833 protein-coding genes, 5 tRNA genes, 2 other RNA genes, 12 pseudogenes and 1 other annotated feature (1 of these 853 cut by a window edge) are annotated in these 922,746 nt (G+C 53.2%); of the genes and pseudogenes, 434 read left to right on the top strand and 418 right to left on the bottom strand.

The window, feature by feature from the left end:
* The first annotated feature begins 143 nt into the window (after positions 1 to 143).
* From rpsA to V2154_RS06595, 10 genes are all read left to right on the top strand, one after another.
* Positions 144 to 1,817 carry a 30S ribosomal protein S1 gene (gene rpsA, locus V2154_RS06550; RefSeq protein ID WP_100935605.1) on the top strand — a complete coding sequence of 558 codons (1,674 nt, stop codon included), beginning with the start codon at positions 144 to 146 and terminating at the stop codon, positions 1,815 to 1,817.
* Positions 1,818 to 1,880: 63 nt separating this feature from the next.
* The gene (ihfB, locus tag V2154_RS06555) at positions 1,881 to 2,165 is read left to right on the top strand and encodes an integration host factor subunit beta (RefSeq protein WP_034789191.1); all 285 of its coding nucleotides are present in this window, start codon (positions 1,881 to 1,883) and stop codon (positions 2,163 to 2,165) included.
* Between the two features lie 245 nt (positions 2,166 to 2,410).
* Positions 2,411 to 4,672, top strand: coding sequence for a ComEC family protein (locus V2154_RS06560; protein WP_353501550.1), 2,262 nt, complete (start codon positions 2,411 to 2,413; stop codon positions 4,670 to 4,672).
* A gap of 38 nt (positions 4,673 to 4,710) precedes the next feature.
* On the top strand, positions 4,711 to 6,459 hold the full coding sequence (msbA, locus tag V2154_RS06565) for a lipid A ABC transporter ATP-binding protein/permease MsbA (RefSeq protein WP_353503933.1): 1,749 nt from the start codon (positions 4,711 to 4,713) through the stop codon (positions 6,457 to 6,459).
* Positions 6,456 to 7,439: a tetraacyldisaccharide 4'-kinase gene (gene lpxK, locus V2154_RS06570; RefSeq protein WP_353501551.1), complete on the top strand. Its 984-nt coding sequence runs from the start codon at positions 6,456 to 6,458 to the stop codon at positions 7,437 to 7,439. The genes msbA and lpxK overlap by 4 nt, the downstream gene beginning before the upstream one ends.
* Before the next feature lie 503 nt (positions 7,440 to 7,942).
* On the top strand, positions 7,943 to 8,155 hold the full coding sequence (locus V2154_RS06575; RefSeq protein WP_353501552.1) for a cold-shock protein: 213 nt from the start codon (positions 7,943 to 7,945) through the stop codon (positions 8,153 to 8,155).
* A 94-nt stretch (positions 8,156 to 8,249) separates the two neighbouring features.
* Positions 8,250 to 9,479, top strand: a complete 1,230-nt coding sequence (locus V2154_RS06580) for a winged helix-turn-helix domain-containing protein (protein WP_353503934.1) — start codon at positions 8,250 to 8,252, stop codon at positions 9,477 to 9,479.
* Between the two features lie 357 nt (positions 9,480 to 9,836).
* Entirely contained in the window at positions 9,837 to 10,019 is a 183-nt protein-coding gene (locus tag V2154_RS06585; RefSeq protein ID WP_034789208.1) for a Trm112 family protein, read from the top strand.
* Positions 10,016 to 10,765, top strand: a complete 750-nt coding sequence (kdsB, locus tag V2154_RS06590; protein ID WP_353501553.1) for a 3-deoxy-manno-octulosonate cytidylyltransferase — start codon at positions 10,016 to 10,018, stop codon at positions 10,763 to 10,765. The genes V2154_RS06585 and kdsB overlap by 4 nt, the downstream gene beginning before the upstream one ends.
* Positions 10,766 to 10,924: 159 nt before the next feature.
* Entirely contained in the window at positions 10,925 to 11,818 is an 894-nt protein-coding gene (locus V2154_RS06595; RefSeq protein WP_353501554.1) for a YcbJ family phosphotransferase, read from the top strand.
* Between the two features lie 2 nt (positions 11,819 to 11,820).
* Here the strand turns inward: V2154_RS06595 and elyC are convergent, their stop codons facing one another.
* Complete coding sequence (elyC, locus tag V2154_RS06600) at positions 11,821 to 12,591, bottom strand: envelope biogenesis factor ElyC (protein ID WP_353501555.1); 771 nt, start codon at positions 12,589 to 12,591, stop codon at positions 11,821 to 11,823.
* A 173-nt stretch (positions 12,592 to 12,764) separates the two neighbouring features.
* On the opposite strand from elyC, the gene cmoM reads away from it, so the two are divergent.
* The 4 genes from cmoM to mukB are packed head-to-tail and all read left to right on the top strand — an operon-like array spanning position 12,765 to position 20,023.
* On the top strand, positions 12,765 to 13,550 hold the full coding sequence (gene cmoM / locus V2154_RS06605; protein ID WP_353501556.1) for a tRNA uridine 5-oxyacetic acid(34) methyltransferase CmoM: 786 nt from the start codon (positions 12,765 to 12,767) through the stop codon (positions 13,548 to 13,550).
* Positions 13,547 to 14,869 carry a chromosome partition protein MukF gene (gene mukF / locus V2154_RS06610; protein WP_034789221.1) on the top strand — a complete coding sequence of 441 codons (1,323 nt, stop codon included), beginning with the start codon at positions 13,547 to 13,549 and terminating at the stop codon, positions 14,867 to 14,869. The genes cmoM and mukF overlap by 4 nt, the downstream gene beginning before the upstream one ends.
* Entirely contained in the window at positions 14,850 to 15,578 is a 729-nt protein-coding gene (gene mukE / locus V2154_RS06615; protein WP_034789231.1) for a chromosome partition protein MukE, read from the top strand. Before mukF ends, mukE begins: the two co-directional genes overlap by 20 nt.
* A complete protein-coding gene (gene mukB / locus V2154_RS06620; RefSeq protein WP_353501557.1) occupies positions 15,575 to 20,023 on the top strand; it encodes a chromosome partition protein MukB in 4,449 nt (1,482 codons plus the stop codon). The genes mukE and mukB overlap by 4 nt, the downstream gene beginning before the upstream one ends.
* 90 nt (positions 20,024 to 20,113) lie before the next feature.
* Here mukB and V2154_RS06625 read toward each other — a convergent pair whose 3' ends face one another.
* Entirely contained in the window at positions 20,114 to 21,124 is a 1,011-nt protein-coding gene (locus V2154_RS06625; RefSeq protein WP_353501558.1) for a glycosyltransferase family 9 protein, read from the bottom strand.
* A gap of 413 nt (positions 21,125 to 21,537) precedes the next feature.
* Between V2154_RS06625 and ldtD the strand changes: the two genes are divergently transcribed.
* The 3 genes from ldtD (at position 21,538) to V2154_RS06640 (ending at position 24,847) form a co-directional block, all read left to right on the top strand.
* Positions 21,538 to 23,388: a L,D-transpeptidase gene (gene ldtD, locus V2154_RS06630; protein ID WP_353501559.1), complete on the top strand. Its 1,851-nt coding sequence runs from the start codon at positions 21,538 to 21,540 to the stop codon at positions 23,386 to 23,388.
* Between the two features lie 178 nt (positions 23,389 to 23,566).
* Entirely contained in the window at positions 23,567 to 24,115 is a 549-nt protein-coding gene (gene mepK, locus V2154_RS06635) for a peptidoglycan L,D-endopeptidase MepK (protein ID WP_353501560.1), read from the top strand.
* Positions 24,116 to 24,199: 84 nt separating this feature from the next.
* Complete coding sequence (locus tag V2154_RS06640; protein WP_353501561.1) at positions 24,200 to 24,847, top strand: MBL fold metallo-hydrolase; 648 nt, start codon at positions 24,200 to 24,202, stop codon at positions 24,845 to 24,847.
* Positions 24,848 to 24,938: 91 nt separating this feature from the next.
* On the opposite strand, the gene V2154_RS06645 is transcribed toward V2154_RS06640, so the two are convergent.
* The 5 genes from V2154_RS06645 to V2154_RS06665 all read right to left on the bottom strand — a co-directional run bounded on the left by V2154_RS06645 (position 24,939) and on the right by V2154_RS06665 (position 32,439).
* Positions 24,939 to 26,129 carry an amino acid aminotransferase gene (locus V2154_RS06645; RefSeq protein WP_353501562.1) on the bottom strand — a complete coding sequence of 397 codons (1,191 nt, stop codon included), beginning with the start codon at positions 26,127 to 26,129 and terminating at the stop codon, positions 24,939 to 24,941.
* A gap of 234 nt (positions 26,130 to 26,363) precedes the next feature.
* Positions 26,364 to 27,509: a porin OmpC gene (gene ompC, locus V2154_RS06650; RefSeq protein WP_353501563.1), complete on the bottom strand. Its 1,146-nt coding sequence runs from the start codon at positions 27,507 to 27,509 to the stop codon at positions 26,364 to 26,366.
* Between the two features lie 302 nt (positions 27,510 to 27,811).
* Positions 27,812 to 29,212: an asparagine--tRNA ligase gene (asnS, locus tag V2154_RS06655; RefSeq protein ID WP_185688136.1), complete on the bottom strand. Its 1,401-nt coding sequence runs from the start codon at positions 29,210 to 29,212 to the stop codon at positions 27,812 to 27,814.
* Positions 29,213 to 29,502: 290 nt separating this feature from the next.
* Positions 29,503 to 30,708, bottom strand: coding sequence for a nicotinate phosphoribosyltransferase (pncB, locus tag V2154_RS06660; protein WP_353501564.1), 1,206 nt, complete (start codon positions 30,706 to 30,708; stop codon positions 29,503 to 29,505).
* A 318-nt stretch (positions 30,709 to 31,026) separates the two neighbouring features.
* Positions 31,027 to 32,439: an MFS transporter gene (locus V2154_RS06665; protein WP_353501565.1), complete on the bottom strand. Its 1,413-nt coding sequence runs from the start codon at positions 32,437 to 32,439 to the stop codon at positions 31,027 to 31,029.
* Between the two features lie 346 nt (positions 32,440 to 32,785).
* Between V2154_RS06665 and pepN the strand changes: the two genes are divergently transcribed.
* Positions 32,786 to 35,401: an aminopeptidase N gene (gene pepN, locus V2154_RS06670; protein WP_353501566.1), complete on the top strand. Its 2,616-nt coding sequence runs from the start codon at positions 32,786 to 32,788 to the stop codon at positions 35,399 to 35,401.
* Positions 35,402 to 35,496: 95 nt separating this feature from the next.
* Here the strand turns inward: pepN and ssuB are convergent, their stop codons facing one another.
* The 5 genes from ssuB to ssuE form a co-directional block, all read right to left on the bottom strand.
* Positions 35,497 to 36,270 (bottom strand): aliphatic sulfonates ABC transporter ATP-binding protein, encoded by a 774-nt coding sequence (gene ssuB / locus V2154_RS06675; RefSeq protein WP_353501567.1) that lies wholly within the window; start codon positions 36,268 to 36,270, stop codon positions 35,497 to 35,499.
* Positions 36,267 to 37,064 (bottom strand): aliphatic sulfonate ABC transporter permease SsuC, encoded by a 798-nt coding sequence (gene ssuC, locus V2154_RS06680; RefSeq protein ID WP_353501568.1) that lies wholly within the window; start codon positions 37,062 to 37,064, stop codon positions 36,267 to 36,269. The genes ssuB and ssuC overlap by 4 nt, the downstream gene beginning before the upstream one ends.
* A gap of 11 nt (positions 37,065 to 37,075) precedes the next feature.
* On the bottom strand, positions 37,076 to 38,230 hold the full coding sequence (gene ssuD / locus V2154_RS06685) for an FMNH2-dependent alkanesulfonate monooxygenase (protein ID WP_353501569.1): 1,155 nt from the start codon (positions 38,228 to 38,230) through the stop codon (positions 37,076 to 37,078).
* A gap of 62 nt (positions 38,231 to 38,292) precedes the next feature.
* Positions 38,293 to 39,267 carry a sulfonate ABC transporter substrate-binding protein gene (locus V2154_RS06690; protein WP_437341993.1) on the bottom strand — a complete coding sequence of 325 codons (975 nt, stop codon included), beginning with the start codon at positions 39,265 to 39,267 and terminating at the stop codon, positions 38,293 to 38,295.
* 22 nt (positions 39,268 to 39,289) lie between these two features.
* Positions 39,290 to 39,871 carry an NADPH-dependent FMN reductase gene (gene ssuE / locus V2154_RS06695; RefSeq protein WP_353501570.1) on the bottom strand — a complete coding sequence of 194 codons (582 nt, stop codon included), beginning with the start codon at positions 39,869 to 39,871 and terminating at the stop codon, positions 39,290 to 39,292.
* Positions 39,872 to 40,151: 280 nt separating this feature from the next.
* On the opposite strand from ssuE, the gene pyrD reads away from it, so the two are divergent.
* Together pyrD and V2154_RS06705 are read left to right on the top strand one after the other, a co-directional pair.
* Complete coding sequence (pyrD, locus tag V2154_RS06700) at positions 40,152 to 41,162, top strand: quinone-dependent dihydroorotate dehydrogenase (RefSeq protein ID WP_034789270.1); 1,011 nt, start codon at positions 40,152 to 40,154, stop codon at positions 41,160 to 41,162.
* Positions 41,163 to 41,362: 200 nt separating this feature from the next.
* Complete coding sequence (locus V2154_RS06705; protein WP_353501571.1) at positions 41,363 to 41,911, top strand: cell division protein ZapC; 549 nt, start codon at positions 41,363 to 41,365, stop codon at positions 41,909 to 41,911.
* Between the two features lie 36 nt (positions 41,912 to 41,947).
* Here V2154_RS06705 and V2154_RS06710 read toward each other — a convergent pair whose 3' ends face one another.
* On the bottom strand, positions 41,948 to 43,051 hold the full coding sequence (locus V2154_RS06710) for a YcbX family protein (protein ID WP_353501572.1): 1,104 nt from the start codon (positions 43,049 to 43,051) through the stop codon (positions 41,948 to 41,950).
* 115 nt (positions 43,052 to 43,166) lie between these two features.
* Here V2154_RS06710 and rlmKL point away from each other — a divergent pair, with 115 nt between their 5' ends.
* The 6 genes from rlmKL (at position 43,167) to rmf (ending at position 51,201) form a co-directional block, all read left to right on the top strand.
* Entirely contained in the window at positions 43,167 to 45,287 is a 2,121-nt protein-coding gene (gene rlmKL, locus V2154_RS06715) for a bifunctional 23S rRNA (guanine(2069)-N(7))-methyltransferase RlmK/23S rRNA (guanine(2445)-N(2))-methyltransferase RlmL (protein WP_353501573.1), read from the top strand.
* Between the two features lie 5 nt (positions 45,288 to 45,292).
* On the top strand, positions 45,293 to 47,197 hold the full coding sequence (locus tag V2154_RS06720) for an ABC transporter ATP-binding protein (RefSeq protein WP_353501574.1): 1,905 nt from the start codon (positions 45,293 to 45,295) through the stop codon (positions 47,195 to 47,197).
* An 80-nt stretch (positions 47,198 to 47,277) separates the two neighbouring features.
* Positions 47,278 to 48,543 carry a membrane integrity-associated transporter subunit PqiA gene (gene pqiA, locus V2154_RS06725; protein WP_353501575.1) on the top strand — a complete coding sequence of 422 codons (1,266 nt, stop codon included), beginning with the start codon at positions 47,278 to 47,280 and terminating at the stop codon, positions 48,541 to 48,543.
* On the top strand, positions 48,530 to 50,185 hold the full coding sequence (pqiB, locus tag V2154_RS06730) for an intermembrane transport protein PqiB (protein ID WP_396132027.1): 1,656 nt from the start codon (positions 48,530 to 48,532) through the stop codon (positions 50,183 to 50,185). The genes pqiA and pqiB overlap by 14 nt, the downstream gene beginning before the upstream one ends.
* Complete coding sequence (pqiC, locus tag V2154_RS06735; protein WP_353501576.1) at positions 50,185 to 50,757, top strand: membrane integrity-associated transporter subunit PqiC; 573 nt, start codon at positions 50,185 to 50,187, stop codon at positions 50,755 to 50,757. Before pqiB ends, pqiC begins: the two co-directional genes overlap by 1 nt.
* Before the next feature lie 276 nt (positions 50,758 to 51,033).
* Positions 51,034 to 51,201: a ribosome modulation factor gene (gene rmf, locus V2154_RS06740; RefSeq protein ID WP_072009867.1), complete on the top strand. Its 168-nt coding sequence runs from the start codon at positions 51,034 to 51,036 to the stop codon at positions 51,199 to 51,201.
* A gap of 155 nt (positions 51,202 to 51,356) precedes the next feature.
* Here the strand turns inward: rmf and fabA are convergent, their stop codons facing one another.
* On the bottom strand, positions 51,357 to 51,875 hold the full coding sequence (gene fabA, locus V2154_RS06745) for a bifunctional 3-hydroxydecanoyl-ACP dehydratase/trans-2-decenoyl-ACP isomerase (protein WP_353501577.1): 519 nt from the start codon (positions 51,873 to 51,875) through the stop codon (positions 51,357 to 51,359).
* 68 nt (positions 51,876 to 51,943) lie between these two features.
* Positions 51,944 to 53,710 carry an AAA family ATPase gene (locus V2154_RS06750; RefSeq protein WP_353501578.1) on the bottom strand — a complete coding sequence of 589 codons (1,767 nt, stop codon included), beginning with the start codon at positions 53,708 to 53,710 and terminating at the stop codon, positions 51,944 to 51,946.
* A gap of 210 nt (positions 53,711 to 53,920) precedes the next feature.
* Between V2154_RS06750 and matP the strand changes: the two genes are divergently transcribed.
* Positions 53,921 to 54,376 carry a macrodomain Ter protein MatP gene (gene matP, locus V2154_RS06755; RefSeq protein WP_353501579.1) on the top strand — a complete coding sequence of 152 codons (456 nt, stop codon included), beginning with the start codon at positions 53,921 to 53,923 and terminating at the stop codon, positions 54,374 to 54,376.
* A gap of 162 nt (positions 54,377 to 54,538) precedes the next feature.
* Here the strand turns inward: matP and ompA are convergent, their stop codons facing one another.
* Together ompA and sulA are read right to left on the bottom strand one after the other, a co-directional pair.
* Positions 54,539 to 55,618 carry a porin OmpA gene (ompA, locus tag V2154_RS06760; RefSeq protein ID WP_353501580.1) on the bottom strand — a complete coding sequence of 360 codons (1,080 nt, stop codon included), beginning with the start codon at positions 55,616 to 55,618 and terminating at the stop codon, positions 54,539 to 54,541.
* Between the two features lie 360 nt (positions 55,619 to 55,978).
* Complete coding sequence (sulA, locus tag V2154_RS06765; protein WP_353501581.1) at positions 55,979 to 56,491, bottom strand: SOS-induced cell division inhibitor SulA; 513 nt, start codon at positions 56,489 to 56,491, stop codon at positions 55,979 to 55,981.
* A gap of 218 nt (positions 56,492 to 56,709) precedes the next feature.
* Here sulA and V2154_RS06770 point away from each other — a divergent pair, with 218 nt between their 5' ends.
* The gene (locus tag V2154_RS06770; protein WP_353501582.1) at positions 56,710 to 57,336 is read left to right on the top strand and encodes a TfoX/Sxy family DNA transformation protein; all 627 of its coding nucleotides are present in this window, start codon (positions 56,710 to 56,712) and stop codon (positions 57,334 to 57,336) included.
* A 48-nt stretch (positions 57,337 to 57,384) separates the two neighbouring features.
* Here V2154_RS06770 and yccS read toward each other — a convergent pair whose 3' ends face one another.
* Both yccS and V2154_RS06780 read right to left on the bottom strand, forming a co-directional pair.
* Positions 57,385 to 59,526 (bottom strand): YccS family putative transporter, encoded by a 2,142-nt coding sequence (yccS, locus tag V2154_RS06775; protein ID WP_353501583.1) that lies wholly within the window; start codon positions 59,524 to 59,526, stop codon positions 57,385 to 57,387.
* Between the two features lie 88 nt (positions 59,527 to 59,614).
* A complete protein-coding gene (locus V2154_RS06780; protein ID WP_353501584.1) occupies positions 59,615 to 60,076 on the bottom strand; it encodes a YccF domain-containing protein in 462 nt (153 codons plus the stop codon).
* A gap of 191 nt (positions 60,077 to 60,267) precedes the next feature.
* Between V2154_RS06780 and helD the strand changes: the two genes are divergently transcribed.
* On the top strand, positions 60,268 to 62,322 hold the full coding sequence (gene helD / locus V2154_RS06785) for a DNA helicase IV (RefSeq protein ID WP_353501585.1): 2,055 nt from the start codon (positions 60,268 to 60,270) through the stop codon (positions 62,320 to 62,322).
* A gap of 49 nt (positions 62,323 to 62,371) precedes the next feature.
* Here helD and V2154_RS06790 read toward each other — a convergent pair whose 3' ends face one another.
* The gene (locus V2154_RS06790) at positions 62,372 to 62,833 is read right to left on the bottom strand and encodes a methylglyoxal synthase (RefSeq protein ID WP_353501586.1); all 462 of its coding nucleotides are present in this window, start codon (positions 62,831 to 62,833) and stop codon (positions 62,372 to 62,374) included.
* A gap of 132 nt (positions 62,834 to 62,965) precedes the next feature.
* Complete coding sequence (locus V2154_RS06795; protein WP_353501587.1) at positions 62,966 to 63,625, bottom strand: DUF2057 family protein; 660 nt, start codon at positions 63,623 to 63,625, stop codon at positions 62,966 to 62,968.
* Positions 63,626 to 63,828: 203 nt separating this feature from the next.
* Here V2154_RS06795 and V2154_RS06800 point away from each other — a divergent pair, with 203 nt between their 5' ends.
* Positions 63,829 to 64,242 (top strand): CoA-binding protein, encoded by a 414-nt coding sequence (locus V2154_RS06800; RefSeq protein WP_353501588.1) that lies wholly within the window; start codon positions 63,829 to 63,831, stop codon positions 64,240 to 64,242.
* Positions 64,243 to 64,323: 81 nt separating this feature from the next.
* On the opposite strand, the gene hspQ is transcribed toward V2154_RS06800, so the two are convergent.
* Both hspQ and rlmI read right to left on the bottom strand, forming a co-directional pair.
* Complete coding sequence (gene hspQ, locus V2154_RS06805; protein ID WP_353501589.1) at positions 64,324 to 64,641, bottom strand: heat shock protein HspQ; 318 nt, start codon at positions 64,639 to 64,641, stop codon at positions 64,324 to 64,326.
* 123 nt (positions 64,642 to 64,764) lie between these two features.
* Positions 64,765 to 65,958 carry a 23S rRNA (cytosine(1962)-C(5))-methyltransferase RlmI gene (gene rlmI / locus V2154_RS06810; protein WP_353501590.1) on the bottom strand — a complete coding sequence of 398 codons (1,194 nt, stop codon included), beginning with the start codon at positions 65,956 to 65,958 and terminating at the stop codon, positions 64,765 to 64,767.
* 97 nt (positions 65,959 to 66,055) lie between these two features.
* Here rlmI and yccX point away from each other — a divergent pair, with 97 nt between their 5' ends.
* Complete coding sequence (gene yccX, locus V2154_RS06815) at positions 66,056 to 66,334, top strand: acylphosphatase (protein ID WP_353501591.1); 279 nt, start codon at positions 66,056 to 66,058, stop codon at positions 66,332 to 66,334.
* Positions 66,335 to 66,354: 20 nt separating this feature from the next.
* Here the strand turns inward: yccX and tusE are convergent, their stop codons facing one another.
* Entirely contained in the window at positions 66,355 to 66,684 is a 330-nt protein-coding gene (gene tusE, locus V2154_RS06820) for a sulfurtransferase TusE (protein WP_353501592.1), read from the bottom strand.
* Between the two features lie 106 nt (positions 66,685 to 66,790).
* On the bottom strand, positions 66,791 to 67,453 hold the full coding sequence (gene yccA / locus V2154_RS06825) for an FtsH protease modulator YccA (RefSeq protein ID WP_034789313.1): 663 nt from the start codon (positions 67,451 to 67,453) through the stop codon (positions 66,791 to 66,793).
* Between the two features lie 270 nt (positions 67,454 to 67,723).
* Between yccA and V2154_RS06830 the strand changes: the two genes are divergently transcribed.
* From V2154_RS06830 to V2154_RS06860, 7 genes are all read left to right on the top strand, one after another.
* Positions 67,724 to 67,811, top strand: a tRNA-Ser gene (locus V2154_RS06830).
* 240 nt (positions 67,812 to 68,051) lie between these two features.
* Positions 68,052 to 68,139 (top strand) — tRNA-Ser (locus tag V2154_RS06835).
* Positions 68,140 to 68,421: 282 nt separating this feature from the next.
* Entirely contained in the window at positions 68,422 to 69,510 is a 1,089-nt protein-coding gene (locus V2154_RS06840) for an ABC transporter substrate-binding protein (protein WP_353501593.1), read from the top strand.
* Positions 69,511 to 69,743: 233 nt separating this feature from the next.
* Positions 69,744 to 71,513 (top strand): ABC transporter permease, encoded by a 1,770-nt coding sequence (locus V2154_RS06845; protein ID WP_034789316.1) that lies wholly within the window; start codon positions 69,744 to 69,746, stop codon positions 71,511 to 71,513.
* Positions 71,506 to 72,576 (top strand): ABC transporter ATP-binding protein, encoded by a 1,071-nt coding sequence (locus V2154_RS06850; protein ID WP_353501594.1) that lies wholly within the window; start codon positions 71,506 to 71,508, stop codon positions 72,574 to 72,576. The genes V2154_RS06845 and V2154_RS06850 overlap by 8 nt, the downstream gene beginning before the upstream one ends.
* Positions 72,577 to 72,673: 97 nt before the next feature.
* On the top strand, positions 72,674 to 74,323 hold the full coding sequence (locus tag V2154_RS06855; RefSeq protein ID WP_353501595.1) for a methyl-accepting chemotaxis protein: 1,650 nt from the start codon (positions 72,674 to 72,676) through the stop codon (positions 74,321 to 74,323).
* Between the two features lie 56 nt (positions 74,324 to 74,379).
* Complete coding sequence (locus tag V2154_RS06860; protein ID WP_084674052.1) at positions 74,380 to 74,880, top strand: GNAT family N-acetyltransferase; 501 nt, start codon at positions 74,380 to 74,382, stop codon at positions 74,878 to 74,880.
* Between the two features lie 12 nt (positions 74,881 to 74,892).
* Here V2154_RS06860 and V2154_RS06865 read toward each other — a convergent pair whose 3' ends face one another.
* Complete coding sequence (locus tag V2154_RS06865; protein ID WP_353501596.1) at positions 74,893 to 75,495, bottom strand: cupin; 603 nt, start codon at positions 75,493 to 75,495, stop codon at positions 74,893 to 74,895.
* 246 nt (positions 75,496 to 75,741) lie between these two features.
* Between V2154_RS06865 and osmE the strand changes: the two genes are divergently transcribed.
* Positions 75,742 to 76,074 carry an osmotically-inducible lipoprotein OsmE gene (osmE, locus tag V2154_RS06870; protein WP_034789322.1) on the top strand — a complete coding sequence of 111 codons (333 nt, stop codon included), beginning with the start codon at positions 75,742 to 75,744 and terminating at the stop codon, positions 76,072 to 76,074.
* 118 nt (positions 76,075 to 76,192) lie between these two features.
* Here the strand turns inward: osmE and V2154_RS06875 are convergent, their stop codons facing one another.
* A complete protein-coding gene (locus V2154_RS06875; RefSeq protein WP_353501597.1) occupies positions 76,193 to 77,920 on the bottom strand; it encodes a potassium/proton antiporter in 1,728 nt (575 codons plus the stop codon).
* A gap of 214 nt (positions 77,921 to 78,134) precedes the next feature.
* On the opposite strand from V2154_RS06875, the gene V2154_RS06880 reads away from it, so the two are divergent.
* Positions 78,135 to 78,335, top strand: a complete 201-nt coding sequence (locus tag V2154_RS06880) for a hypothetical protein (RefSeq protein ID WP_034789351.1) — start codon at positions 78,135 to 78,137, stop codon at positions 78,333 to 78,335.
* Between the two features lie 82 nt (positions 78,336 to 78,417).
* Here V2154_RS06880 and V2154_RS06885 read toward each other — a convergent pair whose 3' ends face one another.
* On the bottom strand, positions 78,418 to 79,002 hold the full coding sequence (locus V2154_RS06885; protein ID WP_353501598.1) for a nuclear transport factor 2 family protein: 585 nt from the start codon (positions 79,000 to 79,002) through the stop codon (positions 78,418 to 78,420).
* Between the two features lie 136 nt (positions 79,003 to 79,138).
* On the opposite strand from V2154_RS06885, the gene V2154_RS06890 reads away from it, so the two are divergent.
* Together V2154_RS06890 and V2154_RS06895 are read left to right on the top strand one after the other, a co-directional pair.
* Positions 79,139 to 80,005, top strand: a complete 867-nt coding sequence (locus tag V2154_RS06890) for a LysR substrate-binding domain-containing protein (RefSeq protein WP_353501599.1) — start codon at positions 79,139 to 79,141, stop codon at positions 80,003 to 80,005.
* Between the two features lie 98 nt (positions 80,006 to 80,103).
* Complete coding sequence (locus V2154_RS06895; RefSeq protein WP_353501600.1) at positions 80,104 to 80,697, top strand: GNAT family N-acetyltransferase; 594 nt, start codon at positions 80,104 to 80,106, stop codon at positions 80,695 to 80,697.
* 752 nt (positions 80,698 to 81,449) lie between these two features.
* On the opposite strand, the gene V2154_RS06900 is transcribed toward V2154_RS06895, so the two are convergent.
* The 4 genes from V2154_RS06900 to V2154_RS06915 are packed head-to-tail and all read right to left on the bottom strand — an operon-like array spanning position 81,450 to position 85,738.
* Positions 81,450 to 82,427 (bottom strand): ROK family protein, encoded by a 978-nt coding sequence (locus tag V2154_RS06900; protein ID WP_353501601.1) that lies wholly within the window; start codon positions 82,425 to 82,427, stop codon positions 81,450 to 81,452.
* Positions 82,424 to 83,290 carry an ABC transporter permease gene (locus V2154_RS06905; protein ID WP_353501602.1) on the bottom strand — a complete coding sequence of 289 codons (867 nt, stop codon included), beginning with the start codon at positions 83,288 to 83,290 and terminating at the stop codon, positions 82,424 to 82,426. Before V2154_RS06905 ends, V2154_RS06900 begins: the two co-directional genes overlap by 4 nt.
* A complete protein-coding gene (locus V2154_RS06910) occupies positions 83,290 to 84,210 on the bottom strand; it encodes an ABC transporter permease (RefSeq protein WP_034789358.1) in 921 nt (306 codons plus the stop codon). Before V2154_RS06910 ends, V2154_RS06905 begins: the two co-directional genes overlap by 1 nt.
* A 1-nt stretch (position 84,211) precedes the next feature.
* Positions 84,212 to 85,738 (bottom strand): ABC transporter substrate-binding protein, encoded by a 1,527-nt coding sequence (locus V2154_RS06915; RefSeq protein WP_353501603.1) that lies wholly within the window; start codon positions 85,736 to 85,738, stop codon positions 84,212 to 84,214.
* A gap of 334 nt (positions 85,739 to 86,072) precedes the next feature.
* Between V2154_RS06915 and V2154_RS06920 the strand changes: the two genes are divergently transcribed.
* From V2154_RS06920 to hemB, 4 genes are all read left to right on the top strand, one after another.
* A complete protein-coding gene (locus V2154_RS06920; RefSeq protein ID WP_353501604.1) occupies positions 86,073 to 87,245 on the top strand; it encodes an ROK family protein in 1,173 nt (390 codons plus the stop codon).
* A gap of 40 nt (positions 87,246 to 87,285) precedes the next feature.
* Positions 87,286 to 88,719 carry a M81 family metallopeptidase gene (locus tag V2154_RS06925; protein ID WP_353501605.1) on the top strand — a complete coding sequence of 478 codons (1,434 nt, stop codon included), beginning with the start codon at positions 87,286 to 87,288 and terminating at the stop codon, positions 88,717 to 88,719.
* 39 nt (positions 88,720 to 88,758) lie between these two features.
* Positions 88,759 to 90,597 carry an ABC transporter ATP-binding protein gene (locus tag V2154_RS06930; protein ID WP_353501606.1) on the top strand — a complete coding sequence of 613 codons (1,839 nt, stop codon included), beginning with the start codon at positions 88,759 to 88,761 and terminating at the stop codon, positions 90,595 to 90,597.
* 234 nt (positions 90,598 to 90,831) lie between these two features.
* Complete coding sequence (gene hemB, locus V2154_RS06935) at positions 90,832 to 91,806, top strand: porphobilinogen synthase (RefSeq protein ID WP_034789371.1); 975 nt, start codon at positions 90,832 to 90,834, stop codon at positions 91,804 to 91,806.
* Positions 91,807 to 91,886: 80 nt separating this feature from the next.
* On the opposite strand, the gene V2154_RS06940 is transcribed toward hemB, so the two are convergent.
* The 3 genes from V2154_RS06940 to V2154_RS06950 all read right to left on the bottom strand — a co-directional run bounded on the left by V2154_RS06940 (position 91,887) and on the right by V2154_RS06950 (position 96,025).
* Positions 91,887 to 92,906, bottom strand: a complete 1,020-nt coding sequence (locus tag V2154_RS06940) for a glycoside hydrolase family 18 protein (RefSeq protein ID WP_353501607.1) — start codon at positions 92,904 to 92,906, stop codon at positions 91,887 to 91,889.
* Positions 92,907 to 92,951: 45 nt separating this feature from the next.
* On the bottom strand, positions 92,952 to 93,617 hold the full coding sequence (locus V2154_RS06945; protein ID WP_353501608.1) for an acyl-homoserine-lactone synthase: 666 nt from the start codon (positions 93,615 to 93,617) through the stop codon (positions 92,952 to 92,954).
* A gap of 104 nt (positions 93,618 to 93,721) precedes the next feature.
* The gene (locus tag V2154_RS06950) at positions 93,722 to 96,025 is read right to left on the bottom strand and encodes a glycosyl hydrolase family 18 protein (protein ID WP_353501609.1); all 2,304 of its coding nucleotides are present in this window, start codon (positions 96,023 to 96,025) and stop codon (positions 93,722 to 93,724) included.
* Positions 96,026 to 96,313: 288 nt separating this feature from the next.
* Between V2154_RS06950 and V2154_RS06955 the strand changes: the two genes are divergently transcribed.
* A complete protein-coding gene (locus V2154_RS06955; protein ID WP_353501610.1) occupies positions 96,314 to 97,030 on the top strand; it encodes a helix-turn-helix transcriptional regulator in 717 nt (238 codons plus the stop codon).
* A gap of 59 nt (positions 97,031 to 97,089) precedes the next feature.
* On the opposite strand, the gene V2154_RS06960 is transcribed toward V2154_RS06955, so the two are convergent.
* The 3 genes from V2154_RS06960 to dalD all read right to left on the bottom strand — a co-directional run bounded on the left by V2154_RS06960 (position 97,090) and on the right by dalD (position 101,340).
* A complete protein-coding gene (locus tag V2154_RS06960; protein ID WP_353501611.1) occupies positions 97,090 to 98,385 on the bottom strand; it encodes an MFS transporter in 1,296 nt (431 codons plus the stop codon).
* A gap of 77 nt (positions 98,386 to 98,462) precedes the next feature.
* Positions 98,463 to 99,932: a xylulokinase gene (gene xylB / locus V2154_RS06965; RefSeq protein ID WP_353501612.1), complete on the bottom strand. Its 1,470-nt coding sequence runs from the start codon at positions 99,930 to 99,932 to the stop codon at positions 98,463 to 98,465.
* Between the two features lie 10 nt (positions 99,933 to 99,942).
* Positions 99,943 to 101,340 (bottom strand): D-arabinitol 4-dehydrogenase, encoded by a 1,398-nt coding sequence (gene dalD, locus V2154_RS06970; RefSeq protein WP_353501613.1) that lies wholly within the window; start codon positions 101,338 to 101,340, stop codon positions 99,943 to 99,945.
* Positions 101,341 to 101,547: 207 nt separating this feature from the next.
* On the opposite strand from dalD, the gene V2154_RS06975 reads away from it, so the two are divergent.
* Positions 101,548 to 102,492 (top strand): sugar-binding transcriptional regulator, encoded by a 945-nt coding sequence (locus tag V2154_RS06975; protein ID WP_353501614.1) that lies wholly within the window; start codon positions 101,548 to 101,550, stop codon positions 102,490 to 102,492.
* Between the two features lie 2 nt (positions 102,493 to 102,494).
* Here V2154_RS06975 and V2154_RS06980 read toward each other — a convergent pair whose 3' ends face one another.
* Positions 102,495 to 102,710, bottom strand: a complete 216-nt coding sequence (locus V2154_RS06980) for a YgdI/YgdR family lipoprotein (RefSeq protein ID WP_353501615.1) — start codon at positions 102,708 to 102,710, stop codon at positions 102,495 to 102,497.
* A gap of 410 nt (positions 102,711 to 103,120) precedes the next feature.
* On the opposite strand from V2154_RS06980, the gene opgB reads away from it, so the two are divergent.
* From opgB to zinT, 5 genes are all read left to right on the top strand, one after another.
* Complete coding sequence (gene opgB, locus V2154_RS06985; RefSeq protein WP_353501616.1) at positions 103,121 to 105,421, top strand: phosphatidylglycerol--membrane-oligosaccharide glycerophosphotransferase; 2,301 nt, start codon at positions 103,121 to 103,123, stop codon at positions 105,419 to 105,421.
* A gap of 165 nt (positions 105,422 to 105,586) precedes the next feature.
* On the top strand, positions 105,587 to 106,567 hold the full coding sequence (locus tag V2154_RS06990) for a chemotaxis protein (RefSeq protein ID WP_353501617.1): 981 nt from the start codon (positions 105,587 to 105,589) through the stop codon (positions 106,565 to 106,567).
* Between the two features lie 781 nt (positions 106,568 to 107,348).
* Complete coding sequence (locus V2154_RS06995; protein ID WP_353501618.1) at positions 107,349 to 108,164, top strand: LysR family transcriptional regulator; 816 nt, start codon at positions 107,349 to 107,351, stop codon at positions 108,162 to 108,164.
* 160 nt (positions 108,165 to 108,324) lie between these two features.
* Complete coding sequence (locus V2154_RS07000; RefSeq protein ID WP_353501619.1) at positions 108,325 to 108,666, top strand: phage holin family protein; 342 nt, start codon at positions 108,325 to 108,327, stop codon at positions 108,664 to 108,666.
* A gap of 125 nt (positions 108,667 to 108,791) precedes the next feature.
* Positions 108,792 to 109,427, top strand: a complete 636-nt coding sequence (gene zinT, locus V2154_RS07005) for a metal-binding protein ZinT (RefSeq protein WP_353501620.1) — start codon at positions 108,792 to 108,794, stop codon at positions 109,425 to 109,427.
* Positions 109,428 to 109,517: 90 nt separating this feature from the next.
* On the opposite strand, the gene V2154_RS07010 is transcribed toward zinT, so the two are convergent.
* The 6 genes from V2154_RS07010 to V2154_RS07035 form a co-directional block, all read right to left on the bottom strand.
* Positions 109,518 to 109,593 (bottom strand) — tRNA-Asn (locus V2154_RS07010).
* A 132-nt stretch (positions 109,594 to 109,725) separates the two neighbouring features.
* Positions 109,726 to 110,499: a FadR/GntR family transcriptional regulator gene (locus V2154_RS07015; RefSeq protein ID WP_353501621.1), complete on the bottom strand. Its 774-nt coding sequence runs from the start codon at positions 110,497 to 110,499 to the stop codon at positions 109,726 to 109,728.
* A gap of 16 nt (positions 110,500 to 110,515) precedes the next feature.
* The gene (locus tag V2154_RS07020; RefSeq protein ID WP_353501622.1) at positions 110,516 to 111,301 is read right to left on the bottom strand and encodes an ATP-binding cassette domain-containing protein; all 786 of its coding nucleotides are present in this window, start codon (positions 111,299 to 111,301) and stop codon (positions 110,516 to 110,518) included.
* On the bottom strand, positions 111,298 to 113,094 hold the full coding sequence (locus tag V2154_RS07025) for a dipeptide/oligopeptide/nickel ABC transporter permease/ATP-binding protein (protein ID WP_353501623.1): 1,797 nt from the start codon (positions 113,092 to 113,094) through the stop codon (positions 111,298 to 111,300). The genes V2154_RS07020 and V2154_RS07025 overlap by 4 nt, the downstream gene beginning before the upstream one ends.
* Positions 113,091 to 114,038 carry an ABC transporter permease gene (locus tag V2154_RS07030; protein ID WP_353501624.1) on the bottom strand — a complete coding sequence of 316 codons (948 nt, stop codon included), beginning with the start codon at positions 114,036 to 114,038 and terminating at the stop codon, positions 113,091 to 113,093. Before V2154_RS07030 ends, V2154_RS07025 begins: the two co-directional genes overlap by 4 nt.
* 15 nt (positions 114,039 to 114,053) lie before the next feature.
* A complete protein-coding gene (locus tag V2154_RS07035; protein ID WP_353501625.1) occupies positions 114,054 to 115,628 on the bottom strand; it encodes an ABC transporter substrate-binding protein in 1,575 nt (524 codons plus the stop codon).
* Positions 115,629 to 115,789: 161 nt separating this feature from the next.
* On the opposite strand from V2154_RS07035, the gene V2154_RS07040 reads away from it, so the two are divergent.
* Both V2154_RS07040 and V2154_RS07045 read left to right on the top strand, forming a co-directional pair.
* The gene (locus V2154_RS07040) at positions 115,790 to 116,440 is read left to right on the top strand and encodes a DUF1028 domain-containing protein (protein ID WP_353501626.1); all 651 of its coding nucleotides are present in this window, start codon (positions 115,790 to 115,792) and stop codon (positions 116,438 to 116,440) included.
* Between the two features lie 221 nt (positions 116,441 to 116,661).
* Positions 116,662 to 117,114, top strand: a pseudogene (locus V2154_RS07045) (LysR family transcriptional regulator); the annotation flags it as partial.
* 246 nt (positions 117,115 to 117,360) lie between these two features.
* Here the strand turns inward: V2154_RS07045 and lsrK are convergent.
* Both lsrK and lsrR read right to left on the bottom strand, forming a co-directional pair.
* Positions 117,361 to 118,950, bottom strand: a complete 1,590-nt coding sequence (lsrK, locus tag V2154_RS07050; protein WP_353501627.1) for an autoinducer-2 kinase — start codon at positions 118,948 to 118,950, stop codon at positions 117,361 to 117,363.
* Between the two features lie 67 nt (positions 118,951 to 119,017).
* Positions 119,018 to 119,992 (bottom strand): transcriptional regulator LsrR, encoded by a 975-nt coding sequence (gene lsrR, locus V2154_RS07055; protein WP_353501628.1) that lies wholly within the window; start codon positions 119,990 to 119,992, stop codon positions 119,018 to 119,020.
* Between the two features lie 233 nt (positions 119,993 to 120,225).
* Between lsrR and lsrA the strand changes: the two genes are divergently transcribed.
* The 7 genes from lsrA to V2154_RS07090 all read left to right on the top strand — a co-directional run bounded on the left by lsrA (position 120,226) and on the right by V2154_RS07090 (position 127,258).
* Complete coding sequence (lsrA, locus tag V2154_RS07060; RefSeq protein ID WP_353501629.1) at positions 120,226 to 121,776, top strand: autoinducer 2 ABC transporter ATP-binding protein LsrA; 1,551 nt, start codon at positions 120,226 to 120,228, stop codon at positions 121,774 to 121,776.
* Positions 121,770 to 122,834: an autoinducer 2 ABC transporter permease LsrC gene (gene lsrC, locus V2154_RS07065; protein ID WP_353501630.1), complete on the top strand. Its 1,065-nt coding sequence runs from the start codon at positions 121,770 to 121,772 to the stop codon at positions 122,832 to 122,834. The genes lsrA and lsrC overlap by 7 nt, the downstream gene beginning before the upstream one ends.
* Positions 122,834 to 123,856, top strand: coding sequence for an autoinducer 2 ABC transporter permease LsrD (gene lsrD / locus V2154_RS07070; RefSeq protein WP_437341994.1), 1,023 nt, complete (start codon positions 122,834 to 122,836; stop codon positions 123,854 to 123,856). Before lsrC ends, lsrD begins: the two co-directional genes overlap by 1 nt.
* Positions 123,857 to 123,869: 13 nt before the next feature.
* Positions 123,870 to 124,886, top strand: a complete 1,017-nt coding sequence (gene lsrB / locus V2154_RS07075) for an autoinducer 2 ABC transporter substrate-binding protein LsrB (protein ID WP_353503937.1) — start codon at positions 123,870 to 123,872, stop codon at positions 124,884 to 124,886.
* Between the two features lie 29 nt (positions 124,887 to 124,915).
* Positions 124,916 to 125,791: a 3-hydroxy-5-phosphonooxypentane-2,4-dione thiolase gene (lsrF, locus tag V2154_RS07080; RefSeq protein ID WP_353501632.1), complete on the top strand. Its 876-nt coding sequence runs from the start codon at positions 124,916 to 124,918 to the stop codon at positions 125,789 to 125,791.
* A gap of 14 nt (positions 125,792 to 125,805) precedes the next feature.
* Positions 125,806 to 126,096 (top strand): (4S)-4-hydroxy-5-phosphonooxypentane-2,3-dione isomerase, encoded by a 291-nt coding sequence (gene lsrG, locus V2154_RS07085; RefSeq protein WP_353501633.1) that lies wholly within the window; start codon positions 125,806 to 125,808, stop codon positions 126,094 to 126,096.
* Between the two features lie 925 nt (positions 126,097 to 127,021).
* Positions 127,022 to 127,258 carry a hypothetical protein gene (locus V2154_RS07090; RefSeq protein ID WP_353501634.1) on the top strand — a complete coding sequence of 79 codons (237 nt, stop codon included), beginning with the start codon at positions 127,022 to 127,024 and terminating at the stop codon, positions 127,256 to 127,258.
* A 54-nt stretch (positions 127,259 to 127,312) separates the two neighbouring features.
* On the opposite strand, the gene V2154_RS07095 is transcribed toward V2154_RS07090, so the two are convergent.
* Entirely contained in the window at positions 127,313 to 128,449 is a 1,137-nt protein-coding gene (locus V2154_RS07095; RefSeq protein WP_353501635.1) for an ABC transporter substrate-binding protein, read from the bottom strand.
* Between the two features lie 114 nt (positions 128,450 to 128,563).
* Positions 128,564 to 129,475 (bottom strand): LysR substrate-binding domain-containing protein, encoded by a 912-nt coding sequence (locus V2154_RS07100; protein WP_353501636.1) that lies wholly within the window; start codon positions 129,473 to 129,475, stop codon positions 128,564 to 128,566.
* 141 nt (positions 129,476 to 129,616) lie between these two features.
* Here V2154_RS07100 and V2154_RS07105 point away from each other — a divergent pair, with 141 nt between their 5' ends.
* Positions 129,617 to 130,399 carry a hypothetical protein gene (locus V2154_RS07105; RefSeq protein WP_353501637.1) on the top strand — a complete coding sequence of 261 codons (783 nt, stop codon included), beginning with the start codon at positions 129,617 to 129,619 and terminating at the stop codon, positions 130,397 to 130,399.
* 7 nt (positions 130,400 to 130,406) lie between these two features.
* Here V2154_RS07105 and V2154_RS07110 read toward each other — a convergent pair whose 3' ends face one another.
* The 5 genes from V2154_RS07110 to V2154_RS07130 form a co-directional block, all read right to left on the bottom strand.
* Positions 130,407 to 131,252 (bottom strand): amino acid ABC transporter ATP-binding protein, encoded by an 846-nt coding sequence (locus V2154_RS07110; protein WP_353501638.1) that lies wholly within the window; start codon positions 131,250 to 131,252, stop codon positions 130,407 to 130,409.
* A gap of 19 nt (positions 131,253 to 131,271) precedes the next feature.
* Entirely contained in the window at positions 131,272 to 132,180 is a 909-nt protein-coding gene (locus V2154_RS07115) for an amino acid ABC transporter permease (protein WP_353501639.1), read from the bottom strand.
* Positions 132,173 to 132,700: a GNAT family N-acetyltransferase gene (locus tag V2154_RS07120; RefSeq protein WP_353501640.1), complete on the bottom strand. Its 528-nt coding sequence runs from the start codon at positions 132,698 to 132,700 to the stop codon at positions 132,173 to 132,175. The genes V2154_RS07115 and V2154_RS07120 overlap by 8 nt, the downstream gene beginning before the upstream one ends.
* Before the next feature lie 25 nt (positions 132,701 to 132,725).
* The gene (locus V2154_RS07125) at positions 132,726 to 133,646 is read right to left on the bottom strand and encodes an ABC transporter substrate-binding protein (protein WP_034789409.1); all 921 of its coding nucleotides are present in this window, start codon (positions 133,644 to 133,646) and stop codon (positions 132,726 to 132,728) included.
* Between the two features lie 266 nt (positions 133,647 to 133,912).
* Positions 133,913 to 135,097, bottom strand: a complete 1,185-nt coding sequence (locus V2154_RS07130; protein WP_353501641.1) for an amidohydrolase — start codon at positions 135,095 to 135,097, stop codon at positions 133,913 to 133,915.
* Positions 135,098 to 135,362: 265 nt separating this feature from the next.
* Between V2154_RS07130 and V2154_RS07135 the strand changes: the two genes are divergently transcribed.
* From V2154_RS07135 to V2154_RS07160, 6 genes are all read left to right on the top strand, one after another.
* Positions 135,363 to 136,772, top strand: a complete 1,410-nt coding sequence (locus V2154_RS07135) for an LLM class flavin-dependent oxidoreductase (RefSeq protein WP_353501642.1) — start codon at positions 135,363 to 135,365, stop codon at positions 136,770 to 136,772.
* 9 nt (positions 136,773 to 136,781) lie between these two features.
* Entirely contained in the window at positions 136,782 to 137,612 is an 831-nt protein-coding gene (locus V2154_RS07140) for an ABC transporter substrate-binding protein (protein WP_353501643.1), read from the top strand.
* 26 nt (positions 137,613 to 137,638) lie between these two features.
* Positions 137,639 to 138,502 (top strand): amino acid ABC transporter ATP-binding protein, encoded by an 864-nt coding sequence (locus tag V2154_RS07145; RefSeq protein WP_353501644.1) that lies wholly within the window; start codon positions 137,639 to 137,641, stop codon positions 138,500 to 138,502.
* On the top strand, positions 138,486 to 139,271 hold the full coding sequence (locus V2154_RS07150; RefSeq protein ID WP_353501645.1) for an amino acid ABC transporter permease: 786 nt from the start codon (positions 138,486 to 138,488) through the stop codon (positions 139,269 to 139,271). Before V2154_RS07145 ends, V2154_RS07150 begins: the two co-directional genes overlap by 17 nt.
* Positions 139,261 to 139,950 carry an amino acid ABC transporter permease gene (locus V2154_RS07155; protein ID WP_353501646.1) on the top strand — a complete coding sequence of 230 codons (690 nt, stop codon included), beginning with the start codon at positions 139,261 to 139,263 and terminating at the stop codon, positions 139,948 to 139,950. Before V2154_RS07150 ends, V2154_RS07155 begins: the two co-directional genes overlap by 11 nt.
* A gap of 191 nt (positions 139,951 to 140,141) precedes the next feature.
* Positions 140,142 to 141,554 carry an EmmdR/YeeO family multidrug/toxin efflux MATE transporter gene (locus tag V2154_RS07160; protein WP_353501647.1) on the top strand — a complete coding sequence of 471 codons (1,413 nt, stop codon included), beginning with the start codon at positions 140,142 to 140,144 and terminating at the stop codon, positions 141,552 to 141,554.
* A 57-nt stretch (positions 141,555 to 141,611) separates the two neighbouring features.
* Here V2154_RS07160 and V2154_RS07165 read toward each other — a convergent pair whose 3' ends face one another.
* The gene (locus V2154_RS07165; protein WP_353501648.1) at positions 141,612 to 143,144 is read right to left on the bottom strand and encodes a purine-cytosine permease family protein; all 1,533 of its coding nucleotides are present in this window, start codon (positions 143,142 to 143,144) and stop codon (positions 141,612 to 141,614) included.
* Between the two features lie 22 nt (positions 143,145 to 143,166).
* Positions 143,167 to 143,877: a purine-nucleoside phosphorylase gene (gene deoD, locus V2154_RS07170; protein ID WP_353501649.1), complete on the bottom strand. Its 711-nt coding sequence runs from the start codon at positions 143,875 to 143,877 to the stop codon at positions 143,167 to 143,169.
* A gap of 317 nt (positions 143,878 to 144,194) precedes the next feature.
* Between deoD and V2154_RS07175 the strand changes: the two genes are divergently transcribed.
* The gene (locus V2154_RS07175; protein WP_353501650.1) at positions 144,195 to 144,863 is read left to right on the top strand and encodes a Crp/Fnr family transcriptional regulator; all 669 of its coding nucleotides are present in this window, start codon (positions 144,195 to 144,197) and stop codon (positions 144,861 to 144,863) included.
* Between the two features lie 67 nt (positions 144,864 to 144,930).
* On the opposite strand, the gene V2154_RS07180 is transcribed toward V2154_RS07175, so the two are convergent.
* A tRNA-Asn gene (locus V2154_RS07180) sits at positions 144,931 to 145,006 on the bottom strand.
* A 250-nt stretch (positions 145,007 to 145,256) separates the two neighbouring features.
* Between V2154_RS07180 and V2154_RS07185 the strand changes: the two genes are divergently transcribed.
* From V2154_RS07185 to V2154_RS07235, 11 genes are all read left to right on the top strand, one after another.
* On the top strand, positions 145,257 to 146,279 hold the full coding sequence (locus V2154_RS07185; protein ID WP_278880845.1) for an LLM class flavin-dependent oxidoreductase: 1,023 nt from the start codon (positions 145,257 to 145,259) through the stop codon (positions 146,277 to 146,279).
* A 482-nt stretch (positions 146,280 to 146,761) separates the two neighbouring features.
* Entirely contained in the window at positions 146,762 to 147,814 is a 1,053-nt protein-coding gene (locus V2154_RS07190) for a ComEC/Rec2 family competence protein (RefSeq protein ID WP_132343591.1), read from the top strand.
* 1 nt (position 147,815) lies between these two features.
* On the top strand, positions 147,816 to 149,099 hold the full coding sequence (locus tag V2154_RS07195; protein WP_353501651.1) for an ABC-three component system protein: 1,284 nt from the start codon (positions 147,816 to 147,818) through the stop codon (positions 149,097 to 149,099).
* Positions 149,083 to 149,634: an ABC-three component system middle component 1 gene (locus tag V2154_RS07200; protein ID WP_353501652.1), complete on the top strand. Its 552-nt coding sequence runs from the start codon at positions 149,083 to 149,085 to the stop codon at positions 149,632 to 149,634. The genes V2154_RS07195 and V2154_RS07200 overlap by 17 nt, the downstream gene beginning before the upstream one ends.
* Complete coding sequence (locus V2154_RS07205; RefSeq protein ID WP_353501653.1) at positions 149,615 to 152,752, top strand: sbcc family protein; 3,138 nt, start codon at positions 149,615 to 149,617, stop codon at positions 152,750 to 152,752. The genes V2154_RS07200 and V2154_RS07205 overlap by 20 nt, the downstream gene beginning before the upstream one ends.
* Positions 152,753 to 153,140: 388 nt before the next feature.
* Positions 153,141 to 154,958: an AAA family ATPase gene (locus tag V2154_RS07210; protein ID WP_353501654.1), complete on the top strand. Its 1,818-nt coding sequence runs from the start codon at positions 153,141 to 153,143 to the stop codon at positions 154,956 to 154,958.
* Positions 154,955 to 156,040 carry an HNH endonuclease family protein gene (locus V2154_RS07215; protein WP_353501655.1) on the top strand — a complete coding sequence of 362 codons (1,086 nt, stop codon included), beginning with the start codon at positions 154,955 to 154,957 and terminating at the stop codon, positions 156,038 to 156,040. Before V2154_RS07210 ends, V2154_RS07215 begins: the two co-directional genes overlap by 4 nt.
* A gap of 566 nt (positions 156,041 to 156,606) precedes the next feature.
* Positions 156,607 to 156,978, top strand: coding sequence for a hypothetical protein (locus tag V2154_RS07220; protein WP_353501656.1), 372 nt, complete (start codon positions 156,607 to 156,609; stop codon positions 156,976 to 156,978).
* 14 nt (positions 156,979 to 156,992) lie between these two features.
* Positions 156,993 to 157,544, top strand: coding sequence for a hypothetical protein (locus V2154_RS07225; RefSeq protein WP_353501657.1), 552 nt, complete (start codon positions 156,993 to 156,995; stop codon positions 157,542 to 157,544).
* 610 nt (positions 157,545 to 158,154) lie between these two features.
* The gene (locus tag V2154_RS07230) at positions 158,155 to 158,934 is read left to right on the top strand and encodes a Hachiman antiphage defense system protein HamA (RefSeq protein ID WP_353501658.1); all 780 of its coding nucleotides are present in this window, start codon (positions 158,155 to 158,157) and stop codon (positions 158,932 to 158,934) included.
* Complete coding sequence (locus V2154_RS07235) at positions 158,918 to 162,442, top strand: DEAD/DEAH box helicase (protein WP_353501659.1); 3,525 nt, start codon at positions 158,918 to 158,920, stop codon at positions 162,440 to 162,442. The genes V2154_RS07230 and V2154_RS07235 overlap by 17 nt, the downstream gene beginning before the upstream one ends.
* A gap of 60 nt (positions 162,443 to 162,502) precedes the next feature.
* On the opposite strand, the gene mobC is transcribed toward V2154_RS07235, so the two are convergent.
* The 22 genes from mobC to V2154_RS07345 form a co-directional block, all read right to left on the bottom strand.
* Positions 162,503 to 163,249 carry a MobC family replication-relaxation protein gene (gene mobC, locus V2154_RS07240; RefSeq protein WP_203033950.1) on the bottom strand — a complete coding sequence of 249 codons (747 nt, stop codon included), beginning with the start codon at positions 163,247 to 163,249 and terminating at the stop codon, positions 162,503 to 162,505.
* 9 nt (positions 163,250 to 163,258) lie between these two features.
* The gene (locus tag V2154_RS07245) at positions 163,259 to 165,118 is read right to left on the bottom strand and encodes a type IV secretory system conjugative DNA transfer family protein (protein ID WP_353503938.1); all 1,860 of its coding nucleotides are present in this window, start codon (positions 165,116 to 165,118) and stop codon (positions 163,259 to 163,261) included.
* Between the two features lie 748 nt (positions 165,119 to 165,866).
* Entirely contained in the window at positions 165,867 to 166,172 is a 306-nt protein-coding gene (locus V2154_RS07250) for a hypothetical protein (RefSeq protein WP_353501660.1), read from the bottom strand.
* Positions 166,173 to 166,190: 18 nt separating this feature from the next.
* A complete protein-coding gene (locus V2154_RS07255) occupies positions 166,191 to 166,493 on the bottom strand; it encodes a TrbM/KikA/MpfK family conjugal transfer protein (protein ID WP_353501661.1) in 303 nt (100 codons plus the stop codon).
* Between the two features lie 49 nt (positions 166,494 to 166,542).
* Complete coding sequence (gene virB11 / locus V2154_RS07260; RefSeq protein ID WP_353501662.1) at positions 166,543 to 167,571, bottom strand: P-type DNA transfer ATPase VirB11; 1,029 nt, start codon at positions 167,569 to 167,571, stop codon at positions 166,543 to 166,545.
* Positions 167,561 to 168,865 carry a VirB10/TraB/TrbI family type IV secretion system protein gene (gene virB10 / locus V2154_RS07265; RefSeq protein ID WP_353501663.1) on the bottom strand — a complete coding sequence of 435 codons (1,305 nt, stop codon included), beginning with the start codon at positions 168,863 to 168,865 and terminating at the stop codon, positions 167,561 to 167,563. The genes virB11 and virB10 overlap by 11 nt, the downstream gene beginning before the upstream one ends.
* Positions 168,862 to 169,749, bottom strand: a complete 888-nt coding sequence (gene virB9 / locus V2154_RS07270; protein WP_353503939.1) for a P-type conjugative transfer protein VirB9 — start codon at positions 169,747 to 169,749, stop codon at positions 168,862 to 168,864. Before virB9 ends, virB10 begins: the two co-directional genes overlap by 4 nt.
* The gene (locus V2154_RS07275) at positions 169,749 to 170,432 is read right to left on the bottom strand and encodes a VirB8 family type IV secretion system protein (RefSeq protein ID WP_353501664.1); all 684 of its coding nucleotides are present in this window, start codon (positions 170,430 to 170,432) and stop codon (positions 169,749 to 169,751) included. The genes virB9 and V2154_RS07275 overlap by 1 nt, the downstream gene beginning before the upstream one ends.
* Positions 170,425 to 170,565: a hypothetical protein gene (locus V2154_RS07280; protein WP_170215684.1), complete on the bottom strand. Its 141-nt coding sequence runs from the start codon at positions 170,563 to 170,565 to the stop codon at positions 170,425 to 170,427. Before V2154_RS07280 ends, V2154_RS07275 begins: the two co-directional genes overlap by 8 nt.
* 89 nt (positions 170,566 to 170,654) lie before the next feature.
* Positions 170,655 to 171,686, bottom strand: a complete 1,032-nt coding sequence (locus V2154_RS07285) for a TrbL/VirB6 family protein (RefSeq protein ID WP_353501665.1) — start codon at positions 171,684 to 171,686, stop codon at positions 170,655 to 170,657.
* 73 nt (positions 171,687 to 171,759) lie between these two features.
* On the bottom strand, positions 171,760 to 172,035 hold the full coding sequence (locus tag V2154_RS07290; RefSeq protein ID WP_353501666.1) for an EexN family lipoprotein: 276 nt from the start codon (positions 172,033 to 172,035) through the stop codon (positions 171,760 to 171,762).
* 1 nt (position 172,036) lies between these two features.
* On the bottom strand, positions 172,037 to 172,765 hold the full coding sequence (locus V2154_RS07295) for a TrbJ/VirB5 family protein (protein WP_353501667.1): 729 nt from the start codon (positions 172,763 to 172,765) through the stop codon (positions 172,037 to 172,039).
* 23 nt (positions 172,766 to 172,788) lie between these two features.
* Complete coding sequence (locus V2154_RS07300) at positions 172,789 to 175,536, bottom strand: VirB4 family type IV secretion/conjugal transfer ATPase (protein WP_353501668.1); 2,748 nt, start codon at positions 175,534 to 175,536, stop codon at positions 172,789 to 172,791.
* Between the two features lie 11 nt (positions 175,537 to 175,547).
* A complete protein-coding gene (locus V2154_RS07305; protein WP_047611357.1) occupies positions 175,548 to 175,826 on the bottom strand; it encodes a TrbC/VirB2 family protein in 279 nt (92 codons plus the stop codon).
* Positions 175,826 to 176,473, bottom strand: coding sequence for a lytic transglycosylase domain-containing protein (locus V2154_RS07310; RefSeq protein ID WP_353501669.1), 648 nt, complete (start codon positions 176,471 to 176,473; stop codon positions 175,826 to 175,828). Before V2154_RS07310 ends, V2154_RS07305 begins: the two co-directional genes overlap by 1 nt.
* 68 nt (positions 176,474 to 176,541) lie before the next feature.
* Complete coding sequence (locus V2154_RS07315) at positions 176,542 to 176,763, bottom strand: hypothetical protein (protein ID WP_353501670.1); 222 nt, start codon at positions 176,761 to 176,763, stop codon at positions 176,542 to 176,544.
* 396 nt (positions 176,764 to 177,159) lie between these two features.
* Positions 177,160 to 177,369 (bottom strand): TraR/DksA family transcriptional regulator, encoded by a 210-nt coding sequence (locus tag V2154_RS07320; RefSeq protein WP_353501671.1) that lies wholly within the window; start codon positions 177,367 to 177,369, stop codon positions 177,160 to 177,162.
* A complete protein-coding gene (locus V2154_RS07325) occupies positions 177,359 to 177,946 on the bottom strand; it encodes a DUF2857 domain-containing protein (protein WP_353501672.1) in 588 nt (195 codons plus the stop codon). The genes V2154_RS07320 and V2154_RS07325 overlap by 11 nt, the downstream gene beginning before the upstream one ends.
* A 13-nt stretch (positions 177,947 to 177,959) precedes the next feature.
* Entirely contained in the window at positions 177,960 to 178,154 is a 195-nt protein-coding gene (locus tag V2154_RS07330; RefSeq protein WP_047611253.1) for an AlpA family transcriptional regulator, read from the bottom strand.
* Between the two features lie 138 nt (positions 178,155 to 178,292).
* Positions 178,293 to 179,219, bottom strand: coding sequence for a hypothetical protein (locus tag V2154_RS07335; protein ID WP_353501673.1), 927 nt, complete (start codon positions 179,217 to 179,219; stop codon positions 178,293 to 178,295).
* A 218-nt stretch (positions 179,220 to 179,437) separates the two neighbouring features.
* Positions 179,438 to 180,631 carry an MFS transporter gene (locus V2154_RS07340; RefSeq protein ID WP_353501674.1) on the bottom strand — a complete coding sequence of 398 codons (1,194 nt, stop codon included), beginning with the start codon at positions 180,629 to 180,631 and terminating at the stop codon, positions 179,438 to 179,440.
* A gap of 3 nt (positions 180,632 to 180,634) precedes the next feature.
* Positions 180,635 to 181,339, bottom strand: coding sequence for a type 1 glutamine amidotransferase domain-containing protein (locus tag V2154_RS07345; protein ID WP_048284456.1), 705 nt, complete (start codon positions 181,337 to 181,339; stop codon positions 180,635 to 180,637).
* 142 nt (positions 181,340 to 181,481) lie between these two features.
* Here V2154_RS07345 and V2154_RS07350 point away from each other — a divergent pair, with 142 nt between their 5' ends.
* Together V2154_RS07350 and V2154_RS07355 are read left to right on the top strand one after the other, a co-directional pair.
* Positions 181,482 to 182,399, top strand: coding sequence for a LysR family transcriptional regulator (locus V2154_RS07350; protein ID WP_353503940.1), 918 nt, complete (start codon positions 181,482 to 181,484; stop codon positions 182,397 to 182,399).
* A gap of 426 nt (positions 182,400 to 182,825) precedes the next feature.
* A complete protein-coding gene (locus tag V2154_RS07355) occupies positions 182,826 to 183,728 on the top strand; it encodes a LysR family transcriptional regulator (protein WP_120150986.1) in 903 nt (300 codons plus the stop codon).
* Positions 183,729 to 183,766: 38 nt separating this feature from the next.
* On the opposite strand, the gene V2154_RS07360 is transcribed toward V2154_RS07355, so the two are convergent.
* Genes V2154_RS07360 through V2154_RS07375 form a run of 4 tightly spaced genes read right to left on the bottom strand, consistent with a single transcriptional unit; the run spans position 183,767 to position 186,743 of the window.
* Positions 183,767 to 184,648: a polysaccharide deacetylase family protein gene (locus tag V2154_RS07360; RefSeq protein ID WP_128877750.1), complete on the bottom strand. Its 882-nt coding sequence runs from the start codon at positions 184,646 to 184,648 to the stop codon at positions 183,767 to 183,769.
* Between the two features lie 42 nt (positions 184,649 to 184,690).
* Positions 184,691 to 185,422, bottom strand: a complete 732-nt coding sequence (locus V2154_RS07365; protein ID WP_353501675.1) for an HAD family hydrolase — start codon at positions 185,420 to 185,422, stop codon at positions 184,691 to 184,693.
* A 4-nt stretch (positions 185,423 to 185,426) separates the two neighbouring features.
* Positions 185,427 to 186,002 (bottom strand): DJ-1/PfpI family protein, encoded by a 576-nt coding sequence (locus V2154_RS07370; RefSeq protein ID WP_353501676.1) that lies wholly within the window; start codon positions 186,000 to 186,002, stop codon positions 185,427 to 185,429.
* A 21-nt stretch (positions 186,003 to 186,023) separates the two neighbouring features.
* Positions 186,024 to 186,743 carry a cupin domain-containing protein gene (locus V2154_RS07375; RefSeq protein WP_353501677.1) on the bottom strand — a complete coding sequence of 240 codons (720 nt, stop codon included), beginning with the start codon at positions 186,741 to 186,743 and terminating at the stop codon, positions 186,024 to 186,026.
* A 1,289-nt stretch (positions 186,744 to 188,032) separates the two neighbouring features.
* Here V2154_RS07375 and V2154_RS07380 point away from each other — a divergent pair.
* A complete protein-coding gene (locus tag V2154_RS07380; protein ID WP_353501678.1) occupies positions 188,033 to 188,638 on the top strand; it encodes a sigma-70 family RNA polymerase sigma factor in 606 nt (201 codons plus the stop codon).
* Between the two features lie 11 nt (positions 188,639 to 188,649).
* Here the strand turns inward: V2154_RS07380 and V2154_RS07385 are convergent.
* A protein-coding gene (locus tag V2154_RS07385) for an IS3 family transposase (protein WP_155407417.1) occupies positions 188,650 to 189,800 on the bottom strand; the annotation gives its coding sequence in 2 pieces (ribosomal slippage) (positions 188,650 to 189,566 and positions 189,566 to 189,800; 1,152 coding nt in all).
* 242 nt (positions 189,801 to 190,042) lie between these two features.
* Here V2154_RS07385 and V2154_RS07390 point away from each other — a divergent pair.
* The 5 genes from V2154_RS07390 (at position 190,043) to V2154_RS07410 (ending at position 196,462) form a co-directional block, all read left to right on the top strand.
* A complete protein-coding gene (locus tag V2154_RS07390; RefSeq protein WP_353501679.1) occupies positions 190,043 to 190,621 on the top strand; it encodes a hypothetical protein in 579 nt (192 codons plus the stop codon).
* Positions 190,622 to 190,625: 4 nt separating this feature from the next.
* Positions 190,626 to 194,018 carry a UvrD-helicase domain-containing protein gene (locus V2154_RS07395; RefSeq protein WP_353501680.1) on the top strand — a complete coding sequence of 1,131 codons (3,393 nt, stop codon included), beginning with the start codon at positions 190,626 to 190,628 and terminating at the stop codon, positions 194,016 to 194,018.
* A gap of 83 nt (positions 194,019 to 194,101) precedes the next feature.
* Positions 194,102 to 194,857: a multiubiquitin domain-containing protein gene (locus tag V2154_RS07400; protein WP_353501681.1), complete on the top strand. Its 756-nt coding sequence runs from the start codon at positions 194,102 to 194,104 to the stop codon at positions 194,855 to 194,857.
* Complete coding sequence (locus V2154_RS07405) at positions 194,832 to 196,007, top strand: ThiF family adenylyltransferase (protein WP_309363849.1); 1,176 nt, start codon at positions 194,832 to 194,834, stop codon at positions 196,005 to 196,007. Before V2154_RS07400 ends, V2154_RS07405 begins: the two co-directional genes overlap by 26 nt.
* Entirely contained in the window at positions 196,004 to 196,462 is a 459-nt protein-coding gene (locus tag V2154_RS07410; protein WP_496350363.1) for a ubiquitination-like system serine protease family protein, read from the top strand. Before V2154_RS07405 ends, V2154_RS07410 begins: the two co-directional genes overlap by 4 nt.
* A gap of 403 nt (positions 196,463 to 196,865) precedes the next feature.
* Here V2154_RS07410 and V2154_RS07415 read toward each other — a convergent pair whose 3' ends face one another.
* The 6 genes from V2154_RS07415 to V2154_RS07440 all read right to left on the bottom strand — a co-directional run bounded on the left by V2154_RS07415 (position 196,866) and on the right by V2154_RS07440 (position 204,400).
* Positions 196,866 to 199,067, bottom strand: coding sequence for a family 16 glycosylhydrolase (locus tag V2154_RS07415; RefSeq protein WP_353501682.1), 2,202 nt, complete (start codon positions 199,065 to 199,067; stop codon positions 196,866 to 196,868).
* Between the two features lie 15 nt (positions 199,068 to 199,082).
* A complete protein-coding gene (locus V2154_RS07420) occupies positions 199,083 to 199,892 on the bottom strand; it encodes a glycosyltransferase family 32 protein (protein WP_353501683.1) in 810 nt (269 codons plus the stop codon).
* Between the two features lie 419 nt (positions 199,893 to 200,311).
* Complete coding sequence (locus tag V2154_RS07425; protein WP_309363855.1) at positions 200,312 to 201,577, bottom strand: tyrosine-type recombinase/integrase; 1,266 nt, start codon at positions 201,575 to 201,577, stop codon at positions 200,312 to 200,314.
* A 161-nt stretch (positions 201,578 to 201,738) separates the two neighbouring features.
* Positions 201,739 to 201,814: transfer RNA gene (locus V2154_RS07430), tRNA-Asn, on the bottom strand.
* A gap of 144 nt (positions 201,815 to 201,958) precedes the next feature.
* Positions 201,959 to 202,735, bottom strand: coding sequence for a DgsA anti-repressor MtfA (gene mtfA, locus V2154_RS07435; protein ID WP_034789519.1), 777 nt, complete (start codon positions 202,733 to 202,735; stop codon positions 201,959 to 201,961).
* A gap of 102 nt (positions 202,736 to 202,837) precedes the next feature.
* Positions 202,838 to 204,400 carry an EAL domain-containing protein gene (locus V2154_RS07440; protein WP_353501684.1) on the bottom strand — a complete coding sequence of 521 codons (1,563 nt, stop codon included), beginning with the start codon at positions 204,398 to 204,400 and terminating at the stop codon, positions 202,838 to 202,840.
* Between the two features lie 237 nt (positions 204,401 to 204,637).
* Between V2154_RS07440 and V2154_RS07445 the strand changes: the two genes are divergently transcribed.
* Positions 204,638 to 205,648 carry an alpha/beta fold hydrolase gene (locus V2154_RS07445; protein WP_437341995.1) on the top strand — a complete coding sequence of 337 codons (1,011 nt, stop codon included), beginning with the start codon at positions 204,638 to 204,640 and terminating at the stop codon, positions 205,646 to 205,648.
* Between the two features lie 62 nt (positions 205,649 to 205,710).
* Here the strand turns inward: V2154_RS07445 and V2154_RS07450 are convergent, their stop codons facing one another.
* On the bottom strand, positions 205,711 to 207,342 hold the full coding sequence (locus V2154_RS07450; protein ID WP_353501685.1) for a phosphoethanolamine transferase: 1,632 nt from the start codon (positions 207,340 to 207,342) through the stop codon (positions 205,711 to 205,713).
* Positions 207,343 to 207,685: 343 nt separating this feature from the next.
* Between V2154_RS07450 and lpxA the strand changes: the two genes are divergently transcribed.
* Positions 207,686 to 208,474: an acyl-ACP--UDP-N-acetylglucosamine O-acyltransferase gene (gene lpxA, locus V2154_RS07455; protein WP_185688035.1), complete on the top strand. Its 789-nt coding sequence runs from the start codon at positions 207,686 to 207,688 to the stop codon at positions 208,472 to 208,474.
* A gap of 22 nt (positions 208,475 to 208,496) precedes the next feature.
* On the opposite strand, the gene V2154_RS07460 is transcribed toward lpxA, so the two are convergent.
* From V2154_RS07460 to V2154_RS07475, 4 genes are all read right to left on the bottom strand, one after another.
* Positions 208,497 to 209,501, bottom strand: coding sequence for a DUF2891 domain-containing protein (locus tag V2154_RS07460; protein ID WP_353503943.1), 1,005 nt, complete (start codon positions 209,499 to 209,501; stop codon positions 208,497 to 208,499).
* 30 nt (positions 209,502 to 209,531) lie between these two features.
* Positions 209,532 to 210,482, bottom strand: coding sequence for a DUF979 domain-containing protein (locus V2154_RS07465; RefSeq protein WP_185688033.1), 951 nt, complete (start codon positions 210,480 to 210,482; stop codon positions 209,532 to 209,534).
* Entirely contained in the window at positions 210,479 to 211,168 is a 690-nt protein-coding gene (locus V2154_RS07470) for a DUF969 domain-containing protein (protein ID WP_185688032.1), read from the bottom strand. The genes V2154_RS07465 and V2154_RS07470 overlap by 4 nt, the downstream gene beginning before the upstream one ends.
* A 362-nt stretch (positions 211,169 to 211,530) precedes the next feature.
* Positions 211,531 to 212,190, bottom strand: a complete 660-nt coding sequence (locus tag V2154_RS07475) for an epoxyqueuosine reductase QueH (RefSeq protein ID WP_353501686.1) — start codon at positions 212,188 to 212,190, stop codon at positions 211,531 to 211,533.
* Positions 212,191 to 212,401: 211 nt separating this feature from the next.
* On the opposite strand from V2154_RS07475, the gene V2154_RS07480 reads away from it, so the two are divergent.
* The 7 genes from V2154_RS07480 to dsrB all read left to right on the top strand — a co-directional run bounded on the left by V2154_RS07480 (position 212,402) and on the right by dsrB (position 217,218).
* Positions 212,402 to 213,412: an AI-2E family transporter gene (locus V2154_RS07480; RefSeq protein ID WP_353501687.1), complete on the top strand. Its 1,011-nt coding sequence runs from the start codon at positions 212,402 to 212,404 to the stop codon at positions 213,410 to 213,412.
* Positions 213,413 to 213,646: 234 nt separating this feature from the next.
* On the top strand, positions 213,647 to 214,705 hold the full coding sequence (locus V2154_RS07485) for an NAD(P)-dependent alcohol dehydrogenase (protein ID WP_353501688.1): 1,059 nt from the start codon (positions 213,647 to 213,649) through the stop codon (positions 214,703 to 214,705).
* 97 nt (positions 214,706 to 214,802) lie between these two features.
* A complete protein-coding gene (locus V2154_RS07490; protein WP_353501689.1) occupies positions 214,803 to 214,931 on the top strand; it encodes a hypothetical protein in 129 nt (42 codons plus the stop codon).
* The gene (locus V2154_RS07495) at positions 214,907 to 215,251 is read left to right on the top strand and encodes a hypothetical protein (protein ID WP_034789488.1); all 345 of its coding nucleotides are present in this window, start codon (positions 214,907 to 214,909) and stop codon (positions 215,249 to 215,251) included. The genes V2154_RS07490 and V2154_RS07495 overlap by 25 nt, the downstream gene beginning before the upstream one ends.
* Positions 215,252 to 215,432: 181 nt before the next feature.
* Positions 215,433 to 216,347 carry an ion transporter gene (locus V2154_RS07500; protein ID WP_353501690.1) on the top strand — a complete coding sequence of 305 codons (915 nt, stop codon included), beginning with the start codon at positions 215,433 to 215,435 and terminating at the stop codon, positions 216,345 to 216,347.
* 259 nt (positions 216,348 to 216,606) lie between these two features.
* Positions 216,607 to 216,816, top strand: a complete 210-nt coding sequence (gene cspE / locus V2154_RS07505; RefSeq protein ID WP_034789491.1) for a transcription antiterminator/RNA stability regulator CspE — start codon at positions 216,607 to 216,609, stop codon at positions 216,814 to 216,816.
* Between the two features lie 201 nt (positions 216,817 to 217,017).
* Positions 217,018 to 217,218 (top strand): protein DsrB, encoded by a 201-nt coding sequence (dsrB, locus tag V2154_RS07510; protein WP_353501691.1) that lies wholly within the window; start codon positions 217,018 to 217,020, stop codon positions 217,216 to 217,218.
* 88 nt (positions 217,219 to 217,306) lie between these two features.
* Here dsrB and V2154_RS07515 read toward each other — a convergent pair whose 3' ends face one another.
* From V2154_RS07515 to V2154_RS07530, 4 genes are all read right to left on the bottom strand, one after another.
* Entirely contained in the window at positions 217,307 to 219,016 is a 1,710-nt protein-coding gene (locus V2154_RS07515) for a methyl-accepting chemotaxis protein (protein WP_353501692.1), read from the bottom strand.
* 267 nt (positions 219,017 to 219,283) lie between these two features.
* A complete protein-coding gene (locus tag V2154_RS07520) occupies positions 219,284 to 220,474 on the bottom strand; it encodes a glycoside hydrolase family 88 protein (RefSeq protein WP_353501693.1) in 1,191 nt (396 codons plus the stop codon).
* 29 nt (positions 220,475 to 220,503) lie between these two features.
* Positions 220,504 to 221,796 carry an oligosaccharide MFS transporter gene (locus V2154_RS07525; protein ID WP_353501694.1) on the bottom strand — a complete coding sequence of 431 codons (1,293 nt, stop codon included), beginning with the start codon at positions 221,794 to 221,796 and terminating at the stop codon, positions 220,504 to 220,506.
* Between the two features lie 23 nt (positions 221,797 to 221,819).
* Entirely contained in the window at positions 221,820 to 223,655 is a 1,836-nt protein-coding gene (locus tag V2154_RS07530) for a DUF2264 domain-containing protein (protein WP_353501695.1), read from the bottom strand.
* Between the two features lie 270 nt (positions 223,656 to 223,925).
* Here V2154_RS07530 and V2154_RS07535 point away from each other — a divergent pair, with 270 nt between their 5' ends.
* Positions 223,926 to 224,777 (top strand): AraC family transcriptional regulator, encoded by an 852-nt coding sequence (locus tag V2154_RS07535; protein WP_353501696.1) that lies wholly within the window; start codon positions 223,926 to 223,928, stop codon positions 224,775 to 224,777.
* A 368-nt stretch (positions 224,778 to 225,145) separates the two neighbouring features.
* On the top strand, positions 225,146 to 226,801 hold the full coding sequence (locus V2154_RS07540) for a glucan biosynthesis protein D (protein ID WP_353501697.1): 1,656 nt from the start codon (positions 225,146 to 225,148) through the stop codon (positions 226,799 to 226,801).
* A gap of 143 nt (positions 226,802 to 226,944) precedes the next feature.
* On the opposite strand, the gene V2154_RS07545 is transcribed toward V2154_RS07540, so the two are convergent.
* Positions 226,945 to 227,127, bottom strand: coding sequence for a hypothetical protein (locus V2154_RS07545; protein ID WP_034789500.1), 183 nt, complete (start codon positions 227,125 to 227,127; stop codon positions 226,945 to 226,947).
* A 382-nt stretch (positions 227,128 to 227,509) separates the two neighbouring features.
* Between V2154_RS07545 and V2154_RS07550 the strand changes: the two genes are divergently transcribed.
* Positions 227,510 to 228,607, top strand: a complete 1,098-nt coding sequence (locus tag V2154_RS07550; RefSeq protein ID WP_353501698.1) for a glycerol dehydrogenase — start codon at positions 227,510 to 227,512, stop codon at positions 228,605 to 228,607.
* Positions 228,608 to 228,639: 32 nt separating this feature from the next.
* On the opposite strand, the gene V2154_RS07555 is transcribed toward V2154_RS07550, so the two are convergent.
* The gene (locus V2154_RS07555; protein WP_353501699.1) at positions 228,640 to 229,926 is read right to left on the bottom strand and encodes a DUF445 domain-containing protein; all 1,287 of its coding nucleotides are present in this window, start codon (positions 229,924 to 229,926) and stop codon (positions 228,640 to 228,642) included.
* Between the two features lie 164 nt (positions 229,927 to 230,090).
* On the opposite strand from V2154_RS07555, the gene V2154_RS07560 reads away from it, so the two are divergent.
* The 3 genes from V2154_RS07560 to V2154_RS07570 all read left to right on the top strand — a co-directional run bounded on the left by V2154_RS07560 (position 230,091) and on the right by V2154_RS07570 (position 235,195).
* Positions 230,091 to 231,770, top strand: coding sequence for a multidrug ABC transporter permease/ATP-binding protein (locus V2154_RS07560; protein ID WP_353501700.1), 1,680 nt, complete (start codon positions 230,091 to 230,093; stop codon positions 231,768 to 231,770).
* The gene (locus V2154_RS07565) at positions 231,757 to 232,575 is read left to right on the top strand and encodes a hypothetical protein (RefSeq protein ID WP_353501701.1); all 819 of its coding nucleotides are present in this window, start codon (positions 231,757 to 231,759) and stop codon (positions 232,573 to 232,575) included. Before V2154_RS07560 ends, V2154_RS07565 begins: the two co-directional genes overlap by 14 nt.
* Before the next feature lie 181 nt (positions 232,576 to 232,756).
* The gene (locus V2154_RS07570; RefSeq protein WP_353501702.1) at positions 232,757 to 235,195 is read left to right on the top strand and encodes a DUF3772 domain-containing protein; all 2,439 of its coding nucleotides are present in this window, start codon (positions 232,757 to 232,759) and stop codon (positions 235,193 to 235,195) included.
* A gap of 250 nt (positions 235,196 to 235,445) precedes the next feature.
* Here V2154_RS07570 and V2154_RS07575 read toward each other — a convergent pair.
* The 5 genes from V2154_RS07575 to V2154_RS07595 all read right to left on the bottom strand — a co-directional run bounded on the left by V2154_RS07575 (position 235,446) and on the right by V2154_RS07595 (position 241,399).
* Positions 235,446 to 235,533: non-coding RNA, RtT sRNA (locus V2154_RS07575), on the bottom strand.
* Positions 235,534 to 236,023: 490 nt separating this feature from the next.
* On the bottom strand, positions 236,024 to 237,031 hold the full coding sequence (locus V2154_RS07580; RefSeq protein WP_353501703.1) for a magnesium and cobalt transport protein CorA: 1,008 nt from the start codon (positions 237,029 to 237,031) through the stop codon (positions 236,024 to 236,026).
* Positions 237,028 to 238,599, bottom strand: a complete 1,572-nt coding sequence (locus tag V2154_RS07585) for an efflux transporter outer membrane subunit (RefSeq protein WP_353501704.1) — start codon at positions 238,597 to 238,599, stop codon at positions 237,028 to 237,030. Before V2154_RS07585 ends, V2154_RS07580 begins: the two co-directional genes overlap by 4 nt.
* A gap of 5 nt (positions 238,600 to 238,604) precedes the next feature.
* Positions 238,605 to 240,173, bottom strand: coding sequence for a DHA2 family efflux MFS transporter permease subunit (locus V2154_RS07590; protein ID WP_353501705.1), 1,569 nt, complete (start codon positions 240,171 to 240,173; stop codon positions 238,605 to 238,607).
* On the bottom strand, positions 240,170 to 241,399 hold the full coding sequence (locus tag V2154_RS07595; RefSeq protein WP_353501706.1) for an HlyD family secretion protein: 1,230 nt from the start codon (positions 241,397 to 241,399) through the stop codon (positions 240,170 to 240,172). The genes V2154_RS07590 and V2154_RS07595 overlap by 4 nt, the downstream gene beginning before the upstream one ends.
* 280 nt (positions 241,400 to 241,679) lie before the next feature.
* Between V2154_RS07595 and V2154_RS07600 the strand changes: the two genes are divergently transcribed.
* The gene (locus tag V2154_RS07600) at positions 241,680 to 242,600 is read left to right on the top strand and encodes a cation diffusion facilitator family transporter (protein WP_353501707.1); all 921 of its coding nucleotides are present in this window, start codon (positions 241,680 to 241,682) and stop codon (positions 242,598 to 242,600) included.
* A 57-nt stretch (positions 242,601 to 242,657) separates the two neighbouring features.
* Here the strand turns inward: V2154_RS07600 and V2154_RS07605 are convergent, their stop codons facing one another.
* The 8 genes from V2154_RS07605 to V2154_RS07640 all read right to left on the bottom strand — a co-directional run bounded on the left by V2154_RS07605 (position 242,658) and on the right by V2154_RS07640 (position 252,367).
* Positions 242,658 to 242,825 (bottom strand): DUF2474 domain-containing protein, encoded by a 168-nt coding sequence (locus V2154_RS07605; protein WP_236942643.1) that lies wholly within the window; start codon positions 242,823 to 242,825, stop codon positions 242,658 to 242,660.
* Between the two features lie 8 nt (positions 242,826 to 242,833).
* On the bottom strand, positions 242,834 to 243,841 hold the full coding sequence (gene cydB, locus V2154_RS07610) for a cytochrome d ubiquinol oxidase subunit II (RefSeq protein ID WP_353501708.1): 1,008 nt from the start codon (positions 243,839 to 243,841) through the stop codon (positions 242,834 to 242,836).
* Complete coding sequence (locus V2154_RS07615; protein WP_353501709.1) at positions 243,831 to 245,267, bottom strand: cytochrome ubiquinol oxidase subunit I; 1,437 nt, start codon at positions 245,265 to 245,267, stop codon at positions 243,831 to 243,833. Before V2154_RS07615 ends, cydB begins: the two co-directional genes overlap by 11 nt.
* Positions 245,268 to 245,560: 293 nt before the next feature.
* Positions 245,561 to 245,881: a helix-turn-helix domain-containing protein gene (locus V2154_RS07620; RefSeq protein WP_353501710.1), complete on the bottom strand. Its 321-nt coding sequence runs from the start codon at positions 245,879 to 245,881 to the stop codon at positions 245,561 to 245,563.
* Between the two features lie 415 nt (positions 245,882 to 246,296).
* Entirely contained in the window at positions 246,297 to 247,241 is a 945-nt protein-coding gene (locus V2154_RS07625; RefSeq protein ID WP_353501711.1) for a LysR substrate-binding domain-containing protein, read from the bottom strand.
* Positions 247,242 to 248,027: 786 nt separating this feature from the next.
* Positions 248,028 to 249,446, bottom strand: coding sequence for an alkaline phosphatase (phoA, locus tag V2154_RS07630; RefSeq protein WP_353501712.1), 1,419 nt, complete (start codon positions 249,444 to 249,446; stop codon positions 248,028 to 248,030).
* Positions 249,447 to 249,615: 169 nt separating this feature from the next.
* On the bottom strand, positions 249,616 to 250,536 hold the full coding sequence (locus V2154_RS07635) for a L,D-transpeptidase family protein (protein WP_353501713.1): 921 nt from the start codon (positions 250,534 to 250,536) through the stop codon (positions 249,616 to 249,618).
* Between the two features lie 268 nt (positions 250,537 to 250,804).
* On the bottom strand, positions 250,805 to 252,367 hold the full coding sequence (locus V2154_RS07640) for a DHA2 family efflux MFS transporter permease subunit (RefSeq protein WP_353501714.1): 1,563 nt from the start codon (positions 252,365 to 252,367) through the stop codon (positions 250,805 to 250,807).
* An 80-nt stretch (positions 252,368 to 252,447) separates the two neighbouring features.
* On the opposite strand from V2154_RS07640, the gene V2154_RS07645 reads away from it, so the two are divergent.
* Both V2154_RS07645 and V2154_RS07650 read left to right on the top strand, forming a co-directional pair.
* Entirely contained in the window at positions 252,448 to 253,563 is a 1,116-nt protein-coding gene (locus V2154_RS07645; protein WP_353501715.1) for an HlyD family secretion protein, read from the top strand.
* A 62-nt stretch (positions 253,564 to 253,625) separates the two neighbouring features.
* The gene (locus tag V2154_RS07650; RefSeq protein ID WP_353501716.1) at positions 253,626 to 254,216 is read left to right on the top strand and encodes a TetR/AcrR family transcriptional regulator; all 591 of its coding nucleotides are present in this window, start codon (positions 253,626 to 253,628) and stop codon (positions 254,214 to 254,216) included.
* Positions 254,217 to 254,316: 100 nt separating this feature from the next.
* On the opposite strand, the gene V2154_RS07655 is transcribed toward V2154_RS07650, so the two are convergent.
* Positions 254,317 to 256,434, bottom strand: coding sequence for a TonB-dependent siderophore receptor (locus tag V2154_RS07655; RefSeq protein ID WP_353501717.1), 2,118 nt, complete (start codon positions 256,432 to 256,434; stop codon positions 254,317 to 254,319).
* A 374-nt stretch (positions 256,435 to 256,808) separates the two neighbouring features.
* On the opposite strand from V2154_RS07655, the gene V2154_RS07660 reads away from it, so the two are divergent.
* The 3 genes from V2154_RS07660 (at position 256,809) to V2154_RS07670 (ending at position 258,410) form a co-directional block, all read left to right on the top strand.
* On the top strand, positions 256,809 to 257,465 hold the full coding sequence (locus tag V2154_RS07660) for an O-methyltransferase (protein ID WP_353501718.1): 657 nt from the start codon (positions 256,809 to 256,811) through the stop codon (positions 257,463 to 257,465).
* Between the two features lie 109 nt (positions 257,466 to 257,574).
* Positions 257,575 to 257,862, top strand: a complete 288-nt coding sequence (locus tag V2154_RS07665) for a Bor family protein (protein WP_034789579.1) — start codon at positions 257,575 to 257,577, stop codon at positions 257,860 to 257,862.
* Between the two features lie 260 nt (positions 257,863 to 258,122).
* On the top strand, positions 258,123 to 258,410 hold the full coding sequence (locus tag V2154_RS07670) for a Bor family protein (RefSeq protein WP_185688001.1): 288 nt from the start codon (positions 258,123 to 258,125) through the stop codon (positions 258,408 to 258,410).
* Positions 258,411 to 258,474: 64 nt separating this feature from the next.
* On the opposite strand, the gene V2154_RS07675 is transcribed toward V2154_RS07670, so the two are convergent.
* On the bottom strand, positions 258,475 to 258,996 hold the full coding sequence (locus tag V2154_RS07675; RefSeq protein WP_353501719.1) for a chromate transporter: 522 nt from the start codon (positions 258,994 to 258,996) through the stop codon (positions 258,475 to 258,477).
* The gene (locus tag V2154_RS07680) at positions 258,993 to 259,571 is read right to left on the bottom strand and encodes a chromate transporter (protein ID WP_353501720.1); all 579 of its coding nucleotides are present in this window, start codon (positions 259,569 to 259,571) and stop codon (positions 258,993 to 258,995) included. The genes V2154_RS07675 and V2154_RS07680 overlap by 4 nt, the downstream gene beginning before the upstream one ends.
* Before the next feature lie 112 nt (positions 259,572 to 259,683).
* Between V2154_RS07680 and V2154_RS07685 the strand changes: the two genes are divergently transcribed.
* Positions 259,684 to 260,601 carry a LysR family transcriptional regulator gene (locus V2154_RS07685; protein ID WP_353501721.1) on the top strand — a complete coding sequence of 306 codons (918 nt, stop codon included), beginning with the start codon at positions 259,684 to 259,686 and terminating at the stop codon, positions 260,599 to 260,601.
* Here V2154_RS07685 and V2154_RS07690 read toward each other — a convergent pair.
* Positions 260,598 to 260,951, bottom strand: a complete 354-nt coding sequence (locus V2154_RS07690; protein WP_034789596.1) for an ArsR/SmtB family transcription factor — start codon at positions 260,949 to 260,951, stop codon at positions 260,598 to 260,600. The two genes, V2154_RS07685 and V2154_RS07690, sit on opposite strands and share 4 nt — an antisense overlap.
* Positions 260,952 to 261,172: 221 nt before the next feature.
* Between V2154_RS07690 and fusA the strand changes: the two genes are divergently transcribed.
* From fusA to V2154_RS07705, 3 genes are all read left to right on the top strand, one after another.
* A complete protein-coding gene (gene fusA / locus V2154_RS07695) occupies positions 261,173 to 263,275 on the top strand; it encodes an elongation factor G (RefSeq protein WP_353501722.1) in 2,103 nt (700 codons plus the stop codon).
* A 97-nt stretch (positions 263,276 to 263,372) separates the two neighbouring features.
* The gene (locus V2154_RS07700; RefSeq protein ID WP_353501723.1) at positions 263,373 to 263,681 is read left to right on the top strand and encodes a type II toxin-antitoxin system CcdA family antitoxin; all 309 of its coding nucleotides are present in this window, start codon (positions 263,373 to 263,375) and stop codon (positions 263,679 to 263,681) included.
* On the top strand, positions 263,681 to 263,992 hold the full coding sequence (locus tag V2154_RS07705) for a CcdB family protein (RefSeq protein WP_353501724.1): 312 nt from the start codon (positions 263,681 to 263,683) through the stop codon (positions 263,990 to 263,992). The genes V2154_RS07700 and V2154_RS07705 overlap by 1 nt, the downstream gene beginning before the upstream one ends.
* A 60-nt stretch (positions 263,993 to 264,052) precedes the next feature.
* Here V2154_RS07705 and V2154_RS07710 read toward each other — a convergent pair whose 3' ends face one another.
* From V2154_RS07710 to ampC, 3 genes are all read right to left on the bottom strand, one after another.
* A complete protein-coding gene (locus V2154_RS07710; RefSeq protein WP_353501725.1) occupies positions 264,053 to 265,060 on the bottom strand; it encodes an alpha/beta hydrolase in 1,008 nt (335 codons plus the stop codon).
* 567 nt (positions 265,061 to 265,627) lie between these two features.
* The gene (locus V2154_RS07715) at positions 265,628 to 266,593 is read right to left on the bottom strand and encodes an N-acetylglucosamine-6-phosphate deacetylase (RefSeq protein ID WP_353501726.1); all 966 of its coding nucleotides are present in this window, start codon (positions 266,591 to 266,593) and stop codon (positions 265,628 to 265,630) included.
* 168 nt (positions 266,594 to 266,761) lie between these two features.
* A complete protein-coding gene (gene ampC / locus V2154_RS07720) occupies positions 266,762 to 267,901 on the bottom strand; it encodes a class C beta-lactamase (RefSeq protein WP_353501727.1) in 1,140 nt (379 codons plus the stop codon).
* 138 nt (positions 267,902 to 268,039) lie between these two features.
* Here ampC and V2154_RS07725 point away from each other — a divergent pair, with 138 nt between their 5' ends.
* The 7 genes from V2154_RS07725 to V2154_RS07755 all read left to right on the top strand — a co-directional run bounded on the left by V2154_RS07725 (position 268,040) and on the right by V2154_RS07755 (position 275,838).
* Positions 268,040 to 268,909: a LysR family transcriptional regulator gene (locus V2154_RS07725; protein WP_353503944.1), complete on the top strand. Its 870-nt coding sequence runs from the start codon at positions 268,040 to 268,042 to the stop codon at positions 268,907 to 268,909.
* Positions 268,910 to 268,995: 86 nt separating this feature from the next.
* Entirely contained in the window at positions 268,996 to 269,673 is a 678-nt protein-coding gene (locus V2154_RS07730; RefSeq protein WP_353501728.1) for a Rossmann-fold NAD(P)-binding domain-containing protein, read from the top strand.
* Positions 269,674 to 270,142: 469 nt separating this feature from the next.
* Positions 270,143 to 270,388 (top strand): hypothetical protein, encoded by a 246-nt coding sequence (locus V2154_RS07735; RefSeq protein WP_353501729.1) that lies wholly within the window; start codon positions 270,143 to 270,145, stop codon positions 270,386 to 270,388.
* A 330-nt stretch (positions 270,389 to 270,718) separates the two neighbouring features.
* The gene (gene mgtA, locus V2154_RS07740; RefSeq protein ID WP_353501730.1) at positions 270,719 to 273,424 is read left to right on the top strand and encodes a magnesium-translocating P-type ATPase; all 2,706 of its coding nucleotides are present in this window, start codon (positions 270,719 to 270,721) and stop codon (positions 273,422 to 273,424) included.
* 98 nt (positions 273,425 to 273,522) lie between these two features.
* Positions 273,523 to 273,777, top strand: coding sequence for a hypothetical protein (locus tag V2154_RS07745; RefSeq protein WP_185687983.1), 255 nt, complete (start codon positions 273,523 to 273,525; stop codon positions 273,775 to 273,777).
* Positions 273,778 to 273,794: 17 nt separating this feature from the next.
* Positions 273,795 to 275,447 carry a Na/Pi cotransporter family protein gene (locus tag V2154_RS07750; protein ID WP_353503945.1) on the top strand — a complete coding sequence of 551 codons (1,653 nt, stop codon included), beginning with the start codon at positions 273,795 to 273,797 and terminating at the stop codon, positions 275,445 to 275,447.
* Between the two features lie 43 nt (positions 275,448 to 275,490).
* Positions 275,491 to 275,838, top strand: a complete 348-nt coding sequence (locus V2154_RS07755) for a DUF2493 domain-containing protein (RefSeq protein WP_353501731.1) — start codon at positions 275,491 to 275,493, stop codon at positions 275,836 to 275,838.
* Here V2154_RS07755 and arsC read toward each other — a convergent pair.
* From arsC to V2154_RS07770, 3 genes are all read right to left on the bottom strand, one after another.
* Positions 275,813 to 276,244: an arsenate reductase (glutaredoxin) gene (gene arsC / locus V2154_RS07760; RefSeq protein WP_353501732.1), complete on the bottom strand. Its 432-nt coding sequence runs from the start codon at positions 276,242 to 276,244 to the stop codon at positions 275,813 to 275,815. The two genes, V2154_RS07755 and arsC, sit on opposite strands and share 26 nt — an antisense overlap.
* 11 nt (positions 276,245 to 276,255) lie before the next feature.
* The gene (locus V2154_RS07765; RefSeq protein ID WP_353501733.1) at positions 276,256 to 277,539 is read right to left on the bottom strand and encodes an arsenic transporter; all 1,284 of its coding nucleotides are present in this window, start codon (positions 277,537 to 277,539) and stop codon (positions 276,256 to 276,258) included.
* An 84-nt stretch (positions 277,540 to 277,623) separates the two neighbouring features.
* Positions 277,624 to 277,962, bottom strand: coding sequence for a metalloregulator ArsR/SmtB family transcription factor (locus V2154_RS07770; RefSeq protein ID WP_353501734.1), 339 nt, complete (start codon positions 277,960 to 277,962; stop codon positions 277,624 to 277,626).
* Positions 277,963 to 278,152: 190 nt separating this feature from the next.
* On the opposite strand from V2154_RS07770, the gene V2154_RS07775 reads away from it, so the two are divergent.
* Complete coding sequence (locus V2154_RS07775) at positions 278,153 to 278,605, top strand: MEKHLA domain-containing protein (RefSeq protein WP_353501735.1); 453 nt, start codon at positions 278,153 to 278,155, stop codon at positions 278,603 to 278,605.
* A gap of 148 nt (positions 278,606 to 278,753) precedes the next feature.
* On the opposite strand, the gene V2154_RS07780 is transcribed toward V2154_RS07775, so the two are convergent.
* The 6 genes from V2154_RS07780 to V2154_RS07805 form a co-directional block, all read right to left on the bottom strand.
* Positions 278,754 to 278,999, bottom strand: coding sequence for a hypothetical protein (locus V2154_RS07780; protein WP_353501736.1), 246 nt, complete (start codon positions 278,997 to 278,999; stop codon positions 278,754 to 278,756).
* Positions 279,000 to 279,213: 214 nt separating this feature from the next.
* On the bottom strand, positions 279,214 to 279,921 hold the full coding sequence (locus tag V2154_RS07785) for a DUF1120 domain-containing protein (protein WP_353501737.1): 708 nt from the start codon (positions 279,919 to 279,921) through the stop codon (positions 279,214 to 279,216).
* Positions 279,922 to 279,993: 72 nt separating this feature from the next.
* Positions 279,994 to 280,650 carry a DUF1120 domain-containing protein gene (locus V2154_RS07790; RefSeq protein WP_353501738.1) on the bottom strand — a complete coding sequence of 219 codons (657 nt, stop codon included), beginning with the start codon at positions 280,648 to 280,650 and terminating at the stop codon, positions 279,994 to 279,996.
* Positions 280,651 to 280,968: 318 nt separating this feature from the next.
* Entirely contained in the window at positions 280,969 to 281,652 is a 684-nt protein-coding gene (locus V2154_RS07795) for a DUF1120 domain-containing protein (protein ID WP_353501739.1), read from the bottom strand.
* A 73-nt stretch (positions 281,653 to 281,725) separates the two neighbouring features.
* Positions 281,726 to 282,382 (bottom strand): DUF1120 domain-containing protein, encoded by a 657-nt coding sequence (locus tag V2154_RS07800; protein WP_353501738.1) that lies wholly within the window; start codon positions 282,380 to 282,382, stop codon positions 281,726 to 281,728.
* 163 nt (positions 282,383 to 282,545) lie between these two features.
* Positions 282,546 to 283,223 carry a DUF1120 domain-containing protein gene (locus V2154_RS07805; protein ID WP_353501740.1) on the bottom strand — a complete coding sequence of 226 codons (678 nt, stop codon included), beginning with the start codon at positions 283,221 to 283,223 and terminating at the stop codon, positions 282,546 to 282,548.
* A gap of 849 nt (positions 283,224 to 284,072) precedes the next feature.
* Between V2154_RS07805 and fhuE the strand changes: the two genes are divergently transcribed.
* Both fhuE and V2154_RS07815 read left to right on the top strand, forming a co-directional pair.
* Positions 284,073 to 286,139 (top strand): ferric-rhodotorulic acid/ferric-coprogen receptor FhuE, encoded by a 2,067-nt coding sequence (fhuE, locus tag V2154_RS07810; RefSeq protein ID WP_437342026.1) that lies wholly within the window; start codon positions 284,073 to 284,075, stop codon positions 286,137 to 286,139.
* Positions 286,140 to 286,456: 317 nt separating this feature from the next.
* Positions 286,457 to 286,795: pseudogene (locus V2154_RS07815) on the top strand (cupin domain-containing protein); the annotation flags it as partial.
* Between the two features lie 55 nt (positions 286,796 to 286,850).
* Here V2154_RS07815 and V2154_RS07820 read toward each other — a convergent pair.
* Positions 286,851 to 287,824 (bottom strand): annotated as a pseudogene (locus tag V2154_RS07820) (IS5-like element IS903B family transposase).
* A 33-nt stretch (positions 287,825 to 287,857) separates the two neighbouring features.
* On the opposite strand from V2154_RS07820, the pseudogene V2154_RS07825 reads away from it, so the two are divergent.
* A pseudogene (locus V2154_RS07825) lies at positions 287,858 to 288,697 on the top strand (cupin domain-containing protein); the annotation flags it as partial.
* A gap of 57 nt (positions 288,698 to 288,754) precedes the next feature.
* On the opposite strand, the gene V2154_RS07830 reads toward V2154_RS07825, so the two are convergent.
* Positions 288,755 to 289,675: a LysR family transcriptional regulator gene (locus V2154_RS07830; protein WP_353501741.1), complete on the bottom strand. Its 921-nt coding sequence runs from the start codon at positions 289,673 to 289,675 to the stop codon at positions 288,755 to 288,757.
* Positions 289,676 to 289,799: 124 nt separating this feature from the next.
* Between V2154_RS07830 and V2154_RS07835 the strand changes: the two genes are divergently transcribed.
* Complete coding sequence (locus V2154_RS07835; RefSeq protein ID WP_353501742.1) at positions 289,800 to 290,729, top strand: alpha/beta hydrolase; 930 nt, start codon at positions 289,800 to 289,802, stop codon at positions 290,727 to 290,729.
* Positions 290,730 to 290,765: 36 nt separating this feature from the next.
* Here V2154_RS07835 and V2154_RS07840 read toward each other — a convergent pair whose 3' ends face one another.
* A complete protein-coding gene (locus V2154_RS07840; RefSeq protein WP_353503947.1) occupies positions 290,766 to 291,470 on the bottom strand; it encodes a DUF2461 domain-containing protein in 705 nt (234 codons plus the stop codon).
* A gap of 221 nt (positions 291,471 to 291,691) precedes the next feature.
* On the opposite strand from V2154_RS07840, the gene V2154_RS07845 reads away from it, so the two are divergent.
* Positions 291,692 to 292,609: a DMT family transporter gene (locus V2154_RS07845; protein WP_353501743.1), complete on the top strand. Its 918-nt coding sequence runs from the start codon at positions 291,692 to 291,694 to the stop codon at positions 292,607 to 292,609.
* Between the two features lie 58 nt (positions 292,610 to 292,667).
* On the opposite strand, the gene V2154_RS07850 is transcribed toward V2154_RS07845, so the two are convergent.
* Entirely contained in the window at positions 292,668 to 293,051 is a 384-nt protein-coding gene (locus tag V2154_RS07850) for a tautomerase family protein (protein WP_353501744.1), read from the bottom strand.
* A gap of 175 nt (positions 293,052 to 293,226) precedes the next feature.
* On the opposite strand from V2154_RS07850, the gene V2154_RS07855 reads away from it, so the two are divergent.
* Complete coding sequence (locus V2154_RS07855; protein WP_185687976.1) at positions 293,227 to 293,808, top strand: TetR/AcrR family transcriptional regulator; 582 nt, start codon at positions 293,227 to 293,229, stop codon at positions 293,806 to 293,808.
* 68 nt (positions 293,809 to 293,876) lie between these two features.
* Here V2154_RS07855 and V2154_RS07860 read toward each other — a convergent pair.
* Positions 293,877 to 293,957 (bottom strand): annotated as a pseudogene (locus V2154_RS07860) (ash family protein); the annotation flags it as partial.
* 308 nt (positions 293,958 to 294,265) lie between these two features.
* On the opposite strand from V2154_RS07860, the gene V2154_RS07865 reads away from it, so the two are divergent.
* Positions 294,266 to 295,165 (top strand): DHH family phosphoesterase, encoded by a 900-nt coding sequence (locus V2154_RS07865; protein WP_353501745.1) that lies wholly within the window; start codon positions 294,266 to 294,268, stop codon positions 295,163 to 295,165.
* Here V2154_RS07865 and V2154_RS07870 read toward each other — a convergent pair.
* A complete protein-coding gene (locus tag V2154_RS07870; protein ID WP_353501746.1) occupies positions 295,162 to 296,028 on the bottom strand; it encodes an aldo/keto reductase family oxidoreductase in 867 nt (288 codons plus the stop codon). The genes V2154_RS07865 and V2154_RS07870 overlap by 4 nt on opposite strands.
* 75 nt (positions 296,029 to 296,103) lie before the next feature.
* On the opposite strand from V2154_RS07870, the gene V2154_RS07875 reads away from it, so the two are divergent.
* Complete coding sequence (locus tag V2154_RS07875; protein WP_353501747.1) at positions 296,104 to 296,739, top strand: TetR/AcrR family transcriptional regulator; 636 nt, start codon at positions 296,104 to 296,106, stop codon at positions 296,737 to 296,739.
* Here V2154_RS07875 and V2154_RS07880 read toward each other — a convergent pair.
* Entirely contained in the window at positions 296,731 to 297,675 is a 945-nt protein-coding gene (locus tag V2154_RS07880) for a LysR family transcriptional regulator (protein ID WP_353501748.1), read from the bottom strand. The genes V2154_RS07875 and V2154_RS07880 overlap by 9 nt on opposite strands.
* Positions 297,676 to 297,803: 128 nt before the next feature.
* Between V2154_RS07880 and V2154_RS07885 the strand changes: the two genes are divergently transcribed.
* The 3 genes from V2154_RS07885 (at position 297,804) to V2154_RS07895 (ending at position 300,443) form a co-directional block, all read left to right on the top strand.
* A complete protein-coding gene (locus V2154_RS07885; RefSeq protein ID WP_353501749.1) occupies positions 297,804 to 298,550 on the top strand; it encodes an SDR family oxidoreductase in 747 nt (248 codons plus the stop codon).
* A 153-nt stretch (positions 298,551 to 298,703) separates the two neighbouring features.
* Positions 298,704 to 299,699, top strand: coding sequence for an aldo/keto reductase (locus tag V2154_RS07890; protein ID WP_353501750.1), 996 nt, complete (start codon positions 298,704 to 298,706; stop codon positions 299,697 to 299,699).
* Between the two features lie 183 nt (positions 299,700 to 299,882).
* Positions 299,883 to 300,443: a hypothetical protein gene (locus V2154_RS07895; RefSeq protein WP_353501751.1), complete on the top strand. Its 561-nt coding sequence runs from the start codon at positions 299,883 to 299,885 to the stop codon at positions 300,441 to 300,443.
* A gap of 380 nt (positions 300,444 to 300,823) precedes the next feature.
* Here the strand turns inward: V2154_RS07895 and V2154_RS07900 are convergent, their stop codons facing one another.
* Entirely contained in the window at positions 300,824 to 301,639 is an 816-nt protein-coding gene (locus tag V2154_RS07900; protein ID WP_353501752.1) for a hypothetical protein, read from the bottom strand.
* A gap of 238 nt (positions 301,640 to 301,877) precedes the next feature.
* Positions 301,878 to 302,756, bottom strand: a complete 879-nt coding sequence (locus tag V2154_RS07905) for a restriction endonuclease (RefSeq protein WP_353501753.1) — start codon at positions 302,754 to 302,756, stop codon at positions 301,878 to 301,880.
* Between the two features lie 253 nt (positions 302,757 to 303,009).
* Between V2154_RS07905 and V2154_RS07910 the strand changes: the two are divergent.
* Positions 303,010 to 303,611, top strand: a pseudogene (locus V2154_RS07910) (tyrosine-type recombinase/integrase).
* Positions 303,612 to 303,834: 223 nt separating this feature from the next.
* Positions 303,835 to 304,532, top strand: a protein-coding gene (locus tag V2154_RS07915) for an IS1-like element IS1A family transposase (protein ID WP_103215986.1) whose coding sequence is annotated in 2 segments (ribosomal slippage) — positions 303,835 to 304,084 and positions 304,084 to 304,532 — 699 coding nt in all. Because the reading frame shifts where the segments join, the coding sequence is not laid out codon by codon here.
* Here the strand turns inward: V2154_RS07915 and V2154_RS07920 are convergent.
* Entirely contained in the window at positions 304,467 to 305,342 is an 876-nt protein-coding gene (locus V2154_RS07920; RefSeq protein ID WP_353501754.1) for an NADP-dependent oxidoreductase, read from the bottom strand. The two genes, V2154_RS07915 and V2154_RS07920, sit on opposite strands and share 66 nt — an antisense overlap.
* A 97-nt stretch (positions 305,343 to 305,439) precedes the next feature.
* Here V2154_RS07920 and V2154_RS07925 point away from each other — a divergent pair, with 97 nt between their 5' ends.
* Positions 305,440 to 306,327: a LysR family transcriptional regulator gene (locus V2154_RS07925; protein WP_353501755.1), complete on the top strand. Its 888-nt coding sequence runs from the start codon at positions 305,440 to 305,442 to the stop codon at positions 306,325 to 306,327.
* A gap of 38 nt (positions 306,328 to 306,365) precedes the next feature.
* Here the strand turns inward: V2154_RS07925 and umuC are convergent, their stop codons facing one another.
* The 3 genes from umuC to V2154_RS07940 all read right to left on the bottom strand — a co-directional run bounded on the left by umuC (position 306,366) and on the right by V2154_RS07940 (position 309,416).
* Entirely contained in the window at positions 306,366 to 307,628 is a 1,263-nt protein-coding gene (umuC, locus tag V2154_RS07930; RefSeq protein WP_353501756.1) for a translesion error-prone DNA polymerase V subunit UmuC, read from the bottom strand.
* Positions 307,628 to 308,050, bottom strand: a complete 423-nt coding sequence (gene umuD / locus V2154_RS07935) for a translesion error-prone DNA polymerase V autoproteolytic subunit (RefSeq protein ID WP_353501757.1) — start codon at positions 308,048 to 308,050, stop codon at positions 307,628 to 307,630. Before umuD ends, umuC begins: the two co-directional genes overlap by 1 nt.
* A 364-nt stretch (positions 308,051 to 308,414) precedes the next feature.
* Positions 308,415 to 309,416, bottom strand: a complete 1,002-nt coding sequence (locus V2154_RS07940) for an AraC family transcriptional regulator (protein WP_353501758.1) — start codon at positions 309,414 to 309,416, stop codon at positions 308,415 to 308,417.
* Positions 309,417 to 309,476: 60 nt separating this feature from the next.
* On the opposite strand from V2154_RS07940, the gene V2154_RS07945 reads away from it, so the two are divergent.
* A complete protein-coding gene (locus V2154_RS07945) occupies positions 309,477 to 310,664 on the top strand; it encodes an MFS transporter (protein ID WP_353501759.1) in 1,188 nt (395 codons plus the stop codon).
* 67 nt (positions 310,665 to 310,731) lie between these two features.
* Here V2154_RS07945 and V2154_RS07950 read toward each other — a convergent pair whose 3' ends face one another.
* The 6 genes from V2154_RS07950 to V2154_RS07975 form a co-directional block, all read right to left on the bottom strand.
* The gene (locus tag V2154_RS07950; RefSeq protein WP_353501760.1) at positions 310,732 to 310,914 is read right to left on the bottom strand and encodes a hypothetical protein; all 183 of its coding nucleotides are present in this window, start codon (positions 310,912 to 310,914) and stop codon (positions 310,732 to 310,734) included.
* A gap of 79 nt (positions 310,915 to 310,993) precedes the next feature.
* The gene (gene katG / locus V2154_RS07955) at positions 310,994 to 313,171 is read right to left on the bottom strand and encodes a catalase/peroxidase HPI (protein ID WP_437341996.1); all 2,178 of its coding nucleotides are present in this window, start codon (positions 313,169 to 313,171) and stop codon (positions 310,994 to 310,996) included.
* A 496-nt stretch (positions 313,172 to 313,667) separates the two neighbouring features.
* On the bottom strand, positions 313,668 to 314,318 hold the full coding sequence (locus tag V2154_RS07960; RefSeq protein WP_353501762.1) for a DUF1120 domain-containing protein: 651 nt from the start codon (positions 314,316 to 314,318) through the stop codon (positions 313,668 to 313,670).
* Between the two features lie 138 nt (positions 314,319 to 314,456).
* Positions 314,457 to 315,080, bottom strand: coding sequence for a DUF1120 domain-containing protein (locus V2154_RS07965; protein ID WP_353501763.1), 624 nt, complete (start codon positions 315,078 to 315,080; stop codon positions 314,457 to 314,459).
* 38 nt (positions 315,081 to 315,118) lie between these two features.
* Positions 315,119 to 317,782 (bottom strand): fimbrial biogenesis usher protein, encoded by a 2,664-nt coding sequence (locus V2154_RS07970; RefSeq protein ID WP_353501764.1) that lies wholly within the window; start codon positions 317,780 to 317,782, stop codon positions 315,119 to 315,121.
* 45 nt (positions 317,783 to 317,827) lie between these two features.
* Positions 317,828 to 318,532: a fimbria/pilus chaperone family protein gene (locus V2154_RS07975; RefSeq protein WP_353501765.1), complete on the bottom strand. Its 705-nt coding sequence runs from the start codon at positions 318,530 to 318,532 to the stop codon at positions 317,828 to 317,830.
* A 667-nt stretch (positions 318,533 to 319,199) separates the two neighbouring features.
* Between V2154_RS07975 and V2154_RS07980 the strand changes: the two genes are divergently transcribed.
* Both V2154_RS07980 and V2154_RS07985 read left to right on the top strand, forming a co-directional pair.
* Positions 319,200 to 320,162 carry a LysR family transcriptional regulator gene (locus V2154_RS07980; RefSeq protein ID WP_353501766.1) on the top strand — a complete coding sequence of 321 codons (963 nt, stop codon included), beginning with the start codon at positions 319,200 to 319,202 and terminating at the stop codon, positions 320,160 to 320,162.
* 57 nt (positions 320,163 to 320,219) lie between these two features.
* Positions 320,220 to 320,489, top strand: coding sequence for a hypothetical protein (locus V2154_RS07985; RefSeq protein ID WP_353501767.1), 270 nt, complete (start codon positions 320,220 to 320,222; stop codon positions 320,487 to 320,489).
* Positions 320,490 to 320,591: 102 nt separating this feature from the next.
* On the opposite strand, the gene rluF is transcribed toward V2154_RS07985, so the two are convergent.
* Positions 320,592 to 321,461, bottom strand: coding sequence for a 23S rRNA pseudouridine(2604) synthase RluF (gene rluF / locus V2154_RS07990; protein ID WP_353501768.1), 870 nt, complete (start codon positions 321,459 to 321,461; stop codon positions 320,592 to 320,594).
* A 243-nt stretch (positions 321,462 to 321,704) separates the two neighbouring features.
* Between rluF and V2154_RS07995 the strand changes: the two genes are divergently transcribed.
* The 3 genes from V2154_RS07995 to V2154_RS08005 are packed head-to-tail and all read left to right on the top strand — an operon-like array spanning position 321,705 to position 323,006.
* Positions 321,705 to 322,283, top strand: coding sequence for an NADPH-dependent FMN reductase (locus V2154_RS07995; protein WP_353501769.1), 579 nt, complete (start codon positions 321,705 to 321,707; stop codon positions 322,281 to 322,283).
* 3 nt (positions 322,284 to 322,286) lie between these two features.
* Positions 322,287 to 322,442 carry a XapX domain-containing protein gene (locus V2154_RS08000; protein ID WP_154147579.1) on the top strand — a complete coding sequence of 52 codons (156 nt, stop codon included), beginning with the start codon at positions 322,287 to 322,289 and terminating at the stop codon, positions 322,440 to 322,442.
* A gap of 3 nt (positions 322,443 to 322,445) precedes the next feature.
* Positions 322,446 to 323,006, top strand: coding sequence for an NADPH-dependent FMN reductase (locus tag V2154_RS08005; RefSeq protein WP_353501770.1), 561 nt, complete (start codon positions 322,446 to 322,448; stop codon positions 323,004 to 323,006).
* Between the two features lie 2 nt (positions 323,007 to 323,008).
* Here the strand turns inward: V2154_RS08005 and V2154_RS08010 are convergent, their stop codons facing one another.
* From V2154_RS08010 to budA, 5 genes are all read right to left on the bottom strand, one after another.
* Positions 323,009 to 323,800, bottom strand: a complete 792-nt coding sequence (locus V2154_RS08010) for an AraC family transcriptional regulator (RefSeq protein ID WP_353501771.1) — start codon at positions 323,798 to 323,800, stop codon at positions 323,009 to 323,011.
* A 139-nt stretch (positions 323,801 to 323,939) separates the two neighbouring features.
* Positions 323,940 to 324,407, bottom strand: a complete 468-nt coding sequence (locus tag V2154_RS08015) for a hypothetical protein (RefSeq protein ID WP_353501772.1) — start codon at positions 324,405 to 324,407, stop codon at positions 323,940 to 323,942.
* A 189-nt stretch (positions 324,408 to 324,596) separates the two neighbouring features.
* Positions 324,597 to 324,995, bottom strand: coding sequence for a RidA family protein (locus V2154_RS08020; RefSeq protein ID WP_353501773.1), 399 nt, complete (start codon positions 324,993 to 324,995; stop codon positions 324,597 to 324,599).
* A 195-nt stretch (positions 324,996 to 325,190) separates the two neighbouring features.
* Entirely contained in the window at positions 325,191 to 326,867 is a 1,677-nt protein-coding gene (gene alsS, locus V2154_RS08025) for an acetolactate synthase AlsS (RefSeq protein ID WP_353501774.1), read from the bottom strand.
* A gap of 30 nt (positions 326,868 to 326,897) precedes the next feature.
* A complete protein-coding gene (gene budA / locus V2154_RS08030; RefSeq protein WP_353501775.1) occupies positions 326,898 to 327,701 on the bottom strand; it encodes an acetolactate decarboxylase in 804 nt (267 codons plus the stop codon).
* 104 nt (positions 327,702 to 327,805) lie between these two features.
* Between budA and V2154_RS08035 the strand changes: the two are divergent.
* Positions 327,806 to 328,686, top strand: a pseudogene (locus tag V2154_RS08035) (LysR family transcriptional regulator).
* 4 nt (positions 328,687 to 328,690) lie between these two features.
* Here V2154_RS08035 and V2154_RS08040 read toward each other — a convergent pair.
* On the bottom strand, positions 328,691 to 329,587 hold the full coding sequence (locus V2154_RS08040) for an oxidoreductase (protein ID WP_353501776.1): 897 nt from the start codon (positions 329,585 to 329,587) through the stop codon (positions 328,691 to 328,693).
* 211 nt (positions 329,588 to 329,798) lie between these two features.
* Here V2154_RS08040 and V2154_RS08045 point away from each other — a divergent pair, with 211 nt between their 5' ends.
* Positions 329,799 to 330,485, top strand: a complete 687-nt coding sequence (locus V2154_RS08045; protein ID WP_353501777.1) for an isochorismatase family protein — start codon at positions 329,799 to 329,801, stop codon at positions 330,483 to 330,485.
* Between the two features lie 81 nt (positions 330,486 to 330,566).
* Here V2154_RS08045 and V2154_RS08050 read toward each other — a convergent pair whose 3' ends face one another.
* The 6 genes from V2154_RS08050 to V2154_RS08075 all read right to left on the bottom strand — a co-directional run bounded on the left by V2154_RS08050 (position 330,567) and on the right by V2154_RS08075 (position 333,677).
* Positions 330,567 to 331,529, bottom strand: a complete 963-nt coding sequence (locus V2154_RS08050; RefSeq protein ID WP_353501778.1) for a GlxA family transcriptional regulator — start codon at positions 331,527 to 331,529, stop codon at positions 330,567 to 330,569.
* A gap of 140 nt (positions 331,530 to 331,669) precedes the next feature.
* Complete coding sequence (locus tag V2154_RS08055) at positions 331,670 to 332,284, bottom strand: ATP-dependent Clp protease proteolytic subunit (RefSeq protein WP_353501779.1); 615 nt, start codon at positions 332,282 to 332,284, stop codon at positions 331,670 to 331,672.
* Positions 332,285 to 332,308: 24 nt separating this feature from the next.
* On the bottom strand, positions 332,309 to 332,638 hold the full coding sequence (locus V2154_RS08060) for an SRPBCC family protein (protein WP_353501780.1): 330 nt from the start codon (positions 332,636 to 332,638) through the stop codon (positions 332,309 to 332,311).
* Positions 332,638 to 332,949 (bottom strand): ArsR/SmtB family transcription factor, encoded by a 312-nt coding sequence (locus tag V2154_RS08065; RefSeq protein ID WP_353501781.1) that lies wholly within the window; start codon positions 332,947 to 332,949, stop codon positions 332,638 to 332,640. Before V2154_RS08065 ends, V2154_RS08060 begins: the two co-directional genes overlap by 1 nt.
* A gap of 38 nt (positions 332,950 to 332,987) precedes the next feature.
* Positions 332,988 to 333,371, bottom strand: coding sequence for a tautomerase family protein (locus V2154_RS08070; RefSeq protein WP_353501782.1), 384 nt, complete (start codon positions 333,369 to 333,371; stop codon positions 332,988 to 332,990).
* Between the two features lie 3 nt (positions 333,372 to 333,374).
* A complete protein-coding gene (locus V2154_RS08075; protein ID WP_353501783.1) occupies positions 333,375 to 333,677 on the bottom strand; it encodes a carboxymuconolactone decarboxylase family protein in 303 nt (100 codons plus the stop codon).
* A gap of 101 nt (positions 333,678 to 333,778) precedes the next feature.
* Between V2154_RS08075 and V2154_RS08080 the strand changes: the two genes are divergently transcribed.
* Positions 333,779 to 334,660 carry a LysR substrate-binding domain-containing protein gene (locus V2154_RS08080; RefSeq protein ID WP_353501784.1) on the top strand — a complete coding sequence of 294 codons (882 nt, stop codon included), beginning with the start codon at positions 333,779 to 333,781 and terminating at the stop codon, positions 334,658 to 334,660.
* Between the two features lies 1 nt (position 334,661).
* On the opposite strand, the gene V2154_RS08085 is transcribed toward V2154_RS08080, so the two are convergent.
* Positions 334,662 to 335,333, bottom strand: coding sequence for a DUF1345 domain-containing protein (locus tag V2154_RS08085; RefSeq protein ID WP_353501785.1), 672 nt, complete (start codon positions 335,331 to 335,333; stop codon positions 334,662 to 334,664).
* Positions 335,334 to 335,670: 337 nt separating this feature from the next.
* Between V2154_RS08085 and V2154_RS08090 the strand changes: the two genes are divergently transcribed.
* Genes V2154_RS08090 through V2154_RS08100 form a run of 3 tightly spaced genes read left to right on the top strand, consistent with a single transcriptional unit; the run spans position 335,671 to position 339,749 of the window.
* The gene (locus tag V2154_RS08090; RefSeq protein WP_353501786.1) at positions 335,671 to 336,465 is read left to right on the top strand and encodes an IclR family transcriptional regulator; all 795 of its coding nucleotides are present in this window, start codon (positions 335,671 to 335,673) and stop codon (positions 336,463 to 336,465) included.
* Entirely contained in the window at positions 336,458 to 337,870 is a 1,413-nt protein-coding gene (locus V2154_RS08095) for a YfcC family protein (RefSeq protein ID WP_353501787.1), read from the top strand. Before V2154_RS08090 ends, V2154_RS08095 begins: the two co-directional genes overlap by 8 nt.
* A gap of 19 nt (positions 337,871 to 337,889) precedes the next feature.
* Positions 337,890 to 339,749, top strand: coding sequence for a CocE/NonD family hydrolase (locus tag V2154_RS08100; RefSeq protein ID WP_353501788.1), 1,860 nt, complete (start codon positions 337,890 to 337,892; stop codon positions 339,747 to 339,749).
* Positions 339,750 to 339,806: 57 nt separating this feature from the next.
* Here V2154_RS08100 and V2154_RS08105 read toward each other — a convergent pair whose 3' ends face one another.
* A complete protein-coding gene (locus V2154_RS08105; protein WP_353501789.1) occupies positions 339,807 to 340,955 on the bottom strand; it encodes a NupC/NupG family nucleoside CNT transporter in 1,149 nt (382 codons plus the stop codon).
* A gap of 315 nt (positions 340,956 to 341,270) precedes the next feature.
* On the opposite strand from V2154_RS08105, the gene V2154_RS08110 reads away from it, so the two are divergent.
* Entirely contained in the window at positions 341,271 to 341,579 is a 309-nt protein-coding gene (locus V2154_RS08110; RefSeq protein WP_353501790.1) for a putative quinol monooxygenase, read from the top strand.
* Positions 341,576 to 342,577 (top strand): Gfo/Idh/MocA family protein, encoded by a 1,002-nt coding sequence (locus V2154_RS08115; RefSeq protein ID WP_353501791.1) that lies wholly within the window; start codon positions 341,576 to 341,578, stop codon positions 342,575 to 342,577. The genes V2154_RS08110 and V2154_RS08115 overlap by 4 nt, the downstream gene beginning before the upstream one ends.
* Positions 342,578 to 342,634: 57 nt before the next feature.
* On the opposite strand, the gene V2154_RS08120 is transcribed toward V2154_RS08115, so the two are convergent.
* The gene (locus tag V2154_RS08120; protein ID WP_353501792.1) at positions 342,635 to 343,630 is read right to left on the bottom strand and encodes a helix-turn-helix domain-containing protein; all 996 of its coding nucleotides are present in this window, start codon (positions 343,628 to 343,630) and stop codon (positions 342,635 to 342,637) included.
* A gap of 125 nt (positions 343,631 to 343,755) precedes the next feature.
* On the opposite strand from V2154_RS08120, the gene V2154_RS08125 reads away from it, so the two are divergent.
* From V2154_RS08125 to V2154_RS08155, 7 genes are all read left to right on the top strand, one after another.
* The gene (locus tag V2154_RS08125; protein ID WP_353501793.1) at positions 343,756 to 345,258 is read left to right on the top strand and encodes an MFS transporter; all 1,503 of its coding nucleotides are present in this window, start codon (positions 343,756 to 343,758) and stop codon (positions 345,256 to 345,258) included.
* A gap of 267 nt (positions 345,259 to 345,525) precedes the next feature.
* On the top strand, positions 345,526 to 347,427 hold the full coding sequence (gene bglF / locus V2154_RS08130; RefSeq protein WP_353501794.1) for a PTS beta-glucoside transporter subunit IIABC: 1,902 nt from the start codon (positions 345,526 to 345,528) through the stop codon (positions 347,425 to 347,427).
* Between the two features lie 15 nt (positions 347,428 to 347,442).
* Complete coding sequence (locus V2154_RS08135; RefSeq protein ID WP_353501795.1) at positions 347,443 to 348,840, top strand: glycoside hydrolase family 1 protein; 1,398 nt, start codon at positions 347,443 to 347,445, stop codon at positions 348,838 to 348,840.
* A 152-nt stretch (positions 348,841 to 348,992) separates the two neighbouring features.
* Positions 348,993 to 349,844 carry a transcriptional antiterminator BglG gene (gene bglG / locus V2154_RS08140; protein ID WP_353501796.1) on the top strand — a complete coding sequence of 284 codons (852 nt, stop codon included), beginning with the start codon at positions 348,993 to 348,995 and terminating at the stop codon, positions 349,842 to 349,844.
* Positions 349,845 to 350,237: 393 nt separating this feature from the next.
* The gene (gene ansP, locus V2154_RS08145) at positions 350,238 to 351,719 is read left to right on the top strand and encodes an L-asparagine permease (RefSeq protein ID WP_185687915.1); all 1,482 of its coding nucleotides are present in this window, start codon (positions 350,238 to 350,240) and stop codon (positions 351,717 to 351,719) included.
* A gap of 164 nt (positions 351,720 to 351,883) precedes the next feature.
* Positions 351,884 to 352,081 carry a hypothetical protein gene (locus tag V2154_RS08150; protein ID WP_353501797.1) on the top strand — a complete coding sequence of 66 codons (198 nt, stop codon included), beginning with the start codon at positions 351,884 to 351,886 and terminating at the stop codon, positions 352,079 to 352,081.
* Complete coding sequence (locus tag V2154_RS08155) at positions 352,081 to 352,896, top strand: hypothetical protein (protein WP_353501798.1); 816 nt, start codon at positions 352,081 to 352,083, stop codon at positions 352,894 to 352,896. Before V2154_RS08150 ends, V2154_RS08155 begins: the two co-directional genes overlap by 1 nt.
* A 31-nt stretch (positions 352,897 to 352,927) precedes the next feature.
* Here V2154_RS08155 and V2154_RS08160 read toward each other — a convergent pair whose 3' ends face one another.
* The 3 genes from V2154_RS08160 to V2154_RS08170 all read right to left on the bottom strand — a co-directional run bounded on the left by V2154_RS08160 (position 352,928) and on the right by V2154_RS08170 (position 355,519).
* Positions 352,928 to 353,617 (bottom strand): fumarylacetoacetate hydrolase family protein, encoded by a 690-nt coding sequence (locus V2154_RS08160; protein ID WP_353501799.1) that lies wholly within the window; start codon positions 353,615 to 353,617, stop codon positions 352,928 to 352,930.
* A 110-nt stretch (positions 353,618 to 353,727) separates the two neighbouring features.
* Complete coding sequence (locus tag V2154_RS08165) at positions 353,728 to 354,633, bottom strand: helix-turn-helix transcriptional regulator (RefSeq protein ID WP_353501800.1); 906 nt, start codon at positions 354,631 to 354,633, stop codon at positions 353,728 to 353,730.
* Positions 354,634 to 354,727: 94 nt separating this feature from the next.
* Complete coding sequence (locus tag V2154_RS08170; protein WP_353501801.1) at positions 354,728 to 355,519, bottom strand: SDR family NAD(P)-dependent oxidoreductase; 792 nt, start codon at positions 355,517 to 355,519, stop codon at positions 354,728 to 354,730.
* A 165-nt stretch (positions 355,520 to 355,684) separates the two neighbouring features.
* Here V2154_RS08170 and V2154_RS08175 point away from each other — a divergent pair, with 165 nt between their 5' ends.
* Entirely contained in the window at positions 355,685 to 356,134 is a 450-nt protein-coding gene (locus V2154_RS08175) for a winged helix-turn-helix transcriptional regulator (RefSeq protein WP_185687911.1), read from the top strand.
* A gap of 6 nt (positions 356,135 to 356,140) precedes the next feature.
* On the opposite strand, the gene V2154_RS08180 is transcribed toward V2154_RS08175, so the two are convergent.
* From V2154_RS08180 to V2154_RS08200, 5 genes are read right to left on the bottom strand one after another with little or no spacing between them, the layout of a single operon-like run.
* Positions 356,141 to 358,168, bottom strand: a complete 2,028-nt coding sequence (locus tag V2154_RS08180; protein WP_353501802.1) for a CocE/NonD family hydrolase — start codon at positions 358,166 to 358,168, stop codon at positions 356,141 to 356,143.
* Positions 358,165 to 359,817 carry an ABC transporter ATP-binding protein gene (locus V2154_RS08185; protein ID WP_353501803.1) on the bottom strand — a complete coding sequence of 551 codons (1,653 nt, stop codon included), beginning with the start codon at positions 359,815 to 359,817 and terminating at the stop codon, positions 358,165 to 358,167. Before V2154_RS08185 ends, V2154_RS08180 begins: the two co-directional genes overlap by 4 nt.
* Positions 359,814 to 360,656, bottom strand: a complete 843-nt coding sequence (locus V2154_RS08190; RefSeq protein ID WP_353501804.1) for an ABC transporter permease — start codon at positions 360,654 to 360,656, stop codon at positions 359,814 to 359,816. Before V2154_RS08190 ends, V2154_RS08185 begins: the two co-directional genes overlap by 4 nt.
* 12 nt (positions 360,657 to 360,668) lie before the next feature.
* Positions 360,669 to 361,616, bottom strand: a complete 948-nt coding sequence (locus tag V2154_RS08195) for an ABC transporter permease (protein ID WP_353503949.1) — start codon at positions 361,614 to 361,616, stop codon at positions 360,669 to 360,671.
* The gene (locus V2154_RS08200) at positions 361,616 to 363,199 is read right to left on the bottom strand and encodes an ABC transporter substrate-binding protein (RefSeq protein WP_353501805.1); all 1,584 of its coding nucleotides are present in this window, start codon (positions 363,197 to 363,199) and stop codon (positions 361,616 to 361,618) included. Before V2154_RS08200 ends, V2154_RS08195 begins: the two co-directional genes overlap by 1 nt.
* Before the next feature lie 328 nt (positions 363,200 to 363,527).
* On the opposite strand from V2154_RS08200, the gene V2154_RS08205 reads away from it, so the two are divergent.
* The gene (locus V2154_RS08205; protein WP_353501806.1) at positions 363,528 to 363,803 is read left to right on the top strand and encodes a CBU_0592 family membrane protein; all 276 of its coding nucleotides are present in this window, start codon (positions 363,528 to 363,530) and stop codon (positions 363,801 to 363,803) included.
* Between the two features lie 674 nt (positions 363,804 to 364,477).
* Here V2154_RS08205 and V2154_RS08210 read toward each other — a convergent pair.
* Both V2154_RS08210 and V2154_RS08215 read right to left on the bottom strand, forming a co-directional pair.
* Positions 364,478 to 365,371, bottom strand: a complete 894-nt coding sequence (locus V2154_RS08210; RefSeq protein ID WP_353501807.1) for a LysR substrate-binding domain-containing protein — start codon at positions 365,369 to 365,371, stop codon at positions 364,478 to 364,480.
* 30 nt (positions 365,372 to 365,401) lie between these two features.
* Positions 365,402 to 366,820, bottom strand: coding sequence for an aminotransferase-like domain-containing protein (locus tag V2154_RS08215; protein WP_353501808.1), 1,419 nt, complete (start codon positions 366,818 to 366,820; stop codon positions 365,402 to 365,404).
* Between the two features lie 166 nt (positions 366,821 to 366,986).
* Here V2154_RS08215 and V2154_RS08220 point away from each other — a divergent pair, with 166 nt between their 5' ends.
* Positions 366,987 to 367,259, top strand: coding sequence for a DUF1127 domain-containing protein (locus V2154_RS08220; protein WP_353501809.1), 273 nt, complete (start codon positions 366,987 to 366,989; stop codon positions 367,257 to 367,259).
* A gap of 148 nt (positions 367,260 to 367,407) precedes the next feature.
* Here V2154_RS08220 and metG read toward each other — a convergent pair whose 3' ends face one another.
* A complete protein-coding gene (gene metG, locus V2154_RS08225; RefSeq protein WP_353501810.1) occupies positions 367,408 to 369,441 on the bottom strand; it encodes a methionine--tRNA ligase in 2,034 nt (677 codons plus the stop codon).
* 185 nt (positions 369,442 to 369,626) lie between these two features.
* Here metG and apbC point away from each other — a divergent pair, with 185 nt between their 5' ends.
* The 4 genes from apbC (at position 369,627) to asmA (ending at position 374,038) form a co-directional block, all read left to right on the top strand.
* Positions 369,627 to 370,724 carry an iron-sulfur cluster carrier protein ApbC gene (gene apbC, locus V2154_RS08230; protein ID WP_353501811.1) on the top strand — a complete coding sequence of 366 codons (1,098 nt, stop codon included), beginning with the start codon at positions 369,627 to 369,629 and terminating at the stop codon, positions 370,722 to 370,724.
* A gap of 146 nt (positions 370,725 to 370,870) precedes the next feature.
* On the top strand, positions 370,871 to 371,512 hold the full coding sequence (udk, locus tag V2154_RS08235; RefSeq protein WP_353501812.1) for a uridine kinase: 642 nt from the start codon (positions 370,871 to 370,873) through the stop codon (positions 371,510 to 371,512).
* A 54-nt stretch (positions 371,513 to 371,566) separates the two neighbouring features.
* Entirely contained in the window at positions 371,567 to 372,148 is a 582-nt protein-coding gene (gene dcd / locus V2154_RS08240; RefSeq protein ID WP_034789874.1) for a dCTP deaminase, read from the top strand.
* Positions 372,149 to 372,196: 48 nt separating this feature from the next.
* A complete protein-coding gene (gene asmA, locus V2154_RS08245) occupies positions 372,197 to 374,038 on the top strand; it encodes an outer membrane assembly protein AsmA (protein WP_353501813.1) in 1,842 nt (613 codons plus the stop codon).
* Between the two features lie 76 nt (positions 374,039 to 374,114).
* On the opposite strand, the gene V2154_RS08250 is transcribed toward asmA, so the two are convergent.
* A complete protein-coding gene (locus V2154_RS08250) occupies positions 374,115 to 375,704 on the bottom strand; it encodes a TerC family protein (protein WP_353501814.1) in 1,590 nt (529 codons plus the stop codon).
* A 449-nt stretch (positions 375,705 to 376,153) separates the two neighbouring features.
* On the opposite strand from V2154_RS08250, the gene galU reads away from it, so the two are divergent.
* The 15 genes from galU (at position 376,154) to wzzB (ending at position 395,326) form a co-directional block, all read left to right on the top strand.
* Complete coding sequence (galU, locus tag V2154_RS08255) at positions 376,154 to 377,041, top strand: UTP--glucose-1-phosphate uridylyltransferase GalU (protein WP_353501815.1); 888 nt, start codon at positions 376,154 to 376,156, stop codon at positions 377,039 to 377,041.
* A gap of 531 nt (positions 377,042 to 377,572) precedes the next feature.
* A complete protein-coding gene (locus V2154_RS08260) occupies positions 377,573 to 378,520 on the top strand; it encodes an NAD-dependent epimerase/dehydratase family protein (RefSeq protein WP_353501816.1) in 948 nt (315 codons plus the stop codon).
* Entirely contained in the window at positions 378,520 to 379,554 is a 1,035-nt protein-coding gene (locus V2154_RS08265; RefSeq protein ID WP_353501817.1) for an MraY family glycosyltransferase, read from the top strand. Before V2154_RS08260 ends, V2154_RS08265 begins: the two co-directional genes overlap by 1 nt.
* A complete protein-coding gene (locus V2154_RS08270) occupies positions 379,554 to 380,138 on the top strand; it encodes an acetyltransferase (protein WP_353501818.1) in 585 nt (194 codons plus the stop codon). Before V2154_RS08265 ends, V2154_RS08270 begins: the two co-directional genes overlap by 1 nt.
* A gap of 29 nt (positions 380,139 to 380,167) precedes the next feature.
* Positions 380,168 to 382,054, top strand: coding sequence for a polysaccharide biosynthesis protein (locus tag V2154_RS08275; RefSeq protein ID WP_353501819.1), 1,887 nt, complete (start codon positions 380,168 to 380,170; stop codon positions 382,052 to 382,054).
* Between the two features lie 85 nt (positions 382,055 to 382,139).
* Positions 382,140 to 383,213: a dTDP-glucose 4,6-dehydratase gene (gene rfbB, locus V2154_RS08280; RefSeq protein WP_353501820.1), complete on the top strand. Its 1,074-nt coding sequence runs from the start codon at positions 382,140 to 382,142 to the stop codon at positions 383,211 to 383,213.
* Positions 383,214 to 383,217: 4 nt separating this feature from the next.
* Positions 383,218 to 384,093: a glucose-1-phosphate thymidylyltransferase RfbA gene (gene rfbA / locus V2154_RS08285; protein ID WP_353501821.1), complete on the top strand. Its 876-nt coding sequence runs from the start codon at positions 383,218 to 383,220 to the stop codon at positions 384,091 to 384,093.
* A gap of 440 nt (positions 384,094 to 384,533) precedes the next feature.
* A complete protein-coding gene (locus V2154_RS08290) occupies positions 384,534 to 385,691 on the top strand; it encodes a glycosyltransferase family 4 protein (protein ID WP_353501822.1) in 1,158 nt (385 codons plus the stop codon).
* 19 nt (positions 385,692 to 385,710) lie between these two features.
* A complete protein-coding gene (locus tag V2154_RS08295; protein WP_353501823.1) occupies positions 385,711 to 386,733 on the top strand; it encodes a glycosyltransferase in 1,023 nt (340 codons plus the stop codon).
* Positions 386,712 to 388,151 (top strand): mannose-1-phosphate guanyltransferase, encoded by a 1,440-nt coding sequence (gene cpsB, locus V2154_RS08300; protein ID WP_353501824.1) that lies wholly within the window; start codon positions 386,712 to 386,714, stop codon positions 388,149 to 388,151. Before V2154_RS08295 ends, cpsB begins: the two co-directional genes overlap by 22 nt.
* Positions 388,152 to 388,219: 68 nt before the next feature.
* Entirely contained in the window at positions 388,220 to 389,590 is a 1,371-nt protein-coding gene (cpsG, locus tag V2154_RS08305) for a phosphomannomutase CpsG (RefSeq protein WP_353501825.1), read from the top strand.
* A 157-nt stretch (positions 389,591 to 389,747) separates the two neighbouring features.
* Positions 389,748 to 391,079, top strand: coding sequence for an oligosaccharide repeat unit polymerase (locus V2154_RS08310; protein WP_353501826.1), 1,332 nt, complete (start codon positions 389,748 to 389,750; stop codon positions 391,077 to 391,079).
* Between the two features lie 48 nt (positions 391,080 to 391,127).
* A complete protein-coding gene (locus V2154_RS08315) occupies positions 391,128 to 392,348 on the top strand; it encodes an oligosaccharide flippase family protein (RefSeq protein ID WP_353501827.1) in 1,221 nt (406 codons plus the stop codon).
* Between the two features lie 343 nt (positions 392,349 to 392,691).
* Positions 392,692 to 394,101 carry an NADP-dependent phosphogluconate dehydrogenase gene (gnd, locus tag V2154_RS08320; protein WP_353501828.1) on the top strand — a complete coding sequence of 470 codons (1,410 nt, stop codon included), beginning with the start codon at positions 392,692 to 392,694 and terminating at the stop codon, positions 394,099 to 394,101.
* Between the two features lie 241 nt (positions 394,102 to 394,342).
* A complete protein-coding gene (gene wzzB / locus V2154_RS08325; RefSeq protein WP_353501829.1) occupies positions 394,343 to 395,326 on the top strand; it encodes an LPS O-antigen chain length determinant protein WzzB in 984 nt (327 codons plus the stop codon).
* 69 nt (positions 395,327 to 395,395) lie between these two features.
* On the opposite strand, the gene hisIE is transcribed toward wzzB, so the two are convergent.
* The 9 genes from hisIE to hisL form a co-directional block, all read right to left on the bottom strand.
* Complete coding sequence (hisIE, locus tag V2154_RS08330) at positions 395,396 to 396,022, bottom strand: bifunctional phosphoribosyl-AMP cyclohydrolase/phosphoribosyl-ATP diphosphatase HisIE (protein ID WP_437342027.1); 627 nt, start codon at positions 396,020 to 396,022, stop codon at positions 395,396 to 395,398.
* A gap of 11 nt (positions 396,023 to 396,033) precedes the next feature.
* Positions 396,034 to 396,807: an imidazole glycerol phosphate synthase subunit HisF gene (hisF, locus tag V2154_RS08335; protein ID WP_353501831.1), complete on the bottom strand. Its 774-nt coding sequence runs from the start codon at positions 396,805 to 396,807 to the stop codon at positions 396,034 to 396,036.
* Positions 396,789 to 397,526 carry a 1-(5-phosphoribosyl)-5-[(5-phosphoribosylamino)methylideneamino]imidazole-4-carboxamide isomerase gene (gene hisA, locus V2154_RS08340; protein ID WP_353501832.1) on the bottom strand — a complete coding sequence of 246 codons (738 nt, stop codon included), beginning with the start codon at positions 397,524 to 397,526 and terminating at the stop codon, positions 396,789 to 396,791. The genes hisF and hisA overlap by 19 nt, the downstream gene beginning before the upstream one ends.
* A gap of 5 nt (positions 397,527 to 397,531) precedes the next feature.
* Entirely contained in the window at positions 397,532 to 398,122 is a 591-nt protein-coding gene (hisH, locus tag V2154_RS08345) for an imidazole glycerol phosphate synthase subunit HisH (RefSeq protein ID WP_353501833.1), read from the bottom strand.
* Positions 398,122 to 399,204, bottom strand: coding sequence for a bifunctional histidinol-phosphatase/imidazoleglycerol-phosphate dehydratase HisB (gene hisB / locus V2154_RS08350; RefSeq protein WP_353501834.1), 1,083 nt, complete (start codon positions 399,202 to 399,204; stop codon positions 398,122 to 398,124). The genes hisH and hisB overlap by 1 nt, the downstream gene beginning before the upstream one ends.
* Complete coding sequence (gene hisC, locus V2154_RS08355; RefSeq protein WP_353501835.1) at positions 399,201 to 400,337, bottom strand: histidinol-phosphate transaminase; 1,137 nt, start codon at positions 400,335 to 400,337, stop codon at positions 399,201 to 399,203. The genes hisB and hisC overlap by 4 nt, the downstream gene beginning before the upstream one ends.
* Positions 400,334 to 401,650 (bottom strand): histidinol dehydrogenase, encoded by a 1,317-nt coding sequence (hisD, locus tag V2154_RS08360; protein ID WP_353501836.1) that lies wholly within the window; start codon positions 401,648 to 401,650, stop codon positions 400,334 to 400,336. The genes hisC and hisD overlap by 4 nt, the downstream gene beginning before the upstream one ends.
* A gap of 4 nt (positions 401,651 to 401,654) precedes the next feature.
* A complete protein-coding gene (gene hisG, locus V2154_RS08365; RefSeq protein ID WP_353501837.1) occupies positions 401,655 to 402,554 on the bottom strand; it encodes an ATP phosphoribosyltransferase in 900 nt (299 codons plus the stop codon).
* Positions 402,555 to 402,736: 182 nt separating this feature from the next.
* Positions 402,737 to 402,859: a sequence feature (His leader region), on the bottom strand.
* On the bottom strand, positions 402,835 to 402,882 hold the full coding sequence (gene hisL, locus V2154_RS08370; protein WP_128124630.1) for a his operon leader peptide: 48 nt from the start codon (positions 402,880 to 402,882) through the stop codon (positions 402,835 to 402,837). It overlaps the preceding feature by 25 nt.
* A gap of 350 nt (positions 402,883 to 403,232) precedes the next feature.
* On the opposite strand from hisL, the gene V2154_RS08375 reads away from it, so the two are divergent.
* The 30 genes from V2154_RS08375 to V2154_RS08520 all read left to right on the top strand — a co-directional run bounded on the left by V2154_RS08375 (position 403,233) and on the right by V2154_RS08520 (position 436,762).
* Positions 403,233 to 404,063, top strand: a complete 831-nt coding sequence (locus V2154_RS08375) for an SDR family oxidoreductase (protein WP_353501838.1) — start codon at positions 403,233 to 403,235, stop codon at positions 404,061 to 404,063.
* Between the two features lie 1,313 nt (positions 404,064 to 405,376).
* Positions 405,377 to 405,721 carry a flagellar transcriptional regulator FlhD gene (flhD, locus tag V2154_RS08380; RefSeq protein ID WP_353501839.1) on the top strand — a complete coding sequence of 115 codons (345 nt, stop codon included), beginning with the start codon at positions 405,377 to 405,379 and terminating at the stop codon, positions 405,719 to 405,721.
* 2 nt (positions 405,722 to 405,723) lie between these two features.
* Positions 405,724 to 406,353, top strand: a complete 630-nt coding sequence (gene flhC, locus V2154_RS08385; protein WP_353501840.1) for a flagellar transcriptional regulator FlhC — start codon at positions 405,724 to 405,726, stop codon at positions 406,351 to 406,353.
* A 196-nt stretch (positions 406,354 to 406,549) separates the two neighbouring features.
* Positions 406,550 to 407,437: a flagellar motor stator protein MotA gene (gene motA, locus V2154_RS08390; RefSeq protein WP_353501841.1), complete on the top strand. Its 888-nt coding sequence runs from the start codon at positions 406,550 to 406,552 to the stop codon at positions 407,435 to 407,437.
* Entirely contained in the window at positions 407,434 to 408,609 is a 1,176-nt protein-coding gene (gene motB / locus V2154_RS08395; RefSeq protein ID WP_353501842.1) for a flagellar motor protein MotB, read from the top strand. The genes motA and motB overlap by 4 nt, the downstream gene beginning before the upstream one ends.
* 10 nt (positions 408,610 to 408,619) lie before the next feature.
* On the top strand, positions 408,620 to 410,647 hold the full coding sequence (gene cheA, locus V2154_RS08400; protein ID WP_353503950.1) for a chemotaxis protein CheA: 2,028 nt from the start codon (positions 408,620 to 408,622) through the stop codon (positions 410,645 to 410,647).
* 77 nt (positions 410,648 to 410,724) lie between these two features.
* The gene (cheW, locus tag V2154_RS08405) at positions 410,725 to 411,222 is read left to right on the top strand and encodes a chemotaxis protein CheW (RefSeq protein WP_034789926.1); all 498 of its coding nucleotides are present in this window, start codon (positions 410,725 to 410,727) and stop codon (positions 411,220 to 411,222) included.
* A gap of 347 nt (positions 411,223 to 411,569) precedes the next feature.
* Positions 411,570 to 413,258: a methyl-accepting chemotaxis protein gene (locus tag V2154_RS08410; protein ID WP_353503951.1), complete on the top strand. Its 1,689-nt coding sequence runs from the start codon at positions 411,570 to 411,572 to the stop codon at positions 413,256 to 413,258.
* Between the two features lie 135 nt (positions 413,259 to 413,393).
* The gene (cheR, locus tag V2154_RS08415) at positions 413,394 to 414,266 is read left to right on the top strand and encodes a protein-glutamate O-methyltransferase CheR (RefSeq protein WP_437341997.1); all 873 of its coding nucleotides are present in this window, start codon (positions 413,394 to 413,396) and stop codon (positions 414,264 to 414,266) included.
* On the top strand, positions 414,266 to 415,315 hold the full coding sequence (locus V2154_RS08420) for a protein-glutamate methylesterase/protein-glutamine glutaminase (RefSeq protein WP_034789950.1): 1,050 nt from the start codon (positions 414,266 to 414,268) through the stop codon (positions 415,313 to 415,315). Before cheR ends, V2154_RS08420 begins: the two co-directional genes overlap by 1 nt.
* Positions 415,316 to 415,366: 51 nt before the next feature.
* Positions 415,367 to 415,756 (top strand): chemotaxis response regulator CheY, encoded by a 390-nt coding sequence (cheY, locus tag V2154_RS08425; RefSeq protein WP_100938303.1) that lies wholly within the window; start codon positions 415,367 to 415,369, stop codon positions 415,754 to 415,756.
* 38 nt (positions 415,757 to 415,794) lie between these two features.
* Positions 415,795 to 416,424, top strand: a complete 630-nt coding sequence (cheZ, locus tag V2154_RS08430; RefSeq protein ID WP_353501843.1) for a protein phosphatase CheZ — start codon at positions 415,795 to 415,797, stop codon at positions 416,422 to 416,424.
* 516 nt (positions 416,425 to 416,940) lie between these two features.
* The gene (locus V2154_RS08435) at positions 416,941 to 417,138 is read left to right on the top strand and encodes a DUF4762 family protein (RefSeq protein ID WP_353501844.1); all 198 of its coding nucleotides are present in this window, start codon (positions 416,941 to 416,943) and stop codon (positions 417,136 to 417,138) included.
* Positions 417,139 to 417,237: 99 nt separating this feature from the next.
* Positions 417,238 to 417,912 (top strand): DsbA family protein, encoded by a 675-nt coding sequence (locus V2154_RS08440; RefSeq protein WP_353501845.1) that lies wholly within the window; start codon positions 417,238 to 417,240, stop codon positions 417,910 to 417,912.
* Positions 417,912 to 418,859 carry a lysophospholipid acyltransferase family protein gene (locus tag V2154_RS08445; protein WP_353501846.1) on the top strand — a complete coding sequence of 316 codons (948 nt, stop codon included), beginning with the start codon at positions 417,912 to 417,914 and terminating at the stop codon, positions 418,857 to 418,859. The genes V2154_RS08440 and V2154_RS08445 overlap by 1 nt, the downstream gene beginning before the upstream one ends.
* Before the next feature lie 55 nt (positions 418,860 to 418,914).
* Positions 418,915 to 421,038 carry a peptidase domain-containing ABC transporter gene (locus V2154_RS08450; protein ID WP_353501847.1) on the top strand — a complete coding sequence of 708 codons (2,124 nt, stop codon included), beginning with the start codon at positions 418,915 to 418,917 and terminating at the stop codon, positions 421,036 to 421,038.
* Positions 421,035 to 422,216 (top strand): efflux RND transporter periplasmic adaptor subunit, encoded by a 1,182-nt coding sequence (locus V2154_RS08455; protein ID WP_437341998.1) that lies wholly within the window; start codon positions 421,035 to 421,037, stop codon positions 422,214 to 422,216. Before V2154_RS08450 ends, V2154_RS08455 begins: the two co-directional genes overlap by 4 nt.
* Entirely contained in the window at positions 422,209 to 424,161 is a 1,953-nt protein-coding gene (locus V2154_RS08460; protein ID WP_353501848.1) for a MacB family efflux pump subunit, read from the top strand. Before V2154_RS08455 ends, V2154_RS08460 begins: the two co-directional genes overlap by 8 nt.
* The gene (locus V2154_RS08465; protein ID WP_353501849.1) at positions 424,158 to 425,528 is read left to right on the top strand and encodes an efflux transporter outer membrane subunit; all 1,371 of its coding nucleotides are present in this window, start codon (positions 424,158 to 424,160) and stop codon (positions 425,526 to 425,528) included. Before V2154_RS08460 ends, V2154_RS08465 begins: the two co-directional genes overlap by 4 nt.
* A 31-nt stretch (positions 425,529 to 425,559) precedes the next feature.
* The gene (locus V2154_RS08470; protein WP_353501850.1) at positions 425,560 to 426,831 is read left to right on the top strand and encodes a beta-ketoacyl-[acyl-carrier-protein] synthase family protein; all 1,272 of its coding nucleotides are present in this window, start codon (positions 425,560 to 425,562) and stop codon (positions 426,829 to 426,831) included.
* Entirely contained in the window at positions 426,831 to 427,646 is an 816-nt protein-coding gene (locus V2154_RS08475) for a MaoC/PaaZ C-terminal domain-containing protein (protein ID WP_353501851.1), read from the top strand. The genes V2154_RS08470 and V2154_RS08475 overlap by 1 nt, the downstream gene beginning before the upstream one ends.
* Positions 427,647 to 427,679: 33 nt before the next feature.
* Positions 427,680 to 427,928, top strand: a complete 249-nt coding sequence (locus V2154_RS08480) for an acyl carrier protein (protein ID WP_353501852.1) — start codon at positions 427,680 to 427,682, stop codon at positions 427,926 to 427,928.
* Between the two features lie 3 nt (positions 427,929 to 427,931).
* A complete protein-coding gene (locus V2154_RS08485) occupies positions 427,932 to 428,666 on the top strand; it encodes an SDR family oxidoreductase (protein ID WP_353501853.1) in 735 nt (244 codons plus the stop codon).
* Positions 428,667 to 429,363: 697 nt separating this feature from the next.
* A complete protein-coding gene (locus V2154_RS08490; protein ID WP_353501854.1) occupies positions 429,364 to 430,029 on the top strand; it encodes a fimbrial protein in 666 nt (221 codons plus the stop codon).
* Positions 430,030 to 430,131: 102 nt separating this feature from the next.
* On the top strand, positions 430,132 to 430,818 hold the full coding sequence (locus tag V2154_RS08495; protein ID WP_353501855.1) for a fimbrial biogenesis chaperone: 687 nt from the start codon (positions 430,132 to 430,134) through the stop codon (positions 430,816 to 430,818).
* A 103-nt stretch (positions 430,819 to 430,921) separates the two neighbouring features.
* Positions 430,922 to 433,477, top strand: a complete 2,556-nt coding sequence (locus V2154_RS08500; RefSeq protein ID WP_353501856.1) for a fimbria/pilus outer membrane usher protein — start codon at positions 430,922 to 430,924, stop codon at positions 433,475 to 433,477.
* Positions 433,474 to 434,577 (top strand): fimbrial protein, encoded by a 1,104-nt coding sequence (locus V2154_RS08505; protein WP_353501857.1) that lies wholly within the window; start codon positions 433,474 to 433,476, stop codon positions 434,575 to 434,577. The genes V2154_RS08500 and V2154_RS08505 overlap by 4 nt, the downstream gene beginning before the upstream one ends.
* Positions 434,578 to 434,647: 70 nt before the next feature.
* On the top strand, positions 434,648 to 435,181 hold the full coding sequence (locus V2154_RS08510; RefSeq protein WP_353501858.1) for a fimbrial protein: 534 nt from the start codon (positions 434,648 to 434,650) through the stop codon (positions 435,179 to 435,181).
* Between the two features lie 150 nt (positions 435,182 to 435,331).
* Complete coding sequence (locus V2154_RS08515; RefSeq protein ID WP_353501859.1) at positions 435,332 to 436,051, top strand: LuxR C-terminal-related transcriptional regulator; 720 nt, start codon at positions 435,332 to 435,334, stop codon at positions 436,049 to 436,051.
* Between the two features lie 66 nt (positions 436,052 to 436,117).
* Positions 436,118 to 436,762 (top strand): response regulator transcription factor, encoded by a 645-nt coding sequence (locus V2154_RS08520; RefSeq protein ID WP_353503954.1) that lies wholly within the window; start codon positions 436,118 to 436,120, stop codon positions 436,760 to 436,762.
* A gap of 97 nt (positions 436,763 to 436,859) precedes the next feature.
* Here the strand turns inward: V2154_RS08520 and V2154_RS08525 are convergent, their stop codons facing one another.
* On the bottom strand, positions 436,860 to 437,405 hold the full coding sequence (locus tag V2154_RS08525; RefSeq protein ID WP_353501860.1) for a tyrosine-type DNA invertase: 546 nt from the start codon (positions 437,403 to 437,405) through the stop codon (positions 436,860 to 436,862).
* Between the two features lie 335 nt (positions 437,406 to 437,740).
* Here V2154_RS08525 and flhB point away from each other — a divergent pair, with 335 nt between their 5' ends.
* Genes flhB through V2154_RS08540 form a run of 3 tightly spaced genes read left to right on the top strand, consistent with a single transcriptional unit; the run spans position 437,741 to position 441,385 of the window.
* The gene (gene flhB, locus V2154_RS08530) at positions 437,741 to 438,892 is read left to right on the top strand and encodes a flagellar biosynthesis protein FlhB (protein WP_353501861.1); all 1,152 of its coding nucleotides are present in this window, start codon (positions 437,741 to 437,743) and stop codon (positions 438,890 to 438,892) included.
* The gene (gene flhA / locus V2154_RS08535) at positions 438,885 to 440,963 is read left to right on the top strand and encodes a flagellar biosynthesis protein FlhA (RefSeq protein WP_353501862.1); all 2,079 of its coding nucleotides are present in this window, start codon (positions 438,885 to 438,887) and stop codon (positions 440,961 to 440,963) included. Before flhB ends, flhA begins: the two co-directional genes overlap by 8 nt.
* Complete coding sequence (locus tag V2154_RS08540) at positions 440,963 to 441,385, top strand: flagellar protein FlhE (RefSeq protein WP_353501863.1); 423 nt, start codon at positions 440,963 to 440,965, stop codon at positions 441,383 to 441,385. Before flhA ends, V2154_RS08540 begins: the two co-directional genes overlap by 1 nt.
* 140 nt (positions 441,386 to 441,525) lie before the next feature.
* Here V2154_RS08540 and V2154_RS08545 read toward each other — a convergent pair whose 3' ends face one another.
* The 3 genes from V2154_RS08545 to flgA all read right to left on the bottom strand — a co-directional run bounded on the left by V2154_RS08545 (position 441,526) and on the right by flgA (position 443,104).
* Entirely contained in the window at positions 441,526 to 441,963 is a 438-nt protein-coding gene (locus V2154_RS08545; RefSeq protein ID WP_353501864.1) for a flagella synthesis protein FlgN, read from the bottom strand.
* Positions 441,964 to 441,998: 35 nt separating this feature from the next.
* Positions 441,999 to 442,298 (bottom strand): flagellar biosynthesis anti-sigma factor FlgM, encoded by a 300-nt coding sequence (gene flgM, locus V2154_RS08550; RefSeq protein ID WP_353501865.1) that lies wholly within the window; start codon positions 442,296 to 442,298, stop codon positions 441,999 to 442,001.
* Between the two features lie 107 nt (positions 442,299 to 442,405).
* A complete protein-coding gene (flgA, locus tag V2154_RS08555) occupies positions 442,406 to 443,104 on the bottom strand; it encodes a flagellar basal body P-ring formation chaperone FlgA (RefSeq protein WP_353501866.1) in 699 nt (232 codons plus the stop codon).
* A 181-nt stretch (positions 443,105 to 443,285) separates the two neighbouring features.
* Between flgA and flgB the strand changes: the two genes are divergently transcribed.
* From flgB to flgL, 11 genes are all read left to right on the top strand, one after another.
* Entirely contained in the window at positions 443,286 to 443,696 is a 411-nt protein-coding gene (flgB, locus tag V2154_RS08560) for a flagellar basal body rod protein FlgB (protein ID WP_034789994.1), read from the top strand.
* A gap of 5 nt (positions 443,697 to 443,701) precedes the next feature.
* Positions 443,702 to 444,106, top strand: coding sequence for a flagellar basal body rod protein FlgC (gene flgC, locus V2154_RS08565; RefSeq protein WP_353501867.1), 405 nt, complete (start codon positions 443,702 to 443,704; stop codon positions 444,104 to 444,106).
* Between the two features lie 11 nt (positions 444,107 to 444,117).
* Complete coding sequence (flgD, locus tag V2154_RS08570) at positions 444,118 to 444,798, top strand: flagellar hook assembly protein FlgD (protein WP_353501868.1); 681 nt, start codon at positions 444,118 to 444,120, stop codon at positions 444,796 to 444,798.
* A 136-nt stretch (positions 444,799 to 444,934) separates the two neighbouring features.
* Positions 444,935 to 446,191, top strand: coding sequence for a flagellar hook protein FlgE (flgE, locus tag V2154_RS08575; RefSeq protein ID WP_353501869.1), 1,257 nt, complete (start codon positions 444,935 to 444,937; stop codon positions 446,189 to 446,191).
* Positions 446,192 to 446,225: 34 nt separating this feature from the next.
* Positions 446,226 to 446,981 (top strand): flagellar basal body rod protein FlgF, encoded by a 756-nt coding sequence (locus tag V2154_RS08580; RefSeq protein WP_353501870.1) that lies wholly within the window; start codon positions 446,226 to 446,228, stop codon positions 446,979 to 446,981.
* A gap of 21 nt (positions 446,982 to 447,002) precedes the next feature.
* A complete protein-coding gene (flgG, locus tag V2154_RS08585; RefSeq protein ID WP_353501871.1) occupies positions 447,003 to 447,785 on the top strand; it encodes a flagellar basal-body rod protein FlgG in 783 nt (260 codons plus the stop codon).
* 112 nt (positions 447,786 to 447,897) lie between these two features.
* Positions 447,898 to 448,620 carry a flagellar basal body L-ring protein FlgH gene (locus V2154_RS08590; protein ID WP_084674068.1) on the top strand — a complete coding sequence of 241 codons (723 nt, stop codon included), beginning with the start codon at positions 447,898 to 447,900 and terminating at the stop codon, positions 448,618 to 448,620.
* Between the two features lie 10 nt (positions 448,621 to 448,630).
* Positions 448,631 to 449,740 (top strand): flagellar basal body P-ring protein FlgI, encoded by a 1,110-nt coding sequence (locus tag V2154_RS08595; protein ID WP_353501872.1) that lies wholly within the window; start codon positions 448,631 to 448,633, stop codon positions 449,738 to 449,740.
* Positions 449,740 to 450,690, top strand: a complete 951-nt coding sequence (gene flgJ, locus V2154_RS08600; protein WP_353501873.1) for a flagellar assembly peptidoglycan hydrolase FlgJ — start codon at positions 449,740 to 449,742, stop codon at positions 450,688 to 450,690. The genes V2154_RS08595 and flgJ overlap by 1 nt, the downstream gene beginning before the upstream one ends.
* A gap of 143 nt (positions 450,691 to 450,833) precedes the next feature.
* Positions 450,834 to 452,486, top strand: a complete 1,653-nt coding sequence (gene flgK, locus V2154_RS08605; protein WP_353501874.1) for a flagellar hook-associated protein FlgK — start codon at positions 450,834 to 450,836, stop codon at positions 452,484 to 452,486.
* Between the two features lie 34 nt (positions 452,487 to 452,520).
* Complete coding sequence (gene flgL / locus V2154_RS08610) at positions 452,521 to 453,483, top strand: flagellar hook-associated protein FlgL (RefSeq protein WP_353501875.1); 963 nt, start codon at positions 452,521 to 452,523, stop codon at positions 453,481 to 453,483.
* A 582-nt stretch (positions 453,484 to 454,065) separates the two neighbouring features.
* Here flgL and V2154_RS08615 read toward each other — a convergent pair.
* The 4 genes from V2154_RS08615 to xylA form a co-directional block, all read right to left on the bottom strand.
* Positions 454,066 to 454,758 carry a CidB/LrgB family autolysis modulator gene (locus V2154_RS08615; protein ID WP_396130877.1) on the bottom strand — a complete coding sequence of 231 codons (693 nt, stop codon included), beginning with the start codon at positions 454,756 to 454,758 and terminating at the stop codon, positions 454,066 to 454,068.
* Positions 454,755 to 455,153 (bottom strand): CidA/LrgA family protein, encoded by a 399-nt coding sequence (locus tag V2154_RS08620; RefSeq protein ID WP_353501876.1) that lies wholly within the window; start codon positions 455,151 to 455,153, stop codon positions 454,755 to 454,757. The genes V2154_RS08615 and V2154_RS08620 overlap by 4 nt, the downstream gene beginning before the upstream one ends.
* Positions 455,154 to 455,354: 201 nt before the next feature.
* The gene (gene xylB / locus V2154_RS08625; protein WP_353503956.1) at positions 455,355 to 456,809 is read right to left on the bottom strand and encodes a xylulokinase; all 1,455 of its coding nucleotides are present in this window, start codon (positions 456,807 to 456,809) and stop codon (positions 455,355 to 455,357) included.
* A 90-nt stretch (positions 456,810 to 456,899) separates the two neighbouring features.
* A complete protein-coding gene (gene xylA, locus V2154_RS08630; protein ID WP_353501877.1) occupies positions 456,900 to 458,219 on the bottom strand; it encodes a xylose isomerase in 1,320 nt (439 codons plus the stop codon).
* Positions 458,220 to 458,627: 408 nt separating this feature from the next.
* On the opposite strand from xylA, the gene xylF reads away from it, so the two are divergent.
* The 4 genes from xylF (at position 458,628) to xylR (ending at position 463,802) form a co-directional block, all read left to right on the top strand.
* Positions 458,628 to 459,623 carry a D-xylose ABC transporter substrate-binding protein gene (xylF, locus tag V2154_RS08635; RefSeq protein WP_353501878.1) on the top strand — a complete coding sequence of 332 codons (996 nt, stop codon included), beginning with the start codon at positions 458,628 to 458,630 and terminating at the stop codon, positions 459,621 to 459,623.
* Positions 459,624 to 459,712: 89 nt separating this feature from the next.
* Positions 459,713 to 461,254 carry a xylose ABC transporter ATP-binding protein gene (locus V2154_RS08640; RefSeq protein WP_353501879.1) on the top strand — a complete coding sequence of 514 codons (1,542 nt, stop codon included), beginning with the start codon at positions 459,713 to 459,715 and terminating at the stop codon, positions 461,252 to 461,254.
* The gene (locus V2154_RS08645; protein WP_353501880.1) at positions 461,247 to 462,434 is read left to right on the top strand and encodes a sugar ABC transporter permease; all 1,188 of its coding nucleotides are present in this window, start codon (positions 461,247 to 461,249) and stop codon (positions 462,432 to 462,434) included. Before V2154_RS08640 ends, V2154_RS08645 begins: the two co-directional genes overlap by 8 nt.
* A 189-nt stretch (positions 462,435 to 462,623) precedes the next feature.
* Positions 462,624 to 463,802 carry a D-xylose utilization transcriptional activator XylR gene (xylR, locus tag V2154_RS08650; protein ID WP_353501881.1) on the top strand — a complete coding sequence of 393 codons (1,179 nt, stop codon included), beginning with the start codon at positions 462,624 to 462,626 and terminating at the stop codon, positions 463,800 to 463,802.
* Between the two features lie 64 nt (positions 463,803 to 463,866).
* On the opposite strand, the gene V2154_RS08655 is transcribed toward xylR, so the two are convergent.
* The 3 genes from V2154_RS08655 to V2154_RS08665 form a co-directional block, all read right to left on the bottom strand.
* Positions 463,867 to 465,291 (bottom strand): CBM96 family carbohydrate-binding protein, encoded by a 1,425-nt coding sequence (locus V2154_RS08655; RefSeq protein WP_353501882.1) that lies wholly within the window; start codon positions 465,289 to 465,291, stop codon positions 463,867 to 463,869.
* Between the two features lie 224 nt (positions 465,292 to 465,515).
* Complete coding sequence (gene yicI / locus V2154_RS08660; protein WP_353501883.1) at positions 465,516 to 467,840, bottom strand: alpha-xylosidase; 2,325 nt, start codon at positions 467,838 to 467,840, stop codon at positions 465,516 to 465,518.
* Between the two features lie 56 nt (positions 467,841 to 467,896).
* Positions 467,897 to 469,285 (bottom strand): glycoside-pentoside-hexuronide family transporter, encoded by a 1,389-nt coding sequence (locus tag V2154_RS08665; protein WP_353501884.1) that lies wholly within the window; start codon positions 469,283 to 469,285, stop codon positions 467,897 to 467,899.
* 225 nt (positions 469,286 to 469,510) lie between these two features.
* On the opposite strand from V2154_RS08665, the gene V2154_RS08670 reads away from it, so the two are divergent.
* Positions 469,511 to 470,659, top strand: coding sequence for a PQQ-dependent sugar dehydrogenase (locus tag V2154_RS08670; protein WP_353501885.1), 1,149 nt, complete (start codon positions 469,511 to 469,513; stop codon positions 470,657 to 470,659).
* Between the two features lie 38 nt (positions 470,660 to 470,697).
* Here V2154_RS08670 and V2154_RS08675 read toward each other — a convergent pair whose 3' ends face one another.
* Together V2154_RS08675 and V2154_RS08680 are read right to left on the bottom strand one after the other, a co-directional pair.
* Positions 470,698 to 471,318, bottom strand: a complete 621-nt coding sequence (locus tag V2154_RS08675) for a glutathione S-transferase family protein (RefSeq protein WP_353501886.1) — start codon at positions 471,316 to 471,318, stop codon at positions 470,698 to 470,700.
* A 35-nt stretch (positions 471,319 to 471,353) separates the two neighbouring features.
* Positions 471,354 to 471,692, bottom strand: coding sequence for a GlpM family protein (locus tag V2154_RS08680; RefSeq protein ID WP_353501887.1), 339 nt, complete (start codon positions 471,690 to 471,692; stop codon positions 471,354 to 471,356).
* Positions 471,693 to 472,020: 328 nt separating this feature from the next.
* Here V2154_RS08680 and V2154_RS08685 point away from each other — a divergent pair, with 328 nt between their 5' ends.
* Positions 472,021 to 473,232, top strand: coding sequence for a serine hydrolase (locus V2154_RS08685; protein ID WP_353501888.1), 1,212 nt, complete (start codon positions 472,021 to 472,023; stop codon positions 473,230 to 473,232).
* Positions 473,233 to 473,318: 86 nt separating this feature from the next.
* Here the strand turns inward: V2154_RS08685 and ybjG are convergent, their stop codons facing one another.
* Complete coding sequence (gene ybjG / locus V2154_RS08690; RefSeq protein WP_353501889.1) at positions 473,319 to 473,924, bottom strand: undecaprenyl-diphosphate phosphatase; 606 nt, start codon at positions 473,922 to 473,924, stop codon at positions 473,319 to 473,321.
* Positions 473,925 to 474,265: 341 nt separating this feature from the next.
* Entirely contained in the window at positions 474,266 to 475,000 is a 735-nt protein-coding gene (locus V2154_RS08695; protein ID WP_353501890.1) for a class I SAM-dependent methyltransferase, read from the bottom strand.
* A 79-nt stretch (positions 475,001 to 475,079) separates the two neighbouring features.
* Here V2154_RS08695 and V2154_RS08700 point away from each other — a divergent pair, with 79 nt between their 5' ends.
* From V2154_RS08700 to V2154_RS08720, 5 genes are all read left to right on the top strand, one after another.
* Positions 475,080 to 475,592, top strand: coding sequence for a GNAT family N-acetyltransferase (locus tag V2154_RS08700; RefSeq protein WP_353501891.1), 513 nt, complete (start codon positions 475,080 to 475,082; stop codon positions 475,590 to 475,592).
* A 13-nt stretch (positions 475,593 to 475,605) separates the two neighbouring features.
* Complete coding sequence (locus V2154_RS08705; RefSeq protein ID WP_353501892.1) at positions 475,606 to 475,893, top strand: hypothetical protein; 288 nt, start codon at positions 475,606 to 475,608, stop codon at positions 475,891 to 475,893.
* A 19-nt stretch (positions 475,894 to 475,912) separates the two neighbouring features.
* Positions 475,913 to 476,524, top strand: a complete 612-nt coding sequence (locus tag V2154_RS08710; protein WP_353501893.1) for a class I SAM-dependent DNA methyltransferase — start codon at positions 475,913 to 475,915, stop codon at positions 476,522 to 476,524.
* 259 nt (positions 476,525 to 476,783) lie between these two features.
* Complete coding sequence (locus V2154_RS08715; RefSeq protein WP_353501894.1) at positions 476,784 to 476,960, top strand: hypothetical protein; 177 nt, start codon at positions 476,784 to 476,786, stop codon at positions 476,958 to 476,960.
* Between the two features lie 107 nt (positions 476,961 to 477,067).
* Positions 477,068 to 477,298 carry a DUF6434 domain-containing protein gene (locus V2154_RS08720; RefSeq protein ID WP_353501895.1) on the top strand — a complete coding sequence of 77 codons (231 nt, stop codon included), beginning with the start codon at positions 477,068 to 477,070 and terminating at the stop codon, positions 477,296 to 477,298.
* Positions 477,299 to 477,466: 168 nt separating this feature from the next.
* Here V2154_RS08720 and V2154_RS08725 read toward each other — a convergent pair whose 3' ends face one another.
* Entirely contained in the window at positions 477,467 to 479,149 is a 1,683-nt protein-coding gene (locus V2154_RS08725) for an aspartate:alanine antiporter (protein ID WP_353501896.1), read from the bottom strand.
* Between the two features lie 306 nt (positions 479,150 to 479,455).
* Here V2154_RS08725 and ybjM point away from each other — a divergent pair, with 306 nt between their 5' ends.
* Entirely contained in the window at positions 479,456 to 479,824 is a 369-nt protein-coding gene (gene ybjM, locus V2154_RS08730) for an inner membrane protein YbjM (protein ID WP_353501897.1), read from the top strand.
* Positions 479,825 to 479,900: 76 nt separating this feature from the next.
* Here the strand turns inward: ybjM and V2154_RS08735 are convergent, their stop codons facing one another.
* Positions 479,901 to 480,167, bottom strand: a complete 267-nt coding sequence (locus V2154_RS08735; RefSeq protein ID WP_034790052.1) for a GrxA family glutaredoxin — start codon at positions 480,165 to 480,167, stop codon at positions 479,901 to 479,903.
* A gap of 318 nt (positions 480,168 to 480,485) precedes the next feature.
* Here V2154_RS08735 and nfsA point away from each other — a divergent pair, with 318 nt between their 5' ends.
* The 9 genes from nfsA to rlmC all read left to right on the top strand — a co-directional run bounded on the left by nfsA (position 480,486) and on the right by rlmC (position 489,150).
* The gene (gene nfsA / locus V2154_RS08740) at positions 480,486 to 481,208 is read left to right on the top strand and encodes an oxygen-insensitive NADPH nitroreductase (protein WP_353501898.1); all 723 of its coding nucleotides are present in this window, start codon (positions 480,486 to 480,488) and stop codon (positions 481,206 to 481,208) included.
* A gap of 27 nt (positions 481,209 to 481,235) precedes the next feature.
* On the top strand, positions 481,236 to 482,138 hold the full coding sequence (gene rimK / locus V2154_RS08745) for a 30S ribosomal protein S6--L-glutamate ligase (RefSeq protein WP_353501899.1): 903 nt from the start codon (positions 481,236 to 481,238) through the stop codon (positions 482,136 to 482,138).
* Between the two features lie 146 nt (positions 482,139 to 482,284).
* Positions 482,285 to 482,767 (top strand): YbjN domain-containing protein, encoded by a 483-nt coding sequence (locus V2154_RS08750; protein ID WP_353501900.1) that lies wholly within the window; start codon positions 482,285 to 482,287, stop codon positions 482,765 to 482,767.
* Positions 482,768 to 483,208: 441 nt separating this feature from the next.
* The gene (gene potF / locus V2154_RS08755; protein ID WP_353501901.1) at positions 483,209 to 484,318 is read left to right on the top strand and encodes a spermidine/putrescine ABC transporter substrate-binding protein PotF; all 1,110 of its coding nucleotides are present in this window, start codon (positions 483,209 to 483,211) and stop codon (positions 484,316 to 484,318) included.
* A 156-nt stretch (positions 484,319 to 484,474) separates the two neighbouring features.
* A complete protein-coding gene (potG, locus tag V2154_RS08760; protein WP_353501902.1) occupies positions 484,475 to 485,608 on the top strand; it encodes a putrescine ABC transporter ATP-binding subunit PotG in 1,134 nt (377 codons plus the stop codon).
* 14 nt (positions 485,609 to 485,622) lie between these two features.
* A complete protein-coding gene (gene potH / locus V2154_RS08765) occupies positions 485,623 to 486,579 on the top strand; it encodes a putrescine ABC transporter permease PotH (protein ID WP_353501903.1) in 957 nt (318 codons plus the stop codon).
* Positions 486,576 to 487,421, top strand: a complete 846-nt coding sequence (gene potI / locus V2154_RS08770) for a putrescine ABC transporter permease PotI (RefSeq protein WP_034790066.1) — start codon at positions 486,576 to 486,578, stop codon at positions 487,419 to 487,421. The genes potH and potI overlap by 4 nt, the downstream gene beginning before the upstream one ends.
* 89 nt (positions 487,422 to 487,510) lie before the next feature.
* A complete protein-coding gene (locus tag V2154_RS08775) occupies positions 487,511 to 487,972 on the top strand; it encodes a YbjO family protein (RefSeq protein WP_353501904.1) in 462 nt (153 codons plus the stop codon).
* A 50-nt stretch (positions 487,973 to 488,022) separates the two neighbouring features.
* Complete coding sequence (rlmC, locus tag V2154_RS08780; RefSeq protein WP_353501905.1) at positions 488,023 to 489,150, top strand: 23S rRNA (uracil(747)-C(5))-methyltransferase RlmC; 1,128 nt, start codon at positions 488,023 to 488,025, stop codon at positions 489,148 to 489,150.
* On the opposite strand, the gene fliR is transcribed toward rlmC, so the two are convergent.
* The 13 genes from fliR to fliF form a co-directional block, all read right to left on the bottom strand.
* Positions 489,147 to 489,932: a flagellar biosynthetic protein FliR gene (gene fliR, locus V2154_RS08785; RefSeq protein WP_353501906.1), complete on the bottom strand. Its 786-nt coding sequence runs from the start codon at positions 489,930 to 489,932 to the stop codon at positions 489,147 to 489,149. The genes rlmC and fliR overlap by 4 nt on opposite strands.
* A 2-nt stretch (positions 489,933 to 489,934) precedes the next feature.
* On the bottom strand, positions 489,935 to 490,204 hold the full coding sequence (gene fliQ / locus V2154_RS08790; RefSeq protein WP_353501907.1) for a flagellar biosynthesis protein FliQ: 270 nt from the start codon (positions 490,202 to 490,204) through the stop codon (positions 489,935 to 489,937).
* A 171-nt stretch (positions 490,205 to 490,375) separates the two neighbouring features.
* On the bottom strand, positions 490,376 to 491,122 hold the full coding sequence (fliP, locus tag V2154_RS08795) for a flagellar type III secretion system pore protein FliP (protein WP_034790072.1): 747 nt from the start codon (positions 491,120 to 491,122) through the stop codon (positions 490,376 to 490,378).
* On the bottom strand, positions 491,119 to 491,568 hold the full coding sequence (fliO, locus tag V2154_RS08800) for a flagellar biosynthetic protein FliO (protein ID WP_353501908.1): 450 nt from the start codon (positions 491,566 to 491,568) through the stop codon (positions 491,119 to 491,121). The genes fliP and fliO overlap by 4 nt, the downstream gene beginning before the upstream one ends.
* Positions 491,569 to 491,580: 12 nt before the next feature.
* Positions 491,581 to 492,000 carry a flagellar motor switch protein FliN gene (fliN, locus tag V2154_RS08805; RefSeq protein WP_353501909.1) on the bottom strand — a complete coding sequence of 140 codons (420 nt, stop codon included), beginning with the start codon at positions 491,998 to 492,000 and terminating at the stop codon, positions 491,581 to 491,583.
* Positions 491,993 to 493,009: a flagellar motor switch protein FliM gene (gene fliM / locus V2154_RS08810; RefSeq protein ID WP_353501910.1), complete on the bottom strand. Its 1,017-nt coding sequence runs from the start codon at positions 493,007 to 493,009 to the stop codon at positions 491,993 to 491,995. The genes fliN and fliM overlap by 8 nt, the downstream gene beginning before the upstream one ends.
* Positions 493,010 to 493,016: 7 nt before the next feature.
* A complete protein-coding gene (gene fliL, locus V2154_RS08815; RefSeq protein WP_353501911.1) occupies positions 493,017 to 493,511 on the bottom strand; it encodes a flagellar basal body-associated protein FliL in 495 nt (164 codons plus the stop codon).
* Between the two features lie 149 nt (positions 493,512 to 493,660).
* A complete protein-coding gene (locus V2154_RS08820) occupies positions 493,661 to 495,019 on the bottom strand; it encodes a flagellar hook-length control protein FliK (protein ID WP_353501912.1) in 1,359 nt (452 codons plus the stop codon).
* Entirely contained in the window at positions 495,016 to 495,462 is a 447-nt protein-coding gene (fliJ, locus tag V2154_RS08825) for a flagellar export protein FliJ (RefSeq protein WP_353501913.1), read from the bottom strand. The genes V2154_RS08820 and fliJ overlap by 4 nt, the downstream gene beginning before the upstream one ends.
* 18 nt (positions 495,463 to 495,480) lie before the next feature.
* Positions 495,481 to 496,845, bottom strand: coding sequence for a flagellar protein export ATPase FliI (fliI, locus tag V2154_RS08830; RefSeq protein ID WP_353501914.1), 1,365 nt, complete (start codon positions 496,843 to 496,845; stop codon positions 495,481 to 495,483).
* Positions 496,845 to 497,645, bottom strand: a complete 801-nt coding sequence (gene fliH / locus V2154_RS08835; protein WP_353501915.1) for a flagellar assembly protein FliH — start codon at positions 497,643 to 497,645, stop codon at positions 496,845 to 496,847. The genes fliI and fliH overlap by 1 nt, the downstream gene beginning before the upstream one ends.
* On the bottom strand, positions 497,638 to 498,630 hold the full coding sequence (fliG, locus tag V2154_RS08840) for a flagellar motor switch protein FliG (RefSeq protein ID WP_034790081.1): 993 nt from the start codon (positions 498,628 to 498,630) through the stop codon (positions 497,638 to 497,640). Before fliG ends, fliH begins: the two co-directional genes overlap by 8 nt.
* Positions 498,627 to 500,351, bottom strand: coding sequence for a flagellar basal-body MS-ring/collar protein FliF (gene fliF, locus V2154_RS08845; RefSeq protein WP_353501916.1), 1,725 nt, complete (start codon positions 500,349 to 500,351; stop codon positions 498,627 to 498,629). Before fliF ends, fliG begins: the two co-directional genes overlap by 4 nt.
* Positions 500,352 to 500,667: 316 nt before the next feature.
* Between fliF and fliE the strand changes: the two genes are divergently transcribed.
* Entirely contained in the window at positions 500,668 to 500,982 is a 315-nt protein-coding gene (gene fliE / locus V2154_RS08850) for a flagellar hook-basal body complex protein FliE (RefSeq protein WP_353503957.1), read from the top strand.
* Between the two features lie 67 nt (positions 500,983 to 501,049).
* Here fliE and V2154_RS08855 read toward each other — a convergent pair whose 3' ends face one another.
* The gene (locus V2154_RS08855) at positions 501,050 to 501,250 is read right to left on the bottom strand and encodes a DUF7736 domain-containing protein (RefSeq protein WP_353501917.1); all 201 of its coding nucleotides are present in this window, start codon (positions 501,248 to 501,250) and stop codon (positions 501,050 to 501,052) included.
* A gap of 318 nt (positions 501,251 to 501,568) precedes the next feature.
* Here V2154_RS08855 and V2154_RS08860 point away from each other — a divergent pair, with 318 nt between their 5' ends.
* Positions 501,569 to 501,841: a hypothetical protein gene (locus tag V2154_RS08860; RefSeq protein ID WP_353501918.1), complete on the top strand. Its 273-nt coding sequence runs from the start codon at positions 501,569 to 501,571 to the stop codon at positions 501,839 to 501,841.
* Between the two features lie 111 nt (positions 501,842 to 501,952).
* Here the strand turns inward: V2154_RS08860 and V2154_RS08865 are convergent, their stop codons facing one another.
* The gene (locus V2154_RS08865; protein ID WP_034790093.1) at positions 501,953 to 502,237 is read right to left on the bottom strand and encodes a hypothetical protein; all 285 of its coding nucleotides are present in this window, start codon (positions 502,235 to 502,237) and stop codon (positions 501,953 to 501,955) included.
* A 252-nt stretch (positions 502,238 to 502,489) separates the two neighbouring features.
* Positions 502,490 to 503,011: a DUF1003 domain-containing protein gene (locus V2154_RS08870; protein ID WP_353501919.1), complete on the bottom strand. Its 522-nt coding sequence runs from the start codon at positions 503,009 to 503,011 to the stop codon at positions 502,490 to 502,492.
* A 213-nt stretch (positions 503,012 to 503,224) separates the two neighbouring features.
* Between V2154_RS08870 and V2154_RS08875 the strand changes: the two genes are divergently transcribed.
* Positions 503,225 to 503,383: a YqaE/Pmp3 family membrane protein gene (locus tag V2154_RS08875; protein ID WP_034790096.1), complete on the top strand. Its 159-nt coding sequence runs from the start codon at positions 503,225 to 503,227 to the stop codon at positions 503,381 to 503,383.
* A gap of 252 nt (positions 503,384 to 503,635) precedes the next feature.
* Entirely contained in the window at positions 503,636 to 504,859 is a 1,224-nt protein-coding gene (locus V2154_RS08880) for an MFS transporter (RefSeq protein ID WP_353501920.1), read from the top strand.
* A 51-nt stretch (positions 504,860 to 504,910) separates the two neighbouring features.
* Here the strand turns inward: V2154_RS08880 and V2154_RS08885 are convergent, their stop codons facing one another.
* Positions 504,911 to 505,309, bottom strand: a complete 399-nt coding sequence (locus V2154_RS08885) for a nuclear transport factor 2 family protein (protein WP_353501921.1) — start codon at positions 505,307 to 505,309, stop codon at positions 504,911 to 504,913.
* 99 nt (positions 505,310 to 505,408) lie between these two features.
* Between V2154_RS08885 and V2154_RS08890 the strand changes: the two genes are divergently transcribed.
* Positions 505,409 to 506,155 (top strand): helix-turn-helix transcriptional regulator, encoded by a 747-nt coding sequence (locus V2154_RS08890; protein ID WP_353501922.1) that lies wholly within the window; start codon positions 505,409 to 505,411, stop codon positions 506,153 to 506,155.
* Positions 506,156 to 506,167: 12 nt separating this feature from the next.
* On the opposite strand, the gene V2154_RS08895 is transcribed toward V2154_RS08890, so the two are convergent.
* The 5 genes from V2154_RS08895 to fliD all read right to left on the bottom strand — a co-directional run bounded on the left by V2154_RS08895 (position 506,168) and on the right by fliD (position 509,765).
* The gene (locus V2154_RS08895) at positions 506,168 to 506,344 is read right to left on the bottom strand and encodes a GhoT/OrtT family toxin (protein WP_034790125.1); all 177 of its coding nucleotides are present in this window, start codon (positions 506,342 to 506,344) and stop codon (positions 506,168 to 506,170) included.
* A 167-nt stretch (positions 506,345 to 506,511) separates the two neighbouring features.
* A complete protein-coding gene (locus V2154_RS08900) occupies positions 506,512 to 507,333 on the bottom strand; it encodes a helix-turn-helix transcriptional regulator (RefSeq protein ID WP_353501923.1) in 822 nt (273 codons plus the stop codon).
* A 214-nt stretch (positions 507,334 to 507,547) separates the two neighbouring features.
* Positions 507,548 to 507,907: a flagella biosynthesis regulatory protein FliT gene (gene fliT, locus V2154_RS08905; protein WP_353501924.1), complete on the bottom strand. Its 360-nt coding sequence runs from the start codon at positions 507,905 to 507,907 to the stop codon at positions 507,548 to 507,550.
* Positions 507,882 to 508,319, bottom strand: coding sequence for a flagellar export chaperone FliS (gene fliS, locus V2154_RS08910; protein WP_034790131.1), 438 nt, complete (start codon positions 508,317 to 508,319; stop codon positions 507,882 to 507,884). Before fliS ends, fliT begins: the two co-directional genes overlap by 26 nt.
* 9 nt (positions 508,320 to 508,328) lie before the next feature.
* The gene (fliD, locus tag V2154_RS08915; RefSeq protein WP_353501925.1) at positions 508,329 to 509,765 is read right to left on the bottom strand and encodes a flagellar filament capping protein FliD; all 1,437 of its coding nucleotides are present in this window, start codon (positions 509,763 to 509,765) and stop codon (positions 508,329 to 508,331) included.
* A 292-nt stretch (positions 509,766 to 510,057) separates the two neighbouring features.
* Between fliD and V2154_RS08920 the strand changes: the two genes are divergently transcribed.
* The 8 genes from V2154_RS08920 to tcyN all read left to right on the top strand — a co-directional run bounded on the left by V2154_RS08920 (position 510,058) and on the right by tcyN (position 517,744).
* Positions 510,058 to 511,185 (top strand): FliC/FljB family flagellin, encoded by a 1,128-nt coding sequence (locus V2154_RS08920; protein ID WP_353501926.1) that lies wholly within the window; start codon positions 510,058 to 510,060, stop codon positions 511,183 to 511,185.
* 111 nt (positions 511,186 to 511,296) lie between these two features.
* The gene (gene fliB, locus V2154_RS08925) at positions 511,297 to 512,502 is read left to right on the top strand and encodes a flagellin lysine-N-methylase (protein WP_353501927.1); all 1,206 of its coding nucleotides are present in this window, start codon (positions 511,297 to 511,299) and stop codon (positions 512,500 to 512,502) included.
* A gap of 224 nt (positions 512,503 to 512,726) precedes the next feature.
* Positions 512,727 to 513,449, top strand: a complete 723-nt coding sequence (locus V2154_RS08930) for an RNA polymerase sigma factor FliA (protein ID WP_034790139.1) — start codon at positions 512,727 to 512,729, stop codon at positions 513,447 to 513,449.
* 55 nt (positions 513,450 to 513,504) lie between these two features.
* The gene (fliZ, locus tag V2154_RS08935) at positions 513,505 to 514,011 is read left to right on the top strand and encodes a flagella biosynthesis regulatory protein FliZ (RefSeq protein ID WP_034790141.1); all 507 of its coding nucleotides are present in this window, start codon (positions 513,505 to 513,507) and stop codon (positions 514,009 to 514,011) included.
* A 215-nt stretch (positions 514,012 to 514,226) separates the two neighbouring features.
* On the top strand, positions 514,227 to 515,219 hold the full coding sequence (locus V2154_RS08940; RefSeq protein WP_485900944.1) for a D-cysteine desulfhydrase: 993 nt from the start codon (positions 514,227 to 514,229) through the stop codon (positions 515,217 to 515,219).
* Positions 515,220 to 515,416: 197 nt separating this feature from the next.
* On the top strand, positions 515,417 to 516,220 hold the full coding sequence (tcyJ, locus tag V2154_RS08945; protein WP_353501929.1) for a cystine ABC transporter substrate-binding protein: 804 nt from the start codon (positions 515,417 to 515,419) through the stop codon (positions 516,218 to 516,220).
* Between the two features lie 106 nt (positions 516,221 to 516,326).
* The gene (tcyL, locus tag V2154_RS08950) at positions 516,327 to 516,995 is read left to right on the top strand and encodes a cystine ABC transporter permease (RefSeq protein ID WP_353501930.1); all 669 of its coding nucleotides are present in this window, start codon (positions 516,327 to 516,329) and stop codon (positions 516,993 to 516,995) included.
* Positions 516,992 to 517,744, top strand: a complete 753-nt coding sequence (tcyN, locus tag V2154_RS08955; protein ID WP_100938354.1) for an L-cystine ABC transporter ATP-binding protein TcyN — start codon at positions 516,992 to 516,994, stop codon at positions 517,742 to 517,744. Before tcyL ends, tcyN begins: the two co-directional genes overlap by 4 nt.
* A gap of 140 nt (positions 517,745 to 517,884) precedes the next feature.
* On the opposite strand, the gene putA is transcribed toward tcyN, so the two are convergent.
* Entirely contained in the window at positions 517,885 to 521,856 is a 3,972-nt protein-coding gene (gene putA, locus V2154_RS08960) for a trifunctional transcriptional regulator/proline dehydrogenase/L-glutamate gamma-semialdehyde dehydrogenase (RefSeq protein ID WP_353501931.1), read from the bottom strand.
* A gap of 418 nt (positions 521,857 to 522,274) precedes the next feature.
* On the opposite strand from putA, the gene putP reads away from it, so the two are divergent.
* The 8 genes and pseudogenes from putP to phoH all read left to right on the top strand — a co-directional run bounded on the left by putP (position 522,275) and on the right by phoH (position 531,901).
* Positions 522,275 to 523,759 carry a sodium/proline symporter PutP gene (putP, locus tag V2154_RS08965; RefSeq protein ID WP_353501932.1) on the top strand — a complete coding sequence of 495 codons (1,485 nt, stop codon included), beginning with the start codon at positions 522,275 to 522,277 and terminating at the stop codon, positions 523,757 to 523,759.
* A 316-nt stretch (positions 523,760 to 524,075) separates the two neighbouring features.
* Entirely contained in the window at positions 524,076 to 524,924 is an 849-nt protein-coding gene (efeU, locus tag V2154_RS08970; RefSeq protein WP_353501933.1) for an iron uptake transporter permease EfeU, read from the top strand.
* 83 nt (positions 524,925 to 525,007) lie between these two features.
* The gene (gene efeO, locus V2154_RS08975; RefSeq protein WP_353501934.1) at positions 525,008 to 526,147 is read left to right on the top strand and encodes an iron uptake system protein EfeO; all 1,140 of its coding nucleotides are present in this window, start codon (positions 525,008 to 525,010) and stop codon (positions 526,145 to 526,147) included.
* Positions 526,148 to 526,365: 218 nt separating this feature from the next.
* Positions 526,366 to 527,685: pseudogene (gene efeB / locus V2154_RS08980) on the top strand (iron uptake transporter deferrochelatase/peroxidase subunit).
* A 221-nt stretch (positions 527,686 to 527,906) separates the two neighbouring features.
* Positions 527,907 to 528,143, top strand: a pseudogene (locus tag V2154_RS24940) (AMIN domain-containing protein); the annotation flags it as partial.
* 21 nt (positions 528,144 to 528,164) lie between these two features.
* The gene (locus tag V2154_RS08985) at positions 528,165 to 529,007 is read left to right on the top strand and encodes an N-acetylmuramoyl-L-alanine amidase (protein ID WP_496350369.1); all 843 of its coding nucleotides are present in this window, start codon (positions 528,165 to 528,167) and stop codon (positions 529,005 to 529,007) included.
* Between the two features lie 94 nt (positions 529,008 to 529,101).
* A complete protein-coding gene (locus V2154_RS08990; protein WP_353501936.1) occupies positions 529,102 to 530,370 on the top strand; it encodes a chloride channel protein in 1,269 nt (422 codons plus the stop codon).
* 742 nt (positions 530,371 to 531,112) lie between these two features.
* Positions 531,113 to 531,901, top strand: a complete 789-nt coding sequence (phoH, locus tag V2154_RS08995) for a phosphate starvation-inducible protein PhoH (RefSeq protein WP_034790157.1) — start codon at positions 531,113 to 531,115, stop codon at positions 531,899 to 531,901.
* Between the two features lie 79 nt (positions 531,902 to 531,980).
* Here the strand turns inward: phoH and chaA are convergent, their stop codons facing one another.
* Positions 531,981 to 533,081, bottom strand: coding sequence for a sodium-potassium/proton antiporter ChaA (chaA, locus tag V2154_RS09000; RefSeq protein WP_353501937.1), 1,101 nt, complete (start codon positions 533,079 to 533,081; stop codon positions 531,981 to 531,983).
* A gap of 596 nt (positions 533,082 to 533,677) precedes the next feature.
* On the opposite strand from chaA, the gene chaB reads away from it, so the two are divergent.
* The 8 genes from chaB to V2154_RS09040 all read left to right on the top strand — a co-directional run bounded on the left by chaB (position 533,678) and on the right by V2154_RS09040 (position 542,617).
* Positions 533,678 to 533,911: a putative cation transport regulator ChaB gene (chaB, locus tag V2154_RS09005; RefSeq protein WP_100938360.1), complete on the top strand. Its 234-nt coding sequence runs from the start codon at positions 533,678 to 533,680 to the stop codon at positions 533,909 to 533,911.
* Positions 533,912 to 534,235: 324 nt separating this feature from the next.
* Positions 534,236 to 534,925: a gamma-glutamylcyclotransferase gene (locus V2154_RS09010; protein ID WP_353501938.1), complete on the top strand. Its 690-nt coding sequence runs from the start codon at positions 534,236 to 534,238 to the stop codon at positions 534,923 to 534,925.
* 164 nt (positions 534,926 to 535,089) lie between these two features.
* The gene (locus V2154_RS09015) at positions 535,090 to 537,312 is read left to right on the top strand and encodes a TonB-dependent receptor (protein ID WP_353501939.1); all 2,223 of its coding nucleotides are present in this window, start codon (positions 535,090 to 535,092) and stop codon (positions 537,310 to 537,312) included.
* A 223-nt stretch (positions 537,313 to 537,535) separates the two neighbouring features.
* On the top strand, positions 537,536 to 539,104 hold the full coding sequence (locus V2154_RS09020) for an ABC transporter substrate-binding protein (RefSeq protein ID WP_353501940.1): 1,569 nt from the start codon (positions 537,536 to 537,538) through the stop codon (positions 539,102 to 539,104).
* Positions 539,104 to 540,156, top strand: coding sequence for an ABC transporter permease (locus tag V2154_RS09025; protein ID WP_353501941.1), 1,053 nt, complete (start codon positions 539,104 to 539,106; stop codon positions 540,154 to 540,156). Before V2154_RS09020 ends, V2154_RS09025 begins: the two co-directional genes overlap by 1 nt.
* Positions 540,157 to 540,169: 13 nt before the next feature.
* Positions 540,170 to 541,039 carry an ABC transporter permease gene (locus tag V2154_RS09030; protein WP_353501942.1) on the top strand — a complete coding sequence of 290 codons (870 nt, stop codon included), beginning with the start codon at positions 540,170 to 540,172 and terminating at the stop codon, positions 541,037 to 541,039.
* Entirely contained in the window at positions 541,029 to 541,943 is a 915-nt protein-coding gene (locus tag V2154_RS09035; protein WP_051899443.1) for an ABC transporter ATP-binding protein, read from the top strand. Before V2154_RS09030 ends, V2154_RS09035 begins: the two co-directional genes overlap by 11 nt.
* Entirely contained in the window at positions 541,940 to 542,617 is a 678-nt protein-coding gene (locus tag V2154_RS09040) for an ABC transporter ATP-binding protein (RefSeq protein WP_353501943.1), read from the top strand. The genes V2154_RS09035 and V2154_RS09040 overlap by 4 nt, the downstream gene beginning before the upstream one ends.
* 53 nt (positions 542,618 to 542,670) lie before the next feature.
* Here V2154_RS09040 and V2154_RS09045 read toward each other — a convergent pair whose 3' ends face one another.
* Positions 542,671 to 544,632, bottom strand: coding sequence for a glycoside hydrolase family 3 protein (locus tag V2154_RS09045; protein ID WP_353503958.1), 1,962 nt, complete (start codon positions 544,630 to 544,632; stop codon positions 542,671 to 542,673).
* A gap of 256 nt (positions 544,633 to 544,888) precedes the next feature.
* Between V2154_RS09045 and V2154_RS09050 the strand changes: the two are divergent.
* Positions 544,889 to 546,463, top strand: a pseudogene (locus V2154_RS09050) (ABC transporter substrate-binding protein).
* A 74-nt stretch (positions 546,464 to 546,537) separates the two neighbouring features.
* Here the strand turns inward: V2154_RS09050 and V2154_RS09055 are convergent.
* Positions 546,538 to 548,265, bottom strand: coding sequence for an alpha-amylase family glycosyl hydrolase (locus V2154_RS09055; protein WP_353501944.1), 1,728 nt, complete (start codon positions 548,263 to 548,265; stop codon positions 546,538 to 546,540).
* A gap of 218 nt (positions 548,266 to 548,483) precedes the next feature.
* On the opposite strand from V2154_RS09055, the gene V2154_RS09060 reads away from it, so the two are divergent.
* Positions 548,484 to 549,152 (top strand): DUF998 domain-containing protein, encoded by a 669-nt coding sequence (locus V2154_RS09060; protein ID WP_353501945.1) that lies wholly within the window; start codon positions 548,484 to 548,486, stop codon positions 549,150 to 549,152.
* Between the two features lie 18 nt (positions 549,153 to 549,170).
* Here V2154_RS09060 and V2154_RS09065 read toward each other — a convergent pair whose 3' ends face one another.
* From V2154_RS09065 to V2154_RS09085, 5 genes are all read right to left on the bottom strand, one after another.
* Positions 549,171 to 549,737: a YbhB/YbcL family Raf kinase inhibitor-like protein gene (locus V2154_RS09065; protein WP_353501946.1), complete on the bottom strand. Its 567-nt coding sequence runs from the start codon at positions 549,735 to 549,737 to the stop codon at positions 549,171 to 549,173.
* Positions 549,738 to 550,622: 885 nt separating this feature from the next.
* The gene (locus V2154_RS09070; protein WP_353501947.1) at positions 550,623 to 551,858 is read right to left on the bottom strand and encodes a c-type cytochrome; all 1,236 of its coding nucleotides are present in this window, start codon (positions 551,856 to 551,858) and stop codon (positions 550,623 to 550,625) included.
* Positions 551,855 to 553,618 carry a GMC family oxidoreductase gene (locus tag V2154_RS09075; RefSeq protein WP_353503959.1) on the bottom strand — a complete coding sequence of 588 codons (1,764 nt, stop codon included), beginning with the start codon at positions 553,616 to 553,618 and terminating at the stop codon, positions 551,855 to 551,857. Before V2154_RS09075 ends, V2154_RS09070 begins: the two co-directional genes overlap by 4 nt.
* A gap of 17 nt (positions 553,619 to 553,635) precedes the next feature.
* Complete coding sequence (locus V2154_RS09080) at positions 553,636 to 554,385, bottom strand: gluconate 2-dehydrogenase subunit 3 family protein (RefSeq protein ID WP_353501948.1); 750 nt, start codon at positions 554,383 to 554,385, stop codon at positions 553,636 to 553,638.
* A 333-nt stretch (positions 554,386 to 554,718) separates the two neighbouring features.
* On the bottom strand, positions 554,719 to 555,990 hold the full coding sequence (locus tag V2154_RS09085) for an acyltransferase family protein (protein WP_353501949.1): 1,272 nt from the start codon (positions 555,988 to 555,990) through the stop codon (positions 554,719 to 554,721).
* 245 nt (positions 555,991 to 556,235) lie between these two features.
* On the opposite strand from V2154_RS09085, the gene V2154_RS09090 reads away from it, so the two are divergent.
* Both V2154_RS09090 and V2154_RS09095 read left to right on the top strand, forming a co-directional pair.
* Positions 556,236 to 557,738 carry a YchO/YchP family invasin gene (locus V2154_RS09090; protein ID WP_353501950.1) on the top strand — a complete coding sequence of 501 codons (1,503 nt, stop codon included), beginning with the start codon at positions 556,236 to 556,238 and terminating at the stop codon, positions 557,736 to 557,738.
* Between the two features lie 64 nt (positions 557,739 to 557,802).
* Complete coding sequence (locus tag V2154_RS09095; protein ID WP_353501951.1) at positions 557,803 to 558,759, top strand: glycoside hydrolase family 6 protein; 957 nt, start codon at positions 557,803 to 557,805, stop codon at positions 558,757 to 558,759.
* Positions 558,760 to 558,872: 113 nt separating this feature from the next.
* On the opposite strand, the gene narL is transcribed toward V2154_RS09095, so the two are convergent.
* The gene (narL, locus tag V2154_RS09100) at positions 558,873 to 559,523 is read right to left on the bottom strand and encodes a two-component system response regulator NarL (protein WP_034790203.1); all 651 of its coding nucleotides are present in this window, start codon (positions 559,521 to 559,523) and stop codon (positions 558,873 to 558,875) included.
* On the bottom strand, positions 559,520 to 561,310 hold the full coding sequence (gene narX / locus V2154_RS09105; protein WP_353501952.1) for a nitrate/nitrite two-component system sensor histidine kinase NarX: 1,791 nt from the start codon (positions 561,308 to 561,310) through the stop codon (positions 559,520 to 559,522). The genes narL and narX overlap by 4 nt, the downstream gene beginning before the upstream one ends.
* 337 nt (positions 561,311 to 561,647) lie before the next feature.
* Between narX and V2154_RS09110 the strand changes: the two genes are divergently transcribed.
* Positions 561,648 to 563,063, top strand: coding sequence for a NarK family nitrate/nitrite MFS transporter (locus tag V2154_RS09110; protein ID WP_353501953.1), 1,416 nt, complete (start codon positions 561,648 to 561,650; stop codon positions 563,061 to 563,063).
* Between the two features lie 631 nt (positions 563,064 to 563,694).
* Here V2154_RS09110 and V2154_RS09115 read toward each other — a convergent pair.
* From V2154_RS09115 to V2154_RS09140, 6 genes are all read right to left on the bottom strand, one after another.
* Entirely contained in the window at positions 563,695 to 565,011 is a 1,317-nt protein-coding gene (locus V2154_RS09115) for a M20 family metallopeptidase (protein WP_353501954.1), read from the bottom strand.
* A gap of 3 nt (positions 565,012 to 565,014) precedes the next feature.
* Positions 565,015 to 565,980 carry an ABC transporter permease gene (locus tag V2154_RS09120; RefSeq protein ID WP_353501955.1) on the bottom strand — a complete coding sequence of 322 codons (966 nt, stop codon included), beginning with the start codon at positions 565,978 to 565,980 and terminating at the stop codon, positions 565,015 to 565,017.
* A complete protein-coding gene (locus V2154_RS09125) occupies positions 565,977 to 566,978 on the bottom strand; it encodes an ABC transporter permease (RefSeq protein ID WP_353501956.1) in 1,002 nt (333 codons plus the stop codon). The genes V2154_RS09120 and V2154_RS09125 overlap by 4 nt, the downstream gene beginning before the upstream one ends.
* Positions 566,979 to 567,022: 44 nt before the next feature.
* A complete protein-coding gene (locus V2154_RS09130; RefSeq protein ID WP_353501957.1) occupies positions 567,023 to 568,009 on the bottom strand; it encodes an autoinducer 2 ABC transporter substrate-binding protein in 987 nt (328 codons plus the stop codon).
* 107 nt (positions 568,010 to 568,116) lie between these two features.
* A complete protein-coding gene (locus tag V2154_RS09135; protein WP_353501958.1) occupies positions 568,117 to 568,890 on the bottom strand; it encodes an ATP-binding cassette domain-containing protein in 774 nt (257 codons plus the stop codon).
* Positions 568,891 to 568,918: 28 nt separating this feature from the next.
* Positions 568,919 to 569,692, bottom strand: coding sequence for a glutamine amidotransferase (locus V2154_RS09140; RefSeq protein ID WP_353503960.1), 774 nt, complete (start codon positions 569,690 to 569,692; stop codon positions 568,919 to 568,921).
* 269 nt (positions 569,693 to 569,961) lie between these two features.
* Here V2154_RS09140 and V2154_RS09145 point away from each other — a divergent pair, with 269 nt between their 5' ends.
* A complete protein-coding gene (locus V2154_RS09145) occupies positions 569,962 to 571,659 on the top strand; it encodes a chloride channel protein (protein ID WP_353501959.1) in 1,698 nt (565 codons plus the stop codon).
* Here V2154_RS09145 and V2154_RS09150 read toward each other — a convergent pair.
* A complete protein-coding gene (locus tag V2154_RS09150; protein ID WP_353501960.1) occupies positions 571,656 to 572,675 on the bottom strand; it encodes a transporter in 1,020 nt (339 codons plus the stop codon). The genes V2154_RS09145 and V2154_RS09150 overlap by 4 nt on opposite strands.
* 377 nt (positions 572,676 to 573,052) lie before the next feature.
* On the opposite strand from V2154_RS09150, the gene V2154_RS09155 reads away from it, so the two are divergent.
* The 5 genes from V2154_RS09155 to V2154_RS09175 all read left to right on the top strand — a co-directional run bounded on the left by V2154_RS09155 (position 573,053) and on the right by V2154_RS09175 (position 580,072).
* A complete protein-coding gene (locus V2154_RS09155) occupies positions 573,053 to 576,817 on the top strand; it encodes a nitrate reductase subunit alpha (protein WP_353501961.1) in 3,765 nt (1,254 codons plus the stop codon).
* Positions 576,814 to 578,352: a nitrate reductase subunit beta gene (gene narH, locus V2154_RS09160; RefSeq protein ID WP_353501962.1), complete on the top strand. Its 1,539-nt coding sequence runs from the start codon at positions 576,814 to 576,816 to the stop codon at positions 578,350 to 578,352. The genes V2154_RS09155 and narH overlap by 4 nt, the downstream gene beginning before the upstream one ends.
* Positions 578,349 to 579,071, top strand: a complete 723-nt coding sequence (narJ, locus tag V2154_RS09165) for a nitrate reductase molybdenum cofactor assembly chaperone (protein ID WP_353501963.1) — start codon at positions 578,349 to 578,351, stop codon at positions 579,069 to 579,071. The genes narH and narJ overlap by 4 nt, the downstream gene beginning before the upstream one ends.
* The gene (gene narI, locus V2154_RS09170; RefSeq protein WP_185690020.1) at positions 579,068 to 579,745 is read left to right on the top strand and encodes a respiratory nitrate reductase subunit gamma; all 678 of its coding nucleotides are present in this window, start codon (positions 579,068 to 579,070) and stop codon (positions 579,743 to 579,745) included. Before narJ ends, narI begins: the two co-directional genes overlap by 4 nt.
* Before the next feature lie 87 nt (positions 579,746 to 579,832).
* The gene (locus V2154_RS09175) at positions 579,833 to 580,072 is read left to right on the top strand and encodes a hypothetical protein (protein WP_278880545.1); all 240 of its coding nucleotides are present in this window, start codon (positions 579,833 to 579,835) and stop codon (positions 580,070 to 580,072) included.
* A gap of 189 nt (positions 580,073 to 580,261) precedes the next feature.
* On the opposite strand, the gene V2154_RS09180 is transcribed toward V2154_RS09175, so the two are convergent.
* Positions 580,262 to 580,390, bottom strand: a non-coding RNA gene (locus V2154_RS09180) — RtT sRNA.
* Between the two features lie 88 nt (positions 580,391 to 580,478).
* A complete protein-coding gene (locus V2154_RS09185) occupies positions 580,479 to 580,781 on the bottom strand; it encodes a hypothetical protein (protein ID WP_353501964.1) in 303 nt (100 codons plus the stop codon).
* A gap of 82 nt (positions 580,782 to 580,863) precedes the next feature.
* Here V2154_RS09185 and V2154_RS09190 point away from each other — a divergent pair, with 82 nt between their 5' ends.
* The 4 genes from V2154_RS09190 (at position 580,864) to V2154_RS09205 (ending at position 586,659) form a co-directional block, all read left to right on the top strand.
* A complete protein-coding gene (locus tag V2154_RS09190) occupies positions 580,864 to 582,576 on the top strand; it encodes an ABC transporter ATP-binding protein (protein ID WP_353501965.1) in 1,713 nt (570 codons plus the stop codon).
* A gap of 725 nt (positions 582,577 to 583,301) precedes the next feature.
* The gene (locus V2154_RS09195) at positions 583,302 to 584,405 is read left to right on the top strand and encodes a porin (RefSeq protein ID WP_272901263.1); all 1,104 of its coding nucleotides are present in this window, start codon (positions 583,302 to 583,304) and stop codon (positions 584,403 to 584,405) included.
* A gap of 255 nt (positions 584,406 to 584,660) precedes the next feature.
* Complete coding sequence (gene dgcN / locus V2154_RS09200; RefSeq protein WP_353501966.1) at positions 584,661 to 585,671, top strand: N-acetyltransferase DgcN; 1,011 nt, start codon at positions 584,661 to 584,663, stop codon at positions 585,669 to 585,671.
* A gap of 88 nt (positions 585,672 to 585,759) precedes the next feature.
* Positions 585,760 to 586,659 (top strand): LysR family transcriptional regulator, encoded by a 900-nt coding sequence (locus tag V2154_RS09205; protein ID WP_185690022.1) that lies wholly within the window; start codon positions 585,760 to 585,762, stop codon positions 586,657 to 586,659.
* 18 nt (positions 586,660 to 586,677) lie between these two features.
* On the opposite strand, the gene V2154_RS09210 is transcribed toward V2154_RS09205, so the two are convergent.
* The 5 genes from V2154_RS09210 to V2154_RS09230 all read right to left on the bottom strand — a co-directional run bounded on the left by V2154_RS09210 (position 586,678) and on the right by V2154_RS09230 (position 592,272).
* On the bottom strand, positions 586,678 to 587,820 hold the full coding sequence (locus V2154_RS09210; protein ID WP_353501967.1) for a M20 family metallopeptidase: 1,143 nt from the start codon (positions 587,818 to 587,820) through the stop codon (positions 586,678 to 586,680).
* 34 nt (positions 587,821 to 587,854) lie between these two features.
* The gene (locus tag V2154_RS09215; protein ID WP_353501968.1) at positions 587,855 to 588,952 is read right to left on the bottom strand and encodes a phosphotriesterase family protein; all 1,098 of its coding nucleotides are present in this window, start codon (positions 588,950 to 588,952) and stop codon (positions 587,855 to 587,857) included.
* 4 nt (positions 588,953 to 588,956) lie between these two features.
* Positions 588,957 to 589,955, bottom strand: a complete 999-nt coding sequence (locus V2154_RS09220; RefSeq protein ID WP_353503961.1) for an ABC transporter permease — start codon at positions 589,953 to 589,955, stop codon at positions 588,957 to 588,959.
* Positions 589,956 to 589,995: 40 nt separating this feature from the next.
* Positions 589,996 to 590,751, bottom strand: coding sequence for an ATP-binding cassette domain-containing protein (locus tag V2154_RS09225; protein WP_353501969.1), 756 nt, complete (start codon positions 590,749 to 590,751; stop codon positions 589,996 to 589,998).
* Between the two features lie 501 nt (positions 590,752 to 591,252).
* On the bottom strand, positions 591,253 to 592,272 hold the full coding sequence (locus V2154_RS09230) for a LacI family DNA-binding transcriptional regulator (RefSeq protein WP_353501970.1): 1,020 nt from the start codon (positions 592,270 to 592,272) through the stop codon (positions 591,253 to 591,255).
* A 420-nt stretch (positions 592,273 to 592,692) separates the two neighbouring features.
* Between V2154_RS09230 and V2154_RS09235 the strand changes: the two genes are divergently transcribed.
* Positions 592,693 to 593,589 (top strand): ABC transporter substrate-binding protein, encoded by an 897-nt coding sequence (locus tag V2154_RS09235; protein WP_353503962.1) that lies wholly within the window; start codon positions 592,693 to 592,695, stop codon positions 593,587 to 593,589.
* Positions 593,590 to 593,682: 93 nt separating this feature from the next.
* Here V2154_RS09235 and V2154_RS09240 read toward each other — a convergent pair whose 3' ends face one another.
* Positions 593,683 to 594,597 (bottom strand): ribokinase, encoded by a 915-nt coding sequence (locus V2154_RS09240; protein ID WP_353501971.1) that lies wholly within the window; start codon positions 594,595 to 594,597, stop codon positions 593,683 to 593,685.
* A 27-nt stretch (positions 594,598 to 594,624) separates the two neighbouring features.
* Between V2154_RS09240 and V2154_RS09245 the strand changes: the two genes are divergently transcribed.
* Together V2154_RS09245 and V2154_RS09250 are read left to right on the top strand one after the other, a co-directional pair.
* Complete coding sequence (locus tag V2154_RS09245) at positions 594,625 to 595,467, top strand: BtpA/SgcQ family protein (protein ID WP_353501972.1); 843 nt, start codon at positions 594,625 to 594,627, stop codon at positions 595,465 to 595,467.
* 1 nt (position 595,468) lies between these two features.
* Positions 595,469 to 596,134 (top strand): TenA family protein, encoded by a 666-nt coding sequence (locus tag V2154_RS09250; protein WP_353501973.1) that lies wholly within the window; start codon positions 595,469 to 595,471, stop codon positions 596,132 to 596,134.
* Between the two features lie 65 nt (positions 596,135 to 596,199).
* On the opposite strand, the gene V2154_RS09255 is transcribed toward V2154_RS09250, so the two are convergent.
* On the bottom strand, positions 596,200 to 597,768 hold the full coding sequence (locus V2154_RS09255) for a serine hydrolase domain-containing protein (RefSeq protein ID WP_353501974.1): 1,569 nt from the start codon (positions 597,766 to 597,768) through the stop codon (positions 596,200 to 596,202).
* A 308-nt stretch (positions 597,769 to 598,076) separates the two neighbouring features.
* On the opposite strand from V2154_RS09255, the gene V2154_RS09260 reads away from it, so the two are divergent.
* Complete coding sequence (locus tag V2154_RS09260) at positions 598,077 to 599,189, top strand: dipeptidase (protein WP_353501975.1); 1,113 nt, start codon at positions 598,077 to 598,079, stop codon at positions 599,187 to 599,189.
* A 64-nt stretch (positions 599,190 to 599,253) separates the two neighbouring features.
* On the opposite strand, the gene uxuA is transcribed toward V2154_RS09260, so the two are convergent.
* A complete protein-coding gene (gene uxuA / locus V2154_RS09265; RefSeq protein ID WP_353501976.1) occupies positions 599,254 to 600,438 on the bottom strand; it encodes a mannonate dehydratase in 1,185 nt (394 codons plus the stop codon).
* Positions 600,439 to 600,716: 278 nt separating this feature from the next.
* Between uxuA and V2154_RS09270 the strand changes: the two genes are divergently transcribed.
* Positions 600,717 to 601,403, top strand: a complete 687-nt coding sequence (locus V2154_RS09270; RefSeq protein WP_353501977.1) for a FadR/GntR family transcriptional regulator — start codon at positions 600,717 to 600,719, stop codon at positions 601,401 to 601,403.
* Between the two features lie 670 nt (positions 601,404 to 602,073).
* Here the strand turns inward: V2154_RS09270 and hutG are convergent.
* The 3 genes from hutG to hutC form a co-directional block, all read right to left on the bottom strand.
* Positions 602,074 to 602,901: an N-formylglutamate deformylase gene (gene hutG / locus V2154_RS09275; protein ID WP_353501978.1), complete on the bottom strand. Its 828-nt coding sequence runs from the start codon at positions 602,899 to 602,901 to the stop codon at positions 602,074 to 602,076.
* Complete coding sequence (hutI, locus tag V2154_RS09280) at positions 602,898 to 604,148, bottom strand: imidazolonepropionase (RefSeq protein WP_353501979.1); 1,251 nt, start codon at positions 604,146 to 604,148, stop codon at positions 602,898 to 602,900. The genes hutG and hutI overlap by 4 nt, the downstream gene beginning before the upstream one ends.
* A 209-nt stretch (positions 604,149 to 604,357) precedes the next feature.
* Positions 604,358 to 605,143, bottom strand: coding sequence for a histidine utilization transcriptional repressor HutC (hutC, locus tag V2154_RS09285; protein ID WP_034790273.1), 786 nt, complete (start codon positions 605,141 to 605,143; stop codon positions 604,358 to 604,360).
* Between the two features lie 252 nt (positions 605,144 to 605,395).
* On the opposite strand from hutC, the gene V2154_RS09290 reads away from it, so the two are divergent.
* The 4 genes from V2154_RS09290 (at position 605,396) to hutU (ending at position 610,701) form a co-directional block, all read left to right on the top strand.
* A complete protein-coding gene (locus V2154_RS09290) occupies positions 605,396 to 606,769 on the top strand; it encodes a formimidoylglutamate deiminase (protein ID WP_353501980.1) in 1,374 nt (457 codons plus the stop codon).
* Entirely contained in the window at positions 606,766 to 607,338 is a 573-nt protein-coding gene (locus tag V2154_RS09295) for a HutD/Ves family protein (protein ID WP_353501981.1), read from the top strand. The genes V2154_RS09290 and V2154_RS09295 overlap by 4 nt, the downstream gene beginning before the upstream one ends.
* 82 nt (positions 607,339 to 607,420) lie before the next feature.
* On the top strand, positions 607,421 to 609,001 hold the full coding sequence (gene hutH / locus V2154_RS09300) for a histidine ammonia-lyase (RefSeq protein WP_353501982.1): 1,581 nt from the start codon (positions 607,421 to 607,423) through the stop codon (positions 608,999 to 609,001).
* A gap of 17 nt (positions 609,002 to 609,018) precedes the next feature.
* Positions 609,019 to 610,701, top strand: coding sequence for a urocanate hydratase (gene hutU / locus V2154_RS09305; RefSeq protein ID WP_353501983.1), 1,683 nt, complete (start codon positions 609,019 to 609,021; stop codon positions 610,699 to 610,701).
* A gap of 58 nt (positions 610,702 to 610,759) precedes the next feature.
* Here the strand turns inward: hutU and V2154_RS09310 are convergent, their stop codons facing one another.
* The 7 genes from V2154_RS09310 to V2154_RS09340 all read right to left on the bottom strand — a co-directional run bounded on the left by V2154_RS09310 (position 610,760) and on the right by V2154_RS09340 (position 619,571).
* Positions 610,760 to 611,608 (bottom strand): DUF817 domain-containing protein, encoded by an 849-nt coding sequence (locus V2154_RS09310; RefSeq protein ID WP_353501984.1) that lies wholly within the window; start codon positions 611,606 to 611,608, stop codon positions 610,760 to 610,762.
* A 44-nt stretch (positions 611,609 to 611,652) separates the two neighbouring features.
* Positions 611,653 to 612,420: an iron efflux ABC transporter permease subunit FetB gene (gene fetB / locus V2154_RS09315; RefSeq protein WP_353501985.1), complete on the bottom strand. Its 768-nt coding sequence runs from the start codon at positions 612,418 to 612,420 to the stop codon at positions 611,653 to 611,655.
* Entirely contained in the window at positions 612,407 to 613,078 is a 672-nt protein-coding gene (gene fetA, locus V2154_RS09320) for an iron efflux ABC transporter ATP-binding subunit FetA (protein ID WP_353501986.1), read from the bottom strand. The genes fetB and fetA overlap by 14 nt, the downstream gene beginning before the upstream one ends.
* 119 nt (positions 613,079 to 613,197) lie before the next feature.
* Positions 613,198 to 614,406: an FAD-dependent oxidoreductase gene (locus V2154_RS09325; protein ID WP_353501987.1), complete on the bottom strand. Its 1,209-nt coding sequence runs from the start codon at positions 614,404 to 614,406 to the stop codon at positions 613,198 to 613,200.
* Positions 614,407 to 614,447: 41 nt separating this feature from the next.
* A complete protein-coding gene (locus V2154_RS09330; RefSeq protein ID WP_353501988.1) occupies positions 614,448 to 614,678 on the bottom strand; it encodes a hypothetical protein in 231 nt (76 codons plus the stop codon).
* Between the two features lie 507 nt (positions 614,679 to 615,185).
* On the bottom strand, positions 615,186 to 617,129 hold the full coding sequence (locus V2154_RS09335) for an exoribonuclease II (protein ID WP_353501989.1): 1,944 nt from the start codon (positions 617,127 to 617,129) through the stop codon (positions 615,186 to 615,188).
* Positions 617,130 to 617,264: 135 nt separating this feature from the next.
* On the bottom strand, positions 617,265 to 619,571 hold the full coding sequence (locus tag V2154_RS09340) for an FdhF/YdeP family oxidoreductase (RefSeq protein ID WP_353501990.1): 2,307 nt from the start codon (positions 619,569 to 619,571) through the stop codon (positions 617,265 to 617,267).
* Between the two features lie 399 nt (positions 619,572 to 619,970).
* Between V2154_RS09340 and dacD the strand changes: the two genes are divergently transcribed.
* Positions 619,971 to 621,140, top strand: coding sequence for a serine-type D-Ala-D-Ala carboxypeptidase DacD (gene dacD / locus V2154_RS09345; protein WP_353501991.1), 1,170 nt, complete (start codon positions 619,971 to 619,973; stop codon positions 621,138 to 621,140).
* Positions 621,141 to 621,222: 82 nt separating this feature from the next.
* Here the strand turns inward: dacD and V2154_RS09350 are convergent, their stop codons facing one another.
* Positions 621,223 to 621,789 (bottom strand): dihydrofolate reductase family protein, encoded by a 567-nt coding sequence (locus V2154_RS09350; RefSeq protein WP_353501992.1) that lies wholly within the window; start codon positions 621,787 to 621,789, stop codon positions 621,223 to 621,225.
* A 180-nt stretch (positions 621,790 to 621,969) separates the two neighbouring features.
* Between V2154_RS09350 and V2154_RS09355 the strand changes: the two genes are divergently transcribed.
* Both V2154_RS09355 and V2154_RS09360 read left to right on the top strand, forming a co-directional pair.
* Positions 621,970 to 622,884, top strand: a complete 915-nt coding sequence (locus tag V2154_RS09355; RefSeq protein ID WP_353501993.1) for a LysR family transcriptional regulator — start codon at positions 621,970 to 621,972, stop codon at positions 622,882 to 622,884.
* A 130-nt stretch (positions 622,885 to 623,014) separates the two neighbouring features.
* A complete protein-coding gene (locus V2154_RS09360) occupies positions 623,015 to 623,515 on the top strand; it encodes a YjjA family protein (RefSeq protein WP_353501994.1) in 501 nt (166 codons plus the stop codon).
* Between the two features lie 677 nt (positions 623,516 to 624,192).
* Here V2154_RS09360 and nth read toward each other — a convergent pair.
* The 9 genes from nth to dcuC all read right to left on the bottom strand — a co-directional run bounded on the left by nth (position 624,193) and on the right by dcuC (position 632,740).
* Positions 624,193 to 624,825: an endonuclease III gene (gene nth / locus V2154_RS09365; protein ID WP_353501995.1), complete on the bottom strand. Its 633-nt coding sequence runs from the start codon at positions 624,823 to 624,825 to the stop codon at positions 624,193 to 624,195.
* Entirely contained in the window at positions 624,822 to 625,529 is a 708-nt protein-coding gene (locus V2154_RS09370; RefSeq protein ID WP_353501996.1) for an electron transport complex subunit E, read from the bottom strand. Before V2154_RS09370 ends, nth begins: the two co-directional genes overlap by 4 nt.
* The gene (gene rsxG, locus V2154_RS09375; protein ID WP_353503963.1) at positions 625,522 to 626,154 is read right to left on the bottom strand and encodes an electron transport complex subunit RsxG; all 633 of its coding nucleotides are present in this window, start codon (positions 626,152 to 626,154) and stop codon (positions 625,522 to 625,524) included. The genes V2154_RS09370 and rsxG overlap by 8 nt, the downstream gene beginning before the upstream one ends.
* Positions 626,155 to 626,176: 22 nt before the next feature.
* Entirely contained in the window at positions 626,177 to 627,229 is a 1,053-nt protein-coding gene (gene rsxD, locus V2154_RS09380) for an electron transport complex subunit RsxD (RefSeq protein WP_353501997.1), read from the bottom strand.
* Complete coding sequence (gene rsxC / locus V2154_RS09385; RefSeq protein WP_353501998.1) at positions 627,230 to 629,386, bottom strand: electron transport complex subunit RsxC; 2,157 nt, start codon at positions 629,384 to 629,386, stop codon at positions 627,230 to 627,232.
* A gap of 10 nt (positions 629,387 to 629,396) precedes the next feature.
* The gene (gene rsxB, locus V2154_RS09390; RefSeq protein ID WP_353501999.1) at positions 629,397 to 629,963 is read right to left on the bottom strand and encodes an electron transport complex subunit RsxB; all 567 of its coding nucleotides are present in this window, start codon (positions 629,961 to 629,963) and stop codon (positions 629,397 to 629,399) included.
* The gene (rsxA, locus tag V2154_RS09395; RefSeq protein ID WP_034790318.1) at positions 629,963 to 630,544 is read right to left on the bottom strand and encodes an electron transport complex subunit RsxA; all 582 of its coding nucleotides are present in this window, start codon (positions 630,542 to 630,544) and stop codon (positions 629,963 to 629,965) included. The genes rsxB and rsxA overlap by 1 nt, the downstream gene beginning before the upstream one ends.
* Before the next feature lie 128 nt (positions 630,545 to 630,672).
* The gene (locus V2154_RS09400) at positions 630,673 to 631,128 is read right to left on the bottom strand and encodes a DUF2569 domain-containing protein (protein WP_353502000.1); all 456 of its coding nucleotides are present in this window, start codon (positions 631,126 to 631,128) and stop codon (positions 630,673 to 630,675) included.
* Positions 631,129 to 631,375: 247 nt separating this feature from the next.
* Positions 631,376 to 632,740, bottom strand: coding sequence for an anaerobic C4-dicarboxylate transporter DcuC (dcuC, locus tag V2154_RS09405; RefSeq protein ID WP_353502001.1), 1,365 nt, complete (start codon positions 632,738 to 632,740; stop codon positions 631,376 to 631,378).
* 162 nt (positions 632,741 to 632,902) lie between these two features.
* Between dcuC and V2154_RS09410 the strand changes: the two genes are divergently transcribed.
* Both V2154_RS09410 and V2154_RS09415 read left to right on the top strand, forming a co-directional pair.
* Positions 632,903 to 633,949, top strand: a complete 1,047-nt coding sequence (locus V2154_RS09410; protein WP_353502002.1) for an oxidoreductase — start codon at positions 632,903 to 632,905, stop codon at positions 633,947 to 633,949.
* Between the two features lie 58 nt (positions 633,950 to 634,007).
* Positions 634,008 to 635,024: a bile acid:sodium symporter family protein gene (locus V2154_RS09415; RefSeq protein WP_353502003.1), complete on the top strand. Its 1,017-nt coding sequence runs from the start codon at positions 634,008 to 634,010 to the stop codon at positions 635,022 to 635,024.
* Between the two features lie 53 nt (positions 635,025 to 635,077).
* Here the strand turns inward: V2154_RS09415 and add are convergent, their stop codons facing one another.
* The 3 genes from add to malX all read right to left on the bottom strand — a co-directional run bounded on the left by add (position 635,078) and on the right by malX (position 639,090).
* On the bottom strand, positions 635,078 to 636,076 hold the full coding sequence (gene add / locus V2154_RS09420) for an adenosine deaminase (protein ID WP_353502004.1): 999 nt from the start codon (positions 636,074 to 636,076) through the stop codon (positions 635,078 to 635,080).
* A 139-nt stretch (positions 636,077 to 636,215) separates the two neighbouring features.
* Positions 636,216 to 637,403 carry a MalY/PatB family protein gene (locus tag V2154_RS09425; RefSeq protein ID WP_353502005.1) on the bottom strand — a complete coding sequence of 396 codons (1,188 nt, stop codon included), beginning with the start codon at positions 637,401 to 637,403 and terminating at the stop codon, positions 636,216 to 636,218.
* 73 nt (positions 637,404 to 637,476) lie between these two features.
* Positions 637,477 to 639,090 (bottom strand): maltose/glucose-specific PTS transporter subunit IIBC, encoded by a 1,614-nt coding sequence (gene malX, locus V2154_RS09430; RefSeq protein ID WP_353502006.1) that lies wholly within the window; start codon positions 639,088 to 639,090, stop codon positions 637,477 to 637,479.
* A gap of 224 nt (positions 639,091 to 639,314) precedes the next feature.
* Between malX and malI the strand changes: the two genes are divergently transcribed.
* Entirely contained in the window at positions 639,315 to 640,346 is a 1,032-nt protein-coding gene (malI, locus tag V2154_RS09435) for a Mal regulon transcriptional regulator MalI (RefSeq protein WP_353502007.1), read from the top strand.
* Between the two features lie 399 nt (positions 640,347 to 640,745).
* Here the strand turns inward: malI and V2154_RS09440 are convergent, their stop codons facing one another.
* Together V2154_RS09440 and manA are read right to left on the bottom strand one after the other, a co-directional pair.
* Complete coding sequence (locus V2154_RS09440) at positions 640,746 to 642,299, bottom strand: YdgA family protein (RefSeq protein WP_353502008.1); 1,554 nt, start codon at positions 642,297 to 642,299, stop codon at positions 640,746 to 640,748.
* Positions 642,300 to 642,459: 160 nt separating this feature from the next.
* Positions 642,460 to 643,635, bottom strand: coding sequence for a mannose-6-phosphate isomerase (manA, locus tag V2154_RS09445; protein ID WP_353502009.1), 1,176 nt, complete (start codon positions 643,633 to 643,635; stop codon positions 642,460 to 642,462).
* A 268-nt stretch (positions 643,636 to 643,903) separates the two neighbouring features.
* Between manA and fumC the strand changes: the two genes are divergently transcribed.
* Entirely contained in the window at positions 643,904 to 645,298 is a 1,395-nt protein-coding gene (fumC, locus tag V2154_RS09450) for a class II fumarate hydratase (protein ID WP_353502010.1), read from the top strand.
* A 473-nt stretch (positions 645,299 to 645,771) separates the two neighbouring features.
* Here fumC and tus read toward each other — a convergent pair whose 3' ends face one another.
* Together tus and V2154_RS09460 are read right to left on the bottom strand one after the other, a co-directional pair.
* Positions 645,772 to 646,725: a DNA replication terminus site-binding protein gene (gene tus, locus V2154_RS09455; RefSeq protein ID WP_353502011.1), complete on the bottom strand. Its 954-nt coding sequence runs from the start codon at positions 646,723 to 646,725 to the stop codon at positions 645,772 to 645,774.
* Between the two features lie 139 nt (positions 646,726 to 646,864).
* Positions 646,865 to 648,100, bottom strand: coding sequence for an MFS transporter (locus tag V2154_RS09460; protein ID WP_353503964.1), 1,236 nt, complete (start codon positions 648,098 to 648,100; stop codon positions 646,865 to 646,867).
* A gap of 192 nt (positions 648,101 to 648,292) precedes the next feature.
* Between V2154_RS09460 and V2154_RS09465 the strand changes: the two genes are divergently transcribed.
* The 4 genes from V2154_RS09465 (at position 648,293) to V2154_RS09480 (ending at position 653,119) form a co-directional block, all read left to right on the top strand.
* Positions 648,293 to 649,198 carry a LysR family transcriptional regulator gene (locus tag V2154_RS09465; RefSeq protein ID WP_353502012.1) on the top strand — a complete coding sequence of 302 codons (906 nt, stop codon included), beginning with the start codon at positions 648,293 to 648,295 and terminating at the stop codon, positions 649,196 to 649,198.
* Positions 649,199 to 649,351: 153 nt separating this feature from the next.
* On the top strand, positions 649,352 to 650,572 hold the full coding sequence (gene mlc / locus V2154_RS09470) for a sugar metabolism global transcriptional regulator Mlc (RefSeq protein ID WP_353502013.1): 1,221 nt from the start codon (positions 649,352 to 649,354) through the stop codon (positions 650,570 to 650,572).
* A 206-nt stretch (positions 650,573 to 650,778) separates the two neighbouring features.
* Positions 650,779 to 651,465, top strand: coding sequence for a dethiobiotin synthase (gene bioD, locus V2154_RS09475; protein ID WP_353502014.1), 687 nt, complete (start codon positions 650,779 to 650,781; stop codon positions 651,463 to 651,465).
* Between the two features lie 163 nt (positions 651,466 to 651,628).
* A complete protein-coding gene (locus V2154_RS09480) occupies positions 651,629 to 653,119 on the top strand; it encodes an MDR family MFS transporter (RefSeq protein ID WP_353502015.1) in 1,491 nt (496 codons plus the stop codon).
* Here V2154_RS09480 and V2154_RS09485 read toward each other — a convergent pair whose 3' ends face one another.
* From V2154_RS09485 to V2154_RS09495, 3 genes are all read right to left on the bottom strand, one after another.
* A complete protein-coding gene (locus tag V2154_RS09485) occupies positions 653,120 to 654,061 on the bottom strand; it encodes an ABC transporter substrate-binding protein (protein ID WP_353503965.1) in 942 nt (313 codons plus the stop codon). It lies immediately after the preceding gene.
* An 11-nt stretch (positions 654,062 to 654,072) separates the two neighbouring features.
* Positions 654,073 to 655,170, bottom strand: coding sequence for an LLM class flavin-dependent oxidoreductase (locus V2154_RS09490; RefSeq protein WP_353502016.1), 1,098 nt, complete (start codon positions 655,168 to 655,170; stop codon positions 654,073 to 654,075).
* A 140-nt stretch (positions 655,171 to 655,310) separates the two neighbouring features.
* Positions 655,311 to 656,231, bottom strand: coding sequence for a LysR family transcriptional regulator (locus tag V2154_RS09495; protein WP_353502017.1), 921 nt, complete (start codon positions 656,229 to 656,231; stop codon positions 655,311 to 655,313).
* 192 nt (positions 656,232 to 656,423) lie between these two features.
* Here V2154_RS09495 and V2154_RS09500 point away from each other — a divergent pair, with 192 nt between their 5' ends.
* Positions 656,424 to 657,047, top strand: coding sequence for a cysteine dioxygenase family protein (locus V2154_RS09500; RefSeq protein WP_353502018.1), 624 nt, complete (start codon positions 656,424 to 656,426; stop codon positions 657,045 to 657,047).
* Positions 657,040 to 658,659: a rhodanese homology domain-containing protein gene (locus V2154_RS09505; protein ID WP_353502019.1), complete on the top strand. Its 1,620-nt coding sequence runs from the start codon at positions 657,040 to 657,042 to the stop codon at positions 658,657 to 658,659. The genes V2154_RS09500 and V2154_RS09505 overlap by 8 nt, the downstream gene beginning before the upstream one ends.
* Before the next feature lie 49 nt (positions 658,660 to 658,708).
* Here V2154_RS09505 and V2154_RS09510 read toward each other — a convergent pair whose 3' ends face one another.
* Positions 658,709 to 658,975: a YjbD family protein gene (locus V2154_RS09510; RefSeq protein ID WP_034790355.1), complete on the bottom strand. Its 267-nt coding sequence runs from the start codon at positions 658,973 to 658,975 to the stop codon at positions 658,709 to 658,711.
* Positions 658,976 to 659,123: 148 nt separating this feature from the next.
* On the opposite strand from V2154_RS09510, the gene V2154_RS09515 reads away from it, so the two are divergent.
* The 4 genes from V2154_RS09515 (at position 659,124) to V2154_RS09530 (ending at position 663,570) form a co-directional block, all read left to right on the top strand.
* Positions 659,124 to 659,675: a GNAT family N-acetyltransferase gene (locus tag V2154_RS09515; protein WP_437341999.1), complete on the top strand. Its 552-nt coding sequence runs from the start codon at positions 659,124 to 659,126 to the stop codon at positions 659,673 to 659,675.
* A 303-nt stretch (positions 659,676 to 659,978) separates the two neighbouring features.
* On the top strand, positions 659,979 to 661,826 hold the full coding sequence (locus V2154_RS09520) for a putative phage tail protein (RefSeq protein WP_353502020.1): 1,848 nt from the start codon (positions 659,979 to 659,981) through the stop codon (positions 661,824 to 661,826).
* A gap of 275 nt (positions 661,827 to 662,101) precedes the next feature.
* Positions 662,102 to 663,217: an ABC transporter substrate-binding protein gene (locus V2154_RS09525; protein WP_353502021.1), complete on the top strand. Its 1,116-nt coding sequence runs from the start codon at positions 662,102 to 662,104 to the stop codon at positions 663,215 to 663,217.
* A 23-nt stretch (positions 663,218 to 663,240) separates the two neighbouring features.
* Positions 663,241 to 663,570, top strand: a complete 330-nt coding sequence (locus tag V2154_RS09530) for a hypothetical protein (RefSeq protein ID WP_353502022.1) — start codon at positions 663,241 to 663,243, stop codon at positions 663,568 to 663,570.
* Between the two features lie 3 nt (positions 663,571 to 663,573).
* On the opposite strand, the gene V2154_RS09535 is transcribed toward V2154_RS09530, so the two are convergent.
* Both V2154_RS09535 and V2154_RS09540 read right to left on the bottom strand, forming a co-directional pair.
* Positions 663,574 to 665,646 (bottom strand): TonB-dependent siderophore receptor, encoded by a 2,073-nt coding sequence (locus V2154_RS09535; protein ID WP_353503967.1) that lies wholly within the window; start codon positions 665,644 to 665,646, stop codon positions 663,574 to 663,576.
* Positions 665,647 to 666,568: 922 nt separating this feature from the next.
* Positions 666,569 to 666,952 carry a YebF family protein gene (locus V2154_RS09540; RefSeq protein WP_353502023.1) on the bottom strand — a complete coding sequence of 128 codons (384 nt, stop codon included), beginning with the start codon at positions 666,950 to 666,952 and terminating at the stop codon, positions 666,569 to 666,571.
* Between the two features lie 293 nt (positions 666,953 to 667,245).
* On the opposite strand from V2154_RS09540, the gene V2154_RS09545 reads away from it, so the two are divergent.
* The 5 genes from V2154_RS09545 to V2154_RS09565 all read left to right on the top strand — a co-directional run bounded on the left by V2154_RS09545 (position 667,246) and on the right by V2154_RS09565 (position 671,978).
* Complete coding sequence (locus V2154_RS09545) at positions 667,246 to 668,124, top strand: NAD(P)-dependent oxidoreductase (protein ID WP_353503968.1); 879 nt, start codon at positions 667,246 to 667,248, stop codon at positions 668,122 to 668,124.
* A 294-nt stretch (positions 668,125 to 668,418) separates the two neighbouring features.
* On the top strand, positions 668,419 to 669,432 hold the full coding sequence (locus tag V2154_RS09550; protein WP_353502024.1) for an isopenicillin N synthase family dioxygenase: 1,014 nt from the start codon (positions 668,419 to 668,421) through the stop codon (positions 669,430 to 669,432).
* A 61-nt stretch (positions 669,433 to 669,493) separates the two neighbouring features.
* Complete coding sequence (locus V2154_RS09555) at positions 669,494 to 670,324, top strand: MetQ/NlpA family ABC transporter substrate-binding protein (protein WP_353502025.1); 831 nt, start codon at positions 669,494 to 669,496, stop codon at positions 670,322 to 670,324.
* A complete protein-coding gene (locus V2154_RS09560) occupies positions 670,321 to 671,310 on the top strand; it encodes a methionine ABC transporter ATP-binding protein (RefSeq protein ID WP_353502026.1) in 990 nt (329 codons plus the stop codon). The genes V2154_RS09555 and V2154_RS09560 overlap by 4 nt, the downstream gene beginning before the upstream one ends.
* Complete coding sequence (locus tag V2154_RS09565; RefSeq protein WP_236942770.1) at positions 671,301 to 671,978, top strand: methionine ABC transporter permease; 678 nt, start codon at positions 671,301 to 671,303, stop codon at positions 671,976 to 671,978. The genes V2154_RS09560 and V2154_RS09565 overlap by 10 nt, the downstream gene beginning before the upstream one ends.
* Here the strand turns inward: V2154_RS09565 and V2154_RS09570 are convergent.
* The 3 genes from V2154_RS09570 to V2154_RS09580 form a co-directional block, all read right to left on the bottom strand.
* On the bottom strand, positions 671,975 to 673,015 hold the full coding sequence (locus V2154_RS09570) for an HlyD family secretion protein (protein ID WP_353503969.1): 1,041 nt from the start codon (positions 673,013 to 673,015) through the stop codon (positions 671,975 to 671,977). The two genes, V2154_RS09565 and V2154_RS09570, sit on opposite strands and share 4 nt — an antisense overlap.
* Positions 672,903 to 674,657, bottom strand: a complete 1,755-nt coding sequence (locus V2154_RS09575; RefSeq protein ID WP_353502027.1) for an MFS transporter — start codon at positions 674,655 to 674,657, stop codon at positions 672,903 to 672,905. The genes V2154_RS09570 and V2154_RS09575 overlap by 113 nt, the downstream gene beginning before the upstream one ends.
* 202 nt (positions 674,658 to 674,859) lie before the next feature.
* On the bottom strand, positions 674,860 to 675,315 hold the full coding sequence (locus tag V2154_RS09580) for a MarR family winged helix-turn-helix transcriptional regulator (protein ID WP_353502028.1): 456 nt from the start codon (positions 675,313 to 675,315) through the stop codon (positions 674,860 to 674,862).
* A 151-nt stretch (positions 675,316 to 675,466) separates the two neighbouring features.
* Here V2154_RS09580 and V2154_RS09585 point away from each other — a divergent pair, with 151 nt between their 5' ends.
* The gene (locus V2154_RS09585) at positions 675,467 to 676,123 is read left to right on the top strand and encodes an SDR family oxidoreductase (RefSeq protein ID WP_353502029.1); all 657 of its coding nucleotides are present in this window, start codon (positions 675,467 to 675,469) and stop codon (positions 676,121 to 676,123) included.
* 152 nt (positions 676,124 to 676,275) lie between these two features.
* Here V2154_RS09585 and V2154_RS09590 read toward each other — a convergent pair whose 3' ends face one another.
* Positions 676,276 to 676,464, bottom strand: coding sequence for a hypothetical protein (locus V2154_RS09590; RefSeq protein WP_353502030.1), 189 nt, complete (start codon positions 676,462 to 676,464; stop codon positions 676,276 to 676,278).
* Between the two features lie 239 nt (positions 676,465 to 676,703).
* Positions 676,704 to 677,324, bottom strand: coding sequence for a hypothetical protein (locus V2154_RS09595; protein WP_353502031.1), 621 nt, complete (start codon positions 677,322 to 677,324; stop codon positions 676,704 to 676,706).
* A 216-nt stretch (positions 677,325 to 677,540) separates the two neighbouring features.
* On the opposite strand from V2154_RS09595, the gene V2154_RS09600 reads away from it, so the two are divergent.
* Positions 677,541 to 678,236, top strand: a complete 696-nt coding sequence (locus V2154_RS09600) for a GntR family transcriptional regulator (protein WP_353502032.1) — start codon at positions 677,541 to 677,543, stop codon at positions 678,234 to 678,236.
* Positions 678,237 to 678,329: 93 nt separating this feature from the next.
* Here V2154_RS09600 and V2154_RS09605 read toward each other — a convergent pair whose 3' ends face one another.
* A complete protein-coding gene (locus tag V2154_RS09605; RefSeq protein WP_353502033.1) occupies positions 678,330 to 679,223 on the bottom strand; it encodes a LysR substrate-binding domain-containing protein in 894 nt (297 codons plus the stop codon).
* A gap of 159 nt (positions 679,224 to 679,382) precedes the next feature.
* Between V2154_RS09605 and V2154_RS09610 the strand changes: the two genes are divergently transcribed.
* Entirely contained in the window at positions 679,383 to 680,228 is an 846-nt protein-coding gene (locus V2154_RS09610; RefSeq protein WP_353502034.1) for an SDR family NAD(P)-dependent oxidoreductase, read from the top strand.
* Position 680,229: 1 nt separating this feature from the next.
* On the top strand, positions 680,230 to 681,135 hold the full coding sequence (locus tag V2154_RS09615) for an SMP-30/gluconolactonase/LRE family protein (RefSeq protein ID WP_353502035.1): 906 nt from the start codon (positions 680,230 to 680,232) through the stop codon (positions 681,133 to 681,135).
* 56 nt (positions 681,136 to 681,191) lie between these two features.
* Here V2154_RS09615 and V2154_RS09620 read toward each other — a convergent pair whose 3' ends face one another.
* The 5 genes from V2154_RS09620 to V2154_RS09640 form a co-directional block, all read right to left on the bottom strand.
* Positions 681,192 to 682,280 carry an ABC transporter ATP-binding protein gene (locus tag V2154_RS09620; RefSeq protein WP_353502036.1) on the bottom strand — a complete coding sequence of 363 codons (1,089 nt, stop codon included), beginning with the start codon at positions 682,278 to 682,280 and terminating at the stop codon, positions 681,192 to 681,194.
* Positions 682,281 to 682,283: 3 nt separating this feature from the next.
* Positions 682,284 to 683,249 carry a carbohydrate kinase family protein gene (locus V2154_RS09625; protein WP_437342029.1) on the bottom strand — a complete coding sequence of 322 codons (966 nt, stop codon included), beginning with the start codon at positions 683,247 to 683,249 and terminating at the stop codon, positions 682,284 to 682,286.
* Between the two features lie 29 nt (positions 683,250 to 683,278).
* The gene (locus V2154_RS09630; protein WP_353502038.1) at positions 683,279 to 684,118 is read right to left on the bottom strand and encodes a carbohydrate ABC transporter permease; all 840 of its coding nucleotides are present in this window, start codon (positions 684,116 to 684,118) and stop codon (positions 683,279 to 683,281) included.
* A complete protein-coding gene (locus tag V2154_RS09635; protein WP_353502039.1) occupies positions 684,115 to 685,017 on the bottom strand; it encodes a carbohydrate ABC transporter permease in 903 nt (300 codons plus the stop codon). Before V2154_RS09635 ends, V2154_RS09630 begins: the two co-directional genes overlap by 4 nt.
* 74 nt (positions 685,018 to 685,091) lie before the next feature.
* The gene (locus V2154_RS09640) at positions 685,092 to 686,336 is read right to left on the bottom strand and encodes an extracellular solute-binding protein (RefSeq protein WP_353502040.1); all 1,245 of its coding nucleotides are present in this window, start codon (positions 686,334 to 686,336) and stop codon (positions 685,092 to 685,094) included.
* A 352-nt stretch (positions 686,337 to 686,688) separates the two neighbouring features.
* Between V2154_RS09640 and V2154_RS09645 the strand changes: the two genes are divergently transcribed.
* Entirely contained in the window at positions 686,689 to 687,861 is a 1,173-nt protein-coding gene (locus V2154_RS09645) for an ROK family transcriptional regulator (RefSeq protein WP_353502041.1), read from the top strand.
* A 426-nt stretch (positions 687,862 to 688,287) separates the two neighbouring features.
* On the opposite strand, the gene V2154_RS09650 is transcribed toward V2154_RS09645, so the two are convergent.
* From V2154_RS09650 to bcsE, 9 genes and pseudogenes are all read right to left on the bottom strand, one after another.
* Positions 688,288 to 688,593 carry a helix-turn-helix domain-containing protein gene (locus V2154_RS09650; protein ID WP_353502042.1) on the bottom strand — a complete coding sequence of 102 codons (306 nt, stop codon included), beginning with the start codon at positions 688,591 to 688,593 and terminating at the stop codon, positions 688,288 to 688,290.
* Position 688,594: 1 nt separating this feature from the next.
* Positions 688,595 to 688,750 (bottom strand): annotated as a pseudogene (locus V2154_RS09655) (type II toxin-antitoxin system RelE/ParE family toxin); the annotation flags it as partial.
* Between the two features lie 12 nt (positions 688,751 to 688,762).
* Positions 688,763 to 688,918, bottom strand: a complete 156-nt coding sequence (locus V2154_RS09660; protein WP_353502043.1) for a hypothetical protein — start codon at positions 688,916 to 688,918, stop codon at positions 688,763 to 688,765.
* A 230-nt stretch (positions 688,919 to 689,148) separates the two neighbouring features.
* Positions 689,149 to 690,804, bottom strand: coding sequence for an ABC transporter permease (locus V2154_RS09665; protein WP_353502044.1), 1,656 nt, complete (start codon positions 690,802 to 690,804; stop codon positions 689,149 to 689,151).
* Positions 690,805 to 690,876: 72 nt separating this feature from the next.
* A complete protein-coding gene (locus V2154_RS09670) occupies positions 690,877 to 691,851 on the bottom strand; it encodes an ABC transporter substrate-binding protein (protein ID WP_353503970.1) in 975 nt (324 codons plus the stop codon).
* 20 nt (positions 691,852 to 691,871) lie between these two features.
* Positions 691,872 to 692,621 (bottom strand): ABC transporter ATP-binding protein, encoded by a 750-nt coding sequence (locus V2154_RS09675; RefSeq protein ID WP_353502045.1) that lies wholly within the window; start codon positions 692,619 to 692,621, stop codon positions 691,872 to 691,874.
* 795 nt (positions 692,622 to 693,416) lie between these two features.
* Positions 693,417 to 695,075 (bottom strand): cellulose biosynthesis protein BcsG, encoded by a 1,659-nt coding sequence (bcsG, locus tag V2154_RS09680; RefSeq protein ID WP_353502046.1) that lies wholly within the window; start codon positions 695,073 to 695,075, stop codon positions 693,417 to 693,419.
* The gene (bcsF, locus tag V2154_RS09685; RefSeq protein WP_353502047.1) at positions 695,072 to 695,296 is read right to left on the bottom strand and encodes a cellulose biosynthesis protein BcsF; all 225 of its coding nucleotides are present in this window, start codon (positions 695,294 to 695,296) and stop codon (positions 695,072 to 695,074) included. Before bcsF ends, bcsG begins: the two co-directional genes overlap by 4 nt.
* Positions 695,297 to 695,298: 2 nt before the next feature.
* Complete coding sequence (gene bcsE, locus V2154_RS09690) at positions 695,299 to 696,903, bottom strand: cellulose biosynthesis protein BcsE (protein WP_353502048.1); 1,605 nt, start codon at positions 696,901 to 696,903, stop codon at positions 695,299 to 695,301.
* A 260-nt stretch (positions 696,904 to 697,163) separates the two neighbouring features.
* On the opposite strand from bcsE, the gene bcsR reads away from it, so the two are divergent.
* From bcsR to V2154_RS09715, 5 genes and pseudogenes are all read left to right on the top strand, one after another.
* Entirely contained in the window at positions 697,164 to 697,382 is a 219-nt protein-coding gene (gene bcsR, locus V2154_RS09695; RefSeq protein ID WP_353502049.1) for a cellulose biosynthesis protein BcsR, read from the top strand.
* A 4-nt stretch (positions 697,383 to 697,386) separates the two neighbouring features.
* Positions 697,387 to 698,103, top strand: a complete 717-nt coding sequence (bcsQ, locus tag V2154_RS09700) for a cellulose biosynthesis protein BcsQ (RefSeq protein ID WP_353502050.1) — start codon at positions 697,387 to 697,389, stop codon at positions 698,101 to 698,103.
* Positions 698,103 to 700,718, top strand: coding sequence for a UDP-forming cellulose synthase catalytic subunit (gene bcsA / locus V2154_RS09705; protein ID WP_353502051.1), 2,616 nt, complete (start codon positions 698,103 to 698,105; stop codon positions 700,716 to 700,718). Before bcsQ ends, bcsA begins: the two co-directional genes overlap by 1 nt.
* On the top strand, positions 700,715 to 703,021 hold the full coding sequence (gene bcsB / locus V2154_RS09710) for a cellulose biosynthesis cyclic di-GMP-binding regulatory protein BcsB (protein ID WP_353502052.1): 2,307 nt from the start codon (positions 700,715 to 700,717) through the stop codon (positions 703,019 to 703,021). Before bcsA ends, bcsB begins: the two co-directional genes overlap by 4 nt.
* Positions 702,969 to 706,345, top strand: a pseudogene (locus V2154_RS09715) (cellulose synthase subunit BcsC-related outer membrane protein). Before bcsB ends, V2154_RS09715 begins: the two are co-directional and overlap by 53 nt.
* A gap of 39 nt (positions 706,346 to 706,384) precedes the next feature.
* Here the strand turns inward: V2154_RS09715 and V2154_RS09720 are convergent.
* Positions 706,385 to 707,359, bottom strand: coding sequence for a GlxA family transcriptional regulator (locus tag V2154_RS09720; protein WP_353502053.1), 975 nt, complete (start codon positions 707,357 to 707,359; stop codon positions 706,385 to 706,387).
* A gap of 143 nt (positions 707,360 to 707,502) precedes the next feature.
* Between V2154_RS09720 and V2154_RS09725 the strand changes: the two genes are divergently transcribed.
* Entirely contained in the window at positions 707,503 to 708,144 is a 642-nt protein-coding gene (locus tag V2154_RS09725; protein ID WP_353502054.1) for an HD domain-containing protein, read from the top strand.
* A gap of 47 nt (positions 708,145 to 708,191) precedes the next feature.
* Here the strand turns inward: V2154_RS09725 and V2154_RS09730 are convergent, their stop codons facing one another.
* Positions 708,192 to 709,196 carry a nitrilase family protein gene (locus V2154_RS09730; RefSeq protein WP_353502055.1) on the bottom strand — a complete coding sequence of 335 codons (1,005 nt, stop codon included), beginning with the start codon at positions 709,194 to 709,196 and terminating at the stop codon, positions 708,192 to 708,194.
* 108 nt (positions 709,197 to 709,304) lie between these two features.
* Between V2154_RS09730 and V2154_RS09735 the strand changes: the two genes are divergently transcribed.
* Positions 709,305 to 710,177: a LysR family transcriptional regulator gene (locus V2154_RS09735; RefSeq protein WP_353502056.1), complete on the top strand. Its 873-nt coding sequence runs from the start codon at positions 709,305 to 709,307 to the stop codon at positions 710,175 to 710,177.
* Between the two features lie 3 nt (positions 710,178 to 710,180).
* On the opposite strand, the gene yqfB is transcribed toward V2154_RS09735, so the two are convergent.
* The gene (yqfB, locus tag V2154_RS09740) at positions 710,181 to 710,489 is read right to left on the bottom strand and encodes a N(4)-acetylcytidine aminohydrolase (protein WP_353502057.1); all 309 of its coding nucleotides are present in this window, start codon (positions 710,487 to 710,489) and stop codon (positions 710,181 to 710,183) included.
* 141 nt (positions 710,490 to 710,630) lie between these two features.
* On the bottom strand, positions 710,631 to 711,467 hold the full coding sequence (locus tag V2154_RS09745; protein WP_353502058.1) for an oxidoreductase: 837 nt from the start codon (positions 711,465 to 711,467) through the stop codon (positions 710,631 to 710,633).
* Between the two features lie 181 nt (positions 711,468 to 711,648).
* Here V2154_RS09745 and V2154_RS09750 point away from each other — a divergent pair, with 181 nt between their 5' ends.
* The 3 genes from V2154_RS09750 (at position 711,649) to V2154_RS09760 (ending at position 716,959) form a co-directional block, all read left to right on the top strand.
* The gene (locus V2154_RS09750) at positions 711,649 to 712,602 is read left to right on the top strand and encodes an AraC family transcriptional regulator (protein WP_353502059.1); all 954 of its coding nucleotides are present in this window, start codon (positions 711,649 to 711,651) and stop codon (positions 712,600 to 712,602) included.
* A 16-nt stretch (positions 712,603 to 712,618) separates the two neighbouring features.
* Positions 712,619 to 712,999 carry a nuclear transport factor 2 family protein gene (locus V2154_RS09755; RefSeq protein WP_353502060.1) on the top strand — a complete coding sequence of 127 codons (381 nt, stop codon included), beginning with the start codon at positions 712,619 to 712,621 and terminating at the stop codon, positions 712,997 to 712,999.
* Between the two features lie 600 nt (positions 713,000 to 713,599).
* Positions 713,600 to 716,959 carry an autotransporter domain-containing protein gene (locus tag V2154_RS09760; protein WP_353502061.1) on the top strand — a complete coding sequence of 1,120 codons (3,360 nt, stop codon included), beginning with the start codon at positions 713,600 to 713,602 and terminating at the stop codon, positions 716,957 to 716,959.
* 455 nt (positions 716,960 to 717,414) lie between these two features.
* Here V2154_RS09760 and V2154_RS09765 read toward each other — a convergent pair whose 3' ends face one another.
* A complete protein-coding gene (locus tag V2154_RS09765) occupies positions 717,415 to 717,942 on the bottom strand; it encodes a hypothetical protein (protein WP_353502062.1) in 528 nt (175 codons plus the stop codon).
* A gap of 285 nt (positions 717,943 to 718,227) precedes the next feature.
* On the opposite strand from V2154_RS09765, the gene V2154_RS09770 reads away from it, so the two are divergent.
* The gene (locus V2154_RS09770) at positions 718,228 to 719,025 is read left to right on the top strand and encodes an SDR family NAD(P)-dependent oxidoreductase (RefSeq protein ID WP_353502063.1); all 798 of its coding nucleotides are present in this window, start codon (positions 718,228 to 718,230) and stop codon (positions 719,023 to 719,025) included.
* Between the two features lie 19 nt (positions 719,026 to 719,044).
* On the opposite strand, the gene V2154_RS09775 is transcribed toward V2154_RS09770, so the two are convergent.
* Together V2154_RS09775 and V2154_RS09780 are read right to left on the bottom strand one after the other, a co-directional pair.
* Positions 719,045 to 720,031, bottom strand: coding sequence for a GlxA family transcriptional regulator (locus tag V2154_RS09775; protein WP_353502064.1), 987 nt, complete (start codon positions 720,029 to 720,031; stop codon positions 719,045 to 719,047).
* 71 nt (positions 720,032 to 720,102) lie between these two features.
* Positions 720,103 to 720,447, bottom strand: coding sequence for an antibiotic biosynthesis monooxygenase family protein (locus V2154_RS09780; protein WP_353502065.1), 345 nt, complete (start codon positions 720,445 to 720,447; stop codon positions 720,103 to 720,105).
* A gap of 76 nt (positions 720,448 to 720,523) precedes the next feature.
* On the opposite strand from V2154_RS09780, the gene V2154_RS09785 reads away from it, so the two are divergent.
* From V2154_RS09785 to ydfG, 3 genes are all read left to right on the top strand, one after another.
* Positions 720,524 to 721,210, top strand: coding sequence for an ArsR/SmtB family transcription factor (locus V2154_RS09785; RefSeq protein WP_353502066.1), 687 nt, complete (start codon positions 720,524 to 720,526; stop codon positions 721,208 to 721,210).
* Positions 721,211 to 721,338: 128 nt separating this feature from the next.
* A complete protein-coding gene (locus V2154_RS09790; protein ID WP_353502067.1) occupies positions 721,339 to 722,775 on the top strand; it encodes an MFS transporter in 1,437 nt (478 codons plus the stop codon).
* A gap of 93 nt (positions 722,776 to 722,868) precedes the next feature.
* Positions 722,869 to 723,618 carry a bifunctional NADP-dependent 3-hydroxy acid dehydrogenase/3-hydroxypropionate dehydrogenase YdfG gene (gene ydfG, locus V2154_RS09795; RefSeq protein ID WP_353502068.1) on the top strand — a complete coding sequence of 250 codons (750 nt, stop codon included), beginning with the start codon at positions 722,869 to 722,871 and terminating at the stop codon, positions 723,616 to 723,618.
* Positions 723,619 to 723,686: 68 nt separating this feature from the next.
* Here the strand turns inward: ydfG and V2154_RS09800 are convergent, their stop codons facing one another.
* Positions 723,687 to 724,013, bottom strand: a complete 327-nt coding sequence (locus V2154_RS09800) for a YnfA family protein (protein ID WP_353502069.1) — start codon at positions 724,011 to 724,013, stop codon at positions 723,687 to 723,689.
* A 129-nt stretch (positions 724,014 to 724,142) separates the two neighbouring features.
* On the opposite strand from V2154_RS09800, the gene V2154_RS09805 reads away from it, so the two are divergent.
* The gene (locus V2154_RS09805; protein WP_353502070.1) at positions 724,143 to 724,514 is read left to right on the top strand and encodes a DUF1283 family protein; all 372 of its coding nucleotides are present in this window, start codon (positions 724,143 to 724,145) and stop codon (positions 724,512 to 724,514) included.
* Between the two features lie 105 nt (positions 724,515 to 724,619).
* A complete protein-coding gene (locus V2154_RS09810; protein ID WP_034790501.1) occupies positions 724,620 to 724,910 on the top strand; it encodes a DUF1161 domain-containing protein in 291 nt (96 codons plus the stop codon).
* 708 nt (positions 724,911 to 725,618) lie between these two features.
* On the opposite strand, the gene cbl is transcribed toward V2154_RS09810, so the two are convergent.
* Positions 725,619 to 726,578 (bottom strand): HTH-type transcriptional regulator Cbl, encoded by a 960-nt coding sequence (gene cbl / locus V2154_RS09815; protein ID WP_353502071.1) that lies wholly within the window; start codon positions 726,576 to 726,578, stop codon positions 725,619 to 725,621.
* Between the two features lie 172 nt (positions 726,579 to 726,750).
* Positions 726,751 to 727,695: a 2-hydroxyacid dehydrogenase gene (locus tag V2154_RS09820; protein ID WP_353502072.1), complete on the bottom strand. Its 945-nt coding sequence runs from the start codon at positions 727,693 to 727,695 to the stop codon at positions 726,751 to 726,753.
* 247 nt (positions 727,696 to 727,942) lie between these two features.
* On the opposite strand from V2154_RS09820, the gene glgX reads away from it, so the two are divergent.
* A complete protein-coding gene (glgX, locus tag V2154_RS09825; RefSeq protein ID WP_353502073.1) occupies positions 727,943 to 730,231 on the top strand; it encodes a glycogen debranching protein GlgX in 2,289 nt (762 codons plus the stop codon).
* A gap of 59 nt (positions 730,232 to 730,290) precedes the next feature.
* Here glgX and V2154_RS09830 read toward each other — a convergent pair whose 3' ends face one another.
* Positions 730,291 to 730,908, bottom strand: coding sequence for an FMN-dependent NADH-azoreductase (locus V2154_RS09830; RefSeq protein WP_353502074.1), 618 nt, complete (start codon positions 730,906 to 730,908; stop codon positions 730,291 to 730,293).
* A 106-nt stretch (positions 730,909 to 731,014) separates the two neighbouring features.
* Between V2154_RS09830 and V2154_RS09835 the strand changes: the two genes are divergently transcribed.
* Positions 731,015 to 731,914: a LysR substrate-binding domain-containing protein gene (locus V2154_RS09835; protein ID WP_353502075.1), complete on the top strand. Its 900-nt coding sequence runs from the start codon at positions 731,015 to 731,017 to the stop codon at positions 731,912 to 731,914.
* Positions 731,915 to 731,938: 24 nt separating this feature from the next.
* Here the strand turns inward: V2154_RS09835 and apbE are convergent, their stop codons facing one another.
* Together apbE and smrA are read right to left on the bottom strand one after the other, a co-directional pair.
* On the bottom strand, positions 731,939 to 733,003 hold the full coding sequence (gene apbE, locus V2154_RS09840) for an FAD:protein FMN transferase ApbE (protein ID WP_353502076.1): 1,065 nt from the start codon (positions 733,001 to 733,003) through the stop codon (positions 731,939 to 731,941).
* An 86-nt stretch (positions 733,004 to 733,089) separates the two neighbouring features.
* Positions 733,090 to 733,659 carry a DNA endonuclease SmrA gene (gene smrA, locus V2154_RS09845; RefSeq protein ID WP_353502077.1) on the bottom strand — a complete coding sequence of 190 codons (570 nt, stop codon included), beginning with the start codon at positions 733,657 to 733,659 and terminating at the stop codon, positions 733,090 to 733,092.
* 228 nt (positions 733,660 to 733,887) lie between these two features.
* On the opposite strand from smrA, the gene V2154_RS09850 reads away from it, so the two are divergent.
* Both V2154_RS09850 and V2154_RS09855 read left to right on the top strand, forming a co-directional pair.
* Complete coding sequence (locus tag V2154_RS09850) at positions 733,888 to 734,685, top strand: mannosyl-3-phosphoglycerate phosphatase-related protein (RefSeq protein WP_353502078.1); 798 nt, start codon at positions 733,888 to 733,890, stop codon at positions 734,683 to 734,685.
* 33 nt (positions 734,686 to 734,718) lie between these two features.
* On the top strand, positions 734,719 to 735,939 hold the full coding sequence (locus tag V2154_RS09855; RefSeq protein ID WP_353502079.1) for a glycosyltransferase family protein: 1,221 nt from the start codon (positions 734,719 to 734,721) through the stop codon (positions 735,937 to 735,939).
* Between the two features lie 70 nt (positions 735,940 to 736,009).
* On the opposite strand, the gene V2154_RS09860 is transcribed toward V2154_RS09855, so the two are convergent.
* Positions 736,010 to 737,038, bottom strand: coding sequence for a TerC/Alx family metal homeostasis membrane protein (locus V2154_RS09860; protein WP_353502080.1), 1,029 nt, complete (start codon positions 737,036 to 737,038; stop codon positions 736,010 to 736,012).
* A 163-nt stretch (positions 737,039 to 737,201) separates the two neighbouring features.
* Here V2154_RS09860 and ogt point away from each other — a divergent pair, with 163 nt between their 5' ends.
* The 3 genes from ogt to uspE all read left to right on the top strand — a co-directional run bounded on the left by ogt (position 737,202) and on the right by uspE (position 739,870).
* The gene (gene ogt, locus V2154_RS09865; protein WP_353503971.1) at positions 737,202 to 737,786 is read left to right on the top strand and encodes a methylated-DNA--[protein]-cysteine S-methyltransferase; all 585 of its coding nucleotides are present in this window, start codon (positions 737,202 to 737,204) and stop codon (positions 737,784 to 737,786) included.
* Between the two features lie 199 nt (positions 737,787 to 737,985).
* Positions 737,986 to 738,741: a fumarate/nitrate reduction transcriptional regulator Fnr gene (gene fnr / locus V2154_RS09870; RefSeq protein WP_353502081.1), complete on the top strand. Its 756-nt coding sequence runs from the start codon at positions 737,986 to 737,988 to the stop codon at positions 738,739 to 738,741.
* 169 nt (positions 738,742 to 738,910) lie between these two features.
* Positions 738,911 to 739,870, top strand: a complete 960-nt coding sequence (uspE, locus tag V2154_RS09875) for a universal stress protein UspE (RefSeq protein WP_353502082.1) — start codon at positions 738,911 to 738,913, stop codon at positions 739,868 to 739,870.
* An 82-nt stretch (positions 739,871 to 739,952) separates the two neighbouring features.
* Here uspE and pntB read toward each other — a convergent pair whose 3' ends face one another.
* Positions 739,953 to 741,344, bottom strand: a complete 1,392-nt coding sequence (pntB, locus tag V2154_RS09880) for a Re/Si-specific NAD(P)(+) transhydrogenase subunit beta (RefSeq protein WP_353502083.1) — start codon at positions 741,342 to 741,344, stop codon at positions 739,953 to 739,955.
* Between the two features lie 10 nt (positions 741,345 to 741,354).
* Positions 741,355 to 742,884, bottom strand: coding sequence for a Re/Si-specific NAD(P)(+) transhydrogenase subunit alpha (gene pntA / locus V2154_RS09885; protein ID WP_353502084.1), 1,530 nt, complete (start codon positions 742,882 to 742,884; stop codon positions 741,355 to 741,357).
* A 535-nt stretch (positions 742,885 to 743,419) separates the two neighbouring features.
* Between pntA and ydgH the strand changes: the two genes are divergently transcribed.
* Complete coding sequence (gene ydgH, locus V2154_RS09890; protein WP_353502085.1) at positions 743,420 to 744,385, top strand: DUF1471 family protein YdgH; 966 nt, start codon at positions 743,420 to 743,422, stop codon at positions 744,383 to 744,385.
* A gap of 107 nt (positions 744,386 to 744,492) precedes the next feature.
* Here ydgH and V2154_RS09895 read toward each other — a convergent pair whose 3' ends face one another.
* Positions 744,493 to 744,912 carry a hypothetical protein gene (locus V2154_RS09895; protein WP_353502086.1) on the bottom strand — a complete coding sequence of 140 codons (420 nt, stop codon included), beginning with the start codon at positions 744,910 to 744,912 and terminating at the stop codon, positions 744,493 to 744,495.
* A 326-nt stretch (positions 744,913 to 745,238) separates the two neighbouring features.
* Here V2154_RS09895 and rstA point away from each other — a divergent pair, with 326 nt between their 5' ends.
* From rstA to V2154_RS09920, 6 genes are all read left to right on the top strand, one after another.
* Positions 745,239 to 745,973, top strand: coding sequence for a two-component system response regulator RstA (gene rstA, locus V2154_RS09900; protein WP_353502087.1), 735 nt, complete (start codon positions 745,239 to 745,241; stop codon positions 745,971 to 745,973).
* Positions 745,970 to 747,277: a two-component system sensor histidine kinase RstB gene (gene rstB / locus V2154_RS09905; protein ID WP_353502088.1), complete on the top strand. Its 1,308-nt coding sequence runs from the start codon at positions 745,970 to 745,972 to the stop codon at positions 747,275 to 747,277. The genes rstA and rstB overlap by 4 nt, the downstream gene beginning before the upstream one ends.
* Before the next feature lie 24 nt (positions 747,278 to 747,301).
* On the top strand, positions 747,302 to 748,783 hold the full coding sequence (locus tag V2154_RS09910; protein WP_353502089.1) for a carboxypeptidase M32: 1,482 nt from the start codon (positions 747,302 to 747,304) through the stop codon (positions 748,781 to 748,783).
* Between the two features lie 490 nt (positions 748,784 to 749,273).
* Positions 749,274 to 749,759 (top strand): acid resistance repetitive basic protein Asr, encoded by a 486-nt coding sequence (asr, locus tag V2154_RS09915; RefSeq protein ID WP_353502090.1) that lies wholly within the window; start codon positions 749,274 to 749,276, stop codon positions 749,757 to 749,759.
* A 109-nt stretch (positions 749,760 to 749,868) separates the two neighbouring features.
* Positions 749,869 to 749,949: a small membrane protein YdgU gene (gene ydgU / locus V2154_RS24945; RefSeq protein WP_456867294.1), complete on the top strand. Its 81-nt coding sequence runs from the start codon at positions 749,869 to 749,871 to the stop codon at positions 749,947 to 749,949.
* A 110-nt stretch (positions 749,950 to 750,059) separates the two neighbouring features.
* On the top strand, positions 750,060 to 750,929 hold the full coding sequence (locus V2154_RS09920) for a trypsin-like serine peptidase (RefSeq protein ID WP_353502091.1): 870 nt from the start codon (positions 750,060 to 750,062) through the stop codon (positions 750,927 to 750,929).
* A 73-nt stretch (positions 750,930 to 751,002) separates the two neighbouring features.
* On the opposite strand, the gene V2154_RS09925 is transcribed toward V2154_RS09920, so the two are convergent.
* Together V2154_RS09925 and hrpA are read right to left on the bottom strand one after the other, a co-directional pair.
* Positions 751,003 to 751,335: a gamma-glutamylcyclotransferase family protein gene (locus V2154_RS09925; RefSeq protein WP_353502092.1), complete on the bottom strand. Its 333-nt coding sequence runs from the start codon at positions 751,333 to 751,335 to the stop codon at positions 751,003 to 751,005.
* A gap of 13 nt (positions 751,336 to 751,348) precedes the next feature.
* Positions 751,349 to 755,245, bottom strand: a complete 3,897-nt coding sequence (hrpA, locus tag V2154_RS09930; RefSeq protein ID WP_353502093.1) for an ATP-dependent RNA helicase HrpA — start codon at positions 755,243 to 755,245, stop codon at positions 751,349 to 751,351.
* 296 nt (positions 755,246 to 755,541) lie between these two features.
* Here hrpA and V2154_RS09935 point away from each other — a divergent pair, with 296 nt between their 5' ends.
* Entirely contained in the window at positions 755,542 to 756,159 is a 618-nt protein-coding gene (locus tag V2154_RS09935) for an FMN-dependent NADH-azoreductase (protein WP_353502094.1), read from the top strand.
* Positions 756,160 to 756,286: 127 nt separating this feature from the next.
* Here V2154_RS09935 and V2154_RS09940 read toward each other — a convergent pair whose 3' ends face one another.
* Genes V2154_RS09940 through V2154_RS09950 form a run of 3 tightly spaced genes read right to left on the bottom strand, consistent with a single transcriptional unit; the run spans position 756,287 to position 759,591 of the window.
* On the bottom strand, positions 756,287 to 756,628 hold the full coding sequence (locus V2154_RS09940) for a YdbL family probable chaperone protein (protein WP_353503972.1): 342 nt from the start codon (positions 756,626 to 756,628) through the stop codon (positions 756,287 to 756,289).
* Positions 756,629 to 756,685: 57 nt separating this feature from the next.
* A complete protein-coding gene (locus V2154_RS09945; RefSeq protein ID WP_396130667.1) occupies positions 756,686 to 756,895 on the bottom strand; it encodes a YnbE family lipoprotein in 210 nt (69 codons plus the stop codon).
* Positions 756,892 to 759,591, bottom strand: coding sequence for a YdbH family protein (locus tag V2154_RS09950; RefSeq protein ID WP_353502095.1), 2,700 nt, complete (start codon positions 759,589 to 759,591; stop codon positions 756,892 to 756,894). The genes V2154_RS09945 and V2154_RS09950 overlap by 4 nt, the downstream gene beginning before the upstream one ends.
* Before the next feature lie 73 nt (positions 759,592 to 759,664).
* Here V2154_RS09950 and V2154_RS09955 point away from each other — a divergent pair, with 73 nt between their 5' ends.
* Entirely contained in the window at positions 759,665 to 760,651 is a 987-nt protein-coding gene (locus V2154_RS09955; RefSeq protein WP_353502096.1) for a 2-hydroxyacid dehydrogenase, read from the top strand.
* Between the two features lie 706 nt (positions 760,652 to 761,357).
* On the opposite strand, the gene V2154_RS09960 is transcribed toward V2154_RS09955, so the two are convergent.
* The gene (locus tag V2154_RS09960; protein WP_185690033.1) at positions 761,358 to 761,642 is read right to left on the bottom strand and encodes a putative hemolysin; all 285 of its coding nucleotides are present in this window, start codon (positions 761,640 to 761,642) and stop codon (positions 761,358 to 761,360) included.
* A gap of 236 nt (positions 761,643 to 761,878) precedes the next feature.
* On the opposite strand from V2154_RS09960, the gene V2154_RS09965 reads away from it, so the two are divergent.
* On the top strand, positions 761,879 to 762,538 hold the full coding sequence (locus tag V2154_RS09965) for an MgtC/SapB family protein (RefSeq protein ID WP_353502097.1): 660 nt from the start codon (positions 761,879 to 761,881) through the stop codon (positions 762,536 to 762,538).
* Between the two features lie 235 nt (positions 762,539 to 762,773).
* Complete coding sequence (gene nifJ / locus V2154_RS09970) at positions 762,774 to 766,307, top strand: pyruvate:ferredoxin (flavodoxin) oxidoreductase (protein WP_353502098.1); 3,534 nt, start codon at positions 762,774 to 762,776, stop codon at positions 766,305 to 766,307.
* A 411-nt stretch (positions 766,308 to 766,718) separates the two neighbouring features.
* On the opposite strand, the gene V2154_RS09975 is transcribed toward nifJ, so the two are convergent.
* The 4 genes from V2154_RS09975 to V2154_RS09990 all read right to left on the bottom strand — a co-directional run bounded on the left by V2154_RS09975 (position 766,719) and on the right by V2154_RS09990 (position 771,801).
* A complete protein-coding gene (locus V2154_RS09975) occupies positions 766,719 to 767,426 on the bottom strand; it encodes a FadR/GntR family transcriptional regulator (protein WP_185690009.1) in 708 nt (235 codons plus the stop codon).
* Positions 767,427 to 767,520: 94 nt separating this feature from the next.
* On the bottom strand, positions 767,521 to 768,297 hold the full coding sequence (locus V2154_RS09980; RefSeq protein ID WP_353502099.1) for an SDR family NAD(P)-dependent oxidoreductase: 777 nt from the start codon (positions 768,295 to 768,297) through the stop codon (positions 767,521 to 767,523).
* A 45-nt stretch (positions 768,298 to 768,342) separates the two neighbouring features.
* Positions 768,343 to 770,457: a heparinase II/III domain-containing protein gene (locus V2154_RS09985; protein WP_353502100.1), complete on the bottom strand. Its 2,115-nt coding sequence runs from the start codon at positions 770,455 to 770,457 to the stop codon at positions 768,343 to 768,345.
* A gap of 3 nt (positions 770,458 to 770,460) precedes the next feature.
* Positions 770,461 to 771,801 (bottom strand): alginate lyase family protein, encoded by a 1,341-nt coding sequence (locus V2154_RS09990; protein ID WP_353502101.1) that lies wholly within the window; start codon positions 771,799 to 771,801, stop codon positions 770,461 to 770,463.
* Positions 771,802 to 772,084: 283 nt separating this feature from the next.
* Between V2154_RS09990 and V2154_RS09995 the strand changes: the two genes are divergently transcribed.
* On the top strand, positions 772,085 to 773,869 hold the full coding sequence (locus V2154_RS09995; protein WP_353502102.1) for a sodium:solute symporter family transporter: 1,785 nt from the start codon (positions 772,085 to 772,087) through the stop codon (positions 773,867 to 773,869).
* A 217-nt stretch (positions 773,870 to 774,086) separates the two neighbouring features.
* A complete protein-coding gene (locus V2154_RS10000) occupies positions 774,087 to 774,317 on the top strand; it encodes a hypothetical protein (protein ID WP_353502103.1) in 231 nt (76 codons plus the stop codon).
* A 60-nt stretch (positions 774,318 to 774,377) separates the two neighbouring features.
* Here the strand turns inward: V2154_RS10000 and V2154_RS10005 are convergent, their stop codons facing one another.
* Positions 774,378 to 775,202, bottom strand: coding sequence for a CPBP family intramembrane glutamic endopeptidase (locus V2154_RS10005; RefSeq protein ID WP_353502104.1), 825 nt, complete (start codon positions 775,200 to 775,202; stop codon positions 774,378 to 774,380).
* Between the two features lie 605 nt (positions 775,203 to 775,807).
* Between V2154_RS10005 and V2154_RS10010 the strand changes: the two genes are divergently transcribed.
* Entirely contained in the window at positions 775,808 to 778,315 is a 2,508-nt protein-coding gene (locus tag V2154_RS10010; RefSeq protein ID WP_353502105.1) for a heavy metal translocating P-type ATPase, read from the top strand.
* A 347-nt stretch (positions 778,316 to 778,662) separates the two neighbouring features.
* Positions 778,663 to 779,604 (top strand): tRNA 2-thiocytidine(32) synthetase TtcA, encoded by a 942-nt coding sequence (ttcA, locus tag V2154_RS10015; RefSeq protein ID WP_353502106.1) that lies wholly within the window; start codon positions 778,663 to 778,665, stop codon positions 779,602 to 779,604.
* 67 nt (positions 779,605 to 779,671) lie between these two features.
* On the opposite strand, the gene V2154_RS10020 is transcribed toward ttcA, so the two are convergent.
* The 3 genes from V2154_RS10020 to V2154_RS10030 form a co-directional block, all read right to left on the bottom strand.
* Positions 779,672 to 780,355: a hypothetical protein gene (locus V2154_RS10020; RefSeq protein WP_353502107.1), complete on the bottom strand. Its 684-nt coding sequence runs from the start codon at positions 780,353 to 780,355 to the stop codon at positions 779,672 to 779,674.
* Positions 780,356 to 780,649: 294 nt separating this feature from the next.
* The gene (gene zntB, locus V2154_RS10025) at positions 780,650 to 781,633 is read right to left on the bottom strand and encodes a zinc transporter ZntB (RefSeq protein WP_353502108.1); all 984 of its coding nucleotides are present in this window, start codon (positions 781,631 to 781,633) and stop codon (positions 780,650 to 780,652) included.
* Between the two features lie 44 nt (positions 781,634 to 781,677).
* On the bottom strand, positions 781,678 to 782,613 hold the full coding sequence (locus V2154_RS10030) for a LysR family transcriptional regulator (protein WP_353502109.1): 936 nt from the start codon (positions 782,611 to 782,613) through the stop codon (positions 781,678 to 781,680).
* A gap of 101 nt (positions 782,614 to 782,714) precedes the next feature.
* On the opposite strand from V2154_RS10030, the gene V2154_RS10035 reads away from it, so the two are divergent.
* The 6 genes from V2154_RS10035 (at position 782,715) to V2154_RS10060 (ending at position 788,869) form a co-directional block, all read left to right on the top strand.
* The gene (locus V2154_RS10035; RefSeq protein ID WP_353502110.1) at positions 782,715 to 783,932 is read left to right on the top strand and encodes an MFS transporter; all 1,218 of its coding nucleotides are present in this window, start codon (positions 782,715 to 782,717) and stop codon (positions 783,930 to 783,932) included.
* Between the two features lie 207 nt (positions 783,933 to 784,139).
* A complete protein-coding gene (locus tag V2154_RS10040) occupies positions 784,140 to 785,219 on the top strand; it encodes an ABC transporter ATP-binding protein (RefSeq protein WP_353502111.1) in 1,080 nt (359 codons plus the stop codon).
* Complete coding sequence (locus tag V2154_RS10045; RefSeq protein WP_353502112.1) at positions 785,212 to 785,841, top strand: ABC transporter permease; 630 nt, start codon at positions 785,212 to 785,214, stop codon at positions 785,839 to 785,841. The genes V2154_RS10040 and V2154_RS10045 overlap by 8 nt, the downstream gene beginning before the upstream one ends.
* Positions 785,841 to 786,509, top strand: a complete 669-nt coding sequence (locus V2154_RS10050) for an ABC transporter permease (RefSeq protein WP_353502113.1) — start codon at positions 785,841 to 785,843, stop codon at positions 786,507 to 786,509. Before V2154_RS10045 ends, V2154_RS10050 begins: the two co-directional genes overlap by 1 nt.
* A 75-nt stretch (positions 786,510 to 786,584) precedes the next feature.
* On the top strand, positions 786,585 to 787,484 hold the full coding sequence (locus V2154_RS10055) for an ABC transporter substrate-binding protein (protein WP_353503973.1): 900 nt from the start codon (positions 786,585 to 786,587) through the stop codon (positions 787,482 to 787,484).
* A 50-nt stretch (positions 787,485 to 787,534) separates the two neighbouring features.
* On the top strand, positions 787,535 to 788,869 hold the full coding sequence (locus V2154_RS10060) for an LLM class flavin-dependent oxidoreductase (protein WP_353502114.1): 1,335 nt from the start codon (positions 787,535 to 787,537) through the stop codon (positions 788,867 to 788,869).
* Between the two features lie 59 nt (positions 788,870 to 788,928).
* Here the strand turns inward: V2154_RS10060 and V2154_RS10065 are convergent, their stop codons facing one another.
* Entirely contained in the window at positions 788,929 to 789,921 is a 993-nt protein-coding gene (locus V2154_RS10065) for a fatty acid desaturase (RefSeq protein ID WP_353502115.1), read from the bottom strand.
* A 175-nt stretch (positions 789,922 to 790,096) separates the two neighbouring features.
* Positions 790,097 to 790,480, bottom strand: coding sequence for a hypothetical protein (locus V2154_RS10070; RefSeq protein ID WP_353502116.1), 384 nt, complete (start codon positions 790,478 to 790,480; stop codon positions 790,097 to 790,099).
* Positions 790,481 to 791,464: 984 nt separating this feature from the next.
* On the opposite strand from V2154_RS10070, the gene V2154_RS10075 reads away from it, so the two are divergent.
* The gene (locus tag V2154_RS10075) at positions 791,465 to 792,589 is read left to right on the top strand and encodes an acyltransferase family protein (protein WP_353502117.1); all 1,125 of its coding nucleotides are present in this window, start codon (positions 791,465 to 791,467) and stop codon (positions 792,587 to 792,589) included.
* 568 nt (positions 792,590 to 793,157) lie between these two features.
* Here the strand turns inward: V2154_RS10075 and V2154_RS10085 are convergent.
* The gene (locus V2154_RS10085; protein WP_353502118.1) at positions 793,158 to 794,792 is read right to left on the bottom strand and encodes a peptide ABC transporter substrate-binding protein; all 1,635 of its coding nucleotides are present in this window, start codon (positions 794,790 to 794,792) and stop codon (positions 793,158 to 793,160) included.
* Positions 794,793 to 795,023: 231 nt separating this feature from the next.
* On the opposite strand from V2154_RS10085, the gene mpaA reads away from it, so the two are divergent.
* On the top strand, positions 795,024 to 795,740 hold the full coding sequence (mpaA, locus tag V2154_RS10090) for a murein tripeptide amidase MpaA (protein ID WP_353502119.1): 717 nt from the start codon (positions 795,024 to 795,026) through the stop codon (positions 795,738 to 795,740).
* 5 nt (positions 795,741 to 795,745) lie between these two features.
* Here the strand turns inward: mpaA and ycjG are convergent, their stop codons facing one another.
* The gene (ycjG, locus tag V2154_RS10095; RefSeq protein ID WP_353502120.1) at positions 795,746 to 796,726 is read right to left on the bottom strand and encodes an L-Ala-D/L-Glu epimerase; all 981 of its coding nucleotides are present in this window, start codon (positions 796,724 to 796,726) and stop codon (positions 795,746 to 795,748) included.
* 277 nt (positions 796,727 to 797,003) lie between these two features.
* On the opposite strand from ycjG, the gene tpx reads away from it, so the two are divergent.
* Complete coding sequence (tpx, locus tag V2154_RS10100) at positions 797,004 to 797,507, top strand: thiol peroxidase (RefSeq protein ID WP_353502121.1); 504 nt, start codon at positions 797,004 to 797,006, stop codon at positions 797,505 to 797,507.
* Between the two features lie 82 nt (positions 797,508 to 797,589).
* Here the strand turns inward: tpx and tyrR are convergent, their stop codons facing one another.
* The gene (gene tyrR / locus V2154_RS10105; RefSeq protein WP_353502122.1) at positions 797,590 to 799,158 is read right to left on the bottom strand and encodes a transcriptional regulator TyrR; all 1,569 of its coding nucleotides are present in this window, start codon (positions 799,156 to 799,158) and stop codon (positions 797,590 to 797,592) included.
* Between the two features lie 256 nt (positions 799,159 to 799,414).
* On the opposite strand from tyrR, the gene xthA reads away from it, so the two are divergent.
* Positions 799,415 to 800,224, top strand: coding sequence for an exodeoxyribonuclease III (gene xthA, locus V2154_RS10110; RefSeq protein WP_353502123.1), 810 nt, complete (start codon positions 799,415 to 799,417; stop codon positions 800,222 to 800,224).
* Positions 800,221 to 800,628, top strand: coding sequence for a pyrimidine (deoxy)nucleoside triphosphate diphosphatase (locus tag V2154_RS10115; RefSeq protein ID WP_353502124.1), 408 nt, complete (start codon positions 800,221 to 800,223; stop codon positions 800,626 to 800,628). The genes xthA and V2154_RS10115 overlap by 4 nt, the downstream gene beginning before the upstream one ends.
* A 92-nt stretch (positions 800,629 to 800,720) precedes the next feature.
* Here V2154_RS10115 and V2154_RS10120 read toward each other — a convergent pair whose 3' ends face one another.
* The 3 genes from V2154_RS10120 to V2154_RS10130 all read right to left on the bottom strand — a co-directional run bounded on the left by V2154_RS10120 (position 800,721) and on the right by V2154_RS10130 (position 803,796).
* Positions 800,721 to 801,026, bottom strand: a complete 306-nt coding sequence (locus tag V2154_RS10120) for a DUF1496 domain-containing protein (protein WP_353502125.1) — start codon at positions 801,024 to 801,026, stop codon at positions 800,721 to 800,723.
* Entirely contained in the window at positions 801,016 to 802,983 is a 1,968-nt protein-coding gene (locus tag V2154_RS10125; protein ID WP_353502126.1) for a DNA topoisomerase III, read from the bottom strand. The genes V2154_RS10120 and V2154_RS10125 overlap by 11 nt, the downstream gene beginning before the upstream one ends.
* 261 nt (positions 802,984 to 803,244) lie before the next feature.
* Positions 803,245 to 803,796, bottom strand: a complete 552-nt coding sequence (locus V2154_RS10130) for an NAD(P)H nitroreductase (protein ID WP_353502127.1) — start codon at positions 803,794 to 803,796, stop codon at positions 803,245 to 803,247.
* Between the two features lie 201 nt (positions 803,797 to 803,997).
* Here V2154_RS10130 and sppA point away from each other — a divergent pair, with 201 nt between their 5' ends.
* The 3 genes from sppA to pncA all read left to right on the top strand — a co-directional run bounded on the left by sppA (position 803,998) and on the right by pncA (position 807,664).
* On the top strand, positions 803,998 to 805,854 hold the full coding sequence (gene sppA, locus V2154_RS10135) for a signal peptide peptidase SppA (protein ID WP_353502128.1): 1,857 nt from the start codon (positions 803,998 to 804,000) through the stop codon (positions 805,852 to 805,854).
* Positions 805,855 to 806,014: 160 nt separating this feature from the next.
* The gene (ansA, locus tag V2154_RS10140) at positions 806,015 to 807,025 is read left to right on the top strand and encodes an asparaginase (protein WP_353502129.1); all 1,011 of its coding nucleotides are present in this window, start codon (positions 806,015 to 806,017) and stop codon (positions 807,023 to 807,025) included.
* A gap of 12 nt (positions 807,026 to 807,037) precedes the next feature.
* Positions 807,038 to 807,664, top strand: coding sequence for a bifunctional nicotinamidase/pyrazinamidase (gene pncA, locus V2154_RS10145; protein WP_353502130.1), 627 nt, complete (start codon positions 807,038 to 807,040; stop codon positions 807,662 to 807,664).
* 70 nt (positions 807,665 to 807,734) lie between these two features.
* On the opposite strand, the gene V2154_RS10150 is transcribed toward pncA, so the two are convergent.
* Together V2154_RS10150 and msrB are read right to left on the bottom strand one after the other, a co-directional pair.
* On the bottom strand, positions 807,735 to 808,007 hold the full coding sequence (locus V2154_RS10150; RefSeq protein WP_353502131.1) for a YeaC family protein: 273 nt from the start codon (positions 808,005 to 808,007) through the stop codon (positions 807,735 to 807,737).
* Positions 808,008 to 808,115: 108 nt separating this feature from the next.
* Positions 808,116 to 808,529: a peptide-methionine (R)-S-oxide reductase MsrB gene (msrB, locus tag V2154_RS10155; RefSeq protein ID WP_353502132.1), complete on the bottom strand. Its 414-nt coding sequence runs from the start codon at positions 808,527 to 808,529 to the stop codon at positions 808,116 to 808,118.
* Between the two features lie 348 nt (positions 808,530 to 808,877).
* On the opposite strand from msrB, the gene gapA reads away from it, so the two are divergent.
* Positions 808,878 to 809,873 carry a glyceraldehyde-3-phosphate dehydrogenase gene (gene gapA / locus V2154_RS10160; protein WP_154147643.1) on the top strand — a complete coding sequence of 332 codons (996 nt, stop codon included), beginning with the start codon at positions 808,878 to 808,880 and terminating at the stop codon, positions 809,871 to 809,873.
* A gap of 76 nt (positions 809,874 to 809,949) precedes the next feature.
* A complete protein-coding gene (locus tag V2154_RS10165) occupies positions 809,950 to 810,816 on the top strand; it encodes a D-hexose-6-phosphate mutarotase (protein ID WP_353502133.1) in 867 nt (288 codons plus the stop codon).
* A gap of 93 nt (positions 810,817 to 810,909) precedes the next feature.
* On the opposite strand, the gene V2154_RS10170 is transcribed toward V2154_RS10165, so the two are convergent.
* Entirely contained in the window at positions 810,910 to 811,659 is a 750-nt protein-coding gene (locus V2154_RS10170; protein ID WP_353502134.1) for a MipA/OmpV family protein, read from the bottom strand.
* A gap of 533 nt (positions 811,660 to 812,192) precedes the next feature.
* Here V2154_RS10170 and yeaG point away from each other — a divergent pair.
* The gene (yeaG, locus tag V2154_RS10175) at positions 812,193 to 814,127 is read left to right on the top strand and encodes a protein kinase YeaG (protein WP_353502135.1); all 1,935 of its coding nucleotides are present in this window, start codon (positions 812,193 to 812,195) and stop codon (positions 814,125 to 814,127) included.
* 34 nt (positions 814,128 to 814,161) lie between these two features.
* A complete protein-coding gene (locus tag V2154_RS10180; RefSeq protein ID WP_353502136.1) occupies positions 814,162 to 815,436 on the top strand; it encodes a YeaH/YhbH family protein in 1,275 nt (424 codons plus the stop codon).
* A 93-nt stretch (positions 815,437 to 815,529) separates the two neighbouring features.
* Here V2154_RS10180 and lpxO read toward each other — a convergent pair whose 3' ends face one another.
* A complete protein-coding gene (lpxO, locus tag V2154_RS10185; protein WP_353502137.1) occupies positions 815,530 to 816,435 on the bottom strand; it encodes a lipid A hydroxylase LpxO in 906 nt (301 codons plus the stop codon).
* A gap of 321 nt (positions 816,436 to 816,756) precedes the next feature.
* Positions 816,757 to 817,521, bottom strand: a complete 765-nt coding sequence (locus V2154_RS10190) for a DUF481 domain-containing protein (RefSeq protein WP_353502138.1) — start codon at positions 817,519 to 817,521, stop codon at positions 816,757 to 816,759.
* A gap of 505 nt (positions 817,522 to 818,026) precedes the next feature.
* Between V2154_RS10190 and nadE the strand changes: the two genes are divergently transcribed.
* Positions 818,027 to 818,857, top strand: a complete 831-nt coding sequence (gene nadE, locus V2154_RS10195; RefSeq protein ID WP_353502139.1) for an NAD(+) synthase — start codon at positions 818,027 to 818,029, stop codon at positions 818,855 to 818,857.
* A 152-nt stretch (positions 818,858 to 819,009) separates the two neighbouring features.
* Positions 819,010 to 820,200: a multidrug effflux MFS transporter gene (locus V2154_RS10200; RefSeq protein ID WP_353502140.1), complete on the top strand. Its 1,191-nt coding sequence runs from the start codon at positions 819,010 to 819,012 to the stop codon at positions 820,198 to 820,200.
* Between the two features lie 22 nt (positions 820,201 to 820,222).
* Here the strand turns inward: V2154_RS10200 and dadX are convergent, their stop codons facing one another.
* Both dadX and V2154_RS10210 read right to left on the bottom strand, forming a co-directional pair.
* Entirely contained in the window at positions 820,223 to 821,296 is a 1,074-nt protein-coding gene (gene dadX / locus V2154_RS10205; RefSeq protein WP_353502141.1) for a catabolic alanine racemase DadX, read from the bottom strand.
* A 74-nt stretch (positions 821,297 to 821,370) separates the two neighbouring features.
* A complete protein-coding gene (locus tag V2154_RS10210; RefSeq protein ID WP_353502142.1) occupies positions 821,371 to 822,672 on the bottom strand; it encodes a D-amino acid dehydrogenase in 1,302 nt (433 codons plus the stop codon).
* A 546-nt stretch (positions 822,673 to 823,218) separates the two neighbouring features.
* On the opposite strand from V2154_RS10210, the gene V2154_RS10215 reads away from it, so the two are divergent.
* Positions 823,219 to 824,754, top strand: a complete 1,536-nt coding sequence (locus tag V2154_RS10215; RefSeq protein WP_353502143.1) for a SpoVR family protein — start codon at positions 823,219 to 823,221, stop codon at positions 824,752 to 824,754.
* A 94-nt stretch (positions 824,755 to 824,848) separates the two neighbouring features.
* Here the strand turns inward: V2154_RS10215 and fadR are convergent, their stop codons facing one another.
* Positions 824,849 to 825,568 (bottom strand): fatty acid metabolism transcriptional regulator FadR, encoded by a 720-nt coding sequence (gene fadR / locus V2154_RS10220; protein ID WP_353502144.1) that lies wholly within the window; start codon positions 825,566 to 825,568, stop codon positions 824,849 to 824,851.
* Positions 825,569 to 825,810: 242 nt separating this feature from the next.
* On the opposite strand from fadR, the gene nhaB reads away from it, so the two are divergent.
* Together nhaB and dsbB are read left to right on the top strand one after the other, a co-directional pair.
* Positions 825,811 to 827,382, top strand: coding sequence for a sodium/proton antiporter NhaB (nhaB, locus tag V2154_RS10225; RefSeq protein ID WP_353502145.1), 1,572 nt, complete (start codon positions 825,811 to 825,813; stop codon positions 827,380 to 827,382).
* Between the two features lie 194 nt (positions 827,383 to 827,576).
* A complete protein-coding gene (dsbB, locus tag V2154_RS10230; protein WP_034790680.1) occupies positions 827,577 to 828,107 on the top strand; it encodes a disulfide bond formation protein DsbB in 531 nt (176 codons plus the stop codon).
* A gap of 72 nt (positions 828,108 to 828,179) precedes the next feature.
* Here dsbB and V2154_RS10235 read toward each other — a convergent pair whose 3' ends face one another.
* The 5 genes from V2154_RS10235 to V2154_RS10255 all read right to left on the bottom strand — a co-directional run bounded on the left by V2154_RS10235 (position 828,180) and on the right by V2154_RS10255 (position 831,917).
* Positions 828,180 to 828,617, bottom strand: a complete 438-nt coding sequence (locus tag V2154_RS10235; protein WP_353502146.1) for a hypothetical protein — start codon at positions 828,615 to 828,617, stop codon at positions 828,180 to 828,182.
* Between the two features lie 502 nt (positions 828,618 to 829,119).
* Positions 829,120 to 829,569 carry a cysteine cluster protein YcgN gene (gene ycgN, locus V2154_RS10240; protein WP_353502147.1) on the bottom strand — a complete coding sequence of 150 codons (450 nt, stop codon included), beginning with the start codon at positions 829,567 to 829,569 and terminating at the stop codon, positions 829,120 to 829,122.
* Between the two features lie 122 nt (positions 829,570 to 829,691).
* Positions 829,692 to 830,348 (bottom strand): fumarylacetoacetate hydrolase family protein, encoded by a 657-nt coding sequence (locus V2154_RS10245; RefSeq protein ID WP_353502148.1) that lies wholly within the window; start codon positions 830,346 to 830,348, stop codon positions 829,692 to 829,694.
* Positions 830,349 to 830,370: 22 nt separating this feature from the next.
* Positions 830,371 to 831,525: a lytic murein transglycosylase gene (locus tag V2154_RS10250; RefSeq protein ID WP_353502149.1), complete on the bottom strand. Its 1,155-nt coding sequence runs from the start codon at positions 831,523 to 831,525 to the stop codon at positions 830,371 to 830,373.
* Between the two features lie 119 nt (positions 831,526 to 831,644).
* Entirely contained in the window at positions 831,645 to 831,917 is a 273-nt protein-coding gene (locus V2154_RS10255) for a YcgL domain-containing protein (protein ID WP_353502150.1), read from the bottom strand.
* A 136-nt stretch (positions 831,918 to 832,053) separates the two neighbouring features.
* Between V2154_RS10255 and minC the strand changes: the two genes are divergently transcribed.
* From minC to minE, 3 genes are read left to right on the top strand one after another with little or no spacing between them, the layout of a single operon-like run.
* Positions 832,054 to 832,743 (top strand): septum site-determining protein MinC, encoded by a 690-nt coding sequence (gene minC, locus V2154_RS10260; protein WP_034790690.1) that lies wholly within the window; start codon positions 832,054 to 832,056, stop codon positions 832,741 to 832,743.
* Between the two features lie 24 nt (positions 832,744 to 832,767).
* Positions 832,768 to 833,580, top strand: coding sequence for a septum site-determining protein MinD (minD, locus tag V2154_RS10265; protein ID WP_353502151.1), 813 nt, complete (start codon positions 832,768 to 832,770; stop codon positions 833,578 to 833,580).
* Positions 833,581 to 833,583: 3 nt separating this feature from the next.
* Entirely contained in the window at positions 833,584 to 833,853 is a 270-nt protein-coding gene (minE, locus tag V2154_RS10270; protein WP_353502152.1) for a cell division topological specificity factor MinE, read from the top strand.
* 337 nt (positions 833,854 to 834,190) lie between these two features.
* Here the strand turns inward: minE and rnd are convergent, their stop codons facing one another.
* The 5 genes from rnd to yoaA form a co-directional block, all read right to left on the bottom strand.
* Entirely contained in the window at positions 834,191 to 835,312 is a 1,122-nt protein-coding gene (gene rnd, locus V2154_RS10275; protein WP_353502153.1) for a ribonuclease D, read from the bottom strand.
* A 128-nt stretch (positions 835,313 to 835,440) separates the two neighbouring features.
* Positions 835,441 to 837,138 (bottom strand): long-chain-fatty-acid--CoA ligase FadD, encoded by a 1,698-nt coding sequence (fadD, locus tag V2154_RS10280; protein WP_353502154.1) that lies wholly within the window; start codon positions 837,136 to 837,138, stop codon positions 835,441 to 835,443.
* A gap of 206 nt (positions 837,139 to 837,344) precedes the next feature.
* Positions 837,345 to 837,989: a Slp family lipoprotein gene (locus V2154_RS10285; protein WP_353502155.1), complete on the bottom strand. Its 645-nt coding sequence runs from the start codon at positions 837,987 to 837,989 to the stop codon at positions 837,345 to 837,347.
* 63 nt (positions 837,990 to 838,052) lie between these two features.
* Complete coding sequence (tsaB, locus tag V2154_RS10290; protein ID WP_353502156.1) at positions 838,053 to 838,754, bottom strand: tRNA (adenosine(37)-N6)-threonylcarbamoyltransferase complex dimerization subunit type 1 TsaB; 702 nt, start codon at positions 838,752 to 838,754, stop codon at positions 838,053 to 838,055.
* A 69-nt stretch (positions 838,755 to 838,823) separates the two neighbouring features.
* On the bottom strand, positions 838,824 to 840,737 hold the full coding sequence (gene yoaA / locus V2154_RS10295) for a DNA repair helicase YoaA (RefSeq protein ID WP_353502157.1): 1,914 nt from the start codon (positions 840,735 to 840,737) through the stop codon (positions 838,824 to 838,826).
* 143 nt (positions 840,738 to 840,880) lie between these two features.
* Between yoaA and V2154_RS10300 the strand changes: the two genes are divergently transcribed.
* Complete coding sequence (locus tag V2154_RS10300; RefSeq protein WP_353502158.1) at positions 840,881 to 841,225, top strand: RidA family protein; 345 nt, start codon at positions 840,881 to 840,883, stop codon at positions 841,223 to 841,225.
* A 77-nt stretch (positions 841,226 to 841,302) separates the two neighbouring features.
* Here the strand turns inward: V2154_RS10300 and V2154_RS10305 are convergent, their stop codons facing one another.
* The 3 genes from V2154_RS10305 to zwf form a co-directional block, all read right to left on the bottom strand.
* Positions 841,303 to 841,944: a bifunctional 4-hydroxy-2-oxoglutarate aldolase/2-dehydro-3-deoxy-phosphogluconate aldolase gene (locus tag V2154_RS10305; RefSeq protein ID WP_353502159.1), complete on the bottom strand. Its 642-nt coding sequence runs from the start codon at positions 841,942 to 841,944 to the stop codon at positions 841,303 to 841,305.
* Positions 841,945 to 842,130: 186 nt separating this feature from the next.
* Entirely contained in the window at positions 842,131 to 842,826 is a 696-nt protein-coding gene (pgl, locus tag V2154_RS10310; protein WP_353502160.1) for a 6-phosphogluconolactonase, read from the bottom strand.
* 10 nt (positions 842,827 to 842,836) lie between these two features.
* Positions 842,837 to 844,312: a glucose-6-phosphate dehydrogenase gene (zwf, locus tag V2154_RS10315; protein ID WP_034790717.1), complete on the bottom strand. Its 1,476-nt coding sequence runs from the start codon at positions 844,310 to 844,312 to the stop codon at positions 842,837 to 842,839.
* 408 nt (positions 844,313 to 844,720) lie between these two features.
* Between zwf and V2154_RS10320 the strand changes: the two genes are divergently transcribed.
* The 6 genes from V2154_RS10320 to V2154_RS10345 all read left to right on the top strand — a co-directional run bounded on the left by V2154_RS10320 (position 844,721) and on the right by V2154_RS10345 (position 854,568).
* Positions 844,721 to 845,590: a MurR/RpiR family transcriptional regulator gene (locus V2154_RS10320; protein ID WP_353502161.1), complete on the top strand. Its 870-nt coding sequence runs from the start codon at positions 844,721 to 844,723 to the stop codon at positions 845,588 to 845,590.
* A gap of 256 nt (positions 845,591 to 845,846) precedes the next feature.
* Positions 845,847 to 847,289: a pyruvate kinase gene (gene pyk / locus V2154_RS10325; protein WP_353502162.1), complete on the top strand. Its 1,443-nt coding sequence runs from the start codon at positions 845,847 to 845,849 to the stop codon at positions 847,287 to 847,289.
* A 705-nt stretch (positions 847,290 to 847,994) separates the two neighbouring features.
* Positions 847,995 to 849,509 carry a pyridoxal phosphate-dependent decarboxylase family protein gene (locus V2154_RS10330; protein ID WP_437342030.1) on the top strand — a complete coding sequence of 505 codons (1,515 nt, stop codon included), beginning with the start codon at positions 847,995 to 847,997 and terminating at the stop codon, positions 849,507 to 849,509.
* A 16-nt stretch (positions 849,510 to 849,525) separates the two neighbouring features.
* Complete coding sequence (locus V2154_RS10335) at positions 849,526 to 850,830, top strand: lysine N(6)-hydroxylase/L-ornithine N(5)-oxygenase family protein (RefSeq protein WP_437342031.1); 1,305 nt, start codon at positions 849,526 to 849,528, stop codon at positions 850,828 to 850,830.
* A 23-nt stretch (positions 850,831 to 850,853) separates the two neighbouring features.
* Entirely contained in the window at positions 850,854 to 853,235 is a 2,382-nt protein-coding gene (locus V2154_RS10340; protein WP_353502165.1) for a GNAT family N-acetyltransferase, read from the top strand.
* Positions 853,236 to 853,344: 109 nt separating this feature from the next.
* Entirely contained in the window at positions 853,345 to 854,568 is a 1,224-nt protein-coding gene (locus V2154_RS10345) for an MFS transporter (RefSeq protein ID WP_353502166.1), read from the top strand.
* Positions 854,569 to 854,642: 74 nt separating this feature from the next.
* On the opposite strand, the gene lpxM is transcribed toward V2154_RS10345, so the two are convergent.
* The 3 genes from lpxM to znuA form a co-directional block, all read right to left on the bottom strand.
* Positions 854,643 to 855,614 carry a lauroyl-Kdo(2)-lipid IV(A) myristoyltransferase gene (gene lpxM, locus V2154_RS10350; RefSeq protein ID WP_353502167.1) on the bottom strand — a complete coding sequence of 324 codons (972 nt, stop codon included), beginning with the start codon at positions 855,612 to 855,614 and terminating at the stop codon, positions 854,643 to 854,645.
* A gap of 180 nt (positions 855,615 to 855,794) precedes the next feature.
* Entirely contained in the window at positions 855,795 to 857,111 is a 1,317-nt protein-coding gene (gene mepM, locus V2154_RS10355) for a murein DD-endopeptidase MepM (RefSeq protein ID WP_353502168.1), read from the bottom strand.
* A gap of 21 nt (positions 857,112 to 857,132) precedes the next feature.
* On the bottom strand, positions 857,133 to 858,065 hold the full coding sequence (gene znuA / locus V2154_RS10360) for a zinc ABC transporter substrate-binding protein ZnuA (protein WP_353502169.1): 933 nt from the start codon (positions 858,063 to 858,065) through the stop codon (positions 857,133 to 857,135).
* Positions 858,066 to 858,160: 95 nt separating this feature from the next.
* Here znuA and znuC point away from each other — a divergent pair, with 95 nt between their 5' ends.
* Positions 858,161 to 858,919 carry a zinc ABC transporter ATP-binding protein ZnuC gene (gene znuC / locus V2154_RS10365; protein ID WP_353502170.1) on the top strand — a complete coding sequence of 253 codons (759 nt, stop codon included), beginning with the start codon at positions 858,161 to 858,163 and terminating at the stop codon, positions 858,917 to 858,919.
* Complete coding sequence (znuB, locus tag V2154_RS10370; protein ID WP_154147777.1) at positions 858,916 to 859,701, top strand: zinc ABC transporter permease subunit ZnuB; 786 nt, start codon at positions 858,916 to 858,918, stop codon at positions 859,699 to 859,701. Before znuC ends, znuB begins: the two co-directional genes overlap by 4 nt.
* Before the next feature lie 66 nt (positions 859,702 to 859,767).
* On the opposite strand, the gene ruvB is transcribed toward znuB, so the two are convergent.
* The 6 genes from ruvB to aspS all read right to left on the bottom strand — a co-directional run bounded on the left by ruvB (position 859,768) and on the right by aspS (position 865,136).
* Positions 859,768 to 860,772: a Holliday junction branch migration DNA helicase RuvB gene (ruvB, locus tag V2154_RS10375; RefSeq protein WP_034790733.1), complete on the bottom strand. Its 1,005-nt coding sequence runs from the start codon at positions 860,770 to 860,772 to the stop codon at positions 859,768 to 859,770.
* 8 nt (positions 860,773 to 860,780) lie between these two features.
* The gene (ruvA, locus tag V2154_RS10380; protein WP_353502171.1) at positions 860,781 to 861,395 is read right to left on the bottom strand and encodes a Holliday junction branch migration protein RuvA; all 615 of its coding nucleotides are present in this window, start codon (positions 861,393 to 861,395) and stop codon (positions 860,781 to 860,783) included.
* Positions 861,396 to 861,491: 96 nt separating this feature from the next.
* Positions 861,492 to 862,013 (bottom strand): crossover junction endodeoxyribonuclease RuvC, encoded by a 522-nt coding sequence (gene ruvC, locus V2154_RS10385; RefSeq protein WP_154147776.1) that lies wholly within the window; start codon positions 862,011 to 862,013, stop codon positions 861,492 to 861,494.
* A 107-nt stretch (positions 862,014 to 862,120) separates the two neighbouring features.
* Positions 862,121 to 862,864 (bottom strand): YebC/PmpR family DNA-binding transcriptional regulator, encoded by a 744-nt coding sequence (locus V2154_RS10390; RefSeq protein WP_353502172.1) that lies wholly within the window; start codon positions 862,862 to 862,864, stop codon positions 862,121 to 862,123.
* Between the two features lie 17 nt (positions 862,865 to 862,881).
* Positions 862,882 to 863,328 carry a dihydroneopterin triphosphate diphosphatase gene (gene nudB, locus V2154_RS10395; protein ID WP_353502173.1) on the bottom strand — a complete coding sequence of 149 codons (447 nt, stop codon included), beginning with the start codon at positions 863,326 to 863,328 and terminating at the stop codon, positions 862,882 to 862,884.
* Positions 863,328 to 865,136, bottom strand: coding sequence for an aspartate--tRNA ligase (gene aspS / locus V2154_RS10400; RefSeq protein ID WP_353502174.1), 1,809 nt, complete (start codon positions 865,134 to 865,136; stop codon positions 863,328 to 863,330). The genes nudB and aspS overlap by 1 nt, the downstream gene beginning before the upstream one ends.
* Positions 865,137 to 865,485: 349 nt before the next feature.
* Here aspS and V2154_RS10405 point away from each other — a divergent pair, with 349 nt between their 5' ends.
* The 5 genes from V2154_RS10405 to cmoB all read left to right on the top strand — a co-directional run bounded on the left by V2154_RS10405 (position 865,486) and on the right by cmoB (position 869,399).
* Positions 865,486 to 866,061 (top strand): hydrolase, encoded by a 576-nt coding sequence (locus V2154_RS10405; protein WP_353502175.1) that lies wholly within the window; start codon positions 865,486 to 865,488, stop codon positions 866,059 to 866,061.
* Between the two features lie 69 nt (positions 866,062 to 866,130).
* Positions 866,131 to 866,949, top strand: a complete 819-nt coding sequence (locus tag V2154_RS10410) for a DUF72 domain-containing protein (protein ID WP_353502176.1) — start codon at positions 866,131 to 866,133, stop codon at positions 866,947 to 866,949.
* 169 nt (positions 866,950 to 867,118) lie between these two features.
* Positions 867,119 to 867,517, top strand: a complete 399-nt coding sequence (locus V2154_RS10415) for an MAPEG family protein (RefSeq protein ID WP_185689958.1) — start codon at positions 867,119 to 867,121, stop codon at positions 867,515 to 867,517.
* A 170-nt stretch (positions 867,518 to 867,687) separates the two neighbouring features.
* A complete protein-coding gene (cmoA, locus tag V2154_RS10420) occupies positions 867,688 to 868,431 on the top strand; it encodes a carboxy-S-adenosyl-L-methionine synthase CmoA (RefSeq protein WP_353502177.1) in 744 nt (247 codons plus the stop codon).
* Entirely contained in the window at positions 868,428 to 869,399 is a 972-nt protein-coding gene (cmoB, locus tag V2154_RS10425; protein ID WP_353502178.1) for a tRNA 5-methoxyuridine(34)/uridine 5-oxyacetic acid(34) synthase CmoB, read from the top strand. Before cmoA ends, cmoB begins: the two co-directional genes overlap by 4 nt.
* Before the next feature lie 96 nt (positions 869,400 to 869,495).
* On the opposite strand, the gene V2154_RS10430 is transcribed toward cmoB, so the two are convergent.
* Positions 869,496 to 869,660: a hypothetical protein gene (locus tag V2154_RS10430; protein ID WP_353502179.1), complete on the bottom strand. Its 165-nt coding sequence runs from the start codon at positions 869,658 to 869,660 to the stop codon at positions 869,496 to 869,498.
* A gap of 416 nt (positions 869,661 to 870,076) precedes the next feature.
* Here V2154_RS10430 and V2154_RS10435 point away from each other — a divergent pair, with 416 nt between their 5' ends.
* From V2154_RS10435 to V2154_RS10460, 6 genes are all read left to right on the top strand, one after another.
* Positions 870,077 to 871,165, top strand: a complete 1,089-nt coding sequence (locus tag V2154_RS10435) for a site-specific integrase (RefSeq protein WP_353502180.1) — start codon at positions 870,077 to 870,079, stop codon at positions 871,163 to 871,165.
* 59 nt (positions 871,166 to 871,224) lie between these two features.
* Positions 871,225 to 871,494 carry a hypothetical protein gene (locus V2154_RS10440; RefSeq protein ID WP_353502181.1) on the top strand — a complete coding sequence of 90 codons (270 nt, stop codon included), beginning with the start codon at positions 871,225 to 871,227 and terminating at the stop codon, positions 871,492 to 871,494.
* A 298-nt stretch (positions 871,495 to 871,792) separates the two neighbouring features.
* A complete protein-coding gene (locus V2154_RS10445; RefSeq protein ID WP_353502182.1) occupies positions 871,793 to 872,401 on the top strand; it encodes a hypothetical protein in 609 nt (202 codons plus the stop codon).
* A gap of 193 nt (positions 872,402 to 872,594) precedes the next feature.
* Positions 872,595 to 873,002 carry a hypothetical protein gene (locus V2154_RS10450; protein WP_353502183.1) on the top strand — a complete coding sequence of 136 codons (408 nt, stop codon included), beginning with the start codon at positions 872,595 to 872,597 and terminating at the stop codon, positions 873,000 to 873,002.
* Entirely contained in the window at positions 872,992 to 873,411 is a 420-nt protein-coding gene (locus V2154_RS10455) for a helix-turn-helix domain-containing protein (RefSeq protein WP_353502184.1), read from the top strand. The genes V2154_RS10450 and V2154_RS10455 overlap by 11 nt, the downstream gene beginning before the upstream one ends.
* Positions 873,398 to 873,799, top strand: a complete 402-nt coding sequence (locus V2154_RS10460) for a hypothetical protein (RefSeq protein WP_353502185.1) — start codon at positions 873,398 to 873,400, stop codon at positions 873,797 to 873,799. Before V2154_RS10455 ends, V2154_RS10460 begins: the two co-directional genes overlap by 14 nt.
* 153 nt (positions 873,800 to 873,952) lie before the next feature.
* On the opposite strand, the gene V2154_RS10465 is transcribed toward V2154_RS10460, so the two are convergent.
* The 26 genes from V2154_RS10465 to V2154_RS10590 all read right to left on the bottom strand — a co-directional run bounded on the left by V2154_RS10465 (position 873,953) and on the right by V2154_RS10590 (position 895,622).
* Positions 873,953 to 874,345, bottom strand: a complete 393-nt coding sequence (locus V2154_RS10465) for a HumD family translesion DNA polymerase (RefSeq protein WP_353502186.1) — start codon at positions 874,343 to 874,345, stop codon at positions 873,953 to 873,955.
* Between the two features lie 113 nt (positions 874,346 to 874,458).
* The gene (locus V2154_RS10470) at positions 874,459 to 875,628 is read right to left on the bottom strand and encodes a tail fiber domain-containing protein (protein ID WP_353502187.1); all 1,170 of its coding nucleotides are present in this window, start codon (positions 875,626 to 875,628) and stop codon (positions 874,459 to 874,461) included.
* 17 nt (positions 875,629 to 875,645) lie between these two features.
* Complete coding sequence (locus V2154_RS10475; protein WP_353502188.1) at positions 875,646 to 876,656, bottom strand: DUF6453 family protein; 1,011 nt, start codon at positions 876,654 to 876,656, stop codon at positions 875,646 to 875,648.
* Positions 876,656 to 879,328 (bottom strand): phage tail tip fiber protein, encoded by a 2,673-nt coding sequence (locus tag V2154_RS10480; protein WP_353502189.1) that lies wholly within the window; start codon positions 879,326 to 879,328, stop codon positions 876,656 to 876,658. The genes V2154_RS10475 and V2154_RS10480 overlap by 1 nt, the downstream gene beginning before the upstream one ends.
* Positions 879,328 to 879,726 (bottom strand): DUF6950 family protein, encoded by a 399-nt coding sequence (locus V2154_RS10485; protein WP_353502190.1) that lies wholly within the window; start codon positions 879,724 to 879,726, stop codon positions 879,328 to 879,330. Before V2154_RS10485 ends, V2154_RS10480 begins: the two co-directional genes overlap by 1 nt.
* Positions 879,727 to 879,734: 8 nt before the next feature.
* Positions 879,735 to 880,319 (bottom strand): hypothetical protein, encoded by a 585-nt coding sequence (locus tag V2154_RS10490; protein ID WP_353502191.1) that lies wholly within the window; start codon positions 880,317 to 880,319, stop codon positions 879,735 to 879,737.
* Positions 880,319 to 880,912, bottom strand: a complete 594-nt coding sequence (locus V2154_RS10495; RefSeq protein ID WP_353502192.1) for a hypothetical protein — start codon at positions 880,910 to 880,912, stop codon at positions 880,319 to 880,321. Before V2154_RS10495 ends, V2154_RS10490 begins: the two co-directional genes overlap by 1 nt.
* Positions 880,913 to 880,924: 12 nt before the next feature.
* Positions 880,925 to 884,248, bottom strand: coding sequence for a phage tail tape measure protein (locus tag V2154_RS10500; protein WP_353502193.1), 3,324 nt, complete (start codon positions 884,246 to 884,248; stop codon positions 880,925 to 880,927).
* Between the two features lie 54 nt (positions 884,249 to 884,302).
* On the bottom strand, positions 884,303 to 884,710 hold the full coding sequence (locus tag V2154_RS10505; RefSeq protein ID WP_353502194.1) for a hypothetical protein: 408 nt from the start codon (positions 884,708 to 884,710) through the stop codon (positions 884,303 to 884,305).
* Positions 884,711 to 884,778: 68 nt separating this feature from the next.
* Complete coding sequence (locus V2154_RS10510; protein ID WP_437342000.1) at positions 884,779 to 885,024, bottom strand: phage tail assembly protein T; 246 nt, start codon at positions 885,022 to 885,024, stop codon at positions 884,779 to 884,781.
* 41 nt (positions 885,025 to 885,065) lie between these two features.
* The gene (locus tag V2154_RS10515; protein ID WP_353502195.1) at positions 885,066 to 885,464 is read right to left on the bottom strand and encodes a phage tail assembly chaperone; all 399 of its coding nucleotides are present in this window, start codon (positions 885,462 to 885,464) and stop codon (positions 885,066 to 885,068) included.
* Between the two features lie 58 nt (positions 885,465 to 885,522).
* On the bottom strand, positions 885,523 to 885,993 hold the full coding sequence (locus tag V2154_RS10520) for a phage tail tube protein (RefSeq protein WP_353502196.1): 471 nt from the start codon (positions 885,991 to 885,993) through the stop codon (positions 885,523 to 885,525).
* 56 nt (positions 885,994 to 886,049) lie between these two features.
* On the bottom strand, positions 886,050 to 886,397 hold the full coding sequence (gp17, locus tag V2154_RS10525) for a tail completion protein gp17 (protein ID WP_353502197.1): 348 nt from the start codon (positions 886,395 to 886,397) through the stop codon (positions 886,050 to 886,052).
* Positions 886,394 to 886,840 carry an HK97-gp10 family putative phage morphogenesis protein gene (locus V2154_RS10530; protein WP_353502198.1) on the bottom strand — a complete coding sequence of 149 codons (447 nt, stop codon included), beginning with the start codon at positions 886,838 to 886,840 and terminating at the stop codon, positions 886,394 to 886,396. The genes gp17 and V2154_RS10530 overlap by 4 nt, the downstream gene beginning before the upstream one ends.
* The gene (locus V2154_RS10535; RefSeq protein WP_353502199.1) at positions 886,837 to 887,178 is read right to left on the bottom strand and encodes a phage head closure protein; all 342 of its coding nucleotides are present in this window, start codon (positions 887,176 to 887,178) and stop codon (positions 886,837 to 886,839) included. The genes V2154_RS10530 and V2154_RS10535 overlap by 4 nt, the downstream gene beginning before the upstream one ends.
* Complete coding sequence (locus V2154_RS10540; protein ID WP_353502200.1) at positions 887,178 to 887,504, bottom strand: head-tail connector protein; 327 nt, start codon at positions 887,502 to 887,504, stop codon at positions 887,178 to 887,180. Before V2154_RS10540 ends, V2154_RS10535 begins: the two co-directional genes overlap by 1 nt.
* A gap of 38 nt (positions 887,505 to 887,542) precedes the next feature.
* On the bottom strand, positions 887,543 to 888,700 hold the full coding sequence (locus V2154_RS10545) for a phage major capsid protein (RefSeq protein ID WP_353502201.1): 1,158 nt from the start codon (positions 888,698 to 888,700) through the stop codon (positions 887,543 to 887,545).
* Positions 888,700 to 889,380: an HK97 family phage prohead protease gene (locus V2154_RS10550; protein WP_353503975.1), complete on the bottom strand. Its 681-nt coding sequence runs from the start codon at positions 889,378 to 889,380 to the stop codon at positions 888,700 to 888,702. The genes V2154_RS10545 and V2154_RS10550 overlap by 1 nt, the downstream gene beginning before the upstream one ends.
* A 17-nt stretch (positions 889,381 to 889,397) precedes the next feature.
* The gene (locus tag V2154_RS10555; RefSeq protein ID WP_353502202.1) at positions 889,398 to 890,675 is read right to left on the bottom strand and encodes a phage portal protein; all 1,278 of its coding nucleotides are present in this window, start codon (positions 890,673 to 890,675) and stop codon (positions 889,398 to 889,400) included.
* Complete coding sequence (locus tag V2154_RS10560) at positions 890,675 to 892,189, bottom strand: terminase large subunit (RefSeq protein ID WP_353502203.1); 1,515 nt, start codon at positions 892,187 to 892,189, stop codon at positions 890,675 to 890,677. Before V2154_RS10560 ends, V2154_RS10555 begins: the two co-directional genes overlap by 1 nt.
* 6 nt (positions 892,190 to 892,195) lie before the next feature.
* A complete protein-coding gene (locus tag V2154_RS10565) occupies positions 892,196 to 892,681 on the bottom strand; it encodes a terminase (protein WP_353502204.1) in 486 nt (161 codons plus the stop codon).
* 141 nt (positions 892,682 to 892,822) lie between these two features.
* The gene (locus V2154_RS10570) at positions 892,823 to 893,023 is read right to left on the bottom strand and encodes a hypothetical protein (RefSeq protein ID WP_353502205.1); all 201 of its coding nucleotides are present in this window, start codon (positions 893,021 to 893,023) and stop codon (positions 892,823 to 892,825) included.
* Positions 893,023 to 893,361 (bottom strand): HNH endonuclease signature motif containing protein, encoded by a 339-nt coding sequence (locus V2154_RS10575; RefSeq protein ID WP_353502206.1) that lies wholly within the window; start codon positions 893,359 to 893,361, stop codon positions 893,023 to 893,025. Before V2154_RS10575 ends, V2154_RS10570 begins: the two co-directional genes overlap by 1 nt.
* Before the next feature lie 11 nt (positions 893,362 to 893,372).
* Positions 893,373 to 893,570 (bottom strand): hypothetical protein, encoded by a 198-nt coding sequence (locus V2154_RS10580; protein WP_353502207.1) that lies wholly within the window; start codon positions 893,568 to 893,570, stop codon positions 893,373 to 893,375.
* A gap of 10 nt (positions 893,571 to 893,580) precedes the next feature.
* Complete coding sequence (locus V2154_RS10585; protein ID WP_353502208.1) at positions 893,581 to 894,183, bottom strand: hypothetical protein; 603 nt, start codon at positions 894,181 to 894,183, stop codon at positions 893,581 to 893,583.
* A complete protein-coding gene (locus V2154_RS10590; RefSeq protein WP_353503976.1) occupies positions 894,165 to 895,622 on the bottom strand; it encodes a glycosyltransferase in 1,458 nt (485 codons plus the stop codon). The genes V2154_RS10585 and V2154_RS10590 overlap by 19 nt, the downstream gene beginning before the upstream one ends.
* A gap of 208 nt (positions 895,623 to 895,830) precedes the next feature.
* Here V2154_RS10590 and V2154_RS10595 point away from each other — a divergent pair, with 208 nt between their 5' ends.
* Positions 895,831 to 896,367, top strand: a complete 537-nt coding sequence (locus V2154_RS10595; protein WP_353502209.1) for a YkgJ family cysteine cluster protein — start codon at positions 895,831 to 895,833, stop codon at positions 896,365 to 896,367.
* 35 nt (positions 896,368 to 896,402) lie between these two features.
* On the opposite strand, the gene V2154_RS10600 is transcribed toward V2154_RS10595, so the two are convergent.
* From V2154_RS10600 to V2154_RS10615, 4 genes are read right to left on the bottom strand one after another with little or no spacing between them, the layout of a single operon-like run.
* Entirely contained in the window at positions 896,403 to 896,579 is a 177-nt protein-coding gene (locus V2154_RS10600) for a hypothetical protein (protein ID WP_353502210.1), read from the bottom strand.
* A 12-nt stretch (positions 896,580 to 896,591) separates the two neighbouring features.
* The gene (locus V2154_RS10605; RefSeq protein WP_353502211.1) at positions 896,592 to 897,098 is read right to left on the bottom strand and encodes a lysis system i-spanin subunit Rz; all 507 of its coding nucleotides are present in this window, start codon (positions 897,096 to 897,098) and stop codon (positions 896,592 to 896,594) included.
* Positions 897,091 to 897,621 (bottom strand): lysozyme, encoded by a 531-nt coding sequence (locus tag V2154_RS10610; RefSeq protein ID WP_353502212.1) that lies wholly within the window; start codon positions 897,619 to 897,621, stop codon positions 897,091 to 897,093. The genes V2154_RS10605 and V2154_RS10610 overlap by 8 nt, the downstream gene beginning before the upstream one ends.
* A 1-nt stretch (position 897,622) precedes the next feature.
* Positions 897,623 to 897,928 carry a hypothetical protein gene (locus V2154_RS10615; protein WP_353502213.1) on the bottom strand — a complete coding sequence of 102 codons (306 nt, stop codon included), beginning with the start codon at positions 897,926 to 897,928 and terminating at the stop codon, positions 897,623 to 897,625.
* Between the two features lie 440 nt (positions 897,929 to 898,368).
* Between V2154_RS10615 and V2154_RS10620 the strand changes: the two genes are divergently transcribed.
* Positions 898,369 to 899,334 carry a hypothetical protein gene (locus V2154_RS10620; RefSeq protein WP_353502214.1) on the top strand — a complete coding sequence of 322 codons (966 nt, stop codon included), beginning with the start codon at positions 898,369 to 898,371 and terminating at the stop codon, positions 899,332 to 899,334.
* Between the two features lie 356 nt (positions 899,335 to 899,690).
* Here V2154_RS10620 and V2154_RS10625 read toward each other — a convergent pair whose 3' ends face one another.
* The 5 genes from V2154_RS10625 to V2154_RS10645 all read right to left on the bottom strand — a co-directional run bounded on the left by V2154_RS10625 (position 899,691) and on the right by V2154_RS10645 (position 903,936).
* Positions 899,691 to 900,473 (bottom strand): antitermination protein Q, encoded by a 783-nt coding sequence (locus tag V2154_RS10625; RefSeq protein WP_353502215.1) that lies wholly within the window; start codon positions 900,471 to 900,473, stop codon positions 899,691 to 899,693.
* Positions 900,473 to 901,447, bottom strand: coding sequence for a DUF7146 domain-containing protein (locus V2154_RS10630; RefSeq protein WP_353502216.1), 975 nt, complete (start codon positions 901,445 to 901,447; stop codon positions 900,473 to 900,475). Before V2154_RS10630 ends, V2154_RS10625 begins: the two co-directional genes overlap by 1 nt.
* Positions 901,444 to 903,084, bottom strand: coding sequence for a DEAD/DEAH box helicase family protein (locus V2154_RS10635; RefSeq protein WP_353502217.1), 1,641 nt, complete (start codon positions 903,082 to 903,084; stop codon positions 901,444 to 901,446). The genes V2154_RS10630 and V2154_RS10635 overlap by 4 nt, the downstream gene beginning before the upstream one ends.
* A gap of 368 nt (positions 903,085 to 903,452) precedes the next feature.
* Positions 903,453 to 903,734, bottom strand: a complete 282-nt coding sequence (locus V2154_RS10640; RefSeq protein WP_353502218.1) for a hypothetical protein — start codon at positions 903,732 to 903,734, stop codon at positions 903,453 to 903,455.
* Positions 903,724 to 903,936, bottom strand: coding sequence for a Cro/CI family transcriptional regulator (locus V2154_RS10645; protein WP_353502219.1), 213 nt, complete (start codon positions 903,934 to 903,936; stop codon positions 903,724 to 903,726). The genes V2154_RS10640 and V2154_RS10645 overlap by 11 nt, the downstream gene beginning before the upstream one ends.
* Before the next feature lie 97 nt (positions 903,937 to 904,033).
* Between V2154_RS10645 and V2154_RS10650 the strand changes: the two genes are divergently transcribed.
* From V2154_RS10650 to V2154_RS10740, 19 genes are all read left to right on the top strand, one after another.
* Positions 904,034 to 904,735, top strand: coding sequence for a LexA family protein (locus V2154_RS10650; protein ID WP_353502220.1), 702 nt, complete (start codon positions 904,034 to 904,036; stop codon positions 904,733 to 904,735).
* Between the two features lie 176 nt (positions 904,736 to 904,911).
* A complete protein-coding gene (locus tag V2154_RS10655) occupies positions 904,912 to 905,208 on the top strand; it encodes a hypothetical protein (RefSeq protein ID WP_353502221.1) in 297 nt (98 codons plus the stop codon).
* A gap of 35 nt (positions 905,209 to 905,243) precedes the next feature.
* Positions 905,244 to 905,528: a hypothetical protein gene (locus tag V2154_RS10660; RefSeq protein ID WP_353502222.1), complete on the top strand. Its 285-nt coding sequence runs from the start codon at positions 905,244 to 905,246 to the stop codon at positions 905,526 to 905,528.
* Position 905,529: 1 nt separating this feature from the next.
* On the top strand, positions 905,530 to 905,742 hold the full coding sequence (locus tag V2154_RS10665) for an ogr/Delta-like zinc finger family protein (protein WP_353502223.1): 213 nt from the start codon (positions 905,530 to 905,532) through the stop codon (positions 905,740 to 905,742).
* On the top strand, positions 905,739 to 906,029 hold the full coding sequence (locus tag V2154_RS10670) for a host cell division inhibitor Icd-like protein (protein ID WP_353502224.1): 291 nt from the start codon (positions 905,739 to 905,741) through the stop codon (positions 906,027 to 906,029). The genes V2154_RS10665 and V2154_RS10670 overlap by 4 nt, the downstream gene beginning before the upstream one ends.
* Positions 906,022 to 906,213, top strand: a complete 192-nt coding sequence (locus tag V2154_RS10675) for a hypothetical protein (protein ID WP_353502225.1) — start codon at positions 906,022 to 906,024, stop codon at positions 906,211 to 906,213. The genes V2154_RS10670 and V2154_RS10675 overlap by 8 nt, the downstream gene beginning before the upstream one ends.
* Positions 906,200 to 906,379, top strand: coding sequence for a hypothetical protein (locus tag V2154_RS10680; protein WP_353502226.1), 180 nt, complete (start codon positions 906,200 to 906,202; stop codon positions 906,377 to 906,379). Before V2154_RS10675 ends, V2154_RS10680 begins: the two co-directional genes overlap by 14 nt.
* A complete protein-coding gene (locus V2154_RS10685; protein ID WP_353502227.1) occupies positions 906,379 to 906,540 on the top strand; it encodes a hypothetical protein in 162 nt (53 codons plus the stop codon). Before V2154_RS10680 ends, V2154_RS10685 begins: the two co-directional genes overlap by 1 nt.
* On the top strand, positions 906,537 to 906,746 hold the full coding sequence (locus tag V2154_RS10690) for a hypothetical protein (RefSeq protein ID WP_353502228.1): 210 nt from the start codon (positions 906,537 to 906,539) through the stop codon (positions 906,744 to 906,746). The genes V2154_RS10685 and V2154_RS10690 overlap by 4 nt, the downstream gene beginning before the upstream one ends.
* Positions 906,746 to 906,964: a hypothetical protein gene (locus tag V2154_RS10695; protein WP_353502229.1), complete on the top strand. Its 219-nt coding sequence runs from the start codon at positions 906,746 to 906,748 to the stop codon at positions 906,962 to 906,964. The genes V2154_RS10690 and V2154_RS10695 overlap by 1 nt, the downstream gene beginning before the upstream one ends.
* A gap of 94 nt (positions 906,965 to 907,058) precedes the next feature.
* Positions 907,059 to 907,430 (top strand): hypothetical protein, encoded by a 372-nt coding sequence (locus tag V2154_RS10700; protein ID WP_353502230.1) that lies wholly within the window; start codon positions 907,059 to 907,061, stop codon positions 907,428 to 907,430.
* Positions 907,430 to 907,624: a hypothetical protein gene (locus V2154_RS10705; protein WP_353502231.1), complete on the top strand. Its 195-nt coding sequence runs from the start codon at positions 907,430 to 907,432 to the stop codon at positions 907,622 to 907,624. The genes V2154_RS10700 and V2154_RS10705 overlap by 1 nt, the downstream gene beginning before the upstream one ends.
* A 2-nt stretch (positions 907,625 to 907,626) precedes the next feature.
* Positions 907,627 to 907,848: a ParE family toxin-like protein gene (locus V2154_RS10710; protein WP_353502232.1), complete on the top strand. Its 222-nt coding sequence runs from the start codon at positions 907,627 to 907,629 to the stop codon at positions 907,846 to 907,848.
* Positions 907,848 to 908,348, top strand: a complete 501-nt coding sequence (locus V2154_RS10715; RefSeq protein ID WP_353502233.1) for a hypothetical protein — start codon at positions 907,848 to 907,850, stop codon at positions 908,346 to 908,348. The genes V2154_RS10710 and V2154_RS10715 overlap by 1 nt, the downstream gene beginning before the upstream one ends.
* Positions 908,349 to 908,357: 9 nt before the next feature.
* Entirely contained in the window at positions 908,358 to 909,218 is an 861-nt protein-coding gene (locus tag V2154_RS10720; protein WP_353502234.1) for an ORF6N domain-containing protein, read from the top strand.
* Between the two features lie 217 nt (positions 909,219 to 909,435).
* The gene (locus V2154_RS10725) at positions 909,436 to 909,840 is read left to right on the top strand and encodes a hypothetical protein (RefSeq protein ID WP_353502235.1); all 405 of its coding nucleotides are present in this window, start codon (positions 909,436 to 909,438) and stop codon (positions 909,838 to 909,840) included.
* Positions 909,834 to 910,157, top strand: a complete 324-nt coding sequence (locus tag V2154_RS10730; protein WP_353502236.1) for a hypothetical protein — start codon at positions 909,834 to 909,836, stop codon at positions 910,155 to 910,157. Before V2154_RS10725 ends, V2154_RS10730 begins: the two co-directional genes overlap by 7 nt.
* Entirely contained in the window at positions 910,154 to 910,417 is a 264-nt protein-coding gene (locus V2154_RS10735; protein ID WP_353502237.1) for a hypothetical protein, read from the top strand. The genes V2154_RS10730 and V2154_RS10735 overlap by 4 nt, the downstream gene beginning before the upstream one ends.
* Before the next feature lie 10 nt (positions 910,418 to 910,427).
* Positions 910,428 to 910,688 (top strand): pyocin activator PrtN family protein, encoded by a 261-nt coding sequence (locus V2154_RS10740; protein WP_353502238.1) that lies wholly within the window; start codon positions 910,428 to 910,430, stop codon positions 910,686 to 910,688.
* Between the two features lie 250 nt (positions 910,689 to 910,938).
* On the opposite strand, the gene cutC is transcribed toward V2154_RS10740, so the two are convergent.
* Positions 910,939 to 911,697, bottom strand: coding sequence for a copper homeostasis protein CutC (gene cutC, locus V2154_RS10745; RefSeq protein WP_353502239.1), 759 nt, complete (start codon positions 911,695 to 911,697; stop codon positions 910,939 to 910,941).
* A 112-nt stretch (positions 911,698 to 911,809) separates the two neighbouring features.
* Between cutC and V2154_RS10750 the strand changes: the two genes are divergently transcribed.
* Positions 911,810 to 912,958, top strand: a complete 1,149-nt coding sequence (locus V2154_RS10750; RefSeq protein WP_353502240.1) for a MalY/PatB family protein — start codon at positions 911,810 to 911,812, stop codon at positions 912,956 to 912,958.
* 3 nt (positions 912,959 to 912,961) lie between these two features.
* Here the strand turns inward: V2154_RS10750 and V2154_RS10755 are convergent, their stop codons facing one another.
* Positions 912,962 to 913,516 carry a VOC family protein gene (locus tag V2154_RS10755; protein ID WP_353503977.1) on the bottom strand — a complete coding sequence of 185 codons (555 nt, stop codon included), beginning with the start codon at positions 913,514 to 913,516 and terminating at the stop codon, positions 912,962 to 912,964.
* 260 nt (positions 913,517 to 913,776) lie between these two features.
* On the opposite strand from V2154_RS10755, the gene argS reads away from it, so the two are divergent.
* Entirely contained in the window at positions 913,777 to 915,507 is a 1,731-nt protein-coding gene (gene argS / locus V2154_RS10760; RefSeq protein WP_353502241.1) for an arginine--tRNA ligase, read from the top strand.
* A gap of 83 nt (positions 915,508 to 915,590) precedes the next feature.
* Here argS and murJ read toward each other — a convergent pair whose 3' ends face one another.
* From murJ to rimJ, 4 genes are all read right to left on the bottom strand, one after another.
* Positions 915,591 to 917,126 carry a murein biosynthesis integral membrane protein MurJ gene (gene murJ, locus V2154_RS10765; RefSeq protein ID WP_353502242.1) on the bottom strand — a complete coding sequence of 512 codons (1,536 nt, stop codon included), beginning with the start codon at positions 917,124 to 917,126 and terminating at the stop codon, positions 915,591 to 915,593.
* Between the two features lie 153 nt (positions 917,127 to 917,279).
* Positions 917,280 to 918,209, bottom strand: coding sequence for a Gfo/Idh/MocA family protein (locus V2154_RS10770; protein WP_353502243.1), 930 nt, complete (start codon positions 918,207 to 918,209; stop codon positions 917,280 to 917,282).
* A 9-nt stretch (positions 918,210 to 918,218) separates the two neighbouring features.
* Positions 918,219 to 918,875 carry a DUF480 domain-containing protein gene (locus tag V2154_RS10775; RefSeq protein ID WP_353502244.1) on the bottom strand — a complete coding sequence of 219 codons (657 nt, stop codon included), beginning with the start codon at positions 918,873 to 918,875 and terminating at the stop codon, positions 918,219 to 918,221.
* A gap of 9 nt (positions 918,876 to 918,884) precedes the next feature.
* Positions 918,885 to 919,469 carry a ribosomal protein S5-alanine N-acetyltransferase gene (gene rimJ, locus V2154_RS10780; protein WP_034790769.1) on the bottom strand — a complete coding sequence of 195 codons (585 nt, stop codon included), beginning with the start codon at positions 919,467 to 919,469 and terminating at the stop codon, positions 918,885 to 918,887.
* A gap of 235 nt (positions 919,470 to 919,704) precedes the next feature.
* Here rimJ and mdtH point away from each other — a divergent pair, with 235 nt between their 5' ends.
* From mdtH to V2154_RS10795, 3 genes are all read left to right on the top strand, one after another.
* Positions 919,705 to 920,910 carry a multidrug efflux MFS transporter MdtH gene (gene mdtH, locus V2154_RS10785; RefSeq protein WP_353502245.1) on the top strand — a complete coding sequence of 402 codons (1,206 nt, stop codon included), beginning with the start codon at positions 919,705 to 919,707 and terminating at the stop codon, positions 920,908 to 920,910.
* A gap of 139 nt (positions 920,911 to 921,049) precedes the next feature.
* Positions 921,050 to 921,697, top strand: coding sequence for a glutaredoxin 2 (gene grxB, locus V2154_RS10790; protein ID WP_353502246.1), 648 nt, complete (start codon positions 921,050 to 921,052; stop codon positions 921,695 to 921,697).
* 186 nt (positions 921,698 to 921,883) lie between these two features.
* Entirely contained in the window at positions 921,884 to 922,447 is a 564-nt protein-coding gene (locus V2154_RS10795) for a lipoprotein (RefSeq protein WP_353502247.1), read from the top strand.
* 94 nt (positions 922,448 to 922,541) lie between these two features.
* Here V2154_RS10795 and V2154_RS10800 read toward each other — a convergent pair whose 3' ends face one another.
* Positions 922,542 to 922,746, bottom strand: the 3' portion of a protein-coding gene (locus V2154_RS10800; RefSeq protein WP_353502248.1) for a TorD/DmsD family molecular chaperone. Its footprint extends 380 nt past the window's final position; 205 of the gene's 585 nt are visible here — the last part of the coding sequence; its start codon lies beyond the right edge, outside the window; its stop codon occupies positions 922,542 to 922,544.

Genomic DNA, 922,746 nt, shown 5'->3' on the forward strand with positions numbered 1-922,746 from the left:
GGTGCTGAATAAAGGTTCAGCGCCAGTTTTAGCTATAGTTTTTTTTAACCTCGCCGCAAGGATCTGTAGCGGGGCATTTGAAACAACCCCATCCAGCAGGATGCCAGATGGACGTTAAACTTAAGAACCTAAAGATTATCAACATGACTGAATCTTTTGCTCAACTCTTTGAAGAATCCTTAAAAACAATCGAAACCCGTCCGGGTTCCATCGTTCGTGGCGTTGTTGTGTCTATCGACAAAGACGTAGTACTGGTTGACGCCGGTCTGAAATCTGAGTCCGCTATTCCAGCAGAGCAGTTCAAAAACGCACAGGGCGAACTGGAAATCCAGGTTGGCGACGAAGTTGATGTTGCGCTGGACGCTGTTGAAGACGGCTTCGGTGAAACTCTGCTGTCCCGTGAAAAAGCTAAACGTCATGAAGCATGGCTGATGCTGGAAAAAGCTTACGAAGAAGCTGCAACTGTTACCGGTGTTATCAACGGTAAAGTTAAGGGCGGTTTCACTGTTGAGCTGAACGGTATTCGTGCGTTCCTGCCAGGTTCACTGGTAGACGTTCGTCCGGTACGCGACACGCTGCATCTCGAAGGCAAAGATCTTGAGTTCAAAGTCATCAAACTGGACCAGAAACGCAACAACGTTGTTGTTTCTCGCCGTGCAGTAATTGAGTCTGAGAACAGCGCAGAGCGCGATCAACTGCTGGAAAACCTGCAGGAAGGCATGGAAGTTAAAGGTATCGTTAAGAACCTCACTGACTACGGTGCATTCGTTGATCTGGGCGGCGTTGATGGCCTGTTGCACATCACTGATATGGCTTGGAAACGTGTTAAACACCCAAGCGAAATCGTCAACGTTGGCGACGAAATCACTGTTAAAGTTCTGAAATTTGACCGTGAGCGTACTCGTGTATCCCTTGGCCTGAAACAGCTGGGCGAAGATCCATGGGTTGCTATCGCTAAACGTTACCCAGAAGGTACTAAACTGACTGGTCGCGTTACTAACCTGACTGATTACGGCTGCTTCGTAGAAATCGAAGAAGGCGTTGAAGGTCTGGTTCACGTTTCTGAAATGGACTGGACTAACAAAAACATTCACCCATCTAAAGTTGTTAACGTGGGCGATGTAGTTGAAGTTATGGTTCTGGATATCGACGAAGAACGCCGTCGTATCTCCCTGGGTCTGAAGCAATGTAAAGCTAACCCATGGCAGCAATTCGCAGAAACTCACAACAAAAACGACCGTGTTGAAGGTAAAATCAAGTCAATCACTGACTTCGGTATCTTCATTGGTCTGGACGGCGGCATCGACGGCCTTGTTCACCTGTCTGACATCTCCTGGAACGTTGCAGGCGAAGAAGCAGTACGTGAATACAAAAAAGGCGACGAAATCGCAGCTGTTGTTCTGCAAGTTGACGCAGAGCGCGAGCGTATCTCCCTGGGCGTGAAGCAACTGGCTGAAGATCCATTCAATAACTACCTGTCTGTTAACAAGAAAGGTACTATTGTTACTGGTAAAGTCACAGCAGTTGACGCCAAAGGTGCTACAGTTGAATTGGCAGGCGGCGTAGAAGGTTACCTGCGTGCTTCTGAAGCTTCTCGCGACCGTATTGAAGACGCAACTCTGGTTCTGAGCGTTGGTGATGAAGTTGAAGCTAAATTCACCGGTGTTGATCGTAAGAACCGCGTAGTAAGCCTGTCCGTCCGTGCTAAGGATGAGTCAGACGAGAAAGAAGCAATCGCCGTGGTTAACAACAAACCAGACGAAAGCAACTTCTCTAATGCTATGGCTGAAGCGTTCAAAGCGGCAAAAGGCGAGTAATGACGGGGGGCGGTATTTATATCGCCCCGAAACGGTAGTTTAGCTGCAAAGCTTGGAGGTAATATGACCAAGTCTGAACTTATTGAAAGACTTGCTGGCCAGCACTCTCATGTCCCGGCGAAAGCCATTGAGGATGCAGTGAAAGAGATGCTTGAACATATGGCTGCAACTTTAGCTGATGGCGAACGCATTGAGATCCGTGGGTTTGGCAGTTTTTCTCTTCACTACCGTGCTCCGCGTGTTGGTCGTAACCCAAAAACTGGCGACAAAGTGGAGTTGGACGGTAAGTACGTTCCGCATTTCAAGCCGGGCAAAGAGTTGCGCGATCGCGCGAATATTTATGGTTAAGACTTCGGTCTGACATAAATTATGCCTATAGCGAACCAAAAACGGTGTCTTTTTAAGACACCGTTTTTTTTATTTTTGCTCATCTCGCTCCACAATTGCGTGACGTCTCGCATCCTTCCTCTCTGCCTCTTGTTCTCCCCATCCCGCAAAACCATACTTCCGCCAACCTATTTTGCTGGAAAAAACAGCAACGAGTTTTTATCTCTCGCCAAATAATGCAGTAAGGACGCCACATCAAAATCTCAATGGATGAGATAGCGCTGGCTGCGATCGCCGGAATGCTGCCACTGATTTTTCTTCCCCAACTGCCGGGCTTCTATGCCTGTCTTTTCATGGCCCTTGGCGTGATAGGCGGTGGGAGGATTAACCGTAGATTGTCGCTACTTGTCGCCATTATTTTGCTGAGCCTGCTGTGGGGGACGCACAATGGACACTATTTACTTAAGCAAACCGAGAGCCTGAGTCTGGGCAAGAAAGAGGTGATTGCCGAGCTAAAAACGATAAATTTGCATCAATCAGGTAGTCAGTTAGTCATCTTTAAAATCGAAAGAGTCGACGGTGAGTTACTCTTTCCTCCGATTTATTTTCGCAGTCGTTGGGAGGGGGAGGGTAACTTCTGCGCTGGCCAAAAGTGGCAGCTAAGCGTCAATTTACGCCCAGTCCACGCCCTGCTAAATGAGGGTGGGTTCGATAGCCAGCGCTGGGCATTAGCCAACCGCTGGCCTTTAACTGGCAGGATCAGCAGCAGAACGCTCATCAGCCCCGAATGCAGTCTGCGCCAGCGTCTAATTTCCCACGTGCAACAGGTTATCACTCCCTTGGGGAACAGCGCGGTGCTAATGGCTTTAGCCTTTGGCGAGAAGGGGCTGATAAAAGCCGAAGACAAAATGCTGATGCAGCGAACAGGCATTGCTCATCTGATTGCTATCTCAGGGCTGCACATCGGCATAGCGGCCTGGTTTGGCTATGTGTTGGCGCGAGCGCTGCAATTCTTATTACCGATTAAATATATCGATTATCGCTTCCCACTCATCGCCAGCGAGTTATTCCTGCTGACCTACACCTGGTTGGCAGGAGGTAACGCCCCCGCCGTGAGGGCCGCCGTGGCGCTTTCACTATGGCTGCTATTGCGATTCATGCGAGTTAAATGCCATCCGTGGCAAATATGGCTGTGGTGCGTCGCGCTAATAGTGATTAGCGACCCGATGAGTATTCTTTCGGATAGCTTCTGGCTCTCCTGTTTCGCGGTGGCGGCCCTGATCTTCTGGTTTCAGTGGGCGCCTTTACCGCAGCGAGTAGGGCACTCATGGCGCTGGGCTGCGGTGCGCTGGGCCCATTTGCAGCTGGGAATGACGATTTTGCTGCTACCTCTCCAAGTCGGCCTGTTCCACGGCGTCAATCTCTCTTCTTTCGCCGCGAATATGTGGGCCGTGCCTATCGTTTCGCTATTTACCGTGCCCTTGGTACTGCTAGGCGTAATTTGCTCAGGTGCACTGCCAGCCCTTGTTACAGAGAAAATGTGGCTAATGGCAGACCAGAGCTTGTCGCTGGTATTTTGGGGCGTGCAGAGATTCTCAGGTGGCTGGTTCTATTTAAGTGAGCCAGCCGTCGCACTCACTTTGGCAGGGTGGGGGAGTGTGATTGTCTGGCGCCTGGGGTGGCTTAGGATTTTCCCCGCCACCGTAATAGGCCTGGCCTCGGTGCTAATGGTCTGGTTCTACAGGACGGATGGAGAGAATTGGCGTGTGGACATGGTGGATGTCGGCCATGGCCTTGCCATGTTGATCAGCAAAAACGGCAAGGGGGTGTTATATGATACTGGGAACCGCTGGGAGACGGGTTCGGCGGCCGAGATGAATATTCTACCCTTGATCAGATGGCGCAATATTCAGCTTGAACAGATCATTATTAGCCATGCTCACGCCGACCATCGCGGTGGTTTAGACGCCATAATGCGGGCATTTCCTTCGGCGACTCTAAGGGAAAGCGTGATAGGTTCACCACTGCCTTGCCATGCTGGTATTACTTGGGAGTGGCAAGGGCTGTCCTTTGCTGCGCTTTGGCCGGAAAGGGCGGGAATCATGTCCGGCAATGATGACAGCTGCGTCGTGAGGGTCAGTGACGGGAATTTCAGTGTTTTACTGACCGGAGATATTGAATCAGGCGCTGAACGCAAAATTGTTTCAAGATATCGCGGGGCCTTAGGCTCGACGGTGTTGCAGGTTCCTCATCATGGCAGCAATACGTCATCAACACCGCCGTTTTTGCGCGCTGTCGCACCGGAACTGGCGATTTCTTCCTCATCTCGCTTCAATAAGTGGCATCTCCCCGCGCAAAAAGTGATGGCAAGGTATCGAAATGCCAGACTAGCCTGGCGTGATACCTCACGCTCAGGCCAGTTATCTGTTCATTTTTATGACAAATATTGGCGCGTGGAAGGATTCAGAGAGCAAATATTTCCTCGTTGGTATCATCGTCGGTTTGGCGTATCAGGTGATAATGAGTAGAATGGGCCGCTGTTTCTTTCGCTGCTGGTTAATAATGCATTATGAATGATAAAGATCTCTCCACCTGGCAGACATTCCGCCGCCTTTGGCCGATGATTACCCCTTTCAAAGCAGGGCTTATCGCGGCGGCTGTTGCGCTGGTGGCGAACGCCGCCAGTGACACTTTCATGCTGTCTCTGTTGAAACCTCTGCTGGATGATGGTTTTGGCAAAGCCGATCGCTCTATCTTGCTTTGGATGCCGCTGGCGGTAATCGCATTAATGATTGTGCGAGGGATCAGTGGCTATGTTTCTAGCTACTGCATTTCATGGGTATCGGGCAAAGTGGTGATGCAAATGCGTCGCCGTCTGTTTGGCCACATGATGGGCATGCCGGTCGCCTTCTTCGACCAACAATCGACGGGCACATTGCTGTCACGTATTACTTATGATTCCGAGCAGGTTGCCTCTTCTTCTTCAAGCGCGCTGGTAACAGTGGTACGTGAAGGGGCATCGATTATTGGCCTGTTCATCATGATGTTCTACTACAGCTGGCAGCTTTCGATCATTTTGGTGGTGATTGCGCCGGTTGTCTCGATTGTTATCCGTCTGGTTTCAAAGCGTTTTCGCGATATCAGCAAAAACATGCAGAACACCATGGGTCATGTTACAACCAGCGCCGAGCAGATGCTCAAAGGTCATAAAGAAGTGCTGATCTTTGGCGGGCAGAAAGTGGAAACTGAGCGTTTCGATTCTGTCAGCAACCGCATGCGTCAGCAGGGTATGCGTTTGGTGTCGGCATCATCGATTTCTGACCCGATTATTCAGCTTATCGCCTCTCTGGCGCTGGCATTTGTTCTTTATGCAGCCAGCTTCCCGTCTGTGATGGAAACACTGAGCGCCGGTACTATCACTGTCGTGTTCTCTTCCATGATCGCTTTAATGCGCCCGTTGAAATCACTGACCAACGTTAATGCCCAATTCCAGCGCGGTATGGCAGCTTGCCAGACGCTGTTCTCTATCCTCGATATGGAGCAGGAAAAGGATGAAGGTAAACGCGTCGTTGAGCGCGCCAAAGGCGATATTGAATTCAAAAACGTCACCTTTACCTATCCTGGGCGCGATGCGCCAGCGCTGCGCGATGTGGCTTTCACCATCCCTGCGGGCCGTACTGTTGCTCTGGTAGGGCGTTCTGGCTCGGGTAAATCGACCATTGCCAGCCTGATGACGCGTTTCTATGACATTCAGGAAGGCCAAATCCTGATGGATGGCCATGATTTGCGTGAATACACGCTGTCATCGCTGCGTAATCAGGTGGCTTTGGTATCGCAAAATGTCCACCTCTTTAACGATACCATTGCTAATAACATTGCCTATGCGCGCACCGACGTCTTCAGCCGCGAAGAGATTGAGAAAGCCGCCAAAATGGCCTATGCCATGGACTTCATTAATAAAATGGATAACGGTCTCGATACGGTAATTGGCGAGAACGGCGTGCTGCTGTCTGGCGGCCAGCGCCAGCGTATTGCTATTGCCCGTGCTCTGCTGCGTGACTCGCCGGTGCTGATCCTCGATGAAGCAACCTCGGCGCTGGATACGGAGTCAGAGCGTGCGATTCAAGCCGCGCTTGACGAGCTGCAAAAGAACCGTACTTCGCTGGTGATTGCGCACCGTCTCTCAACTATTGAAAAAGCCGATGAAATTCTGGTAATTGAAGATGGCCGAGTGGTTGAACGCGGTTCCCACGCCGAGCTGCTTGAGATGCGCGGCGCTTATGCCCAGTTGCACCGGATGCAGTTTGGCCAATGATAGAGCGAATCTGGTCAGGTAAGTCGCCACTTTATCTACTATTACTGCCTCTTTCATGGCTGTACGGGTTGATAACCTGCGGGTTACGGCTCTGCTATAGAAAGGGGTGGAAAAAGAGTTGGCGCTCGCCTGTCCCGATTATCGTGGTCGGTAATCTCACTGCCGGTGGCAATGGGAAAACGCCGGTGGTGATTTGGTTGATTGAACTGTTACAGCGTCAGGGTTTACACGCAGGCGTAGTTTCTCGCGGCTACGGCGGTAAGTCAGAGACTTATCCGTTGGTGCTTGATGCAAATACCCAAACGGCCGAAGCGGGCGATGAGCCTGTGCTGATTTATCAGCGCACCGGCGCCCCGGTGGCGGTATCCCCAGTTCGATCCGATGCGGTAAAAGCGCTGCTCAAGAATCATCAGCTCGACGTGATTGTCACCGACGACGGCCTGCAGCATTACGCTTTGCAGCGTGATTTAGAAATTGTGGTGGTTGATGGCATACGTCGTTTCGGCAACGGCTGGTGGTTACCCGCCGGGCCAATGCGCGAAAGAGCATCGCGCCTGCGTTCTGTTGACGCCGTTATCACCAATGGCGGACAGAGCGAGCCGGGCGAAATCGCCATGCACTTGCAGCCGGGAATGGCCGTCAACTTGCTAACGGGTGAACAGCGCGATGCCACCTCTTTGCCACAGGTTGTTGCCATGGCGGGTATTGGGCACCCTCCGCGCTTCTTCGCCACGCTGAAAAACCTTCAAGTAACCACCCAAGCCGAGTTCGCCTTTGCCGATCATCAAGATTACCAATCCGAGCAACTGAGTGCTCTGCTCGGTGCTGAACAAACTCTATTGATGACGGAAAAAGACGCTGTCAAATGCAGAAGTTTTGCCCAGCCAAATTGGTGGTATTTGCCAGTTAATGCCCACGTTTCCGAGGCTGATACAGCCCGCCTGTTGGCAAAAATCGACCAAGTTATTGCGAAAAAATAGCCTATTGCTTCTCAGGGCAGGCCTTGTTTACATTTCTTCAAATTAAAAAAATAATAAAATTCCCAGCTAATGAGCTGATTTATATGGAATATAATTCAATGTTGGCGTTTTAAATATTTATTTAATTTATAGGTGTTGCTATTACATTTGAGTTGTGAGTAAATGCAGTCCGGCCTGTGATGCAGAGCTATTTATGTCCGAGTTTACAATCTAGCAGTTCCTCCCAAGACGTTATCTTTGATAAAACGATTCCTCTTCAAGTCGAACCTTCTAAGTACCTCCCCATAAGTAATCAATCTACTCGATTGGCCCTAAACGTTTTATGGCAGAAAATCTTAATCAAAGAATTAAGATGCTGAACCCTAAGGCGAAAAAAACTAATAAATTATTTCACAATCGCTCATTAGAGGTTTTTATAAAAAAATAACTTTAGAGTGGGCAAGCGCATCCGAACAATAATAAAAAGCGTGTTCATGGATGCCCAAAATAAAGGATCTACAATTATGATGTTAAAAATGGGTTTAGTTAAATGGTACATCCAAGCTAAAGGCTATGGTTTTATTTGCCCTCTCGACGGTACGTCTGAAATTTATGTTCAGCGCGCCTCTATTGCTAATACAGGCAATAAATCTTTGAATGCTGGGCAGCGCGTAGAGTTCACCACCTACCGCAGCGTGGCTCACGGTCCGTCAGCAGCCGATGTGATCGCGTTCTAAGTTTGACCTGTCCCCCAGACCTTGGCGCGTAAATTTACGCTCAGGTCAAAATGTGTTATCGGTATCTGTAATGCTTTCATCAACGGATACCGATATGTCTCACCCGGTTATATCTCTCTCTGCCGCCCGCACTTTGCACCTCGCTGCTCAACAACTTCAACACCCACTCAAGCGCAAGCCCCAACGGGACGATCTCCTCACAGCCATTACTCAGATGGGTTTGCTGCAAATTGATACCATTAGCGTGGTCGCCCGCAGCCCATATTTAGTGCTTTTTAGCCGCCTCGGGCACTATCCGCAGGAGTGGCTGGAAGACGCACTGGCGTCGGGTAAACTGTTTGAGTATTGGGCTCACGAAGCCTGTTTTATCCCCATCGAAGATTACGCTTTGCTACGCCACCGCATGCTTCAGCCTGAGAAAATGGGCTGGAAATACTCAACCGAGTGGGTCGAAAAGCATCAGGAAGACATTGACGGCATCCTCAGCCATATTGCGGAAAATGGCCCGGTGCGTTCGGCGGATTTCGCCGGAGAGAAGCGTTCAGCTACCGGCTGGTGGGACTGGAAGCCGCACAAGCGGCATCTGGAGACGCTGTTTACCTCAGGCAAGCTGATGGTGGTGGAGCGTCGCAGTTTTCATCGCGTTTACGACCTCGCAGAGCGCGTGATGCCCGGCTGGAATGATGCCACCCAGGCTCTGTCACAGCAGGATGCCGAAGAGATCATGCTGCGCCGGTCGGCGCAAAGTCTGGGCTTATTCAAACCTGAGTGGCTGGCAGATTATTATCGCCTGAAACGCATTAAAGCGCAGGAGGTGATATCCCGCTGGTTAGAAAGTGGTGAGGTCAGGCCGGTCAATGTAAAAGGGCTGGATGGCCTGTTCTATGTGCATCAGAGTCAGTTTTCCCTGCTGGAACAAGCCATTAACGGCAAAATTAGCTCGACGGTTACCGCGCTGCTTTCGCCATTCGACCCCGTGGTATGGGATAGAAAACGGGCGCTGGCGCTATTTAATTTTGATTACCGACTGGAATGTTACACGCCGGAGCCGAAGCGGCAATATGGCTATTTCACGTTGCCTATTTTGCATCGCGGAGAGCTGATCGGGCGCGTGGACGCCAAGATGCATCGCAAAGAGAAAACCTTTGAAGTGAAAACCTTGCACCTTGAGAGTGGTACTAAACTGAGCCCAAGACGCATCAAAGATATCACTGATGCCGTCAGTCGTTTTGCCTTATGGCACGAGGCTGATCGGGTGCTGATAGGGAAGGTACCAGAAGCGTTGCGGCTGCACTGGGAAGCGGGCTGGTCATTGCTCAAATAAACAATCGGCTGCCATTGGCAGCCGTTTTTCGCTGGGTGAGAATGTCAAAACAGCCTTAGTTGCTGTAGTTGGCAAACATCGCGATGATTTTGTGGATCAGTTTCATTTCAGTGCTCGTCAGTAGAAATTTAATGTGACTTTTGTCACAAAAAAATACTACGCCGACCTCCGGCTTTTATCAATCTCTGTTTCGGCCTCTTGGCGATTTATCCCACTAGGCAGCCTATATTGCCGATGTCAGATTAACCTTGGCGGAAGGGTTATGGTATTCTTTGCCACCGTAGAGGTTTGTCAAAACACGCATTATTGCAGCTGCTTGGCCTTCAAGCGTGCAATTCACATGCCCCGGGAGAATGTATGGATCATCGTTTACTCGAAATTGTTGCTTGCCCTGTCTGTACCGGTAAGCTTTATTTCAATAAAGAGTCGCAAGAATTAATTTGTAAAGTGGACGGACTGGCTTATCCGGTGCGCGACGGCATTCCGGTGTTGTTAGAAACTGAAGCCCGTGCGCTTTCTGCTGACGAGACGCATCCATGAGTTTTATTGCCATCATTCCTGCCCGCTTTGCTTCCAGCCGCCTGCCGGGGAAACCTCTGGCGGATATCGGCGGCAAGCCAATGGTCGTTCATGTGATGGAACGCGCGAAAGAGTCCGGTGCCGATCGCGTTATCGTCGCCACCGACCATCCTGACGTTTTTGCTGCAGTAGAAGCGGCTGGCGGCGAAGTTTGCATGACCCGCGCTGACCACCAGTCAGGCACTGAGCGTCTGGCCGAAGTCATCGAACTGTACGGCTTTTCCGACGAGGACATTATCGTCAATGTGCAGGGCGACGAGCCTCTGGTGCCGCCGGTGATTATCAAGCAGGTCGCTGATAATCTGGCCTCCTGTGAAGCCGGCATGGCGACTTTAGCGGTGCCTATTGAAACGGCAGAAGAGGCGTTCAACCCTAACGCGGTAAAAGTGGTGATGGACGTCAACGGCTACGCGCTCTATTTCTCGCGGGCAACCATTCCGTGGGAGCGCGAGCGTTTTGCTAAATCCAGAGAGACTGTCGGTGATACGTTCCTGCGCCACATTGGCATTTATGCCTATCGCGCCGGTTTCATTCGCCGCTATGTCAACTGGGCGCCAAGCCCGCTTGAGAATATCGAGCTTCTGGAGCAGCTGCGCGTGCTGTGGTACGGCGAAAAAATCCACGTGGCCGTAGCGAAAGAAGTGCCGTCGGTGGGTGTCGATACGCCAGAAGATTTGCAGCGCGTGCGCGAGTTTCTGGCCCACTAATTAGCCTTTCCCCGCTTTGCGCCTTGCAACGCTATACTGATACGGAATGTCATTGGGCATTCCGTTTTTTATTCTGCGACTTTCATTGATCTGCCACCGAGAAATCGTCGGGCAATGCTTTCATCATAAACCTCATCACTTCTTCACTGTGTAACCGTCATGGAACAGCTGAAAGCCGAATTAAGTATTGTGCTGGGCGAACGCCTGTCTCGCCTTGAATGCGTTAGCGAGCAACCTTATGCCCATCTCTATGCGATTTATGATGAGCAGGGGCACGCCGTGCCGCTAATGGCCAAAAGTTACGTCTGTTCGGGCATTGCCAGCCAGGAGGCGTATAAATTGTCGATGCTGGCGCGCGAGGGCGTGGTGCGCGTGCCGACGGTATTTGGTTTAGTTACCACCAGCCAATCGCCTTTTAAGGAGGTCTTACTGATCGAGCGCCTTCGAGGCGTTTCTGCCGAAGCTCCGACCCGCACGCCGCAGCGCGGCGAGATGCTGATAGAGCAGATTATCGAAGGGCTGCTGGCGTGGCACCGCATTGACAGCCATGGACACGTGGGCACGGTGGATAGCACGCAGGACAATAAGTGGTCGCTGTGGTATCAGCAGCGCGTTGAGGCACTTTGGGCTTCCATCAGCCATTTGCAGTCAGCGCAGCTGACGCAGGAAGATCGCACTTTGCTGTTCCGTTCTCGCGCCAGCCTGCCCAGCCTGTTTACTGACTTTAATGATAATTCCGTACTGCTTCACGGCAACCTCTCACTGCGCAGTCTGTTAAAAGACCCGCGCAGCGACCAGCTCTTAGCCATGATCAACCCCGGCACGCTGCTGTGGGGGCCAAGGGAGTTTGAGCTGTTCCGCCTGTGGGAGAAAGGGATGAGCGAGCAGCTGCTATTTCGCTATTTACAGCGTGCGCCGGTCTCAGAAAGCTTCCTCGCCCGGCGCGGTTTATATCTTCTGTGGGAATCTGTCTCCCACTTGCTACACACCGGCAAGCTGGACCGCCCGGCGTTTGAACACGCTAAACAGCAGCTGCTTCCATGGCTTAACTGAGGTCAGTCGCCACTGCTGCCAATTCGTTGCCAGATTCGCCCCAGAGTTTCATACCAAATTCGTTCGCTGTGTCCTAAGAACAGCGAGCTTGGCAATATTTTTTCCCAAGGATTGAGCGGCGAGTCGATGGCCAGCTGATTGGCCGGAGCAGGAGTAGGGTGCAGACCCTGCTGCTCGAAGAAAATCATGGCGCGCGGCAGGTGATTGGCAGAGGTCACCAGCGCCATAGGCTGATCTCCAATATGTATTTTCACCTGCTCGGCCTCTTCGTGAGTATCACGCGGGGTGTCGAGCATGATGATATCGCTCTGCGGCACGCCGAGGCTGATGGCCACTTTCGCCGCCACTTCTGCTGTACTCACCGGGTTGCCAATGGCTTTTCCGCCGGTGAAAATCATCTTCGACCCCGGATTCTCCCGATAAACCCGAATGCCTTCTGCTACTCGTGGCAGGCTGTTATTGATCAAATTGGAACTGGGTGCCCAGTCTGGGTTATAAGTGTACCCGCCGCCTAACACCACCACATATTTTAACGGCTGCGCGCTATTGGCGCGGTAAGTGGGATAGGTTGATTCTAGCGGCCGCAGCAAAGCATCAGCCACAGGTTGCAGGCTTAAAAGGGCCAGAGCGAGCCAACTCAGTAAAAAGCAGACTTTTCCTGCTTTCTGCCAGCGAGTAAACCACAGTAAAACCAGCGCTACCGCCATGATCATTAATAAAAAGGGTAGCGGGAGCAGCAGCCCCCCAATGGCTTTTTTGAGAATAAATGGCATCGAAAATAGGTCCTTTTGAGCGAAAAAACGACATCCAGGCACGAATCCACATTGGGATGATTTATTCTACGTCAGCCTGTGCCAAAATAGCAGGCTCGGCCGTCCCGCAATGCTCAGTATTTCGGTTATGATTTCATTCAACAAAATGCGCTATCAGGAACAGGTATCATTTCATGCAGGATCGTAATTTCGACGATATCGCCGAAAAGTTCTCACGCAATATTTACGGTACGACCAAAGGTCGTATTCGTCAGGCCGTGCTGGGACAAGATCTTCGCGAACTGATCGCTACGCTCCCCCAGAGGCCGCTGCGCATTCTGGATGCCGGGGGCGGCGAAGGGCAGATGGCGTGCGAACTCGCCGCTTTGGGACATCAGGTCTTGTTGTGCGATCTCTCTGGTGAGATGATCCGCCGCGCCAAAGCGGCCGCCGAGGAAAAAGGTGTGAGCGACAACATGCAATTTGTACAATGTCCTGCTCAGAACGTCGCTCAGCATTTGGAACAGCCTGTTGATCTGATATTGTTTCACGCGGTGATTGAATGGCTCGCGGAACCTCAACAGGCGCTGCAGGCATTAACCGATTGTTTGGCGCCGGGTGGTGCCTTGTCGCTAATGTTTTACAATATCCATGGTCTGGTGATGCGTCACATGATCTTGGGTAACTTCGGTCACGTCGAAGCAGGCGTGCCAAAAATTAAAAAAAGCTCGCTGTTGCCGGATCATCCTCTGGAACCTCAACAAGTTTATGCCTGGCTTGATGCGTTGGGGATGGTGATCACGGGCAAAACCGGTGTTCGCGTTTTCCATGATTACTTGCGTAACCGGCAACAACATAAACAGGATTTCGACGAGCTTCTGGCGCTGGAACAGCGTTATTGCCGACAGGAACCTTTTGTTAGTTTGGGACGTTACATCCACGTGATGGCGCACAAACCCAATCTGAAGGACGAATCATGAGTGAATTTTCCCAGACTGTACCCGAACTGGTCGCCTGGGCGCGCAAAAATGACTTCTCCATTTCTCTGCCTACCGAACGTCTGGCCTTTCTGCTGGCAATCGCCACGCTGAACGGTGAGCGTCTGGACGGTGAAATGAGTGAGGGTGAGCTGGTCGATGCTTTTCGCCACGTAAGCAAAGGCTTCGAGCAAACCCATGAAACGGTCACCGTGCGCGCCAACAACGCCATTAATGACATGGTGCGTCAGCGTTTACTCAATCGTTTTGTCAGTGAACTGGCTGACGGCAATGCCATTTATCGTTTAACGCCGCTGGGCATTGGCATCACCGACTACTATATTCGTCAACGTGAATTCTCGACGCTGCGCCTCTCCATGCAGCTGTCCATCGTGGCCCAAGAGCTTAAGCGCGCCGCGGATGCCGCCGAAGAGGGCGGTGATGAGTTTCATTGGCATCGCAACGTTTTCGCGCCATTGAAATACTCCGTGGCGGAGATTTTTGACAGTATCGACATGACGCAGCGCATCATGGACGAGCAGCAGCAGGGCGTGAAAGACGATATCGCCGCGCTGTTAAACAAAGATTGGCGCGCGGCCATTTCCAGCTGTGAAATGCTGCTGTCCGAAACCTCAGGTACGCTGCGTGAATTACAGGATACGCTAGAGGCCGCGGGCGACCTGCTGCAAGCGCACTTACTGCGGATTCAGGACTCGACCATGGGCGAAAGCGAACTGAGCTTCGTCGATAAGTTAGTCTTTGATTTGCAAAGCAAGCTTGACCGCATTACCAGCTGGGGCCAGCAAGCGATTGACCTGTGGATCGGTTATGACCGTCATGTTCACAAATTTATTCGTACCGCGATCGATATGGATAAAAACCGCGTCTTTGCTCAGCGTCTTCGCCAGTCCGTCCAAAATTACTTCGACAATCCGTGGACGTTAACCTTTGCGAATGCAGAGCGTTTACTGGACATGCGTGATGAAGAGCTGGCGCTGCGCAGTGAAGAGGTGACCGGTGAACTTCCGCCGGACCTGGAATATGAAGAATTTAGTGAAATACGTGAGCAGCTTGCCGCAATGATTGAGCAAGCGCTGCAAGTGTATCAACAACAGAAGACGCCGCTTAATCTGGGCACCGTGATGCGCGATTACCTTGAACAGTACCCGCGCGCGCGGCATTTTGACGTAGCGCGAATTGTGGTCGACCAGGCTGTACGCCTTGGTGTGGCTGAAGCAGATTTTTCAGGGTTGCCAGCCGAATGGCAGGCAATCAATGATTTCGGAGCCAAGGTGCAGGCCCATGTCATCGACAAATATTGAACACATAATGCCAGCTAAACTGGCGCAAGCGTTGGCAAATTCCGTATTTCCTGCTCTGGACAGTCAGCTGCGTTCTGGCCGTCACATTGGCATTGACGAATTGGATAACCACGCTTTCCTGATGGACTATCAGGAAGAACTCGAGCTGTTTTATAGCCGCTACAGCGTTGAATTGATCCGAGCGCCGGAAGGTTTCTTCTACCTGCGCCCACGCTCAACCACGCTCATCCCGCGTTCGGTGCTGTCCGAGCTGGACATGATGGTAGGAAAAATTCTCTGCTATCTGTACCTCAGCCCGGAGCGTCTGGCGCATGAAGGCATTTTCACCCAGCAGGAACTTTATGATGAACTGCTCAGCCTTGCCGATGAAAGCAAGCTGCTGAAATACGTCAATCAGCGTTCTACCGGCTCTGACCTTGACCGCCAGAAGCTGCAAGAGAAAGTCAGAACTTCGCTGAACCGCCTGCGCCGCTTGGGCATGGTGTGGTTTATGGGTGCCGACAGCAGTAAATTCCGCATTACCGAAGCCGTGTTCCGCTTCGGGGCAGATGTACGCAGTGGCGATGACGCCCGCGAAGCGCAGTTGCGAATGATCCGCGACGGTGAAGCAATGCCAATTGAAAGCGCGTTATCGCTGAATGACGAAAACGAAGACAGCGAATCGCCAACCGAACAAGGGCATGACAGCGCAGAGGACGAACAGGAATGATTGAACGCGGTAAATTTCGCTCACTAACGCTGGTTAACTGGAACGGCTTCTTTGCGCGTACTTTTGACCTTGATGCTTTGGTTACCACGCTATCGGGCGGCAACGGGGCGGGGAAATCGACCACCATGGCGGCCTTCGTTACGGCGCTGATCCCTGACTTAACCTTGCTGCACTTCCGTAACACCACCGAAGCGGGTGCGACCTCCGGCTCTCGTGACAAAGGTCTGCACGGCAAGCTGCGCGCCGGTGTCTGCTATTCCACCCTCGACGTGGTGAACTCGCGCCATCAGCGGGTTATTGTCGGCGTACGTTTGCAGCAGGTTGCCGGCCGTGACCGTAAAGTGGATATCAAACCTTTCACCATTCAAGGTCTGCCCACTGCGATCCAGCCAACGGAAATCTTGACCCAAACCGTGGGCGATCGTCAGGCGCGCGTGCTGTCGCTGCAAGAGCTGAAAGACAGCGTCGAAGCGATGGAAGGGGTGCAGTTCAAGCAGTTCAACTCGATCACTGACTATCACTCGCTGATGTTCGATCTGGGCGTGATCCCGCGCCGTCTGCGCACCGCGTCCGATCGCAGCAAGTTCTATCGCCTGATTGAAGCCTCGCTGTACGGCGGGATTTCCAGCGCCATCACCCGCTCTCTGCGCGACTACCTGTTGCCAGAAAACAGCGGCGTGCGCAAAGCCTTCCAAGACATGGAAGCGGCCCTGCGCGAGAACCGCATGACGCTGGAAGCTATTCGCGTCACCCAGTCTGACCGCGATTTGTTCAAACACCTGATCTCCGAAGCCACCTCTTACGTTGCCGCCGACTATATGCGCCATGCCAACGAGCGTCGCATCCATCTCGACGGTGCCTTGGTGCTGCGCAACGACTTGCTGACCAGCCGCAAACAGCTCTCCAGCGAGCAGTATCGCCATGTTGAAATGGCCCGCGAGTTGGCCGAGCAGAGCGGCTCGCAAAGTGATTTAGAAACTGACTATCAGGCGGCCAGTGACCACCTGAGTCTGGTGCAGACGGCGATGCGTCAGCAGGAAAAAATCGAGCGCTATGAGAGCGACCTCGAAGAGCTGACTTATCGTCTCGAAGAACAAAATGAAGTGGTGGCCGAAGCCAGCGAGCTGCACGCCGAGCACGAAGCCCGCGCCGAAGCCGCTGAGATTGAAGTGGATGAGCTGAAGAGCCAGCTGGCGGATTACCAGCAAGCGCTCGACGTGCAGCAAACCCGCGCCATTCAGTACCAGCAGGCGCTGCACGCCCTTGAGCGCGCGCGCGAGCTGTGCCAAATCCCTGACCTGTCGAGCCAGAACAGCGAAGAGTGGCTGGAAACCTTCCAAAGCAAAGAGCAGGAAGCCACAGATATCCTGCTGATGCTCGAGCAGAAGATGAGCGTGGCCGACGCGGCGCACAGCCAGTTCGAAAACGCCTATCAGCTGGTGGTGAAAATCGCCGGTGAAGTGAGCCGCAGCGAAGCCTGGCAAACCGCGCGTGAACTGTTGCGCGACTGGTCTTCTCAACAGCACCAGGCCGAGCGCGTAGAGCCACTGCGCATGCGCCTGTCTGAGCTGGAAGGCCGCCTGCGCGAGCAGCAAGACGCCGAGCGCCAATTGCAGGAGTTCTGCAAACGTTCGGGTCAGGATGTTCATCCTGAAGATTTAGACGAGCTTCAGCGCGAGCTGGAAGTACAGATTGAAGAGCTGTCTGGCGTGGTTTCCCAAGCCGGCGAGCGCCGCATGGAGATGCGCCAAGAGCTTGAGCGCGTTCAGGCCCGTATTCGTGAGCTGACCGCCCGTGCACCGGTGTGGTTGGCGGCGCAAGAGGCGCTGAGCCAGCTGAGCGAGCAGAGCAAAGAGCCGCTGGAAAGTAGCCAGCAGGTTACTGAGTACATGCAGCAGATGCTGGAAAGCGAGCGCGAAACCACGGTTGAGCGCGACGAAGTGGCTTCGCGCAAAAAACGCATTGAAGGGCAAATAACGCGCCTTAGCCAGCCAAGCGGTGCGGAAGATTCGCGCATGATTGCCCTGGCTGAGCGTTTTGGCGGCGTGTTGCTTTCTGAGATTTATGACGACGTTACCATTGATGATGCGCCTTACTTCTCCGCGCTTTACGGGCCTTCCCGCCATGCCATCGTGGTGCCAGATCTCTCTCTGATCCGCGACCAGCTTGACGGCTTGGACGATTGCCCAGAAGACCTTTATCTGATTGAAGGGGACCCGCAGTCCTTCGATGACAGCGTGTTCGCCGTCGAAGAGATGCAGGGCGCGGTGCTGGTCAAAACCGGCGACCGCCAGTGGCGTTATTCCCACTTCCCGCAGGTGCCTCTGTTCGGCCGCGCGGCGCGTGAGAATCGCCTCGAGACTTTACATAAAGAGCGCGAAACCCTGTCTGAGCGTTATGCGACTCTGTCGTTTGACGTGCAGAAGATTCAGCGTGTGCATCAGGCCTTCAGTCGCTTCATCGGCAGTCACTTGGCGGTGGCGTTTGATGCCGACCCGGAAGCCGAGATCCGCACTCTCAGCGGGCGTCGCGGTGAGCTGGAGCGCGCCCTGAACTCTCATGAAGGGGCCAACCAGCAGCAGCGCCAGCAGTATGAACAGGCAAAAGAATCCGTTGCCATGCTCAACAAGCTGCTACCGCGCGTTGGCCTGCTGTGTGATGAAACCCTGATCGACCGGGTTGAAGAGATCCGTGAAGAGCTGGAAGAAGCGCAGGATTCTGCCCGCTTTATTCAGCAACACGGCGCGTCTCTCACCAAGCTGGAGCCGCTGGTTTCTGTGCTGCAAAGTGACCCTGAGCAGCACGACCAGTTAAAAGAGGATTACGCGCAGGCCCAGCACGCGCAGCGATTGGCTAAGCAGCAGGCCTTCTCGCTGACCGAAGTGGTTCAGCGTCGTGCGCACTTCGGCTATACCGATTCAGCGGGCATGCTGACTGAAAACTCTGATTTGAATGACAAGCTGCGTCAGCGCCTTGAACATGCCGAGGCTGAGCGTACCCGTGCCCGTGAGCAGATGCGTCAACATCAGGCACAGTACGCCCAGTACAACCAAGTGTTGGCGTCGCTGAAAAGCTCATTCGATGCTAAGCGCGATATGCTCAAAGAGCTGGGGCAAGAGCTGCAGGATATCGGCGTGCAGGCTGACGCTAACGCCGAAGCCCGCGCCAAGACCCGTCGTGACGAGCTGCATGCCGCGCTGAGCACCAACCGCGCTCGCTGTAACCAGCTGGAAAAACAGATCACCTTCTGCGAAGCCGAAATGGATAACTTGCAGAAGAAACTGCGCAAGCTTGAGCGTGATTATCACCAGAGCCGCGAGCACGTGGTCACCGCGAAGGCGGGTTGGTGTGCGGTGATGCGTTTGGTGAAAGACAATGGCGTCGAGCGTCGTCTGCACCGCCGAGAGCTCGCCTATATGGACGGCGACGAGCTGCGTTCCATGTCGGATAAATCACTGGGCGCGCTGCGCCTGGCGGTGGCTGACAACGAGCATTTGCGCGACGTTCTGCGTCTTTCCGAAGATCCAAAACGCCCTGAGCGCAAAATTCAGTTCTACATCGCGGTTTATCAGCATCTGCGCGAGCGCATTCGTCAGGATATTATTCGCACCGACGACCCGGTTGAAGCTATCGAACAGATGGAAATCGAGCTGGGGCGTCTGACGGAAGAGCTAACCGCGCGTGAGCAGCAGCTGGCGATCAGCTCGAAGAGCGTGGCGAACATTATTCGCAAAACCATTCAGCGTGAGCAGAACCGTATTCGCATGCTCAACCAAGGGCTGCAGGCCGTGGCCTTCGGTCAGGTTAAGAGTGTGCGTCTTAATGTTAACGTTCGTGAAGCGCATGCCGGGCTGCTGGACGTGCTCTCCGAGCAGCAAGATCAGCATCAGGACCTGTTTAGCAGCAACCGCCTGACCTTCTCTGAAGCACTGGCGAAGCTCTATCAGCGCCTGAATCCGCAGATCGACATGGGCCAGCGTACGCCACAAACCATCGGCGAGGAGTTACTGGATTATCGTAACTATCTCGAAATGGAAGTGGAGGTTAACCGTGGTTCTGACGGCTGGTTGCGTGCGGAGAGCGGGGCGCTGTCCACCGGTGAGGCTATCGGTACCGGTATGTCGATTCTGGTGATGGTGGTGCAGAGCTGGGAAGAAGAGTCGAGCCGCATGCGCGGTAAAGACATTTCGCCTTGCCGCCTGCTGTTCCTCGATGAAGCGGCGCGTCTAGATGCGAAATCTATCGCCACCTTGTTTGAACTCTGCGACCGTCTTGAGATGCAGCTGATTATCGCCGCACCTGAAAACATCAGTCCAGAGAAGGGCACAACCTATAAGCTGGTGCGTAAAGTGTTCAACAACCATGAACACGTGCACGTGGTGGGTCTACGCGGCTTCGCCGCCGAGCTACCAGCCACTGTAGATGCTGAAGTGGAAAACGGCTGATAACTGCTGGATTCTGCGCATAAAAAAAAGCCCCGTTTATGGGGCTTTTTTACGTTTAGGCGATAGCCTAATTTAATGACCCATGGATTATCAGGCCATAGACAACACTTTTTCACGCAATTGAGTGAATTGGCTAAACACATTGTCCACATCAACCAGCCCGACATCTTCTGACGGAGCCTTGATGATGGCGCAAGGGACTTGCCATGGAGCCCAGTATTTGGTGTCACTATTACCGTACAACGCAACAACGGGTTTATGTACGCCCGCGGCAATGTGCAGTGCGCCACCATCACTGGTAATAATTTGATCGCAAAGTGACATTGCTGCCATCAGCTCGCGGATGTTGGTGGTCGGCAACGCTACTAAAGGAATATCGGCGCAGGCCTCAATCACCTGTTTGGCTTTGTTGTCATCACCAGGGTGTTCAGGATTATCTTCTGCGCCAGGAGACCAGAAAAGCACCAATTTACAATCTTCACGTGCCGCCAAACGATGGGCCAATTCAATGAATTTCTCTGCCTGCCATCGCTGTTTAGGTTTTCGAGAGCTAATTTGTAAACCGTAAATAGGTTTATCTCTGATAATTTTGAATTTTTCAGCACACTGATTAACTTCATTCTCAGAGACGTATAATTCGAGAGGCCCTGGAACTTCATTAATACCCAGAGGTGTTAATAATGTATTGAGTAATTCAACAATATGTAAGCCTTCTGTATGCGGCAGGCAATCGGTAACCACTTTCTTAGGGGTATTTCCTATAGCGATTATTCTTTTAGCGCCGGAAAGCTTTGCCCATTTGAGAGAGTGTTTGTCAGTGCTAGCAATCAAGACAACATCGTAGCGCGATGAGCGCACGGCGAAAATGGTTTTAATTCTTTGAAAGTAAACGCTTAGTAGGCTTTGCCCGGCTTTTCTATGGTGAGACTTACAATATAGATGAACGTTACTGATGTGAGGGTTGCCTACCAATACATCCTTATTGTAAGTATTTACCAGTAAATCGAGAGTATTTGCCTTGTGTTTAGTAAGGTTCGCAATGAGAGGTGTCGTTAGAATCAGGTCACCAATATTATCGCGTCTAATGAGTAAAATTTTCATATAAATAATTTAGTTAAAATATCAGTGGCTATCCTAGTTTTTGGCCTTTAAATAATCAAGCTTAATTATGAACGTTTTATTGAGCCAAGATAACTAATATTTACTTTGAGTTTATGGGGTTAAGAAAGTTCACACTTGCAATTTTATGGGGAGCCATCGCAAGGGAAAGTTGCCGTTTTCGGTAAGTTGTGGATTTTTCACCCATAAAGACATCTTTTGTAGCAGTTAGCTTAAAGATTATCCTTGGGCGGCACTTTATTTCATCCTCGTGCTAGCTTAGAGTCTTCACTGCACGCGAGGTGCTATTGTGTTGAGATCTCGCGCAAAAAAAGAATTATGTTTATATACTTAAACCATGGGTTTTTTGCTTGAATTTATCGGGTTTGATTTGGGCATATTAAGGGAGGCAAGGGATGATGTTTACGAGTCAAGGGTCTCTCAGATTTCTGGCAGCCAGCTGTCTAATCGCATTGGGATTAGCGCCGCTACAGGCTGCATTCGCGGCAGTGCCGACACTTTCGGTGCGTTCGGCGACGCTTTCTAGCGTCCAAAGCCTTAGCCAACTGCAGGCTGAGTTGCCAAAAGGGGTTAAACCGCTTTATCTATCCTCTCTTTCATCTCTTTACGCCGCTAATCATATGCAGCCAATGTGGGAAGACAGGGACACCGTCCATCAATTCCAGCAGCAATTAGCAGAGCTGGCCCTCTCGGGCATTCAACCGCAGTTCACTCAGTGGGTAAAGTGGCTAACTGACCCGCAGGTTACCGGAATGGCGCGAGATATTGTGCTGTCTGATGCGATGCTGGGGTATTTGCAATTTGTGAGCGGCGTCGAGGCGAACGGTGATAATTGGCTGTATAGCGCCACGCCTTACAAAATGACCACGCCGCCGCTGACGGTGATCAATCAATGGCAGTTGGCGCTGCGCAAGGGCACCACGGCAGGTTATATGGCGACCTTAACGCCACAGCATCCACTGTATACCAAAATGCACGCCGCGCTGAGAACCATGCTGGCAGATAACCACCCATGGCCACAGGTCACTAACGCCGCCAGTTTACGGCCAGGGCAAATCAGTGATGATATCCCGGCATTGCGCGAGATCCTCAGTCGCACCGGCATGATGACCGCCAGCCCGGCTGAGGCCAAATCGCCAAAGCCTACGGATGAAACCATCGCCAAAGATGGTCCGGGTGCCGCGGCGAATGATGACCTGTCGGTTGATGAAACTGCCGATAAATCAGTTCAGCAATCCCCGGTAGTCAGTCCGGCAGCAACCTCGGTGACGGATGTATTGCCATCGGTGACGCCAGCGGGGCAGTCCGCAGCGCCGACGCCGGTTGCCGTAGCCGATAACCAGTACTCACCAGAACTGGTCGAGGCGGTAAAACGCTTCCAGAAATGGCAGGGGCTTGAGGCCGATGGCATTATCGGTACCCGAACTCGCGAATGGCTGAACGCCTCGCCACGCCTGCGTGCGACGCTGCTGGCGCTGAATATCCAGCGGCTGCGTATTTTGCCGGGTAATGTGAATACCGGCATTATGGTGAATATTCCTAACTATCAGCTGACTTATTACCTCAACGGCAGCGAGGTTTTGTCTTCACGGGTGATTGTTGGCCGACCAAGTCGTAAAACGCCGTTAATGAGCAGTGCATTGAACAATGTGGTGGTTAACCCGCCGTGGAACGTGCCGACAACGCTGGTGCGGGAAGATATAGTGCCTAAGGCGATGCGCGATAGCGGCTATTTCCAGAAACATGGCTATACCGTGCTGTCTGGCTGGAATAATGATGCGGAAGTGATCGACCCGACGATGATTGACTGGAGCGTCGTGTCGCCGAATCATTTCCCGTATCGAATTCGTCAGGCACCCGGGGCGACCAACTCGCTGGGACGTTACAAATTTAATATGCCGAGCTCGGATGCCATCTATTTGCATGACACGCCTAACCACGGGTTATTCCAGAAGGATATTCGTGCTCTGAGTTCAGGTTGTGTCCGTGTGAATAAAGCGTCTGAGCTGGCGAATATGCTCTTGCAGGATGCTGGTTGGAATGACACGCGTATCTCGTCCACGCTGCAGGGCGGGAATACGACCTTTGTGCCTATTCGTCACCGTATACCAGTAAAACTGTTTTACTTGACGGCATGGGTTGCAGAGGACGGTAAGCCGCAATTCCGCACAGATATTTACAATTATGATTCCCCAGTGAGATCTGGCGCGCAAATTTTGCCACAGGCAGAAATTTTGTTGCAATAAATGCAGTAAAACTAAAATGATAGCGGTCAGAGTAATTGGCCTGATAGCGGGAATAGTGGCCACACTATTCCCGCTATGCTTTATACAGTGAGTTGACTCACTGAAATAAGGCGGTTAAGGTTCGGAAGGGCTCAATTTTGCGCCTACTTTGACTCTCTTATCGGGTAATAAACTGTTCATGGACCAAATCGACAAACATCGCCGTAAATGGCTGGCACTTGGCGGTGCCGCTGTGGGCATAGCACTTCTTCCTGGACGCGCTTTTGCCACTCTTTCCACTCCTCGTCCGCGTATTTTAGTGGTTAACAACATAAATACCGGTGAGACCCTCAAAACCGAGTTTTTTGATGGAAAGCGTTACAACAAGGATGAGTTGGCAAGATTGAACCACTTGTTCAGAGATTACCGTGCCGAGCAAGTTAAGAGTATTGACCCCGCCTTATTTGACCATCTCTATCGCTTACAAGTGATGTTGGGCACCAATAAACCGGTCCAGCTCATTTCTGGTTATCGCACCTTAGCCACTAATAACAGCATGCGTAAACCCGGCAGCGGCGTGGCGAAACATAGCTATCACACGCTGGGGCAGGCAATGGACTTCCATATTGCCGGCATAGACTTGAGTAATATTCGCAAAGCCGCGTTAAAAATGAAGATGGGTGGTGTAGGATATTATCCACGTAGCAACTTTGTGCATATCGATACGGGTCCGGCGAGAACCTGGTGATATGTGTAATATGCGGCTTATTGGTTCATGACTTCTTATTTCTTATGAATGAAAAGATGAACAAATAAGCCGCCGTGGAGCCTTATGAAATACCATCTCATTCCTGTCACGGCGTTCAGCCAAAACTGTTCGGTTATTTGGTGTACTGAAACCAATCAGGCAGCCATTGTCGACCCCGGTGGGGAAGCCGAAAAAATCATTGCGGAAGTTTCATCTCTTGGCGTCGATGTTAAGCAAATCTTGCTGACTCATGGTCACCTTGACCATGTGGGGGCCGCGGCGGAACTGGCGCAGCACTATTCGGTACCCATCGTTGGACCACAGAAAGAAGACCTATTCCTGCTGGAATCTCTGCCAACCCAAAGCAGAATGTTTGGGTTAGCCGATTGCGCGCCTCTGGAAACCGATCAATGGTTGGAAGAAGGCGATAAGGTCGCCGTTGGCGAAGAACAACTCTCCGTTTTACACTGTCCGGGCCATACGCCGGGGCATATCGTTTTCATCAATGAGAAAAGCCGTTTAGCCGTGTCTGGCGATGTGATTTTCCGTGGTGGCGTGGGGCGCAGTGACTTCCCGCGTGGCGATCATCAGGCATTGATTCACTCAATTAAAACCAAATTGCTGCCACTGGGTGATGATATAAAATTCATTCCGGGGCACGGCCCAATGTCAGATTTAGGTTTCGAGCGCAAAACGAATCCGTTTTTACAGGATGAATTACCGGTCTGGTAAAGGTGGGTTGAAACCACTCAGGCAGTGATAAGAGTCATAAAAAAAGCCCGCCAGTTGCCTGACGGGCTTTTTAGTTTGCCGAATTCAGTGATTATAAAACGGCAACAATGGCTTCACACAGAGGGGACATATTGTCCAGTGTGATACCTGCGACGTTGATACGGCCAGAGTTCACCGCATATACGCCAAACTCTTCGCGCAGGCGCAGAACCTGATCTTTGGTCAGGCCGCTGAAGGAGAACATACCGTTCTGATTAATAATGAAGCTAAAGTCCTGCTGCGCGCCTTTTTCCTGCAAGGTGGTCACGAACAGCTGACGCATACGGTGAATGCGCTGACGCATATCACTCAGCTCTTGTTCCCAGATAGCACGCAGCGCTTCATTACCAAGAATGGTCGCTACCACTGCCGCACCGTGTGATGGTGGGTTGGAGTAGTTGGCACGGATCACGGACTTAACCTGACTGAAAGAGCGATCTGCTGTTTCTGCATCGGCGGCGACGAGAGTACAGGCACCTACGCGCTCGTTATACAGGCCGAAGTTTTTAGAGTAGGAGCTGGCAACCAGCAGTTCCGCATGTTTAGCCGCGAAAATGCGCAGGCCCTGAGCATCTTCTTCCAGACCCTTGGCGAAACCTTGGTAAGCGAAGTCAAACAGCGGCAGCCAGCCGTTAGCCACGGACAGGTCTGCGAGCTGAGTCCACTGGGCCTCTGTTGGGTCGATACCGGTAGGGTTATGGCAGCAGCCGTGGAACAGTACCACGTCGCCCGCTTTAGCTTCGCTCAGGCTTTTCAGCATGCCGTCAAAATCAAGCGCATGGTTTGCTGCGTCATAATAATTGTATTCCACCACTTCCAGACCAGAAGCATTGAACACGCCTTTATGGTTTGGCCAGCTTGGATTACTGACCCAAACGCGTTTAGCCGCAGTCTGCGTGGCGATAAACTCAGCGGCAATGCGCAGGCCGCCGGTACCGCCCGGCGTTTGAGCCGTGCGCGCGCGTTTAGCCGCGATGATCGCGCTGTCTTTACCAAACAGTAATTCTTGGGTGCAGCGTGCGAAGTCTGGCAGGCCGTCGATGCTCAGATAGGTTTTGGTGGTTTCATTTTCCAGCAGGAATTGTTCGGCTTTCTTTACGCTGGTGAGAACCGGAGTTTTACCCGTTTCATCTTTATAAACACCAATCCCCAGATTAATTTTATCTTGGCGATCGTCAGCACGGAAAAGATCGGTAAGACCCAGAATAGGATCGGCAGGAGCAGCAATGATTTTTTCAAACATGTGAAAGACTTCCATGACCTGATATTTAGCAGAAAGAGGGCTCAGGTTACCGCCTCAAAATCAGTTTGCCAACCGTTTGCGGTAAAAAGAAAGCAGAGTTGTGAGGCGGCTGTCGAGATTAATAATTTTGATGATGGAAAAGGCAGGAGATAAGCTGAAAAGCAAAAGGCAGAGCCGAAGCTCTGCCTTTACATTCGCTGGTGAAGCACCCGAAAGTGCTTCGATTAAGCGAGATTAGAACTGGTATTGCAAGCCAACGCCAACAACGTTGTCGGTAGAGATACCGGCAGTTTTGGTGTAGTCGTTGTCGTCCAGCAGGTTGATTTTGTAGTCAACGTAGGTAGACATGTTTTTGTTGAAGTAGTAGTAGGTACCCACTTCAATGTATTTAACCAGGTCAGCATCGCCGCCGCCGAAACCAGTACCCAGAGCGTTCAGGTCCTTACCTTTAGATTGCAGGTAAGCGATGGATGGGCGCAGGCCGAAGTCGAATTGGTACTGTGCAACCACTTCGAAGTTCTGAGTTTTGTTTGCGATGTTGTTGAAGTCACCGCCGTATGGCGTGGTGTTTGTAGATTCGCCGTAGAATGCAGCCAGGTATACGTTGTTAGCATCGTATTTAGTACCCAACGCGTACGCAGAAGCTTTATCACCGTTACCATCACGTTTTTGAGTGTCAGTACGGTTAGAAGAGAAGTAAGCGCCAGTTACGCTAACACCGGAGTTACCGATAGCATAAGCGGTAGATGCGCCCCAGCCGTCGCCGTTCTGGTTTTTAGCAGTGCCTTTATCAACAACGGTGTTGCCGAATGCATCAGTGCTTTCTGCATTACGGTCGTTCTGGTTTTTACCTTGGTACTGAACTGCGAAGCTCAGGCCGTCAACCAGACCGAAGAAGTTGTTGTTACGGTAAGTAGCCAGACCATTAGCACGACCAATCATGAAGTTGTCGTTGTTCTGGTACATGGTGTCATCACCGAACACTGGCAATTGGTCAGTGTAAGACATTACGTCGTAGATCACGCCGTAGTTACGACCGTAATCGAATGAACCCCAGTCGCCGAATTTCAGACCCGCGAAGCCCAGACGAGTTTTGTTGCCTTCGTCGCCAGCGCTTTCAGCGTGGTTAGCTTGAACGTTGTATTCCCACTGGCCGTAACCGGTCAGTTGGTCAGTAATTTGAGTTTCGCCTTTGAAGCCGAAACGAACGTAAGTCTGGTCACCATCATCACCGTTGTTCTTAGAGAACTGGTGACGCGCGTCAACTTTACCGTACAGGTCCAGTTTGTTGCCGTCTTTGTTATAAACTTCAGCTGCGTTTGCTGCACCAGCAGCTAACAAAGCTGGGATCACCACTGCAAGAATATTGCGCTTCATCATTTATTATTACCCTCATTGGTTTTATTTGGACACCTGCCACTGCCGTAAATAATTCTTTAGGGAACTATTCTTGAGAGTTTGGTGTCTCCTGTGTCTGAACGCAGTGTTCCATCCGAAGGGGGGTTAATCCACATCGAAAATGCTACCAAACCCCCAAATATGTTTCAGCAGGAAAAAATGTATTACAAAATGTAATTTTTACGGAACTTTGTGACAGGGATCTATCTTTAAAAATGACTAAGGCCAGCGAAGCTGGCCTTATTTGTGTAACTAAAATGTTAATTGGAAAATATTTTAGTTAATTAGAAGGTTGCATTACGTGGTGTGCGTGGGAACGGGATCACATCACGAACGTTTTGCACGCCAGTGACATAAGCCACCAGACGTTCGAAGCCTAAGCCGAAACCTGAGTGTGGCACGGTGCCGTAGCGACGAAGGTCGCGATACCACCAATAATCTTCTTTATTCAGGCCCATCTCTTCCAAACGAGCATCCAGCATATCTAAACGTTCTTCACGCTGAGAACCGCCGATAATTTCGCCGATGCCTGGTGCTAGCACATCCATAGCTGCAACTGTTTTTCCGTCTTCATTCATTCGCATATAGAATGCTTTGATATCTTTCGGATAGTTTTTAACCACTACAGGCGCTTTGAAGTGTTGCTCTGCAAGATAGCGCTCATGCTCAGAAGAGAGATCGACGCCCCAAGAAACCGGATTTTCGAATTTCTGACCACAATTGATAAGAATTTCTACAGCATCGGTGTAGTCCACTTGGGCGAAATCTGATGTTACAAAACGCTGCAGGCGAGAAACAGCATCTTTGTCTACGCGTTCAGCAAAAAACGCCATATCGTCCGCTCTTTCGTCCAGAACGGCCTGGAAAACATATTTAAGCATGCTTTCAGCCAGTGCGGCGATGTCATCCAGAGTCGCAAAGGCTACTTCTGGCTCCACCATCCAGAACTCGGCGAGGTGACGGCTGGTATTGGAGTTTTCTGCACGGAAGGTCGGGCCGAAGGTGTAAACCTTGGACAGGGCGCTGGCGTAGGTTTCGCCGTTCAACTGGCCAGAAACCGTAAGGAACGCTTCTTTACCAAAGAAGTCTTCGCTGAAATCTACTTCGCCTTTATCAGTGCGCGGCAGGTTTTGGAAGTCCAGCGTGGACACGCGGAACATCTCGCCAGCACCTTCGGTATCGGACGCGGTGATCAGCGGAGTCGACACCCAGAAATAACCATTTTCGTGATAGAAACGGTGAATCGCTTGGGACAGGGTATTACGCACGCGAGCCACGGCGCCAATCAGGTTGGTGCGCGGGCGCAGGTGAGCCACTTCACGCAGATATTCAATGCTGTGGCGTTTAGCCGCCATCGGGTAAGTGTCCGGGTCATCGACCCAGCCAACCACTTTAATGGCCGTTGCTTGCAGCTCAAAACTCTGGCCTTCGCCAGGAGAGGCAACAACGGTACCGGTTACTTCGACTGAACAACCGGTGGTCAGGCGCAGAACCTCATCCTGATAATTTGGAAGAGAATTATTCACAACGGCCTGTAACGGATTAAAGCAGGAACCGTCATAAACGGCGACGAAGGAGATGCCAGCTTTAGAATCTCTCCGGGTACGTACCCAACCGCGTACGGTGACTTCACTGTCAACCGCAGCACGGCCTTGCAGTACGTCGACTACAGGCACAACGCTCATAGGTTTCTCTCTTTCTTATAAATTCAGATGGTGATTCAGAAATAATGGACACCCTTTAAAAAGGGATTTTGCTATGTTACTTAGCCTTTCTCAGGACACAAGCAGAAATCACCTTCGCCAGACAACATTTGTCCGCCAAACCGGTGGCGGGATCAGTTGCATCAAGCTGATGAGTGGCAAGTAAGCAAAAGCAAATAATAGCTATATAAAGGAAGAAAAAGTCTAAAGGGGGCGGAAGGGCAGAACTGGGGGAGGAAATTACGCCGCCGGTGTGGCCGACGGCGTTTTGATCAGGAAGCTTTTTTCACCAGCGGCAAATCAAAAGCTTTGCGTAAGGCTTTAACGAAGGCTTTGTCCTGACAGATGGTTTTGCCCGGGCTATCTGAAAGCTTAGCCACCGGCTTACCGTTGCACTGCACCAGCTTGATGACTATGTTCAGCGGCTTCACCTCAGGAATATTACAGGTGAGGCGCGTACCGATACCAAACACCAAATTCACCCGAGTGTGGAAGTGGCGGTAGAGGTCCAACGCTTTATCCAAGTCGAGATTGTCTGAGAACACCAGCGTCTTGGTCATCGGGTCGATACCCAGCTTTTGATAATGGGCGATAGCTTTCTCACCCCATTCAACCGGGTCCCCTGAATCATGGCGCAAACCTTCATAGGCATTGGCGAACTTCGGACCGAAATCGCGCAAGAAGGCGTCCATAGTGATGCAGTCGGTTAAGGCGATACCCAGCTGATTTGGATACTCATCCAGCCAGGCCTGCAACGCGGCGCGTTGGCTATTAGCCAGCACCGGACTAATTTGCTGATGCGCCTGGAACCACTCGTGGGCTTGGGTGCCGACCGGAGATAATTTCAGCTGGTGCGCCAAATCATAGTTGCTGGTGCCGACTAAGTACGGGAATTCCTCTTTCAGCGTGCTGACAATGGCGCGCTGCACTTCGCCGGTAAAACGACGGCGGGTGCCGAAGTCCATTAGGCGGAAGCGAGAAATATCGACGTCGGCGGCTTCTTCTTTGAAGCGTGCCAGATTCTTACGTAGCTGGTCGATGGCCATTTGGGCTGTGACCTGCGGCGAACGCTGGCGATGTACCACTTCGCTTATCACGGCGAGCAGCGGCACTTCCCACATGATCACTTCGCGCCATGGACCGGCGATGCGCACGTGCAAATGCCCGTCGCGGTCTGAAACCGTGACATGCTCTGGGTTATAGCGGAAAGTTTTCAGCCAGTTAAGGTAATCGTTGCTGAAGAACGGCAGGCCGGACAGATAAGTAAATTCCTCATCGGTCAGGGCCAGTTGGCTCATCATCTCGATTTGTTGACGGATTTCGCTGGCGTATTCGCCCAGCAGCTCATCACCACGGCAGCGGAACTCTGCGACCACGCTAATATTGTGGTAGCGATGGTAGACCGCTTGCTGCATATGAAGCTTGTAGGCATCGGTATCTAGCAGCGAAGTCAAAATCGGGGAGGCGTATGGAGTCATAGCGCGTTTACAGCATCCTCGTCAGAAAGGGTCGTCGGCAATCACCGTTACATTACATAGGTAGGCAGTTTGCCTGTACACAACCATTCCAGATAAAAAAGCGTTCTGGATAAAACAGCAAAGTCTGTGAAGTATACCGTAATATCCTGCGAAAGAACCCACATCACATCATAATTGTCCGCGATGGGTCGAGGATTAAATGTGCGCTTCCGCCCACAAAGGCTCTTTCTGTTAACTATTTTGCAAGGCGAAATGCCAGGTCTGATCACATTTAAATAACAAAAATGCCGGGCAGCGGGCGTCACCCGGCGTGTTTGGCTAAATGTTTTCCAAATTAATGCCGCGAGTTTTCGGCCCGAACAGGCCAATCACGAGCATGACAATTAACATGCTGATCACGATAAACGCGATCACCCCGCCGGTTCCTGCGTATTGCAAAATCAAACCGATCATAATGCTGCTGAAGGCGGTAGAAAGCCGACTAAAGGAGTAGCAGAAGCCCACCGCGCGGGCGCGAATGTGGGTCGGAAACACCTCGGTCTGATAAGCGTGATAGCTGTAGGTTAGCCACGCATTGGAATAGGTGATGAGGAAGCCGCAAATAATTAGCATCAGGGCATTACTCTGGAAAGCGAATAGCGTGCCGAAAATCACCGTCATTAATGAAGAGAGAACAATCTGCCATTTGTTTTCAATTTTATCGGCGTAGCGGCTGCAAATCAGCGAACCCAGCGGATAGGCCAGAGTAATAAAGAAGGCGTACAGCAGGCTATGGGTCAGCGTCGTGCCCTGGCCGGAGAGCAGGGCGGGCAGCCAGTTACCAAAGCCAAAGAAGCCGATGGCCTGAAAGAAGTTCATCACCATCAGCATAAGCGTGCGCGAACGATACTCAGGTGCCCAAATCTCTTTAAAGGTGCTTTTTCGTGGCGGTTCTGCGCGCGCCGCCGTCGGCACATAGGCCGGGCTGTGGCTGACGCCGCAACGCTTTTCCATCTCCGTGACGACTTTATGAGCCTCTTCGTGCCGCCCCTGCTGCGCCAGCCAGCGGGCCGACTCCGGCAGATTCTTCCTCACCAGCCAGATAACAATCGAGCACACCGCTCCCGCAATCACCACGAAACGCCAGCCGCTGAGGCCAAAGAAGGTCTGCGGCACCAGCCACCATGACATTAATGCCACCGCCGGAACCGAGAGGAACTGAATGAAGAAGGCGAAGGCGAAGGCCCGGCTGCGCAGGCGCGTCGGCACCCATTCGCTCAGATAGGTATCAATGGTTACTAGCTCCAGACCCAGCCCAATGCCCACTAAGAAGCGGCAAAGAATTACTCCTTCGGCGCTGTGTTGAAAAGCCATTAATAAGGAGAAAAAGCCGTACCAGACCAGCGCGAACATAAAGGTCATGCGGCGGCCAAAACGGTCGGCGTTGGGCGCCAGCAGGCTGGCGCCGACAAACAGTCCTAAAAAGGTGCTGGAGGCAAACGCCGCCTGATCGGCAATGCCGAAAATCCCGGCCGCGCCGACGTGGAAGATATTCTCAGCCACCAGGCCCGAGCTGATATAGCCCGTCTGGAACAGGTCATACAGTTCGAAAAAACCGCCAAGCGAGAGCAAAACGATAAAGCGCCATAGTCCGGCCGTAGGTGGGAGTGCATCGATGCGAGCCGACAGCGTAGGGTTATGATTATTTTTAGAGTAAGTCGAATCCACTCCGGGCGCAGCTATACCGCTCATTTTTTATTAACCTCTTGGATACATGGTATTAACAACCATGCTAATGATTAGCGTGCGGTTTTAAATTTTGAATTCATGGGTTAAACACGATAATTAAGCATAAAAGACTGGCTTGTTAATTAATCAACCCGCCATCGGAGGCCGGAGAGGGCAGAGCCAGATTGCCCGTGCTGAACAAAACGTGTCCTAACAGACTCACAAGCCTGTAACAATCTGGGAATTTCAGGTGCCTGTGGTAAAGTTTAGGAAAGCTTTTCAAGCTATAGGATCGCCGTTAAGGGATGCTCTGGCGTCTAACCCAACAACAAACGTCGTCAAGATTGACGAAAACGTTAAAAGGTTTTTTATGACTCAACTGCCACAAGCCAAATATCGCCACGACTACCGTGCGCCGGATTACACCATCACCGACATCGATCTCAACTTTGAACTTGATGCAGAAACCACGGTAGTGACCGCGGTCAGCCAGATTAAACGCCAGGGTGCGGAAGGCGCTTCGCTGGTGCTGGATGGTGAAGGACTGACGCTGATTAGCCTGAAAGTGAATGGTCAGGATTGGCCAAGCTACCAGTTGACTGAAAACACGCTGACGATCGACCGTCTGCCGGATGCCTTTGAACTGAGCATCGTCAACGAAATTCACCCGTCCAAAAACACCGCGCTGCAAGGGCTTTACCTGTCTGGCGTGGCGCTCTGTACTCAGTGTGAAGCAGAAGGCTTCCGCAACATCACCTATTATCTGGACCGCCCGGACGTTCTGGCGCGCTTCACCACCCGCATCGTGGCTGACAAAGCGCGCTATCCGTACCTGTTGTCCAACGGCAACCGTATTGATCAGGGCGAGCTGGAAGGCGGCAAACACTGGATTAAATGGGAAGACCCGTTCCCAAAACCTTGCTACCTGTTTGCGCTGGTGGCGGGGGATTTCGACGTGCTGCGCGACACCTTTAAGACCCGTTCAGGCCGCGACGTGGCGCTGGAGCTGTTCGTTGACCGTGGCAATCTGGACCGCGCCGACTGGGCTATGGAGTCTCTGAAGCAGTCCATGAAGTGGGATGAAACCCGTTTCAACCTCGAATATGACCTCGACATCTTCATGATCGTTGCCGTTGATTTCTTCAACATGGGCGCGATGGAGAACAAAGGTCTGAACGTCTTCAACTCCAAATACGTGCTGGCGAAAGCAGAAACCGCCACCGACAAAGACTACTTGGGCATTGAAGCGGTGATCGGCCACGAATACTTCCACAACTGGACCGGGAACCGCGTGACCTGCCGCGATTGGTTCCAACTGAGCCTGAAAGAGGGCCTGACCGTCTTCCGTGACCAAGAGTTCAGCTCTGATCTGGGTTCACGCTCTGTTAACCGTATCGACAACGTGCGCGTGATGCGCGCCGCGCAGTTTGCAGAAGACGCCAGCCCAATGGCGCACCCAATTCGCCCGGAAAAAGTCATCGAAATGAACAACTTCTATACGCTGACCGTGTATGAGAAGGGTTCAGAAGTCATCCGTATGCTGCACACCTTGCTGGGCGAAGAGAAGTTCCAGGCCGGTATTCAGCTCTATTTCGAACGCCATGACGGCAGCGCGGCCACCTGCGACGACTTCGTACAGGCGATGGAAGATGCGTCCAACGTTGACCTCTCCCTGTTCCGCCGCTGGTACAGCCAGTCGGGCACGCCGGTGCTGACCGTGCGCGACGACTATGACGTGGAAAAACAGCAGTACACCTTGACCGTCAGCCAGAGAACCCCAGCGACGCCGGACCAGTCTGAGAAGCTGCCTTTGCACATTCCTTTGGATATCGAACTCTATGATCCACAAGGCAATGTGATTGCGCTGAAACAGAACGGCGGCGTGGTCAGCAATGTGCTGAACGTGACCGAAGCTGAGCAGACTTTCATCTTTGAAGATGTGGAATACCAGCCGGTGCCGTCGCTGCTGCGCGAGTTCTCCGCGCCGGTGAAACTGGATTACAAATATGGCGATCACCAGCTGACCTTCCTGATGAAACACGCGCGTAACGACTTCTCGCGTTGGGATTCAGCCCAGAGCCTGCTGGCGATTTACATCAAACTGAACGTGGCGCGCCATCAGCAGAAACAGCCGTTGTCTCTGCCGCTGCACGTAGCCGACGCTTTCCGCGCGGTGCTGTTGGATGAGAATATCGATCCGGGCCTGGCGGCGCAGATCCTGACGCTGCCGTCGGAAAACGAAATCGCGGAACTGTTCGACGTTATCGATCCAGAAGCCATCAGCGCGGTTCACGAAGCCATTACTCGCTGCCTGGCGACGGAAATGAGCGACGAATTCCTCGCCGTTTACCATGCCAATAGCCTGCCGGCTTACCGCGTGACCCATGCCGATATCAGCAAACGCGCACTGCGCAACATTTGCCTGCACTATCTGGCCTTTGGCGACGTGGCTCAGGCTGACAAGATTGTGAAAGCCCAGTACGAACAAGCTGACAACATGACTGACTCACTGGCGGCGCTGTCTGCGGCGGTTTCTGCCCAGCTGCCTTGCCGCGAAGCCTTGCTGGCGGCGTACGACGAGCGCTGGCATCAGGATGGTCTGGTAATGGACAAATGGTTCATTCAGCAGGCCACCAGCCCGGCGGCGGAGGTCTTGCAGAAAGTGCGTTCGCTGCTGACTCACCGCTCCTTCACCATGAGCAACCCGAACCGCGTTCGCTCGCTGGTGGGTGCCTTTGCTTCAGCTAACCCTTCTGCGTTCCACGCGGTCGATGGCAGTGGATATCAGTTCCTGGTGGAGATGCTAACCGACCTGAACAGCCGTAACCCGCAGGTTGCTGCGCGCATGGTTGAGCCGCTGATCCGCCTGAAACGCTACGACAGCCAACGTCAGGCGCTGATGCGTAGCGCGCTGGAGCAGTTGAAAGGGCTGGAAAACCTCTCCGGCGACCTGTTCGAGAAGGTATCAAAAGCGCTGGATGCTTAAATGCTGCATCAGGTGAATTAAGTATCAATAGGCATAAAAAAGGGCGATGGAAACATCGCCCTTTCTCTTTGCTGAAGTGAAGTAAAGTGAGAAACTTAAACCTGAGCGCGACGCGCCTCGCTCGCTGGCGCAGAAGGCGTTAATACTCTCTCCAGCACTTCGGCTTCCAGCTCTGCCAGCCGTACCGAGCCTTTGCGGCGCGGGCGCGGCAGGTCTACTTGCAAATCTAAGCCTATCTCGCCTTGCTCAATCAAAATCACTCTATCGGCGACGGTCACCGCCTCGCTGACGTCATGGGTTACCAGCAAAACGGTGAAGTCGTGCTGTTGCCACAGGCGTTCGATCAGTCCCTGCATCTCAATACGCGTCAGGGCGTCGAGTGCGCCTAAAGGCTCATCGAGCAGCAGTAGGCGAGGACGGTGGATCAGCGCCCGGGCCAAGGCCACGCGCTGCTTTTGCCCGCCAGACAGTGCCGAAGGCCAGTCGTTAGCGCGATCGGCTAAACCGACCTCTTCCAGCGCAGCCTGAGCCGCTTCTCGCCATGCGCCTTTCAGCCCCAGACCGACATTATCGATAACCTTCTTCCACGGCAGCAGGCGATCATCTTGGAACATCAGTCGAGTGTCATCGCGCACGTGGCTTAGGGGCGCACTGCCGCTGAGTAGCTCGCCCTGAGTGGTTTTCTCCAGACCGGCCAGCAGGCGCAGCAGGGTGCTTTTACCACAGCCGCTGCGGCCGACCACGGCGACAAACTGCCCGGGCGCAATGCGCAGGTTAATGTCTTTGAGCACCGTGCGGTTGCCATACTTTTTGCTGATGCCGGACAAGGTCACCGGCGTGCCCTGAGGAATACGAGTGGTGTTGCTCATACGGCATCTCCTTGTTTTTTCTGATAAGCGGGGTGCCAGCGCAGCCAAACGCTCTCAAGCGAACGGGCCAGAATATCCGCCAGCTTGCCGAGAATGGCGTAGAGCACGATAGCCACCACCACCACGTCAGTTTGCAGGAATTCGCGGGCGTTCATCGCCAGATAACCAATCCCCGAATTGGCAGAAATGGTTTCGGCGACAATTAGCGTCAGCCACATAAAGCCCAGCGCAAAGCGCACGCCGACCATGATTGACGGCAGCGCGCCCGGCAGGACTACCTGCATAAACAGCGGCAAACCGGACAGGCCGTAGCTGCGCGCCATCTCCAGCAAACCGCGATCGATATTGCGGATGCCGTGGTAGGTGTTGAGGTAAATAGGGAACAGGGTGCCGAGCGCCACCAGGAAAATCTTGGCGGTTTCGTCGATGCCGAACCATAAGATCACCAGTGGGATCAGCGCCAGATGCGGAATGTTACGCAGCATCTGCAAGGAGCTGTCGAGCAGGCGTTCACCCCAGCGCGACAGGCCGGTGATAAAGCCCAGCAGCAGCCCCAGACTGCCACCAATCACAAAGCCAATCAGGGCGCGATAAGTACTGATTTTCAGGTTTTGCCACAGGTCGCCGCTTTTGGCTAATGTCCAGAATGCTTCGATAACCGCGCTCGGGGCAGGCAAAATGCGGTCTGACAGCCATCCGGCTTCAACCGCCAGTTGCCACCCGCCAATCAGCGCTACCGGAACAATCCACGGCAAAATCCGGTCCAGCCAGCGATGTGAGGTTTTGCTATGCATGCTGATGTTCCTTACTGCTCGGCCGAAGCGTGTTTTGGCGCGAAGTCATGGGCCACCAGTTCGCCGCGGGCCTCAATGGCGCGTTTTACCGTGCTGTCCTGATCCTGTTTCGCCAGATCCAGATGCGGGAACAGCAACTCGCTGACGCGATAGGCTTCTTCGAGATGCGGGTAGCCGGAGAAGATAAAGGTGTCGATGCCTAAATCGGCGTACTCCTGCATGCGGGCGGCGACGGTTGGGCCATCGCCCACCAGCGCCGTGCCCGCGCCGGAGCGTACCAGCCCCACGCCGGCCCACAGATTCGGGCTGATTTCCAGTTTGTTGCGGTCACCGCCGTGCAGCGCCGCCATGCGATGCTGGCCCACGGAGTCAGTGCGCGCGAAGGCGGCCTGCGCTTTCTTGATGGTTTCATCGTCAAGATTGGCAATCAGGCGATCCGCCGCCTGCCACGCCTCTTCGGTGGTTTCGCGCACGATGACGTGCAGGCGAATGCCGAAGCGAATGGTACGCCCTTGAGCGGCGGCCTTGGCGCGTACTTGCTCGATTTTCTCTTTCACTAAGTGCGGGGGTTCGCCCCAGGTGAGGTACAGCTCAACCTGCTCGGCGGCCAGGTCTTGCGCTTCATCCGAAGAGCCACCGAAATAGAGCGGCGGGCGCGGGAACTGCACCGGCGGCTGCATCAGGCTGGCCCCTTTAACGTGAATGTGCTTGCCTTGGTAATCGACGGTTTCACCTTCCAGCACGCGTCGCCAGATGCGAGTGAACTCGGCCGCTGATTCATAACGCTCTTTATGGCTGAGGTGTAAACCTTCGGCTGCCAACTCGGCCGGGTCGCCACCGGTAACCAGATTAAACAGCGCGCGGCCGCCGGACAGCCTGTCGAGCGTCGCCGCCTGACGCGCCGCAAGGGTCGGGGAGATAATCCCCGGGCGCAGCGCCACCAGAAACTTTAGCTTTTGCGTCACGGTGATAAGCGAGGCGGCTACCAGCCAGGAGTCTTCACACGAACGGCCGGTTGGCAGCAACACGCCGCCGAAGCCCAGACGGTCAGCCGCCTGCGCCACTTGTTGCAGATAGCCGTGGTCAACGGTGCGGGCATCTTTGTCGGTGCCCAAATAACGACCGTCTCCGTGGGTCGGTAAAAACCAGAAAACGTTCAGACTCATGTGATTTACTCCTCTCTGATCGCCGCCCTTGCTTGGGAGGGCGGCTGTTTTATTCTGCTAATTTAGTGAGTGGCGGCGTCGCGCCAGATTCGGTCTTTGATCTCGACGTGCTTAGGTAAAATCTTGTTTTGATAGAACAGGTCAGACGTGGCCTGCTGGGCTTTCTCGGTACGCGCATCCACCGGGGTGATGGGGGAATCAGGTAAGTGATCCAGATAGCTGGCAATCACGTTTTCCGGTAATCCCATGGCCTTGGAAAGCAGCTGAATGCTCTGCGCCCTGTCGGTTTTCACCAGCGCGTTGGCCTGCGTTAACACGGCTAACACTTGATGAATAAACTGCGGGTTAGCCTCGGTATATTGCTTCGGTGCCAGATAGAAGGAGCCGGTTTGGTTGAGCGTACTGCCGTCGATCAGCACGCGAACGTTGCCTTGCAGCTTGGCCGCGGAGTAGTACGGATCCCAAATCGCCCAGGCATCGACGTCGTGTTGCTGGAAGGCGGCGCGGGCATCGGCCGGCGTGAGATACACCGGTTTGATGTCAGTGAACTTCAGCCCCGCCTGTTGCAGCGCGCGCAGCAGCAGATTGTGCGAGCTGGAACCTTTTTGGAAGGCGACTTTGCGTCCTTTCAGCTCGGCAACGCTTTTAATCGGGCTGTTGCTGTCGACCAGAATCACCTCAGCCTGCGGTTTTGGCGGCTCTTGCCCGACATACAGCAAATCGGCCCCGGCGGCTTGAGCAAACAGCGGCGGCAGGTCGCCGGTTCCACCCAAATCAATGCTGCCGACGTTCAGTGCTTCCAGGATTTGCGGACCTGCGGGGAATTCAATCCAGCTGATTTTGGTATGCGGAAAACGCTTCTCTAATAACTGATGCGATTTCGCCAGCACCAGGCCAACAGAGCCTTTTTGGTAAGCAATGCGGAAGGTCGCCGGATCTTTCTCTGGCGAGTTGGCGGCCTGCGCGCCGAAGGCCATGGCGGCCATTAGCCCGGCAATCAGCGGCAGGCGTCGCAATAAAGAATAGGGGGATGGCATCAGCAAACTCCTGTTAGTACAGTCAGACGCCAATACTCGCCGCAGAGGTCTGAGTGGCAGAGTGCGGGATTGGGCGGCGGCGACTGAGCGCCAGATAGAAGTTTTCCAGCGACTCTTCGAGGCGCTCATTCAGCGCGGGTTGCAGCGTAGCCGGGAAGGTCTGGTAGTCAGTGATCAGGCTGTCGTCGGCGAACACGCCTTGCAGCACTTCCTGCGCTTTTAGCGAAGCCAAAACCGGTTTCAGGGCGTAATCCACCGCCAGCATGTGGCCGATCGAGCCTGCCGTGGCCAGAGGCAGCACCACTTTATGGTCCAGCGCGCGCTCCGGCAGCAGGTCCAGCAGGGTTTTCAAGGCTCCGGAGAAAGAGGCTTTATAGACCGGCGTGGCGACAATCAGGCCATCCGCGTCGGCGAGTTGTGCGATGAGCTTTTTCAACTGCGGGCTGCCGAAGTTGGCGAACAGCAGATCGTCTGCATTGAAGTCCTGCAAACTGTAGGAAATCACTTCAACGCCGCGAGAGGCCAACCAGCGGTGGCTCAGGGCCAGTAACGCCGATGAACGTGAAGGTTGTCTCGGGCTGCCTGCAAGGGATATAACGCGCATCACTACTCCTTATAACCAAAAATTATAGATTCATCATTTTCTTTAACTTAGTGGTTTAAAGCTAACAGGCGCGGGCGGGGGACTGGAAATCTAAATTTTGACTATATATAGCCAAAAACCGGTTTAAGAGATGCTGCAAAGGTGACGTGAAGGTAACGAAGAGGTAAATAAAAGGGTATCGATTGCGCGGATAGGGAATTTTAGTAGTGAATCGTTTCCCTTTGCTCGGATGTTAGTCGATAATACCGCCCCGTCTAGCCACGGGACCCCAGGAGTCTGCATGTATTACCCACTTGTCAGGAAAGCACTGTTTAAGCTCGACCCAGAGCACGCGCATGAATTAACTTTCCGCCAACTGAGCCGCCTTTCAGGTTCACCTTTTGAATTCCTTATTCGCCAATCTGTGCCAACCAAACCGGTTAGCTGCATGGGGCTTTCATTTAAAAACCCGTTAGGCCTTGCCGCCGGGCTGGATAAAAACGGCGAATGCATTGATGCCTTCGGCGCGATGGGCTTTGGTTTTGTCGAAGTGGGGACGGTGACGCCACGTGCGCAGGCAGGTAATGACAAGCCGCGCTTATTCCGCGTCGTTGAAGCCGAGGGGCTTATCAACCGCATGGGCTTTAATAATCTGGGCGTGGATAATCTGGTCAATAATGTAAAGCGTTCACACTTTGGTGGAATTCTCGGCATCAATATTGGCAAGAATAAAGACACGCCGGTGGAAAATGGTAAAGACGATTATCTGACCTGTATGGAGAAGGTGTATCCATATGCGGGCTATATCGCGGTCAATATTTCCTCGCCAAATACCCCCGGATTGCGTTCACTTCAGTATGGCGAAGCGTTGGATGATTTACTGGCAGCGATTAAAAATAAGCAGCTGGAACTTCAGCAGCGCCATCAAAAATATGTTCCCGTGGCGGTTAAGATCGCGCCGGATCTTTCAGAAGAAGAATTGATCCAAATAGCCGACAGTTTGGTTCGCCATAATATGGATGGGGTGATCGCCACAAATACCACCCTCGACCGTAAATTGATCCAGGGGCTTAATTATTGCGAGCAGGCGGGTGGATTAAGTGGCCGCCCGGTGCAGTTCCGCAGCACCGAAATCATCCGTATGCTGTCCAATGAACTTAAAGGACAGATGCCTATTATTGGCGTGGGTGGAATAGACTCCTTAACCTCAGCGCGTGAAAAAATGGCGGCGGGTGCTTCATTAATACAAATATATTCCGGGTTTATCTATCACGGACCACGTTTGATTAAAGATATTGTTACCCATATCTAATATTTTTTCATATCTCAGGCAGCCGGGGGTTTATTTATTAACCCGGCTCGTCTATATTTTGTCCACTGGCCTGAATTAAGGTCAGCGATAGCTCAAGATTTGTCTGATTTAACCTCTCTACTAAAAAGCCTAATCTGCTTAACTGTCTTTCTTAATAGCGAGTGATCGGATTGTGGGTTCGGAGCAAACAGGATAACGAAATGAAAATCAAACCAGATGATAATTGGCGTTGGTATTTTGATGCTGAGCATGACCGGCTCATGTTGGATTTAGCTAATGGCATGATTTTCCGTTCGCGCTTTCCGGCAAAAATGTTAACGCCAGATGCATTTGGTGACGCCTCATTTTGTGTCGATGATGCCGCCTTATATTTCGATTATGAAGAGCACTGCAAGGCGATTAAATTAGCCAATGAGCAGCGCGCTGAATTAGTGTTAAACGCACTAGTAGCCTTCCGCTTCCTCAAACCTTTAATGCCGAAAAGCTGGCACTTCACCCAACAGTCCCGTCCTTTCCAGCCCGATAACGGCCAGATAGCGCAAGTGCAGGTGATGGAGAGCGGCGAGCAGGCAACGCTGCTGGTGGTGGAGTCTGGAGATAACGCCAGCCTGTGCCTGTTGGCGCAAGAGCGTTTGACCTTGGCAGGGCGCGGCATGGTGCTCGGCGACGCGATTAAGATTATGCATGACCGCCTGATGCCCGCGCCGGTGCGCGCTGATAATCGCCAGCTTTACGATCAGGCGGTGTGATTTCCGCCTGATTGTTTGTTCGATTGATTGTCTTAATTAGCCCAAAACGATATTCGAACTCGGTATACAGCTACAGGCTAACACCGTCCCATCTTTACCAATTGCGCTGGCTTTCAACGGGGAAACGTCGCCCGACTCTAGCGTCATTCTGCAAGCGCCACAAATCCCCGCACGGCATGAATAGGGAATACGCAACCCCTGCATCTCTAATTGCTCGAGCAAAATCTGCTGGTTGTTGCCAGTAAACGTCGTGCCCTGATAATTAATTTCCAACGTTTTACTTTCATTCTTAGGCGCAGCCACGCTTTCAATCACTTCACCCGCAGAATAGGGGCGCGGCGGCTTAGTCGCCAGCACCTGAATGCTGTCGCCCACGCGGATCATGCCGGTGTTACGGGCGATCATGTTTTGGCCGAAGTCGACGTCGCCGTTCTCTGCCGTGCGATAGCCCTGCAAGGTCTTCAGCGGCTCGCCGCGCGGATGCTTACGCCCGCGCTCGGTGCTCACTGTGGTTAAAACGCAGCGACTGCATGGCTTCACCAAGTCAAAGATCACTTCGCCTATGCGAATAGTCTGCCAGGTGTCTTCGGCATAGGCCTCAGCGCCGCTGACCACTAAGTTGGGGCGGAACTGCTCTAGCTTGACGCCGCTCGGACAGCGATTTTGCAGATCGCGCATCGAGGCTTCATTCATTAATAGATAAGGGAAGCCGTCGGCGAAGGAGAGGGGGACTTCGGCGTGTTTTTTCACCCGGCGGGTCAGTTCTTCGCCCACCCAGCGCAGCTGCACGTCGCGTTTTAAATAGCCGCTCAGCCACTGATTGACAGCTTCGGGGGCAATAACGGCGGTGAAATGGTTGCCCCACACCTCGGTGGGGTGGCCCTGGCCGCTGAAATCACGAAAACGTACGCAGAGGGTATCGCCATCCGGGCTGGTGATCATCAGACCGTCGGGTAATAAAGAAGGGGTGAACTGAACCAGCTGAGGATATTGTCGGGCAGTAATAAAAGTGCCTTGTGGGTCAGTCAACATGAAAAGCCGGTCAAATGCCAGACCACTGGCCGTCACCTGCGCGTGCGACAGCTGTAACCAACGCATTGATTTAACAGGGTGTATAAAAAGGCGTGAAAGGGTAGCCACGGGATCGTGCCTCCTTTGATTTCGGTTATATTTTTTATGATGACCAGAGACTTTATGACAAGCTGGCTGGATTAGCTATAATGCGCAACTATTTTCTTTTTGGTGATATGTCGATATGAACTCTTTGTTTGCCAGCACGGCGCGTGGACTGGAAGAACTTTTAAAAAGCGAACTGGAAACGCTGGGTGCGCAAGCCTGCAAAGTTGTGCAGGGAGGGGTGCATTTTGAAGGTGACGATCGCCTGCTGTACCAAAGTTTGCTTTGGAGCCGTCTGGCTTCGCGTATTCTTTTGCCTCTGAATGAATTTAAAGTCCACAGTGACTTAGACCTTTATCTAGGTGTGATGGCAATCGACTGGCCGGAAATTTTCGGCGTCGATAAAACCTTCGCAGTGCATTTTAGCGGGCTGAACGATGAGATCCGTAACAGCCAATACGGCGCGTTGAAAGTGAAAGACGCCATCGTTGACAGCTTCACCCGCAAAATTGACCAGCGTCCGAACGTGGCGAAGCAGCAGCCAGACATCCGCGTTAACGTATTTTTGCAGCGCGACACTGCCAGCGTTGCTCTGGATTTGAGCGGCGAAGGCTTGCACCAGCGCGGCTACCGCGATCTGGCGGGACAGGCTCCGCTGAAAGAGAGCCTGGCGGCGGCCATTGTGATGCGTTCTGGCTGGCAAGCCGGCACGCCGATGATCGATCCAATGTGTGGTTCAGGCACTTTGCTGATTGAAGCGGCGATGATCGCCGCCGATCGCGCGCCGGGCCTGCATCGCCAACACTGGGGCTTTACCGCCTGGAACAAGTTTGATGCCGAGCTGTGGCGTGAACTGATCGCCGAGGCGCAGGTGCGTACGCGCCGCGCGGTGCAGGAAACCACTTCTCGCTTCTTCGGCTCTGATATTGACCGTCGTGTGATTGAAATGGCCCGTGCCAACGCCCGTCGCGCCGGGGTTTCTGAGCTGATTAGCTTTGATGCCAAAGAAGTGGGCAAGTTGACTAACCCACTGCCAGAAGGCCCGGTCGGCACGGTTATCAGCAACCCGCCGTACGGCGAGCGTCTGGAAAGCGAACCCGCGCTGATTGCCTTGCATAACCTGCTGGGCCGCATCATGAAGACGCAGTTTGGTGGCTGGCAGTTGTCGCTATTCAGCGCCTCGCCGGAGCTTCTGAGCTGCCTGCAACTGCGCGCCGATCGCCAATTTAAGGCGAAAAACGGCCCATTGGAATGCGTGCAGAAAAACTACCAATTGGCTGAGAACCCGGCCGGGGCTGCTGGCGCGCAAATTGCGGAAGACTTTGCCAACCGCCTGCGCAAAAACGTGAAAAAGCTGGAGAAGTGGGCCAAGCAGCAGGGCATCGAATGCTATCGTCTGTATGACGCCGACCTGCCAGATTACAACGTGGCGGTTGACCGCTACGGCAGCAAAATCGTGGTGCAGGAGTATGCGCCGCCGAAAACCGTGGATGCGCAAAAGGCCCGCCAGCGTCTGTTCGACGTGATTAACGCCACGCTCTCGGTGCTGGATATCTCCTCCAGCCAGCTGATCCTGAAGACGCGTGAGCGCCAGAAGGGCAAAAATCAGTATGAGAAACTGGCCCAAAAAGGCGAATTCCTGCTGGTGGAAGAGTATAACGCCAAGCTGTGGGTGAACCTGACCGACTATCTGGACACCGGCCTGTTCCTTGATCACCGCATTGCGCGTAAAATGCTGGGTGAAATGAGCAATGGTAAAGACTTCCTCAACCTGTTTGCTTATACCGGCACGGCGAGCGTGCACGCGGGTCTGGGCGGCGCGCGCAGCACCACCACGGTAGATATGTCGCGTACTTATCTCGAATGGGCAGAGAAGAACCTGCGGGCTAACGGCTTAACCGGGCGCCAGCATCGCCTGATTCAGGCTGACTGCCTCTCTTATTTGGGCATGTGTGATGAGCAGTTCGACGTGATCTTCATTGATCCGCCGACTTTCTCAAACTCCAAACGCATGGCCGACAGTTTCGACGTTCAGCGCGATCATCTGGCATTAATGAAAGATTTGAAGCGTATTTTACGTCGCAACGGTACCATCATGTTCTCCAACAACAAGCGCGGTTTCCAGATGGATCTCGACGGGCTGAGCAAACTCGGTCTGAGCGCAAAAGAGATCACCAGCCAAACCCTGTCGCAGGATTTCGCCCGTAATCGTCAAATTCATAACTGCTGGCTGCTGTCCCACGCCGGCGAGGAAAAATAAAGTTTATGTCGTTAATTAGTATGTCAGGTGCCTGGCTGTCATTCAGTGACTCGCCGCTGTTGGATAACACCGAATTACACATCGAGCCAAACGAGCGCGTGTGTCTGGTAGGCCGTAACGGTGCCGGTAAATCGACGCTGATGAAAATCATCAACCGCGAAGTGCCGCTGGACGATGGCCGCATTGTTTACGAGCAAGATTTGATCGTGGCGCGTCTGCAACAGGACCCGCCGCGTAACGTGGAAGGTACGGTTTTCGACTTCGTATCAGAAGGCGTTTCCGAGCAGGCTGAACACCTGAAAGCCTACCACGCGATTTCTCATCTGGTGGAGTCCGACCCGAGCGAGAAAAACATGAACAAACTGTCCCAGGTGATGGAAATTCTTGACCATCAGGGCCTGTGGCAGCTCGATAGCCGTATCAACGAAGTGCTGTTGCAACTGGGTTTAGACGCCGACACCGAGCTGAAATCGCTCTCCGGCGGCTGGCTGCGTAAAGCCGCTCTGGGCCGCGCGCTGGTGAGTTCTCCGCAGGTTTTACTGCTGGACGAACCGACCAACCACTTGGACATTGAAAGTATTAGCTGGCTGGAAGATTTCCTGAAGGAGTTCCAGGGCAGCATTATCTTCATCTCCCACGACCGTTCATTTATCCGCAATATGGCTACCCGTATTGTCGATTTGGACCGTGGCAAGCTGGTTTCTTACCCCGGCAATTACGAAGCTTATCTGCTGGCGAAAGAAGAAGCGCTGCGCGTGGAAGAGCTGCAAAACGCCGAGTTCGACAAAAAACTGGCGCAGGAAGAAGTGTGGATCCGCCAAGGTATCAAGGCGCGCCGCACCCGTAACGAAGGCCGCGTTCGCGCACTGAAAGCCTTGCGTCGCGAGCGCTCCGAGCGCCGCGAAGTGATGGGCACGGCGAAAATGCAGGTGGAAGAGGCGACTCGCTCCGGCAAAATCGTCTTCGAAATGGAAGATGTCAGCTACGCCATCTCCGGCAAACAGCTGGTCAGCCATTTCTCCGCGCAGGTGCAGCGTGGCGACAAAATCGCGCTGGTTGGCCCGAACGGCTGTGGTAAAACCACCTTGCTGAAACTGATGTTGAGCCAGCTGCAGGCCGACAGCGGCCGCGTTCACTGCGGCACCAAGCTGGAAGTGGCTTACTTCGACCAGCACCGCGCCGAGTTAGATCCAGAGCGCACCGTGATGGACAACCTTGCTGAAGGTAAGCAAGAGGTAATGGTCAATGGCCGTTCTCGTCACGTGTTGGGTTATTTGCAGGACTTCCTGTTCCACCCGAAACGCGCGATGACGCCAGTCAAAGCCCTGTCCGGTGGTGAGCGTAACCGCCTACTGTTGGCGAAACTGTTCCTGCGTCCAAGCAACCTGTTAATTCTCGATGAACCGACCAACGACCTGGATGTGGAAACCCTCGAGCTACTGGAAGAGATGATCGACAACTATCAGGGCACCGTGATGCTAGTAAGCCACGACCGTGAATTTGTTGATAACTCAGCCACTGAATGCTGGATTTATGAAGGCGACGGCGTGATCAACAGCTATGTTGGCGGCTACCATGACGCACAGCATCAGCGCCGCAACCAGAAGCCTATTCGTCAGGTTGCAGCCACTGAAACGAAAGCTGCACCGCAGCCGAAGACAGAACCTGCTAAACGCACGGCGAATAAGCTCAGCTATAATCAGCAGCGCGAGCTAGAACTTTTGCCGCAACAAATCAGCGACTTTGAAGTTCGCATTGCTGGTTTACAAGAGCAGATGAGTGATGCCAACTTCTTCACTCGTCCGCATGACGAAACGCAGCAGGTGCTGAACGCACTGGCTGCGGCAGAACAGGAATTAGAGCAGGCTTTTGAACGTTGGGAAGCGCTGGAAGCGCAGAAAAACGGCTAAGTTTGCCCTCAGCTGTGCAGACGAGCAGGGAGCGCGTCGTCTGCACAGTTTTTGCCCTTAGCGCACTTGAGGAGTTAACTGTGTGTTCTCATGTCCATGACCCGCACATTTTGTGTCCACAATGCGACTTGTTGGTGGAGATCCCGGTTATCGCCATCGGGCAAAAGGCGAAGTGTCCGCGTTGCCACACCACGCTGACCTCCCGCTGGAAAGAACCTCGTAAACGTCCTATCGGCTTCGCCATCAGCGCGCTGTTTATGCTGCTGCTCGCCAACCTGTTCCCCTTTGTTAATATGAATGTCGCCGGACTGAGCAGCGAAGTCACGCTGGTGCAGATCCCACGGGTATTAGTGTCTGATAACTATGCCAGTATGGCGTCGCTGTTCATGATAGTCGTCCAGCTGCTGCCGGCGATTTGCATGCTGTCCATCATTATTCTCTGCCTGAACACGCGGCTCTCCACCCAGTGGAAAGTCAGCATTGCGCGCACACTTTTCCGCCTTAAAACCTGGTGTATGGTGGAGATCTTCCTTGCCGGGGTGCTCGTCAGTTTCGTTAAGCTGATGGCCTATGGCGACGTCGGCGTTGGCACCAGCTTCCTGCCTTATGTGCTTTTCTGTCTTCTGCAACTGCGCGCTTTCCAATGCACCGACCGTTATTGGCTGTGGCAGCAGGTCGAACCCGCGCCGCGCCTGACACAGCCGTTGAAAATTGGCGAAAGTGGTCTGAGTCAGGGGCTGCGTTCTTGCCACTGCTGCATGGCGATTTTGCCCGTCGATCAGTCGGTGTGTAGCCGCTGTGAAACTAAGGGCCACGCGCGGCGCAAAAACAGCCTACAGTGGACCATGGCGCTACTGGTCACCTCGCTGCTGCTCTATATTCCGGCCAATTTATTGCCAATCATGATAACTCAGGCCCTCGGCACCAAAATCACTTCGACCATTATGGCCGGCGTGGTGCTGCTGTGGAGTGAAGGCTCTTATCCGGTGGCGATGGTGATTTTCATCGCCAGTATTATGGTGCCGTCGCTGAAAATGCTGGCGATCGGCTGGTTGTGCTGGGATGCCAACAGTAATAAGCAAATCGACAGGGAAAGGTTGCACGTGATTTATGAAGTGGTGGAGTTTGTTGGGCGCTGGTCAATGATTGACGTTTTCGTCATAGCCGTGCTTTCTGCACTGGTCAGAATGGGGCAGCTAATGAGTATTTATCCGGACATCGGCGCACTGCTATTTGCTGGGGTCGTTATTCTTACTATGTTCGCCGCGATGACTTTCGACCCAAGATTGATTTGGGATCGGGCCGGAGTTCAGTCTTTGAAGGAGCAACAAGATGGCGGAAAATAATATCAATGAGAATCACAACGGCACCGCGAAGGTTGAGAAGATCAAACGCTGGTCGCCGGTGTGGATCATTCCGATCGTTACGGCATTAATTGGGGCTTGGATCCTGTTTTACCACTACAGCCATCAGGGGCCGGAAGTGACGCTGATCACCAGCTCCGCTGAAGGCATTGAAGGGGGTAAAACGACCATTAAAAGCCGCAATGTCGATGTCGGCAAAGTCGAAAGCGTCACCCTGAGTGAAAACCTGCAACAGGTTATCATCAAGGCGCGCCTGAACTCCGGCATGGAGAAGATGCTGCGCGACGACTCCATCTTCTGGGTGGTGAAACCTCAGGTGGGCCGTGAGGGTATCTCGGGGCTGGGTACTTTGCTCTCTGGGGCTTACATCCAGCTCCAGCCGGGCAATAAAGGGGAGGAGAAGGCGCAATATGCCCTGAATGACTCGCCGCCTCTGGCCTCGCCGGACGCCCAAGGCATCCGCGTTATTCTGGAAAGCGAGCGCTCCGGCCAGCTCAGTCCGGGCGATCCGGTGCTGTTCCGCGGCTTCCAAGTGGGTACTGTGGAAACCAGCCACTTCGACCCGAAAGCCCGCAATATCAAATATCAGCTATTTATCCGTGCGCCTTATGATGGGCTGGTGACGGATAACGTGCGCTTCTGGAAAGACAGCGGCGTTAACTTCGACATGTCGGCACAGGGTATGCGCGTTGAGATGGGTTCACTCACCACCCTGTTCAGCGGCGGCGTGAGCTTTGACGTGCCGAACGGCTGGGAGCAAGGCTCGGCGGCCAAAAATGGCGATAACTATCAGCTCTTTGACGACCAGCGCAGTATTCAAGAGTCGCTGTATACCAAGCATATCGATTACGTGATGTTCTTCTCCGATTCTATTCGCGGCCTGCAACCGGGGGCGCCAGTTGAGTTCCGTGGCATTCGTCTGGGGACCGTGGCACAGGTGCCTTATCCAATGAACGTGCTGAAACAGCAGATGGATAATGATTACCGTATTCCGGTGCTGATTCGCATTGAGCCAGACCGTTTTGCTCAGCTGATTGGTAATGATTTCAACATCACTGACCATATCCGCGACGGCATTGCTCGGGGTCTGCGTGGCTCGATGAAGTCTGCTAACTTGCTGACTGGCTCGATGTATGTCGATCTCGACTTCTATCCCAATGAGAAGCCGTGGAAAGGGCCATACCAGATTGACGGGCAGAAACTGTTGCCGACCGTCAGCGCCGGTTTCGCGCAAATTCAGCAGAAGCTGATGACCACGCTCGACAAGATCAACAACTTGCCGATCGAACCTATGCTGCGCGAGGCGACCACCACGCTGGCGGAAAGCCAGAAGACGATGAAAGCCACGCAGAAAACCCTCGATTCGCTTAATGCCATTGTGGGCAGCAAAGAGATGAAAAATCTGCCACAGGATATGCAGCAGACGCTCATCCAGCTTAATCGCAGCCTGAAGGGCTTCCAGCCTGGTTCTCCGGCTTACAGCAATCTGGTGGGAGATATGCAGAGTCTGGATAAAACCCTGCGTGAATTGCAGCCGGTGCTGAAGACCTTAAATGGTAAGAGTAATGCACTGATTTTCGCCGCCCCTGGGCAAGATGATCCTCAGCCGAAGAAGGCCAAATAATGATGAAATGGATACCTGTCGTCTTAGCATTGTTGCTGACTGCCTGTAGCAGTAGCGATCAGAAAACTTATTACCAACTGCCTATTCTGGGCAGCACGCCGGTAGCCACCAGCAGCGGCAGTATGATCCCACAAGGGCAGCCACGGCAATTATGGGTGGAGCATGTCAGCGTGGCGGATTATCTGGCGGGCAACGGTCTGGTATTCCAGACCAATGACGTGCAGTACGTTCTGACGCAAAATAACCTGTGGGCCAGCCCGCTCGACCAGCAGCTTCAACAGTCGCTGGTGACTTATCTCGGGCGTGATCTGCCGGGCCGCGTGGTGTCCGCGCAGCCTGCTAACAACGCCGAGCAGGATGTGTTGAACGTCAATGTGACCGGCTTCCACGGCCGCTATGACGGCTCTGCGCTGATTAGCGGCAGCTGGGTGTTAATCCGCGATGGGCAGACCATTCAGCGCAGCTTCAACCTGACCCTTAAGCAAAATGAAGATGGTTACGACGCGCTGGTGCGAACGCTGGCCGCAGGTTGGCAGCAAGAAGCAAGCCAGATTGCTAGCCAGCTAAGATGAACATTTTTTAAGCTTAATTTAATTTAAGATAAAGACGCAAAATCCCGAATTCTGAGTTTTCAGACTTCGGGATTTTTTATTGGCGATCAGCCAGATGGGGATTTTCCGGCGCGATTAGCTTGCGCGCAATCCGATAAGATAGCGCATGAATATGACAGTTGTGTGCAATTTGTGCATTGACCTGACCAAAAATTGCGGCTATTTGTTAAGTGTGGGCGCGCAAGCGGGCCACTGTTTTCTTTCCACCTGAACCTGAATAAATGAGGGAAACAAGGCATGAAGAGACAAAAACGCGATCGCCTGGAACGGGCACAATCACGTGGATACCAAGCAGGTATTGTCGGACGCTCAAAAGAGGTTTGTCCGCATCAAGCAGTTGATGCCCGCGCACATTGGCTCGGGGGTTGGCGACAAGCCATGGAGGACAGGGCAGTAACCGCTTAAGCGGCACCCTGTCAGAAAAAGGAACAACCTCCGCCGCGGGCGGAGGTTTTTGTTTCGATTTCCCTCAGATGCAAAAAAGCGAATATGCAGAACATATTCGCTTTTTTTAGCTTTCAACCTGTGGGATAGAGCTTGGCGGGCAAGCTCTGACAGATTTAGAAGGCGCTGGCGTCTTTGAACAGACCCACTTTCAGGTCACTCGCGGTATAGATCACTTCGCCATCTACCAGCACTTCGCCGTCTGCTACGCCCATGATCAGTTTACGGTTGATCACGCGTTTGAAGTTCAGGCGGTAGGTTACCACTTTCGCAGTCGGTAAAACCTGACCGGTGAATTTCACTTCGCCAACACCCAGTGCGCGGCCTTTGCCTTCGCCACCGAGCCAGCCAAGATAGAAACCAACCAGCTGCCACATGGCGTCAAGACCAAGACAACCGGGCATTACCGGGTCGCCGATGAAGTGACAACCGAAGAACCACAAATCAGGATTGATATCTAATTCTGCTTCAACGTAACCCTTGCCATGGCTGCCGCCATCTTCTTGCATCTTCACGATGCGGTCCATCATCAGCATGTTGCCTGATGGCAATGGTGGGCCACCGGCACCGAAGAGTTCACTACGGCCAGAGGCTTCTAGATCTTCTTTAGTATAGGAATCGCGTTTATCTACCATGTTCTATGTAAGCCTTATTTTATTGAAGGACGGAGTTTAGCTAACAGGTGTAAGCCGAACAACTCCGATCAGCTGTGGCTGAACCAACTCAACCAGCGAAGTGGCCAGGGGTAACTGCGGCGTTCCTGAGGTAATGCCTGCGCGATACGTTCCTGAATCAAGCCCAGTAAACTTGGGCGAGCTTCTTCAGCTTGCTCTTCGTGAGAGTAAATTAATCCGGTCAGGATAGGCAGTGCTTCACCTGCGTTATCGACTGCCCATAAATGGAATTGGCCTTCACGCACGGCGTCAATCACCTGCGGGTGTAAACACAGGTTACGCACGTTGCTGGTGGGGATAATCACTCCTTGATTGCCCGTGAGACCGCGGCGCTGGCAAACTTCAAAGAATCCTTCGATCTTCTCATTCACGCCACCAATTGGCTGCACGTTGCCGAACTGGTCGACAGAGCCGGTAACCGCGATTTGCTGGTTAATCGGCTGCATCGATAAGGCGCTGACTAACGCACAAAGCTCGGCCAGAGACGCGCTGTCTCCATCGACTTCGCCATAGGACTGTTCGAAAACAATTGAGGCGGAGAAAGGCAGAGGCTGATCCAGTTCCAGTTCGGAAATCAGGAACGCCTGCATAATCATCATGCCCTTAGCATGCAGATTACCACCCAACTCGGCTTTACGCTCAACGTCGGTGAATTCACCGTCGCCCGTGTGTACGACACAGCTAATGCGCGAAGGTTCACCAAAGGCGCGCGGATGTCCCGGATATTCCAGCACGGACAGGCCGTTAATCTGGCCAATCACTTCGCCTTCGGTTTCAATACGAATTTGACCCAGTTCAATCTCATCCTGCATGCGTTCCTGCAAGTAGCTTTCACGCCATGCGCGCCCGTTAATTGCGGCTTCGAACGAGGTCAGGGTCAGTAACTCATCCTGATTATACAGTGCCGCCTCGGTGAGTTGCGCGCTGAGCCACGCAGGGCAAAGCGTCAGGCTACCTTGGTCGGTGCTATAGCGAATCGCCAGACGCAGCATCGCAGGCCAAGCGTCGGCAGCCAGACGTGGAATGTCCAGCTCGTCCGCCAGCGTGTTGACATAGCCACACCAGGTCGCCATATCGTCGGCATCGGTTAACGGCAGGTCAGATTCGAACTCGCCATACACCGCAGACTCAAGCAGCTCCGGCTCCATTTCATTGAATTCGCCCAATGAAATGCGATCCCCAACCAGCACCAAGCGAATGTCGATGGGCATTGAAGGAATAGCGACGGGCAGCGGGCGGCTCTCATCAGGTGAGATCCAGTGATAAACACCCTGAGTGATCATCTGCTTCAGGCGGAGCCACATCAGTGGCTGAGCCAGCAGGGCGCGGATGGATAGCACCAGCACGCCGCCGTTAACTTGATGAATTAGGCCCGGCTCAAGCTGAATCTGGTCTTTATAGATGCGCACACAGCCGAAAAGCTGCTCTGGCTCAATCCACTCTTGGTAGTGGCTGGCGAGTTTGGCGGCAAAATTATCTTCAACCGTGCTGGCATCCGCCACCGAGATTTTTCCACCTTCAATAAGATAGCGACAGCCAAATACAGGCCGTTCTTCAGGGAGGATCTGGGTGATGGCGTCATTAATGCGAGAGAGATATTCACGGCTCTCCAGTGCTTTGATGGTCATAAAGCGGGGGCGGGAGAGCGGGTGACAGAACAGCGTTAAACCATTTTCCAGTCGTGGCTGAATAGCAGCGAAATCCACTGGGGCCAACTCAGCAGCCGTTGCGAAAATAGCCTCATAGGGCGTGGTATCGGGCAGTAAGAGCTGCCAATCAAGTCGGTTATTGGTCAATGTGTTAGCTGTGTTCTGTAAAATGGGAAAGGGCGATTATACAAGAATAAACAGTGATGAACACAGGGAGTGTCGTGGTTAAGACGCAGGTCACGGCAGCTAAGGTTTGTTCGTGTAAAAATTGAACAGTTTTGCATGTGCTTTTTGCAGTGAAAATTCGAATAAAGCTGTTATGCTTATCAAAGTTACGGGGTCACAGAAGAGCTCACAATGAAATATCAGCAACTGGAAAATCTTGAGAGCGGTTGGAAGTGGAAGTATCTGGTAAAAAAACACCGTGAAGGTGAACGAATTACCCGCCATTTAGAAAATAGCGCCGCCGAAGATGCTGTTGATGAACTTCTCAAATTAGAAAACGAGCCGGTCAAAGTTCTGGATTGGATCGCTAATAATATGAATCCTGCTTTGGAAAATCGCCTAAAGCAAACTATCCGTGCCCGCAGAAAAAGACATTTTAATTCTGAGCATCAGCACACCCGCAAGAAATCCATCGATCTGGAGTTTCTGGTCTGGCAACGTCTTGCTGGCTTGGCGCAGCGTCGTGGTTCAACCCTTTCGGATACCATCATCCAACTGTTAGAAGACGCGGAACGCAAAGAGAAGTATGCGAGCCAGATGTCATCGCTCAAAGAAGATTTGCAGCAGATCCTGGGTAATAAAGAGTAGGGGGGAAGGCTTTATGAGTAGGCCTGGGCAGTCATCATCTCAGTAATTCTATAACCTCGCCATTCTACAAAGCTCGTTATTCTAAAAATCTACATCCATAAAAAAACCCCGCCTAGGCGGGGTTTTTAGTATCTGTCGTTAAACAGTAGAAAGCGGTATGACTTAAGCCTGTGGCTGAGTCACAACGTCTTTGATACCCTTAACTTCGATCTCTACGCGACGATCTGGAGCCAAGCAAGCGATCTGTGCTTTAGTAGCACGGCCAGCTTTGTAGCCACAGGTGTTGCCAGTGATTGAGTTAGTTTCACCCATACCACGTGCAGAGATTTTGTCTTTAGGAATGCCTTTAGATACCAGGTAGTCAACCACGGTTTGAGCGCGTTGCTCAGACAGTTTCTGGTTAGACTGCTCAGAACCTACTGCATCAGTGTAGCCCAGAACAACTACTGAACCGTCTTTCGGATCCAGTGAGCTCAGTTGGGTGTACAGCTGATCCAGAGCCTGCTGGCCTTCTGGTTTCAGGCTAGATTTACCGAAGGTGAACAGAACGTCAGACTTCAGGGTAAATTTCTTGGTTTCTACAACTGGAGCTGGAGCTGGTGCTGGAGCTGGTGCCGGAGCAGCTGCTTCATCTTGACCGAAACGGTAAGAAACACCCACAGACAGCATAGCGTTGTCAGGACGTGCGCCAACGGTAGCAGCATCACCGATGTTGTTAACCCATTGGTAATCCAGACGAGTAGCCCAGTTTTTGGTTACAGCGTATTCGAAACCAACGGCTGCCAGTGGAGAAACACCGGTGTCGTGATCGCTTACGCGAGCGCCAGTATCGCCAAAGTTACCTTTGGAGTCTGCACGCCAAACCATACCACCCAGACGAGTGTAGATGTCCAGATCGTCAGTCAGTGGGTAGCTCAGTTTAGCAGCAAGTTGAACGCCCTGTGCTTTGAAAGCACCGTTGTTCGTGTCGCCTTTGTAAGGCATGCGGCCAAGCCAGTCATATCCCATTTCAAAGCCCAGGTATTGGTTTGCTTGGTAACCCAAGAACGCACCTGCACCCAGTTGGCTTTCGTGGGTAGGGCCGTTGCCGATACCGTTGTAAGCGTTAGCGAAACCAGTGTCATGGTACTGGGACCAGCCCAGCTTACCACCGGTGTACCAGGTGTTATCTTTAGGGGCGGCTTGCGCTACGGTAGCGAAACCTGCCAGTGCCACTGCTAATGCGATAGCTGTCTTTTTCATTTTTGCGCCTCGTTATCATCCAAATAGGCAATTGAGCTTTAAGCTTTTAAGCCCTTGGTTATAAAATCCTTACGCCAAAGTTATTGCTTCCGTTAAGAACTTTGCCACTTTACGTTGGCATTATAGAGCAACCTTGGCGTTGTAAAGTCTACAACGTGGCGAGAAACTTACAAGCTTGATGTGTTAACAGCGTGGAAAAAAAAGGAAAAATGTACACATTTCTTAACATCAAAGGCCATTTGTTGACGAAACTTTGGAGTTAGTTGCACCGTGAAGGCGCAAATTTACCGATAAAAACCCACTTTTCAGCACAAATCACTAAAAAAGGGGGTTATTTCATCAGAACATTCCTAATTTGAACTAATGGTACACAGAGGACTGAATTTTTACTGTTGATTGCTGTCCATGAGCTGAGATTTGAGCATTTGTCGGTCTCATGATGAATCCGTAAGACCCTCCCTGAAGTGCTGCCAAGCGCAATCTTTCACGTTCTGCATCGTTTAAATCAGGTAGCCACCCCAAAACAACGCTGTAGTTCCCTGTCAAAAGTGCTTTTTCCATCGCATCTACCGGCGACATGGAATTCATTTGGCTCACCTGAACGATTTTGCTCACCGGCAATCCAGACTGAGACAACCAATTACGGCTCAGTTTCTGTTGCGGGGTTAACCACAGCAACCAACGTGACTGCAAACCTAAATGTTGCAGCAGAGGTAATAATAGTTCCGACAATGCCGGCTGGCTTTCACAGTATACGAACTCTGTGAGCAGGCCACTATTTCTCGATATCGGTGTCGATTGTTTGACGTGCGGTGGAGTTACAGAAACCGCTTGATGCCGTAAATGATGATTTGTCAGAGCTTGAGTTCGCATGATGTATCCTGCCAGTGAGTAACTGTATGGATGTACAGTACTCGTTGGCTGGACAAAGATCAACCCAATTTTTTCCAAGAAATCTCGCAAAAATGGAAGGCAACGGAATGTAATCGCATTTTATGTTTGGTGCTGTGAGGGACTTTGCGTATTTTGCAAATAGCTTTACGAGTAACAACAAAGGGTACGTCTGGATTTATTCATGAAAGGATATCGCAATGATTAATCGTACAAAAATAAGAGTTTCTGAATCTCAAAAGTTATTTACCTGCCTGGGAAATATCCGTTCTCGCTCACAGTTTGGAGGCTATAGCCTGTCGGCTAACGGCGTAATGTTTGCCTTAGTTTCTGACGGGGATCTCTATCTGCGAGCAACGCCAGAAAATGAAATACATTTTCGCCGTATGGGGATGGAATCGCTGATTTATCGCAAACGGGGTATCGCGATAACCCTTCGCTATTTCAAAGTTGATCAGCAGCTTTGGCAAGACACTGCCCAGTTGATCACCCTTGCAAAGTGCTCTTTGCAAGGCATGTTAGACGATATGAAAACTAAAAAAGAGGGTGAGGCCAGACTGAAGGACCTGCCGAATATTTCGCTCAATCTGGAGCGTCTACTGTGGCAAGTCGGTATCTCTACCTCTTCACAACTGCGTGCGCAGGGTGCTTGTGTTACTTATCTGAAATTGAAATCAGTAAAGAAAAATCTGGGACTAAATGTATTGATTGCACTTGAAGCAGCGATACAGGGGTTCCATGAGGCTGCTTTACCTATGGCTTCCCGCGAAGTGTTAATGCAGTGGTTTAAATCTCATCAGCCGATGATCGATAAGACCGCTCGTTAAAAATAGCGCCAGCAAAGTGAGCGACTTTGCTGGCTTATCATTTCAACCCTAGAGGCTTTGGGCAGGTACGATTTTGCTATTTAAATTGGTGAATTCCGGCATATGGGCCAGCAACAGGCCAATCTGTTGTAAGACCAGCTGTTCTTTGCTGTCGGATTCTGTGGTTCTTTGTTCAATACGGGCCATCAGTTGCTCAATGGCACGATGAACTTTCTCGGCATCTGCAGGTTCATGATGCAGCGCGTCATCAATGCAGCAGGCCGCGTCGTCGAGCAGTTTCAGGGTTTCTGCATCATGCAGCTTTTCCCGGTGTGCCCCCAGCGCCGAGATGTAACTCAGCATCGTGTGGTTTAAACACAGTAGGCGGAAAGCGGCTTCAAGGGTTTGCTGATCGTTATTCTTCTCCGACGTCATATTGGAAACGACAGAGGCCAGTTCCGCGTCACAGTTATGTGCGTCGCGACGAGCCAGCCGATAATCAAGACTATTATCTTTGCCCTGATGGTATTGAACCAGAATGGCATCCAGATAGCGGCAGTTGGCAGTAAACGTCTTATCCACCACTACAGGCAATTGCCTGAATCGCCAATCTGGCCAGATAAAACTCACTGCCGCCCAGGCGATAGCACATCCAATTAGCGTATCGATGACGCGCGGAATGGCAATTTCGAAGCCTTCACCCAACAGGTTAAAGCACAGCAAAACCAGCAGCGTAATGAACATCGTGGCATGGGCATACTGCACATTGCGGAAGGCAAAGAACAGCAAGCCGCTGATAACAATGAGCACCATCTGGCCTTCAATAGAGGGCACGAAATAGAGAATTGGGATGCCTATGGCGATACCGGCCAGCGTGCCGATAATCCTCAATGCCAGACGACGACGGGTCGCGCTGTAGTTGGGCTGGCAGACAAAAAGGCTGGTCAGCAAAATCCAATATCCGTGATCTAAGCCGCTGATTTGGATAAAGGCATAGCCCATCGCTAAGACAATCGACATGCGAATGGCATGGCGGAAGAGGGCTGATTTCGGCGTGAGGTGGCGAGATATTCGCAGCCAAATGTCATCGATTCCCGTCAGCTTGTCTTCGGCAAAGGTCTTGGTATTTTCCTGATTCTCCGGCAGCGCCTGCTCGGATTCGATGCTAGCAAGTTGTGCGTCGATAGCCCGTAAGTTGATTAACAGGTGGCGCAGCGCTTGCAGCATTTCGCGGTGCTGGGTCTGGGTATCGAGCCTTTTTAGGGCTTCATCCAGGCGCAAGAAAGCCCGCTCAAACTGAATGTTATGCTGGTATTTCTGGTGATAAAGAATGCACTGCGAAAGTTGGGCACAGGCTCGCGCCTGCATGCTCATTAAACGTTGGAAGCGGAATAGAATATCGCTGTGGTGGAACTGCTCGCTGAGCTTTTTGTATTGCACATGGGAAGAGCTGGCGCGCTCGTGAATATCCTGCACAACAAAGTAGTAATGCAACGTTCGGCGCGTCCCTTTCTGCCCGCGATCGCCTTTCAGCCGGGTCTGGAGAGTGGTTTTAGTTTGGTTCAGGGTGGCTACTAACTGGCTATTAGCCATCGCCAGCGCCACCAACTCATTTTTATTGTCGCCTTCCTGATCTGGGTCGAACAACGTCGCTTTGGCTTCAAGATAGTGCGCTAACTGAGAATAGCAGCGGGAAATCAAGTCCTGCAGAGGGCGTATCGGGTAGAGAATGTGCCCTGCCAGCGTGAGCAGGTTGTACCACACTGCGCCGCATATCAGCAGCACTGGTTGCTGGTACCAGATGTGATACATGTTGGTGCCGAGCATGGTGTAGATGGCAATAAGCAGTGCGCCGAAGGCGATAGTGGCGTATCTCTGACCGAGCGCGCCGAGCAGGATAAACCCGCAGGTGGAGATCATCAGCCCCAAGGCAAACAGCCATGGATAAGGAAAAAGCAGTTCAATAGAGGCTGATGCGATAAAGAAACAGACTAAGGTGATCAGCAGGTTACGCAGCCGCCCCGAGAGGCGGTCATCTAAGTCAGCCAGCGCCGCTGCCACCACGCCCAAAGTCAGTGGGATAGTCAGCGTGGGCAGCCCGACCCACCAAGGCACGGCGGCCGCCCCGGTGAGCGCAATAAAAATGCGGATATTGTAAAGGACGTTGCTGTTATAGGCATAACGTCTTAAACCCGGGGCGAAAGAGAACAAGGGAACTCCACTTAGCAAAAGGCTAATTAAAAGGCTGAAAACCTCAGCAATGATATAAAAGGTCTATAAATTAATGACTAACTTTATATTAACGAATGCGGCCATTGGACAAGTTGCGAGCCGCTTTGGCTTCCCGTACCTGTTTTGCCATTTCTACTGATACCACGCGCCGGCCGACCGGCCAAAGCGCTATCACGGCAATTTTAAAATTGGCTATACCCACTGGAATACCAATAATAGTCAGGCATTGCACGATACCGGCCGTGATGTGGGACAAGCACAGCCACCAGCCGAAAAAGATAAACCAGAAGATGTTTAGCAGCGTGCCGGTGCCGGTTAAGATGGCATTGCTTTTCTCTGGATACAGATCGTTAACGTGCACGGCTTCATTGCCGAACGGAATCAACGACAGGCGGGTGATTTCCCAGCAAGAACGGGTCAGTGGCAGGGTAAAAATCAGCACGATGCTGATCAATGTGGCAAACAGCCAGGCCAGCGTGGTAAAAAAGCCACCCAGCACAAAGTTCAAAATGTTCAAAATTGCGCGCATGTTATCACTCAGTCATGTCAGAAAAGAGGGTAACGCCAGTGCGTTAACGGAAATCCTACGCTTTTTATTCTACCCTGATGTTGGGGGTAGAGCGCCAGTGCTTATCGCAGGTAAACTGAAGCAAATAATTCCTTAATTAATAACCAGCTACCCGTTAGCGGCTCCTAATACTAAGAAAATGGCGTGATGATATGGAACTGAAATCGACTTCATTTGGAAAACATCTGGCGCAGCACCCCTATAATCGGGTGCGGCTACTCAACGCAGGCGTCGAAGTCAGTGGCGATAAGCATCATTATCTCATCCCTTTCAACCAGTTAATTTCTATTCGCTGTAAACGTGGCATCGTCTGGGGCGAGCTGGAGTTTGAGCTACCGGAAGAAAAGGTCGTGCGCCTGCACGGCACGGAATGGCAGGAGACGCAGCAATTTTATCACCATCTTCTTAAAGTCTGGCGCAGCTGGAGTGAGGAGATGAGTGAGGTCAGCGCTGGCGTCTTGCATCAGCAGGCGGAAAAGATTGCGCGCATTGAACAGCAGGATAAATGGTTCAAAAGCAGCGAGTTGGCCGCCGTGCAAAAAAGTATCGCCGAATCCTTTACCGCCGTGCCGGTGCCGGTTGAGCGTTTGCACGAGTTCAACAATTGTCGCGAAGACTACGAGCTGTGTCTGAGATGGCTGCGTCAGGGCAAAGAGAGCGTGGTGTCCCGCAATCAGGCATGGTCTGAAAGAACTATCGAGCAGCATCGCGATTTCTTCGACAACATCGAAACCACTCCCCTTAATGACAGCCAGTGCCGCGCCGTGGTCAACGGCGAAGACGCCGTTTTAGTGCTTGCAGGGGCAGGGAGTGGCAAAACGTCGGTGCTGGTGGCCCGCGCGGGCTGGCTATTGTACCGTCAGGAAGCGATTGCAGAACAGATCCTGCTACTGGCGTTTGGTCGTCAGGCCGCCGACGAGATGAATGAAAGAATTAAAGAACGCCTGCACACCAGTGACATTAAAGCTAAAACCTTCCACGCCCTGGCGCTGCACATTATTCAGGAAGGGAGCAAGAAAACGCCAAAAATCAGCAAGCTGGAAACTGATAGCAAAGCCCGTCGCAGCCTGTTGATCAAAACCTGGCAGCAGCAGTGTGCCGAGAAGAAAGTTCAGGCCAGCGGCTGGCGCGCATGGATGACCGAGGAGCTAGAGTGGGAGATTCCTGAAGGAGATTACTGGAAGAACAAGGCGCTGGCGGAGCGTCTAGGCAGCCGCCTCGAGCGCTGGCTGGGGTTGATGCGCATGCACGGCGGCAGTCAGGCTGAAATGGTTGAGCAGGCGTCCGACGAGGTGCGCGATCTGTTCCAGAAGCGGATTCGCCTGATGGCACCACTGCTCAAAGCCTGGAAGTCAGCGCTGAAAGAAGAGGACGCCGTGGACTTCTCCGGGCTGATTCATCAGGCGGTCAATATTCTGGAGAAGGGGCGTTTTGTCAGCCCGTGGAAACACATCTTAGTTGATGAATTCCAAGATATTTCCCCGCAGCGGGCGCGCCTACTGGCCGCATTGCGCGAGCAAAATAGCTACACCAGCCTGTTTGCCGTTGGCGATGATTGGCAGGCTATCTATCGTTTCAGCGGTGCCGAGCTTTCCCTCACTACCGCCTTTAAAGGCCATTTTGGCGAAGGGGCGCAGTGCGCGCTGGATACCACCTATCGCTTTAACGATCGCATTGGTGAAATCGCCAATAAGTTTGTTCTGCAAAATCCGTATCAGTTGAAGAAGCCGTTGAATAGCCTGACGAAAGGCAGCAAGAAAAGCGTCACGATTTTGCCCAATGAACAGCTGGATGCCCTGCTGGATAAGCTGAGCGGCTTCGCCAAAGCCGATGAAAAAATCCTCATTCTGGCGCGTTATCACCATCTGAGGCCGGAGGTTTTGCAGAAAGCGTCGACGCGCTGGCCTAAGCTCAATATCGAATTTATGACTATTCACGCCAGCAAAGGGCAGCAGGCGGAGTATGTGATTATTGTCGGTTTGCACGAGGGCAATGACGGTTTTCCGGCCCCGGCGCGCGAATCTTTGTTGGAAGAGGTGTTACTGCCCGAACCAGAGGATTTTGCCGATGCCGAAGAGCGCCGCTTGCTGTATGTGGCGATCACCCGCGCTAAGCATCAGGTGTGGCTAATGCAGGATAAATCGCAGCCTTCAGTGTTTGTTGCCCAGCTTGAAGATTTGGGCGTGCCGGCGCAGAGAAAGCCGTAATCTTGATCCGTAATACAGCAAAACGCCCCCGCGAATGGGGGCGTTTTGTTTAGGCTTTCAGACGGGAAAGCAGGTAATTTTGGTAGTCGGGAATAGAAATCTCGACTTCCTCTTTAAACAGCGGTGAGGCGATAAGGAAATCGGCGGTAGCAAGATTAGTGGCAACCGGAATGTTCCACACGGTGGCGAGGCGCAGCAGGGCTTTAACGTCGGGGTCGTGCGGCACGGCATTCAGCGGGTCCCAGAGAAAAATCAGCAGATCAATCTTCCCTTCGGCGATCATCGCGCCCACCTGTTGATCCCCACCCATCGGGCCGCTGAGCATGCTTTTCACGTCAATTCCGGTATTGCGCTGCACCAGATTCCCGGTGGTGCCGGTGGCATACAGGGTGTGCTGCGACAGCTCCGCGACGTTCTTATCAACCCATCTCATCAACATGTTTTTACAGTGATCGTGGGCAACCAGCGCGATATGCTTTTTTTTACCAATGGTGCGGGTGGTGAATTCCATAAATATTCCCTTCGACGCCAAATAGAGTTGCGTCCAGAGTACTGAAACTCATATTTTCTGCATAGCTCTGATGCAACAATTCAGCCGAACGTTGAGGTTTTTCGTGACATCAGGCTGATAATGGAGGGTTTTTCAGGATGAAGGGAAGCTGAACCAAGAGAAAAAACGGCCGACGTGCGGGGAGGCGACCAGCTTCGGCCAGCTCGTTTTACCCGGGCTGCTGTGCTTTTGGCTGGAAACGTTGAGCATCGACAGTGATGTGGTATTGAACAGTGAGCTGTCCCGCTGTTGTACGGCAGTGGCGAAGGCCGGCACGGACGCTCGCAGACCAGATAAGTTATAGCGCAGCATCACCTTTTCTAAATCAGTCGCATTGCCATAAACCACCTGACGAAGCACGTCGCGGCGGCTCGGAATGTCTCGACCGTCTTGATCAACAAGGCGATAATTGAGCTTTCTGCTAAAGAATGCGGCATCCATTTCGTTATTCAGCGTTGGCAAAATGAAGGAAGCCGAACGAATTCCTTTGGCGCTAAAGCTGACTATCATGGCGGGGGAGTGGTACATCAGGGCATTCATGGTGGCCGGGTGCAGGTTTTTGCTGACCTGGAATAAAATCTGATGCTGTCCTGCATCGACTTCAAGGCTTTCTGCCCCTTTGAGAATAGCGCCGGATATACGTTTTCCATCCAGCACTAGCAGGTCGATGTCCGATGAAAGTTTCAGACTGGTCGCGCAAACGGGTGCCAGCAGGCAAACCGACATTAAAGCGGCCATTAATCTGACTTTCATACTTCACTCCTTACCTTTCACTGACAGCCTCTATTATTGAGCAATGCGGCGAATGTGTCAAAACTTTACAGGATGTATTTATTGTTACATTTATACCCATTTTCTTGGCAATCAGTGCTTTCAGCCGCAGTTTTAAGCTAAAAACTGCCGAAGTTTTGACACTGAGTTAAACTGGTAATACGTCGCTTAATGAGGGAAATGGCATGCAAGATAATGACATCGTCACCATCTTAAAAGAGGTGAAAACTATTGCGCTGGTGGGGGCGAGTGACAAGCTGAACAGGCCGAGCAACGGCGTCATGGCTTATTTATTGTCTCAGGGATATGAGGTAACCCCTGTCAGCCCGAAACTGGCTGGAAGCACGCTGCACGGACAGAAGGTCTACGCCACGCTGGCGGATATTCCCCATGAGATTGATATGGTTGACGTTTTTCGCAATACCGAGGCGGCTTACGGCGTCGCGCAAGAGGCCATCGATATTGGTGCGAAAGTGCTATGGCTACAGTTGGGGGTGATTAGCGAACAAGCGGCGGTGCTGGCTAAACAGGCTGGTCTGAAAGTGGTCATGGATAAATGCCCGAAAATTGAAATTCTGCGCTTAGGTCTGGAGAAGTAGGTCTGGCCATAAATCTGCTGCATGTAGACATAAAAAAACCGACCCGAAGGAGTCGGTTTTTTATTGCCGCAGGCAGCAGGTTTAGTGACGCAGGCGCGGTAAGGTTAACTGGCTGCGAATAGACTCGGCCAAATCATCTAAAGAGCTTTGTTCCGGGTGGGAACGCGCCGCTTCGTGATCGATTTGGATCTCTGCCAGATAAGTATGTACCGGCTCGCCCTTATCGTCTTCCATCACCACGTGATACCAAGGCGCGGTGCGCATAGAGTCATCGGTCTCGAGTTCTTCAACCTTTGGCTTCTCTAGCGAATACTCTGCGTCCACGTCAATCACTACGCCGAGATAACCTAACATTCTGTGGCGTACTTGCTGGCCAATACCGAATTTGCTGGCGATCATAGTCATCTCCTGAAAAATTACCTTAACGTCTATATGGAGGTTAGCGGCACTATTTCAAGTTTTGACCCTGTTTCTCGACGTTAATTCAGGTTCTGTGCTGAGATAAGGCACAGAACGATAAATTTACGACATCACTACGCAGGCGAAGCCTTTCAGATACAGACCTTCCGGGTAAGAACCGATAACCGGATGGTCAGCAGCCTGACGGAACTGCTCCACGAACTGGATCTCGCGATTGGCGTCCAGCGCCGCATCGGCCAGAATTTTCTGGAACAGATCGGTCGGCAGCAGGCCGGAACAGGAGAAACTTAACAAAATGCCGCCCGGACGCAGTAACTGCAACGCCAGCATGTTGATATCTTTGTAGCCACGGCAGGCGCTGGCCAGCTGGCTCTTGTTTTCAACAAATTTTGGCGGGTCCATGACGATCATGTCGAACTGCACGCCTTCGGCGCGGTACTTGCGCAGCAGTTGGAACACGTCTTCGCGCACGAACTCGGCTTTCGACAGATCCAGATTATTCAGCTCAACGTTTTGACGAGCGATGTCCAGCGCGTCTTGTGAGGTATCAACGTTAGTCACTTTCTCACAGCCGCCCATCAGCGCCGACACGGCAAAAGCGCCGGTGTAAGAGAAGCAGTTTAGGACTTTGCGGCCTTCGGCATATTTACGCGCAGCTAAGCGGCTATCGCGCTGGTCGAGATAGAAACCGGTTTTGTGACCCTGTTTGATGTCCACCAGCAGGCTCATGCCGTGCTCTTGGATCGGCAGCAGTGCAGGTGGCTCGGCACCAATCACGTGGCCCTGAGTCAGCTCTAAACCCTCTTTCTTACGCACGGCGACGTCGGAGCGATCCCAGATGGCGCATTCCGGGTAACATTTTTGCAGCGCGGCCAGCAGGGGCGCGCGCTGATATTCAGCACCGGCAGAAAGCAGCTGCAGCACGAGGAAATTCTGGAAACGGTCGATGGTGATACCCGGCAAACCGTCGGACTCACCGGCAATCAGGCGATAGCCATCAAGCCCGTCACGCTTGGCAATCCAGTTACGCCAGCTCTGCGCTTGCTGCAAGCGACGCACGAAAAATTCGATATCGATATCTTCGTCCTGGCGGAAGGTCCAGACGCGTGCGCGGATTTGCGACGACGGAGAATATGCACCGCGAGCCAGCCATTTCCCGTGACTGTCTACAATATCAATAGTATCGCCAGAGTTTGCTTTACCTTCGACACGGGTTACCGCACCGGAAAATACCCACGGGTGGCGGCGTAAGAGAGATTTTTCGCGGCCTTTGGCCAAGAATAAACGAGCAGTCATAGAATTAGGTTCTGTCAGTTCGGGGCAAAAAAGAGCGTCATTGTCCGAGCAAGCAGCCAAAATTGCAACGAACCATACCGCTAACGGAGAGAATATTATGGCAAAAGTCAGTATAGCCGCCTATGTCTACGGCCGGGTGCAGGGCGTAGGATTTCGTTTCGCCACGCAACAGCAGGCCAACGGCTTGGGCCTGACGGGCTATGCGAGAAACTTGGATGATGGCAGCGTAGAAGTCATTGTTTGCGGCGAGCAGGAGCAGGTGGATCAACTGCTGGCGTGGCTTAAACAGGGTGGCCCGAAACACGCCAAGGTAGATAAAGTGTTGAGCGAGCCCGCGGCACCGGGGGATTATGGCGAATTTAAAATCCGCCATTAGCTTTCGCTATCACCTAAAAGCTACAGGCATTTGACCGGTTTTGGCAGGCCAGCAATTTTGGTGGCTTGCTTCGCCGGGCCTTTAGGGAACAGTCGGAACAGGTAGCGGCTGTTGCCTTTCTCTTCGCCATATTTTTGCGCCATGGCTTTGACCAGCATGCGAATGGCGGGGGAGGTATTGAATTCGAGATAGAATTCCCGCACAAAGCGCACCACTTCCCAGTGAGCCTCGGTCAGCACGATCTCTTCTTCTTCGGCCAACATAGGGGCCAGATCTTCGTGCCAATCAGCACTGTTTTTTAGGTAGCCCTGAGCATCGGTTTCAATCTCGCGGCCTGCAAACTCCAACATAACACCTCAATTCTCAATAAAACGCTGCGCGCAGTTTAGCAAAAAGGTCGGAGCCACAAAATAAAAAGCCCCGCTTTCGCGAGGCTTGGCTTGCTGAAAGGCCGAATTAGTTGCTGCGGGACAAACCTAAGATACTCAGCAGGCTGACAAATACGTTATACAGAGAAACGTACAGGCTCACCGTGGCACGAATATAGTTGGTTTCGCCGCCGTGAATAATGTTGCTGGTTTCCCACAGGATTGCGCCAGCGGAGAACAGGATGAACAGGCAGCTAATCGCCAGTGACAGGGCAGGGATCTGCAGGAACAGGTTAGCGATAACCGCCACCAGCAGCACCACGAAGCCCGCCATCATCATGCCTGACAGGAAGGACATGTCCTTACGGGTGGTCAGCACGTAGGCTGAACAGCAGAAGAACACCAGCGCCGTGCCACCAAGGGCCAGCATAATGATGTCACCCGCGCCAACCGAAAGAAGTGAGCTAAGCAGTGGGCCGAGGGTGTAACCCATAAAGCCGGTCAGGGCGAAGGCCGCCAGAATACCCACAGGGCGGTCAGCCGTGCGGTAAGTCAGGAACATCAACCCGTAGAAACCCACCAGCGTCAGCAGCATACCCGGTGAAGGTAAACGCAGCAGGGTGCTAGCGGTAGCAGTAATAGCCGAAACGCCGAGCGTCAGCGCCAGCAGGAAATAGGTATTACGTAGAACTCTGTGGGTGCTTAACAGCGCGCCGGCACGAGAGGAGGAAGAGGCAACAATACGTTCCATTTAAAATCTCACTTATCGACAAAAGTTGGAGTCGGTGAAAATACAATCAGCCTTGAATAGTAGATAGTTACCTGCCGTGATTAAAGGCGTTTTACCCTTCTTTACCCATGAGTTACCGCAACTCGCCGTAGAAATGACGCTTCCCTGTTTTAAAACTGGCCGTAATGTCGATTTAATCATCATTTGAAACGCCAGTGCCTGTTTTTCAGGCAAACGAACATAATCAGGCTTTACAACCTAATGGCCTATGTTTATAGTTCGCTTCGTTGCGGAGGGGTGGCCGAGCGGCTGAAGGCACCGGTCTTGAAAACCGGCGATGGGAAACCATTCAAGAGTTCGAATCTCTTCTCCTCCGCCATATACAACACAAGAAAGCTGCTAAGAAATTAGCGGCTTTTTTTGTCTCTGCGTTTTGGCATTTCCTGTCTCGACTTTCCCATGTTTCTTCCTTTGTTCGATTTCTCAGCAATTAATGAATTTTGCAAGAATGCTTATTAAATCAACAAAATAGAACGAAAATAATGTTTGCATCTTCTTCTGCTTCTTGTATACTACGCCCCGTCTGATGAGCACTGCTCTTGAGACAGATTGTTGTTGCGGAGGGGTGGCCGAGCGGCTGAAGGCACCGGTCTTGAAAACCGGCGATGGGAAACCATTCAAGAGTTCGAATCTCTTCTCCTCCGCCATTAACAACAACGCAAATGAGCTGCTAAGTGATTAGCGGCTTTTTTTGTGCCTAAAATTCACCGAAATCTCTCTTTTCCCTCTTTTTGCATTTTTCCTGAGCTGTTAACCCCCGGTTTTTAACTCTTTCCTGAGGTTTTTTCGTGGTGTTAATGGTGTTAATTGCCTAAAAAATGCCCCGTCTCACAATTCGCGAACATAACCCGTTAACCTGATTGCGCAGGAAGTGGCACTGCCTATATGTTGATTTTTAGTTTCCCAAATGTAACTAGAGGTTAACAATAATGTCTAAGAAATTACGTATCTCTCTGATTGCTACTGCCGTTTTGATGTCTTCCTCTGCAATCTCTGCATTACCTCAAGGGTACCCGGCTGACTACCAGAAGCTGGTCGACGGCGCCAAGAAAGAGGGCAAAGTCGTTATTTATTCCACCACCGACGTTAAGGCCGCAGGGCCGCTGATCCAAGGCTTTGAAGCGACTTATCCGGGTGTGAAAGTCGAATACAACGACATGAACAGCACCGAGCTGTACAACCGTTTTATCAGTGAGCAGGCGGCGGGCGGCAACAGCGGCGACGTGGTGTGGAGCTCCTCCATGGACACCGCGCTGAAGCTGGCGACCGACTACGCGCAGGAATATACCTCGCCGGAACATGGGCAACTGCCTAAGTGGGCAGTGTGGAAAGAGAAGGCTTACGGCACCACCTATGAGCCAGTGGTGTTTATCTACAACAAACGCCTGATCCCAGCCGGTGACGTGCCGGACTCTCACGCCGCGTTGGCGAAGCTGATTGCCAGCCAGACTGACAAATTCAAGAAGAAAGTCACCACCTATGACATTGAGAAATCAGGTCTGGGCTTCATGCTTTCAGTTGAAGATTTCAAAGCTGATCCTAACTACTTCAAAACGCTGGCTGACGTCGCCAAGGGCGGCTTAGCCGTGCAGTCCTCCACCGGGACCATGATGGAAAGGGTGTCCTCTGGCGAAAACCTGATTGGCTTTAACATCTTAGGCTCCTACGCCGAGGCCCGCGCCAAAACTGACCCGTCGCTCGGGATCTCCTATCCGAAGGATTACACGCTGGTCCTTTCCCGCGTCTCCTTCATCAGCAAAGAAGCCAAAAACAGCAACGCGGCGCGCCTGTGGCTGGACTACGTGCTGTCTGAAAAAGGCCAGAGCATCCTGGCGAATCAGGGCGACATTCCTTCCATCCGTAACGACATCGAAGGCAACAACGATATCGACGGTATGACCAAAATGCTGGGTAATGCCCTCAAACCTATCCCGGTTGATGAAACGCTGCTGGAGTACTTACAGCAGAAAAAACGCCTTGATTACATCAAGCAATGGCGCGAGGCCGCGGCCAAATAAAATACTCGTCATCCTTCGAGCCACAGGGGCGACTCACCCGAATCACTGACTTGAGTAAGCTCATCGGGGGTCATTTGTTTGCCGCCTTCCTATGACTCAAATGATTTAGGGTATTGATTGATTTAAATCGGTAAAACGGGATGCGCGTCGGTGAAAAAGGGCGCGTATCCCCTCGATTTGCTCTGACCGTCTTCATTTGCATGGCTCAGAGCGCATAACCGAAGGGACGTGACATGATTGCATTACGCAGAAAGTGGCAGAGCCTGCCGCGCAGCGTAGTGGTGTTGATAACCGCGCTGGTTATCTACATTCCACTGTCGTTTATCGTTATACAAAGTTTTCTCTCGGCGCCTTTCTTTTCGCCTTCGAAGGAGTTCAGCCTTGAATCCTTTGAATTTATCTTCACCGATCCTGATTTCTATAAGGCGCTGAAAAGCGGCTTTATTCTGGCCTTTGGGCTGATTGTCATTTCTATTCCTCTGGGCGGCATTCTGGCGTTCCTGATGGTGCGCACCGATTTACCGGGAAGACGCCTGATCGAGCCGCTGATCCTGGTGCCGATTTTCGTGTCGCCAATGGTATTGGGCTTTGGTTACGTGGTGGCGGCGGGGCCAGTGGGATTCTTCTCCCTGTGGGCTGAATCGCTGTTCGGTTTCGTGCCGTGGAACATCTATGCCATGTCGAGCATCGTGGTGATCGCGGGCCTGACTCACGTGCCGCACGCCTACCTTTATATCTCCTCAGCGCTGCGCAGCGTTGGGTCAGATGTAGAAGAGGCCGCGCGCACGGCGGGGGCCACGCCGCTACAGGTCATGACCGCCGTCAGCCTGCCGATGGTGCGCCCGTCGATTCTTTATGCCAGCGTGCTGCTGTTTTTCCTCGGGCTGGAAGTGTTCGGCCTGATGCTGGTGTTGGGCGACCCGGAAGGCAACATGGTGCTGGCCACCTACCTTTATAAGCTGACCAATAAGCTCGGCACGCCGTCTTACCACCTGATGGCTGCCGTCGCCGTGGTGCTGATTTGTATCACCGTGCCGCTGGTGATGCTGCAACGCCGCCTGATGCGCACCGCCAACCGTTTTGTCACCGTCAAAGGTAAGGCCTCGCAGGCTCGCGCACTCCCATTGGGCAAGTGGCGCTGGGTGGCTGGCGCGGTGGTGGCCTTCTGGCTGACCGTCACCATCGGCGTGCCGCTGGTGGGCGTGGTGCTGCGCGCCTTTATCTCCAACTGGGGCGTCGGCGTGTCGCTGTGGGACGAACTTTCGCTCAATACTTTCCGCACCATTTGGGAACAGCCAAACCTGCTGCGGGCGATTGTGAACTCAATGGCAATTGGCGTCTTTGGCGGGGCGCTGGCGGTGGTCTGCTACCTGTTTATCGGCATCGCCATGCATCGCAAGCCGGACGGCGTGACGCGCTTCCTCGACTATAGCGTATTGGTGCCGCGCGCGGTGCCGGGCCTGCTGGCCGGTCTGGCCTTCCTGTGGGTGTTCCTGTTCCTGCCGATGTGGCTCGACAACGCGCTGAAATCGGGCTGGCTCTCTGGCCTGCCGGTGTCTGAGTGGCTGCGTGAGAATCTGGTGGTGTGGCTGCGTTCGCTGCGCAGCACCATCTTCAGCGTCTGGCTGGCCTATACCGTGGTGTGGATGGCTTACGGCCTGCGGCTTATCTCTTCGACCCTGCTTCAAGTCGGGCCGGAGCTGGAAGAGGCGGCACGCAGCACGGGCGCCACCCGTGGACAAATCACCCGCCACGTCACCATCCCGCTGTCGCGTTATGGCCTGATTGGCTCCTGGTTGTTGATGTTCCTGATTTTCGAGCGCGAATATTCCACCGGCGTCTATCTGTTGTCGCCGGGCACGGAGACTATCGGCTCAATGCTGGTTTCCCTGTGGGCGGCGGGGGCGATTGATATCGTGGCCGCGCTCTCCTTTATTAACATCCTGCTGGTGGTGTTAGGTCTGGGTATTGCCTTACGTTTTGGAGTCAAATTACATGATTGAGTTAAGCGTCGATAATCTGCATTTAACCTATGGCGACAACCCGGTGCTGAAAGGCGTATCCATGGATTTAAAACGTGGAGAAGTGGTGTCACTCCTTGGACCATCCGGCAGTGGCAAAACCACGCTGCTGCGCGCCGTGGCGGGGCTGGAGAAGCCGACGCAGGGCCGCATTGTGATCGGGAAAAACACCGTTTACGACGGCAGCCCGCGCAGCGAAATCCCGGCCGAAGAGCGCAATTTGGGGCTGGTGTTCCAGTCCTACGCCCTGTGGCCGCACAAAACCGTGTTCGAAAACGTGGCTTACCCGCTGAAACTGCGCAAAGTGGCCTCGGGCGAAATGAACCAGCGGGTGCAATCGGTGCTGGATCAGCTCGGGCTGGGGCATCTCGGCAAGCGCCACCCGCACCAGCTGTCTGGTGGTCAGCAGCAGCGCGTGGCCATTGGCCGTGCCCTGGTTTATAACCCGCCGGTTATTTTGCTGGATGAGCCACTCTCCAACCTTGATGCCAAACTGCGCGAGGAAGCACGCGTCTTCCTGCGCGAACTGATCATTAAGCTAGGCCTGTCGGCGCTGATGGTCACCCACGACCAGAACGAGGCGATGGCGATTTCCGACCGCATTTTGCTGCTCAACAATGGCAAAATTGAACAGCAGGGCACGCCGCAGGAGATGTACGGCTCGCCGAAAACCCTGTTCACCGCCGAGTTTATGGGTAGCAACAACCGCCTGCACGGCAAAATCACTGAACTGAGCAACGGCAGGGCGCGCATTGAAGGTAAGGATTGGGCGCTGTGGGGACTAGCGGGCGAGGGCGTGCAGGTCGGGCAGCAAGCCACGGCGGTGATCCGCGTCGAGCAGGTGAAACTGGGCGATAGCGCCGAGGGCAACCAAATCGAGCTGCCGCTTCTAACCAGCATGTATCTTGGCGATCGCTGGGAATACCTGTTCCGCACGGTCGCCGAAGATTTTGTGGTTCGCGCTTATGGCAGTGAAGTGCGCGGTCAGGAGATGTTCCGCCTGTCGCTACCCGCTGAACACCTGTGGATCTTCCCGAAAATCTGATGTGATGACTGACTTTCAGGGGCTGCGGCCCCTGAAATATTTCTGTCATTTCCCACGAGTAAAATTCTGCCTACCCTAAAAATTATGCAGAATAATCATGAAATTAACTTCCCCTTTCTTTAAAGCTCATGGCCTTTTCAGCACAGTATTCCGCACAGCTTTCACATCTCGCCCAAGAGGTATTCTTTTTGGGGTAATTTGCGTTATCACGCTATTTTCCGCCTTGCAGCTCTTCTCGACCCTTATCCTCACCAACATCCTGCAAGATGCCCGCCAAAACGTCATTGCCACCGAAAGCCTGCGCCAGCAGCAGGCGGTGATGGACAAGGCGCGCATGGAGCTGCTGATCGCCAGCGATAAGCTCAACCGCGCGGGGATTTATTTCATGCAGGACAAAGAGACGGGTTCAGACGGCAGTTGGCACAGTCTGATGGAGGAGTCGCAGGCCGCGCTGGCCGCGTCTGACAAGGCTTTCAAGCGGTTTGCCACCATCACCGGCGGCTTGCAGGGCGACGCGCAAAAGGCGGCTTCTGAACTTCAGGCCAGCTACCAGATGTTCTACGACGGGCTGCGCGAGCAGTCTGACGGCCTGCAAAAAACTAATACCATTGATTCCTTCTTTAATGTGCCTATTCAGGCGTTTCAGGATGATTTCAGCGACAAATATTATCGCTACCTGAGTGTCAATGAGCAGACGGCAGTCTCGCTCAGCGACCATCTGCTGGCGGCGCTGTCACAGGCGAAATCTCTGTTCCTCGGCGCATTGGTGCTGCTGGCGGTGATTGCCTTTATGGTCTGGCGCGGCATTACTCGCTGGGTTATCAGACCTTTACAGCAGCTGATCGCCCACATTCGCGTGCTGGCGGCCGGGGATTTATCCGAGCAGATTGGCGGCAAAACCCTGCGTGTCACCGAGGTTTACCAGCTCAATCAAAGCCTGAGCGAGATGCAAGCCGGGCTGCGCAGATTGATTAGCGAAGTGCGCGACGCCTCGTCGCATATCATGGTGAACATTAATGAAATCGCCTTAGGTAATGAGGAGTTGTCAGCCCAGGCCCTGAAGCAGCGCGATGAGCTGGCCGCCGCCAACCAGCACATTAGCTCCCTGACCGAGCGCGTGAAAGACAACGCGCAGCACGCCCATCAGGCCAGCCAACGCGCCGAGCAGGCCCAGCAGGTGGCAACCAGCGGCGGCGACGTGATGCACAAAGTGGACACGGCGATGAAAGAGATTGTCAGCCAGTCCGCCGAGATGAGTAACATTGTGGCGATGATAGACAGCGTGGCGTTCCAGACCAATATTTTGGCGCTCAATGCCGCCATTGAAGCCGCTCACGCCGGGCAGCACGGTCGCGGTTTTGCCGTGGTGGCGAAAGAGATTGGGCTGTTGGCGCAAAAAAGCAGCCATTCGACGCGCGGCATTCATCAACTCATCGAAGATTCAATGGCGCAAATCGGTCGCGGCTCAACCTCGGTGACGCACTTGGGTAAGAGCTTAAATGAGATCATCACCCTTTTTAGCGGGCTTAATACGCTGGTGGGCGAAATTTCTGACGCCACCCAACACCAGCGCGAAAGCATTCACGAAGTCTCCGAACGTATTGTCACTTTGACCCAGGTTACGCAGCAAAACAGCCAGTTGGCGCAGCAGGCGGCCAGTTCGTCGCAGGAGTTATTGGCGCAATCGCAACGTTTGGAGAGGGCGGTGTCTAGATTTGGTTTGGGCGAAATTCAGGCTGCGGCTTGACAGTCAACGGGGGAATCGACAAATTAGTTGCCCTGATTGCTTAAAACGGTTTTCCCATGACTGAGACTTCATCTCCATCCAACGCCTGTGCTGTGAAGATTGCCAACCTTGCGGATGTTCCCCAGTACCTCGAGGTGATCACAGAATACCTGCATGGCGAATGGTCTGCTTTTCCGCACTGGGCCCAGAAAGAGTATATTCGTCAGCGACTTACCCAGAGACTTGCCAGCAAAGGCCGCCAGTTCGTGCTGGTCGCTTTTGATGAGAATAACGAGGTTGTCGGCACTGCCGGCGTGATGCGCTATGAGCTGGACGACGTGGCCGAGCGCAAATATTGGCTGGGCGAAGTCTTTACCCGCCACCACCTGCGCGGCCGTGGTATTGGCTCCGCCTTGATCAATGCCAGCATCGAGCGCGCGCGCGCGGCGGGTGTTGATACCCTTTGGCTTTATACGCCGGACCAAAAGGGACTTTATTCCCGTCTTGGCTGGCAGGAAGTGGAAACACGCGAAGTGGACAACGAGCAGGTCACGGTTATGCAGCGCCCGCTGCGCTAATCCTGCCTGACCTTATTTCGCCGCGTGCCAGTAATGCATACTTCCTTCTGAATGGCCGGTGACCGGATCGCTTTCCGGCATCGGCACTTGGTTAATCGCCTTGATTCGCTCCGCCATCTTCTTCGGCTCATCGTGGCACAGGTCGGCGGTGACGTTCGGCGGATAGGCGCCCACCAGCATAAAATTGTCATCCGCTGAAATCTGTTTGTGGCCGACGCCGGCCGGAATAAGCAGCACATCGCCAACATTAACCTCAATGATCTTGCCTTTCTCTCCCCCCAGTTGCAGCTTGGCCGCGCCTGCGTACACGCCGACCACTTCATGGGTATTAGAGTGAAAGTGGGTGAAAGGGTAGACCGGGTAGCGCCACTGCGGCGGCCAGCCGTTAGCGCGGAACAGATGTTCAAGGTATTCGGCGTTGTCAGCCACTTCTGGCGGGATAACGTGATGATAAATCAGCACCGGCAGCTTGCTGTTGGGCACGCCACCGTCCGGTTTGCCGGTATGTAGGATCTCCACGGCGACCTCCCGAGGTTGGGCTTTAAGGGTTAAAGGTAAGGGCAGCAGGGCGGCAACGCTGAGTAAAGTACAAAATCGACGTCTGTCCAAAGCCATTAGCACTGCTCCTTGTTACAAAAGAGAAACCAATAACCCTAAGTTCAAGGGTTTACTTCCTTCATTTATAGAACAAAGTGGCTGCTTTCACATCAGCTGAACGGCAATGTCGGCTATTCTTTAACCGCTCTTATCAGAAAAAGCCTAATTAGCCGACTTATTCACATATAAAAGTCATATTAACTGGCGAAATTGACCGTTTCTTCTAGTCTTAACTAAACATAAGCACTTCAGGAGAAAGAAGTCATGAATAAGAAGATGTTAATTATTGTTGCTACAGCGGTATCAGTCCTTGCTGGGTGTCAGACTTACGATCGCGCAGCGAGCTATGTCAAAGAGCCTGTGGTCAGCGACGTTAAAGTCGGTATGACCAAAGCGCAGGTTCGTGCTCTGGCGGGTCCACCTTCAACTGAAGCGACGCTGGTCCATGCTAAAGGGACTTGTCAGACCTACGCCGTTGCGCCACGTGATGGTAAAGCTCAGACTTACTTCGTCAGCTTTAACGACACAGGCCACGTAATGAATAAAGGCTACCAGTCTTGTTCTGATTACGACAAAGACCCACAAGCCGGCCAATAACGGTTGATTTAGCGGCTAGTTTGCTGGCCGCTAAAGAAGAAAACGCCTGTCAGGTTTAACCTCACAGGCGTTTTTTTTATGATTTTTTTGGCGGGAAGTTTAGCAGGAAGCCTGTTACTTAGGCTTTTTCGGTCACAATTCTTACCCCGACTTTGCTCACGTCTTTGCCATCCATCTCGGCAATGGTCCAGGTTAAGCCGTCCCATTCAATATGGTCACCAATAACCGGCTCGCCGCCCAACAGCTGAATAACGAAGTTGCCCAGTGACAGGGATTTATCCACCGAGTCATCCAAATTCAGGCCATAAAGCTGTGAAATGGCGTCCAGCGGGGCATCGGCTTGCAGGATAAAGTCACCGAAGAATCTGTCATCCAGCACCACCGCGTTGCTGTCGCTAAACAGCTTGCCCAGCTCTGGCAGGTCTTTTTCCTGCCCAATCACGCAGAGAATATCCCCCTCTTTCAGCCGCGTGCTGCCCGTGGGGTGCAGCATCTCAGTGCCGCGAAACAGGGCGGCAATGCGCGTTTCAGCGGGCATTTTCAGGTCACGTAGCGCCGCGCCCACGCACCATTTCTCAGAACCCAGCTGGTAAATAAACTGTTCCCAATTGCTGTACACGTCGATATCCAGCCCCACGCGGGAAATTGGTGTCGGCATCGGCGGCACGATCACCTTAGCTTTCTTGGCGGCAAAGCCCAGCGAGGTGCCTTGCAGCAGCAGGGAAACCAGCACCACGAAGAAGGCCACGTTGAAGTACAGGTTGGCCTGCGGGATGCCCGCCATCATGGGGAATACCGCCAGAATCACCGGCACCGCGCCGCGCAACCCGACCCACGAAATAAAGAAACGCTCGCGCAGGGTAAAGTTTTTGAACGGGAACAGCCCGACGAATACCGAAAGCGGGCGGGCAACCAGAATCATCCACAGAGACAAGGCCAGCGCGCCGGCGGCAATCGGCAGCAGATCGCTTGGCGTCAGCAGCAAGCCGAGCACCAGGAACATGCCGATTTGGCTCAGCCACGCCAGCCCGTCGAAAGTCTGCATAATGCCGTGGCGGTTGCGGATCGGCATATTGCCCAGCACCAGACCACAGAGATACACTGCCAAAATTCCGCTGCCGTCCATCGCTACCGTCAGGGCATAGACCATCAACCCGCCGCTGAAGGCCAGCAGGGGGTATAAGCCGGTGGCCAGAGAGATTTTGTTGATCAGCTTATGCAGCAGCCAGCCGCCGCCCAGCCCGAAGAAAATGCCCAAACCAAATTGCTGAATCACGTCGAGAACGAACATCCAGCTCAGTCCGTGCTGGCCTTTGGCAATCATGTCGATCAGGGTGATGGTCAGGAATACCGCCATCGGGTCGTTACTGCCTGACTCAATCTCCAGCGTGGCGCTGACACGTTCGTTTAAGCCTTTGCCGCCAATCAGTGAGAACACCGCCGCGGCGTCGGTGGAGCCGATGATCGCGCCAATTAACAGGCCTTGAATCATATCGACTTTAAACAGCCAGGCCGCCGCCATGCCGGTTAATCCGGCGGTAATGAGGACACCGACGGTGGCTAGCGACAGGGCGGGCCAGAGGGCCACGCGAAAGGAGGAGGCCCGGGTGCGCATGCCGCCGTCGAGCAGGATCACCGCCAGCGCCAAGTTACTGACTAAATAGGCCGCCGGATAGTTGTCAAAGGCGATGCCGCCAATGCCGTCAACCCCCGCCAACATACCGATGGCGAGAAAAATGACCAAAATGGGAATTCCGAGGCGGGAAGAGAGCGAACTGAGCAGAATGCTTGCTGCTACCAACAGGGCGCCGACGAAAAAAAGTGTGTTGATAGTGCTTGCGTCCAAAATGCCTTCTCCTGCTAATGCGCCGATAAAACCTGATTAAGCCAGTATGCCATTGACTCACGTATTAATTTATCAGGAAAAAGTTATCGTCGCTGAAGGAATATTCAGATATTTATTATTCGAACTCTGGCGGAATAAAACTATGCTTAATACTGAGCTCATGGAACCTGATATGAGCATCCGGCTTCAGTTTGATCACCAGAAAGAGGAACTTATGAGCGAATTTACTGGCATCCATCGCGAAGTCCTGAAAGACGGCACTATTAAGCACGTACTGGTGCGCGATAAATCTGGCCATGAACAGGCCAAAGCGGCGAAAGACTATATCTCTGAGGGCATTCAGCCCGATTTAGACGACCTGCCGGAAGTCTCGGCGGGCAGCGAGTACCCGAAAACGGGCAAAGGTAACGGCTAACTTTCTTCTCTTGCTTAACGCAGCCCGCGCCGCTGCTGGCCGCGCGGGCCTGCCATCTCTGTTTCAGAACAACTTTACCTCGCTACTCTTTCGCCTCAGCCAGCCACTGTTTGCCTTTGGCTTTCATCTCTTGTTCCTGCTGGCTAAATTTGGTGGCGAACACCCGTTTCACTGGGAAACCACTCTTCTCCAGCAGATAGGCTAGCGCCGCGTATTCGCGCGGATATTTCTCCACCGTGGCCTGATCGATATCCACCACGCCGACTGGGAAGGTGAAGTTACCCATATCGTAAATCGACTGGCGCTTAACAATGCGCCACACACCGTCGCGCTTCTCAACTAAGTCATAGAAACGGTTATGACCGTTACAGCCCAGCCCCAGCGAGGCATTTTCGCCAATAATAATGGCATTGGTTTCGACAATCGCCCGATCGCCATTAAAGGTGATCACCGGCGAGCCAATCACATGCTTGGTGCTGAAGCCAGAATTGCCCATTTTCTGTGACCCTTTGACGAATTCGCTGAACAGCCCTTCAAACCATGTGACTTCAATAATGCCGTCGTCATGGAACAATTCGAGCAGTTGATCCCACTCAGCTAAATCGCGATGTATCCAGCCGGTCATTAGGTCGGCAATGTCTTGGCGGTCTTGCAGTGTATTGCTCATGGTGCTGCTCCTGATGATTCGTTGCTTAGTCATTTTCTGCTGACAGCATCGGCGTCTAGAGCCATCAAAACAAATAGTTTAAATTGAGCTATTAATCATTTTAGTTGATGAGTGCTAAAACATGGATTTGCGGCAAATGCGTTACTTTCTTACGGTCGTTGAAGAGGCTCATTTTGGCCGTGCCGCCCAGCGTCTCAACATTGTGCAGCCTGCGCTGAGTATGCAGATTAAAGCCTTGGAAGAGGAGGTGGGCGGGGTGCTGTTCCTGCGCACCACGCGCAAGGTGGAGCTGACCGAGGCCGGGAAACTATTCCGCGCCGAGGCTGAACTGGCCGTTGCTCAGGCCGAGCGGGCAAAAAGCGTGGTGCAGCGCGCCCTGCGTGGGGAAACCGGCAAGGTAAGGATTGGCTTTGCGGGCAACGCGGTATTCACCGGCAAGCTGCTGGCGGATATGCGCGCCTTCACCGCCGCCTATCCGCAGGTGGAGATTGAGCTGCAAGAGCTGGCCCCGCAGTGGCAAAGCGAGGCGATTCTGGCGGGCAAAATTGATGTCGGCTACTGCCCGGCAATGGGCATTGAGTTTGACAGCCAACTGAGTACCGAGATGATTGGCGACTGGCCAATGGTCATCGCGCTGGCAAAGGATCATCCGTTGGCGTGCCTCGAACTGCTCACCCGACAGATGATTGCCAAAGAGCCGCTGATTGTCTATTCCACCGGCAAAGCTAATGACGGACAGTTGGCGCAGTTGGAGCGAGCCTTGGGGAGTCCGCCGTGCATCGCCCATCAGGTTTCAAGCACGCTGAGCGTCTTGATGCTGGCGGCCGCCGGACAGGGGATTGCGCTGGTGCCCTCGACGTTCGAACAGGTGCCGCTGCCGGGTCTTTTATACAAGCCGCTGGATAACTTCAGCCTGCGCGCCAATATGATTTTGCTGCATCGCACGCAAGAAACCACGGGTTCGGTCAAAGCCTGGCTGGCGCTTACCGGTGAGAATAAGTGAGTTAAATCAGCCTTGTAAGTATAAAGAAATTCCGTATAACGGTTATGTTACTGCGAATTACTGAGTCCATTAACGGCCACTTGGCTACAAGGAGAGTTATGCAAGAGTTTATCGTCCCTGTTATCACTCCCACGATTGAAATCACCACGCCGCGCCTGATCATGCGCCAATGGCGCGAAGAGGATCTGGAGCCTTTCGCCGAACTTAATGCCGATCCACGCGTGATGGAGTTTTTCCCTTCGGTTATGACCCGCGAAGAGAGTGACAACTTGGCCGAACGCTGTAGCGCCTTGATAACCGAACGCGGCTGGGGCATCTGGGCGCTGGAGACGCGCGACGAACACAGGTTTATCGGTTTCCTCGGCCTGCACACGCCGGGCTATCAGCTGCCTTTCAACCCCTGCGTCGAAGCCGGTTGGCGTCTGAGCGCCGAGTCATGGGGCAAAGGGCTCGCCAGTGAAGCCGCGCAGGCCGCCCTAAAGGTAGGTTTCAACCAGCTCGACCTGCATGAAATCGTCGCCTTCACCGCGCTGATAAACCTGCGTTCTCAGGCAGTAATGAAGCGCATGGGGATGACCTGTGACCCTGCGGAGAATTTCAATCACCCGGTAATAGCCGAGGGGGACAGACTTCAAGAGCACTGTCTTTATCGCCTGCGGCGGGATGATTGGGCGGCTGCCCAAAGCCGCTGAGATTTTTGCGTTGGCATGCAGACTGGCCCCTAAGGTCAAAACCGTGGGCTCGCCGCCCATACGGACCTGAAGGTCAAAACCTTGCGTTGCCACGCAAACTGGCCCAAAGGGTTTTAAACGAAACCCTTTGGAATCCTGCGTTTTTTTGCTGCTGGAAGATCGAGGCTGCGCAGGGTCGGAATGGACATGTTTCAGTCGCTTTGGTGACAGCCGCGAAGAGCCGCCGCTTAGGCGGTTCCCTCGCTGCGGGATTACAACCCGCGTAAAAAGCCACGCGGTTTTCCACCTCTTGCTCGGCGTCACTTCTGAACGCGACCTACTGGCTTATCAACCGAACCTTTTCAGTAGGGTTTGTTTAAGCTTTGGGTTTGCTCCTCCCCCTGGTAAGGGGGAGGTTGGGAGGGTGTATTGCAGCAAACTCAGCGGCTTGTGTGAGAAATACCCCACCCCAACCCTCTCCTAAATAGGGGAGGGAGCAGCACTCCACTGAAACGGCACGGTCGAGATGCCTCAAAACCGCAGTCAAAAATGGCGCTGAGCGAACGGTTCGAGACCTATGGCTCGAAGCCTGAAGCGAAGGCACCGCCTAAGCGGCGACATTCTTTATTGATAAGGAGGGCGGTGGAGAACGAAAGTACCTGAAACACGTCCGCCCAACGAGCGGAGCGCGCAGTAAAGAGCCGGGGATTCTCAAGGGGCGCGGCGATAGGCGCCCCTTGAGGCCGGTGTGGCGGCAGCGCACGCTGTTGACCTTAAAGCGTCTGGCGTTCGCTCAAACGCCCCAACACGCTTGCCCCAATCATCCCACCATTGCCGCCAGCGCCAGCAAACTTGCCAGTGACGACCAGAGGTTCCGGGTAGCGATGCAGCACGCCGTGGCGGACGGCCAGATCTAGCGCGGTGATCAGGGGGATGGCGTTGGCTAAGCCGCCGCCGACCACGATTTTAGAGGGGCCAAGGATGTTGACCAGCAGCGCCAGAGGTTCGGCGACCAGTTGCAGCCAGGCTTGGATGGTTAAATCTGAGTCCGGCTGGCCGTTTTGCCAGCCGTCGACGATTTGCTGGCTGGTGCGATCTTGCTGATTAAGATGCTGATGCAGGCGCTCCAAACCGCGCGCGCCGCCGAGTATATCCAGACAGCCGTGCTGGCCGCAGGCGCAGGGCAAGCGCGGGATATGGTAGGTCTTGCCATTGATCGGCAGCTCGGTGCGGGTGATTGCGCCGTGGCCCCATTCGCCGGTGACGCCGCCGTGACCGCGCACCAGTTGGCCGTTGATCACCAGACCACCGCCAACGCCGGTGCCGAGAATAATTCCCGCCACAATCGGCTGATTCTGCGCGTTTCCGGCGTAGGCTTCCGCCAGTGCAAAACAGTCGGCGTCATTGGCGGCGCTCACCGGGCGCTGCAAGGCGAGGCTGAGATCGGCCGCCAGCGAGCGGCCGGTAAATGCCGGAATATTGGTTGCCAGTAGCTCACCGGTTTGTGGCGACACTAGCCCCGCCGTGGAGATAGCCAGCGGCGTGTCGGCAGGGTAGTCCGGCGCGTACTGGGTGATCAAACCTTGTACGGCGGCAACGAAAGCATCCCACGAGGCGGTCGGGGTCGGCACCTTGCCAAACTCCTCCACTTCGCCTGAACGCGCGGAAATACCAAACTTAATAAATGAACCGCCGATATCGGCACAAAAAACCGCCGCGTCAGCTGACGCAGCGGAGAAAGGTTTGCTCATGAGCGGGTATCCAGTAAATCGCGTAATCCATCGCCCAGGACGTTAAATCCGAGCACCGTCAGCATGATAGCCAGACCGGGGAACAGCGAAAGGTAAATATTTATGCCGAGGAAGTTTCGGCCATCGCTCATCATAGTACCCCATTCCGGCATGGGTGGCTGCACGCCTAGGCCAAGAAACGAGAGGCTAGCTGCGGCCAAAATCACCGTACCGGCAGTCAGGGTTGATTGGACAATAATCGGCCCGACGGCGTTGCGCAGAATGTAGTGCACGATAATCCGGTAGTGTGACAAGCCGAGTGCCTGCGCTGCCTCGACGTATTCCATCTGCTTTAGGCCGAGAGTCAGGTTGCGGCTGAGGCGGGCATAAACCGGAATGGCGAACAGCGAGATGGCAATCAGCAAGTTGACCAATCCGCCGCCCAGAATGCTGACCACCAAAATCGCCAACACGATGCCGGGGAAGGCAAACAGCATGTCCATAAACCACATGATGACCATATCGACATAGCGCCCGACCATCCCGGCGATCACCCCCAGCGGGATGCCGATAAGCATCGCCAAACCGACGCTCAGCACCACTTCGATAATGGAAATCCGCGCGCCGTAAATTACCCGAGCGAAAATATCACGACCATAGTCGTCGGTGCCAAACAGGTGGTCCGCCGAAGGGGCGAGGAGGGTATCAATCAAGTCCTGCGCGTAGGGATCGTGACGGGTGAGCCACGGCGCGAAAATACCGACTAAAACAATCGCGCCGACAATCAGACAGCCAAAGGTCACCGCCGGATGACGCCATAACCAGCGGAAGAACCGCAGCGTGCGCGGCTTGCGACGGGGTAGTTGCGTGATAATGGCAGACATTAATCGAACCTTATTTTTGGATTCAAGAAGGCAATCAACAGCTCGCCGAGCAGATTCATCACCACCACGCCGCACACTGCGACCAGCGCCACGCCCTGAATAACCGGGTAATCGCGATAGCGCACCGAGTCCACCAACAGACGCCCGATGCCCGGCCAGTTAAACACCGACTCGGTGACCACCGCGCCGCCAATCAGGCTGCCGAAGTTGAGGGCGACAATGGTGACAATCGGGATCAGCGCGTTGCGAAACGCGTGGCTGCAATAGATGGTGACGGCGGACAGCCCTTTGGCGCGCGCGGTGCGGATGTAGTCCTCCGACAGCACGTCGAGCATGCTCGAGCGGGTCATGCGCGCCATCACCGCCATAGGTAACACCGCCAGCGTCACCGACGGCAGGATGTAACTCTTCCACGAGGTCGCGCCGAGCAGCGGCAGCCAGCCGAGCGACACCGAGAAGTAGTTCATCGCCATCAGCCCGAGCCAGAAGTTAGCAATAGAAGCCCCGGCAATCGCCAGCAGCATCACGCCGTAGTCCGGCCAGCGATTGCGATACACCGCGCCAATCATCCCGGCGGGGACGCCAATCACCACCGCCAAAAAGTAGGCCAGCACGGCGAGTGCTAGCGTATAGGGCAGGCGCTCGCCGATCTCCTGCGTCACGGGCTGCTGCGACTGCAGGGACAGCCCGAGATTCCCGTGCAAAACGTCGGTGGCAAAATGCACGTACTGGGTGACGATCGGCTGATCCAACCCAAGGCGCACGCGCATATTGTCCACCGCTTCCTGCGTTGCTTCCGGCCCGGCCATCAGGCGCGCCGGGTCGCCCGGCAGCGCGCGGATAGACCCAAAAATCAGCATCGACACGCCGATCAGAATGACCGGGAAGGCGATGAGTTTTTTTGCCAGATAAGCTTTCATATCAACCCTTATGTGCGTCTTTTACAACAATCTGACCGCCCGGAACCATGGTGACGCCGGACACGCCGGTGCCTGTCGCAAACAGGTCATTCTGGTAGTACAGCAGCACTTGCGGCGCCTGCTGGTTGATCTCTTTCTGCGCCTCGACGTAGATGGCGTTGCGGGCGTTTTCATCCTGCGTTGACGCCGCCTTGTCTAGCATTTCATCCAGTTTAGGGTCGTTGAAGAAGCCGAGGTTGGCACCGCCCGGCGCAAAGCTTTTGCTGTAGTAGAGTGGGCGAAGTTGCAGATCCGCGCCGTTAACGCCGGAAGACCAGGACGCCAGCACCGCGCCGGTGTTATCGGCCTTTTTGCCTGCCTGATCGGCAAAGGCGGCTTTGGCCCACACGCCGCTTTCCATCTGGCGGACGTCCAGCTTGACGCCAATTTTCGCCCACATGCTTTGCAGCACTTGGCCGATACGCGCGTCCTGCCCCTGTACGGCAATCGACATAGTAAAGCCGTTCGGCAGCCCAGCCTCTTTCAGCAGCGCCTTGGCTTTCTCCAGATTTAGCGGGTACGGATTGAGGGTTTTGTCATAGCCCGCCGTCACAGGCGCGAGAGGCGAGTTAGCCGGAATGGCGAAGCCGGACATGATGGCGCGCACCAGACCCGCGCGGTCGGTGGCGAAGTTCAGCGCCTGACGCACGCGCACGTCATCTAACGGCTTAAGGTCGGTGTTGAGCGCCACCCAGAATACGGCGGAGCCAGGGCTTTCATGCAACTGGAATTTAGGATTGTTTTTCAGCACGTTGGCGAACTGCGGCGGCACTGGGTTAATCACGTCAGCTTCGCCCGCCTGCAGGGCCATGTTCATTACCGACGGCTCGGCGCTCCAGGTCCACTTCAGGTCGTCCGGCCCGCTGGTCTTATTCCCCCAGTAGCCCGGATATTTCTCTTCCAGCACGAATTCACCGGTTTTGTACTGCACCATTTTGTACGGCCCAGTCCCCACGGCTTTGCTATCCAACGTGCCGGCTTTGTCGGCGGTTGGGCTGACCATCAAGGACGCGCCGGTCGTCAGTAAATTGAGGAAGGCGGGATAAGGCTTCTTCAGGGTGAACAGCACCGTCGAGTCATCCACCTTGGTGACGCTTTCGAGGAAGGTGCGCAGGCGCCCGCTGGCCGCCAGACCGCGCTTGGCGTCGAGGTGGCGGGCGAAGTTGGCCACCACGGCATCGGCATTAAACGGCGTACCGTCGTGGAAAGTCACCCCGCTGCGCAGCTTAAAGGTCCACTTCAGGCCGCTCTCATCGCTGCTCCACGAGGTGGCGAGCGCCGCCTCTGGCTTCAGCTCGGGCGACATGCGCAGCAGACCTTCATACATCGGGTCCAGCACCGTACCAGTAAAGGTCGCCGTCTGGTTGCCGGGGTCCATGCTGCGCGGCGCTTCGTTCTGCATGATGGTCAGGGTGGCCGCGTAGAGCGGGGAGGAAAGTGCGGCAAGCAGCGCCGTACTTAGTAGAGTTAATCGCATTTTGCTGTTCATCGTATTTCCTCTGCCCAAAATACCCGTCATCTTTCGAACCGCAGAGGCGTTGGCTGCTCTCTCTCCCGAATCACTTAACTGTGTAAGTGATTCGGAATTCGTTCGTTCGCCGCCTTTCTGCACGCCGAAATCTTTCGGGTATTACGTGTAATTGATTAAAAGGTGATTCGAAAACATCAAAAACAGTGTGAACGTTTTTTTGCGTAATTAGTTCATATGAAAAACTTATGTTGAGATGTTTGGTTCAAAATGTGAACTAATTGGCATTGATATATCCATTTTTAATGTTTAATGTCAACGCAGCTGATTGAAATTTGAGAGCCCGGAAACAAATATGCTAACCACCTTACAACAACAGATATTAGGGGCTATCACCGCAACGGATGGCCTGAGCCGCACTGACCTCGTTCAGCTCTCCGGCATGAGCAAGGCTGCGGTCAGCGGGGTGGTGCGCGAGATGATTGACGCCGGACTGCTGCTCGAATCGCAAACCGTGCCGGGCGCGGGGCAGGGTCGCCCCTCGGTGCGTTTAACCGTCCACCCGGACGGCGCCTATTTCGCGGGCGTGTCGTTATTACAAGATCCGGCGCATATGGTGCTGATTAACCTGCATGGCGAGATCCTGTCGCGGGTGACATTCCCCCTCGACAATCAGCCGCAGCGGCTAGCGGATAACATCGCCACCGCGCTGCCGGAGCTGCTGGCGGCCCACGCCGACGCCGCCGACAAGCTGCTCGGGCTGGGGGTGACGCTGTCGGGCTTCATCGATGAACATCAATCCACCTGCGTGCAATCCACGCTGCTGAGCTGGCGCGACGTGCCGCTGGCCGACCTGATCCGCCAAAGCATTCACCAGCACTGCCCGACGATTAATCAGGGCGGCGGCATTGCCGTCGCCATTGAAAACGACGCCAAGGCGCTGGCGGTGAGTGAGAAACGCTTCGGTCACGCCCGCGAACTGAGCAACTTCACCCTGGTCAGCCACGGCGCGGGTATCGGTAATGCCCACTTTATCTCCGGCCAGCTGCACCGCGGTTTTCACGGCGGCGCGGGGGAGATTGCCCACTGCACCATTGAGCTGGACGGCCTGCCGTGCCGCTGCGGCAAGCGCGGTTGTCTCGACACGCTGGCCTCTCTCAACGCCATTATGGAGCGCGCTAAGGCTGAGGCTCTGGATGTCGAATCCTTGGCGGAATTGGAAAAGCTGGCGGCGCGCGGCAGTAACGCGGCAATTGGCATTTTGCATCGGGCGGGCACCGCGCTGGGCCTGGCGATTTCGCATCTGATTCAAATTAATGACCCGGACATGATCCTGATCGCCCATCAGGAACAGAGCTTCTCCGGACTGTTTGGCACCGTGGTACAGCAGTCGATAGATGCCAACGTGCTGCCGGGCGTGGCCGGGCTAACGCCGGTCAAAACCTTCGCGCTTAATGACGATACCTGGGCGCGCGCTGCGGCGAGCATCCCGGCGCACCGTTTTTTGGTCGGCCTGAAATCTTGCTGAAACGTTCACTTTCACACTCTGAATTCTGAGGTTAAACACCATGCGTATAGCAGTCGGCGGTATCCATATCGAATGCAGCACTTACAACCCGGTGCTCAACGAAGAGAAAGACTTCCGCATTACCCGCGACGGGGCGCTGCTCGCCGCGCCTTACTTCAAGTTCTTGCAGGATTACCCGGCCACCTTCTTGCCAACCATTCACGCCCGCGCTATTGCCGGTGGCCCGGTGTCTCGCGCAACCTATGAAAAATTCAAAGCCGAGTTTTTGAGTGGTTTGGAGGCGCAAAAGCCTTTTGACGGCCTCTACCTGCCGATGCACGGGGCGATGTATGTCGAAGGAATGGAAGATGCCGAAGGGGACTGGATCGCCGCGGCCCGCGAGGCGGTGGGCGACGACTGCCCGATCAGCGTTAGCTACGACCTGCACGGCAATGTGTCGCAGAAAATCATTGATGCGATTGATATGTTCTCCACCTATCGCACCGCGCCGCATATTGATACGGAAGAAACCATGCGCCGTTCGGTCGCCATGCTGATTAAAACCCTGCAAACCGGCGTCAAGCCGACCCTGCTGTGGGCACCCGTGCCCGTGGTGTTGCCGGGGGAACGCACCAGCACCGAAGATGAGCCGGCGAAAAGCCTGTATGCCCGCTTGCCGGAAATAGATCAGATTGACGGCATCTGGGACAGCTCGCTGATGGTCGGCTATGTTTGGGCCGACGAGCCGCGCGCCACGGCGGCGGTGATCATGACCGGCACTGACCAAGCCGTGCTGGAACGCGAAGCCAAAAAGCTGGCGCAGGCTTACTGGGACGCACGCGAAGAGTTCGTTTTCGGCTGTGAAACTGACACGGTGAAAGCCTGCGTGACCAAGGCGATTGCCAGCCCGACGCGCCCGGTGGTGCTTGCCGACTCCGGCGATAACCCGACCGGCGGCGGCGTGGGCGACCGTGCCGACGTGCTGGCCGAGCTGATTGCCCAATATGCCGAGGGCGTGATTGTCGCCGGTATTGCCGATTTACCGGCTACCGAAGCAGCGTTCAACGCGGGCGTGGGTTCGCGCCTCAGCCTGACGCTCGGCGCGTCGCTGGACCACTCCAGCCCACAGGTGAAAGGGGAGTTCGAGGTGGTTCTGCTGCTCGACGCACTGGCCCCGGCGGACCGTCAGGCGGTACTGCGCACTGGCGGCATTGATATCGTAGTGTCGGCGCGCCGTCGCCCGTATCACAACATTAGCGACTTCACCGCGCTGGAGCTGGCCCCCCACAGCGCCAACATCGTGGTGGTGAAATCGGGCTATCTGTCGCCGGAACTGGCGCCGATCGCCAGCCCGAACCTGATGGCGCTGTCCAACGGCGTGGTCGATCAGTTTGTCGAGCGCCTGCCGCGCCTGCGCAAAGTGCGCGACACCTTCCCGTTTGACAAAGACTTTAGCTATACGCCAGAAACATTGCTGTCAGCCCGCAGCCGTTAATCGTTGGCTTAACCTGTTTGCCCTTGCCGGAGAAAGAACATGAACGCCACTACCCCGCAACAAGCCGCCGCGCCACGCCTGCCGGTGCTGGAAGTCAAAAATCTCACCACCTCGTTTCGTGGCGAAGATGACTGGCTGCCGGTGGTGCGTGACCTGTCGTTTGAGGTCTATCCGGGGGAGACGCTGGCGATTGTGGGCGAATCCGGCTCGGGCAAAAGCGTCACTTCGCTCTCGGTGATGCGCCTGCTGAAAGCCCAGTCGAGCAAGATTGAAGGGATAGTTAACCTCAATCAGCGCAGCCTGCTGGGGCTGTCGGACAAGGCGATGCGCGACATTCGCGGCAACGAAATGGCGATGATTTTTCAGGAGCCGATGACCTCGCTCAATCCGACGTTTAGCATCGGCAGGCAGATTGCGGAAAGCCTGAAACGCCATCGCGGGATGTCGTCGAAACAGGCGCGGGCCGAGACGCTGCGCCTGCTGGAGAAGGTGCGTATTCCTAATGCGCAGGCGCGGTTTGATGAGTATCCACACCAGTTTTCCGGCGGTATGCGCCAACGGGTCATGATTGCCATGGCGCTGGCGTTAAAACCCAAACTGCTGATTGCCGATGAGCCCACTACCGCGCTGGATGTCACCATCCAAGGGCAGATCCTCGACCTGATTAAAACCTTGCAGGAAGAGGAGGGGATGGCGGTGCTGTTCATCACCCATGATATGGGCGTAGTGGCGGAAATCGCTGACCGCACGCTGGTAATGTATCGCGGCGAGTGCGTAGAAAGTGGCGAAACCGCCGAGATGTTCCATCGTCCGCAGCATCCTTATACCCGCGCCCTGCTGGCGGCGGTGCCGAAGCTTGGCTCAATGCAGGGGCGGCCTTGGCCGCTGCGTTTCCCGCAAATCGATCTGCAAACGGGCGCCTCGACCCAGCCGCTAGAAGTCGCCAATACGCCAGACAGCGGGCAGAAGCCGGTCTTGTCGGTGAAGAATCTCAGCGCGCGATTCCCGGTCTACGGTGGTTTGTTGAGCCGACAGGTGGGGGCGGTTCACGCGGTGGAAAACATCAGTTTTGATCTGTTGCAGGGGGAAACCCTGTCGCTAGTGGGCGAGTCGGGCTGTGGGAAATCTACCACCGGCCGCGCCGTCACTCGCCTGATGACCCCGCACAGCGGCGAGATCGACTTCGACGGTTTCGATGTGATGAACATTGATAAGCGCCAGATCCTGCAAATGCGCCAGCGCATTCAGATGATTTTTCAGGACCCGTTCGCCAGCCTCAACCCGCGCATGCGTATCGGCGACGCCCTCATCGAGCCGATGCTGCAACATAAGCTGCATAACCGCGCCGACGCCAAAGAGAAGGCCGCCGCGCTGCTGCACAAAGTGGGGCTGTCGCCGGACATGATGCGCCGCTTCCCGCATGAGTTTTCCGGCGGCCAGCGCCAGCGTATTTGCATCGCTCGCGCGCTGACCCTCGACCCGAAAGTGATTGTCGCCGACGAATCTGTCTCGGCGCTGGACGTGTCGGTCAAGGCGCAGGTGGTGAATTTACTGCTCGATTTGCAGGAGAGCATGAACCTTTCATATCTGTTTATTTCCCACGACATGGCGGTGGTGGAGCGGGTCAGCCATCGGGTGGCGGTGATGTATCTGGGGGAAATTGTGGAAATCGGCCCGCGCGCCGCCATCTTCGACAATCCTCAGCACGCCTATACCCGCAAGCTGATGGCTTCCGTCCCGGTGCCAGACCCGGCGCGACGCGGCCTGAAGCGCCATATGCAGGTGGAAGAGTTGAAAAGCCCGGTGCGCGACAACGGCTATGTGCCACCGATTCGCCAATATAATGAAGTGTCGAAAGGCCATTTCGTGCAGGTTTAACGCTATTTTACTGGCTATGTTGAACGCGGCGGGTGAGCTACCGCCGCGTTCAGACTGTCTCTGGCAATGCGCCGATCGCCGCCGCAAGGTTTTCTTAACATCCCCTCACGTAAAGTTAATCCTTTCCTTAAAAGTTGTTATAAAATAGCGCTCTCGCTTTCGACGAGTTCCCTCGTCAGACTTGGTATGCGAACTACATTCAAAACGCAACAGGTTAATTTCTTAGGAGTTTTCATGTCTAACCAGTTCCCAAACTCACGCCTTCGCCGCCTGAGACAGTCCGATTCCATGCGCGCTCTTTTTCAGGAAACCGAATTTAGCGTGAATGACTTGGTACTGCCGATTTTCGTAGAGGAAGAGACATCTGAATACGTGCCGATCGAAGCCATGCCTGGTGTGATGCGTATCCCTGAATCCCGCCTGGCGTTTGAAATTGAACGCTATGCCCGCGCCGGTATTCGCTCGGTGATGACCTTTGGTATCTCCAAACATATGGATGCCACCGGCAGCGATACCTGGAATGAAAACGGTCTGGTGGCGCGCATGGCGCGTATTTGTAAAGACACCGTGCCGGAAATGATCGTGATGTCCGACACCTGTTTCTGTGAATACACCTCCCACGGCCACTGCGGCGTGCTGCATGACCACGGCGTCGACAACGACGCCACGCTGAAAAACCTCGGCAAGCAGGCCGTGGTGGCCGCCGCCGCCGGGGCTGATTTCATCGCGCCTTCTGCGGCTCAGGACGGCCAAGTACAAGCCATCCGCAGCGCACTGGACGAAGCGGGTTTTATCGACACCTCCATCATGGCGTACTCCACTAAGTTTGCTTCTTCTCTTTATGGGCCATTCCGCGAGGCGGGCGGCAGCGTTTTGAAAGGCAACCGCAAGCAGTACCAGATGAACCCAATGAACCGCCGCGAAGCCGTGCGCGAATCGCTGATGGATGAGCAAGAGGGCGCTGATGCGCTGATGGTGAAACCTGCCGGTGCTTACCTCGACGTGATCCGCGATATCCGCGAAGCATCGCGCTTACCTTTGGCGGCGTATCAGGTCAGTGGTGAATACGCGATGATCAAATTCGCTGCGCAGGCCGGTGCCATTGACGAGCGCGCCGTGGTGCGTGAAAGCTTAGGTGCCATTAAACGCGCCGGTGCCGATATCATCCTGACCTACTTCGCGATGGATATTGCTGAAAACGGTCTCTAATCGCTTGAGTCGTTAGCAAGAAAAGCCGGGCTTTGATGCCCGGCTTTTTTATCCGTTAAACACAGCGAATATCAGTCAGGTCATTCGCAACGGCGGTTTTTTGTTGCCGGGTGCAATTGATAATAAGCGCGACCATAGGGCTTACTATTATTAGTCGGCGGTGTAGCCACCTTCAGCCCGGAAACAAACAGTTGCGAATATTCACCTGAAACCCTCTGTTCCGGGTTACTGCTGGTTTCGAGATCGACATAGGTATAGCTCGATGGGTTATCTCGGTTAAATGACCAGATACCAATAAAGCTCAGTGGAGTGAGTTTGGCAAAGCGAGTTAGCGTATTGACATCGTCGAGCTTGAACATACTGGCATCATCGTTAAGTCCAATCATCGGCGTGATTGCTACCTTGCTTAATCGTTCTTTTTCAGTGAGATCGGGATAAAGCGGGGCAATCTGCGCACTGATGCTCAGGGCCGCGTCGACCGCTGCCTTACCCATGTCAGTTTGGGTCGAAGGGTCATTATCGGGATCGCCATAGTCCATTGCCATACCGTTTACGCTGAATTCAAAACCGGCATCTTTCGCCAGTTTGAGAATCGCGACGCCACTTGGATTCAAACCCGTAGGCATGGTTGGGAGGGTGAAACTGATTGCCACGTCGGGTTTGCGGCTGGCGACATTCTTCAGTGCAGCACAGATCTTCACGGCATCGAACAGGCCATTTTCCAAATCAAAGTCCAGCCCTTTGGCTTCGTAGAGTTCAATGGTGGTGATATAGATCTCTTCGAGTTCAGTAATGGAGAAATGGGTTGAGATATCAGAGTTAGAAGCCCCGCCAAATGAAATGATAACCGACAGCCCCGCGCTGTTTAGCTCTTGCGCCAGAGGGAGCGCCCAGTCTAAAGGCATGGCAGAACTGGCTGCCCAGCATGGCGTATTGGTTTCGGGATTTAGTGTGATAAAACCAAAAATCAATCCATCAATTTTCCATCTTAGCGCCCGCTCGTAATAGATTGGATTTGGGCGGCCCTGCGGATAATTTTGCCAGTCGCTCCATTGTGCATTAATCGTGACATCAATATAGGGGGTATATGAATTAGGCATAATAAATTCCTCGCATATGGTATTAGGTCTATTTTAAAAATGGGATCACAGAGTTTTATTAAATAGTGCATTATAAGTTTTAGTATTAATATTCATAAAAATAACCGTGGTATCGGTTTTGCCAATACGAATAACTTCGCCAACCCGATTAATGGAAATACCCTGAATCAAGAGCATTCTTTCAATGGCGGTGGTGGTGACAAAGACATAACGCGAAATATCATTGTGCTGAGCGTACATCACCAAATTGCGTAATAAGCGAATAACGGATTGCGAAAAGCCGTAACTTTTTGAGTCGGCATTTTTTTCAAATGAGAAGCGGGAAAGCTCGCAGACGCTGTCAGAGCTGGGCATTGGCTGCTCGCTTTGCCAAAGGTAGGGGAAGATTTCACTGAGCATATAGGGGCTGGTGGTCGGCAATAGCCTGACGCAGCCTTTAACATTATTATTAATGTCAGTGGTAACAATATATTGGGTTTGGTCATTGTCGAACTGATCGATTTCTAAATCATCAATGCTCGATACATCCCATTTGAGTCGTTGTTTAAATACGCGATGGCGTAAACCAAACATCGATAATAAGAGTTCTTGATTTTCCATTCCCCCAGAAATACAGCCATACAAAGAAGGGGGTGGAATATCTTTATTAAGGGTCTGGTGGCTGAGAGGAATAATCGTTCTCGCCAGCGGAATAATATCTGCTGTGCTCATGGTTAATTCTCATCATTTAAAGAGGAGTGCCTGCCGTAGCGGGGACTCATTTTTACCAGGAAAAACTGGGGAACAGAATGTTCCCCAGATGGAGTGTGACTTACTTACTTGTTATTACCCGGATTGCGGCCGCGTGGTGCGCAGGCTCTGCGAGACGGGCTGTTTGGCTGGCCGTCAGTTGGGTTAGCACCCAACTTGAGCCATGGTTCACCACCAGCCGAGTCTTCAGTGCCAGGCTCAGTGCCCTGCGTCCACCATTTCGCCACATAGTTGCTGCCTTTCCAGCTCACATGGTCGCCTTGGTTATACACAGCATTAGCATCCCATTGTGGGTAAGCGGAAGCGGGTTTCACAGTGACATCGTAAGATGCCGTGCTGGTCAGCCCACCCACGTCAGTGACGGTCAGTTTGAAGGTCAACTTCTCGTCAGCCAGCACCGATGGTGCGATATAATTCAGCGTGCTGCCGGTTACTGAAGTCGCCTTGACGTTAGCCGGTAGCGTCCAGAAGTAGCTTAATGGCTGGCCTTCTGGGTCAGACGATTTAGTCCCGCTCAGAGTACCTGAAGCGCCACTGTTAACGGTCTGGTTGCCAGAGACAGAAGCCACTGGTGGCTGGTTTGCTCCACCAACAACGGTGAAGGTATAGCTGCTTGTACCGGTTTTGCTGCCGTCGGACACGGTCAGTGAAACGGTGTAGCTGCTTTGGAAGCCCGTTTGCGGAACTTTTGCATAAATGATCGGGTCTGTCAGCCTACCCCTGAATTCCAGACCGGCTGGCACGCTCCACTGATAAGTGATGGGATCACCCTCTGGGTCGAAGGAATGAGTTCCATCAAAGGTCAACTCGGTCGCTGGTAAGACCGGGCTTTTCGGCCCTTCGATTTGCGCGACAGGGGCGCGGTCAACCGGATCTGGCGAGGTGTTGATGCCTTTGAAGTAGAACGGCGACATATCAATTTTTTGCGTGATAATCGGCGAGCCCAGACCTTCGCGAGCTGCGTTGACCAGCAAACCGTTGTCCTGATCGGCAGTCCAGGTAAACACGCCGCCCAGCCCTCTATTGCGTGCATAAGCCGCTTTAGCTTTGACTGAACGTGGTGTATCCAAGGACAGGAACAGCTTAGACGTTGAGCTATACAGGTAATCCGCATCAGCCACTTCATCGGTATAGAGGTCAAAGCCGTTTTTACCTTTTTGCGCTTCTAAATCGAGGTAGTTGTTGATGATGTCATACCATTCGGTACTGCCAGACTCGAAAGTCCCCGTGGTGGTAGCCGCGCCCGGCTCATAGGTGCCGACCAGTGGAGAAAGTTGCGAGATAGAGGCATTGCGGGCGTTACGGGTGTAACCGGCATAGCCGATATTGATATTGCTTTGCTGAACACCCAGACCAATCAGGAAGTCCACGGCTGCGTCGGTGCCATAGGTGGTGGCTTCGGTTTTGTGCAGGTTAGTGTGGTGGTTCAACGCCGGAGCCCAAGGGGTGCCGAAGAAGTCATAAGTCATCAGGTTGATGCCGTTAAGACCTGCATCCAATAAGCCCGGAATGTCCGATTTTGCCAGAATGGCCGGATCCGCGGATGACGCGATACTGATCTTGGTATTCGGCAGACCCGCATTATTGAAGGCGTTGCGTAACTCTCTGATCAAATGCACGTAGTAGACGCTATCGTCTTCAGCATATGGGTTGTTGTTACCCGGCGCACCTGGGTATTCCCAGTCGATATCCACTTCAGAGAACATTGGGAAACGTTTAAAGATATCCACAATGCTGGATGTGAAGCGTACACGCTGGATTGGATCGCGAGCCATGTTGTAGAAACCATTACTCATGGTCCAGCCACCGACGCTGAAGGAGAGCACCAGATCATGGCCTTCGGCTTTGGCGCGTTTTTGCAGATCACGTAGACCACCGAGCACACCCTGAACTTTCTCCTGCTGGAAATCGGCAGGCATGGTGACATCTAGGTAGCTTGGAAAGCCGTTGTTAACGAAAGTCTGGGTATCGCCCCACACGTCAAGGAAAGTGACAGAGCCGTCCTGGTCATGCAGACCGAAGGCCGCGGCGCCATTAGCGATCGCGGTGGATTTCTCGCCCAGGTCGCCGAGAATACCAACGAAACCGATGATCAGTTTGTCGAAAGCCGTCGGTGCGACCAATGCAAGGTCAACGCCACGGCCCCGGTCAGCGGGTTGCTGGCTGCCTTGCAGACGGCCGTCATACTGCGACCAGTCTGTGTAGTAACCAAATACCTTAGGACGACCGGCGTTGTTGTACTTGTTGTACACCGGCTTAGCTACGCGGGCAGAGGTATAGCTGTATTTCTCTGTAGAAGTAGCGGGATCAAAACCATCGATGCGGTAGGATTCTTCTGTAGCAGCATCAGGTTTAATGATATTTGACATAAGTATTCCTTACATTTCGCTAAGAGATTAAGTTTCTATACCGAATAAAAATTCGGCTATAGAACCCGTTGAGATATTCCAGACTTCGAGAATGAGTTTGGACTCAATTAATATTTATGCAAATTAGCGATATTTTACTTAATCTTTATTGCTCATGGACTTATAGATAATAAAGAAAAAAAGTGATCAAACCTGACAGTTATTGCAGGTTCCTGAATGTGGAATAATTGACAGTTCCCTTAAGCTTTCTATAATCACAGCACGGCTCACCTTATGCGTGGTTAGAATATGATCAAAAGTGAGGATGTATATACTAAGTTTACCGATCTCAATTACCTGGTCGATGACCAAATAAAAATCAAACTTGATAGGTGGATTTACTCAATAAAATTCGATAGTTATGCCTATGTTATCGTGCCCACTACCGGCTTCGATGACCTCTTTATACTGGAGGGTTTTAATGCGGAATGGAGGCGGCAATATATAGAGTATGGCTTTAACAAAATCGACCCAATTATTAATAAAGCACAGCACTACCAGTCACCTAATATTTGGACAAGCATCGACTTATCTTTAGATGACCAATTTTTGAATTGCGCAAGAATACACGGCATTCGTTATGGCTATTCAATATCATTACCCTTGAACGAGAAATATATTGGCGTGCTAAGCGTGGTCCGAAAAGATGATTATTTTATTTCCAATAAGGACTCGATAAGTATTATTGGCATGATGTCTATTTATCTACAGGAGTTTAATAATTGTGCAGCAAAACACTTTAATAAGTCTAATGAAGAGCGGATTGTTTTACCTTCGTTAACCAGCCGAGAGCAGGAGTGCCTGCACTGGCTGGCCGAAGGGAAGACCAGTTGGGAAATCAGCCGAATCCTCTCCATCTCGGAAAGAACGGCGGTTTTCCACATTAATAACTGCATGTTGAAATTGGGGGCGAAGAACCGGGTGCAGGCGATCATGAAGGCGGTGAGGGCAAATGTGTTGAAGTGAAAGGATGAAAAAAGCGACATCAACAGATGCCGCTGCGCGACGAGCTCGGCGTTTTGCGCCTAACGGGTTGGTCGCTGTAGTAGGTTCGGGTCCAGCACCACGCGGCTCGCCGCTTTGGACGGATGCCCCGGCTGTTCCACTCTGACCATCAGGGTTAACACCGCAGCAATCAGGTAGAGTGCGGTATACACCCACACCACGCCGACAATATCAAAGAACGGCAGAATGATTGAAGCAATGGCGGGCGCCACAAAGTTACTTAGCCCGGCAGACAGGTTATAAATCGAAATGGCCGCGCCTTTATGGTTAGGCTCCAGCACCGGGAAAACGGCGGTCATGGGCACAAAGGCGGCGACGGTAATGCCTAACATCACGGCAGGGACTAGCGCGACCCAGAAATTATGCCCGGCATAGACCGGCAGATAGTAGAAGGCCAGGCTGGAGATTGCACAGCCAATACAGCCAAACCATCGCACCTGACGCAGCCAGCCAATTTTCTCGCCTAAAATTCCCCACATTACGTTCGTAAAAATCGTCACGAAGAAGAACACCGCCCAGATCTGTAGCCACTCCGACATGCTAAACCCAAGGCGGCCGACGAACAGCATCGGCATGATCACCGCGAAGCCAAACAGCGAAATGGTATTAATGATGCGAATCAGGCAGGAGAGGAAAATATTGCGATTGGTGAACAGAATGGTCACCGCGCGGCTGAGTTCGCCGAGTTTCTCTTTCGGGCTGAGATGGGCTTTACTGCTGGGTTTACCGACTTTTCGCAGCAGCGTCATCGCCATAATTCCGCCCACCGTCACCCAGGCAATAGCGAACCACAGCGTGCCGGTTTCGCCCATAAACGGAATGGTAAAGCTCGGCAGATAGCTCCCTACGCAGCCAATGCCGATGGAGTACATGGCCCAGAACCAGCCCATGGCGGAAGAAAGATTCTGCTTGGGCACGGTTTGCACCACCAACATGACGAACGAGTAGATAAACAGCGGGTAAGCCAGCCCGCGAATGCCGTAGAACAGCAGCATCAGCGGGTAATTCTTCATACCCAGCCCGAACAGCATAAACAGCGTGTGCATCACTATCCACAGGATGAAACCGATGCGCATGGCTTTCTGCGGCGTGATGATCTCCGCCACCACGCCGGAACTCCAGGCCGCCAATGCCGCCGCCAGTCCGTAAACCGTGAACACCACGGCGGATTGCGAGGCGCTGAAGCCCATGTCGATGATGTGTTTAGACAGAAAAGCCATTTCGAAGCCGTCACCGCTCATGAAAATGGCGATAGCGATGTAGCCCCAGAGCAGGTTCTTTGGTAAACCGAACCAGTGGGTTGCGTGTTTTTGCATGTCGAACTCCTGTGCTGCGTCGCCGCAGCGGCTGGTGAGTAGGGGCAGAGATGGGGCGCTTAGGCGCCCTCGGGGTGTTATTTTTGGGCGGTTCTCAGCGCGACCTGTTGCTGGTAAAGCTGCCGGTAGGTCTGCAATCGCTCGCGCAGCATGTCGCGGTTTTCGGCCTGCGGCTGGAAGCGGCGGGCGATCTCCGGCTTGCGGCACGCCTCGGCGACATCTCCTCCGGCAGCCAGCCAGCCCAGACGCGCCGCGCCCAGCGCGCCTCCGGCTTCCCCGCCGGAATGGGTGACAATCGGCAGGTCCAGCGCGTCACTGACCAACTGCGCCCAGCGATCGCTGCGCGCACCGCCGCCGACCAGCGAGCATTGTTGCAACTGAGTTCCTGCCTGTTGCATCACCGCCAGCCCGTCGGCCATGCCGAAAGCTACCCCTTCGAGCACCGAATATCCCAGCGTGGCGCGATCCGTGCTGTGGGTCATGCCGTGGAAAACGCCGGTGGCCTGTGGGTCGTTGTGCGGCGTTCTTTCGCCGGACAAGTAGGGCAGAAACAGCGGAGCCTGACGCTGCTGGGCCGGGCTAAGCTGGGTAATTTCCGCCAATAAGGTGGTTTCATTGCTGCCAATCAGCGTGCAGTACCAGCGCAGCGCGCTGGCGGCGGTCAGCATCACGCTCATCTGGTGCCAGCTGTTGGGCAAGGCGTGACAGAAGGCGTGCAGGGCCGATTGCGGGTTGGGCCGGAAACGGTCATTTACCGCAAACAGCACGCCAGAGGTGCCGAGAGAAATAAAGGCGTCACCCGGCGTGACGGCGCCAATACCCACCGCGCTGGCGGCATTATCGCCACCGCCGCCGGCAATGATCACGTCATCGCGCAGGCCCCAGGCGCGGGCAATATCGTTTTTCAGCGTGGCGCTGATTTCGCTGCCTTCCACCAGTCGCGGCATCTGATCGCGGCTCAAACCACAGGCCGCCAGCAGGGAGTCTGACCAGTCGCGCCTGGCGACATCCAGCCACAGGGTGCCAGCGGCGTCTGACATCTCCGACACCTTCTCGCCGCTCATCATCCAGCGCAGATAGTCTTTCGGCAGCAGCACGGAGGCGGTTTGCTCGAAAATCTGCGGCTCGTGGCGGGCGACCCACAGCAGCTTCGGCGCGGTAAAGCCGGGCATGGCCAGATTCCCCGCCACCTTAAGCAGTTCGGGGGCCGCCTGAGTCAGCTGCTCGCACTGCGCCGCGCTGCGGGTGTCATTCCACAAAATGGCCGGGCGCAAAACCCGCCCGTCGCGGCTGAGCAGCACCGCGCCGTGCATCTGGCCCGACAGGCCGATGGCGCGGATCTCCGCCCACTGCTGTGGCACTTTTTGCCGCAGACGACCCACCGCGCGCTGGGTTGCCTGCCACCAATCGTCGGGGTTTTGCTCCGCCCAGTGCGGCTGCGGGCGGCTGATTTCCAGCGGCTCACCGGCGCTGGCCAGCAGGTGGCCGTCGGCATCAATCACCACGGCTTTGATTTCTGACGTGCCTAAATCCAGTCCGAGATACATCGCTTTCCCCCTAGGCGCGCTTGGCGTCGGTCAGCCACTGGTTAACCCGCGATACCGACTGGCGCAGCAGATCCGCGAATTCAGTTTTACCGGCGAGGCTGCCAAACAGCTTGTCGTCGGCGGCAAAGCGGGCCAGCGGATCGGCGCTGTCGAACAGGGCGTGAACCGCCGCTGCGTCCAGAATGCCGTCCTGATACTCATAGGGCAGGCGACCTAAATGCCATTGCTGCATATAGACAAAGAACAGGGCGGGAAGCGCGGCGGTGGCGCGCGGCGTCTGCCCGCGCTGATAGCACTCTTGCAGCGTTGGGGCGATAAAGCCGGGGATTTTCGAGAAGCCGTCGGCGGCCACGCGCTGATTGGTGTCCTGAATATACGGGTTACTAAAGCGCTCCAGCACCACGTCGCGGTAGGCTTCAAGGTCAAGCGGGCTTGGCGTCAGGGAAGGGATCACATCTTCGGTCACATAGTCATAAGCCATCTGGCTAATAGCCTCGGTGCGGGTGCTTTCGTCAATAAAGCTTTGCCCCAACAGGGTCCCGGCCCAGGCAATACAGCTGTGGCTGGCATTAAGAATGCGAATTTTAGCTTCTTCATAAGGCAGAACTGACTCGACCATTTCGACGCCAACCTGCTCAAGCGGCGGGCGTCCGGCAATGAAATCATCCTCAACCACCCACTGGATAAAGGCTTCACCCATTACCGGCGCGCGGTCTTTGATGCCGGTGGCCTGCTCGACGCGAACGGCCACTTCGGGCGACGGGCGCGGGGTGATGCGATCCACCATGGTGTTCGGGCTGCGGGTATTTTTCGTCACCCAGTCGAGGGTGCTCTGCTGCTGGCGCAGGGTTAAAAACTGCAACAAACCACTGTGGAATCGGTCGCCGTTGTGGCGCAGGTTGTCGCAGTTCAGCAAGGTCACTGGGCCGCCGTCATTGGCGATGCGTCGCGCCAGAATGTGGCTGATGGCGCCGTAAATGGTGCGGCAGCCGCCGTTGAGATCGGCCTGCACGTCGGCATTGCTTTGGTCCAGATTGAACTGGTTATCGAGGTAATAACCAGCCTCGGTCACAGTAAAGGAGATCACTTTGGTGTGCGAATCGGCCCCCTGAGCAATCAGCGCTGCTAGCTCGTTATCCCACGGGATGATTTTTTGAATCGAGGTGATGGTTTCGTATTCTCGCTCACCCTGCGGGGTCACGGTTTCCAGCACATATTGGCCGTTTTGGGCTTGCAGAGCCTCGAGCAGAGGCACGCCGTCTTGGCGAATATTGCCCAGCGCGATTGACCACTCTCTATGGCCTTCTACCAGCAAACGGTGCAGATACCATGCCTGATGCGCACGGTGGAATGAGCCGCTGCCGATATGCAGCCAGACGGAGGGGGTTGGGGTCAGTGAGGTGTTCATAGGATCTCCACTCGGGTTAGTCTTCGGATTTTTGGGCTTAAGCTCTTTTATTGGGCTTTTGCTCGAATAAAAGTAGCTTAATAGAACATTTGCCCTGCAAGTGGGCTTAAGCTCACACTTTCCGATCTTGGGAGAATTTTGCTGTCACGGCGGGGTGTAAATGGCGATAACATGGTGGAAGTGAAATTAGCGAGTCGGGAAGTACGCATGAATAAGAGTGACAAGAAGCTGGATCTGGCTGCGCGGGCGGCGTGGATGTACTACGTGGCGGGGCAGACGCAGAATGAAATTGCCGACGCGCTGGGCGTTTCTCGCCAGGTGGCCCAGCGTCTGGTAGCCAGCGCGCTGGATAACGGGCTGGTCAGCGTACATATTTCCCACTCAGTGGGGCGCTGCATGGAGTTAGCCGCACAGCTGAAAAAACGTTTTGGTCTGGGGGTTTGCCAAGTGGTGCCGGGGCAGGGAATGAGCGATGCAGGCATCAGCCACGCCATTGCCGTCGCTGGCGCGGAGGTGATGATGCAGTATATCAAACAGGAACAGCCGATGATTATCGGCGTCGGCTCGGGGCGCAGCCTGAAGGCCGCCATCGACGAACTGGCCGATGTAGAACGCCCGCAGCACAGCAGCGTGTCGCTGATTGGCGCCATTGCCTCGGACGGTTCCTGTACCCGCTACGACGTGCCGTTGCTGATGGCGCAGAAAACACAGGGGCGCTATTTTATTCTGCCCGCGCCGCTGTTTGCCGATGGCGAAGATGACCGCGCCGTCTGGTGCAATCACCGGATTTATCGCACCGTGAGCGAAAAAGCCAGTCAGGCCGATGTGACCTTTATTGGCATCGGGACTATCGAGCCGGGCTGTCCGTTGCACAAAGATGGCTTTATTAGCGAGCAGGACGTCGAGCGTTTAATGGCGAAAAATGCCGTGGCGGAAGTGCTGGGCCACTTTATGGGGCCGGAGGGGGAGCGCGTTGAGAGTGAACTGAATGCCCGTTTAACCAGCGTCGGCCCCACGCCCCATGATGATAAACCGGTCATTGCCCTTGCTGGCGGAAGTGCCAAGCATCTTGCCATTCGCGCCGCGCTAAATGGCAAGTGGATCAACGGCTTGGTCACGGATGAGGCCTGTGCCGAGTGGCTGATGTACTAAACTTATTTCTTGCTGATATCGGCGATATCGTTGGTGTTCATCAAATGGTAATCGCCGTTTAAATCGATGTAGCTGGTCATGCCGCTGTCGCGGTCTTTGTCCGGCTCGCCGTGACTGAGAATAGAATCCCCGGCTTTGGTGCTTATTACGTAATCACTGGTGCAGCCAGAAAGCGCCATCGCCAGCAAACCGACTGCTAAAAAAGCACGTTTTTTCATCAATTACGTTGTCCTGTTCAAATATCGTGATGACTTCGCGACTTAAAATACCCGATAGCGTACTCAGGCGCACCCTCTTGCAGCGTTTAACCCCCAATTCACACCAAAATAATCACCCATGAGAATTAGCTGAAAAGCGCGCCATTGCTGGTGATACGCACGATTTGATTTGTCTAGGGTGAATGTTTCAGTAAGATTAAACGAAGGTTAACTTTTTGTTGAAAACGGGCGATACAGATCACGTTTTGGGCAAATATTCTCGCTTTCTCCCCTTAACTTGACCTCAGGCAGCAAACAGGCGTTGACCCTGTTGATTTTATTACGCTATATAGCGCATCCCCCGTATTTTTCGGCCCTGCGCTTGGCAGGCAAAACATCTTTTTATTACCTCTAAGTTTCAGGGCGCAGCAATGGTCACAGATTTCATTTCATTCTTTTTATTTGTCTCGTCCATTTTCTTATATGTGCGACGCGCATCCGCGGGCCGTATTTGGTTCTCTTTGCTGCTGTTTTTCCTGACGCTTTACGTGGTTCTTAATTTGGTGCTGATTGGCAGTAACTATTTTACCGGCGACGGCATTACCGACGCGGTGCTTTATACCGTGACCAGCAGCCTAAAAGGGGCAGGGCTGAGCAAATATATTCTGCCATTCGCCGGGCTGGTGGTGGCGCTGGTGGTCATTGTTTCACTGCTGGTCTGGTGTCTGAAAAAGCGCCGCGCCAGTAACAGTAGTTGGGTATATAGCGTGTTTGCCGTGGTGCTGGCGGTGTTCTCCGTGGGATCTACTCAGGCATTCCAGAACATTTCCCGTCTGGTGAAAACCCAAATGAATGGCGATACCGCCGACTTTGACACCTATTACAAAGTGCCGCAGAAGGTGATTAAGGGTAAGAAGCCGAATCTGGTCTATATCTTTGGCGAGAGCCTGGAGCGCACCTATTTTGATGAGCAGACCTTCCCCGGCCTGACCACTGAGCTTGCTAAACATAAAGATGCCAGCATCGATTTTACCGGCACGCGGCAGGTGCCAGGCACCGGATACACCATCGCGGGGATGGTTGCGTCGCTGTGCGGCATCCCGCTGTTTGCGCCTTTTGATGGCAACGCCTCAAGCGCGCTGTCGACCTTCTATCCGGAAAATGTCTGTCTGGGCGACGTGCTGAAAGGCGCGGGTTATCAGAACTATTTTTATCAGGGCGCGGAGCTGGCTTTTGCCGGAAAGGGCACTTTCTTGAAGTCGCACGGCTTCGATAACTTGTATGGTTACAACGAGTTGCGCAGCACGGTCAAAGACCCGGCCTATAAGAATGACTGGGGCTGGTACGACGACACCTTATTGGATGAAGCCTACAAGAAATTCGTCGAACTGAGCAAGGCGGGCCAGCCTTTCTCCCTGTTCGCGCTCACCGTGGATACCCACCACCCCGACGGTTTTATCTCGCGCGGCTGTACCAAAAAAGAGTATCTGGTGAACAATAAGGATAACCGTTCGCTCAGCGCGGTGGCCTGTAGCCAGCAGCTGGTGGCGGCGTTTATCGATAAAATTAAAGCCTCCGGTTACTACGACAACACTATTATCGTGGTGAGTTCAGACCATTTGGCGATGAACAACACGGCGTACAGTATGCTCACCAAGAAAAATCGCAAAGACCTGTTCTTTGTGATGGATGGTCGTAACCCGCAGGCTGAGCTGAACAATGTGAAACGCAGCACCATTGATAATGGCGCGACGGTGCTGGATCTGATGGGTGGCGATAACTTTATTGGACTGGGGCGCAGCGGCCTGTCGAGCACTTCGCTGGCTACGCAGTTTATGAATATCGACGAGAAGATTGAAGGCTGGAAGCCTGCGGTCATCAAACAGTGGGGCTTCCCGAATCGCATCAGTAAATACAGCATAGATAATAAAGCCAACACCTTTACCTTCTCCGGTATGACCATTAAAGCGCCGTTTATCCTCAAAGTCGGGGTCAATAAAGTGGAGCCGATGTTTGACGTCTATCTCTCCACGCCGCTGAAAAAGCAGCTGGCTTCGTTAACCATGGGCGATAACTTCGTCTGGGTAGATAAGTGTTATGAGATGGGGCGCGTGTGGGCACCGGAGCTATCACTGAATACCGGACTTTGCGTCGCTTCGGGCAATCTGGCGTCAAAACCGCAGATCGTGCAGGCCAGCGGCGCGGTCTATAAAGGCAAGGTGGATTTTGAGCAGACCTCGGGCAGCCAGCAGGTGTATCAGAGCACGGTAGACCAGCTCAATATTGATGACGACGCCACCAAATATCAGTCTCAGGCTATCGTCTTTATGCTCCCCGGCCTGCCACAGCAGGTGCGAGCCATCAGTGGCATTTCCAATGTCGAAGAGTGGGGGCGCTGGTCAGATGCTAATTTGGCTCCGGCGGTGAAAATCGATTATGTTGATCCTCTCCCGGCCAGCTTCAATCTGGTACTGCGCGCCCGAGCCTATGGCAACAACATCGGCAAGCCAATCTCGGTAAAAGTGGGGGACGAAGAACAGTTTGTGACCTTTAACGCGCAGGACGACACCGTGACCCTGCCTTTCACCAATCCGGGCAATGCGCAGAGCATCGTCATTACGCCGCCATCGCCTACTGAGCCAACCGAAGGCACCAGCAGCGGTTTTGAGCCGAAAAAGTTGGGCATAGGCTTAGTCTCGCTGACGGTGGAAGATCGAGATACTCAGTCCTAATTTGCCGCAGTAAAATATCCGCGCCACGTCACAAAAAGCCCGCATTAGCGGGCTTTTCTTATGTTCGAGCCTAAGTATTTTATGCCGATGGTCGATAACCCAATTAAGCCAGCGACCCTTGCGTCGCTAATAGCGCCTCGCTCAGCATTCTCTCTTGGGGAAGACATGGATAATTTTCAGAAAGAAATCGACGAGAGAACCAATCTCACCTCATCAAACCGTTTTGAATTGTTGCTGTTCCGCTTGGGGAATTCTCATGACGACGGGCAGTCTGAACTCTATGGCATTAACGTGTTCAAATTACGGGAAATTGTGGTCATGCCGCCGTTGACCAAGGCGGCGGGGATGGCCTCACCCATGATGGGTATGGCGAATATTCGCGGGGAAATTATTCCGGTGATTGATCTTCCGGCGGTGGTGGGCTGTGAGCCAAAAACCGGGCTGAATATCCTGCTAGTGACTGAATATGCCCGCAGTACGCAAGCTTTTGCGGTGGAGTCGGTGGATGACATTGTGCGCCTCGACTGGAGCCAGGTGCTGGCGGCAGAAGCTGGTGTGAAGAGCCGCAACATCACCAGCATTGCGCGTCTGGATAACGATAAATCCAGTAACCGCCTGGCGTTGGTATTAGATGTCGAGCAAATCCTTTACGACATTATTCCCCCCGACCGTAATACCAAAATTGATGCTAAAAAAACCAAAGCGTTTGCGTTAGAGCCGGGTGCGGTAGCCATTGTCGCTGAAGACTCTAAAGTCGCACGCTCGATGCTTCAGCACGGTCTCGACAGCATGAAAGTGCCCAGCGTGATGCACGTAACCGGGCTTGAAGCATGGAATAACATCAAAAAGATCGCCGAACAGGCCAAGGCTGAAGGACGGCCAATTTCCGACAAAATCGCCTTTGTGCTTACCGATCTGGAGATGCCCGAAATGGATGGCTTCACGCTGACCTTAAATATCAAGCGTGATGAATTCCTGAAAAATATCCCGGTCATCATTCACTCCTCGCTTTCCGGTAGCGCCAATGAAGATCACGTGCGCAAAGTGGGTGCCGACGGTTACGTTGCGAAATTTGAAATAAATGAATTGGAAGCCGCCATTCATAAGGCTCTGGATGGCAAAAAAACGGGGGCACTGAGTAAGTAAATTCCCTCCCTGGCCAGTGCTAACTCCTAGTCTGTTAACGCTGGCCGATCAGATGACTTATCAAAAGTTAATTCCCTTTCTTATTGGTTTAAAAATCAGCTTATTCAACTCCGAACTTGCCACTTATTATTTCAATAACACTCTTCTTAACAACAAAAAATCACCTTGGCACTTAGAATAAATAAATATTATCTAGCAATATTTTATATTGCTACCTGTCATATTTACATTGCGCAGGATCTATATAAATCAGGATGTTCATTATTTGGTTTGCCTTGTCTAAAAAATGGTTTGATATATATGTTGATTTTTATTTAGTACGTTATTTTAATCCATGTACAACAATCTAGACAGTTATTCTTGAAACTTTACACTGTAAAATATATCGCTAACTCCACATTGGGCATATATTGCTCTTGTTAAATCGTTATTATTGTATCTAATTATGAGCGCCTAAGCATGGCGAAGGCTTTGTCACACCTTTACTTTTTCAGGTAGATAGCGATATAGACCTGCGTATTAGTACAACATTTACTCTACGGCAATAAGAATGTTAGAGAATGTTTAAATACCTATTGTAAGTAATTAATGAGCAATTAGAGCATGTATGTTTATTCTTTTAAAATCATCACGATTATCACGCGAAGGCATGATAACTATTTTTTGGTCAGAGATGACTAAACTTTGCACCTTGAAAAAAACAAACTTAGCTACATTTAATTAACTACGAAATGGGACATAAACTATGGGGTTATTCACATCTATCAAAATGAAGTATTTCATGACTATCATTGAGGAAGGTAGTGTCGCAAAGGCCTGCGAAAAGCTTCATTTGACACGAACGCCGGTGAGTAAAGTCATCGCAGACATTGAAAGCTCAATCAACATGCAGCTTTTCACCAGAAACAGCACCGGACTTCAACCTAACAGCCATGGAATCAAGCTGTATGAAGAACTGCTGCCTATTTACCATCAACTGATTGATGTTGAGCGCTCATATATTAATAATAAGCAGAGAGAAATTGTAAAAATCTTAATAGATGACAGCGTACCTCCACTGGTCTCGAGTTTTGTCGCCAACTACCTTTCATTTAACTCCCATAGCGTTGATATTAAATATAAAGATATCTTTTCCGATGAGGGCTACGATTTCTCCTTAGGTCGCTATGACTTAATCCTGACGGCAAAAAAATTCCCAGAGGCTTATCCCATTTTTGACTCGACTACCTTTAGTATTAGCGCCACGATACCAGAGCGTTTAGCCCGCGACGTTTTAAAGAGTGGACCAGTGAATCTCTATTGCATCGGGGCTAATGGACAGGCTATTTACAACGATGAGCATTTCAGTTGGCTTTCTCAAGAGAATTGCATAGAGAGTGCAGAAACTGATGTAAGTAACATGTTGCTGAAAATGTCCCGTGGACAAGGTATCGCTATCATGCCTGAGGCGATGGCCAAGGTGTACTATATTCCGCGAGCGGAAGTTGTGCGGCTTGTTAATGGGAGTCTTCCTATTTACCATTATTCCAGTTTGAAAAGTAACAGGATTAGAGAGGTGAGCAACACCATAAATAATCTCACTGAGACAAATTCTTAGTATGTTATAAGGATATTTTACTTCGCATACTATGAATATCTCTTTTAAATAACGTATCCCATACATAGACGCGGTAAAAATGACAGGTTTAATATCTTCACCTTTTGTGAAATATTTTATCTCTTTATTCGTATGGCGGCGTGCCAAAGGAAAAATAACTATGGAAGCAATCCACGGCATCTATACTATTTTCCATTTTCTCTGGATCCATCCTTTGGCTTTTTTCTCCGGGCTATCAACATTTGCTATATCTTGTTGGTCCGGAGGAATTGAAGGTCTATCACCAGGGAGAATCTTTGTTAATTCCATCATCTGCGTATTATGCACATTGGCCTTTTTGGCTGCCTTCAATCAGGAAGGGCATCATCAAGTTTTTTTACCCCTGATAGGGATTGTGGTGGGTTTTGTTGGGGCAGAGAGAATGCGGAATGCGGTTCTCAATACTTGGCTGCTGCACCGACGACGTTATTGGCCCCGTGATAGAAAAAACCGGGATGAGTAATCGTTATACCCATCTAGGGAAACCCGCCGTGGGGTTTACTGAGTCGTGCGCTTGAAGCTCGTTGAAAAAATTCAGGATATGTTATAACGTAACAACAATTTGATAAGGACTATCAGGAGAACGTTATGACAAAAAGCATACCTTTTACTTTATTCACTCTGGGGATTTTACTGTCCAGTTCACAGGCCTTGGCACATGGCGCACCCATGTCGGAAAAAGATCGCAAAGCTAGCGAGGGTGTATTTGAGAACGCGGATGTTAAAGATCGTGCCCTCACCGATTGGGATGGCGTATGGCAGTCGATTAACCCATATCTCTTGAACGGCGACCTTGACCCGGTTTTGCAGAAAAAGGCCAAAGAGAATAAAAGTAAAAGCGTGGAGGAGTATCGCGAGTATTACAAGAAGGGCTATGCCACTGATATCGATATGATTGGCATTGAAAAAAACGTCATTGAATTTCACCAGAATAGCCAGGTGAGATCATGTTACTACCATTATGACGGTTTCAAAATCCTCACCTATTCGTCCGGCAAGAAAGGGGTGCGTTACTTGTTCGAATGCCGCGACAAGCAATCCACCGCGCCAAAATATGTGCAGTTTAGCGACCATATTATTGGGCCGAAAAAATCTTCTCACTACCATTTATATATGGGCAATGACTCTCAAGAAGCCTTGCTGAAGGAGATGGACCACTGGCCAACTTACTATGAATACTCTTTAAGCAAAGAGCAGCTCGTCCACGAGATGCTTGAGCATTAATCGATTGGCTGTGGAGAATCTCCACAGCCAATAAGCTATCGCACAAAGCAAAACGCCCGCTTAAGTTTCCTTAAGCGGGCGTCTCTAATATGGCTCCTCTGACTGGACTTGAACCAGTGACATACGGATTAACAGTCCGCCGTTCTACCGACTGAACTACAGAGGAATCGTTGGAACGGGGCGAATAATAGCGATTGCCCGCAGGCATGTCAAAGGGACATCTGCATATTTATGTCCGTTTGCTCGCTGTTTAGCCAAGTAGCTGAGAATTGAGCCGAAAAGCGGCGTTTGCGGCGCATTATTGCGGCCCATCTCGCAAAAACCTCTCTTCGAGCGTCGCCTCAAGACCGAGCATCGCGTCTTCGGCATGCTGCATATGTTCGGTCATGACCTGAGTGACTACGTCGGCATCTTTGCGGCGCATGGCTTCAATCAGGCGATATTGATAGTTAATACCGACGCTGCGATCCACCGGTTCTGGCCGCAGGTAGATGTCTTTACAGACCGCCAAATCTTTGAGCAACCGTTGCAGGAAGTGGCAGATAAAGGCCAGTAGCACGTTGTCAGAATAGCTGGCGACCACGCCGTGGAAGTCCAGTTCGGCCATTCGCTGCTCCCAGCGTTCTGCTTCATCTGCCGGTTCGTGGTCATAAACCGTAATCAGCTGGTGCAGTTGCTCGAAGCCCTTGGCATCAATATTGTCGATGGCACTGACCGCTACCAGAGGCTCTAACGCCTTGCGCAGCGCATAGATATTGCCGATGGAAAGCTGGCGGGTAAAAAGATAATTGGAGAGCAAACTCATGGCGCGGGTTTCGGTCATGGATTCAATAAATGCGCCGCCGCCGGGGCCGGTTTTAGTGCGGATCAGACCCTGCACTTCCAGCGATTTCAAGGCTTCGCGCACGGTGCCTTTCCCTGCTGCGTAGCGGGTTATTAGGTCTTTCTCCTGTGGCAGTCGGTCTCCCGGCAGAAGATTATCGCTAATAATGCTCTCTTTTATGGCATCGACAATTTCATCGGTGCGTTTGCGGCGCGTCGGTTCGCTCTGAGTTGGCCTGTCTGTACTCATAAAATCCTTCATCCCTTCAAACCCGTGGCGCGCTGGCGAGTAGCCGCTGCGTATAATCATGCTGGGGTGCGTTGAACAGCCTATCGCTTGGCGCACATTCTACCAAATCTCCGTGATACAGCACGGCCACCCGATCGGCAAGCGACTCCACCACTGCCAAATCATGGCTAATAAACAGATAGGAAAGCCCAAACTCGCGCTTTAACTGGTCTAACAGTAACAACACCTGCGCCTGCACCGATACGTCGAGCGCGCTGACCGGCTCGTCGAGCACTAAGATACGCGCTTCGGCTGCCAGTGCGCGAGCAATCGCCAGCCGCTGCGCCTGCCCGCCGGAAAACTCATGGGGATACCCGGACAGCGCGTCGGCGGGCATCTGCACGGCATCCATCAGTTCCAGCATCCGCGAACGACGGCGCGCGGCGGGGTAGTTGCACAAATATCGCAGAGGCACGTCCAGCGTATCGGCGATGGTTTTGCGCGGATTGAGTGAAGCCACCGGGTCCTGAAACACATACTGAATCATTTGGCCGAAGGCTTTGTCGCCGCGCTTGGCGTGTGCCGACATCTCTTCACCCATTAGCTTGATGCTGCCGGACGTCGGGCGTTCAAGGCCCACCAACATTCGTGCCAAAGTACTTTTGCCTGAGCCGCTCTCGCCAACAATCGCCAGCGTTTCCCCTGCGTCTAGGTGCAGGGAGACCCCCTTGAGCGCCTCTACTTGATGTTTGTGGCCGGAAAACCAGCCGGACGCGCTGCCGAAGGTTTTCACCAGCCCGGTGGTTTCAATCACCTTGTTCATGGAGCCTCCTTCAGTGAAGCGTCTTGGCGATAAAGCTCGCCGACTTGTTTAAGGAAAGCACGTCCCTGACCGAGCTTTGGCACGCTGGCAATAAGGCGCCGGGTGTAGTCATGTTGAGGTTGGCGAAGCACGGACCCTGTTTCGCCAGTTTCAACGATTTCACCGTGGCGCATAACCGCCACGCGGTCGCAAATCTGCGCAATAACGCCAAAATCATGAGTGATAAACAGTAGGGTCAGCCCGCGTTCGTGACGCAGCTTTTGCAGTAATTCAAGAATGCGGGCTTGCACCGTGACATCCAGCGCAGTGGTGGGTTCGTCAGCGATAATGACCTCGGGGTCATTGGCCAGCGCCATGGCAATCCCCACTCGCTGGCGCTGGCCGCCTGAAAGCTGATGCGGGAAGGCGTCAAAGCGAGATGCTGCTTGATCAATGCCGACGCTTGCCAGCAGAGCCAGTGCCCGCTGTTTGGCGGCTGAAGCTGCTAGCGGCTGATGGGCCTGAATAGCTTCAATGATCTGAGCGCCGATAGTGAACTGCGGGTGCAAGGTGGTCAGCGGATCCTGAAATATATAAGCTACTCGCGCGCCACGCCGCTGCTGCAACTGGCTTTGAGGAAGAGATAACATCTCTTCGCCACTCACGTAAATCGCGCCGCCGGTTATCTCGCCGGGCGGGGAGGACACCAGCCCCATGATGGACAGCGCGGTGACGCTTTTCCCCGAGCCACTTTCGCCTATCAGCCCTAAACACTCACCCTGCGCAACGTAGAAACTAATGCCTTTCACTGCCGCCGAAACATGGGCGCCGGAGCGGAAATTCACCTGCAAATCGACCACTTCCAGCAGGGCTTTATCACTGTGCCGCGCCGCCGGTACCTGAGGGCGTTTTACGCAAGTCACTGCCTGAGCGCGCTGCAGCACGCCGGACTTGAGGCGCGGATCTAGCAGGTCACGCACGCCATCGCCGAGCAGATTAAAGCTCATCACCAGCAGGAAAATCATTAAGCCAGGCACCACCGAGACGTGCGGCGCGCTGAACATCTGTGCGCGGCCCTGTCCAAGCATTGAGCCTAAATCGGCATTGGGGGGTTGCGTCCCGAGGCCGAGGAACGACAGTCCGGCAGTTTCCAAAATCATCCAGCCGACGGTAGTCGACATGGTTACCACTACCACCGGCATGACGTTTGGCAGCACTTCAGTCAGCAAGATTTGCAGGTGATTTTTACCCGACAGTCGCGCCGCCTGAATAAAGTCGCGCTGGCGCAGGCCGACGGTTAAGCCACGAATATTACGGGCAAAGAAGGGAATGTTGACCACCGCGATAGCGTAAAGCGCATTCAGCAGGCCGGGGCCGAGCACCGCGACAATCACCAACGCCAGCAATATGTAGGGAAAGGCCATCAGCATGTCTATCAGCCGCATCAGCAAGCTGTCGGTTTTTCCCCCGGCATAACCGGCGATCAGCCCAATCAGCGTGCCAAAAAATGCTGCCAAAAGCGTGGCGCAAATGCCCACAGCCAACGACACGCGCGTGCCCCACAGCAGGCGTGAAAGCACGTCACGGCCCAAGGGGTCAGTGCCGAGCCAGTGTCCTTGTGAGAAGGGCGGCAGTAGGCGATTGAGTAAGTCGGTCGCGTCAGGATCTGGCAGAGGCAACAGCGGAGCCGCTAGCGCTGCCGCAACAGCCAGCACTAACAGGATTAGGCCCAGCGTGGCCAGTCTGTTGGCCAGCAACAGTGCCCAGAGTGATTGGCGATGGCGCGGCGCGGTGGTCGTTGTCGTCGAGTTCATGATTTTAACCTCGGGTCGAGAAGCGCCTGAAGAATGTCAGCACAGAGATTGATCAGCACGTAGGCCGCTGCTGCAATGAGCACGCCGCCCTGAACCAGAAGCAAATCGCGAGTCGCCACGGCTTTCACCATCATCGCCCCCAGCCCCGGCCACTGAAAAACGGTCTCGATATACACTGCGCCACCTAGCACAAAGCCTGCCTGAATGCCGATCACCGGAATAACCGACACCAGCGCCATACGAAACGCGTGCTTATAGATCACTTTTCGCTCGGAAAGACCTTTGGCACGGGCGGTTCGAATGAAGTCTTGTCGCAGCACTTCCAGCATGGCGGTGCGCGTCAGGCGGGCAATCACGCCGGTAGCGACAATCGCCAGCGTAATGGCGGGCAGGGTAAGGTGATGCAGCAAGTCCAGCGCACCACCACCACCCCAAATGGCGTACATGCCTGAAGCAGGAAACCACTGGAGCTGCACGGCAAACAGCATGATCATCAGCAGGCCAATCCAGAAAGAGGGCATTGAAATGCCCAGCAGCACTAGCAGGGTTATCAGGCGATCCCCCCAGCCGAACTGACGCACTGCGGAGAAAATCCCTGCCAGCAAGCCCAGAACTGTGCTTATCAGTAACGCGCAACCGCCCAGCAGCAGCGTGGCACCAAATCGCTCCAGCACTTCATCAATCACCGGCCTATTAAGCACGTAAGAGCGCCCAAAGTCGCCGTGCAAGATATTCCCGGCCCAGATGAAATACTGCTGATAGAGCGGCTTATTCAGCCCCAACTCCTGATTAATGCGCGCGACGTTTTCTGGCGTCGCCCACGCGCCCAGCAGCGCCTGCGCCGGGTTGCCGGGGATCATCGCCATAATCAGAAAGACAATCAGCGACAGCCCGATAAACACCGGAATGGTCGCCAGCAGCCTTTTCAGTACGTAACCCATCATCGTGGTTCTCCCCGTTTACTGTTTGGTTACCCGATTGAGCAACAGATTGAAATTCGGTTGCAGCGCAAAGTGCTGAATGCGCGTTGACGTCACGGCGTTTTGTTTCCAGTTAGCGACGAAAATCCACGGCGCGTCGTCATGAACCTTCTGCTGTACCTGACGATAGAGTGCACCGCGTGTGGCGGTGTCCGTGGTCAGCCGCGCCTTTTGCAGCAGCGCGTCAACCTGCGGGTTACTGTAATACCCGGAGTTAAATCCTCCCGCTTTCGGCCACGCGTCGGTGCGCAGCGTGAGGAATGGCAGAGTGTCCGGGTCATTGGTCATCCACGCCATTTCCGCCATATGGGTTTGGTTATTCAGCCCGGCGTTGACCTTCGACAGATAGGTATTCCACTCATAGGTTTGAATCGCTACATTCAGGCCGACGGCTTTCAGATCGGCCTGAATAGCGGTCGCCATCGGGATAGGGTCGAGCATGCCGGAGCCACCCTCTGTCACGTAGAAGGTCAGCGTCGCCCCTTCGGCTCCTGCGGCTTTGAGCAACTCACGCGCTTTGGCCGGGTCATAAGGGTAGGGTGAAACCTCTTTGTTAGCCGCCCAGCCAAAAGCACGGGGGATTGGACCATCAGCCACCTCGGCGGAACCTTGCAAAATATTGTCTGCCAGAGACTGTTTGTTCACCGCGTAATTCACCGCCTGCCGCACGCGTACATCATTGAAGGGTGGCACCTGCGTATTGAGCATCACGTACCAGACGTGCGGGCCGGTGGTCTGATACATACGGAAGCGATCGTGCTTTTTCTCAAACAGCTTTACCGTGTCTGGCGGCACTTCCACCATGGCATCGATGCCGCCAGACAGCATCTCGGCCACCCGTGTATTACCGTCGGTTATCGGCCTGAATACGACGTTCTGTACCGCAGGTTTGCCGTCCCAATAATGCTCATTGGCATTGACCACCACCCGCTGATTGGCCTGCCACTCAGCAAAGCGAAATGCGCCAGTGCCCACCGGGTGGCGGCCAAACTCCTTGCCATATTTCTTCACGGCGGTTGGCGAGACAATCAGGCCGGTCGGCGTCGCCAGATTAGAGAGGAAAGGGGCGAAAGGCTCTTTTAGGGTGAACACCAGCGTATTGGCGTCCGGCGTCTCAATGCTTTTTATCGATGAAAAGAAGAAGGAAAGCGGAAAGGGCCCGGTGTTATGCCACGGATTTTTGTCATCCAGCATACGGTCAAAGGTGAATTTTGCCGCTTCGGCGTTGAACGGCGTGCCATCCTGAAACGTCACGTTTTCCCGCAGATGAAAGCGATAGGTCAGACCGTCCGGGCTGATTTCCCAACCTGTGGCGAGGGCTGGCTCGATATCCAGCTTGCCTTCGCCATTGCGTACCAGTCCGTCGTAGATATTGACCAAAATACGTGAATCGTTTGCCGCGGTGGCGATTTGCGGGTCGAGGGATTGCGGCTCGGCAACTTGGCCGATCAACAAGGCATCGGCTGGCGTTTTCGCCATGGTGGGAGCGCACCACGATAGCGCGCCGAAGCAGAGACAGAGCGGGAGAAACCTTCTTCGCAGAGTGTGCAGCATACCGACCTCGTGGCGAGTTGTGTGTCGTGTGACTCCTTTCAAAAGAGTCTGTTTATTATTTGTGCTTATTTTATTTATGCGTATAAATAGAATTAAATGCAATAATTTATACTCATAAATTTAACGAGGCTGTCATAACACGACAAAAACAGGGGGCGGTTTTGACCTTTTCAATCGTAGCGCGGGATGAACAAACGGGAGCACTGGGCGTTGCCAGCGCTACGGCGGGCCCGGCGGTGGGCGCGCTGGTGACCCACGGGCGCTCGCAAGTTGGCGCTATTGCTACCCAAGCCATGACCAATCCACTGTACGGTGAGCGCGGACTGGCATTGCTCCGACAAGGCGCAGACGCCGCCTTGACCTTAAAAAACTTGCTGGCCGAAGACTTCAACCGGCAGATGCGTCAGGTGCTGATTATTGATAATCAGGGCAAGATGGCGCATTGGAGCGGCGGAGAGTGCGGCCCGTGGGCCGGCAGTTTGGCGGGGGATTCGTGCGTGGTCGGCGGTAACTTGCTCACCGGCGCCAGCACGCTGTCCGACATGCTGGAAAGTTATGACCAAAACGGCGATTTACCCTTTGCTGATCGCCTTCTCAGCGCCATGTTCGCCGGTGCGCAGGCCGGTGGCGACAAGCGCGGGCTGAAGTCAGCGGCGCTAAAAATTTGGCACGACCGCGAATATCCCAGCGTTGACCTGCGTGTTGATTGGTCTGATCTCCCCCTTGCCGAATTGGCCGAAATCCTCCAGCAAACCCGCGAGCCTTCCTACGCCGACTTCTTCGCCTCTCTGCCTAAAGGCCATGTAGGCTAACGCGTCATAAGATTGCATTATGTTGGTGCAATAGGGTGTGAATGGTGCGCGTGTGGGGAGTAATTACTTATGCGATGATGGGGAAATTAAATATTAATTACAATGAGTTATATATATTTTTGTAATGATTGAGTTTTTGGCCCAGTTATTGCTCTCTTGATGTAGCTACTATGTTTGGCACCCCCTCAGGGGAACCTTTTCTGGCAACGTGGAGAACAGTGATGAACCTCAGACGCTTAAAGTACTTCGTGAAAATCGTCGATATCGGCAGCCTGACTCAGGCGGCAGAGGTTTTGCATATCGCCCAACCTGCGTTGAGCCAGCAACTGGCGACGCTGGAAGGGGAGTTGCATCAGCAATTATTAATTCGCACTAAGCGTGGTGTAACCCCAACCGAGGCCGGAAATATTCTTTACATGCACGCCCAGACGATTTTACGTCAGTGCGAGCAGGCGCATAGCGCCGTGAACTGTGCCGGTCAGGCACTCAGCGGGCAAGTGTCCGTCGGTTTGGCCCTCGGCAGCGCGGCACCCAACATGGCCGCCCAGTTGTTACAGGCCGTTCGCGAGCAGCACCCGCGCATTCTGTTGTATATCAACGAAAACTTTAACTCGACCCTCACCGAACTTGTCACCGAAGGTCGCATGGACATGGCAGTGATCGCCGAATCCCGCCCAGCCAAAGCCTTCTCCGTCGTCAGCGGCGCATCAGCCCGCCAGTCGCACCAGCTAAAAGTTTCCACCACCCAACCTTTGTCACCTCCGGCGCAGGCGGTTTATAAGATATTGCAAGAGCTGATGGCAGGGGAGAGCAGCCGTGTGGCAGAGCCTTTACTGGCCGTTGGGTAAGAGTCCGGTTTTGCGGTTTAAGGTCAAGATTGTGGGCGTCGACCCACACCGACCAACTGGCCTACCATCCCCTCACAACCCGGGTGCTTTCCACATCGACGTGGTCAACTGCCTATCTACTAGGCCCAACTGGTCGGCGTAAACGGCCTGCCAGTTGCTCTTCTGCAATAAATAAATCTCATGATTTACCGCGTCGGGCTGATACTCCCTTTCCCAACGCACCAGCGATTCCCCGGTTTCCGCGAGGGTGGAGTAGACGCCCGCCGCGACGCCGGCGGCAATGGCGCAGCCCAGGGCGGTGGCTTCCTTCACGACCGGCACTTTTACCGGAATGCCGGTGACATCGCTGAGGATCTGGCACCACAACTTGCCCTTCGAGCCGCCACCGGCGAACACTAATGATTTAGCGCGAACGCCGGAAAACTCGGCAATCAGGTCCAGATTGCAGGCGGAGACGATGGCGGCATTCTCTTCCAGCGCGCGGAATAGCGTTTGCTTATTGCAGCGTTCGGGGTCAATCGACAAGTTGATGAAAGAGGGGGCGGCGTGATACCAGGTTTTAAAATGCATCGCGTCGGAGAAAATCGGTGTCACGCCCCATGAGCCGACCGGCACGCGGGCAGCCATGTCTTCTAATAATGAATAAGTGTCGACTCCCAAACGCTGGGAGAGCAGCTTCTCTTCGGAGCAAAATGCGTCGCGGAACCAGCGCATCGTCAGGCCGGTGAAGAAGCTGATTGACTCGGCTTGCGCCATGCCGGGGATCACGTGCGGGTTGATGCGAATGTTCATTTCCGGGTCGGTGACGGGTTTTGGCAGATTAACCACTTGCTGCCAGAAGGTGCCGCCCAGCACCGCCGTCTGCCCGGCGCGCACCACGCCCAGCCCCAGCGTGCCGAGTTGCACATCGCCGCCGCCCATGCCCACCGGCGTACCGGCCTGCAGGCCGCTGGCTTCTGCCGCCTTGGCGGTGACTGAGCCAAGTCGGGTGCCGGTTTCCGCAACGGGAGAAAGCATATCGGCACGCAGCCCGGCCATGTCGAGCAATTCAGGGCGCCAGTTGCGCGTGGCAAGGTCTAACATGCCCGTTGTGCCCGCGTTGGACGGGTCAACCGCCAGCTCGCCGCTCAGCATATAGGCCAGCCAGTCGCTGATCATGGTCACGGTGGCCGCCTGACGGTAAATGTCCGGGCGATGGTGAGCCAGCCATAGCAGGCGCGGCATGGCGCTTAGCGCCAGCGTCTGGCCGGAGCACTCATAGACTTCACGCTCGAATTCATCATCATGGATCTCTTTAAGCTCGGAGACTTCGCGGCTGGCGCGGGCGTCAACGTTGGCGCAGGCCCAAATTGGCTCACCGGCTTTATTATAGAGAACGATACCTTCGCGCATTGAGCAGGCGGCGACGGCGCGAATGCTCGAGGCGGGGATCTGTGCCTCATGCAGCGCCTGACGGATGCACTGGCAGGCCAACTGCCAGTTTTTACTCAGGTCGAACTCCATTGAGCCGGGTACGTCCGGCACCGCGAGGTGGATCCACTCGGCCTGTCCCGCGGCTATCTGCTCACCTTCGAGATTGAAAATAACCGCGCGAATGCTGCCCGTACCGGCATCCAGTGCCATCAAATAAGCATCGTGTTTTGTCGCAGATGATGTGCTCATAGTCGCTCTCTCATAACGGTTTTTGTCCATACCCGTTACCGCCGCCGCGCAGAGCACACCCTGCGCGTTAGTCGAGCAGCGCCAGCATCGCCTGCGCCGTACTCTCTTCGGTAACCAGTGCGTTAATTCGTTTGCCTTTTAGCGCCGCGACAATCGCCTCGGCTTTTTCTACCCCGCCAGCAACGCCCAGCACGGTGGGGATATTGGCTAACTCATCCGGCGAAACGGCAATCAGCTCGTCGTGAATCGCCATGTTCTCCGCCAGCTCGCCGTTGCGCTGCATGAAGTAGCCGAGAATGTCGCCGACCGCCCCCTTGCGGCCAAAAATCAGCTGTTCCCCTTCGCTGATATAGCCCGAGCGCAGAATAGTGGCGTCGTGCTTCTGGTTCAGCGAGCCGATGCCGACGATGGCGATGTCCGCCGCGCAGGCCGCCAGCATTACGTCATGCACGTTACGCTCCTGGCGGAAAATCGCCGCCACGCTGGCCGACGAGGCCCGCAACGGCGCGGGAATAATGCTTACGCCGCAGGCCGCGTCGAGCTGGCCGATGCCGGTCATATAAGGGCCGACGCCGCCGGACAGCGTCACCATGCGAATCTGCTGCGAACTAATAAAGCCACTCAGGTGCTGCAAAGTGCTCATCGCGGTTTCGCCAAACCCCACTGCCAGCAGCTGATCGGGCTTAAGTAGCGTCATCAACATGTGCGCGGCACCCACGCCTAGACGGCTGCTCAACACCCCTTCAGATAGCTGCGGCAACACGCGGACGTGCTGCAGATCAAAGCGATTTAGCAAGGTGTTTTCCAGCGCCAGACAACCCTCAAAGCGCGAGTTAATCTGCACGCGAATAACGCCCGACTGACGGCCTTTCTCCAGCAAACGCGAGACTTTCAGGCGCGTCAGCCCCAGCCGGTCACCGATCTCATTTTGGGTCAGGCCGTCGTGGTAATAGAACCACGCGGTACGTGCCAACAGCTCTTCTTCGCCCATGCCGTATTCCATTGGGATAGTCAGGTCGGACTGCGTTGCTTTGTCATTCATAGTGAACACTTATCAAAATGTAGATCAATTGTTCGTTAACAAAATGTTGTTAACTGTGATGTGTATGGCAAATCGTGAATGATTGCTGTTCGAATCATAACGCAGAGTATATGGATTGAACAAACTGTGATCGCGGCTGAAGTTTTATCCGTCACCTGAGACTAGGCTTTTGAACAATATTAAATGACAAATACATTTGTTCATTGAATGTGTTTTCACTCAGAGGCCCTTTCATGCAGACAGACTCCCTCGACGCGTTATTACAGGTTTCCGGTGTCAGCAAAGGTTTTTCCGGCGTGGCGGTACTGAAAAATATCGACTTCACCCTGCACGGCGGTGAGATCCACGCGCTGCTGGGAGGCAACGGCGCGGGGAAGTCCACTTTGATGAAAATCATCGCCGGGGTCGAGGTGGCAGACAGCGGCACGCTGTGGCTGAACGGCAAAATACAAACCGGCATGACGCCCGCCAAGGCCCACCAGGCGGGGATCTATCTGGTGCCGCAGGAGCCGATGCTGTTCCCGAGTCTGACGGTAAAAGAGAACATTTTATTTCGTCTGCCCGCCCATCAGGCTCGCGGCGATAAGCTGAAACAGCGCCTTGACCAGCTGGGCTGCACCTTGCCTCTTGGCGCACTGGCCGGAACGCTGGAAGTGGCCGACCAGCAGCTGGTGGAGATCCTGCGCGGGCTGATGCGCGACGCGCGGCTGCTGATCCTCGATGAACCCACCGCCTCGCTGACGCCTGCTGAATCCGCCCGGCTCTTTACTCAGGTGAAAAAGCTCACGGCGCAGGGCGTCGGGGTGGTGTTTATCTCCCACAAGCTGCCGGAAATTCGCCAAATTGCCGACCGCGTGAGCGTGATGCGCGACGGCAAAATTGCGCTCAGCGGCGCCCTGAGCGAACTCGACAACGAGCAGCTGATTCAGGCTATCACCCCGCAGGCCGCACAAACCGCGCTGCCCGCCGAACAGAAGCTGTGGCTGGATCTCCCCGGTTCGCGCCGCAACGCTGCGGCAGGCCAGCCGGTGCTAAAGGTGGAAAACCTCACTGGCGAAGGCTTCATTGATATCTCTTTAACGGTGAATGCCGGAGAAATTGTCGGGCTGGCGGGCGTGGTCGGGGCCGGACGCACCGAGCTGGCTGAAACGCTGTATGGCCTGCGCGCGGCGCGGGGCGGGCAGGTGCGGCTGGCGGGGCGCGACATCACTTCGCTCAATACTCTGGCCCGGCTGGAACAGGGGCTGGTATACCTGCCCGAAGACCGTCAGGCCTCCGGCTTATACCTTGACGCGCCGCTGTCATGGAACACCACCTCGCTGACCTTTAACCGCACCGGCTGGTGGCTCAACCCCAAACGCGAGGCCGCCGTGCTCGAACGCTACCACCGCGCGCTGGGCATTAAATATTCCCACGGCGAGCAGCACGCCCGCACGCTCTCCGGCGGCAACCAGCAAAAGCTGCTGATCGCCAAATGCCTGGAAGCCGCCCCGGCGCTGCTGATTGTCGATGAGCCAACCCGTGGCGTGGACGTTTCCGCCCGCGCTGACATCTACCAACTGCTGCAAAGCGTGGTGAAACAGAATGTGGCCGTGCTGCTGATCTCTTCCGATTTAGACGAGATAGAAGGGCTGGCGGACCGGGTTTTTGTCATGCATCAGGGGGAGATGAGCGGCGAGCTGCGCGGCGGCGACATTAACGTCAACGGCATCATGCATATCGCCTTCGGCAATGCTCACCAACCCGCACCCGCCAAGGCTTTAGATGGAGAAGCGTCATGCTGAAACTGATTCAGAATAACCGTGAGCTCACCGCGCTATTGGCGATTGTCGCGCTGTTCGGCCTGCTGGGCGCGATGGACAGCCAGTCGTTTAGCTTTCAGACGCTGGGGATGATTTTCGGCAGCGCGCAGATCCTCATGCTGCTGGCGATGGGCGCCACGCTGGTGATGCTGACCCGCAATATTGACGTGTCGGTCGGCTCGATAACCGGCCTGTGCGCGGTGACGCTGGGCATCTTGCTTAACAGCGGCGTCGCCTTGCCGCTGGCCTGTCTGGCGACGCTGGCGGTGGGGATTGCGGCGGGCTTGTTCAACGGCGTCCTGGTGGCGTGGCTGCGCATTCCGGCGATTGTCGCCACCCTCGGCACGCTGGGTTTGTATCGCGGATTAATGTTGCTGCTGACCGGCGGTAAGTGGATTGAGGGGCTACCCGCTGACCTGAAATCGCTCTCTGCGCCTCTGGTGCTGGGCGTTTCACCTCTCGGCCTGCTGGTCATAGTGCTGCTGTTAGCCATGTTCTGGATGTTGTCGCGCACGGCGTTTGGCCGCAGCTTCTACGCCGTTGGGGACAATCTACAGGGCGCGCGCCAGCTCGGCGTGCCGGTGAATCGCATGCGCATTCTGGCTTTCGGCATTAATGGCGCGATGGCGGCGCTGGCCGGGATTGTCTTCGCTTCGCAAATTGGTTTTGTGCCGAATCAAACCGGCAGCGGGCTGGAAATGAAAGCCATCGCTGCCTGCGTGCTGGGGGGGATTAGCCTGCTTGGCGGCACTGGCAGCATCGTTGGTGCGGTGCTGGGAGCCTACTTCCTGACGCAAATCGACAGCGTGCTGGTGCTATTGCGCCTGCCCGCGTGGTGGAACGACTTTATCGCGGGCGTGGTGCTGCTGGCGGTGCTGGTGTTTGACGGGCGTTTGCGTCAGGCCCTCGACAAAAACCTGCGCCGCCAGAAGTACGCTCGCTTCCAACCCAAAGTGACGGTAGTCGAAAGAGCCAAAACCAAACCGTCGGAGCCGCGCACATCCCGACGCATGAACGCCAATAAAAGCGGGGTGCTGTGATGAACAACCTGAAGCGTTACGGCTGGGAAGGGGCGCTGCTGGCCCTGCTGGTGATGGAGATCTTACTGTTTGGCTTTGCTAACCCGCGCATGCTGGACATTAACACGCTGCTGTTTAGCACCAGCGACTTCATCACCATTGGCATCGTCGCGCTGCCGCTGACCATGGTGATTGTCAGCGGCGGCATTGATATCTCTTTCGGCTCGACCATCGGCCTTTGCGCCATCGCGCTCGGCGTGCTGTGTCAGGCGGGCGTGCCTTTGCCACTGGCGATTGGCCTGACGCTGGCTCTCGGCGCGGCCTGCGGCCTGCTCAACGCCGCGCTCATCCTTTATACCGGGGTCAATCCGCTGGTGATCACCCTTGGCACCTTATACCTGTTTGGCGGCAGCGCGCTGCTGCTTTCCGGGCTGGCGGGGGCTACCGGTTTCGAAGGCATCGGCGACTTCCCGGCGGCTTTTACCGATTTCGCTAACCAAGTGGTGCTGGGCTTGCCGATGCCGCTGCTGATTTTCCTTCTGGCAACGCTGTTCTTCTGGGCATTGATGCACCGCACCCGCACCGGCCGCAATGTGTTTCTGATTGGGCAAAACGCCCGCGTGGCGCGCTACGGAGCACTGCCGGTCAGCCGCACGCTGTTTGCGCTGTATGGCATGACCGGGCTGGCCTCGGCGGTTGCAGCGATAGTCATGACCTCCTACTTCGGCTCTGCGCGCTCGGACCTCGGCGTCTCCTTGCTCATGCCTGCCATCACCGCAGTGGTGCTGGGCGGGGCGAATATTTACGGCGGTTCCGGCTCGGTGTTAGGCACCGCGCTGGCGACCTTGCTGATTGGTTATTTGCAACAAGGGCTGCAAATGGTCGGTATCTCCAGCCAAGTTTCCAGCGCACTCTCCGGCGCGCTGCTGATTCTGGTGGTGATTGGCCGTTCAGCCAGCCTCAACCGTGGCCTCCTTCGCAGTGTTTTCCAGCGCTATTACCGCCGCTGGTCTGCGCCTTCTGCTTCTCTGACCTCGAAATAATGTGGAGTGAATGATGAAAACAACCGCGTGGAAAAACCTGTTCGCCGTCAGCGCATTAGCTGTGGTTTGTGCCAGCGCACAGGCCGCAGATCGCATTGCCTTTATCCCGAAACTGGTGGGTGTCGGCTATTTCACCAGTGGCGGCAGTGGTGCAACGGCGGCGGGCAAGGAGCTAGGCGTCGACGTGACCTACGACGGCCCGACGGAGCCGAGCGTGTCGGGGCAGGTGCAGATGATCAATAACTTCGTCAATCAGGGCTATGGCGCCATCGTGGTGGCGGCGGTATCCCCCGATGGACTCTGCCCGGCCTTAAAACGCGCCATGCAGCGCGGGGTGAAAGTCTTGACATGGGACTCGGACACCAAGCCCGAGTGCCGCTCGATTTACATCAACCAAGGCACGCCGCAGCAGTTAGGTTCCATGTTAGTGGACATGACCGCCAGCCAAGTGACCAAGGAAAAAGCCAAGGTGGCGTTCTTCTACTCCAGCCCGACGGTGACCGACCAGAACCAGTGGGTGAAAGAGGCGAAAGCCAAAATCGCCAAAGAGCATCCGGGCTGGGAAATTGTCACCACGCAATATGGCTATAACGACGCCACCAAGTCGCTACAAACCGCCGAGGGCATCATGAAATCGTGGAATGACCTCGACGCCATCATCGCCCCGGATGCCAATGCCTTGCCAGCGGCGGCGCAGGCGGCGGAAAACCTCGGGCGCAAGAATGTCGCCATCGTCGGCTTCAGCACGCCAAACGTCATGCGCCCGTACGTCGAGCGCGGCACGGTGAAACAGTTCGGCCTGTGGGACGTGGTGGCGCAGGGCAAAATCTCGGTGTATGTCGCCGAACAGCTGCTGAAGAAGGGCGAGCTGAACGTCGGCGACAAGCTGGATGTGCCGAAAATCGGGCAGGTAGAAGTCTCGCCGAACAGCGTGCAGGGCTACCAATATGAAGCCAAGGGCAACGGCATTGTTCTGCTGCCGGAGCGCGTGGTGTTCACCAAAGACAACATCGGTAAATACGATTTCTAACATTAACGTCACTGTAAGGAGAACTTGAGATGGCTGATTTAGACGACATCAAAGACGGCAAGGATTTTGGTATTGGTACGCCGCAAAGCAACCGCGCTTTCTTCCTTAAAGGAAGCGGGGCGCTGGACTGGGGGATGCAGTCGCGGCTGGCGCGCATTTTCAATCCGGCCTCCGGGAGAACCGTCATGCTGGCGTTCGACCACGGCTATTTTCAGGGGCCGACCACCGGCCTTGAGCGTATCGATCTCAACATCGCGCCGCTGTTCGAACACACGGACGTTTTGATGTGTACACGCGGCATTTTGCGCAGCGTGGTGCCCGCCGCCGTCAATAAACCCGTGGTGCTGCGCGCGTCTGGTGGTAATTCGATTCTCACCGAGCTGTCGAACGAAACCGTGGCCGTAGCCATTGAAGACGCGCTGCGCCTGAACGTTTCCGCCATGGCCGCGCAGGTTTATATCGGCAGCGAGCACGAGCATCAGTCGATCAAAAACATTATTCAGCTAGTGGATCAGGGCACCCGCTACGGCATGCCAACCATGGCGGTGACCGGGGTGGGCAAAGATATGGTGCGCGATCAGCGTTACTTCTCATTGGCCACCCGCATCGCCGCCGAGATGGGGGCCCACATCATCAAAACTTACTATGTGGACAGCGGCTTCGAGCGCGTCGCCGCAGGCTGCCCGGTGCCGATTGTTATCGCCGGTGGTAAGAAACTGCCCGAGCGCGAAGCCTTAGAGATGTGCTTCCAGGCTATCGATCAGGGGGCATCTGGCGTGGATATGGGGCGCAACATCTTCCAGTCCGAATCGCCGATTGCCATGCTGAAAGCCGTGCAAGCCGTGGTGCATCACAACGCAAGCGTCGACCACGCCTACGCGCTGTTTCTCGATCAAAAAGGCTGAGCCAAGGAGGAGTTATGGAAGTCACACTGGTAGAAATTAATGTCAAAGCCGACAAAGTCAATGAGTTCTTGAAAGTGTTTCACGACAACCACTTAGGCGCGATTAAAGAGCCGGGAAACCTGCGTTTTGACGTGCTGCAAGATGAGCAAGAACCCACGCGATTTTTCATCTATGAAGCCTACGTCGATAATGACGCCGTCGCCGCGCATAAGAAAACACCGCACTACCTTAAGTGCGTCGAGGCACTGGAGGGGCTAATGACCGGACCGAGGAAGAAGACCAGTTTTAGAGGGATTTATCCGTAACTTTGGGGTGGCAACCCAAACCTGCTTTACCTTCAAAGGCAAAATTGTGTGCTGCCAAGCAGACAACGCATTTTTACCGTGCCGTTTCGTTGGAGTGCAATTTTGCTCCTCCCCCTGATAAGGGGGAGGCTGGGAGGGGGTATTGCAGAAAAAATCAGCGGCTTATGTGAGAAATACCCCACCCCAACCCTCCCCTAAATAGGGGAGGGAGCAAGTCAAAACCCATAATAAAACCCACTGACACGGCACGGTCTAGATGCCAGTAGGTCGCGTTCAGAAGTGACGCCGAGCAAGAGGTGGAAAACCGCGTGTCTTTTTACGCGGGTTGGAATCCCGCCGCGAGGGAACCGCCTAAGCGGCGGCACTTCGCGACGAGCGCGGTGGCTGCTGAAACATGTCCATTCCAATCCTGCGCAGCCTCGATCTTCCAGCAGAAAAAACGCAGGGTTCCAAGGGAGGCGCGTTTACGCCTCCCTTGGTCGGTGTGGGCCGACGCCCACGACCTTGAATTTGAATTTAAAGATTTAAAGATTTAAAGCGAGTCAGGGGCCGCCGCCCCCCCAAAACTGGAATGCACCTCGTAATTTCTTTTGTCGCTGATGTAACCCGACAATAACCTTCCAAGACACCTCGCAGAGATGATTTTTCCCTCTGATAAGCCAATAAAAAAGGAATAGGCTGTCCTTGCTGCGGTGAAAACCGTAGTCGGGCGTAGGAACCTGAGGCAGTCCCCAATAGCAATTGTAGTGACGTCTTCGCTGCGTATTACATTGATTTTAAAAAATGTAACTATGGTGGCTCAGACGGGGCAGCCTTCGGGCTGACCGGAAATTGGGACCGGTATTCCTACCTCCGTCTGAGCTGTCTCCCTATGCCGTAGGGGCTAAGGAGTCGGCCATAATTACTCTTCAGGAAGGTATATAAAATGGACAATGTTGCTACTTTAGTTAATTCATTTGATGGGCTTTACGATGCGACGCCTCTGACGGCGGTTGAACTGTGTGAACAATGTCGGGCACTGGTTTTTGCGATGACCGAATTAGCCAATCCTATTGCGAAAGAGCTGTTGAACTCGATTCTATGGGAACGTATCGATCAGCTTTATCAGACACTGACGGCTCTGGATGTTGACCCGCAGGCTAGATTTTCGGTGCTGATGTAATCGGCGAGGAGCTAAGGGAAGGCAGGGCGCGTGGCGGCGCCCTGCGAAGAGGGATTACTGCGGTGTAGCCCAAAACACGCCGCTGTAATCCAGCGAGGTGAACTTCTCGTGGGCCATCTTTAAATCGGCCAGTGGGTCGATATCTTTGAACAAGTCCGGGTGCAGGAACTTGGCAATCTCTTCGACGGCAATCACGTTGAAAGGCAGGTCATAGAACTGGTGGTACATCGCCAAAACCTGCTTGTCTTTAATGGATTTCAGTACGCTGATGCCATTGCGGTTCATCAAGGCGCTCAGGCTTTTCTGCACGGCCGCTTCATTGGTGCTGTAGCCGAAAGGCACGGCGCCAGAAGGTTTGTTGCCGCGGCTCCAGTCAGCGCCGGTCATCAGGTAGTAATCCGGGTTGCTGCTGATCAACTGCTCAACGTTGATATCGCCACCCATTGCCGGGAACAGTTTGCTGCCAATGTTCTGACCACCGGCCTCGTCAATAAACTGACCAAAGCTGCCTTTACCAAAGGTGGAGCAGCACTGTTCGCTGTGCAAACCTGCATGGCGCTCAATGAAGACGCTCGGGCGCTGGTCTGGCTTGAGCGTGGCTACCCGCTGGCGAATTAAATTCAGGCGCTGTTGGTAAAAATCAACAAAGGTTTGAGCGTTTTTATCTTCGTCAAACACCTTACCTAACATCTGCATGCTGGCGACAGTATTAGTCAGTGGCTGCTGACGGAAGTCGATAAACAGCACCGGAATGTTGAGTTTTTGCAGCAGGGCGAGGGTGCCGCTGTCGGTCATTTTGCTCAGCAGGCCGGTGTCGAAAATCACCAAATCGGGCTTCAGAGTTACCGCTTTTTCGACACTGAAATCAGCCACGTATGGGTTGTCGAAAATAGGAATGTCTTTCATTTTCGGGAATTTTTTCAGGTACGCCTGATTCATATCTGCGGCTTTGGTTTGCAGCGAGTTGTCCATTGAAACGATATTCTTCAAGGGATCTTCCGGGTGCAGAATATTTAAGGCAATCAGGGCGCGCGAGTCAGCCAGCATGACGCGCTGCGGCGTATGGTCGAAGGTCACTTGGCGACCGGCGATATCAGTAACGGTGAAAGGTGCGGCCTGCACCATAAATGAAATCAGCAGCGAGCTGGCCACCGTCAACAGGCGTGCGGGGCGAAGTAAACCAGTGAACATGACAATCCCTAGAGCGAAAATGAAAGATGATAATGATAATCATCTCTTTTGGACTTGGGAACGGCTCGCACACAATTTGACATCAATCTTGTGGCTCAGGGCGTGTGTCTCACCTTATGGCTGGGCGATCAGCGGCATTCTGCTCTGCAGCCAATGTTTTAATTCCACAATGTCGGCACGATCGGCTTTATCGGCTGAAGTGACAAAATAGTAATTTGCGCCCGGCAGGCACTGCTCAAATGGCACTTGCAAAATGCCTTTTTCGATAAAGTCTTTAGCCAGCAGGCTGCTGACGATGGCCACGCCCTGTCCGGCAATCGCCGCCTGAATGGCATGGGTTTCATCGGTAAAGCGCAGGCCGGCATCAATATTTAATCCGGCAGGACCAAACTGCTGGCGCCAGTTCTCCCAGTCGGGCGAAGGCTGCGGGATCATGCGGTTTTCGACATGAAACAGCGTGGCAGTGAGTAAATCTTCCAGCCGCTTTAATCCCAGCGTAGGGCTGGCAACCAGCACAAAACGGTCATGGGATAGCAGGGTGGAATCGAGCTGTACGCTGGCGTGCTGGCTGTAACGAATAGCAACGTCCACGGTATTCTTGGTTAAATCCACCAGTTCAATGCTGGTATGAAGCCGCAGGTCGAGCGTCGGCGCATGTGTTTTCAAATCAGCCAGGCGTGGTACCAGCCAGTGTGTCAAAAAGTTCGAGGTGGTACTGAGGGTTAAGGCCGCGGGCTGGCGCGCGTGGTGAATTTCATTCACCGCGTCTTGCAGGGTGGCGAATGCCTGACGCGTCGCCTGACGCAGGATCTGGCCGACGGCGGTGAGTTTCACCTCGCGGGCGCTGCGCTCAAACACCTGAGCTGACAGCGATTCTTCCAAAACGCGGATTTGGTGGCTAATGGCGGTGGCGGTCACGCCAATCTCTTCGGCGGCCCGTTTAAAGCTGCCGTGAGTCGCCACGGCGTCAAAGGCTTTGAGTGAACCCAGTGGCGGCAGGCGCGGTTTTCTTACGTTTGCACTCATGATGAGTTATTTTCATCCATGGCTGAAAATGATGACTTTGATTGACCCAAAATAAGCGGAGTAAGCTTGTTTTGCAATATCGGTATAGATGAAGTGAATTCATGCTTGTGCCGATGACCCTCAATCAAAGGAAGCACTCTCATGACGATTTGTATCGAACAACGCCAACTGCGGGTTGGCAATAGAGCTGAGTTATTCGCTTTGCTGTTTTCGCTTCAGGCGCTGGTCTCGGGCCTGCTATTTGCTCAAGTTGGCTGGGCGGAACTGTTTACCGCCAATTTATTGCTCGGCGCGATAGTGGTTTTCGCGGCGGTTGGGCGTTCGGCGGCGGGCCATGCGTTATCTACGCTGCTTGCCAGTCTGACAGCCGTTAGCCTGCTGGTGGCGCTGTTTAGCTGGTCTGAACGCGGTATGGCGGACGCCAATACGCATCTGATCAACGGCATCGCTACCATTTTATTGGGGCTATTTGTCTTGAATGAGAAGTATGGCGCGCGGCCTTGGCTGCCAAAAGCTTTGCGCCGCCAGCCCGGTTTCTCATGGGGGCTGGGGGCTGAGGTATTTTCAACGGCGGGGATTACGACTGGGCTTTTTCTGACCGTCTTGGTGAGCCAAGCCTTCTTCATCCACCACGCCACGCTGGAAACCGGTTTATTTCCACTGGTACTGACCCTCTTTATGCTGGCGCTGCGGATATGGGTTTTAAAGCAAGGGGCCAACGCCGCGATCTCTCAGCAGGTCTATCTGCCCTACGTCCTGCCGCTACGTGCGATGGGAGCAGCAGTCGGGGTCGGGCTGGCGGTATTTTTACTGCAGGGTTATCCGAATGAGGAAGGTTTTGCCGGTGCATCAGCCCTGCTATTGCTGTTAGCGCTGGGAAGCACTACGACAATGCTGGTCGCGGCGGATGCACCGGCAGAATGAGGCCGGTTCACAGCACTTTTTCTAGGAAGCTGCGGGTGCGGCCGTGGCGCGGGTTGTCCAGAACCTGCGACGCAGAGCCGCTCTCCACCACTTTGCCATCAACCATAAAGACCACCTGGTCCGCCACCTGACGGGCGAAACCGATTTCATGGGTGACGACGACCAGCGTGACGCCAGAACGCGCCAGCTTTTTAATGACGTCGAGCACTTCGCCGACCAACTCCGGGTCCAGTGCCGAGGTCGGCTCATCAAACAGCATCACTTTAGGGTTGAGAGCCAGCGCGCGGGCAATGGCAATGCGTTGCTGCTGCCCGCCGGAAAGATGGCGCGGATAAGCCTGAGCTTTTTCGCGCAGCCCGACAGTGTCCAGCAGCTCATAAGCACGGGCAATGGCCTGTTTGCGGTTCATCAGCCGGTGAACGATAGGGGCTTCAATGATGTTATCCAGCACCGACAGGTGCGGAAAAAGGTTAAAGTTCTGGAAGACGTAGCCGACGTTAACCCGTTGCTTGAGGATGGCCCGCTCTTTCAACTCATACAGCTTATCGCCTTTGCGCTGATAGCCAACATAGTCGCCATCAATCTGAATGGTGCCCTCATTGACGCGCTCCAGATGATTAATGGTGCGCAGCAGGGTGGATTTCCCTGAGCCGGATGGCCCGAGGATCACCGTCACGGTGCCGGGTTCGATGCTTAGGCTTACGTCATCCAGCGCCTTGTGTGCGCCAAAATGTTTGCTCAGGTGGCTGATTTCAATTCTGCCCGGCGCCTGATGCTGCGGCTGGCGCAGCAATACCGGCTCGGCGGCTTTGGCCGTTGGGCGTGAAACGAACAGGTCAAAAGCTTCAGACATACATTTACTCCTTCGCGGCTTAGCCGCGCGCCCACAGGCGGAAACGTTGGATTGGCGTCGGTCGTAGCTCGCGCACGGCTCCGCGTGAGAAATAGCGTTCAACATAATATTGCAGTACCGACAGCACCGACGTGATAACCAGATACCAGACCGTCGCTACCATCAGCAGGGGAATTACCTGCTGGGTGCGGTTGTAGATCACCTGCACGGTGTAAAACAGCTCGGGCATCGACAGCACGTAAACAATCGAGGTGCCCTTGGCGAGGCTGATCACCTCATTAAAACCGGTAGGAATAATCGCCCGCAGCGCCTGTGGCAAAATGATGCGGAAGGTGCGGCGATAGCCCGGCAAACCCAGTGCCGCAGCTGCTTCGTGCTGACCGTGCTCGACACCCAAAATGCCACCGCGAATAATCTCGGCGGTGTAGGCCGACTGCACCAGCGAAAGTCCCAGCACGGCGACGGAGAACTGATCCAGCAGATCGACAGTCGGGTGGCTGAAGAACTCAATCGAGGTAAAGGGAATGCCGACCGACAGGCTGTCGTACAGATAGGAAAAGTTATAGAGAATGATCAGCACCAGCAACATAGGCAGTGAACGGAACAGCCAGATATAGCCCCACGCCAGCCCATTCAGTAAGTAGGATTTGGACAGTCTGGCCAGCGCCAGCGCGGTGCCGAAGATAATGCCAAACAGCGTGCCCAGCAGGGTGAGCAGCAGGGTTTTGGCTAAGCCTTGCAGGATAGCCGGTTCAAAGAACCATTGGCGAAATACGCCCCATTCCCAGCGCGGGTTGGTGGCAATCGACTGGACGATCACCAGCAGAATAAAGACGGAGAATATAGCGCCAATCAGGCGCAGCGGGTAGCGGGCAGGGACCACTTTCAAAGGCGGCTGGTCGGTCTGTCGCAGCGAGGTGTCACTCATAGGCTTTCTCCGCAACAGGGGCAGCAGCCACGGCGACGGGCAATGCTTTGGTAAAGGGTAAGCGACCGTCATAAGGCGGCAGGGAGTAAACCACCGGGTCCACGCGAGTATCAAACTGCGGCTGATAACCGTTTGCCAGATATAACCCCACGGCCTCCGGCTGGCGGAAACCGGTAGTGAGGAACAGCTTGCTGTAGCCTTGCTCCAGCGCGCGTTGTTCCAACTCAACCAGCACCTTTTTCGCCAATCCCTGGCGGCGCAAGGTTTTGTCGGTCCATATTCGTTTTAGCTCGGCGGTCTGCAGGTCGTAGCGTTTAAACGCCCCCATCGCAATGGGAGCACCGTTACGCAACAGCACCACAAACACCCCGTCCGGCGGGGCATAGTAGCTCAGCGGCTCTTCTTCCTGATGGCCAAAATAGTCGCCGTAACGCGCGCGATATTCGCCAAATAAGCCTTCAATGACGGGCGCAATCAGCGGGTCGTCCGGCAGGGTTTGAATAAAAATGTCCTGACTCATGGTCTGCTCCTGCTGAAGAGAAAAATTAATCACCAAGGCCCGGTGGGTTGATTTCGGAGTGGTCGATCTTCTCGACGCTCTCGCCCCAGCGGTCTAACACTTTCAGGTAACTGCCACTGGCGATGGCGCTGTTAATCGAGGCTTGCACGGCATCAACCAGCCCGTTGCCCTTTTTCAGCGTCACCGCGATATTGGCGGTTTTCGGCCAGCCACCCGGCACGGTGCCGACTAACTGAGTTTTGCCCGTTAACAGGGATTTATACGCCCCGGTGACGTTCGGGCCGAAGGTGGCATCGGCGCGGCCTGACTGGATAGCCAGCGTAGAGGCCGCGTCATCAGTGACATAAATAGGCTGTAGCGGGGCGAGGCCCTTGGCGCGGTTTTCCTTATCCCACTCCAGTAAGACGGCTTCCTGATTGGTGCCGGAGCCGACGATGATTTTCTTACCCGCAATATCCGGCGCTGAAGTAATGGATTTAATTTTGCTGCCGGTCTTCACGTAGAAGCCCAGCGTATCTTGGCGATAGGTGGCGAAATCGAATTTAGTTTTGCGATCTTTGGTCACCGTAATGTTGTAGATAGCGGCATCGTATTTGCCGGACGTCACGCCGAGCGGCCAGTCTTCCCACGAGGCGGGCACCACTTTCAGCTTCAGGCCAAGGCCATCGGCAACCAGACGCGCAATGTCGGCCTCGCTGCCAATCACGGTTTTATTGTCACGAGCATAGAGGCCAAAAGGTGGGGCACTGCCGAGCACGGCCAGCGCGACGGTCAGGGTGCCCGGTTCGACAAACTTAAAGTTAGCCGGGATTTTGGCGATGGCTTCAGGGCTTTTTGGCGTATTGATTGGGGTTTCATTGGCGACTAAGTCGATACCCGGTGCTGCATAAGCCACGGAGGAAAAAAGAACCAAAGCGGCCACGGCGGTTAATTTCGTGCTAATCATCTTTATTACCCTCATACCCTTCATATTTCGCGATGTAGAAGCATTGGCTGCCCTCTGCAACACGAACTATCTAGGTTAATTATTTTTTATTGGCCCCTTGCAGGTGTCGAATTCACTATTCCTGAGCGGCTGAGGGATGTAAAACAACAAAATTAAATAACTAAACTGATAAAGCAGAAATAAAAACCAGAGATGAAAAGCAGCACAAAAGCCCGCTGACCGACGTTCAATCGGGCGGGCTGATAATATTTTTAGCAGTGAAAAGGTTATTTGTCTGTCAGCTCGGCCAAGGCTTTTTCCGCTAATTGCTGGAAATAGACCGCCGCCGGATATATGGCTTTTTCATTCGGATTAAATTTAGGGTGATGCAAGCCAAACTCACTGGCCGAGCCAATGCTGACAAAGGCGCCGGGCACGTGATGCAGGTAGTGCGCGAAGTCTTCGCCGCCCATTTGCGCCTCGGACAGCTCAACGTTATAGCCTGCTTCCCGCGCCGCTTGGCTGGCAAACTCGGCCCAGCGCGGCGTATTGACCACCGCCGGTGGCCCTGGGAACCAGTGCAGTTCGGCCTTCGCGCCCAGCGCCTGCGCCACGCCTTCAATCACCTGACGGATTTTGCCGGGGATCTGCTCGCGGATCTCGGCGTTATGGGTGCGCACCGTGCCTTCGAGGTCAACATCCTGCGGCAGCACGTTCCAGGTATTGCCGCCCTCAATGCGGGTCACGCTGACCACCACCGACTCTTTGGTGCTGAAGTGGCGACTGACCAAGGTTTGCAGCGCGGTAACGATGTGGCTGGCGGTGACGATGCTATCGACACCTTCTTCGGGATGCGCGGCGTGTGCGCCTTTGCCCGTCACCGTGATTTGGAATCGGTCGACGTTTGCGTAGAACGCGCCGCCCTTGGTGGAGAAGGTGCCGACCGGCAGCTGTGGCGCATTGTGCAGGCCGAAAATGGCGTCCACATTGTCCAGCGCGCCGGCTTCAATCAGCTGGAGCGCGCCGTTGAAACGCTCCTCGGCTGGCTGGAAGAACAGCCGCACGCGGCCCGGCAGTTGCTCTTCCCGCGCTTTGAGCAGGTAAGCCGCGCCCAGAATCACCGAGGTGTGGAAGTCGTGGCCGCAGGCATGCATTACGCCAGCCTGCTGCGAGCTAAAAGGCACGCCGGAAATTTCATTAATCGGCAGGGCGTCGATGTCCCCGCGCAGCGCCACCAAAGGGCCGTCCTGCGGGCCAATCTCGGCCACCACCCCGGTTTTCAAACCGAGATTAAGGATGCGGATCCCCGCAGCGTTCAACCACTGGGTAATTCGCTTGGTAGTGGCATATTCGTGGTTCGACAGTTCCGGGTTTTGATGCAATTCACGGCGCCAGTCGATCAACTGTTGTTCAAGCTTTAAAGGAGTGAGTGATGCTGCGTCGAGGGTGTCATCGGCAGTATGAAGACTCATATCATTTTAACCTTATGGTATTGGCCGGCGAATAATGGCGGCGGGGAAATTAATGTCCTGATTAATCCTGACCGCATATTGGCAAATTACTAAATATCGACTGGTTATCTGTTATGCCTTTCGGTTCTCTTTAGGTTTTTATTCCATTAGCTAATTATCGAAATAAGAAGAACGGTTTTTATATTTAGGCCGCGATGCTTTCTGTGGAATTCTTTTGCTATCGCATTTTCATATTGCATCGCAGACCTTAGTTGGGAGCCTAATTATGAGCCAGTCCATTCCTTCTCAATCAGCCGCTAATGCCAAGGTGGCTAACAAGAAAAGCATTAAATTAGGCCTGATGTTGCACGGCGCGGGCGGCCATATGAATTCTTGGCGACATGAAAAAGTCCCTGCCGATGCCAGCGTCAATTTTCCCTATTTCCGTGAGTTGGCGCTGAAAGCCGAAGCCGCTAATTTCGATTTCCTGTTTGTCGCCGACGGTTTGCACATCAATGAGAAATCACTGCCGCACTTCCTCAATCGTTTTGAGCCGGTGGCGCTGCTGTCGGCGCTGGCATCCGTGACTCACAGCATCGGGCTGGCGGGCACCATTTCCACCTCTTACAGCGATCCCTTCACCGTGGCGCGCCAGTTAGCCAGCATCGATAACATCAGCAATGGCCGTGCGGGCTGGAACGTGGTGACCTCGCCACTGGCGGGTTCTGCCAAGAACTTTGGTAAAGACCACCCTGAGCACTCACTGCGTTATCAAATCGCCGAAGAGTACATCAACGTGGTGCAAGGGCTGTGGGACTCGTGGGATGACGATGCCTTTATCCGCGATCGTGAAAGCGGGGTGTTTTTCGACGCCGCCAAGCTGCACAAGCTGAATCACCAAGGGCAGTTCTTCTCGGTGGAAGGGCCGCTCAACATCAAGCGTTCGCCACAGGGCCAGCCGGTGATTTTCCAAGCCGGCGCCTCGGAAGCCGGTATCGCGCTGGCGGGAAAATCGGCCGACGCGGTCTTCACCAACGCCCGCACCCTGCAAGAAGCGCAGGAGTATTCCGCCAAGTTGCAGGCGCAGGTGGCCAAGCACGGCCGCCATCCGGTGGGCATTTTCCCCGGCATCAGCCCGATTGTCGGCGCGACCGAAGCCGAAGCCGAGGCCAAATATCAATATCTGCTCTCCCTGATCTCAGTGGACGACGCGCTAGCCTATCTGGGGCGCTTCTTCGACCACCACGACTTCTCCCAATACCCGCTGGATGAGCCTTTCCCGGACGTCGGCGACTTGGGGCAGAACACGTTCCGTTCCACCACCGACCAGATTAAACGTTTAGCCAAAGAGAAAAACCTGACGCTGCGCGACGTGGCGTTCCAGACCACGCTGCCGAAAGGCGAGTTCTTCGGCACGCCGGAGCAGGTGGCTGACACCTTTATTCGCTGGGTGGAAGAGGGCGGCGCTGACGGTTTTATTATCGGCGGCCCGGTTTTGACCGAGGCGCTGGACGACATCGTCCGTCTGGTTCTGCCCGTGCTGGCCGATCGCGGCTACTGGCATCCATCAACGGAGAGCAAAACTCTGCGTGAGCGACTGGGCCTGCCGTTCAAGGCCAGCCGCTACGCGCAAGTATCAGCAAAACAGCAAAAAAATGAGCAGCCGCAGGTTGCCGCAACATTGACCCATCATTAAGGAATAACTATGGCTCGTTTGGTTTCTGGTAAGGCGTCACTCGCAGCATGGATTTTACTTTCAATCAGCGGCGTGGTGAGTTTTGCCGCCCACGCCGATCAACTGTCGGACATTAAAAAGGCCGGGGTGATTAAGGTCGCCACCTTCGACTCCAACCCGCCGTTTGGCTCAGTAGATGCCAAAACCCATGACATTGTCGGCTATGACGTGGATTTCGCCAAAGCGCTGGCCAAGTCACTGGGCGTGAAGCTGCAACTGGTGGCGACTAACCCGGCAAACCGCATTCCGCTGCTGCAATCGGGCAAGGCTGACATCATCGTGGCTGACATTACTATCACGCCGGAACGCGCCAAGGTGGTGGATTTCTCCATCCCTTATTTCGTCACCGGGCAGCAGTTCCTGGTGCCAGTTGGCTCACCGGACAAGCTGGATGAGTACGCCACTGCGCGCATTGGCGCGGTGAAAGGCACCACCGGCGAGCAGGAGTTGCATAACCGATTCCCGAAATCTCGCGTGCTCTCATATGACGATATTCCGCTGGCGCTGTCTGCTCTGCGCAATGGCAACGTTCAGGCTATTACGCAGGACAGCACCATTCTGGCCGGGCTGCTCGACGGCGCGCCGGACAAGGCGAAATACAAAGTGTTGCCGGATTTACTCAGTAAAGAGGAGATTGGCGTGGGCGTGAAAAAGGGTGAAACCAGCCTGCTGAAAGCCGTCAATGATGAACTGCTGAGTCTGGAGAAGTCCGGCGAAGCGACCACCATTTATAACAATTGGTTCGGCCCGCAGACCAAATCGCCGCAGCCGCGCTTATTTACGATTCAGGCCAAGAGCTAAGCAAAATAATTAGACAGGCGGGGTTTATGCAACAACCATCCTCAGCAACCGCAGACTCGTCTGCGGTTTTTTCGTCTCCGGCGGGCGGCAAGAAAGCCGTCGCGGTGCAGTTCAAACAGGTGAGTAAATCTTTCGGCGCGCATCAGGTTATCCAGCAGGTGGACTTGAGCGTGGCGGTGGGAGAAGTGGTGGCGGTCTGCGGGCCGTCCGGCTCGGGCAAGTCGACGCTGATCCGCCTGATCAACCATCTGGAAACCCTCAGCAGCGGCGAGATTTTCATTCATCAGCGCCCCACGGCGGGCCTCAGCGGCAAAGCGCTGCGCCAGCTTCGCACCCATATTGGCTTTGTTTTTCAGCAATTCAATCTCTACGCCCATCTTGATGCCTTGGATAATGTCAGTCTGGCGCTGACCAAGGTCCACGGCTGGAAGCAGGAGGCAGCGCGGCACAAGGCGCGCGAGCTATTGGCGCGGGTCGGGCTGGCTGACCGGGCGCATCATTTCCCCTCTCAGCTGTCCGGCGGCCAGCAGCAGCGGGTGGCTATCGCCCGCGCGCTGGTCACCGATCCCAATATTATTCTGTTTGATGAACCCACTTCGGCGCTGGACCCGGAGATGATTGGCGAAGTGCTGCTGGTGATGCAGGAGCTGGCGCACAGCGGCATCACCATGATTGTGGTGACTCACGAGATGAGCTTCGCCCGCGAAATTGCCGACCGGGTGGTGTTTATGGACGGCGGGCAAATCCTCGAGCAGGCCGATCCGGAGAGCTTCTTCACCCAGCCCCAGCACCCGCGCGCCCGGCGTTTTCTGCAAAAGGTGCTGTTCCCGCTGCGCTCGGCGCAAGAACAGTTAGCCAAAGAGGGGAAGGTTGATGAACTGGCACCTTGACTGGGCGGGCGTGCTGACCGGCCAGCCGCTGCAATGGATTATTTCCGGCTTTCTTACCACCTTATATGTGACGCTGGCCGCCAGCCTGTTGGCTACGTTGCTCACGCTGCTGCTATTGGTGCTGCGCCTCGCGCCGGGCCGCGTGGGCAGAGGCGTGGCGGCGGTGTATGTGTCGATATTTCGCAATACGCCGCTGCTGGTGCAACTGCTGTTTTGGTACTTTGCCGCCTATGGTGCGCTGCCGCAGGGGTGGCGTTTTTACATTGGCGACGAGCACCCATGGGCCACTTTACCGGTCAATATCGCGTGGCTGACGCCGGAGTTTCTCTGCGCCACCTGGGGGCTGGCGCTGTTTAGCGCGGCCTTTATTGTGGAAGAGGTGCAGGCCGGGCTGAACTCGGTGCCCGCCGGACAAAGGGAGGCCGCGATATCGCAAGGGTTCAGCCGCTGGGCGTTGCTGCGTTACGTGCTGTTGCCGCAGGCGCTGACCAACGCGTGGCAGCCGATCACCGGCCAATATCTCAATCTAATGAAACTCTCGTCGCTGGCCACAGGTATTGGCTTCTCGGAGCTGACTTACCAGATAAGCCGCATCGAGAGTTACAACGCCCATGCGCTGGAAGGCTTCGCCATCGGCACCGCGCTCTATTTACTGCTCGGCTTAGTGATGGGCTGGCTGTTTATCACGTTAGGGCCAAAACGGCCGGGGCTGCGCCAGTCGCCATCCGCCGCCGTGGCTAATGCCGAAGGAGCACCGCGTGGAGTTTGATTATTCGGTTCTGCACGACAACTTTACCTACCTTATGTGGGGGCGGGTGGCGGACGGCGAGCCGGGTGGCGTACTGCTGACCTTAATCATGGCTATCTCGGCGGGTGCCATCGCGCTGGTGCTGGGCGTGGGAATGGCGGCGCTGGCCTGGCGGTTTGGCGGCTGGACGCGGCGCGTGCTGTTCGTCTGGGCCGAGTTTATTCGCGGCATTCCACTGATCTTTGTGATTTTCTGGCTCTACTTTCTACTGCCGGTGGTGTTTGGCAGTTCAATGCCGGGCGCGCTGACCGTGATACTGGCGCTGGCGTGGTTCACCTCGGCGGCGGTGATGCACTCTACGCTGGCCGGAATTGAGTCACTGCCCGCAGGCCAGAGCGAGGCGGGCACGGCTTCGGGTTTCAGCCAGTGGCAGGTTTTACGCATTCTGCTGCTGCCGCAGGCGTGGCCCAACCTGCTGCCGTCCTATCTCGGCTTGCTCATTGCGCTGCTAAAAGACACGTCGCTGGCGTTTATCGTTAACGTGCCGGAACTCACCACCGTCGCCGGGCAGGTGAATAATCGGGTGCAAATCTACCCGGCGGAGATCTTCCTGTTCATCGGCCTGATTTACTACCTGCTGTGCGCCACGCTGGCGGCGGTGGCGGGGAGATGGCTGGGGCAGCGTCATTCTCAACGCTAACCTCTGGGATTTGTATCAGAATGTTCATCGCGCCGAAGTGTGATGTCAGTGCCGATGTGGTCTTGCCGCGAGGCGGGTTTTTTATTGCGCATTAAATGTCCAAATATCAATGATAAAAGCCTTTGCAAAACGCAGGGGCTTTTACCATTCTTAAAGTAGGCATCTGACCTCACCTCATAGCTGGAACTATCTTGCAAAACATCAGAGTTACCGTGCAGCACGCGCTGGAGCGCACCAAGTGGTATCACAAACGGCGTTCCTATCGTGTGTTGTTCTGGCGTGAAATTACTCCCCTCGCGGTACCGATATTTTTCGAAAATATGTGCGTGCTGCTCATGGGGGTGCTCAGCACCTTTCTGGTCAGCTGGTTGGGCAAGGAAGCGATGGCCGGCGTGGGGTTGGCGGACAGTTTCAATCTGGTGGTGATCGCCTTTTTTGCCGCGATAGACCTCGGTACCACCGTAGTGGTAGCCTTTAGCCTCGGCAAGCTGGATCGCAAACGCGCGCGCAACGCGGCGCGGCAGTCTTTAGTGCTGATGACCCTGTTTGCTTTGCTGCTGGCCGTCGGCATCGAGTTCGCCGGTGAGCATATTATTGACTGGATAGCGGGCAGTGCCGAGCCGCAGGTTAAGGCCCTCGCCCTGAATTATCTCACTATTACTGCGTGGAGTTATCCGGCTGCGGCCATCGCGCTGATCGGCTGTGGGGCCTTGCGCGGTGCCGGTAATACCAAGATCCCGATGCTTATCAACGGCGGGATGAACATCCTCAACATTATTATCAGTAGCGTCCTGATTTATGGCTGCTTCGGCTGGGGCGGTTTGGGCTTTTCCGGTGCCGGATTGGGCCTGACGATCGCCCGCTATATCGGCGCAGCGGTGGTGATTTACGTGCTGATGATCGGCTTCAATCCGGCACTGCGCATTCCCCTTAAAAGCTATTTCAAACGCCTCAATACCGGCATTTTGATGGAAGTGCTGAGCATCGGCGTGCCCGCCAGTATTGAATCCGTGCTGTTTAACGGCGGTAAATTGCTGACGCAGGTGTTCGTCGCCGGGATGGGGACTGACGTGATTGCCGGTAACTTTATTGCCGCGTCGATCGCCTCGCTGATTAACCTGCCGGGCAACGCCTTGGGTTCGACTTCTACCATTGTGGTCGGCACCCGTTTAGGGCGCGGGCAGATGGGGCAGGCAGAGCATCAACTGAAACATATTTTCTGGCTCTCAACCATTGGCCTGTGCGCGCTTTCGCTATTGTCAATGCCCTTGGCTGGCCTGCTGGCGTCCTTCTATACCAAGGAAGATGATGTTATCCACGTGGTGAAAATGCTGGTGTGGCTGAACGCCGCCTTTATGCCATTCTGGGCCGCCTCCTGGGTATTACCCGCCGGGCTGAAAGGGGCTCGCGACGCGCGTTTCACTATGTGGGTATCGCTCCTCAGCATGTGGGGTGGTCGCATCGTCGCTGGTTATACCCTCGGCGTGGTGCTCGGTTTCGGCGTCATCGGTATCTGGCTCGGCATGTGCCTCGACTGGATCATTCGCGGCAGCTTCTTCTACTGGCGACTGGCGAGTGGTAAATGGTTGTGGAAGTATCGCTAGGGGTTTTCTTTGCTAAAAAGGCCGCTTCTCAGCGGCCTTTATTTTATCTACTGGAAATTACACAGTTTTTTGTGGCTTCAGCGGCTGAGCCTTGGCAGCAGAAGTCGGCTGTGAAGTGATACCCGGCAGGGCGATTTTCAGGCCGAAGGTCAACAGGGCGTAGATCCCGCCGCCCACCAGCATCGACACAATAACGCCGATATTCGCGGTGGCGAACACGCTGTGGCGCGTTTCGTCCGTCAGCAGGAAGCCGACGATGTGCGCGATGTACGGGTCGCCCGAGGTGATGGTGCCAAGGCCGACAATAGTGGCGGTAAACAGCGCAACCAGCGCGGTCCAACGGCCATTTCTGCCGCCGAATCCGGCTTTGTTGGCCATAGTAATATCCCAACCCAAACGTTTTTGGCGCAGGAAGTCGATCAGTTCAATCGCACCCGCCGAGCCCATCACCACCGAGATTGACGCCAAGAATGATTGGAAGGTGGAGAGGAAAGAGTCGGAGATAAACATCAGATAGAACGCGCCGAAACCAATGATAATGGCGTTCAGCATGGTGGTGGTGGCACGGCTAGCAGGAATGCCCAGCGCCAACAGCGCCAGCCCTGAGCTGTAAACGCCGGTGATCGCCGCCGCCAGCAGGGAGATGATGATAACGATGGAGAATGGCACGTAGAACCAGAACGGCAGCAGGTTAGTCAGCGAGGCAATCGGCGCTTGCGCGGCGGCGGCACTGAGGTCCGGATTGCTGTCGGCCAAGAACGCGCCGAGGATCAGTAAAATGCTCACCGGCAGAGAGATGCCCGCGGTGGTCCAGAAAATCACTTTTGAGGCCGGGGTTTTCTTCGGCAAGTAGCGCGCAAAGTCGCCGCCGTAGTTAAGGAAGCCCAGCCCGACCATGGTCATCGCCATCACCACGCCGCCGATGTAAGTCAGCAGGTCGCCGTGCGCCGCGCCGTGGCCCAGCTTGTCCCAGTGAATGTGTGGCAGCATCAGGAAGATAAAGATGATGCTCATAAAGCCGGTCAGCCAGGCGATGTATTTTTCGACTTTCATAATCAGCTGGTGGCCGTAAACCGCAATCGACATGGTTAATGCCAGACTCAGAATAAACCAGCCGAGGATGCACATCAGCGTCGGCTTGCCATCCGCCAGCGCAAAGGCCGTCGGCCAGAGTTTGGCAAATAGCGCCGCGCCGGTGGAAGAGGCCAGAGTGATCAGGGTAATTTTCCAACCCATATTGGAGATGTAGGCAAACAGGGTTGGGAATTTATTGCCGTGATAACCAAAGCAGAAACGGGTTTGGGTCAGCGTCGGCAGGCCAGTTCTTGGGCCGCCCACCGCCAAAATACCTACCAGAATGCAGGAGAGCAGATACCCTATAATCCCGGCGGTGATGGACTGCCACAGGCTCAGTCCCAGCGAGTAAACATACACCCCGTAGGCGATACCGAGGATGGAGACGTTCCACGAAAACCAAATGGGGAACAGTCCGGAAGGGCTGCCGTACCTTTCGGATTCAGGTACGGCGTTAACCCCGTTGGATTCGACTTTGAGGCCGCTTGGTGCAGGTGAGTGTGTAGAGTTCGTCATCGGATAAGCCTTATAAATAAGATCAATCGCTGAATATTGCTGTCTCTAAAGCCAGCTCAAACATGTTGTTTAATGTTTTTTGTAATTGTTCTGCGCTTGGCTCTTCGCCGGTGACGCTATTGACGCAGGCGGTCAACAGGCTCAGGGCTTTGGCGCGGTACTGCGCGGCGATGGTGTAAAGCGCCGAGGTTTCCATTTCTACTGCCAAAATATTCATTTTTTTGAGGGCTGGGAGCATACCTTCGGGTTTGTCATACAGCAGGTCGTTGGTAAAGGTGTTGCCGAACTGGGCGGGCAGTTGGCGATGCTGCGACACCGTCCAGCAGCGGCGCAGCAGGTCAAAATCGGGCACGGCGGCGAAGTCGTAACCGCCAAAACGGTCGCGGTTGGCGGAAGAAGAGGTGCCCGCGCCGGTAGCGACAATCACGTTGCTCATGTCCACCGTGCTATCCACCGCGCCGCAGGTGCCGATGCGAATCAGCTTCTTCACGCCAAATTCGTTAATCAGCTCATGGGCATAGATTGATACGGACGGGATCCCCATGCCGTGGGCCATCAGCGAGAGAGGTTTGCCGCGATAGTAGCCAGTAAAGCCAAACATATTGCGGGTATCGCAAACGCGTTTGGCGTCAGTCAAATAGGTCTCGGCGATGTACTGGGCGCGCAGCGGGTCCCCCGGCATGATTACGGTTTCGGCAAAATCGCCCGGGTTGGCATTAATATGTGGCGTCATCTGATGGCCTCCTGACTGGGATGTAGGCCATCATGGTAGAAAGCCCTTCGCGCGTAGAAAAAGGCAAATGTCCGACCCTGGCCGACGGCGATCACAAAATTGATTTTTACTGGTCTGCGCGACTATGGCGGCGAGGCAAAGTGGTGTAGGAGAAAGGAGACTCAGGGCGAGGATCGTGCAAGGGGCATTGACAATGATCAGGGCCGATCGTTAGTCTCAGCAGCCCCTCGACTTCGCGAGCGGCGCGATGGGTAATCCTCAGGGTTGGCGTTACTCACTTAACTATTATTTCGGGCCGGTCGGAGAGCGACGACATCATGACAATCATTCAGCAATACGCTCAGCGCGGATACAAAATCCTGCGCGACGCGGTACACGCCGCGTCACTCAAAGACAAAGTGATTGGCCCCGATGAGTTCATTTTGCGTCAGGGGGAAGAGATTCAGGCGTTGTACTGGATAACCCTCGGCGAATACACCATGCATTACAATGCCGAAAACGGTAAGACCTTCAGCCTCGGCCAGCGCTTCGTTAGCGACACTATTATTGGAGAAATCGAATACCTCACCCAGACGCCCAGCCAGTTTTCCGTCGTGGCTCACGAGGCCATGGCGGTGAAAGTCATTCCGCTGGCGATGATGGACAGCATCCTCACCAGCCACGTGGAGGTCGGCGTTTGGCTTAGCCAGCTGCTATCCCTCAGCTACCAACGCGGTATGGCAAAAACCATGGAACGCTTCTTACAGCCACTGGTGTTTAACATCGTCGCCGACCTTTACGAGCGTCATCAGCAGCAAAAACCGCTGGTGGATTTCTCCCAGGTTTACCGCGAAGCCGAACGCTTCGGCTGCTCCGAGCGCACCTATCGGCGGGTGATCAATCAGCTGATGGAAGAGAACTACATCCAAAAAAACGCGAATGAGTATGTTATCTGCGACATAGACAAGTTCCGCCAGATATTGACCCATTCAGTCAGGGTGGGATAAGTAGCTCTAACGATTTGAATCGGAAAGCAAAAAGCCCGCTTAGTTTCCTAAGCGGGCTTTTCTAATTTGGCTCCTCTGACTGGACTCGAACCAGTGACATACGGATTAACAGTCCGCCGTTCTACCGACTGAACTACAGAGGAATCGCGTGAATGGGGCGAATAATATCGAGTGACATTGTTGATAGCAAAGATTTTTTTGCTTCCACAATCTGATGGGAGACAATTTGTGCAGACGGCTCAAGAACGAGCGACTTTTCATCAATATTCATCAAATAAACTGAACCCTTAGGTTAAATAAATGAAATTTATTCTCATCCTGAGAGGCGTAGAGTAAGGGTATCGCTGTGCCATATCCTCTTGGGATAGGCCGGAATCTGAGGATACTTTTACTATGAAAAAGATTGGCTTTTTATCGTTCGGCCACTGGACGCCATCGCCACAGTCGGCGACCCGTTCGGCGTCTGACGTGCTGCTTCAATCCATCGATCTCGCCGTGGCGGCTGAAGAACTGGGCGCAGATGGCGCTTATTTCCGCGTTCACCACTTTGCTCGCCAACTGAGTTCGCCATTCCCGCTTTTGGCGGCTATCGGCGCAAAAACCAGTAAGATTGAGATTGGTACTGGCGTGATCGACATGCGCTATGAGAATCCGCTGTACATGGCTGAAAGCGCCAGCGCCGCAGACCTGATCTCCGGCGGGCGTTTGCAACTCGGTATCAGCCGCGGATCGCCGGAGCAGGTGATTGACGGCTGGCGTCACTTTGGTTTCCAGCCAGCCGAGGGTGAAACCGACACCGATATGGCGCGTCGCCACACTGAAGAGTTTTTAGAAGTGATACGCGGGAAGGGGTTTGCCGAGCCGCATCCGCAGCCGATGTTCCCTAATCCTCCGGGCTTACTGCGCCCAGAGCCTTATTCGGCTGGCCTGCGTGAGCGCATCTGGTGGGGGGCGGCGACCAACGCGACCTCTATTTGGGCCGCCAAGTTGGGAATGCATCTGCAAAGCTCGACGCTGAAATTTGATGAAACCGGCGAGCCGTTCCACATTCAGCAGGCGAAGCAGATTCGCGCTTACCGCGCTGCGTGGGCCGAAGCGGGGCATCAGCATGCGCCACGAGTCTCTGTCAGCCGCAGTATTTTTGCGCTGATGAATGACCGTGACCGCGCCTACTTTGGCTCCAGCAGCAATGACGGCGATAAAATCGGTTATCTCGATGAGCAAACCCGCGCCATTTTCGGCCGTAGCTATGCCGCAGATCCAGAAACGCTGGTGAAACAGTTAAAACAGGACGAAGCCATCGCCGAAGCCGACACTATTTTGCTGACGGTACCCAACCAACTGGGTGTGGATTACAACGTGCACGTGATCGAGTCGATCCTTAAGCATGTCGCTCCAGCGATGGGCTGGCGTTAGGAATAGGGCATACGATTAGAGACACAAAAACCAAAAAGCCCGCTTAAGTTTCCTTAAGCGGGCTTTTCTAAATTTGGCTCCTCTGACTGGGATCGCCTTTGCCAGTAACTGGCTAATAATTAAGCTAACCTTGAATTCTTACTCTGTCAAGACCACCATAATGACCACCAACTGCTGAAGGTTGCACAAAACTGTTTTAAAAGTCCTTTTATAAGTGAAAACGCCGTTGATACAACCTTGCAAGCAAGGGAAGGGTGATTATCTGATATGACCCTACCCGGAAATCCTGCTCCAATCAGAAACAGAATTCCGGCATGATAAACACTCTCCTGAAGGGAGGTGGTGCCGATGAAAAAGTCACATTTAAAAATCAATTGGTTGGAAATTTTTAGGGTTTTTATATTGATGGCATTAAGATGGTCTGGTCTGGTCTGGTCTGGTCTGGTCTGGTCTGGTCTGGTTCCAGTTCATAAGGAATAACTATGGGAATTAGTGTACGAAGTTTACAAGCAAATCATGGTGATTGTTTCTTAGTAAGTTATAGAAGTTCAGATAGTGTTTACAACTTGCTAATTGATGGTGGCAATAGCGCCACTTTTATGTTTGGGGCTCAAGGGCGCTATAGCGGTGAGCTTCGATGTGTACTTGATGATCTGAAAAAAGATGATCAGAAAATTGACTTGGTGATCTTAACCCACATAGATGATGATCATATCGGTGGTCTACTTAGGGCTTTTGAAACACCAGGTTACCTATGCCAGATGGCTTCTTCTATCTGGTTCAACTCGTCAAAGTTTATCACCAAATATTTTAAGGTTGATGAAATTTCAGACAATGATGTCTGTCTTCAAAGTAGCTCACCTCAGACAAGTGTTAGGCAAGGGAAGAAACTGGAAAGCTTACTTAAAGAAATCAACTGTGAACGGCAACCCATAGTTATTGCGGGACAGAAGTTTACAAGGGGTCCGTTCACTTTCACGATCTTATCCCCTGAAGAAGATAATCTGCGTAACCTCCTTCATAAGTGGCCAGATGAGCCAGATCCGGTTGTGACATCAGGTGCTTCGAGGGATTATGGAATGAGATTTGAGGATATTTTGCTTAATGACCAATTCCATAGTGATCAATCTGTTTACAACGGCAGTTCAATTGCATTCATCCTTGAAGCTGATGGTAAGGCTATGCTCTTTTTGGGAGATTCACATGATGAAAATATCGTCCGAAGTTTACGATCTCTTGGTTTTAATGAAGGTAACAAGCTCATACTCGATCTCGTAAAGATTTCTCACCATGGTAGCCAGCATAATACTAGTCCTGAATTTTTGTCGCTCATAGATGCGCATCACTTCATTATATCCACTAATGGGAGCAAGCACGGACTTCCTGATAAGAGAACTATTGCACGGATTTTGTCTTCTGGAGAAGGCAAAATTGGGTTCAATTATCCGCACATTATCCAGGAGATGCTTCACGAAAATGAGGTACCCTTGTACTCTTCTCGCCTTGTAGCATTAAATGGAGAAATTAGGCTATAAAATGACCGCTTCAAATTTGATGACTTCTAACGCAGTGATCGTGAACGAGGGCAGTGGTGTTCTTGTTAATGCGATGACTCAAGATTATTCATACGTACTCACAGCAAAACATGTGTTAGCGAAATCAGATAGTGAAAATATCGTTACTAATCAATACGGTAATAGTCTTAGAGTGTATGGTGTATTGGTAGGTCAGGAAGAGCATTGTGACTGTGCTGTAATCAAAATTGAATATGTGCCAGCTGTTGCTCAGCAGTCCTTTCCTGCAATAGCATTGCCCAATTTGGCTTCGCTAAAGTTTGTTGGTTTTCCGGGAACCGAGAGACAAAGCTCTACCCCGTTGAAAATCTATGATGGTCATGTGACAGATGTTAGGGGCGAGCTGATTAGCTTCACAATAGAGGGCAGCCCTGCTAAAACGGCAATTGATGGGATGTCTGGCGGTGGAATGTATTACATATTCAATGAATATCCCTTCCTTGTAGGCGTAGAATTTGGGATGGACAGTATTCGTCAAGATCTACAATATGGACGTATACAGTGCCAAAGTTTAATTAGTTTTGAGAAAATAATTAATTTAAATAGTGCTGCTCCTATGGTACCTGTTTATTTGGAGTGTTTTTCACGTTTAAAAGAATATATTTTTTATTTTAACGTTGTTGACCAGAATAGAGTTCTGAATCTGAAGAATGCATTAAATACGTTTGCAGATGAACTTATAGACCAAGGCATGCCACCCCCATTTGAATTAATGTCAAAATACAAAGCTGATCTGTTGGTTGGGCCATATCAAGTCGACGACGTTAAAAATAAAGATTTATGGGTTGCATATTTTGAGTTTCTGATCATCTGTGCAATTCTTGATAATGTAAGTATTGCCAATGGTTCTTATATTGAAAGTTTAGAGCGGCGTAGGAGATTTCTTTATACTCCGGATGGAAGTAATTGGGTTGGTAAACTAGATGTGATCTTGAAAGTTGCTCGGAAGTTATTAGATAAAAATGGCATTGTAATTGTGACGTCTCCAGAAAATGGAGCTGAATTATTACCGGATGATTTTGAAGTCGATAGAGTCATAAGGAATATTGCGCGCATAGCTAATTCTGGTCCACTTTCTCCAATCGATCAAGTTGAACAAGAAATGTATAAAAGTTTTGTACTAACGCATCTTGAAGGGCTGAGAAAAAAATGTGTTATAAATAAAGAGAGAGTATATGCAGAAGTTGAAGCTGGCTTAGACCAACTTCAGACTTTTAAGGAAAGCTTTAATGAATTTATTAAATAAAGAATTTGATTTAGAATTTCTGAAATCTAGATTTCATGATGCTGATTTTGAGTTTTTTGTTTCTGATGACGACATATCTTATATTTCATGCGTAGCATGTTATTGCGCGAGTGCTAATTATTTGATCGATAATTGGAAAGCGATTCAGAACTATTTATCTGCTTATTACCAGCCGAAAGGGGAACTAGCTCTTTGGAATATATATTTAGTGTTCTTTTGTTCCGAAAAATTACCGATTTGGGAAAAGTATCTTATAGATAATGATAAGTATGCTGTTAGAAAATTAATTATTGATGGGTTAAATACTCTGCCGGGTATTTCCGATACTGTGATTTTTCTAAATAACCATCTGCTAGGCGCAGACCTGGAATTAACTGAAATAGAGGATAAGAAAGAGATAAAGTTATCATTAATTGAATATATTAGTGGAACTCCTTTAGATTCAAAGGTTGAGTCGAGAGATGAGCGTATGAGCAGAATTGATAAGATTATTAATCTAATGAGTTCAAATAAAAATGAAAATAAAAAAAGTTGAGATAGAAGGTTTTCGAGCCTACAGATTCAAGGACGATGGTACTTTCGATTTTACAAATAAAGATGATATTCCATCCAATTTCGTAGCCATCTATGCACCTAATGGATTTGGGAAAAGTTCATTTTATGATGCGGTTGAATGGGCTATTACTCATAATTTAGATAGATTTGCAGGTGAATATAATAAAAAAAATTACGAGCAAGCTGCTAGGAGTACAAAAGAGGATGGTGTTGCTCAGAAAATACTGCGTAATAAAGATGTACCAGACAATATCCCTACCCGCGTAACTGTGTTCACTACTTTACCAGTCCCATTCGAACAAAGCTTAGGTACAGTTCGTTCTGATTCTAGAGATATAAGAATCGGTGAGAATAAAAATAAAATCAATGCCTATTTTAGAAAAGTGGTTCTTAGCCAAGATGAAATAGATCGTTTTTTAAAAGAAGCAAAACCGCAAGATCGTTATAAGATGTTTATGGAGAGTTTCGGAGGTGATTGGGAAAAGGCGCGACAAGAGCTAACTATACTGTTGAATGACAATAAGGCGATTTTATTAAATCTTGAAAAAAACAAAAATGAACTTCAGGAACAATTGAGTCAGCCTGTTGATGCGTCAACATTTATACAATTTAATAAAATAGCATCTGAACTTGTGGTAGAAGGTGAAAACTTACCGTTAGTAGATGAAACTACTATAGTTAATACTCAGCATGAGCTGTTGGAAAAAATAATAACAAGAAGCCACGAAATAAAATTTTCCTTAAGCAAAAAAGAACTATTGCGAAATTCCATTTCTGAATATATTTTAAAACTTCCTGATATTAGTTTGCGTACAAACCAAATTATAGAAAAAAAGAAAAGGTTAACTCAAATTAATAAAGGATTAGTAGGTGCTAATCGTTATAAAAAATTGCAATCTACTCTGTCAAAACTTATTAACGAACAGAAAGAGATAAGTCAGAATTTACAGTTTATAGAAGAATTAGATGGTTTGTTTCAGGACTTCTTAAGCTTGAAATCTAATTTGGAATCAACTAAAAAGAAACATGAAGAACTTTCATGTAATTATGAAAACGAAAAAACTCTCCTTGATAATTTATTCCAAATAAGGAATAAAAATGATGCTGATTTATCTACAATAGATAGCCGATGCTTGTCTATACGCTCTACGTTAGAAAACTCCGCGCTTACTTATTCTAATATATCTAATTTACAAAATAAACTTTCGAATATAGCTTCTATATATACTGAATTAGAGCATAAACTTAATCAATATAGGTCAAAGTACGAAAAAAACAAATCTGAGTTAAATAAGATATCAGATTTAACTATAACGGCCAAATCATTGATTTCATCAGACTTAAGTCTAATTGACTTGTCGTCGGATTTATTAAAAGAAGTAAACAATTTATCGCAAGAATTAAATATATGTGTCCTACACGATCAATCAATTCGTAACACACAAGAATCTCTTTCTGCGCAAATGGGGGTTCACGAACGTCTAATCGCATCAGGACTTGAGTACTTAAGTTTATGGCCGACTAATATATGTCCTTTATGTCACAAGCCGCATGAGTCAGAGTCCTCTCTTACAGAGCAAGTAACAAATACTGATGTAATATCCATGCTTAGTAAAGAGAATGCAGCTAAGCTCGAAGTATCCTCAAAACGTCAGTCAGAGTTAAATGATAAGATAGAATCTATCGTACAGAAAGCCCTTGAAGTTAAAATGTGTAAACTTGAAGAGCTAAGTATAAAGATCAATAAACAAGGGAATGAGATACATCGAGAAGAACAACACCAAACAGCACTTTTAGCTGAAAAACAGTCTATCCGAAATCAGTTAAACGAGCTGCAGAACACAGTAGGTAGACTAAATAAAGATGAATTAGTATCTCGCTTAGAAGCTGAACTTAAAGAATTGGAAGTCAGGAAGAATGAATTAATAAAAAGCAACCTAGCCTTGGCTAAAAATATTAACTCTAAAAGAACTTTGATTACAGAGTTAAGTGGGGCCATCAATTTGCTAAATACTAAAATTCATGAAATGACGTCATCATCTAATTATTTAAAGACAAAATCGTATTCTGAAGAAAATAGTTTGTCATCTGAATTTTTGAAAGAGCATTATAATGACAAGCGACAATTTTACGTTAAGAATATAAATGAGTTTGATTTTGAGATTGATAAGATTACCGGTCAGTTAAAGGATCTACAGCAAGCTATGATTGCCGATGAAATGTGGCTAGATATTGAAGAAATAGTTTCTGAAAAAGTGGCCGTCGAGGATAGCATTTCTAAATTAGAAGCGGTTATACAATCTTATTCGTCATCATTAAAACAGCATATTGACTTACCAAAATATGAATCTTTAGCTGAATTGAAAGATTCCTTGAACAGCTCGCTTGATTTAGAAACAAGACTCTATAATGGTCTAGAGGAACGAAATAGAAAGTTTGATTTATTATCAGAGCTTCTGAAAACAGCAGAGTCGTTTGTAAATAGTATTAAGTTACAGAATGATATTAATGAAACTTTAAGTCTGATAGAAAAAAGAAAGGAAGTTGATTTAGCTCTTACTCAGGAACGAAACTTAGTAATAGAGGAACTTAGGAACTTGATAAAATCTTTCTTTTATGAGGAGCTCATTAATTCAATTTATAAAAGGATAGACCCACACCCTTCACTTAAGAAAGTAGTGTTTCGTCCAGACTTTGACTCTTCAGATAAACCTGGTCTTAATATTGTTGTCAGTGATGAAAAAGGTGATATGGTCTCTCCAATATTATTCTTTAGTGCGGCACAATTGAATATTCTAAGTCTTAGTGTATTTTTGGCAAGTGCTCTGCATGCAAAAGATGATAATGGAAACGTAATTGATGTGATTATGATTGATGATCCAATTCAATCAATGGATTCTATTAATATTCTATCCACTATTGATCTTCTTAGAAGTATTACTGTTAGGTTTAATAAGCAAATAATAATATCTACACATGATGAAAATTTCTTTGGATTACTTCAGCGTAAAATACCCTCAGAAATATTAGGTGCTAAATTCCTTAAGCTAGAGAAATTTGGAGTTGTAGTGCCTGTTGATGATTTAAACAATACTTGATGTATTTAGTATAATATTCGTCAAATAAGAACTGGATCAATAATTATCCAGTTCTTATCTACAAGAAGGACCTCTATAATTATAGTAATAAATCAAGAGTAAAGTGATCTGCTACCCGTTGATTAATACATCGCGATGTTAGTAACTTCTTACCCTTAAGGTCTGCGACGAGGCAATAATTAATCTGACTGCCAGATTTTTATTCTGGGGCATCGACTATTTAACGCTGTCAATTCTACTGCGGTAATCAAGCATGTAGATGCTGCGTTAGCTTGGTGCTAGACTACAGCAACCAAAGTGACTGATCTGTTAGCATTTTCTTCTCGTCTACTCGAAATTATTTCGATATAATAGATATCAAACAAATCAAAGAGTAAAGTGTTTTTCTATGGAACTAATCTATTCATATATTCATTCATGTTGGGGCGAGAGTTTTGAATTAGGTCTAAATTTTACGCGTAAGTTTTCTGTTAATTATTCTTTGAATACGAGAAAAATAAATATAGAACGGACGCAGGAAATAGAGTTAAGCAACTTTTTTGGCAGCAATATTTCGGATGTTACTGCAATTGTCGGCCGCAATGGAGTCGGAAAATCAACCCTCCTTAATATACTTGGTTTACAGCGCTTGGATCACAATGATCTTTACAGGAATGAGGAGGCCGTATGGTTTTGCCTGTATCATATAAAAGATGATGATTTTGCTATCGAAGGAGTATCACCAAAAAACTTCTTTTCAGACGGAATACATCAAGTTAACGAGGGATACTTTGCCTATAGTTTTAAATTATCCGATGACATAATTATTTATAATAATAATTTACAAGAATATTCTGTAGATTTTCATAACTCCGTTTCGGTGTTGTACAATCCGAATGTTAATGTTAGAAATAGATTTGATCGAGAGTATGGTAACTACGGTTTTAAGCGCGCTTACATTAATCATAAAAATAGCTATGTTTATCTATTTCTATGTGATGATAAAAATGTTTTTGAGCTTAATAAAAATAATATCAATTTCTTGCTTAAAGTGCCGGCAAATTTTAAAAATACTGATACCAATTCAGGGGTAAGACTAAGTGTTTTTAATGAAAGAAATTTCTATACCGCAGATTTCATTCCTGTCCCAGGTCGAAAAAAAACACCTAGACTTGAAAATGCTAAACAGAATTATATTTTACACTTGATTGAAAGTGTCATTAATGATTATTTTTTGAACACAATCAAACCAACTAATCTTGGTGTTGTAGATGAGCCAGTTGATCAGCAATTGGTTGATAAGTTTTTATATAAGCTGAATAAGAAATATACTGGTGATATGTTGGATTATACATCGATTAAAAATTATCTTATTGATGTCATGCAGCGCTTTAAAAAAATTGCACAAGAAGCAATTGGGATCGACGAGATAATCGAATGGGGTGATGTAGTCAATTATTTGGAGGCATTACCAACTGAATGGTTTTCCAGAAGCGGGCGTTATTATATGGTATCCATACCATGTACAAAATTGGAATTTAAGCCAGAGATAGTTGATTTAATGGACGAGTTTGATAAACCTGCTTTTGTTACGTCGGTACGCCTTGAACAACCGACTATGAGTTCAGGCCAGCAGGCATTGGTGTCTAAGATTGCGAGTATCCATGCGGAAATAAAATTTCAGATTTCCAATATGGGTGTAAAAAACATTATCCTTTTACTTGATGAGTATGAGGAACATCTTCACCCAGAATGGAGTAGGCTATTCTTTTCTTACTTGGTTAATTTGCTTGAGGAATTCAAAGATTCTGCCACAACGCAAATTATATTGGCTACGCACTCCCCTTATATTATAAGTGACTTGCCGAAAGAAAATGTTATCAAACTAACGTATGACGGTGAATCCAGAACGGTTGATGAGTGTCACTTTGCTTTCGGCAGCAATATATACGATATAATATGTGATAGTTTTTTTCTAAATAATACAATGGGAGAGTTCGCACGCTTAAAAATAGATAAGATGATTAAGCAGCTAATGTCTGATGAGTCGCTGTCTGATATAATGCATGAGCAATATCAATGTTTAATTGATATGATTGATGACAGTTATTTGCGATCACATTTACAAAATATGCTCGATACAAAAATCCCATTCGCAGCATTACGTTCTCAAATTACAACTCTGGAATATAGACTTGCAGAGTTAAATATGAGGTTAAGTAAATGATAGAACTCAATATTGAGGAGGTTTTCACATCAAGATTTGTGAATGAATATACCAAGAAGATGCTCAGAAAACTTTCACCTTTTAGCCTGGAATTCGCTGGGGATGATATTGAAATCAGCTATGACGATATACAATTCATTCTCTTCAATCCATTTGATGTCAGCCAATGCAAAAATGAGTTTATTACTCATTATTATCACTTAACGCAATTTTTGTTACATAGTCAGCAGTATTTTGATTTTTTAAAGGGTAGATGGAAACAAGAGAGTATAAAGGACATGAAACTCTCAAAGAAATTATCTCTTGAAAGAGAAAGGATTATTAATGATGTAGGGAATTTGCTATTAAATAGGTGTGTGCCTTTTAATTTGGCTGAAGTTATTCGTACTAATAAAAATTATTACGAATTTTATAAAAAAGTTGACCTTTTTTTCTCTAAAATAAATGATAAATTAAAGGGTTATATAAATTATAATTTTATTGATGGTGATATTCGTAGTTTTATTATAAAGAATATAAATATAAAAGTGTGCCCGTACTGTAACAGGCAATATGTTGGTTATTATAGTTTTGGAAAAAAACAAAAAAATATAGCCTCGCTGGATCACTTTTACCCACAATCGAAATTTCCCCTTTATTCAGTTTCGTTGATAAATTTAGTTCCTTCCTGTGCATATTGCAATGGGATGATTAAAAAATCTAGATTGTACCCGATGAAGCGGATCTACACTGACAATGTTGAAGATAAAATATATTTTAGATTGAAATATAAAAGCATAGAAGGATTGTTGGGCTATTTTGATGATTTCGAAATATTGACTTCAGAACATGAACATGATCTATTAAAAAATCATTTTTTCAGGCATCAAGAAATATATTCTACGCATTCGCTGGATATCTGCCTGTGGCTCAGAAAGAAAAATTTACACAATGAAGGTTATCGAAGACATCTGAGTAGTATACTAAAGAAAAACATTACAGAGGATGAGCTTAAAATGCTGTTATTCGAGACGACGGGAAGCGCATCTGATGTAAAAAATAAACCTCTCGGAAAACTAAAAAAAGATATTTTAAAACTTTGACTATGGGATGTGTGAAACAAGGAATCAGTAAAATGCAGCAGATTCTTTACTCGTGATGGATAAGCATGGCGACCATCGCGGCTGTAAAGCCTCTTGCTATAAGTAGCAATTAGGTGTGAATCGCCACAACTTTGGTAGCCGCCTTACAGGGGACAATTGTCAACTTATAGTGAACCTCCCCCCGAATATGTTCGGGTCTTAATCAGGAATAACCGGCTTCGTTCTGGCTGAATATTATGGCGATTGGCAGTTTTATGGCAAATTCGGAGGGGTCCATCCAACTGAGTGCAAAGTCGGAGAGGGCTCAGGTAAAGTATATGGGCTAGGACTCAATTTTGCACAGGACATCCTACAGAGGCATGACCCAATTCTCGTTCAGGCACTCTTGCCTTAATCTGTTGCTGCGTCCAGTTTACCAATAAGTTATTCTACATTTCAAACTGCGTAGGCATTTGGAGAAGCAAGGTTTGCCACCAATATTTGGTGGTTTTCATTGGGTAACGCGGAAATTCACAGGGATGTAGTATGGTTTACCGAAGACTAATAGCAGCAGAAAAGGAGCGAGCATGGCGACGATAACGGTTTCTCCGGTTCATTTTGAGGACTACAGTGGTATTCAGTTCGAGCGCCTTGTTTTTGCATACCACCTGCGCGCGGGTTGGCATGATCTAATTTGGCACGGTCAATCAGGAGGTGATCAAGGGCGAGATATATCGGGTATTGAACCATTTGATGACCAGCCAGCACGTAAGACCATCATCCAATGCGCGAACCGAGACACGTTGACACTGGCAAAAGCCAAGAGCGACATGAGTAAGTCGATTAAAGCAACTGGCAGTGTCCCAGACGTCTTTAAATTGTCTCACGTGGTGCTGTCTCGGATGCTGACAGAACGCGCATCGAGCAAGCAGCAGCTTCCCTGGGCGTCAGCCATGTAACGATATGGTCTGGCGTGGAGTTCGAAGAAAACTTGCGGCTTCGTGCTGAATATCTGCTGCACCGTTTCGTCCAGGGCGTCGAGTTTCCTGATGTTGAATCTGATATTCAAAAATTCACGGATGATTTTCCAGACCTTTCCGACGCAGATGTTCTGCAACTGATGGCTGCCGTATTTGATCGACCAGCATTTCGCACACCGTTTCAGCAAGAAAGTTCTCTCCCTGCTTTTCAGAAGGCAATCGAAGATACCATTGGCGCACTAAATACAGGTTTGTGGCGAACGCGTGATGGCGTTGAAATTCGGCGCATTCCTTCGATCCACCATATCAAAAATCAACGTATCCATACAGTGATGGGAAAAGTGGTTCGTCAGGTCGACCAACTGCGGCGCATCTTCGTAACTCGGCTTAAGGAAGGGGAAATAAGACATTGTGGATGTGGTCAGCCCGATTGTCCCACGTATATGCTTACGCAACTTGTGTCTGACGAACTAGACGACGCGAGACGGAGAATCCTCACGACGTTTCAATCTGTGTACACTTCCTTCGATGTGAGCCTTAGTTAGACAATAAAAAATGGGACCTAAAGCGTACTCACTGTTCCTGGATGCCCAATTTAATTTCTTAAGTATACGAATGAGATGATGGCACTGATCCCCGATCAAATTCACTACTTCAACAAATGTGCACCAGGCGAAGCTGTGTCACATGCTCTGTCCGAGCTACTATTCAATGATCATGATTTGCTCGGTATGGATTCTAACGAACGGTCCATTACCTTTCGCTTTGCGATGTACCTCCAGCTATGTTTCCCCTGTTGGACTGTAGATTGCGAATACAATCGGGATGGCATAGAACCTAAGCGGCTCAGACATTTGGAGCTTTATCCAACAGTGAAAACGTTGGCTTTGCGTGCTGGGATGGGCTTAACCTGTAACGCTGTAGGGGTATGAGTGAGGCGGAGCGGAGTCGGAACGAGCACCGAACAGTCATACATCTACAGCGGAATAGTGCATTCTATGCTTTGGTTATGGTGTCTGGCATTAGAACTTCTTTTAAATCTGAGAGTTGAAGCTCTGAAGTTATGTTGATCGGACGGTTGACAATAAGATATTCTGGTGTTTCTCCCTCCTTGGTTCCGTACTTCCAAAAAGAAGACCATATAGAGGAATTAGTATGGCAAATTTCGAGGACTGGTGTGATTCGACAGAGCGTAATATCAGCGACCATTATTTGCAGTCAATAACGGCCAGGGATGCCGAGTTTATGTTCGGCGTTCAGGTTACGGCCGCGCTAATACCTGAACACTATGCGTCACCAAGAAATATCGCTAACGCATTTGAAGCTCTAGGTAAACCGGGGCTGGCGGCATACATTGCTGGAAAATTGCCTGAAACGAAACAGATTCGTTCCGGTGATTTGGGTGAGATATTTGCAACTGAATGGATAAATGCACGTAGCAATGGCTATAAAACGCCTATAAAAAGATTGCGCTGGAAAGATCATCGCAATATGTCGATGCGTGGTGAGGACGTCATTGGTATCTACATAGATCAGTCTTCTCAACAACTTTTTTTCCTTAAAACCGAAGCGAAAAGTCGCGCTAAAATGACGGGAGAGGTGGTTTCTGAAGCCCGCGATAACTTGAATAAAGAGCAAGGGCTGCCATCTTCACATGCCCTAATGTTCATAGCAGATCGCCTGAATGAACAGGGTGAGGAGCTTTTGGCTAAAGCGATCTTAAATGCAACGCTTCGGCAAGGAATTGTTCCTGGATGCGTCCGGCATCTTATCTTTCTGTTATCGGGCAACTCTTCAGAAACTATGCTGACCACTTCAATTGAAAAGTATACAGATCAAAATAATCAGTGGGGTGTTTGTCTAAGAATTGCTCGCCATGGTGAGTTTATTGCCGCAACTTTTGAAAAGGTGATTAGCGATGCCAGCAACAGCTGATGAAATTATCGAAGCTATTAAGGAAGCTTCAGCTGTAGGTTTTCGCGGGCGCCTGATTGCACGCGGGCAAGCCCGGTCGGTGATCTGGCGAGACGGTGACTTGCCGCCGGATGCACCGGAGTTTAGCGCACTGCTCAGTCAGGACCTTCAAGGCTATGCTTATGCTCTAATCGATCTCGGCCTTCGTCTTCGAGAACTTAATGGAGACGACGCCTATGTGCGAATTGCTTTTGAACAGGCCGGAACCGCACTCGAGTCGGCTATTGCTAAAGGAAAACGCGACAGCCGGGATACGGATTTTCACTTCGTAATGGCTGCTGCAAGCTATCACCTTGCGCATCTTTCAGCACGAGCCTATTCGTTACTCGCAATGGTTGGTCAGGATGATAATTTTTCACCAATAGAAAGGGCTCTTACACAACTGATCCGGCGTGATTTGCGTACTCTGCGCGATAATGCGTTGGGCTTTCGGCTCAGAGGTGATGGTAGTGATGTGAAAATTACTGAAATCCTCCAGGCTCGCCTAAACTTGCCGCAAGACGAGAACGGTGTCAGTGAGTCAGAGGAGGACATCCTTTTTGATGGGCTTGATTTGGCACTGACTGACGCCTATATGTCGGCCATTTCTCTCTACCTTCTCGCCGTAGAAAGGGGAGAATCACGTTTGCTTTCCAAGGCTATTGAAAAATTAAGAATTAGTCTAAGTATATGTGCTCAGTTTAATATGCTACCCCAGTGGTGGCTAAACTTTATTACCATTCATCTGTTATCTGACCTTTGGTCAGATACATTCCATGAAAGATTGCCACTGGTTCCAGTTGGTGGTGACGCTGCTGAATGGCCCGCGCTTCGGGAACTGTTTATTGCACTGCTTCAAAGACGACCTCGAGCCGAAATTGATCTCTGGCCATCACAGAGAGAGGCCGCCGGACGCTCTGTTAATGACAATGACGATTTGGTTGTTTCGTTGCCAACCAGCGCTGGAAAAACTCGTATTGCTGAATTGTGTATTCTTCGCTGTCTGGCGGGAGGCAAGCGTGTTGTTTTCATCACCCCGCTTCGTGCGCTTTCTGCACAAACAGAAGCCACTCTCTCCAGAACATTTGGGCCGCTTGGGAAAACAATATCAATGCTGTATGGCAGCATTGGCGTAAGTGGTATGGATGAGGATGCAATTCGCCAGCGTGACATCGTCGTCGCCACGCCTGAAAAACTTGACTTTGCTCTCCGGAATGACCCGTCAATTATTAATGATGTAGGACTTTTTATTTTTGATGAGGGGCACATGATTGGGGCCGATGAACGAGAGGTTCGCTATGAAGTTCAAATTCAACGGCTGTTGCGCAGACAGGATGCCGATACGCGCAGAATTGTCTGCCTCTCGGCAATTCTACCTGATGGTGAGCAACTCGATGATTTTGCCGGTTGGCTCCGTCGTGACAAGCCCGGAGGACCAATCAAAAATAATTGGCGACCGACCCGCTTGCAGTTTGGCGAGGTCATATGGTCCGCTCCAGCAGGTCGGCTTAATCTCAGTGTCGGTTATGAGGCGGCTTGGGTATCGCGTTTTATCGTCAGCAGACAACCGCCAAAGGTTAAATTACCTAATAAAAAGCAGCGAACAAAAATGTTTCCCTCTGATAACAAGGAGCTCTGCTTAGCGACAGCCTGGCGTCTAATTGAAGATGGACAGACCGTACTTATCTACTGCCCACTTCGCCGGAGCGTCGAACCGTTTGCCGAGACAATTGTCGATTTGCATCAGCGCGGACTACTGCCATCTTTATTTGATGCTGCCCCGGACATTCTGGATACGGCTATCTCGCTGGGAGAAGAATGGTTGGGGGCACACAGCCCGATACTTGCCTGCCTACGGTTGGGCGTGGCTCTTCATCATGGCGCATTGCCTACGGCTTACCGCAAAGAAATCGAACGTTTGCTGCGAGATGGGGTACTTAAAGTGACGATCTCATCACCGACGCTAGCACAAGGTCTTAATCTTTCGGCAACGGCTATCGTCATGCATTCTCTTCATCGGAATCGCGAGCTTATCAAAGTGTCCGAGTTCAGAAACGTCATAGGCAGAGCAGGGCGCGCATATGTAGATGTTGAAGGGCTGGTGATTTATCCAATATTCGATAAAGTAAATAAACGCCAGACTAACTGGCATACCCTCACATCTGACACGGGGGCCCGTGAGATGGAGAGCGGACTAATACAGCTTGTCTGTGTGTTATTGATTCGCATGCATACACGGCTTGGTGGGGATTTAAAAGCACTCACTGAATATGTGACCAACAACGCCGTAGCGTGGGAATTTCCAGAAATTATGACCGAATCTCCGCAAGAAAGAGATATTGCGCAGGCCATCTGGGAAAAACAACTTTCAACGCTTGATACTGCTATTCTGAGCCTTCTTGGTGAGAATGATATCCCGGATGACCAGATTGAAACTGCTCTTGATGACATTCTTCAGTCTTCACTTTGGCAACGCAGTTTGCAGCGTTATAGGGATGAGAATGAACGGATTTTGCTGAAATCGGGACTCCTGTCCCGCAGCCGCTACATCTGGCAGCGCTCAACGGCAGCAGGGCGCCGGGGGTATTTCCTGTCGGGGGTAGGACTTACAACCGGGCTACGACTTGATGCTATTGCCGCTAAGGCCAACCAACTATTGATTGATGCGAATGCGGCTATAATGGGCGGTGATGCCGAAGAGGCAATTGCTGCTATCACTGCGCTCGCTGAAGAGGTCTTTACCTTCTATCCGTTTATACCCGATCCATTGCCTGGCGACTGGAGAGGTATTTTACGTTCCTGGCTATTGGGTGAACCCATGACTAACGTCGCGAATACGCAGGCGTCTGAAACGCTTCAATTCGTCGAGAATGGGCTGGTGTATCGACTTCCGTGGGCAATGGAGGCTATTAGGGTACGTGCAACAGCTAATGGAGACCTCATAGGTGATACAGATACCACGCTAGACGATTATGAGTTAGGTTTTGCGGTTGCTGCCGTTGAAACAGGTACCTTGAGCCGTTCGTCTTCACTGCTTATTCAGGCGGGTTTTAGCTCCAGGCTTGCAGCCATAAAAGTGGTTACAGACACTACTGCAGATTTTCAATCCGGCCAGGAGCTTAGAAGGTGGCTGAACTCTGAAGAAGTGATAAGCCACACGGATAATCATGACTGGCCTACACCTGAAACCAGAGTGATGTGGCTGGAATTCTTGGGTAGTCTCAGCCCCAAAGGCAGCCAGGTTTGGAGTCGTCATCGTTATAACGGAATGGTGGACTGGAGAGCTACTCCGGCAGTGATCGGCACACCATTGCAGCTTTACACTGTTGATGGTATTCATCACGTACTGGCTGATGATGGCACTCCTCTAGGAAGTATAAATGGCAGAATTAACACAAACAGAAGAGGTCTTCTTAGAGTTGAGGTGGATGATGAGAATGGTCGTGCCATGTTCGACTATTTAGGACCGGACGACTTTATTTCTACCTGATTTCTGGTTAGAGCGACTTGTGATTGGTGCATGCATCTGGCGTAATCGGTGAGACCGTAGCTATATATTGTTATCCAAATTGAGCCGTTGCAACTCGTCGAGCGTGTAGACGCGGAAGACATTCCGGTGGCGGGTTTCCAGCGGGATGTGCTGATGGTTAACGATAACGTGTCTGATGCTGTCAAACAGCCGTTCAAGGCCGCGCTTTTTCTGCGGGTCCGGCACGATATAAAAAACGTAAATCCAGTCTTTCCGGGTCCGGGCCAGTAAATGGCTTGCGATGATTGACTGGTAGCGAGCTCTGGTTTTCAGACGGCGCTCGGTCTCAATGGCGATCACGGTTCCGCAGGGGAGAGTGATCAGCCCGTCTGGCCGATGTTTTACCTGATACTGGCTGAGAAAGGTGGCCCGGTCGCCGTTAATCCATCCCGAAGCGCCTTTCTTCTCCAGAATAAGCCTGGCGGCCTGATTATCAAGATGGTGCTCAAGCGTCCAGCCGGTGATTTTTGATGGTTCAAACCGCGCAGGAAAGATTTTATCATCCAAGGTTAACACCACCGCCAGCCCGTCGCTGGTGATCCCCCACAATGAAATCTTCATTGTTCGTGATTCAAGCACATGCTTCTGGATTAACCCCATTCGCTCCGTTTTTGCCAGTAGCGAATAAAGCGACTTATGATCCCGGAAACCAAATAACAGCATCAGCGTTTTAAAATCACTGTAGGTTTCTTCTTTCAGGAAGTTCAGCAGTTGTTTTATTTTTTCGTTGTTACGCGTCTGGCGCTCGTTAAATGACGAAATCAGCATAAGCGCTCCTTAAAAATCAAGCGGGGACAGGTGTTCTTCATCATCAGGTTTCGGCTTTACCGGTTTTACTTCGCTTTCGTCGAAGAAAAGAACCGGGTGTGTTGTCATCACATCCGACATGGCGGGTTTATCATCCTCGCCAAAATCCAGCATGATCTTCACGGGGGCTACCGCTGCGGCAATATCAGGGGAAACCGAAAAGATTTTTAGCTGACTCTTTCTGACCTTTATCGGCGAGATCAGTGAAGCAGAAGGTAGCGTTTTTGTCGTAAAGATAAAGCTGACAAAATCGGGCAGGTTCAGGATCATATTGCTGTCAATAAAGAAACGTTCGGCCTGGCGGATTGTGCGCTCACTGTCGATGGTCTCCGTTAGCATATTATCCGTTTTAGCCTTACGGAGTTCATCATCCACCAGAATCGTGCCTGACATTCTCGCCACCCATTCCGCTGTATCCGGGTCCATAACCCGGTATACCAGCTTGAATTTTGCATTTTCAACAACCGCACCGACAACGGCGTCACCTTTCAAATCTGCCGGGCAGTCTTTTAAATCGGTGATGGACTGGTGGTCCATAATAATATGCACGCCTTTATCCCGTGCCGCACCTAAACCTTCCAGCGCTGGTCTGGATAAATGGTATTTCAGCTCGGAAAGATAAACAGCAATGGGGCGCGGTACATCTGTTACACGGTCGCGCCTTTCTGCTAATTGGTACAGGCGAACCAGCAGCATCCGCTGTGCGGTAATAATTTTGCTGTTTCGCATGGAGCCGATAACATAACAGCAGCCGCCGTCATCAAATATGTGCTTAAGCGAAAAGCCTTCTGGTGAGTTAATGGCATTGAGTATTGCCAGCTCTTCAATCTTGCCAAAAAATGCTTTGATTTTTTCGGCAATACCCTGAACGTAATCACCGTTATAAACATCACGGAGAGTTGCCGATGGATTATCACTGACAAATTGCGCGGCCATCCGCGCGGCTTTTCGGTCATCAATACGATAAAAGTCTGATTCCTGTCCTTTTTCCGCCAGACTGAAACCTGCAACAAACAGTTCTTCCAGTTCATCTGGCGTAATATCTTCAATCAGGTTTAACTGGTATTGCTGTTTTCGCAGGTCAATTAAGGCAAAGGGCTTCCCTGCATCCTCGCAGGCTTTTCGGTAAAGGTGCGGTGCCCATTCATCATCCTTGGGGTCCATCACAAATACGCCTTCCCCGGCCAGAATACTTTGATAAAGTAATATCCCGGTGGCAACCCCTTTACCGGCACCAGTGGTGCCGATAATATCAGCGTGTTGTTTTTGCCAGTCTTTTAACGGCAGATACATCGGCTGAATATCGCGGTTCATGCCGATAAATAACCCTCTTTTCAGGTCGATATAATCCAGTGGGTCATAATGCAGAGTTTCCGGCAGCAGGGATTTTACCGTGCGGATATCGGTGCGCAATTCCCGTTCAAGGGTAGTCTTTTTAACAAGGTGTTTCTTTATCCTGTCCAGCTCCGGTGTTAATAAACGGCGAAGCATAATATGAAAAATAACCCCGGTCACAGTAAAAGCAATCCGTACTGACCAGGCCAGGACCGTATTATCACTGGTGAGTCTGGTCTTATACAGCCACTGGAAGGATCCGATAACTATCGGGGCCAGTGTGCCGAAGAGAAAACACAGCAGGGAAAAAGCGATAATCAACCTTTTCCATAACGGGGCTTTCTGCCGTTCATCGCTTTTCATCGACGCGAAAAACGGCATCGTCAGCCCCGCTAATAACGCCAGCACCAGTTGTTGCTGTTGCACAAAAGCGAGCAGCGTCAGCATCCCGTTCACTATCGGTGACAGTGAAGCGGCAAGCTTATTTAAAATCACGATGCCTCCTTCGTCAGCGATTCGCCCCATGACATCGCCCCATCAATTCGCCCCACGGTGTCGGGCGAAAAGGCGGGGCGAGCGCATGGGGTAAAGAAGGTGGCCGCTGTGCGGCCATGTGCCGGAAAGCATGCTTCCCGGTACGAAACGGCGTGCGCCAGTACATGCGGGCTGGACGCCCTTATTGCCTGTCGCATGGGGGTAATGTCGTGGCTGGACGCCGCGCCAGAACCCCTAGGGTCAAAGGCGGCACACCGTCGCCCGCTACGCGCGACCACCCCCTTTAAGACGGTCGCTTTCGCCTTTTTCTTCCCTTTGCTCGTTCCTCGCAGCGGGAATAAAAGGGAAGCTGACCTTTAAAGAGGGTGGTCGCGCCACGCTACCGGCTTTTGGCCGGAGACTTAGCCGCGACGGTGTGCGGGGCGATGCCCCCAAATAAACCGCTGTCGTGGGCGACAGCTTTTCGCTCGCTGGGGCGGCGAAATTTATTCGGCTCCCCCCGGCCGGAAAAATCCGCGTGGGCGCGGCTGTTTGCCGGTGAGGCGCGGCGCCTGAACTATTTTCGCTCCTTAACCCGCGAAAATAATTCTGTCCGCTGCCTCATTTTTACGGCCTGCATTTCTTCGCTCCCTAATCCGCGAAAAATGTGCTGGGCCGTAAAAACCTGAAAACCGCCACGCCTTAAGCCGGACTCGGCTAAAATATTCCGGCGCTATAAGGGGACCTGTGAATAAAACTAAGGCAGGGATTAATAGTGGCTCTCGCGGATTTCCCTGATGATGTCGGAATAACACTGACGACTTTCTTTAATGCTGGTTTCATCCAGCGTAAACCCTCGCCGGTTGGCTTCCTCTGTCAGCGTTATTCTGTCGGTGGCATTCAGCGTTTGCATCAACTGCAATAACCGGCAGACAACCCGGTAGTGATAAATTTCATAATAAAGGCCGCATCCGCGCATCGCCTCATTTTCAATGTGCTCAATAACACAGGCTGCGCGCATGGAATCCCCACGCTGATGTGTCCAGGGATGCTGAATAAAAACCGGGTTGGTCATAAAGATAACCTCCGCTAATTAACTACGACCGCGGCCAAATTTACTGATTATCTGGCTGATAATTGCCGGGTCTGCCGAATCGCACTCAAGTAAAAATGATTTTCTGGCATCGGCCGTATGGTCCGGCAGAAAACCGTGCCTGTTCTTTTTGATGATATTAAAGAATACACGTTCAGCCGAATGGCATTCATTGCCGCCGCCGTTCCCGGTGGCTTTACCGTACATGCATAACACCACTTCACAGGCGTCAGCAGCGATGACGGAAGTTGAATATGACGCCATAGCGCTGAGTAATAATGCGGAGGGTATAACTTTTTTCATTTCGGTCACCTTCATATTTAAACGAGGGTTTTGTATTTCGATATGTTATTTATTGGAGTCCTTTACTGAATACATACCTCATTTCATTGAGATGAAGCGGTTTAAAATAAACATCACTCATCCGGCGTATGTCACCGTGAATATCAATGCTGACTATCACATCAATGCTCTTAAGCACCTTGCGTAACAGCACGTCGAAAGGCATGTTCCGGCAGTCGGGGTTTTCATAGCAGCGGTCAATTAATCCTTCAATACATTCTTCCGGGCTGCCCGCATGCAGGGAGGTTATCAATCCTTCATGCCCTGAACCGACGATTTTCAGTGCATCCCAGGCTTCTTGTCCGCGAATTTCAGCCAGTAATATCCGGTCAGGGTTCATACGATAATTGGCGCGTATCAGCCTGCCGGGCGTGACAATGGCATTATCCCCGGCATCCGCCGGATAAAAGAGATGGACATAATTGGTGTGGTGATAGAACCGGATTTCGGGATTATCCTCGATGGTGGTCAGCCTGAGGTGCCGGGGAATATAGTGCAGCAGCGTTTTCATGTAAGTTGTTTTACCGGAGCCGGTTTCACCGACGATAAAAATCGTCTTGCCGTATTCCACCGCTTTTTCCATAAAGCGGGGAATATCCTCACTCTGATAGTAGCGGGTCAGTTCAACATCTTTGCCTTCCGTTCGCTCCTTACCGCTTACCCGGTTATAAAATCCCGCATCAATCCATGACTGATGCGTTTTCTGCCCGAATGAGGGTTTGCGCAGCGTAATAGACACGGTATTACGCTCACAGGCCGGGGGAATAATGGCCTGAATGCGTTCGCCTGATTCAAGCGTGGCGGAAAGGATCGGCGAGGTGTCGTCGATATTATCGTCCTGCCAGGACGCCAGCGCTCTGGCAAAGGCGTAACACTGGCGCAGCGTAATCGGGGCTTCATGTCTTCGCCATTTCCCCCGGATTTTGGTATGCAGTTCACCCGGCCGGTTAACGGCAATTTCCGTCAGGCCGTCCTGCGCAATAAAATCACCAAACAGCTGGTTTTTCATAAAATCCAGCGACAGGTTTTCAGCGTTCATACCACCTCTTTTTCAGTCGTAGCTGCCAGACGGATGAGAAATCAATGTCGGTGCCGGTCATGATACCGATGACATCACCCTGATTCAGGTAGAGGGTGGGCGGGATATTGATGCTGTTATCCAGCGTCGTTTTCGCCATTTCCGCCGTGGCGGCGCGGGTGTTTTCGGTGTAGTCGGTATTGCGGTCTTTCCCCGGGGCAGCATCCGACGCCGCCGCTGCCACGTCCTGCACCGTACTGAGCATCAGGGCATTGCCGAAGCGTTCCCAGAAGTGGTTGTCGATCCAGCCGGCGATCCCCGCCTCGCCGAGCGGTCCGCTGGCCTGCGTATCAGTTAGCGGGATTTGCAGGCTGCCGGGCTCAGGCGTGCGCAGCTCTGTCCACAGCACAAACATCCGGCTGCGTCCGTGTTGCAGCGCCCCGGTGCGGTAGATGCCACGGGCGACCGTTCCCGCCGGGATCAGCGTCACATGGTTGCTGGCGCTGTAAACATCTTCACTGATCAGGCAGGAAATATGCCCCCCGACATCGGACACGAAGCGCCACATCATCGAACACGGGATATAGCGGTCCACCGGGATATAGAGATCAGGATCGAGTCCCAGTCGTCTGACGCCGGTGACACGGGCGACGCCCGGATTGTCGTTGTTACCCGTTTCCGGCGCGGCAGTATCCGGGCAGCGCAGGCTGCCATCCTTTCCCCTGGTCAGTACTGATGGACAGGATATGTACGTCGTGGATGATGACCGACTGTCGGACGTTTCTGCGTTGCTGCGCGTTTCACCCGGGGACGTGCGTGCAGTATCGCCCTGCATTGTTTGGGCGTTGTTCACCCCGTCAGCCAGCGCGGCTGCCTTGTTCAGGGCGGGTGGGGCCGGTGGCTGCGTTGGTGCGGAGGAGACGGTCTGGCTGACAGGGTCTGTTCCGTCCTGTGTGTGCGGCCCGAACAGGCCAAACGGGTTACTGTCCATGCCCAGATTTTGACGCTCATGCAGCGTCTTCCCGGCGGAAGGCTGCGGCGCGGTGTCGGCTTCTTTCTCATTACCCCCTTTCAATGCACTGAAAAGACGATCGCCGCCGGATGCCAGGGCGATCACCAGAGTCAGACTCAGCAGGCTGACGATCAGCGTGCGGCGACCGGATACCTTACGAAAACGGGTCACTTCCGGCTGGCCGGGGGATGTTCTCTGCTCCGGTTCCTGATACGCCATTGCCGCACGGGCGCGTTCGCGGGCTTCCGCTTCCCGTTCTGCGGTGGTTTTTTCCGGTTCGTCCGGGACAGGTTTATCGGTCATTTCGCCTCCAGCGTAACGGACGGTGAAACAGTGTCGCTACGGGTTATCGGGATGCGCCCGAATCCGTCGTTTTCGATCCCCACCACCGAGGTGCCGTAACGCAACACCAGTTGTGGCGCTGCCGGCACCACCATCACGGTGTAATTACCCTGCTTAACCGTCCGGGGCGTGAGCGCCTGCTCCCGTCCGTTAACCACCCGGAAAACGGAAGGCAGGGTTCTGATGGGGGAAAAACCGATATAGGCAAAACGACCATCATCCCAGGCAAAATCCGGTGCGATGGAGGCCGAACCGGCGGCGACCCGTTTGGTGTAGCGCCAGTTGCGCGGCGTGCTGGCCTGTCCGAATGCCGCTGCTATTTGCTGCTGCTCCTGTCTTTCACGTTGCTGCGTCTGACGTGCGGCGCTGGCGGCGGCGGATTGCTGGCGAACCTCGACCGGATAGTGGTAACGGATAACGAACGCCTGCGCGGGGGAATCGTGGTCCAGCACGTTCAGCTCCAGGCTGTAATCACGCTTTGAGGTCACCACGAAGAGGTTGGTCTTCCAGTCCTTTGCCGTGGGCAGGAACACCTGGCTGACGTTGTTGCCGCTGGCGTCCGTCACCGGCTGGGTGATGGGGTTCGGGCTGACGCCTACCCGGTTATCACTCTTCGTTACCGTCCAGCCTTTAGGAAAGCCCGCTTGCGCATCAATCACAGCTTCATCGTCGTCAAACAGCAGCGTGGTGACGTAGCCCGGGCGGGTATTGACGACCGTGGCGTTCTGGCTGTTATACGATACGTTCTGCATCCGGCTGTCATAGGCGCTGCCGCGCGGGGTGGCGGCGCTCCATGTCGCGCATGACGCCAGTAAGCCCGTCAGGAGCAGGATGTTTTTCAGCATCATTCGCTCCTCAGTTCTTTATCGCGCTGGTAGCTGGTGACGATAAAGCCCAGCGGGTTCACTTCACGCTGACTGTCCGTCAGTTGCTGATGCGGGACATATCGGTAAGTGAGGCGGATATTCCAGAAATCCGTTTTAACTGAATTATCAGAAATACGGCGGAGGGTGCGTTTAATACGCAGTGTTGCCAGGTTATCCGGCCCGGTGGCAGGCGCATGCACATTAGAAATAATGTCGATATAGACGACATATTCGGCTTTATTAAAAATAACGTCCGGAGCCTGGTCGCCGTTAAACCCGTCCAGATAATCCCGGTTCACGCTGTCGCTGTTAAATAACTGTACGTCGTCGTAATCACGCTGGAGGGCGAAATAATTATACCCTTCGCGGAGTCTGACATAGTGTGCCGCCAGTGAATGGGCCAGCGCTTTTTCAGACGCAATATCCCGCTCTTTAATGCGGGTCATATACTCATAACGACCTGTTTGTTTATCCACCGCCCACAATTCAATGTCAGTGGTTTTCAGCGGCAGCAGAATAAGAATGGCCGTAATTGCCAGTGCAGCCAGAATCAGCCCGGCAGCGGCCACCCGCCAGGCAGTTTTGCGGGAACGCTCTTCCTTTTCCAGCAGGATGGATTCAAAAGAGCGCGAGACATTGATGATGCGCTGAATATCAGACATGGTGAGTCAGCTCCTGGATCATGGCGGGGGAATTCACCGGCTGGGGATCGCCGGACACCGGCGGGAGGTTGCCCTGATGCTGCGCGCAGCCCGTAAGCGCGCACAGCACCAGAAGCAAGATGCTGAATTTCATGGAAGCCTCTTATCGGATAAATGCAGGAAAGCCGCACCGCTGGCAGAGGCCACGGCGTGACGGAGAAAAGAAATTAGCGGTCGGGAGGATTAACGGTGACGCTGCTGATTCTGGCGTTTCATGCTTTCGATGGCGGTGGCACGTTTCTGCCAGGCGTTCACGGCTTTGCCCGCCCCTGCGGCAATGAACCTGCCGGTTGTCGCGGCTGCTGCCATGCCACCTTTGGCGGTCAGTCGGCCCCCGGCCTTTATGCCGGGTCTGGCGACGTCGGCAGATTTGCTCGCCAGCCCGCTCAGTCCGCTCATGGCTGCACCCTGTAACACGGCCTGCACGGCGGCACCGCTCAGCGCAGTGGCTATTTTCGCTGAAAAATACACCACGACGCCTGCGGCAACCCCGGCCAGCAAACATTGTGCCGCCAGGGTCACCATATTGCTTTCAGCAGACGTTGCTGTGGCGGCATCCAGTATTTTATTCAGGTAGTTGATGGCGATCCGGACAGACAGAGCAGAGAACATGATCGTTAAGATTGCGGTAAATAGTGTTTTCAGCCAGTTATCAAACATGGGTTTAAGAAAACCGTACAGCAGGCAGAAAATAAAGAGTGGGGCGGTGGTGGTCATTAACAGAATGGTGATTTCGGCGAGCAGGTTGACAAAGGTTGCAGCCAGTAACAGAACGATTGCACCGCCCCAGACCAGCACCTCGGCAAAGCCGCCATTCATTTTAACGTACGTGGAGGTATCGAGATTAAACAGCGTTTGCCCCAGCGCTTGTGCCTTTTCCCACACCGTATCGAGCAGCGCCCAGACATTATCATCGCCGCTGATGCCGTCCTTAAGCCCTTCAATGGCCACAATGATGGCATCCAGCCAGCCCTCGCGGTTTAAAACAAAGGTGGTGATCAGCAACATGCGGCCCACATCCCAGACAACATCCTCAACCGGTGTCTGGAGTTTGCCGCCCAGCGTCTGATACCCGCGATACGTAACAAACAGGGTGAAGGAACTGACGATAATCACACTGATAAGGGTGCCGTAGGTAGAAGACTGACCTTCTAACACGGCATTGAGTCCATCCATGATGTTTTTGTCCATACCAACAAAAATACCACCGGACATGGTGCCTCTCATTAGTCAGGAACAGACAGGGGATAAAAACAGGGAATAACCCCTGTTTTTGTTGGTGGGAATGTTACTGAGTGACGGATTTTCTTTTTTGGGCTTCCTGCTGAAACAGCGTCTCGAATTTTTCCCTGATGCCGGGTTTGCCGGTCTGGGCAAACATGAGTGCTGCCCGGTGTGCAAACTCGCAGTTGTCGCTTGCCTCACCATCCGTGAGGCATTGCGTATAGACCTTATAGGTTTCATCGGGATGTTCTTTATACCAGGCTTCTGATTTCGTCTCTTTACAGCCTGATAAGACGAAAATGCCTGACATGACGCATAAGGTTAATACGGGTTTTAACATGTTAACCTCCCAATAGAGAGTTCAGATCGGCAACGGGCGCAGTTAATTGCTGTTGCTCAAAAGCTTTCTGTTTTTGCTGTTCCAGCAGCGTTGCTCGCTGTTCAGTCTGTTTGACTGACATTTCCCACTGGCTGGTCAGCGCATTCAATTGTACGCTTTTGGCTGCGATGGCGTTAGCCAGGTCCTGTGACTCTTTCGAATCCTGCGCATTAGCAATACGGTCTGATAAATCTGATATATCGCCGAGCGTGCCCGTGATCTTGTTTTCAACCTCGGACGTATTTTCTATCGCTACGGCCTGATTCAGGATCATCTGTTTGCAGCTGTCCAGATAGCGTTGTGAAGCGCTGGACGGGTTACAGGTATCGAACGTTTTATATTTGTTATACAAGCTATTAAGTTCAGACGAATATGACCCGCTTTGGTTGCTCAGCAGGTCATCCAGTGAAATACCATTTTGACGAAGATTATCGATATCGGTTTTCAGACTTTTGGCCTCGCGGAGAAATGCCTGAACGTCACGTACGCCCGTTGCCGTGGCTAATTGCTGCTTATAGGCATCCAGTTCACTTCTGTAATGGGTGACGGTTTCCTGCCACTGCTGGAGTTTCTGGATCCACTGATTCATGGATTCGGTATTCTGTACGGCGTCAAATACCGGTATTCCGGCGCTCATCGCCTGGGTGGAAATCAACAACGATAATGCCAGTATGGTATCTTTGAATCGCATTTTAATTACCTCCGACATGAATATTACAGGGCTTGTTCAAGGAAGGCGGCTTTCCAGTCATCAGGCTGCATTCCTTCCTGATACAGGGTGTCGAACAGTTTCAGGTTGTCTTCGCTGCCGCTCAGCATTTTGGTGAGTTTCCCGAGGCCCGATAAATCCATTTTCGCCATCGCCACAAAAGGTCGGGTTTCACCCGCGCGTAACGGCGTTTTCAGGACCACCATAGAGCGCTCTCCCGGATCGAGGTTTCTGACGATGTCGTACACGCTTTCCGGCACTTTCATCTTTTCCACGTAATCCGCCCGGCTGGCCTTCGGGTTGGCGAGAAATATCTGCGTGCTGCACTGCTCGATAATCGCCGGGGCAATCGGGTGCTTGACGATTTCGTCAGGCGACTGCGTGGCGGGGATGAAGATGCCGTTCAGCTTGCGGATCACTTTCAGCATATTGAGCGAGAAGCGGGAAAATTCGACATCGGCCAGCCATTTCCAGAACTCGTCCATGAACATCACCAGCCGGCGACCGTCCAGCAGGCTGGTGACGCGGTACAGCAGATAAAACGTGACGGGGCCGCGAATATCGTCATCATCGAGAAATTCCGTACCGTCGATACCCACGTTATCAATGTTGCTGATGTTGAAGGTGTCCTCCTCATTGTCGAATACCCAGCCGAACTCGCCGCCCTGCGCCCACTGTTTAAGGCGGATACGCAGCCCGTTGATGCGGGCGTCGGGGGTTGGCGGCTCCGGCAGGACTTCCAGCAGTCGGGTGATACCGAACTTGCGGTATTCCGAGGGGTAGTCGAGCATAATGGTATCCACGGCGGCACTGATCCGCTCCTCATCGCGCGGATCGAGCGGCTTGCCGTTGCGGCCGCACAGCATGCGCACCAGTTGTTTGATAAAGCTGATATTCCGCCGGGTTGGGGCCAGCGAAAACGGGTTAAACCCGGTGGGAGTGCCGGTGCGGATACGGAAGTAGCGTCCGCCCATCTGGCGTATTGCCATCTCCGCCGCCCGGTCCTTGTCGAAATACACCGTGGTGAACCGCTGGATTGTGGCTGAGGCGGAGAACGTCGCCGGATTGCGGTACTTCTGCATCAGTTGCTGCATGACGGTCATCAGCATCGTTTTCCCGGAGCCGGTTTTACCTATAATCGCTGTATTACCCGGCGTTTTTTCGTTGAAGTCATCCCGCCCGCTCTGGCTGTCGTGCAGGTTCAGGTAATACCCGCCGCCGCCAGGGGATTTGAGTATCCCGATGGCGTCACCCCAGGGATTGCCGCTCCGCTTGTGGGAATGAAAGTTGTGCAGGCTCGCCAGATCGGCAAAGTTCTGGCTGCTGACGGCCACCAGACGGGGGCGCAACGTATACACCCCCGGCAGTTGCGCCAGGTACGCGGCGGGCAGCGACAGCGTGGACAGCGTCGTCATGATGCCGAGGTCGGCGAAAGGCTGCGCCAGCGCGTTGGTGTCCTTCACCACCTGCTCGGCGCTGTCTGAGGATACCAGCAGGGAGAAGTGGTATTTCCCGCAGGACACATGCCCGGACTGGAGCAGGTCACGCAGGACAATCAGCTCTTCGCGCTGTGAAATGGCGTCGTCGTCCGCCGAATTCAGGCGCTTTTCCGCCAGGCGAATATGCTTCTGCGCCTCATCGCGGGCCATGCAGGTGAAGGACTGCGTCAGCACGTACTCGCTTTCGGCATACAGCAGCGCGTCCAGCAGGCCGGTCGCGGTTTCAGGCGAATAATCTTTGATTTCCAGACTGCGGAAAAAACGGGAGCCGCCGACGGTCTGGCACTCGGCGGTGTCGGTGGTAAAAAAGACATCCGGCGTGCTTAATGTTTCATAAAACGGCGCACGCGTGACCGCCACCTTTTGCCACTTGCCGGTGAGCAGGCGGTGATAAAAGGACAGCTGGGCGGAATACACCCGCCCGTTGCCTTCATACATCCCCAGTGGCGTCGCCGTATAGCGAGACAGCGCCGAAGCCAGCGCATCCCGGTGTTCCAGCATTACTTTCAGGGCATCATCCAGCACCGCTTTGCGTTTACCGGACGGCTGTCCCTTCATGGCCTTTTTCTCCAGCGGAGAGAAGGGCGCATAGCAGACGGTGAAAAACAGCCGGTGCCGCCAGAACGATTTTTCGCTGATCGGCTGGTAATACAGCCGGGTCACTTCATCAGAAAAGGGAATACCTGAATTTGCATCAAAGGCAGCGTGGTATTTTTCCCGGATACGGTGAAGATAGAAAGTGACCGGCAGGCCTTCATATGCACGAATCACGTTATTGAGATGCGTCGCCATTAACGTCAGGTGATGTTCGTCCTCGCATTCAAAAACGGTGCCCTCCAGCTCCCAGCTGGCAACCAAATCACCCTGGCGGTTTCTTATTACCTGGGGATGGATATGGGAGGAGTAGGGAATATGTTTATCCAGCGTAACGCGCTCGTTTAACTTCATCTTTTCAATAAACTCCGAAACGTCGACAGCGTCATAGCGGTTTGCCAGCAGGGCATTAGCACCAAAATGTTTATTGGTGCCAAACCGGCCACGGGTTTTAAAGGCCAGCCAGAGCAGCCCGAAATAGTGAATATCGGTTCTGGCCTTTGCCTTCATCTCCAGCCAGGCGGGAATAAGCAGTAATATCAGGTAATAGCTGACATAGACCGCCAGCAGGACGATGGCCCCGCTGACCATCACGAACGGCACGAGGGGAATACCGGCTATGGCGGCAGGTCGCGTCAGCGCTTTGTTCAGCGTAGCCATCGTTGCCTCCCTTATGACGCCCAGTAGGCACCGAAACCTGACGCACCGACGATGAGGATGGCGCCAATGATGACGTTGCGCATGTCATGCAGGCTCTTGCCGTCAAACAAGACTTTGTATCCCACCCACATGGTGGCCAGCGTGATTGTGACGGCGGCCAGTCCGAGCAGGCCGGTAGAGGTGTTGCTCAGCGTCTCATTGGCTTTATTAAACCCGCTGTCTGCTGCCAGCACCGGGCTTGCCATTAACAGGCAAGTGAGGACGGGCCAGTCAGTCTGTTTTCGTTTCATCATTCTTCCTCCTGGGGGCCGGGAATGGGTAACGCGCCGCGTATCACGGCATTGGGGTAGCGCAGGGATGCCAGTACTGGCGTGGCGTTATCGGTAAGCTCGCCACGCATGACGGCGGTGGGGTAATGGATTTCCGGCATGAGCTTTTCGGCGGGAGGTCGCTGCCGGTCTTCCCGCGTTGACGGTACGGCGTAGCCGATGCGCTGGATGTAGCTGGTCTGGTTAAATGTGGATTCCGGCTGTTGGCCGGTCGTGAAATTTCCCGAGTAGTAGCAACTGAGCGCACGCTTCAGGGAACCGCCGCGGTGGTAGCAGTCGGTGAGGATCTGCTCAAACACGGACAGGTTGGTACAGGGGTCAAGAAGGTCACGGGCGGTCACGCCGTAATGACGGAAATTGGTGCTGGTGATTTGCATCAGCCCGACCGAATAACGTCGGCCCTGTGCCGCCAGCCGTCCGGTGAGACTGACGGCCTCATCCTTGCTTGTGGGGAAATGTGAAGTCACGCCTTTGCCACCGGGCAGAATTTCAGCGATGGCATACGGATTCAAACCGGATTCGACCCGTGCCACATCGAGTGCCGTAGACGGGTGAACGCTGGCGGCGCACTGCATCGACAGCGTAAGAAAGGCTGTGGTGGATAGCATGGTGGCCTCTTAACAGTCAGCCCGGCGGGTGTATACCAAGCCCCTGCCGGAGGAAGGTCAAAAGCGGATTAAGCAGAGGCGGTATCCTGCGAAATGCCGCTATCTTCTCTGGGTTCAAGCAGCACCAGCTTGCCGGAGACAGCAATACCGGGTGTCAGCATGATATTCAGGCCAGACTTACCGTTATGAGCAAACGCCACGCCAACCCTGGTCCAATACGTGTTTATTTCGCCCTGTGCATCGGGTTGACTTTCCTGGGTGACAAATACTTGATAAATGGGTTTTCGCATGAGGCCTCCTCTACTAAAAACAACGATGAGTTAAATAAATGTCACATCCCAATTCTGCATTCCGGTTTTAACGGGTCAGCGAGAACATTCAGCGGCACCCTGAATTGTGGTTTCATGACAGCCCGAACCTTATTTTTAAAGAGCAACGCCTGATTCAGGCGAATTAACGTCAATACGGGTAACTATTATGTAATGACGCTTTCAGGATCAGATATCCGGGGCGGTATATAAACGATAAATTCAAAGTTAAAATGAGAGAGATAAATTAGCGGTAGAAGGGGATAAGCTTTGGGGTAAATAAAAGGAAGTGAAATATCTAATAAAGACGACTGTGGATTTATAGTTAATGATAGAGACATGCAGGGGAAATATTCCTGCATGTCTCTGTGACCATTATTAACGTCTTCGGCGTTCAAGTTTTTCCTGACATTCCGTGCAGGTGGTTATGCCCGGAAGTGCCTGCCGTCGCTTTTCAGGAATGAGCTTACCGCATACACGACAATGGAATAATGATGGCGTAGACCCTGGCTTAAAACGGCTCTGTTCAATCATCTCTTCCAGTCGTTGCTCATTAAATTCCTGATCGCGGTCGATCTCATCCGGCATGGGCGGCCCTCCGGTCTGACGCCTCCCGTTCGCAAAGTGCGATACGCTTCCAGACGATGGTCAGTGACAACCCTTCGACTTTCGGCAGCAGGGTTTGCGTTACCTGCATCATGGCGGCCAGTGCATCGGTCGATTCCAGGTTGGCCACCCGGCATTGTTGCCATTGCCGCCAGATGGCCGCATCCGTATCTTCGTCCGGCTCTGGCGTCCGGCCATAAGGCACACGGATGCCCAGCAACCGGCGGCGAAGGCAAACTTCGTTGGAGGTGAGGCCAAAATACTTGTTGAGTAGCGCAATTGACCCGCCGAGCCGGATGGCGTGGTTGATACGTTGCTGCTGCAGAACCTCCTCACGTGATTTCGCCAGAAGCAGGTGTAATGCGTCGTGATGAACCGTCACAGCCAAAAACTGCGCAGACTCCCGACTGATGATAAACAGCTCGTCTAGTGATAATTGGTTGAGGGCATTCATTTCGTCGAAAGTGAATCCTAGCGATTCACAGTGACGAATATTGCCATCCTTCAATGCATGCAGGGCATCGGTTAAAACGGCGTAGTTCAGTGACGGGATAATCATGGTGTTTCTCCCTTCAGCTTATTGAGCGGCGGACTAATTTAATATTGATCCATTCGTCAATTTCCGATTCGAGCCAGGCGACACTGGCCGGGCCAATCTTGATTGAGCGGGGGAAGGTGCCGTCTTTCATATACAGATAGATTTGAGAGCGCTTCAGGCCAGTTTTTTCTTCAACCTGTTTCAGACGTAATAACTGATGAGATGTCACGGTATTCTCCTGTGGCAGATATAGCGCTAGCCGGGAGATAACACGACAACACAAAATAGTGGTGTGGAGAAAGGTGATGAACCCGTATTACGGAAAATCCAATCCTTAATACGGGTTTTCATAGCGAAGGGCATCATCTTACTTTTGTGTTGGTAGGGAAGGGGGCGAGCCGCGCTCAAGCGCAGTCTTGAGCGTGTCGCCACTGAATCGATCGGTAATGCCTTCCTCAGATGCCCATTGTTCAAAAATGGACAATAGTTTATACGGTTGCATGATTAACGGACTGATAGTTTCATTATTTTTGCAGGCAAGCCAGAAGAGGCGTGATAGAGGGGTGGATATACGAGTTGGAGACGGTTGAAGTATTTCTTTTTCGATCGGTTTGTTGATCAGTTTCTCAAGTTCACTTTTTCTGAGGACAAAGCAGGCATCACTCGGTAATTCATGCATAGGAAAATAATATTTATGCGAATCTTTCTTTGTAGCGTTTAGTATTATATCTTCGTAATCATCTGATGAAATATCTTTAGGTAGCCTTTTTACGTGTCGTTCGATTCTTTCATGCCATGTCATCTTTTCGAAAAGTTGAAACGTTTCCCCAAATAAACAAACGGTAATGCCATAATTATCCGACTTTGCTCCTGTTACAGGTGATGGTATCTTTAATGAATGTGCAAGTAAACGCTGTATAAGGACATATTCATATCCGAGCAATGTTGTGTCAATGACTCTTTGTACAGGGTGGATATATCTTCCTTCAGTACTGAAAGTTAAATTGTTTTCGCTGACAAAGGAAATTTCGGCAAGCATGAATGATTTCATCGGTGACGAACTTTTTAATGGTCTTAGCTTTAATTTATGATTTCGTGATTTAATTTTCCTCAATATTATTGGGGATTGAAAATATATTGAAAACCGAATTTTCCCTTGCAGAGCAAATCGATAAAAATCACTTTTTCTTATTTTACACCCATTCAATCCATTGAGAAGTCTTACCGCCTCCCTGATAGTTATCCAGTCTGGAATTCCATCTCTAATGTTTAGGTAAGTTGGATTGTCTGACATAATACATCTCCTTTCACACAATGATATTGCTGATGAATTTCGCTGTGTTTTTGAAAGATGTTTAAAATTCTGATTGATATGAAATAGATCAGAATGATATAGGATTATTTTATAAAATAAAAAAACCTATGTTTGGTTGGGACATTTTTCAAAGAGGTAAAATAAAATGGCTCAGTGATTTGGTGTTCACTGAGCCATTTTAAATACTATGTGTACTATCATGAGTAATCGGAGGTGGTGCGTCTTTTATTCGAATTTATTTGTAATAACATCCACAAAATACCAACGATTACCACTCCGCCTCCAACCCAAGTAGGGCTTGTAAGACCAGTAACATCCAGTGCTACACCCCCCAATAGCGACCCTAATGCAATTCCTCCGTTAAAACCGGCAATATTCAGTCCTGCTGCCACAGCTGGAGCTTCAGGTGCATGTATGTGAGCTAGCCCTATCACTCTTGCTTGCATTGAGGGGACCGCTGCGTATGTCAATGCTCCAAGCAAACCAATAAACAGTGCCATTAACATTAAGGATGAGACAGAGAACCACATAGCAAAGAGGACGATCGCCAGACCAATAAGAATTGTCATCACGGCATGGTCTGCACCTTGCTTGTCAGTCAGGCGACCACCCCAGACATTCCCGATAGCGGCCATCACGCCGTAGACCAACATAAGCAAACTACTCGTACGCTCGTCTACATGCGTTACCTGAAGTAGAATTGGGGAAATATATGTATACAGGGCAAAAGATCCTGCATAGGCCAAAACTGTAATTCCTGCTCCCGCAAGCAGTAGTGGGTTGAACATGGCTTTTAAACCGTCCATGGCATTTGCTTGCAAGGAGGGATCATTTTGATCCGTGGGCATCAGCATTGCCAATCCAATAAAACCGATCGCTCCACTTGCCGTTACTGCCATGAATATAGACTGCCAACTCAACAGACTACCGATGTAGGTACCAAGTGGTACGCCTAATGCCAACGCAATTGTAAGACCGCCAAAAACGACCGAAACAGCGGCGCCAGCACGATGTCGCCCAGCCAGTTGGGTTGCCACACTTGAAGCAACAGCAAGAAACACTCCGTGCCCTAAACCGGAAGCAAATCGTGCAATCAACATCGGCGTTAGGGACTCAGACGCACCGACGATACCATTGCCAACTGTAAACAGGCCCATAGCAACAAGTAATAATCTTTTACGAGGCCATCGTGTTGCCAACGCAGTTAATCCCGGAGCACCAATTACGGCACCGAGGGCGTAGGCTGTCACCGCTGTACCTACATGACTGACACTGACGTTTAGATCAGCTGATATCCTGGAAACTAAGCCGATCGTGACAAATTCAGTGAATCCCAAAGCAAAAGCGCAGAGTGCAAAGACATATATAACAAAAGGCATGCGTTCTTTCATAACTCAGGCTCTTCTATTTTCAATAGAAGCCAACAAAGGCAGCATTGCCTCAGCGACTCCTTTTGCGGAAGCGGGATTCTGTCCGGTCACTAATCTCTCGCTGACAATCACCTGTGGCTGAAAATTTGCGGCTGCAAGATGCTCAGCACCTCTTTGCTTCAGCGTGTCTTCAAGTAAGAATGGAACAATGTCGTACAACCCTACAGCACGTTCTTCATCGTTGGTAAAAGCTGACACCTTTTTGCCCGCAACCAGATATTCATTATCGGAAAGCCGAATATTCACCAATCCGGCGGGGCCATGACAAACCGCAGCGACAACGCCACCCTTTTCATAAATTCGTGATGAAACACCCGCCAACTCTATATTGTCAGGGAGATCCCACATCGTCGCATGCCCTCCTGCATAGAAGACGGCGTCATAGACGTCAGGATCAATCTGGGAGGGTTTTAATGTGGTTTTAGTTGCCTCGCGTAAGGAATCATTATTCCAAAAGGAGGCGTTAACCGGATCGCTGAGGTCTAAACCGTCAACATGTGTCTTGCCCCCCTTGGGACTCACGAAATCAATTTCATAACCTTCTTTTGTGAGTACATCGTAGGGGTGAGACACCTCAGAAAGATAGAAACCACTGGGTGCGGCATCTTTACTCTCGGCTTGACCTTTACGGTCATGGCTGGTCAATACAAACAGGATACGTTTAGGCATTTTAACTTCCTCTATATGGGGGGACTTAAAGCAAAATTCTTCTGACTACATGCGACATAACAGACTTGTCATATTGAGTCTTATTGTGGAACAATCTATTTATCCTTTAAATAGACCTAAACGGACAAACACTTACCCCAAAATGAACAAAATAAACTTGAGAAATGACGACCTTGAAGTGTTTTTACACGTCGTCGACAGAAACAATTTCTCTGCCGCAGCACGAGACCTACAGATACTCCCCAAGATGGTGAGCAAGCAGATAGCCAGGCTGGAAACTGCACTTGGCACTACACTTTTTGAAAGAAACACCCGTAATCTACGTATTACAGACGAGGGCAGAGCTATAGCTGAGAGGGCTCGCGTAGCGTTGGCCGTTCTGGATGAGATGAAGGAACTTTCCCGAGGGGAAAGTGAGGAGTTAAGCGGAAATATTCGTTTGACTGCGCCCGCACCGTTTGGCCGAAAATATGTTGCTCCTGCTATCGCTGCATTCTGCCAAGTACATCCGAGGGTGGGCTTTGATTTAAGGTTATCTGACCAAATCCAGGATCTTTACAGTGGTGATTTCGATCTGGCTATTCGTATGGGGGATCTGGCTGATTCTCGCCTTCTGGCCAGAAAAATAGCAAATAATAGACGTATTCTCATCGCATCGTCCGAATATCTGAATAATCATCCACCCATTGAGCGACCAGAAGATCTTTTAAATCACAACTGCTTAGTATTCGCTTACCCGGGTTTTTTACACAATTCATGGACGTTACGTAAAGCCGGTCATGAAAGAAGCATCAGTGTTACTGGCAACCTTATCAGTGACAACGGAGACGTATTGCATGCCTGGAGTTTGGCGGGGCTTGGCATATCTCTTCGAGAAACTTGGGATATTCATGATGAATTGAGAGCTGGGAAACTTTGCCGAGTTCTGCCTGATTGGGAAGCAAACACATCTCAGATCAGTGTTGTCCGGGCGCGGCGAGAACCAATACCCCGTAGGCTAAGTGTATTTATTGATTTCATCACTGAAAAATGGAAACGTGCACCATGGGATGATGATTAATGTTCCGAGAGGTAGTCCGAACCGGTCTAAAAGAAGCTAACCGCTTCGCTGACCAACGGAATTTGTGATAACTCGATTTGAGTTGAGGTTGTCAACGTTAATAGATAAAAATACATTGATTGTTTAGCCAATTTAAAGGGTTAGCGGCTATCACTCCCCAGAGTATGTAATAGAAGACAACACGCCAATCCGAATCTCATGGCATGCCTGAAACCTTAATGCCAACCAGGTGTAACGCACGTAAAATATAGTTATATCAATGGGTTATCTTGATATATTCTATCATTACCCTATAAAATCCTTTAATTGTTAAAATAAGTTAATATGTATAGAAGCATTAACGGAACATGTTTATAACATTATACTGTGCAGGCTTTCGATTTTATGTCGTAATCGGAGAGCTTCAGGCTCTTAAGGATGCGCAGTATGAGCTATCTGGTTCAGTTACGAAGTTTTGTTGAAGTATACAAAGCTGGTTCGATTTCAAAAGCGGCAATGCGGTTGGGCATAAGCCAGCCTGCAATGTCTGCCCACATTCATTCACTTGAGGCTTTTACCGGGTGTGTTCTCTTTACTCGTCGTTCACATGGTGTGGTGGCTACAGTGGATGGGGAGGAATTGGCGAGATTGGTGGCTTCAGATTTAGAAACGATTGAACTGAAGTTGTCGATGCTTAGATCACGTACAAGGAAGTCCTCGGGGACAGTATCTTTCATCGGGCCAGCAGAATTAATGTGGTCAAAATTACCGTACTTGGTGAAAATATTATTCAATGAAGGTATTAAATTTAAAGTTTTGACAGGAAATAGGAAGCGCATATACAGCTGTCTTCTGGACGGAAGTTGTCAACTAGGTTTCACAACTTCTATGCCGGATAAACAAAAATTTGGATATGCTGAAATTGGAATGGAAAAGTTAATAGTTGTGGTAGCGTCACTCATAGCAGACAACTTCAAAGAAAACGAGGACGTGATTGATACGCTGTTGAAGCTTCCTCTAATAGCTTACGATGAACAGTTACCCTTGATAAGGGAAGTTTTCCAGGATTCTTCGCGATTTTTTGCACTGCTTCGTCCGTCTATTACTGTACCGGATTTGCGGATTTTAGAAAGAATGATCCGAGAAAATATTGGTTGGACTGTGATGCCTGAGTATTTATGCGCCCAAAGCATAGCAGGAGGTCAGATCGTTGAAGTGAATGTCCATGAGAGACTCCCTATAAATTCAATCTATTTGGTATGGATTGATAGCTCATTACGTAACCCACTCGTTTCAGGAATCAGAGACAGAATTCTCGAACTATCAAAAAATAGCGGATTTATGGTTTGAAATACATAAAACAGGCAGCCTTATCGGCTGCCGTGTCATTATTTTGTCCGTGGAGATCGCTTGGCAAAGTCATCTGCAATGTCATTCAATTTTAGGAATTTCACCCCTGGGTGACCGAGCATATGTGTTAAGAGGCGTTCGAGCATCATTAATACGTGCGGGCGACCAGATACGTCCGGGTGAATCGTAAAAGTAAAGATCGCATATTCATGCTCACGGTAGACCCAATCGAATTGATCCCTCCACAACTGTTCGATGTCCCTGGGATTCATGAAACCTTGGCTGTTGGGTTTTGTTTTCATGAACATGAAAGGAGGAATATCGTCGATTGTCCAACTGGCGGGTAATTCAATAAGGTCCGTCTCTTCTCCGCGTACCAGCGGTTTCATCCATTCGGTCGGTGTCTTGGAATAATCTATCTTGGTCCAGGAATCACCTTTCCTGACATAATAAGGCTGATGATCATGATGCATTAGTGAATGGTCATATTTGATGCCATTTTCTAATAGAAGATCTGTGGTTACAGGAGAAAATTCCCACCATGGAGCGACATACCCAGTAGGTCTCTCCCCTGTTAATTTTGTGACCATGTCAATGCCTTTTAGAAGGACTTCTCTTTCTTGGTCAGGCGACATAGATATTGGGTTTTCATGACTGTAATTATGAACCCCTACCTCATGTCCAGCATTGACAACTGCTTCCATTTGCCGAGGAAAGGTTTCAATGGAATGACCAGGCATAAACCAGGTGGTGGGGATATTAAACTGGTCAAATAGATTCAGAAGACGTGGAGTTCCTACTTCGCCAGCGAACATACCGCGAGATATATCGCTTGGAGAATCTTCTCCCCCATAAGAAGATAGCCAGCCTGCAACGGCATCTACACCCACTCCAAAACCACATAGTATTTCTTTCGCCATGAGTTATTACTCCTCATACAGAAATATTGAAATAATATCGCGTTAAGAGGGTTTCTTGACTAATTTCAAGAGAGCCTCGGTATCTAATTCATTAATTCCTTTTTGAAGGGCCATTAATTTATGATCAGGGATGTTGTATCCCCAATTAGCCCAAAATGATTGAATGCCATGATCTAATGCATCAATAACATTTTGGATATTGTCATCAATAAATAGAATCTCCTCATTTTTATCGAAGGCTATTGATTTTAGCAAGGTAAGAGTCTTGTTTTTGTCGGCCATCCTCCCATATATTTTATTCGAGGATAAGTTTAAACCATATTTACTTAGAATGAATGATATAGACTCTTCATCCTTTCCTGATACAATATAGATATCATTAGATGTTTCAAATAAATTTGAAACATCTAATAGCGGACGGTGTAGTTCAGCCCAAAAACCAGGGTAGATACTTCTTGCCAGCTTCCTATACTGGATGAACTTATCCCTGAATATTTTCTTATCTTCAGTTGGAATTGATTCATATATAGCAGTGAATCTGTCATTATCTATAGCTTCATTACCAAATTCAGTGAATGAGGCAATAAAGTGACCGTCATGGCGTACAAAATTCCTTAATTTCCTGAACCGTTTAGCCATCAGGCGTGGGATGTTTTGAAGTACATCTTGGTTAAAATCACTGAGAGGTCTGTCATGTAATACATTCCATGTAATTAGCATGCATTCGTCTACTCCATCAACCACGACCCCGTCGAAATCCATTGCTATTAACATCGAATTATACCACCAGCGGTTCTTTAAGAGTTTCGCCGCGCTTCCATCTATCTATTGCATCGAATGTCTGACGCATAAATTCTCCACATTCGGCATAATAGGAGCAAGTAATGATATTCCCGTCGACAACTACATCTGCTTCAATTACATTGGCGCCGGAATTAACCATATCGTCTTTCAGACCAACATAAGCGCAGGCGAGTTTGTCTCTTAGAATACCGGCAGAAATCATAATCCAGGGACCATGGCAGAGCCCAGCTACAACTTTCCCCTGTGTTACCATCTGCTTTAGAAAATCTTTAACTCTCTGATCTTGGCGAACTCTATCAGGCGCTTCATGACCGCCAGTGAGAATAACAGCATCAAAATCAGTGGCGTTGAGTTGATCGAAATTAATATTGTCTTTGGATCTTTTATCCATAGGAACAGTGATGCCATATTTTCCTGTCACTGCACTTCCATCCTTTGTTGCAATAGATATATCGTATCCTTCCTCTTTAGAACGATAGTAAGTATAAACTACATCGTGATCCTGAAAACCTGGACCAGTGATTATCACTACTCGTGTCGGATTAGACATGTTATTTTCCTTCTTATTGCGTTACGGGACATTAATTAAAAATACATTCTGACCACAGTACATTTCTGAGATGGCATCTTTAGCTCGTAGTATATGAATCTTTCCCATTAGATGGCTCTTTACATCTAATGAAATAAAAATAAAATCATACTCGTCATTCAACATTTTTCTATCAAGATTTTTGACGGAAAAGTATGCTAATTTGTGTAGATCATGTTCTCTGATCAATGTGCCTGCAGCTATCTGTTGCAAAGGAGGTAAAAGATCATGTTCCTGTGATTTCTTTTCATATCCCATATTTTTTCGGCCATAATTATCTTTAAGTCTGAGTAAGTCGAATTTGTTTCTTGGATTTTCAACTTCAATTAATTCGATACCTGATTTCCCCGAAATAGTCTGATGGAATACACCTTTTGCAATATATATGCTGTCGCCAGATTTTAACGCCTGATGTGTACCATCAAGAAATCTGGTCTCGCCATCACCATGTAGGCATATAAGGACGGTGTCTTTCAGTATATGACAATGCATTGAAGTGGATTGATTCTTTGATATATGAAGGCGCCATACATCAAAAATAGAATCACAATAAACTCTATACTCATATCCCCATGGTTTTTCTATGAATCCATTGAGATGTAAGTCTTTCTCAAATGACTCACCATTATTTGAAGTTGAAAGTAGGATTTTGTTTATTTCAAGCAAGTCATATACATTTGGAGTCCGGTTGTGGATTTCCATATGGTCGCTCCCCCGCTAATTGAATTGCTGAATGTTGATTTCACTTCGGTCAATCGTTCTGTGATTTCAGTCTATAACGGTTATTTAGTACGAGAGAAATAACTTTTATGATGATTACCTATATTGTTTCTTTTGATCAGTCCTTCATACTCAATAATTACTGAAAACTATGCTCCTATACTTGGGTACTGTTAAAGATGCTTAGTAAGATGCCGAACTCGGACGTCAACACGATACAGCCCATGATATATGTATCCGATTTTTACCAGAGGCCGCTTTATGTGAACCGGTAGGGACAGGTCAGTAAACCAGCCTATCTCCATCAGTAGCATGCATGCCAAACCTGGGGAAATTGTGGGGATCGATACCAGCGCAGTGGTGATTGTCCTATGCGCAAAAGCTGAAGATGTCGCCAAAGTCTTTCATGAGATCGAGAAAACGAAATCGCGGATAAGTGCATTGGACAATGAAGGTACCAGAGCGAATACGGAAAACCTGACGCTCCTTTTATGCCAGCTCAATGCAAGGTGCTTAAAGGATTTTCCTGGGGTGTGGGTAGTATGTTCTGGTCAATAGCTTAAGTATGCCATCACGTTGATGCCGGGCGTCAGCCAGAGAAACATCGGAATAAGCGCTTAAGGCTCCGGAGCATGAAAAGCAAGAAGCCCGTTTACTACACGTGCTTCTGAAATTTGGCCTCACTGATCGGGATCATCTTTGACAGTAACTGGCTAATAAGTAAGCTAAAACTGAGTTTCCTTTCTGTTAAGACCACGAATTGTTGCGGGTAACATAAATCTGGGTTGAGCAATCCCTGGCATGTGTTGATCGTTTCTATCGTGTTCCTTGAAAAGGAAGCGTAGCTAGAGCGAACATTGAAGAGTCTGTTCTAAGATAAAATGTGTCCATAGAGGTTTGACTGTCTGCTCCGTGCCAAAAGCAGACATTGATAACATTGAGATATGTTAATGTATGGGGAGTAAGTCAACGCTGTAAACCTGTCACCAAATTAATGATGCACAAAGGCTCATTGGATCGGGTACATTCAGCAGAACCAACACCATGTAGCTGATGCGATTCGTTAATTCAACACTCTCAATAGCTGAGGAGTGAAATCGAGCTAAATCAAGAGATTATGTTGTCTTTTAGATTATCAAACAAGAACAGACTGCTAGATGTGAAATGATAATAACGCCGAAAAATTAACCATTGTGCTTCTTTAATCTTGCGACCCCTTACTAGCGCAGAAAGCACTTATTCGACACACAAGCATTATGATGGAGGTTGCATTGATCATTCCTCTTCAAAAACAAACCGAGGGTGGAAAGCTGTACACACGCATTCCTGAGATTGAAGCCAGGTTGACAGAATTAGTCACCCTCACGGATGAAAATCTGATTCAGTTGTGTAAGCAGAGCAATACACATCCGCAATATGTGCCCAGTGAATGTCTTCTTTACTTCGTCCGGCGCAGCGCATTGACTAACCAAACTCTTTTTGATCCCCTCTTCAGGATCCTCTCAGAACGCATTTTCAGGAAGCTTCCTCGAGCCGCTAATCCTGGTGGAAGTTCTGTATCAATGCTGAACAGCGACATTCAGGAGAGCGTTTTTGACCGTTTTGTTGAAATGCTCATGCTCGATAAAGCGGGTTATGATGCACGACTGGACATGTTTGAAATCCGTTTTGACAAAGCCGTTTTAAGTCTAAAAAACGATGCCCTGCAGAAGTCTTATCGGTCTGAGAAAAGAAATACTGAGCTGGAGTACGATGATTCAGAGGACATTACTTCAGAGGTTGAAACTGCTTCTGAAGGTTTTAATCCTTTTGAACAAACAGATTTCAATCATTTTCATTACCGTCGTGAGCTTGATGCGGCGATTGAGACTGAATAGACCCTAGTTTCCTAGACTGTTCCGTGCCTCATGAACCAGGCACTTTCATAAACTGCAGGGGCTTGATCCTCACAGGCACTGTGGCGGCGTTTAGCATTATAAAACATCTCGACATAATCGAAGATATCCGCCTTCGCTTCTTCCCTATTTTTATAGATCCGTTTCTTTATGCGTTCCCGTTTTAGCAACTGGAAAAAGCTTTCTGCCACTGCGTTGTCATGGCAATTACCCCGACGACTCATGCTGCTTTTTAAATTGTGAGCTGTCATAAAATGCTGACATCTTTCGCTCGTATATTGAGAGCCCTGATCTGAATGGATTAATACTTCTGCCGTTGGTTTACGTCGCCATACCGCCATCAATAATGCATCCATTACTAACTCAGCGGTCATTCGTCCGCCCATGCTCCAGCCGATAACCCTGCGTGAGAAGAGATCAAGAACAACAGCCAGATACAGCCAACCCTCATGCGTCCTTATATAAGTCATGTCACTCACCCAATGCGTATTTGGGGTTGGGACAACGAACTGGCGTTCAAGGTAATTTGGACTGGCAAAAGAAGGCTTTCCGCCACCGTAATAGCGTCGTTTTCGGTATCCAGTCTGAGATGCTAGTTCAGCGAGCCTCATCAGGCGCGCGATCCTGTTACGTCCGACGCATTCACCCAGATCTTTCATATCGAGCCAGATTTTTCGATAGCCGTAAACCGTACCGCTTTCAAGCCACAGTTGTTTAATCAAGCCTGTTTGCCGTTCATCTTGCCGGGTACGCAAAGATTTAGGCCGCTTTAGCCACTGGTAATAACCGCTGTGATGGAGGCCAAGAACCAGGCATAACCTGCGTACAGCATAAAAGGACGACATTTTTTTAATGAAGGCGTACTTCAGCCTGACGTTCTTGCAAAGTACGCGGCGGCCTTTTTTAAGATATCCCGCTCTTCAGTTACTCGCTTAAGTTCTTGCCTGAGGCGCTTTACTTCATGCTGAAGTGCATCGTCCTGCTTACGCTGCGGCTCGGGCTTCTGGTAGCGCTTAACCCAGGCGTAAAGACTATTAGTGGATACACCAAGTCGAGAGGAGACCTCAGATACAGGGTACCCCTGCTCAGTGATCTGTTTTACGGCTTCAATTTTGAATTCTTCAGTGAACGTTTTGACTGACATAAACACTCCTTCATTAGGCCTCCATTATGAGGCAAAAAAGTGTCTACGAAACCCGGGTCTATTCAGACTTTACCCGATCTACAGAAGCGAATCATTGAGATGATCCGATTAGATTTTCCAATAGACTCCATCGACCCTCAAGAGATGACAATTTCTAAGGCTCTTAACAAGTCTGAAAAAACCATCCATAATCAGAAAAACAGGGCGTTTGCACGTCTGAAAAAATTGCTTGAAGGGGGCATATGATGACCGGACTTTCACCTCAGGCATCCCTGGAAGAGGTGCTGGAGTCATTTTCCATAGAGCATGATGTGGGAAAAGCGACTCTGCAAAAGTACCTCACAGCCTTCCCAGAATTTGCCAATGACCTCATAGATTTATCTCGAGAGATAGCTAGATCATCAATTGAGCATGATGCACCACTCTCTGAGTCCCAGCGCCGCTTAATCAATTCGGCTGTCACTCGCATCCAGACGTCACCGGGGAAAACAACAGGTGACCCCTTCGCCAATATTCCGGCTAAGGAAATGCGTCATCTCGCTAAATCGCTTAATCTCCCCCGGCAGGTTGTTATGGCATTTAAAGAACGAAACGTAATTGCCGAGTCTGTTCCCCGGAAGGTTATGATCAGCTTTGCTGAAAAACTTCAGACAAGCGTTCAGCACCTGTTTACATCCCTCAAACAGCCACACATGGAGGTTGCAGGGAGCTATAAGTCCAACACTAAACCGGGTGATGCAGAAAAGATTACTTTTGAACAACTGCTGCGGGATGCTGACTGGCCTGAGCACGATATCAGTCACTTAATGGAAGAGGATTGATAACGTGCAAGCCGTGGAACTGGCTCGCAAGGCCGCTGCTGCTCTACATGACCAAGCCGTTGCTTCAGGACATAATCCATGGGCACCCTATGAGTTTGCTGTTGCAGAAGCAAAACGGCGAGGCCTTGATGTGGAGAGAACCAGTAAAGGATCTCCTAATCTGAGGGGCGCACGGGCTCGCTTTATTCCAGAGGAGATGTTTATCCTCCACGAAAAATGTGCAACTCTTTTTGAACAGGCATTCCTCGTCGCTCATGAAATTGGTCATGCTGAACTTGGAGATGATGTCGAAGAGGATGAGAAGAGTTATACGATAGATCCCACCAGGACATCGGAATCCTCGCCTTTGGGAGTTGAACGAGTCGTTGATTACAGCCGCAGACAGCGAAGAGAGGTCCAGATGGATCTATTTGCGCGCGAGTTTTTGCTGCCGAGGCATTTTGTCAGCACGCTTTATCTGGAAGGCCAAAGTGCTTCAAGTATTGCCGAAAGGCTTGGCGCGCCGTTTGACGTCGTTGCCCTGCAACTTTTTGATGCACTACTGTTGCCCCCGACATTGCCTGAAAATCAAAAGCCAGCAATTGAATTTCCCCTAAACGATGAACAGGCAGAAGCCGCTGCTCATCGTGGCGCTGCCTTTCTGCTTGAAGCCGGACCCGGCACAGGAAAAACACAGACATTGGTAGGCCGTGTTAAAGGACTGCTTAATGAAGGGGTTGATCCCCGTAAAATTCTCCTGCTGACTTTTTCAAATAAAGCCGCTGGAGAAATGGCTGAAAGGATTGCGCGAGTTGATAGCGCTGCTGCGGCTGCGATGTGGATCGGTACCTTCCACTCATTCGGCCTCGATTTGGTTCGCCGGTTTCACGATAAGCTGAATCTGCCGCAAGCTCCCCGAATGCTGGACCGTACAGAAGCAGTAGAACTGCTGGAGCATGAGTTCCCTAAATTAGGCTTGGTTCATTACCTCAATCTTTATGATCCAAGCCGAATTATCGCTGACTTTCTCACCGGCATATCACGCGCTAAAGATGAGGTAGTCGATGCAAGCACTTACCTTGGACTGGCGCAGGCCATGCGCGATAGCGCTGTTGAGACTGATGCCATCCTTGAAGCAGAGAAAGCGATTGAAGTCGCCAGGGTGTACGCAGCTTATGAAAGCCTCAAGCAACAGTCTGAATGTATAGACTTTGGGGACCTGGTTTCACTACCTGTAAAGCTGCTTGAAGAAAATGAAGCTATTCGCTCTCATATTCAGTCTACCTATGAACATGTTTTGGTGGACGAATACCAGGACGTCAACCACAGCAGCGTGCGACTGCTGAAAGCCATATGTGGTGAGGGTGAGAACCTGTGGGCAGTTGGGGATGCTAAGCAGTCAATCTATCGTTTCAGAGGTGCCTCTTCATTTAACATGACGCGCTTTGGAAATGAAGATTTTCCAGGCGGGATGCGATATCGGTTAAAAACGAACTATCGGTCGGTACCTGAAATAGTTTCAGCATTTTCGAGATTTGCGGTGGGCATGGCTGTGGGGGATGCTGAAAGCGGGCTACACCCGAACCGGGAGAGTAATGCCTGCAAACCCGAGCTTCGCTTTGTGGGACAAGGCGTCCAGCAGTCACCTGCTCTTGCAGACGCGATACAGGAAATGCTGGATGCCGGATATCCATATCGTGATCAGGCCGTTCTCTGCACAGGCAATGAAAAACTCTCAGAAATCGGGCAACAGCTCGAGCGCTTAGGCATCCCTGTTCTATTCCTAGGCAGTGTTTTCGAGCGTCCCGAGATTAAGGATTGCCTGTCGCTGCTTTCCCTTTTGGTGGATCGCCGCGCAATGGGCCTGGTGCGAATGGCTTGCCTGCCAGAATTTACAATGTCGCTGGAAGATGTCGGCAATATACTTGCCTGCCTGCGTGAACAAGATGACAGAGGGGACTGGAGAGAAAAAACAGATCAGTTCCAAATCTCTGAGAATGGCCATGCGGTCATAAAGCGACTGATTAAAGCACTGGATGGTTATAACGGAGCGACTTCACCCTGGACTGTGCTGGCAACTGTGCTTTTAGACAGGACACGCATAGTCGCCCGCATGGCAATGTCTCCAGCTAGCAGTAACCGCTCCCAATGTATTGCAACCTGGCAGTTACTTAATTTCTTGCGAGTCCAGCCCTCAACTGGCGAAGGATTATTTATCACCCGCACATTAGATCGCATCCGTCGTTTAGTCCGACTCGGGGACGATCGTGACCTCCGGCAACTCCCGGTAGCAGCACAAAGCATTGACGCTGTTCGCCTCATGACCATTCATGGTGCGAAAGGGCTGGAATTTCCTGTAGTTCATATACCAGGCATGAATGCAGATACCTTACCTGGTTTTACACAAAAGCAACCCTGCCCGCCACCCGATGGAATGATCGCCGGTAGAAAGTTTAATAACAAAGAGCAGCTCAGTCAGGAGCACAAGGCGGAGAGAGAATGCTTATTCTACGTTGCATTGTCGAGAGCGAAGGAACAGCTATTTCTCTATGCTGCACTGCGAAACGCTGCAGGTAGTGCACGAAGGAAATCCGAGTATCTGGACCGTATTGAGCCTGATCTGGTTCAAATGAACACAGAACCCCATCATCCGGTCATTGAGCCCCCCGAATCGTTACCAATAGACTGGGCTGTGGATGGAGACCTCAAGCTCAGTGGCGATCAGGTATCACTCTATGAGTCATGTCCGCGACGATTCTTCTATACTCACGTCCTTCAGATTGGGGGAAGGCGGACGCCCACTCCATTCTCAAAAATGCACGATGCTGTCCGAAATGTGTTCAGAGATATGATCGAGGCGGAGTCGACAATATCAACAAATATGGAAGGCAGCGTTGAGCAGGCCCTCGAAGCTGAAGGTCTGGCTGAGCACGGATATGCCCCTGAGTTTAAATCTCTGGCAATAGACATGGTGAGCTATTTCAGTTCAATTCGCGAAGGCCATTCACCTGAAACACCCAGTGTACTCACGATTAAGCTTGGGAATATTCCTGTCACCGTACAACCTGACGATGTGCTGATTCACTCAGATGGCCGACGTACGTTTCGCCGGGTCAGAACCGGACATAAAAGAGATAAAGAAGAATCGGACCTTAGCGCTGCCGCTTTTGTACTCGCAGCAAGGAGAGCCTTTCCTGACGCGATAGTTGAGTTAGTTCATGTTTCTGATAAGACTGTAACGCCGGTTGAACTGACCACTAAGGTGCTGCATAACCGGCAGGAAAAGCTTCTTGATGCCCTGAACTCTATAGGTCGGGGGGTATTTCCCGCCGAATCATCATCCCGTGTTTGTCCCTCCTGCCCGGCATTTTTCGTCTGCGGATTGACACCGCCAGGCGTGCTTCAAAAAAAATTCTAAAATAATTTACCGCTTTGGTAGCGCTGCATCGATTGAGTATTAGAGCCAGACACCGTCTGGCCAAACTCAAGGACATGCACAAGATGAACAGCCAAAATATTAACAATATCGACGATGTCGGAGAAGCGATTCGCGAAGGCCGCGAACTGCGTCCGGCAAATGCCTACCGCATCCTGTTTGCGCAGGAAAACCTGGATTTTCACGCAATTGAGATCAATGACCCAGTTCCACTGGGGCGTCAGATTCTGATTGCCGCAGGCCTGCGTGTAAATGATGGTTACAGCCTCTTCGCTATTCTTCAGACGGGCGACTTTGAAGATCTGCGACTTGATGAACTTTTCGATTTACGCGGTCGTGGCGCTGAACGGTTCGTGGCCTTCCAGACCGATCGTGATTTCAAACTTACCGTAAACCACAGCCAGGTATCGTGGGGAAAACCTGCAATTTCGGGAGCAGCACTTTATGAGCTGGCAAAACCAGCCGATGGCGATGCTGTATTTATGGTTGTCCGTGGCGGTGATGATCGCCAGATTGAACCGAATGAGGCGGTGGATCTTACGACGCCGGGCATTGAACACTTTGTAACGGCGCCAAAGCGTAAACCAAAGATTGATATCGTCGTTAACGGGCGTGAAGTTCAGGTCAGCGATAGTCATCAAACTTTCGAGCAATTTGTGGCTATCGCATATCCAGGCGAAGCCCCAACTGCAGAGATCGTTTATTCAATCACATATCGTGGAGCGGACTCAAAACCACACAGTGGTGAGTTAGCTGCGGGTGCCTATATCAACGTGAAAAACGGGAGCGTGATCAATGTCGGCCGCACTATTCAATCTTAATAGCGATCTGAAGCGCTTGCGCGAAGAAGGTTATCACGTACAAATTGTGGGTGGCTTTCTGGTCATGCGTGACGTTCCGTACGTTAACGCGCAACGGGAAGTTAAAACCGGCACGCTCATATCGAGTCTTTGCCTGTCTGGAGACGCTACTCAAAAACCGGAACCACACACTATTCACTTTGATGGAGAATTTCCATGCACTTCCCAGGGGGGGCGCATCCAGGCTATTTTTCATCAGAGTGAAGCGGTAAATCTTGGGCATGGACTGTCTGCTCAGCACTTATTCTCCAGTAAGCCTGGGCCTGAAGGTTACAGTGACTACCATCAGAAGATGTCCACCTATGCGACGATCATCTCTGGCCACGCCGCAACCCTCAAACCTGGCGTTAGCCCACGTGTTTTTAAAACCCCTGATGAGGAGGAAGGGGGCGTCTTTAACTATCTTGAAACTGCATCTGATCGGGTCGGGATCGGGGCATTAACTGCACGGCTTGAAGGTCAGCATATTGCCATCATCGGTGTCGGTGGTACAGGTTCCTATATACTGGACCAGATAGCTAAAACACCAGTCAGTGAGATACGTCTCATCGATGGTGATGATTTTCTTCAGCACAACGCTTTTCGCGCCCCCGGCGCCCCGTCGATTAACACTCTCAGGGAAGTGCCGAAGAAAGTGGATTACCTGGCGGGAATTTACGGTCAGATGCACCGTCGTATCGTGACGTATGCAGTACAGATAAGCCAGGATAGTCTTACTCTCTTGGACGGAATTACCTTTGCCTTCCTTTGTATGGACGCAGGAGAGCCAAAACGCTTAGCGATGCAGAAGCTGGAAGACATGGGCGTGTCATTCATAGACGTGGGAATGGGGCTCGAGCTGGTGGACGGATCGCTGGGTGGCATCCTGAGGGTGACGACCAGTACTCCAGAGAAACGAGATCACATTCGCACACGTGTGTCTTTTAAGGAGAGTGGCGCAGAAAACGTTTACGCTTCAAATATTCAAGTCGCCGAGTTAAACATGTTGAATGCGGCACTTGCCGTCATCAAATGGAAGAAACTACTCGGATTTTATCGTGATCTTGAAAATGAACGTAACTGTTCATATACGACTGACGGGAATATGTTACTGAATGGTGACTTACTATGATACGCCATAACCAACTGACCCCGTGTTTCGTTAAAGGGATTCCGCGAGAAATTGAACCAAGTATCCTGTATGTTTCCATGGAGTATGGCACAGTGATTCACAATTGCTGTTGTGGTTGCGGGCATGAGGTTGTAACGCCTCTGACCCCAACTGACTGGAAGCTGACTTTCGATGGCGAGACCGTGTCGCTGTGGCCATCAGTGGGAAACTGGAATTTACCCTGTCGATCTCACTATGTAATCCAGTGTAACCGCGTACTGAAAGCACCTCCTTGGGATAAAGCCAGAATCGATGCAGAGATGCGTCGAGATAAAGCGGCTAAGAAGCGTTATTACGCGCAGACTAATGCGATGGTAGCATCTGAAGAGCTGAAACAGGAGCCAACTGAGGAGCCGTCTGGGATGAGAACCGAGCCATTATCTCTTTGGAATAAGATAAGGAAGTGGCTGAGTTAGGGCAATGGCTTTAACAGTGCTCAAAACTATCAGACCTGAAAAGCATGACTCTGGACAGGTTACATTCAACTTGTTCTACAGGCGAGTTCATCGGTCTGGCTATGGACCGGTATGCTGGAATGTCATAAAAGCATACCGGTACAAACCACAGATAATGTTTTTAACGTGATCTGCTCTCCACTGCTTAATACCCCAAGATATGAGTTATCCAGTCATTAGATTTGGGAACAAAGGCAGCTACGGCCATAATGACAAGCAATTTTAGCGCATTTAACAATGGCAGCTTAGTGCCAACAGCGGACATTATTGCCAACCAAATCATCTAGAATAATAGCTCCTAAGGCACTGATAGTCTCTACATCTCTACCAGCAGCTTACTAAGATTTACTTTTCACTCAAATGACTAACCAGCTACCACTGACTGTTCGTCTAATTTTGGATTATTAATATCCATTGTTGCATCAATACATATTTTCCTAACATAAGTGATACCTGGTAAAGAGCGTGTGTGAAGACGCCCTGCCAATTCTTTTGAACGAGTTGGCCACATGTTAGCATGAAGGGTCATGGGCAAATTAGGTATAGGCGTAGGCCCCCAAATTCCCCTCCGATAAACCATAACTCCATCCACAAACCATTTAATCTCATCAGGCCCCCATTCAATCATGTAATCATGAAACTCTTCTGAAGCATCAAACCCTAAAGGAATAAAAGTTGGTGTGCCACGATACCCATAATCAAATTTTGCTCCTTCATCACCAGGATTATAAAAAACATTGACCAGCATATGGTCAGGCCTATTCCCAACAAACTCAATATCGATTTCTTGACGAGGTGAATCTCTATGTAAAAAGAAGCCAGTTACTATCCCTGGGATTTTTGCCGCCCGTAAGGACACCTCGAATCTACCATATAGAAATCTCATCCTACTTGAAATCGCTGCGGCACTAAACTCTCTAACTCCTAACTGTTCCGCTTTGACAACAAGATCTAATCCACTAATATCATTTTGAATCACATTTTGAGGTCGAAACAGCCCAAGATTCCCAGGAAAAGTATCATCGCGAACCTCCCAATATTCATTATTAATATTTTGCAGTGAATCAATGATGGAGAAGTTAACAAGGTCTTTTTTAATTCGCTTCGGATCGGGTTTTATAAAAAAACCATTCCCTGACAAATTTTTTCTTTCTAATATCCAAGGGGAATTGTCATGTGTCATGCTAATTTCTGAATTATTAAATTTTTCTTTGACGTTATCTTCTATAATCTGCCTGGAAACAATATCATCTATTTCTGGGTACATTGAGATGGGCGGAGGGCATTGAAGGTATTCACATATAACCTTCCATTTGTTTTTTTCACCTAAATGCAGTATCACACAGTCAGTATCACTAAGATCTTTAATTATATTGGAGGTCAACTCATCGATTTTCTTTGAATCACTAATGGTAACTATAAATTTTGCTTGTGGATATTCTTTTTTTAATAAAACGATATTCCTACTGAGGCACCCGACATTTACATAAGCGTTGAATTTACCCCCCCCTGAATTATCCAATAGTTTTTTTAAGTCTTCATCGGGAAGTCGATCAATATCACTGCAACACTTATAACCAAGCATGGATAGTGCCATACCCAAAGAAGAAATGCCTGAACCGTTTGCGCCAAATGAAAAAACAGGCCAATGTACTGGAAGCTCATTAAAGTTTGAAGCTTTTTCATTGTCAATAATGCCAACCTTCACTAGGGTAGGTAATATTGAATAGGAATTGGATGAGTTAAAATCCAATCTCTGCGCAATGATCGATTTATGCACTGCTCTCACATCGAGTTTTTCATATTGATGATTTATCCATAAGTCAATTGGTCCATAGGTTGGTAGGAGCGAGAGAATTTTATTTGCTCCTTTTTTAGATAATACATATCCTGAAAAATACCATAATCCTCGTTCTGGTTTAAATATATGTTCAGAAATTATTTTCTTTTTCGCACCATTCATAACCTCTTTAAACGACAAATATAAGATATCAAATTTAGGTGAAGATCTATCAGCCTGAATCATTTCAAACCAAGCGGCATCTAAGATTTTGGCGAAATCTCTTTCGAAATACACGTCATCTTCAAGAACTAAAGCATACTCATCAGAGCCTTCTGCAATTAGTCTGATAACATTTATGTGCGATAATGCTACAGCAATTTCTGCCTTACTCATTTTTATTGGTACATCGAGATCAAATTTATCAGGTAAAATTCTTGGCTGAGGATCAACATATAATTGGTCTGCTAAAGTATAATAAGGGATAACTTCTTCCTCATTGAGGGCACCTGACATTTCCCTAGCATTTATAGCGGAGAATCTGGTTAATTGCCCAGTTAATTTTTTATTGGATTTATCTCGTACTTTATCCAACTCTTTATTTAAATCTAGCCATCTGACTGTTTCACGATCTAAGTTTATAGCGTAAATCCTACTAATACCCTCCCCGCTTTGATCTAAAGTGTTAAATGTTGATGATTTTTGTGCTGGGAAAAATAACCGAGAGCGCAAATAAAAAGAGTAAAGAAAACGGTTGATGCCTTTTAGATGTTTATTAATATTCATAAATAAAAGTTCCTTTTAATTCATCATGCGCCAATTTCTATAATCAGATCTATATTCTAATTCCCACTTGGTTTCTGCAATGCTTTCCCAGTTTGATATAATCGTGATTTTGGATGATAAATCTATTTCTTTACGACATGAAAATATAGATTTAGATAAATTACCTGGGCCAGTTATTGACTGAATGTCTGTAGGGGGGAGGCTTGAATTATTAAGTAAGCATGTTGATTGCTCCAGTGCTTTATCAACTATAATATGATGAGGTGGAGCAATTAACGGATTGTTATTGAAATAAAAAATCCAAGATTCTTCATAAGTGTTTCCTTCAGTGAATATCACCGGGGGAATCATAGAGTCAGTGGTTATATCGTAGCATAGAGGTTGTATTTTTAATTTATCATCCCTAAAAAAAACATCTATATCACTACCTAGATAAACATCATCAGTATCAACATACCCCCCCCCCTTTACCGAGATGTAACATAATCGGAAATAATCTGATTGCATAGCAGGATGAGTGCATTTGGCAAAAGCTTCGCTGTGTGCTTTGTCTAAATTATGCTCAATGAATTTTTTAGCACTTACACAGTCATATAAATAATATTCATACCCAAAAGACTCTAGAACATTCCATGATTTCATGCAATGTATGACATCATTAGGGATATTATTGGGTGAGTCCCAAAATTGAATGATTTTTTTTGGTATAGTGCATGAAGAAATGGGGTGTGGGTAAATCTCGTCAACAGGCTGTTGAATGAGTTTTCTGATAAACTCCGAACGCTGTTGATAGTTCTCTTCTTTAGCTTCATCTGATTCCATCATAGGTTCCTTCAAAAACTAATGTTTAAAAAAGATAAAATATAAGGACGAAAACAAGTAATTAACTATAGTATTCTAAACCAGCTTGGATTTTTATCAATGTGGATTTTTACTTTCATGAGACATATTTTTATAATGTATTTTGCCAAAGCTCGTAGGCCAGCCAGAACTCAATTTGATAAGAAAACCAGTCTTGGATGGCGCAAAGATCATAGTCCGCTCCTCGCTCATAACTGACCTAATCCGTTTCCGTAGATAGTTCTAAATGATAAGTGGAACTCACACTTTCGATTCACGCAGGTCAATTCGGTTGAAGATGCTCATAAACGGTTTAACAATTTCTTCGAGTTGAAGCCAGAAAAATGCCGTACCAGTACAGACTGATACGGCTATCTCTGTGGTTTATTTTGTCAGAAGGGTTATCACATTGTGTAACTGATTTCCTTCCCACAAATATAAGGTGGGGCATACGCTTTCCGGCACATATCCAGATAATCCGACCACCACTGCATCATCGCTTTACGGGCATCGAGATATTCTGCTTTATGGATGTATGCCGCTCGAACGCTATTACGTTCCTGATGGCTCATTTGACGCTCAACGGCATCCTGTGACCATAGACCTGATTCCATAAGGGCACTACAGGCCATTGCCCGAAACCCATGGCCGCAGATTTCATCTTTTGTGTCATAGCCCATCAGGCGTAGCGCCTTGTTGACCGTGTTTTCACACATCGGTTTATAAGGATTGTGATCGCCGGGAAATACCAGCACCTGATGACCGGATATTTCCCGTATCTGTTTCAGAATAGCAATAGACTGACAGGAGAGTGGAACGATATGTGGAGTACGCATTTTTGCACCACGCCCAGAGTAGCGGACACCTGGGATGGACTCGCGAGTGGCAGGAATGGTCCAGATTCTATTTTTGAAATCGATCTCAGACCAACGGGCGAAACGCAGTTCGCTGGAACGGATGAATAGGTGCAGGGTGAGTAATACGGCCAGGCGGGTTAACTCTCGTCCTTGCTTGTAGTCCTCAATGCGAGCCAACAGTTCCGGCAGTCGCTCCAGCGGAAGGGCAGGGTAGTGGCGTTTAACGGGAGGGGCGATGATACCGTCCAGATTTGCTGCCGGATTGTGTTCTATCAACTCCTGATGTACGGCATGACGCATGATGTTGCACATATGCTGCCGGGTACGTGCTGCGACTTCCAGCAAACCTTTTGTCTCGATGCCCTTCAGCAGGTCAATAAAGTGACGAGGTTTCAGTTCAGTTACCGGCAGGTGTCCAATCACAGGAAATATATGATTGTTCATGCTGGCAAGCAGACGGGTTGCGTGGTTCTCTGACCATGTACGGTTGCTTTTATGCCACTCCAGTGCCACATACTTGAAAGTTTTTTCTGGCGAGGAAGTGGCTCTTTCAGTAGAGCGCTGTTGTGCTGGATTGATATTATGCGCCAGCAATTTACGGATACCATCACGCTGTTGACGAGCATCAGCCAAAGATACGTCGGGATAGGCACCCAAGCCGAGACGGGATTCTTTTCCATTGATACGATATTTGAGATACCAGAGACGTGAACCGCCTGGATTGACTAAAAGGTATAGGCCGTGAGAATCGGAAACTTTAAAGGGTTTTGGGGATGGTTTTAAGTTGCGGATTTTTGAGTCGTTAAGAGACATTTGGGGGTCACTCCGTCATCGAACGAACTTGACCCCAAATCTGACCACCAAATTCTCCCGATGCGGAGGGAAAACTGAAAATGCATCGGGAAGACTTTTCACGCTAACTCATTGAATTCGAATCATATAGGGATTCGCAAAGTGGCATGAAAATAAGAATTTGGCTCCTCTGACTGGACTCGAACCAGTGACATACGGATTAACAGTCCGCCGTTCTACCGACTGAACTACAGAGGAATCGTGTGAACGGGGCGCATGATATCTAGAGCCCCGCGAGGTGTCAACGGCAAAATGGCGCTATTTGACTGACTGTTCAGCAACTGAGCAAAAAGGCCCGAAAAGTGCAAAAAAGGTGCGGCGAGGTCACAGTTTTTAGGTTGATTAAGCGTCGCACGGCTGGTTGCGCAGCAGCCTTGCCAGCGGGTCTTGTTTGTAAAAACGGCTAAAATGGCCGTAAACCAGCGGGAAGCGGCTCGAAAGCAGTTCTGGCGCACTGAAGAAGTACTCGGAAAGCACCGCGAAGCACTCTGCCGGGTCACTGGCGGCATAAGCGTCCATGCTGGCGGCCTCTTCACCCACCATATCGATCTCATCCTGCAAATTTTCCATCGCGGCGTGCAGGTCATGTTCCCAGGCCACCACGTCGCGCAGCGGAATAGGGGGAATGCCGCTGACTTCGCCGCCGTTGCGCAGGTCGAGCTTATGCGCGGCTTCGTGGATGATTAGGTTAAAGCCCGAGGTGTCGAAAGAGTCCTCGATATCCTGCCAGTTCAGCACAATCGGCCCCTGATCCCAGCTCTGGCCGGAGTGCACCTGCGAACCCGCGTGAACCAGACCATTGTCATCCTGCCACGGGGTGTCCACCACAAAAGGCTCTGGGTAGAGCAAAATCTCGTGGAAGCCGTCGAGCCACTCCGCGCCAAGCTCCATCACCGGCAGGGCGAACAGCAGGGCGATGCGCGCCTGCATCTGCTCGTTCAGCTCGATGCCTTGCAGCGGCACCAGCCGTTTTTGGCTCAACAGTTGACCGGCGACTTTCACCAGACGCTGGCGCTCTGGCTCGTCTAGCGAGGCAAACAGCGGAATATCCAGCGCGTCTTGCCACTGTTGCCACTTGTCGGTCTGAAGCTCATTCGATTTCCACGGCCACTTGATCATCGTCTTGCTCGCAAAGTGAACATTTAAATTCATACCCAATTTCAGTCTGTCCACCGAGTATTCAATCAGTTACGGCGGCAAATGTCTGTGACTAAAACCACGTTACGCCTTGCCAAGAGTTATCGGCGCGGGAGAATCGGACTGCAACCACTGCTTGGAGAACTCTTCTGGTGTCACGGGTTTACCGAAGAAGTAGCCTTGGAAGAACTCCAAATGATACGGCGTTAAGTAATCGACCTGCTCCTGCGTCTCAATGCCTTCCGCCACTATCACCATATCTAGCCTTTTGGCTAAATCAATCACGTTATCGACGATATGCCCGGAAAGCGCGTCAGTGCCGATACGGCCGATGAAACTCTGGTCAATCTTCAAAAAGTCGATATGGAATTTTTGTAAGTAGGTCAGGCTGGAGTGGCCGGTGCCGAAATCGTCAAGTGCGATAGACACGCCGAGGCGACGCAGGGCTTTGAACAGGCTGTCGGTGATGTCGCTCGGCTCAATCAGCTCGCGCTCGGTCAGCTCCAGCACCAGATTGATTTTTTTGCCTTTAAAGGCGTCGAGGAAGGTTTTGCAATCTTCAATCAGGCTCAAATCTTTGAAATGGCTGGCACAGATATTAAAGCCGAAATGGAAACCGTCCGGCAGGGTCGACAGCCGAGGGGCGAAATACTCGTGAGTCTGGGTCATCAGTTGGCGCGTCATCTCGACAATCATCCCGCTCTCTTCCGCCAGCGGAATAAACTGGTAAGGCGGCACCAGCCCGGCCTGCGGATGCTGCCAGCGCATCAACACTTCACAACCCGTCAACTGATAATGGGTGCCATCCACCACCGGCTGGAAGTAGGGCACAAACTCGCGGTTGGCGACGCTGGCTTTTAAAATCGCCAGAGGCGTGCCGACGCGTCCCAGCAGCATATAGGTCATCAACCCCATGAATACGCCGAGCAGCGGGAACAGCAGCAGGCTGAATGGCGAGTAGTCGAGCACGTAGCGCCAATGGTTGACGTGTTGAACTAACAGGGCGATTTGATAGGGATAGCGGGTGGAATCCAGACGCAGGCGCGTGCCTTTGAGGTTGTCTGCTCCTAAATGCACTTTGCCCTGATGGTCCATCCACTGGTCGCCAATGCGAATGATCAGTGACGAGTGGGTGCTGAGCAGGTCGAGGATGTTATGCATGTAATAGCCATCCACGCCAATCAGTACGCTGTTATCGCCGTGCTGCTGGCGGTAGGCGATCAGCGGATGCTGCGGCGTCACGGCGTTGCCGGTCATCAGGTACAGCTTGCCGCCGACATACTGCCGGTCATTGATCGCGCCCTCTTGCGGGCCAAACAGCGCGGTGCAGTAGATGGTGTCACCGGTCGCCAGATTCACCGTGCGTACGTTGGGGACAATGGCAATTTGCCGCCGCATCTCCAGCACCACGTCGCGACTACAGGATTGCCCGAGGTAGGGCTGCAAGGCGGTGGCGGCCTGGTCGGCATTATCAAACATCTTATCAATCTGCTTCACCGCCTGCTCTAAACGCTGCTGGCCGTCATGTTGCAGCCCTTGCATGGTTTGCCAGGAAACGGAGGCCACGCCAAGCCCGACGATCAGCAGGAAAACCAAGGCTGACGCGGTGATGCGGATATAAGGTCGAATGATTTTGGCTCTTAGCAAAATGAAGAGTCCCGAGGTCATAATTGAGAGGCGAAGTAATAGGCTAAATATAACCTATTACTGTTAAAACTGTTTTTAAAAACAGGCGAATATGATGTTTCTGAGCGTATCATCTGGCTTAGATCAATACTCTTATACACGGGGGTTTACATTCTTAGGATTTCTTTGATGGCTTATACTTTGTAGGATTTGTTTTTTAGGCGGTCAGTTGGCCGCGATGATTTTAAGGATTGAGCGATGCCCTCCCCACTGAAATTTCTGCTTCCCGCCGCCTTGTGTTCCCTGCTGTTAAGCCCCCTGGCGATGGCCGATACTCCCTCTTATGGCCCGCAGCTTGAGGGGTTTACTTATCCTTATCCGCAAAAGCACTTCTCCTTTAACTCTCAGGGCGAAACTCTGCAAATGGGGTATATGGATGTCGCGCCGGTCGGCCATAAAAATGGTCAGACGGTGGTGCTGATGCATGGCAAGAATTTCTGCGGCGCGACCTGGGGCGACACCATCAAGGCGCTGGCGGGCAAGGGCTACAGGGTGATTGCGCCAGACCAGATTGGTTTTTGTAGCTCGACCAAGCCGGGCGACTACCAGTACAGCTTCCAGCAGCTGGCGACCAATACCCATGAGTTGCTGAAAAGTCTGAATATTAAGAAAGCGGTGATTGTCGGGCACTCTACCGGCGGCATGCTGGCGACGCGCTACAGCCTGATGTTCCCCAATGAAGTCTCAAAGCTGGTGATGGTCAACCCTATCGGGCTGGAGGATTGGAAAGCCAAGGGCGTGCCTTATCGCACGGTAGATCAGTGGTATGACCGCGAGCTGAAACTCTCGGCTGATAGTATTCGTCAGTACGAATTGAAGACTTACTACGTCAATAAATGGAAGCCGGAGTACGATCGCTGGGTAGACATGCTGGCGGGACTGAATAACGGGCCGGGGCATAAGCTGGTGGCGTGGAACTCGGCGCTGATTTACGACATGATTTTCACCCAGCCGGTGGTCTACGAGTTTAAAGACCTTAAGGTGCCGACCACGCTGATGATTGGGACTTCTGACACCACGGCGATTGGCAGCGACATCGCGCCGCCGGCGGTGAAAGCCAAGCTCGGCCATTACAATGTGCTGGGCAAGCAGACCGCCAAGCTCATTCCCCACGCCAAGCTGATCGAATTTAAAGGGCTGGGCCACGCGCCGCAGATGGAAGAGCCGGAGAAATTTAACGCCGCGCTGCTGAAAACCCTCGCGCAATAACAGCATCCGCGCGGCGAACATGAGGGGCACGCCGCGCGGATTCACTCTCTTAACTCGCTGCCTTAATTGGCCGTTTTACATTCGCGTAGAATATCCAACTGCGGGTCCAGCTCGTGGGTCTGCACGTTCATGGCATCCAGAACGGTGTGGAATAAATTATCCTGCGACACCTCGGCATTTTTGCCTTCCCCGTGTAAACACGACAGGTTGACGCCATTGGCACTGGCGTAGCCTGGCGACAGCCAAAACAGCATCGGCACGTGAGTCTGTTCCGCCGGCGCCACGCTGTAAGGCGTGCCGTGCAAATACAGGCCATTTTCCCCCAGCGACTCACCGTGATCCGACAGGTAAATCACCGCCACGTTATAGCTGTCCTGATACTGTTTGGCTTTCTCAATCACCTGAGATACCACGTAATCGGTGTAGCGCAGCGTGTTGTCATAGGTGTTGATCAGCTGCTCGCGCGAGCAGTTTTCAATATCGCTGCGCGGGCAGTCCGGTTTGAAAACGGCAAACTCCGGCGGATAGCGTTTGAAGTAGGTCGGCCCGTGGCTGCCAATCAGGTGCAGGCCAATCAGCCGGTTTTTACCGTCGCGTTTGATGTCGGCGTCGAGATTATCTAGAAGCGCCATGTCATAGCAGGTGTTGCCGTCGCACTGTTTGTTGTCTTTGGCGGTGCTGATGATGACGTTTGGCACTCTGTCGCACACGCCCTTACAGCCTTCGTCATTATCTTTCCACGACACGGATACCCCGGCGCGTTGCAGAATATCCAGCAATCCCTCGCTATTGCGCGCTTTATTGTTGTTGAAGTCGACGCGCTTCATATTGGAGAACATGCAAGGCACCGAAACTGCCGTGGCGGTGCCGCAGGAGCGGGTGTGGTTGAAGTAAACCACGTCCGGTATTTTCTGGGTGAAGGCGTTGGTGGGCTGGCTATAGCCGCCGGAAGATTGATTCTGCTCGCGCGCCGTCTCGCCAATAACCAAAAACATCAGGGTTGGTTTTTGCGCCGGTGACTGCACCAGCTTGGCATCTTCGCCAATTTTCTCGAACGGCCCGTCGTGGGTGAAGTAGCGATGGTTGTAATACTGGAAGGCGCTGTAGAGATAGTTGGTCGGCACAATTTCCAGATTTAGCGTGCGATTGCTGCGGCCCACCGAGGCGTAGTCTTTGTAATACACCCCGGCCACGGCGGCGACCACCAGCAGTGAGAGCAGCATGGAGAGCAGGCGCACGCCAAGGCGGCGCAGTGCCGATTTCGGGTAGCTGACCTGAGTGAAGAACAGCAGCACGGCAGGCAGCAGGCCGGTGAACAGCACCCACAGCACCACGGAGAGGTTGAGGTAAGAAGAGGCTTCGCTCTGCTGGGTCTCAACAACGTTTTCAATCATTCCACGGTCAAACACCACCTGATATTTAAGCATGGCATAGCTGACCAGGGCGCTTATCGGCAGAATGATAATGAAGAAGGGTTTAAGTAACGGCCGAAAGCTGAACGGTGTGAAGACGAAATTCAGCGCGACAAACAGCACCAGCGGAATGGTGAGAGCAAAGCCCAGATTGTAGGCCGGCAGCGCGTTAAGGATCCGATAGAAGTGCAATAAAATGGGGAAGTTAACGACAAAGGTAAAGTAAAGACTCAACAGTAAAGTCAGCCAAAGGTAGCTGACTTTCGGAATAAAATTACGCAAGAAATGCTCCAACGAAAAGGGTCAATACCGGGGAAATTCTGAAGCTGAATGTCTCAACCTGACGCCACTTTAGCGATGCAAGCTTAAGAAAGCCTTAACCTGCGTTTGCAGACAGTTTATGGGCCTAAAGTTCATAAAATAAATAAAATATATAACCGTCTTTTGGCGGCGCAACGCCGTATGCTGGGTAACTCGCACGGCCTGGAAATTTCAGGCGTGGTGCTCTCTCCGTGCTTTCTGAATGCCTTCTGTTTTTTCAGCGCGACCTCGAATTTTGTCCGTTTTCTTCTTATAGAAAGCTTGTCTCAGAGACTGATTTAATCGGGTTCTGGAGGGTTTAGCGTTGATCTCAAATTCTGCCACGGTGGCAACTCAGGCAATTATTTCTCCCGGCGCGATTATCGGCGCGGGGGTGCAGATTGGCCCATTCTGCCTAATTGGCGAGCACGTCGAGATAGGTGAGGGGACGGTGATTGCCTCCCACTCGGTGATCAACGGCCACACGCGTATTGGCCGCAATAACAACATTGGTCGCTTCTGCTCGATTGGCGAAGTGAATCAGGACTTAAAATATCGCGGCGAGCCAACTCGAGTTGAGATTGGCGACAATAACCAGATTGGCCGCAACGCTACCATCCATCGCGGCACCCAGCAGGGCGCGCAGACGACTATTATCGGTCATCGAAATCGGCTGTTGTCCAATGTTCACGTTGGCCACGACTGCCTGATTGGCAGCAGCACCGAGATCGGCAATAACACTGCTCTGGCGGGGCACGTGGTGTTGCGGGACTTTGCGCAGGTCGGCTCAATGTGCGCGATTCACCAGTTTTGCATCATCGGCTTCTCGGCGCTGATTGCGGAGCAATCCTGCGTGGTTCAGGACATTCCGCCGTTCGTCCGTGCCAGCGGCAACCGCGCCGTGCCGCAGGGGTTTAACCTGTTGGCAGAAGCTTACCTCTCTATCGATAAGCAGCAGCAGGCCGTGATGCGCCGAGTGTATGAGCAAATCTATCATTGCGGAATGGCGATTGAAGCCTTGAAAGTAGAGGTGCAGCGCCTGAGTAAAGCACACCCCGCGCTGCGCTGTTTTGAGGATTTCTTTGCTTTATCCACTCGCGGCATCATTCGCTGATGCCGCGAGTGGCGGGGGATTATCAGGCTTCCAGCGCCAGCAGGGCGAAGGTTGCCAGCCAGTGTTGGCCCATATAATCCGTGTCGAGGTGGTCCAGCGCGCTGTCTAAATGCTGCTGGGCGCTGTCACGCAGCGGGGCGACGCGCGGGTCGTCTGTCGGCAGGGCCGCCGCCAGCGAACGCTGACACCATGCGCGGCTGAGATTCAACCCATCCAAATGACCAATCTTGCCGTCAGTTCGGTCCGTGACCGTGGCGGGCACAAACAGCGTTTGCGGCTGGCGCCGGGCCAGATCCGGCAAGAAGTTACTAAACCACTGGGAAAACTCGGCCTGCGGCAACACGCGGCGCATCAATTCGGCTTCCATCAAAGACGGGGATAAAAACTCATCGCCGCCCGGTTCCCACGCCTGACAATTCACATCATGCAGATGCCAGCGTTTGGCAGCCTCTTCGATTTGCGCGGTTAAGGCGTCATTCGCCACGCTGCGCGAATACTCTAAAGCCAGCGACAGGGCAAACGCGGTGTTGAAGTGGCTCCCTACCCGCAGCGGATAGGTGGCTTTCGGCAGAAATTCACAAAATGCCTGCTCGAAGAACTGGCTCATCGGCGCCAGCGTTTTCGCCCAACCGGCGGCCTGCGGCAGCTTCATGGCGTTTAACTGTTGCACCAGTCGCAGGAACCACGCCCAGCCGTAAGGCCGCTCGAACCCTTTATGCTGCGGCTGCTGTAAATAGGCCATCTCCCCGGCAACGTTTTCCGCCGTGAAGTGCTGCTCAACAATGGCAATAATCTGCTCGGCCTGCGGCAGTTGCGGGTATTTGTCGATTAAGCGCAGCAGCAGCCAGTAGCCGTGAACGCAGGAGTGCCAGTCATAACTGCCGTAAAAAATCGGGTGCAGCGCGCGCGGCGTTAGGGCGTCTTCTGGCCCGCTCATGGCATGCATCAGCTTATTGGGAAACTCGCGGTTCAGGTGATCCAGCGCCATCAGGGCAAAGCGGGACGCCATTTCTGGCGTCAGTTGCATCGTCATTTTCAATCTCTCCCGAGTTGGCGGTTAGAAGCGGAACACGAATAAATACATCAGCGCGGTGTTCACCAGCAGTAACAGGGCGCCGGTCAGCCATTGCGCCTTGATGACACCGTTTTTATCCTGAAGCTCGAGCAGCGCGGCGGGCACGATGTTGAAGTTGGCGGCCATTGGCGTCATTAGCGTGCCGCAGAAGCCGGACAGCATACCGATAGCGCCCATAATCGCCGGATTTCCGCCCAGCTGGTTGACGATCAGCGGCAGGCCGATACCCGCGGTCATCACCGGGAAAGCGGCAAAACCGTTACCCATGATCATGGTAAACAGCGCCATGCCGAAAGTGTAAGCCACGATAATCGCCAGCGGCGAACCCAGTGGAATGATGCTTTTCACCAAGTCGGCCACCACGCCACCGACGCCTGCCAGAGCAAAGAGCGCGCCCAGCGCGGCGAGCATCTGCGGCAAAATTGCCGCCCAGCCCACGGTATCCATGGTCTGCCCGCCTGCCTTGATGGCCTTCAGCGGCGAGTCGCGCAGCATCACCAGCGCCACGATAAAGGCAACCAGCGTGCCTAGCACCAGTGAGATCAGCGTGACGTTTTTGGCTTCCACCAGACCGGTATTTTTTAGGGTCAGGGTACCGACCAAGGTCACGATAGGGATCAGCAGGGCCGGAATAAACAGCTTGTTGCCAAAGCGCTTGGCGCCGGCTTCACGTCTGGCGGTGGCTTCCGGCTGGTCGTTATCCGACTTGCCTTTGCCCAGTTTGCCGGTCCCGGCAATCACCGCCAACAGGATAGCCATACAGCCCGTCACGAAGTGCGGCAGCTCGCCGCCAAGCAGGAAGGTCACGCCATACACTCCCCAGAACAGGGCGTTAACCAGACGGCGGTTGTTGGTTTTGTCATACAGATTGAAAATGGCGTAGGCGCAGAACATCAGGCCCGCGAGGATATAAACCGATTCTAAGCTGATCATTTGGCAATGCCTCCATGCTGAGCATCAAAACGCTTGGCCAGCGAGCGATCCAGCAGCCACAGGCGAATAAAGTGAATAATAAGCGCGGCAATGGCGGTGGGGATGGCCCAAACGGAGAGGTGTAGTGGCTCGACGGAGATCCCGTTTTGCTCCAGGAAGCCTTTGATCAGCAAGATAGATTGCACGGCGATAAAAATATCTTCACCGAAGAACACCGCGATGTTATCGACGGCGGCGGCATTAGCGCGAATTTTCTGGCGAACGTCATTAGGCAAATCGCCATACTTAGTGACCGCCGCGGCTTCCGCCATTGGGGCAATCAGCGGGCGCACCATCTGCGCATGGCCGCCCAGCGAGTTCAGCCCCAGCGCGGCGGTGACTTGGCGCAGGAAGAAGTAGAGCATCAGCACGCGCCCGGTAGTGGCGGCGTGGATCTTAGAGATCAGGTCGCGCGCGCGCTCTTTCAGGCCGCTGCGCTCGAGGATGGCAATAACCGGCAGCGTCAGCCAAATCAGTCCCATATAGCGGTTCTCGGTAAAGGCTTTACCGAAGGCGCTGATGATATCCACCGTGTGCATGCCGCCCGCCGCGCCGGTAGCGATACCGGCAATGGTGACGACTAAAAGTGGATTAAACCGCAGCGCAAAGCCCAGCACCACGATCGGGATGCCTATTAATACCCACATATTTCTTACCCCTGTTGTCTGTAATCTGTGAATGAACTCAACGTCCTGTCTTTATATTTTTTAAGCTGCGCGTTGCTCGCTAATAACCACAAAATAACCTTGAGTTATAAAGTAGACGAGTGAGGAATAACGCTCAGCTTTGTTCGGAAAGTACCAAGCAGTTCGGTGCAGCGCAAGACTGTGAATTGATAAGTGGCAGGACAAGAGGGAGGAAAATAAGCGAGTCTAAGATAAAGCTCAGGCTAATTAACTGGGTGTTTTATTTAGCGTGGAATATTGTGCGGGGCGATAAGTTTAGATTAGTGAATTAACCCCGCGAGACAGGTTGCGGGGTTAATGAACAATAAGGCGATGGTTAAAGCTTATTCGTCGTCTTCGTCGCCGTAATATTTTACGCCGAGCTTAATCAGGTCGCGGCCTTGAGCTTTGCGGTGCAAATTGCTGTCGCGCAGGGAATAAACGCAGCCGCAATACTCTTGCTGGTAGAAGCGTTCGCGCTTGCTGATTTCAATCATGCGCGCCGAACCGCCTTTCTTGCGCCAGTTATAGTCCCAATAGACCATGCCCGGATAAGGCGCCGCCGCACGGTCGCCGCAGCCGTTAATCTGTTTCATGTCTTTCCAGCGGGAAATACCCAGCGAGCTGGAAATGGCGCTGAAACCGTGTTCATAAGCGTACAGCGCGGTGCGCTCGAAACGCATATCAAAACACATAGTGCAGCGAATGCCGCGTTCAGGCTCGTTTTCCATGCCGCGCGCGCGTTCAAACCAATTATCGGTGTCGTAGTCGGCATCAATAAATGGAATGCCGTGCTGTTCGGCAAAGCGCATATTCTCTTCTTTGCGCAGGGTATATTCTTTTTGCGGGTGAATATTCGGGTTGTAGAAGAAAATGGTGTATTCAATGCCCGAGGCTTGAATCGCTTCCATGACCTCGCCGGAGCAGGGTGCGCAACAGGAGTGAAGCAGTAATTTATCATGCCCGTTAGGCAGGGACAGTTTTTCTCGGATCAGTTCGGACATCTTCTTCGCCTGTTACTAAGATTTTCTTTATCAAAATAGAATCATCATGATGGTTGATGCCTATGATAAAAGACAGTGCGCCACTGTCAAAAATTTCTTATTGATCTCCTGAATGACAACTTGGGCAATAATCAACAATGTTATGCTAACGACCGGGATGTTGGCCGAGCACGGCGCAATGCCCAGCAATTGAATGTTAAGGACGCAGACAATGCAGTTAATGAAATCGCACCATATCCGCTGGCTGAGTTTATTTATCGTGATGGGGGGGCTACTGTTGGTGCTGCCTCTGCACCTGTTGGCATGCTTTATCGCCGGATTCGTGGTGTTCGAGCTGGTTAATGGATTAACACCGCATTTCCAAAAAATCATCAGTGGCGATCGCGCCCGCTGGCTGGTGGTGGCGCTCATCAGCACCGTAGTAGTGAGCGTGCTGATTCTGGCGATTGCCGGGATTATCGACTTCCTGATGGATGATATTAAGAACCCGGTGGCCTTCAACGCCATGGTTTCTCGCTTGCTGAGTGACGCACAGGGGCGCATTTCGCCAGTCATGTTGCACTATCTGCCCGCCAATATTGAAGAGCTACAGCGCCAGTTCCTGCAATGGGTGCGCGAACACGTCGCCATGATTCAAACCGTGGGCAAAAACGCGGCCCACGCCTTTGTCACCATGCTGATTGGTATGATTCTGGGCGCGATTATCTCTTTGCAGCGCCCAGACAAAGAGAGTCAGGATGCCCCGCTGAAAAACGAACTGTTGCAGCGCGTGCGCCTGCTGGCTCAGGCATTTCGTAATGTAGTTTTTGCCCAGTTCCAAATCTCACTGATTAACACCGTGCTCTCCGGTGTGTTTCTGTTCGGCATTCTGCCGCTGTTTGGTATTCACCTGCCGTTGGCCAAAACGCTGGTGGCTTTTACCTTCATCTGCGGGCTGCTGCCGGTGATTGGCAATCTGATCTCCAATACGGTGATCTTCATTGTCGGCCTCTCCCTGTCACTGTGGGTGGGCGTCGGGGTGCTGGCGTACCTGATTGTCATTCATAAGGTGGAGTACTTCCTCAATGCGCGCATTGTCGGCACGCGCATTAATGCCAAGTCGTGGGAAGTGCTGCTGGCGATGCTTATCTTCGAATCAGCCTTCGGATTGCCGGGCGTGGTGGCCGCGCCGATTTACTACGCCTATCTGAAGAGCGAATTGAAACAAGCTGAGCTGATTTAACCTTTACCCTAGGTTCCCTTCTTGAAGTAAAACTCGTCATATTTCCCCCGGAGGTGCGGTGTTAATGCCGCACCTCTTGGGATACCGCGTCAAAAATCCTGAGAAAAACAGATTCGGGCAAGTAATCGCGAGGATCGTTATACGAAATCCTACTTCCCAAGGGGCATACTTAATATCGTTAGCGCAGGTTGCGCTGGCATTTTTGTCTAACGATAACCCCTCAGGAGAGAACTCATGACACTTAACGTCCGAGGTTTTGCTGCTACGTCAGCCACTGCGCCATTGGCACCCCACAATTTTGAACGTCGCTCACCGCGTGATACTGACGTAGTTATCGACATTATGTATTGCGGCGTATGTCACTCAGATATCCACCAGGCACGTAATGAATGGCACCAGAGCATCTATCCGCTGGTTCCGGGACACGAAATCATTGGCCGCATTACTCAGGTAGGCGCCAAAGTTAAGGGCTTCAGCGTCGGTGATACTGTCGGCGTGGGCTGTATGGTCGATTCTTGTCAGCACTGTGATTCCTGCGCCGAGAGCCTGGAACAGTACTGTGAAGAAGGCGCAACCATGACCTACAACAGCTACGATCGTCATGACAACATGATGACCTACGGCGGTTATTCAGAGCAGATCGTCGTCTCTGAAAAGTTTGTGCTGCGCGTGTCTGAAAAGCTGGATATTAAGTCTGCAGCGCCACTGCTGTGTGCCGGTATCACCACCTATTCCCCGCTGCGTCACTGGAAAGTCGGCAAAGGCCATAAAGTGGCGGTTGTCGGTCTGGGCGGTTTGGGCCACATGGGGCTGAAATTTGCTAAAGCGCTGGGCGCCGACGTCACGCTGTTCACCCGTTCCGCCGGTAAAGAGCAGGAAGCTTACCGTCTGGGTGCTGACCACGTGGTGATTTCTACGGATGAAAAGCAGATGGACGCGGTGAAAAACCACTTCGACTTCATCCTTGATACCGTGCCAAACCAGCATGATCTCAACCCGTACCTGAACACGCTGAAACGCGACGGTACCCATATTCTGGTCGGCCTGATCGAGCCAATCGAGCCTGCAATCCACAGCGGCAAGCTGGTGGGCGGGCGTAAAACCGTTGCGGGTTCACTGATTGGCGGTATCGCTGAAACTCAGGAAATGTTGGATTTCTGCGCCGAGCACAACATTGGTTGTGACGTCGAGATGATCGATATGCAGGACATTAACGGTGCCTATGAGCGTATGCTGAAAAGCGACGTGAAATACCGTTTCGTGGTGGATATGGCGTCTCTTAAAAACGCCTAATCTTCGGCGATTTGCCTGATAGTCGTCTAACTCATGCGCCTGCAAACTTCGATTTGTGGGCGTTTTTTTATGGTCATTCTGAGCAAAAAGGGGCGGGATGAAATCATTGCGTGCTGAAATTTCACCTTTCACCACTTCGCTGACTTCTCGCTTTGTGACGGCGGTGGTATTCTTCGGCTTTCGCCGAGCGAAGGAAAATCAGTGGCAAAGAATTTTGATGAATTAATCAGAGATATTGATCTGATGATTGAACACGTGGACGGTCTGAAAAACCTTCCACCGCGCGCAAAAATTGTAGATGCAGTGCCCGCTGATAAGCCTGCCTACGACTCTTTTTGTGAAATCTATGCGTTAAAAGCGGTGATGCGGGCCTTTATTTCCTCGGTCGATACCATCGTAAAAGTTCAGATTGCTAAAAAAGTCGAACAGGATATTGGCCATCTGGAAAATACCGTGCGTTCCATTGGCGGCGGCAATGCTGACCCCGAGGATTTGGCACAAATTACCGCCTACGTGCGCCATGCCGTGTCGGAATTAATGGACTAATCAGTTTATGGTCTGAATACAGAACATGGCCTGAAAATAAAAACGTCGTTTATCTATTGGGATAATCGGCGTTTTTTTATATCTGAATTTGGCTAAATAAGCCGGGAAGGGCGCGAGAATAGGTTTTCTAGCCAGAAAATAGCTATTCTTGAGCCATTATCTTCTCAGGATGAGCATTGTTATGGCACATCGGTTTCGTTCTATCGCGTTGCTGCGCAGGCGCTGCTACCAGCTGCTGTTTGATAACTATACGCGCAGCGGGCGGCGCATGGAGGCGTTCTGGGTTCTGACCGCCATCCTCAGCGTCATTGCGCTGTTCTTTGAATCCAGCGCGCACACTCTTTTCCCCCATACGCCCAACATCATGCAGTTCTTCGGTCTGATCGAGCTGGGCTTTACCGCGATTTTTACCGTGGAATATGTGTTGCGCATTTTTGCCACTCCGAGCAAAGAGCGCTACCCGCTGAGCTTCTTCGGGCTGGTGGATCTGTTGACCATTCTGCCGCTCTATATTCTCTGGCTATTCCCGTCGCTGGTGAGTACCGGCGATATGGTGGTGCTGATTCGCCTGCTGCGAATATTGCGCGTGCTGAGGGTGCTCAAGCTGCTGCGCTATATGAATGAGGCGGGTGTGCTGTGGCGCAGTTTGATGCGCGCGCGACATAAGCTGACCCTATTCTTCGGCTTCGTGGCGATCATTCTCTGCCTGTTCGGCGGGTTAATGTTTGCTATAGAAGGAGGGCGCGACGGCTTCACCTCGCTGGGGACCTCGGTCTACTGGGCGGTGGTGACCCTGACCACGGTAGGGTATGGCGATATTACGCCGCACACGCCGCTCGGACGGGTACTGGCTTCCGTTTTGATTTTGCTGGGCTATTCGATAATCGCGGTACCTACGGGGATCTTGACGGCCTATATGTCGCAAGAACTGCAAAAAGGGCGTGAGCAGCGTTCTTGCCGCCACTGTCATCACATCGGCCATGAATTAGATGCACGTTTTTGCGACCATTGTGGCACCCGATTGCCGGCGCTTAGATCTCAACTTATTGATAAAAAACCAAATAATCGTACGCTTAACGAGCGCATTGATGATTAATGCGCCATTTTCGTTACTTTAGGCAGGTTATTAGATAAAAAGAGTTGCTATTAGGAGGCAGTCATGAGTAAATACGTTCCGGCCTGTGGTACAGACCTATTTATGCACGACATCCTGAGTAAAGTGGTTCAAATTTAAAGCGTTATCCTCGATAACCCTGATCTGACGAATTTCCTTCTTAGTGCCTCCATAAGTAACGACTGAAATCCGGCTATAACATGCCCATGGTGGCTAAATTTATTTTTTAAAGGTAATTCCTATGTCTATGATGAAAGGTCAGGTTAAGTGGTTTAACGAGTCTAAAGGCTTTGGCTTCATCACTCCTGCTGATGGCAGCAAAGACGTGTTCGTACACTTCTCTGCAATCCAGGATCAAGGTTTCAAGACCCTGGCTGAAGGCCAGAATGTACAGTTCTCTATCGAGAACGGTGCTAAAGGTCCGTCTGCGGCTAACGTTACCGCTATCTAATCTCGCTTTTGCGCTGTTTACAGCACATTAACGAAGATTACAAAAACCCGCATATGCGGGTTTTTTTACGTCTGGATTTTGCCAAAGCCTTTATCTAATGCACGGTATTTCTCGCTAAACGCGTTGCCAAAGTCTAAGCCGCATGCCTTTTAAGGCGCACTGTACTACAATCAACAACATGGATAATAACGGGGTAACTCGATGAAAGTTAACGATCTGGTGACAGTTAAGACCGACGGCGGCCCGCGCCGTGAAGGCAAGGTTCTGGAAATTGAAGAGTTTTACGAAGGCGTGATGTATCTGGTTTCTCTGGAAGATTACCCGGCCGGGATCTGGTTCTTTAACGAAGTCGACAGCAAAGACGGCACCTTCGTCGAGCCTCGCGTGGCCAGCAGAGACTAACCGCTTTGGCTTTTCGCTAAAACTAAAAAACACCGGAGCAGGAGACTGCATCCGGTGTTTTTGTTTATGGGGCTAACAGCACTGGAGGTTAGAAGGTTTCCCAGTTCTGGTTATCGGTCGCCAGTTTGTTCTCTTTCAGTGGCTCAACTAATGCCAACGTCGGGCGGCGGGGCGCAGTGGTGATTACTTTGCTATCAAGGCGGAACACCGCGACGGCCTGCGTCAGGCGCTCTGCCTGCTCCTCCAGCGATGCCGCCGCCGCAGAGGCTTGCTGCACCAGTGAAGCATTCTGCTGGGTGACGCCGTCCATCTCCGATACCGCCTGACTTACCTGACTGATGCCCCGGCTCTGTTCATCTGACGCCGAGGCGATTTCGTCCATAATGTCGGTCACATGGCTGACGGCAGTGACGATTTCATACATGGTGTCGCCCGCGTCGCCGACCAGCAGGCTGCCTTCGCCCACGTGATCTACCGACTCTTCAATCAGCTGTTCAATCTCTTTAGCGGCCTGCGCGCTGCGCTGCGCCAGATTTCTCACTTCACTTGCCACCACCGCAAAGCCGCGACCCTGCTCACCGGCGCGGGCTGCCTCAACGGCGGCGTTCAGCGCCAGAATGTTGGTTTGGAAGGCAATGCTATTAATAACGTTGGTGATTTCGGCAATTTTGGTCGAACTGCGCGAGATGTTTTCCATAGTGCTCACCACGCTGGCGACGATATCTCCGCCTTTCTGCGCTTTCTCGGAGGCGTCGGCGGCCAGTTTGCTGGCATGATGGGCATTTTCCGAATTGAGTTTTACCGTGGCGGTGAGCTGTTCCATGCTGGCGGCGGTCTGCTCCAAGGCTGCGGCCTGCTGCTCGGTGCGCGAGGAGAGGTCAGTGTTGCCGCTGGCAATCTCGGTGGAGCCTTGGTAAATCGAGGTCGCACCTTCGCGCACGGTCAGCACGGTACTGGCGAGTGAACTCTGCATATGGTCAACGTTAGTGCTCAGCACGCCAATCTCATTGCGACCCGCGATGTCGGAAGGCTGGGTGAGATCTCCCTGCGCGATGTGCTGAATGCGCTTCACCAGACGGTTAATCGGGGTGATGATCACTTTGCGCATAATGAAATAGGTGATAACCGTCAGCAGCAGCGCCAGAGCAAAGGCGCCTGCCATCAGGGCGTAGCCCAGTTTGGCATCGGCGTGGGCACGCTGGTTAATCTGATTGGCGGTATCGGTGCGATAAGTAATGGCTGCCAGCAGCGGCGCGTTGTTGGCCTGATCCAGCCCGCGCAGGGTTTCGGCTTCCTGCGAAATGACTTCTTCAAAATGGGACTGGCGGGCAGACTCCAGCATCGGCGCCATGCCTTGCTTGAGATAATTGTCATATGACTTTTTCAGCGGCTCGTCGAGAGCATGGTCAGTCTCGGTTTGATGCGGACGGTCGATGTACTGCTTGAAGGCATCTTGCGACTGCTTAATGCGCTTTTGCGCCTCAGTAATGTTCTTCTCAAAGGTATCCTGATCGCTGACGCGCGCGGCGGCGGCGGCCTGAATCAACAGCAAACGCGCGGTGCGCAGATGGTTTGAACTGTTGGAAAGGGCCAGGCGAATCTGCAGCTCCTGCGTGGCGCTTTCCAACGCATCGTTACTCTGCTTGAGGAAGAAACTCGACGTACCGATGGAGAGGGCAAACAGAATGAGGATCCCGGCGAGAATGGTGCTGATCAAGGTGATCAGGCGAATATTGCTGATAAAAGAGGTGGCTGGCTTCTCGGTTGCACCGGGAATGGCCGTGGTAAAGGTGTCCATATTATTCCGCTCTGTTAGTCCTGCATGTGCGACAACTCTGGGCGCATAGGGTACAGGCCACGCACGCGAGGTTTTCTTTGCACACTTCAACAATCAGGGGTTGCCAGCGGGCTAACCCTGCCGTGACGAAAAACGCCATCTATAGTCATCGGCATTTGGCGGAGGAGGTTGAATTTATAAGTGAGATCCGGCTCGCATTTTTGTAATAAGAGCGGGGGACTGCCAGAAGTCAGGCGGCCGCAGCCGCCTTGAGGTATTGCGCAGAGTTTACCAGTAGGGTTTCCAGCACTGCGTCAGGCGTACCAGCGCCTCAACATAGAAGTAGTCGCCCCAGCTAGAGCACTGATCCACCCCTTTGCCGCTCGCCATGTGGTAGACGGAATGCTTGAGCAAGCCGTCGCAATCTTCGTCATCGGCCGCCAGATAATTGGCGGTCAGCGACGCCATAATGCGCAGCGCCATCTCCTCATAGTAGGCGCGTGTTTCATCCGTGGCGGGCAGGGCTTGAGTCAAATCCAGCAGGCCGCACACGGCGATGGCGGCGGCCGAGCTGTCGCGCGGCTGGTCGGTGCCGAGCAGGGCCAGATCCCAGTGGCAGACGTCATCTTCCGGCAGGCGATTGAGGAAGTAGTGAGCCAGTCGCCGCGATAACTCCACCATCTCCTTGTCGCCGGTATAGCGGTAACTGAGCAGGAAGCCGTAAATCCCCCAAGCCTGCCCGCGCGACCAGCATGAATCGTCGGCATAGCCTTGGTGAGTATTGCCAAAGCGCGGCTCGCCGGTCACCGTATCCATATAGTAGGTGTGGAAGGTCGAGGCGTCAGGCCTGACAATATAGTTGGCGGCCTGCTGAGCATGGCGGCGCGCGGCCTCGGCGTAGCGCGGTTCCCCGGTTTGCTCAGTGGCCCAATAGAGCAGCGGCAGGTTCATATTGCAGTCAATGATCATCCGGCCAGCCTGTTCCGGGTCACTCAAATTGCCCCACGCCTGAATAATCCCCGACTGCGGGTTAAAGCGTTCCATGAGGGCATCCGCCGCCAGCAGGGCAAAGCCTCGCGCCTCGCGATTGCCGGTGAGTCGCCACGCGCTGACGCAGGAGAGGGTATAGAGGAAGCCCAAGTCGTGAGTGGCGGTGTCGATGCGATTAGCAATTCTGTTGCCGAAGGAGAGGATGTGCTGCTCCGCCGCCAGCCGGTATTTGTCCTCGCCGGTCATCTCCCACGCCAGCCACAGCTGCCCGCTCCAGAAGCTGGTGGTCCACTCGACATTTTCGGTTAACGCAAAGTAGTTGTTTTCACAGGTTTCAGCCGGGAATTTCCCCTCGAATTTGACCCTGTTGCGGTCGATTTTCTTTAGCACCCGCTGGCGGGCTTCGGCCAACTGCTGGCGAAGAGCAATTTTGTCCAATTGGTTTAGCTCAACCGGCAGCAGCTTCTCTTTGGTTATGGTCACGGTCATTATTTCTCCCTTAGCAATCGAGTCGCAAATTAGTGTTTTACGGGGGTTAAAGGCGCGGCGGCGTTAACCTCTGGGGGCGTCGGGGCCTGAACCACGCCATGGCGGCGGCTGTGGCAGGCTGACAGGGTAAAGGCGGAAATCAGGGTGAAGCACAGCGCGATGCCACCCATGATCAGGTAGGTATGGGCAAAGCCGATGCGGTCATAAAAGTAGCCAGCGGGCGGGGCGACCACAATGGAGCCGACATAAATCATCGCCTGATAGCCCAGCAGGTACATGGTGGCATTGACGCGTTTATGGAAATGCTCGGCGATATATTTGAAAACCGACACCAGAATCAGGGCAATTTCCAGACCATAGAAGGGTTTGATGATCGAGATAATCAGCGGGTCATTGGTCAACCCAGAGGCAATCAGCCGCACGCCGACCACCACCCCAACCAGCAACAAGCCCTTTTTAGCACCGAAATAGTTCACCAAGAAAGGGATCACCATCATCATCAGGAACTCGGTGCCAGACTGCACGGTGCTGAGGTAGCCGTACATGGCGTTGCCTTGCTCTTTGGTCGGGAAGAAGGTGACGAAATAGCGCGAAAACTGCTGTTCGGCGACAAACATCACCCAGGCAACACCGGCGACGTACAGGGAAAACATCCAGAATTTGCGATTCTTCAGCAGCAGAATGACATCGCTAAAAACAATTTTGTCTTGCGAAATCACATTGTTATTGCGCATTTCGGCTTCGCCAATTTTTAGCGACAGCAGCACGCCGAGCATCAGCAGCGAACTCAGGCTACTCAGACTGAAGTTCCACGCCGGAGAGAGGTTAAACAGCAGGCCGGAAAACGACGCCGCCACCGCCCAGCCGAGCGAGCCCCACATGCGAATCTGGCCGAACTCCATGCTGTATAGGCGGCTAAAGCGATCGGCATAGGATTCCGACGCCGCGACGCCCGCGTACCAGCCCAGGCTTAAATAGAGCGCGCCGATAATAATGCCGATCATTAAATGGGTTTCCAGCAGGGGCTGGTAAACATAAATAAAGAAGGGGGCCATCATGGCGGAGACGATCACCACGAAATAAAGCAGGCTTTTACTCATGCCTATTTTATCCATGATATAGCCATAGACCGGTTTCATGACCACGGCGAAAACGCCGTTAATCGCAAATACCGCGCCGATATCCATACTGTCTAATCCGGCCTTTTGTCCCAGCCATAACGCATATAAGCCGAAGCTGGAAGACCAAGTGAAGAAATAGAGGAAGATGAAACTGCTCATTTTATAATAAGCAGACTTACTGGCTGTTTTTATTGTTTTCATACTGACTCCTGACAACCGAATAATTAAAGGATGACGGTCCAGTGACGGCCCTGATAGTGGATCTCTATCTCGCTTTCACCGCGAATAACGCGGGGTAAGATTTTTGGCATAGCTGATACATCGGCAGAGGCGAACACGGCGGACATCAGCCAGTGCGAGCCGGGGGAAAGGGAGGTTTTGAGCAGCGGAATAGCCGCGGTTTCGGCGAACATAATGCTGCTATTGGGCGGCGTTACCACGCTCGCCGCCTCGCGCGGGGTAGCCTCGCCGACGTCGGCGATGTGGCTGTAGCCGTTGCAGGCGACTATCCGGCTCGAGGAGCTATTTTCATCTAGTTGCACCTGCGTCTGGCGGTCATGGATCACCGCGAAGCCGCCTTCGACGGCGTCGAGTGCGCGGGCGCTGGTCAGATGGTGCAAACGCAGATGGCCCTCGCCGCAGGGGAACAGCCAGCTTTTCACTTCCACATCGTGCCAGGGTTTCCAGCGCGAATAAATCACCTCTGGGCGCGTCACTGTCTCTTCGCAGCCACGGCGTCCACGGTAGTAGCCATCGCCTTCTGACAGCACCAGCATGGAGTCGCAGGCCGCGTGGTTGAGGCCAAACCGGCCGCGGTCGAGGGTGAAACCAAACTGGCTGGAGTAGGCAAACTTGGTGTATTTCGCCTCGGTATTGACGAAGTTATTCAGCTCCAGCTGGCCTGATGTCAGCATTACCACGTGCCGTTGCGCCGCGTCGCGCAGCAGGATCTGGCTGGCGTGAGGAATGCAGTGCGGGCTGTTGAGGCGGGGCAAGGGCAGCTCTTGCGCCTGCCAGAAAGCATGGTTCTCGGGCAATGCCAGCACCAGAAACAGCTTGCAGGCCCAGTAAGGGGAGCCGGGCGCGTTGTAATCCTCGGCCATCACCAGATTCGGCGTGTGATAGCCAATGCTCAGCACGCCGTCGCGGTCAAAAATCGGCTGTTTCAGCCAGCTGCGCAGGTGGCGCAGGACAATGCCTTTAATGACGCCGGGGGAGTACACCTCCAACCCGCTAAACGCGGCGGCGCTCCAGAAGGCGGCTTCGGCGAAGCGATAGGTCATGCTGCGGCCAAAGGGCACGGCGGCCCCTTCGGCGGAAAACAGGCTGATGAAATCCCCGGCGAACTGCTGCGCGCGCTGGCGCAATTGGGCACAACGTTGGACATCGACATCCGCCATATAGTTGGCGTACAGCAGGCCGTAGTAGTGAAATGCCATCGACACATAGTAGTCGCGCGGGCGACCCGGCCCGTCGGAATACCAGCCGTCGCCGAGGTAATAGGCCTCCATCAGCGCGAAACGGGCCTCGACCGCCTCGCGGTCCCACGGCAAACCGGCCTGCTTGCAGCCCATCTGCACCATGATGGGGAAGTAATTCCAGTTGTTATTAGGGATGGTGGCGTCTTTGCCTTGGTTAAGCCAGTCAATCAGGTTGTGCTGCTCGGCGTCACTGAAATAGGCCAGCAGCCTTTTATCTAGCAGCGCCAGGCCGACGCCAAAAGCCGCCATTTCCACACAGCGCTGGTCAAAGTCGTGAATATCGCCCCAATATTCGGCGTGCTCGGGGTTGGTGCCGTTGCGGATCGCCGTGAGGTAAAACGACAGGTTTTCACACTCGTCGCCATTGGCGAGCAGGGGAAAGATGCCCCACAGCATGCGCGACAGAGCTTCCATCTTCGCTATCTTTTTACCGTAATGGGTGGTGGAGTGGCCGAGGTCAATGCCGCTTTTGCCTTCTTCGGTATAGGGCGCGACGGCAGACAGCATATCGCCCAGCAGATCTTTCACCTGTTGGCGAGTGCGTAGCGGGTAATCACTCTTGATTTTCACCTGATTCATTCGATATTCCTTCCCCCGAAAGGGCTGAGAAAATAATGGCATTAAGTATGTGAAACATTATTTCAATTCTATTTTTACGCTGTTTCATCAACTGCAACGAGTGTGTAACTTGCCATTGGAATATAGAGAATCTGTTTTGCCCGATTGTTATACGGGTCACATAACAGTGCATTTTTTTAAATTGCTATTGCCGATTGGAGCAGAAAAGAGCCTAAATTATAAAAAGTGATTTAAAAGTTTTAATTTCTTGTCATCGGGTGGGGGAGCTTTATGGCGGTGACCGACTTTCTCGAACGCATTGCATTAAACGATCGGCAGATCTCGTTTAATCGCATGAGCAGGGGCAGCGCCAATTATTTTCATTGGCACCAATGTTTAGAGATGCTGTTTATCAGTCAGGGGTACGGGATAGTGATTGTTGATAATCAACAGTACACGCTGCGCCCCGGCCGCCTGTTTGTCTTTCCGCCCTTTAAGTTGCACAAGGTGTTTGTCGAGCAGAGTGAGAAAAACCACTATGTCCGCACCACGGTGCATCTTGATCACCTGCTGCTGGACGGCTTTTTGCACTGTTTCCCCCAGCGCCGGGCGCACTTCTCACACCTGTGGGGCGCGGAGAGCGATGCGCATATCTTTGATTTAGCAGATAACGCTCAACATATCGAAACCATTCTCGAAAGCTTCCAGCGGCTACAGCTGGCCGCCACGCCGCAGTGGGAGGATATCGCCATGATGATATTGCAGCTGATGGAGTTCATGCCCGAGCAGCAGGTGAAGCGCAAAACCGTCAGCCGCACCACGGCCTCCAAAGTGATGCAGTGGATAGAAGAGAATTACGTGATGAAGTTTTCGCTGGCCGAGTTATCGACGGCGATTGGACTGTCGCAAAGCTATATTTCGCGAGTTTTTAGCCAAGAAACGGGCGGCTCGGTGGTGGACTATTTGGCGACGCGGCGCATCAAACGCGCCTGTGAGCTGCTGCGCTCCACCGATATGCGGATAGAAGAGGTGGCGAGTCAGTGCGGGTTTGCCGATACGCCCTATTTTATTACCTGTTTTCGTAAGTTGATTGGCCGCACCCCGCTGCAATATCGCAAAGCGGCGTTTCGGCTTGAGCTTTAAACAATAATTCATTAATTCATAACGTTTTGTTAACTTGGGTGGTCACGGAATCCTCTTAAAAAACGGTTTTTTGCTGCTTTTATGAGCGCTCTTAATCGGCCGTTTCTTTAGCGATATCAAAATGGTTAAATTATCGCTCATCCCCCGTATGCCGGAGCTTTGGCATGCCGTAAGCCCGCGTTCTGTGCAAGCTATTTTTAGCTGAAAGCATTCAATTTTGTGGTACTCGCCATGGGAATTTTACGTTAGCCTTAGGGTCGTATTTTTACATCCCGCAGATGCCCTTGTGTGCCACTTTCGGCAACATGCCTTTCGGCGCTACGGCGTTGCGGATAACTTGACTTGCCCGGCACAGGAAACCCTCTGGCATGGAACGAAGAGCATTTATTAAAGCGTCAATGGCGTTTGCCGCCTACTGCGGGGTGCCAGCAATGGCATCAGTGTTCACGCGATCTGCTGAGGCAGCGCAGGGGAATGTTGCAGACGGTGGTGCAACGTCTTTTGACTTCTCCGTGTTGCAAAAGATGGCCAGCTCCCTGGCGTCGAAGCCCTACGGTGGCGCGCCGCAGCCTCTGCCTAAAACGCTGGCAGAGCTAACACCGCAGGCGTACAACGCCATTGAATATGATCACGCCCACTCCCTGTGGCATGACCTGCCAAACCGCCAGCTGGACGTCGAGCTGTTCCACGTCGGCATGGGCTTTAAGCGCCGCGTGCAGATGTATTCCGTTGATGCCGACAAAAAACAGGCGCGTGAGATCCACTTCCGCCCTGAATTGTTCCAGTATCACAATGCCGGGGTCGACACCAAGCAGCTGGAGGGCATTACCAACCTCGGGTTCGCCGGTTTCAAAGTCAACAAAGCCCCTGAACTGACCCGCCGTGACGTGGTTTCTTTCCTGGGTGCGAGCTATTTCCGCGCCGTGGATGACACTTATCAGTATGGCTTATCTGCCCGTGGCGTGGCCGTCGACACCTTCGTCGGCCAGCCGGAAGAGTTCCCGGACTTCACCGCGTTCTGGTTTGAAACGCCAAAATCTGGCGACACCACCTTCACAGTTTACGCCCTGTTGGATGGCCCAAGCGTCACCGGCGCTTACCGTTTCATCATTCACTGCGAGCCAACGCGCGTAGTGATGGAAATCGAAAAGCACCTCAATGCGCGTCAGGACATCAAGCAGCTCGGCATCTCGCCAATGACCAGCATGTACAGCTGCGGTACCAGCGAGCGCGGACGCTGCGACACCATTCACCCGCAAATTCATGACTCGGATCGCCTGGCCATGTGGCGCGGCAACGGCGAATGGGTTTGCCGCCCGCTGAATAACCCGCAAAAGTTGCAGTTCAACGCCTTTGCCGATGAAAACCCGAAAGGCTTTGGCCTGTTACAGCTCGACCACGACTTCAACAATTATCAGGACGTGATTGGCTGGTACAACAAGCGCCCGAGCCTGTGGGTGGAGCCGGTCGGCAACTGGGGGAAAGGGGCGATTAACCTGCTGGAGATCCCAACCACCGGCGAGACGCTGGATAACATCGTCTGCTTCTGGCAGCCGGAGAAGCCGGTCAAGGCTGGGGATAATTTCACTTTCAGCTACAAGCTTTACTGGAGCAGCGAGCCGCCGGAGCGTAGCCCGTTATCCAACGTGCTGGCCACCCGCACCGGCATGGGCGGTTTCCCTGAGGGTTGGGCGCCGGGCGAACATTATCCTAACGTCTGGGCGCGCCGCTTCGCGGTCGATTTCATCGGCGGCGAACTGAAATCCTACGCCGATAAAGGCATCGAGCCGGTGATTAATGTTTCTGCCGGTAAGATTAAAAACATTGAAATCCTGTACGTGCAGCCGTTCGATGGTTATCGCATCCTGTTCGACTGGTACCCGGACAGCGATTCTGTCGCGCCGGTCGAGCTGCGCATGTTCCTGCGCTCGGGTAACACCGCGCTGTCAGAAACCTGGCTGTACCAGTATTTCCCACCGGCCCCGGATAAGCGTAAGTACATTGATGACCGCCAGATGAGCTAATCTGCTGGCGATGCAGAAATGAGAAAGCCCCGTCTCTTGCGAGCGGGGCTTCTTTTTACTTCTATTTTTTACTTCTATATTCGCAGGTGAATCAGAAGCTTATCTTGCTGGTTACCCGACACAGGAGACCCACGCAATGATTCTTAGAACGCTTTCACCAGAACTTCTCTTTGAGAAGGCTCTTGGCCGGTTCTCAGCAGGCTGTCGAAGGATTTCTCCATCTTTTTAACTTGCTGCAAAAATTCTTGTGGCGAGAAATCGTGTGATTTGCCGCTCATGTAGGCGAGTGCCAATTCTTTAGCCTGGTAGCGCTGGAAGTTATACATGTTATCCCCCAATTCCTGCATGTCTGGCGCAATGTCTCGATTGGCGCGCCAGCAAATTCGGAATTTATTAAATTTAAAATGAAAAGTTAAACAGGATGGCTAACAGCGAGCTGACCTTGTGCAACTGCTTACATCGTGCTGCCAATGCGATGCATTCTACGGCATTCATTGATAAGTGAAAGCCGCTTTAATTGATGGATTCGATAGTTGAAACTTTATAAAAAGAGTTGAAGCTGCCTCATTTCCCGTGTGCAAAAAAGACTCCGTTTTCTGCCTGAAATTCTTAGCTTCCCATGCGATCATTATTAGATTTAATAATGTGACTTTGGCGCAGAACAGACTAGGCTCAGGGTAGGTTTTTCAATGGAAAGAGGTTTTTATCATGAGTAAATTTATCTTCTCTTCACCTCGAAAATACGTACAAGGCAGTGGCGTACTGGACGAACTCGGCGGCTATCTCCCGGCGCTGGGCGGAAAATCCTTCCTGATAGCTGATGATCTGGTTTGGGGACTGATAGGCGAGCGCGTTAAAAGCTCGTTGAAGCAGGCCGAAGTCGAATTTCACTTCGAAAAATTTAATGGCGAAGCTTCGGCGAATGAAATCAGCCGGCTGACCGCCATTGCCCGTAAAGCGGGCACTCAGGTGGTGGTCGGGCTGGGCGGCGGTAAAACGCTGGACACGGTCAAAGCCATTGCCGATGAGTTAAAGCAAAACGTGGTGATTGTGCCGACGGTGGCTTCTACCGATGCGCCGTGTAGCGCACTGTCGGTGATCTACACCGATGAAGGCGTGTTCGACACCTACCGTTTCTACAATAAGAACCCTGACCTGGTGCTGGTGGATACCCAAGTTTGCGCCCAGGCCCCGGTACGCCTGTTTGCGTCGGGCATTGCCGACGGCCTGGCGACCTTCGTCGAGGCGCAGGCCGTGCTGCGCTCCCACTCGCACTCAATGGTCGGCGGCGACCCGACGATTGCCGGTATGGCGATTGCAGAAGCCTGTGAGAAGACGCTGCTGACCTACGGCTACAGCGCTTATACGGCCGTCGAGCAGAAGCTGGTCACTCCGGCAGTAGAAGCCGTGGTGGAGGCCAACACCTTGCTGTCCGGGCTTGGTTTTGAAAACGCAGGGCTGGCGGGGGCTCACGCCATTCACAACGGCTTTACCGCGGTTTCTGGCGACATTCACCACCTGACCCACGGTGAGAAAGTGGCCTACGGTACCCTGACCCAGATGGTGCTGGAGCAGCGCCCGGATGAAGAGATTGCCCGCTATATTCGCTTCTATCGCTCCATCAACATGCCGACCACGCTCAAAGAGATGCATCTTGAGAAAGAGTCTTACGAGAATCTGGTGAAAGTCGGCAAGCTGGCAGGAGGCGAGGGCGATACCCTCGGCAACCTGAATCGTAATCTGTCGGCGGAAGATGTGGCAAACGCCATTCTGGCAGTGGACGCCTTCAGCAAAACCGTGAAATAAATCGGCTCACTCCCCCTGTTCAGGGGGAGTTTTTACAACCTCGCCAGCACCCACGGCATCACCAGCGGCAACTGCGACAGCAGGTAAAGTATCAGCCCGATAAAGGCGCCAACCAGCGTGCCGTTGATGCGAATAAACTGTAAATCCTTGCCGATATTCAGCTCAATCTGCCGCGACATATCTCGCGCATCCCAGCTTTTCACCGTGTCACTGATATGACGAGTAAGAAACTCTGCGAAGTCAGGCGCCATGCGCGCCGCCACGGTTTCCATCTGCAGATTCAGCGAGCCGCGCAGCTTTTCATCCTGCTCCAAAGCCTGCCCCAACCACTGTCCCGACTCAGTAATTTTCAGCCGCACCCGCGAGTTCGGGCTGTCTAAATCCTCTCTGAGCCAGCCGCGCATGTCGCTCCACAGCTGCATGACGTAATCATTCAGTTTTTCGTCATTCTTCAAATACTGCTTAATCTCTTCAGCTTTTTGCGCGGCGGCGGGGTCGGTTTGCAGCGTCCAGATGAATTTCTGCACTGAACGGTCAAAGCCTTTGCGGAACGCGTGGCTCTGGTCATTGCCCATATCATCCAGTACCGAGTTGACGGCGTTCGACACCATATCCGCGCCGTTGCGCCCCAGCCAGCCGGTAGGCAGCAGCTTGGCGGTCAGCGGGTGTTCGCGCTTCATCCAGTTGACGATTTGGGTGGAGATAAAGCTGCGGGTGCTCTCCTTGGCGAGCAGGGCTTCCAGCTGATCCATCGCCTGATCCAGCAAGGCCTGATGCCGCCCGTCTTTGGTCAGGCTCTCTAAAATCGTCGCCACCGACTGCGATAGGTCGATTTTGTCGATCACCCGAAACAGCGCGCGTTTTATCAATTGGGCTATACGCTGGTCGTCGGTGAACTCGAGAAAACCGCGCATCATTTTCACTAGATAATGGGCGAAACGCGGGGCGTTTTCCGGGGCATTTAGCCAGTCAGAAATCATCCGCGCCGGGTCATGCTTGCGGATCAGCTCGACAATTGAGTCCGGTGTCAAAAACTTCTCTTGCACGAAAATTGCCAGATTGTCGGCGATTTTGTCTTTATTCTTGGGAATGATCGCCGTGTGTCCGGCAATAAAAGGCACCGGCACGCGGCGAAACAGCGCCACCACGGCAAACCAGTCGGCCAGCGCGCCGACCATCGCCGCCTCGGAAATGGCCTTCAGCCCCAAGATCCAAAAATTAGGCGGCAAAAAGAGGGTGACAACAAACAGGGCGGCGGCCGTCAGCAGCAACCCCAGCGCATTACGTTTACTTCGGCGAAGTTCATGTTCTTTATCCATTACAGAAGTTTAGGAACTGCACGCAGGGCTGTCAGCTTTTTTCTTTTTCTTCGAGGCTTGCTGGAATAATGAGAATTAATCTTGATATCGATTCACCGCTGATTAAACTGCCCAGCTATTCATATCTTTGCTGTATTTGTCGACTTTCTGGGAATCGAGATTTTATGGAGTTGTTACGCGTAGTGTTTAAGCAGTATCGCTGGCCTTTTTTGGCAGTGATGGCCCTGAGCCTGGCCAGTGCGGCGCTAGGGATTGGCCTGATTGCCTTTATCAATCTTAAACTGATTGAAACCACCGAAGCCTCTCTTGCCGTGCTGCCGGAATTCCTCGGTTTCTTACTGTTATTGATGGCGGTGACGCTCGGCTCCCAGCTGGCACTCACCACCCTCGGTCACCACTTTATCTATCGCCTGCGCGGGCAATTTATTAAGCGCATTCTGGATACCGACATCGAGCGCATTGAGCAGATTGGTAACGCCCAGCTGTTAGCCAGCCTGAGTAGCGATATTCGCGCCATTACGCTGGCCTTTGTACGCCTGCCGGAGCTGGTACAGGGCATTATTCTGACTCTCGGCTGCGCCGCCTATCTGGCGTTTCTGTCGCCGAAAATGCTGCTGATTACCGTGGCGTGGCTGGTGGTGACCATTCTGGTTGGTTTCTCACTGGTGTCGCGGGTTTACCGCCATTTGAATCACGTGCGCGAAGCGGAAGATCGCCTGCAAAAAGATTACCAGATGGTGATCGACGGCCGTAAAGAGTTGGCGCTGAATCGCGAACGCGCCCGCAAGCTGTATGACGAGGAGTATGTGCAGGACGCAACCAGCTACCGCCACCACATTGTTCGCGCCGACACTTTCCACCTCAGCGCGGTCAACTGGTCGAACATTATGATGCTGGGCGCGATTGGGCTGGTGTTCTTTATGGCCAATACGCTGGGCTGGTCTGACACCAACGTGGCGGCGACATACTCGCTGACACTGCTGTTCCTGCGCACTCCGCTGCTACAGGCGGTTGGTGCGCTGCCGACCTTACTCAGCGCACAGGTGGCCTTCCGCAAGCTCAACGGCCTGCGCTTAACGCCTTACCAGCCTGAGTTTGCCGCCACGCCAAAAACCCAGAGCTGGCAGACGCTGGAGCTGCGTGACCTGACCTTCAACTATGGCGAGAAAGAGCAGGAGGCCGGGTTTGGCGTGGGTCCACTGAACCTGACCATTAAGCGCGGAGAGCTGGTGTTCCTGATTGGCGGCAACGGCAGCGGGAAATCGACCATGGCAATGCTGCTGACCGGGCTGTATCAGCCGCGCTCGGGGCAAATCCTGCTTGACGGTGTGCCAGTCAGTGAGCCGGAGCAATACCGCCAGCTGTTTTCCGCCGTATTTACCGATTTCCACCTGTTTGGTCGCCTGATGGCCGCTGAGGGCCAGACACCCGCTCCCGAGCTGGTGGAAGTGTGGTTGCAGCGCCTGAATATGAAAGAGAAGCTACAATTTGACGGCGACAGAGTCACAAATTTGCAGCTGTCTCAGGGACAGCGCAAACGCGTTGCGCTGCTGCTGGCGGCCTGTGAGGGGCGCGACTTCTTGCTGCTCGACGAATGGGCGGCGGACCAAGACCCGCAGTTCCGCCGGACTTTCTATCGTGAGCTGCTGCCGTTCCTGCGCGACATGGGTAAAACCGTCCTGGCTATTAGCCATGACGACCACTATTTTGAGCATGCCGATCGCCTGTTAGAAATGCGCGCGGGCAAATTGAGCGAATTACATGGCGAAGCCAGAGCAGACGCCAGCCGCGACGCCGTAGCGCAAATAGACCAAAAGAAGGAAATCGTTGATGAACTGGAATGAGGTGATGGTGTGGGGAGTGAGCGGGGTAGTGATTGCCGCGATCCTCGCCATGCTGCACAAGAAAGGCAAGCTGGCTAAAACTCCCGCGGTGATCCTGTTTTTGGTGCTGGTGGTTGGCGGCAACGCCCTCTACGCGGGGCTGATTAAACCGCGCATGCAGGCTTCCAGCCAGACGGCGGAGATTGACCATGCGCTGGCCGAACTGCCTATTTTCAAGACCATCAATGAACAAGAGCCAGAGCTGTACCAGCAGATCCGCAGTAACATTCTGCGCCTGAGGGAAGAGGGGAAAACCCAGCAAGAGGCGATTGATACCGTCAAGCCTATGGTGTCGGCCTTAATTTCTCAGCGTATGAACACCGCCCCCGATGCCAACGTGCTGGCGGCGATGCGTGTCAGTCTGCAAGAGATGCAGGAGCTACAGGCGCGCCATGACGGCACCTGCTTTAAGTTCTTGTATCCACACATCAGCGGCGGGGTGAACACGGCGCAGGTGCTGTCGCCAGAGTTGTTCAAAAAAGACCTCGACACCATGAACGACCTGCTGCAAGCCAGCGGCCGCGGGCAGAAAACCCAGCCTACCACCCTCAGTGCCGAGAAAGCTCAGGCGCTGATGGTGCCAGTAAGGGAGAAGTTGCATCAGGATTACGGCGACCAGTTGCAGATGTTTAATGATTTAGGCGCGGCGACCGTCGACCGTGCCAAGGTGTGTGACATTTCCATCAGCCTGTACTCCAATATTTTGGCCCTGCCGCAGGCTGACGCTATCGGCCTGCTGCGCCTGATGCTGGGCAAGCAGGGGTGATCTGAACGCTCTCTGCCTCTGGCGTAGCAAACCGCTGGAGGCAGCTCTTTTTGCCATTCTGGGTGATTTTTCTTCCTTCCCGTTGCGATCCAGAAAAAACCTGATATTTTCCGCACCAATAATCGCTATTATCATCATTCTGAAAAATAATAATTCCCCCGAGTGTCGGATAGATTCCTTTATGCATAAATTCTTTAAAGCGCCCGTGGTGTGGGCACTCTTAGCCACACTGTTTATGGCGCCAATGGCGACATGGGCTGCCACTAACAATGACTCGGCCCAGACCAACGCCCCTGCGGGCGATGCCAACGCGACTCCTGAGCCGGTAAAAATCAACGTACCCGCCACGCTGACCGCGCTACAAAAACGCCTTGATACCACTAAACAACAAGTTTCGTCGGCGAAAACTGAAAAGAAGCTCAACGGCTTAAACGACGATACGCTGAAGATTCTGGATGACACCGACAAGCTGATTGCGGCACTGGGGCCTATGCGTGCTCAGGTGCAGGCCCAGCTTGACGTCCTCGGCCCGGCTCCTGCGGCGGGGGCATTGCCTGAAACGGCCGAAGTGGTGCGCCAGCGCAATAAGCTTAATACCAGCAAAACTCAGCTCGATGCGCAAAATGAACAAGCCACGGCGATTCGCACCGGCGCGCAGAACCTCTCTACCCAAATTGGCGGGCTGCGACGCGACACCCTAAAAACCCAGATTGCCCTTAACTCAGGCAGTATTCTGGGCAAGAATTTCTGGATGGCGCTGTTTGAGCCGCAGGATAACGACCGCGCGCGTTTCGCTGATTTCGGTTCACAAATTAGCAGCGCCTGGGATCAGGCATGGCAGCCTGAATTCCGCGTGGGGTCGGCGCTTTACCTGCTGCTGGCATTAGCCGTTGGCCTGTTGGGGCGGCGTCTGCTGGACAAACCGTTGAACTGGATCCTCCAGCGCTGGCTGCCCGGCGGTCGTCTGCGCCGCAGCCTGCTGGCGACCATTGCGACGCTGGTGATTGTATTCACCCAATGGCTGAGCGTGAGTTTTTTCTGCCAGTTCTTCGTGCGCCTGCCGGATACCTCAGAAGCGCTGCTTGAGTTCGCTAACTCACTGATTGGCCTGACGGTCTTCTCTGCGCTGGTGGCCGGTTTAGGTTCGGCGCTGCTGTCGAACAAGCATCCTTCGTGGCGTCTGCCGGGGCTGGCGGATCCTATCGCCAAAACCTTGGCCTCCTTCCCGTTGATGCTGAGTGCCTTCATCCTGATTTTTGGCGTGGTGGAAGAGCTGAATAATCTGGTGGGGGCCAGCGTCTCTGCCACGCTATTCGGCAATGGCCTTTCTGCATTACTGGTTGCGGTAAGCTGTCTGATTGCGCCGATGCGCGTAAACCGCGTGCGCCGCCGCCTGCTGGCACGCGGGGAGCAGCCCGAAGCCCGTTCGACGCTGGCCGGTTTGATTCACTTGGCTATCAGCATTACCGCCATTGCCATCACCGTGGCGCTGCTGATTGGTTATATCCCGCTGGCCCGCTTCCTGACCTATGAACTGGTGTGGGTGGGCTTGGTTCTGACCTGCCTGTACTTGATGATTCATCTGGTGGTGGATTTCAGCGAGAGCTTCTTCTCACCCACCACCACCAGCGGCAAGTTGCTTAAAAGCAGCTTGAGCCTCAATGAGCGCCATCTGTCGCTGGCCGCCACGCTGTTCGCCGCCGTCGGTAAGACCCTGCTGATTCTGTTCGCGGCCGTGGCGCTGCTCAATGGCACCTTCGGGACTACCACGCCGATTGAGCTGCTCAGCAAAGTGGTGGATATCTGGGGTGGAAAAGGGCTGGAAGGGATGAATATCATTCCAGCTCACGCCGTTAACGCCTTCCTGTGTCTGGCGATTGGTCTGTATGTTCTGCGTTCGGCCAAACGCTGGCTGGATAACGACTTCCTGCCAAAAACTGCCATGGATCGCGGCATGCGCGCCTCGCTGGTGACGCTGTTCACCAACGTCGGTTATGTGCTGATCATCCTGCTGACGCTTTCCACGCTGGGTATCGAGTGGAACCGTCTGGCATGGATTGTCAGCGCGCTGTCGGTAGGTATCGGTTTTGGCTTGCAGGAGATCGTGAAGAACTTTATTTCCGGTTTGATTTTGCTGACCGAGCGTCCGGTGAAAGTAGGGGACTTGGTGACCATCAGCGGCGTTGAGGGGGATATTCGTCGCATCAACGTGCGCGCGACTGAGATCCAACTGAGCGACCGTTCGACGGTGATTGTACCGAACTCACAGTTCATCTCGCAAAACGTACGTAACGCCACCATGGGCAATGCGCAGGGTGTAGCAACTATCGCACTGACCTTCCCGCTGGACATCGACCCAGAGCAGGTGCGTTCGCTGCTGTTAGAGTGCTATGAGTTGCACGAGTCGATTCTCGAGACGCCTGCGCCTTCTGTCAGTTTCAAAGAGTTAGGCCCAAATGGCATTGTGCTGAGCGTCACCGGCTATGTCGCCAGCCCGCGCATGGTCAGCGGAACTAAGAGCGATTTGCTGTATGAGATCCTCAAGGCACTGCGCAATGCGGATATTAGTCTGAGTCAGACGCAGACCATGGTGTTGGAGCAACCGGTCGAAAAACGGTGATGTTTTTGCCTCGGCGGCAGGCCTGGACCTTGGGCCTGCCGCCCAAACCGGCTAACTTCAAATTCAAATTCAAATTCAAAACCGTGGGCGTCGGCCCACACCGACCAAGGGAGGCGTAAACGCGCCTCCCTTGGAACCCTGCGTTTTTTATTGCTGTGAGATCGAGGCTTCGCAGGGTTGGAATGGACGTGTTCCAGCGGCCACGGTGTTCGCCGCGAAGTGCCGCCGCTTAGGCGGTTCCCTCAGTTCGGGATTACTCGGCCTCTGGCCTCGCCCTTCGGGTCGTTGCTTTGCAACGCTGTCTCGCTTCGCTCGGCTCGAGCCTTGGGTCTCGAACCACTCCCTCGGCGTCACTTCTGAACGCGGCCTACTGGCATTTACACCGAACCGTTCCATTGGGTTTTGGGTTTGTTTTACTCCTCCCCCTGGTAAGGGGGAGGCTGGGAGGGGGTATTGCAGAAAACTCAGTGGCTTATGTGAGAAATACCCCACCCCAACCCTCCCCTAAATAGGGGAGGGAGCAGGTCAAAAACCATGAAACGGCACGGTTTAGATGCCTCAAAACCGCAGTCAAAAATGGCGCTGAGCGAATGGTTCGAGACCAAAGGCTCGAAGCCTGAAGCGAAGGCACCGCCTAAGCGGCGACATTTTGCGGTGAGGAACAGGTGTACCTGAAACACGTCCGCCCAACGAGCGAAGCGCGCAGTAAAGAGCCGGGGATTCTCAAGGGGTGCGGCGATAGGCGCCCCTTGAGGCCGGTGTGGCGGCAGCGCACGGTTTGGACCTTAAGGCCAGTTTGGGTGGCAACCCAATGTTTTAAAGCTGCCCTTAAAGCCAGCCCGCTTTCTTCAACCGCCAGTAAAGCAACCCACATCCCACCACGGTTATTCCCAGCGTCAGCGGATACCCCCACCAGTCTTCCAGTTCGGGCATGTTTTTGAAGTTCATGCCGTACAGGCTAAAGACCACGGTGGGAATGGCGAGGATCGCACCCCAGCCAGCGAGGCGTTGGACCACTTCGTTTTGATGCACGGACACCAGTGCGAGGTTGACGTGCATGGCGTTGGCCAGCATCTCGCGCATGTCGTCGGTGACGGTGATCACCTGATGGGCGTGGTCCTGCACGTCACGGATATAGGCGCGCAGGCCCTTAGGGATCAGATCTTCGAAATGGTGGCTGAGCTGATTACAAATATCTTCGGCAGGGACGGCGGCGTTGCGCAGCGAGAGCAGCTCGCGGCGCAGTTTATACACGTCCTGCACTGCGTTCTGGTCAAAGTCCGACTTAAACATCTTCTGCTCAATGTGGTCGAACTGCTTGGTGTACTCGCTGACAATCGCCAAATAGTTATCCACCACCATGTCGAGCACGCAGTACAGCGCGTAGCCTGGGCCTTTGGCCAGCATGTCCGGGCACTCTTCGGCGTGGGCGCGGATCTGCTTATAGCTCGACGACGCGCCGTGGCGCACGGTGATCAAAAAGTTTTTGCCCAGAAACAGGTGCGTTTCGCCATATTCAATCTTGCCATCGACCAACTGGGCGGTGTGAATGACGATAAACAGCGACTCGCCGTACTGCTCGATTTTCGGGCGCTGATGGGCGGTGAGGGCATCTTCAATGGCCAAATCGTGCAGGCCGAACTCCTCCTGAATGGTGCGCATCAGGCTGTCTTCGGGCTGCCACAAGCCCAGCCAGACGAAGGTGTCCGGCTCTTTCAGCACCTCGCTGATATCTTCGGTGGTCACATCTTGCAGCCGCTTACCTTCACGATAAGCCACGCTGTTAACGACGGAATCACAACTCGGCTTCTTCTCTTCTTTGGTGATGGCATTCATTTCGCTGCTTCCTCAGACGTGGTCTGGACGCGTACATCGGTGGTTTCGGCCGGGCCGAAAACGGTGTAGGTCGGGAGTTTCACATTCTGATACGGCTCCCAGCCGCCGCCAAGGGCTTTATATAAAGAGACTAAGTCGGTACTGGTCTGCACGCGCGCGGCGGCAGACTGCTGCTTAGCCTGCGCCAGTTGGCGTTGGGCGTCGAGCACGTTGATGAAGGAGGATAGCCCTTTGCTGTAGCTGTCGGTCGCCAGTTCGAATGAGGTTTGCAGCGCCTCGGTGGTTTGATCCAGCCCGGTGACCCGGTCCTGATCGGTGCGATAGTTGACCAGCGCGTTGTCGACATCTTGCAGCGCGGTGAGCACCGTCTGGCGATAGTTCAGCGCGGCGTTAGCCTGCTGCGCACGCGACAAGTGCACACTGGAAACCAGACGGCCGCCCTGGAAAATAGGCAGGGTGACGGACGGGCCGAAGGAGTAGAAGTTGCTACTCCAGTTGTCCAGATAGCTGGCGTCGCTGTTACGCATGCCGAACTGGCCGGTCAGGGAGATGCTTGGGAACATCTGGGCGACGGACACGCCGATGTTGGCCGTCGCGGCGTGCAGGTCGGCCTCGGCTTTACGCACGTCCGGGCGGCGACGCGCCAGCTGTGACGGCACGCCCACCGGCACGGCGGCGGGCAGGGCGGGCATAGGTTTCACATTGGTCAGCTCGCCGTCGAGGGTGCCCGGCGCCTGTCCAAGCAGCACAGCCAGCCCGTTCATCGCCTGACGCTCCTGTGCCTGATATTGCGGCAGCTGGGCGCGCAGCGAGCCAAGTTGGGCGCGGGCGTTTTCCACATCCAGCTGTGGCGCAAGGCCGTTCTTCTGCTGGCTCTGGGTCAGTTCTAAGGTTTGCTGGGCGACGTCTATCTGGGTTTGAATCGCCGCCGTGATGCTCTGCGCGCCGCGCAGCTGTAGGTAGGCGCGAGCCACTTCGGCTTGCAGAGAGACTAATGCGTCATTGCGCTGCTCGATAGAAGACTGTTTCTGCGCATTGGCGGCTTCCACCTGCCGACGGGTGCCGCCGAACAAGTCCAGCTCCCAACTGGCATCAAAGCTGCCTTGGTATAGGTTCACTGGGCCGGTAGCGGCGTCGATGGCGCTGGACGCCTCAGGGCTGAGATTCTGCGCCTGATCGGCAAGTCCAGAAGACTCGAGCTCACCCTTCAACCCAAGCTGCTGGCGAGTAAATTTGGTGTTGGCCTGCACCGACGGCATCCACGCGCCGCGCGCCTGCGTCACCTGCTCGCGGGCGCCGGCGATGCGCAGCACCGCCTGCTGGAGGGAAATATTCCCGGCAATGGCGCGGTCAATCAGGCTATCAAGCTGCGGATCTTTGAAGGCTTTCCACCACACCGGATTTGGCTCCGAAGGCAAGGCGATAGAGGCTCCCTCTTTGGCCTGCGGGCGGCTCATGTCGTTGTAAGCCGCAGGGGTTTTAGGCTTAGGCTGCTGGTAGTCCGGCCCGACAGAACAGCCAGTCAGAGCCAAAGCCAGCGCGGAAAGCGTAAATGTCAGAGTTTTCATTTTTATCAGTGTGCTCCGGCATTGCCTTCGCTCTTAACTGGCGAAAGCAGAAAACAGAAGGGGATCAAAATAGCGGCAACAATGGCGCAATAGCTGAACACGTCGATGTAAGCCAGAATGCGCGACTGGGAAATCATCTCCTGATACATGCGCGCGCTGGCGAGCTGCATCGGGTCGCCAACCACGTGAGCGAAGTCGCGAATGGCGGCGGCACTGCGGCTCACGGCCTGATTGAACTGCTCATTCAGCGGCGTCATGTTATGCACCATATGGGCGCTGTGCGCCTGAGTTCGCTCGGTCACGCCCGCGGTCGCCAGTGAAATACCAATCGACCCTGCCACGTTACGGAACATGGTGAACAGCGCCGAGGCGTCGGCGTTCAGGCGCTGCGGTATGGTCACAAAGGCGATGGTGGTCAGCGGCACAAACAGGAAACCGAGGCCGAGAGACTGGGCGCTGCGGTACATCACCAGCGTTTCGAAATCGACGTTTGGCGTCAGGCTGCCGGAATAGAGGAAGGAAGCTCCCAGCAGGAAGAAGCCAAAGGCGATGATGTAGCGCGTCTGCACAATCGGCATCAGCTTCAGTACCAGCGGGATCGACAGTACAATCAGAATCGCCCCCGGCGACATCACCAGCCCGGATAAGGTCGCGGTATAGCCCAACTGCTGCTGGGCCAGCTGAGGAATCACCACCGAGCTGCCATAAAGAATCATCGCCATCCCGGCCATCAGCAGGCTGGAGACGGCAAAGTTGCGATCTTTCAGGCAGCGCAGGTTAACCACCGGCTTCTTGGCGTAGAGCAGCCAGTAGATTGCGCCGACAATGCCAATTGCCGCCAGAACCGCAAAGGTGACGATAAAGGCCGAGTTGAACCAGTTGTCGTCCTCGCCTCGGTCCATCATTACCTGCAAACAGCCCAGCCCAAGGGCAATCAGCCCGATACCGATATAGTCGATACTCAACTTGCCTTTGGCTTTGCGCTCCCACGGCGGGTCTTCCAACAGCTGGTAAATAGCCAGCAGGGCGATGATCCCCACCGGAATGTTGATGAAGAAAATCCAGCGCCAGCTGACGTTATCGGTGATATAGCCACCTAGCGTTGGGCCGACTACCGGGGCCACGATAATGGCGATGGATGACAGGCCAAAAGCTTTGCCGCGATCTTTCGGCGCGAAGTAGTCGAGCAGCACGGATTGCTGAATCGGCTGGAGGCCGCCGCCAAAGAAGCCCTGCAAAATGCGGAACAGGATCATCTGCCACAGCTCGGTGGCGATGCCGCACAGGAAGGAGCAGACGGTGAACATCGCGATACAGATCAGGAAATAGTTTTTGCGCCCCAACACCCGGCTAAGGAACGCCGAGATTGGCAGCACGATGCCGTTCGCCACCAGATACGAGGTGAGCACCCAGGTGGACTCGTCGTAACTGGAGGAGAGGGAGCCGGCGACGTGGGGCAGTGCCACGTTGACAATCGTGGTGTCCAGAATTTCCATGAACACCGCGATGGTCACGACGGCGGCAACCGCCCACGGGTTACTGGAGGGTCTCCAGCCGCTGCGATCGTCACTCATTCCACAGTTACCGTTGGGTCAACTGACAGGCCAAGTGGCAATGGCTGTTTTGGATCTAAACCACTGTCGATGACGATTTTCACCGGCACGCGCTGGACAATTTTCACATAGTTGCCGGTGGCGTTTTCCGCCGGGAAGGCCGAGAAGCGCGAGCCGGTGCCTTGCTGCACGCTGTCTACGTGGCCGTGCAGTTCGATATCCGGATAGGCATCAATCTTGATAACCACTTTGTTGCCGGGGCGCATGCGCTCAAGCTGGGACTCTTTGAAGTTGGCGGCGATCCAGATATTTGGAGAAACAATCGAGAACAGCGAAGAACCGGCCTGAACCAGAGTGCCTAACTGCACATTACGCATGGTGACGTAACCGTCATAAGGCGCGCGCACGTCGGCGTAGGAGAGGTTGAGGTTGGCGGTTTCCAGCTGGGCTTTCGCCTGTTCGACCTGCTGTTGACGGGCTTCGACGTTGGTTTCGGCCTGACGTATTTGCAACTCAACCTGCGCCGCGACTTGCACCTGCGCCTTGGCATTTTCTAAATCAGCCTTAGCGGAGCGCAATTGCGCACTGGCGGTATCAATGTTCTGTTGCGAGGTGGCTCTTGGGTCGACGCCGCGCTGACGACGGAAGTCGGCGGTGGCATTGAGCAAGTTGGCTTCGGCGCGGGCCTGCTGCGCCTGAGCCTGCGCCAGCTGGGCCGGATACTGCACTTTGGACAAGTCATATTGCACCTGAGCCTGATGCAGTTGCGAGACGGCAACGCCCAACTGGGCCTGTGCCTGATCGCGCTGCGCCGTGGCGTCTCGTGGGTCAATCTGCACTAACAGCTGGCCTTTTTTCACCAACTGGTTGTCTTTGACCGCCAGATTGGTCACGTAACCGGAGATTTTTGGGGCGATTGTGACAGCGTCACCTTCGGTAAAAGCGTCATCGGTGTTGATTTGGTCCTTGGTCATGAACCACCACACCAGCGCCACAATCACCATGATGATCACCACCAGGCCGAGAATAATTAGCGGCTTTTTGCCCGGGCCTTTGCGCTTTTCGCCTTCTTCATCTTCGCCCTTATCTTCTTCATCTGACGACTTTTTATCCTGCTTTTTACCCTCGTCGGAAGAGGGTGAGCGGTAACCTTCGCCTGATTTAACTTGGCTGGAGTCGAGTTCGTTGGAGGTGTCTGGAGACGATGATTCGTCAGGACGGTTGGCGTCATTTTTATTCGTTGTCATAATACTCATCTGGTTATCGGCGCTAGGCCGAACGTTAAATGAAACAATTCTCGTTTTACCCTAGATTGTATTGATGTAAAAGCAAGTAAATAACCGTCAACTTACCTATGTTAGAGCACGAAGATCCACACTATAGGTATGCTCCGAAAAAGCGCGTGAAGATGTATAATGCGTGGCTTGGCTTTAATTTTATCTGTGCGTATTTTCACTTTATGGAATCGCCGTATCAGGAACAGCGCGTGACTAATTCTTCCTATTTAATGAACTTGCGGGGCGCTCAATGAGCCGTCCAATCCCTTACCGTGGCCTAACGCGCGTGGCCTCGCTGATCTCCGTGTGCGTCGCACTGGTGCTGGTGTTTATCAAAGTGTGGGCGTGGGCCGCCACCGGCTCGATTGCCCTGTTAACCTCGGCGGCGGATGGCTTAGTTGACGTGTTGGCCTCGCTGGTGACGCTGATTGGCGTGCGCTACGCCGGGCGACCGGCGGACAAAGGCCATCGCTACGGCCATGGCAAAGCCGAGGCGGTTGCCGCCTTCGTGCAGGCTCTGCTGCTCGGCGCGGCGGGTCTGGTGCTCGGCGGTGAGTCTATCGGCCGCATCATTAATCCACTGCCGCTGGCACAGCTGGGGCTGGGTATTTGGGTGATTATCGGCAGCTGCTGCGCGGCCGTCGGGCTGGTATTGATGCAAACCTACGTGGTGAAGCGTACTGGCTCCACCGCCATCGCCGCCGACCGCGCGCACTACGTCACCGACGTGGCGGTTAACCTCGCGGTGCTGATTGCCTTAGTGCTCGAAAGGCACCTTGGCTGGACGCGTTCTGACTCCATCGGCGCGCTGCTTATCTCTTTCTATATGATTTGGAATGCGCGCGGCATGGCCGGGGACGCGCTGAAACAGCTGCTGGACCGCGAGTTAGATATTGAAGACCGCAAGCGCGTGAAGGCCGCGGTGCTCAGCGTGGCGGGCGTGCGCGGGGTGCATGATATTCGCACCCGTAACGGCGGCGACCGGGTTTTCGTCGAGTTTCATGTGGAAGTGGATGGGTCGCTGTCCGTGGACGTCGGCCATGATATTGGCGACGCCGCGGAAATCGCCGTCAGCAAGTTGTTCACCGCCGCCGACGTCACCGCCCACCTCGAGCCCGAGGGCATTGATGACGATCGTCTGGACAACCTGTTGAATAATATTACTAAGTGATTTGAAGTCCGGCGGGGTTAGCTCCTTCTCCTCTGAGAGGAGAAGGAGCAAATGCGACTAATGACTCCTCATCCCCGCCGCTGTCATCAGCAACCTAAACACCGACGCCACGGCAAACAGGGCTAACACGCTGCCTAGCCAGATAATTGCCAGCCAGCCTACGCGCTTCCACCAAGGCTGACGGATAACCTTCTCATCATCCATTTCTCTGATCAGTTTCTTCATATTTCACCTCAATGATAACCCTGATCCGGGGTGACTTTGCCGCGGAACACGTAGTAGCTCCAGAAGGTGTAAACCAAAATTATCGGGATGATCACCAGCGCGCCAACCAGCATAAAGCCAAGGCTTTGCGGCGGGGCGGCGGCCTGCCAGAAGGTGATGGAGGGCGGTATGATGTTCGGCCAAATACTGATGCCTAAGCCACTGTAGCCAAGGAAAATCAGCGCCAACGTCAGCAAGAAAGGCGCATGGTGCGACTTACGGTTTACCGCGCGCAGCATCCAGATGGAGACCAGCACCACTAGCACCGGCACTGGCAAGAACCAGAGGATATTCGGCATGGTGAACCATCGGTCGGCAATCGCGCTGTGGGCGAGGGGCGTCCAAAGACTAATAATGGCGGTCACCAGCAGGAACACTAATAGCAGAGGTTTTGCGCGGCGCTGCATGTTTTCCTGCAACGGGCCTTCGGTTTTCATAATCAGCCAGGTACAGCCGAGCAGGGCGTAAGCCACCACGAGACCCACACCGCAGAACAGCGTAAAGGGGGAAAGCCAGTCCAGCGGGCCGCCCGCGTAGGCGCGATTCACCACCGGAATGCCGTTAATCACCGCCCCGAGCACTACGCCCTGACTGAAGGTGGCGAACAGCGAACCCCAGATAAAGGCTTTGTCCCAGATATGGCGCTTCTCCGCCGTGGCTTTGAAACGAAACTCAAAGGCCACGCCGCGAAAAATCAGGCCAAACAGCATCAAGGTTAGCGGAATAGCCAGTGCGTCCAAGATCACGGCGTAGGCCAGCGGGAAGGCACCAAACAGCGCCGCGCCGCCAAGCACCAGCCAGGTCTCATTGCCGTCCCACACCGGCGCGACGGTGTTCATCATTACGTCGCGTTCATGCTCCGCCTTAACCAGCGGGAAGAGGATGCCGATACCGAGATCAAATCCGTCCATGACCACGTACATCATCACGCCAAAGACGATGATTAAAAACCAGATTAGCGGAAGATCAATACCCATGGTGGTTACCCTTATTCTGGTCGTCGTTAGATTCCTGTGCAGCAGACAGCGGCCTTGCCGGAGTGCGATGCTGGCCTGGCCCGCCGTGGGTGGTTTCAGCACCTTCATGAGCCACAGGACCTTTGCGGATCAGGCGCATCATGTAGGCGTAGCCCACCCCAAACACCGAGCAATAAATCAGAATAAACAGCAGCAGGCTGATGCTCATCTGCATTGCGCCGTGGCCGGATACCGCATCTTTGGTGCGCAGCAGGCCATACACCACCCAAGGCTGGCGGCCAATTTCCGTCGTGAACCAACCGGCAAGCAGCGCCAACAGGCCGGAAGGCCCCATCCACAAAGCAAAGCGCAGGAAGGCGCGCGAGCTATACAAGGTGCCGCGCTTGCGCAGCCACAGGCTCCAGACGCCCGCCAAAATCATCAGCAGGCCTAGCCCAACCATGATGCGGAAGGAGAAGAAGATGATGCTGGAATTTGGCCGGTCCTCTTTGGCGAAGGATTTGAGCGCCGGGATCTGCTTATCCAGACTGTGGGTCAGAATCAGACTGCCGAGCCACGGGATCTCAATGGCGTAGCGCGTCTCTTCGCGGTTCATGTCGGGATAGCCAATCAGCACCAGCGGCGACGGCTTGCTGTCTTTATTCTCCCAATGGCCTTCAATCGCGGCAATTTTCGCGGGCTGATACTTGAGGGTGTTCAGGCCGTGGGCATCGCCGAGGAAAGCTTGAATCGGTGCCACGATCAGGGCCATCCACATCGCCATCGACAACATGGTGCGCATCGCCGGGGTATCGCGCCCGCGCAGCAGGTGCCAGGCCGCAGAGGCGCCGACAAAGAAGGCGGAGGAGAGGAAGGCGGCGGTGGTCATGTGCAGCAGCCGGTACGGGAAGGAGGGGTTGAAAATGACTTTCAGCCAATCCACCGGTACCACCTGATTGTTGACGATTTCAAAGCCCTGCGGCGTCTGCATCCAACTGTTGGATGCCAGGATCCAGAAGGTGGACATCAGGGTGCCGAGCGCCACCATGCAGGTCGCAAAGAAGTGCAGGCCGGGGCCAACGCGGTTCCAGCCGAACAGCATCACGCCGAGGAAGCCAGCCTCGAGGAAAAAGGCGGTGAGCACTTCGTAGGTCAATAACGGGCCGGTGATGCTGCCCGCGAAGGAGGAGAAGAAGCTCCAGTTGGTGCCAAATTGGTACGCCATGACCAGCCCGGACACCACGCCCATGCCAAAATTCACGGCGAAAATTTTCGACCAGAAGTGATACAGGTCGCGATATTCCTCTTTCTTAGTTTTGAGCCACAGCCCTTCGAGCACGGCCAAGAAGCTGGCCAGACCGATGGTGATAGCGGGGAAAATGATATGAAACGATACGGTGAAAGCAAACTGGATACGGGCCAGTTCTAGCGCGTCTAGACCAAGCATAACAACCTCTTTTTTGCGTGGTAACCCTTTCAGCTTAGGCGTCATAAGCCATTTTGGCGCAACAACATTTGCAAATGAGGTTTCAGTGAAAGGGGCGGTACAACAGTAAAGCTTAGCGAGGAGGGGATTTAACCACAGGGCGGGTGAGATATAACAGTAACAGAAAAGTGAAATAGAGCTATAACAGTTCAGATTTACGCGTTGGCGTGAAAATCAAAACTCACTGCGTGAAAAAGCGATGACGTCAAGTTAGAAGCCGAAGCTCCTGCCTTCATCGCTTGGGTTAGCTCAGGTTATTTGGCTTTTTTCCGATTTTTGACAATCAGCGTGCCATCGGGGTGGAAATAGCGCGTTGGCCAAATTTCAGCTGGCGTCATACCCAGCGCATTGGCGATCAGCATCTCTCCCCGAGGCCAGCGGCGGCAAAGCGCGTTTGACAGGGTTGAAGAGCAGAGGCCGGATTGGCGGGATAGGGCAGCCAGAGTAGTCCCTCGTTTGTGCAGCTCGGCAATGATATCTGCCGGATGCCAATTCTGAAAACGATGGGAACCCGCTGTTACCTGAGATGTATTGCGAGGTGGAGCGATATCTTGAGTTTTTTTATTGGTCGTCATTTCGCATGATCCGTTGCAAAGTGATGATTACTAACACCCTAAGAGGTGCAAATCCCTTGGGTGATAGCCCAGACGGAGTTTGCACTACCGGCCACAACGGATCACCGGCCAGCCCGAAGGCTGCCCCGCCTGAGCCACCATAGAGACATTATTTATTACGTGAACGAGTAATAAGCAATAGGTGTGCAAAGGCTGACGTATAAATATTATATATACGTCAACGTTGTGATATTCAGGGTGCAAATCCCGGCTGCGGATTTTGCCGCAGCGCAAGAACTATACTCTAATCACTTAGTTGATACCAAGTGAGAAAGGGGCGTTTCATTTAGTTATCTAAGTAAAAATTCAAAACTCAATAGAATAGTCGTCTAAAAGAGGGGGAGGTCTGCCAAACGAGATTCTTCATACTTCAAGGCTACGCGCTAAAATGATGATTGATTTTTTCCACGATGATACCTAAAGCTTTATTTTGCAATGAGGTTTTATTGTGCACCATATAGATACTGATGGGCGATAAAGGAAATTCAGTGCTCAAGCTTTTTATATTAAACGCATGTTCGACTTTTATGAAAAGCCAGGTTGGCACAATAGCAATGGTGTCCGAGTTTTCAACGACGGATAGAATTGAAAAGAGTGAACTGCTGCGGAAAGAAAAGACTCTTTCGCCAATATTTTCATTGATACTTTGCTGAGCAAGTTTGATCGCCGGGCCGTCCGATTCAAAAATAGAAAATTGCTCTAATGCCGCCTGCTCTTTGTTGATTGAATGACGTAATCTTGGATGTTCTTTGCGGCAAATAAATGTTAGTTGTTCATTTAAAATAGGGTAGGTGACAGAAGAAGAACTGTAATGAGGGTCGCAGTCAAAGACTAAGTCTGCTTTACGATATTGCAATGCTTCGCTTGAGAGCATGACCGAACTGCCATTATCGGCATGAACCACTTTGGTATTGGGCATGATTTCTTTGACCAATTCCATCAATACGGGAAGTACGCGCATTGAGATATAAGGCGGGCAGCTAACAATTAATCTATTTCGCGCCGTGGAGTTCATATAAACCGAGACATTTCTGGTTAATGTCTCAAAACTTTCCTGTGTGGCCGAAAACAGATTCACCGCCGTGACGGTTGCTGAAAGGTTACTCCCTTCACGGACAAAGAGGGGGTCTGAAAAGTAACCGCGCAACTTATTTAATGACTGGCTGACAGCAGAAGGGCTGATATTCAACAATACTGAGGCTTTAGTGACGCTTTTCTGCGAGTAGATCGCGTGAAAAGTGGTAAGAAGGTTGTAGTCAAAGCTTTTATCCCTCTTTAAGTCATCTTTCTTAAAATCATCTTTTTGTATGTCAGGGTTCACAATTACCTCCCCGTAAATGTAAATAAACTTTGTTATATATAAATGCTACAAATGATTTAAGTTACAATCAGTTGGTGCATGAATGATTTTTGTATTGCGCCAAAAATACTAAGAAAATAAAGCTCAATAAGATAGAGGGCAACACTTTAATTTTTAATTGTTACTTTGTTAATAGTTTCAAATTCCTTTTGAAATAGTGGGATGGTTTTACTGTTAATATGCTAATTAATAAAAATAGTATCTAGAAAAAATGAAACTGCATAGATAAAATATATTATAGATTTAGTGAATGCTAGTATCATGACGGCATGGTTTTTAGTATGACTTCAATATTACTTTGCTTTTAGGTAGTGATGAATTTTAGCAGAAAAGGTAAGAATATTCTCGCATTGAAGAGTTGCACGATGCATTAATTATTTTAATAAATAAATTAACTTCGTCAGGAAGCGAATGTTAACGACTAAGGGACTATGATGAAAATGACTTCTTAATTTAAAATGAGGGTATTGGCAGCGGAGACGAAAGGGGCTGGAGGGGATCTTAAAAACGTCAATTGGGATTGTTATGCAGAGAAATGCAGGCAGATGACCGGAACGTAAAGTATCCCGTTAACGGCTGCTTATATGCAGATTGGGGACAAAATCACCCCGGGGGATGCTAACGCTGTCGCTAATTTCACCATTACTTACGAGTGATTCAGGTTGAAAAAAAAGGCCGGAAAGTCTGCACTTTCCGGCCTTTTGCTTATTGATTAAATGACTGATTTACATCTTGCGGCATGATGACTTATTTAATCGCCATGGCCTCTTTCATGGTGAAGAACAGGTCAGTTTGATCCGTCAGTCCCACCACGTTGGCCGCAAACGGGCCGTAGGCCGCGACGCGCAGCTGAGTGCCGGTATGGCCTTGCGAATCCTCTTCCGAGTTGCCGTAGCTGATGGTCATTGGCGCACCGTCTTTGGTGGTCAGGGTCTGCGTCAGCCCCGGCGCTTTGGCATCTTTCTCCACAATCTGGCTGGAGTGCGCGTGGTCGGCGGTCACAATAACCAGCGTATTGCCGTCTTTACGAGCAAATTCCAGCGCTTTCTGCACGGCTTCGTCCAAATCAACGGTTTCGCCAAACTGGCCGCACGGGTTTGCCGCGTGGTCTTGTTTATCGATGGACGCCCCTTCAACTTGCAGGAAGAAGCCTTTCTCCTGCGTTTTCAGCAGATCGATGGCTTTCTCGGTCATTGCGGCAAGCGTTGGAATGTCGCTGGTGCGCTGTGGATTGGCTTCGCAGGTGACGGCCGGCTTGTCGATATTGCCGTGATAGCTGGCTTTCGGACCATTCCAGCGCACGGGCATATTGCCCGGCGAGAACAGGCCTAGCAGCGGTTTTTGCTGGTCGGCGAGGGTGATTTTTGTCAGTTCATCGGCGTTTTCCACCCACTGATAGCCCTGTGCGGTCGCCTGATCCTTCAGGGATTTCCCCGCGAAATCACCGCTTTTGGCTAACTGATTGAATGATTTCGCGCCGCCGCCCAGGGTCACGTCAGCCCGTGCTTTGATCAACTGCTCGGTGATTGAACCTTTGCCGCCGTTTTCCAGCGCATTGGTCGGGCATTTCTCACTGGTTTCTTCCGGGCCGTAGCACTTACGGGAGGTCACGTGAGAGATCTGCGCGGCAGGCGTCGCATCTTGCAATTCGGCTGTGGAGACGTTGCCGGTGGCTTTACCCGCGGCTTTCGCCAGTTCCAGAATGGTGACGTGGTCTTTGCCGTTGACATCCACACCCAGCGCGCCGTTATAGGTTTTCACGCCGCTAGACCATGCCGTGGCAGAGGCCGCCGAGTCAGTCACGTAGTCCGGCTTATGGCTTTTCTTATCCAAAGAGTAGTGAGTGTATTGGCCCGTTAACGGCAGGGCATCGATGCCCTTAAAGTAGCCGCCCGCGCCTTCGGCATAGTTACGCGCCGAGGTGATTTCTGAATCGCCCATACCATCGCCAATCAGCAGGATGACGTTTTTTACCGTCTTATTGGTCAATGACGCTTTCAGGGCTTCGGTCTGATCGCCGGTCAAACGGCGCGCGCCGCCTTGTTCGGTGATGTCGCCTTTGGCGGCGCGGGAGGTTAGGGCGTCATCGGCAATCGCGCTGCTGGCAGAAGTCAGAAGCAGGGCGGTAACCACAGAACGAGCAACAAAAGAGAGAGGCAGGTGCATAACAAAACTCCGTGTAATGAAGACCAGAAAACAAGAGATACATTTTGTCGTACTTTGTTACACGGGAGCATAAATCAGCGGCGTGACGCTTTTATGACATGAAGGATTTTTAGCGAGGAAAATAAAAAAGCCCCTCATGGAGGGGCTTCAAGTCAGTCTGCAATCAGACTTAGTTAACCTGAGTTGGCATACCGGAACGCAGCTCGATAGCGCGTTGTACGATGTTCTGGTTAACGCTTGGGTCCATGGCAACGGCGCCCACTTTGCCAGTCAGAGAAACAGGCAGTGGCTCTTGCGAGTCAAACTCTTCCTGGTTAGCAGACAGCGGGTTGTGGATCTCAATGTAACGCTTACCGTTTGGTTCAACAGTGGCTTTCAACGGCTCATTGATGAACTGAACGCGAGTGTCCTGCGGCACATTGTCGAACAGCCATTTGATGTCAGCATCGCGCAGACGAACACAGCCGTGGCTCACGCGCAGGCCGATACCAAAGTTGGCATTAGTCCCGTGAATCGCATACAGGCGGCCAACGTACAGCGCGTACAGACCCATTGGGTTGTCCGGACCTGCTGGGAATACGGCTGGCAGATATTCGCCGCGAGACGCGTACTCTTCGTGCATTTTCGCCGTTGGTGTCCAGGTTGGACCGGCTTTCTTACGCTGGATGGTGGTTGTCCAGTTCAGTGGGGTATCTTTGCCTAATTCACCGATACCGATTGGCAATACCACCACGGTGTTGCTGCCCTTCGGATAGTAGTAAAGACGCATTTCAGCACTGTTTACTACGATACCTTCATGCGGGGTATCTGGCAGGATCAGCTGCTGAGGAATAGTCAACACGGTGCCCGGCGTAGGCAGGAACGGGTCCACGCCCGGGTTGGCTTCGAGCATGTTGCTCAGGCCCATTTGATACTGTGCGGCAAAACTCTCAAGAGGTAATTTGCTGTTTTCTGGAACGGTAACGGTGATGTTTTCCCCGACTAACCGCCCGCCATTGGCAGGAAGAGGGTACACCACGGCCGAAGCTGACTGGCTGTACGCAGCAACTGCCAAAACCATAGTAAGGATAGCGCGAATGCTCATTTTCATATTTGTCGTTGGTTCTTAATGCCACACAGGCAGTTGTTGTCGAAGTGTTCCCCCGGTGTTAACAGAAACTACCGGATGACTATTGTAGGTACACACTTGACCTGAACGAGAATCTTTATGTGTAACCAATCACATTTCTGGGCCGCCAATTATAAGGATTTATTTCAAACAGGCCAAAGCTTTTACAGGATGTCGGAAAAGTTCCCTAAACAATCGCATTTTTTGGAAGTAGGATCACAGACGTTTTACATTTCATGACACTAAACCGTTATTTCCGACAAAACGGCACCATCAATAAAGCCGCCAAAAACATCCACGCCATCAGCATAAAGACATCATTGAAAGCCAGCGTGAAGGCTTCATTGGCGACCTTGATGCCAAACAGGTTTTTCGCCATCAGCAAGGCATGAGCCGAATCCGGCGTCAGTTGCCCAATGCGCGTCGCCAGGCCGCCGATCACCGTCTGCGCCTCTTGCCCGTAACGGCCTAATACGTCGCCAAAGTGCGCGGTGTGTTCGCGAGTCCAGTCCTGCAACCAGGTGTTCACCGTGGCGATACCAATAGCGCCGCCAAGATTGCGCATCAGATTGAATAAGCCCGACGCGTAGCGCAGCTCCGGTCCCTGAAAGGCGGTGAGCGCCATATTCACACTTGGCACAATGCACAGCATGATAAACAGTCCGCGAATGATTTGCGGCCATAAGAACTGGTCTGCACCCCATTGTGGCGTGACTTGGGTAGTCAGCCACATACTGGTGGAGAACCCCAACAGCCCGGCGGTGATCAGAATACGGCGATCCACTTTGCCAATCAGTCTGGCGGCCAAAATGGTGCTGAAGAACTGCCCAATCCCCACCACAAACACGGTGGTACCAATCTGTAAGCTGTTGAAATCACGAATGCGTCCAAGAAAAACTGGCGTCAGGTAGGTCGAGGCGTATAACCCAAAACCAATCACCAGATTAAATACGCAGGCAAAGGTAAAGGTCGGGTCGCGGAAGGGCGTCAGGCGCACAATCGGGTTTTTCGAATAGAAAGAACGCTCCAAAAACAGCACAAACGCCACCAGTGAAAACCAGGCTGAGATCTGAATGTCCGGGTCGCTAAACCAGTTCTGGCGCGGCCCCTCTTCCAGCACGTACTCCAGACAGCCCAGCGCAATTGCCATTGAGAACAGATGCACCCAGTCGATGCGTTTGAGCATCGGGAAATCGGCTTGGTCGACATGAATGAACATCACCGCGCCAATGGCCACCAGCACCCCCGGCACAATATTGATGAAGAATATCCAGCGCCAGTCGAGCCATTCGGTGACTACGCCGCCGACGGTCGGGCCGAGAGTCGGGGCCAGCACGCTGACCATGCCCAAAATCGCCGGGATCAGCGCCTGCTGCTTGCCTTTGAACAGCGCAAAGCCGGTAGAGAACACCGTCGGCACCATCGCCCCCCCGGTAAAGCCTTGCAGCGCGCGGAAGAAGATCATCGACTCGATATTCCACGCCAGCCCGCAGCCAATGCTGCTGAGGGTAAACAGCGCCGCCGAGGCGCTAAAGAGCCAGCGAGTGGAGAGCGCCTGAGTCAAAAAGGCCGAGAAGGGGATCATTACCAGTTCGGCAATCAGGTAAGAGGTCTGCACCCAGCTGATTTCATCCGGGCCGGCGGAGAGTCCGGCCTGCACGTCATTGAGCGAGGCGGCGACGATCTGAATGTCGATCAGAGCCAAAAACATGCCGAAAGCCATGACGCTGAAGATTAAAAATTTGCGCGCAGTGGGCAGGTCGCTGGGGGCGATCGCCGGGGCGGCAGAAGAGGGAGCGGTCGCTTCTGACATATCAAACACCTTTTTGAACTTGTTTATATGATGCGCATCATATTAATATGATCACCATCATGCAATGAGTGAGAAGAAAAATGAGTGAAGCAACAGTTAACGGGGCGTCGGACATTCAGGGGAAAGAGAAATCGCGCCGTTCGCCGCGCATTTGGGTGGTGAGCGGTATTGCGCTGGCGGTGGCATTGGGCGGTGCTGCGTGGCTACTGGCCGCGCCGTCGTCAGAATCAACCGACGACGCTTACGTCAGTGCTGACGCCACCACCGTCGCGCCGAGGGTCAAAGGCTTTATCTCCAACGTGCTGGTGAAACATAACCAGTGGGTGAAGGCGGGGCAGCCGCTGGTGGTGATCGACAGTGAAGAGTTCAACGCGCGCGTCGCGGCGGCGGAGGGTGACGTGGCCGATGCCAGGGCGCAGGTTGAGGCCCAACAGGCCGCGCTGGTCAGCCAGCAGGCGCAGGAGCAGCTGGCGCAAACGCAAATTCAGGCCGCGCGCACCGCCATCCGTTCTTCCCTCGCCGAGCAGCAACACGCTCAAGACGAGCAGCGGCGTTATCAGTCGCTGGTCAACAGCGGCGCGACTTCACGCAATGACGCCGAACGCTTCAAAACCACCGCCGTGACCGCCGAGCAGAATGCCGCCCATGCCAGCGCGATGCTGGACGTGGCGCAGAATCAGGCGCAGGTGACTCATGCCCAGCGTGCTGAGATCCAGGCATCGCTGGCACTGGCGCAGGCCGCGTTGCAGAAGGCGCAGGCGGCATTAGATTTAGCCCAGCAGGATCAGCGCCATACCACCATCACGGCGGCGATTGACGGCGTGGTCGGCAACCGACAGGTGCAAATTGGTGACTACGTGACGCCGGGACAGCGCCTGATGACGCTGGTGCCGCTCAATGATCTGTACGTGGTGGCGAACTTTAAAGAGACGCAAACCGCGCATATTCAGCCGGGGCAGAAAGTATCCGTTAGCGTCGATGCGCTGCCCGATGTGAAATTACACGGCGTGGTGGACAGTCTGGCGCCGGGGTCGGGTTCCACCTTCGCGCTGTTGCCATTTGAGCCGGGCACGGGGAACTTCACCAAAATCGTTCAGCGCGTGCCGGTGCGCATTCATCTCGATAGTGATCAGCAGGGGCTGGCTGCGCTGCGACCGGGCTTGTCCGTTGATGCCAAGGTTAGCCTGCATGAGTGAATGTCACGGCGCGCTGCGGTAGACTAGCGGGGCGAGAGGTCTCACCAATCAGGGAGTTAATCATGCGTTACGAAAGTGAACATAAGGCGAAAATTCGCGAGCAGATCCTCAAAGAGGCGGCTAAGGCAATTCGCATTAATGGTCCGGAAAAGGTCAGCGTAGCCGGAGTAATGAGCCAGGCTGGGTTAACCCATGGCGGATTTTATGCTCACTTCGCTTCGAAAGAGGCTCTGATTGAGGCCGCCATCGGCCAAATGTTTGACCAAAGCATGGCGCGCTGGGATAGAGACAACCAAGATCTGGCCCCGCGCGAACAGTTGGCGGGATATATCGACTTCTACTTATCGCCGTGGCATCGGGACAACCCGTCGCAGGGCTGCCCGGTGGCGGTACTGCTGACCGAAGCCCCGCGCATGACGCCGCCGTGCCGCACCGCCTTCTCCCAAGGTATCGGCAGGCTGCGTGGCATGGTAGTCGGTCAGTTGCGAGATATTGGCGTGGAGGAGCCTGAAGCGGCGGCAGTGGCGCTGAGCGCCGAGCTGATGGGCACGCTGTCATTGGCGCGCTGTGAGCCGGACATTGCCAAGTCGGATGCCCTCTTAGCCGCTGCCAAAAAACGCATCATGGCCCGGCTGTCGCTTATTAATCACTGATCCGGCCTGATTCGTAGTAATAAAAAAGCCCTGAATATTCAGGGCTTTGTTTTTTGTACTCAAGGGCAACGTGTGAAGGTTTTCCCTTTTAAGTCAGCAATTAGAAGTCGTAACCCACGGTAGCGACCACGGTGCGCTCCTGACCCCAATAGCAGTAGCTGGTGCCGTAACAGGCCGCGACATATTTCTTGTCGAACAGGTTGTTAGCATTCAACTGCACGTACGCGCCTTTCAGCTGCGGGTTGAACTGCGCCAGGTTCATACGAACGGAAGCATCAACCAGCGTGGCAGACGGCATGTGCACGGTGTTTTCGTTATCCGCCCACTGAGTGCCGATGTAACGCACGCCCGCGCCCAGATCAACACCGACCGGCGTATTGTACTGGCCCCAGATAGAAGCCATCTGTTTTGGCGTCACGTAAGGGGTGTTGCCGTCGTTAGTGGTTGAATCGTCAAAGCGCACTTTGTTGTAGGTGTAACCTGCCATCACGTTAAAGCGATCGGTAACTTGCTTCTTCGCTTCCAGCTCAAGGCCCTGTGAACGGATTTTACCCGCTGGCTCATAGTAGCTGCCGACCACCACGCGGTTGCCCACGTCGTCCTGCGTCAGATCATAAATCGCCGCGGTATACATGTCGGAAGTGCCGACCGGCTGGTACTTGATACCGGCTTCGTATTGCTCACTCTGCATCGGTTTCAGCAGGGTGTTGTTTGGACCCGGCAGAGCAGAAGGGGTCATCGCCTGACTGTAGCTGACGTATGGAGAGATGCCATTTTCAAACGCGTAAAGCAGGGAAGCGCGGCTGTTGAAGTGGCTGTCAGTACGCTCAGTGGTCACGTCGGTCAGGCCGATGGTGTCCACGGCGGCCGTTTTAGTTTTCAGACGGTCATAGCGGCCGGACAGGGTCAGGTGCCACTGGTTCCACGCCATATCATCCTGAATGTAAGTGCCATTCTGCTCATAACGGTTTTTGCCGGTTTTATCACTGTAGAACGCCAGATTTGGACCACCGGTGTAGCCGGTGTACGGGTTCAATTGGCTGGCCGTTGCGCCCAGAGATTTCAGGTCATTCATAAAGTAGGAGTAGTCGAAACCAACTACCACTTTATGTTCCAGCTCGCCGGTCGCGAAGTCCGCTTCCAACTGGTTATCCACGGCCACGCTGTCCAGGGAGGAGGTTTCGCCACTGTAATAGCGATTCATCAAGGTGCGATCGGCATTCCAGCCAGCCTGATAAACCTGATCCAACTCGGTGTTGGAGTGGGTGTAGCTGGTGTTTTGGCGGAAAGACCATACGTCGTTAAACGCGTGGCGGAATTCGTAGCTGTAAATCTGCTCCCAGCGTTTGAACTGGTTCAGCGAAGATTCGCCGTCGAAGAAGCCACGGCTCAGGCGATCGCCGTACAGGCTGCCGTCGGCTGGCACGGCGGCGTGATAGCCACCGGACGGATCTTTTTGCAGATAAGCGCGCAGTAACAGGGAGGTGTTTTCATCCGGTTGCCACATCAGCTGTGGAGAGATCGCATAACGCTCTTCACGCTGGTGGTCGTACTGAGTATCGCTGCTGCGGGTCATGCCGGTCAGGCGGAAAGCCCACTGATCATTAATGGCGTTGGTGTAATCGAACGCGCCGCCCTTGGTGTTTTGCGTGCCGCCTGACAGGCGGAAGTGGCCTTCTTCAGTGAATTGCGGGCGCTTGGAGGTTTCCATCACGATGCCGCCCGGAATGCTCTGACCGTAGAGAGCAGAAGATGGCCCTTTCAGCACGTCGATGCGCTCGAGGAACCAAGGGTCAACCTGAATGGAGTTGTAGCTGCCGCCGTCGCTCAGAATACGCAGGCCGTCGAGGAAGGTGTTGTTGACGTCACCGCCGTGGAAACCGCGCAGAGAAATGGTGTCGTAACGCGTTGCGCCACCGGCGAAGTTGGTGAACACGCCCGGCGTATAGTTCAGCGCGGCGTTAACGGTGGTGGCGTTCTGGTCGTCCATCTGCTGACGAGTCACTACTGACACAGCCTGACCGGTGGTGATGATCGGCTGATCGGTTTTGGTTGCTGTACGACTGGTTTTCGCGTTGTAACCCTGAGTCGGGGTATCGGCAGTTTGTGGCGGAGCTGCGGTCACGACAACGGTGTCTTCAGCGAACGAGGCAGCAGGTAGCGTCAGCGCCACGGCGCACAATAGCACCGAGCGTTTTAGAGGGAAGGCCAACAACATATTCAAAGTCCCTATAGATATCGAGATGAAATATCGAGTTATAAAAAGTGTGTGTAAAAAAAGCCCATGACGGTGTCATCTGAGCTTAAAAGCCGGGCATTCGCGGGGAGTTATTCCCACAACAAAAACACCCGCTCAAAGTGGGTGTTTATTCATAACTTACGTGAATGCTAAACTTAATGATAATTGTTATCATTATTGTTTTTAAATTTCAAGGGAACTTTTAATAAAAATTTAAAATGAGGTTATTTTTTATCCTCATATTTATCATGGAATTGGCCGCATTTTGTTCGGTTACGGCTTAAGTCAATATTGCTTGTTAATAAAATGTTAAGTAAATTTTTGGCAATGATTCAACATGTGCGGAGAAGCTAATGAGTGAAAAATGGCAGCAAGTTGATAGCTATATCGTGGATAAATTGGTGGACAGTGACGATACGCTGAACGCGATTTTGCAAAATAATGCGCGAGCCGGGCTGCCCGCACACGACGTGGCACCTAATCAGGGGAAACTTCTGGCGCTGTTTGCCCAAATGGTCGGAGCAAAACGCATTCTGGAGATCGGCACATTGGGCGCATATAGCACGGTGTGGCTGGCCCGCGCTTTGCCGGAGGGCGGGGAGGTGGTGACGCTGGAGGCCGACCAACACCATGCACAGGTGGCGCGGCAAAATATAGAACTGGCGGGTTTGCAATCGCGCATCAAACTGCACCAAGGCCCGGCGCTGGACACTTTACCGAGGCTAATTGATTCAGGCCCGTTCGATATGATTTTCATCGACGCCGACAAACCGAATAATCCTCATTACCTGCAATGGGCGCTCAAGCTCTCACGGCCCGGTACATTGATCATCGGTGACAACGTGGTGCGCGACGGCGAAGTGGTTAATCCCGCCAGCGACGACGATCGCGTGCAGGGCGTTAGAAGCTTCTTCGACCTGATTGCCGAAGAGCCGCGCTTGAGTGCCACCGCGCTGCAAACCGTCGGCAGTAAAGGCTGGGATGGCTTCTTGCTGGCCCGTGTTTTGTAATAAATTAAGTAATTACTCACCTATCCCTAAACCTTTGCCCTAAATTTCCGATAAGAATTCAGTTCTTGGTCGTTCTATTTTAATTTTTAGGGTTAATAAGGGATTTTTGATGAAAAAAGTATTACTTACCGCTGCTTTTGCCGTGCTGCTGTCCGGTTGTGCACAACAGACATTCAACCTGGGTCAGGGCGTGGCCACGAAGCCGAAAGAAGTGACCACGCATCACTTCTTCGTTAGCGGTATTGGTCAGCATAAAATGGTTGATGCGGCGAAAGTCTGCGGCGGCGCAGATAAAGTTTCTCGCGTAGAAGTTCAGGAAACTTTCCCTAACGTTCTGCTGAGCATCGTGACCTTTGGTATCTACACCCCACGTGAAGCGCGCGTTTATTGCGCATAATAGGAAATTTTTCCTAGCTAAACGGGCGCCTGGTGCGCCCGTTTTCACATCTGAACTCAGGCGGAAAAAGGCTTAGAAGCAGTAAGTTTAAAAGCTACATAACTCATTCACGATCCCTACAGGCAAAAGCCGGAACTTCACATTTTCACCAGAGTCTTATTGGCAAGTTTCACATGGATGAAACTGAAGGTCAGTTAAGGGCTGGGAAGGGCAATTTTGCCCTCCTGCAACAATGTTGGAATTTTTAAGGGATTAATGAAATGAAAAAAGTTTTACTTACCGCGTTTTTTGCCGTGCTGCTAACCGGTTGTGCTCAGCAGACGTTTAATATGGATCAGGGCATCTCTTCTGAGCCTAAAAAAGAGGTCACGCACCACTTCTTCCTGAACGGTATCGGCCAGACTAAGACCATTGATGCGGCGAAAGTCTGCGGCGGTGCGGATAAAGTCGTGCGTGTTGAAGTTCAGGAAACCTTCCCTGATGTGGTCTTGCGCGTGCTGACGTTTGGCATTTACGCGCCGCGTGATGCTCGCGTCTTCTGCTCTTAATGAGTCGACGTTAGAAATAAAAACGGGCGCTCATCGGCGCCCGTTTCTTGTTTTAAACTGTGGCTTAACCTAGCGCCAGTCCCAGCACCGCGCCCACCGCCAGCACCCACAGCGGATGAAAACGCTTGCTCACCGCCAGCAGCGTGCAGATAGCAATTACCGCCGCCATGCTCAGATTCGGCGCCGTGGCCTTGGCTATCAACAAGCCGCTGGAGACTACCAAGCCGACAGTCACCGGCACCAGTCCGCGCTGAACGATTTTCCGCCATGGCCGGTCTTTGTAGCGCTTCCAGCCTCCCATTACGATAAGCGTAATGATGGAAGAGGGCCCGAACTTCGCCAGAGACGACACCAGCAGCCCCGCCCAGCCAGCCACCTGCCAGCCAACCAGCGGCACTATCATCATATTCGGGCCGGGGGCCGCCTGCGCCAAGGCGAACAGGGCGCTGAACTCCTGAGCACTCATCCAATGATGCACTTGCACCACTTCGCGCTGCATCTCCGGCAGAATGGTATTACCGCCGCCGAAAGCCAAAACGGAAAGCTGGGTAAAGAGTAAAGCGAGAGAAATCAGCACCGCGCTCATGCTTTGCTCCTTGCACAAATGAAAATACTAATGGGTGCCAGTACCAGCATTACCGGGAGCATCGGCATTCGCAATCCGGCTATCGCAATAACGCCAATCGCCACCAGCGCTAGCTGTAACCATTTGCCCCACAGCGGCGCCAGCATCTTGATGCCGGTGGAGAGCAACAGGCCACCCGCCGCGGCCGCCAGCCCGGCAAACAGATGCTCGATCACCACGTCGTTTTGATAACGGGCATACACCAATCCGAGCAGCACCACGCACATGGTTGGCGCCAGAATCAGCCCCATCAGGGCCGACAGCGCGCCACGCAGCCCACGAAACTCCATCCCCAGCGCCACGGATAAATTAATAATATTGCCGCCTGGCAGAAATTGGCACAGCCCTAACAATTCGGTGAATTGCTCAGCGCTCAGCCAACGGCGCTTCTCGACCAGCATGTGTCTCGCCATTGGCAGCACGCCGCCAAATCCGGTCAGCCCGAGAATGAAAAAGCCCATAAACAGTTGTCGACAGTCGGGTGAGTGCAGGTCGCTTTCATGGTGAGAACGAGTCTCTATAGAGTGTTGAGTCATAATGGCAATTCCCTGAACAGCGTGCTTTACGCTCTGGTTTTTTTGCCATAATGCGCGGCGGCGTGCCATGATGTCTAATGCATTTAATGACCACAAAGGATACCTAAAAGGTATGTCAAAATTGGATCTGCGAAAACTCCGCGCGTTTGTTACCGTGGTTGAAGAAGGCAGTATTTCCCGCGCAGCCGAGCGTCTTTTTATTCAGCAGCCGCCGTTAAGTCGCTTATTGCAGGGGCTGGAGCAGGATTTTGGCGTTCCACTGCTGGTTCGCCAGCCGCGCGGCGTGGTGGCGACCGATGCCGGAAGCGTGCTGCTGCAAGAGGCGCGGGCGCTGCTTTCACGCGCCGACCAGCTGGAAGCGGCGATGCAGCGCGCGGCGCAGGGCAAGCAGGGAAGTATTACCGTCGGCTTTACCAGCTCTTCCGCGCTGCACTCTTTTGTGCCGGAAGTGCTGCGCCGCTATCGGGAAATTTACCCTACGGTGAGCACCCAGTTGGAGGAGGCGGGAAGCACCGAGCTATTGCAGGGCGTGCTGGCGCAGCGCATTGACCTCGCGTTCGTCAGGATGCCGGTTCACGGTATGCCCGAGTTGAAGGTGGAGCGCGTGTTGCAGGAGCCGATGCTGGTGGCGCTCCCGGCGGGGCATCGGCTGGCAACGCTGCCGCGCGACGAGCCGATTTCACTCAAGCTCTTGGCGAACGAGCCTTTTGTACTTTACCGACGCCCGGCGGGACAGGGGCTGTATGACGCCATTTTAGCCGCCTGTTTCCGTGCCGGGTTTAGCCCGCAAATAGTGCAGGAGGCACCGCGTCTGACCTCATGCCTGAGCCTGGTGGGCGCTGGGCTTGGCGTGTCTATCGTGCCGGAGTCAATCACCCGGCTGGGTGGTGAGGGGATGGTGTTTCTGCCGCTGGTGCCGCAGGCGCAGCTCAGCGCGCCACTCTATTTGGCTCGCCGCGAAGACAGCGGCTCATCGGCAATCATCAATACTTTCTGTGAGTTGCTGCGCACTCAGCTGGTGGATAGTTAAAGATGTTCTTCGGAGATATGGCGCACCGTGGCTTCCAGCGTGCTGGAGTCGGATTCAATGGCGCTCAGCAGGGAGTCGAGTAAACCGGGGAAGCGGGCGTCGAGATCTTCGCGACGCAAAGATAACAAGTTGGCGCGGCCGTCCGGGCGCTGCCAGATAACGCCGCTGTCGCGCAGCACGCGCCAGTGGTGGGTTAGGGTCGATTTCGACAAGCCCTGCAACAGGGTTCCGCAAGGGTGTTCGCCGCCTTTGGCTAGCGTGCGTACAACGGCTAAACGCAGCGGATTGCCCAGTGCTGTCAGTACATTCTCTAAGCGAATCTGCTCGCGCTCGGGGTGGTTCGCTATCATTGGAATGATCCTCTTTCTTTCACGCCGATATGCGTGGGACGCGCAATATAGCTCATACAGCTACACTCTTTAAAGCACACATCACAACGATTTCACTAATAGAATAAATTTATTGTACGAATATACTCGTACAGTTGTATTATGCCTCTCGTTAAATGAAATGACGCAAAACTGCACTAGGCAGTGCGTCAACTTTGCCATCCATCACGTAAGGACGTTATATGGCTCGCCAAACCCCCATTGAGCGCTACCGCAATATTGGTATCTCAGCACACATCGACGCCGGTAAAACCACCACCACCGAGCGCATCCTGTTTTACACCGGCATGAATCATAAGCTGGGTGAAGTGCATGATGGCGGTGCGACGACGGACTGGATGGCGCAAGAACAAGAACGCGGGATCACCATCACTTCTGCGGCAGTGACCTGTTTCTGGCAGGGGATGGATCACTCGTTTGAATCGCACCGCATTAATATCATCGACACCCCAGGGCACGTCGATTTCACCATTGAAGTTGAGCGCTCAATGCGCGTGCTCGACGGCGCGGTGATGGTCTATGACTCGGTCGGCGGCGTGCAGCCACAGTCGGAAACCGTATGGCGTCAGGCCAACAAATATAAAGTGCCGCGCCTGGCGTTCGTGAACAAAATGGACCGCCCTGGCGCTAACTTCTTCCGCGTTCGCCAGATGATGGTTGACCGGCTGAAGGCCAATCCGGTGCCGATTGTCATCCCGATTGGCAGCGAAGAGAACTTCGTCGGCGTGGTCGATTTACGCAAAATGCGCGCCATCCTGTGGGATGACGAAACGCAGGGCATGACCTTCCGCTATGAGCCGATCCCCGCCGAGTTGCAGGCTTTGGCCGAAGAGTGGCGTGAAAAAATGGTTTCTGCGGCGGCCGAGGCCAATGATGCGTTGATGGATAAGTACCTTGAAGAAGGGGACCTGTCCGAAGACGAAATCACCCAAGGTCTGCGTATTCGCACTATTGCCGGTGAAATTCAGCCAATGCTGTGCGGCAGCGCCTTTAAGAACAAAGGCGTGCAGCGCATGCTCGACGCAGTGATCGAACTGATGCCTTCTCCGCTGGACATCCCGCCGGTCGCGGGTACCGACGAGAAGGATCAGGAAGTGTTCCGCCATTCTGACGACAACGAAAAGTTCTCGGCGCTGGCGTTCAAACTGATGACCGACCCCTATGTGGGGCAATTGACCTTCGTACGCGTCTATTCCGGCGTGCTGAAGAAAGGCGATAGCGTCTACAACCCGGTGCGCGGCAAGAAAGAGCGAATCGGCCGTATTGTGCAGATGCATGCTAACGATCGTATTGAGATTGATGAGATCCGCGCGGGTGATATTGCGGCCTGCGTCGGCCTGAAAGATGTGACCACCGGGGAAACCCTGTGCGACCCATCTGACATTATCACTCTGGTGCGCATGGAGTTCCCTGAGCCGGTGATTTCACAGGCCATCGAGCCGAAAACCAAGGCCGATCAGGAGAAAATGGGCATTGCGCTGTCAAGGTTGGCGTCGGAGGACCCGTCGTTCCGTATTCGCACTGACGAAGAGTCCGGGCAGACGATCATTTCCGGCATGGGCGAGTTACATCTGGAGATCATCGTTGACCGTATGAAACGCGAGTTTGGCGTCGAAGCCAATATCGGTAAGCCGCAGGTGACTTATCGTGAAACCGTGCGTAAAACGGTGACTGACGTTGACGGCAAATTTGTGCGCCAGTCCGGCGGTAAAGGCCAGTACGGCCACGTGGTATTCACCCTCGAGCCGCAGGAAGCGGGCAAAGGTTTTGCCTTTGTTGATGCCACCAAAGGTGGGGTGGTGCCGCGTGAATTTATTCCGGCGGTGGAAAAAGGCGTAGTAGAAGCGCTGAACAACGGCATTTTGGCGGGATACCCGGTGGTTGATGTCAAAGTGACCCTGACCTTCGGTTCCTCCCACGAGGTGGATTCTTCGGAAATGGCCTTCAAGATGGCGGCTATCTTTGGTTTCAAAGAGGCGGCGCGTCAGGCCAGCCCGGTGATCCTCGAACCGATGATGCGCGTTGAAGTGGAAACGCCGGAAGACTACGCCGGTAGCGTGATGGGCGATTTGTCTTCTCGTCGCGGTACGGTGCAGGGTATGGAAGAGATTGCGGGCGGCGGCGGTAAAATTATTAAAGCCGAAGTGCCGCTCTCCGAGATGTTTGGTTACTCGACTACGCTGCGATCTATGTCGCAAGGCCGTGCAACTTACACCATGGAGTTCAACCATTACGCCGAGGCACCGCGCAACGTCGCAGAAAGTATCATCGCCGCGCGTGGCTAATCAGTAGGAATGGAGTAAAACGAAACGGCCTGAAAGGGCCGTTTTTTATTGGGCGCAGGAAATAGGACTCAGAACACCGCGAAATAAGGAGGTTAAGATGTATTGGCATGAGCGCCTGAAGTGTGTAAGTATTGTGCGCATTGTTGATGTGTACAAGGAGTGTGTAATGCCAGTTAATTCGTCCACGGCGAAGCGAAGAACCAACGTCACGTTAAACGCTGAGCTGCTGGAGCAAGCCAAAGCGTTGGGCATTAATTTATCCGCGACTTTTGATAAAGCGTTGAAAGAAGCCGTCAGGGAACAGCAGAGGAAACAGTTCATGGAAGACAATCAGCAAGCCATCGATTCATGCAATGCCTTCACCGAAGAGGCCGGGTTATTTTCACAAGGAAGGGGCGTGTTGTAATGGCGCAATTCGATATTTATGAAAACCTTGGCGCGGGAAAGAGCAAGTATCCCTTCTTTATGGATATCCAAAATCCGCTATTTGAACGGCTCAACGAGCGCGTGGTTATCCCTTTAACCTCAATTAACAACCTCAAGGCTATCAAGCAATTACATCCTTCCATCGAGGTTTCGGGCCAGTATTACCTCATCATGACCAATCTACTGACCAGTATTCGCTTGCAGGAGTTACGGCATCAGCCGGTGATGAATGCGAGCAGTGCGAGAGATGAGGTGGTGGCTGCCATGGATCTACTGGTGTTGGGAATTTAGCTGCCATAGCGCGAAGGGATTTCCCTCCCCGAGTCAGGGGAGGGGAAGATGCGGCACAGCTTATTTCAAGCTTTCACTCAGGAAGGTCGTCGCCTCGCTGATGGCCGCGCGGGTTGCTGGCGTTTGTGACAGCGCGTTAAGCAGCACGAAGTCGTGGATGGTTCCGGCGTAGCGGGTTGCGGTGACGCGTACTCCGGCCTGAGTCAGTTTGCGGGCGTAGGCTTCGCCTTCATCACGCAGCACGTCATTTTCGTCAGTGATCACCATTGCCTGCGGTAGGCCTTTCAGCTGTTCAATCGTGGCATTCAGCGGCGAATGGTAGATATCTTCGCGTTTGGCGACATTAGGTTCGTATTGATCCCAGAACCACTTCATGCCATCGCGGGTTAACCACGGCCCTTGGGCGAATTCGTGGTAAGAGCCGTTATCGAAATTGGCTGAGGTCACCGGGTAGAACAGCAGCTGGGACTTAATCGCCGGCGTTTTGCGCTCTTTTGCCAGCAGCGTGACCACGGCCGCCATATTGCCACCGACGCTATCCCCGGCCACGGCCAGCCGCGAGGCATCGACGTTGAACTCATCGGCGTGGTCGGCAATATATTTCGTCACTGCGTAATCTTCTTCAATCGCGACCGGATAGTGGTTTTCCGGCGAGCGGCTGTAATCCACGAACACTAGCGTGGCTTTGCTGCCTACTGCCAATTCGCGAACCAGACGGTCATGGGTATTTTGGTCGCCCATTACCCAACCTGCGCCGTGGAAATAGACAATCACCGGCAGTTTCTGGCTAAAGCCCTGTGGGCGAATAACACGGATATTGGTTTTTCCTTTCGGGCCAATGGGTAGCACTTTGTCTTCGATGTCTATATTCAGCAGATGGTCGGGCTTGGCCTGCGCGCCTTCAAGCACTTTGCGGGCATTGGCCGGTGTCATTTTATAAATCGGGGTAGAACCGGCCAGGGAGTCGAGAAAAGCCTGAGTGGTTGGTTCAAGGACCGGCGCGGCGAAGGCGCTGGCAGATAACATGGATAACGCTAAGGTGCTGGCGGCAGTGATTTTACGTTTCATTATTTTTCTCTCTGATGTTGTGAACGCTATGTTGTGGTGATGGGAAGTTTTATATCTCGCAATTAAATAGTGCACAAGTTAATTGTTCTTGCTTAAGTAGCGCGATAGTTAAATTTTTATTGAAACCTGTGGTTTAACTCTTAAAAATCAATGGGATAACACTTTGTGCTTTTTTTGTAGCAACAATAGCTTTCAGCTGTGGGAGAAAAGTTAGGTGAGTGTGGTGATAAGGCGAGCTATTTAACTGAAAATTAATAAAAATTCGGGGTAATGCATACAGAAGGTAATGTCCTGTAAAGAGCAAAACCAACTTAGTGGAAGACGTGCTAAGCTCCTGCAACATTTTGAAATATCACGCTCAGGATAGACAGGGAATGGACGTGTTTTTGGCTTATATTATTGAAAACCCTTCGCGGGTTTTGGTGTCCATAGCGTCAATTGGCATGGTAATTTTCGCCGCGCTATTACGCGGTGCCCATGCCGTGTTTGCCAGCTTATTGGCGATATTCGGCTCATTTTTGGCGATGTTGTTATAGCGGGTCCGGCAAGGGGCGTGCGGGAAACAGCCTATCGCACTTCCACCAATCTCCCTTCAATGACCACCTGCTGGACCTTCAGCTGTTTGTCCAATATCACGTAGTCAGCCCAGGCTCCCGGCTCGATTCTCCCGCGGTCGTGTAAACCCAGGAAATCTGCCGGGTAGCCAGACAGGCGAGTAGAAGCCTCTTCCAGCGGTAACCCTAAACTCACCAGATTACGCAGAGCCTGATCCATGGTCAGCGTACTGGCCGCCAGAGTGCCATCTTTCAGCCGTGCTGCACTGGCGCTGGCGGTTTTATGAATGCAGTGCGAACCCAACTTATACACACCTTCTGGCATTCCTACGGCGGAGCAGGAATCCGTGACGCCGTACAGTTTGGGAATATTACGCCGCGCCGCCAAAATTGCCCCTGAATGTACATGCTCCAGATCCGGGATAATTTCCGCAAACTCGCTGTGTGCCAGCGCCGCCGCCAGTGCGCCGGGCGATCGATGATCCAGCCCGCTCATGGCATTATATAAATGCGCGAAACCGCTGGCACCGGCCCGGATGGCGGCACTACTTTGGTGATAACTGGCAAGCGTATGGCCTTGCTGAACGCGAATGCCGTGCGCCACCAGTATCGGGATCATTGCCATATTCTCAGGGATTTCAGCAGCGAGGGTGATAACCCGGACCTTGGTGATTGACAGCAAACGCTCGATTTCCAACAGGCTTGCAGGCCTTGCTTCATCCGGTTGTGCGCCTAACTTGCCTGAATTGATAAACGGCCCTTCAAGATGAACACCCAGCACGCGAGCGGCGTTTTGCGGTCTGGGTGAACTTACATAATGCTCAATATCTTTTAATGCGGATTCCAGCGCCAGTGAGGTAGCGGTCATGGTGGTTGCAAGAAGACTGGTGGTGCCGAAGCGGGCATGGGTTTTAGCCACAACGTCCAGCGCATCACCACCTTGCATGATGTCTTTGCCGCCGCCGCCGTGAATGTGCATTCAGAAGATGCTGATAAAGATAAAAAAAGAGGCCAATGCATATTCAAGGTCTGCTGATGCTATTCTTTTTTGCAAGCAAACGGCGGGGAAGCGCCACCCTTAATCGGCAAGGGGCCAACTAAAGAATATCTTATGAGCGCGGCACTTACCGCGCTCTCTCAGTCCAGCTTATTTTTCCAGTGTTTGAATGATGTTGTAAGTCGCGTTGACCCGGTCATCATTCGGGAACCATTTGTTTGCCAGCATCACGACGGCAATTTTGCGCGACGGGATAAACACCGCATAGGTGGAGAACCCGCCGGTGGAGCCGGTTTTGTTATACCAGTTCTCAGGCGTGCCCGGTTTTGGCGGCGTGATGGCGGTGGCTGGCATACCCTCCATAATCATCCCCGCTGCATTGCCGGTCACCAGTTGCTTGAGTTCTGGCGGGTAGGCGTAGCTTTCCCACATCATATCTTGGGTGAATTCGCTCGCTTTGAAATAGCCGGTATGGGTATCGTTAATGGCTTTCTGCCATGAGTCGTCGATTTTCTTCACTTGCATATTGGCATCAAGGAAGCGAATTAAATCCAGCGAGTTGGATTTCAAGCCATAAGACTCGGCATCCAGCGGGCCGGGATTCACCCGAACCGGCTTATCAGCCTTGTTATAACCTTGCGCATAGTCGTGCATCTGATCTTCTGGCACGTTGACATAAGTACGGGTCATGCCCACGGCTGGGAGCAGTTGCTTCTCCATCGCGTCGCTGAATTTCATATTCAGGCTTTGCGCGGTGATCATCCCTAGCATGCCGATACCCAAGTTGGAATAAACCCGATAAGTGCCAATCGCATGCTTTGGCTGCCAGTTTTTGTAGTAAGTCATCAACTGGGTGTTATTGGTCACGTCGTCCGGTACGAATAGCGGCAGACCGGAGGTGTGGGTTGCCAGATTCAGCAGACTGACATGGTCGAAGGCAGAACCTTTCAGCGACGGCAGGTATTTACTTGCCGGATCGTTGAAGTCTATTTTGCCCTGATTATTGGCATAGGCCGCCAGCGTCGCGGTAAAGGTTTTGCTCAGCGAGCCAATTTCAAACAGCGTGGTGTTAGTAATTGGGGCCTTGGTCTGTTTCGAGGCCACGCCGTAGTTGTAGAATGTGTGCTTGCCGTTTTCAGAGACGGCGATGGTCATGCCCGGCACATGGTATTTCTGCATCAAGGGCTGGATTATTTTATCGATCTCGGCTTTGTCGGTGGCCGCGCTGACGGATGCACTTAATAGCGTCAGTGGGAACAGAGCCAGAACTAACATCTGGTTTTTTTTCATGGTGAATTCTCAGGTATTGAAAAAATAAATGGATTTAGATGAATCGTTTGACGTCGCGAATAAGTTTTATCCATTCGCCATCTTCTCACAAGCGACAAGAATTTCAGGGAGCCTAAAGGAAAACTTATGCCACACGCCATGCGCAATCGACTACCATTAAACGCCTTACGAGCCTTCGAGTCTTCTGCCCGTCATTTAAGTTTCACCCGCGCCGGGTTGGAACTGTGCGTGACACAGGCCGCCATCAGCCAGCAGGTCAGAAGTCTCGAGGAGCAGCTGGGTATCGTGCTGTTCCGCCGTCTGCCACGGGGATTAGATTTGACTGAGGAAGGTCAGGCGCTGTTTCCCGTTCTCAGTGACGCCTTTGAGCGCATCAGCGCGGTGCTGCATCAGTTTGAGGACGGCCATTTTCACGAGGTGCTCACCGTGGCGGTGGTCGGTACCTTTGCCGTGGGCTGGCTAATGCCCCGGCTGGCCTCATTCCGCGAAGCTCATCCGTTTATCGATCTGCGCATTCTGACTAACAATAACGTCGTGAATCTGGCCTCTGACGGCATGGATTTAGCCATCCGTTTCGGCAATGGCCAGTGGCCGATGACGCAAAACCTTAAGTTGCTGGACGCGCCTCTGACCGTGCTCTGTACCCCTGAGATTGCCCGCCAATTGCAGACGCCAGAGGACCTGAAACGCCATCCGCTGATGCGCACTTATCGCAAGGATGAGTGGGATCAGTGGCTCAGCGCCGCGCAAATCACGCCGTGGCGCATTGGCGGCCCGGTGTTTGACTCCTCGCGGCTAATGGTGGAAAGCGCCATTCACTGCGGCGGCGCGGTGCTGGTCCCAGCCAACATGTTTAGCCGCGAAGTGCAGAGCGGCCAGCTGGTGCAGCCATTCCCGATAGAAGTAGATCTTGGCAGTTATTGGCTGACCCAGCTTAAATCGCGCGCCAAAACCCCGGCGATTAAAAGCTTTGAGAACTGGCTGATACAGCAGGTGGCGGCGGGCTAAGCCACGATTAGCCACTCACAACGCACCTGAGATCTCAGTATGCTGGGCCATCATCGCCATATCGGCGACATTAAGGACATCGCGTAATGAAAATTATCATCTTTGGAGCTTCAGGCATGGTCGGGCAGGGCGTATTGCGCGAATGCCTGCTGGCGGCGGATGTCGAGCAAGTCACCACCGTCGGGCGCAGCCGCTTAAAAGAAACAAACCCCAAGCTGCGCCAGGTGGTGCTGCCAGACCTGCTGCAACCTGAAACGCTGGATGAAAGCGAATGGCAAGGCTTTGATGCCTGCTTCTTCTGCCTCGGGATCTCCGCCTCGGGCCTGAGCGAAGTGCAGTATCGCCGCCAAACTTATGACCTGACGCTGGGTATCGCCAAAAAGCTGGCGCAGCACTCGCCAAATCTGACCTTTACTTATGTCTCGGGCACTGGGACCGACAGCAGCGAGAAGGGCCGTGTAATGTGGGCACGGGTGAAAGGCAAAACCGAGAATGACCTGCAAAAGCTGCCGTTCGCTAGCGTCTATTTATTCCGCCCTGGGGTGATTGTGCCGCTGCACGGTATTGAGTCGAAAACCTCCAGTTATCGGGCGTTTTATCGCTGGACCAAGCCCGTCTTGGCGCTGTTCCGCCAGTTATTCCCCAATCGCTTAGTGACCACGGAGAGCCTCGGGAACGCCATGCTGAACGCGGCGCGGGGAGCTAAAGGCCGCTATGTGATTGAAGCCAAACAGATTAACGCGCTAGCCAAGGCTCCGCGCTGATAGTCTGTTTTCTCTGCCTAACACTCGCGCGGGAACATAAGCGCGCGGGTAAACGCCGGATCGATAGGAAGGGGATGACGCTCGCGACGAGGGAAATAGCCTTGGCTAATAATCTTCTGAGTGAAATGTAATGTAATAACCTTTCTATTTGAGTTTAATGTTTTCCAGCAATGAGGTCGCGAATATCACCAGAATATAAACAAACCTATTTATTATTACTTTGCGGGTTGACAATATTATGGCTCATGGGTAGATTGCACGGGCCGGAAGTTGAGGCCTTTCCTAACTTAACATAAGAGAATAATGGACACTGTATCTAGTCACTTGCCGAATGACGCTTTCTTAGCGGTTCGGAATAATAAACATGAAATTGATTGTGATCATTTCATCGTTCGGGTGTGCCTCGCCAGAGCTTAGTCTCTTGTGTCTTAGCACCTCAACCTGAAGTATCACGGTCCCGAGGTGTGTTATGAACTTCAAAATGACCCTTTTCCCTGATGTCAAAGCACTGACATCCACTTTGCGCGTTCGCCCGTCCCGCGATCGGACTTTGGCTGCGCGTAAAAAACATTCCAATTCGATTTTTTCAACTAAAATCAATGAATTGAATCAGCGTGTTACTAACTGGCGTGTCAGTCCTGTCACCGGCCAGCTGGAGCAACGCTGCACCTTTTCTGATACCGAAGACCCACAAAGTCGGACCTTCTCTGCCTGATATCACCCCTGGCGGTGTTGCGGCGTCGTGGCGTTAATCCCTGAGTGGATTAAGGCTAAACGCGTCACGCAATCTGTCACCGAGGTGCCATCAGTTATTATTTGCGTATTTTTTGATTGCCTGAATTTATTTAAATATTCAGGACGGCGAAGCTATGCGTAAATAAATAAAACCAAAATGTTTTACTCCGTTCATTAATTGAATGGCGGGAACGCTTGCGCAAAATTAATTAAAAACCGATCGCATAAACGATACGGACTATTTCCGGCTGCCTGCAACTCTGCTTATGCCGTGAAGAGTTCCCTATTGTCTGGCGACAGGAGCACTACCATGACTGTAGAACACAAAACCCGGGATAAAAAAAATCCGAAGGCCAACGCGCTGTCAATGCGTGCCGCCCAGGAAGCCAAAAATGGCGTGGCGACCACGCTGATTAACATGGGAGCCACCAAAGAAGGGCTGCTGCACGCCAACGCGGCGTCGCGACTGGAAAAAGATGGCTATAACGAAGTGGCGCACGATAAGCCGCCTCACGCGCTAGTGCAGTTGATCAAGGCGTTTAACAACCCGTTTATTTACATCCTGTTAGCCCTTGCCAGCATCAGCTTCTTTACCGACTACTGGCTGCCAACCCACAGCGGCGATGAGGGGGATTTGACTACCGTTATCATCATCGGCGCGATGGTTAGCCTTAGCGGATTACTGCGTTTTTGGCAGGAGCATCGCTCGGCAAAATCCGCCGAAGCGTTGAAAGCGATGGTCAGAACCACCGCCACCGTGTTGCGCCGCGACAGCGTGAGCAAGCCTGGCAAGCTGTGTGAAATCCCAATGCGCGAGCTGGTGGTCGGAGACATCGTGCAGCTCTATGCCGGGGACATGATCCCAGCCGACGTGCGGCTAATTGAGTCTCGCGACCTGTTTATCAGCCAGGCGGTGTTAACCGGCGAAGCCTTGCCGGTTGAGAAATACGACACGCTGGGCGACGTGGCGCAGAAGTCAGCCAGCGAAGTGGCAATGGACAATGACAACCTGCTGGATATGCCGAACATCTGCTTTATGGGCACCAACGTGGTCAGCGGCACGGCGCAGGCGGTGGTGGTAGCGACCGGGCCGCGAACCTACTTTGGTTCACTGGCGAAAGCCATCGTCGGCACCCGCGTGCAAACCGCCTTTGACCGTGGCGTGAACAGCGTGAGCTGGCTGCTGATCCGCTTCATGCTGGTGATGGTGCCAGTGGTGTTCATGATTAACGGCGTGATGAAGGGAGAGTGGTGGGACGCGCTGCTGTTCGCGCTGGCGGTGGCGGTCGGCCTGACGCCAGAAATGCTGCCGATGATTGTCAGTGCCAACCTCGCCAAAGGCGCGGTGGCGATGGCGAAACGCAAAGTGGTGGTTAAGCGTCTGAATTCCATTCAGAACTTAGGCGCAATGGACGTGCTTTGCACCGACAAAACCGGCACGCTGACTCAGGATAAAATCATTCTCGAGCACCACATTGATACCGCCGGGCAGAAGAATGAGTCAGTGCTGTCACTGGCGTGGCTGAACAGCCATCACCAGAGCGGCATTAAGAACCTGATGGATCAGGCGGTGATCTACTTCTCCGAAAACGAGGCGAACTTCGTCAAACCGGAGGGGTATAGCAAGGTTGACGAGATGCCGTTCGACTTTATCCGCCGCCGCCTGTCGATCGTGGTGAAGGATAAACAGGCTAATCACCTGCTGGTGTGCAAAGGCGCGGTGGAAGAGATGTTGAGCATTTCGACCCACATGCATGAAAACGGCAAAGTCGTGGAGCTGGATCAGACGCGTCGCGATGAGCTGCTGGCGATGGCCAACGACTACAACAAAGACGGTTTCCGCGTGCTGGTGGTAGCCACTCGCGACATTAAAAAGGGTGATACCAAGCCTCAGTACAGCACGGCAGATGAGCACGACCTGATTATTCGCGGGTTCCTGACCTTCCTGGATCCGCCGAAAGAGACCGCAGGCCCGGCCATTGCCGCACTGCAAAATATCGGCGTGGCGGTGAAAGTGCTAACCGGGGATAACGCAATTGTCACTACGCGCATCTGCCGTCAGGTGGGGCTGGAGCCGGGCGAACCGGTGCTCGGTCCGCAGTTGGAGCATCTGGATGACGCCACGCTGCAAATTTTAGTGGAAGAGCGCACGGTGTTCGCCAAACTGACGCCGCTGCAAAAATCACGGGTACTCAAAGCCTTGCAAGTTAACGGCCACACCGTCGGCTTCCTCGGCGATGGGATTAACGATGCCCCGGCGTTGCGCGACGCCGACGTGGGGATTTCCGTCGACAGCGGCACGGATATCGCCAAAGAGTCTGCCGATATCATCCTGTTGGAAAAGAGCCTGATGGTGCTGGAGGAGGGGGTACTCAAGGGGCGCGAGACCTTCGGCAACATCATGAAGTACCTGAACATGACCGCCAGCTCCAACTTCGGCAACGTGTTTTCGGTGCTGGTGGCCAGTGCGTTTATTCCGTTCCTGCCGATGATGGCGATTCAGTTGCTGCTGCAAAACCTTATGTACGATATTTCACAACTTGCTCTGCCTTGGGACAAAATTGATAAGGAGTTCCTGAAAAAACCCCGTAAGTGGGACGCGAAAAACATTGGCCGCTTTATGGTGTGGATTGGTCCAACCTCGTCGATTTTCGACATGACCACCTTCGCGCTGATGTGGTTTGTGTTTAGCGCCAATAGTGAACATATGCAGACGCTGTTCCAGTCCGGCTGGTTTGTCGAAGGGCTGCTGTCACAGACCCTGGTGGTGCATATGCTGCGTACCCAGAAGATCCCGTTCATTCAGAGCACGGCGGCGCTGCCGGTACTGTTAATGACCGGCATGGTGATGGCGATTGGTATCTATGTGCCGTTCTCGCCGTTGGGGCCATTGGTCGGGCTGCAGGCACTGCCGTGGCAGTACTTCCCATGGTTGGCAGGCACCTTACTGGCCTACTGCTGCGTGGCGCAGGGCATGAAAACCATTTATATCCGTCGCTTCAAACAGTGGCATTAAGATTGAACAGAAATAATCTTTATTGATGTGACCTCAAACGGGTGCCGTCTAATCGCGGCACTCGTTTGAATAAAGGAAAAGAGTTATAGGAAGTCACCATGAAACACGCTTATTTAATTAGACCTAAGCGTGGCGTTATTTTGCTGATTAAAAATAAGATCATCATTTTGGTGGTGTTATTTTTAATGAAAATAACCCGCATCCTGCGCGTTAATTCTCTGAAGTGGTACAGCAAGGAGAAAATAAGTTATACCCAAACTAAAACTGTTTTAGATTTCGCCAGCGCTATTAATCGAATTTCGATCAGGTTACTGCGTTTTACCAAAGCACCATCCCTGAATAAGGGGGAATAATTATGTTCGGAACTACTCTGTCTGGAACCACCCTGTTAATTAACCTGGCTGGCGCCATTGCCCTACTGTTGTGGGGCAGCCATATGATTTCCACCGCGCTACAGCGCGGATTCGGCACCCAACTGCGTCACTGGATGGGCCGCCATTTGAGCAACCGCTGGATGGCGCTGCTGTCCGGCATCGGCATCACCGGCATTCTGCAAAGCAGCACCGCCGTGAGCCTGATGGCAACCTCCTTTACCGCCGCCGGGACGCTCAGCCTTTCCCCCGCGCTGGCGGTGATGCTTGGTGCCAATATTGGCTCCACGCTGGTGGTGCAATTGATGAGCTTTAACACCGCGATTGCTATCCCGCTGCTGATGCTGGGGGGCTTTGTGGTGTTCAAAATGCGCGACCACTCCAGCTTTGAAAGTGCGGGCTGCGCCATGATCGGGCTGGGTTTGATGCTGCTGGCGCTCAGCCTGTTGGGCAGCACGCTTGAGCATATTGAGTCGACTCCGGTGTTTCACGCCGTGATGCAAGGGCTACAGGGCGACACCCTGATTGCCCTGATGGTCGCCATCATTTTGACTCTGATTTGCCACTCCAGCGTGGCGGTGATTTTGCTGATTGCCTCGCTAGCCACTACCGGAGTGATGAATCAAGAAACCGCGCTGGTGCTGGTGTTGGGTGCCAATATCGGCGGCGCCTTGCCACCGGTGTTGAGCGCCGGAACGCCGGTAGCTCGCCGCCTGCCGATTGGCAATCTGCTGGTTCGGGTATTGGGCAGTCTGGTGGCATTACTGCTGTTGCCGCTGCTGGCCGACGGCGCGAGAAGTCTGGCGCTCACCACGCCGCAGCTGGTGGTGTGGTTCCACACGGCATTTAGCGTGGTGCTGGCGCTGGTGTTTATCGGGCTGATTTCCCCACTGGCGCAGGTACTGGAGGCGCTGTTCCCGGAAGAAGAGCGCGTTGGCGACCCCGGTCTGCCGATGTATCTCGACGAAGCCGGGCTGGACGTCGCCTACCTCGGGCTGTCTAACTCGGTGCGGGAATCACTGCGGGTGGCGGACATGCTGACCATTATGCTCGACCGGCTGTTCGTGCTGTTCCAGCATCTTGAGCAGGGCGTCGCCGACGAAATTCGTCAAGTCGATCAGTCGCTTGATCTGCTCAGCGCGGCGGTTCGCGCCTATCTGGCGGATCTCGGGCAGGACGGTTTGAGTGACTCGGATGCCGACCGCGCGCAGGAGATCTTGATGTTTGTGATCAACTTCGAGCACGCTGGCGACATTCTTTCCAGCAATCTGACCCAGCTGGCGACCCGCCGTTCGCGCCGTGGCGAGCAGTTCAGTGAGTTCGAGCTGAACAACATTCGGCTGCTGCACTGGGAAGTGCTCACCAGTTTGCGTCTGGCGGTGACGGCATTCTTGGGGGAAGACCTCTCGGCGGCGCACCAGCTGGTGGCGCGCAAAGAGTCGATTCGCCAGTTGGAGGCATCGGCCAGCCGTGAGCATTTTAAAAAATTGCGGGAGGATAAAAATGCCTGGGCGGAATCTGGAGATATATTCCAGCGCGTATTACGTGATTATCGTCGCGTGCATCATCATATCGCCGCAATTGCTTATCCCGTTATTGAACGTTTAGGCAATGACAATATTCTGATCAGTGAAAACAGACCTGAAATTTAACCAAGATAATAACAACAACCTATTTATACAAAGGTGAAGAAGGATGAGAGTATTAATTTGCGCCGGTCGGTTTTATGCCGATATGCATTCTGTCACGCGGGTGCTGGATTTATATCATCAGTCGATAGCGATTTCGGTGGTTATTCACGGCGGCCACCAATCGCTGGGCGGGGTAATAGAGGGCTGGGCGAGGGAAAACAGTGCTCACGTGGTGCGTTACCCGGCCAACTGGTCACTGTATGGAAAATATGCCGAAATCCGCCGCAACCTCTTTATGCTCGAGGATAGCCAGCCGGAGTTGCTGCTGGCTTTCCCCGGCGGAGAGGACACGGCGGAGTGCATCAAACTGGCGAGGAACGCCGGAATTAAAGTGATTGAGGTGGAGATTTAGGGGCGACCACCTCGCCATCTTCTTTAATAAATGGCTCCGGCAGCGGGTGGGGCAAAATAGCCAGCACCTGCTCCGACGGCCTGCACAACCCTGTGCCCAGAGGCGTGACCACAATAGGGCGATTAATTAAAATCGGCGCGGCCAGCATGAAATCAATCAACTGGTCGTCGCTGAACTTATCTTCGGCCAGCCCTAACTCGGCATAAGGCTCAACATTCTTACGCAGCAGCGCGCGGGGAGTAATGCCCATCGCGGCGATCAGCTGTACCAGTTCATTGCGCGACGGCGGGGTGTCGAGATATAAAATCACCTCGGGTTCTGTGCCGGTGGCGCGGATCATCGCCAGCGTGTTGCGCGAGGTGCCGCAGGCCGGGTTGTGATAAATCTTTACAGTCGATTTCGTCATAACATTTTTCCTTAGAAAGAGAGGCGTAAGGCCAATGCGGAGAGTGTCACCAGTAATACCGGCAGGGTCATAACGATGCCGACGCGGAAGTAGTATCCCCAGCCGATCTTGATGCCTTTTTGACTCAAAACGTGCAGCCAGAGCAGAGTTGCCAGGCTGCCAATCGGGGTGATTTTCGGCCCTAAATCGCTGCCAATCACGTTGGCGTAAATCATGGCCTGTTTGATCACGCCGCTGGCGGTGCTGGCGTCAATGGACAGCGCGCCGACCAGCACCGTCGGCATGTTATTCATTACCGAAGAGATCAAGGCGGTGAGGAAACCGGTGCCCAGCGTGGCGGCCCACAGACCGTGTTCGGCAAAGCGATTGAGCAGGGCAGAAAGCATGTCGGTCAGCCCCGCGTTGCGCAGCCCATAGACCACCAGATACATGCCGAGCGAAAACACCACTATCTGCCACGGCGCGCCGCGCAGCACTTTGCCGGTATCAATAACGCGTTGTTGTTTAGCCACCGCCCACAGTAACAGTGCGCCAACCGCCGCCACGGCGCTGACCGGCACGCCCAGCGGTTCCAGCCCAAAGAAGCCGATTAACAACAGAATGAGCACCAGCCAGCCGGTTTTAAAGGTCAGAGGATCGCGAATAGCCTGATGCGGCTCGCGCAGTTTGCCAAGATCATAATTGGCAGGGATATCGCGGCGAAAGAACAGGTGTAGCATCACCAGCGTGGCGACTATTGAGGCGATATTCACCGGCACCATCACCGCCGCGTACTCGTTAAAGCCGAGTTTGAAGAAGTCGGCGGAGACGATATTCACCAGATTGGAGACAATCAGCGGCAGGCTGGCGGTATCGGCAATAAAGCCCGCCGCCATCACAAAGGCCAGCGTGGCTCCCCGGCTGAAGCCCAGCGCCAGCAGCATGGCAATCACGATGGGGGTTAAGATCAGCGCCGCGCCGTCGTTGGCAAACAGCGCCGCCACCACCGCGCCGAGCAGCAGAATATAGGTGAACAACCAGCGGCCTTTGCCGCCTCCCCAGCGCGCCACGTGTAGCGCCGCCCATTCAAAAAAGCCCGACTCATCAAGCAGCAGGCTGATGATGATCACCGCGATAAACGTCGCGGTGGCGTTCCACACGATATTCCACACCACCGGCACATCGCTGAGATGCACCGCCCCGGACGCCAGCGCCAACACCGCGCCGAGCAGGGCGCTCCAGCCGATACCCAAGCCTTTGGGTTGCCAAATCACCAAGACTAGGGTGAATACAAAAATTGCCACCGCCAAAATCATACTGCCTCCATCATGCTTAATATATGGAAATTCATATGTGTTTAGATGAGATTTTCCTAATCACTCTTAGGGCAAAAAAATCAGTTATTCCGTCGTGACGGCGCAGTTCTGCGCGGCGCGCAGGGCCAGTTGGGCAATGTGCTGCTGTTGGCTCATCAGGGCCTGATCGATAATGGCGGCGGCCCACACCGGGATGTGTGGCGACAGGCGATAATGCACCCATTTCCCACTGCGCCGGTCTTGCAACAGGCCGCTTTCGCGCAGCATCGCCAGATGGCGGGAGATTTTGGGTTGAGAAAGTTCGAGGGCGGTGGTCAGTTCACATACGCAGAGTTCGCCCGCCTGTTTCAGCAATAAAATAATGGTCAAACGGGTGTCATCTGACATATTTTTAAACAGTTGCAGTGCGGTAAGTGATGACATGCTCATGCCTTTAGTTGTAAACCATAACGGCAGCATAGCGCTGAAAACACATTCAGTAAAGCATATGTATTTATGGCTGAGGAGGTTCACCCCCAACGGGAACTTTTTTCCTTTTGCCGTCACAAAGCTTAATTAGACTCTATTTCGAGCTTAACTCACATTTCGACAGGTTGAATTTCAGGGGGTGAACATGGTGTTGTCCGACGATTTAGAAAATCTAAAAAAAATCGATACATGCTACAAACAGCTGACGGGGCAGGGATTGTTCTGTACGGAAGAGGTGGAAGATCGCTACCAGTGGCTGCATAACGAAGCGCCTTACAGCATTCTGGCCCACGGCCGCGGGCCGGACCCGGTGTTCTTCTATGCCAACCAGTGCGCGCTGAACTGCTTCAAATACAGCCCCGAAGAGATGGTGCAACTGCCGTCTCGCCTGAGCGCGGGGCCAACGGACCGCGCCGAGCGTCAGGTGCTGTTGGACACCGTAACTCGCGACGGTATCGCCAAAAATTATACCGGTCCGCGAGTGGATAAATTCGGCGAGACGTTCATCATTTATGACGGAGAAGTGTGGCAGTTAGGCTTCAACACGGACGATGTGTGGGGGCAGGCCGCGCTGTTTTGGCCATTTCCCCGCCAGTAATATCGTCAAAGTGGCCCCATTTTTGCGCCAAGGCTGAGTTTAAGCCGCAATGATTAAAGCTTCGTAATGGTTTAGCGGGGCTTTTTTTTATGGCTCATTAAACACGTCACCATCGGGCTTGATGTTAGGCGCATAACCAATTGTTATTTTATAAATAATCAATAGACAATGTTGCATTGCCGTCGATGTTTTCCACATCGGTAAAGCTGGATGCTGCAGATGACAGGCCCACCCGTGTCATGATGTTCATAGATAAACTTGAGATAGCTTTTGGCGATAAAGAGCCTACATCTGAAACCGTTACATAATTTCTATCCCCATCAATGCCTACAGGCATTATAGCGATGGCGTAATTCACATGAATCCAGTTTGATTTATCTTCGCTTTGCCGCATATTCAGATCGCCCTCTGGTACGCCCTCACCTGCTTACCGGTATTCGAAGTTAATGGTGGCGTTGCAGAGCAGAGGTACCGGCCCGCTTCCGGGCCAGTACCTAATAAAAATATTAAGCAAGCGTAAGTTCTCTTGGCGAAAAGATACCTCGGATGGCGCTTCACCAACCTGATCTACGCTTTTTTATATTGTGTAACTTCTAGGAAAATAAAATTTAAAGATAGTTAACTACCAGAGAGATATTTCCATCAAGATTATTCACGCCTGCATAGGTTACAGGGCCAACAAGAGCAGCGTTAATCCTGAGTGGCAATGTGAGATTTTTAAATGCCTTTGGAGTGATAGTTCCCGGCTCGGCAAGCGTAAATTCCCTGATGGACGCAGCAGTAATACCATTAGAATTTCTTTGCCATGCCCCGCCGTTAGTTCGCGCAATGAAATCGGCGCTTTCGTCTGTAACCATATCAGGATATTCAATCGTTAGAACAATAGAACCCAACTGACGATTATATCCGCCTGGATATTGTGCAAAACCGAAACCATAGGCCTCTTCATAACCACGGTGATTTGTGACATCCTCATTAATACCTGTACCTTCCACAGTGAAATTCGTCGTTGTATTAATTTCAGTGCCAGGACGATTATCAATCGTAGACAGAGAAATTAATGTGTTAGCCGTACAATTAATTGATAGTTGGGTTCTTTTACTGGGTAATTGCATGACTCCCTGAGATAATAGCGTGGAAGATATATTCCCATAATCAATAACACTATTACTCAACGTAGGCGTACAGGCCCCCTGCGTCACGGTGCCTTTAACCTGCACATTAGCACTCGGCCCAGCTACCGCATTTGACGCCGCGGCCATCAGGCAGGCCAGCGCGGTGACTTTAAAGATATTTTTCATCATTTTGTTTTCCATTCAGTGATTTCCTTTTTTGTCGTTTCGCTTTGTCGCATATTCAGGGCGCCCGCTGGGACGCCCTCGTCCTGCTTACAGATATTCGAAGTTAATGGTGGCGTTGCCGTCCAGGTTTGCCGTTTCCGTAATTCCGGTTAGCGCCGAGCTCAGCGCAGGCGTCGCTTTAAGGTCGAAAGTGAACACCGTCGCTTCTTTTGGCGTGGTGGTGCCGGTAGCCGCAAAGGTCAGGTACTGCTGCGCGGTATTGTTGTTAGCGAAGGTGTCCAGCGTCATTTTGCTCCACGCGGTTTTGTCGCTGCTCATCAACAGGTCACCGGCGGTGCCGTCGCCGTTGATGCTGACAATGCTCAGGCCGTAAGAACCAATTTTGATATCGCCTGACTTGCCCAGGCCAAATGCGCTGGAAGCAGTGGTGGCCTCATTGCTGTGCGCTGGCACGGAGTCTGCGCGGTTATCGACAAAGCTCATGGCCACCTTGGTCGCACCGGTACAGGTCACGGTGGCGGTCACCGATTTGCCGGCCAGCGCCAGCGTGCCGGTTGACGGCAGTGAGTCGACTGACGTTGCGCCGAAGTCGATAATGCCGCCGTTGGCCAGCACCGGGGTACAGGCACCCGGGGTGATGGTGCCGGTGATGCGCAGGGTGGCGGTCGGGCCCGCAAAGGCGGAGGTCGCGGACGCCAGCAGGGCGGCGATAGCGGTGGCTTTAAACAGTGATTTCATTTCCATTGTGTATTTCTCCATGTATTTCTTACATTATTGAGTTCATTAATCTTTATTGCTCCATGAACCCACTTCAACTGCCGACTTAATAACTTCTGATGCTATTTAGAATATTTTATAGGCCCAAAAAAAGCCGCAATGCTATTTTATGAGCAGGCGTACAGGTGCATAACCAAGCCTGTGCGTAATAGAAAATAAAAAACGTGAGTTTGTAGGGCAGGTGAACTCTTACCATCCGCCAAAACACAAATCATTGGAATCTCAAAAAGAATACGGCGGATGGCGCTGCGATTATCCGCCCTACGCTTGCTTTCTTTTAAGGAATTATAAATAATTAATATTAAAGGTTAAATTGCCATCGATATTCAGAGCTTCCACAACATTCTTTATTTCTGGAGATAAATAAGGTAATACACCAAATTTAAAAGTTGCATTCTGAATAGGTGTTGGTACCACACTACCGGATTCGGCTATAGAAAGAGTAAAACTGCTAGCCGCAAGAGTTGACCATCCACCAGCCGGTACATTAGACCAATTTGACGGCCCTCCTTGATTATAAATTAGTGGTTTATTTTCGCCGTCAGCAACAAGCGTGCCATCGGTTTTATAAAATGCAAGTGTATACGCTCCAATTTTCACACCATCAGCTGTTTTACCTAATCCATTATTAACAGCCCCCCCTGCTATATTAGGATATGCTCGTCGATCAGCCGTATCCGCACGGTTATCTATGGTTGAAATTTGAACTTTAGTTGCAGAGCTGCAATTTATATTTAAATCGAAGCTCTGTCGTGAAAAACCAAAACCTGAGGAAGTTATCTGATTAACTCCAATTTCCCCTAAATCAATACTCCCACCATTACTTAATGTTGGCGTACAGGCCCCCTGTGTCACCGTGCCTTTAACCTGCAGATTCGCACTCGGGCCAGCTACTGCATTTGACGCCGCCGCCATCAGGCAGGCCAGCGCGGTGACTTTAAAGATATTTTTCATCATTTTGTTTTCCATTTCAGTGATTTCCTTTTTTGTCGTTTCGCTTTGTCGCATATTCAGGGCGCCCGCTGGGACGCCCTCGTCCTGCTTACAGATATTCGAAGTTAATGGTGGCGTTGCCGTCCAGGTTTGCCGTTTCGGTAATTCCGGTTAGCGCCGAGCTCAGGGCAGGCGTCGCTTTCAGGTCGAAAGTGAACACCGTCGCTTCTTTTGGCGTGGTGGTGCCGGTAGCCGCAAAGGTCAGGTACTGCTGCGCGGTATTGTTGTTAGCGAAGGTGTCCAGCGTCATTTTGCTCCACGCGGTTTTATCGCTGCTCATCAACAGGTCACCGGCGGTGCCGTCGCCGTTGATGCTGACAATGCTCAGGCCGTACGAACCAATTTTGATATCGCCTGACTTGCCCAGACCAAATGCGCTGGAAGCGGTGGTGGCCTCATTGCTGTGCGCTGGCACGGAGTCTGCGCGGTTATCGACAAAGCTCATGGCCACTTTGGTCGCACCGGTACAGGTCACGGTGGCGGTCACCGATTTGCCGGCCAGTGCCAGGGTGCCGGTAGAGGGCAGAGAGTCGACTGACGTTGCGCCGAAGTCGATAATGCCGCCGTTGGCCAGCACCGGGGTACAGGCACCCGGGGTGATGGTGCCGGTGATGCGCAGGGTGGCGGTCGGGCCCGCAAAGGCGGAGGTCGCGGACGCCAGCAGGGCGGCGATAGCGGTGGCTTTAAACAGTGATTTCATTTCCATTGTGTGTTTCTCCATGTATTTCTTACATTATTGAGTTCATTTTTTTTAATGACTCGTTCTTAATCACGATATTTATAATTTAAATATCATTTAAAAATTTTCAGCCAAAAACTCGTCGTAACACTACTTTATAAGCAGACGTACAGGCCGATTGTCAGGCCCTTTATAAATAATCAATAGACAATGTTGCATTGCCGTCAATGTTTTCCACATCGTTAATGCTGGATACTGCAGATGATAGGCCCACCCGTGTATAGATATTCATAGATAAACTTGTGATAGCTTTTGGCGTTAAAGAGCCTACATCAGAAACCGTTAGATGATCAGGACTCCCCTCCGTGACAGTCATTATAGCGTAGTCGTAATCAAATTTTTCCCAGTTTGATTTATCTTCGCTTTCAAGGACATCATAGGGGCCGCTGGCTCTTAAACTGTTCAAATCCCATTTTGGGTACCACTTACCAATATTTTTGCCCGATGAGGTTTTTCCTAACCCCAACATCATCCCTGGATAATTTTCTGAATCAAATAATTCATTCGATACGGAATCAGAACGGTTATCTGATAAACTCATGGCGACCTTTGTTGGGCTAGAACATACAATTCGGAATACGTTTGTTTTTACCGGGGCTTCAAACATATTTTGTCCAGCGGGCTTTAATTGATCAACGCTGATATTTCCCACGTCGTAAACACCGTTATTAGTTAATGTTGGCGTACAGGCCCCCTGTGTCACCGTGCCTTTAACCTGCACATTGGCACTCGGCCCAGCTACCGCATTTGCAGCCGCCGCCATCAGGCAGGCCAGCGCGGTGACTTTAAGCAGTGATTTCATTTCCATATTGCAAAACTCCCTTTGTTAAACGTCTAAAAATCAGATTATAAGGACGTAATAGACTATGAGGCGCTGTCCTGCTTCCGTGCAATTAATGAAAGCATGTTCGATGTAGATAATATTTTTATTATTTCAGGTTCCTTTTGTTCTAATAATTATCTTATAAGTCGAGAGGGAAGTGAAGACGGGTTTTACTATAAAACTTATTAGGTAAATTGTAATAAGTTGGGGTTTTATATGGGAATTATAATTTTAAGGGTATTTAATCATTTAAAAACATAAGGTTAAAAATGTTATCTCATTAACATAAGCATAACAAACCAAGGGGAGAGAAAGATCTGAAGGCTATAGTAACATAATGTGTGTGGCATTTATGTTCATATTATCGGTATTATTTGTAGAGCTAAGATGAATCCTGCATTAGTATCATCCTTTGAATTATTGAAGATCGTATTTTTTATATCTAATGATTTCATAATCTCCTACCCGCTGTTTGTCTGCAACGGTATGATATTGATGGCGTCAACCAGGGCGGATGCCATCCCCATCCCCATCCCCAACATTAACGGTTATGGTTCTTGGCATCAGACCCCCTGTAAGATTATGTCTTACATAAGTCTAGGTCTTTTTAAAGCCTGTCGCTAGTGGATATTCAGGTCCTTGTTGGGGTTAGGATTTTTAGTATGTTTAAATGATTTACTGATCAAAACGCAATGCGTATGATTCTCATTCTTTTTATTGTTTGGGGTTTGCGCAGTGAATATAAAAAATACAAAGGTAGGAATAAAGACCTCTGGCGGACGCTTTTCTCTCTCCGTGATGGCGGTTTTTGTGGCTTCATCATACCAAGGGGTGATGGCAGAACAGGTAGCGCCGACGAAGGCGGCGGATGACACTGTGGTGGTTAGCGCCACCGCCCCCGCGCAGGGTGAGGCGGGCATGCAGGATTACAGCGTGCCGGTGACTACCGCAGGCACCAAGATGCTACTGGTGCCGCGCGATATTCCTCAGTCGGTGAGCATTATCAGCAAGCAGCGCATGGCGGATCAGAACCTGCAAACCGTGGGTGACGTGCTCAACAACACCGTCGGCATTACCGCCAGCAACATCGACTCAGACCGTTCGACCTACTACTCTCGCGGCTTCTTCATTAATAACTTCCTGTTTGACGATATCCCAACCACCCTCAGCCCGGTGTGGAACTTCGGTGACGGCGGCTCAGATACGGCAATCTATGACCGAATCGAAGTGGTGCGCGGCGCGACTGGCCTGCTGACCGGCGCGGGCAATCCGTCGGCGGCGGTGAACATGGTGCGTAGGCATGCTGACAGTAAGGAGTTTCAAGGCTCAGTGACCGGCAGCTACGGCAGCTGGGACAAGCAGCGCATCGTTGGCGATTTCTCCGCGCCACTGACTGAATCGGGCAGGGTTCGCGGCCGCGTCATTGCCGGTTATCAGGATAATGACACCTGGCTGGACCGATATCACTACCGGAAAAAATTCCTCTACGCCGTGGTGGATGCCGACCTGACGGACTCCACCCAGCTCTCTCTCGGCTACGACTACCAGCAAAACGACACCACCAACCCAACTTGGGGCGGTATTCCAACCTGGTATAGCGACGGCAGCCGCACCCATTTTGACCGCAGCTTTAACGCCGCGCCGGACTGGGCTTATTCCGATATCGAGTCAAAAAAGGTCTTCGCCAACCTGACGCAAAAGTTTGATAACGGCTGGCAGGCGCGCCTTAATGGCACTCATGCTGAAACCGATTTCGATACCAAAATGATGTACGGCTCAGGCTACCCAGATAAGCAGACGGGCGCGGGCGTGATGGGCTACGGTGGCTGGAACATCGGTACCCGTAAAGTGGATTCGGTGGATGCCTTCGCCAACGGGCCGTTCGAGCTTCTGGGGCGTGAGCACCAGCTGATGGTCGGCACCAGTTACAGCCGCCAGCGCAATCAGTATCGCAATACTCAGGCGACGCTGAGTGAAGCAGATATTGGCAATTACAACAACTGGAATGGTCACACCGCCGATCCGCAGTGGAGTGACTGGGCCGATCTTTCCAATGATACTATTCGCCAGAAGTCGGCCTATACCGCCGCGCGCTTCTCGCTGGCTGACCCGCTGTCGCTAATTGTTGGCGCACGTTACACCGACTGGCGCGCCGACGGCACCACGGCCACCAGCTATAAAACCGACGTCACTCCATACGCGGGCGTGGTGTATGACATTGACGATACTTGGTCGGCCTACGCCAGCTACACCTCGATTTTCCAGCCGCAGACCCAGCGTGACAGCAATAAAAACTACCTCGATCCGATTCAAGGCAAAAACTACGAAGCAGGCGTGAAAGGTGACTGGAACAACAGCCGCCTGACGGCGTCCATCGCGGTGTTCCGCATCGAGCAGGATAATCTGGCGCAGGAAGACGGCACTTATATTCCGGGCACCACCGAATCGGCTTATCACGCGGTTAACGGCACGGTGAGTAAAGGCGTGGAGTTTGAGGTCAACGGCGCAATGACTGACAACCTGCAAATGACCTTCGGCGGCTCGCGCTTTGTTGCCAGCGATAGCAATGGTAATGCGATTAACTCAGACTTGCCGCGCACCACCCTTAAGCTATTTACCCGCTATCAACTGCCGATGCTGCCGGACCTGAGCGTCGGCGGTGGCGTGAACTGGCAAAACACCACCTTCCAGTATGCTGATGGCCCGCAGGGCAATATGCGCGCCGAGCAGGGGAGTTATGCGCTGGTCAACCTGTTTAGCCGTTATCAGGTAACGCGCCAGCTCTCCGTGCAGGCCAACGTCAATAACCTGTTCGACAAAGAGTATTACGACTACCTCTCGTCTTACGCGGTTTACGGCGCGCCGCGCAGTGTCTCCGTTACGCTCGGATATACTTTCTAACCTATTAATATTGAGAATTAATCTCAGTGAGTAAACTAGCGATATATAATTTAATATATATCGCTAGGTTTTAATTCTCATTCTCATGTTTAGTCTGGTAAATATGAAGGCGGGCTTAGGTGATTGCCTGCTTTTTTAATGTGATATAAATCCAAAAAAATAGTTGCCACCCGAAACTGATAGTTATTATTTGATCGCTATTTATCAACGGTTTATCGTTGTAACTTTTTAGTCATAAAACAACAAAATGTAATAAACAAAATACCAATAAATAATTAAATTCTGTTTATGCTTTGTATTCTTTAAGGAGAATATAAATGCTTACACGTCGTGATATGTTGAAAATGTCTGCCGCGGGTGCAGCGACAGTCAGCCTAGCCAGTGCCATGATTAACACGGCCTCTGCCGATGAAAACCGTAATATAGTCCCGCCAACCTCCTTTGTGCCGAAAAAAGATGCCAAAGGGTTATATAAATATAAATTTTCCGACAGTGAAAAACGCTCTCTGCCCGGTGGCTGGGCGCGGGAAGCGACAGTCAAACAATTCCCTATTTCCGAAGGTATTGCCGGGGTTGATATGACCCTCGAAGCGGGCGCGGTGCGTGAATTGCACTGGCACGCCATTGCCGCTGAATGGGCTTATATGATCTCCGGGGCTTTGTTGAATAAATCAGATTTCGGGTAAGTCTCCCCCGTAGCGGGTTGTGTTTTCAGGCAATACGCACGCTTTCAGGCATACCTGCTTTCGTCATTTTGTTCAGCGCTCGTACCAGGGCCATAGCCTCCGCAACCTGACCATCGTAGTCACGCAGCGTCAGTGAACCCCCGAACAGCTGTTTTACCCGGTACATCGCCGTTTCCGCTATCGAGCGACGATTGTAATCTGTTGTCCATTTCCACCGCGCATTACTCCCGGTCATTCGCTGATTAGCCACTGCACGGTTACGGTCTGCATATTCACCGGGCCAGTAACCCGCACCTTTTCGGGGAGGGATAAGCGCGCTGATTTTCTTACGCCGCAGTTCATCGTGACATAGCCGGGTATCGTAAGCGCCATCGGCGGCGGCTGACCTGATTTTCCGGTGGGTTTGCCGGATTAACCCGGGGAAGGCCTCTGAGTCCGTAACGTTGTTCAGCGACAGGTCAGCGCAGATGATTTCATGTGTTTTACTGTCAACGGCGAGATGCAGCTTACGCCAGATACGGCGGCGTTCCTGGCCATGCTTTTTGACTTTCCACTCGCCTTCACCGAAGACCTTCAGCCCGGTGGAATCAATTACCAGGTGTGCGATTTCACCCCGGGTGGGCGTTTTGAAACTGACATTAACCGACTTTGCCCGCCTGCTGACACAGCTGTAATCCGGGCAGCGTAGCGGAACGTTCATCAGAGAAAAAATGGAATCAATAAAGCCCTGCGCAGCGCGCAGGGTCAGCCTGAATACGCGTTTAATGACCAGCACAGTCGTGATGGCAAGGTCAGAATAGCGCTGAGGTCTGCCTCGTGAAGAAGGTGTTGCTGACTCATACCAGGCCTGAATAGCTTCATCATCCAGCCAGAAAGTTATGGAGCCACGGTTGATGAGGGCTTTATTGTAGGTGGGCCAGTTGGTGATTTTGAACTTTTGCTTTGCCACGGAACGGAACGGTCTGCGTTGTCGGGAAGATGCGTGATCTGATCCTTCAACTCAGCAAAAGTTCGATTTATTCAACAAAGCCGATCTCCGGCAAAGCGCGGATCACTATTATTGACCCGGAAGGCACCTCTGAAGTCGCTGACTTCGGCGAAGGCGATGTGTGGTATTTCCCGAAAGGCTACGGTCATTCCATTCAAGCATTGGAAGGCGGCGCGCACTTTATTCTGACTTTCGATAACGGCCACTTCTCCGAGTTCGGTACTTTCAGTATTACCGACTGGATTGCCCATATGCCGAAAGAAGTCTTGGCGAAAAGCACCAATATGCCGTCGTCTATTTTCTCTAAAGCCAAGCAGGGCGAAGCCTATATTGTCGCTGGCCGTGTTCCACCGGCACTGCCACTGCCGCACGACAACGGCGGCAGAGATGACTCCAAGCTGAAGCACCACTACCCGTTGTTGAGCGAGCCACCGTTCTTTGAAAGTGAGGACGGCAGCGTTCACATCGTCTCTTCCAAAGAGTTCCCAGTTTCGACCACCATGACCGGCGTGATTGAAATCATGAAGCCGGGCGCGGTGCGCGAACTGCACTGGCACCCGAACGCCAACGAGTGGCAATACTACATTTCTGGCAAAGGCCGCATGACGGTCTTCGGTTCACACGGCCATGCGCAAACCGAAGAGTTTGTCGCCACCGACGTCGGCTATGTGCCACAGGGCTTTGGTCACTACATTGAGAACACCGGCGACGAAGACCTGAAAGTGCTGGTGGTGCTGGATAACGGCATCTATCAGGACATCTCCCTGTCCGACTGGCTGGCGAAAACCCCGTCTTACGTGCTGGCGCAGAACTTCGACACCACCGAAGAAGAGTGGAATTCACGCCCGGCGGAGAAGTTGGTTATCTCCAAAGGCGCGAAATAATCCGCCGACTCGCCATCTCCCACTGCCGCCTCGTGCGGCAGTTTTCTTATACAAAGTTTATGAATTCGGAAGATGCCAAGGCACGCCGTCGGCCCAGCGTTCCACCAGTAAATCAATAAAGCCGCGAATGCGCGGCGAGAGGTGCTGCTTGCTCGGGTAGAGCAGGCGGATAGGCTCCGGCTCCATATTGAAGGCCGTCAGCACGGGCACCAGTCGGCCCGCTTTAATGTCTTCAGCAGTCAGATAAGTCGGCAGATTAATAATGCCGAATCCCGCCAACGCCGACTCGCGCATCGCCTCCGAGCTATCAATATTCAACCTTCCGGGGCAGTCAAAACTGTAAATTCCCTCTGGCGTTTTAAACTTCCAGTCGCGGCGACGCATCACGCCCGACAGAAACAGATTGTCGTGGTTGAACAGGTCTTCCGGGCGCTGTGGAATGCCTTTGCGTTGCAGGTACTCCGGCGAGGCGCAGGTCACCACCTGCAGCCAGCCGATGGTGCGCGACAGCAGCCGCGAGTCGTCGCGCTCATCACCAATGCGAATGGCAATGTCGTAACCTTCCTCAATAATATCGACATAGCGGTCGGAGAAGGAGACATCAGCCTGCAGCTCGGGCCACTGGTGCAGGTATTCGCCGACCAGCGGCAGAATGTGGCGCTGACCAAACGACAGCGAGGAGGTGAGCTTTAACCTGCCGGTCGGCACCACCCGGCGCAGCGCCATGGTGCTGTCCACTTCCTCCAGATCTTCTAAAATCTGCCGGCAGCGCTCATACATAATCCGGCCTTCGTCGGTCAGGCTCAGGCTGCGCGTGGTGCGATTCAACAGCCGCACGCCGAGCCGGGTTTCTAAACGCACGATGCTCTTGCCGACGGCGGAACGGGTCAGCCCCAGAGTGACCGCCGCGCGGGTATAACTTCCTGCTCTGACCGCGGCCACAAAGGCGGCGATATCATTGATACTGTTCAGCTCCACGCCGTTCTCCCAGCCGCGATTTGTGGCTATTTGCTTCCCCAAGTGGGGAAACACATTCCCCAATGTTTTCTATAGCATTCCTTTCTGTCGTGAATCAACGCTAATCACATTAAGAGGAAAGATCATGCTGAATCAAAAAACGCAGGCCGCGCTGGCGGAAAGTAACCAGATTTTATCGGCGCTGGGGCCAGTGCTTAGGGGCGACAACTCGGCGTCGGATATCCATCAGGTGCGCGCGGCTTATAATGCTATGCAGGCCAAACAGCCGCACCCCGAGGATGTCAGCCTGACGTCGGTAAATATGGGCGGCGTGCCGGGCTTGCTCATCACGCCGGACGAACTGAAAACCGACGCGGTGGTGATGTATATCCACGGCGGCGGATATCTGGTCGGTTCCCCAGAAGGCTATGTGGGAATTGGTGGCAACTATGCCAAGCTGGTGGGGGCGAGGGTTTATCTGCCGGACTATCGGCTGGCGCCTGAACACCCATTCCCTGCGCCGATTCATGACGTGCTCCGCGCCTATGAATGGCTGCTAGAGCAGGGCATTGAGGGGAAAAGCATCGTGCTGGCCGGGGAGTCAGCGGGCGGCGCGATGGTGGTCAGCGTGATGGTGGCGGCGCGCAACAAGGGGCTGCCATTGCCCGCCGGAGGCGTGGCGATCTCCCCGTGGGCTAACCTTGAACATACCGGCGCGTCAATGTTCAACCGCGATGGCTATGACCCGGCCTGTAGCCGTGAAAGCCTGAACCTGCTGGCGCGCAGCTTCTTGGGAGACGCCTTGCCAAACCATCCGATGGCGTCGCCGGTTTTTGCCGACGTCACCGAGTTGCCGCCGATCATGATTCAGATTGGTGAAAACGAAGTGATGCTCAGTGACGCCATGCGTCTGGCGACGCACCTTGGCGACCATCGGGTGCGTGTCACGCTGGAGGTGTGGCCCGGCATGTTCCACGCCTGGCATTTTTACGCCACCATTTTGCCGGAAGCGATGCAGGCGATGACCAACTCCGCGCGCTTTATCGAGCAAGTGTTGCAAGACGCCGCGCACTAAATCGCCCGCCTAACCAGTCAGCTTCGCTGGCTGGTTTTACTCATCAAACTGCATCTGATTCTTCTTCATGCCTTCAATCTTCATCAACATGTCGTACAGCGGCGCCAGCTTGTGGAAGTCCTGACTGAGCTGACTCGCCAGCTTGCCGGAGAACAGCGGCTCCATATCCTGATGATGGCTGATCAGCGCGAAAGACTTTTTGTTGTACCAGGTGGCGATTTCGGCTGGCTGATCCTTCACCAGCGGGCGCTTGTAGCTGTCACCTTCCACCGTGAAATGCGACGGAATGCGGCGCGCCAGCTTGAGGAACTCCTCGGGTTTTTGATTCAACTGCTGGCGGAACAGGTCCATGGTGACGCGCGTCGCGCTGTAGTAGCCCAGCCCGTAGCGCCACCAGTCAGGCCCCAGTTCGAAGAAGTAAGTCGGCGCGTCGGTCCAGTTTTTGCGCGAACGCTTAAACGACAGCCACATATTGCTGCGGTATATCGACTTATCGTTGGAGAAGCGCGTGTCGCGGTGCATTCTCGACAGGGTTTTACCAATGGACGGACGCACCTCGAACAGTTCGTCAATCACCAGCATGTCTTGGCTCAGGTCAGACACCAGATGGCGAAACGGGCTGAGCAGGTTCTCCTGATAAACCTCGCGATGCTCTTCGAACCACTCTTTATTGTTGTTCTGGCTGAGTTGCAGCAGGAAGGTCAAACCCTGCTGATTGAAACCGGAAAACGCGCCCATGATCGTCCCTCGTGGTTAACTGTCGCCGCCTGTGGGTTTACACAGGCTGTTCATGCACACAGTATTGCCGAAGATGGCGGCGGATTAAAGCAGCAATCAAAAGTGTCTCCCTATTAATTGTGCAAAGTGTGTCTATATTTGTGTCGCGCGGCGTGGAAAATGGTGGCCGGAGCATTTCAATCACCTTTTAAAATTTTAATAAAAATCAGCGGGGCAGTCTGGGAATGGGTAGTCAAACGGCAGGGGTAGAGCATCGCGGCGGGGCCGAGGGCGCAGAGGGAAAACGCGCAACGCAGGGTTGGATTAACGGTTTCTTGGGCATGGTGATTTTTAGCGGATCGCTGCCCGCCACGCGGGTGGCGGTGCTGGAGTTCGATCCGCTGTTTTTAACCGCCGTGCGCGCCTTAATCGCTGGGTTGTTAGGGGCCGCCATGCTGCTGATGACGGCGCAAAAACGCCCGCAGAAACAGGACATTATTCCGCTGATTCTGGTGGCACTCGGCGTGGTGATTGGCTTCCCGCTGCTCACCGCGCTCGCCTTGCAACACACCACCTCGGCGCACTCGCTGGTGTATATCGGCCTGCTGCCTCTGGCGACCGCCTGCTTTGGCGTGTTGCGCGGCGGCGAGCGTCCGCGCCCGGCATTTTGGGCTTTTTCAGTGTTGGGAAGCCTGCTGGTGGCGGCTTTCGCCCTCAGCCAAGGCTCGGGCAGTTCGTGGCTGGGTGACCTGTTTATGCTGGCCGCCGTGGTGTTGTGTGGGCTGGGCTATGCCGAAGGTGCTGTCCTGACGCGCAAGCTGGGCGGCTGGCAAGTGATCTGCTGGGCGCTGGTGATTTCTCTGCCGGTAGCTTTGGCGCTGGCGTGGTACGCCGCACCCGCAAGCTGGCCGGTCGCCAGCCCGCAGGCGTGGGCTTCCCTCGGCTATGTATCGATTTTCAGCATGCTGATTGGCTTTATCTTCTGGTATCGCGGCCTGTCGATGGGCGGGATCGCCGCCGTCGGCCAGCTCCAGCTGCTCCAGCCTTTCTTCGGGCTGGCGCTGGCAGGGTGGCTGCTGCAAGAGACCATTCAACCCTCAATGATCGCCGTCATGGCCGGGGTTCTGGCCTGCGTGTTTGGCGCGAAGCGCTTCTCACGTTAAGCCTTTCACACGCCATGACACAGCTGTCGTCATGGCGTTTTCACTATTTCTTCCTCTGTTACTCGGCGTACTGTGCGATGCCGTTGCCGAACGACCAGTTCTCTTTCTTCACTTCAACCAGACTGATAAACACATCGCCTTTCGGGATGCTTAACTGCTGCGCAAGCTGGTCGGCAATGGTCTTATACAGCCCCTTTTTCTGATCGACAGTTCGGCCTTCATTGAGGGTGATTTGAATGATCACCGTCTGGTCCGTGCGCTGAATGCCAAGATATTCCGGGTCATAGACGAAGTGATCCCGCGCGTGCTCGTTCAAGATTTGGAAGTTGTCCTTGTCCGGCACATTAATGGCGGTGCGCATCGCCTGATAGATTATCTTGCCAATTTTCCCGATATAGCTGCTATCGGCGTTTTTGATGATATCAACGCGTACGATCGGCATGGTCAGTCTCCAGTTTTATAGGGAAGGGTTAAGTGCTCTACTGCTTAAAAAATAAATTACGACTATAATTTATTTTTGGCAAGGGATATTTAATCCGCCATCAGCCGTAGAGCAATGGCCTAAATTGTAATATGATACATATCATCTATTGCCAAGTTTAGCAGGAGTCTGTCCTATGCCACGGGTATCTAAAGCCGAAACCGAGCGCAACCGCGCCCTGATCGAGGAAGTCTCCTCAAAGCTGTTTCGCGAGCAGGGGCTGAAAGTCAGCGTTGCCGACGTGATGTCCGCCGCCGGGCTGACCCACGGCGGCTTTTACGGCCATTTCAAATCCAAAGATGAGCTGATCGCCATTGCCTGTGCCAACGCTTTCGACACGGCGGTACACAACTGGCAAGAAGAAGCGGCGTCCGGCGAGACGTTAGCCGAAAAACAAAAAGCGCTGGTGGAGCACTATCTCTCATCTTCCAATATCAAGAACATGGGCGACGGCTGCCCGCTGGCTTCGCTGGCGAGCGACGTGGCGCGGGAAGATGAAGATAAGCCGGTGCGCGAGGCGTTTCATCAGGGCACTGAGAAGCTAGTGGAGATCTTTGCCGCCGGGGAGAGCAACCACGCGAAGGCGCTGGCGGCGGTATCGACCATGGTCGGCGCGCTGATCCTGGCCCGTGCTAACAGCGGCTACTCGGTGGCGGATGATTTTATCTCGGTGGCGAAAGCGCAGCTGTTGGCGGAGATTAAAAACGCCGAGTCCTAAAATTTAGCTGCCACCTAAGCTGCGAAAGTTTTGGTGGTAGCCCAGACAGGGTTCGCAGTACCGGCCTACAAGGATACCGGCCAACCCGAAGGTTGCCCTGCCTGAGCCACCATAGATATTGTCGCAACATGGCGTGTTGCGAGAACAATAGGCGAACAAAAGCATTAACACTCAGTGTTATACCACTAAGTGATCCTCATAAGTTAACCGGGCTGCGAAACCCGACTGCGGATTTTGCCGCAGCAAGGCAACTATAGTTAAGTCAGAAGCCTTAACCAAGCGGCTAAATTCTATTCTGCGGCACACTTTCCAAGAAAATTGTCTATATTGCAAAGGGTTACATTGAGCGGATGAATAATTAGGGCGGCGAGCCTCTACCCGTGGGGGATTATTGCCTGCGCCAGCCGCGAGTCTGCTACTCTTTGGCCATTACTTACGCGCCCTCAAAGGACGATTTATGATTTCGGTTTTTGGTCATCTCAATCCCGACAGCGATACGATTTGCAGCGCCCTGGTGACGGCGGACTGGCTCAACGCCTTGGGGAAACCCGCGCAGGCTTTTCGCCTTGGCGAGCTAACACCGGAAACCCTCTATATTCTGAAGCAGGCCAACAGGGCCGCGCCGCCGCTGTTAGTCGATGATTTAACAGACAAACCCGTGTGGCTGGTGGACTTTACCGAGTTCGAGCAGGGGCCAGTGTCGCTGCCCGCCAGCAACATTCTTGGCATTATTGATCACCATCGCCTTGGCACGGTAATGACCAAGAACCCGCCAGATATCTGGGTTCGCGCGGTGGGCTGCTGTGGCACCATCATCTGGCAGATTATGACTCGAGAGTGTGAAATGGCCGTGAGCTCGAGCCAGGCGACGCTACTGTTGGGGGCGATTTTGAGTGATACCGTGGGGCTGACGTCGCCAACCACCACGGCGCAGGATAAGCAGGCGGTGAAAGCCCTGCTGGCAATTAACGGGTTGAATTATCAGGATTTCCTCGACGGCTTGCTGGCGGCGAAAACCGATATCAGCGGCAAAACGGCTGCGGAATTACTGCAAAAAGACGCCAAAAATTACACCATTAACGGTGTGTCACTGCTGTTGGCGCAAATTGAAGTGAGCGCCTTCGCCGCCGTGACGCCGCTCTTGCCGCAGCTGCTCGAAGAGATAGAGCGCGAGCGTCAGGCCAGGGGATTGGACATCGTGGTACTGATCCTGACCGATATTTCCCTGCGCAACTCGACGCTCTACTTCTCTCACAACGCCATTTTGCCGCAGGGCGCGTGCTCGCTGCCGGGAGCAATTAGCCGCAAAAAAGAGATCCTGCCTTATATCAATGACTTACTGACTAAGGCCCGTTAGCCCGCCAGCTGGTTCAGTTTATCCATCGCGGCCTGTGGAATAACCAGCCCGGCGGCGGCGAGGTTGTGCTGCAAATGGCTCACCGACGAGGTGCCGGGGATCAGCAAAATGTTTGGCGAACGGCGCAACAGCCACGCCAGCGCCACTTGGATAGTTGAAGCATTCAGCTCATCCGCCACCTGCTGCAAACCCGCTGACTGCAAGGGGTTGAAGCCGCCGAGTGGGAAGAACGGCACGTAGGCGATGCCTTGCTCTGCCAGTTCGTCAATCAGCGCGTCGTCCTTGCGGTGAGCCAAATTGTACATATTCTGTACACAGACAATCGGCGCGATACTGCGCGCTTCGGCGACCTGTTTCGCGGTGACATTACTCACCCCAATGTGGCGTATCAGCCCCTGATGCTGCAGCTCGGCCAGCGCGTTAAGCTGTTCTTCTATCGATCCTTCCGTCGGTTTATGGGTATCAAACATGATGCGCAGGTTAACCACGTCGAGCACGTCCAGTTGCAGATTGCGTAAATTATCATGCACCGCCGAGGTCAACTCCTGCGCCGAATAGGCCTTCAGCCATGAGCCGTCGCTGCCACGCTTCGCGCCCACTTTAGTGACAATCGTCAGGTCATCGGAATAAGGATGCAGCGCCTCGCGCACCAGCTGATTGGTGATGTGCGGGCCATAAAAATCACTGGTATCAATGTGATTTACGCCAGATGCCGCGGCCTCACGCAGCACGGCCAGCGCTGCGTTTTTATCTTTTGGCGGGCCGAACACGCCCGGACCGGCGAGCTGCATGGTGCCGTAGCCCAGACGTTTTACACTGTGCGTGCCGAGGGTGAATGTGCCGCTGTTATCGATGCTCGTCATAGTTGTCTTCTTGCCTTCGCTGAGTAGGGGAAGTACAAGTATATGAATCATCCTTCAGGTTTAGAATTCGCATTTATGAACACACCTCCTAAGACGCTCAAGCCCCGTAAATCGCCAGTACAGGCCCGATCGGCGGCCACCGTTGCGGCTTTACACACGGCAACCATTCAGGTTTTAACTCAAGAGGGTTTAGCGCGCTGCAACACCACGCGGGTTGCCGAGCGCGCGGGCATGTCGGTGGGCAGCGTTTACCAGTATTACCCCAACCGCGACGCGCTGCTGGCGACGGTGTTGGCCCATCATCTGGAGAGGGTGGCGATAGCGGTAGAAGAGGTGTGCGCCGCCTGTCAGGGCCAGCCGGTGGATGTGATGGCGGCAAGGCTGGTGAAGGAGTTTTTGGCGGCAAAACTGCATGACACCGAGGAGTCAAAGGCGCTGTATCGCGTGGCGGCGGAGCGCGACGGCGCGCGCGTGGTGGCTATTGTGCATCGGCGGATGTCGGCGGCGGTTTCAACCATGCTGGTGAGTGCGCCCGACGCCCAGTTTAAAGACCCGGATGTCACGGCGGCCATTGCCCTCGGCGCGCTGGCAGGCCCGGTGCGCGCCTTGCTGGAGGGGCTTTCCTCTCCCGAGTTCGACCAGCATCTGCCCGAGCAGCTGACTTTGCTGCTAGAGGGTTATTTTCGGCGCGGCGGGGGCGGTTCAGCCTGACTTTTCTGCCAGCTCCTCCGCGCTGAGCACGTAGTCCGGCGCATCCAGCAGCCTTTCGATAGTCAGGTCGATAAAGGCCCGTACCCTTGATGGCTGGGCCGCGCGGCTGCCGTAATAGACGTGAACACTCATATGGTCGGTGACGTGCTGGGTGAGCAGCGGCACCAGCCGTCCGGCGCGGATTGGCGCGGCCGCCGACAGGCCGGAGAGCAGGCCAATCACGTGGCCTGAGAGCACTGCCTGAGTCTCGAGCTGCGCGTCGTTGCTCGACAGCGCCGGGCGCACGTCAACTGAAGTCACTTCGCCATCCACTTTTAGCAGCCAAGGCAGCACGCGCCCCGAGCCGGGGTGGCGGAAGGTGCTGCAACGGTGCGCGGCCAATTGCTCGATATTCTGCGGCGCGCCGTGGCGGGCGAGATAAGCCGGAGAGGCGCAGACAATCAGCTGCATGGCGAACAGGCGGCGAACCGAGACACCGTCTTCCGGCGGCTGACCAATACGAAAGCCGACGTCGGTGCGATCTTCCACCCAACTGCCAATGCGATCGTCGAGTTTGATGTCCGGCTCGACGTCGGGATGGCGTCCGCAGAACTCATCAAGCAGCGGCCAAAGCACCGGCAAAAACGAATACTTTGGCGCGACGATGCGCAGCGGGCCCGCAATCGCGTCTTTCACATTACGCACCCGATCTCCGGCTCGCTCCAATGCCGCCAACGCGGGCTGGGCGGCGTCAAGAAACTGCTGGCCTTCGGTAGTCAGCGCCAGACTGCGGGTGGTGCGATGCAGCAGGCGCACACCGAGCCGCTGCTCAAGGCCCGCCAGCGCCTGACTCGCCGCCTGTGGGCTGACTCCCTGAGCCGCCGCGGCTCGGCGAATACTGCCCAGTTCGATGGCTTTGATAAAGGTTTCGATGGCGCGCAGGTCGCTAACAGGCATGGCTATTCCTCTCCTTATAGAATGTCGAGTATCAACCTCTACTTGTTACTGAGTCAATAACTGGCCTACTAGTGGCTTGCTACTCTTTTACCTACCATCGGCTCTGACATCATTTTTCGGAGCTTGTTATGAACAACAATATCAAAGATAAAGTCATTGTGATCACCGGCGCGAGCAGTGGTCTTGGGCTGGCCGCCGCACGCCGACTGGCACAGCAGGGGGCTTGTCTGGTACTGGGCGCGCGGCGTATCGACCGCCTGCAACAGCTGGCGGACGAGCTGAATGGCGAAGGGCATCGGGCGATTGCCGTCGAGGCCGACGTCACGCGTCGTGATGATGTAAAACGGCTGGTGGACAGCGCGGTGCAGACCTTCGGGCGAGTTGACGTGATGGTTAACAATGCCGGGCTGATGCCCATTTCTGCGCTGGAAAGGCTAAAAGTTGAAGACTGGGAGCGCACTATCGATGTGAACATCAAGGGCGTGCTTTATGGCATCGCGGCGGCGCTGCCGCACATGCAGCGCCAGATGTCCGGCCATTTTGTTAACGTGGCATCGGTGGCTGGGCACAAGAACATGCCTAACGGCACGGTCTATTCTGCCTCCAAATTTGCCGTGCGCGCCCTGTCGGAAGGGCTGCGGCAGGAGGTAAAACCTTGGAATATCCGCACCACTATTTTGTCGCCGGGGGCGGTGGACACTGAGCTTCCCGCCAGCATTACCGAGGCTGACGTCGCCAAGGGGATGCTGGGGTTCTACCAGTCTACGGCTATTTCGGCTGACTCATTCGCCCGCGCCATTATCTTCGCCATCGAGCAGCCCGAGGATATGGATGTGAATGAAATCGTCTTCCGGCCAACTCGCCAGCAGGCTTAACGCAGCCTCCCGTGTCGGCACTCTGCTTGCCGACACGTCTTCCTTCTTCATTGTTTTTCACGTATTTCAAAATAAATGTCATATAACATCTATTGTATAAATGCTAAGTGACATCTATTATGACTGCGACTGAAACATACATTGGAGAAAATTATGAGTTTAAAAGACAAGATCATCGGCCGCCTTGGCTTCGGCACCGCCCCTCTGGGGAATATGTTCCGCGCGCTGTCTGACGAAGAGGCCGCAGAAACGGTGGAAGCCGCTTGGCAGCAGGGGATCCGCTTCTATGATACTGCGCCGCTGTATGGCGCTGGCCTGTCTGAAACCCGACTCGGCGAGGCGCTGGCGAAGTATAAGCGCAGTGAATACACCTTAAGTACCAAGGTCGGGCGACCCATTTCTGACGAGCTGCACGCTGCTCCTCGCGCCGGGGCTTTTGGGCTGGGTAACCAGAACAAGATGCTGACCGACTATTCGGCAGATGCCACCATGCGTTCTATCGAGGGGAGTCTGGAGCGGCTGAAAACCGACCGTCTTGACTTAGTATTTGTGCACGATGTGGCTCAGGACGCGCACGGCGACGAGTGGATCGAGCATTTCAATATCGCTCGCAAAGGAGCTTTTAAAGCACTTTCCCGGTTGAAAGAAGAGGGGGTTATCAAGGGTTGGGGGCTGGGCGTGAACCGCGTCGAGCCTTGCGAACTGCTGCTGGATCTCGATGACGTCCGCCCAGACGGCTTCCTGCTGGCGGGCCGCTATACGCTGCTCGATCACCAACAACCTCTGCAACGACTGCTGGCCAAGGCGAGAGCCAACAACGCCGAGTTTATCGCCGGAGGCCCTTACAGCTCGGGCGTGCTGGTGGGCGGCAAGCATTTTGAGTACAGCGAGGCGTCGCCGGAGATCCTCGAGAAGGTCAAAGTCATTCACGACATCGCCCGCCAGTACGGAGTAGATGTTAAAGCCGCGGCGCTGCAATTCCCGCTGGCCGAGCCGCTATTCGCTGCGGTGATCCCCGGCGCCAGCCGACCTTCGCGCCTTATCGAAGACAGCAAAGCCATGGCAGAAGTCATCCCACAGGGCTTCTGGCAGGCTTTAAGAAACAAAGGCTTAATTGCCCCACAGGCAGAAACGCCGAATATTGGTTAATGCTGTTTACACAGCGGGGTGGGGACATCCCGCTGGATTAGATTTTGTCTTTTATTAATTAAGGCCGTGGTGATTGGGCTGGTCAACACAATATGCAACATGGGCAGAAGCAACAACGGTGCTGTCGTGACATCAGCTTGTAAAGTAGTATGAGTTCTTCTCCTGTCCAACTCTGGATGCTCAATGACATTACAAGCGACCTATCATGAACAGCCAACGCCCGGTGATGAAACGGAAGGTGTTTCAATCATAGACGTCAATCCTTTTGGCACTAATGGAGAAAAGGATCGGCGACTACTAATCAGTAAGGACGCTGAGCCCATTCTTATTTTACAGTTGTATGTTCGTGCGGATGAAGATGGCTGGCTAATTTCCAGCGCCTTTTCTGAATTTCTCCTGAATGACTCTCACATAGCAATCATTTGTGGCGATCACTTTCATGTTATTGACATGACCACTCACTCGTTCAGAAGCCATTCACTAGGTGATTACGTTGCTCATATTTATTCAATTCCTGACGTCCATTCTGACAGGCTACATGATCGGGTTATGGTCACCACTTACTGTCACGTTTTTCTGATTGAAATTGCAGGGGGCATTCTCTGGAAATCCATTCAATGCGCCATTGATGGCGTGATCATTACATCAATAGAGAATGATACGGTGCTTGGCCTTGGAGAGTGGGATCCGCCAGGAGGATGGGAGCCGTTTAAGCTTGATCTCAAAACGGGTATCCCGATTTGAAGAAGGAATTTCCCTCACAGTAATTGCTAGAAAGGGATTTTGCTAACTTTTTATGTTATCTGCTGACGCGGCCTCGATCACATCAGCATTAGATCCTGCTTCATCCATAACTGTGCTACTCGTTAACCTGCCCGGGAGTTCTCTTTTAACCAATAGTAATAAGAATCGTGAACTTCCGCTCCTCGCTCAAAGCGGACATTTTGTCCCGTTAGCAATGTCTGCTTCATGCCAATAACAGATTGTTAATATACAGTTGTATTAATCAATCGGAGCAGGTTAGAAGCGCTGAAACTTTTATTTGTCAGACTGCTGCAGAATGGGCGTATTTTTGACAAAAAACCGACAGCATCAATACTGCCGGCTTCTTTGTCAGGATGAGCTTATTGCCGCGTCAATTCAAAAACGCTCTTATCACCATCAATCTCGATAGTCATAAGCATCTTATCATTGGGCAACAGACGGATTTGAGTTGGGGTTTGTGATTTGTGGAACGGGTGATCAAACAGCTCTGGCTTTTCGGAATAGGCATAGCTGTTAAAATTCAACTCGTCGCCGACCCAGTGCACATTATTAAACAGGTAATGCCAATTATTATCTGCCGCATTGAACAGTCTGAATTGACCCTGTTTATCCTTAATGATCTCTAACTGAGTAATCTTTTTCGACTGCCATTTGCCAACGAATTTCTGGAGACCATTATGTTCAGGGATCGATGAAGCCTCAATAAAATCGCCGGGCTTAAAGGCCGTCTTTTGACTTTTGTCCTCTGGTTTATACATCCCACACAAGGGCATGACTTGCGTCACTTTCAGATAGAAAAAAGTCAGGCTTTCATTCTCAAAATCAATAGGTTGTTTCAGCTTCATCACCCGCCCAATGATACCAAGAATCTTCAGTTGGGAGGCATGGTTTGACGATGTCAAACGAATAGTCTGGCTGCTTTTGTCAACCACATAGTGAGATTGCTCAACCCCCATTTTTACCTGTGGGTTTTCACAGTTAAATGAATGCAGCAGCACCTGATCATCGGCGCGGAACTCAACAACATTAGCGATACCGTTTTTTAATGGCAGCATCGCCCAGATTCCGATGAGAGCCTTTTTATCAACAGCAGAAGGTGAGGTAGGCTGAGCAGTTGGATGGGCACAGCTACTGAGTAGGGTCACAAGCAATACAACAATCATGTGTTTAAACATGGTACATCCTGTAAGGAAATAGCGAAAAAAGGTGAATATAAACCAGTCTGCGTAAAGAGATAATAAATATAACAAAGTTTTCTTCAGCCCTGCTGACAGTAGCTTAGCCAAAATTTATTATGATTTTCATATCGTTTTAAATACAACTTTAAACCTATGCTATGTACCTCAGGTCACTGGCTGCATGATCATTACTGATGTCCGCTATGTGCCAAAAACGGACCTTGACGCTATAAATTTATATACCTGATTTTTTCTTGAAAATTAAACGGTACCCGGGCGCGGTATTTGGCTCCTTTGGTAAATCAACGCCTTCGTGAAAATCGCTGATCAAGTCTTTTCTCCGTATTTCATCGAACAAGAACTGATTTTTTGGCACGCCAGCAGCATAGCCAGGCCGAGCAATGACATATCTTGCGTTAAACGCATCACAGGTTAGGATAAAGCACGAAAGATGTCTCTGAGCCATTCCCCTAACCTGCCACTTAGTACCTAAGCGCTGGTCCTTTAGAAAACGCTGGGCATGAGCTCTGGAGAGGAATAAGAAAGCTGTCATGACTTCGTTCTTCGCGTCGATGTGTCCGAATGGTGAATATTCCTCAGTATCAAAAATAGTCCAGAAAGGCTGACCTATTGTGTCCTCATCAGGAATAACCACATTTATCAGTCTTCGAGAAAGAAGATTGCCAATGGAGGGCAGCTCTGAGTAATCCATGAGCGTAACGTTATTTTGTTTAGCAAACTCGCGCGCTCCTTTCTGAAAACCACCTGAGGATACGACAATGCCATGACTCAGGCAGCATTGGTGTATCTTGTTATGAAAGGCTAATACGCTATCTCGCTCTAGGGGCCGCGAGCGGTTCTTGCACTCTACAGCAACGCGATGACGTATTCCGGCCATCTCAAATTCGTAATAAACGTCTATCTGATAGCTGCTGCCTTCTCTACCTGAAATCTGCACGTTACGGGCTACCATGGCCTTATTACCTTGAATATCGAGCAGTTGCTGATAGACGCCCTGAACATGCGATTCCAGATTCTGCCATTTTTCCGGTGGTGGTGAGGTGGGAGACTTACTTAGCAAATCTACGAAGGCTTTCATGGAGGGGCGAGTCATGTTGATTCCTTAAGGGATTGTTAAGGATTTCAGATATAACCATAGATTGCACGCAGTGCCAAGGCGGAACCCCGGCCAAGGCTTGTCCTTACATATTCAGTCCCCCTTAAAACCTTGAGTCCTTTATGCGACTGTGACCTTCTCCCCGTTTAATAATACTAGTAATACTCAGGGCTATTCATTTACCAATGTCCGCTCTTCGCCCATAAGGGACAATCATACTTAAATCTCCCACATCGCAGGAGGTTTGAGCATGAACACGTCGCCGTGTAACAAAGACCGTATCGTCGGCCAAAAAAGACCTCTTCAGATCTCTCATATCTGGGGGGCTGAATCCGGCTTGAACTAGAAGGTAAGACGCGCGATTTGGCTTTGTTCAATATGGCTTTGGACAGTAAACTACGAGGTTGTGATCTGGTAAAACTCAAATTATCTGATGTTGTATATGGTAGTTCTGTTTCAAGCAGGGCAACGGTGCTGCAACAAAAACCGGTAGCCCCGTCCAATTTGAGATAACCAAAGGGATAAGAGAAGCAGTTGCAGCGCTAATAAAGCTTGGCAATTTACGCAGTAAAGACTACTTGTTCCGATCTCGGGTCGGTACTAACCAACACATATCAACCCGGCAATACAACCGAATTTTTTATGGGGGAGTAGTAAAGCTTGGTCTTGAAGATTCACTTCACAGCACACATTCAATGAAAAGAACAAAACCTTACCTGAAACTACAAGAAAACCAAGAATCTCCGGGTGATCCAACTTCTGTAGGGGCATAAGAAACTGGAAAGCACGGTGCGTTATCTGGGCATTGAAGTCGATGATGCGTTAGAGATCTCTGAGTCGATTGAAGTCTAAGGTTGTCAGGGCTGCAACAGCAGCCCTGTGGCAAGAGTTGACATCGTAAAAAGATAAACATATTGATAATTTGGCAACTATTCAGAATCACGAAAAGCACTTTAAAGATTGGCGCGGGGTATAAGTTGAGTTTACTGTTGATATCATGATTTCTGCTAGGTAATCGAGGGTGATGCTGCCAACTTACTGATTTAGTGTATGATGGTGTTTTTGAGGTGCTCCAGTGGCTTCTGTTTCTATCAGCTGTCCCTCCTGTTCAGCTACTGACGGGGTGGTGCGTAACGGCAAAAGCACCGCCGGACATCAGCGCTATCTCTGCTCTCACTGCCGTAAAACATGGCAACTGCAGTTCACTTACACCGCTTCTCAACCCGGCACGCACCAGAAAATCATTGATATGGCCATGAATGGCGTTGGATGCCGGGCAACTGCCCGCATTATGGGCGTTGGCCTCAACACGATTTTACGTCACTTAAAAAACTCAGGCCGCAGTCGGTAACCTCGCGCATACAGCCGGGCAGTGACGTCATCGTCTGCGCGGAAATGGACGAACAGTGGGGCTATGTCGGGGCTAAATCGCGCCAGCGCTGGCTGTTTTACGCGTATGACAGGCTCCGGAAGACGGTTGTTGCGCACGTATTCGGTGAACGCACTATGGCGACGCTGGGGCGTCTTATGAGCCTGCTGTCACCCTTTGACGTGGTGATATGGATGACGGATGGCTGGCCGCTGTATGAATCCCGCCTGAAGGGAAAGCTGCACGTAATCAGCAAGCGATATACGCAGCGAATTGAGCGGCATAACCTGAATCTGAGGCAGCACCTGGCACGGCTGGGACGGAAGTCGCTGTCGTTCTCAAAATCGGTGGAGCTGCATGACAAAGTCATCGGGCATTATCTGAACATAAAACACTATCAATAAGTTGGAGTCATTACCCAATACGGCAGCGTTATATTTCATTTGGAAAAAAGTCCCTTTGCCCGGTTGGCCGTCTGGTTTTTTTCCGGCGATATCAACCGCAACCGCACTTGCAATACGGCCGTTCGGTGACAGAGCGCTCCAGAGAGCTGTCAGGGATTTCCCACCCACCAAATCAAGAATGAGGTCGACGTCTTTTATCTGCGCTAAAGCCTCTGGGTCGCTATAGTCAATGACCTCCGCGGCTCCCAATGACTTGACATAACTCTTGTTCTTTTTCGATGCCGTGGCGATTACCTTTGCCCCGGCGCGCTGCGCCAATGGAACGGCCAAAGAACCTACGCCACCGGCCGCGCCTTGAATCAACACTGTTTCCCCGGACTTCAAGGCGCCGATATCAAATAACCCGGTCCACGCCGTCAGGCCAGCCACCGGCAGGGTTGCCGCGATGCTGTCGTCTAAATTATCGGGAGTAGGGATTAACAGGTCCGGCGTAGTTTCTATGATTTCAGCAAATGCACCATAGTTAAGCGACTTCCCAATGACGCGATCGCCTACCTTGAAGCTCGTGACGCCTTCGCCCACTTCAATCACATCTCCGGCAAATTCCACACCCAGAACGCAGGGCAGGACTAATGGAAATATATTCTTAAATGTTCCGTCACGCAGTTTCCAATCAAGGGGATTAATCCCTGCGGCCTTGATTTCTACAATGACTTTGCCGGAAGAGACTTTAGGCCGTGTGATTGGCTCAATTTTAATCGTGTCCTGGGCACCATAACGGTACATAACGGCTGCAAGTGGTTTATTCATGTTTTATCTCCTCAGTTATTTTCAAACTGTACCCGTATCAAAAATAATTAATAAGATGCTAAATTATGAACACCGCGTACCGAAAATGAGACAGCATATGAATATGGATGCCTTGCAGGACTTCATCAGCGTGATCACCCACGGCAGCTTCAGCGCGGCAAGTCGCGCAACGGTGACGCCTAAAGCCTCTATTTCGCGGCGGATCCGCCAGTTGGAAGATGAACTGCAAACACGCTTGTTTGAGCGTACCAACACCGGTTTCGCCTTGACCTCAGAAGGGGCCATGCTATTCGAGCGGGTAAAGCCGCTGGTGAACGAGCTTAACGACATCAAAACGGACATGATAGAACAGACCGCCAGCCCGTCGGGAAAACTGCGCGTTAGCGTTCCTCCCGTTATCGCCTTTGATATTTTGGGCAAAGCGGCTGCGCGTTATAGAGAACTTTATCCATTGGTTGAGCTGGAACTCGTGGCTGACAGCCGACTGGTGGATCCGATTCGCGAGGGTTTTGACGCCGTTCTTCGGGTAAATCCCAAGGTGGATGAAGAGATGATCGGCGTAAAAATATTCCGAGAGACGTTAGTCTTTGTCGCGTCACCACAATACAAAGAGAGGCTGGCTGCGGCAGAGCCCGTCACCGGGCTGCCATTCATCAGTATTGGAACCCACTGGCAACCCACTCAGGTCAGCACGGTTTGGGAAGGGGAGCCAAGAGAGTTTAATGTGAACACCGAGCTGTATATCTCGTCTCCGTTTATCACCCGTTCGACCATTATTTCGGGATTCGGCTCCGCGCTGCTGCCAGAAGCCTTAGTCGCCGATGACATCAAAGCAAACCGGCTAATTTCTCTGGGCGTGAGTGAAGACCCTGAGCTGGCTTTATGGTGTCTCTATCCCAGCAGGCGCTATGTCACCGGGAGGTTAAGAGCTTTTATTGATTTATTGGCGGAAACCTTCGCACAGAGCAAAAGCATTGACCATTAACGGCTCGAAAGGATAACCCGGCACCAAGCTCGGGTTAGCTATTTCGCCACCGGCAGGTCCGCGTATCGGGTGGTGTAAGCAGGGGAAAGCATGTCACGTTTCATTGCCCAGCTTTTCTGGATGCCTTGTCCTGCGAACCATAATTTACCTTTGCCACTCTGGTTCAGGCCATCGACGACGCGCATTAGTGCTTCGCTGTTGGCCTGCGGCTTGAATTCGTCAAATAGGTTCAGTTGCGAGATGCCCTGACTGAAGAAGTCGCCCAGCATCACGCCGGCTTTCATATATCGCGGCCCGTCCAACCAGATGCTATCAAGGGCATTCATGGCAACACGGACAATATCGCGCGTATCGTTTGATGGCGTTAATAGCTTGCCCATCGCCTGATTCCCGTAAAAGGTTTCGCCAACGGCATGCGGGCTGCTGCGGACAAATACGGCGATCTGCCGGCAGTACTGTTTTTCGCTACGCAGCTTTTCGGCGGCCCGTTCGGCATAGGAGCAGACCGCCTGGCGCATATCGGCATACTCTGTGACGCGATAACCAAAGGAGCGAGAACAGACGATCTGCTGTTTAGTAGGCGCGAACTCTTCCATCTCGAGGCAGGGCTCTCCGCGCAGTTCCCGCACCGTGCGCTCCAGCACCACGTTGAAGTGTTTGCGAATGACGTAGGTGCTTTGCTCCGACAGGTCTTTAGCCGTCAGGATACCCATGGCATTCAGCTTCTTGCTGATGCGTCGGCCCACGCCCCATACGTCCTCTACCAGCGTTAGCGCCAGCAGTTTTCGCTGGCGTTCGACGTTTGACAGGTCCACCACGCCGCCCGTTTGCGGCCACTTCTTCGCCGCGTGGTTGGCCAGCTTTGCCAAGGTCTTGGTGGGAGCAATGCCGACACCCACGTTCAGATGCGTGTCGCGCTTGACGCGATCCCGGATCTCCCGCCCGAACTCTTCCAAACTCCGGCTGTTGCGAAACCCGGTCAGGTCAAGAAAAGCTTCATCAATGCTGTATATCTCAACCGACGGCGCTAGCTCCTCCAGCGTGGTCATCACTCTGCTGCTCATGTCCGCGTACAGCGCATAATTAGAGCTAAATACGTGGATTTTATGCTTCTTTATCTCATCTTTTATTTTGAAATAAGGCGCGCCGGTACGGATCTCTAAGACTTTAACTTCGGCTGAACGGGCAATCACACAGCCATCATTATTGCTGAGGACCAGCACTGGTTTGCCGCGTAAATCAGGTCTGAATACCGTCTCGCAGCTGGCATAAAATGAGTTCACATCAACGAGCGCGAACATTAGCGCCTCAAGGTCATGATGGAGTGCTTCACGACGCCAAAGATTTCAAACTGATCCGGCTCGGTGATCGGGATGATGGCGTGTGCCGCATTCATCGGCTTCAGGTGCAGAAAGGGTCTTACCATCAACTGCTTAACCGTAAATTCCCCCGACAGCGCGGCTACAATAATGTCGCCGTGCTCGGCTTTGATGGAGCTGTCGACAATCAGCATGTCGCCATCCTTAATGCCCGCATCAACCATGGAGTCGCCGCTCACCTTAATGAAATAGGTCGAGCTAGGGTGGCTCACCAGCAGATTGTTCAGGTCAAGGCGCTGCTCAACATAGTCCTGAGCGGGGGAAGGAAACCCGCAGGGAACGCGATCAATGAACAGCGGCAACTCTGACACGGGGCGGATGTCCGCAGGTTTGAAAAACTCCATGGTTCTACTCTCAATGGTAACTGTGTTTATATACAGTATTATTGATCTGCGTGATGGATCAAGTCGATTTAGAGCCGTTTGGATAAAGGCCTTGTCAGCAAAGGGAATTTAGTTGGGAGCCTAATGGCGAGCCTCTGAAACAAGATCCTGCTGTCGGTGAGTTACTGTCAATTTGACCGTGGTGAGATTAATTATTCTAAAAATCAATGAAATAACTATTTCTACACGGGTTGCTTTCCCTATACCAACAAGTCCCTTAATGATTGAAAGGTAAGAAGATGGCGATACTGGGAAATACGCGATTTTCACGGACAGAGTACAAAACCCTGCGAGGCAGCAGAGGGTGGGAACAAACCTTCTCGCGTCACTCGCTGAAAAGCTGCCGGCTGGCACCGGGGGATTGTCCTGTGATGCGTTTGAACGCCCGGCTGAACGCCGCCTGCGAGGTATAACCCAGACGCTGAGCCACGGTTTCTATCGACAACCTTTCTTGAGTCAGTAGCTGATTAGCCAGCCGCATTCTTAATTCTGCCACATAGCGCAGCGGCGGCACGCCGATAGTGTCGCTAAAGCGTCCGGCGAACACCGAGCGCGAAGTATGGGATTCCGCCGCCAGTTCGGCCACGGTCCAGTCTCGGCCCGGTTGCCGATGCAGCGCCAGTATAGCGCGTGCCAGCCGGGGATCGCGCAGTGCCGCCACCAACCCCGACGCGTTATCACACCCGCACTCGACCCAGCCGCGCACCATCATCGCCGCGACCACGTCTGCCAGCCTCGCCAGAATGCCCGCAAAGCCAATGCGTCCGGCACAAATCTCGCGCTTCATCGCGTCAAGCATCGGCACTAAGTCGGAATAACGCGCCCCCGTGACGTCAGCCACCATGATGTCCGGCATCAGTTTGCCCAGACTCTGCATGCCGCCAAGGTCAAACTCCATGCAGCCATAGAACAGTACGGCGCTTGGGATAGGATGGGTGCTCGGGCAGGTGTTCACGCCGCTGACATTATCGCCGAGCGGAGCCGCGGCGAGGGTGTCGATGCCCTGCACCGGCAGGTCAGGGGCGGAGAGCAACTGATGAGCACTGCCCTGCGGCAGCAATACCGCATTACCCGCAGACAGCCGGTGCAGGGTGCCGTCGTGAGTGCGCAGGAAGGCCGATCCCACGGCCAAAAAGTGGAAATAGGCGTGGCCCGGCCGGCTTTCAAACGCCAGACCAAAATCAGGCCCGGTTTGAATGCGGCGATATCGCACGCCGCGCAGGCGCATGCCGGTCAGCAGCTCGCTTATCAGATCCGACGACAGCGCAAATTGTTCGTGTTCCGTCATTTCAGGTGTTTTGGTCAAAGATTCAGGAGTGACCATCATAGATCATCCTAAGCCTTCTCCCTAGAATTTCGCTCTACGATTCTTTAAGGGAAGTTTTCCATGAGTAATAACCGTTGTGATGCCGTAGCGGCAGGCCAGATTGAACCCACTTCCGCCGCGTGGGTGGCCGTGTTTTCACTGGCGATGGGGGTGTTTGGGCTATTAACGGCGGAGTACTTTCCCGCCAGCTTGTTGACGCCGATGGCCGCTGACCTTGGCGTTTCTGAGGCGCTGGCCGGGCAGGCCGTCACCGTGACCGCTGTCGTGGCGCTGTTTGCCGGGCTGTTGGTGCCACGGCTGACGCGCACCTTAGATCGCCGCCTGGTACTGCTGAGTTTCACCCTGCTGATGATTGTCTCCAACCTGCTGGTGGCCTTATCGTCCAGCCTGACAATTGTTTTAATCATGCGCATCCTGCTGGGGATTGCGCTCGGAGGGTTCTGGAGTATGGCGGCGGCGGTTGCCATGCGTCTGGTCCCGGAAAAAAGGGTGCCGCGCGCGCTGTCGATTATCTTCAGCGGCATTGCGGTGGGCACGGTCGTCGCCGTCCCACTCGGAAGTTACCTCGGCGGGCTGTATGGTTGGCGCAGTGCGTTTGTGGCCGCCGCCGCCGTGGGCGCAATCACGCTGGTTTTCCAGTGGTGCACCTTGCCACAGATGGCGGCGCGAAAACTGCTGAAAACCGCGTCAGTGCTGGCGTTGCTTCGCCGGCCCGGTATCAGCATTGGCATGTTTGGCTGCGTGCTGGCCCACACCGGGCAGTACGCGTTGTTTACCTATATTCGACCTGCCTTAGAAAGCGTGGTGCAAATAGATGTCGACGGTTTGGCACTGATGCTGCTCGGCTTCGGTATTGCCAACTTTGCCGGCACGCTGTTGGCCGGGTGGGTGATGGAACGCAGCCTGCGGGCCACCTTGGTCATCATGCCGTCGCTGGTGGGCATTGCCGCGCTGGCGATGGTTTCTCTGCCGGTTCAGGCCACGGGCCTGATGCTGCTAGTGGCACTGTGGGGGCTGGCTTTCGGCGGCATCCCCGTCGCCTGGTCAAACTGGGTGGCGCGATCCTTACCCGATCAGGCCGAAAGTGCAGGGGGCATGGTGGTTGCGGCAGTGCAATCCTCCATCGCTGCAGGCGCGGCTTTGGGCGGGCTGGTGTTTGGATTTAGCGGCGTCAGCGGGGTCTTTGTGGTTTCTGGACTAGTGATGTTGCTAGCCGCGCTGGTGATTGCATTACGGGTAAAAGGCTAGGGGGAGAAGTGCGCAAAGGGGGCAATAGGGAGTGGCGTGGCCGGGCAGCACGGTGTCACGCAGAGACTTAATCCCTCACCAAATGCTGAAATTCGGCCTTCTTCAGCCCGGTGATGGCTTCAATATCTTGTAAGGAGAGGCCCAGCTGAGAAAGGCTGGTGATCCTCTGATGATCCAGCGAGTGGGAACAGATAACGCGAAGCTCGCCATGGTTGCCTTGGGGATTGAAGTCCAGTTGTTCTGCGGGCATGGTCACTCCTTCTCTATCGTTGTAGCATCGTTATGGTCGTAAAAAAAGGGGGATGGCGACATCCCCCGATTAACATCAACTAGATATCGAATCTGTCCAGATGCATCACTTTGCTCCAGGCGGCAACAAAGTCTTTCACAAACTTCTCTTTGGCGTCGGCGCTGGCGTAAACCTCGGCAATTGCACGCAAAACGGAGTTAGAGCCGAAAACAAGATCCGCGCGGCTGGCGGTAAATTTCACCTCGCCGGTCACGCGATCGCGGCCTTCAAACAGCTGTTTCGCGCCATCAATGGCTTTCCACTCATTACGCATGTCGAGCAGATGAGTAAAGAAGTCAGCATTAAGTTCCCCCACGTTATGGGTGAAAATCCCGTGACGGCTGCCGTCGAAGTTGGCACCCAAGGCTCTTAACCCACCCACTAACACGGTGAGTTCAGTGACGGTCAGGGTCAGCTGCTGGGCTTTATCAATCAGCAGGTTTTCCGTCGCGCCGTGCAGGGTGTTTTTCAGGTAGTTGCGGAAGCCGTCTGCCTTAGGTTCGAGCAGGTTGAAAGATTCCACATCCGTTTGCTCCTGACGCGCATCGACGCGGCCTGCGACAAACGGCACTTCGATGGTCACGCCTGCGGCTTTCGCAGCTTGCTCGACGCCCACGATACCCGCCAGCACGATGATGTCGGCCAGAGAGGCTTTGTGGAACTGCTGTTGAATGCCTTCCAGCGTTGGCAACACGCGAGCCGCCGTGGCGTTAACTTCCCACTCGCGCTGTGGCAGCAGCGCGAGGCGCGCGCCGTTGGCTCCACCGCGTTTATCACCACCACGGAAGGTAGAAGCAGAAGCCCATGCCACCGAGGTCAGTTCGCTAACGGTCAGACCAGAATCAGCAATCTTCTCTTTCAGGAAGGCGATATCGCCGCTGGTTGGCTGATAGGTGGCTTCCGGCAGTGGATCTTGCCAAATCAGGTTTTCAGCCGGGACTTCAGGCCCGATGTAGCGCGCCTTTGGCCCCATATCGCGGTGAGTCAGCTTGTACCAAGCGCGGGCAAAGGCTTCGTTGAAGGTCTGCGGATCGTTGAGGAAGCGACGAGAGATCTTCTCGAACTCAGGGTCGAAGCGCAGCGTCAGGTCGGTAACGAGCATGGTCGGCTTGTGTTTTTTCGACGTATCAAAGGCGTTAGGAATGATGTCTGGGGCATCCACGGCTTCGAACTGGATCGCGCCCGCAGGGCTGCGAGTCTGCACCCATTCGTATTTGAACAGGTTCTCGAAGAAGTAGTTGCTCCACTGGGTCGGGGTCTGGGTCCAAGTGACTTCTAGCCCGGAAGAGATAGCATCTGCGCCGGAACCTGAGCCGTAGCTGCTGTTCCAGCCAAAGCCTTGGGCTTCGATCGGGGCGGATTCCGGGTCAACGCCAACATGGTCGGCGGAGCTGGCACCGTGAGTTTTACCCAGCGTGTGACCACCGGCAATCAGGGCCACGGTCTCTTCGTCGTCCATCCCCATATTGCCGAAGGTGGCGCGAATAGCCGAAGCTGCGGAAGCCGGGTCGCCGCTGTGCTCCGGGCCTTCCGGGTTAACGTAGATCAGGCCCATTTCGGTAGCACCTAGTGCGCCCTGAGCCAGTGATTCCGGGTGACGATGCTCAAGCCAGGTCTTCTCGCCGCCCCAGTTGATATCCTGATCTGGCTCCCAAACGTCTTCACGCCCGGCACCAAAACCGAAGGTGCGGAAACCTGAGTTCTCTAGCGCGACGTTACCCGCCAGAATATACAGGTCGGCCCAAGAGATTTTCTGGCCATACTTCTGTTTTACCGGCCACAGTAGGCGGCGTGCTTTGTCGAGGCTTACGTTGTCTGGCCAAGAGTTGAGGGGAGCGAAACGTTGCTGACCGCGACCCGAGCCGCCGCGACCGTCAACAGAACGGTAGGTACCTGCGCTGTGCCAAGCCATACGAATGAACAGCCCGATATAGCTACCCCAGTCGGCTGGCCACCAAACCTGAGAGTCGGTTAATAGGGTTTTGATATCGGCTTTAAGCGCGTAGTAGTCGAGCTTTTGGAACTCTTTACGGTAATCAAAATCTTCACCTAAAGGATTAGAACGGTCGGAGTGCTGATTTAAAATGTCGACTCTTAACTGGCTTGGCCACCAGTCTCTATTATTTGTCCCGCCGCCAGCAGTTTCATTAGGCTTCGCTTGATGAAACGGACATTTACCGGGAGATGACTCGCTCTTGTTATCAATTAATTCGCTCACTTGCATACCCTCTTTATGGATGTTTCATCATTAAGATAGCCAAGCGAATGATTAAGCGATAGCCGCCTTATTCTATAGATTTGATAGTTGTTTCCAACCATTAGGAATAGTGACTCACAAGGTATTAGCGAAAAAACTACACATAAATTTAATAATTAAAATATTTTTTTGAAAAAGAAAAAACTTTATGCGCTTTAAAGCTGAACTATTACATATGGCGTTAGGAATTTAGGTATGGTCAACGCCACTATTACCAGCGTAGGTATCTATGCTCCCTGAGTCACCGCCTCTTTAACCTGCAAATTAGCACTCGGGCCGGCAAAGACGGAGGAGGCAGTGGTCATCAGGCAGGCGATGGAGGTCATTTTCAGGACTGATTTCATGTTAATACTCTCCATATTTGGTTTTCCATATTAGTTGTTTTCCTTTTATCGCGTCTTTAATCCGGCCCGCTTATTTCGGCGAGCCGAATTAACCATATTAACCTTTAAGGCTTTTACAGATATTCAAAATTAATGGTGGCGTTGCCGTCCAGATTAGCCGTCTCGGTAATGCCGCGCAGGTCAGCGCTGAGGGCCGGCGTGGCCTTCAGATCGAAGGTGAACACGGTGGCCTCTTTCGGCGCGGTGGTGCCGGTTGTTGCGTAGGTCAGGTACTGACGCGCGGTGTTGTTATTGAGCAGGGTGTCGAGGGTCATTTTGCTCCACGCGGTTTTATCCGAGCTCATCAGCAGGTCGCCGGCGGTGGCGTCGCCGTTGATGGCGGAGATGCTCAGGCCGTAGGAGCCGATGTTGACATCGCCCGCTTTGCCCAGGCCAAACGCCGTGGTCGCCGACGTTGGCTCATTGCTGTGCGCCGCCACGGAGTCCGCGCGGTTGTCAACAAAGCTCATCGCCACTTTGGTGGCGCCGGTGCAGGTGACGGTGGCGGTAACGGAGCGCGCCGCCAGCGCCAGAGTGCCGGTATTTGGCAGTTGGTCGACAGAGGTTGCGCCAAAGTCGATAATGCCGCCGTTACCCAGAACCGGCGTACAGGCACCCGGGGTGATGGTGCCGGTGATGCGCAGGGTCGCGGTCGGGCCAGCGAAGGCGGAGGTGGCGGCTGCCATCAGGCAGGCGATAGCGGTCATTTTCAGGGCTGATTTCATGTTAATACTCTCCATTTGTTTAACTTTCCATTTAAGACAGCAATAAAAACCATGGTTTTTATTTAACTGTTAATAAGTGCTCTGCGTTTAACGCAGGGTACTCACTGCTTCTTTTACAACGCTTTTCACTACTTCGGCTTAATTCACGGGTACTAATTCAATATTGAGCAACTCTTCTTGCACATAAGCGTCCGGTACCACAAAAGCTGACTCCATTAGGTAAGGAGTGATGGTGAGTACGGCATTCAAATTCGTTCCTTGCAGGCTGCTAGTGTCACCAATGGTGATCTCATCATCTGAACTTAAGGTTTGGCTGTCTGCGATAGCAGGAGCAATAGCCACGCCTTTATGCTTGGTTTTTGTCAGTTGCACGGCATTACCGTCGAGCACTGCTGAACTCAAGATGGCGCTGACTTTGCCTTTTTGACCAAATGAGAAGTCACCATCATTTAGACGGTTGCCAGTGAAGCGCAAATGCATCTTTTCTGCCTGTGGACAGATGATCGTAAGGTTGCTACTACGCGGGGTCAGCGCTGTGGCATTTCCCTGCGCAGTGCTAACAAAAGTTTGGCGGCTTTTGAGCAACTCACCGTAGCTTTGCCCGCTAGGGGAGAGCGTTATCGTGCAGTTATTGATATCAGCCTGGGCTGGCTCGCTGACCAGCATGGTGCAGGCCAGCGCCAGTAGCATGATGATCACATAACCGGCGTCTCCCTTAAGTTTGGGGGTTTTGGTTTTCAATATATTTCTAAATTTTTGCATGTCTTTATCTCCTGTGGGCGATAGCAGTTAGCTGGCCTTTATTCGGCCAGGCAGGTTGCGCCTACGTTTTCATAGAATTCATTCAGATCGGGCGTGTCGCTAAGCGAGAATTTAAGTTTGCACTTATGGCCGGCATCATCCGTCAGGGCGAACAGATCACCTGCGTTGGCTACGTCAGTCACAAACACCACGCCGTCTTCCACCGCAGTGGTGACGTACTGGTTGTTCCTGTCGAAAATTACCGCGCCTTTCTGGACGAGTTTGCCGTCTGGCATCGTCAGCTTCAGCATGACCCTTCTGACAGTCAGCACGCCAAAATGCAGTTTGCTCACCGAGCCGTGCCCGGCACTCAGAGATTTCATCCCGTTGTTCACATCAACGTTTTTCGGCAATGTTTCGGTATTGACCATCACGTTAGAGTTTTTATATGGACTGAGGGAAGGCACGACAGCCTGACCCCACTTATCTGTCCATACCGTGCCTTGTGGCGTGCTGATTTCTACTCCAGACACATTATTGCCAAGTGAGGCAATGCCGAAGGTATCCTGCACAGCATAAGGAGAGAAGGTTACGCCGCCGCTGTGGGCTACAATTGCACCATCAAGCGTCGCAGATCTATTACGACTATTGTCCGAGTCTCCACCCGCATTCACGCTAAGTCGCGTGTAATGCAGGTTGGCGTTCAGGCCGCCATTAACGCTGTTTTTGCTACCCGGATTGGCATTTTCAGCCGACACGGTGTAACCCAGATCGCGCGTAATATTGCCCGCTGTCTGCATGCCGTAGCTGGTGTCTTGACCATCGTTACGTGCATAGCTGTTGAGGCTTTGTTTACCAAACGGAATGCTAACGTTGATGTAAAAAGTGTCGCCCCGGTCGTCATTGTAATTCTGGTAATTATTGGTATTGCTGCTACTCCGGTTGTTGTTACTGTCAATTTCGTGCTGCCAGTTAGCGCTCACCGAAGCGTACTTAAAGGTCTTACTCCATGAAGCAATGACGCGTTTGGAGTCGCTGCTGCTGTCAAAACCCACTGATCGGGAATAGCCCAGAGAGAAGCTACCCATGATGTCGTTTGACCAACCGGTGGAGAGCGAGTAGTCGTTTTTGGTATGGCTGCTCTTATCGTCCTGAACATAGGTGTCTTGTAGGTCACGATAGCCCTGGCTGTTCTGCGTGCCGGACACATTGAAACTCAGTTGATAAGGCGCGGCATAGCTGGCAGAGAGGGTGAGCTGCTCGCCTCTATTGTTGTTACGTTTATCAGCGGCGCTTAGCACTTTGGCGCTCAGCATGAGGTCTTTGATTGGCAAAAGGTCAACGCCGCCCGCCACGGCCTGATATTGATTAGCCCCCATCAGACCTGCGTTGAGGTTCATATACTTGGTGGCTTTCCAGCCATTGGAAACAGTGGCAAGCCACGGATCGCCAAAATTGGTATCAACGTCACGTACTTTACCTACCGCCATGGACATCCCTTGAGGGCGGCCAAGATTGGTCCCTGAAAGGCTGGCTGCGGGGACGGTAAAATGGCTAGTGGAGCCGGAGGACTCAGTGATGGTGACATTCAGATCGGTGTTAGCACTAATAACAGGGACGTTGTCCAACGTGAACGGGCCTGCCGGAACCAGCGTCGAATAAATCAGTGCACCGGACTGTTTGATATCTACACGTGCCTGCGATGTTTGTGCCAAACCTGTGACGGTCACGCCACTGCCGCCGTCTCCATCAAGGGCGGTTTCCGGTATCAGTTGCGCACCGTTAATGGCGCTCCCAGAGAACAGCGTGCTGCTGACGTTAATCTGCCCGATCTGGGCAATTTTTTTGATGCCAGTGAAGGAGTGCTGGGCATAGGTGTAGAGGGAATCCCTGGTTACCTTGCCGTCACTATCGCTGACCATCTGCTTACTGCGCAGTAACCAATCGGAGATATTGAAACCCGCTTCGAACATCCCTTGGTTGTACTTGCTGCTACCACCGTCAAAACTATTGTTACTGGTAAACAGTGAGTAGTTAAGAAGAGCTGCCGTGCCGCCAGTATTGTAGTTACCGGTCTGCATGGACAGGGGCTGAAGTGCTTCTGGCGGAGTCACCAGCTCAATGCGGTCTTCACTCGGATAGAGGCTAAATGCGGTACCGGGAAAAGCGTTCGCATAGTCGTAGCACACCCCAGCATCATCTTTTGCAGGGATGCCTTCAGGTAACAGAATATCAACGGGAGCTGCATCGGCAGTTGGCTGACCTTTCTGCTCAGGGAGTGGCTCGGTGGGTTGAACCGGCGTGGAATGCACGTCTTTGGGTATTTTCAGACCAGCAGCTTCTAAAAAGGCGCGATCAACGCAGGGTTGCCCCTGAGAATCAAAGGTGACCGAAATATTGCCTTTCGGATTACCGTTTAATGAAAATGACACTAACTTACGACCGGGCGAAAAGCGTGCAGCTCGGGCAAAGTATTTAGCGATAGAGGGGTCGACGCCGCGAGAGCGTAGCGTTTCCATATCAAAATTTAATGCCAAATCACTGCCCGAGTCTGAGGGGGTGATGGCTGCGGTCTCTATAGGTGCAGGGCTTGGTGTCACTGCGGCCATCGCGACTGGGTCTTTGCTGGCTTGAATCTCTCTTGCCATTTCACCAGCCCGGACATCGTACGAGCCGCCGGCTAATGCCGCCGCAATGAGCAACGACAGGTGCGTCTTTTTCATTTTGCTTTCATCCATCCTTGAGAACTGATATCCCTGATATGAAAATCATTTCAGCGTGGCGATGTAGCTTCCTGCATCAAAGCCGAAACGTGATGATGGGAAAATTTTCACTTGTTTGTCAGAAGTGGCGGAAGCCAGGTTGATGCTGAGCGTCTCGCCCGGGAGGATGAAGGTCTTGCCAAGAGTGCCTGCGATATTGGATGGCTGAGTCAGCACCTGCGGTGACATACGCACGACATAGGCGCTCGGATTGGTAACTTTCAGAACTTTACCTTCAGCCTTCCACTCCAGTTTTTCCCACGGTGTAGTGAATTCCGGCAGGCCTTTCGGATGAATGATGACCGGCAGATTCTGGCGAATGGTGGTGGTGATTTGCTTTTTACCCACGGCCTTGGCCTGCGGGATCCCTTCGAAGATAACGCGTTTGTATTGTTCAACTTGCAGCGGAGCCGTGGTGTTCAAGACAAAGCGCACACGCTGGGTCTGGCCCGCTTCGAGGCGCACAATTGGCTGTGTCGCAACCAGCATGACCCCTTTGTTGCTGCTGCCATCAGTTTCCTGAATGGTGGTGTAGAGCAGGGCAGCCTTGTCGTCAGTATTTTTGACGTTCATGCTGCCGCCGCCATCAGCTTCATCAATAAGCAAAACTGAGGTTTCTGGAACCATGCCGGTGGCGTGAGTCAGCGCAGGGGTTAATGCTAACAAAGCGCCAGTAATCATGAGGCTGCAACAAGTCATTTTACTTTTCATGAATGCCTTTCTCTTAATAATGGAGTCGCGTAACACAACGTAATAGCCCAGCTTTCATCAATGTGATCGAGCGATTTGTTATTAAGTTGGCTGCGTAAACTAAAGGTAAAAGATGATTAATAGTTACTTCTTAAATAGAATCACCAAATAAGATCTTTAGTGCATATTTATATCTGCACTGAGTTAATTTGCATGATCATCCACCAAAATACAAATATTGTGAACCCGCAATAATACGAAAAGCGTTTTCGTAATTTATGAATTAGCCATAAAAAAACAAACCTTGATAATCTCGAAAAATCATTTTGGTATAGCTATCATGCGGTTGTATTTGTTAAATGAATAACATGTCATTTACATTTATTAAGTTGTGGTATAGCAAATTGAGATGCAGTTTTTTATTAAATTACTCATTCTTTTAATGTGGGAATAATTGTAGTTAGAATAGATGGATAACCTCTGTACTGAGCCTAGAATAAAACATTAATTTTTTTTCGATTCCACTAAAGAAGACTATGAAAAGGGTCGCTTTTACCTATGGCAAAACCAGGTGCAGCGATCTTAATCATGAAGGTTAGGTTTAAGAATTTATGACTCAGAGTGCTAACCGCCAAATCTATATTTTGTGAATATATAATTTTTAACAATATTTTCCTGGAGAACAGAATTGCAAAAGAAACAAAAGAGCGCGGTTAGCCAGTTCGATCTGAATCTAATGAGCGTGTTTGATACAGTTTATCGGCTGAATAGCGTGACCAAGGCTGCTGAAGCAATGGGGCATGCACCATCTTCAGTCAGTCAGTCATTACACAAACTGCGTGAATTTTTTTCTGATCCATTATTTGTGCGCGCGGGTTCTGGACTGGCTCCAACGGCTACGGCAACGGATGTTCATCGCAAGCTGTCCGAAAAATATGACAGTTTGATCGCAAGCCTTGAGGATCTGTCGCAGACAAGTAGTAAAAATCTTCTTATTATTCAATGTCATCCTTATGTTGGATTGCGTATGATGCCGGCCATTGCCTGGTGGATGGAGCAGAATGCGCCCTGTTGTAAGATTGTCCATCGCGAATTGGTTCGTTGCCAGAATACTCCCGAAGATCTGCTCTTACAGCGTGGGGTCAATTTGGTGCTGGATGTTCTCCCTGCCTACAATTTATCTCTTGAAACTCATCGAGTGCTGGAAGAGCAGGCCGTATTTGTTTGTCGGGAGAGGCATCCAAGGCTTGGAAGTTGCATTACTCGGGAGGAGGCGGCATTAGAACGCTTCAGCATGCTGGACTCTTCAGGCATAGATATACAGCGTTTTCAGGTTCACATTAACAAGTCTATTGGTGAACGCAATTTCGCGATAAAAAGTAGTTCACTGATGACTATTCTTTCCGTCATTGAAGCGACGGATATTGTCGGCGTTATTCCCGTTTGGCTCTATGAGCGCCTGAAAGGTAACTTTAAAGTACGAACCCTCACTCAAGCATTCAGTTCCATTCCTATTCCTATTTACATGATGTTTAATAAATCTTCATTAAAAAATGAAATGTTCACCTCATTAACCAAGTGGCTTGAACAACATTTTCATGAGGGGGGCGACACCTTAGGATTTACTCAAGACGCGGTAATAAATAATTAAAACATATAGCCCTATTATCATTAACTTTTAATCATCATCACTAAGAATGGTAGCTGCATGAAATTAATCAATGATGTGACTGAGTTCAGAACATGGCTGATTGAGGAGTTTTATTATTCATCAGAAACTGCGTTGCGCGACATTTCCTCGCCAATTTCGTATGAATTTGATTTCCTGCCGGAAGCAGAGCGACTGTGCCCTAAATTTTTCCCTTGTTTGGTTTATTTAACGACGTCGGATAATCCGAAAGAACCTACTCAGATTAAAGTGATCTCTAAAGAGCAACTTACCGCCTGGGCCAATGAGATGGGACAGCATGTTGCCTGACTGATTTTTCTCCGGCAGGAGAAGAAGGCTTATTGCTTCGCCCGCCTGAGCGGCGGGCAGAGAGTGGGAAAGTGAGCAGTGAGAAATGAAAATGAAAAGGGCTTAACGGCCCTTTTTCTTGCGCCCCGGTTGTGCAAATCGCTTGCGGGAGGCCGCGTTGCCGTCGGGTTTTTCGGCCACTTTAGGTTTGCTGATAGTCGGTTTTTTGGCCGCTGGCTTGGACTGAGGTTTCTTCGCCGGTTTATCTTCTGAAGAAGAGTTTTCAATAAGCTTGAACAGCTCGATCAGCTCGTCGTCGGTCAGGTCACGCCATTCACCCAGCGGAATTCCCTTCAGATTGACGTTCATGATGCGCGTGCGCTCAAGCTTGGTGACTTCATAACCAAAGTGTTTACACATGCGACGGATCTGGCGGTTAAGCCCCTGAACCAGCGTAATGCGGAAGACAAAAGGGGCTTCCTGCTTCACTTTGCATTTCTTGGTCACGGTGCCGAGCATCGGTACACCGGCGCTCATGCCCTGAATAAATTCGTCGGTCACCGGCTTGTTCACGGTCACCACGTACTCTTTCTCGTGATTGTTGCCAGCACGCAGAATTTTGTTGACCAGATCCCCGTGGTTGGTCAGGAAAATCAGCCCCTGCGAGTCTTTATCCAGACGGCCAATCGGGAAGACGCGCTTGCTGTGGTTGACGAAATCACTGATGTTGTCGCGCTCGCCTTCTTCCATCGTGGTGATAATGCCCACCGGCTTATTCAGTGCGATCAGCACTAAATCTTCTTCATCGCGCGGCTCGATAAGCTGACCGTTAACCTTCACGACGTCACCGGCAAATACCTGAGCGCCAACGGCGGCGCGTTTACCGTTGATAAAAACGTTGCCTTGCTCAATGTAGCGATCGGCGTCACGGCGAGAACAGATGCCGCTCTCGCTAATGTATTTGTTAAGACGAATAGATGAGTTAGTCAGCATGGTTTCTCCGTAAAACGCGGACTATACATTATGCGAGTTAGCTTGCGAAGCCTGTTTGCGGCGAATCGTGCAGGGGATCAACGGGTTGAAATGGCGCGCAAAGCTGCCTTGATGAGGCAATAGGCAGACGATTGGCAATCAGGAAAAACACATTGGCGGATTGGCGAAAGAAACTAATATTTATTGCTTATAAACTTCAGTCATCAACTTACCATCTGGGTAGATGCCTTGACCGGAGTGAACATGAACACAACTTTGAAAGTGGCGGGGATTGCCGGAAGTCTGCGCGCAGGCTCTTTTTCTCACATGATTATGAATACGCTGGCGGAACAACTGCCCGCAGGCGGCTCGCTGCACAATATCGATATCGGCGCACTGCCGCATTACAACGAAGATCTTGAGCGCCACGCCTTGCCGGAATCCGTGGTGAATGCCCGCGCGACGGTCAGTGAGTCCAACGCGGTGTTTATCGTCACGCCGGAGTTTAACCACGGTATGCCGGGCGTGCTGAAAAACACGCTGGACTGGCTCTCACGGCCGGCTTTTAACAGCCCGATGCTACACAAATATGTGTTCTTTATGACTCATTCGCCGGGGGCGCTGGGCGGCGTGCGTGCGCAATATCAGCTGCGCGAAACCTTGGCATCCATGCACTGTAACTTTGTGCCGATGGGTGAAATTGCCATCCCGCACATCGGGGAGAAGGTCGAAGATAATCGCCTGACTGACCTGCGTAGCGTCGAGTTTATCCGCCAGCAAATGGCGCGCTTTATCGACAAAGCGCAGGCCGCGTCGGCCCAGTTAAATCAGGCTGGGGGCTAAGTGATGCAGATGCTGCTGGCGCTCGGCGCGGGCCTGTTTGTCGGCCTGCTGTTCTCATGGCTGCGCGTGCCTTTGCCTGCACCGCCCACGCTAACCGGCATTATCGGCGCGTTCGGGGTGTTTATGGGCAGCGTGCTATTTCGGCTAATCGTAAGGTAACCAATGAAAATACAGATCATTATTGGCAGTGTTCGAGAAGGCCGTATTGGCCCGCAAATCGCCCAGTGGGTGCATGACAGCGTGATAGCCGCAGGCGAAGAGTGTCGCGCAGAAATTATCGACTTGGCGCAGTGGCCGCTGCCGATGGACGACGAGCCGTTTATGCCTTCTTCCGGCCAATATCTTCAGCCGCACACGCTGCGCTGGAGTGAGAAAATCAGCCAAGGGCAGATGATGATTTTTGTCTTCCCGCAATACAATTGGGGCTACCCAGCGGCGCTGAAAAATGCCATCGACCACCTTTATCATGAGTGGAAAGACAAGCCAGCCCTGATGATCAGCTACGCCAATCGCGGCGGCGGTAAGGCCGCAACTCAGTTAAAGCAAGTATTGGAAGGTATTCACATGCAGCCGCTGAGTGCGGGCATTGAGATTAAACTCTCCGAGCTGGAGTTCGCTGAGGATGGCGCGATTGCTCAGGCGGCCAAAGGGCTGAGTCCTTATCTTCCACGGCTGGTTGACGCGCTAAAAGAGGCACTTTCGCTCACTCACGCAAGCCGTTAACTCTAGGCCTCTTCCGACTGTTCGCGCATCAAAGACATATAGCGTCGCGGCGGCACGCCCAGCACGCGGGTGAACAGGGTGGTGAAGCTGCTGGCGCTGGAATAGCCCAGCTCCAGCGCGGTGGCGGTGATGGTATGACCGCGAGCCAGCTTATCGATAGAGGTCACCAGGCGCATATGCTCGCGCCAGCGGCGGAAAGTCATCCCCGTCTCGGCGACAAACAGCCGGGAGAGGGTGCGTTCACTGCTGTTCACCCGTGCGGCCAGCGCCTCAATGCTCAAATCCGCCCCCGGTTCCTGATGCAAAATAGCAATCGCCTTGCGCAAGCGTCGGTCCTGCCCGTGAGGCACAAACAGGCCGGGCGTGGCGACGGGACGCACCAGCTGTAATACCATCAGTTCGGCAATCAGCCCCAACGATTGCGCCACGCGCTCCGCATTTTTCTCCTGCTCATCCTCCAGCCTTACCGCCTCGCGGGCCAGTTCACGCAGTAAATCAGACACCGCCAAAGCCCGACACTCGGCGGGCAGGCGCTGGGCAATCTGCGGCGGGAAGTTAACATTTATCAGCGACGACGTTTCACTGTAAGACGCGGCGTGCGGCGTCTGCGGCGGCACCCATACCGCCAGTCCCGGCGGGGCCAGCCACCAACCTTTATCCGCCGTGACGCGCATTGTCCCGCCCAGCACCACCGTCAATTGCCCGCTATGGTGTTGATGCGTCGGCACACCGCCACCGGCAGGATGGACAATTAAACGGGCACTAAGAGGTAATGAGGATGGGGTGGTGGGCATAGTGGATTCGGTGGGCTAATGAGTTAGCTACTAATAATAGCGCGATCATCAACAAAAACTACCTTGTCCATAAAGGGCACATTGAAGAGGGGAAGTGCCTGCGCCTGATACCTTAATATCAGGCGCGAGGAAGGGCGGGTTAAGCCTGCGGGTCCTGCGTGATGTCGGTGATTTTAGGGCCTTGCGGGTCCTGAGGTTGTGGCTCGGCCACGGCCTGTTTGGTCGGCGGGGTGCTTAGCTCGGAGAAGGCTGGCTTGGAGGTGGCAACCGAGTAACCGACATACTTCTCATCATCCGGCGACGTGGTGACTTCTACCGATGGAATGGTCACGCGGCCAATCAGCGAACGGGCATAGCCGCCCACTTGGTGCTTACCGGCTGGCAGGTGGACTTCCATGCTTTCACCAATCGCCAGTGCACCGGCATCGCTGCCGTCTACGGTGACAAATACTTTGGTGCCATCGTCAGTTTTAGCCGGAACGTGGGTCACGGTGACGCGGGTCGGGCCTGAGGTAAAGTCAGGTGCTGGCTCGGCTGGGGCGTGTTTTGCACAACCGGTAAGCGCAAAAGCAGCCGCAACGGCGGCGAGGGTGAAACGATGAATCATAGCGCGGCATTTTCCTCTAAGGATTTTGTGATCTAAGTAGCAATATACCCGATCGGGAGAAAGAGATGAATGCAGCGACGGGGAACTCGGAGGATTCTATTGTCAGCAATAATAAATGGCGACTTACTGATTTAAGGGGAAAGCCCAACGTTTCAGCCAGACTCCCCTAAGGCTAATTTTCTAAAGCGCTCAGGCCGGGCGCTTCACCGCGATACATTTCACTTCAACCAGTAAGCCCGGATGAGCCAACTCGGTGACGCCGATGCAGGTCCATGCGCATTTCCCGCGAGGGAAAAGACGGTCTTTGACCCGGCGGAAAACGTCCATATGTTGTTTCATATCAACGTGATAAGTTGTCATCTCCACCACGTCGTCGAAGGTGCATCCCGCCTGTTCCAGCACGGTACGCAGGTTCTCCCAGCAGGCAGTGAACTGTGTTTCAGGATCGCTGATCACTTGCAAATCTGCCGTACGGCCAACCTGACCAGCGCAATAAAGGGTATTGCCGACCAGCACCGCTGGGGCGTAACCGGCTCTCTCTGCTAACGCTTGCATCGCCGGGGGCGTGATGATTTGTCTGTCTGACACGACGGAAATCTCCTGATTAGGATAGAAATTTACATGGGCAAATGCCCATCGCCTGAGGATTATCATACCTTTAGCAGAAGGAGATAGGGAGAGAGGCGGATTGTCATAAAGAGCTAAAGTAGCCTGCTAACGAATACCGAAAAGGGGGAAATAACGCCCTTGTTGAAAAGGGCGTTCGGGGCAGTGCACGCTTCGCTAGAACATTTCACCCATATTTAATTGCCCCATCAGCAGGGCGTTGTCGCTGTAATCCACCGGCACGGCGACCACCGCCGGGCCTTGCACGTCCATGGCGGCGCGCAAGGTGCTTTCCAGCGTGTCGGACGACGTGACGGCAAAACCCTTAGCGCCGAAGGCTTCGGCATAGGCTTTAAAGTCTATCGGGCCGAATTTTACGCCGGAAGTGCGCTGGTATTTCTTCTCTTCCTGAATCGCCACCATGTTGTAGCAATCATCCACCCAGATGATGTGCAGCAGATTCACGCCGAGCCGCACCGCGGTTTCCAGCTCCATGCTCGACTGCATAAAGCCGCCATCGCCGGACACCGACACCACTTTGCGGCCGGGTTCTACCAGCGCCGCGCCAATCGCCCACGGCAGCGCCACGCCCATGGTCTGTTGGCCGTTGGAAATCAACACCTGCCGCGCCCGGAAGCTATACAGATAGCGGGCGATCCAGATGTGGAAACTGCCCATATCCACGCACAGGGTGACGTCGCTGTTGACGATGTCCTGCATTGCCCGCACCAAACGAAGAGGATGAATGGCGAACTGGTTCAGGCTGCGGCCTTTCTGCGCCAGCAGTTCGCGCTGCTGGCGGCGGTCATCGAGGATCGAAAGTGTCTCGGTACTGAGGGTAAACTGCTGGTGGACCTGCTCGGTCAGCAAGTCCAGCGTGTCGGCGATGTCGCCCACCAGTTCAACATCCGGCGTGTAGTCGCTGTCCGTCTCGGCAGGCACCACGTCAATATGCACCAGCTCCGCCGTGCCGTTGCTCCACTGCGCCGGTTCATACTCCACCGGGCTGTAGCCGACGGTGATAACCAGATCAGCATTGCGCAGCAGGCGGTCACCGGCCTGATTGTTGAACAAGCCGACGCGTCCGGCAAAACGATGGAAGTGCGCCTGTTCAATCACGCCCGCCGCCTGGTAGGTGCTGGTGACCGGCAGGTCGCTTTTGTTGAGGAAGCGGCGAATGGCTTGTGCATTGCGCGGCTGGCTAGACATCAGGCCGAGCAGCAGCACCGGCCTTTTGGCTTTCTTCAGGCAGGCGGAGACTTGGCGGATCGCGTCGTGCGGCGCGCTGCCGAGGGTTGGCGAGTGTGCACTCAGCAAGCGGCCCTGCGCCGGTTCATTGATAATGTCCATCGGCAGGCTGATAAAAGAGGCTCCGGGGCGGCCAAATTCGGCGGCGCGAAAGCCGTTCGCCAGCACTTCGGACAGGGCAGATGACGAAGTCACTTCGGCGGCGAACTTGGTCACCGGGCGGAACATCGACACCGTGTCCATGGTCTGGTGGACCTGTTTCACATGGTCGGCGCGTTTTACCGCGCCGCCAATGGCCACCAGCGGGTCACCTTCTGAGGTGGCGGTCGCCACGCCGGTGATCAGGTTTGAGCAGCCGGGCCCCGAGGTGACCAGCGCCACGCCTGCTTTGCTGGTCAGGCGGCCGACGGCCCCGGCCATAAAGGCGGCGTTAGCCTCGTGGCGTACCGGAATGGTCACAATAGAGGAGTCGACCAGCGAGTCAAATACCCGGTCAATCTTGGCGCCGGGAATACCAAACACGTGCTTCACGCCCTGCTGTTCAAGCTGGGCTACCACTAAGTCCGCGCCACATTTCCACGCATTTTTGCTGTCTGAATTTTTCATGATTACTGCTCCTGAGTGGATGTTGTGGGATTAGCTTTCAACCGAGCGAATAGCGTCATCAAGGTTTTCGGGGCTGAGATCGGCCTGCATAAAGTCACTGTCCGTTGGGAAGTCGATCAGCAATTTGTCTACCGTGCCGAAGGTTAAAACGCCGCTTTCCAACTGATAATCCAGCACGTGGCCGCCGCTGCTGCGCTCGCGATTAATAAAGTGTTCGTGGTAACCGGCGACGTTAATGCCTTGCATATATTCCGGCGTGAGGAAGCCAATCAGCACCCCTTCGGAATTCTCAATATGGAAGGTCGGCTGGGCCTCAATGGCTTCCAGCATCGGCTTGTACGGACGGTGCTGTTCCGGCACGGTGCGGGTGTCAACGCGGCTAAACACGCCGTCAATGCGCAGGGCGCAGAAGGTGTTATTGCTGGCAATCACTTCATCAATGATCTGGTGAATTTCATCGCGGCTATGGGGCTTGTCGAGGTGATATTCATTAGTCGGGTTGAAGAATGTCATCACGGCAAACGGGGTTTTCTGATCCGGCTGCGCCCGTCGCGCCGTACCGTCGCCGCGCAGTTGGAAGATGTTGCTGTTGAAGGCGATCAGCTCGCCGTCAAGATGGTTGAAAGTGCCGAGGCCGAAATCGCCATGTTTCAGCAGGTCAGCCATGGTGGTGTTGCCTTCATAAACCCCGCTCAGCAGGGCGCTCATCATTGAGGACTGGTAGATAACGCGCTCAGGGTGCTGCTGCTGAAGTTGCAGGGCACTGCGCGTGATATCCGCCACGCAAGAGCAGTCGCTGTGGTCATCGTGGCGGTGAAGTTTGTGGGCTGTCATGGTGTCGCTCCGGTTGAAAATGGTTAGCGTTGTTAACTAAAGGTTGACTCCATTCAGCAGGGAGTTCCAATATGATGGAATGTTCACTTTGAGACGTTTTTGATATGGAACTTCGTCATCTGCGTTATTTCGTGACGGTGGCCGAAGCCGGGAACTTCACCCGCGCGGCCGAGCAACTTGGGATCTCACAGCCGCCGCTTAGCCAGCAAATTCAACGGCTTGAGCATGAAATTGGCGCGCCGCTGCTGCGGCGATTAACACGCAGTATTGAGCTGACCGAGGCGGGGAAGACCCTGTATGACGACGCGGTAAACATCCTCAAACTGACCGATGTGGCGCTGGAAAGGGCGCGCAGCGTGGCGCGAGGTGTTAGCGGAACGTTACGCATTGGTTTTGCCAGCTCCACGGCGTTTAACCCGCAGGTGTTTGCGCTGCTGCATCGTTTCGAGACAGTTACCCGGCAATGGAGCTGTTGCCGCAGGAGAAGGAGATGTCGGCGCTGATGACCGCGCTGGCCGACGGCGCCATTGACGTGGCGTTTATTCGCCTGCCGTGTGAGCGCAGCAAAGATTTTGCCACGCGGGTGATTGATTTCGAGCAGATGGTGGTGGCCTTGCCGCACGCCCATCCGCTGGCGCAGGGGGGCAATATCAGCCTTGAATCGCTGAAAGATGAAACGCTGATCACCTTCCCACGCGACATCTCGCCGAGCCTGTATGACTCAGTGATTGCCGCCTGCAATGAAGCCGGGTTCACGCCGAAGCTGGGCCAGCAGTCACCTCAGGTGACGTCGGCAATCAGCATGGTTGCGACCGGTTTTGGCTACGCGGTGGTGCCCGCGTCGCTGGGGAAAATCGACGACGAGAATGTCAGCTTCCTGCCGCTGACCGGCCCGTCGCTGACCACGCAGGTGGCGCTGGCGTGGCGACGCAATGACAACGGCAAGGCGGTGCTGCGCTTTCTTAAACTGCTGGAAAATAAATAGCTTATCAGCCGGGGCCGTCGCTGGCGGCTGCCAACAGCGGCACCACTAAGTCGCTGATTGGCGTGGCAATGCCGTGTTTGCGGCCATAGCGCTGCACCACGCCGTTGCGAATATCCCATTCAAGCTGCCGTCCCGCCTGTCGGTCGGCGAGAATCGATGTACCCAGATCCGCGGGGGCTTGATGGAAGCCCGCGATGATCTGCTGTGGGACATCATCCCCCAGCGTTGCTCCTTCGGCGCGCGCCACGAGCAGGCATTCGCGCAGGTAGGCCAGCGACAGGTCGGTGATATCGCTGCGAGAGAACATCCCCGCTCGGCGGCCGGTCAACACCATCAGCCCGGCGACGGCGTTCTGCAACAGCTTGCGCCACGCCACCGAAATGAAGTCAGCCTCGACTTCGACTGAACACCTCGTCCCCTCGAGTGCCTGAATAACACGCTGAGCGGCGGGCATGTCGGGCAGGGTGAGGCGCGGCTTGCTGCGCAGCCATACTGACGCGTCGGCTTCGCGCTGGGCGGGGAACCATACCACCGAAGGCAGCACTGGCCCTCCGGCAAGATAAGGGGAAAGCAGGGTTTGCTGTTCAACACCGTTTTGCAGGGCGCAGACCACGGTTTGCGGGCCACAGAGGGCGGACAACCAGGGGGCTATGGCGTCAATCTGGGTGGTTTTCACCGCCACAAAAACCAGATCGTAAGGCTGACTCAACTGTGGAACATCCACCTTTACCGGCCCCGGCACGCGGATCTCGCCGCCGTCGAAGCGCAGCTCAAGCTGCGGATGGGGCGTGCGGCCATAAATCGCCGGAGTACGCCCGACTTCGTGCATCACGGCGGCGATAGTGGTGCCAATTGCCCCGGGACCAATTAGCGCCACGCGTGGGGAATCTTGATTGCTCATGGTTATCTTCCTGCCTGTTAGGTGACTGCGGTTTAATGCCTGCCAACATAATAAACATCTTATATGACACTTTCCCATGCCTATTTTGGCCCAATATGACTGCTTTTGGTGACCCCGGTGACTGTCTGAAAAGTGCGGCGAGTCGCACAATGCATCCCACAAATTGCGACGGGAAATGTCTTCTGTCGACCAATGATTAGGATGAAATTCAATGAAAAAGTTATTTGCATGCAGCGTACTGGCGTTATCTATGTCAGCTTCTAGTTTGGCGTTTGCCACCACGGCGGCACAGGCTCCGACTATTCGCACCATGTCCGGCGCGCAGGCGACGACTTCTCTTGAAGCCAACGCCACGGCGCTGATTGTGATCGACTTCCAAAACGAATATTTCAGCGGGAAAATGCCGATTCCTGATGGTATGAAAGCCCTAAAAAACACCCAGCGTCTGGTGAAATTCGCCCATGACCACAAAATGCCAGTGTTCTTCGTCCGCCACCTTGGCCCAGCCAATGGCCCGCTGTTCGCCGAAGGCAGTAAATTTGCTGAGTTCCACAAAGACCTGCAACCGACCAGCGTTGACCACGTAATCACCAAAGCCACGCCAAGCTCCTTCGTCGGGACTGACTTGGATAAACAGCTGAAAAAGCTGGGGATCAAGAAGCTGCTGGTCACCGGTTTGATGACCCACATGTGTGTCTCTTCCACGGCGCGCGACGCCGTGCCATTGGACTATGAAGTGATTATTCCAGAAGACGCCACTGCAACCCGTGACCTGGCGACCTGGGATAACAAGGTGGTGGATCACGCAACACTGCAACGCGCAGCGCTGGCGGGCGTGGCTGACGTATTTGCTGAAATCAAAACTACTGACGCCGTGCTGGAACTGCCGGTTCACTAATTCACACTAAGCCAGCATCCACTATTCCCGCCCGGTGATATCAGCCGTGGCGGGATTTTTATTGGCGACATTCCAACCGCGTTATTCTCCCAGCGTTTTAAATTCCCGGCGATACAGTGAAGGCGAGGTTTTAAATTGCTGCTGGAAGTGGCGACGCATGGAAAGAGCAGAGCCGAAACCTGCTTCTTGCGCGATGCGTTCAACCGGCTGGTCAGTTTTTTCCAGAAAGCGTTGGGCGACGGAAAGGCGCTGGTTTAACAGCCATTGGGTGAAAGTGGTGCCAGTGACCTGCTGAAAACGGCGGGTGAAGCTGCGGCGGCTCATCAAGGCTTTGTCTGCCAGTTGCTCTACGGTCAATGCATGTTGCAGGTGGGAAGAGGCCCAGTTCAAAGCCTGCATAAAGCGGTCGCCGCCCGCCGTGTTATACACCGGCCGCTCAACAAACTGCGCCTGTCCGCCCTGACGGTGGGGCGGAACCACCAACTGGCGTGCCACCGAGTTGGCAATGTCCGCGCCACACTGCTGGCGAACCAGATGCAGACAGCAGTCAATGCTGGCCGAGGTGCCTGCGGAGGTCACAATGTCGCCGTCATCTACATAAAGTACGTTTTGGTCCACCTTCAGCGACGGGTAGAGGCGGATAAAATCGTTCATCCAGTTCCAGTGGGTGGTGGCCGGGCGGCCATCGAGTAACCCCGCCGCTGCCAGAACAAAAGCCCCCATGCATAAGCCGACCACTTTGGCCCCGCGCTGGTGAGCGCGAAGCAGGGCATCAATCAGCTCTTGTGGCGGCAAAACCTCCGGCTGACTCCAGCTCGGCACAATCACCATATCCGCCTCTTCCAGCTTATGTAGCGGGTGATCCGCTACGATGGAAAAGCCGGTGTTGGTGCGCAACGGGCCGGACTCTGTGCCACAAACAAACAGTTGATACAAAGGTTTACCCTGGGCATCCACTGCCTTTTCAAACACGGCGCAAGGCACGGAGAGGTGGAAAGGGATGATATCGTTAAATACTACAATTCCGATTTTAATCGCGGACATAAGTCCTCCTGTGCCTGCTGTATCGGCACCAAGCTCGACAGCTAATCAGGTTTTAGGAGGTTCGAGAAAGGTTGTCAACGCGTTTAGGCCCTCGCTGACAATTACCATTTTTGTCCTACACAGAACCCGGCAAAGAGCACTTAAAGCAGATTCTCCGCTGGCTGGCGATGGTGCAGCACGCGGTCAATCAATCCCCATTCGGCCGCCTGTTCGGCGGTCATAAAGTTATCGCGGTCGAGCGCTCGCTCGACCTCTTCGGTGGTGCGCCCGCAGTGCTCGGCATAGAGCTTAATCATCAAGCTTTTGGTTCGCTGCATGTTCTGCGCGTGGATGAAAATATCCGTGGCTTGCCCCTGAAATCCGCCCGACGGCTGATGTACCACCACGGAGGCATTTGGCAAGGCGAGGCGATGCCCCGGCTCTCCGGCCATCAGCAAGAATGACCCCATCGAGCCCGCCGTGCCCATGCACAGCGTGTGCACCGGTGCCTGAATAAAGCGCATGGTGTCGTAAATCGCCAATCCGCTGGTCACTGACCCGCCAGGGGAATTGATGTAGAGATTAATCGGCCGCTGAGGGTTTTCTGCCTCTAAAAACAGCATTTGCGCGCAGATTAAAATCGCCATGCCGTCATTCACTTCGCCATTGAGAAAGATGATCCTTTCACGCAGCAGACGCGAATAGATGTCGAAAGAGCGCTCGCCGGTGCTGGATTGCTCCACCACCATCGGGATAATTTGCATCGCGTCTGGCATAAAACCTCCATAGTTTACATGTGGTTAGGCGGCGCACATCAGCAGGGCGTCGGCATCGTTGGCGGCAATTCTGACATCATCTAGGGTGTGAACAATCTTCAGCACACTGCCGTCGCCGTGGTCGGGCCGAATCTGAAACAGCACCGTGCTTTCGAGGTACGGCGGCTGGTCGTCGCGCATGCGCAAACGCAGCTCTTGGTTGGGGGTGGTACTCAGCGGTTCGGCACTGGCGAGCAGATTATCCGGCAGCCACTGCTGGCGCAGAGTGGGGGTACTGATGGCCCGCCAGACCTTTTCCGGCGGGGCGTCGAGCCGGTATTCCAGCTCAAGCCGTGGGGGCGATTTTTGCGTCATTATTCCATGTCCTTCAACAAGGTTTTAAGACTGTCGATACGCTCAGGCCAGAAGGCGCGGTACTTCGCCAGCCATTGCGCGATAAGGGCGACGCCATCCGGGTCGACGTCGTAATTCACAAATCTTCCCTGTTTTTCTTCGCGGATCAGATGGGCGTTACGCAGCACCGCCAGATGCTGCGACATGGCGGACTGGCTGATGGTCAAACCTTCGCGCAGGGCGCTGGCATTCATACTGCCCGCCACCAGTTTGTCGAAGATGGCGCGGCGGGTGGGGTCCGCCAGCGCTTTAAAGATGTCATTTTCATTCATATAAACACATTAGTAGATACTAATGTGTTGTGCAAGTTTTAGGCCGAGGCTATTTTTCCTTCAGCAAAACACCAGTCATCGAGGCTGTTGAATTGCACCGTCACCATCACGTCTGACGGGCTGATTGCAAGGGCGGCCACTAGCCTGTCAGTCAGCAGCTGGTAGAATTCGGCTTTCTGCGCGCTGCTGCGCGGCTTGCCGCCAAGAATTGAAAACAGCAGAAAACGCGGGGTCCGGCCCTGCGCCAGATAGTGCGGGTCATACACCAGTTCGCCCGGCGCTTTGGGTTCTAGCACCTGAAAACGGTCATTGGCGGGGACGGCAAAGGCATCCACCAGTGTCTGGTGCAAAATCGCGGAAACCTGTGTTATTTGTTCCGCGTCGTAGCTGGCTTGGTGAAAGGTAATGCGCGAAATCGGCATAGATTACTCCTGCGGCAAGCATTCAAGGGCGGCCACGGCGGCGGGCCATCCGGCGTAAAACGCCAAATGGGTGAACAGTTCGACCATCTCTTGGCGCTCGACGCCGTTGCTCAGCGCAAAATCAATATGCCAGGGGATCTGCCCGCTGCGGCCAAGGGCGGTGAGCGTCGCCAGCGTGATCAAACTCCGGTCGCGGGGTGTTAAATCCGGGCGTTGCCAGATATCACCAAACAGCACGTCGTGGGTGAGTTCGGACAGTTTTGGGGCAACCCGTTGCAGGGTTTCGCGGTTCAACGGTTGGGACATGGTTAACTCCTGATAAGGGATGACAGGAGGATTGTTGCTCGGGTATAAGGTTTATAAAATCGAAATATTTGCAATGAAACGTCCATTAAATCGGGAGTGTTATGACGCCTATTACCTCAACGCTGGATCTCGACGCGCTGCGCAGTTTTGTGGTGGGAATTGAGTGCGGCAGCTTTGCTCAGGCCGCCGCGCGCCTGCACCGATCCACCTCGGCGGTGAGCGTGCACGTCAAAAAGCTCGAGCAGCAGTGTCAGGCGCAACTGGTGAAAAAGCAGGGGCGTCACTTGGTGCTGACACCCAGCGGTGAGCGGCTGATGGGCTACGCCAAACGACTTTTGGCGGTCAATGATGAAGCCCTGATGTCGCTGCGCGGTGCGTTATTGCAGGGCAGCGTGCAGCTTGGCTTGCAGGAAGATTTTGGCGAAAGCTTTATTCCGCCGGTGCTCGGGCAGTTCGCCAAAGCCCACGACGGCGTGCAGGTGACGGCGCATATCGCCCGCAATCAGGTGCTGATAGAAGCGACGGAAAGCGGCGAGATGGATTTGGCGCTGATCTGGTGCCAGCAGCAGCCACACAATGCCTTTACGCCGTTGAAAAGATTACCGCTACGCTGGATCTCTACCCCGGACTTCCCCCTGAGTGACTATCTCCAGCGCGGCGAACCCGTGCCGCTGGTGATGTTCGAGTCGCCGTGTCTGTTTCGCAAATGCGCCACCGACGCGCTGGACGCGGCGGGCATTGCGTGGCGGGTAGCCTTTGTCAGCCAGAGTCTGGGCGGGATATGGGCGGCGGTGAATGCGGGATTAGGGATCACCGTGCGCTCGGCAATTGGCGTGCCGGACTCTCTGACGTCAAACCTCAGTGCCCAGCTGCCCGCGCTACCTTCCATGGCCATCGGCTTGATCCAGCGCCAGCCGAAACCTTCTGAAGTGGTAGAACAACTGAAGCAATTACTGCTACTGGAGCTGGAGCGGCAGCTGTGAGCTAGCTCATTAACCCCGCCGCAACGTTTACCGACAGCCCCAGCACCGCCAGATTAAACACAAATGCCAGCACCGACTGGATCAGCGTAATGCGCCGGACTTCGGTGTTGCCGGTGGCGACATCGGCAGTCTGGCAGGCCACCGCCAGTGTGAAAGAGAAGTAGAGGAAGTCCCAATATTCCGGCTTGTCGATCTTATCCGGAAATAGCAGCGCCTTATGGGACTCCACGCCGCGCCGGTAATAGAGATGGGCGTAATGCATCGAAAAGGCGGTCGGCAGCAGCGACCAGGAGACAATTAGCGTGGTCACGGTAAGAATTAAATGGAAGGATTTCGCCGTGCCGGAGAGCTGTTTCACCGTGCTCAGCTCCATAAAAATCACCAGCATACTCACCAGACAGGTGATGCTGACCAGCGTCAGCACCTGCGTGGCGCTCTCATCCTGCGACTGCGCCACTTCGCGAATTCGCTCGGGCTTAGCGGTCATCATCTGTACCCAAATCAAAATCAGGTAGAGCCACGCCAGCACATTCCAGCTGACCATTAACCGTTCAAAAACAGACAGATGTACCGAAAATAGTGGCAATAAAAAGTAGCACGCCACTCCCGCGATAATGGCGCAGAGCAGGCGCGGGCGGTTATGAACATAGTGCTTTATGGGGAAGAGGGACATGGCGCGGCAAAACCTCAGGTTAATCAGTTAAGTTAACTGTAGCCGCGAAATGGTTTTCTCACCTTAGGCCCACTCTGGATCGCAAAGATCGAAAAAGATAACAAATTGTTAAAAATCTTCGCGTAGAACAAAATCCAGTGATCTCGCCTGTCATTGCCTCTCTCCGCCAAAGTAAAAACTGTCCATTTTTTATCTGCTGCTATTAAACACCATCCCCAATCGCTTTGCGCCAAATGCCCCTGCCTTGTCAGCGCATAAGAAACATGCAAGTCTGCATTTTCTCCTAAAATGAAACATTGGTTCATCTAGTGAACCGATTGATAATAAAGGAAATTTAATGACGGAATTCAATGTGGCTAGCGTGGATAGCGCGCTGCGTTTGCTTAACCTGCTGGCGGAAAACCCGGGGCTAGGGCTGAGTGCGATCGCCCGCAAAAGCGGCCTCACCAAGTCGCGCACCTATCGCCTATTGTGCACGCTGGAAAACCAGTTTTTTGTCCAACGCTCCGGGGAGCCGGTGACTTACCGGCTGGGGCATCAGCTGCTGGTGCTGGGCGTCAATGCCCGTCGGCAGATTAACCTGACGGAAATCGCCGAGCCGGTGCTCGACCAACTCAGCCAGCAGTTGAATGAAAACCTGCAAATTCGTCTGCGCGAAGGGAGTGAAATCGTGCAGATCGCCGTGCGCACCTCGCGGCAAGTGCTGCAAGTGCGCAGCGCGGTGGGCAACCGCCGCAAGTTGGGGGCCGGGGCCTCCGGTAAGTTGCTGCTGGCCTATGCGCCGGAAGAGCTGCGGGATGAATTTTTGCAGCAGTCGCCGCAGCCGGAGGCTCTCCGCGCCTTATTAGCCGACATTCGTCAGCGGCAGCTCTGCTGTTCACAGGGCGAATTAACCACGGGCGTCTGGGCATTCGCCGTGCCGGTTTTTGATAATCACAATCGCTGCGCGGCCTCCCTCAGTCTTAGCGCCCCCGCCGGTCGGGCGGAACAATATCAGCAGCCGATGATTGAGGCGCTGCATCGCGCCGCGGCGCAGATCTCTCACCAGTTGGGCAGTCCGGCCTATGGCTCGCTGCCGCTGGCTCCACTCCTCGCTTCCTATCATGACAATAAGGCGGAAATTGATGGCTGATCTCTCAAAAGAGGCTGCACCGGCGAACTCGCCTATGCGCCAGATGAATCCAACTTTGGTACTGCTGTTTATCGTGCTGCTGGCAGTGGTGATGACCTGGGTGCTGGACTCCGGGCAGTTTCAGCATGAAGGCAAAAAAGTGCTGCCCGGCACCTATCAGGTGATCGACAAAAGCTTCTCGCTGGGGCAAGTGGTGGGGCTTGGCGCAGCGGACAGCAGCGCGCAGGCCCAGCCCGCCAGCCTGATTGACGGCTTTCTGGCGATCCCGGCTGGCATCATCAAGCAGGCCAGCCTGATTGTCATGGTGCTGTTCATCGGCGGCATGTTTGGCATTTTGAATGAGGCGGGGGCGATCTCGGCGTCGCTCGAAAGGCTGCTCAGCGTCACTAAAGGCAATATCTACCTGCTGGTGCCTTTCCTGATGATTGCCTTCTCGGCGGGTAGCACCTTTATGGGGCTAGCCAAGGAGTATCTGCTGGTGATCCCCATTGTGGTGGCGCTAATGAATCGCCTCGGGCTGCCGAATATTCTGGGGCTGGCTATTGTGGCGATCGCAGTAAAAGTCGGCTATTTGGCGTCGATCACCAACCCTTACGCACTCTCCATCGCCCAGCCGCTGGTCGGCCTGCAAATTTTTAGCGGCCTGAGCATGCGCGTCTTCTCTTACTGCGTGTTTATGTTTTTTGGCGTGCTGTACGTGCTGTGGGCCATTCGCAAACACGGCAAGCTGAAGGACGCCACGGTGGCGTTTTCCGCCACGCGCCTCTCTTCGCGCCACACCCTGATGATGCTGACCCTGACGGTGGGCATCGCTTTCATGGTGTACGCCGCCAACCAGTGGCAGTGGAAAAACGCCCAGTTGGCCTCTTACTATCTGTTTATGAGCATGATTTTCGCTGCGATGAGTGGCTTAGGGGCCAGCGCCTCGGCCGACGCCTTTGTCAGCGGCATGAAGAAAGTGCTGATTGCCGGATTGCTGATTGGGCTGGCGACGGCGGTGGAAATCGTCCTTAGCCAAGGCAAGGTGATGGACACGCTGATTAACGATCTGGTGCAGCTGGTGGGGCAGCACGGCGCCTATGTCTCGGCCTACGGCATGTTTATCTGCCAGCTGCTGCTCGACATCGTGATCCCTTCAACCTCGGGGCAGGCCGCCGTGACCATGCCGATCCTCGGGCCGCTCGGCCAGCTTTCCGGCGTCGCGCCGCAAACGACCGTGCTGGCGTTCTTATTCGGTAATGGGCTGACCAATATGATCACCCCAACTTCCAGCGGGCTGCTGATTTTCCTTGCCTCGGCGCAGGTGGGCTGGACCCAGTGGGCGAAATTTATCCTGCCGCTATTTATCTTTTTCATGCTGTTGAGTATCGCCATGCTGACCTTTGCCGTTTCGATTGGCTATTAATGAAAACAAGGAGCGTTTTGTGAACAGAAGTCAGTCTGAAGTGGTCAGGCAGGGGATGGTGCGTTTGGCCGATTGCCGGGTGGCGATGCGCGACGGCGTGCATCTGTCGACCGATGTCTATCTGCCGGATGCGCCGATTGCGCGCCTGCCAGTGGTTATCGAGCGCACGCCCTATGACAAGCGCGGGCAATCGCGCTCGGAGGTGAATCGCGACGGTACGCAGATATCGCGCGAAGCCATGGCGCTGGCGCTGGTCCGGCGTGGCTACGCGGTGGTGTTTCAGGATTGTCGCGGTCGCTACGGCTCGGAGGGAATATTTACCAAATACACTTCGGAAGGGCCGGACGGCGTCGACACGCTGGCGTGGATCCTCCAGCAGTCTTGGTGTAATGGGCAGATTGGCAGCATGGGGTTATCTTATGCCGCCCACACCCAGATGGCGATGGCCTGCCTCAACCCGCCGGGGCTGAAAACCATGGTGCTGGACTCCGGCGGGTTCAGCAATGCCTATCGCTGTGGTATTCGTCAGGGCGGTGCGTTCGAGCTAAAACAGGCCACTTGGGCCTATAAGCAGGCGAAAGAGAGCCCGGAAGCACAGCAAAATCCACTGATCCTTCAGGCTCTTGAGCAGGAAAATATCCGCGACTGGTTTGCCGCCATGCCGTGGACGCCGGGCCATTCGCCGCTGCGCCACGTGCCGGAGTATGAGGCTTATCTGTTCGAGCAGTGGTCGCAGGGCACCTTCGGGCCATACTGGCAGCAAAACGGTATTTGTGCCGAGGGGAGCTATGAGCACATCCCGGATATGCCGGTGCTGTTTATGTCGAGCTGGTATGACGCCTACGTCAGCTCCACGCTGGATAACTTTAATGCATTTTGCCGTGGGAAAACCGCGCCGCAGCGCCTGATCATGGGGCCGTGGCTGCACGGCGATCGTAATGTGACTTATAGCGGCAACGTGGAGTTTGGCGAGGCGGCGGCCTTTGACGCCAATGTGGAGACTGACTGGCTGAGTTGCCGAATCGACTGGTTCGACCGCTGGCTCAAACCGGCTGAAGCCCAGCCGCAGGGCCATCAGGTTACTGTTTTCGCCATGGGCGGCGGCAGTGGCAAGAAAGATGACAATGGGCGACTCATTCACGGCGGCCAGTGGCTGCACGATGTGCAATGGCCGCTGGCGGAGAGTCAAAAACAGGTGCTGTATCTGCATGCCGACCACAGCCTGCTGTCGCAGCCGCCGGAGAGAGCGCAGGGCGAATTGCGCTATCAGGCCGACCCGCGCCACCCGGTGCCAACCCTCGGCGGGGCGCTGACCTCCGGCCTGCCGGTGTTTGCGGGGGGCGCTTTTGACCAGCGGGAAACGCCGGAGTTCTTCGGCAGCCGGGGAGACAATCTGCCGCTCAGCGCCCGCTCTGACATTCTGGTGTTTGAAACCGGCCCGCTGACTGAAGACCTGCTGGTGGCGGGGGAGATCCGCGTCCACCTGTGGGTAGCCAGTGACGCGCCAGACACCGATTTCACCGCCAAACTGGTGGATATCTACCCGCCCTCGGAGGACTACCCGCAGGGCTATGCGATGAATATCACCGACGGGATCATTCGCTGCCGTTATCGCAACGGCTGGGAGCAGGAGCAGATGCTGACGCCGGGCGAGGCGGTGGAAGTGGTCATCGAGCCTTTCGCCACTTGTAACCTGTTCCGCGCTGGCCATCGCCTGCGACTGGATATCGCCAGCAGCAACTTCCCGCATTTTGACTGCAACCCCAATAGCGGCGAGCCGGAGGGGCAGGCGCGATTAAAACGGGTGGCGACCAATAGCGTATTTGTTGGCGCGGGGAGAGCCTCAAGGCTGGAGCTGACGGTGAAGAAAGTGAATTAAAGCGGGAGGAGAAGCAGGTTGCAGCCGTGGCGGCTGCACCCTGAGAGTTCGCGGGGATTAACGGTAAACCAGACCCACGATTGAAGCAGACAGCAGGCTCACCAGCGTTGCGCCAACCAGCAGGCGGAAGGCGGCGCGAGCTACCATGTTACCCTGAACTTCTTCGATACTTTTTACGGCACCGGCGATGATGCCAACGGTAGAAATGTTAGCGAAGGAGACCAGGAACACCGACAGAATCGCCACGGTGCGGGGTTCCAAATGGGCAATCAGGTCTTTCATCTGCAGCATGGCAACGAATTCGTTAGCCACGATTTTGGTGCCCATGATGCTACCAGCGGTCAGTGAGTCTTGGCTCACGATGCCGGTCAACCACGCCACAGGGTAGAACAGATAGCCAATGATGTCCTGGAAGCTCTTACCGAAGCCGCCGAGGAAGATGGCGTTGACCATCGCCAGCAGGGCGTTAAAGCCAACCAGCATCGCGGCAACGATCATCGCCATTTTGAAACCGGCCATGATGTACTCGCCCAGCATTTCTACGAAGCTGTGTTTCGGCACGTTCAGTTTCGGCATTTGATTATCGGCTTCGTCAGAATACGGGTTAACCACCTGCAACACGGCGAAGGTCGAAAGCATATTCAGGATAAGCGAGAGCATCACGTAACGCGGTTCCAACAGGGTCATATAAGAACCCACAATAGACATGGAAACGGTAGAGATCGCGGTTGCCGATAATGTATACATGCGGCGTTCATTAAGGTGCGGAACAATATCTTTAATAGCGATGAAGTTTTCTGATTGCCCGACCAATAAAGAACTCACGGCATTAAAGGATTCCAGACGCGGCATTCCATTAATTTTGGATAAGAGATAGCCGATGCCTTTAATCATTAATGGCAGAATACGTAAATGCTGGAGAATACCAATCAGCGCGGAAATAAAGATGATTGGGCATAATACGAATAAGAAGAAGCTGAACTGGTTGTCATTCACCAGACCGCCAAATACAAAGTCTGTACCGACGCGAGCGTAGCTCATCAAGTTAGTAAACACGCCAGATAGCCCAGAGATCAAGTACACACCGGCCTGGCTGTATAACAGCACCCATGCCAGTACGATTTCAATCACCAGAATTTGCACTACAAACCGCAATTTAACACCGCGTTTGTTGTAGCTTATCAGCCAGCCGATACCGAATATCATTATAAGGCTCAGAAGGAAATGCAATATATTTGACGCCATAAAGGCTCCAATGAGTGTGAGTGGTGTTTTAAAGCGCGCACTATAGCAGCAACGTCACAAAACTCACCTGATTTTTTCATAATGTTTGTCACGAGCAATCGATTGCGTTCAAAAAAGGAACAAACAGACTCTGTTACTTTAAATAATGCCCTGAAGTGGTGAGAATTTTATTAATTCGCACTATTTTGGTGAGCAGATTTTTATTATAAAGAGCCGCGTTACCCGCATCTCGCTCTTTGCATTACCTGCCAATCTTTATCAAACCCCGGGGAAAATATGTTTATACAAGGACATTTTGTTAACGCTGAGATCCGCATCAAAGAAGAGGTGGATATTAACCTGGCCCTGGCCGCTATTGAGCAATTTTGCGCCGACATGAACAGCGAGGCCGGTTGTTCATTCGCCATGGCATTGCAGGATAAACAGGACTCACGCCGCATCATTCTCTGGGAACGCTATGAAGATGAAGCCGCGTCGCAGCGCCATTTCGACGAGGCCCATACACAGCGCTTTATCCATTCCGGTCTGACTGAGTTTGTACAGGCCACCCTGTGCCAATTGCCGGTCAAGGAGCCAGTCGCATGAGCCACACGAAAACGTTGAACTGGGGCCTGCTGGGCACCAGCTTTATCTCCGGCATTATGGCCGAAGCCATTGAAAAGCATGACGGCTCGACCCTCTACGCCGTCGCGGGGCGCTCACCGAAAGGGCTGGAGGAGTTCTTAAACCAGCACCCGACGCCAACTCAGTATGACAATTACGACGCACTGATTAACGACCCCGCCGTGGACGTGGTGTATATCGGCCTGCCAAACCATATTCACCATGAATATGTGATGAAAGCCGCCAACGCCGGTAAAGCCATTCTGTGTGAAAAATCGCTGTCAGTGACCATGGCGGACACCGACGCCGCCCTTGCCGCTGTGGAAAGCAACGGGGTGTTCTTCCTCGAAGGCTTGATGTACTTAACCCATCCTTTCGCCAGCAAAATTGCCGAAGTGATTGCCAGCGGCGAGCTGGGCGAGGTGCGTTCTATCAACGCCAGCTACTGCGCGTCCATTGCCCAGTTTGTCAATCCGGGCAGCAAAGGGGCTATCTACAACCTCGGCTGCTACCCGGCGTCGCTGATCCATTTAGTGATGCAGAGCGCCAGCGCGGATGGCACCTGCCCGGCGTGGGAGCTGACGGCCCACGGCCGCCGCAATCTGGGTGACGGCAACATCGGCGAGACGGCGGCAACCATTCAGTTCGCCAACGGCGCGCTGGCGCAGCTGCACTGTGCGGAAGATTACGGTATGTTCTGGGCGTTTTCGGTCGCAGGTAGCAAAGGGCGGATGGAAATCATCTCCAACCCGTGGCTGCCAGAGGCGCAGGCCAACGTGATCCGCGTTTTGCCGTATGAAGGGGAAGAGCAGCGCCACGAGGTGAGCGCCGACGGCGACGCCTTCCACTATCAGGTTCGCGCGGTGTGGCAGGCGCTGCAAAACGGCGAGAAAGCCTTGGCTCGCCCGGCGGTTCGCCCGCAGGACTCCCGCCAAATCATGCAGTTGCTGACCGAGTGGGAAAACAAAACCGTCTGCTGATCGGCAAGAAGAATTATGATTCAGGCGCACTCCTGTGCGCCTTTTTTATGGCTAAAGCTAAATGGCTGTCCGATCGCTGAATTGCTGGCGAAAGCGCGTCGGCGTGGTGCCCAGGCGCTGGCGAAAATGGTGGCGCAGCGTCTCCACCGAGCCAAACCCGGCTTCTTCAGCCACCCGTTCAATGCTGACCGTGCTGCTCTCCAGCAGGGCGCAGGCGTTTTCAATTTTTACGCTGAGCATCCATTCCCCCGGCGTGGTGCCGGTGGCGTCGTGAAAACGGCGCAGGAAAGTGCGGCGGCTCATTCCCGCCTCGGCGGCCAGTTGTTCAATCACCAGCGGCGTGTTCAGTCGGGTGCGCAGGCTGTCTAACAGCGGCGAGAGGGTTTTGCCCGGCAGAATCGACACCGGCTGGCGCAGATATTGGGCCTGATTGCCTTCGCGATGGGTTGAAGTGACCATGCGCTGGGCCGTGCGATTCGCCACCTGCGCGCCATAATCACGGCGAATCAGATACAGACAGAGATCCACGCACGCCGCGCCGCCGGACGAGGTGATCAATCTGCCTTCATCGACATAAATGACGCCGTGCTGTACCTGAACTTGTGGAAACTGCCGCGCCAGTTCCTCGGTGCTGTTCCAGTGGGCGGTGGCTTTTTTACCATCCAGCAGGCCAGTGGCGGCAAGGATAAAGCTCCCCGCACAGATAGAAACAATCCGCGAACCCTGCTGGTAGGCGCGTTGCAGCGCGGCAACCAGCTGCGGGGACGGCGCTTCATGCACGCTGCGCCAGCCGGGGATCACAATGGTTCCGGCGTCTTCCAGCAGCTCCAGCCCGCCGTCTACCGTCAGGCGCACGCCACCCTGCGCGCCAATGGTGGTGTCTTCCACCGAGGCGACGTCCAAATCATAGAGAGGCGTGCCGAGTTGGTCGTCGACGCGGCCAAAGGCCTCTATCGCCGTGCCAAACTCAAAGGTGCACAGGCACTCATAGGCCAGCAGCACCAGTCGGCGGTTAAAGGGAGCATGCGAATTGGAGGGTGTGAAAGCAGTCATGGCGGGCCTTAGATGAATAGTGGCTAAAGTTGGCACAATATTGACGATACATGGCATCCGTGCCAATTACCACCACGCCTACAATCTTCCATACTGGGCCAACTTAACGTTTGGGTAGGAAGAGTATGAGCACGCCAACAAACACTAAAAATACGCTAGCGCTGGTGGCGGTCTGCCTCGCGGCGCTGATGTCGGGGCTGGAGATCTCCAGCGTGCCGGTGATTTTACCGGTGCTGGAGCAGCAGATGCACGCCAGCTTTAAAGACCTACAGTGGATCATGAATGCCTACACGCTGGCCTGTACTTCGGTCTTAATGGCGGTGGGCACGCTGGCGGACCGTTTCGGCCGTAAGCGCGTCTTTTTGGTAAGCATCGCGGCCTTTGGAATCACCTCGCTGATGTGCGGGCTGGCGGCCACCGCGCCCTGGCTTATTTTCGGCCGCTTCTTACAAGGGCTGAGCGGCGGGGCGATGCTGACCTGCCTGATTGCCATTCTCTCCACCCAGTTCCCACAGGGCAGAGCGCGCAGCACGGCCTTCGCCGCGTGGGGCGTGGTGTTTGGCTTTGGGCTAGGGTTCGGGCCGATTATCGGCGGCGGGTTGGTGGCACTCTTTAGCTGGCAATGGGTATTTCTGGTACACGTGTTTATCGCCGTTGTGACACTGTTTTTAGCCTTGAACAATGTGGTGGATTCACGGGATCCGCAGGCCAAAAAGCTGGATATTGGCGGGCTTGTGACGTTGTCACTTGCGGTGTTAGGCAGTACCTGGTTGATAACACAGGGAAGTACCCTCGACTGGCAAGGCAGTTTGGCCTATGGGCTGGTGGCGCTGACCCTGCTGAGCGCGCTGCTGTTTGTCTGGATTGAGCAACGCCATCCTCACCCGATGTTTGATTTTTCGGTGTTCCGCATTCGGCCATTTTCCGGCGCACTGATGGGCTCTATTGGCATGAACTTTAGCTTCTGGCCGCTGATGATTTACCTGCCGGTCTACTATCAGGTCGGGCTGGGTTATAGCAGTCTGGCCACCGGCGTGGCGCTGCTGGCCTACACGTTGCCGACGCTGATTATGCCGCCGCTGGCCGAGCGATTAGTGGCGAAGTTCGGCGCGGCGCGCTTTATCCCGCTGGGGTTGTTCACCCTCGGGGCGAGTTTTATGTTGATGAAAATCGCTGCCGCCAACGGCTGGACGCTGCTGCCCGGCGCACTGCTGGCGGGGGCTACGCTGGGGCTGATTAATACGCCGGTGACCAATACCACTACGGGATCGGTACCGGGCAACCGGGCGGGGATTGCCTCGGGGATTGATATCAGCGCGCGGCTTATCACGCTGGCAATAAATATCGCGCTGATGGGCAGCCTGCTGGTGGCAGGCATCGCCGCCAGCCTGCGGGAGAATAGTGCGGTGAATATGGCCTCGGGGGAACTCTACGCGCTGGCCGAGCGAGTGGCGGCGGGAGCGGAATCCGCGACGCTCAACGCAGGCATTCAGCAGGCGCTAATTGACGGCTTTGGCCTGCTGCTGCTCTACGGCGCGCTGGGCGTCTGGCTGCTGGCGCTGGCAAGTTACCTGCTGTTCAACGGGCGCAAGGGCTGCCCGCACGAACTGCCGCAGTCGGTGCCTTAATTCGCCTCTGCCGGGGTGGGTGAAATATGAACCCGATCACAATTACCCGCTCCGGTTATTTTTCCCCCTTGTAACTTTGAATAGTTCGCTAGAGACTCAGGGCTAGAAAACAGGATTGTTACTGTTCATCAGGCAAAACCTAAACTTTCTGCTTCTTCACCCCCGCCGGTGCAAGAGACAGCAAGTTTAGGTTTTTTTTTGGCCTTTACTCAGGTGCTTAGCGATTCGCCTCTGCACGGCGCAACCACATCAGAACGAGATAAGATAATGGAATATAAGGTTTTAGCGGATGAAATCCTCTCAGGAGTGGGTGGACGGGAAAATGTAAAAAGCGTGGTGCACTGTGCCACTCGCTTGCGGTTCAAGCTTAAGGACAGCGGCAAGGCCAGTGCCGAAACCCTGAAACTCAACCCCGGCGTGATTATGGTGGTGGAGAGCGGTGGGCAGTTTCAGGTAGTCATTGGCAATCATGTCGGCGAGGTATTCGACGCGCTGGCGATGAAAGGGGAAGAGTCTGGCGACGCCGCCAGCAATAACGGCGTGAAAGAGAACATCTTTGCGCGCTTTATTGATGTGATTTCCGGCATTTTCACCCCGTTTATCGGCATTTTGGCAGCATCCGGTATTTTGAAAGGCTTCTTGTCGCTGGCGCTGGCCCTCGGATGGATGAGCAGCGACAGCGGCGGCTACAAGGTGTTGTTCGCCGCCAGTGATGCCTTGTTCTATTTCTTCCCTATTATTCTGGGCTATACCGCCGGCAAGAAGTTTGGCGGTAACCCTTTCATTACTATGGCGATTGGTGGCGCGATGACTCACCCGTTGATGATTGCCGCCTTTGACTCCTCACTGGTCGCCAACAGCGTGGCGCTGGATTTCTTCGGTATCCCACTGACTTTTATCAACTATAGCTCCTCGGTTATCCCGATTATTTTCGCCGCGTGGGCCTCCTGCTGGCTTGAAAAACGCATCAACCCAAGGTTGCCGAGCGCGATTCGCAACTTCTTCACCCCGCTGGTTTGTCTGGTGGTGATCGTGCCGCTGACGTTCCTGTTGATTGGGCCGACGGCCACCTGGGCGAGCCAGCAACTGGCTAACGGATATCAATATATTCATGGCGTTAGCCCGCTGGTTGCCGGTCTGTTCGTCGGCGCGTTTTGGCAGGTTTGCGTGATTTTCGGCCTGCACTGGGGGCTGGTGCCGATGATGATCAACAATCTCAGCGTGCTGGGCCACGACACCCTGATGCCGCTGGTGCTGCCCGCCGTGATGGGGCAAGCCGGGGCCACGCTGGGTGTGCTGCTGCGCACCAAAGATCTTAAACTCAGGGGCATCGCGGGTTCGGCATTTAGCGCCAGTTTGTTTGTGATCACCGAACCGGCGGTGTATGGCGTGACCCTGCCGCTGCGCCGTCCCTTTATCTTTGGCTGCATCGGCGGCGCAATCGGTGCCGCCGTGCTGGGCTTCTACCACAGCACCACATACTCCTTCGGCATGCCCAGCGTGTTCACCTTCGCGCAGATGATCCCCCCGACGGGCTTTGACAGTTCAGTGACGGCGGCGCTGGTCGGTGCCGGTTTCGCTTTCGCCTTCGCCGCCGTGGCAACCTGGCTGTTTGGGCTGTCCGCCAAGGCCGCGCCGCCAGCCAAAGAGAGCAGTGAAGCCGCGACTCCGGCTTCACCGGCAACCTCCGTCACATCTTCCCCGGTGCGCAGCAAAGAAGCACTTTTTAGCCCGCTGGCTGGCCACTGTATTGCGCTCAGCGAGGTGAAGGATGCCACTTTTGCCAGCGGCATGTTGGGCAAGGGGACGGCGGTTATTCCACAGACTGGGCGAGTCGTTGCACCCTGCGACGGCACGCTGGTGTCGCTGTTCCGCACGCATCACGCCTTAGGGATTCAGAGCCGCGATGGCGCCGAAATACTCATTCACGTCGGCATTGATACGGTGAAACTCGATGGCCGTTTCTTCACCCCGCGCGTGCAGGTGAATGACGAGGTAAAGCAGGGAGACTTGCTGCTCGAGTTCGATTTACAGGCCATCGCCGACGCGGGATATGACCTGACGACGCCGATAATTATCAGCAACAGCGATGATTATCTGGACGTTATTGCTTCAGCCATCGGCCAGCAGGTGGCGGAGCAAAGCCCACTATTGTCACTTTTACGCTAATCAAAGGAGAGACCAATGACTCAACGTTTTCCAGACGGGTTTTTATGGGGCGGGGCCGTAGCCGCAAATCAGGTGGAAGGGGCCTATTTGGCGGATGGCAAAGGGCTGTCCACCTCGGACCTCCAGCCGCAGGGGATCTTCGGCGAGATAAAGCAGCGCTTGCCGGGTGATTTTGGCATCAAAGACAAGGCCATTGATTTTTACCATCGCTTCCCCGAAGACATCAAACTGTTCGCCGAAATGGGCTTCACCGTGCTGCGTACTTCGATTGCCTGGACGCGTATCTTCCCGCAGGGAGATGAAACGCAGCCCAATGAAGCCGGATTGGCGTTCTACGATCGGCTGTTCGATGAGATGAAAAAGTACGGCATTACGCCGCTTGTGACGTTGTCACACTACGAAATGCCCTATGGTTTGGTGGAAAACTACGGCGGCTGGGGCAACCGTAAAACCATAGATTTCTTCGAAAATTATGCCCGTACGGTGTTCGAACGTTATCAACATAAAGTGAAGCACTGGCTGACGTTCAACGAAATTAATATGTCACTGCACGCGCCCTTTACCGGCGTCGGGCTGGCGGCGGACAGTAGCAAACAGGCGATCTATCAGGCAATCCACCACCAGCTGGTGGCCAGCGCCCGCGCGGTAAAAGCCTGCCATGAGATTGTTGCAGGCGGCCAAGTCGGCAATATGCTGCTGGGCGGCACGCTGTATCCCCTGAGCTGCAAGCCTGTCGACGTGCTGGAAACCCAGCAGCAGAACCGCGACTGGCTGTTCTTTGGCGATGTGCAGGTGCGCGGTTATTACCCGGCTTACATGAAACGTTTCTTCAAACAGCATCAGATTGAGCTGGACATCACCCCTGAGGATATCGCGACGCTGAAGCATACGGTGGATTTTATCTCCTTCAGTTATTACATGACCGGCTGTGTCACCACCGACCCGCAGCAGAATCAGGCGGCGCGCGCCAATATTCTCAATATGGTGCCCAACCCGCACCTCGCTAGCTCTGAGTGGGGCTGGCAGATTGACCCGGTCGGTCTGCGCTACTTGATGAATGAGTTGTACGATCGCTACCAAAAACCGCTGTTTATCGTCGAAAACGGGCTGGGCGCGCGCGATCAAGTTGAAGCCGACGGCGGCATCAACGACGACTATCGTATTCAATACATCAATGACCATCTGGTGCAGGTGCGCGAAGCCATCGCCGATGGCGTGGAAGTGATGGGCTACACCAGCTGGGGACCTATCGATCTGGTGAGCGCTTCTAAGGCGGAATTCTCCAAACGCTACGGTTTTATTTACGTGGATTGCGACGATCAGGGCAAGGGGACGCTGGAACGCCGCCGCAAGAAAAGCTTCTACTGGTATGCCGATATTATTAAAAACCACGGTGCCACGTTAAAAGCCTAACCCGCGATCCTTATCACGTTTGCGCCGCGCTCTGATTGAGAGGATGGCGAGAACTGGTAAAGTTCGGTTCTGGATTGTTACTGCTTTGGCAGGCAAAACCTGATCACTTCTCTGCGGAAGGGGTCAGGTTTTTTGTTTTTCAGGGGAAGGCAATGGAAATCACCAAAATACTCAATAATAACGTGGTGTTAGTGCTCGACCCACAGCATCGGGAACAGGTCGTGATGGGCCGGGGATTGGCGTTTCAGAAGCAGGTTGGCGATCGGGTTGACGATAGCAAAGTGGAAAAAGTCTTTGCGCTGCAAAGCGATCAACTGGTGGCGCGGCTCTCGGAATTGCTGAGCCACATTCCCATGGAGGTGATGACCACCTGCGACCAGATCATCCAGCTTGCCAGCCAGCGATTGGGGAAATTGCAGGAGAATCTCTATGTTGCGCTGACCGATCACTGCTATTTCGCGCTGGAACGGCAGAGGCAGGGCGTGCCTCTGAGCAACGCGCTGCTGTGGGAAACCCGGCGGCTCTACCCGAAGGAGTTCGCGCTGGGCGTCGAGGCGTTAGCGATTATTGCCAGTCGGCTGGGCGTCAGGCTGCCGGACGACGAGGCGGGATTTATCGCGCTGCACCTGGTCAACGGGCAGCTGGATGGCGATATGTCGCAGGTGAAACAGATCACCAAGGTGATGCAGGAGATCCTACATCTGGTGAAATATCAGCTAAGGCTGGAGTATGACCAGGAGGCGCTGAGCTACCACCGTTTTGTCACTCACCTGAAGTTTTTCGCCCAGCGAATGTTCAGCCACGCGCAGGTGCCGGACGACGATGTCGCGCTCTATGTCGCGGTTAAAGAGAGCTATCCGCAGGCCTGGGGCTGTGCTGAGAAGATCAGTCTCTTCCTCGCCGCCACCTATCAACGCGCATTGAGCAAGGAAGAGATGATGTACCTTTCCATCAACATCGAAAGGGTGCGCAAAGAAAGTTGTGGAACCAAAACCGCCGAGTGACAACTCATAAAGCATAAAGGCCCGCCAGCGCGGGCTTTTTGTCTGGTGACACCAGTAGCGGCCAGAATAAGCCATTATCAATCGGCTATTTTTGCGGCATTTATACCTAGGACTCTTCTTAATAATCCATCCATAAGGCGATTTTCCTCACACTTAGAGATAGGTTTTTTTTGCCTCAAATGCACAATACAGGTAGCATCCACCGCCGTTAATACTCTCAATCCAGCACTCCACAGCAGGGTTGGCTGCTGCTTTCACGTAAGTCAGTTCACCGAGTATTTTCAGTTAGGCTAAAAATAATAGAGCGGAACACACCGCGTAAGCGTCAACATCTGCAACCGTTTGCCTGTTGGGAGAATTCAGGCTGCGGGCATTTTTGGAGAACAGGAAAGAATGCGATTACATAGAAAGTCCGCTGAGGCGAAACAGGCCGCTAAGCGACGTTGGTTGGATTCACACGAAGACGGATATCACAAGAGTATGGGCAATCGTCAGGTTCAGATGATTGCCATTGGTGGTTCTATCGGTACCGGTTTATTCCTAGGTGCAGGTGCGCGCTTACAAATGGCGGGTCCGGCACTGGCAATTGTCTACGCGGTCTGCGGTATTTTCTCTTTCTTCATCCTGCGCGCACTGGGCGAATTGGTTTTACACCGTCCAACCAGCGGCAGCTTCGTTTCCTACGCCCGTGAGTTCTTAGGCGAAAAAGCCTCCTACGTGGCGGGCTGGATGTACTTCCTCAACTGGGCAATGACCGGCATCGTGGATATCACCGCCGTGGCGCTCTATATGCACTATTGGGGCACCTTCGGTGATGTACCGCAGTGGATGTTCGCCCTTGGCGCACTGGCCATCGTCGGCACCATGAACATGATTGGCGTGAAGTGGTTCGCCGAAATGGAATTCTGGTTTGCGCTGATCAAAGTGGCGGCCATCGCGCTGTTCCTGATTGTCGGCGTGGTGGTGCTGGGCACCGGCAAAGAAGTGGCGGGCGGCTCAACCGGCCTGCACCTGATCACCGAAAACGGCGGCATATTCCCGCACGGCTTGCTGCCTGCCTTAGTGCTGGTGCAGGGCGTGGTCTTCGCCTTCGCCGCCATCGAACTGGTCGGCACGGCGGCGGGTGAAACTAAAGATCCTGAAACTATTCTGCCGAAAGCCATTAACAGCGTTATCTGGCGTATCGCGCTGTTCTACGTCGGATCCGTGGTGCTGTTGGTGCTGCTGCTGCCGTGGAATGCCTATCAGGCAGGCCAAAGCCCGTTCGTGACCTTCTTCAGCAAGCTGGGCGTGCCTTACATCGGCACCATTATGAATATCGTGGTTCTGACCGCAGCGCTGTCGAGCCTCAACTCTGGCCTGTACTCTACTGGTCGTATCCTGCGTTCCCTGTCGATGGGCGGCTCCGCGCCGAAGTTCATGTCTAAAATGAACGCCCAGCAGGTGCCTTACGCTGGGATCCTGGTGACCGTGGCAATCTACATCATCGGCGTGGTGCTTAACTACTACGTGCCGTCGCAGGTGTTTGAAATCGTGCTGAACGTCGCGTCGCTGGGTATTCTTAGCTCTTGGGCATTCATCATCGTTTGCCAGATGAAGCTGCGTAAAGCCATCAAAGAGGGCAAGGCGAAAGAGGTGTCTTTCAGAATGCCTTGGGCGCCGGTGACCTCTTGGCTGACCTTAGCCTTCCTGGCGGGCGTACTGGTGCTGATGGCCTTCGACTACCCGAACGGTACTTACACCGTCGCCACTATTCCGGTACTGATTCTTCTGCTGGTGCTGGGCTGGTTTGGTCTGCGTAACCGCGCCAAAGAAGTCAAAGCCGAGCAGGCCGCGCATGAAGAAGCGCACCATGCCGGCGAAGCGAAAAGCTAATTCCTTTTCCCACTGACCGAGCAAACTCAGGAGCACAGCATCGCGCTGTGCTCTTTTTTTACCTGTAAGTTCAACCAGTAACTAATCCGAAAACCCCCGCCATACCGTGCTTTGCCGTCTTTCTTGACTACACTCTATCTTTCTTAAACCAAAATGGAGGCAATATGCTGAAAATCGTCATGCGAATATTTTCCAGTCCTGAGCAATTTTTAGGGCTGTTTAGTGCGAATGACATTCAGGAAACTATCGAGGAGGGTGAGCGTATTCTGATTGATGAAAACGGCATCGCGTCTGTGAATCCTGCCAACGAGCAGGTGCAGCAGGACTTCACCCGTCACGTCAAAAAGATGAGCGTACTTTAATGGCAACAGCAGTATTTATGGTTTTAATGGTGTGCGGCTACTGGTACACCACGCGCAACGTTTCCACGCGCTTTAAACTCAAACGCACCTTTGGCTGGGATGTCTATTTCCTGGTCGCACTGTACGGCTGCATTTTCGTTTTGCAGGGCGTAATAGTGATTGCGTTGGTTTATCTGCTGCTGTGGGGCATTTCCATTGGTATTAACCATTTGCCGGAGATGCGGGCGATTCCCGAGCACGTGCATTACCACCGCGACTTCATTAACTGGAGTTTCCTGGGTATTCAGGCACCCGTGGTGATTATGCTTTGCGTGTCAGTGATGCTCTGTCTGATCCGCACCACCTGGTCGCCGGGGCTGAGGCTGAACACAGCCGGGCGCAGGCAGCTTTATAAGCAGTTGACCAGCGCCAACGGCGTCGAAGGGATTTTGTATCAGTGCATGGAACAGGGCGACATGGTGTATATCACCCTGAACTCGCATCGGGTATATATCGGCATGGTGCATACCGCGCGCTGTGAAACCTCGTCATCAGATAACGTAGTGGTTATCCCGATGATCAGTGGTTTTCGCGATCGCGACACCCAGCAGTTGGTGGTGGAGCATAACTATGCGGCTTACTACCAGAAGCACTGGATAACCCCGGTGTCTGAGCCGAATAACGCGTTGAATTTCCGCAAGGTGATTTTGCTCAATCAAATTGAGTCACTTTCACTGTTCGACACGGCGACGGCCTGTGGTTTTGAGAAGTTGGCACCCATCGTGGAGCGCACTTTAGAGGAGAAAGCGCCCGGTGACCGGACGCCAATAATTTAACACCTTTGATTTAACAACAAGCCAGCCTTTATCAGACGAGGGTGAAGCTGAACGTCCCGATGTTTTTGATACCGCCAGTCACCACATCGCCGCGTTTGATTTCACCTACGCCTGCCGGGGTCCCTGTGAAAATCAGGTCGCCGGGTTGCAGTTCAACCGCCTCAGACAGCAGGCTGATCACTTCCGGCACTTTCCAAATCAACTCACTTAGATGGCCGTTCTGGCGCTCTTCACCGTTCACGCTCAACCAAATAATTCCTTTCACCGGATGTCCCACCTTACTGACCGGCAGCAGCGGGTTGGTCGGCGCAGAGGCGTCAAAGCCTTTGGCTAAATCCCAAGGACGTCCCGCCTTTTTAGCTACGGATTGCAGGTCGCGACGGGTTAAATCGACACCCACCGTGTAGCCCCACACGTGGTCTAGCGCGTTGTCCACGGCGATATTTTTGCCGCCAACGCCAATCGCCACCACTAACTCCACTTCATAATGCAGCAGCTCAGTCTGTGACGGATAAGGCACGTTGCCGCTGGCTGGGATCACCGCATCCGCCGGTTTACTGAAGAAGAAAGGCAATTCACGGTCAGGATCGTGGCCCATTTCGCGGGTGTGCGCGGCATAGTTCTGGCCGACGCAGTAAACGCGGCGTAATGGGAAGCGTGCCTCTTCACCTTCAATCGCCAGAGACGGCGTGGTGGCAGGGGGAAATACGTAATCAGTCATATTGTCTTCCTTCGGTTTATGGCGATGTCTGAGTTGCAGTGTCGCGTAAAACCGCCAAGTTGAAACTGGACAGATCCATGCTGTTTTTGGACAAAAAGAGGATATCGGCGTTAGAAGTCAGTCGGCGACTGGCGGAACTTGCCCGGCGGCACGCCGTGGGCCTGGCGGAAGCGCCGTGAGAAGTAGGCGTCGTCGGTATAGCCGCACTGGCGGGCTATCTCGGCAATGCTCTCACTGCTAGTGGTGAGCTTCATACGCGCCAGCCGCATCCGCCGCTCCAGCACCAGCTCGGAGAAGGTTTTGCCGATAGTTTTGCGCAGCAGGTGGGTCAAATAGTTAGGAGAAATAAAGGCCGCGGCGGCGGCATCGGTCAGGTTCAGCTGTGGGTCTGCCAGCTGGCGGCGGATATAGCGCAAGGTGCGGTTGAGCGCCGCCTGCTGTCCGCGTTTCTCGGCGTTACGCGCCGCCATCTCTTGCAGCGGCTGCTGATAACGATGACACACCAGCCCGAGCAGTTGCAGCAGGTAGCCGCGCAGGCGCAGATCATCGCCAAACTCCCGCTGGCGGTCGCACTGGCGCATCTTCTCCAGCAGCAAGGTTATCTCGGCAAAATCCTCTTCGGACATCACAAAGTCGAGATACTCCTGAAAGCGAAACGGCGCTAATTCCGGCACGTCAGCCAGCGGAATGTCGTCTAAATCCAGCGTGTCCATGGCGGTATTGCGCAGCAAAAAGGGCGCAGAAATGTTGATCACCATCGAGCGGCCATCCTCGGGATGAGGAATGAAATGCAGGCGGTGCGGCTGAATAAAGGCCAGCGTGCGATAGGTAAAGGGGCGAATGGCGCCGCCAATGTGCTGGACGCTATCCGTGCCGCAGTTGAGCTGGATCTGGAAGTAGTCATGTCGGTGTGGCTGCATTAACGCCGGGCGTTCGGACTGATCGCGGATATAAAAGTCAGGGCGGTCGCTGCGCTGCGACATTCCATAAGTCACGCTGGTGGCGGGGGCTGGCATACTTCACATGTCCGAATGACGTTAACGGAATGTTATATTTGCAAAGAGTAAAGCGGATGACCAGCGAATTTGTTCGCCAGCCATCCTGCGGCTGTTAGCGAGTGTAACGGGCGCCCGGCGTGGAGTGGGCGAAGTTGGTCAGCAGGCCAATGCGCGTCGCTTCATGGTCAGTCCACAGCTTTTCATCCTGCAGCGGCGGGATAGTAACTTTCTCTTTAAGGTCAAAGCCGACAAGCGCGGCGTCAACCAAATCAGCCACTTCCATCACCCCTTGCAGGTCGTCCACGTTCTGACCCGCGTGGTCCCAAATCTCAGTTCGCGTCGCGGCTGGCAGCACGGCCTGCACGTACAGACCTTGCTGTTCCAGCTCGCTTTGCAGCGTCTGTGAGAAGGTCAGCACAAAGGATTTCGAGGCGGTATACACCGCTTTATTCAGCTCAGGGGCGAAGGCCATCACCGATGAAATGTTAATGATCGCGCCATCTTTGTGTTTCAGCAGGCCGTCCAGCGCCACGCGGGAAAGACGAGCCACCGAGGTGACATTCAGGCGAATCAGATGATCAATCGACTCAACGTCGGTCGAGCCAAAACCGCCCGGCGTGGTGGAACCCGCGTTATTCACCAGCAGAGAAATCTCCGGGTGTTGGCGGATGAAATCTTCCACGCGCAGCAGGTCGTTATGCTCAGTCAAATCGGCGGCGATGATCTCCACCTGAGTGCCTGCCGCGCGCAGCGGCTGCGCCACATTTTCCATGCGTTTGGCATTTCGGGCGACCAGCACCAGGTCATAGCCACGTTTCGCCAGGCGATCGGCGTAAACCGCACCAATGCCGGTGGAAGCGCCGGTGATTAAAGCAACGGGTTTGTGTTGAGTTGATTGCGACATTTGGGTGTTCCTTTTCAGTGTTTGGGTTGGTTTAATTATTAAACTAGATGCATTTGTACGGCAGGTGGTTTTATAATGCAACCAGATTTTTAAGCAGGGCACATTTTGCTACTCGGCCCTGTTCATAGAGAACAGTTTGCAGAGAACAGCTAAGAGAGAACGGCAATGAAAAGAACCCGAATGGATGACAGCGTCTGCCCGGCCACACGTTCGCTGGATTTGATTGGCGACTGGTGGACCTTGCTTATCGTGCGCGATGCGATGATTGGCTTAACGCGCTTTAGCGAGTTTCAGCGCAGTCTGGGCGCGGCGAAGAATATCCTCAGCACGCGGCTGAAATCGATGGTGGCTGAAGGGATTTTGCGTATTGAACCCGCCGCCGACGGATCGGCGTATCAGGACTATGTGCTGACGGAGAAGGGTAAAGCGCTGCGCCCGATCATGGTGGCGTTAAGCCAGTGGGGAAGCAAATACCTGTTTGACGAGAACGAACCTTTCACCGAAATGGTGGATAAAGAAACCCGCCAACCTTTGCAAACCATAGAGCTGCGTTCACAAGATGGGCGGGTTTTAAGCTATGACGAGATCACGGCCATTCAGCCGCAGAAAAAATAACCCGTGTTAGCGAGGAATACGCTCGTGCCAGTACTTGGTGAACTCTTCTTCACCATTCAGGCTGACCACCATATCGCCACTGACGATAAAATGGGTCAGGTCGCTGCGCATCTCTAAAGTGATCACCGCCTCAATCTGCCAGCCCTCGCGGCCAATTTTCATGGTCTGGGTGAGCAGATAGCGCGCCGACAGCGGGTCAGCATTGCCGACCACCAGCTCACGGCGCAGGTTGTGGTCTACAGTGGTATCAATGTCGTCGAAACGATAAACCCCTTCGCCAAACACGCCGCCTTCGCCATTGGTGACGCTGGTCCACTCATCCGTCAGGAAGTCGTAACTGATCGAACGGTCAACGCGGCCTTGAGTCAGCACGGTTTGCGGCGTCGGCGCGGCGCTTTGCGGCTCTTTGATGGGGCCGTCAATCACCAGCGGCTGGTGGCACACCGGCAGCGAAAGCTGGGCGCTGTGCAGGTCGAGGGTTAGGGTGGCGGCTTCCGGCATTGGCCAAATCATCGGCCAATAGGTGGTGGCCAGCGACACCCGCAGACGGTGGCCGACTTCGAAACGATGGGCAATGCCGTCCAACTGTACCGGTACCCGCACTTTCTGCCCCGGCACCAGCGTTACAGATTTATCATGCCCCTGTAAGTGACTCAGATTCAGCCAGCCGTGGGTTACGCGATTGACCGCGCCCTCTGGCGAGACGTCCGACAGCCGCACGTAGAGCATGGCGGCCGGTTTATCACTGCTCAGCTCGACGGTGAACTGCGGGAAGCCGAAGACAGACAGCGGCTCTGCCAGCGGCTGGCCCTCAAAGATTTCGGCATTGCCGTCATCCACCCGCTGGTCCGGCGGCGTTTCACCCAGCACGCCCGCGCCCATCCATTCACCGGCCATCAGGCCGTGGTTCTGCGGCGAGCAGATGGAAATCACGCCGGCTTCTGCGTCCGGGTGAGCATTCAACTGCCCGCGCGTTAGCCAGCGAGGCTCATGAGTCACATTGCTGGCAGTGCCTTTATCAAAGCCGACCCACTGGCCTTTGCTCACCGGGCGCTGGGCCGACGGCGGCTGGCTGTCTTGCAGCCAGGCTTGCACCATCGGGCCGTCCATTGCGGCGTTTTGTTCGCCTTTCAGCCAGTGATCCCACCACTGTACCGCCTCTTGCAAGAAGCCAATCGCCGGTTCCGGCGTGCCGTCCTGCGGGTAAATATGCGCCCACGGGCCAATAATGGCGCGGCGCGGCACCTGCAAGTTGTCCATCAGGCGGAACACCGCGTTGCTATAGGCATCTGCCCAACCACCAATGGCTAACACCGGGCATTGAATCGCCGACCAGTCCTCGCAGACGGAACCGTGCTGCCAGTAGCGATCGCGCAGCGGGTGTTCCATCCACAATGCCGGGAAGAACGGCATGTTTTCGAGGCGATTGAGCCACTCGTTGTACCAGCCTTCGCCGACCAGCGCCGGGTCAGAAGGGCGGCTCTGATAAGCCAGCATGATGCCGCCCCACCAGAGGTTGTCATTGAGCAGGCAGCCGCCTTTGTAGTGAATATCATCGGCGTAGCGGTCGTCGGTGGAGCAGACGGTGATCACCGCTTTTAGCGCCGCCGGGCGACGTGCCGCCACCTGCAAGCCGTTAAAGCCGCCCCATGATTTCCCCATCATGCCGACATTGCCGCTACACCACGCCTGCTGGGTGATCCACTCAATCACTTCCAGCGCGTCGTCCTGTTCTTGCATCAGATATTCATCCGCCAGCAGCCCGTCGGACTCGCCGCTGCCGCGCATATCCACGCGCACCACGGCGTAGCCATTACCGGCGAAATAGCCGTGCATCGGCTCGTCGCGGGTGCGGGTTCCGTCTCGTTTACGGTAGGGAATGTATTCCAAAATGGCCGGAACCGGCTGGTCCGCCGCACTGTCCGGCAGCCATAAACGGGCGGCGAGGCGGGTGCCGTCGCTCAGTTTGATCCACAGATGCTCGATGGTGGTCACCGAATGCGGGAACTCAGTAATAATGCGTTTTGTGGTCATAGTGCGCCTGTCAAAGATGTCTTGTCGGAAGAAGAGGAGGAACGCAGCGCCAGCACGTCGTCCAGCCAGTCGGTGCGCATTTCTGGCACTGAGGTCAGCAGTTTTTCAGTGTACGGATGCATAGGCGGGCTGAACACCACGCGGGTATCGCCGCTGGCAACAATGTTGCCCTGATACATCACCGCTACCTGATGGGCAATGCGCTTCACCGTGCCGAGGTCATGGGTGATGAACAGGTAGGAAAGCCCCAACTGCTCTTGCAGGCGGCGCAGCAGGTTAAGTACCTCTTCGGCCACCAGCGGGTCGAGCGCCGAGGTGGCTTCATCGCAAATAATTAGCTCCGGCTGGGCCGCCAGCGCGCGGGCGATACAGACGCGCTGCTTCTGGCCGCCGGACAGCTCGCCCGGATATCGGTCAATCAGCTTCAGCGGCAGTTCGGTCAGGGTCAGCAGCTCTTCCACCTTGGCTCGCACTTCGCGTTTACTCAGCCCGAAGTAGAACGCCACCGGGCGACCAATCAGCTCAAGAATGGTCTGGCGCGGGTTGAGCGCCACGTCCGGTAGCTGATAGATCATCTGAATGCGGCGCAGCGTCTCTTTCTGCCGCTGTTGGTAGAGCGGCGAGAGGGTGACGCCGTCGAACTCGACGCTGCCTTGGGTATCCGGCAGCAGGCCAACCAGCGCGCGGGCGAGGGTACTTTTGCCGCTACCCGACTCGCCAATCACCGCCAGCGTTTTGCCGCGCGCCAGTTGCAGGTTGACGTCATTGACCACTTTCTTGCCGTTGTAGCCGGTACTCAGCTGTTTGATGGTCAGCAAAGCCGCCAGGGCTTCTGGCTGCGCGGCGGTCACGGTTTCTGCCGCGTGTTCGCGCTCGGCCACTAAGCGGCGGGTGTACTCCTCTTTTGGCGAGCTAAGGATCTGCGCAGTATTGCCGGTTTCCACTTCTTTGCCGTGGCGCAACACCATAATGCGGTCCGCCAGCTGGGCCACCACCGCGAGGTCGTGGGTGATGTACAGCGCGGCGGTGTTGAACTCGCGCACCAGCTTGCGCAGCATCACCAGCACTTCAATCTGAGTGGTAACGTCCAGCGCAGTGGTAGGTTCATCCATCACCAGCAAGTCAGGCTTGCAGGACATGGCCATGGCCGCCATCGCGCGCTGCAACTGGCCGCCAGAAAGCTGGTGCGGATAGCGTTTACCAATGTTTTCCGGGTCCGGCAGATCCAGCGAGCGGAACAGGGTGATGGCCCACTGGCGGCTCTCTTCTTTACTCATCAATCCGTGGCGAATCGGCCCTTCGCACACCTGTTTTTCAATGGTCAGTGCCGGGTTGAAGGCCGCCGCCGCGCTCTGTGCCACATAGGCCACGCGGCGGCCGCGCCACTGGCGTTTGACTCGCGCGGGTTGGGAAACAATATCGGTGCCATCGACAATCACTTCGCCGCCGCTGATCCGGCAGCCCTGTCGCGCATAGCCCAGCGCGGCTAAGCCAATGGTGGATTTTCCCGCGCCAGATTCGCCAATCAGCCCGAGGATTTCGCCTTTCGCCAGCGTGAGGGAGATGTCCTGCACCAGCGGCGAGCCGTCGAGGGTTTCGATGCGCAGCCCGCGCATTTCGAGGATCAGGTCTTGCTTGTTGTCCGTCATGCTTCTTCTCCGTGCGGCAGGCTGTTGCGGGCCAGTAGCCAGTCAACTACCAAATTGACGCCAATGGTCAGCAGCGCGATGGCCGCAGCCGGGTAGAGCGGCGCGAACTGACCGAAGTTAATCGCCTGCGCGTTGTCGCGCACCATGCTGCCCCAGTCGGCGTAAGGCGGCTGAATGCCCAAGCCGAGGAAGCTCAGTCCGGCGATAAACAGGAAGGTGAAGCAGAAACGCATGCCGAACTCGGCCAGCAGCGGCGGCATGGCGTTGGGCAGGATCTCTTTGGTTAGCACCCAGCGCAGTCCTTCACCGCGCAGACGAGCAGCTTCGACATACTCTTGGCAAACAATGGCTTGCGCCACCAAACGCGCCAAACGGAAAACCCGGGTGGCGTCGAGCAGGGCGATAGTCAGCACCAGAACCGGAATGGAGGTGCCCATCACGGACAGTACCATCAGGGCGAAAATCAGCACGGGAATCGACATCACGGTATCGACAATGCGCGACAGCACCACGTCCACCCATTTGCCATAAATCGCCGCCGCGAAGCCGCTAATAATGCCAATAATGAATGACGCAATGGTGATGGTCAGCGCGATGGCGATGGTGGTGCGAGCGCCAAACAGAATGCGTGAAAGCATGTCGCGCCCCAAACTGTCGGTGCCGAACGGCGTGGCCGCCGAGGGTAATAGCCAGATATCACCCACCTGTTCGGTTTCGCTGTGCGGCGCGATCCACGGGGCGAAAATCGCCGCCAGCAGATTGACCGCAATAATCACGATGCCAATCCATGCTGACAGCGGGATGTTGCTGATAAATGAAGCTTTATGCGAATGATTCATGTTGCTCCTGCCTTAGCGCGCGTGGCGTAAACGTGGGTTACACCAAATCGCCAGCAAATCAGCGGTGGTATTGAGGAAGATGTAGGTGCCGCCAAACAGCAGGCCGCAGGCCTGAACCACCGGCAGGTCGCGCTTGGTCACGGCGTCAACCATGTACTGGCCAATACCCGGATAGACAAACACCACTTCCACCAGAATCACCCCCACCACCAGATAGGCAAGGTTAAACGCGACAACGTTAATGATTGGCGCGAGGGCGTTGGGCAGGGCGTGGGACACCACAATCCGCCAGCGCGACACGCCTTTCAGCACCGCGCTCTCAATGTACGGGCTGGACATCACCGCCGTCACCGAGGCGCGGGTCATGCGCAACATGTGGGCCAGCACCACCAGCGTCAGCGTCAGCATCGGCAGAGTGCAGACGTAGAGCTGGTCGACGAACGAGGAGCTGGGGTCGACCATCGCCAGGCTGGGGAACCACGTCAGGCGAATGGCGAAGGCGATCACCAGCACGTAGCCCACGAAGAACTCCGGCACCGAAATGCTGATGAGGGTCAGGGTATTGGCCAGTCGGTCGAAGATTGAGCCGCGCCAAATGGCGGACGCAATCCCCAAGCCGACGGCCAGCGGGATGGCGATAATGGCCGCGTAACCGGCCAAAAATAGGGTATTCCCCAGACGCGGCAGCAGCTCGTTGCCGATAGGTCTGCCATTCGCCAAAGAGTTACCTAAATCACCGTGCAGAATTCCCACCAGCCAGTGCAGATAGCGCAGCACGGCCGGCTCGTCCAACCCCAGTTGCAGGCGCAGCGCCGCCACGGTTTCCGGCGTGGCGCTCTGGCCGAGAATGGCGGTTGCCACATCCCCTGGCAGCATTTCAGTTCCCACAAAAATCAGCAGTGAAACCAGCCAAAGCGTGCCTACCCCAAGCAGCACGCGTTGTAAAATCTTCTTCTTCATCATGCCTCCAGCCAGACGCGCTCGGCCAGACGACCACCCATGAAGTTGAACATCGGATGCGGTTTAATTCCGCCGACTTTTTTGTTGGCGGCGTCAAGATAGTCGCCAAACAGGGGGATCATCGCGCCGCCGTTATCGCGGACAATGCTTTGCAATTCGCCATAGATTTCAGCGCGCTTGCCGTCGTCCAGCAGGGAGCGGGCTTGCAGCAGCAGGGCGTCGAACTTCTCATCTTTCCAGTGAGTGTCGTTCCATTTCGCCGTCGACTGATAGGCGGTGGAGAACATCTGGTCCGCCGTCGGGCGGCCGCCCCAGTACCCCATGCTGAATGGCGCTTTCATCCACACGTCGTCCCAGTAGCTGTCAGCGGGCTGGCGCTTGATGCTGACCTGAATGCCGCTTTTTTGCGCTTCCCCTTGGAACAGGGCGGCGGCATCGAGAGCACCGGCAAAGGCAGCGTCGGAGGAGGAGAGTTCGAGCTTGAGGTCAGTTAGCCCGGCCTTTTTCAGATAGAAGGCGGATTTGTCAGGGTCGTAGACACGCTGCTCAAGGCTGTGGTTGAAGAAGCGGTCGGTTTTTGGGATGGGATGGTCATTGCCGAGTGAACCGTAGCCGCGCAGCACCGTGTCGAGGATCTTCTGCCGGTCAATGCCGTGTTTAATCGCCATGCGCACGTCGTTGTTATTGAACGGCGCGACGCTACAGTCCATCAGGAAGGTGAAGTGCTGGCCGCCGGAGGAGCGCACGATGTTCAGCGCCGGGCTGCGTTTGAGGAAATCGACGGTTTTGAAATCGACGCGGTTAATGGCGTGAACCTGCCCGGAAATCAAGGCGTTGGTGCGCGCGGTTGGGTCATTGATGACGATGACTTCCACGGCATCCACGAAGGCGCGGTCTTTCTTCCAATAGTTAGGGTTGCGTTTAAACAGCGAGCGCACGCCCGGCTCGTATTGGTCAAACACAAAGCCGCCGGTGCCAATCGGGTGTGACCAGTCGGTAAAGCCGTTCGGCACCACCAGCAAGTGGTAGTCAGCCAGCAGGTACGGCAGGTCAGCATTTCCGCTCTCCAGCGTGATAGCGATTTGGTTGTCGCCCTGTTTGGTCAAACCGGTGATTGGCGAGAGCTGAGTTTTGATGGCGCTTTTGGTCTTATCGCCGCGATGCAGGTTGATGGAGTAAATAATGTCGTCGGCATCGAGTTTCTTGCCGTTATGGAATGTTACCCCGTCTTGCAGAGTGAATATCCATTCGGTTGCGCCCGGTTTGGCTTCCCAACCGGCAAAAAGTTCAGGAATCGCTTTGTTATTTTCATCTATTTCGACTAAACCGTTCATCAGCATATATGCCTGATTTAACGGAACCCAGTCGCTGAATAATGTGGGATCTAAAGAATCGCTGGTGTTACCGCCTGACATTCCCAATTTTAATACGCCACCTTTTTTTGGCTCGGCTGCAAAAGCAGACAGGGGGGAAAGACCATAGGCGGTGGTAATACCCATAGCAGCAGCGCTGGTAATAAAGCCGCGGCGGCTGAGTTTTGCATCCTGCATTAATTGCGTCAAAGCGGAATTTTTATCTTTCATCTAATTATCTCCGGGGTGGCGAAAACCTGTTATCTCCAGGCTCTTGCGTCTTGTCTCAAGGTTGGCCGCGTTCATTCGCCTGAAACACTTACGCAGGTAAGCTAACCGGGGTTTGTTCGCATGCTGCCTTGATTCAACGCGAAGGGCATAGGGGATAGGCGCAGGTGAAAAAAGGAATAATTTATATTTATTGCTTAGTGATTTATATCAAAACACTCTGATGAATTTGCATGAGAATTTATCATGAGAGTATGCGAAAAATGCGCGGCAGAACACCCTGAAACGTTTTATTTTGCCTGTATCTGAATTCGGCGAAGGGAAATAACCGTTGGACTTCCATACCCTGATTGGCTTAATTGGCGTCTTTTGCTACCTGCTGGCATATGCACTAGTTCAAATGCGCAAACTAGCAGTAGATGCTGATATTTATGCCTGGCTTAATATTATTGGCGGCACCTTTGGTCTCTACTCCCTGAGCCATGATTTTAATTTGGCGTCTTGTATTTCCCAGTCATGCTGGTTGTTGTTTACCTTAATTGGGATGCGAGCGGCGCGGAAACGCCGTTATTTAGAGAAGAATAAAATTCCAGAAATTGAGATTTAAAACGCAGTTAAGAATTTTGGTAAAATTAATGAAAAGTTGGGGTTTGAATTCAAAACATTGCGTTGCCACGCAAACTGGCCTTTAAGGTCAAGGTCGTGCGCTGCCGCCACACCGGCCTTAAGGGGCGCCTATCGCCGCGCCCCTTAAGAATCCCCGGCTCTTTACTGCGCGCTATCGCTCGTTGGGAGGACGTGTTTCAGAGGCTTCCGTTATCCACCGCAAAATGTCGCCGCTTAGGCGGTGCCTTCGCTTCAGGCTTCGAGCCATAGGTCTCGAACCGTTCGCTCAGCGCCATTTTTGACTGCGGTTTTGAGGCATTTCAACCGTACCTTTTCAATGAGGTTTGGATTTGTTTTACGAATTGAATGGAAAGGTTCGGTGTAAATGCCAGTAGGTCGCGTTCAGAAGTGACGCCGAGGGAGTGGTTCGAGACCTATGGCTCGAAGCCCGAACTGAGGGAACCGCCTAAGCGGCGGCACTTCGCGACGATCACCGTGGCTGCTGAAACACGTCCATTCCGACCCTGCGAAGCCTCTGTCTCACAACAGGAAAAAACGCAGGGTTCCAAGGGAGGCGCGTTTACGCCTCCCTTGGTCGGTGTGGGCCGACGCCCACGACCTTGACCTTGACCTTGGGGCCAGTTTGCAACACATCGCAAAGTCGCGATTTTAGGTTTACTGGCTTTGCAAAAGCCATTCGATCACCCGTCGAATGACGGGCCTCAAATACCTGTCTTGCGGCGTCAAAATATAACATTTGCCGTCAGCGGCCAGCTTGCCCGGATGGGCATGGACCAGCTGTCCGTTATCGACATAATCCTGCACTAAGCCTTCCCAACCGAGCAAAATTCCGTCGCCGAGAACGGCGGCTTGCACCAGAAACGGGTAGTTGTTGGCTCGCCACGTCTGCCTTGGGGCGAAATGGTGCACGTCCTGCGAGGTAAACCAGTCGCGCCAGCCGGTCCATTCGCGCTGGGGATCGTCTTGAATTAACAGCGTGTGATTGAGTAATTCGGCGGCGTCGGGGTCGGCGGGAAGCTGGCGTAAAAACGCAGGTGAGCACATCGGATAACAGACTTCGTCGAACAGCGGCACGGCGTGATAGCCCGCGGGCGGGGTGCGCAGGTAGAAAATCGCCAGATCAAACTCTGAGGATTTAAGGTCAGAGAAGCTGTCCGAAATCTTCATGCGGATCTGCAAATCCGGCATCAATCCGCGCAGAGCCGAAAGGCGCGATGAGAGCCAAAGGCTGCCCATCGCGCTGGTGCAGGCCAGCGTCACCTGCGGCAGGCCGCTCCAGCCCATCACTTCGGCAGTGGATTGTGAAATATCACCCAACAGCTTTCGCACCTGCTCGGCGTAAATCTCCCCGCGAGGCGTCAACGTCACCTTGCGCTGGCTACGCTGAAACAGCTTGCAGCCCAGCATCTCTTCTAACTGCAAGATTTGCCGACTGATGGCGCTTTGCGTCAGATTTAACTCATCCGCCGCGCGTGAAAAACTGCAATAACGTGCAACACATTCAAAGGCCACCAAGGTGTTTAGGGGTGGTAAAGGTTCTATCTGCACGTCTTTATTCGCTCCAGTAGAGAGGCAGAATCAAAGTTCTGCCATCATTTCAGCAATGGTCTGCCCAATATGCTGCATGGCCTGCTCATAAGCCTCGGTTAGTGGCTGAGCATAGTTGATTCGCAGGCAGTTGCGATACTTGCCTGATGCAGAAAATATCGACCCGATCGCAATTTGCACTTTGTGGGCTTCCAGCAGGCGGTTGAGCCGCTGAGCGTCGAGGCGCTCATCGAGTTCAATCCACAGCATAAACCCCCCCTGCGGACGACTGACTCCCACGCCGCACGGGAAGTATTTACTCACCCAGCAGGTCATGGTGCAGAGGTTACGCTGGTACTGATTGCGCATTCTGCGCAGGTGTTGCAGGTAATGCCCCTGTTTGATGAAGTCGGTCAGGGCGATTTGCGGCAGGGTGGAGGTCGCGCCGGTGCTGATAAACTTCATATGTAAGGCACGATTGTGGTAACGCCCCGGAGCCAGCCAGCCGACGCGCAGGCCGGGTGCCAGGGTTTTGGAGAAGGAGCTGCACAGCAACACGCGTCCATCTTCATCAAAAGAGGTGATGGTCGCCGGGCGGGGATATTGATAGGCCAAATCGCCATACACGTCATCTTCAATAATGGCGATGTCATAGCACTGTGCCAGCCGTAGCAGCGCCTTTTTCCGCTCGTCGGGCATGTTGTAACCCAGCGGGTTATTACAGTTTGGCGTGAGTTGAATGGCTTTAATCGGCCACTGCTCAAGGGCCATTTCCAAGGCTTCAATACTGATGCCGGTCACCGGGTCAGTGGGGATCTCCAGCGCCTTCATGCCGTAGCCTTTGAGGGTCTGCATCGCGCCGTGGAAGCTCGGAGAGTCAACCGCCACGATATCGCCGACGTCGCAAACTGAGCGAATCGCAATGGAAAGGGCCTCGTGGCAGCCGGTGGTGATCAGTATATTGCTGGCGTCCATGTGGCTGCCGCTATCAATCATCAAACGGGCGATTTGCTCACGTAACTCCAGCGCGCCATAAATAGTGTCGTATTTCAGCGCCAGCAGATTTTGATGCTGTCCGGCGCGGGACATCGCTCGGTTCAGGGGGCGCAGAGTCGGGGCGGTGACATCCGGCGAACCGCGCCCGAGCTGAATAAAGCCCGGTGTATCTTGCTGGGTTATCTGTTCTAGCACCTGATCCCACTGGCTGATATCCACCGGACGCTGAGTCGGGCGACAGACGGCGGGCAGTGCCGCCTGCGGCCGGGCGGAGGTGACGAAATAGCCTGATTTCGGCCGCGCCTCGACCAGCAGTTTCTCTTCCAGCATGCGATACGCCTGCTGAACTGTACTGATGCTCACGCCATGTTCACTGCTCAGGATACGCACCGAAGGCAGGCGCTCCCCGGCAGGATACAGGCCTTGCTCGATGCGTTCGCTCAGCACATTGGCGAGATTTTCATAGCGATTCACTTTTTACTCCCCACTTGTTGAAAATAAAACCAGTACAGATGCGCTTAATCTAGCCCATAAACTGTCATTCATTCCACTGCTGTATGGTTTAAATATCGATTATCTGAATCTGTAATGTATTTCGCGCTCATTGCATTCTATGGCGACAGGGTAAATAGGGGATGTGATGATGAAAAACGTGAATAAAGAACGCCAATACTGTGAGTCTGATTGCGCCGTGGGCGCGGGTCCGGTAGTCAGCAAAGCCATTGACGAGGCACCCGCCAGAGCCGATAGCTGGATGGCCAGGTCAGTACAGTTTGTGATGATGTGGAATGAGAAACGCATTCAGCGCAACATTCTGAACGGGCTGACAGATTGCCAGTTGAAAGACATTGGCTTAAGTAAGGCGGATATTGAGAAAGAGCACGGGAGGGTATGGCCGACATGGCCGAAGTGAGAGTAGGGGTGAGATTTGCCGCATTGAGCTTTGAATTAAACCACTCCTCATCCAGCCTTCTCCTCTGAGAGGAACAGAACGCCACCCATAAAAAACCGGTGAGGATCGCTCCTCACCGGTTAGGTCTTTGCCCAAAACCCAGACGGGTTTATTTCACCTGCATGCCCGGCTGTGCGCCAGAGTCAGGGCTGAGCAGGAAGATCTCTTTGCCGCCAGGGCCTGCCGCCATCACCATGCCTTCGGACACGCCGAAACGCATTTTGCGCGGGGCAAGGTTGGCGACCATGATGGTCAAACGGCCTTCCAACAGCTTTGGATCTGGGTAAGCGGAGCGAATGCCAGAGAAAATCTGGCGCGATTCGCCGCCCAAATCTAACTGCAGGCGCAGCAGCTTGTCAGAGCCTTCTACGAAATCAGCACTTTTAATCAGCGCAATACGCATATCCACTTTCGCGAAATCATCAAAAGTGATGGTTTCTTGAATCGGCGCGTCAGCCAGCGGGCCGGTGACGGTTTTGGATTTCTCTGCGGCGATATCTTCTTTCGATGCATCCACCATGGCGCTCACTTTATCCAGCTCAATACGATTGAACAGGGCTTTGAACGGGCTGACTTTGTGTGACAGCAGCGGCTGAGCGATGCCGTCCCAGGTCAGTTCAGCATTGAGGAAGGCCTCAGCGCGTTCAGTCAGCGATGGCAGTACTGGTTTTAGATAAGTCATCAGCACGCGGAACAGGTTGATACCCATGGAGCAGATCGATTGCAGGTCGGCATCGCGGCCTTCTTGCTTCGCCACAACCCAAGGCGCCTGCTCGTCAACATAGCGGTTTGCCAAGTCGGCGAGGGCCATAATTTCGCGAATGGCGCGGCTTGACTCACGGCTGGCGTAAGCTTCGGCAATGCTTTCGGCGGCATCGACGAAGGTTTTGTACAGCGCTTCATCAGCCAGTTTGTCAGAGAGAACGCCGTCGAAACGCTTATTAATGAAGCCCGCGTTGCGAGAAGCCAGATTGACCACTTTGTTGACGATGTCAGCATTTACACGCTGCACGAAATCTTCCAGATTCAGGTCGATATCGTCGATACGCGAAGAGAGTTTGGCGGCGTAGTAATAACGCAGGCAGTCGGCGTCCAGATGGTTCAGATAAGTGCCGGCCTTAATAAAGGTGCCGCGAGACTTAGACATCTTCGCGCCATTGACCGTGACGTAGCCGTGAACGAACAGGTTGGTTGGCTTGCGGAAATCACTGCCTTCCAGCATGGCTGGCCAGAACAGGCTGTGGAAATAAACGATATCTTTACCGATGAAGTGGTACAGCTCTGTGGTGGAATCTTTTTTCCAAAACTCGTCGAAGCTCAGGTCTGGGCGACGATCGCACAGGTTTTTGAAGGAACCCATGTAGCCAATTGGCGCGTCCAGCCAGACGTAGAAGTATTTGCCCGGCGCATTAGGGATTTCAAAGCCGAAGTAAGGGGCGTCGCGGCTGATGTCCCACTGTTGCAGGCCAGACTCGAACCACTCTTGCATCTTGTTCGCCACTTGCTCTTGCAGTGCGCCGGAGCGGGTCCAGGCTTGCAGCATGGCGCTGAATTCAGGCAGGTCAAAGAAGAAGTGCTCGGAATCACGCAGTTCTGGCGTCGCGCCGGAAACCACGGATTTAGGCTCGATAAGCTCTGTCGGGCTGTAGGTAGCGCCACAGACTTCGCAGTTGTCACCATATTGGTCCGGAGATTTACACTTCGGACAGGTGCCTTTAACGAAACGGTCCGGCAGGAACATGCCTTTTTCCGGGTCGTACAGCTGGGAAATGGTGCGATTCTTGATGAAGCCGTTTTCTTTTAGGCGACCATAGATAAGCTCGGACAACACGCGGTTCTCGTCGCTGTGTGTCGAGTGGTAGTTGTCATAGCTGATACCGAAGCCTGCGAAATCTTTTTGATGCTCCTGGCTCATTTCGGCGATCATCTGCTCCGGTTCAATTCCGAGCTGCTGAGCTTTCAGCATGATCGGCGTACCGTGCGCATCGTCAGCACAAATGAAGTGAACTTCGTGGCCGCGCATTCGCTGGTAACGGACCCAGACGTCAGCCTGGATGTGCTCGAGCATGTGTCCGAGGTGAATAGATCCGTTGGCGTACGGAAGTGCACAGGTTACCAAAATTTTTTTCGCGACTTGAGCCATAGTAAGAGCTTGCTTTCTTTAGTTGAAATCAGGGGTATTGATGTTAACCGAAACGGCCTCCCTGCGTAAACAAGCCGTACACCCTGATCGACAAGAGCCTTGCGCGGTTACTGAATTCAGCGGGTTTTGAGTATATGCTACGTAAAATATCAATGTCGTTTAATAACATGCTTCAAGGAGCCGGGATGACATCTCAATCCCCCGAGGGGCTACGCGCCCTGGTGGCCAGCGTACTGTCCACTTTTACTCATTCCACCCTGCAAAAAGATTTAGTGTCGATCAAAGCCGTGCACCACTGCGCGTTGATGGACGGCGTGCTGCATCTCGATTTAACCCTGCCTTTCGTCTGGCAGAGCGGCTTTGATGCGCTGAAAGAGCAAACCAGCGCTGAACTGCTGCGCGTGACCGGGGCGAAAGCGATTGAATGGCGGCTGCGTCATGACGTCGCCACGCTGCGCCGCGCCAACGATCAGCCGGGCATCAAAGGTGTGCGTAACATTATTGCTGTCAGCTCCGGCAAGGGCGGGGTGGGGAAATCCACCACGGCGGTAAACGTCGCGCTGGCGCTGGCGGCCGAAGGCGGCAAAGTGGGCATTCTCGATGCGGATATTTATGGCCCGTCGGTGCCCAACATGCTGGGTACCGAGTCCGAACGCCCAACCTCGCCTGACGGCGTGCATATGGCGCCGATCATGGCTCACGGGCTGGCGACTAATTCCATTGGTTATCTGGTGACGGATGACAATGCCATGGTATGGCGCGGCCCGATGGCCAGCAAAGCACTGATGCAAATGTTGCAAGATACCCTGTGGCCGGATTTGGATTATCTGGTGATTGACCTGCCGCCGGGCACGGGGGACATCCAGCTGACCCTGTCGCAGAATATCCCTGTAACGGGCGCCGTGGTGGTGACCACGCCGCAGGACATCGCGCTGCTCGACGCCATGAAAGGCATTGTGATGTTCGAGAAAGTGAAAGTGCCGGTGCTGGGCATTATCGAAAACATGAGCATGCACATTTGTAGCCAGTGCGGGCATCATGAGCCCATTTTCGGCACCGGTGGTGCAGAAAAGCTGGCAGAGAAATATCGCTGCGAACTCTTGGCCCAAATGCCGCTGCACATTTCACTGCGCGAAGACTTGGATCGCGGCGAGCCGACGGTGGTCTCCAACCCGCAGAGCGAATTTACCTTAATGTATCGTCAGTTAGCTGCGCGCATCGCTGCTCAGCTCTATTGGCGAGGGGATGCTATCCCGACAGAAATCGCCTTCCGGGCGGTTTAACGTCCAAAGTCTGCTAATAATTGCCCGATGCCAGAGTTTACCGTCCTAAATGCTGGCATCGGCAAGGTGTTGTACCTATAATTGGCGCGATCAAAGCACCGTCCCCGTGCTTGCCCTTCAAACTTCCAAATCAGGTCTTTAATTTTATGTCTGACAAGCACCATCAGTGTGTCATCGTAGGTATCGCTGGCGCATCTGCCTCTGGAAAAAGCCTCATTGCCAGTACCTTATATCGTGAACTTCGTGATCAGGTGGGTGATGAACACATCGGGGTTATTCCAGAAGATTGCTACTATAAAGACCAAAGCCACATGACCATGGAGGAGCGGGTTAAAACCAACTATGACCATCCCAGCGCCATGGACCACAATTTATTGTTCCAACACCTGCAGAGTCTAAAGGCAGGGCATGCTATTGAGTTGCCGAGCTACAGCTTTATCGAACACACCCGACTGGGTGAGACGGTGACCCTGAAGCCCAAAAAAGTGATCATCTTAGAAGGCATACTGCTGCTGACCGACGTCCGTTTACGTCAAGAGATGAACTTCTCGATTTTCGTCGACACGCCGCTGGACATCTGCCTGATGCGCCGTATGAAGCGCGACGTCAACGAGCGTGGTCGTTCGATGGATTCCGTCATGGCGCAGTATCAGAAAACCGTTCGCCCGATGTTCCTGCAATTCATTGAACCTTCTAAACAATATGCAGATATCATTGTCCCTCGTGGCGGTAAAAACCGAATTGCGATTGATATTCTTAAAGCGAAAATTAGTCAGTTCTTCAATTAATGGCCAAGGTTTCACCAGACCATTTTCAGCAGCAACAACACGGAGAGAGAAACGATGAGACTGTGCGATCGAGACATCGAAGCCTGGCTGGACAGCGGAAAGTTAGCGATTTCCCCGCGCCCTCCCATCGAACGAATCAACGGGGCAACGGTTGATGTCCGGCTGGGGAATGGATTCCGCGTCTTTTTAGGGCATAACGCCGGTTTTATCGATCTTAGTGGCCCGAAAGATGAAGTCAGCGCCGCGCTGGATAAAGTCATGAGTGACGAAATCGTTTTGCCAGAAGGCGAGGCGTTTTTCCTGCATCCCGGCGAGCTGGCGCTCGCCGTGACTTTCGAAACCGTTTCTATTCCCGATGACTTAGTTGGCTGGTTGGATGGACGTTCTTCACTTGCTCGACTAGGGTTGATGGTTCACGTAACGGCTCATCGTATCGATCCGGGCTGGAAAGGCCGAATCGTGCTGGAGTTCTATAATTCAGGTAAGTTGCCTCTGGCACTGCGTCCGGGCATGCTCATCGGCGCGCTGAGCTTCGAGCCGCTTTCTGGCCCCGCTGCTCGTCCTTACAACAGCCGCCAGGATGCCAAATATCGCGACCAGCAGAGTGCAGTTGCAAGCCGTATCGACAAAGACTGATTCAGGTCTTTACCCGAGTTGCTGTGGGTAAAAGGGCAAGAGGAAGGCATGAGAAGACTACTGACAACGCTGGTTATATTGCTGGTGGTGATTATTGCAGGAATGACCTCGCTGGTATTTTTAATTAATCCCAACGATTTCCGCCAGTACATGGTAGACCGTGTCGAGCAGAAAAGTGGTTATCAACTGGCGATTCGCGGTGATTTACGCTGGCACGTTTGGCCTCAGTTAAGCATTATCGCCGGCCAAACCTCGCTGACTGCGCCGGGTGCGAAAGCGCCGGTCGTCACGGCCGAAAACATGCGTCTTGATGTCAAACTCTGGCCTTTGCTTTCCCATCAGTTAGCCGTGCGCGAAGTGATGTTGAAAAACGCGGTGGTGCGATTAACACCGGACAGCGAAGCCGACGTGCCGGATGCTCCTGTAGCCCCGACATCAACGGTTCAGCCTCCTTCTGAATTAGAAGCTGGCTGGAAATTTGATATTGATAAAATCAGCGTGGCGGACAGCCTGCTGATTTGGCAGCGCGGTGAAAACGACCAAATTAATGTGCGCGACATTAATATGCAGCTTGAGCAAAATGCGCACCGTCAGGCTACTCTTGAGCTTTCCAGCCGCATTAATCGTAATCAGCGCGATCTCGCCTTCTCCATGTCTGCCGACCTGGATATGCAAAAGTATCCGCAAGAGTTCTCCGCCGATATTAATAAATTTAGCTATCAACTGAGTGGAGCGGATATTCCGGCGAAAGGTTTGCAGGGTTCGGGAACCATGCAGGCAAACTATCATCGCGACACGCAGCGCCTGACCCTCAGCCAGCTAGCATTGACGGCCAATGATAATCAGTTGAGCGGCAACGCGGCGGCGACCCTGTCCGATACCGGCGATTATCAGGTTAACCTGGATGCCGCCAAGCTGGACCTTGACGCTTTATCAGGCTGGCAGCCGAAAACGCCGGATCAAACGTCTCAGGCGGCTCGCGCCGTGACTTCTGCGCCGGTTATCGCGCGCAATGTTAGCGACCAGCCGAATAACTTCAGTATTCTCAACAGCTTTAACGCAAATGTCGCGCTGAAGGTGGCCGATCTCACTTATCGCGGCCTGAAAATTCAAGACTTCCAGCTGTTGGCTACCAATCAGCAGGGTAAAGTTAATCTGCAAACCCTGAGTGGCAAAATGGCATCGGGCGATTTCTCCCTGCCAGGCAGTATGGATGTCACCGGCAAGCTGGCGAAAATCAACCTGCAGCCGATTGTGAATAATATCGAGCTGGGTCAGTTGCTGGTCGCTTACGGCCTGCCTGAAGCGCTCACGGGGAAATTCACCCTGCGCGGCGCGGTGAATGGCAGCGGTTTATCGTCGTATGATTTTAGCCATAGCTGGGCGGGTAAAATGCATATGTCGATGGACGATGCGCGACTTAACGGCATGAATATTCAGCAATTAGTGCAACAAGCCATTGCCCGTAACAACAACAGCGTGCAGGGCCTGGAACGCTATGACCATTACACGCAGATAAAGTCGCTGCAGGCAGAGGGTGTGCTGAACAAGGGGACGCTGACGCTATCCAATCTGATGGCTGAGTCTGAAATGTTAAATGCTAAAGGCGATGGCAAGATTAACTTTGCTGATAAGCAGTGTGATTTGACGCTTGGTGTGCGGGTCACTGGCGGCTGGAAAGGTAACAATAATCTTATTCAGCGTTTGCAAAATACCGACGTGCCTTTGCGAGTCTATGGCCCTTGGTCGCAGTTGAACTATCAGCTGCAGGTAGACCAGATCCTGCGCAACCAGTTACAAGATGAAGCCAAAAGCGCTATCCAAAATTGGATTGATAAAAACAAGAACGCCAAAGAAAACAAAGAGCTGAAATCCATTATCAATAAGTAATTGAAGGTATATTAAGCCAGCAAAATGTGAAAGGGCCTCATGATGAGGCCCTTTTTGTATTTAAAATTCGCAGGAATTAGACCTCGTAATCATCACTATTGGGTGGGGCAAGGGGTGTAACCCTAACTTTTAAAATGCGATGACTATTCACTTCCAGAATTTCAAACTGATAATCACCAATAGTCAGTTTGGCACCCTCCTGTGGAACCACTTGAGCGTGTTCCATCAGCAATCCGGCCAGTGTGTGGTAATCGCGCTTTTCTTCCATAGAGAGGGGAATGTGCATCACGACATCTTCTAATGGCATGGAACCACTCACCACCCAGCTGCCGTCTTCGCGTTGCTCAATATCATCATCTGGGTCTGCGTCTGCGATTTCATGGTTCTCCGGCAGATTACCGGCAATGGTTTCCATCACGTCAGTCAGCGTCACCACACCCTCAACGGAACCAAATTCATCGACAACAAAGGCAAAGTGGGTTTTCGCCAGGCGGAACTGTTCTAACGCTTTTAGCAGGGAGAGTTGCTCGGGGAATATGAGCGGCTGGCGAATCAGCGCCTTCAGGTCTAACTCGTTGTGCAGCAACTGCTGCTTGAGCAGGTCAATAACATGCACCACGCCAAGAGGTTCGTCGGTGGAACTGTCTTCAGTGACCAGAATGCGAGTGTGCTGATTGTCGGCTATTTGCTGGGTTAATACGTCGACGGGGTCATTCAACTCGAGGTTATCAACGTCGTGGCGGGAGGTCATGATACTGCTGACGCTGCGCTGGGCGAGCCCAAGAACGCGCTCAATCATATGGCGTTCTTGCTGATTAAATATTTCGTTGCCCTCGGTATCTGAAATCATGTTGGAAGAGTGCGTGTCGAGTTCTGCTTCTTCATGCTTACCGCGCAACACCCGCAGTACGGTATCAGCCGTCCTTTCTCGCAAAGAGCGGCTGGATGAGAGAAATCGTCGCCGGTTGAACTGCGCCAGTTGATTCAGGGCCTCAATCATCACCGAGAAGCCAATCGCCGCGTAGAGATAGCCTTTCGGGATATAGAATCCGAAGCCCTCGGCAACCAGACTAAAACCAATCATCAGCAGGAAGCTCAGGCACAGGATGACGATAGTGGGGTGAGCATTGACAAAACGGGTCAGAGGCCGGCTGGCGAGCAGCATCAGCAGGATGGCGATACACACCGCCGCCATCATCACGGCCAGGTTATCAACCATGCCGACGGCGGTGATCACCGAGTCGAGGGAGAATATCGCGTCGAGCACCACAATTTGTGCGACGACTGCCCAGAACTTCGCCCCGGAACGCTGCGCGCTATGCTCTTCATCCTTGCCTTCTAGCCGTTCGTTAAGCTCCATCGTGGCTTTGAACAGCAAAAAAATCCCACCCAGCAGCATGATGATGTCGCGAGCGCTAAACGAATGAGAGAACAGGGTGACCAAGGGGCGGGTGAGGGTAGCCAGCCAAGAGATGGACGCCAGCAGCAGTAAACGCATTACCAGCGCCAGCAGCAGGCCCGTCACGCGCGCCCTGTCACGCTGCCGCTTAGGCAGTTTATCCGCCAGAATGGCAATAAATATCAGGTTATCAATGCCTAAAACAATTTCCAGAATGACCAGTGTAGCGAGCCCGGCCCAAATTGACGGATCGACGATCCATTCCATAGCTATTTTTTACCTTTAGGTTTAATGACGTGAGTTACATGTGAATGATGGGTGTCATGGCGTGAAAACTCAACTTTTCCCAACCTGCGGAGTAGGGCGAGTATCATCCATCAGGTTACTGCAGAGGCAGAGTACGTTGATATAAGGTTTATGAATGACTCATAAATCATCAAGAATCGGTTAGAAAAAACGCGAACGAGGGAAACATTCTTAAAATTCAGCGTTTCGCTTACCGTTTGGGAAAGCTTACTGGTATCGTATCACCAAGTTAAAAATCGGTGTTTATTAGCTTTATGTGCTCCCCCGTTAAGGTTTGAAGGTCTATACTAGTGGGATCACGTGGAACGACACAGAATTGCTAAACGGTTTCAGTGCAGTGAGCTAGGTGAGTGCTAATATTCTGACTGGCTGAACTTCCAAACTATTGGTTTCAAGGAGTATCCTTTACAATGTTAAAAGCTGTTATCCCTGTTGCCGGTCTTGGCACACGCATGCTGCCAGCAACCAAAGCGATTCCCAAAGAAATGTTGCCGATCGTAGACAAGCCTCTTATCCAGTACATTGTGAACGAATGTGCCGCTGCGGGTATTAAAGAAATCATCTTGGTTACGCACTCTTCCAAGAATGCGATCGAAAACCACTTCGATACCTCTTTTGAATTGGAGAGCATGCTCGAGTCGCGCGTTAAGCGCCAGCTGCTGGAAGAAGTTCAGTCAATCTGCCCGAAAGGCGTGACTATCATGAACGTGCGTCAAGGGCAGTCAAAAGGCCTGGGCCACGCTGTGTTGTGTGCAAAACCACTGATCGGCAATTCTCCTTTCGCCGTCATTCTGCCAGACGTTCTGATGGATGACTCAACAAGCGATCTGCGTAAAGACAACCTTGCAGCCATGCTGCGTCGCTTCGAAGAAACCGGTAACAGCCAGGTTATGGTTGAAGAAGTGCCGGAAGAAGATGTGTCTAAATACGGTATCGTTGACTGTAACGGCGTTGAAGTTGAGCCAGGCGAAAGCGCACCAATGACCGCAATCGTCGAAAAACCCGATCAGAAAGATGCCCCATCTAATCTGGCAGTAGTAGGGCGTTACGTCTTCTCCGAAGATTTGTGGCCACTGCTGGCAGTCACCCCTTATGGCGCAGGCAACGAAATTCAGCTGACCGACGCTATCGCATTGCTGATGAAGAAGAAAACGGTAGAAGCTTTCACCATGACTGGCCGTTCACACGACTGTGGCGACAAGCTGGGTTATATGAAAGCCTTCGTTGAGTATGGCATCCGCCATCCTTCACAGGGCGCAGCATTTGAGACTTGGTTGAAAGAGTTTACCGCTAAGTAATCATAGGTCTCACATAATATTCCAAGCACCATATACATGGTGCTTTTTCATTCAGTATCTATGATTATTTTCACTAAAAGATACGTCTACTCATAGCCTAATTGTGTGATATTTAGGATAATTGCGACTTGCTATAAGTGATGTTAAGGGTAAAATTCTCAACGATTTACTCACCCCAGCAGCACGTGAAATTTCAAGACTTTATTAAAAACAATAAGTGCATTGGTAGCTTAAGAGCCAAGGGCGGTAGCGTGCCTAAGACTTTACATTCCTTAACTAGCAATCAACCTGTCTGAAAATTCCTCAAAGTTTCTAGAACCTACCCATGAGTAAGAATGATTCAATAAATAGGCCACGTTTTGTCGTCAACGATCATATTAGCGATGTCTAGATGGCCTATTTATTAAATTTTATTCTGATAGAAAAATTGAGTATTTAATAAAAGTGAGACAGCACCGCTGCTCTATTTTCACTACACAATATTGTGCATCAATACTGAACTTGCACTAATAGCATTCAAAAGGGCTCAGGGTGAAAATTCTTATAACAGGCGCGACAGGATTCGTCGGAAGCAATCTTTTCAAAACATTAGAAGCAAGAAACCATCATGTTGTCGGTACTACCCGCCGGGGGCCGGAGGGGGAATCTTCAAACCTGATCAATGTTGGTGAGATTTCGGAAAAAACGGATTGGTCTGCAGTACTGCAAGGTTGTGATACGGTTGTTCATACCGCCGGACGTGCACATATTCTTGATGATCGTGCCGAAGATAAGCTCGCTGAATTCCGTAGAGTGAACTGTGCTGCAACCTTGAAGCTTGCGCATGATGCACAGAAAGCCGGGGTTAAACATTTCATCTTTATTAGTTCGATTGGTGTAAATGGCAATAAAACTGAAGGTAAACCCTTTAATGAACTATCAACACCTCAGCCGACTTCAGACTATGCTATCTCAAAATTAGAAGCAGAGCAGGCTCTTCAGTCACAGTTTGCTAATAGTACAATGTCTATTACGATCATTCGACCAGCATTAATTTGTGGCGAAAATGCTCCCGGAAATATCCGTCGACTTCTAAAAATTGTTGAAAGCGGCTTACCTCTACCTTTTAAAGGGCTTAAAAATAAGCGCGGCATGGTATCACTGGACAATGTGGTTAGCTTTGTTGTCGCGTGTATTGAAAATGAATTAGCTAAGAATGAACTCTTTGTTCTTGCTGATAAAGATGCCCCAAGTACTGAGGAAATAGTTAAAAGCTTTTCTCTAGGTATGAATAAGCCTTCTCGTGTTATCTGGTTTCCTTCAAGTATATTAGGTGTATTACTCACCTTAGTTGGCAAGAAAAGTCTTTATGAACAACTTTATGGTTCTCTTGAAATTGATGCCAGTAAAAGCACTCGTTTACTAAATTGGCAAGCTCCAGTAACGATTTTTGAAACAATGGAAAGAACAGCTAAATATTATAGCAAGGGAAACAAATAATGTTTGAAATAATCATTGCCATTGCGACCTTTATTTTGTCGTTTGCACTTACTTGGGGATTGCGAGTTTATGCATTAAAGAATAACGTGATTGATGTTCCTAATCAGCGCAGTTCGCATTCCACTCCAACACCACGCGGTGGTGGTGTAGCAATTGTTATTAGTTTCCTTATAGGTTTATTAGTATTAAAAGTTATTGATGCTATTTCCTTAACTCAGCTAGCATCACTTTTCATCGCTGGGCTGATTATTGCGATCGTCGGTTTTCTCGACGACCATGGTCATATAGCTGCCCGCTGGCGTTTGTTAATGCATTTCCTTGCAGGTGCGTTTGGGCTGTTTTTCCTGGGACAATTCCCCTCTATCGATCTGTTTGGTTATACGCTTAATGCTGGTTGGGCTGGAATGGTCTTTGGATTAGTCTATCTGGCTTGGATGCTAAACCTCTATAATTTCATGGATGGCATTAATGGATTAGCAAGCATGGAGGCGATAACATTTTCCTTATCATCATGTGCTCTGCTTATTTTAGCTGTGCCTGAAGCATTAAAAACAAGCCAATTTACCATGCTATTGCTGTTAGGCTTTGCAGCATTAGGGTTCATTTTCTGGAACTTCCCTAAAGCAAAAATTTTTATGGGGGATGCAGGTAGTGGCTTTTTGGGAATAACTATCGGTCTCATTGTTCTCCATGTTGCCACGTTAAACAGTAATTTGTTTCTAGCAGAGATTACATTATTAGGAATATTTATTGTTGATGCTACTGTGACTCTTTTACGCCGTTTATTCGCTGGGAAAAAAGTATATGAAGCTCATGCTAGTCATACTTACCAAATTCTAGCTAGAAAATATGGAAGCCATAAAACAGTTACGTTAGCTGCATTGATTATCAACCTCCTATGGCTCGCACCTATTGCAATGTTTATTGCCACTGGCTCAATGACTGGTGTGATTGGCATTTTGATCGCATGGTTGCCGTTGATAGTTGTTGCATACTTATGTGGGGCAGGAGTTAAGGACCGGGTAAATGTGTAATGATAGTTAATTCACTCCTTATCCTTGGTGCTGGTGGGCACGGTCGTTCAATTTATGAAATGGCTATTTCTTTGGATTTGTTTACTCATGTGGCTTTTCTAGATGATGGCGCTCATTCTGCGGAGCAAGCCCTAGAAAAAAATATTATTGGCCGAATACATAAACTTTGTGAATTTGCGCCGAAGTATACTCATGCTGTCGTGGGGATCGGCAACAATAGTGTTCGTGAAACATTGCAAAGTAAGGCAATGGATGCTGGATTGATTATTTCAACCCTTATACACCCCAGAGCTATGGTGAGCCCGTCAGCGCAAATAGAAATGGGTACAGTTATTCTGGCCGGAGCTATTATTGGAGCGAATGTAAAAATCGGAAAGGGCGTCATTGTTAATTGTCAGACAGTTGTTGATCACGATGGCGTACTCGAAGATTTTTCCCATCTAGGCGTGGGGGTCAGTTTGGCAGGAAATAGTCTTATTGGTAGAAGTGCTTTTGTACAGGCTGGTTCAAGTGGTGGATATAATTGCCATATTGAACCCTATGCCAAATGTGCTCCTGGAACAGTTTTAGAAACTAGAGCTTGATGCTCTGATACTCTACTCGGTTTAAAACTATGCTTACGTTCTTACTTTCGTTACCAAGGCCGGTGAAAAGGATTATTACACTGGCTATTGATGTAGTGCTGTTGTTGTGCGCCTTCTGGTTTGCATTTTGGGTGCGTATTGATTCAATGACGCCAGTATCAAGTTTGCCGCATTGGATTTTAATCCTTTCTATTGTTTTTGTTACGCTAATATTCTTTATCAAACTTGGTCTATATCGTGCGGTCATTCGATATATTACAGCTAAGATATTGGTCGCTGTAGCGATTGGCATGATAGCCTCATCTATGCTGCTAATTATATCTGCGTTCTACACCAATTTATTCTTACCACGTACTGTTCCAATCATTTATTTTGCCTTTGGGCTATTGATGATCACCGGTTCCCGTCTGACTCTAAGGATGTTAATTAACCGTGGACTGAAATTGGGCACAAAAATCATCATCTATGGTGCGGGTGCTTCAGGAAGACAGCTGTTACCAGCTTTGAGTCAGGCATCCGAATATTACCCCGTTGCCTTTGTCGATGATAATCCGCGCCTTCAGGGGACCGTAATGCATGGCGTAACGGTTTACTCACCTAAGAAAATGGCATGGTTAGTCGAGAAATATGAAGTCAAAAAAATCCTTCTCGCTATGCCGAGTGCAAGCCGGGCGCGTAAAAATGAAGTTATCAAGCAATTAGAAGGTCTACCTTGTGAGGTATTGTCCATCCCTGGGATGGTTGATCTGGTTGAAGGTAAAGCAAGTATCGATACTCTACGTAAAGTATCCATTACCGACTTACTTGGGCGTGATCCTGTTGACCCAGTTCCAGAACTTATTGCGCGTAATATCCTTGATAAATCGGTAATGGTAACCGGTGCTGGTGGTTCGATTGGCTCCGAGTTGTGTCGTCAGATTCTACGCAATTCACCTCAAGCTTTAGTGCTTTATGAAGTATCTGAATATTCTCTTTATGCAATTGAACGCGAGCTTGCTGAGATTATTAAATCTCAGAATCTAAGAACTACGCTCTATCCTATCCTTGGTAATGTTCAAGACCAAGAGCATTTAGAAAGAGTATTGCGTAGCTTCAAAACTGAAACTATTTACCATGCTGCAGCGTATAAGCACGTGCCATTGGTGGAATATAACGTTACTGATGGTGTGCGCAATAACGTATTTGGTACGCTTGCTTGTGCCCAGGCTGCTATAGCCTGTAACGTCCCTAAATTTGTCCTGATATCAACGGACAAAGCAGTACGACCGACTAATACCATGGGGGCAACTAAACGCTTAGCAGAATTAGTTCTCCAAGGGCTGTCATCTTCACAGGGTACGACATGCTTTAGCATGGTTCGTTTTGGAAATGTGTTAGGATCATCTGGTTCTGTAGTGCCGCTTTTTGAAAAGCAAATAAGTGCTGGCGGTCCTATCACTCTAACTCATCCAGATATAATTCGTTATTTCATGACTATTCCTGAGGCAGCACAGTTAGTTATACAGGCTGGGGCAATGGGTAATGGCGGCGACGTTTTTGTTTTAGATATGGGGGAACCGGTAAAAATTATCGATCTCGCACATAGAATGGTTACGCTGAGCGGCCTCAAACTCCGTGATGCTGAACACCCTACAGGCGACATTGAAATTAAGACGACGGGTTTACGACCTGGTGAGAAGCTTTTTGAAGAGTTACTCATTGGGGAAAATGTGATGAATACCCTCCACCCGCGCATCTTGACTGCGAACGAAGTGATGATGCCTTGGGCTGAATTGACTGATTTCCTACAGCAATTGAATGAGGCATGTAGCCGTTTTGATCAGCAACGCATTCGTGAACTATTGCTTGCAGCACCCACTGGATTTACACCAACAGATAAAATCTGTGACGTTATGTGGCTTAATTCTAAGGTTTAATTATTGTTAAAGCATTTATAATTTAATTAGTTACATACGCTGATATAAAGTAAATTTACATTACTCGAAGATAGCGATTCTATAAATGAAGATTCTCGTAACCGGTGGTGCAGGCTTTATTGGTTCTGCTGTTATTCGTCATATTATTAACAATACAAATGATAGTGTTATCAATATCGACAAGCTAACTTATGCTGGGAATTTAGAATCACTGGCAGAAGTGTCTTCGAGCGAGCGTTACACCTTTATGCAAGCTGACATTTGCGATAAAAACGCTATCGAAAATATCTTTATGCTTCAGAAGCCCGATGCAGTTATGCATCTAGCTGCTGAAAGTCATGTGGATCGTTCAATCACGGGACCAGCAGAATTCATAGGTACTAACATTGTTGGTACCTATACTTTATTGGAAGCTGCTCGAGCATATTGGTCCAAGCTTGATGAGTCACCTAAAAAACTATTCCGTTTCCACCATATTTCAACTGATGAAGTGTATGGTGATTTGCCACATCCAGATGAATGGAAAGAGCAGGGGGCGTTGCCACTCTTTACGGAAAGTACAGCATATGCACCTAGTAGTCCGTATTCAGCATCAAAAGCATCAAGTGATCATCTAGTCCGTGCGTGGCAACGCACCTATGGGCTCCCGTGCATAGTAACCAACTGTTCCAATAACTATGGTCCATATCATTTTCCAGAGAAATTAATCCCTTTAGTAATTTTGAATGCACTTGAGGGGAAAAAATTACCAATCTATGGAAAGGGCGATCAAATTAGGGATTGGCTCTATGTCGAAGATCACGCGCGTGCGCTTTATACTGTCGTAACCCAAGGCCAATTGGGAGAGACTTATAATATCGGTGGTCACAATGAGAAGAAGAACCTTGATGTTGTGCTAACAATATGTGACTTACTTGATGAGATTATTCCCAATACAGAATCATACCGAGAGCAAATTACTTTTGTTGCCGACCGCCCGGGACATGACCGGCGTTATGCTATTGATTCAAATAAGATTAATAGAGAATTGAATTGGCAACCGGTAGAAACGTTTGAATCCGGTATAAGAAAAACCATCCTCTGGTATCTCGCAAATCAAAAATGGTGCAAAAGAGTGCAGGATGGCAGTTATCAACGTGAACGCTTAGGTCTGGAATAAAAATATGAAAGGTATCATTCTTGCAGGCGGTTCTGGTGCCCGCTTATATCCAGTCACCATGGGGGTCTCGAAGCAATTATTACCAATTTATGATAAACCGATGATTTATTATCCGCTTTCAGTATTAATGCTGGCGGGTATTCGGGATATTCTCATTATCACTACTCCCGAAGATCAGGCTTCTTTCAAACGTCTTCTAGGTAATGGTGATAATTTTGGTGTTCATTTAGAATATGCAATTCAACCGAATCCTGACGGTTTAGCACAAGCTTTCATTATTGGTGAGGAGTTTATTGGTGCTGATAGTGTTTGTTTAGTGTTGGGTGATAATATCTTTTTTGGTCAGGGTTTCAGCGGTAAATTGCGTTCGGTTGCTGAAAGGTCAGAGGGGGCAACTATTTTTGGCTACCAAGTTGTTGACCCAGAACGATTTGGAGTTGTGGATTTTGATTCCCAATACAATGCTATTTCTATTGAAGAGAAGCCTAAAAAACCTAAGTCAAATTGGGCTGTCACAGGGCTATATTTTTATGACAACAATGTGATAGAAATAGCAAAAAATGTCAAACCATCAAAACGTGGGGAATTAGAGATAACGGCCGTTAATGAAGAATATCTTAAAAGATCGAAACTTCACGTTGAGTTACTTGGCCGCGGATTCGCATGGCTAGATACTGGGACCCATGACAGCCTTATAGAGGCCGGAAGCTTTGTCGAAACAGTTCAAAAGCGGCAGGGTATGATGGTGGCTTGTCCCGAGGAAATTGCGTGGCGTAATGGTTGGTTAAATGATGAAGAACTGCTTGAAAGAGGACGGATATTCCAAAAAAACAGTTACGGACAATATCTTATAAAACTAGCTTATTTAACTTTGAATTAGAATTATTTTTACTCACTCAAGAGCAATATTCCATATGATATAGCTCTACTATATGCCTGCTCATTATGTTTACGTTATTTAGCTTTTCATTCATTCAACGTTTAACTGGATCGTGGAATTAATCGTCGAAGAATATAAATAATTTTTTTACTATTGATAGGCTACAGCAATAAAATATTTTAAGTTCTAGTACTTCACTATAATTCAAATATAGTGACAATCTATATTTTTCCTTATAGCCAAAACCCACGCATTCATACTACATAATAGACGTAAGACTTAGTTAATTAGAGGATGGAAAGTTCGAGATTATCAGTTAATATCTCTGAGCTGACTTCACGAGCTGAATCACTATGTTGTACTGTGATGTTGCACTCGATAATCTCATTTTCACTGAATAGTGTTCTTTTAATAGACAAAAAATAAAGATAAACAACATCATGAAAAAAGTATTATACGTAACAGGTCGATTTCCTTTCCCTCTGATCACCGGAGATGCACTTCGTGCTTATAACCAGATAAAACATATTGCTGAAGATCATTATGTCGATGTTTTTTCTATTGAACCAGTAAGTATTAAAAGTGATGAAATTACTAATATAACAAGAAATATATATTCGGCTAATGTAGGAAGACTACAAAAGGCTTTTAATATTATATTTAATTTCTATGATAGGCCGCTACAATCAGCAATGTATGTTGACTCTTCAGCTTGGAAGATACTCAGCAAAATTATAACTAATAACGATTATGATATTGTCATTTTCCAGTTGGTCAGATTGGAATGGTATGTAAAAAAAACCGCATCTTTACGAAACAAAAGAGAGTTAAATTTTGAAATATATTGTGATTATGTTGATGCATTGTCACTTAATATGCAGAATCGAGCTAACTCTGAAAAAACGTTAAAAAAATTAGTTTGCCGGAGAGAGTCAAAACAATTAGTTAAATGTGAACGTGAAATATTCCCGTTGGTAGATAAGCAAATAATAATTTCTCAACGAGATGCCGATTATATCAATGCCGGATATTTTCATATTGTGCCAAATGGTGTTAACTTACCAAAAGAACATATTTTAAAAAAAATAGAGAGTGCTGATAATAAAACGATAAATATCGTTTTTTTTGGAAACATGGGATATTACCCAAATGTGAAAGCTGCGATTCTCCTTGCAGAAATATTCCAATCATTACCTAAAAATAAATTCCAATTGCATATTGTGGGTGCTAATCCTGCAAAAAAAATCATGAGTTTGGATGAAGTGCCTGGTATTAAAGTTTACGGTTATGTGGAAAACTTACAAGATCTTCTCACATCAATGGATGTAGCTGTCTTCCCAATACTAGATGGTTCAGGGTTACAGAATAAAGTGCTTGAGGCATTTTCGCTGCAAATACCCGTTATTACCACAAGTATAGTAATGGCCTCAATAATATCATCAAAAAATTGTACGATTATAGCTAATTCAAAAGAAGAATTCATTGATGCAATTGAAAAGTTTTCACGGAATGAATTTCCAACCGAATCAATTGTAGAGAATGCCTATGAATTGATTAAAAAAGAATATAGCTGGAATAAAATAAATCATTTAATGTAAGGTTACAGGATTGTATGTCATGAAAAAAATTTTGATATTTAACTTTTATAAAGGGATCTTGTTACGTGGCATTCCTATTTATACCGATAATTTAGTATTAGCACTGAAAAAAGACGGATGTGAAGTAAAGCAATTCATCTGTCCGAAATTTATAGCTAAATTGCCGCGGGCAATAATTGATATAATGTTTGTTTTCTCTGAACAAATTTTAGTACCAATCATTGGGATTTTAGGGGGGTATGATAAAGTCATATACCCTTATAATTCCACTTCAATATTATCAGCGCTGACAAAAAAATCACTGATTATTATTCATGATTTTATTCCGAATAGAAAAATAAAGTCAGCGAAAAGTATTTCCTCTTTGTATATCGTAATTTCGCAAAGAATACATGCATGGTTGAAACGAGACGTTGCATTTGTTTCCTCAACAACCTACAGAATTGCGAGAAATGTCACTTGGCTTAAAAAGTGTGATCATTATCTATTCCCAAATGCTTTTTATCTATTCGAGAGTACGTTTAATACACTACGAAGTATCGAACCCGAGAGTGATAACTATGTAGTTCTAATTTCTGGTAATGGCTCAAATAAACAATTTGAAACAACCATGGGGCTTTGGAGTAGTTTACCCAATCAGTCGAATGCACGTCTGAAAGTTGTTGGATTGGGAGCTCATAAAATATGGGCATCCAAGATTGTAGATAAATTTCATCAAACGAATGTGGATATACTGCCCATTTTGTCAGATAAAGAGTTAGTCCAAATTATCAAAAACTCATCTCTAATGTGGGCTCATTCAACTCATGAAGGTTTTGGAAGACCAGTGATTGAGGGGCGGATTTGTGGCCTTAATGTTATTGCGACAAATATACCGGCTTTTCGTGAGCATAAAGATGATAATGTATTTTTGTATAATACTAACTCATTTGAAAAAATATATACGAGTGCACTATTGGCACCGTGCAAAGAAGAATATGAAATTAAATATCATGTGGTTTTGGAAAATGAGGTAGAGAGATGGTTAGCAAAAGAAAAATAATACCTGTGATTATGGCCGGCGGAGTTGGTAGCCGTTTATGGCCTTTATCTCGCGAACTTTATCCTAAACAGTTTCTTTGCCTCAAAGGTAAATTAACGATGTTACAATCGACAGTTGAGCGACTGAATGATATCGATTGTGAAAACCCTGTGGTTATTTGTAACGAGCAGCATCGCTTTATTGTTGCAGAACAATTGAGGGAGCTTAACAAGCTAACAAAAAATATTATTTTGGAGCCTGCTGGACGTAACACCGCACCTGCAATTGCTCTAGCGGCACTTGCTGCAAAACGAAGTAGTTCCGATATTGATCCTCTGATGCTCGTACTCGCAGCAGATCATATGATTGAGAATGAAGATGTATTTTGTAATGTAGTGCGTAACGCCACTCCATACGCAAATGATGGCAAACTTGTTACCTTCGGTATTGTGCCTAAAACACCTGAAACTGGCTATGGCTATATTCGCCGTGGAGATGAATTAGCGAAAGCTTCCGATTTAACTGCATATAAAGTGGCTCAGTTTGTTGAAAAGCCGAATCTTGAAAAAGCACAAGAATACATTTCTGTAGGTGAATATTATTGGAATAGCGGCATGTTCCTATTCAGTGCTACTCGTTACCTCGAAGAGCTTGCTAAATTCCGCCCAGATATACTTGAAGCTTGTGAAAAAGCAATGACTGGTATTGACCCTGATCTTGATTTCATACGTGTAGATGAGGAAGCCTTCCTAGCTTGTCCAGACGAATCTATTGACTATGCTGTCATGGAAAAAACTGCTGATGCGGTCGTGATGCCAATGGATGCCGGGTGGAGTGATGTAGGTTCCTGGTCTTCCCTATGGGAGGTCTGTGATCAATCCATTGAAGGAAACGTTAACTACGGAGATGTTATTAGTTTCAACACCGAAAATAGTTATATATATGCAGAATCTAGCTTAGTAGCGACTGTCGGTGTTAAAGATCTTGTCATCGTACAGACTAAGGATGCTTTGTTAGTTGCTGACCGCAATTCTGTCCAACATGTAAAAAAAATAGTTGAACAAATCAAGGATCAAGGACGGCATGAACACCACGTGCATCGAGAGGTATATCGCCCATGGGGCAAATACGACTCTATCGACTCAGGTGAGCGTTATCAAGTTAAACGAATTACGGTTAAAGCGGGGGAGGGATTATCGCTTCAGATGCATCACCACCGTGCTGAACATTGGATTGTTGTAGCAGGAACCGCAAAGGTTATCATTAATGATGAAGAAAAAATCTTAAGCGAAAATGAATCAGTTTATATACCTCTTGGCGTAAAGCATTGTTTGGAAAATCCTGGAAAAATCCCACTTGAACTTATTGAAGTGCGTTCCGGTACATATTTAAATGAAGACGATATTGTTAGATTTAAAGATCGCTACGGCCGCATTTAGTTTTTATATCATTTGCACAAGAATTTTCTTTGTGGACGAATTGAGCATTGCTTGAAGGAGCGAATAAGATGCAAAAATTGACATGTTTTAAGGCTTATGACATCCGTGGTCGGTTGGGCGATGAATTAAATGAAGATATTGCCTGGCGTATTGGACGAGCCTACGGTGATTATCTTAAACCAAAAACTATCGTGCTTGGAGGTGATGCGCGCCTGACAAGTGAATCTTTGAAACTAGCGCTTGCACGCGGTTTACAAGACTCTGGTGTTGATGTGCTTGATATTGGTATGTCAGGTACTGAAGAGATTTATTTCGCTACTTGGCACCTCAATGTAGATGGTGGTATCGAAGTCACTGCTAGCCATAACCCGATGGATTATAATGGTATGAAGTTGGTTCGTCAGGGGGCTAGGCCGATTAGCGGCGATACTGGTCTCCGTGATGTGCAGCGTTTGGCAGAGGCAAATGACTTCTCATTAACAGATGATGCTACGCGAGGTACATACAAAAAAATCTCCGTTGTTACAGCTTATATTGACCACTTATTCTCTTACATCAATATAGATAACATTAAGCCATTGAAGCTGGTTATCAACTCTGGTAACGGAGCAGCAGGGCCAATTATTGACGCCATTGAAGCACGTTTTAAGGCTCTAGAAGTACCGCTTACTTTTATTAAAGTACATAATACGCCGGATGGTAACTTCCCTAATGGCATTCCTAATCCGCTGTTACCTGAATGTCGTGCTGATACTAGTAATGCTGTGATTGAGCATGGTGCAGACATGGGAATAGCATTCGATGGTGACTTCGATCGTTGTTTTTTGTTTGATGAAAAAGGGCAATTCATAGAAGGTTACTATATTGTTGGCCTATTGGCCGAAGCTTTCTTAGAAAAACAGCCGGGATCAAAAATAATTCATGACCCACGTTTATCTTGGAACACCGTTGATATAGTGAAACGCGCAGGTGGTACTCCAGTTATGTCAAAAACTGGTCATGCATTCATTAAAGAGCGTATGCGAGAAGAAGACGCTATTTATGGCGGAGAAATGAGCGCACACCATTATTTCCGTGATTTTGCATACTGTGATAGCGGAATGATCCCATGGATATTAGTAACTGAACTCTTATGTTTAAAAGGTAAATCATTGGGCGAATTGGTTCATGATCGAATGAAGGCATTCCCAGCTAGTGGTGAAATTAATAGTAAAGTCATAGATCAGGCAAACATCATCGATTCTATTCTAGAAGATTATAAAACGGATGCTCTTATCGTTGATTATACTGATGGTATTAGCATAGATTACGATTTATGGCGTTTCAATTTGAGAAGTTCCAATACCGAACCTGTTATTCGACTAAATGTTGAGTCAAGAGCGGACGAGGCGTTGATGGCATCAAAAACAGCTGAGCTACTCAAGAAAATTAGAAAATAATTCGTCGATAATAAACACTGAAGTGTATCTTGCTATCAATGCGGGATGCACTTTTAATTTTTCTCTAAATGTTTAGTTGCGATTATTGTCTCATTGATTAAGCCATTGATGTTGATTGGTTATTAATAACACCTATTTAATTTATGCTGCGAGAAATATGAACGCTAAAAATGAAAATCCTAATAGAAATACGAATGTGTTGAAGTATAGCACTATATATATTGTTGTCCTGGCTTCTTTACTCTTTGTTTTTTTAGAGAACACCATTAGTGCAGTATTATTCAAATCAACCTTAGATGTGTTGGCAGTTATATCAACCGCTCTATTTTGTTATATAATGGTGTACTTCTACATAAACAGAGCAAAATATTTCTCAATGCAACTTTTATTTGCATTCATTTTTTCGATGATAATAGGTTTGCCAGCTGTTTATTTGTATTTTTTTAAAGATGCCAATAGTGGTTTTGAGTTAGTGTGTGTGTGGGGCATACTTATTAATATAGTTCTTTATTTGACTGCAATTAATGGGGGCGTAGTCCAACAAAAAAATAAAATAAACGCTTATTTCAAAAATATCTTTTTTTTGGTTTCATTTTGCCAGGTTATTAAAGTCGGCGTGTATTTAAAATTCATCTTAAGTTCAGGGTTGGGGCATTTAGCAATCTACACAGAAGGTGAAGAACTCTTATCCAATGTACCGTTTATAGTTCGTGCTATCAGTGGCTTGTCATTGGTAATGTCATTGGCTATTTTTTATTATGATAGCCCAAAAAAATTCAAGGTTATAGCTTTTACTCTATTGCTTTCAGAGTTGTTGATTGGTATTAGAAGTAAATTTTTCTTTTCATTAATTTGTGTTATTGTACTTTCCTTATATGTAAATAAAGAAAAAGTTAAGCGTGTTTTCCTTATAATATCTCGCCCGCAATATCTTTTTTTAGGGTTTACAATATTTTCACTTATTTCATATTTTCGGGAAGGTTATCAAATAAACTTTATTGATTATTTGGTTGTGGTTCTGGACTCATTATCGTCTACACTTGCAGGTTTACAGAATCTGTATTCGCTTCCTATGAGTCAAGGATGGGGGGAATTGCACTCAGTGACAATTTTTACGCAAATTCTACCGTTAAGCGGGTTTGGTTTTTTAAACGACAATCAAATTTATAAAGACTTCTCAATTATTGTTTTAGGTGATATTTCTAGTGGAATAGCTCTATCGTCTTCTGGCATTCTTGAGTCTAGTATTTTAAGTTTGAATTTCAATGTTGTGATCTATTTATCATATCTTTTAATAGTAATGTCTATGATTTTAAAAGGTTTGAACAGTAAGCTTACATTTGTAAACTTCATTGCAATAGCTATGCTGCCTGGTTTCTTTTATTCCGTGCGGGGGGAATTAATTCTACCATTTGCATATATTATCAAATCACTACCAATAATAATGGTCTCGCCTTTTTTAATATCGAAAAGCAGTAGTGAACGATGAAAAAAACATTGCATTTTTTTAAATCACGTAACATAAAAGGGTGTTAAAATGCTGAAGGATATTTTCACTGATGGCATTTATGCACTTTTAAATAAAGTGTGCTATTTTGGAGCGAAAACACTTTCAATTCTTATGATCACGCGTGAACTCGGTATTGAGAATGGTGGTTCATTCATTCTTTTAGTCGGAACACTCGAGATTTTAAGAGTTTTGGCGGACTTTGGTGTTGATGTTTATGTGATAAGGAAGTATACAGAAGCCGAAAGAAGATTAGAATTATTAGGCAATGTGTTCTGTCAAAAACTCATTACAGGTTCCTTATTTTCTTTTCTTTTCTTTGTTTACTGCTATTTTGCAGGTTATAGTTTCAACGTTTATGGGCCAATTGCTATTTCATTATTTTTCGCAATGTTTTTCAATATGGCCGGTAGTTTCTTTCAATCGTTGAATTCAAATAAATCCCTTACGCCTATTATTATCATGGTAACCACACTTGTTGTTTGCGTCTTATTAATTGGCTATGTAATGAAGGTGGGGTTTAGTGCTTGGTATTACCTTTTTGTGGAGGTTTCCTTCGTTTCTGCGGTTTCTTTTTTTCTTTTAAGATACTTAGGCTTAACATTTTTACCACAGTTAAGAAAAGCTTCACTAAAGAATATATTATCATTATATAATAAAACAAAAAGTATTGGGTTTAATGCAATAATTGTTATCTTTTATAGTCGACTCGATAATTTTTATATTAAGCACTTCGACCCAGCAAGCTTGGCATCATACGGGCAAGTTTTTAGATTAATAGATCCTCTGGTAATGATATCTTCGGTGTTTTCTACCGTGGCTTATGCCAGGTTTAGTCATTATGATTTAAGAGAAGGGAATCTTATAAAAAAAATATCTCCTTTTTTGTTCTGTGTCATTCTTTATGGTATAGTTAGCTCAAGTTTATATTATTTTGCTGTTTCCACCTTTGGTCATAATGTTATTTTATATTCTAGTGATGTCAATGCCATTGTGATATGTTTCTTGCTTGTTGCTTCAATAAAATGTGTTAATGGTGCTCTCACGTCTATAATACAATCGCAAGGACTTTACCGATTTGGCCTCTATACGGCGAGTGTATGTATTATTGTGGCAGTCCCTTTGATGTATTTTTTAGTTCTAAAATGTGGTGCTGTTGGCGCTGTATATTCTATTATTGCAGTAGAGTCTATTAGTTTATTACTGCTATTAACCTGTGTGCTTATGATGAAAAGGAAAACAAAAAGTTAAGAGTCATGTACACTGGCTTATTAATTAAGTCCTCAAAAATAATGACTTAAAAATGTATTACCATAAAACGGCTTGGTGTTTACATTTCTTTGAGTTCTATTCATCTTTATCCTTCACATTGTTAATGTGGGGAATGGCATAAAAATATGCAGTTGGTTTTTTTTATCGCTCGTTAGTTAAGTACGTCAAATCGCACTTTGTGATCGCTGCGATAGGTTCCTCCTTTCGAAAACTCATGTACAATGCTGATGTTCATTTGTATAGCCCAGCTTGTATAAACTCACTAATTACATGGGTTTAGACCATAAACTGAGCAATCAACTATTTTAGACAGGAGTTGCTAATGTCCAAACAACAGATCGGCGTTGTCGGTATGGCGGTAATGGGCCGTAACCTCGCGCTTAACATTGAAAGCCGTGGTTATTCCGTTTCGATTTATAACCGTTCAGGCGACAAGACTGATGAAGTGATCGCTGAAAACCCGGGTAAAAATCTGGTTCCGCACTACAGCGTCGAAGAGTTTGTTGACTCGTTGGAAAAACCGCGTCGTATCCTGCTGATGGTGAAAGCGGGCGAAGCAACAGACAAAACCATTGCTTCATTGACTCCGCACCTTGATAAGGGCGACATCCTGATAGATGGCGGCAACACCTACTACAAAGACACTATTCGCCGTAACCGCGAACTGTCTGAGCAAGGTTTCAACTTCATCGGTACCGGCGTTTCCGGCGGTGAAGAGGGCGCTCTGAAAGGTCCATCTATCATGCCTGGCGGTCAGAAAGAAGCTTACGCGCTGGTTGCTCCGATCCTTGAGCAAATCGCTGCTCGTGCTGAAGATGGCGACGCTTGTGTTGCTTACATCGGTGCTGATGGTGCAGGTCACTACGTGAAGATGGTTCACAACGGCATCGAATATGGCGACATGCAGCTGATCGCTGAAGCTTATTCCCTGTTGAAACAGTCTCTGGGTCTGACCAACGAAGAGCTGGCTAGCACCTTCGTTGAGTGGAACAAAGGCGAGTTGAGCAGCTACCTGATCGATATCACCAAAGACATCTTCACCAAGAAAGATGAAGAAGGTAAATATCTGGTTGATGTGATTCTGGACGAAGCAGCTAACAAAGGTACCGGTAAGTGGACCAGCCAGAGCTCTCTGGATCTGGGTGAACCACTGACTCTTATCACTGAATCTGTATTCGCTCGTTATTTGTCTTCTCTGAAAGATCAGCGCGTTGCGGCATCCAAAGTACTGACTGGCCCAACCGTTAAACCTTTCTCCGGAGAGAAAGCAGAGTTTATCGAGAAGATCCGTCGTGCTTTGTATCTGGGTAAAATCGTCTCTTATGCGCAAGGCTTCTCACAGCTGAAAGCAGCATCCGACGAAAACAACTGGGATCTGAACTACGGCGAAATCGCTAAGATCTTCCGCGCTGGTTGTATCATCCGTGCTCAGTTCTTGCAGAAAATCACTGATGCTTACGCAGAAAACGCGTCAATTGCTAACCTGCTGTTGGCTCCGTACTTCAAAAACATTGCTGACGAATACCAGCAAGCGCTGCGTGATGTAGTCTCTTATGCTGTTCAGAACGGCATCCCGACTCCGACATTCTCTGCTGCGATCAACTACTATGACAGCTACCGTTCTGCGGTTCTGCCAGCTAACTTGATTCAGGCACAGCGTGACTACTTCGGTGCACATACTTACAAACGCACTGATAAAGACGGCGTGTTCCACACCGAGTGGTTGGATTAAGTTAAATTTACTCGTTGCTGATTAATAATCATACGACCCTTTAAGTGGGTCGTTTTTTTATTTGCTTTACTGACTCAGCAGGAATGCTAAAAGTTATTTCTGGGTATTATTAATTTCAGAATCTGTTGAATTTCGGTGCAATCCGAACAAAATACCTATTTTTCAGTTAGGTATTCCTGAAATTACAAGCTTATAATTACTTCACGCATACAATTGCTTAAATATTTTGCTTAGGGTGACCATGAATCAAGATAACAATGACGGGATGAGAAGACACAGCAATGATGCTGATGACTCTATTGATATAATTGAACTTTTTATGCAGCTTTGGCGCGGGAAAGTGACAATTATTATTTGTGTGATTTTAGCTCTAGCAATTGCGATAACCTATTTAGTCGTTGCTAAAGAAAAATGGACTTCCGAAGCTATTGTGACCTATCCGGACTCAGGGCAAGTTGCGAACTATACGAATGCAATGGGAGTTCTGTATAACCAAAATCCTGCAATTACTGAAGTCCAGCAGCGCTTTTTTGGGCGATTTAATGCTGCTATTTCTGCATTATCCGAACAACTTGATAACCAAGCTGAACCTGAGAAGTTAATCATAGCACCTTCCACTAAAGATCAACCTGTGCCTGTTAAAATAAGCTATACGGCTTCAAGTGCAGGTGACGCGCAAAAGACACTCACTACTTATATCCAACAAATCAATAAGCGCGTAGTCAACGAGCTTGATGATGATTTACAGTCGAGCATCAATTCGAAAATTGGTGACTTGAAAGAAGACCTAGCAACCAAAGAAAAGGTCGCTCAGGAGAAGAAAGATAAACGTCTTGAGATCCTAAATCAGGCACTGATTGTTGCTGAGCAGTCCAATACTAAAAATACGATTGTGCAACAAGCTGAAAATTTATCTGAAGATACTCTGTTTGCTTTAGGCAGTGATGCGCTTTCATCTATTATAAAGAATGAAGCTACGCGTCCGTTGCCACTGGATGGGTCCTACTACGACGCCCGTCAGTCACTTTTGGCTATTAGCGCATTAAAGTCTAAACCAGACTCCACGTATTCTTTCCGCTATGTGATGAAGCCGAACCTGCCTATTCGCCGTGATAGTCCACAAAAAGGTGTGATATTAGTGCTGGGTGCATTAATCGGTGTCATTCTTGGTGCAGGTGTAGTCTTGGGACGCAATGCTTTGAGAAATTACTCTCGCAAATCGTAATTATTCGTTAAATAAAAAAGGCCGGTTTATCAATTAAACCGGCCTTTTTTTTATTTAAAAATCACTAAATTACTTCTTATGCCTCTGTCGCAAATTCTCAATCACCGTGCTCAGGTTCAAATCTTGATCCTGCAACAGCACGAGCAGGTGATACACCAAATCAGACGCTTCGTTAGTGAGTTCGAAACGGTCATTGACCGTGGCGGCGAGGGCGGTTTCGACGCCTTCTTCACCGACTTTTTGCGCGATGCGCTTAGTGCCGCTGGCGTAGAGTTTGGCGGTATACGAACTCTCTGGGTCGGCGTTTTTGCGCGAAGCCAATAGTTCTTCCAGTTGGAAGAGGAATCCCCAGTCGGTTGCGGCAGGATGGAAGCAGCTATTGTAACCTTTGTGACAAGTCGGGCCGATAGGGTTGACCAGCGCCAGTAGGGTGTCGTTGTCACAGTCGGGATAGATGCTGACCAGATTGAGGAAGTTGCCCGAACTTTCGCCTTTGGTCCACAAACGCTGTTTGGTTCGAGAATAGAAAGTGACTTTGCCAGAAGCCTGAGTTTCGGTCAGGGCTTCCTGGTTCATATATCCCATCATCAATACTTCACCGGATACCGCGTGTTGGACAACAACAGGCATCAGATTATCGACTTTTTCCCAGTCTAGCTGGGCAATCTGCTCTTCACTTAAACGCGCATTATTCAAATTTTCATTACTCACAAGCGGATCTCCACGCCATTTTCGGCCAGATAGCTCTTCAGCTCGCCGATATTAATTATTTGTTTGTGGAACACGGATGCCGCCAGTGCGCCATCAACGTTGGCTTGTAAAAATGCATCGAGGAAGTGCTTCGGCGTGCCCGCGCCGCCTGACGCGATCAGAGGAACGCGGCAAACGTCGCGAATCAACTGCAACTGCTGCAAATCATAGCCATTGCGTACGCCATCCTGATTCATCATATTCAGCACAATTTCGCCCGCGCCGCGTTGCTGAACTTCTTTCACCCAATCTTGGGTCTGCCAGGTGGTGACTTTGGTGCGCGCCTCGTCGCCGGTAAACTGGTGAACCTGATAGCTGCCGGTTTCAGCGTCATGCCAAGTGTCGATGCCAACTACGATGCACTGCACGCCAAAGCGATCCGCCAGTCGGGTGATCAGCGTCGGGTCGGCCAGTGCAGGGGAGTTGATGGAAATCTTATCCGCGCCAAACTGTAAAATCTGCGCCGCGTCTTCCGCACTTTTAATCCCGCCCGCCACGCAGAAAGGAATGTCGATCACTTCCGCCACGCGAGATACCCAGCTTTTATCCACCACGCGCCCGTCGGAAGAGGCGGTAATATCATAAAACACTAATTCGTCGGCACCTTCTTCCGCATAGCGTTTTGCCAGCGGCACGATGTCGCCGATGATTTCGTGATTGCGGAACTGCACGCCTTTGACTACCTGACCGTTTTTAACATCCAGGCAGGGGATTATCCGTTTTGCCAGCATGAAATTGCCTCCGTCACGCTAAATTTGCCTTCGAGAAGTGCGCGCCCGACAATCACGCCTGTTACGCCACTATCGCGCAGTTGGGCGATATCATCCAAATTACCAATGCCGCCTGATGCCTGAAATGCCACTTGCGGATAACGCGCCGTGACTTCGCGATACAGCTCTACGTTTGAGCCGGCGAGGGTGCCGTCGCGGGAGATATCCGTGCACAGCACGTGCTTGAGGCCGAAAGGTAGATACTGCTCGACCACTTGTTCTAAGGTGGCGTTCGAGTTCTCCTGCCAGCCGCTAATGGCCACGCTTTTCGTGCCGTGCTCATCAATACGCACGTCCAGCGCCAAAACCAGCGCGTCAGCGCCAAAACGGCTAAACCAGCCTTGAACTGTCTCAGGGTCTTTTACCGCCGTTGAGCCGACAACCACGCGGGTTGCGCCCGCAGATAACAGCGCTTCGACATCCTGCTCGGTGCGAATGCCGCCGCCGACTTGCACGGGCACGCTAACGCCAGCCAGCAGTTTTTTTAGCAGCGGGATTTGGCGGGCCGCCGGGTCTTTCGCGCCGGTCAAATCCACTAAGTGCAGCACTTCGGCACCCTGTTGCTGATAATCATGCAGTCGTGGCAGCGGGTCGCTGCCGTAATCACGTTGCTGACCATAATCGCCCTGATGCAAACGCACCACGCTGCCGTCAATTAAATCTAAAGCGGGAATAATCATGGTGCTTACATCTCCAGAAAATTTTTCAACAGCTGTGCGCCTGCTGCACCGGAACGCTCGGGGTGGAACTGCACGCCGAAGAAATTATCTTTTTGCACGGCAGCGGTGAAGGCTTCGCCGTAAAGCGTCTGCGCGATGGTGTTTTCGCAGATTGGCATCGCATAGCCGTGGACGAAATAGAAGTACGCGTTCTCGTCGATCCCGCGGAACAAGTGGCTGTCAGCGTTAGCAATCACCTGGTTCCAGCCCATGTGCGGCAAAGGCAAGCCTAAGTCCTGCATGCGTTGCACCGGCGTATCGATAATCCCCAGAGTTGCCACGCCGCCGCTCTCATCACTGCCCGAACCAAGCAGCTGCATACCTAGGCAAATGCCCAGCACGGGCTGAGTACAAGCCTTGATTAAGTCGATTAACTCGCGCTGCTCAAGCTGATCCATGGCAGCCTGAACCGTGCCGACGCCGGGTAAAAAAAGCTTATCGGCATGTAGAACAATTTCCGGATCGCGGCTGACCTGCGGCTCATAACCCAGACGCTGGACCGCATATTTCACTGAAGAGAGGTTGGCACAGCCGGTATCAAGGATAACGACATTCATCAAAGCACTCCTTTCGAGCTCGGCAGGGTGTTGCCGTCAACGCGGATCGCCTGGCGCAGTGTGCGGCCAAAGGCTTTGAACAGGCTTTCCACGCGGTGGTGATCGTTTTTGCCCTTAGTGCGCAGGTGCAGGGTACAGGCCATGGCGTAAGAAAGTGAGCGGAAGAAGTGCTCCACCATCTCGGTACTAAGATCGCCTACGCGCTGATAGTTGAACTCCGCTTTGTATTCGAGGTGCGGGCGGCCAGAGATGTCCAGCGCGCAGCGAGCCAAACACTCGTCCATCGGCAACACGAAGCCGAAACGGCCAATGCCGCGTTTATCGCCCAGTGCCTTGTTCAAGGCTTCGCCGAGCGCCAGCGCGGTATCTTCAACCGTGTGGTGGTCGTCTATGTACAAATCACCTTTCACTTCAATATTCATGCGGAAGCCGCCGTGGGTGGCGATTTGGTCCAACATGTGGTCGAAGAAGCCGACGCCGGTGCGAATTTTGCTGTCGCCTTCGCGGTCCAGCCAGACATCTACGTCAATGGCGGTTTCGCGCGTCACGCGGTTAACCTGGGCGTGGCGGTCGCGTTTGGTCAGCTGTTCAGCAATCGCTGGCCAGTTGAGCGTATCGCGCTGGTAACGTAAGCCAGCAATGCCCATATTGGCCGCCAGCTGCAGGTCTGTATCACGGTCGCCAATCACATAGCTGTTAACGACGTCCATCACGCCGCTGTCCAGATAACCCTTCACCAACTCGGTTTTCGGCTTACGGCACGCGCAGTGGTCAGCAGGCAAGTGCGGGCAAATCAGCACTTCGTCAAACACAATGCCTTGTGAAGTGAGGATCTGCATCATCAGGTTGTGAGGCGGGTCGAAGGTTTCTTGTGGAAAGCTCGCCGTACCTAAACCATCCTGATTAGTGATCATCACCAGTTTGAAGCCCGCGCCTTGCAGGGCCAGCAGAGCGGGGATCACTCCCGGTTCCAGCGCCAACTTATCCAGACGGTCTACTTGAAAATCTTCAGGCGGCTCGGAAATCAGCGTACCGTCGCGGTCAATGAATAAGATCTTTTGTACTAACGGGCTCTGGCTCACATAGGCTCCTTTCTTGGGGCAAATTCATTATTAGTGGTTACTGCCGTCTGGCCCGCGCCGGGCAGTGGGCGCAGCGCGTCGATGACTCGCTGGCACTCGGCACGGGTGCCTACGGTAATGCGTAAGCAGCCGGAAAGACCCGGTTGTTTATTCTGATCACGTAAGATAATGCCCTGATCCCACAGTGTTTTAAAGACCTGGCTGGAAGCAATGAAGCGAGCCAACACGTAGTTGGTTTCGCTGGTAAATACCTGCTCTACGCATTCGCACTGATTTAATTGGTCGATCAGCCAGCCACGGGTTTCACTGATTTCTGATACCCGCGCACGCATAACCGCCAAGCCTTCATCACTCAGCGCCTGCGCGGCAATGTCGGCAACCGGCGTTGCCAGTGGATAAGGGGCGATCACTTTCATTAATAGAGCAATCAGTTCGCTGCTGGCTAAGGTGAAGCCACAGCGCAGTCCGGCCAGAGCAAAGGCTTTGGAGAGGGTGCGCAGCACGGCGAGGTGCGGATACTCTTGCAGCCAGCCGGCGACCGAGGCCTGCGGGCAGAACTCAATATACGCTTCATCTATAGCAACAATCGCCTTGCCGCGCGTGAATTCCAGCACGGCTCGCAAATCATCGGGATTGATCAGATTGCCGGTCGGGTTGTTTGGGCTACAGATATAGACCAGCTTTACGCCGTCGAGCGCCGCCTCTATGACAGGCAGGTTCAGCGACCAGTCTTCATTGGCGTCAACCGTGCGACCTTCCACGCCGATAGTCTCGGCGCTGACGCTGTACATGCCGTAAGTAGGCGGGCAATAAAGGATGGCGTCTTTGCCCGGCTCGCAGAACGCGCGGATCAGCAACTCAATGCCTTCGTCGGCGCCACGGCTGACGATTACCTGACTGGCATCCAGACCGGCGTAGGCCGCGTAGCGCTCCACCACCAGCTTCGGCTGGCATTCTGGGTAGCGGTTGAAAGTCTGCGCGGTGAGTTCGAACTGCGGAGCCAGCGGATATTCATTGGCATTTAACCAGACATCGCCATTGCCACCCAGACGACGAGCTGACTGATAAGGTGTCAGCTCGCGAACGTTTTTACGGGCCAGCGCCTGAACGCTGAGATTGCTTTTATCACTCATTGTCCTTGCTCCTTCAGCGCATTGACGCGCAGGGTTACGGCATTTTTATGAGCTGTCAGTTGTTCAGCCTGCGCCAGTGTTTCAATGGTGGTCGCCAGACCCAGCAAGCCCTGCGGCGTAAGCTGTTGTACCGTCATGCGTTTCTGGAAATCCGCCAGCCCGAGGCTTGAGTAAGTGGCGGTATACCCATAGGTCGGCAGCACGTGGTTGGTGCCCGAGGCGTAGTCTCCCGCAGATTCCGGTGACCAGTCACCGAGAAACACCGAGCCCGCGCTGGTGATGCTGTCTACCAAGGCTTCCGGCTCGCGGGTTTGTAAAATCAGGTGCTCCGGGCCGTAAGCGTTACTGATTTCAATACACTGTGCTAAGTCTTTCGCCACGATTAGGCGGCTGCTTTCCAGCGCCTGGCGGGCAATTTCTTTGCGCGAAAGCAGGGCAAGCTGACGCTCTACGGCTTCGGCCACGGCTTTTGCCATCTGCAGACTAGGCGTCAGCAGCACCACCTGTGAATCCGGGCCGTGTTCTGCTTGCGACAACAGGTCAGAAGCCACGAAGTCAGGCGTTGCGCCACTGTCGGCAATCACCAGCACTTCGGACGGTCCGGCTGGCATATCAATCGCCGCGCCATTGAGGCTTTGGCTAACTTGACGCTTGGCTTCGGTGACGTAGGCATTGCCCGGCCCGAAGATTTTAGCCACTTTAGGCACGCTTTCTGTCCCGAAGGCCAGAGCGGCGATGGCCTGCGCGCCGCCGAGTTGGTAAACCTCACTGACGCCACACAGCTTGGCGGCATATAAGATTTCATCGGCAATCGGTGGCGGTGAGCACAGCGTCACACGCTGACAGCCCGCAATCGCTGCAGGCGTCGCTAACATTAATACCGTCGATACCAACGGCGCAGAGCCGCCAGGAATATACAGACCCACCGACTGAATCGGGCGGGTCAGCTGCTGGCAGCGCACCCCGGGCTGGGTTTCAATATCGACCACCGCCAGCTTTTGCGCTTCATGGAAGGTGGTGATATTGCGTACCGCGTGCGCCATCGCCTGTTTCACGTCGTCGCCAAGGCGAGCCGAGGCGTCTTCGATTTGCCGGGCGGTGACGCGAATGTCGGCGACATCGGTTTTATCGAATTTGGCGCAATACTCGCGTAAGGCGCTGTCGCCTTCGTTGCGAACGCGGCTAAGGATCTCGCTGACTGACTCGGTGATTCGGTCAGAGGCGGAGATTGCCGGACGAGTCAGCAAATCGCGACGCTGCTCTTCGCTACATTGCTGCCAGTCAATAGGGGTACTGAACGCGGTTGGCTGCATGGTCTTACTCCATCATTTTTTCGATTGGTAAGACCAGAATGGAGCTGGCGCCGAGGGCTTTCAGCTTTTCCATGGTTTCCCAGAACAGGGTTTCACTGCTGACCATGTGCATCGCCACGCGCTGCTGGTCGCCCGCCAGAGGCAGAATAGTAGGGCGCTCGGCACCTGGCAGCAGGCTGATGATTTCGTCCAGACGCTCGCTTGGCGCGTGCAACATAATGTATTTGGATTCGCGAGCCTGAATCACGCCCTGAATACGGGTCATCAGGCGGTCGATCAGCAGCTGTTTCTCTTGCGGCATTTCGCCGTCGCGCTGAATCAGACAGGCTTTCGAACGGTAAATGACTTCCACTTCGCGCAGGCCGTTGGCTTCTAAGGTTGCGCCGGTAGAGACCAAGTCACAAATGGCGTCGGCCAGACCGGCGCGCGGTGCCACTTCGACAGAGCCGTTCAGCAGGCAGGATTTGAACTCTACGCCTTGCTTGTCGAGGTACTGTTTAAGGATGTGTGGGTAAGAGGTGGCGATACGGGCATTTTGCAGGCTTTGCGGGCCGGTGTAGTCGCAGTCCAGTGGGGTGGCCAATGAGAGGCGGCAGCCGCCGAAGTCCAGACGACGTAGGGTGAAGTAACGCGGGTCTTCGCCCTGTGCGCGGCGGTTCAGCAGCTCTTCTTCCAGCACGTTTTCGCCGATAATGCCTAAGTCCACCACGCCGTCCATCACCAGCCCTGGGATATCGTCATCGCGCACGCGCAGGATATCGATCGGCATATTCTCTGCGAAAGCGATCAGGCGTTGCTCTTGCAGGTTAATTTTGATCCCACAGCGTGCCAGCAGTTCGCGTGAATCGTCGCTCAGGCGACCTGACTTCTGCATTGCTATCCGTAAACGTGATTTATCCAACATAAAAACCTCGACCTTATAAGTATTTAATTTTGTTGTGTTTGCTTAATTCTTTTTACCCCAAAATAATTCGAGTAACAGGAAGGCGGCAATTGAGCGAATCCCGATGAGCTTACTGAAGTAAGTGATTCGGGTGAGTAAAAGCAGCCAACGCACCTGTAACTTGAATTATGAAGGGGAGGGGCAAAAAAAAACCCTCGGAAGTTGATCTTCCGAGGGCTCTCTTTAGGTTCTGCGCCACTGGAAGATCTAAACAGTCTCCCAGCACCAAACGCCTGAAAGACTAGTCAGGGTGATGGTGATGATGGTGGTTGAACAGAACGTTAGTCATGAGTCTTTCTCTTATTGGTGGTGCTTAGTGTTTTAACTGCGTCGTCAATGCCATTAAAGGTATCATTCACAGCGAGTATCAATTCTTGTGTCAATAAAACTAAACTATGAGGTAGCCGCGACGCAACCTTTTTTTAGGAAGATAAATTTTTCTTATCACCGGCGCTACTTTCATCTAAAACGTGAATGATCGCGTAGGAGAACCAGTCTGTAACATTTATAAGAAAAAGCTGACAGCTTCCGACATTGCCTGAACGAATGAACAGGCATAAATTGTTAAACTAAGTGGGATGAGAACTTTTCGGCCTTGATCATGCAGGAACGCATGGCGCGAACAGAATGGAGTAATAAATGAAAAAAGTCGCAATAGTGGGGTTGGGGTGGTTAGGTATGCCACTCGCAATGTCTCTGGCCATGAAGGGGTATGAGGTTGTCGGCAGTAAGACCACGCCGGACGGCGTCGACGCCGCGCGCATGTGTGGTATCAACTGTTTCCCTCTGGTCTTTAAGCCGGAGATGGAGTGTGAAGCGGCCGATCTGGATGTACTATTAAATGTCGACGCGCTGATCATCACCTTGCCGGCGCGCCGGACGGTGGAGGGCAGTGAGCTCTATTTTCAGGCGGTTCAGCAGCTGGTGGACAGCGCGCTGGCGTACAATGTTGGCCGCATCATCTTTACTAGCTCGACATCTGTCTATGGTGATGGCACGGGAACCATGCGTGAGAACTCACCGCTGCGTCCGGTAACGCCAAGCGGCAGAGTGCTTGAGGAGCTGGAAAACTGGTTCCATCGCTTGCCTAATACCTCGGTTGATGTACTTAGACTGGCGGGGCTGGTGGGCGCGGATCGTCATCCGGGACGCTTCCTTGCCGGCAAGACCGACGTACAGGGCGGGGACGATGGCGTCAACTTGGTCCATCAGGATGATGTTATTCAGGCCATCACTCTTCTGCTCGGCTTGCCGAAGGGCGGACATACTTATAATTTGTGCGCGCCGGTGCATACCCAAAAACGTCATTTCTATCCTGCCTTTGCTCGCCAGCTTGGGCTTACGGAACCGCAGTTTGCTGAAGTTGCTGAAGGGCAGCCGAGCGGCAAGCTGATCGACGGCAGCCTCATCTGCAAAGAGTTGGGTTTCGAGTATCAATACCCAGATCCTGAAATGATGCCGGTTAGCTAATCTGCCGCAAGCTAATCAATCGGAAAACCCTCTTAAAAGCAGAGGGTTTTTTTTGGGTTTATAAATAAAGAAAACCGATTAATAAGAGTAAATAGGGTGATAAAACTTAGCTGTTAACGTTTTCAGTTGAGCTTTTAATTATTTTTTGATCGATATTGGAGGGTTTTAATAACTCTTTAGATGACAAATTGGTGATGGATATTTTAATTCTTCTTTACTATTACTCTGCGAAATAAATTTTCACCGCCCTTGGCTACGCTTCTGCTAGCACTTTTTGGACCTAAAACCCCATGCCTTATGATGCCTTAATAATAAAAATCCTAAGACTGGTCTGAGCTTTTACTCTTTGCTGGCATAAACCACCTTATGTATTCGGCGCTAAAGTTTTTGTTTTCGGTGCCGATACCTCTCTTGCCCCTACATTGGGCCACTCACTTTACCGCCACTTCTGTATCCTCCCTGAGGGCAGAAGGTTTTCTGCTGCAAAAATTATTTGTTACACACCTTGACTTTATACGCTTATAAAGCCGTACTTACTGACGCAATCCCCTCGTTTATCCCAGATTTACCCTGAAAAACCTTCCTAAACAGCACTCAATCTAGCCATTTTTGAATAAAAAGTTATTTTTCAGTCAATCTGGATTTATTGCTAATTCATGTCTTAAATGTAGATTATAAATCTAAATAAAATGTGTTAATCATGTTTTTGTATGGTTAATTTCGCTTTAATTAGAAGTTGTACAAAATGATCTAAAAATGAATGAAAAAACGGGGCTGAGAAGGGATTTTAAGACGCATTTTTACTTTTGGTTAAATTTTGAGCTGATTTTTTACCCAAATCACTCTTTTTGGATAAAAATAAGTTTTATTTTTGTGATCTGCGTCACACTTTATCCAAAATTCGCTGAGGCCTAGATTGTATGTGCTAATGATTCGGGGTTACATTTGCGTCGTATTAAGATTAATCCTAATAATGTATGTAAAAGCGTTTCACTGAATGACACGCAATCACAGCAACGGACCCTGCCGAAAAGCTACAACTGATAAATTATTAAATTTAATTAGCCGTGAAATTGTCACATTTATAGTTTACATCAGGAACTACTTTGTATTGGCGGTGAATATAAAACCGCGAGATAAACCTGTTTTGTCCTCGCAAACATTTCTTTGAAAAAATGAAATGTGATGTTCATCGTCCAATGAGCCAATTGTTTTGATAGTAAAAAAATACTCTGTCGGACTAAAAAACCAAGCAGTGATTATATCTATCAACCAGTTATGAATTCATAGCTGACGGTATGGGGTAAACAAGCATGTCAGAATTGCTTAAACATATTTATGACATCAATCTGTCATATTTGCTGTTAGCACAGCGGTTAATAAACGACGAAAAGGCTTCCGCGATGTTCCGGTTGGGGATCGACGATGTCATGGCTGACGCGTTAGCTGGCCTGACTTTGCCGCAAATGGTGAAGTTAGCTGAAACGAATCAGTTGCTGTGCCAGTTTCGTTTCGACGACAGCAAGACGATTGAGCGTTTGACGCAAGAGTCGCGAGTGGATGATTTACAGCAAATCCACACAGGTATTCTGTTGTCTAGCCATTTGCTGAAAGGGCTTTCAGCTAAAGACAGCAGCGCCTCTAAGAAAAGGGCATAACTATGTCCCTGATAAAAGCACCATCGACACCGAGAGAGGCTTCGGCCAAACCCGTCGAAAAAAGTATTGTTCAGGAAGCGCGGGATATTCAGTTAGCGATGGAATTGATTTCGCTGGGTGCCCGTTTACAGATGCTGGAAAGCGAAACGCAGCTTAGCCGTGGTCGGTTAATTAAACTCTACAAAGAGCTGCGTGGTAGCCCTCCACCGAAAGGGATGTTGCCGTTCTCCACCGATTGGTTCATGACGTGGGAACAAAACATTCACTCCTCGATGTTCTACAACGCCTACACCTTCCTGATGAAGAGCGGGCATTGCAATGGCGTTGAGGCGGTTATCAAGGCATATCGTCTGTATCTGGAGCAGTGTCCAGAGCAGCCGGGTGAAGCGCCGATTTTGGCCCTGACCCGTGCGTGGACATTGGTTCGATTTGTTGACAGCGGCATGCTGCAACTCTCTTCTTGCAACTGCTGCGATGGTTCTTTTATTACCCATGCACATCAGCCACGTCACGGTTTTGTGTGCAGTCTTTGCCAACCACCTTCACGAGCAGTAAAAAAACGTAAACTTTCCCCGGAAGCTGCCGATAGTACATCTCAAGAGCTGGACGAAAAGGTCAAGCGCGCAGTTTGAGATGATGTGGGCAGCAGAGTGCGACAGGTAACGTGATGATAAAGAGTGGTGAAATGCCACTCTATACAATACCTCCCCAACATCCCCGATCGTTTTTTGTTGTCTCCTGACGATACAAAAACCTCAATTCTCTCCTCAAGCGCGCTTTCCCTGGTCTGGCCTATACCCAAAAGCCACATCGAATTAAGGAATTATCGTGCTAGTACTCATCGGTTACATCGTGGTCCTGGGCTCAGTCTTTGGCGGCTTCATGCTGGTTGGCGGCGAGCTGGGCGCGCTTTATCAGCCCGCAGAACTGCTGATCATCGGCGGCGCCGGTATTGGTGCGTTTCTGGTTGGTAACAACGGCAAAGCCATCAAATCAACGCTTCGCGCACTGCCGAAACTGTTCCGCGCATCGCGTTACAGCAAGGCGCTGTATATGGATCTGATGGCGCTGCTCTATCGTTTACTCGCCAAATCGCGCCAACAGGGGATGCTATCGCTGGAAAACGACATCGATAATCCGCAGGAAAGCGACATTTTCACTAATTATCCGCGCATTCTTGCCGATAAACATTTGGTGGAATTTCTCACGGACTATTTACGCCTGATGGTCAGCGGCAACATGAATGCTTTTGAAATCGAAGCGTTGATGGATGAAGAGATTGAAACCTACGAGCAAGAGAGCGAAGTGCCCGCCAACAGTCTAGCGCTGGTGGGGGATTCACTCCCGGCGTTCGGCATCGTGGCCGCGGTCATGGGGATTGTTCATACCCTGGCCGCCGCAGACCGTCCGGCGGCTGAGTTGGGTGCTTTGATTGCCCACGCGATGGTCGGCACCTTCCTTGGTATTTTGCTGGCCTACGGCTTTGTCTCCCCGCTGGCAGCAGTGTTGCGTCAGAAATGTGCTGAGAACACCAAGATGATGCAGTGCATCAAAGTGACTTTGCTTTCAAGCCTGAATGGCTATGCGCCGCAGATTGCCGTCGAGTTTGGTCGTAAAACGCTTTACACCTCCGAGCGTCCTTCATTCGTCGAACTCGAAGATCACGTTCGTCAGGTCAAATCGCCTAACAAGCAAGCGGAAGAAGAAAACGTATGAAGCATCAGAGTCATCCCATCGTTGTGGTGCGCAGGAAAAAGGCCAAGCACGGCGGCGGGCATCACGGCGGGTCGTGGAAGATTGCTTATGCCGACTTTATGACGGCGATGATGGCATTCTTCCTGGTGATGTGGCTTATCTCCATTTCCAGCCCGAAAGAGCTGGTGCAGATTGCTGAATACTTCCGTACGCCATTGGCCGTGGCCATTACCAATGGTCCGCGCAGCAGCGACGCCACCAGCCCGATTCCGGGCGGCGGGGATGACCCAACCCAGCAGGATGGCGAAGTGCATAAGATGATCCAGTCGCAGGGCGACCAGCGTGAAATCGGTGATTTGCAGCGCCTGCAAGAGAAGCTAGAGCAGATGCTGATTTCCGATCCGCGTCTGAAAGATTTGCGCCCGCACCTGATGATTAACCTCACGGAGCAGGGGCTGCGTATCCAGATTATCGATAGCCAGAACCGCCCGATGTTCCAACTGGGCAGCGCCACGGTAGAGCCTTATATGCGCTATATCTTGCGGGCGATTGCTCCGGTGCTGGATGATTTTCCCAACAAGATAAGCCTCGCCGGTCATACCGATGATATGCCGTACGCCATGGGCGAACGCGGCTACAGCAACTGGGAACTGTCGACCGATCGCGCCAACGCCTCGCGCCGTGAATTAACCGCCGGTGGCCTGAGCGAAGGCAAAGTGCTGCGCGTGATGGGCATGGGTTCCACCATGCAGCTGAAAGACCATCCGTCCGGCGACGCGATTAACCGTCGCATCAGTATTTTAGTGCTGAATAAACATGCCGAAGAGGCCATCGAGCGCGAAAACAGCGAGGGTGAAGCCGTCACCATTAGCGACGCGGGCGAATTGAAAAAGATGGTTCCGGGCAGTGACACTCAGGCTCCGGCCCCGGTTGAGCCACCAAGCGCCAAGGCGTCATCGGCTTTCGCGCCGCACCTGACATCCAAGGAACCGCCAACAGAATCAACAACACCACCAACATCAGGGCAATCTTTACCGACGCAGCCCTCACAAGAACAACAACAACCCAAGAGTGAGACGGTGACTCCGGAAAGTTCTTCTTCGTCTAACAGACCAACCACGGCGATCCCTGCCGCGGCGGACGTTACGGCGCAACCGGCATCATCGGCAAGCCGCGATTCACAGCAGAGGTGATCACGTGAGCATGGATATTAGTGATTTTTACCAAACGTTTTTCGATGAAGCAGACGAACTGCTGGCGGATATGGAGCAACACCTGTTGCTGCTTGACCCCCAGACGCCTGATATCGAGCAGCTCAACGCGATTTTCCGCGCGGCGCACTCGATTAAAGGCGGGGCCGCCACCTTTGGATTCTCAGTTCTGCAGGAAACCACCCATTTATTGGAAAACCTGCTCGACGGTGCACGACGCGCAGAAATGAGCCTGAGCACTGACATCATCAACCTGTTTTTGGAAACGAAAGACATTATGCAGGAGCAACTGGACGCCTATAAATCCTCTCAGGACCCTGATGCTGAAAGCTTCGAATACATCTGCGCCGCGCTGCGCCAACTGGCGCTTGAAGCTCAAGCACAGCTGCAGGGCGCACCGACGGTCGATCTTCACGTTGTGACGGAGTCAGCGGCGGTGAACTCTGCGCCGACGGCGGCCTCGAGCGGCGGTTTACGCATTCTGCTTTCTGGCTTGAAAGAGGCCGAAGTGCCGCTGATGCTGGAAGAGCTGGGCAATCTTGGCGATGTGCAGGACGCCGTACAGACAGCGAATAGCGTCGAAGCGACCCTCAACACCACGCTGAGCGAAGACGACATCAGCGCCGTGCTTTGCTTTGTTATCGAACCTGAACAAATCAGCTTTAGCCAGCCCGCCGCCAATGACGTCGAGCCGGCCGTTGCTGAACCACAGGCCGTGGCCGCGCAACCTGTCGCGCCAATTGAGGAAGCCGCGCCGCGCGCTGCGCCCGCTCTGGCTGTCGTGCCTGACTCGGCGCCACCGGCGAAAGCGCGCGCGCCAAAAGCCGCTGAATCAACCAGCATCCGCGTGGCGGTTGAGAAGGTGGATCAGCTGATTAACTTAGTCGGCGAATTGGTCATAACCCAGTCTATGCTGGCCCAGCGTTCTGACCTGCTGGACCCGGTGGCCCACAGCGATTTGCTCAACAGTATGGGGCAGTTGGAGCGCAACGCGCGTGACCTGCAAGAGTCGGTGATGTCCATTCGTATGATGCCGATGGAGTACGTTTTCAGTCGCTTCCCGCGTCTTGTCCGTGACCTTGCCAGCAAGCTGAACAAGCAGATTGAATTGACGCTGCTCGGCAGTTCGACCGAGCTGGACAAGAGCCTGATCGAAAGAATCATCGACCCATTAACCCACCTGGTGCGTAACAGTCTGGACCACGGCGTGGAGTCTCCCGACGTGCGTATCGCCAACGGCAAGCATCCGACGGGCAATCTGACCCTTTCCGCAGAACATCAGGGCGGGAATATCTGCATTGAAGTGGTAGATGACGGTGCGGGTCTGAATCGCGAGAAGATTTTGGCCAAAGCCGCGTCGCAGGGGATGAACGTCAACGACAATATGAGTGATGAAGAAGTCGGGATGCTTATCTTCGCGCCAGGTTTCTCGACTGCGGAAAAAGTGACTGACGTTTCAGGCCGTGGCGTGGGCATGGACGTGGTGAAACGAAATATCCAGGAGATGGGCGGTCACGTTGAAATCCATTCTCAACAGGGTAAAGGCACCACCATCCGCATTCTTCTGCCGCTGACGCTGGCGATTCTGGACGGTATGTCCGTCAAAGTCGGCGAAGAGGTGTTTATCCTGCCATTAAACGCGGTGATGGAATCTCTGCAACCTTTGGCTGAAGACTTACATCCGCTGGCCGGTGGCGAGCGCGTTCTGCAAGTGCGTGGCGAATATCTGCCGCTGGTCGAGTTGTACAACGTGTTTGACGTGACCGGGGCGAAAACCGAGGCGACGCAGGCCATCGTGGTGATCCTGCAAAGTGCCGGACGCCGCTACGCGCTGCTGGTGGATCAGTTGATCGGTCAGCATCAAGTGGTGGTGAAAAACCTCGAGAGTAACTATCGCAAAGTACCGGGGATTTCCGCCGCGACCATTTTGGGCGACGGCAGCGTGGCGCTGATTGTTGATGTATCAGCCCTGCAGGCGCTTAACCGTGACAAACGTGCCGTAGACTCGGCCGTTGCATAAAAAATTTAAAACGAAAAAGCCCTCACTGGTGACGCCGGTGAGGCTCAATTTTAGCCGAACGATGAAGGGTGAATAACATGGCCGGACTTGCAACCGTGACAAAAATGGCAGGTGAAACGGTAGGACAGGAATTCCTGATTTTTACGCTGGGTGATGAAGAATACGGTATCGATATTCTCAAAGTGCAGGAGATCCGTGGTTACGATCAGGTAACCCGCATCGCCAACACCCCGGCATTCATCAAGGGCGTCACCAACCTGCGCGGCGTCATCGTTCCAATTATCGACCTGCGGGTTAAGTTCGCCCAGCAGAACGTTGAATATAATGAAAACACCGTGGTTATCGTGCTGAACTTCGAAAACCGGGTAGTGGGTATTGTGGTTGACGGCGTGTCTGACGTGCTCTCTCTGACTCAGGAGCAAATTCGCCCTGCGCCAGAGTTCGCGGTAACGCTTTCTACCGAATACTTAACCGGCCTTGGTTCACTGGGCGATCGGATGTTGATTTTGGTCGACATCGAGAAGTTGCTGAGCAGCGAAGAAATGGCACTGGTAGAAAGTGTGGCAAAAGCTTGATTTAGCTTGGTTTTATCTCTCCTCTTTCATGAGAGGAGGTCAGGTGGGGTGTGGGGTTTGCCGCATTGAGTGTTGAGTTAAACCACTCCTCATCCCAGCCTTCTCCTCTGAGAAGAGAAGGAGTAAACCTAACTCGAATTTACTTTAACCCGCTGACTTTTCTGCAATACCCCCTCCCAGCCTCCCCCTTGCCAGGGGGAGGAGCACAATAGCACTCCACTGAAACAGCAAGGTTTTGACCTTGACCGTGAACTCGTTTTCAGCGGTTTTACAAAACCGCTCTCAAGTTATACATCGCCCTGCCGATAACCCTCTGTAGATGAATTAATGGAAAAAGGCACAACATGATGTTTAAGCGTATGAAAGTGGTCACGGCCATCGTTGTCTTACTGGTGGTCTTTGGGGCGTTACAGTTGGTTTCTGGTGGGCTGTTCTTCAAATCGCTTAAAACCGATAAAGATAACTTCGCCACTTCGCAGCAAATTCGTGTGCAGCAGGCTGAGCTAAATGCCAGTTGGATTTATCTTCTGCAAACCCGTAATACCCTCAACCGCGCGGGCATACGCTTTATGCTCGATGCCAACCAAATGGGGAGTGGGGCGACAGTTAAAGAGCTTATCGACGTCGCGCAAAAGGATTTGAAAGTTGCCGGCGAGCACTACGCCAAATATCAAAAAATTCCTAGCGATGCGAGCCAGAATCCGGCATTAGCGGCTGATATTAAAAAGAATTATGACGTTCTTAACGGCGCGCTGAGCGAGCTGATTGACCTTATCGGCTTGGGACGCATCAATGACTTCTTCGAACAGCCGACCCAGCAATATCAGGACGGATTTGAGAAAGCATTCGTCAACTATATCGACCAAAACGACAAACTGTATAACCACGCAGTTAACGTCAGCGAAAACTCCTTTAGCAGCTCACTTTGGGTGCTGGGTGTGATCCTGATGGTGCTGGTGCTGTTTATCGGCCTGGCGTGGTTCGGCGTGCAGCGCGTGTTGGTTCACCCACTGCGTTCACTGGTGGAAAGCATTCAGCACATTGCTCGCGGCGACTTGACGCAGCAAGTGACGGTGGAAAGCCGTAACGAAATTGGTCTGTTGGCTGAAAGCATCAAAGACATGCAAAGCGAGTTGATCCGCACGGTGTCTGGCGTGCGTCAGGGCGCGGACGCTATCTATAGCGGCGCCAGTGAAATCTCTGCGGGTAACAACGATCTCTCTTCACGCACCGAACAGCAGGCGTCTTCTTTGGAAGAAACGGCCGCCAGCATGGAGCAACTGACCGCGACGGTGAAACAAAACGCCGAAAACGCGCGCCAGGCGAGCCAGCTTGCACTAAGTGCCTCCGAAACGGCGCAGAAGGGCGGCAAAGTGGTGTCTAACGTGGTGCAAACCATGAGCGATATCGCCGCTAGTTCGAAGAAAATTACCGACATTACCGGCGTTATCGACGGTATTGCTTTCCAGACAAACATTCTGGCACTGAACGCGGCGGTTGAAGCTGCCCGCGCCGGTGAGCAAGGCCGCGGATTTGCCGTGGTTGCTGGGGAAGTGCGCAGTCTGGCGCAGCGCAGCGCTCAGGCGGCGAAAGAGATTAAAGGCCTGATTGATGACTCGGTAAGCCGCATTAATACCGGTTCCGTTCTGGCCGAAAGCGCCGGTGAAACCATGAGTGATATGGTCAGCGCCGTCACCCGCGTGACCGACATTATGGGCGAAATCACCTCTGCTTCTGATGAACAGAGCCGTGGCATCGAGCAAGTGGCGCAGGCCATTACCGAAATGGACCGCGTAACCCAGCAGAACGCCGCGTTGGTTGAAGAATCAGCCTCGGCCTCCGCGGCGTTAGAAGAGCAGGCGAGCCTGTTGACGCAGTCCGTGGCGGTATTCAGCCTTGGCCAGCATCAGGTGAATGTCGTTCGCCCGACCACTACCTCGGCTCGTCAACCTTTGCTAACGCCAAATCTTTCTTCCTCGCCAGCTGGCAAAGGTGCCGCTAGCAACAACCTGACTGAAAACTGGGAAACCTTCTAAGCAGTAAGTCATTGAGCATTTAACAGTAGCAATAGCATGACAGGGGCGGTTTCCGCCTCTGATGCGTCGGTAATGAGAGTAGGGAAAGCCATTTGGGCAACAGCAACAGAATCTGTCGTTTAAGGAGTCCGCATTATGAGTGCTCCTAATTCAAACCATGTTCCGGATAACGCGTCAATTATGGCGCAAATGATCCAACGGCTACCGCTGTCGGACATCCATTTTCGCCGTATCAGTGAGCTTATCTATCAGCGCGCCGGTATCGTTCTGGCGGATCACAAAAGAGAGATGGTTTACAACCGACTGGTTCGTCGATTGCGAATTCTAGGAATTAATGATTTTGGCCAGTATCTGGCGATGCTGGAAAGTGATGCGAATAGCGCCGAATGGCAGGCATTTATTAATGCTTTAACAACCAACCTGACGGCTTTTTTTCGCGAAGCTCATCATTTTCCTATTCTCGCTGAACATGCTCGCTCTCGGCCGAACAATTACAGCGTCTGGAGTACCGCCGCCTCAACCGGGGAAGAGCCTTACTCCATTGCCATGACCCTGAGTGAAGCACTGGGGCCAAGAATGGCCAGTTGCAGCATTCATGCCAGCGACATTGATACGCAGGTATTAGAGAAGGCCGTTGCTGGCGTCTACCGTCAGGAAGAGTTGCGCACGCTCAGTGCCCAGCAGATGCAAAAGTTCTTCCTGAAAGGCACAGGCCCGCACAGTGGGTTGGTGCGCGTTCGCCCGGAGCTGGCGCAAATGGTGGCTTTTCAGCAGATCAACTTGCTGGCTGGCCATTGGCAGCTTAATGGGCCATTTGATGCGATTTTTTGTCGGAACGTGATGATCTACTTCGACAAACAGACGCAGGAAAAAATCTTACGCCGATTTGTTCCGTTACTAAAACCGGGCGGCCTGATGTTTGCCGGACATTCCGAAAACTTCAGCCAGATTAGCCGGGAATTTTATTTGCGTGGCCAAACTGTTTACGGTCTCGCCAAGGAGAGGTAATGAATAAAATCAGAGTGTTGAGTGTCGATGACTCGGCGTTGATGCGGCAGTTGATGACCGAAATTATCAACAGTCATCCGGATATGGAAATGGTGGCAACCGCGCCTGATCCGCTGGTTGCGCGCGACCTGATAAAAAAATTCAATCCGCAGGTTTTGACGCTTGACGTCGAAATGCCGCGCATGGACGGACTGGATTTTCTCGAAAAATTGATGCGCCTGCGCCCGATGCCGGTGGTGATGGTTTCTTCTTTAACCGGGCAGGGGTCGGAAATTACCTTACGGGCGCTGGAGCTGGGGGCCATTGATTTTGTCACTAAGCCGCAGTTGGGGATCCGCGAAGGCATGCTGGCCTATAGCGAACTGATTGCCGACAAGATCCGCACGGCGTCAAAGGCGCGACTGAATAAGAACGTCAATGCTGATATGCCGCGCATGCTGAGCCATACGCCGCTGCTCAGTAGTGAGAAGTTAATTGCCATTGGCTCATCTACCGGCGGGACCGAGGCGATTCGCCACGTGTTACAGCCGTTGCCGCCGACCTGCCCGGCACTGATGATCACTCAGCATATGCCGCCTGGGTTTACCCGCTCTTTTGCTGACCGGCTGAACAAGCTTTGCCAAATCACGGTGAAAGAGGCGGAAGACGGCGAGCGTGTGCTGCCGGGACATGCTTACATCGCGCCGGGGGACAGGCATATGGAGCTGACCCGCAGCGGGGCAAACTATCAGGTCAAGTTGAACGACGGCCCGGCGGTGAATCGCCATCGCCCGTCGGTTGACGTGTTATTCCGTTCGGTGGCGCAGTTCGCCGGACGCAATGCTGTTGGGGTGATCCTGACAGGAATGGGCAATGACGGCGCTGCCGGCATGCTGGAGATGCACCGCGCCGGGGCCTATACCCTGGCACAAAACGAAGCCAGTTGTGTGGTGTTCGGGATGCCCCGTGAGGCGATCGCCTCCGGTGGGGTCAATGAGGTGGTGGATCTCAGCCAAATAAGCCAGCGCATGCTGGCACAAATATCAGCCGGACAGGCTTTACGTATTTAATTTTTCATCCCGCTAGGGTGATGAAGCAGCACAATTTAGGAGCACTAAAACATGGCCGATCCAAATCTGCGTTTTCTGGTGGTAGATGACTTTTCAACTATGCGCCGCATCGTGCGCAACCTGCTGAAAGAACTTGGTTTCCAGAATGTGGAAGAAGCCGAGGATGGCGTTGATGCACTGAACAAATTGCGTGCCGGTGGTTTCGACTTCGTGGTGTCTGACTGGAACATGCCAAACATGGACGGTCTTGATCTGCTGAAAACTATCCGCGCCGACGCCGCATTGGCAAAAATGCCGGTGCTAATGGTCACCGCAGAAGCCAAGAAAGAGAACATTGTGGCAGCCGCTCAGGCTGGCGCCAGTGGCTATGTCGTTAAGCCATTTACTGCCGCGACTCTGGAAGAGAAGCTCGGCAAAATTTTTGAAAAACTAGGCATGTAGGAGCAGATATGGCTGACTTACTTCCTCCAGGAATGACAATGCCTGCAAACGATGCAGCAACCGCGGGCGATATTATCGCCCGGATTGGGCAACTGACACGCATGTTGCGCGACAGTATGCGCGAATTGGGGCTTGATCAAGCCATCGCCCAGGCAGCGGAAGCCATTCCTGATGCCCGCGATCGTCTGGATTACGTTGTCACCATGACCGCTCAGGCGGCAGAACGTGCTTTAAACTGTGTTGAAGCGGCGCAACCGCGCCAAAACAAACTTGAATCTGCGGCGAAGAAACTGGATGCGCGCTGGGACGAGTGGTTCGAAAACCCAATCGAGCTGTCCGATGCTCGTGAACTGGTGACGGACACCCGAAGCTATCTGAAAGAAGTTCCTGAGCACACCAGTTTTACCAATGCGCAGTTGTTGGAAATCATGATGGCGCAGGACTTCCAGGACTTAACCGGGCAAGTTATCAAACGCATGATGACCGTGGTCCAAGAGATTGAGAATCAGCTGCTGTCCGTGCTGATGGATAACATTCCTGAGCAGAACATTAAAGCCAAGCGTGAAAACGACAGTCTGTTGAATGGCCCGCAACTCAATGCAGAAGGCGTCGGCGTGGTGGCTTCCCAAGAACAAGTTGATGACTTGTTGGACAGTTTGGGCTTCTAAATCGACGCCTTCCTCTCTTATCTCTACCTCCCATATTCCATCCGTTTGTATTCTGGGCAAACGGATGGAGTCAGTAATAGCGATCTTTAGCGCAGCTTAATCATTTTTTCTCAAAAAATAGTTACCCGGCTTATTAGAATAAATCTAAACCAATGATCCTTTTTTCTTAGTTAATTCTAAGCGAGAAATAATTGCCTCTACTGTTTAATTTCTAAGAATTTCATTCTCATGAGTTTCTTATGCACGATGCTTGGAATATATAACCGAGAAATATCCCAATTAAAGGCATTTAATGTATGTGGTTTTATTAGCAAATACGCTTTCCAAAGTATTGCTCCATTAAAATGCTGTCGTTATACTGCGCCGCATCAAGAGGTTATTAGCGTTATCAATAACTCTTCTTGTTATCTTTGAACATATTTCCTCATTTTAATTAACAGAGGAAAAAAAGGATATTGGTTATTGTTAACCAATAAATGTAGCAGTAACAATTGACTATATATAAGGAAATTACCCATGAAAAAGATGACTATGTCACAAGCAGCTACCATCGTTGGCGGTACTTTTAAAAGCTATTGCAACAACACCTATGAGCAGAGTATGGGCCCTAACGGTAAAGTCGCATGCTATTCTGTAAAAACCTGTACTGATAAGCACGGTGTTATCAACAAGAAAATGACCGTTAGCTCAGGTTCAAACTGTTTAGCAAACTGATGAGTCGATAAGTTGATTTAGTCAGTTGGGTACATTGTTAGTTATAACTTTGTACCCATTTTTTTAATTACCTCCCTATACTCAAGGATTGAGTGGATCATGCGTAAAAAAATAATCTCCGTTACTTTATATACGATTTTCATTGCGGTCATTTCTGCCTTGATCACTACGGCCTATTTTCACCAGTTTGTTTTAAATAAAAACGAACAATCCTCTCAAGATTTATTAACATCGCTCAGTACAGATAACGTCACCAACAGTATTATCGAAGATGGGCAGGATATTATTGAAATCCTCTCTTATGGTTGCCATTACTGTGCATCGAATGAAGAAAATATCCAACAGCTTGAAAAACGACTGCCTGCGGGGAAAAAGCTGGTGCGTTTGCATGTAAGCTATGACGACCAGTCCGGATTGGGGCGCTATGCCGCAGTATTTGCCACCCTTGATGCCATGGGCGTAGAAGCCAAATATCGTGATAGCGCTTATCAGGCAGTCAATAAAGATAATATTGATTTAGGTGATGTCGCACAGCTAACAGCCTGGCTTAAAAGCAATAAAATTAGTCTGGCGGAATACAATAAAGCGCGCCAATCACCTGTCGTGAAAGAGAAGCTGGCGTATATGACCCAGGTGACCCGCGATTATAATATCACCGTCACACCGACTTTTATCGTTGCTAAGAAGTGGGTAGCGATTCAGGATCGTTCATTCCCTGAATTTGCTGACCAGTTATTATCCTTGCTGAATACAGACCGTCCACTGGAGCAGTAATGAAACTCCTGCTGTTGCGATGCTTATTAGCCTGGATGAATCTTGCCACTTATTTTCGGCGAGTGGGTGATCTCTTTCCGCGTATTGGGACGCGAATTAGCTATTTTTTACTGCGCCATATTCGCTATCGCTGGCTTTTCATGTTACCGCACATGAGTCGAACGTTAGGCATGACCGGACGTGGGCTCAGGCTGCGGGCCGAGGTTGCGCGGGCGAATAAAGCGTCCTTGCTGCAAGACAGTAAACCCCTTGATTATATCTGGTTAACCCAGCGCCGCGAGTGGCTGGTGAAAGCCGCGACCTATGGGCGTAATGCTCAGGTTCTTCAAGAGATTGCTGCCTGCACCGTGCAACTTAATGCAGTGGTTGAACCCTTACATCGACAGGGACAGCCAGTGATGCTGGCTCCGCTCCATATGGTGTCGGACATTCTGGCGACCATGGTGGCAGCCGGGGTTTATCCTGGTAAAGCCACGGTGATTGCCTCCTTTGGCGAGCAGGTTCATTCACCTGAAGAGCTGACACTAGGCGGGTTGAACCTTGATTACTGTTCGATTCATGACCAGAGCAATGTTATTGCCGGAAACTTAATGACGTCTGTGATGGGAGCGGCGCAGGGTGATCGTAATATTATATTGTTCCCCGATATTACCCCTGAATTCACTCTTGGCGCTTACCAAGGGCAAACCTCTAAATTGGCGTGCCAATTATTTCAACGCCCGGCCAAATTACATAATGGCATTGTGAGGTTGTCACGTGCGATATCCGCCCAGGTGGTGTTTTATCATCTCTATTATGAAGGGGGCGTGAAGATAAAGATTTATCCGCCGATGCAGGCCAGGCAATTAAAACAGCAGATGCCAGAAATTATTGAACAGTCGATTAGAGAGCATGCCGATGATTGGATGTTATGGCATGCACATTCACTCTACTTTATTAATGAGTAACATCCGAGATCCCATTACTGCGCATTAATTTAACAGGACGTTAAAACAGTCAATTATGGATAATATTATTCCGAAATTAATTTTTCAGGGCGAAACCAACGAGTGCGGCTTAGCCTGCATCAGTATGCTTGCTGAAACGCAGGGGATCAGCATCTCTCTGGAAGAGCTTCGCGAGCGTTTTCCCGCTTCGGCTCACGGCACTGCCTTGTCGACGCTATGTGAAATTTTATCCGAATTGGCTATTCCGGCCTATCCGGTGGTGTTCGAGCGGCAAGAGCTCGCTGAGATCCCACTCCCCGCCATTCTCCATTATGGGGCTAGCCACTATGTGCTGCTGGCCTATCGGCAGGGCAACTATGTTTGTGTGATGAATCCCGGCATAGGTGAACAGTTGCTGCCTGTGGAGGCCCTTAAGGCAGAAATCAGTGGCTACGCGTTGGTGATTGACTCAGAGACGCCGCCTGACCCACAGGCCGTTGCCGCCGTGCAGCGCAATCGCCGTTTTCGCCTGCTGGAGTGCATGAGCCTCAAACAGACGGCGGCCATTCGCGGTATCTACGGCCTGATGGTGCTGGCATTTCTGGTGTCGCTAACGCTCTTCATCATGCCAATCATGGTGAGTAGCGCCATCAATACGGTGTTTTCATCAGCGGGTAACGCTGATTTTCCCTATTTCTATTTCCTGCTCGCCTTTATTGTCTCGACCCTGCTGGCCTATGTGGTTAGAAGTGTCACAGAGCGATTCATTAAGCGTTTTGTTGTCTTGCAAAGCGTGGCGGGATTTTCACGGTTACTCAGCAACACTTTAAGCTTTTTTGATAAGCGCAGCCCGGGCGAAATCTACAGTCGCTTCTCCAGTTGGCAGTTGGCCGCGGCGCAGAAAATCGAGCTTGATAACGGCCTGCGAACTGACTGGATCGTGGGTGCCATTGCCTTCGGCGTGATGTGTTATATGAGTCCACTGCTGGCGATGGTGTCGGCGGTGGGGGTGACATCGATGGGGCTGGTGAGCGTCTGGGCGATTTATCGCGACCGGTTTTACACGCAGCAATTGCAGGTCAAAAGCGCCGAACAGAGTGATTTCTTACTGGAAACCATTCAGGGTTTTTCCACTATAAAGTCGGCGGGTATCAGTGCTCAGCGCCAGCAAGTTTTCGCCACCTACGCCTCATCGCTATTTATCTGCCAGCAAAAACAAAAGATGTACGAGCAGGTGAAAAGCAGTCTGTATCAGTTTATCGGTAGTCTGGAAATGGTGCTGTTTATGCTGCTGGCGCTTCCTTTGCTGAAAAACAATGTTATCTCGCTGGGAGAGTTTTTTGCCTATAGCTTTGTGCGCCAAATTTTTACTAATTACATCACGCAAATCTTCTTTTCAGTGCTGCAAAAAAACCAGCTCCATGTCATCGATACCCGCGCGAATGATTTGTTCCCCCATGGCGCAAGCAAGGTGGAGCCTGAGAGCCAGCGTGCTGCCCCGGCGGTTCACTTTCACCAGTGCCTGAGCTATCGACAGATCAATTTTGCTTATGATGCCGCCAAGCCTCTCTTGCAGCAGCTGTCATTTAGCGTCCAGCGTGGTGAAAAAATTGCCATTGTCGGCGAGTCAGGGGCTGGTAAAAGCACCTTGCTGAAAATTATTACCGGGCTGGTTAGCCCTCAGTCGGGGGAAATATTGGCTGATGGTGATGCATTAGACAGTCAGCAATTGCAGAAACTGTTTTTCTTGCAGAGCCAGGAGGACATCTTGTTTAGCGCCTCGGTGCTGGAAAATATCACGCTGTTTGATAACTACGTTGATGGTGAAAAACAGAGCCGCATTGATAAATCGCTGATGGGATTGAAGTTGCACGAGGTAATTGAGCAGCTTCCGGGCAAACAGCACGCGCTGATCCGCGAAAGTCATGCCGCGCTCTCTTTGGGACAGCGCCAGCGCCTGTTGCTAGCCAGAGCCATGTACAGCAATTGCCCAGTCTTAGTGCTGGATGAGCCCACGGCCAATCTCGATGATGAGACGGCTTACCGGGTCATGGCCTATTTAATCGAGCACTGCCGCGAATTTAACAAATCGCTGATCACCGTCACCCACAGCGAATCGACCTTAGCGCTGTTTGACAAGGTCTACCGCATGTCTTCCGGCCATATTGCTCAACTGAGTCAAGAGGTCACGCCAGAATGAAAAGAGCTATCGCTTTAATGAAAAACAAGCCCGGCAAAGCGGCGGCGGTAGTGATTGTCGTCATTGTCATGCTGATTGTCGGCGCATGGCTGCGTCAGGCAAGCGCCATCGGCGATACCTCGATTGCCACGGTCGCGGTGAGCCGCGGTGATATTGAGAAAACCGTGCTGGCGACCGGTACCCTCAAACCCTCTCTGCAAGTCAACGTGGGGGCGCAGGTCAATGGGCAATTGACCAAGGTTCATGTCCGCCAAGGTGAGAGAGTACAGAAAGGCCAACTGCTGGCTGAAATCGACCCGACGTTGCAGCTTAGCGAATTGCGCAAGTCTCAGGCAGAGCTGGCAAGCGCCGAGGCGCAAAAAAGGGCGGCGGTGGTCACCCTTGAGCAATATCAGTTGGAACTCAATCGCCAGTTGCGCCTCGACAGAGAAGGGGCGGGGACGCGCAGCACCCTCGAACAAGCACAGGCCAAGGTGGCCACTCAAAAGGCGCAAATTGATGTCAATCAGGCTGGGATAGTGCAAGCGCAGATGTCACTAGAAACGGCACAAGCCAATCTGGGCTTTACCCGAATTGGCGCGCCCATCGATGGTGTCGTCTTGGGGATTGTTACCCAAGAGGGGCAGACCATCGTTTCTTCGCAAAGTGCACCAACCATTTTGGTTCTCGCTGACGTCAGCACTATGTCGGTCCACACCCGCATTTCCGAGACGGACATTCTAAAAGTAAAAGTCGGCCAGCCGCTGTGGTTTTACGTGCTCGCCGAACCGCAACGGCGCTATGACAGCCAGATGCAGGCGATTCAAGACGCGCCGACTCAGGCATTGCAAGACAGCAATGGCGAAAGCTCATTCGATGATCAACCCTCCGCAGTCTATTACAACGGAATGTTCAACGTCGCCAACCCACAGGGCGTGCTGCGCACCTCGATGACTGCGCAGGTGTTTATCGTTGTGGAGCAGGCGAAGAACGCACTGCGCCTGCCGGTGATCGCCCTCGGGCCGCAGCAGGGTAAAAATCGCTATCAAGTGCAAGTGCTTAAAGATGGCCGCGCTGAGTCAAGATTGATTAACGTTGGCATCAATGATCGCCAGTTCGTGGAAGTGCTTGAAGGGCTGCAAGAAGGTGAGTCGGTGGTGACGGCGGCTGAAGCTATGACGGAGAGTGAAAATGGCTGATTCGACAGCGCTGATCGAACTCAAGCATATCTCCCGCAGCTTTGTCTCTGGCAGTGAGCAGGTGGAGGTATTGAAGAATATCTCCTTGAATATTCATCGTGGCGAGATGGTCGCCATCATTGGCGCATCCGGTTCGGGAAAGTCGACGCTAATGAACATTATTGGTTGTCTCGACAAGCCGACTCAGGGCGAAATGCACATCATGAGCGTCCCCACCGGCTCCGCCAGCAGCGCCGAGTTGGCGCAGCTGCGCAGCCAGTTTATCGGTTTTATTTTCCAGCGTTATCACCTGATACCTTACTTAACCGCGCAGGAAAATGTTTCTATTCCGGCGTTATACACCGCCATGCCCGCCGCAGAGCGCGAACTCAGATCACAGCATTTATTAACCCGTCTGGGCCTTGCCGGGCGCATGTTGCATCGCCCGTCACAGCTTTCTGGTGGCCAACAGCAGCGCGTGAGTATTGCCCGCGCATTGATGAATGGCGCGAATATTATTCTGGCCGATGAGCCGACCGGGGCGCTCGATAGCACCAGCGGGCAGGAGCTTATGGCCATTTTACACGGCCTGCACCATGCAGGGCACACGCTGATTATCGTTACCCATGACCGTAGCATTGCCCGCCAGTGCCAACGGATTATTGAAATTAGCGATGGCGAAATTGTGGCGGACGGCGCGAACCCAGAGTGGCAAAAGGCTCCGATCAACACCGCCTTGCCCGTGGCCGTCGACACCGGCCGATCTCCCGCGTGGCGAGATGTAAAAGAGTCTATCCGCATGGCGTGGCGTTCGCTGCTTGGCCATCGCGGCAGAGCGTTTTTATCAATGCTCGGGATCATCATTGGTATCTCCTCCGTAGTATCTTCAGTGGCGGTAGGAGAAGGGGCGAGACAGAGCATCCTTAGCGAAATCAGCCAGTTGGGCAGCAGCACTTTGGAAATACTTCCTGGATTGAGCTGGGAACAAATGCGCCCGGAGTTTCAATGGGCGCTGAAAATCAGTGATGTAGAACTGTTGCAGCGCCAGCCCTATGTCGACAGCCTTTCACCCGTGGTCAGCAAGTCAGTAATGGCGGTGCGCGGTGGCAGGCAGGTTTCAACTTCCTTGTCTGGCGTTAGCGAGGGGTATTTTGACGTGCTGGGGGCCGTTTTCAGCGCGGGCAGTCGCTTTACTCGGCAAGACGTGGACGAGCGCGAGCCGGTGATCGTCATCGATACCAATATCAAAAACACCCTTTTTCCTCACTCCGAAGAGCCTATTGGGCAAATTATCCAACTGGCCGGTGTGCCTTTTCGAGTGATTGGCGTTGCCAATAAGCCCGGCCCGAAATATGCCGGGGACCTATTGCAAGCCTGGATGCCCTATACCTCGCTGCTACAGCGAATGTCGGGAGATAAGCCGCTGGCGTCAATCACCCTGCGGGTTGCCGAGGGCTATGCCATTGCTAACGTGCAGGAGAAAGTTGAGAAACTGCTGGAGCGTGAACACGGTCAACGCGACTTTTTCACCATGACCAATGACCAAATGACCAAAGCGATACAAAGCGCCTCCGACTCGATGACGCTGCTGATCACCGCCATTGCCGGTATTTCGCTGCTGGTGGGCGGAGTGGGGGTCATGAATATCATGCTGGTGTCGGTGACTGAGCGGACGCATGAAATCGGCATTCGTTTGTCCGTCGGCGCGCGCCCGGGCGACATCATGCGGCAATTTATAATCGAAGCCATGGTCATTTGCTCGCTAGGCGGCGCTATCGGCATTGTCGGGTCTGGCATTGCCGGTCTGATTTTCGCCCAGATCACGGATGCCTTCACCCTGGTCTTTACCTGGCCACCGATTGTCATGGCCTGCGCCTTTTCCGCTTTGATTGGCTTGGGATTCGGTTTTGTCCCGGCTCGCAACGCGGCCCGTCTACACCCAACGGAGGCACTGGCTCGCGAATGAGAAAAATACTTGGTTTGATCATGCTGCTCTGCCTGTCGGGATGTGGACCCGCGCTCAAAAGTGACTATCAACGCCCGACGTTATCCATCCCCGAACAGTGGCGCGCAAGCGAGAATACCGGCTCAACCGGCGCATCCTTCCTTAGCCACAGCGCCCATTGGTGGGACAATTTTCAGGACCCGCAGCTCTCTCGGGCCATTAACGCCATGTTGGAGAGCAATAACGATTTGGCTCTGGCAACTTTGGCGCTTCAGCAAGCCCAACTGACCGCAGGCCTGCGAAAGACCAATATGACGCCAGATTTCACCGCGTCGCTGGGGGCCAGCAATAGCAAAAATATCAGCACCTCGGCCCACGCTGATGAGAATTACAACGGCGCATTAAACGCTTCCTATGAGTTAGATTTGTGGGGGAGGCTGGCACGCAGCCGGGATCAGGCCGAATGGTTGGCTAAGGCATCAGAGCAAGACCGGCAGGCCACGGCGCTGACGCTGATTGGCACGCTGTCGCAGCTGTATTGGCAGTTGGGTAGTCTCAACCAGCAAATTATTAACGGCCAGCAAGGCCTTAATATCGCCGAAAGCTCTCAGCGTTTGGCCATGTCACGCTTTAACGCCGGGGAGGTCAGCCGTTTAGACGTGGTGCAGGCGGAACAGGCAGTGCTCAACCGCCGCGTGACCCAGCGTGACCTCGAGCGGCAGCGCGAAGAAGCGCGTAACGCGATGGCGATCCTGTTTAACCGTGGTCCTCATCAGAGACAGGCGGAGCCAGCAACGTTAAATATTCATCAGTCGGTCGCGGTCGTAGAGCATTTGCCGTTGGAGGTCATCGCCAAGCGACCGGACGTGCAGGTCGCGGAGTGGAACCTTCGGGCAGCCCTCGCGGGGTCAGACGTGGCACGCCTCGATTTTTATCCCAAACTGACCTTAAGTGCTGGACTCGGGGCCGGAGCCACGGCCTTTCAGCAGTGGTTCAGTAATCCGGTGCGCACGCTGGGAAGCACGCTTTCCCTGCCGTTCATTGAATGGAATAGGGTGCAGCTGACCATTGAGCAGTCAAAGCTTGAGGTACAACGGGCAGCTATTCAATTTCGCAGCAAGGTGTATAGCGCTCTGAGTGACGTGGATAACGCCATGTCGCAGCGCGTGACCTATCAACAGCAGAAACAGAGCCAATTGATTGATTTGCAACTTAGCCAGCAGCGGCTGCAACTGGCAAACAGCCAGTATCGCGCGGGTGCGGTTTCCTATCAGACATTGCTTGATGCACAGGACAGTTTGCTAAACAGCGAAAATACGCTGATGCAAACGCAATACAACTATCTCTATGCCACGATGAAACTCTGGCTGGCGTTGGGCGGAGTTTGATTTAACCGCCAGAAATTTAAAGGAATGCAAGATGAATAAGGATATTGCTGGCGCGGGGAATTCTCCACGCCGTGTAGTGATCACAGGTTACGGCGCGGTGACGCCAATGGGAGCAAATGCCACTGAAAGCTGGGACGCTATCATGAATTACCGCCTCGGCTACCGTTACTACGACAGGTCGGCGGCGGGGATTAAATCACGCTTTTTCGGCCTGATTGATAATGAGCCGCCGCTTAAGTCGGTGCCCGCCGCGATCCGTCGCCGGCTGCCGCGCTTTGCACATCTGGCCTTACTCTCCGCGCAACAGGCCATGCAGATGGCCTTTGGTGAAAAGCGCCCTGAGCAGTTCTACGATTTGCTTGAGTGCGGCGCAATCATAGGCTCAGGCTGGGCTGGGCAGGATGAAACGCAGGTGCAGCATGAAGATTACCTGCGCAACAATATGGGTTCACCCTTTGGTTGCTTCTTTTCGATGCCCAGTTCAGCAACGGCGGCGGTCAGTTTGTTGTGGGGCTTGAGGGGATATCAAAACTCGCCGGTGGCGGCTTGTGCCACTGGCACCATCGCCATTGGTGATGCTTTCGAACTGATTCGAGCCGGGCGCGCCAAGATGATGCTGGCCGGGGCGGGTGAGTCGCTGCGTTCTGACTCGTCGACCTGGAATATCGATATTCTCGGGGCGCTATGCCGCGAGCCGCAGGACATCACTAAGGCCTGTTGCCCGTTTAGCTCCGAGCGGAACGGCTTCGTCTTGAGCGAGGGGGCAGCCGTGCTCTGTCTGGAAGATCGCCAAAGCGCCCTGGCGCGCGGAGCAAGGATCCTTGGCGAGATTAAAGGTTATGGCAATTACTCTGATGCCTTTGATTTCACAGCCCCTGCGGAAGACAAAATTGCTCGCGTAGAAACGATTCGCCGCGCATTGGCGCAGGCCGGGATAACTCCCGATGACATTGATTATATCAATGCGCACGGAACCTCAACCCCGCTGAATGACCTAAACGAAACACAGGCCATCAAACAGGCTCTCGGCGAACAGGCCGCCTATAGTACCCCCTGTTCCAGCACTAAATCCTATTCCGGACACCTTATTGCCGCGGCAGGCAGCTTTGAAAGTATCGTCTGTTTGCAGGTGCTTGAGCATCAAATCATGCCCGCGACTCATCATATGCAGACTGCCGATCCCCATTGTGACCTTGATTACATCGTCGAAGGGCACCGTCGCGGCGACGTGAAAAATACGCTGAATCTTAGTTTTGGATTTGGTGGAGCAAACGCCGCCCTGATCATAGGTAAGGGGGAGTAATGTCAATGCAGTACCAATTGCAAGATGCCGAGCAGTGGGCGGCATTTTCCGGCGATAACAATCCTATTCACTTTAATTTAGCTGCAGCCCGCCAATTGGGGCTGGATGTGTTATGCATCCATGGCATGCGCGCCATGCTGGATATCAAAGCGAGTCTGGGGATTCAGGCACCCGTTGTCATGCCACAGGATCAAAGCCTGCTGTTTAGCTGTCGTTTGGATAAGCCGGTTTTTTATCAGCAAGCCCACCTGCTGGAGACTGAGCAACTCTCACGCAACGGCCAGATCCAACTGCGTAGCACCCTGCGTAATGCGCTAAGCCAGGAGGGGTGTATCAATGCCAAACTGGTCGCAGCACCTGACCTGACTAAAGGCCCGGAGGCCGAGGATGGCCAGATCTCAACGCTGGAAATGCTCACATCGTCGCGGCAATTGTCTGCAATGACCGGGCAGAGTCTCAACTCATGGAATGTGCTAGACGCTCTGCTGTTTAAGCAGCTTATTCACTCGCCAGAGACCATGTGCCGCGTTCGTGATGTGTTGCCAGAGCTGGATTGTACAGATTTGATGGCAGTATTTAGTCAAATGCAGATGGTGCAAACTCATCACGAAACGCATTTCTCTCCCAGTCTGTTAGCGCATGATGACATAACCGTTTTCGCCGAACCCCTGAGCTTCTCTATTTTACCTGCGCTAATGGTTGGTAAAAGCCATAGCGGGTTTATTTTGCGAGTAGCTATCCAAGCTTTTGTGGATAGGAAAGCGTTGATAAGAAGCTCCATTACATTGAAAGCGACAACTTTTGGCGTTGAATAAAACACCTAAAACATAGCTTTTAAGGGAATTAAAATGATTGATTACAATGAAGTTTATAACAAAGTTTGCGCCATGCTGTGTGAAGCAAAAGACCTCGAAATGGAGTCCATTTCTCCAGACATGCCCCTTTCACAGCTCAAGTTAGACAGTTTGGATTATGTTGAACTGATGCTTCTGGCCAACAAAGAGTTCAGCGTTACGATAGAAACGGACGTTTTCGCTGACCAACCTGATCTCACTCTACGTGAGCTTTGCGAATTCATTAGTGAGAAGGGTGAATAGCCAATGCTGGACAAATGGATCTTGGTCACCGGCGGAAGCCGCGGTATTGGCCGGGCGACGGTTCTCGAGCTGGCGAAAGAGTGGAATGTTGTGTTCACCTGGCAGAGTGCTGAACAGCAAAGCCAATCACTTCTGGCATTGTGCGAGTCATTACCTGGGCAGGTTGAAGGGATTCGCTGTGACGGTCGGAATGAGGCGGCGGTAAATGACACGGCTTCTCAGCTTATTCAACGCCTTGGCGCTCCCTATGGCATCATTCACAACGCGGGCGTTACGCTTGATGCATTGCATATGTTTCAGACATCCGACAACTGGCGACAGGTGATGGATACCAATCTTAATGCCGTGTTCAATTGGAACAAGGCCTTGCTTCCCGCGATGATTGCGCAAAGGGAGGGGGCGATAGTCATGATGTCGTCAGTATCAGGCATTAAAGGCAATATTGGGCAGACGGCTTACAGTGCCAGCAAAGCGGCCATGATCGGCTTGAGCCGCTCTCTCGCAGTAGAGTTAGGCAGGTTTGGCATTCGGGTCAATAGCTTATTACCTGGCTTTATTGATAGTGAAATGCTGCACTCTCTACCCAAAGAGAAAATGACAGCCATTCGCAGCCTCATTCCGATGAGAAGATTGGGGCAACCTGAAGACATTGCCAATGCCGTATCATGGCTGGTCGGCGAGGGTGCCCGTTACATGACAGGCCAGACGTTAGTTATTGACGGCGGCCTTACCGCCTGACACCTCTCTCCAGTACTGACTTATCAACGTTAAATGAACATCAAGGGCACCTTTACTCTTGATGTTCAATTTGATGCATTTGTTTTCCCACTCCCTCTTCCTCTCTTTCACAACACTCTCATCCTGTTTTGTTAATTTTTCTCCAATCTCGGTCAGTAGTATAAACAGAAGCTAAACATTAGAAATATCTTACCCAGTTCCTTTTAAAGTAAAGGCTTCGCTTAGCCATACCTCTACGTGTTTAATTGTTAACTACAAGGCTGCTATCGTTGCCTTTTATTAGTGAGTTAGTTAACTCGTCTGGCTTAATGTGACAGTGGATTTGAGTGTTTACAGGTATCTTGACGTCAGGGGCTAATATAAATACTAGGCTTTAATTCAAATAATTCATTTTAAACTGAAATGACACATTTGGCTTTATATGCTAACCAAACATTGCTTATGGAGCATGCGTTCAAAATTTCTATATTTCTTGGAATAAAAAGTTAGTGCTTTCATATCAGGCGTTCATATAAAAGCAAAGACTAATTGTAGCGTAAGAAAATACTTAGATTTAAATGGAGGCAAAAGTTCGAATTTTTAAAGCAAGCTACTGATTTTTAATGGTTAATTTAAAGTTTTTTATTATAATGGACTGTCTATTGACAGTTTTTTTTAGCGGAACTAAAGTAGAGCCACTTTGCTTCGGAATGAATTGTTGAGCATTTACTGTAATGACTTAGCCGTTTATTTAAGAGGTGGAACCTCTAAAGAACAAAGTAATGGAATGGCAGATGGTTTTGTCAAAAACAATGCGAACGCCAATGACGGCGTCCTCTATGCATATGTTCAAAGGAAATTTGAAATGAAAAAAAATATTACTGGTCTTGCTTTGTTGGTTGCTTCTGTAATCTCTTCTTCAGCTTTCGCTATTGACGGTACTATAAATTTTAAGGGCGACGTTATTAGTAACCCATGTACTGTTAGTGCAGCATCCAAAAATCTGGATGTTCAACTGGGTAAAATTGGTACTACAGCGTTTCCAACATCTGGATCTTTATCTGCTGCTCAAAAATTCACCTTGGTATTAACAGGTTGCCCTTCAACAGTGACCAGTGCCAAAGTGCGTTTTGATGGTACGCAAGTGGCGGGTGATAATACCGTATTAGCCGTTGCTACTGGTACAGGTAAAGCGACTGGCGTCGGTATTAAAATTTATGACAAAGATGATAACCCGATTAGTTTGTATCAAGATTCAGCGGCCTATACTTTAAAGACTACTGCTAATAACCTTGATTTCAAGGCACGTTATGTCTCTCTCTCTAGTACCGTCACCGCTGGTGCAGCAGAAGGTGCAGCCCAATTTACAATTATATATCAATAAATCTCAGTCATTAAACACAATGGTTTAGAAGCGATTTGATATATCAGATCAGGGGTAGATATTGCCCTTGATCTATTTAAGATATTTTATTGGGTAAACATCATGGAAAGATGGCGAGTTACGGTTATCACAGCATTTTTGCTGCTCATAACCACATCGGTACAAGCAGGGATTGTCATTGGCGGCACACGTCTTATTTACGAAGGTAATAAGAAAGAAGCATCAATCACTGTAAATAATCCTGACAAGGTTCCTTTCCTTATTCAATCCTGGGTAGACGGCGAGCTTGTTTCAGGGCAGAACAAAGCAGAAAAAGCGCCATTTCTCGCTACACCGCCATTATTCCGTCTGGATGCTGAACGGCAGAATGTTTTGCGCGTGGTACGCGCCGGAGGAAATCTGCCGGAGGATAGGGAATCTATATTCTGGATGAATATCAAATCAATTCCTTATGCGGAAAAAAGAGAGAATACACTGCAAATTGCCGTCAAGACGCGGATTAAGTTGATATATAGACCTGCGGGTATCGAAACTACACCTGAAGATGCCGTAAAAAATCTGACATGGAAACGTACGGGAAATTCTGTGCAGATCACCAACTCTTCAGCCCACTATTTCACTTTCTTTAACGTCAAAATTAACGGCGCGGAAATTAAAGATGTCCCAATGGTGGCGCCATATTCAAACGCCAGTTTTACATTACCGAATAATATCTCCGGTAACACCTTAAGCTGGCAATATATCAACGATTATGGCGGCACAAGCCAATCATTTGTTCAGACATTATGATCGCTAATAGCCACTAAGTAGGCGTAAATAACGTCAGGGCGCTATGGATGCGCACTACCTATCACGCCGATTATTTGGCGGTGATAAGAATGGAATCAAAATAATGAAAAAACCGAAGAGTTACCGCTCAGTCGGCTTCAAACATTCCTATCTCGCTTGGTTCATCTCCTGCCAGCTTGCTGCAATGCTTGGCGGAGCCGGGATCGCGAACGCTGAGGAATATTTTAGTCCGGCTTTACTTGAAATAGATAACCCAATGCAGGGAAATGCTGATCTTTCAATTTTTGAAAAAAGTGGAAATCAGCCACCAGGGACTTATCGCGTTGATATTTATCTCAACGGGACAATGATCACCACACAGGATGTCAACTTTAACTTATTCACTGATGCAGCAGGAACCCAAAGCCTTCAACCCTGCCTAAATAGTGAGATGCTAAAAGAGTTGGGCGTCAAACTCGCGCTGTATCCAAAAATCAATGCAACGGATGAGTGCGTGAACCTCAGCCAGGATATTCCGCAGGCATCTGCACGTTTTGATTTTGAACAGCAGCGTTTAGACCTTAGCCTTCCTCAAGCAGCACTAAATCAACAGGCTCGTGGCTACGTATCTCCGGAAAAATGGGATAACGGTATTCCAGCATTGCTGATGAACTACAACTTCACCGGCGCCAACCAAGAAGCCAAAAATAGTATATCCCAGGATAGGGACACCTATTATTTAAACCTCAGAACTGGCATTAACCTAGCCGATTGGCGATTGCGTAACTACTCCACGTGGAGCCGAGACGATGATGGTAAGGATCGCTGGAAATCGATTAATACCTATATGCAGCGTGATATTAAAGTATTAAAGAGCCAGTTAACTCTGGGTGATAGTGCTTCGCCAAGTGAAGTATTTGATGCTGTTTCGTTTCGCGGTGCGCAACTGGCCTCTGACGATGACATGCTCCCTGACAGCATGAAAGGCTACTCGCCGGTAGTGCGTGGGATTGCGCGCAGTAATGCGCAGGTCACTATCAGGCAGAATGGTTATATTATTTATCAAAGCTATGTTGCACCGGGTCCATTTAATATTTCGGATCTCTATCCAACATCTGGCTCTGGTGACTTACAGGTCACTATCAAAGAGGCCGACGGAAGTGAACAGAATTTGGTTGTTCCTTTCGCCGCTGTCCCGGTACTTCAGCGAGAAGGCCGACTCAAATATAGCCTGACCAGTGGTCAATACCGCTCAAGCAACAGTGATGTTGAGAAAGCAGTCTTTTCACAGGGCACTGCTATTTATGGCATGCGCTATGGGGCCACTGTTTACGGTGGGGTACAGGCTGCCACTAAATATCAGGCTTTAGTCGCTGGTTTGGGGCAAAATTTAGGGCGAATTGGTGCGTTGTCTGCTGATGTCACCCAGGCTTGGACCACTCAGCAAGATACCCCTAAAACCAGTGGTCAATCATATCGGTTGCGCTACGGGAAAAGCTTCGTAGAAACAGGGACTAACTTCAGTCTTGCTAGCTACCGTTATTCAACGGCGGGTTTCTATACCCTGCAAGAAGCATTAGACAGTTATAACAACGGCAATAGCTATACTTCGGATCAGAAAAAGAACCGTTTTGAGCTGACCATGAGCCAAAATCTGTGGCAGAAGGGCGGTGCGATTTCAGTCAGCATGGTTAAAGAAAAGTATTGGAATAATAATCGCAGTACTGAATCTGTCGGAGTGGGATATAACAATACATGGTCTGGTATTTCGTATGGCCTGAATTACACCTACAACAAAAATGGTACGGACGGCTACGGTTCCCGTACTTTATATACTGACCAAATTTTTGCCCTTAACGTCAGCATACCATTGAATAAATGGTTACCGGGCGGATACGCCACCTATGGTATGAGCACCAGTAAAAAAGGCAATACCACTAATAACCTAGGCTTAAGTGGTACAGCTTTGGCTGATGATAATTTAAGTTATAACCTGAGTCAGGGCTATGGCAGTCAAGGTCAGGGATCCAGTGGAAGCGCCGCCGCCGATTATAAAGGGGGCCAAGGCGAATTCAATGTTGGCTATAGCTATGACAAAAACCAACGCCGTCTGAGTTATGGTTTAGAAGGTGGAGCGATAGTCCATGAAAATGGTTTAACCCTCTCTCAACCTTTAAGTGAAACCATGGTCTTGGTGAAAGCACCAGGGGCTGGAAATGTAAGAGTAACTGGCAACTCAGGCGTTATCACTGATGGGCGCGGATACGCGGTCGTACCTTATGCAACGCCATATCGTAATAACCAAATTGTGCTTGATACTCAATCCCTGCCTGACGATGTAGATATCACCATGAGTTCAACATCGGTCATTCCTGCTCGAGGAGCTGTAGTACGTGCCGATTTCAACCCTCGCGTTGGCCAGCGTGTATTAATGACTCTTATCCGTAGTAATGGTGAGCCAGTGCCCTTTGGTGCCATGGTTACTGATCTTAGTAACAAGAGTTATAACGGAAATATCGTCGGTGACGGTGGTCAGGTTTATCTTACCGGGATGAGTGACTCAGGACGCTTAAGTGTGAAATGGGGTAATGCTGCATCGCAAACCTGCGAAGTGGATTATCGCCTGCAAAAATCGATTGACGCTGCCAATATCGAGTTGTTGAAAGGGGAATGTCGATGAAATGGAATTCGAATATGAATAATATAAATAGCACTGTTTTCTCGCAGTTAATGAACTCTGCCAAGAACAAAGTTGGATATGCCAGAGCGTTTACGCTGTTAGGGACGAGTATTGCATTATTCGCGTTTAGTGGAACAGCAAATTCTGCTACCTGCGGGCCTGATACCAGTACTAAAGTATATAATTTTAATATGAATTATACCTTAACCACGCCATCAGAAAATACCGCGGGAATGTTGAAGCCCAACGCGTTTAGCTGGAATACCGCGGGTGATTACATCATTCGATGCAATTGCCGTGGGGTTTTTTGGGCACCATACATTACCGCAAAAGTACCTGAAAGTGGTGGGGTGGTTTATAACGATGGTACTAATAAATACTATGGGATAAGCCCTTACTTGGGGGTGGCTAGTAGTATTTTTGTCGCGGGTGGTTTAAGGAAAATTATCCCTGCACCTTTCCATATGAGCAATCAAAATCCTACGGGTACATCCTGTGAAAGAAGTGGTTCTTGGGAAACCGGTAATAAAGGTTCAGTTTCACTCTATTTTAGAAGAGCCTTCGTCGGCGTACAGACTATTCCAATGACAAAAGTTGTTGATATTTTTGTTGCTACTGATGGTGACAGTAAATCAACAGTGCCCGTTTCTTCTGTTTATATGAGTGGAACAGTAACTGTACCCCAATCCTGCACTATCAACGGCGGCGGAGTGATCACTATTCCTTTCGGCGATATTATCGCCACAAATATTAATACTAAAGGTGAGATGGCCAAAGGTTTTGTGCCTAAAAACCAGCAACTTAATGTCGCCTGTAACAATATTTCAGAGGGTGTCAAGGTGAGCCTTTCGTTTCAGGGGACGCCAGACCCAAGTGAACCCAGCGTCCTGGCAACCACTAACGAAAATGTCGGCGTAAAAATTGAAAATGCTTCAGGCGCAGTTATCCCACCAATAAGCGGAGACCTGCCTTTAAATATGAATTACGCGTCGCAATCTGCATCTACCCAGATAAAGCTCTACCCCATTAATACCACTGGGCGAACACCGGGCACCGGTAATTTTACTGCGACTGCAACGATTCAGGCTGAGCTTGAGTAAGCTGACAAGCAACATCCCATAGCATTCACCTTAAAAGTGAATGCTACTTAAAGGTTAGAAGGATGTAGATATGACGATTTTTACAGCGACGAAATTCAAGGTGATTTCGTCAATAATGCTGATTTTAAGTGCCACCTCGTTTTCCTCAAAGTCAGCCACGACTTTGCAAATCACCGGCAATATAAAAGCCGCGGCTTGCCGGGTTAATTTCCCGACCTCTGGCGTTGAGGTAAACCTGGGTGATGGTATACATCAATATGTTCTATCATCAGCTGGTTCAGCAGCACCCTGGGTGAATTTTAGTCTGCAATTGAGCGCATGCCCTGAAACCACCAAAAGTGTCACAATGACAGTGAATGGGACCCCAGCCTCCGCAGGCTCAGATACTTTTATCAACACAGGTTCGGCAACTAACCTACAGATCCAAGTACAAAATATCAGTGACAGTCGGATGTTAGGTAACGGCGCCAATGTTACGCAGGCAATAGAGAGCGCAAGTTCTACGGCAAAGTTTAATTTACAAGCGCGTGCATATACTGTTTCCGGTAATGTCACCCCAGGATCAATAGTAGGCAGTATGCAGGTTAGCTTCACATATCAATAAGTAGTATTTTGATGCTGAGAAACGATGATACTTTGTTCCTTTGAGTTTGTAATAAATAAAAGGACTTCACTATTGTTGCTAACTATTAGAAATGAAAGCGTTAAGCCAGTTTAATAACACTCTCTATTTTCCGAACATAAAGATGAGAAGATGAATAATTTTCCAATGTCGCAGTTACACCGTTGTGCATCGTCATCATCCATGAAACCTCAAGCCGTTAAAAATAACGGGGTGATCATTATGGAGAGCTGCCCCGTGACAGCTTTAGGGATGCGTCGCCTTTTACTGGAGAGTTGCGATGTAGGTAAGGATATTATTCATACCAATTCGCTGGCGGACATCATGCCGCTAATTAAGGCTCATCGCCCAAAACTTTTATTGATGGATTTATGCGGGGAAAAAGAATCTGTTTTGGATGGATTAAGGCTTTTGCCTTCATTACATTCTCGCTGGCCGGAGGTAAAAGTTATTGTCTGCACCGCTTTTAGCGAATACAGAATACTTCAATTGGTCGTTTCATCAGGTGCTCACGGCATTTTATTGAAAAGTGAGCCGACGATAGCCTTTGTTCAATGTATCTCGCAGATTGTATCAGGGGGGAACTTTTACAGCCCTAAGCTGCGACAGTTGTTGAGCTTATCAGACTCGGGAAAAGAGATAACTGCGCTGACACGACGCGAGTTGGATGTGTTGACCTATCTTTTTTCCGGTATGAATGTCTCTTCAGTGGCAGCGAAAATGCATCGTGATATCCGCACAATTAGCACTCATAAACGCAACGCCATGGCGAAGTTGGGATTTAAGAACGACAGTGAGCTGTTTGCACAAGGAATATGGATGATGAAAGCTTGGCCCGGCGTTGTCTTCTGACGTAATAACGGTCGGCCAATAAAACGGCATACATCTAATAATACAGGGAGTTATATTTTGCGTGTCATGCCAACTACACCACTCAAAATAGCATTAATGGATAGCAGCCCGCTAGCACTTGCCGGTCTATGCTATTTTCTTGATTCACTAGGTATCGTGAAAGATGTCATTTTGCAAGAAAACAGTCTTAAAAAGGTGAGCGAAGCCTTTATGTATCAGTCAGTTGATGTACTCGTCACTGATTTGTACAGCCAGAGTGAGTCCTTCATCGAAGGACGAGATATTATTCTAAATCTATGTTCGCAGTATCCTAATCTGATTATGATTGTCTACACATCTTGTCAGTCAGGAGAGCAAATGCGCCCCTTGCTTTGCGAGCCTAATATCAGTCTTATTGCACGTAGTGAGCCTTTAGCCAAAATTGTTGATTCTTTTAGGCAGGCTTTACAAGGGAGACGTTTTCTAAGCCAGAAGATCTGTGGCTATCTTGCCTTGCAAAATAGTTCAGCCGATCTCTCTGCTCGTCAACTTACCTGCAGTGAAAAGGAAGTGCTTAAGCATCTGTTTAATGGAATGAGTCTGGGAGAAATTGCTACTCTGAGAAGTCTTAGTATTAAGACGATCAGTGCCCATAAGTGTAATGCTATGCGTAAATTATCCGTTAAAAATGATGCTGAATTATTTTTGATGAAAGATAAACTTTATCTCTAAACATAGGGTATATCTAAAATAGGGTGCAGATAAGTAGGCTCGCCCTTCAACTTTATAGTGAAGGGCGAGAGTCAAACATCAGATTCGGCAACTGAGATTAAATCTCTACCGCCACAAAATGTGGCGTATTGCTGGTAGTGTAAATAGCGGTGTTTTGAATATTACGATGCCCTAAATAATTTTGAATCAATCTTGTATCAAAGCCTTTATCGGCTAAAGCATAGCCGCAGGCATGCCTAAGCATATGGGGATGAACCTGAGTATCCAGCCCGGCCATTTCGCCATATTTACGCACGAGTCGATAGAATTGCTGTCTGGAAAGCTGTCCGCCATGTTTTGATAGGAACAACCAAGGGGTATCTGCATCTAAAAAGCCTGAACGTATCTGTAACCAATTTTCTATAGCTACAATTTCGCGGGGCTGCAAAGGGTGCTGGACAGTAAAACCGTTTTTTAAACGGGAAATGGAAATCCTTTTTGTTTGTAATTCGATATCACTGAACCGCAAATTAATTAACTCTGTCACGCGCAGTCCATGTATAAAACACATTAACAACATGCATTCATCACGCGCACGGTTTTTACCCATTGCCGTTGCCGCAATCATTTTCTCTATTTCTTGCTGATTTAAAAAGTTCTGCATTATTTTGATTACCTATCCATGGTTTTTTGATGGTGTATATATAACGATTTGTAAGAGTTAGTGCCGCTTATTTAATTATGTGGCTCCATTTCATGGCAATATGAGAGGAATTATGAAAGTTGTCATGAAAAAACCTTCGCTGGGTAAGTCACTCCGCGTTCTATAGTTGCGCGTGGCGTAATCTCAGCAATCACCTTCAAGCCATTTATCTCAAGAATAACCCCCATTTATCCCCTTTGTTCCAGCAATCAGACCCACAAGGTTTTGGCATGCTATGCCTGAAATTGTATCCATGGCTTTTTGGCGATGGATGATGCACCAACAGGAACCGACCGGTGGCTGAAGAAAGCGATCTCGAAAAAAGCGAAGCCCCCACACCCCACAGGCTTGAAAAGGCCCGCGAAGAAGGGCAGATACCGCGCTCGCGCGAACTGACCTCCATGCTGATGCTGGGGGCCGGTTTTTCATTGCTATGGGTATCCGGGGAGTCGATGGCGCGGCAGTTAGCGGTGATGATTTCACAAGGTCTGAATTTCGATCACGACATCATCAGCAATGACCGGCAAATGCTGCGGCAAATGGCGTCGTTGCTGGGGCGTGCAGTTTGGGCACTGCTGCCCGTAATTGGTGGGTTAGTTCTGGTTGCGCTGGCCGCGCCTCTGCTGCTCGGCGGGTTGAACTTTAGCGGCAAATCTTTTGCGCCGAAGCTCAATCGTCTGGACCCCATTGCCGGGCTGAAGCGCATGTTTTCAGCGCAGGTGCTGGCAGAACTCCTGAAAGCCATTTTGAAAGCCACCATTGTTGGCTTCATTTGCGGTCTTTACCTGTGGCATCACTGGCAGGACATGATGCGCCTGATGGCGCAGCCGACCATTCCGGCGTTGGCCGAGGCTCTAAGCATGGTGGCGTTTTGCGCCATGATGGTGGTATTCGGCCTGATCCCAATGGTGGCGTTCGACGTCTTTTGGCAAATCTGGAGCCACATTAAAAAGTTGCGGATGAGTAAACAAGACATTCGCGACGAGTTTAAGAGTCAGGAAGGCGATCCGCACGTTAAAGGCCGTATTCGCCAGCAGCAGCGGGCCATGGCGCGTCGCCGCATGATGGCCGACGTGCCGAAGGCCGACGTTATTGTTACCAACCCGACGCACTACGCCGTTGCGCTGCAATATAGCGAAAGCAAAATGAGCGCGCCGAAAGTGTTGGCGAAAGGGGCGGGTGACGTGGCGCTGCGCATAAAAGAACTGGCTGCCGAACATAGAATTCCGACGCTGGAGGCCCCGCCGCTGGCGCGTGCGCTTTACCGTCATAGTGATATTGGTCAGCAGATCCCCGCCGCGCTTTATGCCGCGGTCGCGGAAGTGCTGGCGTGGGTGTATCAGCTTAAGCGCTGGAAGCGTGAAGGCGGATTAATCCCGAAAAAACCTGAACATTTACCGGTGCCTGAAGCATTGGACTTTGCTGGAGAAACAGAAACACATGGGTAATCTGGCCGCGCTGCTGCGCTTACCGGGCTTCAAAGATACACAATGGCAGGTGCTCGCCGGGCCTATCCTGATCCTGATTATTTTGTCGATGATGGTGCTGCCTTTGCCGCCGTTCATCCTCGACCTGCTGTTTACCTTTAACATTGCCCTGTCGATCATGGTGTTGCTGGTGGCGATGTTCACCCAGCGCACCCTTGAGTTTGCTGCTTTTCCAACCATTCTGCTGTTCTCTACCTTGTTGCGACTGTCCCTCAACGTGGCCTCAACGCGTATCATTTTGCTCGAAGGCCATACCGGCGCAGGGGCGGCGGGGCGTGTGGTTGAAGCGTTCGGCCACTTCTTGGTTGGCGGTAACTTTGCCATCGGTATCGTGGTGTTCATCATCTTGGTATTGATCAACTTTATGGTTATCACCAAAGGTGCCGGGCGTATTGCCGAGGTGGGCGCGCGTTTCGTGTTAGACGGAATGCCGGGTAAACAGATGGCCATTGACGCTGACCTCAACGCCGGGCTGATTGGCGAAGAAGAAGCGAAAAAACGCCGTTCCGAAGTGACTCAGGAGGCCGATTTCTACGGCTCAATGGACGGTGCGAGTAAGTTCGTGCGCGGCGACGCCATCGCGGGCCTGATGATCATGGTGATCAACGTGGTTGGCGGCCTTCTGGTGGGTGTGTTGCAGCACGGAATGGATCTCGGCCACGCGGCTGAAAGCTACACCTTGCTGACCATCGGTGACGGCCTGGTTGCGCAGATCCCAGCATTGGTTATCTCGACCGCGGCGGGCGTTATCGTTACCCGCGTGGGCACCAATGAAGATGTCGGCGAGCAGATGGTCACCCAGCTGTTCCGCAACCCTCGCGTGATGATGCTCAGCGCCGGCGTTTTGGGCCTGCTCGGCCTGGTGCCGGGTATGCCGAACTTCGTCTTCCTGCTATTCACCGGGGCTTTACTGGCTCTGGCGTGGTGGACTCGCGGCCAGCAGCAGAAACCGGCAGTGGCGAAAGAGACGGTGCAGGTGAATACCGAAAGCCAGCAGCTGGTGGAAGCCAGTTGGTCGGATGTTCAGTTGGAAGACTCTTTGGGTATGGAAGTGGGTTATCGCCTGATCCCGATGGTCGACCACGCGCAGAACGGCGAGCTGCTGGGGCGTATCCGCAGCATTCGTAAGAAGTTCGCGCAGGAGATGGGCTATCTGCCGCCGGTTATCCATATTCGCGACAATCTTGAATTACCGCCAGCCGGATACCGCATCTTGATGAAAGGGGTGGAAATAGGTTCCGGCGAGGCTCATCCGGGCCGCTGGATGGCGATTAACCCTGGCAACGCGATTGGTCAATTGCCGGGTGAAGTGACTCAGGATCCGGCCTTTGGCCTGGCCGCCGTGTGGATTGAACCGGCGCTGCGCGAACAGGCACAAATTCAGGGCTTTACCGTGGTGGAAGCCAGTACCGTGGTGGCCACCCACCTTAATCACCTAATCAGCATGCATGCGCAAGAGCTGTTTGGCCGTCAGGAAACGCAGGAGCTGATGGAGCGCGTCAGCAAAGAGTTGCCGAAGCTGACTGAGGACTTCATCCCGGGCGTGGTAACGCTGACTACCTTACATAAAGTATTGCAGAACCTGCTGGCGGAGCGCGTTTCTATTCGCGACATGCGCACCATTATTGAGACTCTGGCCGAGCATGCGCCGAATCAAACTGACGCCAACGAACTGACGGCCGTGGTGCGCGTCGCGCTGGGCAGGGCAATCACTCAACAGTGGTTCCCGGGCACGGGTGAAGTGCAGGTTATTGGATTAGATACCGCCCTTGAGCGCCTGCTGCTGCAAGCACTGCAGGGCGGCGGCGGGCTGGAGCCGGGGCTGGCGGAGCGTCTACTGACGCAGGCCCAGGCCGCGCTGCAACAACAGGAGGTCAATGGAGCGCCGCCGGTATTGCTGGTCAACCATGCGCTGCGCGCTTTGCTGTCTCGCTTCCTGCGTCGTTCACTGCCGCAAATTGCCGTGATGTCGAATTTGGAGATGAGCGACAGCCGCCAGATTCGTATGACTGCCACCATTGGCGGAGAGTAATGATGAAACAAATGGCTACGGGGCTTTTAATCATGTGCTGCTCGGCGTCCGCTCTTGCGGTCTCTGGCTCCTGGTCGGACAGCAAGGCGGGCATCACGCTACAAAATCGCGGGCAGATGGCTTCCGCTTTAACGCTAAGCCCATCAGCCAACGCGCCGGTGATGCAGATGCCCTCGGCGGTTATCGATACTATAAGTTGGAGCTACAGCCTGCTGGGTCCGGAACCGGCGGGTTTGCAGGTGCAGCTGTGCAGTAGCAGCAACCGCTGCCAGCATCTGGACGCCGCGCAGGGGCAAACGCGTAACTTCTTTGGTCAGTCGGCGCAGTCTTCTTTCAGACTGGTATTTGGGGTTGAGGGACAAGGCAGGTTAAACCCGCCGCTGCGCGTGGTGAGTCAGCAGGTGATCGTGAATTATCGCTAAATGGGTTGCTAGGGCTGGCTTTTAAAACCAATCCTGCCGTCAATCACAAAAATATCGCTGATATCGGCGATATTTTTTTGTCTGAGTTTTGGCAGGCTGAGAATTTATGAGCAGGAAAAAGGAGGATAAAGTTGGAGAAGTTATACCGAAATTTTACGCACGGTCTGCCCGCTGACTGAAGTCTGGCCGTTTGGGCCATAAAACTTTTGCGTTTGGCTGGCACCCAGAATGGCCATGGCCTGCGTGTTGTAGTCAATTTGCTTATTGAGCAGCATACCGTTGTGGCGGTTTAGCGCGCTGAGCTTCTCACTCAGTTGAACCACGGCCTTCCACATGGCGGCAATTTCAGGCTGACGCGAATAGGGCGCAGTCTGCTTCAATCTCGCGTCATGTTCCCGACGCTGTTTATCAAGATAATCGACGGTGGTCAGCAGGGAGCTTTTTTGTTCAGTTATATTTTGCAAAGCTACCCCATTGACGCGGCCTGAGCAGAGCAGGGTTTGTTCATGTTGAATGATCAAATCCAGCGCTTCCAGCGTTTCCACCAGCGTCTTCATGGTCTTGATAAAATCTTTCATCGGGCTTCTTTACCTTTCAACTTAAGCTTATTGACTTAAATATCGTTGAGATAGGCCTGCGTGTCCTGCAACAACGCATCGGCGATTTTGCCGGTATCCATCGTCAGTTTGCCGTCACGGATAGCCTGCTTTAACTGTTCTACACGTGCAGTATTAATGTCTTGTGAACTTGATTTGGTCAGCACGGCCTGAGCATCACTCAGGGTGACAGCCGTGCCGCTAACCGGCGCGCTGTTGGTGCTTTCTTTGCGTGTCACTTGCGCATTGGTGTCAGACGGATCGCGCTGTTGAATCGGGCTAACCGGTTGCGATGCCTGAGTGCGTTCGATGCTCATAATACTTCTCCCAATCTGATATGCCGTCAAATTGCGGCTTTGATATCAGGTTATCGACACTTTACGGAAAAACTTTAGCCTTTATTGCAATGGCAGGGAAACATTCGCTAGATGGCGATGCTCACTGTGCCATCTGCTGCTACTTTGCCGTTAACAATCTGCCCGGAAGGCATTCTGACCCGCACGGTTTCACTGGCGGCGGCGTTATTCATCGCTTTGCCAGAGCTGGAAACATTAAACCCGGTTCCCGTCGCCTGTACCTGAACTTCCTGCCCCGCGTGGACCATCCACGGGCGGCGCAGCATCGATAAAGTTAGGGGCTGACCGACATTAATATTGCGCAGCGTCACCGCGTTGATGGCTTGCTGGCTGTCAAGAATAGCCCGTGGCGGCAATAAGTCCAATCTCCCCGTTTTCTGCTGCATATCGGCCTGAGTCAGATGCGCGCCGGAAGAGACGTTTCGCGCCGCCACCCAGTAGCTGCCACTGACCTGCACCTGTGCCTGCACGTAGCTTTTCTGCCCGTTGCAGTTCACCGCCACGGAGACATTTCCCCAAGGCCGCGCATTGGGAGAAAGAGAAAGCTGTGGTGAAAGGCACTGCGGCTGGCGGGCGGCAGGGGTGGTAATAAGGCTTTTCACCTGAGTCCCATTCCCGGCGTACTGCTGACTGAAAAACTGCTGAATATGTCCAGCCAAGGGCGTGTTGTTATTGTCTGACGCCGCCGACGGCGCTGCTGCCAGCACTGCACCCGGTATCAGGCTCAGTAAAAACGCGCCTGCTTGTCCACTCTTCAGCTTAGTCATTTCGCCTTGCGCCTCGTCATGATGGCTTTTGGGGGGAACCCCACTTCTGGCGACAAGTCTACCCGCAGTTTGCATTTCCTAAAGGGACAAATAGCGGGGCATTTTGCGCTTATTCCCGCGATAGGTTGTTGACATAGGGATTTATGCTGTCGGCTCCAAATTCTCACTTTGCGGAGGGCGCATGCTCGACAAATTGAACGCCGCACTACAGTTCCAACAGGAAGCGCTCAACCTGCGCGCCCAGCGGCAAGAAATTCTTTCGGCGAATATCGCCAACGCCGACACCCCGGGGTTTCAGGCGCGCGATATCGATTTCGCCAGTCAGTTACAGAAAGTGATGGAAGCAGGGCGAGCTAACGGCAGCGGCATGTCGCTGGAGTTAACCAACGCGCGCCACATTCCAGCGGCGACCAGCTCAGGCCCGGATCTTGACCTGATGTACCGCATTCCCGATCAGCCGTCGATGGATGGCAACACGGTGGATATGGACCGTGAGCGTACCAATTTCGCGGATAACAGTGTGCGATATCAGACTGACCTGACCGTATTGACCGGGCAGGTGAAAGGCATGATGTCGGTACTTCAAGGATAACCAGTATGTCGATGCTCAACATTTTTGATATCGCCGGTTCGGCGCTTTCTGCCCAGTCGCAACGCATGAACGTCAGCGCCAGTAACATGGCCAACGCCGACAGCGTGACCGGCCCGGATGGTCAGCCATACCGCGCCAAGCAGGTGGTCTTTCAAGTCAACGCCGCGCCTGGCCAAGAAACCGGTGGCGTGAAAGTGGCCGAGGTGGTGGATGATCCCGCCCCCATGCGCATGGTGTATCAGCCCGGCAACCCCATGGCGGATGCCAAGGGTTATGTGCAGATGCCCAACGTCGACGTGGTGAGCGAAATGGTTAACACCATCTCCGCCTCACGCAGCTATCAGGCCAACGTCGAGGTGTTGAATACCACCAAATCGTTGATGATGAAAACCCTGACATTGGGTCAATAACGGAGCCGCTTATGTCAGTTTTAAGTTCAGTCAACGACAGCACCGACAACACCATTAATACCGACAACAGCAAGCCGAAATCCACGGCGGATGACCTGTCGAATAACTTCCTGACCCTGCTCGTCGCCCAGCTTAAGAACCAAGATCCTACCAACCCGATGGACAACGCCCAGCTCACCAGCCAGTTGGCGCAGATCAATACCGTGAGCGGCATCGAAAAACTCAACACCACCTTGGGCAGCATTTCCGGGCAGATCAACAGCAACCAGTCGGTTCAGGCCACGGCGCTGATTGGTCACGGGGTGATGATTGAAGGGCGGGCTATTCTGGTGGGCAGCTCTGACGGCAAGGTCAGCACCACGCCGTTTGGTCTGCAACTCGAAAGCGCGGCGGACACCAACAATGTGGTGATCAGTGACTCCACCGGCAAAGTGGTGAAAACCATCGCGCTGGGTTCACAGACTGCCGGCGTCCACAGCTACACCTGGGACGGCAAGCAGGATGACGGCACGGCGGCACCGGACGGCGCATACACCTTCAGCATCAACTCGACCAACGGCGGCCAGCAGATGGTCGCCACCGCGCTGAACTACGCGCTGGTCAACGGCGTTACCAATGACAGCTCCGGCGCAGTGCTGGATCTCGGCGTGCGCGGCACCACCACGCTCGCCAATGTTCGACAGATTTTGTAGCAGATTGAAGATTTCACACAGCAGCATAAACAGAAATTTATAACTTTAACCCATTGATTTTGCTTTAAATCGATCTTGTTTCAGGACTGGAGGCAGCCCTGCAACAAGAAGGATGATAAGCAAAAAGGAGCAGACCATGAGCTTTAACCAAGCAGTCAGCGGCCTGAATGCAGCATCGACCAACCTGGACGTGATTGGTAACAACATCGCCAACTCCGCCACCGCTGGTTTCAAATCAGGCACCGCCTCATTCGCCGACATGTTCGCCGGTTCTCAAGTAGGTATGGGTGTCAAAGTGGCAGCTATTACTCAGGACTTCAGCGACGGTACCACCACCAATACCAACCGTGGTTTAGACGTTGCGCTGAGCGGCAACGGCTTCTTCCGCCTGACTGACTCCAGCGGCGGCGTGTTCTATTCGCGTAACGGCCAGCTCTCTCTGGATGACAAACGCAATCTGGTGAACACCCAAGGTTTGAGCGTGACGGGCTACCCGGCAACCGGGACTCCGCCAACCATCGCTCAGGGCGCACAGCCAGTGCCGTTGACCATTCCGAACACCATGATGATCGCCAAGCCAAGCAGCAGCGGCCTGATGGTGGCTAACCTGAACTCCAGCGATAAGTTGCCGAAGAACGCCACTTTCTCCAGTTCAGATCCGGACAGCTACAACTACGTCAACACCATTACCACCTATGACTCACTGGGTAATAAGCATGACAACAACGTGTATTTCGTTAAGTCATCTAACCCAGCGACCCCAAACTCTTGGGACGTCTATTCACAAGATACCAGCGTTTCAGGCTCTAAAGCGGGCAAGCTAGGCACCTTGAACTTCAACCAAAACGGTACTCTGGCGAGCACCACCAATGCTGACGGCACGCCAACTGCGACGGCTTTTGCTTTCACTCTGCCGATGGATAACAGCACCAACGGTGCTACGACGCCGCAAAACGTCTCGCTGAGCTTCCTTGGCAGTATTCAGCAGAATACCGGTAGTAACAGCATCGGCGCGTTGAATCAGGATGGTTATGCCGCGGGCCAGATGACCGGCTACCAAATCAATAACGACGGCACCATCACCGGCGTCTACTCCAACCAGAAAACCCAGCTTTTGGGTCAGATCGTGATGACTAACTTCTCTAACCCGGAAGGTCTGAAATCCGAAGGCGATAACGTGTGGTCCGCCACCCAGTCCTCTGGTCAGCCAATCACCGGCATTGCGGGTGCAGGCGGTTTTGGTGAGATGAAAAGCGGGGCGCTGGAAGCGTCAAACGTCGACCTGAGTAAAGAGCTGGTCAACATGATCGTGGCTCAGCGTAACTACCAGTCGAACGCGCAGACTATCAAAACCCAGGACCAGATCCTGAACACGCTGGTCAACCTGCGCTAATCGCGCTGAATGACAGACGCAAAAGGAACGCACTATGGATCACGCTATCTACACCGCGATGGGTGCTGCCAGCCAGACGCTGAACCAGCAGTCGGTCACCGCGAGTAATCTGGCCAATGCCTCAACGCCGGGTTTTCGTGCCCAACTGATGGCGCTGCGCGCGGTGCCGGTCGATGGGCCAAGCCTTGAGACACGTACTTTGGTGACGGCTTCAACGCCGGGTGCCGACATGACTCAGGGCCAGCTGAACTACACCGGTCGCCCGCTCGACGTCGCGTTACAGCAGGACGGCTTTTTGGCGGTGCAGATGCCTGATGGTTCTGAAGCCTATACCCGAAACGGGGATCTTCAGGTTTCGCCGACCAATCAGTTAACCATTCAGGGGAACCCAGTGATGGGTGACAACGGCCCGATTGAAGTGCCGCCGAATGCGCAACTGACCATCTCGGCCGACGGCACCATTTCGGTGCTCGAGGCGGGTGCGGACCCTAACACCATGGGCCAGCTGGCTCAGTTAAAACTGGTGAAAGCCAACGGCAGTGAAGTGACCCGTGGCGATGACGGCATGTTCCGTCTCACGCCGGCCACTGCCCAGGCTCGGGGCAATACCCTGCAGGCCGACCCGACCATCCACGTGATGCCGGGAACGCTGGAAGGCAGCAACGTCAAACCGGTGGAAACCATGGTTGACATGATTGCCAACGCCCGTCGCTTTGAAATGCAAATGAAGGTCATCCACAGCGTGGATGAAAACGAACAACGCGCCAACCAACTGCTGTCGATGACCTAACGGCGGCAGAGGAGTAACAACATGATCCCATCGCTATATATCGCGAAAACTGGCCTTGACGCGCAGCAGACCAACATGGACGTCATCGCCAACAACCTGGCGAACGTCAGCACCAACGGGTTCAAACGCCAGCGCGCGGTGTTTGAAGATTTGCTGTACCAGACAATCCGCCAGCCGGGTGCCCAGTCTTCCGAGCAGACCAATCTGCCGTCAGGCTTGCAGATCGGTACCGGTGTTCGCCCGGTCGCTACTGAGCGTATCCATGCGCAGGGCAACCTGTCGCAGACGGATAACAGTAAAGATATCGCCATCAAAGGGCAGGGTTTCTTCCAGGTGCAGCTGCCTGACGGGACCTCAGCCTATACCCGTGACGGCTCTTTCCAAGTTGACCAAAACGGTCAGCTGGTGACCTCCAGTGGTTATCAGGTTATCCCGGCTATCACCATCCCTGCTAACGCCCTGAAAATCACCGTCGGCCGTGACGGCATTGTCAGCGTGACCGTGCAGGGGCAGGCGGCAGCGCAGCAGGTTGGGCAACTGACGCTCAGCACTTTCATCAATGACTCAGGCTTAGAGTCCACCGGTGAAAACTTGTATCAGGAAACCCAAAGTTCTGGCGCGCCAACGGAAAGCACGCCGGGCCTGAACGGCGCAGGCCTGCTGTACCAAGGCTATGTTGAAACCTCAAACGTAAACGTGGCGGAGGAGCTGGTCAACATGATCCAGACCCAGCGCGCGTATGAGATCAACAGTAAAGCAGTATCAACATCCGACCAGATGTTGCAGAAGTTAACTCAGCTTTAAGAGTAAGAAAGGTAACGCCCGGCGTTACCTTGGCCTGCGGGGGGACGGTACGCCGCCCCCGTTATTTCAGGCTCCGATTCATTCTTTTTCGAAGGCGATTTCCGTGGTGACCATGAAATTAACGTCGGTAAACAGTGCACATTTTCACCGACATGGCGTGTTGGCTCTGCCGCTATTAGTGACCTTATTGCTCAACGGGTGCGCGTACATGCCGCATAAACCCTTGGTCGAAGGCGCCACCACGGCTCAACCTGCTCCTGCGGCACCACCGGTTCCGAACGGTTCGATTTTCCAATCCGTTCAGCCGATGAACTATGGCTATCAGCCCCTGTTTGAAGACCGTCGACCGCGTAACGTCGGCGATACCTTGACGCTTGTACTGCAAGAAAACGTCAGTGCCAGCAAAAGCTCCTCCGCCAACGCCAGCCGTAATGGCTCAAGCAAGTTTGGCGTGGCGACCGCGCCGCGTTATCTGGAAGGCCTGCTCGGCAATGCCCGCGCCGATATGGATATCTCCGGCGATAACACCTTCGGCGGCAAAGGCGGCGCGGCGGCGAACAACACCTTCAGCGGCACCTTGACCGTGACGGTCAGCGAAGTGCTGGCCAACGGCAACCTGCGCGTGGTTGGCGAGAAGCAAATTGAAATTAACCAGGGTACCGAGTTTATCCGCTTCTCCGGCGTGGTGAACCCGCGCACCATCAGTGGCTCCAACAGCGTGGTGTCCACGCAGGTGGCGGATGCCCGAATCGAATATGTGGGTAACGGCTACATCAATGAAGCGCAGAACATGGGCTGGTTGCAGCGGTTCTTCCTAAATGTATCGCCGTACTAATGAGGCACTCATGCGAAAACTAATTTCCGGCTTACTCTGTATTACGCTCTGCGCGGCGGCCGCGCTGCCGGCTTCGGCGCAAAGAATTCGCGATCTGGCGACCATTCAGGGCGTGCGTGATAACGCCCTGATCGGCTACGGCTTGGTGGTTGGCCTCGACGGCACTGGTGACCAGACCACCCAAACGCCATTTACCACCCAGACGCTGACTAACATGCTTTCCCAGTTGGGGATCACCGTGCCACCCGGCACTAACATGCAGCTGAAAAACGTGGCGGCGGTCATGGTTACCGCCAAGATGCCGCCGTTCGCTCGCAGCGGACAGGCCATCGACGTGGTGGTGTCCTCCATGGGTAATGCCAAAAGTATTCGCGGCGGCACCCTGCTGATGACCCCCATGAAAGGGGTAGACAACCAAGTTTACGCGCTGGCACAGGGTAACGTGCTGGTGGGCGGCGCCGGAGCCTCGGCGGGCGGCAGCAGCGTGACGGTTAACCAGCTCTCCGGCGGCCGTATTACCGGCGGGGCGACCATTGAACGCGAACTTCCAAGCACCTTCGGCACCGAAGGGGTGATCAATCTTCAACTCAATGATGAAGATTTCAACCTGGCTCAACAGGTGACCGACGCCATTAACCGTCAGGGCAGCATGGGCACGGCGACCGCGCTGGATGCCCGTAACATTCAGGTGATGGTGCCACGCGGCAACAGCTCGCAGGTGCGCATTTTGGCGCAGATCCAGAACGTGGAAGTGACCGTCGGCCCGATGGATGCCAAGGTGATCATCAACTCCCGTACTGGCTCGGTAGTGATGAACCGCGACGTGACGCTGGACTCTTGCGCCGTGGCGCAGGGTAACTTGTCCGTGGTAGTCGACAGACAAAACGACGTTTCCCAACCAAACACGCCATTTGGCGGCGGCCAAACCGTGGTGACGCCAAACACCAATATTTCCGTGCGCCAGTCGGGCGGGGCCTTGCAGCAAGTGCAGTCGAGCGCCAGCCTCAACAATGTGGTGCGCACGTTGAATGCGCTGGGTGCGACGCCGATTGACCTGATGTCTATCCTGCAAGCCATGAAAACCGCAGGTTGCCTGCGCGCTGATTTGGAAATCATCTAATGAGCGATCTTATGTCGATGTCCGGCGCTGCGTATGACGCGCAGTCGCTTAATAAACTGAAAGTGGCGGCCAAGAACGATCCACAAGGGCAGGTGAGGGAAGTGGCGAAGCAGTTCGAAGGCGTTTTCGTGCAGATGATGCTGAAAAGCATGCGTTCCGCACTGCCGCAGGACGGCCTGCTGAGCAGCGACCAAACCCGGCTTTATACATCGATGTACGATCAGCAAATTGCGCAGGACATGTCGGCTAAAGGGCTGGGTATGGCCGATATGATGGTGAAACAGCTCACCGGCGGTAATCCCGAGCCCTCCGAGAAGGCGGGTACGGTGCCAATGGCGCTGGACAACGAAGTACTGAGCACCATGCCACTTCAGGCAATGGAGCAGATGATCCGCAAAGCCATCCCGAACGCGCCGGACCGCACTTTGGGCGGCGCACCGTTGCCGCAGGACAGCGGCCAGTTTGTGTCGCGCCTGAGCATTCCGGCGCAGGTCGCCAGTCAGGAAAGTGGCATTTCGCACCAGCTGATTATGGCGCAGGCCGCGCTGGAATCCGGCTGGGGCCAGCGCGAAATTCCCACTAGCGACGGCAAGCAGAGCTATAACCTGTTTGGTATTAAGGCGGGCGGCAACTGGACCGGGCCAACCACGCAAATCACCACCACCGAATACACCAACGGCGTGGCGAAGAAGGTGCAGGCCAGCTTCCGCGTCTATGGCTCCTATGTCGAAGCCATCAGCGATTACGTGAAATTGCTGACCAACAACCCGCGCTATGCCCACGTGGCGGCCGCCAACACGCCGGAACAGGCGGCCCACGCGCTGCAAGCAGCCGGTTATGCCACCGATCCTAACTACGCCGCTAAGCTGGTGAATGTTATCCAGAAAATCAAAGGGGCCGGCGCGCAGGCGGTCAAAGCCTACAGCACGGATCTCAGCAAAATTTTCTGAAAAAACTGTCTTTTACGTCTCAAGTTCTCAAGGCATTAGCCGATAACTCTTTCAGAGCGGAAAAAGGGCGCGAATCCCGATTTCCATAACACTTTGATTTTATATCATTCGCCGGGCTGGTTCCGGGAGCAGAAGGGTCACTCATGTCCTCAAATGGCTTAATTAATACCGCAATGAGCGGACTGAATGCGGCTCAGGCTGCACTGAGCACGGTGAGTAACAACATCGCCAACGTCAGCGTGGCGGGCTACAACCGCCAGACCGCGATCATTGTTCAGAGCAACGGCAATAGCACGGCGGCGGGTTACATCGGCAACGGCGTTAACGTCAGCAGCATCAACCGTGAATATAACGCCTTTGTTTCCAACCAGTTACTAGGCGCCAGCACCATCAATAGCGCGCTGGGCACCCAGTACGCTCAGGCGAGCCAGATTGATAATCTGCTGTCGAACAGCACCACCAACTTATCGAGCACCATGCAGAACTTCTTCAAAAGTCTGCAAACCCTGACCAGCAACGCCGGTGACAGCGCGTCACGTCAGGCCGTTTTGGGGCAAGCGCAGGGGATGGCGGCACAGTTCAACAGCGCGGCAAAATACCTCGCTGATATGAATACCGGTATTAACCAGCAAATCACCGATAATGTGAACCAAATCAATAACTATGCTTCACAAATCGCCAAGCTGAACCAGCAGATCACCGCCACGCGCGGCAGCACCGGGCAGGAGCCAAACGCGCTGCTGGACCAACGCGATGAGATGGTCAGCAAACTGAATGATATCGCCGGTGTAACCGTGACTCAGCAAGACGGCGACGCCTATAACGTCTCCTTCGCCAACGGCGTGCCTTTAGTGCAGGGCAGCGATACCCGTACCGTAGTGGCAACGCCGTCCAGCGCTGATCCGAGCAAACTGACTGTGGGTATGACTCAGCCAGATGGCAGCGTGACCCAGGTTAGCGAAAGCCGCATCACCACGGGTGCCTTGGGTGGCGTGCTGGCCTTCCGTAAAGACAACCTTGAGCCAGCCATAAACCAGCTGGGCCAGTTGGCGCTCTCCATTGGCAGCAGCTTCAACGGCGTGAACAAAGCTGGTTTTGATGTATCCGGTAACGCTGGGACGAACTTCTTCAACTTCAGCAATCCGTCGACCATTTCGAACACCAAAAACACCGGCACGGCTAACATGACGGTGACCTACGCCGACGCAACCGCAGTGAAAGCCAGCGATTATGTGATGTCCTACGAAGGTGGCAAGTGGACGGCAACGCGCACTTCCGATGGGGCAAAAATCACCCCGACGCAGAGCACCGATGCCAATAACGTCACTACCATGACCTTCGACGGCATCAAGATTGATGTCACCGGCACCCCGGCTGAAAAAGACAGCATCACGGTGAAAACGGTAAGCAATGCCGCGAGCAGCCTGAATGTGGCATTGACCGACGGTTCGCAAATTGCCGCCGCCAGTAAAACAGATTCCGGCGCCAGCGATAACACCAACGCGCAGAAACTGTTGGATTTGCAAACCGCCAAGCTGGTGGAAGGTAAATCAACCCTGACCGGCGCATATGCCAGCCTGGTGAGCAGCGTGGGTAATCAGGTTGCCAGTTTGAAAACCAACACCACGGCGCAAACCAACATCGTCACCAACTTGCAGCAGCAACAGCAGTCGATCTCGGGCGTTAACACCGACGAAGAATACGGCGATTTGCAGCGTTATCAGCAATATTATCTGGCTAACGCGCAAGTGATTAAGACGGCATCAACCATTTTCGATGCGATCATTAACCTGTAACGCATTCACCGCGACTCGATAAGGAACTGATGCCATGCGCCTTAGTACTAACATGATTTACCAGCAGAATATGAACAGCGTCTCGAATGCTCAGTCGCTGTGGCAGGATACCGGTGTGCAGCTCTCTACCGGCAATCGGGTGAACAAGCCGTCGGATGACCCGCTGGCCGCCTCGCAGGCGATTATGGTTCAACAGGCGCAGGCGCAGAACGATCAATACGCCATCGCGCGTACCTTCGCGAACCAGAATATGAGTCAGGAAGAGAACATCCTGAACAACGTCACCACCGCGATTCAGAGCGCGCAGAGCCTGATCGTTAACGCCGGTGATGGTGCGTTGAGTGATGATGACCGCGCGTCATTGGCGACCAAGTTGCAGGGTATTAAAGACCAAATCGTCAATATGGCGAACAGCACAGACGGTAACGGGCGCTATATCTTTGGCGGTTACAAAAGTGATAAGCCGCCGTACAGCGTGGATGCAACGACGGGGGCGGTGACCTATAGCGGCGGGGATGAAGCGATTTCCCAGCAGGTTGATGCCAGCCGTACCATGACCATCAGCCACACCGGTACGCAGGTATTTAACACGCTGACGTCTAACCCAGTGAAAGAGCCGGACGGCACGGCAAGCCAGACCGATATCTTCAAAACCATCGACGGCGCTATCGCCGCGTTGAAAACGCCAAAAGCTAATTTCGCTAGCCCTTCTGATTACACGGCAGCCATCGACAAAAGCAACCGCGGCCTGTCGAACTCGCTGAACAACGTGCTGTCCGTGCGCTCTCAGTTGGGTACCCAGCTGGACGAGTTGGATAAGCTGGATTCGATGGGCGACGACACCAAGCTGATTAACGGCGATAAGCTTAACGCGCTGGTCGGCACCGACTGGACGGCGGCTATTTCGCAATACAGCTTGCAGCAAGTCGCACTACAGGCGTCGTACAAAACCTTTACCAGCATGCAAGGGCTGTCGCTGTTCCAAATGAATTCTTAATTCCCCGCGAATTCATGTCTAAAACGTCTCACTGAAAGGGGCCTGCTGGCTCCTTCTCATCTACACCTTTTCTGAGCGTACTTAAACCGGGTGCGTTCAGTTTGTATGTCACTTTGTCAGCCTAAGGGCAGGGTGACATACACTTTTTATTTTCAATTGCATCTTTGGGTTTGAATTCAAATTCAAATTTAAATTCAAGACCTTGCGTTGCCACGCAAACTGGCCCAGAAGGCGCGAAAGCGCGCGCCCTCTGGACACCCGCGCTCTTTAGTGCTGGAGGATCGAGGCTTCGCAGGGGGGGGATGGACGTGTTTCAGGTAGCTAAGTGATAGCCGCGAAATGCCGCCGCTTAGGCGGTTCCCTCGCTGCGGGATTACAACCCGCGTAAAAAGCCACGCGGTTTTCCACCTCTTGCTCGGCGTCACTTCTGAACGCGACCTACTGGCAATTACACCGTGCCGTTTCAGTGGGTTAGGTCAGGCTGGGATGAGGAGTGGTTTAAATCGTGCTCAATGAGGCAAACCTCACCCCAGCCCTCTCCTTAAAAAGGAGAGGGAGCAAAGCAAAACCCAATGATCTGCTTTACCCAAACATTGCCAGCAGCACCGGAAACAGGAAAGGTGCAATAAGTGACGTCATGATCCCGCATATCACCAGTGCCAGCGAGCTAAAGGCACCTTCTTGAAAATCAACTTCTGCGGCGCGGGCCGTGCCTAGGGCGTGGGAGGCGGTACCCATGGCTAAACCGCGTGAGGTTTTGGTGGTGATTTTCAGGACATTCAAAATACTGTGACCAAACACCGCGCCAAGAATACCCACGAAAATCACGCAGACTGCGCTAATCGCCGGGATGCCGTTGATCGAGTGAGCCGTTGCCATGGCAATCGGCGTGGTCACTGATTTTGGTAATATTGAGGCGGCCAACTCAGGCGTCGCGCCCATCCATAAGGCTATCGCCGTGCCGCTGGTCATCGCCACCATACTGCCAATAAAACAGACGCTGATGATCGACTTCCAGCGGGCGCGTATCTGGTGCAACTGCTCATACAGCGGGAAAGCCAGCGCCACCACCGCCGGTTGTAGCAGGTCATTCAGAATCTTACTGCCAGCAAAATAACGGGCGTAGGGAATGTTGGTCACTAACAGTAGTGGGATGATCACCACCATCGACATCAGCAACGGATTCAACAGCGGAAGTTTCAGCTTGATAGCCAGCTTGCGGGTGGCGAAAAATACCAGCAGCGTTAAAGGTAACGACCAGAGAATGTCGATCATGATTTCTCCTCCGCGTCATTATCCAGCGGCTTTTCACGATGAATAAAGTGCGAGCAGTAAGCCGTGATCACCAGTACGACTAAAGTGCTGACCAGACAAGAAACCACCAGAGGGCCGAACTGGGCGCGCAGCATATCGTAATAGGTCATCACCCCGACACCGATGGGTACGAAGAGCAGGGCCATGTAGCGAATGAGCACATTACAGCCCGGCTTCACCCAGCGATAAGGCAAAACTTGCGTCGAAAGCAGGCAGAAAAGGATCAGCATGCCGATAATGCTGCCGGGAATGCTGATTGGCAGCAGTGATGAAATTCCGATGCCAGCGTATAAGCAGGCATAGATCAAAATAAATGACCTTATATATTGTAAAAGCAAAGTTAATACGTCGCGCATAGCCTTCATCCCAGTAAGGTGACGCATTCATCATACAATTAAAGTGTGATCTGCACCACAAAAAGGAGTATGAAATTGATGCATGAAGTGTATGCCATTTTGGAAACGTACCTAAGGTAACTTTGCAGTTTTATCTCAGCTTTGACGTGGTTGATAGAACGTCCGCGTGCCCTTTGAAACGGTAAAAGGGCACGTGGTGGCTCATTTCATTAAGGGCAGCAGGCTTTGATAAAGCTGGTGGAAGATTTTTCGTCGTTCAAGATAGCACTGCTGCTTTGCACCGTCAGGGCGATGCGTTTGTTCCAATGGTAACTCGGGTAGCAGCTCTTCCATCGACTTATTCGGGTTCATCGCCAACTGCGCCAAACGCGCTGCACCAAGGGCTGGTCCAACATCGCCGCCGGTTCGATACTCCAGCGTCTGCCCGCTGATATCCGCCAGCATTTGCCGCCAATAGGCGCTGCGTGCCCCACCGCCTATAAGAGTAATGGAATCAGGTTTCAGACCCGTGGCGTGAAGGGCATCCATACCTTCTGCGAGGGCGAATCCTACGCCTTCTAATACGGCCCGACCAATATCGGCCGGGCCGTGTTCATGTGTTAAGCCAAACAGGGTTCCGGTAGCGTTCGGATTATTGTGCGGCGTGCGCTCGCCAGAAAGATAGGGCAAGAACCAGACGGGGCTTTGGGCCGGCGTCGATTCTTCAACCAGCTTAAGCAGACTGGCTACCGAGTCCATCCCCGTTAGTTTTACCGCCCAGTCCAGACAAGAAGCGGCGCTCAGCATTACCGACATCAGATGCCATTTATTGGGCAAGGCGTGACAGAAACTGTGCACCGCCTGCTGCGGATTACTGAGGAAGCCTTCGCTAACTGCAAAATAGACGCCCGATGTGCCGAGTGACAGCATCGCCTGGCCTGCCCGATAGAGGCCAACGCCCACCGCACCGGCTGCGTTATCTCCTCCGCCTGCGACCACCGGCACGCGTGGGATACCCCAACGCTGAGCCAGTTCGGCACTCAGCTCGCCTGTGATCTGACTGCCTTCAAACAGTCGTGGCATTTTCTTGCGCGAAAGGCCACAGGCGGCGAGTATCTCGTCGCTCCAGTCTCGTTTGGCGACGTTCAACCACATCGTGCCTGCGGCATCTGACATATCACTGGCAAAAACGCCGGTCATGCGCCAACGCAGATAGTCTTTCGGCAGCAGCACTTTGTCGATGCGGCTGAAAATATCAGGTTCGAATTGCTTAACCCATGCCAACTTCGGCGCGGTAAAGCCCGGCATCATAATATTGCCCGTGATTTCCCGCGAGTTGGGCACTGCCTTTTCAAGCGCCTGACACTGCTTGGCGCTACGCCCGTCGTTCCACAAAATGGCCGGACGCAGCACTTGCCCCTGCTGATCTAACAGCGTGGCGCCGTGCATTTGCCCCGTCAGCCCAAGGGCCTTAACTGTGGCAAGGTTATGATCAGCCCCCAACGCGAGAAGAGAGTTATCGGTGGCTGTCCACCAGTCGGCGGGATCTTGCTCCGACCACAAAGGGTGAGGGCGGGAAAGGGGGAGAGGTTCCGTGTGCGTAGCCACGACCTGACCTTGTTCATTAAGTAAGATGGCTTTGACACCCGACGTGCCAAGATCGATACCGAGATACATAAACACTTCTCTCCCTGTAGGCTGCTGCATGAGTCTGCTTCGCCCAGCAATTATCATGCCGGGCGAAGCAGATTTTATATCTTATGGGGCTTAGCCAAATAAATAGCGGTTGACGAGATTCTCTAGTTTTTCTTGTTGACCACTCTGATGAGCCGGAGCTAACTGATGCTGCTGAGCAAACTGGGACAATGCTTCAAGAGACATCTTGCCCTGCAAAATTTGCTGACCAAACTCAGCATTCCAGCCGGCGTAACGCTGGGCGACGTGCTTGTCCAACTCGCGACTTTCCACCATTTTAGCCGCCACTTTTAGTGCGAGCGCCATGGTGTCCATCGCGCCAATATGACCGTAAAACAGATCGTATTTGTCATTGCTTTGGCGACGCACTTTGGCATCAAAGTTCAGGCCGCCGGTGGTAAAACCGCCAGCCTTAATGATTTCATACATGACCAGCGCATTCTCTTCCACGCTGTTAGGGAATTGGTCGGTATCCCAGCCCGACTGTGGGTCGCCGCGGTTGGCATCAACGGAGCCAAAAATTCCCAGCGCGATCGCATTGGCAATCTCATGATGGAACGAGTGGCCGGCAAGGGTCGCGTGGTTGGCCTCCACGTTAACTTTAACCTCTTTCTCCAGGCCAAACTGTTTCAGGAAGCCATACACCGACGCCACGTCAAAATCATACTGATGCTTGGTGGGCTCTTGCGGTTTTGGCTCAATAAGCAACGTGCCCTGAAAACCGATTTTATGTTTGTGCTCAACGACCAGCTGCATAAAGCGTCCAATTTGCTCGCGCTCTTGGCGTAAGTCGGTATTCAGCAGGGTTTCATAGCCTTCGCGGCCCCCCCAAAGCACATAGTTTTCGCCCCCGAGTTTTTGGGTCGCTGCCATCGCATTGCACACCTGCGTTGCTGCCCAAGCGAACACTTCTGGGTCGGGGTTGGTCGCCGCCCCCGCGCCGTAGCGTGGATGAGAAAAGCAGTTCGCGGTTCCCCACAGTAGCTTAACGCCGGTGCTCTCCTGTTTGCTGGCTAATACGTCAGTCATCACCGCGAGATTATGGGCATACTCCTTGATGGTCGCGCCTTCAGGGGAGACATCCACGTCGTGGAAACAGTAGTAAGGAACATTCAATTTTTGGAAAAATTCGAAAGCGACGTCTGCTTTGCCTTTTGCCAGTTCCAGAGCCTCTCCCGGCTGCTGCCAAGGGCGGTCAAATGCCCCCAGACCGAACATATCAGAGCCGTTCCAGCAGAAGGTATGCCAGTAACAGGCCGCAAACCTTAGATGTTCTGCCATGGTTTTACCCAAAATGACTTCATTGGGATTGTAATGGCGGAATGACAAAGGATTGGTGCTGTTGATTCCCTCGTAGCGAACCGCGTCAAGCTTGTCGAAATAAGCGTGCATTGAAAACTCCTTGGAAACTGGCCCAGATCGGCTGGGAAGTGAGTTTTAATCTTCGGAGTTGAACGCCTTGCTAACAATTACGTTATTTCACACTCAAATTAACTTAATTATTAAATGTGCTGTAGATCGCATAAATAAGCAGATCGGGACGATTTATTTTCAGGAGTTACGTGATGTCACGTAAATAAATTGAGCGAAGTGCAGCTCCTTACCATAAAACTATGACATCCATCAAACATTCGGAAAGAAACTAAAAAACATAACGCGGCGATTAAAATCTGCAATTGCCGAAGTGAGGGTCAGAGACAACAATTCCACGGCGACAATAACTCTTCATTGATGAGCAATCTTTGGTGGTTAAGCCAGAGCTTCTCCTTTTCAGCCTCGATATAAAAAAGGTCTTAGAAGATGAAAATGAAAAAAATCTTACTTACAGCCTGTGCCGCAATGTTGTTTATCAGCCACGCTGGTATCGCTAAAGAAATTAAAATTGGCATGGCTATCGATGACTTACGATTAGAACGCTGGCAGAAAGATAGGGATATATTTGTTGCCAAGGCGAAAACATTGGGTGCGGATGTTTTTGTACAATCGGCCAATGGTAATGAAGAAACACAGATGGCGCAGATTGAAAATATGATCAATCGCGGCGTGGATGTCTTAGTGATTATTCCCTATAACGGCGAAGTATTGAGTAATGTTATTGCCGAGGCGAAGCGAGAAGGGATCAAGGTTCTGGCTTATGATCGCATGATCAATAATGCTGATATCGATTTTTATATTTCGTTTGATAATGAAAAAGTGGGCGAACTGCAAGCACAAAGTCTGGTCCAGCGAGTGCCTCAAGGTAACTATTTCCTTATGGGAGGATCGCCTGTCGATAACAATGCCAAGCTGTTCCGAGCAGGGCAGATGAAGGTGCTTAATCCATTAATCAAAGAGGGTAAAATTAAGGTTGTTGGCGACCAGTGGGCAGATGGATGGCTACCGGAAAACGCGCTGAAAATTATGGAAAACGCATTGACTGCCAATAACAATAAAATTGATGCCGTTGTAGCCTCTAACGATGCCACGGCAGGCGGTGCTATTCAGGCGCTTTCTGCCCAGGGGCTGGCAGGTAAAGTAGCGATTTCAGGTCAAGATGCCGACCTTGCCGCGATAAAACGTATTCAAGCCGGCACGCAAACTATGACGGTTTATAAACCTATCACCAAGTTAGCGGATAAGGCCGCTGAAATTGCCGTTCAGTTAGGCAAAGATGAGAAACCGGCGTCCAATGCCACCTTAAGTAATGGCAAGAAAGAGGTGCCTTCCTATTTGTTAACCCCTATTCAAGTTGATAAAGAAAATATCGACTCAACCGTGATTGCCGATGGCTTCCATAAAAAGTCGGAACTTAATTGATATTGAGTTAATGGTTTTTGCCATCAATGGGACTCGCTCGGCATTCGACGGTTTTACTGTCTGAATGTCCGAGCAATGCGAGGTAACTCATGCCTGTATTATCGGAAAAAAGCTGTCTGCTGGAAATGCGACACATCACCAAAAAATTTGGTCAGGTTAAAGCCGTCGATAATATTAGTCTTAAGCTAGATTCCGGCGAAGTGCTTTCTCTTTGTGGGGAAAATGGTTCCGGAAAATCAACCTTAATGAAAGTGCTATGCGGTATTTATCCTTATGGTAGCTATGAGGGAGAGATCTATTTCTCCGGCGAGCCGCTATTAGCCAAAGGCATTCGTGAGACAGAACAGAAAGGCATCGCGATTATCCATCAGGAATTAGCGCTAGTGAAGCAGATGAGCGTGCTGGAAAATATGTTCCTTGGTAACGAGTGGGGCAAGTTCGGCTTCCTCGATACCGACCAGATGTATTTACGCTGTCGGCGGATGTTAGCCCAGGTTAAATTAAACATTGATCCTCATACGTTGGTGGGAGAATTAGGTCTTGGGCAGCGCCAACTGGTTGAAATTGCCAAGGCGCTCAACAAGCAAGTGCGTCTGCTGGTTCTGGATGAGCCAACCGCCTCGCTCACTGAGAGTGAGACGGAAATCTTATTAGATATCATCCGCGATTTACGCAATCACGACATCGCTTGCATTTATATTTCGCACAAACTGAATGAGGTGAAGTCAATCTCCGACAGGCTTTGCGTCATCCGTGATGGGCAACATATTGCCACGCGGGATGCAGCCGGAGTCACGGAGCAGGAGATTATTGCGATGATGGTCGGCAGAGAGTTGACCGAACTCTTCCCTGAGCGCCAGAGGCGGATTGGCAAAGAGGTGCTGCGCGTATCGCAGCTAACCGCCTGGCATCCGATTAACCGTCACATTAAGCGAGTGGATAACGTCAGTTTCCATCTGCATGCCGGAGAAGTATTGGGCATTGCAGGGCTAGTGGGGGCTGGACGTACTGAAATAGTGGAGTGCCTATTTGGGGTTTATCCGGGGCGCTGGCAGGGCGAAGTGACCATTGCCGGCAAGGTTGCCCACATCAACAACTGCCGTGATGCGATGCGACTGGGATTAGCCATGGTGCCGGAAGACCGCAAACGCGACGGCATCGTGCCGGTTATGGCGGTAGGCAGCAACATCACTCTGGCGGCACTGGATAATTTCACCGGCGGCGGCGTGATCCACGAAGCCAATGAACAGCAGACCATCCGGCAGTCGGTGCGCCAACTGAACATCAAATCTTCCTCTTCCGAATTGGCAATTGGTCGTCTGAGTGGCGGCAATCAGCAAAAAGCGATTTTGGCCCGCTGCCTGTTACTCAACCCCAAAATCCTCATTCTCGATGAGCCGACGCGCGGTATCGATGTCGGCGCAAAACATGAGATTTATAAATTGATCGGTCAACTGGCGGCAGAGGGTATGGCAATCATTGTTATCTCTTCCGAACTGCCAGAGGTGTTGGGGTTAAGCGACAGGGTGCTGGTGATGCATCTTGGCCAGTGCAAGACCTGTCTGGATAACCATAATTTGACCCAGCAACAAGTGATGGAAGCCGCCTTAAGGAGTGAAGTTAATGTCTAAAATATCCCCGCCAGTCACTGGCGAAACGGCTAATCAATCAGCAGGGTTTTCACTGCATCGCCTTAAGAATATAAACCTGCAGGTCTATGTCATGCTCGCCGCTATTGCGGTGATTATTGTGTTCTTTTCAATCACTACCGATGGCGCCTACATCAGTTCACGTAACATCTCCAACCTGCTGCGCCAAACAGCTATCACCGGGATTTTGGCCGTGGGAATGGTGTTCGTCATTATCTCAGCGGAGATTGATCTCTCCGTCGGCTCAATGATGGGCTTACTCGGCGGCGTGGCGGCCATTTTTGATGTCTGGCTGGGATGGCCGTTGCCGTTAACCATTGTCGTCACGCTACTACTAGGATTGCTGCTTGGTGCATGGAATGGCTGGTGGGTCGCCTACCGCAAAGTCCCATCGTTTATTGTCACGCTAGCGGGAATGCTGGCATTCCGTGGCATCTTAATTGGTATCACCAGTGGGACCACGGTAGCACCGACCACGCCGCAAATGTCGCTGATTGGTCAAAGCTATCTGTCAAATGGCCTGGGTTTTGGAGTTGGCGTGGTGGCACTGGTGCTGTTTATTGGTTTTCAGTGGCGTAAGCGTAATCAGCGGGCAGCGCTCGGTTTGCCGGTGACAGCGGCGAAAAACGATGTCACCCGACAGGCACTGACGGCGGTGATCGCTCTGGGCGCAGTCTTACTGTTGAATGAATATCGTGGCGTGCCGACCCCGGTGTTGATTCTGGTCGCGCTGATGCTGGGGGGGATGTTTATGGCTTCGCGCACGGCCTTTGGGCGGCGAATTTATGCTATCGGTGGCAATATCGATGCTGCAAGACTCTCCGGCGTTAATGTTGAGCGCAGCAAGTTGGCGGTCTTTGCTATTAACGGCCTGATGGTGGCGATTGCCGGTTTGATTCTCAGTTCACGCCTTGGCGCGGGTTCACCTTCGGCGGGTAACATTGCCGAACTGGATGCCATTGCTGCCTGCGTTATTGGCGGAACCAGCTTGGCTGGCGGGGTGGGCAGCGTCGCGGGGGCAGTGATGGGAGCTTTCATTATGGCTTCACTGGATAACGGCATGAGCATGCTGGATGTTCCCACCTTCTGGCAATATATCGTCAAGGGCGCGATTCTACTGCTGGCAGTATGGATGGACTCGGCCACCAAGCGGCGCGCATAAAGAGACTTATTCACGAGGCGGCTTATCTGAAAGGGGACAAATGGCGATTAAATCCAGTAAACATCACAAATTCTCACGCCGAAGGCGCGGATTTGTCGCGGTCATGTTATTGAGCTAACTCACTGTGCCCCATCTGTTTCTATACGCTGGGGCCCTCTCTTAACTATCTTTGGCTGAGATGGAAACGGCATGTTTGATAAGCGCTTTCGCATAACACTGCTATTCAACGCTAATAAAGTCTATGACCGGCAGGTGGTCGAAGGCGTCGGCGAGTATTTACAGGCGTCACAGTGCGATTGGGATATCTTTATTGAAGAAGATTTCCGTTGTCGTATCGATAACATCAAAGATTGGCTGGGGGATGGCGTTATTGCCGATTTTGACGATCGTGAAATAGAGCACATGCTGCACAATCTCAATGTGCCGACGGTGGGCGTGGGCGGTTCTTATCACCGCGAGGAGGATTATCCCCCCGTACACTACATCGCGACTGACAACTATGCGCTGGTGGAAGCCGCGTTTATGCACTTGAAAGAGAAGGGGATAAACCGTTTCGCCTTCTATGGCTTACCCGGCAGCGGCGGCAAGCGCTGGGCGCAAGAGCGAGAACACGCCTTCCGCCAACTGGTTGCGGCAGAGCAATACCAGGGCGTGGTCTATCAAGGGATGGAAACTGCGCCGGAGAACTGGCAGTACGCGCAGAACAGGCTGGCCGACTGGATACAAACTTTGCCCCAGCAGACGGGGATCATTGCCGTGACGGATGCACGCGCTCGCCATCTGCTCCAGGTGTGTGAACATCTGGATATCGCGGTGCCGGAGAAACTGAGCGTTATTGGCATAGATAATGAAGAGCTTACCCGTTACCTGTCGCGCGTCGCGCTGTCATCCGTGGTGCAAGGCACGCGACAGATGGGCTACCGGGCGGCCAAGTTACTTCACCAACTGCTGGATAAGCGAGAATTGCCGTTGCAGCGTATTTTGGTTCCGCCGGTAAAAGTGATGGCACGCCGCTCTACCGATTTTCGTTCTTTGCGTGACCCTGCCGTGATCCAGGCTATGCATTACATTCGCCACCACGCATGCAAAGGCATTAAGGTTGAGCAGGTGCTTGATGCAATTGGCATATCACGCTCAAACCTTGAAAAGCGTTTTAAAGATGAAACCGGCCAAACTATTCATGGCATTATTCATGATGAAAAGCTGGATAGGGCGCGGAACTTGCTGGCGGCAACCTCAATATCTATCAATGAGATCTCGCAAATGTGTGGCTATCCGTCATTGCAGTATTTCTACTCGGTATTCAAAAAAGGCTATGACATGACGCCGAAAGAGTATCGTGATAAGCATGGCGAAGTCCTTTATTGAGCCATAAAAAAGCCCCCGGGCACCGGGGGCAACATAAATCACAACTTGATCAATCTCAGGCCTTTTATGGCTCTTTGACTTCCTGATATCCGACAAGCATTAATGTGGCGTTTTTCCCACCTTCTTTGCTACTCATCGAAATGACTCTCCCCTGACGTTCACCGCCTACGATGTAGGAAATTTCAGTTTTACCTGCCGCCAGTGCGGCCCTGACGGGTTTGTCTACGGTCACATAACGGAACTGCTGGTTATTGTTCAGCTGCATACTGCCATCGGCGGTGTAATTGAATGGTGGTCGAGTGTTCCACGTCACGCTCTTTTCACTCCAGGCATTAGGATCCGTCGGATAGAAGAAGATATTTCTGACTGCGGAGTCGGTGGTATTGCCATCCCAGACGCGAATTTTATAGGTAAAGGTTACGCCCGGATAATCCTCCATATTGCTCGGGAGTGGCGGAATAGTGAATTTTAATAATGCCATACTCTGTTTATTCACATCTCGACCCGGAGGGTTCCAGTTGTCTTGAATTAACATAGTAGTTTGGTCATTAAAGTTTTTATCACTATCTTCCAAATTACTAATATAAGTATCTTCAATCACGTCGGTATAGCTATATGGAATATTCTTTCCACAATCCATCTTATAATTCATACAGCGTTCGGTCATGAATGTTGCGGCTTGGTCTGTCCATGCATTCATAAAATCACCGTGAGCTGTATAAGGGCTGCCCCAGCGAGGCGTTAATACGCCATCAACTATTGTAGGGTCCATCGATAACTCTATTTTACTCACATCCAGAGAAGTAATTTGTGGCAAGACGTAGGCGATGTTCATATTGACGGTGGCGAGTTTCACCGGATAATCCGTCGGGCATTGATTATTAGTACTATAAGTTGCGTTAATGACGTCGGCGCCCGCTTTGAGATTTTTTCCATCCCAACAGTTGGGGAAAGCAATGCCGATATTTAATTGCACGGCGTCACCGGCAGATCTCAGCCCGCAGATTTGGTCTGCCTTGTTGGTGTATCCAGTACCGTTGGCACATAAGAAGGTAATATGCGGATTTGGGCCGGTACCATCGTGGTCACCGGCTAAGAGTTGCAGCCCGTGTGGATAGGGGGTTAGCGGGTTGTTAATAACATCATTGGCCTGATAGTAGTTCTTCATATAGGACGGATGGACGATCCCACCATTGGGGAGTTTCATGGTGGGAACCCAATAGGCGGTGCTGTCCGCCGCGTTGTTGCAAGTCGTGCCTGACTTGGTTAATAAGATATCGGCGGTGGAAAAGGCGTTAGTAGAGCGATTGCCAAAAAAATCATGGGACATCGCCATACCAGGTTTGCCGAACATTAAAATCGGATCGTCAGATTTCATATGGCTAAAACTACAATCAACGTCGATTTGAGAATCTGCCGCAAGAGCAGGTACGGGGAGGAAAGCCGCTAGCCCGAATAAGCAGGGCAAAGTGGTCAATACTTTTCTCATGGGATATTCCTCAAAAATAATCAATGATGCACAAGAGAATAAATTGATGAGAGAAGTATTAGCGAAGTTAAATCATTTAGAGAACTTAAAATCTGCTTTCCTGTTATTAATGACAGCAGTCTATGCACTATATATGGGGTGACTAAGAAGTGGGTGGCGGAAGATAATTCTTGCAACGATCATTTATCGAAAAAATTATCTTCCTGTTCTTCTAATGCAGGTTTTTACAGCGTTATACTTAAGGGTGCATTACTTTCTGTCGGCTTAAAGAGGATGCCTTTATCACTTTCGCTGGTTGCGAAGTTTTCAACATAGCTAATCTTGTGAACATTACGCAGACAGAGACTCCAGTCTGTAGCTTCACCCTCAGCAGTAAAGATTATCTGCTCGCCTGAGCGGGTCGCCGTGAGGGTGAAAATCGTATTGCCGTGCAAATCGGTCAGCTTACTTTCGGCGGTGTGACCTTCATCCAGCTCGAAAAGGTGGAATTCTGGCGCAACGCTATAGTCATAATCTGGCTTCTGATTATTACTGCCTAACGCCAGCAGCGTATTAGGCCGCACATAGAGCGGCAGGCTGTCAAAGCCGTGCTGCTGGTGATGCCAGCGATTACCTTCTGCCACTTGGTTAGAGAGCAAGTGGGTCCAGCGGCCCGAAGGCAGATAGAAATCAACCTCTCCTTGTTCACTAAATACCGGGGCGATCAGCAGGTCATCGCCGAGCATATATTGGCGATCGAGATAGTCACAGGCCGGATCCTCAGGGAACTCAAGCATCATGGCGCGCATTACTGGCGTTCCATTGTTTGCTGCCTGAGTGGAGGCTGGATAAAGGTAAGGCATCAGTCTGCATTTGAGTTCAGTAAACAGGCGCAAGACGTCGCAGGCCTCTTCATCATAAACCCAGGGAACCCGATAAGACTTACTGCCATGCAATCGGCTATGGCTCGACAGCAGGCCAAAGGCGCACCAGCGCTTATAGATATGTGCAGGAGCCGTGTTTTCAAAACCGCCTACGTCATGACTCCAGAAACCAAAGCCGGACAGGCCGATGGATAGCCCTCCGCGTAAACTTTCCGCCATGGATTCATAGGTGGCGTAACAGTCGCCGCCCCAGTGAACAGGGAATTGCTGCGCTCCTACCGAGGCCGAACGTGCAAAAAGCACGGCTTCCGACGCGCCCAGTTTGTCTTGTAATGTTTCGTAGACCAGTTGGTTATAAACAAACGCATAGTGGTTGTGCATTTTCTGCGGATCACCGCCGTCATGCCACACCACGTCCGTGGGAATTCGCTCGCCAAAGTCAGTTTTGAAGCAGTCTACGCCCATGTCGATGAGCCGTTTTAGATGACCGGCATACCATGTGCAAACCTGTGGGTTAGTGAAATCAACAATGGCTTGACCAGGCTGCCATTTGTCCCATTGCCACACGCGTCCATCCGGGCGTTTTAATAAATAGCCGCGTTCTTTGCCTTCTTTAAACAAAGGAGATTTCTGCCCGATATAGGGATTAATCCATACGCAGATTTTTAATCCTTTCTTTTTAAGCCGGCGGAGCATGCCCTGTGGGTCCGGGAACACTTGCGGATCCCACTCAAAATCACACCATTGGAAGGCTTTCATCCAGAAGCAGTCAAAATGGAAAACGTGTAGCGGCAAGTTGCGCTCAGCCATGCCGTCAATAAAGCGATTCACCGTCTCTTCGTTATAGTTCGTGGTAAACGAAGTGGTCAGCCATAAGCCGAATGACCAGGCGGGAGGCAGTGCTGGTCGGCCGGTGAGCCGAGTATATCGGTCTAACACTTTTTTGGGCGTCGGACCGTCAATGACCAGGTATTCAAGGTATTCGCTTTCCACGCTGAACTGCACCTTCGACACTTTCTCGGAGGCGACTTCAAAGGAGACGGCTTCAGGGTGGTTCACCAGCACGCCATACCCGCGATTAGTGAGGTAAAAGGGAATGTTTTTGTAGGCTTGCTCGGTACTTGTGCCGCCATCGCGGTTCCAGGTTTCTACCGTCTGGCCATTCTTTACCAGTGCGGTAAAGCGTTCTCCCAGACCATAGACAGTTTCGCCGACGCCTAAATCCAGACGCTCCATAATGTAGTTTTTGCCATCACGGTTGTTCTGCACATAGCCATTGGATTTGGCTACGCTGCCGGTGATGCGCTTGCCGTGCCGCAGAAAGTCCAGCGACCAGTGCGGGCCTTTGGTCACGCGCACGCTGAGGTCGCCGCTGTGCAGCGCGCAATATTCCTCACCGTTTTCGAACCTGACGTCGTGCTGAGTTTCGACGTTGAGCGGATACTGCGGGCCGAGATCCAAACCGCCATCAAAATGGGTAATTCGTACCCCAATGACGCCATGCTGCGGGGAGAAGAAACGCAGCGTAAAGAGCGTCGTATCAAGCTGGTTGGCTCGCTCACTGGCTTCTCTCGGCGCGGCATATACTGTCATTTCTTGATCAGAAAACTGGACGTCCGACACATACAGTGGATGGGTTAGGACCAGTCCCTCTTGAATTAACCAGTTACCATCACTGATTTTCATTTTTCACTCTCCTTACTCTCATGATCCTGAGCCAATTTAAAATGTGGATTAATGTCTTACTTGAAAAATTCACGTTGATTACGGCGAATACCGCTGGCAACTTCGTCCAAAATGCGGCGTAAGAGTGGGGTGCGCAGGATGTAAAAGCGTTTACAGATAATGGCGCTTAGCAGATAACAGGCGGCGGGAACCAGAGTAAACAGAGCAATGATGCTGGTGAGGGTGCCGCCATTTTGGGTTGCTGCGCCGGACTGATATCCCGCACCGGCCAACACCCAGCCGATGAGCGCGCCAGCAAGGGCTAAACCGAGTTTTAATACAAACAGCGTCCCGGCAAAACTGATCCCCGTCAGGCGCTTACCGTCGTTCCATTCACCGTAATCTACGGTGTCAGACATCATTACCCACTGAATCGGCGTGACCAACTGGTGGAATACGCCAATCACAAAGATGAAGGCAAACATGGTGACGCTGGCGTGAATCGGCAGGAAGAACATGGCCGCACTGAGTACTGCTAAAATGGCGTTAGTCCACCAGAAGACGCTGACCTTACACTTCCAATCGGTCAGAGGTTTAGCCAGCGCGCTGCCGAAGAGGTTGCCCACCGAGTAGGCTCCGAGGAACCAGGCAAAGAGCACCGGATTGCCCAGAATGTAGGTGACGTAATACATCATGGCGCCGCCGCGAACGGCTACCGCCATGATGTTGAGAATGGTCAACAGGCCGACAATGCGCCATTGATCGTTATGCCAGATATCCCGGAGATCTTCGCGCATCGTGCCGGTCGGTTTACCTTCATCGCTGACGCGCTCTTTGGTGGTCGCAAAGCATATGGCAAGCATAACAATGGCCACCACCGCCAGTACCGCGATCCCGCCTTGAAAACCGAGCGCCTTATCCTCGCCACCGATCAATTGCACCAGCGGCATCATTAAGACGGTGCTCAGCATGCCACCGGCGGTGGCTAAAACGAACCGATAGGACTGCAACGAAATACGTTGAGTCGGATCGGCTGTTATAACGCCACCAAGGGCGCAATAAGGAATATTAACCACCGTGTACATTATCGTCAGCAAGGTATAAGTGACTGCGGCATAGACCATTTTTCCGGTCATGCTGAGATCGGGAGAAGAGTAGGCGAACACGCACACTATGCCGAAAGGTATGGCACCGAACAGCACGTAGGGGCGGAATTGTCCCCAGCGGGTGCGGGTTCTGTCGGCCAGTAACCCCATGCAAGGGTCGGAAATCGCATCCATCGCGCGGGCCAGCAAAAACAGCGTGCCCACGTATCCGGCGGGAATACCGAAAATGTCCGTATAGAAAAACATCATATAGAGCATGACGTTATCAAAAATAATGTGGCTAGCCGCGTCCCCTAAGCCGTATCCCACTTTTTCTTTTACCGAAAGAACCTCAGAAACCGATCGCACTTCAGAGCTCATAACGAGACGTCCATATCAACAATGTGAGCTTGCAGTTTTAATCCTTGTCGCGGGTATGGGCTATTGAGTTATTTACTTCTGAAATTACGTTTATTTATTTTTGTGATCGGGCAACAGAAAAACGGCTTAGGTTTGCAAAGTTGCGTTGTTTTGCTGCGAGGAAGCCCTGCTTTATGGCATTTGGCTCTATTCTTAATGGACGAAAAATAATCGAATGGAGATCTGATGAATACTCTTTTTCGCCCCACAGCGCTGTCCGTGCTGGCCGCATTGTTCCTCTCTCCCGCCTTTGCCGTGGATAAATCCCCAGAGTCGGTCCCTGAAGCCAACGCCAAGGTTGAAGAGCTGGCAGCGGGCTTGGATCATCCTTGGTCTTTGGCATTTTTGCCCGGCCAGCAGGCCGCATTAATCACCGAGCGTTCCGGGCAGTTGAGGATGTGGCGGGTTGATAAAGGCTTATCTAAGCCTTTGGCGGGAGTACCAAAAGTGTGGGTTGCAGGGCAGGCTGGGCTGTGGGATGTCCGTCTGGCGCCTGATTTCGCCAGTAGCCGCCGCGTCTACCTCAGCTTCGCGCAGCAGGGAGATAAGGGACAGGCCAATGCGGCATTGGGCTACGGGCGTCTGGCCGAGGATGGCAGCGGCCTGAAAGACTTCAAAACGATCTTTGTGCAACAACCGGCGTTGAGCAGCGGGATTAATCTCGGCGGCAGGCTGGCTTTTGATTCGCAGGGCAATATCTTCATGTCGACGGGAGATAACAACCAGCGGATGTCGGCCCAGCGGCTCGATAGCCTCAAGGGTAAAATCCTACGCCTGACCCCTGAAGGCGGCATTCCGCAAGATAATCCTTTGGTGAATAAGCCAGCGGCCAAGGGGGAAATCTGGACTTATGGCAATCGCAATGCGCAAGGTTTAGCCATTAATCCCTGGAGTCACGCGCTGTGGGAGACAGAGCACGGACCGCGCGGCGGGGATGAAGTCAATCTGCCGCAAGCAGGCAAAAACTACGGCTGGCCGCTGGCGACCTACGGCATAAACTATTCAGGGCAGCCGATACCCGAGGCCAAAGGAACCCATCTTAACGGGGCGGAGGACCCGCTCTACTATTGGCCGGTATCGCCGGCGCTGAGTGGCATGGCGTTTTACAACGCGTCTAAATTCCCGCAGTGGGATCACTCACTATTTATTGGCGCGTTGGCGGGGAAATCCTTGATTAGGTTGACGTTACAGGGTAACAAAATCATCGCGGAAGAGCGTCTGTTAAGCGAGCGTAATGAGCGTATTCGCGAGGTGCGGCTGGGGGAAGATGGCTATATCTACGTGTTGACCGATGAAAGTAATGGCAAGTTGCTGAAGGTTGCGCCGGGAGCCTAGGGCGAAAATGGCCGGAGCTGTCTCCGGCCAGAAGCATATTAAGTTAATGCGATCATCACGTGCTGCTGATACGCCGCGCGTTGAGTAAGCTGTTGGTACCAGCGCTCAACGTGTGGGTGCTTTTGGCGCTCAATATCCAAATTGAACCACGCATAGGCTAAACAGCCCAGCGGGATATCCCCCAAGCCAAACTGTTCCCCGGATAACCATTTTTGCTTCGCCAGCACCTCGTCGAGCGTGGCCCAGGCCTTCTCAAAAGCCGCCATGCCGGTAGCGATAACCTGCGCATCGCGCTGTGCTTCAGGCGTGCGGATCAGGCTGACATAGACCTGCCGGAAGGGGATCGCCAGCGTGCCGCTGGCCCAGTCCAGCCATTTATCGGCAGAAGCGCGCTGTTGGGCATTTGCCCCCCAGAACTCAGGCTGCGCGGAGCGCTCCGCCAGATAGCGCAGAATGGCATTGGATTCCCACAGCACGAAGTCGCCGTCCTGCAAGCAAGGGACTAAGCCATTGGGATTGAGCGCCAGAAAACTGGCTTCGGTGTTTTTGCCATATTGGCCACCGGCGTTGATCAGCTGATATTGCTCACCAAGCTCATCCAACAGCCACAACACTTTCTTCACATTGGTCGAATTTTCACGACCCCAGACCGTTAACATGGTGATGACTCCTACAAGTAAATAAGCAATGCGGCTCAGCTGTGAAAACGCGTCCAAAGAGAGATCAACAGCCAGGCGGCTACCGTCCAGCACAAAACGCCGCCGAGCAAGGCATAGGGCAGTTTCATTGAGCCGACGAAGAAATAGAGGGCAATCAGGTAGACCATGTAAGGGATCACGGCCCACAGCCCGAAGATGGTGGTAGTGCGTAACGCTTCAATGCTGCGTTCAGTGCCGACAATATAGTGGGCTATCAGCGCAAATGTGGGAAATAGAGGTAATAATCCTGCGATATAGTAGTTTTTGGTTTTCGACAATAAGCCTATTGCCACGACCATTAGCGCACCAATCAGCGCTTTTATGAGCAGACCCATCTTTTATTTCCTATCGTATTACCGCGCTATGTTGAGAGTCCATTGCGGGTAAGCACTTTATAGTTATCGTCAATAATCAATGCCGTGGCACAAACTTGCCCGAGTCACATTATCTGGTCAAGAGGCGCGATGAGAATAAATATTGCGCAGCAAAATGCAACAAAGCTTAAAAATCGCGACTATTCTAACAATCTTTACATTGCAACGGTTTCATCGCCGCGCATAAAACGGTAGGTTTTAGTCTCGGCGAACGTTTCACTTTTCAGGCGTAAATCTGTTTGAAAGATAAGATAAATTTCAGTTACATGGACAAAAGCGCTGATAACCTATGACAATTTCTCCTAAATTCCAACGGACCTTCCTATGCGCGCTCGGCGGCGGCGTTATGCTGCTAGCGCTTCCTGCTGCACAAGCAGATACCAACCCCGTAGCCCCGCAGATTAACGCGAAATCTTGGGTATTAATGGACTATAACAGCGGCAAAGTGCTGACTGAGTCCAACCCCGATGCCCGTCTTGACCCGGCCAGCCTGACCAAAATTATGGTCAGCTATGTGGTGGGTCAGGCGATTAAATCTGGCAAAGTCACTCCTGATGACATGGTTTCAGTTGGGCAGGATGCCTGGGCGACCGGCAACCCGGTGCTGCGCGGCTCCTCGCTGATGTTCCTCAAGCCGGGCGACAAGGTGCCGGTTTCCGAGCTGAACAAAGGGATCGTGATTCAATCGGGTAACGACGCCAGCATTGCCTTGGCTGATTACATTGCCGGAAGCCAAGACTCTTTCGTCAGCCTGATGAACCGCTATTCGCAGCAGCTCAAGTTAGATAATACTCATTTCAAAACCGTCCACGGTCTTGATGCAGACGGGCAGTACAGCTCGGCGAAAGACATGGCGCTGCTGTCTCAGGCGCTGATCCGTGATACGCCGGACGAATACGCGCTGCACAAAGAAAAAGAATTCACCTTCAACCATATTCGCCAGATTAACCGTAACCGTCTGTTATGGAGCAGCAGTCTCAACGTTGACGGCATCAAAACCGGCTATACCTCCGGCGCGGGTTATAACCTGGTTTCTTCGGCCAGTGACCCAAGCGGCATGCGCCTGATTGCCGTGGTGATGGGCGCGCCAAGTGACCGTATTCGTTTTAGCGAAAGCGAAAGCCTGCTGACCTGGGGTTTCCGTTTCTTTGAAACGCTGACGCCGATTAAAGCGGGTAATGCTTTCACCACCCAGCGCGTGTGGTTCGGCGAGGAGAAAATGGTGCCGCTGGGCGTGGCGGAAGACGCATCTTTGACCATGCCAAAGGGCCAGCTCAAAAACCTTAAGGCCAGCTTCAATCTGACCAACAAAGAGTTGGAAGCCCCGCTTAGCAAGAATCAGGTGGTGGGAACGGTTGATTTTAGCCTCGACGGCAAAGTCATCGACTCACGCCCGCTGGTGGCGTTGCAGGAAGTGAAAGAGGGCGGCTTCTTCAGCCGTATCTGGGATTTCGTGATGATGAAAATCACCGGCCTGTTTGGTTCTATTTTCGGCAAATAATTTGATCATTGTCTGTAATTAAAAGGCCCGGCATGAGTATGCCGGGCCTTTTGTTTTCGTGTCTTGTGACGCGTCGCGATAAGAGATTACTCGCGAACCCAGCCTTTACGGATGAGCAGGGCAAAGCTAAAGCGATAGAGCTTGTCTAAGCCTGCTGAGATCTGCTCGCCATACAGGTTCCACACCAGCTGCGAGAACAGACAACCCACCATGCCGACCAACAGGCCGCCGAGCATATCCAACGGCCAGTGTACCCCGAGGTAAACGCGTGACCAGGCAATGCCGAGGGCGGTGACGATTAACAGCGCGCCGGACCACAGGCGATGCCAGAACAGGAAAGCAATCGCAAAGGTGAAAATCGCGGTGCCGTGGTCGCTAGGGAAGGAATCATCGGGCGCGTGATGCAGGAAGTTATAGCCAAAGCCTTCAACGAACGGACGTGCGTGCGGGAATAGCATCGATAAGGTTTTTGCGCAGCTCATTGAGAACAACAGTGCGATAACGGTTTTTGTCACCAAGGTACGCTGGAAAACGATATGTTCGCGGTGACCCCATAGCCAAAGCCCAATAATGAGCATCGGCACAATCATAATCATGTCATTGGCCATAAAAGTGGCAAATTTGATCAGCGCGGGCGGGGAGTCTGGCGTGGCGTTAATCCAGGTAAATAAAAGATGGTTTAATTGCTCCATGCTTGGTACCCCAGCACGGTTTTTTGTTCACTTTGAATCTGCAAAATCACTACCCTCATCATCATTGGAGTCAGCCAAATAGGCGGCTGAAAATGTTCTAGTAACTTACTGACCATAATTCCAAAATTCGGTTCAACGTTAGTTTGAGTTAAGCGCTGGGTAAAGGGGGATCGTCTGAATATCCCAATTTCATTGAGCTACGGTATAGGTTCAGAGTGAAATCAGTTTATGGAGTGAAAATTAAGAAATCCTTAAGCCGGGGGAGGACGAGCCTCCCGACTTAAACAGTCTGAAAATGGTGATGAGGTAGGAAAGAGCGTGTTTTTTAATGCAGTGAGTGATTAACGCGGTTTTTGCGCGGCGAGCAGGAACATCATTGGGCGTTCGGTCTCTTCTTGCAGAGCGGGCGTGCTGGCCAATTGCTCGGCAGAAGGACCCCATTCATCAAGCTGGGTGATAATAAATCCACTTTTAATCAGCAAGTTAATGTAAGTCGCCAGTTTGCGATGCTGTTTGACAACCCCTTCGGCAAACCAGTTTGTGACGCGTTCGCCTTCCCGCTGATAGCCGTCTATGGGCCAGGTTTTCTGCCCGCTGGTGGTCGTTAGCCAACCCGGTTGCGCCGGTGCGGTGAAAATTGGGTGCTCGGCTGAAAAGACAAAATGCCCGCCCGGAACCAGAGATTGATACACCTGGTCAAACAGCCCTGAGAGGTTTTGCAGGTAGTGCAGCGCCAGAGAACTGTAGGCCAAAGAGTATGTTTCAGCCGGTAATCTCAGCTGATCCAAGTCTTCACGGCGATATTCAATACCAGAATCAGCCGTCATACTGCGGGCCTTTTCCAGCATCTTTGCAGAAATATCTAACCCTAAGACCTGCGCCGCCCCCTGTTCGCGCATATTGCGGCAGAACCAGCCATAACCACAACCGAGGTCAACCACTTTTGCCCCGCGAAGGTCGGGCAGCATGGCTTTTAGGGCAGGCCATTCCGGCGCGCCGTCTAAACCATGAATCGAACGGTTAAGTTGTGAATAACCCTCGAAAAATTGCTGATCGTCATAAATGTTTTGAGCCATATTAATGCTTCCTTTAAAACGTTATCCTGTGCCGTATAGGCCCACATAGTGTAATGAAAAAAGTCCGGGAGAAAAACGTTTGGAGATTCGACAGGCGGTACTGGCTGAGATTGAGCCACTTCGGCAGCTAGGGATTTCAACTTATCGCCACTATTTTGGCGCGTTGTGGCAAAGCCCGGCGGAGCTTGAGGCGTTTCTGGAAAGTGACTTCTCCCTTGAGATTCTCACCGCAGGGTTTAGCGATCCGCAGCAACAGTGGTGGGTGGCTTGTGAAGAGGGGCGACTGCTGGGGTTTGCCAAAGTGCACGACCAGCAGACGCTGCCGGAGAGCGAACAGCGCGGTGCTATGCTTTGTAAACTCTATCTGCAGCCTGGCGCGAAATCCCGGGGGCTGGGCTCGCTTTTGTTCAACCACGTTGAGCAACAGGCAAAAAACCGCCAGCAGAACTTACTTTGGTTGACCGTGTTGCAAAGCAATACTGCCGCTATCGCATTTTATCAACGTCAGGGCATGGTGATTCATCGTGAATCCGCCTATGTGACGCAGACGCAAATCACGCCGCTGTGGACAATGAAAAAGGAATTAGGATGAGAAGGAAGGCGCAATGGTCAGAGTAAAACTGGGCGGGCTGTTTATCACGCTGGCAGAGAATGAAGAGATCCCCGCGGATGAAGAGCTTTACGAGCATTACACCTACATTATTCGCTCCCAGCCGCGCGGTTTTGAGATCCTGCGCTACGATCCTTATGCTGGCTGGAAACGCAAACCCGACCGTTGGTTCTCGACCGGGCACAATGCCTTTGTCTTTGCCTACGAGTCTTACGTTGAAGAGTGGAATCAGGTCGATGGCCGTATCGGCGGGCCTTCTCAGACCGTCAATCGCATCATTTAGGCCATCACCAGGAGCGCCCGTGGATCACCCTTCAGCAGACAAGATTATCGATTTATACCAGCGTAACAGTGATTATTGGGATGATATTCGCGGCAAACAGCTTTTCGAGTTGCCCTGGCTCGAGCGCTTTCTCAACCTGCAACCCGCCGTAGCCGACATTCTGGACATCGGCTGTGGCTCCGGCAAGCCGATAGCTCAGTTCTTTGTCGAGCAAGGGCATCAAGTTACGGGCGTCGACTCCTCTGAGGCGATGATTGCCCTCTGTCGCCAGCGTTTTCCTGCCCATCACTGGCAATTGGCCGATATGCGGCAGCTTGCACTTGGGCAGAAATTTGATGGCATTCTGGCGTGGGACAGTTTTTTTCATCTTAAACGCGACGATCAGCGTGGGATGTTTGCCCTCTTTGAGCAGCACGCCAAACCCAACGCGGCACTGATGTTTACCAGCGGCCCCGCCAACGGCGAGGCGATTGGCGAATTCAATGGCGAAACTTTGTATCACGCCAGTTTAGCCCCAGAAGAGTACCGCCAACTGTTAGCTGATCACGGTTTCCGCGTAGTGAAAACCATAGCTGAAGACCCTGAATGCGGCGGCCACACCATTTGGCTTGCGCAGGCATTCCAGCCTTGAAATCTAACACATAGAGCATTAATAAATAATCACCAATGGTTATGTAAATTAATGCTTTTAAAAATTATATAAATTATCTTCATAATAAAATCATGCAGATGTGTTTTTATTCCGTTCACTAGCACCTCTTACACATTGCATTTGTTAAACCATGGTCTAATTTTTAATCAGGTGCCGGCATCATGCATAAGCCGCTCACCTACATAGCCCGTATTTAATAGCTCTGGCTTAATCATTCAACTGCAATAAGGGTATATTCATGAAAGAAAACAGAGAATTGCGCGAATTGTCTATGGACGAAGTTGATGCTGTAAGTGGTGGTGGATTGATCGGTGATTTGCTGGGTAACGTGGGTCAAATTGTGACGCCAGTACCGATTGTCGGCCCGATTTTGGGCGGAATTTTAGGTACCATTGGCGGCAAGTTCCCTCTGTAACTTTCCCAAAAGTATTTGAAGAAGCCCCGTTTATCGGGGCTTTTGTATTGGTCCAATCTCAGATAACGACTAAGCTAAGCCAACTGATTTTCAGGCCGGAGCAAAGCATGACCTTCGATTGGCATAGCGCACCTTTATCCCGCGGCACGGTGATAGATAACCACTATAAAAACACCCAAAACGTACGCCGTTTTCTCACTCAGGAGTGCGGGGAAAACTTCAAATTCGACAGAGACTTTATGGCTTGGATCCGCAGCGGCGCAGCTAAGAATCTGGGCGACGTGGTGGATGAGTGGGTTAGGCGGGATGAGGGAAGTACAAAAGAAAAAACCCGATAATCTTGAACCTAAACAGGCGGGATTATCGGGCTCTCCAAAGTGGGGACTTCAAAGAAAAGCAGTGGCATTAATTAAGACTGCCTTTCCTGAACAAAGTTCGTTCAATGCTGCAAAAATCTAAAAAAATTATTGATTTTTTTAACGCGCATTGCGAATCAATGGGTTACATCAGCCTCCCGGCCAGACAATCACTATCAAGGTACCTGCCAAGGTCAGCAATACGTTAGCGATGGCGTAGGTTCCGGCATAACCGAGGGCTGGAATGTTGCTGCGCGCGGTGTCGCTGATGATCTCCATGGCCGGTGCGCAGGTGCGCGCCCCCATGATGGCGCCGAACAGCAGCGCGCGGTTCATGCGCAGCACGTAAGCACCGAAGATAAAGCAGATAACCACCGGCACCAGACTGACGATTAACCCTGAAATCAGCATCTGGCCGCCAATCGCGCCCAGACCTTGGTTGATCCCCGCACCGGCACTCAGGCCTACTCCGGCCATAAATACCATCAGGCCGAATTCCTTCACCATGTTCAACGCGCCCTGCGGGATATAGCCGAAAGTAGGGTGGTTGGCTCGTAAGAAGCCGAGCATGATCCCGGCGAACAGCAGCCCGGCGGCGTTGCCGACGCCAAAACTGAAGTTCTTAAATTGGAAGGTGATTAGGCCAATCATCAGGCCAAGAATAAAGAAGGCGCAGAAGGCCAGCAGGTCGGTGACCTGACTGTGAATCGAGATAAACCCAATGCGATCGGCCACGGCTTTCACGCGACGCGCGTCACCACTGACCTGCAACACGTCGCCCTTGTTGAGCACGATGCTGTCGTCGATCGGCATCTCAATCTGGCTGCGGATAACGCGGTTTAAGAAGCAGCCGTGGTCGGTCAGGTTCAGTTGGCTCAGGCGTTTGCCCACCGCGCTGCTGTTCTTCACCACCACTTCTTCAGTCACAATGCGCATGTCCAGCAGGTCGCGGTCAAAGACTTCTTTACCGTTACGGAAGCTTGGATCAAGGCGCGAGTGGGCGTCAGGGTAGCCAACCAGCGAGATATCGTCGCCCACTTGCAATACGGCATCGCCATCCGGCGTCGCCAAAATGCCGTTACGGCGAATACGCTCGATGTAGCAGCCCGTCTGGCGATAAATACCCAGCTCGCGCAGGTTCTTGCCATCGGCCCATGCCACCAACTCTTGACCCACGCGATACGCGCGGATCACCGGCAGGTAAACCTTGCGCTTGCTGTCAGTGTCGAGGCCGCGCTCGCGGGCGATCTGTTGTGCGCTGGTTGGCAGGTCCTGGTGCTGTAATTTGGGCAGATAGCGCGCGCCAAAAATCAGGCTCACCAGGCCGATTAAGTAGGTCAGGGCATAGCCAAGGCTCAGGTTATCCAGTTCCGGACCGAGCATTTTACTGCCGCCGAGGGTGTTCCTGAGAGTATCTCCCGCCCCCACCAGAACCGGCGTGGAGGTCATAGAGCCAGCCAGCATACCGGCGGTCAGCCCAATGTCCCACCCAAATAGCCGCCCAAGTCCCAGCGCGAGGAGCATCGCCGTGCCGACCATCACCAGCGCCAGCATCAGGTAATTTTTACCGTCGCGGAAGAAAATGGAGAAAAAGTTCGGACCCGCTTCAACCCCGACGCAAAAAATAAACAGCATGAAACCGAGATTGAGCGCCTCAGTGTTAATGCTGAAATGTTGTTGGCCGAGAAGCAGGGAAACGACTAATACGCCTATAGAATTTCCGAGTTGGACCGAGCCCAATCGTACTTTTCCCAGACAAAGTCCGAGCGCTAAAACTACAAATAATAACAGGATGTAATTCCCGTTTAACAAACTAGCGACGTTTATGTTCACAAGGATAACTTATTGTTTACCAACAAATTCTTGATATAAGGGGTTGTAAGGGATAAATTCAATTGCATTATATTTTAACCGTTTATTCTAAGGCTAAGGATATTAACGATCACTAAAACAACGCAATTTAGCGCGTTATTTTAGTCATAGATTGTTCATTCAGCCAGATAAAAGCGGGTGTTAGCATCTTTTAAGCATGTTTTGTGTTGCACAGGCAGTGCAGCTTAGCAGGGGAACTGCGGGGCGGGGACGAATTGACTCAATTTTGTTGTCGCTTATGAGCAAAACTTTAAGGAGGAAGTACTGATGCATCTGCGTTCGCGCGTCGGACCTATCATTTGTTGCGTGCTTTTCACGCTGATTTTTGTCTTACTGAAAACGGAAGTGATTGTGGTTCGCCACATTACCCCGGGTCCGGAATATGGCCTGCTGCTGTTTATTTTTCCCGGCATCATCACTGCTCACCTTGTGCAGCGGTCGGCGCTATTTTATGCCTTTCTCGGTGCGCTGCTTGCCATTCCGGTGTGTTACTTGCTGCGCATTGTCTACTTCGTACGCGTGCGTACTTTTGTACAAGAGATGGCTTATGCCGGTAGCGCCATTTTCTGGTGTGTGATGGGCGCGCTGTTTTACCTGCTGATTCGGGCCATCGTGCTGCATATGACCAAAGAGTAGTGTGAAAGAAGCTAAAAAATAAAGGCGCTCATTGAGCGCCTTTTTGCTGTGTAGACTTTGCCACGTCTCAGTCAAATTAAGACTGGAACAGAGCCAGATGTTCTTTAGCGTAAGCTTCGAAATCTGTGCAACCACCAATGTGGGTGGAGTCAATGAAGATTTGTGGAACAGTTTCAACCGGCTTACCGACAGTTTTTTCCAAATCGGCTTTTGAAATGCCTTCAGCGTGGATATCAACATAACGGAAATTGAAATCATCACGTTCTTCAGTCAGTTTTTCAGCCAACTCTTTTGCACGTACACAATAAGGACACGCCGGGCGCCCGAAAATCACTGCAAACATGGAGACTCCTTGATTTTTTAATGCCAGTAAAATGAATAAGTTAAAGTGTGATGCATTTTTATTTTGTTAACTGCATCACCTTTTGATATCGGTACTATGCCTGTTACGCACGTCAAAAAACAGTAGGATTTACCTGTCAGTTTGATGCACTGCGCCTATCAGGCCGACGAACAAACGGGTTTATCACCTTTTTTCTGCCCTAAAAAAACGCTGCGTTTTGTTACAGCATTTGGGGTTAATGGACTTGCAAAGCCGTGAGCTAGCATCAATGATTGTCGGCTATTAGGCTTTTATCTTGTTTTCGTTCAAGGATTTCCCATGACCCCCACGATTGACCTCCTGCGCTCCCACCGTTCTATTCGTTCTTTTACCGACCAGCCGATCACCGATGAGCAGCGCGAAGCCATTCTTAGCGCGGCTCAGGGCGCATCGACTTCAAGCTTTTTGCAGTGTTCGTCAATCATTCGCATTACCGATCCCGCGCTGCGTGAGAAGCTGGTGGAATTCACCGGCGGGCAGAAATATGTCGCCAGCGCCGCCGAATTTTGGGTTTTCTGCGCCGACTTTAATCGCAATCAACAAATCAATCCGCAGGCCGAGCTAGGGTTAGCTGAGCAGCTGCTGCTGGGCTGCGTGGACACCGCGCTGCTGGCGCAAAACGCCATGACGGCGGCGGAGTCACTCGGGTTGGGCGGGGTGTTTATCGGCGGTATCCGTAATCAGGTTGAAGAGGTGATTGGCCTGCTGAAGCTGCCGAAGTTTGTCATGCCGCTGTTCGGTATGTGTATCGGCCATCCGGCGCAGGATCATCAGGTGAAGCCGCGTATGCCGCAATCTATGCTAGTGCACGAAAACAGCTATCAGCCGCTCAACCCCCAAACCTTGGCGGAGTATGATGAGCAGCTGGCCGCCTATTACTTGCAGCGTGACAGCAATGCGCGTCGCGATACCTGGAGCGATTTGATTATCCGCACGCTGAAAAAAGAGCAGCGCCCACACATGCTGGCTGCTTTGCACAAGCAGGGCTGGGCAACGCGCTAACACTCTCCATCCTTGACGGGGCGTCTGATGAAAATAGCTATTCTTTCTCGCGATGGCAGTCTCTATTCGTGCAAGCGGCTGCTTGAAGCGGCGGAGTGTCGCGGCCATTCGGTCGATATCATCGACCCCTTGTCCTGCTATATGAATATCAATCCGGCGGCGCCTAGCGTGCATTATCGCGGCCGCCAGCTGGATAAATATCACGCAGTGATCCCGCGCATTGGTTCGGCCATTACTTTCTACGGTACGGCGGTGCTGCGCCAGTTTGAGATGTTGGGCAGCTTCCCACTCAACGAATCCGTCGCCATCACTCGCGCGCGTGACAAGCTGCGTTCGATGCAGATTCTGGCTCGCGAGGGGATCGATTTGCCGACCACCGGCTTTGCCAATATGCCGGACGATACCGCTGACCTGATTGCCTTGGTCGGCGGCGCGCCGCTGGTGGTCAAGCTGGTGGAGGGAACACAGGGTATTGGCGTGGTGCTGGCCGAGACGCGTCAGGCGGCGGAGAGCGTGATTGACGCCTTCCGTGGGCTGAATGCGCATATATTGGTGCAGGAATATATCCGCGAAGCCGAGGGCAGGGATATTCGCTGTCTGGTGGTGGGTAAGAAAGTGGTGGGGGCCATTGAGCGTCAGGCCAAGCCCGGCGATTTCCGCTCAAACTTGCATCGCGGCGGTACCGCCAACAAGGTGCAAATCACCGCCGATGAAAAAGCCATTGCGGTGAAAGCGGCGGCAACCTTGGGTCTGGATGTCGCCGGTGTCGATATCCTTCGATCTAACCGAGGCCCGTTAGTGATGGAAGTTAACGCTTCGCCTGGCTTAGAAGGGATCGAAAGCACCACCGGCTTGGACATCGCGGGCATGATGATTGACTACATTGAGCATCGCGCACGCCCTGGTTTTCGCCTGAAATCCGGCGGCTAAGCGCCTTATCCCGCATTAATGTGCAGCAAGCGCGTATTGATCATAGCGCTTACTGACATAATTCCGTAAGCTATGTCCCCTTCGCGCCCTTTAAGGGCGCGCTTTTCTGCTGTCGACTTCATTGATTTAAACTTGTGAGGCATTTTATGGATTCGCTCATCGTCCCTGATTTGGCGTTGCTCCGGCGCTGGCTGGATCAGTTGGGGATATCATTTTTCGAGTGTGATTCCTGTCAGGCTCTCCATTTGCCGCATATGCAGAATTTTGATGGCGTGTTTGACGCCAAGTTGGACATTGTTGATAACGTGATCCTGTTCTCCGCGCTGGCCGAAGTGAAACCCACCGCGCTGATTCCTATTGTGGCCGACCTCAGCCAAATCAACGCCAGTTCGCTGACGGTGAAGGCGTTTATCGACATTCAGGATGACAACTTGCCGAAGCTGATTGTCTGCCAGTCGCTGGCGATTGCCGTAGGCGTGACGGTGGAGCAGTTTGCTCACTTCCTGCAACAGGCAGAAGAGCAGATGTCGATGATCATCCTGGAAGCCCATGCAAATGACATGTTGTTCGTAGGCGAGCCGGACGAAGGCGAGCCGCTAACCAACCTCAATGTCCCCATTCTGCATTAATCCTCTCTCGCTTTAACACTTCCCCATTGCAAATTTCTCGCATAAGCCGCGAATTCCCGCGGCTTTGGTGATTTTTTCCGCTTCCACTACACTCTTTAACAAACAGTTATTCTGTTATTTGCACATTGTTGCCATACATTTCACTTTGTTAATGGCTTATGTGCCACAGGGCATAGAGCAAAAATGCATAATTAATCGATAAATCGTGGTTTTGCCCGTGCGGTCTAGTACCAAGGGGGCGCAGGGAGTATTCTGCTGATTCTGCGCTATAGGTTAATTACACCGTAAAACCAAATGGTTATTCGGCTCGCAGCGTTGGGCTTGGCGATGCATGCTTATGCAGATCGGAGCGCGACGGTTGGTCTGGTTATGAAAGGTTTTGTATCCATTTGAGATACAAGTTTAATTTTCCTTTTCCCCCTGTATTGGAGGTAGTAACGGATGTTCACCCTGCGTAAAAAGTGGTTATCGGGTGTTGTCGCCGGTCTGGTTATGGCCGCGTCCGTCACAGCGTCAGCGGAAGAAAAAACGCTGCACGTCTACAACTGGTCTGACTATATCGCGCCGAATACGGTGCCAGATTTCCAGAAGGAAACCGGCATCAAGGTGATATACGACGTTTTTGATTCCAACGAAGTATTGGAAGGCAAGCTGATGGCGGGCAGCACTGGCTTCGACCTGGTGGTGCCGTCGGCGAGTTTCCTTGAGCGCCAACTGGCGGCAGGGGTGTTCCAGCCGCTGGACAAGAGCAAGCTGCCAAACTACAAAAATCTCGATCCTGAGCTGTTGAAAATGGTCGCGCAGCACGATCCGGGCAACAAATACGCCATTCCTTACCTGTGGGCGACCACCGGCATTGGCTATAACGTCGATAAAGTGAAGGCCGTGCTGGGCAAAGACGCGCCGGTGGACAGCTGGGATCTGGTGCTGAAGCCTGAAAACCTTGAGAAACTCAAAAGCTGCGGTGTCTCCTTCCTCGACGCACCGGCTGAAATCTACGCCACAGTCCTGAACTACCTGCACCTCGACCCGAACAGTACCAAAGCCAGCGACTACACCGGTGCCGCCAATGACCTGCTGTTGAAGCTGCGCCCAAGCATTCGCTACTTCCACTCTTCCCAATACATCAACGACTTGGCAAACGGCGATATCTGCGTGGCGATTGGCTGGGCGGGTGACGTGATGCAAGCCTCTAACCGCGCGAAAGAAGCTAAAAACGGCGTCAACGTGGCTTACAGCATTCCGAAAGAGGGGGCGCTGGCCTTCTTCGACGTGTTTGCTATTCCGGCGGATGCAAAAAATCTGGATGAAGCCTATAAGTTCCTCAACTACCTGATGGAGCCGAAGGTGATCGCGCAGATCAGCAACACGGTTTACTACGCGAGTGGCAACCTTGCCGCCACGCCGCTGGTGAATGCCGACGTGCGTAACAACCCGGGGATTTACCCACCGGATGCCGTGCGCGCCAAAATGTTTACGCTGAAAGTTCAGGATCCGAAAATCGACCGTGTTATTACCCGTTCTTGGACTAAAGTGAAAACCAACAAATAATACTCTTCATCCTTCGAGCTGCCGCCATGATGCAACTCGAATGATATTGATTATTACCCCAGTGGCTCTGCGAAATAAACGCGCCGAGCCACTGCTTCTATTTCGGTTCCTCAATCTATGCGGCTTTTTACCGCCTTCTGCCGGAGATGTTTCTGAGTGAATGATGCAATCCCCCGTCCTCAGCCGAAAACTCACAAAGGCTTCACGCCTTTGCTGGAAATCCGCAATTTAACCAAATCTTTTGATGGTCAGGCCGCCGTGGATGACGTCAGTTTGACTATCTATAAAGGCGAAATCTTTGCCCTGCTGGGCGCGTCTGGTTGCGGCAAGTCCACCTTGCTGCGCATGCTGGCGGGCTTTGAAACCCCAACGCAGGGACAAATCGTACTCGACGGCGTCGATCTGTCGCAGGTGCCGCCTTATCAGCGCCCGATTAACATGATGTTCCAGTCTTATGCGCTGTTCCCGCACATGACCGTCGAGCAGAACATCGCCTTTGGCTTGAAGCAGGACAAGCTGCCGTCGGCGGAGATCAAAAGCCGCGTGGCGGAGATGCTGACGCTGGTTCATATGGAGGATTTCGCCAAGCGTAAGCCGCACCAGCTCTCCGGCGGGCAGCGCCAGCGCGTGGCCTTGGCGCGCAGTCTGGCGAAAAGACCTAAACTGCTGCTGCTTGATGAGCCTATGGGCGCGCTGGACAAAAAACTGCGCGACCGCATGCAGCTTGAAGTGGTGGATATCCTCGAACGCGTCGGCGCGACCTGCGTGATGGTGACCCACGATCAGGAAGAGGCGATGACCATGGCGGGGCGTATCGCCATTATGAATCGCGGTAAGTTTGTGCAAATAGGCGAGCCGGAGGAGATTTACGAGCACCCGACCAGCCGCTTTAGCGCGGAGTTTATCGGCTCGGTGAATATCTTCGAGGGGGTGCTGCAAGAGCGTCAGGACGAGGCGCTGATCATCAGCAGCCCGGGCTTAGTGCATCCGCTGAAAGTCGATGCTGACTCCTCGGTGGTCGACGGCGTGCCGGTGTTCGTGGCGCTGCGGCCGGAGAAAATCCTGCTGTGCGAAGAGATCCCTGAAGATGGCTGTAACTTCGCCGTCGGCGAAGTGGTCAACATTGCCTATTTGGGCGATTTGTCCATCTACCACGTCAAGTTACACAGTGGACAGATGATCACCGCACAGCTGCAAAACGGCCATCGCTTCCGCAAAGGCATGCCGACCTGGGGCGACGAAGTGCGCCTGTGCTGGGAAGCCGACAGCTGTGTCGTGCTGACCGTTTAAGGGGAGTTGAAGCCATGTCCTTTATTTCCGCACATCCCGAGCCTGCCAAACCACCGGGTGGGGTGAAAGCCTGGATTGGCCGCATGCAGCAAAAGCACGGCCGCAAGCTGGTGATCCTGCTGCCGCTGGTCTGGTTCCTGCTGCTGTTCCTGCTGCCTTTCCTTATCGTGTTCAAAATCAGCCTGGCGGAGATGGCCCGCGCCATTCCTCCTTACACCGATTTAGTCACTTTCTCGGACGGCATGCTGGATATTGCCCTGAATTTGGGCAATTACATCTCGCTGACCGACGACCCGCTGTATATCGAAGCCTATCTGCAATCGCTGGAAGTGGCGGCGATTTCCACGGTCTGCTGTCTGTTGATTGGCTATCCGCTGGCGTGGGCCGTGGCGCACAGCAGCAAGTCTATGCGTAATATCCTGCTTTTGCTGGTGATCCTGCCGTCGTGGACCTCATTCCTGATCCGCGTCTATGCCTGGATGGGTATCTTAAAAGATAACGGGGTGCTGAATAACTTCCTGATGTGGCTGCACGTTATCGACCAGCCGCTGGTGATTTTGCACACCAACCTGGCGGTCTATATCGGCATCGTTTACTCCTATTTGCCGTTTATGGTGCTGCCGATTTACACCGCGCTAACCCGTCTTGACTACTCGTTGGTGGAAGCCTCGCTGGACCTTGGCGCCCGCCCGCTGAAAACTTTCTTCAAAGTGATTATGCCGTTGACCAAGGGCGGGATTATAGCTGGCTCGATGCTGGTGTTTATCCCGGCGGTGGGGGAGTACGTTATTCCTGAGCTGCTGGGTGGGCCGGACAGCATCATGATTGGCCGAATTTTGTGGCAGGAGTTCTTCAATAACCGCGACTGGCCGGTGGCCTCTGCGGTGGCGGTGATTATGTTGCTGCTGCTCATCATGCCAATCCTCTGGTTCCACAAATACCAAAACAAAGAGCTGGGAGACAAAGAATGAACAATTTGCCGGTTGTTCGCTCACCGTGGCGAATTCTTATTCTGGTGCTTGGCTTCACCTTTTTGTATGCGCCGATGTTGATGCTGGTTATTTACTCATTCAACAGCTCCAAGCTCGTTACGGTCTGGGCTGGCTGGTCAACTCGCTGGTATACTCAATTATTCCATGATTCTGCAATGATTAGCGCAGTAGGCATGAGTCTGAGTATCGCCACGGCGGCGGCCACCATGGCGGTCATCGTCGGCACGCTTGCCGCGGTGGTGATTGTGCGTTTTGGCCGTTTCAAAGGCTCTACCGGCTTCGCCTTTATGCTGACCGCGCCGCTGGTGATGCCCGACGTGATCACCGGCCTGGCGCTGCTGCTGCTGTTCGTGGCGATGGGGCACGCCTTTGGCTGGCCCGCCGAGCGCGGCATGTTCACCATCTGGCTGGCGCACGTTACCTTCTGTAGCGCCTACGTGGCGGTGGTGGTGGCGGCGCGTCTGCGCGAACTGGACAGGTCTATCGAAGAGGCGGCGATGGACCTCGGCGCGACGCCGCTGAAGGTGTTTTTCATTATCACGGTGCCGATGATTGCTCCAGCGCTGGTGTCCGGCTGGCTGCTGGCCTTCACGCTGTCCCTCGACGACTTGGTAATTGCCAGCTTCGTGGCCGGGCCGGGTTCCACCACCTTGCCAATGCTGGTGTTCGCCAGCGTGCGCATGGGGGTGAACCCAGAGATCAACGCACTGGCAACGCTGATCCTGCTGGTGGTTGGCATCATCGGCCTGATTGCCTGGTGGTTTATGTCGCGGGCGGAGAAGCAGAGAATCAAAGATATGCAGCGCGCTTATCGGCATTAATTTTTAACCTTATACATAAACCCAAAGTCATGGGCGTTGATGCTCTCAGCGCCGCGGCAACGCCCAAAACCCAGGGGATCTAAGGAAAGATGAGATTTATACCCGTACCCGTAATGATTGGCGCGTCGGCGATCGTCGCCACGCGCTGCCTAGAGTTTATTTTGCTGTTCGATGCCATGGGCGTGGCGGGTGTGGTGGATTTTGTTCAGGCCAGCGCGGAGTCGTGGGTTAACTGCTTTATCCTGCTCGCCAGCCTGCTGATTGTATGGATTGAGTGCCATGCGTCCTACGCCATGATGCGCGGGCGCAACTGGGGGCGCTGGGCCTTTGTCGGCTGTCAGGCGGTGGTGGTGAGCTACATGCTGCTGGCGTCGTTCGAGTGGTTCGGGCCGAAGATCTTCCGCTTCGAAACCGAGACTCAGGGGCAATTTCTCTATGCACTCTTGATGCAAAAAGTCCCCGACATGGTGGTGCTCCTGCTGCTGTTTGCGCCACAGAGTAGCCGTCAGTTTTTCCTGCGCCGCAGAGCAGCCTTTCAGGCCGCGCGGTGATACACTGCGCGCCACGTTTTTCTCCGCTCATTCAATAACGGTCAATTTTCATGCATTGCGCACTTTATACCGCCGGGACCTGCCGTTCCTGCCAATGGCTGGACAAGCCTTACGCTCGCCAACTGGTCGATAAACAACAGGATCTGCGTCAGCTGCTGGCCGACCTGGCGGTAGGCGAATGGCTGGAGCCGGTCACCGGGCCGGAAAGTGCGTTTCGCAATAAAGCCAAAATGGTGGTGAGCGGCAGCGTGGAGCGCCCGCTGCTCGGCATGCTGCATCGCGACGGCACTCCGGTGGATTTGTGCGACTGCCCACTTTATCCCGCCAGCTTCCCCGAGGTGTTTGGCGTGCTAAAAAGCTTTATCGCCCGCGCCGGATTAACCCCCTATAACGTCGCCCGTAAACGCGGCGAGCTGAAATTCCTGCTGCTAACTGAAAGTCAGAAAGAGGGCGGTATGATGCTGCGCTTTGTGCTGCGTTCAGAAGCCAAGCTGGCACAGCTCCGCGCCGCGCTGCCGTGGTTACAGCAGCAGTTGCCGCAGTTGAAGGTGATTTCCGCCAATATTCAGCCGGTGCATATGGCGATTCTGGAAGGCGAGCGCGAGATTGCGCTGACCGAGCAGCAGGCGCTGGAAGAAGAGTTTAACCAGGTGCCGCTGTTTATCCGCCCGCAAAGTTTTTTCCAGACTAACCCGCAGGTGGCCGCCGCGCTGTACGCCACGGCGCGCGACTGGGTGCGCGAGCTGAACGTCGGCAGCATGTGGGATCTGTTCTGCGGCGTTGGCGGTTTTGGCCTGCACTGCGCCACGCCGGAGATGAAGCTGACCGGAATTGAAATCAGCGCCGAGGCCATTGCCTGCGCCAAAGCGTCGGCTGACAGATTGGGGCTGAAGCAGGTGGAATTTCAGGCACTGGATTCCACCGGTTTTGCCACCGGCAGGCAGAGCATTCCCGATCTGGTGCTGGTCAATCCGCCGCGTCGTGGCATTGGTCAGGCACTGTGCGACTATCTCAGCCGCATGGCCCCGCAAACTATTCTCTACTCCAGCTGTAATGCTCAGACCATGGCGAAAGATTTGGCCGCTATGCCGGATTACCGCGTCGCGCGCGTGCAGCTGTTTGACATGTTCCCGCACACCGCGCACTACGAAGTGTTAACGCTGCTTTCGCGCCGTTAGCGGTTCGCCATCTGGCCAAGGATAAGCACCAGCTTATCGAAGGTTTCACTGAACAGGTGCTCGCTGAACGGCGCGAGCATCGGCATCATCAGGCTTATCGCCAAAATCCCAATACTTAGCGTCAGCGGGAAACCAATGACGAACACCGACAGCTGCGGCGTGACGCGGTTAAGCAGGCCGAGGCATACGTTGAGCGTCAGCAGCAGGGTGACAATCGGCAGGGCCAGCATCAGGCCGCTGCTGAAGACCATACTTCCTCCTTTCGCCAGCGCCATAAAACCGTTGCCATTCAAGGGTTGAGAGCGAATAGGCAGGGTCTGGAAGCTGTCGGCCAGCAGGGAGATCAGCCACAGATGGCCGTCAAAACTCAAAAACAGCAGTACCGCCAGCAGGTTTAAGATCTGCGCCAAAATCGGGGAGTTAAGGCGGTTGCTGGGGTCGAAGAAGGTAGCAAAAGAGATACCCATTTGCAGGCCGATGATCTCGCCCGCCATGCGCACGGCGGCAAAGGCCAGCTGCATGGTTAAGCCCAGGGCGCTGCCGATAATAATTTGCTGAGCCGCTAGCCAGAGCGCGCCGCTAGAGAACATCGGCACCTCAATCGGTGGCAGGCTGGGGGCAATCAGGAAGGTGATCATCATGCCGAGGCCAAGCTTCACGCGCTTCGGCACCTGCTTTTCACTGGTCACCGGCGCGGTGCTGATCAGCGCCAAAATGCGCAGCAGTGGCCAGAAGTACATGCTGAGCCATCCGGCAAGCTGGGTGCTGTCGAAGGAAACCATGGCTAGCCGATGATGTAAGGCAGGCTGGTGAACAGCGTGCGCATGTAGTCCAGCAGCAGATTGAGCATCCACGGCCCGGCGATAACGATGGTTGCCACCACGGCCAGAATCTTCGGAATAAAGGACAGGGTTTGTTCGTTAATCTGCGTCGCCGCCTGTAACAAACTGACGACAAGACCCGTGACCAACGCGGCTAAAAGCAGCGGCGCAGCCACGGCCAGCGCTATTTTCATTGCCTGGTTGCCAATCGCCATTACCGATTCAGGAGTCATCGTGTCTTTTCTCTAGAAACTCAAAATCTCATGACTCCGCCGAAGTAACGGGGAAGTCGGACTGCTCCTCCCCCTGAAAAGGGGGAGGCTGGGAGGGGGTATAGCAGGCAACTCGAGCGTCGCCATCCATAAACCTCACCCCAACCCTCTCCTTAAAAAGGAGAGGGAGCGTTAGCTATAAAAACTCTGTGCCAACGATCCCAGCAGCAGCTGCCAACCGTCGACCAACACAAACAGCATCAGCTTAAAGGGCAGCGAGATGGTGGCGGGTGGCACCATCATCATCCCCAGCGCCATCAGCACGCTGGCGACCACCAGATCGATGATCATAAAGGGAATAAATACGGTGAAACCAATCTGGAAGGCAGTTTTCAGCTCGCTGGTGACATAGGCGGGTAGCAGAATACGCATCGGCACGGCTTCCGGGCCTGCCAGCGGCGGCAGGTTGGCTAAACGGGCATATAGCGCCAGGTCGGTTTCGCGGGTCTGGCGCAGCATAAACTGGCGCAACGGCTCGGCGCCTTTGTCCATCGCCACCTGCATACTGATCTTGTCTTCACTGAACGGCTGGTAGGCATCGGTATAGATTTTGTCGAACACCGGTGACATAACGAAAAAGGTCAGAAACAGCGCCAGCCCGAGCATCACTTGGTTCGGCGGCGCAGAAGGGGTACCCAGCGCATTTCGCAGCAAACCCAGCACGATAATAATGCGCGTAAAGCTGGTACACATCAGCAGCATGGCGGGCAGCAGGGTCAGGGTGGTGATGAACACCAGCGTCTGCACCGGCAGCGACCAGCTCTGTGCACCGTTCGACAGTTGCTGACTGACAATGCCCGGAAGTTGCGCGAAGGCGGCAGGGCTTGCTAATAACAGCAGCGGCAGGCTCCAGCGTAGAGAGGATTTCAGCACGCTCATTCTTTATTTCCCGGACGTTTCAGCACTTTGGTTAACAGTTGAGCAAAATCAATCGGTTTCTGTGACGTTGTCACCTCAGCACTCTCCGGCATAACTGGCGGTGAAGTCAGGGTATGCAGCGGGGTGATTTGGTGCGAGGTCACGCCCAGCACCAGCCAAGTGTTATCTACTTCGACAATCACCACTTTCTCTGAGCGCCCGACCTGACAGCTGGCGGTGACTTTTAACAACTTAGAATTCTTGGTCTGCGGCGCGAAGCCCAGACGCTTTGCCACCCAGCCAATCAGCAAGATCAGCAGCAAAATGCCGCCGAGCACGGTGCTCACCTGTGTTAACGCCGAGCCGGTTGGAATAGCGGGTGCAGCCTGTTGCTGCACCGTGCCGTGCGTCGCGGCTGGCGTGATATAAGGTGAATCGCTGCTGGCCGAGCTGTTAGCGGTAGTCAAGGGAGTGTCTCACTAGCGGCTCAGGCGACGCATACGCTCTGACGGGGTGATGATGTCAGTGATGCGCACGCCGTATTTATCAGCAACCACCACCACTTCGCCTTGGGCAATCAGATAGCCATTGATCAGGATATCCAGCGGCTCGCCCGCCAGTCCGTCCAGCGCCACTACAGAACCCTGCGAAAGACGCAGCAGCTCTTTGATGGTCATCTTGGTGCGGCCCAGTTCCACCGTCAGCTTGACCGGAATATCCAAGATCATGTCGATATCTTGCAGGCTGCCGGTGCCTTCTTGCGCGCCCAGCGCCGCGAATACGCCATCGGTGGAAGCTTTTTCGTTGCCACCGGCGGCTTGCTGTTCGTTAAACGCATCAGCCCATAAATCGTCTACGTTTTCCGATCCGCTGTCAGACGGTTTATTGATGTCACTCATGGGGCTGTTCCTCATCCAGGGAATTCAAAATTGGGTTAATCAAATGTTCAACGCGCAGGGCGTATTGTTCGCCAAGCGTGCCGTATTTACTGGTCAAGACCGGGACACCGTCGACGTGAGCGATCAGGCGGTCCGGTTTCTCAATCGGTAAAACGTCACCCGGCTGTAATTTGAGGATTTGCGACAGTCGCAGTGGAATATCGACGAAGTTTGCCACCAGTTCGAGCTGTGAATGCTTCACCTGATGTACTAAGTTTTCGCGCCACTGACTCTCTTCATTGCGAGAGTTTTCTACCGGTGGGTTGGTTAACAGCTCGCGTATCGGTTCAATCATGCTGAACGGGATACAGATGTTGAAATCGCCGCTCAGCGCGCCGATCTCCACATGGAAGGGGGTCGTCACCACAATGTCGTTTGGCGACGAGGTGATGTTGGTGAACTTCACCTGCAACTCGGCGCGCACATACTCCACGCTGAGCTTATACACGCCGCTCCACGCATCCTGATAGGCGTCGAGCGCCAGCGTCAGCATGCGTTTAATCACGCGCTGCTCGGTATGGGTAAACTCGCGGCCTTCCACTTTGGTGGGGAACCGACCATCGCCGCCGAACAGGTTGTCCACCGCGATAAACACCAGACTTGGCGCGAACACGAACAGCGCCGAACCGCGCAGCGGCTTAAGGTGAATCACGTTGAGGTTGGTCGGCACCGGCAGGTTGCGAGCAAACTCATGGTAGGGCTGGATCTTGATCGGGCCAACCGTGATATCCGGGCTGCGGCGCAATAAGTTGAACAGCCCCATGCGGAAGTGACGGGCAAAGCGCTCGTTGATGATCTCCAACGCCTGCAAACGCTCGCGGATAACGCGTCGCTGCGTGGTCGGGTCAAACGGCTTTACGCCATCGTCAGCCTTGAGGGGACTGGTATCAACCTGTTGCGCACTGTCGCCGTCGCTATCGCCGTTAAGCAGTGCGTCAATCTCGGCCTGTGAAAGAATGCTGTCGCCCATAATTTGATTATCGCAGTATGAAAGCAGTGAAAAGCACGTCGCTGATCACCTGATTAGGCTGACCTTTGACAAAAGGAGTACTCAAAGCTTGTTTAATGTCCGTGATCAGCTGCTGTTTGCCCGCTTCGCTGACCAGATCAGAGCTTTTCTGGCGAGAGAGCAATAACAGCAGGCGGCTGCGGACTTCTGGCAAATATTCGTTCAGCGCGGCGCGGTTTTTCTCATCCGGCAGGCGCAACGTCAGGCCGATATATAGCACGCGATCCGGGTTGTTATCCGCGTTTTGCAGATTAACCGTGAAGGTGTCCAGCGCCAAAAAAACAGGCGGAGCAGGCGGTTCCTCTTTCTTAACCTGAGCTGCGCCCGGCGCAGACGAATGACCTTGCAGCATCCACCAGGCGTAACCACCTCCGGCCGCGGCAATCAGAGCCAGCAGAACCAATATGATGATTAATTTTGAGCGCTTACCTTTTCGCTTGGTCGCAATAGCAGAGTCAGACATGGATAAGGGAATTTCCTGTAAATGATAATTCTGTGGATGATTATCCCGCCTATCCCCAATTTCAATAGAGGGAATAGGCGGGTTAAACGCGGTTAGCTCTGCCGTTTACCCGCGATCTTTCAACGTATAGCGGGGGCAAATAGGGTCAATCAGGCGAAGATGTCAACGCCGCCTTTGCCGCTGGCTAACTGCTGAAGCGAGGCTGGAACGGGAAGGGCGTCGCTGGCGGAGGCCGCGCCAACGCCGTTAAACGCGGCCCAGCTGGCGTCGCTGCCTTGCGATGAACCTGACTGCTGGCCAAATTGCTGCTGTGCGCCGTTAGAGGCTTGCTGCCACTGCGAGGTATCGCTGCTGACGTTGGTCTGGTTCAGGTTGATGCCGCTATCAGCCAGCGAGGTGCGCAGCTGAGGCATGGCCGCTTCCAGCGCGGCACGCACGCCGCTGTGGCCGGAAACAAAGTGCATCTGCGCCTGACCGTCTTCAATCTTCATGCTGATCTGGATAGAACCCAAATCTTGCGGATGCAGGCGAAGTTCGGCGGTCTGCTGGCCTTGACGGTTAAACATCAACACCTGCTGACCTAGCTGCTGCTGCCACTCCGGGCTACCCAACTGGGCGTTGAGCTGCGGCACGTTAGGGGCGGATACCAGCGTGGTGCTGGTTGGCGTGCTGGACACCGGCACCGAAGAGGCCGCCATCGCCGCGCTGTTGATCTGATTAATATTTTGCAGCAGTGCGCCGTTATCGCTGTTTTTCAACTCGCTATTCGGCTGCTGGCTGGCTGCGCCGTTAGCCGTGCTCATTGCCGTCAGGGCATTATTGAAATCGCTAGATTTGCTGCTCGCCGCGCGGGCATCGCCGTGCTGGCTGACCCCTTTGCCGCTGGTGTCGGTCACGGCGGTTTTATGTTCAGCAGCCTTGTCGTCACCCTGCGTGAGCAGTGATTTGGCGTCGCCACTGAGTGACTGAAGCAGGGCGGTTTTATCTTTGCTATCGCCGCTATTTGGCAAAGCGCCATTTTGCGCCGTCGCTGGCGTCATCTGGGCCGCCGGTTGGGCGGCGAGCATGGCAAACAGTGCCTGAATCGGCAGGGCGTTGGCGTCTTGGCTTGTCGGGTCTTTGGCGTCTTCTTTATCGCTCAAAGCGGCATTTTTCAGCTGGCTGGCATCGGCGGTTTTTAAATTGCCGTTTGGCAGAGCCTGAATCGCCGCCATGATTTGGCTTAGCTGATTGTCATCGAGCGACAGCGTGCCCTCCTGCTCGCCGGTATTCACGGCTTGCGTCAGGCTGTTTTTATCCACCACCTGCCCCTTGGCTGCGAGCTGCTGGCCTAACTGACCCAGCTGGGAACTGAGTTTTGGCCCGAGCTGGGCTTCCAGCTGGCTGGCAAAATCCTGCGTCGCGTTACCGGCGTCGAGATCGGCCAGCAGGGCGGCTGCCCCGGTAGGTTTGCTGTGACCGGCACCTTTCACCGTGGAGGCCGCGGCGGGCTGAATATTCATATTCATGACTGTGATTTCCTATAGGTGCCGCGCTGGGCGAATTCATCCGTTTGCTTTTGATCCAGCCGATTGGCCTGCACGCGTTGCTGCTCGCTGGCGCGACTTTGCAGGGTCTGGTAGGCATTGAGCCGCTGCTGCTTGTCCTGCCACTGGCTGACGGCGGCGTCCAGACGCTGGTTCCATTGCATCAACTGCTGACGATGCTGGTCAATAGCCACTTCCAGCGTCGAAATAAACTGCTGGTAGTTCTGCCACGTGTTGGCGGCAATCCCGCCGGTCATGGTGGTGTTGAGCTTCTGCCGGTACTCATTCTGGTAATTGAGTAGCATCGACAGCTGTTCTTGCACCTGACTGTGCGACTGTCGGACCTGACCTAAATGGTTGGTCGCCTGATCCAAGGCTTTCTGCGCCAGAGAGCAGAGAGTGACTAAAGGTGATGAACTTTCCATACACAAGTCCTCTGGTTATTAGCTCGGTAACATCATCTTCAATTGCAAACAGGCATCTTCGTAGGAGCTGCGCTCCATGATGTCCTGCTGCAAGAAGTCTTCCATTTGCGGGTAGAGCCGAATGGCGCGATCCAGCATCGGGTCACTGCCTGCGGCATAAGCGCCGACGCTCACCAGATCGCGGTTACGCTGGTAGCTCGACAGCAGTTGTTTGAAATCGCGCACGCGCCCGTACTGGGCATCGTCAATCAAGGCGGTCATGGCGCGGCTGATAGAAGCTTCAATATCAATCGCCGGATAGTGGCCAGATTCCGCCAGACGGCGCGACAGCACCACGTGACCGTCGAGGATGGCGCGCGCGGAGTCTGCAATCGGATCCTGCTGGTCATCACCCTCGGTCAGTACCGTGTAGAAGGCGGTGATCGAGCCGCCGCCGCTGATGCCGTTACCGGCGCGCTCAACCAGCGCGGGCAGTTTGGCGAACACGGATGGCGGATAGCCTTTGGTGGCCGGAGGCTCGCCGATGGCCAAGGCAATCTCACGCTGGGCCATGGCGTAGCGGGTCAGAGAGTCCATGATCAACAACACGTGCTGGCCGCGATCGCGGAAATCTTCCGCAATACGGGTGGCATAGGCCGCGCCCTGCATACGCAGCAGCGGCGACACGTCGGCCGGGGCGGCGATCACCACCGCGCGAGCGCGGCCTTCGTCACCCAAAATATTTTCGATAAAGTCTTTAACTTCGCGCCCACGCTCGCCAATCAGCCCGACCACGATCACGTCGGCCTGGGTGTAGCGCGCCATCATGCCGAGCAGTACCGATTTACCCACGCCGGAGCCGGCGAACAGGCCCATACGCTGCCCGCGGCCGACGGTCAGCAGGGAGTTAATCGCCCGCACGCCGACGTCGAGCACGTCAGTGATTGGCGTGCGCTGTAATGGGTTGAAAGGAGGGGTTATCAGCGCGGCGCGATAGCCGGTATCCGGCGGCGGCAGGCCGTCGAGCGGCTTGGCACTGCCGTCGAGCACGCGGCCAAGCAGCTGTGGCCCGAGGGGCAGCTGTTTACCGGCGGTGTGGCCCTCTGGCGAGATGCGGGCATACACCCGCGCGCCCGGCAGAATGCCTTCCACTTCTTCCAGCGGCATTAAAAACAGGTGTTGGCCGTTAAAACCGACCACTTCGCTTTCGACTTCCTGCACGACGTTGCCGTCATGGCGTTCAATCAGGCAGGTCGCGCCAAGAGGGAGTTGCAGGCCGGTGGCTTCGAGCACCAGCCCGGTCGCGCGGGTTAGGCGACCGTAGCGGCGCAGCGCGGGAGTACGCTCCATGCGCTTTTCAGCGTCATCGAGGGTTTTCAGCAATCGGCTAAGGCGGGCGGTCATCAGAGATCACCCGGCGCCGCGAGGCGGCAGAGTTCGTGCCAGCGAGTGGCTAGCGAGGCGTCCATGTCGCCATCTTCTGCGCTGACTTTGCAGCCGCCGGCGTGGATCTGGCTGTCAGCCAGCAGACGCCAGCTGTGCAGGCTCAGGGTAACGCCAAGGTGCTGCTCAACGCGTTCGAAATCGGCTGGGTTCACCCGCAGCTGCGGCTTGCCTTTGAACATCGGCTCTTGCTGGATCAGCTGTTGAATTTGGGTCAGCAGGGCGGAGCCGTCGCAAATCGGCGGCTGGCCGAGCACCTGCTTGGCGGCGGTCAGCGCCATTTGCATCAGGCGCGAAGCGATCACGCTGTCCAGCGCGTCCAGCGTTTGCTGGAAGTCAGTGACCAGATGCTGCCAGTGCTCGGTGAGCACCGCCTGATGCTGTTGGGCTTCTTGCAGACCTTGCTGCTGGCCCGCTTCCTGACCGGCCTGATAGCCAGCCTGATAACCTTGCTGCTTGCCCGCCTCAAAGCCTTGCTGATGACCCTGCTGCTGTGCCTGAATTTGCAGACGTTGCAGCTCGTTCTGATCAACCTGAAACTGGCTCAGGGGCTCGCTGCTCTCAGTGTCATGCTCTTCGCCATCTTCTTCACCAAACAGCGGTTCGATGGCGTTTTTATACTCTTTACTGGAGTAAGAGGGCGTATTGAGGTCGTTGAGCTTCCACGGCTGCCACGGCAGGGCGTTGAGCTGTTCGGCTTTGCGCTCGGCCAGCGTCTTTTTCTCGGCCGGCGGGTCTTGTGGCGTCAGGGCATCAGACATAGGTATCCTCGCCTCCGCCAATCATCATCTCGCCAGATTCGGCCAGACGACGCACGGTTTGCAGAATGGCTTTCTGTTCGTTTTCCACCAGCGACATGCGCATCGGGCCACGGTTTGCCAAGTCGTCGCGCAGAATATCGGCAGCACGCTGGGACATGTTGCGCAGGAATTTCTCGCGCAGCGGCGCTTCGGCACCTTTCAATGCCACCAGTAGCGACTCGCCCTCGATCTCTTGCAACAGGCGTTGGATGCTGCGGTCGTCGACGTCCACCAGATTCTCGAACAGGAACATTTCGTCGATGATTTTCTGCGCCAGCTCGCCGTCGTAGCCACGCATGGCTTCGATAACCGCTTCTTCCTGCTGGCTTTTCATCAAGTTGATGATTTCCGCCGCAGTACGAATACCGCCCATCTTCGAACGTTTGAGGTTTTGGCCGTCGAGCAGGTTGTTGAGCACTTCGGTCAGCTCGGCCAGCGCGGCTGGCTGTACGCCGCCGAAAGTGGCGATACGCAGCATGACGTCGTTACGCTGGCGCTCGTCGAACAGGGCCAGAATATCGGCTGCCTGGCCGCGTTTCAGGTGTACCAGAATGGTGGCGATGATCTGCGGATGCTCGTCGCGGATCAGGTCGGCCGCAATCTGTGGCTCCATAAAGTTGAGGGTTTCCATGCCGGTGGTGGTTTCGCGCGACTCGAGAATGTCTTCCAGCAGGCTGGCGGCGCGCTCTTCACCCAAGGCTTTGGTCAGGACCGAACGCAGGTATTCGCTGGTGTTGACACTCAGCGCGGCGTACTGCTCGGACTCATCTTCAAACTCGCTCAGCACGTCGCTGAGCTGTTTGTTGGAGATCTGATGGATGTTAGCCATCGCGCCGCTGATTTGCTGAACTTCACGCGGGTTGAGGTGCTTAAACACCTCCACCGCGCGGTCTTCACCCAGCGTGACCATAAGGATGGCGCTTTTTTCGGTTCCGGTCATAGTCATGGTTGTTCTGTACTCATCCATTGGCGGATAACCAGGGCGACGATGCGAGGATCTTTATCCGCCAGCTCCTGAATTCGTTGGGTTTGAACTTCAACACTGACGCGCTGCTGTGAACGGCGGCGCTTGGCCAGCTCGTCGTTAGACAGTTTGGCTGGCTGCGTGCCTTCCGGCGCTGGCACGGCTGCCGCGACGGTCGCCGCAGCCTGAGCTTCGCGGTCGGCCTGCTGTTTGAGCAGGAGAGGGCGAACCATCTTGCGCCACAGCAGCCAAGCAACAATCAGCACCAGCAACCAGCGACCGGCGTTCAGCAGTTGGTCGAAGAAGGCCGGAGATTTCCAGAAAGGCAGTTCGGTGGATTCATCGGCGGTTTCATTAAATGGCGTGTTAACCACGTTCAGGGTATCGCCACGCTCGGTGGAGAAGCCCATCGCTTCGCGCACCAGTGAGTCAACCTGCTTCAACTGCTCGTCGGTCAGCGGCTTGGCTTTGCCATCCACGCCCGGCTGATAGTTGACCACCACCGCCGCTGACAGGCGCTGAATGCCGCCCGCGCTGTGCTGGGTGTGAGTAATGGTGCGATCCAGCTCGTAGTTGGTGGTTTCATCATGGCGATTGCTGCTCGGACCGGACGGCGCGGCGGTGGCCGCATTGCGGTTAGCCGCGTTGTTCTGCCCATTCGCCTGCTGGCCGTTGGCGGCGTTCGGGTTATTAACGTTGGTCGCCTGATTAGTAATAGGCGCTGTCGCCGGAGCCGTGGGCTGGTTGGAGAGGGCACCCGGCACGCCGCCGACGCCTGAACCGCCAATTTGCTCATTGGTGCTCAACTGGCGGGAGCGCACTGCGGCTTTATCTGCCGAACCGTTCGGCTGGTAGTTTTCGTCAGTCTGCTCGCGCACGGCGTAGTCAATCTGCGCGGTGATTTGTGCATGCACGTTGCCGCTGCCGACCACGGGTTGCAGGATGGCTTCGATCCGGCGCTGCAGGCGGCCTTCCACTTCATTGGCGTATTTCAGCTGCGCGGCGTTGAGGTCGCGCCCGTTGCCGTCGGCCTGAGTCAGCAGGTGGCCACTCTGGTCAACCACGGTAACGCTGGCCGGAGGCAGGCCGGAGACGCTGCTCGATACCATATAAACGATGGCGTTGATCTGGCCGTCATCCAGCGCGCGGCCGGATTGCAGGTTCAACGTCACCGAGGCAGAAGGGTTCTTCTGTTCGCGCACGAACAGCGAAGGTTTCGGGATAGCCAAGTGAACGCGGGCGCTCTGTACCGGCCCCAGAGTCTCGATGGTGCGCGAGAGTTCGCCTTCCAGCGCGCGCTGATAGTTGATCTGCTCGCTGAACTGGCTGATACCAAACTTCTCTTGGTCCATCAGTTCGAAGCCTACCGCGCCGCCCTTTGGCAAGCCGGAAGAGGCCAGTTTCAGGCGAGTTTCATAGACTTTATCCGCCGGGATCAAGATGGCACCGCCGTTATCAGAGAACTGATAAGGGATGTTCATTTGGGTCAGTTGGGTGACGATGGCGCCACCGTCTTTGTCGTTCAGATTGCTGAACAGTACGCGATATGTCGGCGCTTTGGCCCACAGCGTCAAGACAACAACAATGGCCACTGCGGCGGCTGCGGCAATGGCCAGGGGGATTTTTGGATTCGCACGCAGGCGGTTGATAAACGCTGTCAATCCGCTTTCAGGGTTTTCTGCGCCAGCAATTGCAGAACTCATACCAGATCCCTATTCAGCTGTTGAACGTTGATGTTCGTGTTGTGTCGTGACAAAACAGACTCCCAAGTGCGCAATCCTGCTGATGTAAAACAGACAAGCGTGTCATTTTTTTAGCCCCTCTCCACAATAAGAGAAGAACCTGATTTTTCAGGTGAGCCATTATTTGCTGCTTTATGCAAAGTTAATGGCCCGATAAGCCATGGTTTTTGCGGTCAATTAGCGCGTTTAGGGAAATTCCTATGTGATAGGGTGTCGTTCCATGAAACACAAATCGGTTTCATCCCCCATTCAGAACCGTGCGAAAATTGAGGAATCTATGGCAATTCAAGGCATTGAGAGTGTTTTGCAGCAGTTGCAGGCCACCGCGCTGCAGGCAGGAATGAAGCAACCTGTTGAACCCCTACAGGAAGCCGGTTTCGCCAGCGAGATGAAAGCCGCGCTGGGCAAGATCAGCGAAACGCAAAACACCGCCAAATTGCAGGCGCAGAAATTCGAACTCGGCGTGCCGGGCGTAGGCTTAAATGACGTGATGGTCGATATGCAGAAATCATCAATTTCTCTGCAATTGGGCATTCAGGTGCGTAACAAGCTGGTGGCGGCGTATCAGGACGTCATGAACATGAGCGTCTGATTGCTCAGAAAGCTTTTTGCCCACATGCAGCGATGGCCTGTGGGCGGGGGCGAAAAAGGCGTGATGCTTACTCCGGCATCAATCCATTAAAATCTTCTTCATACAGTGCCTTACACTCGTCCATAAACTCTGGATATCCAAGTTCAGAGGTTTGTACTTCGCGACCGAGGCGGGCTTCCAAATCAGCGTGGAACCATTCAAACTCGCCGTGGAGAATGCCGGTAAACCCGGTGAGGATCACACACTGCTCTTGCGTTAACTTTTGCATTTCAATTCCTTGTTTCGTTTCAGGCTGACGGTAGCGGGCCATCGACAGGACATTCATTTCACAAATCTTCCATCAGCAGAGATAAACACTCCGCCCTCGGGTGGTCAGGGATGCCGTCATTATTACGGCCATGGCTATGCCATGCAATCACCCATTCTCAGTATAGGTCGACGGCGTCAATCTCAGGTTACGCAGCGGCTCGCGGTGCAAATCCACGACGGTCTGCGACACGGATTCCAGAAGACTTTCATTTTCAAGCGGCGGCACCGGAATTGTTCTATTCTCTTATTAATCAACCTGAAAATAAGGAAAAGCCAGATGAATGAGGACATTTTCGAACAAGCCCCATTGCCGATGCTGACCCGCTGGCAAGTTGGGGATAAGGTGAAACTGCTGACTTTTCCCGTGGGTGATGACTCGGCGAGCTACCAGTTGGATGTCGCCATTCGCCAAATCATCGATGGCGAGTTTGAAGGGGAAGTGATTAAAGCCGCGCCGGTAGGGCGCATTCCAGCCTCGGCAAAACGCCATTTCGAAGCCGGGACGGTAGTGGAGTTCCGCGCCGCGCATATTCAGGGCAATGCCGGGTGAGATTAAGCATTCCGACCCGCTAAAAACAAGAAACCCCGCGAAGGCGGGGTTTTTACTTCATTGAACGTCACTTCACAGCGCTGATGAGAGTAGAACTTAGCAGCCGCTGTGTTACATCATGGGCTTAACGTTGTTATCCAGTATCAAATCAGTCAGTTCATCCACGGGGATCTCAGGTCTTGCCCCACAGTAACCGACCAGATACCAATTGCCGTCAGCACATTTCTCTGGAGATACTTTATAACGCTCGTTTTGCACTGCAAAAATTGCTGAGTCAGACTGACGCTCTTCGAGCCGATTGTCTGCCCAGAAATAGAGTGAAAACTGATGACAACGGTCGACATGTTTCTGTCCATGCCGACTTCCTCCCAGAAGCAAATAATGGTATTCAGACATTATTACTCCTCCAAATAAGTGATTGATGATACAAGCACTTTCTCCCACACGGGAACGCTCAAATGAGGCGCTGCGAACAATGAATGAAATCGCGCAGCAAAAACAGGACATCAAGCAACCCGCCAATTACCTGCCTGAATGGCAGATAATTAGCTTGGTATAAATTATAGGGCAGGACTGAGAACACGACTTAAGCAAAAACTTAAATGTGATCGCTATCACAAAATGTTTTTGGCAGTAGAAGGGCGACAATTACTGTTCGAGCATTTTCTTATGTAGCTGCGAGGTCAGGACTTCAATCCGTTCGCTTAGCTGTTTAGTGATATTGGTCAGGTCAGTATTCTGTTTTAACAGCTCGAGCATCTGCTGAGTGTGCTGCGCCGCCATCTCCTGCCGCTGCTCATTGGCCTGAGCTAACTCTTCGCGATGCTGGGCATCGGCATCGGCATGGGCCTTATCGCGCTCCGCCTGGCGAGTTTGCGCCAGTAGGATCAGCGGCGCGGCATAGGCGGCCTGCAGGCTGAAGGCCAGATTGAGTAAGATAAACGGGTAAACGTCGAACTTCACTAGCCCGGTGACGTTGATGATGATCCACACGGCCACCACCAGAGTTTGTGCGCCTAAAAACAGCGGCGTGCCGAAGAACCGGGCGAAAGCTTCTGCTTTCAGCGCAAACCAGCCTTCGCCGAAGGTCGGAGCTAAATGGGAATGTTTACGGTGAAAACGGAAGGGGTCACGTTTTTTGGCTGGCGTATCTGAAGAGATGGGCTGCATAAATACTTCCTTTATGGGTGCTGAGTAGCGTGCTGATAAGAGTCACCTTAGGATGAAATGCCAGAAACCGATATCTTATTATTGTCACCCTTGCTGTTTGTTGACTGATTATTTATCTATCAGGAAGCTCGGCAACTTTTCCCGAACTATCTGATTGTTAGGTCGGATTTACTGCGCTACTTTTAACTCAGCAATCATGAAAAGGAGAGAAGCATGGGTTTTTGGAGAGTTTTGATTACGATTTTGGTACCGCCGCTGGGCGTGTTGATTGGTAACGGCCTTGGCTTGCAGTTCCTGCTGAACATTGTGCTGACACTGTGCGGCTATTTGCCAGGTTTGATCCACGCATTCTGGATCCAGACGCGTAAGTAATGAATTAAGGCGCTTTTTGCCTAAAAGTTCCTCAATTTCATAAGCCCGACCAATAGGTCGGGTTTTTTATTGCCTAAATATCACAAACATTTAACACGAAACGAAAAGACTCTTTATTGCCTCTCAGGCATCATGTCGCCTCTAAATTGAGCTTTATATTGATGTTTTTGTTAGCCGCCGCGTGCATTGGGCAGGGTATTCGGCTGCTCTTTTTAATTGAAATCATGCCTCTCTGTGAAATAAGGAACTTTCATGTCTAATCCATACGCCGAGATATTCCGGCGCCCAGGAACCAAAGGCTTTTCTGCCGCAGGCTTTATTGCTCGTCTGCCTCTGCCGATGACCACCATTGGCATTGTGGCTATGTTATCCCAAACCCATGGTGAATATTGGCTGGCCGGCGCGGTGTCTGCCACTTTTGCCATGGCCAATGCCTTTATCGCTCCACAGATTTCGCGCTGGGTGGATGTCAAAGGGCAGGCGAAAGTGCTGATCCCGATGGTGACCTTGGCATTTTTGGCATTAATCGGTTTATGCCTGGCGGCGTGGCTCAATGCACCCAATGAAATGCTGTTTATACTGGCGTTAATCGCCGGCGTAATGCCGAGCATTGGCTCCATGGTGCGCGCGCGCTGGACCGAGATTTATCGCGGCAAGTCGCAACTGCACGCGGCCTTTGCCTTTGAATCCGTGCTGGATGAGCTGGTGTATATGGCCGGGCCGGTGTTTGGCATCGGCCTGAGCATCGCGCTGTTCCCCGAGGCGGGCGTGCTGGCGGCGGCGACCTTCCTCGCCGTCGGGGCATTACTGTTTGTGGTACAGAAATCCACTGAGCCAAAAGTGAATCCTATCAAGCAGAAGCGCACGCAGTCGGTAATGAAGCACGGCGCGATGTGGTACGTGGTGACGGTGTTTGTGGGTATCGGCATGATTTTTGGCACGGTGGAAGTGGCGGTCATTGCCTTCGCGCAGGATCTAGGTAACAAGGGCGCCGCGACCTATATCTTATCCACCTATGCTCTAGGTTCTTGCGGTATTGGGCTGGTATTCGGCGCCATCAAATTCAAAAAGCCGTTGGCGAATCGCCTGTTAATCGCAAGCGTGGTGGCGGTGCTGACTACCTTGCCTCTGCCTTTCGTCACGTCGCTGTGGATGATGACGCTGATGGTGTTTGTGGGCGGGGCGATCAGTTCTCCCACCTTCATTACCGGCATGACCCTGATCGAGCGTATCGTGCCCACCACGCAGATAACCGAGGGTATTACGTACGCCATGACCGGCGTGCTGATTGGCTTCTCCGCCGGATCGGCCGCGTCGGGCTGGACTATCGATAACTTCGGCGCTTCAAACGGATTCTGGATCGCGGTAGTGGGCGGCGGTGTGGCATTAGTCGCCATGCTGACGGGTTATCGCCTGCTGGCGGCCCTGTCGCAGCAGGGCGCGCAGGAAAATGACCTTCATCTGAGTCACGAGTAATAACACCCTTCCGGCAGAGAGCAATCTGCCGGAAGGGGCCTTGGCCTAAGCCTAATGGTGGCGCGTGCCTAAATCCCTGTCTTCATCCTCCCCTTCGAGCAAATGACTGAGTTCATCCACGCGACGAATCAGCCCATTTTCCACCTCATACAGCGCCACGACTTTCACTTTTAACCTCTGCCCATTGTGTTTGATGGCATCAACGATGTGCACGCTAGCCAGTGACTGGCCGCAGGCGATCACCTTTTCAAAAGTGACGGTGGCGGATTGAAGCGTGGCCTTTAAGGTGCGGGCGTGCTCGACGAATAAGGCGTGATCTAACACTTTCCCATCGGCGAATTGCTGATACTCCGGGGCGAAATAGCGGCCCGTCTGCTCCGCCGTTTCAGCAGGATCAAACAGCGAATTGAAAATCTGGCCGAGAAATTGGCGTGCCTGAGTGTGTGTCATAGGATGTTCCTCGCGTTGGTTGCATTGACGAGGTTGACTATAGAGGGTTATTTTTGGCGTCATGACTGCTATCAGGCCAACTTATACGGTGATTACGCCATGATCTCAGAATCTGACATGGGGAACGGATTGCGCTGGACAGATTTCGTCGCGCCGCAGGGGAAAACGACGCCGGTGCATCATCACGCTGACGGTCAATTGCTCGGCACGCATGTGGGGTTGCTGAGTCTGGATTTTGAGCATAGCCAGCGGGCTATCCCTTCAAGCTACGCCGTCTGGGTGCCTTCTGGCTATCCTCACGGTATGCGTTCGCACGGCGCTTTTGACGGCTGGAGCCTCTACTTCCGTGAAGATTTGACCCACGAGCTGCCGCAAACGCCGAAAACCTTTCGTGTGGAAGGGTTACTGCGCGAAGCGTTAAAGCGCGTAAAAAGCTGGGGCGAAGAGAGTGTCCCAGAGCAGGCCAGAGGGGCATTGACGCAGGTCATTTTGGACGAAATCAGGACGTTGCCCGCAGCGGCGTTGGAACTGCCGATGCCCGAGGATCCGCGTTTAATGCGTCTTGTGCGCCGATTGCTGAGTGACGTGAGTGTGCAACTGCGGGAAGAGCAGTGGGCAGAGTATGCAGGATTATCTGTTCGGACGCTGGTGAGGCTATTCCCGGCGCAGACCGGTCTAACTTTTACCGCCTGGAGGCAGAGGGCCAGGATGATGCGGGCGATGGAGCTTTTAGCTCAGGGGATGGCGGTGCAGAACGTCGCGCTGGAGGTGGGTTACGACAACGCCAGCGCTTTTATCGCGGTGTTTCGTAGGCTGTCCGGCACGACGCCGGGTCATTATTTCTGAACAATTCAGTCGTTAGAACAGAGAAAACAGCACCACCACGGGCAAACTCATTGGCCACGTAAAACCGATCAGCGCCGAGGTTAACAGACGGATTTTGAACGTATCGCGGCTGACCAACAGGGTAAACACCGCTGCCAGCGCCAAACCCCCCCAGTAAATTGTTTTAATGACTTCCCACCACACGTGCACGACATACCCCTAATACAGCCAAAATAGATAAAGCAGGGCATATTCTAGGGCGTTAACATTTGGTAATCAAATAATGTGTGTTTTAGGTCACATTTTTACAGAGTTTACATCTGCACATGAGATTTACGCGTTGAAATAACAGGGCGTTAACGTTCCGCCCTGAAAGCTTACAGCGAGCGCAGGTGGCCGCGGATCGAGGTGGGCGCAAAGCCAAAGCGTTTGCGAAAACGTTCGGCAAAGCGTGAGCTGCTTTCGTAGCCAACCTGATGGGCAATGTGGGAAATGGCTAAATCCGTGCATTGCAGCAGGCGCAGGGCGTGGGTCATGCGCACATCTATCATCAAATTACGCAGCACGCTGTTCTCTGTCGCCAGCCTGCGGCGCAGCATCACTTCATTCATCATCAATTTTTCAGCCACTTCGGCAGCCGTAAATGACTTGTGCAGATTGTTGACCAGTAAATCGCGAACTTGCTGAGTGATGCTTTCACTATGCTGCCTCGAGTAGCTGATCCCCAGATGAGACAGCCACAGCAGTTGCTCAATCATGCGATGGCGGGCAATGGTCGGCGGCAGGCTCTTGTGCCACATCATCGAATGGTGGGTATCAGTAAACGATTGCCTAAAGGCCGGCGGAATGTGCGGGATAACGCGAATGTCTTCGACCGTGGTCAGTACGCCTTCAAATGGCGAGACGTAGAGGCGGGAATCGCAAAAAAGCGAGCTGTCCCACGCCATAATCGCGCAGCTGAAAATGCCCTCATCAGAGGGAACATTGGTAATGCTCAGCGAGTGGCCGCTATTGACCGCCAGCATCTCGCCACTTTGAATGCGGCTTTCTTGCATGCCGTGGCGCAGTGTGGAATGCCCCTGCAGGATTAATATGAGTTCGGGTTTATCGACGAAAATATCGCTGGTAAGCAGCTCACTGTGCTGAATAAGCAGTGAGGATGTACCAATCCCTGGAGATACTTTTATTTTACGAACCATCGCGATTTTGCCCGAAGCCGCACGTCATATTGCCGACGTTGTTCCAGAGTTTAATTACCCTTGAACAGTTGCCGATATTTTCGTCGGTGAAAACGATATTAGTGAGGGCGACAGAGAAAAGACACCGGGTAAGGGCGGCTTATTCTCTGTCTCTGAAGCCTTTAATATACACAAGAAGCTAAGAAAGTGGCTAGCAATGGTATTAGGGAAACTATTATTGATCGCGCATAGCGATTGCTCTGTCGGTAAAACGCCCATAGGTCGAATTGACCTCCTGCTGTTTTACGGACTGGCCAATAAGCTCAGCCAGCTGATCCATTCGTGCCTGCAATAGCGTTTTAATCTGAGTTTCATTATCCAGAATACGTCGCAGACTCTGACGAATAATATTCTGGATATTTAATGAGGTCTCTTCTGACAGCGGCAGTGTAGTGGTTGCCTCTACCGCCTTCAGGTAACTGACTTCAAGTTCTACCAATTCATCCCACTTTTCGTCTTTCGCCAGCAGCAACATTTGTTCGCTTAGCGTCAGGATCATCTGATACTCATTAACCAGGTACTGATGTCGATCCATTATATTGGTCCTGCGAGGGGTGATAGTTAGGGCCGATTTGCCGCCAGGCATCGGCTATATTTTCCAGCAATGCCATAACTTCAGTAATAGCCTGCTGATCGTTATGCAAATTGGCATGAATTAAACGGCGAACCATGTAGGAATAGAGCGCCTCCAGATTATCAACTAATTCTGGATCGCCTTTCTCACGGCTTAAGCCAGCAATGAGTCCGTTATCGATAATATTAATGGCCTTCGACAGCGCATTGCCTTTCCCTGGAATATCCCCCTGCTGGATAAGAATACCTGCGCGGATAAGGGCGCTGCGCGCCCCGTCAAATAACATCACCACCAGCTGATGGGGTGATGCACTCATTACCGCACTTTCCAGACCGACTTGCGCATAGGCTTTAGCGCCGGAGTTCTTGTACATAATCAGTCCTTATTGACTTCCACTCATCGCGGCAAATTGCTGCGTTAAGTAGCTACCGGTGTTGGTTAATTTGTTAACCAGTACGGATAGGTTAGTAAATTGGTTTTTGTAGTTAGTCAGATTGAGCGTGATGCTGGCTTGGGTCTTGGTCATTTGATCTGACAGGTTTTTCAGCGATTTATTGATACCGTCTTCAGCGGCTTGCACTGTGCCGTTGGTTGGGTCGAGCATCTTGGTCAGCATGTTGGTCGCTTGCGTACCGAAACCGGTAGTTTTGCCGTCGCCCGCGAAGAACTGCACCACGCTGCCCGGCTTTTTAGTGATCGCGTTGTTTAATTTGGTGCTGTCTACTGTCAATTTGCCATTGACGTCTTGGGTGATACCCATGCTGGCTAAGGTTGAGAAGTCAGTATTTGGCTGGGAAGACGCAATACTGCCGCGCAGCTGGGTAGAAATAGTACGCACGGTGCCGTCGCCGAACAGGGCGCCGTTGCTGGCGTTTTGGCTATCAGCCCCTTTATCAACCGCGGTGTAAGCAGTCTGGCTGGCGATAGTGGTTTGCAATGAGTTATAGGCATCAACGTAGTTTTGAATCGCCTTGGTCATCGCGCTAGGATCTTGCGTCAGCGTTAAGGTCTCAGGGCCAGAACTGTTGGCGTTGGCGCTGGTCAGCGATTTTAAGGTCAGCGTCACGCCATCCAGCGCGTCGGAAACCACGTTGCTGCTACGGGTGATTTCAACATTATTATTGATAGTGAATTTGGCGTCTTGCGCTGCCGTGGTGACTTTCATGCCGTTGGTGCTGGAAGAGGGGTTGTAACCCACTACGCTGTTCAGCGCGTCATCACCAGATACGCTGACGGTCATGGCATTCGCTACGCCGGTATCATTTGCGGTGATAGACAAATAATAGGTGTTGTCGTTCGCTTTAATCACGCTGGCCGTGACGCCGGCCTGCTTGGCGTTGATGGCATCGCGCATACCGTTCAGGCTGGTTTGATCATCCGTCAGCGGAATAGTGACCGGATCTTTGCCCGTCTGCGCAATAGTGATAGAGCGGTTAGCTGCGCCCGTGGTGCCTAACGCGGCTTTTGGGTCAGACTTTGAAGCCGACAGCAGAGACTGCGCCTGCGCCAACTGCGTGACATTGATTTGGTATGAGCCTGCCGGAGCAGAAGCATTTGGCGTCAACGCTGCGCTAAAAGAGGTATTGGTGCTGGTAACAGAAGTGCCCGCGATTTGGCTGGCGTTTTGCAGCGCGGTGGCGGCAGTCTTCAGCTTATCCAATGATGTTTGCAAAATACTGAAAGAGGTCAGCTTCGCTTTATAAGAAGTTTGTTGATTGGTCAGCGGTGTTAGACGGTCATTTTCAGCTTTGGTCAGTGAATCCATCAAGCTGTTAAGGTCAAGACTGGTACCTGCACCGAGAGAACTTACACTAGCCATTATTTATATTCCTTAGAGAGAAGGGTGTTACCAGTGTTATCGGCAAGGATGGCACGAAGTTTATACCCGGCTGGATAAATTTTATGGCAAGAATAACCGCGCATATTAGGGGCAATTTGCGCCATTATTTGCAGGTGCAATAAAGGAAGGAATTTGCGTTCGGGGATTATTTTATAATTTTTTTAAATTCTGACTAAAGGTTCTGGGTGTAGCGCCGATACAAGTTTGGACGGTGATAAAGCCGTAGGCCGAAAGCCTAAACCTAAATAACAGAATTTAAGGAAATCATACTATGGCGGTAATCAACACTAACAGCTTGTCCCTGATGACTCAGAACAACCTGAACAAATCTCAAGCATCCCTGGGCACCGCCATTGAGCGTCTGTCTTCAGGTCTGCGTATCAACAGCGCAAAAGACGATGCAGCGGGCCAGGCGATTGCCAACCGCTTCACTTCTAACATCAATGGCCTGACCGTTGCTTCCCGTAACGCAAACGACGGTATCTCTCTGTCACAGACCGCTGAAGGCGCACTGAGCGAAATCAACAACAACTTGCAACGTGTTCGTGACCTGACCGTTCAAGCGCAGAACAGCTCTAACTCCGCATCTGACATCGACTCCATCCAGTCTGAAGTTAACCAGCGTATGGAAGAGATCAACCGCGTTACTAAGCAAACTGACTTCAACGGCATCAAAGTTCTGGACAACCGTACTGCTGCTACCAGCAACTACGATTTCCAGGTTGGTTCTAAAGATGGCGAGCAAATCAGCATCGGTATCGGTTCAAGCGCTGGCTGGAACCTGGCTGCTTCTAACGGTGACGGCACTTCTAGCGACAACATCAACACTTACAAACCAACTACGCTGACTGCGTTGAAAACTGCACAAACTGCAGCAACCACGTCTAACACAGCTTACTTGGCAGCTAAAGCAGCATCTGATGCAGATCCAACTGATACAACTAAAGCAACTGCTACCGCAACTGCTAAAACTGACTTAGACACTAAAAATACTGCAGTAACTACCGCTCTGAAAACCTCTACCGATGCTAAAGAAGCGGTAAACGGCAACGCGCGTACAGTGGCTGCAGAAGGCTTCGACGTTCTGAAAGGTACCGTTAAGAATGATGGTACTGCAGCAGGTTCAACCCCACTGGCTGACATCGATGCTGCTCTGAAAGCGGTTGATACTCAACGTTCAGCTCTGGGTGCTTCTCAGAACCGTTTCGAATCTACCATCACTAACCTGAGCAGCACTGTTGATAACCTGACTTCAGCACGTAGCCGTATCCAGGATGCTGATTACTCTACCGAAGTTTCCAACATGAGCCGTGCGCAGATCCTGCAACAGGCTGGTACTTCAGTACTGTCTAAAGCTAACCAGGTTCCTCAGTCAGTGTTGTCTCTGCTGCAGGGCTAATCGCTTCTCAGTTTTAACGCTTATAAAGGCGGCCATTTGGCCGCCTTTTTCTTTGATTGAAAGTGAGACTCGCGGGGCATACTGCGGGTTGGTTATTGGAGGTATGATGCGATGAAAGAGATTCTGGTGAGCCAACCTGAGTATGTGCAGAATTTCCGCTGTATTGGTTCTGCATGTGAAGATCACTGTTGTAAGCAATGGAATATCACGCTGGATAAACCCACGTATAATAAGTACCTAAAAAGTGAAATCCCCGGCGTTAAAAATATTGCGGTTGAAAGCATTATCAAGACTAAAAAAAGCCACAGTAATTGGGCGCTGGTTAAGCTCAATGGGGAGGGTAACTGTTCATACTTAGAGTCCGATAATCTATGCAAAATCCATAAAACTATGGGGCCGGAAGCGCTGAGTGATACCTGTTCTGCCTACCCGCGACAATATGTATTATATAAAAAAGAGCGTATTGAGAGTCTCAGCCTCTCTTGCCCGGAAGCAACGCGCAAGGTGCTGCTCAATGACACCGCACTCAATATTAATAATCACTCTGTGGCGCAGACTAATTTCAATGCGAGAGCTGATATAAGCGTTGAAGGTAAAATTATTAATTTATTCTGTGCCAATCTCATGATGTCCAACCAGAATAAAGTCGAGCATAATCTCTATGCTATGGCGTGTTTCCTGCTTTACGCGGAGAAACTAACGGGGTCGCTAGATCACAAATTCTCCAGTATGGAGCAGGTTTACACAGCACTCGCTCAGCAATTGTCCAATGGCGAAATTTCGCAATCTATTGCGAAAATCAATGGTGAACCTTTACTAGAACTTGCTCTGTTTAGTGGAATACATGGCGCGATTCAAACGAACCCTCATACACGTGGAAGAGGGACGTTGTACCACTATACTGAGAGACTCAACCAGCATTTTGTAGGCACTTTCACTCAGTTAGCGCTTGAAGAAAATCTGAGCGCACTCAAACAAAGTTGGGACAATATTGTTCTGCCTTGGCTGAACGAGCGTCCGTATATTCTGCGCAATTACTTCCAGTATCGGCTTTACCATGACCGTTTTGCTATCGATAAATCGGTGCCCATTCTTAAGCAGTTCTACTTGCTGGTGGTGGACTATTTCTACGTAAAATCCTTGTTATCGGCCTATGCTCTTGAGAAGGGGCAAATCGATGAGAAGACGCTTGTCGAGGTCATGTATAGCTACCATTCTTATCGCCAGCATAGTGATACGACTAAAGCGGAATTCATGGCAGGCATCGACAGCGTCAAACGTAACGACGATCTTTCCGTCCTCCAGCTTCTGGTTTAACCCGCATTTGCGGGTTTTTTCGTTTTTCTTCATCACTTATTCACTTTTACTTACTTTTTTACTGTAATCTGCGCGGCGCATTCACTGATATAGTCACTGTGCGTTATTTGTACAGGCACGCCGACATAATCCAAATAGCCGCGCTTTTCAGTCCTTATTCTGGCGATTGGAAAAAGCGGGCATACGCATAATAGTACAGACCCTCAATTTGCCAGGTTACGACAGTGAGCGATCTGTATACCGCCAGCGGCGTGATAGACAAAAATTCTTTGTGGCAGCGCTATGTTCCTCTAGTGCGCCATGAAGCCCTGCGTTTGCAGGTTAGGCTTCCCGCCAGCGTAGAGCTGGACGACCTGCTGCAAGCGGGGGGCATTGGGTTATTGAATGCGGTTGAACGTTTTGATGCCATGCAGGGCACGGCGTTTACGACTTATGCTGTGCAACGCATTCGCGGCGCGATGCTCGATGAGCTGCGCAGTCGCGACTGGGTGCCGCGCAGCGTGCGGCGTAATGCGCGTGAAGTGTCTCAGGCTATGCATCATGCCGAGCAACGGCTAGGACGCCCACCGAGCGAAGGCGAAGTGGCACAGGCGTTAGATATTCCCATTGAGGAATACCGCCAGATATTGATGGATACCAATAGCAGCCAGTTGTTCTCTTATGACGAATGGCGCGAAGAACACGGCGATACCGCCGAAGCGTTAATGGAAGGGCACGAAGAGGCCAACCCATTGCACCATTTGCTGGAGGGTAATTTACGCCAGCGGGTAATGGACGCCATTGACGCACTGCCAGAACGGGAAAAAATGGTTCTGACACTTTACTACCAGGAAGAGTTGAATTTAAAAGAGATCGGGGCAGTACTGGACGTCGGGGAATCCCGCGTTAGCCAGCTACATAGCCAGGCGATCAAGCGTTTACGCGCTCGCTTGGCAAATGACCATTGATCCGCTTTTTCCTGGCCGGTTTTACATTTGATCATCCTTCACCAGGAATAAGTTTATGCCAGCCGGACTCAAAACGCGGCCGTTAAGCCGTTACTTAAAAGACTTTAAACATAGCCAGACTCAATGTTCACAATGTGGCAAGGAGCTGGATCGCATGGCGTTGGTGTTTCGCGGCCAGATCATCAATAAAGAGGCCATCGCCAAGATGGACCAGCCTATTGATGACGAAGTCTGGAACAACCTGTCGCAAGAACTGACCGCACTTTGCCGCTTTTGCAGCGAAATTAGCTGTAACAGCCATTGGTCTTACTTCGACATCATGGCGTTCAAACAATATCTGTTCGAACAAACCGAGATGAACCACAGCACGGTGCGTGAATACGTTGTCCGATTGCGTCGTTTGGATGAGATTCTGGTTGCCCAGAACTATCCGCATGAGCGCACCAAGGGCGATAGCATTCACGAGCGTATTATCAATGACTTGCCGGTGGCAGCTCATGATAACTACCGTATCGCGCTGCGTAAGTATGACCAGTATTTGGCGTGGCAAAAATCAGCATAATCGGCAGATTCGTTGCTTACATCATGCGAAATATAAGAAGCAGGCTCCCCCGGGAGCCTGTTTTTTTTGCCTGACATCTGTCATCGCTTGTATAAATTCGCTATATAATTTATTGATATCAAGCTGAACATCTTATCTCGATCTGACTTTATACATCATAACGATAGCGGCTTTCGCAAGCGCTTCAGGGGAACACTGTGCCTGCTCAAATTTCATTGCTTAAAAATCGGCTGGAAGCCTTCTCGCGCGTGGACTTGTTGGGTAGCGTCACGCCGCTCGAAAGACTTAACCGTCTTTCCGACTATTTTGGTCGCCCGATCTACATTAAACGTGACGACGTCACGCCGTTGGCGCTCGGTGGTAACAAACTGAGAAAGCTCGAGTTTCTGGCCGCCGCCGCGTTGGAAGAGGGGGCCGATACCCTGATCACCGCCGGGGCCATTCAATCTAACCACGTGCGCCAAACCGCCGCCGTCGCCGCCAAGCTGGGCTTGAAATGCGTCGCGCTGCTGGAGAACCCGATTGGCACCACGCAGGCTAACTACCTGACTAACGGCAACCGTCTGTTGCTGGACTTGTTTAATGCTGAAGTAGTGATGTGCGACGCGCTATATGACCCGATGAGCCAGTTAACCGAAGAAGCCGAAAAGCTCGAAGCACAGGGTTTCCGCCCCTATATCGTGCCGGTGGGCGGCTCTAACGCGTTGGGCGCTTTGGGCTACGTGCAGTGCGCGCTGGAGATTGCCGAGCAGAGCGCCTCCAGCTTTGTTGATTTCAGCGCCATCGTCGTGGCATCGGGCAGTGCGGGAACCCATGCCGGGCTTGCCGTTGCATTAAAGCATTTGATGCCGGAAACCCAGCTGATTGGCGTGACGGTGTCACGGACTGCCGAGGCTCAGCGCCCGAAGGTTGAAGCTATTGCTCGCGATGTCGCCAAAAGATTGCAGTTCGACGAGGCTTTGCCAGAGATCCACCTGTGGGATAGCTATTTCGGCCCGCGCTACGGTGAGCCGAGCGAGGAGGGGTTAGCCGCCATCAAACTCCTCGCTGAGAAGGAAGCCATGTTGCTGGATCCGGTTTATACCGGCAAGGCGATGGCCGGGCTGATTGACGGTCTGGAACGCGGGCTTTTCCCCGGATCCGACCCGATTCTGTTCATCCATACTGGCGGCGCACCGGCGCTGTTTGCCTATCATCCTCAGGTTTAAAACTGTCCTAACTGGCTGATATTTATTGCAAGCGGGGGCGGCAATGGCATTGATAGGCCTAGCCTTTTGCCGCGCTTATGCTTGCTGGCTCCTACTTATGCATTTCTGCACTAAGATTAGAGGATTATATTCCTGATAATCTTTTCAACCGATGCTAACGTGCGCCACTAACAAAATAATTAATTCATGAGGTGAATATGGGTTTCTCAACACTGCGTCGTCGTTTACTTCTGGGTGCGGTCGCTGTCACGTTGACCAGCGGCATGGTTACAAGCAGCTTCGCGGCTGACGAAGGCCTGCTGGCTAAAGTCAAAGAGCGCGGCTCGCTGATTGTCGGCCTCGAGGGAACTTACCCGCCATTTAGTTTCCAGGGTGAAGACGGCAAACTGACCGGCTTCGAAGTCGAATTCGCACAATCTCTGGCCCAGCACATGGGGGTTAAAGCCAAGCTGCAACCGACCAAATGGGACGGCATGCTGGCCTCGCTGGAATCTAAGCGTATTGACGTCGTTATCAATCAGGTGACTATCTCTCCCGAGCGCCAGAAAAAATATGACTTCTCCACCCCGTATACCGTTTCGGGTATTCAGGTGCTGACTAAGAAGGGCAACGAAGGCAACTTCGCCACGCCTGACACGCTGAAAGGCAAAAAAGTTGGCGTTGGTTTGGGCAGTAACTACGAGCAGTGGCTGCGCGCTAACGAGCCGGGCGTGGACATCCGTACCTATGATGATGACCCGACTAAATACCAAGACCTGCGCGTAGGCCGTATCGACGCGATTCTGGTTGACCGTCTGGCAGCATTGGATCTGGTGAAGAAAACCGGCGACACCTTAGCGGTTGCGGGTAAACCTTTTGCTCGTCAGGAATCTGGCGTGGCGCTGCGTAAGAACAACCCAGAGCTGCTGGCTGCGATTGATAAAGCCATTGCTGATATGCAGAAAGATGGTTCACTGGCCAAAATCTCCGATAAGTGGTTTGGTGCTGACGTAACTAAGTAATGTCGGCCAACGCTGGGGCTGTCTCTGCGCGACTAAGCGTGATTCAGCCCCAACGCTTTTGAGCTTAGAACTACGCTGAAGATGTAAAAAGACCTAAGGGTTATAGATGCAAGAAAGTATTCAACTGGTGCTGGATTCAGCACCATTTTTATTGAAAGGTACGCTGTTCACGCTGCAACTCAGTTTGGGCGGGATGGTGTTCGGTCTGCTGTTGGGCTTTATCCTCGCGCTGATGCGCCTGTCCAAGTTCTGGCCGCTGTCATGGCTGTCGCGATTCTACGTGTCTATTTTCCGTGGAACGCCGCTGATTGCCCAACTGTTTATGATCTACTACGGCCTGCCGCAGTTCGGCATTGAGCTGGATCCTATTCCTTCCGCGATGATTGGTTTGTCGCTCAATACCGCTGCCTACACCTCCGAAACCCTGCGCGCCGCGATTTCGTCTATTGAAAAGGGCCAGTGGGAAGCCGCCGCCAGCATCGGCATGAGCTCATGGCAGACCATGCGCCGCGTGATCTTGCCGCAGGCCGCCCGCACCGCGTTGCCGCCGCTGGGTAACAGCTTTATCGGACTGGTGAAAGATACCTCCCTTGCCGCGACCATTCAGGTGCCAGAGCTGTTCCGCCAGGCGCAGTTGGTAACATCGCGCACGCTGGAAGTGTTCACCATGTATCTGGCCGCCTCGTTGATTTACTGGGTGTTGGCCACCGTATTGTCCTTCCTGCAAAATCGTCTGGAAGACCGCGTTAACCGTCAAGACAGGGAGCAGCCATGAGCACTATTGACGTTAAACAGCTGACCAAAAAATTCAACGGTCAGACGGTACTGCACGGTATCGATTTACAGGTAAATTCTGGTGAAGTGGTCGCCATTATCGGCCCAAGCGGATCGGGTAAAACTACCTTGCTGCGCAGCATTAATCTGTTGGAAGAGCCAAATTCCGGCACCATTAAGGTTGGTAATATTGAGATCGACGGCAGCCGTTCTATCAGTAAGCAGAAAGAGAATGTGCGTAAACTGCGCCAACAGGTGGGTTTTGTATTCCAGAACTTCAACCTGTTCCCGCACCGTTCGGTTCTCGACAATATTATTGAAGGTCCGGTCATCGTGAAGGGCGAGTCGCGCGAGAAAGCCGTCGCCTATGCCCGCCAGTTGCTGGAGAAAGTAGGGCTAAGCGGCAAAGAGGACGCCTATCCGCGCCGTCTCTCCGGCGGCCAGCAGCAGCGCGTAGCCATCGCTCGCGCACTGGCCATGAACCCGGAAGTGATTTTGTTCGATGAACCGACATCCGCGCTCGACCCCGAGCTGGTGGGTGAAGTGCTCAACACCATCCGCGCCTTGGCGCAGGAGCACCGCACCATGGTGATCGTCACCCACGAGATGAGCTTCGCCCGCGACGTCGCCGACCGCGCGATTTTCATGGATCAAGGGAAGATCGTCGAGCAAGGCCCCGCCAAAGAGCTGTTCTCGAATCCGCAGCACGCGCGTACAAAACAGTTTCTTGAGAAGTTTTTAACTCGCTAGTTAAAAAGGTTTGGGCGGCTGCCCAAACCCGTAACTTCAACTTCAACTTCAACTTCAAAAGCGTGGGCCACGGCCCACGACCTTGACCTTAAAGATTTAAAGCGGGTTTTGGGCAGCCAGCCCTGCGCTGCCCCTGACTATCAGCCAATAGTCATCAAACTCGCATTACCCCCGGCCGCTGCGGTATTCACACTCAGTGAACGCTCGATCAACAGGCGTTCCAGCAGGATGTTGTCCTCACCGCGTGCAAAACCTTGAACCGACACAATAGCACCCGCGCGCTTAGCGATGGTCTGGCAAAGCTCGCGCAGCTGATCGGCGTCGCCGTGGTAGATAACCGCGTCGAACTCTGGCGCGGCGGTCTGCCACTCTTTGGCGAAATCGACGCGTTCTTGAACCGCTTTTGGCAGCTGTTTGAACAGGTCGCGCTGTAAAGGGGCATCAGGCCACAGGATGCGACAGCCGGTGGCGGTGACGGCAGAGAGCTGGATCAGCGCGTCTTGCTGATTATCCGCCAGCGCCAGTACGCGCTCACGCGGTAGCAGGGCGTAGGTGTTGCGTTCACCCGTTGGGCCCGGCAGAGTGCGGACGGTGCCGCCCTGAGCCGACAGAGCGAAGCGTTCAGCCAGCGCGGCCAGTGAGTCATCCTTCTGCTCAACGGCCCACTGTTGCAGCGCACGGTGCGGCGCTAGCAGGGCTTCGCGCAGGGAGACATCCAATGGCAGCGACTTATCCTGTACGCTCAGGGTTTGCGCCACGGCTTCTTGTGGACGGCTGCACAGCAGGCGATACAAGTACATCGGGCCACCGGCTTTCGGGCCAGTGCCGGACAGACCTTCACCGCCGAATGGCTGCACGCCAACCACGGCGCCAACCATATTGCGGTTCACATACAGGTTGCCGACGTTGGCTTTCGACGTCACGCGGTTAATGGTTTCATCGATACGGGTGTGGATCCCGAGCGTCAGGCCATAACCCGCGGCGTTGATTTGGTCGACCAACTTATCCAAGTCTTGACGGGCATAGCGCACCACGTGCAGCACTGGCCCAAAGATCTCTTTCTTCAGTTCGCCAAAGCTCTCCAGCTCAATCAGAGTTGGCTGGATAAAGGTGCCGCGTGACCACTCTTGCTGATCTTCACCTTGCTGCTGGGCGGCTTGATACACGGCGCGGCCTTTAGCGCGCATGGCGTCAATGTGCTTCTCAATGCCCGCTTTGGCTTCCTGATCAATCACCGGACCGATGTCGGTGGAAAGGCGCTCAGGGTTGCCCATGCGGCACTCGGCCATCGCGCCGCGCAGCATTTGCAGGGTGTGCTCTGCCACGTCGTCCTGAATACAGAGCACGCGTAGCGCAGAGCAGCGCTGGCCCGCGCTGTCGAAGGCGGAAGCAACCACGTCGGTGACTACCTGCTCAGTTAAGGCAGAGGAGTCAACAATCATCGCGTTCAGGCCGCCGGTTTCAGCAATCAACGGAACAGGGCGGCCCTGCGGATCCAGACGCCCGGCGATGCTGCGCTGGAGGATGCCAGCCACGTCGGTGGAGCCGGTAAACAGCACGCCGCGCACGCGTTCGTCATTCACCAGTTGAGCGCCGACGGTTTCGCCTTTACCCGGTAACAGTTGCAGCACCCCTGCCGGAACCCCGGCTTCGTGCAGAATGCGCACGGCCTGAGCGGCAATCAGCGGCGTCTGCTCGGCAGGTTTAGCCAGCACGCTGTTACCCGCGGCGAGGGCGGCGGCAATCTGGCCACTGAAAATCGCCAGCGGGAAGTTCCACGGGCTGATACACACCACGGTGCCCAGCGGGCGGTGGGTATTGTTATCAAACTGCTCGCGAATTTGACCCGCGTAGTAGTGCAGGAAGTCGACCGCCTCGCGCACTTCGGCAATGGCGTTATTAAAGGTCTTTCCGGCTTCGCGTACTAGCACGCCAAGCAGGCTTTGCAGCTCGCCTTCCATCAATTCTGCGGCACGTTGCAAGATTGCAGCGCGCTCTTCGGGAGGTGTCGCAAACCAGATAGGGCCAGCGGCGGCAGCGGCGCCCAGTGCGCGGCTGACTTCACCCTCGGTGGCTTCGCGAACTTGGCCCACGACGTCAGTCGGTTCAGCAGGGTTAATCACATCTACAAATTGGCCTTCATCTAACTCGGCATCGATCATTGGCTGCGCGGTGATTGGCTGGGCCGCGCGGCTGAGCAAGGCGCTGGACAGGGAGGCCAGACGGTGCTCGTTGGACATATCCAAACCGGACGAGTTGACGCGTTTTTCACCATATAAGTGACGCGGTAACGCAATGCGCGGATGCGGCAGGCCGACCTGACCTTCGCTGGCAGCCAGCGTTTCTACGGCTTTCACCGGATCTGCGACCAGCTCGTCTAACGGCAAGGTGGCGTCGGCAATGCGGTTAACGAAGGAGGTGTTAGCCCCGTTTTCCAGCAGGCGACGCACCAGATAGGCCAACAGTGTTTCGTGAGTACCGACCGGGGCATAAATGCGGCACGGGCGGTTCAACTTGCCATCGGCAATTTTGCCCACCACTTGCTCGTACAGCGGCTCACCCATGCCGTGCAGACACTGGAATTCATACTGGCCGGGATAGTAGTTGTTGCCCGCCAGTTGGTAAATCGCCGCCAGCGTATGGGCGTTATGGGTAGCGAACTGCGGGTAAATCAGGTTTGGCACCGCCAGCAGTTTGCGGGCGCAGGCCAGATATGAGACGTCGGTATAGACTTTGCGGGTATAAACCGGATACCCCTCAAGGCCGTCAACCTGCGCGCGTTTGATTTCGCTGTCCCAATAGGCACCTTTAACCAGACGGATCATCAGGCGACGGCGGCTGCGCTGGGCCAGATTGGTCAGGTAATCAATCACCATCGGGCAGCGTTTTTGGTAAGCCTGAATAACGAAGCCGATACCGTTCCAACCTGCCAGCTCTGGCTCGAAGCAGAGTTTTTCCAGCAGGTCGAGGGAGATTTCCAGACGGTCAGCCTCTTCGGCGTCGATATTAATACCGACATCGTACTGGCGGGCCAACAGAGTCAGTGACAGCAGGCGCGGGTAGAGTTCGTCCATCACGCGCTCATACTGGGCGCGGCTGTAGCGTGGGTGCAGGGCGGAGAGCTTGATGGAGATGCCCGGACCTTCGTAAATACCACGGCCGTTGGAAGCTTTGCCGATGGCGTGAATAGCCTGCTGGTAGGAGAGCAGGTAAGCCTGTGCGTCTTTCTCGGTCAGGGCCGCTTCACCCAGCATGTCGTAAGAGTAGCGGAAGCCTTTCTCTTCATGCTTGCGCGCGTTAGCCAAGGCTTCGGCAATGGTTTCGCCGGTGACGAACTGCTCGCCCATCAGGCGCATTGCCATATCCACGCCTTTGCGGATCAGCGGCTCGCCGCTTTTACCGATAATACGATTCAGCGAACGGGAAAGGTTGGCTTCGTTGTGGGTCGCCACCAGTTTACCGGTGAATAACAGACCCCAGGTCGCGGCGTTGACGAACAGCGACGGGCTGCGGCCAAGGTGCGAATGCCAGTTACCGGTGCTGATTTTGTCGCGGATCAGCGCGTCACGGGTCGGTTTATCAGGAATACGCAGCAAAGCTTCGGCCAGACACATCAGCGCCACGCCTTCCTGCGAGGAGAGCGAGAACTCCTGCAACAGGCTCTGCACCATACCGGCACGGCCATTGGCGCTTTTCTGGTTACGCAGTTTGCTGGCGAGATCATAGGCCAGTTTGTGCGCGGCCAGGGCCATATCCGCTGGCAGGCGAGCCTGCTCGAGCAGCATAGAGACGGCTTCTGGCTCTGGGCGGCGGTAGGCAGCGGTGATAGCCGAACGGCTAACCGACTGCGGCAAAATCTGCTCTGCAAAATCGAGGAATGGCTGATGGGTTTCCAACAGGCTCAGGGCCGGTTGTTCTTCATGATCGCTCATGCCCGCCGCATTTAAGGCAGGGATTTCCGGCAGAGCATCGCCATTTTCCAGGCGTTCCAGATAGGAATAAATAGCCTGCTTAATCAACCAGTGCGGCGTGCGATCGATACCCTGCGCGGCCACTTTCAAACGGTCACGCGTCGCTTCGTCCAGCTTCACGCCCATTGTCGTCATTCCCATCTTTCACTCCATAAGTCAGCCTGATAGGGCAATCGTTGATGTTTTCTGAGCAGCAATATCTTCTATGTTGCAACTTTGTGCAACCCTGTTAATTGCATGATGTGCAGCAATGCTAAATCTGGCTCAATTATTAACATTTTTAGCTGTGACGGGGATCGCTAAAGGCTTTGGTTAATGGGAGTTGTGGGCGGTACAACTGCGCGCGATGTAAGGTGCAACCCGCAATCATAATTAATGTGATAGGGGATCTGTTTCATGTGACTGGCATGTTAAAAATCTTGTAATTGCGGTTTATGTCGATAACTATCCTGCCGGATTGGATTTATACGCTGATATTTTTCACTAATAAAACGGCCCACAGAGGCATATCAGCAGACAGGGGTTTTTACAGATTGAAAATTACAAGTGGAGAACTTGCATGACAATGAATACACCTATGGCGGTGACGTTTTGCGTTTATATCTTCGGAATGATTCTGATTGGGCTGATCGCCTATCTGCGCACTAAGAATTTCGATGACTATATTCTCGGCGGCCGCAGTCTGGGCAGCGTGGTGACAGCGTTATCAGCCGGGGCCTCGGACATGAGTGGCTGGCTGCTGATGGGCCTGCCGGGCGCGATTTTTATCTCTGGAATTTCAGAAAGTTGGATTGCCATCGGCCTGACGATCGGCGCTTATCTCAACTGGAAGCTGGTGGCGGGGCGCCTGCGGGTGCACACCGAAGCCAACAACAACGCGCTTACCTTGCCGGACTACTTCACCCACCGTTTTGAAGATTCCAGCAAGTTACTGCGCATCATCTCAGCCATCGTAATTTTGGTATTTTTCACTATTTATTGCGCTTCTGGCATCGTGGCCGGTGCGCGCCTGTTTGAAAGCACCTTCGGCATGACTTACGCCAACGCGCTGTGGGCTGGGGCGGCGGCTACCATCATTTACACCTTTATTGGCGGGTTCCTGGCGGTTAGCTGGACCGACACCGTACAGGCCAGCCTGATGATATTCGCGCTGATCCTCACGCCGATTATCGTCATTCTGGCGGTTGGCGGGATTGATACTTCGATGATGGTGATCAACGCCAAAAACCCAGAATACACGGATATGTTCAAAGGCATGAATCTGGTGGCGATCCTGTCGCTGCTGGGCTGGGGGCTGGGCTACTTTGGGCAGCCGCACATTCTGGCGCGCTTCATGGCCGCTGACTCGCATCGCACCATTCGCAGCGCCCGCCGCATCAGCATGACGTGGATGATCCTGTGCCTCGCGGGTACTATCGCGGTGGGTTTCTTCGGCATTGCTTACTTCCACAACAATCCGGCGCAGGCTGGAAACGTAACGGAAAACGGCGAGCGGGTGTTTATCGAACTGGCCAAAATCCTCTTCAACCCGTGGGTGGCGGGTGTGTTGCTGTCGGCGATTCTGGCGGCGGTGATGAGTACCCTGAGCTGCCAGCTGCTGGTGTGCTCGAGCGCGATCACGGAGGATTTGTACAAAGCCTTCCTGCGTAAAAATGCCAGCCAGTTTGAGTTGGTGTGGATTGGCCGCGTGATGGTGCTAGTAGTGGCGCTGGTGGCGATTGCGCTGGCGGCGAACCCGGATAACCGCGTGCTAGGGCTGGTAAGCTATGCGTGGGCAGGCTTCGGCGCGGCATTTGGCCCGGTTATTTTGATCTCAGTGATGTGGCGTCGCATGACCCGTAACGGCGCTCTGGCCGGTATGGTGGTAGGCGCGGGCACCGTGCTTATCTGGAAACAGTACGCCTGGCTGGACCTGTACGAAATCATTCCGGGCTTTATCTTTGCCTCACTGGCTATCTGGATTGTGAGCCTGATGGGCCGCAAACCTTCAATTGCGGTGGAAAACCGTTTCAACGCCGCAGAGGCAGAGTACAAAACCGTCTGATCACTGCCGTTTTGTATTGAACATGGGTCCTAAGTAATAGGGCGGAGCGGGGAAACCGGCTCCGCCCTTTTTTATCTCAGCCCTTTTCTGGCGTTTTCTCTGAAATAATCAGCAATAAAATTTCCTGCTAAAAGCCCTCAGTTGGCGCAAAAAAGCGCGGGTAGCCACTTGTTTTTATTTTTGCAGGAATGATAATCACTATCGTTTTCATTTTTACTTATCTTTACATGCTTTACCTTGATCCTCGGCTGTTCGCCGGTGACAGGAAAGTGGGTAATTTTAGTTCTTCAGCACCGCGGTGCCGGGAGTTTTAGCTATGTTCGTTCCCTTTCTCATCATGTTTCGCGAAGGGCTTGAAGCCGCGCTAATCGTCAGTCTGATTGCCAGTTACCTCAAGCGCACCCAGCGCGGGCAGTGGCTGGGCGTCGTATGGATTGGCGTTTTCATCGCCGCCGCGCTCTGTCTGGCATTGGGCATTTTCATCAACGAAACCACCGGCGAATTCCCGCAGAAGCAGCAAGAGCTGTTTGAAGGCATCGTGGCGGTGATAGCGGTGTGCATTCTTACTTACATGGTGTTCTGGATGCGTAAAGTGTCGCGCTCAATCAAAGTGCATCTGGAAGGGGCTATCGATAACGCGCTGAACTCGGGGCGCGGGCAGGGCTGGGCGCTGGTGGCGATGGTGTTCTTCGCCGTGGCGCGTGAAGGGCTGGAGTCGGTCTTCTTCTTGCTGGCCGCATTCCAGCAGGATGTGGGCATTGCCGCGCCAATCGGGGCCATTCTCGGTCTGGCCGCCGCCGTGGTGCTGGGCTTCTTAATTTATTACGGCGGTGTGAAGCTGCACCTCGCCAAATTTTTCAAATGGACCAGCCTGTTTATTCTGTTCGTGGCTGCCGGTCTGGCGGCCGGGGCAATCCGCGCCTTCCACGAAGCCGGTTTGTGGAACAGCATGCAGGACATCGCCTTTGACTTGAGCAACGTGCTGTCGACGCATTCTCTGTTCGGCACCTTATTGGAAGGCATGTTTGGTTATCAGGAAGCACCGACCGTCAGCGAAGTCTCGGTCTACTTCCTCTATCTGATCCCAGCACTGATTCTGTTCTTCTTGCCGCAAGGGAAACAACCTTTGGTAGCACCTGCCGCTGGCCAGAAGACCCCGCGCTAAGCATGACGATTTCTTTGATAACAGTGGTTTAATAATTTTAACAACCGCCTTTAACAGGGCGTCTTTAATAGGGGTGTTACCCGATGTCCAAGTCAAACACGCTGTTCCGCCGTACCGCTTTGCAGGTTGCTCTGCTCTCCTTGCCGCTTTTCGGCCTGAGCGCCAATGCGCTTGCGGCGGATATTCCACAAGTCAAAATCACGGTGAACGATAAACAGTGTGACCCAATGTCACTGACCGTGCCTGCCGGCAAAACGCAATTTGTGGTGCACAACGCCAGCCAGAAAGGGCTGGAGTGGGAGATCCTCAAAGGCGTGATGGTGGTGGAAGAGCGTGAGAACATCGCGCCGGGCTTCACCCAGAAGATGACGGCCAATCTGGAGCCAGGCGAATATGACATGACCTGCGGCCTGTTGAGCAACCCGAAAGGCAAGCTGACCGTAACCAGCGAAGGCGCAAACACAGCCACCAAACCTGACGCCATGGCGCTGGTGGGGCCAATCGCGGAATATAAAGTCTATGTGACTCAGCAAGTGGGCGAACTGGTTTCCCACACCAAAGCTTTCACTGACGCGATTAAGAAAGGCGACCTGAAACAGGCGCAATCTTTGTACGCCTCTACCCGCATTTACTACGAGCGCATTGAGCCAATCGCCGAGCTGTTCTCCGACCTCGACAGCAGCATTGACGCCCGTGAAGATGACTTTGAGAAGAAAGCCGAAGACCCGAAATTCACTGGTTTCCACCGCCTGGAGAAAATCCTGTTTGCGGATAAAACCACCAAAGGTACCGAGCCTTACGCCGATAAGCTCTACACCGACGTACAGGATCTGCAAAAACGCATCACTGACCTGACCTTCCCACCGAACAAAGTGGTTGGCGGCGCGGCGGACCTGATCGAAGAAGTGGCCTCCAGCAAAATCAGTGGTGAAGAAGACCGTTACAGCCGCAGCGACCTGTGGGACTTCCGCGCCAACCTTGATGGTTCGCAGAAAATCGTTAACCTGCTGCGCCCACTGTTGGAAAAAGCCGACAAGCCGCTGCTGGATAAGATTGACGCAAACTTCAAAACCGTCGATGCGCTGTTGGATAAATACAAAACCAAAGATGGCTACGAGAGCTATGAGAAGCTGACCGATGCCGACCGCATCGCGATGAAAGGGCCGATCACCACGCTGGCGGAAGATCTGGCTAAGCTGCGTGGCGTGTTGGGCTTAGATTGATTCCTCTTCATACTTCGCGCAGCAGGTGCATTGGCTGCCCTTAGTTACTCGAATCACTGACTTGAGTCAGCTCATCGGGTTCCTTCGGTTGCCGCCTTCCTGCAACACGAATTATTTTGGGGAAGTGACTAGTTAGGCGTTTGAAATATCACAATAAAGGAGCGCCGCGGCGCTCCTTTCGCGTAGTGGCAAGCAGTAGAGTTTGTTGAGGCAAAGCAATGAGTGACAAAAACGATAAAGCCCCTGAATCTCAGGACGTCTCTTCCTCACGTCGCCGTTTGTTGAAGGGTGTGGGTTTGATGGGCGGCGTGTTGGCCCTTGGCGGCGCGGCGGCGGCCGGTGTTGATAACCAGCAGGCGTCGAAGACCACGGGTTCAAAGCCGGGCTATGCGCCGGGCACGGTTTCCCCCGATGAGCGCTGGAGTAAACAGCCTTTCCACGGCGTGCATCAGGCGGGTATTCTGACCCCGCAGCAGGCGTAGATGATGCTGGTGTCCTTCGACGTGCTGGCAACCAGCAAGGCGGACCTTGAGCGCCTGTTCCGTTTACTGACCAGCCGTTTTGCCTTCCTCACCACGGGCGGCACCGCGCCGGAGGTTGACCCGAAATTTCCTCCGATGGATTCAGGCGTGATGGGGCCGGAAATTTACCCGGACAACCTGACCATGACGCTCTCCGTCGGCGACTCCCTGTTCGATCAGCGTTTTGGCCTCGCCGCGCACAAACCGCTGAAGCTGCAACGCATGGAGCGTTTCCCGAACGACTCGCTGGACGCCAAGCTGTGCCACGGCGACATGCTGCTACAGATTTGCGCCAACAACAGCGACACGGTGATCCACGCGCTGCGCGACATCATCAAGTACACGCCGGATTTGCTCAGCGTGCGCTGGCGTCGCGACGGCTTTATCTCTTCCCACGCCGCGCGCAGTCAGGGCAAAGAGACGCCAATCAACCTGCTGGGCTTTAAAGACGGGACCGCCAACCCGGACACCAAAGACACGCCGCTGATGGATAAAGCCATCTGGGTGACGCCAGAGCAGGGCGAACCGGCGTGGACCGTGGGCGGCAGCTATCAGGCAATGCGCATTATCCCGATGCACGTCGAGTTCTGGGATCGCACGCCGTTGCAGGAGCAGCAAACCATCTTTGGTCGCCACAAACACAGCGGTGCGCCCTTGGGAATGGCGAAAGAGCACGACGTGCCGGATTACAGCAAAGACCCAGAAGGCAAGGTGATTCCGCTTGATGCCCACATTCGCTTGGCCAACCCGCGCACCAAAGCCACCGATGACAGCCTGATGCTGCGTCGCGGCTATAGCTACTCGCTGGGAGTGACTAACTCCGGCCAGTTGGAGATGGGGCTGCTGTTTGTCTGCTTCCAGCACGACCTGGAGAAGGGCTTCCTCGCGGTGCAAAAACGCCTGAACGGCGAGCCGTTGGAAGAGTACATTCGCCCGGTGGGCGGCGGCTTCTTCTTCACGCTGCCCGGCGTGCAGGATGAGAACCACTATTTGGGTCAGTCGCTGATCGAAGCATAATTCAGCAAACCGCAGAATATCCCCCTTAGCTCTGTCAGGAGAAAGGGGGGATAGATTTCATTTTCTTACGCCTCGTTACCGAATTCACCGCCTGTTAATACTCCCGCTAATTCATAAAAATCTGAGGAATGTCATGATGCTAAGTCGTCACGATGTCCGAGGAAACCCTGTTTATGACCATCAACCATCAGCGCCGAAAACTGCTTATTTTAGGTATGGGCATGGCCCTGACCGCGCCGCGCGTGTATGCCAAATCTGTTGCCGCGCCGGTCTCGCTGACCTCTGACGCCGCGCAAATTAACGTGACAATTCCGTCTGCTGATAAACGCAGCCGCGTGTTCACCCTCGATAACCCGCAGCGAGTAGTGATTGATGTGCCGATGGAGGCGTTTCCTCCCGCGCTAATCCACTCGCTGACCGTGTTGAAGCAAAAATTCCCGTGGCTGGTTCATACCCAGATTGCCCATTTCACGCCGCAAATCACCCGGATTGTGCTGCAACTGAGCGCCGCGCCGCGTTTGCAGCGCACCAAGACGGCGGGCCAGTTGCAGGTCGGCATTAGCCTGCCGGGAGGGGCCGTCAGTCAGGCTCTGCCAACCGCCGCTGCGCCCGCCGCCAAGAAGCCGTTGCTGGTAATGATTGATCCCGGCCACGGCGGTAAAGATCCGGGAGCAATTGGCAATGAAGGCACCTATGAAAAACACGTGGTACTGCATATTGCCAAACGGCTACAAAGCCTGCTGGATCAGGAACATGGCATTCACGCCGTGCTAACGCGGCAGGATGATGTGTTTATCCCGCTATATCATAGGGTGAGTCTGGCGCATCAACATCAGGCCGACCTGTTTATCTCGATTCACGCCGACGGCTTTACCAATGATGATGTCTCGGGCGCGTCGGTGTTTGCGCTGTCGCCACACGGTGCGGGGAGTGCCATGGCGCGCTACCTTTCGCAGAGTGAGAACAGCGTCGACGTGCTGTATGACGATGATTTCAAGACTGACGATCCCTATCTCAAAGAGACGCTGTTTGACCTCGACCAACGCGAAACCATCAGCCGCAGTCTGGATTTCGGCCGCCATTTGGCGTCAAACATTATCAAAGTTCACCCTATGCACAGTCCGCACCCCGAGCAGGCGGGCTTTGCCGTGCTGAAGTCTCCGCGCATCCCGTCGGTGCTGGTAGAAACCTCCTTTATCACCAATAAGCATGAAGAAAAGTTGCTCGGCGAGCCGGTATTTCAGGAGAAGATGGCTCGCGCGATGGCCGAGGGGATCAACAGTTATTTCCTCAATGAAAAGAAAAATAATCTGCTGAGCTGACCTGCCGTTTAACCGTTTTCTTGTAAATTGAATGAGTAAGCTAAAAAATTTACTCATTGGCGCAGGACCTTAGGCCAAATTACGGAGAGAACAGTTGAGTCAGACACCAATTTCCAGCCCGATTTGGCGCCTAACCCTCGCCACGGTCGCTACCGGCATTCTAGCCGGGCTAGGCGGCATGACCTTGGCGCTTATTCTTCACAGCATTCAGCACCTGGCGTTTGGCTACAGCCAGAACGCTATCATCAGCAATGAAAGCTTTTTGCAGGGGGTGACTGCCGCGACGCATGGGCGGCGCTTTGCCGTGCTGGTGGTGTGTGGCTTGGTGGCAGGGATCGGCTGGTGGGCGCTCTATCGCTGGGGCAAGCCGCTGGTGAGCATCGCGGCGGCGGTGAAATCCGATAAGCCCGATATGCCGTTCTTCAGCACCACGATTCACGCCTTGCTGCAAATCATCACCGTGGCGCTGGGTTCACCTCTGGGCCGCGAAGTGGCACCGCGAGAAATTGGCGCTATCTCCGCTAACTGGCTCTCCCAACGTTTTGCTCTCACCGTGCGTGAAACCCAAATCATGATTGCCTGTGGCGCAGGCGCGGGGCTGGCGGCGGTGTATAACGTGCCGCTCGGCGGGGCGGTCTTCGTGCTGGAAGTGCTGCTGGGCGCTTTTAGCTGGCAGCTGCTGCTTCCGGCGATCTGTACTTCTTCTATTGCTGCCCTGGTGGCCTGGATTGGGCTGGGCAATGAGTCCCAGTACCACCTGATGCCGCTGGATATCACGCCGTCGCTGCTGGTCTGGTCGGTGGTGATGGGGCCGGTGTTCGGCTTCGCGGCCTACTGGTTTACGCGCCTGACCAACAAGGCCAAAGCGCAGGCCCCACGCGACGCCAGGCTGATCGCGCTCAATCTGATTAACTTTGCGATTATCGGCATTTTGGCCGGTTGGCTGCCGGAACTATTGGGCAATGGTAAAGGCCCGGCGCAAATCAGCTTCGACAATCAGATCACCATCGCGCTGGCGGCGCTGCTGCTGGTGGCGAAGGTGGCTATCACCTGGAGCACGCTGCGGGCGGGTGCGCAGGGCGGGTTGCTGACGCCGGGGCTGTCTAACGGCGCGTTGCTGGCCTGCGTGTTGGGCGGGCTGTGGAATATTTATTGGCCGGGCACCTCTCTCGGCGCTTTTGCGATTATCGGTGCGGCGGCCTTTTTAGCTTCCTCAATGAAAATGCCACTGACGGCGGTGGTATTAATTATGGAATTTACCCGCGTTGGGCATGATTTTTTGATCCCGATTTTATTCGCGGTAACGGGTTCAATCGCGGTGCAAAGCCTTTGCAGCAAGGCTTTCGAGGCTAATAAGAGTTAATCACTGCGTGCGGCAGGACAATAGGATCTTTTTTAGATCGTGAAAGATCCTATTGACCAATCCAACAAACTTTCTTACATTTCAGTAACAGGTTAGTAATGAAAATTCTTAGCAAAGATGGCAGCTGTCACTATACTGTCATTATCAGGCGGTACTTTTTAGTTAACGCTCAGTAGGTTCAAATTAATAAATTGAATTGAGCAGGATTAAAAAGTTTACTCGGTGAGCGGCCAAGGTCGTAAATATCACAGCGGGGATCGCGAATGAGAAAGTCCTATTTTGGGCTGAGTAATAAAAAAACATATTTACACCTCTCCACTCGTTGTCACTGCTTAACCGCAAACGAGGGCCAAGACTTCGACTCTCTGATATTAACCGACCAAACCTTTTCCACGTCTTTATTATTTCGTCACTTTTCAACCACACAACAGCGCCTCCGTTCTTTAACTGACCCCACACTTACACTGCAACCAACTGGCTATTTGTCTGGCCGTTTAACTGGTTCTATTGCTTCCAAGGTCAGCGGTTTGTCATTAATGGCAATGCCTCCTCGTGAACAGACAGTATGTCTAAAGAAAATAGCAGGGCGCTCATTTATTAATCACCCGACGTTATTTTCCTCTTCACGTTATTCATTGGCTCAACTTGGTCTAAAAGGAGACCAAAACCTCATTTGTTAGTGAAACATAACCGTGCGGGCCTATGCCTTAGCGTTAAGTGAATCAAACTGTAAGGTGCCACTATGGGAAGACAGAAAGAAGTGATCAAAGCTCGTCGTGAAGCGAAACGTGTTATTCGTCGTGATTCACGCAGTCACCGCCAACGTGAGGAAGAATCTGTGACCTCTTTAATCCAAATGGGCGGTGTGGAATCGATTGGAATGGCTCGCGACTCTCGCGATACCTCTCCAATCCAGGCACGAACCGAAGCTCAAGGTCATTACTTATCAGCCATAGAGAATAAGCAGTTAATTTTTGCTACCGGCGAAGCAGGCTGTGGCAAAACATTTATTAGCGCGGCGAAAGCTGCAGAGGCATTAATACATAAAGAGATAGATAGGATTATTGTTACCCGTCCGGTATTGCAGGCCGATGAAGACCTCGGTTTCTTGCCCGGCGATATCTCTGAGAAGTTCGCACCTTATTTCCGTCCGGTATACGACATCTTATTACGTCGTCTGGGTTCATCATTTATGCAATATTGCCTGCGACCGGAAATAGGCAAGGTTGAAATTGCACCTTTTGCGTATATGCGCGGGCGCACTTTCGAAAACGCAGTGGTTATTCTGGATGAAGCCCAGAATGTCACGGCCAGCCAAATGAAAATGTTCCTGACCCGTCTCGGCGAAAATGTGACGGTAATAGTAAACGGGGATGTTACCCAATGCGATTTGCCGCGTGGGGTAGTATCAGGGCTTAGCGATGCAATGTCTCGCTTCGAAGAAGACGAGATGGTTGGCATCATTCAGTTTGGTAAAGAGGACTGCGTGCGTTCAGAGCTGTGTAAACGCACCCTGCACGCCTACTCTTAATTCTTCCCTCGCACCTGTCTCTAATAAAAAGGCCGCCCAATGTGAATTGAGGCGGCCTTAGTTTTACCTGTAAGCAGGCTTACAGCATGATGATCATCATGTACGCCACAAACAGCGCCAGGTGAGCAGTACCGTTTAATACATTGGTACGGCCGGTGGAGAAGGATATCTGGCACAGAATCAGCACTGACAGCATCACTACGATGTTCGCCGGCGCCAGACCGAAGATCAGCTCCTGGCCGGTCAGGGTGGCAATCAGGGTAACGGCAGGTACGGTCAGGGAAATGGTCGCCAGAACCGAACCAAAGAACAGATTCATCGCGCGCTGCACCTGATTCTTCATCACGGCTTTCAACGCACCCAGACCTTCAGGGGAGAGGATCAGCAGCGCGACCAAGAAGCCGGTGAACTGCGCCGGGGCGTTCAGCTCGGTTAACAGCTCTTCCAGCGGGTCAGCGTTGAATTTAGTCACCGCGATAACCAGCGCCAGATGGACAATCAGCCACAGGGTGTGGGTCAGATTGCTCTTGGAAGAAGGCTTGCCGTGGCCGTCTTCTTCACCTTCATCTTCGTGCTCATAAATGAACAGGCTTTGGTGCGTCTTAGTTTGAATCAGCAAGAACACGCCGTACATCGCGGCAGAAATCACGGCGACGATCAGCGCCTGCACGGTAGTGAAGTTACCGTCGGGCAGGGCGGCAGGCAGAACCAGCACGATGATCGCCAGCGGGAAAATCGCCATCAGGTACTGCTTAATACCACCCAAATTCACATACTGAGTCGCGAACTTACGGCCACCCAGCAATAAAGAGAAACCAACCAGACCGGCGGTCACGATCATGATGATCGAGAACAGCGTGTCACGCATCAGCGCCGGGGCGGCGTCACCCGTTGCCATTAGCGCGGAAATCAGACTCACTTCGAGGATAACCACCGACAGGCTGAGGATGAGTGAACCATAAGGTTCGCCTAAGCGGTGGGCAAGAACGTCGGCGTGGCGCACAACGCTGAAGGCGCTGGCGAGAATACCCACCAGTGCGATGGCGTTGATGCCGATGACGGCGAGGAAATTGCTGCTATCACTCCAAAAGACCAAGACTAATAAGGCAGCAATAGGGAAAACGAGTGAATATTCTTGATGGCGGGATTTATGCTTCGGATGCTCCTGAGATGACACCATGATGATTATTCTCCTGTGCAAAACTTACGTGGCTCGGACGAACCGGCTTCACGAAACAGCAGTGTTTTCACTGCCAGCAAAGAACGCGTCATAGAGCACAACAAACTCGTTATGCCATGGCGCGTTAACTCGTTCACTATATAAGAAAAACGACTTAATTGATAGATATAAGCTTGCTTTGGTAATAAAAAATCATAAGACATCGATTTTAAGCGCTATAACTTAATATAAGACGCTAATTAAGTCTGGTAGATATGTTTTTTAATACTTTAAATAATATTAAAAACAAAGAGTTAGTTTAATAAGTTAGAGTTATGACGATGATGAGAAGTTTTCATCTGAGTCATCGAATAACCCCATTTTTTAATGGATTTCCTGCCCGCACTTACGCTGCTTTACGTTTACTGAATTATCTTTATCATTTTCAGCCCTATTAGGCTTATCGGAACATTACCTATAACCCTATTTAGCGTAGCAGCTAGACTTTGTTATGTAGCAAAACGGGTGATGAAACACCGATAGAGGCAGCAAAAAGTGGGGTTTTTAGACTTTGTTGCTTTATCAAATAACCCAGACGACTAACGAGGAGACTGGAAATGCCTTATGACAACCGATCATCTTTACCGGATTCCGTGCGTAATGTGCTCCCGCCTCATGCTCAAGACATCTATAAAGAAGCCTTTAACAGCGCGTGGGATGAATATGCGAAATCCAAAGACAGGCAGGGTGATGACAGCCGGGAAGAAACCGCGCACAAGGTAGCCTGGGCGGCGGTTAAGCACGGTTACCAGAAAGGGGATGATGATAAATGGCACCCCAAAAAGAGCTAAATAAAGCTTCTTTCAGATGCTGAAAACAGTTCGCCCGGCCATCGCGCCGGGTTTTCTTTTTCCTCAATTCTGCGCTTTATTCTAATTTGTGCCGCTCTTATATCAATGTTCACTAAATGTTCATCATATTTTCGTTTTGTGATCACCTTCAATCTTGATTGCTGGCGCAGAAACGCATAAGGTTTGAACTATTAACGACATAAAGAAATTCTTATGTTTTTTTCCTTTTTCGCCGTGACGAAAAGGAATAAAGCGCAATAACGGAGAAAACAGCGTCAACAGTATGGCAAGTTCTATAAGCAGTGGTTTTGAAGGAGGCGATGAATGTTAACCCGAGATTTTCTGCGTAACGCAGATTGCAAAACAGCATTCGGCAGCATCGACGAGTCGATGTTATTGACCTCCGAACAACGTTCCGCCTCGCTCGACTGCACGCTGGCGCGACGCCCGGACAATAGCCCGGTATGGATATTCGGTTACGGCTCTCTGATGTGGAATCCGGTGTTTGACTCGGATGAGGCGCGACCGGCGACACTTAACGGCTATCACCGCGCTTTCTGTCTGCGCTTGACCTCGGGACGCGGGACGCATACTCAGCCGGGCCGCATGCTAGCGCTGAAAGAGGGCGGCCGCACTACGGGTCTGGCGTTCCGCCTGCCGGAAGATAAGCTGCGAGAAGAGCTGGAACTGCTGTGGAAACGTGAAATGGTCACCGGCTGTTACTGCCCGACGTGGTGCGAGCTGGATCTCGACGACGGCCGCAAAGTGACCGCGCTGGTGTTCATCATGGACCCGGCACACCCCCTGTTTGAAGCTGACACCTCATATCAGGTGATCGCGCCGCTGATTGCCAAAGCCAGCGGGCCACTCGGCACCAATGCGCAATACCTGTTCGCGCTGGAGAAAGAGCTGCAAACCTACGGCATGCGCGACGACTGCATGAGCGAACTGGTTAATCAGGTGCGCATGCTGCTGGCGGTATCTCCGGCAGAAGGGGTTCCCGGCCTCGGCTAAGACTTACTGCTGCAATTAACGCAACCCACTAAACCGCCATTTGATGCACTTCAAAAGGCGGTTTTTTTTATTGCCATTTTTATTGCAATCAAGCAGTCAATACGCATAATCCCAATCTTTATGAGAATCATTGGCATTCTCATTTTGTCCATTGGGGAACCTCTATGCAAACGTCACACCGCTCACCGTCGGCGGGTCGCCTGACCCGTAGCTTATTATCTGTGCTGATCTGCTCGGCTATCGCCAGCCCGCTGGCCTATGCCGCCGCGCCAGCGACAACGGCGCCAGACAGCACAGCCAGCCCGAAAGGAGAAGATACCCTGACCGTCACCGCCGTGGCGGATGACTTCAAGGCTGGGGGCAACACCCCGGTGCCAGCCTATCTTGACGGCGGCGTGGCGAACGGCGGAAGGTTGGGGATCTTGGGCGAGCAGGATGCTAAAAACGTGCCGTTCAACGTGATTAGCTTCACCGACAAACTGATTCAGGACCAGCAGGCGCGCTCGCTGGCCGACGTGCTGAGCAACGATGCCTCTGTGCAGAGCGGCTACGGCTACGGCAACTTCTCCGAAACCTTTATGGTGCGCGGCTTCTCGCTCAATGGCGATGATATCTCCTACGGCGGCATGTACGGCGTGCTGCCGCGTCAGGTGGTCGCCAGCAACTTCGCCGATCGCGTCGAGCTGTTTAAAGGCTCCAACGCCTTTATCAACGGCGTCACCCCAGGCGGCAGCGGGGTAGGCGGTGCGATTAACGTCGAACCAAAACGCGCCTCTTCCGCGCCACTCACTCGCGTCACGATGGATTACACCAGCTCCTCGCAGATTGGCACCGGCATTGACGTCGGCCGCCGCTTTGGCGACAACGATCAGTGGGGCGTGCGGGTCAACGCCTTGCACCGCGAAGGGGACGCGGCGGTGGACGATGAATATCGCCGTACGACCCTTGGCTCTATCGGTCTGGACTATCGCGGCGATCGTTTCCGCAGCTCACTCGACCTTGGCTATCAAAAGCAGGTCGTCGGCAATGGCCGCCCGCCGGTGTATCTCAGCCCGACGCTGACCAAAGTTCCAGATGCGCCATCATCAACCCTTAACTACGCGCAGCCCTGGTCGAACACCCATACCGAGAACGAATTCGGCATGTTGAAAGGGGAGTATGACCTCACCGACCACTGGACGGCCTACGCCGGGCTGGGTGCTAGCCATGCGCACGAAACCGGCGATTACGCCTCGCCAACCGTAACCGATGTTAATGGAAACGGCACCATTGGACGCCTCAGCGTGCCTTACTTCGCCGATCGCATCTCCACCATGGCGGGGCTGCGCGGGGACTTCGACACCGGGTTTGTGTCGCACAAGGTTAACGTCGGCTTCTCCAGCGTCTATGTGAAGACTCGCACCAGCTACACCATGCCGAAAACCGCCGATCGCGGACCGTACAACCTCTATGATCCTGAGCCTATAAACTACCCGCCAACCAGTTTTACCGGCGGCCATATGGATGACCCGAAAGTGCGTAACCGCAGCCGCAGCAGTGGCATCGCGGTTTCTGACACCCTGGGCGTGTTGGATGACAAAGTGTTGTTGACGCTGGGGGCGCGCCGTCAGGAGGTTCTGACGCGTGGCTACACCTATGACGGCGTGCAGAATGCGGCCTTCGACGACACCAAGGTCACTCCCGCTTACGGCCTGTTAGTGAAGCCGTGGGAGCATGTCTCGCTCTACGCCAACCACATAGAGGGCCTTCAGCCGAGCGACCCAGCGCCAAGCTCGGCATCCAACGCTGGTGCGGTATTCCCGGCCATTACCTCGAAACAAAATGAAGTGGGTGCCAAGTTTGATTTCGGCACTCTCGGCGGCTCGCTGGCGCTGTTTGAAATCAAAAAACCGGCCTCTTACACCAATAGCGTGACGCGCGAATATGGCCTGTACGGCATGCAGCGTAACCGTGGCGTCGAGCTGAGCGTGTTTGGTGAGCCGATGTACGGCGTGCGCCTGCTGGGCAGCGCCATGTGGCTCAAGCCGGAGCTGACGGACACCAACGGTGGCCTGAATGATGGTAACGACGCCATCGGCGTGCCGAATTATCAGGTGGTGCTCGGCGGCGAGTGGGATGTCCCGCGCGTGCAGAACGTGACGCTGACCGGCAAGGTGATCCGCACCGGCTCGCAGTATCTCAATGAAGCCAACACGCAAAAAATAGATGCCTGGACTCGCCTCGACCTGGGCGTGCGTTACGCTATGCCGATGCAGGAACATACTCTGACATGGCGCGCCAATCTGGAAAACGTCACCAATGAGAACTACTGGGCTTCGGCCACCGGCGGCTATTTGACGCAGGGCACGCCGCGTCAGTTTAAACTCTCCGCCACCTACGATTTCTAATCACCAATGCCTCCCTTGGGAACAGGGGAGGCAAGGCTTTTTGGCACCTTTCCCTCCCCACTTTGATACTGAACATTTGGCTAAACGCCGCTTTAATAACCATACTCATAATCTTATGCGATAAAAGCATAAGGTTAGTCGTTAAACGACTTTCTTGTGAGTTAGCGACTCACATACACTCAGGAAATTATTAGCAATTTCGCTATGTTGGAGAGTCATCACCATGAAAGCCTTTATCCCTTCCGTTCTGTTCGCGGCTATCGCGGCCAGCTTTACCGTTCAGGCAGCCACGCCGGCGAATACCTTGGTTATTGCGCAATCTATCGATGACACGTCAAGCTTTGACCCGGCGCAGGGCTTTGAGCTGACCACCGTGCAGGCGTTCAACAATATTTATCAGCGTTTGGTGCAGTCAGACCCGAATAACCCAATCGATTTAAAACCGACGCTGGCGACCTCGTGGGAAGCAGGCAAAGACAACCGCAGCCTGACCTTTACCCTCGACCCTAAAGCCGTGTTCGCCAGCGGCAACCCGCTGACTGCCGACGACGTGATTTTCTCCCTGTCTCGCGTGGTGAAGCTCAACCTCGAGCCATCCTTCGTGCTGACCCAGCTGGGTTGGGATGCCAAAAACGTCGACAGCTTCCTGACCAAAGTTGACGATCACCACGTGAAGGTGAGCTGGACCGCCAACGTCAGCCCGAACTTCGTGCTGAGCCTGCTCTCTGCGCCGGTTTCTTCCATCATCGACAGCAAGCAGGTTAAAGAGAATGCCAAAGGCACCGACCTTGGCCATGAGTGGCTGGCCAGCCATTCCGCGGGCAGCGGCCCGTACAAAATCCGCACCTATGTGCCGCATGAAGTGGTGGTGCTCGACGCCAACCCAAGCTCGCCAGAGGGCGCGCCTAAGTTGAAAACCATCTTGATCAAAAACGTGCCGGATCCGGCTGCTCGCCGCCTGCTGATTGAGCAGGGCGATGCCGATATGGCGCGTAACCTCGGTGCTGACCAAATGGCCGCGCTGGAAGGCAAAAAGGGCGTGAAGCCGCTGGCGATCCCTTACGCGTCACTGTACTTCCTGCAATTTAACGCTAAAGCCTCTCCAGCCTTGGGCAATCCGGCATTTTGGGAAGCAGCGCGCTACCTGTTTGACTACAAACACATCGCCCACGATCTGATGAAAGACACCTTCCAGGTGCATCAGGCGTTCCTGCCAGAGGGCTATCTTGGCGCGCTGAATGACAACCCTTACACCTATGACCCAGCCAAGGCTAAAGCCATTCTGGAAAAAGCCGGGCTGAAAAACGTCACCTTCACCATTTCAACCTCCAACCAACCGCCGTATTTGGACATCGCTCAAGCCTTGCAGGCGAGCTTCGCGCAGGGCGGGGTGACGGTGAAACTGGATCCGGGCCTGAGCCAGCAGATTTCTACCAAGGTTAAAGCCCACGAGTACGACGCGTACATGTCCTCATGGGGTCCTGATTACTTCGACCCGAACACCAACGCCTCGGCCTTTGCCTATAACGCAGAGAATGGCGGCCAGACGCTGGCATGGCGCGCCAACTGGTCAATTCCAGAGTTGAATAAACTGACGCTGGCGGCGACCGCCGAGCCAGATCAAGCTAAACGCGTGGCGGATTACCGTAAACTGCAATTAGAAGTGCAGAAAAGCTCGCCGTTCGTGATTGGTTTGCAGGCCAAGAGCCTGATTGCCGTGCGTGACAACATTCAGGGCTACGTGCAGGGTATCAACCCTGACATGGTCTTCTACAGCAAGGTCACTAAGTAATGACTGATAGTTCAACACCCGCCGGATTCGTCCGGCAGGGTTGGCGCTGGTCAGGCCGTCTGCTGACCGGCCTGATTTCACTGGCGCTGACGCTGCTCGGCCTGCTGGCGTTTACCTTTACGCTTTCCCACCTCGCGCCGATTGACCCTACGCTGCAAGTGGCTGGCGACCACGCCAGCGAATCGACTTACGCCCAGATCCGCAAAGATCTCGGGCTGGATCAGTCGGTGCCGGTGCAGTTTGGTCGCTATGTTGAGCATCTGGCTCACGGCGATATGGGTATGTCGCGCATCACCGCGCAGCCGGTAGCGAGTGATTTGGCGCGCACCTTCCCGGCTACCGTCGAGTTAGCTACCTGCGCCATCATCTTCGGCGCTTTCTTTGGTATTTCGCTGGCGCTGCTGGCGGTATGGAAACCGGGAAGCTGGCTGGATAACGCCGCGCGGCTGATTTCGCTGCTCGGCTATTCGGTGCCGATTTTCTGGCTCAGCCTGCTAGGGCTGCTGCTGTTTTACGCCGTGCTGCACTGGGCCGGCGGGCCGGGGCGGCTGGACGATGTGTATCTCTATAGCATGGAGCCAAAAACCGGTTTTGTGCTGATTGACACCTGGCTGTCCGGCGATCGCGAGATGTTCTTCAACGCTATCAGCCACCTGTGGCTACCGGTAACCGTGTTGGCTCTGCTTTCCATGGCGGGGATCACCCGCCTGCTGCGCGCCTCAATGCTGGGCGAAATGAACAAAGAGTATGTGATTCTGGCGCGCTCGAAGGGCGCTGGCCGGGGCCGCGTGCTGCTGCGTCACGTCTTCCCTAACGTTTTGGGTACGCTCATCACTGTGTTAACGCTCTCCTATGCCAGCCTGCTGGAAGGGGCGGTATTAACCGAAACGGTATTTGCCTGGCCGGGCGTGGGGCGCTATCTGACCACCGCGCTGTTTGCTGCCGACACGCCAGCGATTCTTGGCGCGACGCTGCTGATTGGCACCTGTTTCGTGCTGCTCAATGCGCTGGCTGATGCCCTGACTTACCTTCTTGACCCGCGAACCCGATAAGTGGCTGACTGATATGACTCAACTTATTCCTGACCAGCCAACGCAGGTCGATGCCTCGACCGAATGGCGTCCGGCAAGGCGTATCACCACCTTGTCGATTGGCACCGCGCTGGTCATCATCCTGATTGCCTGCGCGCTGCTCGCGCCGCTGCTGGCACCTTTCGACCCGAACATTCAGCATATTGAATTTCGCCTGCTGCCGCCGTCTGCCGAGCACTGGCTGGGCACTGACGGCTTTGGCCGTGATTTGCTCTCCCGCGTGATTTACGGCGCGCGGCCTACGCTGCTGCTGGTGTCGCTGATCCTGATCCTGACCATCCCCATTGGCCTGCTGGTAGGGATCAGCGCCGGTTATATCGGCGGCTGGTATGAGCGCATTGTTATGCGCCTGACCGACATCGTGCTGTCGCTGCCAAGCCTGGTTATCGCGCTGGCGCTGGTGGCCATTCTTGGTCCGGGCTTGATGAATGGCGCGCTGGCGCTGGCTTTCACCAGCTGGCCGCCGTTTGCCCGTCAGGCGAGGGCGGAGACGCTGGCGCTGCGCCGCAGTGACTATCTGGCGGCGGCGCGTATGCAGGGCATTGGCGGCTTACGCCTGATGTTCGGCCATATTCTGCCGCTGTGCCTGCCTAGCGCCGTGGTGCGCGCGGCGCTGAGCCTCGGCGGCATTATCCTGGCCTCTGCCGGTTTGGGCTTCCTTGGTATGGGCATCCAGCCACCGACCGCCGAATGGGGTTCGATGGTTGCCGAGGGCAGTAAAGTGATTTTCGACCAGTGGTGGGTCGCCGCCGCGCCGGGCGGTGCCATCCTGTTCGCCAGTCTGGCATTCAACCTGCTGGGCGATGGCCTGCGTGACAAAATGGACCCGCGACATGGCAAATGATTTCGAGAAGAACCAACAAAAGACGCTGCACAATGACGTGCTTGTTGCCAAAGACCTGACGGTCTATCTGCCCGGCCCGCGCCCGGTGGAGCTGGTGAAGTCGCTCTCTTTCAGCGTCGGCAAAGAGCGCGTGGCGTTGGTGGGGGAGTCCGGCTCGGGTAAATCCTTAACCGCCCGCGCCCTGATGGGCCTGTTGCCGCACCCGTGCGAAGTGCGCGCCAGCCAGTTAACCTTGGGCGACCAAGACCTGCTGACCCTGCGCGAACGCCAGTGGAACCAGCTGCGCGGTAATCGCGTCTCCATGGTGATGCAGGATCCGAAACACGCTCTCAACCCGTCGCAGCCTATTGGCTGGCAGGTGGAGGAGCCGCTGCGTCTGCACACTCGCCTTGGTCGCAAAGAGCGGCAGGAGAAGGTGCTGGAGATGCTTAACGCCGTGGGCCTGCCAGACCCGAAACGCCTGTGCAAGCAGTATCCGCACCAGCTTTCCGGCGGCATGGGACAGCGCGTGATGCTGGCGATTGCTCTGATCAATGATCCACAGTGGCTGATTGCCGACGAACCGACCTCGGCGCTGGACTTTGACATGCGCGAGCAGGTGCTGGGCTTGATTGAGCGTCTGGTGGAGCAGCGCAACATGGGGCTGATTTTGATTAGCCACGACTTGCAGCAGGTGTCGCAGTTCTGCGAACGCGTGCTGGTGATGTACAAGGGCGACCTGCTGGATGAACTGCCAGCTGACCAACTGGCGCACGCCACGCATCCTTACACTCACACTCTGTGGTCATGCCGTCCGAGCAAGTTCACCCACGGCGAGCGCCTGCCGGTGCTTGACCGCGCGCTGCTTGAGTCATTGAAATCCGCTTCATCGAAAGATGCTTCCTCACAGGAGCCACAGCCATGAGTCAGGTCGTTGCTGAATTAGACCACCTCAGCGTTTCACACCGTCACGGCTATGAGCTGCGCACCGTGGTGCATGACGTGCGTCTGAGCATTAAGCAGGGCGAGTGTTTTGGCCTAGTCGGCCCGTCAGGCTGTGGTAAGTCCTCGCTGCTTTGGGTGTTGGCTGGGTTAAATGGCCAGTGGGAAGGTGACTTAACCATGCTCGGTCAGAAGCTGGTGCCGGGTAAGCCGTTCACCGGCAGCCTGCGCCGCGACGTGCAGATGGTGTTTCAGGACCCCTATGCCTCGCTGCACCCGAAACATCGCCTCAGCCGCACCTTGGCTGAGCCGCTGAAAATCTTGAAAGAGCAGGATATCGAGCAAAAAATTGCCGAAGGTTTTCGTCAGGTAGGACTCGATCCCAGCCTGATGAGTCGCTATCCACATCAGCTTTCCGGCGGCCAGCGCCAGCGCGTGGCAATCGTTCGCGCTCTGCTGCTTAAGCCGAAATTGCTGCTGCTGGATGAGCCGACGTCGGCGCTGGATATGTCGGTGCAGGCTGAAATCCTCAATCTTCTCAATGACCTGAAAGCTTCAACGGATCTGACCATGCTGCTGGTAAGCCACGACGCCGATGTGATTGACCACATGTGTGACCGAGCCGTGCATATGGCGAAGGGGCATATTGTCGGGTGATGTAGTCTACCGGCCCTAGCACGAGGCAAGCGAGCGTTAGGGCCGGTGACTCATTAGCGCGCTAGCCCAAAGCCAATTTCATACAGCGGCGATTGGCTGTCGTGCGGCATATCGGACTGCTGCTTGAGCACGGCTTCCATGGAGGAAGGTAGCTCGAAAGGCAGTTTGCCGGTGAAGGCTTCGCTGCTGGTCAAGTGGCTAAACAGCACCGAATCACTGACCCCAAAATTGCCGATAATGGCTTTGGCTTTATCTTGTACATTGCTCAAAATCGCCGGGCGATCCAGATACAGGCTAACCACCGTCGGGACGTGCTTACTGGCATTAATGATTGCCCGATAATCGGCATTGTCCTCAGTAAAGGCCAGCGAACCTTCATGATGGCGTTTGCCAAAGAACCAGTTCTGATGCAGCTTTTCATATGGCGCCTGGGCGCGGATCAGCGCGACATCGGCCTTTTCCGGCGAGTCGACGACGGTAAATCCTGCGTCCTGTGCCGCTTTCGCCGCCACGCCGTACAGCCAGATTTTTTTGCCTTTTTTCAGAGGTAAAATGGCGTCTTTGTTCTGCAACAGCACCAGCGAGCGCCACTGTGCGGCATCGGCCTCTTTCTGCCAGTCAGCCCGGCCCACGGTTTGCGCGGCTTTCTGCACATCAACGTACGGATTTTCAAACAGGCCGGTTTGGAATTTTTGCTGGAGAATGCGCACCACGGACTCATTAAGCCGCTGTTCGGTCAGCTGTTTTTCATTGACTGCGTTGACCAAAAGCTGGGAGTCGGTTACGCCGCCAAACTGATCGATACCGGCTTTCACCGCCTTAACAAAACGCTGCTGGGGAGTGAGCTGCTCGACGCCCCACGACATTCCGCCAGGTACCGGTTCTTTGCCGTCCGGCTCGCCGTTGATACACACCTCATCGCAGTCATTGGTGATCAGCCAGTCGCTGAGGATCACGCCCTTAAAGCCATATTGCCCGCGTAAAATATCCGTCAGTAGCTGGTGGCTAAAGCCCGCGCCGACCTGCTCCAGCTGTTTGCCCTCAATCGATACATTTTTCAGGATGGAGTAGGTGGGCATGACGCCAGCAACTTGAGATTCAAACGCGCCGGTGAAGGGGTAAATATGCTCTTTAAGATTGTTGCCGGGGAAAACGGCGTTCTTACCATAAACGCTGTGGCTGTCGAAGCCGTTTTCCGCCGCGCCATAGCCTACCCAGTGTTTAACCACCGAGATAACGCTGCCCTGATTCAGCCCGCTGTTGCCGTTTTGCATGCCCGCAATGTAGCCACGCACCATGTTATGGACGCGAGTCGGATCTTCGCCAAAGGTGCCGCTGATTCGCGCCCAGCGGGGTTCGGTCGCCAGATCGGCCTGCGGAGACAAGGCTTCTCTAATTCCCACTGCCAGATATTCCTGACGGACAATATCGGCATAGCGGCGAGTGGTTTTTTCATCGCCGATGGCGGCCAGGCCCAGTGTTTCCGGCCATTTGGTGAATTTACCGGCTGACGAGCTGGCACCCACTAAATACTCAAACGCGTTGCGGGGATCACTGCTGATGGTGATGGGAATACCCAGCCGCGTTCCTTCGGCAATCTGTTGAAGTTTGTTATTTTCTTCGGCCATCGCCGCCGGATCCTCCCCGGTTAAACGGGTGATCAGGCTATTCACCTTGGCCCCGGCAATCATCTGTTTCGCAGCGTTAAGATCATAGTTGCTACCCGCGCCGATAGGGCTGTTAGCCGTGGGGGCAGAGCCGTGCATCATCACCCCGGCTTTTTCTTCCAGCGTCATGCGCTTCACCAGATCCGCTGCGCGCATCTCCGGCGTCAGCCGCCAGTCTTCATAAGGTTCCAGTTTTCCCGAATGATTGAGGTCTTTGAACTTCAACCCATCGACGGTCAACAGGGTGACATCGCGCTGGCTGAGTTCGGGCTGATCATCATTGGCGAAAGTCGGAGGGGTGGAGAGCAGTAAGGCCGAAACGGCGAGGCTCAGCGGTGTGATTTTCATCATTATCATCCTTAATAGTTGATTTATATACAAACAAGCCGCTCAGTAATAACCTACTTAGGGGATTGATATTGCGATAGAAGTCGCATATCCGAGGTGGCCGAAAAATCAGCACCAGCCTTTAACCGCGCTTTAAATTTGGCTTAACGCCGCCTTAGCTAATTTTCTGAATTATATTGCTTAATTTCATGGTTTTGCCTTGGAGTGAGTGTCCTTACACTCGAAAAACACTTAATTTTTCGGGAGTTTTGCCTTCATGAAAGTTCGTCTTCCTTCTTTGCTTTTCTTGGCCGTTGCGGCGGCGTTCAGTGCTCATGCGGCGACGCCGAAAGATACGCTGGTGATCGCCAGCACCCTTGAGGGCATTATCAGTCTCGACCCGGCTGAAAGCTTTGAAACCGTGAGTTCGGGAAATTTAATCAATATTTATCAGCAGATTGTCTCTCCAGACCGCCAGCACCCTGACACGCTGGACCCGGACGTGGCCTCAAGCTGGACCAAAGGCGATAGCGAACACAGTTTGGTGTTTACCATCAAGCCGGGAGTGAAGTTCGCCAGCGGCAATCCGGTGACGGCGGATGACGTGATTTACTCTTACACCCGCGCGGTGAAACTCAACAAAAGCCCGTCGTTTATCCTCGGCGAGCTGGGCTGGACGCCGGACAACGTTGATGCCCAATTCAAAAAAGTGGGTGACGATAAGCTGCAAATCAGCTGGCCTGCGGATATCGGCAGCGAGCTGGTGCTGCGCGTGCTGACCGCGCCGGTGGCGGCGATTGTCGACAGCAAGCTGGTGAAATCCCACGCGGAAAATAACGACTTCGGCAACAGCTGGTTGCGCTCTCGCTCGGCGGGCAGCGGTGCCTTTGAAGTGCGTAACTACGTGCCGCACGAGGCGCTGGTGCTGAAACGCAACCCGAACGCGCACCCTCTGGCGAAGCTGGAAAACGTGCTGTTTAAAAACGTCGCGGACCCGGCAACCCGCCGCCTGCTGGTGCTGAATGGCGACGCAGACATTGCCTATGATTTGGGGGCCGACCAGTTCGCCTCGCTGCAAAAAGAGAAGGGCGTGCGCGTCTCTGAATTCCCGGCGGCCAAGGTGTTCTATCTGGCCTTCAACACCGGCGACACCTCTCAGCCCGCGCTGAACAACCCGGCGCTGTGGCAAGCGGCTCGCTGGCTGGTGGACTATAAAGGCATCTCGCAGGACCTGCTGAAAGGCCAGTACGCCATCCACCAAACCTTCCTGCCTGACGGTCTGGCTGGCGCGATTGACGACCAGCCGTTCAAGCTGGATGTCGCCAAAGCGAAAGAGATCCTGAGCAAAGCGGGTATCGCCGAAGGCACCAAAATTGACCTGCTGGTGATCAACCAGCCGCCCTATTCGGATATCGCCCAGTCGCTGCAAGCCAGCTTCGCCAAGGCGGGAATTAACTTAGTGGTACATCCGCTGGTGGAAAGCGACGTGCTGACTCGCATGCGTGCGCACAAGTTCCAGTCCATCTTCACCTACTGGGGCGCGGATTACCTCGACCCGAATACCAACGCCAGCACCTTCGCCTATAACGTGCCGGACGGCCCGAAAACCTTGGCCCAGCGTATTCAGTGGGTGATCCCTGAAATCAGCAAGCAGACCCGCTAAGCGGCGGCAGAGTCTGACCCAACCAAACGTCTGGCGCGCTACGCCGATCTGCAACGTGAATTGCAGCGCAATTCGCCATTCGTGGTGGCGTTGCAAAGCAAACTACTGGTAGCTTTACGTGACAACGTAACGGGTGCCAGCCAGAACGTCGCGGGTAGCCAGCTGTATTTGGATACGGTGAATAAATAAAAGTAGAGTGAAAGATAAAAAGCCCCGCGATGTTTAGCGGGGCTTTTTGCTTAAGTGGTAAAGCTTTTAGTAGCTTAATCCAGTTTATAAACCTGCGCAGAAATTGCGCCAGCGTGGATGGCATCGCTTTGCTCGCCCGGCTTATAGCTGCCTTGGGCATTATCTCCGGCCACCAGTTTGGCGGTTTTTACCTTCAACGCGGGGACGGAAACATCGCGCGGCTGCTCACTTGGGTTGAGCACCACCAGATAGCGGTCGTCGCCCGAGGAGCGCAAATAGACCATCGGGTAGGGCTGATTGACGTCGCTCACCAGCTTCCAGTCGCCATCTGCCGACAGCGCCGGACTGTCTTTGCGCAGCGTCAGTAGCTGGCGGGTGTAGTTGAGCAGCGAGGCAGGGTCTTTGTCCTCCTTAGCTACTGTCGGGCGATTAGCGTCTTTATCCACCGGCAGGTAGAGATTCCAATAATCCGCCGTGGAGAATCCGGCGTTTTTCGAGTCATCCCATTGCATTGGCGTCCTTGAACCCGCGCGGTTCTTGGTGGCACGCCCCTGACTGCCTTCTTTATTCCACAGCCCGGTCTGGAATTTCATCCCAATTTCATCGCCATAGTAGATAAACGGCGTGCCCGGCATGGTGAGGAAGAAGGTCATGGTGACTTTCAGCTGGTCGAGAGTGTTACGGTCACCGGCGTTCAGGCGCTGGATATCATGGTTGCCGGTCGGTAGCGAGATATAGCTCTTGCCCTTGGTGGCGTTGTATTGCTCGGTGTAAAGATCGTACCACTCCTTGATTTGGCCTTTGCCCTGTTTGGCGAAGTAGCTGACCTGCGGCTCGAACTCGCCGCCGACCTTGTTAAAGAACAGCGAGGAGAAGTTATATTTGCCGGTGTGCATCATGAAATCGATGTTGAACCCGGCGGCGGAGGACTCCTTCGGGTTGCTCCATTCGGAGATAAGCACGCCTTCGGGATACTTGGCTTTGTACCATGAGGAGATGTCCTGCCAGACTTTGATGGAGGCCAGTTTGCCCGGATCGTTTTTCACCACGCTGGAGGCCATATCCACGCGGAAGCCGTCGGCACCCTTGTCCATCCAGAACGCGATAATGTTTTCGATTTCGCGGCGTACCGCCATCGGGCCGGGGGCGTCAATTGGCTGCTCCCACGCGTGTTGCGGATTCGGATTGGCGTAGCCGTAATTCAGCGCTGGCTGGGAATCGTAGTAGTTTTTGATATAAAACGGCGAGCGGCCTGAGTCGCTTTTCACAAAGCTGTCTTCACCAATTACGCCGCTGATTTGGTCTTTCTCTTTGCCTTTGACGTCATCGGGAATTCTGTCCGGCCAGATGTAGTAGTCGCTGTAGCGCTGGTCCGGGCCTTTCTTCGACTCTAAAAACCAAGCGTTTTGGTCGGAAGTGTGTCCCGCCACCAAGTCCAAACAGACGCGCAGGCCGTGTTTGTGGGCCTCTTCCACCAGTCGTTTGAAGTCGGCATTGGTGCCAAAGCGTTTGTCGATGGAGTAGAAGTCGGTGATGTCATAGCCGCCGTCTTTGAATTCAGAGGAGAACATCGGGTTGAACCACAAGGTGTTCACGCCGATGGATTTTATGTAATCCAGCTTGTCGATCACTCCCTGAATGTCGCCGACGCCGTCGCCGTTAGAATCTTTAAATGAGGAGGGGTAAATCTGGTAAAAAACCGCTTTGCTGACCCATTCTGGGGCGTCGTTTTGGGCCTGCGCCTGCCCAGAAATTGCCGCGACGGCTAACGCGGTGAATATCGCAATGCTATGCTTCTTCATGTCACTTTCTCCTGAGTAAAAAAATAATAAAAAGTACTAATCGTGTTTCATTTTTAATACGAGGAGTTATGACAGTAGCAGCTATTTAGCCACGTCATTTCAATAGGCTAGGGCAGAGCATAGCTTTGTGAGTAGGGTCACAATCAATGATCGCGCTAATGAAATGTTGCAAGTTGATAGAGGTTTTATCAGCTGAACTTTGAAGATTTAAGGGGCTTATGCAGCAGGTAAATAAGAGTCAAATTGGCGGCGCGCTGAGCTTTATGCTTGGCGGGCTGATCTACTTATTGGCAGAGAAAATCGCCGCGCTGGGTTGGCGGCAACCGGCCTACAGCTACGTTAATAATTACATTAGCGATCTGGGGGTTGCCGAGTGCGGCGTGATGCCGGACGGACGAGACATTTGCTCGCCGCTGTATGGGGTGATGAACGCCGGTTTTGCGATAGAAGGCGTGCTGTTTTTCATCGCCTGCTGGCTTTTGCGGCCGTTGTTTAGCGGCCTGTCGGCAAGGCTGATGCTGCTGTTTGGCCTGCTGCACGGCGTAGGCGGAATTCTTATTGCCCTGTTCCACAGTGAACCTTCAGACACTGTTTTTCATGGCGTGTCGCTGCATCAGTTCGGCGCATTTCTGGCGATCGTCGGCGGGAATCTGACCTTGCTGTGCGCGGGCTGGAGCCAGTGGAATAAGCCGTCATGGCTGATTTTTAGCCGGTTAAGCTGGCTGTTGGGCGTTTTTGGTTTGCTTAGCGTCGTGGTTTTAACCCAAGATATTTTACTACCCATCGGCATTGCTGAGCGAGGCTCGGTTTACAGCATCACGTTTTGGCAAATTTTTACCGGCATCTCTCTGCTGGCGGCGCGGGGAAATAAGCAGCAGGCGGCCTGAAACCGCCTGCCAGTCGGCTTATTTGTTACCGAAACGGCCAATTATCCCGGCGGCACCTTTGCTGTGTCCGTCGAGTTTTTCCAACAGCTGTTCGCGCGTCAGGCCCGCAGGCAGGGCATCCGGCGTCAGGTCGGTGGCGATCAGCGTGAAGGTGTAGTGGTGAACCCCGGCGCTGACCGGCGGGCAAGGTCCGTTGTAATGTCCGTTACCCTGGGTGCTTTTGCCGCCGACAAAGCCTTTGCCTTTCGCCAAATCGTTTTCGGCAAAGCCTTTGGCATCCGGCGCAATCCCGTAAGCCACCAGATGATTCACCCCCAGCCCGCCGCGCCCCTCTGGGTCAACCATCGTCAACGCCAAACTCTTGGTGCCTTCGGGCACATTTTCCCAACTTAGCGCCGGGGAAGCGTTTTCACCGGTACAGAACTGATTGCCTTTGATATTTCCTGCGAACTTCTGCGCCATCATCTCACCATCTTTGAAGTCGCCAGAGGTAAGGGTGAAGATACCCGCCGCATTGGCGAGCGGTAACCACGCAGCGAGCGTGACGGCGAGAGTCGTTTTTAACACTGTTTTACATGCGGGCATGGTGAATCCTTCGGATGGGAATGTGTTTGAAAGCATAGCAGGAGGGGGGAGTTATGCGCATAACAGGCGGGGAGAGGAAAAGTGATGAATTGTTATTGAGGGGGTTTTAATTGCGAATTTTGGGGGGGGGAATTCAAGACCGTGGGCTCGCCGCCCACACGGGCCCAAAGTTCAAGGTCGTGCGCTGCCGCCACACCGGCCTTAAGAGGCGCCTATCGCCGCGCCTCTTAAGAATCTCCGGCTCTTTACTGCGCGCTGTCGCTGGCTGAATGGACGTGTTTCAGGTACATCTGTTCTCCACCGCAAAATGTCGCCGCTTAGGCGGTACCTTCGCTGCGGGATTCAAGCCTTAGGTCTTGAACCTCTTGCTCAGCGCCATTTTTGACTGCGGTTTTGGGGCATTTCAACCGTGCCGTTTCAGGGGGCCTTGTCTTGGATTTGGGTTTTGCTCATTCTCCTCTCAGAGGAGAAGGCAGGGATGAGGAGTGGTTTGACTCAACGCTAAATGTGGCAAACCTCACCCCAGCCCTCTTTTTGAAAAGGAGAGGGAGCAACTGAAAAGGCACGGTGGAGAAGCCAGTAAGTCGCGTTCAGAAGTGACGCCGAGGGAGTGGTTCGAGACCTATGGCTCGAAGCCCGAACTGAGGGAACCGCCTAAGCGGCGGCACTTCGCGACGATCACTAAAGTGCCTGAAACATGTCCATTCCAACCCTGCGCAGCCTCGAACTCACAAAAGAAAAAACGCAGGGTTCCAAGGGAGGCGCGTTTACGCCTCCCTTGGTCGGTGTGGGCCGACGCCCACGACCTTGACCGCTTACAAGCGAAAAAAAAAGGGCGCTTTTCAGCGCCCCCACTTGAGGATTATTAAGGTCAAACCTTAATAACTATTTCTTCAGTTCAGCTCTCAAGTCCTTAACATCCGAACTCGATACGGCTGATGCTGAATTACCCCAGCTGTTACGGATATAGGTCAGCACGTTGGCGACATCCTGATCGCTCATCACACCATCGAAGGATGGCATTGACGGGGCGGTCGGGGCGGCTTTGGTGGCGACCGGGCGGCTGCCGGCTAGCACGACGCGGATCAGCGACGTGGCGTGATCCTGATTGATCAACGCAGAGTCGGCCAGACGCGGGAACAGACCTTCCTGACCTTGGCCGTTTGGCGTATGGCAGGCTGAACAACGGTCGGCGTAAATCTGCTTCCCGGCGATCATCGCTTTATCATCGGCTTTGATTGGCTCTGGTGCTTTAGAACCGCTGTCGTGGCCGCTGTCTTTCAGGTAAACCGCGACCGCTTTCAGGTCGGCGTCGGTCCAGTGCTGGGACGAGTGATCCACTTCTTCAGCCATTGGGCCAGAGGCGATATCGAAACGATTTGCGCCGGTTTTCAGATATTGCATCAGGTCTTCTTCGGTCCACTTACCAATCCCGGTGTGCTGGTTCACGGTGATGTCTGGAGCAACCCAGTTTTCAATCACTGCGCCTTGCAGGAACTGGCTCTCCTTGTCGCCGCCAATCAGGTTCTTCGGCGTGTGGCAGGTGCCGCAGTGGCCTAAACCTTCAACCAGATAAGCCCCACGGTTCCATTCAGCAGACTTATCCATTTTCGGCTTGTATTCACCCTTGGTGAAGTTCAGCCAGTTCCAACCCATCAGGCTGGTACGGACGTTGAAGGGGAAGGGCAGCTGGTTGCTTTCGATTTCGTTATGCACCGGCTGAACCGTCTGCAAATAGGCCCAGATCGCGGCGTTGTCTTCGCGGGTCACCTTGGTGTAAGCCGTGAACGGCATGGCGCCGTACAGGCGTTTGCCGCCGTGGCCGATACCTTCGGACATCGCGCGCTGGAAGTCGTCGAAGCTCCATTTACCAATGCCGGTTTCTGGGTCAGGCGTGATGTTCGCGCCCACCAAGCGGCCGAAAGGCGTTTCGATTGGCACGCCGCCAGCAAAAGGCTTAGCGTTTGGAGTTGAAGCCGTGTGACACGCGGCGCAGTCGCCGACGGTGGCCAGATAACGGCCGCGCTCAACCTGCTCGAAAGCGCCATCGCCCGCGGCGTGAGCCAGACCTGACAGGGTTAAGGCTACCAGTCCGAGTGAGAAGCAAGCTAAAGTTTTCATGCAATCATCTCTCCCGGTTTCTTCAGATAATACTTGCGAATCGCTTCTGCGGCCTTGAACGCCAGCGCGCCAACGGTGCCCGTTGGGTTATAGCCTGGGTTCTGCGGGAAGGCGGAAGCGCCGACCACGAACAGGTTCGGCACATCCCACACCTGCAGGTGTTTGTTCACCGAGCTGGTTGCCGGGTCTGCGCCCATTACGAAGCCGCCCACCACGTGAGAGGACTGATACGGCGCGCCGTTCCAGTGGCCTTTCATCGGGTTTTCGACATATTGGCGCGGGTTCATGGCTTTAGCGATTTCGCCGACTTTCCCGGTACAGTACGCGGCCATTTTCAGGTCGTTTTCTGGGAAGTCGAAGGTGACGCGCAGCAGCGGACGGCCTAAACGATCTTCGTAGTTCGGGTCAAGAGACAGATAGTTGGTGCGCGTGGTGTAGCTGCTGGCTTCACAACCAATCGACATGCTGCTCAGGTAGTTGTTTACCGTAGCTTTCTTCCACTCTTTACCCCATTTCGGCGTTCCCGGTGGGACAGGGCGATAGCCGATAGGTGCGCCACCGATTGGCGTGACGCGAATACTGCCACCGCCGAAGAAGCCTAAGCCGCTGTGGTCGAAGTTGTCATTGTTGAAGTCGTCGATGCCCATGCCCACGGCACCTGCGCCGATGAACGGGTTGAAGTTCTTGTCATCGAAGAACAGCTGCACGCCGTTGGCGGTTTGGTAGGCATAGTTACGCCCCGTGGTACCGGTCCCGCTGATCGGATCGTATGGCTTACCGATGCCTGACAGCAGCATTAGGCGCACGTTTTCGAAGGTAAACGCGGTGACGATAACCAAGTCAGCCGGTTGTTCCCACTCGTCGCCGGAGGAGTCGATATACACCACGCCGGTGACCTGTTTGCCGTCTGGAGATTTCACCACGCGCATCACTTCACAGCTGGTACGGGCTTCGAAATTCTCTTTGCGGATAAGCGCGGGCAGCACGGTGGTGATGGCGCTAGCTTTCGAATAGTTGGCACAGCCGTAGTTGGTACAGAAACCACAGTAGGTGCACGGGCCCATCTTAACGCCCAGCGGGTTGGTGTAGGCTTCGGACACCAGTGAGGATGGCACCGGGAAGGCTTTGTAACCCATGTTGCGCGCGGCTTCGGCGAACAGGGTTGGGCCATACGGCATGTCCATTGGCTTGGTTGGATATTCGATGGAGCGCATACCCTCGTAAGGGTTGCCGCCTTCGTGGTGCTCGCCTTTCACATTGCTGGCTTTGCCGGAAACGCCCGCCAAACGCTCGAAAGAGGAGTAGTGCGGTTCCATCTCTGCCCAGTCGGTGCCCCAGTCTTGCAGCACTAACTCTTCTGGAATGGCCTTCGCGCCGTACTTCTCGGTCAGGTGGCTTTTCAGGCGGAATTCGTCTGGCTGGAAGCGGAAGGTGATGCCCGCCCAGTGGTTGCCCGCGCCGCCGGTGCCGTTACCCGGGTGGAACGAACCCCATTCGCGCATCGGCAGGGCGGTTTGCGACGGGTTGTTGCGGATGGTGATGGCGTTTTGCGCCGTCTGCACCATCAGCTCCTGACGGCTGTTGTAGCGCAGCTCATCGGTGACGGTAGCAACGTTAAAATCACGCGCGGTATCACGCCACGGGCCGCGTTCAATAGCGACCACGTTCAGACCTTCGTCGGTCAATTCGCTGGCGATAATCGACCCGGCCCAGCCGAGACCAATCACCACCACGTCAGTTTTGGGTAGTTTCTTTGCCATAATCTGTTCTTTCGCCCCTAGCTTTTCATCTTCCATGCATCTCCACCGGAGATACTCAGCGGTTCCAGATCTAACTTCTGGTTATGTTTGCCGATGTATTCGCGATAGTCGTAACGCGCGCCCGGGAACCCGAGCATTTTCCATGACACCATGTTGCGGTTTCCGCCATAAATCGGGTCGGCGAAGAAACCTTCCATGGTGTTCTTCAGCGCGATATCGAAGAACAGTTTGGAATCGATGCCATTCAAAGCTATTTTTCCGGTTTGTAAGCCACCCAAGATTTCATCCTGTTGGTCGCCGGTCAGATCTTTGAAGGATTTTTTGTGTTCCGTCTGGGTGTATTGCTCTAAAGCGGCCAGACCCAAACGGTAGCGCTGCTGGGGAACCAGAGGTGACTGGTCGCCCTGTTCCGGCGTGCCTTGCTTGAACGGGCCTTGCATATACAGACGGGAGTAGGTGCCGTAGAAACCGGCTAGCTGGCGGTCAATAAAAACGGCACAACCGGCATCTTTGCCCCCCACGCTCAGTTCATCAGCGGGGATCAGACGGTCAACAATGGCTTCCAGCGCGGCGGCTTCGGCGTCGGTAAAGAACACCCAACCTTCGGTTTCAATCTGCGGGGGAGGACTGGCGTCAAAGGGGCTCCACACGGGCGTTCCTTTGAGCGTAATGGCGTTTGCTGCCTTGGCGACGCCGAGAGCGGCGGACGCGGCGGAAAACGTCAGGATCTGCCGACGCGTAACGCCGGGCAAGGTTTTTTTGCTCATCTATGTTCCCTTGTTTTATAGAATGCGCACTTCTCATCAGACAATCTGTGCTGTCTAACGAGGGGATACGGCGTGCAAATTTGTCATTATGTGTAGATCGTTAATTGTGATCATAGTCACGCGATGCAAAGAAAAATCTGCATTCGGGTGGCGTAACTAAAATCAAATTTACCTAGACAGGATAGATGATTAATCCTTGTAACGAGAACGGTCTTAGATGTTAAAAATGTTATGAAATGTGTAAATTTGGGTAAAGCTGTTATAGGAACCGTGTTTAATTTACACAACTTAAGGGCTACAAAGTGCGGCGAAATTCCTCTGCAGCCCCTGTCATTACTGACGTTGTGGTTTTGCTGACGCAGGGAAGAGTCGTAGCAGAAAATTGCGCATCCGCACGACAAACCTTTCTTGGAAGATCACACAAATTGCCACAGTAAGTAGCAGATAAATCACATAACCGGGCACGCTGAGCTGCACTTTGCCCGCCGCATCAATACAACCTTGCCAATCATTAAAGCAACTCATCGGTGCGCCGCGCAGTAACTGTTCCACTGTGCGGAACAGGCTGAACAGCGGAACGTGCAGGGCGAAAATCGACAAAGAGGCTGCGCCGAGCCGTGGCGACCAGTGTCGCAGCCAGGCGCTTTTCGGATCGTGTGCCAAGGCACTCAGGTAGACCAAACAGACCTGCGAGGGAAGTAATAATCCATTGTGCAGCAGGAAGTACCAGTGCCGACCGTTGCCGTGAGTAAACAGCGCGGTGCCAATCAGGAAGCAGAGCAAAATCCCCAGCGCCAGCAGGGTGCGCGTCGAACGGCCAATCACCAGATTGGCCCTCTGGTGCTGGCGGAAAATGCCATACCCGAGTATCCCCGCCAGAAACTCCGGCAGGCGGAACAGCGGCCCACGCTGCAACAGGCCGGTGAAAGGCATACCGTACTGCTGCTGCCAAATCACCCAAATGGGCGGCAGCAGGTAGAGGGCGCAGATGATCGCCATCCATAGCCATTTATGGCGCAGCGCCAGCAGTTTCGGGCCGAGCCACGGGAAGAACAGATAGAAGAAAAACAGGGTGGAGAGTGACCACAGCGGCGCATTGAAAGTCAGGAAATAGGGGTTCCAGGCTTGCAGCATCAGCAGCTGTAATACGCCGTTAAATGCCAACTGGGCGTTAGTCATATAGTGGCGGAAAAGTTCGGGATTAGTGCCGGCCAGCTCGGAGTTGGTGTCATACACCACAAAGCGCAGGCTTGAGCCGGGGCCTTCGGGCGGAATGGCGAGCCACTGCATCAGGCTGACCACCAAAATCGACGACGCCAGCGCCACAATATGAATCGGGTAGAGGTTGCAGAAGCGTTTTTTTAGAAAGCTTCTGCCCGACTCGCGCATCTGGTTGCCGTTGAAATAGACGTGAGTAAGCAGAAAGCCGGAAAGCACAAAGAAGGTGCTGGTGGCGAAGAACCCCATGCTGGTGAGTTCAGCCAAGAAGGGCACCGAACCGCGCTGCGGGTACTGATGAACCGTGTGGTAAATCATCACATAACAGCCGAGCAGGAAGCGCAGCCATTCCAAACCAATAAAACGTTGTTTTGATGCTTTCTGCATCCGTTGTCTCCGCAACAATAAAGCGACAATCCGTCGTTCCCAGACGTCATCAGGGAATGACAGCGTGCTCACGGATCAGGTCAACGAGGTATAACTGACGGGAGGTGAACGAAACTTAAACCAAATGTAAAAAATGTTTCAGAATTTACCTAAAGCGTTACCGAAAGTAGCCTAAAGTGCTCTTGTGCCTTGATAAATGTCCTCTGTGGGTTAAGATCGTTGTTCACTCTTTATTTGTGCAGGACATGACAGACGTCACAGAAGTTTTTCCCAATTTATTGAAGCGAATTGCGCCGCCACTGCGCGCCTCACTGCTTATTCTGTGGGGATCGGCTTTCTATACTGCAAGCGCCAATGCGCTGACGGTAGACGCTTACCAGCGATTTTCTCCCGATGCTGACCTCTCAGCTCCCGCTGGCGATGCCAATTCGATGTTCAATGCCGGTACTCCTGCCCAAGATCCCAACACCTTGCCCAGTCTGGGTAGCGCTTATTACAAGCCCGCCAGCGGCGCGACGGCGGCTGAAACCAAAATCGCCAATACGCTGAAACAGTTTGGCGAGCAGAGCACCTCCAGCGACAGTCAGGACCCATTGCGCGAGCAGGCGGAAAGTTTGGCGCTAACGCAGGCCGCCAAGCTGGTGCAGAAAGAGACCAGCAGCTTGCTCTCGCCGCTTGGCACCGCCAGCATGTCGCTCGACGTCAGCGGGCGAAATCTCGACGGCAGCCGGGGGCAGCTCTTCAGCCCGCTTTACCAAAACGACCATTTGTTGACTTACAGTCAGGTGGGGCTGGTCAGCGCCACGGACTCTACCGTGGGGAACTTCGGGCTGGGGCAGCGCTGGAATGAGGGCAGTTGGATGCTGGGCTATAACGCCTTTGTGGATAACGACTTCGACCATCAGCTAAGCCGTGGCAGCTTGGGCGCCGAGGCGTGGACCGATTACCTGCATTTCTCCACCAACTATTATCATCCGTTTTCCTCTTATAAGGCGGACAGCAGCAGTTCGCCGCAGCTTCGCCGTCAGGCACGCGGCTATGACATCACCACCAAAGGCTATCTGCCGTTTTATCGCCAGATTGGCGCCTCGCTGAGCTTCGAGCAGTATTATGGCAATCAGGTGGACCTGTTCGGCAACGGCACGCGGCAGACCAATCCTTCGGCCATGACCTTTGGAGTGAATTACACGCCGGTGCCTTTGGTGACGGTGAAGGCCGCCCACCAGGCCGGGCAGGATGGCGACAATCAGGACAGCGTCGAGTTGACGCTCAATTACCGTCTTGGGGTGCCGCTCTCCCAGCAGCTTTCTGCCAACAATGTGGCCGAGGCGCACTCGCTGCGCGGCAGCCGGATGGACGTGGTCGAGCGCAATAACATGCCAGTAATGGATTTCAAACAGCGCAAAACGCTGTCGGTTTATCTGGCGACGCCGCCGTGGAATTTACAGCCGGGTGAAACCGTCGAGCTGAAATTGCAGGTCAGGGCACTCAACAGTGTCAGCGCGCTGAGCTGGCAGGGCGACACTCAGGCGCTAAGCCTGACGCCGCCGCACAATAACCGCGACACCGATGGCTGGAGCCTGATTGTGCCGCCGTGGGATAGCTCGCCGGATGCCAGCAACAGCTACCGTCTGTCCGTCACCGTGGTGGACAGCAAAGACCAGCATGTCACATCTAACTGGATCACCCTTAACGTCACGCCGCCGCCGCTGAGTGAAGATATGCAGCAGCAGAAGTTTAATTTTTAATGGGTGATTCACCGGCGTTTAATTAAGCTATTTATAATGGCTTTTTAATCTTGAGAACTTACCCATGCTAAAGCGCGCAGCGATCGGCATCTGCCTACTCAGTTCCTGCTGGACACTGGCCGCATTGGCCAGTGATAGCTTCTATATTAATCCCAACTCTTCTGCCGCCCAGTGGGTGAAAGCTCACCCTGACGACCCTCGCGCCAAAACCATTAACACCGCCATTGCCCAAGTGCCTTCGGCGATGTGGTTTACCGGCACCAGCCAAAGCAACGACCAACTGGCGCAGGCGGTGAGCCGCTATGTGAATGCCGCCAGCCAGGCTCAGCGCATTCCGCTGTTGGTAGCCTATAACCTGCCGGGGCGGGATTGCAGCGGAGGAGCTTCTGCCGGAGGAGCGAGCGATGCTCAGAACTATCGCGGTTGGATCGATAATTTCATCAGCGGCGTCGGCAGCCAAACGGCGATGGTGGTGCTCGAACCCGATGCGCTGGCCGATAGCGACTGCCTGACCCCCGCCAAGCGCCAAGAGCGGCTGGGGCTAATTCACTATGCTTTGCAGCAGTTTCAGCAGCACGCGGTAAAGACCAAGGTGTATCTGGATGCGGGAAATGCAGGCTGGAAGCCCGCAGATGCCATGGCGGATCTGCTTAACGCGGCGGGCATTAATCTGGCGCAGGGCTTTGCGTTGAACGTGTCAAACTTCTATCGGCTTGAGCAATCGACGGCTTACGGCGAGGCGATTAACGCCCGGCTGGCGGCCAATTATGGTTATCGTAAATCGATGCTGATAGACACCGGACGCAGCGGCAACGGCTCTGAAAACGGCCAGTGGTGCAACCCGCCGGGGCGCAAAATTGGCAGTTTGCCGGGCAAGATTTCAGCTGACGCGATGGCAGTTTGGGTCAAGCAGCCCGGCGATTCCGACGGCGCGTCTTCCCCCAGCGCCGACTGCCACAACGGCCCGGCGGCGGGCGTTTTTAGCCCGGAGCTGGCAGTGCGGCTAATTGAAGGAAAGTGATGGTCAGCAGCGATTTTGGGCAGATGCGGAAAGTCAAAAATAAGGCCATTCAGCTCCTCCCCTCCTGAAAGGGGAAGGAGTAAAAAACCAAAACCAAACAAAAAAAGTTACCGTTAAATCACATTACTTTGTAGCACCCAGACCGCCGCTTCGACGCGGGATTTGAGTTTCATCTTCTTCAATAGGTGCTTCACGTGAACTTTTACCGTGCTTTCGGTGATGTTCAGGCGGCGGGCGATCACCTTATTGGGCAAGCCTTCGGCGATCAGTTTGATGATATCGCGCTCGCGCGGCGTCAAGGATTGAATGTCGCGATCGCCACTCGGGCGACTCTCGCGCAGGCTGGCCGCCAGCACTGGCGTCAGGGCTTCGCTGAGCACCATCTTGCCGCCCGCGGCGTTGTGTAGCGCGGCGAGCAGGTCTTCGGGCTCCATATCTTTAAGCAGATAGCCGTCGGCGCCGCGTTTCAGGGCGGTCACCACGTCATCTTCATGATTCGACACGCTAAACACCACGATGCGCCCAGAAAGGTCGGTTTGACGCATTTTATCCAGCGTATCGAGGCCGTTCATGCCGGGCATATTGAGATCTAACAGGATTAAATCCGGGTCGAGCTGTTTTGCCAGTTCAACGCCTTGCTCGCCGTTACTCGCTTCGCCAATCACCTGCAAGGTGCTGTCCAGCGCGATCAACTGCTTAACGCCGTTGCGCAGCATCGGGTGGTCATCAATCAACAAAATGGTGGAAGGGGTGGCGTCGTTCATACTTGCTCCTGAGGATTAATCGGCAATGCGTCTGGACGGAAGCGGACGGTGACCTGTGTCCCACCGCTTTCCCGGCTGGTGATCTGGCATTGGCCGTGCAAACTTTTGGCGCGATCTTGCATGATGATCAGGCCGTAATGGTGCTGTCTTTCGATATTTTCTGGGATGCCATGACCGTCGTCGGTCACTTGCATCATAATTTCGTCGTGCTCACAGCTGAGTCTTAGTGAAATTTGCGCAGCATTGGCGTGCTTAAAGGCGTTGTTCAGGGCTTCGCGGGCAATGTGCAGCAGGTGAATCGCCTGATTGGCCGGTACCGATCGCGGTGGTAACTGGTAGTCAAAAGCGATAGTGATCCCCATGCGGGCCGAGAACTCATCTACCGCGTGCTGCAAGGCGGCGCGCAGGCCGGGGGTGTTCATCTGTAGGCGGAAAGTGGTCAGCAGTTCGCGCAACTGGCGATAAGCCGTATTCAGTTCGTCGCGCATCTGCTGCACCAGCTGGCCGTTTTCTGCCGTCAACTCGCTCCCTTGCATTTGCAAACAGGCAATTTGGATTTTCAGGCAGGAGAGGGACTGCGCCAGCGAATCGTGCAGCTCACGGGCAATGGCGGAACGCTCTTCCATCAGCATCAATTGCTGCTGATGTTCAGCCTGTCTTGCCAGCATTAAGGTGCTGGTCAGTTGCTCCAGTAGGGTCGTCACCAGACGCTGCTGGTCGCGCGTTAGCGAGGTGCCCTGTGGAAGCTGCGCCAGCAGAACCCCGTAATTCTCGCGCTCGTCTTGCAAACTCCAGCTGAGAGGTTGCTGGTGGCTATTTTCAGCCGATGCGTTGTTGTCGCTATATAAATGGTGCTGGCTTGCAGCCGGACTGCCGATATCATTAAACAGCTCGGCGCTGTTGTTCTCATACAGCCGCAGCTGCACGGACTGTAGCGGCGTCAGCTTCTGTAACTCCTCCAGCACCGGCACCAAACGCTGCTCCAGCGGGGCGCTGGTATGCAGCTGGCGGCTGACGCGATAGAGAAAATCCAGCACCTGATTCTTCTGCTGTAAATCGGCAGTTTTGTTATCTACCAGCTGCGCCAGGCTGTCCACCGTGCGCTCCAGCGCCTGCGACATACTGTTCAGCGACTGGCCGAGAATATCCATTTCATTGTGCGGGCGGGCCGTCTGGCTTACCTGATAACGCTGGCTAAAATCGCTGGCGCTCACCGCGTTGGCCTGCGCCAGCAGCCGTTTCCACGGCTCCAGCAGCCGACGGCGTAGAAACCAAATCGTCAGCCCCAGCAGTAAGAGCGTGACCAGCAGCAGGCCGCGCTGAACCAGTGAAATCAGCGTCAGGTGGTATTCGGTCTTATGCTCCAGCGCGGCCACCAGTTTGTCTAACTGGCCGACATACACCGCCACGTTGGAGGCCACCTGCGCGGGAGTCTGTGCCTGGCGAATTTGGTCCTTCAGCGTGGTCATCCAGTAGCGGCGCAGGGCATCGAATTCTGGCTGGAGATCTTCACTTTGCACCGCGCGGCGCAGATCGAGATTGTCCTGATCTTGCTCCATCTGGCGCAAATAGGCGTTATTGGCCGGGGTCAGAGGCACCGAGGCCAGCAGGCGATAGCTCTGCATACGCAGCGAACCGGCCTTATTGATGGCATGGGCGTTACCCTGAATGCTCTGCGCCATCCACGCGGCGACGCTCATCCCGCCAATGCCCAACAGGCCGAGCAACAGCATCAGCAGGGCAATTTGGCTGACTAGCGACAGCGGCGTCACAGCGCGTCTAAGCATCTTGTCATTCCTGTCAGTAACGTTAAGGGATAAGGGCATTCGGTTAGTGTGGGCATATTTTTTATTATCCGGCGTGATATCCCTATACTCCTATAGGAGTACCTATTTATTTCCACCGGGATAACGCCTGCTATCAATAGATATGCATAATGACATCAACTCTATGAATTATAGTCAATTATCAATCATGGCGGGGATACCCACAAAGGACGCATGGTGATTTTGAGGCCGAAACTTAACCACGATCTGCTTGATTTGCATCAACATCCCACAGGGGAGCACTACCTAGTGTTGGCAGCATTAATAACAACAATGCTCTGCCAATTCGAGGTTTTCCATGCCCCATACTTCAGCAACACCCGCGTCTAAACCGTCGAGACTCCTTCAGGACTGGCGGCCGGAAGACTCCGCGTTCTGGGAGAAAACCGGCCATAAAGTGGCCAGCCGTAATCTGTGGATCTCTGTTCCTTCGCTCTTGTTAGGGTTCTGCGTCTGGATGTTGTTCAGCCTGGTCGCGGTCAATCTCAACAAGGTGGGTTTTAACTTCACCACCGACCAACTGTTTATGCTGACCGCCATTCCATCGGTGTCCGGTGCCATTCTGCGCGTGCCTTACTCCTTTATGATCCCGCTATTCGGCGGACGTCGCTGGACCGCCATCAGCACGGTATTTTTGATTATCCCATGCGCCTGGCTGGGTTTTGCGGTGCAAGACACCAGCACGTCTTACAATACTTTCCTGATTATCTCTTTGCTCTGTGGTTTCGGCGGCGCGAACTTCGCATCCAGCATGGCAAATATCAGCTTCTTCTACCCGAAAGCCAAGCAGGGCGGCGCGCTGGGGATTAATGGCGGTTTGGGGAATATGGGCGTCAGCGTGATGCAGTTGCTGGCTCCGTTAGCTATTTCACTGGGCATTTTTGGTGCTTTTAGCCAGCCACAGACCTTGGCCGATGGCAGCAGCATGTGGCTGCAAAATGCCGCGTGGATCTGGGTGCCTTTCCTGATTATCTGCACCGTCGCCGCGTGGTTCGGCATGAACGATTTGGCGTCGTCGAAAGCCTCGATTCGCCAGCAGTTGCCGGTGTTAAAGCGCGGTCACCTGTGGATCATGTGCGTGCTGTATCTGGCGGCGTTCGGCTCATTTATCGGCTTTTCCGCCGGTTTTGCCATGCTGACCAAAACCCAATTTCCTGAAGTGAATATCATGCACTACGCCTTCTTCGGCCCGTTCTTCGGTGCACTGGCGCGTTCCGGCGGCGGCATGTTGTCTGACCGTTTAGGCGGCGTTCGCGTGACTTTCTGGAACTACGTGGTGATGGCGATTGCCGCCGCCTTGCTGTTCTTAACGCTGCCAAGCGGCGGCGCGGGTGGCAATTTCCCAGCCTTCTTCGGCGTGTTTATGGTGCTGTTCCTGACTGCCGGTCTGGGCAGTGGTTCGACTTATCAGATGATTGCGGTGATCTTCCGCAAACTGACCACCGACCAAGCACTGGCTCGCGGCGAAACGGCAGAATCCGCCCAGCGCGAAGCCATCACCGACACTGCCGCGGCATTAGGCTTTATCTCCTCCATTGGCGCAATTGGCGGCTTCTTCATCCCGAAAGCCTTCGGCACATCCCTCGCCATGACCGGCTCTCCGGCGGGCGCAATGAAAGTGTTCCTGGTGTTTTACGTGGTGTGCGCGGTGATCACATGGGTAGTTTACTGGCGGAATTTGGATAAGGGGTTTGCGACGAAGAAAGCTCGTTGATGGGAGCTTGCGTGGCCACGCAAACAGGCTTTTAAGGTCCAAACCGTGCGCTGCCGCCACACCGGCCTCAAGGGGCGCCTATCGCCGCGCCCCTTGAGAATCCCCGGCTCTATACTGCGCGCTATCGCTCGTTGGGCGGACATGTTTCAGGAGCTTCCGTTATACACCGCAAAATGTCGCCGCTTAGGCGGTGCCTTCGCTTCAGGCTTCGAGCCTGAGGTCTCGAACCGTTCGCTCTGCGCCATTTTTGACTGCGGTTTTGAGGCATTTCAACCGTGCCGTTTCAATGGGCTTTGTTTGGGGTTTAGTTTTTTTACGAATTGAATGAAACGGCACGGTGTAAATGCCAGTAGGTCGCGTTCAGAAGTGACGCCGAGCAAGAGGTGGAAAACCGCGAGTCTTTTTTCGCGGGTTGGAATCCCGCAGCGAGGGAACCGCCTAAGCGGCGGCACTTCGCGACGAACACGATGGCTGCTGAAACATGTCCATTCCAACTCTGCGAAGCCTCGATCTTCCAGCAGCAAAAAAACGCAGGATTCCAAAGGGTTTCGTTTAAAACCCTTTGGGCCCGTGTGGGCGGCGAGCCCACGATTTTGACTTTAAAAGCGGCCCAGGGACGCCCCCCGTCCCATCACCGACACCACTTCTCAATCGCTAAAGCAATCGCCTTCGTGCAATTCACCAGATCCTCGACCGATACGCGCTCATTGGGCTGGTGCGACTGCGCCGGGTCGCCGGGGCCGAAGTTGACGGTTGGCGTGTTGCCCATGCCGGTTGGCAGGCCGATGTCGCTGTGCGCGCCGAAGCCGGAGAGCACTGGCGACAGATTGGCTTCTACTACCGCCTCTTGGAAAGTCTGCACGAAAGGATGATCCGACGGCACTTCGGCGCAGTCGGCGTCCAAAATCCATTCGATATAAGCCGGATGGGCGCGCAGGTAAGGGTCGGCTTCGCACACGCGGGCGATGTGTTCTTCGACCTCGCGCTTCACGTGTCCGCCTAAGCCAAACTCATCTTTCTCGTGCGGCAGATACTGCACGTCAATGATGATTTCCCCGTGTCCGGCGGTGGAAGAAGGGTGCTCGCCCACTTTCAACTGGGTGATCATCACCTTGTTAGGCATCTCCATCAGCGGGTGATTCTTCTTCGGATCGTACTGCCAGCGGCGGTTGAGAATGTCGATTCCGTCCATGATCTGGCGACACAGCTCGACGGCGTCCACCGGGCCGGTGCTGTCCCACGAATTTGGCGTCAGCTCAGCGTGACCGCCCACGCCGTTGACGATGATTTTGCCCCACAAAATACCGTGGCAAATTGGCGCGATTTGGTTAGCGCTTGGCTCAGTCATGATCCCCGCGTCGGCGCGGAAACCGCGATCGACCATGGCGAGCGAGCCCATGCCGCCAATCTCTTCATCGACCACCGTGGTGAAAACCACGTCGCCGGACAGCTCGACGCCCAGATCTTTCAAAAACTCCACCGCCATCAGCATGCAGGCGACGCCGCCTTTCATGTCCACCGCGCCGCGCCCGTACACGAAATCGTCAATCACTTCTGGCAAGAAGGGATCGGTGCGCCAGTGGGAGCGCGCGCCCGGTGGCACCACGTCGATATGCCCGGTCAGCATGATGGATTTGCCGCCGCCGGTGCCTTTTAAGGTGCCGCCAAGGTTGGGGCGACCTTCAAAAGTGCGGCCTTTATTAGCGCCGGGGCGGCCTTTGTATTTCTCATATAATGCCGGACCATCTGGGTCCCACAGGTCAGTCTCCATGCCCAACTGGTGCAGGCGCTGTTGCAGATAGAGCTGGCAATCGCGCTCGCCCGGCCCGGCCTGAGTAGGGTCTGCCATCACGATCGAAGGGAACGACAAAATATCGCACAGCGTCTGGACGATGCGCTGCTTGTTGGCGTCGATATGGTCCGCCAGCGCCTGAGTAGAAAAGGTCATTGATTAGCTCCGGGTTTTTGAAAGACGATCGGCCAGCAGCACCGCGATCAGTAACAGACCGACCACGCCCACTTGCCAAACGGTGTTAATTCCAAACTGCAACATGCTGGTTTTAAGCGTGACCAGCAGCAGGACGGCGGCGAATACTCCCGCCACGCCCCCTTTGCCGCCAAATATCGCCACGCCACCCAGCAGGGCTGCGGTTAATGATTCCAGTTCAAGATTGACCCCCGCGTTCGGCCTGCCGCTGCCGAGCCACGACAGGGAAACAAAGCCCGCGCCGCCTGCCAGCATGCCGCACAGGGAGTAGAGTAGAATGCGCGCACGATCGACCGGGATGCCCACCAGTCGCGCCGAATGCTCGTTAAAGCCCATGGCGTAAATCCAGCGCCCCCACGAGGTAAACGACAGCAGCAGGGCGGCAATCAGAAACGCGGGAATAACCAGCGTGAGGAATGGCAGAGGAATGTCGGCCAGCACGCCGCGCCCCCAAGGCAAGACCCATGCCGGAACCCCGGACTGCGCCGCGCCGCCGGTGAGTGACAGCGCCAGACCCGAGTAGGCGTAGAAGGTGCCGAGAGTGACAATCAGCGGGTAGATTTTCAGCCTGGCGATCAGCAGGCCGTTTACCGCGCCGAGCAGGAAGCCGCACAGCAGACACACCACCGGCAGCAGCACCGCCGGAACCCCGGCCTGTAGCGCCATCACGCCCGCAATGGCGGACAGCGACACATTGCCGCCGACCGACAGGTCAATCCCCGCGCCGCCCGCCAGCACCACCAAGGCTTGCCCCAGCGACACCAGCGCCAACAGCGTGGCGAACTGCAAGATGCTGGTTAAGGTTGCGCCAGACAGAATCGACGGCTGACCAATCAGCAGGGTTAACGCCAGCGCCACCCACAGCCCGCAGAGCAGAGTGAGCACCAGATTTTTACGATAAAGGCGGGAAGCTCCCGCGGTGAGAGTCATGCGGTTCCTTCTCCTTTAAGACGATTTTTACGCAGGTTCATGTTGTGAATGCGCAACCTGCCGCTGAGCACTTCGGCTGTGAGCACCAGCAACAGCAGGCCTCCGGTGACCACGGTTTGCCACAGAGACGGCACGCCAATCAGCAGCAGGCCGTTTTGCAAGATACGCAGCAGGAACACGCCGAGTACCGTGCCCAGCAGGCTACAGTGGCCGCCCATAATGCCGGTTCCGCCCAGCACTACGGCGGCAATGGCTTCCAGCGCCAGCTGGCTGCCGATAGTCATTTCGACGTTGCGATAGGTGCCGACATAGAAGGTAGCCGCCAGCCCGCACAGCAGGCCGCTGATGATGAACGTGGCGAAACGAACCCGGGTGACCGCAATGCCGGAAAGCCGCGCTTTGTCTTCCGAATTGCCGATAGCCAGCAGGTGCAAGCCATACGGCGTGCGGCGCAGCGCCAGCCAGACCAGCCCGTAGGCCAGAGCAATCACCCAGACAGTCACGGGCAGGCCGAGCAGCGGCGCGCTGACTAACTGGGTCAGCGAGTCCGGCAGCCCCGACAACCACTGGCCGCCGAGCAGGGCAAACACCGCCGTGCGATAGACGCCATACAGCCCCAGCGTGCCGACGATGGCAGGAATGCGACCTGCCACCACCACCAGCGCGCTAATAACGCCAATCAATGCGCCCACCAGCGGGCCGGAAAGGGCGGTCAGGCCGGGAGAAACGCCCGCGTTAAGCAACTGACCAATAACAATTGCCGCCAGCCCCATCACCACGCCGACCGACACGTCCACGCCGCCCATTGCCAGCAGCAGGGTCATGCCCAGCCCAATCAAGAGTAATTCTGTGCTGTTGCGTAGCACGGTCGTCAGGTTATCCAGCGTGGCAAAATAGGGCGATGCCAGACTGAAAATAACGATGGCGACCAGACAAACGCAGGCCAGCGTCAGCTCCCGCCCCGAGAATTTCAGGGCGGGCGTGAAGGATGTTGCCACGGCAGTGTCCCCTCAGTGTTGCGATTCAGTTTTTGCGATAAAAATCAGAAGTGGAATTGGTCGACGTTTTGCTTGGTAAACACCGCCGGTGCGCCGAGCAGCAGCACGCCGGTTTTCGCGTCATAAGCCACTTTCTGATCCAGACCCGGCACACTGTTTTCGGCACTAAAGGTTTTACCGTCGATCAGCTGTTTGCCCGCCCAGACGGTGAGGTAGCCGAGTTTTTCCGGGTCCCACAGCACGGAGAAGCCAAAGGAGCCGCTTTTCAGGTAGGCGCGCGCGATGTCTGGGCTGCAATAGCCGGTACCCACCACTTTGCCGATTTTGCCAGCGGTTTCGATGGCCTGCGCCACGCCCGGACAGGTGGTAGAGGCAACGGCGATAATGCCTTTCAGGTCAGGGTTGGCGGCAATCATGTCGGCAGAAATTTGCGCCGCGCGGCTGGAGGTGCCGCCCGCAAACTGCGGTTTCAGCAGCGTGACATTCGGGTATTTGGCCTTGACGCGCTGCTGCATAAAGCCAATCCACGCGTTGAGGTTTGAGGCAGTGGCTTCGCCGGAAACTATGCCAATCTTGGCGTGGTCTCCGACGCGTTTCACCATCTCGTCAATCACCGTATCGCCCAGCCCCTCGTCCGTGGCCTGCGCCACGTAGACCGCGCGGCCGCTGTCCGGTGCGTCGCTGTCACTGGTGAAAAGCTTGATATTTTTGGCTTTGGCCTGCTCGACCACCGGCGCGATGCTCGAGGCATCCAGCACGCTGACCGAAATAGCGTTAACGCCCTGAGCAATCAGGTTTTGCACGATTTGCAGCTGGTCCATCGGGTTGGTATCCACTGGCCCCGAATAGATGAAATCCACGCCAAAAGCCTTAGCGGCGCGGTTGCCGCCGTCCTGCATCGCTTTGAAATAGGGAATACCGACGATTTGCGGCACAAAGGCCACTTTCGGTTTGTCTTGGGCGAAGGCGCTAAAAGCCGTCGCGCCGAGCAGAGCAGATGCCACCATGGTGCTGATCATTTTTTTCAACATAGAAAGCCCACCTGTCATGAATGTGAGAGATAACTGCTGTGTTTTTTGGTTTTGTAATGTGGATCTGGCGTTGTGTTGTTTGGTGATGCAACTTCGTGGATCTGACGTCAGGCCGTTACGGCCTCAAACGCTCGTGCTTCGGGATGCGCGCCGGTGATCAGCGACACAATCTCTTCCGGCGTGGTGTCGGCGCGTCGGCGCTCGGCAATTTTTCTGCCGCGACGGAATACCACCATGCGATCGGCAACTTCAAACACGTCGGCAATGTTGTGGCTGATTAACACCACCGCGCAGCCGCGCTCCGCCAGTTTGCGGGTGAGGGCCAGCACTTTGCGGGTTTCGGCGACGGCCAGCGCGGCGGTCGGCTCATCCATAATCACCAGCTTGGCGTTGAGGTTCAGCGCGCGGCAGATAGCCACCGCCTGCCGCTGGCCGCCGGAGAGGCTGCCAACCGGCGCTTCTGGGTCAGAAATATGGGCTTCCAGCTCGTGCAGTAGCTCGGCGACCTTTGAGCGCATCGCCTGCTGGCGAAGAAAAGGAATGCCTAAGAAGGAGTGTTTCAACTCGCGCCCAAGGAAGACGTTTTCCGCAATAGACAGGTTTTCGGACAGCGCCAGCTCCTGAAAAATGGTAGCGATGCCGCAGTCCGAGGCGTCTTTCGGCGAGTGAAAACTCACTGCTTTGCCATCGACCACCAACTCGCCGCCGCTGGCCGGATGGGCGCCCGCCAGCACTTTAGTAAAGGTAGATTTACCGGCGCCGTTATCACCCAACAGGGCCAATACTTCGCCGGGATAAATCTCCAGATTGACGTCGCGCAGGGCGGTTAACGCCCCGAAACGCTTGGTAATGTTAACGGCCTGAACATAGGGCTGAGCCATGGCGAATCTCCCGTAGAGTCTTGGGCTATCAGGCGTTGTCGAGGTGGGTGAGCCAGCTCAGACAGTTCTTCCACAGCTGGTCATAGCCCGGCCATGCGATGAATTCGCCGGGTACCCAGTGCGGGCCGATGTCCGACGTCCAGGCGATGGAGCGCCCTTTGCCGTAGCTGCCGGTGACTAACAAAGGGTGGCCGCCTTCGTCGTCTGGCAGAGTGGCCAGCACTTGCGCGCCTTCTTTCAGCACCACTTCGTTAGCGCCGAGCAGCAGCGGCCATGGGCCTTCTATCCCGCGCAGAATGGCGTGATTTTTGTCGCCGGTGATTTTAGCCGAGAAGCCTTCCGGCACCTCAAGGCGGTCGTCGTACGGCAGGCAGGTGACCGGCAGCACGTCTTCTACCGGGGTATTGCGCCAGCGCGCTTTGCCATCAATGCCTTGGAAAGAGAAGTAGCCGCCGATCATCATCAAGCCACCGCCTTCTTCGGTCCATTGACGTAATGATTTCAGACGGTTAGGCATAGGTTTGCTGTGCAGCCAGACCGCAGGCGGCAACAGCAGGGAGTTAGCGCCAATGTCCGACAAAATAATGGCGTCGTAGGCTTTCAGGCTTTCAAGATCGAAGGGCATTTTTTCCACCACTTCATGAGCCGGCAGATAGGTCAGCTCGAACTCGCTGCCTTTTAGCGCATTAACCAGCGGCTCAGCGCCTAAATGGAAAGTGACGCTACCGAACTGATCAAAACCTTTGTAGTGAGTCGCGGAACTGACCCAGCTTTCACCTAACAACAGCACGCGTTTAGTCATACCCATATTCTCCTGAATGAATTCCCCTGGTGAGGGCCTCTTTAGAACATCTCCGTAGCAAGGTGATAACAAAGTAAACCGGTTTAGTAAAGCGGTTTAGTGGTCAATATGTGAGCTAGGTGGTCAAATATAAGACATTTATATGAATCTTTTGCGAAGCATCAAAGTGGGCGAAAAAGGCCGCGTGCCGTGCTGCCAGCAGGTGCGATGAGGGGGAGGAAAATGCTACTCTGCATCATCGGCCGCTATCCCCACCATACGGAAGAACTATGACGTTGAAAGTGCTTGATGCCTGGCAGAAGGGCGACTTGATTAATTTGCTGATTGCGATCCCGGCGGGGATCATCGCCGCCCTGGTGACTATTGCTTTTCGCAGCGCCATTTCCGGCATCAACGACCTGATGTTCACCGACGGCACGGATATCACCAAGGCCTTCCTTGAATACCCCAAACTGGTCTGGCCGATTATCACTACGGTGGGTGGGGTGATTGCCGGGTTTATCCTACTGTGGGCGCTGAATGTCGAACGCAAGCACGGCAAGATGCCGGATTATCTCGACGTGATTGACCAACGCCTGCCGGGCATTCCGCTGCGCAGCACCTTGCTGCGCGCGGCGTCTTCTCTCGCCAGCATCGCCAGCGGCGGCTCTATCGGGCGCGAAGGGGCGATGGTGCAGCTTTCGGCCCTCAGCGGCAGCCTGCTCGGGCGTTTCTCGCGGTTACGCGCTTTACATCAATCCGACCTGATTGCCATGGCGGCGGCGGGCGGGCTGGCGGCGGTGTATCACGCTCCCTTGGCCGGGGCGCTGTTTGTGGCGGAAATCGCCTTCGGCGTAACGGCGGTGCAGCGGCTCATCCCGCTGTTTATCTCCGCCTCGGTGGCGGTGCTGACCGTGCGTTCAGTGACCGACTACGAGCCGCTGTATCTCTATTCGTCGGCCACCTTTAGCCCGTCTCCCGGCGCGCTGCTGACCGTGCTGGTGATTGGCGTGGCCACCGGCACCCTCGGGCCGCTGTTTATTGGCTCAATTGATAAAGTGCGCCAGTGGATGAAGCCGATTTCCCACCCGGCCCTGCGCCTCGGGCTAGGCGGGCTGGGCGTCGGGCTGGTGGCGATGGTGTCGCCGCTGGTGCTGGGTAACGGATTCGAAGTGATTGATTTGATTCTGAATGACGGCGATTTGCACACCGCGCTGTGGATGGTGCTGCTGCTCAAAATCGTCGCGACGGCGATCACCGTCGGCTCCGGCGCGGTGGGCGGGTTGTTCACGCCTTCATTACTCATTGGCGCAGCCAGCGGGGCGCTGGTCTGTACTTTTCTCCAGTGGCTGGGCTTCGATCCTGGCCCCATTGGGCTATACGCGGCGATTGGCATGAGCGCGCTGCTGGCGGCAACCAGCCATGCTCCGCTGATGTCGATCATGATGGCCTTTGAAATGACTCTCAACAGCTCGCTGCTGTTCCCATTGATGCTGGCGACGGCTATCTCCTACGTGGTGGCGTCGAGGCTCAAGGCGGCGGGAACCTATCCGGTGCTGGCTCGCCACAATGCACGCTTTATGGCGAAAAATGAGTTTGAAAACAGCTCGGTGGCGTCTCTTATCACCCCCTGTTCGCGAATGGTGGTGCACTCGACGCTTGCGGAAGTGGTGGGCGAAGGGCTAAAACAGCGCACGCGATATGTCTATATGGTGGACAGCCAAGAGCGTTTTCTCGGCGTGGTGCCGACCAACGTGCTGGCCAGCGGCATCATCGACGGCAGCCTAAAAGCCGACGAGCCGATTGACAGTTTTATCGAGCAGGAATTCACCACTCTGTACCAAAATGCCAGCTACGAGCAGGCTTGGGCGACCTTCAGCGATTCCCCCCTCGAGCGTCTGCCGGTATTAGAAAACCCCGAAACCCGCCGCCTGCTAGGCGTCATTACCAAAGCGGCGCTATTGAATAAGGCGAAGAATTTTCTTTAACTATCATCCCGCCGCCGCAGCGCCCACCAGCCTGCCAGCAGGGTAAATACCCCGACGATCACCACCAGCAGCAGGAAGCCATGGTGGTTATTGGCGAGGGGGATGCCGCCGACGTTCATACCGAAAAAGCCCGCCACGATGTTGATCGGCAGGGCCAGCACGGTGATCACCGTCAGCACGTAGAGTGTGCGGTTGCTCTGTTCCATCTGCCTTGAGGTGATCTCTTCCTGTAGCAGCCGGATGCGCTCGGTGAGGGCGATCAGGTCATTGAGCACCACCGAAAACTCTTCGGTGAATTGGCGGAAGTTCTGCACCACCTCGGGGGCAATCCACGCGGGTGGGCGATTTAACAGGCGGAAAAGGGCGGTCGGCTCGGGTGCCAGCAGGCGCTGAAAGCGCAGCAGCATGCGGCGCAAACGGCCAAGGTTGGCGCGGTTTTTCTTCACATGGTGGGTCAGCAGGCACTCTTCGATGCGATCGACATACAGATTGGCGCGCCGCACGATGTTTTCCAGCAGATCTTCCTGCTCTTGCAGCAGATAGACCATTAGCTCGGTAGGCGAGCTGATGCTGATGTAGTCCAGCCGTTTATAGAGCAATTCAATCAGCCGCACCGGCTTGTGGCGCGCGGTGACCACCAGCTGTGGGTGACAGCTGACCCACAGGGTGGAGGTTTCATCGACGCTCTCTTCAGGGTTGAAAATCACGTCATTAAGCACCGCCAGCAGGCTGTTTCCCTGTCGCTCAATCCGCGTACTGCGCGAGCCTTCGCGGATCTCTTCAAAGAATAACTCATCAATGGTGAAATGCTTTTTCAGCCACTTTTCCGCCATCGCGTGTGTCAGGTTGACGTGCAGCCAGATAAAGCCTTCGCTGTGGCAAATTTGCTGATAAGCCTCTTGCACCTGTTGTGAAGAGACGCGCTCCGGCGGCCTGCCGGGGCGAAAAATAAAGCCATAAATCAGCCCGGTCACTTCATCATTAAAATTGAGTACGGCAGGTCTTTCGCTCGGCATGAAATAGGTTTTCTGCAGGTGGAAAACGGATTGGCCTATTACGCCAGTATTCGGCCTAAATACAATATGCAGACAGCGAGTTTCATATTTCTGTCACAATGCAAAACCGCCAATACCCCCAATTTTCCTGCGTCATGCCTGTGGCAATCAATAACAGTCCGTATTCGTATTAAGTAATTATTAATCAATAACTTAAGTGATTTTCATGACTTACCCCTTTGGGAGTATTTAGCGCTATGTAAATAGTTGCTTAACGACGCGGGATTGATCGCAATCAAGTAGAGACACTCTGGGGCTGTTTACCCTCCTGATATTAAAAGCAATGTCGACATTCATAACGACAGCCTGCTTCAGGCGGCTGCACAGGAGAGTCCCGGATGAGCAAATTCCTTGACCGGTTTCGCTATTTTAAAACCCTAGCTGAACCCTTCGCTGACGGCCACGGCCAGACGCTTAACACCAATCGTGATTGGGAAGACGGTTATCGCAGCCGTTGGCAGCACGACAAAGTGGTGCGTTCCACCCACGGCGTGAACTGCACCGGTTCATGTAGCTGGAAAATTTACGTCAAGAACGGTCTGGTCACTTGGGAAACCCAGCAGACCGACTACCCGCGTACTCGCCCTGACTTGCCAAACCACGAACCGCGTGGCTGCCCGCGCGGCGCCAGCTACTCGTGGTATCTCTATAGCGCCAACCGCCTGAAATACCCATTGATGCGCAAAAAGCTGATCCAGCTGTGGCGCGAAGCCAAGTTGCAGCACAGCGACCCGGTAGATGCCTGGGGCTCTATTGTCAATCAGCCGGAAAAAGCCAAACAGTATAAAGCGGCGCGCGGGCGCGGTGGTTTTGTGCGCTCCAGCTGGCAGGAAGTGAATGAACTGATTGCCGCCTCTAACGTCTACACCGCCAAAACCTTCGGCCCGGATCGCATTATCGGCTTCTCGCCAATTCCGGCGATGTCGATGGTCTCTTATGCCGCCGGGGCGCGCTATCTGTCGCTGATTGGCGGCGTGTGCCTGAGCTTCTACGACTGGTATTGCGACTTGCCACCGGCTTCGCCGATGACCTGGGGCGAGCAGACCGACGTGCCCGAATCCGCCGACTGGTACAACTCTTCTTATATTATCGCCTGGGGTTCTAACGTCCCGCAGACCCGTACCCCGGACGCCCACTTCTTCACCGAAGTGCGTTACAAAGGCACCAAAACCGTGGCCATTACCCCGGACTATGCTGAAGTCGCCAAGCTGTGCGACCACTGGCTGGCACCAAAACAGGGGACAGACAGCGCGCTGGCGCTAGCCATGGGCCACGTCATTCTTAAATCTTTCCACCTTGATAACCCAAGCCAATATTTCATCGACTACGTGCGCCGCTACACCGACATGCCAATGCTGGTGATGCTCGAGCAGCGTGAAGAGGGCTATTACGCGGCGGGCCGCATGCTGCGCGCTTCTGACTTGGTGGATAATCTGGGTCAAGAAAATAACCCGCAGTGGAAAACCATCGCCATTGATGAAACCAGCGGCGAGCTGGTGTCACCACTCGGCTCGATTGGTTATCGCTGGGGGCAGAAGGGCCAGTGGAATCTTGAAGCGCGCGAAGGCAAGGCGCAGCAGGACGTCAGCCTGACGCTGAGCCTGCTGGACAACCACGACGAAGTGGTCAGCGTCGGCTTCCCATACTTCGGCGGCGCGGTCAGCGAGCATTTCAACAGCGTGGCGCTGGAAGAAGTGTTGCAGCACAAACTGCCGGCTAAACGCCTGCAACTGGCCGACGGCAGCAGCGTGCTGGTGGCCAGCGTCTATGACCTGACTCTGGCAAACTACGGCGTCGAGCGCGGCTTGAACGATGAAAACTGCGCGCAAAGCTTTGACGAAATCAAAGCCTACAGCCCGGCGTGGGCGGAAAAAATTACCGGCGTTTCTCAGCAAAATATCGTGCGTATTGCCCACGAGTTTGCCGAAAATGCCCATAAGACCCATGGCCGTTCGATGATCATCGTCGGTGCCGGTATGAACCACTGGTACCACATGGACATGAACTACCGTGGCCTAATCAACATGCTGATCTTCTGCGGCTGCGTCGGTCAAAGCGGCGGCGGCTGGGCACACTATGTTGGCCAAGAGAAGCTGCGCCCACAAACCGGCTGGCAGCCGCTGGCCTTTGGTCTGGACTGGCAGCGCCCGCCGCGCCAAATGAACAGCACCTCCTTCTTCTATAACCACTCCAGCCAGTGGCGCTATGAAACCGTCGCGCCGCAAGAGCTGCTTTCGCCATTGGCGGACAAATCCCAGTTCACCGGCAGCATGATTGATTTCAACGTGCGCGCCGAGCGGATGGGCTGGTTGCCTTCTGCGCCACAGCTGAGCGTCAACCCGTTGAATCTGGCGGCCATGGCTAAGCAGGCGGGTAAAACCACGCAGGAGTTCGCGGTAGAAAGCCTGAAAGATGGCAGCCTGCGCTTTGCCGCAGAGCAGCCGGATAACCCGCAAAACTTCCCGCGTAACCTGTTTGTCTGGCGCTCGAACCTGCTAGGTTCTTCCGGCAAGGGCCACGAGTACATGCTGAAATACCTGCTGGGTACTGAACACGGTATTCAGGGGGAAGATCTCGGCGTGCAGGGCGGCATCATGCCGGAAGAGGTGGAGTGGCAGGCACAGGGCGGCGAAGGCAAGCTGGATCTGGTGGTGACTCTCGATTACCGCATGTCCAGCACCTGTCTTTATTCCGACATCGTGCTCCCGACCGCCACCTGGTACGAAAAAGACGACATGAATACCTCGGATATGCATCCGTTTATTCACCCGCTGTCCGCCGCCGTGGACCCCGCTTGGGATTCAAAAAGCGATTGGGAAATCTATAAAGGCATCGCCAAAGAATTCTCCCGCGTCTGCGTGGGGCATTTAGGCGTTGAAAGCGACGTGGTGACCTTGCCAATTCAACACGACTCGGCGGCGGAAATGGCGCAGCCGTTTGGCGTCGAAGATTGGAAAAAAGGCGACTGTGAGCTGATTCCGGGCGTCACCGCGCCGCACTTGATGGTGGTTGAGCGCGACTACCCGAACACTTACGAGCGTTATACCTCCCTCGGCCCGCTGCTCGACAAACTGGGCAACGGCGGCAAAGGCATTAACTGGAATACCGACAGTGAAGTCGAGCTGCTGAAAAAGCTTAACTACACCAAGGCAGATGGCGCAGCCAAAGGCCGTCCGAACATAGACACGGCAATTGACGCGGCGGAAGTGATCCTGACGCTGGCCCCTGAAACCAACGGGCAGGTGGCGGTAAAAGCCTGGGCGGCGCTGAGTGCTAATACCGGCATCGACCATAGGCATCTGGCGCTGAATAAAGAAGACGAAAAAATCCGTTTCCGCGACATTCAGGCCCAGCCGCGCAAGATTATCTCCAGCCCGACGTGGTCAGGTTTGGAAGATGAACATGTCTCCTATAACGCCTGTTACACCAACGTGCACGAGCTGATCCCGTGGCGCACGCTGTCCGGCCGCCAGCAGATTTATCAGGACCACGCGTGGATGCGCGCCTTCGGCGAAAGCATGCTGGTTTATCGCCCGCCGATTGATACCCGCGCGGCGCAGCCTTTGCTCAACGCCAAGCCAAACGGCAACCCGGAGATGGCGCTGAACTTCCTGACGCCGCACCAGAAATGGGGCATTCACTCCACCTACAGCGACAACCTGCTGATGCTGACCTTAGGGCGCGGCGGACCCATTGTCTGGCTGAGTGAAGACGATGCCACCCAACTGGGCATTGAAGATAACGACTGGATTGAAGCTTTCAACGCCAATGGCTCGCTGAGCGCCCGCGCGGTGGTTAGCCAGCGCGTACCGGCGGGGATGACCATGATGTACCACGCGCAGGAGCGCATCGTGAACATTCCGGGTTCTGAAATCAGCCAGCAGCGCGGCGGTATTCACAACTCAGTGACCCGCGTCTGCCCGAAACCAACCCATATGATTGGCGGCTACGCGCAGCTCTCTTACGGCTTCAACTATTACGGCACCGTCGGCTCGAACCGCGATGAGTTCGTGATTGTGCGCAAAATGAACCGTATTGACTGGTTAGACGACGAAGGTAACGACTACGTGCAGGGCGCGGTTGCGCAGGAGAAAGCCAAATGAAAATTCGTTCACAAGTCGGCATGGTGCTGAATCTCGACAAATGCATTGGCTGCCACACCTGTTCCGTGACCTGTAAAAACGTCTGGACCAGCCGTGAAGGTATGGAGTACGCCTGGTTTAATAATGTGGAAACCAAGCCGGGGCTGGGTTATCCGCATGATTGGGAAAACCAGCAGAAATGGAAGGGCGGCTGGATCCGCAAAATTAACGGCAAATTGCAGCCGCGCATGGGTAACAAAGCCAACCTGCTGCACAAAATCTTTGCTAACCCGCATATGCCTGAAATCGATGATTATTACGAACCTTTCGACTTCGACTATCAGCATCTGCACACCGCCAAAGAGGGCAAACACCAGCCCGTGGCGCGCCCGCGCTCGCTACTGACCGGCAAGCGCATGAACAAAATCGTCGGCGGCCCGAACTGGGAAGATGATTTAGGCACTGAGTTCAGCAAACGCTCTGCCGACCAAAACTTCCAAAACATGCAGAAAGAGATGTATGGCGAGTTCGAAAACACCTTTATGGCTTACCTGCCAAGATTGTGCGAACACTGCCTGAACCCGGCCTGCGTGGCGACCTGCCCGAGCGGCGCGATTTATAAACGCGGCGAAGACGGCATTGTGCTGATCGATCAGGATAAATGTCGCGGCTGGCGTATGTGCCTGACCGGCTGTCCGTACAAGAAAATCTACTTCAACTGGAAGAGCGGCAAGTCGGAAAAATGCATTTTCTGCTATCCGCGTATTGAAGCCGGCCAGCCGACCGTCTGCTCTGAAACCTGCGTTGGGCGTATTCGCTACCTCGGCGTGGTGCTGTATGACGCCGACCGTATCGAGCAAGCCGCCTCGGTGGAAAACGAGAAAGACTTGTACGAAAGCCAGATGAGTATCTTCCTCAATCCGAATGACCCGGAAGTGATCGCCCAGGCCGAAAAAGACGGCATTCCGATGTCGGTCATGGACGCGGCGCGTCAGTCCCCGGTGTACAAAATGGCGATGGAGTGGAAGCTGGCGCTGCCGCTGCATCCTGAATATCGCACCCTGCCGATGGTGTGGTACGTGCCGCCGCTGTCGCCAATTCAGTCCGCCGCCGACGCGGGCGCATTGCCGCACACCGGCGTGCTGCCGGATGTCGAAAGCCTGCGTATTCCGGTGCAATATCTGGCGAATTTGCTGACCGCCGGAGACACCGCGCCGGTGCTGCTGGCTTTAAAACGCATGCTGGCGATGCGCCACTTCAAACGTGCCGAATCCGTGGATGGCGTGGTGGATACCAGCGCGCTGGAGCAGGTGGGTTTGAGCCAAGCACAGGCGCAGGAGATGTACCGCTATCTGGCCATTGCCAACTACGAGGACCGTTTCGTGGTGCCTTCCAGCCATCGGGAGCAGGCGCGCGAAGCCTTCCCAGAGGCCAAAGGCTGCGGTTTCAGCTTCGGCGACGGCTGCCACGGCAGCGACACCAAATTCAATCTGTTCAACAGCAAACGTATTGACGCCATTGATGTGAGCGCCAAAACCTCGCGAGGTGATCAATGAACAGTCTACGCATTCTAGGTTTGTTGCTTGATTATCCCGACGATCTGCTGTGGGAGAGTCAGAGCGAGTTGCTGGAGATCATTGGCGAAGCGGCTGAGCTAACTGGCGGGCAGCAAGCTGAGCTGGCGGGCTATATTCGCCAATTCTGCCAGCAAGATCTGCTCGACGCGCAGTCTTCCTATACGGGGCTGTTTGACCGTGGCCGCGCCACTTCGCTGCTGCTGTTCGAACATGTTCACGGCGAGTCGCGGGATCGCGGGCAGGCGATGGTGGATTTGCTGGCGCAGTATCACGCCGCCGGATTAGATATCGACAGCCGCGAGCTGCCGGACTATCTGCCGCTGTATCTGGAGTATTTATCCACGCTGGCGGCTGATGAAGCCCGTTCAGGCTTGAACGATATTGCGCCGATTCTGGCCCTGCTGGGGGCGCGTTTGCAGGAGCGAAACAGCGCCTATTCCCAGCTGTTCGACCTGCTGCTGGCCCTGTCTGGCAGCGCGATGGTCAGCGAAGACGTGCGCCCAAGCCTGCAACAAGAGGCAAGGGACGATACGCCTGCCGCGCTCGACGCGGTATGGGAAGAGGAGCAGATCAAGTTCCTCGGCGAGCAGAGCTGCGCCAGCGGTGAAGAAGCCGCGCACCAGAAGCGTTTTGTCGGTGCGGTGCAACCACAATATCTTGACCTTGATTCCGCCAACGCTGGGGAGGCACGTCCATGAATTTTCTCAATATGTTCTTGTTTGATATCTATCCCTACATCTGCGGCACGGTATTTCTGGTGGGCAGTTGGATGCGTTATGACTACGGCCAATACAGCTGGCGTGCGGGCTCCAGCCAGATTCTGGAGAAGAAGCTGCTGCGCATTGCTTCGCCGCTGTTCCACGTGGGGATTCTCGGCATTATCGCCGGTCACGCCTTCGGGATGCTCACTCCGCACTGGATGTATGAGTCTTTCCTGCCAGTGCCGGTTAAACAGCAAATGGCCATGTGGGCGGGCGGCGCCTGTGGCGTGTTGACGCTGATTGGCGGGCTGATGCTGGTTTATCGTCGTCTAAGCAATGACCGAGTGCGCGCCACCTCGAGCTTTGGCGACATTATGATCATCATTCTGCTGGTGGTGCAGTGTGCGCTGGGCCTCGGGACCATTCCGTTCTCCGCGCAGCACATGGATGGCAGCGAGATGATGAAGCTGGTGGGCTGGGCGCAAGCCGTGGTTACTTTCCACGGTGGGGCATCTGCCCATCTTGACGGCGTGGCGCTGATTTTCCGCATCCACATCGTGCTGGGTATGACGCTGTTCCTGCTGTTCCCATTCTGCCGACTGGTGCATATCTGGAGCGCGCCGGTGGAGTATCTGACTCGCCGCTACCAGCTGGTGCGTAACCGCCGCTGACCGTCAGGGTTGTGGCAATAAACAGAAGGGCGCTATGATGCGCCCTTATTTTTTAATTTGAATGCCACTTCATCAAGGATGCTCACCATGGCTATCGAAAGAAAACAATTCTCCCTGCCGCGCCGCCTGCTGCGTAACAGCCTGATTCTGATCGTCATCGGGATAGTCGCCGTGGTGCACGGTTTAGTGGTCGGCAACCCCGACGCCACCAATGGCGAAATGCCCCCACAGTTCGCCTTAGGAATTTGGTTCATCATCTTTGGTGGCGTGCTGGGGCTTATCAGCTGGTTTGTATTGAAGAAGAAGGCTAAGACGCCTAAAGAGTGAGTTTTCAATTGCAACTCTGAGGTCAAAACCGTGCGCTGCCGCCACACCGGCCTTAAGGGGCGCCTATCGCCGCGCCCCTCAAGACTCCCCGGCTCTTTACTGCGCGCTCCGCTCGTTGGGCGGACGTGTTTCAGGGACTTCAGTTCTCCACCGCCCTCCCTATCAATAAAGAATGTCGCCGCTTAGGCGGTGCCTTCGCCACGGGATTACTCGGCCTCTGGCCTCGCCCTTCGGGTCGTTGCTTTGCAACGCAGTCTCGCTTCGCTCGGCTCGAGCCATAGGTCTCGAACCTCTCGCTCAGCGCCATTTTTGACTGCGGTTTTGAGGCATTTCAACCGTACCTTTTCAGTAAATTTCAGATTTTTTGTGAATGAAACGGCTCGGAGTAAGTGCCAGTAGGTCGCGTTCAGAAGTGACGCCGAGCAAGAGGTGGAAAACCGCGAGTCTTTTGCGCGGGTTGTAATCCCGCAGCGAGGGAACCGCCTAAGCGGCGGCAATTCGCGACGATCGCCGCGGCCACTGAAACACGTCCATCCCACCCCTGCGCAGCCTCGATCTCCCAGCAGCAAAAAAACGCAGGATTCCAAAGGGTTTCGTTTAAAACCCTTTGGGCCAGTGTGGGCGGCGAGCCCACGGTTTTGAACTTGACCTTAATTTTGACCTCAATCTTTCTAAAGATTGAAAAAGTTTCCGATGCTTTCCAAAGCATCAAAACCCCCTCCCGCTGATAACGATATTCATTTACACTGGCGCACTTGCCCGCGCACGGGCCATTCCAATGAGGATGCACGATGCTCCGCCGGTTCTTCTCTTATTACGCGCCTTATAAAAAACTGTTTTACCTCGACTTTGGCTGCGCGATCCTCGGTGGATTGCTGGAGCTGGGGTTTCCTATGGCAATCAAAACCTTTATCGACAAACTGCTGCCAGCCCATGACTTCGTGGTGATCCTGATAGCGACCGTCGGGCTGCTGTGCATTTATTTGATTAATACCGGGCTGATGGCGGTGGTCAACTATTGGGGACACGCGCTGGGCGTGGGGATTGAAACGGATATGCGCCGTCAGGCGTTTAGCCATTTGCAGAAACTCTCTTTCCGCTATTACGACAACACCAAAACCGGCCACATTATTACTCACGTCACCAAAGATTTGGAAGAAGTGGGGGAAGTGGCGCACCACGGCCCGGAAGACCTGTTCATCGCGATCATGACCTTTATCGGCGCCTTTATTTTGATGGCGACGGTGCACTTGCCGTTGGCGCTGATGACCATCGTGATTGTGCCTTTTATGACCTATCTGGTGAGCCGTTACGGCGCGCAAATGACCGAAACCTGGCGTCGCCTGTTTGGTCAGGTGGGTAACTTTAATGCTCGGATTGAAGAGAGCATCGGCGGTATTCGCGTGGTGAAAGCCTTTGCCAACGAAGCCCATGAGAAAACCTTATTTGCCTCCGACAACGAAAACTATCGTGTTACCAAGTTGAAAGCCTATCGCATCATGACCGCCAGCCTGACGCTGAGCTACCTCAGCACGCGGCTTATTCAAATTGTGGTGATGATCGCCGGGACCTGGTACGTGGTTAACGGCCAACTGAGCTACGGCGGTTTTGTCGGCTTCTTATTATTGGTGGAAGTGTTCTTCCGCCCGGTGGCAAAAATCACTTCGGTATTGGAAAGCTACCCGAAAGGCATTGCCGGGTTTAAACGCTTTACCCAGCTGATTGACACCGCGCCGGATATCGTTGACCGCCCGAATGCGCGGGCCGTTGAGCATCTGCACGGCGACATCTGCTATCGCGACGTGGTATTTGGCTATACGCCCGCCAGTAAGATCCTCAATGGCATCAATCTGCAGATTAAAGCCGGAGAAACGCTGGCCTTTGTCGGGCCATCGGGGGCGGGGAAAACCACGCTGTGCTCGCTGTTGCCGCGATTCTATGAGCTGGATAGCGGCTCAATTACCATTGATGGCATTGATATTCGCGATATGACGCAGGCGTCGCTACGCAACAATATCGGCATTGTGCAGCAGGATGTATTCCTGTTCGGCGGCAGCATTCGCGAGAACATCGCCTATGGCAAACTGAACGCCACTGAGGCAGAAATCCGCGAGGCGGCGCGTCAGGCAAGGCTTGATGAGGTGATTAATGCCTTGCCACTCGGCATGGACACGGTGATTGGCGAGCGGGGCGTTAAACTCTCCGGCGGGCAGAAGCAGCGTTTGTCGATAGCCCGTATCTTCCTGAAGAACCCGCCAATCTTGATTCTGGATGAAGCCACCTCTGCGCTGGACACCGCCACCGAGCAGGCGATTCAGCAATCACTGGCTGACCTGTCCCAAGGCCGTACCACGCTGGTTATCGCCCATCGTCTGGCCACCATTCAAAACGCCGATCGCATTGTGGTGGTAGATAAGGAAGGCATTGTCGAGCAGGGTACCCATGAACAGTTGCTCGCCCAGCAGGGCCGCTACGCTCAACTCCACGCCGCACAGTTTAGATAACCCGCTTGCCTTAACTCCGCAAAACGCCGTTTTTCTCTCAGCAGAGGGGAAAGCGGCAGCGCTTTTTATCCCTAGATTTATTACTTTCTTTTCTTACCTTTCGAACTAAGAATAAAAAAGCATCAAAACGGTCATGTGGCGAATAAATGGTTAACTGAAATTTGAATCAAGATCTCATTATTGCAATTTAGTGAAAGTTTTAAATTTGACTTATTAATTATCTAATCAAAAAAAATTAAACAAATGGAGTAGGTTCATAAAATTAGAATTACCTTTTCTATTTAATGGATATAAAAGAACACTAAAAAATAGTTACCCTGCTATGCACTATAAAAAGGCATTACTACTATTCCGAATGTGTTTTTATTAATGATTGTTAACATCCGGCAACCCCCGCAGAACAGTGATCCCAATAACAGAAAACATACATTCCTAAACACAAATTGCACCAAAACCATGCAATGCACTATTGTGGTGCAATTCTTTATGCAAAAAACGCATATAATCAGTAAGTTACAGACCTCGCATAGAAACATATTGTTACAACTCTTTGCGTTAAATTAACGTTATCGCCCGAACTTTTCCATTTTAACTTTTCGTGCTTAATGCTAAGGTTCGAATCGTTTTACAGACAGAAGCATTTATAAACATTTAAAAAACTCACAGCTCGATATTTAAAAGCGGGCATGAGAAATCCTTTATATAAAATCAAGGAATATAAAATAATGATGAAGCGCAGTGTGCTGGCCGTAGTGGTCTCTTTAATCGTTGCATCCTCAGCTGCTAATGCAGCAGAAGTTTATAATAAAGACGGCAATAAATTAGACCTGTACGGTCGCGTGAACGGCAAACATGCCTTCAGCGATGACAAAGGTTCTGACGGCGACAAAACTTATGTCCGTTTTGGTTTTAAAGGGGAAACTCAAATTAATGACCAACTGACCGGTTACGGCCAGTGGGAATACAACGTTCAGGCTAACCACGCTGAATCAGCAGGCACCGAGGGTACGAAAACTCGTCTGGGCTTCGCAGGTCTGAAAGTTAAAGATTTCGGTTCTTTCGACTACGGTCGTAACTACGGCGTTGTTTACGACGCAATCGCGTTTACCGATATGATGCCTGAGTACGGCGGCGACACCGGTTACACTGACAACTTCATGGTGGGTCGTGCTAACGGTCTGGCAACTTACCGTAACCAAGACTTCTTCGGTCTGGTTGAAGGTCTGAACTTTGCTCTGCAATATCAGGGTAAAAACGAAGGTGACGCTAACCGTCCAGACGGTAAAGCGAATGGCGACGGCTACGGCGCGTCATTGGATTATGAAAACATCGGCGGCACGGGTATCGGCGCAGCATTGGCAGGTTCTTCTTCTGACCGTACCAATGGCCAAGCTAACTCTACCTACGGCAAAGGCGACAAAGCTTCTGCATGGGCTACCGGTCTGAAATATGACGCTAACCAGGTTTACCTGGCAGCGATGTACAACGAAACTCGTAACCAGACTCCAATCAGCGTTCCAGCGACTGGCGCGGTTCCAGCTACTTCTGGTTTTGCTAACAAAACCAAAGGCATCGAGTTCGTTGCACAGTACCAATTCGAAAACGGCCTGCGTCCTTCTGTAGGTTACGTACAGTCTAAAGCTCACGATATCGAAAACGGTATCGGCGATGCAGACATCGTTAAATACTTCGAAGTGGGCGCAACTTACTACTTCAACAAAAACATGTACGTTTATGTTGACTACCTGATCAACCAACTTAACGACGACAACAAGCTGGGCCTGAACACCGACGATATCACTACCGTTGCCCTGACTTACCGTTTCTAAGTTGATTCAAAGCATTATTACCCGTTTCTGTGTCTGAAAATGGTAATGGTAAAAGGCAGAGTTTCATTGGCTCTGCCTTTTTTTCGTCTTGAATTTGCCTCGCTGGCCTTTCGTTCTCATACCTTACACTTCAATCGCTTAACCCATAGCCTGAAGGTATAGCGCTGCACTAAACAAGTATTCGTCACTTCGCAACTCGCATGGAATAGTCGTGTTTTCCTTTATTAGCTGCCCAAGTTAAGGAGCACCAAGTCTATGCAAACCATTCCCAAACCTTATTTACTGTTTTTAGGTGATGTGACCGATCCGCTGGCAGTCAAAACGGCGCGCGGCATCCACCATTGGCGCCTTGAGGTCTGTATCGGCCAACTACGTCTGGCGGAGGACTCCATTTCTCTCGGCTTGGAAGAAATGGATGTGGTTACAGCCAAGCAGCAGGGGGCGAAAACCATGGTGCTGGGCACCGCCAACTCTGGCGGCAAGCTTCCTGGGCATTGGTTAACATCCATTAAAGCGGCGATCCGCGCCGGTTTAAACGTGGCGAACGGCTTGCATCAAGGGTTGAATGATGTTCCTGAGCTGGTGGAGCTTGCCAAACAGTATCAGGTGGAACTGTTTGACGTGCGCCATATGCAACCCGCGTTGGACACCGGGACTGGCAAACGCCGTGGCGGAAAACGTATTTTGACCGTCGGCACCGACTGCTCTGTCGGCAAGATGTACAGCTCGCTGGCGCTGGAAGCGGCGCTGCGCCAGCTGGATATTCAGGCAGATTTTCGCGCCACCGGGCAGACCGGCATCTTAGTCGCCGGAGCCGGAATTGCCATTGATGCGGTGATTGCCGATTTTATCTCCGGCGCGGTAGAAACACTGGCTCCGGCCAATCAAGACAATCATTGGGACATTATCGAGGGGCAGGGATCGCTGTTCCACCCATCGTTTGCCGGGGTAAGCATGGGGCTGATCCACGGCGCACAGGCCGATTTGCTGGTCATGTGTCATGAGCTTGGCCGTCCGCATATGCGCCATTTACCTCATATGCCGCTGCCAAGTTTACGCCAGTGCGTAGAAACCAATCTCGCGGCGGCGCGGCTGACCAGCCCACATGTTCGACTGGCCGGTTTCTCACTCAACACTTCGGCGGTGGATGAGCAACAGGCCAAAGCCGCACTAGCGGAAATTAGCGCCGAGTTTGGCGTGCCGGCGACCGATCCCGTGCGCTTTGGTATGCAAGAGGTGGCGCAGTGGATCAAAGAACAGGGCTGATTTACCGTATCTGAACACAGATGTTGCAGCCAAGTGACAGCCATTTTGCTACCTTCAGTTATCAGTGTTTTTTTGGAGCCACTGGCGCATGCGTCTTCGTCACATTGAAGTTTTTCAAGCCGTTTTACAGGCGGGCAGCGTCAGCGGCGCGGCGCGTTTGCTTAACGTGTCGCAGCCTAACGTTAGCCGCGTGCTCAACCACGCCGAGCAGCAACTGGGCTTTGCGCTGTTTGAGCGCAGCCCGCAGGGGCTGATTGTGACCCCAGAAGGGCGGCGATTAATGCCGGAAATTGACGCCTTATTTAGCCATATCCAGACTATTTCTGCCTTGGCCGAGCAGCTGCGTCAGGGGGAAGGCCAGCACGTTCGCATGGGGTCGGCTCATACCCTCGGGCAGGTGATTATGGCCCCGGTGTTAGCCAATTTCCGCCGTCAGACGCCCGGCGGCAGCGTTGAATTGGTGACTACCCACTTCAACACGCTGAGTCAGGATCTACTGCAATACAAGATGGATTTTGCCCTGACTTTCGCCGAACAGGTGCCCGGCGAGCTGATTGCCGAATCTGTTTATCAGGCCAACATGGTGGCGCTGTTGCCACTGGATAGCCCGCAGGAAGGCCCAGTTTCGCTGAGCTGGCTGTGTGACAACGAGTTATTAATGTTGCAGCAGCAGGACCCTTTGGGGCAGGTGCTAAATCGCGTTCTGCACGAGCATGGCCTGTCGCCGCGTTCGCAGCTGTATATCAAAACCTATTCGGTGATTGCCGATGTGGTGCTGGCCGGAGGCGGCGTCGGCGTGGTGGATACCTTCACCGCCAGCCGCTATCGCGGGCAGCTGAAAATCCTGCCAGTGGTGGAGTATCTGCCTTTCGAGGTGATTTTGCTCAGCCGCAAAGATCAGCCGGCGTCACAGGCTGCGTTGAAACTTCAGCAGCTGATTCGCCACAAGCTGTGGGAGTTGGAAGGGCAACTGCTGAACCCTGCCTGAAACTCAATTTTCCCTCCTTTATAGGGCCCCTTTGTCGATCAACAGATAATAGTCTTCAATGATCTGCTGATATAACTCCACGCTCTCTTCCAGCCGTGAAACCCGACAATACTCGTCAGTCTGGTGAGCCATTGAAGGCTCGCCCGGCCCGAGGATCAGGCAGGGCGGATTGCCCAAGGCGTCAACCAACAGCGCGGCATCGGTAAAATAGGGCACAATTTTGGCATCGACCGGCGTGTCATGCAGCGGCTGGCAGTGCTCGAATACGCTCTGCACCCAAGGGTTTTGCCGCTCAGTCAGCACGGCGGGAAGGTCAACTAAGGTCTCTATAGTGACAACGTCACTTAAATGCTGTTGCAAACGCGATTTCAACGTAGAGTGCGCCAGCGTTGGGTCGGTACGCATATCCACATCAAAACTGGCCCTGTCCGGCACCGAATTAATGTTCAATCCGCCCTGAAAAGTGCCGACGTTGAGCGTCGGTTTCTTCATTAATGGGTGCGGCGGGCCGGGGTCGAAATGACGAATCTTGCCAATAGCGTCAGCCGCCAGATAGATGGCGTTAATCCCCAGCTCCGGCATCGCGCCGTGGGCGGTTTTGCCATGGGTAGCGCAACGCAGCCAGAGTGCGCCCTTGTGGCCGACCATCGGGTAATTGCCCGTGGGTTCGCCGACAATCAGCGCCCCCGGCTGGGCCAGCGTCAGGTTTGAATCATTAATCATGGCGCGCGCGCCGTCGCAGCCCGTCTCTTCGCCGCCGGTTAGGATCAGCATCACGCCGCTGTTCTGCGCAATGACCCCTTGGCGATGAATGCAGGCGACAATAAAGGCCGCGATGGCCGCCTTCATATCGCTGCTGCCACGGCCGTAAAGCTTACCGTCAGCGATCTCTCCGGCAAAAGGATCGAACTTCCACCGGGCGTTTCCCAGCGGAACCGTGTCGAGATGGCCGGTAAACGCCAGAGGTTTACCCGCCGCCGAGCCTGCTAAAGTGGCAATCAGGTTGCAGCGCCGTTCACCGAAAGGCTGTAGTTTGACCTCGAACCCGGTGTCGCTCAGAAAACTCGCCAGCCAGCTTAGGCATTCTACCTCGTCGCCCGGCGGGTTAATGGTGTTGAAGCCAAGCAGAGCGCGGGTTAGGGCGATAACGTCTTGATCCATTTGGCGCTCCTTAATGCAGATTTTTGCGACTGGTTTAGCGACTGAAAACGCGCTGCGGGTTGCCGATTAACAACGTTTCCAGCTGTTCACCCGTCACGCCGTGGCGACGCAAACGCGGCACGAAATGCTTGAGAATGTAGCCATAGCCGTGGCCGCCAAACTTGGTCAGCATGGTCTTGAGGAAAACGTCCTGCGACAGCAACACTTGCTCGATAAACCCGTCATCAATCAGCTCACGAATCGCCCGCGCGTTGTCTTCGTCGGAGGGCGATTGCGCGCTTTCGTCAGCATAAAAATAGGGCATGCCAATCATGTCGTATTCGAGAAAAGCGCCGCGCTCGGCCAGCGTTCGCTGATAGTTCTTATCCGCAAAGCTCGGGTTCATGTGGCACAGCACCACGTGGCGCAGGTTGGCGCCTTCTTCCGCCAGAATATCCAACACTTTGTGGCCGTAACGCTCCCAGCCCGGCAAGTGGATTTGCATCGGCACGCCAGTTTTGGCGCTGGCGCGACCCGCCGCCCGCAAGGATTTCTCCTCATTCGCGGTGAAGGCCGCCGATACGCCAATTTCGCCAATCAGCCCGGCCACCACCTCAGGTTTATCGCTGAAGCCGCCGACGTCATAAATAATCTGATCGGTCAGCGCTTCCAGCGAACGGCTTTTCACATAGTCGGGGTGAGACGGCTCAAGGTAGAAGCCGGTACCCATAATAATGTTTAAACCCGTCAGTCTTGAGATGCGTTGCAAGGCTTTCGGGTCGCGGCCAATGCCGATATTGGTCGGGTCAACCACGGTTTCGCCCCCCAGCGCGCGGAACTTCATTAACTCTTCCACGGCGAGGTCAGAATCAAACAGCTGGCAATTATCACGGCTCATCAAAGGGTTAAGCTGCAATTCGCCCAGATTCTCAATTTTCACCGGCATCTCGGCGATGTGCCGCTCGCTACAGCAGCAGGGCGGCACCCACTTGCCCGAGGCGTCGAGCAGGATGTGCTCGTGCATCAGGGTGACGCCCAGTTTCTCCACCGCCAACGGGCCGAGCACGGTCATGGCGAAACCACTCTCCGCGCCCAGCGGGAAAGGGTCGGCATGTCTAAATAAAGAACCTGCGAAACCGTCTTTAGAGGTCATGGCGCTATCCTTTACTACTTCGAACCGGGTTGAAAATGCGGGTGTTCAGCCAGATAGCCAGCAGAATGATTAAGCCAGTGGCGATTTGCGTATAGAACGGCGACATGTGCGACAGGATCAGACCATTTTGGATAACCGCGATGGACAGCGCGCCAAGCAGGGTGCCGATAATGGTGCCGAAGCCGCCAAACAGGCTGGTGCTGCCCAAAACAACGGCTGCGATCACTTGCAATTCAAAGCCTTCGCCCTGATTTGACGAACCACTGCCCAGACGCGCAGTAATGATCATTCCGGCTAAGGCCGCTGCCATCCCGCAAATCACGTAAACCCACATGGTGGTCGATTTAGTATTGACCCCGGCGCGACGCACCCCTTCGGCATTGGCACCAATGGCGGTAACATAGCGACCAAAGCGCATATGGTTGAGCAGCACGTGTCCAAAGACTAACGCCAGCACGCCGATAATGGCGGGCAGCGGCAGGCCAAGAACCCAGGCGCGGCCGAGCAGGGTGAACGGGCTGTCCGCCGGAATCGGGATGGAGTAGCCCTGAGTGATTAACAGCGCCACCCCGCGAATCACCGCCAAGGTTGCCAAGGTGACAATAAACGCCGGGATGCCCTCATAGGCAATGAAGTAGCCATTGATGGCGCCAATCAGGCCGCCGAGTGCCAGCCCGCCAATCAGCACCACGGGCCACGGAAGTCCCCAGTTATTCAAGGCGATAGCGGATAACGCGCCGACCAGCGCCAGCGTCGAACCGACCGACAAATCAATGCCGCCGGTGGTGATCACCAACGTCATAGCGGCCGCGACAATCAGCAGCGGCGCGCTTTGACGGAGGATGTTTAACCAGTTGTATCCACTGAGGAAATTGTCCGTTGCGAAAGAGAACACCACGCAACAGAAAATGAAAAATACCGCAATGCTCACCACGCCTGAATGGTTGTGCAGCATGCGCCGGGTAACCGATTGTTTAATAAGTCGGGGACTGGACATGTTTATGATACTCATGGGCTTACCCTTTTAATTCACCAGACGGCGCTTAGTGGTGCACAGCTTCGCGCGCAGAGTGGGCCTCGAACTTCTCGCCGACAATCAAATTCACAATGTCGGACAAGCTGGTTTCGGAGATTTGCCGATCGGCAACGTTGGTCCCTTCGTACATCACCATGATACGGTCGCAAACCAGGAACAGATCTTGCAGACGGTGTGTAATGAGGATCACGCTGACGCCGCGTGCGCTGACCCGGCGAATCAGTTCGAGCACGGCTTCCACCTCGGCAACCGCCAGCGCGGCCGTGGGTTCGTCCATGATCAACACTTTCGGGTTAAAGGCGGCGGCGCGGGCGATGGCGATGGCCTGACGCTGACCGCCGGACAAATTGCGCACCAGCAGGCGAGTGTCGGGGATGGAGATCCCCAAGCCTTGCAGCATTTCGTGGGCCTCTTCGTGCATCTTTTTCTCGTCGAGGAAGGGGATGCCCAACACGCGAGTTTGAGGTTCGCGGCCCATAAACAGATTGCCCGCCACGTTGACCGTGTCGCACAGCGAGAGATCCTGATAGACCATTTCGATATGGCAGCGGCGCGCGTCAGAAGGGTTAGCGAAATGGACATCCTGACCGTCAATGCGCAGGGTCCCACCGGTCGGCACCACGGCACCGGCCAAAATTTTAGTCAGCGTGGATTTACCCGCGCCGTTATCACCGACCAAACCCAGCACTTCGCCGGGTGCCAAACTCAGGTTTACGCCGCGCAAAGAGCGGATTGAACCATAGGTTTTGGTGATATTTACCATCTCGACCCGGGGTGAACCAGATAAGTTTCTGGACATCTCTTGAGACATAATTGCTCTCCAACTGGTGAGGGGCTTGCGGGTGCCGCGCCATAAACCTGCCGCTGCTGACAATGCCGTCTTCTTGCCTCTTCCGATTTCTCTATCCTTGTAAACCGGTTTACCCAAAAGGCAAAAATAACGGCGATGTCTTTTCCCGCACCCGTAATGGTCAAAAATATTCTGAGTGTGGAACTCTGTGTCGCCGGTTTGAATCTAGCAGAATGTATGCCAGTTAATTTCGCGGGGAAAAGTGATCGGGTTCAAAAAATAAACAGCAGATATGTTAAATCCATTAATAATCAATGTGATGATTAAGTGACAAAAAGGCTAAAATTTTATTATTTGAGAGCTAATTCACATCAGCTGAGCAGGTTTAAGCAAGGCGGGCAATAGGGGTGCAGGTTTTTTAGTTGCACAAAAAAGGCGCAAATGCGCCTGATTCGTGCACTAAAACTAATCAATCTACGATTTCGCTGGAGGGGCAACCGAGTCGCGTGAGATCCACTCTACGGGAATTCGCGACACCTGCGACACGTCGGGTTCATCGTTAAACAGCTTGATCAGCGTTTCAACCGCGACGCGCCCCAACTCCCTTGCCGACTGGCGAATAGTGGAGAGGCGCGGAGTGATCAAATCGGAGTAGATGGCGTCATCGAAACCCACCAGAGAGAGTGAAGCCGGAACGGCCAGCCCGCGCTGGCGCATGCCGTCGAGCAGGCCAAGGGCCAAATAGTCACTGGCGGCAAAAATGGCGGTCGGTGGTTGCGGCAGGGCCAGCAACTGGTCCAGCGCGGCGCGACCAAAGGTGCGGCTGTAATCGCCATAAAGCACCATGTCGGCGCTGTAGGGCAGGCCCGCGTTGAGTAAAGCTTGACGAAAACCCTGATGACGTTCGCGCACGCTCATCAATTCATCCGGCCCGCCGACAAAGGCAATGTGCCGATGCCCGGCGGCAATCAGCTTGTTCGCCGCCAACTCGCCGCCGTGAACATTATCCGAAAATACTTTGGGTACCGTGCTGCCGGGCACATCTTCATCCAGCAAAACCACGTGGCGCTGGCCCTTCAACTGCTCGCGCAGCTGGCCGTTATCCGGGCGGTTAGTGGTGAACAGCAGGCCGTCGACCTGGCGCGTATCCAGCCAGCGAATGAACTGACACTCTTTCTCCAGATTGTTGCGGGTGACGCACAACACAAGGCTGTATTTATGCTGGGAAGCGGCTTCCTCGGCGGCATCGGCCAGCTCGGCGAAGAAGGGGTTGGCGATGTCCGGCAGCACTAAACCTATGGTTTCACTGCCGCCCTTGCTCAGCCTGCGGGCCAGGCTGTTGGCGCGGTAATCCAGCGCCTTAATGGCTTCTTCAATCCGCGCGACCGTTGGCTGGGGCAGAGAGATGCTTTTGTTGAGGTAACGCGAGACCGTCGCTTTCGACAAACCGGCGTATTTCGCGACGTCGGACAACACTACCCGTTTTGTTCCCATTAACTTTTCATCCTTCACATAAGGGCTTCAGTTGACACGCTGCTCACAATGCCACGGATCAGATAAAATTTATACTTGACAATTTTTTGACGTCGTTTAATTGTAATTAACAGTTTACCCGCATTACCAGCTTCAGCGAATACTCTCCGTTTGGAACGGTCTGTTTCGTTAAATCGACATTCTGACGTGTGCCTCCCGCCAACATTCTCCTGAGTGTGCATAGTTATATGCTTTCGTTCAGGTTTCAGCTGCTCAACGACTCTCTAAAGTTGTTGCCGCCAGCTTATTGCATTGTCATCACCAAATCTTGAGGATGTCATTATGTTGAACAACACCGGAAAGAAAAAATCACTTTCTCCCTTTAACGCTTTGAAATTAAAAAAAGCGGCCTACACAGCTATCGCTACTCTGACTCTTTCAATGTTCAGTTATTCAGCTTTTGCAGCAGACGCGCCGACATATGCTCTGGTGCAAATTAACCAACAGGCGCTGTTCTTCAACTTAATGAATAAAGGCGCACAAGAAGAAGCCACCAAGTCTGGGGCGAAATTAGTTATTTTCAACGCCAATGATAATCCGGTTTCACAAAACGATGCGATTGAAACCTATATTCAGCAAGGTGTTAAAGGGATCATGGTGGATGCTATTGATGTAAACGGCATTATGCCGGCCATCAAAGAAGCCGCCGCTAAAAATATTCCTGTTATTGCTATCGATGCCGTATTGCCAGAAGGCCCGCAAAAGGCGCAGGTTGGCGTAGATAATAATAAGGGCGGGGCGCTGATTGGTAATTACTTCACCAAATACGTCAAAGACAATATGGGTGGAAAAGCCAAGCTGGGCATCGTCGGCGCATTGAATTCCGCGATTCAAAACCAGCGCCAAAAAGGGTTTGAAGACACCCTGAAAGGCCACGATGGCATCAAAGTGGTGGGCGTGGTCGATGGCCGAAATATTCAGGATGACGCCCTGACGGCGGCAGAAAACCTGATCACCGGCAACCCGGATATGACCGCGATTTACGCCACCGGCGAGCCTGCGCTGCTGGGCGCGATTGCCGCAGTGGAAAACCAGGGCCGCCAGAAAGATATTAAAGTGTTTGGCTGGGATCTGACTGCGAAAGCCGTCAGCGGCATTGATCAGGGCTATGTGGCGGCGGTATTGCAACAAGACCCTGAGAACATGGGCGCGTCAGCCGTTAAGGCACTGAATACGCTGGTGGTAGATGGCAAAACGGTCGACAAGACTATTCAGGTTCCGGCCACTATCGTGACCAAAGCTAACGTGGATACATTCCGTCCATTATTTAAGCAATAAGCTTAATCAAGTATGAAAAGCAGTGGCAAAAAAAGTCGTTAAAAATAGAAAGAAAAGAGCGGGTTACGTGATTTCAGCGTAACCCGCTAGCCGCTAGGCCAGAGGCGAATTGAGTATTTCCACCAGTTCGGTTTGGCTTGGAAATGCGCTAAAGGTGCCGGTACGGCTGATGGTGATGGCCGCCGCCCGCGCGGCGCGTTGCAGGTCTAGCTGCTGAGGAGAAGGTGCCGAGCGGCGCAGCATTGAGGCCAGCATCACGGCTAAGAAGGTATCGCCAGCGCCGGTGGTATCCACCACTTTGCACGGCGGCGTGGCGACATGCAGCTGCTGGTCGGCAGTGGCGAAATAGACGCCGTCAGCTCCCAGCGTCACCACTACGGCAGAGGCTCCGGCACGCAGCAGTTCGCTGGCGGCTTCCACCGGCGGCAGCTGAGGCGCGGTGAAATAGCTCGCTTCACCTCGGTTGACCACCAGTAAGTCGACCAGTGGCCATAGCTGGGAGAAGGCCGGTTTGACAGGCGAAGGATTGAAAACGGTCCGCAAGCTTAGGCGACGGGCCAGCTGGAAAACGGCGGCGGTTTTCTCTAATGAGAAATTCCCCTGCTGTAATACAACATCACCAGGCTGTGCTTTATTTAATGCCTGTTCAATATCCGCTAATGATAATGCATCGGCGGCAGTAGTGGTGGTGATAATAGAATTATCGCCGTCGGCGGTATTTAATATAAGTGAGGTATCTGTGCGACAGTTTAATGATTCTTCCGGAAATAAAGTTAATAACTCTTGGGCTAATTGTTGGCGACACCATTGGCCCTGATTATCATTTCCGGTTGCGGCAATTAGCACAGTGCTCACCGCGCAACGTGAAAGAATAACCGCCTGATTAGCGCCTTTACCGCCCAGATCTTGATTTATTTTCTGGCCGTGAATTGATGCGCCTTTTTCAGGTATTTCATTTATTACATACGTTTCGTCAACGCCTGTATTACCTACGACGAATACACGCATAATTAATCCCCTAGAAGGTGAATGAAGATGGCATCTATATCAGCAGGAAAACCAAGCGCGATTCAAGAAATATTTTCTCGTTCTAAAGCAATAATGGGTGTAGTGCATTGTGAAGCCTTTCCCGGTTCGCCAAATTATCAGGGTAAATCAATTAATAAAATAATCGACGTGGCGTTAAAAGATGCCGATGCTTATTTAAAGGGCGGCATTCACGGGCTGATTATTGAAAACCACGGTGACATTCCTTTTTCTAAACCAGAAAATATTGGTCATGAAACGGCGGCATTTATGTCGGTGATCACTGACCGAATTAAACAAGAGTTCGGCGTGCCGCTGGGTATTAACGTATTAGCCAACGCCGCCATCCCAGCATTAGCCACGGCGCTGGCCGGCGGCGCAGATTTTATCCGCGTCAACCAGTGGGCCAACGCCTACATTGCCAACGAAGGTTTTATCGAAGGGGCTGCCGCCATTGCGCTACGCTATCGCTCCCAGCTGCGCGCCGAGCACATCAAAATCTTCGCCGACAGCCATGTTAAACACGGCAGTCACGCCATTGTGGCCGACCGTTCCATACCTGAATTAACCCGCGACGTGGATTTCTTCTTGGCAGACGGCGTAATTGCCACCGGCCAGCGCACCGGCGATAGCGCCACCATGGAGGAAATCGACGAAATCCGCTCCGCCACCGAGCTGCCGCTGCTGGTAGGTTCAGGCGTTACGCCGGACAATATTTGCGCTATTTTACAGCGCACGCAGGGAGTGATTGTGGCCAGTACGCTGAAGTTCGGCGGCGTGTGGTGGAATCAGGTTGAACTTGAGCGAGTCAAACACTTCATGTCTATCGCTCGCGCTGAACTGGAGGACTAATATGTCGACCGCAATGGGAAAAAGTCAGAATTCGTTTACCGATTGGCTGCTTGAGGAGCATCAGGAAGTCTGGCACGCCATGCAATACCATCCTTTTGTCACCGGCATTGAAGACGGCAGTCTGCCTGCCAAGGTATTTAATCAATATCTGGTGTATGAAGGGGATTTCGTGGCCACGGCCATTGGCATATTTTCCTATGCGGTAATTAAAGCGCCGGATATCCGCCATCAGCGCTGGCTGATTGGCGTGCTCGACGCGCTGGCAAATGAGCAAATTGCCTATTTCGAGCGAGTGATGGAAAAGCGCCAGGTGACGCCGTCGGACTATCAGCGCAGTGCGCCGGACGTCTCGCGCTTTAGTCAGGGGATGCTGCGCACCGCGCAAAACGGCAGTTATGCCGAGATCCTCACCCTGATGTTTGGTGCCGAGTGGATGTACTACCACTGGTGTACGCGCGTCAGCCAGTCCGCCATTGCTGACCCGGAAGTGAAAGATTGGGTGGTGATGCATGCCGAGAAAACCTTTATCGATCAGGCAAGTTGGCTGAAGGCAGAACTGGACAACTGCGCCGCGTCGCTGAGCGAGGAGCAGCGCCAGCATCTGTCAGCGCTGTATGGGCAGGTGTTGCAGTGGGAGATTGATTTCCACAGCGCCGCCTTTGATTAACTCTTTGTCCAGCAATAAAAAAGCCTTCCATTTGGAAGGCTTTTATCTTTGTGGCTCAGGCCAAATTACTCTGCCGGCTGCCAGCGCGCCCGACACTCATCGCGGCGGAAATTCAGCACCCGGCTGCGATTGGCAATCAGCTGCACATTGTAGCCTTGGAAATAGAGGCAGAAGGTTTTCTGCCACGGGCCGTCAGGCATTTCGACTAATAACCGACCCAGACCAATCGCCTTTAGCTTGCCTTTGGCGCGCAGTGGGCCGATGCCCATCAGCAGATAATCCTCTTCTATATCAAAGGCCGCCTGAGATTGCGGATGGAACCAGCGCCCCTGAACCAGTGATAAGCACTGGGTTGGCGTCGCGGGCACAAAGTAGCGCGTCGCGTGACCCATCTCGCCTTGCAGCGTTTTGCCGTCCCAGCGCAGGCGCATGGGCATATGGGCGGAAAGCGAAATCGCTTCGTTTTCATCCGCGCCCTGATAGAGCTTTTCGCTCGCGCCGAGATAATTCGCTACTCCTTGCTTAACCTCAAGCCAATAAGGCTCGGCGATGCTGGCATAAACACCGTCGGGAATGGCCTGACTGCGCGGCGGAAGAGGCGCGCCGAGCAGGGCAGACATCACCTCAAAGGCGGTATCGAAGGCCGGTGTGTCTTCGCGGTTCGACACCATCGCCACGCCGACATCCAGCTGCGGATGGAGTAAAAAGTAAGTTTTGTATCCGGCGTGCGAGCCACCGTGACCATAGACTTTATGCACGCCGACCTGCGTTGAGGAGATGCCCAAACCATAGGCGCTTGGCGTGCCGTCTTGCAAATAGCGCGGCTGGGTCAGCTTCTCCAGCACTTGCTCGCCCGGTCCCTGATTCGCCAGCAGGCTTTGCAGCCAAGTGGTCAGGGATCGCAGGCTGCCGGTGATGCTGCCGGAGGCCGAAAGATGCAGGCCCGCGCTGGCGGTTTTCCAGCTGTCGCCGTCGCGCCAATAGCCGGGCGCTAAATCGGCAACCACGTCAAACCAGGTTTCCGGAGCGTGCAGGGCGATATCCAGCGGCGCGGCGACGTGCTCGCGCAGCAGGTCATTAAATTGAATGCCTTTGGCGTTGAGAATGGCTTCCACCAGGCGATAGCCGGTATTGGAGTAGGAAATCTCAGAACCTGCGGGGAAATTCAGCGCGCCGTCTTGGGCAAGGAAGTCCAAAATGGGTTGGGGGTCAGTGGCGCTATAAACCGAAATGCCCAGCAGCGAGAGGGTTTCGCGCACGTCGGGCAAACCGCCGGTCATATCCAGCGCCTGTCCAATAGTGACGTCAGCCATCGGGGTTTTTAATGCGGGCAGGTGCTGCCCCAAACGGTCTTGCAGTGATAACCCAGCATGGCTACGAAACAGGGCCAGAGTAGCAAAAATATGCTTGGTTATTGAGGCATAGCGCACCACGTTGTCGAGGGTGAAAGGCTCGCCGCTGCCGAGGTTCGCCAGTCCGCCCGTGGCACTGCCTTTGATTTCATCACGCGTAAACAGGCTGATCGCGCCGCCGGGTTGGCCCGGGGTGTTCCACTGTCCGGTGATTCTTTTCGCCGTTGCCAGCGCCGCGTCCCACTGCAAAGGCGTCGGTGGTTCGCGTAGGGTGAATGTCATTGCTGTTCCCCTTTATCTAATAGTCATGTGTGATAGAAAGAGCGGCATGGCCACTCCGTCCTTGTTACTCACTTCTCCCAGAAGCCAGCCCATTTCAACACCATTTTGCGCCACAATTCTGGCTCAAAGGTGCGTAAAGCTGACCTTGACTTGTGAGCGAGCCGATGGTTTTAATGAGAGATGGGCTTTAGTCGCCATCTTTATGCATCTCATTGAAATCCTAAGATGAAAATGTGCTTAGCCGGTCGTTTTTAGCGCCGATAAATACCGTTATGCTTTTTTCATAATTAACCAGAGTAGACCCTTTTATGAATAACACCGAACGCGGAACGGAAACGCTTATCCCCATTTTTGACGGCCACAATGACGTTTTACTGCAATTGTGGGAGCAGCATCGTCAAAACCCCGAGCAGGCTTTCCTCCAAGGCCCGGCCAGCGGCCAGATGGATTTACCTCGCTGTCAGCAGGCCGGTTTTGCAGGTGGTCTGTTCGCCGCGTGGGTGCCATCCCCCCGTTTTGATGCAGCAAGTAGCGTGCCGGATCTGCAAATTGACGCGCGTTTTTTGCTGGAAGGGACTCAAAAGCATCCTGATTTTTCGCCAACGCCATCGTTTGAATCGGCCCGCGACACCACCATCGCCATGATGGCTTTCCTGCTGCGCATAGAGCAGCAGTCGCAGGGCGCGGTGAAAATTTGCCGCAGCGCCGCCGATATTCGCGGCGCACTGTCCAGCAAGGCGCTGGCGGTGGTGATGCATATAGAAGGCGCAGAGGGCATCGATCCTGATCTCTACACCCTCGACGTCCTCTACGAAATGGGCCTGCGCACGCTCGGCCCGGTGTGGAGCCGTCCGAATATCTTCGGCCACGGCGTGCCGTTTAAATTCAATACTTCCCCAGATACCGGCCCCGGCCTGACTGACTTAGGCGTAAAACTGGTGCAAGCCTGTAACCGCAAACGTATTTTGATCGATCTGTCGCACCTCAATGAGCAGGGCTTCTGGGATGTGGCGAAACTGTCCGACGCGCCGCTGGTGGCCAGCCACTCTAACGCCTTTGCCCTGTGCGCCCAGTCGCGCAACCTGACGGACAAACAGCTCGCCGCCATTAAAGAAACACAAGGCTTTGTCGGCGTGAACTTCGCCACGCCGTTCCTGCGCGAAGACGGCAAAAACAGCCCCGACACGGGAACCGAGGACTATCTGCGCCATCTGGATTATCTGGTGGAAACGCTGGGTGAGGATCACGTGGGCTTTGGTTCAGACTTCGACGGCGCGCCGATGGCACCTTTCATGCGCGACGTCAGCGGGCTGCCGGTGTTAATTGAGGCGATGCGTAAAGCGGGATACGGCGAGCAGCTGATTGCCAAAATTGCGCATCAGAACTGGATTAACGTGCTGGAAAGAACCTGGGGCGAGTAATGGGCTAAACAGGTTGGAGGAAATGGCTCCTGGGGCAATTCGCCTCAGGAGCCATTTTTTATGATTAATCTGCGAACAGCGTCTGTTTCAGCGCGCGCTCCACGCCGCGCAACTCGGCTAAACCGCGCAAACGACCAATGGCTGAATAACCCGGATTGGTCTTTTTGTGCAGGTCGTCGAGCATCTGGTGGCCGTGGTCCGGGCGCATCGGAATAGGGCGCAGATCTCCGGCGCGGCGGCGAGCCTGTTCCTCAGTCAAAATCGCTTTAATAATGGCGACCATATCGACATCACCGTCCAGATGATCCGCCTCGTGGAAGCTGCCCGGCGTGGCTTCGCGCCGCGTGGCGCGCAGATGCACGAAGTTCACGCGGTCGGCGTAAGTGGTCATCATCTTCACTAAATCATTGTCTTCGCGCACCCCGTAAGAGCCGGTACAGAAGCAGAAACCGTTGTGCAGGCTATCCACAGTCTCTTTCAGCCACTGCATATCTTCAATAGTAGAAATAATGCGCGGCAGGCCGAGGATTGGCCGCGGCGGATCATCAGGATGTACCGCCAATTTCAGGCCATGCTGCTCGGCCACCGGCACGATGCTGCGCAGGAAGTGCGCCATGTTTTCACGCAATTTTCCCTTATCAATACCGTCATAGGTGGCCAGCCGCGCGCGGAACTGGTCCAGCGTGTAACCCTCTTCGGCACCCGGCAAACCGGCGATAATATTGGCGGTGAGGGTGGCGATTTCGTCTTCGCTCATGGCGGCAAAATAGTCGCTGGCCTGCTGTTGCTCTTCAGCAGAGTAGTCCTGCTTGGCCCCGGCGCGTTGCAGGATATGCAGCTCGAAGGCAGCAAAGGCGATATGGTCGAAACGCAGCGCGCGCGAGCCGTCCGGCAGCAAATAGCCGAGGTCGGTACGGGTCCAGTCGAGGATCGGCATGAAGTTGTAGCAGACGGTGTCGATGCCGCAGGCCGCCAGATTGTGCAGCGACTGCTGATAGTTGGCAATATACTTTTCAACGTCTCCGCTGCGCGTTTTGATCTCTTCGTGAACCGGGATACTTTCCACCACCGACCACGTCAAGTTTTTCTCTGCCAGCTCTGCCTGACGCTTCTTAATCTCTTCGACGGTCCACACTTCGCCATTAGGGATGTGATGCAGGGCAGTAACCACCCCGGTTGCCCCAGCCTGTCTGACATCGTCCAGCGACACGGGATCTTTCGGGCCGTACCAGCGCCATGTTTGTTCCATGTGAAATTCCTTGTTTGCGACCTAAGTCAGCTTATGTGCGAGGAAGCGTGAAAATGGACAATCTGTGACGCGGGCTGTTTTAGTTTTCTTGACGTCAGGCAGCGTGCCAGTTCACTCTATTAACATTACAGGTCAGGTGGTAGGGTGGTCAGGCCACCTGACCGATATATCATTCAGGATGCTCAGGATCATTAATGTGATCCGGTCGACAGTTTTGCTAACGCCAGTGATTTTTGTCTCAGGCAAGCCAGACTTCGCCGCACCAGCCGGAGAGAACCATGGAATTACCTACGCTAAAAGTAGAAAGGCTGTACCGTCAGATTTCAAACGTGCTGATTGGCTGCATCAAAAATGGCCAGTTTGCGCCGGGTGAGATGATCCCGTCCGAGCGCGATCTGTCGAAGCAGTTTGGCGTGAGCCGCTCGTCGATTCGCGAGGCGTTAATCGCCTTGGAAATCACCGGCTGGATTGAAATTCGCACCGGCAACGGCGTCTACGTCAACAACCCCTTACCCGAGCAGCCTGCGACGCCGAGCGAAGAGGGATTCAGCCTCGAGTCACTACTCAAGGCGCGGCAGATTTTCGAATGCACCACCGCAGAGCTTGCCGCCCTTAATGGCACTGACGAGCAGCGTCGGAAACTCGCCGAGATTAATCAGTCGCTGGTGCAGTTGAACATTAATAACGACAGTTTTCTTGAGGAGGACCGCCGTTTTCATCTGATGATTAGTGAGATGACGGGCAACGAAGTGCTGCGCGATATGATGGAATACCTGTGGGATAAGCGTAGTTCGCGACGTTTCGTGCGTCTTGAGCGCCACTACAGCGAGAGTGATTTCGCCCGCGAGATGAACACCGACCATCAGGGGATCACTGACGCCATTCTGGCGGGGGACGCAATTAAGGCGAGGGCGGCGATGCAGGCGCACCTTCAGCATGTGTATGATCAATTATTAGAGGGGTGACGCTTTTTTGGAAAAAGCTGGCAAAAAGGTTTTTAAATTCAAATTCAAATTCAAATTCAAATTCAAGGTCGTGGGCGCCGGCCCACACCGGGCAAAGGGGGCGTAAACGCGCCCCCTTGTGCAATCCCGCGTTTTTCTGTGGTGAGATCGAGGCTTCGCAGGGTTGGAATGGACGTGTTTCAGCAGCCTTGGTGTTCGTCGCGAAGTGCCGCCGCTTAGGCGGTTCCCGAATTTCAGGCTTCGAGCCTTTGGTCTCGAACCATTCATTCGGCGTCACTTCTGAACGCGACCTACTGGCATTTACACCGACCCATTCCATCCAATCCGTAAAAAAACAAACCCAAAACCAAGCCCATTGAAACGGCACGTCCGAGATGCCTCAAAACCGCAGTCAAAAATGGCGCTGAGCAAGAGGTTCAAGACCCAAGGCTTGAACCCGCAGCGAAGGTGCCGCCTAAGCGGCAACATTTTGCGGTGGATAACGGAAGTAGCTGAAACATGTCCATTCAGACAGCGACAGCGCGCAGTAAAGAGCCGGGGATTCTTAAGGGGCGCGGCGATAGGCGCCCTTTAAGGCCGGTGTGGCGGCAGCGCACGACCTTGACCTTAAAAGTCAGTCCGCGTGGTAACGCAATGTCTTACCTTTGGAGATGTAATTGAAAAAGAAAAATCATCGCCCATATACCTTCGATCCCCACGAAATCATCCCCTCCAACATTGGCTTCAGCACCCCCTGCAAAACAACCGCTTTATCCTCGATATACGGATAGGGCTCAAACTCATCCATGTAATTGCACTGCGCCAGTTCGAGCTGCACCGCGTGCTGGTTGGCCTGCGGTTGGCCGTAGGCGCGGGTGATGTAGCCGCCTTTAAAGCGACCATTTAACACGTGGCTGAAGGTGGATTGCTGCTTGCACAGGGCGTCGAGCATGTCGCTCAACTCTGGGGCACAACTCGCGCCGCTGTTGGTGCCGATGTTCAAATCGGGCAGCTGGCCTTCGAACAGGCGTGGGATCACCGAGGCGATGGAGTGGGCATCAAACAGCAGCGCGTAGCCGAACTCCTGCTTCATGCGAGCAAGCTCGGACTCAATCTTCTGATGATAAGGCTGCCAGATCTCATCCAGATAGCGCTGACGGGTTGCAGCGTCGGGCTGGCCGTCAGCTTTAAAGGTTGGGCGACCGTCGAACAGCGTATCGGGGAACAGGCCGGTGGTGGCGGTGGTGTACAGCGGCTGATCGTCTGCGGGGCGATTAAGGTCAATCACGAAACGCGAATACTGCCCGACCAAAATATTGGCGCCGAGAGATTGGGCGAAGGCGTAGAGCTGTGGAATATGCCAGTCGGTGTCCGACAGGGGCAGCGCGTCGTCGCTCAAGCCGCTGGCGACTTCAGGCGTGAGCCTGGTTCCGGCGTGGGGAATGCTGATCAGCAAAGGGCTGCGACCCGCGCTGAAGTGGTAAGGATCGGCAATGGTTGGCGCGCTATTCAGACTCATGAACGAACATCTCCTCGATAAACCACGGTACAGGGCAGTTGACCACCCAGCCAATAAACTAACTCTGCCGGACGCTCGACCGGCCAGTGCACAAAATCAGCCACTTTTCCCACTTCAAGCGAGCCGTGAGTCTGCTGCAAACCCAGCGCCCGCGCGCCGTGGCAGGTGACGCCGGCCAAAGCTTCTTCAGGCGTCATGCGGAACAAAGTACAGGCCATATTGAGCATTAAACGCAGGGAAAGCGCGGGAGAGGTGCCGGGGTTGGCGTCGCTGGCAATCGCCATCGGCACGCCGTATTGGCGGAACAGCGCCACCGGCGGAACTTGGGTTTCGCGCAGCATGTAATAAGCCCCGGGCAGCAGCACGGCGACCGTGCCGGACTCGGCCATGGCTTTGACGTCCTGCTCGGTGGCGTATTCCAGATGATCGGCGGACAGGGCGCCGTATTGTGCTGCCAACTGGCTGCCGTGCAGGGAGGAGAGCTGCTCGGCGTGCAGCTTAACCGGCAGGCCAAGCTTTTGCGCCGCCTTGAAAACGCGTTCAATTTGCTCGGTGGAGAAGGCTAAGTGCTCGCAAAAACCATCAACGGCGTCCGCCAAACGCTCAGCTGCCACCTGAGGCAGTAAGTTCTGGCAAATGTGGTCGATATACTCGTCGGCGCGACCCTGATACTCAGGCGGCAAAGCGTGGGCGGCAAGGCAGGTGGCTTTAACCTTCACGGGCTGGGTTTCGGCCAGCTCGCGGATCACCCGCAGCATTTTCAGCTCGCTCTCATCACTCAGCCCATAGCCGGATTTGATTTCGATGCAGGTCACCCCTTCGGCTAACAGCGGGGCGAGGCGAAAACGCGCCTGTTCAAACAGGGTTTTCTGGCTGGCGGTGCGGGTGGCATTCACCGTCGATAAAATCCCGCCGCCCTGAGCCGCTATCTCGGCATAGCTCACGCCGTTCAAACGCTGCTCAAACTCGGCGCTGCGATCGCCGCCAAAAACCAGATGTGTGTGGCAGTCCACCAGGCCGGGGGTGACGATGCCGCCCTCGAAGTGGTGGCGGGAAGAGGCGACAAATTTCGGGCTACTTTCCTCAGTGCCGATCCAGACTATTTTTCCATCTTTGACAGCTAACACCCCGTTTTCAATCAGGTTATAGCTTCCATCTCGCATGGTAACTAGCGTCGCGCCGGTCCATAGACTGTCGCAAACCAGCCTGTCTGAAGCAGTGTTCAAAGGAGAAATCGATGACGGCATGTAAGGCTCCTGACCGCGTTTATCTTGTATAGACAACTCTAGTCAACCTAACGTATTCGCCGAAAAGCGACAAGCCATCGCCAGAGGTTTTTAATTTTTTTCGAGGTGTATTCCAAAAATAGGCATTAGTATTAGACGGGAAACCTGTTTATTTATACAGTAACCCGCGAAAAGGGCATTTTATGGAGAGGGGAATGGCAACAGGGAGATTAGCCGTGGCTGGTAAAACGACCAAACAGTTGGTAGCGAGAGCCGGGATAAACCAGACGGGCCGAGGTGACGACGCGATTTCCGCTCCAGGTACGGCGGTGGATCAGCAGGCAAGGCTCATGCTCTTTCAGTTGCAGCAGCTGGCGCTGGGTGTCACTGGCGCTAATAGCTTCGACGCGGTGCTCGCCTGCGGTCAGCGGAGCGATTCGCATCAAATAGGTGTAAGGCGTGGCGTTGTTCATCACGTTTTGCAGGTAATCCGGCGCGGCCTGAGGGTTCACATAACGGTCTTCAATCTGTACCGGCACGTCGTTTTCAAAATGGACGATTTGCGAATAAAACAGCGACTCGCCGGGTTTAATCTCCAGCTGCAGCGCTTGTTCGGCATCGGCTTGACGGGTTTCACAGGCCATCACCACGCTGCTGTGGCGGTGGCCGCGCTGGGCGATTTCATCAGCAATATTATGCACTTCCAGCATCGGCGTGTAGGCCTTTGCTTCGGCCACGAAGGTGCCGACGCCCTGCATGCGCATCAAAAATCCTTCGTTGGTGAGTTCCCGTAAGGCGCGGTTAATGGTCATACGGCTGACGCCAAGCTCGTTTACCAGCTCGCTTTCTGAGGGAACGCGCTGATGGGGCTTCCACACGCCGTCGCGAATTTGCCCGACGATGGCCTGTTTCACGCGTTGATAAATCGGCGCTGGGGTGTCGCTAATGGCGGCGGCCAGCTCGGATAATCGTTGCTGTGAAACACCCTGTTGGGACAACGGTGTGGATTCGGACATATACACTACCTCATTAAGAAAAATCAGCCGGGTACGGGCAGAGCCGCTCACCCACGCCGACAGAGTAAACGAACGCCAAATGCGCGTCATCAATGCGTGATGAAAAACGAAAATATTAAAAAAAACGTTCGACGAAGTTTACAGCGCAATCGGGCATATGTATATGTATAGACAAGTAGCCGGAACGTTTCGCAATTGTTTCTTATAAATTGCATTTGTAGACCTTCAATCTCAAGATTTAGGACTGTCTCTATGCCTGCTTATTTCGCCACACGCGCACTGTTGCCACAGGGTTGGGCGAGTCACGTGCGACTTACCGTTGATGAACTGGGCGTGCTGACCTCGGTAGAGGCCAATGCCCAGCCGGAAGGAGCTTATCGGCTCAACGGGCCGATTGTGCCGGGGATGCCAAACCTGCACTCCCACGCTTTTCAACGGGTCATGGCCGGTCTGGCTGAAGTGGCGGGCAACCCGCAGGACAGTTTCTGGACCTGGCGAGATCTGATGTATCGGCTGGTTGGCCGTTTGACGCCTGAGCAGGTGGGCGTGATTGCCCGCCAGCTGTATATCGAAATGCTCAAAGGCGGTTATACCCAAGTCGCCGAATTCCACTATTTACACAATGATATCAACGGCCAGCCTTATAGCGACATGGGTGAAATGACTGCCCAGCTTAGCGATGCCGCCGAGCAGGCGGGCATTGGTATGACGCTGCTGCCGGTGCTCTACAGCTACTCGGGGTTTGGCGCGCAGCCTGCTCAGACTGGCCAAAGACGCTTTATTCAAGATGCAGAGAGTTACCTCAATCAACAGCAAGTGATTGCTTCGCAGCTGCAAGACAAACCACTGCAAAATCAGGGGCTGTGCTTCCATTCGCTGCGCGCGGTATCTCGTGAACAAATGCAGCAGGTGCTGGCTGCTAGTCCAGAGGATCTGCCGGTGCATATCCACATTGCCGAGCAGCAGAAAGAGGTGAATGACTGTCTGGCCTGGAGCGGGCAACGGCCTATTGCGTGGCTGTTCGACAACATCGACGTGGACCCGCGCTGGTGCCTGATCCACGCTACCCATCCCGACCGTTTCGAGCTGGCGAGCATTGCGGCCAGCGGCGCGGTGATCGGCCTGTGCCCAACCACCGAGGCGAATCTCGGCGACGGCATTTTCCCCGGCGTGGATTATCTGGCGCAAAAAGGGCGCTGGGGCATTGGCTCTGATAGCCATGTGTCTCTCAACCTGGTGGAAGAGCTGCGCTGGCTGGAGTACGGCCAGCGTCTGCGCGACCTGCGCCGCAATCGCCTGACTAGCGCTGAGCATACTTCAGTAGGGGATTTGCTCTACACCCAGGCGCTACGGGGCGGTGCTCAAGCCTGCGGCGCGGCTATCGGTCAGCTTGCCGTGGGCTATCGCGCCGACTGGCTGGTACTAGACGGTGAAGACCCGTACCTCGCGGCGGCGGCAGACAGCGAACTGCTCAATCGGTGGATTTTTGCCGGTAGCGCCGCGCAAATTCGTGACGTTTTTGTGGCGGGCAAAGCCAAAGTGGTCAATGGCCGCCATCCTCAACAGTCTCAGGCCAGCGCGGACTTCCTTGCATTGCTCCAGCAACTGGCAAGGGACGCGGCATGAGCGCATTAACCCGATTCTCCTACGCCAGTCTGCCTGTCAGCCCTTGGCGCAACGGCGGGGGAGAAACCCGTGAAATTATCAGCTGGCCTGAGGGTCAACGCGATTTTGAGTGGCGGGCCAGCATCGCCACCATTGCGGCTGATGGGCCTTTTTCTCTCTTTGCCGGTATTGACCGCTCGATCACCTTATTAAGTGGCGAGGGCGTGCATCTGCACGGTGAGCAGGGTGTCGACCACCCCTTAACTCAGATTGGCGCGCCTTACTCTTTCGCTGGAGAAGTGCCGATCGTCGCCACGCTGCTGGGCGGCGTGACCAAGGATTTCAACATTATGACCCGTCGCGGCAGCTGCGCGGCGCAGGTCAGGGCGCAAAGCCATGACTTTGAGGTCAACTGGCAAACCGCCGGGCTGCTGTACGTTCTGCGCGGAGAGTGGCAGGTGACGCCCTCCATCAAACTGGCCGCGGAAGATGGCTTGTACTGGGCTTTTGAGCCGAACCAAGAAAAAAGCCAGCCAGTCCGGGCTTTGCAGCCAGATGCGCAACTGCTTTGGGTAGAAATCACCCGCTGATTTAGCGATTTCAATAAAGGGCCCGGCCATTTCACTGTGTCGGGCGTTATTTGCCCCTAACTTGTCTATACAGGATTAGATTATGTCATCTGCATCTCACGACATTCGCGTCTCCCATCTGCACCCCGGTCAGGTTGACCTTGCCACACTGCGCGCCATTTACTCCGCCGAAAAGCGTGAAAACCAGCAGCAATATTGGAGCGTTCGCGTTGAACTGGCCGAGGAGGCGCGCGGGGGCGTGCTGGCGTCACAGGAAACGGTGAACCGCATCGTCGAGTCCGGCAAGGTGGTTTATGGCATCAACACCGGGTTTGGCAAGCTGGCGCAAACTCGCATTCCGGCAGAGCGTCTGGCCGAGCTGCAGCGCAATCTGGTGCTGTCGCACAGCGTCGGGATTGGCAAAGAGCTGGCCGATAACGTGGTGCGTCTCGTGATGACCACTAAGATCCTCAGCCTGTCGCGCGGCCATTCTGGTATTCGCATGGAAGTGATTGATGCACTGATAAGCTTGCTCAATGCGGGCGTGCTGCCGTGTATTCCAGAGAAAGGCTCGGTGGGCGCGTCGGGAGATTTGGCTCCGCTGGCCCACCTGTCGCTGATGCTGATCGGCGAAGGGGAAGTCACCGCGCAGGGCGTTCGCATGTCGGCGGTAGAAGGGCTGGCAACCGTCGGTTTGAAACCTATTGAGTTGGGGCCAAAAGAGGGGCTGGCGCTGCTAAACGGCACGCAGGTATCGACCTCTCTGGCGCTGGCCGGGCTGTTTGAAGCTGAACGAGTCTTCTCCGCAGGCTTGGTGGCCGGAGCACTGTCGCTGGAAGCCATCAAAGGCTCGGTGAAACCTTATGATGCGCGCATTCACCAAGCGCGTGGCCAACTGGGGCAAATCTCCGTTGCAGCTGCAGTGACGGCTTTGCTGGAAGGGAGTGACGTTGTCACCTCTCACGCCAACTGCGGCCGGGTGCAAGATCCTTATTCTATCCGCTGCGTGCCACAGGTGATGGGCGCATGCCTTGATAACCTGCAACACGCTGCCCGCGTTTTGCAAATCGAAGCTAACGCCGCTTCGGATAACCCGCTGGTGTTTGCCGAGAATGGTGATGTTATCTCTGGCGGTAACTTCCACGCCGAGCCGGTAGCCTTTGCCGCCGACATCATCGCGCTGGCGGTGGCCGAAATTGGGGCTATTTCCGAGCGCCGCCTGGCATTGCTGCTCGACACCGGGCTGTCAGGCCTGCCGCCGTTCCTGGTTAATGACGGCGGGGTGAACTCCGGCTTTATGATTGCACAGGTGACCGCCGCCGCGCTGGCCTCTGAGAATAAATCGCTGGCGCATCCGGGCAGCGTGGACAGCCTGCCAACCTCCGCCAATCAGGAAGACCACGTCTCTATGGCGACCTACGCCGCCTGTCGCCTTGGCGACATGTGTTTCAACACCTCCGTGGTGGTGGGCATTGAGGCGATGGCCGCCGCGCAGGGCATCGACTTCATTCGCCCGCTGAAAAGCTCTCCGCTGCTAGAGAAAGAGTTACAGGCCATTCGCCAAGACGTGGCCTATTTGGAAAAAGATCGCCTGATGGCACCTGACGTAGAAGCCATGCGCCTGTGGGCCAGTCGCGGGCAGTGGCCATCGGTCATTGAAGCTTTGTTACCGAGTTTTAACTGATTAATAAGGAATTCAACATGAATGCACCTCAGAAAACGGCGGTTGCTCGCGCGGTTCGCGCCCCTCACGGCACGGAATTGAGCTGTGAAAACTGGCTGATTGAAGCGGCCTACCGGATGATCCAGAACAACCTCGATCCTGACGTGGCCGAGCGCCCGGAAGATCTGGTGGTTTATGGCGGTATCGGCAAAGCGGCGCGCAACTGGCCGGCCTTCGAAGCGATTTTAGACAGCCTGCGCAAGCTGCACGCTGATGAAACGCTGCTGGTGCAATCCGGCAAGCCAGTGGGGATTTTCCGCACCCACGCTGACGCGCCGCGCGTGCTGATTGCCAACTCTAACTTGGTGCCGCACTGGGCGAACTGGGACCATTTCCACGAGTTGGATAAAGCCGGGTTGATGATGTACGGCCAGATGACCGCCGGTTCGTGGATCTACATCGGCGCGCAGGGCATCGTGCAGGGAACCTATGAAACCTTCGCCGAGGCGGGCCGCCAGCACTACAACAGCAATCTGCGCGGTAAGTGGATCCTGACTGCCGGTCTTGGCGGCATGGGCGGTGCACAGCCTCTGGCTGGCGTACTGGCAGGAGCCTGCGTGCTGGCGATTGAGTGTCAGGAGTCGCGCATCGATTTCCGCATTCGCACCCGTTACTTGGATTACAAAGCGTACAGCATCGAAGAAGCCTTGGTGATGATTGAGAAAGCCTGCGCGGAAAAACAGGCGATTTCCGTTGGCCTGTTGGGTAACGCGGCGGAGCTGATGCCGCAGCTGGTGGCGCGCGCCAAGCAGGGCGGCCTGCGCCCGGATATCGTCACTGACCAGACTTCGGCCCATGACCCGCTCAATGGCTACCTGCCGGAAGGCTGGACGCTGGAGCAGTGGCAGGACAAACGCGTCTCTGACCCGCAGGCGGTGGTGAAAGCCTCTCGCGCGTCGATGGCGAAACACGTGCAGGCGATGCTCGACTTCCACGCCATGGGCATTCCAACCGTGGATTACGGCAACAATATTCGTCAGGTAGCGAAAGAGGAAGGTGTGCTGAATGCCTTTGATTTCCCGGGCTTTGTTCCGGCTTATATCCGCCCGCTGTTCTGCGAAGGCAAAGGCCCGTTCCGTTGGGTGGCGCTCTCCGGCGACCCGGAAGATATCTATAAAACCGACGCCAAGCTGAAAGAGCTGTTCCCGGACAATGCTAATCTGATCAACTGGCTGGATATGGCTCGCGAGCGCATCGCGTTTCAAGGGCTGCCGGCGCGGATCTGCTGGTTGGGCCTCGGCGAGCGTCATATCGCCGGACTAGCCTTTAACGAAATGGTGCGTAACGGCGAGCTAAAAGCGCCGGTAGTGATTGGGCGGGACCATCTGGATACCGGCTCGGTGGCCTCGCCAAACCGCGAAACCGAAGCGATGAAAGATGGCTCCGACGCGGTTTCTGACTGGCCGCTGCTCAACGCGCTGCTTAACACGGCGGGCGGCGCTACCTGGGTCAGCCTGCACCATGGCGGCGGCGTAGGCATGGGCTTCTCTCAGCACGCGGGGATGGTCATTGTCTGCGACGGCACCAAAGAAGCCGATGCCCGCCTGTCACGCGTGCTGTGGAATGACCCGGCAACCGGCGTCATGCGCCACGCCGACGCGGGTTATCAGCAAGCCATCGACTGCGCCAAACGCAATGACCTAAACCTGCCAATGGTGTGAGTAAGCTAAGTTAGAAAGACAAGGGCAGGCGCGAGCTTGCCCTTTTTTATGGCGAAGATTAAACCGGCACGTGAACATGCTTTTTGATGTTTTTCAGCCAGGTGATCATGGTGAAAGTCATGATAACCAGCAGCGCCCAGGAGCTCCATTTACCCAGATGCACGCCGGACCAGCTGCTGAGCTGATTAGGGTAGCGCCAGATAGTGAAGAAGGTGCTGATGTTCTCCGCCAGCCAGATGAAGAAGCCAATCAGAATAAATGCCAAAATCAGCGGCATGCGGCGTGGGGTATCGTAGGGAGTGAACACCACATAGCTGCGGGCGTAAAGCCCCAGTACCAGCGCGGTGATGTACCAGCGGAAATCGCCAATGTAGTGATGGGTGAAGAAGTTCACGTAAATCAGCAGCGAGCAGATGGCGGCCAGCGTATAGGGCGGGTAGTTGCGCACTTTAACGTCCAGCAGCCGCCAGCACTGAATCATATAACTGCCCACCGCCGCGTACATGAAGACGGAAAACAGCGGCACGCCGAACAGCTTGGTGTAGGCGAAATCCGGGTAGCTCCACGAGCGAATGCCCGACGAGGTTTTAAAAACTTCCAGCGCAAAACCGACCACGTGAAACAGCATGATGGCTTTAAACTCATCCAACGTTTCAAGCTTGCTGGTCAGCATCCACACCTGAATAAACAGCGCGACCAGCAGCAAAACGTCATAGCGCGGGACATGGAATATGCCGCCGCGCGGCACCAAAAACACCGCCAAAAAGAACAGTCCGACGAAGATACAGGCGCGCGCCTCTTTCACCCCGAAGAAAATAAATTCGGTTAAAAAGCGGCGAACTCCGCGAATTGGCTGCTTTTCGCGGGGTTGAGTCAGAAATAAATCCAGTCGTTGTAAAGGGCCCATGGTCGTCCTTGAATAAAATCCCCATTGCAGGAAAGCCGCTAAATTTACTTCATCACGCGCAGTTGCGCACGCTCATTATAGAAACGGCGGTAGGCGAGGTAGCCCGCGATGATGGTGGAGACGCTGGCGGTGCCGAGCAGCATAAAGGTGACCATTATCTGGTACTTAATGGCTTTTACCGGATCAATACCGGCGAAAATCATCCCGGACATCATGCCCGGCAGGCTGACGATGCCGACGGTCTTGGCGGCATCGACGGTGGGGATCATCGCGGCGCGAATGCTGTCGCGAATAATCGAGCCGGACGCCAGCTTGGTGGATGCGCCGAGGCTGAGCATCTCGAGGATTTTTTGTTGGTTATCCATAAAGCGCTGGTTGAGATTGCTATAACACAGCCCGACCGCCACCATGGCGTTGCCCGCAATCATGCCGGAGACGGGGATCACCTGCATCGGCAGGAATTCAATCGAGCGGCTGAGGATCAGGATCACCAGCGTCAGCGCGGTGCTGGCGGTAATAGCAATAAAGGAAATCGCAAAGCCGTTATCAATATTCCGGCTGCGCTTTTTAGCGTTAAAGGCGGCGTTGAAGCAGATGAACAGCACCATCAGCAGGGTCAGCCAGCCGTCGTTGATTTCGAAAATGTACTTGAGCACATAGCCGACTGCCACCAGTTGCACGATGGCCCGCGCAACGCTCCAAACGATGTCCTTCTCTAGTCCCAGCTTCTCGCGTTTACTGACCAGCAGGGCGACGATGACCAGAATGAGGGCCAGCGCCAGTGATTCGTTAGTGATGTTATGCTGGCTCATGGTCGATGCTCTCGGCGGCGCGGTGGCTTAGGGTGATAACGTTTTTGGCGTGGCGGATCTCATTGCTGTCGTGGCTGACCCAGAGTACAGCGAGGTTCTCCTGCTCGACCAAATCGGCGATGATCTGATTGACGTTGTGCTTATTTTCTTCGTCGAGGGCGCTGGTAATTTCATCCAGCAGCAGGATATCGGGCATAAATTGTAGATTGCGCAGCAATGAGACGCGCTGCTTCTCGCCGCCAGACAGCTCTTGGGCTTTCTTATCAAGCATATCCGTCGGCAAATTGACGCGCTCTAGCCACTGTTTCACTTTGGCTTCATCCATCTTCTGGCCGCGAATTTGATAAGGCAGCGCCAGATTGTCGCGCACGGTATCGCCAAACAGCGAAGGGGTCTGGAAGCAATAGGAGACCTGCTGGCGATATTTTTCCGTTTTTAAGCCGGTAATATCGTCGCCTTTGAACTTGATGGTACCGCCGGTCTGGGTTTGCAGCGCAGCAATGATCTTCAGCAGCGTGCTTTTGCCACTGCCCGAAGGCCCGGTCAGCAGCGTGAATTCACCCGGATTGAGGGTAAATGAAACGGGTTCCAGCAGGGGGCGTTGATTGAGGGTAAAGCTGACTTCCTGAAGGTCTAAAAGGGGCGCAGACTGCGGCATGGCGTCTTCCTTGGTGGTCCATTGAATGCGCGCATAATACCACTCAGTTTGTGTCAGGTAACAAACTGAGTTGCTTCAAATCGTTTACAAAAGCCTTGGCAGTCGATGGACGGGCTGCATCACAGCCCTTTGGGGATTTCCCGATAGAAACCTATACCAATCAGCCTGCCAAACAGGAAGGGCACAAACTTACGGCTGCGCAACCAAAGCTCCATACGGCCCGGTGGTTTGCTGCGTTTCTTCTGGCCCGCTTTGCTGATCATGATTTGCAAAGACTGGGTTGCCCAAGTAGGAAAGGCGCGACGGCGCTGGACGCGCTGTAAGTGCTTCAACTCCAGCCTGCCTTTGAGCAGCGGGGCGCTGATGATATTGGCGGTAGCCACGGCGTCCTGAATCGCCAAATTCACCCCGACGCCGCCAATCGGCGACATGGCGTGGGCGGCGTCGCCAATGCACAAGATGCCCGGCTTGGCCCACTCTTTCAGGCGGTCGATGCGGATTTTCAGTAGCTTGACCTGATCCCAGTCTGTGATGTCGTGTTGCAGGCGGCTCAGCTCGAAAGGCGACACCTCGGCGATAAGCTCGACAAAGGGCTGTAAACCCTTCTCGCGCAGCGCGTCGAGGCTGTCTTTGGCGATGGAGTAGCCGCATTGCCAGTAGTCGCCACGGTCAATCATGATGAAATTCTTTTTCGGCCCGCGATGGCCCATCGACCACTGCGGGTCATCCGCCAGTTTGTGGATTTTCAGCCACAACACATCACGAGGCGCGCCGAAACGGCGGATTTCCATCCCGGCCTGCTCGCGCACAATAGAGTTACGCCCGTCACAGCCAATCACCAGCGTAGAGTCAATCCGTCGCGACTCGCCGTTAACCACTGCGTTCACGCCTTTCACCACGCCATTCTCTTCAATCAGACCTTTCACCTCGGCGTTATGCAGCAGAGTGAAGTTAGGCAGCATTGCGGCCTTGCTGCTGATGAAGTTAAGGAAATCCCACTGCGGCATAAAGGCGATGAATTTGCACTGAGTCGGCAAATGGCTGAAATCCGCCAGCGTGGTCTCCTTGCCGTTGATTTCGCCATAAAGCTTCTCAGCGCGCTGATGAGGTAGCTGCAAAAACTCGTCGAGAAAGCCTAATCGCCAGATGATTTCCAGCGTCGAGGGATGAATGGTGTCGCCACGGAAATCACGCAGGAAATCGGCATGTTTCTCCAATACGGTAACGGTAATACCTTGGCGGGCAAGCAGATAACCCAGCATCAAACCCGCAGGGCCGCCGCCAACGATGCAACATGAAGCGGAAGAGTGTTCAGAATTAAAGCTCATGGAACCTGTCCGGCAGAAAATGATTTACATGATAATAATTATCATTTGAAGGGGTGGCGGTCAATCTTTTGACCGCTTTTAAATTCAACTTCAAGGTTGAAATCGTGGGCACCGGCCCACACCGGCAAGGGATGCCGCCTCCACACCGGCCCCAAGGTCAAAACCGTGGGCTCGCCGCCCACACTGGCCCAAAGGGTTTTAAACGAAACCCTTTGGAATCCTGCGTTTTTTGCTGCTGGTAGATCGAGGCTTCGCAGGGTTGGAATAGACATGTTTCAGCGGCCGCAGTGTTCGTCGCGAAGTGCCGCCGCTTAGGCGGTTCCCTCGCTGCGGGATTACAACCCGCGTAAAAAGACACGCGGATTTCCACCTCTTGCTCGGCGTCATTTCTGAACGCGGCCTATGGGCATTTACACCGAACTGTTTCATTCCAATTCAAAAAAAATCCTGAAACTACTGAAACAGCACGGTTGAAATGCCTCAAAACCGCAGTCAGAAATGACGCCGAGGTAGTGGTTCGAGACCCAAGGCTCGAAGCCCGAACTGAGGGAACCGCCTAAGCGGCGACATTTTGCGGTGTGAACTGAAGTGACTGAAACACGTCCATCCAACTAGCGGAGCGCGCAGTGAAAGAGCCTGGGGGTCCAGGGGGCGGTGGCGATATGCCGCCCCCTGGTCGGTGTGGGCCGACGCCCACGACCTTGACCTTAAATTTGAAATAAAAAAAGGCCGGTCAGCTTTCCCTGACCAGCCTTTCTAACCATCGCTCAAGCGAAACCCTAAACGGCTGGTTTGGCGATCACGTTGCGGTTTTCCATGCGAACTTCGGCGATTTGCACGTCGATGATATCGCTCTGACGGTAGGCGACTTCGCCCTTAATCAGAACGGTGCCGGTGTCGGCGCTGCATACCAACTCGTCGCGCACGCTGTGCAGGAACGGAGCAGGGATGAAGGCGACGGCGCCGATGTCTTGCAGGCGAACGCGCAGGCCACCGCGAGTGACGTCGATGATTTCGGCGCTGAACTTAGTGTCAGTACCGACTTTATCTTCCAGATAACGGGCGTACAGCCAGTCACCCACATCGCGCTCGGCCATGCGGTTGGCGCGGCGGCGCTCTGCCAGTTGCACGGTCATCTCGTCCTGTGGCTTCTCAGCGGCCTGCTTGGTGATCATCGCCTTCAACAGGCGGTGGTTGACCATATCGCCGTATTTACGGATTGGCGAAGTCCAGGTGGCGTAGGCTTCCAGACCCAGACCAAAGTGCGGGCCAGGAACGGTGCTGATTTCGGCGAAAGTCTGGAAACGACGAATGCGGCTGTCGAGGAACTGCGTTGGCATCGCGTCAAGTTTACGACGCAGTGCGCAGAAACCCGGCAAGGTCAGCAGTTCTTCAGCATTAGCTTCAACATCATTGGCTTGCAACACGGTGATGGCGTTCTCAACCAGCAGCGGGTCGAAGCCGGTGTGCACGTTATAAACGCCGAAACCAAGGGTGTCGCGCAGGGCGATGGCGGCACAAACGTTCGCCGCGATCATCGATTCTTCTACGATGCGGTTCGCAATGCGGCGATGCTCGGCGACGATTTCCAGCACGTTGCCTTTCTCGCCCAGAATGAAGCGGAAGTCAGGGCGGTCTTTGAACACCAGCGCATTCGCGGTACGCCACGCGCTGCGCACGTCACAGACGCGTTTCAGCAGGCGAATCTGGTCAGCAATCACATCACTTTGTGGCTGCCATGCGCTTTTCTCTTCCTGCTCAATCCAGTCGGAGACATCGTCATAGGCCAGTTTTGCTTTTGACTCGATGGTTGCCGCGAAGAAGCGAATGTCGCTACCCAGCGCGCCATCGGCGGCGAGGGTGACGCTACATGCCAGCACCGGGCGCTGAACGTCCGGCCACAGCGAGCACAGGTCGTCAGACAGTTCGCGCGGCAGCATCGGGATGTTGAAGCCCGGCAGGTAGTTGGTGAATGCGCGTTTTTTGGCGATATTGTCCAGCTCGGTGCCTTCGGCCACATAAGCCGTGGGATCGGCAATCGCGATATTCAGTTGCAGGGTGCCGTCGCCGTTGTCTTTAACATAAAGCGCGTCATCCATGTCCTGCGTGCTGCTACTGTCGATAGTGACAAACGGCAGGGCGGTCAGGTCTTCGCGAGTCAGACCTTGATCGAGGATTTCTGCAATTTCAGATTTAGGGGCTTCGCGTTCCAGATTATGGCGCGCTAGCGTGACCCACCAAGGGGCCAGATCGTCATCACCGGTGGTGATCCACTCGGTTAATTCGGCCTGAAAACCACGATCGCCTTCTTTCAGCGGGTGGCGACGCATTTCTGCTACACACCAGTCGCCGTCATTGACTTCGTGATTGATGTTGCGCGCGGTGCGGCACTGGATGGCGTCACGCAGCAAAGGATGGTCCGGCACGATAGACAGACGGTCATCTTTCTTGGTTACGCGGCCAACAAAGCGCGTGAGGAAAGGTTCAACCAGCGTCTCAGGCTGAACCACTTCGCGGTCCTTCTCGGTCTGTAAAGAGGCAATCACGCGGTCGCCGTGCATGACTTTTTTCATGTACGGAGGCGGAATGAAGTAACTTTTTTGACCGTCTACTTCAAGAAAGCCAAAGCCTTTCTCAGTTCCTTTAACGATGCCTTCAAGGCGGGGAGTCTGAGAGTGAAGTTGCTGTTTTAGCTGCGCGAGCAGCGGGTTATCTTGAAACATATCGTCCAGAGAGTGGGGTTAAAGTGGCTCGATTAGCGGCAGACAGTTTTACGCGAAATGGCCGCGTGCGGCAAGCAATAACCCCCTCTTTCACGACATAACCTTGTCGCGAAAGAGGGAATGCAGACTTGAAGATTAGGCGATGCGTTGCAGATCGACTTTCTGCTCGCAGCGGCGGATAGCCACCGGGATCGCTTTAGAGGTAGGGGTGTGAGTTTGGTCACCAAAGCTGGACATTGGCACCAGCGGGTTGGTTTCCGGGTAGTAGGCCGCCAGATTGCCGCGCGGGATGTCGTAGCTCACCAGTTTGAAGCCGGTCACTTTGCGCTCGACGCCGTCGGTCCACAGGGTTTCGATTTCCACCAGTTCGCCATCCTTCATACCTAATGCCGCTAAGTCGTCAGGGTGGATGAACAGCACTTCGCGCTGGCCGTAAACGCCACGGTAACGGTCATCAAGCCCGTAAATGGTGGTGTTGTACTGGTCGTGGGAGCGCAGGGTTTGCAGCGTAAACGGCGCATCCTGATTGCCCTGCGGGATCAGCTGTTCAGGCAAGCTTGCCGCGCTGAAGTTGGCTTTACCGGTTGGCGTGTTGAATTTCAGCTCGGCCGCTGCGTTACCCAAGTAGAAGCCGCCTTTAATGTCGCAACGGGCGTTAAAATCGGTAAAGCTTGGAATAGTGGCTTCGATATGGTCGCGGATCAGGTTGTAATCGTCCGCCAGCGCCATCCAGTCGAGGTATTTGTCGCCCAGCACGGCGTTAGCAATGCCGCAGACAATCGCCGTCTCGGAACGCTGCTCTGGAGATAACGGGATACCCACACCTTCGGAGGCGTGAACCATGCTGAAGGAGTCTTCAACGGTAATAAACTGCGAACCCGTGGCCTGCATATCCAGCTCGGTACGACCAAGGGTAGGCAGGATCAAGGCTTCGCGGCCCGGGGTTAAGTGGCTGCGGTTCAGCTTGGTGCTGATTTGCACTGACAGGTCGAGATTGCTCAGCGCCTTCTCGGTACGCAAGGTGTCCGGTGCCGCCGCCGCTAAGTTACCGCCGAGGCAGATAAGCACTTTGGCGTCACCCTTCAACATGGCTTCCAACGCTTCAACCGTGTTGTGGCCCGGGTTGCGTGGCGGGGTGAATTTGAAGTGGGCTTCCATGGCGTCGAGCAGGGCTTTTGGCGCTTTTTCGTCGATACCCATGGTGCGGTTGCCCTGCACGTTACTGTGACCGCGCACCGGACACAGGCCCGCGCCCGGCTTGCCGAGTTGGCCAAACAGCAGTTGCAGGTTGGTGATTTCACGCACGGTAGCCACGGAGTGTTTGTGCTGAGTGATACCCATCGCCCAAGTACAAATCACGCGCTCGGCCTGCACGTAGATAGACGCCGCTTCGCGAATTTCTTCTTCGGAAAGGCCAGACTGCTCGACGATTTTCTCCCAAGAGGTAGCATCCACCACCGCCAGATACTCATCCACGCCCGCGGTGTTCTGGGCGATAAAGTCTGCGTCGAAAATGGTGCTCAGGCCGTTGGACACGCGGTCGCGATCGGCTTCCAAGAGGGCTTTAACAATGCCGCGAACCGCCGCCATGTCGCCGCCAAGATTTGGCTGGTAATAGGCGGAGCTAATACGGCCTGATTTGGTGGTGACCACTTCCAGCGGTTTTTGTGGGTCAGCAAAACGCTCAAGACCGCGCTCGCGCAGGGTGTTGAAACTGACTACTTTCGCGCCGCGATCGGCGGCGTGGCGCAGGCTGTGCAGCATGCGCGGGTGGTTAGTGCCGGGGTTCTGACCGAAGACGAAAATGGCATCGGCCTTTTCGAAGTCGTCGAGACGAATGGTGCCTTTACCCACCCCGATACTCTGCTTCAGCCCAACGCCGCTGGCTTCGTGGCACATATTGGAGCAGTCAGGGAAGTTGTTGGTGCCGAACATGCGGCCAAACACTTGATACAGATAAGAAGCTTCGTTGCTGGCGCGGCCGGAGGTGTAGAAATCAGCCTGATCCGGGCTTTCCAGACCTTTTAAATGGCTGGCGATCAGCGAGAAGGCGTCGTCCCAGCTAATAGGCTCATAGTGGTCAGTGGTGCGGTTGTAGCGCAGCGGCTGAGTCAAACGGCCCTGGTACTCAAGGAAATAGTCGCTCTGTTCGCGCAGTTTGCTCACGCTGTGCTGAGCAAAGAACTCAGGCTCCAAGGCTTTACGTGTGGCTTCCCAGCTGACGGCTTTGGCGCCGTTTTCACAGAAGCTGAAGGTGCTGTGGTTGTCGTCGCCCCAGGCACAGCCCGGGCAGTCGAAGCCGCGACCCTTGTTCACGCGCATCAGGTTGCGCAGGTTAGAAAGGACTTTTTTGCTGTCGAAGACGTAACGGGTGGTGGCTTCTAATGATCCCCAACCACCGGCAGCACCGGTATAAGGTTTGATCTCAGTTTTGAATTTCATATTTTCGCTTCGCAGGTGTCATTCGAAAAGCCGAATGTGATAAGTGACATGCAATCGGTGGCGCTGAATTGTTAAACCGATTGTTAATTTTATGTCACAAGTTTAGGACTGAAGAGGGGATTTCGTCTAATCGAATGGCGCAATCGTGAGATAGAGCGCGTTTATCGCGGGAAATATCAACAAATTGTAACTAAGCCGTTTCATTATGAAACGCTTAGAAAAATAAACAGGGTTTAGTCGTGCGTCTTTATAGTGCACCCTATGCGCCAATCCGTTTTCTCCTGCAAATTTCGCTGTTTTAGCCTTCATGGAACAAGGTTTGGGGAGTATTGAATCTATTTTAGCCACATGCCGAGCTAAATGCGGCCTGTGGCGTTTGGCGTTATAAAGGAACAAGCCGTGAAACGTAGCGTATTGAGTGTATTAACTGGCGTATTAATGTTATCAGCAGGCGCGGCGAAAGCCGTTGCGCCATTAGATTTCCCAGTGGCTCCGCCAAGTATTGACGCAGAATCCTTTGTATTGATGGATTACGGCAGTGGTGATGTGCTGGCGGCGGGCAACCCGGACGAGCGCCGTAACCCGGCCAGCCTGACCAAACTGATGACCGGTTATGTTATCGACCGCGCGCTGGATAAACACAAAATCACCATGGATGACGTGGTCACCGTGCCGCAAGAAGCCTGGGTGGCAGGTAACAAAAGTCTGGCCGGTTCTTCCCTGATGTTCCTCAAGCCGGGCGACCGCGTCACAGTGCGCGACCTGATCCGCGGCATTATCGTGACCTCCGGTAACGACGCCTGTGTGGCAATGGCCGACTACGTGGCCGGCAGCCAGGACGCGTTCGTAGGCATGATGAACCAGTACGTCACCTCTATGGGGCTGACCAACAGCCACTTTGAAACCGTTCACGGCCTTGACGCGCCGGGCCAGTACACCACCTCTTATGACTTAGCCAAGCTTTCTCGCGCCATTATTGGCGGCGAACCTGAGGAATATCATATGTATAGCGAAAAATCGCTGACCTATGACAACATCACTCAGCAGAACCGTAACGGCCTACTGTGGGACAAAAACCTGCAAGTTGATGGCCTGAAAACCGGCCACACCGAAAGCGCTGGCTTCAACATTATTGCTTCTGCGACCGAGGGCAACCGCCGCCTGATCGCCGTGGTGATGGGCGGTAAAAGCTCAAAAGGGCGCGAAGAGCAGGCGCGCAAGCTGCTGACCTGGGGCTTCCGCGAATACACCAGCAAGCAGATTTTCAAAGCGGGACAAACCGTTTCGACAGAGAAAGTTTGGTTCGGCGACCATCAGGACGTCAAGGTCGGCTCGCTGGATGACGTGTTCATCAGCGTGCCGCAGTCCGACGCCGACAAGCTGAAAGCCCAATACGTGCTGACCAATCCACAGATCGACGCGCCGCTGAAAAAAGGCCAAGAGCTGGGCAGCATCAACATTGTTGATAACGGCAAAACCATTAAAACCATTCCGCTGGTGGCACTGGAAGATGTCGCTAAAGGCGGGATGTTTAGCCGTTTAGTGGATTATGTGAAGTTAAAGATCTAGTTCAGCGCTTGGGGCTGAATGACGTGGGGGAGGCGCGAAAACGCCTCCCTTTTTGTTTAAGTTCAGAGGGTAGCTGGGATATCTACTCTTTAACCAAACGACTTGAGACTTGTAACATGCCGCCGTGGCTGGCACTGCCGGTGAATTGCAACGCCGACTGCCCGGCAAGATTATCGAAAAGCCTGACACCCTCTGCGAGCAGGACAGGAATGTAAGTCAGGGTCATTTCATCAACCAGTGACGCAGATAGCGCCTGCTGAATCATATTCCCGCCATCAATATAAACGTCTTTGCCATTCGCCAGCGTTGTGGCTTGGGCAATCAACGCGTGAATGTCGCCAGACACTGTCTTGATGGTCGCAGAAGCAGGGCGCGCAATAGCCCGCGAGGTGGCGACCAGTACTGGGACATCGCCATAAACCCATTGGCCCATGGCTTCCAGAACATCATAAGTGTTGCGGCCCATCAGCATGCATCCCACTTGTTCCATAAATGGATCAAATTGCAGGAAGTTGGCGTCGTCCGCTAAATCTCCGGCGCGGGAATGATCCTTATTCAGCCATTCAAGCTCGTGATTCGGGCCTGCGATATAGCCATCGAGTGAGCTGGCCATATACACTCTTACTTTGGTATGCATCTGATTAGCCATCTTTTCCTCCTTAAATGTTGCGGCTAAGAATAATCCGGTTTTACAAAATGTCACACTTTTTTGTGCAGCCACTATTCACCACCGTTATCTATAACAATGGTCCCTTCACGACTTTCATCCGCCGCGCCGTTATACTCTCTACCATTACTCCTATCTATCACGCGGCTTCTTTACGACCCTATGGACATCAAGCAACTCATTTACCTCTGCAATCTTGAACGCGAGCGGCACTTTGGCCGTGCGGCAGAGGCTAGTTTTGTCAGCCAGCCGACGCTTTCTATGCGATTGAAAAATCTTGAGAAAGAGCTAGATCTCAACTTGATCAATCGCGGTAATAATTTCGAAGGTTTTACGGCGGAAGGCCTGCGGGTACTGAGCTGGGCGCGTGAGATTGTTGCGGTCTATGAAGGGCTCAAGCTGGAAGTGGAGTCGCTAAAGCAGGGGCTGAGCGGTACCTTGCGCATTGGCGTGATGCCGCAGTGCAGCATCTCTCTAGCGCGATTGATAAAGGCGGTGAATGATACCCATCCGGGGCTGGATTATCGCGTGGCGGAAGTCAGCGCCGATCAGCTGATCGAAGCCCTGAGTAGTCACGCTGTGGACGTCGGTATCGGCTTTTTTGAGTTTTCCACCCTCAATGAACTGCGTTTCCAACTGGCGCCGATTGACGATGGGGGCGTCGACGTGGTCTATCACCCCGACCACTTCCCGCAGTTGCAGAATGCGACGTTATTGACCGCCGAGCAGGCCGCCCAGCTGCCTCTGTGCCTGTCGGAGCCGAGCCGCTATTTCCGCCGCTATCTGGATAATCACTTCCGTCAGGCCGGTCTGGTGCTGCACCCGACGCTTGAAAGCACCTCGATTTTCCAACTGATGCAGGGCGTTTTTGTCGGGCTGGGCTGCGCGCTGGTTCCCCGTGGTCATTTGATTGATGAGATGCATCCGGCGCTGAAACGCTGCCCGTTGGATATTGCGCCAATGAGTCGCCACGCCGCGCTGGTGGTAGCTGAAGCAGGGCGCGCCACGCCGCTGGCCCAGCACTTTTTCAACGCCGCCGCGCTATGGATAGCACAACAGCCTAACCTTCAACCCTGAAGCTTTTCGTTCTGTAACATTACGAGACGTTTTCCTATTGATGAAATGAATGTTTAAGACCAAGCTTTACGGGCTTATTTTGCATAAAAGCGGCAATCAAAGCCCGTAAGAGAAATTAATGGAGTTACACATGAAAGCATTAAAAACAGTGTTGTTAGCCATCGCGGCAAGTGGTGTGTTAGTTGCCGGCGGTGCGCAGGCAAATAATCTGTTGAGTTCATTGCAGGACGCAGCCAATCAGCAATTAAACGGCAGTAACGGTGCCACGGCGGGCAACGGGGCCAATTCAGGGGCTTCTTTGATGTCGCTGCTCAACGGCGGTGATAGCGCGCTGACCTCGAAAAGCGCCACCAACGTTGCGGGCGTTTTGCAGTATTGCGTGAAGAATAACGTGTTGTCGCAAGCCAGCACCGAAAATGTGAAAGACAAGCTGTTAAGCAAGCTGGGCATTGAAAGTGCCGCAGGCGCGCAGAGCCAGGATTACCAAAACGGCCTCGGCGGCTTACTGCAAACCGGCAAAGGGCAGAACGTTGACCTCAACAATCTGGGGAACGGCCTGTCGCAGGTGAAAGAGAAAGTGAAACAAAAAGCCTGTGATGTGGTGTTGAAGCAGGCGAAATCCTTTATTTGATTTTTGGGTGTGCGGCCCAATTCCGCTAAGGTCTTGGGCGGCTGCCCAAACCCGCTTTTAAAATCTTTAAATTCAAATTCAAATTCAAATTCAAATTCAAATTCAAGGTCGTGGGCACCGGCCCACACCGGCAAGGGGGCGGCCAGTCGCCGCCGCCCCCTTGACCCCCGGGCTTTTTTAACTGCGCGCTTCGCTCGTTAGGCGGACTTGTTTCAGGTACTTCCGTTATCCACCGCAAAATGTCGCCGCTTAGGCGGTGCCTTCGCTTCAGGCTTCGAGCCTTGGGTCTCGAACCGTTCGCTCAGCGCCATTTTTGACTGCGGTTTTGAGGCATCTCAACCGTACCTTTTCAGTGATTTTCAGATTTTTTGTGAATGAAACGGCTCGAAGTAAATGCCAGTAAGTCGCGTTCAGAAGTGACGCCGAGGGAGTGGTTCGAGACCTATGGCTCGAAGCCCGAACTGAGGGAACCGCCTAAGCGGCGGCACTTCGCGACGATCTCCGTGGTTCCTGAAACACGTCCATCCCAACCCTGCGCAGCCTCGATCTTCCAGCGAGAAAAAACGCAGGGTTCCAAGGGAGGCGCGTTTACGCCTCCCTTGGTCGGTGTGGGCCGACGCCCACGACCTTGAACTTGCCCTTAAAAGTTTCCTCTGCTTTCTAAAAGCTGAAAAAGCTTATTCAACCTTTTCTTTGAACTCGCATAAGTCCTCAATCACACAGGACCCGCACCGTGGTTTACGTGCGATACAGGTATAGCGCCCGTGCAAGATAAACCAATGGTGGCAATCGAGTTTGAACTCGGCGGGGACCACTTTAAGTAGCTTATCTTCGACATTCTCCACGGTCTTGCCGGGGGCGAAATTGGTGCGATTACAGACGCGGTAAATATGGGTGTCGACGGCGATGGTCGGCCAGCCAAAGGCGGTGTTGAGCACCACGTTGGCGGTTTTACGGCCGACGCCGGGCAGGGCTTCTAAGGCTTCGCGGTTTTCGGGGACTTCGCCGCCGTGCTTTTCCAGCAACAGGCGGCAGGTCTTGATCACGTTCTCAGCCTTGGAATTAAACAGGCCGATGGTTTTGATGTACTCCTTCACGCCGTCCACGCCCAGCTCCAGAATTGCGGCAGGGGTGTTGGCAATCGGATACAGCTTGGCGGTGGCTTTATTGACGCTCACGTCAGTGGCCTGCGCCGAAAGCAGAACCGCAATCAGCAGCTCGAATGGCGTGGTGTACACCAGCTCGGTGGTCGGGTGCGGGTTATTCTCCCGCAGCCGGCTGAGAATACTGATGCGCTTCTCTTTATTCATGACGCGTTACCCGCGCTGCCTTTCGGCAAGGTTGACTGCTGGGATGCGTGTGCTTTGGCGGCCTGACGCGCTTTTTGGCGTTGGTCAATCAGGTACTTACCTGCTAACAGCAGGCCCAAACCAATAAACGCGCCCGGCGGAAGCATGGCGAGCAGGAATGGGTTATCGAGGTGGATCACTTCGACGCGCAGCACCTTGGCCCAGCTGCCGAGCAGCAAATCTGCGCCGTTAAACAGTACGCCGCTGCCGAGAATTTCACGGATCGAGCCTAATACGAACATCGCGGCGGTGGCACCCAGGCCGGTCATCATGCCGTCGAGGGCGGCCAGATGCACCGGGCTACTGGCGGCGCAGGCTTCGGCGCGGCCCACCACAATACAGTTGGTGACGATCAGCGGGATGAAGATCCCCAGCGCCATATACAGGCCGAAAGCGTAGGCGTTGATTAGCATCTGCACGGTACTGACCACTGAGGCGATGATCAGCACGTAAATCGGAATACGGATCTCATTCGGCACCCAGCGGCGGAAGGCCGAGATCATGGCGTTGGTGCAGGTCAGCACCAGCGTGGTTGCCAGACCCAACCCCAGCGCGTTAGTCGCCGTGGAGGTCACCGCCAGCAGCGGGCAGAGGCCCAGCAGCTGTACCAGCGAGGAGTTATTGGTCCACAGACCCTGAACAATTATCTTCTTGGCTTCACTCATCACGGGCTCCACAAGGGGTGAGGTTTGAAAGCTGAGACGGTACCGTCTCGATAAACAGTGCCGTGCGTTTTACTGAACGCACCACGGCGCGCGGGGTAATGGTCGCGCCAGTAAATTGGTCGTACATGCCGCCATCTTTCTTGACGGCCCAACGCGGGTCGTCAGGGCCATTAATCACCTGATTAGCAAAGCTTTTGATCCAGTCAGAGATGCGAACTTCGATTTTGTCGCCGAGACCGGGCGTTTCATGGTGTTCAAGAACCCTCGAGCCATAAACTTTGCCATGAAAATCAGCGGCAACCAACAGTTGGATCGCGCCGGAATAGCCATCAGGGGCGGTAGTTTCAATTGCAGCGGCCACCGGTTTGCCATCCATGCGCGCCAGATAGAGGCGGTGCGGTGTGGCAGTCCCCAGTGATTCGTCCGTGACGTTGTAACATTCGTTCTGCATGTCATTGTTATAGACACTGGAAGGGATCACTTCGTCAAACAAGCTTTTTTGCTGTAACAGCGCCTGATGGGCAATGGTTGGCTTAGTAAGCAAGTTAACCATCGCGGTCATGCCGGTCATCAGCGCGCCAAACACCGCCAGCGTGACACCGTGGCGGCGCATGGTTTGAAGCATTTTACCTTTTTCCATACTGTCCTCAGCGATGCCCGTAAACGCGCGGTTGGGTGTAGTGGTCAATCAGCGGCACGGTGATGTTGGCCAGCAATACGGCGAAGGCGATACCGTCCGGATAACCGCCGTAGGTGCGAATAAGCCACACCAGCAGGCCAATCAGCGCGCCAAAGATCAGGCGGCCTTTCGGCGTGGTGGAAGCCGTCACCGGGTCAGTGGCGATAAAGAACGCGCCCAGCATGGTGGCCCCGGAGAACAGGCCAATCAGCGGCGAGGGGTGAGCCTCTGGTGAGAGTCCCCAGGCAACGCTGGCGCAGAAGGTCAGCATGGCCAGCATGCTCAGCGGGATGTGCCAGCTAATGATTTTGCGCCACATCAGGAACAGGCCGCCGACCAGAAAACCGAAATTGATCCACTGCCAGCCCAGACCTGCCAGAACGCCACCAAACAGCGGCTCGGCCAATACCTGATCGGTGCTGTGGCCGGAGCGCAGTCCGGTTTTAAAGGCGTCCAGCGGCGTCGCCTGAGTAATGCCGTCGACGTTCATCTGCAATTGATAAGCCGTCAGCCCCTGACTGTTATGGCCGCCAAAGATGGTCAGCAGCGTGTCGGTAAAGCCCACAGGGTGATGCTGCAAGGCGCCCGGCGGCATCCAGGTTGTCATCTGCACCGGGAAAGAGATCAGCAGTACTACATAGCCGACCATCGCCGGATTGAAGGGGTTCTGGCCGAGGCCGCCGTACAGCTGTTTGGCGATCACAATGGCGAAAATCGTGCCAATCACCACCATCCACCACGGGCCGAGCGGCGGCAGGCTGACGCCTAGCAGCACGGCGGTGAGCAGCGCGGTGTTATCTCCCAAACGTTTTTTGACCGGCATTTTGCGCAGTTGCAGCACCGCGCCTTCGGTCAGCAGGGCAATCACAATAGCCAGTGCCAGCTGGACCAGCGTGCCGTAACCAAAGAACCAGACCTGCGCCAGCAGGCCGGGAATACAAGCCACCACCACCATCAGCATGATGGCGCTGGTGCTTTGCCGGTTATGGGTGAAAGGAGAACTCGCGATTCTAAAAGCCATTTATTCCTCGTTCGACATAGTCTGAGCAGCCGCTTTACGCGCCTTAACTCGAGCGATCGCAGCAGCCACGGCGGCTTTGCGTGGATCGCTTTCTTGTTGTGTTGGTTCTGATGCAGCCTGTTCAGACGCGTCTTCCTGCGCGGCGGCCTTCTTGGCTTTGGCGCGGGCAATGGCGGCGGCGACGGCCGCTTTACGCTTGTCCTCTACCGACGGTTCAGTCAGTGACGGTGTCACGGAAAGCGTGCTGTCAGTGGCTTCAACCACCACGCCGCTGTTACCGGCTTTCTTAGCTTTCACGCGGGCGATAGCGGCAGCCACCGCGGCTTTACGCGCGGCGTCGTCATCGCTGCTGACTGGAGCAGAAGGCGTGGTGACGGTTTCGGAGGCCACAGGTGTTTCCTGCGTGGCAGCCGCTTTTTTAGCTTTGGCGCGGGCCACGGCGGCAGCGACGGCGGCCTTACGGGCATCGTCGTTGTCGGTTTTTTCGGCGGCTGGAGCAGCAGGAGCAGTTTCTGGTGCGGCAACGTCTGCGCCTTCGGCAGCGGCCTTTTTAGCTTTAGCGCGAGCAATCGCCGCAGCCAAAGCAGCCTGACGCGGATCGGTTTCCGCCGCTTTCTCTTGAGATGCAGCAGGGGCAGCAGCCTCGGCGGCTTGCTCAACCGGGGCTTTATCCACGGCTGGAGTATCCAGCTTCACGGCGGCTTTTTGATGTTTCTCTTCGCGCGCCAGCTTCTCGCGCTCCATGCGCGCCTGTTTGGCTTCGAAGCGCGCCTTGGCTTCGGTGGCTTTGGCGGTTTCTAAATCGACTGCGCGGATCTCGGCTTTTTCCTGGCGGTAGTACTGCACCAGCGGAATATTGCTTGGGCAGACATAGGCGCAGGCGCCGCATTCGATGCAGTCGAACAGGTTATGATTGCGCGCTTTTTCATGCTCCTGCCCCCGGCTGAACCAGTAAAGCTGCTGCGGCAGCAGGCCCGCCGGACAGGCGTCGGCACACAGACTACAGCGGATACAGGCTTCTTCCGGCTCGGGCTGGCCTATTTCGCTTTCAGAAGGTGCCAGCAGGCAGTTGGAGATTTTCACTACCGGCACGTCGAGAGATGGCAGGGTGAAGCCCATCAGCGGACCGCCCATAATCACCATCTTCTGTGGGCTTTGGGGGCGCAGCGCGCCTTCAACCATCAGGTGAGAAATTGGCATGCCGATACGCGCCCAGACGTTGCCCGGCTTTTCCATCGCTTCGCCGGTCAGCGTCACCACGCGCTCAATCAGCGGCTCGCCGTCAATAATGGCGCGCTTGATGGCGAACACCGTGCCGACGTTCTGCATCAGCACGCCGATATGCGAGGAGTGATGGCCTTTCGGCACTTCGAGTCCGGTCAAAATCTTGGTGAGCTGCTTGGCACCGCCGGAAGGGTATTTGGTCGGCACTACGCGCAGCTCGAACTTCACGCCGTCAGCTTGTTCAGCTTTAATCGCCTGCTTCAGGGCGCTAATGGCTTCGGGCTTATTGTCTTCAATGCCAATCAGCACGCGCTCTGGCTTAAGCATGTGGCAGAGAATGCGCGTGCCTTCGAGGATCTCAGCCGCGTGTTCTTGCATCAGCCGGTCATCGGCGGTGATGTAAGGCTCGCACTCGGCGGCATTGAGGATCAGCGTGCGGGTAGAGGTCAGTCCGCCCTGAAGCTTGCTGGCAGTAGGGAAACCCGCGCCGCCCAGCCCGGCTATACCGGCCTGATGGATACGCGCATTCAACTCGGCGGCGTCCAATTGGCGATAATCAGTGACAACGTCACGCTCGCACCAACGGTCTTCTCCGTCGGCAGAAATCAGGATGCACAGCTCTTTCAGGCCCGACGGATGGGCGGTGATGTGTGGCTCGATGGCGCTAATAACGCCGGAGGTCGGGGCGTGAACCGGCACGGTGCGGCCGCGACCGGTGGTCAGCGGCTGGCCTTTTAATACCCGATCACCGGATTTCACGCACAGCTCGCCCTCAGGGCCGAGGTGCTGTTGCAGAGGAATAATATAGCGCTCGGACAGCGGCACGCGGCGCAGGGGCACGTGGCTCGACTGGGTCTTCATTTCTGGCGGATGGATGCCGCCGTCGAAGTCCCACAGTTTGTCTTTCTTGAGCGCAGAAAACAGATTAAACATGGCGTTCCGCTTACTCCGCATGAATGACTTGCACCGGAATGGATTTCATATCCCATTTCCAGTTTGCGGTGGTGGTTTTAATCGGCAGCATTTCAATGCAGTCCGTCGGACAAGGCGCGACGCACAGATCGCAGCCGGTACATAAATCGGTTATCACAGTGTGGACGGCGCGGGTCGCGCCGACGATGGCGTCAACCGGGCAGGCCTGAATGCACTTGGTGCAGCCGATGCAGTTGCTTTCGTCGATATAGGCTACGGTGCGCACGGGCACGGCTGGCGCGGCGTCATCGCCCAGTGGCTGCGGCTCAACGTTCAGCAGGGCAGCCAGTTTCAGCATCACGGCTTCACCGCCGGGGACGCATTTGTTGATGTTGTCACCGTTGGCGACGGCCTCGGCGTAAGGCTTACAGCCCGGATAACCGCACTGTGCGCACTGGCTTTGCGGCAGAATATCGTCAATCTGATCGACAACCGGATTGCCTTCAACGGCAAAACGGCGCGACGCATAGCCCAGCAGCAGCCCGAAAACCAGTGCCAACGCCGTGAGCGCGCCAATCGCAACCCATAATTCAAACATTAGAATTTCACCAGACCGGTAAAGCCCATAAAGGCCAGAGACATCAAACCGGCGGTGACCAGTGCAATTGAAGAGCCTTTAAAGGGCGCGGGGACATCCGCCACCACCAGGCGTTCGCGGATAGCGGCAAACAGCACCATCACCAGTGAGAAGCCAAGAGACGCGGCGAAGCCGTACAGCGCGGACTGCATGAAGTTGTGCGCCTGGTTGATGTTCAGCAGCGCCACGCCCAGTACCGCGCAGTTGGTGGTGATCAGCGGCAGGAAGATGCCGAGCAGGCGATAAAGCGACGGACTGGTTTTGCGCACCACCATTTCGGTGAACTGCACCACCACGGCGATCACCAAAATGAAGGCCATGGTGCGTAGATAGACCAGCCCCAAAGGCATTAATACGAAGGTGTTTACGATCCACGAGCAGATATTCGACAACGTGATAACGAATGTTGTGGCCAATCCCATGCCGATCGCGGATTCCAGCTTTTTCGACACGCCCATGAACGGGCAGAGGCCGAGAAACTTAACCAAAACAAAGTTGTTCACCAGTACGGTACCGACGAACAGTAACAAGTATGAAGTCATAACATTGCCTGAAGATTACTGTTAATTACTGTAGAGAGATCCGCGCATGATGGGCAGGCGCGACAACCGCTAAAGCTAAAAATATTGTCTGAAATAACCTCTCCACAGACAACGGAGTCATTGTAGGGTTATTCCGTGAACGTCTCTTTAACGCGACGAGAACGTTTGAAATAGGGCACTAATAGCGCCGCTGGCAGCAGTGACAGCAACAGATTGCGCACCGCCATATCGTCATTGATTGGCGAAAACGCGAAGGCTTTGATAGCCAGCAGCACGGTACACAGCAGCCAGATGGTGAATACCTTCGGCACCACTCGGCGACGTTTACAGAACTGCATCAGCAGCACGATGGTAAAGGCACCCATGGCCAGCGCAGTCACTACGGAGAAATACCATTGCAAAGTAAAGGCTTGCGAATTAGTTATCAGATATTCGCGCGACTCGGGCACAAACAGCGCCATCGAGAACAGGACCAAGGTCAGCGCGACGCTCAACAGCGTAACAATCAGATAAGCCAGAGGAGCGAGTAACCAGCCGCCAATGCGTTTATATTCCGTTTCACGGGAGATCGGTTGTTGAGACATAATCAGCCTTAAGTTACTTTGGATGCCGAATAAACGGGCGATATAGCCCTATTCAAGGCGCAGAAGTTTACCCTGAGATGTAAGCCAGCTCTATCGTATTCATGTGATTGAACCCTGAGTGGCTTATGGATGAGCAATATTGGTTAATCCCTGACAATCAAATGACGCGAAAACGTTCAACAACCGACGCCATAAAAAACGCCTGAGCTTGCTCAGGCGTTATTGTTTGCGGGGAAGGGAAATATCATCAGTGCAGCGGAACAAAAATCTCGGTGGCGACCACCACCACAATCAGGCCCGCCAGTACCGGCACCGAGGTGCGCTTCACTACTTCAAATGGCGAGATTTTTGCCATACCCGCCACGGCGACCACCACGCCGGAAACCGGGGAGATGGTGCGGCCGAGGTTTGAGGCTTGCAGCATCGGGATCACCAAATACTCTGGATTGATGCCCATTTTGGTGGCCAGTTTCGGGATCAGCTCGACGAAAGCGTAAAACGACGCGTTGCCCGAGCCGGTGGTCATCGCCGCCAGCACCGTGATGATCACCAACACCAGCATCATCACCAGCCCGCCGGAACCTACATTTTGCGCCAAACCAATCAGGCTGCTGATAAAGCCCACGGTGCTTAAGCCTTGGGCGAATACCCCGGCGGCGACCAGCAGCATCACCACGTTGGCGAAAGCGTCCGCCATGCCGCGATAGGCGACGTCCAGCCCGGCGAATACGGCTTTGCCGCTACGATTGCGGAAGGTTTCGATAATCGCCGTCAGCGCCATGCAGATAACCAAAATGGTAATGATGTGCAGGTTCGGCCCCCATTTTCCGTCGAATACCAGCACGCCGACAATCGGGGTAAATGGCAGGATGGCGTAAAACCAAGGGGCATTGGTTTCCACGGTGGTGACGGGTGTTTCTTCAATAATCTGCGCCGTGCCGGCTTCGCGTTTGTCGAGGAAACGCTGCCAGAAGAAGTGGGCAATCGCCATCACCACGATGGCGGCGATAGAGATTGGCAGGGTGACTTTAAAAGCGAAATCGACCAGCGGCATGTTGGAAGCTTGCGCGGCCAGCACCACGTCGCCGGAGGTTGGCGAGAGAATGATCGCCGCCGGAGAGGCGCAGATGGCGGCTGCGGCACCGCGACTGATGCCGACGTTGACCATGATCGGGAACAGGGTTGCCATCAGCAGCACGCCAAGGCCGGTGGCCGAAGAGACGGCGAGCGACATCAGGCAAGCCAGAATATAGGCCGCCACCATCAGGATATAGGGGGAGTTGATCATCTGTAGCGGGCGCGAAGCCAGGCGCACCACCACGTCGTTGGCACCGATGTGGGTCATGTAAGCCGCAAAGCCGCATAGCATCATGATCATCATGCCGAGGTCGCCGCCGCGACTCATCAGCAGGATTTTGACATATTCGACGATATCGGTGCTGTTCCAGCCGGTGGATTTAGTGCCTTCCGGCAACACGTTGTGGCCCATTAGGGCGCTGATGATTAACAGCAGCAGCCCGCCCACCATGAGCACGCCGGTGGGCGAATAGCCTTTAATAATGTAGCGGCCTACGATAACGGTTATCACTAGCCCTATAAGCAAGTCCCACATAGATTCAGATCCCCAGAAATAAGAAATAATGATGCATAAATAACGACATGGATAAGCACTGTGCACAATCTGGGCACATAGCGTCTATGATGTTTATCAAGGTAATCATCCATGTTGTGAATAAAAACACTGGGTGATTTGTTTGTTACGAAGGAGATGAAGATGTCTGAAACGCTGCGCGTTGGGCTAGTCGGTTACGGCTTTGCCAGTAAAACTTTTCATTCCCCGCTGATTGCCGGTACGCCGGGCCTTGAGCTGGCAGTGGTCTCCAGCAGTGACGCCAGCAAAGTGCAGGCGGACTGGCCTTCGGTGCAGGTGGTGGATAGCCCGGAGAAAATCTTCGCCGATGCGACTATTGATCTGGTGGTGATCCCAACCCCCAATGCCACCCATTTCCCGCTGGCCCAGCAGGCGCTTGAGGCCGGGAAGCACGTGATTGTCGACAAGCCTTTTACCGTCACGCTGGGCGAGGCGCGCTCGCTGAACATTCTGGCGCAGGAGAAAGGCAAGGTGCTGTCGGTGTTCCACAACCGCCGCTGGGACTCGGATTTCCTCACCGTGCAGGCCTTAATCAATGAAGGGACGCTGGGGGAGATTGTCTATTTCGAATCCCATTACGATCGTTTCAAACCCCAGGTGCAGCAGCGCTGGCGGGAGAATGACGAGCTGGGCAGCGGCATTTGGTATGACTTAGGTTCACACCTGCTGGATCAGGCTTTGCGGCTGTTTGGCCTGCCGGACACCATCCAGTCCGATTTGGCCGTAGTCAGGCCGGGCGGCAAGGCGGTGGATTACTTCAACACCACGCTGACCTACGGCCGCCGCCGCGTGGTGCTGCACAGCACGGTTTACGCCTCGGCCGAGACCGCGCGCTTTATCGTGCAGGGGGAAAAGGGCAGTTTTGTGAAGTATGGCCTCGACACGCAGGAAGAGTCCCTGAAAGCCGGGCAGCGCCCGCCGCAGGCCAAGTGGGGAGAAGATCCGCACGACGGCGTGCTGATTCTGAGCTATGAAGGCGTGCTGGCGGATAAGCCTCTGCCCACCTTGCCCGGCGATTATCCGGCTTACTATGCCGGAGTGCGCGACGCCATTCTCGGGCTGGGGGAAAATCCGGTTCCGGCCAGCGATGCTATTCGCGTGATGGAGTTGATTGAGCTAGGTATTCACTCTTCCCATCAGCAAGCCACCTTGAAAGTACCGAAAAGTTGAGCGACATTGATGACTTAGACGCCGCGCATTGCGGCGATTTTTTTGCAAGGAACTCTACATGTCTTGGTTACAGCGACTGCGTATTGATAAATTTCTGCTGATTTTGGTCAGCGTGGTGGTCATCGCGTCATTCTTTCCCTGTGAGGGGATCTACAAAACGATTTTTGAACACCTGACCACCGCCGCCATTGCGCTGCTGTTCTTCATGCACGGCGCCAAGCTGTCGCGTGAGGCGATCATGGCCGGGATCAGTCACTGGAAGCTGCATCTGGTGGTGTTTCTCAGCACCTTTGCGCTGTTCCCGCTGCTCGGTTTAGGGATGAAATGGCTGGTGCCGCTGGGCATTTTAACCCCGACGCTGTACTACGGTTTCCTCTATCTCTGCGCGCTGCCTGCCACCGTGCAGTCTGCCATTGCTTACACTTCGGTGGCGGGCGGTAACATCGCGGCAGCTATCTGTAGTGCTTCTGCGTCGAGCATTCTTGGCGTGTTCCTCTCCCCGGTGCTGGTTGGCCTGCTGATGCACACCCAGGGCGGCAGCAGCAATACGCTGCACGCCATCGGTTCCATCGTGCTGCAACTGATGGTGCCCTTTATTATTGGTCATCTGTGCCGCCCGCTGATTGCCGGCTGGGTGCAGCGCCACAAGAAAATCGTCAATATCACAGACCGTTCTTCGATTCTGCTGGTGGTGTATGTCGCCTTCAGTGAAGCCGTGGTCGAGGGGATTTGGAGCCAAATCGACGGTTGGTCGCTGCTGGCGATTCTCGGTTGCTCATTGGTACTGCTGGCGATTGTGCTGATCATCAATACGCTGGTAGCGCGCTGGCTGAGCTTCAGCACTAAAGATGAAATCACCATTGTGTTCTGCGGCTCGAAGAAGAGTCTGGCGAACGGCATCCCGATGGCCAACGTGCTGTTCCCAGCCTCCGCGGTGGGCGCAATGGTGCTGCCGCTGATGATTTTCCACCAGGTTCAGCTGATGGTCTGCGCGGTATTGGCTCAGCGTTACGCTAAGAAAGTGGCGAAAGAAGACGTCGAGCGGGAAGGCAATAAAGCAGCTTTAGAGCAGTAAAGCAGTCAGTTAGAAAGAGGGGATGAGGCGTTCACCGTCTCATCCCCGTCTCATTAGGCTTTCACTTTGGCGCGAATCGCCTCTTTCTCAGCCTCGCTGAGGAAGGCCATGGTTAAGCCATTCTCCTGCGCCTGACGGATTTCATCAGAGGTCAGGCCCGCCGCCGGTGCCGCAACGCGGTATTCGTGCTCAATCTCAATCCCCTGAACCGCCGGGTCATCGGTGTTAATTGACGCCAGAACGCCGTGACGCAGGAAGGTCGCCAGCGGGTGGCTGTCGAGCGCCGCCACGGTGCTGGTTTGAATATTCGACGTCAGGCAGGACTCGATACCAATCTGGTGCTTGGCTAAGAAGTCCATCAGCTCTGGGTCTTCCGCCGCTTTCACGCCGTGACCGATACGCTCTGCGCCCAGCTCGCGAATCGCCTGCCAGATGCTCTCCGGACCTGCCGCTTCGCCTGCGTGAACGGTAATGCGCCAGCCCGCGTCGCGCGCACGGTTAAAGTGGCTGAGGAACAGGCTGCCGGGGAAGCCCAGCTCGTCACCGGCTAAGTCCAGCGCGGTGATGCCGTCGCGGTGCGCCAAAAGGCCGTCCAGCTCTTGTAGACAGGCCTCTTCACCGAAGGTGCGGCTGAGAATACCAATCAGGCGCACGTCAATGTCATGCTCCTGACGACCACGACGGATACCGTCGATCACGGCTTCAACCACGCCCGCTACTGGCAGATTGTGGGTCATCGCCATGTAATAAGGTGAGAAGCGCAGCTCGGCGTAGTGCAGACCGGCATTGGCGGCGTCAGCGACGTTTTCCTGCGCCACGCGGCGGCAGGCGTCGAGATCGCCGAGCACTTTCACGCCCCAGTCGAGTTTCTGCAAAAAGCTGACTAAATCTGGCTCAGTTTTGGTCACCTGAACGTGGGGACGCAGGGCGTCAAGCTCGGTAGCGGGCAGAGTGAGGTTGAACTGGCGACCTAAGTCGAGGATGGTTTGAGCGCGAATATTGCCATCAAGGTGGCGATGAATGTCAGTCAGAGGGAGGCGTGTATCAATCATAGAGTGCACTCATTATCGTTTGAAAAGTGCGGGGCATTATAACCGTTGGGAAGGATTTGTGAAATTTTGTTGCGCAACAAAGTGAGAAATAAGCACTTTGTTGCGCGTAAATAGTGCAAAACGGAAGGATTGCAGTGGTTTACGCCTTAAGGGCGCGGATCCCAGCGATTAACTTCGCCACGCCCATTTCGACTTTGGCGCGCGGGCAGCCGACGTTCAAACGCAAGAAACCTTCGCCTTCCGCGCCATAGGTGTAACCCGGCATGATGGCGACTTTCTGGTTATCTATCAGTTCGCGCTGCAAGGCTTTGTCATCCAGCTTCAGCGGGCGCAGGTCAATCCACGCCAGATAGGTCGATTGCGGCGGCTGCCAGTTTAGCTCCTCAAAGGCCGCATTCAGGGTGTCAGCGACATAGTGCAGGTTGCTCTCCAGATAGCGGCGCAGAGCGTCGAGCCAGACGTCGCCCTGACGATAAGCCGTGACGTGAGCCAGTACGGCTAACACAGCCGGGGAGGAGAGGCCGTCGCAGGCTTTCAACTGATACAGGTAGGCGTCGCGCTGCGCCGGGTCGCTAATCAGGCCATAAGCCCCGGTCAGGGCCGGAATGTTGAAGCTTTTCGAGCCGGAGGTCAGCAGCGCCCACTGGCCGGTTGCCACTTCATTCCACGGCGTATGGCAGTTATTTCCCCAAATCATATCCATGTGAATTTCATCACTGATCACGCGCACATTGTGGCGCTGGCACAGCTCGGCAATCAGCGTCAGCTCGGCTCTGCTCCATACTTTACCGGTTGGGTTGTGCGGGCTGCACAGCAGCAGCAGGGTGCAATCCGGCGCGGCCAGCTGTTGCTCAAGCAAATCGCTATTGAGCAGCCAGTCGTTGCCCTGTTTCTCCAGCGGGCAGGCGATAAGCTTGCGCTGATTGCCGTCAATCACCTTGAAGAAGGCGTCATAGGCGGGAGTGAAGGTCAGAATGCCGTCGCCCGGCTGGGTCCACTGGCGAATCAGCTGCGCGACCATGTAAATCACCGAAGGGCCGTAGACCACCATGTTGCGGTCAATCTGGCTGTTAAATCGCTGCTGGTACCAATGCTCAATCGCGCCCAGAAAATCATCATGCTGCCAGCGGCTATAGCCCAGTACGCCGTGCTGTAGGCGTTTTTGCAGCGCCTCGAGGATGCAGGGCGCGGTGGCAAAATCCATGTCGGAGATGGTGAAAGGCAGCAAGTCAGCACTGCCAAAACGGTCTGCGACGTAATCCCACTGGGTGCACCATGTGCCGTGGCGGTCAACCGGGGTGGAGAAATCAAAAAGGCTTGTGGACATTTTCGCTCCCTGAAATCGGGTCATTCTAGAAGGTGAAAAGGGCGACCTGACGTCGCCCTGTAAGCTTGGATGACTATATGGTGGCCGGTTCCGGGGCGGCGCTATTTTTCGCGTCGCGGATCAGCCAGTCGAGTTCATCTTTCACTGACTGAACCTGCGGGCCGATCACCACTTGCAGGTTGTGCTCGTTGAGATGCACCACGCCGATGGCGCGATTGGCTTTCAGCGTCGCATCGTCAACCAGCGACATATCATGCACTGACATACGCAGACGGGTGATGCAGTTGTCGAGCGAGACAATGTTGTCCGCGCCGCCCAGCGCGCTAAGGATCACCGGCACGTTGTAGCCAGATTTGCTGTTAGAGGCCACTGGCGCTGCGCTTGGCATAGATTCAGATTCGCGGCCCGGCGTTTTGATGTTAAAGCGCAGGATAGAGAAGCGGAAAATCGCGTAGTAAGCGGCGAACCAGATAGCGGCGACCACCGGCACCAGATACCACTTGGTGGCCGTACCGTGCAGGATACCAAACACCACGAAGTCGATGATGTTGCCGTCGGTGTTACCGATGGTCACGCCCAGCACGGACATAATGGTGAAGCCCAGACCGGTCAAAATAGCGTGGATGATATACAGCACTGGCGCAACAAACAGGAACAGGAACTCGATGGGTTCGGTAGTCCCGCCGACCACGCAGGCCACCACGCCGGAAATCAGCAGGCCTTTAATTTTATGACGGTTTTCTGGTTTAGCGCAGTGGTACATTGCCAACGCCGCACCCGGCAAGCCGCCGAGGAAGGCTGGCATTTTACCTTGAGACAGGAATTGGGTGGCGCTTTCAGAGAAGCCGTGGGTGGTCGGGCAAGAGAGCTGGGCTTGGAAGATAGTCAGCGCGCCGCTCACTTCACGACCACAAACGTCCATGGTGCCGCCCGCTTCGGTAAAGCGGATCAGGGCAACCAGAATGTGGTGCAGGCCAAACGGCAGTAACAGACGTTCGCCGGAGCCGAAAATCATCGGCCCAAAAATACCGGCGTCGTGGATCAGGCGACCCAAACCGTTAATCCCGGCAGCAAAGAACGGCCAAATCAGAGGAATGACCAGACCAACCAGACCTAATACTACGGTCGTGACAATAGGTACAAAACGGGTACCGCCGAAGAACGCCAGCGCATCCGGCAGGCGGATGGTGTTGTAACGCTCATGCAGCACATAGACGATTACGCCGACAATTACCGCGCCAAGAATACCGGTATCGATAGACTGGATGCCGAGGATCATCTGGATGTTGTTGGCTTTGAGGATCAGCGGGTCCACCGTCGGCAGCACGCCGCTGGCGGTCAGGTAGAAGTTAGTCGCCAGATTCAACACGGCGTAACCCACAAAGCCGGAGAACGCCGCGACGCCTTTATTTTCACGCGCCATACCAAGTGGAATGGCAATTGCAAACATCACTGGCAGGAAGCTGAAGGCGAACGAACCGACTTTGCTCATCCACGTGAAGATCAGTTGCAGGATGGGATTACCTAAAGCCGGTAACAGGGTGGTGACATCATTGCTGCTTAATGAGCTACCGATCCCCAGCATAATGCCGCAGAAGGAGAGCAAGGCTACTGGCAACATGAAGGTTTTACCTAAACTTTGGAAAAACTCCCAAAGCGTGACGCGTTGTCTTTTATTGGCTGGCATACTTATTCCCCTGAAGCGAAAAAATGAACCGGATTAATCTTATGGCGGATAAGATAAAACGTTTTACCTAAATAAATCGTGCTTTGGTTCACATTACTCACGCATGCCCGCAAGATAAGCTTAGCGCTAGATTAAACGTTTAACCTAAAGTCGATTTATTCAGCATGCGGCGGGTGATGCAATAAACCCGCCACTCATGGAGTTTTAATGAAAGAAGTCACAGGATGAGCCAGAAAAAAGTCACCATAATTGATGTTGCCCAGCATGCAGGCACGTCCGTGACCACTGTTTCACTGGTGCTTAGTGGTAAAGGGCGTATCTCTCCAGCCACCGCCGAGCGGGTGAATCAGGCCGTCGAGCAGTTAGGGTTTGTGCGTAATCGGCAAGCCAGTACGCTACGCGGCGGGGAATCCGGCGTGGTGGGGCTGATCGTGCGTGATATCTGCGAGCCTTTCTATGCCGAGATGACCGCCGGTCTGAGCGAGATGTTTGAAGCTCAGGGTAAAGTGTTGTTTTTATTGCAAAGTGGTTCGTCAGGCAAAGGCTTAGCGCGCTGCTTCGAGACGCTGTTGACTCACGGCGTTGACGGCATAGTGATTGCTGGTGGAGAGCACGCCCCGGCAGGACTGAAAGAGAAAGCCTGCGAGCAGGGCGTGCCGCTGATTTGCGCCTCGCGCGCCAGCGGCATCGACGGGGTTGATTTAGTGCGGCCCGACAATATGCTGGCGGCAAAAATGGCGACGGAATATTTAATTAAACGCGGCCATAAGCAGATTGCTTATCTCGGCGGGTTAAGTGACTCGCTCACCCGCGCGGAGCGTTTGGGCGGCTTTTGCGCCACGCTGGTGCAATACGGGTTGCCATTTCGCAGCGAATGGATCATCGAGTGTGACTATCAGCAGAAGTGCGCCGCCGACGCCGCCGAGACGTTATTGCGCCACTATCCCAAGATCAGCGCCATCGTCTGCCATAAGTCGTCGGTCGCCATGGGAGCCTATTTCGGCGTGATGCGCACCGGCAATCTCATTGGTGGCGGCGCAGTGGATAATTTCTTCCAGCAGCAAATCGCGTTAATCGCCATGGAAGACGCCCCGGAGGCTGAACTCACCGAACCGCCTTTAACTTCTATTGCCAGCTCCGCCCGCGAGATAGGCCACGCCGCCGCTCGAAGATTGCTGCAGAGAATAGGGGGCCAGAACCTCGAAACGCAGAATATTATTGTGGCACCGGGGTTGATCGAGAGGGCCTCAGCGTAAGGGTTTTATGGGCGGCAGCCCTGACCTGCTTTTAAACTCTTTAACGTCAAATTCAAAACCGCGGGCTCGCCGCCCACACTGGCCCAAAGGGTTTTAAACGAAACCCTTTGGAATCCTGCGTTTTTGTGCTGCTGGAAGATCGAGGCTGCGCAGGGTCGGAATGGACATGTTTCAGAGGCCACAGTGCTCGTCGCGAAGTGCCGCCGCTTAGGCGGTTCCCTCGCTGCGGGATTACAACCCGCGTAAAAAGCCACGCGGTTTTCCACCTCTTGCTCGGCGTCACTTCTGAACGCGACCTACTGGCATTTATACCGTACCGTTCCAGTGGAGTGCTGTTCTGCTTAGTAATTAAAAAAAAAAGCCCACCAAAGTGGGCTTTTCACTAAACAAACGCAATTATTACGGCGTATTAGGCGCTACAGGGGCAACTGGTGGAGCCAGCGGGGAGGCTGCTGGAGCCTGGGTTTGTGGCTGAACCGCGTTGCCGCCGAAGATCCCAAACAGACCGGCGAACTCTTGCAGGGTCATCTTCTGGCCGTTCAAATCAACCTGATTGTCGGCGTAGTGGAAGCTGCTGGAGATAGCGTCGTCTTTCAGCGTGGTGATCTTGAACATCTGACCCATAGCTGCCAGACCTTGAACCTGCTGTTTAGCCAGTTTCTCTGCGTCATCGCCGGTATAACCTTCGATTTTCGCCGTCTGGGTGGTCAGCTCGGTGGCCATTGCCAGTGGAATGTTCAGTTTCGCGTCAAGCTTGCTCACCAACTGGGAAATCAGCTGATCTTCAGACTGTGCCTGAGAACCGGCCGCCGGATCTTTCAGATCTAATTGCAAGGTGAAAGTACTTTCACCTTTGCTGTTTTTCCAGCTCAGCGGGTCGATGCTGATGCTTGGGTTGCCTTTCAACAACAGTGGCAGGTTAGCGGCTAACAGCTCGGTCGCCTGCTGCTGGTAGACAGCCGGGTCAATATCGCCAGCCTGTGACAGCAACTGCTGTGACTGCTGGTTGTAGCTGTCGGAGAAGGCTTTCAGCGCGGCGGCGTCCAGTTTGTCGATTTTCACCGTCAACTTACCTGAGCCAAAATCGGTATTCTGAATCTTCAGCGCATCAATGGTGTAATCCTGCTGACCTTTGATATTGCTGCCTTCTTCGCTGAATTTACTGACCAGCTTGAAGTTATCCAAAGAAGCCGCGTCTTTGCCATCAACATTGACAGCCACTTGCTTAATGGTCAGGTTTTGATCGCCGATGCCCACTTTAGACGCGCCCTGATTGGTGTCGCTATCCAAAGAGAAGCCGTTCAGGGTCACTTTTTCTTGCTGGCCGAACTGGTTCTGAGAAGTGATGGCGATACTGTCGCTCTTCGCATCCAACTTCATCTTGGTCAGCTCTTTATCCACTGCGACATTGATGTCCGCGCCGCCGAACTGCAACTTGCTGTTGTTCTTATCGTAATCAACCGGGATGAAGTTGATTGCTGAAGAGCTGTCGCCGTTATAGGAAACGCGCGTATCGGCCGTCACCAGAGACTTGCCCTTAGTCACGTCAAACAGCGGTTTCAGCGTGGCGGTGTTTTCCAGTTCGCTGTGCACTGACGCCATGCTTGGGATCAGATTGAATTTTTTCAGCTGAGCTGCCGGGAAGGGACCGTGATCGATAGTTTCGATAAAGGAGATTTCATCACCGGTTTTCAGCGCGCTGGTGCCAGCAGCAGCGGCTGCGGCATCAGGTTTCAGAATGATGCGCACCTGGCTGCTGAACAGCCCACGGTGGTAGTCTTGATAGGAGACGTTAACCCCGGCTTTCGGGAAAGAGGATTGGATCTGGCTATTCGCGTTGGTCGCCACTTCAGCCATATGCTGCTCAATCATTTTGCCCGTATACCACGAGACGCCTGTCCAGGCCGCGCCAAGTACCACAATGACGCTTACAGCGACTAACGATTTTTTCATAGTTCTGTTCATCCTTAGATAATGTCCCGAAATAAAAAACGCCTTACGGCGCGATTTATTGTGGTGTAAGTGGGGCGTCAATGGCAAATTTTTCACAAAAATGAAGCATTTCGCCTCAACCCCTACTTATATTTACTGCTTGATTACATCACGTTCAGCATCAAAGCTTATTAAACACGCGTGCAATTCGGCCGTTGCCGCTCACTTCAACCGGCGATTCGCTGGCGGAAAGATAACCAGATTCCCCCGGCTTCAGCACCAGCGTCTCTTCACCTTTTTCCAACACCGTTTGACCTTCAATACAGAAGATAATCGCCGCGCTGTTTTGCGCCAGCGTTTGTGGCTCAGGTGACAAGCTGTGAATCGAGAAAGCAAAGTCTTCGACTGGGATCGGGAAGCTCAGCTCAGCGCCTTTTTCCACCGGCGAGGTTAAAAGCTCCCCAGCAGGTTTAGCAGTGAATTTCAGATTGTCCAGCAGCTCGGCGATATCAATGTATTTCGGCGTCAAACCTGCGCGTAACACGTTGTCCGAGTTCGCCATGACTTCCAGCGCCACACCGTTGAGATAGGCGTGCGGCGTTTCGGCATACAGGAACATGCCTTCGCCCGGCTTGAGGGTGATGACATTGAGCAGCAGAGGGGAGAACAGGCCGCTGTCGTCCGGATAGAATTCGCTGATGCTGCGGATGGTGTCCCAAGGCTGGCCTTTCTGGTTATTCAGTGCCGATTTCAACACGCCCAGCGCCAGAGACTTTGCCTCGCCTTCAAGGCTCAGCAGGCTGGCGAACAGGGTGCGCAGATGCTCTACATCGGGGTGCGTCAGGAATTCAGCAATATGCGGGTTAGCGCCAGAAACCGGCTGCAACAGCGACACAATTTCACGCAGCTCGCGGAAACCATTCATCGCCTGGAAAGGCGTCAAGGCATAGACCAGCTCAGGCTTATGGTTGGCGTCTTTATAGTTACGTTCGGCGGCATCAATCGGGATACCGGCGGCGTTCTCTTTGGCAAAGCCACACTCCGCCGCACGCTTGCTTGGGTGAACCTGAATGGACAGCGGCTGATCGGCGCAAAGCACTTTAAACAGGAAAGGCAGCTCGCCGAAACGCGCGGCGACTTTCGCCCCCAGCTCTTGCTCCAGGTTGGCGCTAATTTGGCTGCGCAGGGCGATTTCCTGACCGTCGCTTCCTTTAACGTAGGAGCTGCTTTTCGGGTGAGCACCCATCCAAAGTTCAGCCATCGGCTTACCTTCAGGATTGGCAATGCCATAAAGGTGGGTCAATGCGTCGGTGCTGCCCCAGGCGTAGTTTTGTACACCGTTGTTCATTTTTTGCATATTTCGTCCTGAAATCCCCGTTATGCAGGGGATGATGTGAAGAAAATTACTGTGGCGTAGTAAACAATGAGCGCGGGCGGTTAAGCAACTCCTGATGATGAAAAAGTGCTGTAAATGCGAGAAATTATCAATTAGCGATTCTGAAACGCGATGCCTGACCTATACTCGACGAGTCGCCTAAAGAAGATCTGCGTGGCAGTTCCTGGCGGTAAACCTTTGCAAAGCATAAATATTAAATTTCACCAGAAACGTAATTAGGAGAAATATTATGGCGGCAACACGCACTGAAAAGGACTCAATGGGGCCTATCGATGTACCGGCTGATAAACTCTGGGGGGCACAGACTCAGCGCTCTCTCGAGCACTTCCGTATTTCCTCCGAAAAGATGCCTGAGGCACTGATCCACGCACTGGCGCAGACCAAACGCGCAGCGGCCAGCGTCAATCTGGATTTGGGCCTGCTGCCGAAAGAGCGCGCTGATGCGATCATTGCCGCCGCCGACGAAGTGCTGGCTGGCAAGCATCCTACCGAATTCCCGCTGGCTATCTGGCAGACAGGTTCCGGCACCCAAACCAACATGAACATGAATGAAGTGCTGGCTAACCGGGCAAGCGAGATCCTCGGCGGCGAGCGTGGAGAAGGGCGCAAGGTTCACCCGAACGATGATGTGAACAAGAGCCAAAGCTCGAATGACGTCTTCCCGACGGCGATGCACGTCGCCGCCGTCATTGAGCTGCGCGAAACGCTGCTGCCTGAGTTGAAAGAGCTGCACAAGACGCTGGCGGCGAAATCCGAGGCTTTCAAAGATATCGTCAAGATTGGCCGTACCCACCTGCAAGACGCCACGCCGCTGACGCTCGGCCAAGAGATCTCTGGCTGGGTGGCAATGCTGGCCCACAGCATGGTGCATATCGAAGCCAGTATCCCGCACATTGCAGAATTAGCCTTGGGCGGCACGGCGGTTGGTACAGGGTTGAACACCCATCCTGAGTACGCGGTGCGCGTCGCCAAAGCCTTGGCCGAAGAGACTAAACAGCCGTTCGTCACCGCGCCGAATAAGTTTGAAGCGCTGGCGACCTGCGACGCTCTGGTGCAAGGCCACGGCGCGTTGAAAGGCTTGGCGGCGTCGCTGATGAAAATCGCCAATGATGTGCGTTGGTTGTCTTCCGGCCCGCGCTGCGGCATAGGCGAGATTTCCATCCCTGAAAATGAGCCGGGCAGCTCCATCATGCCGGGTAAAGTGAACCCAACCCAGTGCGAAGCCATGACCATGCTGTGCGCACAGGTGCTGGGTAACGACGTGGCGATCAACATCGGCGGCGCGTCGGGCAACTTCGAGCTGAACGTCTTCCGACCAATGGTCATTCACAACTTCCTGCAATCCATTCGCCTGCTGGCCGACGGCATGCGCGGCTTTAACGAGCACTGCGCCGTAGGCATCGAACCCGTCCGCGACCGTATTACCCAGCTACTCAACGAGTCGCTGATGCTGGTTACCGCGCTCAACACCCATATCGGTTACGACAAAGCGGCTGAAATCGCCAAAAAAGCGCACAAAGAGGGGCTAACCTTGAAAGGCTCTGCGCTGAAACTGGGTTATTTGACCGAAGCCGAGTTCGACGAGTGGGTTAAGCCGGAGGATATGGTGGGGAGCATGAAGTAGGTTGTAAACTTGGGGCAGTTTTGGGGCCCCTTTTTAAATTCAACTTCAAATTCAAGGTCGTGGGCGTCGGCCCACACCGACCAAGGGAGGCGTAAACGCGCCTCCCTTGGAACCCTGCGTTTTTTCTGTTGTGAGATCGAGGCTGCGCAGGGTTGGAATGGACGTGTTTCAGGCACTTTAGTGATCGTCGCGAAGTGCCGCCGCTTAGGCGGTTCCCTCGCTGCGGGATTCCAACCCGCGTAAAATAACACGCGGTTTTCCACCTCTTGCTCGGCGTCACTTCTGAACGCGACTTACAGGCTTCTCAACCGTGCCTTTTCAGTGGGTTTGACTTTGCTCCCTCTCCTTTTTAAGGAGAGGGCTGGGGTGAGGTTTGCCTCAGCACAACCGTTCCAGTAGGTTTGGTCTTTGCTCCTCCCCCTGAAAAGGGGGAGGCTGGGAGGGGGTATTGCAGCAAACTCAGTAGCTTAAACTCAGCTCTCAACAACTTGATCAGCCGACCAATCCGTATATAAATGCAGCCGCTTTATTAGCAAGTTCAGCGACTGCGCTTCGGGCTTATATTTGTGCTTCACGGCACTCACATCGTAATCATGCAGCTCGCCAAGCTTGGGCACTTGCACATTGGGTGACTTCAAACAGAGGGCGATGAGGGGCAGTGGGCAGGGGTGCTGAACTTGCTTCTGGCTATTGCGATACCACACGCGGGCGATGGGCTGGACCTTTACCGGGCGCTTAATCTTCAAAATAGCATGTTCCGGAATGCGCTTTACGTCATTGATTTCACGAGTGACGTTATCCATCCACTGCTCACGGCTGTAAGGCGGCACCGAGCGACCGGCTTTCAGGCTCTTGTCTAACTGGGCCAGAACATCATCGCGGCTGACATTCTTGATGATGTGCTTATTCGCCCAACCGAAGCGCACTGAATCCGGGTCATTCAAATAAGAAATCGTGCGATAGGCATTCAAGGTAATCAGACCGCGCAGGTGAGTGTGCACAAATTCAAAACGCTGCTCGCGGGCAAGACCGGATTCCACGGTAACAATATGTTCCAGCTCGGCTTTCAGCTTATTCACTTCCTCTATCAACAGCAGGGCGGCCTGATGTTCTGCAGCATCAACGGCATAGCACAGCACGCCGGGCAGGCGGACGGCGGACTTACTGCTAACATTCTCCCCCTGATGGTGAATAAACAGATTCTGGAAATGCTGCAGCGCCAGCTGCTGCGCGGCTTCACCGACGTAAGGCGTCACCTGAATACGGTCGGCAGGGTTGTGCTCCTCGCCTTTGGCGATCTCCGGCAGGCTGAAAACCCGCGCCTGGATAAGCTCCAACTGCTTTAACAAACGGCTGAGATCGCCAAGTGCCAGTTCTAACTCATTGAAACAACTGTTCATTCGCCCAATTAGGTCGTAATTCGCCATACCGCCTCCATTTAGTTACAACATACAATATAGTCGAAAAGTGAAAAGGTGCACAACTCATCTTCTGAGACGTTTTTAAGGTTGAGGAAATTTTGTCTGGCAGAAAGAAAAGGGCGCGAACGCCCTTAGATGGAGGAAGTTACTTAACGGCGACTTGTCTAGATTCGGCGAGATGCATCAGACGGAAACCGACCAGCACGGCGACGGCAAGCATCAGGCAGATAAAGGTGGTGATGCCATTCCAGCCGAAGCTGTGCCAGAAATATCCGCCCAAGGTCCCGGCCACGCTGGAACCGGCGTAGTAGGAGAATAAATAGAGTGATGAAGCCTGACCTTTGGCGCGGCGCGCGCGGCGGCCGATCCAGCCACTGGCAACCGAGTGGGCCGCGAAGAACCCGCCGGTGAACAGCACCATGCCGATGAAAATGCTCCAGACAGCGGGCAAAGCGGTGATCAGAATGCCGACCAGCATCAGGCCGATTGACCCTAGCAGGACAGGGCCGCGACCATAAACCCCGGTCAACGCGCCCGCTTTCGGTGAGCTATAGGTTCCCATCAAGTACACCACTGACAGCACGCCAACCACCGCCTGACTCAGATGATAAGGGGTGCCGAGCAGGCGATAACCAATGTAGTTAAACATGGTCACGAAGCTACCCATGATCAGAAAACCTTCGAGGAACAGCAGCGGCAGGCCGCTATCGCGCCAATGCAGTTTGAAATTGATCGCCAGTTTGCGAGGCTTCAGCGAGCTGGCCCTAAAGTGTTTGGAAGGGGGCAGAATGCGCCAGAACATAATGGCGGAGCATAAAGCAAACAGCCCAATCACGGCGACGGCCACCCGCCAGGAGAAGAAATCAGTCAAGACGCCGGTCACCAGTCGGCCACTCATGCCGCCAATAGAGTTACCGCTGATATACAGGCCCATCGAAAAGGCCACCACGCTCGGGTGAATCTCTTCGCTTAAATAGGTCATGGCGACGGCGGCCACGCCGCTGAGGGAGAGGCCTATCAGTGCCCGCATCACCAAGATGCCGTTCCAGCTCTGCATAAAGGCGCAAATCAGGGTACATCCTGCGGCAAGCATCAGTGCCACCACCATCACCGATTTACGCCCCACGGCGTCGGACACCGGGCCTGTGAACAACAGGCCAATGGCCATTAATCCGGTTGAGGCTGACAAAGAGAGGCTACTGGCCGCCGGTGACACGCCAAACTCTTGCGATAACACGGGCAAAATCGGCTGAACGCAGTAGAGCAGGGCAAAAGTTGCCAGACCGGCGGAGAACAGCGCCAGCGTCACGCGGATAAACTGCGGCGTGCCACGTTTAATAAAAGGTGTTTTGCTTAAAGGAGTGGTCGGTGTGGCCGGCATTAAGTCGTCATCGTTAACTGACAGCCGATCTTCATTGAGAGTGGCGGTTTTTCGCCCTGCGATGTTCACTGAGTTTCCTTAGCGAGAGCCAAATTAATACAAAAAAGATGTAAAAATTTTATCAGTGGGACATCTTTTGTCTAATATATTAATCTCTGTTGATTAAGACGTTAAACCTCTCAATGGATAATTATGAATAACATTGAACTTCGCCATTTACGCTATTTTATTGCTGTTGCCGACGAGCTGCATTTTGGCCGCGCGGCGGAGCGCCTGCATATTTCGCAACCGCCGCTAAGTCAGCAGATTCAATCACTTGAAGCCACGATTGGGGCTAAGCTGCTTAATCGCAATAATCGGAATGTCAGCCTGACCCAAGCCGGAGAGGCGTTCTTAAAAGAGGCGCGCCAGATCATCAGCCGGGTGCAAGACGCTTCGCTGCAAGCGTCGAAAATCCATCAGGGGATTGCCGGCAATCTGACGCTGGGCTTGACCTCTTCCGCGCCGTTTCTGCGTCGCGTTCAGCGCACTATTCAACGCTTTCACCTGCAATATCCCGAAGTGAACATTCGGATAGAAGAGATGAATAGCACCCAGCAGATCGAACCTTTATTGGAAGGAAGGATCGACCTTGGGATCATGCGTAATCGCCAACTGCCGGAGGTTTTGCACCATCAACTGCTGCTCTCTGAGTCGCTGGTAGCCGTGGTGCATGAGGACAATCCGCTGGTGAACCTTCCTGAAGGTGAGCTGACTTTTCAGCACCTGGCTGACCAGCCTTTTGTGTTTTTCTCCAAGGATTCGGGAACATCGATGTATGACGATATTCGCGCCTTGCTCGGTTCCCACGGCATCACGCCCTTTATTACTCAGGAAGTGGGCGAGCCATTAACCATTATAGGTCTGGTGTCGGCGGGGCTGGGCGTGTCGATTTTACCTGCGGCTTATTTGCGCATTCAGGTGGACGGCGTGCGCTATTTGCGTTTCGGCAAGCAGCAGGGAAACACGCAGGTTTGGATGGTCAATCACCGTCATCGCGAGCTCAGTGCGCCAGCGACCGCTTTTATGAAACTTATGATGCAGGATAAAAATCCGTGAAACCGCTGTTTTTACAGTCAATTCTTAAAGGGTTTTAATTCAATATGTGCACCAAATCACATAACGAATCAAATAGTTGACGACATATAGCAAAAACCCCACCATAGCCATTAATCTTTATTTTGAAGCGCGAAAAATAACGGAGTTTTTTCTGTGATCCCTGATGGGCAGCCTGGGCATATTGATCAAATAAAGCAAACGAACGTCGGTGCCGTATACCGGCTGATAGATCAGTTTGGACCCATTTCGCGTATCGAGCTGTCGAAAAAAGCGCAGCTTGCCCCCGCCAGTATTACCAAGATTGTTCGTGAACTGTTACAAGCTCATTTGGTGCAAGAAACTGAGTTTCAGGAGCCGGGCAGTCGCGGGCGTCCTGCTATCGGCTTGGTGCTCGACACTAATGCTTGGCACTACCTTTCTGCGCGCATCAGCTTAGGGGCAATTACCCTCGGGCTGCGTGATCTAAGCAGTAAACTGGTGGTTGAAGAAGAACTGGCTCTGCCCGCCGCGGCGGATAAACCTCTGCTTGAGCGCATTGTCGCTGAAATCGATCAATTCTTTATCCGTCACCAGCGCAAACTAGAGCGCCTCACCGCCATCGCGATTACCTTGCCCGGCATGATCAATGCGCGGGAAGGGGTGGTGCATCGCATGCCGTTTTACGCCGACGTCGATGAAATGCCGCTCGGCGCAGCGCTGGAAGCCCATACCGGCCTGCCGGTTTTCGTGCAGCATGATATTGGCGCCTGGACCATGGCCGAAGCCTTATATGGCGCCTCTCGCGGTAGTCAAAACGTGATTCAGGTGGTTATCGACCACAATGTCGGCGCAGGGGTGATCACCGGCGGCCGAGTGCTACACAGCGGTAGCAGCAGCGTGGTGGAAATGGGCCATACGCAGGTCGATCCTTACGGCAAACGCTGCTATTGCGGCAATCACGGCTGTCTCGAAACCGTCGCCAGCACTGATAATATTCTTGAGTTGGTTCGCCAGCGATTAACTCAGGCGGTCAACTCCAGCCTGCAGGGAATTCCGCTGACAATTGAGGCGGTATGCGACGCGGCAAATCGCGGCGACCAGCTGGCCCGCGATGTAATTATTAATGTCGGCCATAGCGTAGGGCGGATCCTCGCCATCATGGTTAACTTGTTTAATCCTGAGAAAATATTGATCGGCTCGCCGCTTAATTTTGCCAAAGAAATTCTCCATCCGGCAATAATGTCCTGCATTCAACAGCAGTCTCTGCCGGCTTATAGCGAAAATATAAAACTCGAATCCACTGAGTTTTATAACAAAGGCACCATGCCGGGCGCGGCATTAGTCAAAGACGCGCTGTATAACGGCTCTCTGTTAATTCAACTGCTACAAGGTTAATTATTGGTATGAATTAACCTTGTAGGTTTCCCGCCAATATAATAAAAATCCTAAATTCAAACTTCTGTTTGCCAGTGGACAAAACATTGCGCTAACGCAAATCGTTATCGATTGGTATCGCCTAGACTTTCCCCTGTACATTGTCTCAGGCGCACTCGCCGGAGATAAATCCTCAGTTAAACGGAAGATCCTGGAGCCAACATTCCATGTTAACGCACTTTTTCGTCACGGGTACGGACGCTCGCGTAGGTAAAACCATCGTGACGCGTGCTTTGCTACAGGCTTTAGCCGCGCAGGGGCACTGCGCATTGGGCTATAAACCGATTGCGACAGGGAGTCAGGAACTGGCAGATGGCATTCGAAATAAAGATGCCGTGATACTGCAAAATTCATCTTCTATTTCTTACCCTTATGACAAAATAACGCCGCTGGCACTGTTAGATGAAGATATTTATGCCAGTAATACGCCAGATAATGTGTTTGAAATAATGACCTCTGGCCTGAAGTTTATGCGTCAGGGCGGTGATATTGTGGTGGTTGAAGGCTGTGATGGCTGGAGAACCTTGATCACCCCCGATCGTTTTTATTCTGATTGGGTTCGTCTGGAAAATATTCCGGTTATTTTAGTCGTGGGTATTCAAGAGGGTTGCGTGAGCCACGCCTTATTAAGTGCTCAGGCTATTAATACCGATGGGTTATCGTTAGCGGGCTGGGTCGCCAATCGTATTAACCCTTGCCTTGCGCATTATCAGCAAACAATTGATGCCATTAGCCATAATATTTCAGCGCCGCTGCTGGGGGAAATTCCCTATTTACCGCGCGCTGAATCTCGCGATATGGCGAAATATATCGATTTATCCCTGCTGCCTATTGGTCATAGCAAGACTGCCTGATTCATTGCAGTGAAAGTGACCACTTTTCGCCCCGCCGGATGGCTCTCATCCGGCGGGGCTTTTTCAATTTCGTTAGCACGCGACCGATAAACCTTCCCGCAATCTCGCTGATATACTGCAAAATTCATCCTCGACTGAAACATAAGAACAACAGATTAAGCCTATGAATCAGACTGCTTTCGTCCCCTTAGTCAGCCACAAGCGCCGCCCCCTTATCCTGATCGCCTGCATGTTGTCGATGTTTATGGCGGCAGTCGAAGCCACCATTGTGGCGACCGCCATGCCCACCATCATTGCCGATTTGGGCGGGTTCTCGCTGCTCGGCTGGGTGTTTGCGGTCTATCTGCTGACTCAGGCGATCACCGTGCCGATTTATGGCCGACTGGCAGATTTATACGGCTGCCGAAAGGTGTTTTTCATTGGTACTACGCTGTTTTTGATTGGCTCGGTGCTCTGTGGCTTCTCGCCGTCTTTGCCGTGGATGATTGGCTTCCGCGCCTTACAGGGTCTGGGCGCCGGAGCGATCACCCCGATTGCCACCACGCTGATTGCTAATGTATATGGCCCGCAGGAGCGCGCCAAGGCGCAGGGCTACCTTGCTAGCGTGTGGGGCGTTTCAGCGATTGCCGGTCCACTGCTCGGCGCGTTTATCGTTTCGCATTTCCACTGGGCGGTCATTTTCTGGGTCAACGTGCCTTTAGGGCTGTTAGCCATGGCGATCCTGTGGCGCTTTTTACCGGCGGAAAGCCAGCGCAAGCAGCACATTCTGGACTTGGCCGGAACCACTTATCTGACCTTGTCGGTCGCCGCGCTATTACTTGCCATGCTGCAAGCTGAGGCTTTTGGCTACTGGGCCTTAGCGCTGGTTGCCTTCGCGCTGTTCACCGGCTGGCTGCTGGTTCGCCAAGAGCGCAAAGCTCCTGAGCCACTTTTCCCACTGGCCCTGTGGCAGAGCAAAGTGATTATCGCCGGGAATATTGGCGGGCTGGTGATTGGTGCCACCATGATGGGCATTAGCGCCTTTTTGCCGACCTTCGTGCAGGGGGTGATGGGCGGAACGCCCTTAGAGGCGGGCACCACGCTGGCGCTGATGTCTATCGGCTGGCCGTTGGCCAGTATGCTGAGTGGCAGAATTATGCACGCGACGTCATACCGCGCTACGGCGATGATCGGCGGTCTGCTATTGGTCAGCGGCAGCCTGATTTTACTGCTGTTATCGCCATCTTCCGGCCTGTGGTGGGCGCGATTAGCGGCCTTAACTATCGGCGCGGGGATGGGGCTGTGTAACACCACGTTTTTGGTTTCGGTGCAAAATGCCGCCGAGCCAGCGATCCGCGGCATTGCCACGGCGTCAACGGTGTTTACCCGCATGCTCGGGTCGGCCATTGGCACGGCGCTGCTTGGCGCAACCTTGAACCTTAATCTGGAAAAACGCCTGCCGAATATTAGCGATCCGGTGCAACAGTTGATGGAAAAAAGCCAGCGGGCCAATATCGACTCCGCCCAGCTCAGCATGATCACCGACAGCGTGGCGGCGTCGCTGCATTGGGTGTTTATCGTGGCGGCGGTGATTTCGGTGTTTGCGCTCGCCGCCGGAAGATTAATTCCGGCGGGAGAACGCCCGGTGGGCGCGGCGCAGCGGGAAGGGCAGTGATTAAGGCTGTTTGACCTTAAAGCTTTCGTCGAAGGTGTTCTTCACCTCCAGCTTGACCGGCAGTAAGCCCTGATCATGGTAGAAATCAGCGGTTTGTTGCTGCTGGGTTTGAGTCTCTTCATCGATAGATTGCCAGTAAGATTTACGGCGTTCGAAGGAGAGACGAGCCGCAGGCAGCGGGAAGCCGATGATTTTTGCCAACTGCTGGCTGTACTCATCCAGATGCTGATAGGCCCACACTTGCGAATCGCTCAGGCGTTGCAAGTAGTCAGTAATGGCTTGGCGCTTGGCGTTATCTTTCAGCGCTGAATCGGTGGCGGCCAGGAAGCTGTTGCCAGACCACAGTCCGCGCCCATTCACCACTACCCGCAGATGATCCTGCGTTTCGGCGAAGGCGGTGTAAGGTTCCCACGTCGCCCAAACATCTACTGAACCCTGCGTCAGCGCCAGCTTGGCGTCGCTCGGCGGTAAGAAGCGGAAGGTAACATCTTTGGCGGAAAGCCCGGCCGAGGCCAATGCCTTCAGCGCCACGAAGTGACCAATAGAACCACGGTTAGTGGCGATGCTTTTACCTTTTAAATCCGCCGCTGTTTTGATTAGGCTGTCAGGCTTGACCAGCAGCGCCGTGCCGTAGGCGTCTGATTTATCCACCGCAATGGCTTTCACCTGCGCCCCGGCGGCTTCGGCAAACAGCAGCGGCGCGTCGCCAATGATCCCTACGTCCACGGCCTGCGCGTTGAGCGCTTCGGCGAGAGGCGCGGCGGCGGGGAATTCCGACCATTCGATTTTGTACGGCAGGTTATCCAGCTTTCCCGCCGCTTCCAGCTGGGCGCGCATATTGCCTTTCTGGTCGGCGACGCGCAGCGTCACTTCATCGGCCCACGCCAGATTTACGCTGCCCATCAGGGTGGTGGCAACCAGCAATTTTCCCAATGATTTCATTATGGTCATTTTTATACCGTCGATTCGTGTTGAGGGTGTTTTTGAGCCAGACGCGCGGCGATTTTTTTGCGCGTTAGCGGGATCAGCTCTTTGCCATATTCCACTGCGTCGTTGAGTGGGTCGAAGCCGCGAATTAAGAAGGTGTGGATCCCTAAATCGTAATATTTCAGCAACGCGTCGGAGACCTGCTCCGGCGTGCCGACCAGCGCGGTGGAGTTCGAACCGCCGCCAATCAGACCGGCAATGCCGGTCCATAGACGCTCGTCGAGGCGATCCCCCTGAGCCACGGCGTTGAGCAGCCGCTCGGCGCCGACGCTTTGCGGTTTTGGCGCCTGAGACTGGCCGTTGCGGGCAATCAGCGCGGCGGCTTTTTCGCGAATAGTTTCGGCCTTGGCCCAGGCTTCTTCTTCGGTACGGCCGAGAATAGGGCGGAAGGAGATGCTGAATTCAATCTCGCGCTGATGGCGCGCGGCGGAGGCTTTCACCGCCTGTACCGTTTCGGCTGCGCTGGCCAGCGGCTCGCCCCACAGGGCAAACACATCGGCCTGCTTGCCCGCCACGCGGATGGCGTCTTCCGAAGAACCGCCGAAGAACACCGGCAAATGCTGATTGAAAGGTTTGATGGCCGAGAAGGCGTTTTCCGCCTGATAAAACTCCCCGTGATGGTCAAAGCCTTTGACCGAATACCACTCGTTTTTCAGCACATCGATATACTCGTCGGTGCGTGCGTAACGGCCGGACTTCGGCACAAAGTCGCCGTCGCGGCGCTGTTCGGCGTCGCTACCGCCGCTGATGATATGCACCGCTAAACGGCCGTCGAGCAGGTGATCGAGGGTCGCCAGCTTTCGCGCCGCAAGTGTCGGGGCTACAAACCCGGGGCGATGGGCTAACAGGAAGTGGATACGGGAAGTGTTAGCTCCCGCGTGCGCGGTGACTAAAAAGGCATCAGGTTGGTCGGAGGCGTAAGCCACCAGAATGCGGTCAAATCCCGCATCCTCGTGGGCTTTGGCGAAGTCGGCGATATATTTCTTATCGAATATTGGCCCCGTCGCGGGAATTATTTCGGAGGCCAAACGATGGCCGATCATACCAATGAATTGCACGCTCATGGGCTGTCACTCCTGGTTGCATAAGTTGCCAGCGCATAGGCGATGGCAGGAGCGTATTACCTTAGACAGCCTTTTACTATGTTAGAAATTAATTTTTATCATAAGTTAATATAAAAATTGTGCATTAAAAGGATTGGATATTATGCCTGCGGCTGATCGACAGCCAGAGGGGCGAGGTCCAGCCCTTGGGCGATGGCCGCCGCGAAGGCGTCAATGGCCGGAATTTGGCTGGCGGGCACGTTCGGGTACACCAGCCACAGCTGGCTGCGCGGCGCGAAGTCCTGCAAACTGTAAATTTGCAGCTGCGGGCGCAGGGCGTGGCGATCGACCAAGGCGCGAGGCATCAGCCCTAATCCGCGACCTTCGGCAATCAGCGACAGCTGCAAGGTGACGCCAAACGCCTCGAGATTCAGCAGCAGCGGCAACCCTTGTTCCGTCAGGGCGCGTTGCAGCGCGGCGCGAAAACCACAGCCTTCCGGATTCAAAATCCAGCCACGCTGATAGCCTTCTTCCAGCTTACGCAGTGGCGGCACCTTGGGGTCATTCGGCCCAACCACTACCAAGTCCACCGAGCCAAGTGCCTGACTTTCCAAACCGGAAGGGAACTGCTTACTGGCGGGGAACAGCACCACTGCGGCTTCCAGCTCTTGGCGCTGAACTCGGAGCAATAGCTCTTCACCCCAGCCGCTGGAGAGGCGCGGCTGCACCTGCGGGAAGTCGGAAGACAACATTTTCAGCGCCGGCAGCAGGCTGGTTTCACTCAAACTTTGCGGCACGGCCAGTCGCAGCAGGCCAGACGGCGGGTGATCCGCCGCCACCAAATCGCTCAGGGCTTCTACTTCACGAAGAATGTTGCGGCACTGCTGAAAGACGCGTTTACCCATTAATGTCGGCTTGAGGGGTTTGGTTTGGCGATTGAGTAGCGCGATGCCCAGCGATTCCTCGAAGTTCTGCACCCGGCGGGTGATAGCGGGCTGGGTCAGCCCTAACTCCTCGGCGGCGAGGCGGGTGGATTGCAGACGGATCACTGCGACGAATGCCGTCAGATCTTCTATTTTCATAAGTGGAGCAGTCCCTTTAAGTCGCGTCTTCGAAGACGACAATCAGTCCAGCATAAAGCAAATCGTGGCCCTAAGTCGGCACTCACAGCACATTTTTATGTGTGATTTGCATATTAGCTTATCCATAAAATGAATTTTGCTTGGTCAGTGGCGATGCTAGCCTGCAAAAAGGGCTTATCTTAAGAGGCAATTATGACAATTCGACATTACGCGCCGTTACGGGAGTTTTTGGCGTCGCTCACGCGATTAGTGAGCGAGCCGCACGAGGAGCAGGAGGTGCTGGCGCAGGGGGCGGAGCTTTTGGGCCAACTGGTGGCGAACGACGCCTGGCTGGATGACAAATTTGCCGTGCCGCATCCCGACCATTACCAGCAATATCTGCTGTATGCCGACCCGCTGTCGCGCTTTTCGGTGGTGAGCTTTGTTTGGGGACCGGGCCAAATCACGCCAATCCACGACCATCGCGTGTGGGGGCTGATTGGCATGCTGCGCGGCGAAGAGATTAGCCAAAACTATGTGCGAAACGGTCTGGGGAAGCTGGTGCCAGAAGGCCAGCCGGTGCGATTAACGCCGGGAGCCGTCGAGAAAATCTCCCCGTCCGAGCTGGATATTCATCAAGTCAGCAATGCGTTTAGCGACCAGGTTTCGGTCAGTATTCACGTTTACGGTGGCAACATTGGCGCGGTGTCGCGCGCGGTTTACCTGCCGGACGGCCAGCAAAAAACTTTTATCTCCGGTTACTCCAATCGCACCTTGCCTAATGTCTGGGACCTGTCGAAAGAGCAACATCTATTGAAAGAGAAACAACATGACTAAAACTTCGCCCACGCCCTTACGTCATTTCGCCGAACTGCGCGACGCGCTGCTCAATCAACAAGAAGTTGCCCTGATCGATTTGCGCGAAGAGGCCGCCTTTGCCACCGGGCATCCGTTGTTTGCCGTCAATCTGCCATTATCCAAACTGGAGATAGAAGCACTGGATCGCCTGCCGCGCCGCAACACGCCCATCACTCTGTACGACAACGGCGAGTTTTGGGATGAGGAGCAGGGGATTCGCAAAACCACCCGCGCTCTGGCGACGTTCAAGGCGCTGGGTTATCGCGATATTACGCTGTTAGCCGGGGATTTGGCGGGCTGGCGTGAAGCGGGCGGCGAAATCTTTATTGATGTGAACGCGCCGGGCAAAGCTTTCGGCGAGTGGGTTGAACACCACTACCACACGCCATCGTTCAGCGCCGAGCAGGTGCAGGCGCTGCAACAGCAAGGGGCGGACATCGCTATTCTGGATGTACGGCGTTTCGACGAATTCAACACCATGAGCATTCCCAACGGCGTCAGCGTGCCGGGCGGCGAGCTGGTCCTGCGCCTGCGCGACGCGGTGCCGAACCCGCAAACGCAGGTGATTATCAACTGCGCCGGACGCACCCGCAGCATTATTGGTACCCAGTCGCTGATCAACGCGGGCATTCCTAATCCGGTGGCGGCGCTGCGTAACGGCACTATCGGCTGGACGCTGGCGGGGCAGACTTTGGCACATCAGCAGCAGGCCAGCTTCCCGCCGCTGAGTTTCTCTTCAAAACAGGCGGCGGCAAAGAGTGCCCAAAACGTAGCCCGTCGCGCCGGGGTGAAATACATTTCAGCCGAAACGCTGGCCGAATGGCAGCAAGACAGTTCCCGCACGCTGTATCTGTTCGACGTGCGCACGGCGGAAGAGTACGCGGCGGGGCATTTCCCCGGTGCGCGCCACGTGCCCGGCGGGCAATTAGTGCAAGAAACTGACCACTACGCCAGCGTGCGCGGCGCAAGGATTGTGCTGGCCGATGATCAGCAGGTGCGCGCCGAGCTGGCGGCCTCTTGGCTGGCACAGATGAACTGGGAAGTCGCGGTGCTTGACGCCGCGGGGGCGGATTTCACCGAGCAGGGTCACTGGCAGGCGAAAACGGCGGCGGCTCCGGCTGTCGAAGAAGTGCTGCCCGCCCAGCTACAGCAGTGGCTGGAGGAGGGGAGTACTGGCGTGATTGACCTGACAACCAGCGCCAACTTCCGCAATCGCCGCATTCCGGGCGCGTTGTGGACCACTCGCGCCAATATCGCTCAGGCGGTTCGCCGCCATCCGGCGGTGTCACGCTGGGTAGTCACCTGCACCAGCGGGCTGTTAGCACGTTACGCTGTCACCGAAGTGGCGGCGCTCACTGGCTCTCCGGCCTATCTGTTGCAAAAAGGCACGGTGGGCTGGATTGATGCGGGTCTGCCGCTGGAGCTCGGCGACTCTGTGTGGATTGTGAATGCGCAAGATCGCTACCGTCGCCCCTATGAGGGCACCGACGTCAGCCCGCAGGCGATGCAGGATTATCTGGACTGGGAGTATGGTTTAGTGGCGCAGTTGGAGAAGGACGGGACTCACGGCTTTAAATTATTACAGGCTTAGCGGGGAAGAATCAGGGCTCAATCACTGAGCCCTGTAAACAAAATGTCAATCAACGACGGCCGCGTGGATGCGTTCTGGCGGTCCAGTCGTAGGTTGCCGTCGAGCTGGGTACAGCTTTCAGACGACGCTTCTCGGCGCGCGCTTTAGCGGCAACTTTCTCTTTCTCTTCCATCAATTTATCAATGTAATTGTCTTTGATGCGGTTGGTTTCTGAATTGGTCAGATCACGACCTTGAGCTTTACGGCTCTGGTCAAGCAGCGTTTTAAGTTCGCGCTGTTCGCTTTCCGTCATATCTTGCTGGGTAAGTCTTTTCATTGTGCTGCATCCGTGTGAGGAAAGTGACCTTCAGTGTAGCGCCTTTTCAGCCCCTTTTATCTATAAGATTTACTTATTATCCAATTCGACACTGCAAGCATATTCTTTTGTTTAACAATGAAAATGTTAGCTTCTGAGAGAACAAAACATGTCTGTTTTAATGCGCTATACCATCACTCTGCATGATGCAACCATAGCCGACATGGTTCAGGTTCAGGCGATTTACGCTCACCACGTGATCCATGGCATTGCCTCTTTTGAAACTGAGCCGCCGACGCTTGACGAAATGCTCACTCGCCGCGAAAAAGTGCTCAGCCAAAATATGTGCTATCTGGTCGCCAAACGGGATAAGCAGGTGTTGGGTTACTGCTATCTGGCACCTTATCGCCCGCGCTATGCTTACCGTTTTACCTGTGAAAGTTCGGTCTATATCGCCGAAGGGCAGCAGGGGCTGGGCATTGGTAAAAGGCTGATGCAGGAAGCTATCCGCCGCGCCACCGAGGGTGGCTGGCGACAGATGATTGCCAACGTTGGCAATAGCGAGAATTTAGGGTCTATCGGCCTGCATCAATCGCTGGGATTCCAGACCATCGGTACATTAAAAAGCGTCGGCTTTAAGCATGGCCGCTGGGTGGACACCGTGCTGCTTCAGCTGGAATTAGGGGAGGGCGATGTGACGCTTCCTTCACCTGCCGTTTAATCCTCCAACTCACGCCTTCTCCCCCTGCGACTGAAGGCGTAACGCCATACCCTGCTAAATTTACTAGGTTTTTTCGCTTTAACTTCCACCCTTGCAATACTCTCCGTGACAGGAGATCTGCATTATCTTCTGCACATCCCTCGCCAGGCTCACCACCCTCTGGGAGCCTCATTGCTACCCGTTTTCAGCTGCCGCACGGCTATTACCGTTGTGTCAGGGACCAGCAATCAACGCATCATCGCCTCGAAGCGAGAAATTTGAAAACGTAGAGGTGCTCACTCCAAACATCAATAAGGAATCCCTATGAAAACGCTCAATACTATTTCTGAATTGCAAAACCAAGATCCACAAGAAGATATGAACGTATTTGTAAAAGGCTATTACTCGGCGGGTGACGGCGGCGGCGGGCACTATTATTGGGACCCGCCAAGCAGTAAATCGGTGAATCAGGGCACGGTAATTGGCTCGGTCCACAGCTCGAGCGGGCGCTGGCTGCTGCTCGATCAGGATGTGGGCGATTTCCGCACCTTCGGCATTTTTGATAATACTATCCCCGCCGATGATGCCCTCGATGCCTTAGTGAATGACGCCGCGTTCAGCCAGATTTATGCCTACTCCGACCTGCTGTTTCAGCGCCGACATCGTTTTACGCGTTCAGACATCACCCTCGACTTCCAAAATCACACCCTTTATACCCACGGCATTGAGCCTACCGGGCCAGACGATCCCTTTGCCGCCGTAATGTTCTTTCAGGGCGGACTGGTCGGCTCGGCCATCACCTTCACACTCACCAATACCTTGCCCGAACTGACGGATATCTTCCCGGTCGGTGACTCCACGCAATTTAAGGTGGGGGATTGGTTCGCCGTCGAAGTCAAAGCCATCAAGGGTTCTGCCGAGCGCGAGCTGCAAAAGTTGGTGAAAGTGATCGCCATTATCGACCCAACGCATATTCAGGTGGGTTATGCCAACGGCTGGGAACTGCAGCCGGGGCGGGTGATTAGCTGGCAGAAGGTTGAGCCAGTTCATCACGTTACGGTGCAAAATCTGCAATTTATCGGTGCCGGCACCGACCAGCTGACCGGCAGCCATCCTGTGGCTTTTGAATACGCCATTTATGCCAACGTGCAGGGCATTCACTCTACTGGCTCTTTCTGGCCGGTGGTGATGCGGCGCTGGAATACCTATTACTTCACCAAACAGTGTTCACTGATGAACCCGCCGAACACCGCCTACGGCGGCGCGGGTTATCTGACCCAGCAAATTTACTGTCTGTACGGCCACGTCAGTGACTGCAACGTCGCCAACGCGCGGCATTTAAATGACTTCACCGGCTCGGCCTATTGTCTGGTAGAAAACTGCCACGCCAACGGGCAAAGTGCCGAAAAGGGGCCATTCGTCACCCACGGCCAGTATGAGCATGACCTGACCTACACCGGCAACTCCGGGCTGATGACCTTCGCCAACTCCGGCGCAACCTGGGGCGGCAGCGCTAAACGCATTAATGTGCGCAAACAGCTTTGCCCGTGGTTTGTGGCGCAGTCCAGCGTGAGCGAACTGACGCTGGAAGACGTGGTGGTGATCGCCGACCCGGCAATTCCCCAGTCCGGCATGTTGTGGGTCAATGTCGATGGTCTGCACATGACGGGCTGTACGGCGGATCGCACGCTGAGGATCAGTCAGGTGTCGCGGCGCTCGGCGCGCAAGAATGTGATTCAGCAGTGCCAGTTCTCTTTGCTGGATGACAAAGCGCCGGTGGTGAGGGTCAACGTCACCTCGCCGATCGTCTTTATTGATACGGTGTTCAAAGGGATCAACGGGCATCCGTTCGCCAGCACCGCGCCGCTGAGCTTTGTGCGCTGCGACTTCGTGGGTGATGTGACCAGCACGCCGATCCTGCTTTCTTCGACCCAACTGACCTTTGATAGCTGCCGGATTGATGGCGGGTTATTGACGTGGCAGGGGAGCGGGGCGGCGCAGTACAACATTTTTGCCTCAGTCTTCACCAATAGCCGCCTCGACTTCACGGCCTTTAACCCCGCGACCAGCTCATTGATCGCCGTGAATAATCGGCTGAAAAGCACCGCCGTCATTGCCCAGCCTGTACCCGCTGATAATGTGATTTTGCAGCAAAATATTACGCTTCCCTAACCGCCAATGCCTGCGAAGAATAGGTCTTATTCATCGCAGGCCTCTACCTCGCCGCTAATCTGAAGAAGGATCGGTTGCTGATCAATGATGATCCAAGTTGGTGCTACCGATCTCCGCCCGCTATGTCATGAGCAGAGCGGCGCTGCCGTATGCCGCGTGAACCCCAAATACACTCAGCGGCCGGACTCAAGAAAGCTTACCCAGATGAGAGTCAATTGCGGAATTTAACGATAATCATTATCATCTTTTCCCTGCCCATTTGATCCCGAGACGTTATGCGTATCACCTGCCGAATGTTGTTGCTAGCCAGCCTATTAGCCCCGGCGCTGGCCAGTGCTAAAACTGTTGTAGATATCTCTAACCGAACTGTAGAAGTGCCCGACAACCCGCAGCGCATCGTGGTGGGGGAAAGCCGGATGCTCTACACGCTGGCGCTGGTCGAGGATGGCAATCCGGCTAAAAATATTATCGGCTGGCCGGGGGATATGCAGAACCTTGACCCGCAAAGCTGGCAGCTGTATGTCAAAGCCTTCCCGCAAATCGCCCAAATTCCACAAATGGGCAAAAACAACTTCACTCAGTTCAACGCGGAAAAAGTGATTGCGCTAAAGCCTGACTTGGTGATTTTGCCGCGCTACGCCAAAACGCCGACTGACGAAGACCAAATGCTTGGCCGCCTGACGCAGGCAGGCATTCCGGTGATTTACGTCGATCTGCGCATCGACCAGCTCAACTACACCATTCCGAGCATCAAACTGCTGGGCGACGTGCTGAATAACCCGCAGAAAGCCGCACGCTTTATCGCCTTCTACCAGCAACATATGAACCTGATTAAAGAGCGGATTGCGGGCTACCACGGCAAGAAAACCACCGTGATGTTGCAACTCCAGCTTGGCCGCCGTCAGACCTGCTGCACCACGGTTTCACATGGCAATCTGGCTGACTTAGTGGCCTTCGCCGGTGGCGACAATATTGCCGGCGGCATTTTCAAAAGCGTTTATGGCCAGATGAACCCGGAGGCGGTGATCGCCGCCAATCCTGATGTCTATATCAGTACCGGAATGGGCACGCCGGACGGCAAGTCGCAAGGGAATATCCAGCTCGGGCCTTTGGTGTCGCAGGAGCAGGCCGAAAGCAGCTTCCGGCAGGTGATGGACCAGCAGCCGCTGCTTGCCAATTTACAAGCAGTCAAAAATGGCCGCGCTTACAGCGTCTGGCATAATTTCTACCTTAGCCCTTATCATATGGTGGATGTGGAAGTGTTCGCCAAAACGCTCTATCCGCAACTTTTTGCTGACATAGACCCACAACAAACCGTCAAAGCCATCTATGATCAGTTCTTGCCGATCCCGTTTAGCGGCACCTACTGGAGCCAACTTCCGGCCAAGTAGAAGTTAATTTACAAGGAGTTACTATGAAGTCTTTATCATTGGTGCTGTTGACTGGCGCACTTTTACTCTCAACTCAGGCTTTGGCCTCAAGCTCGGATGCCTGGGCGCAGCATGACGCCGATGTCAAAGCCGCCTGCATCAAAGCCAGCGGGTTGAAGAATGTGAAACCCTTGGGAGATATCGTGCTTTTTGAGGACAACGTCGGTTCGGCGCTGTTGTTGGAAGGAACTATTCCGAGCAAAAACAATAAGGTGCAGCGTGAGCGAAAACTCTGTCTTTATGAGCGCACTGGCGAACATAAAGTACACATCACTAACGCTGACACCTTAATTGCAGCAACTAAGAAGAAATAATCTTTAGAAATCGACCACCGCGGACAGCACCACGTTGCGCGGTTCGCCCTCGATAACCCGTAAATTCCCCGCGCTGGACGTGTAATATTCCTTATTAAACAGGTTATTAACGTTCAGCTTAAGTTGAGTATGTTTACCCAACAGCGGGGTATCCCAAGCGACAAACGCATCCGCCACGGTATAAGACGGCATGGTGAAGCTGTTTTCCGGGTCACCCGCGCGGCTACCCACGTAGCGCGCACCACCGCCCACGCGAACATCCCCTTGTAACGGCACCCAGCGCAGGGTGTGACTCAAATACAGCCCGCCCATTTGCGTCGGCGCGTTCACCAGACGGTTGCCTACGTTGGCCGAGTTAATATCTTCGGTGATCTCCGTTTTGTCATAGCTGTAGTTGGCGCTCAGGTTCCAGTCTTTTGCCACTTCGCCATTCACTTCCAGCTCCACGCCGCTAGAACGCGCTTTCGGAATGCTACGCGTCACGCCGTTGATAAACACTGACATATCTTTTTCATCAATACGGTACAGCGCCAGCGTAGCGTCAACCCGAGGTGACACCTGCCATTTGGTGCCGACTTCATAGGTCGTGCCAGTTTCCGGCTGAGCGACATTGCCGTCATCGTCGGTGTCGGTCGACGGAGTGAAGGAGCGGCTGTAGCTGCCGTAGAAGGATAAATCGTCGGTCAGCTTATACACCAGCCCCAGCTGCGGCAGGAATTTGTTATCGCTGTTATCCAGCGTTTCGGTCGGATTGATAAAGCCGCTGGAGGCTTTCTGGTTGTAATGCTGATAGCGCCCGCCGAGCACGCCGATCCACTGGTCTGTCAGATGGATACTGTCTTTGACGTAGACCGATTTGTTAAACAAGGTGTTGCGCAGGTTGCTCTGCGCGTCGCTGTAGGTGCTGGCGTTGGTGATAGGTTCAACGCCATACGCCGGGTCGTACATGTTCAGCGGATTATTGCCTTTGCCGCGATAGGAGTACTGTTTGTAGGTTTCGTCCTTCTCGTAATCCACCCCGAACAGCACGTCATGGGTCATGCCGAAAATTTCCGGGGTGCCAATCCAGTCCCACGCGGTGTAATCCGTTTGATGGTTGAAGCCCCGGTTGGCGTCGGCGCGGCGCGACACAATGCCGGTATCCACATTGACGGCGGTGGCGCGAACTTCGTTACTGTCGTAGCGGCGCTGCATCCAGCCGTAGGTTAGGCGCGTTTTCCAGTCGGAATTCAGCTCATATTCCCACGTAGTGTTCAGCCGTTTGTTGGTGCCCCAGGCGTGGTTAGCGAGTTCATCCAGACGGCGCTCATAGGGGATATCCAGCGGCTTGCCGTTAATAAAGGCGGTGCCACGGTCATAAGGGATATCATATTTGTACTGCTGATAGCTGATATTGAAACTGGCTTTTTCGCCATACCAGCTCAGGGAAGGGGCCAGCAGGCTATGCTGGTCTTTGCCGAAGTTTCGCCAGTAGTCTTCCGACTGGCGCTCGGCAATCATGCGGAAAGCAAAGCCGTTGCCCAACGGGCCAGTGACATCAATCCCGCCCGTTCCTCCCCCAAATCCACCGGTGCTGCCGCTGAGGCGCGTGTTCCAGTCATATTGTGGCTTTTTGCTCACCACGTTAATGATCCCGCCGGGGTTCTGGATGCCGTAGAGCAGGGAGGCTGAGCCTTTCAGCACTTCGACATGGTCGGTGGTGGCGTTAAATCCCAGCCCCTGATTGCTGCGCACGCCGTCGAGGAAGATTGAGCCATCGCTGTTAGAGCCAAATCCGCGTTTAACAAACCCGTCTTCAATTCCCCCCAACGTGTTGCCCTGCGCCACACCGCTGACGAATTTCATCGCCTCGTCCAGCGAAGTGATTTGGTAATCATTAATCATCGACGGCGTGACGACGCTTACCGATTGCGGGATGTCGTTAATCGGCGTTTTGCTTTTGCCAGCAACAGAAGCCTCGCTGGTACTGTAGTTCGTGGAGTAGGCCGGGTTATCGGCGGTGACGGTAAGGGTATCCTCTTTTGGCGCAGCGCTGTCAGTCGCCGCCAGCAGTGGAGAGCAGTGCAATACAGCCAGCGCTAGTACGGATTTTTTAAACCCGCTTGTAGCGAAGTGGTTCTTTTTATGAGTAGACACGTGATTTTCCCTGAAATGCAAATGATAACGGTTTGCATTCTAATTAACATTTGTGTGATGTGCATCAGGAAAATGTTGTGAAGAGGCGTGTTGACGGGGGGCTTGGGGTTGCGACCCTTAAGGTCAAAACCGTGCGCTGCCGCCACACCGGCCTTAAGGTCAAAACCGTGGGCTCGCCGCCCACACTGGCCCAAAGGGTTTTGAACGAAACCCTTTGGGATCCTGCGTTTTTTGCTGCTGGTAGATCGAGGCTGCGCAGGGTTGGAATGAACATGTTTCAGCAACCACAGTGTTCGTCGCGAAGTGCCGCCGCTTAGGCGGTTCCCTCACTGCGGGATTCCAACCCGCGAAAAAAGACTCGCGGTTTTCCACCTCTTGCTCGGCGTCACTTCTGAACGCGACCTACTAGCATTTACCCCGTGCCGTTTCATATAGTTTTTTGGATTTGCTCCTTCTCCTCTCAGAGGAGAAGGCAGGGATGAGGAGTGGTTTAATTCAGCGCTAAATGCAGCAAACCTCACCCCAGCCCTCTCCTTAAAAAGGAGAGGGAGCAAGATAAAACCCACTGAAACGGTTCGGTTTAAAAAGCCAGTAGGCCGCATTCAGAAGTGACGCCGAGGGAGTGGTTCGAGACCAAAGGCTCGAGACCCGAACTGAGGGAACCGCCTAAGCGGCGGCACTTCGCGGCGATCATCGTGGCCGCTGGAATATGTCCATTCCGACCCTGCGAAGCCTCGATCTTCCAGCGGCAAAAAAGCCCGGGGGTCAAGGGGGCGGCGGCGACTGGCCGCCCCCTTGCCGGTGTGGGCCGGTGCCCACGGTTTTGAATTTGAATTTGCGGGATTGGGCTGCAAGCCCAAACTCAATCTACGCTCTCATACTTAATGTAATGATTCGTGCAGTTAAAATGCCCCACATACTTCAGTTCGCCGCTCGCGCCTTTAGCCGTGAAGGGTACGCGGTAAGTGCCTTTCTCATCCTTCACGTTATCGCTGACAAACGACAGAACAGGCACGGCGGTGCCGATATAGTCTTTATCGTTGCCCCAGTTCGGGATGCGGTTTTGCATAAAATCGCGGGTTACGCTGTCAATGGCGTTCTGCGCGGTGATGTCTTTACAGGCTTCTGGCGTGGTGCGCTGCATCCACATTGGGTACAGGTATACCGTGCCGAGCATCACCACCATGATAATAAACACGGCTGAAATCATGCCGATTAACACCACTTTGCTTTTATTTCCTACCACGTTCTCTCCTGAGCAGTCTGTGCATAGATATCATGCGATTTATAGACTACGTTGATAATCCGATGTAAATCATAACGCCACAACCGGGCATGTTACGATAGAAAGCCCAGTGCTGGGACCCTTTTTTGTTGCCAAGATTGTCTCGCCGGGCAGGGAATAACCTCACCCAAGACGTTATTTGACGCATTCCGTTACAGAACCTGTGAGCTTTGGGCTACGGGTCAGTGCTAGCATTTTTTTCATTGCGATCACCACAAGCGTGATCTTGTTTCACATTATCAGGAGAAAGAATGATGAGTCAGAAACCCTCTGTAGCCGTACTGGGTCTGGGCGCGATGGGCCACGCGTTTGCGGCTAACCTGCTGAAAAATGGCTTTGAAACTCACGTTTGGAACCGTACCGCCTCGCGCGGCGAAGCGCTGGTGAAGGCCGGCGCCAAGCAGGGCAAAACCGTGCGCGAAACCGTCGAGGGTGTGGATGTAGTTATCGCCATGCTGGCCGATGGCCCAACCACCCAGTCAGTGTTTTCTGGTGATGACGGCCTGCTGGCAGGCTTGAAGCAGGGTGGCATTATTGCCCAAATGGGTACCATTGGCGTGGAGGCGAATGAAGCTCTGATGGCGCTGGTTAAACAGCAGCGCCCTGACGCGGTGTTCTTCGATGCGCCGGTATCTGGCACCAAAACCCCGGCGGAAAACGCGCAAATCGTGGTGCTTGCCAGTGGCGACCGTGAAGCCGGTCCGGCAGTTGAACCGGTATTTGCTGCCATTTCCAAAGGGGTGAAATGGCTGGGCGAAGCCGGGCGCGCCTCCAAAATGAAACTGGTGATTAACGCCTGGCTTATCTCCATGATGGAAGGCATCGCCGAGAGCGCCCAGCTGGCCGACGAGTTTGGTTTCACCACCGATGACCTGTGGAACGTGCTGGAAGGCGGCCCGCTGGCGGCACCTTATATTAAAATGAAAATGGACATGTTCAAAAGCGGCGATTACACCCCGCAGATGCATCTCACTTGGGCATTAAAAGATATTAATCTGGCGCTGAAAGCCGGTGAAAAATTGCAATTGCCGCTGATGAAAAGCATTAGTCAAACATGGCAAAACGCGGTGGATGCCGGATATGGCGAGCAAGACCTCAGCGTGGTTTACCGTTATTTAGGCGATAAGAAATAATATTGATTAATTATTGAGTTATAAAACTCGCCGCCCCCTCGACTTAAATAGAAGAGGGGGCATTCCCCTTTAGCAATTAAATGCAAAACCTCTCCCGCCGCCCGGCTTAAGTTAAATTTTTCATATCACTGAAAATAAAATACTACGTAGATTCATAGAGATAACCACCATTCACTTTCGGTTAGGTGGTGATTTATCATGCAATAAATTCAGGTCATAACTTAGACTTTTTAAATATTAGAGCCAGCAACATCGCCGGTGTTAGCGTTATTACAACCCGCTATATCGGAGAAAATGATGAGCACTATTCCATTAATTGATTTTTCCCAATTCGACGAATCTGGGGGATCTCGCGAAAAATTCCTCGCTCAGTTGCGCCACGCCGCGCGCGATATTGGCTTCTTTTATTTAAAAGGCCACGGCATCGATAAACAGTTATTAAGCGACGTCCAGCAAGCTGCGCGCGACTTCTTTGCCCTGCCGGAAGAGCAAAAACTGGCCGTCGGCATGATCAACTCCCCGCATTTTCGCGGCTATAACCGTGCGGCGTCGGAGATCACTCGCGGCCAGCCTGACTGGCGTGAACAGTTTGACTTGGGGGCCGAACGCCCCGCGCTGAGCATAGATGCCAAGACGCCGGGTTGGGCCAGATTGCAGGGGCCGAATCAGTGGCCGGCATCCTTGCCGGAGCTGCGTCCGCTGCTGCTGCGCTGGCAAAAAGAGATGACCCAGATGTCGCTGCGTCTGCTGCGCGCCTTCGCGCTAGCGCTGCACCTGCCGGAGAAAACCTTCGATCCGCTGTACGGCGAGAAGCCTAACGAACATATCAAACTGATTCGCTATCCGGGCCACAGCGCAGGCCAAAGCGGACAGGGCGTCGGCGCGCACAAAGACTCCGGCTTCCTCAGCTTTCTGCTGCAAGACCACCAGCGCGGACTTCAGGTGGAAGTGGAAGAGGGCCAGTGGGTAGATGCCTTGCCGATTGAAGATACGCTGGTTGTAAATATTGGCGAACTGCTGGAGCTGGCCACCAACGGCTACCTGCGCGCAACGGTGCACCGCGTAGTTTCTCCGCCGTCTGGGCAAGATCGCCTGTCATTAGCCTTCTTCCTTGGCGCGCAGCTCGACGCCGTGGTGCCGCTGTTCCCATTACCGGCTGACTTAGCCAAGGATGCGCGCGGCCCGGCCAGCGATCCGCTAAATCCGCTGTTTCGTGACGTCGGTTTCAACTATCTCAAGGGGCGTCTGCGTTCGCATCCTGACGTGGCGAAGCGTTTTTATGCTGACATTTTGGCGGCCACTGCCTGATTTTTGCTTTCAAACGGATCGAAATTTTCTACACACCATCAATAACAATAAGGGTCACAACATGCTCAAAACTCTGGTTATTAAAACATTGGTCACACGTATTTCTGCGGCAGCATTATTGGTCGCGTCAGTTTCTGCCTTTGCCGCTGAGCCACTGCGCGTGGCGGCGGACCCGATTCCGCACGCTGAAATCCTGGCGTATGTGAAAAAAATCGATCCGAGTCTGGATCTGAAAATCATCGAAATCACCAACGGGGTGAACTCCAACGAGCTGCTGGCCCACGGCGATGTCGATGCCAACTATTTCCAGCACGTGCCTTATTTGCATTCGCAAGAGCAGGCGCTGGGAGTGAAGTTTGCCGTGGCCGCCACCGTGCACATTGAGCCGTTGGGGATTTATTCCAGCAAATACAAGAGCTTCAAGGATGTGCCGGACAACGCTAAGGTCGCCGTGCCGAATAACGTGACTAACCTCAGCCGCGCGCTCTATTTACTGCGCGATCAGGGTCTGATCACTCTGAAACCGGGCTTTAACGATCCGGCGAAAGATCAGGCCACGCCAAAAGACATCGCCGATAACCCGAAGCACCTAAAAATCCTCGAAATCGAGTCACCGCAAATCCCGCGCTCGCTGGATGATGTCGATCTGGCGGTGATTAACGGTAACTACGCCCTTGAAGCGGGCCTCAGCCCGGCGAAAGATGCGCTGGGGCTGGAGAAAGCCCAAGGCAACCCTTACGCCAACATTCTGGTGACCACCGAGAAACTGGCTTCTGACCCGCGTATTAAGCAGTTGGCGAAAGATCTCGAATCGCCAGAGGTGGCGAAGTTTATCGCTGATAAGTACAACGGTTCAGTGATCCCAGTGGCGGCGGCAGGCGATAAATCATGATAGTCGCCGAACATCTGACCAAACAGTACCCCGGACAGGGCGTCGCCGCGCTACAGGACGTCTCCCTGACCATCAACGGCGGGGCAGTGTTCGGCATTATTGGCCGCAGCGGCGCGGGGAAAAGCACCCTGATCCGTTGCCTGAATTTACTTGAGCGGCCCGATTCGGGCCGTATTCTTGTGGATGGCCATGACCTGACTACCCTGAATGACGCCGATCTGCGCCGCCAGCGCCAGCGTATTGGCATGATTTTCCAGAACTTCAATCTGCTGCACGCCCGTAACGTCAGCGACAACGTGGCGGTGCCGCTGCAAATCGCCGGCGTGGGTCGCGCTGAACGCAAAAAGCGCGTGGCGGAATTGCTCGATTTAGTCGGACTTAGCGACAAAGCGCAGGCTTTCCCGTCACAGCTCTCCGGCGGTCAGAAGCAGCGCGTGGGCATCGCCCGCGCCTTGGCGGCACGGCCAAACTATTTGTTGTCCGATGAAGCCACCAGTGCATTGGACCCGGAAACCACGGACTCCATCCTCGCGCTGCTGCGCAGCATCAATAAGCAGCTCGGGCTGACCATTGTGATGATCACCCACGAGCTGAATGTGGTGAAATCCATCTGCGACCACGCCGCGCTGCTTTCAGGAGGAAAAGTGCTGGAGTCGGGTGCCATTTCTCAACTGCTGGCTGACCCGCAATCGCTACTCGGCAAGGCGCTGATGCCGGACTGCGGGCTGCCCGAAGCCGCGCCAAATCCGCTGTTGCCGGTCGCCGAACTCACTTTCTATGACACCCTGCTGGCGTCGCCGGTGCTCAGCTCGCTGGCCCAGCAGCACGGCGTTGGTGTGACCCTGTTTGGCGGCGGCGTGGAGTCGATCGCTGGGCAGAGGGTCGGGCGTTTGCGCGTCGGCTTCCAGCCACCCAGTGGCGGGGTGGATTTGAGTGAAGTGATGCTGTTCCTCAACCAACGTGGAGTAAAAGCCGAATGGGTGTAAGAAACAGCATGGCGTGGGATGACCTCTATGATTTAGTGCTCAACGCCACCGGAGAAACTCTGTACATGGTGGCATTAGCGACACTTTTTACCCTGCTGGTTGGCCTGCCGCTAGGCGTGCTGCTGTTTATTACCCGCCGCCAGGGGTTAACGCCGTCGCCAAAACTCAGCGCGGTGCTGGGCACCATCGTCAATATTGGCCGTTCGCTGCCGTTTGTGGTTCTGCTGATTGCCCTTATCCCGCTAACGCGCTGGGTCGTGGGCACGACGCTGGGCAGTACGGCGGCGGTAGTGCCTATTACTCTTGGCGCTATTCCGTTCTTTGCGCGCATTGTCGAAAATGCCTTGGATGAAGTGGATAAAGGCCGGATTGAAGCTATTCAGGCGATGGGCGGCGGGCTGCGTTATGTGATTTTCACCGTGCTATTGCCCGAGGCGCTCCCCGCGCTGCTGGCGGGGGTGACGCTGACTATCGTGATGCTGATTGGTTTCTCATCTATGGCCGGAGTGATCGGCGGCGGCGGGCTAGGGGACTTAGCCATTCGCTACGGCTACCAGCGTTTTAACAATCAGGTGATGGTCGCCACCATCGTCATATTGGTGCTGATGGTACAAATCATCCAAATGCTCGGCGACCGGATCGTGCGCTCGCTGGCTCACCGCCGCTAATCGCGCGCCTGCACCGCAGTATCAATATTCACCACCGTCGACATGCCCGGCCGCAGCTGATTGCCGCCGGGCTGGTTGTCATCAATCGCCACTCTGACGGTAATTCGCTGGGAGATTTTGGTGAAATTACCGGTGGCGTTATCGGCCTTCAATACGCTGAATTCAGAACCTGTCGCCGGAGCAATATAGGCAATATGGCCTTTGAATTGCCGATCCTTTAAGGCATCGACGGTAAAACTCACCGGCATGCCGACCCGCATCTCCGCCAGTTGGCGCTCCTTGAAATTAGCATTGACCCACACATGCTCCGGGGTGACGGAGGTCAACAGGCTGCCTGCCGAGACATACTGGCCGACCCGCGCGCTGACTTCACCCAGTTGGCCGTCAGTGGGGGCCACAATCTGCGTGTGTTGTAAGTTGATACGCGCCACCGCCACTTTAGCCTGAGCCGACTTTAATGCGGCCTGCAACGAGGCTTTACCGGCATCAATCAATCCCAGCTCCTGGCGAGCAATGTTCACCGAGGCCTTGGCCTTCGCCACGTCGGCCTGCGCCTTGAGCAGCGCGGCCTGCACTTCGTCCCCGGTGGTTTTAGACACCACGCCGCTGGTGAGCAGCGGGGCATTGCGCCGAGAATCTTGCGCCGCTTTGTTGGCGGCGGCCTGCGCACTTTGTAACTCAGCCTGCGCCAGTTGCAGGCTGGCCTCCGCCGAGCCGCGATTTTGCCCAAAGTTATCCAGCGCCACCTGCTGCTGGGCCTCGGCAGCTTCGGCCTGTAACAGCTCCTGCCGATAGGTGCTGTCGTCAATGCTGAACAGCACTTGCCCCTGTTTCACCGCCATAAAATCCTGCACCTTTGCCGCCGTGATATAGCCTGAAACCTGCGGGCTGATAAGGGTCACGTTGCCGCGCACATAGGCGTTATCAGTGGTTTCCACCTTTGAGGTGAAGGGGAAAAGCTGCCAGCTGTAGAGCACAACAAAAACGCCAACGATGCCCAGACACAGCACAACCAAAATCGACGGATAGCGAAAAATATTCTTCATGGATTCTACGAGTTCTCTTTAGAGTAAAAACTGGCCACCCAGCGATGCAGCAACAGCACGGCGAAGCAGCCCAGCGCCATATAAAACACCACCATAAACACATCGTTGTAGGCCAAAATCCCGGCCTGCTGGGTATAAGGCGCGCAAGGCTCTGGGCCTGTAACTGGACATCATCGCCAAGGGCGGCTTTCAGCGCCTGGCGGTAGTGCGCCACGCGTTCGGCAATCAGCGGATTTTGCAGCTGGATGCTGTCGGTCATCACGCTGGAATGGAATTTCTCGCGTAGGATCTGGATAGTGCCGAGAAAGGCGCTGCCTAGTTGAGCACCAATGTTCTGCGTGCTGAGGAACACCAGAATAAAGCTGATGATCTGGCTCTGGCCGAATTGTAAGGCGCGAACAAATCCCAGCCACAGGGCGGTCGGCAGGAAAATCGCTCCCGCGAAGGCAATCATGCCCTGACTGAGATAGAACTGTTCGGGATGGGTATCAATGGTCGAGTGGGCGTCCATCCATGCACCGCCGGCGATCAGCAACATGGCAAACAGGTGGATGTAAACAATGCGCTCGGACTTATGAATGATGCTGATAAACACCAGTCCGGCAAAAGTCATCACCAGCACCACCCAAAATAGAGTGATCAGCTGGTCATTTTGCAGGCCAACCAGCGTCAGAAAGCCCACCATGCCGGTGGTTTGTTCACTCAGTAGCATACGGACAAACAGCATTGAGCCGGTAAACATCAGCATTTCCGGGGTCATCAGCCAGCGTAAATCGATAATGGGATTTTTACGTTTTAACTCCACCATAAAGGCCAGCGTTAAGGTCACGATGCCGACCACGAGCACTTCGCCCAGCCAGGGTTTTTCAAACCACCAGTAGTAACGCCCCATGGTCAGCACCACTGAAATACAGGCAATGGCGATACCAATCAGCGGGTAACTCAGCCAGTCGATACGCTCGAAAACCTTGACTCGCGGCGGGTGGGTCAACGGCAAAACCCAGATGATGGCCAGACAGATCAGCGCCAGCCCTGACTCCAAAAATGCCAGTTGATGCCAGTGCCCGAGGTCCAGTAAATAGGGGGAGATAATGCGCGAAATCGGCAAGGCGATTTGGCTCCCCGCCAGCCCCAGGCACAAACCGGCAGTCAGTTTTTTGGCCGGTGGAAAGATTTCAAACATATAGAAAATCGCCAGCGGGCCGAGAGAAGCCATGGCAAAGCCCATCACGGCGCGAACCGCCACGGCAGTTTGAAAATCATGGGTGAAAACCTGCGCCAGAGAGACGGCGGCGAAAAACAGCAGGCCATATTCCCCGAAGCGGCGAATACCAAACTGGGTGCGAACCTTGTACAGCAGCAGCGTCCCGCTAATGCTGGTCGCGGTATAGGCGGCAACCAGCCAGTAACTTTCCGTGGCGGTAATTCCCAACGAGCCTTGAATGCCCGGCAGATTGGAGGCGACCAGATTAATGCCCAGCCCCTGCGTCATGCCGATAATAAAAGAGGCCATGGCATACACCATGATGCGCCAGCGCGGGTATTGGCTAAGCCATTGGCTCACCTGTTCAGCGAAAGGATGGTGGGGCGAGGCTGGGGCATTTTGCGGGGTTGGGGAAGAAACGGCTGTCATGATGCTGGGCTAAACCTCTTAACTTCTGCCTCAGTCGAGTGATTACCCGGCTAATATGTATCAAGCTACATGTTTAAAATAATGTAAACAGAAGTCACAGATGTGTCTAGCTGAATTATTCAATTTGTGGATATTTACAAGCGTGAATAGCTGAAATATGAATGGTTCAAACTGTCAGATAACCGCAAGCTGTCAAAGCTGACTACATAGCCGCCAGCTTGGCGCTAATGCTGGCCATCACTTTGCGCGCCACGGACACCTCTTCCTCGGGGATCTCCTGCATCACGTTCATGATGATTTCATCAGTCATAACGCGGACTTCATTGGCGAGGGCGGTGCCCGCTTCGGTCAGCACCACGTCTTTTGAGCGGCGATCCAGCTCGCCCGGACTGCGCTGTAGATAGCCCAGGGCCTGCAGGCTGTCGATCAGGCGAATGGCCGTGGGATGCTCGACGTCCAGCAGGGTGGTTAACTCAGATTGCGGCAGTCGCCCCTGTGCGGCCTCGAGATGCAGCAACACCTGACCACGCGCCAGCGTCAGCCCAATCGTCTTAAACCGCGCGTCACAGTAAGTGCGCAATTGGCGGCCGACGTGCATGGTTTCAGGTAAAAAACGCAGTGCTGGGGAGCGAGATTCAGGGCTGTTTGAGCGGGTCACGGGAGCTTCTCGGCAAAAGGTCATGGGATAACAATGTGCATGAGAATAGCACGAAAGGCCCCTCGGCGTGGAGCCAGCCCGCAGTGAAAAGTCTATGTGCTACAGTTAATGTTCCATGTGAAACATGACGCAAACCACCAAGGGAGTATTTATGACCAAGGTCGCAATAGTCGGAGCACACGGTCAAATTGGCCAGCTACTTATCAAACATCTGGTCGCACAAGGGCTGGGCGCTATAGGTATCGTTCGCAAAGAAGAGCAGGTTCCCACCATGAAGAAGCTGGGTGCCGAAGCCGTGCTGTTAGATATTGAAAACGCCACCGCCGATCAGCTGGCAACTTGCCTACAGGGCGCAGATGTTGACGCGGTGGTCTTCGCGGCAGGCGCAGGCGGGGGCTCTTCCGCCGAGCGTAAGCGCACCGTAGATTTCGCCGGGTCGGTACTGCTGGCCGAGGCGGCCAATCTGGCAGGCGTTCGCCGCTATGTGCAAATCTCAGCGATTGGCGTCGATAACCCAATCAAGCCAGACACCGATCCGGTTTGGAAAGCTTATATAGAAGCCAAACGCGACGCGGATATCGAGCTGAAAAAAACCGGCCTCGACTGGACTATTATTCGTCCTGGCCCGCTGACTGACGATCCGGCCACTGGGCTGGTCACACTCTCCCCAGACGCCGGGCGCGGTGAAGTGACCCGCGAAGACGTGGCATTGGTGGTCGCCGCCGTCTTACAGGCACCAAGTTCAATCGGCAAACAGTGGGAGTTACGCGGCGGTGAAACGCCAATTAGGGATGCGGTGAGTCAGTAATTTTTGGTTAACGCCTTCTCCTCTCTGAGGAGAAGGTTGGAATGAGGAGTGGTTTAACTCTTTGTATTATGGAACAAACCTCACCCCAGCCCTCTCCTTAAAAAGGAGAGGGAGCAGACTTCATTGGCTTAAGGTCTAATTTTTATCATTCCCTATGTTATTTTAAAATAAGAGATGACAAAGCCCACAACTAAAGAAAGAGAAATAAGCCATAAAAAGTAATAATTGTTATTGTCAATGCTGGTAGTTAAATAGTTAACAACGCAAGGGATTGAAAAAATATAAAAGGCATCACCGAATGCTTTTTTAAAAAAATCTTTGCCGAAACGGTTATTAGCCATATCAAGAACCCCCTCATTAATTCAACCGTATTAACCCCTTGCCAATAAATTAGCAGCACCTAGCTCATGCTAAAATGATAACCATTATCATTTGTTATTCAGTGATGCTTAATGATTAACAAAGCGTTTGAAGGGAATTGGCGAGTAAACGGTTTTTCGCTCCTCCCCCTGGTAAGGGGGAGGCTGGGAGGGGGTATTGCAGCAAACTCAGTGGCTTATGTAAGAAATAGCCCACTGTTCTAGGCGTTGGCGCTTAAGGTTTTCAACGGTTCCTGACGGCGGAAGAAGGCGATGGCCGCGCCGAGACACAGCACGTAACCCATAAACTCTGTTCCTTCCTCGACAATATTCTTCACCGTGCGGATATACTCATCCTGCATCACGGCTCGCCACACTTCATTCATGCCGAACAGCCGTGAGAACACCAGAATCAGCACCAGACCGCAGACAATATAGTGACAGGCCGGATGAGCGAGAAACGCCGACAGCCCGCGGACGCTGGTCTTTGGCGTAATGGCCGCCCAAATCACACAGTACACGGCGAGCAGACTGGCGAAATAGACCCAGGCCCCTAAGTGGATCAGGTCAAACAGCGCGTCCAGTTCGCGAATAAACATACAGCCGAAGAATCCGCCAATAAGCACCATTCCGCCGCGCAGCGCGGGGTGGCGTTTAGCCTGTAAGAAGAACAGGGCGGAAGTACTCAGCAGCGCCGCTTCCTGCAAGATTTCCGTGGCGGAAATTTCGCCCAGTTGATTCTTGAAAATTGCCACGTCGAGATAGATCACCCCGACCACCAGAAAAGCCCCTGCACTGAGCAGTAAAAAGTTGACGACATGCCGCAAAATGACTTGGTTCATTTATAGTTTTCCCGTTTCTGTTCAATGAATCTTCTCCTCGCTACGGGCGCGACGAAAAGTCTGAAAAGGATACGGATGAGAACTATTATCTGCTGGGCAAACCGTGCTGCAATGATAAACTGAGGTGACAATATGTGCCTTTTTACGGCGAGTATTGGGTTTTCACCCGCACCATGCGATCACAGTCAGTCATAGAACACGAGGCATCCGGTTTTAATGAGCAATCAACCTACTACCGCAAAACAGCTGGAAGTCCAGCGTATTGTCGACGTCCTTTCCAAAGCCATTGCTCAACACCGATTGCGCCCCGGCGCTCGCCTGATAGAAGCCCAGATCGTCGAGGCACTGAATGCCAACCGTAACCACGTCCAGGTGGCGCTACAGCGTCTGGCGATGCAGCGTATAGTCACGATTGAACCCAATCGTGGCGCCATGGTGGCCCAACCGACCGCCAAAGAGGCGCGAGAAGTGTTCACCGCCCGCCGCGCCATTGAACGCGCCATTGTCGAAACCATTACCCCTGACTTGATGCGCCGCCATCGCCACCGCATCGCCAGCCACTTAAAGGGCGAGCGCGAAGCGACTAACTCTAGCGATCGCCGCGCCATCGTGCGCGAACTCAGCGAATTCCACCTGATGCTGGGCGAGATTTGTGGCAATGAAGTGCTGAGCGAAATCCTCAATAATCTGATGGTGCGCAGCTCGCTGATTGTCGCGCTCTACCAGCGTAACGACGTGCCTTCCTGCCAGTCAGACGAGCATCAGGCGATTATCACCGCGCTGGAAGCGGGGGATAATGAACAGGCCGCCGCCGTGATGATTGAGCATCTGGATGAGCTGGAGCAGCAGCTGGCGCTGGAAGAGAGTTCGTCGAGTGAGGTGAATTTGCGCCAGGCTCTGGCCGATCTTTGAACTAAGGATAAAGCCAGAATTAACTTTAGCTATCCTTATCATGGATAGCTAAGTTGATAAAATAAAAAAGAAATATAATAAATTCCGAATGAGTTAAGGCGTATCGAGCAAAGCCAGAAAATTCGCTAGCGTCGCAGCAACCGGCAGAGTGTCGGCCTGTAGCATAAACAGCGGGACTTCGGCCTGCGGCGTAGGTTCACTGAGTGGCAAGAACCGCACTTTATCATTCAAGGTAATCCCCCTTACCGATTCAGGTACCAGCGCCAACCCAAATCCGCAGGAAACCAGCGCAATCAGGGTGCTGATTTGTGCGGCATGCTGCACAATGCGCGGGTAAAAACCGGCGCTTTGACACAACTGAATCAGCTGCTGGTAGTAGCCTTCGCCGAGCTGCGGCGGGGTGAAGACAAAGGCTTCCTCGGCCAGCGCGGCGAGATCAATCTCCCGCTGCGTCGCCAATGGATGCTCGGCAGGCAGGGCGACGACAATCTTTTCGCTCAGAAAGGGCGTCAGCAGGCCGTGGCGCAACTGCACGGCGGGCTGGCGGATAAAGGCTAAGTCACTCTCGCCCTGTTGCACTGCCTGAATTTGCATCGCCGACGGCATCTCTTTAATCACCAGCTCAACCTGCGGATAGTCTTGCCTGAACTGCCGCAGGGCGTTGAGCAACTGGGGGTAGGCCGCGAGAGACACCGAGCTAATGGTCAGCTTTCCCGCCAGCCCCTGAGCCACATTGCGCACGTGGTTCACCTGCGCGTCGAGGGATTGCAGCAGGCCGCGCGCGCTGTGCAAAAAGGCCGTTCCCGCCGGGGTCAGCGCCACACCGCCGCGATCGCGAATCAACAGCCTGACGCCCAGCTTCTCCTCCAACTGCCGCACGGCCACGCTCAACGGCGGCTGCGACATATGCAGCAACTCAGCGGCGCGGTGGAAGTTAAGAGTTTCCGCCACCGTGACGAACTGCTTCAACACTCGGGTTTCAATCATTTTTACTCTCGGACAGCACATTGCGCAGATACATGATGAGTAAGTGTAACCCATCACTTGATATTAATTTTGTATCAATGTCGCGGGCCATCGGTATTCAACTTTTGTTCACCAACTCGCTAGGCTTGGGTTTCAACACTTAACTCAGGGAGTATCAGGATGGATTTCACCAACAGAGTGGCCGTGATCACCGGCGGGGCGCGCGGATTAGGGCTGGCTTACGCCACGGCACTGGCAGAACGCGGGGCGCGGGTGGTGTTAGGGGACGCGGGGGCCGACAATTCGGGCCAGGGCAGCGACGAAAGCGTGGTGCAACAGGCGGCGCAGGCTCTTCAGCGGCGGGGCTATCAGGCGCGGGCGCATCAGGGGGACTATGCGCAGGAGGCGGCTTGTAAATCGCTGATTGAGAGGGCAGTCAGTGAGTTTGGCGGCATCGATATCCTTATCCATAACGCCGGATGGGTGGACTATCAGCCCATTGAGCAGACGGACGGCGCATTCCTACAGCGCGCACTGGGCATCAATGTTTATGCGCCGCTGTGGTTGTGCAAATACGGCTGGCCACACCTGAAAAAATCCGCCTGTCCTCGCGTGGTGCTCACCACCTCGGACCGGGCGATGTTCGCCGGCTATGCGCAGGTCGGGCTGGCGGGCTACGCGGCAGGCAAAATGGCACAGATTGGCATCATGAACGCGCTGGCGTTGGAGGGCAAACCGCAGGGCATTCTCATCAACGCGGTGTCTCCGGTAGCAAAAACGCGCATGTGGGGCGTGCAGGGCGCGCCGACAGATCTCACCCCCGAGTCCGTGGTGCCGGGCGTGCTCTATCTGGCGTCGGCTGAGTGTCGCGACAGCGGATATATCCTGCGCGCCAGCAACGGCCAGTTCACCGCCACGCGTTTTCTCGAGAATAAAGGGGTGGATTACCCGCGGGATTTGGCACGCATCGCCGTGGATAACGCCGAAGACTTTGCCGAACGTTGGCCGCAGATAAGGGAGCAGTAAAATGGACGTTACCCAGTCAGCTCGCCATTTTGCCGGGGTTCAGGCCACTCTGGGGGAAAGCCCGGTATGGGATGCCGCACGGCAAACGCTGTTTTATATCGACATTACCGCCGGTTCGATTTTCGCCATTCAGCCGGGCGATGCGCCGCAAGAGTTTTATCGCTCAGCCCGGCGAGTGGGGGCACTGGCGCTGACAAGGGCCGCAAACCTGATTTTCACCGAAGATGCCCAAGTCGCCATGCTCGAACTTCCCGCCAGACGGGTGGTGGTACGCAGCGCCGAGGCCAGCGTCAACCCGTCTTATCGCTATAATGACGGGGCCTGTAGCCCAGAAGGGCAATTCATTACCGGACTGATGGATGAACAGCACTCCGCCCGTTCTGGCAGTTTGCACAGCTACGGGGCTGAAGGGGAAAAGTGCGATTTGCTTACTGGAATGGGACTTCCCAACGGCATTGCCTGGTCGGCCGATGGCGGCACAATCTACTTTGTCGATTCCGTCGCGCAGGCGATTTATCAGGCCCCGTGGCCGCTATCCAAAGGCCAGCCGCTACAACCGCGAGTATTTGCCCACACGCCCGCTGAACTTGGCAGACCCGATGGTATCGCCCTCGACGTAGACGGCAATCTGTGGGTTTGCCAGTTCAACGGCGGCTGCCTGCTTTATTACAGCGCCAGCGGCCAACTGCTGCGCAAAGTCGAGCTGCCGGTTCCACGCCCGACCAGCTGCTGTTTCGGCGGCGAAGATTTAATGACGCTGTATATCACCAGCGCCCGATTTGGCATGAGCCAAGAGGAGCTGCGGCGTTACCCGCTGGCTGGCGATATTTTTCAGCTCAAAGTGGACAGCCCCGGGCTTACGCCACATTGCTTCGACGACGGCCTTTGGCTCAAGGCCGCACCTTAATCCCTTACCTCATCCCAACCTTCTCCTCTGAGAGGAGAAGCCGCTAGAACCTTAAATCATTCACTTTCCAGCCGTATCCCGGACTTGGCATCAAACAGATGAATGTTCCCGCTATTCGCTTCTAACCAAACTGGCTTACCGGCGGTGGCGGTTGCGCGGCCCGCGCACTGGACGTGCATCGGGAAGCCGCTCCAGGTGACGTGCAGCAGGCTGCTTTCGCCGGTGACTTCTAACAGGCGCAGCTCGGCCGGGGTTTGCAGGCTGCTTTCGACAATTTTCACATCATGCGGCCGCAGACCTACCGTCACCGGCTGGCCTTCGGAATGACGAGCCTGGGCCCACCACTTCTCGGGAAGAGGGAACCACAGCTGGCCGCAGGCCACGCCCGGCGTGCCACTCATATTCATAAAAGAACCGGCCAGAAGATTCATCGGCGGAGAACCGATAAACCGCGCCACAAAGGTGTTGGCGGGCTGATCGTAAATCGACAGCGGCGAGCCTTGCTGCACGATATAGCCATCTTTCATCACCACGATATTGTCAGCCAGCGTCATGGCTTCCACCTGATCGTGAGTCACATACACTGTGGTGGTGCGGAATTGCTGATGCACGGATTTGATTTCGGCGCGCAGCTCCATTCGCAGCTGGGCGTCGAGGTTGGATAACGGCTCGTCGAACAGAAATACCTTCGGATTGCGCACCAGCGCGCGGCCCATGGCGACGCGCTGGCGCTGGCCGCCGGAGAGATCTTTCGGCAGACGCTGCAACAGATGATCAATCCCCAGCACCTTAGCAGCCTGCGCCACTTTGGCCTGCTGCTCTGCCTTCGGCACCTTTTTCACCTGCATGTGAAACGCCATATTCTCCGCGACGGTTAAATGCGGATAGAGCGCGTAAGACTGAAACACCATGGCGATATCGCGGTCGGCGGGATCGAAATTGTTGATCTTCACCTTATCCAGCAAAATATCGCCGTCGGACAGCGACTCAAGTCCTGCCAACAGGCGCAAAAGGGTGGATTTACCACAGCCGGACGGCCCGACCAGTACAGTGAAACTGCCATCTTTGATGGTCAGGTCCAGCGGCTTTAACACCTGCTGTTTGCCATAGTTTTTAGCAACTTTTACTAATTCAACCAATGCCATCGATTATTTCTCCACCGAATTTTTTTCTGCCGAAAGTGAAAGCAAAACCTGCCAATCTGGATACTGACGCGGGTTACTGCTGATGGCGCTTCCCGCCACGCGCACGCCCCATTGCAGCGCCTGCTGCGGCTCTTGGCCATAAATCAGCGCCGACAAGAATCCGGCGTTAAAGCTGTCGCCCGCGCCGATGGTGTCAACCACCTGCACCGGATCCGCTGCCTGATGCAGCTGCCCATGGGCCGACCATAGCCGCGCGCCGTCAGGGCCACACTTGGCGACCACAAAGGCGTTTTCCGCCATCTGCGACAGCAGGTAGGCTGCGGCGTCATCCAAGGTATTGCGGGCAGACATGCCCAGCGTTTCTACCTCATTGAGCAGCAGCGCGTCGCAATAGCCCAGCCACGGGGTGATTTGCTGGCGCAGGGCGTCGCTCCAGTCCTGCGGCGGCCAGCCGCTATCCACTACCACCTGATAACCGCGCTGCTTGAGGGCCGACAGCAGTTGCGGATACTGCTCGAACAGCCGGGTGCAGAGGAAGGTGCCGCACAGCAACACCCAGTCGCCGGGTTGGGCCTGAGAAGGCAGTTGCAGCAGCACGTCGTCGAGATTCAGCCGGACGATGTGCCCCTGATTGCTAAAGAAGGTGCGTTCGTGGTCGGGGTGGGTTACACCAAAAGTCAGCGAAGTTTCACAGTCCACGGTCGGCCAGTGCGGCGCGCTTTGCGGGAACAAGCTCGCCAGCCAGTCGGTGAACTGGTCATTGCCCTGATTAGCCACCAGACGGTGCGGGGTCCCCAGCGCCGCCAGCGCTAATGCACAGTTTCCCGCCGAGCCGCCGGGGCGAATCGAGCTGGTTTCCAGCATGGTTTCAGTGCCTTTTTGCGGCCACTGGTGCAGGGTGCTCATGATCAAATCAACGTTCAGATTGCCCACCACGTACAGGGTGGACTGGGTTTCTGGCTTATTCATGTTGTCGAAGTTTCCCATCATGCTGACATTCATCCCTTGCTGCCGCCGCTGGTTAAGCCGCTAACCAGCGTTTTTTGCAGCCACAGAGCAATAAACAGAGGCGGAATAGCCGCCAGAATACCGACGGCGGCGATCAGGCCATCGTCGGTAGCGCGCCCGGCGGTGAAACCGGCAATAGTCACGGGGAGCGTTTGGGCATCAATGTTGTTAGTAAACAGCAGCGCGTAGAAGAACTCATCCCACGCCAGCAGCCAGCCAAACATCGCCGACGCGCCCAGCGCGGGCTTGGCCAGAGGCAACGTGATACGCAGCAGCACCTGCCAATAGCGCAAACCGTCGAGGCGCGAGGCCTGTTCGATATCCACCGGCAGGGCGTCAAACTGGTTTTTCAGCATCCAAGTCAGGAAAGGCAAAATCATCGAGCAATAAACCAGCACCAGCCCCAAATGGGTGTTGAGCAGGGTGAGCTTTTGCAAAATGAAGTACAGCGGCAGCACGAAGGCCACCGGCGGCACCATGTAAATCGCCAGACTGCCGAACAGCCAGCCGTTGCGCCCCGGATAGCGCGAGAAGCTGTACGCCGCCGGGATCGCCAGCAGCAGCGAAATAATGGTCGCGCCGCAGGCAACCAGCAGGCTGTTGCCGAGCGCGTGCAGGAACAGCGCCCCCGGCTGCCCGGCTTGCAGGGTCAGCAGGCTGACGTAGCGGCTAAAATCCCAGTGGCGCGGCAGCCATTCCAGCGGAATGCGGGTGAGATCTTCCGCCGAACTGACGCTCATCAAGAACATCCACAGCAGCGGAGCCAGAATCGACACGGCCAGCAGCAGGGCGAAGGTGTAACGCAGAACCAGACGAATTTTCGATTTCATTCCACGCTCCCTGAACGGCGCTGGCGCAATAACATCAGCATGTAAATCAAGATTAAAATCCCGCAAATCAGGGTCATCAGAATGGCGTAAGCCGCGCCGCTGCCGGCTCTCAGGTAGCTAAACGACTCTTGATAGACGAAGAAACTCACCGTTTTGGTGCTATCGAGCGGGCCGCCACGGGTCATCACGTAGATGATATCGAACACTTTAAAGGCGTCGATGGTGCGCAGAACCAGCGCCACCGCCAGCGGAGCCGCAATCGCCGGGAAGGTGATTTTGCAAAAGCGTCGCCATGGCGAAGCACCGTCCAACCGCGCCGCTTCGAACAGGTCTTCGGGAATGGTTTGCAGCGCCGCCAGCGTCAGCAAGGTGATCAGCGGGTAGTTCTTCCAAATATCGGCGAACATCACCGCGTTCAGGGCTGAACTGGTATCGCCCAGCCAGCTACGGTAGCTATCCAGCACGCCGAGTTGGGTCAGCAGGGCGTTGATGCTGCCGTAATCCGGGTTGAAGTTGAGTCGCCACATGGTGGCGTTAACGATGGTCGGCAGCGCCCAAGGCAGGATAACCAGCACCCGCAGGGCGCTGCGCCCCCAGAACTGTTGATTGAGCAGCAGGGCAACCAGCACGCCAATAATGCCTTCGAACAGCACCGACACCAGCGTGAAATAGAGGGTGCGCCACAGCGCGGCGCGGAAATCCGGGTCGGTCAGGGCATAAATAAAGTTGTCGCTGCCCACCCAGTTAGGCGCGGTGCCGTCGCCAATCAGCCCGGCATCGGTAAAACTCAGCCAAAGCGTGCGGGCCAGCGGCCATGCGGTGAGCAGAAACATCATCAGCAGCATCGGCGCCAGCAGCAGCCAAGCCTGACGTCGCTCTCGTTGCGGTAAAGTAAGCATGTTCTAAGTTCCGTGGTGTTGATTTGCCCCGCATATCGCTATGTGGGGCATTGGTTTCGCTAATAAAGTGGAACTTAACGCAGACGGTCTGCGGCTTCGGTCGCCGTGGTCATGCCATCTTTGGCGCTCACTTTGCCTTGCAGCACGCCTTGCAGGTTCTGCTGCAAGATGTTGGACAGGCGAGAGTAATCAGGGGTGACCGGGCGAGAAAGCATCACGTTGAGTGAGGTCTTCGCGGCGGCGATCAGCGCTTCCTGATCTTTCTGCACGGCCGGGTCATCATAAGACGATTTCCAGATTGGCAGGCTCAGCTTGGCGTATTTGTCCTGTACCGGCTGGGAGGTCATATAGGTGATGTACTGCCATGCCTGATCCGGATGCGTACTGGCCTTGGCGATGCCTAAACCCATGGATCCGTTGACGCCAGACGCCTGACCCGCCACCGTACCCGGCGCCGGAATAACCCCAACCTGGCCCGCCACTTTGCTCTGTTTCGGGTCATTCGCCATGTTGTACATATAGGTCCAGTTCAGCGCGAAGGCCGCGTCACCGTTGGAGAAGGACTTACGCACGTCTTCTTCCAGATACTCGCGGGAGTTCGGGTTTGTCAGACCTTTATCCAGCGTCTCTTTCATGAAGTCGACGGCTTTCAGCGCGCCCGAATTGTTGAAATTCAGCTTGCCGTCTTTATAGAAGTCACCTTTAAACGCCGAGACCAGCGTGGTGTAGTCACACAGCAAGGCTTCTGACTGCGACCAGCTCCACACCAGTGGGAACTTGACGATGCCTTTCTCTTTCAGAATTTCAGACTGCTTCTCCACTTCGGCCCAGGTGGTTGGCGGGGTAGTGATCCCGGCCTTCGCCAGCATGGCTTTGTTGTAATAGAGATATTTAGTGTCGAGGATCCACGGCATGCCCCAGCGTTTTTCTTTGTAGGTCACGGTGGAGATAGCGCCGTCGAAGATTTTGCTGCTTTCGTCAGCGCTGATGCGTGAGGTCACATCTTGCAGCAGGCCGTATTTGTTGAATTCGGCAGGCCAGATGGCGTCGAACAGCACCACGTCATAGCCATTGGCCCCGGCACCGCGCGCGGCGACGATTTTGTCATGCAGGGCTTCATAAGGAACGAATTCGAGATTGACCTTGATATCAGGATGCTGCTTGGTGAAGTCGGCGGTCATGGCGCGAATGTCAGCTTCGCTATAGGCCGCCTGAGTCATAAACAGGGCGCTGAGCTGGGTTTCAGCCAGCGCATTTGCGGAATAACTGAACGCTAAAGCGGATAGGGCGCAAAGGGTGGCGGCAGGGGTTAATCGCATATCTTCATCTCCAATAACTCGGTAATGGGTGGGTGGATAATTAAATCAATTTGATTGCTTTAATGGGCGAAAAAAAAGTTCCGCCCCTTGCCCCTTTTGGGGCAGCATCCATGCCGAATTTCCATCGCTGCTACACGTGGTTTTAAAGATGACCGTGAAGATAATGCCGTATTTGAATTATCATCACGCAAAATTATAATAAAAACTTAACATGCTCATAACACCGAAAGCTGTGATAGCGGCGTCATTCTCAACACTTAGATCGGCGCAGGGTGATTAATAAAATCAATTTGATTGCTCAATTATCTATCAGCATACTGGTTTCAGGCTTTCCCTTCGTGCATAGGCAGTTATGACAACTTCTGGTACTAACCTAGAGCATGCTCGTGCTCACAATCGTCGGGTAGTTATCGAGGCGATTCGCCTGAATGGTGAACTCACCCGCGCTGAAATTGCCCGTATGACGGCCTTAACGCCGCAAACCGTTTCCAATATTGCCACCGAGCTTGAACAAGCGGGCGTGCTTTCTTCCCATCTGCCGCGTAAAGCGGGAGGAAGAGGGCAACCGGCCACGCCTCTGACCCTCAATCCTGACAGCGCTTACTCCATCGGCATTCATCTTGACCATCAGTCATTGTTGATTGTGCTGGTAGATCTCACCGGCAGCGTGCGTTTTCGCCACTGGCTGGCGGTGCAAAAACCACAGCCGGAACCGACGCTGGCCCTGATAGAGCAGATACTGCAAGAAATGCGCCAACAGGTGAAAATCGACTGGAGAAAAATGCTGGGGATTGGCATCGTGATGCCGGGGCCTTTTGGCGTCGAAGGTATCTCTTCCGAAGGCCCAACCACCTTGCACGGCTGGGATAACGTCGATGTCGAAGAGCGACTGCGCAGCAGTACCGGCTGGCCAGTCACGCTGGAAAACGATGCCACCGTTGCGGCAATCGGCGAGCGTTTTCACGGCGTCGCTAAGCAACTCACCTCCTTTATTTACCTCTATATCGGCACTGGACTGGGGGCTGGGATCTTTATGGACGGGCGGATTTACACTGGCCATGCACACAATGCGGGCGAGGTCGGTCACATAGTGGTGCAACCCGGCGGGCGAGAATGCTATTGCGGCAACAAGGGTTGCCTCGAGCGCTATCTGTCACTGCAGGCCGCCTATGAAGCCTGCGGGTTGGATCCGATGTCCGCTAAGCCGGAAGATCTGTTAGAAGTGGGTGACGACGCCTTCGAGCGTTGGCTAGATACCACCGTCGAACCCGCCTGCCAGGCTATCAATATTATGGAGTGCGTGTTCGACGCCGAATGCGTGATCATCGGCGGCATGGTGCCACAGCCCTTGCTCGAAAAGCTGATGAAACGCCTGACGCCGCTCTATAGCTCAGTAAGAAGCCGCTATCCGCGCGGCATGCGGCTAAGAATGGGGATGTCCGGCACCGACACCGCCGCGCTGGGTGCTGCGGCTTTACCGATATTTGATGAGTTTAATCCGCAATATGAGGTGTTGTTGAAGTAGAGCGACTTCTGGGCGCTTTCTTTTCAATTTCATCTTAAGGTCAAAACCTTGCGTTGCCACGCAAACTGGCCTTTAAGGTCAAGGTCGTGCGCTGACGCCACACCGGCCTTAAGGTCAAAACCTTGCGCTGCCACGCAAACTGGCCCAAAGGGTTTTAAACGAAACCCTTTGGAATCCTGCGTTTTTTTGCTGCTGAAAGATCGAGGCTTCGCAGGGTCGGAATGGACGTGTTCCAGCGGCCAAAAATGATCGCCGCGAAGTGCCGCCGCTTAGGCGGTTCCCTCGCGGCGGGATTCCAACCCGCGAAAAAAGACTCGCGGTTTTCCACCTCTTGCTCGGCGTCACTTCTGAATGCGGCCTACTGGCATTTCAACCGTGCCTTTTCAGGGGAGTGCTGTTCTGCATCAGTGGGTTAATGACAAAAACTCACTTTTCACTGAAAGGCTGAAAGACAAACATGCCGCCGACGGCTTGGGCGTAGCGGGCCACGGTTTCTAAGTTGGGGGAGACCACGCCGTTTTCCATGCGGCTGATGTTTTGCTTTTTCATCCCGGTTTTTTCCGCAATGTCTTCTTGGGTGAGGTTGAGCGCCTGCCGGGCCTGTTTGAGCTGTGCCAGCATCGCTTGGCGAATTTCAATGGCGTCGAAGGCCGCGCGAACCTGCGGATTTTTTAGTGCTTCATCCATGACCTGCTGAAGTGGCAACAGATCGTTCTCGTTTTTAATCGCCATGCTATGACCTCCGTTTTATCGCCTTCATTCGCTGAACGGCTAATTTCAATGATTGCCGTGGTGTCTTTTGTGTTTTCTTGTGCAGCACATGCACCACGTTAATCTGACGTCTTTCCATGAAAAAATAGAAAGCGCGACCTTGCCCATCAAGGCTGGTGACCCGAAGCTCTCAAATGCCTTCTCCTACATACCTCACCTGCGGCTCCTGCAAGAAAGGCCCAAACTCTGTCAGTTGCGTAAAACCAAAAAGCATTGCGGCAACCATTGAAGGGGGTAACTGCTCCAACTCTTTTTGAGCACTGCGGGTTAAAGCGACTTGATACATTCCGCCATCCTTGGAGTAATCAATTATGATGTTTTTAACCAATAAGTAAAGTCACCATTTATGATTACTTTCCTTTATTGGAATGAATGTCGCATTAGGAGTGTAAACAGCATGTATGGCTGCAAAACACTCCTTTTGAGCATTCTAAAGTGTCAGGATTTTGGCGCGAGTGCTTAAAGTGAAGGTGCCGAGACAACTCGCAAAAATGGCGGGGATATAGCTATTACAGGTCACGCCAACTTGCGATTCTGCAATTTCACCGCGATCAGCATCAGCGTGACGCCTATCAGCACGGCAATCGACGCCATCGCCATGCCGTCGCCAACCGAACCTTGCTCAAACTGCCGCCAGACAAACACCGACACGGTTTGTACACCTGCGGGAGCCAGCAGCAGCGAAGTGACCAGCTCGCGCGAGGCCACCGCGAACACCATCATCATGGCGGCCAGCAGGCTTGGGCGAACCAGCGGCAGTAGGATCCGCCACAGCGCCTGACCCGCGCTGGCGCCGTGCACCCGGGCCGCGGCGTCGAGATTGCCACCAATCTGCTTTAGGGCGGCGCTGGCGTAGCGCACCGGATAAGGCAGCAGCAGACAGCAGTAGGCCAGCAGCAAAATCGCCCAGCTGTTGTAAGGCGTGACCGGCCAGAAGGTTCGGTTCCACGCCAGTATTAGCCCGACACCCACCACAATGCCCGGCAGCGCGGCGGGGAGCAGAGATAACCCGTCAATTGCCGCCGAGCCGCGAGTCTTGCGCACCACAACCAGCCACGACGCCAACAGGCCGACGGCCCCGGTGATCAGCGCCGTGCCCAAGGCCAAGCCGAGGCTAGTGCTGAGCGCGCCCAGCGCATCGCCGTCAATTTCAAACAGCGCCGCATAGTGGCGAAGTGAGAGGTTTTGCCACGAAATGCCGCCGGACAGCGTGTTTGAGAATGCCGTCAGTGCCATAGAGCACAGCGGCATTACCACCGTGACCAAGCCAACCAGCGAGAACAGGGCTAACACCGGCCATTTCGCCGCGCCCAGAGGTTTCGCCACCACGTCCGCCGGTTTGCCGGTCAGGGTTTCCACATTGCGCCCGGCCAGCACCGCGTGCTGCACGCAGTAGGCGCAAAGCGCCAGAGACACCAGCACCAAAGACAGCACGGCGGCACCGGGCATGTCCACTGGCCAGTCGGCCAGCTTCTGCTCAATGCCGGTAGTCAGCAGGTTCACGCCGCTGCGTGCGCCCAACGCGCCGGGCACGCCATACTCTTCAATCGTCAGGGTGAAGGCCAGCAGCAGGCTGGAGGCCATGGCGGGTAGAGCTAAAGGCAGGGTGACGCGGAAAAATGCCCGCCACGGCCCCGCGCCGTGAATGCGCGCGACGTCGGCCAGTCTGCTGCCACTGGCGGCCATGCTGCGCGACACTGCGAAGTAGACCACTGGGAAGATGTTGAGGGTCATCACCGCAATCATTCCCGGCACTGAGAACAAAAACGCATTGAGACGCACGGCCAGAAGCTGTTCCAGATAGCCATTGGTTTGCAACGCCAGCATCCACGATAGGGCGGCGATGTAGGGCGGCGCCATGAAGGGGATCAGAAACACTAAGTCCCACAGCGCCGCGCCGGGCAAGGCGAATAACCCGCGCAGCGCGCCGAGAGGAATGCCAATAATGGCGCTGCACAGCGCCACGCCAAGCCCGACTTTCAGCGTGCTAATGACCATTTCCCGCAGCTGGGCATCACTAAAAAGTCGGCCAAAAGGGGCAAAAGCGTCGCTAAAAGCACCGCCGTCGAGATGTGGAAAGATAGCCTGCAATACGACAAAACTAACCGGCAGCCCCACCAGAAGCAGCAGCGCAGCGCCGGTGAGCGCGGGTAACAAGAGCGTCTTATTCATCAGAAGAGTGTCTGTTGGTGTAAACAGGGAAGATAACGTCAGGGCCGGCTTGCGGCCCTGAACATGGATGACTCAGCGTTGACCAAAAAGAGCGGCAAATCGGTCAAGAACCTCTTTGCGCGATGCCGAGGCTTGAGCCTCTTCTGGCAGCAGTTTCAAAGACTTAAACAGAGGGCGCTTGGCGTCGATATCGGTGCGCGCTGGCATCAGCCAGGCTTCGGCAACCAGCTTCTGGCCTTCTTCCGAAAGGGCGTAATCGATAAAGGCTTTGGCCTCTTTTTGCTCTTTGCTCGACTTAAGGATCATCATCGGGCGCGGCGCGATCACCGTGCCGGTAGACGGGAAAATCACTTTAATCGCCTCACCGTCCTGCACGCTGCTGTAGGACACATAATCCACCGCGCCGAATACCGCGGCTTTCGCCCCTTGCAGCACTGGCGTCAGGGCCTGCGCATTAGGCCCGGCAATCACCATGCCGTTGGCTTTTAGCTGGTCAAAAAGCTTCCATGCCTGCTCGTGCTGGGCATTTTGTAACCCGATCAGCAAATCGAGCGAAGCCCCGGACAGCGCCGGGTCAGGCGTGGTGACTTTATCTTTAAATTCAGGCTTGGCGAGATCAGCCCACTCTTTTGGCTCCGGCGTGCCGCTTTTGGTATTCCAGACAATCCCCAACGCCGAAATGCCCTGAGCCACGTAATAAGGCGTTTTGAACTGCGCCGGAACCTGCGCCGCGTTAGGGCTTTGGTAAGGCAGCAGCCAGTCGCGTTTTTGCAGGTCTTCGGCGGTATCCCACGAGGCGGAAATCAGAATGTCCGCGCGCGGATTGGCTTGTTCGGCGTCAAGGCGTGCCATCACTTTGCCGGTGGTGGCCTGAAATACGTCGACTTTGACGCCAGTCTGCTTTTCATAACCTGCGGCCAATTTTTTAGCCAGAGAGCCTGGCCCGGCGGTGTAGAGCGTCAGGGCATTTGCGCTGCCCGCCATTGCGAGAGAAAGAGTCATTGCGGTGATTAAACCTGTTTTCGATATAAAAGGAGTGCGTTTCATCATCAGTTATCCATCAGAGGTTAAAGAGCAAAAGGAACAACGCGGGAAGGTTCAATATGGTCAAGTCGCGCGATCTGGCCGTGCTCCATGCGAGCCACGCAGTGCGCCAAGGCTTGGGCTTCTTGCGGGTCATGGGTGACGTAAACCGCCGTAGTGCCCAGCTGACGCAGGAGCACCGCCATCTCTTCACACAGGGTTTCGCGCAGGTGACGGTCGAGGTTGGAGAGAGGTTCGTCGAACAGCAGGATTTGCGGCTCGGCGACAATCGCCCGCGCCAGCGCCACGCGCTGCTGCTGCCCGCCAGAAAGCTCAGCAGGGCGGCGTGCGGCGAAATCCGCTAACCCCACGCGCTCGAGGGTTGCCATCACGCGCTGCTTTTGCTCCGCTCCGCGCACGCCGCGCATCTGCAAGGGAAACGCGACGTTCTGCATCACGCTCATGTGCGGCCAAAGCGCGTAATCCTGAAACGCCATGCCCAACGAGCGTTTCTCCGGCGGCAAGCTAAAGCGACCGGCAGCTACGCGAGTGGCACCAAAGTGGATCTCACCCGATGACGGATGCAGCAGTCCGGCTAACAGTTTCAGCAGCGTACTTTTCCCGCAGCCCGAAGGGCCGAGCAGGGCGATGATGGTACCTTTCGGCACCTCGAGATTGACGTGATTGAGTACCCGATTTGCCCCAAATTGGTAACAAACCTGATGAACAGCGATTGCGGGCAAGGAAGACGCGCAGGGGCGCGATCCCAGAGCCGCAAGGTCTGGAGTGGTCATGGGAACTATCCTCTTTGGGATTTAATGTATCGCTGGAGCTTAAAGGGGATTGATGAAGGATTTATGACTGTTGGGGGAAACAGTCGGCGTCGCTTTTTAGCCTTGGGCAGCGGCCCAAACGCGCTTTTAAATTCAAATTCAACTTCAAGGTCGTGGGCGTCGGCCCACACCGTTTTAAGGTCAAGGTCGTGCGCTGCCGCCACACAGGCCTCAAGGGGCGCCTATCGCCGCGCCCCTCAAGACTCCCAGGCTCTTTACTGCGCGCTTCGCTCGTGAGGCGGACGTGTTTCAGGGACTTCCGTTATCCACCGCAAAATGTCGCCGCTTAGGCGGTGCCTTCGCCACGGGATTCGAGCCTTTGGTCTCGAACCTCTCGCTCAGCGCCATTTTTGACTGCGGTTTTGAGGCATTTCGACCGTGCCGTTTCAGTGAAGTTCTATTCGGCTCCTCCCCCTGACAAGAGGGAGGAGCAAGGCAATAACAAACAGAAAACCTGAAAAGGCACGGTGTAAAAGCCAGTAGGTCGCGTTCAGAAGTGACGCCGAGCAAGAGGTGGAAAACCGCGAGTCTTTTTTCGCGGGTTCTAATCCCGCAGCGAGGGAACCGCCTAAGCGGCGGCACTTCGCGGCGATCATTTTGGCGGCTGGAACACGTCCATTCCGACCCTGCGCAGCCTCGATCTCACAAAAGAAAAAACGCAGGGTTCCAAGGGAGGCGCGTTTACGCCTCCCTTGGTCGGTGTGGGCCGACGCCCACGACCTTGACCTTAAAGCAGCTCAAAGGGCTGCCCCTTATTCACTGTGGATAGGGAACCCAGCTCCCGCCATTCAACCGGATGTAGAACTTCCCTTGATACTCCATGACCACGGCGTTCTCGTTTTCTGACACCCTTGGGGTTTCAGGCAGGTTGCCGCTGAGGGTTGGCCAGTCGACGGTGGGAGAGGTGAACAGCTTGCCGTCCACGGCGCGGGAGACCAGCTCGGAGAGGGCCAGATAGCTACTGGGTTGATCGATTTTCAGCGGCGTGGCTGGGTGCGGGGACTGCATACCGAAGAACTTCACGCCGACGGGAATGTGGGTGATGCTCGGGCTTGGGATATCGCGCAGGCCGGAGATCTGCATCTTATCTCCTGCTAAGGCCGCACCGTGCTCGGGTACCACCACCAGCATCACTTTACGGCCAGACTTCTCCAGCTGATCCATAAAAGTATTCAGTTGAGCGAACAGCGTCTCGGCGCGGGTGCGGTAATCCGCCGGTTTATTGGTGCCGACGTAACGGTTGCCGTCGTGTAGCGGCACGAGGTTGAAGAAAGTCGCGGTGCGATTACTGCCGGCTTTCTGCTGATTCTCCAGCCAGCGGGTGAATAACTGACCGTCGTTGTAGATTGGCGAACCGTCGAAAGAGGTCAGATTATGGCCCAGCCCGGCTTGCGACATCAGTGGTGCCTGCAACCCAGCATCTTTGCGTAAGTCTTTAATATAGTTGCCAAACTCACCGGTGTGATCCATCGCCAACTGGGAACCAAAACCCAGGCGCGCGAGATCGTCAAACAGGTAACATTTCTGGCCAGAGGTTTGATACAAATCGTGGTGCGACGTCTGGCCACAGCTGGCGCGCAGCAGGCGAATCGAGGCCGGGCCGCTGTAGGAGGTGGCGGAGTTAAAATTGCTGAACACCATGTCGAAGCGCGACCAGAGCGGAGAATTCGCCAGATTGGCGGCATCCAGATCCGACCACGCCAGCGAACAGATGTTGATCACTAACAGATCAAACGGCTGGGCGTCGGCGGGCAGAGCTTCAGGGAATAGCGTCTGACGAGTGCGCTCGCGCTGATAGAACTGCTCTAAATAGGCATTCAGATTTTCATTAGTTGGCGGCCCGCTGACGGTATTGGGCAGGGATTCGCCACTGCGCGGTTGAGCCACCGGCTGGCTGACTGGGGTGGAAATGTTCGCCACGGCTTTCGCTTCGGGCGATGACCAGCCCGGCAGCACCAGCAGGCTGACATTCAGCCAGACCAGTACCGCCACGGTTAGCGTGGTGATGCGGATCCACTGCGCCACAAACAGATAAGCCACCAGCAGCACAAAGGCTACGCCAACCCACTGCCAGTTAATAAAGCGGTCGGCCAACTCGAGCAGGTAGTCGAGGCTAAATCCGCTGACGTCGCCGCCCTGACTGACGATGGTGCGCCAGCCCGGCAGCCAGGTGTCGTGATAAAACAGCCCTAAACCAAACGGCAGGGCCAGCCAGTGTCGCCAGCGATGCAGGCGCAGAGACGGCAGGGGGAACAGCAGGCAGGCGGCAAAAATCAGGTTGCCGATGGCGTCGAAATTGAGATAACCCTGCCAAAGCAGAATAAATTTCAGCAGAAAATAGTAATTCCATGCCCCAAGACCACGCCAGGATTGCCACAGGGGAAGGCGAGATGCGTTTAATTTGTTGTTATTCATGATGATCTATTCGATGAGTCTGGCGCTAAATCAGCCGCGGCGAAGGCTTGCTCCGCGCGGCGGGCCTCTTTAGCGGTGATCGGTTTAAGGTAGCGAGGGGACAAAAAGCGCGCCTCGAAGCTCAGTTTCCACCGTGTCAAACGGCGGCCGATGAACATTCCAAAGGGGATAAAAATTATCGCCGCCAGAATGAATATTTCGATAATGTCGCTGATATTCATGGTTATTGCTGATCCTTAGCGCGATGAGGCGTGGCGCTTAAAAGCAAATTGATTGGCTGCGGGTGCGTCGGTTCAGGCGCGTTGGCGGCGTCACGCGGCGGCACGGTCATCTGCTGCGGCTCGGCGACAGGGTCCGGCAGAGCAGGTTTGGCGGCCAAACGGCGAATTTCCGACTGAATATCATCAGCTTGATGCCAAACCGTGCGGCTGGCGAACACTTCATCCACCGGCAGGCTGAACAGCGAACGCAGCACTTGCTCTACATCGCCGGCCTGGCAGTTGGAGAGAAACAGCAGCAGATGACGCTCGGTCAGTGACAAAATATCGCCGTCGCGGCGCAAATGACACAGCGACATCGACTGCGCCGGATTGATGCCCGTCACCGGGCGCAGGGAAATCAGCACGCCCGGTGCGTCGGTCTGCTGCTCGGCGTGGCTCCAGATGGACTGCATCACTTTGCAGAAGGCCGGCAGCGGCAGGTAGCCTTTGTGATGGGTCGGCAGGCGGCCTTGCAGCAGTTGCTCAATATCGTCCGACACCTGACGGGTGAAGCTCAGAGGCTGAATATCCTCCAGCAGGGTGAGGAAGCTGGAAAGACGCGCCGCCTGTGGCACCACCAAATTGGCACCGCAGGCCTGCAATAGGCGCTGGTCGGCGTAGCGCAGAGCAGCGCCCAGTTCGCGCACTACAATTTTCAATCCGCCGCCGCGCTGGGTGCGCAGCAGGTGGATTTGCCGGGCGAGGGTTTCAACCTGCTCATTGCTATTAAGGGCGAAAATCAGCGTAGCCGAGCGAGCACGCATACCACTTTCGGCCAGTGCCGCGTTGTCTTCAAACAGCTGCCAGTTGCCGGAGAGAGGCGGCGCGCCTTCCAGCACGCCGCGCTCGGCCAAAAAGGCCCACTGATCGTCACTGAGCGCGGCCGGGCCAGCGTCGGCGGCGGCTTTGGGCATTACCGACCAGCCAAGCGGGCGCTTTTGTAGCGCGTAAGTGGTATTGGCCTCCGCGGTCACTTGGTTATGCCACCAGGAAATAACCCACTGCGCTGGCTCAATATCACTGCGCAAATGGCAAAGACCATATAAAGCACGATGATAAGTATGGAGTTTTAATTTAAGGTTCTGCTCAGATTTGCCATGGGCAATAATAAGTAGCGCAATCTTCTTAGATTTCGCTAGCGCGCTGATTTCATGCAGCCAATGGGCAAACTCTTGCTCGCTGAACCCCTGCCAAACGCCGTTGGGAAACAATAAAACCACCAGTTTATTTTGTTCACCAATCACACGATTGAGATCACGCGACAGAGATTTGAACGCCTTTTTATCCGTCGGCATCGCATATTGCTTGACCGAGGGGGCGGACGAAATAAGGCGCGAAATGAGCACGTGGTCCGGGGAAAGAGGGCGTTGCTTGTTACTCGTAATGAGATTTTCTTGAGGATAAATAATCGTCGTTATTATTTTAATTTCTTGTGCATCAAGCACCTGACCCGCCAGCTCGTAAGCCGCATTTTGGCTATCTGCGTTGACCCAGTAAAGCCCGCTGGACTGCATTTCAGCCAATTCATTCCAGAATTGCTTGGTGCCAAAAGAAAGGGAAAGAGCCATTATTTGTATAGCCTAAATAAGTTTGCCGGAATAAGTCTGACTGACTTGCTGGCATAAGGTGTAACATCATTTTAATTGAAAGTATGCTTTGGAGACAATTAGAAATATGATTATAATAACCGAAATTTCTTAATCTAAATATTTCGGGCATTGCCCCATCCCATATCCAGTAAAGAACATCCTAATACCACAACTTATTTTTAGTCGGCGGTGTTGTTTTTATATCTCAGGAAATGTGAGGGAAGCGGAGTGAAAAAGAGATGCGACCTGATAGCCCAGTAGTCAATAGCGAAAAAGATAATGAAAACGATGATTTACTGGCGTTAAGTCACCTTTTTGCCTTACCTGAATTACATTATATCGATATAGCCCGTAAAGAAAAAATTCCGCAGGTATTAAAACGCTGGCCACTGCTGGCTGAATTATCTCCGAAAGCGGATTTTCATCCCGACCACGAATTAACTCACAACCAAGGGTGATCTCATGCCTGTTATTGCCCTTCAGGGGATCCGGGGAGGAACCGGCGTCACCTCAGTCACTGCGTCTTTAGCCTGGGCGCTGTCTCAGGCCGGTGAGAAGGTGTTGGCTATCGATTTTTCGCCCGCTAATCTCTTACGTTTACACTTTAATATGCCTTACGACTCGCCGCGTGGCTGGGCCACGGCGGTGCGCGCAGGCGAGGGCTGGGAGCAGGGCGCGATGCGCTATCATTCCCATCTCGATTTCTTGCCTTTCGGCCAACTGCCTGCCATCGAGCAAACGCAGGTTTACTGCGACTGGCAAGATAACCTGACAAAAATTGACAATACTGGCGTCTATGATTGGGTGCTGCTCGACACGCCCGTTGACCAACCGGCGCTGGCGGCGCAGGCACTCTCTATTGCCGACCACGCTTTCACCTTGCTGCACGCCGACAGCCAGTCGCACGTTCGTTTGCATCAGCAGCCGATGCCCGCCAATAGCCATTATCTGGTGAATCAGTTCATGCCTGGCAGCCAGTTGCAGCAAGACATTCTGCTGCTATGGCAACAGAGCCTGCCGCGCCTGCTGCCGCTGATCCTGCACCGTGACGAAGCCATGGCGGAGTCTCTGGCTGCTAAGCGTCCGGTGGGCGAAATGGCCCCACTGAGCAAAAGCTGCCAAGAGATGCAGGCTCTCGCCAGCTGGTGCCAAATCCACCTGCGCGCGGGGCAGAAGTAATGAGTCGCCTGCTTCGCGCCTTGTTGGTGCCTCCGGTCGCCAGCGCCTTACAACAGCGTTATCGCAATTATCGCCAGCAGGGCGCGTCGCATGTCGCCAGTCTGCTGATGGTGATGTGCGTCACGCTGGGCTGGCTGTTGCTGCGCTTTGAGTCTCCAGCGTGGCAGCGCGTGCGTCAGCGCCGCGCCCAGTGGTTCCCCCATATTTCTGCCCAACGCCCGCGCCCGGCGGACCCCATCCGCTACCTGCTGCAAACCTGCTGGCTACTGCTGTTTATTCCGGCAGGCGGCCTGCGCGGGCGGGTAAAAGTCAGTGACTGGCCGCAGCGTTTACGCGCCAAGATGCACAACTGGCTGGACGCGATGCCCGCGCGCATCACCCATAGCCCCTTGTCAGAGAAGGTGATGCATCCGATGCGTGGCCTGAGCAAGCTGGCAAGAAGGGCGCTGATCGTCATCGGTTCGCTGGTCGCCGCCGTGCTGGTGATGTTCTGCATCTCGCAGCCCTTCGGCTATCTGGCGCAGTTCATATTTGTGGTGCTGCTGTGGAGCCTCGCCATGCTGGTGCGCCGCATTCCGGGGCGCTTCCCGACGCTGATGCTGATCGTCCTCTCGCTGACCGTCTCCTGTCGCTATCTGTGGTGGCGCTACACCTCGACCCTCAACTGGGATGACCCGGTGAGCCTGATTTGCGGCCTGCTGCTGTTAGCGGCGGAAACCTACTCATGGGTGGTACTGGTGCTGGGCTACTTCCAGACCATTTGGCCGCTGAACCGCAAACCGGTGCCAATGCCCACGGACATCGCCGTCTGGCCGCAGGTGGATCTGCTGATCCCCACGTATAATGAACCTCTTAGCGTGGTGAAACCGGCGATGTACGCCGCGCTGGGGCTGGACTGGCCGAAAGAGAAGCTGACCATTTGGCTGCTCGACGACGGCAATCGCCCCGAGTTTGCTGATTTCGCCAAGGAAATCGGCGTGCAATATATTGCGCGGCCGACCCACGAACACGCCAAGGCGGGCAACATCAACAATGCCTTGAAGCAGTGTAAAGGGGAGTTGGTGGCGATTTTCGACTGCGACCACGTGCCGACGCGCTCCTTCTTGCAGCTCACCGTCGGCTGGTTCTTCAAAGACAGCAAGCTCGGCATGTTGCAGACCCCGCATCACTTCTTCTCGCCGGATCCGTTCGAACGCAATCTGGGCCGAGTGCGCCGCACGCCAAACGAGGGCGAGCTGTTCTATGGCTTAGTGCAGGACGGCAACGACCTGTGGGACGCCAGCTTCTTCTGCGGCTCTTGCGCCGTGCTGCGCCGCAGCGTGCTGGATGAAATCGGCGGTATTGCGGTGGAAACCGTCACCGAAGACGCCCACACCTCACTGCGCATGCACCGCCACGGCCACACCTCTGCCTATATTCGCATTCCACAAGCAGCCGGATTGGCGACTGAAAGTCTGTCAGCCCACGTCAACCAGCGTATTCGCTGGGCGCGCGGCATGGTGCAGATTTTCCGCCTCGACAACCCGCTGTGGGGCAAAGGGCTGAAGCTGGCGCAGCGTCTGTGCTACGCCAATGCCATGTTGCACTTCTTGGCGGGCATCCCGCGCCTGATCTTCCTGACGGCGCCTTTGGCTTTTCTGCTGCTTAATGCCTACATCATCTATGCCCCGGCGCTGGCTATCGCGCTGTACGTGCTGCCGCACATGGTTCATGCCAGCCTGGCGACCTCACGGGTGCAGGGGAAATATCGCCATTCTTTCTGGAGTGAAATCTATGAAACCGTGCTGGCGTGGTATATCGCCCGGCCAACCACGGTGGCGCTGTTTAACCCGCGCGCCGGGAGCTTTAACGTCACGGCGAAAGGGGGGATGCACGACAAATCCTACGTCGACTGGAAAATCACCCGGCCTTATCAGTTTCTGATGTTGCTCAATCTGCTGGGCTTTGGCGTGGGGATCTGGCGTCTGTTCCACACGCATTCCGACGAGTTTTATACCGTGCTGATAAGCCTCGCGTGGGTGACCTACAACATGATTATTCTGGGCGGCGCCATCGCCGTGGCCTTTGAAGCCAAGCAGGTCAGGCAGGCGCACCGCGTGGAAGTCTCCATGCCCGCCGCGCTGGCCCGCGAAGATGGCCATATCTATGTCGCCACCATGCAGGACTTCTCGGACAGCGGCGCAGGTATCGCCACGGCCGGTGCCGCGCACTTCAGAAAAGGTGACAATGTCACTTTATTATTGCCTCGCGGCCAGCAGGAATATGCTTTCCCGTGCCGCATAAGCCGAGTATTTGGTGAAAACATTGGCGTGCAGCTGTTGCCAATGACCACCGCGCAGCACGTCGATTTTATTCAATGTACCTTCGCCCGCGCCGACAGCTGGGTAGTACGCAGCGACAGCTTCCCTGAGGACAAGCCGCTGGAAAGCCTGCGCGAAGTGCTAGGGCTGGGTATTCGTGGCTATCTGCGCATGCTGGATATTGCGCCTTATCGCTTCCGGCCGCTGGTCGCGCGCGGCAACACTTTTGGCCGCTGGGCGGTCTCCTTCCTGCCTCGCAATCCGTCGCTGTCCGTGCAGCCTGATGAATCAACCTTAACGATGATAAAAAAATGAAACTACTTCCTTTACTCACTTTGATGACTGCGGCATGGGGTGCGGCAGCTCCGGCGTTGCATGCCGAAACCGCGCCGCTGGATTCGCCGCAGGCCACCACCATTCCGCTGGTTGCTCCGGCGGCGGTGCCGATGATTATTCCCGGCGCGCCGGTGCGTGAGGTAAATCTGCCGTTTCAGGCGATGGTGCCTGAGCCGGGCGCCATGACCCTGCGCGGCTTCAAGCCCTCGGGCGTGATTGAGTTTGGTGTGCGTAGTGATGAAGTAGTGACTCAGTCCACCCTGAATCTGCAATACACGCCGTCGCCGTCGCTGATCCCGGTGCAGTCGCACCTGAAGGTGTTTCTCAATGACCAGCTGATGGGCGTGCAAACCATCGAGAAAGAACAGCTCGGCAAGCCGAATCAGTTAAAAATGGCTATCGACCCGCGCTATATTTCCGACTTTAACCGCATCCGGCTGGAGTTTGTCGGCCATTATCAGAATGTCTGCGAAAACCCGGCCAACAGCACGCTGTGGCTGGAAGTGGGCAAGGGCAGCTCTCTGTCGCTGACCGTGCAGAAGCTGCCGTTGAGCAACGACTTGGCCCACTTCCCGGTGCCATTCTTTGATGCCCGCGATAGCCGCCCGCTGACGCTGCCGATGGTGTTCTCCGCCGCCCCGGACGCCGGTGAGCAGCAGGCCGCCGCCATTTTGGCCTCGTGGTTTGGGGTTAAAGCCCAGTGGCGCGGCCAGACCTTCCCGGTGCTCTATAACCAACTGCCGGACAGCCACGCCGTGGTATTCGCCACCAATGACCATCGCCCGGACTTCCTGCGCGACCTGCCGCCGGTGAAAGGGCCGACGGTGCAGATGGTCAGCCAGCCGGACAATCCTTACGTCAAAATGCTGCTGGTGCTGGGGCGTGACGATAAAGATCTGGTGACCGCCGCTAAGGGCATTGCGCAGGGGAATCTACTGTTCCGTGGGTCAAATGTCAGCGTGGATAATGTCGAACAGATCAACCCGCGCCAGCCTTACGACGCGCCAAACTGGGTGCGCACCGACCGCCCGATGCACTTTGGCGAACTGAAGCAGTACGCCGAACAGTTACAGGGTAACGGCATTGAACCCAACCCTATCACCCTGAATATGAACCTGCCGCCGGACCTGTTCCTGATCAACAGCAACGGCATCGATATGCGGCTGAAGTACCGTTACACCTCGCCGCAGGTGAAGAATACTTCGCGCCTGAGCATCAGCCTGAACAATCAGTTCCTGCAAGATTTCACTCTGGTGCCGGGCAGCGAGCAGGGTTCGCAACTGCTGCACTTGACCATGCTGCAGGGGCTGCTGGATGACCATAAAGACCTGATGATCCCCGCTTTAAAACTGGGTGCGGTGAACCAGCTACGTTTTGATTTTGACTACAGTTCGCTGCTGGCGGGCACCGCCGAAGGGCGCTGTGAGACTTACACTACGGTGCAAAACCACGTGGTGATTGATGACAGCTCCACCATCGACTTCTCCGGTTATCGCCACTATATGTCGATGCCGGACCTGCGCGCCTTTACCAACGCCGGTTTCCCGTTCAGCCGTCTTGCAGACCTGTCACAGACGCTGGTGCTGGTGAAAGCTCAGCCACAGCCGGTGCAGCTCACCACCATGCTGGATCAGCTGGGCAACATTGGCTCACTGACCGGCTACCCGGCAACCGGCGTGGCGGTCAGCAATGACTGGTCGCAGGCCAAAAATGCCGATGCAGATATCCTGATGATTGGCGCGCTGCCGGAGGATTTGCGCGACGCCTCAATCCGTGATGATAAGAAGGCGAACCTGCTGCTCGACGCCACCCGCGCCGCCGTTAATATGCCCAACCGTCAGGTAGCTTTGCCGGAGAACACCGCGCCAGCCAGCGATGCCACGCCGGATGCCGATGTGCAGATTAGCGCCCAAGGGCCGATTTCCGCCATTGTCGGCCTACAGTCGCCTTACCACGCTCAGCGCAGTGTCGTGGCGCTGCTGGCCGACAGCCCGCAAGGCTTCGCATTGCTCAATCATTCACTTCAGGACAGCAAACAGAAGGCGCTGGTGTATGGCTCGGTGGCGATTTTCCGCGATTCTGGCGTTAACAGCCTGAAAGTGGGCGATGTCTACTATGTCGGCCACCTGCCTTGGTGGGAGCGCGTGTGGAACAAGTTAGCGACGCACCCGGTGCTGCTGGCCTTTATGGCGGTGGTGGCGGTGGTGCTGATCGCCGTATTGCTGTGGAATGGGCTACGCGCGCTGGGCCGTCGCCGTCTCTCATCCGACGATCAGGATTAATCCCGTGAGGCAGATTTCTCGAGGAGTGCCTTTGTCACTGAGCGCCCTGGCGCTGGCGCTGGAGCTTTGTTTGACTCCCACGGCGCTGTTTGCCGCCGAGCAAGTGGCCCCTGAAGAGTGGCTGCTGGAGCAGGTGCGCATTGGTGAAGCCAGCCATCGCGATGATTTGGTGCGCCAGTCTTTGTATCGGCTGGAGCTGATGGCCCCGGAAAATCCGCAGGTGTTATCTGCCCGTATGCGTCTCGCGCTGCGGGAAGATAATCAAGCGCTGGCCCAGCAGCAGTTGGATAAAATTCAGCAGGTTGCGCCCAACTCGGCGATTTACCGTCAGGCGAAGCTAAGTCTGGAACTGACCTCGCCGGACAAGCAGGCTTTAGTGCAACAGGCGCGCCTGTTCGCCGTGGCTGGCCGTCTGCCAGAGGCCAAGGCGCTGTACGATCAGGCCTTGCAAGGGCAGCCGCCGCCGCGTGAACTGGCGCTGGAGTATTGGCAGCTGGTTGCCCGCATGCCGGGGCAAAGCGCAATGGCCGAACGCCAATTGCAGGCGCTCAATCAGCATTACCCCGGTGATGTGAATGTGCTGCTACAGCTGGCGAAAATGGCCTTTGCCCAGCAGCAAAATGTCCGCGCCATTGCGCTGGTCACCGAGCTTTCCAATTCCGATGAAGGCCGCGAACAGGCGGCGGCCCTGTGGTTAACCGAGATAAAATCCCAGCCGGTGAGCAATCAGTCGGTCGCGGAATTGCAGCATTTTGGCCAAGTGTTCCCCAGTGGCGACTCGGCGATTGAGGCCCAGCAGGAACTACAGCGCCAGCAGGCCTTATTGGCCGATCCTCGCTATCAGGCGCGGGTCAGCGGGCTGCAAAAAGTGGCCAGAGGGGCCTCGACCGCCGCCATCGCGCCTCTGAAAGAAGCCCTGCAACAAACCCCCAATGACGCTGACGTGCTTGGCGCGCTGGGTCAGGCCTATTCCCGCGCGGGCAACCGCCAGCAGGCCCTGTCGTACTACCGGCAGGCCAAAAAAGCCGACCTCAACGCCGCTTATGGCAATAAGTGGGACAGCCTGATTAAAGCCGACAGTTACTGGCTGGAAATCGAGCAGGGTGATAAGGCGCTGAAGGCCCAAAATGTCAATCAGGCCAGCCAGCACTATCAGCGAGCAAGGCAGATCGACAGCCGCGACCCGTGGGCTTGGGTTGGGCTGGGGGATATCGCCGTGGCGCGCCACGACGATACGCAGGCGGAGCAGGCGTATCTCAGCGCCCTGCGCCTTGAGCCTGGGAACAGCAGCGCCCAGCGCGGGCTGGCGAATATCTATCAGCGCCAGTCGCCGCAAAAGGCGCTGGATTACATCCAGACGCTCCCCGCGGCGCAGCGCGCCAAGCTCGAGGATATGCAGCGCGGTATTGAAAATAGCCAACTGGCTGACGAGGCCGAGCGCCTGGCCAACCAAAAACAGTGGGCCGCGGCGGCGCAGCGCTATCAGCAGTTGCTCAAACTGGATCCGGATAACGTTTGGGCCACTTATCACTATGCCAATGCGCTGCGTGAGGCAGGCCACAACGCCGAGGCCGACGCGGCTTTCACGCCTCTCATCGCCAAGCATCCGGACGATCCGCAGCAGGTGTACGCCTACGCGCTGTATCTTTCCGGCACAGATCGCGATGCCGCCGCCGTGCAGCACCTCAACTCAGTGCCGCAGGCGCGCTGGGACAGCAATATGCACGAACTGGCGCAGCGCATCACCCTCGACAAGACCTTGAGTGAGATTGACCAGCTGATTGCCCACGGCGAGAAACCGCAGGCGCGGGAGAAACTGGCCGCCAGCCAGCTGCCGATGAGCACGCTGAGCCTCAACCAGCAGCGCCGCGTGGCGATGGCCTGGCATGATGTGGGAGAGACGGCGCAGGCCGCTCGTCTGCTTCAGCCAGTGAAAACCGCGGCCCGCGATTTGCCCATCGGCCAAGACAAGGCGCTGATTTACCGCGATTCGGCGCGCCTTGAGCAGCAGACAGGCCAGCCTGAGGCGGCGCGTGAAGATTACCAGCAGGCGATGCTCGCCAGCGGCATGACCACCCAAATGCCTGCCGACAATGACAGTTACACCCGGCTGACGCGCAATCAGGCCGGGGATGAGTGGCTCAATCGCAGTATTCGTGCCGATGCCCATGACCTTTACCGCCAGCAGGACGTCAATTTCACTCTCGATCAGGATATGTCCACCAACAGCGGCACGCCGGGCAAATCCGACCTTAAAGCCAGCACCACCATGCTACAGGCCGATATGCCTTGGTATCAGGGGCGCGCCTTCCTGCGTTCCGACATTGTGCGCATGGATAACGGCTCCTTTGAGAATGTCACCAACGATGAGGGCCAGTACGACGGGTACAGCACCTTGTTTGGCACCTGTAGCAGTCAGGTGAAATGTGACAGCGATTATGGTCAGCGGGCCAGCGGCGTGAGTCTCGGCGCGGGCTATAAAGACCAAACCTGGGAGGGCGATCTGGGCACCACGCCGCTCGGCTTCCCGGTGGTGGATTGGGTTGGCGGGCTGGCCTACAGCAGTGACTGGCAGGATATTGGCTGGACGGCGATGGCGTCGCGCCGGCCAATCTCCAGCTCCATGCTCTCCACGCCGGGGCGAAAGATCCGCATACCGGCATCAAATGGGGCGGCGTGCGTGCCACGGGTGTCAGTCTCGGCGTCAGTTACGATCAAGGCAAAGCGCACGGGCTGTGGGGCGACATCAGCGCTCATCAGCTGACCGGCAAAAACGTCGCCGACAACAGCCGCGAACGCCTGATGGGTGGCTACTACTATAAAGTCATCAATGAGGATAACCGCCGCGCCACAGTGGGACTGAACTCCATGCTGTGGCACTACCAGAAAGACCTCAGCGGCTACACGCTGGGACAGGGCGGCTATTACAGTCCGCAGCAGTATTTCTCGCTGGCGGTGCCGGTGAACTATCGCCAGCGGTCGGACAACTGGTCATGGGAAGTGGGCGGGTCGGTCTCTTGGTCGCGCTCCTCCACCAAAGACCAGAAGCGCTATCCGCTGCCGGGACTGATCCCTGACGGGTTGGTGGACAAAGACGCGATAGAACAGGGCAGCAGCAGCTCCGGTTTTGGTTATACGGCGCAGGCGCTGGTTGAAAGACGCGTCAGCTCGCACTGGACGGTCGGCGCGGCGATTGATATTCAGCAGGCCAAGGACTACACCCCGAGCCACTATCTGCTCTATGTCCGCTACTCGCTGGCGGGCTGGCAGGGCGATCTGGATATGCCACCGCGCCCGCTGGTGCCTTACGCCGACTTTAAGTAACGGCTTCAATCACTTCCTCTCCTTTATCGGGAGGGGAAGTTAAGCTTTCACCTCGCCATTAGCATAAAACCTCTTATACTGTGACGGTGTCACTTTAAGCTGGCGCAGAAATGCCCGACGCAAAATATCAACGCTGGAAAAGCCACACTCATCGGCGATTTGCTTAATCGCCAGCTCGTCGTTTTCCAACAAGGTTCTGGCTTGGGAAATGCGCTGTTGCTCCAGCCATTCTGCCGGAGTCTGGCCAATTTCCTGATTGAATAGCCGAGTCAGGTGCCTGACGCTAACCCCCATATGCTGCGCCATGGTCTGCACATTGTGCTGCGCCGCCAGAGAGCTCAGCACCCAGCGCTGCACATCCTGTAACGCAGAACGGCCGCTGACCGAGGCTTTGCCGTGACGGCTAAACTGCAACTGGCCGCCGGGACGTTTGAAGAACATCACCAGTTGGGCAGCCACCTGCATGGCAACCTCCCGCCCGACGTCTTCCTCCACCATATTCAACGCTAAGTCTAGGCCGGAGGTCACGCCCGCCGCCGTGCGCAGCGGGCCGTCGCAGAGGAAGATGGCATCGGCGTCAACTTGCACCTGCGGGTAGTCCCGCGCCAGCTGTTCGGCTACCGCCCAATGAGTGGTGATGCGCCGGTTATCCAGCAAGCCGCTGGCGGCTAACAGCAGCGCGCCGCTGCACACTGAGCCATAACGGCTGCTTTGCAAGGCTAGGCGACGAATGGAAGCAAGCACCGAGGCATCGGAGACAAAGGTGTCGAGCACTGGCGCCCCGGCCAGTAAAAAGGTATCGATAGGCTGGGTTGGCTCATCAGAAAGCTTTAAGTCTGGCAACAGCCGCGCGCCGGAAGAGGAGACGATCGGCTGGTCATCCAGCGCCATCACGCGAAGCTTATACAGCTCGCGGCCCAGTTGGGCATTGGCTTCGGCAAAGACGTCGAGTGGCCCTGAGACGTCGAGCAGCTGCACCCCCGGCACCGCCAAAATAATCACCTGTTTTACCATCTGAGCACTTTCCTCTGTTTTCCTGTCACGTAACAACGCAATGTCGCTTTTAGTCGTACTGCGACGTTTGAAGACATTTATCATCCCCCTTATTCTCTGCTCATGCAACTCACTGCATCACTGCTTACCAACGAGGAACAATCATGAGTCTAAACATTAACGGTATTCGCATTCCCGACAGCAAGATGGCCCGCGAGGCGACAGAACTGGTGCGCGACACCGAGTCATCATTGCTGTTTAACCACTCCAGCCGCGTGTACTACTGGGCAGCATTAGCCGGGCAACAGCGCAATCTGACCGTCGACCAGGAGCTGCTGTATATCGGCTGTATGTTCCACGACATGGGTCTGACCCACGAGCACTGTAGCTGCGATAAACGCTTCGAAGTGGATGGCGCCAACACCGCCCGTGACTTTATGCAGCAGTACGGCGTTTCAGCTCAGGATATCGACAAGGTGTGGACCGCCATCGCGCTGCACACCACGCCGGGCATCCCGGAGTTTATGGACCCAGTGATTGCGCTGGTCACCGCCGGGGTAGAGATGGACGTGCTCGGCATTAACTACGGCGGCTATGAGGATAAAGTTCGCGAAGACGTGGTGGCGGCTTTCCCACGCACCGCGCAATTTAAAGAAGACATTATTCAGGCATTTTACGACGGCATTAAACACAAGCCGGATACCACTTTCGGTAACGTGAAAGCCGACGTCATTGCTGATAAAGAGCCAGATTTTATGAAAGGTAATTTCTGCCAGGTTATCCGCGCTTCACGTTGGAAGGCGTAATTAAGAGGGATTGACCCGCGCCGCAGGCTGTGACGCGGGGTTTTGGCTTAATCCTGTTTGATATTGTGGCTGGCCACGGCGGTTTCTTCTGCGGAGAAACGCGCGCTGATGGCGTCACGCTCGTAGCCCTGCGGCTCAGACAGAATCTGATACAACGCTGGGCGACGGCCGTAAATCCAACGCCGCCCGGTACTCAGAGGGATAAGCGTCAGATCCAGCTCGGCTGTAACCATGGTATCCGCCGCCGCCCAAGTTTCATTGATGATCCGCCCATAGGGGTCGAGGATCATCGCGTTGCCCGTTCGCACCTCATCGTCATCAGCCCCCACGCCATTGCTAAACAGAATAAACAATCCATTGTCGTGCGCCCGTGAAGGCAACCAGCGCATCAGCCATTCACGGCCATTCGGGCCTAGGAAGGCGGCGGTAATTTCCTCTTTCTTTTCATGCCGCTGTTGCCATAAATCCAGTGGAATCGGCTTCATACCGTGCGGGCTGCGGGAGTTCGTTCCTCCCGTTTGGTGCGGCGCAAGCAGAATGTCAGCGCCCAACAGGGTAGTCGCCCGGACGTTTTCCACCAGATTGTTATCCCAGCAGATCAAAATGCCGACCTTAACGCCCCAAGGGGTATCAAACACGGTATAAGCATCGCCGCTGCTAATGGCCTGATGCTCGAAGGCGTGAAGTTTACGATGAGTGTGGAAGCTGCCGTCCGGCATGCAGGCCGCATAAGCATTGAACAGACGCCCGTCGTCGGCCAGCTCGATTAACCCCACGCCAATCAGCATATTGTGGCGCATAGCCAGCGAGCGAATTAGCGCCAGAGAAGGGCTGTCTGACAGCGGCTCAGCCAGCTGCCGCACCTCATCCGCGCTGAGTTTCGGCACGTGCCAATAGCCGGTAATGCACATCTCCGGGAAGGCGAGGATCTGGATGCCCTGCAGCGCGGCTTGTTCTATGTACTTTTCAATCACCATCAAATTGTATTTCTTGTCGCCCGCCTGGTGCTGAAACTGCACCACGGCGCTTTTAATCAGATTGCTACCAGTCATGTCATTCTCCCGTTCACTTCGGTTCACTGGCTGGTATTACAGCAACTTCACTGATAACTTTATAATGAAGTATTTTCTAATATTGATTACCAAATGGAATGCAAAACCATGAATATCAAGCTGCTGAAAGCCTTTGCGATGCTGGCGGAGAAGGGCAATTACGCCGAAGCAGCCTCAGCGCTGTCGATGACCCAACCGGCGCTGACCAAGCAGATCAATCTGCTCGAGGCGGAGCTTAACGTGCGGCTGTTTAGCCGTGGCAGGCAAGGGACGCAGCTTACGCCCGGCGGCGCGCAACTGCTGCCCGAAGCGCAGAAAGTCTTGAAGCAGTCCGCCCTGTTTATGCAGCACGCCGGGCTGGTGGCTCAGGGAATGGAGGGCAAAATCGCCATAGGATTTGGCTTATCGAGCTTTGTCTATGCACCGCAAAGCGTGGCTAAGTTTGGCAAATGTTTTCCGGCCATCAATATCACTTTGCAGGATCTGCCTTCAAGCCAGCAGATACAGATGTTGCAGCAGGGCGAATTGCAGATTGGTTTCGTGCGCGTTCCGCCACCCAGCCCGCTGGCGTATTTGCCGCTGTTTGAGGACCGTCTGGTGCTGATCACCCCGGAGAGCCATTTCCTGTCAGTAGAAGAGTGGCTGGCAAAACATCCGCTGCTGCGGTTGCAGTCCGGGCGCGGGCAGGGGCTGAATCGGCAGATTGATCTGTTTATGCATGAGCAGCATTATCAGGCGAGGAGTGAACAATATGCTGCTGATATTCATACGCTTTTGGCTATGGTGCTCGCCGGGCTGGGCGTGGCTTTGCTGCCACAAAGCATTGTGCATATTGCGCCGTCGGACCTGAATATAGTGCCACTCAAAGGGCGCAGCTTAAGCTGGCAGACGGGGATTGCCTGGGACCCAAGAATAGAGGATAGGGCGCGGGATAAATTCATTGAAATGGTGCGGCAGGAGGACCCCGCCGCAGGCAAATAGGCTTTATTTAAGCAGGCGGAACTCAATCATAAACAGCTCATTTAGCCCCGGATAAATCTCTGAAATCACCTGTTTGAGCTGCTCTAAAGTCATGTTTTCCTGATCCGCGTGGCGCTGGTTTAACTCTGAAAACAGCACCGGCGTCACCGCAATCACTTCAATGTTGCAGAAAAACACCCCATCTTCGTAGCGCGAAACCCGGACTTTATCACCCGCTGAGAACTGGGCGTCGCTGGCTTCGCGCAGGGTAATGGTTTTGCGCTCGGCCAGAATGTCGGTTTCGAATCGCGAGAAGAAAGTGATGTTTTTCATTGCTGTTCCTATTATTTGGCCGGAAAATTATTGCCTGATCATCTGATTGGCGAAAAGTCCCACATAGGTGTCGCCAGCCGTTTTACACCCATTGTATGAAGCGCCGGGAGAATGTAAACGACTGGCGATCATTAAGCGCGGCTATTGGCTGTCAGTTGAGCAAGTCAGGCTTTCCCATTGATCAATTTCCTCACTCCAGCTGGCCAGTTTTTGTCGAACCAGTTGCAGGGCATCGCTGCCTAACAGCAGGTGGGCTGGTGGATTTTCACTGGCAATCAGCGTCAACATGGCGCGAGCGGCCTTCTGCGGATCGCCAAGCTGCTTGCCACTTTTGGCTTCGCGCGCCTGACGAATCGGGTCAAACAGGGCGTTGTAATCAGTGAGCGAGCGCGGGCTGCGAACCATCGAGCGACCGGCCCAGTCAGTACGGAACGAGCCTGGCTCGACAGCGGTGACGAAGATGTTGAAAGGGGCCAGCTCTTTGCTCAAAACTTCAGAAATCCCTTCTAAAGCAAACTTGCTGCCGCAGTAGTAGGCAATCCCCGGCATGGTGATGAAGCCGCCCATGGAGGTGATATTCAAAATATGGCCCCGGCGGCGTTGGCGCATAAAGGGCACCACGGCCTTGGTGACGGCCACCGCGCCGAACACGTTGACGTCAAACTGGCGGCGCATCTCTTCCAACGGCGACTCTTCGAACACGCCTTCATGGCCGTAGCCCGCATTATTCACCAGCACGTCAATTGGCCCGACGTTGTCTTCAATTTCAACAATGGTTTCGTCAATATAGGCAAAGTCGGTGACATCTAAAATGCGCGCAGTGGCGTGAGTCGGGTGCAGCGCGGTAAATTCTTCAGCCGCCCTGGCGTTGCGCACGGTGCCTATCACGCGATGGCCGTCAGACAGCGCCTCTTGCGCCAGAGCGCGACCAAAGCCACTGCTTACGCCGGTGATCAAAATGTTTTTAGTATCAGACATGGTTATTTCTCCAAAAGCATTGATAAAGCCAATACGGCTTTTCACAGAGCTTAGAGTAGCGCCAATCTGTCATCAGCAAGAGACCTGAAACTCGGAGTTTATTGCCTAAAACTATGAGCGCTGTTTTTATCATCATCACAACTTGCTACACTGCATCAGAGTAATCCATGAGGTGATTGGCATGAACGGCGTAAACGTTGGGCAGGTTGGGGCAGTGCAGCAGGAGATGGTGAAACTGCTGGAAAAGCTGGCGCCGGTTGAAGGCTATAACCTGTCGCGGGTGCCGGATGTGCGGTTTTTGCGCTCCAATCGGCCATTAAAACGCATGCCGGTGCTATATGACCCGGGCATTGTGATTGTCTGTCAGGGGACAAAACGCGGCTATTTTGGTGACCGGGTGTACGTTTATGACGCACAGCATTTTCTCGCCGTGGCGCTGCCGGTGCCTTTCACCATGGAAACCGACGCCAGCGCTGAACAGCCGCTGTTAGCCATTTATATGCATCTCGATTTTTCTGTCGCCGCTGAACTGATCATGAAGATTGACCCAAACTCTGCTCAAGAGTCACCAAGGCCGCAAAGCATGGTTTCGACACCCATGGGCGATGCCATGCAGCACTCCGTTTTGCGTTTTCTTCAGGTGATGAGTGAACCACGGGATGCCGAAATCCTAGGCCCGGCGCTGGTTCGCGAGATCTACTACCGCGTATTAACCAGCGAGCAGGGCGCGGGGATCCGCACCGCGTTACAGCTGCAAGGCCAGTTTGGCCGTATCTATAACGTGATTCGCCACATTCATAGCGCGTATAGCGAAAACTTAGATATCAATCAGTTAGCCCAAATGGCCAATATGAGTCCGGCGACTTTCCACAGCCACTTCAAGCTGATCACTGAGACATCGCCAATGCAATATCTGAAGTCTTTGCGGCTGCACCAAGCCAGACTGTTGATGGTCAGAAAGGAGATCACGGCGCTAACGGCGTCGCTGCAAGTCGGTTATGAAAGTGCTTCGCAGTTTAGCCGTGAATTCAAACGCTTATTTGGCCGCACGCCGGTCGAAGAAGTGAAACGTATGAAAGAGAACTTCGCCGTGCCGCCTGAGCATCAGGCCACCGAGTTTATTTCTTCCCACTGAGATGGCTGACGAGCACATGACAAATGACGCAGATTTAATGCAGCACATCATCGAGCTAGAAACGCGTTTGCATCAACGCAATTCACGCCGCGATGATCAAACACTCGAGCATTTGCTGCATAGTGAGTTTGCAGAGATTGGCCGTTCGGGGCAGCTGTACAGCAGGAAGGATGTTGTCGAGGCGTTATTGGCTGAAACCCATCAATCGAAGGTAGCAGCCGAAAACTTTGCGCTGGGCAAAATCAGCGAAGGCGTGGTCATTCTGACTTATCAAAGTTTCGAGTTAACGCCAGACAACGTGATAGTGCGGCGCACATTGCGCAGTTCAATTTGGCAATGGTCAGAGCCTTACGGCTGGCAGATGAGATTTCATCAAGGGACAGTAAGAAAGGAGTGAATGTAAGAAAAATAGGTTTAGATAAAAAAAGACTAATTCTTTTTTTACTACGCCACTTCCAACGTATTCCGCTTAAGCTACCTCAAAGTTTAATATACAAGAATATTCCGACACGGCTTAAATTAATGTGGGTTCTATTTTTAGTATTTATTTCAATTTTTTCTTCGCAAACGAAATTAGCTAAAAGCCTCATATGTGAGATGCGCCTGTCAGCGGTGGGTAAAGATCCTAAACGCACCAGAGCATATAAAACAGGCAAATCATACATAATAATAATACCAGCGAAAAAATCATCACTAAAACGCATTCATAACGCAGGGTTATAATTTAAAAACAGGCTTAGCCCTACTTAATTTGTCATAAAGCAAAACTTCACGTTGACTTAGTTCTGTTATCAGATAAATTCACACTCCTGGTAAATTTCTTTTTACCGCAAATGAACTTATTCAGTGATTCGATTTTCTGCAAAACACTCTCAAATGTTTAGGAGCGCAGAATTGAAATCAATAACATTCACAGGGTGAATGTTAAAAATCTGAGTTATTCATCATCCTATTATTACTAAGATTAATTGTCTGTCATAAAGAAAGGATTTCTTATATGAAAATGCAAATGAAAGCATTGTCCGTGTGTATTACTCTCGCCTTAGGTATTCCCCAAAGTTATGCCGCCGGGGCCACATGTCCTAAAGACATCTCAAAACTCAGCAAAGCTGAAAAAAGTGCGCTGCCAGCAGAGTGTCAGAAAACCGGTTTCACCGATCAGCAACTATGGATCACTGGAGGTGCGATTGCCGGTGTTGCAGCAGTAGTAGGTATTGCAATGGCTGCGGGTGGCGGTGGCGGCGGTAATTCGGAGGGTGGTAAACCCGTTCCGCCAAGCGACGGCGGTGATAAACCCGTTCCGCCAAGCGACGGCGGTGATAAACCCGTTCCACCAAGCGACGGCGGTGATAAACCCGTTCCGCCAAGCGACGGCGGTGATAAACCCGTTCCGCCAAGCGATGGCGATGATACACCCGTTCCGCCAAGCGACGGCGGTGATAAACCCGTTCCGCCAAGCGATGGCGATGATACACCCGTTCCGCCAAGCGACGGCGGTGATACACCCGTTCCGCCAAGCGACGGCGGTGATACACCCGTTCCGCCAAGCGACGGCGGTGATAAACCCGTTCCGCCAAGCGATGGCGGTGATAAACCCGTTCCGCCAGTCGATCCGGTAGCGCAAACCACGACTTATCCGAACGGCTTATCCGTCACCATGATTAAAGGGGCCAGCACCGCCACGCTGACCTTAAATGGTGTATCGATGGAAGCCACCAAACAGTCCGACGGCACGTGGTTGATCACCGACCCGGCGACCGGGAAAACGTATGTTGCCCAGACGCTCGATCGGACCACCGGCGAGATAAAAGGCTACAGCATTGTTGATCGTAAATTATGGACGCTGGATGGCACTACGCCAATCGGTATTAAGAAGTGGACATCGAATTACAATCTGCTGAACCCTAAGGGTACATCGCTGGCGCTAACTGATGGACAATTTCTAAATTACAATGCGTCAGCCTCAGAACCTCTGGTTATTGAAAATGCGGGCACGCTGACGGGTTTCTACAGTACTCGGCAAGAATCCCCGGTTCCGAAATGGGGTATGTCGCAAATAAAGGTTGGAGAAAATGCTCTATTCTTAAATACGGGCACGATGAAATTCACAAGAGATACGGCATTACCTTCCAATAATGCGATTTCTCAAATTCTCATTACCGATAAAGGTACACTGTTCAATGCCAAAGGCGCTGAAATTAAATTTGGCGATCTGACTCAGGGTGACCAATATTCATCCCTTTTGGGCGGAAGTATAGGTATGCTTGATAATTCGACCATGGTGAATCACGGTCAGATTAATGCGACAGGCGGGATAAAAAATCCTTCTCCAAATGACATTCAGAAGAGATACGAAAGTGTCTTTACCTTTGGAGGAAACGGCACTTCCAATTCTATTTATTGGGAAAATGCCGCGGACGGCGTGATCACTGCCAACCACGGCTACAACGTTATTACAGATGATACGAGGTGGAGTTGGGTTGATGGTTCCAATGGTGGGTATTTGTCAAATGCAGCAACTCAAGGCGGGGTAACGATTAATGCGGTTAATAACGGGCTAATAGATTTTACAGTGCCATTGACTAGTAGTTATGCGTCATCAGATCCCTATCATCTATTTGCCGCGATTTCATTGGGTATGGCAAGTAAGTTTAGATCAAAAAATTCAAATATCAGCACATTCATTAATAACGGCACGATCACTGTCAAAGGGGATGATGCTACCGCATTATACGGTGAAGGAAACACCACCTTAGTCAATAACGGCACCATTAATTTAGGGTCAAAGGAGAATTCCATTGCTGATAACGGGACGGGATTAACCGCCTTTAAAGCCGTGGGGGAAAAGGTTACCGCCTATAATCAGGGCACGGTGAACATTAACGCCAACCAGTCTTACGTCTTTGACCGTAACGGCACCACGACGGCACACCTGGTCAATACCGGCACGGTGAACGTCCGCGATGGCGTAACCGAATGGGGCCTGGTGAGAGGGGAAAATGCCAGCGTTGTGGATACCACATCGGTGTACCGCAGCACGATCAAAAACTACACCGTGGGCACCAAGGCAAACGGCACTGCCGGTACCATGAACGTGTCTCATGCGAACCTAAAAGACGTTTCCGTGGATACCACATTCACCGAAGGAACGGATGCGAAAACCAAAACTTTCGATAACGTCTTCACCGGCAAGGACATTCAGGGCACGCAGAACGTTAAGTCAACCAGTGCAGTATGGAATGCCCGCGCGCAAACCGATACTAACGGTAACGTCGACGTGACCATGACCAAAAGAAGCTATCAGGACGTAGTGAAAGACAGCGCCGGGCTGCAAAACATGGCGAGCAAGCTGGAAAACAACTACACCAATAACGCCTTATACAACAGCCTCAATCTGAAAACGTCTGCTGACGTAGAAAGTGCGATGCGTCAGCTATCCGGCGCGAACGCCACTTCCGCGTTTAAAGAGGCCCGCGTGTTAAGCCAGCGTTTTAATATGCTGGCGGATAACGCAATTGTGATGCCTTCCGGATTCGGTTTCAATCTGGTGGACAAAAACGATAAGCGCGCGGAGCTGGGCAACGACACCCGCTACGATATGATGGCCTTAAGTCAGAGTTTTGACCTGAGCGCCAGCCAGAAAATGCAGATGCAGTACGGTATCGCGCGCCTGGACGGGAACGGCGTGAACGGCAAGCAGAAAGCGGGTGACAACGGGATCACCGGCGGGTACAGCCAGTTCTTCGGGCTGAATCACAGCGTGGATATGGGCCGCGGCCTGACGCTGACCAACGCCCTGCGTTATGATGTGCACCAGTTGGAAAGCAACCGCAGCATCCGTTACTCCGGCGCTAACCAGACGGCGAAATCAGACAATAGCCAGCAATATATGGAATGGCGCAGCGGTTTCAGCAAAGGTTTTGACGTTGCCGAAGGCCTGAGCCTGACGCCAAGTGCGGGCCTCAAACTGCGCCACACGGCGAACAACGGCTACAGCGAGCGCGGGGCGGGTGACTTCAACCTGACCATGGATGACAGTAACGAAACGGCGGTGGACGCGCTGGTTGGTTTGAAACTGAAATTCGTCACCTCTAACGGCTGGTCTGTCAATGCCTTAGCGGAAGGCGGACCGAACGTCAGTTACAATCAGTCCGCGCAGACTGCTTCGTTGCAGGGTGCCGGTAACTCGCGCTTTATGGTCGACAACGATCAGAAAGGTGGCGGTATTAACGGCGTGGTTTCCACGGGTGTTAGTTACGGCGGTGAGGCGGGTCGTCTGGCATTCGATGCCTACCAGTGGAAAGAAGACAGCGTGAGCGACAAAGGTATTCTGATGAATTACCAATACAATTTCTAACGGATCACTGCTGATATGTTTTTTCTTTTCTGATGCCACGTCGCGTTATGACATGCCATTAGTTTAAGAAATACTTGAAGGATCCGCTGTTATTGAAAAGGGCTCATAATCTTTTATGAGCTCTTTTTTTATGCGTCGACACGTTCCAATAGGTCAGAGCCTTATGACTGGCAAATTAGATTTCATCAAGGAACAGCAATGAAGGAGTGAATGTAAGCGAGACAGGTGAAATGGCGCAAAACCGCAGATCCGCGAGCAGCACAATGACAGCGCCAAAGCCCCAGATTCTACGTACCCTTATCTAGGTGCGCATAATGTATATTATGTTAAATTTAATATCATAGCGTACCAGCCTGACTGGCTTACCTCATCCCCTGTTGTTTTCCATGGCTTATTTTATGATTCGGTCCTTTTTATTTAGCATAAAAATTGCGACCTTTCGGCCGCAACTCTTTTTAACTCTTAACCGGCGGCGTTGGCGGAACTGGCAGAATAATTTCTGAAGCGATCTTCCATTCTTTGTTAACTTTCAACCAGTTATGAATCAACAGGAAAGGTTTCGGCTTACCGTCTTGCCCAGCGTAGGACACGGTAATGGTCACCGGCGCGTAGCTTTGGGCCACATCTTTGGTTAATCCCACCACTTTTAACTTACTCAGATCCGGGGTCAAAACTACCGGGCCGGAGTGCGCGATGTCTGACAATTTCTGATCGATAGCCGCATTTCCCCACACTGCCGACCAATTGCCCTCCACTGCCGGATTGGCGCTTTTCGCTACCAACATGGCTGACGGCGATTGCCAGAACATATTGTGAATCCCCGTAATATCGTGCTTGTTCGCCAAATCCGCCAAATGAATAAAATCATTCCTGATGGTTTCTCGGGTTTGTGCTGATAAGGGATCCTGATCCGCAGCCACTGCCTTTGGCAAGCTGGCCAATGTCGAAAGCGTCACAACCAGCCCGACGACTACATTTTTCATCGCTTCATATCCTGCTATTAAGTAAAAGACACGCGGTGTAGCCAAAACCCACGACACTTCTCAGTTCATAGAGACATTGGCCTTAATTCATTAATGACCGATCATCTTGAAATAATCAAGGCAACGCTGTGCCAAAATTGTAACTGTCTGCCTACTCTGCCCATGCAGAATTCGCCAGAACGCGTCATTTCACCATGGCATAAAAAGAGGGTTTCATGTCATTTGTTAAAGTGGTTTAAAGATTAATACTGGGTTTCCTTACTGAGACACTATTGGACTTTAAAAATGACAACATCTATTGCTCGCTCTGTTGCTCTGATCACCGGCGCTTCTACTGGCATCGGCGCTATCTATGCAGACCGTTTAGCACGCCGTGGCTATGACCTAATTCTGGTGGCGCGTAACCAGTCTCGCTTAGAGAAAGTGGCTGATATTATTAAGGAAAGCACGGGCGCTGGCGTTACCGCGGTGGCCGCGGATCTCGGTCAGCCTGAGCAATTACGTCAGGTGGAAGCCCTGTTACGCCGTGAAGATAGCCCGATAAGTTTGCTGGTCAACAACGCGGGGTTTGGCTCAGTGTTCCCACTTTTGAATGCCAATGTCGATGAAATGGAACAGATGATCGACCTGAACGTTACCGCCCTGACCCGCCTGACCTACGCCGCCGTACCGGGATTTGTGGCACGCGGCAACGGCGCCATCATCAATATCTCATCCATCGTGGCGATCAGTACCAATGTGCTGAACGATGTCTATAACGCCAGCAAAGCTTATGTACTGAACTTCACTCAGTCGCTGCATCACCAGTTGGCGGATAAAGGCATTAAAGTTCAAGTGGTTCTGCCAGGTGCGACGGCCACCGAATTTTGGGACGTGGCCGGAACTCACGCCTCCAACTTGCCGCAGGACTGGGTAATGAGTGCCGAAGCGATGGTAGACGCGTCGTTGCGCGGTTTTGATCAGGGCGAAGTTGTCACCATCCCGCCGTTGCAGGACGGTGACAAATGGCTGGCTTATGATGCAGCGCGCGTTGAGCTTTCCGGGTTGTTTGCTAATAAAACCCCAGGCCCGCGCTATTTATAACCGCTTGAAAATGCAGGTATTACTCGACTGTGGGTGCCTGTTCCACATAAGGCTGGCGGGAACGGATCTCCCGCAATAACGCCTGCGGCGGCTGCCCGAGCGTGCGTAAAAAGGCGCGCCGCATGCGTTCTTCATCACCAAATCCCGTTTTTAAAGCAATCTGCGCAATAGAAGAATGCCCAGCTTCAATCATCGATTTTGCGGCTTCAATGCGTAATTTTTCTACCGCTTTGGCTGGTGAATGGCCGGTCTGATGCTGAAATGCGCGGCTGAAATGTCTTGGGCTCCAGTGAACCTGCTCGGCGAGTTGCTCAACGTTTAAGGGTTCACACAAATTCTCTTTGGCGAATTCCAATGCTTTGCGAACGCGATCGGAATCGGGCTCCATTTCGGCCACGGTTGAAAACTGCGACTGGCCGCCAATCCGGCGATGATAAACCACCAGTTTTCGCGCCACGCTTTTGACCAGTTCTGCGCCTAAATCCTGCTTCACCATGGCGAGAGCCAAGTCAATGCAGGCCGTCATACCCGCAGAGGTCCAGATTTGGCCTTCATTAATATAGATTTTGTCCTGATCGACGCGCACTTTGGGGAATCTTTGTTGCAGCGCGGCCGCCTGTCCCCAGTGCGTGGTGGCGATGTGGCCGTCTAAAAGCCCCGCCTCCGCCAAGATAAATGCGCCGCTACAGATGCTGGAAACGCGCCGCGTTTGCAACGCAACATGTTGAATTTGGCTGATTAATAGCGGGCCGACGTGTGGAATATCCGTACTGCCGCCGACCATAACGGTGTCGAACTCGAGCTGCTCAATCGGCTGGCTATCAATTTTGACCCCAGCCGAACTGCTGATCAGGCCACCCTGACTCGAGACAATGTCGAACTGATAATATGGCTCTTCATGGCCGCGCATGGCCATTTCCAGATTGGCAATTTCAAAAACAGAGAGAGCCGCCAGATCCAACATTTGAAATCCGGGGAAAATTACCAGTCCGATACGCAGCGCCATGATGTCCTCTTTTGAGGGAAGTAATATTTAATAGACTTTGCCATGGACGCCGTATTCAGGTCAATCAGCCTTTAACCATGACAGCATCGACTATCAGCCGGAGCCTGATCGCGCTCCTTCAGGCCATAATCTCGCACGACCTCGGCTACGCGCAGCCGGTAATCCGCCAGAATATTCTCCCGTCCTTTGGTCTGCGCCAGCCGGTGCGGCTCGAGGTTTCGCCACTGCTTTACCGCCTCTTCATCGCGCCAAAAAGAGAGAGAAAGCAGCTTGTTGGGATCGGCAAGGCTTTGGAAACGCTCGATGGAAATGAAGCCGTCGATTTCTTCAAGCAAGGGCTTCAGCGCGGCAGCAATAGCCAGATAACTTTCACGCTGGCCATCTACGGGTTGTAGTTCAAAAATGACAGCAATCATGGGCATTCTCCTGATGTGTTTACAGGTTGCGAGTTTACGACTGGCGCGAACGCCATACTTCGCTTAACCTCGAAGTATGGATAACATTGATATTGAAGAACGGCTGGCAGCCCTCGCGGCGGCCATGGCCGACAAAACCCGAACCCGCATGCTGTGCCTGTTAATGGACGGTCGGGCTTACACTGCCACGGAAATGAGCGCGGCGGTGGATGTCGCGGCATCCACAACCAGCGCACATCTGGCAAAACTGATGGAGCAGAACCTGATTAGCTGCGTCAAACAGGGGCGCTATCGCTACTTTCGACTGGCCGGTTTAGAGGTCGCCCAGCTGCTGGAATCGCTGATGGCGATGGTCGGCGTCGAACGCCCGGTGGTGAAAAGCTCGACTCCCGGCGCATTGCAATTTGCCCGCACCTGTTATGACCACATGGCCGGTGACGTGGCGGTGAAGCTGCATGACGGCCTGTTTCGCGCGGGCTGGTTGAGTGGCGATCAGCACTACCAGCTAAGCGAGGAAGGTCGTGAAAATCTGACCGCCGTGGGCGTTGATTGCTCCCAGCCCGCGTCACGTCGCCATTTTGCCTGTAGCTGCCTTGACTGGAGCGAGCGCAAAGCTCACCTTGGCGGTGCTTTAGGCGCGGCAATATTGGCTACTTTTGAACGAAAAGAGTGGGTGTTACGCCACCTCGACAGCCGCCAGTTGTCGTTCACCGCTAAGGGGAAAATCGCCTTAGCTCGCCATTTTTCACTTCATCTGGATTAAGTCGATTGCCCGCTCGATCCTGCTGCTTTTCATTACATTTCAGTAACATTCCCTGTGACAGCTTCCTCGCGAAAAGGTAGTCTGAACGTAAATGAGTGTCATCGTCAGTCGCCTTTTCGGAGTGGTTCATGTCGTTCAAATTCAGCCTCCCTGCTGGCTCCGCCTTGCCTTTATTGGTGGCGGGCGCATTCTTCATGGAGAACCTAGACGCTACGGTGATTGTCACCGCGCTGCCGCAAATGGCGCAGGCGTTTGGCGTACACCCGGTCGATATGAATATCGGCGTTTCGGCCTATATTCTGACTACCACGGTGTTTATTCCGGCCAGCGGCTGGATTGCCAATCGCTTCGGCACGCGTAAAGTTTTCTCGATGGCCATCGTGCTTTTTGCACTGGCGTCGATCCTCTGCTCGGTCAGTACCAGCCTCGCCACCTTTACCGCAGCCCGCATGTTGCAAGGCTTTTCCGGCGCATTGATGGTGCCGGTTGGGCGTCTGGTGGTGCTGAGAAATACCTCCAAGTCTGATTTGATCCGCGCCATCGCCACTATCACCTGGCCGGGGCTGGTTGCGCCGATTATCGGCCCGCCGCTGGGTGGTTTTATTACCACTTTTGCCTCCTGGCACTGGATTTTCATCATTAACGTGCCGCTCTCTCTGGTGGCGCTTTATTTCAGCCAGAAGCTGGTTCCCGCGCTGCCCGGTGAAAAAGGGGTGCCATTCGACTGGCTGGGATTTGTGCTGACCGGCGCGGCCTGTCTGGGCCTGATGTTTGGTCTGGATCTGTTTAATCAGCACGGGGTGAGCTGGTTGCCAATCACCTGCGTGGCGGCAAGCATCCTGCTGGGAGCCTTAACGGTGCTGCACTCCATCCGCGCACCTTTCCCACTGCTGCCGATGGTGGCGATGAAGATAAAAAGTTACGCCGTCACTATTTATGGCGGTTCGCTGTTCCGTATCGCCATCGGCGCCCTGCCTTTTCTGCTGCCTTTGATGTTCCAGCTGGGCTATGGCATGAGTGCTTTTGATGCCGGTCTGCTGGTGCTGGCGGTGTTTGCCGGAAATCTGGCGATGAAGCCTTTTACCTCGGCCATTCTGCATCGCTTTAAGTTTCGCTCGGTCATGTTGGTCAACGGGGTGCTTAACAGCCTGACTATTTTTGCCTGCGCGCTGCTGACTCCTGAGGTACCGACCTCGCTGACATTATTGCTACTCTTCGCCAGCGGCATGACGCGTTCAATGCAGTTCACCGCGTTAAATACCCTAACATTTTCTCAGGTGCCGAGTGAGCAAATGGGCGGCGCGAACACCCTGGCAAACACTGTGCAGCAGCTTTCCACCGGGTTGGGCATTACCATTGGCGCCCTTTCACTGCGCGTGGCGGAGCATTTCCAGACCGACGCCGGAAGTTCGGTGCACCTCGAGCAGTTCCACGTGGCCTTCATTATTATCGGGCTGTTTTCGCTGGTCGGCACCTTGAATAACCTGTCCCTTAGCCCGACCGCCGGGGATGAAATCCGCCGTAAAAAAGCCCCGTCAGCCCCTGCTGCCTCGGGCGGAAAATAATGGGTTAAGCACACTGCCGATTTGCCTTCATTTATGCTAATACTGTGTGCAGCTTCACATTTTAATGCGTGATAACTATTGAGGATTCTTGGGATGATTATTTTTGTAACAGGCGCAACCGCTGGTTTTGGCGCTGAAATTGCCCGTAAATTTGTTAAAGCAGGTCATCAGGTTATCGCCTCTGGACGCCGAAAAGAGCGTCTGGCCGATTTGAAATCTGAGCTGGGCGATGCGCTGTACGTGGTGCAGCTAGATGTGACCAATCGCGCATCGGTTGGCGAAGCGATCGCCGCGCTGCCTGCCGAATGGCGCAATATCGACGTGCTGGTCAACAACGCCGGCTTGGCTTTGGGTCTGGAAAAAGCGGACAAAGCCGATGTGGATGACTGGGAAAACATGATTGATACCAACGCCAAAGGCTTGGTGTACATGACCCGTGCCGTTCTGCCGGGCATGGTTGAGCGCAACGTGGGCCACATCATTAACATCGGCTCAACGGCCGGTAACTGGCCATATGCCGGCGGCAACGTTTATGGCGCGACCAAGGCTTTCGTTCGCCAGTTCAGCTACAACCTGCGTTCCGACCTGCACGGCACTCACGTTCGCGTGACCAATATTGAGCCGGGCCTGTGCGGCGGCACTGAGTTCTCCAATGTGCGCTTCAAAGGCGATGACGAAAAGGTCAGCAAAACCTATGACAACACCAACCCACTGACCGCGGCCGACGTGGCTGAGTCCGTCTTCTGGGTGTCAACGTTGCCAGCTCACGTCAACATCAATAGCATTGAAATGATGCCAGTCAGCCAGTCTTTGGCGGGCTTGCAGGTGCATCGCGAAGAGTAATTTTGCAAGCTGGAAAGCAAAAAAGCGCCGCTGGGCGCTTTTTTTATGGCTGAATCATGAGATAAGGCTTAACTCGCTTTCCAGCCAGAGACGATGATCAGCATTCCAGCCAGAGCCACGCAGGCTCCCAGCCAGTCGGTATGACTTAATTTCACGCCATCGACAAAACGTAACCACAAAAGCGCGGTCATAATATAGACTCCGCCGTAGGCCGCATAAACACGGCCACTGGCTGCCGGATGCAGGGTAAGCAACCAGGCAAACGCCGCGAGGCTCAGCGCCGCGGGAAACAGCAGCCAAACGTTTCCTCCCTTTCTCAACCACAGATAAGGCAAGAAGCAGCCGATGATTTCAGCCAGCGCGGTGACAAAAAACAGTATGGTAGTTTTGAGCATGGCGGAAGTTTACAGTCCATAGTTCAATCAGGAATAAACCACTCGTCCGTCAAAGAGTGACGTTCGTGGTCGCAATGGTATAATTTATTTATTCGCCTGAGCGATGTGTAAACCTATAAGGAAGAGCTAATGAATACAATGTTTATGACCCAAATGACCCGCCGGTTGTTACCGGTTGCCCTGTTGGTCATGGCGGCAAGTTGGCAGGTTTCTGCACAGGCCGCAAATACCAACTGTTCCGGCGGTACCTGCGTGTTCAGCGGTACCGGCAATGACGCGGTGAATAACGAAGCCGCGCGCCAGAGCAAAGAGCAGTGGAATGACACACAGCAGCTGCGTCATTCAATCAACCAGCGGGCGACCAAGAGCTTCAATAAGTTCGACAAAGCCGTGGATGCGCGCGATGCCTGCGAAGCCAGCCAAAACCTGAATGCCTACTGGGAACCTAACACTGAGCGCTGTCTTGACCGCCGCACCGGCCGCGCCCTGTTAGCACCGTAACGCAGAGTTAACAGCCAACGAGCGTAAAAGCCCCCCTTTGCGCTCAGGCTGCTAAACTTAAGTAGAAGACCTTCTTTTACTTAATAATCATAAAAGGATTAGATGATGAAAAAAACCATGTTAGCCGGACTGGCCATTCTCGCCCTCGCACCCTTAGCAGCTCAAGCATCATGCGACAGCGTGAAAGCCGATATCACCCAAAAAATCGTTGCTAACGGCTTGCCTGAAGCCAATTTCAAGTTAGATATCGTGCCAAATGATCAAGCCGATCAGGCTGGCGGTCAGGTAGTGGGTCACTGCGAAAACGACACGCAGAAAATCGTCTACACCAAGACTTCCGATCGCATCGATGACAGTGCCAAGACTGGGACGAGTCAGGATGCACCAGCACAGTAATTTGCGCTTTTAAAAGCTGGTCAAGTTCAAGGTCGTGGGCTCGCCGCCCACACTGGCTGGAACCTTGCGTTGCCACGCAAACTGGTCTTTAAGGTCAAAACCGTGCGCTGCCGCCACACCGGCCTCAAGGGGCGCCTATCGCCGCGCCCCTTGAGAATCCCCGGCTCTTTACTGCGCGCTTCGCTCGCTGGGTGGACGTGTTTCAGGTACTCCTGTTCTCCACCGCAAAATGTCGCCGCTTAGGCGGTGCCTTCGCTTCAGGCTTCGAGCCTTTGGTCTCGAACCGTTCGCTCAGCGCCATTTTTGACTGCGGTTTTGAGGCATTTCAACCGTACCGTTTCACTGGGCTTTGTTTTGGGTTTAGTTTTTTTACGAATTGAATGAGACGGTTCGGTGTAAATGCCAGTAGGTCGCGTTCAGAAGTGACGCCGAGCAAGAGGTGGAAAACCGCGTGGCTTTTTACGCGGGTTGGAATCCCGCCGCGAGGGGACCGCCTAAGCGGCGGCACTTCGCGACGAGCACTGAGGCCGCTGAAACACGTCCATTCCAACTCTGCGCAGCCTCGATCTCACAGCAAGAAAAAACGCAGGGTTCCAAGGGAGGCGCGTTTACGCCTCCCTTGGTCGGTGTGGGCCGACGCCCACGGTTTTGAATTTGAACTTGAATTTGAATTTAAAGATTCTAAAAGCAGCTCAGAACTGCAGCCCCTCAGATCTGATAATCAATAACCACTTCTTCCTCTTGTGGCTGTGCGAAAGCCTTCTCTTTAATCTCATTAACTGACAGCCGTGGGTTGCACAGCTCGATAAATCGCCAAACATAGTTACGTTGTAACTGCGCCCTTTTCAACCCTAGCCAGACGGTGTTGGCTTCGAACAGGTGTTCGGCGTTGATGAGCGTCAGGCCGCTGTCGCGCTCTGCTTCAAAGGCTTTGTCGGCGACGATACCCACGCCCAGACCTAACTCGACATAAGTTTTAATCACGTCGGAGTCCTGCGCGCTCAGCACGATGTCCGGGCTGAGGCCCGCGCGGTTAAAGGCTTCGTCAATGCGCGAACGGCCTGTGATGCCCTGACGATAAGTGATTAACGGTTGCTCGCTCAGGTGTTGCAAGGTTAACGGTTGCTGGTTAATTAGCGGATGATCGTTAGGCACTACCACCGAGTGATGCCAACGGTAATAAGGGAAAGCGGCGACGGCCGGATCGTTGATCAGCCTTTCGCTGGCGATACCAATGTCCGCCTGGCCGCCTAACAGCATGGCCAGCACTTCCTGCGGCGAACCCTGTTGCAGCTCGAGGCGCACGCCCGGATAAATAGCGCGGAACTCCTTGATCACCTTCGGCAAGCTATAGCGCGCCTGAGTGTGGGTGGTGGCGATAGTCAGAACCCCGGCGTCTTCCTTAGAAAACACATCGGCCAGACGGCGAATATTTTGCGCCTCATTCAGAATTCGCTCGGCGACGGCCAGCAGCTCTTTACCCGGCTCGGTCAATCCCAGCAGACGCTTGCCGCGACGGATGAATATCTCCACGCCCAGCTCATCTTCCAGCTCACGGATATGGCGGCTCACGCCCGACTGAGAAGTAAACAGGATGTTGGAAACTTCCGTCAGGTTGTAGTTGCATCTCGCCGACTCGCGAATGATTTTTAGCTGTTGGAAATTCACCGTTTTCTGCCTCTTGAAGTTCGTAAATGTGCGTAAATCTTTTTGCGTAGCACTATTGTTACGGCCTGTTGCTGCGCAGGACAAATACGAAAAAACGGTTACTTATGCTTTTTCCGACTAAAGAAACGAAAAACGCCGGAAACCGGCGTTAAGAGATGGCGACTGATCTCAGTCAGGCACGGACGGGAGTCAGCACCGGCGCGCCACCAAAATGGGCCAGCAGGTTGTCGATCACCAACGTCATCATGTTGTTCATCGCCTCGGGAGAGCGCCCGCCGATGTGCGGAGTGATCACCAGATTGGTCAGCGGGATGATCTCCTCCGGGACTTTTGGCTCGCCGTCAATGACGTCCAGCGCTGCGCCAGCGATGTCACCCTGCGTCAGGCTGGCAACCAAGGCTTGGGTGTCGACCACGCTGCCGCGGGAGATGTTGATTAAGAAGCCCTTCTCGCCCAAGGCGCGCAATACTGACGCATCTACCAGTTTGGCGGTGCCCTGACCGCCCGGCGTCGCGACGACTAAATAATCGGCCCACTCTGCCAAGGCGTGCAGGCTGTCAAAATAGCGCCACAGGCTGTCAGTGAGTGGATTGCGATTATGGTAGCCGACCGCCATGTCGAAGCCACCGGCGCAGCGGCGTGCAATTTGTTCGCCGATATTGCCTAGCCCGAGAATGCCGAGTTTTTTGCCAAACATGCCGCCGACGTCAGTACCGGCGCGGGTCCAGTCGCTGCGGCGCACCTTGGCGTCCATCTGCGGGATTTGGCGCGTGATCGCCAGCATCAGCGCCAGCGTATGGTCTGCCACCGACGAGCTATTAGTGCCGGGACCGTGAGTCACCACAATGCCGCGCTGCTTGGCGGCGGCCACGTCAACTAACTCATAGCCCACGCCCTGTGCACAGATAATGGCCAGATTCGGCAGCTTATCCATCTCTTCGCCCGTCAGCCCGATAGTGCCAATGGTCAATACGGCGCGGATGCTCTCGGCCACGGCAGGGTCGAGATTCACCCGGCTTTCCGGGGTTATGGCGTAATGCAGCTGGAAGCCTGCGGCTGCAAAACGTTCTGGATAACCGGCTTCGAGGGGGACATGACTTAGCAGCGGGACATTCATGATAGCTCCTGATTAAACAACGAATATTGGCTTAAAGAGGTTTTGATTATGGTTTTGACTATCGGCGAATGGCACAGCCTTGTACAGCCAATAAGCGCATTATCAGAGGCTTAAAAGGTAAAAAATTGCATCAAGGTCTACACTCAATCGAGGCTTCGTGCACACGGCTTTATCTGCCGCTGATGTTCTTCGCTCAATGTTCCTTCAGGTTTTATTCTGATTTCCCTGTTCAGGAGTGACGTTAAGAATGGCAAAAAAAGCATCCCCTAAATCCACAACTTCCGCCGAAACCCCAGCCGCCAAGCCCTCCACCGCGCCTCACAAGCAAGTGAATGTCGCCGTGGATGAGGGTGGCGTCAGGATCATTCATCCCTACAGCGATGGTGAAATCGTCAAAAGCTTCGACTCGGGGCACCAAACGCGGGTCCGGGAAGGTTTACCCGTGCCTTTGGGTGCAACTTGGGACGGTTTGGGGGTCAACTTCGCCCTATTCTCTGCCAATGCCACCAAAGTCGAGCTGTGCCTGTTCAACGATGAAGGCGAGCAGTATGACGTCATTGAACTGCCGGAATACACCGACGAGGTGTGGCACGGTTATCTGCCCGACGCCCGCCCCGGCCTGCTGTATGCCTACCGGGTGCACGGGCCTTATGACCCGCATAACGGTCACCGTTTCAACCCGGCCAAATTGCTGCTCGACCCTTATGCCAAGCAGATTGTCGGCGAACTGAAATGGGACGATGCGCTGTTTGCCTATGACATGCAGAGCGACAAAAAGGACCTCCACCTCGACAATCGCGACAGCGCCGAATTTTTGCCGAAGTGCCGCGTGATTGACCCGGCCTTCTCCTGGGCCAGATCGCGCAAGAACCATATTCCGTGGGAAGAGACGCTGATTTATGAAACGCACGTGCGCGGCTATACCATGCGTCATCCGGCGGTGCCAGAACATCTGCGCGGTACCTTCTCAGGCTTGAGCACCCCGCAAATCGTTGATTACATTAAGTCGCTGGGCGTGACTTCGGTAGAGCTGATGCCGATCCACGCCTTTACCGACGATCGCCATTTGCAGGAGAAAGGGCTGCACAACTTCTGGGGCTACAACACCCTGAGTTTCTTCGCGCCGCACCCGCAATACATGGCGACCCACACGGTGAACGAATTCAAACAGATGATCGCCACCCTGCACGCGGCGGGCATTGAGGTGATCCTCGACGTGGTTTACAACCATACGGCGGAAGGCAACGAGCTTGGCCCGACCCTCTCCTTCAAAGGGATTGATAACGCCAGCTACTACCGCCTGATGCCAGACAATAAGCGTTATTACATCAATGACACCGGCACCGGCAACACCCTGAATCTGAGCCATCCGCGCGTGCTGCAAATGGTGACTGACTCCCTGCGCTACTGGGCGACCGAGATGCAGGTTGACGGTTTCCGCTTCGACCTGGCAACTATTCTGGGGCGTGAAAGTTATGGTTTTGATGAAGGCTGCGGCTTCCTCGACACCTGTCGTCAGGACCCGGTGCTCAGCCAGTGCAAACTGATAGCAGAGCCTTGGGACTGCGGCCCCGGCGGCTATCAGGTAGGCGGCTTCCCTCCCGGCTGGACCGAGTGGAATGACCGTTTCCGCGACTCCGTGCGCAAGTTCTGGCGTGGCGACGAAAGCCAGCTGGCGCAGTTCGCCACCCGGCTCTCTGGTTCTGCCGACCTATTTAACCATCGCGGCCGTAAGCCTTACGCCTCGGTGAACTTTATTACCGCCCACGACGGTTTCACCCTCAACGATTTAGTCTCTTATGAGAACAAACACAATGAGGCCAATGGTGAAGACGGTCAGGACGGCAGCGATAACAATATTTCCGCCAACTACGGGGTTGAAGGACCGACTGACGATCCGGCGATTAATGAGCTAAGGCTGCGGCAAATGCGCAATATGCTGGCGACGCTGCTGTTCTCACAGGGCACGCCGATGCTGCTGGCGGGCGATGAATTCGCCCGCTCGCAAAACGGCAACAACAACGCCTACTGTCAGGATACCGACATCGCCTGGGTAAACTGGAACATCGAGGATAAAGGCAAGTCGATGATCCTCTTTACCTATCGGCTAATTGCGCTGAGGAAGCGTTTCCCCATTCTGCACCGTGGGCGTTTCCTGACGGGTGCCGTGCATGAAAAGCTGAATGTGAAGGATGTGAGCTGGTTCCAGCCACGCGGCGAGGAGATGACCGACGAGGCTTGGGCCGATCCTCACGCCAAAAGCATCGCCATGCTGCTCGATGGCCGCGCACAGCCTACCGGGTTACTGCGCTACGGCTCGCTAAGTACCGTGCTGCTGTTGTTTAACGCCTCACATGAAGAGGTGGTGTTCACCTTACCGTCGGTGGCTCACGGCGAGAGCTGGCGGCACATTTTTGACACCTTCCAGCCGGATGATGTCAATGAGCACAACTTTGATTTTGGCCGGGAATACATCTGCCCGTCGCGCACCGTGGCGCTGTTCGAGCTAATAAGCGCCGGTAAGCACTCGGCGTAAAACGTTACGTCACAACATCAGGGCGCGAGTCAGACGATTCGCGCCCTATTTTTTGCCTGTCATTCGCCACTGATAGCTTCGCGCAGCGACTGACGCGCCCTCTCCAGCGCGGTTTCCCGGCCAATGGCGCTCATGCTGACGCCTTCGGCGGTGATCACGCTGACGTCATTCATACCCATCAGCGCCAGAATAGAAACTAAATAAGGTTCCTGAAAATCGTGCAGCCGCCCGGCTTCTGAGGAGTAAATCCCGCCACGCGATGAAGCAATAAACACTTTTTTATCCGTGACTAGGCCCTTAACCCCGCCGTGGGTATAGGTGAAAGTGATGCCCTTTTGCGAAATCTGATCGATCCAGGCTTTGAGGTTGCTGGAAATAGAATGGTTGTACATCGGCGCGCCAATCACAATGACGTCGCTGGCCATCACCTCTTCGATGGATTGATAAATGCCGTCGATTTCCTGTTGCAGCTCAGGGGTGATCGCCGTCTCTTTGGCGTCATGGAAAATGGTCATGGCTGCTGCTGATAAGTGCGGCGGCGGCGTGGTACCTACATCGCGATAACGCACGGCGGCGTCCGGGTTGATCTTCAGCAGTTCAGCGACAATCCACGCCGATAACTCGCGGGTGACGGAGGTTTCAACAAAGGGGCTGGAATCAATATGTAAGATTTTCATGCTGCGGCCTTAATTCGGGAGGGTGAATGGGCGCAGTCTAGTCGTTGTCGTAAAGTTGATAAATGCGCATAATGGCAACATATCGTTGTGAAATAAGGACGACACCGTGCAAGACGATCTGAATGACATGGCTTACTTCGCCGCCGTGGTGCAGCATCAGGGGTTCACCGCCGCGGGGCGGGTGATCGGCGTGTCGAAATCGGTACTGAGTCGACGCATTGAGGCGCTGGAGGCTCGTCTGGGCGTGCGGCTGTTAAATCGCACCTCGCGGCACTTTTCCGTGACGGACGTCGGCCTGCGTTATGCCCAAGAGTGTCGAAAAATGCTCGAGCAGGCTCAGGCCGCCCGGCAGGTGATTGACCAATCGCGGCAGTTCCCGCAAGGCTTTTTGCGCGTCACTGCCCCGGTGATGATGGCAGAAATCGTCCTCGCGCCGATTATTAGCCAATTTCTCAAGCTTTATCCGCAAGTGACCTGTGAAGTGCTGGCGATGAATCGCACCGTGGATCTGCTGGAGGAGAACATTGATGTGGCGATTCTCTCGCACAACGCGCCGCTGGAGAGCTCCTCGCTCTACCGTCGCGCTCTGGGGCAATTGAAAAATCTGTTGGTCGCCAGCCCTGAATTTATCGCCCAATGCTCCGTTGCGCCGAGTATCGACACCCTTGAGCAGTTGCCGGTGCTGACTCGCCATGCCACCACGCCGCGCAGCGAATGGCAGCTCCATCACGCCGAATTGGGCAGCCGAAGCGTGCAGGTGCAGTCCCGTTTGCGCAGCAATAATCTGCTGGTCATCAAGCAGGCCGCCATTGAGGGGCTGGGGATTGCGCTGATTTCAGAACACGTCTGCGCGGACGCGCTGGCAGAGGGAAAACTCGAGGTGGTGATGCAAGAGTGGCACACCGCGCCGTCGTATATTTCGGCGCTGTATGCCAATAAGAAAGGGCAATCCTCCGCCCTGCGCGCCTTTCTCGACTATTTAAGTCAGGCGATGGGGCGAGAGTGATTGTTGCAGTCCCACTACCTTAGCTTACTCAGGATCGCGCAAATACGCCTTAAACTGCGGGGTCATGTGCACCTCAAAGCCGTCCGGGGTTTTGGTGATCAGGTACACCGCCAGATGCTCTTTCTCTGCCAATGCCATGGCTTTTTTGGTGCCGAGCACCATCAGCCCGGTGTCCCAACCATCGGCCTCCAGCGCGGTAGAAGCAATCACCGTGGCGGAAACCAGCTTGTGGGTGATCGGATGGCCGGTCGCCGGGTCAATGATGTGCGACAGGCGCTTGCCGTCCAGCTCATAATAGTTGCGATAACTGCCCGACGTGCTGATGCCCATGCCCTGTAGATCCACAATGGCCTGCACTTCATTATCTTTATCCGTCGGCTTCTGAATCGCCACCTGCCAAGGATTGCCCTTCGGGTTGTGCCCGCGAGACACCACGGCGCCGCCGACGGACACCAGATAGTTGCTAATGCCGTTAGCTTCCATCAAACGCGCCAAATGGTCGGTGGCGTAGCCTTCGCCCACGGTGGACAGGTCGACATACATGTTCGGCATATCTTTTTGCAGATACTGACCGTCACTCTGCTGGATCACTTTCAGATGCTGTAAACCAATCTCCTGACGCGCGGCGGCAATTTGCTCATCGGTCGGCGTTTTGGTTGGCTGTTTTTGAGGGCCAAAGCCCCACAAATTGACCAACGGGCCGACGGTGATATCCATTTCGCCACCGGTTTTCTGCCCGATACGCAGCGAGGTCACAATGGCGTCAGCCATCCCCGCGCTGATGGGCTGCGGCGCGGTACCCAGATATTGGTTAAAGCGTGAAAGCACCGAGTCTTCTTTGTAGGTCGACATCTCGTGGTCATCTTCCGCCAGCTGCGCCTCAATCAGCTTACGCAGCTCGGGTTCGCGGCTCTTATCCACGCCTTGCAGGCTAACCCGGTAGAAAGTCCCCATGGTTTTGCCGTCAATGACCAGCGCATCTTTCGAAGAATTAGTGACGTTGTCACAGGATGAGAGCAGGCTTGCCCCGGCAATAACCCCCGCCAGGCTTAATGCCAGCGAGATTGAGGAACGCTTAAATTGGAACATGTAGTTGGCTCGCTAAAAAAACAAACCGCCTGCGGAGCAAGCGGTAAAAGTGTTGGGACAGTACGACATGTCACTTAAACAAGGAATTAACGACTGCGTTTCGCATGGCGTTCCCAGTTCTCTTGTTTGGCCTGGGCGGTTTTCTTCAGCGCGACATAACAGGCCCCGGCCCCGCCGTCTCGCTGTAGCGCGACGCTGAACGCCTGCACTTCATCGAGCTGCTTCAGCCATTTGGCGACATAACTTCTGACAATGTTGGCGTGGCTGTCATCGTCACGACCACGGCCATGGATAATCAGCAGCGTGCGTAAACTGTGGGTTTGTGACTCGCAGAAGAAGTTAAACAGCTCCTGACGACAGGTTTCGACCGGCTTTCTGAGCAGATTCAAACTGGCTTCTAACGGATATTTCCCCGCCCGCAGTTTATCCAACACGCCCTGCTGCACGCCGCTCTGTTTGTACTCCAACGGCTCATCAAAAGGCAGAATATCAAGAAAGCCGGTGGTGAAGGTGTTCTCTGGCCGCTCAGGTTCGGTTTCCACGCTATTCTTTGCCGCCGGATGCCCGCCGCTTTTGAGGTAAACCACGCGTTTATCGCTAGCCAGCGGCCTGACGTCGGCCATTTCCTGACTGAAGAGTTGCTCATCATCTTTCATCTAAACGCCCTCCGTTTACTCACTTAGTTTACCTAATTTTGCCCTTAGTAACAGTCCCGTGCCGTGGCCGCTAAGAGGCCGGTTTAGGCTGCTGAAACCTTTCTCCCTTGCTCTCGCGAGTCTCCCCTCGCCCAGTGAATCTGAATTTTCCGTATATACTGAATGATTAGGGAGCGAAATAATCATTCGTGATTGTATTCGGTTCCTTAATGAAATTGAGGAGAAATAATGCCGTACCTTGATGATTCCTTGATCGTTTTTACCGATCTCGATGGTTCTTTACTCGATCACGACAGCTACTCTTGGCAACCGGCACAAGGCTGGCTGGAGAAGTTAGCCCAGCACCAGATCCCGGTGATTATCACCACCAGTAAAACCTCGGCCGAAGTCTCCTCCTTGCAGCGTGATTTGCAGCTCAGTCACTTGCCCTTTATCGCGGAGAACGGGGCCTATATTCATCTCCCCGCCAGTGAGGGTCCGCAGCATCAGGTGATTGGTGCGGATTATCAGCGAGTGCGTGAAATTTTAGTCCAACTTCGTCAAAGGTACGATTTTGAGTTTCGCGGCTTTGGCGATGTCAGCCCGCAGCAAGTGGCGGACTGGACCGGGCTGTCTCTCGACGATGCGAAGCTGGCTATGCAGCGCCAAGGCTCGGAGCCTTTGATGTGGTTTGGCAGTCAGCCGGATTTCGCCCATTTGGAAAAACTGCTGGCGGAGGAAGGCCTGGCGCTAACCCGCGGCGGTCGTTTCTGGCACGTCATGGGCCGCGAGGCGGGCAAAGGACAGGCGGTCAAGTGGCTGACTGAGCACTATCAGCAGCAGCGCAGTAAGCCGCTGGTGAGTCTGGGTCTGGGAGACGGCCCGAATGATATTTCCATGCTTGAAGCCGTTGATTTCGCGGTGGTTATCCGTGGAAAGCATGACCAAAAAATGCCGCTAAACAAGGCCGATAACAATATTTATCGCACCACTTTGTATGGTCCGGAAGGCTGGAAACAAGGGCTGGATCACTTTTTATCCCTTTGATTTTAATACTTTACTCATTTACGGGAGTGTTCTATGAGCGATTTTTATCAGGATGGCATCATTACCAATTTCCACAATCTGACTCGTCGCAAGACTGAAGAGCTGGAGTATGACCTGCAGGTCTTCTCCGGTCGTCGCTCAATGGGGCTTATTTTACCTTCGCTGTTCTCCGAGCTGGAAGGTCCGGCGCTGACCAAGATTGTTGATGAACTGACCCAAGTTCCCTATCTGGATGAGATTGTCATCGGCCTCGACCGCGCTGACCGCGAGCAATTTTTGTTTGCCCGTGAATTCTTCTCGCGCCTGCCGCAGCGACATCGCATTTTGTGGAATGACGGCCCGCGCCTAAAAGCGCTGGATGAAGAGTTGCAACAGAAAGGCCTGTCGCCAATGGAGCCGGGCAAAGGCCGCAACGTCTGGTTCTGCGTCGGTTATACCCTCGCCTCGCGCCGTACCTCGGTGGTCGGGCTGCACGATTGTGACATTGTCACTTATAATCGCGATATGCTGGCGCGCCTGATGTATCCGGTCGCCAACCCGAACTTCAACTATGACTTCTGCAAAGGCTATTATGCCCGCGTGGCGGATGGCAAATTTAACGGTCGCGTCGGCCGCCTGCTGGTCTTCCCGCTGCTCAAATCGCTGCAAAAGGTCTACGGCAACTCCGATTTCCTCGACTATCTGCGCACCTTCCGCTATCCGCTTTCTGGCGAGTTCGCTATGCGCACCCACGTGCTGAATGACCTGCGCATTCCGAGCGACTGGGGACTGGAGATTGGCGTGCTGTCAGAGATGCATCGCAATACCGCCACCAAGCGTATCTGTCAGGTGGATATCGCCGACAACTATGACCACAAACATCAGCCGATGTCGGAAGAAGATGCCAGCAACGGCTTGCAGCGTATGAGTATTGATATCACCAAGGCGCTGTATCGCAAGATGGCGGTGCTGGGGGTGAATATCACCAGCGAGTCCTTCCGCATTCTGAAAGCGACCTACTATCGCAACGCGCTGGATATGATTGACGGCTTTGAAAATGACGCACGGATGAACGGACTGTCCTTCGACCGCCATAACGAAGAGTCGGCCGTAGAGCTGTTCTCCAAAGCGATCATGGAGGCCGGTCAGGCCTTTGTGGATACGCCGAGTGAGAAACCCTTTATTCCGAGTTGGAGCCGCGTACAGTCGGCCTTCCCGGATATGCTCGATCGGCTGCATGACGCCGTTGAGTTAGATAATGAAGGTGATGTGTAAACCAAAAAGTCAGGGCGCCATAGCAGGCGCCCTTTTCAAGAGAATTTAACAAAAGAAAGTAACGGGACGCTTAGGCGTCCTGTTGTTTTTTACCGGGGAACAGGAAGCTGGCGACAATGCCCAGCGCCAACACGCCCAGCACCACGTACAGGCTGGTCATGGCGCTGATGTTGTAGCCGTGGTGCCACAGATGGTCGCTGGAGTTAAGCGCCAGTTTCACCGCCACGAAGAACAGCAGTGAAATTACCGATTTTTCCAGATGCACCAGATACTTGCGCAGCGCTTCCAGCACGAAATACATGGTGCGCAGGCCCAGCACGGCAAACATCATGGCCGAGTAGACAATCAGCGGCTCGCGGCTAACGGCAATTACCGCCGGCACGCTGTCAAAGGCGAACATTACGTCTGAGATCTCTACCACCGCAATACATAGCAGCAGCGGCGTGGCGTAACGCACCCCCTGCTTCACTTTAAAACTAAAATCTTTGTTCTCGGGCTTGGCCAGATCGGCTTCCACTTCCTGGCTGGTGACCAAAAATTTTGGACCAATCAACTTCGGATACACCGGGAAGAAACGACGCACCAGGCGGTTGGCGATGTGGTCGGAGTAGTCATCAGACTCTTCGTCGTCATTGCCCGCGCGCATCATCAAAATCGCGGTCCAGAGAATCACAATGGCGAAAACCATTTCAACCCAAGGTCCTAGCGCCAGCAGGCTGGTGCCAATCACCACGAAAATGCCACGGAAGACGATGGCGCCAATCACGCCCCAGTAAAGAATGCGATGGCGGTAGCCGTCCGGCACTTTGAACCAGGCAAAAATCGCCATGATAACGAACAGATTGTCGACCGACAGCACCTGCTCTAAGGCATAGCCGGTGAGGAACAGGCTGGCGACCTCTTTACCGTGGTGATAATAGAGAAAACCGGCGAAAGAGAGTGAAACGGCGATCCAAAAGGTGGTCCACAGAGAGGCACTTTTCAGCCCGATAGGCTTGTGACTGCGATGAGCCAGAATATCAATAAGCAGCGCCGCGACGGCGACGACAACAAAAACGGCGGTGGTTTCCGGCGGGAATCCCAAAGAGACTGACTGCATTGCACTTCCTGATAAGTAAACAAAAGCTAAACGATTGTTGCATTGTAAGCGGTTGTGCTGATGTTGGGTATTGAAAGTCGAAAAATGCTATGGGTCATGCAATAATTCGCGACGCGTCTTGGTCTTTGTTGAAGAAACTGTCGGAAAACTGTCGGAGAAACCTATGTTGACGTTAAAGAGTGAGACTATCGCCACCCCGCTTGGTGAACTTGAGATCATTACCGATACCCAAGGCCAGCTGCGCGCTCTGGAGTGGGCGGATTTTCACTCGCGTTTGCTGCAACTGTTAGTACGCCATTATGGGCCTGACCATTCGTTAAATCCTTCCACAGCCTCAACCGCAAAATCTGCCGCTAAACCAGGTTTTTCCCTCCATCAAGATAATGTCGCGCAAAATATTCGCCAGCCAATCGAAGACTATTTCGCCGGAGACTTAGCCGCCATTGACACCCTGCCCGTTGCAACGGCCGGAACTAAATTCCAACGCACGGTGTGGAAGATGCTGCGCACAATTCCGTGCGGGCAAATTATGACTTATGGGCAGATGGCCGCACAGCTCGGCAACCCAGGCGCGTCAAGGGCCGTCGGGCTGGCAAATGGCTCCAATCCCATCAGCGTCGTGGTGCCTTGTCATCGGGTGATTGGCAGCAACGGAACGCTGACCGGCTATGCCGGTGGGGTGGAAAGAAAAAAATGGTTATTGGTGCATGAAGGTTATTTATTTGATCAACAAAATTCACTTTTTTAATACATTTAATCTAATTTAGATCTTATTGATTCTCGATTGACTTATTTTTTAGCAGTCGAGATCAAATAATAAGAAAAAAATCCCTTTAAAAATCGGGTATTTTAATAATTTAGCCCTTTTGGCCTATATTCCCCACTTATCAATTCTGGCAAAAGATGTTAAAATTGACCCATATCAATATTGCCAGAGTGAATCTATTATGATCCCGGAAAAACGTATTATTCGTCGTATCCAATCTGGTGGTTGTGCAATCCACTGCCAAGACTGCAGCATTAGTCAACTCTGCATTCCTTTCACGCTCAATGAGCACGAGTTGGATCAACTCGATAATATTATCGAAAGGAAGAAACCGATCCAGAAAGGCCAGGCGCTGTTCAAAGCAGGCGATGAGTTGAAATCCCTGTATGCCATCCGTTCCGGGACCATTAAGAGCTACACCATTACAGAACAAGGCGATGAGCAAATTACCGGCTTCCACCTCGCGGGTGATTTGGTTGGTTTTGACGCTATTGGTGGTTTAGAGCATCCGAGCTTCGCTCAGGCTTTAGAAACGTCCATGGTCTGTGAAATTCCTTTCGAAACCCTCGACGACCTGTCTGGCAAAATGCCTAATTTGCGTCAGCAAATGATGCGTTTAATGAGCGGCGAAATTAAGGGTGACCAGGATATGATCCTGCTGCTCTCGAAGAAAAATGCTGAAGAGCGTTTAGCGGCATTTATTTACAACCTTTCTCGTCGTTTTGCTGAACGTGGTTTTTCTCAGCGCGAATTCCGCCTGACCATGACTCGTGGCGATATTGGTAATTACCTTGGTTTAACGGTTGAAACTATCAGTCGTTTATTAGGCCGTTTCCAGAAATCGGAAATGCTTAGCGTGAAAGGTAAATATATCACTATTGAAAATCACGCGATGCTTTCCCAGCTGGCAGGTCACTCGGTACCCGTCACCGCGTAGCTCATAAGCTGCTCATAAATAAGTCCTCTCTCCGATCGGATCAGCAAAGACAATAATTTGTTGATCCGACTCAATTTCTGCTCTGTCCGATTGCTTAATCTTGGTTTACTCTGTACTTAATACACTGAGCTATAACGCTGTTCAATCACAGGTGTTAAGGAGTTTCCTCATGGCTAAGTATCAGAACCTTCTGGTCGCAATTGACCCAAATCAGGATGACCAACCCGCCCTGCGACGCGCGGTTTATTTGGTCCAACGAAACGGCGGGCGAATTAAAGCCTTCCTGTCGATTTATGACTTCTCCTATGAAATGACCACCATGCTCTCCCCCGATGAGCGTTTAGCCATGCGTCAGAGCGTGATTAACGAACGGGCGGCGTGGATCGCAGAACAGGCTCGCTACTATGTGGAAGCCGGTATCCCGATTGAAATCAAAGTGGTGTGGCATAACAAACCTTTCGAAGCCATTATTCAGGAAGTGATTGCCGGTGAGCACGACCTGCTGCTCAAGATGGCGCATCAGCATGACCGTCTGGAGTCGGTGATTTTCACCCCGACGGACTGGAATTTGCTGCGCAAATGCCCTTGCCCGGTATGGATGGTGAAAGACCAGCCTTGGCCAGAAAGTGGCAAAGCGCTGGTGGCGGTCAACCTGTCCAGCGAAGAGCCTTACCACGACCCGCTCAACATCAAATTGGTAAAAGAAACCATCGAGCTGGCGGACCACGTGAACCACACCGAAGTGCATCTGGTGGGCGCTTATCCGGTCACGCCAATTAATATCGCCATTGAGCTGCCTGATTTTGATCCGAGCGTTTACAACGACGCTATTCGCGGTCAGCACCTGATTGCGATGAAAGCCCTAAGGCAGAAATTCCAACTGGATGAGAAATTTACCCACGTTGAAAAAGGCCTGCCGGAAGAAGTGATCCCAGATCTCGCTGAGCATCTACAAGCCGGCGTGGTGGTTATCGGCACTATCGGCCGCACCGGCCTGTCCGCCGCGTTTTTGGGGAATACCACCGAACAGGTGATCGACCATCTGAAATGCGATTTGCTGGCGATTAAGCCAGATGATTTTGAATGCCCTATTACTTCTGAAGATGTTGAAGAGCACGACGACGAATAACGGATTTTATTCACCGGGAAACGCCAAAGAAAAAGCCAGTTCATTACGAACTGGCTTTTTTGCTTTTACTGCGGGGAAACCGTCAAAGTGCGCGAAGAATATTCTCCACGCTCTCTTTCGCATCGCCAAACAGCATTTGGGTGTTGTCTTTGAAGAACAGCGGGTTCTGAACGCCAGCGTAGCCGGTATTCATTGAGCGTTTGAACACGATTACGTTCTGCGCTTTCCACACTTCCAGCACCGGCATACCGGCAATCGGGCTGCGCGGATCTTCCTGAGCCGCCGGGTTTACCGTGTCATTGGCACCAATGACCAGCACCACGTCGGTGTCGGTAAAGTCGTCGTTGATTTCGTCCATTTCCAGCACGATGTCATACGGCACTTTTGCCTCGGCCAGCAGCACGTTCATATGGCCCGGCAGACGCCCTGCCACCGGATGAATGCCAAAGCGAACTTTGATACCCAGGGCGCGCAGTTTGGCGGTGATATCCTGAACCGGATACTGCGCCTGCGCCACCGCCATGCCGTAGCCCGGCGTGATGATCACCGAACTGGCGCTTTTCAGCATTTCCGCCACGTCTTCCGCACTGGTTTCGCGGTACTCGCCCATCTCTTCGGCATCGCCGGTAGAAGAGCCATCCGTACCAAAGCCGCCCGCGATCACGCTAATAAACGAACGGTTCATCGCTTTACACATGATAAATGACAGGATTGCACCGGAAGAACCCACCAAGGCACCCGTGACGATCAAAAGGTCATTGCTCAGCATAAAGCCGGCCGCCGCCGCTGCCCAACCTGAATAGGAGTTGAGCATGGAGACGACCACCGGCATGTCCGCGCCACCGATGGAAGAAACCAAATGCCAGCCGAACGCCAAGGCAATCAGTGTCATGATCAGCAGTGAGAACACCTGCAAACCGACGCTATCGGTGCGAACAAAAGTGACCATCAGCAGGAATGAAATCACCAATGCGGCCAGATTCAGCTTGTGGCGATGCGGCAAGGCGAGTGGCTTGGAAGAGATAATCCCGCGCAATTTACCGAACGCGACGATTGAGCCGGTAAAGGTTACGGCCCCGATAAAGATACCTAAGAACACTTCGGTGAGATGGATGTTTTCCATTACCGAGTCCATGGCAACCGCGCCGTGGTCAAGGTAGCTGTTGAAGCCAACCAGCACCGCAGCAAGACCCACAAAGCTGTGAAGAATGGCAACTAGCTCCGGCATTTCGGTCATTTCAACTTTACGCGCCAGATAGATACCAATGGCCCCGCCAATCACCATCGCCACGATTATCCAGCCAACGTTGCCGGAATCAGGCCCAAGAATGGTGGCAATCAGCGCGATCGCCATCCCGGTGATGCCGTAGATATTGCCCTGTTTTGACGTTTCGTGTTTTGACAATCCAGCCAGGCTGAATATAAACAGAATAGCGGCAACGATATAGGCTGCTGTAACTAATCCCCCAGACATATGCTACCCCTTAATTCTTACGAAACATCATCAGCATGCGCTGAGTGACGGTGAATCCGCCAAAAATATTGATACTGGCAATCAGAACCGCAACAAACGACAGGAAGCTAACCCAGCCCCCGTGACCAATTTGCAGCAGCGCGCCAACGACAATAATCCCTGAAATGGCATTGGTGACTGACATCAACGGCGTGTGCAGCGCGTGGCTAACGTTCCATACCACGTAATAACCCACCACGCAGGCCAGAGCGAACACGGTGAAGTGAGACAAGAACTCCTTCGGCGCCACGTTCGCCAGCCAGCCGAACAAGATGATCGCCACGGCCATGATGATGTATTTGGTGTAAGGCGACGCGGGCTTGGACTCGACTTTCTCCTGAGGCGCAGCCTGTTTGGCGGCCTTAGGCTGGGCGGAAACCTGAATCGGCGGTGCCGGCCAGGTGACTTCACCGGCTTTCACCACGGTCACGCCGCGCACCACGGTGTCTTCAAAATCGATCTCGATTTCACCGTTTTTCTCTTTGCACAGCAGCTTCAGCAAATTCACCAGGTTGGTGCCATACAGCTGGGAGGATTGCGTCGGTAAACGGCTCGGTAAGTCGGTATAGCCGATGATTTTGACGCCGTTTGGCGTGGTGGTGATGGTGTCTGCGACCGTTAGCTCGCAGTTACCGCCGGTTTGCGCGGCAAGGTCAACGATGACGCTGCCCGGTTTCATTGACGCCACCATGTCGGCGGTGATCAATTTAGGTGCCGGACGGCCTGGGATCAGCGCGGTGGTGACGATGATATCCACTTCCGCCGCCTGCGCCGCGAACAGGGCCATTTCAGCTTTAATGAAGGCATCGGACATCACTTTGGCATAGCCGTCGCCGCTGCCCGCCTCTTCTTCGAAGTCCAGCTCGAGGAACTCCGCGCCCATACTCTGCACTTGCTCTTTCACTTCAGGACGGGTGTCGAAAGCGCGGACAATCGCGCCAAGGCTGCCCGCCGCGCCAATCGCCGCGAGGCCGGCGACGCCCGCACCGATGATCATCACTTTGGCAGGAGGCACTTTGCCTGCGGCGGTGATCTGCCCGGTGAAGAAACGGCCGAATTCGTGAGCGGCTTCAACAATCGCGCGGTAACCGGCGATATTGGCCATGGAACTCAGGGCATCCATGGATTGCGCACGGGAAATTCTCGGTACGGAGTCCATAGCCAGCGCGGTCACATTGCGCTCGGCCAGCTTCTGGATTAACTCGGCGTTTTGCGCAGGCCAGATAAAGCTGACCAGCGTTGAGCCGGGCTGCAGTTGGGTAATTTCATCGCCTTCAGGGGCATTAACCTTCAACACGATGTCGCTGTGCCAGACGTCAGCCGAACTGACAATTTGTGCCCCGGCCTGTATGTAGGCCGCGTCGTCAAAGCTTGCCAATTTTCCGGCGTCTTGTTCAATGGCAACCGTAAAGCCGAGCTTTAGCAGCTGTTCCACCGTTTTCGGCGTTGCTGCGACTCGGGCCTCATTGGTCAACCGCTCTCTTGGTACACCAATACGCATAGTTATTCCCTTCACCCTTTTTATTGATGATTAACACGCCGACAGCGCTTTTTTATTGCTGAACCTGTCGAATTGTTACCGTACCGAAGTTATTTTTTCCGACTGTTTATAACCTACTGAATTTGTGATTAATAATCTACGTATCGCAGTAATAGCCAGAGAATGAATGATTAATTCATGATGATGGGCAAGAAATTTGCCGCTAAGCGCTAAAAAATAGGGAGCCAATTAACGTTTTCGCAGCATAACTGCCGCCGTTTGCCGAAAAGAAGAACATTCGGCTCCACGTCTAATCAGCCTTAAGGTTAGCAAAAGGTGAATAATTAACATTTATTTCACCTCTTGGAATATACCTAAAACTTATATAAGTTATGGGCTGAAAAAAAAGTGATGCAGGTAGCGGTTAGCAACATCATTAATGACATAAATTACTGAGACACTCGGTATTGTTACATGCAATAATCGGCCGCTAACCTGTTACACATCAAGAATTCAGCACGTTTCAACATTACTGCGCAAGGTGAAAGGATTTTTTATGAAGCTGACCAAAACGATCATCGCATCGGCTCTGTGTTTATCTTTAACGGCTATTTCCGCCTTGTCAGCAGCACAGGCAGCCCAGGAAATCGCTCCAGAAAAAGCAGCCGCCATCAAACCCTTTGATCGCATCGTAATTTCCGGTCGTTTCAACACGCTGGGGGACGCCGCTGACGCCGTTTCTCGCCGTGCTGATGCACTGGGTGCAGATTATTTTTATATTCAAGACACAAACAGCTCAGGTAACAGCGGTAACTGGCGCGTCGTCGCGGACATCTATAAAAAAGATGCGGCCGAAGTCAGTAAGAAAACCACTTACCGTGAAATTAATGGCGTAAAAGAATTACCGAAAGAAGAGGCTTACCTGCTTGAGCCTTATGACACCGTGACCGTCAGCGGCTTCTACCGTAGCCAGCCAGACGTGAATGATGCCATCACCAAAGCCGCGAAAGAGAAAGGGGCTTACTCCTTCTTCATCGTGCGTCAGGTTGATGCCAACAGCGGTGGCAACCAGTACATTACGGCTTTCATCTACAAGAAAGATGCTGCAAAACGCGTCGTGCAGGATCCAGACGCTATCCCAGCTGATTCCGAAGCAGGTAAAGCCGCGCTGGCAGCTGGCGGTGCCGCGGCTAAGAAAGTGGAAATCCCAGGCGTCGCTTCTTCTGGTAGCCCAAGCCGTTCCGTGGGTCGCTTCTTCGAAACTCAATCTTCCACCGGGCAGCGTTATACCGTAACGGCGACCAACGGCGCGAAGATTCAGGAAGTGAACAACGTGACTGCAGCACAGATGGCTCCGTTTGATTCCATCACTTTCACCGGCCACTTCAACAGCATCACCGACGTCTCTCAAGAAGTGGCGAACCGTGCAGCAGCCAAAGGCGCGAAGTTCTATCACATCACTCGCCAGTGGCAAAACAAGAGTGGTGGTAACCTGACGGTTAGCGCTGACTTGTTCAAATAATTACCGCGTTAGAAATAACAAAAGGCAGCCTGCGGGCTGCCTTTTTGCTAACGCTCTTTTACTCAATATCTTTATATTGTTACGGCCAACATCAACCTAAACGACGTTTAATGCTGATGCACAGGCTGCAGAATTTCCACGCGCAAATGGTCATTACTTTGCACTAGCTGCAAGCTATGTTTGCATTCGCTTTTTATGGTATTCAACTGCTCATCGTTAAGCGCATAGGGCAAATTAATATCCACGCTATAAAGCCCCTGCTGTTCCGCCAATTCAATTAAACGCACAATATTGGTTTCATCGCTTACCTGCGTCGAAACCACTTGTAGCGCTAAACTTCTCAGGCGCTCCTGCTTAGATTTTTCTTGTGAGGTGCGGGATCGAAGTACCATGCCGAAGAAAGGCAGCACTCCATAAATCGCGTCGATAAAGCTCCACTGCTTTTTGCATGATGCAGAAAGGTATTCCATGTAATCGAAGGAAGCTTTTTCACTGCGCACATCGGGTATCAGGCGATTATCGCTCATCCCCTATTCCTCTCCTGGCCAGTGTTAGGACGGTTAAACGCACGAAGAATGAATCAGTTAATATAATGCAGCGTAATATATTTCGTTAAGTATATTCGCCTCTATAATGGCATATTTCACGAAGCGTGCGCTAGTCGGTTGAGCGGGCAAAACGCAATACTGTGTCGCATAATGTGAATGTTAAAATATTGTCAGTTTTTCTACGTTTGTCTCTACAAAAGGGTCGCAAACTCTGAAAAACTGTCACTTCCTATTACGCATGTCTTGTAGCCATAGCCTGTGTCTGCGGCTATGCTGACCATCGGATAATAATTAACAGCAATCCAATGAATAAAATCGTTTTTGTAGAAGATGATCCAGAAGTCGGTAACCTGATTGCGGCCTATTTAGGCAAACACGACATTGAAGTGTTAGTCGAACCCCGTGGTGACACCGCGCAGGATCGCATCGCGCGTGAAAAGCCCGATTTAGTTTTGCTAGATATCATGCTGCCCGGCAAAGATGGCATGACCCTCTGTCGCGACCTGCGCCCTACTTACAGCGGCCCCATCGTGCTGCTGACCTCCCTTGACAGCGACATGAACCACATTCTGTCGCTGGAAATGGGCGCTAACGATTACATCCTCAAAACCACGCCGCCTGCCGTATTACTGGCTCGCCTGCGCCTGCACTTGCGCCAGCATGCGCCGCAATCGGCGGGTGAAGAAAAACCGGCCAGCAAATCCTTGCAGGGTGGCAATGCGCTGCACTTTGGCCAACTCTGTATTGATCCTGTGAACCGCGAAGTGACGCTGGTTGATGAAGTGATTGTTCTCTCCACGTCTGACTTTGACTTGTTATGGGAATTGGCAACTCACGCCGGTCGCATTATGGACCGCGAGGCCCTGCTGCTAAACCTGCGCGGCGTCAGCTATGATGGCTTAGATCGCAGCATCGACGTGGCGATTTCTCGGTTACGCCGCAAGCTCTACGACAACGCCCTCGAGCCGTTCCGCATCAAAACCATTCGTAATAAAGGTTACCTTTTCGCCCCTAATGCCTGGGAGACAGGACAGGAATGAGAAAGCTTTTCATCCAGTTTTTCCTGCTGTTGCTGGTCTGTTTCCTGGTGATGACCATGCTGGTCGGTCTGGTTTATAAAGTCACCGCCGAGCGAACCGGGCGCCAGTCTCTCAACGACTTGATGAAAAGCTCGCTGTACTTAATGCGCAGCGAACTGCGCGAAATCCCCATTAAGGATTGGAATAAGACCATCAACACGCTGGATCTTAACCTCTCTTTTAAGCTGCACATTGAGCCTTTGGGCAAACGGGTTCTTAGCCCTGAACTGGATAAGCGCCTGAAAGATGGCGAAATTATCGCGCTCGATGATGAATACACCTTTATTCAACGCGTGCCGCGCAGTCACTACGTCTTAGTAGTCGGCCCTATTCCCTATCTGTTCTACATGCACGAGATGCGCATTCTGGATCTGGTGGTCATGATGCTGATCGGCCTGTCGCTCGCCCTGCCGGTCTTCTTGTGGATGAGCCCGCACTGGAAGGATTTGCTTAAGCTTGAGAAGTCGGCCCAAAGGCTGGGCAATGGCTATCTGGACGAGCGAACCAATTTTGATTCCACCTCAAGTTTGAATCGTTTAGGCATTGCCTTTAACCAGATGGCGGACAACATCAACACGCTGATCGCCAGTAAGAAGCAGCTGATTGACGGCATCGCCCACGAATTGCGTACCCCACTGGTGCGTCTGCGCTACCGTCTGGCGATCAGTGAAAACCTGCCAGAAGCCGAGCAGCAGGCAATTAACCGCGATATCGGCCAGCTCGAATCTCTCATCGACGAACTGCTGACCTACGCGCGTCTGGACCGACCGCAGGTTGCGCTTAATCTTGAGAAAGTAAATCTGGCAGACTGGCTGGCGGATAAGGTTGATGACTTCCGCCTGATCAACGCTGAGCGCGGCATCACCCTGTCGGTGCCAGAAAGCGTAGATTTCGGCGGGGTTGATTTACGTTTAATGGAGCGCGTGCTGGATAACCTGGTGAACAACGCCCTGCGCTATGCTAACGACAAAATCCACATCAGCCTGTGGCTGGACGGCGAGAACGCCAGTTTGCAGGTGGAAGATGACGGACCGGGCATCCCAGAGGAAGAGCGCATTCGCGTTTTCGAGCCGTTTGTTCGCCTGGACCCAAGTCGCGACCGCGCTACCGGCGGCTGTGGCTTAGGGCTGGCCATTGTTCACTCGATTGCCGTAGCGTACCAAGGCCGCGTCAGCGTGGAGTCCAGCCCATCATTCGGCGGGGCTTGCATACGTTTCAGCTGGCCTGCCAAAACCGTTTTTAATCTCAATACAGAACCACGCTAAAAATAATTTCGAAGGAAGTAAATAATGACAACAGCTTATTCACAACTGCGCAGTACCTTCGCCCGCCTGTCCCGCTTTAACCATCTTTCCGCCATCGCTGGCTGGGATATGGCCGCAATGATGCCGCCCGCCGGTAGCAAAGCGCGCTCTGAAGCACTGGCCGAGCTGAGCGTTTTGTCTCACCAGATTTTGACCGCAAAACAGGTTGGCGACTGGCTAGAACAGGCCGAAAGCGAAGACCTGAACGATCTCGAGCGTGCCGACCTGCGCGAGATGCGTCGTAAATATCAGCAATCCGCCGTGCTGCCTGAAAGCCTGGTTGAAGAGAAATCCTTGGCGGGCGCACGCTGCGAACACGCTTGGCGCGTGCAGCGCAAAGGCAATGACTGGGAAGGTTTTGCAGAGAACCTTCGTGAAGTCGTTCGCCTGAGCCGTCAGGAAGCGAAGTTGCGCTCAGAAGCGACGGGCGTCGGCCTGTATGACTCCCTGCTCGACATGTACGAGCCGGGAATGACTTCCGCCAAACTGGACGTGCTGTTCGGCGACCTGAAAACCTGGCTGCCAAATCTGCTGAAAACCGTGGTTGAGAAGCAGAAATCAGAAACGCGTATCACGCCAGTTGGTCCGTTTGATATTGAGAAACAGCGTCAGCTGGGCCTGCAAGTGATGGCACGCCTGGGCTTCAACTTTGACGCCGGTCGTCTGGACGTCAGCGCTCACCCGTTCTGCGGCGGTGTGCCAGAGGACGTACGCATCACCACGCGCTACAACGAACACGAATTCCTCAGCGCCATGATGGGCGTCATCCATGAGACTGGTCACGCGCGCTACGAGCAGAACCTGCCGAAAGAGTGGCTAGGCCAGCCGGTATCCAACGCGCGCTCAATGGGCGTGCACGAGTCGCAAAGCCTGCTGTTTGAAATGCAATTGGGTTGCAGCGAGCCGTTCCTGAAATCTATCTATCCGCTGGTTATCGAGCAGTTCGGTCAGCGCGAAGGCTTAGACGAGAGCAACTTCATCAAGCTTAATCAGCGCGTTGAGGCAGGCCTTATCCGCGTTGATGCCGACGAAGTGAGCTATCCGGCGCACGTGATCCTGCGTTATGAAATCGAAAAAGCGCTGATTGAAGGTGAGATCGAAGTCGAAGACATCCCTGCTCTTTGGAACAGCAAGATGAAGGAATATCTGGGCATCGACACCGTGGGCAACTACCGCGACGGCTGTATGCAGGATATTCACTGGACCGACGGCGGCTTCGGCTACTTCCCAACCTATACTTTGGGCGCCATGTACGCAGCACAGCTGTTCCAGTGCGCCAACCACGCGATCCCAACTCTGCAAGATGATATCGCCCGTGGCGACCTGACCGCCCTGTTCCAGTGGTTGCAGCAGAACATCTGGCAGCACGGCAGTCGTTTCACTACCGACCAGCTGATTCAGAATGCCACCGGCGAGACGTTGAATCCGGCGTATTTCCGCAAACATTTGGAAAATCGTTATTTGTAGGTTTTGCCTCAAAGAGCAGTTTGGAGTTGCCTTTTGCTCCTCCCCCTGACAAGGGGGAGGCTGGGAGGGGGTATTGCAGCAAACTCAGTGGCTTATGTGAGAAATACCCCACCCCAACCCTCCCCTAATTAGGGGAGGGAGCAGTTCGGATTCCGATAACTCTCGCTATCCCCATTCAAAAACCACCCTCCCTGCTAAGAATCCTCTCAATAAATCTTCCAGATCCCATGATTTCTCAAGGATTTGCGGTGCCACAGAGTGTTCAAGTACATAAATAACATTGTATGTTGTAACTAAATACAGGTATCTCTACGTACAGAAGTTGACAAAACCGAAGTAACCCATTGATTTTATTGCCGTATGGAGTTTGTACAAAGCGTTACACGCCGACACCAATCACTCACTTACAAAGCAGACTGCCGCGCCTACTATTCTCCTACCGGCCCCGCAGTGGGGTGGACATATAAACGAACATTCTGAGGAATTTAAGATGAAAAAAGTATTAGCTCTGGTTGTTGCCGCTGCAATGGGTCTGTCTTCTGTAGCTTTCGCTGCTGACACTACTGCTGCACCAGCTCCTGCTGCTGCTCCAGCTGCAACTACCGCTGCTCCAGCTCCTGCTGCACCAGCTCCTGCTGCTGCTCCAGCTGCAACTACCGCTGCTCCAGCGGCTGCTGCTCCAGCTGCAAAAGCACCAACTAAGCATGCTGTAAAGCATAAGAAAGCACACAAGAAAGCTGCTCAGAAAGCGCAAGCTGCTAAGAAACACAAAAAAGCTAAGAAAGCTGCCCCAGCACAGAAAGCCCAGGCTGCTAAAAAACACGTGAAACATGCTAAGAAAGCCGCTCCAGCACAGAAAGCTCAGGCTGCTAAAAAGCACGTAAAACACGCTAAGAAAGCTGCTCCAGCGCAGAAAGCTCAGGCTGCTAAAAAACACGTGAAACACGCTAAGAAAGCTGCTCCAGCTGCTAAATAAGTAAGACTTTTGGTGAGTGATTCCACTCCCTTAGAGTAAGACTGAATATTAACACCCGGTTCGCCGGGTGTTTTTTTCTCCAGTTTTCAGATTGAGGTATTGATGGAAGATGCTGCGCCGATACCTGTTCGAAATCACCCTTAGCGCACTGATACTGTGCGGTTTAATTACCCTGTTCTTCTACTTGTGATATCACCTGAACAAAATCCCTCCGGTGATCACACCGCCAGTTGCAAGCGTCTATAATCACTCCATAATATACGATTCAAGGGATTTCCCTGCTTTCAAGGTCAGAATGTTATGCGCATCGCGTTACCTTTAGTTTTGAGCCTTTTTTGTTGCACCATTTCCTCTGTTCATGCGGACGTTCCTGAACCCGATTCAGATTCCGATGCGCCAACCATAAGTTTGAAAGAAAAGACTGCCCTGTTCTTTGGTCACGATCATCGCACCGCCGTCGCCAATACCAGCGACTGGCCGTGGCAAGCCATCGGACAGATTGAAACCGAAAGTGGCAATCTGTGTACGGCAACGCTGATATCCAAGCATCTGGTGTTAACCGCCGGGCACTGCGTGCTGGCTCCTCCGGGCAAGATTGATAAAGTCGTGGCACTGCGTTTTATTTCTCACAAGCAAAAATGGCGTTATCAGGTCACGGCGTTAGAAACGCTGGTTGACCCCAAGTTAGGAAAAAAGCTGAAAGCCGATGGCGAAGGTTGGATTGTGCCCTCTAAAGCCGCCGCGTTTGACTTTGCGCTGGTTCGCCTGACGGATGAGAATATCGCCCTGCCGATCACCCCGCTGCCGCTGTGGGAAGGCACCCGCGACCAGCTTACTGCCGCGCTGAAGCAGAATGGCCGTAAGATCACGCAGGCGGGTTATCCGGAAGATCATCTGGATGATTTATACAGCCATCAAAACTGCCTGATCACCGGCTGGGCGCAGCCTGGCGTGCTGTCGCACCGATGTGACACCCTGCCTGGCGACAGTGGCTCGCCGTTGTTATTAAAAACCGGCGATAAATGGTCACTGATTGGTATTCAAAGCTCGGCCCCGGCGGCGCAAGATCGCTATTTAGCCGATAACCGCGCACTGGCCGTTCCAGCCATCCGCGACGCCCTGAATAAGCTCTCGTCAGGTGCCGTCAGCGCCATGCCAGCTGCGCAATAATTGCCGGAAAAGGTGCAAAAAAAAACCTAAGTCACACAAGTGGCTTAGGTTTTTTTATTGACGCTGCGGCGAGTTAGGCGTCAGCTTTCAACATATAAATGCAGGAAGTTACCGTACTGCCGTCGGTGGTGGTCACTTCGACCGGCACGCGCTCGTAGCCCTCGCCTTCGAAATCATCCAGAATCTGCCAGTTTTCAGCGAGCTTATCAGAGCTGAAGACAAAACCATTTACCCGGTTGCCGCTGTCATCAAGCACAATCCCCGGAAAGCCCATTTCAGCCCCCCAGCCTTTGTGCAGCAGGGTTCCCCCTACGTGCCCTTCTTGCCAACTGCCGCCAATCCCCTCAAGTACGTGGGCGTTTGGGCGGCCGGGGCCTAAAGTGCCATAAACGAATAACGTTGCCATTCTCACTCCTCAATCAACCGGTAACTAACTGTTCCATGGTTTGCAAAATACGTTTGTCGGAAATCGGATAAGGCGTGCCCAGCTGCTGGGCGAAATAGCTCACGCGCAGCTCCTCAATCATCCAGCGCACCTCTTTGACTTCTTCGCTCTGCTGGCGAGCCGGTGGCAGTTTATTGAGCCACTGCTGCCACAGCTTCTCGACGTGCTCGACCTTCAACATCTGGGCGCGGTCGCGATGAGGATCCATCGCCAGCTTGTCCATACGTTTTTCAATCGCGTTGAGATAGCGTAGCGTATCTGGCAGGCGTTTCCAGCCGTTCTGAGTGACAAAGCCGCGGTAGATCAACCCTGACATTTGGCTCTTAATATCAGAGAGCGCCAGCGCCATGGTCATATCAATACGGCCTTTAAGGCGCTTGTTGATATTGAATACCGCCGTCAGGATCTGCTCCACCTGCACGGCAATCTGCACCACGGCGTCATTGAGATGAGCGCGAACATGCTCGTGAAGTCGGGCAAACTCCTCCTCTTTCCACACCAGACCGCCACTTTCGGCGATCAATTTATCAATGCCGCAGGAGATACAGTCGTCGATCAGGTCCAGCACTTTGCCATAAGGGTTGAAGTACAGACCCAGCTTGGCTTTGTTCGGCAACTTTTCGTGCAAGTATTTGATTGGCGATGGAATATTAAGCAGCAGCAAACGGCGCACACCCGCCCACATCGCCTGCTGTTGCTCCAGCTCGCTGTCAAACAGGCGGATCGCGATGCTGTCTTTGGTATCGACCAGCGCCGGATAAGCCTTAACTTCGTAACCACCGCGCTTTTGTTCATAGCGCTCGGGCAGCGTGCCAAAGCTCCAGACGTGCAAATCGCTCTGTTCGATGCCGTCATCGGCCACGGCAGACAGCGTCTGCTGCACCTGCTCTTTCAAACCTGCTTTCAGCGCCGTCAGGTCTTTGCCTTCGCGCAGGGTTTTGTTTTTGTCATCCAAAATACGGAAAGTCATTTTGAGATGGTCTGGAACCTGCTCCAACTGCCAGTCGTCGCGTGACACCGTCACGCCACTCATTTTGCGCAGTTCGCGCTCCATGGCATCCAGCAAAGGCTGTTCGAAAGGCTTGAGGCGGCCTAGCAGCGCGTCGGCGTAGTTCGGCGCGGGCACGAAGTTGCGGCGAATCGGCTTCGGCAGTGATTTAATCAGCGCCATAATTAGCTCGCGGCGAATGCCGGGGATCTGCCAGTCGAAGCCCTGCTCGTCAATCTGATTGAGCAGCGGCAGCGGAATGTGCACCGTCACGCCATCGGCGTCGGTCCCCGGCTCAAACTGATAGGTCACGCGCAGCTTGATATTGCCCTGATGCCAGAAGTTCGGGTAGTCGTGGGCGCTGATGTTGCCCGCGCCCTCTTTGATCAACATGCTCTTTTCGAAGTTTAGGCTATCGGCGGGCTGGGTCTTCCACCAGCTATCAAAGTGGCGAGACGACACCACCTCCTGACCAATGCGCTGCTCGTAGAACAGAAACAGCGTCTCGTCGTCGACCAAAATATCGCGGCGGCGGGACTTGTGCTCCAGCTCTTCCACTTCGCCACGCAGTTTGAGGTTGGCGCGGAAGAACGCGTGCCGCGTCTGCCAGTCACCTTCCACCAGCGCATGGCGAATAAACAGCTCGCGGGATAGTACTGGGTCAATGCTGCCGTAGTTCACTTTGCGGGCTGCGACGATAGGCAGGCCGAACAGGGTGACTTTCTCAGACGCGATCACCGCGCCCTGCGCTTTCTCCCAGTGCGGCTCGCTGAAGCTGCTCTTCACCAGATGCTTGGCCAGCGGCTCAATCCATTCTGGCTCGATGCGCGCGGCGATACGGCCCCACAGGCGGCTGGTTTCCACCAGCTCGGCGACCATCACCCATTTCGGCGGCTTTTTGAATAGACCGGAACCGGGGAAGACGGCAAACCGGGCATTGCGCGCGCCGGTATATTCTTGTTTATCCGCGTCTTTCATGCCGATATGCGACAGCAGCCCGGTCAGCAAGGCGCAGTGAACACTGCGATAATCGGCAGGTTCGCTGTTCACCGGCAGGCCCAGCTCTTTCACCACTTGGCGCAGCTGGGTATAGATATCCTGCCATTCGCGCACGCGTAGGTAGTTGAGGTAGTCGCTGCGACACATTTTGCGGAACTGGGCCGAAGAGAGCTCTTTTTGCTGCTCTTTCAGGTAGTCCCACAGATTCACAAAGGCCAAGAAGTCGGAGTCTTTGTCGGCAAAGCGGCGATGCTTCTCGTCGGACGCCTGCTTCTTGTCCATCGGGCGTTCGCGCGGGTCCTGAATCGACAGCGCGGCGGTAATGATCATCACTTCGCGCATACAGCTGTCTTTGCGCGCTTCAAGCACCATGCGGGCCAGACGCGGATCCACCGGCAACTGGGCAAGCTGGCGACCGGACTGCGTCAGGGTATAACGCCCGTCTTGCGCGTTATTGATTGCCCCCAGCTCTTCCAGCAGGCGCACGCCGTCCTGAATATTGCGTTTATCCGGCGCTTCCACAAAAGGAAACGCGGCAATGTCGCCCAGCCCCAAAGAGGTCATTTGCAGAATGACCGAGGCTAGGTTGGTACGCAGAATTTCCGGATCGGTAAACTCCGGGCGCGACAGGAAGTCTTGCTCGGAATAGAGACGAATACAGATACCTTCGGAGACACGTCCGCAGCGGCCTTTACGCTGATTCGCCGAAGCCTGAGAAATCGGCTCGATAGGCAGGCGCTGCACCTTAGTACGGAAGCTATAGCGACTAATACGCGCCGTACCCGGGTCGATAACATATTTAATCCCCGGCACGGTCAGCGAGGTTTCCGCCACGTTGGTGGCCAGCACGATGCGGCGACCGGCATGAGACTGGAACACGCGGTTCTGCTCGCTATTGGAAAGGCGGGCATATAAAGGCAAGATTTCGGTATGCGGCAGATCCAGCTTATTCAGCGCGTCGGCGGTATCGCGGATCTCCCGCTCGCCGCTCATAAAGATCAGAATATCACCGGCACTTTCGCGGCCCAGCTCGTCTACGGCATCAAAAATCGCCTGAAGCTGGTCGCGGTCGGTGTCTTCCGCGTCATCCACCACCGGCCGATAGCGCACGTCCACCGGATAAGTGCGGCCCGACACTTCGATAATCGGCGCATGATTAAAATGCTTCGAGAAGCGCTGAGGGTCGATGGTCGCCGAAGTAATAATGACTTTTAGGTCCGGGCGCTTCGGCAGCAGCTGACGCAGATAGCCGAGGATAAAGTCGATGTTCAGGCTGCGTTCATGGGCCTCATCGATGATCAGCGTGTCGTATTGCATCAGCATGCGATCTTGTTGGATCTCCGCCAGCAAGATACCGTCCGTCATCAGCTTAACCAGCGTGTTATCCCCCACCTGGTCGTTGAAACGCACTTTATAGCCGACGGTGCCGCCCAGCGAGGTTTCCAGCTCGTCGGCAATACGGTTCGCCACGGTTCTGGCGGCCAGACGCCTTGGCTGAGTATGCCCAATCACGCCTTTAATGCCGCGCCCCAGCTCCATACAGATTTTCGGGATCTGCGTGGTTTTACCGGAACCTGTTTCCCCCGCCACAATCACCACCTGATGGTCGCGAATGGCTTTGAAGATGTCGTCTTTCTTTTGGCTAACCGGCAGATTGTCCGGATAGCTGATTTTAGGTCTTGAGGCTTCGCGGGCGCTGACTTTTTGCAGGCTCTGGGCGATAGCGTTTTCAATCTCTTGGGTAATACCTTCGACCGCTTTCGGGTCGTCCTGCGCTTTATTCAATAGCGCCTTAGCGCCGTGCAAACGTCGTTGCAGGCGTTGGCGGTCACGAAGCATCAGCCCGTCTAACTGCGCTGACAGTGCCGCGAGCGGAGATTTCACGTTCGGCATTCCTTGTTGCTCGTCAGGCGACTCGAGGATAAACCGCGATATCGGCTGAATTTGAAAGGTTTAGTGTTGAAGTAGCAGCGGATGAACCTATGCCTGGTTAGCAATATGTTACCACAAGCTGTTGAAGATGCTGAAAGCGGGCTGAATTTAGCGCCAAACAGAAGTCGTTCAGTAATATTGAACATAGCACTCGAAATATTACGCTATCACTGAATAACTTTTGTGAATAAAGTAACTTTCATTCCGGGGCGCCCGCCCTTGCAACGCACTCAGTTAAGGATTTACTCATGAGCAAAGTACTGGTTCTGAAATCAAGCATTCTGGCGAACTTCTCTCAGTCAAACCAACTGTCAGACTACTTCGTAGCGCAATATCAGGCTGCTCACAGCGGTTCACAAGTTACCGTTCGTGACCTGGCTGCTGACCCAATCCCGGTTCTGGATGGTGAATTGGTAGGTGCTCTGCGCCCTTCCGACGCGCCATTGACTCCACGTCAGGAAGAAGCGCTGGCGCTGTCAAATACGCTGATTGAAGAGCTGCAGGCCAATGACGTGATTGTTATCGCGGCACCTATGTATAACTTCAACATTCCGACTCAGTTGAAAAACTACTTTGACCTGGTAGCCCGTGCTGGCGTGACGTTCAAATACACTGAGAAAGGCCCAGAAGGTCTGATTAAAGGTAAGAAAGTTATCGTTCTGACCAGCCGTGGTGGCATCCATAAAGACACTGGCAGCGATCTGGTTGCGCCTTACCTGTCACTGTTCCTCGGTTTCCTGGGAATGAGCGACGTAGAATTCATCTTCGCTGAAGGTATTGCTTACGGTCCAGAAGTGGCGACCAAAGCACAGGCCGCTGCGAAAGAAGCTATCGACGCTGCTATCAAGCAAGTCGCCGCAGCTTAAGATTTAAGATTGCCAAGTATTATCACAATCTGGAAGGGTCAATTCCCCTCAGAATCGGTTGTTAAACCCCTCTCCTGATGATGTTGTGATAACACCATTGCGCGCTGAAAAGCGCGCTTTTTTTTGCCTATTTTTGCAGCCACTGACCATTAATCCCGCGCACATACTCCCCGGCTCCGGCGCGAGCCACCAGCTTCTGCCCCGCAAGTTTCGCCACGTCGCCGCTGGTCACCTGATTGTTTTGCGCCACTTGCTTATATTGCTCTTCGCGGCCCTGATTAATGCGTTTCACCAGTGACAGGGTTTCCGCATCTTGCTTGACCGGCGCCAGATAGCCCGACAGGGTTTCGCCCACCCGACCTTGCTGCTTGGCCTCTTCCAGCGTCAGGGCAAAGGCCGTGCTGCTAAACAGTAGGGTTGAAACCAGCACCAGCAGCGCAGATTTCTTCACCGTGGCGGTTTTAAACATTTTGAAGGTTAACGCACGCATATCCACTCTCCACACCGGCTTGCCAGCCGCGCCAATTTAGAACAGGTCACTCTGGTTTTTCAGCAGATTTTCGACATCTTTATCGACCTTGATGTGGATCTCATGCTCAATCTTGACGTTCATATTGATGGTGATCGGCTCTTTCGGTGCAGAGAGTTCAATGCGCGGCACGCAGCCGTTAAGCATCACGACGGCCAGAGCGGTCGCCGTGCAGAGCGTGGTTCGGTAAGCGATAGCCAGCTTCATGGTAAAGTCCTCAAATTCTTATCCTTAGAGGGTGCATCCGGTTGCTGAGACAGGGAGTTCGCCGGCAGCGAGATCTCCTGTTGCAACCATTCTTGCAAGTTGTCGCCAAAGCGCAAACTGCGCCACAGCTGATAAATGTTTTCCTGATGGGTGTAATTAAGGTTCACTTCTCTGTCCTGCTTACCCGAGGTATTGGCTCCGGTAACGTGAGATTTCATGGTCAGCTCGCCGAGGTTATCCAGATTGACCTTGGCAATCATTTCGCGGATCTCCATATAACGGATCCACTCAATCACCAGCCGGTTAGCCAGATTGCCAGCCGCCATGGCATCGGCAAACTGTGGGTCGAGGCGCAGCGTCAGCCAGCCATCATTTTGTATCCAGCCGTCGCGCACAATCCAGTGCGGGTCATTAACATAAAGTGGCAGCTCGCCGTTGATATTACCGGACATCGCCAACTGTTTGGGTTTCAGCGCGGTGAACAGTTCGCTGAGACTGATTTTTTGCAGTTTAAGCACCGCCGCGTCATGCTGCGGCATGCGCAGCGCCGACATGCTGATGTGGCCGCGCAGGGTATCCACGCCGAGATTACTCAGGGTCAGCGGCGTGCTCTCCGACCAGGGATAAGTCCCTTGCAGGTCGGCAGTAATGTTCTCCAGCTTAACGAGGTTATTCACTTCGCGGATCCGCAGCATTACCGGCTGTTTCACACCCAGCGTCCAAATCTGATTTTGCAGCCGATAAGAGAGGCTGAAGTCCATCCCACTGACGTCGCCGTCCGGCAACCACATGCCGCCGTCCTTCACCACCCAGTGACCGCCGCCGATAAATCCCTGCCCGCGCGCCATGGAGAAAGCCGCCTGCGCATAGAAAGTGCCCTCGCGCAGACGAATATTCAACTCCGGAGTCAGCAGCGACTGGAATACCGCCAGCTGCTGTTTCGGCCACCAGGCTTCACCGCGCAGACGTTCGCCATCCCAACGACCGTTGAGCTTGATCGGCCCTATCGGGTCGGCGTCCAGCGTGCCTTTCATGATGAAGCTCTGCGGGTCGCTACCACTGAGGTGCAGCATTAGCTCGCTGGGTGGCAGGTAGCCGCCGTTATCCAGCGCAATCTTCTTCGCCACCAGCTTGATGTCGCCCATAAACTGTGGCGGCAAATCCGGGAATTGTTTTTTGAAGCGTTCTGGTACCGGGCGACGCCAAGTCAGCGGTTTATCCAGCGTCAGGCGCGGCGCGTCCACATTAATCAAGCCGTAATGTAGCTTGTTAAAGCCGGTCGAGAGCGACGTCAGGGTGATGAGATTGTTATCCCAATTACCTTTACCGGCCATATCCCAACGTCCGGCCAGCGGCGGCAGTTTGCCATTGCCCCAGTATTTGAAATTCCACAGTCCCTGATCCGGCCAAAATTTCTCGGCCTTACCGTCAAGGTGCAGGTCGAAGCTACCCCAGTAGGTATCCCGAGCTTTAACAATCGCCTGTAGCGGGCCGCTCACCCCTTCGGCAGAAACCTTCACCCCCGCCAGCGGCCAGCGGGCGTCCTGTAACAGTAGCTCAGGAGTAGGTTTGCCCCACGCGCGCAGCAGAGCGCCGCTGCGCAGCGCCAGCGTCGGATTAAGCACCGAGCCGCTCAGCGTACCCGGCAGCGAGGCACTCAGTGAGGTAGCCACCAGGTTAGCTTGGCCAGTGAGCTGGAAAGCCAAATCGCTGTCCAGCAGCCCAACCTTGCCCGGCCCCATGGTCAGCACCACGTTGGCTTTACCATTATGCCCCTGAGTCAGCACGTTGAGCCGCGCCGCGAGCTGGGTCTGGTCGAAGGTATCCGCCCAATCGCTCAGCGTCAGGTTGATGCCACCGGCGAGCGGCTGCGCGGCATAGGGCCAGTGCCACTGCCCCTGGCTTATCTGTAAATTCTTACCGTGCAGAGTCCACGGCAGGGTCGCCAGAGGCTGCTGGCTGCCCTTTTCGGCAATCGTCAGCACGCCTGAGGTTTGCTGCCATTGCAGTAAAATATCCAGCGGATTCGGCACCTGTGCGGTTTGCATTTCGGCGCGCAGTTCGCCGGTTTGCGGCAACTGGTCCAGCGTAGCGGGCAGCGTCAATTTGCCGCTCAGCGCAATGGGCTGTTGGCTGCCCGGCGGGGTCAGGCGCAGGGAGTTAATGGCGAGTTGTTGATTGTCGAGCGTGGCGTCCAGATTGAGATCTTCGCCCTGTAGCGTCAGGTGCTGGGTCGCGCCCTGATTGTCGAGACGCAGTTCACCGGCGTAACGCTGCCACGGCGTCACCACCAGACGGTGAATGATCACATTGCCCGCAGGCAGGCTCTGTTGGATATCAGCTAATGAAAGAGGTGAGCTATCGGCGCTTTTCGGCAGGTTGCTCAGACACAGGGTATCGACATTCAGGCTATCGGCCTCCAGCGCCCAGCGGCCACTGGCATGGCTCAGACGCGCATTGGTGGCCTGCGCCAGTTCGCATTCTCCCGCCATATAGCGCATTCCCGGCAGCTCGAGAGTACCATTAGACCAGCTAGGTGATGCGGAAAGGCGTAGACTGGTCCCTGCCGGTAGCCAATGTTGGGCAACCTGAGGCAACCAGCGAGGCACGGTTTTCCATAACACCCCGGCCAAAAACAGCAAGGTAAGCACGGTTCCCAGACACACCAGTGCAAAATATCTCAGTCCTTTCCTCATGATATGCCTTGTTTTTCACGAAACCGCTATAAGATACCATAATTAGCATAACAACTTATCGTGGAGAAATAGGATGAAACTCGCCGTTTACAGCACGAAGAATTACGATCGTAAATACCTCGAGTTGGTGAATCAGCATTATGGATATGAGCTGGAGTTTTTCGACTTCCTGCTGACCCCGCAGACGGCGAAAACCGCCATCGGCGCCGATGCCGTCTGTATCTTCGTCAATGACGATGGCAGCCGCGAAGTGTTGCAAGAGCTGAAATCGCTGGGCATTAAGACGCTGGCCCTGCGCTGTGCCGGTTTCAATAACGTGGATTTAGACGCCGCCAAAGAGCTGGGTATTTCGGTGGTGCGCGTTCCGGCTTATTCACCGGAAGCCGTGGCCGAGCACGCCGTGGGCATGATGATGTGTCTTAACCGCCACATTCACCGTGCCTATCAGCGCACCCGAGAGGCGAACTTCTCTCTGGAAGGGTTGATTGGTTTTAATATGCATCAGCGCACGGCGGGGATCATCGGCACGGGTAAAATCGGCGTCGCCGCGATGCGGATTCTGAAAGGTTTCGGCATGCATATTCTGGCTTATGACCCCTATCCAAGCCCATTGGCCCTTGAACTGGGTGCCGAGTATGTGGATCTCGATTCGCTGTACGCTCAGTCGGACGTTATCTCCCTGCACTGCCCGTTAACGCCGGAAAACCACCACATGCTGAACGCCACGTCATTCGCCAAGATGAAAGACGGCGTGATGATTGTGAACACCAGCCGAGGCGCGCTGCTGGACGCCACTGCCGCCATTGACGCATTGAAGAAGCAGAAAATCGGCGCGCTGGGGATGGACGTGTATGAGAACGAGCGGGATCTGTTCTTCGAAGACAACTCCAACGAAGTGGTGCTGGACGACGTGTTCCGCCGCCTCTCATCCTGTCACAATGTGTTGTTCACCGGGCACCAAGCCTTCCTGACCAGCGACGCGCTGACCAGTATTTCGGAGACAACATTGCTGAATGTGGATCAGCTGGCGAAAGGGCAGCCATGCCCGAATGTTTTGTAGTTTAGGAAACTACAGGTAACTTTTAGGTCAGACTGTGGGCGTCGGCCTAAGGTCAAAACCGTGGGCTCGCCGCCCACACTGGCCCAAAGGGTTTTAAACGAAACCCTTTGGAATCCTGCGTTTTTTTGCTGCTGTTAGATCGAGGCTTCGCAGGGTTGAGATGGACATGTTTCAGGCACCTTAGTGATTGTCGCGAAGTGCCGCCGCTTAGGCGGTTCCCTCAGTTCGGGCTTCGAGCCATAGGTCTCGAACCACTCCCTCGGCGTCACTTCTGAACGCGACTTACTGGCATTTACACCGTACCTTTCCATTCAATTCGTAAAAAAACATACCCAAAACCAAGCCCACTGAAACGGCACGGTTGAGATGCCTCAAAACCGCAGTCAAAAATGACGCTGAGCGAACGGTTCGAGACCAAAGGCTCGAAGCCTGAAGCGAAGGCACCGCCTAAGCGGCGACATTTTGCGGTGGAGAACTGAAGCTCCTGAAACACGTCCGCCCAGCGAGCGACAGCGCGGAGTAAAGAGCCGGGGATTCTCAAGGGGCGCGGCGATAGGCGCCCCTTGAGGCCTGTGTGGCGGCAGCGCACGGTTTTGACCTTAGCCAGTGTGGGTGGCAGCGCACGATTTTGACCTTAAAGGGCCAGTGTGGGCGGCGAGCCCACGGTCTTGAATTTGAATTTAAAAGCGCTCAAAGGCAGCCCGCCTTACCCCGCCGTACATCTCCCTGCCATTAACGCGCTTTCCGAACACTGGCGGCCATTCGACATTGAACACATGCCTACGCGGCTGCCGTCTAACTGAGGTGCCATTCGCAACTGACCACCGGCCATGGAACATGCGGCGAAGGCCGGGCTGTCCATATTGACGCTGTGGTTAGAAAGGTTAACGCTGTTACCCTTCTGGGGAACCTCGTTGGAATCATCGTGGCTGCTACAGGCGGCCAACACCAGAACGGCTCCGGCCAATAATACGCGTAAGGCAGTGATCATCAGTCCTGCTCCTGAAGAATAACGGGGTGTCGGGGAATTAAGTGGAAATCATCATAGCCGAGCCATTCCGCCAGCGTCGAGTGTTAGCAAGAATTAATATCAACTTTTTCCTAAAAATAAACGATTAGATACACTTTATTTCGTTCCGTTATTTCTTTGGCTCATAAACTTAGGGCTCATTCACCGTTTTTGAGTATCAACTACTTAAAATAAGCACAACAGGGAGGCATTTTATAATGGTGACAGATTTTTTAATTCGTATTGCGCTGGCGGGCGTTTTGGGCGGGCTAATTGGTATTGAGCGCCAGCTGCGGGCGAAAGAAGCCGGTCTGCGAACCCACGTATTAGTGGGTATCGGCAGCGCGATGTTTATGATTGTGTCGAAATACGGTTTCGCCGATTTACTCAACCTCACCCACGTCAGTTTTGACCCCAGCCGCGTTGCAGCGCAGGTGGTGAGCGGCATGGGGTTCTTGGGTGCCGGGACCATCATCATCCAGAAACAGGTGGTCAAAGGCTTAACCACCGCTGCCGGATTATGGGTTACTGCCGCGATTGGTTTAGTTATTGGTAGCGGACTTTATGAGATTGGTATCTACGGCGCCTTCCTGACCTTAATTGTACTGGAAATGTTCCGCCAAATTAGTAATAGGCTGATCGGCCATCACCATCTGATTGAAATACGCCTCGCGCCGCAAAGCGTGCCTTCGGTATTAATAGCATTGCAGAAAATGCGTATTCGTCCGGGCCATATTAAAGTTAATCAGCGCGACGATGGTGATGAAAGTAAGTGCGAATTAGTGATGGACGTGGTGTTAAAACCGAAACAAAGCGTTGATAAATTGTATGAAGCCATCATGACCGTTCAGGGTATTAAACGTATTGATATCAATTAACCTCTTACTGCGCTGACGCGTATTTTCTCAAGCTGCGAGGGGAATTGGCCCTCGCAGAAGTAATAGAATTCCTACGACTTCCCCTCTTCCAGTAACCCTATCATTTCACTCAACTATTAACCCTGCACACAATCAGGATAAATCGATCGATGCCCCGCGTGTAAACTTTTTCATATTCGAACCGGTTCGGCATCGCTGTTTCCGGCAAGCATTAGGAAATGAAAAAGGGGTTTTCATGATCACCACTGACGGTAATAACGCAGTTGCTTCCGTGGCCTATCGCACCAATGAAGTAATTGCTATCTACCCTATTACGCCAAGTTCGACCATGGCCGAAATCGCCGGCGCGTGGTCCGGTGAAGGTAAGAAAAATCTCTGGGGCGATGTCCCAACCGTGATGGAAATGCAGTCAGAGGCCGGGGCGATTTCTACCGTCCACGGTGCGCTGCAAACCGGCGCACTCTCCACCTCTTTCACCTCATCGCAGGGTTTGCTGCTGATGATCCCCACCCTCTACAAGCTGGCCGGTGAATTAACGCCGTTCGTGCTGCACGTCGCCGCCCGCACCGTGGCGACCCACGCCCTGTCTATTTTTGGCGATCACTCCGACGTGATGGCCGTTCGCCAGACAGGCTGCGCGCTGCTTAGCGCCGCCAGCGTGCAGGAAGCGCAGGACTTCGCGCTGATTTCTCAAGTTGCCAGCCTCAACAGCCGCGTGCCCTTTATTCATTTCTTCGACGGCTTCCGCACCTCCCATGAAATCAATAAAATCGCCCCGCTGAGTGATGACACGCTGCAACAGATGCTGCCACAGCAGCAGATTGACGCCCACCGCGCCCGCGCCTTAACGCCGGACCGCCCGGTTATCCGCGGCACCTCGGCCAACCCGGACACCTATTTCCAGTCGCGCGAAGCCACCAACCCGTATTACGACGCTACCTGCCAGCACGTCATTGACGCCATGGAGGCCTTTTCCACCCTCACCGGCCGCGCCTACAAGCCTTTCGACTATGTCGGCCACCCGCAGGCGGAGCGCGTGATTGTGCTGATGGGTTCCGGTATCGGCACTTGCGAAGAAGTGATTGAAACCCTGATTGAGCGCGGCGAAAAGGTTGGCGTGTTGAAAGTACGCCTGTATCGCCCATTCAGCGCCAAACACCTGCTGGACGTGCTGCCGCAGAGCGTCAAAACGCTTGCCGTCATGGATCGCACTAAAGAGCCGGGTTCCCTTGCCGAGCCGCTGTACCTCGACGTCATGACCGCGCTGGCGGAAGCCTACAGCCGCGGGGAACGCGACAGCTTGCCGAAAGTGATTGGCGGCCGCTACGGCCTCTCTTCCAAAGAGTTTGGCCCAGACTGCGTGCTGTCGATTTTCGACGAACTGGCCCTCAGCCAGCCGCGCCCGCGCTTTACCGTGGGGATCTATGACGACGTGACCGGCCTGTCGCTGCCGGTGAATGACGAGCAACTGCCGCAGCACGCCACGCTGGAAGCCCTGTTCTACGGGCTGGGCAGTGACGGCTCGGTTTCGGCCACCAAGAACAACATCAAAATCATTGGCAATAGCACGCCGCTGTTTGCGCAGGGCTATTTTGTCTATGACTCCAAGAAGGCCGGTGGCCTGACGGTGTCTCACCTGCGCGTTAGCCCGCAGCCGATTAAATCGGCCTACTTGGTCAGCCACGCGCACTTCGTTGCCTGCCACCAGTGGCAGTTTATCGACCTGTACCAGATGGCCGAGCGCCTGCGCCCCGGCGGCATTTTCCTGCTCAACACGCCTTTCTCGGCACAAGAAGTGTGGGAACGCCTGCCGCTGGAAGTGCAGTCTTCGCTGCATAAGAACAATGCCCGTTTCTACATTATCAACGCCGCAAAAATTGCCCGCGAATGCCAGCTAGGCGCGCGCATCAATACCGTGATGCAGATGGCGTTCTTCCACCTGACTCAAATTCTGCCGGGCGATCAGGCCCTGAAAGAGCTGCAAGGCGCGATTGCTCGCAGCTACAGCAGCAAAGGCGAAGAGCTGGTGATGCGCAACTGGCAGGCGCTGGGCGCGACTCTTGAACAGCTGGTCGAAGTGCCGTTGCAGGCTATTCCTGAGCAGCCGCGCAAGCGTCCGCCGATTGTGTCTGACGCCGCGCCTGATTTCGTTAAAACCGTCACCGCCGCGATGCTCGCCGGTCTGGGGGACGCCCTGCCGGTTTCCGCCTTCCCGCCGGACGGCACTTGGCCGACTGGCACTACCCAGTGGGAAAAACGCAACATTGCCGAAGAAGTGCCCATCTGGCAGCCAGATTTGTGTACCCAGTGCAACCACTGCGTCGCCGCCTGCCCGCACTCGGCTATCCGGGCCAAAGTGGTGCAACCCGAAGCCATGGAAGGCGCGCCGTCCGCCCTGCAATCTCTGGATGTGAAATCTCGCGATATGCGCGGCCAGAAATACGTGCTGCAAGTGGCCCCGGAAGACTGCACCGGCTGTAATTTGTGTGTGGAAGTCTGCCCGGCGAAAGATCGCCAGAATCCAGAAATCAAAGCCATCAACATGGCGGATCGCATTGAGCATTTAGAAGAGGAGAAGGCCAATTACGACTTCTTCCTTAAACTGCCGGAAATCGAGGCCAGCCAGCTTGAGCGTATCGACATTCGCACTTCGCAGCTGATCACCCCGCTGTTTGAGTACTCCGGTGCCTGCTCCGGCTGTGGCGAAACGCCTTACATTAAGCTGTTAACCCAGCTGTATGGCGACCGCCTGCTGATTGCCAACGCCACCGGCTGTTCATCTATTTACGGCGGCAACCTGCCTTCCACGCCTTACACCACTAACGCCGAAGGGCGCGGGCCGGCGTGGGCCAACTCGCTGTTTGAAGATAACGCCGAGTTCGGTCTGGGCTTCCGCCTGACGGTAGACCAACACCGCCGCCGCGTCACGCGCCTGATTGACTCGCTTTCCGAGCATATTCCCGCCGAGCTGTTGGGCGGCCTGCGCGATGAAACCTCAACGCCAGAAGTGAAGCGCCAGCACGTGACCGAGCTGCGTAAGATTTTGGCCGAGATTGATTCTCCAGACGCCCGCCAGTTAGCCACCGACGCCGATTATCTGGTGGATAAATCCATCTGGCTGATTGGCGGCGACGGCTGGGCCTATGATATTGGTTTCGGCGGCTTGGACCACGTGCTGAGCCTGACGGAAAACGTCAATGTGCTGGTGCTCGACACCCAGTGTTATTCCAACACTGGCGGCCAGCAGTCGAAAGCCACCCCGCTGGGCGCCGTCACCAAATTTGCCGAACAGGGCAAGCGCAAGTCACGCAAAGATTTGGGTGTCAGCATGATGATGTATGGCCATGTCTACGTGGCCCAGATTTCCCTTGGCGCGCAGCTGAACCAGACGGTGAAAGCCATTCAGGAAGCCGAAGCCTATCCCGGCCCGTCGCTGATCATCGCCTACAGCCCATGCGAGGAGCACGGCTACGATCTGGCCCTGAGTCACGACCAGATGAAGCAGCTCACCGCCACCGGTTTCTGGCCGCTGTATCGCTTCGACCCGCGCCGCGTAGAGGAAGGTAAAGCCGCACTGGCGCTGGATTCCCGCCCGCCAAACAGCAACCTGACGGAGACGCTGAACAACGAACAGCGCTTCAGAAGGCTCAACGCCCAGCAGCCGGAAGTCGCCACTCAGCTGTATGCGGCGGCAGAGAAGGAGTTACAGGAGAAATATGAGTTCTTGGAGCTGCTGGCGGGTAAGAGAACGAATGGGGAGTCGGAGTAAAGTTAAAGACGTTGTTTGCTCCTCCCCCTTGCCAGGGGGAGGAGCAAAACCAAACCCACTGAAAAGGCACGGCTGAGAAGCCAGTAGGCCGCGTTCAGAAATGACGCCGAGCAAGAGGTGAAAAACCGCGTGTCTCTTTACGCGGGTTGGAATCCCGCAGCGAGGGGACCGCCTTAGCGGCGGCTTTTCGCGGCGATAACCTCAGCCTCTGAAACATGTCCATTCCAACCCTGCGAAGCCTCGATCTCCCAGCAACAAAAAACGCAGGATTCCAAAAGGTTTCGTTTAAAACCCTTTGGGCCAGTGTGGGCGGCGAGCCCACGGTTTTGAATTTAAAGACCTACGTGTGGGCGGCGAGCCCCCGACCTTGACGTTGAATTTAAAAGCGGGCTTGGGCTGCCAGCCCAAAAATCACCCCCCAAGTCGATGTTTATGCCCTTTCATCAGACTCAGCGATGCCGAATAAGCTGCGCCCTCATCCCCGGCCATAATGGCCTCATAAATCAGTTTATGCTCTTGCAAACACATGCCGCCTTCCTTTGAGGAATATTCAAAGAACCATTTAAAAATGGTGGTCAGCACGTTGCCGAAAGGCACGTAAAAACAGTTGCCGGAGGAGATAAAAATCATGCGGTGAAACTGGGTGTCTATTTCCACCCACTGCGCCTGGTCAAACTGCTCGGCGACCTGACACATCTGCCGGTAAATGCGCGACAGCTCGATGCGCTGCTCCTTGCTGGCGTTGACCGCCGCCAGCGCGGTGGCGTGCGGCTCAATAGCTTTGCGAAACTCAAGAAACTGCTGATAAATCTCTTCGGTGGCTTCCATCCCCTGCATCCACTCCAGCAGCTGCGGGTCTAGCATGTTCCACTGGGCGCGATCTTTCACTCGGGTACCTACTTTCGGCCGTGATTCCAACAGTCCCTTTGAGGTCAGCAGCTTCAAGGCTTCGCGCAGCGCGGTGCGGCTGACACCAAACTGCTCGCCCAACTCGATTTCGCTCGGCAAAATGGCGCCAGAGGCCAGCTCGCCGGAGAGAATTTTTCGGGCGATGTCGCGAGCGATGTGGGTGTTCAAACCACGGGTTAACCCGGCGGCTGTTTCAAACTGCATCGTCATGCTATTCCCTTTTATTGGTGCAGATGACCGTCATGATAGTTCAGGAAGCGGAGCGACGCATGCCCTCGTCGCCCCGAATGTGCTCAATCACCCGTTACGGCGCCATTTGGCCGCCGTTGACATCAAGGATCTGCCCGGTGATGTAGCCGCTACAGGCGTGTGAGGCGAAGAACAGATAGCTCGGTGCCAACTCTTCGCTGGTGCCGAAACGGCCCATGGCGATGCCGCTGGAGATCTTGTCGCGCACTTCCTGCGTTTTGTCGGCGTGGAAAACCGTGTCGATGGTGCCCGGCGACACCACGTTGAAGCGAATATTGTCCTTGGTGAACTCCTTCACCCAGTGGCGGTTCATATTGTGCAGCCACGCCTTGGACGCCGCGTAAATCGAGGCTCCCGGCCCGCCGCCTTCGCGCCCGGCAATAGAACCGGTGCTGATAACCGAGGTGGTTTCGCCGGTCTGCTTGGCCGCGCTGCGCAGGTGCGGTACGGCGAACTTGGTGACCATGAGCGCCGAGCGAGCGTTAAGATCCATTACCTGCTGATAAAACTCGTCGTCAATGTCGCTCAGCGGTTTGCGCCCCACCAGCCCGCCGGCGTTATTGATGAGCACGTCCAGCCCGCCGAAGCGCTCCACGAAGGCTGCCACCAGCTGCTGGCACTGGGCGGTGTCGGTCAGGTCGGCGGCGAAATACGCCACTTCGCCCCCCAGCGCCGCCACCTCTTGGGCCAAGCTTTGCAGGCTCGGGTCATTGCGATGCCCGTTCAGCCCCACTTTCGCGCCAGCGCGGGCAAAAGCCTGCGCCGTCGCCAAACCAATGCCTTTGGTGGAACCGGTGATTAGCACGCGTTTGTCTTTCAAGTCATTGAACATAAAAGTTCCTCGGTAAGTTGCTAGGGTACAGGGTCGGAAAATAGGTCAGCCTTGCCACGTGGCGCTAAATGCCGCGCCATGCGCAGGCCGATCCTGATTATTAATGAAAACCCGCAGGCGGCGGCCATCCACACAGTGGATCAGCAACTCGATGCCGGTGGCGTCTTGGGAGAGCACTTCTACCCGGCTCACCTTGCCCCGCGCGTCGCGCGAGGTTTCAGTGGCTTCGTCAAAATAGCCGTGGCTCTCAATCACGCTGGCAAATATTGCGTCGTCCCCCTGCTGGCGCAGCAGCAGCGCAGGCTCATTGCGCAGGTTGAAATGCGGATCGCCCGCGCCGGTTCGTGCCACGATAAGCTCGCCGCCGAGGGCTAATGCGCTAATAAGCGAGGTGTAGCCGTGGCCGTCGAGCCAGCTATAAAGGATAGAGTGCTGAGGAGTGACCTCCGCCCGCGCGCAGTCCCACAGGTGTTGATAGCCGTGTTCCGTACCCAGCGGCCTGAGCTGCTTCGCCACCCGCAGCGGGCTGTCGCTGCGCACAAACTGCCCGAGATGATGCAGGCAGTAGTCATACTGGTGCAGCTGCTGGCTGCTGATGCGCAGCACGTCCACCAGCAGCGGGTTTTCGAATTCGGCCAAATTGAGCATCAGCACCGTGCGCTGGAGGGTGACGCCGGGGTAGTAGTCGCGCAATCGCGCACTCATTCCCTGTCCGGCGGGATGCTCGCTGACAAAGAAGTGGCGCTCGCCGTGACGCTTTTCCGCCTCGGCGCTTTGGCCAAGGTTCTGACTCTGCTGATCCACCACCAGCGTGTTGTGCGCCACGGTCTGCTTACAATAACTGTTATTTTCCGCGATGTAGCGCCCGCCGAATTTGGGTTCGACATTCACCCAGCGGCCAAAACCGTAATCCCGCAAAGTCTCGCGGCCGTGGCTAAACAGGCTCAGGTGCAGCCCGTCAAAGTGGCCGTGGTTCAGCGCCGAGTGCAGTCGTGGAATGCTGCCATGCTGCCCATACCACATCAGCGCCATGGTCAGCTGGCCGTTTCGCGGCTGGCGAAGGATAGCCACTTCCCCCTGCTGGCCCTGCGGCCCGTCGGTAAGGGTCAAACTGCCCCAGTTCATCGGCTGGGCGGGCGTCTTCTGGGCCGCGTTGGAGAGAGCTAACCCAGCGGCGCTCACCCACAGGGAATCCTGCCAGTGGGCGGCGGCGATCCACTGCGGGTTGCCGTCGTAGCGATAGAAACAGACGCTGGCCGCCACCACCGCGCCGTCATCGCGCAGGCTGATGGTTTTCGAGGAATCATTCAGCGCCGGTAAAGTGCCGTCGGGGAAAGCCACCTGCATCAGGGCTTCGCAGGTTTTGCGCACCACCTGATTACGAAATTGATAAATGGCTAATTCCGGCTGGCGATGGTGAATCGCCTCGGCCAGCAGCAACAGCGGGCGCAGCGCAAATCGCTGATAGTACGGCCCTTCAATGTAGTAGCCGTCCGGTGAGAATAGCTGCGACAACTGGGCAAAGAAGCCGCCGCTCTCGCTATCCCCCTTTAGCCCGTACAGGGCTTTATCCACCAGCGACGGGTCGCCCAGCACGTAGCCGCAAATCCCCGCCGCCGCCACCGACCAGATGCCGTGGTTATGCACGATATCGAAATCCTTGGCGTGCAGCGTCAGTGCGTCATCCACCATCACGCGAAACAGCTGGCTTTCAATCTTCTGGCACTCGGCGGCGCTCAGGCTGGGCTGAATACAGTGGTACCCCTCGACGGCGTAAAGCAGCCACATATTCTCATTGAGGGTTTGATGAAACAGCCGCCCCGGCGCATTGCTGTCTTTACTTACCGCACTGCCCAAACCGGGATAAATCTCGGCGTAGCCGTTGAGCAGTTGCAGAGCGAAATCGCGATAATCCTGCCGCTGGAAAATCAGCGACATGCGCCCCGCCAGATTGATGAAACGGTAATTCTGTTTGTGCTGCGAATGTTCCGGGCCGCCCGCCTCACCTTGGCCGGGGATCGCCACGGGCTGCGCCATAAATTCATCCAACTCGGCTATTTGCCTGCGCAGCACGCGGCCCATCAAGCTCTCCGCCGTTAGCTCTTCGCGTAACTGCTCGGCGTCGTCCGGGGTGATAAACAGCGGCTGCCAGTGATTCATGTTTTATCCTTCTGAAGACTTTAAGGCGGGCGTCGGCGCAACAAAGCCCTTGGCCCAGGTCGGCAGCGTCAATAGCCAGATTTCGCGCTGTGCCTCAAGGATCGCACCACGAGACACATCCTCGTGATAGCCCGATTTCTGCGACTTGGCGGCAGCGGGCAAGGTGAAGCTGGCGCTGCGGATCTGCTGCTGATAACGCGGCTGGCCGGTGGCGTTGTCCGCCCAGGAGAGCAAAGTCACCGGGCGCACGCTGATCCGGTCGAGGGATTTGTAAGGCCACGGCTGGCCGTCGTCGGTATATTTCGCCATGAAATCCAGCGACTTGAGAATGCCGCCGCCCCTCGGTGTCTGGTAATGCCACAGGTCAATGCCCTCTTTCTGCGCCAGCACCGCCATCAGACTAATGGCCTGCAGGTCAAAGTAGCTGTAATGGAAGGAGCGCGTGCGGGCCAGTTCAGCGGGCTGGGTGCCGTCAGGCATCAGCTGCACGTCGAGCTTACTCTTCATCAGCTTGATCATCTTTTTCACCACCTCGGGCTGGTCGAGATACCAGGCGATGCCCGCCACCTGCGTGGCATACCAGTTGCCGTGGTTGTTCTTGGTACGGCTCTCTTTGAGCGCCAGCTTGTTGGTTTGCAGCCAGTCGAGATATTCGGACATCCACTGGCGCATCGCCTCCTGGTCTGGCTTTTTCCACGCTGCGTTGCCGTCAAGCAGCACCAGCGAGTCGACAATTCGGGTCGAGAAGTAGCGCCCGTCGAGCACGCCCGCGTTACGACCCGCCGCAATCCCCGGCACGCCTTGGGCAAAATTCAGGTTCGGGTTCATGCGGGTTTCTGGGTTGATGAACCACGTCCTTAGCAGACTGGCGGCCTTATCGGCATATTTCTGCTCGCCGGAGAAGTACCACGCCAGCGTCAGGTTCTGCACTCGCGCGGTAAAGTCGGCCAGGCGCACGCCGTCGCTCTGGTCATTTTTACTGGCCGGATTCACCTTGCCGTCTTTGCGCACCCACGGCAGGCCGTCCGGCTTGCTGCTGTCCGCCCACCAGTAGGCGCTCAGGCTGAGATAGTCATGCTTGGAGCCGCTCGGCGGCGTCATACCTTTGTCCGTCACGCTGAGGTTCGGCTTCTCCAGCGCCTTGTCAGCCGCCGCGAGCAGTTGGCGGTAAGCCTCTTGGGTCTGCTGCGCCGCCTGATGTTGCGCCAGCTGCTGTTTCACCACGGCCAACTGCGCGGGTTGTAAAAATGCCGGTTCAGCCGCTAATAGCGATCCGCTAAACCCAAGGCTAATAGCCACCGCCAGTCGGGCAGATGGCCGAAAAATGGAGCTGAATAATGTCATGTCCTTCCCTTGTTCGCGCTGGTCTACCTTTCTTTTAGTAATACAAATAAAGCAGACTATTTTCGAATTTGCCACGTTTCGCTCCGCCTTTTCACTTCATTAATGCGATAAAAGGCTGACAAAGTGACACTCTTCACAACTTAGCAACAAATACCGTCTTTCTTATTTGTCCGACTTTTAATTTCAAATCCCTCTCCTACTATTGCTCACTGAGCATGCGCAAAAGATAACCAAAAGCAGCTTCTCGACAAACACTCACCCAACACCGAAGAGATTAACGACGATGGATATTAACGTTCTAGTGATGATCGGTTACTTCGTGTTAATGATTGCGATCAGTTACGCGTTCAAGAAGATGGCCTCCGGCTCGTCCAGCCACTACTTTCGCGGCGGCGGCCGTATGCTGTGGTGGATGGTCGGCGCGACGGCCTTCATGATTCAGTTTAGCGCCTGGACCTTCACCGGCGCCGCCGGGCAGGCCTATCGCTACGGGTTCAACGTGGTCAGCGTGTTCGCCGGTAACGTGTTTGGTTATCTGGTGGCATGGTGGTGGTTCGCCACCCGTTTTCGCCAACTGCGCGTCGATACCGCCACCGAAGCGATCAATCATCGCTTCGGCAAAGGCAATGAGCAGTTCTTCACTTGGATGATCATCCCGCTAAGTATCCTAAGCGCCGGGGTGTGGCTAAACAGCCTGGCAGTGTTTGCCAGCGCGGTGTTCCACCATGATGTCACCCTGACGCTGTGGGTTACCGGGCTGGTGGTGCTGGTGATCTCCCTGCTGAGCGGGGCGTGGGGCGTGGTCGCCAGTGACTTTGTGCAGACGCTGGTAGTGGCGATTATTTCTATTGCCTGCGCCGTGGTGGCCTTGATCAAGGTGGGCGGGCCGGTGAATTTAGTCACCGAATTCCCCTCGGGGTTCTTCACCGGGCCGGACGTCGGGCCGCACTACATCACGCTGCTGGTGGCCTGCTTCCTGTTCTTCTTCATCAAAAACGTGCAAAGCATTAATAATCTGCAAGATTCCTACCGGTTTCTTAATGCCAAAGACAGTTTTAATGCCAAAAAAGCCGCGCTGTTCGCACTGGTGCTGATGTTTATCGGCACGCTGATTTGGTTTATTCCGCCGTGGGCCGTGGCGGTGCTTTACCCCGACGCCGCCACGGCTCACCCAGAATTGGGCAAAAACGCCACTGACGCGGTGTATTTAATTTTCGCCGAGCGCGCCATGCCGCTGGGCACGGTCGGGCTGCTGATGGCGGGGCTGTTCGCCGCGACGATGTCTTCAATGGACTGCGCGCTGAATCGCAATTCGGGAATTTTCGTGCGCAGCTTCTGGACGCCTATCGTCAACCGCCACAGCGAGCGCAGCGATAAATACCAGCTGCGCGTGGGCCAGGCGGCCTGCGTGGTCAACGGCGTGTTGGTCATTCTGGTGGCGCAATACATGCACACCATGCAGACCGTTAGCCTGTTTGATTTGATGATGAAAGTCGGCACGCTGATGCAGGCGCCGATCGTCGTGCCGCTGTTTCTTGGGGTATTTATTCGCAAAACCCCTGACTGGGCGGGCTGGGCCACGGTGCTGTTCGGCCTGCTCGTGTCTTACGTGGTGGCGAACGTGTTTACCGCACCAGATCTGGTAAAACTGCTCGGGTTAACTTTCACCAACCGCGAGATGCTGGATATCGCCATCATGTGGAATATCTTCTCCCATCTGCTGTTCACCGGCGGCTTCTTCTGCCTGACCACCCTGTTCTATCGGGAGCAAACCAGCGAACGCTCGGCCATTCGCGACGCCTTCTTCCGCGACATGCAGCGTCCGGTGTATGCCGATGATGAGCAAGACGAGTTTGACCGCCTACAACGAGACAAGATTGGTAAGATTTCCATGTACATGGGCGCAGGCCTGCTGCTAATGGTGCTGGTGCCTAACCCGCTGTGGGGCCGGGGCTTATTCCTCTTATGCGCCCTGAGCATTTTGATTTTTGGCTGGGTGTTGCATCGCAGTGCAGAACGCGGCGCGGCGCTGGCGGCCAGACAGCGACTTTCGGCGTCGCAAAGGTGATCTGAGTACAAATTTGCAGCCAGAGGATTATGCCATAAAGACATACATTTAATATGGTTTTCATGTCAATACAGACAAATGACATACGGCGTTAAATAAATACTTCAGTGGTATTTAACCGATCACTTATTTAGATTTCCTCACCGGGGCAACTACATGAACGCTGATGGCGCTGCCCTAACCTTATTAGCCCATCAGCCTTATCAAGGAAAAGATAATGAAACAACTGACAACTCAAGAAATGGAATCAGTACAAGGCGGATTCCTGTTTGATGCTTTGAAAGGTGCACTGACCGCGGGTAGCGATAAACCAGGTTATGATGTTGGACACGACGCTGGCAAAATGGTTAACGACGTAATCAACTGCACCCAAAACCTGACCTACAACGTGGCTCAGACCACGACTTCTATGGTGAAAGGTTTCTTCAGTGGCCTGTTCGGTCGCTAAGCCTTATCAGTAGAAGCAAGTAGTGCAATAAAGCCTCTGTTGAAACAGAGGCTTTTGCTTTTATGCCGCTTTAACGTGTTGCAGTACCGGATAGGTAAAGAACAGCAGTTGGCACAGGTTCAACCCAACGTGGAACAGCACCGCAACCCACAGTTTTCCACTCCACATCCACGCCAGCCCGTAAATCAGCCCGGCCAGCGTGGCAAAAATCACCAGCAAAGCCCCACCCGCGAAATGCAAGGCACCAAAGAGCAGCGAGGCGATCACCAATGCCAGCACCGGATGCATTACCGACGCTAAACGCTGCTGAATATAGCCGCGGAATAACGCCTCTTCCGCCAGCGAAACGAAGAAGATATTCGCCAGCACGAACTGGAACAACCACGCCGGATGGTGAAGCTCCACCTTCAACCCACCCATCGCTACCGCCACCATTAACAGCGCGGGCACCGCCACCACCAACGCCAGCCACTGCCAAGACTTGGCCTGCGAGTGGGTCGGCGCGGTGAATAACGACTTCAGGCAGATAAGCAATACGAAAGGCACCAGCGCTTTGTCGAGGTTGTAATACATCGAGAAAGGCGCGCTTTCCGGCCCGGCTTTAACGCCATCCAGCACTTTGAGGTTATGGAATCCGGGGATCAGGTGCAGCATCAGTCCTACCGAGACCATCACCAGTAAAATCTCCAGCCCAGTGCGCAGCGCCCTGCCGTTGAATTTACAGTAAACCCCGGCAATCACCGCCAGCACGACCAAAAACGCCAGCGCGCGCCAGTCAAGAACATGGGTGACTGCCCCAATAGCGGCAGTCACCACCAGCAGAGCAACGGACAGTTTTTTATTAAATTGGAGTACGAGTAATGATGCAGCCAGTAAGAACCACATATGCTTCCCTTAATTATGTTTTAGAAAATCGCGACGAAACATAGCATTAGGAGGGGGAATGGGTGAATGGTTGCATTTAAAATAGTTTCTGATCTGGTCTGGTAATATTTGCGCTCTCTCCATTTCAAGGAGAAGGAGTAAGCCAGGCTGCAATCTACTGTAAGCCGCTGAATTTTTTGTAATACCCCCTCCCAGCCTCCCCCTTTTCAGGGGAGGAGCAAACACAACCCCAAGAAAAAAACCTGAAACGGCACGGTTGAAATGCCAGTAGGTCGCGTTCAGAAGTGACGCCGAATGAATGGTTCGAGACCATAGGCTCGAAGCCTGAAATTCGGGAACCGCCTAAGCGGCGGCACTTCGCGACGATCACAAAGGTGCCTGAAACACGTCCATTCAGACCCTGCGAAGCCTCGATCTTCCAACAGCCAAAAACGCAGGATTCCAAAGGGTTTCGTTTAAAACCCTTTGGGCCAGTGTGGGCGGCGAGCCCACGGTTTTGACCTTTGAGGTCGGTGTGGGCGGCCAGCCCAAAACAAACTCCTTGACCTTCCCCTGACTGGAAGGTCTAAGCTTCCTGCAACACATCATGTTCAAGGAGTAACATCATGGCTCTTCCATCTAGCTCCACCCTATCCACGCGTCTGAGTTTGCCGGTCGAAGGGATGACCTGCGCCTCCTGCGTTGGCCGCGTTGAGCGGGCATTAAAAGCCGTGCCCGGCGTGGAGACTGCGGCAGTAAATCTTGCCACTGAACGTGCTGATATTACTTTCAGCGAACAGGCTGACCCGCAGGCGGCGATTAAAGCGATTGAAAATGCGGGGTATGAGGTTCGCGAAGAAACTACCGAACTGGCTATCGAAGAGATGACCTGCGCGTCCTGCGTCGGTCGGGTGGAAAAGGCTTTCCGCAAACTGCCGGGAGTGCTGGAAGCGAGTGTCAATCTGGCGACCGAACGCGCGCAGGTACGCCATCTGGCGGGCGTGGTGACCCTTCACGACCTTGAAAATGCCGTCGAACAGGCGGGTTATAAATCACATCGCTTATCGGAGAAAACGGCCGATTCGGCTGACCAGGACAGCGAACGCCGGGAAAACGAGGCCAAGTCGTTGCGTCGTTCGCTGCTGATTGCCTTCGTGCTCACCCTGCCGGTATTTATCCTTGAGATGGGCTCGCACCTGATCCCGCCAATGCATCACTGGGTGATGACCACTATTGGCGAGCAGAACAGCTGGTATCTGCAGTTTGTACTCGCCACGCTGGTGCTGTTTGGCCCCGGCCTGCGCTTCTTTCGCAAAGGGATCCCGGCGCTGTTGCGCGCTGGCCCTGATATGAACTCGCTGGTTTCGGTGGGGACGGCGGCGGCTTACGGCTACTCGGTGATTGCGACCTTTGTGCCACAAATTCTGCCGCAGGGCACGGCGAACGTCTATTTCGAAGCCGCCACGGTTATCGTCACGCTGATCCTGCTTGGCCGCACGCTAGAGGCCCGCGCTAAGGGCCGCACTTCACAAGCGATTAAACGTTTAGTTGGCCTGCAGGCCAAAACGGCACGCGTCGAGCGTCAGGGCGAAACCCTTGAAATCCCTCTCGATCGGGTCACCACCGGCGACATCGTGCTGGTGCGTCCCGGCGAGAAGATCCCGGTCGATGGCGAAGTGGTGGAAGGCTCCTCCTACGTAGATGAAAGCATGATCACCGGCGAGCCCGTACCGGTCTCGAAAAATGCCGGAGCCGAGGTGGTTGGCGGCACAATTAACAAAACGGGTGCCTTTAGTTTCCGCGTCACCAAGGTCGGTTCCAACACCGTGCTGGCGCAAATTATTCGTCTGGTAGAGGAAGCTCAAGGCTCGAAACTGCCGATCCAGGCGCTGGTCGATAAAGTCACCATGTGGTTCGTTCCGGCTGTCATGGCGGCGGCGCTGGTCACCTTCCTGCTCTGGCTGTTCCTCGGCCCGACGCCTGCCCTGACCTTCGCGCTGGTTAACGCCGTGGCGGTGCTGATCATCGCCTGCCCTTGCGCCATGGGATTGGCAACGCCGACCTCCATCATGGTCGGCACTGGCCGGGCGGCCGAACTGGGCGTACTGTTCCGCAAAGGGGAAGCCTTGCAGGCATTGCGCGACGTGAGCGTGATCGCCCTCGACAAAACCGGCACCCTGACCAAAGGCCGCCCTGAGCTGACCGACCTCGAGCCAGCCGCAGGTTTTGAGTATGACGAAGTTCTGTCACTGGTCGCCGCCGTGGAAACGCGCTCCGAGCACCCTATCGCCGAGGCTATCGTCGCCGCCGCCAAGCAGCGTGATATCAAACTTGCCGCCATAGAGAGCTTCGAGGCGACGCCGGGCTTTGGTGTCTCCGCCAAAGTAGATGGCCGCACCATTTCGGTCGGTGCCGACCGGTTTATGACCCAACTGGGGCTGGACGTGGCGGGCTTCCAGTCCACCGCAAAACGCCTTGGCGAGCAGGGAAAAAGTCCGCTGTATGCCGCCATTGATGGCCGTTTGGCGGCAGTTATCGCCGTCGCCGACCCTATCAAGGAGAGCACCCCGGAGGCCATAAAAGCTCTGCACGCGCTGGGTCTGAAAGTGGCGATGATCACCGGGGATAATGCGGCAACGGCAGCGGCCATTGCCAAACAACTGGGGATTGATGAAGTGGCCGCCGAAGTCCTGCCGGACGGCAAAGTCGCCGCCCTGAAGCAATTCCGCACCGGCGGCGCGCGCGTGGCCTTTGTCGGCGATGGTATCAATGACGCCCCGGCGCTGGCCGAGGCCGACGTCGGTCTGGCAATTGGCACCGGCACAGACGTCGCCATCGAGGCGGCCGACGTGGTGTTGATGTCCGGCGACCTGCGCGGCGTGCCGAATGCTATCGCGCTCAGTCAGGCCACCATTCGCAACATTAAGCAGAACCTGTTCTGGGCATTTGCCTATAACGTGGTGCTGATCCCGGTCGCGGCGGGCGCGCTCTATCCCGTCAATGGCACCCTGCTGTCGCCTATCTTTGCCGCTGCCGCGATGGCGCTTTCCAGCGTGTTTGTACTCGGCAACGCCCTGCGGCTGAAAGGCTTCCGGGCACCGATGGCGGTGGAAGGCTCGAAAGACGCGCGGTAAGGCAATTCAGCTTTAAAAAGGGCTTCTTCCTATTTTGCGGGAGAAGCCTGCTCCCTCATTTTCAGATCTTTATCCAACTGGATGCCCAGCGTGCGCATTAACTCTCGAGCACTCATCCCAACCTAACCCAAGGATTTGCCCCTAAGATTGATGTGGATAGCCCTTTAAACACGGAGGCAAAATCCCGCCCCGCTCCCGCTCTTGGGCCCTGCTGCTACAAAACGCGCTGACATTCGTCGAGGTAATCCGTATTATACGCGGCACACTTATGCGTGATGCATAACCAGAATCTCGCGGGATAGGCGTTTGGCCTGTGCTGCCCATGAACGAATCGGTCACAAAATAAAATGTTAGATAACGCAACTGCCAACAAGAAAGAACAGTACAACCTCAACAAGCTGCAAAAGCGTCTGCGCCGCGATGTCGGTAAGGCGATTGCGGATTTCGGTATGATTGAGGAAGGCGATCGCATTATGGTTTGCCTGTCCGGCGGCAAGGACAGCTACACCATGCTGGATATTCTGCGCAATTTGCAGCAGAGCGCGCCGGTGAATTTTGAACTGATCGCGGTGAACCTTGACCAGAAACAACCGGGCTTCCCGGCGCACATTCTGCCTGAGTACCTTGAGCAGCAGGGTGTGGAATATAAGATTGTCACCGAAGACACCTACTCCATCGTTAAGGATAAGATCCCAGAGGGCAAAACCACCTGCTCACTCTGCTCGCGTCTGCGTCGCGGAATTTTGTATCGCACCGCCACCGAGCTGGGCTGTACCAAGATTGCCCTTGGCCACCACCGCGATGACATCTTACAGACCCTGTTCCTCAATATGTTCTACGGCGGCAAGCTGAAAGGTATGCCACCAAAACTGATGAGCGACGACGGCAAACACATCGTTATTCGCCCGCTGGCCTACTGCCGCGAAAAAGATATCGAGCGTTTTGCCATTGCGCGCGAATACCCAATCATCCCTTGTAACCTGTGCGGCTCGCAGCCGAACCTGCAACGTCAGGTGATTGGCGATATGTTGAAGGACTGGGACAAGAAATATCCGGGCCGTATCGAAACCATGTTCAGCGCGATGCAAAACGTGGTGCCTTCCCACCTTAACGATACCAGCCTGTTTGATTTTAAAGGCATTAAGCATGGTGACGCCGTGGTGGATGGCGGAGATTTAGCCTTTGACCGTGAAGATATTCCGATGCAGCCGGTTGGCTGGCAGCCGGAAGAAGATGACAATGCTGCGCCGATGGAGCGCCTGCAGGTGCTGGAAATTAAGTCATTCTAAGCCATAAAAATAGCTGTAACGGGAATTCGCCCGCCTCATCTTGATGCGGGCTTTTTTATCGCTGCCGCTAGGCCAGCGTGAACAGCCGCTGCCAGTTATAGCTGCACAGCACCAGTCGCACTGGAAGCTGGACTTGGCCAAAATCCAGGTGCTGGAAGCGTTTAAAGGTTTCGCGGATCTCCGGCGACACCACGTCGGCGCTGTAGCGCATCAGGGTACTGTGCCAAAACAGCTGCGGGATATCGCCAGAGGGATAACGCGCCCTGACCTTCTCGCGCCACGGGGAGTCCAGCAAAACATCGGCCAGACGCTGGCGCACTCGCAGGCTTTTCTCATCCGGGATGCCCGCCAGCAGAATCTGATTGGGCAGCGCCACCAGCCGCAGTTGGCTGATATGCATCACGTGGTCGGCACAGCACCGGGTGAAAATCGCCTGTAGCTGCTCAATGTTCTCGACCTCTTGCGGGCTATCGTAAATATCGCGGGTGATGGGGAAGAAGCTAAAATGCACCCCCTGCGGCGGATTGACGTCCACCAGCGGGTCACTCTGCGCCACTTGATTGAGCGCCATCAGCAGCTCTAACAGTGAATCACACAGATGCGGCCGGTTGCCGCTGGACACCGCCAGCCTGGTCGGATGGTAAAAAGGGGTCTCGATGGGGGTGCCGCGGCCAGCCGAGGTTTCCCACAATGCCAGCGAGTTATTAGTGACCTTCTCATATGCCTGATGAATAGCATCCTTCGACTGCATGGTATTTTCCTGCACAGTAATCGTTTTTCTTGCACGACAGGCGTCGCATAACCCACCGTCCGACTAACAAATCATCAAACGCTGGCAAAAATCCCCAAAAGGTTGAGCGAAATCAACATAAGGCCCGCTCAACAGGTTCAATATCTATTTCGCAGGTGAATGCAACGTCAAGCGATGGGCGTTGTGCTCCATATTGTCTTATTTACTTATTTTAGAATTAAGCGAGTACACTTTAATTCGAACAGCGCCGGTCTTATGACCGGCTTTTTTTTGCCTTTTTTCAGTCACTTCCCGCTATAACCACTTACTCTTCTTCAGCCACCAGGCCACGCCAAGTACCAGAATCAGCAGCGACAGGCAGAAGATACCGAAGCCGTAAGGCGAGGTATTACCCGGGATGCCGCCGAGGTTGACCCCAAACAGCCCGGTGAGGAAAGTGGTAGGCAGAAACACCATCGCCAGCATCGACATGGTGTAGGTGCGGCGATTCAGCGCGTCGGCCATCAGCGAGCCAATTTCATCCGCCAGCACGGCGGTACGGGCGATGTTGGCGTCTAAATCGTCCAATCCGCGCCCCAGTCGGTCGGCAATCTCCTGCATGCGGCGGCGCTCGTCGTCATTCATCCACGGCAGGCGCTCACTGGCTAACCGGGCGAAAACGTCGCGCTGCGGAGACATGTAGCGGCGCAGCACAATCAGCTGTTTACGCAAGAGTGCCATCTGCCCACGCTCTGGCACCTGCTGGTCCATCAGGTCATCTTCGATATCGATAATTTTGTCATGCAGATCTTCAATGAAATCACTGGTGTGATCGGTCATCGCATCGCACATCTCCACCAGCCAGCTGCCGGTGTCGGTCGGCCCCGTGCCGTGCTGCATGTCGTTAATCAGCTCATCCATGGACAAAATTTTGCGATGGCGAGTGGAGACAATCATTTTGTCAGTGAGGTAAACGCGAATAGTCACCAGCTGGTCGGGTCTGGAATTGGCGTTAAGATTGATGCCGCGCAGGGTGATCAGCGTACCCTCGCCCATGCGCACCACTTTCGGGCGAATGCTTTCCCCCGCCAGCGCTTCACGCACGTTATCAGGCAGGACCGGCGTGCTGTTAATCCACTGTTCGCTGGCCGGGAGCGTGTAATCCAGATGCAGCCAGCAAGGCTGTTGGTCACTGGCGACACATTGGGTATTGATTTCACTTACACCGCCTTTGCCGTCGAGCTGGTAGGCGTACACCGCATCAGAAACCTGGAGTTCTTTACCCTTAATCACTTCCACGACATTCCTCGCTGTTGTCTTTATTGACTTTTATGCTGTTAATTCTAACGCTCACCGCTGGGGATGGCTATTTCTGCAAACTTTGGCACCACCTCGCGGATCATGGCGATGAAGGTGCGCAGCCTGGCGGGATAGTAGCTGGAATAGGGATAAACCAGATACACCGGCAGCGCCACTGCTTCCCATTCCGGCAGGACATGCACCAATTCGCCGCAGGCCAAATCGTCGGCCACAATCCACGACGACACCATCGCCACGCCCAGCCCCGAGAGCGCCGACATGCGCAAGGCGTTGAGGCTATCTGTCGCCATTCTCGGCCGGATATTCAGATGATGCATCGAGCCGTCCGCGCCGTGGCGCAGCACCACTTCATTGCGGTAAAACAGGCTCAAGGCCACCCAAGGTGCCTGAGCCAACTCCTCGAGCTGGCTCACCGGATGCTTCTCCAGCAGCGACGGCGCGGCTACCACAATGCGCGGGATTTCCGCCAACAGCACTTTGATGGTCGCAGGATCATTGTCATGCCCGACCTGAATAACACAATCCACGTCCTCGGCGATGAAATCTGGTCGGGTGTCATTCAGGATCCAGTCAACGGTGACGTGCGGATAGCGTTGCAGATAGCGCGTCAGAGGCTCAATCAGCTGGTTTTGTCCAAACGCGTGGGGCGCGCGCACCCGCAGCCTGCCCACCGGCTCGGCATCGCCCACCCGCAGTTCGTCCTCCAGCGCCGCCCAGCGCTCAAGCAGCTGTTTTGCCTGCTCGTAGCAGCGTTCGCCATCGTCGGTGAGTTTCATGGCGTGGGTGCTGCGCAGGATTAACGTCACCCCGAGCATGCGCTCCAGCGTCTGCAACCGGCGGCTCACCGTGGGTTGGCTGGTATTAAGCTGTAAGGCCGCGGCGGATAAGTTTCCACTCTCGACGATACGAACAAACGTTCGCATCAGGTCTATACGGTCTGTTCCGGAAGAATTCATCATGTTCATACGTTAAGTGTATAACAGTATTACCTGTTAGCTGGCTACCACTTGCCTTTCTAATCATTAAGAATGCCGATCAAATTCACCGTTGAGAAAATAGTATGTCTGATACTTCGCTTATCGCGTCCTCGCCGAGTGCCAAATCTTTGCCACTTTCGGCCAAAATGATCTTCACCCTAGCCACGGCCGGTGGCCTGTCGGTGGCCTCGATTTATTACAGCCAGCCTATGCTGGGTCTGATGGGTAACGGCGTTGGCGCGTCGGAAGCCAGCATCGGCATGGTGCCGATGTTGACTCAGGCGGGCTACGCGCTGGGGATTTTATTGCTGCTGCCGCTGGGCGATCGTTATGACCGTCGTGCGATTATTCTGCTGAAAAGCCTGTTTTTAACCTTGGCTTTGCTGCTGTGTAGCCTCGTGCCCTCCATTCACGACCTGCTGTTTGCCAGTCTGGTGACCGGGGTTGCGGCCACCATGACGCAGGACATTGTCCCGGCCACGGCGGCGCTGGCTCCAGAGGCCCAGCGAGGGAAAACCGTGGGCACCGTGATGTCCGGCATCTTGATTGGGATTTTGCTATCGAGAGTAGTCAGCGGCTTTGTGGCGGAATATTACGGTTGGCGAGTGATGTACCAACTGGCGGCTTTCAGCATTGCGCTGATTGGCATTGCGCTATGGCGGATCCTGCCGCGCTTCACGCCGGGCGCGCGTCTGGGCTATGGCACCTTGCTGTTATCCATGTACCACCTGTGGCAGCGCTATCCGACACTGCGCCGCGCGGCGATTGCTCAGGGGTTGCTGTCGATGGCGTTCAGCGCCTTTTGGTCCACGCTGGCGATTATGCTGCATGACACTTATCACCTTGGCAGCGCGGTAGCCGGAGCCTTCGGATTAGCCGGAGCAGCAGGCGCATTGGCCGCGCCGCTGGCCGGCGCCATTGCGGATAAATCGGGTCCGTCGCGGGTCACGCAGCTGGGTTCTGGAATTGTGATGCTGTCGTTCGCGGCGATGTTCCTACTGCCGCTGCTGTCGACAAATGCCCAACTGGTGCTGATCGTTCTCAGTGCGATCGGCTTTGACTTGGGCGTACAGGCCACGCTGGTCTCCCACCAAAGTATTGTGTTTGGGCTGGAACCGGCGGCGCGCGGCAGGCTCAACGCCGTGCTGTTCACCATCATGTTTATCGGCATGGCGGTGGGATCTTCGCTGGGCAGTATTGCGCTGCAAAGCGGCGGTTGGTCGGCCGTGGTGCTGGTCGCCACCCTCGCCGCCGCTGCCAGCCTCTGGGTGCGATTGAGAAGCCATCACCTGCACAACTAAATCTTCAAAAAACAGCGCTTTTATGCGCAAAACCTCCCAAGGCTATATATTTCGGTATATAGCCTTTTTTTGGCAATTCTTAGAACCATGATGGATTTGTGAATGCGATCGACTCTGCAATACTGCCCCGAATAGCGCACTGAAACTTAAGGGAAATCCCTGAGTTTTTAAGCACCGGCTGGGCAGTATGGGAAGTTAAAACGCATTATGATCCAACTCGAAAATATCAATAAGACCTATCCGGGCAACGCCCAGCACGCCATTCACTCGCTGAGTATCACCATTAATGATGGCGAGTTCTGCACCTTTGTCGGTCCCAGCGGCTGTGGCAAAACCACCACGCTGCGCATGATAAATCGTCTGGATATTCCCGACAGCGGCGAGGTCTATGTTCAGGGCCAGCCGCTGTCGACTGCCGATATTATTCAAGTACGGCGCAAAATCGGTTTTGTGATGCAAAGCCCGGCGCTGTTCCCCCATCGCACCGTGGCGGAGAACATTGCCACCGTGCCGCGCCTGCTCGGCTGGGACAAGCGCACTATCGCCCGCCGTATCGACGAGCTGGTGGCGCTGATGTCCCTCGACCCTTTTGTGCTCAAACGCTACCCCCACCAGCTCTCTGGCGGGCAGCAGAGCCGGGTGTCCATCGCCCGCGCGCTGGCCGCCGACCCGCCGGTGCTGTTGATGGATGAGCCTTTCGCCGCCATCGATCCCGTGGTCAGAGATAAGCTGCAAGGCGAGCTGCTAGAGCTTCAGGGGCGACTGCGTAAAACCATTATTCTGGTCACCCATGACATTAATGAAGCCATTCGTTTGGGGGACCGCATTGCCATCTTCCAACAGGGTGGGCGCCTGGCGCAGTTCGACACGCCGGACAATATTCTCTCCTTCCCGGCCAGCGATTTTGTCCGCGATTTCATCGGCCCGGAGCCGAATCTCAAACGCCTCGGCATGATGCGCGTCGGCGACTTGCCGCACCACGGCGTCTCTCTGTTAACCCAGGACGGGCAGCCGTTGACCGGGGAATATCCCCTGCTCGGCCAGCCACGTGCTCTGGTGCTGGATAACAAACGCCGACCACTCTACTGGCAGGAGAATGGCCAGCAAGTTGCGGTACAGGTCGCGGAGGAGCACCACTCATTGCGCAAAGCCTACAGCGATTTGCTGGAGGTGCCGCAGGGCGTGCTGGTGCGCGTGGCGGCCGACGGCACCTACGCCGGAGCCATCGACGCCAGTTTGCTGAGTCAGGCGTTAAGCCATCATCAGGAGCTGCATACCCATGATTGAATGGCAGTGGATATCCGATAACTCGGCAATGATTGGCGAACTGACGCTGCAACATCTGCAAATGGTGATGCTCTCTTTGGCGCTCGGCACCGGCATCACCGCGCTCATGCTGCTGGTTTCTATTGCCTGGCCCGCGGTGGCTGGCCCGCTGATTTCAGTCAGCGGCGTGCTGTTTACCATTCCCTCGCTGGCGCTGTTTATCCTGCTGCTGCCGTGGACCGGGCTGTCGATGACCACCTCGGTGATTGGCCTGACCCTCTATTCACTGCTGATCCTGCTGCGTAACGTGCTGGCGGGCATGCAGAAGCTCCCCGCTGAAGTGCTGGAGTCGGCCCGCGCCCTTGGCTACACGCGCTTTGGTCGCTTTATCGACATCGAAATCTTCCTGATCCTGCCTTCTCTGTTTGCCGGGCTGCGCGTGGCCTCGGTGACGCTGGTCGGGCTGGTGATCGTCACCGCGCTGATTGGGCAAGGCGGTCTGGGGCAGCTGATGATCCTCGGCTTCAACCAAAACTTCCTGACGCCCATTCTGGTCAGCCTGTTACTCAGTCTAATGCTGTCGCTGACTCTCGATTTTGCGATAACCCACCTCGGCTATCGCCTGACAGGGTGGACGCGCTGATGAACATCATTACTGAAACCTGGCACTGGTTCTTGCAGGCTGACCACTGGTCCGGCGATTTGGGTATCTGGCAACGCTTTGGGCAGCACCTCTATTACGTGCTGGTCAGTCTGGTGATTGCCGTGCTGATCGCCCAGCCGCTGGGCATTCTGTTTGGTTACTGGAAGCGCGGCGGTTTTCTGGTTATCAACCTGTTTAACATCGGCCAGGCCTTCCCCTCGCTGGGCATTATTCTGCTGTGCATCATGCTGTTTGGCTTTACCGACGTGCCGGTGTTTATCGCGCTGGTGGCGCTGGCTATTCCGCCGATGCTGACCAACACCTATGTGGGCATCAGCAATGCCGACCAAACCCTGTGCGACGCCGCCAAAGCCATGGGCATGACGCCGTTACAGAGCCTGCTGCAAGTGCGCATCCCGCTGGCGATGCCGCTAATTTTCGCCGGTATTCGCACTTCGCTGTTGCAGCTGATCGCTACGGCGGTGGTCGCCGCCTACGCCGGGCTGGACGGGCTGGGGCGTTTTCTGATCGACGGGCTGGGCCAGCGCGACTTTCCTCAGGTCGTGGCGGGTTCTCTGGTGATTTCACTGCTGGCGATTATCTGCGAGCTGCTGATGTCTCTGGTGGCGAAACGCTGGCTGCACTTTTCGGTTTCAAACGCGGGCTAATTGCCCGCAAGCATAGCCATAAAAACATCCACAACAACGCTCATAACAACATCCACCCATAAAAGAGAAACAATGATGATGATAAAAAATTGGTTGTCCGCAACAGGTAAAGGTTTCCGGCTGAGTCTGTTAGCCGCTGGGATGGCAAGCGCGGCCTTCGCGGCCCACGCCGAGACGGTGACTATCGGCGGCGCCAACTACTCCGAGCAAACCATTCTGGCTAACATCTATGCCAGCGCCCTAAAACAGCAAGGGATTGAGGTGAAAACGCGCCTGAACTTGGGTAACCGCGAAATCATTATTCCGGCGCTGAAATCTGGCGAGCTGGACGTGGTGCCGGAGTATCTCGGCGCGCTGCTCAACTACTACCACGGCGGCAGCAAGGCCACCACCGAGCAGGAAGTTTCTGACGAGCTGAAGCAAACGCTGCCAGCCGACTTGCAGCTGCTCAACGCCTCTCCGGCCAGTTCTATTACGGCTTGGGCGGTGCGCGCGGAAACCGCCAAGAAATACAACCTGAAAACCCTGTCTGATTTGGCCAAAGTCTCCCCTGAGCTGGTGGTCGGCGGCCCGCCAGAAGTCGCCACCCGCGCCCTCGGCCTGCCGGGTCTGGAACGCGTTTATGGCATCAAATTTAAATCTTTCAAATCGCTGGATATCGCCGGGCCTCTGAGCCGTCTGGCGCTTAATTCGCGCAAAATTGACGTGGCGACCATCATCTCCACTCAAGGCGATTTGGCGAAAGAGAACTGGGTGGTGCTGGAAGACGATAAGCACGAGCAACCCGCGCAGAATCTGGTGCCGCTGATCCATAAAGGCGCGGTGTCGCCAAAAGTGGAAGAGGTGCTGAACAACGTTTCTGCGCACCTGACCACCCAAGACATTATCCAACTGAACAAGCAGGTGGACGTGGATCATAAAGATCCGGCCAAGGTCGCCGAGCAGTGGGTTAAAGACAAACTGGCGGCGAAATAGCGCCGTCCGCGGGCCAGGGAGGGTCCTCATCTTCACAGCGAGTAGCCGACATGTCGCAACAAACCGCCATATTCAATCTGTTTTTCTTCAATCCTCAGGGGGATTATCGTTTCTCATGGCGCCACCCCGACGCGCCGGGAAAAGAGATCTTCACGCTGAAATATTTCGCCGATCTGGCTCGCAAAGCCGAGGCGGCGACGCTGGACAACATTTTCATCGCCGACCACGTGGCCGTCTGGGACACCGTGCCAAGCGGCATGGCCCACTACGCCAATCCGCGCCTGGAGCCGATCACCCTGCTCGCCGCGCTCTCGGCCGTCACCGAGCACATTGGCCTGATGGCCACCGCGTCCACCTCCTACAACGAGCCTTACAATCTGGCCCGCTATTTTGCCTCGCTGGACTTTCTCAGCGAGGGCCGCGCCAGCTGGAACGTGGTCACCTCGTGGCTGCCAGAAGAAGCCGCTAACTACGGCTTAGAGCAGCTGCCGAAGCATGACACGCGCTATCAGCGCGCCGCCGAATTTATCGATGTCGTGCGCAAACTCTGGGACTCGTGGCAGGATGACGCGGTGCTGATTGACAAGCAGAGCGGCTATTTCACTGACCCGCAAAAAGTGCATCAGTTGAACCATGAAGGAGAATTCTTCAGGGTGCGCGGCCCGCTCAACCTGCCGCGCCCGCCGCAGGGCCACCCTATTGTGGTACAGGCCGGCTCTTCAGAATCCGGCAAACAGCTGGCCGCTGCGCAGGCTGATATTCACTTTGTGTTTATGCGTGATATCGAAAAGGGGCTGATTTACCGCGCCGACATGGACAGCCGCCTGCGCGAAAACGGCCGCGATCCGGCGCATTTCAAAATCCTCGGCGGCGTGCTGCCGGTGGTGGTCAACAGTGAAGAAGAGAAACAGCAGCGCCAGGGGCTGATCGAATCGCTAATGAACGACCAGATGGCGCTCGACCTGCTCAGCACCTATCTGCGCATGGATCTGAGCGTGTACGATCCTCACGCCCCGCTGCCGCCGTTGCCGGATGAGCAGGACTTCGATGGCCTGCGCACCGCGCTCAGTATCATTCGCGGCTACGACAAGAAGTTGACGGTGCTGGAGCTGGGCCGCCTGCTGCTGCAAAGCTCCGACAGCTGGCTGGTGCTGGGAACTGCCGAAGAGGTGGCAGACAAGCTGACCGAGGCCTTCCACGCCGGTGCCGTCGACGGCTATAACCTGATGTTCCCCTTCCTGCCGGTGGATCTTGACAACTTTATCGAGCAGGTCGCGCCCCTGCTGAAAGCCCGTGGCGTGATGAAACAGGCCTACCAGCCCGGAACCCTGCGTGAAAAGCTGGGACTGCCGCCGGTGGTTAATCAGTTCGCTAAACCTCAGTAAGTCTTCGAATAGAAAGCAAAAAGGCCCGACATGGGCCTTTTTTATCACCAGAGTGTAGTTCACTCCTCCTGCGCCTGTTCCTGCTGCTCAACCCGTCCATGAGGGAAATAGGTATTGATTTCCACCTTGATGGGTTTAATCAGGTGTTCACGCATCAGCTCGCCATAGCCGTTGACCAGAAAACCCTGATTGCGCGCCAGATAGTCAGCTTTATTGGCGCGGTAGACCTGCGGCAAGCCGTACCACGGCACGCGCGGCAGGTCGTGATGCACCGAGTGGTAGTTGAGATTAAGGAACAGCAGCCGCCAAAACCAGCCCGCCTCGTTGATCACCGTGCGGGCTTCGGGATCCTCCGCCGCGCGGTGCTCGAAGAAAGATCGCACCTTGGTCATCGCCAGCATCGGCCAGGTCACTGCCAGCAGATAGTAGATCACCCCAAAGTCGTGCTTCACCAGCCAGCCCAGCACCGGAATCAGTAACAGCAGATGCACCGACCACATCGCCATCGATGCCGGGCGGCGATAGCGAAAAGAGTGCCAAATATTGACGAAGGTAAAACGCATGGTTAGCAACGGCGTTAACAGCAGTCGCCCCGGAAAGGTATTGCGCAGTCGCACCAGCTGGCGCTGTAGGCCGTTAAAATGGTGCCATCGGCGCTCGGTAAAATAGTAACTCTCGGGGTCGGTTTCCGGCACGGTGAGATCTTCATCAAAATGGTGCTTAAGGTGCAGGTCGCGATAGGTGCCGTAAGGATACCAGATGGAAAATGGCAGCAGGCCGAACAGCTGGTTAAGCCGGGGGAAACGGGTCGGATGGCCGTGCAGCAGCTCGTGCTGTAGAGACATATACCAAGTGCTGAACCAGATAAGCAGCAGGGTCGCGGGTAGCCGCCCCAGTGTCTGCCAGTAGGCCACGGTAACAAACCAGCCGCTATAAATGGTGATGATCAGCAGCCAGGTTGGCAGCTCCGTGCGCCACAACCAGCTGCGATGCAGCGCCTGCACCGCCTCGCGCTGCTGCTCATTTAAATAAACCGATGCCCTTCTACTCATGATGATCCACTGGCAAATGTGATGAATTAATCAGCCAGAGATTAATCAGCGAGGGGGAAACCACAAGTGATTTGAATTGCTAAGCTTAGTCACTGAATTGCTTAGAAGAATCCCCCGTAAATGCATGGTTTTACGGGGGTGAAAATAGCGGGGAGAATCCGTGCTGAATTCTCGACTACGCAGCTTTGAAAGCTTTGAGCTTTTTCGAGAAATAGAGATAAATAATGGTCAGAATATAGATCAGCTCGGCGCCCAGCATTTGCGGGTAGAACTCTTTGGGGATCGCCTTGCCGCTGAAGATGATGCCAATAATCGACATATCGAGCAGGATGACTATCGCCACCAGCCCCATCAGCAGGTTAATCGCTTTCACGCCCCCGCCGCGCGTGTTCATTTTAAATACCACGTACGCCACGATCAGCAGCTGTAGCGCCACGATATACACCGTCGGCCCCGATGCCTTCATGACAAAATCCCAGCCAGAAAGCATTTTTAAAACCAAGAATACCGCCAAAACCATCGCTAGTATCGGGCGCTTGGCTTTACTCACTTCTTCCATTTTCTAACTCCGTTTTATGGTTTTTTGTTCATCGCCACCAAGAGAAAGAGCACCTCTGCGACAGGGTGCTCTTCTTTGCTGCGTGGGCTTTTTAGGCCGCAAATCAGTGCTTTGTTATATACAGAGCATTTATATTATTGTATTTATTGATATTTATAAAATCCAACCTTAATTATACCGTCTTCAATACCGTTGCTGGATGAAGTTAACCCGGCTTTGCCGTGGAACGGCAAGAATCAACAGCAGCCTTGAGTCCTTTCTCGTAACCTATGCGCTGGTGGCGTTCTGCCCTTAGCTTGCATCTGCTTATCAATGGAGGAATCAATCGGTAGACGGTCAACGGCGAAGGCTGGCGCTGAAATTGCGCCGGGGTCACACGGTACCGCAACCGGGACTTTGACTTCAACATAAACTGGCTCGGAATTCTTAATAGACAGTGAGCAGTGCAGATTATCAAGGATTGCCTGATTGCTACGCGACGCAGTATATGCGTAAGCATCAACAACAGTAGATATCACCAGCAGCATGACGACGATGTAGGTTAATGGCTCAAGAAGCGCTACTAAGTCTTTGGACAGCAGCTTCTAATACGCAGTATTGATGCGGAAAGTGGTGCAATCAATATTGAAAAAGAATAACCCCACGCAATCAAAAAACACCCTACGGCAGCTTCAGTCCTATCTTTTTCTCAACGTTGGGTACATTGAAGTTTTGGGCAGCATTCTAGTCCCAAGTAAATCAATCAGTGATTGGTAGGTCAGTAGTAAACTTATCCTGTGGAAGATATAGATGATGGAGTCAACTTCAAGTTATCTTGTAAAGTTTGCAGCTTTGCTAATCGTGATAGCGTTTATAAATACAAAACAAGTTACAACTTTACGGTTTTTTTAAGACAGCCATGCTCATAGTATGGTAGTGCATGTGATTATAATTTTTTTAAGATTTTAAATATTTTTAATAACGCGGGATTAATTTAAGATAAGTATGAAAACAGAAAAACTCAATGGTATAGAGGCGCTAAGAGGCATTGCTGCAATGACAGTCGCGCTTGGACACAATAGAAGCTTACTCGACCGGATTGTCCCAGGCTCCCTTATGGATAGACTCACAGCAAATGCTATATTTGGTGTTGAAGTATTCTTTATAATAAGTGGATTCATCATTTGCCATTCTACGAAAAGCATAGTTTCGGCATCCTTCCACAATGCCGCAGCATTCCTTGTCAAAAGAATACTCAGAATATACCCTGTATATTTTGTGATTCTAGCACTATATGTTCTTATTTTTTATAAAAATCTTTACACAGGAGTACCAGAAGGTGGTAGTTTATCCACCAATAGCATTATCAGATCCATTTTTTTAATTCCTCTCGATTGGAATTCATCACCACCTTATTATGGTTGGGGTACTATCATTGCCTCGTGGACTTTAGGATATGAAATGTATTTCTACCTTATATTTGCCATGTCGATGACAATAAGTATTAAATATAGAGCTGTAATTTCATCGATAACAATGATAACCGTAAGTATTGCACTATCTTTGGCCTTCAACAACAATATAATTATTGATGCTCAGAGATACTACTTTCAAGGTGGTGTTTTAATATCTCACTTTGGATTTATAGGCAATCCAATTGTCTATGATTTTATTCTTGGAATGGTTATTGCTCAATTGGTTCCATTATTTAACAAATACAACTTAAACAATGGCGTCATTAACAGTTTTGCTATAGCGTTGCTTGGATTTTGTTTTGTATTTTGGTTTAATGGTGTATCTGAAGGGCACGGACTTACGAGGTCTGCATATATTGCATTCACAATTGTAATTTGTGTAATAATCCTTGAGAAAAACTCCATACTAAAATTCGGCAATATACTTATATCATTAGGGACAATATCTTACTCTTTTTACCTAATTCATGTTCCTGTAAAGAAATTCATAGAACTATATGGTCAGTCCATTGGGTTAGATATTAACTCCAGGTCTGCGCCGCTATATATATCTTCAATAATAATATCAATATGTTTATCGTATGTGATATTTAATGTAATAGAAAAACCATTTATAAATGCCGGTTCAAAACTGGCAAAAAAGATTTCTGAATAGAAAACAAAGCGTCTAATGACGCCTCGCTTTTAATGTCAGCTTTTAACCACCTCCCATGGAGGTGGTCATTGGCCCTTTGAGGCTATATCCTGAAGGAAAGCTATGCCAGAAAATTCCATTTTACTCACCACAAGTAAGAAGGGAATCACTGACATGAGCAGTTATATAAGCTCAGCACATGTGTTTTGACGTTGCGAATATTACTTGGTATGGACAACAAAATACCGCCACAAGAGTTTAACGGGCGCAGTGGGGAAAGAGCTTCACCACTCAATTTATATACTCTGCTATTTTTTCTATAATACCTCAAGCTTTTGAGTTTATCTGTCGTCACAAAATCTCACCCTTGCATCCACTAGGATGCCTGTTTAGAACCCCGTGTAATAGATCATCTCTCAGGATTATATGACTTGCAGGCAGAGCTTTTATCAGCAATCTGCCTTCAGCGACCTCCGCAATTCTTTCCCGAACCTATTTTATGCCGATAAAAGAAAAAGAGCGCCGTCATTGCTGGGCGCTCTGCGTATTTCCAAATCGTGGTCAATCGTTAAAAAGCTCTGGTATATAATTAGTGCTTAAGAATGTACATTTCCTGACTGTAAGCCACGTCTTCCGGGTTGGTGATCGGATAGCCTTTCACCCAAGGTTTGATTAGGCGGCCGTTGGTGTACTGGTAGATCGGCGCGATCGGAGCCTGCTCGGCGATGATCTGCTCGGCCCGGTTATAATCGTCGTTGCGGCGCGCGTCGTTGGTTTCACGGCTGGCGTCACTCACGGCTTTGTCGTAATCGGCGTTACTGAATTTGCTGATGTTACTGTTGTGGGTAGAGGTCAGCAGCGACAGGAAGGTGGAGGCTTCATTGTAGTCGCCGACCCAAGAGGCGCGGATCACGTCGAAGTTGCCGGTATTGCGGCTGTCGATGTAGGTTTTCCACTCCTGATTGACCAGCTTGACGTCGGCCCCCAGGGTTTTCTTCCACATTGAGGCCACGGCGATAGCAATCTTCTGGTGGCTCTCAGAGGTGTTGTACAGCAGGGTAAGCTTTAGCGGCTTGTTAGGGCCATAGCCCGCCGCCGCCAGCAGCCCTTTAGCCTGCGAGTCCAGCTCTGCCTGCGAGTATTGCTGGAGAATACTTTTGCTCGGCTTGAAGCCGTTAGTGACGTCCGGCGTGAAGTGATAAGCCGGTATCTCGCCGGTGCCCAAGACTTTCTCAGCAATAATTTTACGGTCGATGCTGTAGGACAGAGCCTGACGCACGCGCGGGTCATCGGTCGGCGCACGCTTGGTGTTAAACGCGTAGTAGTAAGTCCCCAGCTGGAATGGCGTGTAAACCTGCCCCGGAATGTCCTTCAGCAGCTTCTGATACTGGTCTTTCGGGAAAGATTCGGTGATGTCGATATCATCGGCCAGATAGCGTTTGGTGGCATTGGACTCTTTGTTGATCGGCACAAAGGTCACTTTGGTCAGCACCGTATGGGCGTGATCCCAGTAATGCGGATTCGGCTCGAGCACCAGCTTTTCATTCACCACGCGGTCTTTCAGTACGAAAGCGCCGTTACCCACCATATTGCCGGGCTTGGTCCAGTCTTCACCATATTTCTCAACCGTGGCCTGATGTACCGGGAACAGGCTGAAATTCGCCAGCAGGCTGACGAAGTAAGGCACCGGGCGCTCTAACTGCACTTTCAGCTGGGTGTCGCTGACGGCGGTGACGCCAAGCTTATCCACCGGCATTTTGCCCGCAATAATGGCGTCAGCGTTTTGAATCCCGGCCAGGCCAGCAAACCATGCGCCGGTGGACAGCCCTTTCGGGTCCACCAGTCGACGCCAGCTATAAACGAAATCTTTCGCCGTGACAGGGTCACCGTTTGACCAGCGCGCGTCTTTGCGCAGATTGAAGACGAAGGTTTGGTTGTCCTGCGTGTGCCAGCTTTCGGCGACGCCCGGCACGCTTTTGCCATTGGCATCCTGATTGACTAACCCTTCGAACAGGTCGCGCACCACCTGAGCTTCAGGCAGGCCAATGACCTTGGTCGGGTCGAGCGAGGCGGGTTCATCTTTGATATGGCGGACAATTTCTTGCTTATCGGCCAACTGGGTCCCGGCCGGAACCTGCGCGGCGCTTGCGGTTCCTAGTGACAGCGCCACTAAACCGGCGCAAAGCGAATAAGCGAAGAGATGAGACTGTTTTCCCTGAGGCATGGTCGACTCCCGACAAGCAATTGATTTAATGATGTTACTGAGTTGTACCATTCATTGAATTCATACCCTATAAAAATTCGTTACAGATTTGTCTTGGCGCACAAAACTTCGGCAAGCCGGCGCAGTTTGCAGAAAAAAGGTGATTCGCGCCCTGCTGTAGACAATAAAACTACATTCAACGGGCAAACTGCGGTAAAAAAAGTTATTCAAACCTCTAATAACGGAACTGTTATGAGCGCCTTAATTCCCCGTCCCCTGCGCGGAAAACTCAGTAATCTTGGATTGCCCTACGGCAAGTCGCTGCTTGGCGCGCCGCTGATCTATTTTCCGGCTGCCAAGCCCGATGCCAGTACCGGGCTGATTCTGGCGGGGACTCACGGCGATGAAACCGCCGCCGTGGTCTCGCTCTCCTGCGCGCTGCGCTCGATTAAACCCGAGCAGCTGCGCCATCACGTGGTGTTGGCGGTGAACCCTGACGGCTGCCAGCTGGGGCTGCGCGCCAATGCCAACGGGGTAGATCTCAATCGCAACTTCCCCAGCGCTAACTGGAAAAGCGGCGACACGGTTTATCGCTGGAACAGCGCGGCGCAGGAGCGTGACGTAGTGTTGTCGACTGGAGAAAAGGCTGGCTCAGAGCTGGAAACGCAGGCGCTGTGCCATTTGATCCACCAGCTTGCTCCGAAGTGGGTAGTGACGTTTCACGAGCCGCTGGCCTGCATTGAAGACCCGCACACTTCGCCGCTGGGGGCTTGGCTGGCTAACGCCTTCAGCCTGCCGCTGGTGACCAGCGTGGGTTACGCCACGCCCGGCTCTTTCGGCAGCTGGTGCGAGGACCTGGGGTTGCACTGTATTACGGCGGAATACCCGCCGGTGTCGGCGGACCACGCCAGTGAAGTCTACCTACAGGCGCTGATCGACCTGCTCACCGGCGCGGCGGACGAGCCTTAACTTTTTTACTGGGCGGAGCCTGCGAGGTCAATCACTCCGCAGTGGAAAGCCAGCGGCGGATCGACGTCCTGCGCGAGCCAGGTTGGGCCGTCGAGGTCAACAAACTTCGCCCCGGCGGCCAGCGGCAGCGCGGCGCGCACCGCCCGTGACGTACACAACATGCAGCCCAGCATGATGTCAAAACCTAGCGCATGGGCCCCTGACGCCAGCCTTAGCGCCTCGGTCAACCCGCCGGTTTTATCCAGCTTGATGTTGACCATTTCATAGCGACCTTGCAGCGCCTCTAGCCCTTCCAGCGTGTGACAGCTTTCATCGGCACAAATTGGCAGTGGATGGATGAAGTTCTCCAGCGCGGAGTCCTGCCCGGCGGGAAGTGGCTGCTCAAGCATCATGACGCCTAAATCCGCCAGCAGCTGGCAGCGCGACGCCAGCCCTTCGCTCTGCCACGACTCATTGGCATCAACGATTAACGTCGCGTGCGGCACGGCGCTGCGGATCGCCACCATGCGCTCGGCAATCATGCGATCGTCAAGTTTCACTTTCAGCAGGGTTGCGCCGTTTTTCTGGTGCGTTAAGGCGGCGGCGGCCATCGCCTCGGGGGCATCCACGCTTAGGGTCTGGGCCATGCTGATGGAGGAAAGCGGCTCAATGCCGGTGAGATCCCAAAGGCTGCGCCCGGTCTGCTGACTCTCCAAATTCCACAGCGCGCAGTCGAGGGCGTTGCGCGCCGCTCCGGCGGGCAGCAGGCGCTGTAGCTCGTCGCGGCTGGCGCCCTGCTCGATAGCGGGCAGCACGCTGGCTATCTGCTCCATGACGCTGGTTTCGCTTTCGCCATAGCGCGGATAAGGGGTGCATTCGCCGACGCCGCGCACGCCATTGTGTTCAATTTCTACCGTGACCACTCTCGCCTCGGTTCGACTCCCGCGTGAAATGACAAAGGCCGTGTGTAACGGCCAGGCTTCTGGATAAAAGCGCACACTTCTCATAACGGCTCCCAATTTTCCTCTGCCACCTTCGGCCCATGCTCAAAGGTTTAACACCGCGTCTCTTTTTCCAAAGTAGTTGAAATTGGCGCTTTTCAGCAAGTCACAAAATGACCTGAAGTTAATTTGGATCAGTAACTTGGGATATCGCGCACAGCCCGCGCGGCTTCGCCCAAAACTTCGACGGGAAAACAATTATTTAGCAAACTTTATATATCCAATTCACAATTGTTATCCTAAACTGAGGGCCGTTTGTCTCATCTGTACAAAGGAAAATATTATGACCCAGACAGTACATTTTCAGAGCAACCCGGTTAGCGTTGCTGGCCAAATCCCACAGGTCGGCGATAACGTTAAGCCTTTTACTTTACTCGCAAAAGATCTCTCTGATGTCAGCCTGAGCAGTTTTGTCGGTAAACGCAAGGTGCTGAACATCTTCCCAAGCATTGATACCGGCGTTTGTGCGGCTTCCGTGCGTAAATTCAACCAGTTGGCGGGCGAAGTAGACAACACCGTGGTGCTGTGTATTTCTTCCGACCTGCCGTTCGCGCAGTCACGCTTCTGCGGCGCGGAAGGCCTGTCAAACGTAGTTACCCTCTCCACCCTGCGTGGCGGCGAGTTCAAGAATGACTACGGCGTGGCGATCACCGATGGCCCATTGGCGGGTCTGACTGCCCGTGCCGTTATCGTTCTGGATGGTCAGGACAACGTGCTGCACAGTGAGCTGGTTAACGAAATCACCACTGAACCTAATTACGAAGCTGCCCTGGCCGTACTGAAATAGTCTGCCCTGGCCTAAGGCTTACAAGACAAAGCCCTGCGTTTGCAGGGCTTTTTTATGGTTTTGTTAAAGCTGAATACGGCGATTATTCGTCGCTGCCGTCGGGCTTGCGGCTGCTCAGGCCGTACTCGCGCAGCTTGTTGGCAATCGCGGTGTGGGAGACGCCAAGGCGTTTCGCCAGCTTACGTGTACTTGGATAAGTGCGATAAAGCCGGGTTAACACCGAACGCTCGAAACGCTTGCTGATGTCGTCCAGCGAGCCGTTCAGCGCCTCTTCCCCCAGCGCCACTTCGGCATCAAAGTCAGGCAGAACCACGTCCTGCGGGCGCAGCTCGCCGCCTTCTAACTGGGTTAACGCCCGGTAAATGGCGTTTTTCAGTTGGCGAACGTTGCCCGGCCAGCCGTAGTGCGTGAGGTAATTGGCCAGTTGGGAAGAGAGTTTCGGACGCGGCATCCCCTGCTCGTCGGAGAAACGCGCCACGAACAGCTCGGTGAGCGGCATCACGTCGGCCTGACGTTCGCGCAGCGGCGGCAGCGTCACGGTGAGCACGTTGAGGCGATAATAGAGATCCTCGCGGAATTCGCCGCGCTGTACCAGCTCCACCAGATTCTTCTGGGTGGCGCACATCACGCGCACATCCACTTTCACCTCATGCTCTTCACCCACGCGACGGAAAGTGCCGTCATTCAGGAAGCGCAGCAGCTTGATCTGCATTCTTGGCGACATTTCGCCGATTTCATCCAGCAACACCGAGCCGCCGTTAGCCTGCTCGAAGAAGCCTTTTTTGCCTTCTACCGCGTTTGGGTAAGCCCCGGCGGCGTAGCCAAACAGCTCACTCTCCACCACTTCGTCCGGCAGCGAGGCGCAGTTCAAGCCGAGGAACGGCTTCTTGCCGCGCGCGCTGCGCAGATGGCAGGCGTGGGCCAGTAAATCCTTGCCGGTGCCGGTATCGCCGACAATCAGCAGCGGCGCATCGAGCATCGCCAGCTTGCGCGCCTGCTCCAACACCTGACGCATTTTGCTGCTCACCGCCACAATGTGGTCAAACTCGCTGTCATCGTTAACGGTTAAGTCTTGCAGCTGGCGGCCCATGCGCGCCGTGGATTTGAGCATCACCACCGCGCCGACCATTTCGCTGGCCTGCTGCTCGTCGTTTAGCTCAATCGGCGTCAGGTCCATCAGGAAATCCTGACTGCGGATCACCACTCGCTCGGAGTGCGGGCGGCTGGATTCACTCTCCAGCCAGCGGGTAATGTTATAGCCGGTGATCAGGCTGGCGGCGGGCTGTTGGCGAATTTTGTCTTCGTCCATTTCAAACAGCGCCAGCGCGGCCGGGTTGGCAAGATCAACCTTGCCTTTCATATCGATGGAGAACACCGGTTCTGGCATGGAAACCAGTAAGGCGCGCAGCGCACGGTGCTCGCGTTCGGAAGGCATGAATGCCACGGTGCGGACATCGGTGACGCCGTCGATGCGCCGGATCTCGGCCATCAGCGCACGGAAAGTGTCAAAATCCAGTTGGGAGAAATTAAGGTAAATACGACCACTGGCCGCAATCTCAATGCCGCGCAGATCAATGCTACGCAGAACCAATAAATCGAGTAACTCTCGGGCAAGACCCAAGCGGTCTTCGCAAAAAACTTCCAGACGCATCAGTGTTGACCTTTTTCTGCCGGTGCGGAAATCGCTGGTGAGAATAATACTCTCTCAAGTACAGCGGAAGAAGAGACTGTCACAAAATGTTGACAGAAAATTGTAATAATTAGCAGAAAAATCTTAGGACAAGACTCAATTATCTTCAATTTTTGAAAATATGTTCAAAAGCTGAGCAGTGCCGCCCTCGTACCATTGGCAAAAATTATCTGCTAACATCGGCTGCTGATTTCACCGTCTAAAATGGTTCCCGACTATGAAGTTCGTCTCCTTTAATATCAACGGATTGCGCGCACGTCCGCACCAACTTGCCGCCCTTATAGAGCAACATCAGCCAGACGTTATCGGCCTGCAAGAAACCAAAGTGCATGACGATATGTTCCCGCTGGAAGAGGTTAGCCAGCATGGCTATCACGTTTTCTATCATGGCCAGAAAGGTCATTACGGCGTGGCGATGCTCACCAAGCAGGAGCCGGTTGCCGTGCGCCGTGGCTTCCCGGGCGACGAAGAAGACGCCCAGCGCCGCATCATCATGGCGGATATCGAAACCCCGCAGGGCCTGCTGACCGTGATTAACGGCTACTTCCCGCAGGGTGAAAGTCGTGACCACCCGACCAAATTCCCCGCCAAAGCGCGTTTCTATCAGGATTTGCAGGACTACCTGACAAATCACCTGTCGGTGCAAAATCCGGTGCTGGTGATGGGCGATGTGAACATCAGCCCGACCGATTTGGATATCGGCATTGGCGAAGACAGCCGCAAACGCTGGCTGCGCACCGGCAAGTGCTCCTTCTTGCCAGAAGAGCGCGAGTGGATGGATCGCCTGAAAGGCTGGGGCTTGGTGGATACTTTCCGCTTCGCCAACCCAGAGGTGAACGATCGGTTCTCGTGGTTCGACTATCGCTCAAAAGGCTTTGACGAAAATCGCGGCCTGCGAATCGACCTGCTGTTAGCCAGCACCCCGCTGGCGGCGCGCTGCATCGCCACAGGCATCGATTACGACATTCGTGGGATGGAGAAGCCTTCCGACCACGCGCCGGTGTGGGCCGAATTCGACCTGAAATGACCGACCAGGCGGCTTTGCCGATAGTGGATGTGGTGGCGGCGATCATTGAGCGGGATGGCAACATTCTGCTGGCTCGCCGCGACGCCTCCAGCGATCAGGCAGGCCTGTGGGAGTTCCCCGGTGGCAAAGTTGAAGCCGGGGAAACTCAGCCGCAGGCGCTAGTTCGTGAGTTGCAGGAAGAGATGGCCATCGATGTACAGGTGGAAGCTTGGGTTGCCAGCCACGACACTCTCCAGACGGCGCGAGTCATTCGCCTGCACGCGTGGCGAGTTTCAGCCTTCCAAGGTGACATTACGTTACGTTGTCACTCGGAATATGTTTGGGTGACGCCGCAACAGGCGTTTAGCTACGCGCTGGCCCCGCCCGATGTCCCCTTGCTGGAAGCCTACTGCGCCACGCTTTAAGGCTAAGTTTATAGAGACTCTGTTCATAAAGACTCAGGGCGCCCTCTCGGCGCCCTTTTGCTATTCACTGATCACTTGCAGAACGGCTGGCGTTACTTCTTCATCCGTTCCCATTTCAAATCGTTAGTGCCCACCACCTGCGGGTCGCGCACGCACTGCAATACAATGCTGTCTGCTGTTACCACCGCCCCTTCGGTGTAGCTTTTGTTATTGTAAATGCAGCAGTTATGACAGGTCGGCGCGCTGTTTTGATTGGCATTGGCGCTGTTCTCCCACACCTGCGGCGGCAGGGGTACCACGATATCTGCACCATTGCCGATGCCAGGACGATTGGCCATCGCGGGCGCGGCCAGCAGCAGCGAACTGCCCAACACGGCCATTATCAGTTTATTCATCATGGGTCGCTTCCTTACCTTTTGGCGGTGCCTTACGGCGTTTAGGGGCGCTCTTCGCGCCTTTGGCACCTGTCGCCGCCTTGCCCGTTCCCGCCGGTTTGGACGGAATACTGCGAAACGCCGAGGATACCCTTGTGGTTTTCGCCTGAATAATCAGGTTCTGTAAGGTCGCCACCAGAGGTTGCATAAAGTCCTGGTAGCGGCAATTTTTCTCACTGATGCGAGTCAGCGTCGACTCCCAGTCGGCGGTCATATCCGGGCGTCCGGCGATGTCCGGCAGCGAGTGGATCAGCGCCCGGCCAGTGTCGCTAGAGTGAATATAGCGCCCCTTCTTGTAGAGAAACTCGCGGCGGAACAGCAGCTCGATAATCCCCGCGCGGGTGGCTTCAGTGCCCAAGCCGTCGGTAGCGCGCAGGATTTTCTTCAATGCCTTGTCCTGCACGAAACGGGCGATCCCGGTCATGGCCGAGAGCAGCGTGGCGTCGGTAAAAGGCCGTGGCGGCTGGGTTTGCCGCTCGACCACTTCACCCCGTTCGCACAATAGCTCATCGCCCTTGGCGACCACTGGCAGCGGCGTGCCCTCGTTCTCTTCATCACGCTCTTTGCTGCCCAACAGGGTGCGCCAGCCCGCTTCGGCCAGAAAACGCGCCTTGGCAATGAACTTGCCGCCGGCGATATCCAAATCAATCACGCATTTGCGGAATACGGCGTCCGGGCAGAACTGCATCAAGTATTGCCGCGCCACCAAATTATAGATTTTCTGCTCGTCGTCGGTGAGATTCACCTTGCTGCTGCGCGCCGTCGGAATAATCGCGTGGTGAGCATCGACCTTTTTGTCATCCCAGCAGCGATTGCGTTTGTCGACATCTACCACCGGCTGCGGCAGTAAATCGGGTTGGTGGATACTGATGGCGTTGAGTACCGCGTGTCGTCCGGCAAAATGCTCTTCAGGCAGGTATCGGCTATCCGAGCGCGGATACGTAATCAATTTGTGCGTTTCGTACAGCCGCTGGCAAATATCGAGGATTTGCTGGGCGCTGAGACCAAAGGCTTTCGAACCCTCAATCTGTAATGAGGAAAGAGAAAATGGCAGCGGCGCGGTGTCGTTTTCGCGCTTATCGTTGTACCCGGTGACCAGTGCGGGCTGGCCCGCAATTCGCGCCACCACGTGGTCGGCCAGCGGGCGGTGCAGCAGGCGGCCCTCTTCATCCTGATAAGGCTCGCAGGACTCGCTCGGCTGCCACAGCGCCACAAAACGCTCATCCAGCGGCGTCACGATGTGGGCTTTGACTTCGAAATAATCTTTGGGAACGAAGTTCTCAATCTCTTCGTCGCGGCGAACCACCAGCCCGAGTACCGGCGTCTGCACCCGTCCGACGGAGAGCACGCCGTTATAGCCCGCGTTGCGCCCCAAAATGGTATAGGCGCGGGTCATATTGATGCCGTAAAGCCAGTCGGCGCGGGAGCGCGCCAAAGCCGAGACGCAGAGCGGAATAAAGTCGCGATTATCGCGCAGGCGCTCAACGGCGCGTTCGACGGCCTGTGGGTTGAGGTCGTTAATCAGGCAGCGTTGCACGCTTTGGCGTTTTTCCGGCGTCAGTTCGAGGTAGTCCAGCACCTCGTCCACCAGCAGTTGCCCTTCACGATCCGGGTCACCCGCGTGGATAACCTGAGTGGCTTCCAACAGCAGTTTTTTAATGACATTCAGCTGCTTAGCGACCGAAGAGCGCGGCTGAAGCTGCCATTTTTCGGGGATAATCGGCAAGTCGTTGAGGTTCCAGCGCGCATAGCGGCTGTCGTAGGCATCGGGCTGCGCCTGTTCCAACAAGTGGCCGACGCACCAGGTAACGACCTGATCGTTGCCGCAGGCGATAAAACCGTCGCCGCGACGATGAGGTTTTGGCAAAACGTCAGCGATAGCGCGAGCCAGGCTGGGCTTTTCGGCAATAAATAAACGCATCAGGCAGCATCCTTAACTGTCGGATTGGGTAAAACCGTTTTTATCGCCCTGAGTCTCATCGTCCATCCTTTGTTCACAGCATCGTTGGGGGTGCAGGTAGGACTATGTTAGCCGTTGGCGGAGGAATTGGTAAGTCACGAAGGGGTCGAGAGTAGAATGGTCGCTCACAAAGTCAGCGAAATACCGGTTTATCGGAATAATGCCCGCTAAACCGGCGAATTTCAGAGCAGCGAATGGCGGTTTATCTGCCACTGAAGCTCATTACAGATAAGAGACGAAAGCGCTGCTGTCGGCCGGGATCACCTGAGTACTGGACTTCAGCTGCGGCGTGCCAAGGTAGAGGAAGCCGACGATTTTGTCGGTTGGTCCACATTTGAACGCGGCGCGAACGTCTGGGTGATCGGTCCACGCGCCGGTGCGCCAGATGCCGTTAAAGCCCTGAGCCAGCGCGGCCATTTGCATCGCCTGCACCGCACAGCCGGCAGAAACCACCTGCTCCCACTCTGGCACTTTGGCGCTCTCTTTGCAGTTGGCGATAATGGTGATGATTTGCGGCGCACGCAGCGGTGCCTGAGTAGCCTTTTCAATCGCCTTCTCATCGGCACCGTCTTTGATGGCGGCGGCGCGCAGCAGTTCGCTAAAGCGCGTCAGGCCGTCGTTTTCGGCGATAACAAACTTCCACGGCTGCAAGGCTCCGTGGTCAGGGGCGCGCATACCCGCATTAATGATGTTTTGCAGTGCCTCGCCCGCCGGGGCTGGAGCCGCCAAGCGTGAAGCCGAACGGCGATTCAACAATAAGTCTAGAGCGTCCATTTAAATCTCCCTAAGCGCTTTTGATAATGATAGGCATTTACCTAACGTTAACATAAGCAGTCAGCCTTTTGCTAACCACAGATTTCGTCATAGCACCGCGTGATTACTGCCCCTTTGCCAAATTCTGACATGATTTAAAGCTGACATTTCTCCGGCGGGTCATTAGGATAGCGATACTTTTCCCGTCTTGTTGGAGAGACCATGCGCACATTGTGGCGAATAATCGCCGGTTTTTTTAAGTGGACCTGGCGTCTTCTTAATTTCGTCAGAGAGTTCATCCTCAACGTATTCCTCATCCTGCTCATTTTGCTGTGTGTCGGAGTCTATTTCTCATTCCAATCCAAACCTGCGGATACCACCACTAAGGGTGCCCTGCTGGTTGATTTAAGCGGAACCGTGGTGGATAAGCCGTCGGTGAACAACAAGGTTCGCCAGTGGGGACGCGAGCTGCTGGGTACTTCCAGCAACCGCCTACAGGAAAACTCACTGTTTGATTTGGTCGACACCATTCGTCAGGCCAAAGATGACAAAAACATCACCGGCATGGTGCTGCAACTGAGTGATTTCACCGGCACTGACCAAACGTCGCTGAACTACATCGGTAAAGCCCTGCGCGAATTCCGCGACAGCGGCAAGCCGATTTACGCCATCAATGATAGCTATGACCAGTCGCAATACTATCTGGCGAGTTATGCCAACAAGATCTACCTGTCGCCACAGGGCGCGGTGGATTTACACGGTTTCGCCACCAATAACCTCTATTACAAGTCACTGCTCGACAAACTGAAGGTCACCACCAATATCTTCCGCGTGGGGACCTACAAGTCGGCGGTTGAGCCGTTGATTCGCGATGACATGTCCCCTGCCGCGCGTGAAGCCGACAGCCGTTGGATTGGCGCACTGTGGAACAACTACCTCAATACCGTGTCGGCTAACCGCCAAATCACCCCTGAGCAGCTGTTCCCTGGCGCGGCTGGCGTTCTGGCCGGTATGCAGCAGACCGGCGGCGATATGGCGCAATACGCGCTGAAAGCTAAGCTGGTTGATACTCTGGCTTCGCGCAATGAAGCGGATAACGACATGGTGAAAGCCTTTGGCTGGAACAAGCAGGCCAAAGACTTTAACTACACCAGCATCTACGACTACTCCACCAAGTCGAAGCCGGATAATAACGATCCGCAAATCGCGGTTATCTTCGCTAACGGCGCAATTAACGACGGTGAAGAGCAAGCCGGTGCAGTGGGTGGCGACACCACCGCCCAGCAAATTCGCGATGCGCGCCTTGATCCAAAAATCAAAGCTATCGTGTTCCGCGTAAACAGCCCGGGCGGCAGCGTCAGCGCCTCTGAAGTGATCCGCTCTGAACTGGCAGCAGCGCGCGCGGCGGGCAAACCTGTAGTGGTTTCCATGGGTGGCATGGCGGCATCGGGAGGCTACTGGATCTCAACGCCAGCGAACTACATTATTGCCAGCCCAAGCACGCTGACCGGCTCGATCGGTATTTTCGGGGTAATTAACACCTACCAAAATACCCTCGACAACTTTGGCGTGCATACCGACGGCGTGGCGACATCGCCGCTGGCCGACGTTGCCGCGACCAAAGCCCTGCCGCCGGAGTTCTCGCAGATGATGCAGTTGAACATCGAGAACGGCTACAAAACCTTCATCGGTTTAGTGGCAAAAGCGCGTAATAAAACCCCTGAGCAGATCGACCAGATTGCCCAAGGCCACGTCTGGATTGGTTCTGATGCCAAAAATGACGGTCTGGTGGACCAACTGGGTGATTTCGATGACGCCGTGAAGAAAGCCGCCGAGCTGGCGAAACTGCCAAAATGGCAGCTGAACTGGTACGTCAACGAGCCAAGCTTCACCGATCTGGTGTTTTCACAGGTGAGCGCCTCGGCGCACGCCATGCTGCCAGCGGCGGTTCAGGCTTACCTGCCTGCGCCGGTGACCAAAATGGCGCTGGAGTTGAAATCTCAGGCTGATTTGTTCAATAACATGAACGATCCGCAAAACCGCTACGCGCTGTGCCTGACCTGCGGCGACGTGAAATAAGTTTCACCTCGCCCTGCCAAAAGCCCGTGCTTAACCGCCGGGCTTTTTTATTTTTGAGACAAACACCTTGTTGCCCTTATACTTCCAGCCATCGCAGTTTGTATTTCTGAAAAGCTCTATATTCCGAAAGCAATCTTTCTAAAAAACAAAGAATCCAGTCATGACCAAAAAATCAATTTATGTCGCCTACACCGGCGGTACCATCGGTATGCAACGCTCTGAAAACGGCTATATCCCGGTCTCCGGCCACCTGCAGCGCCAGCTGGCGCTGATGCCTGAGTTCCACCGCCCGGAGATGCCTGAGTTCACTATTCAAGAATACGCACCGCTGATGGACTCCTCCGACATGACGCCGGAAGACTGGCAGCACATCGCCGACGATATTCTGGCCCATTACGATGAGTACGACGGGTTTGTTATCCTGCACGGCACGGATACCATGGCGTTCACCGCCTCGGCGCTCTCCTTTATGCTGGAGAACCTCGGCAAGCCGGTCATTGTGACAGGGTCACAAATCCCGCTGGAGGCTCTGCGCTCTGACGGGCAAATTAACCTGCTGAATTCGCTCTATATTGCGGCGAACCATCCGGTGAACGAAGTCTCGCTGTTCTTCAACAATCGCCTCTATCGCGGCAACCGCAGCACCAAGGCCCATGCCGACGGCTTCGACGCCTTTGCGTCGCCAAATCTTGCGCCGCTGCTGGAGGCCGGGATCCACATTCGCCGTCTGTCTACGCCTTCTATCCCGCCCGCCACTGGCCCGCTGAAGGTGCATGACATCACACCACAGCCGATTGGCGTGGTGACGATTTATCCGGGGATCTCTGCCGAAGTGGTAGAAAACTTCCTGATGCAGCCGGTTAAGGCCTTGATCCTGCGCTCCTACGGCGTGGGCAATGCGCCGCAGAAAGGCGACCTGCTGAAAGTGCTGAAAGACGCCTCCGAGCGCGGCATCGTGGTGGTTAACCTCACCCAGTGTATCTCCGGCCGTGTGGATATGGGTGGCTATGCCACCGGCAACGCGCTGGCGCACTCCGGCGTGATCAGCGGCTTTGATATGACCGTGGAAGCCACGCTAACCAAACTGCATTACTTGCTGAGCCAGCCGCTGTCGGCTGAGGAAATCCGTGTCTTGATGCAGCAAAACCTGCGCGGTGAACTGACCGAATAACAGGAGCGCCCGATGAAATCCGCATTATTGTTGATCGACCTGCAAAATGATTTCTGCCCCGGCGGCGCGCTGGCGGTGCAGGAAGGCGATGCCACGATTAGCGTGGCGAATCAGGCTATTGAGACCTGTAAGTCACAGGGCATTGCCGTGGTGGCGTCGCAGGACTGGCACCCGCAGGCCCACGGCAGCTTTGCCGTAAACGCCAATGAAGAGCCGTGGACGCTGGGCGAACTCGACGGCCTGCCGCAGGTGTGGTGGCCGGTACACTGCGTCCAGGGCCAGCGCGGCGCGGAATTCCACCCGCAGCTTGATAGCCAGCAATTCGATCACGTGGTGCGCAAAGGTCAAAACGTCGCTATCGATAGCTATAGCGCGTTTTTCGATAATGCTCATCGCGCCGCCACCGGATTACACCAATGGTTGCAAGAAAAGCAGGTGCAACGCCTGATTGTCATGGGACTAGCGACGGATTACTGCGTCAAGTTTACCGTGCTGGACGCGCTAGAGCTGGGGTATAAGGTTGAGTTGCTGGTCGAAGGCTGCCGAGGGGTGAATCTTAACCCGCAGGACAGCCAGCAGGCGATTGATGAGATGCAGCAGGCCGGGGCTGAGCTTACTACCCTCGCTGATCTGAGCTAATACCTCTGACCACCAGATATGACAAAGGGCGCATTAGCGCCCTTTTCTTATTGCTCATAGTGCTGCGCGCTTATTCCGGTTTGATGCGGATTAAGGCTTCCTGAGCAAACTGCTGCTTCAGCTCCTGCTTGCTCTTGGTGACGATTTGGCCGTCAGTGCCAATGCTCATGTGCTGGGCATTGGTGTTGTGGCGGGCCTGATAGAGCATCACCATTTGCAGACTGTTCTCTTTCTGCTCCGGCGTCAGCTTCACGCCGTCCGGCCACTTCCCCAATTCCACGGCTTGCGCCAGTCGCTGGTAAATCTCCGGCGTCATCACGCCGACCAAATCATTAATTTCCATCAACCGCTCTCTCGTCTTGGCTAATTATTCATCGGGTGGTGAATAATGGCTGAATCGATTTTGTCGTTTAAATTACACCCCAACTTTAGCAGGTGTTTATCCCACCATTTAGCCCGCTGTTTTGTCGCCGTTTTCACCATCGATAAAGCTCATCGAGGCCGAGTTTACACAGTAACGGTCACCGGTTGGCTCTGGGCCGTCTGGGAAAACGTGCCCCAAATGGGCGTCACAGTTGGAGCAGCGGATTTCCACCCTTTCCATATTGTGAGAATTATCAGTCAGATACGTGATTGCGTCGTGGGTCACTGGCTGATAGAAACTCGGCCAGCCGCAGCCGGAGTCATATTTGGTATCGGAGTAGAAAAGCGGCGAATTGCACACCAGACAGTGATAGATCCCATCACGTTTATTGTGCAGTAATTTACCGGTATACGGGCGTTCGGTACCGCGCTCTTGCGTCACATAATGCTGGATTTCAGTGAGTTGTACTGAAGAAGATGGATCTTTGGATTCATTGGCCATGGTTGTCATTCTCTGCCAGATAGGAAAATCAACTAAAATAACAGCTTATTATAACAATAAATTAACAACGAGTCTGCACGTTTTGGCTTAAACTGTATGCCATCGGCGTTGGGCCAAAGGGCAATGTGATACAGATCACATATTTGTACTCGATGCACTTTATATTCGGCGAAATGGCCCCCATGTCTTTTCTAGCCGATTAGAAAACGGAATGTGCAATATCCGAGCAAAAGTGAGTCTCAGCTTTGACTTACAGCAAGTATTGACACGATTCCGCTTGACGCTTAGGAAGGTTTTTGTAATTTTACAACCAACCTTTTATTCACTAAATAATAGCTGGTGGAATATATGACTATCAAAGTAGGTATCAACGGTTTTGGCCGTATCGGTCGCATTGTTTTTCGTGCTGCTCAAGAACGTTCTGACATCGAGATCGTAGCAATCAACGATCTGTTAGACGCTGACTACATGGCATACATGCTGAAGTACGACTCAACCCACGGCCGTTTCGACGGTACCGTTGAAGTTAAAGACGGTCATCTGGTTGTAAATGGCAAAACCATCCGTGTTACTGCTGAGCGTGATCCAGCTAACCTGAAATGGAACGAAGTTAACGTTGACGTTGTTGCTGAAGCAACCGGTCTGTTCCTGACCGACGAAACTGCACGTAAACACATCGCAGCTGGCGCTAAGAAAGTTGTTCTGACTGGTCCATCTAAAGATGACACCCCAATGTTCGTTATGGGCGTTAACCATAAAGAATACGCAGGTCAGGAAATCGTTTCTAACGCTTCTTGTACTACTAACTGCCTGGCACCACTGGCTAAAGTTATCAACGACAAGTTCGGTATCGTTGAAGCGCTGATGACCACTGTTCACGCAACTACCGCTACTCAGAAAACCGTTGATGGCCCGTCTCACAAAGACTGGCGCGGCGGCCGCGGCGCATCTCAGAACATCATCCCTTCTTCTACCGGTGCAGCTAAAGCTGTAGGTAAAGTTATCCCTGCTCTGAACGGCAAACTGACTGGTATGGCGTTCCGCGTTCCAACCACCAACGTTTCTGTTGTTGACCTGACTGCACGTCTGGAAAAACCAGCTTCTTACAAAGAAATTTGTGAAGCGATCAAAGCCGCTGCTGAAGGCGAGCTGAAAGGCGTTCTGGGCTACACCGAAGATGAAGTGGTTTCTACCGATTTCAACGGCGAAAAACTGACTTCAGTATTCGATGCTAAAGCAGGTATCGCTCTGAACGACAACTTTGTGAAACTGGTTTCTTGGTACGATAACGAAACTGGCTACTCAAACAAAGTTCTGGACCTGATTTCTCATATCTCCAAATAATTGGCTGATGTGAAGAAATGATTGAAGGGCGACGCTAAGTCGCCCTTTTGCTTTCTGCCGATCAAGGATTCAACTCATGACCGCAAAACTCTTTACTCTACCCGTCTTAAAACAAATCACGCCGGCAATCAGCCAGCGTCAGATTGATGAATTACCGGTTCTGGTTATCACCCATCCTAAATTACGCGCAGCCATCACCTTACAAGGTGCTCATTTGGTGGCGTGGCAGCCTGAAGGCGAAGAACCTATTATCTGGCTGAGCAAAGAAACCGCGTTCAAGCCTGGCGTGGCTATTCGCGGCGGCGTGCCAATCTGCTGGCCTTGGTTCGGCCCGGCGGGTAAACCTTCGCACGGCTTTGCGCGCAATTTGGCGTGGGAACTGACTTCTCATATTGAAAATGAGCAAGGCGTCGAGCTGGCTCTGACGTTGAAAGACAGCGCAGAAACCCGCGAACTCTGGCCACACGAGTTCCAGCTGACCGCCAAATTTACCCTCGGCGAGACCTGTCACATTGAGCTGGAGTCCACCGGTGATTTTGAAACCACCAGCGCCCTGCACGCCTACTTCAACATTGGCGACATCGACAAAGTAAAAGTGACCGGCCTCGGCCAGCCTTTCATTGACAAAGTGAATGGCGGGAAAGAATCTGAGATGCAAGGCGATTTGACCTTCAACGGCCAGGTTGACCGCATCTTCACCCAGCCAGAGGCCACCAGCCTGATCGTGGATTCAGCATTCAACCGCACGCTGGTGGTAGAACATCACCACAATAGCGACGTGATTGCCTGGAACCCGGGTGTGGAATTGTCCACCAGCATGAAAGATATGGCGGATGACAGCTACAAGACCATGGTGTGTGTGGAAACCGGCTGCGTCACGCAGGCGCAGAAGAGCACCGCGTCTAAACCAGCCAAACTGGCTGTAACTATTAGTAAAAAATAGTGCCCTGACTTTTTGTCGCACTGCAGATGTGCAAATGGGGCGAATCGCCCCATTTTGTAGCAAACTACGCCCCATTTTGGGGCGTGTCTGTTTTTAGAAGCTGTAAGTCACGCCAGTCCACAACATCCCGGAGTAAGATTTATCCACCATCGGGCTATCTTTAACTTCGCTATCCAGACGGATGTAACGGCCCATGAAGAAGGCCTGCCAGTCTTTGTTGAAGTTATATTTGGCAGACAACTCCAAATACGGGCTGAAGCTGTCATCCGGCGAGTAGCTGCTCAGGCCGCTACGGCGTGATTCGTTGCTGTTAATACCGTAGTAGTATTGGTTTTCGTTACTGCTGCTCCACTGCACACCAATACCCGGTACCAGCGCCCAATTGTCCTGGTGGAAGGTGTAGAGGTAAGCCAGATCAGCCACCATGCCATCACTGTTATCCAGCACGTCGCCGTTGAAGGTGGTACGGATAGTACCCCAGTCTTCGATATGTGAATAAGCCAGACCCGCCATCAATGTCCCACGGCGTTTATCTAAACGCTTCATCTGGGAATCATCAGAATCGTCAGGCTTAAAGCCGAACGGAATGTAAGTCGCGGTCAGGCTGAATTTGTTCTGATCGTCTTTCCACAGGTAATAACCGGCAGTCAGCGTGTGGAAATAAAAATCATCGCCTTCATAACTGATGATCGGAACTGGGAGAACTTTAGTGTCATACCCTTTATACGGATTTACGTCGACTAATGCTGATGCACCCAGCGACCATGTCCCCGCCGCAGCGGCGTGGCTAAACAGGACGGCTGCGGTTGCGATGGACAATGTTTTGAAATGCGAAATTTTCATTGTTATTAATTCCCTTAATTTAAAAACCGCCAGTAGTGTAAGCGAAGAATAATCGCTTCGCTTAGCATTTACAGTTGTCGTGAATAACTTACGCAGAAAAACCAAGGCGATCGCATAATTTATATGCAAAGTATGAAATAAAAATGACTAAACGCGAGGCATTACCCGCGCAGCCCACGTCCTACAAGGCTTCAAAGTAGAATGCCCTGAAGTGAGTCATTGATATGTCTTAAAAAATGGGATCTGAGGAGAGGAAATTTTTGTAATGCCAAACTACGCTTATTTATAGATGAAAGACTTCATCTGAGGCACTTCCCGACCCGCTGGTTCACGGCAGTCGCAATAATTTAAATCTGTTCGTGTGAAAAATGGGTTTCTGCAAGTTGGCATAAGGGTTGCTGCACTGAGATGGAGAGCTTTTTTCCGGGAGCTGTTTTTGATTTCCAACGCTCTCATTAACCTGTGCTATATCCAACGTCATTGAAGTCTCGGTTTCAATTGCCGCGGATAAATTAACGAAGGACGGGCAACGTATGAACATATTTGACCATTATCGCCAGCGTTATGAAGCTGCCAAGGACGAAGAGTTCACACTTCAGGAATTCCTTACCATTGCGAAGCAAGACAAAAGTGCTTACGTCAATGCCGCGGAACGCCTGTTGATGGCGATCGGTGAACCAGTGATGGTAGACACCGCGCTAGAACCACGCCTGTCGCGTTTATTCTCCAACCGGGTTGTTGCTCGTTACCCCGCGTTCGAAGAGTTTTACGGTATGGAAGAAGCTATCGAACAGATCGTTTCCTACCTAAAACATGCCGCTCAAGGTTTGGAAGAAAAGAAACAAATCCTCTATTTATTAGGCCCGGTGGGGGGTGGTAAATCCTCCCTCGCAGAACGGCTGAAAGCGCTGATGCAGCGCGTGCCTATCTACGTTCTGAGTGCCAACGGCGAGCGCAGCCCGGTGAATGATCACCCGCTGTGCCTGTTCAATCCGCAAGAAGATGCGACCATTCTTGAAAAAGAATACAACATCCCGACTCGCTATCTCGGCACCATCATGTCGCCGTGGGCCGCCAAACGCCTGCACGAATTCGGCGGTGATATCACCAAATTCAGAGTGGTCAAAGTCTGGCCATCCATTCTCGAACAAATTGCTATCGCCAAAACTGAACCTGGCGATGAGAACAACCAGGACATCTCCGCGCTGGTGGGTAAAGTGGACATCCGTAAGCTGGAAAACCACGCGCAAAACGACCCCGACGCCTATGGCTATTCCGGTGCTTTGTGCCGCGCTAACCAGGGTGTGATGGAATTCGTAGAGATGTTCAAAGCGCCAATCAAAGTGCTGCACCCGTTACTGACTGCCACGCAGGAAGGTAACTATAACGGCACCGAAGGCATCTCCGCCCTGCCGTTCAACGGCATCATTTTGGCTCACTCCAACGAGTCAGAATGGGTGACATTCCGCAACAATAAGAACAATGAGGCGTTCCTCGACCGCGTTTATATTGTCAAAGTACCTTATTGCCTACGGGTATCCGAAGAGATCAAGATTTACGACAAGCTGTTGAGCAACAGTGAGCTGGTGCACGCCCCTTGCGCGCCGGGAACGCTGGAAACGCTGGCGCGCTTCTCGATTCTGTCTCGCCTGAAAGTGCCTGAAAACTCGAGCAGTTACTCGAAAATGCGCGTCTATGATGGTGAAAGCCTGAAAGATACCGACCCGAAAGCCAAGTCTTATCAGGAATACCGTGACTACGCCGGTGTGGATGAAGGGATGAACGGCCTGTCGACACGCTTTGCGTTTAAAATCCTGTCGCGCGTCTTTAACTTCGACCACGCGGAAGTCGCCGCTAACCCTGTCCACCTGTTCTATGTCCTTGAGCAGCAGATTGAGCGCGAGCAGTTCCCGCAGGACGTGGCCGAGAAATACCTTGAGCACCTGAAAGGCTACCTGATCCCGAAATACGCTGAGTTTATCGGCAAAGAGATACAGACGGCTTACCTTGAGTCCTACTCGGAATACGGACAGAACATTTTCGACCGTTATGTCACCTATGCCGACTTCTGGATCCAAGATCAGGAGTATCGCGACCCGGATACCGGCCAACTGTTTGACCGCGAGTCACTGAATGCCGAACTGGAGAAAATCGAAAAACCAGCCGGGATCAGTAACCCGAAAGACTTCCGTAACGAGATAGTCAACTTCGTGTTGCGCGCCAGAGCACAGAACAGCGGCCGTAATCCGAACTGGACCAGCTACGAGAAACTGCGCACGGTTATCGAGAAAAAAATGTTCTCGAATACTGAGGAATTACTGCCGGTTATCTCATTCAATGCCAAAACGTCGACCGATGAACAGAAAAAACACGATGACTTTGTCGACCGAATGATGGAGAAAGGATATACACGCAAGCAGGTTCGCCTGTTGTGTGAATGGTATCTGCGCGTGAGAAAATCTTCGTAACAGAGGATCGTTGGCAACGTCGTTTGGGGGAAATATGACGTACTTTATTGACCGTCGACTGAATGGCAAGAATAAAAGCGCGGTTAACCGCCAGCGCTTTTTACGCCGCTATAAGTCGCAAATCAAACAGTCGATTGCCGAGGCCATCAACAAGCGTTCGGTTACCGACGTAAACAGCGGGGAGTCCGTTTCGATCCCCAATGAAGATATCAACGAGCCTATGTTTCATCAGGGTCGCGGCGGCTTGCGCCACCGCGTTCACCCCGGCAACGATCACTTTGTGCAGAATGACCGCATCGAACGACCGCAAGGGGGCGGTGGCGGCGGCAGCGGCCAAGGTGACGCCAGCAAGGACGGTGAAGGCCAGGATGAGTTCTCCTTCCAGATTTCGAAAGACGAGTATCTTGACCTGTTGTTCGAAGACTTAGCCCTGCCGAATTTGCAGAAAAACCAGTTCCGGCAGATGACCGAGTACAAAACGCACCGCGCGGGTTTTACCTCAAACGGTGTCCCGGCCAATATCAGTGTTGTTCGCTCTTTGCAGAACTCCCTCGCCCGCCGCACGGCGATGACCGCAGGGAAAAAACGGGAGTTGCGCGAGCTGGAGTCCACGCTGACGGAAGTCGAAAACAGCGAGCCCGCGCAACTGTTAGAAGAAGAACGGCTGCGCAAGGAGATTGCGGAGCTACGGCAGAAAATCGCCAGAACGCCGTTCATCGATACCTTTGATTTACGCTACAAGAACTACGAGCGGCGCCCTGAGCCTTCCAGCCAGGCGGTGATGTTCTGCTTGATGGACGTCTCCGGCTCCATGGATCAGGCGACCAAAGATATGGCCAAGCGTTTCTATATTCTGCTCTATCTGTTCCTGAGCAGAACCTATAAAAACGTCGATGTAGTCTATATCCGCCACCATACTCAGGCCAAAGAAGTGGATGAACAGGAGTTTTTCTACTCGCAGGAGACTGGCGGGACTATTGTATCCAGCGCGTTGAAGTTAATGGACGAAGTTATTCAGGAGCGTTACGACCCGGCGGCGTGGAATATTTACGCAGCGCAGGCGTCTGACGGCGATAACTGGGCCGATGACTCACCGCTGTGCCACCAAATATTGGCACAGAAGCTGCTACCTATGGTGCGTTATTATAGTTATATCGAGATAACCCGGCGGGCTCATCAAACGCTGTGGCGCGAATATGAAGTATTGCAGCAGAAGTTTGGTAATTTCGCCATGCAACATATTCGCGAGCCGGAGGATATTTACCCGGTATTCCGCGAGCTGTTCCATAAGCAAGTTCAAGAAAATTAAGCGCGTTATACTTAAGCTGCCTAATAAAACGGCCAGTTAATTGATTTAACTGGCCGTTTTCTATTTCGCCTAACCGTTAAAAAATATAATGACTTAACTGATACTTGGCAGAATAATAGCGGCCAAAATGCCAATCATCACCAACCATTTCAACGAATAATAGGTTTTACGGCTACGCGCTTTTAAGGCCTGCCCGCCGTTACGCAATGCATAGACATACTTGAATATCTTATTAATAAAACCGGTGCGGTCCTGCTCATCGTTAGGCGAACTGGCGGCTGACATCAGCGTGCTGCCAACCCAATGGTTAACGCGCTGCGCCCACGGCCACTTCATTTTGCGCTCTACGTCGCAGAAAAGAATAATGCGCGTTTCGTCAGTCTTGTTTTCCGCCCAGTGAACAAAGGTTTCATCGAAAATCACCGGTTGGCCGTCGCGCCAGCTGTGCTTGATGCCGTCCACCTCGATAAAGCAGCGGTCATCATTTGGCGTCATCAGGCCAAGGTGATAACGCACGGAACCGGCATAGGGGTCACGGTGTTTACCCAAATAGCTGCCCGACGGCAACTCGGCGAACATCGCGGCTTTAACAGAAGGAATGCTGTTTAACAGTTCCACCGTCTTCGGGCAGAGGTTTTCCGCCGACGGATGGCTGTCGCCGTACCACTTCAAATAGAAGCGTTTCCAGCCGCGTTTAAAGAAAGTATTAAAGCCTGCGTCGTTATTGGTCTGTGCTGCTTTAATATGGTCTTGCAGGCGCACGGCCTCATCACGAATAGTTTGCCAGTTATCGGTTAAACGCTGTAATTCCGGGAAATCTTCCGCCGGGAAATAAGGTTTCGATGGCAGTGCAGAAAAGCCGGTCATAAACATATTTACCGGCCCCATAAAAGTCGAGTGATCGAGTAGTTGGCGCGAAAACTTCTGTTTAACCTTGCCGCGCGAATGCGCATAAATAAAGCTAATCACAAAAATGGTAAGAATAATAATGGCCGTCATAGGGTCCATCCTCTACGAATTATAAATATGACCATATTATAAATCAGATTTATTCTAAATTTGTAGTTACAATTTTATGCTATTTGTGCCTTTTAAGTACAGTTCCTAATGAGTTTAAACAGTAATTAAACCAGCTGTTGTTTTCTGAGATAAGCCGCACTCGCAATCAAATAAGCCTAGTTATTACATGGGTATTTTGCGGCTATTATTGGCAGTTAGCCTGATTGCAGGTAATAAAAAAGCCAGCCGATTGCTCCGCTGGCTTTTAAAACTCAAACTATTAACGACTTAATAAACTGGGGTAGCTTATTAATAGCGAACTTATAAACCGTAAACCAAATTGATTGAGGTCACAGTGTCGGTTTTATCCGGCGCACTGGCTGGTGGTTTGGTGTTGTAAGTCACGTCGTAAGCCAGTTTCAGAGAAAAATGATTGTTGATAGCAACCGTCAACGCCGTCTCTGAGTTATAGGTGGTTTCGTCGTTCGCTAAGACAGACAGGCCTTGGGTAAATTTAGCCGTGTCGCTGATTTTGTAGCTGTAAGCGCCAGATGCGTAAGCCAAAGCACGAGTCGAGTTACCGCCCTGCTCGAACTCATCGTGACGAACACCCGGACCGGCTTCCAGGTTCAGCGTGTGTACCGGACCACTCCAGATCTGACGACCGTAACCGACTGCACCGACATCGCGCGCGCGATAGCCGTTATAGCGGTCACTCAGCCAGCTGCCCTGACCGAACACATAATTATTGTCATCCAGGTTGTAGCGGCTACGCGCGCCAGCCTGATATTTCTCGGATGAACGCACACCGGAAGAAGAAGTGTTGCGTGCTGAACCCCAGATACTGTTAGCAGTATTGGTGTTGAACCACGTCATGGTGGTGTCAGCGCTCAGAGATGAGTTAGTGGTGTTACCGGTTTGCGCGGTATAACCCGCCTGAATATTGCCTTCAAACGGCTTTTTCGCCGTAGCAGGATCGTCCAGCGCGGTGAAAATAGTGGTGTCTGCCAAACTTGAAATACTGAACAGCGCAGCTCCGCAAACTACCGCGCAAGCTGGTAAACGACGAACAACCCGAAAAAACATTTTGCTTCCCCAATCGACTTAAGGCAAATAGTACAAGGTGGCCCAAGATGATTTAACTCTGGATCCCCTACACATTGAGATAACTGCATATCGAAATAATTTTGCCGTTCATTTAGGTCCTTTAAGCAAACCTGGCAATTCCCTTCAATAACGCACGAACTGATACATACTGGTTAAACCCGCAACGAATATACAGCACATAGTGGCTAATATCCTTTTTTAACCGGACTTTTTAGAGTGTTCCGAGTGACAAATATTTCCTGAAATAGAACCAAACGTAATCATTACAATTTGTTTCCATATTCTGAGCTTGCGCCCTTGAAAATTGTTTTAACCCGTTTCCCATTTTGGGCGCTCAACGTTTTCCACCCCAAGACTGCACAGATTTCGGCCGAACCGGATGCGCTATCTTGTCCTTTTGAACGAGGCGAGTTAGCTTTAGACCTGTTGAAAATATCTTATTGCGCCGCGAGTTCCTCGACGGCTGCCTTCAGGAGGAGTGGTCATGGCTTTACAACAAGAAATCATTCAGGCTTTGCACGTCAAACCGCAAATAGACGCGGCACAAGAAGTTCGCACCAGCGTCGATTTTCTAAAAAGTTATTTGCTGGCCCATCCCTTTATTAAATCTTTGGTACTGGGCATCAGCGGCGGGCAGGATTCTACTCTTACCGGTAAACTTTGCCAAACGGCAATTAGTGAATTACGTGCGGAAACCTCAGATGAGAGCTATCAGTTCATCGCCGTGCGTCTGCCTTATGGCGTGCAGGCCGATGAATCAGACTGCATTGACGCCATCGACTTTATCAAACCCGATCAGGTATTGACGGTAAATATCAAAAATGCGGTATTAGCCAGCGAAGCGACTCTGCGCGAAATCGGTATCGAATTAAGCGATTTCATCAAAGGGAATGAGAAGGCGCGTGAACGTATGAAGGCGCAATACAGCATCGCCGGGATGAAAAAAGGCGTGGTGGTCGGCACCGACCACGCGGCAGAGGCCGTGACCGGCTTCTTCACCAAGTACGGCGACGGCGGCACTGACATCAACCCTATCTTCCGCCTGAACAAGCGTCAGGGCAAAGCCCTGCTCAAGCACCTCGGCTGCCCAGAGCATCTTTATACCAAAGCCCCGACCGCCGATTTGGAAGAGAACCGCCCTTCGCTGCCGGACGAAGTCGCGCTGGGCGTCACCTATGAGCTGATTGACGACTATCTGGAAGGCAAAACCATTGACCAGAAAGCCGCATCAACCATCGAGGGCTGGTATCTGCGCACCGAGCATAAACGCCAGCCGCCGGTTACCGTGTTTGATGATTTCTGGAAAAAGAAATAAGACTTCTATTACGACCAACCCTCTGACGGGCACCCCAGGGTGTCCGTTTTTTTATCCAGCAGTGCCTCTATAATTGTTTAACAATTCCTTTCCATCGCGGGATGAAATCATTACCCTTAGCCTCCCTTCGAACACGGACTGTGATGTTTTATATGCAAAAATTCCTTTTCCTGCTGTTAACGCTGGTCCTGCTTGGACCACTGGGGATTGATCTCTATCTCCCTGCTATCCCGGCGATTGCCAAGGGATTGAACAGCGCAGAAACCATTATCCAATCTTCTATTTCGCTGTTTATTTTAGTGATGGGGCTGGGGCAACTGATTGCCGGGCCATTGGTTGACCGCTACGGCCGCCGCCCGATCGCCATTATTGGCGTGATCGTCTATTTGGTTGGCGCCATTGTCGCCGCCACGGCGGAGACGGCGTTTATGTTTATGTTCTCCCGCGTGATTCAGGGGCTGGCGGTCTGCTGTACCTCGGTGGTGGTGTTTAGCAGCGTGCGCGACCGAATGAGTGGCGATGACGCGGCCCGCGCCTACGGCTTCCTCAACGGCACGCTGAACATCATTCCGGCGCTGGCGCCGCTGATTGGCGGCCTGATTGCCCAGTTCTTTGGTTGGCGCGCGCCCTTCTGGGCGCTATGTGGCTATAGCATACTGATTCTGGCACTGGTGCTGTTCAAACTGCCGGAGACGCGCCCTGCTGACACCCAGTCCGGCGGCCTGCCGTTCAAACAGTACGCCCGGATCCTGTTCAACAAACGCTTCATCACCTTCGCCGCGGTCAACGCCGGAGCGATGGGCATGGCCCTGACCTATGTCTCTCTGGCTCCGACGGTGCTGATGAGCCAGGCGGGACTGACGCCGTTCGAGTTTTCGCTGGTCTTCGGCGCAAACGGATTTTGGATCATGGCGGTCAGCTTTATCGCTAACCGTATTATTCAGAAGGTGGGACGCCCGGTCTGTCTGGCTTCCGGCGCGTTGTTAATGTTCCTCGGCTGTGCGGGATTACTGGCGGGCTTAACCCTTATCGCCCCGGAACAGCAGCACGCCACTTGTCTGTATATGCTGCCCGTCGCCAGCGCCTGCGCAGGTTTGGCTTTCCTGATTGGGCCAGCCACCAGCTACGCGCTGGAGCCGTTTTCCAATGAAGCGGGCGTGGCCTCGGCATTGGTGGGTTCTGTACAGATGGCGGGAGGCGCGCTGTTTGGCTTTATCGCCATGGCGTTGCCGCTGCAGCCGAAACTGAGTTTGGCACTGGTGATGCTGGCGGGAGGCTGTCTGGCGCTGTTAGCACGTCGCGCCAGTAAGAAATCAGCGGGCCGCTTGACCCGCCTTGGTTAATAAGAAACTTATGTCACTCGATTCAGTCAACTAACCTGACCGGGACTCTTGGCGCTAAGGCTGACAACAGCTCATAGCCCAGGGTTCCGGCCACGGTCGCCACATCGTCAACCGGCAGGTTGGCTCCCCACAGCTCAACCTTCGACCCTATGGCGGCATGCGGGCATGGCGTTAGGTCGACCATAATCATATCCATCGACACTGTGCCAACGGTTTGCGTCATCACCCCATCCACCCATACCGGCGTGCCGCTCGGCGCGTGGCGCGGATAACCGTCGGCATAGCCACAGGCGATGATGCCAATGCGCTGCTCGCTCGCCGCGCGATAGCGGCCGCTGTAGCCCACGCGGTCGCCCGCCCGCAACTGCTGGGTGGCGATAATTTCGGTGCTCAGGGTCATCACCGGTTTCAGCCCGCTGTCGGCGATATCCCGCCATTTGCCACTCGGCGACGCGCCGTAGAGAATAATGCCCGGACGGACCCAGTCATAATGGGTTTCGGGGTACCACAGCGTCGCCGCCGAGTTAGCCAGCGATCTTGGGCCTGAGATGTTCTCCCCGGCGGCAAGGATCTGTGTCATCTGCCCCTCGACGCCTTCCGGGCCGTCGGCGTGAGCAAAGTGGCTCATCAGGGTAATTTCGCCGACCTGCGGCAAAGCCTTCAGCGCGTGCCACGCGGCCTCAACCTTTTCCGGCATGAAGCCCAGTCGGTTCATGCCGCTGTTAATCTTCAAATAAACATTGATTGGCGCGCCAGGCTTGGCCTGCTTGATGGCGTCAATCTGCCAGTCGCTGTGCACGGCGGTGGTCAGGCGATATTGATCAATCGCCTCGAGATCGGCCGGTGAGAAGAAGCCTTCCAGCAGCAGAATCGGCCCCTGCCAGCCCGACTCGCGCAGCAAAACGGCTTCTTTAAAATCGAGCAAACCAAAGCCGTCAGTGGCCGATAGGCCTCTCAGCACATGCTCAACGCCGTGGCCATAAGCATTGGCTTTGACCACCGACCAGACTTTACTGCGTGGCGCGAAACGGCGGATAACCTGCAAATTATTGGATAACGCAGAAAGTGACAACGTAGCGGAAATCGGGCGTGGCATACAGTCTCCAGAGGCGAATCAATGAGCCGGTCTTCCAATAACGCCTGCTGACCGGCTCAACATTGAATGGGCTATTAGCCGATAGGATGCATTTTATGAATGTTTGGATGCGTCGCGGCGAAGTCCGGGCTGTAACGCTCTACGGCTAAATCGTCGGCCGGAATAGCCGGGGTCACGCCGGTGATAATGTCCGACAGCAGCTGGCCGGAGCCACAGGCCATGGTCCACCCGAGCGTACCGTGGCCGGTATTCAGGTAGAGATTTTTCAGGCGCGTTTTACCGACGATCGGCGTGCCGTCTGGGGTCATTGGGCGCAGGCCGGTCCAGAAGGAAGCTTGCTCGACGTTGCCGCCGTTCGGGTAGAGGTCGCGCACCACCATCTCCAGCGTTTCGCGGCGAGCCTTCGCCAGCTGGGTGTTGAAGCCGACGATTTCCGCCATGCCGCCGACGCGAATACGGTCGTCAAAACGGGTGATGGCGATTTTGTAGGTTTCATCCAGCACGGTGGAGAATGGCGCGGAGGCCGGGTCAGTGATTGGAATAGTCAGCGAGTAGCCCTTCAACGGATAGACCGGGATCGAGACTAAATCTTGCAACAGGGCCGTCGAGTAGGAGCCGAAAGCCACTACATAGGCGTCGCCTTTGACCACTTCCGCGCCGCACTGCACGCCAGTGACCTGACCATTTTCCACCAGCAGCTTGTCGACGCTGCGGTTAAATTCAAATACCACGCCCGCCTGACGCGCCATTTCAGCCAGTTGACGAGTAAACAGCTGGCAGTCACCGGTTTCATCATTCGGCAAGCGCAGGCCGCCGGTAAGCTTATGCGCCACCTGAGCCAAAGCAGGTTCAACCGTCGCCAGCTGGCTGGATTCCAGCAGTTGGTAAGGCACGCCCGCCTCTTCCAGCACGGCAATGTCTTTCGACGCACTTTCGAACTGCTGGGCGGTGCGGAACAGCTGTAATGTCCCGCCCTGACGGCCTTCGTACTGAATACCGGTCTCTTCGCGCAGTGCTTTCAGGCAGTCACGGCTATACTCTGCCAGTCTTACCATGCGGCTTTTATTGGTCTGGTAGTGGTCCATGTTGCAGTTACGCAGCATCTGCCACATCCATTTCAGCTGGAAGCTACTGCCGTCGAGGCGGATCGCCAGCGGCGCGTGGCGCTGGAACATCCACTTAATCGCCTTTAATGGCACGCCTGGCGCAGCCCAAGGGGCAGCATAACCGGGAGAGATTTGCCCGGCATTCCCCGCGCTAGTCTCTTCCGCCGGTCCGGCTTGTCTGTCAATGACCGTCACCTGATGTCCGGCCTTTGCCAAATACCAGGCACTGGCAACACCAACCACTCCACTGCCCAAAATAACCACGCGCATACTCGACTCCAATCAAAGGCAATATAAAGCATAATATTCTGTGAGACGGAAACTAACCTGACAGCGGCCAATTGCCAACACCTGCGGCGAAAACCGCGATGGATTTCACAATTATTTATCCTGTATCTACCTCTATTTTTCAACAGTCACATAAAAATAACAATATCCCCCAACCCCGCGCCCTATGCTGTTCAAAGCAGCGGCATATTGCGGCAGTCGCGATAAACCATCACTTTCAGCACGAGCAGTTAACCCGAGATTCTTTTTGTTATTTAAAACCAAACAAAAGGCAATTTTGCAGAACAATCCTCTAAAGATTGAGTTATGGGAAATATTGTCTGAATTCATCGTAGCGATTGACTGTTTTATGCCATAAGCGTTTGATGAAGCTGTCGGCTTGATAGCAATAATTCATGCTTATTAAACCAGCGCTATCTGCATAACCAACAGATTGAGCTACGATTATCTATGGGCGCACAAATTTCGTAATAAACAGTTCTGAATCAAACACTCTGTTGCGTCCGTAACTGAATGAGGGTGCGGCTTATGACGACAAAGACCCAAGATTTTAAAATGGCAGACCAGCGTCTGAGCGATGGACCGGACTGGACGTTTGATCTATTGCAGACCTATCTCGAAGAGATTGACCGGGTCGCGAAGTCTTACCGACTTGATACTTATCCGCATCAAATTGAAGTCATCACCTCCGAACAAATGATGGATGCGTATTCAAGCATTGGCATGCCTATCAACTATACACACTGGTCGTTTGGTAAGAAATTTATCGAAACCGAGCAGCGCTATAAGCAGGGGCAGCAGGGTCTGGCTTACGAAATCGTCATCAACTCCAACCCTTGTATCGCCTACTTGATGGAAGAGAACACCATGACCATGCAAGCGCTGGTGATGGCGCATGCCTGCTATGGGCACAACTCGTTCTTCAAAAATAACTACCTGTTCCGCAGCTGGACCGACGCCAGCTCAATTGTCGATTACCTGCTGTTTGCACGCCGTTACATCAGCCAGTGCGAGGAGCGTTACGGCGTAGAGGAAGTTGAGCGCCTGCTCGACTCTTGCCACGCGTTGATGAATTACGGCGTCGATCGCTACAAGCGCCCACAGAAAATCTCACTGCAAGAAGAGAAAGCGCGTCAGGAAAGTCGCGAGGCTTACCTGCAAAGTCAGGTTAACTCGCTGTGGAAGACGCTGCCGCGTAAAGACAGCGTGGACGCGCCCGAGCAGGCCCGCCGTTTCCCTTCCGAGCCGCAGGAAAACATTCTCTATTTCATGGAGAAAAATGCCCCGCTGCTCGAACCTTGGCAGCGCGAGATCCTGCGCATCGTGCGTAAAATCAGCCAATATTTCTATCCGCAGAAACAGACTCAGGTGATGAACGAGGGCTGGGCGACCTTCTGGCACTACACCATCCTCAATCATCTGTATGACGAAGGTAAAGTGTCGGACAAATTCATTCTGGAATTCCTGCACAGCCACACCAACGTGGTGTTCCAGCCGCCTTATAATAGCCCGTACTACAGCGGCATAAACCCTTACGCGCTGGGCTTCGCCATGTTCCAGGACCTCAAGCGAATCTGTCAGTCGCCAACGGAAGAGGACAGGTATTGGTTCCCGGACATCGCCGGTTCAGACTGGCTCGACACGCTGCATTTTGCGATGCGCGATTTTAAAGACGAAAGCTTTATTAGCCAGTTCTTGTCGCCAAAAGTGATGCGCGACTTCAAGCTGTTTACCGTGCTCGACGATGACCGAAATAATTATCTGGAAATCGCCGCTATTCACAATGAAGAGGGATATCGGGCGATACGCGAGGAGTTATCAGCGCAGTATAACCTGAGCCATCATGAGCCGAATATTCAAGTGTGGAACGTGGATTTGCGCGGCGACCGCTCGCTGACCCTGCGCTATATTCCGCAGGATCGCGCCCCGCTGGATAAAAGCCGTCGCGAAGTGATGAAGCACATTCATCGCCTATGGGGCTTTGACGTGTTTATGGAGCAGTTAAATGAGGACGGCAGCGTCGAGCTTCTTGAACGCTGCCCGCCAAGGCCAGCGCCGCTTTAACGGTTCATCTCATCCACCACTGCCTCTCAGCCAGCAAAAAGGGCGCCTAGGCGCCCTTTTCTTTTACTGCGACTAACTGCTGTCTACAGCGAGATTAGCGTTTCTTGTCGGTCAAATCGCCCGGCATGGTGCTTTGCATGCTGTGCCAGATTTCACCACTTTGGCGGCCATATTCGCGCACGCAGTCAACCACCTGATCGTAGCTCTTCTCTTCGCAAATGCGCGACAGGCGCTGATAAAAGGCAATCGCCAGTTTACGCGCTTCAGAGTTGGAGAAGTAATAACGGCCAACTCGGGTGTATAAACCGCGTAAACCATTAATAATCAAACCATAAATCGGATTGCCGGAAGCGAAAGCCAAACCACGGAAAATGCCGTAATCCAGCTCCATAAAGGCTTCAGCATTGTCAGAAACTTCATGCGCCTTAGCCAGAACTTGCTGAGTCTCTTCCGGGTTTTTGCGCATCGCGCGGCGGATAAAAATCGTCGCAATGTTGGTGCGAACCGACAACAGGTTATCAATCAACTGCGGGACGCTGGCGTGGTCCAAACGGGCTAGCGTTTCTAGGATATTAAGCCCTGACGTTTCCCAGAAGTTATTCACTTTGGTCGGTTTGCCGTGCTGAATGGTCAGCCAGCCGTCACGCGCAAGCCGTTGTAAAACCTCACGCAATGTGGTGCGCGTCACGCCAATTAACTCTGAAAGTTCGCGTTCGGCGGGAAGAATTGATCCCGGCGGGAAGCGGCTGTTCCAGATACTTTCTATAATGTACTCTTCGGCGAAACCGGCAGGACTCTGCGCCTTAATAACCATGGTGTTTACATTCCGTTTAGGACTTTTATTGGCGATATAATTCTGCTCATCATACCAGACGTAAATGGCATGTTATAGCGGCCTTTCCGAACTTATAGTGAAACTGTGCATAGGCCGTCAAAATTTTCCGATATTTAAGCAGTAATCACCTTATTTATGCAATTTGACTCGCATTGCTGAGTGGAATTACCTAGCCTAGTCAGTTGATTTTGCTGCATTACAAAAATGGAGACGTCCTTACCATGGACATGACTTTTCGACGCGCGTTCGTCAAAAACTTCCTCGGCCAGTCCCCCGATTGGTATAAATTAACCATTATTGGCTTCCTAATTCTTAACCCTATTATTTATTTTCTGGTGAGTCCTTTTCTTGCCGGCTGGCTGTTAGTCGTTGAGTTTATTTTCACGCTTGGCATGGCGTTAAAGTGCTACCCATTACAGCCCGGCGGCCTGCTGGCGATTGAAGCCGTGATGATCGGCATGACCAGTGCGGAGAGAATTAAAGAGCAGGTATTTTCCAATCTGGAAGTAATTTTGCTGCTGATCTTTATGGTCGCAGGCATCTACTTTATGAAGCAGTTGCTGCTCTTCGTGTTCACCAAGCTGCTGCTCAACATTCGCAGCAAAACCGCCCTTTCTCTCTCCTTCTGCCTGGCGGCGGCCTTTCTCTCCGCCTTCCTCGACGCCTTAACCGTGGTGGCGGTGGTGATCAGCGTCTCAGTCGGGTTCTACTCTATTTACCACCGCGTCGCCTCCAACGCCGGGGATCAGGCAGATGTCAACGATGACACTGGCTTCAGTGACTCCCAGCAGCATCAGCAGACGCTGGAACAGTTCCGCGCCTTCTTGCGCAGCCTGATGATGCACGCGGGCGTCGGCACCGCGCTGGGCGGCGTGATGACCATGGTTGGCGAGCCGCAAAACCTGATTATTGCTAAATCGGCGGGCTGGCAGTTCGCCGACTTCGCCCTGCGCGTCTCGCCAGTGTCGGTCCCGGTGTTCTTCTGCGGGCTGCTGGTCTGTTTTCTGGTGGAGCGCTTCAAGGTGTTTGGCTATGGCGCGGCACTTCCCGCCAACGTGTTTGATATTCTGAAAAAGTACGATCTGCAAAACGCCGCCAAAAGGGATAAGCAGGAGCGGATTAAACTCGCGGTACAGGCGGTGATTGGCGTCTGGCTGATTATCGCCCTGGCCTTTCATCTGGCGGAAGTGGGCCTGATTGGCCTGTCGGTGATTATCTTCGCGACCGCCCTGTGCGGCGTGACCGATGAACATGCCATCGGCAAAGCTTTTCAGGATGCGCTGCCCTTCACCGCCTTGCTGACGGTCTTTTTCGCGGTGGTGGCGGTGATCATCGAGCAGCATCTCTTCAGCCCGATCATCCACTTTGTGTTACGCGCCGAGCCAGCCAACCAGCTGTCGCTGTTCTATCTATTTAACGGCCTGCTCTCATCGGTGTCCGATAACGTGTTTGTCGGCACGGTCTATATCAATGAAGCCAAAACGGCGTTGGAGAATGGCGTCATCTCACTGGAGCAGTTCCAACTGTTGGCGGTCGCCATTAATACCGGCACCAATTTGCCGTCGGTGGCGACACCCAACGGTCAGGCTGCCTTCCTGTTCCTGCTCACCTCGGCCTTAGCCCCGCTGATTCGCCTGTCCTACGGGCGCATGGTGTGGATGGCCCTGCCTTACACCGTGGTGATGACGCTGGTCGGCTGGCTGTGTGTGCAATATCTGTTACCGGATTTAACCCAGTGGTTTATCGATATGCATTGGATAACTCTGCCTAATATCAAAGAAATTCTGCCTTAAGCGTGCGGAGATAAAGAAAAGATATCGGCGGTAAAAATGTTCAGGCATTCTGTGAAATGTAAACACTCTGACAGAATGAAAAAGTGTGTGTTTTTACTGCTATTTTTTTACATGAATTTTAATTCGGCAGGCTGGCAGCAAATGTGAATTCGTTTACACTGCTTGGCAGTTGCTTACTGCATGGAAACAAAACTATGTTGCAATATCTAAACCGCTGCTCCCAAGGGCGCGGTGCATGGCTGCTGTTAGCGTTAACTGCGCTGGTGTTAGAACTGGTTGCTCTTTATTTCCAACACGTCATGTTATTACAACCTTGCGTAATGTGTATTTATGAGCGTTGCGCACTGTTTGGCGTATTGGGTGCCGGAATTGTTGGTGCTATCGCACCTTCGACCTGGTTGCGCTATGCCGGTATTTTGATTTGGATTTACAGCGCCTACGAAGGGATCCGCCTGTCATGGGAACACACCATGATTCAGCTTCATCCTTCTCCGTTCGCCACCTGTGACTTCGCCGCCCGCTTCCCAAGCTGGTTGCCTCTCGACAAATGGTTGCCGTCCGTGTTCGTTGCTACCGGTGACTGTGCAGAGAAACAGTGGGAATTCCTGACTTTGGGTATGCCACAGTGGTTAGTGGTGGTGTTCAGCGTGTTTATGGTTATCGCTCTGCTGGTATTAATCGCGCAGTTCGTTAAACCAAAACGCCGTGACCTGTTCACTCGCTAATAACCCGATTCTGCATTAACGAAAAAGGCGCCTAAGGCGCCTTTTTTATTGCATGTGATATGACGCGAAAGTTTACTTGGTGCGCCACAAACGCAGTTGGCCGTACCAGCCGCTGTCAGTTTCATACTCCTGCGGAGTACCATCAGCCTGAATCACGGCTTCAGCCGAACGACCGGTCAGAGTACAAGCCAGGCTCACCTTCACATCTCTTTTGCCGTTGATCAGGTTAAGGTCGACGTATTCGTTAAACTGCAAAGCCGCCACCACTTTATTGTCCACGCGCACGTACAGCGGACAGGTTCTCTCGAAAGGCACCAGCGTCCACTGGTCGGCACGGTGCAGTCTCACTCGCGTTTTGCCCTTGTCCGCTTGCGGATCAACTTCTGCTTTGAGTCTCGGGTCAGTCTGGGTGATCACATCGGATTGAATCACCTGCGGCGCTGCCTGGTAGGGATTTTTCGCACAACCGGCGAGCATCAGCACGGCCAATGCGATAAAGGTTTTATTCATTTTGGTTTTCCTGAATTGACGAACCAATTGATATACAAAAAATTGATAGTCGAATCATAGCAGCGAGGAGAGCGAAGGCAATGTATCAAACGCGGATCACCGCTTTTTCACAAAATTCTGCCAGAAAAAGCGCCAATCGCCGATTTCTTGAGCAAGCATTATTTTAACGATACCTACAAAAAAAACACCTATCACTCAGCGTTTTAGTTGTTTACTAATTGATTAGCTTTAGACATAATCGCCGTCCACTTCATGTAGCAATGATTGGTAGGGCCCTGAGTTGTTTTCGAACACTCGGGGCCTTTTCTTTTTGGGTTTCCCTCCCCTTTGAATCCTCTTACTTCAGCTTCAGCAATGGCATGTCCGAAAGGTACCCACCCGGCGGCACGGGGTCTCATCATAAAGATGGCACCAGCTATTAAGAATGTTTAGTTCGATAAACAGAAAACCCGCCTTACGGGCGGGTTTTGCATAATGGCTTTGAGGCTGGAAAATATGGTTCTTACTTCGCCCAGCTAGGCTTATTTAAGATGTGGTCCTGCCAGTCCTCGACGTCGTCTTCGCGTACGGCGATGTAGCGCACGGAAATTTGCTCGGTGTGCATGGCGGATTTGGATGACTTATGCAGCAGCGGGTGCCATGGGAATAGCGGCTTACCCTCGCCTATGAGGCGATACGCGCAAGTTGGTGGCAACCAGTCGAAGGTCGTGAGGTTTTCACGGGTGAGTTTGATGCAATCCTCTTCCAGCGTGAAGCGGCGCTCGTAATTACGGCATTGGCAGGACTTAATGTTTAACTGGTTGCAGGCCACGTTGGTGAAATAGATTTCATCGGTGTCTTCGTCAATCAGCTTGTGCAGGCAGCATTGCCCGCAACCGTCGCACAACGCTTCCCACTCTTCGTCGGTCATTTCAGGCAGCGTTTTTTTCTGCCAAAAGTTGGGTTCAGTCATGGTGGCATCCGGTTCAAGTATAAAATGAGGGGGCTTATATAAACACTTTAGTGCAGAGATGCAAGTAAAGCCGCCCGAAATGTCTCCGGGCGACCCACTGTCTTGAGGTAGATCAGAAAGCGCTAAATAACGCGAGTGGTCACCGACTTGCCGTTAACCGCGACTTGGATAGTGTCGCCGCCGGCCATCGGGCCGACGCCCTGTGGCGTACCGGTGAGAATAATATCTCCCGCGCGCAGCGTGAAGAAACGACTCATATAGGCAATCAGGGGCAGGATCTTAGTCAACATATCCTGCGTGTTGCCACTCTGGCGCACTTCATTATTCACAATCAGCTGGAGATCAGCCGACTGGGCGTCCCCAAACTCACTGACCGGAATAAAACCGCTAATTGGGCAAGAGCCGTCGAAGCCTTTGGCTTTTTCCCATGGCTGCCCTGCCTTCTTGAAGCCTGCTTGCAGGTCACGCAGGGTTAAATCCAGCGCAACGCCGTAACCGGCAATGGCGTTCGCCACGCGATCTTCGCTGGCTTGCTTGAGCGGCGTGCCGATCAGCACCGCCAATTCCACTTCGTGATGCACCGAACCTAAGTTCTGCGGAATGGCAATCGGCTGGCGAATATCGCAGAGCGCGGTTTCTGGTTTGATAAACAGCACCGGCTCGGGCGCAACCTGACTGCCCATCTCTTTAATATGGTCGGCGTAGTTACTGCCAACACACACCACTTTATTCACCGGAAAATCAAGTAATGCACCATTCCAGTCACGGTGTTGATACATGGGAAGCTCCTGAAAGTGTCAGTCAGCCGCCAAAGGGATTACGCCCCGTCGGCGCCGGAGAGGTCGCAGCCGGATCTGAGTTTTGCTCAGCTGGTGCAGCCTGTGATTGTTGCGTGACGGCGTCTGCCATCATGCCGATGCTCAATGCGAAATAGGTCGAACGGTTCCAGCGCATTATTGTGCGGAAATTATCATAGACCAGGAAGGCGCGGCCTTGAAGGTCATCCGGGGTGATAATCCATGCGCGGGTGGCGTTAGAAGCCAGTGGGCTGCCATCTACCTGCGTCACGCCCTGCTGCTGCCAATAACTGGCCGGGTGCATCTGATTGTTCTTCAGGCCGGTTTTGCTGGCATCAAAGCCGGCAGGCAGTTTCACTTCCTGTCCCCAGCTCTGATTGGCTTTCCAGCCTTCGGTAGACAGGTAGTTAGCGGTGGAAGCAAAGACGTCGTCGGTATTGTTCCAAATATCGATTTTGCCGTCGCCGTCGCCATCAGCGCCGTAGTTTAGATAGGAGGACGGCATAAATTGCGACTGCCCCATGGCGCCCGCCCACGAGCCTTTCATCATGTCGCTGGTTGCGTGGCCGGAATCGACGATTTTCAATGCCGACATCAGCTCTTTAGTAAAGAAGGCTTCGCGGCGGCCTTCAAATGCCAAGGTGGCGAGGGCCGAGAAGACATCCTCTTTACCCTGAATCTTGCCGAAGTTGCTTTCCATAGCCCACAGCGCAACGATGTATTGCGGCTGCACGCCGTAACGCTGGCTGGCCTGAGTTAACGCAGGCAGGTTTTGCTGGTAGTTGATTCGCCCCTGCTCGATTTTGGCTTCAGGCAGAACGCGCTTGAGGTAATCGTCGAGGGTAATTTTCTTTTCGAGCTGGTTACGGTCGGAGTTAATTACCCGATCGATAAAGTGCACATTGGCAAAGGCGCTGTCGATAGTCGCCTGACTAATCCCCTGCTGGCGAGCCTGAGTTTTCAGTTGCTCAACGTAGCCTGGAAATTGAGCCGGGTCACGCCCCTGCTCGGCCAACGTGGTTTTCGCAGGCTTCTCTGCGGCAGGAGCCTGAGCCGCAGGGGCTTGGGCCGCCGGAGACGCGGGGGTAGCAACACTTTCCTTAGCACAACCACTCAGCGTTACGCTGGTAATAAGCACAGCCAGTACCGACAATTTCATCAATCTGTTCCTTTTATCAAAGCACTTACACGTTGTTTACAACCTGAATGAGCCAGAAGATGAATGCAACCCGACAGCTCTGAATTTACAAAAACCTACCCAGAAGGACAGTATTCGCTTTATTTTTCGCCGTTTTGCAGATGCATATTCAATAAACTTTCCATCGGCGGTGGCACTTGCAAATAATAGCCCTGCTCGAGGAGTGATTGTTTTACTTTCTCAATATCGGCGGTGGCTAACTTTTCTCTTTGCCCCAGATTAATCGACATTGAGAACTGCGGTTGGCCGAAACCTTGTAATAATTCTTCAGGAACGCGAGAGAAATCGTCTTTTTTTTCGACATACAGGTAAGTCTGGTCACGTTTGGTACTTCTATAGATCGCACAAAGCATTTTTTTAACTCTAATTTATTGAAACGGTGGCTTGCCTAGATATAACTGTAACTATAACATGCTTAACGTACATCGGAATATCGCCCCCCGAGTGGTATTCCGGGGATTTAAAGTTGCTGAGACTGAGTCAGGATAGATGTCACAATCGCCAATAGAACTAAAAGGCAGCAGTTTTACCTTATCGGTTGTTCATTTACATAGTTCACAACCTGAGGTTATTTATCAGGCGTTACAAGAAAAAGTGGAGCAAGCTCCTGCTTTTCTGAAAAATGCCCCTGTTGTTATCAACGTCGCTGCGCTGACTGGCGAAGCGAACTGGAAAGACATTCAACAGGCTGTCGCTTCTGCTGGTTTTCGCGTTGTGGGCATCAGTGGTTGTAAAGACGAGCGCCAAAAGCGCGCCATCTCTCGCACCGGCTTGCCGCTGCTGAGTGAAGGCCGTGCCCAACGCGTAGCCGCCGAGCCGCCTGCTCCTGTTGTACCAGACAATGCGCCAGCGAAAACTCGGATCATTAGTACCCCTATCCGGTCTGGCCAACAAATTTATGCCCGTAACAGCGATCTCATTGTGACCAGCAGTGTGAGCGCCGGTGCGGAACTTATTGCCGATGGTAACATCCACATATATGGCATGATGCGCGGCCGTGCGCTGGCCGGTGCCGCAGGTGATGCAAACTGTCAGATATTTTGCACGCACCTGGGGGCTGAGCTAGTCTCTATCGCAGGGCAGTACTGGTTGAGTGACCAAATCCCGTCCGACTATTATGGACAGGCAGCCCGCCTCAGCCTGTTAGATAACGTGTTAACCATACAACCTTTAAACTAAGCCCTTTTGACAAGGAATCCTTTCATGGCACGCATTATAGTTGTTACATCGGGTAAAGGGGGCGTTGGCAAGACCACTTCAAGCGCAGCCATTGCTACCGGTCTAGCTCAAAAAGGTAAAAAAACCGTTGTTATCGACTTCGATATCGGTTTGCGTAACCTTGACCTGATCATGGGCTGTGAGCGCCGCGTTGTTTATGATTTTGTTAACGTGATCCAAGGTGATGCCACGTTGAATCAAGCGCTTATCAAAGATAAACGCACTGACAACCTGTTCATTCTTCCTGCTTCCCAAACCCGTGACAAAGACGCATTAACTCGTGAAGGCGTAGAGAAAATTCTTAACGACCTTAACGACATGGAATTCGATTTCGTGGTCTGTGATTCACCCGCTGGTATCGAAACCGGTGCTCTGATGGCACTGTATTTCGCTGACGAAGCTGTGATCACCACCAACCCAGAAGTCTCTTCTGTACGTGACTCCGATCGCATTTTAGGTATTTTGTCTTCAAAATCCCGCCGCGCTGAGAAAGGCTTAGATCCAATCAAAGAACACCTGCTTCTGACTCGCTACAACCCAGGCCGTGTAAGCCGTGGTGACATGCTGAGCATGGAGGATGTGCTTGAAATCCTTCGCATTCCGTTGGTCGGCGTTATTCCTGAAGATCAGTCTGTACTGCGCGCGTCTAACCAAGGCGAGCCGGTCATTTTGGATCAGGAATCTGACGCAGGTAAGGCGTACGACGACACCGTCAGCCGTTTGCTTGGTGAAGAACGTGCGTTCCGTTTTATTGAGGAAGAGAAGAAGAGTTTCCTGAAACGCCTTTTTGGGGGATAAACCATGGCCTTGTTAGATTTCTTTCTGTCCCGTAAAAAGCCGACAGCCAATATAGCCAAGGAACGGCTACAGATCATCGTAGCAGAGCGACGCCGCGGGGACAGTGAACCCGCCTATCTGCCAGATCTGAAGCGTGATATTTTAGCGGTCATCTGTAAGTACATTCAGATTGACCCTGAAATGCTCAACGTGCAGTTTGAACAGAAAGGTGACGATATCTCGGTACTTGAGCTTAACGTGACGCTGCCGGACTCGGAAGAAGCGCCTAAATGACAGAGATGGACATGTTCTGTTTGAAGGCGTTTGCTTCAAAATAGCTGCCCCCTGTTCGTCAGGGGGTAACTGTATATTTATACAAGTTACTCGTTTCCGCTGTTAATATTCCATAAAACTCGATTGAGAGTTGTCCCATTCTTACTCACTTAACCTTGCCCTATTCTGCAATAATTGCTGACCCTAATTCGTGTAGTATCCCCCCTTATTTCATTCCGCTAAAAATACGTTTCTCGATAAATAAAAAAAGAGCAGAACCGGTCTGCCCTTCTTTAATTTGTGATTTATCTCAAACGCTATCTCAAAGCACGACTGTTTATTTATCAGCCGCTGGGTTTTAATAATCTTTGAGGATTTCCAGCAAGCGCGTTTTTAACAAATCACCGCGCCAACCGCTAATAATTTCCGGCTCGCTTTCTTTGGTTTTTAACTGCCAGTGCCAATTTAATAACTGGTTAATTTGGCGTCTTGAGGCTAATAGCTCGACGCTCAGGCCACTCTCTTCGCTCACGGTTTGAATAAGCGCTTTGATATCTTTGAACACCTTGCGGTAGCCCGGTTGGTCAATCAGGCTCGACAATGGTGCAGGCAGCTCCTGCTCGTCCATAGCATTGGCTTCGGCCACCAGCGCCAACAGCGTACGGCCGTGGTAGCGAATTTCCGGGCCGCTCAGGCCTAATGCTTCCAGCTCGCCTAGTGACGTCGGCTGATAGCGCGCCACCTGCCACAGATTCTCTTCTCTCACCACGAAGTTCACCGCCAGGTCGCGCTGGCGAGCCTGTGTTAAACGCCATGACGCCAGCTTCTGCAAACAGGCCAGTTGGCGCGGACGTAGCTGGAAAGCATTGGTGATGTCGAGATAAGCCTGCTCCGGCTGCAACACTTCAGCACGGCGGCGACACAGCGACAGGCACTCGTCCAGCGCGGCGTCCATCCAACCTGCTTCCTGCGTTTCACGCATCAACTGCTCGGCCAGTGGTAGCAGATACCACACGTCGGCCGCCGCGTATACGCACTGCTTTTCGCTCAGCGGGCGGGCAATCCAGTCAGTGCGCGACTCGCTTTTATCCAGCTCAACGCCCGTGGTTTCCGCCACTAAACGTGCAAAGCCGCAAGAGAGCGGACGACCGCTGAACGCCGCGAGGATCTGAGTATCAATCAGCGGAACGGGAAGCACGCCAAAAGCGTTGAGGAATACTTCGAGATCTTCACTGCCTGCATGGAGGAATTTCACCACGTTTGGGTTCACCAGCAGGTCAATAAAGGGCTGCCACGCGGTGATCGGCAGTGGGTCAATCAGGGTCAGCGTTTCACCATCAAACAGCTGGATCAGCCCTAACTGCGGGTAGTAGGTGCGGGTTCTGACGAACTCGGTATCAAGGGCAATCTGGCTATGAGCCTGAGCTTGCAAACAAACCTGCGCAAGCGCGTCATTAGTGGTAATCAACTGATAGTTCAAACTTTGATTCTCTTAATCATATACCCGCCTTCTGACTGTCAATCGAAGGATGGATATTATTGCGTAAAACGTAACGACGCCGGACTTAGCCGGCGTCGTGGGAATCTGCGTATGATGAACCTAATTCGCTAGGCCGCGCTCTGCTTTGCGTCTGGCTTAGGTTTTTTATGTTCATCACGGAGCTCACGACGAAGAATTTTGCCAACGTTCGACTTTGGCAGTTCATCGCGGAACTCAACAATCTTCGGCACTTTGTAACCCGTCAGCATGCGTCGACAATGCGCCAGCAGCTCTTCGCTGGTCAGCGACGGATCTTTCTTCACGACGCAGATCTTGACGATCTCCCCTGATGATTCGCTCTCCACGCCGATAGCGGCCACTTCGAGCACTTTCTCATGCTGGGAAACGATATCTTCAATCTCGTTAGGATAGACGTTGAAACCGGAGACCAGAATCATGTCTTTTTTACGATCAATGATGCGTAAAAAGCCCTGCTCGTCCACTGTAACGATATCGCCGGTTGAGAGCCAGCCATCTTTTAACACTTCATCCGTCGCTGAGGGGCGCTGCCAGTAGCCTAGCATCACCTGTGGCCCGCGAATTAACAGCTCGCCCGGCTCGCCGAAAGGCACTTCCTGGCCATTATCGTCGACAAGCTTCACCTCTGTCGATGGCACCGGCAAACCAATGCTGCCACTATAATGTTTCAAATCATAAGGGTTGCCCGCCACCAGCGGCGCGCACTCCGTCAGGCCATAACCCTCCAGCAGATGCTTGCCGGTGAGTTTTTCCCATTTATCCGCCACTGACTTCTGCACCGACATCCCGCCGCCCACAGACAGTCGCAGCGTGGAGAAATCCAGTTCGCGGAAATCTTCATTATTGAGCAACGCGTTGAATAATGTATTCACACCACTGATGGTGGTGAATGGATATTTCGCCAGCTCTTTCACCATTCCGGGTATATCCCTTGGATTGGTGATAAGCAGGCTGCGCCCGCCCATTTCGATAAACAGCAGACAGTTCACGGTGAGCGCGAATATATGGTAGAGCGGCAGCGCGGTAACCACTAAATCATGGCCGGGTTTAAGCAGCGGAGAATAGGCGGCTTTAGCTTGTTCGAGGTTGGCCTGCATATTCCGGTGGGTCAGCATCGCGCCTTTGGCCACGCCGGTCGTGCCGCCAGTATATTGCAGGAAAGCCAAATCGCTGTTGATAACATCCGGCTTAATATATTGCATCCGCCGCCCCTGTTGCAGGACGCTGCGAAATGAGATGGCATTTGGCAGATGATATTTCGGCACCAGCTTTTTGACGTATTTCACCACGAAGTTCACCAGCGTGCCTTTGGCGGCGGAGAGCTGGTCGCCCATGCGGGTCAAAATTACGTGTTTAACCTGGGTTTTGTAGACCACCTTTTCCAACGTGTGGGCAAAGTTGGACACGATGACAATGGCGCACGCGCCGCTGTCATTCAGCTGGTGTTCTAACTCACGCGGGGTGTAAAGCGGGTTAACGTTGACCACCACCAGCCCGGCGCGAAGCACGCCAAACAGGGCAATTGGGTACTGCAACAGGTTAGGCATCATCAGCGCAACGCGGTCGCCCTTCTTCAGCCCTAACTCATTTTGCAAGTAGGCGGCAAAAGCGCGACTGCGCTCTTCGAGCTTACGGAAGGTCATCACCTCGCCCATATTGATAAAGGCCGGGTTGTCCGCGAAACGCAGGGCAGCGTTTTCGAACATTTCGACCAATGAGCTATAGCGATCCGGGTCGATGTTCTCAGGAACATCAGAAGGGTAACGTTTTAGCCAGACCTTTTCCAAGGTATCACTCCTGCAATAATGTGCTGCTGCCATCTCAATATGACGAGTTTTATCATGCCTGTAACAATATTTTAACTCAGCTTACCAGTTGCGGTTCAAACAATGTTGAGGTTGAGAGGCTTGTCACTAATTTGTTGTGGACTTCCATGGCCCAAAAAAGAAAAAGGCGACCAGAGTCGCCTTAAAAGTCTTACTCTACTGCTTAGTTATTCGGTCACGAAGGTTTCTACACGAGCCGGTTGTGGGTCATACCAGCCCGGTCCCCAGCCTGGACCAAAGCCTCTGCCCCAGCGTGAGTTATACGGACCGTAGTAGCCCCACGGGCCAATTGGCTGCGGCGGCATCACCACCTGTTGAGACAGGTGCCAGCGTTTGTAGCTGTTCACGTCCACAGTGATAAAATTGTAAGAGGACTGGCCGATGGTGCCCTTCTCCGCGCCGGTAATTGGCCCGACGACGGTGACAAGTTGGTCTCGCAGATCGACCGGATCCACAAAGCCGTTCACATAGGCGTGAATTCGCCCCAGCGACGCTGCGCCCAGAATCGGCCTTGCTGCGTCATCCAGCGGCACGGTGGCGATTTCCAGCCGCGTTTTGTTCTGCTCATTGGTCACGCTGATCACTTTACCGCCGAAGCGCGACTCTTGGCCGACATACAGCTGCGGCGCGCCCTGCACCACTTGCAGATTCATCTGCGGTGTATCCGTGGTACCGCGAATATCCGCAGGCACGGTAACACAGCCGGACAGCAACAAAACGCTTAACCCAATGGCGCTAAGCGCCAGGCGTTTAGACTGAAAAACAGAACGTTTAAAACCAGAAAACTGTTGCACTGCCGACCACCTACGCATTGTGAGAACTCCTGGACGATACTTACACTTTTGACCACGATTTAGTTCACAAGTTGCTAAAACTTAACGGCCAGGAAGCTTTTTCCAGGTCACTTCATTACGCAGATAAACCGGCTCGGCATGCTCAGCGCTGACGCGAACGCCGGATTTCCACATGTTCAGGGCCAGAGGCAGCATATCTTCGGCCTGCGGCAGACACATTTTGCCATCAAATAATTCCACGGCAGATGATTCACCCAGCAAATCTGGGTAGGTCTGCCAGCCGGTGCCAACCGTGGCAAAGCGCCCGGTCAGTGCCTGAGCGCGGGGTAACAGCTGCTCGGGTTTCAGCACGGCTTCGGACTGCTCGCCCTGCCATTCGCCATCTTCACCGCGCAGGTATTCAGCCCAGTAGACTTCGCCCATGCGGGCATCAATCGCCGCCAAGACGCGGGTCGCTTGGGTCAGGCGATAGGCGCCCTGCGCCATGGTCATCAGCGTGGAAACGGGCAACAGCGGCAGCTCAGCGCCGAAGGCCAGCCCTTGCGCCACGCCAATGCCGATACGCACGCCGGTAAAGCTGCCAGGGCCGCGGCCAAAGGCCAGCGCGTCAACCTGATTCAGCGTCAAGCCGGCTTCGGACAGGATCTGCTGCACCATCGGCAAAATGCGCTGCGTATGTTCACGGGCGCAAAGTTCGAAATGAGCGAGGGTTTCGCCATTATTGTAAAGCGCAACCGAGCAGGCTTCAGTCGCCGTATCAATTGCTAAAATTCGTGTGGACATGCCAAACCTCAGGCGGGAAAGAAAAGTTATGGGCCTTTTTCGCGGCCGAATATTAACACAAGCGCGGCGCTATTTCTGCTGTTGAGACTCTTGCAGGAAGCGGATTGCGCGGTCTAAATCTCGGGTGCGCGGCGTCGGCGGCAGGCTGTTTAAAAATACCTCGCCGTAAGGGCGCATCACCAGCCGGTTGTCGCAGATAATCATCACGCCGCGATCGTCAGTGTCGCGGATCAAACGCCCGACGCCCTGCTTCAAGGTGATCACCGCGTCCGGCAGCTGGACTTCATTGAACGGATCGCCACCGCGCAGGCGGCAGTCCTCAATGCGCGCCTTGAGCAGAGGGTCATCCGGCGAGGTAAAGGGCAGTTTGTCGATAATCACGCACGACAGTGCCTCTCCGCGCACGTCTACCCCTTCCCAGAAGCTGCTGGTTGCCACCAGCAAGGCGTTACCCGCCTCGACAAACTGCGCCAGCAGCTGGCCCTTACTGGTTTCACCCTGCACCAAAACCGGCAGTGTCATGCTGGCACGAAACTCTTCGGCCAGTTCGCGCATCATCTGGTGCGAGGTGCAGAGGAAGAAGCAGCGCCCCTTGTTGGCTTCAATCACCGGGCGCAGCATGCGCGCCAGCTGGCGCGAGCCGCCGCGCTCGTTGGGCGAAGGCAGGAAGCGCGGGACACAGAGTAGCGCCTGATTGGCGTAATCAAAGGGGCTGGCGAGCAGCAGCGTTTCGGCGTCGTTCAGGCCGAGACGCTCGGTAAAATGATGCAGCTGATCGTTCACCGAAAGGGTCGCGGAGGTGAAAATCCACGCGCCCGGTTTGTCAGTCATCATTTCGCTGAATTTGTCAGTCACCGATAGCGGCGTCAGGGCCAGCACGAAGTGGCGCGAGTTGCATTCGTACCAGTAGCTGTAGCCGGGAATAGAGACATCTTTCAGACGCTTGAGGCGATTGCGATACAGCGTAGCGCGCTCGAACGCCGCGTCCAGCAAGGCCGAGCGGCCAAGGGAGAGCTTCACCACGTCGTAGCAAAGCTCCAGCGCGTCATCAAGCAACAGCAGCGCGCGCTGGATGGCGGGCTGATTGAGCACGTCACGCAGATTACCTCTAAAGCCCGGCTCGCCCAGTGCTAGGCGGAAGTCCATGGTGCTTTGGCTCAGGCGATCGGCGCTCTTTTGCAACTGAACCGAGTCGCGAACCTCGGTGCGATAGGCGATGGTGATGTCTTTCGCCATGTCCAGCAGCTGGCGGCTGGTCACCTGCTGGCCGAAATATTGGCTGGCAATGTCAGGGATCTGATGGGCTTCGTCGAAAATCATCACGTCGGCGGTGGGGATCAGTTCGCCAAAGCCGCTCTCTTTCACCACCATGTCGGCCATAAACAGGTGGTGGTTGACCACCACCACGTCGGCATCCATGGCTTTGCGGCGCGCCTTCACTACGAAGCAGTCTTTGTAGGCCGGGCAGTCGCTGCCCAAACAGTTGTCATTGGTACTGGTGACCAGCGGCCAGACGTGGCTGTCTTCGGCTACCACCGAGCAGGTGCTGATGTCACCCTCTTCGGTCATGCTCGACCAGTTACGCAGATGCACTAAATCGCTCAGCGACTGGCTGGCAAGCTCGCCGCCGGAGAGCGATTGCTGCTCCAGACGCTCAATGCACAGGTAGTTGGAGCGCCCTTTCAGCAAAGCTAATTTGCCTTTGAATTTCAGCGCCGTGGCGACTTTTGGCAGGTCGCGGGAATAGAGCTGGTCCTGCAGGGCTTTCGAGCCAGTGGAGATAATGACTTTTTTACCGGAACGCAGCGCGGGGGCCAGATAAGCGTAAGTTTTACCGGTACCTGTACCGGCTTCCACCACCAAACCTTGCTTATTTTTGATAGCCGTACTGACGGCCTGCGCCATCAGACGCTGAGGTTCACGGGGTTTAAAACCTTCAATTTTCTGCGCTAACGCGCCGTCTGGTGCAAAATCGTCTATCACGCTGTCTCTCTACCTGTACGGATCAGCAGTGATTATGCCAATCCTTACCCCTCTCTACCACCGACTTGTGCCGGTCCATTGCAATAAGCCTTTGTGATACCCTATTAGCAACATTAAAAAAGATGCCAAACAGGAGCACCTAAATGACTATCGAACGTATCAGACCCGAGCCGCGCATGTCCGACGTCGTGATCCATAACGACACCCTGTATTACACCGCCGTGCCGGAAAATCTGGACGCCGACGCCAAAGCGCAGACGGCTGAGACACTGGCTATCATTGACGCCGTGTTAAAAGAAGCGGGTTCTGATAAGAGCAAAATCCTCGATGCCACCCTGTTCTTGGTGCACAAAGAAGATTTTAAAGCGATGAACGAAGCTTGGGATGCGTGGGTTTCTCCGGGCAATGCGCCAGTGCGTTGCACCGTGCAGGCCAACCTGATGAACCCGAAATATAAGATTGAAATTAAAATCATCGCCGCGCGTTAATTCGCTTTTAGCGCCAAATGATGAAGACAAAAAAACCTCCCGCGGGAGGTTTTTTTATGCTGCAAAACAGCCGCAGATCACTGCTTGGCACCCGCCACGGCTTCTTGGGCCAGTTGGGTGATCCGCGCGTAATCCCCTGACTCCAGCGCATCTGCCGGAACCAGCCATGAACCGCCGATGCACAGCACGCTTTTCAGCGCCAAGTAGTCACGGTAGTTGTTTGGCGTAATGCCGCCGGTCGGACAGAAACGCACCTGCGGGAATGGCCCTGCGATGGCTTGCAGCGCTTTTACCCCACCGTTGGCTTCCGCCGGGAAGAACTTGAACTCGCGCAGACCGGCATCCAGACCCAGCATCAGTTCAGACACCGTGCTAATGCCAGGGATCAGCGGAATTGGGCCAGCATTGGCAGCTTTCAGCAGCGGCTCGGTTAAGCCCGGGCTGATGGCGAACTGCGCGCCAGCGGCGGTTACTTCGGCCAGTTGTTCAGGGTTCAACACCGTGCCCGCGCCGATAATCGCGTCCGGCACTTCCTTGGCGATAGCTTTAATAGCGTCAACCGCGCAGGCGGTGCGCAGAGTCACTTCCAACACTCGCACGCCGCCCGCAACCAAAGCTTTCGCCAGCGGCACCGCGTGTTCGAGTTTGTTAATCACAATCACCGGAACCACCGGACCTGAGGTCAGGATCTGTTCCGCGCTTGTTTTCCAGTTTTTCATCGTTGTCTCCGTTCATGCCCGCAGGCATCGTTGTGATTGTTGGCGCGCCCCTGCCACAGGGCCTGCATGTTTGCAGGTTACCGACCACACCACATAGCTACTTTACAGCCGAATGATTGGGGATAGTAAATCTGAAAAAACAAAATAAAAAAACCGCTGCATAGGCAACGGTTTTAGTGAGTGCTGTTAAGCCGACCAATAGACGCTGACCGGCGTTTGCTGTTGATTCAGCACCGCGCGGACCGGCATTTCATTCACGTCGGTCCCCTTTTCAGCGCGCTCATAGACATCGCGCTTGGCTTCGCCGTTCAGATGCAAATAGATATTGCGACTGTCGAGCAGCACCGGCAAGGTCAGCGTAATGCGGTCCAGAGGCGCAGTCAGCGGGGTCATACCCAGACAGGTGCGCCCCGAGTCCAAATCCAAGGCTTCGCCAAGGTTTGCCGCACCGGGGAACAGTGACGCCGTGTGGCCGTCATCGCCCATGCCGAGGATCACCACGTCGATAGGTCGCGGCAATTGCTGCAACGCCACTTCGGTAGCGGATGCCCCTTCAAACGGCGAAGCGGCATCGTTCTTCAGGCCAATAAAGGTCGCGGCGAGCGCCGGGCCTTGCAGCAGGTTGTTGCGCACCGTTTTTTCATTGCTGGCGCTATTGTCCGGGCTGACCCAACGTTCATCAGCCAAGGTGATCACCACCTTGCTCCAATCCAGCTCCTGACGTGCCAGCAGCGTGAACAGGTCGACCGGCGTGCGGCCCCCTGATACCACCAGACTGGCTTTGCCGTTTGCTTTGATGCCTTCACGCAGCGCATCCGCAATCTTTCCGGCGAAGTTTTGGGTCAGCGCCAGCGCGCCGGAAAATTCGACAAAATTGGCCATCAGTTTCCCTTTATTCGAACTCGTTCCATGAACGACCATCGCGGGTGATCATCGCAACAGAAGCCACAGGGCCCCAAGTACCAGACTGGTAAGGTTTCGGTGCTTCGCTCTCGGCTGCCCACGCGTTCATGATGGAGTCTACCCATTTCCAGGCTTCTTCCACTTCGTCACGACGCACGAACAGCGCCTGAATACCGCGCATGGTTTCCAGCAGCAGACGCTCGTAAGCATCAGCAATGTGCTGCTCGTTAAAGGTCTCGGAGAAACTCAGGTCCAGCTTGGTGGTTTGCAGACGGTGTTTGTGCTCCAGACCCGGCACTTTGTTCAGCACTTCGATCTCGATCCCTTCGTCCGGTTGCAGACGAATGGTCAGTTTGTTCTGAGGCAGCTGCTGGTAAGAGTCGCGGAACAGATTCAGTGCCGGGCTCTTGAAGTAAACCACGACTTCTGAACATTTGGTTGGCAGGCGTTTACCGGTACGCAGGTAGAAAGGTACGCCAGCCCACTGCCAGTTATCGATATCCACGCGAATAGACACGAAGGTTTCAGTGGCGCTGGTCTTGTTGGCGCCCTCTTCTTCCAGATAACCCGGAACCTTCTTGCCTTGCACAAAACCGGCGGTGTACTGGCCGCGAACTGTGGTTTCACGCACGTTAGACTGGTCGATGCGGCGCAGCGAGCGCAACACCTTAACCTTCTCATCACGGATACGGTCGGTGCTCAGGTCAGCCGGAGGTGACATGGCAATCATGGTCAGGATTTGCAACAGGTGGTTCTGGATCATGTCGCGCATCTGGCCCGCTTTGTCGAAGTAACCCCAGCGGCCTTCGATACCCACTTCTTCCGCCACGGTGATCTGCACGTGGTCGATAGTGCGGTTATCCCAGTTGCTGGCAAACAGATTGTTAGCAAAACGCAGAGCCAACAGGTTCAGAACGGTTTCTTTACCCAGATAGTGGTCAATACGGTAGACCTGAGATTCGTTGAAATACTCTGCGACTTGGTCATTGATAACCTGGGAGGATTCCAAAGAGGTGCCGAGCGGCTTCTCCATCACGACGCGCGATGGCTCTTTGTTCAGACCGGCTTCACCCAGGCCACGGCAGATGGCACCAAAGGTGCTTGGCGGCATGGCGAAATAGTTGATGGTGGCGCGGTTCTGCTGGTCGAGCATTTTGCCCAACACTTTGAAGTGCTTGAGGTCGTTGACATCAAGGTTACAGAATTCGAAACGAGCGCTGAGTTTTTCCCACAGCTCTGGCTCCATTTTTTCTTTCATGAAAGTCGTCAAAGCTTCTTTAACAACTTCTACATATGCAGCTCTGTCCCACTCCGCGCGACCTACACCGATGATTTTGGTGTCAGGATGGATGTGGCCAGCCTTTTCTAATTGATACAGGGAAGGCAACAGTTTACGGCGCGCAAGATCGCCTTTAGCACCGAAAATAACCAGGTCACACGCCTGGGCTGTCTGGGTTACCGCCATGTTCTTCTCCTTAGTGCAGGAATCACCCTCATAATTCATGTTGCAGGTCGATTCCCACAACCCGATTTATTCGGGGTATCTATTGTAATTTTATTTCAGCCACAATGTACTCTGATCGGTTGTAAGCAGTAAACCTCGATCTAAGACCTTAATAAATGAATTAAAACCACATATTTTGTCATGGTTGTTAAAATCGTTCAAAAATCACCCGAAGATATGTAATTTTATGACAAAACTGATAGCCATTTACCAGATTGAAATTTAGATCTCGGTCATACTCTGGTGATAAAAGCTTGAATTACACCAGTTTGCTCCTGCCAACCGCGGTTAGCTCGTAGTATATTTTCACCAAACCGACATGATTTCCTCTTTTCACAGAAATCGTTGAAACCTATGAGTGGCACCCTAATGAATACATTAGAAAAAATCCAAAGCCATTTGGACATTCTGAGCAAATCCGAGAGGAAAGTCGCAGAAGCAATTCTCGCCTCACCCCAGACCGCCATCCATTGCAGTATCGCGACCCTGGCCCGCATGGCCGATGTCAGTGAACCTACTGTAAACCGTTTCTGTCGCCGCCTCGATACCAAAGGTTTTCCAGATTTTAAATTACATTTGGCGCAAAGTCTGGCTAACGGCACGCCTTATGTGAACCGTAACGTCGATGAAAGCGACGGCGCCGATGCCTATACCGGCAAGATTTTCGAATCCGCCATGGCTACCCTCGACCAAGTCAAAAACTCGCTGGATATCGGCGCGGTAAACCGCGCGGTTGACCTGCTGACTCAGGCGAAAAAGATCTCTTTCTTTGGCCTCGGGGCCTCTGCCGCCGTGGCTCATGACGCGATGAACAAGTTCTTCCGCTTCAATATTCCGGTGGTCTATTTCGACGACATCGTGATGCAGCGCATGAGCTGCATGAACTGCACCGAAGGCGACGTGGTGGTGTTGATTTCGCACACCGGGCGCACTAAGAATCTGGTAGAACTGGCCCATCTGGCGCGGGAAAACGACGCCACGGTGATTGCCATCACTTCGCACAACACGCCGCTGGCTAACGAAGCCACGCTGGCGCTGCTGCTGGATGTCCCTGAAGACACTGACGTATATATGCCGATGGTTTCGCGTCTGGCTCAACTGACCCTGATTGACGTGCTCGCCACCGGATTTACCCTGCGTCGCGGGGCAAAATTTAGAGATAACCTGAAGCGGGTCAAAGACGCGTTGAAAGAATCGCGCTTTGATAAGGGTATGCCCGTCCCCAGCGTTTTTGACTAAGCGTAGACCGAATGAAATAGAAGCGCCTTAAAAGGCACATTTTGAACATTGGGACCGCACAAATTAGACATTTTTTAGGGAGTTTGGCACCCTCAGCCTCAATGATGAACCCATCAATGTGCGCAGAAGTGCCTAAAACCAAACACGCGGCGAGTAACGCAGGTGAAACGCAATGGCCTTAAAATCACACACCGCACCGAAGTAGGTTACCGCTGTTTTTTGCACGACAAATGTTCACCAGTCAACGGAGTAATACATGTCCAGAAGGCTCAGAAGAACCAAAATTGTTACTACCCTCGGCCCTGCTACAGACCGTGATAATAATCTGGAAAAGATTATTGCCGCCGGCGCCAACGTAGTTCGGATGAATTTCTCCCACGGAACCGTTGAAGACCACATTATTCGCGCTAACAAAGTGCGCGAAATCGCCGCCCGCCTCGGGCGCCACGTTGCCATCCTCGGTGACCTGCAAGGTCCTAAAATCCGCGTATCGACCTTTAAGGAAGGCAAAGTCTTCCTGAACATCGGCGATAAATTCCTGCTCGACGCCAACATGAGCAAAGGCGAAGGCGATAAAGAGAAAGTCGGCATCGACTATAAAGGCTTACCGGCCGACGTGGTTCCCGGCGATATCCTGCTGCTCGACGATGGCCGCGTGCAGCTCAAAGTGCTCGAAGTTCAGGGCATGAAAGTCTTTACCGAAGTCACCGTTGGCGGCCCGCTGTCCAACAATAAAGGCATCAACAAGCTGGGCGGTGGCCTGTCAGCCGAAGCCCTGACCGAAAAAGACAAAGCCGATATCATCACCGCCGCAAAAATTGGCGTCGACTATTTGGCCGTCTCCTTCCCGCGCACTGGCGAAGACCTGAACTACGCTCGCCGCCTGGCCCGTGACGCAGGCTGCAACGCGCAAATCGTTTCTAAAGTAGAACGCGCCGAAGCAGTGGCAACTGACGCCGCCATGGATGACATCATTCTGGCCTCTGACGTGGTGATGGTTGCCCGTGGCGATTTGGGTGTGGAAATCGGGGACCCAGAGCTGGTAGGGATTCAGAAGAAACTGATCCGCCGCGCTCGCCAGCTGAACCGTGCCGTGATCACCGCAACCCAGATGATGGAGTCGATGATTACCAACCCAATGCCGACCCGTGCTGAAGTCATGGACGTGGCTAACGCCGTGCTTGATGGCACCGACGCCGTGATGCTCTCTGCGGAAACCGCCGCGGGTCAATATCCGTCTGAGACAGTAGCCGCCATGGCCCGCGTGTGTCTGGGCGCGGAGAAGATCCCAAGCATTAACGTCTCTAAACACCGTCTCGACGTGGAGTTCGACAACATTGAAGAAGCTATTGCCATGTCTTCTATGTATGCCGCTAACCACCTGAAAGGCGTAACGGCGCTTATCGCCATGACCGAGTCTGGTCGCACCGCGCTGATGATGTCACGTATCAGCTCCGGCCTGCCAATCTTCGCCATGTCGCGCCATGAGCACACCCTGAACCTCACCGCCATCTACCGTGGTGTTACTCCGGTGTTCTTCGACAGCAATAATGATGGCGTGGCCGCCGCGCACGACGCCGTTACCCTGCTGCGCGACAAGGGTTATCTGTTATCCGGTGATTTAGTGATCGTCACTCAGGGTGATGTCATGAGTACCGTCGGCACAACAAATACCAGCCGCGTATTACGAGTAGAGTAATAACCCGTCCAACCATAAGGGGAGTCACCTCCCCTTAGTAATAATCTAGTAATAAAAAGCCGATTCTGTGGAATCGGCTTTTTCATATTATTCCCTCCGCGCTATTCATTTTATGCACAATAAATTCACCTCAAGATTAATATTCCGCTTTATTTACCCGCTATTTTTGTGCTTTATAATTCCACATTGTAATAATGGATTAGCTAGCAACAATCAAAAGACACAATGTTATTAATGGATAATATTCCATATTTGTTATTTAAAACCCGGACTAAAAGCGTCATTTGGAATAACAAATGTAGAAAGATCCTATGTGAATATGCCCCAGAACGGCCAAAACCCCACAAAAACGTGATGCAGATCACAAAATATCATTAACGATGCTACTTTGATGAGAATGTTTATCATTGTCATTGAATGATAATGATTTGCATTTATAATGTTCTTCATCGGTTAATGACCTAAAAAATGCCAATCACAGGAATTTACACAAGACAAAAGACTGATAATTTACCTTAACTAAATATCATTATACTAAACTCGCATTAGCGCGGCGCTTGCCCGTGCCTGATGACTAATAAACTTAATTTAACTATCCCGGCTAAGGCTGGCGGCTTCCCCACGCCTGCTGCAAGCCCAAACGGATAGCAAAAGGAATGTTTCATGAGCCAAATAAATTATTCCGAACTCTCTTTTACCCACGAAATGGTAAATGAAAATCAGGGTTTTATTTTCAATCAACACTCCACAGATGAGTGGCAAAAACACATTGAAAATGGCCTTGAAATAATCAAAGGCCATATTAATAACAAGGAAAAACCTTTTTCCGGCATTACTCCAGCAGAATTAGCCGATCAGTTTCGCCATATTGACCTGACCCAGCCCCTGCCCGGCACCCGATTGGCGCTGGAAGAGTTAGATGATTTATATCTGCAACATGCGGTCTATTTTCATCACCCAAAATATATCGCGCATCTTAATTGCCCGACGGTGGTTCCGGCCCAATTAGCCGAGCTGTTTATCAGCGCCATCAACTCCTCAGTGGATACCTGGGACCAGAGCGCAGGCGGCACGCTGATTGAGCAAAAGGTGATTGACTGGACGCTGGCGCGGATCAAATTCGGCCCGCAGTCCGACGGCATTTTCACCAGCGGTGGCACTCAGTCTAACCTGATGGCGATGCTGCTGGCCCGCGACGCCTTCTGCAAGCGCACCCATCCTGAACACAGCATCAAATATCAGGGGCTGCCGTCTGACGCCAACCGCTGGCGCATTTTCACTTCACAGGTGAGCCACTTCAGCATCCAAAAATCCGCCGCCCTGCTCGGCCTTGGCTATGACGCCGTAGTGCCCGTCGCCTGCGATGACGCTTTCCGCATGGACGCTGACGCCTTGAAGCAAGAGATGGCACGCTGCCACGCCGAAGGGCTGATCCCTATCGCCGTGGTCGCCACCGCCGGCACCACCGACTTCGGTAGCATCGACCCGCTGCACGAAATCTCGCAGGTATGCCGCAGCGAAAACATCTGGATGCACGTAGATGCCGCCTACGGATGCGGCCTGCTGGTATCGCCGCAGCACCGCCAGCGCATTGACGGTATTGAATTAGCGGATTCCGTCACCGTGGATTACCACAAATCCTTCTTCCAGCCGGTGAGTTGCAGCGCGTTCTTCGTCAACGACCAGAAGCATTTCGAGCATGTCGCTTGGTACGCCGACTACCTCAATCCACTGAGCGCCAAGCTGGAAGGTACGCCGAACTTGGTCAACAAGAGCATTCAAACCACCCGTCGCTTTGACGCCCTGAAAATGTGGCTGACGCTGCGCATCATGGGCCAGCAGGCGCTGGGCGAATCCTTCGACACCCTGCTGGCATTGGCGGTTGAAGGCCACCAGCAGATGGTGAATCACCAGAATATTGAAGTGCTGCATAAGCCTGAACTCAGCACCCTGGTGTTCCGCTTTGTGCCGCGCCAGTCGCTGAGCGACGAGCAGCTTGACGCGGTGAATGCCGATATTCGCAAAGCCATTTTCCGCTCGGGCAATGCGGTGATCGCCGGTACCAAAGTGGATCAACGCCAGTATTTGAAATTTACCCTGCTCAATCCAGCCACCTCCGCCGCAGACATTGCCGACGTGATTGGTCTGGTTGTGCATTACGGCAAAGAGCTGACCAGCGCAGCGCTTAACTCAGCTTTTCATCAAGGAACTGGCGAGTAAGGAACACACTATGTCTATGACGCAAAACAGCACTCAAACCTATGATTTTATCGCCGTGGGCATCGGCCCGTTTAACCTCGGACTGGCCTGCCTGACGGACCCGATTGAGCAGCTCAACGGGCTATTTATCGACCAAAATCCGGGCTTTGACTGGCACACCGGCATGATGCTGGAGAGTGCCATGCTGCAAACCCCGTTTATGGCGGATTTGGTGACGCTGGCAGACCCAACCAGCCGCTTCAGCTTCCTCAACTACCTGAAGCAAAAAGGCAAAATCTACTCTTTCTACATCCGTGAAAATTTCTTCATGATGCGCAAAGAGTTCAACCAGTACTGCCAGTGGGTGTGCAGCGAACTGTCTAATTTGAAATTCGCTACTCGCGTGGAAATGGTCACCTGGGACGAAGCCAAGCAGTGCTATCTGGTGCACACCCAGTCCACGCAGAGCAGCGAAAAAGCCGTATATCAGGCTAAGCGACTGGTGCTGGGCACCGGCCCGTCGGCCTGGATGCCGCCCTGCTCGCGCGGCGTGAGCCAGCAAATTCACCACTCCAGCGCCTATTTGCCGAACAAAGAGCAGGTGCAAAGCTCGAAATCCATCACCGTGGTGGGCAGTGGTCAAAGCGCGGCGGAAATCTACTATGACCTGCTTTCCGACATCGAAAAGCATGACTACCAGTTGACGTGGGTGACGCGCGCGCCGCGCTTCTACCCGCTGGAGTACAGCAAACTGACGCTGGAGATGACCTCGCCGGAGTATATCGACTACTTCCATGAGCTGCCGATGAGCAAGCGCGACCAGCTTAATCGCGAGCAAAAGGGGTTATATAAAGGCATTAACATCAGCCTAATCAATGACATTTATGACCTGATGTACACCAAGCGGCTCGACGGCCCGCTGAATGTCAATCTCTACACCCATTCCGAATTAACCGCCATGAGCCGCAACCCTGACGGCACGCTGGACATGACCTTCCTGCAACAAGAGCAGCAGCAGGAGTATCGCCACAATACCGAATCGGTGATTTTAGCGACCGGCTATGGCTACCAGCCGCCGCAGTGCATTGAAGGCATTCACTCGCGCATTCAGTGGGACGACGCCGGGCGTTTTGCGGTCAATCGCAACTACAGCATTGACGCCAATAACCAGATTTTTGTGCAAAACGCCGAGCTGCACACCCACGGCTTCGTCACACCAGACTTAGGCATGGCCTGCTACCGCAACAGCAGCATCATCCGCGCCATGCTCGGTGACGATATTTACCCGATTGAAAAATCCATCGCGTTCCAGACATTTTGCGCCCGCGAACTGGGTGAATAACCCCCAATCAAGGAGACATGACCATGTTTGATACGCTGCCCAAGCCGCTGTTTTCCCGCTCGCGCGATGCCGGAAACCTGACGCTGCGACCGCTGAAATTTCCGCAGGACGCCGACACCCTGCATAGCTGGATGACCAAGCCCTATGCCAAATTCTGGGGCATGCTCGACAGCCACCGCGACGACGTGGAGACGTTTTACCGCGAGCTGACCGCCAGCAACCCTCACGCCACGCTGATGGGCGAGCACGATGGCAAACCGGCGTTTTTGATTGAGTGCTATCCGGTGCAGGAAGACCCGCTGCACGAGCATTACGACGTCCAGCCCGGTGATATCGGCATGCACATTCTGCTGGCCCCAGCCGACCGCCCGCTGCCGGACTTCAGCTGGCAGGTGTTCTCCACCGTAATGGAGTACCTGTTCAGCCTGCCGGAGGTGCTGCGCGTGGTGGTGGAGCCGGACGTGCGCAATGACAAGATCCATCGCCTGAATAAACGCGCCGGTTTCCAATACCAGCGCCAAATCACTCTGCCTCATAAAACCGCGTGGCTGGCTTTTTGTGAGCGTGAAGACTATTTACTGGCCCGCCAAAAGGAACAAAACATGTCGAAACACCCTGCCGCCATGCAAACCGGCAAGCACCTTCATCCGGCCAACTGGGCCAAGGCCAACGCCCTGCTGCTGCGTAAATGCTTGTCCGAGTTAGCCCACGAGCGGCTGATTGAACCTAAAGTGCTGAAGAGCGACGAGCACTGGAGCGAGTACCAGCTGGCCGCCCCGGCCAGTGTGGTGGAGTACCGTTTTCGCGCCCGCCTGCTGCCGCTGAACGACTGGCTGATTGATCTCGACAGTATCCAGCGTCTCGACAATCTCGCGCCGCAGCCATTGGACGCCTTACAGTTCATCATCGAATTTGCCGAACAAATCGGTATTTCGCAGGCTATGCTGCCGACCTACATGGAAGAGATTTCCAGCACCTTGTACGGCAGCGCGTGGAAGTTGGAAAACAACCACAGCACCGCCAAATCGCTGAGTCAGGCTGACTTCCAGACCGTGGAAACCAGCATGACTGAAGGGCACCCGAGCTTCATTGCCAATAACGGCCGCATTGGCTTCGACGCCGCCGACTATGTGCGCTACGCGCCAGAAGCCGCCAGCCCGCTGAAGCTGGTGTGGGTGGCGGTGCATCACGATAAGGCGCACTTCGCCAGCGTTGAAGGTCTGCCTTACGAGAAGCTGATCGCCGAAGAGTTGGGTGAAAAGCAGATTCAGGCTTTCACTCAGCAGCTGACAGAGCGCAACCTCGACCCGAAAAATTACTACTTTATGCCGGTTCACCCTTGGCAGTGGCAGAACAAGCTGCTGACCGTCTTCGCGCCAGATATCGCGCGTAATTACCTGATTTATTTAGGTGAAGGGGAAGATGACTATCTGGCGCAGCAGTCGATTCGCACCTTCTTCAACGCCAGTCAGCCAACCCATCGCTATGTGAAAACCGCGCTCTCTATCCTGAACATGGGCTTTATGCGCGGGCTGTCGCCTTACTACATGGCGACCACGCCGGGGATTAACGAATGGCTGGCCGAATTGGTGGAAAACGACGCCTATTTGCAAGCCAATGGTTTTAGCATTCTGCAAGAAGTGGCCTCCCTCGGTTACCACAACCACTATTTCGAAAATGCGATTAAAGGCGACAGTGCTTACAAGAAGATGTTTGCCGCGCTGTGGCGACAAAACCCGGTGGCCTGGTTGCAGCCTAACCAGCGCCTGATGACCATGGCGTCGCTGCTGCACACTGATTTCAACGGCGATGCGCTGATTGTCGAGATGATCAAATCCTCTGGATTGGACGCCGCCGACTGGCTCAAACGCTACACCACGGCTTACCTCAGCCCGCTGCTGCACTGCTTCTATCACTATGATTTGGTGTTTATGCCGCACGGCGAGAACCTGATCCTGCTGTTTGAAAACAACATTCCGGTCAAAGCCTACATGAAGGACATTGCCGAAGAGATCGCGGTGATGAACCCGGACGCCAAGCTGCCGGAGAAAGCCAAACGCCTTGCCGTGGACGTGCCTGAGCAGTTGAAGATCTTGTCTATCTTCACCGACGTGTTCGCCGGGGTGTTCCGCTTCATCTCGCGCATTCTGGAAGAGCAAAACCAGATGTCTGCTGATGATTTCTGGAAAGTGGTCGCCGACACCGTGCATGACTACCAGCAGCAATATCCTGAACTGGCGGAGAAGTTTGCGCGCTACGACATGTTTGGCGCGGAGTTCACCCACTCTTGCCTCAACCGCCTGCAACTGGCGAATAACCAGCAGATGATCAACCTGTCGGACCCGGCGCAAAACCTGAAATTCGCCGGAACCCTCGACAACCCGATTGCTCGCTATAAAAACTGATCGTTCACCGTTTTATGCAGTTATTCAGCGCGGCCTTAGCAGGCCGCGTTTTTCAGTTTTCTGGAACCTTGAAAATGTGACCCAATCGCCTTGGGTATGGAGTCTTGATATGTCGTCCGTGTTTCAACCCGCAGAACGGCTTGGCCGTCGGCAGTGGCTGTTTCCGCTCTCGCTGGTGTTATTTGAATTCGCTACTTATATCGCCCATGACATGATCCAGCCTGGCATGCTACAGGTCATTAGTGACTTTAGCGCCAGCGCCGACTGGGTATCGGCCTCCCTCACTGCCTACCTGTGTGGCGGCATCATGCTGCAATGGCTGCTCGGCCCGCTGTCTGACCGTCTGGGCCGCCGCCCGGTATTACTCACCGGCGTGGCTTTCTTTGTCGTCACCTGCCTCGGCACCTTACTGACGCAAAGCATTGAGCAATTTATTTTGATGCGTTTCCTGCAAGGTATGAGCCTGTGCTTTATCGGCGCCGTGGGCTACGCCGCGATTCAGGAAGCCTTTAACGAAAGTTTGAGCATCAAGCTGATGGCGCTGATGGCTAACGTCACGCTGATCGCGCCACTGCTCGGGCCTTTGGCGGGCGCGGCTTTTATTCACTACGCGCCGTGGAAAGCCATGTTTGGGCTGTTTGCGCTGGTGTCGCTGCTGGCATGGTGGGGCTTATGGCGCAGTATGCCGGAAACCGCGCCGCGCGACGGCCAGCCGTTCTCCTTCCGCCGCCTGCTGGCCGATTACGGACAGGTGCTGGGCAATAAAAGCGTGGTGTTTGGTTCACTGTCTATCGGGCTTATCACCCTGCCACTGCTGGCGTGGGTGGCGCAGTCGCCGGTGATTCTGATTCAGGATGCGGGCATGTCGCCGCTGCAATATGGCTGGTTGCAGGTGCCGATTTTTGCCGGTCTGATCATCGGCAATCTACTGCTCACCAAGCTCAGCGGCAAAGTGAAAGTCACCACGCCAATTTGGCTGGGCATCGTGCCGATCGTGCTTGGGCTGGCAATCACCGCCGTGGCCGCCACCTTCTTTGCTCACGCATGGGGCTGGGTGATTGGCGGCTTGGGCTTGTACGCGATGGGTTCAGGATTGGTCAATGCAGGCTTATATCGCCTGACGCTGTTCTCAAGCGCCGTAGGCAAAGGCACCGTGGCGGCGGCGCTGGGGCTGATCACTATCTTAGTGTTTGCGCTGGGGATTGAGGTCGCCAAGCTGCTCTACTTCGCCGACGGCAATGCTCGTTTCAACCAGTTCACTCTGCTGAGCGGCGTGGCGGGAACCTTGCTGATCACCCTGTTCTTAACCTCGCGCAAAAAGCCGGGTCACTAAGGTTAAACGGCAGAAAGCAAAAGGCTGAGATGATCTCAGCCTTTTTACGTTCTATCGGGAGCTAACTCGGCAGCTTACTTAGGGAAAAGCTCGTCGCGGGAGTACGGCTCTTCTTCCCCGGGCTTGCGGGTTTTCAGCAGCTTGAGGATCCAGGTGTACTGCTCGGGGTTCGGCCCCACCAGCAGTTCAACCTCTTCATTCATGCGACGGGCAATCTGAGTGTCGTCGGCGGTGGCTAAATCGTCCATTGGCGGGCGAATATAGATATCCAAACGATGCTCGTGGCCGTTGTACACCGGGAACAATGGAACGATGGACGCGCGGCAAACCTTCATCAGACGCCCTACCGCTGGCAGCGTCGCCTTATAGGTGGCGAAGAAATCCACGAACTCGCTGTGCTCGGCGCCATGGTCCTGATCCGGCAAGTAATAGCCCCAATACCCCTGACGCACTGAGCTGATAAACGGCTTGATGCCGTCATTGCGCGCGTGCATGCGGCCGCCAAAGCGACGACGCACGCTGTTCCACAGGTAATCTGTCAGCGGGTTCTTCTGGTTATGGAACATGGCGGCCATAGGTTGCCCGGTGGCGGCCATCAGCATCGCGGGGATATCCACCGCCCAGCCGTGCGGCACCAGAAAAATGACGTTTTTGCCGTCGGCCTGCATCTGGTCGACAATCTCCTTGCCGTGCCACTTAACGCGGCTAAGCACCTTCTCAGGCGCGCGGCAGGCCAGCTCGGCCATCATCACCATCGACTGCGGCGCGGCGGCAAACATCTCATCAATGATGTGTTCGCGCTCGGCCTCGGGCACTTCCGGCATGCAGTACAGCAAATTGATTCGGGCACGGCGGCGCGCGCCTTTAGCGAGCTTGCCCGCCAGTCGGCCCAGGCTGCCCAAAATCGGGTCACGGACTTTGACTGGAACATACGCCATTGCGGCCATAGCACCGACGCCAAGCCATACCCCCCAGTAGCGCGGATGGTAAAAGGCTTTCTGAAATTCTGGAATAAATTCGACGTTCGATTTTTTCTCTGGCTGCATAGATGGCTCTGAATACATAGCTCTTAAAACAATAATTCGGACAATGATAAGTGTAGTGCATGATTTTGCAAAGAAACTCACCACCTCGTCGGAGCAGAAAGACGCAAAAAGCGCTTCAGGCATGCCCTAAAAGCATGCCTGAAACGTCAGCGTGACGCTGAAACAAACTGATTTGCGAAATTAATTCAGCTTCAACTGCGGAATAACTTGTTTGACCGTAGCCAGATAGTCAGCGCGATCTTTACCCGTCAGCCCTTCTGAACGCGGCAACTTGGCGGTCAACGGATTGACGGCCAGCTGGTTAATCCACATTTCAAAGTGCAGGTGTGGTCCGGTAGAGCGCCCGGTGTTGCCGGACAACGCGATGCGATCGCCACGTTTAATCTTCTGACCCGGCTTAACCAGAATTTTGCGCAGGTGCATGTAGCGCGTCATGTACTGGCGGCCGTGACGGATAGCAATGTAGTTGCCCGCCGCACCGCCATTTTTCGCCACCATGACTTCACCATCACCCACTGCCAACACCGGGGTGCCCACTGGCACAGCGAAGTCAACGCCACGGTGCGGTGCAATACGGCCAGTCACCGGGTTCAAACGACGCGGGTTAAAGTTAGAGGAAACGCGGAACTGCTTGATGGTGGGGAATCGTAAGAAACCGCGGGCTAAGCCGCTACCATTGCGATCGTAGAACTTACCGTCTTCGGCCCGAATGGCGTAATAATCTTTGCCGCTGCTACGCATACGCACGCCCTGCAGGTGGCTCTGCTCGCTCTTGCCGTCCAGCACTTCGCGGGACATCAGCACCGCGAACTCATCGCCTTTACGCAGCTTTTTGAAGTCTAACTGCCACTGCAAGGCTTTGACGACTGAACTGATTTCACCGCTGGAAAGCCCGGCGGCTTTGGCACTGGCGACAAAACTGCCATCCAGACGCCCTTTCAGCACGCTGTCTTGCCACTCACCTTTGAGCGTCTCAAGGCTAGCTTTAAAGCCGGAGCCGGAACGGTCATACGTGTAAGTCTCACGACGCGACTTCTCCCACACCACGCGCTGTAATTCACCGTCGTCATTGACTGTCCATGACAGCTGCTGACCGACTTTCAAATTACGCAAATCGCTGTTGGTGGACGCCAGCGCGGAGATATCGGACATATCGATACCGTACTGGTTGAGGATGCTGCTTAGGGTATCGCCGGTGGAAACCACGTACTCGTGCACGCCCGTTTCAGATTCAACTTTTTCGTCGAGATCGTCTTGTGGAATGTCTTCCGCAGGCGGCGGCTGGTCGATGGGTTCACTGGCTTCAGGGAGCAGCGAACGTACTTGCTCGCTGTCGAGTTCGATATGTTTAACGATAGGGTTCTGTTCTGGGTGGTAAACGAACGGTTTCCATACGGCTACTGCGAGAGTAACTACGGTAAGCGACCCCAGCATGACGCGGTGGGGCCGTGGAAGGTTGTTATACGCCAGAGCGATAGAGCGGGCTATCAGCTGCACTTTAATACGGTCCTTTTAATCTTACTTCAGGCAGCTCACGTACTGGTTAGTCAGATGTGACAGGAAGTTCACATAACTGTCCTTACCCAATGCGATGCCGCTTCCCAACGGATCCAATGTGCCCATACGCACTGTTGTCCCTTGGGCAACGGCATTGATTACGGCCGGCCTGAATTGTGGCTCAGCAAAAACACAGACTGCTTTCTGCTCAACCAACTGAGTTCGAATGAGATGTAATCGCTGCGCGCCGGGTTGGATTTCGGGGTTGACCGTAAAGTGGCCAAGTGGCGAAAGGCCAAAGTGTTTTTCGAAATAGCCATAGGCATCATGAAAAACGAAATATCCCTTACCCTGCACAGGCTGCAGCATCTTACCAAGGTTTTTGTCAACTTGTGTCAAGCCGTCCTCAAACTGACGCAAGTTTGCGTCTAATTTGTCCTTGTTTTGTGGCATAAGTTCCAATAATTTGGCGTGGATCGCGATCGCCGTCTGTTTTGCTATCTCTGGCGACATCCAAACGTGCATGTTGTACTCACCATGATGATGATCGTGGCCGCCGTCCGCGTGGTCGTGATCGTGCTCTTCTTCCTCTTCATTGCCTTTCTGTAATAACGGTTTTACCGTCGGCAATGCCGAAATTTCCACTTGACGATTTGGCCCCAGTTGGGCGGCAGATTTGGTCATGTAGGCTTCCATTTCCGGACCGACCCACACCACCAAATCGGCACTGCGTATTTTTTTCAGGTCTGAGGGGCGAAGCGCGAAATCGTGTGGTGACGCCCCGTCTGGCAGCAGCACTTCGGTAGGCGTCACGCCGTCAGCAATCGCCGAGGCAATAAATCCCAATGGACGGACCGAAGCCACGACGTCAGCCTGAGCGCTGGTCACCGCGCATGCACTCAGCAAACTTGTCGCTAATAAAATCCGTTTAAAGGTCTTTTTTGGGTCTGTCATTTGGAATTACCTCTTCATCTTAAAGGTGAAAACTGGTTATTTTCACGGAAATGCAATATTATAACATTCGATTTGTTCTGCAAGACAAGACTGACATGCCCACACTAACCACACTTAATAAAATCTCGGTTGCCTTCGGCAATCGACGCGTGCTGTCGGATATCTCTCTGACATTACAACCCGGTAAAATTCTTACGCTGCTTGGCCCAAATGGCGCAGGGAAATCCACCCTGGTGCGCGTCGTGCTGGGCTTAGTGCCGCCAACCAGCGGAACCCTGACTCGCGAGCCGGGTCTGCGCATCGGCTATGTGCCGCAAAAATTGCATCTTGATGCCACCATGCCGCTGACGGTTAGCCGCTTTATGCGCCTCAAACCCGGCGTGAAGCGCGGCGACATCCTCCCTGCCCTGAAACGCGTTCAGGCCGCGAACCTACTCGACCAGCCGATGCAAAAACTCTCCGGCGGTGAGAACCAGCGCGTGCTGCTGGCTCGCGCTTTGATGAATAATCCGCAGCTGCTGGTGCTGGATGAGCCCACTCAGGGTGTCGATGTTAACGGCCAGCTCGCGCTCTATAACCTGATAGACAACCTGCGCTGCGAGCTAGGCTGCGCGGTGCTGATGGTGTCCCACGACCTGCATCTGGTGATGGCGAAAACCGACGAAGTGCTGTGTCTCAACCAGCATATCTGCTGCTCTGGCTCCCCAGAAGTGGTGTCCACTCACCCTGAATTTATCGCCATGTTTGGCAATCGCGGTGCCGAGCAGCTGGCTATTTATCGCCATCATCACAATCATCGTCATGATTTAAAAGGAAAAGTTATTTTGCGTAAAAGCGGAGGCCATGACGCATGATTGAATTATTGCTCCCCGGCTGGCTGGCGGGGATTTTGCTGGCGACGGCCGCGGGCCCGCTTGGCTCATTTGTGGTGTGGCGACGCATGTCCTATTTCGGCGACACGCTGGCGCACGCTTCCCTGCTCGGCGTGGCCTTTGGCCTGCTGCTGAACGTCAATCCCTTCTACGCCGTGATTGCCGTTACCCTGTTGCTGGCCCTGCTGCTGGTGATCCTTGAGCGAAAGCCGCATCTAGCTGTCGATACACTGTTAGGCATTATGGCGCACAGCGCGCTGTCGCTGGGTCTGGTGGTGGTTAGCCTGATGTCCAACGTGCGGGTCGATTTAATGGCGTACCTGTTTGGGGATCTGCTGTCCGTCACGCTGAGCGATATCTGGATGATTGGCGTTGGCGTGGTAGTGGTGATTGCCGTGCTCTGCTGGCAGTGGCGCTCGCTGTTGTCGATGACCATCAGCCCAGAGCTGGCGCACGTTGACGGCGTTAACCTACAGCGCTCGCGCATCGTGCTGATGCTGGTGACTGCATTGACTATTGGTTTGGCGATGAAGTTTGTCGGCGCGCTGATCATCACCTCTTTGCTGATCATTCCAGCCGCCACGGCACGCCGCTTCGCTAAGACGCCGGAGCAAATGGCGCTGGTAGCTATTGCCGTGGGTATTCTGGCAGTCTCCGGCGGCCTGGCTTTCTCGGCTTTCTACGATACGCCGGCTGGCCCGTCGGTGGTGCTGAGCGCGGCAATTATGTTTATGCTCAGTCTGAGCAAAAAACAGGTCGCCTGACCCAGCTCGACGCATAAAAAAAGGACGCCAAGGCGTCCTTTTTTGTCATTTGCAAACAGCGCAGTTCTACTCTTCGCGCGTCATGCCAAAGTGCTTATAGGCGTGATTGGTCGCCATGCGGCCGCGCGGGGTACGTTGAATAAAACCTTGCTGAATAAGGAAGGGTTCAATCACGTCTTCAATGGTTTCGCGCTCTTCGCCGATGGCGGCGGCAAGGTTATCCAGGCCGACCGGGCCGCCGGTAAACTTGTCAATAATTGCCAGCAGCAGCTTGCGGTCCATGTAGTCGAAACCTTCGGCATCGACGTCCAGCATGTCCAGCGCGCTGGTGGCGATATCGCCACCGATGGTGCCATCGCCTTTCACTTCAGCAAAGTCACGCACCCGTCGCAGCAGGCGGTTGGCAATACGCGGCGTGCCGCGCGAGCGGCGAGCAATCTGGTGCGCGCCCTCTTCCGACAGCTCTAAGCCCAGACAGCTGGCGCTGCGCCCGACGATGTGCTGTAGGTCGGCGACCTGATAGAACTCCAGACGCTGAACAATGCCAAAACGGTCGCGCAGCGGCGAGGTTAGCGAGCCTGCGCGCGTCGTCGCGCCCACCAGCGTAAACGGCGGCAGGTCGAGCTTGATAGAGCGCGCCGCCGGCCCTTCACCAATCATGATATCTAACTGATAATCTTCCATGGCTGGGTAAAGAATCTCTTCAACCACGGGAGACAGGCGGTGGATTTCATCAATGAACAGCACGTCATGCGGTTCGAGGTTGGTGAGCATGGCCGCTAAGTCGCCCGCCTTCTCTAGTACCGGACCCGAGGTGGTGCGCAGATTAACGCCCATTTCGTTGGCGACGATGTTGGCCAGCGTGGTTTTACCCAATCCCGGCGGGCCAAAAATCAGCAAGTGGTCTAATGCATCACCGCGCTGCTTGGCCGCCTGAATAAATATCTCCATTTGCGAACGCACGTGGGGCTGACCGACATATTCGGACAGCATCTTCGGGCGTATCGCACGATCGATGACTTCTTCTTCGCTGATAACATCAGGCGAAATCAGGCGGTCAGCTTCTATCATCTATTACCTCACAGAGCCGCGCGCAACGCGTCTCTAATCAACGTTTCACAATCCAGACCCGGTTTGGCGATTTTGCTGATCATGCGGCTGGCCTCTGGCGGCTTATAGCCAAGAGAGATCAGGGCTGAGACGGCTTCGCCTTCGGCATCAGACTCTTTCGTCGGTGAGGACGATGCCGGTAGCGTGATATCCGTATGATTACTAAAGAGATCGCCGTTTAATCCTTTAAAGCGGTCCTTCATTTCAACTACCAGACGCTCTGCGGTCTTCTTACCCACGCCGGGTAATTTAATCAGTGCGGTGATCTCTTCTTTCTCGACCGCGCTGACGAACTGCTGCGCAGACATGCCGGAAAGAATGGCTAACGCCAGTTTTGGCCCGACGCCGTTCACTTTTATCAATTCACGGAACAGAGCGCGTTCTTGCTTTTCGTTGAATCCGTAGAGTAACTGCGCGTCTTCACGCACAATAAACTGCGTGAAAATGATAGCTTCTTTACCCAGATCTGGTAATTCGTAAAAACAGGTCATTGGCATATGGACTTCGTAGCCCACGCCGTTAGTTTCCAACAGCACGAGCGGCGGCTGTTTTTCCAGAATAACGCCTCTGAGTCGACCTATCACTTTCACCTTCCTTTATGGATCAAATTTTCAAAATGCTGCGCTGTTTATATCATAGAAAAGGCTGGATGAATATCCAGCCTAATGCGATACAGCTCACTAACGCATCCGCCCGCGTGCCATTTGTAATTTATCCGTGCTCAGGCGAATGGCGTTTTGGCTCATGTGGCAATGGGTGATGGCAATCGCCAGGGCATCGGCGGCGTCCGCCTGCGGGTTAGCGGGCAGTTTCAATAATGAACGTACCATATGCTGCACCTGTGACTTTTCAGCAGCGCCGGTGCCGACCACCGTCTGCTTCACCTGCCGCGCGGCATACTCAAACACCGGCAAATCCTGATTCACCGCCGCCACGATGGCCGCACCCCGCGCCTGCCCCAGCTTGAGGGCCGAGTCGGGGTTTTTCGCCATAAATACTGATTCGATGGCAAAAAAGTCTGGATGAAATTGGGTAATAATTTCGCTGACGCCGGCATAAATTAGCTTTAAACGGGTCGGCATATCGTCGACTACTGTGCGAATACAGCCGCTGCCGAGATAGCTGAGTTGACGCCCTGTCTGGCGGATAATGCCATAGCCGGTAACGCGTGAACCGGGGTCAATCCCCAGAATTATAGCCATAGCCAATCAACGCCTTGTGTTGTCGTTTTGCATAAGTGGGGAGTATAGACCGCAGAGAGGGTCTGCGGATAGCCGGCCGGTGAACGAGCCACCGGCGGCAAAGAGCATTACAGAGTTTCTGCAATCTCGTCGGAGATTTCACCGTTGTGGTAAACCTCCTGCACATCATCACAATCTTCCAGCATGTCGATCAAACGCAGCAATTTAGGGGCTGTTTCTGCATCCATATCGGCTTTGGTCGATGGGATCATGGAGACTTCAGCGGAGTCCGCTTTGTAGCCTGCGGCTTCCAGCGCATCTTTCACTTCGCCCAGATTTTCCCACGCAGTGAAGACGTCAATCGCGCCATCGTCATAAGAAACGATGTCTTCGGCGCCCGCTTCCAAAGCAGCTTCCATCACGGCATCTTCATCCAGACCCGGAGCAAAAGTGATCACCCCTTTCTTGGAGAACAGGTAGGCCACGGAGCCGTCAGTGCCCAGGTTGCCGCCGGTTTTGGTGAAGGCATGACGCACTTCAGCCACGGTACGGTTGCGGTTGTCACTCAAACATTCCACCATGATTGCCGAGCCACCTGGACCGTAACCTTCATAAATGATGGTTTCCATGTTGGTGTCGTCATCGCCGCCCACGCCACGCGCCACGGCGCGGTTCAGGGTGTCACGGGTCATGTTGTTGGCCAGCGCTTTATCGATAGCCGCGCGCAGACGAGGGTTAGCACCCGGATCGCCACCGCCCAGTTTCGCAGCTGTTACCAGCTCGCGAATAATTTTGGTGAAGATTTTGCCGCGTTTTGAATCTTGCGCCGCTTTGCGGTGCTTAGTGTTGGCCCACTTACTGTGACCTGCCATAAATATCTCCAAATAGTCTACGTAGACTGAATAGTTACAAATTCTTCAATCGCCTGCTGGTTACTCGGTGACACCGTCAAGGCCGCCGCGGCGGATTTGTCGAGCCACTGGTAAGCAAGATGCTCGGTAATGACCACATCCCGCTCTGCGGGTAACGCCAGACAGAACCAATGTTCTTTGTTTCGGGTCACGCCGGGAGCATAGCGATAACGCAAATGAGCAAACAGCTCAAACTCCACGCAGCGCTGGCAGTCAACTAAATGCAGACTCTCGCCCGCAATATCAATCCCCACCTCTTCCAAAACTTCACGCTGCGCGGTTTGTTTCGGGGACTCCTCGCCTTCAAGACTGCCGGTAACCGACTGCCAAAAATTCGCATCATCCCGTCGTTGAAGCATTAGCACCCGGCCGGTGTTGCTGGCGTAGATGACGCACAGTATCGACTCAGGACGCTTATGGCTCATCAGTTATTCTCTGAATCTGTGTCCGACTTCACTTCTTTCGAGGTGTCTTTCTTCGCGACAACCGCAATACCCAGTTCCAACAGAGAAGCCGGATTAGCGAAGCTTGGTGCTTCGGTCATCAGGCAGGCCGCTGCGGTGGTTTTCGGGAAGGCAATCACGTCACGAATGTTTTCGGTGCCGGTCAGCAGCATCACCAGACGGTCAAGGCCGAACGCCAGGCCCGCGTGCGGAGGCGTGCCGTATTTCAGGGCGTCGAGCAGGAAGCCAAACTTCTCGCGTTGCTCGTGCTCGTTAATACCCAGAATGCCGAATACGGTCTGCTGCATTTCGCTGCGGTGAATACGCACCGAACCGCCGCCCACTTCATAACCGTTGATCACCATGTCATAGGCATTGGCGATCGCGGAAGTTGGGTTAGCGCCCAGCTCTTCTGCGGTCATCTCTTTTGGCGCAGTGAACGGGTGGTGCATGGCAGACAGGCCGCCTTCGTCGGTGTCTTCGAACATTGGGAAGTCGATGACCCACAGCGGTGCCCAGCTGTCTTCTTTGGTGATCTTCAGGTCGCGACCCACTTTTAGACGCAGCGCGCCGATAGCGTCGGTGACGATTTTCGCGCTGGCTGCGCCGAAGAAGATGATATCGCCATCTTGCGCGCCGGTGCGGCCAATCAGCGCCAGCAGCAGCTCTTCATTGAGGAACTTAGCCACCGGGCTTTGAATGCCTTCCAGACCTTTGGCGATTTCGTTGACTTTGATGTAAGCCAAGCCTTTCGCGCCATAAATCTCGATAAATTTGGCGTATTCATCAATTTGTTTACGGCTCAGCTGAGCACCGCCCGGAACGCGCAGAGCAGCAACGCGGCCTTTCGGGTCATTGGCGGGATCGGCAAAGACTTTGAAATCGATATCTTTCAGCAGGTCAGCGACGTCCACCAGCTCCATCGGGTTACGCAAGTCTGGCTTGTCGGAACCATAGCGGCGCATGGCTTCTGCGAAGGTCATGATTGGGAAGTCGCCCAGATCCACGCCTTTCACTTCAGTCCACAGCTCGCGCGCCAGTTTCTCCATCACTTCACGCACTTGCTCGGCGGTCATGAATGAGGTTTCGACATCGATCTGGGTGAATTCTGGCTGGCGGTCAGCACGCAGGTCTTCGTCACGGAAGCATTTAACAATCTGGTAGTAACGGTCGAAGCCAGACATCATCAGCAGCTGTTTGAACAGCTGTGGCGACTGTGGCAGCGCGTAGAACTTACCTTTATGTACGCGGCTTGGCACCAGATAGTCACGCGCGCCTTCTGGGGTGGCTTTGGTCAACATCGGCGTTTCGATGTCGAGGAAGTCATGGGTGTCCATGAAGCGGCGAACCAGGCTGGTGATTTTCGCGCGGGTCTTCAGGCGGTTAGCCATTTCCGGGCGACGCAGGTCCAGATAGCGGTATTTCAGACGCGCTTCTTCGGTGTTGTTGTGGTTGGAGTCCAGCGGCAGAGGTTCTGAACGGTTGATGATATTCAGGCCGCTGGCGAACACTTCCACTTCACCCGTTGCCATATCTTTGTTGAACTGGCTCTCAGGACGAGCACGCACCGTACCGGTGATTTGTACACAGAATTCGTTACGCAGTTCGGAAGCCAGCTCATAGGCCGCGCTTTGATCCGGGTCGAAGAAAACTTGAACAATGCCTTCGCGGTCGCGCATATCGATGAAGATTAAACCGCCTAAATCACGGCGACGATTAACCCAACCACACAACGTTACTTCCTGGCCCACGTTGGACGCATTCAGTTTCCCACAATATACAGTACGCATAACGGTATCCTTTTGATCCCACTACCCGGCCTTACAGCAAAGGGTACGGAAACGGTTATTCACTCTGGTCGCCCGCTCGCAAAGGCTGCGGCGCGCGGAATTAGTTTTATTACAGCTCGAAAAAAGGCGGTCAGTATAAAGGAATTTCCACTTGAGGATAAGAGCGAAGACGCGCCCAAGCTCGCGCAATTCCATCGTTAACCTATAACACACATAATTTAACAAAATTATGCACATTTTCGCCCCTGCCTTGGCATAAACTCGCCCCATCCTTTTTAGGTAGCCAACAACGTTATTCACGTTTTCCCTCTCTATATTGTCATCACTTAACATTTCGGGAGCCTTACCGATGAAACTCGACCCAAAAACAACCGCGCTGGTATTAATCGACTTACAGAAAGGCATTTTGCCGTTTGCCGGTGGCCCGCACAGTGCACAGCAGGTTCTGGATAATTCGGCCGATTTGGCAAAACGCTTTCGCAAACTGGGCGCGCCGGTCGTGATGGTTCGCGTCGGTTGGTCTGACACCTTTGCAGAAGCGCTGAAGCAAGAAGTGGATCGCCCGTCCCCTGCGCCAGAAGGCGGCCTGCCTGCAGTTTGGTGGGAATTCCCCGAGCAGTTGGAAGTCACCGACAGCGACATTCAAGTGGTGAAACGCCAATGGGGTGCTTTCTACGGTACGGATCTGGAATTGCAACTGCGCCGTCGCGGCATCACTACCATCGTGCTGGCCGGGATCTCCACTAACATTGGCGTGGAGTCCACCGCGCGTAACGCATGGGAACAGGGCTTCTCGCTGGTTATCGCCGAAGATGCTTGCAGTGCGCACGACAATGACAACCACCAGTCTAGCGTGAAGAACATCTTCCCGCGCATCTCCCGCGTTCGTTCTACCGCCGAGGTACTTGCCGCCCTGCCGCAGTAAGGTTAGTCTGTTTGGTATTGAAATTTTACGCCGCCTCCGGGCGGCGTTTTCATTAAGGAAGGCCAGCGAATGTATATCGGATTGCCACAGTGGAACCACAGCGCGTGGGGGAAAATCGGTCTGCGTGATTTAGCGGATTACTCACGCTACTTCAATTGTGTCGAGGGCAACACCACCTTTTATGCCCTGCCAAAACCCGAAATCGTAATGCGCTGGCGCGATATGACTCCCGAAGATTTTCGCTTCTGCTTCAAGTTCCCTTCCTTAATTAGCCACAAGGCCGCGCTGCGCGACTGCGAGGCGGATATTGCCGAGTTTTATCAGGTGATTGAGCCACTCGGCTCGCGCATTGGTCAGTTATGGTTACAGCTGCCGAGCGCCTTCGCCCCGCGCGATCTAGACCGGCTGTGGCAGTTTATGGATGCATTGCCAACAGGCTTTGATTACGGCGTAGAGGTTCGCCATCAAGATTTCTTCGCCAAAGGGGAAGATGAGCGCGCCCTTAACCAAGGTTTGCATCAGCGGGGGATCAGCCGGGTGATATTAGACAGCCGCCCGGTGCATAACGCCAAGCCGCTGACCGAAGCCGTGCGCGAGGCGCAGAGAAAGAAACCCGTGCTGCCTGTGCATGCGCTGGTCACCGCCGAACGCCCGATTGTGCGTTTAATCGGCGGCGACGTGCTGGAGGACAACCAGCACTTCTTCAAGGTATGGGTGGAAAAGCTCAAACAGTGGCAGGCCAATCAGCATCAGCCCTACCTGTTTATTCATACGCCAGATTGCAGCGACGCCCCCCAGCAGGCGCAGAAGCTGTGGCAGCAATTACGCCTGACACTGCCTGACCTGCCGCCCGCCCCAGACTGGCCGGAGCAGGACTCCTTGTTCTAAATCGCGAGGCGTGAGAGCTGTTCTATTAATGCGTTTTTTTTAGCGATTTGCGTTATTCATCAAGACACTGAAATGTTACCTCGTTATCATTGCCTCGAAAATTGTCAGTGGCTTCTGCGGATTATTTGCCTTAGTCCCCAAGCCAACTCTGTAATATCGAGGTTGTAAAATGATCAGCGCGTTATATGTCGTGCTCGCCGCAGTGCTACTGCTTAAATTGTCATTCGACGTGGTTCGTTTACGCACGCAATACCGTATTTCCACCGGCGACGGCGGCTCCTATGAACTCCAGACCGCGATCCGGGTACACGGCAACGCCGTTGAATATCTGCCGATTGGCTGCTTGTTATTAGTCATGATGGAGATGAACGGTGCCGAAGCCTGGATGGTTCACGTTTGTGGATTGATGTTAATTGCGGGCCGTCTTTGTCATTACTATGGGTTAAAAAATCGGGAATTCGGTTGGCGTCGCAACGGCATGGCCGCAACCTATATTTCTTTACTCCTCATGGTAGGAGTCAATACCTTTTATCTACCCTGGTCGCAGTTTCTCAATATTCGCTGGTAGTGGTTTCTCTCCATAACGGTTTTCCGTAGCCAGCATTTACGGGGAGGAAGCTCTGCCTCCCCGCTCCGCCTCAACAATACGTCGTTTTTACCGGTATCTGCCTCACGCGTACTCTGCTAAAATCTGCCCTCAAAATTACGCTCCCTCAATCTTTGGTCTGACTTCGTACTATGGCTAAGCAAGATACTCTTTTTTCGGCACCGATAGACAAACTCGGCGATTGGACATTTGATGAACGTGTCGCAGAAGTTTTCCCCGACATGATCCAACGCTCCGTTCCGGGTTATTCAAATATTATTTCGATGATTGGCATGCTGGCCGAACGCTTCGTGCAGCCTGACTCACGCGTCTATGACCTTGGCTGCTCCTTGGGTGCCGCCACGCTGTCGATGCGTCGTAATATTAAAGTCGCGGGCTGCGAAATTATTGCTGTCGACAACTCCCCCGCCATGGTTGAACGCTGCCGCCGCCACATCGACGCCTTCCGCGCCGAGACGCCGGTCAAAGTGATTGAAGCCGACATTCTCGACGTCGAGCTGAGCAACGCCTCCATGGTGGTGCTCAACTTTACCCTGCAATTCTTAGAGCCTGCCGATCGCCAGCGCCTGTTAAATCAGGTGTATCAGGGCATGCGTCCGGGCGCGGCCTTAGTGCTGTCCGAAAAATTCAGTTTCGAAGATAAAGACGTCGGCGAGCTGCTGTTCAACATGCACCACGATTTCAAGCGCGCCAATGGCTATAGCGAGCTGGAAATCAGCCAAAAGCGCAGCATGCTGGAAAACGTGATGCTAACCGACTCGGTGGAAACCCACAAAGCCCGTTTGAAGCAGGCCGGTTTCGAGCACTCCGAAGTGTGGTTCCAGTGCTTTAACTTCGGCTCGCTGATTGCTCTGAAAGCGGGAGACGCCGAATGATTGAGTTTGGTGATTTCTATCAGCGCATCGCTAAAGGCCCGCTCAGCCCGTGGCTGAACACCCTGCCATCCCAGCTGACCGCGTGGCAAAAAGAGTCGTTGCACGGCAAATTTAAGATGTGGTTCAACGCGGTGGATCGCCTGCCGCTGTTGCAGCCAGAGAAACTCGACCTGCTGCACAGCGTGACGGCCAATATGCTGGAACCTCTGCCTCAGGGCCAGCGCGAGGGGATTGAAAACCTGCTGCGCAACCTGATGCCATGGCGTAAAGGGCCGTTTTCACTGTATGACGTGGAAATCGACACCGAATGGCGTTCAGACTGGAAGTGGGATCGCGTCTTGCCGCACATCTCCTCGCTGGCCGGTCGCACTATTCTGGATGTCGGCTGTGGCAGTGGCTATCACATGTGGCGCATGATTGGCGCGGGCGCTCATCTGGCGGTGGGCATCGACCCTATGCAGCTGTTCCTCTGCCAGTTCGAAGCCGTGCGTAAACTGCTGGGCGGGGACCAGCGCGCCCATCTTCTGCCGCTGGGTATTGAGCAGTTGCCAGAGCTGAATGCCTTCGACACCGTCTTCTCGATGGGCGTGCTCTATCACCGCCGCTCGCCGCTGGACCATTTATATCAGCTGAAAAATCAGTTGGTAAATGGTGGAGAACTGGTGCTTGAAACGCTGGTAGTGGAAGGCGACAGCCAGCAAGTGCTGGTGCCGGGCGACCGTTATGCCCAGATGAACAATATCTATTTCATCCCTTCCGCCGAGGCGTTGAAAGGCTGGTTGATTAAGTGCGGATTTGTGAATGTGCGCATCGCCGATGTCAGCGTGACCACGCTGGAAGAGCAGCGCCGCACGCCGTGGATGACCAGCGAGTCCCTGGCTGAATTCCTTGATCCTAAGGATCCGACCAAAACCATTGAAGGCTATCCGGCTCCAAGGCGCGCCTTGCTGATCGCCAACAAGCCCTAGTGCGGCGGTGAAACAGGCCGAAAATGGCCAAGAGCAGGCATAAAAAATGGCGGTCTTATCCGCCATTTTTTGCATGTTAAAAACCCTGTCGCAGCGCTACATCGATCGCCTTGAGAAATCCTCATCCACTTCATTAATCGGAGTTTGGCTTATCCAGGTATGCTCGGTGTACACCACGATAGTGTCAGCCCGAGTGGGTGTCCCACAGGCGCGACAAATCAGCGCTTTTACCGCCAAATCCATCGGTTTGGTTTTGCTCACTGTAAATCTATCAGACCCACAGTTTTCGCAATAAATTTGCATATCCGGCATATTGTTGTGCATTAGGACTATGCCTATTGCAATCTCCGCGAAGTGAAAAATCCAGTTCTATAAAGATAGCCAATGCCGCGAAAAATAGCGATAGGGCTTAAGAGAAAACGCACTTAAAGATGTTATGGTTAAATTTCTCTTATGAATGAAAATTGACCACGCCGAATTCGCCGCGCGCAGAATAAAAAAAACCCCGCCAAAATGACGGGCGAGCCGTTCCACGCCTTGATATTAACATCAATAAAATCAATTACTTGATATGAATACTGTTTATTTATACTGTATATTTATGTCGATTATGCGAACGTTTTAAGTTATTTTATCCACCTCAGCACCCCCTGCAGCACCCCCTGAGGTAGTTTACGATGGCCTATTACAGTATCGAAAAAAGACTCACCGCTTCAGGTGAGCTGCGTTACCGCTGCACTGTCGGCGTTAAAGAGGATGGAAAATATCTTCATCGTGAGAGAAAGACTTTCGCAAAACAGAGCTTAGCTAAAGCTTGGGGTGTCAATCGCGTCGCTGACATTGAACAAAATGGATTACCCCTACCCGCTAAATCAGCCGAAAAAATTCTAACCCTAGGTGAGTTGATTCAAAAGTATATGGATCATCCGCATGTGAAATTTGGACGCTCGAAAAGAGAAACCCTAAATTTGGTGCTAAGGGCGCATATTGCGACAATACCTTTGAATGAACTTACCACGAGCTCGTATATTGACCATGCGGTTATGAGACGGACAACCGTTCAGCCCTCAACTGCCGCTCATGACATAAATTATATTGGCAAAGCCCTCAGCTCAGCAAAACCACTTTTCGACATCTCTATCGATTACGAGGCTTTTATCACCGCTAGAGAAACAATGCGGCAGATGGAGATCATTGGAACGGGCAAGACTCGAAGCCGAAGACCTACGGGTATTGAGCTAGATAGGATTATTGAACGGTTAAAGGAAAAAACAGTTACGTCCTATTCGGGAGCACCATTCGCAGACATTTTGATGTTCTCTATTCTATCCTGCATGAGGATAGGAGAAGTCACCAGAATTCAGTGGTCCGATGTTGATAAAAAGAACCGGGCGGTTCTGGTTCGAGACCGGAAAGACCCGCGTAAAAAACTGGGCAATCACATGGTTGTACCTCTTCTCGGTCAGGCATGGGAAATACTGGAAAACCAACCTGAGAACGGTGACTGCGTGTTTCCTTTTAAGGAGCGCTCTCTAACTCAGACGTTTCGACAGGTCACTAAAGAATTGGGTGTTGAAGACCTTCACTACCATGACTTGCGCCGGGAAGGTGCCAGTCGATTATTTGAAGCAGGATTTAGCTTAGAAGAAGTGGCGCAGGTTACTGGGCACAAGTCATTAGATATCCTGTGGAAGGTATACCGCGAAATCTACCCGCAGACACTGCACGATAAGTTCGAACTTCTTAAATCGAAGTCGCAAGGTTGATCAGTAAATAAAACAGTTCTACTGTATGCATTACCAGTCATTTAGGGATCAATCATCAAATGAAAAAACAAGACGAGTTTGGCGGCATGCGTTTACTGACGGAATTCCAGACGGCTCACAGTGCGTTGGGCGAGTTCATTATTCTTCAGTCTTCGTTTGTGGATACCCTGAAGGCCATCTCTTCACTGAAACACGAAGACTATCCAGACCAGACGGTCATGATCAGGCTCAGCGAAGCGAAGGCATTGATCGCAGAACTGCAAAAGCGCGTGGATTACATCGAGGCAGGAATTGAAGATGTCGGTACCAGAACCACGGTTCTGGACTGAGGGGAAGTTTATCAGATGCTCAAACTTGGTATTACGTTAACGGAAATAGCGACATAACTAAGTTTAAACTACTAGCACTTTTTTAAAGGTGTGAGACATCTATGCTTATCTCAAAACATGACGTTATGGTGCTTCTTCATATCAAGTCCCGCGATACCCTCTATAGGTACGAGCGTGATAGAGATTTCCCTGCTGCGCTAAAGACCCACCCCACACTTTACGTAAAAAAACACGTCATCGAATGGATTGATCAACAGAGCAAAAAGTGAACACAGCCTAATTGATAAGGAGTAAGTTCATGAGTAACAGAGGGATAATTGGATATGTTGGCCTTGAGGATTGGTGGGATAGGGATTTGATGGAGATAGATAGGGCCTCGATTAAATCACTATACAGTCCCCTTGTAGGAGAAACTGGAGAGCTTGATTCTGGATGTGTTGTTAGCAGAACCGACTCGGAAGGTGACCCTGTAAGCCAACTAAGGGTGATTACTGACCTACTCCACTCAAAGTTACCTTACGACACCATTCAAAAATTAATTACAAAAGGTGCCTCATTAGCGAGAAATTGCCAAAAGCTTATTGATGCCCATTTTTTTCTAGGCTCCGTCATTACGATTGAATATCGCCACAGGTCAACAAAAGAAGGCGCTCTTGACCGAACGGTTTTAGCCTGTCAATGGCAGATAGCCATCTCCGAAGAGATGGGGAGTCTGTTTTTGAGAAGCCCTTTAATGAATGGATTCATTCCCTCTCATCATGGCTACAACCAGATGATTAGTATTCTGGAAAAGCAGAAGAATTTTTCTGAGGCTATATCATTATGCCAACAAGCGAAAAGCCAAGGTTGGCAAGGTCGATGGAATGAGGACATAGAACGTTTAAGCGCGAAAGCACGCAAAACCTAGCCCACTAGCCTGAAGGGACGTTCGGGTGAGGTCGCAGAGATGCGGCATGAAGTTTTTGCGGCATTTGCCGATGAAGTACACACAGCTTGCGGCTGGAGAAGGTTATTTTGGATGTCGCGATTTCAGAATTGCCACTCCCCTAGCCTTCTTAGCAAGAAGAGGTTAATATATATATTAAGAATGGAACGTTAACATGGTTCAGGTTACCTTCAAAGGTGAGTGTCATACAGTGGTCCATTGTGATGGTGCGATTAAATCTCTAGCTGTGGCTATCAGAAGTGTATCACCTTCCAAAAAACAAAGATCCATGATGATATCTCTACAACTTCAGATTGAAAGGCTATCATCAGGCAAGAGAACCGCTGAGCTAAGCATTAGAAAAGAAGGCCTGCTTCCATCTTATGAAGGCAGACCTAGTAAAAATTTCTGGGCTATAAAAAAGATTCCTATACGCGGCTATTACTGGGAATCTGAGAGGGTGTTTATGACGTACTTCATAAGTCATTACATCTATAAAGATTTTGATGATTTACATGATTCAGATGTCAAGAAAGTTTGCAATAACTGGGATCGAATCGAGAGAGGGTTAGATGCTAATTGAAAAAATCGCTGAAGAAAATGCTGACTTACCATACGTTAGCGATATCGTCATGGCTAGCGAACGGTTGATATTCAATGTTACTGAAGACATCCTACTAGCAATGCAGGATTCTGCAATGACTCAAACCGCTCTTGCTCAAAAAATGGGCAAATCGAAGGCTTTTGTTTCTCAAATTCTTGACGGTCATAGAAATCTTACCCTTAAGACCCTTTCAGATATTACTTATGCTTTGGGGGCGGAGGTTAAATTAGCAATACTTAAAGACGGTCAGGATGTTTCACATCCCATAATCCCTGAGCGAGAGAGCTATACCAATATCTCGAATGATGTTGGTACCAGCGAAGCAAGGGTGGTGAGATTTGTCATTAAAACCAATCACATGGATTATGAATGTAATGTTGCTCGCTGATATAAAGCTAATAGAAGTTAACACTTTGGATGTGATCTTCAAGCATGCCATTACTGAGCCCGGGCAAGGAAAAATTAGAGTAGAATATGGTGAAATTGAGTTCGAGGCAGGTGGTATCCTAACTGTTGACGCTTCAAGTGCCACAATAAGGATTAAGGCCGCCCCAGCGGTTTATGGCTTTAGGGATGGACAAGAAAATGATGATTTCTCCCTTAAAATTGGCATCAGCATGCTATATGTTTATCCAAGTAATCAAAGCCTAGACGAAACTTACTTGCAAGAGAATCATTGGTACTTCGCTTCGATGCTGAAGACATACTTTAAGTTCTATGCGGAAGATATTTTTAATAAGTCCTCTATTGATGGCGTAAAGCTTCCTTACAACTAATCCTTAACCCAGCCGCCGAACTGGGTTATCCCGAATAACAAAAATATCTATGTAGCAATCCGATTTCACCGGCCTAAGTGGCCGGTTTTTTGTGCCCGTTATTTTATCCCTGCAACACCTGTAATAAATCGCTCTTCCTGCACTTTTCATTGCTCACATGCACGGACTATCGTCAAACTCTTCAGTGGTCGTATCATTGATCACGTGCGTCACCACACCGAAAATCATCGTCTCTTCCCCTTCACAGTCTCCGCCGTCAATTAGCGTCACCTCATCTGGCCGATCCAATGACTCGAGGCACAACGTAGGGTGAAACCGCATGCGCTTCAGCATGAACTCACCGCAAACCTCCGCAACGACAATGCTGCCATCACAGGGCTTGCGGGCTGAGTCGATTATCAGCAGCGAGTCTTTCTTGATACCGGCGCGCCAGCTGGAGCTGGCGGAACGCATGAGATACTGGCCCGGATTGTTAGACCAGTGGCACACGTCGTTCGGCGTTAGTCGACTTGTTGCATAGTCTGCTGCTGGAGATGGGAAGCCCATAAAATAGCCCTCATAAACACTGGTTATGCATACAGTATAATCATGAGTTTTTTGTGTTGGGAAGTCTGATTTTGAATGATTGCGTTATGATGCTGATCGCTAAGGGAAGAAAACTATGAGGTCTGTTCAGAACTGTTGGTTAGATCGCCGACCTGTTTCTGTAGTGCTTCAATCATTGCCTGCTGCGCATGAATAGCACCAGTTAGTTTGGCTATCATGGCCACCTGATCTAATCCATAAGCGCCTTCAGGATTTAACATATCAAATCCCTCCTGTAATCCTTTACCTGTAACGCAGTCTGGAGACACTTTAACAAGGTCGTTTGCTATGAAGCCAAGCATCTCATTTGATTCTTTGATAACACCTCTTGCGATGTACTTGAACTTTGCAGGAATCCATTCCATGACCTCCTGTAAGTAACCGGATGTTTCTTGATATCCAATGTCTTTTTTTAGTAGCTTATCTGATGCCGTTCTTAGTGTTATCGAGCCTAGATTAGACGAATCAACATATACCTGTACGTCACCATCATAGAAAAAGTTCCAGAAATTAACGCCTGTTGCGCCCCCCGTCCCCCGCCTAGACCTGAATGAACCTTGTGAGTCAATCGGGTTTGCTGAGAAAATTCCGGTTGAAGAGATTGAGGCTACATCAGTTGCGCCATTACTGAAAATTATGTTTTTACCGTTAGCTTTTATTGTCGATTCAGTCGATAAAGCAACTATACCCGCAGTAAGAGTGCCGGTAAATGTAGGGTTGTTAGTGGGCTGAACGCCTAATTTTTTTCGCGCATCGCCTTCATTCGTCGCCCCAGTTCCGCCCTGATCCATAGGCACAGCTCCGTTGACAAGAGAGGCTTTATTCGACATATCATCCGTAAGCTTTTTAAAACTGCTTATGGTGACTGTCTGGCCGTTAGGAGTAGTTAAAGTAACACTGCCTGTACCAGTCATAATCTGTTGCCAACCATCCATTTGGCTTTGGTAATAGCTGAGCTGGGCAGATAATCGCCGAGCGAAATCAGGTACCGAATCCGTGTAGAAAGAAGGAATTGCGTATACGGACGCGGCTGCGGTCGTGCCAACAAAGTTATCCTTCAGCGTTAACTGGGTGTTGCTGTCTACTCGCAGAATCTCATAAACTTGAACTGTGCCGGCGGCAGGAACAAGTAGCATCTGCCCCGGGCCAATACCCTGTTTATTGTCCCCCCACAAAGTGCCTGTGCCGCTTACCGTCGCACTGCCGTTTGTAACTCTGACCGTTCCGTCTCTATACCAAGCCATAATATTTCCTATTGAAATTAAAAGTAGTCTGATGCGTAAATGAATGGGAGTGGCTTCGATTCATAACCAACAACTTGCTGATCTTGATTGTTGTTATCACCGCCATTTATAAATCCGGCTGGTCTGCCGAAAAAAGATTTACCGCTTCTCGCCATTCCTAAATGGAACCAACTTTTACTTATAAGTTGGCCTCCAATTTTTAAAACAGGAATCATTGGCCTATTAGCTTGGGCTTGGTCAGAGAAATAAGTAGTCGCACCACCTCTTCCCGGCGAGTTAATATTCCCCCGATAAACAATTGGCATTTCTTCACTGGTAAAACTCGTTTTCCCATCTAAACCGTAGACTTGTATCCCCCAATCAGGGACGGTAGGACTCTTCATTGAGAATGCGCATACCTGTATGTTTATTGAAATACCTGATTGACTCCCCCCGCTGGAGTAGCCTCTTATTGTTTTTGTTGCCTCTTCAAAATAAATTGCAACCTCGGGATGGTCCCAATAACAAAATACGTTTGATGGTGTGCTGATAGGAAGTTGCAGGTTTCCATTGAATATGCCGTTATAGGTATACGTCAAAAACATTCCTCTGGAGCTATCTACAACATAGGGAAAAGAGCCGCCCTGAGATACTTCAAAGCCAAACCCGCCTAGGTTAACCACTGGCGGGTAAACGCAGTAGACGTTTACTGATTTTGGCCTGTCCGCAGCACTGCTTCGGAAAACAGGGCTTTGAAGATTTGTTCTGAGGTCAAGGGTTACTGAAACTGTTCTAGCGTTATTATCTATTCCAATATCAAGAGATTTAAACTGCATGGCTGGTGATACTGATGATCCGATAATCGCGATTGCATTATCAGGTATACAAACCAATTGGGAGCCAGCGGGACATAAAGAGGAATAATTACCACTCGATGTGTTTATATTCCCCATATTAGCGCCAATTGATAAACTTCCCAAGAATGTAAGAGGTCTGGCATCGTCCATGTTATAAGACTTCATGCCAGATATTTCTATTCCAAATGTCATTATCTCAAGTCCCCAACTTTTACCTTCACATTCCCCGCCGCGTCATATACACGGAGCCCTCTTGAATCAAGGGTTACTCTCCCCTGCCCGGGGGCGTAGCCATTAAACTCAAACGAACCATCGGCACGCATAATTGTTCCGCTCTGCCCGGCAACATAATTGGCTGAATACCAGCTGCCGAGCTTTGCCAGAGTAATAGAGGCATAATCAATAAGTGCCTCATTGATGAACATCTGTCCGTTCTTAATCGCCATGGCCAGCTTCATTTCGCCGTTGCCGGGATTATAGAACCCCATGGTATTGGCACTGACGAGGAAGTAGCTCTGCACGTCACCGCCATTGCCTTCGACGCCCAGTTGTATCCCAGCGACATACTTATTTCCGTTGCTGTCGACCTGCACTTTAGCGCCCCACTGCGCTGACAACTTCCCGTTTAAATCCGCGTAGGCGCTGGAAACCTGCTGAACAGCAGCAGAGTTCTGGCCTGAAATTGCCGTTAGCTGATCGAACTTCTGAGCATATGCGGAATCATTATTCGCAATCAGCGTCGTGATACTGAGAAATTCAGCTGCATTCTGCCCATCAACTACCCGGCGGCGCTGTACGTCCGCATCGTTTGCAATAGCGTTTTCAATGATGGCGTCTGTATTGGTGTCAATTCCCTTGATCAGGTTTGCGAACGTTTCCGACCCTTCGATTTCGTGGGAAATCTGATCAATCAGGCTGGCTGTGTCGGTACTGCAAAGCGCGGCAACCTCAACGAATGCAGAGGACCCGAATGCATTGATTGTGCGCACATACCAGTAATAGGTGTGGTCAACCTGCAAACCGTTACTTGTCCACGTCGTCCCCATTCCGGCCCGGGTAGCGCCAGCCTCTACCGTTGCCGTGTTGGTATTGGCAAGCCGTGTTTCGCCCGAGGTCCAGAAATCGAACTGTGTGGAAACGCTGGTGAGCTCCGCCATTTTCGGCTTCAGCGTGATGGCAAAATATCCCTGCTCAACGCTGACAGACGACGGCGGCGGCGGTGCCTCGATATTGAACGCCAGAAAACCTTCTGGAGACTGCGCCCCCATCTGATTAACGGCAATCACGTGCGCCGTATAGCTATCGCGGAGCAGGCCCGTCAGGCGCGTGAATGTGCCGGGCACCTGAACAGAAAGTACAGGAACCCCGGCGCGGCGGATGATGACGTTGTTGTAAGAAACTTGGCCTATGTTCTGCCAAGACAGCACGCCCTGTACAACCTGCCCAATTTCCTCGACCATGTAACGTAGGTTCTGTGGCTGAGCCACCCCGCCCGGCGGTAACTGAGTAAATGGCGGCCGCTCAATCGGTTTGCCAATAGCATCCCCCCAGACATCGGAGGTTTCCTGTTTAAGCGTCAGTTGCACGCCATTCTGCACGCCAAACTTCCAGTCAGTGACGCGCATTTCTATATTATTCATGCCCAGCGTCGGGAAATTCACTTTCACGTACATGCCGGGCCGGTAACGGTAGCCACTCAGGTTTAGTACTACGTTCATGGTGCGCGATATGCGGGTACGCTTCAGCTTGATATCGGCCAGACGCTGCCCAAGAAATTCGGAAGTCACAAAGCGGAGCTTCATATCCTGCGAGATTTCCACCCCATCTTCAGTTACCCATTCTCTGACTGAAACTGCTGGGAAATCTGTTTCGGAGTAAAACTGTAGCGGATCTACGAATGTCCCTTTAATAGTGTTGACTCGCTCGGACTGCGAAACTTCGGGCATGATTTCTATGTCACCGGCCAACTGACTTTCGGTAATAATAAGGCTGGCTGGTCCGTAATACGCCCCCACCAGAATCCCATGCTTTCCGGCGGTATACGTTGGCTCACCAGCGCATGCTGCAAGCATAGACTCGAGGATGCTGGCTTTGTTTTCGCTCAGGTCAAACTCGCCGTTGATGGTGTAGCGCTTCTCGTTTGCGCCATCAGCGCGGGTGACCATCTCATCTGCGATATTGGCCGCCTCCTGAAATTGATCCCAGAGAATATCGCTATCAGGCACTTTCAGGTAATTGCGGTAATAGTCCAGAATGCAGAGCGCGGCATTGTTCGAATAAACGGTTTGCCCGGTGCGCGGGTCGTATACCGAGCGACCAAATTTTTCGACGCGCACATTCGGAATGCCTGATGGAAACTTCTCAGCGCTGTATTTCAGCGTGAGTCGCAGCCAACTGATGCCCTTGCCAATCATGTCGGCCTTCCATGATGGAGCATTAGCCAGCAGGTAAGGATCCGCAGTCTGCCGATCAATGTGAACTTCGAACTGGGCGAAATCACCAAAGGTGGCTATCTCATCGTCACCCAAATAAATCTTTCCCACACTGGAAAGTGCATGGCCAGCCAGCGTGATCGCTAGGTGCAGCATCTCGCCGTCGGTCTGATCGCCCGGCTGCTCTTCTGAGAAAAAGAGCGTGCCGGCTGTCATGGTTTGCCCGTATACGACCGTCTTGGCGCTGGCGGCGGCGCGCAAAACCTGCTTGCGCTCGGCGTTATCACGGTACCCGTCAAGAGAAGGTTTCTTGGTCAGCGCCTGCGTTGCAACCTGAGCGGCAATGGTGATCGCCATGGCAATGCCGTAAGCCTGATAAGAAGCCGCGGCGCCAGCGGCCACTGTCGCAATGATAGGAATAGCAGCAGGCATTAACGAACCCTCCAGATGCTTTCGGGCTTGCCCGACAATTTCACCAGTCCGGACTCTCCCGGAACAAAAACAGCGCCGCCAAACACAACGCCAGCACAGCGGCTGCCACCGTTAATCACTACGGCAATGTCACCGCGCTGGCGCAGGGTCACCGGCACTTCGTCAAGATGCTGTGCCAGCACCTTCTCAATCGAACCGCCCGCGTTCAGCAGCACGCGCTTTGCTCCAACGGCAGTGCTGTAGGTACCACGCAAATCAGAAGCGAAATCCTCTCCACACATTGCCTGTGCGCAGTCAGCGGCAAACAGGCAGCAGTCATGCTCGCCCCATAAAAAAGGCCGCTTTTCAGCGGCCTTAATTACGTCTATCAGTCTTCTTTGCCAGTCAGGATGCTTCATGCGATCCCCTATGAATAAGTAAACGGCGGAGCGTCTTTCTTGCTTCCCCAGAAAATAGAGCGTTCTGACATCTGCGCAACGTAGCGAAAGATGCGGTCGCCAGCCTGTGAAGCCTGATGCGATTCATCGGTGAAACGGTCCGGGAAAGGGCGCTGCCAGTCTTCAAAAACATTGCTTATGGTGTACTGCAAGGCATTGGTAGCACCGGCGCTGGCCGAGGTGCTGGTCACTTTGCCTTTAAACAGCAGGTCAGCGACCTGCGGCACACCTGAATCATCCAGAGCGACAAGGTAAAGCTCTGCCGGCCGCCCGACACAGCGCTCATTTAGCGTTGTTGCAAATAGCGACATATCCAGCCCGGACAGCGTCATCTTCAGTTGCGTGGGGCTAGTCGTGCTGGTTTCGCCCACATCATCCACGCTGCCCATCTCGCCGAGGCCGGTAAACACAAAACCGTTAAGAACCATCGGGCCGGTACCCGAATGGATATAAACGGTGCCTGATTCAAACTCAATTTTTGATGCCAGAACGGCAGTGACCCTGTCGCGAGAAAGCCAAGTGATCATGTCATCGGTAAATGGCGCAACTATCATCAAAAGGCCTCTTCAAAATCGATGGTGTAACTGGTAAATATGCCCGGTATCCGGTTTCCTGTTCCCTGACTGTTATCCTTCAGCTTAAAAATACCGTAGGGCGCGGAGACTTCGAGCGGGGTATTCGCCGGTGGCGAGCTGCGCAACATCGGCGCAAACTGGATGATAGCCACCCCGCTGCTGTTACTGCTGGCGTCGGCGGTGACCATCTTCAGCTCATCGTTCACGGTGAAGTAATCCCCGGTGCGTAAAACGACTACCCCCGGCGTCCAGCCTTTGGTACCCAGTGACACGCCTGACTGATTGGCATCCGAAACAACCGGTGCGCCTGCGGGGGTTCGCCCGGAACGCCCCCAGTCCCGGATTTTTACCCGACCATACTCACCATCCAGCGCCGCCACCAGCGCATCAATGCGTCGTGACTTGTCATCGTTCAGGTTGGTAAAGGTCAGAGAACAGAGCCAACGGGTGCCGGGGAAGCGAACGGTTTGTGAAGCACCGTTGAAGGGGGATCGAAAAGTCTTACTGTTACTCTCCGGCCGCCAAGTTAATGAGGCCGGGCATACGTCATGCGGCCATTCGAGCACAGCCATAGTTCTCTCCTGTTAAACGCCAAGCAGGCGGCGGCCTTGCCCTCTAGTCTGGAAGTCCTGAAGCATTTCCTGCCGGGCTTGTTTCGCTCCGTCCTGCGCCCCCTGACGCGCCGCGTCCTGCATTGCTTGCTTCAGTGCTGCGTCACCGTTTCCGGAGACATGGAAAGTCTGATGAACAATAGTTGTCCCATTTCCAGCAGCGCCATTAGACGTGTCACCAACCGTATTTCCGCCGTTATAGGAATTAGTTCCGCGCGTCAAAGGCATCGACGTTGGGTTGTTACCGACGTAGCCGCCGCCCGCATATCCTCGAGCGTTTCTCATCAGCGCAGATAGATTTTCAACGCCTATTTTTTGCGTAGCCTCTTTGGTGAATACAAACTCCCCGCCGTGGACCACGCCTTTGGGCTCGTATTTCCCTCCGTCGCCTGTATACCCTCCCTCATCATAGCCTTGGAAGCTGGTTGAAAGGCCCATCGCGCCAGCTCCTGCGGCAGCGCCTCCAACTGCTGATGCTCCACCAGCGGCAGCACCACCGAAACCCATAAAACTAAGGAAGCCCGGACCCGCGAGTGACTTCATGCTATTAACGAGCATCGCGTTGAGAATAATTTTCTGCATGGACTGAAGCACTGATTTAGACCAGTCCTCCCAGCTTGCCTTGTTGCCACTCAGCGCACCGGAAAGCGTATCCACAAAGCCGCTCATCGTGTTAGAAACGAGATTGGCTGTCTGATCCGCATAGTTCGATGCGTTGTCCATCCAGTTGTTGAATCCACGGGAAGCGCCGGAAAGCCAGTCAGCCTCGGCGGCTGCCGTGGCCTTATAAGCTATATCCAACTTTTCCAGCGCTGTATTGCGAGCCGCGATGGCCTGAGCTCCTTTATCCGTTTTCTCGAATACACGATTAACCTGCTGGGTTTCATCCAAGCGTGAACGCTGGCGATCACTTAACCCGGACGCATCCGTCGTCAGCGCAGCCTCGTCACTGTATTTTCTTGCGGCTTCCGTTAACTGCTTCAGCGCGTCGGCCTGCTCACGCTGCTTTCTCACAGTCTCATCAGCTTTCTGGTTCCACTTCGCAAGTTCTTCAGAGGAAGCGCGAATAGCCTTACGCTGCTCTTCCGTCCACTTGGTACCGGCCTGATGTGACGCGGCATACAGCTCGGCCGCTTTCTCTCCCTCGGTCGCTCTTACTTTCTGAACTTCGATCTCGACGGTCAGGTCGGCCATCTTGCGGGCATACTGCTCTGCGATGGTCGCCGCTTCCCGCTCAGATTTGTTCTGGTCTCTGGTCGCCGCCGTGCCTGCCTTTTTCGCCTCAGCAGCTGCCGCATCTTTCTTGGCTGCCTGATCTTTGTTGTAGATATAGGTGGTATAGAGCGCGCCGGTTAGCTTCAGGTCTTCTGCTTCATACACGTGCTGCTGATGGAGCTTTTGAAGACCAGAAAGGCTTGCCAGCTCGTTATCACGTCTCGACTTTTCAAGCGCTGTTTGTTGCTGTGGCGTAGCGGTGGAAACAGGAAGGGTCGGTAATACAAACTTTGGAATGTTTGTTGGGACTACAGCCATGGTCTGGTTAAGAAGCTGATAGGCACCATTTAAAATAGAAATAGCACCGGCTTGTTTTACCGCTTTTTCTGCGGCTAAGTCTGTTGCATCATTAACCAATTTTTGCGTGGCAGCCACTTTTGCCGCGGCTTTCTCTCGATCATATTCCAGCTTGTTGAGTTCGTCAGTCAGAGCAATATTCTTTTCTGTTATATCCCCCTGATCCATGAACGTATTCAAATACGTCATTCTCGGAGATTTATTATAATCCTCCTGAATTTTGGCAAGGCCAGCCTGACTGTTTTTCACCTTGGCGATTTGTGCGTCTAAATCTGCCAGATCGCTTTTTTGTGCCGCCAGAGACGAGCGGGCATCACTGGCTGTTACCTTGAGTCCCTGCACCGACATCGTCTGAAGCTTGCCGTTTATCTCATCGAGATTATTAGCAAACCCCACGGCCTGCTGATGCACCTGCTCCATATGCTGAGATACGCCATAAAGCGCAGAACCAGCAGCAATAAGCACCCCCGGCCACCCGCCGAGTATTCGCAAAACTCCGCCGCCCAAACGAGTCATGACAGAAGCCGAGCCGGTAAGCTGGTTAATAGCTGCCGAACGGCCCCCTATGACGCTGTTCAGCGTTGACTGAGCCGCGGCCAATTGGCGCTCCGCTAAAATTTGGGTTCCGATTGATGTGGCTGCTGCTCTCGCCTGCTGCGCTCGGTAAACTGTCTGTCTTGCAGCCGCCACGCTTACCTGTGCGCCACGAACTTGTGCCTGAGCTAACGCGACTTCGGCGGCGGTGTGCGATATAACCGCCGCTGTTGACTGAGCAACGCTTCCGACCATACTCCCAAAATAGCGGGCGATACCAAGTCCAACCAGTGTGCCAGCGACATTCGCAACGGTACCAATATTCTTCGCCAACCCGTCGAGAATTCCTGCCAGAGTGGATGACGCGCCAACGGCATCGTTCGCGCCGCCTACCCACGCAAGAAATGAGTTTTGCACTTTCTGTGCTGACCCACTAATTGAGGCTGGCAGCGTGTCAAATTCATCGCGCAGGATCTGCACGTTGGTCAGTAGCGGTACAATTTTATCTGTGGTTAGCTGGCCGTTATTCGCCATGTTTCTCAGGCCGCCAACGGTGGTACCCAAGCCATCGGCCAGCAACTTAGCCAGTCGCCCGCCGTTTTCCATGATGGAGTTAAATTCTTCACCACGCAGAACGCCGGAGGCTAGCGCCTGACTCAACTGGGTGATAACAGAGCTGGCCTCTTCGGTACTGGCCCCCGAAAGCTTCAGGGACGTCGCTACTGTCTCAGTGACCTTTGCAACGTCGGCGGACGCAAACCCGGCTGAGCGCATTGACTGGGCTATACGTGCATACAGATTGCTGTTTGCCTGTAGAGATGTACCTGTGCGCTGGCTGATATCCATCAGAACGCGCTGGGATGCGGAAAAATCATCCGAGGAGGTTGAAGCTAATCGAAGCCTGCCGCTTAACTGGTTCCACGTATCGGCGAATTCAATTAGCTGGTGAGTGGCAAAGGCTCCTGCAAAAGCGCCCGCTAGCCCGGCAGCGGAAGATTTTACAGAGGCAAGCTCTGTGCTTAAATCGCTGATAGCCCGCTGAGTCTCACGCGTCGCAGCAGCAGCCTTTTTACCGCCCTGCTCCATCGTTTTGTAGTAATCCGCCCCCATGCGAGATGCGCGGGAAATCTCAGACTGAAAGGAACTGGAGTTGGCGGAGATTTTTATTATTAATTCACGAAGGGTTGCCATATTTTCACCATAAAAAAACCCCGCCGTAGCGAGGTTCTTAATTTAGTGTTCTGATTAGTGCAAAATGAATGCCACCACAACTATTAGCAATATTATTGCTCCAATAAATTTCCCGAACATGGAAGCGGTGTCATTCCTTTTAGCTGCTTCTTCATATAATTCATCAACTTTATCCATTGATGTTGAAGCCGCTGCCTCAGATTCTTGCGCGTATACTTCTAATACAACCGCTTGTGCTTCGATGGGTTCATTGGATAAAAATTCTTTAAAGACATCGGAATAATCTAATGAAGCAGTGTGTGGGTTGCCGCCAGATGAAATTACATCTCTAATACACTCCGAATAAACTTCAACTAGCTTCCGAATTTTTCCTCTGAGTGCACTAAATTCAGTAACACCACTATCATTTTTCAAAGCAACATAATAATCAGTTGGATTACCCGGAATTATAAATTTCTTCATTTCCCCATCCTTGCCGTATCAATTTCCAGCATTCTAGCACTGGTTGATATGGAGATCAGTAATCACAATCAAAGCGCCCCCATCCATTCTTCAAGCTCGCTGATTTCACCTTCTTCAGACGACGGCCCCCATTTAAGTAACACGTCGTTAAGCCCGAACTTCCCACCCTGTGCGTTGATTGCGGCCGTTGCCACCTGCGCAGCCTGCACGTCACCGCGCCAGTCACCAATAGGGCTAAGCCGGTCATAGGCGATCCACATTTTCAGTTCGCTGGCGGTGAGGGTTTGCCGGAGTTCGTGAACGGTGCGCCCCAAGCGGAGCGCTAGAGAGAAAAGAAAGAAAGTCAGCGGCTCTTTTACTTTTTTTCAGCAACTTCCTGACTCACGCCTAAAGCAATAGCCTGTTGCACCAGACGAACGTGAACAGGCCCGTAAATCTGAGCGACCGCCTCCCGATCTTCTGCCGTAAAGACTGGTTGACCTTCTTCATCAAGCAATACGTCAATGAACAGGATCACGTCCGCAGCGCGGTTACGATTAAAAGTTTCTGCCGGTGTTAATTTTTGCGGCTCTGCACCTTCTGGCACTTCAGGATTGAGAAGAGCTTGGAAGTCCGCCCACGCCTGCCCGGATGGCTCCCGAAGTATTACCTTCGCGCCTTCCCATTCAGGGACAGTTGTCTCCTTGGTGCGGTATGCGCCAGATGGCGCCAGCGCCAGAGCACGTAAAGAAGCGGCTAATGTTTTTTTGGTCATGCTAAATTTCTCTCTGTTTGATTATGACGAAAAGCGGAAGAAAAGCGGCATGAGCCGCTTAAGATGTCGCCTGACGAATACGCTGAGGCTTACCGCGAACGCGCAGTGAATACGTCGCGCCTACAACCGAAGACGTTGCTGCTGACCATGAGCTCTGGCGAACTTCGACCAGAACATAAAAACCGTTGCCTGAAGGGAACAAGACGCGCAGCGCACGCAGCTCGTCGTTTTCATAGGCCGTCTGGAGAGCCTCTTGGGCCTCTTCATCGCCTACCCAGTTACGGGTGATGCTCATCTCTGCTGGCGCGGCGAGGCCGTTGGTCTGCTCCTGCTCGGTAGAGCACAGCGTGGTGACGTCGATGTCGCCTTTCTGGCCGCCAGTGAACGTGATTTCTTTGGTCGCACAGGCAGCTTCAAGCCATTTGACCCCAGCACCCGGAAAGCCCGGAGCTATAAAATCTGCTGACGTTACCGGTGCGTCGGTGACGGCTACTGTCATACCCTTCGTGACTTCGTATTTACTTGTCATGTGATCTCCAGACATAAAAAAAGCCGCACATTGGCGGCCATTGGTGAGGTTTTCAGTTATTGCTGGTTCTGAATTTCCAGCATGGCGCGGTAGAGCCCCGTTTCCGGCTCATATCCGTTGGTTCGATTAAGTTGAGTAAAATTCAGAGGGGCCAGCGCAAGCTGCACCTGCTCACGAAGAGCGCGGGCTTCGTCGATTGTGTTGGCGTAGACATCAACTTGTAGCGAGTCAGTTTCCTCGGCTGGGCCGCAGAACGTGTCACCAAAGTTCTCGCTTATAATGCTAAAAACCACCCACGGCGCGGAAATAGCCGGCTCACCGGCGGCATTGGGCGGAGCAACATACGGGTATACCTGCCCGGCGGCCAGATGCCCTATCAATCCATAAACGTCAGCCTCAGTCATTTTGATAGCGCCTCATCAATGGCCCGATTCGCCGTCGCAAAGGCGGCATTTGTGGCATCTTCCTGACGCGCGTCATAGGCTGGGCGGATGAAAGGTATTGCAGGCATGTTAGACGTGCCTATCTCAACAAATCGCCAGTAGAAAGCATTCCGGCGGTCGTTGGTTTTCATTTTGTTATCGCTGTTCCCCGTCCGTGGGTTGGTACCGCGAACATGCACGCCCGAAGATATGTCACCATTACGGTCACGCTGCGTCATGACAACAATATTCTTCTTCAGCTTGCCGGTACGCTCTGGCGCGCGCTTTACCGCTTCGTCTTTGAAAATGGTAGCCGCCGCCCGCGTCGCATTGCGCATGACCTTTCGATTCTCAGCTTTACTCAACGCGTTAAGGTCTTCTGAAATATCCAGCAGGTCTGAAAAATCCAGTTTCGTATCAATCAAGACTTCACCCCCTGCTTGCATAGCATTTCGAGGCGCGCCATTTTGGCATCAGGCAAAGGTATGCCGGTAACCTCTAAAGTCATCCCTTTAAACGGCCCCGTCTCACAGACCAGTCTGGATGATGCCGTGACATCGGCGCGGTACCGCATCCAAACTCTGATGGTGGCCTCCGCTTTTTCAGCACCTGATGACATGATTTCACGTGAACTGATCGCCTTACATTCGGCCGGAATTTTAGTGGCCACGTCGAACCACTCTTTTTGCGGCTGCCCGGACGGCGATTTTATTGTCCTGAAATTTTGCAACGTTAAACGATGCCTGAATCGTCCGGGTTCCATCAGGATGTCTCCTCTACTGAAGTACTATTTCCCCAGTTTCGGCAGGTCCACATGAGACTCTCAGCAGCGCGATTAACGTAAAGTTGCACCTCCGTCTGGCTGGTCCTGTGTTCAAACAGATCGCCAAATATCAGGAGCATGGCGGTGATAACCGGTGAAGGAATGTCATTGGCTACTTTCCACGCGGGTTCGTCGCACCAGCGCAGACAATAATCCAGCGCGCTTTGCGCATAACGGGTGATCAGCGCGTCTCGGTCATCACCATCAAACTCGATGTGCTGGCGTAGTTCTTCAATGGGCACAACGTCAGTTACAGCAATAGCCATCAGCAATCAGGGCGGGTTTCCCCGCCTCGCTCCGTCTATCAAGAACCAGATTCGAAGGTGCCCTTGATGAGTGCCTTCGGACGGTAGTGCGCCAGCGCCAGACGTTCTTCACACAGAATGGTCAGCATGTTTTTCACGAAGTTATCTCGGTCTTCGCGGCTAACCTCGATGCTTGCATCCATGCGGTCCCAAACCTGAGAAGCCATATCGAAACCACCGACGGTGAACGTACCCTGTGCCTGTGCTTGGGTTGAAACAACCGGAAGCCCCCACATTACGTTGCTGGTGAATGCCTGAGGCCCGCCAAAGATATAGCGGCCTTCGTTATCTTTCAGCAGCGCGATACCGTGCCAGTCACGCGGGTTCAAAATGATGCCTGACGCGCTGAATTCAGATTCTGTGACCTGATAAATCGCATGTGCAATCAGGTCGGCGCGGGTATCACCCGTTGCGTTCAGAGTGGCATCATAAGCAGTTGCAACGTGGTTAATGCCTTCCAGATCATCGCCGGTGCCGTCGCCGTTCAGCAATTGTCCCTCTTCCTTCAGGGCCAGACCATACATCAGGCGGTTGTTCACGTAGGACTGAAGCATAGGGGCATCGTCCATAACCTGACGCGAAGCCTGAATCCAGTGAGCAACGGTTTTTACGTTTGCCGTCTGCTTGCTGAAAGTAATATCTGACTCAGGTTTCAATGCTTTTTCAGCAACAGTGGCCGCGTTGTTCGTGAATACTTCTTCACGCACATATTCCAGAGAGTTGCTGGAGATGCGCCCTTGCGCCAACAGGTCGCGAATGGTCAGGCGACGCAGGCCCGGCATGACGATGCCCGGCACCTGCAATGGCTGGATCAGCGAACCAGCTGAGGCAGCATCACTGCCAAGAGACTTATTGAAGGTCTTGGCATCGAAACTACCTTTGCTGCCGTTCCATGACTTGGTCAGCTCTTCGGCGGCACGCTCTGAGAAAGATTTTTTCTCTTCTGGATTTTCCGCGCCGCTAGCAAATTTCTGCTCGATATCGAAAAGACGTGCACCAGATTTCTTCAGCTCTTCCTGAACTTTCATCAGGTCATCTTGAAGTTGCTTGGATACCTGACCGGTGCTTTCGATTTCTTTTTTCTGTGCATCGAAAAGTTGCTGCATGTTGTTCTGCGATTCTTCGATGGCTTTTTGAATATTGGCTAATTCGGACATTATTGGTTTCCTAATTTTCGAGGGAAAGATTGGATGCTCTCGAGTAGAGCTGCGATTTCTGATTTGTCTTGGTCGCCCTCGGACTCACTCCGAATTGCTGACTTAAACCGGGCAATCATGCCCACTGCCTGCGACTTCGATAATCCGACTGAATCCCTCAGCCAGTTCTCAATGTCGCGAATAGTTTCGATGCCTTCAGCGCTCTTCATTGCAGAGACCCCGGCCAATTCATTAGCTGGGAAGGTGCACACGCTGATCTCGCGCAGTGCGGCAACGTTTTTGAAGATTCGTCCGGACGTCCCCATCGAGTAATCGTCTTTGGAGACAGAGAAGCCGACCGACATACCTTCGACGGTGCCGTGCTGCATGGCAGCCTTCAAATCCGACGCGCCGCTATGCCCCGGCGTCAGTTGCCCGCGAACCAAAAGCCCTTTGCTGTCTTCCTCCAGCGCATCCCACTTGCCAACGGGCAAATCCCACGTCTTGTGGTTAAAAAACATGGCCACTTTGCGGGTCTGGTTGGCTAGCGCGTTCTTGAATGCGCCGGGGAGGATGATGTCGCCATCTGAATCGGTATTGTTAAAGACAGAGGCGTAACCTTCGAAGATCCCCTGCTTTCCATCACCTGTGAATTTGATTTCGGTCTGGTCAAAGGACAGCGTTTTATTAATTTCTGGCATCATGGCCCCCATAAAAACTAAGACCCGCTTTCGCGAGTCTCGTTGTTGTTGCCCAGTTGAGTGATTGGCACGTACTGCGCCTGCCGGAAAGCGACATCGCCGCCCGGTAAAGGTGTCTGGTTATCAATGCGGCGCATTTCGTTGATGGTACGAAGGCCAGCTTCACCCATCGATTTCATGTAAGCAGCCCGAGAAGCTGAGTCACCACGCAGAAGGCCATCGAGATTATGTTCTGCATGTAAGAAACCGACTTGGTCAGGCTTAAGCAGCCACCGTTGGATGCAGTTTTCCCAACGGGAGATATAGGGCTGAAGCGTGTATTGCAGGAAACCGAGATTCTGCTGCTCGATCCCCGATCCCCAACTGGTTGATTTCTCAACATCCCCAACGAGATGAGGCGGAACGCCAAAGAATCGTGCAAGTTCGCTAACCTGAAACTTTCGCGATGCCATCATTTCAGCATCTTGCGGAGTAACACCGATGGCTGATGTGCTGAATCCTGCCTCAAGTATCCATAGGCGTTTTCTTACCGGGCCACCTGCAATCTCTTTAAAATTCGCTTCGACCTGCGAGCGCTGCTGCTCGGTTAGCACCTTTTCACCTGTTGAAAGAATTTGCGGAGATTTTGCGCCGTTAGCGAAGAAATCACGCTGCTGGTCTTCCATCGCCACGGCGACGCCCGCAGATTTACAAGCATGTGCAATCGGCGAAAGGCCGACGAGCCCATTGAAACCAAACCCCTTCAGGTGGAATATTTCGCTTTGCTGAAAGTTGGCATACTCACTATCGCGCTGATATCGGTAGATCAGCCTTTTCCCTTGCATTCTCACGTCCATATTTGCGGACATAAGAGGAAGCAGGCTTATGATGTCGCCAGAGCGATTGCGCTCTATCAGGGCATATGAATTGCCGTAAAAGCACAGCTGCATCGTCATGGCCTCTCGGAAATCCTGAGCGGTCATATACTGGTTGGGCGAGTACTGTAAAAGCCTTGCCAGAGGGTTATCGTTGATGCCGACTTTGCTCCGGTTATTGCTTTTATCGGTTTCAAAGACATCGAGCGGTAAAGTTGACGTTAAGGTGGAAATAAGGCTAACGCAGCGCCACACCGTGGAGATCTGAAGAATTCTCTCATCGGTAATGCTTGAATCGCCAAGATGCCCACTGGCTGAGACAGGGCCGGTTTGGGAGCCATTCTCTGGCGTTACCAGACGACCACCGACAAACCATGATGCCGCCCGAGCCCACCAGCCATTATTCGTTCTGAGGTCGATGCTGTATTTAGGTTCTTCCATTACATGCTCAGTGGTTTAAATATGAAGTCGTCAAAGTCACCACCTTTTTCAGTGACTTCCCCATTGGCCGCGCCCACCGACATCGTGAGTGCGACCATGCCGTCAATTCGGCCTGTTGCTTTTGATTTATCGAGCTTGCGGTTTCCGGCAGCGTCCTTCACAACCACCGCGTTGACAGCGCACATCGTCAAAACCGGATGCATTCCGTGCCTAACGCGCCCGTTGAGCATGACGGACTCGAGGGTATCTACGGCTGGCCCCATATCCTTGAAGCCTTGGCCGAATTCAACCAGCGGCAGGGATAAACCAATTGCGTCAGCGTCTTTCCTGAACTGCTCTATTCGCCAGCGGTCAAACGCGAGAGAGGTAATGTCAAAATCACTGATGATTTCTGCGATATCGTTTACCACAAACGCATAGTCTACGGACGCGCCGGGCGTCGTCCTAAGCAGGCCTTGTTTAACCCATACGTCATAAGGTGCGCGGTCGGTTTTCGCTCTCTCAACCAGCGTTTTTTCTGGTGTCCAGAAGAAGGGGAAGATATCCCAAATACCATCTTCGTCCTCGCCAGCAATGACCAGTGCGGTTAAGTCGTTGCGTGCTGACAAGTCCAAACCGGCATACCATTTTCTCGGCGAGTTCACCGGCACGCCTCCGCAAAGCTCCCAAATGCTTCGGGAAATGAACGGTGAAACGGTAGACACTCGCTGATTAAGATTAAGGTTTCGGTAGGTGTTCTCGAAGCTCGGCATTCTTCCTGCTTTTTCGGCCTGCCTCGCCATGTCCTTTTCAGACCTGAAAGTGCCTAGTGCAGGATTTGCAGCTAACCACGTATCTCTAAGGCTAATATCTGCATCTTTCGGAGCCTCGTAAACGTGACAGACAATGTGCGGGTCTTTCGACTTAACAGCATCATCAATCCAGATACTTAACAGGTCAGCGTCATTAGCCGCCTGTGTGCTGATCACAATCAGCAGCGGGTTTTCATGTGCGCCCTGCGCGGTAGTTATCGCGTCGATGAAATCATCCTGAGAGCCGCGGACCTGTCCCGTCTCGTCAAGAATTGCCAAAATTGGGGACAGGCCATGCGTGGTTTTACCCTCTGCGGACAACGCTTTGTATTCGACGTTGCAAGGCAGGCCAATCAGCTTCTTGCCGCTTGGCGTGATATGCACAAGGTCCTGCAAAGCAGTGTTGAGATTAACCATCTTCACCGCGAGGTTAAAAACGATGGACGCCTGCTCACGACTTAGAGCACCGCTGACGATCTGCGAGTTTTGCACAGCCTCCGGCCCAACCAGATGTGCAAGAAGAATCCCTGCGATGAGGCCTGTTTTGCCGTTCTTACGGGCAATGCTAAGGATCGCCATGTCGGTGCCGACAGGATTGTCATAAATAGCCAGAATGAATCGTTTTTGAAACGGGTCCAATCTCATTGGCTGACCAATAAGTTTGCCCTCTGGTACCAGACAAAAGCGCTCAATGAACGCTATAACACGCTCACCTCGCGTCATAATTTGTTATCCGTGTTTAGGGAAAGCGATCAGGTTGTCTTCTTCTTCAGCGTGGTGCGATTTAGTGTTTCGTGCCGCGCGGTCGTTCTGATTTCGATTCTTCTGGTCTCGGCTCTCGCCATTAGTGGCGTGAGAGTGAATTTGTAAATCACGGCGCTGGGCCAGAATGGTTCGCTGCAATTCGACTATCTGCTTGCGGTAGTCTTTGATAAGTCCTTCGTCACGGTCTTCGCCGCGCACCCGCTCTTCTTTGCGTAAATCTTTGCGCAAAACGGTAATATAGAGCTGATTATTGGCGAGTTCGGCGGCAGCCAGCAGGTCAGCCGGTGTCCAACTGTCCAGCGCTTTTGATCTGATATTGTCATGCCAAAATGGTTCGGCTTTTTTCTCCAAACCCGCATGCGCTGGCGGTTGGATGGTGTCCACTGTTGCATTTTGCATGGCTTGAATTGCCGCCGACGAACTGTCGGAACGGGTTCTTTTTTCTGCCATATGTCAACACCTTTAAAACTGAAAAAATCGGGTTAGCGTTAAAATAGAACTTTGGCAGCGGTCTTTAGGGGCAAAGCCTTTGAAGATTTACCCCTCCCCCCGCCCTAGATGCGAATCGATATCATTGCAAATGAAACCATTTCACTTGGTAATCATTTCCATTCCATCGGTTTGAAACTCGGCACCAATCAGTCCGAAGGCCACGGTGGCCTCTCCCTCTGGATAGTCGCGCAGTATCTCGCGGATCTTCTTCTCGGCTTCTTTCACCTTCACCTGCTGTTGCTCCGGCAGTGATGCGATGAGTCCTTTAAACATCAGTATGGTTTGTTGGTCTTGCGTCATTACTTACTCCAGTGCGAGTTTGGGTCGAGAGGATAGCCATTAGCATCACAGCCGATGACAACACCGCCTTTTTCCATTCGCTGCTTGGTTGAGTCGTGGTGAGGCTTACACAGTGGTTGCCAGTTCTTCTTATCCCAGAACAGCTTCTGTGCCTTCGTGATTTCCTGCTGATTGCCTGACTTAATGGCGTCAGTGAGCTTGTGGGGTTCGATGTGGTCAACGACTGACGCGGCCACTATGCGATGCTGCTCTTGGCACATAATGCATAGCGGGTTATCTCTGAGGAATGACAGGCGCGCCTTGTTCCATCGGCTGCCATAAACTCGTGGCTCTTTCATTTAGTCTCACGCTAATCCAGATTGATGGTGACTGGGTTTTCAGCCTGCTGCTCTTTGATGTAAAAGCTGGCGGTGATGATTGGCAACTTATTAGGCTCGGTGATGATGTTCGATTCTACTTGCTGGCCAACCAGCTCACCCTCTACCGCAATCCCATAACCCCAGAACATGCCGCGCTTATATAACTTTGCTAACTGAATCTGTTTCATGCTGCCTCACTCATTTAAAGTTGATTGCCAGACGCCATGCGCGGCGGCGTTCTTTGCGTGGTTGATTGTCATGGTGCCGCTCGACTGTCTCACCGTCGGCATGATCCACGAGTGAGTAACATGGATAGATTACCCGGCGGCCCAGCGCATCACCGACTGCATAGTCTGCGGCCTTGGTTCGGTTCCACTCCTTGAGTATCTTCGTAATGCCGCACTGCGGCGGGCTGTAGCACACGCCGTGGATCAGCCGGTTCATTGTGATGAAGTCTGTCCTCAGCTTATCCGCCTGAATCAACTCAGCGGCGATATGCTGCTGATACTGCGGCGGGCGGCCGGTACCAAGATAGAAACTGATTAAGTCGTTAGGGAAGCGGCTTAGCCATTGGCGCACTGAATCATTGAAGCCGGGCATTAGCACCGCGTCATCTTCGAGTATCACCACGCGGCAGTCCTGTTGGCTGGCCCATTCGATAGCGCGCCTGTGGTTCCAGTTAGCGCCATTACCCTCTTCATCCATCAGCACGTGAGCACCGATTAAACTGGCAAGATGCTCTGCTTGCGAGCGGCGGGCATGATGGCCAACCACAACGAATTTTATTTGTGCTTCCACCACGCGCACCCCTTACCGATGCCATCAGATTTAAAGATGGTGTTGACCCTTGGCCCCGTCACAATGCGGTCACCAAACGATTTAGCGGCTATACCGAAAGCGCCCATGTCCACCAGCGTTTCAGGTGCGGTTTCCTGCTTCCAAAAGCGCTGGCTCTCAATGCGGTAATGCAGGCGGATGATGCGGTGCGCAAACTCCATCACGTCAGCGCGCATGCCGCCGACCAGCCCAGCGTTAAGCATTGGCTCATTCAGGTGCTGCTGTATGAAGTCTGTGTAGGCTTTGCCGTGATGCTTGGCATGCATCCACTCGTCGTCATAGGTCTTGTGCTCTGAACCCACGTAGATTTTGCCTGGCACCATTTCAGCCCATGGTTCGTGCAGCATCTCAACGTCAGTGCCATCTGTGCACCAGACGAAACGTAATTCAGGGTGATCTCGAAGGAACTGGTAGATGTGCTGCCAGCGCGCTAAGTAAGGGCTCATCGCCGTTACCGCCACTTGGTGCAACTCTGCACCGGTGGGCGCCTCTTTCAATTCGTCAGCCAGCACTATCGCGCGTCCACCAGCTATTGAGCTGGCCCACGCCTGAATAGTCTCCGGGGAGCAGTGCATTTTCGTATTGCGCTGCGGGTCAGATTGGCTGGTTAGCAGGGAGGTGATCACTGCGTTCTGCTCCCGGCGATAAGGCGCATAACCTGTATAGCCAGACTCCCGGCGGCTGTTGAAGATGCCAACATTGTTCTTTACCAGTGCCTCGCGGTCTGGCCGTGGCAATGAGCGTGTTACCTGTTCGTGCTCATCAAGCGAGTGAATAAGCAGCTCTGAGCCAACCACGTCAGCGAAAGCCCAAGTAGACAGCCCGGCGTTATGAATACGCAAAGCAAGATCCGGATGTTCGTACATTCCGCGCCCATAGACCTGGTCGAAGCCTCCAACCTTTTCGATAGCGCTGCGGTGGTAATAGAGCATCACGCCGCGCTGGCCGGTGTAGGCGATATTCCTGCCGTCTCGGAACAGCACGCCCAAATCCCTCAGTTTGTTCGGGCCAGCAAGATCAAGGAATTGGTAAGCCAAGTGAGGCTCTGGTGATTCAACGTATGGGATGTGCCAGTTATCACTGATCGGATAAGCGTCGTCGTCCCATAGGAAAAGGTGCTCACAACCTGCGTCAATCAGCGCCTCAAGGCTACGGTTCTTCGAAGCCACAATACCGAGTGATTTCTCGTGCCTGATTACCTCGAAGCTCTCCGGCGCAACTGCTGGTGGATTTGATCCGTCATCGATGATGATTAGCTTCGAACCAAGTGGAAGGTGCTTTAAGTGTTGCTCGATCGTCTTAAGCAACACAGCGGGCCGGTTGTGCGTCGTTATGGCAATGCCAATACGGGAATCCGAATTGCACGCAGGCGCATACTGGACACCGTCAATAGTGACCTGCATATTTGCTCCCATAAAAAAACCGCCCGAATGCGGTCGATTATTTGATGTGGTAATCAGGAATGCATTCAATTTTTGATTGCTGCTGGCCGGCATCTGATTTCGTAAAAATATTGGCTTACTAATAACCATACATAAGGTACGCTTGCTATACGCCGTGGTGGTGCACGGCCTGACATATATAAGTTTTGGAAGCCAATAAGGACGTGTGATGAGTCTTGAAAAAATGCTTATTAAAGGAAGAAAGTGTGGTTCATGTTCCGCATGTTGTGTTTCACTCAGAATAAATGAGCCAACTTTAAAGAAACAAGCTGACGTTCCGTGTAGTAACTTGAGACCCCAAGGTGGCTGCGCCATCTATGATGATAGGCCTTCCGTTTGTAAGACATGGTATTGCGGATGGCGAATACTGCCGATGATGGGGCCAGCACTAAGGCCTGATCGTTCTAATTTACTGGTGCGTTTCAATGGGAGTGACTGGACTTTTCAGCCCGTATCAAGTGACCACACATCAGTCTTAATGAGTGAGGAAGTGCTCTCCGTTATTGGCGGTTTAGTTTCTAACGGGCAAAAAACCTTCATATCCATTCCGACAAAAGAAGGATACTGTCACTCCATCACCTTAATAAACGATGTGCTTGGTGATGCCATTAGAGGCCAATCATTTTCCGAAGTAAGAGGAATAATGATGTCGTTAATTATAGGAAACTCTCAAGCGAAGACTGACCCAATCAGCCCTCTGGATTGATTATTCCCGAGCACCTTATATTAAGATGCTCGGTGTTATTTCCACCTGAAATTTTTCATCCTTCTAATTTGTTCATTCAATTTAATAGTCATAATGCCGGACATCGCCCGTTCATCGCTACCACACGTAATTTGTCGCATATGAATGTAACGGAACGCATCTTCTTTCGGACTTTTTATGAGATGGCAGTAGGATTTTTCTTTTACAGTCATGCCTGTCTCCATTTAGTTAATCTTGCACCGCTTCACCACCTTGGTGATGTAGCCTTGAAGATACTGAATCACTTGGCCGTCTTTGATGGCGCTGGCTCGGAGATCGAGAACAGCCCGTCCACCAGCTGCGTTGAGTTCGACTTGTACTGCATTGCCCACGCTGCTGCCTCCGGTATTGTTGCCCCGGGTGAGCTGACAGGTTGCAAGGTTGGCTGATGCGATCCGCACGCGGCGAGTGCCAGCGGCAACATCAGCGCGTAGGGCTTCATTTTTTGCCAGTTCATTGGCTAATTCCTCGGTATGCTTCTTATCTAACTCTGCGGCGGCGGCCTGCGCTTCAGCAGTGCGCCGGTTGGCGGCGGCCAAATCAATAACCGCTTTATCGCTAACAGCCTTCAGTGCAAGGGCGTGGGACTCTTTAAGGCTGGATACGTCTTTATCCCAGCGCATGCCCTCAATCCACCACGTCAGCGCTATGCCTGCGGCGAAGGCCACAACAATCGAAACATTGCTATTCATCAAGCCCCCAGCAAGCCAATTCACTTTCCTGATCGCGGCGTTCTACCTGTCCAAAGCAATTATTCGAACGAATTCGGCAATCTTTGCCGCCGTCGAAAATCCAGCGTTTGATCTCAGCGCATGCACCGCGCCGGTCACCGGCATTGAGTTTTTTGTAGAACGTCGATGTGAAGCATTTACTGGGGCCAATATTCCATGGGCAAAATGAAGCGATTCCAACTTTTTGCGGCTCAGTAAGGGGGACTCGTACATTTTTATCAACCCACGCCAGCGCTTTGGCCTGTTCGGCTTTATCGATAATGTCGCATTGTGCTCTGGTTAATCTCAGCCCCTTTACTACTGGCTGCCCATAGACTCGTGTCACACCACCACAGATTGTCCATATTCCGCCTTGGTCGGCGTATGCAATCAGGCTTGTACCTTCTTTTTCGTCCTGAAACTGCTCCATCATCACGGGAGCAGAAGCGCCAGCAGCAATTAAACCCAACATGGCCGCGCTGAGTTTTGTCTTTAGGTTCGCCATATCACACTTCCGCTTTAGAAAGTGCCTCGCTGATAACCTTCGCAGCAGCTGGTTTCTCATGAGCGGGTTTTGTTCGAGCTTCGTCCAGATAGTCACTGACAATCTTGGTGCGTTTCTCGTTTTCTTTTCTCGCCTTTCGAGCGTCCAGACGACCACTGACATACGACGCCAAGGAAATAATCACGCCGATTAGTCCAAACAACATGTAAATCATGTCTTGAGTGGTGAATCCGCAGGCGGCCGCAAGCGCAGCGAACCACGCAAAGAACTGCGTGACGATGTTTCCTGAGCCTTGGTCCATTTTCATAGTCTCCCCCTCCGGGCATCCGGTTGGGTGCGTAGTCATCGGGAAATAAAAAAGGCCACCCGAAGGCAGCCTTAAGAAATTTGTCAGGCAGTTAACGCCCGCCCACTACGGTTATGATATTCACCACAACGAAAAGCCGCCTGTTTCACAACACGATTGCGCCGCTATGCAGCTCAATTCGTCAGGCAGCTTTTCTGTTGCGCAGAAAGCAAAAGAACCCGGCGAGTACTGAGGTTAGAATTATTTGCCACTTCTAGCAGTCGCTGCGTCCACCCACTTTAGGCTCTGATGGAGCTAAGTCTGTTATAGCCCTGATGAAATAGCATTTAAGAAATGACATATCGGTCTAGAGAAAATTAAAATAAATGATCTTTTATCACAGCAGAGTTATGTTTGAGGATTAGGGCTATTCCTAGCAAACATTCACGGCATGATAAAAGATGATCTATATCAAGAATCAAAACACTTTTGAGAAGCTGGAAACTTGGGAAGAACTTGAAAAACGAGATGGTTTCCAAAGTATTGTTGATTTAACAGGTAAAAAACTTATGGATGCGTTTGGTTACTATGAGCTAGCAAACAAAATTCCATGCGGAAAAAAGAACTGCCGCACCAAGCATTTTAAGGGTGTTCTCGTTGTTACTGAGGATGGGATTGAAACTAATATCGGCCATGATTGTGGCTTCGCTGCCTTTGGGGTTAAATTTGAGCAACTGGCTACAGAACTTACCAATCAGGCAAATTACCACCGTCTCCTCGTTGCTGTTAAAGAAGCAAAATCGCAAATATTTTCTCTATATCAGAAAAAAGCGATACTAGAGGCTGGACAACCTTCCCTGCTTATAATTGCTAATCAGATACTCAATGCTCGCAGGCCAGAAATTATCGGGCGTGCTGCATATGTTGAACTTAAACGTATGGCTGGATCCAATGACGGTAGAGTAAAAATTTCCAGACGTAAGTCAGACTCCAATGCTGAATTAGAAGATGTTATGTCGCAAAAAGGTTTCTCGGATTATGGCGATGAGTTAAAACCTAAAAAACCACAATATGAGGATGTCGTGATAGGAAACGTTCAGCATTCTGATTGCCTACTTGACGACTACGACATTTCTATTTTGTTTGAGCGTGATATCAAACTGGTTCTGGAAGATTTGCAGCAGTCCAACCCAGATGAAATAACTCAGCGCAAACTAACCCGTTTGGGCGTGAGAGTTTCTCGCTTCGATGAACGTCTCAACTTTATTCGCGACAGATTGATGAAGGCGAGAGTTTTTCTTACTCAGGAAAACCTAAAACCACTTTATACAAAGCTTAATTTACAGCGTTCTGTCAGCCAAAAAGACAAAGATATGTTTCTTGAGTTTATTTTAACCCTGCCAGAGCGGGCATCGCTTCAAGCCTGAGCCAACCATCAATTTCTTCCGGGAGAATTGAAATAATTTCTCCCGCTGAGGAACATAAAAAATTGGAGAAAATCCTATCCTCATCAAAAGAAGCCGCCGCTAACTCATAACCAAAGCAACGACTATAGAGCAAAAACCTGTCATTGCACTGGTCGTAAGGTGGAGGGAATTTAGGACTATGAAAATAGTTCATTTAAAAATCATCTCCAGAAACGACAAAACCCCGCCGGAGCGAGGTCTTGAATGTTTTGCTAAGCGCTCATCTATAGAAACGCCCATGATTTAGAGAAATTACGCCAAGTTCGGACAAAATGCAAGATTTATATTTCAACCGATCAATAAGATCCCCGATCACCCTATCTTTTGGTGATTCTCTGAAACACTGCGTCGGCGTGACTCTCTTCCTTGTCACATTTCACCACCAGCAGCTCATAGAGCGGTTTCCAGTTACGGTTCCATGTTCTCTCATGCAGTTCAGGCAACAGAGCCAAAATCGCTTTGTGGGCCGTTGTGCCCGGTGTGCGTTTAAATCCTCTCCCCGTGCAGCGGTCGCAGGTCTTATCAACTGGCACCCCGAGGCGGTTGGATTTAACCAAGTCGCGCACTCGGCCAGTACCATTGCAGCGACAACGGGCAGAAATCTGCCCTTTTCCATTGCAGGTATGACACAGCTCTCTAACGGATTGGATTTTGGTCACTGCTGGAATCTTCACTTCACCATCAGCACCAATGTAACCGGCATATTTAACCACCTCGCACTCAGCTGCGTGAAAACCAGTGCCAGCGCAATCTGTGCAGGTGCTAGTGCTGCCAGCTGACTGGCAGTATTCCGCATAGGCCATCTTGGCAAGGATAACCATGCAGTGCGCCATGCGGCGGCCTGCTGCCTTACCAACGTGCTTACCGGCGTTCTGCATCGCATAGGCTGCAAGGCGCTCAATCGTGCGTTGGCCGTCCTCTTTGCTGATCCCGTTCTTCCCGAGAAAAGCAGCCATGCCAAAAGATGCCTGAGACTCAGCCATACCCAAACACGCAGCAAGGTCAGGGCCGCTTAACGAATCAGACGATGTCGCTGGCGGGACATTGGTGATCATCTGGCTTTTAGGGTTGAACTGCTTCAGTGCGTTTTCGAGTTTCATTAAGCTGCCACCTTCTTCGTGAAGGGCTGTTCACGTACTTCACAGCCATTAAGCATCATGTCGTTGAAGTCCCCGTGATCCGGCCAGCGGATACTGACTTTCTCAAGGTCATTCTTTGCAATGAGATTTGCGTGTGCGCAGGCGAACGCTGCGGCATGGCCCGTTGCCGAGTGCTGGTCCATATCTGCAAAAATAATCAGGTGCTTCACCCCCTGAGGAACGCGAAATTTAGCCATGAACCCCGAGTTGATGACTGACCAAGTATTCACCCCATATATCTTCTTACAAGAAAGCGCTGTTTCAATTCCTTCAGCAATGCCCAACGTAGTAGCTGGCGGGTACATTCGGATCGCTACCGATTCCGCATACTTCAAAACGTTCTCTTCCTGAAGGGCCATTAATTTCTTAGAGGCTGCAACCGATGCCTTTTTATCACCGTCCAACAAAGTCCGGTGCAGGTAACACAGATTTGCCTTGTCGTCGGTAGCCAGTGACCACATCGCCTGATGATCTGAGCCATTAGCGGCCCTCTGTGAACCGCAGTAGCGAATTGCTTCTGGAGGCATTTCAAAGATGCCGCGATTATTGAGGTATTTCTCCCCATCGGTATGGCTGAGCGGAACCAGTCGGCCAAACATATCAATTACCCGCTCGCGCGTTCTGGTGATATCGCTTTTAACTGGTGCCGCGTGTTTCTGTTCATGCTCAAAAGTGTTGCCAATGATCTGGTCAACTTCATCCATCAATTCCTGAATGGTTTTGCTCTGCGTCAGTGAGAGCAACTTCCACCCGTCACCACGATTGCAGGTACAGATAAACGTGCCGCGTCCTTCAAGGTCATCACAACGGTATTTTCCCTTGGCCTCACAAATCGGGCATTTACCCTTGAAATGCCGCTTTCCAGTTATTGGAGGCAACCCGTAATAATCAAAAATCTTCGGCCACTGGCCTATTGCTGCTTCACGGGTTTTCACTGTTTATCTCCTGGTGAACGATTTAATAACTGCTCACGCACTTTAATGAGGTGTGCTGTGATTTGGGCGGGTGATGCTGGTTCAGGGCTGGCGAGCTTGAATTCCTGTTCCATCTGTTCCGGCTTGTGCTTCTCGCGTCCCTTAGCAAAGGCGATGCGTTTATGTCTGATGTAGTTGCTAACCTCAGGCGATAATTGAGCCGGCTGATCGCTTAGCCCCTTCGGCCATGTACCGAATTTGTCCTTGAAGGTGTGAGCACACCAACCATCACTGACCGGTTTTCCTTCCATAGCGCGCTTGCGCTGATAGAAGATGATCTGCGACCACCAAGACTGTTTATCCTTATGCGTGGGCACTTTTTTCTTTCCGCTGAGTTTTTTCAGTCCACGAGTGGTGTCGGTCTCAACATCCTCCCCGACCAACGGTTTGAAACCACATTTCGGGCAAACGTATACCCCTGCCGGTTTCATGAAATGGCACTGGTTACATTCTTTGGGGAGTTTTTCGAGCTTCTCCGCTGCCTTTTGTGCTGCAGCATCTTTCATGCCGTCACTTTTCGTTGGCAACTCGTCATATTCAATGCTTTCCGGGAAGCCTAACCGGATAACTGATCCTGAATGGTCAAACACAAGACAGGCATCCTTGCCCGGAGCAGTGCGTAATCCACGCCCGATAGTCTGCAGCCAGCGAGTTTCTGATTTTGTCGGACGTGCATAGATAATCGCCCTCACGTCACTATCAAATCCGGCAATCAGTGTTCCCACGCTCACAAGAACCTTCGTAGCACCCTGCTCAAACCTGTGAATAATCATCAGGCGTTCATCGTGTGGCGTATCAGCAGTCATAACCTCAGCATTCACGCCTGCCTGATTAAACCCTATCGTCACAAAATTGGCATGGTTCACGTTTACGCAAAAGGCAACGGTTGGCAGATCTTTACCATGGGCAAGCCAGTTGCTAACGATGTCGCCCACCAGCTCAGAGCCACACATGATCTCGGCAACTTCATCTTCTTTGAAATCGGTGCCATATTCATCTGAACGAGTAGTTTTGACTTTGCTCAGATCCGGCTTAGTCGGCGCGAAGAATTCATATCCGCACAGAACACCTGTTTCCATAAGTTCTTTGATGGTTGTCGGTTTGATCAGGCGCTGGTAATACTTTCCGAGGAATGGAGCAAACGGGGTGCCTGAAAGACCGATCACCTTCACTTTGGTTTCTTCTGTCAGAAACTTGATAACTTCGAGCATCTTTTTGCGGCGAAGGTGAGCTTCGTCAATGATCAGCAAATCGATGTTTTCAGGGAAATCACGCCGGATCAGTGTGTCAGCAGAGGCAATCTGAATAAGGCGCTCAGGGTCGTGGTTAGGATGATCGCGCCAGATAAAGCCGATTTCTTCTTCTGGTAGCCCATATTCGACAAAGCGTTTGGCTGTTTGGGTGATGAGTACTGTGTATGGGCAGACCATCAGAACGCGCATACCGCGTGAGACGAACCCGTCAGTGATGAATGCACTTAGCCCAGTCTTACCGCTACCTGTAGGGCTGTAGACCATGAACGAGTTGTACTGTTTCCAGTCGCGTCGTAACATGTCCAGCGCTCGTTGCTGTGCTAAATTTGCAGTGATGTTAAGCATGTTGTACCTCAGCAAGGACCGGCACGGTATAACTCGCCAAAGTGTGACGTGTCGGTTTCTTGCTTCCCTTCGAGGTTTCAGCGTTCAAATAGAATTTCATCGAAAACTTCCCCTTCAGTGATAAATTCGCTTAGCCAGAACCGAAGCCCTGACCGGTTATGCGGCTAACCTTCTAGCCATCTAAACTTCTGTGTCGCTTTTTCTAAAGACAGTGATCATCTTTAAGTAAAGAGCCCTTCCTTTGGCTAGGCCTTCCCTAACACCCCTCTTTCAAAGATCACCCCCCAAACCCCCCTAGAAAGTTTTCTCCCCTCTTCCCCATTCGTACCACTTTGCTAGTACAGGTTCTGAAGGCTTTCTTGGAGGGCTCACCCACCGACCAGTTTCGGTTTAGCTGTTAAACCTGAGCTGGCTGCTGAGTACTTCCGGACAAACTCCCTGAGGCGCGTATTTGCTTCGTGACGCGCTTTGTTTTCCTGTTTAAAACTTACCGGCTCGCTATCCCATGCCATCTGGTAAACTTCTGCGTACCTTGTCGCGATTTTCCCTCTTGCTGCTGGGCCTAACTCACTCAGCATGGTTTGAATCCACTCACCATCTGCCTCACTGAATACAGACGGCATAACCGTCCGGTGATAGTCATGAGCCATTTGATTTGCTTCGTGGACCTCTTTTCGAAGGGAACGTCTTCACCTCGTATGCCTCAAGAACGCCGTTTTCTTTAACGGAAACATGGATAGTTCTTCCTGACTGAAGTGCTTTACTGATGGCTATTTGAGTTACGCCGAGGGCATTCCCGGTACGGACTTGCCCATGTTCAGCTACATAGTCTTTAAGGGTCATTGAAGTCATATAACCTCTAGCTATAGATTAATAATATCAAAAGTATTAACATTAAAGATACTATATGTAGGAGACACTTTCAAACTAAAGGTATTAAAATAAAATCATGGAAAAGAAAAGAACCCTGACGACAGAACAGCTTCAAGACGCAAGCAGGCTTAAAGCTTTGTATGAGTCAAAGAAAAAAGAATTAGGCATTACGCAGCAAGATGTAGCTGATCAGTTAGAGATCTCGCAGGGTGCCGTAGGTCATTACTTAAACGGTCGAAACCCGATAAACCTCAATGTTGCAGCTGTTTTCGCGAACCTATTACAAGTGCAAATCGCCGACTTCAGCCCTTCCATAGCGGCAGAGGCTGAACGCCTATCGAGAGCGTCCAATGTTTCATACGTCAGCGTAGCTAAGCCTAGGAATAGTTACCCATTAATAAGCTGGGTAAGCGCTGGCTCTTGGTGTGAGGCTGTAGAACCCTACACACTCAAAGAGATTGAAGAGTGGTATGAATCAGATGCCCACGTCGAGGGAACGGCGTTCTGGCTTAAGGTACAGGGTGACTCCATGACCTCCCCTGTAGGCCTGAGCATTCCAGAGGGAATGAATATTCTGGTAGATACAGGGAAAGAAGCCAAAAACGGAAGCCTTGTCATAGCTAAGCTAACCGATGCAAACGAGGCCACATTCAAAAAATTGGTGATTGATGGTGGTTCGACATATCTCAAACCACTAAATCCTCAATACCCTCTGCTCCAAGTGAATGGAAACTGCAAAATCATCGGAGTAGTTGTTCAGGCCATGATGTGGTTGTGAGCACTCCACCAAGCAGTCTTAGCCCGCGAATGCGGGTTTTTTTTGGTTTAGATAAAATTTAATATCATGTAAATCAATAAGTAATACTTTAAATACTACGTTTTTATACTTTTAGTATTGTTAATATTAGAACTTTGAGTATTATTACCTCAGCGGCAAACAACGGAGCTAATGAGATGACTGATACAAAAATAAATATTCAAACAACTTCCTTCGATATTCATCAAAAACTCAAAGCTGCCGGATCTGAAATAAGTTATTTCATGCCTGTATCAGGTCATAACGAGAATGCAGCATATATATTTTTCACCTCTTTTCTCGATGTGCCTGAATACCAAATTTATGAAAGAAATGAATTCGGTTTCGTTCTTGTGGATTTCTTCAACTCATATGAAGAGGCTTGCACCCACGCTAAAGAGATTTTAGACAAGTCCCCCAAATTTAAAAATTCAGTTTGCTGTTCCAGCAAATAAAAAAATTCATTCCAAACAAATCATGGTGAATACAAATGCCTAACTTAGCTGATTTGATGATTTCTGTAGATGGAAAGAAATTAAGCAAAGATGAATACAAAGCTCATGAAAGTAATGCAGGAATGGGGATTGATTATATCGTTAATGGAATCCGTTCAGTTGCAAACCTAATGTTCTGGGCTGCTAGCAACGATCATTATGCAGATGCGAAAAGTGACATGCAAAATGTTGGTCTTTTAATATCTGCCAATATGGAGATTCTGGAAAAAATGATTGAAATAGAATCTTGCGCAAGCTTCAACATTAATAAGGACAAATAAAATGATGCACTGCCCTATTTGTTCTCATGTAGCTCATACACGCACAAGTCGTTATTTGAGTGAATCCACCAAGGAGCGGCACCATCAATGCCAAAATAAAGAGTGCGAATGTCGTTTTGTTACCCTCGAGTCATTGGCTCGTATTATTTGCAAGCGCGGGAATAAACATCAAGTTGCACGTGCAACAGGTGGAACCTCAGAGGTGAAAGTATGATTAACGTGACATGTCACTGTGATTCGGCTCTGGCTTCAACGCCCGTTAAACACCAGAGCCTAACCCTAAACATTAATACCTGCGACGGTGTTGAGAATAAGGCTGAGTCGAATACTAGCACAAGCACATTTGTTTTTGCATCTGTCTTGCGCTCAGACCCTAATGCCAAGCCTGTTATGCGTCGCGTTGTGGCCCGCAGTGAGAAAGAAGCTCGCCGCCAGCTGTCAAGTCAGTACGTATTGTCGTTAGGTTCTCGCCTCCCGATTAACGAGGTGACATATGCATAACAACATCGTCATTCAAGTTAAGCCTGAATTCACAGGTCGCATAATGCTGCACATTAATGATGGACAGCTAGAGTCGCACGAACCAATGCTGCCAGGTTATCACCTAACCACATTGCAGGGCTTTTTAGAAATGGCGCAAGCGGCAGGTTATCAAGTGAAGGAGATGCAAAATGGCAACAGTTAAAAACGGTGATATCAACCTCGTAGATATTTTAAGCGATTTGGCAGCAATTCTTGATGCCGCAATGATTATTAGACTTAACCATGCAGACCACATTTTGGCGAATGAAATTGTTGAGTTTGCACAAGGATTGGCAAGCCGGGCAGCACAAGTGGGAGGGGCACAATAATGAAAAACACACCACCATATAGCGCTGAGGATGCACTAATTAAAATAAAAGCATTGGCAGATGCGGCTTCATTTCTAACCGGAAGTGACCAAGAAAGAAGTATAGCTCTCGACCTTCTCGAAATTATTACTAACATGGCTGAATTGGGGCAGAAATTATGAATGCAGAAACTAAAGGCTGTTTACTCAATGGGATTCGTGCTTGCATTCTCGACCTGAATTTCTCCGAAGGTGCATTACATGTAGTCCGCGATAATTTGCAGACTGATGGAGGATGGCAAGACGAATATTCCATCACCCATTTAGCAATTGAAAATATCAAGCAGGTTCGTCACATGCTAAACCAACTTGAATTGGAGCACCTCTAATGGCAAATCCCAAACTAACGCCAGTTGATTTCGACATGTTAGATGTGGGCGATGAATTATATGTCATTGATGCAATGCTAACAGCCGTTAACAACTTCAATAAGTTTGAACGTGCTGAATACAATATGACGCTCGATGGAATGCTAATGATTATAGCTGCGCGAATAATGCAACTAAAAGACACGGTGGATAAACACAATAAAGGCAAAACAAATTAATCATTAATATACAGAGTTAAATATCAAAAAAAATTAATTGCAGCCTCACGGCTGGGGAATTCTGCAACCAAATTCCAGACAAGGAATATTTACGATGACTAACAAAGAAAAAATTGAGCGTGACCGCCAGCGCATCGCCCTCGCCCATCTCGATTACTGCTTCCGTCATTTTGGCGGATATCAGGTGCCAGTAACGGTACCCACCAGCAAGTTACCGGTGCTTGTCGAAATAACCGAAGTGAGCCTGTCCCGAATCATGATTGGCCACATTGAGCGCCTTGTTTACGAGGTGCGCGGCGCGGCTGATGGAGAACAGGCGGTAGTTGATACCTACGCCTCAATGTTCAACCCCAGTCGCGGGAAACTGACGCCAGCAGGCCACGATTTCATGAAAGAGATGATGGCTGATGCGGTGACCGAAGCATTGCAGAACCCTAAGGCGTCAGACCTTCAGGTGGTGATCTGATGGCCTCTTCATTCGCAGCGCTATGCAGCAAAGCGCAAGGGCTTGAAATGCAAAAACGGCACCGCCGCGCAGCAGTGGCTTGGCGAGAAGCGTTAGCGCTGGGCCTGACCGAAAAAGAGCGAGATCAGTGCGCCAGCAACGCCGCCCGCTGCTCTTACAGGGCGAAATACCAAGGCAAGCCAGAGGCGTTGTAACCATGACATTGACGGCAATACGAGTTCCAGAGTGGGTGCATAACCGGGCGGTGGACGTGCTGAGTCAGTACCGGAAGCAGCGATTAAACCCGGTGCGGATCATCGGCACAGGGAACCTCTCTCTGAAAGTAAATCACCGCTGGCGGCTGCTATCGAAAGACAACGGCAAGAACTGGCAACTAATGAGTCACGAAAAATATAACGCGCAGAAGGACAGAAAATAATGAGCAGTAAAAAACTCGAAGTGAAGCAACTGGTTGCAAAGCTTAAGCATATGCAGGAGCGCACGGGGAATAAATTCCCTGACTGGATGCTCGATGAGAACAGATTCGGAAAAGGAGCGTTAACTGACGCTGAAATACATGAGTGGGCCGAAGCTTGCTGTCGGTCGATACGCGGCACGGTAGCCATGCTTTACCTCATTAAATGTGAAATACGCTGGGGGCTACGTGACGGAGAGTATCAATTTAAAACTGGTAATACCGTTATTGGGTTAACTCGGGAGCTGGTTGAAAACGTGCTAATGCAACACGTTGAAAGTCCTCTACTTGAAACCAAGCAGGAACGTTTTATCGCAGTCTATCAGTTCTATAGAGCCAATGAAGAACGCCTTACTGATGCTGGGGAGGACTGGTTCGCCGGTTTTCTTGATGAGGTTTTTATTGATGTGGCAGCTCGGCTTCGTGCTGATGAAAAAGCGCCAGTAAAACCATCTATCCATTAAGGAGCGCACATGACAACTAAAACTGAGCTGGCTCCTATGGGTGCCAAGGATTTACAGGTTATCGAGTATCGCGGCCAGCGTGTTGTTACTACTGAGCAACTGGCAGCGGGTTATGGTACTGACGCCGAGAACATTCGCCGAAACTTCAACCGCAATAAATCTCGATTCGTTGAAGGTAAGCATTACTTCCAGATCTCGGGTAACGAGCTTGAAAATTTGCGCATCTCTTACAGTCCCGCGCAAATTTCGAACAAAACGCGCAGCCTGACGCTCTGGACAGAACGCGGCGCAGCCAATCACTCGAAGATGCTGGAGACTGACCAGGCGTGGGAATACTTCAACGATTTGAGTGAATTCTACTTCACCAAGCGGCAGGCGCTGGCAGCACCTGTGGACTCATCCTCAATCGGTCGTAAGCAGTTGGCGATGATGGTGATTGAAGCCGAAGAAAGGCTTGAAGCGCTGGGGCTGCAAAACCAACATTTGGTAGCCACCGTCGATAGCTTGGAAAAGCACTTCGCCAAGGGCATGACGATCCCTGCCTTCTGCAAGTGCCTGAACGGGGTAAATACCAGCAAAGTGATGTGGTGGGCGCTGACTCGCAATTGGATTTTTGATGAACAGCGTGACCCAGAGAAAGAACCGCGCTGGCGCGTCGCCTCTTATGCCCGCGATAAGTACCTGACCGAAGAGGAAACGGAAATCAAACCTCATGGGAAAGAATCGTTTCGCAAGAAAACGCCAGTGCTGCTTGAGAAAGGTTGCCACCGTATTTATGCGCTGTACCTGAAGGGTGAGTTGCCGATGAAAACCACATGGAACGGCGAGTTCAGCCACGACAAAGCCGTCTATACGCCGGAGGCCAAATAATGCATATCGACTATCAGATCCACGGCCTTACGGCCACGCTGACGCTAACCAGCTGGCTAACGCAGGTTTCCCAGCATAATCGATGCGTTGATGCCGCTTTACTTCACTCCGATGTGAGAGCCACCAGCACTGGCATTGTTCGTCGTACAACTCATATCACAGGTCGCACACCAAAGGTCATGCGGGCCTACAAAGTGGTGGTGAAGGAGCTGGAACGATGAATATGAGAAAGATTAGAACCGCCCGCTTGAATCAGGTTCTTCATCTGGTATGTGAAGCGTTTATGTATCATCAGATTGCCATGCATCGCAGACCGGTGTACCGACACAAGTATGGTGACTTTGCGATTGACCGGACTTCGTTGGCGGGCTTCATCGACACCCATCTGCAAGAGAATGGTATGTCAGACGCTATGCGGTTGAATCGTTACCTGAGAATTTTGGACTTGGGTGAACTGGAGAAAGCGCCAAGAGGTTTTTTCGTTAACTGGGGAGCAATCCCCACATTAAAGCCTCGCGGTATTCATTGGATCAGCGCCTGCTTGAACCGGTTTGGCGAAATGTTAGAGGACATGGGCCCAGAGGAAGTGGCTCGGCAGCTTGGGGCGGACATGCAATGGTAGAAACTAACGTATTTGAACTCGCACAAATCATCAAAAATGCCGGAGCTGATCCGGGCGATATCACCAGCGCAGTATGGGCAGCCAGTTACCGCAAACCCGAAAAATCGGCGGAAGAGGCGGCTCTGTTGACTATCGACCTGCTTGGCGAATATCACGGCAATGAAATTCCCGGTGAGCACTGGCCTGAAACTTATGAGGCTGTGCTTTTGGGAGAACTAAATCGAGTTATTCAGGAAGCTGAGTGGTTAGAAACTCCTACACCAGCCAGTATCGCGAAAGAAATCATCAACGCTGGTTATAGCAAGGTGGCAACGTGATGCCGACCATGCACAGAGTTTCGAAAAATCAGCGGGTGGACCTGAACGATAAATTAATTCAGGCCACCGTCGAAATTGATGACGGATGCGACTGGACAGCATGGAACGCGTGGAAGATGCGCGAGAAGTATCGAATGCGCACCGGCATCCATGAGCCAGAGCCGCCACGACCACGGGTGGCTGCAGCGAAAATCAGCCCAAAGAAGAAGCCCCGGAAACGGGGTTATCGGGTAGTTCAGAAAGCGATTGGCGCAGTTTGAGGAGATGAATATGAATACTATGTTTTTACTGATGGCAGAATTCCAGACTGCGACAATCGCGCTCTCTGATGTGTCGGAGCGCTACTTTGGAATGAAGCCTTCAACAGCTGAAAATAAAGCGGCTCTCGGCCAGTTTCCGGTCCCTACCTTTCGGGCTAGCGATAGCCAAAAATCACCGAGAATGATCCATATTCAGGATTTAGCTGACCATCTCGATAGGCAAAGAAAGAAAGGAAAAGACCTTTTTGAGAGTATGCAAAGCAAAGCGTGAACAGCCGGGGAAACCCGGTTTTTTTATGATTATTATTTAATATTCCCAGCTATTGGTCTGGTATTTTTAGATGCCCCAGCACCCCACCAGCACCCCCAAATCACGTAACTTGTTGATATAAATAAAAGAAGCCCCGCCAAAATGACGGGGCTTGGTACTTGCGCAGGGCGACGCAATAAGGGCCGTAAGGCCCGGTTAAATCTGTGGTGCAAAGAGTTCGCCCTTCTCTTTGCCCGGCAATCTGTGACTGTTACGCCGTGCGAGACATCTCATCGCCAAATTCTAATGCCGTTTTCATCGCCGCCACGATATCGCCATCCACGCAGTAACGACTAAATTCGTCAAAATCGGTATCAGAACTCATGGTCACGCCCGCCTTGCGGTAGCGCATTTGCGACGGAACCTGACGCCCGGCCGAGCTGTGCAGCTCGCTCAAACCGATGTCGACAAACTTCTGCAAGTTGGTCAAACGAACACCTGCACCGGCCATAATAATAGGACCACGACTTAGCTCGTTGAGTTCCCGAAGCATCGGTAATCCGACTTCGGCATTCTGTTGCTGGCCCGACGTGAGAATGCGCGCAACGCCCAATTGAGTGAGTTGCTCAAGTGCCACTTTCGGGTTCAGACACATGTCGAATGCGCGGTGGAAGGTCACAGCCATGTTGCCGCACAGCGCCATCACTTCCCACATTTTTGGCATATCAATGTGGCCTTCTTCATCCAGAATACCCACTACGACGCCGGGGAAGCCGAGATCGCGAATACAGGCGACGTCGCTTTTTAGGATGCTAAATTCACTCTGGCTGTAGCAAAAGTCGCCGCCCCGCGGACGCACAATGGGATGTACGGGGATAGTGACCTGCTCTCTGGCCAGTTTTAACGTGCCGTAACTTGGCGTGACGCCACCGTCGGCCTGGCTGGCACATAACTCAACCCGGTCAGCGCCGGCTTGCTCTGCCGTTAACGCACAGTCCACGCTATAACAACACACTTCTAACTTAGTCATGTGATCTCTCCTGATTACGGCATCATGCTACAACACTTGTCTGTAGCGGGCCATGTCGCGTAGGCTTTAGCATGAGCACTCCCGCCCAATTGCCTGCTTTGGAAGGCTAACTATGACACTCAATTTTGATCAATGGGTAGACCGTAGTCACAGCGATAGCGTTAAGTGGAACAAATATAAAAATCAGGACGTCATTCCACTTTGGGTCGCTGATACTGACTTCGCTTCACCACCAGAAGTGGTAGCTGAACTGCAACAGCGCGTCGCCGAAGGGGTTTTCGGCTACGGCTTTACGCCGCCAGAATTGATCGAACTTTTCATTGAGCGCGCCAATAAGCGTTACCAATGGAATATTAAACCTGAATGGATTGTTTCACTGCCCGGCCTGGTTTGCGGGCTGAATGTCGCGGTGCGCGCCACGGTTAGCCAACATCAAACCAGCCTGCTGCCGTCACCGATTTACCCGCCCTTTATTCAGGCCGCAGAGTCGGAAGATCGCCAATATAAAAGCATTCCGGTCAGAGAAGTTGACCAACGCTGGGTGGCTGATTTTCACTCTCCCGAGCTGAAAATGGACGGCGGCGAACGCCTGCTGATGCTCTGCAACCCTTACAACCCCGGCGGCACTGTTTACCGCCGCGATGAGTTGATGCAGCAACTGGCCTTTGCTCAAATGCATGACTTGGTGGTGTGCAGCGATGAGATCCACTGCGACCTGCTGCTTGACCCGCAGGCTAAGCATATTCCTTTTGCGTCGCTGAATGACGATGCCGCGCAGCGCAGCATCACGCTGATGTCGCCGTCGAAAACTTTTAATCTGGCAGGTCTTGGCGCCTCAATGGCAATTATCCCTAATGCCGGACTGCGTAAAAAGTTTGAGAAAACCGCCGAAGGCATCGTGCCACACGTCAATATTTTAGCCTATGTCGCCGCCACCGCCGCCTATAGGCATGGCGACGACTGGCTGGAGCAGCAGTTGGCTTATCTACGGGGCAATCAGCAGCTCGCTACCCAAAGGATCAACGCCATGCCGGGGCTGAAAATGTTGCCGATTGAAGGCACCTATCTTGGCTGGATTGATGCCTCCGCCCTGCCGCTGGATAACCCGTATCGCTTCTTTGTGGATGCTGGAGTGGGCTTTACCTCAGGGCTGGCTTTCGGCGCGCCTAAGTTTGTACGCATCAATCTGGGCTGCCAGCGCGCCTTGCTGGAAAAGGCGCTGGTGAGAATGGAACAGGCGCTGGCAACCTTGAACGGCTAGAACTTACTCTTTTTCGCTGGCAACAATATCCCGCAAACTGTGCGGGTGAAACTTAATGGTCACCGTGCCGTCAGTGATGGCAAGCGTCGGGTTAGGTAAACGCTCGTGCTCCCCCTTTGGCGAACTCTGTTTTAATTTAATGCCCGGCGCGGTCAGGGCTTCATCGGCCAGCTCTGCCAAAGCCCGGGCATAAAAAATCTCTTCGCCGCCGCTCAACACAATTTCAATATGCTCCCAACCTTCGTGCGGGTAACGCTTTTCGCCCGGATAAGGCAGTTCAACCAAATCGATGCGCAGCGGCCCGACCTCCAGCGGCTGGTTCAAGGAATATAAGCAGATTGGGCGGCCATTGATCTCCGTCTCATTGAGCAACGACGCGCACTGCTCGAAGCCTTTGCGCCAGCGTTCCGCCGTGGTGTTTTGGTGGCAGCGCAATGAAATATGATCAGCATGATAAGCCGACAAATCGAGCTGTAACTTCTCCGCAAAGGCGCTAAGCGCGGTAACAAAACGCGGCATGTCCGCGACTAAATCCTCTAAGTCGGCGACATCTTTCATGTTCAGCATGGTAGCTATTTCCTTAAAATTAATCTCTGTCGGCGGCTAATTTACACAGGGTTTCATGCCGTTGCCAGATACGTCCCGCATTCTGCGCGTTTGCTGTGCGGCAAACGTGCGCCAATACTGACGCCGCGGGGCTTATATGATATAAACACGCATCATTTTTGGTTCATCTGCGTTAGGTGAACAGCAAACCATCAAACTCCTACCCAAACTCATCTGCGAAGGTGAAGGGTATTGATTCAAAAGGTAACTCGGTGAATATACAGGCTCTCCTTTCAGATAAAGTCAGTCAGGCGTTGACTGCAGCAGGCGCGCCTGCTGATAGCGAAGCGCAAGTCCGTCAGTCAGCCAAAGCGCAATTTGGTGACTATCAGGCGAATGGCGTGATGTCCGTGGCGAAAAAGCTGGGCATGGCCCCACGACAACTGGCAGAGAAAGTGGTTGAGCTGTTAGACCTGAGCGGAATTGCCTCTAAAGTCGAGATTGCCGGTCCGGGCTTTATCAATATTTTTCTCGACCGCGCCTTTGTGGCGGCGAATGCCGACAACGCGTTGCAACATGCCAAACTGGGTATCTCTCCGGTTGAGCCGCAAACCATTGTTATCGACTACTCTGCGCCAAACGTGGCAAAAGAGATGCACGTCGGCCACGTGCGTTCCACCATCATTGGCGACGCTGCGGCGCGTACCAACGAATTCCTCGGCCACAAAGTGATCCGCGCCAACCACGTCGGCGACTGGGGCACCCAGTTCGGCATGCTGATTGCCTATCTGGAAAAAGTGCAGAATGAAAACGCCGGTGAGATGAAGCTTTCCGACCTCGAAGAGTTCTATCGCGCAGCGAAAAAGAACTATGACGAAGACGAAGAGTTCGCGGTACGCGCGCGTAACTACGTGGTCAAGCTGCAAGGCGGCGATGAGTATTGCCGCCAGATGTGGCGCAAGCTGGTTGATGTCACCATGGCACAAAACCAGATCACCTATGACCGTCTGAATGTCACCCTGACCCGCGACGACGTCATGGGCGAAAGCCTGTACAACGACATGCTGCCGGGCATCGTGTCTGACCTGCAAGAGAAAGGTCTGGCAGTGGATAGCGAAGGCGCGGTCGTGGTTTATCTCGACGAATATAAGAACAAAGAAGGTGAGCCTATGGGCGTCATCATCCGTAAAAAGGATGGCGGCTACCTGTACACCACCACGGATATCGCCTGTGCGAAATACCGCTACGAAACCCTTGGCGCAGACCGCGTGCTCTATTACATCGACTCCCGCCAGCACCAGCATCTGATGCAGGCGTGGACCATCGTGCGTAAAGCCGGTTATGTGCCAGAGTCTGTGCCGCTAGAGCACCACATGTTCGGCATGATGCTGGGCAAAGACGGCAAGCCGTTCAAAACCCGCGCTGGCGGCACCATCAAGCTGTCCGAATTGCTGGACGAAGCCATTGAGCGCGCGCGCAAGCTGATCACCGAAAAGAACCCAGAGCTGGGCGGCGAAGAGCTGGAAAATCTGGTTAACGCCGTCGGTATCGGCGCGATCAAATACGCTGACCTGTCGAAAAGCCGCACCACCGACTACATCTTCGACTGGGACAACATGCTGGCCTTTGAAGGCAACACCGCGCCTTACATGCAGTATGCTTACACCCGCGTGGCGTCCATCTTCAAGCGTGCGGATATTGACGTTAACAGCCTGACTCAGCCGATGGTTATCAGCGAAGAGCGCGAAGCCCTGCTGGCCACTCGCCTGCTGCAATTTGAAGAAGTGCTGACTACCGTGGCCCGCGAAGGTACACCGCACACCATGTGTGCTTACCTGTATGACGTGGCTGGCCTGTTCTCTAGCTTCTACGAGCACTGCCCAATTCTCAACGCTGCTGACGAAACCAGCCGCCAAAGCCGCCTGAAACTGGCCCTGCTGACCCAAAGAACGCTGAAAACCGGTCTGGATACCTTGGGTATTGAAACCGTAGAACGCATGTAATTCTCGCGTTTTCCGCGCCATAAGAAAGGCCAGCATCTGATGCTGGCCTTTTTGTTATTGCTTGGTTATTGGCGGGCTGGAAATCAATCCAGACGGCGAGCGAACTCTTTGACGCGGAAGCCTAACAGCCCCAGCACGCCGAAGTAGGCGATCACCCCGACCACGACCACCGCCATCAGGCGCGCCAGCCGATAAGCCATGCCGCCGACGTCCCACGCGGGCATCACGTACAGCATGCCGAGCAGCGCGGCGGACATCGCCACAACCGCCAGAATCAGTTTGATCAGGAAGATGCGCCAGCCCGGCTGCGGCTGGAAGATATCCTGTTTGCGCAGTTGCCAGTAGAGCAGCGCGGCGTTAAGGCAGGCAGCCAGACCAATCGACAGCGACAGACCGGCATGCTTCAGCGGGCCGATAAAGGCCAGGTTCATCACCTGAGTCATCGCCAGCGTGATAATGGCAATCTTCACCGGCGTCTTAATATCCTGACGCGAATAGAAGCCCGGAGCCAGCACCTTGACCACGATCAACCCCATCAGGCCAACGGAATAGGCAATCAGCGCGCGCTGGGTCATAGAGGCATCAAAGGCGGTAAATTTGCCGTATTGGAACAGAGCTACGGTCAGCGGCTTCGCCAGAATACCCAGCGCCACAGAGCTTGGCAGCGCCAGCAGGAAGCACAGGCGCAGGCCCCAATCCATCAAGCGGTTGTACTGCATATGGTCGCCGCTGGAGAAGCTGCGCGCCAGCGATGGCAGCAAGATGGTGCCCAGCGCCACGCCCAGCACGCCGGACGGGAACTCCATCAGGCGGTCAGCGTAATACATCCACGACACCGAGCCAGACACCAGGAATGAGGCAAAAATGGTGTTGATGATCAGCGAGATTTGGCTGACGGACACCCCGAGAATGGCCGGTCCCATTTGGCGCATGACGCGCCAGACACCGGCATCCTTCAGGTTCAGTCGCGGCAACACCAGCATGCCGATTTTCTTCAAGTGCGGCAGTTGGTAACCCAGTTGCAAAAGGCCCCCGGCCACCACCGCCCATGCCAGCGCTAAAATCGGTGGGTGGAAGTAAGGCGCGGCAAACAGCGCGAAGCCAATCATGCTGACGTTAAGGAAGGTGGGTGCAAATGCCGGAATGGAAAAGCGGTTCCAGGTATTGAGTATCGCCCCCACCAGCGACGCCAGCGAGATAAGCAAAATATAGGGGAAAGTGATACGCAGCAGCGCGCTGGTTAAGGCAAATTTGTCTGGAGAATCAACAAAGCCCGGCGCGGTGACGTAGATAACCCAAGGCGCGGCAATCATCCCAAGCACGGTGACCACGGCCAACACCAGCGTCAGCAGGCCAGAAACGTAAGCAATAAAGGTACGAGTGGCTTCTTCGCCCTGCTGCGTTTTGTACTCGGCGAGGATCGGCACAAAAGCCTGCGAAAACGCGCCTTCGGCAAAGATACGGCGTAACAAGTTAGGCAGTTTGAAAGCCACAAAGAAGGCGTCCGTCACCATTCCTGCCCCAAACACCCGCGCGACAATGGCGTCGCGAGCAAAACCTAATACACGGGAAAACATCGTCATTGAACTGACGGCGGCCAAAGATTTCAGTAGATTCATATCAATTTTCTTATTTGCCAGCGGCTAAACAGCCACGCCTGCGGCAGCAGGCGTGGGAGGTAAGAACTGGCAGAGCTCTAACGTGCGCCATAGTCTACGCATCCGAAACGCAATAGCTACTGGCAGTTGTTATATAATATTACCTGTCAGTCATCAGATGGTGACAACGTCACTTTCTAACATCTTCTCAATCAACCTTTGGGCGTAAATCCCCTGCTCGCCGCTGGTATCCGGCGCGGTGTGATTGCTGATACTTTCAATGAAATGGTGAATCGCCCCTTCGAATCCGCGCTGGGCCAGCGTGGTCTGCCAACCGGCAACCGGCAGTTGAGTCAGCAGGTCGTGCTTCTCTTCCTGCCACTGTTTCATATCCGCCAGCTGATAGACCGCGCCATCCGTCACCGCCTGCACGGTTTCACGCGAACTGCCCGCACGGCGGTGCATCGAGGTAGTGATGATGCTGCCGTTACAGTTGAAATGGTGCTCGACGTAAATCATCTGCTGTTCGGCGTTTGCTGTGATCTGGCCGCTGAGCAACTTGGCGTCGCCACCCGCAAGCCACAGCGCGGTGTCCACCACGTGCAGGTAATCATCCAGCAGTGTGAAGCGCAGGTTGTGCCCTACGCTGTCAGAACGGTGTTTATCCATGCGCAGCGAAGCCGCCGGCTGTTGCTGTAACTGCTGATGCAGCTGGCGGTAGCGCGGCGCAAAGCGGCGGTTAAACCCTACCATCAGGCTTTTGCCGCTTTTCTCAGCCAGTTCAATCAGCTGCTCGGCTTGATCTAGCTCGGCCGCCAGCGGCTTATCCACGTAGACATGCACCCCGGCCTTGAGCAGTTGGCTGACCACCTCGAAGTGGCTCGCCGTGCTGCTGTGAACAAACACTGCGTCACTCTGCGCGGCCAGCTCATCCAGCCGCGAAAAACAGTTCATGCGATAGCTGTCGCAAACGGCCTGCGCTTTCTGCTGATTCGGCGAGAAGCCGCCCGCTAGCGTCCATTTTTCTGCATGGCTGAGGATCGGCAGATACGCTTTCTGCGCTATGCCACCTAACCCCACCACGCCAATACGTAATTTTGTCACGCGCGACTCCTAGTCTGCCAAGCGTTCGAGTAAATGCTCAAGGCGCTGTTTTAACTCCGCCACTTCGCTTTCCAGCGCGGCAACGCGTTCTTCCAATGCGGCACTGTCTGCAACCGAGGCACTCAAAGGCTCATCTTCACTAGCCAATGCCACGTGGCTCACTTCGCCGCTGAACAGGTGCATGTAGCGGCTTTCGCGTTTGCCCGGCTCACGCGCCAGACGCACGCAGAACGGGCCATCTTCGCGCTGGCTGAGTGCAGTCAGGGTTTGCTCAACGTCGCTAACATCGGCGAAATCATGCAGGCGGTTGGTGCGAGTGCGCAGCTCGCCCGGCGTCTGTGCGCCGCGCAGCAGCAGAGTGGTAACCACGGCCACTTCCTGCGGCGAGAACTTCAAATTGCCGAACTCGGAGTTACAGAAGCGGTGCTCGTACTTCATGGTGCGGCTGCCGCTAAGGGTGCGAATGATATGCTTACGCAGCAGTAAATCCAGCGTTTGCTGCACCTCGCTTTCGCTCAGTTCCATCACTGGCTCGCGGTTAGTTTTCTGATTACAGGCGGTGGTCAGGCCGTTGAGCGACATCGGATATTGTTCTGGCGTGGTCAGCTGTTTTTCCAGCAAACAGCCCACCACGCGGGCCTCTTTGGCGCTTAATTCATGTTTCATGCTGCTTCCTTAACGTGACGCGGTCCAATCCTGATAGGTCAAAGCGGTGAGGATGTGATCCTGCCACTTGCCGTCGATCAAGAGATAATCTTTCGCATAACCTTCGCGCTCAAAGCCGAGGCGATGCAGCAACGCGCCGCTGCGCTGGTTGTGCGGCATGTAATTAGCCATGATGCGATGCATCTTTTGCTGGCGCTGCATGTAGCGAATTAGCGATTGCAGTGCTTCAAACATCAACCCTTGGCCCTGCCATTTTTCACCCAGCGAGTAGCCGAGAAAACAGGCGTGGAAGGAGCCGCGCAGCACGTTGCTAAAGTTCGCCACGCCCTGCACGTGGTTCTCGTCCGGGTCGAGCAGGATGAAGTAATAGGCATTGCCCTGCTTTTGCATCTCAGTTATCAGCCCAAGACGCGCCTGCCAGCCGGAAGGATAACAGTGGCTTTCATCGCGCACCGGCTCCCAGGGTTTAAGGAAAGCGCGGTTTTCAACATAGTAATCAGCCATACGGTGCGCGTCGCGTTCGTGCACTAAACGCAATACCATTCGGTCAGTGGTAAGCCGCACTCTTGGTGTGGCAGATTTATAGCCAAACATCCCTTCCCTCCACAGTCCGCATGGGTCGATAAGAAGTATTGATAGGAAACCATAAGCCGGATGAACAATCCGCCGATTAAACGTCAATTCTGCCAGTCTGAGCGCGGCTTGACGATAAAAAAATATTATCTATAGCACCCTATCCAATTGCCCGTTTGAGGTTCAGAATTGAACGGTCTTCTTTCCCCCTCGCAGCACCTGTCGGATCGGGTGCCCACAACCTTTCAGGTGAAGCATGTCATTGGTCTCGCAAGCTCGGAGCTTGGGTAAATACTTCCTATTATTAGATAATGCGCTGGTTATTTTAGGCTTCTTTTTAGTATTCCCCTTGATTTCGATTCGCTTTGTAGACCAGCTAGGCTGGGCCGCGATGGCCGTCGGGTTAGCACTGGGCGTGCGCCAACTGACCCAACAGGGTCTGGGCATCTTTGGCGGCGCGATTGCCGACCGCTTTGGTGCCAAACCGATGATTGTCACCGGCATGCTGCTGCGCGCCTCCGGCTTCGCCACCATGGCGATGGCCGACGCGCCGTGGATCTTGGTCTGCTCCTGCATCTTATCCGGCCTCGGCGGCACCTTGTTTGACCCACCGCGCACCGCGCTGGTAATTAAACTCACCCGTCCTCATGAGCGTAGTCGCTTTTACTCTTTATTGATGATGCAAGACAGCGCGGGTGCCGTTATTGGGGCCTTGATCGGCAGTTGGTTGTTGCAGTATGACTTCCACTACGTCTGCTGGGCCGGGGCCGCGGTGTTTGTGCTGGCGGCCCTATGTAACGCTTGGCTGCTGCCCGCCTACCGAATCTCCACCATGCGCACCCCGATGCGTGAAGGCATGATGCGCGTGCTGCGCGACCGCCGCTTTGTGGCCTACGTGCTGACCCTGACCGGCTATTACATGCTGACGGTGCAGGTGATGTTGATGCTGCCGATTGCCGTGAATGACATTGCGGGCAGCCCGTCGGCGGTGAAATGGATGTACGCCATTGAGGCCGTGCTGTCGCTGACCCTGCTGTACCCGATTGCTCGCTGGAGCGAAAAGCGTTTTCGCCTCGAGCAGCGCTTGATGTTCGGCCTGCTGATCATGACCTTCAGCCTGCTGCCCGTGGGCATGGTGACCTCTATCAACCCGCTGCTGATGCTGATTGGCTTTTTCTATATCGGCTCAATCATTGCCGAACCGGCGCGTGAAACGCTGGGCGCCTCGCTGGCCGACGCCCGCGCACGCGGCAGTTACATGGGTTTCAGCCGTTTAGGTTTGGCTCTCGGCGGCGTGATTGGCTATACCGGCGGCGGCTGGATGTACGACACCGGGCGCGCGCTGGAACTGCCTCAGCTGCCGTGGTTCTTACTGGCGATTGTCGGCTTGATCACCCTCACCGGCCTCTACTGGCAGTTCAATCTGCGACGCATTGAACCTGCGATGCTTAGCGGTAACTGATTGTGATTAAACGCCGCTCTCGGCCGAGAGCGGTTTGATCTCCCCCTAATCTTTACCCATACTCCTAAATGGCGTCACACACGGCTGGCCTTTTTGCAGTCCCTTGTAGGCCCGCCACGGATTAAAGGAGTACCGCACTATGAAACTCTACATCTACGAACATTGTCCCTACTGTGTTAAAGCTCGAATGATCTTCGGCCTTAAAAACATACCCATTGAAATCAAAGCGTTAGCTAATGATGACGAAAAGACCCCGATTTCAATGGTGGGTAAAAAAGTTGTCCCTATCCTGCAAAAAAAGGATGGCAGCTTTATGCCAGAAAGCATGGATATCGTGCACTTCATCGATAAGAGCGACGGCAAGCCGCTGCTGACCGGCGCGACCAATCCGAAAATTGCCGCCTGGCTGCGTCAGGTGTCTGAATACACCTCTAGGCTGCTGCTGCCGCGCTTTGTGCAGGCCCCGCTGGAAGAGTTTGCCACCCCGGAAGCTAAGAAGTATTTCACCGAGAAAAAGCAGGCGTCGATAGGCGACTTCAAAGAGCACCTTCAGCACTCTGAGGGGCTGGTGAAGAAAATCAGCCACGACCTGCGTGCGCTGGATGAGCTGATTCAGGAGCCTAACGCGGTGAATGGCGAACTCTCAGAAGATGACTTCAGCCTGTGGCCGCTGCTGCGTTCGCTGTCGATTGTCAAAGGCGTGGTGCTGCCTTCTCGCGTGCAGGCCTATCGCGACAATATGGCGAAACAGACTCAGGTCAATCTGTTGACCAGTCTGGCGATTTAATCGCCTTAGCAGCCGGAGCCTCTTCCGGCTGCTCTTCCCCTGCCTCTTCTACTGCACGATTTGGACTTTTAATCTGTGCGCCAAGCACTTAGGCTAATCAGCGTTGTCTTATAGGCATTGTCATGGAATTAGAACATGCTGCGATGGCTTTAGGCTGTTCACGCGGTATTACGCACAGAGGATAAGATGAGAAAGCTATTTTTAGGGGCAGCTGCCCTGCTGTTCGCCGGCCTGCTTGCCGGATGTAACCAGCTCACGCAGTACACGCTTAGTGAGCAGCAAGTGAATGAATATTTGCAGAAGCACAATGATTTCCAGAAACAGCTGGGCGTGCCGGGGCTGGTCGATGCAAAAATTACTCTGACCAACCTTAATAGCCAAATCGGCCGCGCCGAGCCGGGTAAAGTGACGCTGACGGGTAACGCCAGCGTGGACGTCACCTCGCTATTCGGCCCGCAAAAAGCCGACATGACGCTGACGCTAAAAGCCCAGCCGAGCTTTGATAAAGCCCAGGGCGCTATTTATCTGAAAGATATGGAAGTGGTGGATTACACCATCCAGCCAGAGAAGATGCAGTCGGTGATGAAAGGCCTGATGCCTTACCTTAACCAGTCGCTGAAATCCTACTTTGACCAGAAGCCGGCCTATGTGCTGAATGGCGATAAGAGCAAAGGTGAAGCGATGGCCAAGAAGCTGGCGAAAGGCATTGAAGTGAAACCGGGTGAGTTGGTCATTCCCTTCACTGATTAAACAGATTTAATGCCATAAAAAAGCCCGGCTGAGTGGCAACACCCGCCGGGCTTTTGCATTTCTAGCTTTTAGATTTCAACCTAAAATGGGCAGATCACTGCTCGTCGTCGTCTTCATTCTCAATGTCGGACGCCGCCAACTCTTCCAGCTCATCGCGCATGGCTTGCAGCGCTTCACGGCTGATTTCCGACAGCGTGCGGTAGAAGCCGCTGGTCGCGTGGGCTTCGACTTTGCCCAAGAACTTGCCGCACCATGGGAACAGATAGTCGTCAAACAGCGCGGTCTGCGCACCCACTTCG

The sequence above is a fragment of the Ewingella sp. CoE-038-23 genome, assembly GCF_040419245.1.
Lineage (GTDB): Bacteria > Pseudomonadota > Gammaproteobacteria > Enterobacterales > Enterobacteriaceae > Ewingella > Ewingella allii.

What these genes read in the sequence shown, in the direction of transcription:
- rpsA (WP_100935605.1), top strand. Translation starts at nt 144, where the DNA reads ATGACTGAATCTTTTGCTCAACTCTTTGAAGAATCCTTAAAAACAATC.
- ihfB (WP_034789191.1), top strand. Translation starts at nt 1,881, where the DNA reads ATGACCAAGTCTGAACTTATTGAAAGACTTGCTGGCCAGCACTCTCAT.
- V2154_RS06560 (WP_353501550.1), top strand. Translation starts at nt 2,411, where the DNA reads ATGGATGAGATAGCGCTGGCTGCGATCGCCGGAATGCTGCCACTGATT.
- lpxK (WP_353501551.1), top strand. Translation starts at nt 6,456, where the DNA reads ATGATAGAGCGAATCTGGTCAGGTAAGTCGCCACTTTATCTACTATTA.
- V2154_RS06575 (WP_353501552.1), top strand. Translation starts at nt 7,943, where the DNA reads ATGATGTTAAAAATGGGTTTAGTTAAATGGTACATCCAAGCTAAAGGC.
- V2154_RS06580 (WP_353503934.1), top strand. Translation starts at nt 8,250, where the DNA reads ATGTCTCACCCGGTTATATCTCTCTCTGCCGCCCGCACTTTGCACCTC.
- V2154_RS06585 (WP_034789208.1), top strand. Translation starts at nt 9,837, where the DNA reads ATGGATCATCGTTTACTCGAAATTGTTGCTTGCCCTGTCTGTACCGGT.
- kdsB (WP_353501553.1), top strand. Translation starts at nt 10,016, where the DNA reads ATGAGTTTTATTGCCATCATTCCTGCCCGCTTTGCTTCCAGCCGCCTG.
- V2154_RS06595 (WP_353501554.1), top strand. Translation starts at nt 10,925, where the DNA reads ATGGAACAGCTGAAAGCCGAATTAAGTATTGTGCTGGGCGAACGCCTG.
- elyC (WP_353501555.1), bottom strand. Translation starts at nt 12,591, where the DNA reads ATGCCATTTATTCTCAAAAAAGCCATTGGGGGGCTGCTGCTCCCGCTA.
- cmoM (WP_353501556.1), top strand. Translation starts at nt 12,765, where the DNA reads ATGCAGGATCGTAATTTCGACGATATCGCCGAAAAGTTCTCACGCAAT.
- mukF (WP_034789221.1), top strand. Translation starts at nt 13,547, where the DNA reads ATGAGTGAATTTTCCCAGACTGTACCCGAACTGGTCGCCTGGGCGCGC.
- mukE (WP_034789231.1), top strand. Translation starts at nt 14,850, where the DNA reads ATGTCATCGACAAATATTGAACACATAATGCCAGCTAAACTGGCGCAA.
- mukB (WP_353501557.1), top strand. Translation starts at nt 15,575, where the DNA reads ATGATTGAACGCGGTAAATTTCGCTCACTAACGCTGGTTAACTGGAAC.
- V2154_RS06625 (WP_353501558.1), bottom strand. Translation starts at nt 21,124, where the DNA reads ATGAAAATTTTACTCATTAGACGCGATAATATTGGTGACCTGATTCTA.
- ldtD (WP_353501559.1), top strand. Translation starts at nt 21,538, where the DNA reads ATGATGTTTACGAGTCAAGGGTCTCTCAGATTTCTGGCAGCCAGCTGT.
- mepK (WP_353501560.1), top strand. Translation starts at nt 23,567, where the DNA reads ATGGACCAAATCGACAAACATCGCCGTAAATGGCTGGCACTTGGCGGT.
- V2154_RS06640 (WP_353501561.1), top strand. Translation starts at nt 24,200, where the DNA reads ATGAAATACCATCTCATTCCTGTCACGGCGTTCAGCCAAAACTGTTCG.
- V2154_RS06645 (WP_353501562.1), bottom strand. Translation starts at nt 26,129, where the DNA reads ATGTTTGAAAAAATCATTGCTGCTCCTGCCGATCCTATTCTGGGTCTT.
- ompC (WP_353501563.1), bottom strand. Translation starts at nt 27,509, where the DNA reads ATGATGAAGCGCAATATTCTTGCAGTGGTGATCCCAGCTTTGTTAGCT.
- asnS (WP_185688136.1), bottom strand. Translation starts at nt 29,212, where the DNA reads ATGAGCGTTGTGCCTGTAGTCGACGTACTGCAAGGCCGTGCTGCGGTT.
- pncB (WP_353501564.1), bottom strand. Translation starts at nt 30,708, where the DNA reads ATGACTCCATACGCCTCCCCGATTTTGACTTCGCTGCTAGATACCGAT.
- V2154_RS06665 (WP_353501565.1), bottom strand. Translation starts at nt 32,439, where the DNA reads ATGAGCGGTATAGCTGCGCCCGGAGTGGATTCGACTTACTCTAAAAAT.
- pepN (WP_353501566.1), top strand. Translation starts at nt 32,786, where the DNA reads ATGACTCAACTGCCACAAGCCAAATATCGCCACGACTACCGTGCGCCG.
- ssuB (WP_353501567.1), bottom strand. Translation starts at nt 36,270, where the DNA reads ATGAGCAACACCACTCGTATTCCTCAGGGCACGCCGGTGACCTTGTCC.
- ssuC (WP_353501568.1), bottom strand. Translation starts at nt 37,064, where the DNA reads ATGCATAGCAAAACCTCACATCGCTGGCTGGACCGGATTTTGCCGTGG.
- ssuD (WP_353501569.1), bottom strand. Translation starts at nt 38,230, where the DNA reads ATGAGTCTGAACGTTTTCTGGTTTTTACCGACCCACGGAGACGGTCGT.
- V2154_RS06690 (WP_437341993.1), bottom strand. Translation starts at nt 39,267, where the DNA reads ATGCCATCCCCCTATTCTTTATTGCGACGCCTGCCGCTGATTGCCGGG.
- ssuE (WP_353501570.1), bottom strand. Translation starts at nt 39,871, where the DNA reads ATGCGCGTTATATCCCTTGCAGGCAGCCCGAGACAACCTTCACGTTCA.
- pyrD (WP_034789270.1), top strand. Translation starts at nt 40,152, where the DNA reads ATGTATTACCCACTTGTCAGGAAAGCACTGTTTAAGCTCGACCCAGAG.
- V2154_RS06705 (WP_353501571.1), top strand. Translation starts at nt 41,363, where the DNA reads ATGAAAATCAAACCAGATGATAATTGGCGTTGGTATTTTGATGCTGAG.
- rlmKL (WP_353501573.1), top strand. Translation starts at nt 43,167, where the DNA reads ATGAACTCTTTGTTTGCCAGCACGGCGCGTGGACTGGAAGAACTTTTA.
- V2154_RS06720 (WP_353501574.1), top strand. Translation starts at nt 45,293, where the DNA reads ATGTCGTTAATTAGTATGTCAGGTGCCTGGCTGTCATTCAGTGACTCG.
- pqiB (WP_396132027.1), top strand. Translation starts at nt 48,530, where the DNA reads ATGGCGGAAAATAATATCAATGAGAATCACAACGGCACCGCGAAGGTT.
- pqiC (WP_353501576.1), top strand. Translation starts at nt 50,185, where the DNA reads ATGATGAAATGGATACCTGTCGTCTTAGCATTGTTGCTGACTGCCTGT.
- rmf (WP_072009867.1), top strand. Translation starts at nt 51,034, where the DNA reads ATGAAGAGACAAAAACGCGATCGCCTGGAACGGGCACAATCACGTGGA.
- fabA (WP_353501577.1), bottom strand. Translation starts at nt 51,875, where the DNA reads ATGGTAGATAAACGCGATTCCTATACTAAAGAAGATCTAGAAGCCTCT.
- matP (WP_353501579.1), top strand. Translation starts at nt 53,921, where the DNA reads ATGAAATATCAGCAACTGGAAAATCTTGAGAGCGGTTGGAAGTGGAAG.
- ompA (WP_353501580.1), bottom strand. Translation starts at nt 55,618, where the DNA reads ATGAAAAAGACAGCTATCGCATTAGCAGTGGCACTGGCAGGTTTCGCT.
- sulA (WP_353501581.1), bottom strand. Translation starts at nt 56,491, where the DNA reads ATGCGAACTCAAGCTCTGACAAATCATCATTTACGGCATCAAGCGGTT.
- V2154_RS06770 (WP_353501582.1), top strand. Translation starts at nt 56,710, where the DNA reads ATGATTAATCGTACAAAAATAAGAGTTTCTGAATCTCAAAAGTTATTT.
- V2154_RS06780 (WP_353501584.1), bottom strand. Translation starts at nt 60,076, where the DNA reads ATGCGCGCAATTTTGAACATTTTGAACTTTGTGCTGGGTGGCTTTTTT.
- helD (WP_353501585.1), top strand. Translation starts at nt 60,268, where the DNA reads ATGGAACTGAAATCGACTTCATTTGGAAAACATCTGGCGCAGCACCCC.
- V2154_RS06790 (WP_353501586.1), bottom strand. Translation starts at nt 62,833, where the DNA reads ATGGAATTCACCACCCGCACCATTGGTAAAAAAAAGCATATCGCGCTG.
- V2154_RS06795 (WP_353501587.1), bottom strand. Translation starts at nt 63,625, where the DNA reads ATGAAAGTCAGATTAATGGCCGCTTTAATGTCGGTTTGCCTGCTGGCA.
- V2154_RS06800 (WP_353501588.1), top strand. Translation starts at nt 63,829, where the DNA reads ATGCAAGATAATGACATCGTCACCATCTTAAAAGAGGTGAAAACTATT.
- hspQ (WP_353501589.1), bottom strand. Translation starts at nt 64,641, where the DNA reads ATGATCGCCAGCAAATTCGGTATTGGCCAGCAAGTACGCCACAGAATG.
- rlmI (WP_353501590.1), bottom strand. Translation starts at nt 65,958, where the DNA reads ATGACTGCTCGTTTATTCTTGGCCAAAGGCCGCGAAAAATCTCTCTTA.
- yccX (WP_353501591.1), top strand. Translation starts at nt 66,056, where the DNA reads ATGGCAAAAGTCAGTATAGCCGCCTATGTCTACGGCCGGGTGCAGGGC.
- tusE (WP_353501592.1), bottom strand. Translation starts at nt 66,684, where the DNA reads ATGTTGGAGTTTGCAGGCCGCGAGATTGAAACCGATGCTCAGGGCTAC.
- yccA (WP_034789313.1), bottom strand. Translation starts at nt 67,453, where the DNA reads ATGGAACGTATTGTTGCCTCTTCCTCCTCTCGTGCCGGCGCGCTGTTA.
- V2154_RS06840 (WP_353501593.1), top strand. Translation starts at nt 68,422, where the DNA reads ATGTCTAAGAAATTACGTATCTCTCTGATTGCTACTGCCGTTTTGATG.
- V2154_RS06845 (WP_034789316.1), top strand. Translation starts at nt 69,744, where the DNA reads ATGATTGCATTACGCAGAAAGTGGCAGAGCCTGCCGCGCAGCGTAGTG.
- V2154_RS06850 (WP_353501594.1), top strand. Translation starts at nt 71,506, where the DNA reads ATGATTGAGTTAAGCGTCGATAATCTGCATTTAACCTATGGCGACAAC.
- V2154_RS06855 (WP_353501595.1), top strand. Translation starts at nt 72,674, where the DNA reads ATGAAATTAACTTCCCCTTTCTTTAAAGCTCATGGCCTTTTCAGCACA.
- V2154_RS06860 (WP_084674052.1), top strand. Translation starts at nt 74,380, where the DNA reads ATGACTGAGACTTCATCTCCATCCAACGCCTGTGCTGTGAAGATTGCC.
- V2154_RS06865 (WP_353501596.1), bottom strand. Translation starts at nt 75,495, where the DNA reads ATGGCTTTGGACAGACGTCGATTTTGTACTTTACTCAGCGTTGCCGCC.
- osmE (WP_034789322.1), top strand. Translation starts at nt 75,742, where the DNA reads ATGAATAAGAAGATGTTAATTATTGTTGCTACAGCGGTATCAGTCCTT.
- V2154_RS06880 (WP_034789351.1), top strand. Translation starts at nt 78,135, where the DNA reads ATGAGCGAATTTACTGGCATCCATCGCGAAGTCCTGAAAGACGGCACT.
- V2154_RS06885 (WP_353501598.1), bottom strand. Translation starts at nt 79,002, where the DNA reads ATGAGCAATACACTGCAAGACCGCCAAGACATTGCCGACCTAATGACC.
- V2154_RS06890 (WP_353501599.1), top strand. Translation starts at nt 79,139, where the DNA reads ATGCGTTACTTTCTTACGGTCGTTGAAGAGGCTCATTTTGGCCGTGCC.
- V2154_RS06895 (WP_353501600.1), top strand. Translation starts at nt 80,104, where the DNA reads ATGCAAGAGTTTATCGTCCCTGTTATCACTCCCACGATTGAAATCACC.
- V2154_RS06900 (WP_353501601.1), bottom strand. Translation starts at nt 82,427, where the DNA reads ATGAGCAAACCTTTCTCCGCTGCGTCAGCTGACGCGGCGGTTTTTTGT.
- V2154_RS06905 (WP_353501602.1), bottom strand. Translation starts at nt 83,290, where the DNA reads ATGTCTGCCATTATCACGCAACTACCCCGTCGCAAGCCGCGCACGCTG.
- V2154_RS06910 (WP_034789358.1), bottom strand. Translation starts at nt 84,210, where the DNA reads ATGAAAGCTTATCTGGCAAAAAAACTCATCGCCTTCCCGGTCATTCTG.
- V2154_RS06915 (WP_353501603.1), bottom strand. Translation starts at nt 85,738, where the DNA reads ATGAACAGCAAAATGCGATTAACTCTACTAAGTACGGCGCTGCTTGCC.
- V2154_RS06920 (WP_353501604.1), top strand. Translation starts at nt 86,073, where the DNA reads ATGCTAACCACCTTACAACAACAGATATTAGGGGCTATCACCGCAACG.
- V2154_RS06925 (WP_353501605.1), top strand. Translation starts at nt 87,286, where the DNA reads ATGCGTATAGCAGTCGGCGGTATCCATATCGAATGCAGCACTTACAAC.
- V2154_RS06930 (WP_353501606.1), top strand. Translation starts at nt 88,759, where the DNA reads ATGAACGCCACTACCCCGCAACAAGCCGCCGCGCCACGCCTGCCGGTG.
- hemB (WP_034789371.1), top strand. Translation starts at nt 90,832, where the DNA reads ATGTCTAACCAGTTCCCAAACTCACGCCTTCGCCGCCTGAGACAGTCC.
- V2154_RS06940 (WP_353501607.1), bottom strand. Translation starts at nt 92,906, where the DNA reads ATGCCTAATTCATATACCCCCTATATTGATGTCACGATTAATGCACAA.
- V2154_RS06945 (WP_353501608.1), bottom strand. Translation starts at nt 93,617, where the DNA reads ATGAGCACAGCAGATATTATTCCGCTGGCGAGAACGATTATTCCTCTC.
- V2154_RS06950 (WP_353501609.1), bottom strand. Translation starts at nt 96,025, where the DNA reads ATGTCAAATATCATTAAACCTGATGCTGCTACAGAAGAATCCTACCGC.
- V2154_RS06955 (WP_353501610.1), top strand. Translation starts at nt 96,314, where the DNA reads ATGATCAAAAGTGAGGATGTATATACTAAGTTTACCGATCTCAATTAC.
- V2154_RS06960 (WP_353501611.1), bottom strand. Translation starts at nt 98,385, where the DNA reads ATGCAAAAACACGCAACCCACTGGTTCGGTTTACCAAAGAACCTGCTC.
- xylB (WP_353501612.1), bottom strand. Translation starts at nt 99,932, where the DNA reads ATGTATCTCGGACTGGATTTAGGCACGTCAGAAATCAAAGCCGTGGTG.
- dalD (WP_353501613.1), bottom strand. Translation starts at nt 101,340, where the DNA reads ATGAACACCTCACTGACCCCAACCCCCTCCGTCTGGCTGCATATCGGC.
- V2154_RS06975 (WP_353501614.1), top strand. Translation starts at nt 101,548, where the DNA reads ATGAATAAGAGTGACAAGAAGCTGGATCTGGCTGCGCGGGCGGCGTGG.
- V2154_RS06980 (WP_353501615.1), bottom strand. Translation starts at nt 102,710, where the DNA reads ATGAAAAAACGTGCTTTTTTAGCAGTCGGTTTGCTGGCGATGGCGCTT.
- opgB (WP_353501616.1), top strand. Translation starts at nt 103,121, where the DNA reads ATGGTCACAGATTTCATTTCATTCTTTTTATTTGTCTCGTCCATTTTC.
- V2154_RS06990 (WP_353501617.1), top strand. Translation starts at nt 105,587, where the DNA reads ATGGATAATTTTCAGAAAGAAATCGACGAGAGAACCAATCTCACCTCA.
- V2154_RS06995 (WP_353501618.1), top strand. Translation starts at nt 107,349, where the DNA reads ATGACTATCATTGAGGAAGGTAGTGTCGCAAAGGCCTGCGAAAAGCTT.
- V2154_RS07000 (WP_353501619.1), top strand. Translation starts at nt 108,325, where the DNA reads ATGGAAGCAATCCACGGCATCTATACTATTTTCCATTTTCTCTGGATC.
- zinT (WP_353501620.1), top strand. Translation starts at nt 108,792, where the DNA reads ATGACAAAAAGCATACCTTTTACTTTATTCACTCTGGGGATTTTACTG.
- V2154_RS07015 (WP_353501621.1), bottom strand. Translation starts at nt 110,499, where the DNA reads ATGAGTACAGACAGGCCAACTCAGAGCGAACCGACGCGCCGCAAACGC.
- V2154_RS07020 (WP_353501622.1), bottom strand. Translation starts at nt 111,301, where the DNA reads ATGAACAAGGTGATTGAAACCACCGGGCTGGTGAAAACCTTCGGCAGC.
- V2154_RS07025 (WP_353501623.1), bottom strand. Translation starts at nt 113,094, where the DNA reads ATGAACTCGACGACAACGACCACCGCGCCGCGCCATCGCCAATCACTC.
- V2154_RS07030 (WP_353501624.1), bottom strand. Translation starts at nt 114,038, where the DNA reads ATGATGGGTTACGTACTGAAAAGGCTGCTGGCGACCATTCCGGTGTTT.
- V2154_RS07035 (WP_353501625.1), bottom strand. Translation starts at nt 115,628, where the DNA reads ATGCTGCACACTCTGCGAAGAAGGTTTCTCCCGCTCTGTCTCTGCTTC.
- lsrK (WP_353501627.1), bottom strand. Translation starts at nt 118,950, where the DNA reads ATGAGCACATCATCTGCGACAAAACACGATGCTTATTTGATGGCACTG.
- lsrR (WP_353501628.1), bottom strand. Translation starts at nt 119,992, where the DNA reads ATGAATGACAAAGCAACGCAGTCCGACCTGACTATCCCAATGGAATAC.
- lsrA (WP_353501629.1), top strand. Translation starts at nt 120,226, where the DNA reads ATGCAGACAGACTCCCTCGACGCGTTATTACAGGTTTCCGGTGTCAGC.
- lsrC (WP_353501630.1), top strand. Translation starts at nt 121,770, where the DNA reads ATGCTGAAACTGATTCAGAATAACCGTGAGCTCACCGCGCTATTGGCG.
- lsrD (WP_437341994.1), top strand. Translation starts at nt 122,834, where the DNA reads ATGAACAACCTGAAGCGTTACGGCTGGGAAGGGGCGCTGCTGGCCCTG.
- lsrB (WP_353503937.1), top strand. Translation starts at nt 123,870, where the DNA reads ATGAAAACAACCGCGTGGAAAAACCTGTTCGCCGTCAGCGCATTAGCT.
- lsrF (WP_353501632.1), top strand. Translation starts at nt 124,916, where the DNA reads ATGGCTGATTTAGACGACATCAAAGACGGCAAGGATTTTGGTATTGGT.
- lsrG (WP_353501633.1), top strand. Translation starts at nt 125,806, where the DNA reads ATGGAAGTCACACTGGTAGAAATTAATGTCAAAGCCGACAAAGTCAAT.
- V2154_RS07090 (WP_353501634.1), top strand. Translation starts at nt 127,022, where the DNA reads ATGGACAATGTTGCTACTTTAGTTAATTCATTTGATGGGCTTTACGAT.
- V2154_RS07095 (WP_353501635.1), bottom strand. Translation starts at nt 128,449, where the DNA reads ATGTTCACTGGTTTACTTCGCCCCGCACGCCTGTTGACGGTGGCCAGC.
- V2154_RS07100 (WP_353501636.1), bottom strand. Translation starts at nt 129,475, where the DNA reads ATGAGTGCAAACGTAAGAAAACCGCGCCTGCCGCCACTGGGTTCACTC.
- V2154_RS07105 (WP_353501637.1), top strand. Translation starts at nt 129,617, where the DNA reads ATGACGATTTGTATCGAACAACGCCAACTGCGGGTTGGCAATAGAGCT.
- V2154_RS07110 (WP_353501638.1), bottom strand. Translation starts at nt 131,252, where the DNA reads ATGTCTGAAGCTTTTGACCTGTTCGTTTCACGCCCAACGGCCAAAGCC.
- V2154_RS07115 (WP_353501639.1), bottom strand. Translation starts at nt 132,180, where the DNA reads ATGAGTGACACCTCGCTGCGACAGACCGACCAGCCGCCTTTGAAAGTG.
- V2154_RS07120 (WP_353501640.1), bottom strand. Translation starts at nt 132,700, where the DNA reads ATGAGTCAGGACATTTTTATTCAAACCCTGCCGGACGACCCGCTGATT.
- V2154_RS07125 (WP_034789409.1), bottom strand. Translation starts at nt 133,646, where the DNA reads ATGATTAGCACGAAATTAACCGCCGTGGCCGCTTTGGTTCTTTTTTCC.
- V2154_RS07130 (WP_353501641.1), bottom strand. Translation starts at nt 135,097, where the DNA reads ATGAGTCTTCATACTGCCGATGACACCCTCGACGCAGCATCACTCACT.
- V2154_RS07135 (WP_353501642.1), top strand. Translation starts at nt 135,363, where the DNA reads ATGAGCCAGTCCATTCCTTCTCAATCAGCCGCTAATGCCAAGGTGGCT.
- V2154_RS07140 (WP_353501643.1), top strand. Translation starts at nt 136,782, where the DNA reads ATGGCTCGTTTGGTTTCTGGTAAGGCGTCACTCGCAGCATGGATTTTA.
- V2154_RS07145 (WP_353501644.1), top strand. Translation starts at nt 137,639, where the DNA reads ATGCAACAACCATCCTCAGCAACCGCAGACTCGTCTGCGGTTTTTTCG.
- V2154_RS07150 (WP_353501645.1), top strand. Translation starts at nt 138,486, where the DNA reads ATGAACTGGCACCTTGACTGGGCGGGCGTGCTGACCGGCCAGCCGCTG.
- V2154_RS07165 (WP_353501648.1), bottom strand. Translation starts at nt 143,144, where the DNA reads ATGACGAACTCTACACACTCACCTGCACCAAGCGGCCTCAAAGTCGAA.
- deoD (WP_353501649.1), bottom strand. Translation starts at nt 143,877, where the DNA reads ATGACGCCACATATTAATGCCAACCCGGGCGATTTTGCCGAAACCGTA.
- V2154_RS07175 (WP_353501650.1), top strand. Translation starts at nt 144,195, where the DNA reads ATGACAATCATTCAGCAATACGCTCAGCGCGGATACAAAATCCTGCGC.
- V2154_RS07185 (WP_278880845.1), top strand. Translation starts at nt 145,257, where the DNA reads ATGAAAAAGATTGGCTTTTTATCGTTCGGCCACTGGACGCCATCGCCA.
- V2154_RS07190 (WP_132343591.1), top strand. Translation starts at nt 146,762, where the DNA reads ATGGGAATTAGTGTACGAAGTTTACAAGCAAATCATGGTGATTGTTTC.
- V2154_RS07195 (WP_353501651.1), top strand. Translation starts at nt 147,816, where the DNA reads ATGACCGCTTCAAATTTGATGACTTCTAACGCAGTGATCGTGAACGAG.
- V2154_RS07200 (WP_353501652.1), top strand. Translation starts at nt 149,083, where the DNA reads ATGAATTTATTAAATAAAGAATTTGATTTAGAATTTCTGAAATCTAGA.
- V2154_RS07205 (WP_353501653.1), top strand. Translation starts at nt 149,615, where the DNA reads ATGAAAATAAAAAAAGTTGAGATAGAAGGTTTTCGAGCCTACAGATTC.
- V2154_RS07210 (WP_353501654.1), top strand. Translation starts at nt 153,141, where the DNA reads ATGGAACTAATCTATTCATATATTCATTCATGTTGGGGCGAGAGTTTT.
- V2154_RS07215 (WP_353501655.1), top strand. Translation starts at nt 154,955, where the DNA reads ATGATAGAACTCAATATTGAGGAGGTTTTCACATCAAGATTTGTGAAT.
- V2154_RS07220 (WP_353501656.1), top strand. Translation starts at nt 156,607, where the DNA reads ATGGCGACGATAACGGTTTCTCCGGTTCATTTTGAGGACTACAGTGGT.
- V2154_RS07230 (WP_353501658.1), top strand. Translation starts at nt 158,155, where the DNA reads ATGGCAAATTTCGAGGACTGGTGTGATTCGACAGAGCGTAATATCAGC.
- V2154_RS07235 (WP_353501659.1), top strand. Translation starts at nt 158,918, where the DNA reads ATGCCAGCAACAGCTGATGAAATTATCGAAGCTATTAAGGAAGCTTCA.
- mobC (WP_203033950.1), bottom strand. Translation starts at nt 163,249, where the DNA reads ATGCTGATTTCGTCATTTAACGAGCGCCAGACGCGTAACAACGAAAAA.
- V2154_RS07250 (WP_353501660.1), bottom strand. Translation starts at nt 166,172, where the DNA reads ATGACCAACCCGGTTTTTATTCAGCATCCCTGGACACATCAGCGTGGG.
- V2154_RS07255 (WP_353501661.1), bottom strand. Translation starts at nt 166,493, where the DNA reads ATGAAAAAAGTTATACCCTCCGCATTATTACTCAGCGCTATGGCGTCA.
- virB11 (WP_353501662.1), bottom strand. Translation starts at nt 167,571, where the DNA reads ATGAACGCTGAAAACCTGTCGCTGGATTTTATGAAAAACCAGCTGTTT.
- virB10 (WP_353501663.1), bottom strand. Translation starts at nt 168,865, where the DNA reads ATGACCGATAAACCTGTCCCGGACGAACCGGAAAAAACCACCGCAGAA.
- virB9 (WP_353503939.1), bottom strand. Translation starts at nt 169,749, where the DNA reads ATGCTGAAAAACATCCTGCTCCTGACGGGCTTACTGGCGTCATGCGCG.
- V2154_RS07275 (WP_353501664.1), bottom strand. Translation starts at nt 170,432, where the DNA reads ATGTCTGATATTCAGCGCATCATCAATGTCTCGCGCTCTTTTGAATCC.
- V2154_RS07280 (WP_170215684.1), bottom strand. Translation starts at nt 170,565, where the DNA reads ATGAAATTCAGCATCTTGCTTCTGGTGCTGTGCGCGCTTACGGGCTGC.
- V2154_RS07285 (WP_353501665.1), bottom strand. Translation starts at nt 171,686, where the DNA reads ATGTCCGGTGGTATTTTTGTTGGTATGGACAAAAACATCATGGATGGA.
- V2154_RS07290 (WP_353501666.1), bottom strand. Translation starts at nt 172,035, where the DNA reads ATGTTAAAACCCGTATTAACCTTATGCGTCATGTCAGGCATTTTCGTC.
- V2154_RS07295 (WP_353501667.1), bottom strand. Translation starts at nt 172,765, where the DNA reads ATGCGATTCAAAGATACCATACTGGCATTATCGTTGTTGATTTCCACC.
- V2154_RS07300 (WP_353501668.1), bottom strand. Translation starts at nt 175,536, where the DNA reads ATGGCTACGCTGAACAAAGCGCTGACGCGACCTGCCGCCATAGCCGGT.
- V2154_RS07305 (WP_047611357.1), bottom strand. Translation starts at nt 175,826, where the DNA reads ATGAAACGAAAACAGACTGACTGGCCCGTCCTCACTTGCCTGTTAATG.
- V2154_RS07310 (WP_353501669.1), bottom strand. Translation starts at nt 176,473, where the DNA reads ATGCTATCCACCACAGCCTTTCTTACGCTGTCGATGCAGTGCGCCGCC.
- V2154_RS07315 (WP_353501670.1), bottom strand. Translation starts at nt 176,763, where the DNA reads ATGCGAAAACCCATTTATCAAGTATTTGTCACCCAGGAAAGTCAACCC.
- V2154_RS07320 (WP_353501671.1), bottom strand. Translation starts at nt 177,369, where the DNA reads ATGCCGGATGAGATCGACCGCGATCAGGAATTTAATGAGCAACGACTG.
- V2154_RS07325 (WP_353501672.1), bottom strand. Translation starts at nt 177,946, where the DNA reads ATGATTATCCCGTCACTGAACTACGCCGTTTTAACCGATGCCCTGCAT.
- V2154_RS07335 (WP_353501673.1), bottom strand. Translation starts at nt 179,219, where the DNA reads ATGTCAGACAATCCAACTTACCTAAACATTAGAGATGGAATTCCAGAC.
- V2154_RS07340 (WP_353501674.1), bottom strand. Translation starts at nt 180,631, where the DNA reads ATGAAAGAACGCATGCCTTTTGTTATATATGTCTTTGCACTCTGCGCT.
- V2154_RS07345 (WP_048284456.1), bottom strand. Translation starts at nt 181,339, where the DNA reads ATGCCTAAACGTATCCTGTTTGTATTGACCAGCCATGACCGTAAAGGT.
- V2154_RS07350 (WP_353503940.1), top strand. Translation starts at nt 181,482, where the DNA reads ATGAACAAAATAAACTTGAGAAATGACGACCTTGAAGTGTTTTTACAC.
- V2154_RS07355 (WP_120150986.1), top strand. Translation starts at nt 182,826, where the DNA reads ATGAGCTATCTGGTTCAGTTACGAAGTTTTGTTGAAGTATACAAAGCT.
- V2154_RS07360 (WP_128877750.1), bottom strand. Translation starts at nt 184,648, where the DNA reads ATGGCGAAAGAAATACTATGTGGTTTTGGAGTGGGTGTAGATGCCGTT.
- V2154_RS07365 (WP_353501675.1), bottom strand. Translation starts at nt 185,422, where the DNA reads ATGTTAATAGCAATGGATTTCGACGGGGTCGTGGTTGATGGAGTAGAC.
- V2154_RS07370 (WP_353501676.1), bottom strand. Translation starts at nt 186,002, where the DNA reads ATGTCTAATCCGACACGAGTAGTGATAATCACTGGTCCAGGTTTTCAG.
- V2154_RS07375 (WP_353501677.1), bottom strand. Translation starts at nt 186,743, where the DNA reads ATGGAAATCCACAACCGGACTCCAAATGTATATGACTTGCTTGAAATA.
- V2154_RS07390 (WP_353501679.1), top strand. Translation starts at nt 190,043, where the DNA reads ATGATGACCGGACTTTCACCTCAGGCATCCCTGGAAGAGGTGCTGGAG.
- V2154_RS07400 (WP_353501681.1), top strand. Translation starts at nt 194,102, where the DNA reads ATGAACAGCCAAAATATTAACAATATCGACGATGTCGGAGAAGCGATT.
- V2154_RS07405 (WP_309363849.1), top strand. Translation starts at nt 194,832, where the DNA reads ATGTCGGCCGCACTATTCAATCTTAATAGCGATCTGAAGCGCTTGCGC.
- V2154_RS07410 (WP_496350363.1), top strand. Translation starts at nt 196,004, where the DNA reads ATGATACGCCATAACCAACTGACCCCGTGTTTCGTTAAAGGGATTCCG.
- V2154_RS07415 (WP_353501682.1), bottom strand. Translation starts at nt 199,067, where the DNA reads ATGAATATTAATAAACATCTAAAAGGCATCAACCGTTTTCTTTACTCT.
- V2154_RS07420 (WP_353501683.1), bottom strand. Translation starts at nt 199,892, where the DNA reads ATGATGGAATCAGATGAAGCTAAAGAAGAGAACTATCAACAGCGTTCG.
- V2154_RS07425 (WP_309363855.1), bottom strand. Translation starts at nt 201,577, where the DNA reads ATGTCTCTTAACGACTCAAAAATCCGCAACTTAAAACCATCCCCAAAA.
- mtfA (WP_034789519.1), bottom strand. Translation starts at nt 202,735, where the DNA reads ATGATCAAGTGGCCGTGGAAATCGAATGAGCTTCAGACCGACAAGTGG.
- V2154_RS07445 (WP_437341995.1), top strand. Translation starts at nt 204,638, where the DNA reads ATGCCCTCCCCACTGAAATTTCTGCTTCCCGCCGCCTTGTGTTCCCTG.
- V2154_RS07460 (WP_353503943.1), bottom strand. Translation starts at nt 209,501, where the DNA reads ATGCAACTGACGCCAGAAATGGCGTCCCGCTTTGCCCTGATGGCGCTG.
- V2154_RS07465 (WP_185688033.1), bottom strand. Translation starts at nt 210,482, where the DNA reads ATGATCAGCTTAGAATCGGTTTATATCCTCGCGGGCCTGATGTTCTGC.
- V2154_RS07470 (WP_185688032.1), bottom strand. Translation starts at nt 211,168, where the DNA reads ATGTGGGTATTAATAGGCATCCCGATCGTGGTGCTGGGCTTTGCGCTG.
- V2154_RS07475 (WP_353501686.1), bottom strand. Translation starts at nt 212,190, where the DNA reads ATGTCCGAACTGATCCGAGAAAAACTGTCCCTGCCTAACGGGCATGAT.
- V2154_RS07480 (WP_353501687.1), top strand. Translation starts at nt 212,402, where the DNA reads ATGCAGTTAATGAAATCGCACCATATCCGCTGGCTGAGTTTATTTATC.
- V2154_RS07485 (WP_353501688.1), top strand. Translation starts at nt 213,647, where the DNA reads ATGACACTTAACGTCCGAGGTTTTGCTGCTACGTCAGCCACTGCGCCA.
- V2154_RS07490 (WP_353501689.1), top strand. Translation starts at nt 214,803, where the DNA reads ATGAAATCATTGCGTGCTGAAATTTCACCTTTCACCACTTCGCTGACT.
- V2154_RS07500 (WP_353501690.1), top strand. Translation starts at nt 215,433, where the DNA reads ATGGCACATCGGTTTCGTTCTATCGCGTTGCTGCGCAGGCGCTGCTAC.
- cspE (WP_034789491.1), top strand. Translation starts at nt 216,607, where the DNA reads ATGTCTATGATGAAAGGTCAGGTTAAGTGGTTTAACGAGTCTAAAGGC.
- dsrB (WP_353501691.1), top strand. Translation starts at nt 217,018, where the DNA reads ATGAAAGTTAACGATCTGGTGACAGTTAAGACCGACGGCGGCCCGCGC.
- V2154_RS07515 (WP_353501692.1), bottom strand. Translation starts at nt 219,016, where the DNA reads ATGGACACCTTTACCACGGCCATTCCCGGTGCAACCGAGAAGCCAGCC.
- V2154_RS07520 (WP_353501693.1), bottom strand. Translation starts at nt 220,474, where the DNA reads ATGACCGTGACCATAACCAAAGAGAAGCTGCTGCCGGTTGAGCTAAAC.
- V2154_RS07525 (WP_353501694.1), bottom strand. Translation starts at nt 221,796, where the DNA reads ATGAAAACAATAAAAACAGCCAGTAAGTCTGCTTATTATAAAATGAGC.
- V2154_RS07530 (WP_353501695.1), bottom strand. Translation starts at nt 223,655, where the DNA reads ATGAATCAGGTGAAAATCAAGAGTGATTACCCGCTACGCACTCGCCAA.
- V2154_RS07535 (WP_353501696.1), top strand. Translation starts at nt 223,926, where the DNA reads ATGGCGGTGACCGACTTTCTCGAACGCATTGCATTAAACGATCGGCAG.
- V2154_RS07540 (WP_353501697.1), top strand. Translation starts at nt 225,146, where the DNA reads ATGGAACGAAGAGCATTTATTAAAGCGTCAATGGCGTTTGCCGCCTAC.
- V2154_RS07545 (WP_034789500.1), bottom strand. Translation starts at nt 227,127, where the DNA reads ATGTATAACTTCCAGCGCTACCAGGCTAAAGAATTGGCACTCGCCTAC.
- V2154_RS07550 (WP_353501698.1), top strand. Translation starts at nt 227,510, where the DNA reads ATGAGTAAATTTATCTTCTCTTCACCTCGAAAATACGTACAAGGCAGT.
- V2154_RS07555 (WP_353501699.1), bottom strand. Translation starts at nt 229,926, where the DNA reads ATGGATAAAGAACATGAACTTCGCCGAAGTAAACGTAATGCGCTGGGG.
- V2154_RS07560 (WP_353501700.1), top strand. Translation starts at nt 230,091, where the DNA reads ATGGAGTTGTTACGCGTAGTGTTTAAGCAGTATCGCTGGCCTTTTTTG.
- V2154_RS07565 (WP_353501701.1), top strand. Translation starts at nt 231,757, where the DNA reads ATGAACTGGAATGAGGTGATGGTGTGGGGAGTGAGCGGGGTAGTGATT.
- V2154_RS07570 (WP_353501702.1), top strand. Translation starts at nt 232,757, where the DNA reads ATGCATAAATTCTTTAAAGCGCCCGTGGTGTGGGCACTCTTAGCCACA.
- V2154_RS07580 (WP_353501703.1), bottom strand. Translation starts at nt 237,031, where the DNA reads ATGAATGCCATCACCAAAGAAGAGAAGAAGCCGAGTTGTGATTCCGTC.
- V2154_RS07585 (WP_353501704.1), bottom strand. Translation starts at nt 238,599, where the DNA reads ATGAAAACTCTGACATTTACGCTTTCCGCGCTGGCTTTGGCTCTGACT.
- V2154_RS07590 (WP_353501705.1), bottom strand. Translation starts at nt 240,173, where the DNA reads ATGAGTGACGATCGCAGCGGCTGGAGACCCTCCAGTAACCCGTGGGCG.
- V2154_RS07595 (WP_353501706.1), bottom strand. Translation starts at nt 241,399, where the DNA reads ATGACAACGAATAAAAATGACGCCAACCGTCCTGACGAATCATCGTCT.
- V2154_RS07600 (WP_353501707.1), top strand. Translation starts at nt 241,680, where the DNA reads ATGAGCCGTCCAATCCCTTACCGTGGCCTAACGCGCGTGGCCTCGCTG.
- V2154_RS07605 (WP_236942643.1), bottom strand. Translation starts at nt 242,825, where the DNA reads ATGAAGAAACTGATCAGAGAAATGGATGATGAGAAGGTTATCCGTCAG.
- cydB (WP_353501708.1), bottom strand. Translation starts at nt 243,841, where the DNA reads ATGGGTATTGATCTTCCGCTAATCTGGTTTTTAATCATCGTCTTTGGC.
- V2154_RS07615 (WP_353501709.1), bottom strand. Translation starts at nt 245,267, where the DNA reads ATGCTTGGTCTAGACGCGCTAGAACTGGCCCGTATCCAGTTTGCTTTC.
- V2154_RS07620 (WP_353501710.1), bottom strand. Translation starts at nt 245,881, where the DNA reads ATGACGACCAATAAAAAAACTCAAGATATCGCTCCACCTCGCAATACA.
- phoA (WP_353501712.1), bottom strand. Translation starts at nt 249,446, where the DNA reads ATGCACCTGCCTCTCTCTTTTGTTGCTCGTTCTGTGGTTACCGCCCTG.
- V2154_RS07635 (WP_353501713.1), bottom strand. Translation starts at nt 250,536, where the DNA reads ATGAAAATGAGCATTCGCGCTATCCTTACTATGGTTTTGGCAGTTGCT.
- V2154_RS07640 (WP_353501714.1), bottom strand. Translation starts at nt 252,367, where the DNA reads ATGTCAGAAGCGACCGCTCCCTCTTCTGCCGCCCCGGCGATCGCCCCC.
- V2154_RS07645 (WP_353501715.1), top strand. Translation starts at nt 252,448, where the DNA reads ATGAGTGAAGCAACAGTTAACGGGGCGTCGGACATTCAGGGGAAAGAG.
- V2154_RS07650 (WP_353501716.1), top strand. Translation starts at nt 253,626, where the DNA reads ATGCGTTACGAAAGTGAACATAAGGCGAAAATTCGCGAGCAGATCCTC.
- V2154_RS07655 (WP_353501717.1), bottom strand. Translation starts at nt 256,434, where the DNA reads ATGTTGTTGGCCTTCCCTCTAAAACGCTCGGTGCTATTGTGCGCCGTG.
- V2154_RS07660 (WP_353501718.1), top strand. Translation starts at nt 256,809, where the DNA reads ATGAGTGAAAAATGGCAGCAAGTTGATAGCTATATCGTGGATAAATTG.
- V2154_RS07665 (WP_034789579.1), top strand. Translation starts at nt 257,575, where the DNA reads ATGAAAAAAGTATTACTTACCGCTGCTTTTGCCGTGCTGCTGTCCGGT.
- V2154_RS07670 (WP_185688001.1), top strand. Translation starts at nt 258,123, where the DNA reads ATGAAAAAAGTTTTACTTACCGCGTTTTTTGCCGTGCTGCTAACCGGT.
- V2154_RS07675 (WP_353501719.1), bottom strand. Translation starts at nt 258,996, where the DNA reads ATGAGCGCGGTGCTGATTTCTCTCGCTTTACTCTTTACCCAGCTTTCC.
- V2154_RS07680 (WP_353501720.1), bottom strand. Translation starts at nt 259,571, where the DNA reads ATGACTCAACACTCTATAGAGACTCGTTCTCACCATGAAAGCGACCTG.
- V2154_RS07685 (WP_353501721.1), top strand. Translation starts at nt 259,684, where the DNA reads ATGTCAAAATTGGATCTGCGAAAACTCCGCGCGTTTGTTACCGTGGTT.
- V2154_RS07690 (WP_034789596.1), bottom strand. Translation starts at nt 260,951, where the DNA reads ATGATAGCGAACCACCCCGAGCGCGAGCAGATTCGCTTAGAGAATGTA.
- fusA (WP_353501722.1), top strand. Translation starts at nt 261,173, where the DNA reads ATGGCTCGCCAAACCCCCATTGAGCGCTACCGCAATATTGGTATCTCA.
- V2154_RS07700 (WP_353501723.1), top strand. Translation starts at nt 263,373, where the DNA reads ATGTATTGGCATGAGCGCCTGAAGTGTGTAAGTATTGTGCGCATTGTT.
- V2154_RS07705 (WP_353501724.1), top strand. Translation starts at nt 263,681, where the DNA reads ATGGCGCAATTCGATATTTATGAAAACCTTGGCGCGGGAAAGAGCAAG.
- V2154_RS07710 (WP_353501725.1), bottom strand. Translation starts at nt 265,060, where the DNA reads ATGAAACGTAAAATCACTGCCGCCAGCACCTTAGCGTTATCCATGTTA.
- V2154_RS07715 (WP_353501726.1), bottom strand. Translation starts at nt 266,593, where the DNA reads ATGCACATTCACGGCGGCGGCGGCAAAGACATCATGCAAGGTGGTGAT.
- ampC (WP_353501727.1), bottom strand. Translation starts at nt 267,901, where the DNA reads ATGAAAAAAAACCAGATGTTAGTTCTGGCTCTGTTCCCACTGACGCTA.
- V2154_RS07725 (WP_353503944.1), top strand. Translation starts at nt 268,040, where the DNA reads ATGCGCAATCGACTACCATTAAACGCCTTACGAGCCTTCGAGTCTTCT.
- V2154_RS07730 (WP_353501728.1), top strand. Translation starts at nt 268,996, where the DNA reads ATGAAAATTATCATCTTTGGAGCTTCAGGCATGGTCGGGCAGGGCGTA.
- V2154_RS07735 (WP_353501729.1), top strand. Translation starts at nt 270,143, where the DNA reads ATGAACTTCAAAATGACCCTTTTCCCTGATGTCAAAGCACTGACATCC.
- mgtA (WP_353501730.1), top strand. Translation starts at nt 270,719, where the DNA reads ATGACTGTAGAACACAAAACCCGGGATAAAAAAAATCCGAAGGCCAAC.
- V2154_RS07745 (WP_185687983.1), top strand. Translation starts at nt 273,523, where the DNA reads ATGAAACACGCTTATTTAATTAGACCTAAGCGTGGCGTTATTTTGCTG.
- V2154_RS07755 (WP_353501731.1), top strand. Translation starts at nt 275,491, where the DNA reads ATGAGAGTATTAATTTGCGCCGGTCGGTTTTATGCCGATATGCATTCT.
- arsC (WP_353501732.1), bottom strand. Translation starts at nt 276,244, where the DNA reads ATGACGAAATCGACTGTAAAGATTTATCACAACCCGGCCTGCGGCACC.
- V2154_RS07765 (WP_353501733.1), bottom strand. Translation starts at nt 277,539, where the DNA reads ATGATTTTGGCGGTGGCAATTTTTGTATTCACCCTAGTCTTGGTGATT.
- V2154_RS07770 (WP_353501734.1), bottom strand. Translation starts at nt 277,962, where the DNA reads ATGTCATCACTTACCGCACTGCAACTGTTTAAAAATATGTCAGATGAC.
- V2154_RS07775 (WP_353501735.1), top strand. Translation starts at nt 278,153, where the DNA reads ATGGTGTTGTCCGACGATTTAGAAAATCTAAAAAAAATCGATACATGC.
- V2154_RS07780 (WP_353501736.1), bottom strand. Translation starts at nt 278,999, where the DNA reads ATGCGGCAAAGCGAAGATAAATCAAACTGGATTCATGTGAATTACGCC.
- V2154_RS07785 (WP_353501737.1), bottom strand. Translation starts at nt 279,921, where the DNA reads ATGGAAAACAAAATGATGAAAAATATCTTTAAAGTCACCGCGCTGGCC.
- V2154_RS07790 (WP_353501738.1), bottom strand. Translation starts at nt 280,650, where the DNA reads ATGGAAATGAAATCACTGTTTAAAGCCACCGCTATCGCCGCCCTGCTG.
- V2154_RS07795 (WP_353501739.1), bottom strand. Translation starts at nt 281,652, where the DNA reads ATGGAAAACAAAATGATGAAAAATATCTTTAAAGTCACCGCGCTGGCC.
- V2154_RS07800 (WP_353501738.1), bottom strand. Translation starts at nt 282,382, where the DNA reads ATGGAAATGAAATCACTGTTTAAAGCCACCGCTATCGCCGCCCTGCTG.
- V2154_RS07805 (WP_353501740.1), bottom strand. Translation starts at nt 283,223, where the DNA reads ATGGAAATGAAATCACTGCTTAAAGTCACCGCGCTGGCCTGCCTGATG.
- fhuE (WP_437342026.1), top strand. Translation starts at nt 284,073, where the DNA reads ATGGCAGAACAGGTAGCGCCGACGAAGGCGGCGGATGACACTGTGGTG.
- V2154_RS07835 (WP_353501742.1), top strand. Translation starts at nt 289,800, where the DNA reads ATGCTGAATCAAAAAACGCAGGCCGCGCTGGCGGAAAGTAACCAGATT.
- V2154_RS07845 (WP_353501743.1), top strand. Translation starts at nt 291,692, where the DNA reads ATGGGTAGTCAAACGGCAGGGGTAGAGCATCGCGGCGGGGCCGAGGGC.
- V2154_RS07850 (WP_353501744.1), bottom strand. Translation starts at nt 293,051, where the DNA reads ATGCCGATCGTACGCGTTGATATCATCAAAAACGCCGATAGCAGCTAT.
- V2154_RS07855 (WP_185687976.1), top strand. Translation starts at nt 293,227, where the DNA reads ATGCCACGGGTATCTAAAGCCGAAACCGAGCGCAACCGCGCCCTGATC.
- V2154_RS07865 (WP_353501745.1), top strand. Translation starts at nt 294,266, where the DNA reads ATGATTTCGGTTTTTGGTCATCTCAATCCCGACAGCGATACGATTTGC.
- V2154_RS07870 (WP_353501746.1), bottom strand. Translation starts at nt 296,028, where the DNA reads ATGACGAGCATCGATAACAGCGGCACATTCACCCTCGGCACGCACAGT.
- V2154_RS07875 (WP_353501747.1), top strand. Translation starts at nt 296,104, where the DNA reads ATGAACACACCTCCTAAGACGCTCAAGCCCCGTAAATCGCCAGTACAG.
- V2154_RS07880 (WP_353501748.1), bottom strand. Translation starts at nt 297,675, where the DNA reads ATGCCTGTTAGCGACCTGCGCGCCATCGAAACCTTTATCAAAGCCATC.
- V2154_RS07885 (WP_353501749.1), top strand. Translation starts at nt 297,804, where the DNA reads ATGAACAACAATATCAAAGATAAAGTCATTGTGATCACCGGCGCGAGC.
- V2154_RS07890 (WP_353501750.1), top strand. Translation starts at nt 298,704, where the DNA reads ATGAGTTTAAAAGACAAGATCATCGGCCGCCTTGGCTTCGGCACCGCC.
- V2154_RS07895 (WP_353501751.1), top strand. Translation starts at nt 299,883, where the DNA reads ATGACATTACAAGCGACCTATCATGAACAGCCAACGCCCGGTGATGAA.
- V2154_RS07900 (WP_353501752.1), bottom strand. Translation starts at nt 301,639, where the DNA reads ATGTTTAAACACATGATTGTTGTATTGCTTGTGACCCTACTCAGTAGC.
- V2154_RS07905 (WP_353501753.1), bottom strand. Translation starts at nt 302,756, where the DNA reads ATGACTCGCCCCTCCATGAAAGCCTTCGTAGATTTGCTAAGTAAGTCT.
- V2154_RS07920 (WP_353501754.1), bottom strand. Translation starts at nt 305,342, where the DNA reads ATGAATAAACCACTTGCAGCCGTTATGTACCGTTATGGTGCCCAGGAC.
- V2154_RS07925 (WP_353501755.1), top strand. Translation starts at nt 305,440, where the DNA reads ATGAATATGGATGCCTTGCAGGACTTCATCAGCGTGATCACCCACGGC.
- umuC (WP_353501756.1), bottom strand. Translation starts at nt 307,628, where the DNA reads ATGTTCGCGCTCGTTGATGTGAACTCATTTTATGCCAGCTGCGAGACG.
- umuD (WP_353501757.1), bottom strand. Translation starts at nt 308,050, where the DNA reads ATGGAGTTTTTCAAACCTGCGGACATCCGCCCCGTGTCAGAGTTGCCG.
- V2154_RS07940 (WP_353501758.1), bottom strand. Translation starts at nt 309,416, where the DNA reads ATGATGGTCACTCCTGAATCTTTGACCAAAACACCTGAAATGACGGAA.
- V2154_RS07945 (WP_353501759.1), top strand. Translation starts at nt 309,477, where the DNA reads ATGAGTAATAACCGTTGTGATGCCGTAGCGGCAGGCCAGATTGAACCC.
- V2154_RS07950 (WP_353501760.1), bottom strand. Translation starts at nt 310,914, where the DNA reads ATGCCCGCAGAACAACTGGACTTCAATCCCCAAGGCAACCATGGCGAG.
- V2154_RS07960 (WP_353501762.1), bottom strand. Translation starts at nt 314,318, where the DNA reads ATGAAATCAGCCCTGAAAATGACCGCTATCGCCTGCCTGATGGCAGCC.
- V2154_RS07965 (WP_353501763.1), bottom strand. Translation starts at nt 315,080, where the DNA reads ATGCAAAAATTTAGAAATATATTGAAAACCAAAACCCCCAAACTTAAG.
- V2154_RS07970 (WP_353501764.1), bottom strand. Translation starts at nt 317,782, where the DNA reads ATGAAAAAGACGCACCTGTCGTTGCTCATTGCGGCGGCATTAGCCGGC.
- V2154_RS07975 (WP_353501765.1), bottom strand. Translation starts at nt 318,532, where the DNA reads ATGAAAAGTAAAATGACTTGTTGCAGCCTCATGATTACTGGCGCTTTG.
- V2154_RS07985 (WP_353501767.1), top strand. Translation starts at nt 320,220, where the DNA reads ATGAAATTAATCAATGATGTGACTGAGTTCAGAACATGGCTGATTGAG.
- rluF (WP_353501768.1), bottom strand. Translation starts at nt 321,461, where the DNA reads ATGCTGACTAACTCATCTATTCGTCTTAACAAATACATTAGCGAGAGC.
- V2154_RS07995 (WP_353501769.1), top strand. Translation starts at nt 321,705, where the DNA reads ATGAACACAACTTTGAAAGTGGCGGGGATTGCCGGAAGTCTGCGCGCA.
- V2154_RS08000 (WP_154147579.1), top strand. Translation starts at nt 322,287, where the DNA reads ATGCAGATGCTGCTGGCGCTCGGCGCGGGCCTGTTTGTCGGCCTGCTG.
- V2154_RS08005 (WP_353501770.1), top strand. Translation starts at nt 322,446, where the DNA reads ATGAAAATACAGATCATTATTGGCAGTGTTCGAGAAGGCCGTATTGGC.
- V2154_RS08010 (WP_353501771.1), bottom strand. Translation starts at nt 323,800, where the DNA reads ATGCCCACCACCCCATCCTCATTACCTCTTAGTGCCCGTTTAATTGTC.
- V2154_RS08015 (WP_353501772.1), bottom strand. Translation starts at nt 324,407, where the DNA reads ATGATTCATCGTTTCACCCTCGCCGCCGTTGCGGCTGCTTTTGCGCTT.
- alsS (WP_353501774.1), bottom strand. Translation starts at nt 326,867, where the DNA reads ATGAAAAATTCAGACAGCAAAAATGCGTGGAAATGTGGCGCGGACTTA.
- budA (WP_353501775.1), bottom strand. Translation starts at nt 327,701, where the DNA reads ATGACAGCCCACAAACTTCACCGCCACGATGACCACAGCGACTGCTCT.
- V2154_RS08040 (WP_353501776.1), bottom strand. Translation starts at nt 329,587, where the DNA reads ATGAGCAATCAAGATTCCCCACGCGTGGCGCTAATTGGTCCCGGGGCA.
- V2154_RS08045 (WP_353501777.1), top strand. Translation starts at nt 329,799, where the DNA reads ATGAAAAAGTTATTTGCATGCAGCGTACTGGCGTTATCTATGTCAGCT.
- V2154_RS08050 (WP_353501778.1), bottom strand. Translation starts at nt 331,529, where the DNA reads ATGTCCGCGATTAAAATCGGAATTGTAGTATTTAACGATATCATCCCT.
- V2154_RS08055 (WP_353501779.1), bottom strand. Translation starts at nt 332,284, where the DNA reads ATGCCAGACGCGATGCAAATTATCCCGATGGTGGTGGAGCAATCCAGC.
- V2154_RS08060 (WP_353501780.1), bottom strand. Translation starts at nt 332,638, where the DNA reads ATGACGCAAAAATCGCCCCCACGGCTTGAGCTGGAATACCGGCTCGAC.
- V2154_RS08065 (WP_353501781.1), bottom strand. Translation starts at nt 332,949, where the DNA reads ATGAATGAAAATGACATCTTTAAAGCGCTGGCGGACCCCACCCGCCGC.
- V2154_RS08070 (WP_353501782.1), bottom strand. Translation starts at nt 333,371, where the DNA reads ATGCCGATTTCGCGCATTACCTTTCACCAAGCCAGCTACGACGCGGAA.
- V2154_RS08075 (WP_353501783.1), bottom strand. Translation starts at nt 333,677, where the DNA reads ATGTCCCAACCGTTGAACCGCGAAACCCTGCAACGGGTTGCCCCAAAA.
- V2154_RS08080 (WP_353501784.1), top strand. Translation starts at nt 333,779, where the DNA reads ATGACGCCTATTACCTCAACGCTGGATCTCGACGCGCTGCGCAGTTTT.
- V2154_RS08085 (WP_353501785.1), bottom strand. Translation starts at nt 335,333, where the DNA reads ATGTCCCTCTTCCCCATAAAGCACTATGTTCATAACCGCCCGCGCCTG.
- V2154_RS08090 (WP_353501786.1), top strand. Translation starts at nt 335,671, where the DNA reads ATGACGGAATTCAATGTGGCTAGCGTGGATAGCGCGCTGCGTTTGCTT.
- V2154_RS08095 (WP_353501787.1), top strand. Translation starts at nt 336,458, where the DNA reads ATGGCTGATCTCTCAAAAGAGGCTGCACCGGCGAACTCGCCTATGCGC.
- V2154_RS08105 (WP_353501789.1), bottom strand. Translation starts at nt 340,955, where the DNA reads ATGATATTCGGTATCGGCTGGCTGATAAGCTACAACAAACGCGGTGTT.
- V2154_RS08110 (WP_353501790.1), top strand. Translation starts at nt 341,271, where the DNA reads ATGTTTATACAAGGACATTTTGTTAACGCTGAGATCCGCATCAAAGAA.
- V2154_RS08115 (WP_353501791.1), top strand. Translation starts at nt 341,576, where the DNA reads ATGAGCCACACGAAAACGTTGAACTGGGGCCTGCTGGGCACCAGCTTT.
- V2154_RS08120 (WP_353501792.1), bottom strand. Translation starts at nt 343,630, where the DNA reads ATGACTGCTTTCACACCCTCCAATTCGCATGCTCCCTTTAACCGCCGA.
- V2154_RS08125 (WP_353501793.1), top strand. Translation starts at nt 343,756, where the DNA reads ATGAGCACGCCAACAAACACTAAAAATACGCTAGCGCTGGTGGCGGTC.
- bglF (WP_353501794.1), top strand. Translation starts at nt 345,526, where the DNA reads ATGGAATATAAGGTTTTAGCGGATGAAATCCTCTCAGGAGTGGGTGGA.
- V2154_RS08135 (WP_353501795.1), top strand. Translation starts at nt 347,443, where the DNA reads ATGACTCAACGTTTTCCAGACGGGTTTTTATGGGGCGGGGCCGTAGCC.
- bglG (WP_353501796.1), top strand. Translation starts at nt 348,993, where the DNA reads ATGGAAATCACCAAAATACTCAATAATAACGTGGTGTTAGTGCTCGAC.
- ansP (WP_185687915.1), top strand. Translation starts at nt 350,238, where the DNA reads ATGCGATTACATAGAAAGTCCGCTGAGGCGAAACAGGCCGCTAAGCGA.
- V2154_RS08150 (WP_353501797.1), top strand. Translation starts at nt 351,884, where the DNA reads ATGCTGAAAATCGTCATGCGAATATTTTCCAGTCCTGAGCAATTTTTA.
- V2154_RS08155 (WP_353501798.1), top strand. Translation starts at nt 352,081, where the DNA reads ATGGCAACAGCAGTATTTATGGTTTTAATGGTGTGCGGCTACTGGTAC.
- V2154_RS08160 (WP_353501799.1), bottom strand. Translation starts at nt 353,617, where the DNA reads ATGACTGATTACGTATTTCCCCCTGCCACCACGCCGTCTCTGGCGATT.
- V2154_RS08165 (WP_353501800.1), bottom strand. Translation starts at nt 354,633, where the DNA reads ATGCCAGCCCCCGCCACCAGCGTGACTTATGGAATGTCGCAGCGCAGC.
- V2154_RS08170 (WP_353501801.1), bottom strand. Translation starts at nt 355,519, where the DNA reads ATGTCGCAATCAACTCAACACAAACCCGTTGCTTTAATCACCGGCGCT.
- V2154_RS08175 (WP_185687911.1), top strand. Translation starts at nt 355,685, where the DNA reads ATGAAAAGAACCCGAATGGATGACAGCGTCTGCCCGGCCACACGTTCG.
- V2154_RS08180 (WP_353501802.1), bottom strand. Translation starts at nt 358,168, where the DNA reads ATGACCACAAAACGCATTATTACTGAGTTCCCGCATTCGGTGACCACC.
- V2154_RS08185 (WP_353501803.1), bottom strand. Translation starts at nt 359,817, where the DNA reads ATGACGGACAACAAGCAAGACCTGATCCTCGAAATGCGCGGGCTGCGC.
- V2154_RS08190 (WP_353501804.1), bottom strand. Translation starts at nt 360,656, where the DNA reads ATGAATCATTCGCATAAAGCTTCATTTATCAGCAACATCCCGCTGTCA.
- V2154_RS08195 (WP_353503949.1), bottom strand. Translation starts at nt 361,616, where the DNA reads ATGAAGAAGAAGATTTTACAACGCGTGCTGCTTGGGGTAGGCACGCTT.
- V2154_RS08200 (WP_353501805.1), bottom strand. Translation starts at nt 363,199, where the DNA reads ATGAAAGATAAAAATTCCGCTTTGACGCAATTAATGCAGGATGCAAAA.
- V2154_RS08220 (WP_353501809.1), top strand. Translation starts at nt 366,987, where the DNA reads ATGATGAAAAACGTGAATAAAGAACGCCAATACTGTGAGTCTGATTGC.
- metG (WP_353501810.1), bottom strand. Translation starts at nt 369,441, where the DNA reads ATGGCTCAAGTCGCGAAAAAAATTTTGGTAACCTGTGCACTTCCGTAC.
- apbC (WP_353501811.1), top strand. Translation starts at nt 369,627, where the DNA reads ATGACATCTCAATCCCCCGAGGGGCTACGCGCCCTGGTGGCCAGCGTA.
- udk (WP_353501812.1), top strand. Translation starts at nt 370,871, where the DNA reads ATGTCTGACAAGCACCATCAGTGTGTCATCGTAGGTATCGCTGGCGCA.
- dcd (WP_034789874.1), top strand. Translation starts at nt 371,567, where the DNA reads ATGAGACTGTGCGATCGAGACATCGAAGCCTGGCTGGACAGCGGAAAG.
- asmA (WP_353501813.1), top strand. Translation starts at nt 372,197, where the DNA reads ATGAGAAGACTACTGACAACGCTGGTTATATTGCTGGTGGTGATTATT.
- V2154_RS08250 (WP_353501814.1), bottom strand. Translation starts at nt 375,704, where the DNA reads ATGGAATGGATCGTCGATCCGTCAATTTGGGCCGGGCTCGCTACACTG.
- galU (WP_353501815.1), top strand. Translation starts at nt 376,154, where the DNA reads ATGTTAAAAGCTGTTATCCCTGTTGCCGGTCTTGGCACACGCATGCTG.
- V2154_RS08265 (WP_353501817.1), top strand. Translation starts at nt 378,520, where the DNA reads ATGTTTGAAATAATCATTGCCATTGCGACCTTTATTTTGTCGTTTGCA.
- V2154_RS08270 (WP_353501818.1), top strand. Translation starts at nt 379,554, where the DNA reads ATGATAGTTAATTCACTCCTTATCCTTGGTGCTGGTGGGCACGGTCGT.
- V2154_RS08275 (WP_353501819.1), top strand. Translation starts at nt 380,168, where the DNA reads ATGCTTACGTTCTTACTTTCGTTACCAAGGCCGGTGAAAAGGATTATT.
- rfbB (WP_353501820.1), top strand. Translation starts at nt 382,140, where the DNA reads ATGAAGATTCTCGTAACCGGTGGTGCAGGCTTTATTGGTTCTGCTGTT.
- rfbA (WP_353501821.1), top strand. Translation starts at nt 383,218, where the DNA reads ATGAAAGGTATCATTCTTGCAGGCGGTTCTGGTGCCCGCTTATATCCA.
- V2154_RS08290 (WP_353501822.1), top strand. Translation starts at nt 384,534, where the DNA reads ATGAAAAAAGTATTATACGTAACAGGTCGATTTCCTTTCCCTCTGATC.
- V2154_RS08295 (WP_353501823.1), top strand. Translation starts at nt 385,711, where the DNA reads ATGAAAAAAATTTTGATATTTAACTTTTATAAAGGGATCTTGTTACGT.
- cpsB (WP_353501824.1), top strand. Translation starts at nt 386,712, where the DNA reads ATGGTTAGCAAAAGAAAAATAATACCTGTGATTATGGCCGGCGGAGTT.
- cpsG (WP_353501825.1), top strand. Translation starts at nt 388,220, where the DNA reads ATGCAAAAATTGACATGTTTTAAGGCTTATGACATCCGTGGTCGGTTG.
- V2154_RS08310 (WP_353501826.1), top strand. Translation starts at nt 389,748, where the DNA reads ATGAACGCTAAAAATGAAAATCCTAATAGAAATACGAATGTGTTGAAG.
- V2154_RS08315 (WP_353501827.1), top strand. Translation starts at nt 391,128, where the DNA reads ATGCTGAAGGATATTTTCACTGATGGCATTTATGCACTTTTAAATAAA.
- gnd (WP_353501828.1), top strand. Translation starts at nt 392,692, where the DNA reads ATGTCCAAACAACAGATCGGCGTTGTCGGTATGGCGGTAATGGGCCGT.
- wzzB (WP_353501829.1), top strand. Translation starts at nt 394,343, where the DNA reads ATGAATCAAGATAACAATGACGGGATGAGAAGACACAGCAATGATGCT.
- hisF (WP_353501831.1), bottom strand. Translation starts at nt 396,807, where the DNA reads ATGCTGGCAAAACGGATAATCCCCTGCCTGGATGTTAAAAACGGTCAG.
- hisA (WP_353501832.1), bottom strand. Translation starts at nt 397,526, where the DNA reads ATGATTATTCCCGCTTTAGATTTAATTGACGGCAGCGTGGTGCGTTTG.
- hisH (WP_353501833.1), bottom strand. Translation starts at nt 398,122, where the DNA reads ATGAATGTCGTTATCCTTGATACCGGCTGTGCCAACCTCTCTTCAGTG.
- hisC (WP_353501835.1), bottom strand. Translation starts at nt 400,337, where the DNA reads ATGAGTGATAAAAGCAATCTCAGCGTTCAGGCGCTGGCCCGTAAAAAC.
- hisD (WP_353501836.1), bottom strand. Translation starts at nt 401,650, where the DNA reads ATGCAGCCAACCGCGTTCAGTACCCCTATTGACTGGCAGCAATGTAGC.
- hisG (WP_353501837.1), bottom strand. Translation starts at nt 402,554, where the DNA reads ATGTTGGATAAATCACGTTTACGGATAGCAATGCAGAAGTCAGGTCGC.
- V2154_RS08375 (WP_353501838.1), top strand. Translation starts at nt 403,233, where the DNA reads ATGAAAAAAGTCGCAATAGTGGGGTTGGGGTGGTTAGGTATGCCACTC.
- flhD (WP_353501839.1), top strand. Translation starts at nt 405,377, where the DNA reads ATGTCAGAATTGCTTAAACATATTTATGACATCAATCTGTCATATTTG.
- flhC (WP_353501840.1), top strand. Translation starts at nt 405,724, where the DNA reads ATGTCCCTGATAAAAGCACCATCGACACCGAGAGAGGCTTCGGCCAAA.
- motB (WP_353501842.1), top strand. Translation starts at nt 407,434, where the DNA reads ATGAAGCATCAGAGTCATCCCATCGTTGTGGTGCGCAGGAAAAAGGCC.
- cheA (WP_353503950.1), top strand. Translation starts at nt 408,620, where the DNA reads ATGGATATTAGTGATTTTTACCAAACGTTTTTCGATGAAGCAGACGAA.
- cheW (WP_034789926.1), top strand. Translation starts at nt 410,725, where the DNA reads ATGGCCGGACTTGCAACCGTGACAAAAATGGCAGGTGAAACGGTAGGA.
- V2154_RS08410 (WP_353503951.1), top strand. Translation starts at nt 411,570, where the DNA reads ATGTTTAAGCGTATGAAAGTGGTCACGGCCATCGTTGTCTTACTGGTG.
- cheR (WP_437341997.1), top strand. Translation starts at nt 413,394, where the DNA reads ATGAGTGCTCCTAATTCAAACCATGTTCCGGATAACGCGTCAATTATG.
- V2154_RS08420 (WP_034789950.1), top strand. Translation starts at nt 414,266, where the DNA reads ATGAATAAAATCAGAGTGTTGAGTGTCGATGACTCGGCGTTGATGCGG.
- cheY (WP_100938303.1), top strand. Translation starts at nt 415,367, where the DNA reads ATGGCCGATCCAAATCTGCGTTTTCTGGTGGTAGATGACTTTTCAACT.
- cheZ (WP_353501843.1), top strand. Translation starts at nt 415,795, where the DNA reads ATGCCTGCAAACGATGCAGCAACCGCGGGCGATATTATCGCCCGGATT.
- V2154_RS08435 (WP_353501844.1), top strand. Translation starts at nt 416,941, where the DNA reads ATGAAAAAGATGACTATGTCACAAGCAGCTACCATCGTTGGCGGTACT.
- V2154_RS08440 (WP_353501845.1), top strand. Translation starts at nt 417,238, where the DNA reads ATGCGTAAAAAAATAATCTCCGTTACTTTATATACGATTTTCATTGCG.
- V2154_RS08445 (WP_353501846.1), top strand. Translation starts at nt 417,912, where the DNA reads ATGAAACTCCTGCTGTTGCGATGCTTATTAGCCTGGATGAATCTTGCC.
- V2154_RS08450 (WP_353501847.1), top strand. Translation starts at nt 418,915, where the DNA reads ATGGATAATATTATTCCGAAATTAATTTTTCAGGGCGAAACCAACGAG.
- V2154_RS08455 (WP_437341998.1), top strand. Translation starts at nt 421,035, where the DNA reads ATGAAAAGAGCTATCGCTTTAATGAAAAACAAGCCCGGCAAAGCGGCG.
- V2154_RS08460 (WP_353501848.1), top strand. Translation starts at nt 422,209, where the DNA reads ATGGCTGATTCGACAGCGCTGATCGAACTCAAGCATATCTCCCGCAGC.
- V2154_RS08465 (WP_353501849.1), top strand. Translation starts at nt 424,158, where the DNA reads ATGAGAAAAATACTTGGTTTGATCATGCTGCTCTGCCTGTCGGGATGT.
- V2154_RS08470 (WP_353501850.1), top strand. Translation starts at nt 425,560, where the DNA reads ATGAATAAGGATATTGCTGGCGCGGGGAATTCTCCACGCCGTGTAGTG.
- V2154_RS08475 (WP_353501851.1), top strand. Translation starts at nt 426,831, where the DNA reads ATGTCAATGCAGTACCAATTGCAAGATGCCGAGCAGTGGGCGGCATTT.
- V2154_RS08480 (WP_353501852.1), top strand. Translation starts at nt 427,680, where the DNA reads ATGATTGATTACAATGAAGTTTATAACAAAGTTTGCGCCATGCTGTGT.
- V2154_RS08485 (WP_353501853.1), top strand. Translation starts at nt 427,932, where the DNA reads ATGCTGGACAAATGGATCTTGGTCACCGGCGGAAGCCGCGGTATTGGC.
- V2154_RS08495 (WP_353501855.1), top strand. Translation starts at nt 430,132, where the DNA reads ATGGAAAGATGGCGAGTTACGGTTATCACAGCATTTTTGCTGCTCATA.
- V2154_RS08500 (WP_353501856.1), top strand. Translation starts at nt 430,922, where the DNA reads ATGAAAAAACCGAAGAGTTACCGCTCAGTCGGCTTCAAACATTCCTAT.
- V2154_RS08505 (WP_353501857.1), top strand. Translation starts at nt 433,474, where the DNA reads ATGAAATGGAATTCGAATATGAATAATATAAATAGCACTGTTTTCTCG.
- V2154_RS08510 (WP_353501858.1), top strand. Translation starts at nt 434,648, where the DNA reads ATGACGATTTTTACAGCGACGAAATTCAAGGTGATTTCGTCAATAATG.
- V2154_RS08515 (WP_353501859.1), top strand. Translation starts at nt 435,332, where the DNA reads ATGAATAATTTTCCAATGTCGCAGTTACACCGTTGTGCATCGTCATCA.
- V2154_RS08520 (WP_353503954.1), top strand. Translation starts at nt 436,118, where the DNA reads ATGCCAACTACACCACTCAAAATAGCATTAATGGATAGCAGCCCGCTA.
- V2154_RS08525 (WP_353501860.1), bottom strand. Translation starts at nt 437,405, where the DNA reads ATGCAGAACTTTTTAAATCAGCAAGAAATAGAGAAAATGATTGCGGCA.
- flhA (WP_353501862.1), top strand. Translation starts at nt 438,885, where the DNA reads ATGGGTAATCTGGCCGCGCTGCTGCGCTTACCGGGCTTCAAAGATACA.
- V2154_RS08540 (WP_353501863.1), top strand. Translation starts at nt 440,963, where the DNA reads ATGATGAAACAAATGGCTACGGGGCTTTTAATCATGTGCTGCTCGGCG.
- V2154_RS08545 (WP_353501864.1), bottom strand. Translation starts at nt 441,963, where the DNA reads ATGAAAGATTTTATCAAGACCATGAAGACGCTGGTGGAAACGCTGGAA.
- flgM (WP_353501865.1), bottom strand. Translation starts at nt 442,298, where the DNA reads ATGAGCATCGAACGCACTCAGGCATCGCAACCGGTTAGCCCGATTCAA.
- flgA (WP_353501866.1), bottom strand. Translation starts at nt 443,104, where the DNA reads ATGACTAAGCTGAAGAGTGGACAAGCAGGCGCGTTTTTACTGAGCCTG.
- flgB (WP_034789994.1), top strand. Translation starts at nt 443,286, where the DNA reads ATGCTCGACAAATTGAACGCCGCACTACAGTTCCAACAGGAAGCGCTC.
- flgC (WP_353501867.1), top strand. Translation starts at nt 443,702, where the DNA reads ATGTCGATGCTCAACATTTTTGATATCGCCGGTTCGGCGCTTTCTGCC.
- flgD (WP_353501868.1), top strand. Translation starts at nt 444,118, where the DNA reads ATGTCAGTTTTAAGTTCAGTCAACGACAGCACCGACAACACCATTAAT.
- flgE (WP_353501869.1), top strand. Translation starts at nt 444,935, where the DNA reads ATGAGCTTTAACCAAGCAGTCAGCGGCCTGAATGCAGCATCGACCAAC.
- V2154_RS08580 (WP_353501870.1), top strand. Translation starts at nt 446,226, where the DNA reads ATGGATCACGCTATCTACACCGCGATGGGTGCTGCCAGCCAGACGCTG.
- flgG (WP_353501871.1), top strand. Translation starts at nt 447,003, where the DNA reads ATGATCCCATCGCTATATATCGCGAAAACTGGCCTTGACGCGCAGCAG.
- V2154_RS08590 (WP_084674068.1), top strand. Translation starts at nt 447,898, where the DNA reads ATGAAATTAACGTCGGTAAACAGTGCACATTTTCACCGACATGGCGTG.
- V2154_RS08595 (WP_353501872.1), top strand. Translation starts at nt 448,631, where the DNA reads ATGCGAAAACTAATTTCCGGCTTACTCTGTATTACGCTCTGCGCGGCG.
- flgJ (WP_353501873.1), top strand. Translation starts at nt 449,740, where the DNA reads ATGAGCGATCTTATGTCGATGTCCGGCGCTGCGTATGACGCGCAGTCG.
- flgK (WP_353501874.1), top strand. Translation starts at nt 450,834, where the DNA reads ATGTCCTCAAATGGCTTAATTAATACCGCAATGAGCGGACTGAATGCG.
- flgL (WP_353501875.1), top strand. Translation starts at nt 452,521, where the DNA reads ATGCGCCTTAGTACTAACATGATTTACCAGCAGAATATGAACAGCGTC.
- V2154_RS08615 (WP_396130877.1), bottom strand. Translation starts at nt 454,758, where the DNA reads ATGATCGACATTCTCTGGTCGTTACCTTTAACGCTGCTGGTATTTTTC.
- V2154_RS08620 (WP_353501876.1), bottom strand. Translation starts at nt 455,153, where the DNA reads ATGCGCGACGTATTAACTTTGCTTTTACAATATATAAGGTCATTTATT.
- xylB (WP_353503956.1), bottom strand. Translation starts at nt 456,809, where the DNA reads ATGTATCTCGGTATCGATCTTGGCACGTCGGGTGTCAAAGCCATCTTA.
- xylA (WP_353501877.1), bottom strand. Translation starts at nt 458,219, where the DNA reads ATGCACGCTTATTTCGACAAGCTTGACGCGGTTCGCTACGAGGGAATC.
- xylF (WP_353501878.1), top strand. Translation starts at nt 458,628, where the DNA reads ATGAAAATGAAAAAAATCTTACTTACAGCCTGTGCCGCAATGTTGTTT.
- V2154_RS08640 (WP_353501879.1), top strand. Translation starts at nt 459,713, where the DNA reads ATGCCTGTATTATCGGAAAAAAGCTGTCTGCTGGAAATGCGACACATC.
- V2154_RS08645 (WP_353501880.1), top strand. Translation starts at nt 461,247, where the DNA reads ATGTCTAAAATATCCCCGCCAGTCACTGGCGAAACGGCTAATCAATCA.
- xylR (WP_353501881.1), top strand. Translation starts at nt 462,624, where the DNA reads ATGTTTGATAAGCGCTTTCGCATAACACTGCTATTCAACGCTAATAAA.
- V2154_RS08655 (WP_353501882.1), bottom strand. Translation starts at nt 465,291, where the DNA reads ATGAGAAAAGTATTGACCACTTTGCCCTGCTTATTCGGGCTAGCGGCT.
- yicI (WP_353501883.1), bottom strand. Translation starts at nt 467,840, where the DNA reads ATGAAAATCAGTGATGGTAACTGGTTAATTCAAGAGGGACTGGTCCTA.
- V2154_RS08665 (WP_353501884.1), bottom strand. Translation starts at nt 469,285, where the DNA reads ATGAGCTCTGAAGTGCGATCGGTTTCTGAGGTTCTTTCGGTAAAAGAA.
- V2154_RS08670 (WP_353501885.1), top strand. Translation starts at nt 469,511, where the DNA reads ATGAATACTCTTTTTCGCCCCACAGCGCTGTCCGTGCTGGCCGCATTG.
- V2154_RS08675 (WP_353501886.1), bottom strand. Translation starts at nt 471,318, where the DNA reads ATGTTAACGGTCTGGGGTCGTGAAAATTCGACCAATGTGAAGAAAGTG.
- V2154_RS08680 (WP_353501887.1), bottom strand. Translation starts at nt 471,692, where the DNA reads ATGGGTCTGCTCATAAAAGCGCTGATTGGTGCGCTAATGGTCGTGGCA.
- V2154_RS08685 (WP_353501888.1), top strand. Translation starts at nt 472,021, where the DNA reads ATGACAATTTCTCCTAAATTCCAACGGACCTTCCTATGCGCGCTCGGC.
- ybjG (WP_353501889.1), bottom strand. Translation starts at nt 473,924, where the DNA reads ATGGAGCAATTAAACCATCTTTTATTTACCTGGATTAACGCCACGCCA.
- V2154_RS08695 (WP_353501890.1), bottom strand. Translation starts at nt 475,000, where the DNA reads ATGGCTCAAAACATTTATGACGATCAGCAATTTTTCGAGGGTTATTCA.
- V2154_RS08705 (WP_353501892.1), top strand. Translation starts at nt 475,606, where the DNA reads ATGGTCAGAGTAAAACTGGGCGGGCTGTTTATCACGCTGGCAGAGAAT.
- V2154_RS08715 (WP_353501894.1), top strand. Translation starts at nt 476,784, where the DNA reads ATGAAAGAAAACAGAGAATTGCGCGAATTGTCTATGGACGAAGTTGAT.
- V2154_RS08720 (WP_353501895.1), top strand. Translation starts at nt 477,068, where the DNA reads ATGACCTTCGATTGGCATAGCGCACCTTTATCCCGCGGCACGGTGATA.
- ybjM (WP_353501897.1), top strand. Translation starts at nt 479,456, where the DNA reads ATGCATCTGCGTTCGCGCGTCGGACCTATCATTTGTTGCGTGCTTTTC.
- V2154_RS08735 (WP_034790052.1), bottom strand. Translation starts at nt 480,167, where the DNA reads ATGTTTGCAGTGATTTTCGGGCGCCCGGCGTGTCCTTATTGTGTACGT.
- nfsA (WP_353501898.1), top strand. Translation starts at nt 480,486, where the DNA reads ATGACCCCCACGATTGACCTCCTGCGCTCCCACCGTTCTATTCGTTCT.
- rimK (WP_353501899.1), top strand. Translation starts at nt 481,236, where the DNA reads ATGAAAATAGCTATTCTTTCTCGCGATGGCAGTCTCTATTCGTGCAAG.
- V2154_RS08750 (WP_353501900.1), top strand. Translation starts at nt 482,285, where the DNA reads ATGGATTCGCTCATCGTCCCTGATTTGGCGTTGCTCCGGCGCTGGCTG.
- potF (WP_353501901.1), top strand. Translation starts at nt 483,209, where the DNA reads ATGTTCACCCTGCGTAAAAAGTGGTTATCGGGTGTTGTCGCCGGTCTG.
- potH (WP_353501903.1), top strand. Translation starts at nt 485,623, where the DNA reads ATGTCCTTTATTTCCGCACATCCCGAGCCTGCCAAACCACCGGGTGGG.
- potI (WP_034790066.1), top strand. Translation starts at nt 486,576, where the DNA reads ATGAACAATTTGCCGGTTGTTCGCTCACCGTGGCGAATTCTTATTCTG.
- V2154_RS08775 (WP_353501904.1), top strand. Translation starts at nt 487,511, where the DNA reads ATGAGATTTATACCCGTACCCGTAATGATTGGCGCGTCGGCGATCGTC.
- rlmC (WP_353501905.1), top strand. Translation starts at nt 488,023, where the DNA reads ATGCATTGCGCACTTTATACCGCCGGGACCTGCCGTTCCTGCCAATGG.
- fliR (WP_353501906.1), bottom strand. Translation starts at nt 489,932, where the DNA reads ATGGTTTCCTTCGACAGCACCCAGCTTGCCGGATGGCTCAGCATGTAC.
- fliQ (WP_353501907.1), bottom strand. Translation starts at nt 490,204, where the DNA reads ATGACTCCTGAATCGGTAATGGCGATTGGCAACCAGGCAATGAAAATA.
- fliP (WP_034790072.1), bottom strand. Translation starts at nt 491,122, where the DNA reads ATGAGCGTGCTGAAATCCTCTCTACGCTGGAGCCTGCCGCTGCTGTTA.
- fliN (WP_353501909.1), bottom strand. Translation starts at nt 492,000, where the DNA reads ATGAGTGACATCAATAAACCGTCTGACAGCGGATCGGAAAACGTAGAC.
- fliM (WP_353501910.1), bottom strand. Translation starts at nt 493,009, where the DNA reads ATGGGCGACAGCATTCTTTCACAGGCCGAGATTGACGCACTGCTTAAC.
- fliL (WP_353501911.1), bottom strand. Translation starts at nt 493,511, where the DNA reads ATGTCTGACTCTGCTATTGCGACCAAGCGAAAAGGTAAGCGCTCAAAA.
- V2154_RS08820 (WP_353501912.1), bottom strand. Translation starts at nt 495,019, where the DNA reads ATGAATATGAATATTCAGCCCGCCGCGGCCTCCACGGTGAAAGGTGCC.
- fliJ (WP_353501913.1), bottom strand. Translation starts at nt 495,462, where the DNA reads ATGGAAAGTTCATCACCTTTAGTCACTCTCTGCTCTCTGGCGCAGAAA.
- fliI (WP_353501914.1), bottom strand. Translation starts at nt 496,845, where the DNA reads ATGACCGCCCGCCTTAGCCGATTGCTGAAAACCCTCGATGACGCTGAA.
- fliH (WP_353501915.1), bottom strand. Translation starts at nt 497,645, where the DNA reads ATGTCTGATGCCCTGACGCCACAAGACCCGCCGGCCGAGAAAAAGACG.
- fliG (WP_034790081.1), bottom strand. Translation starts at nt 498,630, where the DNA reads ATGACTATGACCGGAACCGAAAAAAGCGCCATCCTTATGGTCACGCTG.
- fliF (WP_353501916.1), bottom strand. Translation starts at nt 500,351, where the DNA reads ATGAGTTCTGCAATTGCTGGCGCAGAAAACCCTGAAAGCGGATTGACA.
- fliE (WP_353503957.1), top strand. Translation starts at nt 500,668, where the DNA reads ATGGCAATTCAAGGCATTGAGAGTGTTTTGCAGCAGTTGCAGGCCACC.
- V2154_RS08855 (WP_353501917.1), bottom strand. Translation starts at nt 501,250, where the DNA reads ATGCAAAAGTTAACGCAAGAGCAGTGTGTGATCCTCACCGGGTTTACC.
- V2154_RS08860 (WP_353501918.1), top strand. Translation starts at nt 501,569, where the DNA reads ATGAATGAGGACATTTTCGAACAAGCCCCATTGCCGATGCTGACCCGC.
- V2154_RS08865 (WP_034790093.1), bottom strand. Translation starts at nt 502,237, where the DNA reads ATGTCTGAATACCATTATTTGCTTCTGGGAGGAAGTCGGCATGGACAG.
- V2154_RS08870 (WP_353501919.1), bottom strand. Translation starts at nt 503,011, where the DNA reads ATGCAGCCCATCTCTTCAGATACGCCAGCCAAAAAACGTGACCCCTTC.
- V2154_RS08875 (WP_034790096.1), top strand. Translation starts at nt 503,225, where the DNA reads ATGGGTTTTTGGAGAGTTTTGATTACGATTTTGGTACCGCCGCTGGGC.
- V2154_RS08880 (WP_353501920.1), top strand. Translation starts at nt 503,636, where the DNA reads ATGTCTAATCCATACGCCGAGATATTCCGGCGCCCAGGAACCAAAGGC.
- V2154_RS08885 (WP_353501921.1), bottom strand. Translation starts at nt 505,309, where the DNA reads ATGACACACACTCAGGCACGCCAATTTCTCGGCCAGATTTTCAATTCG.
- V2154_RS08890 (WP_353501922.1), top strand. Translation starts at nt 505,409, where the DNA reads ATGATCTCAGAATCTGACATGGGGAACGGATTGCGCTGGACAGATTTC.
- V2154_RS08900 (WP_353501923.1), bottom strand. Translation starts at nt 507,333, where the DNA reads ATGGTTCGTAAAATAAAAGTATCTCCAGGGATTGGTACATCCTCACTG.
- fliT (WP_353501924.1), bottom strand. Translation starts at nt 507,907, where the DNA reads ATGGATCGACATCAGTACCTGGTTAATGAGTATCAGATGATCCTGACG.
- fliS (WP_034790131.1), bottom strand. Translation starts at nt 508,319, where the DNA reads ATGTACAAGAACTCCGGCGCTAAAGCCTATGCGCAAGTCGGTCTGGAA.
- fliD (WP_353501925.1), bottom strand. Translation starts at nt 509,765, where the DNA reads ATGGCTAGTGTAAGTTCTCTCGGTGCAGGTACCAGTCTTGACCTTAAC.
- V2154_RS08920 (WP_353501926.1), top strand. Translation starts at nt 510,058, where the DNA reads ATGGCGGTAATCAACACTAACAGCTTGTCCCTGATGACTCAGAACAAC.
- fliB (WP_353501927.1), top strand. Translation starts at nt 511,297, where the DNA reads ATGAAAGAGATTCTGGTGAGCCAACCTGAGTATGTGCAGAATTTCCGC.
- fliZ (WP_034790141.1), top strand. Translation starts at nt 513,505, where the DNA reads ATGCCAGCCGGACTCAAAACGCGGCCGTTAAGCCGTTACTTAAAAGAC.
- tcyJ (WP_353501929.1), top strand. Translation starts at nt 515,417, where the DNA reads ATGGGTTTCTCAACACTGCGTCGTCGTTTACTTCTGGGTGCGGTCGCT.
- tcyL (WP_353501930.1), top strand. Translation starts at nt 516,327, where the DNA reads ATGCAAGAAAGTATTCAACTGGTGCTGGATTCAGCACCATTTTTATTG.
- tcyN (WP_100938354.1), top strand. Translation starts at nt 516,992, where the DNA reads ATGAGCACTATTGACGTTAAACAGCTGACCAAAAAATTCAACGGTCAG.
- putA (WP_353501931.1), bottom strand. Translation starts at nt 521,856, where the DNA reads ATGGGAATGACGACAATGGGCGTGAAGCTGGACGAAGCGACGCGTGAC.
- putP (WP_353501932.1), top strand. Translation starts at nt 522,275, where the DNA reads ATGACAATGAATACACCTATGGCGGTGACGTTTTGCGTTTATATCTTC.
- efeU (WP_353501933.1), top strand. Translation starts at nt 524,076, where the DNA reads ATGTTCGTTCCCTTTCTCATCATGTTTCGCGAAGGGCTTGAAGCCGCG.
- efeO (WP_353501934.1), top strand. Translation starts at nt 525,008, where the DNA reads ATGTCCAAGTCAAACACGCTGTTCCGCCGTACCGCTTTGCAGGTTGCT.
- phoH (WP_034790157.1), top strand. Translation starts at nt 531,113, where the DNA reads ATGGGAAGACAGAAAGAAGTGATCAAAGCTCGTCGTGAAGCGAAACGT.
- chaA (WP_353501937.1), bottom strand. Translation starts at nt 533,081, where the DNA reads ATGGTGTCATCTCAGGAGCATCCGAAGCATAAATCCCGCCATCAAGAA.
- chaB (WP_100938360.1), top strand. Translation starts at nt 533,678, where the DNA reads ATGCCTTATGACAACCGATCATCTTTACCGGATTCCGTGCGTAATGTG.
- V2154_RS09010 (WP_353501938.1), top strand. Translation starts at nt 534,236, where the DNA reads ATGTTAACCCGAGATTTTCTGCGTAACGCAGATTGCAAAACAGCATTC.
- V2154_RS09015 (WP_353501939.1), top strand. Translation starts at nt 535,090, where the DNA reads ATGCAAACGTCACACCGCTCACCGTCGGCGGGTCGCCTGACCCGTAGC.
- V2154_RS09020 (WP_353501940.1), top strand. Translation starts at nt 537,536, where the DNA reads ATGAAAGCCTTTATCCCTTCCGTTCTGTTCGCGGCTATCGCGGCCAGC.
- V2154_RS09025 (WP_353501941.1), top strand. Translation starts at nt 539,104, where the DNA reads ATGACTGATAGTTCAACACCCGCCGGATTCGTCCGGCAGGGTTGGCGC.
- V2154_RS09030 (WP_353501942.1), top strand. Translation starts at nt 540,170, where the DNA reads ATGACTCAACTTATTCCTGACCAGCCAACGCAGGTCGATGCCTCGACC.
- V2154_RS09035 (WP_051899443.1), top strand. Translation starts at nt 541,029, where the DNA reads ATGGCAAATGATTTCGAGAAGAACCAACAAAAGACGCTGCACAATGAC.
- V2154_RS09040 (WP_353501943.1), top strand. Translation starts at nt 541,940, where the DNA reads ATGAGTCAGGTCGTTGCTGAATTAGACCACCTCAGCGTTTCACACCGT.
- V2154_RS09045 (WP_353503958.1), bottom strand. Translation starts at nt 544,632, where the DNA reads ATGAAAATCACACCGCTGAGCCTCGCCGTTTCGGCCTTACTGCTCTCC.
- V2154_RS09055 (WP_353501944.1), bottom strand. Translation starts at nt 548,265, where the DNA reads ATGAAGAAGCATAGCATTGCGATATTCACCGCGTTAGCCGTCGCGGCA.
- V2154_RS09060 (WP_353501945.1), top strand. Translation starts at nt 548,484, where the DNA reads ATGCAGCAGGTAAATAAGAGTCAAATTGGCGGCGCGCTGAGCTTTATG.
- V2154_RS09065 (WP_353501946.1), bottom strand. Translation starts at nt 549,737, where the DNA reads ATGCCCGCATGTAAAACAGTGTTAAAAACGACTCTCGCCGTCACGCTC.
- V2154_RS09070 (WP_353501947.1), bottom strand. Translation starts at nt 551,858, where the DNA reads ATGAAAACTTTAGCTTGCTTCTCACTCGGACTGGTAGCCTTAACCCTG.
- V2154_RS09075 (WP_353503959.1), bottom strand. Translation starts at nt 553,618, where the DNA reads ATGGCAAAGAAACTACCCAAAACTGACGTGGTGGTGATTGGTCTCGGC.
- V2154_RS09080 (WP_353501948.1), bottom strand. Translation starts at nt 554,385, where the DNA reads ATGAGCAAAAAAACCTTGCCCGGCGTTACGCGTCGGCAGATCCTGACG.
- V2154_RS09085 (WP_353501949.1), bottom strand. Translation starts at nt 555,990, where the DNA reads ATGCAGAAAGCATCAAAACAACGTTTTATTGGTTTGGAATGGCTGCGC.
- V2154_RS09090 (WP_353501950.1), top strand. Translation starts at nt 556,236, where the DNA reads ATGACAGACGTCACAGAAGTTTTTCCCAATTTATTGAAGCGAATTGCG.
- V2154_RS09095 (WP_353501951.1), top strand. Translation starts at nt 557,803, where the DNA reads ATGCTAAAGCGCGCAGCGATCGGCATCTGCCTACTCAGTTCCTGCTGG.
- narL (WP_034790203.1), bottom strand. Translation starts at nt 559,523, where the DNA reads ATGAACGACGCCACCCCTTCCACCATTTTGTTGATTGATGACCACCCG.
- narX (WP_353501952.1), bottom strand. Translation starts at nt 561,310, where the DNA reads ATGCTTAGACGCGCTGTGACGCCGCTGTCGCTAGTCAGCCAAATTGCC.
- V2154_RS09110 (WP_353501953.1), top strand. Translation starts at nt 561,648, where the DNA reads ATGCCCCATACTTCAGCAACACCCGCGTCTAAACCGTCGAGACTCCTT.
- V2154_RS09115 (WP_353501954.1), bottom strand. Translation starts at nt 565,011, where the DNA reads ATGACCTTTTCTACTCAGGCGCTGGCGGACCATATCGACGCCAACAAG.
- V2154_RS09120 (WP_353501955.1), bottom strand. Translation starts at nt 565,980, where the DNA reads ATGACTCTCACCGCGGGAGCTTCCCGCCTTTATCGTAAAAATCTGGTG.
- V2154_RS09130 (WP_353501957.1), bottom strand. Translation starts at nt 568,009, where the DNA reads ATGTTGAAAAAAATGATCAGCACCATGGTGGCATCTGCTCTGCTCGGC.
- V2154_RS09135 (WP_353501958.1), bottom strand. Translation starts at nt 568,890, where the DNA reads ATGGCTCAGCCCTATGTTCAGGCCGTTAACATTACCAAGCGTTTCGGG.
- V2154_RS09140 (WP_353503960.1), bottom strand. Translation starts at nt 569,692, where the DNA reads ATGACTAAACGCGTGCTGTTGTTAGGTGAAAGCTGGGTCAGTTCCGCG.
- V2154_RS09145 (WP_353501959.1), top strand. Translation starts at nt 569,962, where the DNA reads ATGACGTTGAAAGTGCTTGATGCCTGGCAGAAGGGCGACTTGATTAAT.
- V2154_RS09150 (WP_353501960.1), bottom strand. Translation starts at nt 572,675, where the DNA reads ATGCCGAGCGAAAGACCTGCCGTACTCAATTTTAATGATGAAGTGACC.
- V2154_RS09155 (WP_353501961.1), top strand. Translation starts at nt 573,053, where the DNA reads ATGAGCAAATTCCTTGACCGGTTTCGCTATTTTAAAACCCTAGCTGAA.
- narH (WP_353501962.1), top strand. Translation starts at nt 576,814, where the DNA reads ATGAAAATTCGTTCACAAGTCGGCATGGTGCTGAATCTCGACAAATGC.
- narJ (WP_353501963.1), top strand. Translation starts at nt 578,349, where the DNA reads ATGAACAGTCTACGCATTCTAGGTTTGTTGCTTGATTATCCCGACGAT.
- narI (WP_185690020.1), top strand. Translation starts at nt 579,068, where the DNA reads ATGAATTTTCTCAATATGTTCTTGTTTGATATCTATCCCTACATCTGC.
- V2154_RS09175 (WP_278880545.1), top strand. Translation starts at nt 579,833, where the DNA reads ATGGCTATCGAAAGAAAACAATTCTCCCTGCCGCGCCGCCTGCTGCGT.
- V2154_RS09185 (WP_353501964.1), bottom strand. Translation starts at nt 580,781, where the DNA reads ATGCTTTGGAAAGCATCGGAAACTTTTTCAATCTTTAGAAAGATTGAG.
- V2154_RS09190 (WP_353501965.1), top strand. Translation starts at nt 580,864, where the DNA reads ATGCTCCGCCGGTTCTTCTCTTATTACGCGCCTTATAAAAAACTGTTT.
- V2154_RS09195 (WP_272901263.1), top strand. Translation starts at nt 583,302, where the DNA reads ATGATGAAGCGCAGTGTGCTGGCCGTAGTGGTCTCTTTAATCGTTGCA.
- dgcN (WP_353501966.1), top strand. Translation starts at nt 584,661, where the DNA reads ATGCAAACCATTCCCAAACCTTATTTACTGTTTTTAGGTGATGTGACC.
- V2154_RS09205 (WP_185690022.1), top strand. Translation starts at nt 585,760, where the DNA reads ATGCGTCTTCGTCACATTGAAGTTTTTCAAGCCGTTTTACAGGCGGGC.
- V2154_RS09210 (WP_353501967.1), bottom strand. Translation starts at nt 587,820, where the DNA reads ATGGATCAAGACGTTATCGCCCTAACCCGCGCTCTGCTTGGCTTCAAC.
- V2154_RS09215 (WP_353501968.1), bottom strand. Translation starts at nt 588,952, where the DNA reads ATGACCTCTAAAGACGGTTTCGCAGGTTCTTTATTTAGACATGCCGAC.
- V2154_RS09225 (WP_353501969.1), bottom strand. Translation starts at nt 590,751, where the DNA reads ATGGTAAATATCACCAAAACCTATGGTTCAATCCGCTCTTTGCGCGGC.
- V2154_RS09230 (WP_353501970.1), bottom strand. Translation starts at nt 592,272, where the DNA reads ATGGGAACAAAACGGGTAGTGTTGTCCGACGTCGCGAAATACGCCGGT.
- V2154_RS09235 (WP_353503962.1), top strand. Translation starts at nt 592,693, where the DNA reads ATGTTCAGTTATTCAGCTTTTGCAGCAGACGCGCCGACATATGCTCTG.
- V2154_RS09240 (WP_353501971.1), bottom strand. Translation starts at nt 594,597, where the DNA reads ATGCGTGTATTCGTCGTAGGTAATACAGGCGTTGACGAAACGTATGTA.
- V2154_RS09245 (WP_353501972.1), top strand. Translation starts at nt 594,625, where the DNA reads ATGGCATCTATATCAGCAGGAAAACCAAGCGCGATTCAAGAAATATTT.
- V2154_RS09250 (WP_353501973.1), top strand. Translation starts at nt 595,469, where the DNA reads ATGTCGACCGCAATGGGAAAAAGTCAGAATTCGTTTACCGATTGGCTG.
- V2154_RS09255 (WP_353501974.1), bottom strand. Translation starts at nt 597,768, where the DNA reads ATGACATTCACCCTACGCGAACCACCGACGCCTTTGCAGTGGGACGCG.
- V2154_RS09260 (WP_353501975.1), top strand. Translation starts at nt 598,077, where the DNA reads ATGAATAACACCGAACGCGGAACGGAAACGCTTATCCCCATTTTTGAC.
- uxuA (WP_353501976.1), bottom strand. Translation starts at nt 600,438, where the DNA reads ATGGAACAAACATGGCGCTGGTACGGCCCGAAAGATCCCGTGTCGCTG.
- V2154_RS09270 (WP_353501977.1), top strand. Translation starts at nt 600,717, where the DNA reads ATGGAATTACCTACGCTAAAAGTAGAAAGGCTGTACCGTCAGATTTCA.
- hutG (WP_353501978.1), bottom strand. Translation starts at nt 602,901, where the DNA reads ATGAGTCTGAATAGCGCGCCAACCATTGCCGATCCTTACCACTTCAGC.
- hutI (WP_353501979.1), bottom strand. Translation starts at nt 604,148, where the DNA reads ATGCCGTCATCGATTTCTCCTTTGAACACTGCTTCAGACAGGCTGGTT.
- hutC (WP_034790273.1), bottom strand. Translation starts at nt 605,143, where the DNA reads ATGTCCGAATCCACACCGTTGTCCCAACAGGGTGTTTCACAGCAACGA.
- V2154_RS09290 (WP_353501980.1), top strand. Translation starts at nt 605,396, where the DNA reads ATGCCTGCTTATTTCGCCACACGCGCACTGTTGCCACAGGGTTGGGCG.
- V2154_RS09295 (WP_353501981.1), top strand. Translation starts at nt 606,766, where the DNA reads ATGAGCGCATTAACCCGATTCTCCTACGCCAGTCTGCCTGTCAGCCCT.
- hutH (WP_353501982.1), top strand. Translation starts at nt 607,421, where the DNA reads ATGTCATCTGCATCTCACGACATTCGCGTCTCCCATCTGCACCCCGGT.
- hutU (WP_353501983.1), top strand. Translation starts at nt 609,019, where the DNA reads ATGAATGCACCTCAGAAAACGGCGGTTGCTCGCGCGGTTCGCGCCCCT.
- V2154_RS09310 (WP_353501984.1), bottom strand. Translation starts at nt 611,608, where the DNA reads ATGGGCCCTTTACAACGACTGGATTTATTTCTGACTCAACCCCGCGAA.
- fetB (WP_353501985.1), bottom strand. Translation starts at nt 612,420, where the DNA reads ATGAGCCAGCATAACATCACTAACGAATCACTGGCGCTGGCCCTCATT.
- fetA (WP_353501986.1), bottom strand. Translation starts at nt 613,078, where the DNA reads ATGCCGCAGTCTGCGCCCCTTTTAGACCTTCAGGAAGTCAGCTTTACC.
- V2154_RS09325 (WP_353501987.1), bottom strand. Translation starts at nt 614,406, where the DNA reads ATGAGCTTTAATTCTGAACACTCTTCCGCTTCATGTTGCATCGTTGGC.
- V2154_RS09330 (WP_353501988.1), bottom strand. Translation starts at nt 614,678, where the DNA reads ATGTCTATTCCAACCCTGCGAAGCCTCGATCTACCAGCAGCAAAAAAC.
- V2154_RS09335 (WP_353501989.1), bottom strand. Translation starts at nt 617,129, where the DNA reads ATGTTTCAAGATAACCCGCTGCTCGCGCAGCTAAAACAGCAACTTCAC.
- V2154_RS09340 (WP_353501990.1), bottom strand. Translation starts at nt 619,571, where the DNA reads ATGAAATTCAAAACTGAGATCAAACCTTATACCGGTGCTGCCGGTGGT.
- V2154_RS09350 (WP_353501992.1), bottom strand. Translation starts at nt 621,789, where the DNA reads ATGGCTAATCAGATGCATACCAAAGTAAGAGTGTATATGGCCAGCTCA.
- V2154_RS09355 (WP_353501993.1), top strand. Translation starts at nt 621,970, where the DNA reads ATGGACATCAAGCAACTCATTTACCTCTGCAATCTTGAACGCGAGCGG.
- V2154_RS09360 (WP_353501994.1), top strand. Translation starts at nt 623,015, where the DNA reads ATGAAAGCATTAAAAACAGTGTTGTTAGCCATCGCGGCAAGTGGTGTG.
- nth (WP_353501995.1), bottom strand. Translation starts at nt 624,825, where the DNA reads ATGAATAAAGAGAAGCGCATCAGTATTCTCAGCCGGCTGCGGGAGAAT.
- V2154_RS09370 (WP_353501996.1), bottom strand. Translation starts at nt 625,529, where the DNA reads ATGAGTGAAGCCAAGAAGATAATTGTTCAGGGTCTGTGGACCAATAAC.
- rsxG (WP_353503963.1), bottom strand. Translation starts at nt 626,154, where the DNA reads ATGCTTCAAACCATGCGCCGCCACGGTGTCACGCTGGCGGTGTTTGGC.
- rsxD (WP_353501997.1), bottom strand. Translation starts at nt 627,229, where the DNA reads ATGGCTTTTAGAATCGCGAGTTCTCCTTTCACCCATAACCGGCAAAGC.
- rsxC (WP_353501998.1), bottom strand. Translation starts at nt 629,386, where the DNA reads ATGTTTAATCTGTTTTCTGCGCTCAAGAAAGACAAACTGTGGGACTTC.
- rsxB (WP_353501999.1), bottom strand. Translation starts at nt 629,963, where the DNA reads ATGTTTGAATTATGGGTTGCGATTGGCGCGCTCACGGCGTTGGCACTG.
- rsxA (WP_034790318.1), bottom strand. Translation starts at nt 630,544, where the DNA reads ATGACTTCATACTTGTTACTGTTCGTCGGTACCGTACTGGTGAACAAC.
- V2154_RS09400 (WP_353502000.1), bottom strand. Translation starts at nt 631,128, where the DNA reads ATGTCTCAACAACCGATCTCCCGTGAAACGGAATATAAACGCATTGGC.
- dcuC (WP_353502001.1), bottom strand. Translation starts at nt 632,740, where the DNA reads ATGTGGGACTTGCTTATAGGGCTAGTGATAACCGTTATCGTAGGCCGC.
- V2154_RS09410 (WP_353502002.1), top strand. Translation starts at nt 632,903, where the DNA reads ATGTCTGAAACGCTGCGCGTTGGGCTAGTCGGTTACGGCTTTGCCAGT.
- V2154_RS09415 (WP_353502003.1), top strand. Translation starts at nt 634,008, where the DNA reads ATGTCTTGGTTACAGCGACTGCGTATTGATAAATTTCTGCTGATTTTG.
- add (WP_353502004.1), bottom strand. Translation starts at nt 636,076, where the DNA reads ATGATTGATACACGCCTCCCTCTGACTGACATTCATCGCCACCTTGAT.
- V2154_RS09425 (WP_353502005.1), bottom strand. Translation starts at nt 637,403, where the DNA reads ATGTCCACAAGCCTTTTTGATTTCTCCACCCCGGTTGACCGCCACGGC.
- malX (WP_353502006.1), bottom strand. Translation starts at nt 639,090, where the DNA reads ATGCCAGCCAATAAAAGACAACGCGTCACGCTTTGGGAGTTTTTCCAA.
- malI (WP_353502007.1), top strand. Translation starts at nt 639,315, where the DNA reads ATGAGCCAGAAAAAAGTCACCATAATTGATGTTGCCCAGCATGCAGGC.
- V2154_RS09440 (WP_353502008.1), bottom strand. Translation starts at nt 642,299, where the DNA reads ATGAAAAAATCGTTAGTCGCTGTAAGCGTCATTGTGGTACTTGGCGCG.
- manA (WP_353502009.1), bottom strand. Translation starts at nt 643,635, where the DNA reads ATGCAAAAAATGAACAACGGTGTACAAAACTACGCCTGGGGCAGCACC.
- fumC (WP_353502010.1), top strand. Translation starts at nt 643,904, where the DNA reads ATGGCGGCAACACGCACTGAAAAGGACTCAATGGGGCCTATCGATGTA.
- tus (WP_353502011.1), bottom strand. Translation starts at nt 646,725, where the DNA reads ATGGCGAATTACGACCTAATTGGGCGAATGAACAGTTGTTTCAATGAG.
- V2154_RS09460 (WP_353503964.1), bottom strand. Translation starts at nt 648,100, where the DNA reads ATGCCGGCCACACCGACCACTCCTTTAAGCAAAACACCTTTTATTAAA.
- V2154_RS09465 (WP_353502012.1), top strand. Translation starts at nt 648,293, where the DNA reads ATGAATAACATTGAACTTCGCCATTTACGCTATTTTATTGCTGTTGCC.
- bioD (WP_353502014.1), top strand. Translation starts at nt 650,779, where the DNA reads ATGTTAACGCACTTTTTCGTCACGGGTACGGACGCTCGCGTAGGTAAA.
- V2154_RS09480 (WP_353502015.1), top strand. Translation starts at nt 651,629, where the DNA reads ATGAATCAGACTGCTTTCGTCCCCTTAGTCAGCCACAAGCGCCGCCCC.
- V2154_RS09485 (WP_353503965.1), bottom strand. Translation starts at nt 654,061, where the DNA reads ATGAAATCATTGGGAAAATTGCTGGTTGCCACCACCCTGATGGGCAGC.
- V2154_RS09490 (WP_353502016.1), bottom strand. Translation starts at nt 655,170, where the DNA reads ATGAGCGTGCAATTCATTGGTATGATCGGCCATCGTTTGGCCTCCGAA.
- V2154_RS09495 (WP_353502017.1), bottom strand. Translation starts at nt 656,231, where the DNA reads ATGAAAATAGAAGATCTGACGGCATTCGTCGCAGTGATCCGTCTGCAA.
- V2154_RS09500 (WP_353502018.1), top strand. Translation starts at nt 656,424, where the DNA reads ATGACAATTCGACATTACGCGCCGTTACGGGAGTTTTTGGCGTCGCTC.
- V2154_RS09505 (WP_353502019.1), top strand. Translation starts at nt 657,040, where the DNA reads ATGACTAAAACTTCGCCCACGCCCTTACGTCATTTCGCCGAACTGCGC.
- V2154_RS09510 (WP_034790355.1), bottom strand. Translation starts at nt 658,975, where the DNA reads ATGAAAAGACTTACCCAGCAAGATATGACGGAAAGCGAACAGCGCGAA.
- V2154_RS09515 (WP_437341999.1), top strand. Translation starts at nt 659,124, where the DNA reads ATGTCTGTTTTAATGCGCTATACCATCACTCTGCATGATGCAACCATA.
- V2154_RS09520 (WP_353502020.1), top strand. Translation starts at nt 659,979, where the DNA reads ATGAAAACGCTCAATACTATTTCTGAATTGCAAAACCAAGATCCACAA.
- V2154_RS09525 (WP_353502021.1), top strand. Translation starts at nt 662,102, where the DNA reads ATGCGTATCACCTGCCGAATGTTGTTGCTAGCCAGCCTATTAGCCCCG.
- V2154_RS09530 (WP_353502022.1), top strand. Translation starts at nt 663,241, where the DNA reads ATGAAGTCTTTATCATTGGTGCTGTTGACTGGCGCACTTTTACTCTCA.
- V2154_RS09545 (WP_353503968.1), top strand. Translation starts at nt 667,246, where the DNA reads ATGAGTCAGAAACCCTCTGTAGCCGTACTGGGTCTGGGCGCGATGGGC.
- V2154_RS09550 (WP_353502024.1), top strand. Translation starts at nt 668,419, where the DNA reads ATGATGAGCACTATTCCATTAATTGATTTTTCCCAATTCGACGAATCT.
- V2154_RS09555 (WP_353502025.1), top strand. Translation starts at nt 669,494, where the DNA reads ATGCTCAAAACTCTGGTTATTAAAACATTGGTCACACGTATTTCTGCG.
- V2154_RS09560 (WP_353502026.1), top strand. Translation starts at nt 670,321, where the DNA reads ATGATAGTCGCCGAACATCTGACCAAACAGTACCCCGGACAGGGCGTC.
- V2154_RS09565 (WP_236942770.1), top strand. Translation starts at nt 671,301, where the DNA reads ATGGGTGTAAGAAACAGCATGGCGTGGGATGACCTCTATGATTTAGTG.
- V2154_RS09575 (WP_353502027.1), bottom strand. Translation starts at nt 674,657, where the DNA reads ATGACAGCCGTTTCTTCCCCAACCCCGCAAAATGCCCCAGCCTCGCCC.
- V2154_RS09585 (WP_353502029.1), top strand. Translation starts at nt 675,467, where the DNA reads ATGACCAAGGTCGCAATAGTCGGAGCACACGGTCAAATTGGCCAGCTA.
- V2154_RS09590 (WP_353502030.1), bottom strand. Translation starts at nt 676,464, where the DNA reads ATGGCTAATAACCGTTTCGGCAAAGATTTTTTTAAAAAAGCATTCGGT.
- V2154_RS09595 (WP_353502031.1), bottom strand. Translation starts at nt 677,324, where the DNA reads ATGAACCAAGTCATTTTGCGGCATGTCGTCAACTTTTTACTGCTCAGT.
- V2154_RS09600 (WP_353502032.1), top strand. Translation starts at nt 677,541, where the DNA reads ATGAGCAATCAACCTACTACCGCAAAACAGCTGGAAGTCCAGCGTATT.
- V2154_RS09605 (WP_353502033.1), bottom strand. Translation starts at nt 679,223, where the DNA reads ATGATTGAAACCCGAGTGTTGAAGCAGTTCGTCACGGTGGCGGAAACT.
- V2154_RS09610 (WP_353502034.1), top strand. Translation starts at nt 679,383, where the DNA reads ATGGATTTCACCAACAGAGTGGCCGTGATCACCGGCGGGGCGCGCGGA.
- V2154_RS09615 (WP_353502035.1), top strand. Translation starts at nt 680,230, where the DNA reads ATGGACGTTACCCAGTCAGCTCGCCATTTTGCCGGGGTTCAGGCCACT.
- V2154_RS09620 (WP_353502036.1), bottom strand. Translation starts at nt 682,280, where the DNA reads ATGGCATTGGTTGAATTAGTAAAAGTTGCTAAAAACTATGGCAAACAG.
- V2154_RS09625 (WP_437342029.1), bottom strand. Translation starts at nt 683,249, where the DNA reads ATGAATAAGCCAGAAACCCAGTCCACCCTGTACGTGGTGGGCAATCTG.
- V2154_RS09630 (WP_353502038.1), bottom strand. Translation starts at nt 684,118, where the DNA reads ATGAAATCGAAAATTCGTCTGGTTCTGCGTTACACCTTCGCCCTGCTG.
- V2154_RS09635 (WP_353502039.1), bottom strand. Translation starts at nt 685,017, where the DNA reads ATGCTTACTTTACCGCAACGAGAGCGACGTCAGGCTTGGCTGCTGCTG.
- V2154_RS09640 (WP_353502040.1), bottom strand. Translation starts at nt 686,336, where the DNA reads ATGCGATTAACCCCTGCCGCCACCCTTTGCGCCCTATCCGCTTTAGCG.
- V2154_RS09645 (WP_353502041.1), top strand. Translation starts at nt 686,689, where the DNA reads ATGACAACTTCTGGTACTAACCTAGAGCATGCTCGTGCTCACAATCGT.
- V2154_RS09650 (WP_353502042.1), bottom strand. Translation starts at nt 688,593, where the DNA reads ATGGCGATTAAAAACGAGAACGATCTGTTGCCACTTCAGCAGGTCATG.
- V2154_RS09660 (WP_353502043.1), bottom strand. Translation starts at nt 688,918, where the DNA reads ATGTATCAAGTCGCTTTAACCCGCAGTGCTCAAAAAGAGTTGGAGCAG.
- V2154_RS09665 (WP_353502044.1), bottom strand. Translation starts at nt 690,804, where the DNA reads ATGAATAAGACGCTCTTGTTACCCGCGCTCACCGGCGCTGCGCTGCTG.
- V2154_RS09670 (WP_353503970.1), bottom strand. Translation starts at nt 691,851, where the DNA reads ATGAAACGCACTCCTTTTATATCGAAAACAGGTTTAATCACCGCAATG.
- V2154_RS09675 (WP_353502045.1), bottom strand. Translation starts at nt 692,621, where the DNA reads ATGACCACTCCAGACCTTGCGGCTCTGGGATCGCGCCCCTGCGCGTCT.
- bcsG (WP_353502046.1), bottom strand. Translation starts at nt 695,075, where the DNA reads ATGAATAACAACAAATTAAACGCATCTCGCCTTCCCCTGTGGCAATCC.
- bcsF (WP_353502047.1), bottom strand. Translation starts at nt 695,296, where the DNA reads ATGAATATCAGCGACATTATCGAAATATTCATTCTGGCGGCGATAATT.
- bcsE (WP_353502048.1), bottom strand. Translation starts at nt 696,903, where the DNA reads ATGGCTCTTTCCCTTTCTTTTGGCACCAAGCAATTCTGGAATGAATTG.
- bcsR (WP_353502049.1), top strand. Translation starts at nt 697,164, where the DNA reads ATGCGACCTGATAGCCCAGTAGTCAATAGCGAAAAAGATAATGAAAAC.
- bcsQ (WP_353502050.1), top strand. Translation starts at nt 697,387, where the DNA reads ATGCCTGTTATTGCCCTTCAGGGGATCCGGGGAGGAACCGGCGTCACC.
- bcsA (WP_353502051.1), top strand. Translation starts at nt 698,103, where the DNA reads ATGAGTCGCCTGCTTCGCGCCTTGTTGGTGCCTCCGGTCGCCAGCGCC.
- bcsB (WP_353502052.1), top strand. Translation starts at nt 700,715, where the DNA reads ATGAAACTACTTCCTTTACTCACTTTGATGACTGCGGCATGGGGTGCG.
- V2154_RS09720 (WP_353502053.1), bottom strand. Translation starts at nt 707,359, where the DNA reads ATGGTAAAACAGGTGATTATTTTGGCGGTGCCGGGGGTGCAGCTGCTC.
- V2154_RS09725 (WP_353502054.1), top strand. Translation starts at nt 707,503, where the DNA reads ATGAGTCTAAACATTAACGGTATTCGCATTCCCGACAGCAAGATGGCC.
- V2154_RS09730 (WP_353502055.1), bottom strand. Translation starts at nt 709,196, where the DNA reads ATGACTGGTAGCAATCTGATTAAAAGCGCCGTGGTGCAGTTTCAGCAC.
- V2154_RS09735 (WP_353502056.1), top strand. Translation starts at nt 709,305, where the DNA reads ATGAATATCAAGCTGCTGAAAGCCTTTGCGATGCTGGCGGAGAAGGGC.
- yqfB (WP_353502057.1), bottom strand. Translation starts at nt 710,489, where the DNA reads ATGAAAAACATCACTTTCTTCTCGCGATTCGAAACCGACATTCTGGCC.
- V2154_RS09745 (WP_353502058.1), bottom strand. Translation starts at nt 711,467, where the DNA reads ATGTCTGATACTAAAAACATTTTGATCACCGGCGTAAGCAGTGGCTTT.
- V2154_RS09750 (WP_353502059.1), top strand. Translation starts at nt 711,649, where the DNA reads ATGAACGGCGTAAACGTTGGGCAGGTTGGGGCAGTGCAGCAGGAGATG.
- V2154_RS09755 (WP_353502060.1), top strand. Translation starts at nt 712,619, where the DNA reads ATGACAAATGACGCAGATTTAATGCAGCACATCATCGAGCTAGAAACG.
- V2154_RS09760 (WP_353502061.1), top strand. Translation starts at nt 713,600, where the DNA reads ATGAAAATGCAAATGAAAGCATTGTCCGTGTGTATTACTCTCGCCTTA.
- V2154_RS09765 (WP_353502062.1), bottom strand. Translation starts at nt 717,942, where the DNA reads ATGAAAAATGTAGTCGTCGGGCTGGTTGTGACGCTTTCGACATTGGCC.
- V2154_RS09770 (WP_353502063.1), top strand. Translation starts at nt 718,228, where the DNA reads ATGACAACATCTATTGCTCGCTCTGTTGCTCTGATCACCGGCGCTTCT.
- V2154_RS09775 (WP_353502064.1), bottom strand. Translation starts at nt 720,031, where the DNA reads ATGGCGCTGCGTATCGGACTGGTAATTTTCCCCGGATTTCAAATGTTG.
- V2154_RS09780 (WP_353502065.1), bottom strand. Translation starts at nt 720,447, where the DNA reads ATGATTGCTGTCATTTTTGAACTACAACCCGTAGATGGCCAGCGTGAA.
- V2154_RS09785 (WP_353502066.1), top strand. Translation starts at nt 720,524, where the DNA reads ATGGATAACATTGATATTGAAGAACGGCTGGCAGCCCTCGCGGCGGCC.
- V2154_RS09790 (WP_353502067.1), top strand. Translation starts at nt 721,339, where the DNA reads ATGTCGTTCAAATTCAGCCTCCCTGCTGGCTCCGCCTTGCCTTTATTG.
- ydfG (WP_353502068.1), top strand. Translation starts at nt 722,869, where the DNA reads ATGATTATTTTTGTAACAGGCGCAACCGCTGGTTTTGGCGCTGAAATT.
- V2154_RS09800 (WP_353502069.1), bottom strand. Translation starts at nt 724,013, where the DNA reads ATGCTCAAAACTACCATACTGTTTTTTGTCACCGCGCTGGCTGAAATC.
- V2154_RS09805 (WP_353502070.1), top strand. Translation starts at nt 724,143, where the DNA reads ATGAATACAATGTTTATGACCCAAATGACCCGCCGGTTGTTACCGGTT.
- V2154_RS09810 (WP_034790501.1), top strand. Translation starts at nt 724,620, where the DNA reads ATGAAAAAAACCATGTTAGCCGGACTGGCCATTCTCGCCCTCGCACCC.
- V2154_RS09820 (WP_353502072.1), bottom strand. Translation starts at nt 727,695, where the DNA reads ATGAATGTCCCGCTGCTAAGTCATGTCCCCCTCGAAGCCGGTTATCCA.
- glgX (WP_353502073.1), top strand. Translation starts at nt 727,943, where the DNA reads ATGGCAAAAAAAGCATCCCCTAAATCCACAACTTCCGCCGAAACCCCA.
- V2154_RS09830 (WP_353502074.1), bottom strand. Translation starts at nt 730,908, where the DNA reads ATGAAAATCTTACATATTGATTCCAGCCCCTTTGTTGAAACCTCCGTC.
- apbE (WP_353502076.1), bottom strand. Translation starts at nt 733,003, where the DNA reads ATGTTCCAATTTAAGCGTTCCTCAATCTCGCTGGCATTAAGCCTGGCG.
- smrA (WP_353502077.1), bottom strand. Translation starts at nt 733,659, where the DNA reads ATGAAAGATGATGAGCAACTCTTCAGTCAGGAAATGGCCGACGTCAGG.
- V2154_RS09850 (WP_353502078.1), top strand. Translation starts at nt 733,888, where the DNA reads ATGCCGTACCTTGATGATTCCTTGATCGTTTTTACCGATCTCGATGGT.
- V2154_RS09855 (WP_353502079.1), top strand. Translation starts at nt 734,719, where the DNA reads ATGAGCGATTTTTATCAGGATGGCATCATTACCAATTTCCACAATCTG.
- V2154_RS09860 (WP_353502080.1), bottom strand. Translation starts at nt 737,038, where the DNA reads ATGCAGTCAGTCTCTTTGGGATTCCCGCCGGAAACCACCGCCGTTTTT.
- ogt (WP_353503971.1), top strand. Translation starts at nt 737,202, where the DNA reads ATGTTGACGTTAAAGAGTGAGACTATCGCCACCCCGCTTGGTGAACTT.
- fnr (WP_353502081.1), top strand. Translation starts at nt 737,986, where the DNA reads ATGATCCCGGAAAAACGTATTATTCGTCGTATCCAATCTGGTGGTTGT.
- uspE (WP_353502082.1), top strand. Translation starts at nt 738,911, where the DNA reads ATGGCTAAGTATCAGAACCTTCTGGTCGCAATTGACCCAAATCAGGAT.
- pntB (WP_353502083.1), bottom strand. Translation starts at nt 741,344, where the DNA reads ATGTCTGGGGGATTAGTTACAGCAGCCTATATCGTTGCCGCTATTCTG.
- pntA (WP_353502084.1), bottom strand. Translation starts at nt 742,884, where the DNA reads ATGCGTATTGGTGTACCAAGAGAGCGGTTGACCAATGAGGCCCGAGTC.
- ydgH (WP_353502085.1), top strand. Translation starts at nt 743,420, where the DNA reads ATGAAGCTGACCAAAACGATCATCGCATCGGCTCTGTGTTTATCTTTA.
- V2154_RS09895 (WP_353502086.1), bottom strand. Translation starts at nt 744,912, where the DNA reads ATGAGCGATAATCGCCTGATACCCGATGTGCGCAGTGAAAAAGCTTCC.
- rstA (WP_353502087.1), top strand. Translation starts at nt 745,239, where the DNA reads ATGAATAAAATCGTTTTTGTAGAAGATGATCCAGAAGTCGGTAACCTG.
- rstB (WP_353502088.1), top strand. Translation starts at nt 745,970, where the DNA reads ATGAGAAAGCTTTTCATCCAGTTTTTCCTGCTGTTGCTGGTCTGTTTC.
- V2154_RS09910 (WP_353502089.1), top strand. Translation starts at nt 747,302, where the DNA reads ATGACAACAGCTTATTCACAACTGCGCAGTACCTTCGCCCGCCTGTCC.
- asr (WP_353502090.1), top strand. Translation starts at nt 749,274, where the DNA reads ATGAAAAAAGTATTAGCTCTGGTTGTTGCCGCTGCAATGGGTCTGTCT.
- ydgU (WP_456867294.1), top strand. Translation starts at nt 749,869, where the DNA reads ATGCTGCGCCGATACCTGTTCGAAATCACCCTTAGCGCACTGATACTG.
- V2154_RS09920 (WP_353502091.1), top strand. Translation starts at nt 750,060, where the DNA reads ATGCGCATCGCGTTACCTTTAGTTTTGAGCCTTTTTTGTTGCACCATT.
- V2154_RS09925 (WP_353502092.1), bottom strand. Translation starts at nt 751,335, where the DNA reads ATGGCAACGTTATTCGTTTATGGCACTTTAGGCCCCGGCCGCCCAAAC.
- V2154_RS09935 (WP_353502094.1), top strand. Translation starts at nt 755,542, where the DNA reads ATGAGCAAAGTACTGGTTCTGAAATCAAGCATTCTGGCGAACTTCTCT.
- V2154_RS09940 (WP_353503972.1), bottom strand. Translation starts at nt 756,628, where the DNA reads ATGTTTAAAACCGCCACGGTGAAGAAATCTGCGCTGCTGGTGCTGGTT.
- V2154_RS09945 (WP_396130667.1), bottom strand. Translation starts at nt 756,895, where the DNA reads ATGAAGCTGGCTATCGCTTACCGAACCACGCTCTGCACGGCGACCGCT.
- V2154_RS09950 (WP_353502095.1), bottom strand. Translation starts at nt 759,591, where the DNA reads ATGAGGAAAGGACTGAGATATTTTGCACTGGTGTGTCTGGGAACCGTG.
- V2154_RS09955 (WP_353502096.1), top strand. Translation starts at nt 759,665, where the DNA reads ATGAAACTCGCCGTTTACAGCACGAAGAATTACGATCGTAAATACCTC.
- V2154_RS09960 (WP_185690033.1), bottom strand. Translation starts at nt 761,642, where the DNA reads ATGATCACTGCCTTACGCGTATTATTGGCCGGAGCCGTTCTGGTGTTG.
- V2154_RS09965 (WP_353502097.1), top strand. Translation starts at nt 761,879, where the DNA reads ATGGTGACAGATTTTTTAATTCGTATTGCGCTGGCGGGCGTTTTGGGC.
- nifJ (WP_353502098.1), top strand. Translation starts at nt 762,774, where the DNA reads ATGATCACCACTGACGGTAATAACGCAGTTGCTTCCGTGGCCTATCGC.
- V2154_RS09975 (WP_185690009.1), bottom strand. Translation starts at nt 767,426, where the DNA reads ATGACGATGCAGTTTGAAACAGCCGCCGGGTTAACCCGTGGTTTGAAC.
- V2154_RS09980 (WP_353502099.1), bottom strand. Translation starts at nt 768,297, where the DNA reads ATGTTCAATGACTTGAAAGACAAACGCGTGCTAATCACCGGTTCCACC.
- V2154_RS09985 (WP_353502100.1), bottom strand. Translation starts at nt 770,457, where the DNA reads ATGAATCACTGGCAGCCGCTGTTTATCACCCCGGACGACGCCGAGCAG.
- V2154_RS09990 (WP_353502101.1), bottom strand. Translation starts at nt 771,801, where the DNA reads ATGACATTATTCAGCTCCATTTTTCGGCCATCTGCCCGACTGGCGGTG.
- V2154_RS09995 (WP_353502102.1), top strand. Translation starts at nt 772,085, where the DNA reads ATGGATATTAACGTTCTAGTGATGATCGGTTACTTCGTGTTAATGATT.
- V2154_RS10000 (WP_353502103.1), top strand. Translation starts at nt 774,087, where the DNA reads ATGAAACAACTGACAACTCAAGAAATGGAATCAGTACAAGGCGGATTC.
- V2154_RS10005 (WP_353502104.1), bottom strand. Translation starts at nt 775,202, where the DNA reads ATGTGGTTCTTACTGGCTGCATCATTACTCGTACTCCAATTTAATAAA.
- V2154_RS10010 (WP_353502105.1), top strand. Translation starts at nt 775,808, where the DNA reads ATGGCTCTTCCATCTAGCTCCACCCTATCCACGCGTCTGAGTTTGCCG.
- ttcA (WP_353502106.1), top strand. Translation starts at nt 778,663, where the DNA reads ATGTTAGATAACGCAACTGCCAACAAGAAAGAACAGTACAACCTCAAC.
- V2154_RS10020 (WP_353502107.1), bottom strand. Translation starts at nt 780,355, where the DNA reads ATGCAGTCGAAGGATGCTATTCATCAGGCATATGAGAAGGTCACTAAT.
- V2154_RS10030 (WP_353502109.1), bottom strand. Translation starts at nt 782,613, where the DNA reads ATGATGAATTCTTCCGGAACAGACCGTATAGACCTGATGCGAACGTTT.
- V2154_RS10035 (WP_353502110.1), top strand. Translation starts at nt 782,715, where the DNA reads ATGTCTGATACTTCGCTTATCGCGTCCTCGCCGAGTGCCAAATCTTTG.
- V2154_RS10040 (WP_353502111.1), top strand. Translation starts at nt 784,140, where the DNA reads ATGATCCAACTCGAAAATATCAATAAGACCTATCCGGGCAACGCCCAG.
- V2154_RS10045 (WP_353502112.1), top strand. Translation starts at nt 785,212, where the DNA reads ATGATTGAATGGCAGTGGATATCCGATAACTCGGCAATGATTGGCGAA.
- V2154_RS10050 (WP_353502113.1), top strand. Translation starts at nt 785,841, where the DNA reads ATGAACATCATTACTGAAACCTGGCACTGGTTCTTGCAGGCTGACCAC.
- V2154_RS10055 (WP_353503973.1), top strand. Translation starts at nt 786,585, where the DNA reads ATGATGATAAAAAATTGGTTGTCCGCAACAGGTAAAGGTTTCCGGCTG.
- V2154_RS10060 (WP_353502114.1), top strand. Translation starts at nt 787,535, where the DNA reads ATGTCGCAACAAACCGCCATATTCAATCTGTTTTTCTTCAATCCTCAG.
- V2154_RS10065 (WP_353502115.1), bottom strand. Translation starts at nt 789,921, where the DNA reads ATGAGTAGAAGGGCATCGGTTTATTTAAATGAGCAGCAGCGCGAGGCG.
- V2154_RS10070 (WP_353502116.1), bottom strand. Translation starts at nt 790,480, where the DNA reads ATGGAAGAAGTGAGTAAAGCCAAGCGCCCGATACTAGCGATGGTTTTG.
- V2154_RS10075 (WP_353502117.1), top strand. Translation starts at nt 791,465, where the DNA reads ATGAAAACAGAAAAACTCAATGGTATAGAGGCGCTAAGAGGCATTGCT.
- V2154_RS10085 (WP_353502118.1), bottom strand. Translation starts at nt 794,792, where the DNA reads ATGCCTCAGGGAAAACAGTCTCATCTCTTCGCTTATTCGCTTTGCGCC.
- mpaA (WP_353502119.1), top strand. Translation starts at nt 795,024, where the DNA reads ATGAGCGCCTTAATTCCCCGTCCCCTGCGCGGAAAACTCAGTAATCTT.
- ycjG (WP_353502120.1), bottom strand. Translation starts at nt 796,726, where the DNA reads ATGAGAAGTGTGCGCTTTTATCCAGAAGCCTGGCCGTTACACACGGCC.
- tpx (WP_353502121.1), top strand. Translation starts at nt 797,004, where the DNA reads ATGACCCAGACAGTACATTTTCAGAGCAACCCGGTTAGCGTTGCTGGC.
- tyrR (WP_353502122.1), bottom strand. Translation starts at nt 799,158, where the DNA reads ATGCGTCTGGAAGTTTTTTGCGAAGACCGCTTGGGTCTTGCCCGAGAG.
- xthA (WP_353502123.1), top strand. Translation starts at nt 799,415, where the DNA reads ATGAAGTTCGTCTCCTTTAATATCAACGGATTGCGCGCACGTCCGCAC.
- V2154_RS10115 (WP_353502124.1), top strand. Translation starts at nt 800,221, where the DNA reads ATGACCGACCAGGCGGCTTTGCCGATAGTGGATGTGGTGGCGGCGATC.
- V2154_RS10120 (WP_353502125.1), bottom strand. Translation starts at nt 801,026, where the DNA reads ATGATGAATAAACTGATAATGGCCGTGTTGGGCAGTTCGCTGCTGCTG.
- V2154_RS10125 (WP_353502126.1), bottom strand. Translation starts at nt 802,983, where the DNA reads ATGCGTTTATTTATTGCCGAAAAGCCCAGCCTGGCTCGCGCTATCGCT.
- V2154_RS10130 (WP_353502127.1), bottom strand. Translation starts at nt 803,796, where the DNA reads ATGGACGCTCTAGACTTATTGTTGAATCGCCGTTCGGCTTCACGCTTG.
- sppA (WP_353502128.1), top strand. Translation starts at nt 803,998, where the DNA reads ATGCGCACATTGTGGCGAATAATCGCCGGTTTTTTTAAGTGGACCTGG.
- ansA (WP_353502129.1), top strand. Translation starts at nt 806,015, where the DNA reads ATGACCAAAAAATCAATTTATGTCGCCTACACCGGCGGTACCATCGGT.
- pncA (WP_353502130.1), top strand. Translation starts at nt 807,038, where the DNA reads ATGAAATCCGCATTATTGTTGATCGACCTGCAAAATGATTTCTGCCCC.
- V2154_RS10150 (WP_353502131.1), bottom strand. Translation starts at nt 808,007, where the DNA reads ATGGAAATTAATGATTTGGTCGGCGTGATGACGCCGGAGATTTACCAG.
- msrB (WP_353502132.1), bottom strand. Translation starts at nt 808,529, where the DNA reads ATGGCCAATGAATCCAAAGATCCATCTTCTTCAGTACAACTCACTGAA.
- gapA (WP_154147643.1), top strand. Translation starts at nt 808,878, where the DNA reads ATGACTATCAAAGTAGGTATCAACGGTTTTGGCCGTATCGGTCGCATT.
- V2154_RS10165 (WP_353502133.1), top strand. Translation starts at nt 809,950, where the DNA reads ATGACCGCAAAACTCTTTACTCTACCCGTCTTAAAACAAATCACGCCG.
- V2154_RS10170 (WP_353502134.1), bottom strand. Translation starts at nt 811,659, where the DNA reads ATGAAAATTTCGCATTTCAAAACATTGTCCATCGCAACCGCAGCCGTC.
- yeaG (WP_353502135.1), top strand. Translation starts at nt 812,193, where the DNA reads ATGAACATATTTGACCATTATCGCCAGCGTTATGAAGCTGCCAAGGAC.
- V2154_RS10180 (WP_353502136.1), top strand. Translation starts at nt 814,162, where the DNA reads ATGACGTACTTTATTGACCGTCGACTGAATGGCAAGAATAAAAGCGCG.
- lpxO (WP_353502137.1), bottom strand. Translation starts at nt 816,435, where the DNA reads ATGACGGCCATTATTATTCTTACCATTTTTGTGATTAGCTTTATTTAT.
- V2154_RS10190 (WP_353502138.1), bottom strand. Translation starts at nt 817,521, where the DNA reads ATGTTTTTTCGGGTTGTTCGTCGTTTACCAGCTTGCGCGGTAGTTTGC.
- nadE (WP_353502139.1), top strand. Translation starts at nt 818,027, where the DNA reads ATGGCTTTACAACAAGAAATCATTCAGGCTTTGCACGTCAAACCGCAA.
- V2154_RS10200 (WP_353502140.1), top strand. Translation starts at nt 819,010, where the DNA reads ATGCAAAAATTCCTTTTCCTGCTGTTAACGCTGGTCCTGCTTGGACCA.
- dadX (WP_353502141.1), bottom strand. Translation starts at nt 821,296, where the DNA reads ATGCCACGCCCGATTTCCGCTACGTTGTCACTTTCTGCGTTATCCAAT.
- V2154_RS10210 (WP_353502142.1), bottom strand. Translation starts at nt 822,672, where the DNA reads ATGCGCGTGGTTATTTTGGGCAGTGGAGTGGTTGGTGTTGCCAGTGCC.
- V2154_RS10215 (WP_353502143.1), top strand. Translation starts at nt 823,219, where the DNA reads ATGACGACAAAGACCCAAGATTTTAAAATGGCAGACCAGCGTCTGAGC.
- fadR (WP_353502144.1), bottom strand. Translation starts at nt 825,568, where the DNA reads ATGGTTATTAAGGCGCAGAGTCCTGCCGGTTTCGCCGAAGAGTACATT.
- nhaB (WP_353502145.1), top strand. Translation starts at nt 825,811, where the DNA reads ATGGACATGACTTTTCGACGCGCGTTCGTCAAAAACTTCCTCGGCCAG.
- dsbB (WP_034790680.1), top strand. Translation starts at nt 827,577, where the DNA reads ATGTTGCAATATCTAAACCGCTGCTCCCAAGGGCGCGGTGCATGGCTG.
- V2154_RS10235 (WP_353502146.1), bottom strand. Translation starts at nt 828,617, where the DNA reads ATGAATAAAACCTTTATCGCATTGGCCGTGCTGATGCTCGCCGGTTGT.
- ycgN (WP_353502147.1), bottom strand. Translation starts at nt 829,569, where the DNA reads ATGACTGAACCCAACTTTTGGCAGAAAAAAACGCTGCCTGAAATGACC.
- V2154_RS10245 (WP_353502148.1), bottom strand. Translation starts at nt 830,348, where the DNA reads ATGTATCAACACCGTGACTGGAATGGTGCATTACTTGATTTTCCGGTG.
- V2154_RS10250 (WP_353502149.1), bottom strand. Translation starts at nt 831,525, where the DNA reads ATGAAATTGTCGGTACTGGCTGTGCTTATTACCAGCGTAACGCTGAGT.
- V2154_RS10255 (WP_353502150.1), bottom strand. Translation starts at nt 831,917, where the DNA reads ATGCTTTGTGCGATCTATAGAAGTACCAAACGTGACCAGACTTACCTG.
- minC (WP_034790690.1), top strand. Translation starts at nt 832,054, where the DNA reads ATGTCACAATCGCCAATAGAACTAAAAGGCAGCAGTTTTACCTTATCG.
- minD (WP_353502151.1), top strand. Translation starts at nt 832,768, where the DNA reads ATGGCACGCATTATAGTTGTTACATCGGGTAAAGGGGGCGTTGGCAAG.
- minE (WP_353502152.1), top strand. Translation starts at nt 833,584, where the DNA reads ATGGCCTTGTTAGATTTCTTTCTGTCCCGTAAAAAGCCGACAGCCAAT.
- V2154_RS10285 (WP_353502155.1), bottom strand. Translation starts at nt 837,989, where the DNA reads ATGCGTAGGTGGTCGGCAGTGCAACAGTTTTCTGGTTTTAAACGTTCT.
- tsaB (WP_353502156.1), bottom strand. Translation starts at nt 838,754, where the DNA reads ATGTCCACACGAATTTTAGCAATTGATACGGCGACTGAAGCCTGCTCG.
- V2154_RS10300 (WP_353502158.1), top strand. Translation starts at nt 840,881, where the DNA reads ATGACTATCGAACGTATCAGACCCGAGCCGCGCATGTCCGACGTCGTG.
- V2154_RS10305 (WP_353502159.1), bottom strand. Translation starts at nt 841,944, where the DNA reads ATGAAAAACTGGAAAACAAGCGCGGAACAGATCCTGACCTCAGGTCCG.
- pgl (WP_353502160.1), bottom strand. Translation starts at nt 842,826, where the DNA reads ATGGCCAATTTTGTCGAATTTTCCGGCGCGCTGGCGCTGACCCAAAAC.
- zwf (WP_034790717.1), bottom strand. Translation starts at nt 844,312, where the DNA reads ATGGCGGTAACCCAGACAGCCCAGGCGTGTGACCTGGTTATTTTCGGT.
- V2154_RS10320 (WP_353502161.1), top strand. Translation starts at nt 844,721, where the DNA reads ATGAATACATTAGAAAAAATCCAAAGCCATTTGGACATTCTGAGCAAA.
- pyk (WP_353502162.1), top strand. Translation starts at nt 845,847, where the DNA reads ATGTCCAGAAGGCTCAGAAGAACCAAAATTGTTACTACCCTCGGCCCT.
- V2154_RS10330 (WP_437342030.1), top strand. Translation starts at nt 847,995, where the DNA reads ATGGTAAATGAAAATCAGGGTTTTATTTTCAATCAACACTCCACAGAT.
- V2154_RS10335 (WP_437342031.1), top strand. Translation starts at nt 849,526, where the DNA reads ATGACGCAAAACAGCACTCAAACCTATGATTTTATCGCCGTGGGCATC.
- V2154_RS10340 (WP_353502165.1), top strand. Translation starts at nt 850,854, where the DNA reads ATGTTTGATACGCTGCCCAAGCCGCTGTTTTCCCGCTCGCGCGATGCC.
- V2154_RS10345 (WP_353502166.1), top strand. Translation starts at nt 853,345, where the DNA reads ATGTCGTCCGTGTTTCAACCCGCAGAACGGCTTGGCCGTCGGCAGTGG.
- lpxM (WP_353502167.1), bottom strand. Translation starts at nt 855,614, where the DNA reads ATGCAGCCAGAGAAAAAATCGAACGTCGAATTTATTCCAGAATTTCAG.
- znuA (WP_353502169.1), bottom strand. Translation starts at nt 858,065, where the DNA reads ATGACAGACCCAAAAAAGACCTTTAAACGGATTTTATTAGCGACAAGT.
- znuC (WP_353502170.1), top strand. Translation starts at nt 858,161, where the DNA reads ATGCCCACACTAACCACACTTAATAAAATCTCGGTTGCCTTCGGCAAT.
- znuB (WP_154147777.1), top strand. Translation starts at nt 858,916, where the DNA reads ATGATTGAATTATTGCTCCCCGGCTGGCTGGCGGGGATTTTGCTGGCG.
- ruvB (WP_034790733.1), bottom strand. Translation starts at nt 860,772, where the DNA reads ATGATAGAAGCTGACCGCCTGATTTCGCCTGATGTTATCAGCGAAGAA.
- ruvC (WP_154147776.1), bottom strand. Translation starts at nt 862,013, where the DNA reads ATGGCTATAATTCTGGGGATTGACCCCGGTTCACGCGTTACCGGCTAT.
- V2154_RS10390 (WP_353502172.1), bottom strand. Translation starts at nt 862,864, where the DNA reads ATGGCAGGTCACAGTAAGTGGGCCAACACTAAGCACCGCAAAGCGGCG.
- nudB (WP_353502173.1), bottom strand. Translation starts at nt 863,328, where the DNA reads ATGAGCCATAAGCGTCCTGAGTCGATACTGTGCGTCATCTACGCCAGC.
- aspS (WP_353502174.1), bottom strand. Translation starts at nt 865,136, where the DNA reads ATGCGTACTGTATATTGTGGGAAACTGAATGCGTCCAACGTGGGCCAG.
- V2154_RS10405 (WP_353502175.1), top strand. Translation starts at nt 865,486, where the DNA reads ATGAAACTCGACCCAAAAACAACCGCGCTGGTATTAATCGACTTACAG.
- V2154_RS10410 (WP_353502176.1), top strand. Translation starts at nt 866,131, where the DNA reads ATGTATATCGGATTGCCACAGTGGAACCACAGCGCGTGGGGGAAAATC.
- V2154_RS10415 (WP_185689958.1), top strand. Translation starts at nt 867,119, where the DNA reads ATGATCAGCGCGTTATATGTCGTGCTCGCCGCAGTGCTACTGCTTAAA.
- cmoA (WP_353502177.1), top strand. Translation starts at nt 867,688, where the DNA reads ATGGCTAAGCAAGATACTCTTTTTTCGGCACCGATAGACAAACTCGGC.
- cmoB (WP_353502178.1), top strand. Translation starts at nt 868,428, where the DNA reads ATGATTGAGTTTGGTGATTTCTATCAGCGCATCGCTAAAGGCCCGCTC.
- V2154_RS10435 (WP_353502180.1), top strand. Translation starts at nt 870,077, where the DNA reads ATGGCCTATTACAGTATCGAAAAAAGACTCACCGCTTCAGGTGAGCTG.
- V2154_RS10440 (WP_353502181.1), top strand. Translation starts at nt 871,225, where the DNA reads ATGAAAAAACAAGACGAGTTTGGCGGCATGCGTTTACTGACGGAATTC.
- V2154_RS10445 (WP_353502182.1), top strand. Translation starts at nt 871,793, where the DNA reads ATGAGTAACAGAGGGATAATTGGATATGTTGGCCTTGAGGATTGGTGG.
- V2154_RS10450 (WP_353502183.1), top strand. Translation starts at nt 872,595, where the DNA reads ATGGTTCAGGTTACCTTCAAAGGTGAGTGTCATACAGTGGTCCATTGT.
- V2154_RS10455 (WP_353502184.1), top strand. Translation starts at nt 872,992, where the DNA reads ATGCTAATTGAAAAAATCGCTGAAGAAAATGCTGACTTACCATACGTT.
- V2154_RS10460 (WP_353502185.1), top strand. Translation starts at nt 873,398, where the DNA reads ATGTTGCTCGCTGATATAAAGCTAATAGAAGTTAACACTTTGGATGTG.
- V2154_RS10465 (WP_353502186.1), bottom strand. Translation starts at nt 874,345, where the DNA reads ATGGGCTTCCCATCTCCAGCAGCAGACTATGCAACAAGTCGACTAACG.
- V2154_RS10470 (WP_353502187.1), bottom strand. Translation starts at nt 875,628, where the DNA reads ATGGCTTGGTATAGAGACGGAACGGTCAGAGTTACAAACGGCAGTGCG.
- V2154_RS10475 (WP_353502188.1), bottom strand. Translation starts at nt 876,656, where the DNA reads ATGACATTTGGAATAGAAATATCTGGCATGAAGTCTTATAACATGGAC.
- V2154_RS10480 (WP_353502189.1), bottom strand. Translation starts at nt 879,328, where the DNA reads ATGCCTGCTGCTATTCCTATCATTGCGACAGTGGCCGCTGGCGCCGCG.
- V2154_RS10485 (WP_353502190.1), bottom strand. Translation starts at nt 879,726, where the DNA reads ATGAAGCATCCTGACTGGCAAAGAAGACTGATAGACGTAATTAAGGCC.
- V2154_RS10490 (WP_353502191.1), bottom strand. Translation starts at nt 880,319, where the DNA reads ATGATAGTTGCGCCATTTACCGATGACATGATCACTTGGCTTTCTCGC.
- V2154_RS10495 (WP_353502192.1), bottom strand. Translation starts at nt 880,912, where the DNA reads ATGGCTGTGCTCGAATGGCCGCATGACGTATGCCCGGCCTCATTAACT.
- V2154_RS10500 (WP_353502193.1), bottom strand. Translation starts at nt 884,248, where the DNA reads ATGGCAACCCTTCGTGAATTAATAATAAAAATCTCCGCCAACTCCAGT.
- V2154_RS10505 (WP_353502194.1), bottom strand. Translation starts at nt 884,710, where the DNA reads ATGAAGAAATTTATAATTCCGGGTAATCCAACTGATTATTATGTTGCT.
- V2154_RS10515 (WP_353502195.1), bottom strand. Translation starts at nt 885,464, where the DNA reads ATGACCAAAAAAACATTAGCCGCTTCTTTACGTGCTCTGGCGCTGGCG.
- V2154_RS10520 (WP_353502196.1), bottom strand. Translation starts at nt 885,993, where the DNA reads ATGACAAGTAAATACGAAGTCACGAAGGGTATGACAGTAGCCGTCACC.
- gp17 (WP_353502197.1), bottom strand. Translation starts at nt 886,397, where the DNA reads ATGACTGAGGCTGACGTTTATGGATTGATAGGGCATCTGGCCGCCGGG.
- V2154_RS10535 (WP_353502199.1), bottom strand. Translation starts at nt 887,178, where the DNA reads ATGGAACCCGGACGATTCAGGCATCGTTTAACGTTGCAAAATTTCAGG.
- V2154_RS10540 (WP_353502200.1), bottom strand. Translation starts at nt 887,504, where the DNA reads ATGGCTATTGCTGTAACTGACGTTGTGCCCATTGAAGAACTACGCCAG.
- V2154_RS10545 (WP_353502201.1), bottom strand. Translation starts at nt 888,700, where the DNA reads ATGTCCGAATTAGCCAATATTCAAAAAGCCATCGAAGAATCGCAGAAC.
- V2154_RS10550 (WP_353503975.1), bottom strand. Translation starts at nt 889,380, where the DNA reads ATGCCAGAAATTAATAAAACGCTGTCCTTTGACCAGACCGAAATCAAA.
- V2154_RS10555 (WP_353502202.1), bottom strand. Translation starts at nt 890,675, where the DNA reads ATGGAAGAACCTAAATACAGCATCGACCTCAGAACGAATAATGGCTGG.
- V2154_RS10560 (WP_353502203.1), bottom strand. Translation starts at nt 892,189, where the DNA reads ATGACGCGAGGTGAGCGTGTTATAGCGTTCATTGAGCGCTTTTGTCTG.
- V2154_RS10565 (WP_353502204.1), bottom strand. Translation starts at nt 892,681, where the DNA reads ATGGCAGAAAAAAGAACCCGTTCCGACAGTTCGTCGGCGGCAATTCAA.
- V2154_RS10570 (WP_353502205.1), bottom strand. Translation starts at nt 893,023, where the DNA reads ATGACGCAAGACCAACAAACCATACTGATGTTTAAAGGACTCATCGCA.
- V2154_RS10575 (WP_353502206.1), bottom strand. Translation starts at nt 893,361, where the DNA reads ATGAAAGAGCCACGAGTTTATGGCAGCCGATGGAACAAGGCGCGCCTG.
- V2154_RS10580 (WP_353502207.1), bottom strand. Translation starts at nt 893,570, where the DNA reads ATGAAACAGATTCAGTTAGCAAAGTTATATAAGCGCGGCATGTTCTGG.
- V2154_RS10590 (WP_353503976.1), bottom strand. Translation starts at nt 895,622, where the DNA reads ATGCAGGTCACTATTGACGGTGTCCAGTATGCGCCTGCGTGCAATTCG.
- V2154_RS10595 (WP_353502209.1), top strand. Translation starts at nt 895,831, where the DNA reads ATGAGTCTTGAAAAAATGCTTATTAAAGGAAGAAAGTGTGGTTCATGT.
- V2154_RS10600 (WP_353502210.1), bottom strand. Translation starts at nt 896,579, where the DNA reads ATGACTGTAAAAGAAAAATCCTACTGCCATCTCATAAAAAGTCCGAAA.
- V2154_RS10605 (WP_353502211.1), bottom strand. Translation starts at nt 897,098, where the DNA reads ATGAATAGCAATGTTTCGATTGTTGTGGCCTTCGCCGCAGGCATAGCG.
- V2154_RS10610 (WP_353502212.1), bottom strand. Translation starts at nt 897,621, where the DNA reads ATGGCGAACCTAAAGACAAAACTCAGCGCGGCCATGTTGGGTTTAATT.
- V2154_RS10615 (WP_353502213.1), bottom strand. Translation starts at nt 897,928, where the DNA reads ATGAAAATGGACCAAGGCTCAGGAAACATCGTCACGCAGTTCTTTGCG.
- V2154_RS10620 (WP_353502214.1), top strand. Translation starts at nt 898,369, where the DNA reads ATGATCTATATCAAGAATCAAAACACTTTTGAGAAGCTGGAAACTTGG.
- V2154_RS10625 (WP_353502215.1), bottom strand. Translation starts at nt 900,473, where the DNA reads ATGAAACTCGAAAACGCACTGAAGCAGTTCAACCCTAAAAGCCAGATG.
- V2154_RS10635 (WP_353502217.1), bottom strand. Translation starts at nt 903,084, where the DNA reads ATGCTTAACATCACTGCAAATTTAGCACAGCAACGAGCGCTGGACATG.
- V2154_RS10640 (WP_353502218.1), bottom strand. Translation starts at nt 903,734, where the DNA reads ATGGCTCATGACTATCACCGGACGGTTATGCCGTCTGTATTCAGTGAG.
- V2154_RS10645 (WP_353502219.1), bottom strand. Translation starts at nt 903,936, where the DNA reads ATGACTTCAATGACCCTTAAAGACTATGTAGCTGAACATGGGCAAGTC.
- V2154_RS10650 (WP_353502220.1), top strand. Translation starts at nt 904,034, where the DNA reads ATGGAAAAGAAAAGAACCCTGACGACAGAACAGCTTCAAGACGCAAGC.
- V2154_RS10655 (WP_353502221.1), top strand. Translation starts at nt 904,912, where the DNA reads ATGACTGATACAAAAATAAATATTCAAACAACTTCCTTCGATATTCAT.
- V2154_RS10660 (WP_353502222.1), top strand. Translation starts at nt 905,244, where the DNA reads ATGCCTAACTTAGCTGATTTGATGATTTCTGTAGATGGAAAGAAATTA.
- V2154_RS10665 (WP_353502223.1), top strand. Translation starts at nt 905,530, where the DNA reads ATGATGCACTGCCCTATTTGTTCTCATGTAGCTCATACACGCACAAGT.
- V2154_RS10670 (WP_353502224.1), top strand. Translation starts at nt 905,739, where the DNA reads ATGATTAACGTGACATGTCACTGTGATTCGGCTCTGGCTTCAACGCCC.
- V2154_RS10675 (WP_353502225.1), top strand. Translation starts at nt 906,022, where the DNA reads ATGCATAACAACATCGTCATTCAAGTTAAGCCTGAATTCACAGGTCGC.
- V2154_RS10680 (WP_353502226.1), top strand. Translation starts at nt 906,200, where the DNA reads ATGGCAACAGTTAAAAACGGTGATATCAACCTCGTAGATATTTTAAGC.
- V2154_RS10685 (WP_353502227.1), top strand. Translation starts at nt 906,379, where the DNA reads ATGAAAAACACACCACCATATAGCGCTGAGGATGCACTAATTAAAATA.
- V2154_RS10690 (WP_353502228.1), top strand. Translation starts at nt 906,537, where the DNA reads ATGAATGCAGAAACTAAAGGCTGTTTACTCAATGGGATTCGTGCTTGC.
- V2154_RS10695 (WP_353502229.1), top strand. Translation starts at nt 906,746, where the DNA reads ATGGCAAATCCCAAACTAACGCCAGTTGATTTCGACATGTTAGATGTG.
- V2154_RS10700 (WP_353502230.1), top strand. Translation starts at nt 907,059, where the DNA reads ATGACTAACAAAGAAAAAATTGAGCGTGACCGCCAGCGCATCGCCCTC.
- V2154_RS10705 (WP_353502231.1), top strand. Translation starts at nt 907,430, where the DNA reads ATGGCCTCTTCATTCGCAGCGCTATGCAGCAAAGCGCAAGGGCTTGAA.
- V2154_RS10710 (WP_353502232.1), top strand. Translation starts at nt 907,627, where the DNA reads ATGACATTGACGGCAATACGAGTTCCAGAGTGGGTGCATAACCGGGCG.
- V2154_RS10715 (WP_353502233.1), top strand. Translation starts at nt 907,848, where the DNA reads ATGAGCAGTAAAAAACTCGAAGTGAAGCAACTGGTTGCAAAGCTTAAG.
- V2154_RS10720 (WP_353502234.1), top strand. Translation starts at nt 908,358, where the DNA reads ATGACAACTAAAACTGAGCTGGCTCCTATGGGTGCCAAGGATTTACAG.
- V2154_RS10725 (WP_353502235.1), top strand. Translation starts at nt 909,436, where the DNA reads ATGAATATGAGAAAGATTAGAACCGCCCGCTTGAATCAGGTTCTTCAT.
- V2154_RS10730 (WP_353502236.1), top strand. Translation starts at nt 909,834, where the DNA reads ATGGTAGAAACTAACGTATTTGAACTCGCACAAATCATCAAAAATGCC.
- V2154_RS10740 (WP_353502238.1), top strand. Translation starts at nt 910,428, where the DNA reads ATGAATACTATGTTTTTACTGATGGCAGAATTCCAGACTGCGACAATC.
- cutC (WP_353502239.1), bottom strand. Translation starts at nt 911,697, where the DNA reads ATGACTAAGTTAGAAGTGTGTTGTTATAGCGTGGACTGTGCGTTAACG.
- V2154_RS10750 (WP_353502240.1), top strand. Translation starts at nt 911,810, where the DNA reads ATGACACTCAATTTTGATCAATGGGTAGACCGTAGTCACAGCGATAGC.
- V2154_RS10755 (WP_353503977.1), bottom strand. Translation starts at nt 913,516, where the DNA reads ATGAAAGATGTCGCCGACTTAGAGGATTTAGTCGCGGACATGCCGCGT.
- murJ (WP_353502242.1), bottom strand. Translation starts at nt 917,126, where the DNA reads ATGAATCTACTGAAATCTTTGGCCGCCGTCAGTTCAATGACGATGTTT.
- V2154_RS10775 (WP_353502244.1), bottom strand. Translation starts at nt 918,875, where the DNA reads ATGAAACATGAATTAAGCGCCAAAGAGGCCCGCGTGGTGGGCTGTTTG.
- rimJ (WP_034790769.1), bottom strand. Translation starts at nt 919,469, where the DNA reads ATGTTTGGCTATAAATCTGCCACACCAAGAGTGCGGCTTACCACTGAC.
- mdtH (WP_353502245.1), top strand. Translation starts at nt 919,705, where the DNA reads ATGTCATTGGTCTCGCAAGCTCGGAGCTTGGGTAAATACTTCCTATTA.
- grxB (WP_353502246.1), top strand. Translation starts at nt 921,050, where the DNA reads ATGAAACTCTACATCTACGAACATTGTCCCTACTGTGTTAAAGCTCGA.
- V2154_RS10795 (WP_353502247.1), top strand. Translation starts at nt 921,884, where the DNA reads ATGAGAAAGCTATTTTTAGGGGCAGCTGCCCTGCTGTTCGCCGGCCTG.